The organism is Mucilaginibacter sp. A3364 (assembly GCF_059690715.1).
In genome coordinates, this window is record NZ_JCAWED010000001.1 from 922,234 (window position 1) to 1,844,979 (window position 922,746).

Consider the following 922,746-nt stretch of genomic DNA (forward strand, 5'->3'; position numbering starts at 1 on the left):
GTTTCAAATTTTTTCAGTTCGGAATAGCCGACGAATCCAATGTAGCAGGTCTCGCTCTAGTGCCTAACCCGCGTTTGTGGGTAGCGGTTGTCGGCTTTCTGGCGACGTGGTGGGTAGGCGCCGTTTTGGGCCTGTTTATGGGTTTCACAGGTTTGATACACAAGGATGCCGGGACAATGTGGCTACGCGCGCGCAACGCTGTTTTGCTAACGCTTGCAATTACGGCTATGGCAGGTTTAGCGGGGCTGATATATGGTTATGCTTGCCTGTCGTTAGGTCACGTAAATTGGCATTTGCCACCGGGTTTAGTCAATAGAAGAGCATTTATTGCCGTAGGGTCAATGCATAATTGGGGATATGCGGGTAGCGCGATAGGGGCTGCTGTTGGTCTAGTGTACCAGGTGGTAAAGGCGTTACCAGATAGCCGGTTATTGAAAATACTTCGACGGAAAGCTTAGTGCACCGCGTCTACCTTACAAAACTTCAAGCCCACCACACCGCCAATTATCATCAGTATAAAAAACACTTCGGCCCATGATATGCTTTCGCGGAAGAATATGGTATCGGTAATTTTGAGGATGATGATGCTGGCGCCAGTCCAGGCGGCAAAGGCTATAGCGGTAGGTATTTGTTTTATAGCCAGCGAAAAGAACCAGGCATTGCCCAAACCAAAAAGCAGGTAGCCGGTGATGGGAGCCATCTTCAGCAAACCCTCGGGCGTGTAAAAGTTTTGCCAGGTGATGAGCTTCAGATCGCTAAGCCTGAAAAGCTTAACGCTGTAGGTCCAGGCGGCCTCTATAATGGCGGCAATAATAATATATATCCAGGCCAAATAAACAAATTTAACTTTTGGCAAGTTAAGGCATACGTGTTATGCAGATGTTTAAAATAAGTTAAGGTTTAGTCACCACAAGCCCACTAAACCCGGCTTAAATTTGCCTGTAGCGCAATACTGTCAAAACTGTGCCACCAAAAAAGTTATCTGTCTGATAACAACGCTTGTAGCCTGCTACACCAAGTGTAGCACTGTAGCGTGCTACGCATAAGCCGCTACACTTACAACAGTTTCACATCGCTCATGTGCCTGCCAAAATGGAAGCTGAGCATGAGTTCGTGTGTGGTAAAACTCACGCCATTTAAATTGCCCGATGTGGTGTTAAAGCGGTAACTGTATCCCAAAGTAAGCGGGTTGAATTTTACGGTCATAATGGCCGCGGCCTCTTTGTTGGTGCGGTAGTTGGCACCCACACCCAGGGTGTTTTTGAGGTACATTGTTGCAGATAGATCGGCAATGCCTGTTATGCCGCGGGTATAGGCATATAAAAAAGCGGGCTTAAAGCGCACGTCGTCATCATCAGTACCGGTAAGGTATGCCCCCGAAAAGTAGTAGTGGTTCCTGAAGAAAACGTTATCCTCCGCCGAGCCATTACCCAACGACCGTATGCTGATCTCGGGCACCGAAACGCCGAAATAAAATTGTTTGGTGTAGTACATCACGCCAAAACCAATATTTGGTTGTAATTCGCGGTAATCTGTGCTGAAGGTAGGGTCAAGCGGGTCAAGTTGCGAGTAATTGGCCACATACCTGCGCAATCCCAAATTAAGCGAAACTGCCAGATATCCCTCCGGCGAAAGTTGCAAGCCTTTGGCAAAATAGCCATTAACAGCGGTTTGGTGCTCAACAGCCAGCTTATCATCCATAACGATAAGACCGGTAGCAGCGCGCATTTGTTCCAAAGGTATAGCGCTGCTGAGCAATAGGGTAGTAGGGGCGCCTTCAATGCCAGTCCACTGCTTGCGGTATATGCTGCTGATGGAGCCGTTCCTGTCCAATAACGAATAGTTATGGTTAACCGGCGTAAGATTATTCATGTATTGCGAGTAAGTGAAAAACTGTTGTGCGTTAACTTTTTGGGTAAACGCAAAACTCATTAGCACTAAAGCAAAAGTAAGTTTGATGTGGGTATTAATAGTCATAATAGGGGCGATGACAGGTTTGCGGCTATCAACCTGAGGCGAAGGTAATTATAATATGTTACACTAAACACAGTATAAACCCGCATTAAGGTGGACAACGCAAGGACAATATAATTATTAACGAATTAGGCTAACAAAGCCTGTAAGCGGCTTGTTACGGGCTCCTGCCTTTATAACGTAGTAAAAAACTCCCGTTGGCACAGGCGTGTTTTTATATCTGCCATCCCAGGCTTTGTAAATGCCCTTTGAGTAATAAATCCGTGCGCCATAGCGGTTATATATGCTCACTTCGGCTTGCGGGTAATAGTGTATATTTTCAATGTCCCAAAGGTCATTAACGCCATCATTATTTGGTGTGAATGTATTTACAACTTTAGGTAAATGCAAAACGTTTACTTTAACGTTGGCGGTGTAATTGCAGCTCCCGTTGTCGATGGTTATAGTATAATCGGTAGTTTCCGCAGGTTTTGCTGTAGGGTAAGGGGAATCTGTTCTGTCCAGTCCGGTTGAGGGTGTCCATGTGTAAGTTAAATTAGTACCGGTGTAGTGGGGCCTTAAAGCTATACTTTCGCCATAGTTTACATCAACCTCCATGTTATCAGCCAACGGGCTTTCTAAAACATTTATAGTTTGTGTAATTGTAGCCTGGCAGTTTGTTTGTTGTGAAACATAAGTGTAAGTTATCGTATTTATCCCCGGTCCGGCTTTGGCGGGGTTAAACATGCCAGAGTTATCAATGCCCTTGCCGCTATAAAAACCATTACCCAAAACACCTGATACCTCCCGCGCTTGAGTGATATTAAAAGGTGAGGTATTAATACACACGGGCGGTATAGCGTCAAATTGAAGGTGCGGTATGTCGCCTATTATCACATTAACGTCGATAATCTTGAAGTTTTGGCAACCTGTACTGTAAGTAACTGTTAAGCTAACGGGATATAAACCGCTTTTTGTAAAGGTGTGCGTTGGGTTTTGTAACGCCGATATGTTTTGATCTGCCGGGCTATCGGCATCGCCAAAATCCCAATGCCAGCTGGTAATTTTATTGCTACCCGGATCAGTACGATCCTCAAAAAAAACCTCATCAGGGCAAGCGGGGGTTTGTGTTCGAAAATCGACTGCAGGCACAGGGTTCACTAAGAAGTCATATTCAATTTGTTTTGCGCCGGCACTGCAGCTCCCGTTTTGCTGATAGGTAATATCAACGGTAATATGGTGTATACCCGGTTGTTGATAAGCAGCCGTACGTGGAAATGAGTATTCATAGGCGGCATTTCCGTTAAGTGTTACTACAGTAGGCGATGGGGTGGGTTGTAATGTGGCCTGTTCATTTTTATCCATCTGCCACGTTATGGATGATGCCAGGTAAGGTACCGTGAGTTTAAATGAAAAGTCCTCATTTACACACGCCAAATCAATCGCGGAACCATCACTTGTTTTTATACCCGATAACTTTTGCCAAACAGCCAGGTTAGTGCCGGCGGAGTACGCGTATGACTCCACATTGCCAAAACCATAGGCGGTTGCATTAAAACCTTCATCGGCGGTTAAAGTAAACGTGTTGCCGGCGTAGCTGTTTAGGTTAAGCTGCAGGTACGAATAATCAGGCCTGTTGGGTACTTGCGTGAACCCGTTAGCCGGGGCGTTTCCATTTATCCTGAAACTGGCACCGGCGCTTGCTTTAATGAAAACGTTAATATACTGCTCGGTAATATTTTCTTTGGTGGAAGAGTACACCGTTATGTTTTTTATGTTAAACTCAATAGGGTTTAGTATCAGCATATCTGGGTCGCTGTAACTTTGCGCATTAACATCGCTGGTGGCAATGGTTTTATTGCAGGGCTGGCTTAGCGCGTATTGGGCAACACAAACCGGTTTGCTTGCGGTGATTATAGCTACTTTGGTAAGCGGTTCGGGGCTTGTATAATACTCGCCTTCGTTAAGTGTAGCTACCTGCTGTCCTCCAATGGTCACAGTGGTACCTGCTTCTTTGGCCAATATCCGCACAAACTGTCCTGCTGTTCGTACCGGTTGCGAAAAAGCGGGGCTGTAAGTACTTAAGGGAATAAAGCCATAAGATGACCCCCAGCTTTCAACAGGATAATTTTGCTGAAATAAAGGATCTAATGACTGAGGCGTACACAAATTACGGCCTAAAGCCACGCCAGTACTACCTGTAAATAAAGCAAACCTGCTGCAGGCCGCTGTTTGATCAATAGTGACCGAAATGCCTGTAAGGTCCTCATCTGACAGGTACTCATATACATCCCCCGCTTTGCTAAGCAGTACACCACCCGCAACCAATTCGGTATTGCCTTTTTTAATGAATATGCGGGTATTGTCCTCGGTTGCTATAGCAGTCAGGTAGTTCTGGCCTTCATTATTATCCTGTTGGTAATTTATACTGTAGTATTGACGACCCAATGCTTCCACCGGTAAAATAAGGCTTGCCGCCGATCGCTGGCCGGCGAATATATGCGCGTATACAACAACAGGTGGTTCGCCCTGGTCAACCAATAAGTGTATAGCTTTATTTGAAAGTACAGTGCCACCCTCAGTTTTCTTAATGTAGGCCGCATCGCGGGGGATCTTAACCTCTGTTACCGTATTAGGTAAAACAGTGAATGGCTGAGAAAACGTACCTGCAGTTATTTTGCCCGATGATGCGCGGGAGCTTGTTATAAAAATGCTGAAATTGGGTAATAAAGGCTCAAATTTTGAATCGGGCGCCGACTCGTGAGTAGGGAAAGCGGCCCAAAATTCGGTGCCTTCATTTGAGCTCGTTTGTGCATTGCTTTTATTAATAAATAGCGCCGACCAACAAGCCAACACCACTAAAAATAAATAACAAGGTCTGTTCATCACACACGGTTCAGGTATACGAATATTGTAAAAAATACTTACAAAACATAGCTATTGTCCCGTCAATTTTTAAAACAAAAAAGCCTCGCTGTGTAACAGCGAGGCTTTGGTGCTCCCGACGAGATTCGAACTCATATCGATGGTACCGGAAACGGCAAAAATTCCTTTTTTCTGTTTGTTTGAAAATCTATCGTTCTTTTCTTAAAATGTGCATTTTTGATAGTAAAAACAAATGTTTTTTTTATGAAAAAACTGGTTTTGTTTGTTTAGTTCGACATCAAAAATTGACGAATTTCTTTGGAATGTTTTACAAATATTGTACAAGGTAGGATAGTGATGGCAAGATTCTTCGATTCGTTAATAATATAATTTGCTGGCGGAGGTTTAATGAAAATCAAGGGTTGACCACAATACCAACCTCGCTATTACTAAACCTGCTGGAACTTTTTTGGTTTTATGCCGAAATGCGCTTCAAATACCCTGGAAAAGTGACTTAAATTAGTAAACCCCAGTTGATATCCAACCTCTGAAACAGCTAAATGTTTTTGTTTCAACAGGTCCGCTGCCACTTGCATTTTTGAGTACTGATAATATTCAAATACCCCTTTTCCAAAAGTTTGCTTAAATAGCTTTCGCATCTTAGGTTCGCTCATACCTGCCTCAAAAGCTAAACGCGCGATGTTTGGCGGCTCATGAATCTCGGCTAATAGCTTTGATTTAATATTATAGATAGCTTTGATGTCTTTGATATGCATATTGCTTGCCGGTACAGCATCCCTTTGCAGTAGTACCGAGAAAACGAGACACAATAATTCCTCACATTTTAGTTGATAATAACGGCTTTCCAGGCTTTGCGGTACTGTTTGATGAATAAGCCCGCTGGCCGTTTGGATCATTTCGGGTGAAATAAAGGTTTCGTAAATAAAATTTTCATGAGTTTCTAATATACTGACAGTTATTGGATGGTCTAAAATGCCAATGAGTTCACGCAGGTATTTGCGTGAAACAGCTATTGTTACGCTGCCAAAAACGGTATTAAAGAGCATTTCGATAATAGAGGAAACTGCGTGCCTGCAAATCATCACGAGCGGCTGCTCATGGGTTAACTTGTCATCACTTTTAATTAGCGAAGGGAAGATCCCGCTTAACAGAAAAACGATATCATCTTGCCCTTCGGCGAGTTTGTTCGTCCGCTCGATAACTATTTCATTCTTTAAATAGTAATGCCTGATCATCATCCGCAGATCGTCGCCCCAGTTAAAGCCCGTAATAAAGCCTCCCCCTTTACTTTCCGGGATGTATATAAACCTCCCATCTATCGTAGCGCCGATAGTTCTGGCAAACTGGTGGAAGACCCCTTGCCCTTCATCTGTAATAGATATTTTCATTTTCGACTATTAATAGCTCATTTGTGGCTATTTTAGTCTTACGGACCGGAACCGCAAATTCTATCCATTGAACTACGGGAGTTAACTTTTTTTGATCTTTATATACAAGGGATCAACGTGTGATTCATATTTAAAGAAATTATATCGATGGTTGAGAATATTATTTTAGCTTAAAATACTGATAATCAATCTATTGTGAATATTTCTATTGTTTTACAAATGTTCTAAATTATATTTCTAAAGATCTGACTATCAGTTATTTAATATATCTGATTTTTAGTACCGGAAACGGCGAAAATTCCTTTTTTCTGTTTGTTTGAAAATCTCCCGTTCTTTTCTTAAAATGTGCATTTTTTGATAGTAAAAACATGTTTTTTTTGAAGAAAAAGCTGATTTTGTTTGTTTAGTTCGACATCAAAAATTGACGAATTTCCCTACTATGTTTTACAAATATTGTACAGCAAAGAGATAATCTAATAAATTTTCACCAGATATTAATGGACTAAGGTTTAGATGCCACATCCACTCCATACAAAGCCATCTCTAAACTCTTATCCAGATTGTATATATCGTCGTAGAGTATAAATTCTCCTTCGATCACGGCACATGTTAAATAAGTTATCTTAACGGGTAGTAATGCTGTTAAATTAAACGTTTGCGTTTTTTGACTTGTTAGATTTTTATTTAACGCGAATATCTTATCAGCGTTGTCATCGTTCCTTAGCATCAACATAGCAAGTTTGTCCGCACGCTCAACACGTATGCAACCATGACTTAGCGCGCGGTTTTTCTTCATAAATATGCTTTTTTCAGGCGTGTCATGTATGTAAATATTATATGTATTTGCAAAACGAAATGCTATAGCCCCTAATGCATTATATCCAGCGGATTGTATTGCGTAATAGTCTTTCGGTTTTTCCCTTATTCTTTTTAGGCTTTGAGTATTAATTTTGACAGTATTACTGTCTTTGTAATAAATAATAAATTTATTCTTATCGAAGTAAGTTGAATCAACGAAGGCCTTTTTCAGTAATTCTTCTGCAAATATTTGCTGCGGTACCCGCCACTCAGGCAAAGTTGTAAAATGACTGATATTACCTGAAAGTGTGGGCGTTGGTGATGTTGATTTTCCTACAATTACCTTAAATAAATAGGTCGTATCGGGTTGATGGAACATCAACGTGTATGACGGGATGTTTACATGGATGTATGTAGGATCATTAATATTTGCCCAACGCATGCGTTCCATATTAATAGCCAGTTTGCGTATAGTGCTTTCCGGCACTTCATAACAATCTCCATCGTATCTGCCTTTTAACAACACCATATGATTTAACATGTCCAGGTATTCTTTTGATAAAGGTTGCACGGCCGCTATGGCAGGCATAACGTCCTTTTGTTTTAGCGCTTTTTCCAAAATATCGCCCGAATCAAAACCATTAATACCAGCGTCAATCACCTTTTTAGAGTAGTAGGGATTTAATTTGCCGTAATGCAAGTTGTTCATTAAATTAATGATCGCGTCTGTCAATAGTATATCATACCGCGCCTGGATCTTAAGATCTACTTTATCCGGGGTATCCAAAATATCATGGAGAAGAGTATACGTTAACTCTTGTGGATGATAATCAGCATGAAATAAGCCGTATTGTATTACACAATCGAGCATAAGCATTGCTTGCCAGGCATGACCATAACCTGGCTGATTCATTATCCAGGCTGGTTTAAATATTTGTCGTTCGTAAAAACGTTTAACTGTTTTGGGGTAATATAATCCGGTTATTGTTTTAGCTGTAAGCTGTTTTTTTATTTCGTCCGAAATAGGACTCTCTGTTGGTCGGGCAACCAGAGTATCAAATGTAAAAGTTAAAATAAAAACTGTGATCAGTACCTTGATGCGCTTTTTCATGACAGCTATTGTTGGTCATCATAAAATTGCATTCAAACACCCGTTTAAAGAATGATGTCAGGCAATGTGATTAATGACGCATGTCACATTTTCTACATATGCTCAAATAGCCATTTGAAAGGTTTAAACCTGGCTGCTGGCTTCAGCCCGAATTTTTTGATGCTTTTTTCGGCGATCATATTTACTGCTTCGTCTATGTCGTCAGTGATCAAAAAAAGCTGTGTATCAGCTACGCTTATAGTAGCATTGTTTTTCATCACGTTTAGATATTCGATCAGATCACGGTGATACTCTTCGCCAAATATGATGATCGGGAAATCTTTTATTTTTCGTGTTTGGATCAATGTTAAAGCCTCAAAAAACTCATCCATAGTTCCATAGCCACCTGGCATTACCACAAACGCGAATGAATATTTTACCAGTAAAACTTTCCGTAAAAAAAAGTGACGCATGTAAACCCACTTGTCCAGGTAAGGATTTGGTTGTTGTTCAACGGGCAATTTTATGTTGCAGCCAACAGAACGGCCATTAACATCCTTAGCGCCTCTGTTAGCCGCTTCCATAAGGCCCGGTCCGCCGCCTGTGATTATTGTAAATCCCAGCTGCGCGAATGCGGCAGATGCTTTCCGAGTCAATTCGTAATAAGGATGATCTTCCTTAAACCGAGCCGAGCCGAAAACGGTGATGCATGGGCCTAAAAAGTGTAAACTCCTTAGCCCATGCATCAGATCGGCCATTGTTTCAAATAAAAATTTTAACTCTTTGAAACGTGACTGAGGGCCGTCTAAAAACTGTATGTCAGCGTTGTTTATCATTATGGTTTTGCAATTTCTAAAACAACCCTACCTTCAATTTCTCCTTTTTTCATTTCGTTAAATACCTCGTTTATGTTTTCTAGTTGGGTGGTATGCACAGTAGCTTTTACCTTGCCTTCCACAGCAAATTCAATAGCTTCCTGCATATCTTTCCGTGTGCCGACTATGGATCCTCTGACGGTATATCTGTTGAGTACTGTTTCAAATATGGGCAGATCAAAGCTGCCTTTTGGTAAACCATTCAAGGCGATTGTACCTTTACGCCGTAAAGTAGAGATGCCTTGTTTAAATGCTATTGGCGATGGCGCGGTAACAAGCACGCCGTGCATACCACCGGTTTGTTTCTTTAAAAATTCTCCCGGATCTTGCTCTTTTGCGTTAACCGTTAATTCTGCACCGAGTGTTTTAGCTAAGGTTAGTTTATCATCAGCTACATCAATAGCAGCCACATGCAAACCCATGGCTTTAGCGTATTGAACTGCAAGATGACCAAGACCACCAATGCCGGATACAGCAACCCATTCTCCTGGTTTAGCTTCAGTTTCCTTTAAACCCTTATATACAGTTACACCCGCACAAATAATTGGCGCGATTTGAGTAAAGTTAATATGGGATGGAAAACGCGCCACATACCTTGAATCCGCCACTAAATACTCTGCAAAACCACCGTCGACACTGTAACCACCGTTTTGCTGCGTATCACAAAGGGTTTCCCATCCGGTTATGCAAAACTCGCAACAGCCGCAAGCACTATATAACCAGGGTACTCCAACTATATCTCCTTCCTTCACATTTTTTACGCCGCGGCCCAGCGCTGCTACATAACCCACGGCTTCATGGCCCGGTATTAACGGCATTTTAGCTTGTACGGGCCAGTCGCCTTCGCAGGCATGCAGATCAGTATGGCATACGCCACAAGCAATTACTTTCACCAAAATTTGATTTTCGCCGGGTTCTTTCACCGGCATTTCTTCTATCTGCAACGGCTGTCCAAACTGATGGATAACCGCTGCTTTCATTTTTTTAGGGATCATATTTTTATTGGTTAATTTATGATGTAAAGTTTGACTCAAATCATCGCATAAAAAATGATGGCTGTCATCTAAATAAGTGATGTGTTTTTGTTGACGTGGCACTGGAAAAAATGATCTCCATCACTTTTTGGGATGAAAAAAATTATATTTCATGTTATGTATATTCTTGATATTTGTTCTGTTATCACAATCACTTATAATTAACCTATGGAAAACGCTGCCCTTTTAAAGGCCATTATTGAAAATGCTATTGATGGGATAATTACCATTGATGACCGGGGGAAAGTTGAGTCCATGAATCCGGCCGCTTGCAGATTGTTTTTGTATGCGCCTGAAGAAGTGATCGGTAACAACGTATCGATGTTAATGCCGCCGCCTGATAAAGAGCGTCATGATGAATACATAGGCCGTTATCAACGAACCGGTGAGCCTCATATAATCGGCACAGGCCGGGAAGTGACCGGTTTAAAAAAAGACGGCACACGTTTTCCGTTTAGATTGGCGGTAAGCGAGGTGCAGTTTTCGGGCCGTAAGATATACACTGGTTTTATTCATGATCTGACTTTACAGAAAGAAGCCGAAGAACAGTTAAAAGACTATGCGGTCCATTTAGAGGAACTTGTGGAGGAGCGTACCTTATCATTAAAGCGTTCGGTGGAAGACTTAATGGTTGCCAAAGAAGAAGTGAGTATGTCTTTGGAGAAAGAGAAAGAATTAGGGCAGTTAAAAAGCAGGTTCGTATCCATGGCATCTCATGAGTTTCGTACGCCGTTAAGTGCTATTCAATTGTCTTCGTCTTTAATTGATAAATACGCTGCACCGTTTGACAATCCAAATATTCGCAAACACGTTGCGCGCATTAAAAACGCTGTGGGCAATCTCACTACTATCTTAAATGATTTTCTGTCGCTTGAAAAATTAGAGGCAGGTAAAGTAGAGCCCTCTTTTCATAGTTTTGACCTGGTTAAGCTAGCCGAAGAAATTACAGAAGAGATGCAACTCATAGCCAAACAGGATCAAAACATAATTTACCAGCACACGGGGGTAAGCAGCGTAATTACGCTTGACCAGAATTTATTAAAGAATTGCATTATCAACCTGATTGCTAATGCCATAAAGTATTCGGGCGAGAACACGTTTATAGAGTTTAATACAGAACTTACAGATACCCAATGTATAGTTACAGTAAAAGATAATGGGATAGGAATACCAGAATCTGATCAGAAACATTTATTTGAAGCTTTTTTCAGGGCACATAACACCGGTAACATTCCCGGCACAGGTTTAGGATTAAACATTGTAGCCAGGTATGCCGACTTGATGAAAGGAAAAGTAGACTTTAAAAGCACAGTTAACAGAGGCACTTTATTCACAATTTCATTTGGCATAAAATGAGCAAAAAAGTATTGATCATAGAAGATAACAACGATATAAGAGATAATATTGTTGAGATACTGGAGCTTGCAGGGTACACAGTATATGCGGCTAATAATGGCAAAATCGGCGTTGATCTGGCTGCGAAAAACCTGCCTGATATTATTTTATGCGATATAATGATGCCCGAACTTGATGGGTATGGAGTTTTATACATGGTAAACAAAAAGCCGGAAACGGCCGCTATACCATTTGTGTTTTTAACAGCCAAGGCCGAACGTGTTGACCTTCGCAAAGGCATGGAGATGGGAGCAGACGACTATTTGACCAAGCCTTTTGACGATATGGAGCTTTTGAACGCAGTTGAAACCAGGCTGAAGAAAAAAGACCTTCATCAAAGCTTTTACAGCAAATCGCTGGATAATTTAAGTTCACTCATAGCTAAAAACGATGGCTTGGCTGAATTGAAAAAAATAATTAATGAACGAAAAACCCGTCAGTTTAAAAAGAATCAGGTTGTTTATTATGACGGTGATAAAGGTAACGGCGTATACCTGGTATTAAGCGGAAAGATAAAAACCATCAAGATGGCCGAAGATGGCCGCGAGTTGATGACCGGCTTATATTCGGCGGATGAGTATTTAGGTGTTCAGGCCTTACTTTCCAACGAGGTTTATTCTGATACTGCGACAGCATTAGAAGATACTACAGTTTGCGTTATACCACGCGATCAGATTGATCAGTTGATTAATCTATACCCGGACGTTGCACGTGAATTTATCAAAATACTGGCTAACAACATTCGTGAGAAGGAAGAACAGCTTTTGCAGTTAGCTTATCATTCGGTACGCAAAAGAATGGCAGAGGCGCTTGTTAAATTGCATAACCGGCAGGCAACAGATAAATGTGAACTCAAAATATCGCGCGAGGACTTAGCAGCTATGGCCGGTATGGCTACAGAAACGGTGAGCCGCACGCTGTCGGATTTTAAAGAAGAGGGCCTGATAGACAAGAAAGGTAGCAACATCAATATTTTAGATTTTAGCAGGCTTGCTAAAATGAAAAACTGATAAAGGTCATATTTCTTGCTGACCATGCTCATGGTCTGACGCTCAACTTCGCTATAATTTTGTAAGATAAATTATAGCTATATGAAAGTTGTTGCATACAATATAAGGCCTTTTGAAAAGGAATTTCTGGCGAAAGCCAATCAAAAAAAACATGATATAACACTTATAGCTAATCCTTTAGGTGATGATACGGTTGTGTATGCCGAAGGTAAGGACGCTGCTATAGTTTTTACTAATGATGATGTCTCCGCCTCGGTCATATCGAAACTCGCAAAAATTGGCATAAAATATATATTGACCCGGTCTTTAGACACCGGGCATATCGACAAAGAAGCAGCTGCGCTACACGGGATCAAAATTGCTAATATACCTTCATATCCCGCACACCAAACAATCACATTCAATACTTTGGAGGAAGTGGCCAGGCAGGTCATCAAAAACCTTGACCTATGGCAGGCTAACAAATGTGTAGGCGATGCTTGCCAATGCGCTAAAAACTGCAAAGTAGATACGCTTAAAAATTCAAAATCTGCCTGATGGATATCGAGAAAGAACATATTCTGCTTGCCGAGAAGTATAACATTCCTGCGCCACGGTACACCAGTTACCCCACCATGCCTTATTGGGACACCGAAAAATTTAGCCAGCCAGCCTGGGAAAATAGCGTAAAATGGGCTTTTGCCGAAAGTGGTACAGATGGTATCAGCTTATACATCCATTTGCCTTTTTGTGAAGATCTTTGTACCTATTGCGGTTGCAATACGCGTATTACCAAAAATCACACCGTAGAAGTGCCCTATATAAAAGCTGTACTGAAGGAATGGAACATGTACAAGGCAGTAATGGGAGGCAAACCTCTTATTCGTGAGATACATTTGGGAGGAGGTACCCCAACTTTTTTTAGCGCCGAAAATCTGAAGTTTTTGATTAACGGTTTACTAAAAGGCACCAAACTGCATAAACAGGCCGAGTTTGGCTTTGAAGCTCATCCTGGTAATACCACCGATCTGCATTTGCAAACGCTTTATGATGTTGGATTTAGAAGATTGAGCTTGGGCATTCAGGATTTTGACCCGGTGGTGCAGAACATTATCAACCGTAAACAAACCATTGAACAGGTTAGAAATGTCACTTATCACGCCCGCGAGATCGGTTATACGTCGATAAATTATGATTTGATATACGGCTTGCCGCTGCAAAATATAATGGGATTGGTAAACACCATGCACCTGGTATCCGAGTTGCACCCGGATAGAATAGCGTTTTATAGCTACGCGCATGTCCCTTGGGTTAAACCGGGCCAGCGTAAATTTACAGAAGCTGATCTGCCGGATAGCAAAACTAAAAGTAAGTTACGCGAGATAGGCCGTAGTTTGTTAAAAAGCTATGGTTATAAAGATATAGGAATGGATCACTTTGCATTGCCCGATGACTCGCTGTTTACAGCAGAACGTGCCGGCAAATTGCACCGTAATTTTATGGGATATACTGACAATCATACTCAATTATTAGTTGGTTTGGGCGTTTCATCGATAAGCGATGCTTGTTATGCTTTCGCTCAGAATGTGAAAGTAGTAGAAGAGTATATGCAACTAGTAAACAAAGGTGAGTTGCCTATCGCAAAAGGGCATATTTTAACCGGCGATGATCTCATCATCCGAAAGCATATTTTAAATATCATGTGCAAAGGCACCACAACCTGGAACCACCACACCGAACCTTGCACATCGTTGATGGATGGGATCATTCGTTTACAACCCCTGGCAGATGATGGTTTGATTGAGCTCAACTCCAGAGGCCTGAAAGTAACACCTGTTGGAAAACGTTTTTTGCGTAACATATGCATGGCCATTGATAGTAGATTGTGGGATAATAAACCCGATACTCAACTATTTAGCATGGCTGTTTAAAATGGGGATCTTTCGAAAGTTGTAAAATAAAAAGGCCGATAGCGCAGATGCGTCTATCGGCTTTCTCATTGATCAGGGTGTTATTTATAACATAAATACAGCCATCATCACTAAGTGCATTATGATGCTTACTATGAATAAGCCAAGTATAGTGCGTATACCCGCGCCGCTCATGCCCATTACTATGTTAGCAAAAAACAGTGGTAACGTAATTGCCAAAATATAAACCGGCGCGCCGTAATAGAATGTTAGCGCGGCAGGCAAGGGTAAAAAAAGCACGCCCTGTGCAATAAGTGATATCATAAACCACATGGTTTTACTATGCGCCTGGCTATCAATTAGCGCAAGTAATTTTGCATAAGTTGTTGAAGCATTTTTTGTTTTTGTTGGCGCTGTTGTTGTCCAACTTGATTGAGTGTTTATCGTAGTTGCCATGTTTGATAATTTTATACAACAAAAGTGCGTATAGGCACCAAGCTGTACCATGACAAGCAACACTATAGAAAATGATGATGATCACATATTGAATTAGTGACAAATCGTGACGCTTGTTCGGGGCTCGGCCGGACTTAGATAAGCGATATTTAAATGCATACCACGCAAAATAAACCAAAACCCAAGGCATATCATCAGGTAGGGCATAGCCCCGTTTATTTTGCGCCTGATGAGCGGACTAATAAAACCCGATCCGAGTGTGGCTAACAGCATTAAAGGAAGAGTACCCATCCCAAACCAAAACATGTAGCCCGAGGCCGCCAAAGGCGAAGAGGTGTTTACGGCACCCACCAAAGCCAGGTAAACAAAGCCACATGGTAACAAACCATTAAGCATCCCTACAGCAAAATTGCCTGCGCGGTTCTGCAGCGCAAAAACTAAAGCCCGGTTAATTGGCGATAAAAGCAGATTAGCTACTTTGTGATCTTTAAAACTTAGCTTATACAACTTTGAAAAACCGGCCATGATAATAAGCATGCCGCTTAAAAAGCTCACGCCTTGTTGCAGGCCGGCTAACCAGAGTTGTTTACCCACAAACCCAATTACCAGGCCTAATAATGTATACGAAGCTACCCTGCCAATATTATATAAAAGTTTATCGGCAATTATTAATAACCAGTTTGTTTTAAACGAAGGGACAGCCAGCGCTAATGGCCCACACATACCTATGCAATGCACGCTGCCAAATAAGCCCACAAAAAATGCTACGGTATAATTGCTCATTTTATAATTACCTCCTGCATGTAAGTGTAATTTTTATCATTGCTTTTCCAATCTATCACCAGGTGCCATAGGCCCGGCGAGATGTGGTCATCTAATAGCGTCACAGCTTTACTATCGCCGGTAGCTATCTTAAACTCTTTATCGAGTGCTTTATTTGCAGGGCGTATCAACTTAACAATACCTTGCGCCGGGGCGGCAAACGTCAAAGTGATCTTTCGGGAATTTAAAGAGACTAGTGGCTTGGCCAGATCTGTAATAACTTGTTGTTGACGGGCTTGTTCTTTATCGTACGTAAGGCCCTTCTCGTAGTATTGTTTATCAAAATCATCATCCGGAACAGAGAACATCTTAACGCCCATTCCGATGATGAATAGCATGAACAACACCATGCCACCAATAATTCCTTTTCCCCAGTTCATATTTTAATTGCTTGGTCCTACAAAAGCTGTAGTTACGGTTTGTATTATTTTATTGTTTGATACCAGTTGCAGGCGTACATCGGTTTTTGCTGTACGTAGCTTTTTTTGTGGTATGATCACAAAAAACACAGCCTTCCCTTCTTCACCCTTGGCAATTACAACAGGGCGTTGTATATATTTTATTTTTATCGATGGATCTTCTGCTTGGATGGAAATGTTCCTGGTAAAACTTGATTTATTGATCACGTCGGCGTTATATACATTGCTAATGTAACCGCCCGGCTGCTCCTGGTAAAGCATGCCTGCGCCGCGCATTACCGTCATATCCATATCGGCTCGGCTAAAAATGAAATAGCATAGTACAGCCATCATTACTGTTATTACGGCGCTGTAACCCATCATTCTGGTGCTGAATTCGGGTTTCTTATTGCTTTGAATATTATTTTCTGAATAAAAGCCGATGAGGTTATGATCCTTGTGTATCTTATCCATCACCTGGTTACATACATCAATACAGGCAGTGCAGTTTATACATTCCATTTGTGTGCCTTGCCGTATATCGATACCGGTGGGGCAAACATCTACACACAAACCACAATCTATACAGTCGCCTTTTACGGCTGGCGAAGTTGGTTTACGATTTAATTTACCTCTGGGTTCACCACGCAAGTTGTTATAAGCAACAACCAACGTGTTTTTATCAAGCATCACTTCCTGCAGGCGGCCATAGGGGCATATAACTGTGCAAACCAGTTCGCGTACCTGGCTGTAAACCAAATAAAATACAGCGGTAAATACGCAGATACTGGTAAACCCTATCCAATGAAGTTGTACGGGCTCGGTTATTATCTTTAACAGGGCTTCGCTACCAATAACATACGCCAAAAAAGTATTCGCTATTAAAAACGACACGATGATAAACAAGGAATGTTTGGCCGCTTTTTTTAAAGCCTTGTCACGTGTCCATGGTGCCGCATCTAGTTTTTTGCGTTGTCTGGCGTCGCCTTCTACCCATTCTTCGATCTTTCTGAAAACCATTTCCATAAAAATGGTTTGCGGACAGATCCAGCCACAAAATACCCTGCCAAACGCTATCGTAAACAGTACCACACAAACAATAAACACTAATGAGGCAAGTGCGAATAGAAATATATCCTGGGGCCAGAAAACCTGGCCGAGAATGACGAATTGCCTTTCAACAACGTTAAACAACAACAGTGGCTGGCCATTTATGCGCAGAAACGGGCCGGTGAAAAAGAAAAGTAAATACACATAACTTAACCAGGTACGCCATTTGTATAGCGGCCCTTTACGTATAAGTGGATATATCCACTTTCGTTTTCCCGATCCTTCTGCAGCTATCAACCCCTCCATGCCCGTTTTATTTTGACGCCAGCTGTTCGCCGGTCTCTTTTACACCCTGCGGCTCTTTAGCGTTTGCCGGGTTTGTGCCATGCAGCGATGCTACGTAATTTGCTACCTCGGCTATTTGTTTTGGTGATAACTGTTTCTCCCAAGTTGGCATACCCTTAGCGGCAACACCATATTTTATGGTTTTAAACAAATCGGCTATTTTGCCTCCATGCAGCCAAAAATCATCTGTAAGGTTAGGGCCAACAACGCCCTGGCCATTATCGCCATGGCAGGCGGCACAGTTTTGTTTAAATATGCCTTTGCCGGCAGCGAGGGTAGAAGCGTCGGTTTCCAACTTAACGGTAGATTCATCAACCCGGTTAGCGGCTTTACTTAAAAATACTTTTTTGGCGCTATCAGCCAGCGCTACCTCTGTTTTGTATTCATCATCTTGCAATGGTCCTGTTTTAAAAACATGGTAGTTTAGTAAATAGGCAACGCCAAATATCACCGTAGCATAAAACAAATACATGAACCAACCGGGGATAGGATTATCAAGCTCCTCTATATCGTCGTAGGTATGTTCCATCATAAGGTCTTTCTCCTCTGATAGTGGCCTTAGCGATAATAGTTTGTTCCAGACGTCCTGCTTTGATGCCTTAGCTTTTTTTAGAAGTTTGAGTTGCGTCGCTATTTCCTCATCTGTGTAACCTTCGGCCTTTAAAATTATGCGACTAAGTACTTTAAAGGCGCGCAGCATAACCAAGGTTGCAACTATGATAAGCAACAGCAAAAACACAATGGCGGCAAAGCCAATATAGTCCATTAATTTCCCTGTTTCAATTTCGTTTGCTGATGCCCTGGCAGATGGTATAAACAACAATAACGTTCCGGTTAATAATAGTTTATTTTTCATGGCTTGCTGAAATTGTGTTGTCATCGATATGGTCATGTATGGGCAGGTTGCTCATATGGTCGGCATGAGGTTTGGGTAGCCTGATCAACAGTATAAATGCGATAATGAAAAAAAGTAGAAACACGCATAGCGAAAGCAGTAGATAAACCTGGTTACCCTGGATGCTTTCTGTAAATTGCTTAAACATGATGGTAATTATTAATTAGCCGTTTTTGTAGTTTTAATATCTGTACCTAACCGTTGCAGGTAAGCGATTATAGCGATCACCTCCTTGTCGCTTTTAACCTTGATATGATCTTTAGCCAAATTCTCAGCAATGGCTTTAGCTTGTTTATCCAGTTCAGTGTTGGCTGTATTTTCAAAGTCTATAGCGTAAGGAACACCCAATTTGCGCATCGCATTTATTTTGGCCCTAGTAGTGGTAGTATCCAGCGTTTGGGTTAGTAACCAGCTATACTCCGGCATAATGCTTCCGGGCGACATTAATCGTGGGTCCATTAAGTGGTTGTAGTGCCAGGCATTGCCGTATTTGCCGCCTTGGCGGGCCAGGTCGGGGCCGGTACGTTTTGAGCCCCATAAAAATGGATGGTCGTACACAAATTCGCCGGCCTTGCTGTATTCACCGTACCGTTCCGTTTCAGAGCGGAACGGTCTGATAGTTTGCGAATGGCAATTCACACAGCCCTCGCGGATATAAATATCCCGACCTTGTAATTCCAGCGGGGTATAAGGTTTTACGCTGGCTATTGTGGGTATGTTTGATGACACGGTCATCGTCGGCATAATTTCAATAAACGTTCCTATCAAAATAACTATCAGTGCGGCGATCATCATTTGTATCGGTTTACGTTCTAATGCGCGGTGCCAGCCTGCTTCGTTACCATGGTGTGTAACAGGTGCCAGCGGCATGGCTTGAGCGGCTTCGTTGGCAACCAGGCTGCCTTGTTTGGCAGTACGTATCAGGTTATAGGCCATCACTATTACACCCAATAAATACATTGTGCCACCTAATGAGCGCATTACATGCATAGGTAATATGCGTAGTACAGTTTCTAAGAAGTTGGGATACTTGAGCATGCCTTCGGCGGTAAATTCCTTGAGCATCAAGCCTTGAGTAAAACCTGCCCAGTACATCGGGACTGCATAAAACAGAATGCCTAATGTGCCTATCCAAAAATGGAAGGACGCCATTTTTTTAGAATATAACTCCGTTTTATATAGGCGAGGAATTAACCAATACAGCATAGCGAAGGTTAAAAAGCCGTTCCAACCCAATGCACCTACGTGCACGTGCGCAACTATCCAATCGCTAAAGTGGGCTATGCTGTTAATTTGTTTTAGCGACAGCATGGGGCCTTCAAATGTGGCCATACCGTAAGCAGTTAATGCAACCACCATAAACTTCAGGATCACGTCGTCTCTAACTTTATCCCAGGCGCCACGCAGGGTAAGCAGGCCGTTTATCATACCGCCCCAGCTTGGCGCTATCAGCATTATGGAGAAAGCTACTCCCAACGATTGTGCCCAACCCGGTAGCGGGGTATACAACAGGTGGTGCGGACCGGCCCATATATAGATAAATATTAGCGCCCAAAAATGGAGTATACTCAGTTTGTAAGAGTAGATCGGGCGGTTAGCCATTTTAGGCAAAAAGTAATACATCATACCTAAATAGGGGGTAGTAAGGAAAAACGCTACCGCGTTATGGCCATACCACCATTGTACCAGGGCATCCTGCACACCGGCGTAAACCATGTAACTTTTAAAAGCTGATATTGGTAACTCGAACGAATTAACTATGTGCAGCACGGCGATGGTAACGAATGTTGCTATATAGAACCAAATGGCTACATACAGATGCCTTTCGCGGCGTTTAAATATGGTGCCAAACATGTTAACGCCAAATACCACCCAAATTAAGGTTATGGCAATGTCTATAGGCCATTCCAACTCGGCATATTCGTGAGACGTTGTCAGTCCAAGCGGCAGTGTGATCACCGCCGATACTATTATGAGCTGCCATCCCCAAAAGTGAATTTTGCTTAAAGCATCACTAAACATGCGGACCTTAAGCAGGCGTTGTAAGGAATAGTACACGCCCATAAATATGGCGTTGCCCACAAAAGCAAATATTACCGCGTTAGTGTGCAATGGGCGTATGCGGCCAAACGTAGTGTATTGGTTGCCCATGTTCATACCTGGCTTGTAAAGTTGTATTGCTACCAGCAAGCCAACCGTCATGCCAATAATGCCCCAAACAACCGTGGCTATACCAAAGTTGCGGACGATCTTGTTGTCATAGTAAAATTTTTCGGGTTGCATATTTATCTGTTATTGTGCTGGTAAAATTATCGGCGCGTAGCCGTTTGCCGAATGACGCAGGTTTTGTGAAAAGATGATCGCTATCACTTTTTGGGTGACTGGTCATCCTCGTCGTCTAACAAAATGCGCATGGATGGTGTATGCAGATCTGTATGTTGCCCGCTACGCTCAGACCAAAAGAAAGCGGTTAGGAAAATAAGCGCGAGGAACACGCTGCAGCCGATCAAAAAATATAAAATACTCATGCCAGTTTCCTCCTTTTAGCTGCAAAATGTGTGGCGATACTGGTAAACGATATGATGGTAGCTGTGCTAAGCGGCATTAAAATAGCTGCGGTTAATGGCGATAAATTGCCTGTAACAGCATAGGTTAAGCCAGCCAGGTTATAGGTTAAGGATATAAGGAAAGAGAAGTGAATGATATTAACCGTGTCCTTGGAAAAAAGTAGGAATGCGGGCAATTTATCAAAAGACCGGCCGTCCAATATCGCGTCGCTACCCGGCGAGAAATTGTTTACATCATCGGTTATGGCTATCCCCAAATCGCTTTGTTTTAAAGCACCAGCATCGTTTAGCCCATCTCCCATCATCATTACATTTTGCCGCTGCTGTTGTAATGATTTGATGAAGTCGAGCTTGTTTTGCGGGGATTGATCAAAGTGCATGGAGCCGGGGCATGGAAAGAATTGCGACATATCATCACGTTCGTGATCTTTATCGCCTGAAAGGAGATAAAGATCATAGGTTGTGCCTAAGGCCGAAACATCTTTCATGCCGTTGCGGTAGCTATGCGAGAATGCAAAATAACCTTCGTAATGCCCGGCGATGAGGATATGTACTTTAGTGTTTTTAGAGACTCTCTCTCTTCCGTCTAGCACAAATTTGGCACTACCCAGTTTTATCGGTACACCACCTGCAATTGCGCTTATTCCCTTGCCAGGCTCTTCTTTATAGTTATTTACAGGCAGCTTTTCAATATGCCCCAAGTATTGACATATCATGCGCGACAGTGGGTGACTTGAATTAAAGCAAACACTGTATACCATCTGTTTCTGTAAAGGTGACAAATGTGCTTCCAGTTGAATATTATTGATAGTGCCGGTTGTGATAGTACCGGTTTTATCCATAACTATGGTATCAATACCGGCTAATTGCTCAACAACATCAGTGTTTTTTAAGTAAAACAGATTGCGGTCAAAAATGCTTAGCGCTGCCGACATGGTAAACGGCGTACTTAATGCTAACGCGCAGGGGCATGCCACAATTAAAATGGCGGTAAAGGCCGCCAAACCGCGGCTAATATCGGTAGGTGCCCAAAATATTAACGCTGCAAAAGCAATGGCCAATAGTATAATAGTGAAGTATTTACCAACCCGCTCATTAAACGTTTTCATGCGTTTGTCTTGTTTGCGGGTAAATGCCTCGTTATTCCATAATTGCGTCAAATAACTTTGTGATACCGGTTTTATCACTTCCAGTTCTATGGCTTCCCCGGTTTGACGCCCGCCGGCGTAAATAATTTCACCAAGTGTTTTGCTTATCGGCACCGCCTCGCCGGTTACAAAACTAAAATCTATTAAAGCCTGGCCGTTCAATAAGATCGCGTCGGCCGGGATGATCTCATTATGGCGTATCAAAATGCGGTGACCAACTTCCAGTTTAGATAATGACAAAGGTTTTGATATTTTATTTTCAACTACATTAACCGCCACCGGGAAGAATGATCGGTAATCGCGCTCGAAGGAAATATGATAATAGGTCTTCCTTTGGACGAACTTGCCTATTAATAGAAAAAATACAAGTCCGCATAGCGTATCGGCAAATCCTGCACCGTTATGCGTAGCTACTTCTATTAATGTCCGTAAAAACAAAACTGCTATACCTAATGCTAACGGGAAATCAATATTTAAAACTTTGTTACTCAGATTTTGCCATGCCGAGGTAAAATAGCCACGCCCGCTGTAAAGCACTACGGGTAGAGAAAACAGCACATTCAGCCAGCCGAAGAAATGTTTAAAGTTTTCTTCAAATGCCGAGAGACCAAAGTATTCGGGAAAACTTAGCAACATTACATTGCCGAAACAGAAGCCGGCCACAGCAATTTTCTGCACCAGGTTATCTTTAATCGAGTTCTGTTTTTTGATGATATCCTGCAGGCTGATTACTGGTTCATAACCTATATCAAATAATAGCTCAACCAATTGCTGTAGGTTTAATTTGTCGTGATCAAAACGAATGTTGAGTTGTTTTTTCAAAAAATCGACACGACAATCATGAACGGCAGGCTCGATCTTATTCAGTTTTTCCAACAGCCATAAACACGAACTACAGTGTATGTGCGGGATATAAAAAGTAACGATGGTTATCTTTTCGTCTTTGTAGTCAATTAGTTCTGCGGCTATTGCTGGATCGCTTAAATAGTCAAACCGTTTATCGGTCTTGGCTCTGTTAGCACCCGGATGGTCATTATAACTGTAGTAGTTACATAAGTTACCGGCAGATAATATCTGGTAAACGCTTTGACAGCCATGGCAGCAAAAGTGTTTTTCTTCAACTAAGTACTCCTCATTTTTACAGTCATCACCACAATGATAGCAGGTGGTTTTTGATATGGTTTGGCTCTCGGTCATAATTAATTAAGTTTGACCAAAACTGCTTGATTATAAGTAGGTACGGAATGATGCACGGTGGGCGAAAAAGTGACCTGAATCACTTTTTATCAAATGGCTTTAATACTAAGCGTAAAAACCACATTCAAATTATCATTTGTTTTGATCATTCCGCCCAGCTTGCGGGGAGGTTCAAGAGCAAAGTCTGAAAACTTAACATCACGCGCTCCTCTTAAATAAATGGTTTGCTTATTGTCGGTCGATATTTGATAATTAATATCGTAGCATTTGGAGACGCCTGCCAATTCTATATTTACCTGGCCAGTGATAGATGACGTATTGGTTGTGAGCTCAGGTAATTCTTCCAGACTTAAAAAGTGAATGTATAGCTTCGGATACTCCTTTTCTTTTAAGGTTTTTCTAAGGTCGTGTGTCATCATTGCATTATGACAATCAAAACTTTGAACTTTTAGACCGATGATTCCTGAAAGTAATATTTTTTTGCTGCCGCGATTTTTAGTTAAAACAAGCGTATCAGTTTGATCATAAGCTGCGATATCGCACCTAAACTTATTGATATTGGTAGTGCCATTTACGGTCAAACTGCTGTTTTGACACACAACCCATTTTTGTATAGATGGCGCAGAAGCTGTGAATGCCGAAAGCACTGACAGCAAACCTAAAAAGATAACGCTCTTGTGTAGCATGCGACACTGCGTTAAGGATTAAGCCGGGACAGGATTACACCGGCGATGGTGGCTTGCGCTAAACCGTAAAACAACCAGCTTAAAACCATGGCTACAGTAATGTCAAGGGCACTGAATGAGATCCACATTACGGGTGCCAATGCAATGGCAGAATACACTAATCCAAATTCAACGCCACGTAAAATGAAATGACCCTTAAATAGCTTTTTAAATCTTTCCCAAAACCATGAAAGTGCCAGGCTGAAAATAAATGCATGGAGATAAAAAAGTAAGTCTCGGCTTCCATCAGAGTTAAACAGAGGGTTGAAGTAATCTGTAAACACCCAAGGGAAAAACCTCACTGCCAGGAAAAGCCCACCATAGCTAACTACAAATAATACGCAGCCGGTAATAAGGCCGGAAATAATGACTTTCTTCATTATTGCTAGATAGTTTTGTATTTATGTTTAATGATGCATCAAGAAAAAGATCCCTTTGAAACAAAGGGATCTTTAACTAACAATCACACACTAAAATGAAATGGCCGCCTCTATAACGAAGCCGTTAAACTTGCCGCCATTGAAAATGTTGGTGGCATCATAATTTTTGTATTTCTGGGTTACATACTCGGCTTTCATCATGATGTTTTTGGTCATAAACACACCAGCTGAGCCAGCAGATCGATCTATGGTAACGTCTGTACTATTGCCTACAATAGTCCCGGTAACAGTGTTATAACGGTAGCCAACCCAAAAGTTCTCTGTGCCGGCTGGAAACCTGTACACAACATCGCCCGCGTATTGTTTAACACCGCGTGTTGAGGTTTCTGTAATTAATCTGCCTTTAGCGCTTTCAATTGTTCCGAATATCTCCAGACCTTTATATTTCACAAATAAATTGCCCATGTAAGCATGATTTTCCTGGCTAAAACCTGGATTGAAACGACCTGAAAATGCGTTATAATCTACCGCCTGTGTAAGTACGGTACCAGCGGCAGTAGTGGGGTTTGATAATACATTGTAGTAGCGTGAGCCGGTACGATCGCCACCGTAGAGCGTGCTGCTGTTTGCACTGTTTACGCTGTATAATGAACCGCTTAGCCGAAACCTTAAATAGGGGTTAAGTTGTTTGTCAAAACCCAGTTTAGCTAAAAAAGCAGGTGTGTAGTAATTGGTTCTGCCAGTTTTTGCGTCAATTTTGGTTGAAGCTATTGTGGTTGAATTCAACTCGCCGTTGGTCATACCACCCATAACAAATAGCCCTGTTTTTTGGCATTTATAGTAGGCGTGGATACCCAGTTCGGTGGCAAAGCCGTCCATGATGTAATTTTCAACAAACGGGTTATAAATGGTGTTACCGCCGTCGGCCCGGCGATAGTGCTGATCGCCATAATCAATATCAGTTTGACCGATAATCAGGGTCACGTTTTTCATCAAGTTATCAACCAGGTCGCTTTTTATAAACGGCATCTTGTCAATTTGCAGGTAGCCGCCTTTAACCCACGTATCCTCATGGTGCCTTGATGAAAGGTATGAAGTTAGGTTCAATCTAACACCGTCAGCCAGCTGGATATCAAAGTTCAAGTTGGCCATCGGCAAATTAAAACCGTCAATAAGTGGTGTTACGGCATTTACATTTCCGGTAGCCGTTCCAACAGTTTTTGTTACAGGCGTGGCCGTATTAGAAGCTCTGAGCGTTTGATAGGCCAGCGTAAACCCGCCACCTATTTTTACTTTTAATCCGTTAAATGGTACGATGTCTTTTTTACTGGTTTCAAATATGTTTATGCCTTGTTTGTTATTAGGGCGATAATATTGTATCTGTCCTTCTTGCGCGTTTGCGGCAAGTGGGGTAAAGCTGGCTGCCAAAAGAGCCAGTGAGCCTGCCAGGTAGTAAAATTTAGTTTTCATAATATTATTATTTATGTGTTACGGATAATGATTAGTTTTTAGTTAAAAGTGAATTGTTTTTGTAAATGAGGTTGAATTGAATGGTCAGGTCGTTTTTTACTTTCATGGCACCCAGCATAAAACTTGGCGGATCTATTTTATAGTCGGTAAGTTTTAAACTTTCAGATCCTGTGCAGGAGATACTATTATCCGGGTTTACCACCGCGTTAACATTTAATACAATGTTTTGCGTTACGCCGGCGATAGTAAGGTCCCCCTTGGCTTTGATCACGTATTTCCCCTTTTGAAGTGCATTAACGGTAGCAGCGGTAAGCTTGTAGGTAACCTTCGGATATTGATCTGCCTTCATGGTTTTGTAAGTGCGATTGTCCATTGATTCGTGTTCGCTTTTTAAGCTCTTCGCTTCAACAGAGAAGTAGAATGAGGTCAACGATTGGAGTTGACCATTATCTATTTTAAAATCACCCTGACTATCAATTTTTGTAGAGGTTAAGCTCCAGTCGTGCACGTTTGAGGCACCAAGGACCTTAACATTGACATCCTTATCGGAAGATATTTTGTAGCCTCCCTGAGCGTGAACGCTTCGTGGCATTGTACTTAAAATAACCGTCCCGATTAGGGCTATCGCGGTTATTATCTGTTTGATTGAATTTTTCATTTTGTTTGGTTTTTGAGTATGATCAAAAGTATAGCTAACCGGTTGGCTACAGAATGATATGTGTTTTCGTAAATTGTGATATATATCATATTATCAATATGTTATGTAGTTTCATATGGGGGGTTAAACAAAAATGCCCGGGCGCGAAGCATCCGGGCATCAGAATTATAACTTGAAATATTAAATTGTAGCCAGCACAGTATTGTTATAATTAGGCTTGAATATTAACATCGGCTTATTTAAATGATCAGCCATTTTCTTGGTCACGCTTCGCTCAAAAATTTTTTGCAGAAAATTTCGTTTTCTATGCACCAGCACCATCAGATCAATATCAATGTGCTCTGCTAACCAATCTAGCCCGGCGCTTACCTTTTTGTTTATGATGGGTTGATATTGGATTTTCGGTAATTCGTCTGGGAATACATCTTTATCAATGAAACGCTTAAGAATGTAATCTTCAGTAACTTTTCCCAATGGTTCCGGGCCTACGTGCGCTATTAATATTTCAGCGTTAAAGCATTTGCCTAATTTACATACACTATTTACAGCCTGGGTGTTGCTGTTGTCAAGGTCTGTTGCAAAAGCTATTTTGCTGAAGTTTTTGAATTTAGCCTGGTATGGCAATACTAAAACCGGGCAATTGATGTCCTCGATGATCTGGCGTGCGTGATCTACATTTATAAAATTAAAAAAGTCGTCCTTGCTATGCGCGGCAATAACCGCCATCACAATGTTACGGCTTGCAATTACTTCGTTAACAGCTACAGTTAAAGGGCCACCTTTACTGCACACGTTAATGGCCGGTTTAAACCATGACTCATTTAAACTATTTAATTGTTTTTTTAATCGCGCAGCCAGCTCGTTCAAATCATTCTGGCTTTGTTGTTCCATAGATTCATACATTTCATTTATGAAAACCGGATTACCCGCTGCCATGGTGGCGTTTAAATTGGGGTAAACGTTACACAAACAAATGTTGGCTTTTACCTTTTGCGCCAGGTTTAAACCATAACTGGCGGCATTATCATCTTTAATGGTGAAATCTGTTAATACTAATATCGTTTTCATGACCTATAAGTTTAATGGTTATACTTTTTCGAATCTGCTGAAAAAAGCATTTTCCAACATTTCCTGATGATCTGGATGAGCTATACCGATAAGTGCCTGTGCCCGTTGTTTAAGATTTTTGCCAAACAGGTTAACAATCCCATATTCGGTAACTACCCAATGTACATGGCCCCTGGTGGTAACTACGCCGGCACCTTGTTTTAGAAACGGCACTATACGGCTAATGCCTTTATTGGTTTGCGATGGAAGGGCGATTATAGGCTTGCCTCCATCTGATAGCGAGGCGCCATGAATAAAATCCATTTGACCGCCAATGCCTGAAAACTGGTAAGTGCCTATCGAATCGGAGCAGATCTGACCCGTCAGATCGATCTCTATGGCGCTGTTAACCGCGGTAACTTTTGGGTTTTGCCTAATTATACTGGTATCGTTAACGTAACTAATATCCATCACTCTAACACCCGGGTTATCGTTCACAAAATCGTATAACTTGCGTGTACCGGCCATAAATGCTGTTACCGAACGCCCGGTATTCAGTTTTTTCTGGCTGTTGTTAATTATACCCCGTTCAATAAGCGGAATGACCCCGTCAGAAAACATTTCGGTATGCAGGCCTAGGTTTTTGTGCGTGGTTAGGTTTGATAAAACCTGGTCGGGTATGCTACCTATGCCCAGTTGCAGGGTTGCGCCATCTTCCACCAAAGACGCAACGTTATATCCTATACGTTTGATTGCCTCGCCGGCATCTTGCGAATAGTCAACCTCAGGGAGTTCTGCATTTTGCCAAACCATGGCATTAATATTTTTAATATGCACATAACCATCACCATGAGTGCGCGGCATTAATGGGTTAACCTGTGCAATAACATATTTTGCCATCTCCACAGCAGCCCGCGCAACGTCTACAGAAGTACCGAGCGAACAATATCCATGGGCATCAGGCGGTGAAACTGTTATCAACGCAACATCAAGCTGCAAAATATTTCTGCGAAACAGTAGGGGTATCTGGCTTAAAAAAATTGGTACGTAATCCCCGTCTTCGCTGTTTGCCACATTCCTGGTGGCTGCAGAAACAAATAATGAATTGAAGAAAAATGCTTTGCGATGTTCTGGCTTATCAAAGTTTACATCGCCAAGAGTGGTAACGCTTACCAGCTCAATATTATAAAGTTCGTGATGCCTGTTCTGCATTGCTTTGACAAGGCATACCGGGGTAGCAGCGCTACCGTGTATAAAAACGCGATTACCCGGCTGAATATGTTTTACAGCTTCGTTTGCCGTTACGTAGTTCAGATCTATCATAATAAGGGACTTACTGTTTTGAAATTTTTGTGCGTTGCATTTTTTAAAGAAGCGATACTATCCGCGTACTTGCCTGATCTTATCGCATCTTCTATCAGCTTAAAAATCGACCCTTTGATAAGTTTAACATAAGCTGATGCTGATTCTATTTCCGATCCCAGGGCGGCAAATCTCTCTATAATTTCTAAGCCCATCTCTTTCCGGGGATCCACAATGAAAAGTTCAATAAACTTTAAAAAAGCGTTTATTTTATTTTTGACAGCAAAAGTTGTGTCTTCCTGCTGCTCCAGTGTTTTATAAAAAGGCACAGTTTCGCATGCCTGCAAGTTGTGGGTGCGAACGCGGTATTTATTTAGCGCATTTTTCAAGAACCTGATCTCGTCTGTTATAAAGCCAATGTCAGCGTTCCAGTGGTTGCTCATGATATACAGTTCCTGTAATTCATAAGCCAGTTGATCGTCGTTTACTAAAGTTGCCATGCTGATTTTTTTTGTAAAGTTGGCAAGTATGGGCGGGGTGTTGAATGATGCAAAGCCGCTTTTAAAATGATGTACGTCAGAAAATTTTATTAGCAAAAGGTGACCGTGGTCAAATTTTCAGGCCCGTGTGCGATTTAATTTTGGCCACCGCCAATAAAGGCCTTCATCCACTTAATACTATGAGTCATACTTTTCATATCCCGGTGTTGGGATTAGGCTATTCTATAGATACACCATTAAAAGTTGCCCGTTACGGCATAGCATCAACGTTATCTATCGTAGATGATGAACTAATTGAGCGAATACGTGAGTATCACACCAAACACAGCTTTAGAATATTTCAACCAATAGCCAAAGGAGACCCTGACGCCAGAGCAAAACGTATTACCGCTTATTTAGACCTTGTAAATACCTTAGTAAATGAGCAGTTTGAACAGTTAAGATCTGAACCCTTTACAGCCGGTGGTGATATTTGTAGGTATTTTGAATTATTGCCGGACGATTCGCAGTTGAAGCAAGGGTATGATTTGATGATGGAATACCCGGATAGTGAACGTAAGACCATATTTCAAAATATATTACGTAACCACTTAACCAAAGGAGCCATTGATGTTAACCTGATGGCGAAGGTTGATAAAATGAACTTTACGGCCGACGGGCAATACCTGGGTGATGAAAATACAGATGCACTTGCGGCATTACGCGGCTTTGCACAAAGTAATCTCGAGTCATCTATCATCCTTTCTGCAGGGATGAATCCCCGCTTGTATAGTTATCTTGAGTCATTTGATCAGTTTATGCCCGACGAGAACGGCTATTTCCGTAAGAAGATCATTTTAAAAGTTAGTGATTGCCGGTCGGCGTTTATACAGGCTAAGTTCCTGGCAAAAAAAGGTATCTGGGTATCTGAGTTCAGGGTAGAGTCGGGTCTCAATTGCGGTGGTCATGCCTTTGCTACCGAAGGCTATTTGCTGGGCCCCATCCTGGAAGAATTTAAACAAAAACGGCACGATATGGTCGCCGAACTTTTTGAGTTGTATAAGCCGGCTATGCAACAAAAAGGTGTCAATATACAAAGCGCGCCTGCACAACGCTTAAGCGTACAGGGCGGTATTGGTACAAGCCAGGAAAATAATTTTTTGCTGGATAATTATAAAATTGACGCGACAGGCTGGGGGAGTCCCTTTTTACTGGTGCCCGAAGTTACCAATGTTGACGACGATACTTTGGGCCAGTTAAGCGCGGCTACTGAAGACGATTTTTATATAAGCAATTCGTCACCATTAGGCGTGCTGTTCAATAATTTTAAGCGTAGTTCTGCAGAGCATCAACGATTGGAACGATTGGCAAAAGGACGACCCGGAAGCCCTTGTACTAAAAAATACCTCTGCAGTAATACAGAGTTCACAAAGCAACCCATTTGTACCGCATCGCGGGAGTATCAAAATCTTAAGATAAAACAGCTTAGGTCTGAAGATCTTACAACCGAAGAATTTCAGGAACAATTTGATGCGATCACAGAAAAGCTGTGTCTATGCGAAGGACTATGTTCGTCTACCTATATTAAATACGAGATAAGCAAGCCCAGGGAAAACAAAGCGGTAGCAATATGCCCCGGACCTAACCTGGCATACTTTAACCGCATCTATTCGCTCGAAGAGCTAATAGCGCACATCTATGGTAAAACAGATGTCTTAAGCAAAATAGAAAGGCCCAATATGTTTATAAAAGAACTTGACCTATACATAGAATACTTACAAGCAGATATAAAAGCCCATTTCAGGGATTTGAGCGAGAAAAAAAGCAGGCAGTTATCAAGATTTAAACAACAGTTACTCGATGGTGTAAATTATTACAAAACGCTTTTCAACGCACTCCCAAACCAAATAACTGTTTTATTAGCCGATCTGGCGGAGGCTGAGATGAAGTTAAATTCGATGGCTATTTAAAATTATGGCGGATCAAAAGTTCAGTAACTCTTGATCCGCCATAATTTACTAGTAACTCATTCCTTGCGGAAATACCAGCAGCGGTATGCTGATATGATCGGCCATTTTTTTAGTGACGCTATGTTTGAATAACTCTTTAATGAAGTTTTTTGGTCTGTGTAACATTGCCAGTATATCTATTTGTCCATGTTCGCATAACCAATCAAGTCCGGTTTCTGGATCTCTGCTCTGAACGATTCGATAGTATATATTGGCGTAGTCGGCTTTGTTCGAAAGCTCTAGCAACAGACCGTCTAATGGTTTTTCAAAAGCGGGAGCGGTGTGCTTGTCATCATTGGTGTGTACAATTAATAATTCTGCATTCATCAATTTTGCAATGCTTATTAAATGAAATATGGCAGCAAGGTCATCTTTTAGTTGTACAAAATCTGTCGCATAAGCTATTTTTTTTATTGGTCGCACTTCGGCATTACCCGGCACCAACAGTAGTGGTTTATGTGTCGCATCTATCATTTCCTCAGCGTGATCACCAAATATTAAAGACGTCAATCCATTATCCGTATGTGTGCCCATAACCAGCATGTCTACTCTCATATCGCCGGCAACTTCACTCACGGTATTTGCGACTGATCCACTTTTATTAATAGCGCTTAAACCGGGTTTGAATTTGTGGTTTGTGTTTCCGTTGTCGAGATGATTTGCTAGCTTCTTTAGCTCATTTTCGCTATCGGCCATAAGGGTATCATAATCATAAACAGGCCACACTACTGTAGAGGCCAACAGGCTATCTGCAGGTATGGTGACTGCGTTACACAAGATCAGGTTTGCCCTGATTTGGCTGGCCAGGTTATAACAATATTCGGCCGCTTTGATCGAGTGGGCAGAAAAATCAGTTAGTAGGAGGAGCTTTTTCATAGTTTTGAGTTTGATTTACAAGGTAAATCTGCTTAATGCAACCGTATTAAATAATGACGGTAATCATTATTTAAGCTGATCGTAAATCATACTTTATGAGTTTCGTCGGGCTAAATTTGAGCTAATTGAGTTAGCATTATGAAATACCTGAGATTTAATTTTTGTCATCCGGTTAAAGGTCACGCATGTTTAACGCAACTTTTAACCAACAAGCCCAAAAGTTATAGTTTAACGATAGATAGCAAAGAAGGCACACTGGTAGAAATACCGGTAACAAACTACAGCGAGGGTAAATGGCGGATAACACTTGACTGGGAACACGATGGTCAACTGTTTTCGCATCAAAAAGAATTTGAGATCAAAAAGCATGATTTCTGAAAAGTTTCCGGATGACTATATGAAAATTAAACACATTTATAAATTATTAATTGAGTCGGAAGCAAAAAGCTGTGATGATGTATTGTTCCCTGTTACGCGTAGGTCGCCTGGTGAATTACCAAACGTCATAAAGATATATTTAAACAAATGCGGGTACACCGTTAAGGAAGAGCAGATAAGTTACCAAGTCAAGTGGAAGTACACGCGTTTAAAAATGCAGCCCAATAAAAAATGGAGCTCTGTTGCGTGTGAACAAACCAACTTTATCAGTGTGCCCGGCCGCGTGGCGTTAATGGAAACCAAACTGTTTGGCATTATACCCATGTGCGCCATAGATAGTTTTACCTTGGGGGCGGGACGAATGCTTGTTAAACTGCTTAATACTTTTACAGTAAGTAACGTATTAGGAGATGAAATAGATCAGGCCGAATTGGTAACTATACTGGCAGAGGCCGTTTTGATCCCACAATACTTTCTGCAACCCTATATCACATTAGTAGAAATTGACGCTTTAACCATTAAAGCAAAAATTCAATACGGAACTATAAAAGCAGAAGGGGTTTTTTACTTTAATAAGTTTAACGAGTTTTTGCGATTTGAAACTACCGACCGCTATTGCAAAACCAACAACGGCTTTGAAAAATATAAATGGACGGCACATGCCTGGAATTATGTGGAGCGCAATGGCAAAGTATTTCCATCGAATTTTATGGCAGTATGGAGCTTACCGCAGGGAGATCATACTTATTTTAAGGGCAGAGTAGCTAGTATAAATTAGTTGACTCGTCAAAACCCTTAATTAAACAGCCGGACAATATTATGCCGGCCGTTTAAATTATTGATCTGCTCCCCTAAACAATGAGAATATTATTTTCAACGGCACCCACGCCGGGTGTGGCCCAGGCGGCATTTTCTGCGGCGCGTCTTTCAGTCCATGATCTAACAGTTCCGTTTAATATCAACTTGTTACCAATGGATTCCAATTTTATATTGGCCGCCTCAATGTCGGCCCTTCTTTCAAGGGCCTTTTTTATATTTTCTTTAACCAAAATGGTATTTACGGTAGGTTTCACACTGACGAAATTGTGCACGCCCTTTATACCTTTCAAATGCCTGACTGCAGCCAACCCGGACTCTTTCTGGTAATTCCAGTCAACGTTGCCTTCTAAGGTTAACCACCCGTCAGATACTTTAATTTTGATCCGGTCATTGGGCACCAGGCTTTGATAATTCAGCGCATTTAGCACATTAGTAGCTAATTCGGTATCCGTTAGCCTATCGTCATTTGGTAAGGTAACTTCCAAATCTTCTGCCACCGCTTTTACGCCTTTAACACGCCAGGTTGCTTTTTCGGCGGCAAACTTTTTGCCATAACTGCTTACATCTCCGCTTAGCTTCACTACGCCATTTTTAACGGCTACACCAATTTCGCACGCGTTTAGTACGGGCTCCCACTTGAGTTCGTCTATCACGTCTTTTTGAATTTCGACATCTGTTTTCATGATAATATTTTTATATGTCAAAGCTCAGTATGAGGGCTTACAGAAAAAATGATGCTGGTTATTTATGCTTTTGATTTACATGCATGTAAAAAAATGAAATGTGACCACCGTCATTCTCTGAAATATTAAAAAAGATAAGTTTTGTATAGTTCATTCTTAACCTTATGTACAACGCCGATCTTTTAGAAGTCATCATAAAAAACGTTGTTGATGGTATATTAGTAATTGACAGAAACGGTTCAATACTCTTGATAAATCCCGCTGCCTGCAAATTATTAGGATATAGTGAAAGTGAGCTTTTAGGCCAGAATATAAAGAAACTAATGGTTTCGCCTGACCGGGAAAATCATCACAAGTATATCGAACGGTATGAACAAACCGGCCGCGCTCACATTATCGGGATCGGACGTGAAATATCAGTTCTTAAGAAAGACGGTTTGATGTTTCCGGCCAGGCTTGCTGTAAGTGCCGTCAGATTTAATGATAAAACTATTTATGCAGGCATATTACATGATCTGAGTGTAGAGAAACAAGCGGAGCAGCAATTAAAGGAGCATGCAAATGAATTAGAAATGATTGTAGCCGAACGAACCGATTTTCTGCAAAGTGTTATAAAAACCCTTGAGCAGGCAAAAGATGAGGTTAGTATTTCATTTCAAAAAGAAAAAGAGATCAATAAACTTAAGACTCGTTTCGTGTCTATCGCTTCGCATGAATTTAGAACACCTTTAAGCGCAATACAATTATCGGCATCACTTATAGAGCATTACTTTGACAAACTTGATAAGCAAAGAATTTTCAATCATCTAAATAAAATAAAGCATTCTGTAAAAAACCTGACTGACACTTTAAATGAGTTTTTATCGATCGAACGAATTGAAAACGGTCAGGTTAAGCCTGTTTATAGAGAGTTTGATCTGAGAATACTATGTGAAGATGTTATTGATGGAATGACATTACATCTTAAACATGGGCAAAAGATTGATTTTGAAGTGAAAGGAATTACCGGCTGCGTAGTATTAGACAGTAGTATGATTCAACATGTTTTGATAAACCTTATATCAAATGCTATTAAATATTCCGGAGAGGATAGCTTGGTTAAATTAGTTATAGAAATTACAGTAAACAGTTGTATAATCACTGTAGCGGATAACGGCATTGGAATACCCGATGATGATCAATCAAAATTATTCGATGCTTTCTTTCGTGCAGGCAATACATTAGATGTTGAGGGTACTGGTCTTGGTTTACATATCGTAAAACTATATGTAGAGAAAATGAACGGGGTAATCCATTTTTCAAGTAAGGAAAACGTAGGAACCACGTTTGTATTGAAATTTCCTTTAAGTAATTATTAAAGTATTGATGAAAAACGTTCAGGATATTACCATTGTAGAACTATAAAGCGTAAAGTAGATTTAGGTGACAGATTAGAAATAAAAATGGAGATAAGCAAAAGTTTATCTCTCTAAGTGCTCCCGAAGGGATTCGAACCCCTATCTTACGGACCGGAACCGCAAATTCTATCCATTGAACTACGGGAGCTAATTGTTTTTCGACCTTTATATACAATGATCAACGTGTGATTTGTCTTCTAAAGAAATTAAATCGATGGTTGAAAATATTATTGATTTATTTGTTTAAAATGTTGGTAATCAATCTGTTGTGAATATTCCTAATGTTTTACAAATGTTTTAAATTATATTTCTAAAAATCTGATTATCAATTATTTGATGTATTTAATTTTTAGTACCGGAAACCATAATTCTATCCATTGAACTACGGAAGCATTGCCACAAATATATAAAATTGATTTAACCCTTGTTACCTTAGCAGTTTAATATTTGCTTTACAAATTGCATGATAAAATGTACCGTTCATAAAATATTTTAATGGCTCAGTCGTCTACCTCTATACGATGAAAAGAAGAGTTCTGTACATTATTATACTTTGGCTGTTTGCCGATTTCTATTTTTTTAACGCTGTTGAAACACTAACCACCAACAAACTTTGGTACCTGGCCTATTGGTTTGCCGATATGCTGCTGCTGGCCGGCGTTGTATTTACCATTTTTGCCCGGAAGCGCGGAAGCGCACCCAAAACATTATCATGGCTTATGTCATTAATGCTGATATCGGCCGTGCCTAAAATAGTGGGCACACCTGTTTTGTTGATAGAAGACGCTACCCGTTTATTCAGGGGTATGCCGCCGCATGCTGTTTGGGTAAGTCAGCTGGCTTTATTGGTGGCGCTTGTGCCTTTATTGGGTTTGATATTCGGCCTTACGCGCGGCAGGCACTACTATCGTGTTCATAAAGAAACCCTGTATTTTGACGACCTGCCCGAAGCTTTTGACGGTTTTACGTTAACCCAACTGTCAGACATTCATGCCGGCAGTTTTAACGATGCTGATGGACTAAACAAAGGCATTGACATGGTTAATGCGCAAAAAAGTGATGTAATATTATTCACCGGCGACCTGGTAAATAACAAAGTCGAAGAAATGACCCCATGGATATCTACCTTCGCGCGATTAGCGGCACCAATGGGCAAATATTCGGTATTAGGCAATCATGATTACGGCGATTACACCACCTGGTCAAGCACCGCCGAAAAAGCTGCAAACCTGGCCGATCTGAAAGCGGTACATGGTAAAATAGGTTTCCGTTTGTTACTGGATGAAGCTATCGAAATAAAAAAAGATGGTCAATCTATCACGCTAATTGGCGTAGAGAACTGGGGCAAAGGCGGCTTCCACCAATACGGCGACCTGGAAAAAGCCATCGCCAGCGTTAATGATAGCCAAGTGAAAATATTGATGTCGCACGATCCGTCACATTGGGAAGCTGTCACTCTGAATAATTTAAAACATATCCATTTAACCCTGTCAGGCCATACCCACGGCGCACAGTTTGGTATTGAATTATTCGGCTTTAAGTGGAGCCCCATTAAATACGTTTACAAACAATGGGCCGGCTTATACAAGCAAAAGGATAGATACCTGTATGTAAATCGTGGCTTCGGTTTTTTGGGCCTTAAAGGCAGGGTAGGGATATGGCCGGAGATAACGGTGATCACTTTAAAGAAGAGCCAAGAACCAAGAACCAAGAGTTAAGACTGATTTTGCATGCATAAAAGAGCCAGGAACTAAGATAATACATCTTGATTCCTGGCTCTTGATTCTTGGTTCTAAAAAAACTATACGTTAAAACGGAAGTGCATAATATCACCGTCCTCAACAATATAGCCCTTGCCTTCAACGCCCATTTTACCGGCTTCTTTAATGGCAGCTTCTGATCCGTTGTATTTCACAAAATCTACATATTTAATCACCTCGGCACGGATAAAGCCTTTTTCAAAATCGGTATGAATAACGCCTGCCGCTTGGGGTGCAGTAAAGCCTTGTGTAATTGTCCAGGCACGTACCTCTTGTACACCAGCAGTGAAATAGGTAGCCAAGTTAAGTAGTTTATAAGCTTCTTTGATCAGCTTGTTAACGCCCGACTCGGTTAAACCCAGATCGTTCAAAAACATTTCACGCTCTTCAAATGATTCCAGCTCTGAAATTTCAGCTTCAATTTGTGCCGATATTACCAGTACGCCTGCATTTTCTTCTTTAGCTACAGCTTTTACTTTTTCTACGTAAGCGTTGCCTGTATTCACAGAGCTTTCGTCAACATTACAGATGTAAAGCACCGGCTTAGCGGTCAACAGCCATAAGTCGGCTATATATTCTTTATCTTCCTCGGGCATGTTAGCCGTACGGGCAGATTTGCCGGCCAGTAAATGCTCGCGGTATACGGTTAATACTTCAAAGGTTTTTTTAGCCTCTTTGTCGCCACCGGTTTTGGCCATTTTTTCAACTTTTTGTATCTTTTTCTCGATACTCTCCAGGTCTTTTAACTGTAGCTCGGTGTCTATGATCTCTTTATCACGGATAGGGTCAACGCTGCCGTCAACATGTATCACGTTATCATTATCAAAGCAACGCAACACGTGCAAAATAGCGTTAGTGGCACGTATGTTACCCAAAAACTGGTTGCCCAGGCCTTCGCCTTTGCTGGCACCTTTAACAAGGCCGGCAATGTCAACTATCTCGATGGTGTTTGGTACGATGGATTTTGGCTGAACTATTTCAACCAGTTTGGTAAGCCTTTCATCAGGCACGGTAATTACGCCCACGTTTGGCTCAATGGTACAAAACGGGAAGTTAGCCGCCTGCGCCTTAGCGTTTGATAAACAGTTAAAAAGAGTTGATTTACCCACGTTTGGCAAACCTACTATACCACATTGTAAAGCCATATATTTTATTTAAAAGTCAAGAGCCAAGAACCAGGAGTCAAGATGTCTTGGTTCTTGGCTCTTGATTCTTATCTCTTTAAAAAGCGCAAAGATAACATAAATTACTGCCCGATAATTTGAAAAAATAAACGACTTTTGCAGCTATCAAACACGAACGGTAAACCCATGTAACAAGCGGCACATAATATGGAAGAAATGGTTGAACAAATAGAGTTGTTGCTTGAGCAAAAAAACGAGCCGCAATTACAGGAGTATCTTAACAACCTTAATATATCAGACGTTGAAGAGCTGATAGACGAGCTTCCGGAATATGGCCCCAGGTTTATCGAAGTGCTCTCGCTTAATCGTGCGGTAAATGTGTTCCGCATATTAGATTTCCCTACGCAGGAGCGTATCATCAAAAAACTTTCGGGTAAAAAAATAGCGGAGATCATTAACGAACTTCCGCCGGATGACCGTACCGCTTTTTTTGCCGAACTGCATGGTGATGTGGTAAAGAAAATGATTCTGCTGTTATCCGCGCCCGATAGGAAAGAGGCCCTTGCCCTTTTAGGCTATGACGAATATAGCGTTGGCCGGTTAATGACGCCCGACTATATCGCCGTTAAAAAAAGCTGGGACGTTAACCGTGTGCTTTCACACATTCGCCAGTTTGGTAAAAACTCCGAAACCATTGATGTGATCTATGTATTGGGCGATAAAGGTGTTTTGCTGGATGACATCCGCATACGCGAGATATTACTGGTTGACCCGGATACTAAAGTGAGCCAACTCATGGACGGCAGGCTTATAGCACTTAAAGCAACCGACCCCCAGGAGGAAGCCATTAATGTATTCAGGATGAATAACCGCACCGCTTTGCCGGTTACCGACGACGAGAACATATTGCTGGGCATAGTAACCGTGGATGATATACTTTGGATAGCTAACGAAGAATATACCGAGGATATCCAAAAGATAGGTGGTACCGAAGCTTTGGATGAGCCTTATCTGGATATCAATATTTTTAAACTGGTTAAAAAGCGTGTTGGGTGGCTAGTGTTATTGCTTTTTGGCGAAATGCTTACCGCAACGGCCATGGGCTTTTTTCAAACCGAGATAGAGAAGGCTGTTGTATTAGCCTTATTTATCCCTTTGATCATCTCTAGCGGTGGCAACAGCGGTTCGCAGGCGTCAACGCTTATTATACAGGCTATGGCCCTGGGCGAAGTTACCCTGGCCGACTGGTGGACCGTAATGCGCCGCGAAATTGTATCAGGCCTTATGCTGGGCCTTACCTTAGGTATAATAGGTTTTTTGCGAATAGCGATATGGAGCGAGTTTAGTACTGTATACGGCCCGCATTGGCTGCAGGTAGCCTTTACGGTAGGTTTTTCATTGATAGGTGTTGTATTGTGGGGCTCGTTGGCAGGCTCTATGCTGCCGCTTTTGTTAAAGAAACTTGGTGCCGACCCTGCAACATCATCTGCACCGTTTGTAGCTACATTGGTTGACGTTACCGGGCTTATTATTTACTTCAGCATTGCGTTGATGAATATGCAAAACTTTTTGGCTTAACAGATAGTCTATAAACAAAGAAACCCTGCCAGGCGGCAGGGTTTTCTCATTTTTGGTTTATAGTTGGTTTTGGTTATACTGATTATAAGTTGTCGAACGAGAAATCCTCGTCGGCAGAAGCTTTGGCCGTTTCCGGCGCATCGCTGTATTCGTAACGTTTTTCTACAACTTCCTGGTGATCTTTAATGTATTCAATAGTTCCGTTAAGGCCTTCTATAAATTTTTCAAAGTCTTCTTTATACAGGAAAATTTTGTGTTTGATGAAAACGCCATCCTCTAATCTTTTCTTGCTTTCGGTTATTGTAATATAATAATCGTTAGATCTGGTTGCCTTTACATCAAAAAAATAAGTCCTCTTTCCCGCCCTTACCTTCTTTGAAAAAACCTCTTCGCGCTCTCTATTGTCGAAATCTCCCATGTTAAATTAGTGTTGTAGTTTAGTTTTGTTAGGCATAAATATAAATAATTTTTCAAAGTACAAGTATTAATACCAATAATATTGAAAAATTTAGGCCATTTAACTATATAAATGTTAACAACTTACAGCTGCGGGGTTTCTTCTTCCAGCAATTGCTTTTCGTAAAGCTCAAAATAAGTGCCTTTACGCTGCATTAACTGCGTATGAGTGCCTTGTTCTATGATTTCGCCGGCATCCATCACCAATATCTTATCAGCATTTTTTATGGTTGATATGCGGTGCGCGATAATAATATTGGTTTTACCTTGCATAACCTGTCCAAGGTTATTTAATATTTCTTCTTCGGTACGGGTATCAACTGCCGAAAGACAATCGTCAAATATCAATATTTGCGGGTGCTTGGCCAATGCCCTGGCTATGGATACGCGCTGCTTTTGCCCGCCGGATAGGGTGATGCCACGCTCGCCTATCAAAGTATCAAAGCCTTTTTCCAGCTCCATGATGTTTTTATAAACCGCAGCATCTTTTGCAGCTTGCTCAACTTTGGCCATATCCAGCTCGTCGGCAGCAAAGGCTATGTTGTGGGCGATGGTATCCGAAAATAAAAATACTTCCTGCGGTACAAAACCCACCTGTGCCCTAAAACCTTCCAGGTTTAGTTGTTTTACCGGTTCGTTGTCAATTAAAACCTCGCCGCCGGTAGTATCATACATCCGCAGCAGCAAATTAGCAATGGTTGATTTGCCCGAACCTGTACGCCCTATAATAGCCACCATTTGCCCGGGCTGCGCCGTAAAGGATACGTTTTTTAAGGCTTCTATGCCCGTGTCGGGATAAATAAAGGATACATTATTAAATTCGATAGCGCCATTGATAACACGCTTAGGCACATCCGGCGATTTGATCTCGGGCTCCTGGTGCAAAAACTCGTTAATGCGCTTTTGCGATGCTGCGGCGCGTTGAATAAGCGATGTTACCCAACCTAAGGCCATCACCGGGAAGGTAAGCTGACTGAGATAAACCACAAACTCGGCAATGTTACCCGCTGTGATATTGCCTTTCATCACCTCAATACCACCTATATAAATAACAATAACGTTGCTTATACCCACCAGTAACAGCATAACCGGGAAAAAAGCGGCCTGCACCTTTACCAGTTCCATAGAATGGGTTTTGTAATCCTCGCTTTCGGCAGCAAAACGTTTGCGCACAAACCCTTCGCGTACGTATGATTTCATGATGCGTATGCCCGAGAAGTTCTCCTGTACAAAGCTTGACAAACCAGATAACCGCTCCTGTATCTTTTCGCTGCGGAAATTGATGACGTTGTTTACGTAGTAGATCAGCACCGCTAAAATAGGCAGCGGAAGTACGGAATAAGCGGCTAAACGCACATTAACTGTAAGCATGGCATATATCACCAAAACAAAAAGCACCACGGTATTAATGGTATACATAATACCCGGCCCCAGGTACATGCGCACACGGCTCACGTCTTCGGTAGCGCGGTTCATCAGGTCGCCGGTATTATGACGGCGGTAAAAAGCTAATGATAATACCTGGTAATGATTATAGATCTCGTTTTTTAGATCAAACTCAATATGGCGCGACATGAGGATAATGGTTTGTCGCATAAAAAATAAAAACAGGCCACGTACAAGTGCTAAAACCAACACTAAAGCGCCAAATAACAACAGGCTTGAGCCAAATATTTCATAAATCAGTTGTTGCCTGTCGAAGCCCGAAAATAGCTGGTATACGCCAATGTTTTCGGTAACCAAATCAAACGCTATGCGGATAACCTGCGCGGGCAATACGCTGAATATATTAGAGATAACTACGAATAGTATTCCCGGTATCAATCGCCAGCGGTATTTGTAGAAGAATTTATTGAGGTACGCGAGGTCTTTCATATATGGTGGAACCCAAAAGTACGGTAATGCGTCGGCTTTTCAAATTAATGTGAAGGTGGGCTCATCCTGAAGCAGGCCAGCGTTTCCTCTCCACGGACAATATCATCAACCCGAATCAAACCCGATTTTAGGATCACGTTTTGCGATGCCACGTTATCCAAAGTAGTTACGGCAACCACCTCTTTAATTTCATCATCGGCCATGCCATGTGCTATTACAGCTTTTGCCATTTCGGTAGCCAGGCCCTTGCCCCAGTAGGCATGATCCATACTGTAACCTAATTCAAGCACCCCGGCTTCGTCATCATATGGTCGCAATAAACAACTACCTATAAAGTAGCCGTTGTTTTTATCAAACATGCCCCATATGCCGTACGTTTTGGTTTCGGCATAGTTTTTTAAAGCATTGTTATAAATGGTGATCCGTTCCTCGCGGCCGCGTTTGGGGAGGTGTAATGTTACCCTTTCATCTGCGAAATGCTGTAAATAGGTTTCCAGTTCTTCGGGTAAAAACTCTCGTATGGTTAGTCTTTCGGTTTCTAAAATCAGGCTCATTAAGCCAAATATAAGGGTTTAAGTATGCCAATGTGCAATGCAAATTGCTACGGGCGTGTTGCTTGTATCATTTCTGTGGCGAAAACCTTTGCGTCATTAAAAAAAACATCTACTTTTGTTGCGCCTGTTAACACTACTGATATATGCCAGCAAACGAAGCTACCGGATCTATTTTTAATAAGCTTGAGGCATACGGACACAAAAAAGTTGTGTTCTGCAGTGATCCTGATACGGGTTTAAAGGCAATCATCGCTATTCATGATACTACATTAGGCCCCGCGCTAGGCGGCGTACGCATGTGGTCATACAAAACCGAGGAGGATGCTTTGGAGGATGTTTTGCGTCTTTCAAAAAGCATGACCTATAAGGCGGCGATATCAGGCCTTAACCTGGGCGGTGGCAGCGCAGTTATTATCGGTGATTCGCGGCGCGACAAAACAGAAGCTTTATTACGCAAATTTGGCCGTTTTGTAAAAAACCAGAACGGCGAGTTTATAGCAGGCGAAGATGTAGGTACCAACCCGCGCGATATGGAATACATCCGCATGGAAACCGAACATGTGGCCGGTCTGCCAGAAGTAATGGGCGGCAGCGGCGACCCCGCACCAATTGCGGCCATGGGCGTGTTTATGGGTATTAAAGCATCCGTAAAAGATCTGTTTGGTAATGATAGCCTGGCGGGACGTTCGGTAATTGTGCAGGGCATCGGCCACGTGGGCGAGCACCTGGTCAAATTGCTGCGCGATGAGAATGTGAAAGTTTACATCAGCGATATTAACGAAGACAGGGCAGGGCAGGTATCCAAAAAATACGGTGCGCAAGCCGTATCAAACAATAGTATTTTTGATATTGATGCCGATATTTATTCGCCATGCGCTTTGGGTGGTACGGTAAATACGCAAACCATCAACAAGCTTAAATGCGCCATCATAGCCGGATCTGCCAATAATCAATTAGCAGACGAAACCGAACATGGACAATTATTATTGGACAAAGGCATCTTATTTGCCCCGGATTACGTTATTAATGCCGGTGGCGTAATTAACTGCTATTCGGAGTTAATGGGTTTCAATAAAAAAAGATCATTACAGCTGACTGAAAATATTTACGAAGCTACACGCAACGTTTTAAAACTATCAAAAGCCGAAAACATACCTACAATACAAGCTGCCAACAAAATTGTTGAAAAGCGTATTGCAGATATCAATAAAGTAAAATCATCATATTAATAATTAGTACAAACAGGACTCGTCCTAAATCGTTCTTACACAATGTTAAACAGAAGGCACCTTAGGGTAAAAGTATTACAATCGTTGTATGGGTATTACCAAACCGATGCAAGCAACATCAAACAACACGAAAAAAACTTATTACAAAGCATTGATAAGGTATACGAAATGTATATCTGGATGCTATCGTTAATATCAGAAATTGTTAGCTATGCCGAAAATGACGCTAACGAACGTGCCGCCAAGCACCTCCCTACTGCTGATGACCTGAACGCCAACCTTAAAATTTTAAGCAACCGTTTTTACTTATCGCTACAGGAAAACAAGGAATTTAACCAGGGCGTTAAGAAATACAAAGTTGAATGGAGCTTTGATCCTGAATTGGTAAAGGGACTATTCACCACGCTTAAAAACTCGCCTGAGTATGCCGATTACCTGGCCAAAACCGGCGACACCATCCAAACGGATAAAGACATCATCAAATTCATTTTCAAGAAAGTTATACTGAAATCATCACTTGCCGAGCAGGTGTTTGAGGATATGTTTATTTTTTGGCCGGTGGATAAGGATGTGCTACAGGCTTTGATAGCTAAAACATTCAAAAACTTCTCTAACGAGGATAACTACCAGAAAAATGTACTGGCCGAAGTAACCGGCAACTGGGATGAAGACCGTGAGTTTATTATCACGCTTTTGGAAACCACTATCCGTTACAACAAGGATTACCAGGAAATGATAAGCGAGAAAACCCAAAACTGGGAGCCCGAGCGTATTGCCATGATGGATACTTTGCTGATGAAAATGGCTATAGCCGAGTTTATCAACTTCTCATCAATACCGGTTAAGGTTACTATTAACGAGTACCTGGAGATATCGAAGGAATTTAGTACGCCTAAAAGTAATTCGTTTATAAACGGTATCTTAGACAAGATTTTGGCCGAGCTTAAAGCCGAGAAAAAGATCAAGAAAATAGGAAGAGGATTAATAGAATAAACCCGAATGAAAAAACTGTTTTTGGCCTGCATAGCCGCAGGTATGTTAGCTACAGCCTGTAACCAGGCTGATAAAAAGGAAGCGAAAACTACCGATACAACAGAAAGTGCTCCTGCTTATTATGGTGACGAACCTTTTTTAAAGTTTGAGCACGAAACGCATGACTTTGGTAAAGTTACCGATGGCGACTCGGTTGTTTACCAGTTTAAATTTAAGAACATTGGCAAATCGCCGGTAATCATCAGTAATGCCACAGCATCATGCGGTTGTACCATACCTAAATGGCCTAAAGAACCGGTATTACCGGGTAAAGAAGGCGCCATTGACGTGGTATTTAACACAGCAGGCAAAGTAGGTTTGCAAGACAAAATGATTACCATTACTACCAACATGAACCCGCCGCAAACGGTAGTACGTTTAATAGGCGAAGTATTAGCAAAAAAATAATTTTCAAAAAATGATATCAACAATTTTACTACAGGGCCAAACAATAGGCGGCATTAATCCGCAATTTATCATGATGGGATTGATCATCCTGGTCGCTTATTTCTTCATGATCCGCCCGCAAATAAAAAAGCAAAAAGAGCAAAAAAAATTAGCCGACGAACTTAAAAAAGGCGATAAAGTAATAACAACAGCAGGCATACACGGCAAAATTGTTGAAGTTGCCGAAGCTACACTTGTAATTGAAACCGAAGGTGGTGGCAAAATACGTTTTGATAAATCGGCTATCTCTTTAGATGCTACCAAAGCGCTAAACGCACCGGCTAAATAAATAAAGCACAAGCTTAACGCCGAAAGCTGAAAGAATAAAGCTAAAACCACACAAATGGTGTTTAGCTTTGTACTTTCGGCTTTTAGCTTTTAAAAGCTTTTAGTTTACCTTTAACCTCAGTATGGCAATACTCAAACTATCGGTTACAGAACGCAGGCGGATATCGGTATTTTTTACCTGTCTGTTACTCGCTTTTGGCGCCTGGATAGTAGTGTCATTGTCTAGCCCTTATACCTATACCATTAAAGAAATAGTAAGGTTTAAAAACGCGCCGTTGCGGCGGGCTTTTCATCCTTTGCAATCGGATACGATTGACGTTACGGTACGGGGCACAGGCTGGCAAATGTTGTTATCTAAAATGAATGATGAGAACAAAATCATCAGCATTGACCTGAGCGAACTGGAGCACCGGTCATACCTGGCTTTACACCGCCAGCTAAACCAGATCAATGCCGATAAGCCTTTTACATACCCTATCGTGGCTTTTGACCCGGATACGCTGTACTTTGATTTTTCAAACCGCAGTGTGCGCCGCGTGCCGGTACAGCTTAACAGCGATATACAGTACCAGCAGCAATTTGGGCAATCGGGTAAGGTAGTGATCAAGCCATCATATGTAACGGTTAGCGGGCCAAGCAGCCGCATTGATAAAATAAAGGCCTGGTATACCGATTCGGTTGTGGCCAGGGATGTAAACGAAGCGGTGGTGACCACTATCCCCCTTAAGCCATCTACCGAAGGAAATATCAGCATTTATCCCAAAAGCGTGCGCGTAAGGGTGCCTGTTGATGAGTTTACCGAAAAAGCGCTTGAGGTTCCTGTTAAACTGATCGATAACCACGAATATTTTAACGTGAAGATATTCCCGCAAAAGGTTAAAGTTACATTTACCACCTCGCTGGGTCGCTATAATGATATAAACGAAGACCTTTTTGAGGCCAGGGCAAGTTTAGATCTGTGGCGCAGATATGGGTACACCAACCTGCCTGTCAAAATAACCAATATGCCCGGCTGGTGCAAAATTGTAAAGATAGAGCCGCAGAATATTGACTTCATCATTAAAAAATAATGCTCAAAATAGGTATAACAGGTAACATAGGCAGTGGCAAAACCACCGTGTGCAGCATGTTTGAGCTACTAGGCGTGCCGGTTTTTTATGCTGATGCGGCGGCTAAGGCGGTAATGACCACCGATGCCGAACTGGTTGCCGGAGTAAAAAACGCTTTTGGCGACGAGGCGTACATCAACAACGAGCTTAACCGTAAATACATAGCCAACATAGTTTTTAATAATGATGCCGAATTGACTAAACTTAACAGCCTGGTGCATCCCGCCGTTTTCAGGGCTTTTGAGGTTTGGGCCGAAGGCAAGCAAGATCACCCCTACGTGATGAAGGAGGCGGCCATACTGTTTGAAAGTTCATCCTACAAAATGTGCGACTATTCCCTTTTGGTTACCGCCCCTTTAGAAACACGACTTGCACGTGTAATGAAACGCGATAAAATAAGTCGTGCCGATGTGGAGGCCCGTGAGGCGCGCCAGTTTACCGAAGAGAAGAAGAAAGAACTGGCCGACTACCAGGTTGCTAACGATGATAAACAATTGGTAATACCACAGGTGTTAGCCCTGCACCACACCTTTTTACAACTGGCCGGCGTTTAATATGATATTGGATGATTTTTTGGCGATCAATGCCAACGGTATCTACTGTAAATACGGAGATTTTTACCTTGATCCACAGCAACCGGTGCAAACCGCCGTTATATCCCATGCACATGCGGATCATGCCGTTAGCGGTAATCGCGATGTGTATTGTACTAAGCATACACAAACGTTTATGGTGTTGCGCTATGCACGATACGCGGCGCAAACCTTCCATATTGCCGACTATAGTAAGCCTTTTTCTTTACGTGGCATCAAATTTACCTTTGTCCCGGCAGGGCATATGTTAGGCTCTGCTATGATATTGATGGAATACCAGGGCATAAAATACCTGTACACCGGCGATTATAAACTACAGCCCGACACCACCTGCGAACCTTTGGAATGGGTTAACGCCGATGTACTGATAACCGAAAGTACCTTTGCCGATCCCAACATCATCCATCCCGACCCGGTGGCCGAAATACAAAAGCTGAATAACATTAAAAGCAATATTTTATTGGGTGCCTATGGCATGGGCAAAAGCCAGCGGCTGGTACGTATGATCAATGATCACGCTCCACAAAAAAAAATACTGATGCATCACCGCATTATGCCCATGAATGTTATTTACGAGAAAGCTGGTTTTGCTTTGGGTAGCTATCAAATGTATGGCCGTAAACTGATGAAAACGCAGGAAGAGTTTGTTTACATTGTCCCGCCGTTTACCTTTAATAGCTATATAAAAGCGGTTGGGGTAAAACGGCTATTTGCTTCGGGCTGGAAAAATTTGCAGGTAAATAAAGAAGATACTTTGTTTATATCAGACCATGCCGACTGGAATGATATTTTACAAGCCATAGAGAAAGTTAAACCACAACAGGTATGGACCCTGCATGGCGAAGGCAGACACCTGCAGGCCCATTTAAAAGATATTGTAGTAAAAATACTGAACTAGTATGTTGCAGGAAGGTGAGGACTATTACGTAAACGAGGATGGTAATTTTGTTTTCACCGAAGCTTATCACCTAAAACGCGGCTACTGCTGCCAAAACAAATGCCTGCACTGCCCCTGGAAATTTGGAAAAGACGAGGATGATAATATTTCGATAAAAAAATAACATATTTGTAACATTGCATGTACCACGTATGCGTATAGACGACGAAATACAAAGCTCCAAATTTGAAGACAACTACCATAAGGCAGTTGTTAACATAGCCTATACCGAAGGTTGGCTAAATAATACCCTGCGTTGTCATTTCGGTAAGCATAATTTAACGCGTCAGCAATTTAATATACTGCGTATACTGCGCGGCCAGTACCCAAAACCGGCTACCGTAAACCTGCTTAAAGAGCGCATGGTTGACAAAATGAGCGATGCATCGCGCATTGTTGACCGCCTGGTACAAAAAGAGCTGATAAGCCGCTGCACCAATAATAAAGACAGGCGCGCTGTCGACATCCGTATTAGCGACAAAGGTCTTGAAGTATTGGCCACCATGGATGCGGAGTTTAAAACCAAAGATTTCCTGAAAAACAACCTTACCGAAGAAGAAGCCGGTATGCTAAGCGATCTGTTGGATAAGCTGAGAGGTTAAAACAGGGTATCATGCTGAGCTCCGTCGAAACATTGGCGCAAAGTCCTCTAATCCGCCAGCCGCACCATACACTGCACATCTTTATCGCTCACGTATAATTCTACGCAATAACCTTCAGAGTCAATATCAGGCTGTTCTATTAATTGTTGAAACGCCTCGCCTATAGCCTTTACATCCTTCATATAATTATGAATATTGATGTTTAGATAATCACCTTTTTTTATAACGATAGTATCCAGTTTCAGCTTTTCGGCTTCGCCTGATTCCATTTCTTCGGCAGCGGCGCGATAAATGATCTTACCGCTTTCATCTTCGGGGCGCGATAAACCGAAATATCTGCGTTCTGTCGAAAAAGGGATCAAAGCATGTAAACTTTGGTGAGCCTGCATTACGCCATCGGGGAATGATTTGGCGGTAACGTAAAATACGGTGATGTCTTTATCTAATTGAATAGTTTCCATAGCGCGGTAGTAATTTGATACAGATCAAAATTAGCTGGATGAGCCAACATTACGCAGGGGGACTTAAGACAATATAAGGGGCGATATGCGACAACTAAGCAGCCAGTTGTCGTTGATTTTTCCAAAATAACCAACCAAAAAGAAAACCAACCAAACTGCCATACAAGGCGCCTACGGTTACATCAACCGGATAGTGAACCCCAACATACACCTGCGCAAAAGATACGCTAAAAGCCCATAATAGGGTAGCCGGCAGCACCCATGGGTATCGTTTGTAAAACACCATGCTCAAAAACACCGATATAGCGAAATGGTCGCTGGCGTGGCTGGAGGGAAAACTGTAGCCGGTTCCGCAGGGTACACGGCTTACAACGGTTTGAGTCAGCGCCGGCTCATTGCAAGGGCGCAGCCGTTTGTAAGTGGGTTTGATGATACTGGCGCTTCCAAAATCGGCTACGCCAAAGGTTAAAGCCAATAGTGCTATGATGATAATGCCTTGCTTTTTATATCGCCAAAGGCAAAAAACAAAAATGAAAATGTAAACAGGTATCCATACGAGGCGATCACGCAACATGGGCATCAGCACATCAAAAAAAGCGTTGCCCAGGTCGTGGTTTATAAAGTAAAATAATTGCCTGTCAAGCTGCAAAAGGTAGTCGGGCATGTGCTGCGTTATTTTTCGTGCTAACACAAAAGTAACCAAAAAAACAGGTTGAAGAAATGTGCGGTATTTTAAGACTTCGACGGTATTAAATATTAATACAAACTAATAATACATATGTATTAAGTTTACAATATTCATACTCAATTTTATCAAACCTTCACTTAATATCTGTATTTTTACCGGCATTAATCTTTGAAAAAGTTTTGACACTCATAAAATCAATTTCGGGCATACGCGGTACCATTGGTGGTGCCGCGGGCGATGGTTTAACCCCATTAGATATCGTTAAATTTACCTCGGCCTATGGCGCCTGGGCAGTTAAAAAAAGCGGTATTAAAAAAATAGTTGTTGGCAGAGATGCGCGTATATCGGGCAGCATGGTTAACAACATCGTAGTAGGCACCCTGCAAGGTTTAGGTATTGATGTGGTTGATATCGGCCTTTCAACCACACCTACTGTTGAAGTAGCCGTACCATTAGAGAAAGCCGCGGGAGGTGTAATCCTAACCGCCAGCCACAACCCAAAACAATGGAATGCGCTAAAATTACTTAACGCCGATGGCGAATTTATTAGCGATACAGATGGTAAAGAAGTTTTAGAAATTGCTGAGAACAGTGATTTTACTTACGCCGAAGTTAACTCATTAGGTAAAGTTACCTATGACGATAGCTACCTGCAGAAACACATTGACCAGATATTAGCTTTGCCATTGGTTGATGTTAAAGCAATTGCTGCTGCAAACTTTAAAGTAGTTATTGATTGTGTAAACTCAACAGGCGGCATTTTTGTACCGGCTTTATTAGATGCCTTGGGTGTTAAAACCGTACATAAACTGTATTGCGAGCCCGATGGCGAGTTTCCGCATAACCCGGAGCCATTGCCTGAAAACCTGGTCGCGCTATCAAAAGAAGTGACGAGCAAAAATGCCAACCTTGGTATAGCTGTTGACCCGGATGTTGACCGCCTTTGCTTTGTTTGCGAAGATGGCAGTATGTTTGGCGAAGAGTATACCTTAGTTGCCGTTGCTGATTATATATTGAAAAACAATAAGGGTAATACCGTATCAAACCTGTCATCAACCCGCGCCCTGCGCGATGTTACCGAGCAAGCCGGTGGCGAATATCATGCTGCTGCCGTAGGCGAGGTTAACGTGGTAAACAAAATGAAAGAAGTAGGCGCGGTAATAGGCGGCGAAGGTAATGGTGGTGTTATTTACCCGGAGTTACACTACGGTCGGGATGCACTGGCCGGGATAGCCCTGTTTTTAACGCATCTGGCTAATTATGGTAAATCCATTTCGCAATTGCGTGCTTCGTACCCTAACTATTTCATCTCAAAAAATAAAATAACCTTAACACCCGAGATGGATATCGATGCCTTGTTGTTAAAGGTTGAAGCTAAATACAAAGATCAGCCACACTCAACAATCGACGGCCTGAAGATAGAATTTGACAAACAATGGGTACATTTGCGCCGTTCTAACACAGAGCCTATTATCCGTATTTATTCCGAAGGTGATTCTGAAACAGTAGCTAATAATCTGGCGAATAAGATCATTGCGGATATAAAGGAAATTTTGAAATAATTATTGATTGAGTGAATTGTCGGATTATTGATTGGTTTATAATTCGGTAGTTTAAAATCATTTTTAATATTGGGTTGACCAGATTTTACTACCCTGCTCAACCGGATATTTATATATTAACTGATACTTTAGAATGATAGCTGGAAGTGAACATTCACTCCATCACTCATTCCAACCTAAAATAATTAACTGATGCGTGTTTATTTAGACAATGCTGCTACTACGCCGCTTGATCCGGAAGTAATGAAGGTGATGTGTGCGGTAATGGAGAACAATTTTGGTAACCCTTCGTCAATACACGCCCATGGGCGCGAATCGCGGACTATAATTGAGAAGGCACGCAAAACCATAGCCGGCCTGCTGCACACTTCGCCGGCCGAAATATTTTTTACCAGCAGCGGCACCGAGGCTGATAATACGGCTATACGCTGCGGTATTATTGATAATGGTATTACCCACGCCATCACTACCCATTTAGAGCATCACGCCGTAATCCACACCCTTGAGGCCATGGAAAAGGCCGGCACCATTAAGCTAAGCTTTGTTGATGTTGATGCTAAGGGGAGCTTGGATTATGGCCATCTTGAAACTTTATTGCAGGATAACGAGCGTAGCTTTGTATCGTTAATGCATGCCAACAATGAGATTGGTACGCTAACCGATATTGAGCGTGTAGGCGACCTTTGCGAGCAGTACAACGCTATCTTTCATTGCGATACGGTACAAACCATGGGGCATTACGTGCACGATCTGAGCAAGTTAAAAGTGCATTTCCTGGTTTGTGCGGCCCATAAATTCCACGGACCTAAGGGCGTAGGCTTCTTGCACATCAACCATAAAATAAAAATTAAGCCTTTAATATACGGCGGTTCGCAGGAGCGTAACATGCGTGGCGGTACCGAAAACCTGTACGGCATTGTAGGTATGGCCAAGGCGCTGGAGATAGCTTATGCCGAAATGGAGCAACACAAGGCACACATACAGGGACTGAAAACTTACATGAAAGCTCAACTGGAACAACAGGTTCCCGGAGTAGCTTTTAATGGCGAAACTGACGCGGATAAGAGCTTATACACGGTGTTAAACGTATCGTTCCCCGAAATGGAAATGGCGGATATGTTGCTGTTTAACCTTGATATTGCAGGTATTTCGGCATCTGGCGGTAGCGCCTGTAGTTCGGGTACGGATATTGGTTCGCATGTGTTGACTGCCATAGGCGCTAGCAGCACGCGCCCTTCGGTAAGGTTCTCATTCTCAAAATATACTACCAAAGATGAGATCGACTTCGTAGTAAATAAAGTACGTGAGTTATTTGCGGTGAACGCTTAGCTATACAATAATTTTGCTAAAGCCTATAAAAAGGGCAATTCTTAAAATTAAGGGTTGCCCTTTTTTATTACCATAAAACCTGTAGCGATATTGGCACGGTTATCGTTATTATTTAGTTAACATTTAAATAATAAACCTATGGAAACGAATAATCAAAATACCGAAAACGGTAACAGACCTAACGAAAATCCAAAACACAGAAGATCGGAGCAAGAAGGCGCAGGTTATGCTTCCCAAAGGGAAGAGCAGCAACAACACAATGGCGGCGACCAGGGTTCGTACAGCGAACAGCATGACGTTACGCCACCAAATAAACACGAATTTCCAAAAGTGGGCAATCCAAAAACCGACTTTTCAAGCCGTCCGCATGGAAGAACAACCGGTCGTATGATAGATCACGAGCCGGGTACAGAAGGGATATAACAAATCATCAATTAATAACGTATAAGGGGGCTACCAAAGCACTCTTTACAAAAACCTAAAAACAAGAACCATGAGAAGCTACAGCGAATTTACCCAGGATGGTCAGGATGACTTTAATGGGTTTGACTCAAGTTACGGCACAGGCGATGAGCGGTATTCGTACGAGGATGATTATCTGAACAGGGACGATGATGATCTGAACGAAGACGATCAGGACGATACTTATGAAGATGATGATAATGTTGAAGAGAGTGATGATGAAGATTATGCGGGGAAATCAACGAATGATCACTCGGTTTACATAAAAGATATGCCGTATATCGACGGCGCCAAACCCGGAACGCTATAACCAGCTGTGAAGCTCGTGAAACAACAAAGGCTATCCAAAATGGATAGCCTTTGTTGTATATATTGTTTAATGATGAACTAGTTTTTCATCATTTTTAAAAACGCAGCCAATTCGTCTTTCATTTCACGACGATCGACTATAAAGTCTAGGAAACCATGCTCCTGCACAAACTCAGCAGTTTGGAAACCTTTTGGCAGATCTTTTTTAATAGTTTCTTTAATAACCCTCGGGCCGGCAAAGCCTATCAGCGCGCCTGGTTCGGCAATGTTGATATCGCCCAGCATAGCGTATGATGCAGTTACACCGCCAGTGGTAGGGTCTGTTAATAATGATATGAATGGCACTTTAGCCTGGCCCAGTAATGCCAGCTTAGCCGACGTTTTAGCCATTTGCATTAACGAGAATGCAGCTTCCATCATACGCGCGCCGCCCGATTTTGAAATCATCAGGAAAGGTACTTTGTGTTTGATGCTGTAATCGATAGAACGTGCAATCTTTTCTCCTACTACAGATCCCATCGATCCGCCTATGAAGTTAAAATCCATACAGGCAACTACGAGGTCCTGGCCGTTAATTTTACCAACGCCTGCACGGATAGCATCTTTCAACCCTGTTTTAAACTGGGTTTCGTTAAGCCTGTCGCTGTATTTTTTGCTGTCGGTAAACTGCAGCGGGTCGCCCGATACCATGTCGGCATACAATTCGGTAAACTCATTATTATCAAACAGGATAGAAAAGTATTCTTTTGAACCTATGCGCAGGTGATACCCGCAGTAATGACAAACGTATTGATTTTCGACTTGCTCTGAGTAGTGTAAGGGCTTTTTACATTGAGGGCACTTATTCCATATGCCATCGGGTGCTTCTTTCTTCTCGTCGGTAGTCGTAATTATCCCTTTTGTTTCACGTTTAAACCACGCCATATTTATGTCTAGCTCTTTCAATGATAATGCAAAGAAACGAAAAAAGTTTCGAATGCCTTACCCTAAATATAATTAAGACCTACCCTAAACAGTCAAATAGGGTTTTAAGCGCTGTTGATGCAATTATTGCCTAAATACACCACAAATTATATCAAATAGGGGCAAAATCATTCAAAAATGCGGGTTTGCTTTCAGTTTTGGCTATTTGACTGATCTGCGCAATAAGTATTTGACATTTACTAGTCTATTTTTACAGAAAACTGTAAAATTTTTATAACTTCGGCGCATAAAATTAGGCTATGGATTTAAAAAATTATAAAGGCGTACTGCACGGCGATCAGGTGCAGGAGCTATTTGAAGCCGCCAAAAAGCACCAGTTTGCTTTACCTGCGGTTAACGTTATTGGTACAAACACCATCAACGCTGTAATGGAGACTGCAAAAGCGGTAAACTCTCCTGTAATTATTCAATTATCGCACGGCGGCGCGCAGTTTTATGCGGGTAAGTCATTAGATAACTCAAAACTTCAAGCTTGTATTTTAGGCGCGGTATCTGGTGCTAAGCACGTGCATTTATTGGCCGAGCACTATGGTGTTGCGGTTATTTTGCATACAGACCACGCTGCCAAAAAATTATTACCATGGATTGACGGCCTGTTAGATCATGGCGAGAAATTCTTTGCTGAAACCGGCAAACCATTGTTCTCTTCACACATGCTTGATCTTTCGGAAGAATCATTAGAAGAAAACATCGAAATATCTGCTGAATACTTAAAGCGCATGGCCAAAATGGGCATGACCTTAGAGATTGAGCTTGGTGTAACCGGTGGCGAGGAAGATGGCGTTGATAACAGCGACGTTGACAGCTCACGTTTATATACTCAGCCTGAAGAGGTTTCTTACTCATATGAGCATTTATTAAAAGTTAGCCCACGCTTCACGGTGGCTGCTGCTTTTGGTAACGTGCACGGCGTTTACAAACCGGGTAACGTTAAGTTGCAACCGGTTATCCTGCATAACTCACAGGAGTATGTTAAGCAGAAATTTAACTTAACCGACGACAAACCGATCAACTTCGTATTCCACGGTGGCTCGGGTTCAAGCCAGGAAGAGATCCGCGAGGCTATCAGCTACGGCGCTATCAAAATGAACATTGATACCGATATGCAATGGGCTTTCTGGGAAGGTATTAAAGATTACTACCAGGCTAAAGAAGCTTATTTGCAAGACCAGATTGGTAACCCTGAAGGTGCTGATTCGCCAAACAAAAAATATTACGATCCACGTGTTTGGTTACGTAAAGGCGAAGAGAACTTTGTTAAGCGCTTAACCGCTGCTTTTGAAGATCTGAACTGCTTAAACGCTACAGACAAATTGTAAGCTTAGCTAAACCACTTATATAAAGCGCCAATGCAAAACATTGGCGCTTTTTTTTAGTTATAAAGTCAACAAAAATGAAATTGACGTTATGGCTAAAAAGAAGAATTTATTTGAGAAGTTTGCTAACTGGGCCACCAATGCTACGGGCAGTTCGGCTGCATTTTGTATAGCTATAACCATTATTTTGGTTTGGATAGTTACCGGACCCATCTTCGACTACTCGGACACCTGGCAGCTTATTATCAATACAGGTACTACCATCATTACCTTCCTGATGGTGTTCCTCATCCAGAAATCGCAGAACAAGGATTCAAAGGCCGTACACCTAAAACTGAACGAACTATTGGCCTCGCACCAGGGTGCCAGCAACCGCATGGTTGATATTGAGGACCTTACCGAGGAAGAGCTGGACTCGCTGCACAAATTCTACGTACAACTGTCAGACCTGGCCGAGGAGGAGGATGATATTCTTTGCACACACTCTATTGACGCTGCCACCGAAAATCATAACTTTAAGCTCAATAGTCATAAATCAAGCAAGCACTACGTTGATGCAAAAGCAAAGAGAGATAGCAGTAAAAAAAGTAAGTGATCCCGAAAGTTTAGAGAAAGTATTTGCCATACGCCGCGAGGTATTTGTTGGCGAACAGAATTGCCCGCCCGAACTGGAGTGGGAGTTTGAAGACGAATCAACCCATTTCCTGGCTACGGTTGACGGCGAACCCGCCGGTGCCGCCCGCTGGCGCCAAACTGATAAAGGTTATAAATTAGAACGCTTCGCCGTATTGAAGCAATTTAGAGGCATGGGCGTTGCGCAACAAGTTGTGCAAACCGTATTGAGCGACCTACCCGCTGATGCTGAATATATATACCTCAACGCCCAGATAGAAGCCATGGGCCTGTACGCTAAATTCGGCTTTGAAAAAACCGGACCTCAGTTTGAGGAAGCGGGTATCCAGCACTTTAAAATGGTGAAGAAGTAGACCTACCGGCCTATCATGCTGAGCCCCGTCGAAGCATGCGGGCAAAGGCCTCTGCGCTCACCCTTCAACGGAGCTCAGGGTGACACCCGTCTTAGCAAATGATCATAAATAGCGTTAGGGTGCGCCACTTTTAAAGTGGCGCAAGTGGCGCACCTATTTTTTGTAAATAATTAACTTTCAGATTTTTACGCAAAAAAGCGGCGCAATGCGGCGCACCCTGTTTATTTTGTAAATAGTTGATTATGAAATATTTATAATATTTGATAGTTTACACTTTCAAAAAGTGGCGCACCCGTTGGCGCACTTTTTTGCATGACCTGTCGCCTGTTTAACACACCCCTGCGGCCGCACATGCCTTTCGCGCCCCCTCTCAAGAGGGGAACTAAATTGTTGCCCTACTGACAAACTCGTGTCACCATAAATAAGGGCAAATGGTGCTACCTTGCATCATTCCCCATATTTTATGAGTCAGTACAACAAACCCCACCATTATTTTGAGCGGCCGCTTGAAATAGAGCTGATCCGTTCGGCTGCGCGCAGCCCGCTTACCGCTAAGCAAGATCAGCAACTCAACAAATTATTACGCAGTCCGGCTGATAGTAAGGACGCGTTCATTATTAAACCTGCTGCCGATTTCCTGGAAACCACCACCGGGCAAACCGAAGCCCCAATGTTATTTGGCGACCTATGGTACGAGGGCGAACTTTGCATACTTTTTGCCGATACCAACGTGGGCAAATCTATACTGGCCGTACAAATTGGCGACGCGCTTAGTCGGGGTGAAATTATCCCATGTTTTAGTAGCGATGCAAAGGCACGTACCGTGTTATATTTTGACCTCGAGCTTAACGACCGCCAATTCGCGCAGCGCTATACAAGCCATATACACGGAAAGCACCAATTTGCTGATAGCTTTTACCGGGTTGTTTTTAATCCCGATGCCGTGGGCGAACATAAGTTTAGCAGCCATTACGAGTATATCAGCAACGCGCTGGAGAATATGTTGATCACCAGTGGAGCCAAAATACTGATCATTGATAACATTACCTGTTTGCGTACGGGCACACAGGCCGGCGCGACGGCTATTGACCTGATGCAGGATCTGCAGAAGCTAAAAAATAAATACGGCTTGTCTATCCTGGTATTGGCACACACGCCAAAACGTAATCCATCAAACCCAATTACCCGTAACGATTTGCAAGGCAGCAAAATGCTCATCAACTTTGCCGATAGCGCTTTTGCCATTGGCGAAAGCCAATCGAGGGTAAACACGCGTTATCTTAAACAAATTAAACAACGAAGCGGCAAGCAGCAATACGGTGCAGATAATGTGCAGCTTTGCCAGATAGTTAAACCCTATAATTTTTTGCAGTTTGAGTTTACAGACAATGCGCCCGAAACAGACCACCTGTTGCATATCACCCATCAGCAACGCAAAAGTGCCGAGGACCGCATTATGAAACTGCATCGTCAAGGCAAAAGCCTGCGACAGATCTCAGCCGAAACCGGCAGGCCGTTAACTACGTTGAGGAGGTTTGTGAAGAGGTTAGAAGAGGATGAGTAAAGGTAGGGCTTGCAATCGCCTAAAAAAAGCGCCGGCCTGTGCGATTCCCTCCCTTGGGAGGGGGGAGGGAGGGCTTGAAAAAACGATAAGCACGCGTGCGAAACCCCTCAACTTGCGCTCGTCTGTGACGAGTGCTTAACCTGGTTTAGCATTGCAATGCCCATGCGAGGTAGTCGCCAACCCAAATTAAGCACTCGTTGTAAACGAGCGCAAGTTTGACGAGAGTAGAGTAGTAACAAAAAAGCACGTCATAGCGAGCGTTAGCGTAGCTATCCCCGAGCGCCCGGTAACCTTTCTATAGGGGATTACTACGCTCGTTCCTCACTCGTAATGACGTGAGGAGATAGCTACAGAAATACGTTCTTCGAATACTCCAATGCTTCCGCCAGTTTATCCAAATCAAGCCCGCTGAGCGCATTTTGTTGTTGGAGGTATCCAATTAAGTTTTCGGTAGCGATGTTGCCTGTAAGGTCGTCTTTGGCCATGGGGCAGCCACCGTAGCCTTTTAGTGCACTGTCAAAACGTTTACAGCCGCTTTGGTAGGCTGCTTCAACCTTTTGGTGCCAGGTATCGGGAGTGCTGTGCAGGTGTACGCCAAATTCTGTTTGTGGGAATTTGCTGACCAGTGCGGGGTAGATACTTTTGATCTGTCCGGGTGTGGCGATGCCGATGGTATCTGAAAGGGCAATGATGCTGATGCCTGCATTTACCAATTGCTCCGTCCATTTCTCGACTACGTCAACACTCCATTCATCCCCGTAAGGATTACCAAAACCCATGGACAGGTAAACTACCGGTTCTTTGTTTTTCTTGTCGCATAGGGCCTTAATTTGCTTCACGGTGTCAAGCGCTTTGGCTATGGTAGTATTGGCATTACGTTGCTGAAATGTTTCGGATATGGAGAAGGGGTATCCCAGGCAGGTTATCTCATCATGTGCGGCCGCTTCTTCCGCCCCGCGATAATTGGCTACAATGGCTAATAGTTTTGATTTGGTTGTGCTTGGGTCCAGTTTTTTTAAAACTTCGGCCGTATCTGCCATTTGCGGGATGGCTTTGGGCGATACAAAACTGCCAAAGTCTATCGTATCAAAGCCAACCTGCAGCAACAGGTTAATGTAAGCAGCCTTCACATCGGTAGGCACAAAGTTGTGTAAGCCCTGCATCGCATCGCGAGGGCACTCGGTGAGTTTAATGTGTGGGCTGCTCATTATATATTAATCGGCTATAGCTACCTGTTCGTCTTTTTTGGCCAGTTCTTCGTGCTTTATCCGGCGGATGATCAACCGGCTGCCACCATTGTAGGTAAAATAGCTGCCCACCCAATTGATAAATACAACCACTTTATTGCGGAAACCCACCAGCGATATCAGGTGCACAAACATCCAAACCAACCAGGCAAAAAAGCCCTGGAATTTTATTTTGCCCAAATCGGCAATGGCCTTGTTGCGGCCAATGGTGGCTAGTGAGCCTTTGTCGTTATATTTAAACGGCTCGGTAGCTTTGCCCTCCATCAGGCGGATGATGTTTTTGCCCAGGTGCTGGCCCTGTTGTATGGCTACCTGCGCCACGCCGGGATGGCCTTTAGGGGTTTCGTCGGTTATCATGGCCGCCACATCACCAATGGCGAAAACGTTGCTCAGGCCCTTAACACGATTAATGGTATCAACACTGATGCGGTTGCCGCGTTCAATACTGCTTTGCTCAATGCCTTCGGGCACTACGCCTTGTACACCGGCGCTCCATATTACGTTTTTGGTGAGGATGCTTTTGCCGCCTTCAAATTTTATTTCGTCGCCGTCGTAGCTTTCAACCTTAACGCCAAGCAATACTTCCACACCCATGCCGGTCAGGAAGTCTTTAGCGGCTGCTGATCCCTGGTCAGAGAATGGTCCCAGTACCTTCGGCAGAAAATCTACCAGGTAAACCTTCATTTCGGTTTTATCCAGTTCGGGATAATCGCGGGTAAGGATGTGGTTGCGTAGCTCGGCCAGGGCGCCTGCAAGCTCCACACCGGTAGGGCCGGCACCTACCAGTACAAAGGTTAGGTATGGCTCGCGTTCTTCGCGTGTGGGCTTTAAAATAGCTTCCTCCAGGTTCTGTAAAATCAGGTACCGAAGGTTCAATGCTTCGGGGATTGATTTCATTGGCATGGCAAAGCGCTCAATTTCTTTGTTGCCGAAGAAATTAGTGGTGGAGCCGGTGGCTATAACCAGGTAATCGTAATCTATGTCGCCAATATCGGTTTGTACTGTATTGTTTTCAGTATCAATGCCCGATACTTCGGCAATGCGGAAACGGAAGTTTTTTTGATCGTCAAAATTCTTTCGCAGTGAAAACGCGATAGATTCTGACTCGAGGCTACCGGTGGCAACCTGGTATAAAAGGGGTTGAAAGGTGTGGTAATTATGCTTGTCAAGCATTAAAACGTTAACGGGTTTATCAGCCAGTTGTTTGGCAACCTGTAACCCGCCAAAACCGCCGCCGATGATAACCACCTGCGGGAAGTTTGCTGTAGTGTTAGTATCCATAGGAATTGGATTTTTGTATAAGCAAAGATACTAACAAAAAAGGCTCCAAATTTTATTTGGAGCCTTTTGATTATAATATGATGCTGAGATTATTATTTCAGATCTTTCTTTCCAAAATCGATAATTACCGGTGATGCAACGCATATTGATGAGTAGGTACCAAACAGTACGCCGATCAATAACGCGAATGAGAAACCACGGATAACATCACCACCGAAAGCAAATAATACCACCAATACAAACACTACGGTTAAGGCAGTGATAATGGTACGGCTTAATGTGCTGTTGATAGCATTATTGATAACCTCTTTTGGTTTATCAGTTGCTGAATGATGCAGGTCAAGGAACTCGCGGATACGGTCAAATACTACCACGGTATCGTTAATTGAGTAACCAATCACCGTTAAAATAGCGGCTACGAAAGCCTGGTCTATCTCTAAGAAAGGAATCAGGTTTTTAAATAACGAGAAGAATGATAGTACCATCAAAGCATCGTGCGCGGTGGCAACCATCGCACCTAAGCTAAACTGCCATTTGCGGAAACGGATCAATATATAGGCAGATAACACAATGATAGCGAATACTACGGTCCACACAGCTGATTTTTTCAAACCATCGGCAACAGTAGCTTCAACCTTTTGCGAGCTTAAAATATCTTTCTTGCTTATTTTGGTGATATCTTTTTTACCTAAGGTCTCGATCAAGGTGCTTTCTACTTTTGCATCGGCAGCAGTAGTGTTATCATCTATCATGTAGTTGGTAGTGATGCTTATCTTGTCGCTACCATAAGTTTTTACATTAGTACCGAAGCCTAATACACCTTGTACGGTTTCACGTACATCTTCTACAGTGGCATTCTTGTTCTCGAAACGGATAACGTAAGTACGGCCGCCCTGGAAATCCACACCGTAGTTAAAGCCCTGGGTGAAGATAGAGATCAAGCCGGCAACGATAAATATACCAGAGAAGGCATAGAAACGGAAACGGCTTTTTACGAAAGCGTAGTTAGCGTTTTTGAAGGTATGTGAGCTCCACGGGTTTGAGAATTTGATATCCCAACCTTTACCTAACATCCACTCAAATATTAAACGAGAGATCAATAATGAACAGAACAATGAAGTAGTGATACCGATCATCAAAGTAGTGGCGAAACCCTGGATAGGGCCGCTACCGAAGATGAACAGGATCAAACCTGTAAGGAAGCTACTGATGTTTGAGTCCAAAATTGAAGGTAACGCGTGTTTAAAACCATCATTAACCGCTAAGCGTAATGATTTGCCTAAAGCAAGCTCTTCACGCACGCGTTCGTATATCAATACGTTCGCGTCAACCGCTATACCTAATATCAGGATGATACCCGCTATACCCGGCATGGTTAACACCGCGCGTAAGCTGGTTAATACACCCATCAGGAAGAATACGTTAACAATTACCGCGACAACGGCAACAGTACCTGCACGGTTGTAGTAAGCAACCATGAACACCAGTACTACTAACAAACCTAAACCGTAAGCCACCATACCATCGTTGATGGTTTGCTGACCTAATGACGGGCCTACTACGTCCTCGCCAATGATACGTGCAGGGGCTGGTAAACGACCGGCTTTTAACACGTTGGCTAAGTCTTTAGTGTCATCAGTAGTATAGCTACCAGATATTGATGATACACCGCCTGCAATTTCGTTTTGAACGGTAGGGGCAGAGTATACGTTATCATCCAGTACAATGGCGATAGCTTTTTTAGGCGTAGCTGCAGACGCTTCGGCAGTTACGGTGCGCCATTTTTGAGCACCTTCCGAGTTCATGTGCATGGTAACCTCAGGCTGGCCTTTTTGTTGGTCAATGCTTGCATTGGCATCGTTAATCACGTCGCCAGACAATACCGGGCCGTTTTCAGCGCCTGAAAGCTTGATAGCATATAACTCAAATATTTTGGTTTTATCCATTGGCTTAACACCCCACAAAAACTTCATGTTACGTGGTATGTTGCCCTTAACATCAGGATGACGAAGGTAAGCGTTTACCTTAGCAGTATCTTTTTGCAATACCCAACCAACAATTGATCCCGGGCGCAATTGCTGCTGGCCGCTTTGATCCTGGTAAGTTGGCATTTGTAATACCGCGAATAACGGATGTTCGGTATTTGCTTTAGCACGCAGGCCGGCAGCCGAAGTATCTTTAGCAGCGTTTTTCTGTACTTTGTTTAATAAAGCCAGGCCGCCTTTTTTAGTAGTATCGGCAGTGGCTGTTGTGGTAGCAGCTGCAGTAGTATCTTTTACGGTTTTGTTTTTTGCAGCCAGGATGCCGTCAATGCTGTTTAATACAGGGTAAGCGTCCTGAACTTCGAAAGTTTGGTAAAACTCCAGTTTAGCCGAACCTTGCAACAGTTTACGCACACGCACCGGGTCTTTAACACCAGGTAGCTCGATCAGAATACGGTTGGTAGCTTTCTCTAACGAAATGTTAGGTTGAGTTACACCAAACTGGTCAATACGGGTATTCAATACCGTATATGATTGCTGAACCGCGGTAGCAGCTTCGTCTTTCAGATATTTTTCAACGTCGCTGTTTGATGCGCTGATCTTTAAGTTCTGATTGTCTTTAGTAGCGAAGATAGCGGCAAGTTTACCGTTAGGTGCAAGCTTCTCGTACTCGTTAACAAACAGCGTGATGTAGTCGGTCTGGCTGGTTTTTAACGCTACGGTAGCATTTGCCAACGCCTGGTTAAATACCGGATCAGGATTATCGTTTGATAATTTCTTTACCAACTCGGCCAATGATATCTGCATGGTAACGTTCATACCACCTTTCAAATCCAGACCCAAAGCCAGCTCTCTCTCTAAACAATATTGATAGCTGTGGCCAAATACCGGGTATGCCGGCAATGTAGCGACAGAATCAAGATAGATTTTTTCTTTAGCAGTATCGCCTTTGGCAAATAGCTTTGCATCGTTCTCAACTTTCTTAGCCACCCACGTGAATGAAAGCTGGTAAATGCACACCAGTGCCAGTATTACGGCGAAAAATTTAACAACCCCTTTACCTTGCATTGTAGATTAAAATATGTAATTAATTAGTTTATAAGCATTTTAAACAAGACGGCAAATCTAACAAAATTTTGGTAGCATGAAATTTTAATTTCAAACAAAATAATCCTTCCTGTTGTTAGGCGCGTTCTAAAGTAATAAAAGAAAACGGAAGTGCGTTTTTTTCGTCAGGTTCATGATCCTCCCTCGCGGTCTCTTTCCACACATCTTCCTTTATTTCAGGGAAATAAGTATCGCCCTCAATATCCTGATGTACTACAGTTAAATAAATTTTATCGGTAAGCGGCATGGCTAGTTTATAAATTTCGGCGCCGCCAACAATAAAAACTTCTTCTTCATTGGCACATAAACCCAAAGCGGCTTCTACAGAATTTACCACCTCGCAACCCTCAATTTCCAAGTTTTGGCGCGTTACCACAATATTGCGCCTGTTAGGCAACGGTTTACCTACCGAATCAAACGTTTTGCGCCCCATAATAACGGTATGCCCGCTGGTTATGGTTTTGAAATGCTTGAGATCTTTGGGTAGATGCCAGAGTAACTGGTTGTCTTTACCAATGGCGTTGTTTTGTGCTATGGCTACTATAGATGATACGATCATGGATTTATTGTCGATTTTTAAAAGCCGTCATTGCTTCGTGCCTCGCAATGACGCGTGGGGTTATTGGGCGAGTCTTCTAAGAAGATTATCGTCTTCAATGAAAACTTTATCAATGAATTTTTTAAGCTTTTTATTTTCTTCCGCCTTTTTCTTTTTATCGATGTCTTGGGCGTTTAATTTTTGCTTCTTCATATTACAAACATTAAACAGCTACTGCGCCCTTAATATGCGGCCAAGCCTCATAATTCTCCAGCGTAAAATCCTCAAACTTGAAATCAAAAATATCTTTCACGTCCGGATTGATCTTCATGGTTGGTAGCGGATGTGGCTCGCGGCTTAGTTGCAGTTTGGCTTGCTCCAGGTGGTTATTGTAAATGTGGGCATCGCCAAAGGTGTGTACAAAATCACCGGCCTCTAAGCCGCAAACCTGGGCCACCATCATGGTGAGCAGGGCGTATGACGCGATGTTGAAAGGCACGCCCAAAAATATATCGGCACTGCGTTGGTACAGTTGGCATGACAGTTTACCATCGGCAACATAAAACTGGAATAGCATGTGGCATGGAGGCAGGGCCATCTGGTTAACATCGGCCACGTTCCAGGCCGATACGATGATACGGCGCGAATCCGGATTTTTTTTGATCTGGTCAATCACCTGTTGTATCTGGTCAATGTGGCCGCCATCGGGTGTAGGCCATGATCGCCACTGGTAACCATACACCGGGCCAAGGTTTCCGTTCTCGTCGGCCCACTCGTCCCAAATGCGTACGCCGTTTTCTTTCAGGTAGGCAATATTGGTATCGCCCTGCAAAAACCAGATCAGCTCGTGGATGATAGATTTGAGGTGTAACTTTTTTGTCGTCACCAACGGGAAGCCGTCCTGCAAATTAAAACGCATCTGGTAACCAAATACGCTGATGGTGCCTGTGCCGGTACGGTCATGCTTTTGGGTGCCGGTTTCCATAACGTGGCGCATAAGGTCGAGATACTGTTTCATGTTAATGTGCGAATTAGTGAATGATGGAATTATTGAATGTTAAATCAATTCCATCTGCAAATAAAAATAATCTAATTTTGGTTTCCTACGGATGTGCATAAATACATGCCGTGTTAATCATTCTACATGATCGTATTTCCAAACGCAAAAATCAATATCGGCCTTAACATTACCGAACGCCGTGCCGACGGTTACCACAACCTCGAAACCATTTTTTATCCTGTCAAAATTAACGACGCCCTGGAGGTGATCGAGAGCGATGAATTGAGCTTCTCGTCGTCGGGTTTGGACATCCCCGGAACCATGGATGACAACCTTTGCGTGAAGGGTTACCACATGCTAAAAAAAGACTTCGATCTGCCACCCGTAAAAATTCATTTGCACAAAAATATTCCGATAGGCGCGGGGCTTGGCGGAGGGTCTGCTGATGCCGCTTTTTTCATCAAACTGATGAATGAAAAATTTGCCCTCGGCCTCACCATTAATAAGCAACTAAACTACGCCCGCCGCCTGGGTGCCGACTGCGCCTTTTTTATCGAAAGCAAACCGGTGTTCGCCTTTGAAATTGGCGATGAGTTTGAGGACGTAAAATTAGACCTCTCAGGCTACGCAATTGTTTTGGTGATGCCTCCGGTCCATGTCTCAACCGCCGAGGCCTACAGGGGTGTAAAACCCGAGCCTACCAAAGAGTCGTTATACGACCTCATCAGCACGCCGATCGAGGGCTGGAAAAAATCCATCAAAAATGATTTTGAAAAAAATATATTTCCAAACCACCCGGAGATAAGAGGAGTGAAGGCCGCGCTTTACGCCGCCGGTGCCATCTACGCCAGCATGAGCGGAAGCGGGGCATCGGTGTTCGGCATCTTTAACACCACGCCGGATCTGAGCCACCTGGAAGATGAGAACCAGGTTTTTTACAACATTTAAAATTTAAGACACATAGAAACAAAAAACGGAAGCTCGTTGTCGGGCTTCCGTTTTTTGTTAGTGGCTTATGTAGTCTCTGTCCTCATCACTTAGTGTATCGGGCTTGTCGTTGTCTACATCGTCTTCATGGTAGCCGCCGCCAATTGCCCGGGCACGTTTTGGCCGGCCAACCAGCACGCCTAAAATAAATGCCGCCAGGCCAAAAGTTCCCAGGGCTGCCAGTTTTGACATTCGCGATGACCAGAACAAAATATCAAAAGTTACCTTGTCGGTATTCTGCATTAATATGATGGTGAGTAGTACAGTGATCACAACAATGATCATGGTGGTGATGCGCATGGTGTTTTTGTTTTTATGTTGTACCAATATGCAATTTTTATCGCGCTAATAAAAATTGAATTATTGTGCCCGGTGTCAAAATTAAGGGGGAGGGGTCACTTTTATTTTTATAAAACGGCTCATCAATACCTGTCGGGAAATGGCCTCAAATTTCAGATGCTTTTTTTGGCACGATTGTGGGATTGGTATCCACGGTCATCATCACTTGCAGACCTCAAAAAATCCGGGCTACCTAACACCATTTTGAGTTTTTTGATGATCGTCAAATACATGCTGTAATTTCCGCTATTTTTCAATTTTGCCATTTCAGTACACTAAGTCTTCTCAATTTCGATCAGAAATTCATTAGCGAATTTTTTAGTTAAATAATTGCATTTAAATATTTGATTATTAGTTAATTATTTGATTCAAAATATCAGTATAACCTTATTTACTAAATTTGTTAGTATTTTGGAAGGGGAGTTTGATAATCTTTTGTGAATTTTTAATTTATATAAATCTTATATTATATTGATTATCAATGCAAAATATGATTTATATAAATAAGATGTGAAAAATTTTAATTTGGTTTAGCAAGCCCAATTTGCGACGGATATTGTACAATTTAATGAATTCAATAAAACGCGAGTTCAGTACACAAATTGTTTGTCAAAATTTGCCCCAGAATCAACGCAATTTTTATAAACTGTATACAAGGTCATGAAAATTGAAAGTGGCTCAGAAGGGCTTAAAATGCTTTTGATAGCATGCGATATTCATCCCCTACCCTGATGTTTGGAGCGAATATGGAAACTTAAGTATGAGAAAACTAAAGATTATTTCCGTCTCTGCAGGCGCTTCTGGGCTACCGGAAACAGGAAGATGGTAGACAGAATAACGGTAGCACCCACCCAAAATCCTGTCGTCATTTTATTCATGTCGCCAAAAAAAAGGAAGGCCATCAGGATGCCATATACCGGCTCCAGGTTGGTGATGAGGGCCACACGGAAGGCCGAAAGTTCGCGCATTACAGACACGCCGGCTACATACGCGAGCGAGGTACAGACGGTGCCGAGCAGCAGCAAATAGCCAATGTCGCTGCGTTGTAAAAGCATCTTTTCGTCAAACCCATTGGTGGCAAAAAGGTAGATGGTGCTCCATAAAAAGGCACCCGAAATTTCGTAAAAGGCGATCACGGGGGCTTCGTAATCCTGCACTAATTTGGCGTTAATAATGGAGAAAAGGCTGGCTAAAATAGCACTTACCAGGCCGGCTATGATACCCTTAGTGTATTGAGTTTCGAATTTAAAAATCACAACGATGCCGATAATGATCAAAACTCCCGCAACAATTTCCAGTTTTGAGATGCGGGTTTTGTTGATGAGCGGCTCCAAAATGGCAGTAAAAAGCGTCATGGACGAGAGGCAAACCAGGGCAACCGGCACGGTAGAAAGCTTGATAGAAGCGAAAAAAAGTATCCAATGCGCGCCTACCAAAGCGCCGCAAAGCAGCAATTTTACCAGTGTTTTTGGCCCAACTTTGTAAGCCGTGCGGTTAAATTTGAAGTACAAAAACAGCGATAATGCCGCAATTAACACGCGATACCACACCAATTGTACTGCCGAAACGGTAATTAAGTTGCCTAAAATGCCCGTAAAACCCCATATAAACACCGTAAAATGGAGTATCAAAAGATTTTTATTGATAGAAGCGATTCTCGTGGAGCCTGAATTCATGCTTATTTCGGTGCTTTATACAGCAAATATAAGCCTAATAAGCCAAATAAACCGTTAGGGATAATGGTGGCAATTAGCGGCGGAAGGTCGCTTTTGATGGCAAAAACCAGCGAAAATTTATCCACCACGATGTAGGCAAAGCACAGAAAAAGGCCGATACCAAGGGGTAAACCAATGCCCCCGCGCACCTTCCTGGAGGCGATAGAAACGCCAATTAAAGTAAGTACATATGACGCGAAAGGGTATATAAAACGACGGTATTTTTCAAACAACATGTCCTTTAAATCGCCTGCTCCGCGTATCCTTTCCATGTCAATTCGCTTGTTTAATTCGGTCATTGACATGGCCGAATAGGTGTTGCTGAAGGTCTCAAAATCGGCCGGTTTAATGGCCAAAACGGTGTCCTTATCAGGCTTGCCGGCAACGAAACTTTCCCGCAATCCGTTCACATAGCGGGTAGAATAATTGCGCAAAGTCCACTTGTTTTTTAACGAATCATAGGTCACATTATTGGCTACAGTTTTCTCGCGTAGCAGGTCTCCGTCAAACTTTTCCAGCACAAATTGATAGCCCACATTTGTGTTCTTATCGTACGATTGCATGTACACAAAAGTGTGGTTATCCAGCTGCAAATGCACCTCGTTTTTGGCGTTGTTTTCGCCGTTAAAACCGTTGGCATTTTCAAAGGTAACCTTCAAATTATTGGTGTACGGAATGAGGTAAAGCTTGGCTAAAAGTGATACAATAAAGACGATAGAAGCCGCGATAAAATAGGGGCGAAGGAACCTCATGAAGCTTGCGCGACTGCTCAAAATCGGTACAATTTCGGTCTGGTTTGCCATCTTCGCGGTGAAGAAAATTACCGCCAAAAAGGTGATCAAAGGCGATAACATATCCATAAAAAAGGGTATGAAACCGGCGTAATATTTAAAGGCTATATCATAAACTGTAGCGTTATGCGACAGGAAATTATCCATGTGTTCAGATATGTCAAAAACCACAGATATCACGATAATGATTACCAATGTAAACACAAAAGTGCCCAGGTATTTGCCTATAATATACCTGTCAATTATGCCTATGTACCTGTTCAAAAATCGCTTCATTATAAACGTTGGGCAAGGCGGTTAACCATTACTTTTTTCCAGTCGTAAAACTCGCCTGCGATGATCTTTTTACGGGCTTCTTTAACCAGCCACAGGTAAAAATGCAGGTTGTGCAAGGTGGCAATTTGCGCGCCCAGCATCTCGCCGCTATGTATCAAATGGCGTAAATAAGCCTTGGTATATTGTTTATCGGCAAATAAATCGCTGTCATCTTCAATGGCCGAAAAGTCGTTTTTCCACTTCTCGTTTTTGATGTTGATGATGCCGTTTTTAGTAAATAACATACCGTTGCGGGCATTGCGGGTAGGCATTACACAGTCAAACATATCAATACCTAAAGCTATATTCTCCAATATATTAACCGGTGTGCCTACACCCATTAAATAACGTGGTTTTTGCTCCGGTAATATATTGCACACAATTTCTGTCATGGCGTACATTTCTTCGGCCGGTTCACCTACCGAAAGGCCCCCTATAGCGTTGCCTTCACGCTCGAAAGAAGCGATAACTTCGGCCGATTTTACACGCAGATCTTTGTATACAGAACCCTGCACAATAGGGAAAAGTGTTTGGCTGTAGCCGTATTTTGGCTGGGTACTGTCAAACCTGTCGCAGCAGCGTTTAAGCCAGCGGTGGGTCATTTCGATAGAACGTGCCGCATAGCGATAATCGCATGGATAAGGGGTACATTCATCAAAAGCCATAATGATATCGGCCCCTATTGTGCGCTGAATATCCATCACATTTTCGGGCGTGAACAGGTGTTTTGACCCGTCGATATGCGAGCGGAAGGTTACGCCCTCTTCCTTAATTTTACGTACTTCGCTTAAACTGTATACCTGGTAGCCGCCACTATCGGTTAAAATAGGGCCTTCCCAGCCGTTAAATTTGTGCAATCCGCCGGCGCTTTCTATCACATCAAGCCCCGGGCGAAGGTATAAATGGTAAGTATTTCCCAGGATGATCTGGGCCTCAATATCGTTTTTTAACTCGTGTTGGTGTACCGCCTTTACAGTTCCTGCTGTACCAACAGGCATAAAAATAGGCGTCTCAATCGTTCCGTGATCGGTCACTAACTCACCCGCGCGGGCCTTTGATAACGGATCTTGTGCTTCTAATTTAAATTTCATTTTTGTGGATACAAAGGTAGTGAATACCTATTGAAGATTAGATATTAAAGTCTTGATAGCATAGCGAATAGACGGGTTAATTATTGCCTGTTTTATACCTTATATATATAGGTGTATTAAAACGATTAGTGCAATCGATAAATTAATCAAAAAACTAAGCGATAATCGGCCATTATCTAGCCCTAAATTCCCACAAATTTTTCCCAACTTTGCGGCTTATTTTATATCAGTTTGGAAACGTACATACGTATAGTTGTATTTGTTATTTTTCTGCTGACTTTTATTGTACAGCTGTACTATTTAATCAGTAATCATAATTCGCTGGCATCTTACAAGCCCGAAGAGGAGCTTCCGGATGCCCAAATTCCTGTTTCGGTAATTATAAGTGCACGTAACGAGAGCAAAAATCTGCAGGAATATTTGCCCGCTATACTGGAGCAGGATTACCCCAATTTTGAGGTAGTGGTGATCAATGATTGCTCATCTGATGATTCTGATGATGTATTAGATAACTTTAAAAAGCACTATCCGCATCTTAAAGTGGTTACCATAACCGAGCATGCGCGCTTTAAAACGGGCAAAAAATTCGCCTTAACATTAGGTATAAAAGCTGCCGCAAATGAACATTTATTGTTTACCGATGCGGATTGTATGCCGGCCGGTAAGCATTGGATAACCCGTATGGCTGCCAGGTTTACAGGCAATACACAGATAGTTTTAGGCTATTCGCCTTATTATAAAACAGGTGGTTTTTTAAACTCGTTGATCCGTTTCGAGACGCTTAAAACGGGGATTAATTATTTATCAGCTGCGCTGAACAATGATCCTTACATGGGCATTGGTCGTAACCTGGCCTATACCAAAACTTTGTTTTTTGCTAATAAAGGTTTCGCGGCGCACATGCACGTTTTATCGGGCGATGATGATCTGTTTGTTAACCAAAATGCTACAGCAGATAATACCACGATTGAGATCCACCCCGATACCTTTATATATACTGCAGCAAAAGATAGTTTCGGCGCGCTATATCGCCAAAAGAAAAGGCACATGGGTGTGGGTAAATTGTACCGCAATAGCCACCGCCGTATGTTGAGTTTTGATGCCTTAAGCGGGTTCTTTTTCTACATATTATTTATATGCTGTTTGGCTTATTACTTTGAGCCATTATTGGCATTAGGTTTGTTCGTTTTTAGGTGGATAATACAGGTAGTTATATACCGCAAAATTTTTAATAAGCTTGGGGCAGGTTCGCAGTTGTGGTATTTGCCGTTTTTAGATTTTGTTTATTACATTTATATCAACGTTTTTGGCACTATAGGCACCTTTGTAAAAACCACCCAATGGAAATAAACTCGAATTTTACCGAAAATGCGAAGAATGATTTTCACCTGGTTGTAAAAGCCCGGGAAGGGAACCAGAAGGCTTATGCCGATTTGATGCATCGATATAAAGACTCCATATATTTTATGGTGCTTAAAATGGTGAACAACAAGGAGGACGCTATGGACCTCACCGTTGAGACCTTCGCCAAAGCCTTCGAAAAACTAGAAAAATACCAGCCCGAGTACGCTTTTAGTACCTGGCTTTTCAGGGTCGCTACCAATAACTGTATCGATTTTATCCGCAAGAAAAAATTGAATACCACCTCAATACATGGTATGATAGATGACGAGGGCGAAGAAAAACAGCTGCAAATAAAAGCTGATACCTTAAACCCGGAAGAGTCGTCCATCAAAAAACAACAAACCGAAGAACTTAAAGTACTGATACAAAGTTTGCCGCCACGCTACCGTAATTTGATAACGCTGCGCTACTTTGACGAACTATCGTACGAAGAAATAGCGCAACAGCTCGACCTGCCTTTAGGTACCGTTAAAGCGCAATTATTTAGGGCCAGGTACCTGCTTGGTAACATTTTAAACCGTTTCAAGAGGGATGACATCTGATATCATTTTTACGCATTTCCCCAATCTTACCGATACCCAAAAGCAGCAGTTTGAACAATTGCCTGCCTTGTATGAATTTTGGAATAACCAGATCAACGTCATATCCCGCAAGGACATCGACCAACTGTTTGAACGCCATGTACTGCACAGCTTAGGTATAGCTAAAGTGATGACTTTTGCCCCCGGCAGCAGCGTGTTGGATGTGGGTACAGGCGGTGGTTTCCCAGGCATTCCACTAGCTATTTTGTTTCCGGATGTCCAGTTTTATTTGGTTGATTCTATCGGCAAAAAGATAAAAGTAGTGACGGAAGTGGCCAAGGCTTTAGGCCTTAAAAACGTACGTGCCGAGCATTTACGCGCCGAGCAGGTGAACGAGAAATTCGACTTCGTGGTATCGCGCGCGGTAACCCGCCTGGGTGAGTTTTATCCCTGGATAAGAAACAAATTCAGCAATAAAGATAAGAATGCGCTAAGCAACGGCGTACTATACCTTAAAGGCGGCGACCTTGCCGAAGAGATTGCAGAATCGGGCCTTAAAGTGGCTCAATACTATTTGAAAGACTATTTTACCGAAGAGTTTTTCGAAACCAAGCAGGTTATTTACGTTAAAGCCCAGTAAAAACTTTGTCATCCTGAGCGTAGCGAAGGATCTTGTATAAGCGATAAGATTCTTCGCTATGCTCAGAATGACAATTATGACTTACTTCCCGGTGGCGGTGGTAAAACCGAACCTCCTTTTTTCTTTTTAAACAGGTTAAGCGGGTTTGGTGGGCCCGGAGGCCCGCCTGCAGGAGGCGTACCCGGGGCTATTCCCGGTGCCGGAGCTTCCACTTTGGTATCCAGTTTATTATCTGTTTTAGCTTTTTTCTTCTTTTTAAAGATACCGTCAAAAAGTTCGACAGGTGATGGCGGCGGTTTAGGTGCGCCCGCGCCAGCCGGCGGACCTTGCGGCGGGGTAGGTACCTGCGCCATAACCGGTGATGCGATGGTGATAGCGCTAAAACTTAACACGCCTGCCAACAGCAATTTAGCCGTGGCTTTTTTAATGTTTTTCTTTTTGTGCGACATAGGTGATGCGTTTTTGAGACAAACAATTTGTTATATAATAAACGCAAAACGGGGCCAATTGTTGTTACTTGGCCAAAGTATATTCGCCCCAAAAATCGGTTACGCTGTTGAGGTACTGGTAGTCGTCGAAAGCGCGCGATCCGGGATTTGCCCTTATTGTCGGTGGGGGATACTTGTTTACTTCGCGCCATTCTTCGTTGGTAGGGGCGCCTTTAAGTTTGATATTATAGCTAAATGTAGCGCCCGCTGCGGTTGACAGGTTGAGGTGTTTCAGCGGTATAACCAACTCATAGGTAAACGTCATGTTTTTATCGAAGGATGATCCTATTTTAAGACCATCGGTATTATAGATAGATATAACGGTATCAGTAATGGCCGGGATGCCTAACACGCGGATCTCTTTAAATACTTCGGCAAGCTTTAAGTTAGACATTGCTACCAGCGAATCAAGCAAGGGTTTGTTAACCACGCTGTCTTTTTTAAGATTGTAATACTCGCGTGCCCGGTTAGCCATACCCGAGCCGTTGTTAGTGGCATTCAGGCTGATATATGGGTATCTCACCTCGGCATTGTTGGTTGCTTTTGCGCGTTGCTTTTTGTCGAGTATTGGGCTTACGGTAAAGGTAATACCGCCCTGGCTTATTTTGTTTATGGTTAAATAATCGGTCGTGTTAACGGTGAGGTAAAGGTTTTTGTCATCGTTATAAATGGTATAAAACAGCTTGTCCTTTTTGTTATAGGCTTGAAATTTATTACCCCATTCGGTTGCTTTACCATCAATTTTAAGGTTTGCGGGTGGGCGCAAGCTGGCTGTTTGTAGGGCGGGTAATTTTTGTGCTGTCGCGATAGTTGCGGTCCATAAGATTGATAAAATAGTGAAAGCGATAAGCGCAGGGTTTTTCATTTCGAGAAAAATTGTTTACTCAAATGTACAATTTTGACGATAAGGTTTCAATTAGTTTGGGAGCGATATAAAACAAAAATGCCGGCGCTTGGCCGGCATTTTTGTTTTATTTGCCGGGGGCGTACCCCCGTATCACAACCATACTTAAAACTAAAGCACTACTGCTCTCAAAGTTTAGTCCTTTAGGATTATAAGTTAAATCAACGGGTGCTTCTTTTTGTGCAGGATATCGATCTGCGCCGTCATCATCAAGCATAAAATGTACAGGCATGGTGTATAGTTGACCGGCTTTTAAACCAGTATTATTAGTAAGGCCTTTTATTACACGTAATACTTCCGTGCCAAGTGAATTTGACGGCGACCTTAAAATACGCGCATATGATATATTACCGTCTTCGCCAAAAGCAAGGGTGGCGAATACCTTTCCGGTAATGTTGCCTTCTTTATCGCCCTTTGGATATTTTATATTGTTGGCCACTTCTTTATAGAGTAAGCCTAATGAGTCTAATTTGTAGGTTGCAAGCACCGGGGGCGGAAATCGTACCTGGTCAACTTTAGGTTTTGGTGGGATCACTCTAACATTTTTTCCTGTAACTATCACCACGCCATTTTTAGCTTTGGCGCCCCATTTTTTTATGGCTTCGGCGTCATCGGCTTTAATGTAGGTTATCTCGCCATCGGTGGTTACGCCGCCGTTGGGTCTATTGTCCACTTTGCCGTTAATAACCAATAGTTTACCATAGCTGCTGCCTTGTTTTAAAGGTGCCGGAAATTTAACCTGGTCAACCTTAGGTTTAGGCGGTGCCGGAAATCTTACCGGTTCAACCTTAGGCCTGGGTGGAGCAGGTGGCGGTGGCGGGGCCGTAATAACCACGCTTACATCATAAGGCGTTCTATCAGTATTATTTGCAACTGCTTTACTACCATAAGGTGCGTAATAACTAACCAAAATATGGTGTAATCCGGGTTTGTCATTAATGGTGCCGCTAAAGCGGTTCAGAGTGTTAAGTGTTGTAGCTTCAAGGGCCTTATCTGCCGACCGGATAACTTTTACATCGCTTATTTTATGATTGTTTTTTACCATAAAACTTATGCCTATCGATCCGTTTTTATCCTTCACAGCCACATTGAAATCAGTTTTATACAGGAAATGATCAGCAAGTGCCTCATAACCGTTTTTTGTGATAGTTGGCGGCGGCGGGGTAGGGAGCGGTTTTTTCTGCGGGGATGGATCTTCTGTAAACGCTATCCGGGCAGGTTGTTTTATTTCAGCTGTTTTTGCAGGTGCAAGGTCAATCCACCCATAATCTTTACTAAACCCAAGGGTTGATGCGCATAACAGTGCCCCACACAGCGGCACAGGTAGCAGGTACTTCAGCCTTGCCAAATTACCCGAACGTTTTTGATTTAACATGATGATACGTTTTTTAAGTAGATTATAATTGAAGAAGGAATGCGTAAGCGAAGAGCCGCCCGCACCATAAGCATTATTTACTAAAAACGATGAATAGGTAAGGGCATCGCTTTCCTGCGCGGCGGTTTGCTCGTCGGCAATATATTCGTGGATGGTTTTCAGGCTGTTTTGCAGCAGGTAGATGCAGGGGTTAAACCAGCTGATGATCTTGAGCAATTCCAGGAACAAAATATCAGCCGAATGCCTTTGATTGATATGCACCAATTCATGCCTGATAATGGTGTTGGCGCCGCGGGCATTGGTACCTATAAACAGGTAATTGAAGAACGAGAACGCCACATCCGATTCGGGCAAATAAACTACCTGATGTCCATCCTGTGCCACACGCTGTTTATTGCTAATCAATTTATATAAGGTATATAGCTTCACCATTAACACTAATAATAGTATAGCAGCACCGGCTACATAGGCATACCATAGGTAGTCGGTCCAGGCAAGGCTTTGTTCAATAGCAACAGGCGTGCTTACCACATTGCTTGTGTACCCAGCAGGTTGTTCAGCGGGTAAAACGTAGCTAACGGTAGTTGCCGGAGCTATGTTTACAGGCTTCAATCGCCCTAACTGCAAAACCGGTAGCACAAATGCCACAATGCAACTAAGCAGCAGGTAAACGCGGCTTAGCTGGTAATAGGTTTCTTTGGTAAACAGCAGGCAGTAGGCCAGGTAAAATACACACAGGTACGCGTTGGCTTCTGCTAAGTAATACAACCAGTTCATTATTTCTTCTCAGGTTTAGTTGGTTTAATTTCCGGGTGCGGTGCTGAAAGTGTTTCCGTCGCTCTTTTTTGCAGTTTCGATACGTACCTCTTTTAGCGGTTTAGTGTCGGTCTTTGTCGGTTCTTCAATACGTATTTCATTTACAGGCTGACTGTTAGCTTTAACCGGTTCTTCAATACGTATCTCCTGTAATGCTGCCGTTTTTTTAGCGCGCGGCGCTCTTGGCGGCGGTGGTGGCGGCAGTTTAGCATCAGTTACTTTGGTGCGCTTCACTTTTGGTGGCTCGGGCGGCGGTGGCGGTAATCGTCTGGCTTTACTGCCGGCTCGCGCTGTAAGGGGTGGTTGCGGCGGCGGCGGGGGCGGAAACTTTACTTTAGAAACTATGGGTTTAGGCGCTTTCGGCGAGATAATAGTATCGCCAACCGTGTTAGCTTTTTTGGTACCTATATCAATAATACCATAGGTTTTGCTAAAACCCAGGGTAGACTGGCATAACATGGCGCCACACAACGGCAGCGCTAACAGGTATTTTAGCCTGGCTAAATTGCCCGAACGTTTTTGATTTAACATCATAATTCTGTTTTTAAGTAGGTTATAATTATAAAAGGAATGTGTTATAGACGATCCCGTTAAGCCGTAAGCATTATTAACAAGGAAGGTAGAGTAGGAGACCGCATCCGTAGCATGGCCGGCGGTTTGCTCATCAGCAATGTACTCATGTACGGTTTTCAAGCTGTTTTGCAGCAGGTAAACCAGGGGATTGAACCAGTTTACGATCTTGAACAATTCCATAAACACAATATCTGCCGAGTGTTTTTGCCTTATGTGTACCAGCTCATGATGTGTGATCAGATCGGTTTGTGGGGCTTGCGTGCCTATAAACAGGTAGTTAAAAAATGAAAAAGCAGTGTCGGTATCGTTTACATATACCAGTTTATAATCCCCGGTAACCGTAACGGTGCGGCGCGTCAGTTTTTGTAACTGGTATAGTTTAACTGCAAACTGTATGCTTAGTATAAATACGCCGGTAAAGTAGCTATAAATTAAACCATCCTGCCAGGTAAAACCGGGTTCAGCCTCGCTGATGTAAGCTATTCCGTTTACAAATACCTCTTCGGTTTTCAAAAAATCAAGCTGGATAAGTGGCAGTACTGCCGATACAATGCAGCTTAACAACAGGAATACACGGTTAAGCGTATAGTGCGTTTCGCGTTTTAACAGCAATTGATAGCACAGGTAAAAAACAGCCAGGTATAAATTGGCTTCGGCTAAGTAATACAACCAGTTCATTGCTTCTTGTTTTTAAGGTCCTCAATTAATTTGGTCAGTTCGTCAAGCTCCTTTACACTTAGCTTTTTCTCGTTGGCAATGAAGGATACCAGGCTTTGATAAGAGTTGCTGAAGTAATTGCCCATCATCTTATCAAAAGTAAACTTTCGGTATTGTGCCTCGCTGATAAGCGGGAAGTACACGTGCGAATTGCCGTAAGCTTTATGGTCAACAAAACCTTTACCCTCCAGCACACGCACAACGGTTGATACCGTGTTATAAGCCGGCTTGGGTTCGTCCATCTCGGCAATAATGTCTTTTACTATAGCTTCCTGCAATTGCCATAGTATTTGCATTACCTGTTCTTCTGCTTTAGTTAGTTCCTTAATATTCATTGTCATAGCAAACTATTTTTATAGTTTAATAAAGGTAGAACTATTTTTATAGTTTGCAAACTATTTTTGTAGTTTCTTTAAATTATTTTTAAATGCTAAAAATGATAGCAATATTTTATACATTTAGCGGTACTTAAATCCTATGTCGTTACATCATCAAATAGCACTCACTTTTCTTAATAAAATAGGCCCTATACTGGCCCGCTCGGCTGCTGATTATTTAGGCGGGGCCGAAGAGGTTTTTAAAGCTTCGCCGGCTCATTTAATGAACGTGCCCGGTATTGCCGAGAAAAAAATATCAGGCTTAAATTTTGACGAAGCCCTAAAAAGGGCAGAAGAAGAACTGAATTTTATTGAGAAGAATGATATCGACGTAATATGGTATAAAGATGCCCGCTACCCCAAGCGCTTAACCAATTGCGTTGATGCACCCATACTATTATATAGTAAAGGCAATGCTGATTTAAACGCCCGCCGCGTAATTAGTATAGTAGGCACCCGCAACGCTACCGAATACGGCAAAGAACTAACCGCCCGCCTGGTAGAAGAACTGCAACAATATGATGTTTTAATATTAAGCGGACTGGCTTATGGTATTGATGTAGCCGCACATAAGGAAAGCCTTAAACATAAAGTACCCACAGTAGGTGTATTAGGTCACGGACTGGACAGATTATACCCGGCTGCCAATCGTTCAACTGCTGAGAAGATGCTGGAGAACGGCGGATTGCTGAGCGAATATCCATCACAAACCATCCCCGACAGGGAAAACTTCCCCCAACGTAACCGCATAGTGGCTGGTATGGCAGATGCTACAGTAATAATAGAGGCCAGTGTAAAAGGTGGTGCTTTGATCACTGCCGAAATAGCCAACTCCTACAACCGCGATGTTTTCGCTTTCCCGGGTAGGGTAGATGATGTTTTTTCGGAAGGATGTAACTTTTTGATCCGCCGTAACAGGGCCGGTCTGCTTACCTGCGCTGCCGACCTGCCTTACAGCATGGGCTGGGAAAAACCCGCCGACCTGAAACCCGCCGCGCAATTTTCCATGCCCTTTGATCTGACCAGCGACGAACGTACCATATTTAATATCCTGCTTGAACAGCAAACGCCGGTACCCATTGACGACCTCACCCTAAAAACAAATATGCCCATGAGCCAGCTGGCCATGAATTTGTTAAATATGGAAATGCAGGGCTATATAAGCGCGTTGCCGGGGAAGGCGTATAAGGTGAGTTAGACCCCTCCTAAATCCTCCCCGAAGGAGAGGACTTTGATAAGCGCATTTTAAATTAAAGTATTTTAAAACGAAAAAGTCCTCATTGCAGAGGACTTGATTGTTGGTGTATACATTTTAAGTCTCCCCCTTCGGGGAAGATTTAGAGGGGCTAAGCGTTACGCTCTTCTGATAACCCCTAACAGCAATGCTATAATAGCAATTACCAATAATACGTGAATAATGTTACCGGCCGAGTAGTAAAATAAACCCAGGGCCCAGCCTATAACTAATATAACCGCGATGATGTACAATAAACCTCTCATAGTTTTAAGTTTTAAGTAAATGTTGTTTGTTGTTAAAAACAGCTTTGCCAAAACCATTCCAAAACCGCCGCTAAACAAAAAAGCCCCGCTATGCAGGGCTTTTTGTAGTATTTATGGTTTTTAATACTCGTCTTCGTTAAAAAAGAAGTCATCTTTTGTAGGGTAATCAGGCCATATCTCTTCAATGTTCTCGTATGGCTCGCCATCGTCTTCAAGTGCCTGTAAGTTTTCAATTACCTCTACCGGAGCGCCTGAGCGTATAGCGTAATCAATTAATTCGTCTTTAGTTGCAGGCCATGGTGCATCTTCCAGGTGCGATGCTAATTCAAGTGTCCAGTACATTTTTTATAGATAATTTAGTTAATGATTCAAATTCGATTTTTGCAAAAGTATAATATTTTCAATTTGATTATCAAGATATTTTTGTAAAATTTTCAAACCCGGGCAATCCACTTATTTTCAGGGATATTATGCTCGTTTCCCAGCTTCCGCGCCAGCGTAAACAAATAATCGCTTAAACGGTTAAGATAAATAATTACACGCTCATCTACAAAGCTTTCTTCAGCCAATTGTACACATAAACGTTCGGCCCTACGGCACACGCAACGGGCCACATGGCAAAATGAGATCGGTGTACTTCCGCCAGGTAATATAAAGTGTTTAAGGGGCGGTAGGGTTTCATTTATCGCATCCATTTCTTTTTCCAACAGCTCTACATCGGCATCATGCAGATCGGGGAGGTCCATTTTTGAACGTTCCGGGTCGGCAGCCAGTAGCGAGCCTATGGTAAACAACCTATCCTGTATTTGTTTTAGTAAATCTTTATCGTGGGTGGTAATATCCTGGTCGCGTATTAAACCTATGTAGGCATTCAACTCGTCAACAGTACCATACGTTTCAATACGTATATGATGTTTGGGCACACGGGTTCCGCCTATTAATGAGGTAAAACCTTTGTCGCCCGTTTTGGTATATATCTTCATGGGTATAAAAATATTAAGCTAAACATAGCTAATAATTGGTGCAATTTATGCGTTACCTTTAAAATCAGTTTATATTTAACATTTAAACAGCTACACCATATATCGTATGAAAGCGGTTCTGTCATCAAGCAAATATGTATTCCTGTTTTTAAGCACCCTATTGCTGCTGAGTTTTAAATGCGGAAGCAAACCGGCACAGGCTGATAAGCCCAAAGCAGAAACGCCGCCACCTACACCGGTTTTTAACTTAATTACCGAAAAACAGTTTAATGAGCTTTTTCCGGAAAGGGATAAGTTTTACACTTACGCTGCGTTTATGAAAGCCGTTAAGGAGTTGAGTGGCATTAAAGTAAAAGTATCGCGCAGGGCCTTATCCGTTTACCAGATCATCCGTACCGAAAAAGTCAGCGGCAAAAATAAAATAGTGCGCCAGGATGTGGATTGGAACGAAGCCTGGGCCAAGGTTAAACCCGACAGCATTTTTACGGTAGATTATGGCGCTTTTTGCACCGCAGGCGATGCGCTTACTAATAAAAAAGAACTGGCAGCCTTTTTTGCTCATATAGCCCACGAAACCCGCCACGGCCAAAACGGCAGCTATACCGATGGGCTGATGCTTACACACGAGAGCAATACCAGCCTGGACTATTATGGCGAAAGTGATGAGTATATGCCGGTGCAAGGAAAAAAATACTATGGCCGCGGCCCTATGCAGTTAAGCTACAATGGCAATTATGGTAAAGCGTCTGATTGTATTTTTGGTGATAAAAACGTGTTATTGAATGATCCGGATAAAGTGGCCACCGACCCGGTGGTAGCATTTAAAGCCGCTATATGGTTTTGGATGATGCCCGAAACGCACAAACCATCGGCACATGATGTAATGATAGGCAAGTGGCAGCCTAACGCGGTGGATAAAAGCAAGGGCCGCACACCGGGCTTTGGCATGACCATTAATATTATCAATGGCGCGGTTGAATGTAACCAGGGCGAAAATTCGCCGGGTATGCTGGATAGGATAGGCTTTTATCAGCACTTTTTGCAGCAACTAAAAGTTACCGATGCTAATTGTGCCTGCTCGTGTGGGAAGATGCAGTTTTATACCTATCAATAAAGACCATCGGATCTTGGCCTATAAAAAGCGCGACCTTACAAATCGTCTTACGGGCTTCTCAATTATATAATAGGATACCGCTGCCGCGATTATTAAAGTTATAAGGGCTACATAAAACAAGGACGCCTTGCTTAACGGACTGTTTTTGCCGAGATAATACACCACACTTAAAACAGGAAGTTGCAATATATAAATACCGTAGCTTATCTCACCCAAAAACACCAACGGTTTTAAGCAAAAAAGCCTGGTTATAAAACCTCCTTTATTTAGCGACAAAACCAGGATAAGTGCCAAAAATATGATGCGGGCTAACAGTAACCAACCCTGCACCAGTAGTATAAATAGGATAATGAACAATCCTAACAATAACCAATCATAATTACGGAAATGCTTTTTGGGGATAGTTAGAAAAAACAAACCTAAAACATTCCCCATCAAAAAATCTGATAGGTTTGATAATGGGAAATAATAAATCAGATCATGACTATCAGAAGGAAAACCTTGATAAAATGAGGAATGTCGAAGTATAAATAGTATAATCTGCGTGATGATAAACAGGAGGCCAACACCTACAGCTATTTTTGATAAGCTGATGTTTTGATAAACCCTGTTAAATAACAACGGGAATAAAAGATAAAAGAAAACCTCGACCGAAAGCGACCACCCCGGTGAATTTAGCCCCATCGGGCGGCCGGGTATCCATGCCTGTAAAAACGTAGCTTGCAGTAAAAGGCCGCTTAAATCGGCAGCTTTCAACCGTATCAAAAATACCAACAGGAGTGCAATTAAATATAGCGGGTAGATACGTGCAAGGCGTTTGACGTAATAGCTTGAATAATCGATCAAACTATTATTTGTTTTGCTGTAAGCCAGGATCATCACAAAGCCCGACAAAATAAAAAAGTAGCTTACAAAAATGTTGGCGTTAAGGAAAAAGTTATACAGCAGGGGGGTGTTAAACGGAAATAAAGCTAAACCAAAATGAAATATTACAATAGCAACAGCGGCAAAAAAGCGTGTAAAAGTTAATTGGTTTGTCTCCATGGCTATAGCCGTAAAGATAGTTTTTTATCGGCGCCGGCCCATAATTGCTAAAAAGTTTAATATTGATGCAATCAAATGCTACTCGCCGGAGCATAGCCTGGCCACAAACGATGCCATTTGAACTGCCTTGGCTGCCGACATGGGTTTGCCGTTGCCTATAATTAAGGTATGTTCAACTATCTCGATAATAAGGTCGTCATGCCTGATATCCATTACCGCGTTGCGGAAACTACGATTCATAGCGGCCGAAGCCTTGGCATAATCATCAACCACTACATAAAAAGCGTCGCTAAAAGCTTTATCATCGGCAAAGTCAAGCTCAAGCGGATGTATGAGTTCGAAAATTTTGTCGTAAAGTGTTTCCGGCCGGATCAACACGCAACCCATATCCTGCGCTAAATAAGCCAAAGCCCACGTTTGGTGCTCATGGTGGTCGGTTACAATATCTTTAGCGGTTTCGGTGCTGTGATGAGTATCCACAAAAAGCACGTAACTGTCGTTGCCCTTATCATGCTCCTTTATAACATACGAGTTGCGGAGGTTAAAGCCGGAATAAGGTGCAAACACCTTGAATTGCTCCAACTGGAAATCAATATAGCCGGTAGACTGAATAAAAAATTTGTCTTTAAGCGCCTGATGAACTTTGCCCAACTGCTGCACCTGTTCATCATTAAGGCCCGAAGCATCAAAAGGTAAGGTTTCCATCAATAGGCAATGCTTTAATTAAACTACACCGCTGCGATCAACAATCTGCACGTTGGTGTTAACGTAATCGCGTTCTATCAAACCATCGCGCATACGAACGATACGGTGGGCGTGCATTGCAATATCCTCCTCGTGCGTTACCAGTATTATGGTATTGCCTTTGGCATGGATGTCTTCCATCAAACCCATTATCTCGATAGATGTCTTGGTATCCAGGTTACCTGTAGGTTCATCCGCCAGTATGATAGACGGATCATTGATCAAAGCCCTGGCCACAGCCACACGCTGGCGCTGCCCTCCCGAAAGCTCGTTAGGGCGGTGATCTGTCCTGTTACCCAAGCCAACATTCTCTAAAGCTTTACGTGCGCGGTTTTTACGGTCGTCTTTACTTACGCCTGCGTATATTAATGGCAAGGCCACATTGTCTAAAGCGGTATTACGGGGCAATAAGTTAAATGTTTGAAAAACAAAGCCGATCTCGGAGTTACGCACTTCGGCCAGCTCATTATCACTCATATGGCTTACGTTAATACCGTTAAGCACATATTCGCCTTTGGTAGGGGTATCCAGGCAACCCAAAATATTCATCAGGGTTGACTTGCCCGAGCCTGACGGACCCATTAAAGCCACAAATTCGCCTTTATTAATAGTTAACGATACATCTTTAAGCGCGTGGATGATCTCGGTACCTATAATGTATTTGCGCCCTATATTTTTTATGGTGATTAAAGGCTTCTCGGCTAATGGCTCCATTTATATTTTATTGCTTTGACGATGGCGGTGCCTGATTGTTACAATGTTTTCAGAAAACCTCTACCCTATAACTTTAGCTACCAGGAAATAATTATCATCATGCTTAGGGGCATTTTGTAGTGCCTCTTCATGCGTAATGGTTTGCTTAACTTCATCTTCACGGAAAACGTTTACCTCGTCGCTCATATATATCAACGGTTCAACGCCCGAGGTATCTACCTCGTTCAGCTTAGCCATAAAATCTAGGATTTTATTCATGTCGCCTATCATTTCCTGTTGTTCGCTTTGGTTTAGCTCTAAACGGGCCAGGTGGGCTATCTTATCTACGGTTTGGCTGTCAATATTCATTATAATACTAATTTTTGGTTGATAATGTTGTATACCTGATCGCGCAAGGTATCGGCATCATCGGTTGTTAAGTGGGCCGTATCAATAGGCTTATGTACAAATATATTACAAATACCGGGTTTGCTACCAAATTTAAGACCGCTATCCCATAAAAGTTTCCAGGTATTAGGTTGGCTCACTGGTATAATTGGTACTTTATATTCAATAGCCAAACGAAAAGGCCCATTTTTAAACTCCTGTAAAACCGGCGGGTAATCGTTAGCTATTTTCCCTTCGGGGAAGATGATAACGGACGTGCCTTCAGCAAGCCGCTCGCCTGCAGCCTTAAATGCCCGGAAGGACGACATTTTGCTTACGCGATTTACGGGGATATCAACCGTTTTAAAAAACAATCGCGTAGCAAATTCATCCGCCAGTTCTTCTTTACCCATAAAGCAGTAGTTGTTTTTAACCAACAACGTCATCGCGGTAATATCAAGGTTTGAAGTATGATTAGGGCAGATGATGTAAGGTTTGCTCCAGTCGATAGGTTGTTCGTAAGTAAAGTTGTAAAATATGCCCGAGAATGATGAGCTTAGAAATCCCCATACGCGCCTGAGTTTGTTCATGGCCGGATAATTGGCTTTGCTGCGCGATAACAAGTATAAAAACGGGAACGCCAATACATAAAATAAAGCTACATTAACCATATATATATAGGCGTGCAGTTTCTTTAAAAGTATTTTCATCGTCTTCAAAAATAGAAAAATTCCTTACTTTCGCCGCTATGGAAACTGTTGTTAGTGGTATCAGATCTACCGGGAATTTACACCTGGGCAATTATTACGGTGCAATACAAAACTTTGTGAAAATGCAGCACGAGTATAACTGCTATTTTTTTATTGCCGATCTGCATTCGCTAACCACACACCCTACACCTGCCAGCCTGCACACCAATGTGAAAAGCGTACTGGTGGAGTACCTGGCAGCAGGTATCGACCCGGATAAGGCCACTATTTATGTGCAGAGCGACGTGCCCGAGGTTATTGAGCTATACCTGTACTTAAACATGAATGCCTACACCGGCGAACTGGAACGCAGTGCATCGTTTAAAGACAAAGTACGTGCTAACCCCGATAATGTAAATGCCGGCCTGTTAACCTACCCTGTTTTAATGGCCGCGGATATTTTGATACATAAAGCCACCAAAGTGCCTGTGGGTAAAGATCAGGAGCAACACCTTGAAATGGCCCGCACATTTGGTAACCGCTTTAACCGTTTATATAATAACGAATACTTCCCCGAGCCTTTTGCTTTTAGTTTTGGCACTAACCTGGTAAAAATACCGGGACTGGACGGTAAGGGCAAAATGGGTAAATCAGAAGGAGAAGGTAATGCTATATTCCTGGCAGATACGCCCGAGCTTATCCGCAAAAAAGTAATGCGTGCCGTTACCGATAGTGGCCCGACTGTTGAGAACCAAGCCAAACCAGAGGAGATACAAAACCTTTTCGACTTGATGAAGGTGGTTTCAACGCCGGATACTTTGGCACATTTTGATAACCTATACAACACCATGCAAATACGCTACGGCGATTTTAAAAAGCAACTGGCAGAGGACATGGTAAACGCCACAGCCCCCATCCGCGAACGCATAACTGACATTGCCGCCGACGCAGACCTGATAAGCAAAGTTGCACGCCACGGCGCCGAAAAAGCCCGCGAGAGCGCCCGCAAAACCATTAGCGAGGTAAGGGAGATCATTGGGTTCAGGAACTTTTAGCTTATTTGTCCATAGTTCTGCCTTGCAGTTTATACCATCGTCTATGGTCTATCGACTATGGACTTAATTTTGACATTTAACTTTTGAATTATATCTTTAGCCATGCACATAGCTATAGTAGGAAATATTGGAGCCGGTAAAACCACGCTTACCGAAATGTTGGCCAAAAATTACGGCTGGGACCCTTTGTACGAGGCGGTAGACAACAACCCTTACCTGGAAGATTTTTACAGCGACATGAAGCGCTGGAGTTTCAACCTGCAAATATATTTCCTGAACAGCCGCTATCGCCAGATAATGGAGATACAGAAAAGCGGCCGTAATATATTACAAGACCGTACCATATACGAAGATGCCCACATATTTGCCGAAAACCTGCACGATATGGGCCTTATGACTACCCGCGACTACGAGAACTATCAATCCATTTTCGATAATATTACAGCGTACATTAAGCCACCCGATCTGCTGGTTTACCTTAAGGCATCTGTGCCTACCCTGGTGAACAACATCCAGCGCCGTGGCCGCGAGTACGAGATTGGCATCCGCATAGATTACTTATCCAAACTGAACGAGAAATACGACAAATGGATAAAGAACTATAAACTAGGCAAACTGCTGATACTGGATAAAGACAACCTTGACTTTGCCAATAATACCGAAGACCTGGGTACCATAGTTCAGGCTATTGAGCGGGAAGTTAATGGGTTATTTTAAGTTGTAATACGTTTTACGTGCTGCTTCACTTCTAATTCTAAAATTTAACGTAAAACGTACAACGTCAAACGTATAACATTATGAAAGTTCTCGGCATTATACCCGCGCGTTACGCTTCGTCACGGTTTCCCGGTAAGCCTTTGGTTGATATCGCGGGTAAAACCATGATCCAGCGGGTTTATGAGCAGGCTAAGAAATGCGATCAACTTACCGAAGTCATAGTGGCTACCGATGACGAGCGAATTTATGCCCATGTACAAGCTTTTGGCGGTGTGGCGGTAATGACCGGCAGCTACCACCAAAGCGGCACCGACCGCTGTGCCGAAGTGGCCCTGGCGCACCCCGAGTACGACGTCATCATTAACATACAGGGCGACGAACCTTATATTGACCCTGAACAGATCAGCAAACTGGCTAACTGCTTTAATACGGCCGATGTACAACTGGCTACGCTCATTAAGCGCGTAAAAACCGAGCAGGAACTACATAACACCAATTCGCCCAAAGTGCTGTTAAATAAGCTGGACGAGGCTATCTACTTTTCGCGTTCGGCATTGCCGCATATCAGGGGGGAGAAGCCCGAGAACTGGCTTGAGTTTTATACCTATTACAAACACATTGGCATTTACGGCTACCGGGCCGATGTTTTGCAGGAAATTACCAAACTGCAGATCTCCCCGCTTGAAAAAGCCGAGAGCCTGGAACAACTGCGCTGGATAGAGAACGGCTACCGCATTAAGGTTGCCGAAACCGACCTGGAAACCCACGCTATTGACACCCCCGAAGATCTGGAGAAACTAAAGCAAGTGTAGCGGCGTTTGCGTAGCACGCTACAGTGCTACACTTGGTGTAGCGCGCTACAGCATTGATTTATAGATGTTTGGTTTTTATGGTGACACGGTTTTGTCACTAATTGTAGCTACACTATATAGTACATCCCAAAACTAAATTTTTGCCCTTGCGTAACTTTTGGGCACAGAGCAATATCTTACTGATATGAAAGCACTGCTATCCATCTTATGCTTATTTTTTTTGGCGTTAACCGCTTCGGCGCAAAATTATGACAGGCTTAGCGCGGTAGCTGATAGTAATTACAGCGCCAAAAATTATAAAACGGCTGCCGAAGGCTATATTGCCGCCGTGGCACGCGCCGAGTTTAATAATCAGCGCCGCACCTGCTACTACAACGCGGCCTGCTGTTACGCTTTAATTGGCGATAAGAGGCTAGCTTTTGCCAACCTGCAAAAGGCGATTGACAATGGCTACACCAACTTAAAACACTTAAAAAGCGATACCGACCTTAATATACTACACGCCGAATCCGCCTGGAAAAAGTATGAAGCTATGCAGCCTGCACAAATGAGTTCGGGCGACCCGGCTAAGGCCGAATTGGTAACCACTGACATTGATAACTTTTGGCGAGCCTATGACCAGGCACAGAAAGATACTGCCCACCGTGCCCTGTATTACAAACGCGAGTACATGGATAAAGGCAGCCCCGGCCTGCAGGATTACCTGGAAGCTAAGGTGGGCAGCGTAAAAAAGTTTGTAGATGTGCACGATAAGAAGCCAAAATTTTATGCCGCTATCCGCAATAACACCTTAAAGGTAAAAGCACAGAAAAAACAAATGCAGACCGGTTTTGATAAACTAAAAGCGATATATCCACAGGCTTTGTTTCCCAATGTTTACTTTGTTGTCGGCCGGTTTAACTCGGCGGGTACAGCAAGCGCCAATGGCTTGATATTGGGGATCGACCAGATAGCTCGTTCTAAAGACATCCCCACCGGCGAGCTAAGCCTGTGGGAGAAGAATAACTTTTTAGATATTAATATCCTGCCGAATATTGTGGCGCATGAGCTGATCCATTTTCAGCAGGATAACCTGGCCCAGGATACTACGCTACTGCGTGGCGTACTGGTTGAGGGTATGGCCGATTTTATTGGCGAGCTGATATCCGGAAGTTCGGCCAACCAGCGTTTGATCAATTTCGCCAAAGGCAAAGAGAAAAAGATATGGAACGATTTCCGCAAAGAGATGTACCTCAAGCGCAGTTATAACTGGATAGCCAACAGTGGCCAGGAAACGCCCGACCATCCTGCCGACCTGGGTTACTGGGTGGGCTACTGCATATGCAAAGCCTACTACAACCAGGCCGCAGATAAAAAGCAGGCGGTTTATGATATTTTGAACATTAAAGATTATCGCAAGTTTTACCAGGATAGTAAAGTGGAGGAGTGGCTGGCCAAGTTGAAGTAAAACGTGGTACATACGCAATATTCAAACCATCACGTCATAGCGAACGTAGTGTAGCTATCCCCTTAAGAATAGCAAGTTCAGTACAGATCGATCGGGGGGTTATGACGCTCCCCCGATAGCTATCGAGGCCTCGCTCGTAATGACGTGTTTGGTTATTACCTGCACAATATGGCTTTGATCTCCGCTGTTGTTTTTGCCATAAACAAGCGCGCCGGTTTTGATGTTGCACCAAAATCGCATTTGCGGCAAGCTTCCGGGGTTTGGTTTTTGAGGTATTTGATCACCTTGCCCTCTTGGATGTAGCTGCGATACTCATTCCGTTTAATACAGCCCTCGCAAGCCGGGCCACCTTCCACAAATTCGTAAAAGAAGATAATGTTACCGGTCGCGTCGTAATAATAGTCCTCAATGGCGTGTGCGTCGCCCACCCAGCCAAAGTCAATAGATATTTTGACTAGTTTGCCTTTGCGAAACCATTGCTTCACTTTGGTTAATTCGTCGCATTTAAACTCAAACTGTGCCGAGTCGTGTTTGCTGGTGTTAATAGCAGTTACCTGCTGGCGAATGGCGGCTATCGGGTCGGTAGGGTATATGGTGGCGGCAGTGGTATCCGGCGTCTCTTTGGCTTGGGTATCTACGTGGGATAGCGTATCAGTCGGTTGTTGGGCGGTTTGTTTTTTGGGTTGATTACAGGCGGCTAAGGTCAGCAGGATTATGGTGGTGTAGCGGGAGAGTTTCATGTAGGGTTAACAGGGCGGGAGGGGTTTGGTTTGGTAAGGCCCCCACATCGTATAATAACTCATCACTGGACGAAGTTTAGCGCAGCGTAACTTCGTCCAGTGGAGACCAACGTGACATAGTCTTCCGATTTGCAAACTTCGGACAGTGTAGTTATTTTACTTTGGCCGCTTCCATTTTATTACCTCTGTCATTAATACTAAAGCCATTTACCTTATTGTCTTTGTCTTTTGTGAATTTTATTTCCGATCCTGCCATTTCGAGCATGAAAAAATCGGTATCCGAAGTAAAGTGAATTTTGTATTTAGTTGTGCTGTTCAACCTTAACATCAAACCCTCATTTTCCAGCGTAATGTTAAACGTGTTTCTATACAGTTTATAATCTCCTGTGTATGATAGCAATACTTCTTTATCTACGCTAACTAGCTTTTTAACGGTAGGGTTATAAAAATCTTTCCAGTTATAAACCGCCGCCAAAGAATTTACTACTTCAGATAATATGCTCCAATTATCGGTATTTGCCATTATCACCGCACCATTGCCGGTTTCCATGTTACCATAGTATGCAGCCACAAAGCCTTCATCTGATCCATCATGACTAAAATATTTTTCATTGCCTTTTTTAACTATAAATACGCCCAACGCGGCTGAGCTGTCAATATAAGGCGTCAATCTTTGTTTGGTTGTTTGTGCAGAAAGTACTTTATTGCTTTTGCCTTGTAAGGATAGTTGTGTTTCTATAATATATTTAGCCAGGTCTGTAGGGTTTGTCCATAGGCCGGCTGCAGCTTGTTCAGGATAAATATGGTACTTTCCCTTCACTTCTTTACCATCATTTCTGTAACCTGTAGCTAATAAACTTTCTTTGTTAGCGGGTGGCGGCTGCGTATAAAAACTGTTGCTCATACCCATTGGGTCCAGTACATTTTTCTGCATGTAGGTATCATAAGCTTGCCCGGTCACATCCTGCAATATCAGTTGTGATATGGTTGTCCCCCCACCCGAATATTGATGCCTGAGCGACGGTTCATACATTGATCGTATAGCTTTACTGTTGGCAGGCTTTTCGCCATTTAAAATTTGTATCAATGTAGGTATGGTATCTCCTTTTTCATAACCGTCAAACCCGTGTACGGTTAATCCAGCTGTATGACTTAACAGATTTGCTATCGTTATTTTTTTCCCTTTTGATAATGAGTCGTACGGAAACTTCCACGACTTTAAATAGGTATTGATATCCGCATCAAGTTTCAATTTGCCATCCTGTACTAATTTTAAAATGCCGATGCCGTTTAATGATTTGCTTATCGATCCCGCCTGAAATAATGTGTTTGTAGTTACCGGCCGTTGTTGCGCGCTATCTGCCCAACCGTAGGCTTTTGTCCACTCTATCTTGTGGTTTTTTATTAACGCTATACTCACGCCTTTTATATGGTTACTTTTCATTCTGTCAGCCAGTGTATATCGCTGACCTTCTATTTGAACCCACAAACCTAAATTATTCTCAAACTGTTCAATTTTTGCCTGTACATCTTTAGAGTAGGTCTTATTGTTTTGCGCAGATAGATGACTTGTTTGAATACAAATGAACAGGGATAACAAGAGTGATGTAAGGCCTTTTGTGTGCTGGGTCATAATTATATATTAAGGTGGTGTAAAAATTGATTCAGCAAAATTACGCTCGGATAATTCAGGGCCAATCATCCGGAACGTAAATAAAAATGTAAACTTTGTAAATTAACTGACAATAGAGGGGCCTTTTGCCTGTCGAGGTTTAGGCAACATATTTTATCCTGTAATGTGTTAAGTGTTCTACGTACCGGAAAACCATCTATCCGCGTTAAGGATAGCAGCGGATACCGGCCCCGAGCCTAAGGCCTGCAGCCGTATAAGCGGATAGCCTGACCCGACGTATGAGGGTAACGCCCGTATTAAATGTTTGGATAGTTACAAGCGCCTATAAACTTAATACTTGTAAACTATATAGCGGTTTACAGGGGTTTTAATGCTAAGCTTAAGTTGATCGGGATTGGCTACGGCATTAAGCACCGAGCCTTTTTCAAGCATATCAATTAACATTTTTTGGTAGGTTATTTCGCCGCCGTGAAAGCCGTCTAAAAACTCTTCGTCGGCAGAGTTTATTGCGGCGCCGTTCGAGTAATCATATAGCTCGAAACCGTATTTTTTAAATACAGGCATGCTCATGCCGTATAATTCGTTCAGGTAATTATACTTGCCGGTTTGCATCATTTTGTTGTATATTAAACCTGCAAACGGCGGGTAAACACCAATAACCGTAATGTTTTTGGCTTTACAAAAGGCCAAAAAATGATCAAGCACCGCCAGCTGACTTTTGTCGGCATGATCATTATACTCAAACCTGTTGCCGCCCTGTTTTATCCTGGCCACTTCGGTTTTAAAATCGTCGCTTTGTTTACGGGCCAGCAGCTTTGTAATTCTCGATCCGTAGTTCATACTGCCGTCATTACGTACGCCCGCGCCGTTATAAACTGCTTTTATGCCTATGGTAGTATCGTTTGCTGCTACAGATAAAAGTTTATTATAGTCGCCTGCAAACAGGTCTTTGTAAACACTTACGTACGTCCCTGCGTCGGGGTATTTAATGTAATTGGTGAATTTGGTTTTGTTTTGAACACTTTTTTCAAGCGGCCACGCACTATTAAACATCATTTGATCTAAGGATATGATGACGTATTTGGGATATTTAGCAGCAGGGGTTTCGCTTAAAAATAATTCAAAATCCTTCAGGCTTATAATGGTAAAACCTACGTTATAAAATGAAGTGTTAAACATTTGCTCCCTAAACTGTAGCACCCTTGATGCGCCCAAGGCCCATACCTGGCGTGCCGGCCCGTCGTTAACCACTTTGCGCTTAATATATTTATAGTTGTTTTCGTTGTAGGCGTAGCCGATGCTGTATTTATGCTTGCTTAAAAGTAATTGGTCGATATCAGCAAAGCACTCTTTCGACCGGAGTAAAATATATACCGGGATAACAAATAACAACATTAGCGGAAGGGCAAATATTGCGATTGTTGATATTAGTTTTTTCATGAGGTATTAAAATTGGAAATAGATAAACTGCTGCTCTTTTGAAGCCGCGAAAAAAATAACTAATAACACCAGGCTATAATACACCGCCCACCTTAACCCGCGGCTTTTAATATTATCAATACATAAACCATGTTCTTTATTACGTTGCAGCCACTCAAACGCTATAAACAGAGCTATTAATGGTATAAATACCGGGCGACTTGCACCTGTTATATGTATTATTGACGATGAAAATATTCGCCCGATAAAATCGATGGCGTCGCCGATAGAGTCTGATCTGAAAAAAATAAACGATAAACTTACCAGCACAAACGTAAGCAGCATGTTGCCAAATTCGGAAAGCGTGGGTAATAACCTTTTGGGGTCTATTTTTTTGGTTTTGTTTACCGTGCCGTTTATTACCAGCGGGATAAAAAAGCAGCCGTGTAAAAACCCAAATAAGGCAAACGTCCAGTTGGCGCCGTGCCAAATACCGATAAGGGTTAAATTGCAAAGGATGGCCATTACCAACCCCATCTTACCATAATCTCTGAAAGCGATAGACAGGGGGGTAAAAACATATTCTGTTAACCATTTGGTTAATGATATGTGCCATTTGCGCCAAAACTCGGCTATGTTTTGCGCGAAGAACGGGAAGTTAAAGTTTTTGGTTACGTTAAAACCAAGCAATCTGGCCAGGCCTATGGCCATATCTGAGTAGCCCGAAAAATCGGTATAAATTTGTATGGAGTAATAAAAGGTACCAATTACCAGGGCGCTGGCCGGCATAGTATGGTAGTTGCTAAACACATTGTTGGTTACCGTGGCAAGGTTATCGGCAATAACAATTTTTTTAAACAGGCCGTATATGATTTGTCGTAAAGCGTCAACAGCAACCGCGTAATCAAATTTCCGTTCTTTTTCTAATTGCGGGGTTAGGGTGTTGGCTTTATCAATAGGCCCGGCTAACAGGCAGGGGAAGAAACTGATGAACGAAAAGAATACCACCCAGTCTGTAGTAGGCTGCAGTTTGCCTTTATTAATATCAAAAAGGTAGCTCAGTATCCTGAACGTATAAAAACTAATGCCCAATGGCAATATAATATGCAGGGTTTGCATATTAAGGTTGATGCTAAAATTGCCGAGGGCGCTAACCAGCGATGTGATAAAAAAGTTGGTATACTTAAAATAAACCAGCAAGCCTATACTGGAAACAGTGCCGATATGTAAAAAAATATCTTTGGTTTTTTGGCTTTTAGCATTGTGAATGGCCAGGCCCAACCAATAGGTAAGCAATGAGCTGCCGATAAGCAGGGACAGGAAACGCCAATCCCACCAGGCGTAAAAAAAATAGCTACCTGCCAGTATCAGTACATTCTGCAGTTTAAGGCTACGGTTAAAAACCAGCCAGTAAACAAAGAAAAAGACGGTAAAAAAAACAGCAAATGCAATGGAGTTGAAAGCCATAATGGTAACTATTTGATATTAGTTGCGGCGTTAATTAAAATGTCAATGCCGTTTACATGTGATGAAGCGCCTGCCAGGAACACAACTGCCTCTGCAGCCTCGGCGGTAGTTAGCAGTTTTTTAAGCGGATGGTTCTCGGTCATTTGCTCCACCATGCGTTCGTCCATGTCGCCGGTGAAGCCGGTGAGCATAAATGATGGTGATACCGTGTTTGAGGTGATGTTGAACCTGGCGTTTTCGCTGGCCCAAACTTTGGTTAATTTTTGCAGATAGGCTTTGTTTGCCACATAAACCGATGAACCGGTTGGCGGCACATCAACCAAAGCTGATGTTAAAATAGTGATAACCTTACCCTGTTTTTTTTTGCGGAAGCTATTGATAGCCGCCTGGGTGATCTCGATTGTAGGGATTATATTGTCGCAAAAGGAGTTGAGGTAATCTTCGGCGGGCGTTTTATGAAAATAAGTTTGCAAAAACTTACCGGTGTAGGCGTTATTAACCAGCACATCAATGTTAAGCCCGGCAATTTGCTGTTTCAAACTTTCCAGTTCGGCCGGGTTGCTTATATCGCATTTTATGGCCTGGGCATTGCTGCACGCGGCCTCAATGGCCTGCGCTTTTTCTGCCGACCGGTTATAGGTAAAATATACAAGGCTGTTTAAGTTACTTGCTAACGCGCGCGTTATTGATTCGCCCAGGCCCGATGAGCCTCCTATAATTAAAACAACCATAACTTATGTTAAAATGCCAATTTGTATTTTTCCTTTTGCTACTACCTTTAAGGCCTGGTTTTTAAAGGTAAATTTAAATTCGACAGCGTTTACCGATTCATAAACGCCGGTAATAACAGCCTCAAACATAAGCTCGTCATTTAAATAAACAGCGTTTTTAAATTGAATTTCCTGCGAGTGGATGATCACATTTTTATCGGGCAAACATTCGCCTATAAAAAAAGATAAAAAGCCGTTTAATATATTGCCATGCATTACACGGCCCTCAAAACCACGCTCAACAGCAAACTGCTGGTTGGTATGCAGGGGGTTGGTGTCTTTAAAAATAGCAATAAAGCCTTCGTATGTCTCGGGCGATACAGTAAAGTTTTGAGTGAATTTACTGTTCAGTTCAAACATCATGCACCTTTGCTTATAATGCAGTCAAGCATTTCGCCTACGTTTTTCCAGCTCTGTATCTCGGCCGAAGTAAACCTTACTTTAAATGTTTTCTCAATAGCAACTACCAGTTGTATGTGGTTTAACGAGTCCCAGTCTTCTACGTCGTTAGCAGTTGTTTCGTAAGCTAAAACAATGTCTTCATTGTCTAAAACGTCAATAAATACATCGTTAACTTTTTTTAATATTTCAGCTTTTTCCATTATTGCTTTTATTTTTTATTGATAAAACAGTTTTTGTTTTCGTAGGCCTTTACATCCAGTAACCATTGGTCGCCGGCCGGGCTAAAGCCTAATTTTTCGTAATGGTCTTTCACCATTTCGTTTTTGGCTGTAGGCAAGTATTCGCCCTTTAAAAATGTATAGCCTTTTTCTTTAGCGAAATTGGCTATGGTGTTTAAAATGAAGTTTTCCATGCCGCGTTTAAGTACACGGCAGCTCATTAACCAGGTTTCTATAAACAGGGTATCGTTGCCGTTTTTTTTCAGCACCAGCACACTGATAAGCCCGTTGTCGCCAAACTGATCTTCCAACGTAAACGAAAAAGTGAAAGCATCGTCAAGTGTAGCTAACTGTTCAATATCAGCTTCGGTATACCTAACGGTACGCAGGTTAAACTGGTTGGAGCGTTGCGATAGTTGCGCTACACGTGGTGTATTAAACTTATTAAAAGGCTCTACCAGCGACAGCATGTTCAGGCTCTTCAAAAAATCATCCTCGTTGGTGAATGATGTTTGTACTATGGCGCGTTTGGCTTCTACCTGGTATTGTTTGGTACGTTCGGCATCTTCGCCAGAGAATGATATGGTTTCGAACAGGTCGAGCGTGTATAAATATTCCAGGTAGTCGGCCGGGTCCTCGGGTAATTCAGGAACCGTTACATCGGGTAAATTTTCCCTTACCAGGTTTCGTTCAAACGGGTTATCGTCTAAAAACACCATCGAATCAAACCCGATATTTAATATGCTTTGTATTTTGCGGATATTGTCGGCCTTGTTTTCCCAGTTGGCAACAAACACTGCAATATCTTCCATATGCAGTACCATTTCGGGATGTTTTTCAAAAGGCTCAATGGCTATTGATTCGGTGTTTTTACTGCAAACCGCAATAATAATACCCCTGTTTTTTAATTTCTTTATCCAGTACTGAAACTCGGTAAAGGCTTTGCCGATGCCCAATGTACCTACCTGTATATTCTCTAAGCCGTCATCGCCGATAATGCCGCCCCACATGGTATTGTCCAGATCAACAATAAGGCATTTTTTAAATTTGCCATACATGGCGTTGATAAGCGCCACGGTTTTTGCAGCTACCAGGGGCAGGGCATCAATGCTCAAAACCATCTCGGTATTTATATATACCGATGTTTGAAACATAGTGGCTTTACCAATCTGGTTTTGAATAGCCGCCAGGTCGCATATAAAAAAACTGCTGTTTTTGGCGGCGTAAACCATCAGCTCATAATTAAGCTTGCGCAGCTGAAACAGGAACGACGATTCTGTTTTATTAGCGTAATTGCCAAAAACCGAATCATTTATTTCGTTAAAGTTGTAGTATATAATTTTGGCCGGCAGCTTTTTTCCAATTTCGGTGCAAAGACTGTCAATAGCATCAAGCTGGCTTTGGGCCAGGGTATGGTAATATTCGGGCTTAAGTTTATTGTATTTGCTAACCAGTTTATGGGTAGATTGAAAGATGATGATAATCTGGGGCTCAAACTCATAAAGTTCAGACGTTGGGTCAAACACCTGGCGCTCTATCTGGTTAAAATCAGCTTCCCATATCTCCAAATTGTGCCCGTTATCAAAGCCGGTGCCACGTAATGCCTGGTTCAAAAACTGCGTAGCGGTATCGCCCAACAGGGCAACTTTAACAGGTTTTAAATGCGTAAAATCTTTTTTCAGATTTCTTTTTAACTCAGAAAAAACCTTCATAAATAAGTGTTAGGGGTTTTTGCAAAATTATCAAATATTATGTTAATTTAATATAAACTATTGAAAAAAAAGGAACTACAAAAGTTATATGTAACATGCTTTAGGGTATTTTAATAAAGATTTTTAAATCTTACTTTATCTCGCCAAACCCCAAAAAAAATCTTACTTTTGTATCCCGTACACAAACAATTGGTGCAGGCCTGAAAAGGCCGGTTGCCGGTTAAAAATCATCACATGACTAAATACATATTTGTTACGGGCGGTGTTACCTCGTCGTTAGGTAAAGGTATTATCTCAGCATCTCTTGCAAAGCTTTTACAGGCGCGCGGCTACAGCGTAACCATTCAAAAATTCGATCCTTACATTAACATCGATCCGGGAACATTGAACCCCTACGAACACGGCGAATGCTATGTTACCGAAGATGGAGCCGAAACCGACCTTGACCTTGGCCACTACGAACGTTTTTTAAACGTGCCTACCAGCCAGGCTAACAACATTACCACAGGGCGTATTTACCAAAACGTAATAAATAAAGAGCGCGAGGGTGCCTTTTTGGGCAAAACCGTACAGGTTATTCCGCATATTACCGATGAGATAAAACGCAACGTACGGATACTGGGCGAGGAAGAAGGTAAGTATGATATTGTAATTACCGAATTAGGAGGTACCGTAGGCGATATTGAGTCGTTACCATACATTGAGGCCGTTCGCCAGTTTAGATGGGAAGCCGGCTCGGGCAACTCGCTGGTGATTCACCTAACGCTGGTGCCTTACCTGGCTGCCGCGGGCGAGTTGAAAACCAAACCTACCCAACACTCGGTTAAAATGTTGCTGGAATACGGTATACAGCCTGATATTTTGGTTTGCCGTACCGAGCACCACCTGGGTATGGATCTGCGCAAAAAGATCGCTCAGTTTTGTAACGTAAACATTAACGCGGTTATCGAGTCTATCGACGCGCCAAGTATATACGATGTACCGTTGCTGATGCTGAAAGAGCAGCTGGATAAAACGGTACTCACCAAACTTAAACTCCCACACAAACATGAGCCCGACCTGGAAAGCTGGAAAGACTTTTTGGGCCGCCTGAAAAACCCAACTTCCGAAGTTAAAATTGGCCTGGTAGGTAAATATGTGGAGCTGCCGGATGCTTATAAATCAATCATCGAAGCCTTTATACACGCCGGTGCTAAAAACGAGTGTAAAGTAAAAGTTAAGTATATCCCGTCAGAATCGTTAACTACTGATAATGCTATTGAAAAACTACAGGGCTTGCACGGTGTATTGGTTGCCCCCGGCTTTGGCGAACGTGGTTTTGAGGGTAAGATAGAAGCCATACGCTACGTGCGCGAAAACAATATACCTTTCTTTGGTATATGCCTGGGCATGCAGTGTGCCGTGGTTGAGTTTGCCCGTAACGTGTTAGGCTTAAAAGATGCCAGCAGCACCGAAATGAACCCTGATACGGTTAACCCGGTTATTGCCATGATGGAAGAGCAAAAAAATATAGTGAACAAAGGTGGTACCATGCGTTTGGGCGCTTACCCTTGCGATTTGAAGAAAGGTACTAAAGCCTACGCTATATACGGCCAAACCCACATCAGCGAACGTCACCGCCACCGCTACGAGTTTAATAACGAGTATTTAAAGCAGTACGAAACCGCGGGCATGATCCCTTCGGGCTTTAACCCTGAGAATAATTTGGTGGAGATAGTGGAGCTGAAAAATCACCCGTATTTTGTGGGCGCGCAGTTCCACCCCGAATTAAAATCAACAGTTGCTAATCCGCATCCACTTTTTATTAACTTTGTCGCCGCTTCGCTGGCTTACGCCCGCAAAAAATAAAAATGACCAATGATCGTCTGTTGTAACAAAGACAATGAAACAAGGTCATAGCAATATAATACAAAATGGATAGAAATACATTTACAGGGTTATTCCTGATCATGATCATTATTGCAGGATCGGTATGGTTTTTAAAGCCTACTGATGCACAACTGCAACAAGAGCGCGAGAGACAGCATCAGGATTCGCTAAAAAAAGCCGGTGTTAAAGTGCCCGACGCTAAAACCGCTAACATGGCAGCAGCAGCTCCGGCAGTTGATTCGGCTGCGCTGAAAAGCCCGTTTGGTGCATCAACAGTTGGCAGCGAGAAGCTGATCACTGTTGAAAATAAAGATCTGCGTTTAAAGCTGAGCACCCGCGGTGCACGCATTTACTCGGCCGAGCTGAAAAACTTTAAAACTTTTGATGGCAAGCCGCTGATATTGTTTGATGGTACCAATAACAAGTTTGGTTTTACCTTTAATGTTGGCGCCGCCACCGTGGTTAATACTAACGACCGCTACTTTACCCCAAGCGCCGAAAGCCTGACCGTTGCCGGAAAAGACTCATCATCAATTACCCTGCGCTTAAGCTACAGCCCAACCCAGTATATTGATTATGTATACAGCCTGGCAGGCGAAGGTTACAAAGTAGGCTTCACCATTAAATCGGTTGGTTTAGATAATGTGGTTGCCAATAGCAACAGCATTGCCCTAAACTGGGAAACCAACCTGCTGCGCCTGGAAAAAAGCATCAGGCTTGACCGCGAGCACAGCATGATACAATGGTTAAATACCGAAAACGACTTTGATTACTTTGGCGATACCAAGGACGACATTAAAGAAGTTAACGATAAAAAAATACGCTGGGTATCCTTCAAACAGCACTTCTTTTCGACCGTGTTGCTAAGCAAAACCGGCTTTGGTAAATCAAATTTTGCAGTTAGCACTGATACCGCCGACCATGCTGATATTAAAAAACTGAAAGCTACGCTGGCCCTTACCCGCGAGGCCGATGGCAGCTACCCGATGGAGTTTTACTTTAGCCCTAACAAATACCATACGTTAGAAGGCCAGGGTAATGATCTGCAAAAACAAATTAACCTGGGCTGGGGTCCGTTAAAATACATTAACCGTTACGCGGTATTACCTGTATTTAACTTCCTGAACCAGTTTGGCTGGAACTATGGTTTGATCATCCTGGCGTTAACGGTTATACTTAAAGTGGTATTATCGCCGCTTACCTATAAATCATACCTGTCAATGGCTAAAATGCGTGTGCTTAAGCCGGAGATGGACGAGATCAAAGCTAAAGTAGGCGAGGATAACCCAACCCTGTTACAACAAGAATACCTCAAGCTGTATAAAAAGGCCGGGGTTAACCCGCTGGGTGGTTGTTTGCCGCTGTTGCTGCAAATGCCTATCGTAATTGCTTTCTTCCGTTTCTTCCCAAGTTTATTTGAGCTGCGCGGACAAAGCTTTTTATGGATGGACGACCTGTCAACCTACGACGCGTTCTTTAACTTCGGTTTCACCGTACCATTCATTGGCGATCACCTGAGTTTAATGTGTTTGTTGATGACCATATCAACCCTGATATACACTTACTTTAACAACCAGATCTCGGGCGTTAGCGGGCAGATGAAATATGTGGGTTACATTACCCCTGTTATCTTCCTGGGTATGCTGAACGGTTATCCGTCAGGCTTGAACTATTACTACTTCCTGGCCAACATGTTCACCTTCCTGCAACAGTACTTAATTCGCCTGATGGTGGATGACAAGAAGATCCACGCTAAAATTGAAGAGAACAAAAAGAAACCTGAGGATAAAACCAAAAAGAAATCGGGCTTCGGTGCTAAAATGGAAGAAATGATGCGCGCGCAACAACAAGCGCAATCGGCGCAGAAAAAGAAATAATACCCGTAGAGACGCAATACTTTGCGTCTCTTTTTATACGTATGTAGAGACGCAATATTTTGCGTCTCTTTTTTGTTATAATCCAACGTGCGTAGGCTGTCATGCTGAGCCTCGTCGAAGCATGAGGGTAAAGGCCTTTACGCTCACCCTTCGACGGGGCTCAGGGTGACACCCTACAAAGAAAATTTTATAAAAATACCACTAAAAATATTAGCAAATTGCTACATTTGAACATGTATGCAATTGTAGATATTGAGACCACGGGAGGGCATGCCAGCGCAAACGGTATTACCGAAATTGCCATTTGTTTACACGATGGTAAAAAGGTAACCAAACGCTTTAGCACGCTTGTAAATCCCCGCCGGGAAATACCTATATACATACGCGCCCTTACCGGCATTACCAACGAAATGGTAGCCGAGGCCCCGCCATTTGAGGATGTAGCCGCCGATATTTACCATATGCTGCACGGCAAAGTTTTCGTGGCCCATAACGTAAACTTTGATCATTCATTCGTTAAATACCATTTGGCTGCCGCCGGGTACGATTTGCAGTGTAACAAGCTTTGTACCGTGCGCCTTGGGCGTAAAATATTGCCGGGCTTACCATCATATAGCTTGGGCAAACTGTGCCGCCATTTAGGTATTGATAACGAAAGCCGCCACCGTGCCATGGGCGATGCCGATGCCACTGCCGAACTGTTCAGCATGTTGGTGCGTAACGATAGGGACGACCATATTAAAGCCGCCCTCAAATCCAATTCGCGCGAGCAGGTGCTGCCACCCAACCTGCATAAATCGGCCATACAGGATCTGCCTTATACACCCGGTGTTTACTATTTTCATGACGAAAAAGGTAAGGTGATATATGTTGGCAAAGCCAAGAATATCAAAAAGCGGGTTTGCAGCCATTTTACCGGCAATAACCCCGGCGCGCAGCGACAAGCGTTTTTAAAGGATATTCACCGCATAACCCACCAGGTTTGCGGTACCGAGCTGATTGCCTTTGTGCTGGAAGCCATAGAAATAAAGCGCCTGTGGCCCAAATACAACCGCGCCATGAAGCGTTTTGAGCACGCCTATGGTTTGTATGCCTACGAAGATCAACGTGGCTATAAACGCCTGGCGGTGGATAAGCACCGCAAATACACCGGCGCTATATATACCTGCAACACCCTGTTTGAGGGCAGAAGCATCTTACATCAACTGATAGACACTTTCGAGCTTTGCCCCAAACTATGCTTCATCCAAACCAATAATGATACCTGCACAGGTGCTTTGCAAACCCAATGCGCCTGCCACGGCCACGAAACTGTAGATACCTACAACGAAAAAGTAGACCGCGCTGTAGCCGAGTTAAATCAGGCTTTGCCTACGTTCGCTATACGCGATGAGGGCCGTACTGATGATGAGCATAGTTGTATATTGGTAGAGAAAGGCAAATTTTATGGCATGGGCTATATATCGCACTATTTTAAAGTTGATAGCCTGCAACAGCTAAAAGACCACATTACGCCATATCCTGGCAATGATTATATCAAAAATTTGATAGCTACTTATGCGGATAAGTTTCCTGAGCGGAAATTTGTCTTGGGGTAGTATATTTGTTTATGACCTGGCTAGAGAAATTTGATCGCAATTATTATGTGGAAACCCGTATCCCCAAAATTGATATTTTATCAAAATTGCAATTGAAAATAGACGAAGCTAAAGCAGATAAAAGCTGGTTTTCTTCAGACTCTTTAGGTTATCGGAAATTTGTTTTTTGGGGAGACAGGGTTTTAATTAACTATTCGCAATTTTGGGGGCCTTATTTTGGTACTGGAAGTGGGACTGGGATTGTAAGATTGAATTTTAGTGAAGAGGAAGATAAGACAGTCATCTCTGCTAAGATAATCCCGCTTGGAAAAATGAAAGTAATTGGGTTTTGGTTTACTGTTATTGCATTGATGCTTTTTGCCATGCTTCTTTTGTTTCTATCTAGTGGGTCAAAAGTCTTGATAATGATTTTATTTGGCTGTCTTATCGCCGGGGGCGGATTCTATATAAATGTGATCTATTCCAGGTTTGTAATGTGGTCTTACCTGGAAAAGTTACTTTTGGATTTGGGTGTCAAAGAAAAACTCGTGTTAAATAAATTTGCTTAAGAATAAATGACTCCGCTCTTGGCACCATAATTGGTTCTATCATGGTCTATCTAAAAAAGGAAAACAACCATGAACAGCATTAATCAAAACCAACCCGAAGATAATCACAAAGACCTTGCAGGGCCCGAAGCTATCGAAAAATTGAAAGAACTGGCCGGCGGCGCCCAAACCTGCTTTTTTCTATCAAACATCAAAACCGGTTTGCCCGCATCTGCCCGCCCAATGACCGTGCAGGAAGTTGACGACGAAGGTAACCTGTGGTTCCTGTTTGCTAACGACAGCGAGACCTACAAAGAACTACAAGCCGAACCACTGGCTCAATTGTTCTTCCAGGGCTCCAAATATTCCGACTACCTGAATGTATACGGCATAACCAGCATCAGCGAAGACAAAGAAAAGATCAAACAATTTTGGAAACCAACGCTAAAAACCTGGTTCACCGAAGGGGAGGACGACCCGCGCATAGCCGTTATAAAATTGGAACCGAGCGAAGCCTACTATTGGGATAACAAACACGGCAACGCCATAGCCTTCATCAAACAACTGGCCGGCGCGGCAATAGGTAAAACGTTGGATGACTCGATAGAGGGAAAGATAGAAGTATAACCCCTCCCAACCCTCCCCGGGTGGGGGAGGGCTTTAATCAGCGTGAGGTGGATTTTTATATTATAAAAAAGGCTGACAATAATTGTCAGCCTTTAGCTTTAAGTATCAAGTCAAAAGCCCTCCCCCTCGGGGAGGGTTGGGAGGGGTTATATCACGCCTGCTTTCTCCAGTTCCACCGCCATTTGCTGCTGTATTTTCAGGGCTTCGGCGCGGGCTGCTTCGGCAAAGTCTTCGCCATTGCTGGCGTAAATAATGCCGCGTGATGAGTTTACGATCAGGCCGCAATCTTTGGTGATGCCGTATTTGCAAACCTCTTCCAGGCTGCCGCCTTGTGCCCCAACGCCGGGTACCAGTAAAAAGTTATCGGGGGCGTATTTGCGTATATCGGTAAATTCGGTGCTTTTGGTGGCACCCACAACATACATCAGGCGGTCGGCGCCGGCCCAGGTGTTGGCTTTTTTGATCACGGTTTCGTACAAGGTGCCATCGCCGGTTTGCAGGTATTGAAAATCTTTGCTGCCCACAGATGAAGTAAGGGCAAGTATGATGATCCATTTATCCTCGTACTTTAAATAAGGCGTAACGCTGTCATTACCCATATACGGCGTAACGGTAATAGCGTCAAAGCTCATGCCCGATGCCTGCTCGTCAAAAAATGCCTGGGCATATTTGTCGGATGTGTTGCCAATGTCGCCGCGTTTGGCGTCGATAATATTAAGGGTATCTTTCGGCAAATGCTGCCAGGTATCTATCAGGCTTTGCAAACCTTTTATACCGCGGGCTTCGTAAAAGGCAGCGTTGGGTTTGTAGCTTACGCAAAGGTCTTTGGTAGCATCAATAATGCGTTTGTTAAACTCCAGGATAGGGTCGGGGTACTCTAACAGAAATTGGGGGATCTTTTCAATATCGGTATCCAATCCTACACATAAAAATGATTTTTTTTGTTTGATCTGGTCTATGAGTTGTTGGCGTGTGATCATGCTAAGAAGAGCTTTTTTTGAAAGCCCAAAAAAACTAAAAATTAACCTAACTGTTGAGTTTATGACATAATTTTTTTAAAAGTTTGTTTTTTAAAATTAAATCATTACCATTGTGGCGTTAATAATCCTTTTGAATTTTTCTTGCACTAAAGAAATAAATTTAAATCCCACGTCGTTATTATATTCGTTACCTGGTTTTAAATATCACAGCTGCAATAAATTTCTCTCAAAATAATGCGTCCGGGCGTTAACAATTAGTGCAAACGGAAGTCTTATTAATCAAATAACATAAACTTAAAAATAGCTGAGCAAAAGTTAAAGCGCTCACTAAGTATACAACAACAATATTTCCCCTTTGAATTAAATTCATATCATGTCTGATAACACCGAATTGAACGACAAACTCGTTTCTGAGTTGCGCGAAATTGCCAAGAGTTTAGGTATTGCCGATGCCGACGAACTTAGAAAACCACAGTTAATAACTAATATAGTACAAATGCAGCAGCTTATTGAAGCTGCCCGCGCACAGCAAAGTGTTGTTGAAAGCAACTATGCCCCTAAAGGTGCTGATGAGGATGTAGCAGAGGATAAACCTCGTAAACGTACCCGCACCATAAAAGGCGCAACACCGGTTAAACCGCGTGTTGAAGTGCCTTTGGATGACGCTAACCTGTTTGATGTGCAGGACGACGAGCCTGTACAGGATACAGAAGAAGAAGAGCAGGCCCAGCCTGTGGCCGAAACGCCGACAGACGACGAAACAGCACCTGCTAATACTGAAGTGCCTGCCGAAGCCCGCCCGCAGAAATTTGAGCGCCGGGTTAACCAACAGCAACCTCAAAAAAGCCAGGAGCCTGCTGTTAATTTAGATTTTGACAACGTTATTGTTAACGAAGGTGTATTGGAGATCATGCCTGATGGTTATGGCTTCCTACGCTCGTCTGACTATAACTATTTGACATCGCCTGATGATATTTATGTATCACAATCGCAGATAAAATTATTCGGTTTAAAAACCGGCGATACTGTGCGTGGCAGCATACGCCCGCCAAAAGAAGGTGAAAAATACTTCCCATTGGTACGTGTAGAAGCCATTAACGGCCGTATACCTGCCGAGGTGCGCGACCGCGTTCCGTTTGATCACTTAACACCGCTTTTCCCTTCAGAAAAACTGCATTTGTTTACAGATATGGGTAACAATTCAACCCGTATTATGGACCTTTTTGCACCAATAGGCAAGGGCCAGCGTGGTTTAATTGTGGCGCAGCCAAAAACAGGTAAAACCATGTTGTTAAAGGATGTTGCTAACGCGATAGCCAAAAACCACCCTGAAGTTTACCTGATCATCTTACTGATCGATGAGCGCCCTGAGGAGGTTACCGATATGGCCCGCAGCGTACGCGCCGAGGTAGTATCATCAACATTTGATGAGCCTGCCGAGCGTCACGTTAAAATTGCCAATATCGTTTTAGAGAAAGCAAAACGTATGGTGGAGTGCGGTCATGACGTGGTTATCCTGCTTGACTCAATCACCCGTTTAGCACGTGCCTACAATACCGTAGCGCCTGCATCAGGTAAAATATTATCTGGTGGTGTTGATGCCAACGCGTTGCACAAACCGAAACGTTTCTTTGGTGCGGCCCGTAACATTGAGGATGGCGGTTCATTAACCATTATCGCGACAGCATTGACCGAAACCGGCTCAAAAATGGACGAGGTTATCTTCGAAGAGTTTAAAGGTACCGGTAACATGGAGTTACAGTTGGATAGAAAGCTATCGAACAAACGTGTGTTCCCGGCTATTGATATTACTGCTTCAAGTACCCGTAGAGATGATCTGTTGCTGGATAGAGAGACACTTCAACGCATCTGGATATTGCGTAATCACCTGGCGGATATGAACTCGATTGAAGCAATGGAGTTTTTACAAAGCCAGATAAGAGGTACAAAAACTAACGAAGAATTCTTGATATCCATGAATTCTTAATAATTTTGTTGTAAGGCGGGCGGTTTTTAAACCGCCCGCCCAATCAACTAAAAATGAAACGACGCGTAAAAAAACATCTTCCAAACTTTATAACCTGCGCTAACCTGTTTAGCGGTTGTGTAGGTATAGTATTTGCCTTTAACGGCGATTTGGTAACCGCTGCTTACGCGCTTTTTTTAGCCGCTATTTTTGACTTCTTCGACGGATTTGCGGCCCGTGTACTTAAATCATTTTCGGGCATAGGTAAGGATCTGGATTCGCTGGCGGATGTGGTGAGCTTTGGCGTATTGCCGTCGGTTATACTATACCAGTTGTTTTTATTGGCGCCGCAGATACCGGGTGTTAGTCCGTTTTTAAATTTTAGTGCGATACTGATCGCCGTATTCTCGGCATTAAGGCTGGCCAAATTTAATAATGATACCCGTCAGGCCGAAGTATTTATAGGTTTACCTACGCCGGCCAATGGTATATTGATCGCTTCGTTCCCGCTTATTATTGATCAATACAGCAGCCTTGCAGGGTTGATATTGAACCCATACGGATTGGCAGCCTTTGTGGTAATTATGTGCGCTCTCCTGGTAGCCGAGTTGCCGCTGATGTCGCTCAAATTCAAAAACAGCGATTTCAATAAAAATATCTTCCGTTACCTGCTGCTCTTGTTCTCGGCTATCCTGATACTCTTCTTCAAGTTTGTGGCCGTACCGGTAGTGATCTTCATCTACATCATGTTATCAATTGTACAATTTAAAATTGGCAATGATAACAATGTGTTGGCTAAGAAGCCGTAATATTAAGTCTCCTTGGGAAAGGATGAAAGGGACGTTACACCGACTCCGCCTTAATCTTCAATAACGTAACCGTATTGGTGTCAATATTAGATTTCAACTGGTTAAACTGCCCCACAACCGCCATTACATCCGGCGAACCGCCTTTGCAGGCTTGCTCAATTTCCTGTACCAGTGCCTGGCTAACCAGCATACCAAAAAAGCCAAGGGTAGCCTTTAGTTTATGTGCGGCTGCTGCGGCTGCTACCCAATCCATTTCGTCTAAAGCGTCGCTTATGTTTTGGATGGATTCGGGGGTTTGTTGTAAAAACATGTCTATTGATTCAACAATAAACTCATTGCTGCCGTCGGCAATTTCCTGCAATAAAGATAGATCAAGGTCCTCGTTTTGATATGAATCTGACATGTATGCTTTAGTATATTCTCAAATTTATAATTTTTTTACAATTAAGCTATCGCTCAGGCTATTTTTCAAATCACTAATAGTTTTAAGCAAAACCGGGTGCATAAAATCAGGCACCAATTCGGCCAATGGCTCCAACGTAAAACGCCTGTTATGTAAGTGGGGGTGAGGCACCTGTAGGTCTGATTCATTGATCACCGTGTCCCCGTAAAACAAAATATCAATATCTATCGTTCGCGATCCCCATTTCTCTTCGCGCTTGCGGCCCATCTCCAGCTCAATAGCCAACATTTTACTTAATATAGTGCTTGCCGGCAGATCTGTTTTTAGCTGTATCACCTGGTTCAAATAATCAGGCAGGTCCGTTTTTCCCCATGATTGCGTTTCATAGATCGAGGATTTTGCAACAACCGGTGCTACGTTATGCCCGATATGCTCCACCGCCTGTTGTAAAAACAAAACTCGGTTGCCCAGGTTACTTCCTAATAACAAAAAAACATCAACCATGTTGTAACAAATATTATGCATGCCGCTCTTACTAATATTGCAGCGGATTGCTAAGTTTGCATAGATAGACTATTTACAGTATTAAATGAAACAATTTCTGAAGTTTGTATTGGCCACCGTTGTGGGGATTATTATTACCTCCTTTGTTCTGGTTCTTGTTTTTATAGGTATAATAAGCGCGGCCAGTGGCGAAAAAACTGTAATTGTTGATTCAAATTCCATCCTGCACGTAGCCTTTAAATATCCTATAGACGAGCGTACAGCAAATAACCCGCTTTCGGGCATAGACTTTTTGGGCCTTGGCGGCGACAAATCGATCGGCCTGAAAGACATATTGGCTAACATTAAAAAAGCCAAAACCGACGATAACATCAAAGGTATTTTCCTGGATCAAAGCTACATGATGAGCGGTCAGGCCACTACCGAAGAGATTCGCAACGCGCTTATCGACTTTAAAAAATCAAAGAAATTTATCATAGCCTACTCCGAAGTTTATACTAAAGGCTTTTACTACCTGGCTACCGTGGCCGATAAGGTCTATTTGAACCCGAAGGGGATGATTGAATTTGACGGCTTTAGCTCGGATGTAACCTTTTTAAAAGGCGCCTTGGATAAACTGGGCATCGAGGCGCAAATTATAAAAGTAGGCACCTTTAAAAGCGCTGTAGAGCCGCTGGTGCTGACCAAAATGAGCGATGCCAACCGTTTGCAGGTTACTTCATACCTGGGTTCGTTGTATGATCATTATTTAACCGGTATCAGCAACAGTCGCCATATAGCTAAAGATACTTTGTTTGCCTACGCGAACGAGCTGCGCATCCGCCAGCCCGAAGACGCGCTGAAATATAAAATGGTTGATGGCCTGAAGTACAAGGACGAAATACTGCTTGAACTAAAAAAACTAACCGATATTAAAGCAACTGATGATCTGAGCAGTGTTGATATCACGGAATACACCAATAGCACATCCGAAGCTAAAGAAGAAGTATCAACTAACCGCATAGCCGTTATTTACGCGTCAGGCGAAATTATGAGCGGCGAGGGTGATGATAATCGTATAGGTTCTGAAACCATATCGCGCGCCATACGCAAAGTGCGTTTGGATAAAAAAGTAAAAGCGGTGGTACTGCGCGTAAACTCTCCGGGTGGCAGTTCGCTGGCATCAGATGTGATATGGCGCGAGGTATTGCTGACCAAAAAAGTTAAGCCTATGATAGTTTCTATGGGCGATGTGGCTGCATCCGGCGGATACTATATCTCGTGCGCTGCCGATTCCATCTTCGCGCAGCCAAACACCATTACGGGTTCTATTGGCATATTTGCCGTATTGCCAAACATGCAAAAACTGTTTAATGATAAACTGGGCGTAACCTTTGATGGTGTTAAAACCGGCAAATTTGCTGACTTAGGCAGCACTGATCGCCCGCTGACACCTGAAGAACGCCTGATACTGCAAAGCCAGGTAAACCAGGGCTACGCCGATTTTACCAAGGCGGTAGCCGATGGCCGTAAAAAAACAATGGCTTATATTGACAGCATTGGCCAGGGCCGCGTTTGGACAGGCTCGCAGGCTCTTAAAATTGGTTTGGTTGATAGGTTAGGCAATATTAATGATGCCGTTAAAGCGGCCGCTAAAATGGCTAAGCTGGAAAAATACCGTACGGTTGATTACCCCGAACAAAAAAGCGTATTCAATAAACTGGGCGAAAGCATAAGCGCCGAAGCTAAAACCCGTATGCTCAAATCAGAATTGGGCGAAAACTACGGCGTGTACGAAAAAATAAAAGGCGTTACACAGTTAATGCGTACTCCACAGGCCCGTATGCTGTATGATGTGGTGGTGAAGTAGTCTTGAGCCTTAAGTCGGGAGTCATTAGTCTCATTTGATAATTTAAAAGACTCAAGACTCTGAACTCAAGACTTTCGACAAAAAAGGCGGGCTAAGTTTTAACAAAACTTAGCCCGCCTTTTTTGTTTACTTATTGTACTTTTACGCACAAACCAAATTATGGAAAACAAGCCCATAGCCCGCCGTCTACGTCTGTTATCGCAGTTAATGGAACTGCATGATGTTAATCCGTTTAAAATTAAATCAATAGCTAACGCCGCTTTTAACGTGGATAAGCTGCCTTATCCGGTCGACGGCAAAACGCTGGAAGATTTGGAGAAAATTAGCGGTATTGGTAAAAGTGTGGCGTCTAAAATTATAGAACTGCTGGAAACCGGTACCATGGCCGAACTGGAGGAAATGCTGGCCGCCACACCGGCTGGCGTGGTAGAGATGATGGGTATAAAAGGCATCGGTGCCAAAAAAGTAGCCACCATATGGCGCGAAATGGGCATCGAAAACCTGGGCGAACTTTATTATGCCTGTAACGAAAACCGCCTGATAGAGGCCAAAGGTTTCGGCCTTAAAACGCAGGATGAGATACGCCGGGTTATTGAGTTTAACATGGCCAGCACCGGCAAGTTTTTATATGCCAGGGTAGAGGATGAGGCCCAAAAGCTGATCAGCCTGTTTAAAGATGTATTCGCTAATGCGCTGATAGAGTTTGGTGGTGAGTTTCGCCGTAAATGCGAGATCATTAATGAGTTGGTGATCGTGTTAGGTAACCGCGATTCGGCGCTGGCACATACAACCGTGTTACAGTCGGATTTATTGAGTAATGTTGAAATTGAGGGCGACCATATTAAAGGCGTAAGCCAAAGTGGTCTTAAAGTAGCGGTTTATTGTGTGGAGAAGCGCTGTTTTTTTAAGGAGTTGTTCCTGAAAACCGGCGATGATGCGCATGTTGCCGCCGTACTGGCGCGCGAGGTTGATGAATTGGAGCAGCCCGAAAGCGAACAATTGATCTACCAGAAAGCAGGCTTAACCTATATACAGCCTGAACTGCGCGAGGGAGATGCTTATATTCAAAAAGCGGCGGATGATAAATTGCCGGTTCTGATATCATATCACGATCTGAAAGGTTCGTTACACAACCACAGCACCTGGAGCGACGGTGTGAATTCCATTGAAGAAATGGCGCTATACTGCCGGGATCAACTGAAGCTTGAATACCTGGGTGTGTGCGATCACAGTAAAAGCGCCTTTTACGCGAAGGGCCTCAGCATTGAGCGTGTTCTGCAACAGCATGAGGAGATAGATCACTTAAATAAAAAGCTGGAAAACTTCCACGTATTTAAAGGTATCGAGTCGGATATATTAAATGATGGATCGTTGGATTACCCTGACGAGATCCTGCAGCGCTTTGATTTTATCGTAGCATCCATCCACACCAACCTAAAAATGGATGACGCCAAGGCTACCGAGCGTTTGATCAAAGCTATTGAGAATCCCTATACTACCATATTGGGCCATCCTACGGGACGGTTACTGTTAAGCCGCAAAGGTTATAATTTCGACCACAAAAAAGTAATTGACGCTTGCGCAGCCAACGGTGTGGTGATAGAGGTTAATGCCAACCCGCTGCGTTTAGACCTGGATTGGCGCTGGCACCAATACGCGTTGGACAAAGGCGTATGGCTATCTGTAAACCCCGACGCGCACCGAAACGAAGGATTTTTGGATATGCACTACGGTGTTTACGCTGCCCGCAAAGGCGGTTTGTATAAAGAACGATGTTTAAATGCTTTAAACTTAGCCGAAATTACAGAGGCGTTTCAATCAAAGAAAGCTAAACGCAGCTAACCATAGCTTCACTTAGTGTAAATGTAGTATCTTTGGGTTTTTATTTTTTAAGCATGATTAGCAACAAGTGCAATCAAATATTTAAGCAGGTTATACAGGATTATCACCAATTTAATGATATCGACTATCCGTTTACAAATCCGTTTGCGGAAGGTAGCCTTGACAACCTGCTGTATACCAAATGCTGGATAGATACTGCCCAATGGCACATGGAAGACGAAATACGTAACCCGTCCATCGTACCCGAGGTAGCTGTGCAGTGGAAACGCCGTATAGACAAATCAAACCAGGACCGTACGGATATTGTGGAAGTGATCGATGATTATTTCTTCACCAAATACAGCAACATCCAACCCAAACCAACCGCACGTTTCAATACCGAAAGCCCGTCGGGCGCTATAGATCGTTTATCTATACTTCACCTTAAAATATACCACATGCGCGAGGAAACCCTGCGAACCAATGTGGACGAAGCGCTTCTGCAAAAAAACAAAGAGAAACTTACCGTACTGTTAACCCAGCAGGACGACCTCTCGTTAGCTATTGATGAGTTGTTGGAAGACATTGAAAAAGGGGATAAATACATGAAGGTTTATCGCCAGATGAAAATGTACAACGACCCCGAACTGAACCCTGTTCTGTATAACAAAAAATAAATGGCGACAGCAGGGCATATACTGGTGCTGCGTTTCTCGTCAATGGGCGATGTAGCCATGACGGTGCCGGTTGTAAAAGCCATGCTCGCTCAAAACCCGGGGACGACGGTAAGCTTTGTGTCCCGTCCCGGTTTCAGCGCTTTTTTTGAGGGGATTGATGGGTTGACCTATGTTCCTGTCGATCTTAATAATGCCTATAAAGGTTTCGGTGGTATTTTGAAGCTTTATAATTTTTTAAACCAGCGTGGTACCTATCACGCCGTGGCCGATCTGCATAACAGTCTACGCTCTAAGATACTTGGTAACCTGTTCAGGTTGTCGGGCGTACGGTACAAATCCATTGATAAAGGCCGGGCAGAGAAAAAACTACTTACCCGTTTCCCCAATAAAATATTAAAACCATTAAAGCGTACTGTTGAACGTTATGCTGATGTATTCAGGGCCCTGGATTTTTCAGCTACGCTTGATTACCAACTTACCAGGCAATCCATAACACTCCCCGCCGAAATTAAAGCCATTACAGGCGATAAAAGCAATTCATGGATAGGTATCAGTCCTTTTGCACAATATCGCGGTAAAACGTATCCTATCGAGAATATGGATGAGGTGATAGGGCTGTTAGCTGATAGTGCGGTTAAAGTATTCCTGTTTGGCGGGGGCGCGAGCGATAAAGAAATTTGTGAAAAATGGGAGCAGAGGCATCCGCACGTAACATCAGTAGTGGGCAAGCTAAATATGGCGCAGGAGCTTTTGCTTATTAATGAACTGGATGTAATGCTGAGCATGGATTCTGCAGGTATGCACCTGGCATCGCTACGCGGTACACCGGTGGTATCTATCTGGGGCGCTACGCATCATTATGCCGGATTTTTAGGCTATGGGCAGCGCGAAGAAGATATTGTAGCTGATGACATTGAGTGTCGGCCATGTTCGGTTTACGGCAACAAACCCTGCTTTAGAAAAGATTACGCATGTTTGTATAACATTGCGCCGCAAACAGTTGTTAACAGCTTATTGAAATATACGCCATGATCAAACGATTTCTTGCTATAGGTATTCTTTTACTATCTGTGCAGGCATATGCTCAGGAAACATCATTTGTCCAAAAAATCTCCTACGGTGTTAAAATTGGCGGCGGCCTGGCCGATCAGTATGTAAAAGGTATAGACATTGTATCTACCAGCACCATCAAAACCTTTAACGCCTCCGTTTTTGGGCAAATACCTTTGCCGCAGGACCTTTGGTTTAGGGCGGGAGTGGGCTTTTCGGGCAAAGGTTCTGTAATTTCTGTCGATGCTTTAACTACCACTACCCAGTTAGGTTATATTGAAGTGCCGATAACGCTTATCCGTAAATTTAATTTTACTAACCTGGGCAGGTTTTATATAGGGGCCGGCGGTTATTTTGCAAGTGGCCTTGCCGGTACGGTAGATTATGAGACACCAGGTAGCACCACATCAGACAAATTAACTTTCGGTGCCGAAAATGATTTGAAACGCCTTGATCTGGGTGTTAATTTTTTGGCCGGTTTTGAGTTCAGGAACAAACTGATGTTTAACATCAGCCATTCGCTGGGTTTAAATAATATTGCATCAACCAACCAACAGAATAGTGGCACGAGTGTTGTAAAAAACAGGGTATTTTCTATTGGATTAGGATACCTGATCAAATAAACACACGCCCATGAAAAAACTACTGCTAATACGCCACGCCAAAGCCACCCATGAAACCGGTTATGTTGATTTTGAAAGGCCGCTAAAGCCTGTTGGTTTGCAGGATGCAGCCGTAATGGCCGGCCGCATAAAAGCCGCGGGCCTGGTGCCACAAGCATTAATATCAAGCCCGGCATTGCGTACGTTGAGTACGGCTAACGTGTTTTCGCAACACCTGTCATTGCCTGCCGCTCAAGAGGTTGCCGGTATTTACGAAGCGAGCCAATACGAGTTGGTTGACATTGTAAGCCAGTTTTCTGATGATTATGAATTTGCCGCGCTGGTGGGCCATAACCCCGGCATTGGCCAGTTGCTATATTACCTTACAGGCGAAACGCGCGATGTGCCGCCAGGTGCTGTGGCCCTTATTGAATTTGATATAGATACCTGGGCCGTTGTTAGCGGTAATACAGGTAAGTTGAGGTATTACGATTCGCCGAAGGAGCAATAGTTTGAGAATAGGGGGCTCCGCTGGAGCCTTTGTCTTTTTTATGGTAAGGCTATAAACAGGGAGCTCCTACGGAGCCTGGTTTATTAGTATACCGCTGCTTTCGGCTCCATAGGAGCCTCGTGTTTATAGAAAAAAAGTGAAAACAAAAGGCTCCATAGGAGCCTCGTATATACAATTTGCAAGTCAACTTAATGTGTAGCGCGATTATTCAATATCAACTCCGCTATCGCGATATCTTCCGGAAAGGTTATCTTAATATTCTGATGGTCGCCTTCAATTAAATTAATGGCTATCCCCATTTCCTCTACCACGCTGGCGTCATCGGTAAACTTATCAGTATAAACCTGCTCGTAGGCTTTTTTTAGCTGTGCGAATTGGAATGTTTGCGGGGTTTGCACCAGGTATATTTCATCGCGAAGCAGACTGCTTGATACGCCATTTTTTACCTGGCGGATTGAGTCACGGCTTTTTACCGCCACAATAGCGTTGCCTTTTTTCGCGGCTGTTTGGTAGGAGTTATCGATGATCTGTTTATTGGTTAAAGGGCGCACCGCGTCATGCACGGCTATCACAGCATCCTCAACATTGATTGTATCTAATCCTTTTTTTACGGAGTGAAAGCGGGTTGAGCCGCCCGTAACCAATCTGTGTGGTATATCAAAATTATGTGTATGGCGTAGTTGTTTCCAATAGTCGTGATAATCTGCCGGCAATACTAACACAATTTGCGGTCGCGATTGGCTTTGCTGAAAAGCCAGCACCGTATGCATTAACACAGGCAAGCCATTAAGAGACAAAAACTGCTTAGGTACCGCTGATTGCATCCGGCTACCCGAGCCACCAGCCACGATGATCACGTAATTTTTTGAGATATGAGACATTGTCAAACTAATTGCTGTGGTTTGCTTTTTTTGTGGTAACCCGGTATGGTATTTTAGCACCCAATATGTTGATGGTTTTATCAACAACCTTGCTGCCTGTATTTTGACCGGGTTTTATCATTTCTTTATCCTTGTCTTTTGGATCTATCCAAATCAATACTTTATCGTCAGGTGACGGAACGTCAAAAAGATCTAGAGCTTGTGTTATGCTCAATTTCCTGGTTGTAGCGTATTCATCCGATATCTCCATAATTATTCGTAAAATCGATCTTGTCTGGATGTATAAAGCCCGCGGGTGATATTTGTTGGTATTATTTTAACTACTGTTGCCAATATTTCAATACCATGCTCCCGTAAATATGTTTCTTTACCTTTAAAGAGCCTGAAACCAAAGTAAAGGAGGACAATGCTTACTATTCCCATTATTATCTCTTCAATGCTCATGCTGCAAGTTACAAAACGGTGGGTAAAAAAAATGTGAGACCGTTACCGATCTCACATCTCATTTCTAATATCTCACGTCTAAATTAGATGATCAACATCGCGTCGCCATAGCTATAGAAACGGTATTTTTCTTTAACCGCTACTTCGTAGGCATTCATAATATGGTCGTAACCACCAAACGCGCTTACCATCATCAACAAGGTCGATTCCGGAGTGTGGAAGTTGGTGATCATTGAGTTTGCAATACTAAAATCGTACGGCGGGAAAATGAATTTGCTGGTCCAGTCGTTAACCGGTTTTAGAGTTCTGCTGGCAGAAACAGCCGATTCGATAGCACGCATACTGGTGGTACCCACCGCGCAAATGCGTTTTTTACGCTCAATACCACGGTTTACAATATCGGCTTGTCTTTGCTCGATGATGATCTGCTCCGAATCCATTTTGTGTTTGGTCAGATCCTCAACCTCAACCTGGCGGAAAGTACCTAAACCAACGTGCAGGGTAACCTCGGCAAACTCAACACCTTTTAGTTCAAGGCGTTTCATCAGCTCGCGGCTAAAGTGTAAGCCGGCGGTAGGGGCAGCCACAGCACCTTCGTGTTTAGCGAAAATGGTTTGGTAGCGCTCTTTATCTTCGGCAGTAGCTTTACGTTTAATGTATTTAGGTAGCGGTGTTTCGCCTAATATCTCTACGTTACGACGGAATTCCTCATCAGTACCGTCAAACAGGAAACGGATGGTACGGCCACGTGAGGTAGTGTTATCAACAACCTCGGCTATCAGCAAATCGTCATCGCCAAAATAAAGTTTGTTACCTACGCGTATTTTACGGGCCGGGTCAACCAAAACGTCCCATAAACGCAGTTCTTTATTCAGTTCGCGCAGCAAAAATACTTCAATAGTAGCGCCGGTTTTCTCTTTGTTGCCGTACATACGGGCAGGGAATACCTTGGTGTTGTTTAATATCATTACGTCCTGGTCGTCAAAATAATCCAAAACGTCTTTAAAAACTTTATGCTCAATTTTGCCAGAATCTTTGTGTAAAACCATTAAACGGGCTTCATCACGTTCGGTAGAAGGGTTGTGTGCAATTAATGATTCGGGTAAATTGAATTTAAATTGAGATAATTTCATGTTTCTCTATATGAATTTTCAGGGCGCAAATGTACGAATAATTTTTGGCGATTTCATTGATTTTTATTATGGATACCGCCAATCATCTGGTTGATTCCATTGCTATTATCAATGTCACCCTTACCGGCACGTATTACGCTTTTTTATAAAATAAAAGGTTTATTTAAGGCTTAATAAATAATTGCTGTAACTTAACAGCAATATTAACATCTAATATATAACAACACTTTTAAAAATGAGTTTGCAACACAACGAAATCCTTTTTATCAGTGAAATCTTTACAAATCGGTGTAATCACAAAAAATCGGTGTAATCATCATATATGATATTTTTAAAACTTTTTAGGGAGAGTTTTTTATTTGCTTTTGACTCGTTAAGGCAAAACAGGCTGCGCACCTTACTTTCATTACTGGGGGTAACCATAGGTATTTTTACCATCATAGCTGTGTTTTCGGGCGTTGATACGCTACGCGATAACCTGCAAACCAGTGTTAACAAGCTGGGTAGTAATAGTGTTTATATTGAAAAATGGCCGTGGGTAGGCGATAATAACTCGCCCTGGTGGAAGTATATGCAACGCCCTGTACCCCGATTGCGTGATTTTAACGAATTACAGCGTCGCAGCCAGACAGCTAAAGCTATATCGTATGAAATATCAGTTGATAGCCGCACTATAAAATATGGCAGTAATACTGCCGACGGGGCTTCGATATACGCGGTAACCCAGGATCATAATAAAACCTGGAACATTGACATAGCCGAAGGCCGCTATTTTACCGAAACAGAATCGCGCACGGGTGCCCCGGTTTGTATCATTGGTGCCGATATTGAAGACAACCTTTTCCCTGCCGGGAATGGTTTAGGCAAGCGTTTAAAAGTAATGGGGCGTTATGTTACCATTATTGGTGTACATGCCAAAGAAGGTAAGGATATGATGGGCATATCAAGCGATAATGAGGTATTATTAACCTTAAATTTTGCACGTAACGTTATTGATGTGCAAAACGAGCGCTATCGCCCGTCGATAATTGTTGTGGGTAAGGATGGCATACCGTTAACCGAGCTGTTGGGCGAGTTGCGTGGCTTAATGCGCTCTATACGCAGTATAAGCCCTAATCATGAAGATAATTTTGCCCTGAATGAAAGTACTACGCTAACCAAGGAGTTTGATAGTTTATTTGCCATACTGCACACCATTGGCTTGATCATAGGCGGTTTCTCCATATTGGTAGGTGGCTTTGGTATAGCCAATATCATGTTTGTATCGGTGAAAGAACGCACTAACATCATCGGCATTCAAAAATCTCTGGGTGCTAAAAATTATTTTATCCTTTTACAGTTTTTAATTGAGGCCGTTATTTTATGCCTCATGGGCGGTATGCTTGGCTTATTGATGGTTTACGGCGGTACATTTTTAGTTAAGTGGCTGGCCGACGTGCAGATTGTACTTTATATGAAAAACGTGATCATAGGCATAGGTACTTCTATAGCTATTGGCATGATATCGGGTATAGTGCCGGCATGGTTCGCCTCAAAAATGGACCCGGTGGAGGCGATAAGGTCTAATTAGAGTCAAATACGTTTGCCTGGTAATTTTACTTACTCCATAATAACTTTCCATTGCTGCGGTTGGCTTCAAAATCTGCCCAAATATTTGCTGCAGCATCAGCACTAATTTGCGTATTGCCGGCGCAATTATAAACCGCCCTGCCGCATGAGCTTAGTGATGAAGCAAAGTTTTCAAAATAAAACACTTTTTTACCCTTGTAGTCGTATATCACCAACTTTGCACCTGTGTACACGGTGCACGAACCTTTGCCTGATATCAGGGCTTGCGCCCAGGAGAGTTCACTTAAAGTGCTTGCGCCGCAAGCATTAACAACCGGGTTTTCGATACCATTTACCGAAGTTTCTTTTTTGCCACAGCTTAAAACAGCTAAGGCAAGTAATGAAATAATGAGGAATTTTTTCATGGCATGCAGGTTTGGCAGTGGCAAGGTAATTAGTTATTTCAAGAATTGCAATAATGTACTCGCCAGTGAATCAAATGTGTAGCTTATAGCTTCCGGTTATTCATGGTGATATTTCGATACCTTATCGAAAAACACGGAAGGTACGAAGGGCTTGGTCAGGTAATCATTCATGCCGGATTCCAGCGCTTTATTATATGTTTCGGGCATAGCGTCGGCAGTGAGCGCTATAATAGGTAATGCGGGATACAGTGATTTGATGATACCGGTAGCCTCAAAACCATCCATTACGGGCATTTGCAGGTCCATAATTACCAGGTCGTAATCATTGCTTTTTACCATATCCACAGCAATTTGGCCGTTTAGGGCCTCATCAACATTAGCCTGCCAGTTATTTAAAAAGCGCTTGGCAATAAGCAGGTTCATTTTATTATCATCAACTACCAAAACATTCATGCCTTTTAAATTTGGCATATCGGTGTTATCAATAGGAGGCGGTGGTACAGCTGCAATATTTTTTTGAGGAATATCAAATGCTATTGTGAATATAAACTCAGATCCTTCGCCCGGCGTGCTGTTTACTGTTATGTCGCTTTTATGCAGGTTAACCAACCGTTTGGTGATAGCAAGGCCCAGGCCCGTGCCGGCGTCGTTATTATTCACAAATGGTTCCTGTATAAAAGGGTCAAATATTAAAGCGTGATGATCAGGCGCTATGCCAATGCCGGTATCGAGTATTGTAAATTTAATAGCTACCTGGCGGCTATTGGTGTTAACCAGTTGCAGGTTTATATCAACCTTGCCTGTATTGGTAAATTTGATTGCGTTGCTTATCAGGTTGTTTAATATCTGGCTAAGGCGCATTTGGTCGCCTATTACCAGTTGGGGTATAAGCGGGTCAATATTTGCCGTCAGTAGCAGGCTTTTTGCGATAGCGCGTGCCTGGAATGCCTGCTTTGTTTTTTGTGCCAGTTCACGGATATTAAACTCGTGCAGGTTAAGCTCAAGCTTGCCGGCCTCAATTTTATTATAGTCTAATATATCATTAATAATAGCCAGCAGGTTTTCGCCCGAAAAGCGGAGTATATTTAGATATTCCAATTGCTCGGGCCTTGGGTCATCAGCCAGTAACAGGTTGGTTGTGCCTATCACCGCGTTCATAGGCGTACGTATTTCATGACTCATGATAGACAGGAAATCTGATTTAAATTTCGACGCTTTTTCGGCAATTTCTTTGGCCAGTATCAATTCCTGAGTAGCTTTTTGCTGGTCGGTAATATCCTCGCCAATGCTGGTGGTTTCTTTTAACAGGCCATTCTCGTCGTAGCTAACCGTATTTTGCCAACTGATGATCCGTTGTTCGCCATTGCGGCACAGTACCGGGTTAACATATTGTGGCGGTACGTCGTTGTGTTTTAACATGTCGCCTATACGTGGCCTTATATCAACCGGTATAAAGTTATCAAACCAGTTCATTCCCATAATTTCCTTTTGCGTGTAGCCCAGCAGGTTGGCCAGGTATTGGTTGCAAAAAGTTATGGTACCATTTTTATCTAATGATAAGGCCACCAGCTTAATCGTTTCTAAAACCAGTTTGTACTTGTTTTCGGTACGCTTATAATCAATTTCAACCTGTTTTCGGTCGGTAATATCCTGCAGTGTGCCAATTATCTTGCGCGGACTGCCATCCTCATTAGTTAATATTTTGCCAACAATAACACTTACATATTTAACAACATCAGCAGGAGTAACTATACGCAGCACGCAGGTGTAATTAGGCACAATGGCCGCGCTTTTAATTAAATGCTGAACGATAAATGTATCATTAGGATGCACATATTTTAAAAGTATCTCCTTCAGGTCGGTCTGGCTTAACTGGTTGGTATGGATCTCAAAAATGTTCGCTATCTCATCAGAACAGTAGAGATGACGGGTATTAAGGCTCCAGTTCCAGTTGCCAATTTTAGCGATAGTTTGCGCTTCGATAAGCTCCGACCGGCCTTTTTTAATAGCTTTTTCGGATAACCTCATATCGGTAACATCCTGTATAATACCTGATATGCGCTTTAAGCCTCCGTCATCATTTAATGTTTTTTCGCCAATAGTTATGCGAATGTATTTTAATATACCATCGGGCGTTATCAACCTGTGTTCATATTCAGTTTCATCATTGGTTGCTACCGACGTTAAAAAGCGCACACAGGCTTCCCTGTCTTCCGGGTGCATCAGGCTGGTATAATACTCAAACCGGTTTACCTCATAGGCTAAACCGGTAGTGCCTAAAATGGCGAAGAGATTGGCTGAAAGGTAGGTTTCGCCGGTGGTGCTGTCAAACAACCAGTTGCCAATTTTGGCTACGGTTTGGGCCTGCAATAATAATTGCTCTTTCTCGAGGAGGGCATCGGCATATTTTTTTTGTTCAGAGATATCGGTTACTGATGCCGATATGCGCTGCAGGTAATTCCCCTCCCGGTCAAGCACGGGTGCTACACGGGCTATAAACCATTTGCCGGTGCCATGTTCTGACAGGTATTCAAGCGATGTAGGTTTTTTATGGGTGATGACATAATCCATCACATCATTAAATTTTTTTGCCCGCTCGGTACCAATAATATCATCCAATCTTTTCCCCACCGATGCGCGCGGATCGACGGCCCGTTCAATCAGGTCATTAAACCAAACATTTTGGCAAACCTTATCCTCATCAAACTCAAAAATAATATCGTTAAGGGAGTTTATAAGCGTGTTCAATTCCTCCGGCGAGCAGGGGAGCTTGGCCATGTAAAGCTTTGCCGCATTATCAATGCAGCGCCGGTAAAAATACCACATTACCGCGGCTACGATCGCTATGGTAAATAACGAAGCGGCAACGCTGTAATAAACAGAGATCTGTGACACAAGCTCAGCTAATTTTAATGGGGTTTTTAATATATTATAACACGTTTTTAATGTTTTTATAATATTATGCCAACATAAGGCTTTTTTAGCGTTTTAAGACAATTTTTTTACAATTGCGTAGCGCTTTCAGGTGCTATAATACGCAGATTTAATTATATTTGTTGCTTATACTAATTATCTTTCTATGTCGGCTACTGCACAACTACAAATTGGTGAAAAAACATACGAGCTTCCAATAATTGAGGGAACTGAGGGCGAAAAGGCTATTGATATTTCAAAATTGAGAGATCAAAGCGGTTACGTTACACTTGATATTGGTTATAAAAATACCGGTGCTACCAAAAGCGCCATCACATTTTTAGATGGCGAACTGGGCGTACTTAAATACAGAGGATACCCTATTGAGCAGCTTGCCGAAAAATCAACCTTTATTGAAGTTGCTTACCTGTTAATATACGGTGCGCTGCCAACTGCCGAGCAGTTAAAGAATTTTGAATACGAAATAAGCCGCCACACCCTGGTGCACGAGGATATGAAGAAGTTTTTTGACGGTTTTCCGTCAAAATCACACCCAATGGGTCAGCTATCTTCATTAGTGTGTTCGTTATCGGCTTTTTATCCCGAATCATTAAAACCAAACCAAACTAAGGAAGAGCAAAACCAAAGCATTATTAAAATGCTGGCTAAAATGACTACCATAGTTTCGTGGATCTATAAAAAATCATTGGGCCACCCGGTTATGTATCCGTTAAACAAGTACGATTACGTAACCAATTTCCTGAACATGACCTTTGGCCAGCTAACCGAAGACGTACCGGTTGATCCGGTAGTGGTTAGCGCCATGAACACCTTATTAATATTACATGCTGATCACGAGCAAAACTGCTCTACCTCAACGGTGCGTATCGTAGGTTCATCAGAATCTAACATCTATGCTTCTGTTTCTGCAGGCATATCCGCGCTTTGGGGCCCGCTGCATGGCGGTGCTAACCAGGCGGTGATTGAGATGCTGGAGAAAATTAAAGAAGACGGCGGCGATACCGACAAATGGATAGCGAAAGCAAAAGATAAAAACGATCCTTTCCGTTTGATGGGTTTTGGTCACCGTGTGTACAAAAACTTCGACCCGCGTGCCAAGATCATCAAAAAAGCCTGCGATGATATTTTAGAAAAACTGGGTATTGACGATGAGGTGTTAGAGATTGCTAAACGCCTTGAGGAAGTAGCCTTACAGGATCCTTATTTTGTTGAGCGTAAACTATATCCAAACGTAGATTTCTACTCAGGTATCATTTACCGGGCGTTAGGTTTCCCTACAGATATGTTTACCGTACTGTTTGCCCTGGGCCGTTTACCGGGATGGATAGCACAATGGAAAGAAATGAAAGAAAACAAAGAGCCTATCGGCCGTCCACGTCAAATTTACGTTGGTGCTGTTGATAAGAACTTGTAATATATTGAGCGTTTAAACTTTCTAATATTGAAGCCCCCGGTTTACCGGGGGCTTTTTTGTTAAAGGCAAATTGCCGAGAAATGATGAGTATTTGTGCAAAAGATAGCGCATATGCGTTATTTACCGCTGTTTTAGAATAGATGACATTTGGCGTGAACAAAACTCATCCTATTCATTATGAAAATTTTTAACACTAAAATCGCCTTAGCGCCACTGGTATTGATGTTGTTTTTAACAGGTGTAAGTTCCTGTAAAAAAAGTAAAACACCCGACCCGGTTGAGGAGCCGAAGGTTGCCAACCTTACAGGTAAGATAGACGGTAAGGATCTCAATATTTCTGCCGCTAACCTTTCAACCACCTATTATAACTCGCCGGGTGATGCAGTAAGTTCATTGGCTACATCGGCTACTTTGGATGCTTCCGGAAGCAAGCTTAATTTTTTTATTGACGATTTAAAAAATGGTAGTATAGCTATCAGCCCTAAATTGGGTACATCAGCAAATCCCGGCAACCCTAAGGTAGGTGTGCAAACCATAGCACTTAACGCGGCGGCGGTACAAACTTACGTATCATATTACAGCGCGGGTAATGCTTATTATGCTTATAGCGGTAGCATTACTATTGTAATAGATCCTGAAAAAGGATTAACAGTAAGCTGGAATATTAACTTTAAAGATGCTACAGGCCGTGTGTTTACCTCGGCAGGTACATTCTTTTTGCCGATATATAAAACTACCACCAAGCCAAAATCAGATATTCAGGATCCAACCCCGGTTGCTGCCAAACCAACTATCGAAAGCATTGCGCCAACCATGGGTGTAGCCGGTGATGAGGTGGCTATATCGGGCACTAATTTCAGCACCACAGCATCTGATAATGTTGTGCAGTTTAATGGTGTTGCTGCGACAATAAAAGCCGCTACAGCCACCAAGCTTACTGTAACCGCTCCAACTGCTACAACCGGTGCCATAAGCGTAAAAGTTAAAAACAGCGAAGTTGCGACGGGGCCCGTATTTACTTATATATTACCGGCTACTGTTTCTGCGATGGCGCCAACGTCCGGCTTTGTGGGGACTACCGTTACCATTACCGGTACCAATTTTAGCACAGTGTTGGCTGATAACCAGGTGCTCTTCGCCAACGGTACCATTGCCCAGGTTAAAGCAGCAACTGCCACAACACTTACTATTGAGGTGCCTGCGGGCGCTACCAGCGGCGTAGTTGGTGTTAAAGTTTTAAATAAAAGTGCAGCATTGGCACAAGGCTTTGATGGTGTGTTTACCGTATCAACCCAAAGCCAAACGGTTAACGTAGGTACGCCGGGCCAGGTTTATTTGCTTAATGGAAGCTACATCCATACCGCTAAAGCCGTTGATAATGAAGGCAACATTTATGTGGTTGACGAGAACGGTCAGCTTTACAAACGTACACCGGACGGTACCATCGTAAAAACATTTACCAAAAGCGACTTCGGGTTTAAAGCCATGAATAGCTACAAATGTGTAGCCATCACCAATAACAAAAAAGGAGCTATCCGTGCGCTGTTTTATTGCTCAACTTTCCCTAACGGACAGGTGGAGATGTATATGACAGCTATTGGCACCAGTGGCACCATTTCTAAAGAGTTTCAAACTACGATGTACGATCAGGAAGCTTTAGGCATGGTTTGGGATAATACAAATTACTACATCCTGTCATCGCACTTTAACACCGACGACGTAGTTAAAATGACCACCGATGGTAATTACTCGGCATATCTTAAAGGTGGTGCCGGTGGCGATTTTGATGGCAACGGCGCTTATAGCATGGATATTGACGATAGCGGCAACCTGTTTGTATTGAGCTACCTGAAAGGCCAGTTTGCAACAAGTATCCCAACAAAGCACGCTATTTATAAATTTGATGCCAATAAAACTAAAACCACCATCCTTGGCTCGTACACTGATGGTTATTTAGATGGCGCTATTGGTACGGCGCAGTTTAAAGATATCCGCAGCCTTGTAGTATCAAACCAGGATATTTTTGTAGGCGAGAATGGAAACTATCGTATACGTAAAATAGCGCCACGTACAAACCAGGTTACTACGCTGGCCGGTAACGGTAAACAATTTGATGTGAACAATGGCAACCAGCCAACTTATACCGGTGCATTGTTAGGTGTTAACATGCGGGGCTCAAACGGTTTGCTGTTAGATTACAATAACGGTGCGCTATACAACTTCAGCGCCGGCCAAACCGGTATACAGAAGTTTGTGCTCAATAAGTAGTATTGATATCGGATTTCGAATTTTAAAGCATATTCGTTTAAATTAAAAAGGGGTTTGAAGTAAGCTTCAAACCCTTTTCATTTATAGAGCGATAACAAATTCGAAATTGAAAATTCGAAATTCGAAGTCAAAAATCAATCACAATTCTCTACCGTATACAAATAAGTCTCCGTATTATTCACCGGCAGCACCACGCCTTCGCCGCGGGTTGATTGCCACCAAAAACGCAGGCGGATCTTATTATAGTTACCGGTTTCGTTCATCGTGTCCGAATTAAACAAGCGGCCATTGATCATTACGTATTTAATGTTATTGGTGGTGCGGATATCATCCAACGGGTTTTGGTTTAATACGATAAGGTCGGCTAGTTTGCCGCGCTCTAATGAGCCTATTTCTTTATCCATACCTAAATAAGCTGCACCATTAATAGTCGCGGTACGTATTACCTGTAAAGGCGACATCCCCCCCTGGGCCATCATCCACATTTCCCAATGTGCGCCCAGTCCTTGTAATTGTCCGTGTGCACCCAGGTTAATTTTAGTGCCACCATTGCTTATTTGTTTTACAGCTTTTGATACATCTACGTGGAAGTAATCGCCATACTCGGCCGTGGTGCGGCGGCGTGCGCGGCCGTCAATTACATGTGGCGGGGTAAAGGTAAGCAGGTGCTCATCTTTCCAAACTTCGGTACGGTCATACCAGAAATTTTCGCCAAACTGGCCACCATAGCTTACTATTAAAGTAGGGGTGTAGGCCGTTTTACTTTCGTTCCAAAAGGTTCTCACGTCCTTGTAAACCGGCGAAACAGGTATGTTATGCTCAATACCTGTATGGCCATCGGCAATCATATTCATGTTGGTAAAAAAGGTTGAACCACCTTCGGGCACCACTTCCATCTGTAACTGGCGGGCAGCTTCAATAACCTGCTGGCGTTGTTCGCGGCGTGGCTGGTTGTAGCTTTTTACCGAGAATGCACCTACGGCTTTTAAACGGCGGAGGGCTGATATTGCATCCTCCAGATTATTAATAATCACTTTAAAATCGCCATCGGCACCATATAAAATACTACCTGTTGAGTAAACACGCGGACCCACAATAGCGCCCGTTTTTAGCATTTCCGACTGGCTGAAAACCATCTCGGTATTACTCGAAGGATCATGCGCTGTGGTTACACCGTAGGACAGGTTGGCGTAGTAATTCCAGTCTTGTTGCGGTGTAACACCGTCAGGGCTAACATGTAAATGCGCGTGCACATCAATAATGCCCGGCATTATGGTTTTGCCGCTTACATCAATAACCTTGGCATTAGCAGGTATCTGGGTTTCGCCGTCTTTGCCGATAGCGAATATCTTGTTGCCTTCAACTACAATGGTCCCTTTTTCAATTACTTCGTCACCTTTCATGGTGATGATGCGCGCGTTAGTAAAGGCAATGGTACCTACGGGCACATCTGCTTTTAGTTTCAAACCAAGGTCAACGCCTGCTGTATCAACAGCCGGAGCTTTATCTGCACCCTCAATAAAACTAAACGCGTTTTTAATATCGCGGGTGTAGTATTTCGGGCCAAGGGTCCACATCAACTTCTGGCTGTCTTTGCTCCAGTGCAGGTAGGTGCCCGCATCGCGGGTTAGTTTGGTTAATGGTAATGATTTGTTACCCGATGAAAGATCAACCACACCACCTGTGTTCACCATAGGTGTCACATAACAGTTAAACAATTCGGTAAAGGCCATCCACTTACCGTCCGGACTAGGCGCAAACTGCGTAGCATAGGTTGAAGTATACAAAGTGCGCGAACGGGTGCCGTTGGCATCCATCACCTTATAGGCTTTTTTACCGCCTTCGCTGCTTTGGTAATATATTTTAGAGTCGTCTGCCGAGAAAAGCGGCTTAATACCATTATTTAATATCAATGTAGGTACACCGCCTGTTACCGGTATGGTATAAATGCCGGGGTTAGTACCATAAGCATAACCCAGCATATCATTGCCTTCGCCCTTGCGGTAAATGATCTTATCGCCTTTGTTTGAATAGCGGGGCGAGTAGTAAAAACCTTTTTCGGCAGTTACTTTGGTGACTATTTTGGTGGTCAGGTCTACGGTGTTGATCGAACCTTTAATAATATCGTTCCACGAAATATAAACCAGCGATTTACCGTCCGGGCTAAACGAAGGTTCGTATTGAAAATCCTTCGCGGTATCAATACGCATGGCATCTTTGCCCAACTCTTTAACGTAAACGTATCCCGCAGCATTAAAAGCTACAAATTTGCCGTCGGGCGATGTTGTTAACTGGCGGATCATTTTAGCCGGGAATTCTTCCTGGAAAACGCGTTGCGGGAAATGTAGCGCATCAGTAATGGTTTGGTTTGAGGTTACTTCAAACGGCACCATTAGTGCCTGCAAGGTGTTTATATCAAGGTTCCATATTTTACCTTTGGCGTAAAAAATGATATGCTGATTATCTGGCGTCCAGTTAAAATTAGGGTAGGTGCCGAAGATGGCCCAGGTTTCCTGCTGATCGTGCGACAGATCATCATATACCGGCCATTCTTCACCTGTTTCAAAGCTGTGCAGGTATAAAACTGATTTTAGTTTAATGCGCTTCACAAAAGCCATCATCTTGCCATCAGGCGATATTTGAGGTCGGCAGGCACCACCACCATCGCCTGTTACGGTTTCAATATCGCCGGTTTGGCGGTTTAATCTTTTTATAGCATAAATGCCCTGGTATGGGTCTTTATTGTATTGAAAAGATGGGCCCGGTGTAACATCCTCGCTCCAATAAACATATTTCCCATCGGGTGATATGATAGGTTCGCCGGCGTCTTGCTGGTCGTTTTTGCGTTTTGTGAGCTGTATACCGTCGCCGCCGTTTTTGTGATATAACCACATTTCGCCGGCACCTAATGATCGCGAGCCGGTAAAATGCTTGCGTGCCACCAGGTATTGACCATCGGGCGCCCATGAGGCGTTATTTAATAGCCTGAAGTTTTCTTTGGTGATAGACCGTTTACCGCCACCATCAGCATTCATTACCCAAATGTTGTCGCCACCTTCTTTATCGCTGGTATAGGATATGGTTTTACCATCCGGACTAAAACGGGGCTGCACATCCCAGGCTTTGCCGCCCGCTAATAGCGTGGCTTTGCCGCCGGTTATTGGCATACTGTAGATATCGCCTAACATGTCAAACACAATGGTTTTGCCGTCGGGGCTTACGTCAACGTCCATCCACGTGCCCTCGTTGGTAGTGATGGTCACTTTTTTTGAGGTGCCTGGCGTATTCTCAATATTCCATTTTTGGGCTTGGGCAGTGTAGGCCGCGGCTAAAAACAGTAGGGTAGTAGTAATAAGCTTCATTCAGTTAATGCTTTTATAAGCGCTAAGTTAAAACTATTGTGGTATTTTAATAGTTTTGGCATTGCCATAAAAATATGACGATACAGGAAATCCTTCAGGTTTATTGGAAACACGATACCTTCCGCCCCATGCAGGAGGATATCATTCAATCTGTATTGTTGGGGCATGATACGCTGGCGCTGCTGCCAACCGGTGGTGGTAAATCTGTCTGTTTCCAGGTACCTGCTTTGGCTAAACCGGGCTTGTGTATTGTTATATCGCCCCTGATAGCTTTAATGAAAGACCAGGTAGAGAACCTGAAAGAAAAAGGTATTGAAGCCGTAGCCATCGTATCGGGCATGAGTAAGCGCGAGGTTGATATGGCGCTGGATAATTGTGTATATGGCGAAGTGAAATTTCTATACCTCTCGCCCGAACGCCTGCTATCCGAACTGGTGCAGGAGCGCATTAAATACATGAAGGTGAATTTGCTGGCGGTTGACGAAGCGCACTGTATATCGCAATGGGGCTATGATTTTCGCCCGCCGTACCTGCATATTGCCGATATTCGACAGCTACATCCTGAAGTACCAGTATTAGCACTTACCGCAACGGCAACTGCCGATGTAAGGCAGGATATACAGGATAAACTGCAATTTAAAAACGGCATTGTTTACCAGAAAAGCTTCGAGCGTAAAAACCTGAGCTATGTGGTGCAACACGAAGAAAACAAGCCGCGCAAAATGCTGGATATTGCCCGGGGCGTAAAAGGCAGCGGGATTGTTTATGTACGCAGCCGAAAGGAATGTGCCGAAATAGCTAACTTTTATAACGATAATGGTTTTAAAGCTGATTACTATCATGCTGGTTTAACACCCGATGAACGCTCAAAAAAGCAAGAAGCCTGGAAAACTAACAAAACCCGCATTATGGTTGCTACCAATGCCTTCGGGATGGGGATAGATAAATCCGATGTGCGTTTTGTGATCCATAAAGATGCGCCTGAAAGTTTGGAGGCCTATTACCAGGAGGCTGGTCGTGCGGGGCGTGATGAGGAGAAGGCTTATGCTGTGCTATTATATAATGAGGGCGATAAGGCAAGGCAGGAAAAGTTATATCAGCTTAATTTCCCTTCGGTTGATGAGATCAAATTGGTTTACCAGCAACTATCCAATTATTATAAGGTGGCCTATGAGGCAGGTGAGGGCGTTAGCTTTGATCTTGACTTGGGCGATTTCTGTTCGCAATATAAAATGGATGTGATAAAAACCCTGGCCGCCTTGAAGTTTTTGGAGAAGGATGAATACCTCTCATTTAACGAAAGCGTATTCCTGCCATCACGTTTCCGGTTTGATATCGGGAACCAGGAGCTTTATAATTTCCAGATAGAGAACCAGGCCTGGGACCCATTTATTAAAACCCTGCTGCGATCGTACGGCGGATCATTTGATAATTACGTTCGCTTAAAGGAGTTTGATGTGGCGCGTAGGGGCAATATGAGCGTGCAACAGGTTATCAAAGGCCTGAAGCAGTTGGATGAATACAATGTACTGAGTTATTTGCCTCAAAACGATAAGCCGCAGGTTACTTTTATAAAAGCCCGCCAGCAGCCGCAAAACGTATATATTAATAAGGTATACATAGAATCGCGCAAGCAAACCTATCGCCGTAAAACAGAAGCGGTATTTAATTATTGCACCGCTAAACAATGCCGCAGCCAGTTGCTGCTGGCTTATTTCGATGAGACCCGCGCCGAGAAATGCGGCGTTTGCGATGTTTGCCTGGAAGAAAAACGCCAGCAAAATGCGGGTGAGGTGTTTGATGATATTACTAATGATATTATTCAACAACTTACCATAAACCCTACTGATCTGCCTGACCTGGTAACCGCTATTAAAAGCGGCATTAAAACTGAGCGCCTGCAGGCCATCAGGGTTTTGCTTGATGCAGGGAAGATCAAGTTTAATGGGGAGAAGTATTACCTTTAATTAATGGGTGTCATCCTGAGCCCCGTCGAAGGATGAGCGTAAAGGCCTTTGCCCACATGCTTCGAGTGCCTCAGCATGACAACCGGCGCTCATTATCTTCCCAAATTCTCTCCCTGTTACAGAATTTTCACCGACACAATTCCCCCTTTTACCGAGTAAAATATGCTGCTTATCTATTAAGCCCCAAACGCTTGTAACGTTTTTTGGGGAGGGTCGTCTTATTGGTGTATTTAAAAACAGAAATAAATTAAACAACAATATTAAAACTCATAATATCATGAAAACTACAATATTAACCCTGATCGCTGCTGCCACTTTAACCATAAACGGTGTAGCAAAAGCTGACGACAAACCAGCTACAACTAGTAACAACAACACTGCTGTTGTATTGGCCGAAGTAACCAAAATAAACAAAATAGAAGCCCGCGGTAACGTGGAGGTTTACATCACCAACGGCGCTAAAGACGAGGTGAAAGTATTTGATAACTATTACGCACAAAACGCCTTGGTGCAAGGAAACGAAGGTACACTGCGTATCTCATCATACACCAAGGACAAATTGGTGGTTTTGGTAACTGTAACTGATTTGCGCGCTGTAGCTGCTTATGACAACGCTGCCATCAAATCAAAAGGTACTTTATCAACTTTGGAGTTGGACGTTAAATTAAACAACACTTCTTCAGCCCAGTTAAAACTGGATGCTATCACTGCTAAAGTAACTGCTAACGACCGTGCAACAGCCGACCTGAGCGGTACTGTAGAAGACTACAGCTTAACTTACGCACAATCTTCAACCGTAAACCGCAGCGAGCTTACCGCTGCCAACCGTACTGAGCGTGTAATTGCAAAACCGGTTGTAGCTAAAACTGTATCATTAACTGATGATATGGCTGCTTTGTAAGCAGGTCCATTTTTTAAACAAAAGTTCAAAATAGATTATGCAAGGCTATCTGCCGCTTAACCGGCAGATAGTTTTTTTTCTGTAACTTCAATTGGCAATTTGCCGTCTAAGGCAAACAGTACATCTTTCAAAACGTTCATCACATAAAACACATACTATGAAACTATCTTACCTATACACACTTACTTTGGTTGCAGGCTCGGCTTTATTTTTTCAATCATGTAAAATTGGCTGCAAACAAGGTTCGGGCAAAGAGGCTACAGAAACCCGCAAGCTAACCGCATTCAAAAAAATTGATGTTTCCGGCGGTTTTAAGATCACCCTTAAACAAGATAGCACGCTTAGTGCGGATATTTCGGCAGATGATAACCTGTTACAGTATATAAAAACCGAGGTACGTGGCGATGAGTTACATATATCAACCGGTAATAAAAACCTATGTACCGAAACCCCGATGGAGATAGTACTTCACGTTAAAAACCTGGAGTCGATAGATGCTTCGGGAGCGGTGGAAGTAAAAACTGATGGCAAACTGGTTACCGGCGACCTGGAGTTCGACCTGTCGGGCGCTACCAAGATCAATATGGATGTTAATGCCGCCAACGTGCGTACTGATGCCAGCGGCGCTACCGAAATTAGTTTAAGCGGCCAGGCCAGCAGTCACGCTTTGGAGATAAGTGGCACAGGCAAGGTACATGCTTTTGATTTTATAGTCGGCAGCTATAGTATAAATACTACCGGCGCGAGCGAGTGCGAGATCAATGTATTGAAGGACCTGAATGTGGAATCAACCGGCGCATCAAGCATTAAATATAAAGGTAACCCCGAAAACGTGAAAAACCACGAAACCGGCGCGTCGTCTTTAACCAAAGTAGAATAAACAATCGTTATATATTAACCGGCTGCCGGGGCTCGCCTCATAAAGCCCCGGCGGCACAACAACCATCACAATTATTATGAAAAAAGTAGGTAAGTTAATAGCTTACGTAGCTATTGCTGTGGCTTTAATTTTGATCGTAGCAGTATCTTACATCACCCTCGCGCTGCCCAACGTGGGTGCTCCCGAAAACATTAATGTTGAACTAACACCCGCCCGCATCGAGCGCGGCAAGTACCTTGCCATGAATGTTGCAGTATGCGTAGACTGCCATTCGCCGCGCGACTGGACAAAATTTGGTGGACCCATTGACTCAACCCGTTTAGGTGCCGGTGGCGAAAAGTTCGACGCTAAAATTGGTTTCCCGGGCAATGTAACCGTGCCAAACATCACTCCTTATAAATTGAAGGATTGGAGCGATGGCGAACTTTTCCGCGCCATTACCACCGGGGTGAAAAAAGATGGATCGGCTATATTCCCATTGATGCCATGGCCATCTTATTCGAAAATGGATAAGGAGGATGTGTATTCAATCATCGCTTTTATCCGCACATTAAAACCGGTAGAAACTAATCACCCAAAATCAGAATTGGATTTCCCGTTGAATATATTGGTGCATACCATGCCAGAGAAAGCTACCCTTGGCACCAGGCCGGATCCGAGAGATACGCTTAAATATGGCCAATACCTGGTGCAAACCGCGGCTTGTAAAGATTGCCATTCGCAGGAGGACAAAGGTAAATTGTTGCCCGGTTTAGAATTTGCGGGTGGCAGGCCGTTTTCAAACGAATCGGCAACTGTGCGTTCGGCTAACATCACGCCTGATGAAACTACAGGCATAGGTAAATGGAAGAAAGAAGAATTTGTAGCCCGCTTTAAAGCATTTGCAGATAACAGCAATGCGCACGCTGTTGGTAAAACCGATTTTCAAACCGCAATGCCATGGTGGCAATACGGCAAAATGAGCGAAGGGGATATTGCATCTATCTACACTTATTTAAGAACATTAAAGCCGATTAAGAATCAGGTAGTGAAATTCACTGTCAATTAATAGCGAATTTTAATTCAAAATAAATTCGTATTTTTGCGCCTCGAAATTTACGAGCTTTATTAAAGGAGGACGTAAGTTTCGAGGCGTTTAAATTTAAAAAGACCGTTAAAAGATGAATATTACACAGGAAAAGATCGATAACCTGAATGCAGTTGTAAAAATTAATATCGACCCGGCTGATTACCAGGGCCGTGTTGATAAGGCGATAAAAGACCAGGCTAAAAAAGCCAAGTTACCGGGCTTCCGTCCGGGTATGGTGCCGCCTGCCCACATTAAAAAAATGTACGGTAAGAGCATTTTGGTTGATGAGATCAATAACCTATTGTCTGATACCTTGAATGGTTACATCGACGAGCAAAAACTGGAAGTATTGGGTCAGCCGCTACCAAAAGTTGACGATGCCCGCGAGTACAACTGGGATTTTAACGACGCTTTCGAGTTTAACTACGAATTGGGTTTAGCACCAGCGTTTGATGTTGACTTTTCATCAAAAGATAAATTGACACAGTATGTGATCAAAATTGACGATACAACTTTAGCTGAGCGTATTAAAAATATCCGCAGAAGCTATGGCAAAATGACAAATCCTGACGTATCGGCAGATGATGACGTTTTATATGCGCAATTAACGCAACTTTCACCGGATGGCTCTGTATTTGAAGGAGGCATTGAGAACACTACTTCGGTTAGATTAGACCAGGTTAAAGATGCGAAGATCAAAAAATCTTTCATCGGCCTGAAAAAAGACGACGAGTTAGTGGTTGACATTCAGAAAGCTTATGCTAATGATGCGGCGAAAGTTGCAGCCATTTTAGGTATTGATGAAGAAACAGCGGCTGATCTGAAATCAAACTTCCGTTTAACAGTTAAAAACATTAACCGTTTAGAAGAAGGTGATTTGAACCAGGAGTTCTTTGATAAATTATTTGGTGCAGGTACCGTAACCGACGAAGCAGGCTTTAAAGCAAAGATCACCGAAGAGCTGGAAAGCATGATGCAGCAAGATGCCGAGCGCAAATTGCAGAACGACATTTACAACTACAGCTTAGAGAAAGTAAACTTTGAATTGCCAGACGAGTTTTTGAAACGCTGGTTACGCGCTACAAACGAAAAACTGACCGAGGAAGAGTTAGAGGGCGGCTACAAAGATTTCGCTCAGAACCTGAAATGGACCTTGATCGAAAACAAGATCATCACCGGAAACAAGATCGAAATTAAATACGAAGATGTTTTCGCGGCAGCAAAACAAAGCCTGGCTCAGCAATTTGCCATGTACAGCCCGCAGCCAATTGCTGATGAGCAACTAGCGCAATACGCTGTGCAGTACCTGCAAAACAAAGAGAATGCTAATAAAGTATTTGAAGAAGTAAAAGCCCTTAAAACGTTAGATTACATTAAGAGCGTAATTACTTTAGATAACAAGGATATTTTCTACAACGACTTTAAAGAGTTGGCTAAGTAAAATAATCCCGATATCGAGATATTGAAAAAGCATCCCTGGAAACGGGGATGCTTTTTTGTTGCAAAACGATCCGTCATTACGAGCGAGGAACGAGCGTAGGAAACCCCGACTTGACTGACCGCTCTGCATATAGGGGATCGCCACACTACGTTCGCGATGACGTGGTTGTAAGCAGGGCTTTTAATTTTACTTTTTACAAACGTTATCTATAAAATAATATTCAACTAAAAACTATATTTATCCGGGCAACGCCTGATAAACCAAAATCGTAAATACATATACACATGAACAGTAATCCAGATAAAAACGAATTCCGCAAATACGCTGTAAAGCATCACCGCATTAGCAGCACTTACGTAGATAAATTTATAGGTAGCGTAAACCGTGGACCCCAGGGTATTGCAACCGTGCCTACAGGTATGACGCCGTATATTATTGAAGAACGCCAATTGAACATCTCGCAGTTAGACGTGTTCTCGCGTTTAATGATGGATCGTATCATCTTTTTGGGCGATGCCATTTATGATCAAAATGCTAACGTTATCCAGGCTCAATTGCTATTCCTGCAATCAGCCGATGCTAAACGCGATATCCAGATCTATATCAATTCGCCGGGTGGTTCGGTATATGCCGGTTTAGGTATTTATGATACCATGCAGCTTATTTCGAATGACGTAGCCACAATTTGTACCGGTATGGCGGCATCAATGGGTGCGGTATTGCTGTGTGCCGGTGCCGAAGGTAAACGCGCCGCGTTGCCACACTCAAGGGTAATGATCCACCAGCCATCGGGCGGTGCTCAAGGTCAGCAATCTGATATCGAGATCACTTACCACGAGATCACTAAGTTGAAAAACGAACTATACCAGATCATTGCTGACCATAGCGGTGCGCCGTTCCAAAAAGTTTGGGACGCGTCTGACCGTGACCATTGGATGAAAGCCGAAGAGGCCAAGGAATTTGGTATGATAGACGAAATATTAAAAGGTAATAAAACAAAAGGTAAATAATTTTATTAGTCCTAAGTCGAAAGTCTTTAGCCTTAAGTCAACAGTTAACTTTTGACTTAAGACTCTTGACTTAGGGCTAACAATTTGTTTATCGAAAGCAATTGCTTAATTTTGTTTAACAAGTAATATCACAATGAATAAAAACAGTAAGGAGATAAGGTGTTCATTTTGCGGCGCAGGCAAGCAGGATTCACTGATGCTTATAGCGGGGCTAGATGCGCATATTTGTGATAAGTGTGTTAACCAGGCTAATGAAATATTAGCCGAAGAATTGAAGGTGCGCAAGGTAAAAACATCGCCTAACGCGCCTGCGGTGCTAAAACCTTACGAGATCAAAACACACCTTGACCAGTATGTTATCGGTCAGGATGATGCTAAAAAGATATTAGCCGTAGCTACTTATAACCACTACAAAAGGCTAAATCAGCATATTGATAAGGACGAGGTTGAGATAGAAAAATCAAACATCATTATGGTGGGCGAAACCGGTACAGGTAAAACTTTACTGGCCAAAACGCTTGCTAAAATATTAAACGTTCCGTTTTGTATTTGCGACGCTACGGTATTAACCGAAGCCGGTTATGTAGGCGAGGACGTAGAAAGTATATTAACCCGTTTGCTGCAATCTGCAGATTACGATGTGGCGGCTGCCGAAAAAGGCATTGTTTACATTGACGAGGTTGATAAAATTGCCCGTAAAAGCGATAACGCATCTATCACCCGCGACGTAAGCGGCGAGGGGGTGCAGCAGGCTTTGTTAAAAATATTGGAAGGCACCATGGTTAACGTACCACCTCAAGGTGGCCGTAAACATCCCGACCAAAAAATGATCACTGTAAACACCAGCAACATATTGTTTATATGCGGCGGCGCGTTTGATGGTATCGAAAAGAAAATCGCTAATCGTTTACGTACGCAAACCGTAGGTTACAAATTAAAAGGTAATGATGGGGAGGTTGATTTGAAGAACCTTTACAAATACATCACACCGCAAGATCTGAAATCGTTTGGTTTGATACCTGAGTTGATCGGTCGTTTACCAGTGTTAACGTATTTAAACCCGTTGGATAGGGAGGCTTTGTTCAATATTCTTACCGAACCTAAAAACTCATTATTGAAACAGTACAAAAAACTGTTTGAATACGAAGGTGTAAAGCTTGAGTTTGACGACGAGGTGTTGGAATTTATAGTTGACAAGGCTATGGAGTTTAAACTGGGCGCACGCGGTTTGCGTTCAATTTGCGAGGCCATCATGATCGACGCGATGTTTGAGTTCCCATCTAAAAAGGATGTGAAGAAACTACACATCACTTTAGAATATGCCCGCGAGAAATTTGAAAAGTCGGACCTTAAAAAGTTAAAAGTGGCTTAACAATATCAACATAGCTTAACCGCTATATTTGTTATAATATAAACTGCTGCCCTGGCCCCGTGCCGGGGTTTGCTGTATAAAAACAAGTCTTTCCGCAATTCGGCGGAAGACATAAAGAGGAAAATTATGAACGAAGAATTGAACGTAAAGAAAGAAGCAGCAGACCTGCCAAAAGTGAAAGAAGTATCAAGCCCCATAAAAAAAGGTTTGAAAACCAAGGACGCCATTGTGGCCAATTGGTTACCACGCTACACAGGCAGGCCCCTGGAAGAGTTTGGCGAATACATTATTTTAACCAATTTCTCTAAATACATCCAGCTGTTTTCTGAATGGAATGACAATGCTCCAATTATGGGTATTGACAAGCCGATGCAGAGTGTTACAGCAAAAGGCATAACCATTATTAATTTTGGTATGGGAAGCTCGGTTGCAGCTACGGTTATGGATCTGCTGACGGCAATTCATCCTAAAGCGGTAGTTTTTCTTGGTAAATGTGGTGGTTTAAAGCGTAAGAATAACGTGGGCGATTTGATACTACCTATAGCCGCTATAAGAGGCGAAGGAACATCGAACGATTATCTGCCTGCCGAGGTGCCCGCACTACCCTCGTTTGCTCTGCAAAAGGCCATATCAACCACTATTCGGGATTTCTCGTTGGATTACTGGACCGGTACATGCTACACCACCAACCGCCGCGTTTGGGAACATGATAAAAAGTTTAAAAGCTATTTAAAGGAACTACGCGCCATGGCGGTAGATATGGAAACTGCTACGATATTTACCTGCGGTTTTGCCAACAAAATACCTACAGGAGCGTTGCTATTAGTGTCTGACCAACCAATGATCCCCGAGGGTGTAAAAACCAGCGAGAGCGACTCGAAAGTAAGCGCCCAGTTTGTGGAAACACACCTGAAAGTAGGTATAGAATCATTGAAACAATTGATCAATGGTGGGTTAACGGTTAAACACTTACGTTTTTAACCAACAATGAACTAATCACTAGTCAACCAATCACTAATCAACTACCACCATGTGGCATAACAATATACTCGAAACCATTGGCAACACGCCACTAGTTAAACTAAACAAGATAGCTAAGGATATACCTGCAACGGTATTAGCCAAAATAGAGACCACCAATCCAGGCAATTCCATTAAAGACCGTATGGCCCTTAAAATGATAGAAGATGCCGAGAAGAGCGGTAAATTAAAGCCGGGTGGTACCATTATCGAGGGTACATCGGGCAATACCGGTATGGGTCTGGCTATCGCGGCTGTTATTAAGGGGTATAAATGTATTTTCACCAGTACCGATAAGCAATCCAAAGAAAAGTTTGACGCCCTGCGGGCCTTTGGTGCCGAAGTTATTGTTTGCCCTACCAATGTTGATCCGGAAGACCCGCGGTCTTATTACTCGGTTTCATCGCGATTGGAGCGTGAGGTGCCTAATTCATGGAAGCCTAACCAGTATGATAACCTGTCAAACAGCCAGGCTCACTATGAATCTACGGGGCCAGAGATTTGGGAGCAAACTGAAGGAAAAGTAACCCATGTAATAGCGGGTGTAGGCACCGGAGGCACTATATCAGGCATCTCTAAATACTTAAAAGAGCAAAACCCGGCTATACAAGTTTATGGTATCGATACGTATGGTTCGGTATTTAAAAAGTACAAGGAAACCGGTGAGTTTGATAAGAACGAGATCTATCCATACATCACAGAAGGCATAGGCGAAGACTTTTTGCCAGCCAATGTTGATTTTAACCTGATAGACCACTTCGAAAAAGTAACGGACGAAGCAGCAGCGTTGATGACCCGCGAGATAGCCCGTAAGGAGGGTATCTTTGCCGGTAACTCAACAGGCTCGGCTATAGCTGGTTTACTGCAGATGAAAGATAAGTTTAAGGCAAGTGATGTGGTTGTGGTGATCTTCCCTGACCATGGCACTCGCTATCTCGGTAAAATGTATAATGATGATTGGCTACGCGATCGTGGTTTCCTGAAAGATGGCAAACTTACCGCCCGTGATATTATCACAAAAAAAGAGAATCAGGAGATCATAACCATCGATATTGAGCGCACCGTACTCGAAGCGGTGAACACTATTAAATCGCTCAATATATCTCAAATACCCGTTACCCAACAGGGCATGGTTATAGGTAAGATAACCGAAAGCGATATACTGGATGCGTTGCTGGAAAACCCATCGCTAAAATCTCAACCGGTAAAAACTATCACTACGGCGCCGTTCCCGTTTGTTGATCTGAATGCATCAATAGATAAGATCTCGGGCATGATCAATAAAGATAACATAGCTGTGCTGGTGGAAGATGATCACGGCAAGATTGAGATCATTACCCAGTATGATATTATTAACGCGATATCGATTTAATTTGAAGATGAGTTGATTTGAGGATTTGAAAATTAATAACATCTTCAAATCAATGCATTTTCAAATCTTCAAATCAATCTACCATTTCTTAAATATCACAAACACTGCCAACACGATCAGTGCAAAACCTGCTGCATGATTCCACGCAAGTTTCTCAGTTTTGAAGAACACAATTGAAAACAGCATGAAAATGGTAAGCGTAATGGCTTCCTGGATGGTTTTTAGTTCAACTAAGGTAAATGGTCCGCCATCGCCTTTAAAGCCGGCTTTATTGGCTGGTACCTGGAAAACGTATTCGAAAAATGCCAGTCCCCAACTGATGAGGATGATAGATATCAGGCCCAGGTTCTTTCCCCAGTCATAATCTTTAAACTTCAGGTGCCCATACCAGGCAAAGGTCATGAAGGTGTTGGATATGATAAGGAAGATGATTGTTTTTAGTCCGCGCATGGGTGTTATTTGATACGGGTTTCCTTTAAGTGTTTTTTATACTTTTCATTTAACACCGGTTTAGGACGAACGATAAGCATAATGGTCGAACCTTTCTCAACCGCCAGTGGGTTATTTACAGTACCTGTTTTCTCTACGCTTTCGGCAATAGGCGCAAAAACAGAATAGGCGTCCCAATAGCGGGTATCGTTTACATAAACTACGTACTGGGCGGCCATTTCATCAGGTGCCCATAAGGCAAAGCTGCTGTTAAGCGATATAGGCTCGGGTAAATTGTATTTATGGCGATATTGATGGAGTGCGCCTGCCAGGCCATAGTTATCGGCATAGATCACCGCGTTCTTTTTCTGCTCGGGCGAGAGATGATGATAGGTAACTGCCACTTTCTGCACCATCTCCTCCCAACCAAACATATCGGCATAATCCTGCGTGGTGGCATGGTTTTTCTGATCCTCCCAACGGGTAATGAATTTTAGCGAGGATACATTTTTATTGATGAATTCAAAAAAGGCCAGCGTAGGTTTAATAGGCAGCACCGGCAATACCATAGGTAAAAATATGAGGTTAGGCACTGTAAACAACACCAGCACTACTACCCGTAAAGCCCGGCTTGATTTTATCCAGCGCTCAAAACCATAACCGCCCGCCGCAAATAGCATAGGGTAGGCCCCAAACAGGTAATAGCTTTTGCCGTTCATCTGCAGCAAAAACAAAAATATAAACACGTACGCAATAGCAAGGAATTGGAATTTACGCAGCTTGAACGAGAAGAACAAAAACAGCAAGCCAACCACCCACACAAACAAAGCCATAGCATTAACCAGTAATTGCTGGCCTATAAACTGCATAGGGCTAATGTAACCCAATTGCTTTTCCTTTAACTCGGCCATGTGGCTAAGCACCGGGAAATGGTGTTGTATCTGCCATATAAAGTTTGGTAGTACTACCAAAAAGGCTACCGCAATGGTACCCAGCATATGCCGGTTCCAAAGCACCACTCGACGCTGCTTGGTAATGAGCAAGGCTATCACTACCGAACCTGCAAAGAATAGCATGGTGTACTTGGTCAATATACCCAAGCCTATAACAATGCCAATAAAATACAGGTATTTAGGTGCGTTGGTGTTAATATAGCGCAACAGCAGCCAAACAGCTAACACCCACCATAATTGATCGAACACCACGGGTTGAAACAAGTACCCACTGGCCATAAATGCCGGCGAGAATATAAGCGCCAAACAGGCCAGTGCAATAGCAAACCTTTTACCGCCAAACTCAACGGTTATTTTACCGGTTAGCCATATAATTAATGCACTGCAAAGAGTAGGAAATATCCGCGCCGCGAAAACAGAATCGCCAAAAAACGTTTTGGTAAGCTTGGCCACCACAGCAATAAGTGGTGGTACTTCTTTATAGCCCCAGTCCAGATGATCGGCAAGTACAAGGTGTAATAACTCATCGCGGTGGAAGCCATAGTGGCTGATAGCCAGTAAGTTTAAGGCTACTTTCAGAACAACAAAAATCAATATAAAGTTAGTATAACTTGATTTCCGGTTTCGGTACGGCATGTGGCTTATCAGTCGGTTTTGATAAAGATAATAATTAAAAGTATAAAGCTAAAAGCATTAAATGATAGCTAATGGATAAAGTTCGCAATCGATGGCGCAAATTTAGATGCGCAAAAAAGCCTGAGGGGTTGGTAAATTATAATTTATGCGGTAAACTTGCTCTCCGTAAATACCAATTTAACCCCAATGAAGAATTTTCTTGACGACGATTTTTTGCTTGAAACCGAGACGGCTAAAAAGCTATATCATGACTATGCTAAGGCCATGCCGATCATCGATTACCATTGCCATTTGCCGCCCGATGAGATAGCCCAAGACAAGCAATTTGCCAATATAACCCGCATTTGGCTTAATGGCGACCACTATAAATGGCGTGCCATGCGTGCCAACGGCGTTAACGAAGACTACATAACCGGTAACAAAAGCGACAGGGAGAAATTTGAAAAATGGGCGGCCACAGTACCTTATACGCTGCGTAACCCGCTATACCATTGGACGCACCTGGAGTTGCAGCGCTATTTCGGTATAAAAGACATCTTGTCGCCTGCTACCGCTGGTAAGATATACGATGAGTGTGCCGAGAAACTAGCTTCGCCGGAGTTTAGTGTGCGTAGTTTGCTAACGCGATTTAAGGTAGAAGTGGTAGGTACTACCGATGACCCGCTGGATACCTTGGAGCATCACCAAAAAATTAAGCAGGATGGCTTTGAGGTGAAGGTACTGCCTTCCTTCCGTCCGGATAAGGCGATGAATGCGGACAGCGTGGAAGCGCTTAATGCTTACATTGATAAACTGGAGCAAATAACAGGTACATCGATCAACGACCTTGACGCTTATTTAAGCGCTTTAAAGAGCCGTCATGACTACTTCGCCGCGAATGGGGGTAAACTATCAGACCACGGATTGGATCACATTTACGCCGCGGATTATACCGAAGCCGAGATCAAAACCATCTTCAAAAAAATAAGAGGAAACGAAGCGATAACAGCAGAGGAGAACGATAAATTCAAGTCGGCCTTACTGCATGAGTTTGCTTTGTGGGATCATGAAAAGGGCTGGGTACAGCAATATCACTTAGGCGCTTTGCGTAACAACAACGCGCGGGCCCTGGCCACTTTGGGGCCGGATACCGGTTGGGATTCCATAGGTGATTTTATACAGGGCAAGAATCTATCAAAATTCCTGAACAGGTTAGACACCGATAACCGCCTGGCCAAAACCATCCTGTACAACAATAACCCGGTAAATAACGATGTATTTGCGGCCATGACCGGCAATTTTAATGATGGCTCGGTAGCGGGTAAGATACAGTTTGGCTCGGGCTGGTGGTTTATGGATCAGAAGCTGGGGATGATAGATCAGCTAAACTCCTTATCAAACATTGGCTTGCTGAGCCGCTTGGTAGGTATGCTAACCGATTCGCGCAGCTTCATGTCGTTCCCGCGTCACGAGTACTTCCGCAGGATACTATGCAACCTGTTGGCCACCGATATTGAGAACGGCGAGATACCAAACAACCTGGAATGGACCGGAAAAATTGTACAGGACATCTGCTACAACAATGCCCGCGAGTATTTCGGTTTTTACGAGTAGGAAAGGAAGGCTTCGGCCTTTAATGATAACGAAAACGGTGCGCCGGGTGCGCCACTTTTAAAGTGGCGCACCCGGCGCACCGTTTTTTAGTAAAATGCTGATTGTTAATTATTTATGCGAAAAAGCGGCGCAATGCGGCGCACCCTTGGTTTTTTACAATGTGCTTATTATCACGAGTTTAAATTTAAGTCCTGAAATGCCTTTATAAAAGTGGCGCACCCTGTTTGGCTCAAATTTTAACCTTCACCACTAATTTTTTGATCAAACCTTCGCCTATCATCGGCGCGTGAACATCCTCGGGGAAGAATACCACAAATTGCCCGTCGGTTAGCGCGAAATACATATCCGGCTTATCATCGAAAAACTGCACATCGCGTTCGGCGCTATATTCTATTTGTGAATTTTTGCAGGCCGATATCGGCTTCCAACCCATCGTTTCGTGTCCGTGAATGCAAACCTGTATGTCGATATTCTGACGATGGCACTCAAATGTTTTTTCTGCAAGCTCGGCTGTCTTACCGGGGTCATTGGATACAATAACCTTAATGCCATCGGCCACTTCAATTACGCCGTTGTCCAGCGCAGCCAAATCGGTCGACCGTAAATATTCAAATGCCGTTTTAAAGTTTCTATGCAGTCCGTAATATTTTTCGGCAGCGTGTAGGGTGTCTATTATCATTGTTGTTTTTATTGTCGATGGTCGATAGACCATGGTCCATGGCAAATATAACTATGGTCCATGGACTATCGACCATAGACCCAAAAAACTATCGCTGTATCTTCCCCGAACCATCGCCGCCTACCAGGGCCTGTATCTCGGCTACTGTAGCGTGGTTCATATCGCCGGGGATGGTGTGTTTTAATGCTGCCGATGCTACGCCAAATTCGGCGGCTTCGGTGGCGGTCCGGCCGCTTACCAAGCCGTAAATAAAGCCGCTGGCGAAAGAATCGCCGCTGCCCACACGGTCAACTATGCGTATTTGGTATTGTTTGGTTTGATGAAGTTCCGTGCCGTCGTAAACCAAAGCGCTTAGGGCATTGTCAGACGCGCTTGGGCTTTCCCGCAAGGTAGCGGCAATGTATTTAAAGCCAAATCTGCTTTGCAGCTCTTTGAATGCCTCTGTGTAAGCGGCATGATCATAAGCCTTACCTACCAAATGCGTACCGAAACCTATGGTAGCATCGGGCCCTATGCACACATCAACATGTTGGCAAAGTTGGCTTATTACCTTTTGGGCCTGCTCAACGGTCCACAGTTTTTTGCGGTAGTTAAGGTCAAGGCTGGTGGTAATGCCTTTGGCTTTGGCGGCTTTTAGGGCGGCTAATGTAAGAGCGGCAGCTTTTTCGCTAAGGGCAGGGGTAATGCCGCTGGTATGGAACCAGCTTACGCCATCAAATATTTTATCGAAATCAAATTCGCTCAGTTCTACTTCGGTTATGGCGGCATCGGCACGGTCATAAATAACCTGCGAGGCACGCATCGCTACGCCCGGCTCTAAAAAATATAAGCCCAGTCGCTTGCCACCGCGAGCCACAAATTGCGTATCAACCCCAAAACGACGCAGATGATTAATTGCTGATTGCCCCAAAGCATTATCGGGCACTTTACTCATAAAAACACCATTAAGGCCATAATTACATAGCGCCGCGGCTACGTTAGCTTCGCCACCACCGTAGGTAATGTCAAAACTTTCGGTTTGTACAAATCGTTTATATTGAGGGGTTGAAAGCCTCATCATTATTTCGCCAAGCGTAACTACTTTTTTGGGCATAGGGTTAATTGGTGTTTAGCCAAAAGTACATTAAAGCATCATAATTAAGAAGCCTTTGCGGGCAAAAACAAGGAAATCGTTTGCGTAAAAATGACGGCATGCAGGCCACGTTTGTGATATATCTTTTCTACATTTATCCCTTCTATACCCAATCAAATGGACAAAAAAGCAGCTATCTTAAAACTGATACCCGAGCAGGGTATGTTACCGCTATATTTTAATCAAAGCGAAGAAGTAAGTGTAAACATATTACACGCGCTATACAACGCTGGTATAAAAACCATTGAGTACACTAACCGTGGCGAGGCCGCGCTTAAAAACTTTGTGAAGCTGCGCGAAATTTGCGACAAAGAACTTCGCGGAATGTACCTGGGTGTAGGCACTATTAAAGATGCCCAAAGCGCGCAGGAATTTATTGATGCGGGGGCCGATTATATTATAAGCCCGGGTTTGGTAGAAGAGGTTGCAGCGGTAGCCGATGATAACCATATGCTTTGGATACCGGGTGCAATGACCGCCACCGAGATCATCAAAGCCGAGAACATGGGCGCTAAATTTATCAAACTGTTTCCGGGTAATTTACTGGGGCCAACATTTATGGCGGGTATCCGTCCGTTGTTCCCAAACACCATGTTTATGCCTACCGGTGGGGTAGAGATCAATAAGGACAATATCTCTGCCTGGTTTAAGGCAGGCGTAAGCGCTGTAGGTATGGGCAGCCAACTGGTGAGCAACGCGGTGATGGAAGGCCAGTTGTATGCTGAGTTGACTGAAAATACTAAACGCGCGTTAGCGATAGTTAAAGAGAGTCGATAGTCCGTAGTCGATAGTCCATGGTCTTTTTGTATTATGCAGGAACAACCCAACAATAAACTTCACGGCATTACTTTAGAAGCCATACTGAACGATTTGGTGGCCAGGTATGGTTGGGCCGAAATGGGTTACCGTATCCGTATTAATTGTTTTTTGAGTGACCCGAGCATTAAATCGAGCCTGAAGTTTTTGCGAAAGACCGAATGGGCGAGGAAGAAGGTAGAGGAGCTTTACCTAGAAGGGAAATAATAGAGGGAAATTTATAATTGAGGCGCAATTATACTTTTTTAGGTGGCAGATCAAATGCTACCGCTTCGTGTTCAAAATGGCCCTTGTGCGATCCGTCGCAGAAAGGTTTGTTGGCCGATAGGCCGCAACGACAGATAGATACCACCGTTCTGCCCTGCAAATTGTAGGCATTGCCTTGTGGATCTACGATCTCGAAATCGCCATCGATCTTTACCGAACCATTATTATTGATAGTAAGTTTTGTTGACATAGTATTGTTATTTGGCTGCAAATATAGCTTACAACAATACCAGCTTTTTAAAATTAATGCTATTCAGAATCTATCTAAAGCTTATCCGCCAGGCGCTGTTTTGCACCGCTCAGCCATTCGTTTTTTAGTATGCTCAGGATGATAGAATCCCGGCGCCCGCCATCAGCCAACGGCAAATGATTACGCAAAATTCCTTCGGGCGTACAGCCTATGCTTTTCATAGCGGCAATACTGCGGTCGTTTCGTGCATCGGCTCTAAATTCAACGCGTTCTATCCCCAATGTCTCAAACGCGAATTGAAGGAGCAAAAACTTGCAACGCTTGTTAAGGCCGGTGCCTCTGAAAGCCTGCCCGTACCAGGTGTAGCCTAACTGCAGTGACTGATAAGCTGGCTGGATATCATAAAAGCGCGTGCAGCCGGCATATTGCTGTGTCTGTTTATCAAAAACTATAAACGGGTATTCCTTGCCTGCCTCGCGCGCGGCCAGGGCATCGTTTATATATTGACGCATGCCTTCTTCGCCCGCGGCGCTTTTTAACGAGTAAAACCAGGTATCGGGTTCATTTATAGCGAAGGGGATCAAAAACTCAGCATCTGTCGCCTGCAAGGGGCGCAATAATACTTTGTCGTCTTCAAGCGTGTATTGTTCGGTAGGATTAAATGTAGTGCTCATTTATATGTTTTATGCTGTTTCTTCCTGCACGGGTTGAACCAGGTTTTTAGGGATGTTGATGGTAAATGTGGTGCCCGTGCCAAAAGTCGATTCAACGTTTATCGAACCTTTATGCTGTTCAACAATACCAAATACGATCGAGAGGCCCAGGCCGGTACCTTCGCCTATGTTTTTGGTGGTGAAGAAAGGTTCAAATATACGTTGTTTGGTTTCGGGCGTCATGCCAATACCGGTATCAACCACTTCAATAGCTACGTGGTCTGCAAAATTACGGGTTATAACCAATACGCTTTCGTTGTGATGCGTTTGTTTGGCTTTAATGGCCTGGATGCTGTTGGTAACCAGATTGATAATAACCTGGTTTATTTTACCTACGTAACATGGTATAGGGTCAAGCTTATCCAGTATTGGCTTTACATCGATGTAGTAGGGAACGTAGCTGCGCAATATGATCAGCGCGTTTAATATGGCCGTGTTAATATTGCCTGGTTTAAGCTCAAGGTCATCCATACGGCTAAAGGTGCGCAGGCTTCTAACGATCTCGGCGCTGCGGTTTACGCCTTCTTCAATACCGCTAAGCAGGCCCAGTATTTCTTCCTTTACAAAATCGGCATTAATTTGCTGTTTGTGCATTTTGGCCAGTTGCAAAAGCTCGGGTTTATCAGGGTGATTGGCCGCGTCCTCATACCTGTCCAGCATTAAAAATAATTCTTCAAAGTCCATGCGCAAGGGTTTTACGTTGGCGCTGATAAAATTCATAGGATTATTAATTTCGTGCGCCACACCGGCTGTTAGTTGGCCAAGCGAAGCCATTTTTTCTGTTTCCACCAGTTTAATTTGTGCCGATTTTAGGTTATCAATGGTTACAGACAAATTTTTATTGGTAGCAATTAATTCCTGCGTACGCTCCTTAACTTTTCGTTCCAGTATCAGGTTTTGCTCCAGTGTAAAGCGTTCGTTTTTTTGCGCAGTGGTTAATGATGCCTGTTGCATCAGCTGTTTTTGCGAACGATAAAAGTTTATCTTATCCGCCAGTGCCACCGAAAAAAGCACCAGCTCGATAGTGGTGGTATAAATAATGTTATTTGCGGTAAAATAATTGTAAGGCAGCAAGCCATAGTTGCGCGCTATGGTTATTAATAACGACAGCAGCACAAATCCCCAACCTATTAAAAAAAACTTAGATGGCTTGTAGCCTTTAAAAATCAAGTGTATGCCAATAACTAATAAGGATATTGCCGTTACAGATGCCGAAATGGTTATAGTTATGTAACCCACATGGGTGTACCCCAGCACAATGGCCATAGCCGCAACAAAGTACAAGCCATACAGCGTGAAACAATACTTGTAGTAAGGTTTCAGGTTTTCTTTAAGCTGCAAAAACTCAAACGCGAACAATATAAGCGAGGCTCCGAAAAATATACGCGACAGCGGGATAAGGTATTTATTAACTATCTCCTTACTGCCCGGAAATATGCTATTACCATGCCCCATTAAAAACACCAGGGTAAGCCCGGCGAAGATGATGTAGATGACGTAATACAAATAACTACGATCGCGCACCATAAAAAACAGCATGAAGTTGTACAACGCCATTACAACAAATATGCCCAGCACAAAGCCGCTCAATAAAATATAGGTGCGATGTTCCTGTAAAAAACTGTTTTTGCTATGCAGCTTAATAGGCAACACGGTTGAGGCCGGGCTGCTAACTTTTACAAAAAAGGTATTGCTTGTGTTTACCGCTAAAGGTATCCCTATAAAATGGGCTTCCTTGTCGGCAAGGCCCGCGTAGGCCCGGGCGTTGTTATAATTGAGCTGCTTGAGTTGATTTGTTAGTGGGTCGGTATAAAAGATCTCAAACTTGTCGACTATACTATTGTTGATGGTAGCCATGATAAATGGCTTATCGGTGTTGTTTTTTAAAACAAACTTAAGCCAGGCAATGGGCTTATTGTATTTTAAAACCGGGAACGAGGATGTTATAGGGCGAAAACCGGGGTGGCCAATAATACGTTGCAGGGTCAGGCTGTCGGCTTTATGTAACTCCAGGAAATATTGATTGGTTAAATATTTGCTTTGGTTAGGGCCAATAACCAGCGTATCTGTTTGCGCCGCCGCAGGGCAGATGTATTGTATCAGAATAAAAAGTAATAAAACTAATTTTTTCATTATTACATACAATAGTTAACGCGGGAGTATAAAAATGCACAGAAAATTGAAATTTTCAAGGTAAATTAATTTTTTAGGCTTACCTTGCTGTTTCCTAAACTAAAAAAAACATATGCCAGTAGGGGTTTTATATATAGACGATGAGATCAATAACCTGAATAGCTTTAAAGCTTCGTTCAGGCGCGATTTTGAAATATTTACGGCCATGTCTGCCAAAGAGGGCCGTAAGATATTGGATACCGAAGAAATAGGCGTTATCATATCAGATCAACGCATGCCCGATATGACGGGGATCGAGTTCCTGGAATCTATCATCAATGTATATCCAAATACCATCCGCATATTGCTAACCGGTTTTTCTGACATTAATGCCGTTATGGACGCCATAAACCGCGGGCAGGTATATAAATACCTGGTTAAGCCATGGCAAAATGATGAGCTTAAAATGTATATAGAGAACGCCCTCGAAATTTACCATCTCCGTAAAGAAAATAAAGAACTTTCGGCCAGGTTGCAGGTTGCATTGGCAGAGCTGGAAGCGCTCGGGAAATCAGTATAAAGTTGTGTCGCTTTGATTTGTAATTACTTATAGTTAAACTTGAAGTAATTATAACCCTTTTTAGTTTGTTTGTTGTGAGAAGGCCGAAAGCGATATCGTGTATTATTGTAGCCGTTACTGTTGCCATTTTATTATTAGCCGCTTCGCGCTCGAACGCGCAGGGAACCAGTAGCCGTGGCACCGAGTTTTGGACTGCGTATACTGATCATTCTGCCGGAGCAGCAGGCTCAAGCTTTGGCGGCTCAAGCCTGATGGTGTTGTACATTACATCTGATATAGCCACTTCGGGCAAAGTTGAAATACTAGACGGTAGTTTTAATATGCCGTATAATGTCAAGCCCGGAGAGGTAACATTTGTAAGCATACCTGGTAGCGCGTTTTTGGGTAGCGGTGGGCTTTTTTATAAAGGCATTCACATTACAGCGGCAAGGCCGGTAGCTGTGTACGCACATATTAACAACGCATCCGTATCAGGTGCCACTTTGTTGCTGCCGGTAAATAATTTAGGCAAGGAGTATTTGTCACTTAACTACACCCAAATAGCTAACCAAAACAATATTGGAAGGTCAAATTTCTCAGTAATAGCAACTGAAGACAATACCACTGTTAATATAACACCGGTTGCCGACCTGATGACCGGGCAGCGTGCAAATCAAATGTTTTCTATTGATTTAAAGAAGGGCGAGGTTTATCAGTGTATCGCAGCCCGGCTTGATGATCTTACCGGAAGTGCTATAAAGTCTGTGAGCACAGCTAACGGTACCTGCAAAAAAATAGCTGTATTTTCAGGTAGCAGTAAAATAGGTATTGTTTGTAATACGAGCAATCCGGGGAATCCTTCGTCTGATAATCTTTTTCAGCAAGTTTATCCAACATCGGCCTGGGGTAAAAAATATATAACGATCCCTCTGCTTGGGAGAAATTTTGATATTTACCGCATTGTTTTAAAAGAGCCTGGTACGCAGGTAAAACTCAATGGCATTACATTGCAAGCCAATCAATTCGTTAATAGTTTATATTATGAGTTCAGATCGCAAACCAGTAATGTAATAGAAGCCGACAAACAGATACAGGTTGTACAATATACAGCAACTCAAAATCAGTCTAACGCCGCCGGTTGTGGCACACAGGGAGAACCTGCCGGAGACCCTGAGATGATTTTTTTAACACCCGTTGAGCAAGGCCTTGATAAGGTGACTTTATATTCTACAGGATACTTTAATATAGATAACAGCTATATCAACGTGGTTATACCTACCAGTGCTGTTGGTTCTTTTACGTTAGATGGCATGCCGTATGGTAATTTTTTTCCCGTCTCCGGGCAGGTCGACTATTCATATGCTCAAATACCGGTTAGTAGTGGTCCTGATCAGGAAGGCCGACGGGGTAGAACCATTACTCAAGGTACGCACATCATAGCGGCATCCGAGCCATTTAATGCTATAGCTTACGGATTTGGCGGTGCTGAATCCTACGGCTACGCTGCAGGCACCAACTTAAAAGACCTGAACAACTACGTAGCATTTCAAGACCCTGCAGATAATACTAAAACTATTACTGCCGGCTGCGGTTCAACGGCTTATCAATTACAGTTAACACTACCTTACAAACCCACCAAAATTAAATGGGTGCTTGATGATGGTACCCCGGATCTGGAAATATCAAACCCGAATCCTGATGATGACCCGGTAAAGGATGGTAAACAGCTTTATGTATATAGGTACCCGACAAAAAAGGTATTCACAGTGGGCAGTCACAGCGTTGTTGCACTAGCCGAAAACCCGGGTGCCGACGAGTGTGGTTCGACGCAGGAGGTACGGTTTGATTTTATAAATTACGAAGAGATCACTACTACTAAACTGACCGTGAGTGATAATTGCTTTGGGGCCGAAACTCAATTCACTGATGCTACCGTTTTAAGTACCGACAGGGAGATTAAAAAATGGCTCTGGGATTTTGGCGATAGTACGCCCCCATCTACGTTAGCTAATCCGAAACACACCTACACCGACCCCGGCACCTACAACGTAAGATTAACTGTTACAGATAATAATGGCTGTGTAGGCGTTTCGCCAATTACACAGGTACATATTGCCACGCCGCCTGTTGTTGCTTTTAAAATGCCTGTAAATATCTGTAAAGACAAGGAATATGACTATGAGGATAACTCAACAAGTTCAGACGGAACAATAACCAAATGGGTTTGGGATTTTGGTGACAGTACACCCTTGCAAACCGGTAAGCAAGTAAAGCATATTTACGCCGCTACCGGCCCATACACGATTACTTTGACCGTAACTACTGATAACGGTACCACGGGCTGTACCAGTTTTAAAGCTACGCCAATAACTGTAAGGCCGTTGCCTGTTGTTGACTTTACCACGCCGCAAATATGCGAGAACGATTATCATTACAACATAGCCGGCCAGTTTATTCCCGAGGTTTTAATAGAAGATAAAACGGAATCTGAATTGACTTATCTATGGGATTTTGGCGATCCTGACAGGTCTACAGTTTTAAACCCTAACACCTCAACCCAAAAAAATGGAAGCCACCAATATACCAAGGAAGGCGACTATACAGTAACACTGCATGTTTTTTCTAAGTATGGATGCGAAACAACGAGAGTTAAAACCTTCACGGTAAACTCGGCACCGGTTGCAGACTTCGCTGTTGACAACACCTGTAGCAGTAAAGAGGTGTTATTTACGGATATGACGACGGTAAAAGGAACTATTACCAGGATAGAATGGTACTTTGATTGGGATCATCAAAAAACAAAGCCCGATAAGGAATTTCTAATGCCAACTGATAAAGTGTATAGCTACAAGTATCCGTATTTTAACGGTACGCAGCCTACTCCTTATACTGTTAGGATGGTTGCATATTCGGGCCAAAGCGTGGTGTGTCAAAGCGAAAAAATTAAAACATTCTTAGTTTATCCCGAACCAATCATCACCTTAAAATATAACAATACTACCATTGCCAGCAGTATTTCTGTTTGCGAAAAGGATGCGTCTTTCCCGATAGTTGAGGATAAAGGCGTTTACAATGGTGGTGGGGTGTTTACGGGAACCGGTATTTCAAGTACAGGGTTTTTTAATCCGGCAAGTGTCGGGCCCGGCACTTATCCAATCACTTACGTTTTTACAACTAATAACACGGGTTGTGTTTTTACAAAAACCTTTGATATTGTGGTTAACCCAACACCACGCGTTACTTTAGATCAAACGGTTACTATGTTATCAGGCGATAAAGTTACGCTGAATGCTGCGGCTACTTTAAGTTCGGGCACGATGACATATAGCTGGTCGCCGGCGACAGGCCTTGACCGAACCGATGTATTGAAACCTGTAGCTATGCCATTACAAGATATAACGTATACACTTGTTGTTAGCTCGGACAAGAGTTGCGCTGCCGAAGCGGTGAAGATCAATGTAAAAGTCTTACAGCCACCGGTAATACCAAATACCTTTACGCCAAATGGCGATGGCATAAACGATACCTGGGAAATAAAAAACCTGGAAACTTACCCGGGTGCCACCGTAGAGGTATTTAACCGTTATGGCGAACGTATGTTTAGCTCGCTGGGTTATTCAACCGCATGGGATGGCAGATTTAAAGGAGCAATATTGCCCAACGGCACTTATTATTATATTGTGGCACCTAAAAACGGGCGCAAGGTTGTATCAGGTTACATCGCCATTGTACGATAATGTTGAGCATGAATATTTTAAGCCGATAATTTGTTGCTTTTCAATTTAATTGATAGCTTAGAATATTTAATAAACTGTTGAAACCAATTTATCCTGGCCATTTACCCGGCCATATTTTATTTACTGTCCTTTTGGGGATATTGCTTTTTGAGCCTTTATTACTCAAGGCACAAAGTGATATGACCGTGCTCAGCGAAACCATTGTTCCTGCTATCAAATTTCCGGATATAGGATGCGCTTGTTATTGGACTAACAGTAACACAGCCATAGGTTTAAAAGCTTATAACGCTACCAATATCATTGACGAATTTCAGGCCACTAATTCCACTTTTGCACCCATACAGGGCACGGTATCGTTTAACACGGTAGTTGATAACCGCTTGCTGGCCTTTGTAAATGATGCCAACGCGCCGATATCTGTTTACGACCTCAGGGCCAAAGCTAAAATTGCTTCGTTCCCTATAGCGAGCCGTTTTGATCGTATATATACCAGTGCCGATGGTAATACCTACTACATTAATCTTGACGGCCAAAACAAGGTAGCTTTGTTTGACATGGCCTACCGGCAGATAGGCATGGTGAACTTACCTTACCGGCCGCAGGCTTTATATTTTAGTGCCGACGGCAAAACACTATATGTAAGCAATAGTACAGGCACACCTTTTAATAATGTATTGTCAATTATTGATATAGCTACCAGTGCGGTTTTAAAGGTGATACCGCTTAATTTTGGCGCCGTTGATATATTAGCAAATGCCGATGGCAGCCGCTTATATTTATTTTTGGGTACGAGTAAATTTGTTGCGGTGAATACCATAACGGGTAGCACGATAGGCGAGATCAGCCTGCCGAGTCTTGGTGGTATGGTGTTAAGCCCCGATGGGCGCAGTCTTTATGTAAGCACCGGACCGGGACGAAAAGTGTATTTTATTGACGCAGAAACCTTTGCTTTTACCACCATATCGATAGAGCCAACTGTAGATGCCAATTCTATGAAATTGAGCAAAGACGGCAGCAAGCTCTATATGGCGGGGTTAGACGTACAAAATTTTCAAAGCTGGATATATACAATTCATCCGCAGGCCAAGCTGGTATTAAGCCGCGTGTCTGTTCCTTATTTTATCAGGAGTATTTCATTAAGCGATGATGACAAGAGCCTGTATATTTTGCGCACCAGTATTGATGCATCACCTAGTAACTTGTATACTTTTGATGTGGCACAACAACAGATAACAGATGCTGTTGAAGTGCCAAAGGCTTTTACCTCATTAAATATATTGGTAACACAACAGCGTTGTAAAACAAAGCCCATTACGTTTACCATCACCGTTAATCAGCGCCCGCCGTTTATACAAGCATCAGGACCTATAACTGCTAAAACCACCGAATATGGTGACCCATCGTCAGCATCACCAATATCTGTATCTGGCAGATATATGGAAAAAGGCATCTTGATAAGTCCGCCCGAAGGGTTTGAAATAAGTGCTGATGGCATTACCTTCAGCAAAACGTTAACAGTTGGCTCAACTTACCATATCGATCCTCAAACTATTTATATCAGGCTAAGTGCTACTGCCAAGGCAGGCCCGCACTCCGGTGATGTGGTTTTTAGCAGTACAAATGCCGCCAATGTTAATTTGCCCGCAGCACTGAGCAATGTAACTCCGGCGCCTTTAACCATAACTGCCAATGATGCTATTAAAACCTACGGCTCGGTATTAACTGATGGCGGCGGTGTTACGGCGTTTAAACAGCAAGGGCTAAAAAATAATGAAGTAATAGGATCGGTAACTGCTAAGTACGGGCTTGGCGCTCGGGCTACCGATGTTGTAGGCCCGCCTTACTCTAAATCTGTTAAATTAGAGGCTGCTACAGGTGGTACATTTTCAATAAGTAACTATACACCGCACTATGAAGGCGCCGATATTATTGTTAAACCTGCGCTATTAACCGTTAAGGCCGATGATAAAAGCAGGTATTATGCCGATGCAAATCCCCCGCTTACGGTTAGCTATGGCGGCTTTGTAAACGGAGAAGACGTTGCGCAAATAACACAACTTGCGGTTGCTACAACAACGGCCGTACCTGCTTCGCCCGTGGGGCAGTATCCTATTGTGGTAAGTGGCGCTTCTGCACAAAACTATACCATGCAATATGTGCCCGGTATATTAACGGTAAATGTTAAACCATTGCTAATGGCCAACACCATTACCCCAAATGGCGATGGGGTGAATGATACCTGGGATATTCAAAACATAGCCCAGTTCCCTAAGTGTAAAATTGATATTTTTAACCGTTATGGTAATACTGTATATACATCTGTAGGGTATACTAACCCCTGGGCGGGTAAGGTAAACGGAAATGATCTACCTGCCGGGATATATTATTATATCATTAACCTGGGTAACAATAACAAAGCCCTTACCGGATACGTAACCATTGTTAAATAAAGTATGAGTGTAAGTGTTTTATTAATCATTAATTATTTTTTGGCTTATAATTAAGATTATGAACTGTTTATTTATCTTGCATAATAATAATTATAACCAAGGCCCTGTGCGCATAAACTATGTGGCGTAAATTTTTGATGAGGAGAATTGTTTTTTTAGCTGCGTTTGTGGCCTTTATTGCGCGTATAGCAAGTGCACAGCAACTGCCCCAGTACACACAATACGTTTTTAATAATTACCTGCTTAACCCGGCCGTAAGTGGTATTGAAAACTACACCGATGCTAAGGTAGGTTACCGTAGCCAGTGGACCGGTTTAGACGGTGCGCCGGTTACCAGCTATTTTTCAATTAACGCGCCTATCGGCCGTAATTTTATTGAGGGCGATGCTACCGCGTTTTCGGCGGGTAATGGTATCAATCCGTCAAGCAGGTTATATACCCAAAACTATCAAGCTGCCGAACCGCATCATGGTATAGGTTTTATGGTAATAACTGATAAAGCCGGGCCCATAACCCAAACAAACTTAAACGCAACATACGCCTATCACTTAGGTTTAACCGATAGGATGAACCTTGCTGTAGGTGTAGCTGCGGGCTTAAATCACATAACGCTTAATACATCATTAATAACCCTGGGCACAGCGCTTGATCCGGCTATTGCCAACGGAGAAAACAGCCAATGGAAACCCGATCTGGGTATAGGTGCCTGGTTATACTCGTCAAATTATTATGTGGGTGTATCGGTAAAGCAATTGCTGCCGCAGAATTTATATTTCAGCACTACAAACAGTACTATTAACCAAAGCAAAACAGTGCCGCATTACTTTTTAACGGCAGGTGTGAAGTTGTTTATGAGTGATGACCTAACCTTATTGCCATCATTCCTGGTTAAAAAGATAGACCCGGTACCATTTACTTATGATGTGAATATGAAAATGTCTTTCAGGGACAAATTCTGGCTGGGTGGTGCCTACCGTCATAATGATTCATTTGGTGTGCTGGCGGGCTTTAATTTAAGCTCATTCCTTAACGTAGGTTACTCATATGATATCACCACATCATCGCTAAACACCGTAAGTAACGGTACGCACGAAATTGTGCTGGGTATTATGCTGAATAACAGATACAGGGTTACTTGCCCGCAGCATGGATTTTAAGATAGAATCAAGAATCAAGAGTCAAGATTTTTTTGGATACTATAAAAAAGGCCTTCAGTTCACTGAGGGCCTTTTTCTTTTATACTAATCTGTCTTGATTCTTGGCTCTTGATTCTTGACTCTTACCTACAGTTCCTTCCTCAACCTTGCCACCGGGATATTCATTTGTTCGCGGTATTTGGCTACGGTGCGGCGGGCTATGTTGTAGCCGGCGTCTTTGAGTATTTCGGTCAGCTTTTCATCGGCCAGTGGATGGCGTTTGTCTTCTTTGCCTATGTGCTCTTCCAGTATCTTTTTAACCTCTTTGTTTGATACTTCTTCGCCGCTTTCGGTTTGGATAGCCTCGCTAAAGAATGATTTTAACAGGAAGGTGCCGTGTTCGGTTTGTACGTATTTTGAGTTTGCTACACGCGATACGGTTGATATATCCATACCAATACGGTCGGCTATATCCTTCAATATCATCGGCTTCAGGTTTTTGTCATCTCCTGTCAGGAAAAACTCATACTGATACTGCATAATAGCATTCATGGTTTTCAACAAGGTTTGCTGCCTTTGCTTTATAGCATCAATAAACCATTTGGCCGAATCAAGCTTTTGCTTTACAAACTGTACCGCCTCTTTCAGCTTTTTATCTTTTTGCGATGCCTTATCATAATGCTGAAACATTTCCTGGTACGAGCGGCTAACACGCAATTCGGGCGCGTTTTTCGAGTTCAGGGTAAGTATCAGCGTGCCATCGCTGTTTTTGATATGGAAATCAGGGATTACCTGTAGCTGTTTGGTGTTTATCTCGTTGGTGTCGCCCGGTTTTGGGTTAAGCTTTAATATTTCATTAACAACGCCCCTTAACTCGATAGATGACATGTTTAACGATTTTTCCAGCTTATCGTAATGCTTGCGGGTAAACTCGTCCAAATACTCTTCAACCACCAAAATAGCCTTTTTAACTATCGGATCGGTAACATCCTTGCGGCGCAGTTGTATCAATAAGCATTCCTGTAAACTGCGGGCACCAACGCCCGGAGGGTCAAAGCTTTGAATGAGTTTTAGCATCTCTTCAACCTCTTCATCCTCGGCCATTACATTTTGCGAAAAAGCCAGGTCATCCGTAAGCGACATGATGGGCCTGCGCAGGTAACCATCGTCATCCAAACTACCGATGATCTGTTTAGCTATGCTAAAATCCTTATCGGTAAGCGGTATCATATCCAGCTGCGCCTGCAGGTTCTCAAAAAAGGAGTTCTGCACTGCAAACGGTATCTCTTTGCTATCCTCGTCATCGTCGCCATTCTGGTCATAGCGCGAACCGTATTCGTTCACGTTATCTTCCTGCAGGTAATCGTCAATGTTAAACTCGTCGGCTTCGCCGCGTTCTTCGTCATTACTACTAAAATCATCGTCAGGGTCGCGGTCGGGATATTGCTCTTCGGGCTCGTTAAGGTTGGTTAAACTTAAGTCTTCAAGAGCGGGGTTTTCTTCCAGCTCCTCTTTTATCCGGGTATCTAACGATACGGTAGGCACCTGCAGCAATTTGATAAATTGTATTTGCTGCGGCGAGAGTTTCTGTAAGAGTTTCTGTTGAAGGTTCTGTTTTAACATAATAGAGTAGGGCAAATCTACATCAATTACCCTGAAATTGGAAACTTAGTTAATTGGATTATGTAATGCTATAAATGCCAAAAAACAACAATTGTTTGATAACGATTGTAAATTATTAATAACTTTAAATAAAAAGTATTTGCTATGGCTATTGTAAAAGAGTTTAAAGAGTTTGCCATGCGCGGCAACGTGGTTGATTTGGCAGTTGCGGTTGTTATAGGTGCAGCTTTCGGAAAGATTGTGAGTTCGTTGGTTGATGATATTATCACTCCGGCTATTCTTACCCCGGCCCTTAAGGCAGCTCACCTAACCAACCTTGCCGAACTGGTAATCCCCGGCACGGCCATAAAGTATGGCAACTTCCTGTCGCAAATCATATCGTTTATTATAGTTGCTATAGCCTTATTTATTATAGTGAAGGCTATAAACGCTACCAAAAAGAAGGAAGAGGAAAAACCGGCGCCTGCACCGGTGCCAACTAAAGAAGAAATTTTATTGACCGAAATACGCGATCTGTTAGCGAAGAAATAATTAGTCCATAGTCGATGGTCCATAGTCCATAGAGCCAATTGCTATCGACTATGGTCCATGAACTATCGGCCCCTGGTTACAATAATATAATCCGCATTCTGCTGGTATTGCGCCCAGTTAGGATTATCAAAGTTTTTCTCCGCGTAAGCGTTAATATTTACCACACGAGCTTTGGGCGCGTATTTTTTCAGCTGCGCTATAATGCCTAGTTTCTCTTCGCTGTGGAAACCACCGTTTACGTTTAATATTTTGTAGTTTTTGTGTTCCTTGTAAAACCGGGCAATGCTCCAGGCCATGGTAGCATCCCACAGGTTTTGCGATTGATAGATCTTCATGTTGCCCATACCGGCCATGGCACTGTGGCCGCCCATTGTTTTCACAAACTTTTCGTAGTAAGGGCCGGTAGCGGTATCAATAGGCAGGGGCGGCAGGTAGCTTAAAGCAGTTTTGTTTAGTTTTGACAGATTGCTCAGGCCGCCGGCACTCACCATATTGGTGTAGCGTGATGGCGCATTAGCTGCCACCACAGGTGCATTGCTGCCTTTGGCAAGCTCTACTAAGCCACGGTAATCTTTATTGTAATTGGGCCATGCGCGGGCGTCAGTCAGTAATTTCTTTTCGCGGATGAGGCCCTGCAAATATTCATCAACAACGATCTGCACATCTGTTTCAAACATTTCTAACGAAAGGGCTGCTTTTCCCGGATACTTATCCACAATTTTTTTGAAAAGCTCCAGTTCAATCGTATGGCCTATGGAATCATTATGTTCTTCGCCATAAAATAAGATATCTGCACGATCGAGATCAAGCAGAATGTCATCGAGATTTACTTGCTTTTGCAGAGCAGTGCTGTATATTTTAAAGTTTTGATTGCTAGTTGTTTGGCTTAATGAAATAAGCGGAGCGAGTAAAAGCAACAGGGCCAGGCAGCGTTTCATGGGTAAAAATATTTGCCGTTAAGGTACGCCACAATAGGGTGTTATACAAATAACTGTGTAAATGTGTATAAAAGTGTATGATATTGTTTGATTAGTTAGAAAAAAGCACTACATTTGCGCTCTTGTTTTTAAAAACAAAATATAATAAACAGTCATGAAAAGAACATTTCAGCCTTCTCAAAGAAAAAGAAGAAATAAACACGGTTTCCGTGAGCGTATGTCTAGTGCCAATGGCAGAAGAGTATTAGCAGCCAGAAGAGCTAAAGGCAGAAAAAAACTGTCAGTATCTAGCGAAGGTCGTCACAAAGCATAAATCTTCGGTTACTTTCTCTGTTAGCAGGGGCTGAGCCGGCATTTTAAAAAATTTCGGTTCATAAACAGTAACAATGTATACTTTTAAAAAAGAAGAACGGTTATGTAATAAAAGGCTCATTGACGGGCTTTTTCATAACGGTTCTTCTTTTTTATGTTATCCCTTCAAAGTATCATGGCAGGTTGCTGACGCGGCCGTGCCTCAACACGTTCCGGCTCAAATTTTATTCTCGGTACCCAAAAAACGTTTTAAACGGGCGGTTGACCGCAACGTACTAAAACGCCGTATGCGCGAGGTTTATCGCCTTAGCAAGCAGCAATTGCTGTATGATACTTTACAAACCGGCGATAAAAAAATTGTGCTGGCCATTGGCTACATAGGCAAAGTAATTGAGCCTTATGATATGATGGAAAAACGCATGCAAAAGCTGTTAACCCAATTAAGTAACGATATTATAAAATGAGCGCCATAACCAAAGCTATTAAAGCGGTTATAGGCGCTTTTTTTTTATTGCTGATAAAGTTATATCAATATTTAATTTCGCCGCTTACAGGCGCCTCATGCCGTTATACGCCCACCTGCTCGCAATATGGGGTAGAGGCTATAAAAAAATATGGCCCTTTTAAAGGCGGATGGTTAACTTTGAAACGCATTGGCCGCTGCCACCCTTGGGGCGGGCACGGGCATGATCCGGTACCGTGAAGATTTTAGTCATTGGGTCATTAAGTCATTGGGTCATTTTTATAAATGTCAATGACTTAATGACCTAATGACACAATGACTAATGACCAATGACAATTTTACAAATAGAAACCGCTACCACCGTTTGTTCTGTCGCTCTGGCCCAGGATGGACAGACAATTGCCGTTAAACAACTTAACGAGCGCAACATCCACGCCGAGGTAATTACTCTGTATATTGATGGATTATTGAAGGGTGAAGGTTTACAGTATGCGGATATCGACGCTATAGCTGTAAGCGCCGGACCGGGCTCATACACAGGTTTGCGTATAGGTATATCAACCGCCAAAGGTTTATGTTATGCGCTTGATAAACCCCTTATTGCAGTTGAAACTTTGGAAGCGATGGCGCAAGGAATAATAGCCGATAAACCTGCTTTAATAAATGATGGTATGTTGCTATGCCCCATGATAGATGCGCGCCGTATGGAGGTTTACAGAGCTTTATTTGATGCTCAAGGCAATCGCGTTAAAGCAACCGCTGCCGAAATAATAGATGAGCAGACTTTTGCTACCTTATTACAAACCCATAAAGTATTGTTTTTTGGCGACGGTGCCGAAAAATGTAAAGGTGTAATAGGTGATAAGGCTAACGCGATATTTTATACCGAGTTTGCTAACTCAGCCACTCATATGAGTAAACCGGCTGCAGCTAAGTACGCCGCCGGCGATTTTGAAAACGTGGCTTATTACGAACCTTTTTACCTGAAAGATTTTTTGGTTACGACTAAGAAAGGGGCCTAGTAATTCGGGTCTTTATGAAACCATTTTTCAAACAGCTTACCCAAGAAACCTTTGTCGCCATTAGGCATTGATGGCGAATTCATCGGGTTTTCAATAACCTGGCCAAACTTGAATGTGATACCCATAAACAGGTCAGCTCCGCTGTAAGCGCCGTATTGCCTGTTTTCCTGCACCTTATTTGCACCGCCGCCGTTTACCGCATTGCCAACAAGGTTGGCAGTTTGAAACAGTCTGTCGCTACCAATAAAAAACTCAGCATTAGGGCTTTTGATCATAAATTGGGCACCAATGTTAAGCAGGCGCATATCATTGTATGATGTTGTTAACGATATGATTTTATTCTCGTGTTGTAAGGGAGCTACCAATGCTGCGGTAAAGCCTGTATAAAACAATTCTTTCTGCGCTATCAATGTAGGCGAAAATTTGAACTGTTGAGCATAGCCTAACCAGTAATCTTTATTCACGCTTATCTCGGCAACGCCGTTGGTAACGGTTGAAAAGCCATTTTTAAGGTTTGATGCGGTGGTTATCCTCTCTACAGCATTCCTGATATTGATCTCGCGTTGCGGACCGGTTATCCCTTGTATAAGCGCGGTATCATTAGCAAATGCGGCGCTGCTTCCTTTCCAGTGTATAAAGCCTACGTTTTTTGCATTAAACTGAAAGTTATAGCCCTCCTCATTACGATATTGAGTACCAATACTTATTGACGCACCGGCATTTTGAAAACCTAAGCCGGCCATATTTAATTTGGTTCCGGTAGGTTTCTGGCTTATGCGGGCTTTACCGCGTAAAGAGAGTGTGGCATTATCCTGCGTTTTGTCAAAACTAATGCTTGATTGATCAACATTCACCTGCGTATAGTTTATACCAGATAAAGCGCTAAACTTTACACCAAAGGCAAATTGCGGGCTTATGCGTTCGCGGTAAGTTACGCCAATTTGGTGGTAAGCCTGTAAATAAAATTTATCATTGAAAACATTGTCGTAAACGTTATCAGGAAAGTTTAAGTAGCCGTTAAATAAGGCCAGTGATTCATCTGTAGCTAATCCTCTTGATTCTGCCCGGGTGTTCATAAAAAAGCCCAGTTCCTGGTCGCCGCCAAGGCTGGTAAACACTTTAAACATAACCGCGTAGTTATTTAGGTTTACGTTTAAGTGGTTATAACGGCTTTTGCCAACTTCAAGCGCGCCTGTGTTATAATAATCAGAAAATGCGCGGCTGCGTGCCGTTGCCTGGGCATTGCCTGTTAAATATACATTGCCATTAAAGCTTGGTATAAAAAAGTTAAACGCCATCATCCGGCTCGAATCCGGGATGAATGAACGTTGCGCCGGATTTTCGAACGAATCGTAAAGCGTACCCGTATTATATTGAGAGAATTGCTGCCCGAAAACTTTGGCAGTCAACACAAAAAAACAACATATCAGTAAAATTCTCTTCATCAAAAATAATCAGGTTCTGTATTAAAGTTGTTAAATATAAATACTCCCAACTTATTATCAGAAAAATAAATAATTTAATAATAAACCTATAACACTGTTATTGTGGTATTTATTGCGCAATAGCGGTAACTGCACTGCTATCAGCAACATTTAAACCCATGCAAAAACTGGTGTAAAAGTTTTTTCCTGACGCGGATAATTGATAAGACGCCGAATAAAAATTTTTCCATCGGTTATTTTTGTTTTCGTACGATTTTAAAAACACATCGTTCAGATCGCGCTTCAGGATGCTTTGCGAGTTTTTGAAGTTGATATACCATGCTACGTTGCTTCGTTCGGTTACCAGGGTGTTAAAGCGGTTAAACGCGCTAAGCTTACTCTGAAACTTACGGTTCAAATACACATCGGCATAGCTTTGTAATTCGTTTTTACTGTTGGCCAGCACCAGGTAATTATCAATCACCATAAACCACGGATGATTAAACATGCTGAAGGCATCGCCCAATAAAAAATAGGGTAGTTTGTTAAAATTAAGCTGGCCCATATTATCATCGGCCATGGTACTTAAGTTGTATAAAGTCGATTTTAGTTTAGAGCCATCTGTGAGGTTAATAATGGCCAGGCGTTCCATAAAGCGGGTGGTAACCACGGCAAATTCGTTACCTAATACCTGGTTAAATTCGTTGATAAGGTTAACCCCCGTCTCTGTTCTTACCCGGTTAAATACCGAATCTTTTTCATGCTGCAAACCTGCTTTAGTTTGCCATGCTGATAGGTCGGATTTAAATTTCTTCGGATCGGACACGGCGAAGCTTACGCTGTATGCCGTAGTTGCGGGGAAAATATCTTTCAACTCGTTAATCACCGGCTGTTGGTTTAAAAACAGGTTAAAATAGCTTACCGCTTTATCGGCCTGTATTTCGGTATAGCCATTAAACATCAGGGCATCGCTTTTAAAGTTCAGATCAAGCACGCCTAACGCGGGCAACATGCGCATACCCTTAAAAATATCGTTGTTTTTGTTTTTAAACACATTGGCCCAAAGCACACCAAGCTTGCTGTAGTTAACGTATAGGTTAGCTAATGAATTTGCGCTTTGCTGATTTGAAAGCTGGATAAAGGTTTGCTTATTAACCTGCGGCACATAACGTGCGCTTTGCTCCAGTAATTCCTTCGAAAAACTGCCGGCATAAATGCCTTCGGCGCGGGTAACCATGTAAAAACGTTTTTTTAACTGTTTTGAATATACCGTGTAGCCCGGTTTACTATCAATAGCAATAGTGGTTATCAGTAATTTATTACTTGGTTTTTTTGCAAGTTCATCAAGCACCGCCGGGTTAAATTTATTGGTGGCGGTTGAAGTTAGTAGCAGCTCAACCGCTCCGCTTTTTACCGGGTGGAAGGAAATAAAAATGTTTTGCCCTGTAAAAAACGGTTCGATATCAGGGTGAGCAAGTAGTTGCGCTCGCAACGTATCCAGTTCGCTGATCTGTTCTTCGCCAATAATGTTGGTGAAGAGTTCGTTGTCCTTAAATATATCGTAAAATCCTTTCTCGTTGTTAAATTCAAAAACAAGGGCGGCATCGTCGGGTATGGTGCGCATTACTTCGGTAGTGCGCATGCCGGGCGGGTTCAAATTTTTAAAATAAAGTACAGTTATAAGCGCGGTAGCTATAAGCAGTATAATAGTTATGACAATGGCTCGCCTCATAATTGTTTGTGCTGCAAGTTAAGATTTTTAAGGCCATGCATTCAAGTAATACTTTCAATTTGGTTAACTTAGCCTTTTTGTATCTTATGACTAAACAGATCATTTTAACGGCTTCGGTTTTTGGTGCAATTGCGGTTATGGCCGGTGCTTTTGGCGCCCATGCTTTAAAAGCGGTTTTGAACCCTACGCAACTACAAACCTGGCAAACCGCTGTACAGTATAACTTTTACCACGTATTTGCTTTGTTGTTTTTAGCCACTTTAACGCAAGGCAATAACAGCGGCTTATCTTATGTAAGCTATTGGTTGTTTACTTTCGGTATCGTGCTGTTTTCAGGCTCGCTGTATCTGCTATCGTGCCGCGAAGCGTTGGGCTGGGACTGGTTGCGCATTATGGGCCCAATAACGCCCATTGGCGGCTTGTTATTTATTGCCGGTTGGGTAACACTGGCACTATCAGTACTAAAAGGTAAATAATAAATTTAGATGCTTGAATTTGCCGACGCAGCCGCTACCGGCCGTAAAACGCTTTTTGTTGAAGTTATTTTGCCTTTGGCGATAGCGAAAAACTATACCTACCGGGTTCCTTACGAGTTGAACAACCTGGTGGAGGTAGGCAAACGCGTGGTGGTGCAGTTTGGTAAAAGTAAGTTGTATACGGCAATTGTATCTTCAATAGGCGATCAGGCACCTGAGAAATACGAAGCCAAGTATATTTTAGAGATACTGGATGATAGGGCGGTGATCACCCAACGCCAGTTACAGTTTTGGAAATGGCTGGCCGACTATTACATGTGCAACGAAGGCGAAGTAATGAACGCCGCCCTGCCTACGGCCCTAAAACTGGCCAGCGAAACCAAAATTGTACTCAACAAAGGCTTTGAATATGATCGCACCGATCTGAACGACCGTGAATATTTAATTGTTGACGCGCTGGATATCCAACCGGAATTAACCGTGAATGATATTGCCAAACTGCTGGGGCAAAAAACGGTGATGCCTATTCTGAAGCAACTGTTTGAGAAGAATATCATCAATATCTCCGAAGAGGTAAGCGATAGGTACAAACCACGCAAGCGTACCTTCATCAGCCTTAATCCCGAATACCATAACCAGGACAGCCTGCGCGAGTTGTTTGCCATACTGGAAAAACGCGCACCCAAGCAAGCCGATGCCGTATTGGCTTTTATAAAACTGGCCCGGCATCAAAAAACAATATCAAAAACCGAACTGATTGAAGAAAGTGGTGCCGGCGCGGCCAGCATTGCGTCGTTAATTGAAAAAGAGGTTTTTATTGCCGAGGAGAAAAACGTTAGCCGTCTGCATTTTGAAGATGATGAGATCTATACCAGTTTTGAGTTGAGCGAACATCAATCGGCAGCGTTAGCAGAAATCAGAGCGCAGTATGAAGAGAAGGATGTGATACTATTGCATGGTGTAACCGCGTCGGGCAAAACACAAGTTTACATCAGGTTGATTGAGGATATGATAGCGCAGGGCAGGCAGGTACTTTACCTGTTGCCTGAAATTGCGTTGACAACCCATGTTATAGAGCGTTTACGGGTATACTTTGGCGCCAGCATAGGTGTATATCACTCGCGTTTTAATGATAACGAGCGGGTAGAGGTTTGGCAGAAGGTTTTAAATAACGAGTATAAAGTGGTGCTTGGCGCCCGCTCATCGGTGTTTTTGCCGTTTGCCGATCTGGGCTTGATCATTGTTGACGAGGAGCACGAAACATCGTACAAACAATATGATCCCGCCCCGCGGTATAATGCACGCGACGCGGCTATATTTTTGGCTAATTTATACGGTGGCAAGGTATTACTGGGATCGGCCACGCCATCTTTTGAAAGTTATTATAATGCCCGCACCCAAAAATATGGTTTTGCTGAGCTGACTGAACGTTACGGTGGGGTTGAACTGCCTACCATTGAAGTGGTAAGCATTGCCGAAGAAACCAAAAAGAAAACCATGCAGGCACACTTTAGTGGTGTGCTGATGGCTGATATAAACCAGGCGCTTGAAGCTAAAGAGCAGGTGATATTGTTCCAAAACCGCCGTGGTTATGCCCCGGTGCTGATATGCAAAATATGCGCCTACACACCTAAGTGCATTAACTGCGATGTAAGTTTAACCTACCACAAACACAGCGGCAAGCTGCATTGCCACTATTGCGGATACAAGGAAGACACACCATCTATTTGCCCGGCCTGCGGATCTACCCATATTGAGTACAAAGGCTTTGGTACTGAAAAAGTGGAAGATGATCTGTCGCTTATATTGCCGCAGGCACGCCTTGCCCGTATGGATATGGATACCACCCGGTCGCGCAACGCGCTGCAAAATATATTGAACGATTTAGAAGAAAAGCGGATAGACATATTGGTGGGTACCCAAATGGTTGCCAAAGGGCTTGATTTTGCCGATGTAACGGTGATAGGTATTATTAATGCGGATAGCCTGCTTAAATTTCCGGACTACCGTGCCAACGAACGTAGCTATCAAATGCTGTCGCAGGTTAGCGGCAGGGCGGGCCGTAGGGGTAAGCAGGGCAAGGTTGTAATACAAACCTATGATCCGGCGCACCGCGTGATAAAGCAGGTGATTGAGAATAACTATACCGAACTGTATTTTACTGAAATGGAAGAGCGTAGAGCTTTTCATTACCCGCCGTTCTATCGCATTATCAACCTGGATATCAAACATAAAGACCCGGAAATACTGTATAACCAGGCCGCTTATTTAGGTGCCGAGTTACGCAAAAATTTGGGTGCTGAGCGGGTTGTTGGTCCGCAGGTGCCTTTAGTAAGCCGCATACGCAACTACTATATCCAATCCATTATGTTAAAGTTTGAAAAGGATGGTGTATCTATTAACAAAGTAAAAGCTACCATCAGGGATGTGATCACCCAGTTTCAAACCACCAAACTCAGCAAAGGCAGCATTGTGCAGCCCGATGTTGATCCTTACTAAAAACAAAAAACCCGAACAGTAAGCGCTATTGTAAGCCTTACCATCCGGGCAGCAGGAGGGTTTTTGCCAAAAACAGTGAATTACTTGTTTTTAATATTCTTAATATCTACTTGCGAAAAGTACAAATGAGCAGCAAGTCCGCATTGCGTTTTTGTTTTTAGTAAATGATAACTTACCACTACTTTGGCATTGTTCACCTTAAATTTATCGGGTAAGTTGGTGGGACTGTAAGTCACAGTGTCTAATTTTAGCTGCCAGCCACAGCCATCGGTTGCTATAGGGCCCGCGTCTATCACTGTCGCGTTAGCAATTAATAAGTCCGGGTCCTGTTCTTTTTTGCAGGCTATTACCGCCGTTGTTAAGGTCAGGACTGCAAACAGCACCCACTTAGCAGATAGTTTTTTCATTATAGTAAATAGGGTTATTGTGTAGTGTAAATTGTTTCTAAGTGCAGTATTTCGGCCTGTGTTTGGCCTCCGTTAGGCAACATGCCACAATTAAACTTAGTTGATAACACCTTGTAATTGATGGATACACGCAGGTTGTTAACCTCGTATTTCTTTTCAAGGTTGGTAGGGCTGTAATACACGTATCCTGCGGCGTTAGCACTGTCTACCTTTAGCAGCCAACCGCAGCCATCAACAGCAAGCGCGCCGGTATACACAATAGTGGCATTACTTTTTTTGTTAACACCATCTTTTTTGCATGATAGTAATACCGTGGTAAAAGCTAACAGGGCAATTATGGTAAACAGTAGCAGTTTAATGTTCAATACGTATTTCATGTAGGGTTTTGTAGGGTTGTTTATTGATAATACGATGCATTATTGTCAAACGCTACAGCGGCATAATTTTTTTTGATTGACTGTTAACGAGATAAACCGAATGTGGATATTTTGCCTTTGGCGATTGCGGATATGCTTATAAACGGATGCCGATTTTATATAACTTTACAGCTACAATGGCTTACAAGTATATTGATAATTACCGCGAGCGGGGTGCACGTAAACGACTGGTTGATATTTTACATAAGAAAGGAATAGAAGACGCGCGCGTATTGGAAGCCATTGGCAAAGTACCCCGACACTATTTTTTCGACGAAACTTTCTGGAACCAGGCTTACAAGGATATCGCTTTCCCGATAGGCGAAGGGCAAACTATATCACAACCCTATACCGTAGCTTACCAAACCGAACTATTACACATTAACAAAGGCGATAAAGTGCTTGAAATTGGCACCGGCTCGGGCTACCAAACCTGTGTGCTAATAGAAGTTGGCGCCAAAGTTTACACCATTGAACGCCAGGAAAAACTATACGAACGTACTAAACTGGTTTTACCACACATAGGCTATAAAGCCAAATTTTTTGTTGGCGATGGATCGAGAGGTATAGCCGCCCATGCCCCATACGATAAAATTATAGTAACCGCCGGCGCACCCACCGTGCCCGAAGTACTGCTTGATCAATTAAAGATAGGTGGTATACTGGTTATCCCCGTAGGAGATGAAAATTCGCAAAAAATGGTAACCATCCTAAAGGTAGGTGAGCATGACTATGAAAAGCATGTGCTGGATACTTTCAGGTTTGTGCCTTTAGTAGGGGATAAAGCGTGGTAGGGAGATTTCGAAATTCGAAATCAAAACTATCTCTTCATCGCTCTATCAATCTCCACTTTAGTATCGCGCTCTTTAAGGGTTTCGCGTTTATCAAAAGTTTTCTTGCCTTGGGCCAGGCCTATTTCCAATTTGGCAAAGCCGCGTTCGCTGATGAATAGGGCGAGCGGGACAATGGTCAGGCCTTTTTCTTCGCCTCGGGTTTGGAGTTTTTTGAGTTCTTTTTTGTTAAGCAACAGCACCCGGTCGCGTTTGGCTTCGTGATTATAAAACGAGCCGAACGTGTATTCGGAAATATGCAGGTTACGCACATATAGCTGGTTGCTGATGAATGTACAAAAAGCGTCGTTAATGTTAGCCTTGTTCTGGCGGATTGATTTTATCTCAGTACCCAGCAGCTTAATACCAGCCACGTACTTATCCAGTATATGGTATTCAAAATAGGCCTTTTTATTCTTTATGTAGATCTTATCGTCGCTCATGGGGTGACAAAAATAGGAAATTCCGCCGTACAGACGCAATACTTTGCGTCTCCCGAGAGAATATGAACACGATGAGACGCAAAATGTTGCGTCTTTACACTTATTTGCCCCTGGCTTTAACGACCAGCACCGGCACATCAACCATATGGCGAACCTTGTTTACGGTTGTGCCAAATATCAGGTCCTTTAGCGCTTTATGCCCGTGCGAACCCATCACCACAAAGTCGGCTTTTTCATCGCATACAATTTTGGCTATAGCGCCGGCAGCTGTGCCGTAACCTATTTTGGCTTCGGCATTATAGCCGAGTTTTTGCATGGCGGTTACGTATTGCTCCAGGTTGTTTACGTCGCTTTGGGTTTCGTGGTCCATTACGTCGTCGCCATAATAGCGGGCACCGGCGGTTTCTACCACGTGTATTAGCGTGTACAAGGCATCGTTGCCGCCCTGCATAATGGCATGGCGTATGGCGCTGATATCATTCTTTGAAAAATCGATAGTTATGGCCACGTGGTGATATTGAATAGCGTTCAGGTCGCTTATCTCGGTAGCTATACCATGCGGAATGTACACCGGCTTGTTTTTATGTTTATACAACAACGGTCTGATGGTAACATACAGCAGTAATATACCCACGCCAATAGTTACTGGTATTACTAAAGTATATATCCATATTTCAGTTTCGGCGGATGCACCTGCAGTCCAATCTGCAATCTGTTCAAAAACCAGTTTAGCGTTCAGTCCAACAATTACAAACGCACTTGCCCAGGCCAGTACTTTTATCCAAAGCTTATTGGCAAAGTTGCCCATCTTCTTTTTGTCGGATGTAAAGTGGATTAACGGAATTACCGCGAAGCCCAGCTGCAGGCTCAATACCACCTGGCTTAGGATGATAAGCTTGCCCAAACCATCTTCCCCATAATATAAAATAGTGAAAACGGCCGGCACAATGGCCAGCAATCGCGTTAGCAAACGACGCATCCATGGCTCGATACGTAGGTTAATGTGGCCTTCCATGATGATCTGCCCCGCCAGAGTGCCTGTAATGGTCGAGCTTTGCCCGGCAGCTATCAAGGCCACGGCAAACAATACAGGTGCTGTGCGGCCAAATATGTTTTCCAGCAAGCGGTAAGCATCCTGTATTTCGGCAATTTCAAAATAGCCATTCTTAAAAAACGCGCTGGCTGCTAATATCAAAATGGCCGCGTTTACAAAAAATGCGAGATTAAGGGCAATAACGGTATCAAACAGGTTGAATTTAATAGCCGTTTTAATACCTGCATCGGTGCGTTTTATTTGCCTGGTTTGTACCAATGAGGAATGCAGGTACAAATTATGCGGCATTACCGTTGCGCCTATAATACCGATGGCAATATATAAAGCATTGCCGGATAGATTGCCCGGCACAAAACCTTTTACAACTTCGCCTGCATCCGGCGTAACAATAAACATTTCTATCAGGAAGGACAGGCCCACAATAAATATCATCGCCACAATAAACGCTTCCAGTTTGCGCATGCCTTTGTTCATCAGGAAAAGCATGAGCAACGTATCGGTAATGGTAAGCGATACGCCCCATATCAACGGCAGGTCAAACAATAACTGCAAACCTATGGCCATACCGATGATCTCGGCCAGGTCGCAGGCTATAATGGCTATCTGGGCCAGTATATACAGCCAGAAGTTTACAAAACGCGGGTAGCTTATTTTGGATACCTGTGCCAGGTCCAATCCTCTCACTATACCCAACCTCGCGCTCAGCGACTGCAGTAAAAGGGCAATCAGGTTTGATGCCAGTAGTACCCATATTAATTTATACCCGAAGGCGCTACCCCCGGCAATATCTGTAGCCCAGTTGCCCGGGTCCATATAACCAACGCTAACCAGGTAAGCCGGACCTATAAAAGCCAGTATTTTGCGCCAGCCGGTCTTGTTTTCGGTTTTTACCGAGCTGTGTACATTGCCTAATGATTCATTGTGTCCGCTCATAAGGTTATCAGTAAGTTATTAGCCACTTCGCGGCTTATGTTTATTTTCATATCGTTCAATTGTAAAACCACCGAGTGGTCGTAATCTATCTTTTCTAACACCACTATTTTTTGGCCAATAGTGAGTTGTTGCCGTTCCAGGTATTGTAAAAAAGCAGGCGAATGGTCGCGTACGCCCGATATAGTAACATGGTCGCTCACTTTCAAATCAGCAACGGGTTTAAGCTGGTGTTGTTTAAAATTGCCGTCGCGGTCGGGTATGGGGTCGCCATGCGGGTCGGTTTTAGGGTAGCCCATAAACTTATCCAGGCGGTCGATCAGTTCAACTGAGGAGATATGTTCCATCTCCTCGGCCATCTCATGCACCTCATCCCATTTAAAATGCAGCTTTTCTACCAAAAAATGTTCCCATAAGCGGTGTTTGCGAACAATATTGATGGCGATTTTTTCACCTGCAGGGGTAAGGCTAACGCCCTGATATTTGGCGTAGTTGATCAACGCTTTGTCGGCCAGTTTTTTCAGCATATCTGTAACCGAAGCTGCTTTTGTGTTAAGCGATGCAGCTATCTGGTTAGTGCTTACGTTGTCGGCATTTAAAGATAAATGGTAGATGGATTTTAAATAATTCTCCTCGGCTAATGTATTCATTTAAGCAAATCTAATAAATAATTTAGACTTGTCTAAATTATCAACATATAAAAATATTATTTTAGATATGCTAATCTTACCAAATTTAATTCTGTAATTTGTTCCTTCAATTATAATCGCAATTATGGCAGCTGAACTGGACAAGATAGACCTGCAAATTTTAAAAACACTACAGGAGAACGGAAGGATAACTAACTTACAGTTATCTAATGAGATAGGCCTGTCGCCGGCACCTACATTGGAGCGCGTGCGCAAGCTGGAAAACGCCGAATATATTAAAAGTTACCATGCCCTGGTAGACGAAGAAAAGCTTGGTTTAGGTATAAAAACCTTTATCCAGATCTCGCTTGACTTCCATCAAAAGGACACGATACAGATATTTATTAACGAGATACAAAATATCAAGGAGGTGACCGAATGCCACCACGTAACCGGTCAGTGCGATTTTTTGCTGAAGGTTTATGTGCGCGACATTAAATCATATGAACAACTCATCATGGAAAAAATAAGCCGCATCAGCGTGGTAAAAACTTTCCAGACGATGATGATCATGAGCACGAGTAAGAAGGAGCCGATAGTGCCGCTGGAGTATTAAGATTAGAGCCAAGAATCAAGAGTCAAGAATCAAGATCTTTTTTTGGCGATTTGATATATCAAAAAGGCCTTCGTTTTAAGCGAAGGCCTTTTTGATTAAAATAACCTGTCTTGACTCTTGGTTCTTGATTCTTGACTCTCTCAATGGATTTGCCAATCAATTCCCTTCTTCCCTGTCTTTTCCAAATAAGCATTAGTTTTCGAGAATGGCTTTGAGCCAAAGAAGTTGCCCTTTATAACTGCCATGGGCGAGGGGTGGCTTGAGCGTATCACCAGGTGTTTCGTCTCGTCTATCAACACCGCTTTTGATTGCGCGTAGGCGCCCCAAAGGATGAATACCACGTGGATTTTCTTATCAGATATGGTTTTGATCACCGTGTCGGTAAATTCTTCCCAACCGCGTTTTTGATGCGAACCGGCCTGGCTCGCAACAACGGTAAGGGTAGCGTTTAGTAGTAATACGCCTTGGTCTGCCCATTCGGTCAGATCTCCGCTACGCGGGATGGTGAAACCGGGGATATCTGTTGCCAGTTCTTTATAAATGTTTTGTAGCGATGGCGGGGTAGCAATTCCTTTTTGTACTGAGAACGATAAACCGTGAGCCTGGTTAGCGCCGTGATAGGGGTCCTGCCCGATGATAACTACCTTAACTTTATCAAAAGGTGTTTTATTAAAAGCGTTAAAAATGTCGCCGCCTTTGGGGTATATGGTTTTGCCGGCTTGTTTTTCCTCCTTTAAAAATTGCTTTAGTTTTAGCATATAAGGTTTCTCAAATTCGCCGCCTAAAACCTCAAGCCATGAGGCTTCTAATTCTATCGCCATAAATATTTACGTAGGTGTTGATTTAGCGTACAAATAAACGGATATTTGCAATCAATTTTTTTAGGATAACAAATTATGTCAAATATAGTTCGGCTTATTATAGCCTGTGTGATTTTGGGTGCCGCGGTAACACTTTGCGCGTTTAGTTTTTGGGGTTGGGGTATTTTAGTATTTTTTATAGGAGCTATATTGCTGGCAACATTCTTCTTTAACGAGAATATGCTGGTTACCCAATTTTACCTGCGTAAGGATGATGCCGGAAGAGCAGAGGCCTGGTTGCTAAAAATTAAAGACTACGAGAAAGAATTATACAAATCACAACACGGTTATTACAACCTGCTGATTGGTTTAATTGAAAGCCGTAAAGCGCCGCTTAAATCAGAAAAATACTTCAAGAAAGCCTTGCAATTGGGGATGACCATGTCGCACAATACGGCATTGGCTAAAATAAGCTTGGCGGGTATTGCCATGGCTAAACGCAACAAACGCGAAGCACAAATGTATATTGCCGAAGCGACCAAGGATGATAAAAACAAATTGCTGGCAGATCAGATAAAAATGATGAAGCAGCAATTAAATCAAATGGATAAGCAAGTAGTAAAAGGTGGATTTCGTCCTCAATACTAAGGAGCAAAAAGGAAAAGAAAAAAAGAATAGGCTTTAATACACCATGTATTAAAGCCTATTTTTCTTCTAACGAGCTGAAGTAATCGGGCTCTGAAGCGTGGCCTGCATTGTAGCTCAACTCCCTGTCTAATATAACAGCGGCCTCTTCTGCCGGGTTAGCTACTTCCACAATTTTCAACAAACTTCTGATGAACGATAAATTGAAATTTTGTCTGTTCAACTTGATCAGGTACTCGTTATCTGTAATTTCTAATATCGAATTAACCATAACTTTAGTATTAAGTGTTTAACTGTAAAATTAAGCAACACATTGAATGCCAAAGTTTCGCGGATTTTATTTTTATATTAAAGAATTGTTAATAACGTTTGTTAGTAAAGTAAACCTTAACGTAGAGACACAATATTTTGCATCTGAATGGAAGAGAACAATAAGGGGGAAATAAAAAGAGACGCAAAGTATTGCGTCTCTACAATGATATAAAAAAGCGACGGGATTTCGTCTCGTCGCTACATTTTTCTACAATTATTCAAACCACGCCATAACCGATTCTTTAGCAGGCATGGTAATATCGAGTTTTAATTTTTTACGCATACCGCCAAGGTCGTTAAATACTTTGTTGGCATTGCCGGCTTTTAGTTCTTCAACGGTGTTGAAGCCCATTTTGTTTATAACCGGCACCCATTCGGCAGGTACGCCTATGTTTATAAAGTCTTCGGCAGTTGCTACTTTAACTTTCTTTTCCGGGCGCATTTGCGGGAAGAACAATACCTCCTGAATGGTACTTTGATTGGTCATCAGCATTACCAAACGGTCAATGCCAATACCCAGGCCTGATGTTGGCGGCATACCGTATTCCAAAGCACGTAAGAAGTCATCATCCATCGCCATAGCCTCGTCGTCACCACGACCGGCCAATACCAGTTGCTCTTCAAAACGCTCACGTTGGTCAATAGGGTCGTTTAGCTCAGAATAAGCATTACCTATCTCTTTACCCATCACAAACAGCTCAAAACGCTCAACCAGACCTTCTTTGGTACGATGCTTTTTGGCAAGCGGGGTCATTTCAATAGGGTAGTCGGTAATGTAAGTTGGTTGTATCAGGTTAGCCTCAACTTTGGCGCTGAATATCTCGTCAACCAGTTTGCCTTTGCCCATCGTGGCATCAACTTCAATGGCTAAGTCGGCACATACTTTACGCAAACCTTCCTCGTCCATTGCAGATACATCAATGCCGGTATATTTCTGTATCGATTCGTACATCGACAGTTTCTCATACGGGCCTGCAAAGTTTATCTCATGCTCGCCAACTTTTACCACTGGGCCTCCATGTACGGCGCGGGCGACAGTTTCTAAACACTCTTCAACCATAGCCATCATCCATACATAGTCTTTGTAGGCTACGTAGATCTCCATAGCGGTAAACTCTGGGTTATGCGTGCGGTCCATGCCCTCGTTACGGAACATTTTACCAAACTCATAAACGCCGTCAAAACCGGCTACTATCAGTCGTTTTAAGTATAACTCGTTAGCTATGCGCAGGTATAAAGGCATATCCAACGTATTGTGGTGCGTATTAAACGGACGAGCCGCAGCACCGCCGTGTATTGCCTGTAGGATAGGGGTTTCTACCTCCATCCAGCCCTGTGCGTTAAAGTAATTACGCATAGTGCTGATAACCTTTGAGCGATTGATGAAGATCTGCTTAAACTCAGGGTTTACGGTCAGATCCACATAACGCTGGCGGTAACGCAGCTCATGATCGGTAAAAGCATCATAAATATTTCCTTCATCGTCCCTTCTTACTACGGGCAGAGGCTTCAGTGATTTTGAAAGAATGGTAAGCTTCTCCGTGTGTACAGAAATTTCACCTGTTTGTGTTTTAAAACCATAGCCCTCAATACCCACATAGTCGCCAATATCAAGTAATTTTTTAAAGACAGTATTGTATAAAGTTTTGTCCTCTCCGGGGCAAATGTCGTCGCGTTTGATATAAACCTGTATACGACCGGTGGTATCTTGCAACTCAAAAAAAGACGCATTACCCATGATACGGCGCATCATAATACGGCCCGCAATAGTTACCTGTTTATAATCATCAGGAGAAGCTTCAAAGTTGTCGGTGATATCCTGTGCAAAAGCAGTAACCTTATACTCTTCGGCCGGATAAGGGTTTATACCCAGGGCACGTAATTGTTGTAATGATTCGCGGCGTAATATTTCCTGTTCGGATAATGCAATACTCATGTTTTGTAACGCTTTTTTATTAAGGATGCAAAAATAGGATTTTTTGCGGGAGATAATGCACTTGTTTAATACCTTTGGGTATGAACGTTAAAGTAATAGCCTTTGATGCCGACGATACCCTATGGGTTAACGAGCCTTACTTCAGGCAATCAGAAGAAGCGTTTTGTACTTTATTAGAAGAATACCTGCCACGGCACGAGCTGGAGCGCGAGCTGCTGAAGATAGAAATTGCCAATTTAGGGCTGTATGGCTATGGCGTAAAAGGTTTCATTTTATCTATGATAGAAACTGCCATGGCCGTTACCAATAACATGATAAGCGCCAACACCATTAGCCAGATCATGGAGCTGGGTAAAGAAATGCTGAACCAACCCATTGAGCTATTGGATGGGGTAGAAGATGTATTAAAAACTCTCAAGGGCCAATATCGCCTGGTAGTAGCCACCAAAGGCGACCTGCTTGACCAGGAACGCAAACTGCGCAAATCAAACCTGACGAGCTACTTTCATCATATCGAGGTGATGTCTGAAAAAGACGATGCCAATTACCTCAAACTTATCAAACACCTGGATATCCGCCCAAGCGAATTACTGATGGTGGGCAATTCGTTGAAAAGCGATGTGCTGCCCGTGTTAAACGTTGGCGGCTATGCCATACACGTGCCTTACCATATAACCTGGGCCCACGAAGAAATCGAGCAAAGCATCGACAGCGGGATGTTCAGGAGCGTAGAGAATATCAGGGATATATTGAGCTTTTTGTAGCGGGACATTAATTTACCAAATCAGCCGATCCGGCTTCGCTTAAAGCTTTTTGCCCGTCATATTTGATCATTACACTTCCGGAAGCCATGTCATGTATGGCACGTTTTTCGGGGTTGCTATGTATTGTCAAAAACGATATCCAGCCCAAAAGTACTTTCACCACATACCTGATAATGGCGTTAACCAGGCTGATGCGTTTATCAGTATCATCAAAATTTCTGACCCTGATCTTTTTAACGTAGTTACCTATCGTACATCCGTATGCGGTACATACAGGCTCGTACGCTATAAAAACAGCCACAAACAAAATCGCGCGTACGCTATCCGGCACATTGCCAAACAGCGACAGTATTTGCGAAACGATTATGCAGTTGATCAATAATACCAGCGTATCAATAAACAACGATTGCATTCTGTCAATAAGCGATGGGTATTCAGTGTTCATATTAAAAGATAAGGTTTTTTTAAAAATAGGATTTTAATCCCCATCCACATCACCCGCATACAACTCCTCAATAGCATCGGCATATTTCTTTTCGATAACCTTGCGCTTAGCCTTCATGGTAGGGGTTATTTCGCCCTCTTCCATGCTAAATGGTTTGCGTTTGACCTTGAAGTTTTTAATGCGCTCAAACTTGGCCAGTTCGTTGGAATATTGTTTGATGTCCTGCGCTATCCAGTCGTTTATTTCTTTATCGTCTATGAATAGTTCAGGTTTTTCGAAGAATTCCTCGGTAAGCTTGAATGTCTCCTGTAAAGTTTCTTTGGCAGGGATGATGATAGCGGTAATGTATTCGCGTTTATCGCCAATTAAAAATACGCCTTCAATTTTAGGGCTCTTCAGGTAAGTGTTCTCTACCGGGGTAGGGTACACGTTTTTACCGAAAGCGTTAACCAGCATGTTTTTCAACCTGTCGGTGATTTGTAAATTGCCTTTGTAGTAACGACCTATGTCGCCCGTATGCAGCCAGCCATCAGCGTCAATTGCCGCGGCTGTTTCTTCTGGCTTGTTTAAATAACCTTTCATCACACAATGTCCGCGCACGATGATCTCGCCTTCTTCCGATTCAAAATCCTCTTTAAAAGTATCGTGTGTTTGTATGGTGTAGATCTGTTTGGTATCCACATTTTGTATAGCCACTTCAATACCGGGTATAATGCGCCCTACGGTGCCATATACCTGGCGGTGATACTCGGTTACCGCCATAACCGGCGACGTCTCTGTGAGGCCGAAACCTTCCAATATTTTGATCCCCAGGTCGCCAAAAAATTCACCGATGTTGCGTGGTAACGCACCTCCGCCAGATATCATAAATTTCAATCGTCCGCCGGTTTTTTCTTTGATCTTGCCAAAAACCAGTTTTTCGGCCAAGGCATATTCAGCACTTAAAATTAGTTCCGGTGTTTTTCCGGCTTCTTTGGTTACACGGTATGCTCTGCCGATCTTCAGCGCCCACAAAAATATTTTAGCTTTCATGCCTCCGGCAGATGTACCTGCTTTAATGGCACGGTCGTGAATACGTTCCAGCAAACGCGGTACGCAGTTCATAATAGTAGGCTTCACCTCGCCCATGTTTTTGGCCAACAAATCGAGGCTTTGCGCAAAAGCAATTTTGCAGCCGGCGTATAAGCAGATATGATAAGTAGCCGTACGCTCAAACACGTGCGATAGCGGCAGGAACGAAAGGAATACATCCGTTTTTTCAACCACTGGTATCTGTATCAAACTTACCCGCACATTCTCCACCAAATTATAATGGGTAAGCATCACACCTTTAGGCGTACCCGTTGTGCCCGAGGTATAGATCAGACAGGAAAGATCAGAAGGCAGGATAGCCTCACGCGCCGCGTTAATAGCTTGTTGATATTCCGGAAGCAGTTTGGTGCCCTCTTCTATAACGGCATTTAAGCCTGTAAGACCGGCTTTTAATTTTGATTTCTCCTTTGCCCTGTCGGCCCTGTCGCAAGCGATTATACGGATCAATTCGGGGCAATTATCGGCCACTTTAATAACCTTGCGAAACAGGAATGGGTTGCCCACCAAAATAGTGCGTGCGCCCGAATCATTCAATATGTACTCTATCTCTGCCTCGGTAAGGGTAGGATAGATGGAGGTATTTACAGCGCCGATCTGTTGCAACGCCTGATCATAAAAAATATAATCCGGACTGTTATCCATGATGAGCGCCAGCCTGTCGCCCTTTTTAATACCGATGCTCAGGAACCAGGCCGAGATAGCGTCTATCTTCGCTAAAGCCTCTCCATAGGTAATATCAACCCAGGTCTCGTCCACTTTATGCGAAAGAAAAGGATGCGTTTCCGGGTGAATATGTTTTACCAGGTAACGTATAAGGCTGGGTATGGTAGGGCGCTCGGTTGCTTGCATTATGGATATAAAGTAGGTTTAATAATGATAAACAAAACTAATTTTATTTTTCAGAAATCAGAAGCTAATCCTGTATCTTCACTTCATAATTACTATCATCACATATCTCCAATAAGGGTTTAATAACCCGGCCTGCTCACACAGGTATGCATTAGCCATCAATGCTATGGCTGGCATTTGTATTACATCAGTTTTTCAATAAAAATTTAATGTCGATCATAAGGGTCGATTATTATTTCACCTGGGCTTAGTATGCCCAAATCAATTTATATCCACATGGAAATCAATAGCAATAAAACGATAGTAAGGAACTTTTATAAAGACATAGTGCGTGATCGCGACAGTTCACTTATTAATGCCTACGTACACGAAATTTATATTCAACATAGCCCAAACGGGAAAGATGGCCGGCAGGGACTTTTGGAAATGGTAGCGTTTTTAAAAACATTACCACCGCCTCCGGCAGATCAACCATCGTCTATAAAAACATTAATTGCTCAGGATGATATGGTGGTTGCTCATCTTGAAATTCAATTTATGGAGAAGAGCATCCGGGTGATAGAATTGTTCAGAGTAGCCGAGGGTATGCTAGCCGAGCATTGGGATGTAACCGAAGAGCAAAAGGCTGACAACACATCATTAATCAGTTTACCTGAAGATGTTGTAATTACACACCCCAAGAGCTTTTTAGCTAAGCTTTATAGCGAACACAATTTCACCATACATCATCTGATAACCGAAGTTAATTACACAGTCATACATGCCGAAGCTAAAGTAGATATTGTTACTTACGCCTTGTTTGATATTTATGAGTTTGATGAAGGTCGCTTCTGCAATCATTGGGCGGTTAAACAACCTGTGCCCGAAAGCCTGCCACATGGCAACGGAATGTTTTAATTATTCTGAATATTAGTCTTACAACGCAGGGGCTTTGAAGGCCCCTGCTGAGACAAATGATGAGCACAGCCGTAAATGATACAAACTGCACGTAGTTTGAACAGTTTGGTCAACCATCGTTTTATAAATTTTAACTAGCATTACATTGTAAACCAAAACTAATGAAACGTATTATAATTGCTTTAAGCCTTATGCTGGCTTTTACCGTGGCCGCCTGCGCGCAGGATGCCAATACTTTTACCAACCCTTTGCTGCCCCGTGGTGCCGACCCATGGGTAACCTACCATAATGGTTATTACTACTACACCAGCACCGGCGGTGCCAGGCTGAGCATCTGGAAAACCAAAACCATGAATGCTTTGCCAACCGCCGAGCATAAAGTTATCTGGACGCCCCCTGCAGGCACTAATTACTCTAAAGAGCTATGGGCGCCCGAACTACATTTTCTGCAAGGTAAATGGTACATGTATTTTGCTGCCGATGATGGTAAAAACATCAATCACCGCATGTATGTGCTCGAAAATTCATCAGCCGACCCCATGCAAGGCGAATGGGAATTTAAGGGTCAAGTGGGCGACGCTACCAACAAATGGGCCATTGACGGTTCAGTTTTCGAACATAAAAAGCAGTTGTACTTTATATGGTCCGGCTGGGAAGGCGATAATAATGGCCGCCAGGATATTTACATCGCTAAAATGAAAAATCCATATACCATCGAGGGCGAACGTGCCAAAGTATCCAGCCCGGAATATGCCTGGGAAACCGTTGGCGGCGTTAAAGATGCCGACCCTAAAGGTCCGCATGTTGATGTGAACGAAGGTCCGGAAGTTTTAAAACATGGTAATAAGTTGTTCCTGGTTTTTTCAGCCAGTGGCTGCTGGACGGATCATTACACACTGGGCTCTTTAGTGGCCGATGCATCAGCTAATTTAATGGATCCAAAATCATGGAAGAAATTGCCTGAGCCACTGTTCTCAACCAGTAAAGAAAACAGCGTTTATGCGCCGGGCCACAATAGTTTCTTTAAATCGCCAAATGGTAAGGAAGATTGGATCTTGTATCACGCCAACCCATCGCCCGGCTGTGGCTGCGGTGGCCAGCGTTCGCCACGCATGCAAAAGATAGCCTGGAAAAAGGATGGTATGCCTGATTTTGGGATACCGGTGAAGACGGGTGAAGCGGTGGTGGTGCCGGCGGGATAAAACCCCTCCCGGCCTCCCCAAAGGGGAGGAGTTAGATCGCATTACCACCACGTCATTTCGACCAACGGGAGAAATCTTATACGAGCGATAAGTATACGTCAAGCTTAGCAAGCCGTAAAAGATTTTTTCGCTACGCTCAAGAGAGTAGTTCTCCTCGTTCCTCGTCGAAATGACAAAGCATATGTTAAAACAGAAAGGCTGCCTTTTATAAGGCAGCCTTTTCTATTAGTGTATAAATCGGGTTATTATATTACTTTTTATTTTGCGACAGGAAGGTAACCAACGAAGCCAGTTCCTGGTACGATAGGGCGTTTGCCAAACCTGTAGGCATCATTGATGTTTCCATTTCCTTGCGCGATACGATGTCGCTGGTTTTGATAGTATATACATCGCCGGTGATGTTACGCAGTACTACGCGCTCGGCTGTTTCTTCGGTAACAAAGCCCATGTAGTTTTTACCGCCTTTAGCGGCTATCAACACCGTAGCAAAACCTTGCGAAATAGAAGCGTTAGGTTTTAATATCGATTCGGTGATCTGGTCTTTGGTCATGATAGAACCAATCTGCCCCATAAACGGACCTTTAGGCTTTTCAGCTTTGGTCAACGTATGGCAGGCAATGCAACCCTGGCGGGTAAACAGGGCTTTACCTTCTGCCGGGTCACCTTTTAATTTGCTCACGGCTAATATTACATCTTCAATAGATGCTTTACCAACTTCGCCTTTTTGATTTTTGATTTTCTCCAGGTCAATTTTTGGCTCATTAGCGGCAACAGCTTTTTCCTCAACACCAAACTCTACAATGCCCATGCGGTTACGCTCATTCATGTAGGTGAAGAATTCTTTACCGGTAGCGTCTGCTTTAGCAAATTCAGCTTTCAGGAAGTTTTCGATAGTTGGCGAACCAGCCCAGGTAATGCCTTTGTAATACGGGCCATGCGAATCCGGACGGGTACCCCACCACCATGAAGCGTCATAAGGTGCTTCCTCTTTGTAAAGGCGCGATAAAGTAGTTAAAATATCGGTTTTAAGTTTTTGATCTGATGTTTTACCGTAAGCCGCAATTAAACCATTAACCGCTTTGGTATCGTGCATATAACGCAGCGCCCACATGGCAATGGTTGAGTTTTGTGTACCGATAGCACCAACGCAAGCATCAACCGCATTCAGGCTAACCAAAGCACGCACTGCCAGGTGAGGCATGATGATAGGTGAGTTCGGCGTAGCATGCGGGCCTTCAGCAACACCTTTGGCAGGTGCCACAAACGAAGCCGGAACTTTAGTTTGCAACAAAGCAGGTATAGCCGCCGGATTGTTTAAACGGTTAATACCGATGATAGCCTGAGCCTGTACGCGCAATGATGGATCGCTCATACCTTTCAGGAACGGCTCCAACGGTACATTTTGCAATTGTGTTTTACGATCGGCAAGGGCGCGTAGGGCAAATTCGCGCATGGCGTCTTCCTGTACAAATTTTAGCAGTTCGGTAGTGCCGTTTGCTCCTGCGGCCTGGGCATAGGTGTAAAGCGCAGCAACACGGCTGTATAAAGGTGCTTGTTTATCGTTAGCTATTTTTAGCGTAGCTGATGTTACCTTATTCGCCGGGCGGGTCAACAATTCCTGCGAAGCGGTTAAACGGGCCACAGCGCTTGGTGTACGCAGCATATCAGCCAGTTTTTTCTCGTTTAGCTTAGCAACATTCGGGAATGCTTTATATTTCCAATCATTAGGGGTAACGCGTACCACGTAGCCTTTGCTTGGGCTGCCCTGGTAACCGGCACCATCCCATGCCGAAAGGTATAAACGACCCGAACCGTCAACATCTATATCGGTTATTTGCGATAGTTTGATAAATTCTTCGTCCTGTTGGGTGAAGGTTGGTCCGTCAGGCGTAACGCGGTGTATGTACAGCATGCTACGTCCCCAATCGGCCATCATAGGCACGTTGGTATATTTTTCGGGCCAGTTTGGTTCTGCCATATATAATGAGCCGGTGCCTGAACCACCACCTACGTCAACCAGTGCCGGGATGATCTCGTCCGTAAAATGTTGGAATAACAGCGGGTAACCATATTCGCCACTTTGTATGTAGTGCGAAAAACGGATGTTCCAGCCGCCGCCATCATTAGTATTCTCGCGGGTGAACACGTTCATGTACGGGTCGATAGCTACGTCATAAACGTTACGGGTACCGTGGATAAATACTTCCATTTCAGTACCATCCGGCCTAACACGTAGCACACCGCCGCCTAACATGGTCAGCTTTTTGCCGCTGCGGTCAACCGCGTCATGGAAACCAAAGTCGCCCACCGATACATAGATCCAGCCGTCAATACCCATACGCAGGCCGTTGGTAGCATGGTCTGTACCGCGTTCCTGTATGTATTTGGTGTTGCTCAGGTTTTGTATCAATGGTTTTGATGGGCCGTCGGCTACGCCATCATTGTTTTTATCTTCAAAAACAACCAGGTCCATACCGGTTGCCAGTTTGGTAACCTGGTTAAAGGTGGTGTGCAGTACGTAAACTTTATCGCCGGTGGCGATGATACCGCGCGGGTTATCTACCACGGCAAACTCTGTATGTGAGTCAGGTTTACCATCGTTATCTTTATCTACCAGTTTAACAATGCGTCCACGGTTAGGCTGTTTACCTAATGATCCTATCATATCCACACCCACAAATACTTCGCCGGTGGCGGCTACGGCCATACAGGCGGGGCTAGGGGTAATATCCGGCCCGGTGAAAGGGGTAATGGTTAACTCGGGCGGCAATACCGCGGCGGGTGCCGATTGTGTTTCGTCAAACGTACTTTTTATACCTAGTATTACTACCAGGGCTATCAACAAACTTAAGGCGTACTTCATCATGGTTGTTGTAATGTATTATTGTTTTGCTACTCTTTTTTCTGACATTAATTGCGCTACCACTTCCTTCATTTTAGCAGGGTCCTTAGCGTATTTTTCCAGGTCAATGATCTCTACCTTTCTAAAATCGGTAGGGTGGCTTTCGCTTTGCAGGGAGATGGTGCCGCCGGTTAAAAGCGTACCTTCTTTTTCGCCTCGCGGCGGATCAGTTTGCGGGCGCTCGTAGCGCATCACTTCTTCGCCATTTACGTAGTGTACTACCTGTTCGTCGCCTAGTACTAATAGTTCAACACGTACCCATTGGTCGCCGTTATAGGTTTGCGATTTAGAGTTGGTGCAATGGTCGCGGATGATCTTGCCGTCGCTTACAAACTGGGTGCCTGGTGTACAAAGGTTAGCAGTAGTGCGCACGCCTTTACCGGTGCCGCCTAGTAGCTGCGCTTCCATCGAGTTAGGGAAATCCTGGTCCTTTTTCATAGTCGCCGGGTCCTGCCCGTGAAACATGATACCATTATTACGGAAGGCCCATCCCGGGCCGCCTTTTACCTGGTCGCCCACAAAACGGTATTCAACCGCTATTAAATAATGCGAGTATGGTTTTTTATAGAAGATATGACCGTAGGTTTCATCAAATTTCTCATACTGATCATACCTTATTTTTAACATACCATCCTCTACACGGAAGGTATTGTTAAAATTATCGTCAATATCATGGTAACGAATTTTTACGCGCCAGTCTTTTAGGTTTTTGCCATTAAAAAGCTGCTCCCATTTGGGTTGTGCCGGTGGGGTAACAGTTGTAGCTCCCGTCATCACAAAAAGCAAGCTCAACAGAAGCAGATTTTTGATCCTCGAATAATTAAACATCTGTGTAAGTAAGTATATATAATTGGTTAGGCTGGTAAACTTACAAATAATATTAATAATTCAATATTCGGGCTTAAGCGTTAATGAGCGCAATCGTTCCCGGCTTAGGGCAATCGATGCCAATTGTTCAAAAAATATGTACGAAAATACCATTAAAGCATAAAAACGTAGCACGGGCGATAGGTCATCGTACATAAATTTGGATTATCGGCTAGTGATGCTGATATTATAGTACGTCATCATCCTAAAAATTAAACAAGATGAAAGCCAGGTATACTTTATTAACCGCAATAACTTTTTTGATAAGCGCCACTGTATTCGCGCAAGCGACAAAAATAGATAGCAATTATCGCCCGCCGATTGGTTTTGGTAAGATAGGCCAGTTCAAGTCCTTCAAAAAATCGACAACCGACTTCATATTCCTCGGCAACAGCATCATGACCTATACCGACTGGAACGAACTGCTGGGCATCACTAACGCCAAAAACCGCGGCATCCCCGGCGATATGACCTTCGGGGTGTTGGACAGGCTGCAGGATGTAATTGACGGTAAGCCAGCCAAAATATTTATCCTGATAGGGATTAACGATATCAACCGCAAAATACCCGATAGCCTGATCATCCGTAACTACGGCCGTATCATCAGTCGCATTAAAAAAGGTACGCCAAAAACCAAGATATACTTCCACACCCTGCTACCCGTAAGCGAAGCCTTCGCATCACTGAAAGGCAAGCGCGACAATCTGCTGCATGTAAATGCCGAACTACGCAAACTGGCTGCTGCTGAAAAGATCACCCTGATAGACCTGCATCCGCGTTTTGTTGACAGCACAGGCGGTATGGATACCACATTGGTTTTTGATGGATTGCATTTGAACGAAAAGGGTTATTTCCGTTGGGCGGACATATTGAAAAAAGGCGGCTATCTGACAGAAAAATAAACCCACACCTCATGAAAAGCAATAGCACTATTAAGACAGAGTTTGAGCGGGATGGCTATGTGTTTATCCCGGGCTTTTTAAATGCGGAGGAAGTTCAAGCTATTAACAGCAACTTTAATCGCGTTATTGACAAGGTGGTACCCGCAATGCCTGCCGGGAAGGTTTTTTATGAAGACAAAGCAAACCTTGCAACATTAAAGCAGGTAATGGATATACATGCGCATGATGCTTTTTTTAATGATGTTTTAAACAAGGGAAAATTTATAACCCTTGCCGAATTTTTGCTGAACGACAAAGTAATTGGCAAAAACGTGGAGTACTTTAACAAGCCCCCGTTAATTGGCAAGCCTACGCCACCGCACCAGGACGGCTACTATTTTATGCTTGATCCTTCTGTAGCGGTAACCATGTGGATGGCACTTGAACCGGCCGACGAAGAGAACGGCTGCGTTAAATATATATCCGGATCGCACCTGAAAGGCATGCGGCCGCATGGGCGTACCCAAACTTTAGGCTTCTCGCAGGGGATAACCGATTTTGGTACAGCCGATGATATGCAAAATGAAATAGCTTTCCCGGCAATGCCCGGCGACCTGCTAGTGCATCATTCCTTAACTATTCATAGTGCAAATGGTAACAGCAGCGCCAACCGTACCCGCAAGGCGCTCGGGCTGATCTATTTTGGCGAATCGGCGCGTGAGGATGTGGAAGCAAAATTAGCCTACCAGAAAAAGTTGCAGGCAGAAATGTCCGCAGGTTTATAAGCCTTGCATTGATACAAATTCACAGAATATAATAACCATCCATTCGCTCTAAGTAACGTTTTTGTTATCGGTGATGAAAATAGTATCAGTTTTATAAAATAAAGTAGCATCTAACTAAAGCCCACAACCAATATATTTGAAAATAACATAACCCAAACATAACATGGCCGTAACCCAAAGCAATTCTAACGCTCCCGAAACCGAAAAACTATCCTACAAGGCATGGCTTGTGGTGGGGCTGCTTTGCGTAGTAGGCTGTTTAAATTATCTGGACCGTGTAATGATCACTACCATGCGCGGTTCAATTGTAGAATCTATCCCCATGACCGATGCCCAGTTTGGATTACTGACATCGGTTTTTTTGTGGATATACGGTATCCTTAGCCCTATAGCGGGCTTCGCTGCTGATAGGTTTAGCCGCAGTAAGGTTATTATGGTGAGTTTGTTTGTTTGGTCTGGCGTTACATTTATGACGGCGCAGGCAACCTCGTTTGAAGGTTTACTCATTAGTCGCGCGTTTATGGGGGTTAGCGAGGCCTGTTACCTGCCCGCCGCTTTAGCTTTGATAGCCGATTATCATAAAAACAGTACCCGGTCATTAGCCATTGGCTTACACATGGTGGGTATTACGGCCGGGCAAAGCCTTGGGTTTTTAGGCGGTAAAATAGCCGAAGACTCGCATTGGAGCAATGCCTTTATGGTATTTGGCGGTATAGGCGTGGCTTATTCGCTGGTATTATTTTTCTTTTTGCGCGATGCTAAGAAAACTGCGGTGATAGACGAAAAAACAGGTAAGGTGCAAAACGTAAAATTCGGCTACGCTTTAAAAGACCTGTTCAAAACCCGATCATTTGTATTCCTGCTGTTATTTTGGGGCATACTGGGTATTATAGGCTGGATGATCTTAGGCTGGCTGCCCACTTATTACAAACAACACTTTAACCTGAGCCAAACCATGGCGGGTGTTTATGCAACAGGCTATATGTACCCGTTGGGGATGGTAGGCGTAATAGTAGGTGGTGCTATCGCCGACAGGTGGAGCAAAACCAATAAGCACGCCCGTATATTGGTGCCAGTTATAGGCATGCTACTGGCCGCGCCTGCGGTATTTACAGCCAGCAGTACAAATTTAATATGGGTAGCCGTAGGCGGATTTATGGTGTATGCCTTTACCCGTGTGTTTAGCGATACCAACCTTATGCCTATACTTTGTATGGTGGCCGATAAACGCTACATAGCTACCGGCTATGGGGTGTTAAATATGTTTGCCTGTATAGTGGGCGGCATAGGGCTTTATGCCAGCGGCGCGCTGCGCGATGCGCATGTGGATATGGCGCTGCTGTTCCGTATCGCGTCGTTCAGCATGATCATTTGTGCCGGCTTACTGTATATGGTTAAAAAGAACGTTGAAAAACTACCTAATTGTTAAACTATGCTAGGCTATTTAATAAGCGGTATCCTGTTAAGTTTAAATGTATTGCAATGCAAACCCGCCGCTATAAAAACTCCTATGGAACAACATACGCCTTTTGAAGAATTAAAACACACCTTAACCCATACCCACAAGTTTGTAAAAGCCCACGCTGCCGAGTACCTGATATGGACCGGCCATGCCAACCTGGCTTTGAAAGAATACTTAAACGAAGAAAAGAAGTTTGGTACCGAGCCTAAATACCGCATTGTAATTTGGCGAGTACTGGTACAGGCAGAAACGGATCCGGCACGCAAAAAAATGTGGCTGGATAAAATGTGTGCAGCCTATTACGATATGGACGGCCCCGACCGCACCCACGCCACCGAAAGCCTGGCCAAACTGAAACAACCGGTAGCAGATATGTTCCCGGCAGTGACGGCTAAAACGCTGGTAGCTACCGATAGAAATTTACAAACCTACGCGCTTTGGGCCAGTTCATACGGCTCAAAAACACGTATGGATGATAACCGTGAGAAACTGGTGAACCTGGCTTTAACAGATAAGGATACCGTTATCCGCAAAATAAGCTCGTTTGTATTGCGTAAGGAGCAGGGGCTATCTGTTGCGCAATGGAATAAAATTGCCGCTGCTGCTTTGGCTGTTAAGCCGGGTGACGTTACCTATGTAACTTACCTAACCACGGCGCTGGTAACTGCCCCTACGGGCGCCGCTGCCGGTACTATAGGTAAGTTAAATAATGGGCTGATTGAAAACGCAAGCCATTACAGCGTTGGCGAATTGATAGAACTATCACTAGCACTTGCTGAAAAAGGTAACAAAACCCACCTTGAGCTATTAAATGGTATATTACAGGATAAATATGCCGAAGGTAAATACGACCCAAAAACAGAAGAGGCTGCCGATATGCGTGCCGCGGCATCCTATGCGATATTGAACATCAGTAACAAAAAATAATACTACATATACAATATGAAAATGAGAGAGAGCCGCGTGCTGGCAAAAGTAAAAGCAGGCCAGGCCGCCAGTTGTTTAAAGGTTAATTTGGGCGATGGCCAGGCTGCCGAAATAGCCGCCATATGCGGGTTTGATAGCCTGTGGATAGACCAGGAGCATTTGGCGCAGGATTGGTCGGTACTTAACTCGCAGATATGGGCGGCAAAATCGCGCAACGTGGATGTAATGGTACGTGTACCTAGGGGCAGCTACAGCGGCTATGTTAAGCCGCTAGAAATGGATGCAACGGGCATACTGGTTCCGCATATTATGAATTTGGAAGAAGCTAAACAGGTGGTGCAAATGACCCGCTTTCACCCGATAGGCAAACGCGCTATCGATGGCGGCAGCGCCGACGGCGGTTTTACCAATATGGATTTCCAGGATTATTTAAAAGATTCGAACACACAGAAGTTTGTGATATTACAGGTAGAAGACCACGAGGTATTGCCGGATATTGAAGCCATCGCTCAATTAGATGGGGTAGATGGCTTGTTCTTCGGTCCCGGCGATTTTAGCCAAAGCATTGGCGCCCCTGGCGATTGGGAAAACCCACGTTTGCTGGAAGCCCGTAAGCTGGTAGCCCAGGTTGCCCGCAAATACGGCAAAATAGCAGCTACTTCAGGCGGCATTGGCGGCTTAGATAGCTTTTTAGAAATGGGCTACAACTTTGTTAATGTAGGTGCCGATGTGGTTGGATTGAGCCAGTATTGTACAGACCTGGTGGGTAAATTCACCAGATCCGCGGCAGCAAAAAAAGACGCTGGTTCGGCAATTAACCCGGGTAAACCTTACTAACCATGAAGCTGCGCGAATTAGGTAAAACCGGTATAAAGGTATCTGAAGTTGCTTTCGGCGGCGTTGAAATAGGCATGCCTTACGGTATAGGCGTTAATGGCGAGGCCGATATGTTATCGCGAAGCGAAGCTATCAGCCTGCTGCACGAAGCAGTTGACAAGGGCATCACCTTTTTTGATACAGCCCGCCTGTACGGCGAAAGCGAATCTATCATGGGCGAGGCTTTTGAAGGCCGCCGTGATGGGCTGGTTATCGCCACCAAATGCAACCACTTTAAAGATCTGGACGGTAGCATTCCGGCCTATGATGTATTGAAAGAAAGAGTTCATGCCTCGCTGGCAGAAAGCTTAAGGCTTTTGCGCACCGGCTATGTAGATATCTACATGCTGCACCAGGCCGATCTCAGCATATTAACCAACCCCGATGTAAAACAGGTTTTCACCGAGTTGAAGCAAAGCGGCAAGGTAAGGGCCATAGGCGCATCAACCTATAATGCTATCGAAACTAAAACCGCCATTGATAACGGCTGGGACGTGATACAACTGGCCTTCAACCTGATGGATCAGCACCAGGCGATAAACTTTGATCATGCCGAGCAGCAAGGCGTAGGCATTGTAGTGCGTTCGGTACTGTTTAAAGGTTTGTTAAGCGATAAAGGCCGCGATCTGCATCCTGAGTTACGGGCGGTTGAAGATCATTTGAGCAAATACAAACAATTGTTGAATGAGGAGATCACACAGCTATCAACCCTGGCAACCAAGTTTGCTTTGTCTTTTAGCCAGGTTTCATCTGTATTAGTGGGGATAGACAGATCGGCTTACCTTGACGCGGCCATTGCGTCAGTAAGCGGAAGCTTATTAAATGACGATCAACTCGAGCAAGCCCGCGAATTGGTTTACCCCGACCGCGAGTTTTTAGATCTGCCCGGATGGGATAGAAAGGGCTGGTTAAAATAGTATCAGTATCGCAATTTTTTTTTTTTTAATTAATAGATAAAGTAGGAGAGTGGGCCCGGGAAACCGGGTCCATTTTTTTTGGCATTAACTTATTTCAAAGATGAAAGCTCTCATCGGTTTTTAATGCCGAAACAGGCTGTAACAGGCTAATTACAAACTATTTTGAAGATTGAAAAATAGTATCATGATTTTAATTAATAGTAGTAGTTATGGTTTTTTTTAAAAAGTAGATTTGATAAAGTAACACTAACCCACACTCCAATTATGATAAAATATTACTTAACCTACCTCTTGGCCACGGCTATTTAAGGTATTGATTACTAAATGATACCGGCCCTGATGTAATGTCAGGCGAATTGTATGATATGCATCATATTTTTACTTGTAAAAACATTACTACATACTAACCCTAATTGTTTTCCAACTATAAATTAAAGATTACATGATTAAATCTTACAACATTAAAAAAGGCCTGCTCTCATTGGTCTGTTTACTGTTAGCCTTTAGCGCCTATGCGCAAAACCAGGTTACCGGTGCGGTTAAGGATGCTGCAGGCGCCGCCATACCGGGGGTGAATGTAAAAGTAAAAGAAGCCCCGCAAATTGGTACAACAACTGATGTGAACGGTGCATTTACTATTAAACTGTTACCAGCTTACAAAACACTTGTTTTTAGCATGGTGGGCTTTAAAACCCAGGAAGTATCCATTGGTGATCGCTTCCTGATTAACGTCACCTTAGACGAAGAGGCTACCGGCCTTAACGAGGTGATTGTATTAGGTTACAACACAGCCCGTAAAGGCGATCTTACCGGATCGGTAGGTGTGGTAAGCGTAACGGATATGCAGAAAGCGCCGGTGCAATCATTTGCAGAAGCGTTGGCTGGTCGTGTAGCCGGTGTGCAGGTATCATCACCTGACGGCAGGCCAGGTGGCGCGCCAACCATATTAATACGTGGTTTGGGTTCGTTAAGCCAGGATAGTTCGCCATTATATGTAATTGACGGGGTTGCTTTTGAAAACCCTGATAACAATATGCTCGATCCCGCTACTATCGAAAGCATGAGTATATTAAAGGACGCTTCTTCAACCGCTATGTACGGCGCGCGTGGATCAAACGGCGTAGTGGTCATCACCACAAAACGCGGAACGAAAGGCCCGTCTAAAATAAACTATACCGGCTATTATAGCTTAAAGGAGCCCTATAAATTCATGAAGCTGTTAAGCCCTTACGAGTTTGTAAGATTAGCTTCAGACCAGTTTACCCCGGCCTCAAACCCTTACCTGACCAACGGTCGTACCCTGGAGGACTATCGCAACATGAAAGGTACCGATCTGCAGGACCAGTTGTTACGTACCGGTGTGATGAATAACCAAAGTATCACTGTATCCGGCGGTAACGAAAACAGCAACTATTCGGCGACAGGAAACTATGTTACAGAAGATGGTATCGTTATCGCTTCAGACTATGCCCGTTACCTGGGTAAATTAACCTTAGACCAAAAAATAGGCAAACGTGCTAAAGTAGGCGGCTATTTACAATACAGCCGTACCATGCGCCGTGGTGGCGACCCATCGCCGGGTTTGGTAAACTCCCTGTTCTTTTCTGTTTACGGCTGGAGGCCGATCCCAACACCTAACAATATTGATACCACGCCTGAAGACGAGCTATACGACCCGGATAACACGTATCCTTTGGATGCCCGTGTAAATCCTATCACCACATACTCAAACGAGTTAAGGAACAGGATAGATAAAAACATACTGGCCAACGTATTTTTTGAATATAATATCCTGAATGGCCTGAAATTTACCTCAAGGGGTGTGCTTAACGGTACCGATTCGCGTACGGAAACATTTAACAACACTAAAACCAGGAGCGGTGGTAAATACGGCACGCTGGGCGTAAATGGTTCAATACTGAATGGTACGATTGATTTTTACACCAATACCAACTTATTACAATTTAACACCAAGATCGCTGATAAACATTCAATTAACGCAACCCTTGGCCAGGAAATGGTGAGAAGCAACTACAAATCATTTGGCTACACTTCAACCCAGATACCCGAAGAAAGCCTGGGCATAAGCGGTTTAGATGCAGGCGTGGTGCAACAAACCAGCTTAAATGCAAGGTTATCATACAATACCCTGTATTCGTACTTCGGCCAGGTTAACTATAACTACGCAAGTAAGTATTATTTCACAGCCAGTTACCGTGCCGATGGTAGCTCCAAATTCAGTTTGCAAAATCGTTGGGGGTATTTCCCGTCGGCAGCTGTTAAATGGAAGTTTAGCGAAGAGAATTTCATGAAAGCGCTGCCGTTTATATCTGATGCTAACATCCGTGCAAGTTACGGTGCATCTGGTAACAACCGTGTGGATGACTTTGCTTACGCGCAGGTATTAAACTTTACCAGCCAGCTTTATTTAAATGGTGCCCTGGTTGGCCCTAACGCCGTTACCAGCACCCTGCCTAACGACAAACTGAAATGGGAAACCAACATCCAATCAAACTATGGGGTTGACCTGGGTTTCCTGCAGGATCGTTTCAATTTAACCGTTGAGTACTATCACAACAAAATCAAAGACCTGCTTTACCGTACACCATTACCGGGTAATACAGGTTATGCAAACGCATTCAGAAACATTGCGGCTATCAGCAACCGGGGTTGGGAGGTAACCTTGGGTGGCGATGTTGTTCGTGGTAAATTCAACTACAATACCAGTTTCAATATCTCTTTTAACAGAAACAGGCTGGACGCATTGTCTGACGCGACTGAAGAGGGCATTACCACCACCATTAACTGGGACGCCAACTTCGCGGCACTGCCGGCCTTTATCTCAAAAATCGGCGGTCCGTTAGGCCAGGTGTATGGTTTAGTGTTTGATGGTATTTATCAATATGAGGATTTTGATAAAACACCGGGCGGATCATACGTCCTGAAAAATAACATAACAGCTAACGCCAACGCGCGCTCTGCCGTGCAGCCGGGCCAGGAAAAATATAAGGATCTTAACGGCGATGGTATCATAAACGATAACGACAGAACCGTTATTGGTAACGGTTACCCGGTGCACGAAGGCGGTTGGAATAACAACTTCAGCTACAAAGGTTTTGATGTTAACCTTTTCTTCCAGTGGTCATATGGTCGTGATGTAATTAACGCCAACCGTATTTGGTTTAACGGTGGCCAGGCTACCTTCAGGTCAAACTACGGTCCGCAAGGTGCTTTTGCCGAATTTGCTGACAGGTGGACACCTAACAACCCATCAAACACAGCGGCAAGGGTTGGCCAAAACAGCAGGTTCTACTCAACCCTGTATACCGAAGACGCATCATACCTGCGCTTAAAAACAGTGAACATAGGCTATACGCTACCAAAAAAATGGTTGGAGCGGGCCAAGATCAGCCGCCTGAGAGTTTACTTAGCGGCTTATAACTTGTTCACCTTAACAGGTTATAAAGGTTACGATCCGGAAGTATCAACCTACGCAACTGCCCTGAGCCCAACACTAGATTATTCAAGCTACCCAAGGCCAATTACGGTAACCGCGGGTGTTAATTTATCCCTATAATTTAAACTGAACAAGCGATGAAAAAATTAATTATAGCAAGTTTTATCGGCCTGTCATTATTGGGTGGCAGTAGCTGTACTAAAGTATTAAATACAAAACCACAGGATTTTCTTTCTCCTGATATTTATTTCACCAAGCCCGAGGATGCTAAGGCTGCACTGGGTTCGGCCTGGAGACAGCTTACCTTAAGCTACATGTACCAGGGCTTTTACCAGTACCGCTGGCAAATTGGCGATGATATATGGTCGGCAATTTCTCCTTCTGCGGCACCCGCCAACATTGGCACGCCTCCAACCGATTCGCAGTTTGCAACGCGCTGGAACCAGATGTACCAAACCGTTCAATACCTGAATATTTTGCTGGCCAATATTGACCGTATACAAATGGACGCGACCGAAAAAGGCATCTACCGGGGCGAAGCCTTGTTTTTACGCGGCTTTGTTTACTACGAGTTAGTTAAGGATTTTGGCGATGTGCCGATGCGCCTTACCCCAACCAAAGACGCGGAAGACATTAACCTTGCGGCCACGCCACGGAAAGATATCTACGCACAGATATTGAAAGACCTTACCACTGCCGAGCCATTGCTGCCAACCACAGCCAGCCCTGAGTATGGTGGGGCGGGCTATGCCGCCCGAACCACGGCGCAAGCTTTATTGGCGCGTGTTTGCTTAAGTATGGCAGGTTCGCCTATTAATGATGCGGCTAAGTTTCAGGATGCCAGGGATTGGGCTAAAAAGGTGGTCGACTCAAAAGAACACTCTTTAAACCCTGATTTTACACAGGTGTTTAAAAACTATGCTACCGGTACTTTTGACAAAAAAGAATCATTATGGGAAGTTGATTTTAACGTAATATCAGGCAACAATGGTGCAGGCGGCCAGATAGGTTACCTTGACGGCGTGCTGCAAAGCAATATTACATTTGGCTATGCACAAGGCCAGGTTAACATTACGCGTAAGCTGTGGCTGTCGTACGGCCCATATTTAACTGCCGGTACCAAAGATTTGCGCCGCGATTGGACCTGTGCCAATTTTACCTGGAAAAACAACGTTTCAACAGCGGACTTAGATGCTAATAAAAACTTTTTAACACAAACAACCCTTTGGAACCGCGACTTTAATAAGTTCAGGGTTTACCAGGCACCTTTAAACCTTACCATGAGCATAACAGGCCTTAACTGGCCAATGATACGCTACTCAGATGTATTGCTGATGTTGGCCGAAGCAGAGAACGAGGTTAATGGCCCAACTGCACTTGCTTACACTTGCGTTAACCAGGTAAGGGCAAGGGCTTACGGTAAATTATTGCCGGGCGCTATCAACCTTACCGAGGCTGATGTAACTCCGGGTTTATCGCAAGGCGATTTCAGGGAGTTTGTACGTATGGAACGTTTCCGCGAATTGGCAGGCGAAAGTTTACGCAGGCAGGACCTGATACGCTGGGGCATATTTGTAACTACGATGAAAGGCTTAATAAACGACGTGTTGGATACAACAGTGCCTGCAGAAAGCAACCGTAACAATGCCAACGGCCAGCCTTACGGCGTAGCGTTAAACTACCAAAACGTACTTACAGACCGGGATTTACTTTACCCTATACCGGCTACTGAGTTACAGTACAATAAACTGATGAAACAAAACCCGGGATGGTAATTATAACCACTAAAGAAATTGTGAACAACATGAAAACAAGATCAAAATCTATATATAAATTTCTTGGTGCAGGCATGCTGGCTTTGCTTATACTGCCGGCTTGTAAAAAACAGGAAGTTATAACGCCAACATTTGATGTTAGCGTAACCAAAACCAGCTACGCGGTAAACGAACCTATTACGTTTAACTTTACCGGTACTGCCGATGTAATACAGTTCTATTCGGGTGCGCCGGGGGCTGAGTATAAGTATAAGGACAGGACCACCATTTCGGGCAAGCCCAACATCCAGTTTACTACTTTCCGCGAGGTACCGGCAAGTACCCAGGCCAATACATTAAGTGTACTGGTATCAAAAAACTTTGCCAACATATTAAATACCGAAGATATCCAGAAAGCTACCTGGGTGGATCTTTCGTCAAAAGTTACCTGGTCTACCGGTACTAATAATACCGCGTCTGGGATAGTGGATCTGAGCGAAGTATATGCGCCAAACACGCCTATAAATATCGCTTTCCGGTACAAGGCCGAAAAAGACGCCGTTGCAGCGCAGCCTAAATGGACCTTGAATAACTTAACGGTGAACAACGTGCAAAGCGACGGTACCAATATCCAGATAACTTCACAAACCGCTATGGGTTGGGGAGCTTTCAGTATAGCAGGTGCGCAGGCCTGGGCCTTTGGTACAGCTTCGTTACCGCTAACATTCACAGGTGGCGGTATCAATGCCGATGCCAATGAAGACTGGATAATAAGCTTACCGGTACAGTTGGATAGAGCACAGCGTGTTTACGGATTGAGCATAAAAGCCAGCCCTACGGCTAAGCAGGCTGACTATAAGTTTGCAGGCTATTCAATACCGGGTACCTACGTAGTAACATTTGAAGTAATGAACGCCAACAAATGGGATACTAAAACCGAAACAAAAGAAATTATCATCACTGTTAAATAGCGCTTAAATCAAGACAATGAAAAAGATCATGACCAAAATATTTACTGTCGTCCTGGTAGCAGCGTTATTCGGGCTGGCATCGTGTAAAAAACTAAGCTCATATGATAATACGCCAAGCGAAGGCACACCTTACCAAATTTTGAAGGATGACGCTACTTACGCCAGTTTTAAAATTGCTGTAGACAGGGCGGGCCTGCAAAATTTATTTAACGGTGATGCAGACTATACCTTCTTTTTTCCAACCACCAACGCGCTTATTGGTTCGGGTTATACCGCTGCTTTTTTAGCCGGTATGCCGTCGGCAGATGCAGCTGTGCTTGTAAAAAATCACATCGTTTCGGGTAAGGTTGATATTAAAACGGGGATAACGTCGTTAACGGCGCTAAGCGGTAAACCCATCGCTATTCAAAAACAGGGTAATACTTACTTTGCCGATGGCAGCGATGTTACCGGCGCCAGTATCGCGGCCAGCAAATCGTACATCAATGTTATCAATAACGCGTTAACATGGCATAACACGGTATTGGATGCAGTAACCAATTATCAGCACGGAACTGCCGCGTCAAGGGTTGATATGACGCTGGCAGCATTAAATCGCGCCAGCACAGGTACTGTTAATTTTAACGCCCTGCTAACCGGTACAGATGGTTACACACTTTTTGCACCTACTAACCAGGCCTGGATCTCCTATGGCTATGCCGCGGTTGCAAACATTAACAGCGCCCCGGTTGAAACATTGGTAGCTATTCTTAAAAACCACGTGATGCAAGGTACCAAACTAACTACAGCTTTTGACAGCACCGGCGTAGCAAGTTTGGCCGGTACCAATGTCTACTTTAACAGGTACCTTAACTTCCGTACTACCGAGTTTTATGCCAATGGCGTATTGTTTGGTAACGGAGGCTCAAACATTGTTGCCAAAAACGGGGTAATGCACGTTATACCATGGATACTGCGTGCGCCTGCAACCAAAACCACTTTGGAGCAAATACAAGGCGATACTAACTTGTCGTTGTTTTACGCGGCTATTGTAAGGGCCAGTACAGCTGATCCTTTGTTTAACTTCCAAACTATGTTTTCGGGCACCCGCTCTTATACAGTGTTTGCTATCACCAATGCGGGAATGACTGCCGCGGGTTACGGAACCCCGGCCGCTATTGATGCTGCCGCGCCGGCGGATCTGGCTAAGATCATTAAATTGCATACATTAAACCGCAGGGTGCAATGGGTTACCGGTGCTACTTATGCTTCGGGCGTAAACAGCTTGTATACCACGCTTAGCGGTACAACAGTTTTGCAAAATCCCTTAACCTTTGGTGCATGGACAATAGCCGCCAACGGCGCAGGCACTTTTGCTATAAAAGCTGCCGCCAATACCACAGCGTTTACCGTAACATCGCCAAATACAGTTACTACCAACGGTATGCTTAATGTGGTTAGCGGATTATTTATACCATAGGGCTGATTTATAATGCGATTATTGAATAATACTATAATGCTTTTAGTTGCCGGTTCCGTATTGTCGGGATGCGGATCGGCAGCTAAACAGCAAACCACATCAAACGCTCAGGTAATAACCGAGCGTTTGCCACAAACAGGCGCAAAGGTGGTACCGGCAAAAGGTACACCTGCTTATAATGCCTTAAGCGTTAACTACAAGCGCAATGACAAAACTTTATTCAACGTAAGGTTTAATGAGCCGGTACTTATCAGCGTAGCCGATAAACCCTACAATTGGGGCTATTTCCAGTTTCCCGAAATAGGCCGCAATGCCGAAGGTAACCTTGTTGTAACCTGGGCCATGAACCCCGATGCCATGGAAGCTTACGGCCTGGAAAGCCGCTACTCGGCCACATCAACCGATGTTGGCAAAACCTGGGCGGTACAAAAGCATCCGCAAACTATCCCCGGTTTACTATTGCCTAACGGCGATAGGCTAACTATAACCACACCTCGCCCGGTAGATACTAACGGAATGAAACTGCCTAAACCGATAGGCATATCCGCAGAAAACTACCGCAAGGCCGATTTTATTTACTATCACATGCGCGATTTGCCTCAAAGCGTGCAGGGCGTATTTTTTAAACGCTTGAAGAAAGGCGAAACCGAGTGGAAGAACGAGCAGGATCAGCTAAATGATCCAAGCGCTATCCGTTACTCGCTGGCCGGTAAAATACCGGTTGTTTGGTGGGGCGATATGCATCTGGCCAACGATGGGTCCATAATAGCCGGCATTTACCCGGGCAATATGGTGCGTGCTGATGGTTCATTTGACGATAAGAACAATATTTTCTTTTATCGCTCCGCAGATAATGGTAAATCATGGCATGTGCAGGGCAGAATATATTATCAGCCTGATAATTTTAATGATCCGTTAAGCGCCAAACGCATGGGATTGTTAGAGCCCGGTTTCGAGGTTTTAAAGGATGGCACCTTTGTTTGCGTAATGCGCACACATGACGGCGCCGGCATGGGCCCGATGTATGTAGCTTACAGTAAAGACGAAGGTAAAACCTGGACAAAACCCGCTGTTATGAGCGGTAACGGTGTGCTGCCGCGAATGCTGCAACTGGATAATGGCGTACTGGTACTATCATCAGGCAGGCCGGGCGTGCAACTGCGTTTCGCTGTTAAAGACGACTATAAAGCATGGTCGCAACCATTTGAAATGGTGGATTATGATGATGTGAACGCCACCGTATCGTGCGGTTATACCGGACTGGTGCCAACAGGCAAAAACAGCTTCATCATTGCTTACTCTGATTTTAATTACAAAACCGCCACCGGCGATATCCGCAAGGCTATCAAAATGCGCGAAATAACGGTTGACCCTCAATAACCGCCATTATTTGAAAGCGGAATATAGTATTATCAATTCAAACTAAAGTATTATTAATGTTGGGTGCATTAGCTTAGTTTTGAGTATACATGATACTATTATTCCCTTTTCAGATAATATGAACCGCTACAATTCTTTCTTCGCACGCTCACTCTTTCTCGGGTTAATTTGTACTGCAATTGCGACTGTTGCTACAGCGCAGGTGGTAGTGCCATCGCAAAATATGATAGCCAATGGCGATTTCATGTCGCGCGATATGCAGCAGCGCCCCTTGCGCTGGACGACCGGCATGGGCCTGCAAACCGCAACCATCGTAGGTGCCGAAAGACATGGAACGAACAAGGATGATCAATCACTCAGAGTAGCGGATAGCTCAGCGACAGCCAACCTATTGATCCGTACCGAAAAGAACATAGCCGATCCGGGAACCAATTATACCGCATCAGCCTGGGTAAAAACCAAGGAAGGTGTACCTGCTCATTTAAAACTGGATTTCTGGGATCAGAACAACGCCATCATCGGCACAAAATCGGCCATGGTTAAAGCGGCTGAAGGCTGGCAGCAGATCAGCATAGACATGGCGGCGCCGGATAAGGTTACACATGTTACCCTGGCTATCGTATCAGACCTGAAAGATGTAGGTGTTTCTTTTTGGGATGATGTAAAACTGGTTCGCCAGCAAACCTATGATCCGGCATTAAAATCCGGCGTTCGCGAACTATTTATGGACGATCAACGCATTGCCGAAATGGTTGATGTGCAGCGCGTGATCAATCCGGCTGTAAAATCGAAGATAATCATGAAAGCCACTGAGCCCTGGGAGGGCCGATCGGCTTATATATATGGCACTATGCTGCATAACGAGCCCGCTAATTCGGCTTACCGCATGTGGTACACTGCCTACTTGGATGGCAAATATTACCTGTGTTATGCCACCAGTAAAGACGGCGTAAACTGGGTGAAACCTAAGCTGGGCGTATTTGAGTTTAAAGGCAATAAAAACAATAACATTACCCGTCTGGGCGGTGGTACGGTGGTTTATGACCCGGATGATAAAGACCCTGCGCGCAGGTATAAATGTATGTCGTTTGATGACTCGGTGAAAGAGAACTTTGGCTATAACGTGTACTTCTCACCAGACGGTTTCAATTGGACGCATTACCCAAAACCTGTGCTGCCTTATGGCGATGTGTCTAACGTAACTTACGATCGCGAAAAGAAACTATTCATCGCCACAACCAAACAACGTATGCTGGTAAGCAACACCAGCGTTACGCCGGGTAAAATGGATAGGGCGGCTTTTGTATCGGTAAGTACAGATTTTATCAACTGGCACGCGCCCGATAACCCTAATTCACTATGGGCTCTGGCTGTTGAAGGCGACCCGATGGACGACCAAATGGTACGCGCCAAAGGTGGTATTGAAGCACAGGTTTACGGTATGCCGGTTTACCCTTACCAGGGTTTGTATATCGGCCTGCCATGGTTCTTCGATATTTCGAGATATGATAACGGCGAATTTGCCACCACCGGCGATGGTGTTATACAACCCCAATTGGCCGTATCGCGCGACCTGAAGAAATGGGATCGCCCCGTGCGCGACCCGATCATCCCGGTAGGCAAAGCCGGTAGCTGGGACGACGGTACCCTGTACACCGCCAGCACCATGCAGGTAACCGACAAAGAAATGATCGTATACTTCGGTGCCATGAACCTGCCGCACGGCGGTAGCGGTGGCGCCCTGTTGCAAAGCGCCCGCATTGCCCGTGCCTCGTGGCGGAAAGATGGCATGGTATCGCTATACAACGCCGGCGATGATGCAGGCAGTGTAACCACCAAAAACATCACTTTTAAAGGCAAACAGCTAAAAGTTAATGCTAAATTGACTGTAGGTGGAGGTTTGAACGTAGAGATACTGGACAAGAACGGTAAAACGATCAATGGTTATAAACTATCCAAAGCCATCACAGGCGATCAATACGCCGGCACGGTTTTATGGAATGGCGCGGCCGATGTTTCCAAACTACAAGGACAGGAGATCAGCCTACGTTTTCACTTTAAAGGCGGCAATTTATACTCATATTGGTTCGAATAAAAGCAACTGATGGCGGCAAGATTAGGATTAGGCAGCGTAACATTTGGTCGCGAGATTGACGAAGCGGAGTCCTTCAAGTTAATGGATCATGCCTATGAAATGGGCATCCGGGATATTGACACGGCAGCAGCGTACGGGGCCGGGGCATCTGAGACTATAGTAGGTAATTGGATAAACCAACGCGGCTTGCGTAACGAGATCAACATCGCCACTAAAATATTGCCGCCATATGATTTGGCTAATATCCCCAAAGCGGTTGACGATTGTCTGCAACGATTGAAAACCGATGTTATCGACCTGCTCTACCTTCACCGCTGGGACAACGCGCTGCAAACGCACGCGGCCTGGCAAGAGTTAGATAAGTTGCACAAGCAGGGTAAACTCAAAAGCATCGGGGTAAGTAATTTCAACACGCCACAGTTAACGCATGCCGTTAATTTGCTAACGCGACATGAGTTGCTTCCCTTAAGTGCTACTCAAAACAACCATAATCTGGCGGTTAGCGATTTGACGCCTTCGATGATACAATTATGCCAAAAGCATAATATTAATATCATAACATACAGCCCGCTGGGTGCGGGTTTTTTAACAGGCAAACATCGAAATGGTATCCAGCATAACTCCCGTTTTGCTATTATGCCTGCACACCAGGATGTGTATATGAACGAATCTGCTCAAAAACGCCTTGAAAAATTAATGTGGGTAGCCGATAGTATTGGCGCCAAGTCTGCTTTGCTGGCCATGGCTTGGGCCTTGCATCAGCCGCAAGTGAGCCAGGTTTTGGTAGGGGGGCGCACAGTTGAACAACTGGACTTGGCCACCCGGGCAATGAAATTTTACTTACCCGAAATTTTTGCCGAACTTGAATCTGACTAATAAACGCGCTACGCCTGTATAATAATATCAGTATTGTAGAAGAAAATAGTATCAGTTGAGGCTTTATAAACCGAGATTTGGTAATGTACTGATGACGCATCATCACCCCAAAACAACTATTATTACATGAAGAAGATCTCCTTGTTATTACTGCTTATACTTGGTTTTGCCGGTATGGCTGGCGCCCAAACCGAGCCCAAGTTTGAAGTTAAAAAAATATGGGACGAGGCCCCGCACAGCGCCTTTACCGACCTGATACAATTCAAAAACAAATTCTACGTAACCTTCCGCGAAGCGCCGGGTCACATGTCGGGGCCAAAAGGTAGCGCCCGTGTAATTGTATCAGCCGATGAAGGTAAAACCTGGAAAAGCGCCGCCTTTTTCACCATGGAGGGCCTTGACCTGCGTGATCCTAAAATATCCCTGACTCCTGATGGCCGCCTGATGGTTTTAATTGATGTGGAAACTTATAAGGATGGCAAGGTAGCCACCCGTAAACCATGGGTAAGCTTCTCTGACAAAAACGGCGAAAATTTTTCAACTCCTACAGAATCAAGCGTTGATCCTAAAATAGCATCAAGCTCTGACTGGGTATGGCGTGTTACCTGGAACCAAGGCACCGGCTATGCTATCGACTATAAAAATGGCACTGTGTTTTTGGTGAAGACCAAAGACGGCCACGCATTCGAAAATGTATCGCAGATCCCGGTTGACGGCGCGCCGAATGAATCAACCGTTCGCTTCGATACAAAAGGAAACGCCTACGTATTGATCCGCCGCGAGCAGGGCGACAAAATGGGCGTTATCGCGACAGCAAAAGCACCCTACACCAGCTGGGAACTAAACAAACTAAGCCAACGCGTAGGCGGCCCCAACTTTATATTTTTAGATAACAAAACGCTGCTGATAGGCTCAAGGCTTTACCCGACTGATGAAGCGCTGGCGCTTAAAGCAATCAACCATAAATCAGCTATCTTTATTAGCGATCTGAAGGGTAACATCAGCAGGGTAATCACTTTGCCTGAAAGTGGCGGCGATTGCAGCTACCCGGGTTTGCTGATCTACAAAAAACAGCTATGGTATGGTTACTACTCATCGCATGAAGGTAAAACGTCCATCTACTTGGCCAAAGTGGCTTTAAAAGATTTGAAATAACAGAACTACAAATACACAAATGATAAAAATTGGTATAATAGGCATGAGCCCCGGCAACGCGCATCCCACGTCGTGGTCGGCCATTATAAACGGTGAATTTAATTCCGAAGCGATAGTTGAACTGGGTTTCCCGGCGGTGGCTGCTTACCTGCAGGCCAATAAGGCTACCTTGGGTTTGCCGGGGGCGAAAGTAACCCACATTTTAAGCCAGGACCGAAAACTATCTGAACTTATTGCCCGCAGCGCCGGCATTGAAAACGTAGCCGATACAGCCGAAGAAATGATTCAAGCTGTTGACGCCGTACTGCTTTGCCGCGATGATCCCGAAAACCACGTAGAATGGGCCAAACCCTATATAGATGCTGGTTTGCCGATATTTATTGATAAACCTTTGTGCGATACATTGGAGCACCTGGACTATTTTCGCAATGAAATAGCCAACGGCAAATTCATCATGTCATGCTCATCGCAGCGTTACGCTAGTGAGATCATGGCAGCCAAGTCAGATTTAGGCTCATTGGGCCAACTGGAACTGGTAACCGCCGTAGGGGTGAAGGACTGGACAAAATATGGCGTACACATGCTGGAAGGCATTTTTTCTTTATTAGACGACCCGAAACCTGTAAGCGTAATAAACGTGGGCAAAGAAGGTGCAGCGATAGTAAAGATAGATTTTGAAACCGGTCCGCAACTTACGGTGCACTTGATGATGAACATTGCCGGTACCTTCCAGGTATCCTTATACGGCCAAAAGGCATGGCGCTTTATTGATATTAAAAACTCGTACGCCATGTTCAGGGATAACATCATCGAGTTTATCCGCTCGGTTAACGAGGGGAAACCTCGCCTTGAATTTTATAAAACAGAACAGATCATTAAAACATTAATTGCCGGCAACGAAAGCTTAAAGCAGGGCGGCAAGCTTATCAGCATAAAATAACAATGAACGTTAAACAATTATTTGACCTTACGGGAAAAGTGATCCTGGTATCGGGTGGGGCCGGAAACTACGGTAAATGTATTGCCGAGGGCCTCGGAGAAGCAGGTGCCACGGTTATTATCGCTTCGCGGAATTTAGAAAAACTGGAAGAAGTGGCCGCAAACTTCAGAAATAACGGACTGGATGTACATGCCTTACAAGTTGACCAGGGAGACCATGAATCGGTGCTGCAACTAAGCAAAACCATCATGGAAAAATTCGGTAAGCTGGATGGCTTTGTAAATAATTCGGTGGCCCGTACCATGAAAAGCTACCACGCGCCTATCGAGGATTTCGCGGCGTCAATGGCGGTTAACGCCACCGGTATGATGGATATTTTGCGCGAGCTGGGCGAATTAATAGCTCTGAATAAAGACGGCGGTGCTATTATCAATATCAGTTCGATGATGGGCATGTTTGGTCCGGATTATTCGAATTATGAAGGTACCGATATGCCGCAAAGCCTGCCGCCCGATTATTTCTTCCACAATGCCGGCCTGATCAACCTGAGCCGTTTTATGGCGCAAAATTATGCGGGTAAAAATATCCGCGTAAATACCATTAGCCCCGGCGGTTTATTCAACAATCAGCCTGAGCGCTTTTTAGAGAACTATACCAAGAAGGTGCCATTAAAACGCATGGCCAATAACGATGATATTAAGGGCCTGGTGGTGCTTTTAGCATCAAAGGCGGGCGAGTATATCAACGGCGAAAATATATTGATGGACGGCGGTTTAAATGCCTAATAAAACAGAGCAATGGAAATTACCAACCAAATATTAAGCTTAAAAGGCAAAGACGTATGGGTAATTGGCGGTGCCGGATACCTGGGCCAGGCCACTGTAGAGCTATTGCTACAAGCCGGAGCCAAAGTTTTATGTGCCGATCTGGAAGAACGCGCGCAGGATTTTGCCCATTCATTAAATAACGACAGCATTACCGGCGACCGACTCGACGTTCGCGACAGCGAAGCCATTAAACAATTTGTAGCTAAGTATGCCGCCGAGCGCGGCACGCCGCAAGGGCTTGTGGTACTAACTTTCGGTTCCACATCAAAACGTTTTGATGATCTGACCGAAGAAGATTTTGATAACGTGAACCACGTTGGCCTGACCTCCACCTTTTTACTGGCCCGCGAGGTTGGTAACCTGATGGCCGAAGCCGGCGGCGGCAGCATTGTGCTGTTCTCCAGCATGTACGGTTCTGTATCGCCCGATCCAAACGTATACCATTCGCCTATGAACCCTAACCCGGTTGAGTATGGCGTTGGCAAAGCTGGTATCGTACAGATGACACGCTATTTGGCGGTGCATTACGGTAAAAAAGGTGTGCGTTGTAATTGTATATCGCCGGGGCCTTTTCCTAGTCCGCCGGTTAAGCAAAACCACCCCGAGTTTGTTGAACGCTTAAACAATAAAGTGCCTATGGGCAGGGTAGGCGAGCAGAAAGAAATTGCCGGCGCGGTATCATTTTTTGTATCCGATGCATCTTCATTCATCACCGGCCAAAACCTGTTTGTTGATGGTGGGTGGACGGCATGGTAAGTATCGCACACCAAAACGAACATCTCATAAACAAAATAGGCGCTTAATTAAGCGCCTATTGTTTTTCTATACTCCGTTGGGGTCATGTTCTTCAGCCGTTTAAACTGGCGATTAAAGTTGGCCAGGTTTTTAAAGCCACTTTCGTAGGCTATCTCCACAATGTTATGGTCATCATCCGCCAGTAATTTACAGGCGTAGCCGATGCGTACCGTGTTTAAATACTCCACAAACGTAACGCGGAAATGATCTTTAAAAAAATTACAGAACGTAGTAACCGCCATGTTGGCTATTGATGCAACTTCGGGCAGGGTTATCTCCTTATCAAAATTACGCATAATGTATTCGGTTACTTTACCAAAACGGTCCGATGCCTTAAGCTCAACCTGCGTATAGCCCGGGCTGGCTAATGTTTCGTATTCGGTAGAGTTAGCCAGCAGGTCGAATATCTCGAACAGGGCCGACAGGCGTTTTAAGCCGCTCATGGTCACCATACCTTTCATAAGGGTATTGATGCGTTCGCGGGTTTCGCCATGAAATACCAATCCGCGCGATGAATTGCGTAAAATATTTTTAAAATTCTCCATTTCCGGGATGCTCAAAAACTTATCTCCCAAAAAGCTATCCATAAAATGGATCACAATAGCATCGGCCTGGTGATCGGCTTCGCCATTGATGTATTGATCATCGCTGATCCATACATGGGGCAGGCCCGATCCCATAAAAACCAGGTCGTTCTCATCAAAATAACCAATATGGTCGCCCACCATGCGTCGCCCTGTTGATTTGAGGATCAGAACTAACTCAAACTCAGGATGAAAGTGCCATGGGCACGGAAAATACTTCCCGGTTTCGCGAAACACCACAAACGATTTATCAAAATCCTGGGGCAACCTTTGTTCTATTGCTTTCATGCAAACTTTATTACGCTGTTATTAATACAACATTAATGTATTTATTCTAATATTTCCAGTATATCAGTTTATTTATGAAAAATAATATTAGTAATTCATACAAAAGTAATAGTAAACTTATCGGCCTGCCTTTACTTTTGATTTAGTGAGTTTGTGCTGTAGCGCAATACTATTTTACACCCACAAAACATAAACAATGAGCAAACAAAAAATTGTACACCCACACCGCCAGGCAGGGTTTGATACAGGCGCATATTCAGACGGAGTAGTAGTAAACGGCTTTTTATTTGTAAGCGGACAAGCGGCTGTTGATTTCAGAACGTCTGAGTTTGTTTTAGGAACGATAGAAGAAGAAACCACCCGCACCTTAGATAATATTAAAGCTATAGTAGAAGCCGCCGGCGCTACCATGGACGATGTAGTTAAATGCACGGCCCATTTAGCCGATATTGCTGACTTTGACCGCTACAATAAGGTATACGCCACTTACTTTACAGGTATTAAACCGGCACGTACTACCGTACAATCCGTACTGGCCGAAAACCTGAAAGTTGAGATAGATTGCATTGTAAAACTTCCTGCCTAAACACATCACCATGTTAAAAACAGATCCTGCAGAAATTGAGGTTGGCGTTGTTGGCATAGGGTTGATGGGCAGCAGTATTATTGTATCACTGCTGGCTGCGGGTCACCGCGTAATAGCCTTAGCGCCTATAGAAGACGACTACATCAAAGCCGAAAAGCGCATTGCAGAGCAATTAAATAATTGCTTACACGCAGGCCTGTTAAATTACACGCCCGAGGTTTGCTTAAATAACCTGGAGATTACCATGGACTACGACCAACTGGCCAACTGCGCCCTGGTAATGGAGTGCGTTATTGAGGACATTAACATCAAAACGCAGGTATACAAAAAAATTACCGATGTGGTAGGGGCCGATGCTATCATCGCCAGCAACACATCGGCTATTGCTATAACTATTTTGCAAAAACTGGTTAGCGGCCCCGAGCGGTTTATGGGCATACACTTTGCCGAACCGGCCTACGCCACCCGATTTTTAGAGATAACCTGCGGCGAAGCTACGGATGCCACCCATGCCGATAGTGTATTTACCCTTGCCCACAAATGGGGCAAGGAGCCAACCTTGCTGCGTAAGGATATAAAAGGCTTTATTACCAACAGGCTGATGTATGCCATGTACCGCGAACTGTTCCACCTTATCGACCAAAACAAAACCAATATGGACGATGCCGATAAGGCTATCCGTTATGGTGTAGGTTCGTGGATAACGCTGATGGGCTTGTTCAGGCGCATTGATTACGAAGGCTTGGCAGACCATACCGAAATATTCAAAAACCTCTTCCCGCAGCTATCTAATACCGATGCCGTGCCTGAAGTAATGCAGCGCATTGTAAAAGAGAACGGTCGCGGTATACAAAATCTGAACGGCCTATATAACTACACCGCACAGGAAGCCCTGGAATGGGAAGAAGCCTTCGCGGCATTTAACGAAGATATTTTTAAACTGGCGGCCCAATACCCGGCCCCGGTTGCAGATAAACCAGAATTTAAACCATCTACCACAGTTATTGCATAATGAGTACCAGGAGTTATGATAAGTCGGCACAATTACTTGAGCGTGCCAAAAAAGTATTGGCAAGCGGCGTTTCTTCCGAGTTTAGGAAATATAACCATCCGCACGCGCTGTTTTACTCGCACGGCGAAGGCAGCAGGGTTTATGATGTGGATGGTAATGAATACCTGGATTTTACGCTGAGCCAGGGTCCGCTGATCTTAGGTCACTCGCACCCCGAAGTACTACAGGCTGTAAATGAATATACCGCCGAAGGTCAGTTATTCGCCGGTCAGCACATCCGTGAAATTGAACTGGCCGAAAAGCTGAATGAAATTATCCCAACTGCTGATCTGATGCGTTTTTGTTTGGATGGATCAGAAGCTATCCATACGGCTTTCCGCGTAGCAAGAGCTAAAACGGGCAAGCAAAAGTTTTTACGTTTTGAGGGTCATTACCATGGCTGGCTTGATAATGTTTGCTGGGGTATTTCTACGCCTTCGGCAGATGCTTTGGGTAGCCGCGAAGAACCAAACGTGTACCCATGGAGCGGCGGTTTGGCCGAAGGTAGCAAAGATGAGTTTATCATCATCCCATGGAATGATGCTGAATTGCTAAAGAAAACCGTACTTAAACATAAAGACGAACTGGCCGCCATCATTACCGAACCGGTAATGTGCAACAGCGGTTGCATACCGCCGCAGGAAGGTTTCCTGCAAACCATCCGCGATTTGTGTACCGAACATAACATCACCTTTATTTTAGATGAGGTGATCACCGGTTTCCGCCTTTCGTTAGGTGGCGCGCAGCAGTACTTCGGCGTACGCCCTGATCTGGCCATCTACGCCAAAGCCATAGGCAGCGGCGCGCCGATAAGCGCCATTGTAGGCAAGCAGGAGTTTATGCAGCTGATAGTAGATGCCAAAGTGATACACGCCGGTACCATGAATGCTGCTAACGCTACCGTAGCCGCGGCTTTAGCTACCATACAGGTATTGCAACGCGAGCAACCTTACGAGCGCATGTTCCGCCTGGGTAAAAAGCTGATGGCGGGGATACAGGAAGCTGCTGAGAAGACAGGACATAAACTATTGGTACAAGGTATGGGGCCAATGCTTAACACTGCCTTTACTGATGCCGCTCAGGTGACCGATTTTAGAGGAACCCTAAGCGCCGACAAAGCCAAGCTAGGCAAATTCATCGCCGGTTTGCATGACGAAGGTATCCGCGTAATTGGCCGTGGCCTGTGGTACATCAGCGCCGTACATACCGATGCTGATATTGACCTGGCGCTTGAAAAAGTAAACCTTGTTTTACAAAACATAGAAAAATAAACCCGGAACCTTGAACCGAATGAAGAATTTGAAAAATACAGATCCGGTTTTATTGGTCGGTGATGCCGGCCTTGTTGCCACCACAGCCATTTGCCTGCTTAAAGCGGGGCATGAGCTTACCGTGGTAACCAACGATGTGGATGACTTGCGTGAGCGCCTTAAGCCCTTCGCCGAGGCGAATAACAATAGCCTGTTAGCTGTTCGTGCAGATTATGGCGATCATCAAAACGCATGCTTGGCCATTGCCATCACCCATGAAAAGGTAGACCTGAAAAAAGACGTTTTAAAGCAATTGACCGCTGTGGTTGACGATGATGTGATCATCGCCATCAATACTCAAAGCATAGGTTTGAACGTTTTGGCCTGCGATACCATCAACCCTTCGCGATTGGTAGGCTTAAACTGGACAGAGCCTGTACACACTACTTATTTCCTTGAAGTGATATCTGCCGCAGGCGATACAAACGCAGCCGATAACATTGTCGCGTTAGCAAAAGCAAACTGGAATAAGGACCCCTATATTGTAAAAAACGACAGTATACATAGCCGTCTGGTAAGCGCCATGGCCCGCGAGGCCAGCTTTTTGGTGGATAATGGTTATGCTTCGGTTGAAGATATCGACCGTGCCTGCCGCAACGATGCGGGTTACTACCTGCCGTTTTGCGGTAATTGCCGTTACATGGACCTGATGGGCACCTACGCTTATGGCATGGTGATGAAGGATTTGAACCCAGACCTTTCAAAAGACACACAATTGCCGTATTTTATGCAACAAATTGTAAAAGACGGCAGCCAGGGTATGCAAAACCAAAAAGGTTTTTACCAATATACCACTGATGAGGTAGATAACTGGCGCGCCCTGATGGATAAATTTAGCTACCAAATACAGGCTATCATTGCTAAATATCCGTTTAATTACACGCAGGATAACGTAAGCAAATAATATGCAAAAGCCATTTATAGTTGATGCCCACCTTGACCTGGCCATGAACGCCATTGAGTGGAACCGCGACCTGAGCCGCCCTATGGACGAGCTGCGCCAGCGCGAAATGCACATGCGCGACAAACCCGACCGCGGCAAAGGCACCGTTTGCCTGCCCGAACTGCGTAAAGGCCGCGTAGGCCTGGTGGTAGCCACCCAACTGGCGCGTTACACCCCGCCGGGCAGCGCTTTAGCAGGCTGGAACTCGCCGCAACAGGCCTGGGCCATGACGCAGGCACAACTTTGCTGGTACCGCGAAATGGAAAAACTGGGCGAAATGGTGCAGATAACCAACCTTGCCCAACTGGATGCGCACCTTGCTCTTTGGGATGACCTGACCATTGCTGATAATACCAAGCCTGTTGGCTATATATTAAGTTTAGAAGGTGCTGATTCCTTAGTGAATATTGACTACCTGCATATAGCTTACAATTACGGATTACGCGCTATGGGCCTTTCACACTTCGGGCCGGGCCGTTATGCGCCGGGCACCAAGATGGAAGGCCCGTTAACCGATAAAGGTGTGGAGCTGTTGAAAGAGATGAACTCCCTAAACATGATCCTGGACGTTACGCACCTCACCGACGAAGGCTTTACACAAGCACTGGATATTTATACCGGTCCGGTTTGGGCCAGCCACCATAACGTGCGCAAATTTGTGCCTAACCAGCGCCAGCTAACTGACGAACAAATAAAACGCCTGATAGGGCGCGGCGCCGTGATAGGAGCTATGTTTGATTGCTGGGCGATGGACATCCGTTTTATCGATACCGTTTCCGACCCATGGCAGCTGGATATCCGCCTGGAGCAAATAGTACAGCACTGGGATCATATTTGCCAGATTGCCGGCAACACAGATCACATTGCCATTGGCAGCGACCTGGACGGCATCTTCGGTACCGAGCAATCGCCATGGGACCTGAACACCATTGCCGATCTGCAGAAGTTTAATGAGATCCTGTCGCGCCGCGGTTACAAGGAAAGCGATATTGAGAAAATATTCAGTAAAAACTGGCTTGGGTTTATTCGTAAAGCCTGGGCATAATTAAGGTAATGAGCACAGCCAGTCAGCAATTTCAAGCCGGAGCCGCTCAAGTTGATGTTACACCGCCATTAGGCACGTTCATCAACGGTGATTTTGTGGCGCACTACGCACAGTATATTCACGATCCGCTATATGCCAAGGCGGTCGTGTTACAGCAGGGCGATGTGTGGGTAGCGAGTGTAGTAGTTGACATCTGCGTAATGCCTAAGGATTTTCTGGACGCTGTTAAAGCCGACATTCAGCAGGCAACCGGTATCCAACCTCAAAACATATTAATTTCAAGCACACATACCCATGCCGGTGGTTCGGTAGCGGCGGTTTACCTGGGCGCGGCCGATCTGCAATACCGCGGCAAGCTGCCTGCCTTAATTGTAAAAGCCGTGATGCAGGCCAAACAAAATATCCGCCCCGCTAAAATAGCCTGGGGCGCTGTTGATGTGCCCGAACATGTACTGAGTCGCCGTTACACCATGAAAGTCGACTACGTGCCGGTAAACCCCGTAAACGGCGAAGCCGATGGTGTAAAAACTAACCCTTTCGGTGCCGAGCGTATGATAGCCGAAATGAGCGGTCATATCGATCCGCAGGTAGGTTTCCTCGCCATAAAAGGCACCGACGATCAATGGATAAGCGTACTGGCCAACTATTCGCTGCATTATGTGGGCGATTGGGATAACGGCACAATATCTGCCGATTATTTTGGCGTTTTTGCAGCGCAGCTGAAAGCGAAGTTGAACGCCGGCGATGATTTCATCGGTATGATGAGCAATGGCACCAGCGGCAATATCAATATCTGGGATTTCAGGAACCCCGACCGCTATCCCCGCGAAAACTTTAAAAAGAGCGAACTGATAGGCGGCGACATCGCCCAAAAAGTGGCCGAACAAATACAAAGCGTTACCTGGGAAGAGCAACCGGTACTGGCCGCTGTTTACAGCGACCTGCCGCTAACGCTACGCAAACCAGATGCTCGCGAACTGGCTGAAGCCGAACGCATAGTGACCCAAACGCATTACGAGGGTCTGCAAACCGGCCATATTGACGAAGGCGGCCTCACCAAACTTTACGCCCGCGAACAGGTGTTGTTGAACGACCTGCCTGATGAATTACAATTCCCGGTACAGACTATTAAAGTAGGCAGCGGCGTAATAGGAGCCCTGGGTGCCGAAATGTTTGCCGAAACGGGGCTGTGGCTCAAACAAAAATCGGCCACAAAAAATTACTTTACCATATGCCTGGCCAATGGCAACGCGGGCTATGTACCGCCCGAGCATGAGTTTAGCAACGGCGGATACGAAACCTGGCGCGGTCGTACCAGTATGCTGGTAACCAATGCCGAAGACACGATTAAAAACGAACTGATAAAACTGATAAATGAAGTTATTTAGATTTGGCGAAGCCGGAAAAGAAAAACCCGGTGTCATCATTAACGATATAAAGTATGACGTATCTGCTTTCGGGCAGGATTATGATGAGGATTTTTTCGCGGGCGATGCCCAGCAGCAGCTGGCGGCGTTCGTGGCAGCGAATGCTAACTTGCCCGTGGTGGGCGAAGAGATGCGCTTAGGCGCGGCAGTAAAACGCCCGGGCAAAATTATCTGTATCGGACTGAACTACCGCGATCACGCTATCGAAACCGGCGCGGCAATCCCTGCCGAACCGATCGTGTTCTTTAAAGCAACCTCAGCCTTATGCGGACCGAACGACAATGTCATCATCCCCAAAAACAGTGTGAAAACCGACTGGGAAGTAGAGCTTGCCTTTGTTATAGGCAAGAAAGCACAATATGTTAGCGAAGAAAATGCTTTGGAGCATGTGGCCGGCTACGTTTTGCACAATGACTACAGCGAACGCGAATTTCAACTGGAGCGCGGCGGACAGTGGGTAAAAGGCAAAAGCTGCGATACCTTCGCGCCGCTTGGTCCGTACGTGTTGACGGCTGATGAAGCCGGCGATGTGAGCGACCTGAAAATGTGGTTAAAAGTTAACGGCCAATTGTTACAAAACAGCAGCACGGCCCAAATGATATTTAACGTGCCGTTTTTGGTGCATTACCTGAGTCAGTTTATGACTTTAATGCCCGGCGATATCATCAGTACCGGTACCCCGCATGGCGTTGGCCTGGGCTTTAAACCGCCTATTTATTTAAAAGCTGGCGATGTGGTTGAACTAGGTATTGAAGGTTTAGGCGAATCAAAACAAACAGCGGTAGCTTACCAGGCTTAATTTTTTATAGCGATGAAGGATTGGTATAGGGTTGAAAATTCGGCATATATTGATAGCCCGGCTTTGCTGGTTTATGCCGACAGGGTAATGCAAAACATTGCGCGTGTTATACAAATGGCGGGCGATGTTAATTTGCTGCGCCCGCATGTAAAAACCAATAAGTCGGCACATGTAAGTAAGCTGATGATAGACGCCGGTATCACCAAATTCAAGTGCGCCACCATTGCCGAAGCCGAAATGCTGGGCAGGGTAGAAGCTGCCGACGTTTTGCTGGCCTACCAACCCACCGCCGTTAAAGTGCAGCGCTTGCTGGCGTTAATGGCTACCTATCCCAACACTAAATTTTCTTGCCTGGTTGATAACGCCGCATCGGCACAAATGATGAGTGACGCGGCTTTGGCGGCAGATACCAAACTCGCGGTGTTCATTGACCTTAACGTAGGTATGAACCGCACCGGTATCCTTCCCGAAAAAGCGTCAGAATTGATAGACTTTATCGGTCAGCTACCCGGTTTGGAATTTAAAGGCCTCCATGCTTATGATGGGCACATCAACAATATAGACTTTAATGAACGTACTGAAGTTTGTGAAAAAGCCTTCGCCACTACAGAAAAACTCCGCCAGGATATAAAACAACAAGGTAAACCGCTGCCGTTGTTGGTAGCAGGTGGTTCGCCAACATTTGCTATACACGCTAAGCGCGAGAACGTTGAACTGGCCCCCGGCACCTTCGTGTTTTGGGACAAAGGTTACAGCGATAACATCCCCGAACAAAAATTTGACTGTGCCGCTTTGGTGCTTACCCGTGTGGTATCGCTGCCCGAGCCGGGTAAGATCTGTATTGACCTTGGCCATAAATCTATTAGTAGCGAAAACGATCTGCAGCACCGCGTATATTTCCTGAACGCGCCGCAGCTCAAAGCCTACAGCCACAGCGAAGAACACATGACCATCATCGCCGGCGAAAATCACGGGTACAAAATAGGCGACGAGCTTTATGCCGTCCCCATCCACATTTGCCCAACCGTGGCGCAGTACGATAACGCCTACGTGATCGAGGACGCGCAATACAAAGCCAAATGGCCCATTACGGCCCGCGGCAGGGAGCTAAATGTGTAATTAGCCGTTTTACATCCAAATAATTATTCCCACGTTTGTATGGTGAAGCCTATTTTAACAGATGAGTTTAAAGCCGTAGCTGCCCAGTTTGGTGGCGAACTGTATTTTGATAGTTCGGCACAGCACCAAACGCAATTGCTGGCTTATTCAACGGATGCGTCTGTTTACCAGGAGAAACCGTTGGCCGTGGCCCTGCCAAAAAACGTGGGCGATGTGCAGGCGCTCATTAGCTTCGCTAACCAACATAAACTAACGCTTATCCCTCGAGCTGCCGGTACTTCATTGGCCGGGCAGGTGGTGGGTAACGGTGTGGTGGTTGATATTTCTAAATATTTTAACGGCATTATTGAGGTTAATCAAGAAGAAAAATGGGTGCGCCTGCAACCGGGCGTTATCCGCGATGATTTGAACGCGCATTTAAGGCCGTTCGGACTGATGTTTGGTCCGGAGACCTCGACGGCCAACCGCGCCATGATAGGCGGTATGGTGGGCAATAACAGCTGCGGTTTGCACAGCATTGTGTGGGGCGCGGCGCGCGATCATTTATTAGAAGCCAAAGTTTTGCTAAGCGATGGCAGCGAGGCCGTTTTCAATGCTGATGGTATTGCGACAGCAAACCCTTTGCATCAACAAATACAAAACGACTTAATAAGCCTTTTATCAAATACAGATAACCAGGCTCTCATCCATAAAAACTACCCTAAAGCTACCGTAACGCGCCGCAATAATGGCTATGCGCTGGATAGCCTGCTGCAAACGCAGCCTTTCAGTGCGGACGGCGCGCCGTTTAATTTGTGCCGTTTACTGGCCGGTAGCGAAGGTACACTAGCTTTCATTACCGAAGTAAAACTGAACCTACTAAACATACCGCCTGCTGAAACGGCTTTAGTGTGCATCCATTGCAATAGTATCCAGGAGTCGTTGACGGCTAATATGCTGGCGCTGAAACACAAGCCCATGGCATCCGAACTGGTGGATAAATACATCATGGATTTCACCATTAACCACCCCGAATACCACAAGAACCGTTTTTTTATTGAAGGCGATCCGGAGGCAATTTTGATGGTGGAATTTATGGAACATACCCCCGAAAAGGTTAAAGCCCGGGCTGATGAACTAATCGCTTCCTTACAGGCGGCGGGAGTGGGCTATGCCTACCCGGTGCTGTACAATAAAGACACTGTTTACGGTTGGGACGTGCGTAAAGCCGGCCTGGGCCTGCTGCGCAACATAACCGGCGATAAGCAGCCCGTTAACCTGATAGAGGATTGCGCGGTAGCGCCCGAGGATTTGCCGGCTTATATTCAAGACTTACAAGATCTGCTGGCGCGATTAGGCGTGAGCGCTTCATATTATGCCCACGCAGGGGCCGGCGAACTGCACGTTGAACCGGTGTTAGATTTGAAAAGCGAGGAAGGTGTTAAGCTTTTCCGCCAGATTATAGAAGAAACCGTCGTTCTCATTAAAAAATACAATGGCTCACTTTCGGGCGAGCATGGCGATGGCCGTTTGCGTGGCGAATTTGTGCCGTCGCTACTAGGTAATGAGACCTACGAACTGCTGAAGCAGGTAAAAAATATATTCGACCCGAACCGTGTTTTCAACGCGGGGAAGATAACCGACGCGCCGAAACTGGAGGATAACCTGCGGTGGAAGGTTGGCGTGCATCAAAAGCCGAAGGAAACGATATTCGATTTCTCGGGCAAAGGCGGCATTTTAAAACTGGCTGAAAAATGTTCGGGTTCGGGCGATTGCCGCAAAAGCGAGATAACCGGGGGCGTGATGTGCCCAAGCTACATGGCTACGCGTCGCGAGAAGGATACTACCCGTGCCCGCGCCAATGTGCTGCGCCAGTTTTTAAGCAACGAAGCGGATGAACAGCCCTTTAATCACCACGAAATTAAAGAGGTGATGGACCTGTGCCTGAGCTGCAAAGGCTGCAAAGCCGAATGCCCAAGCAGTGTGGACGTAGCCAAAATGAAAGCCGAGTTTTTGCAGCAATATTACAAGCATAACGGCGTGCCTTTCCGCGCCAAACTCATCGGTAATTTTACCAAACAGATGAAGCTGGCATCAGTAGCACCCTGGGCCTATAACCTCATCTACAATAACAAAACGCTAACGCGATTAGCTAATAAGGCCGTAGGTTTCCATCCCGACAGAAGCATGCCGCATTTAAGCCCGGTTACCTTGCGCAACTGGTACAACAAGCGCGGCGCAGGCAAAGCGCAAAGCCGCAAGGTTTACCTGTTTTGCGATGAGTTTAGCAATTTTAACGATGTAGAGATCGGTCAGAAAGCCATCCAATTGTTAGAAGCTTTGGGTTATGAGGTGATGATCCCGAAGCATGAAGAAAGCGGTCGCACCTGGTTATCAAAAGGACTGGTTGAAAAAGCCGGGCTCATCGCCAATAAAAATATTGAACTACTATCAGGCTTAATTACAGATAATACTCCGCTGATTGGCATTGAGCCATCAGCCATATTAACCTTCCGCGACGAGTACGTTGACCTTGCCCGCCACGAGAACTTTGAGGGCGCGTTGAAATTATCTAAGAACGTATTTACCATTGAAGAATTTTTGAGCAGGGAGGCAAGTCGCGGCTTTATCAGCGCCGCTCAGTTTACCGCCGAACCAAAAGAGGTAGTTATTCACGGCCACTGTTTCCAAAAGGCATTATCCACCCAAAAAAGTATTACCGATACGCTGAGCATCCCCGCCAACTATAAAACCAAGCTTATTCCTTCGGGATGTTGTGGTATGGCCGGTTCGTTCGGTTATGAGGAGGAGCATTACGAAGTATCGCAGCAAATAGGGGAGTTGGTGTTGTTCCCAACGGTACGCGCTTTGGCTAACGATGTGATCATTGCCGCATCTGGCACCTCCTGCCGTCACCAGATAAAGGACGGTACGCAAAAGCATGCGCTGCACGCTGTCGAAGTGTTGTGGGATGCGTTGATAAAGTAACAATGCAGCTATAATAAACAAGCCATCAATGTAAAGCTATTCGCCAAGCTGCTGTTCCGTTTCACGATCAAAGTTTTTTTAGTTTATTTGGTAAACTTTAAACAATTGAAAAAGCTCATTGCCGTAGCCCTTTTGTTGCTTACCGGCACCTTGTTTTGTTATGCCCAGAAAAATTATGAGCACGGCGTGTTTTGGGGCCGCATAGCGTTTGCTGATACGCTTAACAACCGTTTTAACTGGGAACTGCAATTACAAAAACGAACCCAAAACGCGGGCACAACCGATCTTTTCGCGGCGCCACATTTTTTTAGTGTTAGTCCCTGGTTAAATTACAATATTTCTCATTCAACTCACGTATCATTTTCGCCTGTGGGCTATTTCAATTCGCGTGTGTTTTACAATACCCTGGCCGAGGTGCGATCAGAGGGGATAAAAGAATACCGGGCAACACTTAGGGTAGATAATCAGCAAAGTATGCGCCTGTTTAATTATACCAACCGCCTGGGTTTGGAATACCGCCTGCGCGATCTGCAATACAACGACGATTACATACCCAACTGGCGGGTAAGCTATATGCTGAAGCTAGACAAACCGCTGTTTCATGTTTTCTCACCTCAAATGCCGGTAACCGTGTTTGTATCAGACGAAGTATTTGTACAGTTTGGCGAGGCTGTAAAAGGCGCTGCCAGTATTTTTAATCAAAACCGCATTAACATAGGTTTTGGGTATGACCTGGTTCAAAACATAAGGTTTTCGGCAAGTTACCTGCATATACAACAGGGCCGATTCTCGGGCCATGAGTTTGATAATGCCAATGCGCTTTTCCTAACGCTAACATTCGATCATCTTTTCTCGCAGTTTAAAAAGCATCCGGCGCACGGGTAGGGTCTAAAAAAACAAAGCCCCGTTGCTCTTGCAGCTTCGGGGCTTCAACCTAAACCTTATCACAATGTAAGCTTGCACTTACAATATTATAAACAGGTTAAGCCGGTGTTTATTTTGTGTTGATTTATTGTTGACGGGGGGATGACAAATGGGGCGGTAATTATATTGCCTTACTGATTCGCTCTACCACCGAGCAGTGCGATTCACTCCCTTGGGAGGGGTAGGGGCTCCATGCGACGAAATTACGTAGGCCTTCCCTTAGCGCGGTCGCTAGGCCCTTCACGCACGTACCTTGCCCCGCTCTTCGCCGCGGAGCAAGGTACGTGCGTGAAGGGCATCTAAAAGCGACCTGACCATGCGTTACAGTAAGTGCTCATGCCAAATCCGCACCTTGATCCTGATATTTTCTAACCATAATCCAATACACAATTTCATTTATTTTAAATACCATAAAAATCAATTATATTGCATACGTATTCAAAATATAAAAACCAAAACATCACCATTTATAACCCTTACAAATGAAATCATCACTAAAAAAAATAACAGTTTGCGCTACAATGCTGTTATTGGCCTGCCTGCAAACCATGGGGCAGGGCAAAGCATCGGATGTTATCGAGGAACTAAGCAATCCTAAAGGCTGGGTAATCAAAACCAAATCATCAGCCTACCAGCTTACCGTTACTGCGGCGGGTAGCCTGCGTGTAGGCTTTTATGGCTCGCGCGAACAGGCTGAGTATAAAACCAAAAACTCGCAATGGTTTGAAAATATAGAAGAAGTACCCGTACGCGGCGCTTACCCGTTTAAAACACCAGCTTTGGAAGTTGTGTTTGACGACCATGTGCGCGACCTGGATATTCAATACGTAAAAGGCGAGGTGGTAACCATCGAAGGCCGCTATACATTGAAGCTAACCCAAAAAGACGAACATTACCCGTTGGAGATCGTTTCGTACATCCGTGTGCTGCCTGAATATGATGTGATGGAGAAATGGATAGTAGTAAAAAACACCGGCACTAAAGGCAATATTAAGGTTGAGAACCTGGAATCGGGTAGTATAGTTTTGCCTGCTGATGAGTACGAGCTAACCCACCTGGCCGGTAAGCAAATGAACGAGTTTTTAGAGCAAAAAACTTTATTAACTCAAGGACAGAAGATCATCCACAACCGTGGTTTTAAATCAAACTTTAACCCGCCATGGTTTATGGTTAGGCCGAAAAATGCCGAAAAAAACAGTGGCGCTACCTACTTTGGTTCGGTACACTACAGCGGTAACTGGAATTTAATATTCGACCGCCAGATGATTGACGGCAACCTGCAGATATTAGGCGGTATCAACTTCTGGGATAGTTCATGGCAGTTAAAACCCGGCGCCAGCTTTACAACACCTAAGTTTACGGTTGGCTATACCAATGATGGTCCCGAGGCGGCATCGCAAAACCTGGCGGCTTACGTGCGTAAAGATATCCTGCCCGAAAAACACCGCAATGATCTGCGCCCGGTGTTATACAATAGCTGGGAAGCTACCTTTTACGCGGTTAACGAAGCACAACAACTGGAGCTTGCCGAACGCGCGAAAAAAATAGGTATTGAGTTATTTGTGATAGATGACGGCTGGTTTAAAGGTCGCACCACCTCAACCAATGGCCTGGGCGATTGGGATGTGGATAAAACTAAATTCCCTAACGGCCTGGCGCCGATGATCAAGAAGATCAATGATATGGGTATGGATTTCGGTATCTGGATAGAACCTGAAAGTGCCGTGCCGGTGAGCGAGCTGTTGACCCAGCACCCTGATTGGGCCCTGGATTTTGTTAACCGCAAAGAAATGCCGGGACGCCGTTTCCTGAACTTCGCTAAAGAGGAAGTTTACCAGCACATTTTGGGCAAACTAACCCACCTGATAGGTGATCATAACATCAAATTTGTGAAATGGGATCAAAACAGCTACCTGTCGCAAACCGGCTGGACAGAGGCCGACCCGGAGATACAGCGCGAAGTGCGCATCCGTTTCATAGCCAACCTTTACCGTTTGGTGGATGAACTGAAAAGGAAATTCCCGAACGTTTGGTTTGAGTCGTGTGCCAGCGGTGGCGGGCGTGTGGATCTGGGCATGCTGTCGCGTATGGACCAGGTTTGGGTGAGCGATAATACCAACCCGCTGGACAGGATCTTTACCCAGTACGGCTTCCTTAATATGCTGCCGGCCAACGTTATGGTATCATGGGTTACAGGTAATAAAGTGCATCAGCCAACATCTTTGGATTTTAAATTTGACGTATCTGCAGCCGGTGTATTAGCCGTAGGCGATGACCTGCGCAAATGGGGCGATGCCGAAATGGCGACCGCTGCTAAAAAGGTAGCTGAGTATAAAGTGATCCGTCCGCTGGTGCAGCAGGGTAAGTTGTTCCGTTTGGTATCGCCGTTTGAGGATAACCGCTCGGCATTACAGTATACCGATGAGAAAAGCACCGCCACAGCCGTTATTTGTTATAATATGGCCGAATACCTGCTGGGTAGCCAAAACATCATTCGCGGCAGCACAACGCTTAAACTAAAAGGCCTTAAAGCCGACCAAACCTACACCGTTCAAAAAATTGAAGAGCGCGACAAAAAAGGCATCCAATACAAAGGCGACTTTTTAATGAATGTAGGTATAACCTGGCCCGTAAAAGGCGCTAACACCAGCCAGGTGCTGCTGGTAACACCAACCAAGTAAATTCATATCTGGTTTTATAATAGTAGCAATACTCATTGCGGTTTCGGCCACAATGGGTATTTGTTTTTTAGGCTGGCGCGATAAGGCTTTGCACCTTGTTTAAATTAACTATTTTTGACCGAAGGCATTTTCAACCATAACTTAAAAACACCCATGATCAACGAATACGATCCGCTTAAAGTTTACACATCTGATGATGTGGCCGAGCTGGCCGGGGTGTCGCAGTCTACCGTGTCGCGGGTGTTTGCGGGTGGGGCCAATGTGTCTGAAAAGAAGAAGAAAAAGGTACTCGAAGCTGCCGAAAAACTTAACTACCAACCCAACGCCATCGCCCGCGGCCTAAGCAACCGCAAAACACGGATGATAGGCATCGTGATCCGTAATTTTAATAACCCGTTCTACTCGGATGTGTTGTCGACGTTTTACAGCACGCTGTCGGGTATGGGGTATCATTTGATATTCATCGACTCGGAGAACGATGAGATTCAGGAGGAAGAAATAGGCAAACTCACGGACTATAACGTAGAAGGCGTGATCATTACCGACGCTTCGCTTTCCTCATCAGCAGCCACCCGTTTATCGCGCAAGCAAATACCGGTTATACTGTTTAACCGCTATATTGAAAACGCCAAAAGCAATGCTGTTTATTGCGATAACTATTTAGCCTCGCGGCAGATAGCTACTTATTTGGTGGAGCAGGGGCACAGGTCCTTTGTATTTATTTCCGGTCCGCAGGATACCTCGACCACGCTGGACCGTAAGCGGGGTTTTGAAGAAGTACTGCATGAAAGGGGAGGCCTTGAGCTGTTGACCGAAAGCGGCGAATACACCTTCGAAAGCGGTTTCCGCATAGCGCAGGAAGTACTATCGCACAACAAAAAGATCGACTGCATTTTTTGCGCCAATGATATCATCGCCCTGGGCGCTATCGAGGCTATTAAGGTAATGGGCCTGCGCATTCCGCAGGATATTTCGATAGTTGGTTTTGATGATATTGCCATGGCCGCCTGGCCGTCATACTCGCTCACCACCTGGCAGCAGCCGGTTAAAAAAATGGTGGATAGCGCGATCGCTTTGCTGATGGATGATATTAACGGTAAGCTGAAGAAGCCGCAAACCGTTATTGTGAAGGGGCAAATGGTGGTGAGGGGATCGGTGGGGAGTAGGTAAACCGTAGAGACGCAATATTTTACGTCTCTGATCAATTTGCAATAAGCCGCTTCCATCTTGCAATCTTTAAATCCTAAAAATCATGCTTAAGACAGATATCCCCGCAGACGCAAAATATTGCTTCTCTACATTTTTTCACTCCAAACCCTTGCCGTTCTCAATTCTTTTCCTCATTTTTGAATACGTATTCAAAAATATAAACCGAGAGAAGAAATCAATACATTATGGCAAAATTTATTAAACAAGGCAAAAGCGACACCGAGTTGCAGGAAGCCGACGCTAAAGTGAAAGAAATTGTTAGCGGCATTATAAAAAACATTGAAGCAAATGGCGACGTGGCCGTGCGCGAGTTATCCGAGAAATTTGATAAATGGTCGCCGGAAAGCTTTCGTTTAAGCGAGGCACAGATAGCCGAGATCGTGGCATCGGTGCCCGAGCAAACGGTTAACGATATTAAATTTGCGCAAACACAGATCAAAAACTTTGCTACCAAACAGCGCGCTTCTATACAGGATATTGAGTATGAAACTTTGCCGGGCGTGTTCCTGGGCCATAAAAACATTCCGGTAAACAGCGCGGGCTGTTACATACCGGGCGGGCGATATCCAATGGTGGCATCGGCGCACATGAGTATTTTAACGGCTAAGGTGGCCGGTGTAAAACGCGTTATTGCCTGCACGCCACCAATTAACGGCAAAGTGCCTGCCGCTACCATTTGCGCCATGCATTTGGCGGGTGCCGATGAGATTTACCTGCTGGGCGGCGTTCAAGCCGTTTGCGCCATGGCTATTGGTACCGAAACCATCAAGGCTGTTGATATTATTGTTGGCCCCGGTAATGCTTATGTAGCCGAGGCTAAAAAGCAATTGTACGGAAGGGTGGGGATTGACCTGTTTGCAGGCCCAACCGAAGTACTGGTTATTGCCGACGAAACATCAGACGGCGAGATATGTGCTACCGACCTGTTAGGCCAGGCCGAACACGGCCCAACTTCGCCTGCTTGTTTGATCACTACATCAGAAAAAATTGCACAGGATACTTTGGCGGAAATTGAAAAGCAATTAAAAGTATTGCCTACGGCAGATATTGCCGGCGTGGCCTGGCGCGATAACGGCTCGATTATTTTAGTGGCCGACGAAGCTGAAGCCGTAAAAGTGGCTGACGAGCTGGCTTACGAGCACGTGGAAGTTTTAACCAAAGATCCGAAATACTTCCTGGATAATATGACCAATTACGGCGCCTTGTTCCTGGGCCCCGAAACTAATGTTGCCTATGGCGATAAAGTGATTGGCACCAACCACACCCTGCCAACCAACAAAGCCGGCCGTTATACCGGCGGCCTGTGGGTAGGTAAGTTTTTAAAGAATTGCACTTACCAGCGTTGCACCCCGGAAGCAGGTGCCTTTATTGGCGAATACGCCATGCGTTTATGCGAGATCGAAGGCTTTATGGGCCACCGCGAGCAGGCCGCTTTACGCGTGCGCCGTTACGGTAAAAAATAGTTATTTACCCCTTATTTATACTTCAAAAAGCAGCTCTGCAAGGGGCTGCTTTTTTGTTGCAAACAGTTTGGGCGGCTGCGCGGTTATCATTCGCACCCTTATGAATAAACAAACTAAACCGCTGGCCGATGGTAATGCTATCGCGGCAGCAAAACCTACGCTGGCCGAACGCTTAAAGCTGTTTAATACCGGCTTATTGCCCGAAATGGTAAAGCTGAAGTATGAGGCCATGGCCGATAATGCTTTCCGTTTTTACCGGGGCACTTGTCACCTGTTTTATGAAGACCTGGCCAATGCCGAAGCCCTGCCGCTATCACCGCTAACCTGGATCTGTGGCGACCTACACCTGGAGAATTTTGGCAGCTATAAAGGCGACAACAAACTGGTTTATTTTGACCTGAACGATTTTGACGAAGCGCTGCTGGCCCCGGCCAGTTATGAGCTGGCACGAATGTTAACCAGCATCTTTATTGCTTTTGACAGCCTGAACATTGAGGCCGAAAAGGCGATGAAAATGGCGCAACTGTACTTGAAAACCTATTCGGCTACGCTGGCCAAAGGTAAAGCCATCAGCATTGAGCCGCGTACCGCCAAAGGCATTGTGTGCGATTTTTTGAAGGCCGCGGCCAAAAACGGTAAAAAGCAATTGTTAAAGAAACGCACCATCAGCCATAAAAAACACATCATGCTCTCGCTGGAAGATGAACGCCATTTTAAACTGGATAAAAAATTACGAGACGAACTGAAGGAGCACATTAACGAATGGATAAAAACCAGTAGCGACGGTCCCTATAATTACGAAGTGATCAGCACCGTGTTTCGCCTGGCGGGGACGGGAAGCCTGGGGGTAAAGCGCTACCTGTTTTTGCTAAAAAGCACTAACACCGCGCATAGATATTTGTTGCTGGATATGAAGCAGGCCGTGCCTTCATCGGTATTACCCTACACCACTGTGCAGCAACTACAATGGGATAATGAAGCAACGCGGGTTATCAGCATCCAACAACGCTTGCAAAATATACCGGCAGCCTTATTAAGCACGACCACCTTCCGCGGCGACTCGTACGTGATACAGGAACTGCAACCCGTTAAGGACACCATCAAATTTAAGCTGCTGAAGAAGGATTACCGCGATATGTACCAGGTGATAGACGATATGGCCGCCCTCACCGCTTCGGCACAGTTACGCAGCGGCGGCATGCAGGGTTCGGCAACTATTGATGAGCTGATGGCTTTTGGCCTTGACCAGGGCTGGCAGGAGCGGGTGATTGCTTATGCGCAACAGTATGCGATGACTATGAAGGGGTATTATTGCGAATATTTGGAATGGTATAATGCCCCTCACCGATAATTTAATGCAAAGCGTGGACACGTGAAAGCAGCGCTGCAAAGGGGTGCTTTTTTGTTGCAATATCAATATATTAGCACCATGCATAAACACCTTATCCTAGCCTTATCAATATTACTAACCGGTACAGCCTTGCGGGCCCAACATACCGAGAAATTTGACCTGGGTACGCCCACCAATAAAGTAAATGGCAGTCTGTACACTAAGATAAGTTTCCTGGATTCGCGCGCGGATACTAACCACATGGGCTTTGTACAAACAGGCGCGCTTAACCGCCTGGCACTGGTAGTGCCCGAAAGCCCACTTGCCGGGCAATTGACCAAAGCGCTTAACGCGATAGTGCAGGAACCCGCGCAGCAAGGCGAATTACTTTTCCAGCTACGCCAAAGCTCGTTTTCGGAAATTTCGGGTGGATTTAGCGAAAAAGGTTATTTTAATTTCAGGGCAAAACTGTATGCCGTTACCAATGGTAAATATCAGGAAGTGGCCTACATAGATAATAAATTTACCAATGGCGGTGTTGATGTTACCAATGGCTTACTTAAAGGCGCCAGGCAGTTAATTACCGATTTTGTTGCGGGTAATTTGTTAACCGCCGGTACAGGCCCGCTTTTGAACCACCATGAGGTGCTTAATATAGATAGCGTGGAGAAAAGCAAATTGCCAATTTACACCGCCGCCACATTTACCGATGGCGTTTACCTTAATTTTGCATCGTTCTTCAATCAGCATCCTGATAGCGAGCTGGAGATCACCGGCCGCGACCCAAATACCGGCATCGTCAAAGCGCGCGAAGCCTCGGGCAGTTTTAAAAAAATACGTCCCGGCAAAATGTATGCGCTGGTTCATAAGGGCATACTTTATGTTGTTGCCAACGGCAATTATATACCGCTGAAGCGTGAAAATGGCGAACTGACATTTACGGCTACAGGTTATGTGCCGCCAAGCACAGGCCAGGTTATTGCTGCCAGCGCCCTGGCAGGTGTGCTCGGGTCGGTAGTGGTAAGCACGGGCCGGCAGGCAACGTTTGAGATGAAAGTTGATCACCTTAACGGCGAAATGGTGCGCCTGCGCGAAATCAGAGAGTAAATAAATATAAAGCCGCATAAACTAAACCATCACCAATGAGACTGCTTTACCTGTATGCTATTGTGGCATTTTCGCTATTTATTGATGGTTGTTTCGCGCCAACTAAACCTAAGGAAAAGCCGGTTGATATTATAAGCAGAGATACTATGGTACATACACTGCCTGAGAAGACTACAAGCCCTTTTCTGTTACAGGTTGACAGTTTACACGATGTTTTAAACAAACTGCTTGGCTTAAATTATTTTAGCGGAGACAGTAATGTTGTGGAAGACATTGGAGATGCCGATTACGAAGTGGGTATGCGGCTTGCACGTATACTTAGAAGTAATGAAGTTAATAATTACAACCTGGATAGCCTGTTACACTTCGATCAATTATATTCTGACGATAGGCGTTTGCGTATTTTTAATTGGTATGAAAACACCGGCGGAAGTTTTCAAAGCTATTCAAATATAGTTTATTACAAAACCAGGGCCGGTAAACAACTGGTTTATGGCGATAATAAGGATGATGACGATGGTGACTTGCCGGGCTCGGGTGGTTCTGCTTACCATAGTATTTACAAGCTGCGCGCAAAAAAGGGCGAGCTTTATCTTTTAGTAGGTGATGGGGTAGGCTGCAATACCTGCGTTTTCGGTACCGCCGCGGTTGTTGAACTTAAGCAAGATAGCGTTAATTTTAACTACAATGCTTTTAACCTGGCGGGAGAAGAGGATGTAGCCTATGGCCAAAACGACAGGTCGATTTTAACTGTAGGGGCCAGGATGGGCGACCTGGAGGAATTTAAGTTCGACCCTAAAACACAAACGCTTAAGATCGTTTATTTAACGGATGACAATACACCTATCGCCAAAGGCGAAAATGAAAAGCAAAGGCGAATAGTGAGGAAACTGGTTTTTAACGGAACAAGGTTTACCAGGACTGCTTTTGAGTAACAATATCAACCAGGATATCACACTAAAAGGCTAATCTGAATCTATATATTTCCCAAAGTAGAACACTCCTTTGTCTTTTGAAAACGAGCACCGAACGCTCCATTGAAAAGTGTATTTATGGCTGGCATAGATCACCACATTACGTTTTATCTTAGCCGCATGAGGTACCGATAGCTTAGCATCAAATTTAAGGCGGTTAAGCGCTATTTTGGCGGTATCAAAATGAAAAACTATAGGCATGTATTCAAAAGTGTTATCGGCTTTTAACGGCGGTGTAAAGTCATCCCACTCGCTATATTTTGGGAAAGCGACGATATAATATTCGCCAAACCATTTTACAGCTTCAAATTTGGCATCAAAAGCTAAAGTATCGGCATTATTAAACGTAAATAAAGTTTTATTGGGCGCCGGGGCTGTCTGCCCTTTTGTTTTTTGAGGCTTGAAGTATATCTGTAAGCCTATTACTTTTTCGGGGCCGGTAGTAGTAACGCCTTTGGGTGGCACCTTTACGGTATATCTTAAATTCATATCCCATTTAGTGGGCAGCGAAATATAGCCATCGGTATACTTTATTGTTTCTGTTTTTTGCTTTTTTACTACAAAGCTCAACGTAAGTAAGCCGGCTAACATAAGCACAATGGCGTTTGTAAGTCTCTTCATTTTAAATGATCTGTAATAAGGGTTTTATTTATTTGCCGGCTGCCAGCCAAATGAGCTAACTTCATTTTTATTGTACTTCACTGTTAATGTTCCTTTTGGATAATTATAAGTTTTGGTAAGCCTTTTGGGCGAGTTTTGTTTTTTTATCAACTCAATGGGCCTGCCATAACTATCGGCCAAATATAGTTCCCGACCCGAAGAATCTGTTCCTTCGGTACGAAACTTTATATTTTCAAAATAAAAATCATGATAAATTTTTTTAGATGAAGTTTGGTAGTACGTTGCTACCTGCATATTTTTATTCCCTATCAAAGTTTTCACTACCGGGCGCTTATCAGGTCCATACCTTAAATATTGTGTTGCTACACCTTTTTTGTAATAGGTAACGGATTGCCCTTCAGCCCCCAGGTAACCATAGGCGCGGCCGTTTAATTTACCATTTTTATACGTTTGTATTGTAATTAATGCGTTGTTTATAAAAATTTCATAGGTTCCATTGGGTACATTATCCTTCCACTGATACCACGGAGAACGATGCCCCATATCTTCTGAATAGCCAAACTTAAAATAGGTGCTATCAGAGGCTACCCGGAGGATAAAGATTGGTTCGGGTCTGCCATTACTTAAGCGGGTACCTTTGTCCATGTAAATTTTATGGGCGGTTTTACAGCTCGCGGATGGCAAAGTTAGTATGATGAGGACAAATAGATAAACTTTAATGCGCATAGGTTCAGGGTGATATAAGGTGTGATGCCTTGTTATTGTTAGATGCCTTAGCTGTCCGTAGGTTTAACCGGCTTAGTTTTATTTAGCGCCCCGGGGGACGGGCTTGCGATAGTTTTGTAAATGAGCATAAACAGAAAAGCCGGGCATTACGCCCGGCTTTTTACATTAATCAATCAATAGTCACTAAAATCCTAAACCAAGCGTAAAGGCTTTCACGTTCCCGGTCAGCGTTGCGACGGCTGTCGCGGCACCTGTGGTTAAGTTTATGGTATATACTTTGGTTACACCGCCCACGGTTAACAGCGCGTAGGCCGTGCCACTTGTACTACCTATGTCAAAACCGTTTGATGCTGTTGCGGTAACGCCCAGCGCACCTACGTCGGCCAATATACCGCCGTTTGGCAATGGGTCCTGTTTTACAAGGCGGCTTGTTTGTGTATCAATATCAAATAATACGGTTGATGTTGGCGCTGCTGTATTGTTAGTATAAGCGGCGGCAGTTACTGATGGTGTTCCCGGCGATAATTGCGTATCTACAGCAACTAATAAACCATCGTTAGGGTTAACACGCAAATTCTGGCCGGTGTTGCTTATAATACGTAACCTATCAGCCATCGGGTTAAAATCAAAACCAAAATCGGTACCTGATATTAACGTGGTAAAAGGCGCGCTGCCCACAGCCGTTAAAGCGCCGCTACCCAGGTTTACCGCGTAAAGCCTGCTTGATGCACCCAGCGCGTACATGGAGTTTGTGGCGGGGCGGAAATCAATGCCCAGTATAGCCTCATTGGTAATAACAGCGCCGGTAAAGGCCTTGGTAACCGGTTGCGGGTTCATGGGGTTAAATATTACCAGTTCGTTGTTGGCGCTAACAGCATAAGCAACGGGCTCGGTAGGTATAGCGATGCCGATGATATCAACCCCGAAACTAATTTTAACACGAGTGGCCTTACCGGTGTTAAGGTCAATGCTATACAGGCTGGTAATGTCGCCTCTTTTTAAAGTAGCCATTGCGGCGCCGGCAGGGCTAATATCAAAGCCACCCACGGCCTTGGCATCAAAACCAATGCTGCCAACTTCAGTTAGTTTGCCATCGTTAGGTGGGTCCTGTTTGTATAATTTATCGTTCGCGGCATCTAACACATACAAAACGGTGCTGGTAGTGCCACCTTTATTGTTGGTATAGGCAGCCGCTGTAATACTGGCATTGGCAGCGTTGTTAATAGCACCATCAACCATTACCATGGCACCCGTTTCGGGATGCAGGCGCAGGTTTTGGCCGGTTGATGTTATTAAACGTATCCTGTCTGCCGCCGGGTTAAAGTCGAAGCCGACACTGGTGCTGCCTAAACCCGGTGTAAACGCGGCGCCAACGGCCCGCACGGCACCGGTGGTGGCGTTAATAGTGTAAATGGTGTTACTACTGCTAACGCCATAAAGCTGGCCCGTAGCTGGGCGGTAATCAATACCTACCATCATTTCGGCACTTTGTAAGCCGGTAATGCTTATAGATGTGCTTACAGATACATCCTTTGCGTTGGTTTTTAGCAGCCGGTTATCAGTAGTTAAGGCAAAAAGCGGCACGTCGGGCCCGTCAATCATTTCCTCAAGCGGATCGGGCAGGTTGTCATTGTTTTTTTTGCACGATGCTGAGATCAGCGTAATAGCGGCAACGCATACGATGCCCATCGTTTTTAAAAGGGTAGTTGTTTTCATTGGGAAAATGTTGGTATGTAAATAAAATTCGGCCGGTTAAGCCGCTTGATTAAGCGAGTGCAAACAAGCTACAGTCGGGTGGAGGGATGGTAACTTGCTGAAAGTAAGCCGAAGTGTAGCTTACCCGGTATGTTGCATTGTAATTATTGGCAGAGTGACATATGGTAAAACCCTCGTATGGCTCATTAACGTTCAAAAACTCAGTATCGTTTTCAAGCGTCTTCTCGGTTTCCGCTTTTTTATCCTCGTTGGTTTCATCATTAGCCAATACCGAACTCAGTTCTTTAACATCGTACTTGATAATAATTAAGGGCGAGGCAATTTTAAAGGCAAATAAAAAAAGAATCATCGCTATGGTGATGCGTAATGGAGCAAAAATAGATGGCGATGTGATCATTTTAACGCTAACAGTAGGTGTTTGTACTATTAGTTACGCAATTGTATGCCGGTAAGTTTTGATTATTAACTGATTATTCCTCAAAGGGTTAATAATGTTTAGAAAGCGAGGTTTTCTCTAATTTGGTTTTAATAAGTTGATGCTTTTTTCGGTTTGGTGGGGCGTGTTGATTAATACAGGCGTTTGCGAAAAAGGGGATAGGGTGTACCGGTGTACTAATACACTAGTAAACTTAATCTTTTGATTAATAGCTAAATAAGCTGTAGCGCGAAATGTAGCAGTGTAGCGTGCTACGCATAAACCGCTACACTGCGCCCTTTTGCCCTATAAATTTAGCGTTACCTTTTTGCCGGTTTTTACAGCCAGGTAAATAGCGTCGATGATTTTAAGGTCTTTCACTGCTTCCTCGCCATCAACCGGGACAATAGGTTGTTTGCCGGCCAGGAGTATGCCTGCCATCTCGTCCATCTGTACGGTTTGGTGAATGGTTACCGGCTGCTCTATCGGGCCTTTATTGGTTTTGCCTTTTATCGGGCCGTAACCTGTAGAGGGCTGTAGTTCGGCATAACCTTTCTCGCCGTCAAGGAAAAAGCGGTCGAGGTTGTTCATGTTATAAGTTGACAGGCACGAGGCCACCGCCCCGCTGGGAAAGCCGAGTTGGAACTGGATGGTTTCGTCAACGCCATCTTTAAATTTTACGTTATCGGTTTTGGTTTCCTGGGCGGTCACCCAAATAGGGTCCTCGCCAACCATGTACCGCGAACCGTTGATAGAATAGATGCCGATATCCATCAGCGCGCCGCCGCCGGCCAGTTCCTTGTTAAGGCGCCATTGGGTAGGGTCGCCAATCACAAAACCACTCAAACCCTGAAAGAATCTGATCTTCCCAAAATCCCCCGCCTTCCGCATGCGGATGACCTCGAGTGTATGCGGCTCAAAATGCAGGCGGTAGCCAACCAGTAGTTTCACGCCTGCTTTTTTGCAGGCGTCAACCATTTCCTGGCCCTGTTTGGCATTAAGCGCCATCGGTTTTTCGCAGATGACCTGTTTGCCGGTTTTGGCCACGCGTATCACCTGGTCGTGATGCAGGGCGTTGGGGGTGGTGATGTAAACGGCGTCAATATCAGGGTTGTTCTTGATCTCGTCGAAATTGCTGTAGTTGTAACAGTTTTTGGCCGGGATATTGAACTCGCCCTGCCATTTGGTGATCTTGGCCGGGGTGCCGCTTATAGCGCCCACCAGTTTAGCATTTTTGCAGTAGGCCATAGCGCCTGCCACCCGGGTGCCGTAGCCACCCAAACCCATAATGGCCACGCGTAGGGTAGGGCCCTCGTATGGGGTTTCGGTGGGATGGTGCGGTTGGTTGGCCCATGCCGGGGCCATTTTCAAAGCTAAAGCTGTTAAACCCAGTTTCTGCAAAAAGCCTCTGCGATTTTCCATAGTAGTAATGTTTTTGGTTGATATTGGTGTGTACTGCAAGTTACACAATTGCCTTACCCATAAACAAATATGGCCCACGAAAATTTAAAATTTTCCATGAGCCATATAGAACGCAAGCCTGAAATGGCTAGTATTTCTGCAAAATTTCCAGCATGCGGCGGTCAAGCTTGTGGCCGTGCCAATCTTCGTAAACAATGTCCTTACGACCCGAGTCAAGCACGCCAAAATCCCCGCGGAAGTTCCAGAAAGCCCAGCCGATGTTATTTTCCTTCAGCACGCTCAACATATCCTCTAACCAGGGGATGAAAACGTTGTGTGGAGTTTCGCGGTAGCAGCCGCATTCGCCGCAATGCACGCCAACGCCTTTCTTAACCAAATCCGCCCACGGCGCATAAAACTCAACGAAGCTATTGCGGTCATAGTCCTTACCCGCCGTACGGCCGGGCCAAATAGGTACAGGGGCATCATCAGGGTTCTTGTACACCCACGGCGCCCTATAATGCGAAACCGGTCCCGGAAAGTAACCGCGGCAGCTTTGGCCTATTTTCAAATCATTAAGTTCGGGCGTTACAAAGCCGCCGCTATTGTTGCCATCGGCCACCACCAGGCGTTTAGGGTTGTGTCTGTGGATCACTTCCAGGCAGCCTTGAGAGATTTTGCGATATAATTCTCCCGGCAAGGCACTTTTCTTGCTGAACTGGTCGTTCATATCTTCGCGGTAGCAAGGCTCGTTGATCAGGTCAAAACTTAGCATTTTGTGCGAAACGTCCTTAAACCTTTTTGCCCACATTTCCCAGTGCGCATAAAGGGCTTGCTGAGCGGCATCATCCTTCCATAAATTATAAGGCTCATGAAAGCCTGAGTTTACGCAGAAACCCGGCACACGATGCAGGTTTAAACTCACGTGCATTTTATGTTTTATTGCCAGGTAAACCAGTTTCTCTATTTCCTGTATAGATTGCTCGTCAAAGCTCAGAACCTCTTCGGGGGTGATGCGTTTGTTGCGATCAGTGCCCTGATCAAAATTTACATAGCAAGGGTATTGCACAGGTATGCGCACAAAATCAAAACCCCAGTCGTGCATCCACTTCAAGTCGTCTTCGGTGGTGAGCGAGTTGGTGTTGCGGCGTGGCTGTTTAAGCGGGCGCGAAGTATAAAAATCAAGCAGGTTAAAACCGCGCCAGCGGGGTAGGGCATTCTTTGGTTTTGGAGTCGATGCCAGATCAAGGCTGAAGGTCTGGCTGCCCATGCCCACCATGGCCCCCGCTATTCCGGCGGTTTTTACAAACGAGCGGCGAGTAATTTCTTTCATATACTATCCTATAATTGGTGTGGTAATTGATTTGATCAAATTTACCGTCCGGCAAGCGCCATCTATTAGTACAATATTAACATAAAAGCGTACTCAGCCTAAAATCATGTAACAAATGCATGAACAAAAAAAGACCGGCGCAAAGGCCGGTCTTAATTCTAATGTTAGTTGTAACCTAAACCGCGTCAGATAATGAGCTGAATGTAAAGTCGCGTATTTTCATTGGCGGGATCATATAGCTGCGGTAGCTTTCCACGCTGATGGCGCGCTCGGGTTTGCCCAGGGCCTCTACGTTGTTGAGCATAATTACCGGGCTCTCGTTAAACCTGAAGTTTTTAACCGGGTGTTTGATCTTGCCGTTCTCTATATAAAACGTACCGTCACGGGTAAGGCCGGTTAACAGCAAAGTTTGCTGATCAACCATACGGATGTACCACAGCCTTGAAACCAGTATACCACGCTCGGTGCTGGCAATCATCTGTTCAATGCTGCTATTGCCACCTTCCATAATAATATTGCTAGGGCCGGGTACCGGCTTTACACCTTTTTTCTCTGCCCAATAGCGCGAGTAGCTCAGGTTTTTAACCACACCCTTATCTATCCAGTAGGTTTTCTCTAGCGGTAAACCGTCACCGTTCCATGTGCTGCCGGGCAGGTCGGGGTTGAAGGGATCTGAGTAAATGGTTACTTTCTCGTCCATCAGTTGATCACCCAAACGGGTACCACCGCCTTTTTTGCTTAAAAAGCTACGGCCTTCTTCCGCGCTGCGCGCATCAAAACGGAACATGTTCTCCAGCATATAAGCGCCTGCCGTCGGCTCCAATATAACGGTGTATTTGCCCGGCTCAATAGCTTTGGCTTCTTTGGATGCATTGGCTTTCATGCAAGCTATTTTGGTAGCGCTGTAAGTGTCCAGCTTTTTGATATCGGTGAAACCACGTGCGGCGTAGCCGGATATAGTGCCCGCATCATTACGGGTGGTAACCGAAAAAGTAACCCCCGACGAACGGTTATAAGCAAACAAACCTTTTGAATTTGCCACCGCGCTAAAGCCCGACGCGTTCTCCAGGAAACCTGCCTGTACCAGGCCGGCCTCTTTGGTAGCTTTCATACTTTGGGCTATCAGTTCGGCACGGGTATCGGGTGTCATGGCGGCTGTAGCTTCGTTGTAAGTTATGGCCTCTTTAAAGGTAGATTGACCTAACAGCGGCATATATTCCGGGTTCTCGGGAGCTAGTTGGGCCAGCTCTTCCGCACGGCGTACTACTTTTTCCAGCGACGCGTCATCAAACTCGTTAATGCTGGCGGTACCTGTTTTTTTACCGAAGGTTGAACTTACCGATAAGCTCATGGTATCTGTTTCGCCTGCGGTGGATACGGCATTAAGCGCGGTGCGGATGTTTCCGCCTACGCGACCACCCAAACCTACTTCGCACTCATCAGCCTTTGAGTAGCTAAGCACTTTCTTTAATAAAGCCTGTGCCTGTTCTTTAGTTAATATTCCCATGGCTAATTACCCTATCTTTCTTTTAGTGTTAATAACATTTACTCCGTTAAAGCGCGTGGTTGACGAGCCGTGCGATACCGCGCTTACCTGTTGTGGCTGGCCCTTACCGTCACTGAACGATCCGCCTAAACGGTAATCGCGTTCGTCGCAAACACCTACGCATGAGTTCCAAAACTCGCGGGTATTGGCCTGATACGAAACATCGTTCACCTGGCCAACTATCTTGCCGTTCTTAATTTCATAAAACAGCTGACCACCAAACTGGAAGTTATAGCGCTGCTGATCTATAGAGAACGAACCATTATTTACAATGAAAATACCTTTCTCTACACCGGCTATCATCTCATCAGGTGTAAGCGGTTTTTTGCCCGGAAGGAGCGACACGTTCGGCATACGCTGAAACTGTACCGAATCCCAGTTATCAGCATAACAACAACCTTGTGAAGCCGGCAGGCCTACCATTTTGGCCTGGTCGCGGATGGCTTGCAGGTTAACCAGTATACCGTCTTTTATAATTTCCCATTCGCCGCATTTTACGCCTTCGTCATCATATCCAACGGCGCCTAGTGAACCTTTTTGCAGTTTATCGGCATGAATGTTTACATGTTCGCTACCGTACTTAAAGTTTTTTGATTGAACCTTATCCAGCGTTACAAAACTGGTGCCGGCAAAGTTTGCTTCGTAACCCAACACACGGTCAAGCTCGGTAGGGTGACCAACCGATTCGTGGATGGTTAACCACAGGTGCGATGGATCCAGCACCAAATCGTATTTACCCGGCTCGACAGATTTTGAGGTTATCTTTTCGCCTACGTTTTTGGCGGCCTGGGTAATGTCCTCCAAAATATCATAGCGCTGTTTGTAACGCGTAACAATACCTTTTACTTTTTCAGATTCCTTCGGGATCAAATACTCATAACCTAAGCCCATAGGCGCGCTCAGGGCAGATTGTGTTTGGAAGCTACCCGAAGTCGAGTCGATCTTGGTAACGTTAAATCCCGGCGATATACGGTGAATATCCTGGTCGATGTATGAACCATCTGTAGAAGCAAAATACTTCTGCTCGTTGATCATCGCTATAACCGAACTCACAAAGCTGGCACCACCTTTAGTAGCCAAAGCGTTGGCAGCCAACAACAGGTCAACTTTTTCTTTAATAGGTACCTCGAAAGCATTTTTTTCAATAGGCGCTTTCCAGCTTACCTCGCCATAGCCTTTTTGCGGGGCAAGTTCAACCGGTTTACCGCCTATTTTGGCGTTGGCTTTGGCAACCGCCACGGCGCGGGCCGCGGTTTTGGCCATACCTTCCTTAGTTACATCATTGGTAGCGGCAAACCCCCAGCAGCCGTTGGCTATAACGCGTATGCCCACACCGAAGGATTCGCTGTTAGATACGTTTTGGATCTTTTGCTCGCGCGTTGATACAAATTGTGATAGGTAACGACCGATGCGCACATCGGCGTATGATGCACCGGCGGCTTTGGCGCTGTTAAGGGCCACATCGGCCAGGGCTTTTTTTACCGCCACGTCAATTCCCTGCAGAGCCTCGGCGGGGTCTATCGACCGGCCGCGGGCAGCCAGGTTAGGCAGCAGTAAGGCGCCTGTGCCTATACCGGTTAAATAAAGAAAATCTTTACGTCTCAAGTTAATCCTCCTGTTAGTTTAGTAATAATTCAGTTAATGTAAATTGTGTTAAGTATTGAAGAATTTGGTTTCGGCCCATAAAAATGTGGCCGCCATTAAAAATAGTATAAAAAAGTAAAATTTAGGCACAGCTACCCGTGTTTCGGTAATAATTTGTTGTGCCGTTAAGTTATTGGGCTGATGAGCCTTAGCATATCGTGCCGTCGCGCTTAAATGATTGGCTGTCTGCAGGCTCTGCCAGTCGTTTTTATCCCAAACATACCACCAAAACAGATCAGCATTATTGGCCCGGGCTTCCTGCCAGCCGGTAGTATTTGGACGGTATTCAACGGAATGTTTAAACAGCGCGGCACCGTTTTGTTCAGGACTAGCGCGATCTCCATTTACCGTGATCTGATCAGCAGTTCCGCCGGTTTCAAGCTCAAGCTGTACCGGCGAACCTATTACCGGTATATCGCCCTTAATTTGCCACTTAGCTATCGCGGGTTGCTTCCGCGCCGCGTTACTAATAAGTAACGACCACAGCGCATCATAATCAGTTTTATTACCGCTTAATTGCCAGTTATAAGTATTGTTCAGCGAGGTGAACACCAATCTGCCTGCGCCGTTTAACGTGTTCAGGGCTAAAGCGTGGCGCTGCTCGTCAGTAACCAGGGTTTGGGTATTGTTATTGGCGATGAGATATGTTGGCGTGATGCTCAACTTACCGGTTTTAGTACCATCAGGCAATAGTAGGGTAGTGGCTGATGTTTGTTTGTCTGCCGGTTGATTAACTTTTATCTCACTCAACCATTTAGATTTATTGGCCGAGGTATCCATCCGCACAATAAGACCTAAACCGTTTTGTGCGACGGCCTGTTGTAAGGACGATATCTCAGTTGGATTCAGGCTTTGCAGTAATGCAACATCGCTCAGCACAACATCAAATTTGTTGAATAAGGTTTTAGATAAACTGCTGAGATCGCCTTGCTCCATGTTCACAAAATCCTGGCTGTATTTGCCTTTGGTGATAGTTGAACGGGATGCCAGGCCGTAACCATGCCCGCTAAGCCAGTTCTTTGAAAACTTTAATTCAAAATCCGGCGCAGCCGAAAGCATTAAAATGTTTAACGCTTTTACGGGATGAATAACAAAAGGCACTGTTTGCTGTTCGAGTGTGTCTTTTCCAGCTATCACCAGTAAATGGTAAACGGCCTTACCGCTTTGCTTGGGCCTTGTTTTTAGGCTGATGTCGGTTTGTTGGTTGGCCGGTGCATTTACCGAATCAAGCGTAGTATTTAAACCTTTCAATACCAGTTTATGGTTTTTTGACGAAAGGTTATTGTATTTAAGCTGCGCGATGAAAGGTTCGCCGGTTTGCAGGCGGTCGGGCCAGTTGCCGGCAATAATGCCTTGCGAGAGGGGCGAGGGGTGAAAGGTTATGGTCTGATTGTCGAGTTGCTTCAGGTCTGTATCTGAGAGGCCGTAACCGAAAATATGTAGTGATGCAGAGGCATTGAATTGCGAAATATCAGTCAGCAACACCGCTTTTGTGTATTGGCGATGAATTGCTGCATCCAATGTATAGACACTATCGTTTACACCCAACTGTAAGCTGTCTTTATCAAAACCCTCAGTCAATAATATTTTGCGATACCCCGTTTCGCCTTTACTGCTTTTATAAGTTAACGGAAGCGCCAGGCAAGCTAATGCAACTACGGCTACAAGTGTCGCTGTAATCCGCCAGACCAAATAAAGACGCGAAAAACGCGCATATTCACTGTAAAGCCCGAAAACCGCCAGCGCAATACTTACACCTATCACTATCATCTCCCAACTCATCATTGTTGATTTTTTAAGTTTTGATAGTAATATTTCGATAAACCCATATCCGGCGCAGCCAAAGTATTTTTAGGCAAAATAGTGCTCACGGGCAACATTTTTTGCAGGGCACGTTCAACCAGGTTAATATCCTGCAAGCGCGGTTTGTTATTAGCCAGTATGCGGTTCATAGCGCTTACGGCTGGCAGGTACAAGCCCGGTTCGCTTGCCGCTTTGAGGCTAATTTGTTGCCTCGTATCAGCTAGCACGCGCTTTTCGGCATCGCTATAAGTGCCTGATGCTTTGATCTGCTCCAATATAGCAGCGGCGGCTTTTAACGCGGTAGCTCTATCCGTTGGCGGGTTTATCGTTTGTTTATTGGTAGGGCCGATGATCTTATCCAGCTCACCGGTAAGGCGTTTTTCGGGTTTCAGCGGCGTGGTATTGTAGGTGGTTTTGGCCACGTAAGCGCGCGATTTTTGCTGCAGGTCCTTCAGTAAGCGAAGGGCTTTGTATTCAAATGCAAGGGCTTCTTTTGGCTTGAACAAACGCAGGCGAAGTTCGGCGTTCCACATTTCGGTAAGGGTGGCTTTGAGCTGGGCTTTGGTGCCGGGCTCAAAATAGGTAGCGTCTTCGGCATTGTCGTGCTTGTCGGTAAGCGCATCTAAAATCATGGCCGTGTTGTTAAAATTTTCGGCCTTGCTCAGTTCGGGGTTATCGGCTACGCCACCCACATCGCTTTCATCTTCTTCGCCCAAAAAACGACCATAGCGTAAACGCAGCAGTTTTTGATCGGTTGCTATGTTGTTGGCCGTTGCTTTAAAAGCTTCTTTGCTCAGGGTATCTTTTTGTTTCAGCAACAGTTCGGTATCCATAATGATCTGCCGCTGGCTTCTGAAATATTCGGGCTTAATGTTTGGGTTATTGATGAGGCCGTTCATGCTCAGCAAGGCGGCGGTATCCTGTAAAGTGATGGTATAAACATCGGTACGTGTTTTTTGCTGATGATTGTCAACGGCCTCCACATAAAAATAGAGCTCATCGCCTGGTTCCATGTTCAGTTTAGGCAGATCGAACAAATGCTTTAAACTGTAATGCGTATTGTGCGATGCAAAGGCGTTACTAAAGCCTACACTAAACTCATTAAACTTAACCGACTCGCCGCTGCCCTTGGCCACCGTGGCATGTATTGTAGCGTTGCCGATGCCATAATCATCGCTGATATTGACAACCGAATTTACCCGCGGTGTTTCGCCGGCATCAATGTAAGTATATTGCTTTGGCGATTTGATGACGATAAGCGGTGGGTGATCTTTGATCACTTCTACCTGGTACAGATCAGATAGTTTACCATCGGCACTAAGCTGGTAGAAGCCGGGTTGGGTGATGATTTTGGTAGCTGTCCATTGTTTGCCGTCACTATTTGCTTTCAGGCCGATATGTTCCCGACCATTAAAAATAAGGTCAAGTTTTTTCAAGGCGATGTTGGTACCAATCTGCCATTTTACCATTGATCCGTCCTCAACGGATAAAGCAAATTGATTTTGCTGTCGTTTGGGCTTATGGGTATAAGCAGGCGGAGTTACAGTAACTTGCGCAGCCTCTACCTGCGGTAAAACGTTTTCAGTTTTAGGAGGTGGCGGAGGCAGAGGCAAGGCACAAATAATGCGGGTTACGGAAACTAATTCTGTAAGCAGTGAAAGACCAAACGCTATGCCCAGACTTATAAGCGCTACTTTGAAGAGCCTGAAAAACTGTTTAGGCAGGCGGGGCAAGGTTTGTATAGCACTTTCGGTTTTGTTTGCTTGCAGTTGCTGCAAAAGACTATGCTGATCGGCGGGTTTTAAAAACAACTCTGCGCTTTCTTCCAGTTGCGGGTAGGTTTGGTTAATGAAGGCGGCCACCCGTGCGTTGCTTAACTGCCATGGCCGGCGAATAACCAGAATGCCTGTAAATATTAGCCCGGTTAAGCAAAATAACCACCAAGGCTGCGGCAGCAACATAAACCAAAAGCTATTCAACACAAACCACAGGTTGCAAAGCGTTAAGGCAATGGCAAAGGCTAAAATGACAGCGGCTACCACCTGGCAAACTATCCACTTCCGCCGCAGGTTTTTGATGATATGTAAGCCCTGATTATGCATTTACCGAAACGGTTTTATTGCGGGTGGCCAGCCAGCGTTCGGCAATGAAAAGGATTGCTAATATGATCCACAAATAGTGGCTGATGTCAACCGGGTTTTCTGATTTAATGACTGTGTTGTTAGCGCTTATTTGAATAGGTTTTATTTGCTCGTTACTTAAAACCCGACGCTCGTTTTTACCTGTATTTTCTACATCAGGTTGAGTAAGTTCCAACAACCATTTCGGGAATTCATCACTCCAAACCAGATCATTCCAGGCGGGGTTAAAACGGCTGTAAAAATGGTAGATGTTACTGTCTTTTGTTAAAACAGGTTCACCAAGGCCATCGCCCCAGATGATGTTGTTCGTTTTTTTGGTGCTGATGAGTTTATGTAAAGCAATTTGCGGACTACCTTGATGGATGCTGTTATTGATGCTCGAATTAACATCGATTGATTTCCCGGGCTCATAGCTTAATACGTTTTTTGCTTTGCTGATTGTCGGGCTATCAATTGGTTTATCTGACAACCAATAGAGCCAGCTTAAGCCTTTAGGGATAACGCTGACGTTATTGTAAACCTTGATCAAGGTGTTGCGCCCTGTAACTTGTTGGATGGCTTGCAAAGCAGCTTTTAAGTAGCTGGCATCGACGGCGGATTTGTCGGCATAGATCGCGATTCGTTCGACAGCAGTATCAACAGATAAACCGATGCCTTTAAAATAAAGCTTTGGTAAGCCGTTTTCAAAAGAAACACGGTAAGTGTCGCTTTGCCCGTTATGAATATCTTTGTATTGATAGGTGGTCCCGCCAGGCTTAGATATCCCTTGCAAAACCCGGATATCACCGTTACCCGTTAGCCATGCTTTGGCAGGCCATGTGCTTACCGAATCTGCCGGGGTATAAGTATGCCAGTTCAATTTTAACGCGCTTGAAGGTTTGTTGCCTTTGAAATGGGTAAGCGTGTTAGGGGTGAATATTTCGATTGGTGTACCGGCGGAAACTTCTGTTTCTAATTGTTTAACCAATGCCCAGTAATTGGTTTGAACGGTATTAGTCGTAACTGTCGTTTTTAATCCGGCGGTATCCACTTTCTGAAAACCTTGCTCAAATAAATGAAACTCATAACCAGCCTTAAAAAGCGAATCTATTTGTGGTTGAAACTTTTGATAGGTCTCTTTCAGTTCGCCTCGCGGCAGCAAAACCCAGCCTTTTGAAGCTGTAGTTTTGATATGCCTTTGCCAAAACGGTGCTGTTAGTAAAAAAGCCAAAACAACAAGCAACAAACAGCGCAAGATCAATAACAAAATATCCATCAACCTCAAACTGCGGCTACTCATCGGAGACGATGCCGTAAATAAAGCGATACTCCCCACCTTAAGCGTTTTGCCTGGCCTTATATTCCACAAATGGATGATTACCGGGATGCCAACAGCCGCCAGCGCAAATAGCCATATGGGGTTGGTAAACTGCATCTCAGCTTTTATTGCGGGTTACCAAAAAATCGCGCAGAGCTTTATCCAAAGATTCGGCGGTATTTAATACCTGGTGAACGATGTGCTTGCCCAGCAACTCCATGCGTATGCCGGCCAGGTGTTGTTTCAGTTTCTGCTGATAGCCGGCAGCTAATTGCGGGTTGATCTGGACGGTCTCGCCGGTTTCCAGGTCTTCTAAAGTGGAGAAACCTTTAAAATCAAGGTTCAGTTCGTTTTGCCCCATCAGTTGAAATACAATGATCTCATGCCTCAGCGCGGCCATAGATTCAAGCATTTTGCTTATCTCTCCGTTTTGCTGGTACATATCGGTTATAAAAACCAGTAATTCCTTGCGCCCGGTACCTGTAAACAGTTCTTTATAATGCACTGGTTGGGTAAATTTGCCGGCGGGTTCAATTTGAGTTAACTGATAATATAAGCGCTTTAAATGCTGTGGATCTAGCCGCGAAGCCAGTGAAAATAAACCTCCATCCTGAAATACGTACAAGCCTACCGCGTCGCCCTGCAAATTTGCCAGGTAAGCCAACGATGCTACCAGGAAGCGGGCGTAATCTATCTTTTTAATGCCATTATCATCATGATTCATGCTGGCACTTGCATCCACCAAAAAGCGTACGGAAATGCTGGTTTCTACCTCCGATTCGCGGATGTAATAGCGGTCTGATCGCGCGAACATCCGCCAGTCAAGCCAGCGCAGGTCGTCGCCGGGTTGGTAGCTGCGGTATTGGCTAAACTCAAGGCCCGGGCCTTTTACGGTGCTTTTGTTATACCCATTTAAAAAGCCATCAACAACCGTTTTTGCCAGCAGCGGCAAATCTTTTATGGTTGCTAATACTTTAGGGTCGAGCATGGGTTAGTTGATCAGTGATTGGTTGATTAGTGATTAGGCTAATCGCTTTTACATAGTTTTTGGTCGCTCGATGGTTTTGAGCAGTTCTTCGGTTACCTTATCTGCTGTGATATTCTCGGCTTCAGCTTTAAAATTCATCAGTATGCGATGCCTTAGCACAGGGTAGGCCATGGCGTGAATATCTTCGGGTAATACGGCGTAGCGGCCTTTAAGCAAGGCGCGTGCTTTGGCGGTTAATATCAGCGCCTGCCCTGCGCGCGGGCCGGCACCCCAGCGTACCCATTCTTTTACGAATGGCTGGGTAGTAGTATCTGGTCGCGTAGCGCGAATGATGTTGCTTACGTATTTTACCAGGTCGTCATTAATATTTACCTGGCGCACCAAGGCTTGGGCCTGTTGTATTTCTTCGGCGCTTATAACGGCCTGCACGTCGGCGGTTTTGGTGCCGGTGGTACGGTTTAGTATGTCAAACTCTTCCTGCTCGGTAGGGTAACCTATTTTTATCAGCAGTAAAAAGCGGTCGAGTTGTGCTTCGGGCAGGGGATAGGTACCGGCCTGCTCTATTGGGTTTTGCGTAGCGAGGATAAAGAATGGTTTATCCAGCGGGTAAGTTTGCCCGCCGTAAGTAACCTCAAATTCCTGCATGGCTTCCAACAGTGCCGACTGTGTTTTTGGTGGCGTTCTGTTGATCTCATCGGCTAAAATAATATTGGCAAACAAGGGGCCTTTGTTAAATTTAAAGAAACGTTTACCTGTGGCGTGATCTTCCTCCAGTATCTCGGTGCCGATGATATCGGTAGGCATCAAATCGGGCGTGAATTGAATGCGCCTAAAGGCCAGTTTAAGCGCCTGCGACATGGTTTTAACGATCAGCGTTTTGGCCAATCCGGGTACACCTTCCAATAGACAGTGGCCGCCGGCTAAAAAAGCTACCAGCAGTTCGTCCAGTATGTGGTCTTGCCCAACTATAACTTTTTGTATCTCGCTTTTTAGTTGTGGTAGTTTATCCAGCAGGGATTGTATTTCTTTTTCGGTGAGTTGGGCAGCCATCAGTCAATATTTATCACAATATAAGGCGCAATTTATTTAAATGCGTTGCAGCTTGTAAAAAATTGAATAAAGTAGCACATATATTACAACTTAGCTAAGTAAGGCGCGTTTTTTATGCTAATTTTAGCGACATGATGCCGGCGGGTTCTAAATTTACGTTTGCAAGGTTAAGCTATCACTCTGGCGACTGGGATACCGATCAGCGTATGCCTGCCAACATCCTCAATTCTTTGATAGAGTACACTACCATCCCCGTCGAGCTCAAAGAAAAAATAGTACCGCTAAGCAGCACAGATATTTTCAACTACCCCTTTGTGTACATGAGCGGCCACAAGTTGGTGCAGTTTGACAGCCGCGAGCGGGCCAACTTTAAAACCTACGTACAAAACGGCGGCTTTGTGTTTGTTGATGATTGTAATCATGATATCGACGGCCTGTTCGCAAAATCATTCGAAGCGCAAATGGTGCAGCTGTTCGGGCCATCGGCCTTGAAAAAGATTGCCAATAACCATGCACTTTATCGCTCGTTCTTTAAGTTTGAAAAAGGGCCGCCAAGTACGTCGTTCGAACTTAACGGCTGGGGAGACGACCTGGTGCATGAATATTTGAAAGCTATTGAAATTAACGGCCGCATAGGCGTGTTATACAGCAATAAAGATTACGGCTGCGAGTGGGATTACGATTTCCGTAACAAGCGTTTCCTGGCTGAGGATAATACTAAGTTTGGCGTAAATATTATTGTTTACGCCATGGGCGGATGAGTTGCCTCTGCGGTATAATTTGTATCTTGGCCTAACTATTCTATGAAACAAATTAGGCGTTTTATATTCAGTTTTTGTTTGATGACCATCCTTGTGGTGGACACTACAAACGCGCAATCCAATCAATCAGCTTTACAGCAGTGGGATGATAAGGTGATGTTAAACCTGGCCGCAAGCCGTACGCCCGAGCAAACGGGTATTATGTTATTCCTTTCGGATAGCGAGCGCTATGGTAACATTGCTATACCTGTTGGGATGTTGGCCGGTGGTATTATCGGTAAAGACCGTGATCTGCGCGAGAATGCCATGTATGTGGCTAGTAGCACGTTGATATCATTTGGTGTTACGCACCTTTTAAAAGTTTTGGTTAAGCGGCCGAGGCCATATATTCAAAACATTAAAATAGTACCGGTTTACCAGGCCAAGGGCTATTCGTTCCCGTCCGGGCATACCTCGGCATCAATAGCAACGGCTACCGCTGTCTCAATAGCTTATCCAAAATGGTATGTTATAGCGCCGTCTTTTTTATGGGCGGGGTCTATCGGTTATTCGCGCAGCTATTTAGGGGTTCATTATCCTACAGATGTGGCGGCAGGGGCTTTAATAGGTGCAGGTTCGGCGGTGGGTATGTCCTTCCTGAAAAAGTAATTAAATCTTATTCCTAATTGCAATGATAATGTACGTTTAGTTTCACGCCAAAGTCAGAAGGCGGGTACTACGGTTCAGTCTTATAAATTTTTAATAATTTTGCCAAAATCCCTTACGCACCCATGTTACCGCAGTTAGAAAATAGTCCGTTCCGTATACAGTTTTCCTTTCATAAAATAATTGAAAGGCTGGAGCAGACTGCGGCTACCGGCGAGGGCTGGCGTTGTGTTAACGCCAAAGCATTGCTTGAAAAAGTAAACCAGCACCCCGAACTGCGCGACGGTTTTACCAGCGAAAGCCAGATCACCGAAAACGCCGACCTGATAAGCGAACTGCTGGCCGATCTTTTCCCTGAAGCATTAACGCTGAACGAGATCAAAGCGGTAAGCTTACCTTACCAGGGGCTGTTGTTTAATAAAACCAAGCGTTTTGAAAATATATTGCGTGATGCAGGTTCAAATTTCGATATCAATATCCGCGATTTTGATGAGCACCAGTTTTATGTATTAAGCTGCTGCATGATACTGTATATTTTTTACGGCACGCATCTTGATTTTAAAAAGCCTTTATTTTATGATATACCTACCGCCGAAGGCATCATTAAACACTATCGCATTTTATATAACGGCGATTTTTTAGAAGTAATGCCTGCCGGTGGCGAAATGCCCGTGCTAACGCAGGAAGAAATAAACCTGCTGATGGATAGTTACGATAACCTGGAGTTATGGAAAGAGAAATTCCCGCCGGGCAACTGGATCATCAAAGGTTTTGCCCTTATGTCATTGGTTGATGTTACGGTGGAGAATTCTCTGTCTACCCTGAAAAGTAACTTGCTGGGCAATTTTTCGGCATTGCAGGTACGCGAGAGTTTACAATCTATATTCCGTTCCATGTTTGAGATACCTGATATGGAAATGGGTTTTACTTTGTTTGATCAAAATGAAGGAAAGTTTGGCAACAGCATGGCCGGCTTGCAGATAAAAAGCTTCCTGGTGCCCGATAATGAGGAGGTGGATGATTGCAAATCAATGCTGGAAGGTAAATCATACTCATGCGTAATGCAGGATCATGGTTATTTCGCCGTTTCTGATGTGGATGAGTTCATTAAAAAGAATCCCGGTAACCGGATAGGCCCGCATTTTAAAGCGCAGGGCGCCGAAAGTTTTATACTGGCACCTGTTATTAAAAACGAAGTTTTGCTGGGGATATTGGAGTTGGTATCACCGCGTAAGCGCGAACTGAACAGCGTTACCGCCAATAAGCTTGAAATTGTAATGCCGTTTTTGGTTGATACCATCGATCGCAAGCGTAACGATATGCAAAACAAAGTGCAGGCGGTTATACAAAACTACTACACCACTTTGCACCCAAGCGTGTACTGGAAATTCCGCCGCGAGGCGCTTAACTATATTCACGGCGCTAACGCAGATATTGTTTATTCGTTAAAAGAAATAACCTTTAAAGATGTTTACCCGCTTTACGGGCAGGTGGATATCAGCGCCTCATCCGCTACGCGTAACTCAAGCGTACAAACCGACCTGAGTAACCAGCTTAACCAGTTAATTGCTTTGCTGGGAGGCGTTAAAATTGATGACAAAGATATTTTAGTGACGGATCTGCGCGCCTTTGTGAGCGAGCTATCCTTCAGCATACGCGCCGATACAGAACCGCAAATACAGCATTATCTGGAAACCAGGGTGCATCCGTTATTGGAGTTACACGATGATAAGCGGGCTGTGGCAACCTATTTTAAAAATACCGATGCCGCCACAGGCGATTTCCATACTAACAGGCGCAATTACGATAAAACGCTTACGCTCATTAACCAAAAGCTAACCAACATACTGGATAGCCGCCAGGCCGAGATACAACGGTATTACCCGCACTATTTTGAGCGTTTTAAAACCGACGGGGTAGAACATAACATGTATATAGGGGCATCGATAGCGCCTAAACAGGAGTTCTCACTTCAGCATTTGCACAGGCTGCGCCTGTGGCAGCTACGCGTTATTGCCGAAATGGAAACCGAGCAATTTGACCTGAAAGGGGTGTTGCCTTATCCGCTGGGGGTTACTTCGCTGATACTGGTTTTCAGTACGCCGATAGCTATCCGTTTCCGGATGGATGAAAAGCATTTTGATGTGGATGGCGCTTACAATATCCGCTACGAGGTGATAAAAAAACGGATAGACAAGGCCCATATTAAAGGCACCATTAACCGTGTTACCCAACAAGGTAAAATAACCATTATTTACAGCAAAGCCGAAGAGGAGCAGGAGTACCTGGGCTACATTAACATATTGCAACAGGAAGGGGTGCTGGGTAGCGATGTGGAACATTTTGATGTAGAAGACCTGCAATCGGTATCTGGCTTAAAAGCGCTGCGCGTGAGCATTCTGCATAAGCAAAATTTGCTGGCGCAGCGTTCAGCTTCTTACAATGAGTTATATAAGAAGTTGAGTTAACATTAATAATACATGTCATTTAGACGAGGTACGAGGAGAAATCTTATACGCTTCGCTACTTGTCGCTCGTATAAGATTTCTCCCGTTGGTCGAAATAACATAGCGGGGTAGGTATTAAAACCTAAACCCCGCTGATATATACGGATAAGCGCCTTCTTTAGAAAACCCAACCACACCCTGTATCAAAATCAGCTGCGCCGGTAAAAAGTAAAAACCGCCACCGTAACCATCATGCCATTGCGATGAAGTTTCGCCGGGTGTCCATACACGGCCTACATCGTTAAAGCCAATGATGCCGAGGGTGCCCGGGAGTATATATGAGGCAAAATCGATGAGCTTTAAGCGCACTTCGATATTGTTATAAACCGTGCTTTTGCCGGTAAATCTGCCAATGTAATAGCCGCGCAGGTTTTGATTGCCGCCCAGTTTTAGTTGCTGATAGTAGGAGGCGTTGCCGATGGTGGTACCACCGCCTGTACGCATAGCTACCACAAATATCGAATCGCTTGGCGGGGTAAGGTAAAAGCTGAATTCGGATGTTACCTGGCCGTAGTTGTGGGCATCGTCGTTCAGCGCTTTCATGCCCATCAGGTTGGTGGTAAAGTATACACCTTTGTGGGGGAAGATACCTTTATCGCGCGTATCATACGTAAACCCGGCTACCACACCGGCATTACCCTGACCGGCAAATACTTTTTCGTTAGGATGCAGCAGATCGTAATTATGCAGGAAACGGTTGGTGTTGTCATCCTCATCGCCATTGTAATATTGTGCCGCTACGCCGCCGGTCACCGTCCAATTGTTGTAAGTGTGTTTGATGCGGATATCGGCATCAATGTAATTATATACGTTTTGATAATAAGGCAGGCGTTGCTGACCGGTGTTGGCAAACACGGTTTCGTTACCCAAACCAAAGAAGTTGCTGGTATAGTTGGGCCCTTTGTTCAGGATGTTAACCACTATATCGTTATTACCAAGCGCCTTTTTAAAATCGCCGTTATAGTTTAACATTAACGAATTGTTAGCAAAACCATAATTAACCAGCAAGCTTTGCCTTGAGGCATAAGGTTCCTTACGGAAACCCTGTTTTTGCCATATAAAATTGCCGACAAACTGCACGCCGTAATCTTTATTATAACTTCCCAATATCAGCGGCTGAAAGAAATCATACTTAAAGCTTTGGCTATTGTAGTTATTTACCATCGTATCCGTACCTGTACGCAAATGCGCGTTGGCTGGCAGTTTATTCTTTTCATCGCTACGATCGTACACATAACGGTTGCCTTTGCCTTTAATGTTGTCATCGGTAACAAAAGTATCCTCATCATCGCCGCCAACCAGGCGCAGTTTAATGGGCGAGCTGTTTTTACCATGAAAAGCAAACTCATCGGGGCTACCCATACCATAAAGCCTGATCTCTTTAGTAACCGCCGGATCAAATGTGCGCTGATAAGTGGTTTGTTCCAGGTCGCCTTCTTTTTTCTGTTTGTTTATTTTGATGGTTACTTTACCATCAGCCTCGTTGGTAATGTTAAAATGCTCGCGTTTATCACTGGTAGGTATTTCAACCGTGTTTGATAAAAAGCGATAGTATTTAAGTGCTTGTTTTTTCAGAATGTTACGGCGGGCAATCATTTTATCCGCCAGTTGTTTACCACTCTGTGCATAAATAGAGCCGGGCATTAGTTTAACAGATCTGACAATCAGTTCATCGGTCAATGTTTTTTGCACATCGGCTATTTGTGTTTCCCAATCTTGCTCACTAAGCCCATTCAAAAAGTAGCGGTCGAAATAGCGCGCATTCAAATTCCAACGATTTATGGAGCGTATATGGTCCTCATAGCTCTGAAACTTCGCCATCAGTAAATGCCGCGAAACCAACCACGGCAACACGCCCGAAGTATTGTAAAACACCTGGTCGCGGTCGCGAGGTACAGGTTCGTAAACTGTACCGTATTTACCTTTGGTACGTTCCCAGCGCCATTGGTCTTCATGGCGGTCCCAATCGCCCAACAGCATATCCAGCAAGCGGGCGCGTAATACCGTTTTTTGGTCTACGCTATTATCGTTATCCTCTTTTAGTTTTTCCTGGGCCTTGGTGGTGTTGTCGGTTTTCTTGGCGTCTAAAGGCTCCCGCTCTTCAAATAAAAATACCTGGTCGGCAAAATCCTTTTGATACTCGCCAAAGGCAGGGTCATTAGGTACATAAACAATTTCAGGGTTAGCATGCGGAATGCCCAAAGCCTTAGCCAGCGGCGGCACAATAACTGCCGAAAACGGATGCTCTGCCGCTATCTGATCCTGAATAATGGTAGCGGCCACCGTTTCGCGAAGGGTAGGTGGCAATATTTTTTCGGGATATTTTTGAATGGTGCGTATCACCCATTCCTGTCCGTTGGCATCCTCCAATCGTAATGATTTGGTTTGCATGCCACCGCCGCGCTGTAATATTTTTAGTCCGCCTTTTTCTTTGCTCAAATGAAATACCCGCATTTTAACGGGTGTTGCCCATAGCTTGCGGTAGCCCTCGCCCAAAAAGAAACGGTGCGTGCCGTTTACCTTATCATAATTCGGTTCAATGGCAACGGTAATACTGTCGGCTTTTGTTTGCGCGTGGCTGGTTGAAGCCAGGCCCGTTAAAGCCGCTACGCAAATAGTAAGGATATGTTTAGGTAAACTCATGGCTATTTTTTATAGATGAATTTATACACCGTACCCGGTGTTATTTTATCGCCCTCGCTGGATATATAGAGGTTGTTTTGATTATCGAACGCTATGCCTTCGGGCTGTACATATAGTGACGAACTAAGCGGATAGGTAGCTTTTACCTTCCAATTCGCATCGGCCACTACCAATAACCTGTTAACCGATGATAGCACATACCATTCATTAGTACGCGGGTTTTTGGTTAAGGCGGATGGATGAAACTGCAGTTTCTTTTTGCCCGCCAAAGCCTCAATATCTTTTACATTAATACTGAACTGTCCGGCAGCGCTTAACACACCGTTAGCAGCCATTTTTAAAATGTAACCACCGCCCAGTTTGCTACTTTTCTCGCCCTCGCAATGCTTGCAAAGTACATATAGTTGGTTCGTTTTTTCATCAGCATACAAGCCTTCATATTCGCCTGCCGGGATTAAACCAGCCTGCTTTTGAACGCCGGCAGCTTCGGGTTTGCCTACCTGGTTAAAAGGGAAAACGAATAACTCGCCATTACTTTTCAGTACGATAACCTGGTTGCCCATGATGGCAATATCCTCGTAGTCGCCCTTTTTGTCAAATTTGGTGTAGTTAACCTGCTTATCGCCCAAATGGAAGTAGTACACACGTCCCTCTTCGTCCTGCTCGGCGTAGATCATATCGCTTTTAGCCCCGCGGAAAGCGATGCCTGATATTTCGCTCAGGCTTTCGGGCATAAAATATTTTACGGGTTTATTCAGGTCGTAGCCTTGCGGACTACCACCACGCTGCTGCCCGGTGCATGATGCCGCTACAAGCAGGCTGACTAATAAAATAGCGTTCAGTTTTTTCATACGCTTATGGTTTCGGCATTTAATATGCGGTAAATGGCTTGCTGCGAGCGGATGGCCGGTTCGGTAACTTCTATCGCTACGTTTTCCAGGTTTTCGTTCAGCATTACAGCTTGTACGTTATCACGCAGTTGCAGGTTAATAATTTCGATTACCTGTGCTTTTGTCTGCTCGTTATAAACCGGGAAACAAACTTCAATGCGCCGGTAAATATTGCGGTTCATCCAATCGGCCGAACCCATGAAAACCTCGGGCGCGCCGTTGTTGTGGAAGATGAACGCCCGGCCATGTTCTAAATATCTGTCTACAATACGTTTTACGGCGATGTTCTCGCTCATGCCCTTAACACCCGGTCGCAAACAGCAAATACTGCGTACCAGTAATTGAACCTTTACACCAGCTTGCGAGGCATCGTAAAGCTTATCTATCAACTTGCGTTCTTCCAGGTTGTTGAGTTTAATGATGATGGATGCCGATAGACCGTGTTTCGCGTTGGCTATCTCGCGGTCAATCATATCCATAAACCTTTGCTGCAGGTTAAACCCGGCCACCAGTAAATGTTTGAAGGGAATGAGATCCTGCGATGCAGGTTTTTGCCGTTTGGCCAGGAAGATAAACAGTAGTTCTATCTCGCGCAGCATATCGCCGTTGGCGGTCATGAGGATGTGGTCGGTATAAAAAGAGGCGGTGTTCTCGTTAAAATTACCGGTAGATAGCAGGCCATAGTATTTGGTACGATGACCGGTATCACGTTTAACCAAAGCTACCTTGGCGTGTACTTTTAAAGCGGTGATGCTGTAAATTATATTAACGCCGGCAGCCTTCATTTTTTTTGCCCATTTGATGTTGTTGGCCTCGTCAAAACGGGCTTTGAGTTCCACCAAAACGGTCACTTTTTTCCCTGCCGATGCCGCATTGATCAGCGCGTTGGCGATCCGCGAATCACGCGCCACGCGGTACATGGTAATGTAGATTTCTTCCACATGCTCATCCAGCGCCGCCTCGTTAAAAAAGCGCAGGATGCTGTTGTACGATTGATAGGGCGTGTTGATGAGCACGTCCCCGTTCTCCAATTGCTCAAATATGGAAGCCTCGCCATTAATAGGATTATGCATGGCCGGCCATTTTTCATAGCTCATACCCGGCAAACTTACGGGGAAGCCAAACAGATCTTTCAGGTTATGATAATTGCCGCCTTCTACCAGGCTGCCCGCAGGGATTCCCCAGTTATCGCTCACCATTTGCAGGGTTCGCAGCGGGATGCCGGGTTGGTGCAAAAAGCGGGTGGCTATCCCCGAATCGCGTTTTTGTAGCTGGGCCTCAATTTGCTCGGAGAGGTCGCCGGGGTATTCATCTTTCAGATCCAGCTCCGCGTCGCGGGTTATTTTGAAGGTGTAGCAGCCGTTTATGTCGCCGTGTTTAAATACCTTGTCCAGGTGCTGGCGGATGACGTCTTCCAGGAACAAAACATAAGTTACGCCGTCATGTGTCGTCTTATAAAATCGCGGCAGCTGATCTGATGGTATGTTGAGCACGTAGGTTTTATCCTCGCCGCCGTTGCTAAGGGTCACCAAAAAATAAAGCTCGTTATTTTGCGGGAAGAAGTTTTTAAGCGATAGCTCAACCGGCTGCAAAAAGGCCATTACCTGGCTATAAAAATACTCGCTTACCTGTGGGGCGATGCCAGGGGGAATAGCCTCGTTAAATACCAAATGAACACCATGCTCTTTCAGCTCGGGAATGATCTGCCCGGTAAATAATTGGCCAAACAAATTTTGCTGCCGCATGATGTTTTGCTGGGCTACTTTAAGCGGATCGGCAGGTACATCGGCTTCGCTTTGCAGCTTGCCCAGCTTATCCATAGCTAAGAGTACCGGCATGCGCACGCGGTAAAACTCATCAAGGTTTGAAGAAAATATAGCCAGGAAGTTGATGCGCTCCATTAAGGGCACGCCGGCGTGGGCAGCCTCCAGCAGCACGCGTTCGTTGAACGAGAGCCAGCTCAGGTCGCGGTTATAATACGAATAGGCAGCCATGTTTAGTGGTGCTTGGTGTCGATGTTATTGATTACGGTAGCTATAATATAGGCCAATACCGATATAATGAGCCCGAACATAAAAATGTTGTAGGCTGCTCTTAGCAAACGGTATTTTCGCCCCAAGACCACGCCTTGCGAGTACACATCGCGAATGAGCGTGCCGTATAAAAAGTCGGTATCATCCATTACTTTAAGCATACCGGCGGTGTATTGCTCCAGGTTCATTTTATAAAAGTTACCGAAGAAAAGCAGGTTAACCCTTTTTTGGTCAATATCTTCCTGTGTAAATTCCCCATGCGGGATAGCCGGGCGGGTGGCCAGTATAGAAAATATCATGGATAGTAAACTAACCGTCAATAATATAAAGCTCGGCACCGCCAAAAAGCTGTTTTCCTCAATTTTACGCAATACTAAACTGATGATAGCTGAAAGGATGATGGAGTTTACGGTAATTAAAATATGGGCCTTATTGTCGGCCATATCGCTCAGACGCTGGTTATTGCCTGATGTTATCCTAAACATGGTTTCAATACCGCGTTCGGGTTTGTCTTTTTTCTTTTTATCGTTTGCCATAGGAGTGGGTGCGGGTGTTGTGGCAATGTGCTGTGTATCAGGTGTCGCTTGCGCGATGTTTGTTTGTTCGGTTTCTGCTTCTGCTTGTTTGCTGATGAGTTTTTGCAGGTTTTTATCGTACTGGTCGTTCAGCAACAGCCTAACATAATCGGTATGATATTGGTGCGATTGCAGCATTTCGATATTCTTTTGGCGCCATTGCTGCTTACTGATGTCCATATGTTTAATGGCCTCGATCTCCTTGCGCAATACCTTATTTCTTTCGGGGAATTTATCGGTACCCAAATGGTACAGGTCGGCATCGCATACAATTTGTTGTAGTAAGCCTTCGGGCTTTTGCGGCATTTGGGTAGCCATAATGCAACCTTTTACTTTTTCAATGATAGCGGCATCAACCTTAAGTTCTGCTAATACACTGGCCGCTAACTGCGCGCCCGCTGCTTCATGCTTGATTTTATCGGTAAAATAGCCCGTGTCATGAAACCAGGCGGCGGCTATCACCGTGAAAAAATCTTCGTCGTTTAGTTGGTAGTGGTTGGCAATGTGTGTGGCATTGCTCACTACGCTTTTGGTGTGGTTTAAATCGTGGTAAACCAGTTCGCTATCATGATGGGTATCAAAATACGATAAAACGTATTGCTTAATATCTTCTAGCAGTTGCTGAAACTTCATGGGTGACAATTATGTACGCAGGTACCCAAATTTAGTTCAAATAATCCATATATCTCCATTTGTCGCGCAGCTAAAATTCATCAGGCTTAACAATGACAATGGACTGTATTTTGATGAATAAATGTTGATAACTTAAAGATTAAGCGCTGATATCACAACCTCAAATTAAAGCTAACCTTAATACCGTATTGCGATACGCCCGGCCTATCCAGGTAATTAAACCTGCGGATAAGATCAAACCGAACAAATTTAAAGATGTTGCCCAGGCCCGCGCCAACCTCTAAATAAGGCACATTACCCAAAGCATATGTACCGCTTGATTTGCCTGAGCCGGTTGGGAATACATACAGTCCGCCACTTTGCGCCGGGTCGTTCTCCTTACGTACACCGCCATAAAGGGCTTTAAACGATAGATACTCGCGCAGTTTTAAATGTTTGATGAGCGGGATCTTATTGAGGAAAAAGCCGCTGAAAGAGTGCGTGTAATTTAATCCCACGTAATGATCGCTCACAAACTCTAAATAGTACATTTTGTTGTACGAGTACGGATCGTAAGCCAAAGACTGGTTTGCCGGACTAATATTCAGCAACGGAAAAGGTACTTTACCTACCAAATAACCACCCATCAACGTAACATCGGCAAAACCCAATTGCGATAGGAATAAGCGCTTCTGGATACGGCCGGTAAAATTGGTATACGTATAATTAGTAAAGCCATGCGTTACCTGCAAACTGTAAATAGGATATTTATTGCGGATAGTAGTACGCGTGCGCGATCCTTGTATAAACTGCTCGTGCGGGGCATAGCGTAAACCGAGTACGATCTGGTCGCTAGTTAAATCATGGACCAGGGCACCACCCGGGTCGTTACTGCGGAAAACCAATTCCCCGGCAGGGCGTTGGTTCCAGTTACGGTAGGATATGTTATAGGAAAAACGGCTCTCGAAATCGCGCACATATCCGGCCGAAAAAATACGATCATACAGCCAGTAATTGGTGCTGCCCGTTTGGAATGAGTTCAGCACCGCTTGCGAATTACTTACGTTAAAACTTTGACCGGGTATATCGGCATCGTAGCTGTAAGTTAGTTTGATAAAATTATTAGGAAAGCGATAGGGCGATACTTTGTTTAAAGAAAATATGGTATTCATCTCATATTTCACTTCCTTATCCTTTAAGCCATAACCTACATTACCATCCAAATACAAAACCTTATTAAACTCTTCGGTAGTACGGCCGCCTAACTGGAAACGCGCGCCTTCCTGGCTGTTGTAAGTAAATAAAGCGCCTACCGGCCCGGCCTCAAACTTGCCCAGATCGGCATAGTCGGTAGTAAAGGTCTTGGCTATCCAGGTAGCAACTTTGAAAGATCGCATTTGCTCCAACCGGCTAATGCGTTTATAGGCACCTGCTTGCTGACTGGTCAATGTATCTGTACGATGGCTTGCCCAAAAAGTACTGTCGGCATCGGCAGCGTTATCATCGATACGATTGTCCAATCCCCTGTAAAAGCTATTGGGTTGGGGCTTGTCAAACACATAATTGGTGTACATTACCGAGCGTTCACCCAGCATGGCCATGCCGCGATCCTTTAGCAAACCAAAATCGGCCTTTACATTGCTTTTGGTGAGCAGGTAGCGCTTATCGGTATGTGCTTTAAAATCAAGCCTGATCTCCAACGATCGCAGGAAATTCATGTTAATGTCCTTATTCACATTCAGCACACAAGCGGTAACCGCGTATTGCCCGTTAAGCGATACGAATAGCTTCCCCTCAAAGAGCAGATCGCCTTTTGCGCGGGGTGTGAAGCTTAGTTCCACCATTTTACCGCTTTCGGTATCAATGGTATCGGTTATAAAAAACTTATAATAGTTGGGTGAATGATTAGCAATTGGACTTAAAAACTGGCGATTGATTACGAAAATGTTATTCTCATAAATATCAATTGTATTACCATACAGCCGGTTTATAAAAATATCTAAACCCGAGGTATCAACAAATTTGATCAGGTTAATGCTCTTTTCGCCCTGCAAAACATTGATGGTTTTCTCGGGACTTTTACGGAAGAAATGCTGCGAGATCTTTTCACTGAAAAAGCCCGGAAGCACCGCCTGCCGTGTGCCGTTGATCACCGCCGTATCCAACATAAACTGAAACTTGCTGAACCACGCCGCGCCGGTTAGCTTGGGCGAAAGATTAAACATAGATAGCGCCGTGCGCTCGTACTGATCATACTGCAAATAAGCAGGGCTTTGCATGCGGTTTTGCTCTTTATGATCGATGATCTGCTGAATCAGTTCAACCGCGGGGTTGCCCTTGTTTCGGTACCGCTGGCGTTTGCCTGAGCTAATAGAGACTTCATCCAACTCCGTTAACCGACGGGTAAGCGGGACAGTGATCTGGTTCGCTTGCCCAGGCTTAATTGTTTTGGTAGCCGAATGATAGCCGACATAAGAGAATGATACCTCGCTAAAACGGGTAGAGGCGCTTAAAGAAAACCGGCCCTCGCTATCTGTGGATGTGCCAACGGTACTGCCCGTAAATACAACGCTAATGCCGGCAAGGGCCTGCCCGGTAGCTTCATCAACAACTTTGCCACTGACGGTAGTTTGTGCTTGTTGACCGGAAACAAAAAAAGGAAATAGCAGTAAAATAAAGATCAGCCAGTGACGCATAGAGTATAAACGGTATACCGCCTTGTTAAGTATTGCAGGTATTTTAGGTTGAGTTTAACAAATATTTCCATCAACAATATCATGCTTAAACTAATATTAAAAAGCAGCTAATTGTTTTATTTAGCTGCTTTTTAATCTCAGTTATTGCTGATACGAAAATATAATAAATAAGGTTTACTATTGTAGTACCGGCGGATGTAATTTCCAGGGCTCGGTTAAAAATGTTCATTTCAGGGTGCGCCACTTTTAAAAGGTGTAAACTTTGTAAAAATTTAAGTTGTTGATAATCAGTTGTTTGTGGAAATTTTAGGGTGCGCCGCATTGCGCCGCTTTTTGTTTTAAAGCATTGATAATAAATTGATTGTGAAAAATTGGTGCGCCACTTGCGCCACTTTAAAAGTGGCGCACCCCGTATACGCAAGGTGCGCTAACTGCTCACTAATTGCTGTTATCGCCCCGCTTTAGCCCAGCCACGTAAACGGCTTATAGCATCATACAAAACTCCGGCTTCGCCACGGAAAGCGCCCGAGCCTTTGGGTTGCCCGTTCAATACATCGTACCATTCAAAAAAGCCATTGTACTTTATGGGTCTGTCAAGCATAGGGCTTAGTGCCACGTATGCTTCGGCAGGCATATCATATTTTAAATAAGCCTCAACCACACGACCGCCGAACCAGGTCCAGTCTCCACCATTTTGGTAGGTATAGGGTTTCATGTTCGGGAACTGCGCGGCTGGGTAGGGTGGGTAGATGGTGATTCCTATTGTTGCATACTTCTCTTTCGCGGCAGCAACCAGCATTTGTTTGTTAATTTGTTTTACCTCGGCAACGGTGTTAAAGCCCGCGATTATAGCGCAGATAGAGCCGCCGGTATACAACACCTCATCCTCGTTAAACGATGCCGGGAAGGGGCTCCCGTTCAGATATATATGTGGGCGATACTTTTGCTGCGCAGCCATCCAAAGGTGTTTGCGTACGTTGAGTTTAAGCTGAGCGGCTACCGTGGCCCAGTCCTTGCGCCATTTGTAGCCTGTGGTTTTCATCGCCATCAAATCCTTAACAGCGATGGCAAACATGGCATTATCATAAATATCAATCGCCCATTTGGTTTTATTGTTAATGGCCACGCCCCAGCCAGCTTCGGGTTGCACGTCGCCCCAATCAATAGTGGTGGCTCCGGTAACCAGTCCGTATTTGGCAGACCATCTTTCTTTCATCAAATACAGAAGCGCGTCTTCCATACGGGTGAGCACAGTTTTGCCGGCTATTTGTTCGGTAAGGATAGTGCGGTCGCCGGTTGCGTCAATGTATTTCTTTACGGCTTGTATCAGCGATGATTCCTGGTCGGTTTCTACGGTATTCTTATGCGCCGCCCAGGTAGGTATCAGTTTAGAGTACCTATAAGCGTAGCCGCCGTGTGCTTTGGATGTATCAACTAAACCATCAACAATATTGCCGTCTTCGCCCTGTATCTTGAAAAACAAGAGCAGCATTTCCTTTACCTTTTCCTTAGGATGTACTTTGAGCGATCCTTTGATAAATGTGTTAAAATCTCGGATCCAAACTTCGTTGTATGATGTACCTGCCGAGAAGCCGGTAAGCAGTTTCAAAGCTCGTTGTTGGATGGTATCCATGCGCTTATCGGCCAGTATGTTTTTAGCCAGTGTACGATTGTTTTTCTGTTGCGCCGATGCGGATAAAGCCAGCATCGCTAAGCATAGCGTTGCTGTTAGTAAACGAAGTTTCATAAGGTAGCTTAAATTGGTAATGTACAAACATAACAACTAAAGTTAATTGCTGTTTGGTTAATTACTATTAACACCCAATTAAAACGACTCGTTAAGGTTAAGGAAGAAGCCGCGGTTGCCGTATTTACCAAAGGCATAGTCAAGCGCCAGGTTGGTACGCGTAGCCTTATTGAATAACACCCTTAAGCCCGCGCCATAGCCCGGTTGAAACACCTGGAACAGCTTGGTGCCGTGCTCGTCGTTAGCGGTTTGTAAACTGCCAAACATCACACCGCTTATAAACTTGTTCCTCAGTATCGGGAACCGGAATTCGGCCTCGGTGTCGTTAAACTGTGTGCCTTTAAAATATTGCGCAGTATAACCACGGCCACTGCGGAAGGCGCCATCGCGAGCCGTGCCGGGTAGTTCTAAATAGGGCACAGCGCCACTTACCAGGTATGATCCCCAGTTCCAGAAAGCCAGTACGGTTTCGGGATTACTTTCAGATAAGCTAACGTATTTTCTTAGGTCGGTAGTTATTTGCAGGGCGTTTTTGGTACTGCCTATCCATGTTTGATTGATGCGTATACCGGCGTCAAAGTACATGCCTTTATAGGCCCGGTTTGGATTATCGCGCGTGGTGTAGGCTATATTGAACAGGAAGCCGTTGGATGAGTAGCTATCCTGCGGAAAGCCGTATTTGTTATTATAAACACTGGATGGCGTGGCATTGTTGGTAGTATCGCCGAAGCGGATATTCCGCCTGATCTCGAATGATAAACCAGCACCTACAAACACATTTTTACCTATGTTTTTGTACACCTTCTCGCGGATGTTATAGTAATAGGAGCGTATGGCATAGCCCTTATGTGTTGGGTTGGCCAGTACACGATCTGCGGCCGTGCCGCCAATAATATCATTACCAATACCTAAGCCAAAATCGGGCGATACGGTTTTAGCCGCTACCAGGTTTCCCTGGAAATTCCAACGGTTGCCGGGTGTAAATACGTTATGATTAAGGTAGAAGTAAATGATACCCTTACTGGTAATAGATGCTGACGTTGCGGCAACGGATAACAGCGTGTTAGGGTCATTCCCCAATTTACGCCCGGCAACTGCTTTTATACCTATCTGTGCGCCAATAGTGGGGTTGGCGGCAATATTAGGCACAACGGTAATGCCCGAGTTTTTGCGCAGGCTATCGCGTTTTTGGTTAGGGTGAAAGATAGCATGCGTCAGATCGTTAAAATCATATTGGTGGCCCAGGTTTTCAACAGGTTTTGCCTGCTGTTTATTTTTGATGCGCAAAGAGTCCGCCTTTAGCGAATCAGCCGGAAGACTAACCTGTGTATAACCCCAATAGGGTAGCATTAACAATATGATAACTAAATATTTAATAGAAGTATAGGGTTGCTTATGGCTGAACTGCATCATCAAAAAAAGATTAAACTATTTAATAAGTATTGAACAGGCTTTTTGTTTGATGACTACAGGAGTTTACACTGTAACTACTGACATATACGTCAGATTTTAAGATTTGATGACCTGGTATGTATTGCACCCTGCATTTTTTTACTACTTTAGTTGCAACCAATTTACCTAATAATGAAATTTTTCCTGACTGATGCCCCTAAACGGGCTATCCCTATGGCGCAAGCTGTTTAGTTTTTACTGTATGCCCGTTTAAGCTTTCTGCTTTTACTGTGCTTGCTGTTGGCTAATAGTCTGTAAAACCTGTGGGATAAGTATATCATCTGCAAACCAATTTAATTAACCAAATACATCACCAAATTACCTAGTATGTTAAAAAACAAACCAATTTTTTTGCTGGGCCTTGTTATTGCGGCCCAACTCATGATGCAGGGATGCGCCAAGAAAGACAGCGCCCCGCTTAACATTGTGGAAATGACGCTTGATAAAAGCAGCGTTGCATTAACACCCAATGCCAGCCTAAGTGTAAATATTACCAACGGTAATGGCGAGTATACTGCCGTGTCATCAAACGAAAGCGTTGCCAAGGCCACTATTGCCGGCAATGTAGTTACTATTAGCGCTACAGCAGCGCAGGATAAAGCCAATGCTGTAATTGTAATAACCGACAAAATGTTTAAGCGCCAAACCATTGACGTTACTGTAGCCAAACTGTTTGACCTGGTATTAAGTACAAACACCGCTGCCTTAGAAGTAGGCGTGCCCGGCAAAAACGAGCTTACGGTTAATATCAGTACCGGTAATTCGGTTTACAAGGCAGAAGCTATTGAGAATACGGCCGCTATGGTAGAGATCAATACCGCGAAGCTGGAATCGCATGGCAAGTTCACGGTAAAAGCAATTGCTGCCGGAACCGCTAAAATAAAAGTGAGCGATGCTAAAGGTAAAGAGAGCATTATAACCTTAACTATTACCGCCCCGGCTGTTTTGGGATTAAGTAAAACCACCGTAAGCTTAGGCGCGGTGCAGGGCAGTGAAGAAATCACCGTGAACACGGGTAACGGCGACTATAAAGTTACGGTAGCAAATCCGTTAGTGGCCAAAGCCTATGTGCAGGGTAACGTCATCACTGTAAAAGGAAAAATAAACGGCACTACCACCGTGTTGGTCGAAGATAAAAAAGGCCAGAAAGCCACCATTAACGTAAGCGTAAACGGAGGCGCATTTGCCATGAACCTAAGCGACCAATACTTCGGCTACGCCAACTTTGGCGATATAGCTATTGTCGATGCATCAGTAAAAAGCCTTAAAACAATAACCATGGAGCTTACCTGCAAGATAGATGGCTACCGGGGCTTGCAAACCTTTATGGGTTTAGAAGGTAACCTGATCATCAGGGGTAAAAATGATGATTTCAGACCAACACACCCTATACAAATTGCCGGTCTGGGTGATAAGATCACTTTAGAAAGCACCAAGAGCTTTAACCTTAACGAATGGATGAATATTGCATTGGTGGTTGATTGTAACCAGACTGATGTAAAGGAAAAATACAAACTCTACATTAATGGGGTGCAGGATGTGCTGATCGTATCCCGCCAGGATGAGACACATGCGGTAGTTAACCTGGCGTCGAGCAGTGATGGTAACCGCTTTGAGATAGGTCGTGCCTTTGGGCAGGATTTCAGGGCGATGAAAGGCACCGTTTCCGAAGCCCGTGTTTGGACCGTGGCCCGCACCGCGCAGCAAATAAAGGATAATATGTGTAGCCTAAGCGGAACCAACCCCGGCCTGCTTGCCCGTTGGAACTTTACCGCCGGTGCCGAAGTTGGCTACATACAGGACAGCAATGGCGGTAAGTACGAAACCAACCTGATTTTAGCCAACGCCAAATTAGGCGGTAACTATACGCAGGTTAAGGCGCCTGCCAGTGTGTTTGTTCAAAAAGGTTGCCCTAACTAATTGTTGTTTTTAAAGATTTTTAAAATGAAGATAATATCCAAAATATTCGCGCTGGTAATGATCTGTTCAATAATGATCGTCGCCTGCAAAAAAGCCGAACAGGCTAAATTACCCGAAGATACCATTGGGAAAACCATAGCGCCTGTTACCAAATTGGTTGCCGTGCCAACAGCCGATGAAAATGAGATAGAAGTAAGCTGGACAAACCCCGACGACGAAGCATTGATGAAAGTTATCGTAACTTATTCGCCCGTTGCCGCAGGTGGTAAAGCAACCGCTAACCCCATTGTGCTAAATGCAACTAAAGGCGCTAATCAAAAGATATCACTTATTGTACCTACTGTAACCCGGTATACCATTAAAGTAGCGGCTGTTAATAAAGCCGGCGTTAAATCAGAAGAAGTTGCCGTGCAGGCCACGCCGTATTCAACTACCGCACCCGATTTGACTCCCATCACGCTAAAACGCGCCGATACGTTGATGACTTCGCTTGTTAGCCTGTACCTTGAAGGTAAAGCCCGCGATATATGGACAGCAAGCTACCCTTTTAAAGATGGTTTTTGGAATGGTGCAGCCGTTATTTGGGGCCACGGTGGCGCGTTTTCGGGTTATGTAGCATTGAAGGAAGCGGCAGAAGCTTACCCGGTTTATAAAGATAAGGTTGCTACGCTATATGATAACCGCCTCCTTACGGGTATAGATAAGTTTAGGAATACAGCTAACGGTAAACCCGAAGCCTATGCAGTTTACCCGGGTACCGGCGATGAGCGTTACTATGATGATAACATTTGGGTAGGCTTGGATATGGTTGATATGTATGCACTAACCAAAAACACAGGCTACCTTAACCGTGCTAAACTGGTGTGGACTTTCATCCTTTCGGGCACTGATAATGTAATGGGAGGTGGGGTATACTGGAAAGAGGGTGGAAACTCAAAAAATACTTGCTCAAGCGCGCCTGCTGCTGTTTTGGCCGCCAAGTTATACATGGCTACTAATGACCCTGCATACCTGCAAAGTGCTAAAGATTTGTATGCCTGGACAAAAAATAAACTACAAGACCCTGCCGACTATTTGTACTGGGACAACGCAACGCTGTCAAACCCGGCCGATCCTAATTCGGCGTTGGTTATTGCTAAAAGTAAGTTTCAGTATAATGCCGGTCAGCCCATGCAGGCTGCCTGTTTGTTATATAAAATAACAGGAAACCCGCAGTATTTAACCGATGCGCAAAACATTGCCCAAGCTGCCTATAAAAAATGGTTCGTACCATTTAACTCATATACGCTGGGTGAGTCCTTCCGCATATTGGAGCCGGGTCATGTCTGGTTTCAGGCCATTTTACTGCGCGGATATATTGAGCTGTATAAAATTGACGGTGTAAAAACCTATGTAAAGGCTTACCAAAAAACCATGGCCAATGCCTGGCTATCAAACGCTCGCAACCGTACCACCAACCTCATCAATAGTGATTTTAGGGGCGGAACTACGCAGGCTGAGTTCGATATCCTGTTTCAGGGCGCATGTTTGGAAATGATATCGCGCCTGGCTTTGCTGGAGCATGAAGGACTTTAATTTATAGCAACAGTAAATAATGCAAAAGGCCCGGAAACTCAGTTTTCGGGCCTTTTGTGGTTATGATGGGTAGGCGTGTTAAAAATTCATCAAGGCAATACAAAGTATTAACCATGCGGCCAATTCGGGCAATAAACGCAATGGACTAAGGGCTGTCCAGCGGTTAACCATTGCTTGTAATTTTGTCTGTGCTATGTTTTGGGGTTTGGATATTTTGATGATGGCAGGGATGAAATAGATAAAGGTGATCAACCTGCTAACAAATACAATAGTGGATGCGAACAACCAGTAGCAATGTGCAGGGCCAACATAGTTGTACGCCAGTATAATGTTTACGATAGCCAATAAACCCTGTGCAGGCGAAACCAGCGGCCAAAAGCGTTTGGCAGCCAGGTTTTGGCCGGACGATTCTAATTTTCCGGGTAGGGTAGCGGGATCAACCTGGTGTTTCCAGTTGGGATAAACAACCAATACTTCGTAAAGGCCGCCCCCAAGGCTAAGCGTTACAGTTAGTAACAGTAGTAGTAAAGCAATTATCGAAATCATGCCGCTAAACTACCGGCTACGCTGCAACCGTCGAATAGCTTTTCGGTAATCAAGGGCTATTTGTCGGTAAATGAGCCGCTTCTATAGGCCAGGAGCAGTCAGGCGATCAGTCGTCCGTGTCTATTATGCTGTCGTCATCATTGGTTTCGGCGTGTTCTTCCAAATCATCCAGATCGGTGGCGGCACCGGTTTGGGTTTCATTGCCATCTTCAGGATAATTCTCCTGTTCCGGGTTGTTGTCGAACAGCTCGTCCGGTGAGGTATAGTCGGTGGTTTTCATATGCTTTTAATTTATCGTCCTTAATATAACGGGCAAATGGTGCCAATGTTTAAAAACGCTGCATTTAGTTATGTTGATTAATATGAAAAGGAATATCAACAATATGAAAAAACGTATTAGCTATGATTGATGTATCCGCTTTAGATTTGTTAAAAGCGTGTTAAACGTGTGCTAAATTAATGCTGCGGTGATATTTTTATACTGCTTACGCATGATTTAGAACGATAAACCAAATCCTGGCTGAGGCTGCTGCTAATACCGCCTTTGTTAATTTATGAAATATTGATGTAGAGTAATTTATTTAGCTTGAAAATAAGATCGCTATATAATGATGCTGATTTGCTGCATGATGCGGCAGATGGAAACCACCATGCGTTTAAGCTGATCTATGAAAAGTATAATGCTAAATTATATTCCTTCGCTCTCCGTATCCTGCTTTCGGAAGAATTGGCCGAAGAAGTAGTGCAGGAAAGCATGCTGAAATTATGGCAAATGGGCCACAAGCTAAACAGTATTAAAAACATTGAAGCCTTTTTAAAAACCATAGCCCGCAACAAAGCTATTGACCTGTTAAGGCATCAGCAACTAGCTATAAAAGCCGATACCGAGCTTAAGCGTAGCTGGAACGAACTACACAATGAAACCGAGGAGCACATTTTTTTGAACGATACGATTAAAGTGCTTTCTAAAGGCCTGGCCCTGCTGCCTGAACAACATCGTTACGTATATACCCTTTGCCACCAGGAGGGATTGAAGTATGAAGAGGCAGCCGAGCGTTTGCAACTATCACCTTTTACCGTGCAAACCTATATGAAATTATCGCTTAGATTTTTAAGGCGATACATGAGTAGCCATACCGATGTGGCCATCTTTGTAATTATTTTAAATTTTCTTTAAAATTTATATCCCCGAATTTTATTTCCGTCCGTCTTGTTAATAAAGGCAACGTTTGCTAAGCATAGTTAACGCAGCCTTCACAATTAACATGACCATAAGCAGATTTCAGTACTTATTTAAAAAGTATAAACAACGATCCTTAACTCCCGAAGAACTTTCGGAATGGCAATCGCTATTGGCCGACCCCAACCTGCAGGCGCAATTAGAAACGGTTATGGATGTGGAATGGGAGAGTATGCCCCGTATCCATGAACAAATGGATGCCGGACGTAAAGAAGATATCCTGCAGTTTATTTTAGATCAGCCTCAGCAACAGCCGCAAAAAAAATCGTGGCTGGGGCGAATATCCTTAGCTGCATCCGTTTTGCTAATGCTGGGTGTAGGCGTATATTTTATTACATATAAACCAGAAGCCGAAACGCAAACAGCAGGAAACAGTGAATTAATTTCTCCCGTAAAAAACGGCGTAACCCTTACCCTTGATAATGGTAAACAGATAACGCTGGATCAGCAACACCGGGGTTTACTGAAAGCCGATGACGGCACCCAACTCAACCATGTTGGCGAGAATGTGGACTACAGCAACGCAGCTACAGATGCTGATGAAACCCCAATGCACACCCTTGCTAATAACAGCGGCACAAAATTCGAACTAACGCTTGCCGATGGCTCGGTTGCTTATCTGGATGTTGGTTCAAGCATAACTTACCCGGTAGTATTTAACGGCAATAGCAGGCCTGTATCCGTAACTGGGCAAGCCTATTTCAAAGTAAAGCATAACACTAAACAGCCTTTCAGGGTACAAACCAAAAGCCAGATCATTGAGGATGTCGGCACCGAGTTTAATGTGAACGCCTATGACGAAGGCGATAAAATAAAAACAACATTGGTAGAAGGCGCTGTAAATGTAATTGATGGCGAAACCGGCAAATCCTTACCCCTTAGCCCGGGCCAGCAGGCTGTTTTTTATGGTAATAAATTTACCGTGGCGCAGGCCGATCTGGAAGCCACAACCGCCTGGATGCAGGGTAAGTTGATATTTAACCACGAAGCACTAAACGGCATATTGGCCGAAGTTGCCCGCGTTTACGATGTGCAATTTGTGTGGGCCGATAACAGCCTGCGAAACAAAAAATTTGGCGGATCTGTAAGTCGCACAAAAAAACTGGCAACGATTTTAAACTTCTTCCGGAAGACCGGCGAGGTAGATTTTACTGTTGAAGGCAAGCGTGTTAAGGTATTTAAGCACCAGAAATAATTATTAACGAATAAAGATCATTGGACAAATTATAAACTAACCATTATGAAAGAAATTTTACTCACGTAGCTCAGGCAGGGTACCCAAAACAAAAAAACGCATCCCGACTTGGACCTCGGGATACGTTAAACGTGCGGGTTCCCTTTCTTAACGGCAGTGCCGCATTAGGAAAAAAAATATTTGTATAGCAACAAATTGTTTAACCCGAACCCTCAAAATTATGAATTTAAACGCAATACGCATGCACGCGTTATTTTTTCATGTGCCGCGCAAAACTTTATTAGTCATGAAGATCACAACATTCTTACTGCTGATCTCAGTTATGGCCGTAAGTGCAAGAACCCTTGCTCAAAAAATAACGCTCAACGAAAAAAAGGTGAGCCTGGAGCAGGTATTAAAAAAAATCCGCCAGCAAAGCGGTTATGATTTTATTTACAGCGACGAAATGCTTAATCAAACTGTACCGGTTACGGTAACCGTGACCGATGCCTCGCTTGATGAAGCATTAAAAGCCAGCTTAAAAAATCAGCCCATAAGCTTTGAGATTGAAGACGGAACTGTAGTTTTTAAACTTAAAACTGATAACCTGGCAAGCAACACCGTAAAAGCAGTCGCGCCAAAAGATATAAGTGGTAGAGTGGTTGATGAAAAAGGAGAACCTTTACCCGGTGTGGCCTTAAGAGTTAAAGGCACAAGCATTGGAGTAACTACCGATACCGATGGTAAGTTTAAATTAAGCGTGCCCGATGGCAGCAACACGTTAATTGTAAGTTTTGTAGGCTTTGTAAGCCAGGAAATTAATATCGGGGGCAGAGCAAACATTTCAATAACGTTGGTTGAAGATGTTTCAAAACTGAATGAGGTGGTGGTAGTTGGCTACGGTTCGCAATCGCGCGAGCGTTTGACAACCTCGGTAGCTAAGCTGGATACACGTGTGTTAACTGATGTGCCTTACACCAACATAGGTACAGCTTTAGAAGGTAATATAGCTGGGTTACAGGTACAAACCACATCGGGCCAGCCGGGTGCCGCGCCGCGTATAATACTGCGTGGTGGTACCTCCATTAATAACCCAACCGGCTCTTCTCCGCTTTATATTATGGACGGTATCATCCGCCCTAACGCCCTTGCCGATATTAATGCAAATGACATCGAATCAGTACAGGTACTTAAAGATGCTGCGGCAACTGCTATTTACGGTGCCCGTGGTTCAAATGGTGTTATTATTTTAACTACCAAGCGTGGTAAATATGATAAAACAGCTATAAGCTACACCTTTAACGGTTCGGCTGCTAAGGCTCAGCGTATAGTACAATATGCGGGGGCGCGCGATTACATAGCGCTGCAACGTCAAGGTTACGTATGGGGAAGCGTTTATAACCCCGCTTTAACAGCCAACTTAACCGCGGCTACATCAACAGGTACCGGTAATAACTTTGCAAAAACAACAGGTTATACCACGCAATACCTTACTGCCGCTAACGAGTATAAGTTAAACGAGGGCTGGTCAAGCATGCCGGATCCTATAGACCCTACAAAAACCTTATTGTACAAAGAAACAAACTTCCAGGACCTGATTTACCGCACAGGCCTTTCAAACGATCATTATCTGAGCGCTACAGGCGGTACCGACAAAGCCACGTTCTACTCAGGTTTGGGCTATAGTTCTGCCCAGGGTACAGCCACAGTAACTGCTTACAAACGCTTAAGCTTTAACCTGAATGGTAGCTATAAAATACGCGATAACGTTAATGCTTATGCACAGGTATTATACTCAAACCGTACGCAAAATACCGTGTCAAGCTTAGCTAACGTGTTTTATCGCTCGGCATCATTACCGGGTACTGCCAAGTATATGTATGAAGATGGCACTATTGCGCCTGGTGGTCAAAACAGTTCTATCGGTAACCCCGACTACTTCTACAAAGGCCAGTACGCGCCGCAAGGCGATAATGGTGTTGAAGATGTAGCTATCAACTTAGGTTTTAAATGGAATATATTGAAAGACCTGAGTTTTGAGCCTTCTGCCTCATTACTGCGCGAAGGTGCCTATTTGTATACCTTCCAACCTGCAGCTTTCCTGAATGGTCCGGGTGGTGCGTTGGTTACATCGCGTACAGCAACACAAACCGATAACGTAACCAGGCAGCAACAAATTGATGCGGTTTTTACCTACGTGCACACATTTGCCGAAAAACATAATGTTGAGGCTAAAGCGGGCTACTCGCACTACTTCCGCAACCAGCGTAACTTTAATGCAACAGGCCAAAACGCCGCTACCGATCTTATCCCAACCTTAAACGGTTCGGCTACGCCAACTGTAGTTAACGGCACCAATAACTCATTATCGCTTGACGGTAGTTTCTTCCGCCTTAATTATGATTACGACGGCAAATATTTGTTAACTGTTAATGGCAGATATGACGGTGCATCAAACCTTGGCGAAGCTTACAAATTTGGTTTCTTCCCGGGCATTGCAGCAGGCTGGAATATTGACAAAGAAAGTTTTTGGACTACAATTGATCCCAATAACCGCTCTAAATTTAAGTTGCGTGCCAGTTACGGTGTAAATGGTAACATAAGTGGTCTTACAGATTTTCAACCCGATGGAAGCTTTATTACCAGCGATCTGTATGGTGGCCAGGCGCCTATCCGCGCTAGTGTTATTCCTAACTCAAACTTGAAATGGGAGCAGTCAAAAACGTTTGACGTAGGTGCAGATATTGGTTTATTTGATAATAAAGTGAGCTTCATTTTAGATTACTATAATCGCCGAACAGACGATCTGTTAACTACGGTTACCCTGCCGCAGTCTACAGGTTTTAACAGCATTTTTACCAACCTGGGTAGTTTGCAAACCCGTGGCGTAGAGATGGAAGTTAACGTAAGCGTACTTCCAAAATTGGCAAAGTTAAAATGGACGGTATCTGCCAATGCCGGTTTCACCAAACGTACTATTTTAAAATTGCCTAATAATGGTATTGAAAACAACAGGCAAGGTGGTACCTATGCGTTTGATCAAACTGCAGGCAGGTATGTTTGGCTGGGTGGTTTGCAGGAGGGAGGCACTATTGGTGTGTTAACCGGCTACAAATACATGGGCATTTACCAAACCGATGCCGAAGCAGCCCTGGCTAAAGACGCTACCGCCGCCAATCGTAAAAAGTTTGCCGGTGATGCTATATGGGCCGATCTGGACGGAAACGGCACCATCGAGGTTACCGACCAGGTTATCGTGGGTAACCAGTTCCCATCATGGACAGGTGGTTTTAATAACTTTTTCAACTATAAACAATTCAGTCTGAACATTCGTACCGATTTTACTACCGGTGCTACACTGTTGAACTATCCGGCCTATATCGCTAACGGACAGTTACAAGGCGACGCCTTACCAACTGCCGACCTGGCTGCTAACGTGTGGAAGAAACCCGGTGATGTTAACGCAAAATATCCGCGTTACATGTATCAAAGTTTAACAGGTAACTACCGTACCAGCTCGGTTTCGTTGGAGAAAGCAGATTTCCTTTGCTTACGTGCCGTATCATTAGGCTATACCTTGCCCCTAAGTTTTGCGCAAAAACTGCGGATGCAAAGTGCGCGCATAACCTTTAGCGGTACCAACCTGTATTACTTTACAGGTTACACCGGTTCGTCTCCCGAAGGTGGTGGTATCGACCTGAATGCCGATGCAGGTGGCCGTTATCCAATACCACGTACGTACACTTTAAGCCTGAATGTTACATTTTAATCAGAGGGAAATCATCATGAAAAATTTAAAATATATCTTATTGATCTTGTGTGCCGGGTTTTCAAGCTCGTGCAAAAAGTTTATCGAAACCAAGCCGGTAAGTGTTATCACCGCGTCATCGTTCTTTAAAACGCCCGATGATGCCGCCGGCGCACTGCGTGGTATGTATGTAGATTTTCGCGTGCAAGCTGCCAACGACCTGTTTTGGCTGGGCGAAGGCAGGAGCGAAGTGTTGACCAACGCGGTAGCAGGCACCCAGGGTTATGATAAATTCTGGAATAATACGCTTAACGCGAGTGCCCCAAATGCTGATAACCAAAACAGCTTATGGAAAAACCTTTATACCCCTATAAACGGAGCTAACCTTATTTTGAAATATGTGCCTACCATTTCTTTCCCAAGTAACGATACCAGGAATAATATTTTGGCGCAGGCTTACACTATGCGTGCGTTCGCTTATTTTACCTTGGTAAGAGCCTGGGGCGGCGTACCTATACGTACCGAGCCTATCGAATCGTATGACCCGGCAAGTATAAACCTGCCACGCTCACCGGTAGCCGATGTGTTTACTTTAATTAAAAGCGATTTGACTAAAGCTCTGGCACTTTATCCAACCAATAATTACGAAACAGGTCGCAGTGCTTGGAGCAAGGCATCAACCAATGCCCTGAAAGCCGATGTTTACTTGTGGACAGCTAAAGTAATGGCAGGCGGGCAGGCCGACCTAAATGTTGCACTAACAGCAGTAAACGACGCTCAGGCATCTGACGTATCGTTATTACCTGTCTACAGCGATATATTTAGCTACACCAATAAAGGCAACAAAGAGGATTTGATGGTTGTTCGTTTTCAGTTAAACGAAGGTTTACAAAACTACTGGCAAACTATGTATATCAGTAACCTAACAAACGTACCGGCTGCAACTTTAGCTGTTGTAGGTGTGCAGGGGGTAGGCAACACAGGTGTAAATACTGCGCAGGTATCAAAGTTGGTTCGCGACCAGTTTACTACCGATGATCAGCGCCGTAACGCAACGTTTTTTGAGATATATGACAATGCCAACAAGTACGTAACCTCTATAGTAACCAAAGGCTCTGGTATGATCAACGCGGGCACGCGTAACTTCTTTACTGATGTGGTAATTTATCGCTACGCGGATATACTGCTGATGAAAGCCGAGATCAAAAACGCTTTGGGCCAGGATCCTACTACAGAAATGAACCTGGTGAGGCAACGGGCCTACGGTGCCAACTTTGCCGCGCACACTTTTGTAAGCGGAACACCGGCTGCTAATGACGACGCGATATTAAAAGAACGCCTGTTAGAGCTGGCCACCGAAGGTAAACGCTGGTGGGATCTGGTACGTTTCGGGCAGGTGTTTAACATCGTACCATCGCTGCAAGGCAAACAGGGGCAACCGGGCTTACTGTTGTTCCCGATCGGCCAGACTATACGTACAACAGAGCCATTGGTAACCGAGAACCCGGGATGGCAATAAAATACAATTAAGGGTTAATAATTGGGGGCAGGGCGGGTCTTGTAGCGGGATTCGCCCATTGCCTTTTTTAGATCCGAAAAATAGAACTAACGAATAAAAACAATCATATGCGCAAAAAAGACACAGGCATTAGCCGACGTAACTTTATCACCCTGGCTGGTATAGCCACCACGGCTGGCTTAGTCCCGCAACAGGTACAAGCCGCTGCATCGCCAAGTATTAAAACAGCTCGTAAATCATCAGTGAGCAGGTTTGACGGCAAATTACCCGATAACAAAATAGCCGAGGTAATTGAAACTAAAACTATCTGTATAGAGCCGGGCCGCTTCCCGTCTAAAAGCACCATGTACGCCTTGGATACTAATGGTCATACGGTAGCTAAAGACGCTGTACTTGAACCCAACCGATACCTTGGCTGGCCTACTATTTTGAAAACAAATACGGGCAAGTTAATGGTGGTTTTCTCCGGCGATCGTGATTCGCACGTTTGTCCTTATGGTAAAACACAGTTGATCACGTCGGATGATAATGGTAAAACCTGGTCGGCACCTTCCATTATTAACAACACCGCTTTAGACGACCGCGATGCAGGTATCATCCAAACGGCAAAAGGAACTTTGGTAATGAGTTGGTTCACTTCGCTTGAGTTTTGCAACCCGGCACGAAAAACCACCTATGCCCAATACGCGCGCATCGGCGAGAAGATACCTGCTGAAAGTAAAAAGGCATTATTGGGTAATTGGACACGCCGCAGCGAAGATGGCGGTAAAACCTGGGAACCTGCTGTACGCACTACAGGTACAGCACCACATGGCCCAATCGCATTAAAAAATGGCGACCTGCTGTATATAAGCACTATTGTGCGCGATGGTAAAGTGAATGTAATAGTTGAACGATCTACCGACGACGGCCGTAGCTGGAAAGTTACCGGCGATATTAAAGCTCCCGAAGGACGCACTACAGGTATGTCCGAGCCGCATGTTGTTGAACTGAAATCGGGTAAAATTATAGCCATGGTACGTAATGAGCCGACAGACAGGACACAATGTTTCTTACTCCAGTCTGACAGTTTGGATGGTGGTAAAACCTGGTCTAACATGAAGAGTACCGGCATATGGGGTTATCCTCCGCATTTAAAGCAGCTAAGTAATGGTTGGGTACTGATGGTTTACGGTGTACGCAAAGAACCATTTGGCGAACGTGCCTGCATTAGCAAAGACGAAGGCCGTACCTGGGAATACAAGGACGAAGTAACGCTGAGTTTAGCCGATAGCCAGGACCTGGGTTATCCATCAAGCACGCAACTTAATGACGGCTCTATACTAACCGTTTACTACCAGGCCCCCAAATTTGGCGAGCCAACCAATTTAATGAGCACGCACTGGAAATTAAAATAAGAAAGTACTATCAATAGCCATGAAAATATTAGTTATGGGGGTTTTGGTAGCCGTAAATTAGTGGGATACCAAGCCGGTTAAACTGAGCGGGGGTATCACACCAATTATTTACTGTTTCAAACACTATTATAGCTCCAATCACACCATGAGTTATCAAAACACATCGCGCAGAAAATTTCTGCAAAACTCGTCGATATTACTGGCGGGCATACCTTTAATGCGGATGAACGCGTTTGCCGCGCCGCGCAATTATCCGGCACCGCTGCTACAAACAAACGTGCCCCAAACCGTACTGGCCGATAAACGCGTTAAGCTGGAGTTTGGCAAAGAGGTTATGGTGTTGCCCGACGGTTTACAACCCTCAATGCTGTGCACCCGTAAAGGTACGCTCATCGTACAGTCGCAAAACTCCAATAAGCCGCATCCACAGGAAAGGATCTATTATCCATTTGCGATGAGCACCGTAGTATCGCGCGATGGTGGCGAGACCTGGAAAGATTTCCCTCTAAAAGAAAACGAAAATGGAGTGGATTTTGAAGGCGGTATAACGCAGTTAAAAGATGGTACCATCATGGCCTTGGAAACTTACGTTACTCCTGGTGCAAAGCCTGATACCGGTGCAGGCCTGATGTATACATCAAAGGATGAATATAAAACCTTGCAGGGCCCTTTTGATATCACCTTCGATATACCTAATGCCGAGTTTTATGGTTCGGCAGATGATGGTGGCCGTCCGCACGTGGCTATGCGCTTACATCGTCGTATTTTGGAATTGCCTAATGGCGACCTGCTGACCACCATCTATGGTTTCCAAAAAGGCGATGACGAACCTTGCGACTATCAGCCTAAAATGAAAAAAAGCCGTGTGATGCTCTTTAAATCAAAAAATAAGGGTAAACACTGGGATTTTGTTTCGACAGTTGCAGTAGAGAGAAACATAGGCACCGAGGGCTTTGGCGAACCTGTAATTACACGCGTATCTAAAGGCCCTAAATCGGGTAGACTGATCTGTCAGATGCGTACCGGCTATGACCTGTACAGCAACCACTCGGACGACGGTGGCAAAACCTGGACAAAAGCCAAACCACTCGTATACGCCAACCTGGATGTATACCGTACCAGCGATTGGGCTGCCATGTTTAAAGATGTAAAACGCAAAGGCGAGTTTGTTAAACCCGATTCCAAAGAACTGATAGGTGCGGTAGTAGACCCCGACCTGATACAAACCCGCAGCGGTATTTTGGTAGCGGCATTTGGCGTACGCATAGGCGCTAAACTTTGCTGGACGATACCAACACACCCATGGAATGGTAATTACCTTGCCTTCAGCCTTGACGGTGGCGATACCTGGAGCCATGTAACGCGCCTTACCAGCGGCATTGATACCACGCACTACATGTGTGTTGAGGAAACCCCTAAAAACAACGAGCTATTTGTGGTTTATGATTTCGGCCACTGGAATGGCAAGGAAGGCCGCTATACTTATGGTAGAAAAGTGAAAATTACTGTCTGAAATAGAGAATGATAAATATTAGTAACCTTATACGTTTCGCGCTAACGCGAAGTGGTTTAATATTAATAGCCTGCTTTGCCGGCCTGACTGTCTCGGCGCAGGATATTGTTAAAACAGATGCTCCGGATGGCTGGATGATCAAAACCAAATCATCAGCCTATCAGATCATTATCGGTGCAGATGGCCATGTAAAACCGGGCTATTACGGCGCTAAAGAACAAGCCGAATACTTGAGGAAGAACGCGGCCTGGTACGAAGGGTTGGATGAGGTGCCTGTACGCGGCGGACGCACGTCGAAAACGCCAATGCTTGAGGTGGTGTTTAATGACAATGTACGTGATGCCGATCTGCAATATGTTAAAGGCGAGATAACAACTGTTAACGGCCGAAACACCTTGGTAATAACCCAGAAGGACCGATTTTATCCTTTGGAGGTTGTATCGTATATACGTGTGCTGCCCGAGTTTGACGTATTAGAAAAATGGGCTGTGGTTAAAAACACTGCCAAAAAAGGAAGCATCAAACTGGAGAATATGGAATCAGGCAGTATCGCGCTGCCGGGTAACGATTATATGCTGACCTATCTGGCTGGGCGCGATCTGAACGAGTTTCAGCTACAGCATACCGAACTTACCCCCGGCACCAAAACTATCGAAACCAAGGGTATTAAATCAAACCATAACCCATCATGGTTCCAGGTGCGCCCTAAAAGCGCTACAGATAATAAAACCGGGCCTACATGGTTCGGCTCATTACACTATAGCGGTAACTGGAATTTAATTTTCGATAAAACGTTTGATGGCCCCGTGCAAATTGTAGGCGGTATCAACTTTTGGGATACCAGTTGGGATTTGCAACCAGGCACCAGTTTTCAAACACCTAAGCTGGCCGTCGGGTTTACCGATAAAGGCTCCGAGGAAGCATCGCGAAGCTTAGCGGCATACGTGCGTAATGATGTTTTGTTGGAAACACACCGTAAGGAGCTAAGGCCGGTTATTTACAATAGCTGGGAAGCTGCCTATTACAGCGTAAACGAAAAACAACAGATAGACCTGGCAAAAATAGCCGCCGAAATAGGCATCGAGACATTTACTATTGACGATGGCTGGTTTAAAGGCCGTACAGATGGCCGTTCGCAAAGCGGACTGGGTAACTGGGAGGTTGACAGGAATAAGTTCCCTAACGGGCTTACACCGGTTATTAAACAGGTGCATGATTTGGGGATGAAATTTGGTCTTTGGGTTGAGCCGGAAAACGTTAATCCGAACGCCGATATGTTGAAAGCGCATCCCGAATGGATATTCCAATTCCCCAACCGTACCGGCAACCAGTTTAGGCAGATATTGAATTATGCTAATGAGGATGTTTATCAGCATATGCTAAAAACGCTTACCAAATTGCTATCTGAGAATGATATCGACTTTATTAAATGGGATCAGAATAACACCCTGACCGAACCGGGCTGGTCCACCGCGCCGGCTAACTTACAGCGCGAGGTGCGGATAAGACACATTGCCAACGTGTATAAACTGGTTGATGAGTTACGCAAAAAATTTCCGAAGGTGATATTCGAAAGCTGTTCGAGCGGTGGTGGCAGGGTTGATCTGGGTATGCTGTCGCGGATGGATCAGGTTTGGGTGAGCGATAATACCGACCCGATTGACAGGCTTTATATTCAATATGGCTTTTTAAGTGCCTTACCGGCTAATACCATGGTATCGTGGGTAACCAATACTACGCGCCATCAGCCAATCGGTTTAGATTACAGGTTTGATGTTTCCATGTCGGGCGTGTTGGGTATCGGTAACGATATCCGTAAATGGACGGCTGCCGAAAAAACGCAAGCCAAAAACAAGATCGAACTTTATAAAAAAATAAGGCCACTGGTGCAGCAGGGAATTTTATATCCCCTGGTTTCGCCTTATGAGCATAACCGCAGCGCCTTGCAATATAACGCGGCAGATGGCAAATCGTCGGTACTGTTTTGTTACAACATGGCCGTATACCTGCGCGGCAGTCAGGAAACCGACCGTGGATCAAATATCATTAAACTGGAAGGTTTATTGCCCAATGTATCGTATCTTGTAAAGAAAGCCAATGATGCAACCGATAAAGGCAACGTTTACAAAGGCGATTTTTTAATGAGCGTAGGTATTAGCTGGCCCGTTAAAAACGCTTTCGAAAGCCAGATAATGACTATTGACGAGGTTAAATAAGTGAAACAGCAGGTAACCATATTTAATACAGGCGTTAACGGACATAACACGTTTGATCTGTTATTCAGATTGGATGCAGATGTATTGGCTAAACAACCGGATTTGGTGATACTGATGGTGGGCACCAATGATATGCTGAACGATCAGAAACTGCTTACATATGAGGAGTACGAGACCAATTATCAGCAACTCATCACCAAAATAAAACAGCACGCCAAACTGGTGTTAATGACCATAGCACCAATAAACGAGGCTTATATTTACGAAAGGGTAAAACCATCCGTTTATGGTGATGAAGCACCGCAGCGAAGGGTGGATGCCGCAAATGATATTGCCAAAAAACTCGCCGTTAAGAACAATTGCCAGCTGATAGACATCAACCGGATACTTAAAGCCTGCGGCGGATCGGGTGAAGAATATGATTCGCTATTCAGGAATGTGGCCAATGCTGATATTAACGACGGCGTACACCCAACAGCCAATGGCTATAAATTAATTGGTAGCGCCGTTTACCAGGCACTGAGCTTAACCGAGCCTGATATAAACAGGCTTGTATGCTTTGGCGATAGCATTACTTACGGTTACATGATGGAGGGGCAGGGCACTGTGGAAGGTGATCCATACCCGGCTGTGCTTAACCGGTTATATAACGGGAGTGAGCGCGACCACCAGGATCATTCGGCAGGCGGCATGTTTGTAAATAAAAACTAGGAGGGCAGCGCATGAGAAGCAAACGGACTTTAATTTTATCGGGCATTATAGTACTGGTTATTGCTGGGGTATTTTATGCTTTGGCGAAAACCGAAAAGACGATAGACTATAGTCTGGATGTTAAACCCATCTTCAACAAAAAGTGTATAGCCTGCCACGGCGGCGTTAAAAAGCAATCAGGTTTTAGTTTACTTTTTAGGGAAGAAGCCATGGCACGCGCCAAAAGCGGAAAATTTGCCATTATCCCCGGCGACCCGGACGGCAGTGAACTAATGCGTCTCATCACCTGCAAAGATCCCGAGGAGCGCATGCCTTACAAAAAAGAACCGCTCACCGATGATGAAATAGTCACGCTGCGCACCTGGATAAAACAGGGCGCCAAATGGGGCGACCATTGGGCTTACCTACCCGTAAAAAATGTAGAAGTGCCTGACATATCCAACGAATGGATCCGCAATGATATAGACAAGTTTATCTATGAAAAACTGGAAGATAAAGAGTTTAAGCCTTCGCCTGTAGCGGATAGGGCTACTTTGTTGCGGAGAGTAAGCCTGGACCTGACCGGCGTTAAGCCTTCAGAGCAGGTTGCAAACAGTTTTTTAAACGGTAAGGATTTTGAGAGGGATTATAACCTGTTGGTCGATTCGCTGCTGGCCTCCAAACGTTTTGGCGAGCGTTGGGCATCCACCTGGCTGGATGTGGCACGCTACGCGGACACTAAAGGCTATGAAGCTGATTTTGGCAGAAGCATTTGGCAGTATCGCGATTGGGTGATACGCGCTTTTAATGATGATAAACCCTACAATACCTTCCTTACCGAACAGATAGCAGGCGACCTGCTGCCTAACGCTACCGACGAGCAGTACATCGCGACAGCATTTCAACGTAATACACCTACCAACGATGAAGGTGGTACCAACAACGAGGAGTTTAGAACCGCCGCTGTTTTAGATCGTATTAACACCACCTGGGCCGGCTTAATGAGCACCACCTTTGCCTGCGTGCAATGCCATAGCCATCCTTATGATCCCTTTAAGCATGAGGAATTTTACCAGTTTATGGCTTATTTTAACAACACCAGGGATGAGGATGTGCCTAACGATTTTCCTTTGTTTCGTAGTTATAACGACACCTTGGCTGGTCGGATTAAAACGATGGATAAATGGCTGCTGAAAAATTATCCGCAACGCGCAAAACCTATTATGTTATTTCTGAAAACCGGTCAGCCGGCGATCAATTCGCCTTTGGCTGATAGGTTTGATAATTCATTTATCATTAACAATAACAGTTTATTGGTGATGAAAAAGAATAGTTCGGCAAGGCTGGCTAAGGTTGATATGGAGGGTGCTGACGAGTTGATATTAACCTACAATACCGGTGTGCCTGGTGGCACATTGCAAATACTGGATTCGAACAAGGATGGAGTTGTTATAGCCACTTTCAAACTGCCGGAAACTCCAAATGGCGATGGAACGCTATCCGTAAAGTTTGCCCGCCAGCATGGGGTTAAGGATATTTACCTGAAATATCAAAACGCTTCTATCAAAGATGACGTGAACGCTGCCCGTTTCAACTGGTTTTATTTTGCGCAACAGTTCCCGGGCAAGGGCACATCCGGCTACGCCGAAAACTTTAAAACCTATTGGGATGCGATAAACAGCAAGCCACAAACCACGCCCGTAATGGTGGAGAACCCCGCTGCTATGCAGCGCCCAAATTATGTATTTGAACGCGGCGCGTGGACATCTCATGGTAAAGCGGTACAAGTTGGCGTGCCACAGTCATTGGCTTATGCCATGCCTGCTAAAGCACCTAAAAATAGGTTAGGGTTAGCGATGTGGCTAACCAATAAGCAAAACCCGCTGGTGTCGCGCACTATGGTTAACCGCCTTTGGGAGCAGCTATTTGGGACAGGCATAGTTGAAACGTTGGAGGATATGGGCACCCAGGGCATATCGCCCACGCATCGTGAATTGCTGGATTATCTTTCCTACAAATTCATGAATGAATACCGTTGGAGCGTGAAAAAACTACTGAAAGCCTACGTTACCAGCGCCACTTACATGCAGGACTCGAAAGTAAGCGATGAGCTAAAAGACAAGGATCCGAATAATCTGTACCATGCCCGTGGGCCTCGCATTCGCTTGAGTGCTGAACAGGTGCGCGACCAGGCGCTGGCTGCAAGTGGTATCATCAATTATAAAATGTATGGCAAAAGCGTAATGCCGTGGCAGCCCGAAGGTATCTGGTCGTCGCCCTACAACGCTGCAAAATGGACAAGCAGCAAAGATGGTGATGCTTACCGTAGGGCAATTTACACTTATTGGAAACGCTCGGCGCCTTATCCGTCAATGATAACTTTTGATGGCGCGCAGCGGATTGTCTGCAGTCCGCGGCGGATACGCACCAACACGCCGTTACAGGCCCTGGTTACTTTAAATGATTCGGTTTATGTTGACCTGGCAAGACATTTTGCAGCACGTATGGAACGAGACGGCGGTATCGCGGCCAAAGATCAAATAAAAAAAGGGTACCAGTTGCTGGTATACAAGCCTATATCGGCCGGTAAACTGCAGGTGTTAACTAATTTATATACCGCGGCTTTGAAAGAATACACGGCACAACCTAAAGAAGCCGCCAAGTTATTAGCAGTTGACAAGGATGCTAAGCCACAAAAGGCCGCACTGGTTATTGTTGCTAACGCGATGCTAAACCTTGACGAAATTATCACCAAAAATTGATGGGATATGACGAGGGATGAATTACACGCATACAAGCTGGCCAAAGAGGCGCAGGAAGCTGAACTGAGAAACTGCACACGCCGGCATTTTTTAAAAGAAAGTGCGTTTGGTTTGGGCGCATTGGCTATGGGCACCATGCTTGGCGGTTGTGGTAACCTTTTCGGCTCAAAAAAAAGTACCGGCATAGCTTATGACCCCGCCAGGCCTTTGCTGGCTAAACCGCCACATTTCCCCGGCAAGGCAAAAAGTGTTATTTATATCCACATGGCCGGCGCGCCATCGCAACTGGAGTTGTTTGATTATAAGCCCGAGCTAATGAAGATGGACGGACAGGATTGTCCGCCATCATTACTGAAAGGCAAAAAATTCGCGTTTATAACCGGTGTACCTAAAATGCTGGGTGGGCAGGCCAGTTTCGCGCAATATGGCGAGTCACGTACCTGGGTTAGCGAGAATCTGCCACATTTTTCGAGCATTGTTGATGAGGTGACTTTATTAAAAGCAGTTACTACCGATCAGTTTAACCATGCACCGGCGCAACTGTTGGTACATACAGGCAGCCCACGATTAGGCAGACCAAGCATTGGTAGTTGGGTAACGTACGGCTTAGGCAGCGAGAATCAGAATTTGCCAGGCTTTGTGGTTTTAACCAGCGGCGGCAACTTTCCGGATGCGGGTAAAAGCGTTTGGGGGAGCGGCTTTTTACCATCAGTTTACCAGGGCGTGCAATGCCGAAGCGAGGGTGACCCGGTGCTGTTTATTAAAGACCCCGACGGGATGAGCCGCGATCTGCGTAAAAAATCAATTGAAGCTATTAACGCGGTAAACCAGGCCGAGTACGGGGAATATCGTGACCAGGAAACACTGTCGCGTATTTCGCAATACGAAATGGCCTACCGCATGCAGATATCGGCACCAGAGGTGATGAATATTAACGATGAGCCGCAGTATATTCATGATATGTATGGCACACAACCAGATAAAGCTTGCTTTGCCAATAATGCCTTGCTGGCTCGTAAATTGGTTGAAAAAGGTGTGCGGTATATCCAACTGTTTGATTGGGGTTGGGATGCTCATGGCGACAGTCCGGGAAACGCAGTAAACATCGGTCTGAAAAATAAATGCAGAAGTACTGACAAGCCCGTTACCGCTTTGCTGTTAGATTTAAAACAACGAGGTTTGCTGGAAGAAACTTTAGTAGTATGGGGCGGCGAGTTTGGCCGCACGCCGATGATGGAAAACCGTAACGGTCACGAAAACCCGTTCAAAGGCCGCGATCATCATACTGAAGCATTTACCATATGGATGGCCGGCGGCGGCATTAAAAAAGGCTTCACTTATGGCGAAACGGACGAGATCGGCTACAGCGCTATCAGTGGTAAAGTAGATGCCTTTGATGTGCAGGCGACAATTTTAAATCAATTGGGCTTTAACCACGAAGAACTCACTTATATGTCGGAAGGCCGCCCGTTCAGACTGACCGACGTAGGCGGAAAGGTGATAAATGATATTATTGCTTAAATTGTGATAACCAATTAAAAACCTATTGTGCAACAATCGCGTCGTAACTTTATAAAATCATCCGGTACGGTGGCAGCGGCTTCGGTACTGCCTGCTTTTAATTTTGATCATCTGCCAAAATTTGAAAAAACCAAAGCTGCGGCGGGCTTTGACTTGCTGTTTTTGGCTACCAGTTGGGGTTATCCCGGCACGGTTGATGCGTTTTGTAAAGCGGCAAAAGACGCCGGTTATGATGGTGCCGAACTTTGGATGCCCGCTGCTGATAAGCGGCAGGAAATGTTTGATGCGCTAAAGAAGCACAACCTGCAGGTTGGATTTTTATGCACCGGCAGGCAAGCTACCTTTAACGAGCATTTTGATGATTTTAAGAAGAACCTGGATGTTTTAATTCATAGTCCGCAGAAACCGCTTTACATTAATTGTCACTCAGGGAAAGATCATTTTTCATTTGATCAGGCCAGGCAAATCATTGAATATACTATTAGCTTATCTAAGCAAAGCGAGATCCCCATCTACCACGAAACGCATCGCTCGCGCATTTTATATTCGGCGGTTACGGCTAAGCATTTTATGGACATTATCCCCGCGTTGCGATTAACTTTAGATATTTCGCATTGGTGTGTAGTGCATGAAAGTTTGCTGGAAGAAATGCCGGATATAGTGAACCAGGCACTTGAACGTGCTGATCATATCCATTCACGGGTTGGTCACGCCGAGGGACCGCAGGTTGGTGATCCGCGTGCGCCCGAATGGAATAAGGCACTTGAGGCGCATCTGCAATGGTGGGATAAAGTGATAACGCGCAAAAAAAGCAAAGGCGAACGGATGACCATACTCACAGAATTTGGTCCGCCGGACTATATGCCAACCTTGCCCTACACACGCCAACCCCTTGCCGACCAATGGGCCATTAACGTACATATGAAAAATTTGCTAAAAGAACGCTATTCGACACGCTAAGGTTATCCTGTTATGAGTGATTTTTTAGGCCATTTCCACCCGGTACTTGTACACCTGCCCATAGGTATATTGATGCTGGCTTGCGTGTTTCATATCGTATCATATCACCAAAGGTTCGCACATTTTAAAACGGTAATGTCAACCCTGTTTTTTTGGGGGATGGTGTGCGCGGTATTATCATGCCTTACAGGATATTTCTTATCAACCGGTAGCGATTATGATGCGAAGCTGGTAGGCTGGCATATGTGGATGGGCATAGGTGTGGCAGTAGTTTCATTGGCTCTGTTTATTTTGTTTAAGAAGGTAAAATCGGAAGTTGTGTTGAGGTTGCTATCTTTTGCACTACTTATACTCATCGCCGTTACCGGGCACCTGGGCGGCTCATTAACCCATGGTTCTGACTATCTTTCTTTTAAAGCGGCCGAAGAAAAAGTAGTCATAAAACCTATTGCCAACGTACAGCAGGCCGTTGTTTATGCTGATCTGGTTCAGCCATTGCTGCAAAGTAAATGCTACAGTTGCCACAATGCCGAAAAGCAAAAAGGCAAACTAAGGCTTGATGTCGAGACGCTGATACTAAAAGGCGGCAAAAACGGCCACACTGTTGTTCCCGGCAATGCGGAGCAAAGCGAGTTAATGAAACGCCTGTTGCTTCCTTTGGGTCGTGACGAACATATGCCACCAAAAGAGAAACCTCAACTATCCGAAGCTGAAATAAAATTATTACACTGGTGGATAGACAATGGTGCCGATTTTAAAAGTAAAGTGGCAGCGCTTAAACAGCCGGCCAACATCAAACCAGTATTATTATCATTTCAATCAGGCGTAGTACAGGTTACCAAAGAGGTGAGCGAGATACCGGCAGAGGAAGTTAATCCGGCTAACGAAGAAAGCCTGAAACGCTTAGCAGCCTGGAATATATCGGTAATACCTGTTGCGGCTAATAGTAACTACCTGTCGGTAAATTTTGTAAACGCCCCATCAATAACCGATTCGGTAATGACAGAGTTGGCTAAGTTAAAGAAGCAGATAGTTTGGCTACGATTGGATAATACTGCTGTTACAGATGCTTCTTTAAAGCAGGTTGGTGACTTGGAACAACTAATTCGCCTGCGCATCAATAACACTAAAATTACGGACGCAGGCCTGGCGCAGTTTAAGAAGTTGGATAAGCTAAAAACCATTAGCCTTGTGGGTACGGCGGTTACAGTAAAAGGTTTAACGCAGCTTAAAAGCTTAAAAGCATTGAGAAATATCTACCTGTATCAAAGTCGCGTTACCAAGAACGACAGTGTACAGCTTAAAAAGATATTCCCCAATGCTCGTGTTGACCTGGGCAATTATTCAGTACCTACTTTTGCTACCGATACCCAGGAATTTAAAGCGCCCGAAATTAAGAAGCAGTAACTACTGCGGCTTCCAATAGGTGCCGCCCAGGAAATATTTGGCGAATAGGTTGAAGTAGTAAACCGTGAATATCCGCCCGTCTTCCAACTCAATTGACTCGGGGTAGCCTACGTCTACATTAATAAAATCGTTGCGTAACTGTACTTCGGTATTAATGTCCCAGGTTTTACCGTTATCGTTGCTAAAGCAAACACGTATACCGCCTGGTTTAGCGTGCACTTGTCGTATACCGTAGCTAGCCATAATTCGTCCGTCCTTTAACTGTATCAAATCAACCGGATGACCGATCATGTCTGTCTTCCATTTAGGCACCCAGGTTTTGCCGTCATCGTCAGAGTAGGTCATCCAAATGGCGTTATCCTCTGCATGGTTGCGCAGCCCAACTATAATCCGCCCTGTTTTGGTACGCACAATGCCCGGCTCCATAAATCCACCCAGTTTAGCGCCGGGATCGTCGGCAATAGTTGACAGGTATTTCCAGGTTTTACCTTTATCGGTCGAGCGTAGCATAATAGCGCCCAGGTTTTTGGAATCACCGTTTAAACTGTAACCTATTTCGGCCATTAAAATAGATCCGTCGGGCATTTCAATAGGTGCATCTGTTGGGCCCTCTAAGCCAACCACAGGCATCCCTTTAATATCAATGTAGTTTGGTTTTGACCATGTACGGCCATTGTCTGTAGAGGTAATGGTATAGGTACCCAAACGCGGTCTGTCAGTTAATGGAGCCAGCTTTCCTTGTGGTTTCCAGGCCGAGTATTGGCCATCGGGTAGGTACAGATCATTAAAGAAAATAGCAACCACAATGGTGCCGTCTTTCAATTGTATACCGGTTCCTTCACGTTCGTCAAGATCTTTTATGGCACCTATCCATTGTTTTTCGCCCCAGGTTTTACCATTATCTTTTGATCGTAATAAAAACACGTCACCGTCATTCGCTATGTGTTCGGTTCCTTCGCGGGCCATAACCAAAAGTTCGCCATTCATTAACCTGATCATATCCGCCGGGTGCAGGTGGCGATAGCCATTGCTGTACACAACCTCGTGTTCAAACTTATCGGTACCCAGCGTTTTACTGTAAAGCTGCGTAGCCAGTATATGGGTTTGCTCGTTTATAAGGGCCACATCATTGCGTAGGGTGGCAATTTCGCCCTGTAAATTTTCAATAGTTTGTTGTTTAAGGACATCCTTGTAAGGCTTTACCATAAACCAGCCATTATTCCAACGGGGGAAAGGAACCATTTCCACTTTGATTTCGGCGCGTTTGCCAGCTTCCAGTACATCGGCAGGCACCGTTAGCTGGTAGAGACCGCTGTTACCATCCAAATGAAATTCGCGCATGGAACCGAAATAGGGAAATTCAACCCGCTTTGATGAATACTTCAATTCAAAATCGCCTTCCTTCCAGGTAAAATCACGGAAGATACCAATAGAGAAAGTAAGCGCATATTTGCCGTTAACACTCAGCTTAACAAACGGGCCGCGCGAAATTTCGGCAGGGGTTGGGGCGCTTGCGCCCACAAAGTAAAAAGTAGTTGTTTGTTTTTGAGGAACTACACCTGTACGCCATGAAAGCAGGTTTTTCTGTTCACGATCTGTGGTCCACCAGGCCGGTGTCATGTAGCCAAAGGTTTTGCCCCTGTAGTCGATAGTGGTTAATGAGCGATTGCCGTTGTTATGATAAACAACGGTATCAAACCCTTCCACGCGCTGGTTTGCCTGGGCAAATAGCTGGGTGCCGGCCAGTAGCCCCGCGCATATTAATAAGATGGTTTTCATGTGTACTGCTTAAGTTTATAGCGCTTGTTTACTATAAATCTAAGTGCTTAAATAACAGGCAACTAATACTATTATTTGTATTGATAGTATTTTCCTTTAAGCGGTACGGTGTACGTGGATTTTTCCTAATGATGCTTAAAATATTGTATTTCTTTTTCGTGTTTTTGGGCGGCTTCTTTGGTATCAAAGGTGCCCAGGTTACGGCGTTTTTTGGTTTCGGGATCTACTTTCCTGGAGTAGATGCGGTATTGGCCCGATTTAAGTTTCCTGATCATAAAAATTCAACAGCCTGCCTCACGCAATGTTTTATCAACAGAAAGCAGATTTGGTTTGCTTTTTGCTTTACTCTACCTATATCAAATAAAACAACTATGAAAAATCCATTTGCAAAACAACACCATAACGGCGTATTAATAGGAACTATAGCAGCCGGTACCGCAGTAGCGGGCGGTTTAGCCTGGTTATTATTTACCGAAAAAGGTAAATCTGTACTGGCAGGCATATCAAAAGTGACCCAGGAAAAGGGCAAAGATCTGTTGGCTGCCTTCATCAGCGACAAAACCGGCGTATCAAAAAATCTAACCCGCCCAGCTACCGACGCGGTTGTAGACTAATTTAATCCGAACTAATAAGGGCCTATTTGCTTCGGCAGGTGGGCCTTTTTGTTTGCTATGGTAATTGCTATATTTAAAATATAAATGTTTGATCAACCACTATAAGCATCCTGCTCATTTGCATTATTTAGTTTAACCTTATGGGAACGATTACCATTAAGCAGTTAGCAGAACGTTTAAACGTATCTACAGCAACTATATCAAAATCCTTCGCCGGGAGCCACGAGGTTAGCGAGCCGACCAGGCAGCGCGTGCTTGAATTAGCCAGGGAATTGAACTATGTGCCCAATGCTTATGCCGGTAGTTTACGTCGCCACAAAAGCAAAACCATAGCCGTATTGATACCCGAAGTGGCTGATAGTTTTTTCGCCAAAGCACTTAACGGGATAGAAGAGGTTGCGATGGAAAACGGCTATCAAACTTTAATATGCCTCACACACGAAAAGCTGGAAAAAGAGAAGGCCATTTTAAATGAATTGGCTAACGGCCGGGTTGATGGCGCTATCATGTCTTTAAGTTCCGAAACAAATTCATTTGAACATATTGCTGCTTTTGGCAGCAGGCTGCCTGTTGTTTTTTTTGACAGGGTTTGTCACGAATTAAATACTGCCCGTATAACTACCAATGATCATGACTGCGGTTATCAGGCCACCCATCATTTAATTGATGAGGGTTGCAGGCGCATAGTGCTGCTGGCTATATCAAACAGTCTCTCTATCATATCCGAAAGGATCAATGGCTTTAAAAAATCAATAGCCGAACATGGGCTTGACGCTGATAGCTGCAAGGTTATTACCTGTAGCGAAGATGAAGCGGCCAACTACAAAATAGTAGCTGATTTAATGAGCGGCTCCAACCCGCCTGATGGCATTATAGCAACGGTAGAAAAGCTGAGTACAGAGATTTACCTGGCTTGCCAGGAACTGTCCATCAATATCCCTGATGATGTGAAGGTGATCTGTTTTTCCAATCAGCCGTCGGCAGTAATTTTCAACCCCAGTTTAACCACCATAACGCAGCCTGCTTTTGAAATGGGGAAGGCAGCGGCGAAGGCATTGCTAAAAGGATTAAAAAATACTGATATAAACCTCACAGAGGAAAGCGAGGAAATACCATCTGTGTTACATATCCGAAATTCAACAAGCACAAAAAAAGCGTAAACACTTTCGCATTTACGCCCCGTTTATAGTTTGTGTTTTGTTAGAAGCGAAGGGTAGGTGACAAGTATTTAGCCACCAGGTTTTCATAATAAGGTTTTAATTCTTCCCAGCTTTTCTGGTTCGGGTTTTTTGAGTACAGATCGTATGGGTTAAATAAGTTTACCCATTTAAACATCTCATGGTCATGATCCGTCATCAGGTAACTGTAAGCATTTTCGCGGTGTTGTGAGTAGAAGGAATGATAGCGCAGCATGTACAATCCCGGCTCTGGCAGGTAGTCCTTCATCATATGGTACACATACTCATCATGCCCCCATGACATATGCACCTTATCCAACCCGCAATTTTGTGTATAAACACCCAGTTTGGTATTGTAGCGGGGATCATCAATATCCGGATTATCTTTAAAAAACTCCGAATAGACGATCTTATCCGAGAAAGCACAGCCCACCGGGAAAGTATCGCCCACCACAGCCCATTGCGGTTCGTTAAACAGGCAAAGCACTTTACCCATATCATGTATCAGGCCCACCAAAACCATCCAATCCGGGTGCCCGTCATTGCGTATCGCTTCTGATGTTTGGAGCAGGTGCTGCATTTGGTCAAGGTCTGTATCCGGGTCAGAGTCGTCTACCAATTGGTTTAAAAAGGTAAAAGCGTCCCAAATAGGCATTTCTTTTTTATCAAATTTCAGGTATTTGGCCTTGTGCTCCAGCACAAAATCATAAGTTTGGTAACGATGGTTAAGGCGATAAAACTCGCGCACGCCATCTTTTTCCGTCTCTTCGTAATTCCTGAAATCAGCCTCCTTTTTATCCTCGTTTATTTTAGAAGGATCGGGGTATCGGGTTAATATATCTTCTTCCCATTCGTCAAGATTGGCAAGTGGGGTTAATTCGTCAATGGGGTTATTAGCGTTGCTCATACTCATAAATTGTTTTATTTTAAATGCAGAAGGCCTGCTATAATTGGCTTATTAATCTAAATTCGGCATTATAGTGATTAGATCGGGCATCAATAGCGGTAAATAGTTAAGTAAACGTTTACTTAAACTAGTATAGTAAAGTCATAATTTGACAGATGTTTCAATTGATGAATAGGACGCGTATATGTAATTTTGTTATACCCGTGAATTAAGCCACCAACCATGAATGAACATATAACACTATCGTTAGATACTTTTTCGGGCGTTATAGAAGTGCTGGGCGTTATCGCGTTCACTATATCGGGAGTATTTGCCGCTGTTGAAAAGAAACTTGATGTTTTTGGCGTGTTGGTGATAGCCTTTGTAACATCAATAGGTGGTGGTACTGTTCGCGATGTTCTGCTGGGCGATACACCGGTGGCATGGTTAAAAGACACGCACCTGCTGCAGATCATTTTAATTACCACGCCCATCGCTTTACTTTTCCGAAACAGGATCAAAAATTTTCAGCGCACCTTATTGGTATTTGACGCACTGGGCCTGGGCTTGTTTACCATAATAGGTTTAGAGAAAGGTGTTATGGCAGGATTAAGCCCCGGTATTTGCATAGCATTAGGTACCATTACCGGTTGTTTTGGCGGCGTTTCACGCGATGTTTTGCTTAATCAAATCCCCACTTTATTTCATGTTAAAGAAATATATGCCACAGCCTGCATTGCCGGCGGGTTAATATATTTTTTACTTCGGAGTATAATAGGCGATGAACCGGCACAACTCGCGGCAGCGTTGGTGATCAGTGCAATTCGGATTATATCGTATCTGCGTAAATGGCATTTACCTACACTTTGAGTATAGTGTTCCGATTTTCAGTATCAGATTAAAAATAGCTGGATATACCAAATTGCCAGCCCCCGGTTTTGGAAGGCGGGTTACCTAACAGGTCTGTCTGCCGTACTATTTTGTAATTGAGCCTGAAAACCGTTTGCGGGCCGGGGCGCCAGCTAACACTTGGCGTAAGCCCCCAGATATGGTCTCCGATAGTATCGCCCGTTTCCTGGAATTTACCGACGTTCCAATCAACATACTCCGCACGTAGGGCCAGGTTGATCACCGAACGCGGTAAGCCTGCAATAGTACCTCGATATACCGGTTGAACTATGTCAATAAAACCGCCCTGTTGCCCGCGCCCGTATTGTTGTGTATAGGTAGGGGCCACATCCACAAACACCCAGGCCCATTCGGCATTAACGTAAGTTCCGGATGCGGGTACGGTGGTGTTCATATCCAACGCGAAAACGTCAACACGGCGCTTTTGGTCAAGTACAAGCCCATCATCCTGAAACTTGTTATAGATGCCGCCCATGTACGATAAGCCTATCTCGGCAAAACGTTGTTTTTTAATAGCTGTTTTTAGCGTCACTAAAGGCATGCCGTTATAACTTTCTTCAAAGCGGTTTGGGTCAAGTTTAGCTGCCGGCAGGGAAGTCCGGCCGGTTGGATTGTTAATAATAAAGTCGTTAAAACCGTTGGTAAGATATGCCTCGTACGCAAATACCCAATCCCGCCGGTAAGCTTTACCATATATACCAAAGCCGGCATTGCTCCAGGTAGCAGGCAGCATTTCTGTTGCCGAAACGGGGCGATCAACAAACTCCCATTTGGGCCCGTCGTGGTTTTGGTTAAATGCGCCAATTGGGTTAAGTATAATACCACCGCGCAGGTTTAATAATGGGTGAAGTTCAAGATCCAGGGCCGCAAACTCCACGTTTATCTCTTTGGCTCCATCTTCAAACTCTAACTCAGATAGAAATTTGATCCGATCATAAACTGTAGAAGCCACAAATAAAGTAAACCGCCGCATCTGGAATTGGTGGCCTTCGGTTACGCCATCGGTACCTAAATGCTGGTAGTTGGCCTCGGCATAACCACCTAAAGCCACCGGCAATTTACCCACCGATAAAAAAGGACGGCTATAGGTAGCATCCATATTTAGTTTTAATCTGCTGGTATCGCCAAATGTTGGGCGCAGCAGTGTGCTGTCAATTTGGGCTTGCGCGTTCGTCAACAACAAAGTAATTACTGCAGTAAGTATTAGTTTTTTCATGCCTGGCGTTTTCGTAGGTCGATAAATAATTCGTTTCCGGTAACGGTTACCGGGAAGGCCCGCAGGTCGCGGGCGGCGGGGCCCTGGGTTACCTTACCGTTACGGTCGTATTCGCTGCCGTGAGCCGGGCATACCAGTTGGGTACCTGCTACCTGCAATTCGGCACCCTGGTGGGCGCATTGCATCCAAAGCGCGGTGTAGTTAGCCTCGTCTATCTTAAAAACGGCCACCGGGAAGCGTAACGCATCATGCCTTACCACCAGGTAACTGCCCTGACTTTTAGCGGCAAGCAATGGCTCAAGCGACACCGTTAACCCGTCCTTCACTATTTTTCCGGTAGTGTAATGGTAGGATGAGCATCCACTTAATAAAGTAGTTAAACCGGCCATGCCGGCAACGCAGGCAATGCAGCCATCGCGTAAAAAATCTCGTCTGTCCATGCTTACAGCGATTCTAAAAATTTTAATAATTGTTGTTTTTCGGCGGTTGTAAGCGACTGATAATTTTCACGACTGCGGCTGGCCTCGCCACCGTGCAGCCGTATCGCTTCGTCAATACTTCGTGCCCTGCCATCATGCAATAAATAATACTGCCCGCCCTGCGATTTGGTAGATAAACCCAGGCCCCAAAGCGGGGGAGTGCGCCATTCGGCAGTTTTGGCGCTGCCCTCTGTATAGCCATCGTTTAACGCGCTGCCCATATCATGCAGCAACAAATCAGTATAAGGCGAAAAATTGACGTAGGACAGTGGTTTTATTGGCGAATACCCGGTTTTAAGTTCCGGCCGGTGACAACTGCCACATTTTGCTTGTACAAAAAGCGCCTTACCACCATTTATTGCCGCCATTTCCGCGTTGCGCTGTATTGGAGCTTTTAATGTCTTTAAGTAGAATACAACATCAAGTACGGTCTGACTGGCAATTTCAGGGTCGCCATCATCACCGCTGTAAGTATCTTTAGGTTCAAAAGCTGAGGTGATGCCAATATCTTCATTATAAGCCACCGCAGTTTGATGTAAAAGATCATAAGCCGCTGCTTTTTTGCCAAATCGCCCAATGATAAGGCCGTTTTGTACAATGCCTCCCTGCCTTTGCTTAATATAGTTTTTAGGTGCTATCCAATTAGGAACGCCGCTTATTCCGTCGCCGTCGGCATCCAACGGGTCGGTCATTGCCATTATATCAGCATCGCTTACCGCGTCCAATAAACCCAAGCCGGTATTGGCCGGTGGCGTAAACCGAGAAAAAGTGGCACCGACAGGTATTTGTTCAGGCTCGTGACCCTGCAATGCGCGGTGTTGTAGTTGCGGACCGCCGGCATGCAAAAACATATTGCCGCTACCATCAGTTTGCCCAAAGCGGGTTAGGGTAGAGAAAGGGTGGCCTTTGCCGTCACCTGCATGACAACTGCCGCACGAGGTGGAAACAAATAGCGGGCCTAACCCGGTTTCTTTGGTAAATATTTCGTCGTTGAAGGCCCTGTCGCCCCGCAAAAATTGCGCAGACTGTTCGCCGGTTAGTTCCGCCATCGGGCCATCTAATAACTGGTCGTCATCTGGTGCCGAGGGCTGAAACTTGGTGCACGATGCAAATACAGGCAACAGAAAGAATAAGTATTTGTGTTTCATTATTTCTTATACAAGCACAAACTTATAAATAAAATTAGGCATACCAAATTTTAATTTTTAGAATGGTGTAAATATATTTACTTGTTTGCCGGCGTTTATGCGATTAGTATATAAAATAACGAAGTGCTATTTATCCGGCGCGTCAGCATGTAATTGCTATTGGACGATTGTTTTACCAGCAACACATTGACATAAAAGTTAGCAAAATTCTTGCTTGTTTAAACGATTAAGCTTATCATTGGCATCGATTGCAGACCACAATTAAAACGATAAATATTTATTGATTAAAAAGTTTAAGCATTGTTTAGTATTGCTATGCTGCTAACAATGATTTAAATTGAGCATTGAAAACCAAACACTATAAACAACATAACAAAATGAGAAAGTTTTTCACAGCGTTTTTTTTCGTATTAATTAACCTAACGGCTTTTGGCCAGGAGAAGTTTAATGGATTGGACATGAACCTAAGTAATTTGTCGCGATTATCTGACGCGCAGACCCGGTCTATCAGTCCCGAGAACTTTAGCGGTGGTAAAGGCAAGGGTGCCATGGCTGATGCCGTGAAAGATAAAGGCAAACGAAATGTAGCCAACGCGGCCAATGAGGCGCGCGACCTGGGTACGGGCTGGAAGGTAAATCCTTTCATCATAATCAACCCCGGCGAAACTTTTACTATTGCCGAAATAGAAGGTTCAGGCGCTATTCAGCACATCTGGATGACGCCGACCGGTAACTGGCAATTCAGTGTTATTCGTTTTTATTGGGATGATGAAAAACAACCATCGGTGGAATGCCCTGTAGGCGCATTTTTCGGCATGGCCTGGAATGAATATGCGCCGTTAAACTCGCTGGCGGTTACAGTTAACCCGGGCAGCGCATTTAATTCTTACTGGAAAATGCCTTTCCGCAAAAAATGCAGGATCACCATGGAAAATATTAATACAGAAGCTATGCGCTTATATTATCAGGTAGATTACACATTGACCAAAGTAGGCGAGGACGAAGGTTATTTCCATGCCCAATACCGAAGGTCAAACCCCAACACTACATCAGATCATGTGATACTTGACGGCGTGAAAGGTAAAGGCCAATACGTGGGCACTTACATGGCCATTGGTGTACGCAATAACGGCTGGTGGGGCGAAGGCGAGATCAAATTTTTTATGGATGGCGATAAAAATAACGCCACTATAGTAGGTACCGGAACGGAAGATTATTTCTGTGGCTCATACAACTTCGAAAACCAGAAAACTCATCAATACCAGGAATTTTCAACGCCGTATACCGGTATGCACCAGGTAATAAGGCCCGATGGCGTCTATAAATCGCAGCATCGTTTTGGTATGTACCGCTGGCATATCCAGGACCCTATCCGCTTTGAAAGTGACCTGAAGGTGACTATCCAGGATCTGGGATGGCGTGCAGGTGGCCGGTACTTCCCGCAAAACTCAGATATCATTACTGTTGCTTACTTTTATCAAAGAGAACCACATGCACAGTTCCCTGCACTTCCTGCAAAAGACAAGCTGGAAGTAAACTAAAATTGATGAACGCGAGACCATTTCTGACGCTAAGCGCCTTGGTTATAATAATGACTTCCTGCCAGCAGGCTACCCAAACAGACGCTGCAGGTTCATTTGGCTACGATAAAAAGTTTATTTTATCGCATGATACCGCGGCCGTAGTGTTGGGGAGTGATGACGCACAAATATTGATATCGCCGCGTTACCAGGCTAAAGTTTTCACATCTACTACGCAGGGCGACGGTGGGCAAAGTTTAGGATGGATCAATTACAAAGCGTTTAATGGCCCGTTGGATAAACATATGAACGCGTATGGGGGCGAAAACCGATTTTGGCTTGGCCCTGAAGGTGGTAAGTATTCCGTTTTTTTTAACAAGGGTGATAGTATGACCTTCGACAAATGGAAAACCCCGGCACCGATAGATAACGAAGCCTGGGAACTCGTATCATCTAATGATAGCTTGGTTAGCATGAGTAAAAGCATGAACATCAAAAATTATGCAGGTACCGATCTGGCAATCAAAGTTGATCGTAATATTCAATTACTTAGTAACAAAACTATCGGCCAATTAATAAAAATAGATTTGCCTGCAGCTATAAAAGCCGTTGCTTATCGTACAGAAAATAAAGTTACCAATGCAGGCACTTTCGCCTGGAATGAGAAAACCGGCGTACCGTGTACATGGATATTGGATATGTTCCGTCCATCAGACCAAACAACTATTATCATCCCCTATAAACCGGGAGCGGGTAATCCGGCTACCACCAACTATTTTGGTGAAATACCAGCCGATCGCTTAAAATCAGATGGCCGGGCGTTATGGTTTAAAGCTGATGGCAAAAGCCGCAGCAAAATAGGGATACACCCGGATAGGGCGCTACCGGTGGCGGGTAGTTATGACCTTGTTAATGGTGTTTTAACCATTATACTATTTGATGTAGATCCGGCAGGAAAATACTTAAACCAGGAGTGGCTTACAGATAAGCCCATATTTAGCGGCGATGCTGTAAACGCATATAACGATGGTCCGCTCGCCGACGGTAAACAAATGGGGCCTTTTTACGAACTTGAAAGTGTTTCAGCAGCTCATTTTTTAACTCCGGGCGCATCAGCAACTCATAACCATACCGTGTTTCATTTTACAGGGCCGGCAGCACAACTTTCGGCCATAGCGCAAAAAGTGCTGAGCGTAAAACTGTTAACCGTTAAGCAGTATAATTAATGCATATGAAAAAAAGGATATCTCTTAAAGATATAGCCAAAGAAGTAGGTGTTTCTACAGCACTGGTTTCCTACGTGATGAATGGTAAAGAGAAAGAGGCGCGGGTAGGGAAAGAAATGGCGATGAAGATCAAGGAAGTTGCTAAAAGGCTTAACTACCAAACCAATCAAATTGCTAAAAGCCTTAAAATGGGCAAATCGCAAATTTTAGGGTTGATAGTGGCTGATATCGCGAATCCGTTTTTTGGCAGCATTGCCCGTACTATTGAAGATGAGGCAGCCAAAAGCAATTATACCGTGATTTTCGGTAGCTCGGACGAGAATATGGATAAGTCTGCCAATTTGATACAAGTATTTTTAAACCAGCAGGTTGATGGCCTAATTATCGCTCCCACGGATGATTCTGAAGCTCAGATCCAGCAGTTAGAAGATCAAAACATCCCTTACGTGTTAATTGACAGGTATTTTCCGGGCATCAATTCTAATTACGTGGTATCTGATAACTATAATGCTGCCTATAATGCGATAAAATATTCGATGATTGAAGGCCGTAAGTATATTGGTATGATCGCGTATAAGAGTGATCTTCCACATATGAAAGACAGAAAGCGCGGTTACAGTGATGCGGTTCGTGATTTGTCAGCCGGCAAGCAAGTGCCGATTATTAAAGAAGTGGAAGGCAAAAGAGGCGGAAGCGAGGTTGATGAAGCCATGCTTGAACTTTTAACAGATAATCCAAATCTTGACGCCGTATTTTTTGCAACGAATACGCTTTCCGGATATGCTTTAAGTTATTTAAGTCGCGCAAAAATCAGGATTCCCGAAGACATAGATATGGTTTGCTTTGACCAAAGTGAAGCATTCGCTTTTTTTAATGCGCCTTTAGCTGTAGTAGAACAACCACTAAATCAAATAGGGGTTGAAGCTGTTAGAATTTTAACGGATCAAATAACAAATCGGCCCGTAACGCGACAGCAAATCACAGTAAATTGCAAACTTAAGAACAGGAAAGATTCGTCAGAATAAAAGAATTCCTCCTCCATTTAAATTTTCGAGAAGTATACCATAAACCGCTGCAACGTATTACATTATAATTTCCTTAATTTGTTATCCGAAGAATCTAACATGAGAAATTTACTAAAGAAACTAGTTATCGCGGTGTTGATATCAGCATCGGTAGCGAATTCGTACGCGCAGAAAGCAAATCTGTTTAAAACAGATCCAAAATTTATAAACACCATAAGCCAGGATTTTAAGGTAGCTGATCAGCAATATACCGTAATGATGAAATCTTTACCGGCAGACAGGTTCCCCAAAACCTATTACCCAACTAAAGGCCTGGAGACAAGTGCGTCAGGATGGTGGTGTAGTGGTTTTTACCCGGGCTCCTTGCTTTATATTTATAAGCAAACTAAAGATCAGGCTTTGTTGACCGAGGCCGATCGTATCCTTAAAGTGCTGGCTAAAGAACAGTTTAATAAAAACACGCACGATTTAGGGTTTATGATGTATTGCAGCTTCGGTACAGCTAACAGTTTATCGCCTAATGATAGCTACAAAGAAATATTGCGGAATAGTGCAAAATCACTATCAACAAGGTTCGACCCTAAGATTGGCTGTATCAAATCATGGGATTCTAAAAAGCCGGAGTACCTTGTTATCATAGATAACATGATGAACCTGGAATTGCTGTTTTGGGCGACAAAAACAACCGGCGATTCAAGCTATTACAAAATAGCCGTAACACATGCCAATACCACTATGAAAAATCATTTCAGAAGCGACTTTAGCTCTTATCATGTCATCAATTATAACCCACAAACCGGTGAGGTGCAGCAAAAGAAAACAGCGCAGGGCTTTGCAGATGAATCGGCCTGGGCGCGTGGGCAAGCGTGGGGGCTTTATGGTTATACCGTAATGTACCGGGAAACTAAAAATGTTAAATATTTAGCGCAGGCCAATCATATAGCCAATTTTATACTTAGCCATCCTAATTTGCCTAAGGATAAAATTCCTTATTGGGATTTTAATGCACCCGATATTCCTAATGCTTTAAGAGATGCTTCGGCGGCTTCTGTTACAGCATCTGCACTGCTGGAGTTATGTAAATATAATTCCGGCGCTACAGCCAATCAGTATTTTAGAACTGCAGAAACAATCTTGAAAAATCTGTCGCAGCCGCCATACCTGGCAAAAGTTGGTACCAATGGAGGTTTCATCATTGAACACTGTGTTGGCCATTTGCCGGGAAAATCGGAAGTTGATGTACCTCTGACCTATGCCGATTATTATTTTCTAGAAGGTTTGACACGCTATAAGGCGTTTAATACAAAACAATAAATTATTTTGTGCTGGTTATGGAAAACAGCATTCAACAGCTTATAAAAAAGAAGCCTCTTAATTAAGAGGCTTCTTTTTTTGTTGTAATCGGAATGTTAATCCGTTTTTTTATTGTTGTTTGCCTTTCAGGATTGTTTCTCTGCCACGTTCAACAGTGTTAGTGACTTGCATAGTTAGCCCCTGGCCATCAAAAACACAAGTGAATTTTTCGGTATGCGGGCTTTCAATGTAGCGTAGTGTCAATTGTAAGGTATGATCGTCTGTCCAGGTATAACTGCCTGCTGCCCTGGCCGGGAAAAGCATGCTCCTGTTTTCTTTAGCGCCTGCGGTAAGCGATGGGCCGGGCTTTTGAGTGATATTGCTTTGCCATTTGCCGGCACCAAAGTCAAGCTGATAGGTGGCGGTGTCATTTTTTAAGGTCACCTGGTAGCTGCCATTGGTTTTGGCATCAAATGTAGCAGAGCTAAAATTGAATTTATTGGGCTCCAGTTGATAGGTTTTGTTATAAGCTGTAGGGGCAACGGTTTTAGCTGCAGGCGGTAATGCTAATTCTTTTAAAGTTGTTTGTAATTCAGCGTAGCTAACTGTGTTTGCAGGTAATTTACCGGGGCGCATGGCAGGTAACAAGTATTTCCAAACCAGGTCAATTTCACCTTGCATATCCGAAGTTTCCGCAGTGATAGCCAACACCGCGTCCCGGTCAGGCATTACGATCATAAACTGACCGAACGCGCCATCGCCACGATAGGCATTGTTACGGCAACGCCACATTTGGTAAGCATAGCCTTGTTCCCAATCACTTGCGTCTTTTTTTGCCTGCGGCAAATCCGGGTGTTGGATGATCTTTGCAGAGCTGGCTTCTTCGGCCCAGCCTTTCGGCAAAACTTGTTTGCCGTTCCATTGGCCTTGCTGTAAAAATAACTGGGCAAACTTAGCCATGTCTTCTGTTTTTACCCGCAAACCCCAGCCGCCGGTATTTATTCCTTTGGTATCAGTTTCCCAATCTATGCCCTTGATGCCAAGCGGATCGAATAATCGCGGTGTTAAGTATTGCAACAAAGTTTGCCCGGTAACTTTTTGAACAATTGCAGAAAGCATGTACGTGCCCAACGAATTGTAAAGAAAAACCGAACCCGGCTTATGTTCAATAGGCGTTGCCAGGAAGCCTTTTACCCAATCTGTTTCGGCGGATAAGCGGCTTGGCTCGGGGTCTTGCCCGTCAGACATAATGAGCGCGTCTTTAACTGTCAGTGCAGCCAGGTTGGGGCTCACCGTTGCAGGTAATTTGTCGGGGAAAAAAGAGATCACTTTATCTGTTAATGACAGTTTTTTCTCCGCAATGGCAAAGCCAACTGCTGTCGCGGTAAAGCTTTTACTGCAGGAGTAAAGTGTGTGGCGCAACTGCGGCGCGTAAGGGTTCCACCAACCTTCAGCTACCACCTTACCATGGCGCACCAGTATAAAGCTATGAAATTCGGTTTTGCTCGTCCGCGTAGCGTTAACAAAATCAAGAATACCTTTCGAATCTACCCCTTGATCTTCGGGTTTACTGCGTGGCAGATCCTGTGCGTTTAAAATTAAAACAAAGCTAAGCTGGAATGCAAGAGCCAGGTTGATTATACGGCGATAGGTAAACATGGTGGTGATGATTGGTTTGTACTAAAGTAAGCAATTTTTTATTGCGCCGTTATTATCCTGCCAGATCTGCCTGCGTTGTTGAATAAGCCTAGCTTTAGCTTCCCTGCCGGTAACGGTTTAGTATAAACAGGGCTACTTGCACTAGGCGTTGTTCCGTTGCTTGTATAATGAATTTCAAAACCTGGTAAGCCTTTGTTAACAGTGATAATATTATTTGTTTTGCTTATACCAACTTCGGGTATGCGGTACTTGAAGCCACCTGCATAATAACTTAAACGAGGCAGTTCGCGCTTGCCTAGTATGTTTACAAATTTTGACCAGGCCGCCTGATATAAGTCCTGATTTTTTGCCGCATCGGTTGCTGTGGCCCAGTCGGGGTCGGCAGCCCAGGCACGTTCGGCAAAGCCTAGCAGTTTTGGTAACAGCATATATTCTACCTTGTCCGAACTTTGAAGGTTTTCGGCCCAAAGTGCACCTTGCAGACCTACTATATTATTTCTTCCTTCGGCGGTTAGTTTTTCTTTGCTTGACAAGCTTGCTGCATTAATGGGGTTGTTTAGCCTGTCGACTGTTACGTTTTTGAAATAATCGTAAGGAATAAATTTAAATGCTGCTGATTCGTCGGCGTAGCTTCCCCAATAATATCCCGGTTCGTAATAGCTTTTGTTGTAAGCCATATCAAAATATAGGTTAGTTACATTAGATAAAATAACCTTGTAACCGCGGTTTGCCAGCTTATAGGCCAGGTCCTCGGCTCCCCAACCTAAAACGTTGTTCCAAACCTCTAAATGGATGTTTTCATTAGCTAAAGCAGGGTTTACAACCGATACTTTTTTTCCGTTTTCTGTAACCTTATGGGTGCCCACTTCTTCCCAGGCTGTGAGGTATAAATTGTTCGACTTTAATATCTTATTTACCCTGCTATAATAATATTCCCAAAGGTCATCAGTACTTTGTATAGCAGTATCGGTTTTCATCAGGTTAAAAAATGCCGGCGATTTCTCCCAAACACCTGCAGGTACTTCATCACCACCAAAATGCATGGTTTGTAAAGGGGCACCGGCTTCGGCATACATTTGTTTAACTTCTTTTACAACCGTTTCAATAAATGTATAGGTAGATGGTAAAGAAACATCTATCACATTATCATTAAAGTACTGAACCGATCTGTACTTTGAACTATCGCCCAGATCGCGCAAAAGATACTGGCTGGCCTGTTGAGGCTGGTTTTGGCTCATGTAGTTTCTATACCGCGCATCCATTGCTTTAATGGCCGCACGTGCATGCCCCGGTGTTTCAATTTCGGGGATCACGGTGATATGCCTGTCTCTAGCATATCTTAATATCTCGACAAAATCAGCCTTACTGTAAAAAGTGGTATTACTTACAAATGGGCCCGAGCCGTAGGATGGCTGTATGTTTTTGCTATTGTCTAACGTATGACCGCGTTTACCGCCAACTGCTGTGAGTTCGGGCAAAGACGGTATTTGCAAGCGCCAACCCTCGTCATCAGTTAAATGGAACCGTAAGGTATTTAGCTTATAAAGGCTCATCAGGTCCAGCAACTTTAATACTTCTTTTTTAGAATGAAAATTACGCGCCACATCCAACATGAAAGCGCGATAACCAAACCTTGGGCCATCGGCAACTATCACCCCCGGTACTAAAACCGATGCTTGTTTTTTTCTGTACGCGCCTGGTGCAATTAAAGTTTTAAGGGATTGGATACCATAAAAAATACCTTTAGGGGAAGATGCTGCGATTGTGATTTGCTTGCCGGTTACACTTAATTCGTAAGCTTCTTCGGGTAGCTGTTTTTGTACAAGGCTTATAATGCTGGCTGTTGGTGCCGCTGGCAATAATAATTTACCAAGTTCAGTTTTTAGATACGCAGCTTCTTTGCTGAATGATTCAGTAGATATTTTAACCCCTGATGTAAGGATGAACTTCTCACCAGTAGCTTTATAATTTTGCGGGGTAGGAAATATTTTGATCAGGCTATCTGCGGGGATATCCTGTATAACTTTATTTTGTTCAAAGATTGCTTGCGGTGTGGTCTCACCAACATTGTCATTCGGCGCGCGGGCAAACTGTTTTGCCTGGGTTGAGGGTATTAGCTCGGGATCGTTAACAGGAAAATATTTATCAGGCGCGTTATCCCAAACCAGGTAAAAACCTTTGGGCGAATCTGTTTTGTTGATCAGCCAATAGGGAACTAATACCTGTGCTTTAAGCGAACTGTTTTTTGCTATACCTTTAAACCCAGCTTTGGGCGTTAGCGAATGGAAATCGCCGTTTATAGCGGTAATCTCCAATCCGCCGGTCATTGAACCTGGCGTAGTAGGCCTCAAAAAGTTGAAATACAGTTTCCAGCCTTTAGCCGGCAATGTGAAGTTTTTACCGGTAGTTAGCGTTAACGCTGCAAGCGATTGCAATTGACCTTTATGATTATTTTCAACAACCTCCCATTTCAAATGTAGATCAATAGTAGCGCCGGGCTTTTGCTGAGCAAACGCGTTAACAAATGATAAAGCAGTAAGCAAAACAGAAAAAAGATGTTTCATAAGTATAGTTTGTAGCCGATAACGGCAAACACCACCCGCCTCATTCGGGCGATGCTGCCATTATAGCTAAATGTACATATTAAAATTTATAGCGAACAAATGCCTCCATCGCTTCATACTCTGCCAGGCCAAGCTCATCGTACCTGAGCGCGGTATCACGGTTACGATCTTCGGCCCTTACCCAAAACTCGCGTGCATCCTCACCCGGGAAAACCGGTCTGTCTTTTTGTGATTGGTGTTTAAAGATCGCGTTCCGTTTACCCAATACTTCCTGCGGCGATAGAGGTACGGCCATCTCAATTTCATGCGTAGCAAATTCATGCCAGGCACCGCGGTACATCCATAGCCAGCAATCGTTTATCCAATCTTCGGTTGCTTTCAGGCGATCGAGTGCAGCAAGAATAATATTAAAGCAAACCACATGCGTACCATGCGGATCGGCAAAATCGCCGGCGGCAAATATCTGGTGCGGTTTTACCTGTCGTAAAAGATCCATGGTTAACATTATATCTTCGTCGCCAACCGGATTTTTCTGTGTTTTGCCGGCTTCGTAAAAGGGGAGCGCCATAAAATGGATATGGTCGTCTTCCAAACCGGCGTAGCGTGAACCCGATATGGCCTCGGTTTTGCGAATAAAACCTTTTACATCGCGCACCTCGGGCGTATCAACCTGGTTGGGTTGCTTCTGGTTAAAAAAACGACGCATATCATTATAAATTGTCTTTAACCGGGTATTGTCATCGCCTATGCTTCTGTTAAAGTCGATGGTAAATTCCATATACCGCAACACATCATCGTCCCAAACTGCCGTATTACCTGACGTTTGATAGGCTACATGCACATCATGCCCTTGGTCAACCAGCCTGATAAATGTACCACCCATTGATATTACGTCGTCATCAGGATGGGGTGAAAAGATCACCACGCGCTTTAAAGCAGGCTCGGCCCGCTCGGGCCTTTGCGAATCGTCGGCATTCGCTTTCCCGCCCGGCCAGCCGGTAATGGTATGCTGCAGCTTGTTAAAAATATCGATGTTGATATCGTAAACCGGTCCTTGTTGTACGGCTAATTGCGCCATGCCGTGGTTATTGTAATCCTCTTCGGTGAGTTTAAGGATGGGTTTGTTAAGCATATTAGCCAGCCATATAATAGCTTTCTTTTTAAGCGCCTTTGTCCAAACACAATCCTTAACCAGCCATGGGGTATTAAAACGGGTTAGGGCAGATGCCGCGCCTTCATCCAAAATAAACTCTACGTTATCTGATAGTTGCAGGTATGTAGCCGGCACTTCCCCAGAGATCTCGCCTTCGACCGCCTTTTTAATGATCTCAGCCTTTTTTTGGCTCCAGGCCATCAGGATAATTTCGCGGGCCTTGAATATGGTGCCGATACCCATGGTGATAGCTTTGTTGGGCACATTTTCTTTACCACCAAAATCGCGTGCCGCATCGCTGCGGGTAAGGTCATCTAAAGTAACCAGTCGGGTACCTGAGTTAGGTGCCGATCCCGGTTCGTTAAAACCAATGTGACCGGTACGTCCAATACCTAATATTTGGATATCAATACCATCAAGGGCGGTTATCTTTTGTTCATACTCCAGGCAAAACTGCGCTACCTGGTATTGATCCAGCGTACCATCGGGGATATGGATGTTGGCCTTATCAATATCAATATGATCAAATAAATTCTCGTTCATGAAGGTTACGTAGCTCTGCGCCGCGGTAGGTTTCATGGGGTAGTATTCATCCAGGTTAAAAGTAATTACATTTTTAAAGCTCAGGCCCTCTTCGCGGTGCAGGCGTACCAGCTCTGCATAAACGCCTACGGGTGTTACGCCGGTGGCGAGGCCAAGTACGGTGGGCTCACTATTTTCTTGCTTTTTTTGGATGATATCAGCAATGCGCCTGGCTACTTTTTTAGACGCAATATGTTGATCGGGGTATACGGTTACCGATAATTTTTCAAAACGGGTCTCCTCCAGCAGGTTTAATCTTGCCATGATAGTGTAGACATTAATAAAGGTTAAAAAAAGCCCCCTGCAGACCGGCAGGGGGCCGTTAATCAAATCGCTATTGAGCGTCCCACCATACGCGGGATGTTAACACATCGCCTCCGGGAACGGCATTATGTGCTGCGTTATAGTTTGCGGTATTGCTACCAGCTTCCGAAACCGGGTAAGGGAAGCGGCGCGGAATAGTTCCGCCGGTATTATTGCCGGGATAGTTAACCGGTACTAATACCGGGAAGCCCGATCTTCTCCAGTTAGCCCATGTTTCATAAAAATCAAGCATGGTATTGGTAAGCGCCCAATACTGGGTATTTATTTGCTGTAAGCCTGTAGCCGGTATATATGGATGGGCTACCAAATAAGCTTCCGCATCTGCTAAGCTAACCGCAGCGGTTGCATCATAGGTGCCTAAGTAGGTCATTGCCGCTACTACGCCGTCATGATAATGCGTAGCCGCGCTACCTCCTAATCCAAAACGCTCGGCGGCATCTGCCAATAATAATTCCGACTCGGCATAGGTTAGCACAAAGGTTGGGCCGTTACGTTTTATTAATGCCGGGGCGGGAGATGAGTAGTCTGTAAATGCAGTAAAACTAGCATCCTGACGAACATCCTGGGCCGCAACGCCGCTTAGATCCTTGCCATTAGGCATACCTTTTTGCGCTGCGAAACTTGCATTAGCACCGGCATTTTGAGCTTTGGTGTTTTCGTTAATATACAGGTTTGTTACCGCTATTTTTGATAAACGAGGGTCATTATTGGTTTTCAGGAAATCAATAAACGTTTTTGACCAGCGGGTATAAAAATTTTCCTGACCTCCATCGCCCAGCAAGATCTGGCTGTTACGGTTTATGGTAGTACGGCCACCGGCAGCATCGCCCAAAAAGAAAGCATCGTCTGCATTGCTGGCCATAGTATTGCCAATAGCTTTTTGCACGTAAGTTTTAGCTGTAGTGGCATCAACCTTGCTCAAACGCATGGCAACGCGCAGCAGTAATGTGTTGCCAAACTTTTTCCATTTAGCTATATCGCCTTTATAGTACATATCGCCAATTGGTTTATCGCCGGCAGGGTCTAAAGCGGCAGTGGCCTCTGATATCTCTTTTAACAGATCATTGTATATAGCTTGTTGCTTGTCATACACCGGGAAGTAAGAGTTGGTATAATAGCCCAAACCTGCCTGCGAATAAGGAATATCGCCATACAGATCGGTTATGCGCTCAAATATCAATGCGCGCATTATCCGCGCTATTTGGTGCAGGTTTTTGTATTTGGCTATACCTTCGGTAGATTTTACAACGTCAACAATTGGTTTTACCTGTTCGGGATATGCGCCATCGCCACCTGTTGTCGCGCCGCCTGCAAAACCCCAGTAAGCGGCTGTGTAACCTGCGTTAAGCATATATTTATCGCCCGCCCAGTAGCTTATCACGGTTGATAATCCTTGCATCATAGTTGAGCAATAGATCAAATTGGCACGCCAGGTATCATAGCTAAAATCTGCACTGCCTGAGTAGCCTAGCTGCGCATCAGTCAGTAAATAGTTAGGGTCAAAAGTACTTGGGCTATAGGTTGCGGGATTGGTGTTGATCTCTTCAAAACTTTTTCTGCAACCGGTTGAAAGCATTACGCCTGTTAAAGCTAACGCTGTATATTTTAATATCTTTTTCATTTTAATAAAATCAGTGTTAGTTAATAATTAGAATTTAACATTCAGGTTTAAGCCATAGCTACGGGTTGATGGTACACCACCTAACTCAAGGCCCTGTGCATTGAAACTGTAGTTAGATTCCGGGTCGATATTGTCCGTCCGTTTTAACAGGTAGAACAAGTTACGCGCAACCAGGCTTATAGATGCTGTTTTTATTGCACCATGAAACATGTTAGCGGGTAAAGCATAGCTTAATGTAGCCTGGCGTAGTTTAATGAATGACGCGTTCTGTACAAATAAACTTGACACGTTGTTAGCCAATGTACTGTAGTAAGTAGAGGCGTTGGTGCCCAGTGTTTCCCTGTTCTCTAATGTTGCCTGGTGTAAACCCAATACATAACCATAATAATCAGTAGCAGAGAATATCTTACCGCCAAATTTTCCGTCGATCAATACAGACAGGCTTAATTTTTTATAGGTGAATTCGTTATTCCAACCTGCTATCCATTTGCTGTACGCAGATCCATAAGCTTTCAGATCACCTTGTAAAGGTACTCCGGCGGCATCTTTTTGTATGGTGCCAGCCGCATCGCGTTTGTAATCAAAGGCCATGATCTGGTCGGTAGGTAAGCCCACAATGTTTTGGGTGAAGCCATTGCCCGATCTTGAAGTTGAAACACCGATTGATGACTGGCCGTCTGCCAATGATACTACTTTGTTGTTGTTTATTGAGCCGTTGAATGACGTTTTCCAACTAACAATGCCTGTTTTAACCGGCGAACCTGAGATCAAAACCTCGAAACCGGTGTTTTGTAATTTACCAATGTTTAACACAGCACCGCTATAACCTGATGTAATTGAAGCAGGCGCGGTTAATATTTCATTGGTTGATTTTTTGTTATACCAGGTAAGGTCTAAACTTAAGCGATCACGGAAAAAGCGCATTTCTGTACCAATTTCCAACTCGGTAGCTAAAGAAGCAATTAGGCTTTTATTTGGTACAGCAGTGTTGGCAATTACACCGATAGGGTTGCCATTGATAGCCCCGTTGAAGTTATAGGCCAACTGTGTATTGTACGGGTCGGTTGCCTGGCCTACTTGTGCAAAGCCTGCACGTAGTTTACCAAAGCTCAACCAATCGTTATGTACAAATTCTGAGAAAATAAACGAAGCATTAACGGAAGGGTAGAACTTGTTAAGCGGGTTATTTACACCTGGGGTAGCTAGTGTTGAATACCAGTCGTTACGTGCTGAGCCGGTTAAGTAAAAGAAATTTTTGTAGTCAAACTCCATGGTTCCGTAAACAGAGAATACTTCATTGTCCGACGGTGTGTACCTGGTAGGGTTTGGCTGCCCTACGTTATTGATCACGTAAAAATTAGGAACGATAAAGTTGTTACCACTAACCACAAACGATTCTGAACGTGTGCGGCGATAGCTGCCACCTATGTTAGGGGTAACGGTAAGGTCGCCTGCTTTAAAGGTTTTGCCCATCAACACATCTGTGTTAATATCATTAAAATTTGTTGTGGTTTCTGATATGGTACCTAATGGACGATAAGCTGTACCGGTTGGCACGATGGCTGTGTAGCGGTCATTGTAATAATCTCTGCCTGCACGACCCTGGATAAAGAATCCATCGTCAAAAGTATAGCGTAATGACGCGGATGCTATTAAACGTTGGCGTTTTGTGTTATTGATAAATTTATTAGCCGCAAACCAAGGGTTAGTGGCAAAGGTATTGCCGGAGTAACCATACTCGCTGCCATCATCATTTGTTGTCTTTTTTAAGGTATTAACATCTAAACTGGTTGGCAATAAAGTAACATTATAGTTTGAGTTACCTGCACCATCACTTAAAAAAGGCCTGTTGTGCGCTTGCTCCAGTATATAGTTAGCACGCAGATCGGCGGTTAGGTTTTTTGATAGGTTGTAGTTACCTGTGAAGTTAAAAGTTTGCCTGCCTAAACCTGAGTTTGGTGTGATAGCCTTATTGGTAAGGTCGCTGGCCGAAAAACGGATAGATCCACCATCAAAACTGCGGTTTAAAGCTATGGTGTTAGTAGCGGTAGTGCCTGTGCGGTAAAAGTTTTGAATGTTTTTTGTTTGCGCGCTATACGGACGTAAAACGCCATCAAACTGCACTACATTACTACCGTCTAACTTTGCACCCCAGCTTGATTGGCCGGATTGAAACGCAGTTGTTTGATTGCTTGGTTTAATACCATTTGCACCCTGACCGTAAACATATTGCCAGTTGGTTGAATTGATAACCGATTCGCCAACAAAGTTTGAGTTAAATTCAACGTTATTGCCCTTGCCGCTTTTAGTTGTAATTAAAATAACCCCTGCTTTACCACGATAACCATATAATGCCGATGCTGCGGCTCCTTTTAATACAGATATCGTTTCGATATCGTCCGGGTTAATATTGCCTATAGCATCACCCATGTCCGGCTGGTTGTCATACTGACTGCCCGGTGCACTGTTAGGCGTATTATCCATAGGGACACCGTTAATAACATATAATGGCTGATAGGTTTGTGATAAGCTTGATTTACCACGTATAATAACGTTTGATGATGAGCCGGGGCCACCCGCGGTGGGTGATACGTTTAAACCTGCAACTTTGCCCTCCAGGCTATTGATCATATTTGGCTCACGCGCTTCCGTTAGTTCCGATCCTTTAATTTCAGTGATCGAGTAACCTAACGCTTTACGTTCTTTTTTAATACCCAGGGCGGTTACTACCACCTCGCTTAATTGTCGGGCATCTTCATCTAACAATACCACAAGCGCGGCAGGAGATGAGATGGTAACTTCTTTTTTAGTGTAACCCAGGTAGCTGAAAACTAACACATCTCCAATATTGGCATCAATCTCAAACTGCCCGTTAACATTAGTGGTGGTGCCGGTGGTAGTACCTTTCAAAGCTATATTTACGCCAATAAGCGGCTGACCGCTGGCATCCCTAACCAAGCCGGTTATTTTAATAGCCGCTTTAGCATCGCCTGCGGCAGAAAGCACGGGCATGCTTCCTAAATTTTGGGCCACACCAATAAAATTACCAACCATTTTAAATTGTAGCTGGGTTTTATTGTGCAGTTCCGTTAGTACGTCGTTAAGTTGTTGTTTGTTAATGTGTAAGGTAAGGCCGGGTAATTTGTTAATTACCTGCGCATCATAAACAAAAGTTACGTTTGCCTGCTGCTCAATGCGTTTAAATACTTGCTTAATATTGGCATTGTCAACATTTAAGTTCATTTCCTGGGCACGGGTGCCTTTAGCGGCCAGCATAGCGGCACAGCATAACTGAAGTCCAATGATAATTGTAGTAATGCGCATGCATTTTCGAAGTATAGGCAATAGTTTGCCGTAAAAAATCTTCATATTTGTAAAGGTTTTAATATTCATATTAAACTGAGCCTATGCTGTTAATGGGTCTCAAGCATGTTTACAGCCGGCTAATCTTATTCCGGGGGCATTTATGTTCCCGGTTTTTTGTTTCTTAGCTTCTAAGAAACAAATTGCCTTATTTAACAACTACTGTACTGTCATTGGCCATTTTATAGTTAAAGTGTTTAGTGAAGCTTAATATCTCCATTATCGTATCCAGGCGTTGATTGCCCAGGGTTATAGATATCTTTTCTTTCAGCAGGTCTTTATCTGTTACCGCTATTTTGGTGTTGTATTTTTTCTCTATAGCCTTAAATACATTACGCAGGTCTTCCTGGTCAAATACCAATACATCTTTACACCACAGGTTTACCACAGCCTCCTTAGTTATAGCTTTAGTAACTTGTTTAGTGGTTGTATTAAGTACAATTTCTTGTTTAGCGGTCAGCATTATAGCTGGCTTGGCAGGTTGGCCAGGCATAGTTATACCCACTTTGCCGGTAACTACACTAACTTTGGTTTTTCCCTCGCGATGGTAGGATCGTACATCGAATGAAGTACCTAGAACCGTAACGTGTAAATTATTTGTTTTAACCAGGAAGGGGTGATCCTTCATGTGTTTGATATCAAAAAAAGCGCGACCTTCAACCAGTTCTACTTCGCGCACTTTGCCTTTAAAGCTTTTAGGGTATTTAAGAACCGAACCTGCATTAAGCCAAACTTTGGAACCATCGGGTAATAAAATTTGGCTCACTTTATCTAATGGCGATTTCACTACGTGTTTGTCGGTACGAATTACTTCTTGATCGGCAGACCGGAAAATTAATAAACCGGCTATTAAAATAGCGGCAACCGAAGCTACCGGTAGCAGCATGCGTCTTAACGGTCTGACTTTGGCAGGCTGTATTTCTTTCTCCTGTTGAAGTCTTATTTGCAGGTTTTTGTAGATGCGCTGTTTAACCTGTTCTTCGTCTTCGGGCGAATTTGTATTTACCACTTCAACCCAACCATCATTGGTGGTGTCGTACCATTGATGTAGCTGTTGTTTTTCCTGCTCGGATGCCGTGCCTTCAAAGTATTTTTCGGCAATGCGTTTTAATTCGTTTGTACTCATTCCGGATCTTTATTACCCTATTTTATAACATAGAGTAGCCCCGGGACAAAATACCCTTGGTGTAAAACGATTTTTTTTTAAATTAAAAGGAGGTTATAGAAAAAACGTCATCATATCGCCCAAACTGGTGCGAATTACCTTTAGGGCTTTTGTGAGGTGGCCCTCCGCCGTTTTTTGCGACATGTTGAGTTGTTCAGCAACATCAGCCAGCGAACGGTCCTGCAGTTTGTTGTATTGAAACACCAAACGGCATTTTTCGGGCAACTTGTTGGATAGTTCGGTAATTATTTCCAACAACATTTTGTCCTCAATATTAATTTCTTCAGTTTGTAGTCCCAGCCGGCTAATAATATCTTCCTGTTTCCTGGAGTTTTTTTCTTTAGATAGGGCGCGATAAACAGAATAGCGCGCCATGGAGGCCAGGTAAGCAGGCAGAGATTTAATATTTAAGCTCTCTCGTTTCTTCCATAAAATAAAAAAAACATCCTGCACTATCTCTTCCGCCGCGTCGGTATCTTTTAATAATTTATGAGCTATGTAATATAATTTATCCCAATAACGGTTGTAGATCTCTGTAAATGCTAATTCATTTCCGCTTTGCAGCAAACCGGTCAATTGTTCATCATCAAGTAAATGAATGGCGCTCACCTATAGGTTATTTTAAAACGAATATAACATAAAATTAATCAAGGTTTAATAGTCAGTCGCACTAAAATAAAACGATAACCTTTAGTTACAACAAAAATAAAACTATAAGTAAATAAGCTTATTCATAGTGTTTTAACAATCGATTGCTACGTGTAATTATAGTATGTGATTCTGCCATTTTTTACGGCAGATAGATTATATTTGAATACAATTGTAAACCCAATAAACCCGATTTATAGTACTACTAATGCGTATACCTGGTCTTAAGATCCTGCTTTGTGTTGCGTGCCTGTTTTTTTTGAATAACATTGCTTTTGCGCAGCGAGTGGTAAGCATTGATACCGCCGTCAAACAACATAAATTTGTCAAGGATGAATTAGACTATCTGAAAGATAAAAGTGACCGATTAACTTTTGATGAAGTAAAGCGCCTGGATAAAAAATTTGTAAACAATAGGGCTTACTACCCCGGCAACCATACCGATACTTACGCTTATTGGTATCGCATTAAAGTGCGGTTTGAGCAATCCATCACCCAAGAAAATTGTCTATTTGAGTTTTTCGATCAAACTACCGACGAGATCACTGCATACATTCCTGATGGCAAGGGTGGCTATAAAATGTCTTACGCCGGGGCAAACAGTATATTTACGGATCGCCTTTTTCTGCATAAAAACTTTGAGTTTTTGATCCCCGACCCTTCCAAAGGCGAGCATACTTATTATTTTAAAGTCCGGTCAAAAAATCCTGTTAAGGTGATCATTGTGTATCGCACGGTTGATTACTTTATTCAATACGCTTTATTAGAGTATTTCAGCTTCGGGCTATTTTATGGCATGGTATTGATATTTTGCTTTCATAACCTGCTAATGTTTACCGCGATACGGAAAAAGCAATACCTGTATTATGTAATATACATTATATGCGTTGCCATATATGAAATGAGCGTAGATGGCATAGCATTCCAATATATATGGCCTAACAACCCCAAGTTGAATGGCTATGTGTATGGCATAGCCATGTATTTGGTGAGTGTGTTTGCACTGATATTTACCAAAGAGCTGTTACAGGTAAAAACAAAATCAACGCGGCTTTATCATGCCATCAATGTTGTGTTGATTTTGCGAACGGTTTATTTTCTGTACTGTTTGCTGTTTAATAATGGCCTGTTTATTTATAAGTTCATTGAAGTTATCCCGCTTTCAGTAGCTTTTATTGCCGGTATTAATATATACCGAAGGGGCTTTAAGCCTGCAAGGTTTTTTGTATTGGCTTATGCGGTGTTATTTACCGGCTTTATAGTTAAGGCAATTACGGCCTTGGGCTATGCTTATTTCTTGCCCGAATTTTTATCCTATTACAGCATCGGTTTTTGTTTCGTGGTTGAAATGTTGTTCTTGTCATTTGCTATTGGCGACCAGGTGCGCATTATGCGGAAAGAAAAAGACGAGGCGCTTGACGAAACCATTCATCAAATGCATATCAACAACGAGTTGAAGGATACCATTAACCGTGAACTGGAACTACAGGTAAAAGCAAGAACCAAAGAGGTTGTAAAGAAAACGGAAGAGATCCTGACACAATCGCAAACTATTGAGCAGCAAAACCAATTGTTGGCAAGCAGCAATAGCCAGCTGGAATTGCAGGCTGCCGAGATCAACAGGATGAATATTTTGCTGGAGAAGGATAATGTTAAACTAAAGGATGATATAGAAAAGGTTACAGATGCAAGGGCCCTATCAACCGAACTTAATTTTGAAGAGTTTAGCGCAAAATATCCCGACCAGGAAAGCTGTAATAAATTTTTATCCGATCTGAAATGGCAGAATGGTTACAAATGTATCCGATGCAGTCATGATACTTACTCGGCAGGGAGGGGGCCATACAGCCGCCGTTGTACTAAGTGCAGTTATGAAGAGTCGGCAATGCACAACACAATTTTCGAAAATAACCGAATCCCGATAAACAAAGCTTTTTATATCGTATATCTGGTTTATACCAGCAAAGGCACTATATCATCCTACCAGCTATCACAAAAGATCGGTATCAGGCAAAGTACTTGTTGGGCGTACGCCATCCGCATAAAAAAGGTACTGAGCGAGCAAAAGAAATCCAGGAAAAGAGGGGCCCAACAGGGTTGGGTTGCCCTTGTAATGTAATTATTGTTTTATAACAGGCTGGCCTTTGCCTAACCTGTCCTGGCGGGTTAATGCTTCCAAGTAGTAATAATCAGCATAGCTTATAGGCACGTCAATTTCGCTGTTGGCTGGTTTGTGGCCTGTGCTGTGCAGTAAGATAAATCCCTGACTTTCGCCTGCTTTGGCTGTATAATTATCGGTAAGATTGTTTACGATGTTATCCGCGGTTGCTTTATAAAGTTTAGCGTTTGGACTGTAAGAACTCAACTCATACAAGGCCGACGCCATAATAGCAGCGGCCGATGCGTCGCGCGGCTCGTCTGTTATGTTGGGCGCGTTAAAATCCCAATAGGGTATCTTATCAGCGGGCAGGGTAGGGTTATTAAGTATGAATTGGGCAATACGCTCGGCTTGCGCCAGGTATTTTTTATCGTGGGTTTCACGATAGCACATGGTAAAACCATACAGTCCCCACGCTTGCCCTCTGGCCCAGGCAGATTCGTCAGCATATCCCTGGTGGGTTTGGCGGTGCAGCACCTGGCCTGTGGCGGTGTCGTAGTCGATTACGTGATATGAACTATTATTAGCCCTGAAATGATTTTTGAGCGTCGTGTTGGCATGCGTAACCGCGATCTTATAAAAACTCGAATCGCCGGATAAACGCGTTGCGGCAAATAGTAACTCCAGATTCATCATGTTGTCTATAATAACCGGGAAGCCCCATTCTTTGCGCCCATCCCATGATTTTATAGAACTTACGGTCGGGTTAAAACGGGTAGCCAAAGTTTTAGCGGCTGTTATAATCACATCTTTATAACGCGCATCATGTGTTAGGCGATAGGCGTTGCCCACGCTGGTGTAAATTTTAAAGCCAACATCATGGCTATCGTTGTTATGCTGTTCGGGTTCTATTTTAGCGGTAAAGTCTTTAGCGGCATCCAGCCATTTTTTATTGTGCGTGTATTCATACAGGTACCACAACTCGCCTGAAAAAAAACCGCTTACCCAGTCTTTTGATGATATTAGTACCAGGTTGCCTTGCGAGTCAACAGTGCGTGGGGTTACCAGATTGGGTTTGTTGGTTTTTGTTTTGGTATCCGCCGTTGCTTGTAGTAAAACACTTGTTTGTTCCTCGGCAAATTTGAAGCCCTTTTTTACATCCTGTTGCGCATATGCCATTGTGGTGTTAATGGCAAATAATAGTATTATTATCTTTTTCATTATGGTGATCAGCTATTATGGTATAAGTTCAAATTTACTGCGCAATGCAATGTTATCAGATGAGTTACCTACCATCACTTCAAAAGTACCTGGCTCTGCGGTCCATTTCATTTTTTGATCGTAGAAGGATAGTTTTTCTTTGTTGATTACAAAGCTTAATGTTTTACTTTCGCCTATGTTTAAGTGAACTTTTTCAAATGCTTTTAACTCTTTAACAGGGCGTGTAGCACTGCCAACCTCATCACGCAGGTAAAGTTGTACCACTTCTTCGCCGGCATATTTGCCAGTGTTTTTAAGGGTGCAGGTTACTTTGATGCTCTCGCCGGATTTAATGGTTGTTTTATCAAGTTTTAGGTTTGATAATTCAAACTGCGTATAGCTTAGCCCGTAACCAAAAGCGTAGCGTGGGCTATTCCGTAGGTCGGTATAGCCTGATTTATATCCCGTACCATAATCATTGCTTGATGGTCTGCCGGTATTTTTATAGTTATAATAAACCGGTATCTGCCCCTCAGATCGTGGGAACGAAATAGGTAATTTACCTGAAGGGTTATAGTCGCCAAATAATACATCAGCCATTGCATTACCGGCCTCACTGCCCAGCCACCAGGTGTGCAATATGGCATCAGCGTGGTCTGCAGTCCAATTAAAGATCATCGGCCTGCCAGACATGGTCAGAACAACGATCGGCTTTCCTATGGCTTTAATTGCCTTTATCAGGTCTTCCTGCACGCCCGGTAAATGGATGTTTGCTTTGCTTTTAGCCTCGCCGGTCATGTCAAACCGTTCGCCTACGGCAAGCACTATCACATCAGCCTGCATAGCGGTTGAAACAGCCTCGCTAAAACCTGCTTTTGAAGTATCCGTTACATCGCAGCCCTGTGCATATAATAGTTTGGTGTTTTTGCCGACTTTGTTTGCTATACCCTCATAAGGCGATACCAAATGATCATTATCCCACTTAACCGACCAAAAGCCCATCATATCGATATTTGATTTAGCCAGAGGGCCAATTACCGCTATGGTCTTCAACGTTTTTGAAAGCGGCAGCGTTTGATTTTCGTTTTTTAATAATACCAAGCTTCGCTTTGCAATTTCGCAGGAAGCATTCCTGTTTTCGGCTGAGTTTAACGTGCTTTTTTCACGCTCCTCATTGCTATAACGATAAGGATCATCAAACAAACCCATCTCATATTTTTTACGCAGTATGCGTTTTACCGCATCATCAATTGTGGCAATAGATACCTTCTTTTCTTTAATCAATTGCGTAAGGTTGGCAATGTAGCTATGGCTCTCCATATCCATATCGCTACCGGCGTTGATAGCCAGCATGCCAGCGTGCTTACTGTCAGTCGCAAAACCATGGTTCACCATTTCACCTATCGATCCCCAGTCGCTCACTACAAAGCCTTTAAAGCCCCATTTTCCTTTTAAAATATCGCGTTGCAGATAACTATTGCCTGTAGCCGGTACGCCGTTTAAATCATTAAAACCGTTCATAAAAGTTGCGGCGCCCGCATCTAACGCGGCTTTAAATGGCGGCAGGTACACCTCCCAAAGCATGCGGTCACTCATATCGGTTGTGTTATAATCGCGACCACCTATGGCAGCTCCGTAAGCGGCAAAATGTTTGGCGCAGGCCATTATCGCATCCAGGCTACCCAAACCTTTACCCTGGAAACCTTTTACCCGTGCACCGGCAATTAGTGAGCCTAAATAAGGGTCCTCGCCGGCCCCTTCCATCACACGGCCCCAGCGCGGGTCGCGGGCTATGTCAACCATCGGGGCAAATGTCCAGTGTACACCGGCGGCAGCTGCTTCTGCGCCTGCTATCCTGGCAGATTTTTCAATCAGGCCCAGATCCCAGCTTGCAGCCTCTGCCAGTGGAACGGGGAAGGTTACCCTGTATCCGTGTATAACATCCAGGCCAAACAGCAGCGGTATTTTAAGGCGCGATTGCATAGCCAACTCCTGCACCATGCGGGTTTCTTTCGCACCCTTTACGTTAAGCATAGAACCTACTTTGCCTGCTTTGATCTCATTAAACTTACTGCTGTTAGGCGTAAGCGGACCGGTGGCTAAACGGTCGCTGGTGTATTGGTTAAGCTGGCCAATTTTCTCTTCCAGCGTCATTTTAGAAAGGAGAGTTTTGACCTTTAGGTCAATGGCATCAGCCTTTTTTACTTGCTGCGCTGATAAGGTAAGGCTTAAATGTATGAGACTTATTAAGAGTAGCGTGTGTCTTTTCATTTTAAAGTATAGGTTTCAAGGCTACCAAACAAACGTTGCTACCGAGCCGCCACCAAGCGATGCAGTAGTTATTTTGTTGTTGAATTTTATATTGAAGTTTTGCAGAGCCGTAGAAGTGTTTAAAACGATCAAAACCTTTTTGCCATCGGCAGTTTTAAAGGCAACGTTGCTCAAGTTATCCGGTGTATTGGAGTCAATACGTACCGAACCCGGGCGTACAAATTTTGATGCGTGCGCTATAGTATAATAGGCCACATTACGTGATACGGTATTGGGGCCAATGGTTAGCGCGCCTAAGCAAGTAGTACAGCCACCTACGGTGTGCGGGCCGTACGCAGCATCGGCAGCCAGGTTCCATTCTAAAACATTGCGGCTCCAGTTGCGGGTAGCGCCGATAATAAGATTATTGACATGCCATGAAAGATCGCCGGCAAAATTGCCCGGGCCGCCAACCCATTGCTCGGTAAAATAGACGTGTTTGTCGGGATAAGCGTCATGCACGGCCGACATGGAGGTGATACTACCGGCGTATAAATGAAATGCCGAACCATCTACGTATTGCTTAGCATCGGCATCGGCTAAAATTGTTAATGGGTAGTCGGTACGATCAAGGTTATGATCATAGGTTATGATTTTGGTAGTTATGCCGGCAGCTTTAAACTGTGGGCCCAAATTGTTTTTTATAAAATTGGCCTGCTCTGTTGCCTGCATCACAAGGGCTGGGGTATTGTTAGGGTTTAACGGCTCATTTTGCGGTGTAATGGCATCAATAGTAATACCCTCGGCTTTCATGGCTTGAATGTACTTTACAAAATACCGCGCGTAAACATCATAGCAATTGGTGCTTAAGCTACCGCCCCTAAAGCTGTTGTTGGTTTTCATCCAGGTAGGGGCGGTCCATGGGCATGATAATATTTTTATAGTTGGATTGATAGCAATAATTTTTTTCAGGATAGGTATCAGGTCTGTTTTTTCCTGAGCGATACTAAAATATCGCAGGTCGTTATCTGTTGTCTGCCCTGCGGGGAGGTCATCATAAGTAAAAGTAGTGGCACTCAGGTCGGATGCGCCTAGGCTTATCCGCAGGTAACTCACACCAATTTTTGTGCTATCAGTTGCAAACAGCTCCTTTAATAAAGCATCTTTTTGATCGGCCGGTAAGTTGTTAATCAGCGTTGCGCTGCCGCCAGTAAGCGTGTAACCAAACCCATCAATAGTTTGATAGGCCTTAGTGGTATCAACCGTAATTGTTGGATTTGAGTTTGTGCCCGCGTTAAAAAGCAAGGCAGTGTTTTGTTTTTGAAATAAGGAACTTTTGTCGGGTTGGGTTAGCCACATCGCTACATCGGTTTTAACGATAGGGTTAACTACCGGGGGAGGCGTAATATCTGTGCCGCCCGTTGCAGGTTGCTTTTTCTGGCAACTGCCGGTTGCTACAACGGCCATAAACATTGCCGTAAAAAAAGGAGTTCTAGTTTTTTTCATAAATAGCTAAGTATTTTTAATGGCGATGTTGGTCGCTCTTTTTATCTGTTTTTAGTAATGATATGATTTGCCGGGTCTGGTCAGGATAGACCGCTATTTGATGGGTGTGCAGTAAGTAGGCCGACTTTTGATTTTGCGCCGACATTTTAAATGAGATCAATTTTGATGGCATTGTGGGCATATGGCAGTCAATACATTTTGTGGTGATAGCATTGCCCAACACCGGGGCCATTTTACAAAAGTTATGCGTTTCTGTTTTATGGCAGCTTAAACATTTTTGTGCGATAAGTAATGGATCATGTTTTTCCTGCTGATGCACATCATGGCAGCTTGTGCAGGTAAGGTTAGCACTATTGATATAACATTTGCTGGCAGTTAATAATGAAGTTTGATTGCCATGTACGTCCGGCGTGTTAGCACGCCCGTAGGGGTCATAAAAACCGGCCAGATCATCACCCGGTTTATAACCGAAAGTTGATCTTTCTGTCTTTATATCGTTACCGTTATGGCAAACCGCGCACATGTTTACTTTTAAATCTTTGCTTAATGATTTATAAGAGGTAATGTATTTAGCAGTTTTTACAGTTGGGTTTTCTGTTTGGAATTGAACATGTTGGGCTGCGGGGCCATGGCACCGCTGGCAGTTGATGCCGTACACGATGCTGTTTTTATTAAATTCTTCGCCAATAGAAGTTGGACCGGTTTGTACAAATTTCTTTTCGGCAAATGAAGCGTGGCATTCAAAACAACGCGATATGATCTGCCTGTCATAATAAGCCCCATTGGCCGGGAAGCCCGGGCTGTTTGCCCAATTGTTTATAATTTTAAAATAGGATAGGGGCAATTGGTTTAGGCTGTTACCTTTCCAATAACCGTAGGTCTGGGCTTTTACATTTGCGCCAAAGGCTACATCGAAGCGTTCGGTCCGCACCTGTTTATTGTTGAAGTACGCGGCCTGGTATAAACCATCAGCACGCTTATCAATAGTTATTTTCAAACTATCGTTAAAAATAAAGCTATGTGCATCAGCCATAGCTTCGGTATTTAGTTTATTGCCTGTAATAGTGCCCGAAGTATTAAAATGCGCGGTGTGTACATAGCTGTTGTTGATGTTTTTGTGGCAGTTGGCACAGGTTGTTTCGTTGGCATAGGCATCGCCACGCAGATCAGGTTTTTGTTCGCTTTGATCCGTGCATTGCGAAAGGAATGCGGCTAACGTAAACAAAATGCCCGAGCTTAAAACTATGAATAACCGGATACTTCCCTTCATAAACAATTATACTGATGCACTAATGGCAATAACATATGGTAAAATATCAGAAGACGGCCGGGAGGCCGCCTTCTGAAAACCAATAAACCAAGCTAGTTTACCAATTATAGGGAACCACCCCATTCCTTACTTTGCTTAAGCTTCGTGTTGTTAAGCTCATTTTGGGGAATCGGGAATATTTCATGACGCCCCGCCATAAAGCCCTTATAACTTAAGGTAGTTGCAGCTTTACCCCAACGTACTAAGTCAGGGAAGCGTTGACCTTCACCCATAAACTCAAGCCTTCTTTCTTTTTCAATATTATCTTGTGTTACCGCGATAGGGCCTAAACCTACACGTGCTCTAACTGCGTTAAACAAGGTATAAGCTCTTGAGCCCGCACCTACGCCGGCACCTGCATTTAATAATGCTTCAGCTTCCATCAAATAGGTGTCGGCCAAGCGTATCTCATACATATCTTGCCCGAAGTTAAGCTCGGCTTGACCGGATGCTGCTTTGTTTGATACACGACCAATAAACTTGTTCAGGAAATAGCCGGTATTGTTGTAACCAGCTGTGTAGGTTGCCGAACCTGATGCTTTTATACTATCCAGGTTAGCTACAGTTGCACCATAACGTGGATCGAAATGTATAAAATCTGAAGCTGCTTTAGTTACAACCAAAAAGCTGTATCCGGCAAAGTAATCTGGCGACTTTGTAGCGTCGATCTGTGAATAACCACGCGGGCCTGTAATAATGCACAATAAGTTACCTTCGCTGGCACCTGCATCTCCCCAGCCTCCGTTTGATTTTGTGGTATGCACAAATTCTATAACGGCTTCTGAATTGAATTTATTCGATGTTTTCCAAAGGTCGGCATAGTTTGCTACCAGTTTGTAGCCGTATACTGATGGTGACACACCAGGAGCGGTACCATTCACCGGCGCGAACTGATCAGCAGCTGCCTGCCATTTTTTCTGATATAACAAAACTTTACCTAATAAGGCCTGGGCCGAGCCTTTTGTTAACCGGCCACCTTCGGTAGCGGCAGGTACGGTAATAGGTAGGTTAGGTATTGCTTCATTCAGATCCTTTTCTACATAAGCCCAGATCTTATCCGGCGTAGTTTGCTCAATGTTATACAGATCCTTAGGCTCAACAATACCCTCAATTAACGGGATGTTTTTGAAGAACCAAACCAGGTCAAAATAAAACGCGGCACGCATTGCCTTACATTCTGCAATGTAACGGGCTTTTGTAGCGGCGTCCATCGGTATGTCATTAATTTTCGACAATAAAATGTTGGCACGATAAATACCAGAATAGCCCCTGTTCCACAAATAGCCTTGAGGGCCTGTTGTAGCGCTTAATGTAAAACGCTCGGTTACCTGCAGGTCATTGATATCTGTAGGGCCGCCACCACCAGCTAACTGGTCGTCTCCGGCAACATCCATAATGGCTGCCTTGTCATATAAACCACCAGCCTGGAAACCAAACCTGTCATAAACGGCTACCAGCGCATTAAACGCATCAGCCGGTGTTTTATAATAAGTGTCTAACGTAATACGGCTTTGTGGATTAACATCCAGTTCTTTCTTACAGGAGCCTACCAACTGCGCGCCAAAAGCGAGCATTGTTAAGTACAAAAATTTCTTTTTCATAATTTATTTAATTAGCTAATTAAAATCCAACATTTAAACCAAACAGAAACGCACGGGCTTGTGGATATACCCCACGGTCAACACCAAACTGAGCACCGCCACCACCATCAGGGCTTACACCAATTTCAGGGTCGTAGCCGCTGTATTTAGTTATGGTAAATAGGTTCTCGCTTAATACGTATACACGCAGTTTTTGCATTCCCCATTTGCTTGATATAGCTTTTGGTAACGTGTAACCAAGCTGTATGGTTCTCATTTTAAAGAAATTACCGCTTTCCAGGTACAGGCTTGTGAATTTAGAGTAGTTGCCATTCGGGTCGCCGTTAACTATACGCGGCAGGGTTGCGTTTGTATTAGTGGCAGTCCAGGCGTTAAGGTATTTGGTTTGATAGTTAGCCGCAGCAATATCCAACCTCCTTAAACCCTGGAATATCTGGTTACCGCCTGAGCCGCTACCAAAAGCAGTAAAGTCAAAGTTTTTATAACCCAGGTTAAGAGTTAAACCATAACTAACCGTTGGGTTTGGATTACCCAGGTAAGTGCGGTCATTTGCATCAATGATATTGTCATTTTGCAAATTGGCGAATTTCAGGTCACCCGGCTTAGCGTTGGGCTGTAATTTAGTGGTACCATCAGCACCCACATAGCTGTCTATCTGTGCCTGGGTTTGGAAAATACCTGCTGATTGATAACCGAAATAACGTTGGTAAGCTTCATTTAAAGCGGTACGGGTTATATCACCCATGGTTTGAAAACTCGCGCTATTATCAACAAAGAAGGTTTGACCCGGCAGCATTTTAGTAACCTTGTTTTTGTAGAATGATATGTTACCATTTACACCAAAGTTAAGTTCGCCGAATTTTTTGCGATAGCCCAGTTCAAACTCGATACCGGTGTTTTCAATATCGTCAAAGTTTTGCGCAAAACTTCCGTAACCTGCATAGCCTGGTATCGCAGGGTTTTGAAGGATGCCGGTTGTTTTCTTTTTGTAAGCATCAACAGTTAAGGTTAAATTATTCAGGATGGTAGCATCAAAACCGATGTCAAACTGTGAAGTTTCCTCCCATCTCAGATCAGGGTTTGCCGGAGCGCCCGGGCTGTAACCAATGTAAACAACCTCGGTACTTCCAAAAACATAGTTACGCTGACCACCCTGACCAACCAACGGCACATAAGAGAAATCAGGGATACCATCATTACCGGTAACACCGTAGCTACCGCGTATTTTCAGGAAGTTCAACACATCATTTTTAGGGAAGAAAGACTCGGATGTTGGCACCCAACCTAACGAAATAGATGGGAAATAACCGAATTTATTATTGCTGCCAAACCTTGATGAACCATCGCGGCGTACCAACGCTGTTAACAAATATCTTTCGTCATAATTGTACTGCAAACGTGAGAATAATGAATTGATGCGGTGATCTGTTCCGTCAGATCCGCTGCTGTTTTGCCTGTCGGCAGGCAACGCGTTGAACTGAAATGACGCGTTGTCAAAATTGGTTGCAGGTATGTTTTGATAAACAACGGTACCGCCCCTGGCATTACCATCTTTATACTCGCCCATGCCGGCTAGTATGGTAAAATCATGCTTTGCAATTTTTTTACTGTATGAAACTGTGTTCTCAATGTTCCAGTTGATCACATAGTTTTGTACACGCGTAATGTTTGATGGATTGATAGAAGTCGCTGTATTGTAGAACACCGAAGGCGTGAAACTTTCGCTGCCATAAAACGCTGTTTTAGTACCTAATGATGAGTGGATACGTAAGCCCGGTATAGGTTCAATATCAGCAAACGCGTTGCCTACAAGATTATGATCCCAGCTGTAGTTTCCCATCCTGTTTTTCATAACAGCCAGCGGGTTCTTCATCTCCTGCAATACATAGGGCGAAATACCATAAAACTGGCCTTGTGCATTGCGTGTAGCGGCTGCATACGCAGCGCTAGGGCTTTGCGTGCCTGTTGGCGCTACCGGATAGAATGCGGCCTGGCCGGTAGGGTCGGTAATAACAGCCGGCGTGATAGGGTCAAGATTTAAAGCCGAACTCAACATACCTCCAAACTCACGGTTGGTTTCGCCAATGCCTGAGCTAACCGCATGGCTATAACCTAAGTTTTCGCCAAAGCTTATCCATTTAGCGGGTTTGTAGGTGGAGTTGATACGGATGTTCGCTCTGTTCCATTTTGAAACTGCTGATGCTACCACACCACGTATGTCGTTATATCCGAAAGAAGTGAAAAAGTTAACTTTTTCGCTGCCGCCGCTTACACTAAATTCATGATTTTGCTTGGGCGCGTTGTAGTTAAAAATCTCTTTTTGCCAATCAGTACCCTCACCAAGTGCGGCAGGATTTGGGAAAAGAGCTGTACCGCCCGCTGCAATTAAGGCCTGGTTACGCAAAGTAGCGTATTGGCTGGCATTTAAAAGGTCTAGTTTTTTACCTGGTGCCTGTGTGCCATAAAAGCCGCTATAATTAACGCTGATCCGACCGGCTTTGCCCTTTTTGGTGCTTACCAAAATAACACCTGCAGCAGCTCGCGTACCGTAGATAGCTGCCGAAGCCGCATCTTTAAGCACTTCAATTGATTCGATATCGTCCTGGTTAAGGTAGCCAATGCCGCCGTTATCAATAACAACACCATCAATTACCCATAAAGGTTCGTTTTTGCCGTTACCGAAAGAGGTAAGACCCCTTAAGCGCACCGTTGACGATGCTCCCGGCTGGCCCGATGCAACTGAAATAGTTAAACCCGAAGTACGGCCCTGTAATGATTGCTCTATACGGGTCACCGGTTGGTTTTCCAGGTCGGTACCGCGCACACCTGAGATAGCGCCGGTTACCACGCTCTTTTTTTGCGCGCCATAACCTACTACAACCACCTCGTTAAGGCTGCCAATGGCGTCGGCAAGGGTAATATTTAAAATGCCGCCTGCGCCAACTCTTTCTGTTTGCGCGGTGAAGCCTACAAAAGAGAATGATAGCATGCTGTTATCAGCAGCGTTTAATGAATAATTGCCATTAGCATCAGTTGTGGTGGCATTTGTGGTGCCGTTTACTCTAACCGTAACACCCGGTAGTGGTTCCCCCTTGCTATCGCTCACTTTACCTTTTACAGTGGTATTCTGTGCCAACGCAATAGTAACACATGCGAAAAGCATTAAAATAATTAAAGGAAATTTTCTTGTCATAATTAAGTTTTTTAATTGTTAGGTTTTACTTTTTGACTATTTCGGCAGACTGAAAAATCCACGGAAAAAAGAATCATAGGCGCATCAGCCATAGGCAGTTTGTGTGTACATTTTATTCACGGTTTATTAACGGTACTAATTGGTTACAAGCCCTGGCGCATAGGATATGCCGGGTTGTTTTGTTAGGTCAAATTTATAGAAAGTAATATCACAAAAACAACAAAATATTTCATAAATGCCTGATAATTAAAATATTACAAAATATTTAATACGCTTTGTGCGCTAATGTAAAAAACACAAATACAGTATGTTTATGCATTTTTACGTGCTTATTGGCGGTCTTGTTAATACGCTTAAATCGATATGAAAAAAAATGATTTGGCTATAAATTTATGTCCCATAAATGTTACAAATGGCCATTTTGGGCTGTTTTTCTTTGGTGCTTTCTAGCTGTTTCTGCCGGATTTATTGTAGATTTACGTCAAGCTTTTAAAGGATCGTATTTTCTTTAAACGATAGCCCGCTTATAGACCAATTAGCTGATCAATTTTGACCCATTTAAATGCAAAAAGGATTTATTTTTGCCCTACTTTTATGTCTTTTCGCTGCGCCTGTATTTTCACAGAAGCCTGTGGAACTGACTAATACGCAAAGGCAGTACATTTTTTCTAACAGCGAGTTCCAGGTGCTGGAAGATCGGTCAAATAAGCTATCTATAAATGATGTTATGGCCGATAGTTTGCATCGTCGGTTTAAAACTAACGCGGTTTTTTATCCGACTAATAATGATCTAAGCGCTACTTATTGGTATAAGATCAAAATAAGGTATACCGAACCCTTGGATGCCAACAGTTCCATACTGGAATTTTACGATCAAACCACAGATCATATCACCTTGTATCAACCCGATACCAATGGCCGCTATGTTAAAACAACCGAAGGCGCCGCCACAGCGTTCGGTAACAGGCTATTCAGGCATAAAAATTTCGAGTTCCCGATATACAACAGAACTAAAGGCGAGCGTGTTTACTACATCAAAATAAAATCGCAGAACCAGGTAAACGTGATAGTAGTTTACCGCAAAATAAGCCACTTTATATATTACGCTTTAACAGAATACCTAACCTACGGTATTTTTTACGGTATGATATTGATATTTTGTTTTCATAACCTGCTCATGTTTATAGCGGTAAAAAAACGATCATACCTGTTTTATCTGCTATATATTTTAAGCGTAGGCTTGTATGAAATGTGTACAGATGGCATAGCGTTTCAATATATATGGCCCAACGCACCGCATTGGAATGAATATGCCTATGGTACTGCTTTGTACCTGGTAAGCTTGTTTGCCCTGTTATTTACCCGTGACCTTCTGCGTGTGCGCACTTTAAATTATAAACTGTACCAGCTTATCAATATCACCCTGGTACTCCGTACGTTATATTTTGTTTTTTGTCTTTTTTCGCATAAGTATTTCATCTACAAGTTTGTTGAATTTATACCATTGTCGCTGGCATTTGCTACGGGCATAATCATCAGGAACAGCGGTTTTAAACCTGCAAGGTTCTTCGTGTTGGGCTATGCTTTCCTGTTTTTGGGTTTCATTGTTAAAGCCTTTAGCGTTTTAGGTTTTTTCCAGGGATTATCGGGCGTAATCGGATTTTATAGCTTAGGGTTTAGCTTTATTCTGGAGATGACCTTCCTGTCCTTCGCTATTGGCGACCAGGTGCGCCTGTTCAGGCGCGAAAAAGTAGCAGCCATGGATGCTACCATCAAGCAAATGGCTATTAACAGTGAGTTGAAGGATACGCTGAACCAGGAACTGGAAGTTAAGGTTGAAATCCGTACACAGGAGGCTATCAATAAATCGAAACAAATATTTGAACAGGCTCAGTTTATCGAACAACAAAATAAAGAGCTGCTTTACATAAACAATAAGCTTGAAAAACAAGCGGCAGAGATATCTATGATGAATGTTTTGCTTGCGCAGGATAATACTGAACTTAAGCATAATATTGAAAAGGTTAATGATGCCCGGGCGCTGTCTACCGAGCTTTCATTTGAAGAATTCATAGCTAAATATCCCGACCAGGAAAGCTGTAATAAGTTTTTGGCCCAGTTAAAGTGGGATAAGGGCTTTGCCTGTATTAAATGCGCGAACGTTACCTATCACACAGGGCGCGCACCGCATAGCCGCAGATGTACCAAATGTAATTATGAAGAGTCTGTACTGTTTAACACTATCTTTCAGAATAACAGGATACCTATAAACAAGGCTTTTTACATAGTTTATATAATGTATACAACCAAAGGCGCTATATCATCTTATCAACTATCAGAAAGAACCGGTATAAGACAAAGCACCTGTTGGCAGTACGCTATCCGCATAAAAAAGGTGATGGACGAACATAAAAGGGAAGTGCGTAAAAGCGGTAATAAAGGGTGGAGTAAGTTGGTGCTTGATCATCACACAGCGCATAAAGATATCCATAAATTACAAGCGCCACATCATAACTGATGCAACGCTTGTAGCAAATTAATTCTTGTTAAACTGGATGGACTTAAGATTGAAGCCGCCCGCATTGGCGGTTATCCTGATCTTATTAAGCCCCTTATTTAGAGCCACATCGTTGATAGTCACTGTAAACCAGCCATTGGTAGTATTATTTGATAGTGCGATAGTTGCAGGGGCTGCGTTTCCGGCCACTAAAGATATTTTACCTTTGCCGGCTTCTGTTGATACCTGTAGTTTAACAGTGTAAGTGCCTTTTTGGGCGACGTTGACGGTGTATTGTAGCCCTTCGCTATCTTCAATGCTAAAAACGTGGTAGCCGCTGTCATCAGCCTCTATATCAACACCATCATTTCGATAAGCGCGGCCACGATTGCCAACTGTTTTTACACCTGGCGTGTATTGATAGCTGGCCGTATCTTTATCAAAATAAGCTACACGTTGCGGCCCCATATCATAATCAACCGCGTTAATGGTGGTATTAGCGCCAATAATGTTGGTTTTAAAAGGTATAGCGGTTGCTGATCGTACTTGCCTGAACATAGCGTCGACAACATCTTTATGATAAATGTTATTCTTCAGTTTGATGTTTTCCAGCAGCTCATTTAAGGTTGTTATCGCTTCGGCTTGCGATGGCTTTGTGGCCCTACCGCTCCAGTAATCAACCAGTTGCTTGTAGCCCGGCGTCAGTTTTATTTCAAGCGGATTATTGATCCCCATTTTTTTAAGCTGCCACCAGCACCAGCCAATGTCATTGCTTTCAACCAGTTTTATAGCTTCGGTAAACCAGGTGTTTGAGTTTTCGCCCGATTCGCCGAGCCATAGGGGTATATTGTTTTCTTTACCTATAGCCAGGAAGTTTTGAATAGCTTCGGTGGTGTTAAAGTTGCCATATTTATGAAAACTAACCACCAGGTTATCATCCCAGGCCGGGAAAATGCCCCGGTAATTATTCCCGAAACCATTCCCCTCAATAATGATAATATGCTTTTTATCAACCTGGCGGATGGCTTTGGTAACATCTACCATAAAAGCACGTAACGGTTCGTTTTTGGTTTCGGCTGTGCCGCGCTTGTCTTCAGGATTTTCAAAACCCCAGTTTGGCTCGTTAATAATGTCGTAGCCGCCAATAGTAGGTTCGTTAGCGTAGCGCTCTGCAAGTTTTCGCCATAGGGCAACAGTTTTTTGCTGATTGGCTTTGCTCTCCCATAATGAAGGTTTATCAGGATGACGGTCGGATATCGGCAGATCGTTGCCTTGGCCACCCGGCGTGGCATGCAAATCAAGTATCAGGTAAATATGGGCCGCTTTGCACCATTTCACCAGACTATCTGTCATCGCGAAGCCTTTGTCAACCCAGGTATTTTTACCGGTAACCGGTTCTTTATCAACGGGTAAAGTATATAAATTATAGTGCATTGGTAAGCGGATAGAATTAAAACCCCATGCTGCCATCGAATCGATATCAGCTTTAGCGGTGTGATTGGTTAGCCATTTATCATAAAATTTGAATGTATAATCCGGCCCCGCCACATCTTCAATAGCTTGCATAATTTTATACTGCTGGCCCAGGTTTGATAACCTGAACATATAACCTTCCTGTAGCATCCAGCCACCTAAACCCATGCCTCGTAAGATTACTTTGTTGCCTTTTTCATCAACAATTAATCGCCCTTTGGCTTTTAAAAATCCCTGGCCGTGCGTGTCGGTTACAATCAATACCATAGATAATAGAACTGCGAACCCTGTTAAAAACGAATATTTTTTCATTGCCGGTTAGGTTAATTGATAACTAAGGTTTCGATAGAGTGCGCCGGGCTGTTTGCCGCAATGCCTTTGCCTTTGATCCATAAGGTGTATGGTATCTCAGCATCGGTACCATTCATCACTACTACGGCTATTTTACCATCGGGATTTAAGTAGGCGGTGGTAAGTAATTTATCTCGGCTGGCGGCGCTTACAATACGTTTGGCGCCCGGTTTAATAAATTTAGAAAAGTGGCCGATGTAGTAATATTCGCTGGTGTATATCAGGCTGCCGGTACGGGTATCTGCATGCACGGGGGCAAAGCAGAAGTTACCTACGTGGTTGGGCCCGCCTTTTTCATCAAGCAGTACGTTCCAGTCGGTCCAGGCTACGGTGCCGGCGTTAAAATCGTTTATCATCGAGGTGCCGTACTTTTCGCCCAGCGACCAGTCATCCAAACGGTTAAAATCAAATTTTTCCACGCAACCTTCGGTAAAGATGAGGTGGGTAGAAGGGAATGCTTCCGCTACGCGGCGCGTGTTTTCAAACGCCATGCCGGCGCCCGTCCAGGTTTCATACCAATGGAAACCTACGCCCCATACATATTTTGCCGCTGCCGGATCTTCCAACATAGTGCTGGCACGTTGGTAAAGCAAGTCACGATTATGATCCCAAACTATCAGTTTTTTACTGCCAAGGCCTTGTTTTTGTAGTGTTGGCCCAAGGTGATTCTTCACAAAATCCCGTTCTTCTTCGGCGGTATATATGCATGACTCCCAACGTTGCCTAGCCATAGGTTCGTTTTGCACGCTGAGCCCCCATATTTTGATACCTTGCTGCTCGTAAGCTTTAATAAATTTCACGTAAAAATTGGCCCAGTTTTGCGCAAACTGAGGTTTTAGCTTGCCGCCGTTAATCACGTCGTTATTATCCTTCATCCAGGCCGGTGGGCTCCATGGGCTTACAAACATATCCAGCTTACCGCCTGCAGCCTTGTAGGCTTCTTTGATAAACGGAATACGGTATTTTTTATCATGACTGATGTTAAAGGTTTTTAACTGCGGATCATTATTCCCTACGTAGCTGTAACTCTCACTCGAAAAATCACAGCTTTGAATATTGGTGCGGGCAAAAGTGTAACCAATGCCTTTGTCCTTGCTGTAGTATGCTGTCAATAATTCCTGTTGTTTGGCTTTTGGCAGCTTATAAAAGGTTTCGGCGGCAGCATCTGTAAGCGCGCCACCAATACCTACCATGGTTTGAAACCGTTTATCGGGGTCAACAAATACGGCTAACTCAGTTTCAACGGGCTGTGATTTTTTAGTTAATGCTACGGGCCCGGATGATGCAAATTGCTTTGATGATCCTTTTGCTGTGGTGTAGATAGTTACAGTGCTTAAGGGCTTTTGCGCCGTAGCATATAACGCACTGAAAATAATAAGTGCCGAAAAGATAGTTTTTTTCATGAATTGATATCAATAATTATAGGCTGATAAATACGACCTGGCTTTACGGTAAGCCTAATTGGTTGGCGGTAAAAGTAAAACAGATAAGGATAACTACAAAGAATTATTTTTTATAAAATGCTTAATATCAATTAATTATAATAACATTAATACGCTTTGGTAGCGTGTTGTTTAAGCACACAAACGCGTATATCCGTATACCGTTAATACGCTTAATGACAGTTAAAAAAATAAAAGCAGGCTAGTGTAGATTTACCGGTATTTACCTACAAAAACCGGTAGCTGTGAATGTGATTGGTTGTAAAGACTTAAAACCTAATGGATACTTTTTTGTTTAAAACCAGTACATTAGTAAGATTATCGTTCTAATTTAAATTAATGCCTAAAAAAAATTTAACCAGTAAGAGCCAAAACCTTCTCACCTTGGCCAAAACGCCTACCGGTATTTCAGGTTTAGACGAAATAACCATGGGCGGTTTGCCTAAAGGCAGGCCCACGCTTATTTGCGGCGGCCCCGGCTGTGGTAAAACCTTATTCTCGTTAGAGTTCATTATCAGGGGGGCGCAAGAGTTTAATGAGCCCGGCGTATTTATAGCTTTTGAGGAAAAGGCTGATGAATTAGCCAGGAATGTTACCTCGCTTGGGTTCGACCTAAATCAACTGCAAAAGGATAATAAAATAAAGGTTGACCACATTCATATAGATAAAAGCGAAATAGAAGAAACCGGAGAGTACGATCTGGAAGGTTTATTTATCCGCCTTGGTTATGCTATTGATACAATAGGCGCTAAGCGTGTGGTATTGGATACAATTGAAAATTTGTTTGCCGGATTATCTAACCTGGCCATACTAAGGGCTGAGTTACGTCGCTTGTTTCAATTTTTAAAGGAGAAAGGGGTTACAGCAATTATAACCGGCGAGCGCGGCGATAGTAATCTTACGCGCCAGGGTCTGGAAGAATATGTGTCTGATTGCGTGATATTACTTGATCACCGCATTGTCGACCAGATATCAACCCGCCGTTTGCGCATTGTTAAATACCGTGGCTCTTTGCATGGTACCAATGAATATCCGTTCCTGATAGATGAAGAAGGGATAGCGGTGCTGCCGGTAACTTCCTTGATGCTTGATAAAGAAGTATCGTCTGATGCTGTTTCATCTGGCATTGTGGAATTGGATAAAATGCTTGGAAAGGGCGGTTTTTTCAAAGGTAGCAGTATTTTAATGTCGGGCACGGCTGGCACAGGTAAAACCTCTGTAGCCGTAACATTTGCCGATGCTGCCTGTAAGCGAAAAGAACGTTGCCTTTACTTTGCTTTTGAAGAATCACCTCAACAGATCGTCCGTAACATGCGTTCGGTTAGTATTGATCTGCAAAGGCATATAGATAAGGGTTACCTTAAGTTTCATGCTTCGCGGCCAACATTATTTGGTTTAGAAATGCATTTGGTGGCTATACATAAAGCTATTCGTAAGTTTAAACCAAATGTGGTGGTGCTTGATCCTATCACCAACTTAATAACTGTTGGTACCGTAAGCGAGGTTAAGGCGATGTTGGTGCGCTTGATTGATTTCCTGCAGCAAGAGCAGATCACGGTAATGTTTACTGCATTGTCCTTAAATAATATTGTAAACGAACAAACCGACGAAGGCGTATCATCTTTGGTTGATGCCTGGTTGATGATCAGAGATATTGAAATTAATGGCGAGCGCAACCGGGGTATGTACATCATGAAATCGCGTGGTATGAAGCACTCAAACCAGGTGCGGGAATTTGTAATTACCGATGACGGACTTGATCTGATAGAAGTTTATGTTGGCCCTGAAGGTATCCTGACAGGGTCGGCACGTGAGGCGCAAGTGCTGCTTGAAGAAACGGGCCAGGTGTTACATACGCATGCTGTTAGCCGTAAAGACCGTGAAATATTGCGCAAACGCAAAGTGCTTGAAGCGAAGATAGAAAGCTTGCGTAGCGAGTTCGAGTCGACAGAAGAAGAACTGAATAAAATTTATATAGAGGAAGAGATCAAAAGAGATGTGCAGCAACAAAACCGTCAGCAAATGTCGGATATCCGTACAGGTAAATCTTTCCCTGTAAATTCACCAGATAACACTCCGAAAAAAAGAAAACAATAGTGGCAAAAAAGACTTATGAATTAAGGTTATACGTGGCTGGCCAAACGGTAAAATCGGCCACCGCGCTACGTAACCTGCAAAAATATTGTGAAGAACATTTGGCAGGTCAATATTCTATTGAGGTTATTGATCTGTTGAAAAACCCGCAATTGGCAGAGGGCGACCAGATATTGGCCATACCTACGCTAGTAAAAAAAGTTCCGGAGCCGGTGCGTAAGATCATAGGCGATCTGTCAAATGAAGAAAAAGTGTTGGTAGGTCTTGATATCCGTCCGCGATCAACCACAATTTAAGCTATATACAATGAGTGATGATCAGTTCGATCTTTATACAAAGGCTGCCGATGACAGCCATTATGAACTGAGGCTGTTCGTCGCCGGTTCATCGCCCGCTTCTGTACGGGCTATGAACAACATTCGCGAGCTGCTCGAGCAAAAGTTGCCCGGCCGCTATCATATGGATATTATCGATATACACCAGCAACCGGAGTTAGCACAACAGGAGAATGTTATGGCCGTACCTATGCTGGTAAAAAAATTACCTGCCCCCAGGAGGTTGTTGGTTGGCGACATGTCAGACACTCAAAGAGTGTTACGCGGGCTTGGTTTGTTGGAGGGATTTGAAACGTGAGCACGCAACCTACATATCAACAACTACAGGATCAACTAGCTGGATTGAAAGCCCGGTTATTGGAGGCTGAATACCAATTGGAGGAATCCAATGATACCATTGAAGCCATCAGGAACGGTGAGGTTGACGCCTTGGTTATGAAGGCCGAAGATGGTCATCAGTTATATACCTTGCGCAGCTCAGACCAGGCATACCGGATATTTATTGAGCAAATGACCACGGGTGCGCTTACCCTAAACCATGACGGGGTAATACTTTTCAGCAATTCCAGGTTCGCCGAAATTGTTGGCTTGCCCCTTGATAAAGTGATAGGTAAAGTGTTTACCGACTTTATAGCTGCAGAAACACGTGAGCAATGTCGTGATCTGATTGAAAGCGCCTGGGCTTGTGGTTGTAAAAAAGAATTTGACCTGCAAACCGGCAATTTAAGGATACCTGTTCTGCTGTCACTGCAAACGCTGGAGTTGGAAGAAGGGATAGCCATGAGTGTTATAATTACCGACCTGAGTATCTTAAAAGATCAGCAACGCCTGTTAGAAGAAAAGAACAGCGCGCTTGAACAGGCTCGTTTGTTGGCAGATGACCTGAACCGCAACCTGGAGAAAACCGTTGAGGAGCGTACAGCCGAGCTATATGCTAACCAGGAACGTTTAAGTCGTATATTAGAGACAATGGCCGAAGGTGTGGGTATAATTGATCTTGACGGCCGGTTAACTTATGCCAATCCCATGGCCCAAAAGATATTGGGCTTTACAGAAAGTCAAAATAAAGATCATATCTATAATGACCCAAAATGGGCGAATTTTAAGATTGACGGAACGCCGTTACCGGCCAAAGAACATCCTATGGCCATCACTATGGCTACCGGCCAGCCCGTTTACGATCAGGAGATAGCAGTACAACCACCTAATGGCGAACGTTTTTTTATATCCATCAATGCTGCACCTATACGTGATGAACAAGGCCAACTAATAGGGGGCATTGGTACATTTATGGATGTAACGCATCGCCGTAAAGCAACCCAACAAAAAGATGAATTTATTAGTGTGGCAAGCCACGAACTTAAAACCCCTATAACCAGTTTAAAGGCAGCATTACAATTGCTGGACAGGATAAAGAAAAACCCCGACCCTGTTTTGTTAGTGAAGTTTGTTGATCAGGCTAACAGGAGCCTTGATAAGGTTAATGTATTAGTTGATGACCTGTTAAACGGAACGAAGGTTACGGAAGGACAACTACAGATCAATAAACAAATATTTACTTTAAGTTCATTGATAGATGACTGTTGTCCGCATGTGCGTGCGGAAGGAATTTATGAACTGGTTAGCACCGGCGAAACCGAGCTAAAGGTAAATGCCGATATGCACAAAATAGACCAGGTATTGGTGAATTTGGTTAACAATGCAGTAAAATACGCCGGCAACTCCAAAACTATTATTATCCACGTTGATAAAATAGATGGCTTTGCCAAAATATCAGTAACCGACCAGGGCGCCGGGATATCACCAGAACAACTTCCGCATTTGTTTGAACGTTATTACAGAGGAGGAGGAGGAGCCAGTCAGCAATTATCCGGCCTTGGCCTCGGTCTATACATCTGCGCCGAAATAATCAAAAAACATGGTGGCGAGATAGGTGTTGAAAGCACGATAGGCACAGGTAGCACCTTTTGGTTTACTGTGCCATTAGCTTAGCGTATAAGCAGTAGATCATCCAAACAGCCTTTATTCAATCCCGTTATTATTGCATGAACCGTAGGTTAAAATTGATAGACTGGGTACGAACTCAGCATAATAGCCAGCTTATTAAAGAAACTGAGGTTCCCTATTTCTACCATTTATTAGCAGTAGCTAACAAAGTGGCCAGCACGGCGCCGTTAAATTATGAGATAGGTATTTGCCATGATCTGCTGGAAAAAACTGCCGTCACCGAATCAGTATTATCAACCCAATTAGTTGAATTTTGCTATGATAACAATGAAGCGGCGCATATTACCGGTTGTGTTACCGAACTAACCCGTCACTTTCGGAAAGCTGATAATCCTCTACCTAAAAATATGCGTAAAGCTTTAGAGGACGAACGGCTATTATCAATTAGTGCCGATGCGCAAACGGTCAAGTATGCGGATCTTTCCTTCAATGCCGATTGGATGATGGCCCATGATCGGCATCACGCCACAGACTATTTAAAAAGCAAAATAGCCTTGCTTCAGGGAATGACCGAAGGCGACGCAGACTTGCGTAGCGAGGTTTTATTACAATTTTACCGGCTGTTGCAGCAATTATAGCAAGCTGATTCACATAATTTTCAACAGTATTTTAGAGACAGTTATACGTGCCGGTTCTTATGCCTTTATTTTGCGTAAACAAATGTCTGAAAGTCCCGTTATTCAAATGGATTACGAGGGATGTTTAATTTTATTTGTGTAACTTCAATAACCATCATTTACCTACATTCAAATAATCGTACTGCATGTCCCTGATCGAGGAGGAATACTTACTAAGCCAAATGCTACAGGCCCCCATGGGAATTTGTATCATGGATGCCAAATCACAAATAAGCGAGCTTGTTAACGAAGCCTTTTTAGAAGTGGCGGGCCGCACCCGCGAGCAGATCATAGGCCATTTCTATTGGGATACTTTTGCCGAAGTTAGGCATCTTTTCGAGGATCATCTTAACCGCGCTTCCGCCGGCGAAACCATCCGTGGCGACGAATTAGAGATCCCGTTGATCAGGTATGGTAAAAATGAGTTGATCACGGTCAGCTTTATATACATGCCCTTAAAGGACAAAACGGGGCAAGTTAAAAAAGTAGTGGTTTATGTGGTAGAAAATACCAAAGAAGTTAAAGAACGGCGGGCGCTAAGCGCTAGCGAGGAACGTTTCAGGGCTTTAGCTACCGCAACCTCGGATGTGATTTACAGCCTTAGCGCCGATTGGGAAATAATGCACCCTTTAGATGGTCGTGGGTTCCTGCAAAATACGCACGAACCGATAACAGGCTGGCGCAAGCAAAATGTTCATCCCGATGATATGGATATCGTCAATTTGAAGATCAATGAGGCGATAAGGAATAAAAGCATATTTCAATTAGAGCATAAAGTACTGCGTGCCGATGGCTCGCCGGGCTGGACGTTTTCACGTGCTGTGCCTATCCTTGATGAAAGCGGCGAGATCTTGGAATGGTTCGGTACGGCCAGCGACATTACGGAGCGTAAGAATGTTGCAGATGAACTTGAGCGATCATCCACTCGGCGCAAGTATGAGGAACAGCAATTGCAATTGATGATCAACATTCTGCCTGCGGCAGTTGTAGTTATTCGCGGCGATGATCTTATTGTTGAAATGATCAACCAGGCAAACCTGGATTACTGGAAAAGAACAGCGGATGAGGTGATAGGCAAACCATTTTTAGAGATATTGCCTGACCTGGCTGATCAGCCCTTTGCCGGACAATTGCGGCATGTTATGGCCACAGGGGAAGTGCTGGATGTAAAAGAAAGCCCTGTATTGTTTGAAAATCCTGACGGCACTATTCGTGAAACATACGTCGATTATACTTATCAGCCATTGACGGACATTAACGGCGTTAGAAATGGTGTATTAGTAATGTCATTTGAGATCACTGACCGGGTGCTGGCCAAGCGACAGGTTGAACAAAGTGAAGAAAACCTAAAGGCAATGATCGCCCAGGCACCGGTGGCAATGTGTATACTGATGGGGCCGGATCATGTAATTACTGTGGCTAACCCACTGATGATAGCAGTTTGGGGTAAGCCGGAAGCAGAGGTGATGAATAAGCCCGTTTTTGACGCGTTACCTGACGCGCGCGGGCAGGGTCTGGAGGAGGTAATGCGGAAGGTTTACGAGACCGGCGAAACCTTTTACGCCAGTGAACTACCGGTTTCCCTAATACGTCATGGCCAACCCGATGTTGTTTATCAAAATTTTGTTTACCAGGCTTACCGGGATGCATCGGGCCAGATTGCCGGTGTGTTTGCAATTACCATTGATGTGACAGAACAGGTTGAGAGTCGTAGCGAATTGGAGCGTATTAACCGTGAGTTGGAAACCAGCGCTTCGCGTCTGCGAATGGCTATTGAATCTACAAATTTGGGTACATGGGAGTACAACCCGCAATCCGGATACCTTTACTGGTCAAAAGAATGCCGGGAAGTTTATGGCATACCAGAAGGTGTTGAACCAAGCTATGCTGAATTTTCCGAACATATTTATTCCGAAGATCGCGAATTGGTTGAGCGCGCCATTACACAAGCGCTGGATCCGTCCGGCGATGGGGATTATGATTTGCGATACCGTATAGTACGGTTTGATAGCGCCGAGCCCCGCTGGATCAAAGCGCAGGGCAGTGTTTATTTTGAAAAAGAAATTCCCGTGCGTTTTATAGGTACCGTAGTGGATATTCACGACCTGAAAGAAGCTGAAGAGAAAAGCGCTAAACTGGCAGCGATCATCGAAACATCTCATGACGCCATTGTGAGCAAAACATTGGACGGTGTAGTGACCAGTTGGAATGAATCGGCCCAACGTGTTTTTGGTTACACGGCTGAAGAGATGATAGGTGAAAGTATTTATAAACTCATTCCGCAAGACCGCCACGATGAAGAGCCAAAGATACTTTCCACTATATCGCGTGGCGAACGTATCAATCACTTCGAGACCAAACGCTTAAGAAAGGACGGCCAGTTGATCGATGTTTCTGTGACCGTTTCACCCGTTAAAGACAAAGCGGGCCGCATCATCGGTATTTCCAAGATAGCGCGCGACATTACCGAGAAAAAACTGGACGAGATCCGCAAGAACGATTTTATCGGCATGGTAAGCCATGAGTTAAAAACACCGCTCACGTCCCTGGCTGCAATCCTGCAAATAGCCAACATTAAACTGCAAGATAGCGAAGATAAATTTTTGCCGGGTGGCATCGAGCGGGCAAATCAGCAGGTAAAACGGATGAGTGCCATGATCAATGGCTTCCTCAATATTTCCCGGTTAGAGGCCGGCAAAATTCATATCGATAAACATGAATTTGACCTGAGCGCGCTTATCCGGGAAATGGTTAACGAGGCCGAATTAACGGGAGATAGCCATCAAATTCAATTTACAGAATGCCTGCCTGTATTGTTAAATGCCGACCGTGATAAGATCGCGTCGGTGATAACCAATTACATCAGTAACGCGCTCAAATATTCGCCTAAGGGCACCCCGGTGACCGTTGCCTGCAACGTAGAAAATAACCGGGTTACCTTAAGTGTTGCCGACGAAGGGATGGGTATTGAACCCGAACACCTCGAACGCATCTTTGACCGGTATTACCGCGTGGAAACCAATCACACCCGTCATATCAGCGGGTTTGGTATCGGCCTTTACCTTAGTGCCGAAATCATCCAGCGACACGGCGGCAAAGTTTGGGCCGAAAGCCGGATAGGCGTGGGCTCAACGTTTTATTTTAGTTTGCCGCTTGTGTAAAAGAATATTGTAACGGTTGAAGTACTACGGAATACATGGCATCTTTTCCAAAAGCAGGTGACCGCTGATAGTTTACTTCCCGGTTAAACAAAAAGGCATGGCCGGTAATTCCCGCCATGCCTTGAAATAATTGATCCCGATTTTTGAAAATTACTCACCGATAGGGATCGGAATGTTAACGTTTATGGCAGCCGCGGTGCCCATGTTTGGTGATCCGTTAGTATTCCAGGTAAACTTTTGCATACGCGGTGTACGGGTACCGCTTGGAGTAGCGGCTGTGGCACGCGCATGATATATAACCCAGTTCTCGGTGTGAAACACGCCGTTCGCATCGGTGTAACTGCTGGTAAAGAAGCCGTTATGGCCGGGGCCAAACACCCCGCCGGCGTCATTCCTGGTTAATATTTGTGTTTTATTGATCCAGTTTGATGCGATGGTTGGATTACCGCCGGATGTTAGCTGGATAGAACCCAGGCAATAATTGTCGCTGCCAAACCTACTTGCCGAAAAAACGATAAATATGGGGCTACTGCCATCTTTTTGAAGCGCTATCGGCCCTTCATTTACACCCAAACCTGATCCTGAAGATTCATATTTTTCCCAGGCGTTAGTTGGCGTGGATATTTTAACCCTTGGCCCGCTGATTGTCCACGGGTTTGACATTGGCGCCAGGTAGATGTGTTGTTTAAATTTTGTGGCGATGTCCTCCCAGCCAGACCATACAAAATAATTAGTGCCACCCACGGTCAATACCGTGCCGTCAATAGCCCACTGGTCGGATGAGTCGAATATTTTACCTTTAAATGTCCATGTACCGGTCGTAGGATCGGCATTAGCGTTCTCTAATACGTACATGCGGTGATTTACATCGTCGCCATCATCAGCAGCAAAGTAAATGTACCACTTCCCCGAAATGAAGAATAATTCAGGAGCCCATAAAGCGTGCGAGTAGGCCGTACCGGCAGGAGGAGTATAGACAGTAGTTACCGGATAATTATTCATTAAGGCCATAGAAGGTGTTTTAATTATAGATATCTTGTTGCCTTGTGTAAACAGAAAATAATAAAAACCGTCTTTTTGCGCTACAAAAGGATCCGCTCTTCCGCTGGTAGATAACGGGTTTTGGAAATTAAGGTTGGTGAAGCGGAACTGATTCTCTGTGCTGGTTATAGATGTTTTTTGCCTGATCTTGGTACCCGAACCTGAGTTATTCGGATCCACCACCATTTTCATGCCGGTTGCCTTATTGGTCAGGGAATAAGTATCGCTTCCACTCGTGTAGCTTATCGCCCAACGTTGAGCATTCGTACCATTGTCTGTTTGTTGGATCAGTTGGTCGCCAACGGTTGTGCTTGGCGAGGTAAGGCATTTACCGCTGGTTACATTAACCAATTTATAGTAAGTAGCATCAACCTTGGTTAATTGCCATTTCTGGCCGTTGTTAGGGAACCATGGCCATTGCTGCAGTTTGGCCAGATCTGCCGTTGTGTTACCGGTCACCTCTACAACTGGTCCGGCCGGTAGAGATGCCAGCCCGCGTAAACGATAGGTCCCGTCCAACAATGTTCCGAAGGGTGCAGCCACCATGGTCGTTAACCTGGGGCCGACAGTTGTTCCTTCAGCACTTTCGTCAGTTGGCGTAGTACTTTCCGGTTCAGCCGGTTTCGTTTTCTGGCACCCTTGCAGAATAATGATCATTAACGGGACCATTAAAAGCGTAAAAAATTTGTTTCTCATGATTTTTGTTTTGATTAATTAATTGAAGTGGTTTATAAGTGTTTTAATTGATTTTGTGTTGACTGATTAAGCAACCTCCTTTCGTATTAAATACTATATATATTTAAATAATTAGGTTATCATGAAGCGTTCACAACAGAAATTGCTGAACTGAGTATCTAAACCAAATTGCAGGAACATAACCGCATAGATTGGTTAATTATTTGCAATTCAATTGGTTATTAGGTTGGGGTAGTAAAGGTTAAACGACATAAGGGGGCGATCGGTTTCAATTTTTTTACTATCGTCCAAAATTGCGATAGGTTGTTATGTATGATACAGGTGTTGCGGGTATAGTTTTAGCTTGGAATAGTAGTATTAACCTAAAAGATATATAAATAAAAAAGGAGATAAACAAATCTGTCTATCTCCTTTTTTTGGTGGAGCCGGAGGGATTCGAACCCTCGTCCAAACATGGTATAAGGTACGCTTTCTACATGCTTAGCTTCTGTTTAATTGTAGGGGCGGGGAAGGTCAGTCGCTTACCTGTACCGTCGTCCTTAGGTGCTTTGTTTCGCTAATGGCACACACCTTACCATCGGCTATTTTCATTTTTCGATGCCCCGGTTGCCGACCCAATGAAACGGAAAGCCGGCGGGACAAAAGCTATGCTAATTCTAAATTAGGCAGCTAAGGCGTAGTTATTTTCGCCATTTGTTGTTTTGAACGTTCTGATTAAAGCGCTAATACGTACAACGCGCTGCATGCTTACATACTTATCTCCATCCTGTCAATTCCGGTCGACCCCATTTTTTGAGTCTTAAGTCCTGAGTTTCAAGTCTTGAGTACTAAGTAGCTACAAATATACAAAATAGCGACCCTATTTGTTCAATTTTAATGTAAAGACTCCTGACTTAAGACTGTCGGCTTTGGACTAATCACACGTCCCGGATAAACCTTCAAAGCTTCTTCCAGGCAGATCATCGCTTTCTGCAGGTCCTCATTGTTCAAAACATAAGCTAAACGAACCTCATTTAAGCCTGCACCCGGCGTGCTGTAAAAGCCGGTAGCCGGAGCCATCATTACGGTTTGGTTTTGGTAGGTAAATTCCTCCAACATCCATTGGCAAAACGTGTTTGAGTTATCAATAGGCAACTGCGCCATTACATAAAACGCGCCACCCGGGTTAGGGCAGTACACACCTTCCATACGGTTAAGCGCGCTTACTATGGTATTTCTACGTGTTTCATATTCGCTTTTAACGCGTTCGAAATATTCGTCGGGTGTGTCTATGGCAGCTTCACCGGCTATTTGTTCAACCAATCCCGGGCTTAGGCGGGCTTGCGCAAACTTAATGGCGACTTCCCAAAACTTGCGGTTTTTGCTGATGATACAGCCCAGGCGTGCACCGCAGGCGCTGTAGCGCTTGCTTACCGTATCGATTATGATAGCATGCTCTTCCAAACCGGTTAAATGCATCGGCGATACAAAGGGCTGGTCGCCATAGCAAAATTCACGGTACGCTTCATCGGCAAACAGGTATAAGTCGTGCTTTAGTACTAAAGCCTTCAGCGCTTCCAGTTCCTCACGCGAATACAGATAGCCGGTAGGGTTGTTAGGGCTGCATATAAAAATTGCGCGGGTACGGTCGGTAATGTTTTTTTCAAACTCGCTGATAGGTGGCAGGGCAAAACCATTTTCAATGTACGACATGATTGGCCGCACAATAACATCATTCTGGCTGGCAAAGCCGTTGTAGTTAGCGTAATATGGCTCGGGCACGATCACTTCGTCGCCTGCATCAAGGCAAGTCATGAAGGTAATGGATATAGCTTCCGAACCACCTGCGGTAACAATAATATCTTCGGGGGTAATGTTATAGCCCGCTTTGTTGTAGTACTTGGTAAGTTGGTCGCGATAGCTTTTAGTACCTTCGGATGCGGTGTAGGCCCAAACTTTAAAGTCGATATTTTTGATGGCATCAATCATTCCTGACGGTGTTTCAATGTCAGGCTGACCGATGTTTAGGTGATAAACTTTTTTTCCGTCTAACTTAGCTTTGTCAGCAAAGGGGGTTAGTTTACGGATAGGGGAAGCAGGCATTCGCTGCCCCTTACGTGATATATTTGGCATGTGGCAAAAGTATTAAAAAAGATTAATGTCTACAGAATTAGTATAATAAAAAAAGGCCCGAAATATTCGGGCCTTTTCCATGTTTTTATGCTGACCCTTAGCTGCATAGAGCAAGGGCGATACCTTAAAACTCTATCGTGTACTTGGCGCTGCCGCCGCTGCTGCTACTACGTCACCTACAATGTTTAAGTATTTTTGTGGTGTTTTAGCGTTCGAGGTTACTATAATAGTTTTATTGAACGGAGCTGCTACGGCTGCGTTGTAAGTAATTTTGATAATACCTTTATCACCTTTTTTAACCGGAGTTTTGGTGTAATCGGCAATAGTACAGCCGCAAGTAGGTTTTACTTCGGTTAGTATCAACGGTTCTTCGCCAATGTTAGTGAATACAAAATCAGTGGTTACCGGTTTACCCTGAGGTATTTTACCGAAATCATGTTTTTCTTCGTTGAATTTAAATTCAGCTTTTTGGCTATCTTGTGCCGATGCGTTAAAGGCAAAACCTAAAACTACTGCGCACATTAAAATTAGTTTTTTCATAATATCTGTTTGAGTTATACAAATATAAAAGGTTTAATGGTATTCCAAAACTATTTTGGATTTATGCAACGGTTAAGGTGCTCGTTTTTTTAGATTAACCATACCAAAACTCAAATTTTATTAAACACAATTTTAGATGGCAGGTTAGTAATACCAACCGAAATTTTATAATTTTACCACCTAATACTAAAATTTATGCCCGAAACTGTAATTACCGGCGCCGTAAATAACGATGTTGCCGAACTTACTTTTAACGACTTCAAACAACTTGTAATTAATGATTACCGCATTGGTTACCAAAGCAGGCAGGCCAGTATAATAGGCCGTCGTGAAGTACTTACGGGTAAGGCTAAGTTTGGCATATTTGGCGATGGCAAGGAGGTGGCACAACTGGCCATGGCCAAAGCCTTCCGCAAAGGCGACTGGCGCGCAGGCTATTATCGCGACCAAACTTTTATGTTTGCCACGGGCATGAGCAACCTGCAGGAGTTTTTCGCGCAATTATACGCGCATCCTGATATTGAAAAAGAACCGGCATCAGGCGGCCGCCAGATGAATTGCCACTACGCTACCCGTTTTATCAACGAAGACGGCAGCTGGAAAAATCAAACCGAGACCATGAATTGCGGTGCTGATATGTCAACCACCGGCGGGCACATGCCGCGTTTGTTGGGTTTGGCATTGGCCTCAAAACTCTACCGTCAAAATAAAGAACTGGCCGGCGAAAACAATTTTTCGGTGAATGGCAACGAGGTGGCTTTTGGTACCATTGGTAACGGCGCTACTTCGCAAGGCTTGTTTTTTGAAACCTTTAACGCTGCCGGCGTTTTGCAGGTGCCTATGGCTATCTCTATTTGGGATGATGCTTACGCGATATCTGTACCGGCCAGTATACAAACCACTAAAGAAGATATTTCTGAAGTGCTAAAAGGCTTCCAGCGTGAAGAGGGTACCAACGGATTTGAAATATTTAAAGTTCGCGGATGGGACTACGTGGCCCTTTGCGAAACTTACGAGCGTGCCATCAAGGTATGTCGTGATGAACATGTACCTGTATTGATCCACGTAGTGGAAATGACGCAGCCGCAGGGCCACTCTACTTCAGGTTCGCACGAACGCTACAAAACCAAGGACAGGCTAACCTGGGAAGGCGAACACGATTGCCTGCTTAAAATGCGCGAGTGGATGGTTGAATCGGCCATCATAACCGAGGAAGAGCTGGATGAGCTGGAATCGGAAGCCAAAAAATACGTGCGAGAGTGCCAGAAATCAGCCTGGAACGAATTAAGCGACCTCATCAAAGCCGAGAACGAAGAGGTAGCAGGTTTACTGGAAAAACTAGCCGAGGTGTCTTCAAAACATGAAGAGATCGACAAACTAACCAGCGAACTACTAGGCTGCATTGATCCGGGCCGCAAAGACGCTGTGAGCGCCATGCGCCAGGCCTTAAGACTGACGGTGCACGAGCAATCGGAAGAAAAATCCGCCGTTATTAACTGGCTGAACAAACAGCTGGAGATTAATGGCGAACGTTACAATTCAAAACTATTCTCAAACACACCATATTCACCTTTAAAGGTAGAAGTAGTACCCGCTCAATACGCCGATGACGCCCCGAGTATTAACGGCAGCGAGGTGCTAAACGCCTGTTTCGATGCCAATTTCGCGCGCGATAAAACAGTTGTTGCCTTTGGCGAGGACGTTGGCGCTATTGGCGACGTGAACCAGGGCTTTGCCGGCTTGCAAGCAAAATACGGCGACCTGCGTATTGCCGATACGGGCATCCGCGAATCGGCCATTATCGGTAAAGGCATGGGGCTGGCCGTACGCGGTATGAAACCTATCGCCGAGATCCAATATGTAGATTATGTTCTGTACGCGATGTCGGTTTTAAGTGATGACCTGGCTAGTTTAAGCTACCGGACAATGGGTGGGCAAAAAGCACCGCTGATTGTGCGTACCCGTGGTCATAGATTAGAAGGGATTTGGCATTCAGGTTCGCCAATGGGTACTATGCTAACCACGATGCGTGGCCTGCATATCTGCGTACCGCGTAACATGACGCAGGCTGCCGGCATGTATAACACATTGCTGCGCGGCGATGAACCGGCTATTGTTGTTGAAAGCCTGAACGGTTATCGCCTGAAAGAACAATTGCCTAGCAACGTTGGCGATTTTACGGTACCATTAGGCAAAGCCGAAGTATTGCAGGAAGGTAGCGATATCACTGTTGTATCTTATGGCTCAACCTTACGCATTGTACAGGAAGCAGCCGTGGAGCTGGAGAAAATGGGTATCAGTGTTGAAGTGATCGACCCGCAGACATTATATCCGTTCGATTTGGACAATGCCTGTGGCACATCCTTAAAGAAAACCAATAAGCTTTTAGTGGTTGATGAGGATTTGCCAGGCGCAGCATCGTCATACATCCTGCAGCAAATACTGGAGGGCCAGAAAGGTTATTACTCGCTGGATTGCCCTCCGCGTACGCTTACTGCCAAGGAGCATCGCCCGCCATATGGCTCAGATGGTGATTATTTTACCAAGCCATCGCTGGATGATATCATCGAAGCTATTTATAGCATCATGAATGAGAGTAACCCAAATAAATATCCTTCAATTTTTTAATTGACGGATATTTGACTTAATGAAATATACAATGAGCGATCTTGCGGTCGCTCATTTCTTTTTTTAACACAAATTATATTATGTCACTTGCTTTCGACGCTCTATCAAATATCATAAAAAAACGCCGCACGGTTAAGCCTTTTATGATGAATGGCCAAAAAATACCTAACCAACAAATAACCCAACTGTTTGAGCTGGCCGACTGGGCCCCAACTCACGGCCTTACCGAGCCCTGGCGCTTTACCGTTTACGCTAACCCGGCCGATTTCTGCCGTCAGCATGCAGAACTTTACAAGCAAAATACCGACCCTGAAAGCTACGCCGACGCGGTTTATAATAACCTTGCTGTGCAAGGTGACAGCGCGTCGCATGTGATCGTAGCGGTGATGCAGCGGGGTAATTTGCCTAAGATTCCCGCCTTTGAAGAGTTGGCTGCAACCGCTTGCGCTATAGAAAATATACTGTTGGGTGCCACCGCTTTGGGTATCGCGAGCTACTGGGGAACCGGCGGTATGATACTAAAACCGGCCATGAAGGCGTTATTAAATCTACGCGATGAGGATGAAGTGATGGGCGTATTGTATTTAGGCTACGCCGATGAGCATCCAAAAGGAATACGGCGCGTACCACTTTCCGAGAAAGTGAAGTGGGTATAGTGTAGCGTAACCTTTGTTCTTTTAATTTCGTATTACCAGCTTTTAGTTAACCTTTTAGAAAATGTTTTACTTAATGATAAAAATTTGACAATCGGTTAAGCCTTTTTGCGTATATTTGTATAACAATTATAACTCACAACCCTAATACTCTTTATTTAATTATTGATTTTAACTCAACAAATTATGAGGAAATATTTTTGGTGGATATGCTGCGTTTTTTTGATGGTAATGATGACCGTTACCGGTTTTAAAGGCGCGGAAGCTAACAAAATTTCAGGCACTACAAAAAGCACTGTTACAGCAAAAGAGTTGTTTAGCCAGTACGTTGCAACCATTTATCAAACCGCGCAATTACAACAAGCCGGTATGGATATGGCAGTATTTCAAAAAGCGCTTACAGGCTTTTTAAACTTAAAAGCTAACCATAAACTGGCCGAAAACAGTTCGGTTATTACCGTGGTTGATTTTAACAAATCAAGCCGCGAAAAACGTATGTGGATCATCGACCTGGTGAACAAACACCTGTTGTTAAATACTTGGGTTGCACACGGACAAGGTAGTGGTAATGATATGGCAAACGCTTTTTCAAATACCAACCAGTCGCACCAAAGCAGTTTAGGTTTTTACCTGACGGATGATGTGTATTATGGCAAGCACGGCCGCTCGTTACGTTTAGATGGCTTAGACGCCGGTTTTAACAGCAATGCCCGCGAACGCGCAGTAGTGGTTCATGCTGCCGATTATGTGAGTGAGGGTGCCATTGCAGCTTTAGGCCGCTTAGGACGCAGCCACGGTTGTCCGGCTGTATCGCCTGCGGTTTGCGATATGGTGATCAACACTATTAAAGGTAAAACCATGTTATTCATCAACGGTAACGATAACCGTTATACTTCTAAATATTTGGATGAAAATGTATTTGCAGGTTTTACCTTGCCGGTGGCGGATACTGCTGCGAAGATCTAATAAGCTTACTACGATATTGAAAAGGCCCAATCTGCAAAGCGGATTGGGCCTTTTGTTTAATTACCACGTCATAGCGAGCGTTAGCGTGGCTATCCCCGAGCGATAGGTAGACGTGCGGCTTGTCGCTCGGGGATTATTAACACTATAATTTGTTTTTTAATGGCATTAATGAGCTCCCTACGGTCGGTTTCCTACCTTCGTTCCTCACTCGTAATGACGCGCTTAATTATTTACTTGCTATTAGATACTAAATAAACAACTTCTGCAAATGCCCAAACAATACCACGTCCAAACCATAAACATCCGGGCGGAATTGCAGCTGTCCGTTAGCATCCTGCCAGCAGGTAACGTAAGTAATATAAACAGGCACTTTAGGGCTAAGCGAAATACTGGTAGGGGCAGGCTTGTCCTCGCCCATAAATTTATCTATCATATCATACTTCTTACCCTCACCAAACAGCGCCAGCGCCAGTTCTTTTGGCTTTTCAAGGCGAACGCAACCATGGCTTACGGCACGCACGGCTTGCTTAAAGGGTAGCTGTGCAGGGGTGTCATGCAGGTAAACACTGCTTCTATTATTAAACAGGAATTTGATCTTACCGAGAGAATTATCATCACCGGGTTGTTGTTTAAACGAATAGGTATCGGCCGATGCGCCATCCCAGTTTATTGTTTCGGGGTCATCAACCTTTTCGCCATTTTTATATACGTTGATATTTTTATTAGCCAGGTAATAAGGGTCTTTACGGGCCTCCACAATGATCTCTTTATTGGCAATACTTTCGGGGATGTTCCATATCGGGTTTACATCAACACTATGTATCATGCTGTTCAGTTGTGGTGTCTCGCGGGTAAAAGGACGGTCTATCTTATCGCTTTCATCATATTCGGTCAGGCTCACCTCGTTCTCCATATTACGGCCCTCGCCAACACAAACTTTCATGTTTAAAGTTGATTTGCCGCCCTCCATTACATCAAGGGTGTAGTCGGGTATATTTACGATCACATACTTATCCTGCGAAGGTTTATTTCTCCAACGCAAACGTTCCAGGTTAACAATAAGCGACCGCAGTTTTACCTGGTCCATATTACCGGCTTTTATACCATCGGCCAATGCCTGTTGCAGCGCTATGTATTGCGGATTATTGGGCTGTATACTATCCAGGTACCCTTTAATATTGCTTATGTGAAATACTTTGTTCATAGATGCGCTGTCAGGGCGCTGCGTTTGGGTATAGTAGCGCGCGTAGATACGGCGTGGATTGATGATACCATATTGCAGGGCATTGGTATAAGTAATAAGCGTGTTGGCTGTAAGCAGCTCTAATTCGGCTATCGATCGGTAAGCCTCGTCTAGTGTTTTGATCCCTTTTTTGCTGTAAAATTTGGCCACCAACGTGTCCATCATTTTTGCCTTAAACATATCCGGATCAAGCCCATGCTGGCCGGCTGCTTTATAGCGGGCAACTATCTCTTTAAGGTCGCCATTGGCGATGTGGTCCATTACATAAATAGGGTCGTAGCCGTTTTGGGCGTAAAAGTTGGCGACGGTTTTACCATAGGTGAATTTGCCTTTCTCATCCGAAAGTACTTTTTCAAAAACCTCGGCAAAACCTTCAGGAGTTACGTCTTTAAAAACTTTATTTTTGGTTTCCTTGTAAAGCGACTTACCCATATCCGAGCGGCTTTTTTTACAGCTTTGAACAGTAAGGACGATAAAGGGGAGCAGGATAAACAGAAAAAGCTTGCTTAGCTTTTGCGTAGTGGTAGATATCATAGTTTAAACAATTATTTGGCTGACTAATGCAATAGCTATACCATTTTTGATTGATGATATGATAGAACAAACCAAACCCGAAGTATGGCTGCGTGGCCCGTTACCCAATGTACCCCCATTATTGCAGCCCGTTGCGCACGCCCTATTACAGGCGCGCGAAGAGGTTTATGCCTTACTGGATGAATTTCCGGAGATTTTTTTGTGGGTGAAGCCGGTTGGTCTGGCTTCGCCGGGTTTTCATTTGCAGCATTTAACAGGCGTGCTCAGCCGTTTATTTACTTATGCAGATGGCAAATTATTAAGCGATGAGCAAATGCAATACCTGCAGACAGAAGGAAAAACGCCCGAAAAAGAGTACAGTGTGGGCCATTTACTCGATGCATTTAGCACACAGGTTGACGCGGCTATAGCGCAGCTGACCAATCAAAACGACGCGCAATTAACCGAAGTTAGGGGAGTGGGCCGCGCGCAGATACCATCAACGGTTATAGGCCTTTATTTTCACGCTGCAGAGCATACCATGCGTCATGTAGGGCAGTTGATTGTTACGGTGAAGATACTGAAGGGGAATTAAGCCACGGGTTGTTTTTTGAGGAATTGATGTAGATAGTAATAACCTATTGTCCCCACCAAACTAATACCTCCCAATATCCACCACAATAATTTAAATCCACCGAAGGCGATAACATTACTGCCAAAAAAAGGCGCCACAATTTGCGCGAACGACCACGACATGCTATACAGCGCCGCGTATTCGCCACGGTTATGCGCATTGCTTCGGCTTATCCAAAAGGCGTTCATAAAGGGCATAGCAAACATCTCGCTAAAAGTTATCAGCACTACAACTACTATAGCCGTAAGCATTGCAGGTGGTAAAATATTAAGCAGCAGAAATGAAAGCGCCGATAAAAACAGGCCGAACGTGATATAAACCATTTTGCTACGCCGGCCTTCCAGCTTATGGATCATTACCATTTCAACCACCACGATCAATAGCCCGTTCAAAGCCATCAATCCACCAATAAAGCGCTCGCTAAAATGCCAGTCGACCTTAAAAAACACCGGCTGCATGATCATAAACTGGTAAAAGCAAATAGCAAACAGGCTGGCCAGTACAATAAATACCAGGTAAACCTTATCCTTATAAGCCGAGGTTTTAACCACCGTGGCATCCGGCTTTTTAATGGTTTTGGCAACGGCTGCACGAGGCATCAATAACAATAACATCACCGCGGCAAGTACGTTGGTACAACCATCAACCCAAAACAACAAATGATAATTAATAGCCGCCAAAAAGCCACCCAAGCCACCACCAACAGCCCAGCCCAGGTTAATAGCCAAACGGTTAAGCGAAAAAGAGCGGGTTTTACTTTCCTCGCTACTATAATGCGCAATAGCCGATGAGTTTGCCGGGCGGAAGGACTCGTTACACAAGCTCAATACAAAAGTGCCGATGGACAGCACGTAAAAGTTTTGCAAAAAGCCAAGCAGTATAAAAAACAGGCCGCCGCTTAAAAGCGCGCCCACCTGCATATCGTAAAAGCCGATCTTGTCCACCAGTTTACCACCTAAAAAAGCGCCCGTTAAAGCGCCCACCCCAAACAGGGCCATAATAATACCGGCCTGCACAATGCTATAGTGCAGCTGTTGGATACAGTAAATACTTAAAAACGGCACCACCATAGTGCCACTGCGGTTAATGAGCATTACAATGCTTAAATACCAGCTGTTTTTTGACAGCCCGCTGTAAGCATTTTTGTAAAGGTTAGCGGTATAGGTAAGCATGATAATTAGGTGCGCCGGTTATTTAGCGCTTATATTGTTTATACCCTGAACGCGGTGAAGGTAACCCGGTGGTGGAAAATATTTGTTGGGCGCGGTGGTCAAATAAAAAGTCCAAAGCTTTTGGCTTTGGACTTCTGGCTTTCAGCTTAAATCAGCTTTAGCTTAATATCGTATTTCGGTTTCGTAACCAATGGTCGGCTATCACTAGTGCGGCCATAGCCTCAACAATGGGCACCGCACGTGGCACCACACAAGGGTCATGACGACCTTTGCCCGAGATCTCTGCGGCGTTGCCTGCGGCGTCAACCGTTTGCTGGTTGTGCATAATGGTGGCCACCGGTTTAAAAGCTACTTTAAAATCAATAGGCATACCATTGCTGATACCACCCTGTATACCGCCCGAGAAATTGGTGATGGTTTTCACATCATTCAGGTGGTTTTTAACAAAAATGTCGTTATGCTCCGAACCGCGCATCTCGCTACCCGAAAAACCTGAACCAAATTCAAAACCATGCACGGCGTTAATGCTCAGCATTGCTTTGCCTAATTCGGCGTGTAGTTTATCAAACACCGGTTCGCCGAGGCCAACAGGGCAGTTTAAAATGTGACAGCTTACTTTACCGCCAACGGTATCTCCGTCTTTACGCACCGAATCAATAAACTCAATCATTTCCTCAGCCGTTGCCGGGTCCGCGCAGCGGACGATGTTCTTCTCGCGCTCGTCGATAAATTCCTGTGCGGTTTTGATCTCCACGTTTGGCGCGTCAATTTTGCCTACGCTGCTTACGTGGGCAACAATCTCGATGCCCTGCGTTTTTAATAGCAGCTTAGCTAATGCGCCAGCAGCTACACGCGCCGCGGTCTCGCGGGCCGATGAGCGGCCGCCGCCGCGATGGTCGCGGATACCGTATTTAGTTTGGTAAGTATAGTCGGCATGTGACGGGCGGAAAACGTCGGTATTGTGGTTATAATCCTTGCTACGCTGATCTTCGTTAGGGATCAGCATCATGATAGGTGTACCGGTAGTTTTGCCTTCAAACACCCCTGAAAGTATGCGTACGGTGTCGCTTTCTTTACGTTGGGTAGTAATTTTTGATTGGCCGGGTTTGCGCTTATCCAGTTCGGCTTGGATGTAGTCAAGGTCTACGGGCAACATAGACGGACAGCCGTCAATAATTACCCCTATAGCCTCGCCATGCGATTCGCCAAATGTTGTTATCCTGAATAATTGCCCGAATGAATTGCCAGCCATATTGTTTAGATGTGCAGATGTGCGAACATGCAGATGTGCAGATTATTTAAAGTGTATGTTTGTCATTGCTTCGCTATGTTCGCAATGACAGGTTATTATAAATTTTTAGTCTCGAAACCTAGTTTTTCCAAATCCTTCCAAAACGCCGGATACGATTTCTCCACTACCGGTGCGTCCTCAAATTCCATTTGCGGGATGATGAGGGCCAGCGGAGCGAAGGCCATCGCCATGCGGTGATCATCATAGGTGTTGATGAATACGCGCTCGGGAATGTGTTTTTCGCTGCAGTCCAGTTTGTAGAAACCGTCGGTCTCGATCAGCTTAACGCCAATCTTGGCCAGTTCGTTTTGCAGGGCTTTTACGCGGTCGGTTTCTTTGATTTTCAAAGTTTCCAGGCCGGTAAAAGTAGCTTCGTAACCCAGGGCCGCGCATACTACAATAACGGTTTGCGCCAGGTCAGGGCATTCTTTCAGGTCGAACAGATCTTTGATGAAAGGTTTGGTTTGCTTGGTTAACTGCACACCACCGTATTTAAACTCGGAAGTGATGCCGAAGTTAGCCATGATCTCGGTTATCGCGCTATCGCCTTGGAGGCTGTATTGCGTTAAACCATGTAAAAACAAGCTTGATTCATCCGCAAGTGCCGCAATAGCATACCAGTATGATGCCGCGCTCCAATCCGGTTCAACAGGTAGGGTAGTCTCCTTAAACTGCTGACTGGCGATAGAGATCACGTTATCGTTCCACTTGTGCATAATGCCGGCCTGCTGTAGCATGGCCAGGGTCATTTCAACATAAGGGCGTGATGTTAGTTCGCCTTCAATATGTACTTCCAAGCCAAGCGGTAATCGCGCGGCAATTAACAACAAGGCTGTAATATACTGACTGCTAATATCACCTTTAATGCTGATGATATTAGTAGCCTGCATAATATTACCTTTTATGCGGATGGGAGGGTAGCCCTCGTTTTCCTCATAATCAATTTGCGCGCCTAGTTTGCGCAACGCATCAACCAGGGTGCCTATGGGGCGCTGTTTCATGCGCGCGCTGCCGGTTAATACCACTTCTTCATCCTGCAGGGTAAAATAAGCGGTTAAAAAGCGCATAGCCGTACCTGCCGGACCTATGTCGACTAGTCTTAAGTCTTGAGTCTTGAGTTCTGAGTCTTGAGCCGTTTCCGACTCCAGACTTTGAACTTCAGACTTTGGACTTAAACCTCCCGACTTCAAAATCCCCGCCAGGGTAACAGTATCCGCTGCATCCGAAATATTTTGTACGCTTACTTTACCGTTGCTTAACGCCTCAATTACAAGCGCGCGGTTACACTCGCTTTTTGAACCGGTAAGGTGCACTTCGCCGTTAACAACACGGCTTGCTCTGCTTAGCAGGATGTTATGACTCATTGTAAGTATTAAGCGTGTGTAAGTTTTTCTCCTTTTTGGGCTTCTGCGCCAGCGTTCATTATCTCGGTTTGTTTACGGATAGATTCGCTGTGCATTAACTCCAATAATTTCTCGGTAAACTCGTCGCTCAATTTTAAAGCACGACCGTAGCTTTGGCGTTTGGTCAATATTTCTTCCCAACGGTTAACCTGTAAAATAGTCAGGTCGTTATCGCGTTTGTAAGTACCAATTTGCTCAGATATTTTCATACGCTCGCCCATTTTTTGCAGGATCAGATCGTCAATTTTATCAATGTTATCGCGCAGTTGGGTTAACTGGTCGTTCACTTTCGCGTCGCCGGTTTCTGGTTTACGTAAAGTTAAACGTTCGATGATGTCAACCAAAGCAGATGGCGTAACTTGTTGTTTAGCATCTGTCCAGGCAACGCTTGGATCGATATGCGATTCGATCATCAAACCTTGCATATCCAAATCCAAAGCTTTTTGCGATACATAACCGATCAATTCGCGGTTACCCGAAATGTGGCTTGGGTCGCAAATAATTGGCAGGTGTGGTGCCAAAGTTTTCAGGTGGATAGCGATATCCCACATTGGCTCGTTACGGAAAGCAGATTTTTCGTATGATGAGAAACCACGGTGAATAGCAGCCAGTTTGGTAATACCCGCGTTGTTAATACGCTCCAGGGCACCAATCCATAATGAAATATCAGGGTTAACCGGGTTTTTAACAATAACCGGGATGTCAACACCTTTTAAAGCGTCAGCAATTTCCTGTACAGTAAAAGGGTTAGCAGTTGAACGTGCACCTACCCAAAGGATATCAACACCTGCTTTTAAAGCTTCTTCGGCATGTTTTGCAGTAGCTACCTCAACAGCGGTAGGTAGGCCGGTTTCTTGTTTAGCGCGGTTTAACCACTCTAAACCAATGCTGCCAATACCTTCAAACTCGCCCGGACGGGTACGTGGTTTCCAGATACCTGCACGCAAAGCGGTTACTTTACCTGTATTTTTTAACAAATGTGCTGTTGCAACCAGTTGATCCTCGGTTTCTGCACTACACGGACCGGCAATTAAAAGCGGTTGGCTACCTGCATTTATCCAGCTCTCTAATGGTTGAATGTTTAAATTAAGTTTCATTTTATTATTTATTTCGAATGTCTGTTATATACTTTGTTAATTATTTCTTTTTTATGCTGATGTATTTTTTAGCCGGCTTCTCTTTCAGCAAGCTTTCCGAAGCTTCTTCCTCGTGCTTTTGATACTCGCCCAGTATGTTAAAATTGTGGGTGTACTTTAGTATCTGTTTTATAGCGCTGTCATATTGTTTGGCGTCGTCAAACTCCACATCAACATAAAAGTTGTACTCGTTGCGTTTGCCTAATACCGGCATTGACTGTATTTTGCTCATGTTAACTTTCTGCGTGGCAAAAATGTTAAGCACTTTGGCTAACGAACCAACCTGGTTACTAACCTGGAAACATAACGACGCTTTGTTAGCGGGTTTTTTCTCCACGTTATCATGGTCTGTTAATATTAAAAAGCGGGTGAAGTTTTTCTTGTTAGATTCTATACGGCGCTCCAGAATATCCAAACCATAAAGTTTGGCAGCCAGGGTATTGGCAATGGCAACAGTATCAGTTAATTTTTCGTCGTGAATACGTTTGGCGCAGGCCGCGGTATCACTGCTTTCCACAATTTTAAGGTGTGGATATTCGTCAAAAAAATCAATGCATTGACGAATAGCTATCGGGTGCGAAGTTACGTATTTTACCTGTTCAAATGCAACACCCGGCAGGGCCATTAAATGTAATTGTATAGGCAGGTAAACCTCGCCAACCACAGGGTAGTTGTAACTTAATAATAACGAGTAGTTTGGTAATATGCTGCCTGCAATACTATTCTCAATAGCCATTACCACATAATCAGCTTCTTTACGCTCTAAAGCTTCAAATGTTTGCTTAAAAGAGCCGCACTCCACGGTTTGTATATCCTCACCGAAATACTTAAAGGCTGCCTCCTCGTGGAAGGAAGCGCGTATGCCCTGAATTGCAACTCTTGGTTTTTCTTTTTTTATCATGGTGTTAAAGCAAAAAGTCCCGGCTTATTGGGCCGGGACTTTTCAATTTCTTGTTATATGTGTTAGTGCATATTAGTCCCGGCTCTTACTGTTAAAGTAAAAGTAGTAACCGTAAAAAAATGCATTGTGTAATTTCATCTCGTTTTATTGTGGCGTAAATGTACGTTTAAAAAATCATCTGTCAATAGAAAATTTTTATTTTTTGAAAATAAATGAGGTAAACAGAATTTTATTGCGAAAAATTTTGTTTGATGGATGAATTTATAGGTAGTAGAGTAGGTTGGTGGGAGATGAGGAGGTTGGTTGTTTGGTAATGATTACTCATCTCGATCCCGATAGGGTCTATATTCTCAATTCATCTTTTTGCAAAAAAATAACCCGGTAATTTGATTGGTAAATTTACCTTTGCGAAAATATAATTTCGAAGAATGAAAAAAATTATCCACATCGCCTTTGTCTTGTTAATGGTAATCTGTGTTGTTTCCTGCAAAAACGATGATACCGGTCTTGATGCTATGATCAATGCCAATACCAATACACCTGATCCGGGTACACCTGCGTCAACGTACTATTTAAACTTTAAAGTTGACGGCGTGCAGGTTACCGAAACTGAATTTACCGTAACACGCGGATCAACAAGCAACCCGCGTACAATTGTTATTACCGCTACTGCAAAAAACGGCGCTGTTCCTAAATTTAAAATTTATTTGAGCGAACCTGCCATCGTAGGCTTTGCGCAAGGCCTCACTATTAGCAGCAGTGTTAACTCTTACCCGGAGAGTTATGTTGAATATACAAACAGTGCCAATGTGTTGTATTCATCAAGATACACCACTTACGGCAGCGGGTTATCTGTTGGCATATTTAATTTTTCATATACAAAAGGTGGTGTTATAAATGGCGTTTTTAACGGAAACCTGAAAACTGACAAAGGCGCCAGCTTAGTTATTAGTGAGGGTAAATACAACTTGCAATTCGGTAATTAAAACTGATCACAGTTCATTATAAACAAGAAGGGTTAGCATTTGCTAACCCTTTTTTAATTTAACCGCCACGCCATAACGAACGCAGTGTAGCTATCCCCTTTAGAATAGTATGCGCACGACCTTTCTATCGGGGATTACCACGCTCGTTCCTCGCTCGTAATGACGTGCTGGAGTAAGGTAAACCCCAAACAAAAAAGCCACCCTCACAGGCGGCTTTTTCCTTTTTCAAAAAAGAAGAACTTACAAATTAGCGTAATACCTCAACGCATCTACCAATTCTTCTTCGGTACAAACATTGTCAATGGCAAACTGGCCTATGCTGCTTAGCAGTGTACAGTTAATCTTGCCGTTTTGGTTCTTTTTGTCCTTCAGCATAAACTCTAAAAGGGTAGGGTTGTATTCCTCTTTCAGTTCGTAGCGTGGGTACAGGTTCATCAGTACCTCGGTAATTTCGGTTAGTTCAGCTGCGCTTAAACCTGTTTTTTTGTGAGCCAGGTAAGCTTCGCAGATCATGCCGATGGCGATAGCTTCGCCGTGCGACAATGAATCCTCGTCGTTTATTAATGAGTAAGTTTCAACCGCGTGACCAATGGTATGACCAAAGTTCAGTGATTTGCGGATATTTTTTTCATGCGGATCTTCCAGTACCACCTTGTTTTTGATCTCAACCGAACGGTAAACCATTTCTGCCGTAGTGGTTGATAGGTCGCTTGTTTTTAGCAGGTTCCAGTAATCAGCATCGCATATCAGTCCATGTTTCAGCATTTCTGCGGTGCCGGATAGTATCTGGCGCGGAGGCAATGATTTTAAAAACTCGTAGTTGATAAACACCGCTTTTGGCTGGGTAAACGTGCCAATGATGTTTTTAATGCTGTCAATATCAATACCCGTTTTACCACCTACCGAAGCATCAACTTGTGATAGCAAGGTAGTAGGGATGTGTATAAAATCAATACCACGTTTAAAGGTTGAAGCCGCGAAGCCACCCAGATCGCTGATAACGCCGCCACCCAGGTTGATCAATAAACTCTGACGGTCGGCACCAAAGTCTATCAGCATTTTCCAAACACCTATACAAAAATCAATGTCTTTGCTTTCTTCGCCGGCATTGATCTCGATCAGGTCGAAGTTATCGGTGTTTAGTTTGGCTTGTAGCAGGGGTAAGCAATGTTTTGAGGTATTCTCATCAGTAAGGATAAAAAAGCGCGAATATTTGCCGCGCTCAATAAAGTTGGCTACCTCGGTCAAGGCATCCTCAAAGTATATATTGTAACTATTGCTTTGTATCGTATCCATTGTCTCTGCAGCAGTAGGGGTGTCGCTGTATGTTGTTTCCATTATTAAATTACTTTTATTGTGGTGCCGTTAAATTCAACCACGTCGCCTTGTTTTACTTTTAAGCGGCGACGATAGTCAACCTCACCATTGTAGGTTACTTCGCCCTGATCTACAACTATTTGTGCCTCGCCGCCGGTGGCTACCAGGTTGGTGGCTTTTAATAATTGTATCAGGTGAATGTATTCTCCTTCCAGTTTAAAATCTATCATGCGGTGGCAAAAATAAACTAATTACAGAATTTTGAGTTATGTAACTATCATTTTATAATTTTGTAGCTATTACTACACGTTTTCATAATCGGCAGGTTATATTGGTTTAACACGTCGTACAGCTATGAAACGCAACTATATATACATGACTGATAAACAACCGCTGTCGTTCGAAAATACGGAAGTTGCTTTCCGCCACGCCTCAAACGCCGATCTGAAACGTGCCTACTGGTTATTCAAAATCATAAACGTAAACTTCCTAGTAAAAATTGGCCCGCCCATAACAAACTTTGCCATAAATATTGGTTTACCTATAAAAGGACTGATAAAAGCTACCATCTTCCGCCATTTTTGCGGTGGCGAAACTATCCGCGAATGCGAAAACACCATTAAATCGCTGGCCTCGGGCGGTGTTGGGACGATATTGGATTATTCGATAGAAGGCGAGGACGAGGAGCAGGTTTTTGATGATACGCGCGACGAGATCATCCGTACCATTAAACGCGCCGTTAAGGATAAGTCAATACCTATCACTGTATTTAAAGTTACCGGCGTGGGCCGATTTGCTTTGCTGGAGAAGCTGGATGCCGGTACACCACTAACTGCCGACGAGATAGCAGAATGGGAAAAAGTGCAGGGTAGGGTGTTGGATATTTGCCAGAAAGCCTATGATGCCGGTGTACCGGTAATGATAGATGCCGAGGAAACCTGGATACAGAAAACCATCGATCTGCTGGCGCTGGAAATGATGCGCAGCTTCAACAAAAAACAACCCATCGTTTACAACACCTACCAACTATATCGCCACGATAAGCTGGATGGCCTGATGAGCGATCACGAGACCGCCGTTAAAGAGCAATTTATATTAGGCGCCAAACTGGTACGCGGCGCTTACATGGAAAAAGAGCGCAAACGCGCCGAAGAACGCGGCTACCCATCGCCTATACAACCTAACAAAGCCGCCAGCGACAAAGATTTTGACCTGGCGCTTGACTATTGCACCGATCACGTAAACAGCATTGCCTTTATAGCCGGCACACACAACGAAGACAGCTGCCGCCGCCTGGCCGAACTGCTGGACACCAAAAAAATAGACCACAAACACCCGCATGTATACTTTGCCCAGTTACTAGGCATGAGCGATAACCTGAGCTTTAACCTGGCGGATGCGCAGTACAACGTAGCTAAATACGTGCCCTACGGCCCCATAAAAGCGGTAATGCCATACTTGTTCCGTAGAGCGCAGGAGAATACCGCTATTGGTGGGCAGATGAGTAGGGAGTTGACGTTGATAGTTAAAGAATTGAAGCGGAGGAAACTGTAATTCTCCGCTACATAACAGCGTCATCGCGAACGAGGTACGAGTGTAGCGATCCCCTCCACGCTCAACACGCGGATTTACAGGTACGGGATAGCCACGCTGCGCTCGCTATGACGTTCTATGTTTATAGCAATGCAATTCTACTGACAAAACACCGCCACCAAAAATATCAACCATCTAAAAGCCAGTGCTGTAGCGCGCTACACCAAGTGTAGCAGTGTAGCGTGCTACGCATACGGCGCTACACTGCGCCTCTGTTTTGCGTTACAGTAAACCGTTGGTTTTAAAATAATTTTGCAGGTTATCCGGCGCGGTCATTAAGTAAGTTTGCAGGCCTAGCTTTTTGGCGGTTTCCAGGTGTTGGGGGCTGTCGTCAATAAAAAGGGTGTCGGCCGGGTCAAGGTTGTTCTCTTGCAGTACCTGTTCAAATATTTCGGTTCCCGGCTTGCGTTTACCCACCAGGTGCGAGTAGTATATTTTGTCGAAAAACTGGTCGTTGTTGTCCAGGTTGTATTCGCTTTTCAGGTAACGGTGTACATAATCGTAATGTATAGCGTTAATGTTGCTGAGCAGAAAGGTGCGGTATTTTGCCTTCACCTGTGCCAGTATTTCATGGTTCCCTTCGGGGATGCCGATGAAGATGGCATTCCAGGCATCGTCTATTTGTTCGTCAGTCAATTCAGGCTTATGGGTTAATTCCCTGATGCGGTCCCTAAATGCCGCCGGACTGATCTGACCTTGTTCAAGCGCATTAAAAACGTCATCCTGCTGGCGGTGACCGTAAAATTCGTGTGCGTTGGTAATGCCCAGTTTCTGCCAGGCCTCAGCCACGCGTTTAAAATCTATGTTAAAAATTACGTTCCCGTAGTCGAAGATGATATTCTTGATAGCCATAAATAAAAATGCGATGCCCGGATTGAACGGGCATCGCATAAAAATATAAAAAAGATCTTAACGGCCTATCTCGGCAAAGAAATTTGGGTAATCGGTAATGATGCCGTCCACGCCCAGGGCAATTTGCTTTTTCATGTCTTCGGTGGTATTAACGGTCCATGGTACCAGTTTTAGGTTAAGGGCGTGGGCTTTCTGGGCCATCTCGGCAGTAACTAAGGTGTATACCGGGCTGTAAATTGCAGGGTTAAAGCCCAGCTCTTTCAGGTTCTCCTCAAAAGTTAATTTGCTGTTGGTTAAAAAGCCGATGGTAACCGCAGGATATTTCTCGTGGATATATTTCAATGGCCTAAAATCAAATGACTGCAGGTAATAGCGGTTCTTAGCCAGGTTTTTGCTTTTCACCACGGCCATGGTAGCGTCAACCAATTCGGCGGGAGTGCCGTTTTGGATGTTATCATAAGCAATGGTGTTTTTTAGTTCGATATTGTAAACCACCGGTTTCAGTTTGTTTACTTTAATATAGTTCTCCACCGAATCGATCAGTTCGCTCAACAGGGGAATGCTGGCCTTAACCAATTTCTGTTTCGGGAACGCCGGATAGTATTTCGAGCCAACATCAAATTTGGCGATGTCGGCATAATTCATCTGGTGGAAAATGTATTTGGCAGCTTCCTCTTTGGTGAGTTCCTTGCCGTCGGCGGTCAGGGTATGCAATATGTTCGGTCCCGGATCATGTGATATGAAAACCTGGCCGTCTTTGCTGGTGTAAACATCAACCTCAATAAACTCGGCGCCGTTTTTTATGCCGGTTATCATGGCGTTAATGGTATTTTCGGGCGCCAGGCCACGGGTACCGCGGTGGCCCTGTTTCATAAATTTCGGGAAGCTGGTAGGCACGGCTTCACGTCGCGTTGCGCATGATATGGCTGTGGTGCATATCGCGGCAGCTAAAAACAGTTTGGTGTATTTCATTTTAATATACGGGTGATGTAAAGTATGTATGTACAAAGGAAGCAAAATTAGGCGAATAGCGTTAAAATAAAATATCCTGAATGTTAAGCTAAGGTAATGGGAGCTTATATGAAAATACCCGATATTGCGTTATATTCGCAACCACCAATTTATAATAATGAAAAGAATATTTTTCGCTGTATTAATATGCGTACTGGCAAATACCGCCAAAGCCCAAACCAAGGTTAACGACACGCAAGCCATGGCTATGCTGAAAGAATTTTACCTGGTGTACAACGACACCTGGGCCATGAAAGGAACCAAAGCTGTAGTGTCAAAAAAGCTATATGCCTTACATGATAAATATCTCACCAAAAAATTTGCCGCCCAGCTGCGCAAAATAGATATCATTGACGATCCGCTGCGTGGCGATGATTTTATTGATGCAGCGCACATGAAAAACCTGAGAGTGAGCAAAGACGCCAAACGGGCCAATACCTATTTTGTAAACTATACGGTGCCGGTTAAAACTATAGATGGCACCCCGTTTACCATGGATGTAGAAAAGCATGTGGTCATTGTCAACGAAGCGGGCAAACCTAAAATAGCTGAGGTGCTCTTCGGCATAAAGAAATAATAAAAAAGGGTTGCCTCATCAGGCAACCCTTTTTTATTTAAACTAAACCACCCATCCTTGGGTCGGTTTGACTGGCCTGGCCGGTTTCTACGTGACCGGCAAATCTTTGCTCAAAGCTGTCGTCGTCTTTTAGTTTCACGCTCAAATCATACCAGTTATGGTTTTTGGCAATGTTAACCACAATGCTTGTTTTACCTCTTGACGGTATGGTTTTATCAAAGCTTGGTGCCTTGTAACCATTATCATTGATCACAATATCCTGTGCCGAAGTGCCGGTATTGGTAATGTTCAGCACCACGTTACCGGTTAGCTTGACCGGGTTGGTTTTGCTGCGTTCGTAAGCGCAGGTAATTTTAAGGTGCGAATTTTTGGCGTTGCCCTTAAACTCGCGGAAGTAACCGTTAGGGCCATGGGTACGCAGGTGGTAGGCATTGTTCTCAAATGCTTCCAGCGGCCAGCTATAACCCAGGTTATCGCCGGCAATAGCGGCAAAATGCCAGTTGCGCGAGATCTCCGCCGTCTTGCCGTCGTTATATTTTACAGGCGCGTACACCGTAAATGGTGATCCAGCCGAATCTTTACCGAATATTTCCGTGCCCGCGTTAAACTTAATTTCGAAGGATCTTTTATCTACGCTTAAACCGCCTTCGGTATATAACTCGTAAGGTAGGGCGCAGGCGGTGCGTGTGCCTTTTTCCTGTGTAGAAGTTAATGAGGGGTTTACCTGGATAGCTTTGATCTCATCATCAGTTAGCGCTTTAAAACCGGTTGGCTCACTTTTAAACTGTGCGCTGAAAACTTCTTCTACCTTCTTATCACGATTTAAAAATGGAATAGGCTCTAATGGCTCGCCATTGTACGGACTAAACACCGAGGTTAGATCGCCGCAAATAGTTCTTCTCCATTTACTGATGTTATTGATCTTAACATCCTTCTTCAGTTTTTGCTGAATAAAAGTCTCTAAAAACTGCAGGGTAGAGGTATGGTCAAACACTTCCGAACAAACCTTGCCGCCACGGCTCCATGGCGAGGCAATAACCATTGGCACGCGGAATCCCAAACCTATCGGCGCTTCGCGGGCTTCTTTTTTGTCGATACCTTGTTTTAGTTCGTTAGCCAGGCGCACGTGTTCCATTTCGGTTTCGATGCCGGCCGATACTTTACCGGTGCCCGGGATTTTATTGTCAGGGATAGAAAATGGCGGAATGTGATCGTAATAGCCATCATTCTCATCGTATGTAGTAATAAAAATAGTTTTCTTCCAAACTTCAGGGTTCTTGGTCAATACATCCAATATCTCCGAAACCAACCAGGCTCCATACCATGGCGCGCTAGGGTGATCAGAGAAATTTTGGGATGGCGCCAGCCATGATACCATTGGCAGTTTGCCGGTATTCACGTCGGTTCTGAACTGGTGCAGGAAATCGCCTTTAGGCACTATAGCCTTACGCTCAGTTCCGTTATCGTTATAAGTAAGTTCGGTAATGCTTCTAAAGTTAGCGTCGGCCTTATTGGTAACAAAGGCACGATTATACAGGCTTTTTTGCTGAGGTGTAAGCTTGGCGTAGCTTTCCTTGTTCCATTTGCTTAGTTCGGTGCGGGCATTGTCCAGTACGGTTTGTTTGGCTTTGATGGCAGCGGCATTTTTTGCGGTTGTGGCTTCGTCGGCACCGGTAATAGCTTGTAGCTTGGCTATTTCGTCCGGCAAAGTCTCCGCTTGTTTTTGAAGCGCGGTAACGTACCTGTCAGAAAATTTGACGTTGTATGCTGTGAAAAATTCAAGCAGGTTACAACCATAATTAGCCAACCAACTACGTTCGGCACCGGTAAAACCGCCGCCTGCGCTCAGGTCGTTTTGGTAAAATTTCCAGGGGATATTGTTTTGTTCCAACAATTCCGGGAAAGTTTGCCATGGCATATCACCATAGCTAAAATCGGGGTTGCGGATGTTGGCTTTCAGGATATCATCTTTTTGGTGGGTGATCTTGCCGGTCCAGAAAAACGAGCGGTTAGGCGTGGTGCTGGTCATGGCCGATGAGAAATTCTGATCGCACACCGTGAAAGCATCGGCCATACCAAAATTAAAAGGTAAGTCCTCGCGGGTATAGTGGCCCAGTGTTAGCGGCATGCCCGAGTAGTTTTTATTGCCCGATTTTTTCGAGGTAAGCCATTTATCATATTTGCCTTTGTTGTTGGCATCTACCTGGCTCGAGCGTGAGTGGGGCAGCGAACCCATCCAGGTTACTTTAGTATTCTTTATATCTAAACGGAAAGGCGCGTAAGTATTACCCGCGGCATCTGTTTGTAGATAAACCGGGTTGTTGTTTGGCAGGCGGATAGCCATCGGGTCATTCAATCCGCGCACACCTTGCAGGGTACCATAAACGTGGTCGAACGAACGGTTTTCCTGCATCAATATCACAATATGCTCGGCATCTAAAAAGGTGCTTCCGGCTGCGGGGTTTATAGCCAATGCCCTTTGTATGGCAGGTGGCAAAACGTTCATCATAGCCGCGCTGCCCGATAGCAATGCCGCTTTCTTTAAAAAGTCTCTGCGTGAATCCATCTTAACGATCAGTTTTTCTGAGGTGTTAAAAATAAGTATGTAAGTACATTTAAACAATGCAAATTACATATCTCACATTAAGTTTATGTTACGGTATAAAATTGTTACCGGCAACCCGCCACCGCATCGCCATAGGATGCGCTTTTAGCCTTACCTGCCATTACTTTATGGAAAAAACAAGCTGTGTTACTGATGACCAAAGCGCGGGTATGTTCAACCGGCCCATGTTTGCCACCTATTGATGTGTTTAAAACTGCTGGCACGCCTGCTGCTATATTTTGCCTGTACAAGCATGCCGAACCAAACATTTCAGGTACACGGCTACAGTTGGGCACATAAAAACCGCGGTTATACGGCACGGTCATATCTGCGGTGCCGTGGAAATATATAGTAGGCACGGCTGTTTTTTTGTTAACAAGGCTTGAGTCGGGCAAAGCTCCCCACATGCCGCAGATTCCTTTTATCTGAAACTTATTCGCCAGTTTGTTGCTCGCGGTATCTACTTTACCTAGCGCTGCTACAGAAGCCGGCAAGTGGCTATCAGCATATTTTTCATCAAGGTAAACTATGTCAAGCGCGGTAATGGCTCCGGCGCTGCTTCCGCCAACAAACAGCCATTTGGTATCAATGTGGTATTTGGTCGCGTTTGCAACTAAAAAACGCATAGCTGCATGGGCATCCTGTGCAGCGCGATAATTGGCATTTATAATTCCTTGCGCGTCAACTCCTTCGCAACCTTTTGCTATGCTATTAGCATCCCAGCCCTTACGGTAATTAATAGTAACAGCTACAAAGCCCGAGTCGGCCAGTTGTTTGCAATGGCCGGTCATGGCTTCTTTACTGCCATTTAAAAAGCTGCCGCCATGTATCATTAGTACCATTGGATAGGCTTTACCTTCAACCCGGTTGGCCGGATAGTAAATATCCATGGTGAGTACTTGCTGTTTGCCTGTAAAGGTGAGGTTGCTGCCATAAACCACATTCAGTGCGCTGCTATCCCCGGGCGCTGCTTGTTGTGCAGAAACGTGACCAGATTTAAAGGCCATCATACATAAAGCCAATATCGCGCAAGCAAATAAGCTTATAGCTAACTTCTTCATTTTTTTAAGGTGCTTTTGCAGTAAATATATACGTTTTACCCGGAAGAGTTTTAAAGCTGTACTTAAAGTTGGTGTTACCTTTTGTTAAAGTATTTTTTGTGGTTGATGACAAAGTATTACTGCTTCGGATAACGCAATTGCCGCCCGAATTTGACTTAATAGCCACTCTTACAACCTGGCCGTCCTTCCATTGCATATCGGTTATTTCAAAGTTTCCGCGAGCTTTTAAACCCTTAACATTGCCGGTTTTCCAATTAGAGGGCAGGGCAGGCAGCAGTTGTATTTCGCCGGTTTGGCTTTGTACCAGCATTTCGGCAACGCCGGCAGTGTAGCCAAAGTTACCGTCTATCTGGAAGGGTGGGTGCGCACAAAACAGGTTGCCGTAAATTCCGCCGCCACCATTATAGTCGGTGCCTTTTTCACCCGCCAGGGTAATGAAGTTTTTCAAAATAGTGTAGGCATGTTCACCATCCAATAAGCGCGCCCAAAAGTTCATCTTCCAGGCCATAGACCAGCCTGTTGACGCATCGCCTCGCGCCAGCAAACTTACTTTAGCCGCCTGTGCCAACCCGGGCGTGGTTAGCGGACTAATTTGCCTGCCGGGATGTACCGCAAATAAATGCGATACATGGCGGTGCGTATCTTTCGGGTCATCACGGTCGGTTTCCCATTCCTGCAGCTGGCCCCATTTGCCAATTTTGGGTTTCAGTAAATGCTCGCGCATGTCAACCACATGGTTTTTGTAAGCAGCGTCAATACCTAAGATCACAGCAGCTTCGGTATAATTGGTGAACAGATCATAAATAATTTGCTGATCGTGCGATATCCCGTCCTCGGTAGGCCCATGCTCGGGCGACCAGCCCAAAGGCGCAACCAAAGTACCATCATCACGGCGTTTTAAATGATCGTCCCAAAACTCTACTATCTCTTTTAAAATAGGGTAGGCAAAGTTTTTCAGGTAAGCTTTATCGCCAGTAAAAGTATAATGATCCCACAGGGCTTGCGCATACCATGCGCTGCCGGGGATGTTCCATTTATAGCTATCGCCCCCGAAGGGATTGTTCTCGGTGCGAACCGTCCAGCCGCGGGTTTTGCCATATTCTTTTTGGGTATGCTCTTTGGCCACCTCGCGGATGCTATTAATGTAGTCAAGGTACGGCACGGCACATTCGGATAGATTGGTTGGTTCGGCCAGCCAGTAGTTCATTTGTATGTTGATGTTGGAGTGATAATCGCTGCCCCAGGGCGGATTGTTGGTATCGTTCCAAAGTCCCTGCAGATTGGCGGGCAAGCCTCCTTTGCGCGATGAGTTGATGAGCAGGTAGCGGCCATAATTAAACAACAATGCTTCCAATCCTTGGTCGCTTTGTTTTTTGTAGTTAATAACGCGCTGTTTGGTGGTTAATGCTTGTTGTGCGGCGTTCGAATAGCCCAGGTTTATCGCTACGCGATTAAATAGTTTTTTATAATCGGCCACATGCGCTGCAAGCAATTGATCATAGGTTTTGGCAGATGCAGTCTTTAAAACATGGGCTATTTTTGTGGCCGGCGCTTCGCCTTTCCAATTTTTATCACGCTCGTTAATAAAGTCTGTAGCTGCGGTAAATATGATGGTAATTGCATCAGCTTCGCTAACTTTTAAAGCGGAGCCGCCGTTTTTACCGGCAACTAAAGTACTTGAGCCGCCTTCTGTTTTTACCACGGCGCTTGCCTGGTAAGGCATGCCGTTGTTTAGTCTGCCTGCAAAAGTTATGGTATTGCCGTTAACCATAGATTGGGTGCCATGTTCATCTTTCAAACTGATAATGCCTGAGTAAGCGCCTTTTTTATCCGCCGTAAAACGAATAATCATTACCTTATCCGGGAAACTGCAAAAGTAGACTCGCTTATAGTTGGTGTTGTTTTGTGTGTAGCTAACGCGATTGGTGGCGTTGGCCAGATCCAGTTCGCGGCGGTAGTTATTGAAAGCTGTGCCTGCATTATCCCAATCTATTAAAATATCACCGAAGGCCTGGTAGGCGCCGCGGTCGTTTTCATTGCCGGTCCACAGGGTATTATCATTAAACTGGATACGCTCATGCTCCACGCCGCCGAATATCATGCCGCCGATACGGCCGTTACCGATAGGGTAGGCCTCAGTCATCCAGGTGGTGGCAGGTTTATCGTCCCAAATAGTGTTGTTGGCTTTGTTTTGGGCGATGCATGGAGCGGCAAACAGCAACATAATTGCCGTAACTACAAGATATTTTACAGTACTCATTACTAAGTTTATCGGGTTATAATGATGTAAATATATGTTTTTGCAATCGATTGCAAAGCATTGCCGAAAAGTTTCTGGCGGTGATTTTTGTTTAAGCGTTTTCCGCGGCAACAGGATGTCTGAAGGATATCAAGCCGAATAGCACAGCAAATACAATGTATAACAATGTTATCGCCCACATATAGTAAGCGTTTGGGGTAAGCGTTCTGCCGGCTTTTATAAGTGCCATCGCTCCGATAAAAAAATGAGTGAAATTGGCCAGCGAAATAGCTTTGTTGTATATACCACCAATTATCGCACCCTTGGCGGTCCAGTTTAACATCGCGAAAGCAAAAAATACCGCCCCGGTTAGTTGCAATATAATGGGCGAGGTGTTGCCGGTATCAAGCCATTTGCCGATCTCGGCAGGCAAAAAAGTAAAAGCTATCCCAATAGCCGCACAAAATAATGCGCTTAGGGTCATGATGAGTTTGGTATTCATACAATGTTTTAACAGGGCCTAACCCTTTGATACCAATTTAAGAAAAATTTAAAAAATAATTTGCGTAACTCAGAAGTTACTTATACATTTGAGTAACTTAAAAGTTACTTATTATTATGGCACGTAAAATCGCACACGAATATTTCTTCTCCCATAAACCCGAGGTGGTATGGGATTATTTAACAAAAGCCGACCTGATGGCGCAATGGCTTATGCCCAACAATTTTGAACCAATTGTAGGGCACGAGTTTCAATTTACAACGGGCGGCAAAGCCGAAATGGATTTCGACGGCATATTTCATTGCAAGGTTTTATTGGTGGAGCCTTATACGACCCTTGCTTATACCTGGAATTGTGGCCCGCGGCCGGGAGTGATCACTTTAGAATCGGTTGTTAACTGGCGACTGGAAGCTAAGGAGAACGGCACGCAGGTTTACCTGGAGCATAGCGGCTTTAACCAGGAACAAAACATACCGATGTTTAACGGCCTGAATCATGGCTGGACCGTGAAGTTTGTAAATATTGAAAAATTAATTGACGAAGCTTATGGCCGTACCAACGCTTGACGCCTTCCAGGTAGTAGGAGACGCCAGCAGGCGCAAAATGCTGATGTTGCTATCTGAAAACAGCATGACCATTAATAACCTGGCGGATAACTTTGATATGAGCAGGCCTGCGGTATCTAAACACATTAAGATACTGGATAATGCCGGCTTCATATCTATAACGGATGTTGGGCGCGAGCGTTATTGCACGCTTAAAAAGGAGGGTTTTGACGAGTTGAAAGGCTGGTTGGAGTACTTCGATCAGTTCTGGTTATCGAAACTTAAAAATTTGGAAAACTTATTAAATAAAAAATTAACCAACTAAATTATGGAAACGCAAAACATTACAGCTACCATAACGGTAGCCCAAAAACCCGAAGAAGTATTCAAAGCCATTAATAACCCGAGCGCCTGGTGGACGGGCGAATTTACCGGCGAGTCGGCAAAGCTGGGCGATGAGTTTACCTACCAATACCATGATATGCACTTTTCAAAGCAGCGCGTAGTGGAGTTTGTGCAGAATGAAAAAGTAGTATGGGAGGTTATTGATAGCGAACTTACTTTTGTGGACGACAAAGACGAATGGACAGGCACTAAAATTATTTTTGAAATAAGCGAAGCGGACGGCAAAACGCAACTAAACTTTACGCACGAAGGTATAACACCCGATGTGGAATGTTTCGATGCGTGCTCGGGTGCATGGAGCCAGTTGATCAAACAGGGCCTGTTTAGCCTCATTGCCACCGGCAAAGCCGAAGAAGTACCTTTATAGTAACAGTAAGCTAATAAGCTATACGTATATTAGAGTAAAATAACCCGAAAACATATATGATCACAACTCACAACACCGGCCGTAGTTTAGTAGCGGCCTGCCTTTTAGCCTGTGCGGCTTTAGGCGCAAGCAACGCTTCGGCGCAAGAATTAAAGAACAAAATACCCGCTGCCAGTGCCGGTCAGCGCATTGAACAGGATTTTGGGCTGGGCACCATTTCGGTAAAATACTATCGCCCAAATACCAAAGGCCGTAAAATTTTTGGCGGCATTGAGCCTTACGGCAACGTATGGCGCACCGGTGCCAACAACGCTACGCTGATAACTTTTACAGATACTGTGAAACTGGAAGGTAACCAGGTGTTACCGGGCACTTACGCCTTGTTCTCTATCCCGGGCGCAACAGAATGGACGATTGTGTTAAACAAGAATATCCAGCAATGGGGTGCTTACACCTATAGTGAAAAAGATGATCTGCTACGCTTTAAAGTTAAGCCTGTAAAACTGGCTAACAAGGTAGAAACAATGACCATTCAGTTTGCTGATGTGATGGAAGATACTGCCCTGATGGAAATACTATGGGAAAATACACAAGTTAACATCCATCTTAAAACGGATATTGAAGCCCGTGTTGTTGCCAACATTGCCGAAGCGATGAAAGGTGAGCAGAAGCCATTTTTCGCGGCTATATGGTTGTACAATCACAATAAAAACATCCCGCAGGCCCTGCAAATGATGAAGGATGCCGATAAGGCGCAGCCCAACACGTATTTCCTGAAATACTGGATCGCCAAAATAAGCTTAAAGCTGGGTGATAAACCGGCGGCAATAGCTTCTGCTACGGAGGGTTTACGCATAGCTAAGGCTGAAAAGAATGATGAATATATTCGTTTGAACAGCGAGGTATTGACTGCCGCGGGCGGGAAATCGTAAATACTCTCCCTACGTCATCACGAGCGAGGTACGAGCGTAGTGATCCCCTAGCGACAGGCGGCGCGCATGCATGCCGCTAGGGGATCGCTACGCTCGCGATGACGTGAAAGGGTAAAAAGGGACGCGTTAGCAGCTCCTTTTTTGTTTTTAGTTTATTAAAACGTTATCACGAATTTTCAATTCACGCCGACTTTGTCCTAAATTTAGGGCGCGCCACTTTTATAATCAATATTTAGTGATTAAAATATAAACTACTGATAATCAATTGATTGTGGTATTCTAGGGGGTGCGCCGCATTGCGCCGCTTTTTTGCATAAAATGGTTGTAATCAATTATTTATAAAATAAAGGTGCGCCAAGTGCGCCACTTTTAAAGTGGCGCACCCATAGACACTAGGCCCCATGATTTTATAGCCAGTTGAAGTAAAACGAAAAAAGGGAACTGTCACCAGTTCCCCTTTTTGTTTTATAGCAGTTATGCTTATTTGCTGTTCTCTTCCAACCAAACCCTTGCATTCACAAAAGCCTGCATCCATGGTGTCACTTCATCTTTACGGCCTTGCGGGTAATTTGCCCAATGCCATTGGAACAATGAACGCTCAATGTGCGGCATAGATACCAGGTGACGACCGGTTTTATCGCACAAGATGCCGGTGTTATAGTCAGATCCGTTTGGATTGGCCGGGTAGCTGTTGTAACCGTATTTAGCAACGATATTGTACTGATCCTCGGCCAAAGGCAACTGGAATTTACCTTCGCCATGCGAGATCCACACACCCAGGGTTGAACCTGCCAATGACGATAACATCACCGAGTTGTTAGGCTGCACGGTAAGCGATGTAAAACCGCTTTCGTGTTTGTGGCTATCGTTGTGCAGCATTTTTGGTTTTTCGGTATGATCAGGGTTGATCATACCCAGCTCTATGAACAACTGGCAACCGTTACATAAACCTACTGAAAGCGTATCCTCACGTTTAAAGAAATTCTCTAAAGCCAAACGTGCTTTCTCATTGTACATAAACGCGCCCGCCCAACCTTTAGCCGAACCTAACACATCAGAGTTGGAGAAACCACCCACCGCACCAATAAACTGGATATCTTCCAAAGTTTCACGGCCCGAGATCAGGTCGGTCATGTGTACGTCTTTCACGTCGAATCCCGCCAGGTACATCGCGTTAGCTAGCTCACGTTCAGAGTTACTGCCCTTCTCACGAATGACAGCCGCTTTAGGGCGTGGCTTGCTTGCGTTGATAATAGGTTTTTTGCCGGTGAAGTCAGCAGGGAAAGTATATTGCAAAACGTGGTTTTTATAGTTATCAAAACGCTCTTTAGCTTTAACCGGGCCGCTTTGGCGCTGGTCAAGCAGGTATGAGGTTTCTGTCCAAACATCACGCAAGTGGTCAACATCAAATGACCAGTTAGCATCTGCATTTTTAACGGTCAGCGTAGGACTTGAGGTCACCGTACCAATTTTGTGGAAAGCAACGCCATTGCTATTCAATATCGCTTCAGCAGCCGCGTCAGCCTGGAATACCAGGGCAATGTTCTCGGCAAATAAAGTAGTGATGATATCCTGTGAACCTAAAGCGCTAAGATCAATATCAGCACCTAAATTTCTATCCGCGAAGCAAAGCTCCAACAAAGTAGTAATTAAACCACCGCTACCGATATCATGGCCGGCTTGTACATAACCAGCTTTTATTAACTGCTGAATAGTATTGAAAGCGTTTTTCAAAGCACCCGCGTTAACAACGTCAGGAGTTTGGTCGCCAACTTTATTTTGTGTTTGAGCGAATGATGAACCGCCCAGTTTATAAGTATCGCCGGATAGGTTGATATAGTAAATATTTCCACCATCTTTTTGCAGCACCGGCTCAACCACAGCAGTCAGGTCATCGCAATGACCGGCGGCTGATATGATCACCGTGCCCGGGGCAATAACGTCACCATCCTTGTATTTTTGCTTCATGGATAGGGAGTCTTTACCTGTCGGGATGTTAATACCTAAGTCGATAGCAAATTCAGAACAAGCTTTAACCGCAGCGTATAAACGCGCGTCTTCACCTTCGTTTTTACAGGCCCACATCCAGTTGGCTGATAACGATACGCTGGTCAGGCCGTCCTGTAACGGTGCCCAAACTATGTTTGACAATGCTTCGGCTACCGCGTTGCGACTACCCGCCGCAGGATCTATCAATGCCGAAAGCGGCGCGTGACCAATTGAGGTAGCGATACCGTCCTTACCTTGGTAATCCAAAGCCATTACGCCCACATTATTCAAAGGCAATTGCAGCGGACCGGCACATTGTTGTTTAGCCACACGGCCACCCACACAACGGTCAACTTTGTTTACCAACCAATCTTTTGATGCAACAGCTTCCAGTTTTAAAACCTGCTCCAGGTAGGTGTTAAGTTGAGCTGCATCATAATTAACCGCCTCGTACTTTCGATCAATGGTTTTATCGGCCATGATGGTTTTTGGCGAGCTGCCAAACATGTCGCTCATTTGCAGGTCCATTGGTTTGGCACCTGTAGTGGCTGATTCAAACGTAAAGCGATGATCGCCTTTAACCTCGCCCACGGTATACATCGGGGCGCGTTCACGATCGGCAATACGTTGCAGGGTTTCGGCGTTTTCCTGGCCAATAACCAGGCCCATACGTTCCTGCGACTCGTTACCTATAATTTCTTTGGCAGAAAGGGTAGGGTCGCCCACCGGCAATTTATCCAGATCTATTTTTCCGCCAGTTTCTTCAACCAGCTCAGAAAGACAGTTTAAGTGACCGCCGGCCCCGTGATCATGTATAGAAACAATAGTATTGTTATCGCTCTCCACCATGCCACGTACGGCGTTGGCCACACGTTTCTGCATTTCGGGGTTTGAGCGTTGTATAGCGTTCAGTTCAATGCCCGAACCAAAAGCGCCGGTATCTGCAGATGAAACGGCCGCGCCGCCCATACCAATACGGTAGTTATCGCCGCCTAAAACCACGATCTGGTCGCCAACTGAAGGTTTTGCTTTTTTGGCCTGATCGGCTTTGCCATAACCAATACCGCCGGCCTGCATAATTACTTTATCATAACCCAGCTTGCGGCCATGTTCTTCGTGTTCAAAAGTCAACAATGAACCAACAATCAACGGCTGGCCAAACTTATTACCAAAATCAGAAGCACCATTTGATGCCTTGATCAAAATATCCACCGGCGATTGGTATAACCAGGGGCGTTCGGCAACACCGTTTTCCCATGGGCGGTCGTCAGCTAAACGAGACAATGCCGTCATGTAAACCGCTGTACCCGCCAATGGTAATGAACCTTGTCCGCCGGCTAATCTATCACGGATCTCACCGCCAGAACCCGTAGCCGCGCCGTTAAATGGCTCAACCGTAGTAGGGAAGTTGTGAGTTTCGGCTTTTAATGATATTACCGATTCAAAATCTTTTATCTCATAATATTCGGGTACATCGGGACGTTTTGGCGCAAACTGCTGTACCACCGGACCTTTAACAAAGGCAACATTATCTTTATAAGCCGAAACAATACTGTTTGGGTTTGTTTCCGAAGTTTTGCGGATCATTTTGAATAAGGATACAGGTTGTTCCTGACCGTCAATTACAAAAGTTCCGTTAAATATTTTATGGCGGCAGTGTTCTGAATTTACTTGTGAAAAACCGAACACTTCCGAATCTGTCAATTTACGACCAAGCTTTACTGATAAGTTAGCCAGGTAATCAACTTCTTCATCGCTTAAAGCTAAACCTTCTTGCTTGTTATAAGCGGCAATATCCTCAACGCCTAATATTGATTCCGGTTTAATGTTGATGGTATAGATATCCTGTGTAAGGCCATCATATTTTTGAAGCAGCATCGGGTCGAAGCCTGAAAAATCAGCATGAATTTTAACAAATTCTTCTATGCGTATGATGCCCTCAATGCCCATATTTTGGGTTATTTCAACAGCATTGGTGCTCCATGGGGTTATCATAGTGGCGCGGGGGCCAACAAAAAAGCCCGGCAGGGTATCGTCGGGACTTAATGCAGCGTCGGCAAACAGCCAGCTTAATTTCGAAATATCAGTGGGTTGAAGGGTGTCGTTCTTTTGTACGGCGAACACCGTATTTTTACCGTCGGAGAAAAAATAGATCATAGCCTTGTTTCAGGCCGCAAAGTTACGGTTAATTTTAAAAAACACCAAAGTTAAGGGCGTGTTAATGCCCCTGTTTGCTAGCTTATTTTGCTGGAGCGATATCTTTTTAAGTAAAGCCAGCCACCTAATAATGATGCAGGCGCAAAAACCACAATAGCTAGTACCTGCGTCCAATGACTGCCTGCTGATTTTAAGAGCGAAAATGCCGCGAATGCCGCTATAAAAACAGCAAGTATCCAGTTTACTTTCAAATTACCGGCGCGAATTATCAGTTGCGCTACAAAACCACCCAGCGCCGAAAATACAATACCATAAATTGCTGTGGCAATAGCATAACCGGTTGCAGGGTCAGCATGCGGATCGGTAGCGGCAAGTTTAAAAAACATAACCGCGCTTATCGCGAAGATAAGGTAGCCTGCTATAACCGCGGCTATATATCTGACAATTATCATTCGGATACAGGTAAACTGAATAAAAATGTGCTTCCTTCATTCTCGGCACTTTCAACCCAGATATCGCCGTTATGGCGTTTTATAATCTCGGCGCTTAAATACAAACCTATGCCAAAGCCGGATATATGTTGCTGCTGCACATCTTTTACCCGGTAATAGCGCTCAAATATTTTGTCAATATCGTCTGGCCTGATGCCCATGCCCTCATCCTTAACACTAACAACTACCTTATCCATAATTTTAAGGCAGTTGATATAGATATTGGAGCCTGCCGGCGAATATTTTACAGCATTGCTGATGAAATTCTGGATAACCTGCTCTATCTTTTCACGGTCGGCATTTACCCAAATTTCTTCGGAAGGTTCGAAGCGGAGCTTGTGACTGAAAACGTAAGAAAGCGAATCGGATTTTACCTCTTTTAATAAAGTACCAATATCAAAACGCACTCGGTCTATCTGTATTTTTCCCGATTCAAGCCGTGATATATTCAGGAAGCCATTGATCATGCGCGTCATTTTTGCCAACTGCTTTTCGGTACGCTCCAGCATGTTGGCGGTAACTACATCGTCGGTTTTTGATATTTTGTTTTTGCTTATCTGCACATAGCTTAAAGCCGAAGTAAGCGGTGTTTTTAGCTCATGGCTTACCATGCTGATGAAGTCGTTTTTGCGCTGTTCGTCCTCCTTCAACTCTGTTATATCAATTGATGAAGTTATATAGCCTGCAAACGATTCGTCGCTATATTTTCTAACAGCGCCATCAACCAATAGCCAACGGTACTTGCCATCTTTGTCTAACACACGCATATCACCGTGAAAGGGGCGGTGCTTTTTCGCTGCGTCCATGTAATTTTTCAGGTATCGTTCCCTATCATCCGGGTGCATCAGGTCTGCCCAGCCAAAATCAACCAATTGCTCGACCGCCCGACCTGTAAGTATGGTCCACGCATGGTTAAAATAAATGGCCTTTCCTGTCTCGTCGGCGGTGGCAATGTATATGTTGGTGCCTTCTGCCATGGTCCGAAAACGTACTTCACTCTCCGCCATCGTATTTTCGGCCATTTTTATATCTGTAATGTCGCGCGTAGTGCCGGCAATAGCTACAACTTCGCCATCGTCATTTAAAACAGGTCCAAAAATATAATCGTAAACACGCCTGCCCTGAGTGGCATGAGGGAAGGATACTTCGCCTCGTATAGATCGTTTAGTTGCCACAACGGTATCTATTTCCCGTTCGTGCATTTCGGCATGCCAGGGTTCATAACCGTTTTCAAGTAAGCTGTTACCAATAGCATTATCCCAGGTTTTGCCCCACATATTAAGTAAAGCATCATTTGCATACGTGAAACGATAATCAAGGCCAAACACATAGATAAGGTCGGGTGTGTTTGATGTTATAGTTTCGTAAAGTCGTTTTTGCGTTTCTGCTTCGTCTCGCGCTAACCTTAATTCATTCTCGGTTCGGTAGCGTTCGGTAACATCATTAGCCGAGCCAAACCACTCTATGATCTCTCCGTTATCATCTAAAATAGGTACAGCGCGAGACATGGTCCAACCTAAACTACCGTCGGCAAGGCGCACCTGGTGTTCCAGCTGAAACATGTTTTTAGTACGTATAGCTTCGGCAATGGCCAGGCGTACACGTTCATGGTCTTTGGGGTGAATATATTTATCGAGCCAATTTGCATCAGGCTCGCCGGTATCCCATAAAAGGCCGCCACTTTCTAACTGGCGCATAACGCTCCAATCGGGGCTCATGCGGTAAACCACGTCAGATGTGGCGGTTACCAAAGCACGAAAACGTGCTTCACTTTCAGCAAAATCTTTTGGTGTTGAAGTTTCGGCAGAATTTTGACCCATAGAAAAATAAGCAGCTAGGTGTTACGTAAATTTACATCAAAAAATAATGTAAAAACCATCTTAAAACACCAGGTTTTAAATATTGTGTGCTTATGAATTTAATTTATTTCGAAGTATGAAATAAATGGCGTCGAAAATATCAGGAAGTCTGCTGTTTAAGTCTGGCGGATTTTGTTTTCTTCTTCGTCTTTTTACGGCGCCCCCACCAAATCAAAAAGCCGGTTACAGGCAACGAAGCGCAGAAAAGTGTGATGAGGCAAACAATTATTTTAGAAGGCAGACCGTAAATACTTCCGGTATGGATGCCGTAGTTTGAGTTTTGCCATTTTACCGCGGTAGTTTTATTTTGCTGCAGTGTTTGTTTCTCCAGCATGCCGGTATTAGCGTTATACTCAAAATCGTCGCCCTCGGCCCACAGGCTATGGTCGTTAAAGCTGATGTAGGCGTATATTTTACGGTCGGCAGGTTTGGTATCGGCCGGAGAGATGCCTACGTAAACTTCCGTCCAGCTTTTACGTTTGTTTAGCGCATTATTAAAGGCTATATCAATTGGGTTAGCGGCAGGATCAACAACAGGTTTTGGTGCAACTTTTTGCTGGGTGGTGCCCATGGTTTTGTAGTCATCGCCCAGTATCTTATAAAAGCCGGCTGCCCACCATTTAAAACTCCAAAGCAAGCCGGTAACCACCAGCAGCAATATCAAGATAAAAGAGTAGAAGCCACCAACGTTGTGTATATCATAGTTTTTACGGCGCCATTTAGCATCCCATTTTACGCTGAAGCGTTGCTTTAAAGCCGCTTTGTTTTTGGGCCACCATAATATCAAACCTGTTATTACCGAAACCAGTAAAACCAGTGACGCTATACCTATAAACAAATGCCCAACCGCATAGCGCAATAGCATTTGCTGGTGAATAACACGACACAAATAGATCCAGTTATAACGCATATCAATAACACCACGAACTTTGCCGGTATATTGATCGATATAAACCTGTGTATAGTATTGATATTCGGAAAAGAAGGTTATCCCATCAGGCTTTTCTTTGCCTTTAAAGGCGGTAAATACAAAGGCCTTATTATCATCGCGGGCAATTTCAACACCTGTTACATGCTGGCCTTTGGGCATCGCCGCGTCGGCCAGGGTATAAAGTTTGGATACAGGCAGCTTTTGTGTGCCTACCTTTTCAACAAAAACCTGGTCGTGAAAAAAAACTTCAGCCAGCTCTTCATTAAAAGTGAATATAGCGGCAGGTATCAGGTTGATGGTTAAAATGAATCCGGCAATAAAACCCAGCCATAGGTGTAGCAAGCTGGCAATTTTTTTAAACGACATGTGAGAGAAGACCTGTTTTGCCGCAAAGAAAGGCCTTATTTATAATAAATCCAAATAAGAATATGGTAGATCGTATCGCTAAACTACTTTCACAGGGTGCTTATGCTCATCAATAGCTACAAAAGTAAACGTGCCGGTAATTGCTTTATCGCGTACCTCGGCGTACATTTCTTCTATATATATATCCACACTCACTTTTAAACTGGTGTTGCCCACATGGCTTATTTTGCCTACCAGTTCAATAATAGTTCCGCCCGGTATGGGTTTGTTAAAATCAATCCTGTCGGATGATACGGTCACCATACGTTTGCGGCTAAATCGTGTAGCCGTGATAAAAGCTACCTCATCCATTAAAGCCATAGCCGTACCGCCAAACAAGGTGTCGTAGTGGTTGGTAGTGTTGGGGAAAACTGTTTTAAAAATGCGGGTTTCGGCCTTTTGGATACGTTCTTCAATGGTCATAGGGGCAATATACGGCAAATAGCACAGCTGCTTTTATTAATGTTGAATTAATTCATTAACCCTAAAAATTATTAAATTATTTTTGGCGCAGGTCAATACAAAAAATAAAACACCTATGGATAGGTTAGCGGCTTATAATAAACTAAACAGGTCTTTCAAAAAGAAGTACATTTTTAACTTCGGATCGGAGGGGGGCTTCTATTCCGAGTTTAATAATATGGTGTTTGGTATGATCTATTGCCTTAAGTATCAATACCGGTTTGTTTTATATTCAGAAAACTCAAAATTTAAGATAGACAAAGGCTGGGACGATTTTTTTGAGCCTTTTTGCGATAGCGTGCAGGGCGATTTTCATAAGCGCTTTAACAAACGCATGGATCCGCCTAAAATTAAAATCAAAAACGCGTTGGAGTGGTACCTGTTTAAGCTGTTCGGAAAAAATTTTTACTTAACCTACCAGCTTTTTAACCTGTTTTTTAATAAGGATTTTGAACAGGAACAATTTGATTTTCCTGAACTGGGTTTAAAAGGTAATTTAAGGGATGTATCGCGAGAGATCGTAAAGATGATATACCGCTTTAACGAGCCTACCGAACGGGAGGTTAGAGCCATGGTAGCAAGCCTTAATTTGCCGGTAAATTATGCTTCGGTAAATATACGCCGGGGCGATAAGGATACCGAGTTTAGCTTTATGCCCACTGATGTTTACATGAACAAACTGGCAGAGGTAAGCACTTTAACCGACGTATTTGTACTTACAGATGATTACACGGTGATGGACTACCTGGAAGGAAAATATCCGCATATCCAGTTTTATACATTGGCGAAAAAGGAAGAGCGCGGTTATGTACATTCTGATTTTGCGAAGCAGGACGAATCCAAAAAGAAGACCGACCTGATCAAACTTTTCGCTTCGCTTGAAGTAATGCGATACTCGGACATTGCCGTGGGGACTTTTACCACTAACCCGGGTACATTTTTAGGTATGACCATGCCCGAGGAAAGCTTTGTAAGTGTACAAAAACGATCATGGTATCAGTTTGAAGAAGATGATGTGCAGGATTATATCGTAAAATAATCGATCTCCGTTTATCTTTCCACAATCCTTGCAGCCGCTGCGCCGGTTATTTACTTTCGCCTCCCTGAGCTATTATGAAAGTAATTATTGCGGAAAAACCATCGGTAGGGCGCGAAATAGCCCGTGTATTTGGCGCCACCAAGCGGCACGAAGGCTATATTGAGGGCGAAGGATACTCGTTTACCTGGGCTTTTGGGCACTTATTGCAGCTGGCCGCCCCGCAGGAATACGGCTATTATGGCTGGAACGTGCAAAACCTGCCCATGCTACCTGCTAAATTCAAGTTGGCTGTCCGCAAGGTGAAAACCAAGGACGGTATGGTTGATGATCCCGGCGTTAAAAAACAGCTGGATATCATCAAAAAATTATTTGACGAAGCCACCGAGATCATCGTAGCAACGGATGCCGGGCGAGAGGGCGAATTGATCTTTCGCTATATCTATTACTATTTAAAATGCAAGAAACCCTTCAGGAGACTATGGATATCCTCACAAACTGATGAGGCGATTAAAGATGGTTTTCGTAACCTGAAGCCGGGGGCTGATTATGACACACTTTTCAATTCGGCGCACTGCCGCTCGCAGTCTGATTGGTTAGTGGGGATGAATGCTACGCAGGCCTTGAGTTTGGCATCGGGCAATAAAGGCGTGCTTTCATTAGGCCGGGTACAAACGCCAACGCTGGCCATGATCTGTGCCCGCTATTTGGAGAACAAAAACTTTGTACCGCAGCCGTATTTCCAGGTAATGATCATGCCTGATAAAGGCGGCCAGGTATTCAAAGCCATATCCGACAAAAATTATAAAACCAAGGAAGAAGCACAGGTGATACTGGATGCCGTGCTGGCGACGGGTAATATTGCCTCGGTAGAAGCGAAACCCCGCAAGGAACCACCGCCATTGCTGCACGATTTGAGCAGCCTGCAACAGGAAGCCAACAAACGCAAAGGTTTTACTGCGGATCAAACCTTAGGTATCCTTCAAAATTTATACGAAGGCAAACTCGTTACCTATCCACGTACGGGCAGCCGTTATATTGGCGATGATGTGTTTGCCGAAGTGCCGGGCCTCATCGGTAAGCTGACCGATCATCCGCAGTTTGGGCAGCAGGCACAGTTTTTAGGTACGGCTAAGTTGAGCAAACGAAGCGTTAACGCCAAAAAGGTGACGGATCACCACGCGGTATTAACTACAGGCGTAGCACCATACCAATTAACGCCCGATCAGCAGGCTGTTTATGATATGGTAGCGGGGAGGATGCTGGAAGCTTTTCACCAGGATTGTATCAAGGAGATCACCAAGATCACTGTAGTATCCGGCTCAAAATTTATGGCGAGCGGTACTGTGATACAAACCGCAGGCTGGCGTGCCGTTTTTAACGATAAAGACGAGGAGCAAAAGGATGATGAGAACGCCACGCTGCCTAAGGTGATACAAGGCGAAGATCTGCCCATCGCCGAAAAGGCCGTATTGGAAAAACAAACCAAGCCCAAGCCGCTTTATAACGAGGCATCATTGTTAAAAGCCCTGGAAACCGCAGGCAAGGAAATAGAGGACGAAGAACTCCGCGAAGCGATGAAAGCAGGAGGCCTAGGTACTCCCGCCACTCGGGCTGCTATTATCGAAACCCTACTAACCCGCAACTACATCATCCGCCAGAAAAAGAACCTGGTGCCTACCGAAACCGGCCTTTCTGTTTACAACATAGTAAAAGACCAGCGCATAGCCCAGGCCGCCCTTACCGGCGAGTGGGAGAAACGATTGGAAGAAATTCGCTCGGGGGCCTCGATAGAAACCTTCCAGGCCGAGATCCGCGATTATACCCGCTCGGTAACCGAAGAGCTGCTGCGCAGTGGAACGGTGATGAAAGCGTCCTGATATTAGGAACAATCGGCAGAAAACAATACATTTAAAAACCGATTATTTGAAACCATAATACCCATGAGGAAATTCCTTTTTGTTTGCTGTATGCTGGCTGTGGGCCTGCAATTCAGCTTCGCGCAAAGCGCAGATAAAACTTTTACCAACCCTATACCTGTAAAATTTGGTGACCCCTACATTTTACACACCAACAACCAGTACTACATGTATGGCACCGGCGATGGCGCGCGTAAAGGTTTTAAAGCCTATTCATCGGCAGATATGGTGAACTGGAAGCCGCTGGGCCAGGTTTACACCGCTAACGAAAAATCATGGGGCATCAATGCCTTTTGGGCACCCGAGGTTTACGAGGTAAAAGGCAAATACTACATGTTTTACAGCGCGCAGTGGAAAAACAACCCAACCAACGAACTGGAGAACTTTAAAATAGGCGTGGCTGTGGCCGATAAGCCGGAAGGCCCCTTTGTTGATTTTTCGGACAAACCGGTTTTTGATCCGGGTTATCCTATTATTGATGCTAACCTGTTTTTTGATACCAATGGCCGCATTTACATGTATTATTCGCGCTGCTGCTATAAACATGCTGTTGAGAGCGATGTAGCCACCATGGCTAAAAAGAACGGCTGGTATAACGAAATTGAAGAAAGCTGGATATACGGCGTTGAAATTAAGCCCGATTTTAGCGGCGTCATTGGCGAACCGGTATTAATATTGCGTCCGCCCGTTAGTGACAAAGATAAACAAGCCGAGTGGGAGAGCCGTTCGGTTACCGCCCGCGAGGCCAACCGCCGCTGGACGGAAGGATCGGTTACATTTAAAAAAGGAAACTTATACTACATGATGTATTCGGCTAACTTCTTCGGCGGGCAAAATTATGCGGTGGGTTATGCTACGGCTAAATCGCCGCTTGGTCCTTATGTCAAAGCAAGTAACAATCCTATCCTGCAAAAAAATACAGCACAAGGCGGCAGCGTAACCGGCACCGGGCATAACAGTATTACTTATTCGCCTGATGGTAAGGAGATGTATTGCGTTTATCACGCACGTACTACCGCCACAGGTAATGAGCGGGTAGTGTTTATTGATAAAATGACTGTTAACAATGGCAAGGTTACTATAGCCGGGCCAACCACCACAGCACAGGCATTACCATCGGGAGTAGCGAAGTAGTTTGGTGTTAATTGAGGATAAGCAGCGTTGTGTTGATCACATCCTCAAAAAAAGCGCGCTCGTTTGTAGACTTTACAGAGACCTGCATGCCCTTAACCGTGTTCCCCAGGAAACGCGCCAGGGCTTGCGGGTCTTTTGCTTTATCCAGTTCGCCTCTTTGCTGGCCCTGGGTTAGTACTTTAAGAAACGCTTCCTCCAGTTGTCGCTCATTTTGGCATATCAGTTTGCTCACCTCTTCGTCGTGTGCGGCAAGTTCAACGCCTGCATTTACGATGAAGCAGCCCTTACGCTGCTCATCGCCCAGTAAATTGCCCACTACCATATTAAGCAAACTCCTGATCGCTTCTTTTGCTGATGGCGCTTCACTGATCAAAGTGCACATCTGGCTGCCTGAACCCGCTCCATAAGCTTTTAAAGCCTTTATGTACAATTGGTGCTTATCACCAAAAGTATCATACAAACTTGAGCGACTAATACCCAGGCCATCCACCAGCTCCTGCATGGAGGTGCCGTTATAACCCTTGTCCCAAAAAAGGCATACCGCCTTTTGTAGTACTTCCTGCTCGTCAAAATCTTTGTTTCTGGCCATAAACTATAAAAGCCCGCTTTAGGCGGGCAATTTACGCATTTTTAATGCAATTAATTAACGCAGGCCGCCGCTGGCAATCAGGGTTTCGCCGGTTAACCAGCCTGAGTCATCAGATGCCAGGAATACCGCTATAGGCGAAATATCATCAGGCACGCCAATACGGCCTAGTGGAACTTGTGCTTCCAATTGTTTCTGGAAATCGCTGCCAATAAAGCCGGCTGTGTGCGTTCCTTCGGTTTCAACCATGCCCGGGTTAATGGCATTCACGCGTATTTTTTTAGCGCCCAGTTCTTTTGATAATACTTGTGTTATACCATCAACGGCGGCTTTTGTACCGGTATAAACCGCGCTCTCGGCAGGGGTAATGCGGGTAACGGTAGAGCTGATGTTGATGATGCTTCCGCCACGTTCGCCAAAGCTTTTAACCGCGCCTTGGGTTACTAATAATAAACCCAACACATTGGTATTAAACTGGCGGTGGAAGTGTTCTTCGGTAATGGCATCAATGGCACCAAATTCATACACACCGGCATTGTTTACCAATATGTCAATATCACCATAAGCGGTTTTAGTTTCGGCAAACAGGCGTGCTACATCGTCGGCTTTGGCTACGTCGCCTTGTACAGCCACGGCTTTACCACCCGCGGCCACAATATCGGCCACTACTTTTTCTGCACCCGCTGCTGATGACGCATAATTAACCACAACCGCTGCACCTTCGGCGGCTAAACTTTTTGCAATACCTGCACCAATACCTTTTGATGCGCCTGTTACTACTGCTACTTTATTTTCTAACTTTTTCATGTTCTTGTTTTTATTTTGGAATGAATGGTCCAAATGTAAAACACTTTTTGGAATAATCGTTCCGAAATAAAATTTTATGGATTTGGGATGACAAATGGAGAGTGCAGTATGTCTCAAACGCTGGTAGTACCTAAAAAAAAATTAAATATTTTGTAAGGAGTGATTCCTGTAAGCGACCAAGTAAGAAATTAAATCAACTAAAGATGAAAAATTTAAGATCAGCGGCCCTGGTGGCCATTATGGTAGCGGGTTTAGCCGCAAGCGGACAAGCACAGGACAAGATGTCGAAAATGAAAAAAGACACTTCAAAAATGTCCAAAATGGATCACAAAAAACCAATGCAAAAAATGGACAAGAAAATGTCCAAAATGAAAAAAGACACCACTAAGAAAATGTAATTACCCGGCCGGCAGATCAAAGCTGCCGGCCCTTTTATCAACAACATGAAAAGATTTTTATATACCCTTTTAACCGGTCTGCTTTTAGTAAGTAGTTCGGCATTTGCACAATACCCTGCTAAACCAACCGATATTAGTCCCTTATTGATCGGCGAACAAATACCGGCTGTTAAACTACCTGCTGCTGATGGCAACCCGGTTGATCTTCGTACCCGCGTAGCGGAAAAACCGACCATTTTAATTTTTTACCGTGGCGGATGGTGCCCTTATTGTAACAAAGAGCTAGCCGGCTTGCAAGCCGCGCAGACAGACCTGGTGAAGCTAGGTTACCAGCTGATAGCCATTAGCACAGATAGCCCGGAAAACCTTAGTAAAAGCGTTACTAAGCATCAGTTGGGTTATACGTTATTGTCTGACGCTGATCTGGCAGTTTCAAAAGCGTTTGGCTTGGCTTACCAGGCACCTACAGCTTACGCCAAGACCCTTGCCGACGGCTCGGCCGGTAAAAACACAGATAAGCTATTGCCGGTACCTTCGGTGTTTATATTGGATCAAAAGGGTAAAATTCAGTTTGAATATATTAACCCTGATTTTACGCAGCGTATTAGTTCGGGTTTATTAAAATCTGTAGCTGCGGCCGTGAAATGAGCAGGATATTATTGATATGGTTATTCACCGGGTTGGCGTTCGTGCAGCCCGGTGTTCGTTTTACGCAAAGCGATGTTACCGCTGCGCTAAAGATGGCGAAGAAGTTACACAAACCGGTGTTTATTGACGCCTACGCTGATTGGTGTGCACCTTGTCGCGAAATGAAGGCAACTACTTTTCGCGACAAGCGAATAACTACCTATTTTAACAGCCATTACGTTAATGCGTCTATTAATATTGAAAAAGGAGATGGGCCGGCGTTTGCGGAAAGATATGGTATAACCATTTATCCCACGCTGTTATGGTTAGACGAGCAGGGCAATGTGATTCAAAAAGTAGAAGGTTTTGTTGACGCGCCTACGTTGTATAAGGCATTGAATAGCAAATAAATAAATTAGCTTTGAGTAAATACTAATGTTAGTGAACCATACACTCAACGAAAAAGATACGCTACAGCCCCAACTATGGGTAAGCCGCCATGCCGACTACCTATATAGCTATGCTGTTAGCCGCTTGAATGATGAAGAACAGGCGCGCGACCTGGTGCAGGAAACTTTTTTGGCGGCGCTTGAAAGAACAGGCGGTTTTCGTGGCGATAGCAGTGAGCGTACCTGGCTTACTGCTATCCTTAAATATAAGGTGATTGATTGTTACCGTAAACAGGCCCGCACAGCCGGTACCGTAGCCGGCGAGGAAGAGTTTTTTGAAGCCGAGTTGCATCACTGGAAAAAAGAACATTGGCCGCTACCATTCGGTGTAGAAGAGCATGACCCATTGCACAACAAAGAGTTTATGGGCATACTGCAAAAATGCATGGAACGTTTGCCGCCGCTGTGGTTGTCGGTATTTAGGATGAAGCATATGGATGACGAAGGCACGGAGCAGATCTGCGAAGCTTTACGGCTAACATCGGGCAATTTTTGGGTCATCATCCATCGCGCCAAGGTTAATTTACGATCGTGTTTACAAAAAAACTGGCTGTGAAAATGGAAAATCGTTTAAAAAAAATCGCTTATAACTGCCGCCAGGCCACGCTGCTTATTGAAAAAAAGCAAAGCGAAAAACTTAGTTTAAAAGAGAAACTGGAGTTGAAAATTCATTTAACAGGCTGTTCTATCTGCCGCACTTACGAGCGCCAAAGCATATTGATCAACCAAATGATGCGCAATCTGTTTACTAAGCGCGAGGGCAATGTTCACCTGGATCCAACCTTCAAGGCATCGCTGCAAAGTAAGATCGAAGAAAAACTGAAAGATGAAGATCGTTAAAGAAAAACATCCGCTGGTAATGCGCTGGACGCACTGGGTCAATTTTCCGTTACTGGCAATTATGATCTGGAGCGGTTTGCTTATTTATTGGGCCAATGACGTGTATACAGTCACCATCTTTGGGCACACGTTCGTTCGTTTCTTTCCACAGTGGTTTTATGATGCGCTGCATATCCCGCAGCGACTATCAGAGGGAATGGCTTTTCATTTCCTGTTTATGTGGTTTTTTACGCTGAACGGGATCTTTTATGTGCTGTACACCGCCATATCCGGCCAATGGCGACACCTGCTACCCAACAGGCATTCGTTTAAAGAAGCCTGGCTGGTTTTGCTGCACGATCTGCATATCAGAAAATCGGCCCCGCCACAAAATAAATATAATGCCGCGCAGCGGATAGCCTATACTGCTATAGTACTGATGGGAGCCGGATCTGTAATTACAGGCCTGGCTATTTACAAACCTGTACAATTTAATTGGCTGGTTTGGTTAATGGGCGGCTATCATTTGGCGCGTATATGGCACTTTGTGCTTACCATTGGTTATGTATTTTTCTTTTTGATACATGTGATACAGGTTATGCTGGCGGGCTGGAACAATTTCCGCGCGGTGATCTCGGGCTTTGAGTTTAAATTGATTGCCGGGAGGCGAAAACGAAGAAAAGCCACACTGGTTACAGCGCAGCAGATAAGGCGCCGTAATTTCATCTCGTTTGGCATATTTGGGGCGATGGGCGTTACCGCCTACGGCGGTTGGAAATGGCTATACAACGCCGCCGATGAAGTGCCCGGCGTTACAGCGGGCACGCGTGAACCATTACGGCGCGCGCTCAATCAAACAGAATTATTCTTTCGCCGGCTGGCATTTAATGAAAGCCATTTGGTAAAAACTTACCCGGTACAAATGGCAGTGAAAAAGGTACGCCATAATGAAGATATCGGATCAGAAGGGGACATAGACGCAGACGATTGGCGTTTGGAGGTGATCAAAAAAAACGGGCAAAAGCTACTGATCAGTTTAGAGCAGCTGAGGGCATTACCCAAAACCGACCTGGTATTTGATTTTAAGTGTGTAGAGGGCTGGGATCAGATACAGCACTGGGGCGGTTTAACAATGATGGATTTTATAAAGCATTTTGGCCTTGAGCACGAAGTGAAATCAGCTTACATGGGCTTAATGACGCCTGATAAGCAATATTACATAGGTTTGGATATGCCAAGCGCCATACACCCGCAAACGCTGCTGGCTTACGAAATGAACGGCAGGCCCTTGCCCGCACAGCACGGTAAACCGCTTCGCCTTATCATCCCGGTAAAGTATGGTATCAAAAACCTAAAACGCATAGGTACTATCACATTCAGTGATCATCGTCCGCCGGATTACTGGGCTGAGCAGGGGTATGATTATTATTCGGGGTTATGATGATGCCGCCTTGCATCAAGCACTAAGTGAAATTTTACAAAGTTTACATTTTTATTTACTATCAAAATTCGTCAGGCAAATAGATGTCCGGGTAGCTTTGCTATATCAATTTTAAAAGGAAATGAAAAATAGGAAAAATGTTTTTTACGCTTTGGCCGTCGCGTTAGTTGGCGTAATTTATTTTACGGTACAGGCTCAGCCCAAAAAAGACACTCATCGCCCCAGCTTTTCGGGCGAATGGCAGGCCGAAGAATCGATAAGTATGGGTGGTAATATTGTTTGTTGCTATAATGATGGCGATAGGATGCGATCAAAAACCATGCGAATAGTAGACCAGGGAAAGTTTATGACGGTACAAGCGCAGCAAGACTCGTCTATGACCCCAAATTTTGCCACAAGCCGCGAGAAAATGACCTTTGACGGTAAAGCAAGCCAAATTGATGGTGGGCACGGAAAAGGAAAGAAGTTTACCGTAAAGTTATCGGCTGATGGAAAAACGGTGACTATTAACTCAAGCCTTTACGTAACGATACAGAATAAAAAAGAATTTTTTAACGTAACCGAGGTTTGGACGTTGAGCAACGATGGCCGGTCTATTTCTGTACAGGCTAAAGCAAAATCGGCCTCATCCTTGTTTGGTGAGGAGCGTTTGTGGGAGACCATATTTAATAAAGTAAGTTAATAACTTTTGCCACTTTACCACCGCGCATCCCCGCGTTAGTGATAGGAGCGGATACCGGCCACTTCGAGGGCCTCAGTGCAGGCGCCGCGCTTAAGGCCTGCAGGCGTATAAGCGTATAGCATGGGCCGCAGGCAACGCCCATGTAAATAAACAAAAGCCGCTCACTGTATTACAGAGGGCGGCTTTTGTTTTGTGCGCAGCAAAGCGTTTTCTGTGGTGGTTTAAAAGGTTTGGGATATGATCATTCTTAAATAAAGGTGTAATAGGTGTTCGTTCGCCACCTTTCCGAACACCCCGAACACTCCGAACAAACGAACAATATTATTTTAAAGATTTCTCTTGTTTTATAAAGATTTTTCTTTATATTTGTAATGAATATAACCCTCACTCGTAGTACTTCCCTACGCATTGTATAATTCAATTTTGGGTGTTCGGCCTGTTTTAGCCGTTCGGTTCTGTTTCGAACGAACACCACAAACACTTACATAACATACCAGTTGCCGCTTACCACGCGCAAGCACAGCCTTACCTACTGTAGGTGCTGTAGGAGGGGTATTTTATTAAAAATCTGCAAATTTTTAATCCTACCATACCATGAATTTTGATGAACTAAACCAATCAACCCCACAAGCGGCCATTGCGGCGCTTAAAGCCGAATGCGAGCAATGGCAGCAAGACATGCAAAACCTTGAGCAAAGCGACGACCTTTTCCGCATACGAAGCGCCAACACCTGGCTTGCCGAAGCCGCCAGTCACGAAGTACCTAAAATGCTTTTTGATAAATTTTGGTACGAGGGCGAACTATGCATCTTGTTTGCTGATAGTAACCTGGGCAAATCCATACTTGCCGTGCAAATTGCCAACTCTATAAACCGTGGTGTGCCCATTGCACCGTTTGAGTTCGAGGGTGAAGCCCAACCGGTATTGTATTACGATTTTGAGCTTACCAGCAAACAGCTTGAAGCACGCTATAGCCACGAGTTTGCCGATCATTACCGCTTTCGCGATGACCTTTTCCGTGGCCAGCTGCATGACATGGAACTTCCTGAAGGCTTCAACAACTTTAACCAGTACCTTAACTATGCTTTAGAGCGATCTATCAAACAAACCAAGGCCAAGGTGATAGTGATTGATAACATTACCTATTTAGGTACCGAGAACGAGCAAGCCAAGGATGCGCTGCCGCTGATGAAGCACCTTAAATCGTTAAAAAACCAGTACGGCCTGAGCATATTGGTACTGGCCCACACCCCAAAGCGCGACATGACCCAACCCATTACCCGTAATGATTTGCAGGGCAGTAAAATGCTGATGAACTTTTGCGACAGCTCGTTTGCCATTGGCGAAAGCCAGGTTGACAACAGCGTGCGTTACCTTAAGCAAATAAAACAACGTAACACCGAGCAGGTTTACGGTGCCGATAAGGTATGCCTGTTTGCCATAACCAAACCCCACAACTTTTTGCAGTACGAGTTTTTAAGCTACGGTAAAGAGTGGGAACACCTAAGCAAGCGCAACGAAGCCATGAATGAAAAAATGGTGGAACAAGCCGTTGCCCTTAAAGAAGAAGGCAAAAGCCTGCGCGAAATTGCCGCCCTGCTTGGCATCCACTTTGCCAAGGTTGACCGCATGCTGAAAGCTGCGGCTCAAAAAAGCCTTTATTAACCCAAAAGGTGTTCGTTTGCTCAAGGCCCGAACACTTCGAACAAACGAACACTTCTCTCCACCTAATCAGCAATGAGTACCCATCGTTACATCCTGCAACCTTACGTAAGCCCGCGTACCCGCTTTACCTGCCCGGCATGCGGCGAGCATAAAAAGTTTACCCGCTATATTGACGCGCACACCAACACCCACCTGGCCGACCATGTGGGCAAGTGCGACCGCCTTGATCATTGTAATTACCATTACACGCCCAGGCAATACTTTGCCGCCAACCCCAATGCAAAACCAAAAGGCTTTAAGCCCGAATGGATACCTCCGCCAGCAGTAAAGCCAAGCACCATACCGCACGAAATGGTTTATAAAACCCTGAAACGCTACGGCAAAAATTACTTTGTGCAGTTTTTGTACAACCTGTTTGATGACAGAACGGTGTTTAGGCTGATAGACGATTACCACATAGGCACCTCAAAACGCTGGCCCGGCGCTACCATTTTTTGGCAGGTTGACCGCGACGACAAGGTGCGCACCGGCAAAATTATGCTGTACGACGGCCTAACCGGCAAGCGCGTTAAAGAACCTTACGCGCACATTACATGGGTGCATACGTTGTTGAGTCAAAAGTCTGAAGTCGGTAGTCAAAAGTCATCAAGCGCCGACCCCGGACTTTCGACTACAGACTTCAGACTAAAACAATGCTTCTTCGGCGAACACCTTTTAGACGATAACCACAACAACATGGTATGTATTGTGGAGAGCGAGAAAACAGCCATACTGGCATCGGCCTACTTGCCGCAGTATTGCTGGCTTGCCGCAGGCAGCCTGGAAGGCTTAACGTTTGAAAAATGCAAGGCCCTGCACGGCCGCGAAGTGCTGCTTTTCCCCGATGCCGGCGCGGCCTACACCAAGTGGGAACAACGCATGCAACAACTGCAAACGCGCCTGCCCGGTACCGAGTTCCGCATGGCCCGCTACCACGGCGACCCGCATAAATATAACGGCATTGATATAGCCGATTGGTTGCTGGGGTTTAAGGTGGTGTAGATGTTTGGGGTGTTCGAAGTGTTTGGTTGGGGGGCGAACGAACAGAAAGGAGACGATGGTTCGAGCCTCTCCGGGGGCACCACGCTCATCACGCGTCATTGCGAGGTACGAAGCAATCTCTACGAAGAACAAGCAGCTTAACCACAAGCGGGGACGCTTGCGGGAGCGAGAGAGCGGGTTTTGTACAATTTAATAATTATCTTTTGGAACTTTCAGGAGCAAAATCATTATCGCAATTAGGTTCTTCAGGAACCATGAATGTACATTATCAACAAGCAGTGAGACCTCCTGTTACGATATATAAATATAAACCCAATTAAGAAGATGAAGATAAAAATTGTAAGCATTATTTTATTGTTGCTGGCTGTCAATGCCAGTGCACAAAATATTATTGACAGCACCAACATTAATTGTATTAGTAAAACGAAAAATGTCAATGAAATATTAAGAAAGTTTAAAACAATGCATTTGACGAATCGACGATACAGTATTCGTGACAACAAACAGACACCGAAGGATGTGGTTAATTTTTTGAATAACGACTTCAATACTAATCTGTTTAATCAATTTTGTTTTATAGAATCTACAAATTTTCAAATAATAGGTGATGACTATACTCATTTGGGAATTATATCGATGTCCTTTCGTCGAGATTCTGATTTAAAAAAAGCTATAGATATTATAAAAAAATCTAAACGAAAAAATTTCCGACTCAAGGTCTTAACGAAATTTGTAATGTTGGAAAAAAGAGAAAACTTAATATTAGTGTTCTCCGAAACACCTGATAATAAATTAATAGCACAATATTTGACTGATATATCTAAATAAACTCGTCCTACTGGTCGAAGTTTACAATTTCGTCCTAAAATATTTCATGCTTACAGCTACAAGCCCAACCAAACGGTTGGGCTTTTTCATTACATCCAAACTTACTTTCCTTCACGAAAACACTACCTTAGCGTACTTCGGTACCCCCGAAGGGCGCGTTCTTTCAAATAGCGGAACCTTACAAAACCAATACATCATTACCGACCAGCAAGGCAATGCCCGGGTTACTTTTATTAACGATGGCGGCAGTGCTAAGGTTATTCAGGAGAATAGTTATTATGCTTTTGGGTTGATAATGACGGGTGGGATTGCACCCGGTACTAACCCTAACAAAAACCTGTACAACGGAGGCAGTGAATTGCAGGATGATTTTGGTGATGTGCCGGCTTTGATGCAAACTTTCTATCGTAACTACGACCAGGCATTGGGCAGATGGACTGGGGTTGACCCTGATATGGAAGCCTCGGTGTCCTTATCTGTTTACAGCTATTCTGGCAATAATCCTATAATTTTTAATGATCCGTTAGGGAACCTACTTACGCCGGGTGAAGATGGCAGGTATAGAACACGCTTTGAATCAGTTCAAAGTGATTATGAACTTGCTTCTTACGTAGCTTTTGGTGGTGGTGGCGGGTATTTCACGCCGGGCTATATGCGGCATTGGATGATCAGGCGAAGCTAACTCCAAATTATGGTGATTTTTGGGAAACTTTTATAAATGATCGTTCTCAAGACCATTTCACTGGCTACGAAGTTCAGCAAGCTTATTCTGCTTACAATAGCTTTACAAACGGTGTAGTACTTGATGAAGTTAAAATCAACATTAATAGCAGTAACCGTGAGTCATCTATATTAAAGAAAACACGTGCAAGTTATGACGCTTATTGGGAGAGTCAGGCGGGCGAAAGTATCTGGAGTAAAATCTGGAATAGTGAGGCTATGAGAGGAACAATTCCTGATATGATTAATTTAAACATAAACTATTCGCTTGTTTTTGGTGGTGGTAACGGAGCAAGTCATGAAGTGCACTTTTTGCTAAGAGGACCTGATGCCGGAATCTATTCGTCGTATAAATTATCGCAGCGAGTTGGATTATACGCCGATCTTTCAGCAGGGGTTTCAGGAAGTAGACATTTATCATTAAATGCTAATGATATAAGATATCCAGACTATTTAGGAAGCGGAATTGAACTAGGGGGAAAAATGCTTGGAGGGGCGACCGTTTCTGTATCGAACACTGGCTACCAACCTACTTGGATAACAACGGGGGTAAGTGGAGGATTATCTTTAGGCGGTTATCTCGGTATTAGTCAGACATATCCAATTATGGGTCAAAAGTTTTAATAAATATTATGGAAAAATTTAAAATGAAGTTAACAGTAATTATAATAATCATTATCGCTGGCGCGATAGTATCTGCGATGGTAAAATTTTATTATTTTGATATTTACCTAATGTCGCTAAAGGGAAAAGTAAATGCTGTTAGGACAGATATAAAACAAGCGATGTATGTCACGGTCAAGAACGAGGAACACAATTTAGCACATTTTTGGCCTCGATTACAATCGAATGTTCAAGTAGGTGATTCTTTATACAAAAGGGCAAGTCAATATGATATAATTTTAGTGAAAGCAAAATCAGGAAAGGAAATAATCTGTCACTTTAGAGAATAATACGCACTTTGACCTTTGTGTCTGTAGTGTTTCTGTTGTCCGTAGTGTGTCCGCTGTCCGAATGTCTCCGACTTCGGACGACTATGCTACCGAAGCGATAAATTAATTAATACAAAGTCCAACCCACCCGGTTGGGCTTTTTCATTTCCTACATCTTACCTTTAAAAACAGTACCTTAGCGTACTTCGGTAACCCCGAAGGGCGCGTTCTTTCAAATAGCGGAACCTTACAAAGCCAATACATCATTACCAATCAACAGGACGTGACTTATAAATATTGTCAGCTTACGTGAAGATTACTACGCTAACGCTCTCAATAACGTGCGGAGTGGACTGTTCGCCCCGTTCAAAGTGTTCGCCATGGTAACGAACGAACAGGCCGGGGGCATTACGGCACAGGCCCGCATGCAACGCCAACATAAATGAAAAAAGCCGCTTTCTGCGTGACAGAAAAGCGGCTTTTTGTTTGTGCGCCCACCTGGGCTCGAACCAGGGACCAAAAGATTATGAGTCTTCTACTCTAACCAACTGAGCTATAGGCGCAGATAAAACGTATCCGTTTTACGGCTGCAATTTTACGAATTAACCGCCAATTTACAAAACCTTATTTTATTAATTATATAGGTGGCTTTTACACAGTTGCTTAATATTTAATTTACCCTGAAAAAATATTATGCAATCGATTGCAAAGTGCGAAAATTTTTATAATATTTGCCTCAGCAGGCCATTGGGAGTGGCCTGCGAAAATTATAAATAGCTACACTTAACCAATTTAAATGAAAGTTTTTTCACGTAAAGCAGTATTGTTGATGGTGCTGACTGCAACACTTGTGGGTTCGGCAAACGCACAGGTAAATGCCGATGCCTCAAACTTAAAGGCATTGCAACAAAAGTTTATCGACCTGAGGTTTGGTATGTTCATTCACTTCAACATTCCAACTTATACCGATGCAGACTGGCCTGATCCCGAAGCATCGCCGGCGCTGTTCAATCCTAAAAAGTTAAATGCCGACCAATGGGCCAAAGCCGCCAAATCTGCCAACATGACCTACGGTTGCTTAACTACCAAGCACCACAGCGGCTTTTGTATCTGGGATACCAAAAGCACGGATTATAATGTGATGAACAGTCCTTTTAAACGCGATGTGGTGAAGGAGTATGTTGATGCTTTCCGCAAAAATGGTTTAAAGGTGATGTTGTATTATTCTATCCTGGATACGCATCACAAAATTAGGCCTAACCAGATACAGCCAGGCCATATTGAAATGGTGAAAACCCAGATAACCGAATTGCTAACCAAATATGGTAAGATAGAGGCTTTGGTTATTGATGGCTGGGATGCGCCGTGGTCGCGCATTAGCTATGATGATATCCCGTTTGAGGATATTTATCACCTGGTAAAAAAACTACAGCCCGAGTGTTTAATTATGGACCTGAACGGTGCCAAATACCCTAAGCTGGGTATGTATTATACCGATATTAAAACTTACGAAATGGGCGCCGGTCAGCGTATGGACGCGGGCAGCAACACCATGCCGGCACTGGCTTGTTTGCCTATACAAAGCTCATGGTTCTGGAAATCTGATTTCCCGACCACTGCGGTAAAAACTACCGAAAGCCTGGTTAGCCAGCTAAAAACTTTGAATGCTGATCGTTGTAATTTTATATTGAATGTGGCGCCAAACAAAGATGGTTTGTTTGATGATAACGCCATTGCGGGCTTGAAAGCGATTGGCGATGCCTGGAAGAATGAGGGGCCGCTGGCTGCACTGCCTGATCTGGACGCACCTATTATTTCATCAAACCTGGCTATTAACAAGCCCGCCAATTCAAGCTGGAGCGATGATATGAACATTAGTGATTTTGCTAACGATGACAGTTTTAACACGTCGTGGACATCGAGCCCGACCGTGAAGGAGCCATGGCTGGAAATAAGCTTTAAAAGCGAAACCGCCATCAACACCATCGCTATAGCCGAACGCCGCGCCAACATTAATAAATACAAACTGGAGTATTTTGCCGCGGGCGAGTGGAAGCCGATTTTGGATGGCGACAAAACAAGTAATATTAAAATACATCGTTTTAATCGCGTATGGGCCAATAAGGTGCGTATTAAAATAGTAGGTTATAGCCGTACGCCATCAATAGCCGAGTTGCAGGTTTACAACGAACAGCGCTAATTTTACGATTAACCCCTTGTAAATTTTGTAATTACAACATGAACTGTATTTTTATGTAAAATACGGTTCATGTTTAATAAGATCAGACTTTATCTCTTCTTCTTACTATTTTTTATTGCTGCCGATGCCCGATCGCAGTTAATAAAAAACGCCGAACTGATCCGTATCTTCCAAACTAAAGACGAAGATTTGCAGGAAAAAGACCTGGTAAAATTTGTCCGATCGCGCTTTGAGAACATGCCGCTTAAAGGTTTCAAGGCAGATAGCGGGGAACTGGAAAGCCTGATGACGAAGTATGAGGTACCCAACCACGCGATACTAAGCCTTTTTATCCGATCCATCTATCTGCATCGTAACGGAAAGATCAAAGCGTCAATAAACACCGTAGGGCAGGCCATTGATGAGGCTGCCAAAATTGATGATCATTTTTTGCTGTACACTTTTTTTAGTCGGCTGGCTTTTATACAGGCCGGGATGGGTAGCAATATTGAAGCGGTATCCAGTTTCCGGATGGCTAATAAAGAAGCTATTTTATTGGATGAACCTCACTTACAGGTTACAATTGATATCAACATATCCGACATTTATTATAAAAATAGCTTTTACAGCCAATCCTTATTTTACCTGGAAGAGGCGCAAAATATGCTAAACCACACCCAACTGGCCGAGCAACAGCGCCTGCAAAATGTGGTGTATATTAACAAAGCCGAAAACTTTTTCAGGATGAAGAATCTTGATTCGTTGAAGAAGTATAACCTGGTATTGCACGGAGTTAAGGATGGTACTTACCGGATAGCGATGTTTCGTAGTCGTACAGATTATTACCTGGCTATTTTGCAGCACGATTATAAGGGTGCCATTAATCAGATATTAACGTTAAGGAAGGACACCACCTACAAGTTTGATGTGAAGGACTGGCAAAGCCTGGCAAAATCATACTATCATGCGGGCAGGGCCGATTCGGCAAAAAAAGTGATCAATATGCTTTTGTTACGTGCCGAGGTTAAACATCACCCCGAAATAACTACGCACCTATACGAGTTACTGGGGAAAATAGCCGAGCAGGAGGGCGACAAAGCCCTGGCAGCCGACCATTTTAAAACCGCATTGCAGCACGCTACTGATCAAACAAACCGCCTTACCCAAATGGGCAACATTTCATCGCAAATAAAAATTGATGAGATGCAGGGGCAGTACGTTCAAAAAGAGCAAAATTACAAGCGCGAGCGGGTGTGGCTTATTTTTATCATCGTAATTGCCGTTTTATTTAGCGGTATGGTGTTTATGATATACCGTAACAGCAGGCAGAAACAGTATTATGAAAAATTGCTTTTTGATACCAAGCGCGAAGAACTATCTTTCATCAACTCGCATGAAGTGCGTAAACACCTATCCAACATATTAGGCCTGATCAATATTGTAAAGCACAGCGATAACAAACAGCAATCATACCAGGAGATCGAAGATTACCTGTTAGATTCGAGCGAATGCCTTGACAGATCCATCAAAAGCATTTCTAAAAAGCTGGACGATTAATCTGCCGAATTAACAAAGCTGTTTAGCGTGATCAAATTGTTCAATGCATCGCCAGCGGTATTGTTAAAGTAAACATAAACGGTTTTCCCATCTTGCTGCCACTCTTTGATATAGAGTGCGTATTCGTATAAAACATCATCCTCGTAACCGCCGCGGTATTTGCCGCCCGGGCCATGGAAGCGTACGTACACTACATCATCACTTATTGGTTGTAGTGGAGAGACAGATGCCGGCATATCATGCAGCACAAAGCTTGAATTGTATCTCTCCAGCAATTCATAAACATTATCCTGGTACCATGATGGGTGCCTGAATTCGACCACCGTCTTCCATTGGTCGTCAATATTTTTTATGGTTGATAACAGGTTTTCCAGTTGCACAGCGCCGGCCACCGTAGTACTTGGCGGAAACTGAACCAGCAAGCAACCTTTATGATCGCCGGCATGATTAATAGCTTCCATAAATTGTTTTACATGGAAGGCATCAAACGATAGTGATCTGTTATGGGTAACTTCTTTCCAAAGCTTGTAGGTGAATTTAAAACCCGGCGTAACTTCGGCGGCCCATTTGGCAACGGTGGCGGGTTTTGGTGTTTTGTAAAACGAGCTATTAATTTCAATACTGTTAAACAGCGTGGCATAATATGCTAAACGCGATTTGTCCTGATGCTCAGGCGGAAAATCGCGTTTAGGGATGGGCGTAAGCAGGCCGCTGGTGCCGGCAAACATAGTGGCCGTCATATTCAGCTCTTAACAGTTTGGTGCTTGCTTAGTATATAATCTATCAGCTCCTGTTTTTCGGCCATGCCTAGTATTTCGCAATCGCATATCCAGTCGCTGCCCTTAAGGGTTATGGTGCCTATGTAGTCGGGGTTCTGGTTGTCGGGCAGCCTGTCTTTTTGTTCGTCAATTTCTTTGGGCTCGGTAAACAAGGTGCTTTCGTCGCCAAAAGCATCTTTATAAACTTTGTACATGCCGGTATCTTTTAATTGTTCGTTACTAACCTTTTCCAGTATAGGTTCAATAATTACGCGCCTTGCGGTGCCATCGGCCTGGGTTAGGCTAATTTGTGCCGGATTTATCATAATTAAATTTTTTATCTTTAACCAACAACCCTAAGCAGTAGGATTTTGTTTGCCGGTTAAAGATTTGATAACAATAGTGAATAATATGAAAAAGGTACTTGTAATGCTTGTGTTGATAGCAGCTTCGGTAGGTGCATTTGCGCAGGATATTAAAGGAAACTATGCCATAAAAAATGTGCAAACAGGCATGTTGTTGCGGGTGAAAGATGCACGTTCGCAAAACGGAACACCGCTGGTTGCATACTATCCTGAAAACTGGAAATGCATGACCTGGAATTTTAAAAATACCGGTACCAACACCTATCAACTACAAAATTTGCTGACGCGAAAAACCTTTCAACCCATTGCCGATATTGCCGACCAGGTAGCCTTTGAAGAACAACCTTTGGTGGATAATGATGCCAGGCAACAATACGAATTTATCAAAGTAAAAAAGGATACCTACCTCATCAAACTAAAAGGTACCGAGCTATACATAACGCCCGCAGACGAGAAAGGTGCCGTAAACTCGGCCATAATCATGGCCAAAAAATCAAACTCGCAGGCCCAGTTGTGGACTATCTATGAACAGGCGCCAACTATATAAATAATATACGGGGCTGACAAAAGTTTTCGCGCAGATGTATAACTTCGCTTCGCATTTTACAATGGAGGATACACAGAGGGTATGTTTACAGGTATTATAGAAACACTGGGTAAAATAACTAATCTACAGCAGGAGCAAGGCAACCTGCATATTACGGTCGCGTCGGCTATTTCAAACGATTTAAAGATAGATCAATCCGTAGCGCATAATGGTGTTTGCCTTACCGTGGTTGCTGTTGCCGATGGTACGCACACCGTAACCGCCATTGAAGAAACCCTGAACAAAACCAGCCTCGGCCACTTAAAAACCGGTGAACCTGTTAACCTGGAACGCTGCATGCAAATGAACGCCCGCCTCGATGGCCACATAGTACAAGGCCACGTAGACCAAACAGCCACCTGCACCGCATTTAAAGCGCTTGAGGGTAGTTGGGAGTATACATTTGAATACGATGCCGCTCAAGGCAATGTGACGGTTGAGAAGGGCTCTATTTGCGTTAACGGGATCAGCCTTACCGTGGTTAACTCGCAAGCCAATAGCTTTTCGGTGGCTATCATACCTTATACTTATGAGCATACTAACCTGCATAATGTGCGGGAGGGGAGTGTGGTTAATTTGGAATTTGATATTATTGGCAAATACGTTGCGAGGTTGATGCAGCGGTAACGGCCAGAACCAGACTTACTTCCCGCTCAAAATCTCCACCCGGCTTTCGGCATAAGCTATGTAGTCCTTCTGCTTTTCGGCGTTTGGTTTTCCTGCCAGGTATTTCATGAAGTATTTCAGGGCGTTCTTTCTATCTTTTAGCTTGGTTTCGTAAAGGTTGGCCAGGTAGTAATAAGCCAGCGGACTCTCATCATATAATAACCCCTTTTCATACTTCACTTTGGCTGTTTTAAACTGGCGGAGTGTTTCATAGCTGTCAGCCATTTCATTATAGTAGGTGCCTGTATTAGCCGAAACACTAAGTTTAACGGCATGCTCAAACTCAACTATTGCATTTTTATGATCTTTAAGTTGCTTATAGCACACGGCGGCCAGGTAGGCCGTCGTTTCGTTTTGGGCTATTTCGGGTAGGGCAGTTAGTATGTTTACGCCGCATTTGTAATTTTTGGTTTGATAATAGGCCCGGCCCAGTTTGGCTACTGTTGAGGTGGAGCTATCGCCCAGTATCAGCAATTGCTCGCCGGTAGTGATAGTTTGGGGCCATTGGCTTTGGGCGTAGCTGAGTTTCAGTAAGCTTTGTTGTAATACGATGTTTTCAGCGTCGGCAGCTATGGCTTGCTTTAAGGTCCTTTCGGCTACCGCGAATTGCTTCAGGTTAATGTACAGGTTACTCAAATCGGCAGCCACATCACCATCGGTAGGGTTTAATTTGTTAGCTTTTTGCAGAAAGTATAATTGGCCGGTCAGGTCGCCTTTATCATGGCTCAACTGCGCCAGGTTATCATAAACGCTGAAGTTGGTGGTATCTATCTGGGATATTTTACGGTAATAGATCTCGGCTTTGGCATTGTTGCCGCGGCGCTTGTTAATGCCTGCTAAATTGAACAGTACTGCCTTGTTTGCTGTATCTGTTGCCAATATACGCTGATAAAAGCCTTCGGCCTCGGGCAGCTTACCACTCATGGACGCGGTGTAAGCTAGGTTAGCCAATTCTTTTTTATCAGTAACCGGTTCGGTGTAAATGCCCTTTAAATAGCTAAATGCCTCGGCAAAACGTTGATTTTGATAGTGATCAAGCAATAAAGCGTCATCGGCTTTGCGGGCTTGTTGTGCTAACGCGACAGGCATCGCGACAGCAAAAAATAAGAGGGCAGATAGGATAGATTTCATATAACTAAATTATTAGTTATTCTTGATATTTCCAAATCGGAACGGTTTTTGGTTAAGGTAGGGTACATCTATTTATTAATTTAAAAAATATCACGATGGATACTTTGAAAAAATTCGGACTAATGGAAAAGATAGTCCACGAACTGGAAGACTTGAAAAACAGCCAACAGGCCATAGTACAAAAACTGACTAAAATAGAAGTTGATAACATGGACCTGGGCGATAAAAGACTGGAAAAAGTTTTACCCGATATGCACCAACGCGTAGCGGATAACCTGGATTCGATAGCGGGATTGCTTGAAGATTTCGCTAGCCAAACAGATACCTTCAGCAACAAAAACAACGTAGCCGCCCTGAAAGAACAGGAAGCTATTAATAGTATTTAAAAAGAAAAGGCCCCGAATATCGGGGCCTTTATTGTTATTTTTTGTTGGCTTTTTCAAAGTCTTTATTGTATTGCTTTATAGCCTCGTAATACCTTTTTTGCCTGATTAGCGCTAAAACATATTCGTTGCGACCTACCATAGGTGTTAAGTTCGCTTCGTTAATTTCAACTATGGGACCATTGTCTAATTGAACAGCCCGAATTGTTTCCGGAACTAAACTTGAGTTGTTTTTGTCGCGGATGCTGAGAAATGAATATGCTTTTATTTTACCTTCAACACTCTGAAATAACCAACAACTATCTGCAGGTATTCCAACTATTTCTATTTTTTCTATCACCTCATAATTTCTATTTAATTGTATGCGCGATATCTTTAAAGTTTCATTGGCATAAATTTTTCGTTCCCGGCGGGCGTCGTTTTTCGGGTATTGTTTATCTATCAGTAATAAATAAATTTTCTTGCTTACTTCATCAAAAAAAAGCTTTGATGGAACTTCAACTTTACTACTGTCTTTAAAAAAAACGGTGAAGTCTTGTTTATAGTTTTTGTCGGATTTAATACCAAATTCCATGTCTTTCATCCTGGAATGGTCTCTTAAATCAAATCCTATAATTGGCGTAACAGAAATTTGAGCAGCGACCCGATGAGCTGGGAGAAAAAAAATTGGAAGTAATAAAGCTTTGAAAAAGCAGCGAAAATTCATGATTAGTGTTTCGTGGATCAAAAATAATTAAACATTCTTTATTCTATACTCTTCCCCTTCATCGCATGGCTTATCGCCGTATCCATTAAACGCTCGGCAAACGGACGGGTATATTCGTTCAATTCGTCAATAGCTTTATGGATCTGGTCTTTGTCGCCTGTAGTTAACAACGATCTGAGGTTTTCTATCAATCGAAGTGTTTCCACTTTTTCATCATCAAACACATGCGTGCCGTTCTTCTCCAGGAAACGTTCAACGGTGTAAATCATTTGCTCACCTTCAGTGCGGGCCTCAATCACCATGCGTTGGGCCACATCGTCTTTAGCGTGGGTAATACTGTCCATCAGCATTTGCTCAACCTGGTCGTCGGTAATGCCGTAGGTTGGGGTAACCTCAACCTCCTGCTTAACACCTGATCGCAGTTCAATAGCCTGGATCTTTAAAATACCATCAGCGTTCAGCAAAAAGTTAATATCAACCTTCGGGAAACCTGCCGGCATAGCGGGTATGCCTTTTAGTTCAAATTCAGCAAGCTTGCGGTTTTCCTTGATCAGATCGCGCTCGCCCTGGTAAACGGCAATTTTCATGTTTACCTGGCCATCTTTTGATGTGGTGTACTGGCGGCCCGCTTTAGTTGGTACTTTGCTGTTACGCGGGATGATCACATCCATTAAACCACCCATGGTCTCAATACCCAGGGATAGCGGCGTAACATCCAGCAATAAAATATCTTTACGGTTGCCGGCCAAAATATCGGCCTGTATGGCAGCGCCAAGGGCAACAACTTCATCCGGGTTTACATTATCATGTACGGGGCGCTTAAAAAACTCGGCCACCATTTTTTTAACCAGTGCGGTACGGGTCGATCCGCCTACCATAACTACCTCATCAATTTGGTCTACGCTTAATTTGGCATCTTTAAGCGCATTTTCGCAGGCTTTAATAGTTTGCTGTACTTTTGGTAGTATCAGGCCTTCAAATATCTGCTTATCTAAAGTGCACCATATTTCACCTATCTTTTCATTAAAAATGCTTTGGTGCGATAGAGCCTTTTTAGCTTCTTCGGCTTTTAAACGCAGCTGTTGCGATAGTTCATTATTGGCTGCCAGTTCGGCTTTATTTAACTGGTTTTTCTCCACCCAGTAATCAACTATAGCGCGGTCAAAATCATCGCCACCTAAAAAGGTGTCGCCATTGGTTGATAGTACCTCGAATATGCCATTCTGTATTTGCAGGATAGATACATCAAACGTACCGCCGCCCAGATCGTAAACGGCTATGGTTTTAGTTTCTTCCGGGTTTAAGCCAATGCCGTAAGCCAAGCTCGCTGCCGTTGGTTCGTTAACAATACGCAACACATCCAGCCCGGCCAGTTTACCGGCATCGCGCGTAGCCTGGCGCTGCGAATCGTTAAAATAAGCGGGCACCGTAATAACCGCGCGGTTAACCGGGGTTTTTAAAGCGTGCTCGGCACGGGCTTTCAGTTCTTTTAATATCAGGCCCGAAAGCTCAATAGGCGTGTAGTATTTATCGCCCACTTTAATTTTTACCAGGCTCTCGCTATCGTCATCGATAACTTTGTATGAAAAAAAGTCTTTATAATTTTCAATGTCTTTATATGACCGGCCCAGTAATCGTTTAACCGAAAATATAGTATTGTGTGGATCGGTAGTCAGATACTCGCGCGCCTCATTGCCTACGGTAACTTCGCCTGCGGCACCAAAATGCACGATGGACGGCACCAAAACACCTTTGCCGGTATCGTTTATTACCTGCGGGTTTTTATCCGGGTTGATAAATGCTACCAGCGAATTGGTAGTACCCAGGTCAATACCTACTATAATCTCTTCTTTTTGTATAGATCCTGTTGCCAGGTTTATAGAAACTTTAGCCATTGCTTATTTATAACAAGTGGCAAATGTAGCTAGTTTTAGGTGATGGTATGTCATGTTATTGTGAATTGGGCTTTTAGCTTGCGTATTTTTTTGCAAATTGCAATACAATTGTAACGCATGTTAAAATACCCCTTTGCTATTATTTTTAAGTCGGGCGCTGTAGCTCTGGCATTAATTGGCTGTATAAATTCGGCAAATGCGCAGCAGTTTGGCGGCAATCCGCCATCGGTTAAGTGGCAGCAGGTAAATACGCCTACTACCAAAGTTATATTTTCGCAGGGGTTGGATTCAAGCGCCTTCCGCGTAGCGGAAATTATTGAGAAGATAAACGCCATTACACTGCCAACGCTAGGCAACAAGCAAAAAAAGATAAGCGTATTGCTGCACGGGCAAACCACTATATCAAACGCTTATGTGGGTTTGGCGCCGTTCCGTAGCGAGTTTTATTTAACACCCGAGCAAAATAGCTTTGAAATAGGTAGCCTGCCCTGGGCCGACCAATTGGCCATACACGAATTCAGGCATGTACAACAGTATAACAATTTCAGGGTAGGTGCTTCCAAAGCGTTAAGCGTATTATTTGGACAAGGCGGCCAGGCCATTGCCAATAATATTGCCATACCCGACTGGTTTTTTGAGGGCGATGCCGTTTTTAACGAAACCCTGGTAAGCCAGCAAGGCCGTGGCCGTATGCCTTATTTTTACAACGGCTACCGCGCCTTATGGAACGCCGGTAAAGATTACAGCTGGATGAAACTGCGCAATGGCTCGCTACGCGATTTTATACCCAACTGGTACCCTATGGGCTATATGATGGTAGCTTACGGGCGTGAAAAATATGGTGATGATTTTTGGGGTAAGGTTACTCATGACGCGGCATCATACAAAGGTTTGTTTTACCCTATGCAGAAGGCTGTTAAGCAATATTCTGGCGCTGATTTTCCCCATTTCAGAACAGATGCTTTTAACCACTTTAAACAACAATATAAAGCAGATAAACAAACTACCAACTTTAAAAGCAACCAGCATTTTATAGCCAATATTGAATACCCGGCTTTTGTGGACGATAGCACATTGGTGTATATGAAAACCACTTATGATAAGCTGCCGCAATTTGTACTGGCCAGGGGCGATCAAGAAAGCAAGATAAGTGTACGTTCACGCTCGCTTGATAATTATTTTGATTACCGCAATGGCAAAATAGTGTATGCCGCTTATAATCCTAACGTACGCTGGGGTTTCCGCGATTACAGCGAGTTACGGGTGTTGGATATTAATACCGGGCACGAGGAGCGTTTAACACAGCATACCAAATATTTTTCGCCTGCTTTTAGTGCCGATGGAAGCCGTATTGTGGTGGTGCAGGTAAACGCAGGCAAAAGCCAGTTGCATGTTATGAATGCCGAAAGCGGCAAGGTGCAGGTGCAAATACCAAATACGCAAAACCTTTTCTTTACTTATCCAAAGTTTTATAACGACACACAGATCATTTCGCCGGTGCGTAATGCCGATGGTAAAATGACGGTAGCGCTTATAACCATCAGCACAGGCGAGGTTAAATACCTATTGCCTTTCTCATCGCAGCTAATTGGTTTCCCAACCTTGCGGGGCGATATGCTGTATTTTTCAGCAACAACGGGTATAAATGATAAACTATTTGCCCTAAGCATAAGTAGTGTGAAACTTTACGAGATAGACCGGGACGTAAATTCGCTTAACCGTTACCAGCCAACCGCTACCGAAACGCAGCTGGCCTGGGTTGAGTTTACCGCTTACGGCTACCGTTTAAATAAGGCTGACAGAAGCTCGCTACATTTTGCAAGATTACTTGATGAACTACCGGGCCAGTTGCCTGGGTTTGGTATTACAGCCTTAACAAAGGATAAATTAAGTAACCTAACCAATACAACTAAAACCCAGTCCTTACCGGTTACCAAATACAATAAAGCCTACCAGTTGCTCAATTTTCATAGCCTGGTGCCCGAGCTGAGCGACCCTAATTATTCATTGTCACTTGTAGGCGAAAACGTATTAAACACTTTTCAATCGCAAATAACCTTTAATTATAACCGTGACGAAGGTTATAAGCAATTTGGTGCAGCTGCAATTTACGGCGCGCTATACCCGTACGTAAGGGTAGGAGGTGATTATACGTTGGACCGGCGAGGATATTACAACGGCAGCCATGTTTATTATGACGAAACCGATGTACATGCCGGCTTAGTGGTGCCTTTTAATTTAAGCAATGGTAAAAGCATACGCGGTTTAAATATTGGTAGCGATGTTTATTACTCGCAAAACGTAATGCAGGCCGCCTATGCAAAGTTAAATTTGGATAGGTCCTATACTTATCTTAATAGCTACATAAGTTTTAGCAACAGCATCCAGCAGGCTAAAAAGAATATTTTCCCGCGCTTTGGTCAAAGCCTGGCTGTTAATTACAAAAACACTATTGGCGGCTCTTCAGCAAACCAGTTATTAATATCGGGTTCGCTATTTTTGCCGGGTATTTTTACTAATCATAACCTGGTTATAAGCGGGGCTCACCAGGAAAAGGATAACAATAACGCCATCAATTTTTCCAATAACTTCCCGTTTTCACGAGGCTACACAGCAGAAAACCTGCGTACTCTGGATAAAGTTGGCGTAAACTACCACTTCCCAATAGCTTATCCTGACGCAGGCGTTGCCAATACGCTTTACTTTTTACGCATCCGCGGAAACCTGTATTATGACTATACCCATGTAACCGATACCTACACCAACGGCCTGCCTTTTCGCGCCGATTTCCGCTCGGCAGGTGCCGAAGTTTATTTTGATACGAAGTGGTTTAACCAGCAACCATTAACTTTTGGTGTGCGATATAGCTATTTGTTAGATCGGGATTTCTTTAACCCGGGTAGCAGCGGCCATCATAGGGTGGAGGTAATTTTGCCGGTGAGCTTTTTTTAAGGAGTGGATGAGTGGATAATTGAATGAGTGAGTATTGATAGTGTGGTAGTTATCTCTTGTTCGATTTTGCGATGATGGCTAATCAGGTTTTTCTTGATCAGCAATATACATAGGTTTAACAATACCACTAAAGCATCCGGTGCATATCACCAACGCTGAGTTCCGTTTGGTAATATGATCTACCAGCTTCCTATCCGCCAGACTTACCTTAAATTTCTGTTTTTCAAGCATTTCAAATCCGGCCTTTCCGAACGCCTGTTCTTCGCAGCTAAAACTTTGAAGCAACTCCCTTAGCGCTTTAGTGTTTTTATTTCTAACCAAACGTTCTACGTATTTACCATTATCTGTTTTTGACATGCTCTCGCCGCACTGAAAAGCAAAATCTTCATCAAATTGCAAGTCTTTTATCAGATCTTTTATAGTTTTCTTCGAGCCGTAAAAATTGTTTCGGACCTGAATAAATTCTATCGCTAAGGTTGTGTCTACTTTTGGATGCCTGTTTTTATTACTTTGACCATAGAGCCCTATATCATCTTTAGCTACTGATACTGAGCTTACAGCAACAATGCTGTTTTTTACCAAAAGATCGACAGTATAGCGGAAACCATTTAAAATAACCTTTATTCTGCGATGTTTGTAAGCGAAATCAACATCCCTGTCAAAAAGGATCTCTACACTACTATTATGAGGTTGCCGGGTTTGCTTTAGGCTGTCAAGACTCTTAAATAATGCTGATGCTGTTTTTTGCCTGGTAGAGATATCTTGAATTTTGTCAAAATACATTTTGGCCTGTCCAAAACAGTTTACCGAGATGAACATCAATGTGATCCCCAATGTGGCGCGTAAATACATATTGAAGCCTTAATGAGTTGTTTCGTTTGCTTTTGCAATAATTTTTCGCACGCGGTCTACGCTGGTTACATCTACAGCATACTCGTTGCCATGATTGCCCATCAGGATATGATCATTAACATATTTCATCTGGCTTTTTACCCGTGCCTGTGCAGATCCATGGATCTCGGTAGCGCCGGTGAAGAGCACCAGGTCGCCGGCATTAATTTCGGTAACGCCGCTGCCAGGCATAATAATAATGCGACCGGCAGCCTGTTTTACCAGGTCGGCAATATGACGGGCACCTTCCAGCGCGGTACTTTTGCCGCCCGAGGTTAGGATACGATCATAGCCCATCGCAATTATTTCTTCCAAAGCCTGCGATTGATCTACACACATATCAAAAGCACGATGGAACGTTGCGCTGAGGCCGGCAGCTTTAGCTAATTTAAGCAACTGTGTGCTGCGCGCTATATCAACGGTGCCATCGGCTTTGAGTACGCCCGTTACAATGCCATCAGCGCCTTTATCTATGCAATATTGGATATCCGCCATCATGGTTTCAAACTCCACATCGCTGTACAAAAAATCAGCCCCGCGTGGGCGTATAAGCACAAATAGCTGGATATGCAGCAGCCTACGTGCCACCGTAATTTGTCCGGGCGATGGGGTAGTGCCGCCTTCTATTAGGTTATCGCAAAGTTCCACCCTTACCGCGCCACCTTCCTGGGCAGCAAGTGCAGATGTTATTGAGTTTGCGCAAACTTCAAATGATATTGCGTTCGTCATTAGTAATGGCTTTTACCGTCTATCAGCAGATCCTGTTTTTGCGTGTCGCACACGGCATAGCTGAAGCCTTTTTGTATGGCGTAGGCACCGTATTCGCCTTTTTTGTTGATGGCCAGGAAGCCCACCTGTAGGTTTTTCGCTGCCTCGGGTTTCTTTTTGATGATACGGTTTACGGCTTCTTTGCAGGCATTTTCAGGCGTATATCCCTGGCGCATCAATTCAACCACTAAAAAGCTGCCTACGTTGCGGATAACTTCCTCGCCAACACCCGTTGAGGTGGCGCCACCTACTTCATTATCTACATATAAGCCCGCACCTATGATAGGGCTATCGCCCACCCGGCCATGCATTTTAAAGGCCATCCCACTGGTGGTACAAGCGCCGGATATATTGCCGCTGGCATCGATAGCCAGCATGCCTATGGTATCATGATTATACTTATCGCCGGGCTTTTGGTTTTCGATGTTCATCACCGGACTATACTTTTTGGTTTTGAGCCACTCTTTCCAGGCTTTTTCAGATTCAGGGGTGAGCAGGTTGTCTTTTTTGAAACCCTGTTCAAGCGCGAATTGGTAGGCGCCTTCGCCAACCAGCATTACGTGTGGAGTTTTATCCATCACCAATCGGGCTACCGATATGGCATGCTCTATATGCTCCAACCCGGCTACCGAACCGCAGTTACCGAACTCATCCATTATACAGGCATCAAGGGTAACATGGCCGTCGCGGTCGGGATAGCCGCCTTTCCCTACGGTGGTGATCTTTAAATCAGACTCGGGAATTTTAACGCCGGCTTCTACCGCGTCCACCGCTCTGCCGCCTTTTTCCAGGATCTTCCAGGCTTCTTTATTGGCCGGGATACCAAAATCCCAGGTGGAAATAACGATAGGTTTTGTGGCCACGTTGGCCTTTATAGCGGCCTTACCAAGCGCCGTGCCCGAAAGCGCGGCCACAGAGGCGGTTACTGATGATAGTTTGATAAATTTACGACGATTATACATAGCTGCAATATAGTGAAATTTATACTCGGCCTATTCAAAATCCTGCTGGCAGCTGAGGCAGTGCCAGGCGGTGGCCCGGGCTATAGGGTTACGTTCCACATCATTTGAATGGCAATGCGGGCAGGTGGTCTCTGCATCGCTCATGGCGGTTTCGTCCAGGTCGAAATTCTGATCTAATATTTCGCGGCATTTTTCCAGATCGTGCTCAAACACTTTTATTTTTATACCACCTACTGCCTGGTTGTAAAATGGGTTGGCATCCAATATATTATTGTCGGCTATAAAGCATGATATGCCGGCGGCTTGCAGATGTGATAACGTAATCTGCGCTTGCAACGGGTCGTAAAACGACTGCAGGGTGATGATCTTGTCTTCCATATATAAATGATAAATTGTTATGCTAAGGTACTTAGTTTTTTACTAATTTGCCTACATGAACCGCATCGACCGCATATCAGCCATTTTAATTCAACTGCAATCGCGCAGGGTGGTGAAGGCCGCTGATATTGCCGAACGGTTTAACATCAGTCTGCGTACCGTTTACAGGGATGTAAAGACTTTGGAAGAGGCCGGCATCCCCATTATTGGCGAAGCGGGGGTGGGCTACTCCATTATGGATGGTTACCGACTACCGCCGGTTATGTTCACCAAAGAGGAGGCTACTGCTTTTTTGACCGCAGAGAAGTTCATAGAGAACCTTACCGATGCCTCAACATCTACCCACTACCGATCGGCGATGTACAAGGTGAGGGCCATTTTGAAGAGTACCGAAAAGGAACTGTTGGAGGGTATGGACAACCGCATCGAGGTTTTGAAAGGCATACGACCTGAACACGCAGGCTCCAACGACCACATACAAACTATACTGCATAGTATATCACAGAAACGCCTGCTGGCCATTGCCTACTTTGCACAGCATAGCCAGGAACATACCAAGCGTTATGTTGAGCCCGTGGGCATATTTTACCTGTCGGGATACTGGCATTTGATAGGCTATTGCAGGCTGCGGGATGATTACCGTGATTTCAGGATCGACCGCATTAAGAGCCTGACCGTTACCGACGATACCTTTGATGCCGACCATCCAACCCTGAAAGAATACATTGCCAAAACCGCGCAGGAAAAACAAATGTTCACCGTGGTGATCAAGGTGGCCAGGCGCGAGCATCCGCACCTTGAACACCAGAAATACTACAGCGGCTTTGTTTCGGAAGTGGAGGTGGATGGCTGCATGCAGATGACTTTTTTAACCACCTCACTCGAAGGCTTCGCGCGCTGGTTTATGATGTTTGGCGATGCTGCCGAAATACTCGAACCCGAAATTTTGAAAGACCGCGTAAGGGCCATCACCGAAGCCATCATGCTCAAGCTTGGCATGCCGGTTTTGGCCTGAAATGTCAACGCAATCATGCGGCGCAGTGTAGCGCTGTATGCGTAGCACGCTACAGTGCTACACCTGGTGTAGCAGGCTACAGCGCTATTTTTCAGGTGATTGTATTTTTTGGTGGCGCTGTTTTGTCAGTACGGGCGCTACAGCGTTTTTTGTCACTGTAGAGACGCAATATTTTGAGTCTCCTGTACTCGCACGTCAGATGATCGGCACGTGTCGGGTCGCCTTTGCTTTCGGTTCAGAGACGCAAGATATTGCGTCTTTACATTATTTTCGTTTCCCTGCTGACATACCCTTGTCACAAACCTTTAGTTTTTTTGAAACAGAACAAATCAATCATCTGTTAAACTAAACATAAAGCAAGCACCAAAATGGAAAATCTGACACTGAAAACATCATTAACCATAAACGCCCCGGCCCAAAAAGTTTGGAAAGCATTAACCGATCCGGATATTATTAAACAGTACTTTTTTGGTACCAACCAACAATCCGACTGGAAAGTAGGCAGCCCCATTACATGGACAGGTGAATGGGAAGGAAAAAAATATCAGGATAAAGGTGAAATACTGGAAATTACCCCCGGCACCTACGTTAAGTACAGCTATTGGAGCAGCATGGGCGGCACCGAAGATCAGCCGCAAAACTACCAGAACGTTAGCTATAATTTAACGGAGAACGACGGCGTTACTACCTTTGAAATTACCCAGGAAAATATTAAAGACGAAGCCGCTAAAGCACATTCAGAACAAAACTGGCAAGCTATTTTTGGAAAGATGAAGGAAATGGTGGAAGCGGGGGAGGTTTAAAACGTTTTTGTCATTTCGACGAGGAACGAGGAGAAATCTTATACGCGGGCTAAGTCGCTCGTATAAGATTTCTCCCGTTGGTCGAAATGACATACTTATATAAATTAATTCTATCGTTCAAACCTCATTCTCTGTCCACTCACATCACTCACCAATTTACCCTCGCTCCATACCAAATTACCCGATACAAAAGTGTGTTTAATGGTTGAGCGGAAAGTGTCGCCTTCAAACGGGCTCCAGCCGCATTTGTACAGGATATTGCTTTTCTCCACGTGCCATGGTTTGTTTAGATCAACCAATACCAGGTCAGCATGGTAGCCTTCGCGGATAAAGCCGCGTTTTTCTATCTGGAAACATGTGGCTACGTTATGCGCTGTTTTTTCTGCAATTTGTTCTAACGTTATTTTGCCGTGATGATGAAGCTCCAGCAGGGCAGGCAAGGCATGCTGTACCAACGGACCGCCGGAAGGGGCCTTTAAGTAAGATTGTTCTTTTTCTTCGGTGGTATGGGGCGCGTGATCGGTTGCTATAACATCTATACGGCCATCAAGCACTGCGGCTAAAATGCCGTCGCGGTCGGCTTCGGTTTTAACAGCCGGGTTCCATTTGATCAGGTTGCCTTTAGTTTCGTAATCTTCGTCGGTAAACCACAGGTGATGTACGCAGGCCTCGGCGGTAATGCGTTTATCTTTCAGCGGCGTGGTGTTATCAAACAGGTGCGTTTCGCGCTCGGTTGATATGTGCAATATGTGTAAGCGCGTATTGTGTTTTTTTGCTAAAGCGACAGCCATGGATGATGACAGGTAGCAAGCTTCGGCACTACGAATTTTAGGGTGATAGCGCACCGGGATGTTATCGCCCATTAACTGCTTGTAATGCGCCAGGTTGCTTTGTATTGTGGCCTCATCCTCGCAATGCGTAGCTATCAGCATAGGCGAATTAGCGAACAGGTTTTCCAACGTGCCCGGATTATCTACCAGCATATTGCCTGTCGACGAACCCATAAATACTTTAATACCGCAAACGTTGGCTGTGTTGGTGCGCAAAACTTCGTCAAGGTTATCGTTAGATGCGCCCATAAAGAACGAGTAGTTGGCCAGCGAGGTACGCGCTGCTATCTGGTATTTATCTTCCAGTAATTCCTGTGTAAGCGTGTTGGGCACGGTGTTGGGCATCTCCATAAACGAAGTGATACCACCGGCTACCGCCGCGCGCGATTCGGTGTAGATATCGGCTTTGTGGGTCAATCCCGGTTCGCGAAAATGCACCTGGTCGTCAATAGCGCCGGGCAGCAGGTACAGGCCCTCGGCATTGATCACCTTATCGGCAGGGACGTCAATGTTTGGGGCAATTTTAGCTATCAGGCCGTCTTTAATAAGCAGGTCGGCTGCGTATTGTTTGTTTTCGTTTACTATGGTTGCTGATTTGATGAGGGTAGTAGCCATGTAGCAAATATAGCGATCCTAATTATTTGAATCATGATTCGTAGGATTTTAGGATAGGCCTTGAATGAAAACAAATAAAAAATGTCATTTCGACGAGGAACGAGGGGAAATCTTATATGTAAGAAAGATCGCATGTATAAGATTTCTCGCTATCGCTCGAAATGACATTTATTATTTATTTAGAACGGCTTACATCCCCTTCAACTCAAACACTTCCGGGTATTTCATTGCCGCTTTCAAAATAAAATTCAAGGAATCGGTAACCCATATCTCGTTATCGAATGCCATTTGCAGCACCTGTGGGGCAGGGATGGTTAAAACCTGAATATCCTCGGTACTATCCAGTTTTTGCACAGTGTTAAACTCGGCATCAAACAAAATAAAACCATAGGTAACCTGGTTAAGCTTGGTAGGGTTATTGGCTATTTTTCCTAAGGATATCAGTTTATCGGCTTCGGCCTTAATGCCTGTTTCTTCTTCCAGTTCGTTAAGGGCCGACTGTATAACCGACTTGTTTTTTTGCTGCATACCGCCCGGTAGCTCAATCAAAATTTCGCCCAGCGCGTGTTTGTATTGCCTCACCAACACCACCTCATTGTTTTTGGTGAGGGCAAGCACCTGCACCACATCGCCCAGCGGCGAAAGATAATAATCATCAACCACGCTGCCATTGGCCAGTTTAACGCTGTGTTTTAAAACCGGGAACCACGGACTAGGCGATACATCTTCTTCCTTTATCAATGTCCATTTTTGAATCTCTTTATCCTGCTGCATGGCCGTAAAAATAGGAATTAAAGGCAGGCTATCAAACCAAACATTCGTACACTAATCATCTTTCGGACTTCCCGACTTCCGGACTTTCCGACTATAAACCCTATCTTTGCCCCCATGGCTATAACTTTTGAGGACCTGAAATTTAACCGGCAAATTTTAAATGCCATTGCCGATGCAGGCTATACCGAGCCTACTCCGGTACAGCAAAAGGCTATTCCGCCTATTATGAACGGGCAGGATGTAATGGGCATTGCGCAAACCGGCACCGGTAAAACGGCCGCTTATGTGCTGCCTATTGTTATGCGTTTAAAGTATGCGCAGGGCGAACATGCCCGTGCGCTTATTGTAGCCCCAACGCGCGAACTGGCTATGCAAATAGAGGAGAACGTGCGCGCCTATGCCAAATATACCGACCTGCGGGTAGTAACCGTTTATGGCGGTCTTGGTCCGAAAACTCAAATAGAACAAATACAAAAAGGTGTTGACATTATAGTAGCCACGCCGGGCCGCTTTATGGATATTTACCTGGCGGGACATATTCATACCAAACCTTTACAGGTACTGGTGTTGGATGAAGCCGATAAGATGATGGATATGGGCTTTATGCCGCAGATCAATCGTATACTGGAGGTGGTGCCTGTAAAAAGGCAGAACCTGTTGTTCTCGGCTACCATGAGCGATAAGGTGCATGAACTGTCGGCTAATTTTTTGGAGTTTCCTACCGTGATAGAGGTTACGCCGCAGGCCACGCCGGCGCAAACGGTTAACCAGAAACTGTACTTCGCGCCTAACCATAAAACCAAGATCAACCTGCTGAAGAATATTTTAGATGCCGAAGGCGAGGTTAGCAAGCTGATGGTTTTTTGTAAAACCCGCAACGTGGCCGAAGAGGTATACAAGTTTTTACTGCGCAAATATGGCGAAGGCGGTGTACGTGTGCTGCATGCCAACAAAGGCCAAAACACCCGCATAAATTCTATGCAGGCGTTTAAAAATGATGAAGTAAAAATTTTGGTGGCTACCGACGTGGCATCACGCGGTATTGACGTGAGTGATGTAAGCCACGTGATAAATTTTGATGTACCGGTGGTGATTGAGGATTATGTGCACCGCATAGGCCGTACGGGCAGAGCGCTGCAAAGCGGCGAAGCTATTACGTTTTGCAATCCGGCCGAACGTTACTATCTGAACAAAATAGAAAAACTGATACGCCAAACCGTGCCGGTTTACGAAATACCTGAGGGCGTGTTTGTGGAAGAAACAGGTTACGATGAGCGCCAGGATCAAAACCGGGAGATAGACTTACAAAAACGCAAAGACGACCCTGATTTTAAAGGCGCCTTCCACGAAAAGAAAACCCTGAACCAGAAGAAGAAATTCGCGGCTGAAAGGGCGAAACGAACAGGAGAGGGCGGGCCGCCACGGAAGGGGAAGGCTAAGAGTTTTAAAAAGAAGAGATAGGATACATTAATAACGTTGTCATTTCGACGAGGAACGAGAAGAAATCTTATACGATGTGCTATATATCGCTCGTACAAGATTTCTCGCTATGCTCGAAATGACAATATAACTGAGAAATGAAACCCAGAATAACACCACTAAACTTCGCTACCGCTTTTTTCATCATACTGGCGGTTTACATCTGGATGTACGGTGCTCATATCACAGGCAGGGAGTACGAGCATTTTGGCGGCACCATTGGCGCTATTTTCATGCTGTTTGCCTTTGTAGTGTCATTTATGGATATAATGTTCCGTAATTTCTTTCAAGACCTTAAAAAAATATGGCTTATTGAGTTAAGCTTTATAATTTTGGTGGTTGCTATTTTTTTAATGGTGCGATAACATATCCGCACCGCGTATTTAATACCCTTTTATAATTATTTTTAATGAAAACTGCTGAAATAAAACTAACCGTAACACTTGACGATAATAACGTACCTGAGCGCATTATGTGGGAATCAACCGATTCGGCCACTAAAGAAGCTTTGGGTGTAAATGCCTTTATGTTGTCGTTATGGGATCAAAACTATAAAAACACCCTGCGTATTGACCTGTGGACTAAAGAAATGCCGGTTGACGAAATGAAACGCTTTTTTTACGAAACCCTGCAAACCATGGGCGATACCTTTTTACGCGCTACCGGCGAAACCAACATTGTAGAAGACCTGCGCGACTACTGCGCCCACTTTGCCGATAAAATGGAAATAACCCGATAGAACCTCAATCAACCTTAAATCCCCTGACACATGAGAATAAGATCGTTAATATCATTTGTTGGCTTTGTACTACTTATTGCCGCTACATATTGCCCGTTGCTACGTGCGTTTTTTTTGAACTTTAATCTTTTTGAACTAAGCAGACCATTCGGTATGGTTTTGTTACTGGTTGCCGTAATAGGATTGGTGGGTGTAGTTTTGAACCAGATTAAGATCGTTCGGGTTAGCGCTTTAACATCCTTAGTATTGGTTTTGTTGCTGTTTGGTGCGGTATATTTTAAGGTTCATACAACTTTTGATTGGTTGCCATTTAAATCAATAGCCAAATATTTAACAGGCAAACTGGTATTTAAATGGGGCTGGTATTTGTTATTTGCGGGGCCGTTTTTGGCTTTAGCCGGCTCGCTCGGCAAGCAAACAAAATATTCGCGTTAATTACATTTTACCGATTTATAAAAAATTATAACTTTATCCTTTAACATCTGTTATAGGATTGCCTGCGTATGTACAGGCAGTTTTAAGCGTATTTATAAGTACTAAAACCGTTATAAATGTTCAAACTTTCTTTCCGTAACCAGGTAATGGCAGGTTTTGGGGTCTCCATACTGCTGGTATTTATTGTTGGTATCCTGTCATTCAGCAGTATTACCAAGCTTGAGGACGATACTACCTGGGTTGACCACACTCAACAGGTTATCAAAACCTCCAACAACTTGTTGCAGGATATTATTGATGCCGAAACAGGTGTGCGCGGTTTTGGCGCTACCCAAAACCCTATTTTTTTAGAACGCTATAACAAATCAGTACCAAGGGTGAATTCTGATATACCCGAAATGCGTCGCCTTACGGCTGATAATCCAGACCAGGTAAGGCGTGTTGATACGCTAACATCTTTGATAGGCTTACAGCTGGGTATTTTAAGCGATAACATTGAAGTCCGAAAAAGTAAAGGTCTTGATTACATGATCGTAAATGGCAACTTCCTGAAAGGGAAGGCCAATATGGATAAAATACGCATTGTAGTAGCGCAAATAATAGATACTGAAAACCGTTTGCTGGTTGAACGTAAAGAAAATTCAAAACAGGCAAGCAACACAGCTATTATATTTATTGTGTCCGGATCGCTGGTGTTTCTCGCTATAATTCTGATGCTGTTTTATTATATCCAAAGCACCTTTGCCCGTCAGAAAAAAATTGAGGAAGAGATACGCGTTGCCAACGTACAGCTTGAAAAAGTATTGGCCGAAAATGAGGCCAACAACTGGTTGCTTAGCGGTATAGCCTCGTTAAACGATAAGATGCAGGGCCAGCAAAGTGAGAAGGAACTATCAGAAAACTTATTGGCCGAGGTTTGCAATTTTACCAAAGCTGCTACGGGTACGCTTTATTTGTATAACGAGAGTGAAGGTAAGCTGGATCTGTATGCATCTTACGCCTTTGCAAATCTGGCAGCGCTTAAAAAGTCAATACAGTTAAGCGAAGGCTGGCTGGGACAGGTTGCTAAAAACAAAGAGGTTGCCATTATAAAAGGTAAGCTGAATGATAAGCTTGATCTGCAATCGTCTATCGTACATGAAGAGTTGACCGAGACGGTTATTGTGCCTTTCTTCTTTGATAAAAAACTGAAGGGTGTAATGGAGCTGGCCTTTAGCGATGCGCTTGAAGAAAACAACCGCAACTATGTTGAGGCCGTGGCTAAAAACATAGGCATAGCGGTTAACACTTCGCAGGCGCGTACCATTATGCATGACCTGTACGAGGAAACGCAACAACAGGCCGAAGAACTATCTGCACAGCAGGAAGAAATGCGCGTTACTAACGAGGAACTGATGAACAAAACAGAAATGTTGCAGGCATCAGAAGAAGAGCTTCGTGTACAGCAGGAAGAACTGCGTACCATTAATGCCGAGCTGGAAGAAAAAGCCAGCTTACTGGAAGAAAAGAATCAGGCTATTGAAGAGGCACGCCAGGCCATCAACGTAAAGGTTGAGGAACTCGAAACTACCGGTAAATATAAATCGGAGTTTTTGGCCAACATGAGCCATGAACTGCGTACGCCGCTTAACAGTATTTTGGTACTGGCGCGGATACTAAAAGATAACAAACCGGCCAACCTGAGCGATGATCAGATCAAATACGCCAGCGTAATATTTAACGCCGGTAATGATTTGCTGACGCTAATCAATGATATCCTGGACTTATCCAAAATTGAATCGGGCAAGCTGGATATGCAGAACGAGAACGTTAAGATATCAGACATATTAACTGATATGGAAATGTTGTTTGCCGAAGTTGCTACCAATAAAAAGATCAGATACACCACCAGCATTAAAGATGTTGCACCAATGGTGTACACTGATAAAATGCGGGTGGAGCAGGTTATTAAAAACCTGCTATCAAACGCGTTTAAATTTACGCCTGAGAATGGTTCGATAGCTATTAACGTTAAACCGGGCTACGCGCCGGGCACTGTAAGCTTTGCTATTAAAGATAGCGGTATTGGTATCCCAGCCGAGAAACAGAAGCTGATATTCGAGGCCTTCCAGCAAGCGGATGGCTCAACCAGTCGTAAGTATGGCGGTACGGGTTTAGGCTTGTCTATAAGTCGTGAACTGGCTTCGTTGCTGGGCGGCTATATAACGTTAACCAGCACACCGGGTGAGGGCAGCGAGTTTATGTTCACTATACCGGTTAAGGCCATTGACGTGGAAGTTAAAGAAGAAGTAGAGGATGCAGTACCAACTGCCGAAACTTTCAATATCACCCAAAAACTACCCGAGATACTAAGCCCGGTAACCCGCCCCGAAGGCCAGGAACCGCTGGTGGTTATTGTTGAAGACGATAAAAACTTTGCCGGCATACTTCAGGATTACGCCCGCGACCACGGCTACAAAGCCATACTGGTAAACGAAGGCACCCATGCTTTTGAAACCGTTAAAGAAAACCAGCCTGACGCTGTAATATTGGATATTATGTTACCGGGTAAAGATGGCTGGCAGATATTAAAAGAGCTTAAGCATGATGAGGCAACCTCGCATATCCCGGTTCACCTAATGTCGGCGGGTGATGCGGCGGCCAACCGTGTGCAGCGTGAGGGTGCTATCGGCTTCCTGAAAAAACCTATTGACACCAACGCGCTGGATAAGCTGTTTGGCGATATCATGGTTAATACCGGCACCAAATTCAAACAAATATTACTCGTTGAAGATCACAAGGCCCAAAGCGCAGCCCTGAAAGAAATGATGCAAAACAACGGCATCGCGGTTGATCAGGCTTTTGATGGGGAGTCTGCGTTCAGGATGCTGCATGAGAATGAGTATCAGTGTGTGATACTGGATCTGAACCTGCCTGATATTTCAGGACTCGACCTGTTGGATAAGATCAAAGAAGTGGAACGTTTTGCGGCACTACCGGTGATCATCAACACCGCGATGGAGCTTGACAAATCATCCGTAAGCCGACTAATGAAGTATGCTAACGCCATGGTGGTTAAAACCAATAAATCATCCGACAGGCTGATAGATGAGGTAAACCTGTTCCTTAACAAAATAAGTACAACTGCGCCGCAAGCTGCCGCGCCTGCCCCTAAACCTACCGCAACTACCATGGGTAAAGCTGGCGTAAAAGGCAAAAAAGTACTGATCGTTGACGACGATATGCGTAATATTTTTGCCCTAAGCAGCGCCCTGCAAGGCTACGATATGGAGGTTGAAATAGCCGGCGACGGCGAAGAAGCTTTAGCTAAACTGGAAGAGATAGCAGACATCGACATTGTACTGATGGATATCATGATGCCTAAGATGGACGGTTACGAAGCAACGCGCCACATCCGCAAGAAAAACAAATGGGCTAAACTGCCGGTTATTGCATTAACCGCAAAAGCGATGAAAGACGATAGAGAAAAATGCATTGAAGCAGGTGCAAATGATTATATAACCAAACCCGTTGACATGGACAGGCTTATTTCATTGATGCAGCTGTGGCTGGAGAAATAAGATATGCCATTAACTGAAGTTATAAATACGGCTCAGCTTGCCGAAACCATCGATCTGGTGAAAACCATTTATGGTTTTGATTTTGGGTATTATTCCAAGGCATCGCTTAAGCGGCGCATTACCCGCATTATGCAGTTGCAGAAGCTGGAGTTTTACGACCTGAAGCACAAATTGGTTAATGACGCCGGCTTTTTTCAGCATTTTTTAGAAGAGATCACGGTTAATGTTACCGAGATGTTTCGCGATCCATCTTTCTACCGGGCCTTGAATAACCAGGTAATTCCATACCTGTCATCCTATCAGCATAGTAAAATATGGTGCGCGGGCTGTTCGTCAGGCGAGGAGGCTTACTCATTAGCTATTTTGATGAACGAAGCCGGGCTTCGCAAAAAATCATTTATTTACGGTACCGATATCAATACCGAAGTTTTGAAGGAAGCACGTAAAGGCATTTATAGTCTTCGTAAAATAAAAGGCTATTCCGAAAATTACCAGATGGCCGGCCTCAATGGTTCCATCATCGACCACTTTACTATTTTGTATGATGCCGCCACCATACATAACGAGTTGAAACAGAATACACTGTTCTCTGTTCATAATTTAGTTTCAGACGGGGTGTTCAACGAGTTTCAGCTCATCAGCTGTCGCAATGTTTTTATCTATTTTGAGATAGCTTTGCAGGAGCGCATATTGGAGCTGTTTTATGATAGCCTGGCACCGCTGGGCTTTTTATGCCTGGGCACCAAAGAGACCATACGGTCTGACGCGTTTAAAAAGAAGTTTAAGGTCATCAACCAAAAAGAAAATATATACCAAAAAATTGGCGCTTAGTACAGAACTTATAGAACACTGGCAAAAAACAGAAATACTGCTGTTAGGCGGCTCTGCGGGTTCATTTAAGCCCATTTACAAAGCAGTTAAAACCTTTCCGGCCGATCTGGATAAGTCTGTATTGATCGTTCTGCACCGCAAAAAAAACTTTTTCAGCGAAATAGAAAATCTGTTTGCAGAAAATAGCCGTATGTTGTTACGTGAAGTTACGGATAAGGACGAGATACATAAAAATACCGTGTATATAGCCCCCGCAAACTACCACACGTTAATTGAAAGAGATAATCATTTTGGGCTTGACGTATCTGAGGCGGTTTGGTATTCAAAACCATCCATTGATGTAAGTTTTGAAAGCGCCGCCGAAATATACAAAGACCGCTGTACCGCAGTTTTATTTTCGGGAGCTAACCAGGATGGGGCAGAGGGGTTGTTAAAGTTGTGTAAGGCAGGTGCCTTAACCATAGCACAAAACCCTGACGAGGCAGAAATGCCAGAAATGCCCCGTGCTGCTATCAACTTAAAAGCAGCTAAATATATATTGAACACTAGTGATATTCTCGAGCTATTTAAGACATAATATTTAACCTTAAAACCCCACATGCCGACCCCTATTAATATACTCATTGTTGATGACAAGGAAGAGAATATTGTTGCCCTGGAAGCATTACTGCAGCGCGATGATATCAATCTAATTTCAACTACGTCACCAAACGAAGGGCTAAAACTGGCCTGGGAGAGCAATATATCTATTGCCATGGTTGATGTGCAAATGCCCGAAATGGATGGCTTTGAGTTTGTTGAAATGCTTAAATCAAACCCGCGTACCAAAGATATTTTGGTGCTGTTTGTTACCGCCATATCCAAAGAGTCCAAATACGCTGTTAAAGGCCTCGGTGCCGGTGCGGTTGATTACCTTTATAAGCCGCTTGATCCGTTCATTACCTCGGCCAAGGTTGATTCGTTTGTACAACTGGCCCGTTATCAGCTGGAGATAAAGCAAAAAAACGAAGACCTGCAAAACTACGCCACTGTAGTTCATAATTCGGCTGATATTATTTGCGTGGTTGATGCCGAGCATCTGTCCATACAATCTATCAACCCCGCTGCCGATAAAATATTGGGCATTAAACCTGCCGATCTGGTAGGTACCAGTATTATCGATCGTGTGATCGAGGCCGACAAAATATCTTTCCGCAAAAAGCTGGGTGGTATAATTAAAGATAACATCGCTTTCTCGGTATTCGAGTTTCAATTCAGCACCTTTTCAAAATCGGCTATCTGGGCCGAGTGCAGGGTGGCTTACCGCTCTAAGATGCTTTTTTTTAATATCAGCAATATATCATCGCAAAAAAGCTACCAGGAGCAACTGATCAAATCAAAAGAAGCTGCCGAGTATGGCAAGAAGGTGAAAGAAACTTTCCTGGCCAATATGAGCCATGAGTTGCGTACACCTATTAACGGTATTATAGGTTTAACCGCCCTGTTGCGTAAAACTACGGTTGATGATCAGCAAAGCAGTATGTTGGATCTGCTGGAAGTATCATCGCAATCGCTTTTGGGAGTTATCAATGACGTACTGGATATCTCGAAGATTGACGCGGGTAAATTCAGTATCATCCGCTCGGTAAACAACCTGCACGATTTGGTGAAGGCTGTTTATCGCCTGCTTAAATTTAAGGCTGATGAGGAGCATATCGAGTTCTTTTTGGAGATAGGCGAGAATGTACCCGAGTATCTGCTTTTCGACTCGTTACGCCTTAACCAGATATTGATGAACTTACTGAGCAATGCTATTAAGTTTACCAAACGCGGTCACGTTAAGTTAAAGGTCGAAAACCTGCAAAAGCAACAAAATAAAGTTCAGCTACGCTTTAGTATTGAAGATACCGGTATTGGTATCCCGGCGCACCGTTTAAATGATATATTTGAGTCGTTTGAGCAGGCCGAGGAAGATACCGCAACCAAATACGGCGGTACAGGTTTGGGCCTTGCCATTGTGAAAAAACTGGCAGAACTGAAAGGCGGCCAGCTGGAAGTTGATAGCCAAATAGGGAAGGGCAGCGTGTTTACGTTTACCAATTGGTACACCGTAGCCAGCAAGCCTAAAGAAAAAGAACTTGCCCCTGAAAGCGTTTTGAGCAATTTTGAAGGCGTAAACATTTTGGTGGCCGAAGATAATATGGTTAACCAGTTTATGCTGTCAAAAATACTGAAGGATTGGAAAGCCAATATCGAGATCGTTAACAACGGTGCCAAAGCGTTAGATAAACTTCGCGAAAATAACTACGATATTATTTTGATGGATACCCACATGCCCGAAATGAACGGCTATGATGCTGCCAAAAAAATACGCATGGATTTTAGCGAACCTAAGCGCAGCATACCAATCATATCGCTATCAGCCGCTTCGTTTGATCATGAGCAGCAGGAAGCTATAGCTATGGGCATGAATGATGTGTTGGCGAAGCCTTTTCAGCCTAACCAGTTACATGAAAAAATAGCGAAGCTGATCAAAGTAAAAAGCTAAAACTCCAGCATAGTTTGGCCCACACCTGCAATACGGGCTTCGTGTTGCAGGAGCCATTTTTTACGCCATAAGCCGCCGGCATAACCTGTTAAGCTGCCATTACTGCCAATAACCCGGTGGCAAGGCACCACCAGCCATAAATTGTTGCGTCCGTTTGCTGCCGCGATGGCCCGTATAGCCAGCGGACTTTTCATCCTATCGGCCTGCTGCGCATAGCTGATGGTAGCTCCATAAGGTATCCGCAACAATTCTGCCCAAACCTGCTGCTGAAAATCCGAGCCCGGTTGTCGTAAGGGCAGATCAAAATCTTTACGCGTGCCGGCGAAGTATTCATCCAACTGTTTAACAGCCAGATTTATGGCCGTGTTATCCGTATCCTCAAAAACATGATCCTCACCCTCATCCAAAATATGCACACGACTAATAAAGCCCTCATCATCGGCAGTAATGCTGGCAACGCCTACAGGTGTTTGGTAATAAATGGTGGGCATTTTTTTAATGAGTGATTGAGTGAATAGTGATTTGATAGTAACGTCCAGTCAGGGTCTCTCGAAGAGGACCCTGAGCGGACATAAATAAATAAATAAATTACTGAATTGATAAAGGTAAAGTTAAATAATACAGTTGTCATTTCGAGCGATAGCGAGAAATCTTCCAGTCTCAGCAGGGTCTCTCGAAGAGGACCCTGCGTTGTCCCTGGCGTGCTCAGGGTCCTCTTCAAGAGACCCTGAGCGGACATAAATTACTGAATTGATAATAGTAAAGTTAAATAATACAGTTGTCATTTTCCCGTCTCAGCAGGGTCCTCTACGAGAGACCCTGCGTTGTTCCCGGCATGCTCAGGGTCCCTTTCAGGAGACCCTGAGCGGACATGTACAAGATTTCTCCTCGCACCTCGTCGAAATGACATAGTGGGCTAATGCGCACAATTCACTACTTTTACCCCCATGAAATTACTGGATCAAACCTGGGATCTGTTTAAAAAGGAGGTACTGCTGGAGTGGCGGGCCAAATACGCATTTAACGGGGTTTTGCTATATGTAATTTCAACGGTGTTTATCTGCTACATATCGTTCAATCTTTCTCCGGGTTTTGAGGGTAGCTCAGGTTACAAAATAGTATGGAACGTATTGTTTTGGATCATCATTCTGTTTGCATCGGTAAACGCTATTGCTAAAAGTTTTATGCAGGAAAGTAAGAGCCGGTTGTTATATTACTACACTATCGCTAGTCCGCGGGCTATTATCCTGTCAAAAACATTGTATAATGTGCTGCTGATGTCGTTATTGAGCGTGTTGGCATTGGTGGTTTATATGGTGTTTTTTACCAATACCATCGGCGATCCTCTTTTTTATTTCCTGGCGGTGATTCTGGGTAGCTTTAGCTTTTCAACGGTTTTCACCATGATATCAGCCATTGCATCAAAAGCAGGTAATAACGGCACTTTGATGGCGATATTAAGTTTCCCGGTTATTATCCCGGTTATACTGGTTCTCATCCGCCTAAGCAAAAATGCCATGGATGGTATCGACAGAAGTTTTAGCTACGGGCACATGGGCGTTCTTTTCGCTATTAATGCCATTGTTATTACCACGGCTTTGCTATTGTTCCCGTTTTTGTGGCGCGATTAATTTTCTGCTCCTCAAAATAATAACCACGATAGTTTTACAGTTTAGGTGATGGATATTTCAATTGTATTTGTTTTATTCGTGCTATTAAAATAACAGTTGTATACATGCGGTTTTTGCGCTTATTTTTATTGTGTTTGCTTTTTCCATTGATTGCGCTTGCTCAAAGTGGCACCATCAGCGGGCAAATTAACATTAAAGGCACTAAAACGCCCATCGCATCCGCCAGTGTGTTTTTAAGCAATTCATCATTCGGCACCACCTCATCAAGCAAAGGCGATTTTAATTTGTACAATGTACGCCCCGGCCAATACACACTGGTTGTTACCGTATTAGGCTACGCCGATTTCACCCAAAAAATAATGGTGGGCAGCGAGCCCGTAACACTGGACATACAGATGGAGCAGAAAGCCCTGGAACTGCGCGAGGTAAGCATCAATTCCATCAGCGCGGCTGCCTGGAACCGTAATTACGAACAGTTTAAGGTTGAGTTTATCGGCTCGGACGCTAACGCGAAGAATTGTTATGTCATCAACCCCAGGATCATCAACTTTGTTTACAGCAAATCAAAACAAACGCTTAATGCTACGGCCAACGAGTTTTTAGTGGTAGAGAATCGCGCGCTGGGCTACCGGGTTAAATTTTTGCTGCGCAATTTCAGGAGTGATAAGCTGGAAGGTATTATTAGTTACGAAGGTGAGCGCCTGTTTGAAGAACTACCCGGCACCGAATCGCAGAAGAAAAAGTGGCGGGCTAGGCGCGATGAGGCCTATTATGGTTCGGCTATGCATTTTTACCGTTCGCTTTACCAGGATAAACTGAATGATGAAGGTTTTGAGATCAGAGAACTATCGCGACAAATAAACATATACCGCGCCCCCGAGGCCCTGATACAAAAAAAATATGCCCAGTTTAGTACCCAGGCCGGCTATAACCGCGACTCGTTAAAGTTTTGGGCCGATATGGGTAACCAGAGTAAATACTCGCACCAGCGCGTTAGTACAGTGCCCTACACAGCTATTGAAGTACTTCGCCGCGGCCCGCAGCAAGGTTTGTATGCGATAACCTTCCCTCAATATTTGTATGTGATGTATGTTAAAAAAAGGGAAGAAACCACGCCTAAGGATGTATATCGCCCGCTGGATATGCCTAATTATGAAACCAGTGTTATTACTTTGCTTAATAACCCGCCGTATGCCCTGTTTGATATGAATGGTATTGTGGTTGACGAAAGCCCTTTGTACGAGGGTGCCTGGTCAAAGTCTCGCCTGTCAGAATTATTGCCGGTTGATTATGTGCCGACAGGTCCGGCGCCAAAATAGCGTTTAATACATCTGTATAAAGGCAAAAGCAAATAATTAGTACATTTGCCACATTATAAAATCCATATGAAATTTATTTACCAAACCTGGTGGAAAGTGCTGGCTGTAGTAGTTATACTGTACACTTTAATTGCAGGTTTTTTATTTGGAGTGCCGGTACTGCCTATTTTGCACGAAACTATACGTAACACCTACTTCCACGTACCTATGTGGATTGCCATGTTCACGGTTTTTACCATATCGGTAGTATACAGCGTAAAATACCTGGCCACCGGCAAAGCAGAATACGATCTGTTGGCTGTTGAGGCCGCCAACACCGGTATCTTCTTCTTTGTTTTGGGGCTGATAACCGGCATGATGTGGGCCAAATATACCTGGGGCGAGTACTGGAGCAATGATCCAAAACAAAATAGCGCTGCGATAGCCTTTTTGCTGTATTGTGCTTATTCAGTACTACGTAACTCGATAGATGAAGAACAAAAGCGTGGTAAAATATCGGCCATTTACAACATCTTTGCGTTCCCGATCATGATCGTGCTGATCATGGTGCTGCCGCGATTGACCGATTCATTACACCCTGGCAACGGCGGCAACCCCGCTTTTGGTAAACTGGATATGGATAACCGCATGCGTGCTGTATTGTACCCGGCTTTTATAGCATGGGCTTTATTGGCGGTTTGGATAGCTACCATACGCTACCGCATCCGTTTAATTGAATATAAAAAGAACGAAATAAATTAATGAAAAAGCTATCAGTATTACTGTTGTTATTGTTGAGCTCGCTGGGCGTTTTTGCGCAGGAAGCAGGTGGGGTTGAAATGGCCGATGCCTTGCGCAGTTCGGGTAAAATTTACGTCGTTATTGTTACCATTGTGATCATTTTTATCGGTTTGGCCATCTATCTTTTCGCCATTGATAAAAGATTACAAAAAATTGAAAAAGAAAAATAGCCGCAAAAAATATCGCTATGTTGTTTAAACATAGTTTTTGTACTGTTGTTAATAAGAGTATAGTTTGGTGGTGTACAAAAAATTGCGATTTTGTTAAAAAATGTACCATTTTTGCGCACCCAATTACGAGAATCATATTTAACATAGAACTATGGCTACAAATATTTCACCTACCGAGGAAACTCATTTTTTTGCCGACGTTTGCAAAAACTTCGATTACGCCGCACAATTTACCAAGCACGATGCCGGTCTGCTAGACCAGATCAAATCATGTAACAGTGTTTACCGTTTCCGCTTCCCGATACGTAAGGGCAATAGCTTTGAGGTGATTGACGCGTGGCGCGTAGAGCACTCGCACCACCAGTCGCCAACCAAAGGCGGTATCCGCTACAGCGAGATGGTTAACGAGGATGAGGTAATGGCCCTGGCCGCGCTAATGACTTACAAATGCGCCATTGTAAACGTACCCTTCGGCGGTGCGAAAGGCGGCATCAAGATCAACCCTAAAAATTATACCGTAGGCGAACTGGAAAACATAACCCGCCGCTACACGGTAGAACTAATAAAGAAAAACTTTATAGGCCCCAGCATTGATGTGCCTGCACCTGACTACGGAAGCGGCGAACGCGAAATGAGCTGGATTGCCGATACCTACGCCACCATGAACCCCGGCCAACTGGATGCCATGGGCGCTGTAACCGGTAAGCCAATCGCTTTGCACGGTATTGCCGGTAGGCGGGAAGCTACAGGTCGTGGTGTAGCCATTGCCGCCCGCGAGTGTGTTAGCGTAGCCGAGGATATGGAAAAACTGGGCTTAACGCCGGGTATATCAGGCAAACGAGTTATTGTACAGGGTTTAGGTAACGTGGGTTACTATTCGGCTAAGTTTTTATCAGAGCTCGGCGGTACCATTGTAGGTATCTGCGAGTTTGAAGGCGCGATCTACAATGCTGATGGATTAGACGTGGAAGCCGTTTTCCAACACCGTAAAGCAACCGGATCAATTTTAGGATATCCAGGTGCAACAGATTATAATAACACCATGGAAGGCTTAGAACAGCCTTGCGATATATTGGTACCTGCTGCGTTAGAGAATCAGTTAACGGTTGGTAACATCCGCAACATCAAAGCAAAAATTATAGTTGAAGGCGCCAACGGCCCAACCAGCCCCGAAGCCGAAGCCATATTTTACCAGATGGGCGGTATTATAGTGCCCGATATGTATGCTAACGCAGGCGGTGTAACGGTATCATATTTCGAGTGGTTGAAAAATCTGTCGCACGTGGCCTTTGGCCGTATGAACCGCAGGTTTGAAGAAAACTCTAACCTTAACCTGGTTAACATGGTGGAAGGTATTACCGGTGTGCCGTTGACCCCAATGCAGCGTGCAACCATAGTTAAAGGCGCAACGGAGTTAGAATTGGTGAACTCGGGTTTAGAGGATACCATGATCCGCTCATACCACGAGATCCGCGAAGCGTTTAAAGCAAACCCTGATATTGACACTTTACGTACTGCAGCCCTGGTTACTGCCATTAATAAAATAGCAGTATCCTACCAAAACCTGGGTGTTTGGCCGTAAATAAAAGATAATACAAATTGGTTTAGTCGAAAACGGGGGCAGCTTAGGCGGTCCTCGTTTTTTTGTTTTATCGATATTTGTGGGTTGATTACTGATGCATAGCCTGTTTTTGTAAAAGCCAATTGCTAACTTTATAAACCGATTATGTGGCTTTTCAGACCTTTTGCCTTTTTTTGTTTGCTGGTATGTTGCAATGCCTATGCGCAATGCCCGCCTAATATTGGGTTTGAAGACAACTCGTTTACCGGTTGGACTACCTACGAAGGGCGTATCTTATCTAACGGCACACCGGATATTGCAATAAAGCCGCCCAACAAAACCTACCAGGAAATTATTAGTGCAAGTAATGCAGGTTTGGACAGATACGGGCATTTCCCAACCTTATGCCCTAATGGTAGCGGCCACTCGGTACGATTGGGTGATGACTACCCGGGAACAGCCGAGCGCCTTTCATACACTTATGATGTACCACCGGGTAACGCAACTGCACTAACGCTTAATTATGCCGTGGTATTGGCTAACCCGGCCGGGCATACCGATATACAGCAGGCAAGATTTACGCTAAAGCTGTTTGACGCTGTTACAAATCAACCTATTGCATGCCCCGGCTTTGATTTTATTGCACGCACCGTTGGTGCAGGTTTTATAAAAAGTGATGTTACAACAGGCCCGAATGTTGACGCGACTGTTTATTTCAAAAACTGGTCGACAGCGATTATCAACCTTGATGGCCTTCAGGGAAAAAAAATACGATTGGATTTTACCACAAGTGATTGCACCGAGACACTACACATTGGCTATGCTTACTTTGATATTGACGAAACATGCGGCAAAATAGGGGCGGTAAGCGGTAATGTTTTTTGCCAGGGTCAAACCAATCTTACTTTGCACGGCCCTTCGGGTTTTGATACTTATACCTGGTATCGTGGTACCGACGTCTCTCAGCCCCCGATAGCAACAGGGCAAAATTTGGTGGTACAAAACCCTGCTGACCAGGACGAGTATACCCTGGCTGCACGCTCAACCTATGGCCTGTGCCCCGAAAATATACTTATTAAGCTGGAACGAAAGCCAACACCTTTCATTTTTGACGTAGCCGACAAGCTTTATGGTTGCGCAGGCTCAAGTGTTGACCTTGCTAAGGCCATAAAAACGCCGGGACTTGCTTACAGTTACCATCGCGACAGCAACACGTTAGATTACCTGGCCTCGCCACATGCCATTACTAAGGCAGGAATATATTATATTAAAGGGGTAAGTAACCCGGAAGGATGTACAGATATAAAGTCTGTTGAGGTGATATTTTTGGATGCGCCGCCACTTACTATAACAACACCTAACCCGGTACAATACCCGACTACGGTTGATATTTCAACCACCCACAATGTGCAAAGCGGCGTGGGCTATACTTATTATCGGGACAGCAATGCTAATGAACCGGCTGATAAAATTATAACAACCAGCGGAATATATTACATAAAAGCTACTGCCGTTGCTACCGGCGGGCTTAGTTGCGCTGCTACTATTAAGCCTGTACAAATTACCATTACGCCACCGACACCTTATACTGTTGATGCACCCAACACCTTCACGCCCAATAACGACGGTATAAACGATGAATTTAACATAACTATAAGCGGCTACATCAGCTTTAGTAGTTTAAAGATATTCAACAGGTATGGCGTGCCTGTGTTCACCGCACGATCGGCCGGCGAGTATTGGAGGGGAACACAGGGAGGGAAGCAATTACCCGTAGGTACCTATTATTGGATATTTGAGGGTACTGATTCGTATTACAAAGTCCCCGTCCGTAAAGGCGGCCCGGTAACTATTTTGCGATAATGCCTTCTGTTGCTTAATATTTATCGATACTTAAATCCCGTTTATCGGTACATAAATTTCATTCTTGGTTTTTATCAAACTCAATTGTTAGATTTATACTTGCAATGAACCTTTTTTTTAAACTAGTTGTGTGTGTAATATTTTGTGGCTTTAGCTTTAGCTATGCGCAATGCCCGCCCAATATTGGTTTTGAAGACGGTAATCTGAGCAATTGGGAGTGTTATACCGGTATCGTTAACAGTAAAGGAGAAATAGAAGTTGACAAAACCAACTATACGTATAATACGCAAACACTTTTTAAAAAAGGAGATACAGGTACCGATACGTACGGACATTTCCCGGTTGTTTGCCCTAACGGAAGCGGCTACTCGTTAAGGTTAGGAAATGATGAATCGGGTCATCGTGCAGAGCGTATTTCCTATACCTACACCGTTCCGCCAGGCCAAACCATGACGCTTATATTAAATTACGCGGTTGTTTTGGCAAACCCTAATCATACCGCTATTGAGCAGCCGCGTTTTACGGCAAAAGTGTATAATGTTACAGATGATAAACCAATTGACTGCCCGGCTTTTGATTTTATAGCATCGTCCGGTCTCAATTTTAAAACCTCTGATGTGCCGGCACCCATACCAACAAATAACAGGGATGGAATGGTTTTATATAAAGAATGGACCGCAACTACCATAAACCTGGAAGGCTATGGTGGCAAAACTATCCGGCTTGAATTTACTACTAACGATTGTACGCACGAACAACATTTTGGTTATGCCTACCTGGATATTGATAACAGTTGCGGTAACGCTATCACCGGTTACAATTTTTGCTTAAATCAAACAGAAATAACTTTAGGCGGCCCCAATGGCTTTGCCAGTTATCAATGGTATAAGGGGCCGGATATATACGGCGAAAAGTTAGGTACCGGGCAAACCCAGAAAGTACGTTTCCCGGTCCGCAATACCAGCTACACCCTGGCTATTGAACCCTACCTGGGTTTGGGTTGTGTGGCTATTTTGCATACCACGCTTAACGAGTCGCCGGCGCCGTTTAATATGGTGGTTCATAACCCCGAGCCTGTGTGTGAGGGGTATGGAGCTAATTTAAAAGATCCGGCTGTTACGGCCGGGAGTGACCTGGATATTGATTATAGTTATCATACCGATCCCGTCACGCTGGATTACGTTTACGATCCCGAAAATGTAACTAAACCCGGTATATATTACATTAAAGGCACAAGCCGGGTAACAGGCTGCACTGACATTGCCAGCGTAGAGGTGAAATTTAAACCGTTGCCGCTAATGGATGCCATTCCGGGTAAGTCTGCCCAGTATCCCGGTACGGTTGACCTCACGATGCCAACAAGTTCCACCCTTGATTATTTTTATTATAAAGATGCTAACGCTAAGCAGCCGCTTACCGATCATGAAGCCATAAGTAAATCGGGCACTTATTATGTAGTTGGCGTTAGCAGAATAACGGGTTGTGGAAGCATCCCTCAACCCGTAAAAGTAAATATTACCCCGCCCGATCCCTTTGTGCTTACCATTCCAACAGCATTTACACCTAATAACGATGGTGTAAACGATATGCTTGACGTCAGCATAAAAGGTTTCCTGAGTTTTGGTAACCTTAAATTGTTTAACCGTTATGGTGCTTTGCTTTACACTACCTATCAGCAAAGCCAAAGCTGGACGGGAGTTTATAACGGCCGCCAACTACCGGTGGGTACTTATTACTGGATATTTGAAGGTACCGATATCTATTACAAAACCCTTGTGCGCAAAAGTGGTTCGGTAGCTATTTTAAGGTAACATGGGTTATGGAGCTTAGTAACAAATTAGCTTTTTTTAAAGTATTGAGGTGTAGGATACTTACCTTCAATTTTGATAATAACTGGTCATAATGTTTCATTTCGTTACAATATTTGTCGCTTTATGGCTTAGTTGCTGTAGCTCCATTATGGCACAATGCCCGCCTAATATTGGATTTGAGGCAGGCAGTTTTAATAACTGGCAATGTAAAATTGGTGAAGTGCGGCCGGACGGTTCGGTATTTGTGGTCGACTCACCTCCGTTTGAAGGCAGGCATACGCTATATAAAAAAGGTGACCAAAGGCTTGATAAGTATGGCCATTTTCCGGTGGTTTGCCCTAATGGTAGCGGCTATTCGGTAAGGTTAGGTAATGAGGATACACATCATCAGGCCGAGCGTATTTCATACGTATATAAAGTACCACCCGGGCAAAGAATGACGCTGGTTTTGAATTATGCGGTGGTATTAGCCGATCCGTCTTTGGCAGAACATTCTTATACAGATCTGCCTCGCTTTACAGCAACAATTTATAACGTTACAGATGATGCACCTATATATTGCCCGGCTTTTGATTTTATTCCGCTATCCGGAATAGGGTTTTCAAAATCAAATGTATATCCGCCGCGGGCGGATTTTGCCGTATTATACAGAGAGTGGTCGTCTGCTACCATAAACCTGGAAGGTTACGGTGGTAAAACCATAAAGCTTGAATTTACTACTAACGATTGCACATTTGACGCGCATTTTGGCTATGCATACCTTGATATTGAAGACGGTTGTAACGGTGCCGTATCAGGCACTACCTATTGCCCGGGGCAAAATGAAGCAACATTACGCGGGCCCGCGGGCTTTGCAAATTACAGATGGTTTAAAGGTACCGATACAACCGGTATAATTATAGGTAAAGAAAGAAATCTAAAAATAAATACGCCTGTAGATAACGACGTTTATACTGTAGTTTTTGATCCTTATTATGGTTTAGGATGTACGGGCTTTTTGCAGGCGACACTCAAACAATCTACAGAACCGTTTCAGTTTAATCTGCAGACCGAAAAGGTTGAATGTGCAGGCGTAGGTGTTAATTTGGAAGACCCGTTTTTAAAAGAGGGAAGCAGCCCCGGGCTTACCTACAGTTATCATACAAACCCCGTCACGTTAGATTATTTGTATTCGCCGGATAATGTCACTAAGCCCGGTATCTACTACATTAAAGCGGTAAGTGAAGCCGGTTGCACAGATATTAAGCCTATTGAAGTAAAGTTTAATCCCCTGCCTGAAATAGGCAATAACACGATCAAAACTGTTCAATACCCGGCTAGTGCGGATATAACTGTACCTAATACCGCAACTACAACATACTCGTATTTTAAAGATGCCGCCGCCAAAGTACCGCTTGATAACTACAGTGATATAAGCACCACTGGCACCTACTACATAGTAGGCCACAATTTAATAACCCAATGCAGTAGTTTAGCTATACCTGTAACTGTAAATATAAGTCCGCCCGACCCTTTTGTGTTAAACATACCAACCGCATTTACACCTAATGGCGATGGTGTAAACGATGTGCTGGATTTTGGTATAAAAGGTTTTTTGAGTTTTGGCAATATTAAAATATATAATAGGTATGGCGCGTTGCTTTATACCACCAGTCAGCAGGCGCTAAGCTGGGCCGGCACATCCAATGGCAAGCAACTGCCGGTAGGTACTTATTATTGGGTTTTTGAAGGCACAGATACCTATTACAAAACCCCTGTACGCAAAAGCGGATCGGTTGCTATTATACGGTAGTTTATCAATAACAATTCTAAATAACACATAGGGCTTGTAATAAATTGTATTCGCTGTACGTTTTGTACCTTTGTATCCTGAAATCAGAGGGATAAACCATAGATGAAAAAAAGTGCGATTTTTGGTCTTATCGTAATAGCCATAGCTATTGCGGTTATTATAAGTGTGTATTCTACTTCAAGTACTTACGGATCGTTTAAAGATGCTAAAAGTACCGAGAGCCAGCTGCAGGTTAAAGGCCAGTTGAATAAAGAGAAGCAACTGTACTATGATGCTACCAAGGATGCCAACTACTTTTCGTTTTACATGAAAGATAGTAACGGCGAGGAGTGCAAGGTAGTTTTTGCTGGCAGCAAACCGCAGGATTTTGAGCGCTCAGAACAAATTGTATTAACCGGCCAAATGGCAGGCAACGAGTTTCATGCCAGTAAGATACTGATGAAATGCCCGTCTAAATATACCCAGGATAAGGTTGAACTTACCGAGGTAAAAGCAAAACAAGCCAGCATATAACCTTTATACTTATTGAATGAATTTAGCATTTAAAGGCGAACACCTTTTGCCCGGCCAGTTAGGTCAATTTTTCGTTATTCTGGCATTTGGCTCGGCCTTGTTTTCTGCAATCAGCTATTATTTCGCTACTCAAAATAAACAGGATAATTCGTGGCAGCGCATGGCCCGTGTGGGCTTTTGGGCCAATACCATATCGGTTATTGGTATTGGTGTCTGCCTGTTCTATATCATCCTGAACCATCTTTTTGAATATTATTACGCCTGGGAGCACTCATCGCGCGCGCTGCCTATGCACTATATCATTTCCAGTTTTTGGGACGGGCAGGAGGGCAGCTTTTGGCTGTGGACCTTCTGGCAGGCCGTATTAGGTAATGTGCTTATATGGAAAGCCAAATCATGGGAACGCCCGGTAATGACGGTTGTTTCTCTATCACAGGCCCTGTTGGCTACCTTCCTGATAGGTGTGGAGATATTTGGCAGCCGTATAGGTTCGTCACCATTTATTTTGCTGCGCGATGCTATCGACCTGAAACTACAGGCCCCAATATTTGCTACCAATCCCGAGCTATACGCCAACTACCTTACCTACATTAAAGATGGTAACGGCATGAATCCATTGCTGCAAAACTACTGGATGGTGATACACCCGCCAACCCTTTTCCTGGGCTTTGGGTCAATGATCATTCCGTTTGCATACGCGGTTGCCGGTTTGTGGCAAAAACGTTATAAAGAGTGGGTAAACCCTGCCATATCATACGGCTTATTTGCCATGATGATATTGGGTACCGGTATTATAATGGGCGCGTTTTGGGCCTACGAGTCGCTTACGTTTGGTGGTTTCTGGGCCTGGGACCCGGTGGAGAATGCTTCTATCATTCCATGGCTGATATTGGTTGCGGCGGTTCACGTTATGATCGTTTTTAAAAACACCGGTCACTCGTACTTTACAGCTACCATATTGACGCTGATGAGCTTCGTGTTGGTGTTGTACGCGTCTTTCCTTACCCGTAGTGGTATTTTGGGCGATACTTCGGTACACGCTTTCGCCGGCTCGGGCATGACCTGGCACCTGGCTATTGATGTGCTTATATTCCTGGCCATTACCATAGGCCTGGTTGTATGGCGCTGGAAAGAATTACCGATCACCGAAAAAGACGAAGAAACCTATTCGCGCGAGTTCTGGATGTTTGTAGGCGCAACATTCCTGGTATTATCATGCTTCCATTTAGTGGTAGTATCATCAATCCCGGTATGGAACGCCATATTTGGTACCAAACTGGCTCCGCCTACCGATCCGATAAAACACTATAACATTATACAGGCCGGCTTTGCGGTTGTGGTAACCTTGTTAACCGCCGTAACCCAGTTCCTGAAATACAAAAAAACCGATGGTGGCAAGTTTTTGATCACTTCGGCAGTTTACATTGGTTTATCCTTATTAATAACCGGCGTATTTGCTTATGCAACCGGCGCGTATAAATTGAACACGGTGTTCCTGTTCGTAATGCTGTGCTCTATATACTCTATTTTTGCTAACGCGAAAGTATTGGGCGATGCCATGAAGGGCAAGTTTAAGCTGGCAGGTTCGGCGGTGGCGCATATTGGTTTCGGCCTGATGTTGGTTGGCGCAATTGTGGCAGCGGGTACCAACAAAGTAGTGTCGCAAAGCACAAGTGGCAAGCAATTTAATGAAGACTTTGTTAAAGGGAAAAACAACCCGAAAGAAAATATTACCGTGTACCAAAATACGCCTGTTAAATTGGATAAGTACACTGTAACTTATCTGGGTGACTCGATAGCACCGCCTAACCGTTACTTTAAAATGCTGTACCAGGTATTTGATGATAAAGGACAGGTTACCGAGCAGTTTATGCTGAAACCCAACGCGCAGGCTAACCGCAAAATGGGACTGATCTCATCGCCGGATACCCGTCACTACCTGATGACCGACCTGTACACACACATTAACATGTCAAACTCCATCAGCTACGATGATGCCAACCAGGCCGAAGGCCACGACGATGGTAGCGACGACGCTAAATACGAAACCCCGTTGGTTTACGAAGTGTCGCAAGGCGATACCATCCGTTTCCGCGAAGGTTATATTGTTATGGAGGGCATGAACAGGGTACAGGAGGTACAAAACATCCCGTTAACGGATAAGGACGTAGCTGTTGAAGCCAAAATGAAAGTAGTATCAAACGGCAAAACCTATGATGCCAGCCCGATATATATGATCAAAAACGGCAACGCTTTTGATTTTGCACACAAGGTTGACGAGGCAGGTATCAAACTACGTTTCACCAAGATCATCCCGGCTAATAACAAGGTTGAAATAACCCTGCTACAGCAACCGGCCAGCGCGCGTAAATACGTGGTGGTACGTGCTATACAGTTTCCGTATATCAATTTCCTGTGGGCAGGTACCATTATTATGGTGATAGGTACGCTGATGGCGATATTTAGAAGGAATAAGGAGTTGAAGTCGGTTTAAAACCATTTGAGCCCTTTCCGATAGAGAGGACTTTTTCTTTATTCAGGCTCTCTTACGTACTTTATCCCAATACTTACGAAGAACTTTTCCACAATATCAAACTTCTGAGTACAGTTTGTCCCGATGCGCAATTTTTCTGATTTTGATTTGTAATTGCCGCAACTAAAACAAATTTCTATATAATCATAGATGTTACCTTTTTTGTCGTAGAAAATTAGCGCATTCCTGGGGAGAAAGCAACCGCCATAACCAACGGAATTAAACCCCGGTTTGCGATAATTGGTATTGAAAATAATATTGGTCAGTTCGTTGATCTGCTGTTGTGTTAAGGTTACAGATTCTTTAATCGACTTGTAGTTCAGAACTCCGTTTTCTATATGTAAACCCAATTTCGACCTATCGATCGGTGGGGTTTTATTGACGGGCTTGTTGTTACTGTCAAGATAAATTTCTGCACTCGGGTCACCTTTGCCACCGGTTTCATATGATACAGCCAGTATTTTATCAGCTTTTGAAAAAGGATACTTTTTTAACCGCTGTTCTGTAGTGTATTGCTTAGTAAAAACACAATCATCGTCGGTTTCTTTGTGAGCTTTCATTAACTGCGCCAACGTAGTTTTCTTTTTAGCAGGCACTCTTTTAAATTGTGCTAAAGTTAAGTTAGTTATTAGCAGTAACGATAGTATAAGGATTGTTTGTTTAGATAGAGACATAACTTGTATTTGATATTCCTAATATAGGTAATTATCAATTGCGGCGTGCGGTAGTGGTAACATAGAAAGGTAGACCATATTATCATAGTCCGAGAAATTGCTTGATGTGAAAAGTTAGCCGTATAATTGCACTATGAGCGCCGATATTAATTCAACCTACGAACGCATAGAAATACCCCTAAGCAAAATAAAGCTAGCCGTAACGCTTGTTGGCGCTGTGCTTTTTGTTGCTGCGGGCATTTGGTTTGTGATGAATCCGGAGGCTGTTGCCCAGTCGGCCCATAGGCAGCGGCCTGTGGGTTTTATAATTGGTTTGGGTGTGGCTTCGATATTGCTTTTTGGCACTATAGCGGTTTTTGTGGCGATAAGGTTGTTTGACAAGAGGCCGGGAATGATCATTGACAACAAAGGAATCCTGATCAATAACATGGCTTCCGGCGCTTTTATAGCCTGGGACGAGATCAGCGGTTTAGGCGAGCGCAGGGTAAAAAGTACCCGCTTCCTGATGGTTTACCTGCATGATCCGGAAACCTTCATCCAAAAAGAAACCAAGTATTTTAAGCGAATACTGATGAATGTTAATTATAAGGCCTACAATTCGCCGGTAAGCATAACCGCTAACGGTTTGAAATGTAAGTTTGATGAGCTGTATTCATTGATTGACCGTAAGCTAAATAAATAGGCTATGCGTATTACCATCATAGGATCGGGCAATGTTGCCACCCATTTGGCTGCCGCTTTTAAAAACGCGGGGCACAGCATTGTGCAGGTATACAGCCGCGATATGCAGAACGCGGCCCTATTGGCCTACCATGTAAAAGCTGAGCCCATTGATGATCTGCAACAAATTAACCCGGAGACGGATGTATTTGTTATTGCTGTTAAGGATGATGTGATCGGCATAGTTGCCGAACAATTAGCCGTTCATCAAAAACTGATTGTGCATACTTCGGGCGCTACAGATATGTTTGCATTGACAGCGTTTACAGATCATGCCGGTGTTTTTTATCCGCTGCAAACCTTTAGTAAGGTTAAAGAGCTTAACTTTCGTACGGTGCCCTTGTGCATTGAGGGTGCCGATGAAAGCATCACCAGGCAGTTGGAAGAACTGGCCCGAAGCATCAGCAACAATGTGAACAGGGTAACATCCGCGCAGCGCAAAACTTTACATTTGGCAGCGGTGTTTGCCTGTAACTTCCCTAACTATTTATACCACATCGCGCAGCAAATTGTTAATGATGATAAACTGGACTTTGATCTGCTGCGCCCCCTGATACTGGAAACCGCCCAGAAGGTAATGGAACGCCAACCCGCCGATGTGCAAACCGGCCCGGCAGTACGTAATGATGAAACTACCATGAATAACCATTTAAGTTTACTGGCCGATAAGCCTGCTTTACAGGAGATTTACAAAATGTTAAGTCAGGGTATTATCAAAATGGATAATGAGAGGGGCGGGGATAAGTAATTTTATTACTTTTGCCCAAATGAATATTTTTAAAGTAAAGATAAACTTCGAGGAAAAAGATCACGAAACGGTTGTGCTTGACATAGCCGAAGGTGAATCGGTACTTGATGTTTGCATGGAGCATGGCATAGAGTTGCAGCACAACTGCGGCGGTGTATGCGGTTGCAGCACCTGCCATATATATGTTAATAAAGGCGAAGACAACGTTCAGGAAATATCTGACAAGGAAGAAGACTTTATTGATCGCGCCGTTAACCCGCGCATAAACTCGCGCCTGGGTTGCCAATGCGTAATGATTGATGGTGATATTGAAGTAACCCTGCCGGATCAGTCGCAGTTTTTAGGACACTAATAAACGTATAACACACAATAAATGAAAGACGATAAATTTGCGCTTCCATACTCATGGGGCGATTATGAAGATATTGCCATGTCGCTTTATGAAAAATTTGGCGATGATTTTACGGAGTCGAAAATTTACCGCATACGCTTTACCGACCTGCTGGAGTGGGTATTAAGCCTGCCAAATTTTGAAGGCACCCGCGAACAAGCCAACGAAGGACACCTGGAGCAGATACAATCTGCCTGGGTTTATGAGTGGCGCGATAACCAATAGTATTTGCTGATGGATAACTTTTTAAGCAAACTAAACGATATTACCACCTTTATATTTGATGTAGACGGTGTGTTAACTGATGGCTCGGTATTTATAAACGAGAACGGTGAGCAAAGTCGCGCTTTTAATATTAAGGATGGTTATGCCCTGCAATTGGCTGTAAAATGTGGTTATAACGTGTGTGCCATATCAGGCAGCCGTTCAAAAACCGCTATACACCGTTTAAATGGTTTAGGTATAAAAGATGTTTTTATTGGCGCCCACATTAAGGTTGACAAACTAAAACACTACCTGGAATCAAAACACATTAAAACCACCAACGTGCTATACATGGGCGACGATATACCCGACCTGGGTGCTATGAAAATGGTAGGCTTACCCGTTTGCCCTGCGGACGCGGTAGAAGAGATCAAAGCCGTTAGCGAATACGTATCGCCATGCCCGGGCGGCCGCGGCGCCGCGCGCGATGTTATTGAAAAAGTAATGAAGGTGCAGGATAAATGGATGAGCAAAGAAGCTTATAGCTGGTAGATTATAACCAGAACTGATATAGAAAAGCCCCGGATGTTTTACGTCCGGGGCTTTTCTATTTTATTTGTTTTGTGAATGTTCCCATGGCTGTTCGCCCGAAAACTTTTCTGCAAACCTGTTTGCGGCGGCTTTGGCATTTTCTATCCATTCGGGCGCCTGCTCTTTCAAATCGTCAAGCTTGGTACGACCGCTTGCATCCGGTTTAGTGAAGTATTTATACGCGCCGTATGCGGCTGCTCCAATAATTGCTGTTCTGAGTAATCCCATTGTGTTGATGTTTTATATTAGGTGATTATTATTTAATTATAAGATATCAAAATGCTTGCCATGTTACAAAATATTTGTTGCTAAGTATGGCCCGGCTTTTGAATACGTGTAATTAGCAAAACATATTACTATGAATTTCGACAACAAAGCTATACTTGAAAAGGCAAATACCGCCGTTATAGCCGGCGACAATGAGGGCTTCCTGGCATACTGCACCAATGATACCGTTTGGACATTTATTGGCGAGCAAACCTTGAAAGGCAAAGAAGCCGTTAGACAATATATGGCCAAAGCTTATATCGAGCCACCAAAATTTGATATTGAACATTTGGTTTCCGAAGGCGAGTACCTGACAGCGATAGGTAAGATCAGCATGAAAAACGAAGAAGGCAAAATGATAGGCTATGAGTACTGCGACGTTTGGCGTTTTCGCGATGGTAAGCTGCATGAACTAAAAGCGTTTGTTATCGAAAGTAAATCCGCTTAATAATCATTTTGTTCTATTGGTTTTATAAACAAATCTCTGTATTTTTAATATACATCCAAACGGCATTCCCCTTGTGTCGCTTACCTAAACAACATTATGAGCCAGCTAGCGGAAAATACACCTATAAGTCCGGCGAACGGGGCAAGCCTTACGCCCAGTTTGAACGAGCAATTGCAGAGTATAGCCAATGCCATTAGCTTGAATTTAGATACTATTAAAGGTCCCGGCCTGATGGATGGTAAGCTGGGTGCCTGCCTGTTTTACTATCAATATGGAGCGTACGCTAAAAGTCAATATTATACAGACCAGGCTTCGGCAGTGCTGGATGAGTTGTTTGAGGCTATCGGCGATGATACACCGCTAAGTTTCGACAACGGTTTAGCAGGTATTGCCTGGGCATCTGAATACCTGGTAAATCACAAATTTGTTGATGCCGACACCAACGATATTTTAAGTGATCTGGACGATACCATTTTTGCCCACTATAGCCAACTAGGTCCTGATCAGTATCAGGAGTTGTTGAATATCGTTCCTTACATTATTGCGCGCCTGCAAAACGCAATGATAGCGGCGCATCAGGTGCAATATCTTAACCTGGTTAACCTGGCACAACATACCCATGGCATCATCCATCACCTATTAAGTGCCGATAGTCCCATTAATTTGCAGCCGGTTGATGTAAATTCCATCTTATTTTTTATTCAGGAGACGCAGAAAATGAAATTGTTTGAGGCCGCTTACGTGCAGTTTTATAATATGTACATCGGAAAACTCATCAATAATTTTAATGGCAGCAGTTATCCGTATACGGTTTATAGCTTTTTGAAATTGCTGTTTACTTATGATCAAACGCCACGTTCAAATGCTTTGCCCGAACAGCTATTTAACCATTGGCGAACTTACCTTGATCGTTTTGAGCTGGATGTCGCTACACAACCTCCATTATTGATAGCTAACCTTATTCCCTTAGCTGCCACATACCTTTTCACTCCCGGTATTGCGGTAATGAACGATATAGACGGCGCATTTATTAAACTGGCGGAAGGCAAATTTAAAGACGACGCATTTTGGACCGCCCGCCTGCAGAACTTGCCAGGCATGAAAGCAGACCTGAAAGGCTTAGCCGGATTAGGTTTAGGCACTTTGATCTTAGCCGGGCATCAACTGTAATGAGCGGATTCTCGTACGATTATCTGATAGTAGGCTCGGGCCTGTTTGGCGCGGTGTTCGCGCATGAGGTGCATAAAGCAGGCAAACGCTGTTTGGTTATCGACAAGCGCAAGCAGTTGGGCGGTAATGTGTACTGCGATAATATTGCGGGCATTAATGTGCATACCTATGGCGCCCATATTTTTCATACCAATGATGAGGCTGTATGGAACTATGTAAATCAGTTTACCCGGTTTAATAACTACATCAATTCGCCCATAGCTAATTATAACGGCGAGCTATACAACCTGCCTTTTAACATGAATACCTTTTACCAGTTGTGGAAGGTTAAAACTCCGCAAGAGGCACAACAAAAAATCGCCGATCAGGTAGCCCAACTAAACATCGGCGAACCCCAAAACCTGGAAGAGCAAGCCCTGAAACTAGTAGGCCCTGACATCTACCAAAAACTCATTAAACACTACACCGAGAAGCAGTGGGGGATGAAGGCTACAGAGTTGCCCGCGTTTATCATCAAGCGCTTGCCGTTACGCTTCACGTTTAATAACAATTATTTTAATGATAAATACCAGGGTATCCCGATTGGTGGTTATAACCAAATTATTAATGGCTTGTTAGATGGGATAGAGACCAAAACAGGCATCGATTTTTTTGCTGATCGCGACGCCTTATCCGCTTTAGCGCAAAAAATAGTGTTTACAGGTAGGATAGATGAGTATTTTGATTATGAATTTGGCGAACTGGTTTACCGTAGCCTGCGCTTCGAGCACGAGGTGTTAAATACTAACAACTACCAGGGCAATGCCGTTATGAATTATTGCGACCCGAAAACACCCTTTACCCGTGTCATTGAGCACAAACATTTTGAGTTTGGCCAGCAGGAGCAAACGGTCATCAGCCGTGAATACCCGGCCAATGGCGTAAAAGGGGCCGAACCGTATTACCCGGTAAATAACACCGAAAACAATGCCCGCTACCAAAAGTATAAGGCGAAGGCAGCCAACCAACCTAACCTAATATGTGGTGGCCGCCTCGCCGAATATTGTTATTACGATATGCACCAGGTTGTAGCCTCGGCGCTTCACAAAGCAAAAAAAGAACTAGGCTGTCAGGCCGTTTGATATTCCTTTTCTGCAACTGTTTTTTTATTGGCGATGACCTTGTTGAAAAACGCGATAAGCGATGGTAAATTCTCATCAAACGTAAATGCCATGCGGTGTTTCCAGGCATTTTCACTCAGTCGTTTTAACTCTTTTTTGTTTTTAAGCTGATCGCATAGCGCTTCAAAGCTTTTGAACATGATGCCGATATCAAATTTTGCCAACAGATTTTGTGTAGCTACAATGTGCCCGGTATTATCTGCCTGTATCATAGGTACTCCGGCGGATATCAATGTGGCTATACGGGCGGGTATGTTCAGGTCATCCCAATGGGCATCCGTCAGTTCGCCTTCATTATCGCTTTTGTAATAGTGTAGCCAACCGGCATCATACTGCGAAAACTCTTTCACCCAATCTTTAGGGAAGCAGTTATCATGGATATGGATATAACCCGGGGCAGCTTTCTTAGCATCTTCTATCCATTTTTTCCAAACCTCCTGGTACATACCGTAAAAGTGAATGTGTATTTTCTCTTTGGCTAAAATGGCCACATCCGTAGGCAATATGCCCATGGGGCGGCCGGCTAATACGGTATGTATCTCGCCATCTTTGGTTGATAGCAGGGGAGAGCGGTCATCGGTAAACCAATCGCGTTTAGGCAGGTCGCCATCCAAAATAAAGCTATTTTGGTGGTTTATGGGGGTGTAATTATTAAACCAGTCGCGTGTTTCTTCATTAATAAATATTTGCCCGTCGGATAAACGGTAAAGGTCTATCAACTCATCCCAATGCCCATAGGCCGAGGCAAATGTAGTGCCCTCTTTAAAATGCCATACAAAAGGTATCCCGGTTTGGGCCATTAATATTTGATGCGCCCACTTTATACTGCCATGATTAAGCAATGCATAGATTACATCCGGTTTGATGGCTTCAACTTCGTTCTGCCAGTTGTCAGGATCGATGTTTACCACATTGCCGAAGGGCAGGGGACCAACCGTGTTCGAGAAATCAGGCCGTGGCATCCATAAACCGTAAAGTTTATGCCCTTGTTCTTCAAAAGCAATAACGCGTTCGGCATTATAAGCCAGTTCGCCCACTAGTAATATTTTAAGGCCAGTATGCTCATGCTGCTCGCGTTTCAAAAATTTGCCATAAGTAGCAAACTCATCAATAAGCGGGCCGCCACCTTTATACTGAAATTTTAGCGGTTCGGGAACATTGTAGTAAGAGCGGTACAGGTTAATGTCACCGCCATAATATTGGTTAATTAATTTATGATGCTGGTTGGGGTGGCTTATCCATTCGCAGGTTATTTTGCCTGTCGGGATAAAAATACCTTTGCCCATTAGCTTGCGCCAAAAAATACGATACAGGTCATCGGTCACCAGTTCCGGGCGTTCTGTCCATCGCTCAGCAGTTTTTTTATGCATTACTTGTACCAATTGCAAATGCAGGTTTTCTATTTGCCCCATTCGGCGCGAGTGTTTTTGTGTGGGCGGAGATTTTGGTTCACGATATTTAATGCCCGAATAAGCCAGCATGCTTTCAGTTTCGCTGTTTAAGGTTTGTAGCAGGGTTTCCAGGTGGGTGGGTTGATAGTAATCATCGGCAGGTAAATAGGCAACTAGGTTGTGGCTTGCCAGGCCTATGCCAATATTAAGGCAGGCACCGAGGCCAAGGTTGCGTTCGTTTTCGTAATAGCGTATGCGTTCATCAGCCAGCAGATCTTTTACTACAGCTAAGGTATCGTCGGTAGATCCGTCGTTGATGATAACGAGCTCCCAATGGGTATATGTTTGCCTGAGCAGACTGGTAATGGCCCACCTGATAAATGAACTGTAATTATAAGTTGGCATTATTACGGTGATGCCTTTGCTGGCGCTGATGATTTCCATACAATGCGTTATTTTAATATTTTAGTTTTGAATAAACTTACCGAGCTGAATATGCGCTCGCCAACGGACTTGTTTTGTAAAAATACCTCGGCACTGCCCTGCATATCGGGCGCATAGGTAAGTTGCTCGCCTCTGTCTGTTTTAAATTGGGGTGGTAACTGTACCATGGCTCGCACCGAATTTTGCTGCGATAATCCGTCTACGGCAATTACTTTTCCCACCAATTGCCCATGCTCATTGGCCGGATAGCTATCTAAATTTATTTTAACCTGTTGTCCTGCCTTTACCTGCGCACCCGCGGCTTTTGCCAGTATTAAGTTTGCGGTAAATACCTGATCGCCTCCAGGCTTAACCACAAAAACTACATCGCCGTTGTTAAGCTGTGTATTTTGCTGAAGAGGTTTGGTGAAGCTTAGCTTACCGTTTACCGGCGATACCAAGAGGTTGTGTTTTTCCCACTGGGCTATGTCGGTTTTTATACGGGCCAGCGCTTCATCCAGCGTGGCCAGTTTATACTCCTGGTTCCCGCTTTGGTATTTCGTCTGCAGCACCGTCTTCCTGAAATTAAGGAACTCCAACTGGAAAGTACCCAGGTTATGCAGGCTAATGTTACCCGGTATCTTTTTCAGATCCGGCGTAGCCGAAGTCAGAACATCATCTGTCGATGCTACGTAAGCTTTCAGCTGTGTTACATTGTTATACATATCATCATCTGCTAACACAGCCAATACCTGCCCGCTTTTTACTTCGGCGCCATCGGTAGCCAGAAGTTGTTGCAGGCTCCCGCTTGATCCTGCGCGTATAAATGCCGGCGGGTTTGATGAGTTGATGCTCGCCTTTGCCGTTACGGTATCAGGGTATTTTATCAGAAAGCTAAGGCTTAACGCTATGATAATGGTGCCCAATAGTGCGGCGGCCCCGTAACGTATAATGCTGGCCGGTGGCCGGGCCATCAGGTCCTGCACGTCGTCGCTATACAGCTCAATTTTATCCAGGTCGGTTTTGTTTTCCATATCAGTTTCCTAATTCAAGCTGGTTTTTGACTAAACTGTAATACTCGCCTTTTAATTTGGTGAGCTGGGCGTGTGTGCCCTGTTCAATAATGCGGCCCTTGTCCATTACCACAATATTGTCGGCATTTTTAACAGTGCTTAGGCGGTGTGCAACAATAACTACCGTTTTTCCTTTAAAAAACTGGTTAAGGTTATCCATAATTACCTTTTCATTATTGGCATCAAGGGCGTTGGTGGCTTCGTCAAAAAATATGTATTGCGGGTCTTTATAAATGGCGCGGGCTATCAGCAGGCGCTGCTTTTGCCCCTGGCTAACACCTATGCCAGAGCCGCCTATCCGAGTGTTATACCGCAGCGCCAGCGATTCGATAAAATCTTTAATATTGGCTACGTTAACCGCGTGCAGGAGTTTCTTTTTATCTATGGTTTCATCGCTTATGGCTATGTTATTAGCTATCGTGTCCGAGAATATGTAGCCGTCTTGCATAACAGTGCCGGTATTTTGCCGCCAAAGCTTAACGTCTATCTGGCTAAGCGCCACATCGCCAATACTGATGTTGCCGGCCGTGGGTTTATAAAAACCTAGCAGCATTTTTAACAGCGTAGTTTTGCCGCTGCCGCTAACGCCAACTATGGCCGTAATTTTATTTTGCGGGATGGTAAGGTCGATATTATTCAATACCAGCGGAGCGCTTGGTCCCTCGTAGGTAAAGGTCAGGTTTTTAAGGTTGATGTCTTTGTTATCGGGTAGGGTGGTTATGGTATCTTCGGTATACTGGTCCTCGGCATCTTCGGTTTTGATCTCGTCCAAACGCTCCAGGCTTATTTTAGCATCCTGCCATGATTGTATAAAGCCTATAAACTGCTCGATAGGTGAGTTTAACTGGCCGATAATATACTGGATAGAAAAAAGCATACCCAGCGTAAGATTACCGTGTATAACCGCGCTGGCGGTAAAAAAAGTAATGGTGAAGTTTTTAGCACTGTTAATAAGCAGCGCGCCGCCCTGCTGGTATTGGTTTAGCATGAGGGTTTTAACACTGGTTTTAAATATGCGCACCTGTATGCGTTCCCATTCCCACCGCTTTTGTTTTTCGCAGTTGTTAAGCTTTATTTCCTGCATGCCGTTCACTAACTCGATCATGTTGCTTTGGTTGCCCGAGTTTTGCGCGAAGCGACGATTATCCAACTCGCGGCGGTAGCGTAAAAACAACCTGATCCACAATATATAAACCGTGCTTCCCGCCAGGAAAACCAGGAAAACCGTAGCATTATAATACAGCATTACGCAACTGAAAACAATAAAATTACCCACCGCGAAGAAGATGCTGATAGAGGTAGAGGTAAGAAAATTTTGTATACGGCTGTTATCGCCAACGCGCTGCATAATATCGCCCACCAGCTTACTATCAAAAAAAGACAGCGGCATCCGCATTAACCGACTTAAAAAATCCGTTATCAGCATAATATCCAGCCGGGTGGTAAGGTGCAGCATTATCCAGCTTTGTATGTAGCTTACTGATGTTTGGCCTAGCGTTAAAGCTATTTGGGCGATGAGTACCAGTGTTAAAAAATTCAGATCTTTATAATTGATACCCTTATCAATTAATGATTGCGACAGGAAAGGCAGTAGCAATTGCAGCAAGCTTGACGCCACAAAGCACAACACCAGCTGTAAAATAAGCTTTTTAAAAGGTTTGAGGTATTGCATTAATCCAAATATGCTACGGCTTTGGGGCTTGTCTTCCTCCTGGGTATAAAATTCGGGTGTAGGTTCAAGCGCCAGGCAGTGGCCAATCTCGTCGCCTTCGCGTATGGTACTTATCCATGCTTTTTTAAAATCATCAATTGGGTATGCTGTTTTACCGCTGGATGGGTCGGCAACGTATATTTTGGTGGCTGTGGTTTTGTATACCACCACAAAGTGGGTTTGTTTCCAGTGCACAATGCAGGGCAGGGGCATTTCGTCTTTAAACTTATCAATACCCATACGCACGCCCAGTGTGCGGAAGCCGATATTTTCGGCAGCATCGCTCAGCGCCAGCATAGACGCGCCACCCCGCGAAAGGGCAGATCGCTCTTTTAAATACTTTGCGGTATACTTCTTTCCGTAATAAGCAGCTACCATCCTTATACAGGTTGGCCCGCAGTCGGCACCGTCTAATTGCTTATAAATTGGAAAGCTCTTCATTATTAAGGGTAGTCTCGTTTGATCAGTTAACAGAAAGGCAAAAACCACTACCGCTAAAGGCGATAGTGGTTTTTGTAAGCAAAATTAATCTACACACATTGCGCTGTTGGTGTTGTAGTAGCCCTGCGTCGAGCAATATGATTCTTCTTCGCCATTACAGGCACCGCCGGTACAGCCATAGCCTAACAGATTAAGTTCATAATCATAACAGGCAATTTTGTAGCCGATATACATGTAGCCGTTAATGTATATCTCGCAGCTGCCGTAGCCACCTTTAAGGGTGCGCAATTCGTCTTTTTGCAAAACGTTTTCTGCACTTTTTTTCAGTGCATTTAGCGTTAATTTTTTCATGATATAAAATTTAAGGTTTACAGGGTTTAGTTAAATTTTAAAATACGCAATCGGCCCAGGTGATGTTGTGACCGGGAAACTTGGCAGAACAAACCGCATATTGCTCGCCAAAGCATGCACCACCTGTGCAAGCGTAACCTAAAGCGGTAGTGTCTTCGTAGCAAATTACAACATAGCCGTTTGTGTTTGGTGGGTAGTCAAGCACACATTCCTGCCCGCCTTTAATGGTTTTTAATTCGTCTTTGTTTAGCACGGTTTCGGCGCTTTTTTTAAGCGCGCTTAGTGTTAGCTTTTTCATAATTTTTTTTAATTAACAGGGTTTATAAAATGTATATATGAAAATAACACCTGCCTTTTGTGGACAGCTGTTAAAGCTTTTAATTACGATATACAATAAGCATAATGGGTGGTGGAGTACCCCTGGCTTGAGCAATATGATGCTTCCTCACCAATGCAAGGGCCACCGGTACATGCGTAACCTAAAAATGTGTCGTAATAGTCATAGCAAGCTACAACGTAGCCTGGGCTGGGGCCCCAAGGGCCATAGCATTGTTGATAACCACCCTTAATGTTTTTTAATTCCTCCTTGTTTAGTACAGTTTCGGCGCTTTTTTTAAGCGCACCTAGCGTTAGCTTTTTCATAATTTTTTTGGTTAACAGGTTTATAAAATTGGTATATATGAAAATAACACCTGCCCCTTGCGGGCAGGTGTTAAGCTGTTGATCACTACAAACAATAAGCGTAAGTAACGTTACTGTAATGTAACTGGCTTGCGCAATAGCTTTCTTCTTCGCCACTGCAGGTGCCGCCGGTACAGGCAGTACCTAAATAGGTTCCGTTATCGTAGCAGGCTACCGTATAACCTGCACCGCCGCCCCAGGGGCCCTGGCAGGGTATGTAGCCACCTTTGATGCTTTTTAGTTCATCCTTGTTTAACACAGTTTCGGCACTTTGTTTAAGCGCGCTTAATGATAATTTTTTCATGTTTTTGTACTTAAGTTGATGATTAATTTATTGTAGATCAGCGCCTGCCCCTCGCGGACGGACGCTAATGTTTTTGATCACTTATACACAATAGGCATAGTTAGTAGTTGGATAGCCTTGCGATGAACAGTATGACCCTTGCTCGCCGCTGCAGGTACCGCCGGTACAGGCGTATCCTAAAAAATTAGAGTTTTCATAGCAGGCAACTTTATAACCGCCATGTTGCTGGCCTGTGCCCGCACAAGTAGGGTTAAACGGATCTGGGCAGCCCCATGGATAGCTGTCATAATAAGTGCAATACTCATAACCACCTTTAAGGGTCCTTAACTCATCCTTGTTTAAAACAGTTTCCGCATTGTTTTTTAATGCGGTTAATGATAACTTCTTCATAGTTTTTCAAATAAATTGATAAATAGTAGTTAAACCGCTTACACTATATGCAGTATGCATAAGTGGTAGATGGATAGCCTTGTGATGAACAATAAGCGCCTTGTTCGCCGCTGCAGGTGCCGCCGGTGCAGGCATAGCCTAAGAAGGTTGAACCGTTGTAGCAGGCCACAGTATAGCCAACACCCCCCCAGGGGCCCTGGCAGTATTGGTAGCCGCCTTTAATACTTTTAAGCTCTTCTTTGTTCAAAACAGTTTCTGCATTTTTTTTCAATGCATTTAGCGATAACTTTTTCATAGTGTTTAATTAAATTGATGAATAGATATTTTAATTGGTAGTACTGTTTCAGGCAAAAGGATAAGGTTTAGATAAGATCAACTGCTGCTAGGTGCAATTTGCATGGCCGGTAGACATGTAGCCATTAACAGCATCGCAGTTGGCTATTAAGGCTAACTCATTATAGCACGCGGCGTTTTCTACACAGATAGTATTAACATAAGCGTTCAGGTAATCGTAACATGCCACCTGGATGCCATCATACCAGCCACTGGGCAGATAACAATAGTTGATGCCACCTTTAATGCCCTTTAATTCGTCCTTACTTAATACCTGGTCGGCATTTTCTTTCAGTTGTGTTAATGTTTGTTTTTTCATTGCTTTTTAGAGTTAAGTTTAAACTGATAGATACGTTAATTGGTAGTACTGTATTAGATACAGGATGAGATTTGGCTATTTAAACAATGCCGGTAATTTTATATGTCATAACAATAGCCATGATTAACGTTGCCAAATCCATACACATCTCTGCAAGCATTTTCCATAAATGATTCATCAAAACATATAGGAAACGGATCTGAATAGGCTACGCCATAAGTTGCGCAAACTACGCCAAGAGGATAGTTATTATAATCCAAACATCTTACTGACACACCGTAAATGTTATAGCCTAAGCCAGGATCGCAGCCCTGGGCACCACCGCTAATGCTTCTTAGTTCATCTTTGTTAAGTACGCTGTCTGCATTTTCTTTTAGTGTTTTTAATGATGACTTTTTCATTGTAATTTGATTTAAGTTTTTTATTTAATTGATTTCATAGTGCTTATTAATTGGCAAAAGCCTGCTGTTCGTTCTCTATAATGTATGGTAACCAAAAAGGTATATCATCAATATTATACATATCCGGCAGCGCCCGGCCGTTTATAAACAGGGTGGGTGTATGTGTTATCTGGAACATTTTGCCGGCTTCGGTGTGCAGGCCTGTAAAGCGCTCGCTATCAAAGCTGGCTATATCAATGGCATATAGTTTTTTAACCTCGTTTAAACTTTTGTTTTCAAACCAGTTTTCCAGCGCCTTTTCGCCTGCATGGGCGCCAAGAAGGTCATAAATAGCGGCAATGTATTTTAGTGCCTCAAGGGGTTCTCCGCTACGCGGGATTGAGAATACGCACTGCACTTTAATATTGGTGCTTTTGTTAAGCAGTTCTTTTATGGTTTTATGTGCCCTTGCGCAGGGGCCGCAGGTTAAACTGGTAGCTATGGTTAAGGTAACCGGCGCCAGCGGGTTGCCAATAATAAATCTGCCACCCATATCGGTATTAATGTAGCGCCCGGCATTAAGCATGTTTTTAAATATATCCGGGTTTTTTTTGTACTTATTAACATCGCGTTTCAAGCTGCCTATCCGGCGTTTATCATCCATTAGTTTACCGGCAAATAAAAGGCTGAAGGCCGCAAGTCCGAAGGATAACAGTAGTTGAAGATCGGCTGCGCTGCCAATAACCGGTTTGTATGATAAAGGCGAAAAAAAGAATGAAATAAACTGCATCCAAAGCAATAGCTGTATGGCTGTGCATAGTAAGCACCATTTTTTTGCTACAAAGGCCTGGTAATAAACAGAGAATAGCGTGTAAGGCAGCGCGGCTATATTTAGCCATATTAATATGCCGGGTATATTGGCATTGGCCCACAATAAACTCAAAAAGAAACCAGTAAAATAAACCAGCCCGATCTCTGCCCAGGATATCAACCCGAAGAGCTTGCCTGCATTTGATTGTAATACACTGTTGCAGTTGAAATTGGCGCCGGCCTTGCATATATTTTTTACAAAGTCGGGTGCGGCATTTTTATCGTAGGCGTATAAAAAGCCACTTAAAATTATACCTGTTGCAGCAATTAGTAATTGTAAGGATAGCGTGGATATCAATGCCGCATCAGAAGCGGCAAAGGCATAACGTAAGGCCAGGAATAAAAACAGCGTGCCATACGAATAGGCGAACACTGTTTTAAGCGTGTTTAGCCTTTCTTTTTTAACACTACCGGTATAATCTTTTTCACCGGAGTACTCATCGGGTGCTACGGCTATTACTACACCGTTCCACAACTCAGCAAATTCGTCGATACCCAATTTAACCGAGCGTTTTTTTGCGGTTTGATAGTAAATGTAGTGCTCATCTATCATGTCAACTACAATCAAAGGCTCATCCGTGTCCTTTAGCGTGGCCATAAAAGGGGTTTCTACATCGACTAACTGCTCTTTTTTGAGCCTTAGTGTGGCATGATCAATGTTCCACTCATCAAACGCATCTGATATGCTTACCAGGTCGGGGAAGTCCGGGTGTGTTAACAAGTACTCATTAGCCTGTGTGGCAGTTACGGGCACATTATACCCACGAATGATCTTATTGACCATCCCTACAACATTATTAGTTGCACTCATAGTTATTAGTTTTAGCGGTACAATTAGATTACAGATAAAGTATTAGGCTACCGGTGTAGGGGCACACAGGCATAGATTTTTGATATAGCAAAGCTGGCACCTGTTAGGGGGTACAGGGTTGGTTTTTGTACTAGGGGATTTATGTATTAGGTTGTGTGTTAGGGGTAACGCACAATTGGTTATTTCAAAGATGACAGATTTAACTATTGGTTTGAATGTCTTTTTATATCAATATTTTGACAAATTGTATCAATGTTTTGCATCGGACTGTAATGCAAAGCGTTACAAATATATTTTTGGTCATGATCATCAGGGGCGAAATACATCTTAATTATGGCTACAAAAAATGCGGTTTCGATGAAGTCAAAATTTTTACCTTTGGTTATCATTACATCATCGCATGAAAAAAATTCCATCTATTATATTGGCGTCCAAATCGCCGCGCAGGCAAGAGTTGTTAAAACTGATGGATCTCGACTTCCGTATTGTGCTGAAAGAGGTGGACGAATCATACCCTGACAGCTTAATCCCCGAGGAAGTTGCGGTGTACATTGCGCAGCAAAAGGCTACCGCGTTTGATGAGATAGTGACCGACGAGGTAGTGCTTACTGCCGATACCATTGTAACCATTGACGGCCAGATATTGGGCAAACCCGAAAGTGAAGAACACGCCGTTGCCATGCTCCAGCTGCTATCTGGCAGGATGCATAGGGTAGTTACCGGCGTTTGCCTGTTTTACAAGCAAAAATATCACAGCTTTTACGATGTATCTGAAGTTACCTTCCGTACCATGAGCGATGAGGAAATTGAAACCTACGTAGCCAAATACAAACCCATGGACAAAGCCGGATCATACGGCATACAGGAATGGGTAGGGGTAACCGGGATTGTTAAGATCAATGGATCGTATACCAATGTGGTGGGGTTGCCTACGGAGAAGGTTTACCAGGCACTGTTAAATTTAGAATAATATTGAACATCGAATACAGAATATCAAACGCCGAAGTGTTTATTGTTGATTTACTTCATTATTCGACATTCAGCATTCGATGTTCGATATTCAAATAAAATTACACCTTCACTTCCTTCCATTTCCCCTTCTTAAAGAAATAATAAGAAGTAAGGGCCAGCAACGTTTCGGCTACTGGTATAGAGTAAAATACGCCTTTGGTGCTTAGGTCCAGTCCTTTTGATAGCAGGTAAGCCAGTGGTATCTGCACCAGCCAGAAGCATACAAAGTTGATGCGGGTTGGGGTCTTGGTATCGCCGGCACCGTTGAGGGCTTGTGTCATTACCATGCCTAAACCGTAAAATATATAGGTGGACCCCATGATCTGCAACGCCTGCGCGCCGTACCTTACAACCACCGGGTCGCTGCTAAAAATGCTGATGATGTTTTTGGAGAACAGCAGGAAAACCACCATCACTATCCCCATAAATATAACGTTGTATTTGGCGGTGAGCATTACGCTTTTCTCGGCGCGTTCAATTTCTTTGGCGCCCAGGTTTTGGCCCACCAGCGTCGCGGCAGCATTACTTAGGCCCCAGGCCGGCAGTATAAAGAAAACCACGTTACGTATAGCCACCTGGTAACCTGCAGATGCGCCGGTACCGCCGGTTTCGGCCACTAATCGCGCCAGCACTATCCAGCTGCCGCTGGCGATGATAAACTGCAAAGTAGCAGGCCAGGCTACGCTGATGAGTGATTTGATAACCGGCATATCCAGTTTAAAATGATGCGCGCCAAATTTAAGCGAGCCTTTGCCTTTAACTAAATGCCAGCATTGGTAAGCCACACCACAGGTACGCGCGGTTACAGTTGCCATTGCCGCTCCTTTTAAGCCGAAGAAATGAATCAGCACCGGACACAGTATAATGTTGATGATACTGGCTATCCAAAGGCTTTTCATGGCCATGGCCGCATTTCCCGCGCCGCGGAAAATACCGTTGATCAAAAATATCAACACAATAACCAAACTGCCGCCAAACATAATGCGGGTAAATATGGCACCTTCGGCAACTACCTGTGGGTGGGCACCCATCAGCGTCAATATATCCGGCGCGAAAACCACGCCCAACACGGTTAACACAGCACTTATAGCCAAACAAACCAATAAGGATTGGGCGCCGGCGTGTGCGGCTGCCTCGGGGTTTTTCTCGCCGGTGCGCCGTGCTACAATGGCGGTAGCGCCAACGCTTAACCCTATGGCTATAGAATATACGATGGTGATAACAGATTCGGTAAGACCCACGCTGGCGATGGCATTTTCGCCCAGTTTGCTCACAAAAAATATGTCGACAAGGGCAAATACGCTTTCCAGGCTTAGCTCCAGTATCATGGGTATGGCCAACAGGAAAACAGCTTTACGGATGCTGCCCTTGGTATAATCCTGTTCCTCGCCGTTAAGGGATAGCTTAACGGCTTTTATAATAGTTTTAAAGGTCATTGTTGTAGGGTATCGGCTAATCTAATACTTCGCAAGAATAGCCATTTTCGTTCAGTATCGCTATAATTTTTTCGGGCGCAACGGTTTCTGCCTCAACGCGTAACACCTTGTCGCAATCGTCCATATCAAAGTTTACCAGGCTGTTGGGGAACTCGCTAAGCAATTGCCCTATCAGCCATTGAGACAGTATAACTTCCTGAACGTTGGTTTTAAAAACTTCTACTATCATATGTGTTTACAATTTCGAACACTGAACATCGAATAATGAATGATGAAGTGTTCGATATTCGATGTTCAGTATTCGGTGTTCGATATTATTCAAATCATTCCGCCAGCACCTTCGCCATTTTCCTTAACTGGTGCAAGTGCCTTTGCGAATGAAATACATAAAACCACAAAAACTCCAGCCTGGTAAACGCACCTAAACCCGGTATCTCAAAATCAAGGCAGGTTTCTGTCAAATCGAGCGTTTTAGCGGCTGTTATCAATTTGTCAAAGCTGCTTTCCAGGTCAGTTAATACCACGTGCTTGTTTAGCGGTTTATCTGTAGGCAAAATAAAATCAGGCGATTGCAGCTTGGTCTCAAAATTCAGAAATATATCAGCCGTGGCCTTTACCTTCTCGTCCGGCGCGCGCTCGGTAGGTGCAGTGTTGCCATAAAAAATGCCGTCGCCTATGGCTTTTAAAATATGGTCGCACACCTGCGCGGGCGTCCAACTACCTTCAAAAGGTACGGCGTTAAAATCTTCCTGGCTTATAGATGAAACAACGGCCAGCATGTTGGCTTTGGTTTGCTCCAGTTCTGTTAACAGATCTTTCATAATGTTACGTTTAAAGCGCGCGCCGCCATAGCAACGAACGCCTGTTTTTATAGGTAATTGTGAGTGTTAGTTGATCGGATCTTCCTGGTAGTTTACCATCCATTGTACACCAAACTTGTCGGTAAAAAAGCCGAAGTAGGCACCCCAGAATTGTTTTTCCAAAGGCATCCCCATAGTACCGCCGACCGACAGACCATCAAAGTAACGTTTGGCATCGTCCAGGTTATCCGGGTTTAACGAGATAGAAATATTGTTGCCGAAGTTTAACGACTGGCCCATTGATTCCAGGCAATCAGTAGCCATTAACAGGTTTTGGCCAACGGGCAGGGCAATATGCATGATCTTTTCCTTGTCTTCGGCGCTCATCTGGTCGCCATGCGGCGTGTCTTTAAAGCGTTGTATCATCGTGAATTCGCCGCCAAAAACCGACTTGTAGAAGTTAAAAGCTTCTTCGGTATTACCCATGAAGTTTAAATACGGATTCATTAATGCCATCATGATCTTTAGTTTTTTGTTTGATTTAATTGTTGTTTTTGTTGATACTAAGGTAGATGCTTTCGCCAGAAACAGGAATGGGTGTAAAAGTCAATAATAGGGGGCATTTGAGACATTTTTTCTATCTTAGCTTTTAAACACAATATTTATAATATGCTGAACCTGGGGATATTACTAACTAATCATTACCGCCTGCTAAGCGTAGCCGCTATACTGGATGTATTTGAAAGCGCTAATAAATGCCACATACATGATGGCTTTGAGCCCATATTTAACATCAGTTTTTTTAGCGCGGCTGATTTTAACGGTAAAGCCGAATTTGATGGCCGGACTATCCAACCCATCAACAATTCAACCAGGCAGGATATCATTTTTGTACCAGCTTTTGGTACCGAAAACATCCGCGCCGCGATATTTGAAAACCAGCAATACATACCCTGGCTGCAGCAGCAATACAATGCCGGGGCGGAGATTGCCTGTGTATGCACAGGAGCGTTTTTGCTGGGCGCTACGGGCTTATTAAATGGCAAACCCGCTACTACCCATGTTGATGCCTGTAATGCTTTTAAAGACGCCTTCCCGGCGGTTAAGCTACAGCAGGATAAGGTGGTTACTGCCGAAGGCGGACTGTATACCAGTGGGGGCAGCACTTCAAGCTTTCACCTGATGTTGCACCTGTTGCAGAAATATTGCAGTAAAGATATAGCGGTGCGGATAGCCAAACTGTTTGCCATTGATATGGACAGGGAGCAGCAAACCTATTTCAGCACATTTTATCCCACCCAAAACCATAATGATGAATTGGTGGCCCAAGCCCAACGCAGTATTGAGGCCTCTTACCAAAGTAATGGTACTATCGAGGATCTGATCAAAGAAGTACCCGGCAGCCGCCGTAATATTGTGCGCCGCTTTAAACAGGTTACGGGCATTACCCCGATAGAGTACCTGCAGAAAACACGAATTGAAGCCGCTAAAAAGCTATTGGTGCAAACCAACCAGCAGATGACGGAAGTAATGTTTAATTCGGGTTATAATGATCCGAAGGCGTTCAGGAAGATCTTCCGTAAAGCGGTTGGGATGACGCCGACAGGGTATAGGGAGAAGTTTTATTTGGGGTAGCTAATTTATTTTAATTAAACTTTCAATAAATTTTGAAAGTTTAATTTTTGTTCATATGTTTGTGTCATGGAATTACAAGAAGCAAAGCTGAAATTTATTGAAGCCTGGGGTAAACTGGGATCAGAGTGGGGGATAAACCGCACCATGGCACAGGTACATGCCTTGCTTTTGGTAACTCCGGGCGAGCTGACCACCGAGGAGATCATGGAGCAATTGCAAATATCACGCGGTAACGCCAACATGACCCTGCGCGACCTGATAGGCTGGGGCCTGGTAGAAAAAAAACATCGCGCCGGCGAGCGTAAAGAATACTTTTATGCAGATAAAGACACCTGGAACATAGCCCGACAGGTAGCCAAAGAACGTCGCAAACGCGAGCTGGAACCGGTTTTGAAAGTGTTGGATGAATTAGGCAAAGTTAAAGGCGACGCAAAAGATCCTGACTATGCCACCTTCAACAAATCAATTACCGACATTAATAAAATGGCTAAGAATGTTGACGGTACGCTTGAAACCATGCTAAAAGCTGAGGAAAGCTGGTTTTGGGGTTCGATACTTAAAGTGTTTAAATAGGTACGCCTATTTTTTTAATCTAAACTTTCAAATTTTCCTGAAAATAAAGAATATACTGAAATGAAAACACTAAATAACCACCTTATCCTGTTTGACGCCGAATGCCCCCTGTGCGACTTGTATACTAAAGCTGTTGTAAAAGCCGGTATGCTTGACGCCGGGGGCAGGGCGGCATACCAGCAACTAAGCGCTGATACCTGCCCCATGGTTGACAGGCAGCGTGCTGTAAACGAAATAGCGTTGGTGAACACAGAAACCGGCGAAGTAGTATATGGCATTGATAGCCTGTTTAAAATTATGGGGGCAGCGTTCCCCATATTTAAAGGCTTGTTAACCTTTGCACCTTTTGTTTGGCTAATGACCAAAGTGTACCGCTTCTTTTCTTATAACCGCAGGGTAGTTATACCTGTTGATACCGATACTAACAATTTACAACCCACCTTCAGGCTAGGCTACAGGCTGGGCTATTTACTATTTGCATGGTTGGTGGTTAGTTACATACTAACGCAATACGCCACTTTGCTTGCGGGAGTGGTACCGGTTGGCAATGCCTGGCGCGAATATTTAATATGCGGCGGACAGGTAGTATTTCAAGGCATTGTAGTAACGCTGCTGGCACCCGCCAAACGCTGGGAATATCTGGGTAATATGATGACTATCTCTTTAGCAGGTGCTTTATTGCTGTTGCCTGTATTGCCACTGGCCGCCTGGATAGGCGCACATCCTTTACTATATACCCTATATTTTTTAGCGGTAGCGGGGCTAATGTTTTTAGAACACATCCGCCGCAGTAAGCTACTGCACCTGGGTTGGGGGCTTACCATTAGCTGGGCCGTTTATCGTGCCCTTGTGTTGTTGATCATTTTACTAAACTAATATCGCCATGAAAAAATATAAAAAAATAGTGCTGGCAGGTGGTAATGGCTACCTGGGTACGGTTTACGCTACTTATTATAAAGACCTGGCCGACGAGGTTATCATACTAAGCAGGCACGCCAAAGCCCTGCAAGGTAACATCCGTACACTGGTTTGGGACGGACGTACCGAAGGCGACTGGACAACCGATATTGAAGGTGCCGATCTATTAGTTAACTTATGCGGCAAAAACGTAAACTGTCGATACACTGAAAAAAATAAAGCCGAGATCATTAACAGCCGGGTAATACCTACACGTTTGTTGGGCGATGTTGTGGGCAAACTGGCCAACCCGCCAAAACTTTGGATAAACTTATCTTCTGCCACCATATACCGCCATGCCGAAGACCATGCGCAGGATGAACTGACCGGCGAAATAGGCTATGGCTTTTCTATTGATGTATGTAAAATATGGGAGCAAACATTTTTTGATATTGATACGCCCCGTACCCGCAAGGTAGCCCTACGCATGGGCATCGTACTTGGTCGTGCGGATAGTGTTTTTCCGCGCCTGCTTAACCTGGTGAAATTTGGTTTAGGTGGCAAGCAAGGTAACGGACAACAATATTTGAACTGGGTACACGAACGTGATGCTGTGCGCTGCACCGAATTTTTACTGGATAATGCTGATTTGGATGGTATAGTAAATTGCACAGCACCTGTAGCCATTAAAAACGCCGATATCATGAAAGCCATGCGCACAGCTTATGGCATTCCGTTCGGCTTACCGGCCCCGGCGTGGTTGCTGGAAATAGGCGCACTGATCATCGGCACAGAAACCGAATTGATTTTAAAAAGCCGCTGGGTAAACCCCACACGATTGCTTGATGCGGGTTACACATTTACTTTTAACCGCGCCGAACATGCTATTAACGATATTTTAAGTATAAAAAATTAGTAATTTACCACTCCTTATCATGAAAAAAATATTTACACCCACGCTTAACGGCTATTTGTTCTCCAACTTATTTGCCATGGCATTGATGGCTTTAACCAAGTATGTTTTGCTGGTAGAGAAAGCCGGAATTATGATATACTCTGAGTTTGTCATCATTCCTTTTGTTATGGGTATTATAAGTGCCTGGTTTTGGCGAAATATTCCGCTGTCATCACTAAAGATCGCATCCCGGAGTACGCTTAACTGTTTCATAGCTATACTATTGAGCACCGTTGTTTTACACGAAGGTGTTATTTGCCTCATCATCGTATCACCCTTACTTTTTGCATTTATCTTAGCCGGTGCGCATGCGGGTAAAATGATGTTTAAGAAAAATAACTCCACACTAAACGTAAGTGTTATCGCTATGCCGGCTGTAATTTTTGTAGCCGATTCGCTTTCCGAACATCACTATCAAAACAAAGTTTCTGACGAGGTAGTGATCAACGCCACACCCGATAAGATCTGGAAAAATGTAGTCGCCTTTGAGCGTATCGAAGAAGAAAACAAATACTGGCTGTTTAAAGTTGGCATGCCCAGCCCGGTGCAGGCTACGGTCAGCGGTTATCACCAAGGTGCAAGCCGTAAATGTATATTCAGCAATGGTTATGTGTTTGATGAAAAGATTGTAAAATACGAGGAAAACAAAGATCTCATTTTCGATATCACCCACCAACCTCGCGACCCGGAGATAATGGGCCACATTGATATTTTACGCGGTCAGTTCATCTTAAAAGACAACCATGATGGCACCACCACGCTGACAGGGAATAGCTGGTATAAATTGTACGTTTTCCCGGTTTGGTACTATGATATGTGGGCACAAAGCATTACCCGCAACGTACACCTGCGCGTTATGGAACATATTAAAGAACTAAGCGAGGCGAAGTAAAATGTTCGGTTTTGTAGTTAAATATCTCGGCTTTTTAAAGCATGTACCCGGCCTGGGTATTTTGTTTGATAACTGGCTCATGGTATGGTCGGCGTTCACAAAGTCGGTAGTGCTCGATAATATGGATGCCATTGAAACGGAAGTTTTAACCTGGCCCGGTACCTACGTAACCATACACAAATACGGCGGCACACAATTTAACTACAAAGGCAAAGAAATTGGCCACATCCACAGCAACGGCTTATTGGATATGCTGCTGAGCCGCCAAATTAAACAGCAACTAATGCCCGAGGGCCACATCCTGGATCATCACTATTTTAAAAATACGGGTTGGATAAGTTTTTACATGCACAGCGAGGCTGACAAGGAGTACGCCATCGACTTATTGAAATTAGGGTACGATCTTATTAAGCAAAAAACTATTCTCCCCAAACCGTCAACATCAAACTACGCGGGCCGCCGTAATTACGGTGCTCGCACAGATAAATGCCTTGCCAAATTCCTAATGCCAGCCGGCCGTTGCTAACCGGTATGGTTACCGAACTACCCAGCATAGCGGCTTTAAGGTGGGCAGGCATATCGTCGGGGCCTTCGTCGTCGTGCAGATAGTCGGGGTCGTTTTCGGGGACGGCCTTGCTGAAATACATTTCAAAGTCCTTGCGTACGGTTGAGTCGGCATTTTCATTAATGGTGAGCGATGCCGAAGTATGCTGAATAAACACCTGCAGCATGCCGGTTTTAATTTCGCGCAGTTGGGGCAGGGCATTTACTACATCTGCGGTAATTAAGTGAAAACCGCGTTTGCGCTGGGTTAGTTGTATTTGCTGCTGGTATATTTTCATAGGTGGCTAAAATTAAAACAAAATGGTAGATTAGTAAAAAACTATTCCTTATGAACCCTTTGCTTTTTGTAACCGGCGAGGCCGAAATTATCGTCATCATTTTCGCGCTAGCCTATGCCGCGCTGTTTTTTTATTGTTTGGTAGATATTATACGATCGACTTTTAAAGATAGTACCACTAAGCTAATATGGGTGCTGGTTATTTTGTTTGCGCCATTTTTGGGTTCGTTATTATACCTGGTATTGGGCCGTAATCAAAAGGTATAACACTATGAGCTTGCTCACCGGGCAATACCAACTTTTACTATCGTCCCGCCAGGTGATGCTTAATTTTATTGCTCAAAACCTGTCGCACAACCTGCAAACGCCGGTTGACGCTTTCGACGGTAAAACCATAAGCTTTTTGCTGGTACACATAGCCAACGTAAATAAACACTGGCTGGCCAATTATGCGCTTGGTGCAAACCTGGCCTATGCGGATGATGAGCGTGTAGATATGGACGCCATTTACGATTTGTTTAGCGAAGCTGATGCGCTACTCGGTCAATTCATCAGCCATTTTGAAGCGGATGTAGATCAAGTTATCACCGGCGCAACGGCATCAGGCAAAACCGTTAAAGCCACCCCACTGGAAGTATTCACCCATGTACTTACGCATGAGTTCCATCACAAAGGGCAGATCATGAGTATGTGCCGTTTGCTTGGTGCGGTGCCTCCCGATACAGATATTATACGTACATAAAACAAAAGCCCGGCTGCAATAACAACCGGGCTTTTGTTTTTATGGAATAAGCTGCTTACTTATTCATGCTCACCTTTGGCTCGGTAGAGCCGGGGGCGTTTTTCAGCATTTCTATCATTGCTACAACTTCGTTGTAAACACCTTCGTTAGTGCCGCCAAAGCCAACTTGTTTAAAGCGAATGGCGCCGGTTTTGTCAATAACAAATTTGGTTGGTATACCATCAACTTTGTAGCTGGTAACAACTTTCGACTGACGGCCATTAGCACCAACCTCGTCCACTAAAACGTGGAAAGTGTATTTGTTATCGGCTATGAATTTTTTAACGCCCGGCAGGTAGTTTTCGCCACGCTCCCAGGTATCAATAAATAAAAATACTACGCTTGGGTCGGCTTTGTATTTGTTAACCGCCAGCTGCATGCCCGGGAACGATGCCTTGCAAGGGCCACACCAGGTTGCCCAGTAATCAATAATAACGGTTTTGCCTTTTAAGCTGGTTAATGATACGGTTTTGCCGTTCAGATCTTTCAAAGCAAACAGAGGTGCTGCCTCGTTGATCATTTTAGTGGTCAGCTCTTTTTTCTTTTCTTCTATTTTAGCCAGGTTTTCCGGTGTGCTCAAATTATCCAGTACCGATTTTTCGATAGACGCCCAATGTGCGGCCCAGCCTTTGGTACCATTAATTTTAACATAAGCAGCCTGGAAAGCATCGCGTAGCGCGCCTGTGCTTTTACCGGCACGTATGCTTTTTTCGGCAACCTCTAAAGCTTTGGCGTGTTGGCCATCGGCAGCAAGCATTAACACATAATGTTCTGTTATCTCAGGGTCTTGTCCTTCGCTATGCTCATAAACCGGCGTTTGGTAAGTTAAAGCCTCTTTGGGGTTATTTTGCTTTAGCATAATGTACGCGTAGGTATCTGCAAAGCTATCGTACTGGCCTTCGTAACGTTTTTTCATGTTAGCCAGCGCAGGGTCGTTAATGGCTTGCGTGGTTAAGTCTAACGATTGTTTTGACAGCTTAGCAGCCTCGGTTAAATGCTCACCGGATTCGGCCCAGGCCCAGGCTACGCTGTTCAACCCCGAAGCCATAGCCGTTTTGCTTTTCATCAGGCCAAGCTGTTTTTCGTAATTGGTGTAGTCCAGGTTTTTTATGTAGGCGGTAGCTAACTGCGCGCGCAAAGCATCCTGCAAATTGGCTGGTGCCTCCGGCGATTTTTGTAGCAATACGGTTAATAACGAATCTTTTTTTGGCAGATTCTGCTCGTTTAAAAAACGGGTTTGCAGCTCTTTGGCATCCTGCGCAAAAACCTGCTGACCGGCCAATAGCAATGCCGGTAATAATAGTGCTTTTAAGCCTTTCATCGTAGTAAAAACTTGTTCAGATAATGGATTTGTATAACTCAAACCTAAACATTAATAGCTACAAATCCTACTCTTTATAGGTGATTTATTATTAAAAGGCACGATGATTGCCTTATCATGACCGAAATAAAAAACAAATAGCTACCATGAAAGACGTACTGTTAACCATATTTCACATATTTATTATTGGCGCGGTTTACCTGCTGCTAATTGGTGGTGTACTAATTTTAAGCGGGAAATTTGATAGTTGGACAAGCCGCCTTTATTTTTGGCGACGTAAGAAAAGGCCCGATGCGGGGCGTAATTTTTAACGGACGCTTCCGCTTTTTTTGTCTAAATTTATATCAGCAAAATATCAACCATGAAAAAACTGCTGACTACATTGTTATTACTGGCGCCGCTTGCCCTGGCTGCACAGGACCTGAAAGATTATAAAGCATCAAACGGCAAAACCTATAAAGTAGGCGATACCGTTAAACTTGGCCTAGGCAGCACTGCCGATGGTAACTTTAAGTATGTACTGGCCAGCCAACCCGGCTTTTTACCTCCGCGCCGCGAAAGCAATGGCATGGGTGCACGTAAGGACGCGGCCCATTTAAACGCCGTTATTAAGCGCATAAAAACAGGCAGTGTATTATCTAATACTGCCAGTAAAGTAATATTTGTGGTGAAAAGCGGCGGTTTAATTGGCTATGATGTTTGGATAGAAGAAGCCATAACCGCCTGCGAAGTTACCCCATGCGCATCATCCGCGCCCACGCAAAACGCCCCTGTAGCCGGCGTGGCCGATGAGTTGTTAAAACTTAAGAAACTGCTTGACGCCGGCGCCATAACACAAGCCGAATACGACGCGCAAAAAAAGAAGTTGCTGGCGCAATAACCTATTTATTACCTAAACACCCTCACATTATGTATAGTAACTCAACGCCGACGCCGGCAACATTTATTAAAACTATTACGCTTATCTATTCGGCGCTAGTGCTGGGGCAAGCCTTGTTTGCTATTATGGCCTTTGTTGTTGGCAAGCCCATAACCACTGCGATAAACACTGCCGATCCCTTATTGATTGTAGTGCCCTTAATGGCAATAACAAGTTTGTTTGCATCAAACCTGCTATACAAAAAGCTTTTGGCGGCGGCGGTTCAGGCTGATAATCTGACAGGTAAGTTGTCCGGTTATCAAACCGCTTTAATTGTACGTTGCGCGTTGATAGAAGGCACGTCGTTATTTGCTATTGTAGCTTTTTTACTAAGCGGAAGTATCGTTTTTATAGCGATAGCAATGGGACAGATACTTTATTTTTTAACCTTTCGCCCAACAAAAGATAAAGTGGCCGAGGAGCTACAGTTAAGCTACGAACAGAAGCTGGAGCTATAGCGTAAGCCTTACCAAATACTGGCCGTACTCATCTTCAAGCAACACTTCCATTTTAAAGCCGGTTTCGGTGGCAACCTGTTGCAGGGTTTTCTCATCAATATACAGCCAGTTAAACCAGTTGGTAGCTAGCTTTTTGTAGGTGTATTGATATTGTATCTGGCCGTGATAACGGTCTGTCGGGAGCTTGTCTTCGTACAGGTAAGCTACATCGGATGAGTCGAACAGTATTTGGCCGCCTTGGTTCAGCAGAGATTTAAAATGATAAAGCAGGGCTTTCAGTTCGTGTAAGGTCCCTGCCAGGCCAATGCCATTCATCAGCAATAATAAAGTATCATATTTGCTGTCGCGATAGTTGAAAATATCGGCTACGTGAGCATCCTTTACGCCACGATCTTTCATTACCTGTACGGATAGGGGCGAAATATCAATAGCCGTAACATCATAACCGCCTTGCTGAAATAACAACGCATGGCTCCCGGCACCGGCACCAATATCCAGTATTTTACCGCGGCATTCTTCCAGCGCCATCCATTCAATATCAGGCATATCGTCGTCGCCCCGGAAGTAAACTTCTATCGGCATTTCCTCACGCGGACCGTATTTATTGTTTATCCAAAGCTTGGCGGGCGCTTGTTGGTGGTAATGATCGTACAGGGCCTGGCCTAAAATATCTGTCATGCTGCTACAAAAGTAAAATTTCTTTAAACTTTTTTAACTAAAGGTTGTTGCTGATGTAACTGTAAGAATATTGATACGTATAAAGGTGTAAATGTTTTTAGTTTACATTTGCTTAACCAAAACCTAAAACCATGAAAACATCTACCTCCCTGTTTGTAATGGCCGTTGCATTATTGATGTTACAATCATGCCAAAAAGATACGGTTAAAAAATCAACCAAAAATACCAGTTTAATTGTTGGCCGCTGGATGACCAGCCAAAAGCATACCCGTATTTATGATGCCGACAATAATTTGGTAAAGGATACCCTAATTATTTATGGCGAAGGAGGAGGCAAGGCCACCCCGTTTTTTGAGATATACGACAACGAAGGTAATGCTTATGTTACCGGCAAGCCCTACACGATAGCCGGTGTTGATAAGGCGGATACTACGGCCTTTATGAAGTATACGATAGAAGGATCGCACCTTACGCTAAAGCCAACCAGCGGCGGCAGCCAAACCAAACCCATACTACAACTTAACGAAACGGATATGAACCTGGAAAGCACGTATAATGCCTTGCCGCCGGGTGTGCGCTGGGGCCTTGATATGGAAACCACTTACCTGTTTAGAGACGAGGTTTTGTATACCAGGAAATAACAAAATACAGCTATAACACAAAGCCCGGGCAATAAACAGCCCGGGCTTTGTTGCTTTAGCAGAGAAACGGTATTTTATTTGCCCTAATCAGGTTTTTAGTAGCCCATACTAAAAGTGTTATCGGCATAACTGTTTACAGTAACACTGTAAAATGTAGCCTCGCCAAAGGTAGGGCTGTAGGGATCATTATCCGGGTACGAGGTATCGCCCAGGTGGGTATATATGGGTTGCCAGGTTATCGGGTCGTAACCGGTTATTTCATACCACGAACGATCAACATGGCCAAACAGCGCAAAACTACCCGCTACCTGCACTACAGCAGTATAAATGCCATCGGGCACGTAGCCGCTGCTGGTGATTGTTACCGGGTCGCCACCTTGGGTAGGGTAAAAGGTGATAGACTCGATGCCGGGGTTAATGGTAACTGTTGAAGCCTTTACATTAAAGGCAAATGATAATAAAGCGATAACTACTACCGCGCTTAGGATCTTACTTTTCATGGTGTTTTAATTTAAGTTTTTTTAGTTAAAGATGTTTAGGTGAATTACTTAGGGCAAGTAGTATAAATATAGAATTAATATGTTATAATGTATGTACATGTAAAAATTAATTTTTATTAACAGATGGGGATATGTTGGATGATTTCTTGCGGAACTGATAAGTTCTAGATCAGCGGTAAAACTTACAAAGTTTAATTTCGCCCTTGTTGGTGTTATCACCAACAAGTTATCGCGATCTTCATATATACACTACCTCTGGCAATATGGTTTGTTGGTGATAACACCAACAAAGGCAAAGAGTAGTTTTTTTATTGCTAATTTTGTTAATAGATTTAAATCATAAATTTCTTTCGGCCCCTCCCTGCCAATTACAATGTTTCTCCCCGATAAGGGGGAGCGCGATCACTTTTGAACCAATTTATTAAAATGAAGAAGATCATCGGCATTATAGCTTTAGCTGCTTTGAGCATACAGGCACAGGCACAATTCCCGAAGGTGAGTGCCCCGGTACAAATTACCGCTGCGGGAAAAGAGCATTTATTTGCCAGTTATTACGGCATAAACTCATGGAGTAAAAACGAACGCTACGCCACAGTTTTGCAAACAGATGTGCGCGACCGTATACCTACCGAAAAAGATACCGCCACGCTGGGCCTGGTTGATATGCAAACTAATAAGTTTATTCCGCTTGCTAAAACCACTGCCTGGAACCTGCAGCAGGGCTGCATGGCGCATTGGCTGGCTACCGACCCAAATACTACGATTATTTACAACGACAGGCGCCAGGGCAAATTTGTATCGGTTATTTTGAACGTGGTTACCCGCAAGGAACTAAAAGTTTTGCCTTACCCCGTAGCGGCCGTAACGGCTGATGGTAAGGAAGCCCTAAGCATCAACTTTTCGCGCCTGCGTTTAACCCGCACCGATTATGGTTATGGCGGCGAAGGGCAATCGGCCCAAGCCAATGTGCAGTTCCCGGATAATGACGGCATATTTTTGATAGATCTGCAAACCGGCAAATCAAAACTAGTCGTAAGCTATAAACAATTGCAAAGACAGGTATCCGCCATTGCCGCCGGCAGTATTGAATATATAGGCCATGCCTTGTTTAGCAAGGGCGGATCAAAAATATTTTTCCTGGCGCGATCAATGCCTGCATGGAATACTACATCATTCACCATCAATAAAGACGGCTCAAATTTACAGCCTTGTTTCCCATCCAGCAGTTGGGGTGGCTCGCACTTTGATTGGTTAAATGATGATGAGCTGATGATAACCGCTTTGTACGACGCGAAGAAATATGCCCACATATTGTTTACCGCGGGCAAAAGCAACTACCGCAAATTAGGCGGCGGCAAACTGGATTACGACGGCCACGGCGCGTTTTCGCCCAACGGCAAATGGATGGTTACAGATACTTATCCCGCCAGGGACACCCGCAACCAAAGTATTTATTTATTGAACATGAAAACCGATTCGGTACTTACGCTTGGTGCCTACCGCGAGCCGCCCGAGTTTAAAGATGGCTGGCGGGCCGATATCCATTGCCGCTGGAGCCCGAGCGGAAAACTGATAGGTTTTAATTCTACGCATACCGGGAGCAGGCAGGTGTATGTGATGAGGGTGGAGGAGTGAAAAAACTTACGAAGTTTTAGAAACTTCGTAAGTTTGAGAAGTTGCTATATCCCCCGATAATACACTCACTCTCTATTAAATAGATCATCGTTTTTTAATCGGCGCGGCAACGGTAAATGGAATATATGGACTGGAAACTTTTTTTTACAGGGTTCGGCTTCTTGTTGGTCGCTCGTCTTATCTATCAAAGCCTTAAAGTAGGACCTGCTTCTGAAAGCAATGATTGGAAAGGCCCTACTATGACTACTCATGTGCACGGCTGGGGTGCCTTGGTATTATGTGTGTTGTTGGGCGTTGGTTTTATACTAAAATCATTGCCATCCCCACTTTGAATTGGCTCCGCCGTCTCCCGGGTCCAAGCATACGCACTACACCAAATTTTCCTTGACAAAATTTCGGGTATATTCCTTGATCATATTCCTCACCAGTATAAAACTTTCCAAAATCTCGCTTTCGCTTCCTGTAGCTTTTGCCGGGTCGGGAAAGTTATGATGGTATTTGATCGCTTTCGCGGGGTAGTAAGGGCAACGCTCTTTGGCGTTATCGCACACGGTTATCACATAGTCAAAGTCAACGCCGGCGTATTCGTCAATGTTATTTGATGTATGCATGCTGATATCAATTCCGTCGCGCTTCATTACATCTACGGCCCTGGGGTTTACACCGTGTGTTTCTACACCGGCACTGTAAATTAATGCTTTATCGCCCGCAAAATGCCTTAGGTAGCCCTCTGCTATCTGGCTGCGGCAACTATTGCCGGTACACAATACCAATACTTTTTTCATTTTATTATATTAAAATAGTAGCCATACCAGGTTTATAATGCAAAATTTCGCATCCCAGCCAAACAGCAATTGCAATACCAGTACAGATAGCGTTATCACTACTTGCTTTTTATATTTTATTAAATTATTCAGCAGCATGACGTCGTTCCGCTCCCGCAAGCGTTGCTACGCTGCGCAGCTTTACATTGCGTTTTGTCGGCCGTTAGGTCAATTACTAAATTTCCTGCTATGGTATCAAAGTCTTTCGGATACATCTGCCGCGTATCAAAAGCTTGGTTGCCAAACTCTATCTTTACAATAGCTTCGGGGTTTAAAGGCAGGTTTTTCTCAACAAGGTTAACAATCGATAGGGCTTTACTAACCGTCATAGCTTGTTGCTTATTGTTTGACGAAGGTTCCCACAATTGTACAATAACCTCTGTCCAATTATTCATCTGCCCGCCACAATCTACAGATGTTATCGGCGCCTGTTTAATTTCGGTGATGTGATAGGATGCGTGCACCCATTTATTCGTATCATACTGAAATTGTAATACCATTTCAGGGTTTTGCTCGAGTCTTTGCTTAAAGTTCAGCCAATTCATTAATTCTGTCATACTCACTATTGATTGTAATATTGCGATTGATTTATTTAAATTTTTTTAGCAGCAGTTATTATTGTTTTTGAAAGATGCCATCATGGTGCCAAATTGAGCTTGCAGGCGCGCCCAGGTAGCAGGGTTTATGCAATAGCACACCTTAACACCTGTTATAGTGCCCTGTATAATGCCGGCGTTTTTTAACTCTTTTAAATGTTGCGATATGGTGGCTTGTGCCAGCCCCAGTTCATCCACCAGGTCGCCGCAAATACAGGCGTTTGCCGCAATTATTTGTTGCAATATAGCTATACGGGCAGGGTGAGCGATAGCCTTAAGCAACACGGCAAGATCGTTTTGCTCTTTCGAAAATATTTCGGTTTTACTGGTTCCCATATCTATCGCAATATTACGATAATAAGTTATTAAAATACAAATTTTATTTGCGGGAATTTAAAAAGAGAGGGTGAATTATCGATCAAACGAGTTCGCCGCTCATCAAAACGTGATTGGCCAAAGCAAGCCGGTCTTGAATAAAAGGTAAATCCTTTATATAGATCATATTTCGGCCGATACCCGCTTTAACCTCTCCAAAAGGTGTTAAGGTTTTGGTTTTATGATCATAGCTGTAAGGCTTGAAATTATAGTCGGTTAACAGCTTATGCGTGGCCTCATCGCCAAAGCCATAATAAACACCCACGTTAGAGAACTCGATAACTATTGCTTTTAAACCCTCTGCCGACAACGTTTTAAGAGACCCCAGTAAAGCATTATGCTCATAACCCTCTATATCCAATTTAATTAGTGCAGGTACCCTGCCATTTAAAATGTCGTCCAGTGGTTTAGCTTCCACCTGGATAACATCTGGCCTGTATTCATACCAAACCCGGTTCATCGCATGATCGTTGGTTGTAAAAGGCAAAAAGCCTGCTTTGTCAGACACTGCAATATTAAAAGCCTCAACCAGGTCGTCAAGATTATTCAGCTTTATATTTTTGATCAGGCCTTTAAAAGTAGCAGGCGCTGCTTCAACCGCTATGGTTTTCGCCCGCTTTTCGGCCGAAGCTATCAACGTAAACGCACCACCGTTGGCGCCCAGATCTACAAACAGATCGCCGGGTTGTAATACATGCAAAACAAAGGGCATAATATCTATCTCAGTGATGCCGAAGTAATAATTGCCGCTTAATGATTGAAACCCATCCATCAACAGCATTTTGCTATTAGGCGTAAAATTAAACTGCAGATTGCGCTTGAAAACTTTACTTAGGGTTTGCCATTTAAAAAAGCGGTACAAAAACTTGAGTTTCTGCTTTAGTGAATAGTTATTATGGAGGATGTGGTTTATTGTGGGTTGCATTTAAATGCGGTCTGCTTTTGCTATGTGTTAACCAAAGTTAACAAAAAAAGCTATCTGCGTGGTTGACAGATAGCTTTTCGGTAAGTTCAAGCGTACTGGCTTGCATAAAGACTTACGAAGTTTGCCAAACTTCGTAAGTCTCTGACGGGTTAGTAACTCAAATTAACGACCACCGGCCAATGATCCGACGGTACTTTGCCGTTATAGGTATTGGTTAAAATGGCGTAGCGATTTACCTTAAAATGTTTAGTTACAAAGATGTGATCGATTCGCGCATCGCCGCTGGCTTCGGGTTTAAAGCCGTTGAAGGTAGGGCCGGTGGCCAGCTTAACGGGGGATAGTAAATAACAATCGCGCAACAGGCCCGAATCATTTAGCGTTTTGTATCCTTCGGTGTGTTGATTAGTGTTAAAATCGCCGGTTAGGATGGTTGGGATGTTACCGGTTAAGGCTTTCATTTTAGCCATGATAAGCTTTGCGCTTTCCTTGCGGGCTACCAAACCCACGTGGTCCATATGTACGTTAAAGAAGTTAAATACACGGCCGCTTTTAATTTCTTTAAACTGCCCCCAGGTACAAACACGGGTAAGCGCCGCGTCCCAGCCAACGTTCGGGTGCTCCGTATCGGTAGGCGAGAGCCAGAAGCTGCCGCTCTTCAATAACTTAAACTTATCAGCACGGTAAAATATAGCCGAATATTCATCTTTCTCGCCGCCATTGCGGCCTACGCCAAACCACTTATAGTTTTTCAGGCTGTCGCCCAGGCTTTTTAGCATGTGGTTATAGCCTTCCTGTATGCCAACCACATCCAGGTTGTTAAACTTAATGATGTTAGCTATAACGGGGTAGCGCTCGCCCCAACCATGCCCGGCGGCCGAGTCGGCAGCGTTAGCGTAACGCAGGTTATAGCTGCCAATATTTAGCTGTTGCTGTGCGCGAAGCTGACTTGCTGACGCGATAATAAAAAGAATTACAAGGCTTATACGTTTCATCTTTCGGATATAATGTTTGTACAAATAAAGTAAATATGTATTAACAAAGTATCAATAAATAATAAAATAGGTGTAGCGCTAAAATACAAAAAGTGCAGTAAGCAATTACTGCACTTTTGTTAAGTGTTTGATAGCCTGTGGTGTAGCGTGCTACACCAAGTGTAGCGCTGTAGCGTGCTACGCATACGCCGCTACACTTGCCTACAAGGCGCTTATGTTTGTACTTAGGCCAGTTTGCCTAAAGCAGCCTTGATGCGGCCCATAGCTTCGATCAGTTTTTCTTCTGAAGCAGCGTATGACATGCGGATAGATTTTTTATCGCCAAATGAATCGCCACCCACGGTGGAAACGTGCGCTTCTTCCAGTAAGTATATGCTTAACTCGTCTGCATCGTTAATAGTGCGGCCGTTATAGCTTTTACCAAAAAACGCGGTAACATCCGGGAAGAAGTAGAACGCGCCGTCAGGCAGGTTAACTTTAATGCCTTCGATTTGGGTTAGCAGGTCGTAAACAATGCCGCGGCGTTTTTTGAAGGCCTCGCGCATTTCAAGCACGCTCTCTAAACCACCCTCGTATGCTGCCAAACCGGCACGCTGGGTGATAGATGAGGTACCCGAAGTAACCTGGCCCTGCAGTTTATCAATAGCGGCAGCCAGTTCTTTATTAGATGCGGTGTAACCCAATCTCCAGCCCGTCATAGCAAAAGCTTTCGACCAACCGTTGATGATCACCACGCGATCTTTAACGCTGTCAAACTGGGCGATAGACTCGTGCTTGTCAACAAAGTTGATGTGCTCGTATATCTCATCGGCCATGATGTAAATTTCAGGATATTTTTCAAAAACCTTAACCAGGCCAGCCAACTCGTCTTTAGTATAAACGCTGCCGGTAGGGTTACAAGGTGATGAAAACATGAACAATTTAGTTTTAGGCGTAATAGCGGCCTCCAATTGTTCAGGGGTGATTTTAAAGTTGGTAGTAACGTCGGTGTCGATGAAAACGCTCACGCCATCAGCCAGTTTAACCAGCTCTGAGTAGGATACCCAGTATGGCGTAGGGATGATCACCTCTTCGCCCGGGTTAACCAGGCAAAGCAAAGTGTTAGCGATAGATTGTTTAGCACCGGTAGAAACCACGATCTGGCTGAAATCATAATCCAGTCCGTTCTCGTTCTTCAATTTAGCAGCAACAGCCTTACGTAGTTCAGGATAACCTGCTACCGGTGTGTAGTAGGTGTAGTTATCATCTAATGCCTTCTTAGCGGCATCCTTCACATTTTGAGGGGTGTGAAAGTCCGGTTCGCCAAAGCTAAGGTTGATCACATCAATACCTTTAGCGGCAAGTTCGCGGCCCATTTTGGCCATTTTAATGGTAGCTGATTCTGACAGGTTATTGATCCTGTTACTTAATGCACTCATAGTTGTGTTAAATTGTTCCTTTGCGGCAAATATATAAATTCTATAGCTAGCGGGTAGACTAAATTTGAAACTAGTTTACCTTAACATTTTGACTGCTAACCACTAGGAACAATTTGCCCTATTTATGGTTGTTATTCCTAACTTTGCCGTTTATTACTACGCTTTGCAACAACAAAAACGCATCATATTAATATCGCTTATTACCGGCATTGTATTGATGGCCGCAAAGTTTGGTGCCTACTTTTTAACCGCCTCTAATTTCATCCTTACCGACGCCGCCGAAAGTATTGTAAACGTACTGGCCAGTTCGTTCGCGTTTTTTAGTATTTACCTGTCTTCGCAACCGCGGGATGAGAACCATCCTTACGGGCATGGTAAAGTGGAGTATTTCTCGGTGTTTATTGAGGGGATATTGATCTTGCTGGCGGGTGTGGTCATTATCTGTAAATCTGTTTATGGTATATTTTATCCTAATGTTATTCATGACTTGTTAACCGGTGCTGTTATTATTGGCATAACCGGAGCTATCAATGGAGCTTTAGGATTTTATATGATCAAACAAGGAAAGACCTTGCCATCTATTACCATCGAAGCTGATGGAAGGCACTTAATTACCGATATGGTAACCAGTTGCGGGTTGGTAATAGGTTTGCTGCTTATCCATTTTACCGGCGTTGAAGTGTTGGATAGTTCATTATCCATATTGGTAGGTGGCTATATTATTTTCTCCGGCTATAAGCTGGTACGTAAATCAGTTGGCGGATTAATGGACGAAGCCGATTTTGACGTAGTAAGCAACGTAGTAAAAGTGCTGAATGAAAAACGCCCCGAGGCCTGGATTGACATCCATAACTTCCGTGCGCAGAAGTATGGTAACGAACTGCATATTGATTGTCATCTCACGCTGCCTAACTATTTCGACCTTACGAGAGTGCACGAAGAAGTATCCATGGTTGATGCGTTAGTGAACAGCGAGGTCACCAAAACCGAACTATTCATCCATACTGACCCCTGCCTGCCCGATTGTTGCCATTACTGTAGCATGCATCTATGCCCGATAAGGACAGAGCCCAAACGCGAACATATCGAATGGACTATGGACCGGGTTATCCGTAACAAAAAACACTTTGAACAATGAGCCTTTTTAACGTGCGTGTTTATGGTCTGCTGATAAATGATAAGCAGGAAATATTAATAAGCGATGAGCAGGAGTATGGCATGCAGTTCACTAAATTCCCCGGTGGTGGATTGGAGTTGGGCGAGGGCTTGATAGACGGCCTGAAGCGCGAATTTGTTGAGGAGTGTAATGTAGAGGTAGAAGTACTCAACCACTTTTATACCACTGATTTTTTTGTGAAATCGGCTTTTAACGATTCGCAGATCATCAGCGTGTACTATGTGGTGAACAATTTAACGCCGCTTAACCTAATGTTTAAAACCGCGCCGTTTGATTTTGATGGCGAGGGCGATGTGATGCAGTCATTCCGCTGGATAAAATTGAATGATTTACGGGTTGATGATTTTACATTCCCGATAGACCAACACGTGGCAAAACTTTTAATAGATAGTTTATGAATTTAGTTGAACGCGACCAGAAAGTAATATGGCATCCTTATACCCAAATGAAAACTGCCGGCCCGCCGGTGCCTATTGTTAGGGGCGAGGGCGCTTGTTTGTTTGATGAAAGCGGAAAGAAGTATATCGATGGCGTATCGTCATGGTGGGTAAATATCCATGGCCACGCGCATCCTTACATCGCCAAAAAAGTAGCCGAACAGTTGACTCAACTAGAGCATGTGATATTTGCCGGCTTTACGCACCCGGTAGCTGTTGAATTGGCGGAACGTTTGCTGGCTATTCTCCCGCAAAACCAGCAAAAAGCTTTTTATTCTGATAACGGCTCTACAGCTATTGAGGTTGCCATAAAAATGTGCCTGCAATACTGGAATAACCAAGGCAAGCCGCGCACCAAAATACTGGCCTTTAAAAATGCATACCACGGCGATACTTTCGGCGCTATGGCCGTAAGTGGAAGGAGTGCATTCACAGCGGCGTTTGATTCGCTACTATTTGAAGTAGAGTTCATCGATTTGCCAAACGATGACAATATTGAAAGTATCAAATCTCATATCTCACATCTCAAATCTCAGCTTTCCTGCTTTATATATGAGCCATTGGTGCAAGGTTCAGCGGGGATGTTGATGTATAAGGCAAGGCATTTAAACGAGTTGATGGCGCATTGCCGGAAGGAAAATATATTGTTAATAGCCGATGAGGTTTTTACTGGATTTGGCCGCACTGGTAAGCCTTTCGCCACCAACCATGTGAGCGAGGTGCCTGATATTATGTGTTTTTCTAAAGGCTTAACCGGTGGCACCATGGCCTTAGGGCTAACCACCTGCACACAGCAGATATTCGATGCTTTCTTATCTGATGATAAGTTGAAGACGCTATTTCACGGGCATTCCTTCACCGCTAATCCGGTGGCTTGTGCGGCAGCTGTGGCTAGTTTGGACCTGTTTTTGGAAGATGAAACAGCGGCTAATATACAACGCATTGAAACCATGCATGCGGCTTTTGCCGAAAAGGTAAAACATCACCCTAAAATAAAAACGGTAAGGCAAACGGGTACTATCATCGCTATGGAATGGGAGACGGGCGGCAGTACTTCGTATTTTAGCAGCTTACGCGATAGGTTGTATAATTACTTTTTGGATGCGGGGATTATTTTGCGTCCGTTAGGAAATATTACTTACATTTTACCTCCGTATTGCATAACCAACGAAGACTTAAATTACATTTACAGCAAAATTGAGAGCGCGTTGGAGGAGATCTGACGCATGGCGATAACTCACCCCGACTACGCTTCGCTGGTCGACCCTCTCTTCGCTGCGCGGAAAGAGGGTAGGAAGAGTTTATTATTACCGACATGCTAACCCTCTTTACGCCAAAGGCCAAGAGAGGGTGGTCGGGCGAAGCAATGACCGGGTGAGTCAGCCCGCGTTAGGGATAGCAGCGGATACCGGCCTTGCGCTTAAGGCCTGCAGGCGTATGAGCGGATAGCCCGGCCCGCAGGGAACGCCATAATTAATAATGAAGAACAAGTACATACCATGAGCTTAAACAACATACTACCTACCATTATTGCTAATAACGAGTTACACGCGCGTTGGTTAAACACGCTGTCGCTGATGGAGAATACCGGCGCGAGGAAGATCTCGGCCAGTGAGGACCCGGTGAGCGTTACCTATATTATATTGAAGCATGCTGCCGAGGAACATCGTCATGCATTCTACCTTAAAAAGCAGATAGAAAAAACCGGTAAGGCGGCGCAATGCCCAACTTATGCGGATAGCTACCTGGTGGCGCCAAACTACAGCAAATATTATTTAAATAAGCTGGATGTTGAGGTTAGCCGTTACCTGAAAAAGGAGATGGGTTTAGCTGGTTCTGACTTAAGATTTGCCGCTTACCTGTTGGTTACTTACGCCATTGAAGTACGTGCAGACGAGCTTTACCCGGTTTACCAGGATGCTTTGGACGCTGCCAAAAGCAAGGTGAACGTTAAATCAATCATACTGGAAGAAGAAGGTCACCTGGAAGAAATGATTAACCAATTGCAGGTGTTTTCGCCGGAATGGGAAAAACATGCGGAGGTGGCTGTGCAGATAGAGACCAGGTTGTTTAATGATTGGGTTGTGGCGTTGGGTGAGGAGGTGAATTAGTTCCGATACCCAAAAAAGGGGTGTCATGCTGAGCCGCGTCGAAGCATGCGGGCAAAGGCCTCTGCGCTCACCCTTCGACGGAGCTCAGGGTGACACCCCGTTATTCAGGTCAATACGCCAAATACTCCGTATAAATTTGCTGCATAAAGGCTTTGCCGGTGAAGAGTGTCCGTTCGGTTACTGCTTTATCGGCATTTTTGTTTTTGCGGTATATGGTGCGTTGGCCGGCGTTATCGAAGGATACCGATTGCTCGGGCGTTAAAAAGCCGAAGCCATTATCCCAGTCGAAAAAGGAAAACTCTTTGGTGTACGGATTCAACAGGTTTTTTGACCATGGGAATTGTTGGTGCGGCAGATCCAGCTGTGCCAATAGTGTAGCCGCAATATCAACCTGGTTACCCAGTTTGGTTATTTTGCTGCCGCGATATTCGGGTTTGATCACATCGCCATAAAACATTAACGGGATATGATATTTAGCCGGATCATAAGCCATTACCGAATGCGGCAAGCGGTGCCCATGATCGGCCACTAAAATAAAGAGCGTGTTTTTGTACCAGTCGTGCTTTTTAGCTTCGGTTAAGTAAGCGTTAACGCACGAATCGGTAAACCAGGCCGTGCTTCTAAACTGGTTAGCGTTGTCATTCCCTTTAAAATGCGGTGTGGTTGGTAATACAAAGGGCTCGTGGTTGGTAGAGGTTTGCACCAGCGAAAAGAAAGGTTGTTTAACGCTTTTGCCGTAAGCCTGGTGTTTACCCAGCAATATATTATCATAAGCGCCCCAGGTTGATCCTACATCCTTTTTATCAATATACCGTTTATCGAAAATCAAATCGGTATGGTGGTGCTTCATGTAGGTGTCAAAGTTCATGTAGTCGGCCTCGCCGCCATAAAAATAGGAGGTAGTGTAACCGGCTGTTTTGAACGATGTCATCAGCGAAGGTAATTTGGCTTGCTTAGGCGTATCGATGATAATGGTACGGATAGCCTGTGATGGGAAAGCGCTTAATATGGCGATAATTCCCTTATCAGTTCTATCGCCCGCGGCGTAAATATTGTTAAATAATACGCCCGTTTTGGCTAGTTTCTCAAAGTTTGGCGCAACGCCTTTTTCACCGCCTAAGGACTCGATCAGGTCTGCGGAGTAGCTTTCCAGTTGTATAATGACTACGTTAGGTCGGTTAGCGGTTAGTAGCTTTACCGTAGTATCTTTTTTAATTGCGTAGGCTTCTTTAATAATGTCTTTAGCCTCATCGGCACCCATGTACATAAACGGGTTGTAAGGGTGGCGCAGGTTTTCGAAAATGTTATTGGCCAGGTTCCACTCGGTATTTTGTGCGGCAAGATCAAGCAATTGATTGTCCGAAAAATAGCCTGCACTTTGATTAATAGGCGTAGGAGATAAAGTGCCTCTTAAAACAATAAAATTGACAATTAAGAGTGCAATGCTGTAGTATATTTTTTCACGAGTACTTACCGCGGGGCGGACAAATGTTTTATCCACCACAAAATGATACAACAAACCGCCAACGATTAACAATACCACCCCAATAGTTAAATGTAGCGCAATAGGCGATGAAGCGGTGGATGACATCGACTCGGCCGGCGAATTATACAGCGTATCAAACGCGCGGAAGTTTACTTTGGCACCCCATTCGGTAAATATGCCTAAATCGGTAATAGCTATTAAACTGATAAAGAACAGGCAGAACCAGGTATAAACGCTAAGCCAAATTGGTTTAACAGGTTTTTTGCCGGTAAACCAGTGTATAACAAATACCAGTAAAGGGATAATGCAGATATAAGCCGTTGCCGAAGCATCCATACGGATGCCGTAAATGAAGGTCTGGATAATTTCCCAAACGGATACACCATGCAATTTATCTGCAAAGTATATTTCAAAAGTGGCCCGGGTAACTGCGAAAAACAGTAACCAGAAAAGGAAGTAACGTATTAACGTAAAAAGGCTTCTCAACATGGGACGGCAAAAATAAGTTTAATTTACCATTACGTTAAGAAGCCTTTAAAAAAATGTTGTGTGGCTGACTATCGTTTACCACCCATAGACTGCAGATCTTCAAGCGATACGCGCTCATATCCTTTCGGGATGCCGAACGTACCCGGCGCAGGTTTGGTATCAGTGATAGACTTCAGCTCCAAAGTAACAGCCATGCCCTGTTGAAAATTAGTATACAACACCGGCGTACCACCAATTTTTGCAAAAGCTTTGCTCAATTCGCTTTCAGGCAACTTAATATCGTTTGTAACCCAGTTATCGTAGCTGGTACCTTTTGCATCTTTAGAAATTACTTTCTTGCAGTTGAAACCATTAATGACTTTAGTTTCATTAGTAGGTGTAAACTCGAATTTAGGCATTGATGAAAGCATTTGATCAAGTTCATCCGGAGTAAATACAGCTACTTTTTTTACAGACATTACTGGCACATCAACTAAAATAGCCAAAAAAGTGCCCTTGTTGTTGCTGATCATGTTGGTAGTGAACATACCCATGTTGCTAAATACTGCGGTAGAATCAGCAGTAAATGAAGTTTTTGCTTCCGCTGCACCACGCGGTGTGGTTACAGTATAAGTTGCTACACCCTGGGTATAAGTTTTTTGTGCGCTGGCGCTTAAGGCAAAGCCTGTTAAAGCTAAACCAAGCGTGATCTTTAAAAATTTGGTATTCATTGTTTTTTTAGTTTATGTACAATTTAGTGCTTTGTTACCTAATTGCAAAGTATGTTTTGATATTAGTTAGACTGCAAAACTAACGCATTGTTACGTTTTATTGTTTTATAATTTACGCCTGTGGCTGTGGCTTGCCTGGTTAAGTCCTCAACAGTCTTGTCGCTATTGCTCGCATCAATTATTAACAGCTTGTAGCCAAACTGTTTATTGATCTGTTTTATGCTTTGATGTGGGTTTTTGGTGACGTACAGGTAGTCTATTTCTATTTTGGTGGGAAGGTGCAAGTGCCCGGCATCCTGATCAAGTACGTAAAGCTTTTTATTTTGAAACTGGATGAGTTTTCCCGCTTTGCGGAAATATGGTTTAGCCAAGTTTCGCGTTAGCAAAACTATTGTGGTATCGGCAATCTTTGTGCTGTCTAAGTAAGGCTGTATAACGTAGCGATAGTTTTTTTCGGTGGGATTAAGGTCGGTTAGGATGATGGCTTTATCACCTTGTTTAAATACCATTCCACGGTATTTTTTGAGATTTAAAATAGTGATGGTATTACTTTGCGCAGCGTATAAACGTTTTATGCTAACGCTTACACACAATATTAACGTTAGTGCCAGGCTTGTGGCCAAAAACTGTTTCTGCCTGCGCACGATGAAATAAAACAAGCAAATAAAAATGGCGTAAAGTAGCAAGTATTCGGCTGTTGTAAGCCATATTTTGCCGATGCTGGCCAAAGGCGAATGTTCTAACAGCGCCAGTAATTTATTCATCCATAGGATTGTTTTGTCCAATACAAAAGCCAGCGCGGCGGATATAAAAGGGATCTGCGGCAGCAACAAATACAGCAGCCCGGCATACATGATCACCATCACAGGTACCGCGATCAGCAAATTACTCAGCAGAAAATAAACCGGGAATTGGTGGAAGTAGAACGCGCTCAACGGAAACGTAATAACTTGTGCCGCCAGCGATACTGAACATGCCATCCAAACGGTATCGGCCATTTTATTTTTAAAGCTGAACCAACGGTATATTACAGGCTGCAAAACTACTAATCCGCCTACGGCAAGGTAGGATAGCTGGAAGCCTACATCGGCAATAAAATAAGGGTTATACAGCAACATGAAAAAGGCTGCTATGGCCAGAATATTTAGCTGGTTAATATAGCGGTTATAAGTTTTGCCAATGATGATGAGCGTTATCATTACCGCCGCGCGACAAACCGCAGGCGAGAGGCCGGTTAATAAGGCGTAGTAGCCGATTAATGCTGTAATGATGATTGCTTTAACAAGTCTGCCATGCTTATAGCCGTTCAAGAAACTTAAAGCCCAACCTAACAGCAAATACAAAATAGCCACGTGCCCACCCGATACGGAGAGAATATGGATAGTACCGGTTTTAGAATAAGCTTGTAAAACGTCATCACTCAAATCGGCTTTATAGCCCAGTATCAGGGTTGATGCTACCGCGATGGCCGATGTATCGCGCATGTTGAGTTTAAATTTTGCAACCAGATTCCTGCGCAGTCCGAGTGAGTAGCTTATAAGCTGATTGCCTTTGCCAGTAGCGGTAACCACATATTGGCCGGGGTATAAAAACATCTGTTGGTGGATGTTTTGGTTGGCGAGATACTTTTTATAGTTGAATTCGGCAGGATTGTGCGGCGCGTCAACAGTTGTGTATGTGGCCGGAATAAGTAATTCATCTCCGTAATTTAAGCGTTGTGCCAGGCTGTCTTTTATGACTACCATCAATGTGCCTTGTGTTGCTTTGGTGGTTTTGTTGCTGATGCTTTGTTTAACGTTGGCGGTAAGCCGAACCAGGCCTGATTTTACAATGGGTTCGCTGTTTATTTGTATGGATAGGTATGCCGAAGGTGCTTTGGAGAAATGTTTTTTATTATTTAAGTCATTATGGAGCGAAACACTCAACCAACCCACTCCAAATAATATCAAACTAATAAGCGTGCCGCCCAGCCATTGATGTTTGTAGAGCTTAAGGTGCTTGTAAGTTAGGTTGAGGATTATAAACAAAAGACTAAGGCCGGTAAGCGAAAGAATAAGCCACCAGGCAACATCCCATGCAAAAAATAGTCCTGATGCTATCCCCAGTAAAAAGGGAAGTATCAGGACTATAAATGGTATTTCGCCTTTATGATTGGCTGGCAAGTTAGTGAGTAGTTAAGTTGAGGGTGGTTTACTGCAACTGGTATGCTACCACACTTTTGCCTAAAAACGTAGGCACGTATACTATCTTTTTAACAGGATCGTAACCAATATCGGCAGTTTTGTTTTGAGTGGTGTGGGTATCCAACATCACGTGCTTGGTGCCGTCGGATTTTACATAATAAAAATAACCCGACCATGCTGTAACCAGGAAATCGCCGTTACCAACCTGTTCTATACCGTCGCCGCCGTTTTCCAGCGCGGTTATCTCGGTAAGTACTTTTTCTGCATTGGCAACATACATGGTCTTTCCGGTAAGGATGAACAGTTTATTGCCTGCGGCTTTGAGGCCGTTAACGCCCTTTAAGTTCTCGAGGTACAGGGCAGGGACGTTCTTTTCAATTCTGAATACGGTTCCGTTTTTGCTGTCGGATACATATACAACGCCTTTGCTGTCGGCAGTGGCGTCGTTCAGGTTTTCGGCCCCGGTGGGTTTGATTTTGGTTTGTATTTTGCCGGCAGCTATATCAATCACAACTACTTCATCCATATCGGCCACATATAATAAATTACCCACCCGCGCCATGCCTTTTGGTGCATTAAGGCCGGTTATCCATTTATCATTAATGATCTTGCCGTCGGTACCAACCTTGCCTATGCCACCTTTGCCATCTTTACCCCACGGGGCGCCATCAATAAGTGATACAAATAAAAAACCATTATCCGGCAATACCGATTCGGGGATAGCCAAGGTAGTATCAGTAGCCCATAACTTTTTTAAGCTTTGTGCCTGCGTATTAAAAGCGGCGAAGATAAATGCGGCGGCAAGCCAGGTTTTTAGGTGTAATTTCATGAGTATAAGTGGTTTTGTGTGATATGCTAAAGTAAGCATGTTACCGCGAGTTAGCAAATAACCATTAAACAAAAAAGCCTCCCGTTTACCGGAAGGCTTGAAATATGTAGTAATGATATACTAGGTGGTATAACCTAATATCTTCAGTACTTGTTTACTGTTTTGTTCTTCGCCAAAAACCTCAAAGTTAAACGTCTCGTCGCGGTTGCGGCGGATGATAACATGTTTAGGCGACGGCAGCAGGCAATGGTGTATACCACCGTAACCGCTCAATACTTCCTGGTAAGCGCCGGTATTGAAAAAGCCCAGGTATTGTACCTTACGGGTTTTTGGCATAAACACGTTGTTCATGTGTGCTTCCTGGTTATAATAGTCCTGACCGTCGCAGGTTATGCCGCCAAGGTTAACACGCTCGTATTCTGAGTCCCAGTTGTTTATCGGTAACAGGATGTATTTTTGGTTCAGCGCCCAAACATCCGGCAGGTTGGTAATGAATGATCCGTCAAGCATTAACCATTTCTCGCGGTCGTTTTGTTGCTTACGGCCTAGTACTTTGTATAAAATTCCCGATGCTTCTGCGCAGGTATACTTACCAAACTCGGTGATGATATCCGGTTCAATGGTATCGTTCTCCGCACAGATCTCTTTGATACGTTTAACGATCTCGTTGATCATGTACTCGTAATCAAAATCAAATACCAATGAATCTTTAAATGGCATACCACCCCCAATATCCAAAGTATCCAGGTGCGGATTGATCTTTTTGAATTTGCAGTACAGGGTTACGTATTTCTCCAGCTCGTTCCAGTAGTATGGTGTATCTGATATACCCGAGTTGATGAAGAAGTGCAACAACTTAACCTGGAAGTTAGGGTTGTTCTCGATCTTGTTGTAATAAAAATCGATAATGTCCTCCATACGGATACCTAAACGCGAGGTATAGAATTGCGAGTCAGGCTGCTCCTCTGCCGCTATACGGATACCCAGGTTGCATGGGGTAGTCATTTCTACCTCATCATCGTACAGGTTAAACTCTTCCTTATTATCCAATACCGGGATGATGTTTTTAAAACCATCATGCAGCATATCAATAATATATTGTTTGTACTGGAAGGTTTTAAAGCCGTTGCAGATAACAGTCATATCTTTGGTCAACACGCCTTTTTTCTCCAGGGCATCAATCATCGGCATATCAAAGGCTGATGATGTTTCCAGGTGGATCTCGTTTTTTAGCGCCTCTTCAACAATATGCTTAAAGTGCGAGCTTTTGGTACAATAACAATACTTGTAGCTGCCGCGATAATTGTTTTTAATGATAGCCTGCTGAAACAACAATTTAGCCTGTTGTATTTTCTTGGTGATCATGGGCAGATAAGTAAAACGTAGCGGCGTGCCATACGTTTCTATCATTTCCATTAAATTAAGATCATGGAAAAATAATTCATCATCAATGATCTCGAAGCCTTCCTGCGGAAAGCCTACACTTAGGTCAAGAAATTCCTGATAACTCTGCATCTATTAAAATTTTGGCAAAAATGTAATTTTAAAACGGAATTATAAGCCAAATGTTAGCAGAAAATTATGGTCGCAGTGTAATTATTACTAAGCAAGCATGCACATTATAGGTCAACATAGGTGTAAGTAAACTTTATGTTAAGCACTGGTTCGTAAATTCTCATGGTGCTGGTCTGTGTCATAGTTAAAGGGTAGCCATCGCTATCGTAGGTATAAGTATAATTTATACCAAAAGCGATCAACCCCGAACCCTCTGTCACTATTAGTTGGGTAGGGTTATTGGTATAGGTAAATTCGGGTTTGGCTATTTGTACGCCAACAATTTTTAGTGCCGGCGACAAATTCGTGAAAATGCTTTTCTGCGTATCGAAAGTCTGATCGCGGGTACCAAGGCCTACCGATGTTTCTTTTACCAGGTTATTATTGCTATCGTAAAAGTAGGTAGTACCAACCGTGCTGGTAAGGTTGTTGCCGCTATATGTAAAGTTGGATAATACCTCGGTAGTTATGCTGCTCCCGGTCGTTTGCGGTTAATGGTTTGCAGTTTGCCGCTTGAATAAATAAACTCGCTAGCAGCTATAGCAGGGCCGTTTACGCCTATGTAATTGCTTTCTGTTTTAGCTAAACTACCATCGGTATTGTAAATATAAGTGTCTGTGTTAGTACCTGTTTTAGCGGTGATAAGTTGTTTTTGGTCGTTATAAGTGTAGATGGTTGTATAGGTGCTGCCATCATATTTTACAGCATCAATTTTGCTCAGGTATTTCTTTTTAGTAGCCGGGGCGGGTTCAACAACTTGTTGTTTGCAGGATGAAAACAGCAAGCTAAATGCCGTAACAAGCATTACAGGTGTATTAAGTTTCATTGCGGATAGATATTTGTCTATAATCGTTTTACCAAATTATATAAAATAATATAAAGATAAAACGATTTAGCAAAATATTGAATGCGTTTAATTTCTGCCTTAAATTAGCTACTTAAAGCTCAACGTAAGTGTAAGTGAAATTGGTAGTGTTTCCCGGTACGGTTTGCACGGCGCTAACAGGGTATCCACTATTATCGTAGGTGTAAGTAATGTTCCTGGTGACTGTGCTGCTGCTGGTTATGTTGCTTATTGAAATAGGGTTGTTAGGACAACTGTAGTCTGTTTGGCCTATTTGGTTACCAATTTTACGCAGTACCGCAGGGAAATTTGCATAGACACTTTTTTTATCGTCAAACGTGCGTTTGATGGTTAACAACGATGAGTTTTCCTCAATAGTGTTGCCTTTTCCGTCATAACTAAAAAGTAGATCATAGCCATCAACACGTCTTACGGTCATTTTATTGTTGCTATCATAAGCAAATTTCCACGGGTCCAGATATTCGATAGCGTTGCCATTAAAACGGTGTCTTTTAACTTCTTTAAGGTTGCCTGCATCGTAGCTAAGCTCATAAACAATTCGAAACGCGTATCCATTTATCGGGTATGTTTCATAGGAGAACAAGCTGCCATCAGTGTTATAAATATAATCGTTAATGGTAGTCGTAGTTTTTACAGAGGCAAGCTGTTTTTTGCTGTTATAAGTAAACTCTATGCTTTGTGGCGTAGTACCGTTGTTCCAGGCTATTCTGCTAATGAATTTTTTTGGCGAGTTATCGTCCGCGTCAGCGCCGCTTTTTTTGCAGGCAGAAAATATCATAGCGCAAGCTAAGGCCAGCGCTAATTGAAGACTGATTTTCATTGGTGGTGGTGGTTTGATCTATAAATTGTAATGACTAAGTTACAATTATTTGACAAATATCAAACCCTTGAAAAATAGAGTTTTGAAAGGATTTAGGCGGTTAAAACCGGCAAATGGACCTCGGCCACCATACAGCGGGCGCTGCCGCCACCGTTGGTTTCTATCGTGTTAATATCAGCATAAACTAATTCGCCGAATTTGGATAGGGTGGCGGTTTGCTCGTAAGTGAGCGATGAGAAAGCATTTTTAGACATTACGATCAGCGCGTCACCTCCTTCGGTTTTCACCTCCAGCATATTGCCTGCAAAATTGTTCAGTTGTTCGTAAGTAATATCAACTATCTCTTTGCCGGTTGCTTCAAGCGCTTCTGTAACTGCTTGTTTTTCGTTGGTATCGGGTATGCTATCCAAACATACCACCGCGAATCCGTTACCAATACACATCATCACGTTGGTATGGTAAATAGGCGTTGAATTTTCATCTACCGTATGGAAGGCTATGGCCTGGTAACCCGCGTGTTCGCAAAAGGCGGCTAATACTTCGGCGTCGGTACGGGGAGAGAGGCAGGCATAAGCAATTTTGTTTTGCCTGTCTAATACCATGCTCCCTGTGCCTTCCAAAAATTTTTCTTTGCTTTCAAACGTGCTCAGGTCAAATACCTGGCTTACTTCAAAACTATCTTTTAACTTGTCTATAATATCTTCACGACGCTCCAAACGGCGGTTTTCGGCCTGCATAGGATACAAAAACACATCACCGTCTTCGTGAAACGACACCCAGTTATTCGGGAATATGGAATCGGGTGTATGCGGCTCTGTAGTATCCTCAACAACCGTAACGTTAACACCGCGTGATCTTAGCAATTCAACAAAACCATCAAACTCGGCCCGTGCTTTGGTTTGCACCTGCTGCTGGTCGGTATCAGCAGTTTGAAAAGCATTACTTTCCGCGGTTTGCTCGTTAAAGCCGAAACTCACGGGGCGTATCATCAATATGTTGGCGGTTGATTGCATTTGGCAACGTTATGTATTGAATATAACGTACGTTTTGCCAAATTGTTAACTAATCGGCCTTATAATCTAAAATATCGCCCGGCTTGCAGTTCAGTTCGCGGCAAAGTGCCTCCAAAGTATCAAAGCGCACACCTTTTACTTTACCTGTTTTTAGTAAAGAAAGGTTGGTCATGCTGATGTCGAGTCGTTCGGCCAGTTCTTTTAACGACATTTTGTTTTTGGCCATTTCCACATCTAAATTCACTACTATAGCCATTATACAAACTCCTCGTTTTCTTTTTGCAGGTTAAAGCCGCGTTTAAATACATCGGCCATTACATAAATAACTGCGCCTAATATAAGGCCGGTAAAGCTTTCTTCCCAAACCATATTATACAAATTAAAGTCCTTAACGTAGCCATGCAGTATCATTGATTTGCTTACGCCAAGCAATATATGTAGGGGCACCAGTAGCGCAAAGCATAAGGCAATCAGCTTCAGGCGCTTCACATTACTATAATGAAAAGGCTCGTTCTGCTGAATAGTATCAAAAAACCGGCGACAGTGGTATATAATTGTGGTGGCCAAAACTTCCAAACCTATCAGGAAAAAATAAGCCATAAAAATGTTAAAAGGCGTATTCCTGAATTTCATTTTTAGCGTGGCCTGATCTACGTCCAGTACAACATCCTTAGCATTAGGGTGCAGGGAGGTTAGCTTTACAATATGATCCTTCGGTGTGTATTTAACAGGGTTGCTAAATTCAGTATAATCCGATGTGCAGAATTTCCAGGTGAGCATGCCAAATGCTACCACAATAAGTATCAGGTTCAAGTACCAGGCAATGGTGAACAATATCCGTACGGTGGTTAATAACCAGTGTGAATGAGTTTTCATGTTGTGATCGTTTTATATCACAAACATAGTATTCGTATTTTATAAAACAAAAATTATTTTATGTAAAACATAAAATAATTTTTGTTTTAAGCTATTTTGTCTCTGCGCAAAGGCATGCTCATACAGTGGAAACCACCGCGTGCGCGTGATAGCTCTGCCGAAGGCATCAATATTAAAGTGTCGGTTAAAGTTTCAGGACTAAGCTCGTTGCTCTCAAATTTTTTGAGGATGTCTTTCACTTTGATCACCATAAAACCGTGTTTTTTAAATGCGGCTATGGTTTTTTCGTTACGATCATAACCCAATACCACACCGTCTTTAAGGGCCAGCAGGTTGCAGGAGTCGGTCCACTGTTCGCGGGAATCGTATGGGAATTTGTCGTTGCCGGAGTAAACAAACCTGGTTTTTTCCTTGCTTTTCAACTCATTGGTACTGATGTCGGTTAGCAGGTCTTCCATACGTTTAAATGTTTTTGGGCTTTTGCCACGCTCAAATTGGATGATGTCTGTACGGTCCTTGTCTTTTTGTTTCTTATCTGTAAACCAGGCTATAGGTTCGGTCTCCTCAGGTGGCGGCGGAGCATTAAACAGCGACCGCAGTAGCACCCACATATTGCTCTTCACCTGGGTAAACACGGTGTCAATGTGCATGTAATCTCGCTTATGGGGGATTTTGATCACCGTTATTTTCTTTACCACTTTATTGGCGAACAACAATTTCACCGCCTCGTTAGCGCCGGTAGGCGATGTACGCTCGCTACAGCCAATAATTAAATGCTGCGGACTAACCATCATCACGTCACCACCTTCAAGCGTGGTTTTTTCTTCCACATCATCGCCGGGGCGTAAAAAGTGCTGTACGGTATCGGGTATCTCTAAAATATTGTCTTTATAAGCGGCAAACAGCGGGTGGTTAAAAAATACATATCGCGCCAGCAAAGTTTCACGAGAACGGGCCTTTTTTGCCGGCTTGTTTAATAAGATATGGTTGTTTATGGCGATGCCGATATCGCGTGAAAAGATCAAATTGGGGATAGGCGCAAATATCATCTCGTTGTTATCCAACGATCCTGATATAAATATCTTAGCCAGTTCAACCGGCGAGGTATCCATCAGTTTTTGCTGTAAGCGATAGCTGCAACCCTCTATAGCGCAAACTGAAGCCACCAGCTTTTTACAGATATCCGGCTGCGCCAAAATATCCGCCAGTAAAGTTTGTATCTCGATAACCTTGTCCGACGCGTAAAAATCCGCATGATCCGGCTTATAAAAATTGCGCTTGTTCTCTTTAGCATCAATCTCTTTTAAACGGCCTTTTATTTTGTCCGGATCTAAAAAGTACAGCAGCAGTTTTATGTAATAGTCGTACTCGTTTTTGCGCATGGTATCCAGGTGCACAATGTCCTCAAATAACCAATCCTGCGCCTTAGAAGGCACTACGCGACCAAGCCCGCTATCCGGACTATGAATTAACAAAGCACGCAGGGTGCCAATTTCCGAACTTACGTCTATCTTAAAATCTGTTTTAGCTGCTGTCATATAAACTGTCAAAGCAATTTGCAAAACTATTGAATGCCTGGCAATGTAATATTAAACAATTGTTAAGAGATTTTGATTTTGGGGATGGTCATTCGTCATTTGATTGGTACGTGGCGGCAACTCACCAACTACAGGTAAAAGTCCCTCTCCTTTGGAGAGGGATTTAGGGAGAGGTATCTCGACAATTTTATTAATTTTGCCGCATGAATTTTATTGTTGAGAGCACCCTTAAGGCAGTTAAAGAATTATATGATACAGATATAGCCGCTGATGCGGTAAGCCTGCAGGATACCCGCAAGGAGTTTGAGGGCCAGGTTACTATTGTTACCTTCCCGTTTACCAAATTCTCGCGCAAAGGGCCCGAGCAAACCGGTGCCGAAATAGGCGAATACCTGAAAGCTAACCTGGCCGAGGTAAGCGACTTTAACGTGATCAAAGGTTTTCTTAACATTTCTATAACCGACGCTTATTGGATAGATCAATTGTATAACAACATCGCTGCCGATGATTTCGCGATAGCAAAGCCAAATGGTAAAAAGGTGATGGTTGAGTATTCATCGCCCAACACCAACAAGCCCCTCCACCTGGGCCACGTGCGTAATAACCTGTTAGGTTTTTCGGTAGCCGAGATTTTGGGCGCGGCAGGTTACGAGGTAATCAAAACCAATTTGGTTAATGACAGGGGTATCCATATCTGCAAATCAATGCTGGCCTGGCAAAAGTTTGGTAATGGCGAAACGCCCGAATCAACAGGCATGAAGGGCGACCACCTGGTAGGTAAATATTACGTGGTTTTTGATAAAGAATACAAAAAACAAATAGACGAGCTTAAAGCCGCAGGCCAAACCGAAGAAGAAGCTAAAAAGAACGCGCCGCTGATAAAGGAAGCACAGGAAATGCTGCTTAAATGGGAACGAGGCGATGCCGAAGTGATCAGTCTTTGGGAGACGATGAATGGCTGGGTATACGCCGGCTTTGGCGATACCTATAAAAAGCTGGGTGTGGCGTTTGATAAATTTTACTACGAATCAAACACCTACCTGTTAGGTAAAGATATTGTTGACGAAGGCCTTGCCAGCGGTGTTTTCTTTAAAAAAGAAGACGGCTCGGTTTGGATAGACCTGACCGAGGATGGCCTTGATCAAAAACTGGTATTACGTGCCGATGGTACGTCGGTTTATATTACCCAAGATATGGGTACAGCGCAGCTGAAGTATGACGACTACGGCATGGATGAATCAATCTACGTAGTGGGCAACGAGCAGGATTATCACTTTAAAGTGCTGTTTTTGATACTGCAAAAGCTGGGTAAATCATGGGCCAAAGGTTTGTACCACCTATCGTACGGCATGGTCGATCTGCCATCCGGCAAAATGAAATCGCGCGAGGGTACGGTGGTTGATGCCGATGATTTAATGGGCGAAATGGAAAGCACTGCCAAACAGGTTACCGAAGAGTTGGGCAAGATTGCCGATTTCAGCGAAGAAGAAAAACAGCAATTATACCACACCATTGGTATGGGTGCACTTAAATACTTCCTGTTGAAGGTTGACCCTAAGAAAAGATTGTTGTTTGATCCTAATGAATCGGTAGACTTTCAAGGGCATACTGGTCCGTTTATTCAGTATACGCATGCGCGGATCCGTTCGGTGTTAACCCGTGCTACTACTACTGGCTCTGCCGAAGCACCAACCCAATTAGCGGCGGAAGAGCGTGACCTGATACTTACACTGACCAAATTCCCGGAGACCATTGTAAGTGCCGCTACCGGTCATAACCCGGGCCTTGTGGCTAATTATGTTTACGAAGTGGCTAAGGCATACAATAAATTCTATCACGAGCATTCTATTTTGCAGGCTGATGATGAAGTTGCTAAGCAATTTAGATTGCAGCTGTCTGCAGGTGCCGCTAAAGTGATCAAGCGGGGGATGGCTTTGTTGGGTATTGAAGTGCCTGAACGGATGTAAGTGCGCCACTTTTTCTGACAGTAAATTTTGATTTTAATTAAGTGGTTGATTAGTAAGTTGTTGTGTTTTTTAGAAGGTGTGCCGCTTTGCGCCGCTTTTTTGCATAAAAAACTGATAATGAAATACTTGTGAAAAATGGGTGCGCCACCTGCGCCACTTTTAAAGTGGCGCACCCTGTTTTCAATTCTGCAAAACATTCCCTTAAAGCCATTGGTTGTAAACTACATCAACCCATAAAACAATGGCTACCAAAACACCTAAAAAACAAAACAAACAACCCGGAATCGAGGCCAAAATGGATCCAAGGCCCGAGTATATCAAACCCACCTACAAAGCATCGGGCAAGCTCATGGGTAAAGTAGCGCTTATTACCGGTGGCGATAGTGGTATCGGACGAGCAGTAAGCGTGCACTTTGCCCGCGAAGGTGCCGATATTGGTATTGTTTACCTGGATGAGGACGTAGACGCTAAGGAAACACAAGCGATCGTTCAGAAATTAGGCCGCAAATGCCTGTTATTTAAAGGTGATGTGAAGAAGCCCGACTTTTGCCGTAAGACGGTTAAGAAGATGGTTGACGAGCTGGGTAAGCTCAACATACTGGTAAACAACGCCGGTATGCAATTGCCCGAAACCAATCCTAAGGAGATAGACGACAAGCAATTACAGGAAACCTTTAAAACCAACATCTTCGCTTATTTCTACTTCGCCGAAGCTGCTTTAAGTTTCATGCATGAGGGAGATAGTATTATCAATACCACATCGGTAACGGCTTATCGCTCGTCTCCTCACTTAATAGATTACTCATCAACCAAGGGAGCTATTACTTCATTCACCCGTTCGCTGGCCACTAATTTAACTAATAAGGGCATACGTGTAAATGCCGTAGCCCCCGGTCCGGTTTGGACGCCACTCATTGTATCAACCTTTGATGAGGATAAGATCAAGGAATTTGGTCAGCAGACAGCCATGAAGCGTGCAGGGCAGCCTTCAGAACTTGGGCCTGCCTATGTGTTCCTGGCTAGTGATGATGCTTCATTTATTACGGGTCAGGTTATCCATGTAAATGGTGGCGAAGTGGTTAATGGCTAGATAATGTAAATGATAGGATAGGAAGTTTGAATACATTTCTTTTTCATTATGTTTGCTATCCAATTTGTATCAAAATAATGAAAAAACAGACCTTACTTTTTACAGCTATGCTGGCCGTGGCGTTTACAGCCAATGCGCAAAACCGCCCAAAACCGGAAGATACTGAATTTTACGAACCTGTACCTAAAGTGGTAACTCCGGGCAAAGCAGCAGGCGAAGCCCCCTCAGATGCTATTGTTTTGTTTGATGGTAAAAACCTTGATCAGTGGACAATGACCAACGAGCGCGGCACACCCGCCAAATGGACAGTTGCCAATGGTGTGATGACCGTAAACAAGTCTTCAGGCAATATCGAAACTGTAAAAGCTTTCACTAACTATCAATTACATATTGAGTGGCAAGTGCCTGCAAATATTACCGGTACTGGTCAGGCGCGTGGTAACAGCGGTGTATTCCTGGCCTCAATTGGTAAAGGCGATGCCGGTTACGAATTGCAGGTTTTAGATTCGTATGATAACAAAACCTACGTAAACGGTCAGGCAGGCAGTATCTATAAGCAATTTATCCCACTGGTAAACCCGGCGCGCAAACCCGGCGAATGGCAAGTTTATGATGTAATTTGGACCGCGCCAACTTTTAATGACGATGCGTCAGTTAAAACCCCGGCACGTGTTACGGTAATTTACAACGGTGTGGTTGTTCAAAACAACGCTATCCTGGAAGGTCCTACACAGTATATCGGTAAGGCATCATACAAAAATGCCAAGTTTGGTGCAGCGCCAATTAAACTGCAATCGCATGGCGATAAGAGCGAGCCTTTGAGCTTCCGTAATATTTGGGTAAGAGAATTATAATCAATACCTACCAATACAGATAAGGGATATAAATATTTTATATCCCTTATTTTTTGCCCTTGTTTGCAATCGATTGAAATTGTAAATTCGTTTCAACCAATCACCTAAAAAATCAACCCGATGATCCGCAGATCAATACTTATACTAGCGCTGGCCGCAGTGGGCCTGAACGGCTTTTGCCAAAGCAAAGTAGTAAATACTAAGTTAGACGCCTATGATGTGAGCTGGAACGAACCCGGGCCAACATCGGCACAATCAATGCCTACAGGCAATGGCGATATAGGCCTTAATGTATGGACGGAGCCTAATGGCGATCTGCTGTTCTTCATCAGTAAAACCGATGCCTGGGGCGCGGCTCAGCCTAACGAAAAGAACGGTTGGATAAAAGACGGCGGCGTATTGATGAAATTAGGGAAAGTGCGCTTATCGGTTACACCAAACCAAATAACTACCGGTACGCCGTTTACACAGGTTTTAAAGCTTCATAACAGCGAGATCATTGTTAAGCAAGGCAACGTACAACACCGCATTTGGGTGGATGCTAATAACCCCATTATCCGCGTAGAAACGCATAGTGCCAAACCTGTAGATGTAAAAGTTACTTTGCACAACTGGCGGATAGGTAAGGGCGATTATATAGTCACCAATCAATCAAGCCGTATTACCTGGTATCATCAAAACGCGCCGGGTTCGGGTAAATATCTGGATAGCGTAAGCTTCGGCGCTGTTATAAAAGGCGCGAATATGGTGAGTAAGGATGATACCACGTTAATTTCGCGCAAGGCGGTTACAGACCAGGTTGTGTCTGTATATCCCTTAACAACCAACGGACAAACATCTGTACAATGGCTGGCGCAGATGAGTAAGCAATCACAGGTTAATGACGCTATAAATTTGGAGATATCGCGTACCAAACATCGTCAGTGGTGGGATAAGTTCTGGAACAGGAGCTGGATATTTATTAAGGGCGACGAGGCCACAACACAAGCCAATCAAGGTTATATTTTACAACGTTATGTTACCGCTTGCGCTGGAAGGGGAGCCTATCCTATTAAATTTAACGGTTCCATCTTCGTTGTAGATAACGCAAAGTATAAACCTTCAAAAAACAATCCCGAAGGAACAAAAATTGATGCCGATTTCCGCGAATGGGGTGGGCAATACTGGTTTCAAAACACCAGGCCAATGTACTGGCCTCGCTTAGCAGCCGGCGACCATGATATGATGTTGCCGCTGTTCAATATGTATAGCCGCATCCTCAAAGAAAATGCAGCACAGGTTCAAAAGTACTACAAGCACGGAGGATCCTATTTTGCAGAAACCACACCTTTTTGGGGCGGCTTAAAGTATTGGGGACCCGAGGTAAAAGAAGACTGGACAGGTCACTATTTTACACCCATACTGGAACTAAGCATGATGATGCTTGACTATTACGAATATACCGGCGACAAAAAATTTGCGAAGCAAACCATGATGCCAATGATAAACGCCGGTATTGAGTTTTTTGATAAACACTTTAGCAGGGATGCGCAAGGCAAATTATTACTCGACCCGGATAACTCCATTGAGCAATATTGGAAAGTGCGCAACCCGGCGCCTGATATTGCAGGTTTACGTGCAGTCACAGCACGCCTGGTTAACCTGCCGGATGATTTGGCTGGTGCCAAACAACGTGCGGTTTGGAAGCGCTTTATAGCCGAATTGCCGGAATTACCGGTAGGCGAGAAAAACGGTAAAAAGGTACTATTACCTTACACCGGTGAGCAAACCGCCAAAGGTAGAAACTCAGAAAATCCCGAATTGTATGCTATTTATCCTTTCCGCCTGTTTGGTTTGGGCAAGCCTGGGTTGGAAATGAACATTAACACGTTTAACGTCCGACTTTTTAAAGAGAAAGGCTGCTGGAACCAACACCCTATACAGGCGGCTATGTTAGGCCTTAGCGATATTGCTAAAGACTATACCACCTATGCGCTTACCCGTAAAGCTCCCGAACTTAAATTCCCGGCGTTTTGGGCTACGGGGCATGATTATGCCCCCGATGAGGATAATGGTGGTAACGGCGAAAATGGTTTACAACAAATGCTGATGCAGGTTGACGGCAAAAAAATTATGCTCCTTCCTGCCTGGCCCAAAGAATGGGGTGATGTGGAATTTAAATTGCACGCGCCTTTTAAAACCACCGTACAAGGAAAAGTGATCAATGGAAAATTAAGTGATGTGGTAGTGATACCAGCATCGCGCAAAGCGGATATTATCGATATGTCAAAATAATATTATTATATTATTCTTATCAGGAATAAAGCAACGGTTAGTTTTGTAAATTATTGTTTTTCAGAGATTATAATTATTATATTTAGATACTGATTTATGTACTGATACAATAATAATTTTAGAGTGAAAAAAATACCCCTTATTTTTTCCATCTTTTTTATGGCCTGTTCGTCACCCAAGGAGGTAACAACAACCGATTTGAGCCGGTATACGCAACCTTTTAAAATTGCCTATGTAGGCGTTTGGAAAAAAGGGTATTCTGTATTGACATTGGTTGACGCTAAAAAGAAATATTTTACGCTTAAAGCTGCAGACAACGTTGCCTATAAAAGAGGTGCTACTTATACACCTGTAAATTAGTTTTTAGTTTATTGACAAGCGCCGGGTTATTTATAACTTAGCAACTGTATTGCATCAATCCAGTATTTTTTGTCATGATCAAAGATCTAAAATCCTTAAGCCAGGTAGCCGAGTTTCATAGTACATTTAAACACCCTATTTTAACTGAACCAGTTATACCGTCGGCCGAACGCTGTAAATTGCGTGTTGAGTTGCTGGCCGAAGAGTTGAAAGAGTTACAACAGGCTATTGACGATAAGAACTTGGTTGAAATTGCCGATGCGCTTTGCGACCTGCAATATGTATTGTCAGGTGCCGTATTGGAATTTGGTTTAGCCGAGAAGTTCAAAGATCTGTTTGATGAGGTGCATCGCTCAAACATGAGTAAAGCCTGCAAAACCGTTGAAGAGGCCGAAGAAACCATCGTCCACTACAAGCTAAATGGCAACGTCGAGTCGTATTTTAAAGAGATTGACGGTTTATACCTGGTATATCGCACACCTGACGATAAAACGCTAAAATCTATTAACTATTCGCCTGCCGACCTGACCCCGATATTGGGTTTAGCTTAATGTTAGAGATAATTTATCGCGACGAATATCTTGTGGCTATCAACAAGCCGCACGATCTTTTAGTGCACCGTTCCTCCATCGCTGCCGATGTCGAAGTTTTCGCATTGCAACTGCTGCGCGACCAGTTAGGTTTAAAGGTAAACCCTGCCCATCGTATTGATAGAAAAACTGCCGGCGTGTTACTTTTCGCTTTTGACAAGGAAACTGAGGTAGCCATGCAAAAGCAGTTTATGGAAGACAAAGTACACAAAACCTATTTAGCCATCGTACGTGGCCACACGCCCGATACAGGCGAGATAGACTATGCCTTAAGAAAAGAGAACGGTACGTTACAGGAAGCATTTACAGCATACACAACATTAAAGCGCGCTGAACTGGAAGTTCCGTTCGGTAAGCACGAAACATCCCGTTACTCATTAGTTGAAGTTAAACCAACCACAGGCCGTATGCATCAAATAAGAAAGCATATGAGCCATATTTTTCATCCCATAATTGGCGACCGCACTCACGGCTGCAATAAGCAGAATAAGTTGTTTAAAGAAAAATGGGAGATGATCACCATGTTGCTGCATGCAGCAAGCCTTGAGTTTAAGCATCCTGTTACCAATGAAAAGGTAATTATCGAAGCAAGCGTTCATCCGCAGTTCCAATCAGTTTTACAACTTATGGGCTGGTAGTTTTACAAACAAAGATATTTGTAGCATTGTATTGATTATATGACAGATACCTTAGATTACGAGCTGATACGCGACGACGACCAGTTGCACACTATTACCATAACCCCTTTAAATCAAAGTATACCCGGAGGCGATATTTATATAACCGGCGTTTTTAGGTTAACCGAGGGCGAGGTTGGTATGGGCGATATTGAATTTGACGACCAGCTGCAGGAGTGGCAATATACCGGCACCGGCGATCTGACCCTGGAGGAGGCCGCGCTGATAGCCGAATATATACAAGACCAATCAAAGCGCATTATGTAGTATCTTTGCGGGAGTTTGAAACCACCCTGTAATGATTGAAAAAGCGCTTGGTAACCTTAAAATAGCTGCATTAAATGCCATGCAAAATGCGGCACTTGCTGCTGATGCTAAGCGCGATATGGTGATATTATCGCCAACTGGCTCGGGTAAAACGCTGGCGTTTTTGCTACCCGTTTTGCAACAGCTTGATCCGGATATCCGATTGGTGCAAACCCTGATTATGGTACCATCGCGCGAGCTGGCTTTACAGATAGAGCAGGTTTTTAAAGCTATGGGTACCGGGTTTAAAATAAATTGTTGCTATGGCGGCCATTCTACCAAAATTGAAAAGAACAACCTGCTACAACCGCCTGCTGTTTTGGTGGGCACACCGGGGCGCATATCGCATCATTTGAGGCAAGAAAATTTTAGTGCCGAAGCTATAAACACCCTGGTGCTTGATGAGTTTGATAAAGCATTAGAATTTGGTTTCCAGGATGACATGTCAGCTATCATCAGGCAGCTGGAGCATTTGGGCCGCCGTATCTTAACTTCCGCTACGCGGATGGATAGTATACCCGCTTTTACCGGTGTGAAAGATGCGGTACAACTTAATTATCTCGATAGTAAAGTTGCCACGCCCGATCTGAAGCTTAAAGCCATAATAGCCGAACCTGCAGACCGCCTGGAAGCCTTGCTGGCCCTGGTAAGCAAAATTGGCAACAAAGCTACACTGGTATTTTGTAATCATCGGGAGGCGGTTGACCGGATAAGCGATACGCTTTGGAACATGGGTTTAACACACGATGTTTTTCATGGTGGTATGGAGCAGGAGGATAGGGAACGAGCGCTGATCAAATTCAGAAACGGTAGTCATAATTTATTGATCACAACAGATCTCGCTTCCCGCGGGCTGGACATACCCGAAATTGAATACGTGATACATTACCAATTACCTACCACACAGGAAGCTTTTGTGCATCGTAATGGCCGCACGGCTCGTATGCACGCTAAGGGTACGTCATATCTTTTATTATCTCCCGGCGATGAAATTAAATACCTCACGCAGCAACCGGAAATTGAAGACATACCCCAGGATTTACCTTTGCCCAAGCCGAGCCCATGGGCTACGCTTTATATTGCGGCCGGTAAAAAAGATAAGGTAAACAAAGTGGATATTGTTGGCTTATTAATCAAAAAAGGCGGTTTAGAGAAAGAGGAACTAGGCTTGATAGAAGTGTTGGACAAAACAGCTTACGCTGCCGTAAAACGTAATCGCATTGAGCAATTAGTGAAAAAACTAAAAGGCGAAAAAATAAAGAATCAAAAAGTTAAGATCGAAATATCAGCATAAACGATTATGAGCAATAACGATATAATGAAGAAGCTACGTGTAGCGATGAAATTTACCGATGACGACATAGTTAAGGTATTAGAACTGGCTAACTTCCGTATCACTAAAACAGAGCTAGGAGCTATCTTCCGTAATGAAGATCATCCTAATTTTAAACCATGCGGCGACCAGATACTACGCAATTTTTTAAACGGATTGATCATTCATCAGCGCGGTCCGAGGCCGCCAAAACCTCAACAGCCTAAAAATCCCGATCAGACCAAATAATTATTGCTGCGGTACCAGGCGATATTTGCCACTTTTAATGAGTTTCTGTATTTCGGGTGAAAACTCTTCGCGACCGCCGAAATCCTGCACCCAGTATTTGTTGTACATGGCCACACCAATTTCGCGGAAACCGGGGTTCATCAGGTTTTTGCAGTGATATTCGCTTTTAAACCAGCCATCGCTAACTTCAGCAATGCTTTCCTGGCCCATGGCTATGTTTTCGCCTATCTCGTAACTTTTAAAGCCTTTGTTGTCGTAGCCAACGGCAAATATTCTGTCCTTTATTTTGCGACCGTCTTTACTTTCATGCGCAAAATATTCTTTTTTCGCCATGTCTTTAGCGTGGCCGTAGGCAGCTTCCTCCAATCGCTCGTTCCAAACCAGGGGTGGGGCAGGTGCCATTTTGGTGGTGCCGCATTTACAACCCATAGATCGTACACGGTTTATGCGGTCTAGAAATTCTTTTTTAAACCTGGCTGTGCCGTTATCCTGGCTGTTGGTTGCCGGTGTAAATAGTCCAATAAAAACAAATGCTAATATCAACTGCTTCATATCGTGTTTGACTGCCTGCTACTCCCGTGGTTTAAAGTGCGATGCACGGGCTTTGCGGCGTCTCCTCCGTCTTTTTAATAATACAATAATGAGTATCAGGCTTACTAACGCTAAAGCGACGGTGAGTATTATAACGAGGCTATCTTTTTGGAATAGGTAGTCTTTGTAGCTTTTTTGACTGGCGGAGTATTCAGTTTTTTTTTAGTTATCACAGAGTCCTGCGAAGCGATTTTTGCGGTTAGCGCGGCTTTTTCGGCAGTTGCTATACTATCTTCAATATCGTTGCTACGTTTTAAAGCAATGGCTTCGCGTTTATGGTCTTTTAGGTGACTGTACAACAAAGCATATTTTTCCTGTACATCAGCTTCAACTCTCGGTAAATGATTGTCGGTAGATAGTTTTAAAGCCTCATTAAGGTCCTGCATAGCCAGGCTGTAGTCTTTGATCTCCATTTTGATAGAAGCCAGTTCGATCAGCGAGGTTAATATATTGGGAATGTCTTTTTTTATGCGCGATAGGTTATTAGACTGCAAGATGAACCATTTGGCCTGCGGGTAATTTTTTTGCGAGCGATAAACCTTAGCCAGGTTATCAAAGCAAGTACGTAAGCCAACGGTATCCTCAATACGTGAATAACCATGAAGTGCCAGGTAAATATAGTTAAGCGCGTTGGTTTGATAAATGTATTTGCCGCGCTTGGTTTTCACACTATCATATTTCATGTACTGCGTAGCCAGGTTGGCAAAGATCGCAGTCCTGAAAGTATCATTATCTATTTGGTTGGTGAGTAGTTTTTTTAGAGAATCAATATTATTCGGCAGAGATGTTATAGCCGGCGATTTTACTACAATAGTAGAATCAACCGCAGCCGCGAATGATTGCGAAGTGCAAAGTATTATGCTTAAAAAGGTAATAAGTTTCTTCATATAAAACACACACGCTATTGGCGGTACATTACCTGTAAATCAAATAGCGTGCCTGTGTAATAAATAAAACACAGATGCCGCTAAAATGCTAAGGTTCACCGATTTTGATGAAAACGGAGGCATAAATGTAGAATAAAAATTTATATAACAGTATACAAAATAGTACAGTTAATATAAACTTACATTTAGCTTATTAATTGAGTGTATTTGTTTAACCAACGGTTAATTACTTTGTTGGTAGCGAGGTAGTTAAACAGAGAGATGCCGGCAATAGCGCAAATGATGCCCGCCAATACATCAAGTACGTAATGATGACTGGTGTAAATAGCAGTTAGCCATATACCAACCATAACGGTACCTAAGATGATATTAGCATAACCCAGCTTGTTTTTTAAGCCGTAATACAGCACAATGATAGGGTAAGCCGAATGCAACGAAGGCATGGCTGCAAATACGTTCGAACCTTTTTCGTAAATAGATTTGAAGAGGGTGATATGAAAATACTGATCGAAACGAGCCAGACCACCGGTATTGCCCGGTGTGCCGGGGATGAAGTTAAAACCATGCTCCTGTATATACCACGGTGGTGCGGCAGGGTAGGTGTAATAAACTACAAAACCCAATAGGTTCACCACAAAAAAAGTAATGGCGAAGCCAAGAAACTGGCGGCGGTTCCTGAAAAACAAAAACGCTGCGAAACCCAGCGGTACAGGTATCCAGCATAAATAAAAAAGGCCGCCAATAATATCTAATGCATGTGTTGAATTGATCTTCCAGTATTCATTAGGTGTTAATATGTTGCCGTTATGGTTTATCCCGAAAATGCTTTTCTCGTGGTTATACAGATCTGCCATATGGATTTGGCTGATGGTGTAGTTGGGTATAGCCTTCATGTAATCAAAGATTATCCAATACACGATGAAAACCGAGAAGCCAAGTATAAACTTACGGGTGATGGCAGACGCGTAAAAGCATATGTTGAATATAACCAGCAGTACTACCTGATCTGATTTAAAGCCAACTACCCACGAAGAAAGTAATAAATACGCTATCGAGAGAAGCGAAACGGTTAATATAGATCGTACATTAACTGCTTGCCCCGGATTAACAGCACCATCCATTCTTACTTTTTAATAAAATCTGAACGGAAAATTTTGTCCCACAATGGTGAGCTAACGCCATAACCTTTATCAGGATCCTGGTAGTGGTGCAGCATGTGGTGCTGTTTTATTTTTTTCCAGAGATTACCTTTAAAGTTAAAGTGATGTATGGCATAGTGCGATATATCATAAAACAAGTAACCTAATATAAAGCCCGGGAAGAAACCGAACACATAGTTAGGTGGTAATATAGCATTGAAAAGGAAATAAAAACCTGTAGCCAGCGGTATGCTCATTGAAGGCGGTAACACCAAACGTTTGGCATCACTCGGGTAATCATGGTGTACACCATGAAATATGAAGTGTAACCTTAAGCCAATTTTGTTTTTAGGCACGTAGTGGAAAACAAAGCGATGCATAATGTATTCTACCAGAGTCCATACAAACAGGCCTGCGAAAAATAAGCCGATATAGTTTAATATGCCTAAGCTTTTGTCATAAGCAAAGTACGAGCAAACTAAAATAACCGGTACAAAAATATAAACAGGTACCAGGTAATGAACTTTTGAAAGCACCTCTAAAAGGTCGCTCTTAAACATTCTTACTGATTCCTGCGAATTTGATATATACTTTTTCTTCATGATATTAATCAGGGCTTAAAACGATGTACTATTTCCTTGCCTGTTGCTTGGTCCACACCCTTCAGTTCCACGTACACTACATTTGGGAGCCAAAAGGAGCCGCCTACAATTTTTACAAATATACGATTAAGAATGATTTGCTTTTGGTCTACTGTGGCTAAGATACGATATTTTCCATCGGTACCCTTGTTAAGCAACAGCGGAAATTTTTTGTATGACACAAATCTTACATCGTACTGATCATTCGCCAGTTTTTTGGTGACCAGGCCGTAGGCGAATTTGCGCTGTATATAAGTCAGTTCTTCTTTCTGGCCTTTTTCGGCATAACGTATCCAGTAAACATGTATCGGGTTTTCGTCGTCGGTTAGCTTGCCGTTTTTGTCGTCGTTAAGCTCGTAAATAATGGTATTAGTGTTAGCCGTGCGTTGTACATAAAATAAACGGCTAATATTATCAGCAGGGGTAGGCTGTTTTTCATCATCATCAGCAACCGCTATAGCTGATAGCTTAACTGCCGATTGTGGTTTGTTTGCCGCAGATGAAAAAGTATAAAGTAGAGATAATAATATGGTAAAAAGTAACTTCATTTATAGAGTAGAATTATTCTTTTCCTGCTCCATTTTTTCGATGCCTTTTTTGGCTTCTTTTAAACGGTTAAAGGCAGTTATATTGGTTAGAACGGCAAGTAGGGTAATTGGTATAGTGAAGATAGACATGGTTTCAAACACATGGAACTTCAGGCCTGGTATAAATAATTTATAGTTACCGCCGATGTATAATGAGCTTACACCGCATATCATGGCGCACAAACCAATGGTTACCACGCGCTCAGGGCGTTGCATCAGGCCACCTTTACACTCTACACCCAAACCTTCGGCGCGGGCGCGTACGTAGCTTACCATCATGGAGCCTATCAGCGCAAAAAACGCGAATATCGAACTCAGGAAATAGTGGTGACCAACCAGGTAATAGCAAATACCGAAAAACATCACCAACTCGCTATACCTATCCAACACAGAATCGTATAGCGCTCCAAAGGTTGATTTCATGTTGCCTAAACGTGCCACCTGCCCGTCAAGCATATCAAACAAACCTGCAAAAAGTATTAATCCGCCTGCCCATCCAACATAGGTAAGGTCGCCACGGTTGCCTTCTTCGGCTCCTTTAATAAATACAACGGCAACACCGGCATTAAGTACAAAGCCAATAGTAGTAACGGCATTAGGTGTAAGTCCCAGCTTAATTAAAAGCTTAACAAAGGGGTCTATGACCTTGTAGATACCTAACTGTAGGCTTGTGCGTAATGATGTGTCTTGTGCCATTGTTGTGAAAATGTTGTTTTATGTTAAAAATCGAATTTAACCCTGGCGCGTATGCCGTACTCCGACACATCCGGGTGATCCAGGTAGTTAAAACGTTTCACCATATCAATACGAATAAACTTAAAAATGTTTTCGATACCCACACTTGCTTCCATATAAGGCGTGTTACCAATAGCATAAGTAATTGGCGCGCCGGTTTCTGTTACCGGGTACTGGAACAAATTTGGATGCAGACTAGGATTGTTTTTATCAGTAACCGTACCGTAAATAGCTTTAAATGAAGCAACCTCACGCAGTTTTAATTTCTTTAACAAAGGTATTTTGTTAAAGAAGAAACCCTGGAAGTGCTGATCCACGTTTACGCTTACGCTCTTATCACTCACAAACTCTAAAAAGTTCATTAAGTTATACGAGTACAAGTCATAGTTATATGACTGGTTAGCTCTAAATATATTCAGCAATGGATATGGCACCTGGCTTAACATCCAGCTACCTTCAATAAAGGTATCAGCAAAACCTAGCTGCGATAGATTAAAGCGTTTATCTACACGGGCATGCAGGTTATGATAGTTGTACTGGCCGCCAAACAGATTTTTTAAACCCAACTGGTAATCAATAGCAAAAATAGGGTACTTGCCCGGGATAGGGATACGATAGATCTTACCTTGATAAAACTTCTCGTTAGGCGCGTAGCGGAAGCTGAAAGTAGCCTCGCTGGTTGTCAGATCATCTATACGACCGGTATTGTTTTGATAGTATAACGAACCTGCAGGCGTTTGAGTTAATTTTTTAAACGTAAAACCGTACGACAGGTGATTTTCCTGTTCCAATACGTAATCAAAGCGATACAAGTCATTGTATAGATACTTATCGTTTTTACCACGCTTGAATGATAGCAGGAAGTTGTCCTGTTGTACAAACTGTAAGTTAGCACCCGGTATTTTGGTATCGCGGTTAAAGCTGGCGCGAATGTATTGCTGCGGGAATTTGTAGATTGATTTATTGTTCAGCGAGTAAGTAGCGCTGAAGAAATATTTCCATTTTTGGTCGGTGAAACCATAAGCGCCGTACGTTTCAAAATAGTAGCGTTTGCTTAAGGCCGGGGTAGTACGGCCACCCAAACGCAGTTTTAAACCCTCAACCGGGTTAAAGCTGTAGAATGTATTCGCCGGGCCAACCTCAAATTTGCCAAAATCCTTATAACCTGCCAGTAAAAGCGTAGCAATATCAACCGTACGTTTAAACGATGGCATTTTGGTTAAACTGTCAATGTTGGTGTAAACTTTTGATTCAGCAAGACTCAGCGTATCCAAACGATTCTCTGCCCAGAACGAATCCGGTCTGTTTTTAACTTCTTCCGAGATCTCTTCGGCCGGTACGTTGGTATAAGTAGTATCCGGGCGAGGCTGGTTAAGCAGGTAGTTTTTATAAGTTATAGTACGTATACCAAAGAAACCGCTCTTCCTGTTTTTGCCGGTTTTAAACTCGGCCAGGGTAGTGCTTTTGCTTAAGTGGTAACGACCATCAGGGTTTTGTTCAAAATCCTGGTTAACATTCATCGAACTTAAAAAGTTAACGTTGATGTTTTTATTAATACCCAATTTAACTTTTTGTACGGCGTAGGTGCTATCGATAGTTACGTATATTTTTCCCTCAAACATAATATCCTCGGTATTACGTGGGGTAAAGCTTAATTCAACCAGTTTACGACCAGTTTCGGTAGTAACGGTATCTGTAATAAAGAATTTGTAAAATGATGGTGCTGTACCTGCAATAGGGCTCAAAAAGTTTTTAGTGATCAGGAAGATATCCGCATCATAAATATCAACCTTAGCATACATATTCTTAATGTAATCGCCAAAGCCATCGCTATCCACCGCGCTGCCAAAGTCAACACCTTTTTGGCCTAACAACACAGTGCGTTCTTTCTCCGGGTTTTTACGGAAATAGTATTGCGACAACTTTTCGTCCAGGTAAAATGGTAATAATGATTTGCCCGGCACGGTAGTGCTATCGCGGTTATCTAATAAGAATTTATATTTACGGAAGAACTTCTTGTCGCTCAGGGTCATTGATACATTGCTTAGCGCAAACTGCAGCTTATCATATTCCTTCCACTCTACATAGTTATAGGCTTGTGGGCGGTTCTTCTCTTTATTATCAATAACTTTTTGGATCAATGCTACGGCCGGGTTATCGCGATTGCGGTAACGCACTTTTTTACCGCCTTTAATCTCCACTTCATCCAACTGATCGTTGGTTTCAGTCATTTTAATATTAACCACCTGCGCTTTGCCCGGTTCAATATTAAGTATTACTTCCTTGTAACCTAAAAAGGTTGCTTTAATTTGAGTGTAAGGTTTATTGGCACTTATAGAAAATCTGCCGTCGGCGCTGGTAGGGCCGCCTATGTTGGTGCCGTTAAACGATACCGTTACAAATGGCAAAGTTTCTTTGGTTTTTGCATCAGTAACCGTACCTGTTACCACAGTGGCTTGTGCAAACACCAACGAAGTGTTAATTAATAAGAAAGCTATTATTGATAAGCTTCTGAAAAGTTTTTTTAGATCCATTTACTTTGTTAAATACAAACTTGTTGTATCGCGTTTTTATGCTAATTTGCCTTATCTTTAAATCAATAAGGTAGTGAACAGTTTAAATGCCTCACGTTTAGCACACCAACCAGTTTGATTTCAGGGTACAAAGATAGAAAAAATCTCTACAGACTTCTGTGGTCAAAAAGTCAAATAATAGTTTTTACCGACTCTAAATAGTGCTAATTTTCTACCGCGAAAGGGCATTAAAGCAACTTAGACCATAGTAAGGCCTGAAATGTTACACTGGCATATACTCCCGCCAAAACATCATCAAACATTACACCCCAACCACCTGGCAGGGCTTCCATTTTACGAATGCCTAAAGGCTTGACAATATCAAAAAAACGGAAAAGGATCAAACCAACAATTAGGTACTTTACAGATATAGGGACAAATAGGAGGGTGATGAACTGGCCTGCAACCTCGTCAATAACCACGCGGCTGTGGTCTTTACCCCAATAAGGTTCAACTACGTTGCCGTTCCAAACGCCAAGGAAGGTGACGATAAGGGTTAAAATTATGGCCGGAATTGCCTGAAAGCCTGCCGGGAAGATAAAATACCAGCATATACAGGCAAAAATGGCTGCCACCGTACCACCACCTTTACCTACGTAACCGATGCCGAAAACAGTAGCAGCCAATTTGTGAAAAAACAGCATGTGTTATTTTCTATTGTATTTATTATTCTTCGTAATAATCTAAACCTAAGTGCGTTATCAGGTCTTCGCCCATCATGTGGCGTAAGGTGTTCTCCAATTTTATTAACTGTTTGAAGATATCGTTCTCAGCATGTAAGCCCGGCGCTGTTTGCGGCGATTTTAAGTAGAATGATAACCATTCCTGCACACCATGCATGCCGGCACGTTTAGCCAGGTCGCAAAACAGAGCTAAGTCTAACGCGATGGGGGCAGCCAGGATCGAGTCGCGGCAAAGGAAGTTGATCTTGATCTGCATTTTGTAGCCTAACCAGCCAAAAATGTCAATGTTGTCCCAGCTTTCTTTGTTATCGCCGTGTGGCGGATAGTAGTTGATGCGGATCTTGTGGTAAATATCGCCGTACAATTCTGGATTGTCTTCCGGTTTGAAGATATCTTCCAGTACACCCAGTTTTGAAACTTCTTTGGTTTTAAAGTTATCCGGATCATCCAATACCATACCATCACGGTTACCCAGGATGTTGTCAGAGAACCAGCCTCTAACACCTAATGAACGTGCAGCCAGGCCGGGAGCCAGGATGGTTTTCATTAAAGTTTGACCAGTTTTGAAATCTTTACCGGCGATAGGAGTCTGGGTTAAACGAGCTAATTCGATCAGGGCCGGGATATCAACTGTTAAGTTTGGCGCGCCGTTAGCAAACGGAATACCTTGTTTTAAAGCCGCGTAAGCGTAGATCATACTTGGCGATATCAGCTTGTCGTCGTTTTTTAAACCTTCTTCAAACTTAGCTAAAGTGCTGTGCACGTCTGATGGTTCGTAGTAGATCTCGGTAGATCCGCACCATACTAATACGATACGATCGCAACCGTTAGTTGCTTTGAAGTTTTGGATATCCTCAATTACCTGTTGAGCCAACTCATAGCGGGTACCGGTTTTTACGTGAGTAGCAACCAGGTTTTTCGCGTAGTTTTGGTCGAAAGCAGCCTTCATAGGCTGAATAGCTTCCAACTCGGGTTTAATTTGGTTTAATAACGATGTTTCTAAAACGGCAGCATTAATGGCGGCATCGTATACATTGTCCGAGTATACATCCCATCCACCAAATACTACATCGTTTAAACTAGCCAGGGGTACAAAATCTTTAATTTTAGGACGACGGTTCTCAGTACGTTTTCCTAAACGGATAGTAGCCATTTGCGACACGGAACCAATTGGTTGTGAAATTCCTTTCCGTACAGCTTCAACACCGGCAATAAGGGTAGTAGCTACAGCACCCAGGCCCGGTATCAAAATTCCCAGCTTTCCTTCAGCGGGTTTGATGTTGTTTTTCATTGATGTTTGTAAATTGTTATTGGTTATTTGTAAATTAATATGGTTCGGTTAGATGATGGTTAAAGCCATTTATTGGTTTTGTACCATTTTAAAGTTTCGGCTACGCCTGATTGTAAATTATACTGCGGTTTAAAACCAAGATCCTTCTTTGCAGCCTCAATGCTGCAATTCCAGTTAACAGCACTAAGCTCATTAAGTTTTTCGCGGTTCAAAATAGGCGCTTCGTTTCTCAAAGAACTTATTTTTTCGGCTATGGTAGCAATCAATTTTACAAAGTTTACAGCCAAATGAATTTTGAACGGTTTTACATTCAAAACGCTTTTGGTTAAACGGCCCAGTTCATAACGGTCGTAAAAGCTATCATCGGATATATTGTAAGCTTTACCATCGCCCTTATGCAGGGCTAATATGGCGGCTTTAGCCAGATCGACCACATAAATAAAGCTTAGCTTTTGCTCAATGCGACCAATGTAGGGCTCAATGCCTTTGGTTAGTTGTTGAAAGAAAACAAAGATCCCAGTATCGCGCGGGCCGTAAACCGCCGTAGGGCGTAGTATAGTGAAGTTTAAACCTTCAACAGTTTTTAGCTTTTCTTCCGCCAGTATTTTGCTTTCGCCGTAGGCTGTCACCGGGTGTGGTTTTGTCTCTTCGGTTATAATGCCTTGTAATTCGTTTAGTGGGCCAATACCCGCCAGACTGCTTATCAGCACAAACTTTTTAACTCCGGTGGCAACAGCTGCCTGTGCCAGGTTGTAAGTATAATCAGCATTAATGGTATTATATTCCTCAACAGAACGTGCGCGGGTAACGCCTGCGCCGTGGATAATATAATCGTATTTCTTTTCGGCAAGTTCAGCTTTTAAACCGTCGGCATTGGTGTAATCCGGGTATACGTACTGTACGTCGAGATCTTTCAAATGCTCCACCTTGCTGTTTTTCCGCACCGCGGCATAAACTTCAAGATTGTTTTGTAACGCCTCGTTTATTAAATGATACCCAACAAATCCGCTTGCACCGGTTATTAAAACCTTTTCTTTCATATCTGCTTTTTGTACATGCGATATGTTTTGTACGGATCGCCTTTTATAGCCTTAATGGCTTCGTTTATCATGGTGTTGTTTTCCAAAGTCCAACCGGCCTCGGCCCATTTTAAACCTTTGGCAGTGTAGTTTTTAATGATGGTGCCGTAAAGCACAGCCTCAATACCCATTTTACGATAACCGTCAACCACACCTAATGCATAAATGCGCAGGCTTTGGATATTCTTTTTACCAAACAATAATTTGAAAATACCGGTAGGCAGTAAACGTCCTTTTTTAATGGTTTTAAATATCTCGTTGTAGTTTAATAAGGCTAAACCAAATGCTACAATCTTACCATCCTGCTCGGCAACTAAAGCGAAATCAGGATCAAGGATCAGTTTCAGGTCGTTGGCCAGGTAATCAAACTCCTCATCAGTTAAAGGCACAAAGCCGGTGTTCTGATCCCAGGCCGAATTGTATACCTCACGCAGCTTTTTGGTTTCTTCCTTAAAGTTTTTCAGGTTTACCTTGCGGATGATGATGTTATTGCGTTGCAGGCGGCCTTGCAGCGCATCTAACAAACGAACAGACTTATCATCGTAGTTATTACCATCCCAATGCCAGGCTATCAGGTCAACATCCTTTTCAAAGCCAGCCTTGTCAATCAGATCGGCGTAGTAGGGGAAGTTATACGTTTGCATCAATACCGGCGAACTGTCAAAACCTTTGATCAGCAAACCGCAAGGCTCGTTGGTTGAAAAGTTAACCGGGCCCAGGAAGCGTTCGGTAACGCCTTTATCTTTCAGCCAGTCTGCCGCTACTTTGAAAAGTAGGTTGGCGGTTTCCTGGTCGTTTATACAATCAAAAAAGCCGAAGAAACCATCGTTTACTTTATTATATTCGTTGTGCGCATTGTTCAGGATAGCGGCTATACGACCGATGATCTTATCGTCCTCATAAATTAAAAAAGGCTGTACCTTATTGTGTTTATGAAAAGGGTGTTTGGTTAACAGATCGCGCTGCGCGATAAAAAGTTCGGGTACGTAGTACGGATCGTCTTTGTAAAGTTCGTGTGGAAAATCAATAAACGCTCCAAGCTCGCTTTTTGAATTAACCGGAATTATCTTTTTCATTTGGGTGCTGATGAAGTAGATGTGTTAGTTTATAATGACAGTAATAGCCGTTAAAGGTAGTATTAAGCAGGTGCTTATACAAAATGTGCGGCTATTTTTAGTAGCCGCACATGGTAAAGTTCTTGTTATATTTTCTCTTTCACGCCCAGCGGAACGCCAACGTCTTTAAAGGCGCGGGTGATCTTTTCAACAGCTTCTTCAATTTGCTCGAAGGTGTGTGTAGCCATTAATGAGAAACGTAGTAAAGATGAGTCTGACGGTACGGCAGGAGATACCACCGGGTTAACAAACACACCAGCTGATTGCAAGTGTTGGGTAACCAGGAAGGTTTTATCATTATCGCGTACGTAGATAGGCAGGATAGGGCTTTCAGTTGGGCCAAGGTCAAAACCTTCTTCCAATAAAAGCTTCATCGCGTAGTTGGTATTATCCCAAAGTTTTTGGATACGCTCTGGTTCAGATTCAATAATATCTAAAGCAGCTATAACGCTGGCAACTGCGCCCGGGGTCATACTTGCACTAAACATCAGTGAACGTGCACGGTGTTTCATGTAATCAATAGTTTCATGATCGGCAGCGATGAAACCACCTAATGAAGCGAATGATTTACTGAAGGTACCCATGATAAGATCCACATCTTTGGTTAAACCAAAATGCGAAGCGGTACCTGCACCTTTATCGCCAATAACACCTAAACTGTGGGCGTCATCAACTAAAATATTTGCGCCATATTTATCGGCTAACTCAACAATTTCAGGTAATTTAACAATATCACCTTCCATGCTGAAAATACCGTCAACAGCAATAACTTTAACAGCTTCTTCTGGCAGCATAGCTAATTTACGCTCCAGGTCGGCCATGTTGTTGTGGCCGTATTTTATAACTTTCGAAAATGATAAGCGGCTGCCATCAATGATAGAAGCGTGATCATATTCGTCTAATATCAAATAATCATTACGGCCCGATACGCATGATAATACGCCCAGGTTAACCTGGAAACCGGTGCTGAATAATACAGCGTCTTCTTTATCTACGTATGCAGCAAGTCTTTTTTCTAATTCAACGTGTATATCAAGTGTACCATTCAAAAATCTCGACCCCGCGCATCCTGTACCATATTTGTCGATAGCTAGTTTTGATGCTTCTTTGATCTTTGGGTGATTTGTTAGACCCAGGTATGAGTTTGAACCAAACATTAACACGCGCTTGCCATCTATAATAACTTCGGTGTCTTGTCCAGACTCGATAGGTCTAAAGTAAGGATATAAGCCTTTCTCCCTGATCATTGCTGCATCTTTAAACTGCGCAATCTTCTCATGTAGTTTTTTAACCATTTATTAACCCTGCTTTAATTTTTTGTAAAAATACCACGAATATGCTTATAACCTATAAGTAGTATGTAATTTTTTTTTCACAACGCGCTTTTAATAGTCAAGTGCATTGCTATTCCCACTCGGCAAATTAATTAAAAATTTTAAATATATGAGGCTACTATTTTTCATTTTTTTTAAAAAAGTACACAAAACCGACTGTGCTTTACGAGTAATGTAGTTGTAGTGTAGTATTAAAGTCAAATTTGTGTTACAGGCTGTATTATGGTTTTTAAATGCCTCATATTCGCATCTTCTTAATTATTTAAGCTCAATAAGTGCAGCCATGCTACCGTTGGCCTGCATTTTGTTTACTCACGATCGTCACGATCTTTCTCTACCGTATGAAAAAAATATATTTGTTACTTGTAGCGGGTGCTACATTAATTGTACCATCTATTTTAAAAGCTCAAACAATCGATAGCATACCTAATGTTATCACCTTAAAACAAAGCATTGCCTTTGCTTTGCGCAATCAACCAAATGTGAGGCAGGCAAACCTGGATGCCCAGATCAACGAAAAGGACATAGGTATTTCACTATCGTCATGGCTGCCGCAAATAAATTCTACCGGGCAATATCAGCATTACTTAAAAGGTACACCTAACGCTGCTGCCGCGGGTATATCGGGCGCCGGATTTACTGAGTTTTCGACGTTAGGGATACAGGCTAGTCAAACCTTATATAATAACGAAGTATCGCTGGCTGCAAAATCATCCAATTATTCGCGTTTGTACTATAAACAGAACGAAGCCAGTAGCCAGATCAGTGTTGTATCTGATGTGAGCAAAGCTTTTTTTGATGTTTTGTTATCTCAGCGCCAGCTTACTATCATTAACGAAAACATTGCCCGCCTGCAGCGCAGTTTAAAAGACGCGCAAAGTAAATACCAGGCCGGTGTGGTTGATAAAATAGACTATAAGCAAGCCACCATAGCGCTTAACAATGAACTGGCTACCCGCAAGGCCACTATCGAAAGTATAAAAAGCAAAATGGCTTTTTTGAAACAGGTGATGGGGGTGAATGCTAATACCAGCTTCACGTTATCATATGATTCTACCCGGTACGAGCAGGAGGCAGGTATTGACACACTGCAAGCCCTAAACGTATCCAACCGCGTTGAATACCAGATGCTGCAAACGCAGAAAAACCTGCGTAATATTAATGTTAACTATTATAAGTATGGTTTCCTACCGTCGTTATCGGCAATAGGTGCTTACAACCTGTTTTATTTAAACAGCGGGATAGATAAACTGTACAGCAATGCTATACCCAATGCTTATGTAGGTTTATCTTTATCGTTGCCGATATTTCAGGGTGGTCGCCGACTTAAAAATTTAAGTAAAGCTAAATTACAGGTACTACGTACTGATCTGGATATTGTAGATCAGCAAAACGCTATTAATACCGAGTACGTGCAGGCGCTTGCCAGATATAAAAGCAACTATACCAACTGGCAAACCTTAAAACAGAACGTAGCCCTGGCAACAGATGTATACAACGTAGTGAGCCTGCAATATCGTGAGGGGATAAAAACCTACCTGGACGTTATCGTATCGCAGGCCGATCTGCGTACCTCGCAGCTTAATTATTACAATGCTTTATTCCAGGTGCTATCCAGCAAAATTGATCTGCAACGCGCAATGGGTACTCTTACTATCGATCAACAATAAACAATGAAAACTTTATCAATAAAACGCATAAATTATACTTTCTCCATGAAAAATAAACATATACTTTGGTTGGCCCCGCTAGTTGCACTTACCTGGGCATCATGTAAAAACAAAGGTGCCGATCAGGCTGCTGCTTTGCCGCCTACGCCGGTAAACGTATCCGAGGCTCAAACCGCGCCTACTGTTTATTATGATCAATACACTGGTACCGTAGTTGCTATTAACAATGTGGAGTTACGCAGCGCGGTAACAGGTTTTATTACCGGTATATTTTTTAAGGAAGGTGAAATAGTACAACAAGGTAAAACTTTGTATGAGATAGACCGCCGTAAATACCAGGCGGCATATAACCAGGCGCAAGCCAACGTTTTAAGCGCGCAAGCCAACCTGGCCAAAGCGCAGAAAGATATCGACCGCTATAACATGTTATTGAAGAACGACGCCGTTGCCCGCCAGACTGTCGACCAGGCTACTGCTACTTACGAGATAAACAAAAGCCAGGTTGAAGTTGCCAAAGCAGCTTTGGCCAGCGCTAAAACAGATCTTTCTTACTCGCTGATAACCGCGCCGTTTAAGGGCCGTATAGGTATATCTCAGGTTAGATTAGGGGCGCAGGTTAGCCCGGGCACTACATTATTAAATACCATATCTACAGAAAATCCTATAGGTGTTGACGTAGTAATCAATGAGCAGGATATTAACCGTTTTTATGATCTGCAGAGAAGAAGCACTGATTCAACATTCCGCTTGCAATTGTCAGACGGTACGGAATATGCCAAACCGGGTAAAGTACTTATCGTAGATCGTGGTGTGAATAGCCAGACAGGTACTATTAAAGTGCGTATTCAATTCCCTAACAACGATGGTGTTTTAAGGGATGGTATGAGCACGGTATTGCGCGTATTGAACAATCAATCGGGTAACCGTGTACAGGTACCATTTAAAGCCGTTACCGAGCAGATGGGCGAGTTCTTTGTGTTTGTATCGCAGGATACCATCGCGAAGCAACAAAAGGTAGTATTAGGCCCGCGTGTGGGTGATAACGTAGTAATAATGGATGGCCTTACCCAGGGCCAGAAAGTGGTAACCGAAGGCTTGCAACGCTTACGCGATGGTGGCAAGATAGTTTTGGGCGATCCGTCGGCAGCGCCGGCAGGGCAAAAACCACAGGCTAAATAAACCGGGTACAGTACTAAATAAACACTACTAATGATAGCAGAAACTTTTATAAAACGACCGGTTACCGCCATAGTTATATCAATAGTTATAATTGTTGTGGGTATACTGGCAATGGCTAGTCTGCCGATCGGCCAATACCCCGAAATTACACCGCCCACCGTCCAAATTACAGGTAACTATACCGGTGCAGATGCCTTAACGGTTGAACAAACCGTGGCTACCCCGGTAGAGATACAGGTGAACGGTACCCCGGGCATGACCTACCTGCAAAGTAACAGTACCAGCAATGGCGCCATGAGCATGACCGTTAACTTTGAAGTAGGCACCGATATTAATATAGCTGCGCTTGATGTGCAGAACCGTGTTGGTATTGCCACCCCAACCTTACCGCAGGAAGTACAGCGTTTGGGCCTTACCGTACGTAAACGTAACCCGAGCATATTAATGCTGGTAGCCATGTATTCGCCTAAAGGCACGCATGATGTAACGTTTACCGACAACTATGCCAACATATTTGTACGCGACGCGCTGTTACGTACCAAAGGCGTGGGCGACGTATTTACCCGTGCGGATGATTTTAGTATGCGTATATGGCTTAAGCCGGATAAACTGGCAGCCTTGGGCATGACCGCTGCTGATGTTACACAAGCCCTGCAAGAGCAAAACGCGCAGGTTGCCGCCGGTACTGTAGGTTCAACGCCGCAGCAAAAAGGACAATCTTTCGAGTATTCGGTATTGGTGCGCGGCCGTTTGTCAAAAAAATCAGAATTCGAGAATATCATCGTGCGCACACAGCCGGGTAGCGGCTCAGTGGTGCATTTAAAAGATGTTGCCCGTATTGAGCTGGGTAAGTTTAACTATGCCGGTAACTCATACGTTGATAACAAGCGTGCATCATACCTGCTGGTTTACCAGGCACCAAACAGTAACGCACTAGAGACAGCCGAGAACGTTGTGACCACCATGGATCAGCTTAAAAAAACTTTCCCGGCTGATGTGGATTACATTGTACCGTTCGAATCGGCAACTGTGGTGAGGGTTTCTGTGCATGAGGTGGTGGAAACATTGATCATCGCATTGATATTGGTAATTGTGGTAGTGTTCCTGTTTTTACAAAGCTGGCGCACTACGCTTATCCCGGTATTGGCTATCCCGGTATCTATTATTGGTACGTTCATCTTTTTTATACCACTGCACTTTACCATTAACACCTTAACGCTATTTGGTTTCGTGTTAGCTATCGGTATTGTGGTGGATGATGCCATTGTGGTGGTAGAGGCCGTTCAACATTACATGGATGAAAAAGGCATGTCGCCGGTTGAAGCAACGCGCCATGCAATGCAGGACATTTCGGCGCCGGTTATCGCCATCGCATTGATCCTGGCAGCGGTATTTGTGCCGGTAGGTTTTGTGCCGGGTATTGTGGGCAGGCTTTACCAGCAGTTCGCGATAACTATTGCTATATCGGTCTTAATATCGGCTTTCGTGGCACTTTCATTAACGCCTGCCTTATGTATCTTGATATTAAAACCACACAAGCTTGATGAAAAATCAAAAGGCCTGGATAAATTCTTCTTCAGGTTTAACAACTGGTTTGAACGTGTTACAGGCAAATACCGTAATGGTGTACATAAGGGTATCAAAAACTCAAAATTTGTAGTTATTATCCTGGTGTGTATTATTATAGGCACCGTCATAATGTTCGTCAAAAAACCAACAGGTTTTATCCCGGTAGAGGATGAGGGGCGTTTGTACATTACTTATGATCTTCCTGAAGCATCATCAACCGAGCGTACTGTAGCCGTATTAAAAGGAGTAATGAGCACGTTGGATAGTATCCCCGAAGTGGGCCACTATGCAGGTTTGGGCGGTTTGAACGTAGTGAGTTTCGCTACCAAATCAAATAGTGCTACCGTGTTTGTGCAGCTTAAGCCATGGGATGAGCGTAAACGTACCTCGTTGGAATTGGTGCCAATCATTCAACAAAAATTAGCCAGGTTTAAAGAGGCCAGCGTGGTGGTAATTCCTCCGCCGGCTATACCGGGTTTAGGTAGTACTGCAGGTTTCTCATTCATATTGGAAGAAAAACAGGCAGGTGGCGATATCAAAAACTTTGAAGGTGCCTTACAGGGCTTCATAGCTAAACTGCGCGAGCGTCCTGAAATAGGCAAAGCCTTTTCATTTTTTACCGCGCGCACACCGGCTTACCAATTAACTATTGATAGAGAGAAAGCTAAGCGTTTGGGTGTTCAATTATCTGACGTAAACAATGCTTTACAGGTTTACATGGGTAGCTCGTACATAAACGATTTGACACTTTACGGCCGTACCTTTAGGGTAATGGCGCAGGCCGATACAAATTACCGTACCAATATCCAGAATATAGGGCAGTACTTTGTCCGTAACTCGGCGGGTACTATGGTGCCATTAAGCACGCTTACTAGTTACAAGATTATTGAGAATGCGCCATTGATCACGCACTTTAACCTGTTCCGCTCGGCCGAGGTTAGTGGTAACGCCGCGCCTGGTTATAGTAGTGGTGACGCTTTGAAAGCGTTGGAAGAGGTGGCGGCAGAATCATTGCCGCAAGGTTTTGGTTATGAGTTTTCGGGTCTGAGCCGTGAAGAGAAGTTAACCGGTTCAAAAACGGTTTATATCTTCCTGTTATCGGTAGGTTTTGTGTTCTTGTTCCTCGCTGCTTTGTACGAAAGCTGGTCGGTGCCGTTCTCGGTATTGCTGGCGGTACCGTTGGGTGCACTGGGTGCTATTTTGTTCCTCATCATACAACCTGGGCTTGATAACAACGTTTATGCGCAAATTGGTTTGATAACGTTGATAGGTCTCGCCGCTAAAAACGCCATCCTGATCGTTGAGTTTGCCAAGGAAAGGGTAGACCGCGGCATGGAATTGGAAAAAGCTACGTTGGAGGCCGTTCGCCTAAGGTTAAGGCCAATCATCATGACCTCGCTGGCATTTATATTAGGTGTATTACCATTATTGTTTGCATCAGGCGCAGGCGCCGTAGCGCGTAGAACTATCGGCTGGACAGTATTTGGTGGTATGTTGGGTGCAACTTCACTGGCCATATTTATAGTACCGGTGTTATTTTACCTCATCACTAAGTTCGCCTACGGCAAAGAAAAACTGGCTGAGCTTGAAGCGAATTTTGATGCAGATGCCGAGATAAAAGAACATTAATAGCTTGTTACTTTATTTTTAAGGCCTTTAGCTAAGCTAAAGGCCTTATTTTTTGCCTGTTGTTAAATGAAATTTTGATGAAAAGCACCGTTTACCATACAAAATCGACTACAAAAAAAGGCATTTGTTACCTCGTATACCGTTTAGGTTTTTGGTCTGCCACAAGTATATTATCGATTTATTTACAACAGGAATGTTACACTGATAATCAGTGCTTTTGCTCGTTGGGTACAGCAAACTCGACTGGTCGACTCATCTAAACTAAATGTTAAAGTTGTATAGTTTTTGGCACACTGGCAAAGTATTTGTTTAGGAGGGGATATATGAACATTTACTTAAATAATAACACAACAATGAAAAAGTTAACAAAATTAGCTGCTGCAGCTTTAACCGGTGTGGCTCTATTAATTGGAAGCAATGCAAAAGCACAATCTACAGATTCAGATAGTAAATTACGTTTTGGTATAGGCGCAGAAGTAGGTGTGCCTACAGGTAATGCGCATAGCGGCTCAAACATTGCAGCCGGTGCAACTGCCCGTTTGCAATACGGTGCCGATGAAGGCCTGGCCTGGACTTTAACTTCAGGTTACTATAACTTCTTTGGTAAAAATTATACCGTAGGCGGCACAACTGTTAATGGAGCCGATTTAGGTTTAGTACCGGTAAAACTGGGTGTTAAAGGCTTTTTTGCCGATAACCTGTACTTCGGTGCTGAAGCCGGTGCCGGTTTTGAAACCAAAGGTTTTAAAGACACTAAACTGATCTTAGCGCCAGGTATTGGTTTTGCTAATCAAAGCTGGGATGTTGCTGTACGTTACGAGAATTTCTCAGGCCAAAGCAATAACTATGGTTTGGTAGGTTTACGTATAGCTTATGGCTTTAAATTGTAAGCTTAGCTAAACAATGAAAATTTAAGAGCCCGTATCATTTTGATACGGGCCTTTTTTTTATGATTACTTTAAATCTACCGGGATTATATAACTCAATCTAGCGGGTTTTCCTTTTAGTATCGCCGGTTTCCACTTAGGTGAAAGCTTGATAAGCTTAAGGGCTAAATCATCGTAATTTTTAGAGACCCCACGTATAATTTTCCCATTATTTAGATACCCGTTTTTTTCAATAATAAAGCTTACGAATATACGCCGACGTTTGTCACTGGTTTTATTTGCGATTAAGCTGAAATATTTCCGCAGCCCTTCATCACCTCCTTTAAACTCCGGGCAACTATCAAACACAATATTGTATATAGCGCCCTGTTTATTTTGCCCAATGTTAGTATCAATGCGTTGTTTTACTGTTGAACAGCTTGTATAGATGGTCGTATCGCTTTTTTGAGCTTTGGCTACACCGATGTATAGAAACAGGCAGGTAATTAAAATTTTCATGCTTTTTTCAAAGGCATTTCGCCCATCTCTAATACCAAAGTGCCACCATTGATCAACTCTTGGTGTGAAAACCATAACTTATCTAGTTTCCGTCCATTCATTTTAGCTGATTGAATGTACTTTTTGCTGCGCGAACTGCCATTGGCTATCAGCGTGAAAACTTTACCATTCGGCAGATCAATAGTTACCTTGGTAAACAGCGGACTGGTAATGGTATACATAGGCGATCCGGGTTTAACAGGGAAGAAGCCCATCGCGCTAAAAGCTACTACCGATGACATAGAGCCGCCATCCTCATCCCCACAAACACCTAATACGTTATCCTTAAAATAAACATCCAGTATAAAACGTGTCCACTTCTGCGTTTTCCAGGGCGATTTGGTGTAGTTGAAGAAGTAAGGTATCTGGAAGGAGCACTGGTTACCCATCGCAAACTGTCCGATCAGGCCCGTCATATCCGGAAATTTGTTTAGGAAAACGTTCCGGCTGCTACCCAAACCTTCCCGGAAAAGCTGATCAAGTTCGGCCTCAAACTTATCGCTACCGCCCATCAACTCCATCAGGCCTTCAATATCATGCGTAACGCCCCATTTGTAGGTGTAGCCATTGTTTTCGTTATAATAAGATTGCCCTACCATTTTAGGGTCAATGTTTACCCAATCGCCCTTGTCGTCCTTAGGCATAAACAATGTTTTATCCTTGCTCCATAGGTTTTTGTAGTTTTTAGCTTTTGGAGCGTATCTGTTAGCGGTAGCTGTGTCGCCCAATTCACGTGCTAATTCACTAACCGCCCAGTCATTATAACTAGCCGCCAATGTAACCGCTACTGCCGAGCGCGAACTGCGTTTGGCTACGGCTATCGGGTCATTCTCCACTTCCCCTATCTTCAGGGCAGGGTAGTAGCCTTTAGCGTGATAAAAATCTTCAAGCGCGCCTTTAGGGCCGTTTGTTGATGCCAGCATGGTTGCTTGCTCGGCATTTTTTAACATACCTTCCAACGCCTTCTTATAATCAAAGTTTCGGATGCCTTTACGATAAGCATCCAAAAACATTACTGCTGAATAAAAACCAAACATGCCGGGCCTGTCGCCAAACACTTTAGGGTACTCGGGCATCCAGCCGCTTTGCTCATACATATTTACGTACGATTGCAGCATGTCGCCTTCCTGTTCGGGGTGCAGTATAGCGCGTAGCGGATGCTGGGCAATATAATTGCCCCAGGTATAGTCGTCGGTATACATCTGGCGCTTGTCCTCGTGCACATTATTATCATAACCGCTAAAGTATTTGCCGCCACTTTCGGTGATGTTGAACATGCGCACGTAGCTTCGATAAAGTGCGGTATAAAATGTACGACGCTGGCCAACTGTGCCGCCTTCAACTTGTATGCGGTTAATATTTTTGCTCCAGATGGCTTTGCCTTGTGTGGCCAACTGGTCTAACGTTACGGTTTTAAATTCTTCGTCGTAGTTCTTTTTAGCTTGTTCGGGGCTGATGAATGATACGGCGAATCTAAATTCCTGTACATCTGCATCGGCTTTGCTATAAGTTGCAGTAATTCGTTCGCCCTCCATCATTTTAGGAGTAGGCAGTGCACCTTGCACCGTATAAGTTCCCCAATCTTTGTCGCCTTTTGATTTTTTAGTTTTAGGCTTGCCCGAAAAAGTGCCATACATATAAGCTGTGCCTTTTTGCGCGTGATTGTTGTTCAATACAAACTCGGTGCCCGTAACGCTGTTATCACCAGCTATATCATATAAACCATTCTCATAACAATGCGTAAGCAAAATAAGCTTTTCAGTCCCCTTCGGGAACTTAAAACGATAAATGCCGCCGCGTTTACCTACACTATGCTCTACGCGAATACCCTGATCGATCAACGTTGTAGCATAATACCATGGGCGGGTAATTTCCATATCATGGTCATAGGTCATGCGGTCATTCCAATCCGTATCCTTAAGCGCCGGGCGAACCGAAAAGATGTATTGTGGAGTAATTACGTTAAGCGATAACAGGGCGAAGCCCGAGATCTGATCATCCAGATAATCCTGTCGGCGTGGATGTGTGCGTACCATTTGATTAGGCAGGTGTACAACTGGACGGTTAGTATTTAGTAATGGTGCTATATTACCAATAGTTGGATCGATATACTGCAGATAATCTGTTTCGGTTTTAGCAGCCTCGGTTTCAGGTTGTACGTCTGATGCTTTTAAATTGGTTGGGATAACCGCAGCAGCAGCCAGCACACCACCGGCCTGCATAAATTTACGGCGCGAAAGGCCGTTTTTATCTTCGCTCATATAATGGGTTTATATTGGATCAAACTTATCTATCAATTCAAAATTGATGGGGACGCTGTACAGTACACGCACGGGTTGTCCCTGGTGAATGCCGGGTTTCCATGGCTGAAGTTTTTTTACAACACGCATGATCTCTTTGTTCTGTACTTCAGAGATACCATGAATGATCTTCAGGTTACTCAGGCTGCCGTCTTTTTCAACCACCATAAAAACAGTGACCAATCCTTTGCGGGCATTCATACGGTCGTCAAAAGTATAAGGGATACGCTTAATACGGTTGTAAAAGCGTTTCATACCGCCCGAGTATTCGGGCATCACGTCAATATCATGCGTAAAAATTTTATCCTCACTGATATGAGAGATAGTAGCCAGGTTTTGCGCCTGCAGTTTCAGGGCAAATGCGGCAGCGAACAGGAGTAGCCACAAAGTTTTCATAAAGCCTGAATATTGGTTTACCGTTTTGATGGTTTGTAATATCCTAAGCTACAGAATTTTTTGAGGAAACGTATTTTGTTGTAAAAAATGATACGAAGTGAATGTTGCTAACGGAACACAACTGGTAATATCTGTACAACCCTAACTTTTATGCCATTTTGCATACCGGGCACCCACTTGGGCGAATTACTAATCACCCTAATAGCTTCTTTGTCGTGTTCCTTCGATAAAGACCTGATTACTTTCACATCTGTCAAACCTCCATCTTTTTCCACAACAAAATAAACATACACTTTACCGCTACTATGATCATTGACTGAATAAGTCATATTATCTTCCAGATATTTATTCAATTTGCTCACACCTCCCGGGAAAGAGGGCGGCACTTCAACTGTGCTAAAAAGAAGGTTGGCAGTATCTCTTACAGTAGTTTTTTCCTGGGCACTGGCCCGCAAACAAATGAAGCTGATGATCAGAATTAAAGTGATTTTTTTCATAGTGGGTTTAATACTCTCTCACCATCAAATTATCGGCAAAATCACGCAGGTATTGTTTGTTTTCTTCAGGCAGATTTATCTTTTCAAGCGCATCAAAAGCTTTATCCGCATATTGATGCATAGTGGCTTCGGCTTGTTGTTTAACTTGCGTGGCATCGTAAATAGCCGTTACCGCCACTATCTTTTCCTGCGCATCAAACTCCTTTGCGGTAAACCATTGGTTTAATTGCTGTTTCTGTTCAGCGTTAGCTAATTCTAGCGCCTTAATTTGCAGGTATGTTTTTTTGTTGGAGATGATATCGCCGCCAACCTGTTTGCCAAATTTTTCAGGGTCGCCGTAAACGTCCAAAATATCATCCTGTAATTGGAAGGCGAGGCCAATATTTACGCCAAATTCATCCAGCAGATCCGCGTCTTTTCTATCGGCATTGCCAATAAGGGCGCCTATTTTTAAAGCACCACCTAAAACTACAGCCGTTTTAAGACGTATCATGTTGATGTACTCGTCGATCTTCACATCATCACGCACTTCAAAATCCATATCCAGTTGCTGGCCTTCACAAACGCCCACGGCGGTAGCATTAAAAATATCCAGTATGGTGCGCAGCAAATGGTCCTCAACCTGCATCATCAGCTTATAACCTTCTATCAGCATCACATCGCCGGATAGGATAGCCACGTTCTGATTCCAACGCTCGTGCACGGTTATTTTACCACGGCGCAGCGGAGCATTGTCCATAATGTCATCATGCATCAGCGTAAAGTTGTGAAACACCTCAATAGCCAGGGCAGGGGGCAGGGCTTTCTCTACATCGCCGCCAAACAGGTCGCAAGCCATCAGCAGAAGGGCTGGGCGCATGCGTTTACCGCCAAGGTCAAGTATATATTCTATCGGGCGGTAAAGTTCGGCCGGGTGGGCCGGGTAAGCCATTTTCTGAACGGCGTTTTGTATCAGTAACTGTAGTTCGCTAAGTTCTCTCATTATGTGTTTTAATGACCAATTGTGCGCGCAATTAGTCTTGTATCAACGAAAAATCTATCTGTTTTTTGGTCAGGTCCACATTTTTTACGCGGATAGTAACCTCATCGCCAAGGCGGTACACCTTCTTTTTACGTTGACCGATGATGGCATAGTTTTTCTCGTCTAAAGTATAAAAATCGTCAGATATATCGCGCAGCCTGATCATACCCTCGCACTTGTTTTCGATAATTTCAACATACATACCCCACTCGGTAACACCCGAAATAACGCCGGCATATTCTTTACCAACCTGATTTTGAAGATATTCGGCTTGCTTGTATTTAACCGAAGCACGTTCGGCATCCGCCGCTTTTTTCTCCATTTGCGAGCAATGCTGCGATAGCTTTTCGTAATGTTCGGCATTAACCGATTGGCCGCCGTCCAAATAATGCTGTAACAAGCGATGTACCATTACATCCGGATACCGGCGAATAGGCGAGGTGAAGTGCGTGTAATGATCAAAAGCCAGGCCGTAGTGACTGCTGCTTTTGGTGGTATAAATAGCCTTGGCCATTGAGCGTATGGCCAGCTGCGTTAATACGTTTTGCTCTTTTTTACCTTCCACATCTTCCATTAAAAAGTTAAGCGAGCGGGCAGTTTCTTTGTCAGATTTGGTGTTGATCTTGTAACCAAATCGAGAAGCGAACTGCGCAAAGCTGGCCAATGAATCAGGTTTAGGCGAGTCGTGCGCGCGGTATACAAACGTGTATTTGTGCTTGCCTTTACCTTTTTTGCTTACAAACTCCGCCACCTTGCGGTTGGCTAACAGCATGAAGTCTTCAATTAGTTTGTGCGCGTCTTTACGCTCTTTAACGTACACGCCGGTGGGTTTGCCCTTATCGTCCAGGATAAATTTAACTTCGGTAGTTTCAAAGCTGATGGCGCCTGCTTTAAACTTACGTTCGCGAAGCTTATAGGCCAAAGCGTTTAGTATATGAATTTGTTCTTTAAAGTCGCCTTCGCCGGTTTCAATAACCTGCTGTACCTCTTCGTATGTAAAGCGACGATCAGAATGGATCACCGTTTTGCCGAACCATTCGGTAATAACGTTCGCGTTTTCATCCAATTCAAACACTGCAGCGAAGCACAATTTGTCTTCATGCGGACGCAATGAACATAATCCATTCGATAAGCGCTCAGGCAACATCGGTATTACTCTGTCAACCAAGTAAACCGACGTAGCACGGTCAAAAGCTTCCTTATCCAAAGCCGAGTCAGGAATGATATAGTGCGATACGTCGGCAATGTGAACGCCTACTTCGTAATTGCCATTCTCCAATTTTTTAAATGATAAGGCATCATCAAAATCCTTAGCATCAAATGGGTCGATGGTGAAAGTTATGGTATCTCTGAAATCGCGGCGTTTAGCAATTTCCTGTGGCGTGATATCTGCCGGGATCTCCTCCGCATCATGCTCAACATCTTTAGGGAATGATAGCGGGAAACCATATTCCGCCAGGATAGCGTTCATCTCGGTGTCGTTCTCGCCCTGGTTGCCCAGTACATGTTTTATACGACCTACCGGGTTTTTGGCGCCGCTTGGCCAGTCAGTAATTTCGGCTACTGCTTTAATGCCGTTCTTGGCGCCGTTAAGAGCCTCCATCGGGATGAAAATATCGTGCATCATTTTACGATCATCCGGCAGGAAGAACGCGTAACGATCAGACATTTTTACAATGCCGGTAAACTCCATTTTGGCGCGCTGCAATATCTCTATCACTTCGCCTTCCTTGCGTTTGCCGCGGGTTTTGGCGTATACGTAAACTTTTACACGGTCGCCGTTTAGCGCGTTACGTAGTTTACGCGGGGCCACGAAAATGTCGGTTTCGTCCTCGTCATCTGTTACAATAAATGCCGATCCGTCGTTAGTCAGATCAACTTTACCTTCAACAAATGTTTTTAATTCTATCAATTGGAATTTGCCCGGTGAAACCTCTTTCAAGGTTTGTTTAAAGGCTTCTTCTTTTAAAATATCGAGTATGGTATATCTGTCTTCCGGATCGCGCACATTTAGTTTAGCTGATACCTGGCGGTAATTAAGAGGTGCATTGCCATTTTGCTCAAAAATATCCAATACCAGTTGGGTAAGAACCTGGTTTATTGATGAACTTTTTTTCTTTTTGTTAGACATATGGTAAATGTATTTACGCGAAGATACAGGTTTTTTAGCTGGATATCGGGATGCCTATACAAACCTTACGCCAATATTAAAAACCCGGGATGGCCGCTATTAACTTACGGGTATAATCATTTTGCGGATGTGCATAAATATCGTCAGGATAACCCCACTCTATGATCTCGCCTTTGTTCATCACCATCATCCGATCAGCAATGTGTTTGATCACTGCCAGATCATGGGAGATGAAGATGTAGGTCAAATTAAGTTCCTGCTGTAACTCGCGGATCAGGTTCAATACCTGCGCCTGAACTGATACATCCAAAGCCGAAACCGATTCATCGCAAATAATAAACTTGGGCTGCAATGCCAATGCCCGAGCAATGACAATTCGCTGCCGCTGCCCGCCCGAAAACTCATGTGGGTAACGGTTAAATTGATCGGGAGAGAGGTTTACGCGCTCCAGCAATTCCAACACTTTTTGCCTGCGTTGCGTGTTATTGCCATAAAGGCCATGCACCTGTAGAGGCTCCATGATGGCTTCGCCGATGGTTAGGCGAGGATTGAGCGAGGAGTAAGGATCCTGGAAAATGATCTGGATATCGCGTCGCATCTGCCGCATATCGGCGGTGTTTAGCTTGCGCAGATCGGTGCCTTCAAAAGTTATGCTGCCTGATGTGGGTTCTATCAACCGTAAAATGCTTCGCCCCAAGGTGGTTTTGCCGCAGCCTGATTCACCAACCAGGCCTAAAGTCTCGCCCGGATAAACATCGAGGCTTACATTATTTACGGCTTTCACCACGTTATGCTGCTGACCAAATAACCCGGTGCTAACAGGGAACCAGGTGTTCAGATCATTTACTTTGAGAATGGGCTCCTGACTATATAACTGATTTCGGCGCTCCTCTATTTCGTTGGCGGTAATGATATGTCGTTCCCTAATATCTGCTACTGTCGGCGGATTATCTACCATAAAATCCGCAATGACCGGCAGCATTTTTAGTCGGTAATTTACTGATGGCCGGCAGGCCAATAAACCTTTTGTGTACGGATGTCGTGGTTGAGTGAATATAGTTTTAACATTACCTTCTTCAACCACATCGCCCTTGTACATTACCAGCACGCGGTCGGCTATTTGGCTTACTACGCCGAGGTCATGAGATATGAAAATAAGGCTCATGCCGCGGTCTGTTTTTAACTTTTGCAACAGGTCGATGATGGTTTTCTGTACAGTAACGTCCAACGCGGTGGTGGGCTCGTCGGCGATTAGTAACTCGGGATCGCAGCTTAGGGCCATGGCTATAAGCACACGCTGTTTTTGGCCGCCGGACAACTGGTGCGGGTAACTATCAAACATATCATCAGGTCGGGGGAGTTGCACTTCCTCAAACAATTTGATTGTTTTCTGCCTGGCTGTTTTCTCATCAACATTAAGATGCAGCCGGATAGCCTCAGCCACCTGGAAACCGCAGGTTAATACCGGGTTAAGCGAGGTCATAGGCTCCTGGAAGATCATGGCGATACGGTTGCCGCGGATGGCGCGGATTTGCTCTTCCGTTAATTTGAACAGGTCGACATCATCTAATAACACCTCGCCATTGATATCTGCCTGCTTCTTATCCAGCAAACGCATGAGTGCTAACGATGTTACCGATTTTCCCGACCCCGATTCACCTACAATGCCCAATGTTTCCCCTTTGGTAAGCCGGAAATTAGTCTGCTTAACGGCATCAAACCAGCCGTCCTGCGTTTTGAAGCGGATGCTGAGTCCGCGTACGTCCAGCATCATTGGCCTACCATGGTAATGTGGTCGTTGTCTATCAGGCTTTCGCCACGGTAACGGCGCAGCAGTTGGGCGGTGGCTATCACATCTTTCTGGCAATAGGTGCTAATGCGGGGCAGATCATTTTCATTCCAGTACACATGGCCCACCATGCTGCCGTCAATATCATCTTTTGGGGTGGGGATGTTAAATATGGCGGTAAGGAGGTTGAGCGATGTATAGCTTTTGTAATCGCCGAACTTCCATAGTTCCATCGTGTCCAGGTGGTTGATCTCCCAGGGTTTTCGACCGGCAATATCCAGCTGCGAGGGCAGTTTAAGGCCATTGATGAGCAAGCGGCGGCATAGGTATGGGAAATCAAATTCCTTACCATTATGGGCGCATAATATGAGGCTGGGGGGCTGACCGTTCAGCATGGTCGAGAAATCTTCCAGCAACTCCTTTTCGTCATGCTTGGCGAAGGATTTTATGCGCAGTCCGCTGGCATCCGTGCCGGTAAATATGCCTACCGAAATACAAATGATCTTTCCAAACTCGGCCCAGATACCGGCGCGTTCATAAAAATCTTCGGGGGCGGTTTCCTTGCGGAGGTTGAGGGTTTTCTTGTCCCACAGTTCCTTGAAATTTTCGGGCACTTCGGCATGGGTTGCATATTGGGGCACGGTCTCAATATCCAATATCAAAATATTATGCAGATCGTAATTTTCGAGCATAGCTTAAACACGGTAATGTGCAGGCAATATAAATGATTTTGGGCGGAAATTAATCTGCCAGTAAAATCATGACAAAAAAAGGGCGCAGTGTAGCGCTGTATGCGTAGCACGCTACACCGCTACACTTGGTGTAGCAACGCGCTACACCTCTATCAAAGATGTAGATGATATAAATAAATAATTGATTGTAAATTAGATATGAGTCTACAGTTGGTCTCTTACTTCCAATAAAAACTTTTTTAGGTTCTCCAAAGATGATATCACACGTTGCGCGTCTTTAGTATCATCGGCCGCATGGCCTTTCAGGTATTCTTTGGCACCGTTCAGCGTGTAGCCCTTGTCTTTAATCAGGTGGAAAATGATCTTGAGGTTCTCAATATCTTCGGGGGTGAAAAGACGGTTGCCCTTCTTGTTCTTTTTGGGTTGCAGTACCTCAAACTCTTTCTCATAAAAACGTATCTGGGACGGGTTGACATCGAACATTGCCGACACCTCGCCCATGGTGTAATACATTTTACTGATCTCGCGTTCTTTGTAAGGCATGTACAAATGTAATGTTAATTTCGGATTTCGGATTTTCGATTTCGGATTTATTGAAGTATATGTTATTTCAACCAGCGGGAGAAATCTATACACATACAAGCGTACAGTCTTAGCGCGTGTATAGATTTCTCACTACGTCCGAAATGACATGCTTAGTTAAAAAAACTAAACAGAATTACACAAAAAATTCACATTTTTGCCCCATGACCGCTAACGAAATACGTCAAGCTTTTCTTGATTTTTTTGCTTCTAAACAGCATGCTATCGTGCCTTCTGCACCTATCGTTGTAAAAAACGATCCGACCCTTATGTTCACCAATGCTGGTATGAACCAGTTTAAAGATATTTTCCTGGGCGAAGCGCCTGCCAAATCGCCCCGCGTGGCCGATACGCAGCGTTGTTTGCGTGTATCCGGCAAGCATAACGATCTGGAAGAGGTGGGTATTGATACCTATCACCACACCATGTTTGAGATGCTGGGCAACTGGAGCTTTGGCGACTATTTTAAAGAAGAGGCTATTGCGTGGAGCTGGGAACTGCTTACCGAAGTTTATAAAATTGATAAAAACCGCCTTTACGTTACCATTTTTGAGGGTGATGATAAAGAAGGTTTGCCGAAGGATCAGGAAGCGTACGATTTCTGGAAGGCTTTTGTACCCGAAGACCATATTCTGCTGGGAAACAAAAAAGATAACTTTTGGGAAATGGGCGAGACCGGCCCTTGCGGTCCGTGTTCTGAGATCCATTACGATAACCGCAGCGATGCCGAGCGTGCTAAAGTGAGTGGCGCTACATTGGTTAACGCAGATGATCCGCAGGTTATCGAAATATGGAATAACGTATTTATGCAGTTTAACCGCCTTAAAAGCGGCGAATTGCAGCCACTGCCTGCCCAACACGTTGATACCGGGATGGGTTTTGAGCGTTTGGTGCGTGTGATACAGGGTAAGCAAAGTAACTATGATAGCGACGTTTTTACGCCGATGATCAGTTTCATTGCCGAAAAATCTGGTAAAAAATATAATGCCGAGGCTGTGCCGGGCGATGCCGATTGGAACGTTGCAGTTGCTATGCGTGTATTGGCCGATCACATTCGTGCTGTAAGTTTTGCAATTGCTGATGGTCAGTTACCTTCAAACAATAAAGCCGGTTACGTAATCCGCCGTATTTTACGTCGCGCGGTGCGTTACTCGTTCCAGTACCTGGAGTTTAAAGAGCCATTTTTAAACCAGTTGGTGCCACTATTGGCCGAACAGTTTAAAGGCGTGTTTGACGAGTTATATACGCAGCGCGATTTTGTGCAGAAGGTGATCAACGAGGAGGAAGTGTCTTTCCTGAGAACATTGGCTGCCGGTATCCGTAAGTTTAAAGAACTGGCTACCGGTACTGATACCGTAATTTCCGGCGCCGCCGCTTTTGAATTATCAGATACCTACGGGTTCCCGCTGGATTTGACCGAGCTAATGGCCCGCGAAATTAATTGGAGTGTAGACACCGCAGGTTTTGAAACCGCCTTGCAAGAGCAAAAAGCCCGCTCACGCGCTGCATCAGCCGTTGATACCGGCGATTGGGTGCTTTTAAAAGACGAAGAGACCGAATTTACAGGTTATGATGAAATACAAACCGTTGCCCACATTACCAAATACCGTAAAGTAACCGCCAAGGGTAAAGAGCAATTTCAGCTGGTGCTGGATAAAACGCCTTTCTACGCCGAAAGCGGTGGCCAGGTAGGCGATACCGGCGAGTTGGTATTTGCCGATGGTAGCATTGTGTATGTTACCGATACCAAAAAAGAGAACGGTCTGATCGTTCACTACGTAGATAAGTTACCTGAAGAAATTGATGATGCCGCTACGGCTATTGTTGATAAAGAGCGTCGCGCCAGCATTATGAGCAACCACAGCGCCACGCACTTGCTGCATGCCGCTATGAAACGCGTATTGGGTACCCACGTTAACCAAAAAGGTTCGTTGGTTAACGGCGATTACCTGCGTTTCGACTTTTCACATTTCGCCAAAGTTACTGACGAGGAAATTGCCCAAATTGAAGCCATTGTGAACGAAAAGGTGCGCGAAAACATTGCTTTGAATGAGCAGCGTAACGTTCCTTATGATATAGCCATCAACAGCGGTGTAACCGCCCTGTTCGGCGAAAAATATGGCGATTTTGTACGTGTGATAACTTTTGATGATGAGTTTAGCAAGGAGCTTTGCGGCGGTACGCATGTTAAGGCTACCGGCGCTATCGGTTACTTCAAAATCACATCAGAAAGCGCTGTTGCTGCCGGTGTGCGTCGTATAGAGGCCATCACAGGTATTGGTGCCGAAAATTTTATTAACGAGCAAAGTAAATTGGTTGGCCAGGTTAAGGAATTGTTGAAGAATCCTAAAGACGTTACCAAAAGCATTGAAAGCTTAATTGAAGAAAATACCCGCCTGAAAAAAGAGATCGAAAAATCGATTCTCGAAAAATCATCCGGACTGAAAGACGAACTGGCCGCTAAAGTGGAAGCCATCAACGGCGTTAACTTTATTGCCCAGGAAGTAGCTTTACCTAATGCTGATGCCATCAAAAACCTGGCTTACCAACTAAAAGATATCGTAAGCGACCTGTATCTGGTACTAACCGCCAATATTGATGGTAAACCAAGTGTAACCGTAATGATTGCCGAAAACCTGGTGAAAGACAAAGGCCTTAACGCAGGTAACATCGTTCGCGAACTGGCTAAAGAGATACAAGGTGGCGGCGGCGGTCAGCCGTTTTATGCTACTGCCGGTGGTAAGGATGCCAGTGGGTTGGCAAATGTTTTAGTGAAAGCGAAGAGTTTTATTGCGTAATGCGATTAATCACATAAAAAGGGTCGGCAGTTTTGCCGACCCTTTTTTGTTTACTACCACACACGCCAATCCCTACGCGTCATTGCGAGGAACGAAGCAATCTCTTCACATGCTAATCAACATGTAAAATGCTGTTGATGTAACGTAATCGTATTGCTACTTTGCATTATGGTTTTTCAAAAAGGCGGTTGTGTTTACATTATGACCAATCAATACAATAAAGTATTGTACGTTGGTGTTACATCAGAACTTATTGGCAGAGTTTACGATCATAAGAACAACACTCATCCACAAAGCTTTACAGCCAGGTATAAATGCTACAAGCTGGTTTACTATTTGTATTACCCGCATATTGAAGAGGCGATAAATGCTGAAAAGACTTTAAAAGGTAGTAATCGTAAACACAAACAGAAGTTGGTAAACGACTTTAATCCGGAATGGAAGGATCTTTATGAATCGATTTTGGAATGAGATCTTACACAGCTGATAAGCTTATGTAGAGATTGCTTCGTTCCTCGCAATGACGCGTGGTGAGGATGGTTGTAATAAATCGTCATATCGACTTACTTCTCCGATGGATTTTTCTTCCCATCATTTAACTTCTCCACCAACTTAATCAAACGCTCATTGCGCGTTTTTTCTTGTTTGGCAGTCAGTATCCAAAGCACGTACTCTTTTTTGTTGGAGTAGGACAGGTGATGAAAAAATGCAAGGGCGTTGGTATGTTTTTGCAACGCGTCTATCATCACAGGTGGCAACTTTACCTGCTTATTATCCACATCAATATAAGCGCTGAACTCGTTTTGGCGAATGGCATCATTCCCACCTTCGGATATTTTTGATACCCCCAGCGGGCGGAAACGCAGCGCTGTCCAGGTTTCGTCAATAGCCGCTGAGGCTACAATGCGCAGACCGTATTTGGCTACCTCATCCCAGCTGCCCATCATCTCCAGGTCGCTTTCAATACCTGAGCTTTTTTTGGGGTAGATGATCCAGAGGATAGTTTCTATTTTTAGCAGCGCATGGATCTTTTTAAGTGTAGCAGCCAACTCAGCCAGGTTTTTAACGAAAAGCTGCATGCCGTCAAAATCGCCGCTGGGTTTGTGGGCAATGGCGGTTCCCTCGGGCAGTTCGCCTAAGGTAGCCAGGTAAGTTTCGGGGGCATTAAAAAGTAGCCACCTTTTACCGGGCTTCATCAATAACTTTTTAGCTAGTGCGCTCATATTAATAATCACAGGTTGATGCTATTAAGATAACGCATTTTCGTGCCAATAATTTTGACGAAATGTAATAAGGTCGTTACTACACTTTTAGGTTCAGCTTCGCAAAGAAATCCCATAACACAATACCTGCCGAAACAACGATATTAAAAGAATGCTTGGTGCCAAACTGCGGTATTTCGATACAGTCATCAATTATCGCCATTACTTCCTCGCTTACGCCATTCACTTCATTGCCGAAGATAAGGGCATACTTTTCGTCGGTGGTGGGGCTAAAGGTGTTGAGCATGGTGCTGTTGGCGGCTTGTTCAATAGCGATAATACGGTAGCCATCGGCGCGTAATTGTTTAACTGCTTCCACCACGTCAACATGGTAGGTCCAGTTTACAGATTGGGTAGCTCCTAGCGCTGTTTTTTCTATTTCGCGGTGCGGAGGGTGGGCTGTTATGCCGCAAAGCACTACCTGCTCTACAGCAAAGCCATCCGAGGTGCGGAATATGGAACCGATGTTGTGCATGCTGCGCACGTTGTCCAGCACAACAGCAACGGGCAACTTGTCCTGAGCTTTAAACTCAGATACAGTTGCCCGGTTAAGTTCGTCTAATTTAAGTTTACGGATTATTCCGTCGCTCATGATAGTACGTTAGTGATATGCAGGGTACCCACGCCATTACCAATTAACGATTGGTAAACCGATGGCGAGTAGCCAATTTTTGTATTGTAATAGTTGATTACCTCGCGGCTGAAAGCTTCGTAAGCATCGCCTTTTACCAAAGCAATGGCGCACCCGCCAAAGCCGGCGCCGGTCATACGTGCACCAGCAACATCGGGGTTGGTTTTGGCATATTCAACCACCGCATCAAGTTCTTTGCCGCTTACTTCGTACTGGTCGCGTAATGAATCATGCGAAGCATACATCAGTTTGCCAAATTCGGTTATATCGTGAGCAGCAAGTACGTCGGCCGCTTTTTTAACGCGATCGTTCTCTTCAACTACGTGTTTGGCGCGTTTTAAAACAGTTTCGTCAGTAATTAAATGGGCGTGCTGCGCAAATTTCTCAGCGTCGATATCGCACAGGTAGTCAATGTTTAATTCCTGCTGTAAGGCTTTTAAAGCCGTTTGGCATTCCTGTACGCGTTCGTTGTATTTTGATTCGGCCAGTTTACGTGGTTTGTTGGTGTTGATGATGGCCAATACGTATTCGCCAAGATTGCTGGCAACGATGTTATAATCTAAAGTATCGCAGTTTAGTACAATGGCGCTGTCTTTTTCGCCGAAGGCAACAGCAAACTGATCCATAATACCACAATTTACGCCTATGAAATTATTCTCTACAGATTTGGCAATTTTTACCAACTCCAGTTTAGTATAACCACCGTTAAATAATTCGTTCAAAGCATAAGCGGTAACCACCTCGATAGAAGCAGATGACGACAAACCCGAACCGATAGGAATGTTGCCATAAAACAGCATGTCAAGGCCGCCCAGCGTTTGGCCCTCTTTTACAAAATGATCAATTACGCCGATAGGGAAGTTGTACCATTCTTCGCCGGTTTTAATGTAGCTGTTTTGCAAAGGCACCTCGGCACTTTCGTCAAAGTTTAAGCTTTTAAAACGGAAAACACCATCGTTATTTGGGCTTACCAATAAATAAGTACCAAAGGTGATAGCGCAAGGCATTACCAGCCCGCCGTTATAGTCTATATGCTCGCCAATCAGGTTTACACGACCGGGAGAGAAGAATGAATGCTCGGCTTCTTTGCCGTATAACTCATTAAATTTTTGAGGTAAAAGATCTTTCATTTAGGGTATTGGTTATTACAAGAAACAAATATTGTAAATATTACACTATTAACCTTAATATTGACACGAATTATTGTACAATAATTGCATAAAAGATATAAATTGAGACAAAAGTGAGACACCATGAATCAATACTTAGTAACTGCTTACGACTATACTAACGCCGATGCACTGCAACATCGTATGGCGGTAAGGCCATTTCACCTGGAAGGCGCGGCAGCGCTAAAAGCCGGTGGCAATTTTATCATAGGCGGGGCGATGCTGGACGGCGAGGGCCGGATGATAGGATCGACCATGATACTACAATTTGAAACCGAAGCCGAACTGGAAAACTGGAAAGCAACCGAGCCTTACATCACCCAAAAAGTATGGGAAAAGGTGGAGATAAAGCCGTTTAGAGTAGCTAACGTTTAACGCTTAGTAATATATTATTTCGCGCTTGTTAAGCAGGATGTATTTGTCCTTATCAAGCCTGCTGCTTTGCAGCCAGTTGCCATACTTGTCCAGCTTATCATATTTGATGGTGTATTTGTACACGTCGTTATCTATCAATACACCCGGTAGCCCACCTACGATGCGTTTATTTGAATCTATACGCACCTGGCTATCGGGTTTGTAAGTGATAGTTTCGTGGCTCTGGCGGATGTTGTTCTTATCGAAAATGATCTCGCTCAACAGGCGATTCTCCTTGTCGATCACAAGAATCTCTTTATGATCGAACTCACCCTTCTCGTCGTATTTTAGCTGGGTAATGGTATCCCGGCCGGTATTAAATTTTTGCACCAGTTTATATAACAACGACTCATCCGGCGCAAATACCCATACCGTATCTACATTGGCTTTGGCATTCTTTACTCTTACCGAGTTTTTTTTGCCCTGAAAGCGGCTGGTGGTTAGCAAGTTTTTGTTTTTGTCTGTCTCGTATTTTATTTCCTGGTAAACCGCGCCTTTATTTTTGATGACTAGTAAACGGCCCTCTGAATCATAATCGTAAACCAGGGATTGTACGAGGCTGTCCTTTTGCCGCATGTTATAAATAAGCTGACTGGTTATTTTGCCGGCCTCATTAAACTGGGTGATGGTTTTATAAAATAGCTCGGGTTCGGCAACGTCGGTATAGTTACCGGGGGTGAGGTATTCGTACTGTATGGTTGTTTTAACCTTAGGCTTTTGCTGCGGATAATTCATCAAAATAAATGACGACGTAAGCAGGCAGACAAAGATCAGCAACAGGTATTTCATAAACGTTTATAGCATGGTTTGGCCAAATATAAAAAAAACGATGCCGCATATTTAGCAACATCGTTTCTTAAAATGGTCAAATTATATCCTGATTATAGCGGCGCGATGTTGTTTAGCGCATCCATATCCTCGCTGCTTAGTTCCATATCGCCGGTTTTCATGTTCTCTTCCAGGTGTGACACGCTCGAGGTACCGGGGATGAGCAGTATATTATCTGCATGCCTTAAAAGCCAGTTTAGCGCTACCTGGTGTACGGTGGCATCATGTTTTTCGGCAATGGCTTTCAAGGTATCCTGCGCGGCTACGTTACCTGCGTTAAGCGGGAACCAGGGGATGAAGGCTATGTTTTGTTCTTTACAGTAGTTTAAAACGTTTTCCCATTTGCGGTTATCAACGCTGTACATATTTTGTACCGATACTACTTCGAAAAATTGTTGTGCCTTCTTAATGTCAGTTACGCTAACTTCTGATAAACCTATGTGTTTGATCTTGCCGGCCTGTTGTGCGTCTTTCAAAAATTGGAAAGATTCTTCGGCCGGGACTTTAGGGTCAATGCGGTGTAGTTGGTAAAGATCTATCTGCTCCAGCTTAAGGCGTTTCAGGCTGCCTTCCAACGCTTCCTTTAAATGATCGGGGTGGGCGTTGATAGGCCATTGATCAGGGCCGGTGCGGGTGAGGCCGCCTTTGGTGGCTATCACCAGGTCATTGGCGTATGGGTGCAGGGCTTCGGCAATTAATTCTTCTGATACATAGGGGCCGTAGCTGTCGGCGGTGTCTATAAAGTTAACGCCGAGTTCAACGGCACGTTTTAGTACTTTCAGCGATTCGGCATGATTATCCGGCGGGCCCCAGATGCCTTTGCCCGTTATCCGCATGGCGCCGTAGCCCAGGCGGTTTACGGTAATATCCCCGCCAAGGGTAAATGTTTTTTGATAAGTAGTGTTCATGGTAGGTAGATGTATTTTTTGATTACAAACGTGAATTTAGGTTGATTGTTTATGCTTATGGTAGGGTTAATGTCATTTTAATTAGTCTAAAAACAAAAAAGCGCCCGGTTGCCCGAACGCCTTTTGTATGATGCAGTAACTTCTATTGTACTTTATATCTATATACCGCCCGGCCGATATTACCTTCAGCATCAATCCCCTCAACAATAGCGCGGAAACTACCTTTGCCATCTGAGGTAAAGAAATCAAATGTTGCTGCACCTGTGGTTTTGTCGGTTTGTACGCGTGGGTTCCAGTAAATGGTGCTGCGTAAGTCGCCGCCCATTGAGCCGGTCCTGGTTGCATCATAAACGGGGCTGTAAAACTGGCGAGCAAGTGTGTAGCCTTTAGGGTTGATAGGCACACCGCTGTATTTAGGGCCTAATAGTTCGTTAAGTTGTTCTTTGGTGAAAGTTTGTTTTTTGGCCACTTTACCGTTAACAGATATCACACCATTGGTGTTATACATGCGGTTGATATTACTTAAACCATCGGTGTAAAATACCTCTACGTTATCCACCTCGTCTGGTTTAATATTGATCAGGTAGCTAAAATCAACCGGCTGCCCGTTAAAATATACTGCAACGGGATCTGTCTTGCCTTGGTTAAAATCACGGCTTAAAACCAATGTATTGTTTTGTGTGTTGTAGGTTAAGCCGTAACCACCGCTTCTTAAACAATCAAAAACATTGTTGCAGGCTATCATTGAACTTCCTTGTATAGTATGGTTTGCAATAGCGCTTAGGCCGGTAAGGTTTGAATAGTCCTGGTGACTGGCCTTTTTAACGTAGGTATTGGCTTTAATAACTACCTCTTTTAACACGCGCGAGTTTTGATAGATCAATTTGCTGTTTTGCAAATAGTTTTTCATTAAGCTGTCTATGTTAGCTATTTCGTCGGGCGCATTAGGGTTAACGGTAGGGGGCAGGTACTTTTCATTGTCCGGCAGGATAAGCATATTATTAGCATTGTAGTTACCCTTGGCATTCAGGGTAGCTTCCACCGAATCCGGGAAGAACAGTTTGGAAAATTTAAACTCGCCTATCGGATTGGTAAGCGTTGATTTCTCCATCCGGTTTTTAATAACAAATGTTACGTTACCACGATTTACCGGCCTGCCATCGGCAGTGCGTAGTGTGCCTGATATGGTAATACCATCCTCGGGCAAAAAATTAACAGGTGCCAGTGGAGTTTTGCTCATAATATCTTTATAAACAAATCGGGCATAGCCTTGGGTTAGCAGCAATACATCCAGATCGGCAGCGGTTTGCTCGGTGGGTTTGTTGAAGTAGTAGTTAGGTTTTTCAACGTAGCCTTTCAAATCTGATGTTAGCAGCAAGCTGGTTAAAATGGTGGTTTCGTTGCTTTCATCAAACGGTACTTTTGTTTCATCAATAACAGTAACCGATAAGTTAGCTTCAACCGGGGTAGTAGCCTTTTTAGCGGCTACATTCATAACCACCTGTTGCCTGTTACTGTAGGTTGGTTTGGTACTGCTTAATGCCAGGTTTAACTGATCATTACGTTGCACAAATATGCTGCGCTCAGACAATGCGACGCCGTTGTTGGCAAACACAGTTAATTTTATTACACCACTTGGGAATTTACTTTTAGGTATAGTTGCCGGGAAAACCGTATTTACCATACCGGGTGTTTGGGCGGCATAACAAATTAATTGCCCGTTTTGGGCGATAATGTAAAGCGGTTTGCCTTTATGTGCCTGTAGGTATTGGTCGCTAACTGATACACGTAAACTTACCTTTTCAGGGTCGGTGTTTACTACGCTTAGCGTAACGCCGTTATCTTTTACAGCCGGCAGGTCATACGTGTTTTTTGATCCATCGGGGAAGGTTACATTTGCTTTATAGGTTTTGCCTGTTGCGGGTACCATACTAAACACACCCATGCCCAGGTGCTGACTGCTGATTTCGGCAACAGTAGCGCCACTGTTATCGGTTATTGTTCCTTTAACATCAATACCCAACCCCGATGGGTTAATAGCTTTAAACGCCACTTTTGACTTTACACCATTTATCAGGTCGCCGCCTTCGGGGAAAAACTGTACATCCATTGGTGCCACAGCATTTTTAAGACTGAATGATGAGTTAACGGTCTTTTGTTCGGTAATATCAATAGTAGTAACCAGTAAACTGGTGTTAAAGTTGATAGGTTTATTAGTACTGAAGCTAATTAGCACATTACCGCCGGCATCTGTTGTAGCTTTGCCTTTGCCGGCGGTTTCATCATCGCTGGTCTGTATTTTCCAGTTTACACGTTTTGAAGCATAGGGCTTTCCATCAGCATCGGCAAAATTTACCTTAACGTCAACTTTAGATGTATTGCCCTTGGCCGATCCGCTTATGGCAATGTTGGTATTTACCTGTTTTTCTATGGCATTGCCTACTGTTACCGTTTTATTGAAAAAATAAGCGACATCGCTGTTGCGCATCCAGGTGGTATAAGCCCTGAAATGGTAGCTTCCCTGCTTATACAAAGGCGCGGTAAGGGCCAGGTTTGCAAATGCTACCCCGTTGGTTACCGGTAACTTCATTTTGCGTACTATCGAATCCTTACTGCTCACAATATCAACATACACCACATTACTAATGGTCGACGGCGCGTGCATAGCCGCCGACATATAGGCATCGGCCGTTAAGTAGGCTTTAAACCAAACCGTATCGCCAATGGCATAATAGGGCTTATCAAAATGCAGGTATACTTTTTCAATAGGGCGAACGGTGTTAAAATTGGCTGCTTTTTCAACTATAGACGTTAAACTAACAGTATCGGTTTGGGCCGATGCTGCTATAGCGGGTATAATAAGTAATGATAGTATAAAAGTAAATTTTCTTAGATTCATCATTATAGGTTAGTATTGCTCAAAAAAAAGGATGGCTAAATATATCTATTTATGCCAATAGATGTTGCTAAACGCAATACTTTAACATTTTTTTACAGTTAAATAGTATAGCAGGCTTTGTAATTTTGGCGATACAGTTTAGTGATCAGTGATTGGAGACTAGTGATTAGGATGATTTGCAATACTTAATTTTATTTAAGAACGAATTTATGGCGATAGAGATCGAGCGCAAGTTTTTAGTTGATGAAGATAAATGGCAGGCCCTGGCTAAACCCGAAGGCACGCATTACCAGCAAGGTTATATTATAAACAGCGAAAGAGGAGCAGCACGGGTACGCGTAGCCGGTGAGCGCGCTTATATTACATTTAAGGGTGCATCAGCAACTATCAGCCGGGCCGAGTTTGAATATGTGGTGCCGGTTAACGAGGCTTCCGAGTTGTTGAAGCTTTTTGCGCAGTCATCTGTAGAAAAAATACGTTACCGTATTGATTTTGCCGGCAAGTTATGGGAGGTTGATGTCTTCCTGGGCGATAACGAAGGGCTTCTGGTAGCCGAGATAGAACTGCAAAGCGAAGATGAGCGGTTTGACCTGCCCGATTGGGTGGCTGATGAAGTTACGCACGATGACCGTTACTTTAATTCCAACCTTTCTACCCACCCGTATAAAACCTGGTAAAACAACAAAGCCTCATCCTTCGTGAAAGATGAGGCTTTGATAAATGTTGGCTACAAACATTACATCTGTGCCAACAAATAATTTTTACCAGCCACTGCCTTTTTTAGCAGCACCAGATGCGATATGACCTTCGGCAGTAGCCTTGCTCATAATTGCAGCCATTTTGTTGCCTGCGCTGTCTTTACCTGTAGCAATGTATCTGCCAGATTTTACATCTATAACAGGATCAACCATTGGTACGTTCTTAGTTTTCGTTTTTACTGAATACGCGGTAATTGCCATGATAAGTTTTTTAATTGTTTTAAAATGTTAACTCTATTAGGTATAAATTGTTTTCACAAACATAGTCTATTGTTATTAACTAGTATATAATTGTGAAACTTTTTTATAGCTAATAATGTGGAAAACTAGCCTTTTTTAAGCCATTTTGTTGATTTGTGGAAAACTTCTTGGCTTTTACACTAAGGGCAGACTGTGTTTGTAACTACAATTTAACCTTCAACTCAAACTTTGCTATCTTAGCTTTACAATAACTAAAGGTTAAAAAATGAAGAAAAGAGATACTAGCATATTATACCTGGTGCTGGGTTTGTATGCTTTAATGATAAACTGGTATTATAACCATTCTATCATTTTATTAATACTATGTTATATATTTTGGCCGCTGTATTTAATATATGCCCTGCTTAATGGCAACCTGGCCCACGGCATGTGGAAAGAGATCCCGCTATCGTATTTTAAATAACAATAGCGGGATATGGGGGATATTATTTTTCTATCTTTTCAACAACTACAGCGGTACCGTAGGCCAATACCTCGGTGATACCCTGCATTATTTCGTTAGCATCATAGCGCATACCAACAATGGCATTAGCACCCATAACACGTGCATGCTGTACCAATAGCTGGTAAGCTTCTTCGCGGGTATTCTCGCATAGCTCAACATAAATAGAAAGCCTTCCACCAAACAACGATTGAAAGCCGCCGGCAATATTTCCCAGCGCGCTACGGCTACGCACGGTAACGCCGCGTACCAGGCCAAGTTGTTTTACAATTTTGTAACCTTCTAAATCGTTAGCGGTAGTAATTAATGAAGTATCCATAGTGTAATGTTTTATTGATTTGATTTACCCAAATATAAAATGTTACACTATACGGCTGCTATTTATATTTGCACAAGTATGAAGTTTGCGCGGTAGCTTTTACCTTAAAAGAAGTACCGGCCTCAACCTCGAACGATTGGCCGTTGGTAAAGCTTTCCCATTCGGTAGCGCCGGGTAATAAGGCTACTAGCTCGCCTTCAATAACTATCATGGTTTCGTGGGTCGAAGTGCCAAATTCATATTCGCCGCTTTCAATTACACCCACTGTTGATTTACCTTCTGCACTTATATAAGCAAGTGATTTTACCGCGCCTTCAAAATATTCGTTTACGTTTATCATTGATGTTAAAATTAAATTGGCCGAAGATGCGGATTTTAGTCGATAGTTCATGGTCCATAGACTATAGTTTTTTAAAAAGTGGGCTATGGACTATCGACCATGATCCATGGACTATTTAATTCCCCCAAATGCCGCGAAGTAAGAGTTTTTATGCAGTATCTCCACCTGTTTAAACCCAACTTGCTTTAACAGCTCCGTTTGGTAATTTACCGAGCGTGGGGTGTCTTCATGTGCCACATAGTCCAATACTTTTTGGCGATAATCAGGGCCGCCAAGGGTATCCAGGTAATCGCTGTAACGTTGGTAAAATAAGGCATTTAACGGTCCGTCATGTGTTATCAGGTCTGATATCCAAATGCTGCCGCCGGGTTTTAGCATACGGTACATGTTGGAAAATACGCTTTCCCAATCGGCATCATCACGTAGGTGATGGAAAGTTGCAGCCGCTAGTATAATGTCAAAACTATCGTCAGGCAAAGTTAAATTACGCATATCATCCTGTACCGGGGTGACCGTACCTGTGGTTTGTTCGCTCACTCTCTGCTCGGCCCGTTCCAACATCGGCAAACTCAAATCATTTAGCGTGCAGTTTAAGTTGGGCACTTTGCTCAGCATTTTTAGGGTGTAGTTGCCGGCACCGCAGCCAACGTCTAATAAAGCTGTAGCGTTAGGGTTAACATATCTGGCAGCTTCGGTACAAAGTTCCATGGTAAGTGGTGCGTCAATAGTGGTTAACTGGCCGGTGTCCAGGTTCGAAAAACGTTCAACATCGTTGTCAAATCGGGTTTTGATCTCTTCGTTAGTGGCTTTGCCTGTGTAGTTTATAGTCATCATTTGTTGATTTGGTTTGGCAAAACTAAATGCTTTAATGATATTTGAAAAATATCAATTTTGTCAATAAATGATATTTAAAAGGTATCAATAAAATGGAATTACGTCATCTTCAATATTTCAAAGCGGTTGCAGATCACCTGCACTTCCGCAAAGCTGCCGAAGCTTTATTTATCTCGCAACCGCCATTAAGCAGGCAGATCAGGGAGTTAGAGGAGGAGCTAGGCGTTAAGCTGTTTTTACGTAATAACAAACGCGTGGTATTAACCGATGCCGGTAAATATTTTAAAGCAGAGGTTGATGATATTTTTGCGCGCTTAGAAGAGACTAAAATAACTCTACGCCAAATACACGAAGCAGAGAGCGGAGAACTAAAAATAGGTTACATCAGCTCGGTATACCAACCTCATTTGGCCGAGGTGCTTAAATCGCTTACACAGGTGTTCCCGCACATTAAAACAAGTTTGTACGAGCGGCCTACGGTTAAGCAGGTAGAGGCCTTGGAGCAGGGCAATTTGGATGTCGGCATATTACGGGCGCCCGTACAATCCGCAAGGTTAGCTTTACATACCTTGTTTCATGATCCGTTTATGGTGGTGTTGCCATCGGCCGGATTGCGTTTTAATGATAATGCAGAACTGTCCGCTCATATCAAAAATAAGCCTTTCATATTTTTTAATAAAGAATACGCGCCGCACTATCACGCCAGCCTAATGGAAATATGTAATCGTTTGGGTTTTGTGCCCGATATTACCCACGAGGTAAATAATGTGCATTCAATTCTACAATTAGTGGAAGCGGGGCTTGGAGTTTCCATACTTCCGTTATCATTGCAGCAACAGTATAAAAATCTGGACATTACCTGTGTTTCGCTTGAAAGCATACCTGTAAGTACCGAAGTAGTAGTGGCTTACAAAAAATCGAACCTGAATAAAGCTTTGAATTGGTTTATTGATAACTATACGCGTAGCTGATGGCAAGGTAGTTGATAGTCATTAATTTGAATAAACCCGGATGGCTTATTATCCGTATATATAGCATTAACCTAGATTTATTATTTTATGACTACCGCGCCGATTCCCGCAAACGAAATGGAAAGGGTATTAACCCTTGCAGAATTTGATGTTGACTATTCTGCCCATAAGGAAAGCTTTAAAGATTTGACCAAACTGGCTGCCAAAGTTGCCGGCACCAAAATATCCCTGGTAAATTTAATTGACACCTATACGCAATGGACGATATCTGAACATGGAATTGATATTGACCAAATGCCCCGTGAAGAATCTGTTTGCCAGCACACTATTATGGGTAATGACCATTTTGAGATTGGCGACCTAAGTGCTGATGATCGTTTTAAAGACAAGTTTTATGTAACCGATGACCCAAAGCTGCGTTACTATTATGGTGTGCCATTAAGTACACATGAAGGGGTCAACCTTGGCGCTCTTTGTGTATTGGACAGGGAAGAGAAAACTATCTCACCCGAAAAAGCAGAACTACTTAAAATTATCGCCGACGAGATCGTAAACCGCCTAAAAGCATTTAAGGTAATGGATAACCTTAAAGCGGAGTTAAATGAAGCCAACGAATCAAAACGCAAAGTAGCGCATGATATCCGTGGGCCCTTAGGCGGCATTATTGGCCTGGCCCAGGTTATTGCCGAGCAGGGGCATGAAAACCAGATTGACGAAGTATTGGAATTTATTAATATGATACATAAAAGCGGCCGGTCGATATTGGAATTGGCCGATGAGATATTAAGCATTGAAGCCCCGCAACTAAAAAACGATGAGTTTAACCTGCTGATGTTTAAAGATAAACTGGAGAAGCTATATCAGCCGCAGGCGGTAAATAAAAATATTAATTTCAGCATTAACCTGTCGCCCGATTCGGCCAGGGTGCCTTTCTCAAAAAATAAATTACTACAGATAACAGGTAACCTGATATCAAACGCCATGAAATTTACCCCCGTAAATGGTAAAATAACAGTTGACTTAAATCTGGAGGTAACCGATGCGCAGAATGTGCTGGATATTAAAGTAAGTGATACCGGCGTAGGCCTTAGCCAGGAAGGGATTGATAAGATATTAACGGGTAACGCCTCATCAACCAACGGCACCGGCGGCGAGCAGGGCTATGGCTTTGGCCTTGCACTGGTTAAGCATTTAATTGAAGGCCTTAAAGGAAGGTTTGAGATAGAATCGATACCGGGGAACGGTGCCACATTTCATGTACGCCTGCCGCAGGCATTAAAGGCCTAGCACTAATATTTTATAGTGCGCAAATACATAATTATCAAAATAAAGGCAATGGCAAAGCCAATTAAACGCATCGGTTGGTAAATATTAACTATGTGCTATAATTAAAATGAAAAACCCGGCAAGCGCCGGGTTTTTCATTTTGTTTGTTTTATGGGTTGGCAACTACCGCGTTGTAAGTAAGTGTGTTTGCACTACCGGTGGCGTATATGGTATATATTTTACCTGCTTGCAGGTTAATTGGTATATCAAGCAATACGTTGGTTGAACCGGCTGCGTATACCTTGAATTTGGTACCCGGGTCAACAGTGTAATAATCTGATGCCAGGTATTGGATAAGGCCGTTCGACAGTTTATCGCCGCCGGCTATTCCAAAATCAACCTCGCTGGTTATGGCACTGCTTAAGTTGATAAAACGTACACGGGACCTTCCCGGAGGCGTGGCAGAAGGATTATCGCTATAAGCTAACACCTTATCATTCATGTATACAATACTGTAATAAGCATTTGCAGTTGGTTCAAGGTCAAAAACTCTGAATAGGGCCAGGCCGGTAGCGGTTTTAAATTGCCCCTGCAACTGTTCAGACGATACAGTGAAAAAGCCTGAACTTTGGTTATAAGCCAGGCTGGTAGCAGTTTTTTTGGTACCGTTTACATAAAAGTCAATAGGGGTTGATAGTTCATCGTTATTAATTACCTGTATATAAGCTGTACCTACCGGTTCTTTATCTTTTTTACATGAGGTAAAAGCGGCTACAACCAGTAGCACCATGGCCACCTTACACAGGTTTTTAAAGGTTTTGAAATGGGTAATTGTTTTCATATTTAAAAATTGTATAACTGTTTTACATGCATAAACGCAAATGTTACTGTAAATGATACATGCAATAATACAAATCTGTTTGCTGTAAAAATATAATTATGGTATCAGATATAAATATAATTGGTTTTTGGTGCTAAACACCGCGGAAACATTACGTAAAATGAAATGTAAATTTTGTAAATTCAGTAGTTATGCGTTAAAAGCATTTGTAAAAAACAGGATATTTGGTAAATGAAGTTTAACTACATATTGGCGTTTATTGGCTTAGCTTTGGTGATGTTGTGTGGCGCCTTTATAAAAAGTACCGTTGCTACGCGTGATTTCGACACATCCAAGCGCGAGATCATATTGCGCCAGATAGGGCATAGGGTGTTGTTAAACTCGGGCGATAGCACGTCACTGGTATTGCCTGTGGTTAAACTGGCGGATAATGAATACCAACTTCAGTTTGACAAAACGTTCACCTTTCAAACAGATTCGTTGGTAAAGATCATTAACAATGCGCTTAGTCAAAATGATGTTTTGTCTGATTATATTGTTAATGTGGTGGAGTGTGATAAGCCTGGCGTTCTTTTCGGCTACGCCATTTTAAATACAAAAGAAAATAATAAGCAAGGTGCCGAAAGAAGTAATATTATAGCATGTTCGCGCAGGCCTCAACCGGTAAAATGCTACCGTATCAATATTAAATTTCAGGATAAGGGCTTAAGCCAGGTGCAAAAAAATTATATGATAGGTAGCCTGCCTTTGCTGGCCTTTGTAGGGTTGCTGGTTTACAGGTCTGGAAACCAGCGTAAAAAGCTTGTTCCCGCTATACATGTTAGTACTACTGCTGAAGATACCATCATCCGCCTGGGCAGTTTTGTATTTAACGTTAATAAACGCGTACTAAGTTTTGGCGATGCAGAAACAATCATCACTGCTAAAGAAGCCCGCATACTGCATATCTTCGCCACGGCACCTAACCAGATCATTGACAGGCGCCGCCTGCAAAAAGAAATATGGGAAGACGAAGGCGTGATAGTGGGTCGCAGCCTGGATATGTTTATCTCCAAACTGCGCAAAAAACTAAAAGACGATCCATCACTAACCCTGGCTAATATTCATGGTAAAGGATATAGATTGGAAGTGAAGTCCTGATTGGCTCCAGACTAAAAACTACCTACTCACGACTCAAAATTCTCCTCTACATACTCCAGGATATCTCCAGGCTGGCATTTTAAAACGCTGCATATGGTCTCCAGCGTTTCCAGGCGTATGGCTTTGGCTTTGCCGGTTTTAAGTATAGATAGGTTGGCCATGGTTATGCCAACCCGTTCGCTTAACTCGGTGAGGCTCATTTTACGTTTGGCCATCATCACATCTAAATTTACTATTATGGGCATGGCTTAAATGGTTAGGTCCTGTTCGTCTTTTAACTTCCGTGCTTTGTTGAAAGCAAAAACTAGCAGTAATAACGCAATACCTGCTATGAAAGCCCCGGCAGCGGCCCCGTTTTGGTTTTTGATGATGATATCGTTGGTGAAATAATCGCGGAGAAAGAATCTCATCAAATAGCTAATTTCACTTGTTAATAATACATAGCCTATTAAGCTTATAGCGGTAACCGTTAAAAATAGCACGTTGCGCTTAATAAAGGCATTGCCTTGCGATATATCATAAATAAAACGCAGAAACCATACGGCCAGGAATATCCAATAAACGTAAAATAAGGTCTTAATTACCCTGAAAATTGTAGTGTAGGTTTCAGCCTGTTGTCTGGTTATCGGGATCATGATGTGTTTGCCCAAATGACTGTACCTGAATTTTACCGGGTAGTCGGCAACTTTGCCGCTAGTGTAAACTTTACCGTTAAGTGTGGTGTTTTCTGTATAATGTTTACGAATGTATGCCTGACCCTTCTCCACATGAAAGGTATCCGTGCCAAATATTATCGCCGGCTTAGCTAGCGACCACCCATATAGATTGAAATAATATTGTACATGACGCTCATCGCCGTACGATATGTTTTTATACCAGGCTAATGAGCAGGTATCGCAGCTTATGCTATTGGATACGCCGAAATAACTAAAACGGGTGACATCCATTTTTTTATCATCACCATTCTTGATATTTCTTACGGTAGCTATACTGTCTTTTAAATTAATGTAATCGATGTAGGGCAGGGTGTCCGGCAGTTTAGCATCGATAGGCTTTACGTCATAAATTGGTTTTGTTTTGGCGCGTTTGTGTTCAAAACTTGCGGTTAATACACCGTTTGCAATTTTTAACACCAGTCCGGCAACAAATATGCAAACTATAATTAATACAGTCTTTTTATTGGCCTCTTTAAAAAGGATCTTAATGCCAAGTAACTGTAGTGCTACAACTAAAATGACTGCAACGATAACGAATATAAATATCATAACAATATAGGTTTGGTTTACATCAGCAAAGAAAAACACTATTATTGATAAAAGCAAAATATTTATCGAAAAACAATAAATAATTATTGAATAAGGATTTGAATTTAATCCCGATATTGCAGCATGATATTAGAAGTAGCCATACTAAACTTAATTCCCGGCAGGGAAAAACAATTTGAAGCAGACTTTGCCGAAGCAGGAAAATACATCAGCCAAACGCCGGGCTACATAAAACACAACCTGAGCAAATGCCTGGAGCATGCCGATAAATATATTTTATTGGTAGAGTGGGAGACACTGGAAGATCATACTGAAGGTTTTCGTCAATCGGCGCAGTACCTGGAATGGAAGCGTTTGTTGCATCATTATTATGACCCATTCCCGGTGGTGGAGCATTATAAAGCGGTTTAATAGTCGATGGTCCATGGACAATAGCACTTTGCGTTAGCAACTATGGTCCATGGACTATCAACTATTGACTAAAGATCTATTCCTTAGCCAATTTCATCAAATCAGTTTTTATAGTGCCGCCCCAGCCGTTGTATTGGTCGTTAACTATAACGCCGGTTTTGTTTACGATCATGTAACGCGGTATGCCGCTTATGCTGTACTTGCCGGCTATATAGTTCCACTCGTCTTTGTTTAGTTTGTAATGCTCGCCGGCAATGCCTGGTATCATCTTTTTGTAGGTTTCCTCCGGAGATGATGGATCTGTTATATAAACAAAGGCTATGTTCTCACCCTTTAGCTCTTCTTTAATCGGGGCTATTTCTTCAATGCCAGCGCGGCAGGGGCCGCACCAGGTGGCCCAAAAATCAACGTATATGGCTTTGCCTTTATACTTGCCTAGTATGGCGTTAAAAACGCTGTCCGCCGTTGTTTTAGGTATGGCGTTACGTACAAAGCCTTTTTTGTTTTTAGCAATAGCGTCAATTTTAGCCGCAACCCCTTTGTTAAAGTTTTCAAAAGCCAGGTAAATGCCCGTGTTTTGAAAGCTTTGTTTCGCTGTAGCCATTGCTTTTGCGTCATACGGTTTAAGCTCGCGGGTAACGGTTTGCGCATCTTCCTGCACTTTCATTATATCATAAGTAAAATCAAGCCTGGTTTTTACCAACTCATCAATAACCGCATGGCGCGATTTGGCAATGTCAATTTTAGGCGATTCCTGAAAGTAATCTTTACGGCGCTCCATCATTTTGTTAAACGCCGCTTTGTTTTTTACCATAATGCTGTTTAAGGTAATGCTGTCAACAGTTAACGAGGCTGTGAGGCCATTTAGCAGCTCTTTTTCATCGTCGCCTTCGGCAGGTACAGCTTTAAATGCGTTAATGTAATAGTGGGTAAAGCCCTGGTTGTAGTGTTTAAATATCTGATCAAGAAACATCAACCTGTTAACAAACGAATCGTACTCTTTTGATAACAATGAAAGTTCGCTGTTTGCCGGCACATTCTCTAAAAAGCGCATATACTCGTCGTCATAGGGTACTTTTACATAGGTGCTTTTCTTTTCGTCTTTATGTTTCTTTTGATGCTCATATTCGCGGTTCATGTTGTATGCCAGCAGGTACTCGGCCAGTCGGTACTTCATGTTCATGGTAGCTATTTGATAGCCTTTTGCACTAATGCCATGCTCATCGCGGTACGTATCTATAGCGGCTTGATTTTTAGTCAGCAGTTCGGTAAGGTAGCCTTTAAATTCGGTAAGAGATGATTTGGCAGCTTTAGCGCTTATGGTGCTATAGTTAATATCCAGCACAGCTGATAATTCAATAAGTTCGTTGTTAAGTTGAGCATATAGGCCCATGTATAATGCAGAGCGTTTGCCCTTATTCAAATCAATATATTGAAACAGCTTTTTACCCGGAGCCAGGAAAACTGACATGAAAAGGTTATCAACCTCAAAATAACATTCCTCGGGATAATGCATAGGCACTTTAGCCGCAAAACCGCCATCGGGAGCTATGGTGAAGGTATATTTATTTTGCTTGCTCGATATTACATCATCAATAATAATACTGCCGGTTTTGTAACCCAGTTTTGGCGAGTAGTTTTTGATGTAGCCCGTTAATACAGCGCTATCGCTTTTAAGTACAGGAGTAGTAAAAGGCGCGTCGTTTAGCAAAGCGGTTTTCGCTTCGTCGGGCTTATCAGTTAAAATTACTTTGGTTTTAGGGTTTTCTGAAAAGATAAGCTGGCCCTTAGCATTTTGCTGTATTGTAATTGCTTTTACGCTTCTGCCATTTGCTAGGGCCAAATGGTATTGTGAGCCTTTGGCCGATGTTACTTTATAACGCCAAACCTGGCTGTTATAAACCAGCCTGTTTCTGTCAATACCCAACACCCATTGCTTATTGTTAAACCAATTGGCATACCAATTAGCCGGCAATGGTTTTGACGCAGTATTATTGTTTAGTTCAATATCCAATATTTTGAAGCAGCGTTCGCAATCGCCTTCAAAATAATCAATTTGCTTAGTGCCGGCTTTTACCGCAGGGAAGTTGATGTTGAATAACGTAGGACCGTTTTTGTTGTAAACCTCTTTGTTAAAGGCAATACCGTTTACCGACGTAGCCATCAACTTTTGATCACTACCCGCAGTTAAATAACTTTTGTCAGATATCCTGAACCAAGTATTGCCGGGCGAGGTGGATTTAAAGAATACTTGAGTAGCCGTATCGCTTAAAACTACTTTTTCAATACTCAGGGTACTTACATTGCTGGCGCCAATGGCGGGTGCTACAATAGTTTTTTGTGCCGATGCAGCTAACGCGCTAAGGCACATGCATAATAAGAAGAGTGCTTTTTTCATATTGAGGTTAAAGGTTGATCAAATATAATGAAAGAATGACAGCATTTATTGTTGCTTTATAGGCTTTTAACTTTATTTAACGGTTGGGGAGAAAGTCCATGGTCAATGGTCAATAGTCCATAGATGGGAATTGCCATGATCCATCGGCAATGAACTATCGGCTAATATCCACATCTGTCCAACTTTTCAACAATACCGCCAAAGCCGGGGCAATGCATTAACTTAGCCGTTTATTAAAAAGGAGTAAACCGCTTGTCAAAAAACGCTACCAAAGAAACCCCCTTAATGCAGCAGTATAATACCATTAAGGCTAAGTACCCCGGTGCTTTGCTGCTGTTTCGCGTGGGCGATTTTTACGAAACTTTTGGTGAGGATGCCATCAAAGCATCCGGCATATTGGGTATTACGCTTACACGCCGGGCCAACGGTGCTGCTGCTTATATTGAGCTGGCTGGTTTTCCGCACCACTCGGTAGAAACTTACCTGTCAAAACTGGTGCGCGCAGGTCAACGTGTGGCTATCTGCGACCAGCTGGAAGATCCAAAAACCACCAAAACCATCGTTAAACGTGGCGTTACCGAACTAGTTACCCCGGGCGTAGCCACCAACGATAATATCCTTAATCAAAAAAGTAATAACTACCTCGCTTCGCTGTATTTTGAAAAGAACAGCTTGGGCGTTGCCTTTATAGATATTTCAACCGGCGAGTTTCAAACCGCGCAGGGCAGCCCGGATTATATTGATAAGCTGCTACAAGGTTTTAACCCCAGCGAGATCATTTACCCCAAAAGCCGCAAAGCGGATTTTAAAGAGTATTACGGCGACCGCTATTACACTTACACGCTTGATGAGTGGCCATACAGCGGCGATTACGCAACAGAAACACTGTTAAAACACTTTAGCGTAAAATCATTAAAAGGCTTTGGCATTGATAAGCTTAACCTGGGCATTATAGCCGCGGGTGTGGCCTTGCATTACCTAAACGAAACAGAACACCGCAATCTGCAGCATATTTCGGCTATTAGTCGTATTGAAGAGGATAGGTACCTGTGGCTCGATCGCTTTAGTGTGCGTAACCTGGAGCTGATCGGTTCGGCTAACGAGAACGCATCCACATTAGTTGATGTGCTGGACAATACCTGCTCACCAATGGGTGCCCGCTTGCTGCGTCGATGGATAGTAATGCCCTTAAAGGAACTAAAGCCTATTAACGACCGCCTTGGCGTGGTTGAATACCTGATAGGCAACGAAGAACTGCGCGAAGATCTGCAGCAACACATCCGCCAGATAGGCGACCTGGAAAGGCTAATATCAAAAATTGGTCTGCAAAAAGCTAACCCGCGCGAAGTTTGCCAGCTAAAGAAAGCTTTGCTAGCCATTGAGGCTATCAAACAACAGTGCGAACGGTCTGCCAGCCTGCCCTTAAAAGCAATTGGCGAACAACTGAATCCTTGCACTACGATTTGTGAGAAAATAGCCCGCGAATTGCACCCCGAGCCGCCGGTTATGGTGGTAAAAGGTTCGGTGATGAACGAGGGCATCAACGAAGAACTAGATCGCCTGCGTAAGATCGCTTTTGGTGGCAAAGGTTATTTGTTAGAGATACAAAAGCGAGAAGCGGAAAGCACAGGTATACCATCGCTTAAAGTATCCTTTAATAATGTGTTTGGCTATTACCTGGAAGTAACCCACAGCCATCGCGACAAGGTGCCTGCCGATTGGATCCGCAAGCAAACGCTGGTTAACGCCGAACGTTACATCACCCCCGAACTCAAAGAATACGAGGAGCAGATTTTAGGTGCTGAGGAAAAGATATTTACTTTGGAAACCCAAATGTATAATGAGTTGCTGTATGCACTATCAGAATACATTAAACCTATACAGCTTAACGCGCAGCTGATAGCCCGCTTGGATGTGCTGCTGAACTTTGCTGCCATCTCCATCAAAAACTACTACGTTAAGCCCGATATTACCGAAGGCAAAGAGCTGGATATTAAAGGCGGCCGCCACCCTGTTATTGAAAAGAACTTGCCGGTAGGCGAGGAATACATCACCAACGATGTTTTCCTGGACTCGGAAACGCAACAGATCATCATCATTACCGGCCCTAACATGGCGGGTAAATCGGCCCTGTTAAGGCAAACCGGCTTAATTGTGCTCATGGCGCAGATGGGCTGCTTTGTACCGGCCAAATCGGCTTCAATTGGTTTGGTTGATAAGATATTTACCAGGGTAGGCGCGTCGGATAACCTGTCATCGGGCGAATCAACCTTTATGGTGGAGATGAACGAGACGGCGAGCATTTTGAATAACCTGTCGGATAGAAGCCTGATCTTACTAGATGAGATAGGCCGCGGTACTTCCACTTATGATGGTATCTCCATCGCCTGGTCCATTGCCGAATACCTGCATAATCATCCATCAGCGAAAGCCAAAACACTATTCGCTACGCATTACCACGAGCTGAATGAGTTGAGCAATAGCTTTAACCGCATCAAAAACTATAACGTAACGGTAAAGGAAATTGGTCACCAGATCATCTTCCTGCGCAAATTGGTTCCCGGCGGAAGCGAGCACAGCTTCGGTATCCACGTAGCCAAACTGGCCGGTATGCCGACAAAGGTATTATCGCGCGCAAACGAGATCCTTAAAAAACTGGAAAACGAACGCACCGGCGGCGAACATATAAAAGAAAGCATCCGCAAAGTACAAAAGCAAGCCGTGCAAATGCAGATGTTCAGTATTGACGACCCTGTGCTGGTGAAGATCCGCGACACGCTGAATAACCTGGATGTAAATACCCTTACACCGGTAGAGGCTTTGATGAAGCTGGATGAGATACAACGGCTGATAAAAAGCTAATACCCCACCTAGATCCTCCCCAAAGGGGAGGACTTGGATGTGGATATGTTCAAAACCTTGACAACCATCATCGTTTGTTCCTCATTACTTTTACGGCATGAAGTTAAACCGTTTCGTTCTGCTGTTAAGCTTTGCTGTGCTTGTGCTATCTGCCTGTCATAGTAAAAAAGCCATTATGAAAGGTGAAGTAGGTGAACTGGTTGCACCACAACCAAGTATTGCCGAAAAGTACTCGGCCATAATGGGGGTAAGCAAACGCGATATTCAAAACGGCCGCCTGTATAATTTTATCGAACTTTGGGCCGGCACACCTTACAAATTTGGCGGTCAGGATAAAAACGGTATCGACTGCTCGGGCCTTACCCAGCTTTTACAACAAGAAGTTTACGGCATCAAACTACCCAGAATTACTTACCAACAAGTAGCCGTAATAAAGCGCAAATACGAGGACGAATTACGCGAAGGCGACCTGGTTTTCTTTGATTTTGACGGTAAGCAGTTTAGCCATGTAGGCGTTTATCTGCAAAATGGCTACTTTGTACACGCTAGTACCCGCAAAGGCGTTATGGTTGCCCGTTTGCATGATAATGGTATCTATCAATATTTCTCGCGCGGCGGTTCGGTTATATTAGATGCTACTGTTGCGGCGCAGGTTAATTAGCACCATCTTCTTCTTCCGCATGTTTCTGTTTTTTTCGCGAAGCAAACAAGCGGGCTAAAATGGGTCCATCGTTTTTAGCTTCGGGATAATAGCGTTTTCGTGTAACCGTTTGTAAAAGTCCCCATAGTATAAAGGCCAATGCATAGGCCAGCGCCTCAAATTCCATCAAATAAACTATGAGGCTGTAAATAACTATAATTGGTATGGCTATAAGGTTAAGGCGTTGTACTTTCCACTCCAGGTTGGTTTCAATATTATGTGCTTGTATGCAGATCGTTTTGGCATTCCGAACCAAATACCCCGCCAACAAGGTTTGTGTAAATATTACCGCCATTATGATGTTGAAATAAGCGAACATGCCATAATACACCTTCGGACGTAATGAGTCCGTCATTACCGAAACACCAAAGGGAAACAAAGAAATAGCGAACAAAAACACCAGGTTGTAAATGATCAGTGCCCGGGTATAATCCTTCAAAAAGCTGAAAATTTTGAGGTGCTTCATCCAAAACATCCCAACAAAAAAGAAAGAAATGCCGTAGCCCACCAGTTTTGGGAATATCTCATGCATAAATACCTCGCGCACTTTTTCCATACTTGCTTCGCGGATACCTTCAGGCAGTTTAATCTCGATAACCATAATGGTTATGATGATGGCGAAAACCGCGTCGCTGAACAAAATAATGCGTTCCAGCTGAAATTCTTTCTTTATTTCTTCGTTGTGATGTTGATCCATAGCTAAATATAATTCATAATTTTGTAACCACCATGCCCAAGCAAGATTATTCATTCTGGACTAAATACAAGCGCTTTGCCAATACCGAAATTTTACTGTATGTAATTATGGTTGTGGGTATTATACTCGGCATATGGATATTTAGTTAGTCACCCTTAATTCTTTTCTATAATCCCGTTTTTTTTAGGACTTTTACACCTTCATATTACTGATCCGCACCCGCACATGAAATTAAATTTGAAGCGCCCGTTGGCTTTCTTCGATATTGAAGCAACCGGTATAAATATTGGCGTCGACCGCATTGTTGAAATATCAGTTATCAAGTTAAATCCTGATGGGAGTGAAGACGTAGGCACCTGGCGCGTTAACCCGGGCATGCCAATCCCGTTAGAGACTTCGTTAATACATGGTATTTACGATGAACATATTGCTAACGAGCCCCTGTTTGAAGCACTTGCCACCAGCGTAGCCGAATTTATTGGCGATGCCGACCTGGCGGGATACAATTCCAACAAATTTGATATCCCGATGCTGATGGAAGAGTTTTTGCGTGTAGGTGTGGAGTTTGATCTTTCAAGCCGTCATTTTGTTGATGTGCAGAATATTTTCCACCAAATGGAACAGCGTACGCTTAAAGCGGCGTACAAGTTTTATTGCGATAAGGATATTATTAACGCGCATTCGGCCGAAGCGGATACCCGCGCTACCATGGAGGTTTTGCTGGCGCAGATAGAGCGTTATGAGAACACGGAGTGGGAAGATAAAAAAGGAAATAAAAGCATCCCGGTGGTTAACCACGTAGAGGGCCTGCATGCGTTTACCAACCTGCACCGCCCGGTTGATTTTGCCGGCAGAATGGCTTATAACGATGCCGGGGAAGAGGTATTTAACTTCGGCAAACATAAAGGTAAAAAGGTAGAGGACGTTTTCAACGCCGAGCCAAGCTATTACTCATGGATGATGAACGGCGATTTTCCGCTATACACCAAACGTAAGCTGGAAGAGATATACAGCCGCATGAACACAAAAAAACAAGCTGAGCGCGTTCAAAAACCTGCTGCACAGCCTTCGGCTACGCCAAATATTCAGAAAGAGTTATTTGCTAAGCCGGCTCAACAGAAAATTTATAACAAGCCTTACGATAACAACAAGCCATTTAAAAAGAAGGAAGAACCAGCCGCGCCTGTTAATGATGATATGCTGAAGTTATTGGCTGATAAGTTTAAGAAGGGGTAAGTTCTCTCTCCCCGGCGCGTCATTACGAGCGAGGAACGAGCGTAGTAATCCGCTTTAGAACAGTGATACGGTTACCTTTCTAAAGTGGATAGCCACGCTACGCTCGCAATGACGTCTTTTTTTACTCCCCCAAAAAATCAATATTCCTCTTCAACCCCGAAAACTTCGTCCGTTTCACGGCTGAGTTTTTAAACACTTTCTGAAATACATCCTCAGTTATCTCATTCAAATCAGCCTTGCTTAGCTGTAGCAGATCAGGGTGTGGGGTAAACGACGGTTCGTTGTGTATTACCGAGAACTTGTTCCATGGGCAAACGTCCTGGCACACATCGCAGCCAAACATCCAGTTATCCAGTTTGCCTTTAAATTCTTGGGGGATCTCGTTTTTAAGCTCGATGGTGAGGTAAGAAATGCAGCGACTGCCATCAACCACATAAGGCCCAACAATAGCATCGGTAGGGCAGGCATCAATGCAGCGGGTGCAGGTGCCGCAATGGTCGGCTGTGGGTTCAATATCGTATTCCAGTTCAAGGTCTACGATCAACTCCGCCAGGAAAAAGAAAGAACCTGCTTTTTGGTTAAGTAAATTACTGTTTTTACCTATCCAACCCATGCCCGTTTTTTTGGCCCAGGCCTTATCCAACATCGGTGCCGAATCTACAAATCCTCTACCGGCAACTTCACCAATTTCTTCATTAATGATCGCTAAAAGTTGGTTAAGTTTTTCCCTGATCACAGTATGATAATCCTGCCCGTAGGCGTATTTAGATATTTTGGGCGCTGTTGGATCAGCCTGTGTGTCTTCTGTATAATAATTGAAGCCGAGGGAAATTACGGACTTGGCACCATCAACGAGTAAGCGCGGATCAAGGCGTTTATCGAAGTAGTTTTCCATGTACTTCATTTCGCCGTGCATGCCTTTGTTAAGCCAGGCTTCCAGTCGGGGGGCTTCTTCTTCCAGGAATTCGGCTTTGGCAATCCCGCAAAACAAAAAGCCAAGTTTTTTGGCTTCTGCTTTAATAAACTGACTGTATACCGATTTGCTGTGCTGCATTTGCCACAAAGATATAGTTTTTGAAACAGACGCTTTGTAAACCTGTTACTCTAATAACAAACATACACACCATGGAAAACATAGAGAACACCGACCCGATAGATGATCAGATCACTAACGATGATAACGCCGTAACCAATAAAGACGGTGATAATAACCTGGAGCAAGGCGAGCAAAAAACCGCCGAGCCGGAAGTTAAAGCCACAGATATACCAACCGTAACACCCGAAACAGAAGCCGAAGAAGCAGAGCAGCCTGCAGTTATTAAAGGCGAACAGAACCCGGTGGAGAAAGGGGAAAATACATCTGAAGCATCAAACAAAGGGCAGGGACCGAAGGGAGAGAATTTGTAGCCCCATCAACAAACATATGATGACATACTTGTCAAATAAAAAAAGAGCCCCGTTATAGTCGGGGCTCTTTTTTTGTCTTGAGTGAGACTTAGAAGCTATTCCTAATAGAATTACTCAAAGTCTTGGCGCTCCAGTATCCGCTATCTAAAATACGGCGCACGCACATCAACGGATCGTTAGGATCGCGTTTATCTGCTAACGCGAAAGCAATTTTGAAGCCGCGTTTGTGTAATTCAGGAAAGCCCGATTTATTCCAGATACCGAACGGATAGGCAAAGTACTCTATTTTTTTGCCTGTTATTTCCTCCAGTTTTTTGGTTGGCTTGTCTATCTGTACGTTCCAATCGTCTTTTTTCGGATCGGTATCATGTTTGTATTTGCTGGTCATGTGGTGATCCCAGGTATGGCTGCCTATCACATTACCGGCGTCAGATAGCGCTTTGATCTGCTCCTTGTTCATGTAATTAGGTCTGCCGATAGATACCGTCATCACAAAATAAACTGCCTTAAAACCGTATTTCTTAAGCTCAGGGGCCGCGATGGTGTACTGATCCAAATCGGTATCATCAAAGGTTAACATGATGGGTTTACTTGGCAGTGGCGCGCCTTTGGTCAGGTAATCATACAACTGATCGGGCAGGATTGTATGGTAGCCACTATCGGCCAGCATTTTTATTTTTTGTTTGAAATCTGCAATTGGTACAATGTAATCCTTGGCATTTTTTGAATCCTTGGCGGTCCAGTCGCGTATTTGGTGGTAGCACAAAATAGGCACCTGTTTGCGGGCTAGTATAACGGCCGGGTCTTTAGTGGCAGGCAGGTTTGATGGTGCCGGAGCCACTTCGCTATTAGCTTCGCCTTCAACTTTGGTGGTGGCCTGGGCCGCGGTATCGGTTGCGGCGGCTTTATCTGTTTTTGAGGTGCATGCTACAGATGTAAGCATACATATGGGTAGAAGGATATTAAAGACTTTTAACATATTAAATAGATGATTAATTAATATGTAAAAGTAAACTTACGGAGCTTATTACGCTCCGTAAGTTTTCAACAATATTATTGTTTTTGCAATACTATGCGTTTGCCTTCGGCAATTGAACGCTTGGCAGCATCCAATATCTCCATGGCAATCATGTTGTATTTTAACGATGGCTGTTCGTTATCGTCAGAGATCTGACCACGTAAAACAGCTGTTAAATACAATAATGGATCGTTAGTGGGCGTTGGCAAACCTTTGGCTTTGTTAACAACACCATAACCACCTTCTTTTAACCTGAATTGTACATTATTGCCATCAAAAGCATGAATAACGCCACGCTCGCCCCAAACTTCCATATCCTTAATGTTGAGTGCCCAGTTCCACGAAGCTTCAATAGAGGCGGTAGAATTAGCATACTCTACCAAAATGGTAGCGTCATCTTCAACTTTAGGGTATACCGATGGTTTGTAGTGTTTGGCAACAGCAGTTACCGCAATAGGGCGCTCGCCATGGTTAAGCCAGGTAGCCAGGTTGGCACCATAGCAACCAAAGTCATTTAAAGCACCGGCGCCGTTTAAAACCGGGTCGGTAAGCCATGAGGTGAATTCCACGCTGCAACCGATCTCAATAGGCCCTTTATGGCCATCGCGGATAACCATGCGGCGTATTTTGCCAATACTGTCCTGCTGTACCTTATCATATACATATTTAAATGATGGGTACCAGGTGGTCTCAAAATTGGTTAATACTTTAACATTGTATTTGTTGGCCAATGCCTCTATGCGTTTTGCTTGCGCAAGCGTAGCTGCCAGTGGTTTTTCAACCATAACAGGGATGTGCAATGGCGCGCATAGTTCAACAATGTCCACATGTTTGGCAACCTCGTTATAGCCCAGCATTACTTCGGGTTTGGTGGCCTTGATCATTTTGGCCGCGTTGTCGAAGTAAATAGAGTCGGGAAGGTTATAACGTTTTTTCATTTTCTCCCATAACGCCTTGCTTGGTTCATATACACCAACTATGTTGGCGTTACCGCGTTTCATCTGGCTAAAAAAACCGCTGATGTGGTCATGGTTTAAACCATATATGCCCAGGCGCAGGCGGGTATCCTGCGCACTTGCTGTAAGCGCGCAGGATACGGTGATTGCCAATATTGCCAGTCTTTTTAAAAAGACTGATTTTTTACTTTTCATTTGATAATGAGTAAGGGAAATTAGCTTCTTGTGTACCTCTGGTTTTGTTAGGTGTTGGCGACATGCTGAAGTTGATAACACCACCCTGCGATAAAGCCGAGTGAGCGAACCAGTTGTTAGCATGTGGTTTACCGTTAAGGCTTACCGCACCTACATATTTGTTAGCCTCACTGTTGTTGGCAGCGTTGATAACCAATTTTTTGCCGTTCTCTAAAGTGATTGTCATGTTTTTAAACAATGGCGTACCAATTACGTACTGGTTGCTGGTAGGGCAAACAGGGTAGAAGCCCATTGCCGAGAACACATACCAGGCCGAAGTTTGACCGTTATCCTCATCACCGCAATAACCATCAGGCGTTGGTTGGTAAAGTTTACCCATCGCGTCGCGAACGTGCTCTTGTGATTTCCATGGCTCGCCGGCAAAGTTATATAGGTATAACATGTGCTGGATAGGTTGGTTACCGTGAGCGTACTGACCCATGTTCATGATCTGCATCTCGCGGATCTCGTGGATAACACCACCGTAGTAGCTATCGTCAAATACTGGTGGAATGATAAAGATCGAATCCAGCTTGTTGATGAATTTTTGTTTACCACCTAACAGGTTAACCATGCCCTGGATATCGTGCAAAGCTGCCCAGCTGTAGTGCCACGCGTTACCTTCGGTGAAAGCATCACCCCATTTAAGTGGGTTGTATGGCGATTGGAACTGACCATCTTTGTTTTTACCACGCATTAAACCATGCGTAGGATCAAACAAATTACGGTAGTTTAACGAACGTTGTTTAAATATGTCGATCTCTGAAGCAGGTTTGCCTAAAGCTTTACCCAGTTTCCATATCGCGAAATCATCATATGCGTACTCTAAAGTACGGGCAGCGTTCTCGTTTATTTTAACATCATAAGGTACATAACCTAAAGTGTTGTAGTATTGAACGCCTTTTCTGCCGGTAGCCGCAGGGCCTTCGTTGTTTGCGCCGTGTACTACAGCTTCCCAAAGTTTGTTAATGTCATAACCACGGATGCCTTTTAAATAAGCATCGGCCACTACAGAAGCAGAGTTGTTACCGATCATGATATCAGAATAACCCGGGCTTGACCACTCAGGCAACCAGCCGCCTTCTTTATAATCGTTGATCAGGCCTTCCTGCATTTCTTTGTCTATTGATGGATAAACAAGGTTCAGGAATGGATATAAAGCACGGAAGGTATCCCAGAAACCGGTACCGGCAAATTTGTAGCCAGGTAATACTTCGCCGTTTTGAGCGCTCCAGTGCATTTTTTGGCCTTTAGCGTCAATTTCGTACATTTTGTTAGGGAAGAACAGCATGCGGTATAAGCATGAGTAGAAGGTGCGTGTTTGGTCAACGGTACCGCCAGATACATCTATCTTACCTAAAGTTTTGTTCCAAATAGCGCGGCCTTTAGCTGCAGTAGCGTCAAAGCTATCACCCGCTAATTCTCTTTTTAAGCTGATATCAGCCTGTTCAATGCTGATGAATGATGAAGCAACACGCAGGTTAACTTTCTCGCCTCTAACTGTTTTAAAGCCGATGGCTGCAACAGCGTGAGCTGCGCTTAGTTCTTTGCTGTCGGTTAGGTTAGCAATTTCAGTTCTTACACGAGAACCTTCCACTTGTTTTTCCTCTACATTGTAAGTACGCGATAGCGTGAATGGCTTATCTACATAAATAACAAAGTAGTTTTTAAAGTTCTTCAACGGGCCACGTGCGTAGCGGGTTGAATAACCAACAATTTTGTTTTCGCCGGGGATAACTTTAATGTATGATCCTCTTTCAAACGCATCGATAACGATAAATGAGCTATCGGCTTTAGGGAAAGTGAAACGGAACTGCGCAGCACGTTCGGTAGGGGTGATCTCGGTAGTTACATCATGATCAGCCAGGTAAACACTGTAATAGTAAGGTTTTACGATCTCGGCTTTGTGAGAGAACCAGCTGGCGCGACCAGTCTGCGTTACTTTCAGGCTTTTGGTCATCGGCATGATAGAGAACTGACCGTAATCGTTCATCCATGGCGATGGCTGGTGGGTTTGTTTAAAGCCTTGTATTTTATGCGCATCATAAGTGTAGGTCCACCCGTCGCCGTTAGGGCCGGTTTGCGGAGTCCAGAAGTTCATACCCCACGGTAACGCGATGGTAGGGTAGGTATTACCATTTGATAGGTCGCCTTTTGAAGCTGTACCCATCAGCGGGTTAACCCAGTCTACAGGGTTGGTTACTTTGGTAACCATCTGCGCATACGAGCTTCCGCATAGTAATAACGATGCAAAAAGTAATGTTTTTTTCATACTTGTTGATTTATAGCACAATGACTATGAGTAAATTGGTTTGTTGGATGTATTTGGTATAATGTATTAAATGCAAAGCAATAGTAGCAATAAAACTCAAAATAAGGAAGGATTTCCGCCTAGTTTTATCTTGCCCAAATGCTTGTACGCTGCTTCGGTAGCTTCGCGGCCACGAGCTGTGCGCATTAAAAAGCCTTCCTGTATCAAAAACGGCTCATAAACTTCCTCAATAGTACCTTCATCTTCGCCTACGGCAGTGGCTACGGTTTTTAAACCTACAGGGCCGCCTTTAAATTTATCAATGATGGTGGTGAGGATCTTATTGTCCATTTCGTCCAGACCATGCTCATCTACGTTTAAAGCGTTCAAAGCAAATTGCGCTATCTCGGTATCTATCTTTCCGTTACCTTTTATCTGGGCAAAATCGCGCGTGCGGCGTAGTAGCGCGTTGGCTATACGCGGGGTGCCACGGCTGCGGCGGGCTATCTCGTAAGCACCTTCATCAGTAATAGGCGTATTTAATATAGATGATGATCTTAAAACTATGGTAGTTAATAATTTAGCATCATAATACTCCAGCCTTGAATTAATTCCGAAACGGGCACGAAGCGGAGCTGTCAACAATCCCGATCGGGTGGTGGCACCAACCAAGGTGAACGGGTTAAGCGATATTTGCACCGAGCGCGCGTTGGGGCCGCTCTCCAGCATAATATCTATCTTAAAATCCTCCATGGCCGAATACAAATACTCTTCAACCAGCGGACTTAAACGGTGGATCTCATCAATAAAAAGAATATCGCCTGTCTCCAAATTAGTTAACAAACCCGCCAGATCACCGGGCTTATCCAGAACAGGGCCCGAAGTTATTTTGATACCCACGCCCATCTCGTTAGCGATGATGTGCGACAGGGTAGTTTTACCCAATCCCGGAGGGCCGTGTAGCAAAACATGGTCAAGCGCTTCGCCACGCTGGCGGGCGGCCTGCACAAATATTTTAATGTTAGCCAGTATTTTTTGCTGACCGGTAAAATCTTCGAATGCCTGCGGGCGCAACACTTTTTCAATATCACGCTCAACAGGAGTGAGGCGTTCCGCGTCAGGATCCAGGTGTTCATTCATTACCAACGAAATTAGTATTTTTTATTTCGGATATCGAATGTTTGATGCCCGATTTTGTCAATTATTAAGTAAATCCTCGCAGATGATCATTCGTATCCAATTTCAATGGCTATTTGAAAGTCTGATCTACAGCTTTAAAAAAAACTTAATTACATTTGATAGCACAGTAAATAAAAAATATTGGCATAACCTATACCTATGAAAATAAAACGCCTGGTTAACTTTTTGATCGATCTTCTTGCTGTCTTTGCCATATTACTTGCAATAGGGTGTTATGCCGGAGGTTCGGACCTGGTATTAACCGAAAGCGCTCGACAAATACTATTTCTAGCGGTTTATTATGGATACTATTTTGTTTTTGAAGTTATGACAGGTAGAACCATCGGAAAGTACATAACGAAAACGAAAGTTGTTTTAAAAGATGGCTCAGAACCAGGTATCGATAAGATTTTGATTAGAACTGCTATTCGCTACTTAAACGGTATGGAAATAATAATATTTATTGTATCAGGTTTTTGCCTGCACGATAGATTTTCAGGAACGAAGGTTGTTGACGTCTCAGCTGAAAAGAATTTGATCAGCCCTCCGGATATTTCCTGAAAATGCTATTAATGCGCATCTGTATCACACCCCAAAAAGCTTCTTTGAAAATGCCCTTGGTCATTTTTGATGCGCCGGCAGTTCGATCGGTAAATATAATGGGTACTTCCGTCACTTTAAAGTTATGTCTGATGGCGGTATACTTCATTTCTATCTGGAAGGCGTAACCCACAAACTTGATCTTTTCCAGCTGGATGGTTTCTAAAACTTTACGTTTGTAGCACATGAAACCGGCCGTAAAATCCTGCACGTTCTCGCCGGTAATGAAGCGTACGTAAACTGAAGCGAAATAGCTCATCAGTACACGGCTCATAGGCCAATTAACCACGTTAACGCCGGTTACGTAGCGCGAACCTACGGCAACATCAGCACCTTCGTCGGCGCAGGCTTCGCGCAGGCGCAGCAGGTCGCTGGGGTTGTGCGAGAAATCGGCATCCATCTCGAAGATATAGTCGTACAATTTGGCAATGGCCCATTTAAAGCCGTGGATATAGGCAGTACCCAATCCTTGTTTACCGGCACGTTCTTCTATGAAAAGTTTATCAGAAAATTCGGCTTGCAGGTTTTTAACTATTTGATTGGTGCCATCCGGCGAACCATCGTCAATAACCAATATATGAAAATCATGAGGCAAAGCAAACACCGTACGGATCATCCGTTCAATATTTTCTTTTTCGTTATAGGTAGGTATAATTACTATGCTATCAGGCACTTAACAAAACTTAGTACGCGGTTAAAATGAGTCGCTAAATAAAGCATTTTAGCGCTTATTAAAAAATTTAAGCAGAGCCGGTAATTGCTCTGCTTAAATAACGTGTATTTTAATTATAAATTATGGGTATCGACAACCACTTTAGCGTCCGGTTCTTGCTCGGGCTCGTTAATATAGTTACGCTCTTTTAAACGTGGCGAAACAAACAGGAACAACACGAAGAAAGCGGTACAAATACCAACAAATAACCAATAAAAATCGGCACCAATAAAGCGCGAAAAGAAACCACCTGCCGCAATGTTACCGTTAACCAAGGCATCAAATAAGTTACCTGCCGCTACGGTTAATAACCAGATGGCGGTCATCGTACTTTTCATTGATTTTGGAGCCTGCGTGTAAGCATATTCCAAACCGGTGATTGATACCAATACTTCCGCTGCTGATAACACCACGTAAGCGAACACCTGCCACCAAACTGATGGATGGCCGCCCGCATCAACACGCTCCTGTACAAAAGCGATGATCACAAATGATAAAGCGGTTAAAGCCAAGCCTGCACCTAAACGACGCAATGGGGTAGTTTTAACACCTAATTTATCAATAAACGGATATAAGAAATAAGTAAACAGCGGGATGAATGACAGCAGGAATATTGGATTGAAAGTTTGTACCTGACCCGCAAGAATGGTGAATTTGGTGAAACCCAGGTTAATGGTTCTGTCAAGCTTTTCAGCTTGAAGTACCCATTCTGATAGGTTTTGATCCCACATGGCCCAAAATATTGGGGCGAAAGCAAACACAGCCATTACGCGGTAAACGGCTTTAACACCTTCTACTTTTTCGGCGTTAAATTCGCCTTTGGCAACATCTAACAATGACTGGCCCTTTTTCTTTTTACCCATGTTAAACAGGGCATAAATTGAAATAAAAACAAAGTTGTTTTTGTTGATACCACCCGGCGGCACGCGTACATACATTTTGCGGCCCGAGAAGAAGATGATAGTAGCCAATGCCATTAATATACCCGGGATACCAAAGGCCCATTTAGCGCCGTAGTTTGCATAAACCCATGGAATTAATACCGTAGCAACTACCGAACCGGCATTGATACTGAAATAAAACCAGCCATAAACTTTTGACATTAGCGACGAATTGGTTTTATCAAACTGATCGCCCACGTTGGCTGATACGCATGATTTGATACCGCCCGCGCCAATGGCCACCAGCACTAAACCAAAGATGAACCCATCTAAACTATTTTCGAACAAAGCCAAACACAAGTGGCCGAAACAGTAAACGATAGAGATCCAAAGAATGATCTTGTATTTGCCGGTAAACCAATCAGCCACTAAACCACCAACAAAGGGCAGGGTGTAGGCCAGGGTTACAAAAAAGTGTGTGCTTTCGTTAGCTTTTGCTTCGGCTACGGTTTGCAGTGCCGGGTTAAGTGTGGGGTTAAAAAATTGGGCGACAAGGAAGGTTGCCAAAATAGAGCGCATGCCATAAAAGCTAAAACGCTCGGCGGCTTCGTTGCCAATAATGTACGGGATGCTTTTCGGGTACTTCGGTTCTGCGGTCACAGCATCGGCCGTTAGGGTTTGTTTGGACATAAAGATCAGTTTAATTCGGACTAAAATACTATAATTCTCTTAATTACAAATTATAGTAAAGCTATTGTTATTTGTTTGATTTTTAAACGTTTGTGTTATTGAACCTTCTTTTTTTGCACTTTGGGCACCCCTATAACAGGTTTAATTGTTGTTTTAGGGTCGATATAATCAATATCCTTTTCGGTAGGTACGTTACGCATATCAATGTTGTCAACATACTCCCAACGGCCATTTTGCAGGCGGTAACCATTATAGGATAAATCGGGCCCAAACATTTCGGGTTTGTCTTTCATCTTATCATCAGGCGGCACCAAATTATCAAACACGATCAGGTTTTGATCAGAAACATACCTCAATAACATAGATGCCTGGCGGGCATACTCAAATACCACACGGTTTTTACGTTTGCCTTTGTTGTAAAATACCGGCATACCAAATTGTGGCGCATTGTTTTTAAAGGATAATACATCAATTACCTTTTTGGTTGACTTTACGTTGTTGCCTTTCCACCCTAATAAAACATAATAAGGTGTGGCGGCATTAACCGGTACTATGCTGTAATATTGGGCGCCGTACCATTTATGATTATCAGTAACCGAATCTTCGGGGTGAGTTTGCAGGGGCGAATAATCTTCTAACGGATATAGTTTCAGCGCGCCGCCGGTGTTCATTTGTATAGCACCGTAAAAACGGTAGCTGCCATCATCATGCGTTAGATGCCAGGTAAATATGCGGAAGCGGTTATCGGGCGAGTTTAAAATGGTGACGGCTTTTACCGAATCGAACTTAAAAAGGAAGGAGTTGCTTACTTTAAGCGCGCTAACCAACGTTTTGATCATGTCGTAATTAGCGTTCTTTCGCTCCAGGTCGTTAGGGTTATTAATAAGTGTATTGCCTAAGTTTTTAAGGCTATCCTGGTAAAAATTAAGTTGCTTTAACTGCTCGGGTGTGTGCTGGGCAAAAGCAAAGCAACTTACCAGCAGCAAAACGATAGCAAGAGATACGTTTTTGATCACTATTTAAATATAATTGGTATGTGGTATTAACGCAAATTTTCGATAACAATTGCGCTGGCACCGCCGCCGCCATTACAAATGCCCGCGGCACCTAATTTAGCGCTATTTTGTTGTAAAACACTCAATAGGGTAACCACAATGCGCGCACCTGATGCACCCAGCGGGTGGCCAAGCGAAACGGCGCCGCCGTTTACGTTAACTTTCGAGGGATCTAAGTTTAATTCGCGGTTGTTGGCTACAGATACCACCGAGAACGCTTCGTTTATTTCAAAATAGTCAATTTGATCAATATTCAGTTTGGCACGATGTAGAGCCAATGGGATAGCTTTTGCCGGGGCGGTAGTGAACCATTCGGGCGCCTGTTGCGCATCGGCAAATGACACAATACGGGCTAATGGCTTTATACCTAATTCGTCGGCTTTTTCGCGGCTCATCAAAACTACGGCCGCGGCGCCATCGTTCAGGGTGGAGGCGTTTGCAGCGGTTACAGTACCGTCTTTTTTAAATACAGGTTTTAGTGTGGCGATCTTGTCAAATTTAACGGTGGCGGGTTCCTCGTCGTCGCTAAATAGCGTAGTGTTGCCTTTTCTGTCAGTCAACTCAACCGGGGTTATCTCGCTTACAAATTTGCCGTTGTTTTGTGCCGCTTGCGCGCGATGGTAGGATTCGATGGCGTAAGCGTCCTGATCTTCGCGGCTGATGTTGCACTCTACGGCGCAAAGCTCGGCTGCTGATCCCATGTGGTAATCGTTATAAACGTCCCAAAGACCGTCTTCAACCAAACCATCTATTAGCAGGTCGTTACCTAATTTATAGCCTGTACGGGCTTTGCTGAGGTAATAGGGCACATTGCTCATGCTTTCCATACCGCCGGCAACCACAATATCGTTTTGGCCGGTGGCGATGCTTTGGGCGCCCAGCATAATAGCTTTCATGCCCGAAGCGCAAACTTTGTTGATAGTAGTGGCAGGTAGGTGAGGGAGTCCCGCAAAAATAGCCGCCTGCGTAGCCGGAGCCTGGCCCAAATTGGCCGATAGCACATTACCCATAAAAACTTCCTGGATATGCTCAGGGCTTAATCCCGATCGCTCAACTACCGAACGTATAACTACAGCACCCAACTGCGTAGCTGTAAGCGAGGCCAAACTACCACCAAAACTGCCAATAGGCGTACGGGTGGCTGCAACTATTACTACTTCTCTCATCAATTATAAATCTGGTTATGCAAAGCTATCTATTTTTATTTTAAAAATACTATGCTTGCATAGTATTTGTTTAGGTTTAGGGTGCGCCACTTTTAAAAAGTGTCAATCATGGTTTTTATTAAATATCTGATAATTAGTTGCTTATAAAATAAGAAGGGTGCGCCGCTTTGCGCCGCTTTTTTGCATAAATAATTGATTATAAATATGTTGTGAAATTTAGGTGCGCCACATGCGCCACTTTAAAAGTGGCGCACCCTGATGGTATTTAAAAGTACTAAAACAGAAAATCCTGAAACGATAGTGTTTCAGGATTCAGGATCGTTATAAGCATATCTACTCTTCTTTCTTCTTTTTGGCTGTTTTTTTACGCGTCTGCAAAGCCTGTTGCAGCAGGTATTCGATCTGGCCGTTGGTGCTCCTGAATTCGGAACCAGCCCAGGTCTCTATCTCCTTCAACATTTCGGGATTGATGCGTAATATAAATGCTTTCTTTTCGGCCATAAACTTAATTAGTGCGATGCTGCCATCGCTTTCTTCTGCTGATCGACAATTACACGGTGCACGCCTAAAAATATCATCAACGGTATTAGGCCTTGCGGTACCATGTTGGGTTGTATATTAACCGGGTAAGTGCAACCAAAAAACGGGTTATCAATATGCATTACCATGCCGCAACCATCAGCTTCCCAAACCGAATTGCGCGAGAAGAAGGAATTGCGATGAAACTTAGCAGTAAAGCCGGTTTCCATGGTAAGCAGGTTAATACGACTAAACAAGTCGCGCGTTAGCGTGCCTATTTTTAGGTTAGCTTTATTATAAATGACAACATGCCTTCGGCCAAAATCTTCAAATTCAAACCGGTAAGTCTCATTAGCAACCTTGACAACAGGCTTGCGTTTTGATATGCCTTTGTAGGTCATGGTGCCGTAGGTATGCAAGTCATCTTTAAGATGATATACCGGGTTTAACCAACCGTGCCTAACTACCTTTAGTTGGGTTGCTTTATGCGAATTAAGTACTGTAAACATGGCTGTTAGTGATATAATGTACCTGTATTTACAATAGGGTTAACACTCTTATCGCCACATAACACAACCAGCAGGTTGCTCACCATGGCTGCTTTGCGTTCTTCGTCCAGATCAACTATGTTTTTGTCTGATAAGCGTTGTAAAGCCATTTCAACCATGCCAACGGCACCCTCAACAATTAGCCTTCTTGCCGATATAATGGCTGATGCCTGTTGGCGCTGTAACATAGTATGCGCAATCTCGGGGGCATAAGCCAGGTGTGATATGCGGGCTTCCAATACTTCAATGCCGGCACGCTCTAAACGTTCGTTAAGTTCTTTCTCTAATAATAAGCTTACCTGTTCGGCACCGCCGCGAAGGGTGATGCTGGCATTCTCGTCCTCAATGTTATCATATGGGAAGGAGTTGGCCAGGTGGCGTACAGCGGCTTCGCTTTGTATGTTTACGTATTGTAAGTAGTTCTCAACCGCAAAAACGGCTTTGGCGGTATCTTGTATCTGCCAAACAATAACAGCGGCAATCTCTATAGGGTTACCTACGCCATCATTTACTTTTAGCTGCTGCCCGTTAAGGTTAAATGCTTTTAGGGATACCTTTTTTTTGGTGGTAAAAGGGTTAACCCAGAAAAAACCGTCCTGCTTAACCGTACCCACATATTTACCAAACAGGGTAAGTACTTTTGATTCGTTCGGGTTTACAATAATCAGCCCCGGCAGTACCAATACAAAGTTGATAACAAATATAATTATGGCAGCCGTAAAGGATTGTATATAAATACAAAAGCCGCTAACTGCCAGCAGTACCAGGAATAAAAAGAAGGTTAAATAACCTGATGGCGCTTTGATGATTCTTTCTGTGTTCATGACTTGATTTTGATTTTAATATGATATCACAAAGATATCATATTCTGTTTCACAAAAACAATAAAAAAATACATATCGCATAAATTGTATTATTTTTGAGTGCTTAATTTAATAAATGGCAACACTCTCTATTTCACGGCAAAAGGCTTTACTGCGCAAGTACGCCCGCAACTTAAAGTTTTTAATGATGCTGATAAGCGTAGTAGTAATTGTTTACTCGCTTCCCAAACAAGCCAAGTTTAGCTACGAAATTGAAAAGGGGAGGATATGGAACCAAAAGGATCTGGTATCACCCTATAACTTCGCTATCCTTAAAACGCAAGCTGAGATTCAGGCTGATAGGAAAGCGGCACTGGCAAGTATTACGCCTTTTTACAGTATTGACGAGGACGTAGCCCGTGTTCAAACAGAGGGCTTCCGTACCGATCTGGAGGTAAAGTGGCACAATGCGGGTATACAGGATAATCAGAAAGCTAAATACATCGCCGAAGGAAATATGTTATTAAATGAAGTTTATACCCGCGGCGTATTAAACCTTAATGCCAAGTATCAGCAAAATGGCACAAACTATACCATCAGCATACTCAACAAAAATATAGCAGTTGATAGGAATACTGCCGAATTGTTTACCAAAGAGAAAGCGCTGACTTATTGCGATCTGCTAATATCACGCAGGAGCGATCTTGACAAAGCCTTCATGCTCGATCTGCTGCAAAACCGTATTCAAAACAACGTGGTGTATGATGATAAGCTTACCCTGCGTATGGAGAAGGAAGTTTTGGACGGCCTGTCATTAACTCGTGGCATGGTCCAAAAGGGCGATGCCATTGTTACAAAGGGCTCGGTAGTAAACGATGAGGTGTATCAAAAATTGGAGTCGTACAGAAAAGCATTTGAAGATAACGCCCGCGTAAACGGCGACCCGAAGCTGGTGTTGCTCGGTCAGTTTTTATTGGTATCAATTGCTGTTACCTTGTTAATGGTATTCCTGTACCTGTTCAGGCGCGATATTTATGTTGATAACCGCTTGGTGAGTTTGATATTATTGGTGGTTACGGCAATGCTGGTAACACTATCATTAGCTATCAAGTTTGAGATGCCTTATATCTATGCCATACCATATTGCATAGTCCCCATTATTATCCGCATACTGTTTGATACCCGTTTGGCGCTGTATATCCATCTACTGGTGGTATTAATAGCTGGTTTTTTCGTACCAAATAGTTTTGAATTTGCATACTTCCAGATAACAGCAGGTATGGTAGCTATATACAGTATTAAGAACCTGGTGCGCCGAGAGCAGTTCCTGATATCGGCAGTTATTATCACCTTTAGTTATTTTGTGGCCTTTTTAGGTATAGCCTTAATACGCGAGGGAAATATCGTTGAGATAGATTGGCAAGCCTTTGTACCTTATATTGTAAGCGTGTTGTTGACCTTGCTCGCTTACCCGCTTATTTATTTGTTTGAGAAAATATTTAACATAACCTCTGAGATCACCCTTATTGAGCTAACCAATACGAATGCGCCATTGTTGCGCGAAATGGCCTTCAGCGCTCCCGGTACATTCCAGCACTCGTTGCAAGTAGCCAACCTCGCCGAGAATGCGATTTACAGTATTGGTGGCAATTCATTACTGGTCAGAGCAGGGGCGTTGTATCATGACATCGGTAAAATGGAGAATCCCTTATATTTTATCGAAAACCAAACCTCAGGCTTTAATCCTCACGATAAATTATCCTACGAGGAAAGCGCGCAGATCATTATCAGGCACGTAAGTAAGGGTATTGAAATGGCCGAGAAGGCCAACCTGCCGGATATTGTTATAGACTTTATACGCACCCATCACGGTAACACCCGGGTTGACTATTTTTATCAGTCGCACCTCAAAAATTTTCCTGAAAAAATCATTGACGAGAACACTTTTAGGTATCCGGGGCCTATTCCATCCACCAAAGAGAACGCTGTTTTGATGCTTGCGGACTCGGTTGAGGCCGCTTCGCGCTCATTAAAAGAGCCCGATGAAAAATCTATCAGCGCATTGGTTGATCGTATCGTAAAATACAAATTGGATCAAAACCAATTGAACGACAGTAACATAACTTTGAAGGATATTGAGACGATAAAAAGCATTTTCAAGAAAATGTTAATGAGCATTTACCACGTGCGAATTGATTATTAATTTTTTTTTGACGGATGACTGTAATTACTATATTTGCAGTCCCTGAAAACAGGGGTTTTATTGAAAAATAGCTGGTGAGGTGCCTGAGAGGCCGAAAGGATCAGTTTGCTAAACTGACGTACGGGAAACTGTACCGAGGGTTCGAATCCCTCCCTCACCGCCAAGAAGCATATCAAAAGCTCGCAAAAACCTGTAAATCGTTGATTTACAGGTTTTTTTGTTTTAACGCAAAACCAAAAAAAACGACAAAACGCACACTTCCAGTGAGTGATTCGGTGAGTAAAATTACAACGCTCAATCTTACTCACTGGAAGTGGTTTAACTTGCTGATTTATAAGATGTTCATAAAATGAACATCTTGATTTTTGGGATACTCATGTCGATATTTATTCATTTAAAATCGTGAGTGATCATGCTAGAGAAAAGTTTAGGTTTACTGTTTTACCTGAAAAAACCGAAAGATTACAGTGAAGGCCCGGTGTTAATTTACTTAAGAATTACTGTAGACGGCGTTCAAAAGGAAATGTCGACCAAACGCTTGTGTGAACCTGAGAAATGGAATCCGAGAGCAAACCGTGTCAATGGCAATAAGGAGGAAGTCAAAGCATTAAATTCCTACCTCGATATTCTGCAAAACAAAGCGTATGACGCCCGCACACATCTGATCGACCGAGGAAAGGTCGTAACTGCATTAGCTATTAGAGATATTGTTTCTGGTGAAGACCAGCGTCAGTGGATGCTATTGGCCTTATTTAAAAAGCACAATCAGCAATTGGCTGAAATGATTGGGAACGGTGTGGCCAAAGGAACACATACCAATTTCGAAACTGCTTACAAACACGTAGCGCATTTTCTGAAGTCTGAGTACAAAACAGATGATATCAATATCCTGTCACTGGACATGGAGTTCATCAAGAAATTTTATCACTGGTTCAGGATGGTGAAAAAGCTAAATCGGAATTCCGCGCTGAAGAATATCGCCAATATGAAAAAGATCGTACTGGACTGCGTGGACAACGGTTGGTTGCTGGCTGACCCATTTGCCAAGTTCGATATGAACCGGGATGAAGTCGATACTATATATCTGACCAAAGAAGAAGTGCAGCGTATTGTCAATAAAGAGCTTAAAACCTCGCGCCTGGGCCGGGTGAGAGATCTGTTTATTTTTTCCTGTTTCACCGGATTGTCTTTCATAGATATGAAGCAGCTTAAACGTTCAGAAGTTAGCATCGCCACCAATGGAGAATTACGTATTAATAAGAACCGCCAAAAAACAGGTACAGCCGCTGTTATCCCGTTACTGCCTATTGCCAAAGGTATTCTACAAAAGTACGCCTATGATGAGCATTGCATTATTACCGATATGCTGTTGCCGGTTTTGAGCAATCAGAAGTATAACAGCTATCTCAAAGAAATAGCCGAACGCTGCGATATTGAAATTGAACTAAGCTCCAAGATCGCACGGAATACTTTCGCAACGACCATTACACTCGCGAACAACGTGCCGATGGAAACTATCAGCAAGATGATGGGTCACAAAAGCCTGCGGCAAACCCAGCATTACGCCAAAGTACTCGCCATCAAAGTCAACGAGGACATGGTGGAACTGGACAGAAAATTACAGGACAGTGATTTCTTCGCAAATTCTCCAATTCTGAAAGAAAACACCGGACTTGTTGACTTTTAACGACGCAAAAACGCTTAAAAAACACACAAGCCGTTCATGAGGGTTGATTTCCTTTGCGTCGAGATGTACAGATTTGAAACCCCGCATAAATTCATGCGGGGTTTAATTTAAAACGCATCGAAATATGGCAGCAGAAATCATCACCAAAGAAGACCTGGTCGAATTTGAAAACCGGCTCGTCGAAAAAATCAAAGGCATAGTAGGACAAACTGGCGGTCAACCGCTGAAGTGGCTCAGGAGTGCGCAGGTTAGGAAACTGCTCAATATCTCACCCAATACGCTTACCAGTTTGCGCATCAATGGTATTATCAAATTTACGCGCGTAGGTGGCATCATGTATTATAACCAGGAAGACATCAATAGAATGCTGGCCGGTAACCAATAGCTTATGAAACAACTGAACACTTTGGCGCGCTTTATGATCAGTGCCGCCAACAATGACGACGTATTGCCCAGTCATATAAGCCTGTTTCTCGCCTTATTCTGGCATTGGAAACAACATCGTTTTTGCGAACCCTTCCCGGTCTACCGCAAAGAATTGATGTCACTGGCGCATATCCATTCTATCGCGACCTATCACAAGTGCATCAAAGATCTGATCTCGATGGGCGTTATTCACTACATCCCTTCTTATAACTATTATCAGGGGAGCCTGGTCTACCTGACCAGCGTCACTCCCCATTTAACTTAATCATGGAAACTCTTTCAACAAATGATCAGCAGATCGCTGAAAAGATCTATCTCATTCGCGGCATCAAAGTCATGCTCGACAAAGACCTTGCTGAAATGTACGGTACTATTCCCATACGTTTGCGTCAGCAGGTCAAACGAAATGCCGATCGTTTCCCCGGTCACTTTATGTTTCAATTGACGGAGCAAGAGGCCGACGCTATGGTATCACAAAATGTGATACCTTCCCGGCAGGCGCTGGGCGGGACACTACCATACGTATTTAGCGAACACGGCATCTTGATGTTGGCCAATGTTATTAAAAGTCAACAGGCTATCCTCATGAGCATTAAGATTATTGAAGTCTTTGTCAAATTCCGGGAAATGCTCAGCTCACAGAAAGACCTTCTCCTCAAATTTGAGCAATTGGAAAAACTAATTGTTCAGCACGATGACGACATCCAACTGATTTTTCAAACTCTGAAGCAACTCATCCAGCAAAAGAACGAACCGCGCGAACCCATCGGGTTTAAGCTTCAAAGCTGATTAAAGGTATCGCTACATGCGATACCTTTTTGCTAGGATTATAGCCTGATACATTGCTATCAAGCTATCATTATATCACCGCCCTTTGGTTAAAGTGTTGAAATTGCCTGCACAGACCCGCACAATTTTGCAGCATGTTAAAACGTAAAGCCAGACGTAGTTCAAGGCAAATAGCCCTTACCGTGACGCCCATTACTCAAAAAGGTTTTGGTTACGAAATGCCACCTGAATTTCCCTTAGTACACATCTATTTCGACCAGGAAGGCCGCACTGAGGAAGCAACGCCATTCTACAACTTTTACCGCAATGCAGGCTGGTGCGGACCGCAGGGCAGACCCCATCGCAATTGGAAAGTACTCGCAGCCGCCTGGCTAAAGAAACTAAGAAACATCAACAAATAATACACATCATGGCAAAGATCATCACCATCGCTCATCAAAAGGGCGGCGTCGGCAAAAGCACGCTCGCTATCAACCTGGCACTTTGTTTCCAGGATCAACTATCCGTCGCTGTCGTTGACACAGACCTGCAAGGCAGCCTGTATCATCTCAAAGAAGAATTTCCAGGTTTAGCCATCATCGGCCTGGATAAGCTCGACGATATTCAAAAGCTGAGTTATGATCTCATCATCATCGACACGCCGCCGTATTTGTCAAACCGATTGGCAGAGTTGTTTCAGCACTCAGATTTTATTCTGGTGCCGACCAAAGCCGGTTTCTTTGATGTAATGGCGATCCGCTCCACCTTGGCGTTGATCCAGGAAGCGCAGGCGCAACAACGACATGTCAAAGCGGGCATTGTTCTGAACATGATCAAGCATCGCTGGGGCATCAACAAAGACATTACCGGCTTACTGGAAGAAATGGGAACGCCCTTGCTGCAAAGCGTGATCCATGATCGCGTGAGCATCGCCCGTTCCTCAATCAGCGGCGGCATATTAAAAAGCAATGACCAGAAGGCGAAAGACGAGATCACGGCACTGGCCGAAGAAATCGTAGGCCTGATAGCAAGCTAAAATGCTAGCATTTTAGCACCCTGTAAAACTACAAAGCTATAAAGATAGCGATCTATCAACCTTTGCTAGTTTGCTAGCAAGCTATAAAGATAGCGATCTATCAACCTTTGCTAGTTTGCTAGCAAGCTAAAAAGATAGCAGCATGAATGATTACAAAGACAAACTCGGTGCATTGGCCGGCAAACTGAAAACTGCGCAGCCCACAACACCGATCCAGCAAGTACAACCTGTCAAAGCGGTAACGCCGAAAGAAAAGGAGGTACAGTTCAATAACTGGCTGCCTAAATCCCTGGTCAAACAGGTGAAACGATTCGCACTGGAACACGAACGTACCATCAAAGACGTGCTCATCGAAGCACTTCAAACTTACCTTAAAAAGTCAACATGAGAATACCAGCAAGAGGTTTCGACCGGCCGCTTCGCAGCGGTCAGCAAGATGTACGTTTGTCTGACAAACGCATCTTGCCCCGGTCACCGGGGAAAACTGCCCCAAGGTCAACCCCTCCGAAGTCGGTGTTTTCCTAACCCATCAGAACCATGGAAAAAATAGCAGATAACCGCAGCCGGAGAGTGATCACGCGCTTCAAACCGCAGGAGTATGAACTGCTCGAAAGCCGCTTTAAAAAGACCACTTTCCGCAAGCTCAGCGAGTATACGCGCAACGTGTTGCTGGAGAAAAATATCACCGTGACCTATCGTGACAAAGCGATGGATGACATCCTGGAAGAACTGGTTTTACTAAGACGGGAGCTGAACTCAGTAGGAAATAATCTCAACCAGGCCGTGCGGAATATCAATTTAGCACACGGTCAGGCAGGGGCGGATCTGTGGCGAAACCTGCTCGCGACGATCACCAGCAGGGTAGAACCAGCCATCAATCAGATCAAACTACAAATGAATCAATATGCGGAATTATGGTCGCAAAGATCAAAAGCGGAAAAAGCCTGAGAGGCGCGCTCAACTATAACGAGAACAAAGTAAAGCAAGGAAAAGCCACATTGATCCATGCGCCCGGTTATCTGAAAGAACCGACTGACATGAATTTCTACGATAAGCTGCATCGTCTGACGGACCTGGCTGCAAGGAACGAACGCACCAAAACGAACACCGTGCATATCTCGCTGAACTTCGCTAATGGCGAGAACTTACCGACCGAATTACTCCAAAAGATCAGTGAAGATTATATGCAAGGTATAGGTTTCGAGAACCAGCCCTTCCTGGTCTATCGTCACACGGATGCCGGCCATCCGCATATCCATATCGTCACTACCAATATCAAAGCCAGCGGCGAACGCATCAGCTTACATTACCTGGGCCAGGATAAGTCGGAGAAAACGCGTAAAGCCATAGAAGCAAAGTACCCGCTGGTCAGAGCCGAAGACCGTCCTCAGCAAAAGCCGGAGAAAGCGAACAAGGTGGAGTATGGCCAAGGCGAAACTAAACGCCAGTTGACCAATATCGTCAGCCAGGTGATCCGCGAATATAAATTCACCAGCTTGCCGGAGTTCAATGCGGTGCTGCAACAATACCATGTAGTGGCGGATGCCGGTGCTAAAGACTCGCGGATGCAAGCGCACGACGGCTTGCTGTATTGGCTCAGCAATGAAAAAGGCGAAAAGCTGGGCGTACCGATCAAGGCCAGCAGCATCTACGGCAAACCGACGCTAAAGAATCTCCGGGAACGCTTCCGGCTCAGTGAAGCACTGCGAAAACCGCACAAAGCATCCCTTGTGCAAAAGATCGATACCGCGCTGAAACATAACAAACCCCACCAATTCCAAAAGCACCTCGACCAGCAGCAGGTACAAGTGATCTTCCGAAGTAATGAGGAGGGGAGACTATACGGCGTGACCTATATCGACCAGCAAAGTAAATGTGTGTTCAACGGCAGCGACCTCGGCAAAGCCTACAGCGCCAATGCGCTAAGCTCACACTTCCACACTGATGTCAAAGCTACCACGCAACAAACTACAAGCGCCGACAGCGAGGCAATAACAGAAAGTACCAATACCGAACTACTTGATATCCTTTTCCAACCCGAACCCCAGGACCTCGCCGCCCTGAATAAATTCAAAAAGAAACGTAAACGACAAAACCACTAAAGCCATGCAAACCGGAGAGAACGAACAAGCCCTCAGAAAGATTATCGACTTCACGCGATTGCTCAGCATCGCCATATTGCTCATTCATTTTTACCTTGCCTGGTACCCGCTGTTTCAGCAACTCAAACTCACGCACGAAATAAGCGATCAGGTTCTGTTGCCGGTAGCGAGATTACCGATCTTCAAAACCGTCATGAATGTCAAACTCAGCGCGCTGGGCCTGCTGATCGTATCGCTTATTGGCAGCAAAGGCAAGAAGGATGAAAAGATCAGGACCGGCACGATCATTACTTATTTGAGCGTCGGCCTGACGCTATATTTTGTCAGCAATTACCTCCATGACTGGCTTTACCTCGGTGGCACGACATTAGGTTATTTGCTGTTTATGTCCGGTGGCAGCTTACTGTTTCGCAGGTTGAAGCTGCAACTGGCGGGTGATATCTTTAATAAGGAGAACGAGACCTTTCCGCAGGAGGAACGACATTTAAACAATGAGTATTCCATTAACCTGCCGGCAAAATACCAGCTCAAAGGCAAGGTCCGCGATAGCTGGATCAATATCATCAATCCTTTCCGGGGTACTTTGGTCGGCGGTAGTCCCGGCGCGGGGAAGTCCTATTTTGTGATCCGGCATATCATCACCCAGCACATCGCTAAAGGCTTCAGTATGCTGATTTACGACTTTAAATATGATGACCTAAGCAAGATCGCCTACAACGCCCTGGGCAAAAGCGGCGGGCGGTCCTTTTACGTCATCAATTTTGAGCACATCATGCACCGCAGCAATCCGCTCGAGCCGGAGACCATGACCGATATCACGGATGCGATGGAAGCGGCGCGGACGATCATGCTGGGCCTGAACCGGGAATGGATCAAAAAGCAGGGCGACTTCTTTGTCGAATCGCCGATCAATTTTGTCACGGCGCTGATCTGGTTCCTCAAAAAATACGAAGGCGGGAGGTATTGCACTTTGCCGCATGTGATCGAGTTATCGCTGATGGACTACAAGGAATTGTTCGCTGTCTTAGGCAACGAGCCGGAGATCGAGGTCCTGATCAATCCCTTTATCTCTGCCTGGCGGAATGAAGCTTTCGAGCAATTGGAAGGACAGATTGCGAGCGCTAAGATCAGCTTAGCCAGGCTGTCTTCACCACAGCTCTATTATGTGCTGAGCGGTAATGACTTTTCATTGGATATCAATAATCCGGATGACCCGAAAGTGGTTTGTTTGGCCAATAATCCGCAGAAGTCACAGGTCTATGGCGCGGTGTTGTCGCTTTATATCAACCGCATCAACAAGCTGGTCAATCGAAAGCACCAACAGAAATGCAGCCTGATCTTTGACGAGTTCCCCACCATTTATTTTAACGGTATCGACAACCTGATCGCGACGGCCCGGTCCAATAAAGTGGCGGTGACGCTGGCGGTGCAGGATTACAGCCAGCTAAAAAAAGACTATGGCCGTGAACAGGCCGAGGTCATCATGAATATCGTCGGGAATATCATTTGCGGGCAGGTGACCGGCGATACGGCCAAGCAACTGGCCGAGCGTTTCGGTAAGATCAACCAGCAAAAGGAGAGTGTCTCCATCAATAGCAGTGACACCTCCGTCAGTCGTTCGACACAACTCGATTATGCTATACCTGCGGCGAAGATCGCGGCGTTGTCCTCGGGGGAGTTCGTTGGTATGGTCGCTGATGATCCGAACAATAAGATCGACCTCAAAATGTTCCATAATCATATCCAAAACGATCATGGCGCTATCAGCGCGGAAGAGCAAGTCTACCAGAATATTCCGGTAGTGCGCAAAGTATCTGTTACCGAAGTACAACAGAATTACCAGCGGATCAAAGCAGATATCGCGCAACTTGCAGACTGATCAGTTAATATCAATGATCAACTGGGACTTGAATGGGTAATGCCAATCAGTCCTTCAAACTCAACGGCAGGTTTATTGTTTCTGCCGGCCGAAGATCATAAAGCAGGTCCGCCACTAACCAGCTTTCGAGACATATGCCGCACTATTAGAGTGAATGTCAGGTCCACACGGACGGATTTGCGTGGCGTTGATCTTAAGACCTCACAAAGCTTCGCCACCAAGGCATCGATGTGCGCTTTCTTTTCTGCGGCAGGCCAAAATACTTCTCGGTAATAATCCGGTTCAAAGGCTCGCAGATCGATATACAAACCGCGTTGCGGATTAAACTCGAACAGGTATTGCAGTTCATGCTCTGTGATCCTGCGCAGCAGGCGTGGATTGTGCCAGATCCGATCTACCAAGTCCTGTTTTGCCACAGCATCGAACTGTCTGGTTTGATAAGCGCACATTACACAGTTATCGGAGTGGAACCATGGGTGCGCTTGGTTTCCTGCGCAAATAATGTTGAGTCTTTGGGAAATTCCTTCACGTATAGTTCTGTGTTCAGCAACATTAAAAAGTAAAAATCCATTGCGGCTTTCATAGAATCGATATCTATATCTGTCAACACCTCATCAGCTGTATTGATCGCGGCGAACACAAAGTTTTTCGCTGGTACGAAACCACCCTTAACCACATAGAATGTCCCTAAACCATAAGCTGATCCGGGCTTTAACTGCCAATCCTGCTGTTCTGTCACGACCATTCGGAAGGCTGATAAAGTATCCGCGATCAGTGTCTTTTTGCCTATAATGGAAACCTGGTACCTCATAATTTTGATATTAATCATACAAATTTATGCTAAAAATATTAGCAAAAACAAAAGCGTTTTTTATTTTTGTACTGATGAAACAGTTCGCTTTATTTCCGGAAAAGGGTCAGAGCAATGGGTTGCCGCAGCATTTGCTGGAATATACACCTCGTCTTATCGCGCCAAAAGTAGCCGATCAATTACTGACGCATTTGATGGCGACTACGCCCTGGAAGCAAACGACGCAGCGTTTATGGGAAAAGGAATATTTGACGCCGCGACTGACCTGTTGGTACGGCGAGACGGAACGGATAAAGGATGCATTTCCCTGGACACCGGAATTGTTGATTATACGGGAACTGGTCGAGCCTTTGGCGGGTATTCGTTTTAACAGCGTGTTATTGAATTATTACCGGGATGGTAATGATTCGGTGGCCTGGCATAGTGATAAGGAAAGTATCATGGGGAGTCAACCGGTGATCGCTTCGGTAAGTTTCGGGCGGGTCAGAAGTTTTGATATACGGAATAAGCGGGATCATCGGGAGCATTATTCCGTGAAACTGGAACATGGCTCGTTTTTGCTGATGAAAGCGGGATTGCAGGAGAACTGGGAGCATCGCATCGCCAAGTCGACCCGGCCAATGAAGGCGCGGGTCAATCTTACTTTCAGGCAGGTCATTTGAACAACCGAGGTTGTTCCAGACCTGGTGTCACCTCCTTAAAAGCATATTTACCTTTGATGTTTTTATTGAACCAGATGCCTTTAACCATGGTCGAGCGCATCGCTTTGAAGACCTTTTCGGGCACATTCAGGTAGTGATAGACCTTGCCCGAATGATAAGTGATCTCCAGGATCTCCTGTTCGGGCAGGTAGTTATAGTTTTTGATAACGGCGGATGGCATTATTTAGGGATCTCTTCGGGGTGATGCTCAAAATGTATACGCGCTTGTTTCAGGCCGGTCGCGATGGCTTCGCCCTCATTATGGGTTTTTTTCAGTACCTCGTTAGCGATCTCGACCGCTTTATCCCGCAGGTATTTGGGTTGGTTCTTATAAGATGGCGGATAGTCGCCGTTGTGCCAGGGCATAGTTCCTCCTTTATTTGCTGTTGAATTTGGTCAGTAATACGGTCAATCCGGCGACGGCCGTGAACGCGATATTAAAGAGCAGCGCTTTTTGCTCTTTACGAAAAGCCGGTAAAAATGATTGCGCCGCGAATTGGGCGATATTGAACGGATCGATCTTGCCGTGGGTTTTGAACGGGATCAGACCTTTGACCGCCGCGGGTTGTTTGGTCAGTGCGATGTAGGGTAATAAGATGGCGGCTTCCGCGATATAGATCAGTTTGGCATTTTTATTTAAACGTAATAACGATGGCAGGGCCAATAGGCCGCCTACTAAGGCGTAGTCGATCAGGGCATGGGTCCTTGGGCTGATGGGTTTATTCATAGGTTTTATTTTTTAAAGAGGTAAATGGTTGCGGCTAATCCCGCCAGCATAGCTGCGCCAATATATTTCCGGTGCGCTTTTGGTGCGCCGGGCAGGCCAAAGCCGCCATGGGTCGACATGCCGTAATCCACGGTCGTAAATACGTTGCCATCGCTCAGCGCGATCGGTTCGGCTTTTTTCAGGTAGCGTCGCATGACGATCCCGGTGATGTTGGTGGTCAGTTCCGGGAAGATGGCATGTGAAAGTTTTAAGAGCAATGATGCGCTACCGACATACGTATTGGACCTTGGGTTTTGCGCTAATTCTACCATCGCATCCGCCAGGCGGTTGGGGTCATAGACCGGTGGTGCAGGTTTCAGCGCTTTGCCTGTATGGTTACCGGCATGTTGAATGCCGGGGGTGTCCAGAAAGGCCGGAAAGAGGTCGCAGATATGGATGTCTTTGAATGGGGCAAGTTCGCCTTTCAAGGCTTCTGACCAGCCACGCAAACCGAACTTGGCAGCGGTGTAGCCCGCGCCGTAAGGTACTGGCAGAAAACCGCCGATAGAGATATTATTGATGATGACGCCAAAACCTTGGGCTTTAAAGATGGGCAGCACGGCATGCGCCCCATTCATATAGCCCAACAAATTGGTTTTGATCACCTGTTCGTGGACGGCCATTGGGGTCTGATCGAAATCACCCGCTGCAAGTACGCCGGCATTGTTGATCCAAACATCGATCTTGCCTTGCCAGTCATTAGCGGTATTTGCCAGGTTGATGACCGCTTTACTGTCACTGGTATCTGTGCTTACGACCAGGACCTGCGCGCCAAGGCTTTCGCATTCGACTTTCACATCGTTCAGGGCGGTTTCATTGCGGGCGGCCAAAACGATGCTGGTCTGGTGTTGCGAAAATTTCAATGCAGCGGCGCGGCCGGCGCCGCTGGAGGCGCCGGTGATCACGACCGTTTTATGGCTTAGTGTTTTCATATTTTTAAGGGTTTCCGCCGCCGCCTGAAGCACCATAGACCTGTCCGGTCGCATAGCTGGCATCACTGGCCGCCAATTGTACATAGATCGAGGCGAGTTCGACCGGCTGTCCGGGTCTGCCCAGGGAAGTTTGCCCGCCAAATTCTTTCAGTTTTTCCATGGTCGCGCCGCCGCTGACCTGAAGTGGTGTCCAGATCGGTCCCGGCGCGACGCCATTAACGCGGATGCCTTTTGGCCCTAATTGTTTGGCCATGGATTTGACATAGCTCATGTTCGCCGCTTTGGTCATGGCATAGTCGTGCAGTTCCGCCGACGGATCGTAAGCCTGCTCCGAAGTGGTGCTGATGATCGCCGCCCCCGGCTTCAGATGCGGTAAGGCCGCTTTGGTGATCCAGAACGGCGCATAGATATTGGTTTTCATGGTCGCGTCAAAAGCTTCGCTGGTGATATCCAGTATCGACTTTTGCGTTTGCTGCCGGGCCGCATTGTTGACCAGGATATCCAGTCCGCCCAGTTGCCGTACCGCTTCATCGACCAGTTTCTTACAAAAGGCTTCATCGCGCAGGTCGCCGGGAATGGCGATGGCTTTGACACCTTCTTTTTTTAAAATGGCGATCACTTCCTGTGCATCAGGTTCTTCGGTCGGATAATAATTGATCGCGACATCAGCACCTTCGCGGGCATAGGCGATGGCCGCTGCGCGGCCCATACCGCTGTCACCGCCGGTGATCAGGGCTTTACGGCCTTTTAGGCGGCCGGAGCCTTTGTAGCTGGTCTCGCCGTGATCCGGTCGCGGGTCCATCTTGCTGACCAGGCCCGGCCAGGGTTGCGATTGTTCTTTGAATGGTGGCTTCGGGTATTTGGCCGTCGGGTCTTCTAATGGTATATTTTCCATGTTCGTTTTTCTGTCTGTTGCAAATGCGGGCGAAATAGCGGCCGCCGCGAGGGTCGCGCCAATACCGGCGACCGCTTGTCGCCGGCTGATGTGGTTATTTTCGTTCATCTTAATCTTTCTTTTTTGGCACCTTGGCACCGGCCTTGCGGGCTTCGGACAAACCGATAGCGATCGCTTGTTTTTTACTGGTTACTTTTTTACCACTGCCGCTTTTCAGCGTGCCTTCTTTTTCTTCGTGTAAAGCCTGATGGACCTTGTCCTGCGCTTTTTCTGAGTACTTCGCCATTATTCGTCTACCGGTTTTTGTTGTTCATACATCGTATGAGCGACCGCGCTGTCGGGCATCAGGTTGCTCATATTGACCTCAACTTTATTTTTGAAGCCGGAGATCACCCGGTCTTCGCCTTTCATCAAGGCTTCATAACCATCTTTGGCTACTTCGGCCGGATCGGCCAGGGCTTCTTTGTCCTGCACTACTTTGCTCTCCTGCATGTCGGCTTTGTTGAAAAAGTCGGTATCGGTGGCGCCGGGCATCAGGGCGGTAAAGGTGATGCCGCTGTCTTTCAGTTCTTCGCGGATAGCGGTAGTAAAGGAAAGCACAAAGGCTTTGGTCGCATGGTAAACCGCTTGCCAGGGACCGGGTAACTTACCGGCAACCGAGCCGAGGTTCAATACTTTACCTTCGCCGCGGGCGACCATTTGTTTGACGACATGTTTCGTAAGGATCACGGTGGCGCAGATATTCAGGTGAATGATGTTTAGTTCCCGTTCGATCTCGTTATCCTGGAACAGACCGTAAGCCCCCATGCCGGCATTATTGACCAGCACGTCGATCCGGCGGTCGCCGAGTTCCTGGCAAAGCGCGAAAGCTTCATCCATGTTGGACAGGTCTTTTGCGATCGTTTCTACCTTAGTGCCCAGTTCAGCTGCAATGTTGCCTGGTTCACGCGCTACAATAATCAATTCGTAACCATCGGCCGCGAATAGTTTGGCCAATTCTTTACCGATGCCGCTCGTGCCACCGGTGATCAGTGCTGTTTTTTGTTGGTTTTTCATTAGTGCTCGATCTTTACGGGTTCCGTGTTTTCAGTTTCTTTGCGTTGTTCCCAGGGTTTCAAAACTACTTTTACACAGTCTTCCTCTTTTTTGTTGAAGATCTCATAGCCATGCGTCACTTCACTTAGCGGTAAAGTATGGGTGATGATGTCGTCCAGGACGACCTTTTCGGTTTTTACCAATTCGATCAGGTGGTCGATATAGTTCAACACCGGTGCCTGGCCCATTTTTAAGGTGATGCCTTTATCAAATACACGATGTAAGGGGAAATTATCGTAAGTAGAGCCATAAACCCCCATGATAGAGACAGTGCCCATCCGGCGCACGGCTTTGAAAGCCATATCCAAGACTTTCATGCTGCCGACCTCAAAATTGAACAAAGCTTTCGCTTTATCCAGCAAGTCACGTTCAGGTTCAAAGCCTACTGCGTCAACGCAAACGTCTGCACCGCGTCCGCCGGTCATTTCGCGGATTGCTTCTACCACGTCTACTTCGTGTGGGTTAAGGGTATCCACTTTGTTAACGGCTTTGGCTTTTTCTAACCTGTAATTTAACGGGTCGATCGCGATCACGCGGCTGGCGCCGTTGATCCAGGCTGCTTTTTGGGCCATCAGTCCTACGGGGCCGGAACCAAAAATAGCCACGACCTCACCGCCTTTAAGCTGCGCCCAGTCAATAGCAGACCAGCCGGTTGGGAAAATATCGGTCAGGAATAAAACCTGTTCGTCAGTCATATTATCCGGCACGACCCGTGGACTGATATCGGCATAGGGGACGCGCACGTATTCCGCCTGACCGCCCGAATATCCGCCATAGAGATCCGTGTAACCGAACAAGGCCGCACCTTTCTGATCGGCCATATCGCCGTTCGGACCGTAATGTTTATAGTTGGAATTCTCGCAGGCCGGCGAAGCGTCATGCTGGCAAAAGAAACAATGACCACAGGAGATGGGGAACGGAACGACCACGCGATCGCCTTTCTTCAGATTCTTCACACCTTTGCCTCCTTCTTCGACGATGCCCATGAATTCATGGCCCATCACCATGGGTTTTGGCTGCGGTACGCCGCCGCTTAAAATGTGGAGGTCGGAACCACAGATAGCGGTAGAGGTGACCTTTAAAATAACGTCCGTATCCTGCTCAAGTCTCGGATCTTCAACGGTGTCGTAGCGAATGTCGCCGGGTTTGTGAAATACTGCTGCTTTCATAAGTAGATTTAATTATCGATGTTCTTAATTAACTTGAAAGAAAATTTATTGTTTAAAAATTTCTAAAATTTTGAAACACCAGTGAAGCCCTTTTTGTAGTTAGGGTATGGCAAAACAAATTCTTTCCATCGCAAGGGACGGCGCGACGGTCAGCCCCTGGCAAATCGGCTTAAATAAAACGATTATTGCGGCTGTTGTGCCGGCACCGAAGAGCTATGACACTTTAATAGTCGGCGCGGGGATCACCGGAATGACCGCGGCTTTGCTGCTCCAGAAAGCGGGCATGAAGGTGGTCGTTGCCGATGCGCATGCCTTAGGCTTCGGTACGACCGGCGGCACTAGCGCGCATATTAATACTTTTGCGGACACGACTTACAAAGAGGCCGAAAGCGCTTTTGGTGAGGAGGGTGCACAACTATTTGCCGATGCTATTGCGGAAGGCGCCGCGCTGATCAAGGCCAATATCGATACTTACCGGATTGATTGTGATCATGAGCATAAACACGGATACTTATATGCCGAGGATGAGGACGAAGCCAAACAACTGGACGATATTTACAATGGTGCCGTAAAGGTTGGCGTCAGTGTGAATTATACGGAAGAGGTGCCAACACCCGTGGAATATCTAAAGGCCCTGGTCTGGGAGAACCAGGCACAGTTTCATCCATTGAAATATTTGCTGGGGCTGCAAGATGCCTTTATGAAAGCAGGCGGTGCTATCCTGGATAATACATTAGTTAAGGATATTTCATTTGCTGACGGCGTGCATACCGCCGATACGGAAACAGGCTCGATTCGCGCCAAAACTGTAGTGTACGCAACGCATATGCCGCCAAATATTAACCTGTTCAATTTCGAGTGCGCGCCTTACCGCAGTTATGTGATGGCAGTTAAACTAAAAAGCGACAGCTATCCGGATGCGCTGATCTATGATACGCAGGAGCCTTACCACTATGTGCGTACGCACCTGGTTGACGGCGAACAGCTATTATTGGTTGGCGGCCTGGATCATAAGACCGGCCACGAAGATCCCGAAAAAGCCTTTGCCGACCTGGAAAAATATATCCGCAAATATTATCATATCTCATCAGTTAAGTACCGCTGGTCGAGCCAGTATTATGTACCAGTAGATGGCCTGCCTTATATCGGCCAGATGCCGATGGCTGCTGATGGCGTTTACTGCGCGACGGGCTATAACGGCAACGGCATGATGCTGGGCAGTATTGCCGGGAAAATATTAGCTGATCTGATTACCGGCCGGGGCAGTAAATTTCAAAAGGTGTTCAGCCCCTCCCGCGTGAAGCCGGTCGATAGTTTTACCGAATTTGTGAAAGAGAATGCGGATGTAGCCTATAAGTTCGTGGCGGACCGTTTCGGAATCCATGAAACCGACTCGCTGAAAAGGTTACAGCCGGGCACCGGCAAGGTGGTCGAAGTCAACGGCGAAAAGGTTGCAGCCTATAAAGATGAAGACGGCGGGATCCATGCGCTCAGCCCGGTGTGCACGCATGCGGCCTGTATCGTGAATTGGAACGGTGAGGAAAAAAGCTGGGACTGCCCTTGCCACGGTGCACGATATGATATCAACGGTAAGGTGTTGACCGGGCCGGCAACAAAAAACCTGGCAAAAATCAAACAGTCATGAAAAAAAACAAGAAGCTTGTCAAAAAGTGGTCCGGAAAGGTAACAGCACACAGCAACGCAATGGACCTGGATAAAGACATCTTTAAATCCAGGGATCCGGACAAAATAGCGTCGTCGCTAAAGCATTCTGCAGAAAAGAGTGATCGGCTCAAAGGCTCGCCATTTCAAAGTGCGATGTCAATGCTCAATTTTTATGAGAACCGCGCCGGTAAAAATCTGAGCAGACGGCAACGCGCGCCGCTGGAAAAGGCCAAAAATAAGTTGAGGAAACTTTTTCATAAGGCTGAGCAATAAACCAAAGCAGACATGGCTAACGCTAAGATAAGTTGGTGTGGTAAGTTGTTAGCCCGAAAGGGCCTCAAGATTGCCTTGGCAGAAAGTGCTACTGCCGGCTGGCTTTGTGCGGCGTTTGCGCTGACCGAAGAATCCGGTGCTGTGCTTAAGGGAGGGCTCGCCTGTTATGATGCCAGCCTGAAAGTGCAGTTGTTGAACGTGCCGCAGGCAATGATCGACGAATACACGCCGGAATCGATGGAGGTTACGCGCGCAATGGCTTACGGGCTGCGGGAACTGATCGTATCAGATGTGCAGGTCGCCATTACCGGTCTGACCACGCCCGGCGGAAGTGAAACGTCGGAAAAGCCTGTAGGTACTATGTTTGTGTTTATACTGATCCAGGGCCGGGAGGCGGGTTTCCGTAAAGTCTTTCAGGGGACCTGCGAGGCAATTATTCATCAAACCATTGAAGCAGCGGCAGAATTGCTGGCTGCGGAATTAGATAAAATAGCATGAAAGATTTAAAAAGGCTGAACGGACAAACCGTTGTGATCACTGGTGCTTCGAGCGGTGCAGGCCGTGCAGCGGCCCTGGAGTTCGCACTGTATGGCGTTTATTTAGTGTTAGCAGCCAGAAATGAGACAGCCCTGGAACAAGTGGCGGCCGAGTGCCGCGAATTAGCAGCTGAAGTGCTGGTGGTGCCCACGGATACGAGTGACAGCAAAGCGATGATCGGTTTGGCCAATGCAGCCCATGACTGGCAGGGGCGTGTCGATGTCTGGATCAATAATGCCGGGGTATTGGCTGCCGGTGATTTTGATAAAACGCCGGTGACTGTGCATGAGCAAGTCATTAAAACGAATTTGTTGGGTTATATGAACGGCGCGCACGCGGTGCTGCCATTTTTTAAAGCGCAGGGAACCGGGATCCTGATCAATAATATTTCTATCGGCGGCTTCCTGCCGGTACCTTATGGCTCGGGTTATACCGCCAGCAAGTTCGGTTTGCGCGGCTGGTCGGAAGCGCTGAAGGGCGAATTGGCTGAATGGCCGGATATCTACGTCTGCGACCTGTTCCCTGCATTTTTGGATACGCCGGGCATTCAGCATGCGGGCAACCATACCGGCAAGGTTTTGAAACCCGCGCCGCCGGTGTATGACCCGGTGCGTCTGGCGCAGGCGATGATCAAAGTTGCGCTAGAGCCTGACGCGAACACCTACGTGGGCAGCGCTTCTACGCTCTTAAAACTGGGTCATGCTATTTTTCCGGAACTGATGACGAAGTTAACAGGGGTGGTCATGCGCCGCTACCTGAAACAGGCAAAGTCCATTGCGCTAAGTGATGGTAATGTTTTTACCACGGTGGATTATGGCATGGCTACCCACGGTGGGTTTGGTTTGCCGGGCGAACCTAAAGCCCACCGCAAATACATTGCGGGAATGCTGTTAAGTGGCTTAGCGCTGGGCATCTATTTCGTCAGCAGACGCAAAAGATAAAAAAAGCCGCTATTTGATAGCAGCTTCCCTTAAAGTGATATGTGAACCTGTCAGATGATTATTTCAGGCTGCTTTGGATCTTTAAGATATGATCCAGGTGCATTTGCACCACCGGCGCGGTTTTGGCCGCAAAGGCTTTCAACTCCGCGTCCTTGCCACTGGTAGCTTCAGACTGCATCAGCGACAGCGTTTTTTTATGGCCTTCTACCATCACCTCTACATAGCCTTTGTCAAAGTCTTTACCACTCAGTTTGCTTAGGCTATCGCTTTTGGCCTGGTGCTCGGCGTCCAGCGTTGCCGGTAGCATGATATTCTTGGCTTTGGCGATGCTCATCAGTTCTGCATTGGCTTTGCCATGATCCATCGTCATCATGTTACCAAAATCTTTGACCTGAGCATCGATGCCTCTAGCGGCAGCCATTTTACCTAAGGCAACTTCGGCCATGCCGCCGACAGCCGCTTTTGCTGCAAATGCGGTATCAGCCAATACGTTCACTGTATCAGTTTCAATGGTAGTCACGCTATCTGTTTTTACGGTAGTGCTGTCACTAGTCGTCGCGTTCTGGTTGCCGGAACAAGCCTGCAGGGCTGCCACGATAACGGCACCTGCCATCAATAAATTTAGTTTTTTCATTTTAGGATGATTGAAGTTAAACATATGTTGTATTTGATTATTTGTAGCTGATATGTTTGAAATTGTGTTTGATTTGCCCCGGGGCATCATAATTTCTAAGGCTCGGCTGGTTGCAGAGGATCGGCTCGATATACAAAACCTGTGGGATTTAGTTATGTTTTTAATTAATTAAATAAATCTTAAAGAAAATTTAAAAACAAAATTTATCAGCGAAAAGTTATTGTTCTAGGTTTTTTATGGGCGCCGTCCGACGCGTTCCGGTGTATTGAAGTTTTGTTTAACGATCAAATTTGACGACAATGAATGCAACCTCAGCCTGGCTTTCCAATGCCCATATCCAATTAAATGACGCGGACCTCAGTCCTGTTTTTGAACAGCAGGCCCTCGGCTATTCCTTTAAAGTTTTTGTAGCCGGCGATTCATGCTGGCTAGTTGTAGAATGGCCGAAAGGCTGCCGTATGGCTTTTCGCCTGGCTTACTCGCCGAACGATCGGCTTGAACTCAAAAAGATATTGGAAAAGGACCAGCACCTTACCTTGAGGATCGGTTCGCTGATGGGTGAATATGAATCGGTCATACGTCTTCCTGCCGGAGATAGCCCGGTTTTGCGATTGACAACTACGCTGCATACCGCCGCGCCGGTGCTGTTCCCTTACTGGCCACGCGATATTATGCCTTTAGGTGCGTCGGGTAGCGACTTGCTGGCCGCGGGCGATATTAAGGTGAGCCAGGTAGGCACGCGCTCCGGACAGCTCTATTTTAACCTGACCCGGCCAAAAGCGGGATCGGTTTTTTATCTGCAAAACCTGACCGCTTTGGCGGATTATAACCAGGACACCGAAACGTCAGCGGGTGATGCCGTCGGCGGGGAGTGGCCGGAAGTAGGGTTCGCGCTACCGCCAACGATCAAAAATAAACCACTGGCTGCTGGAAAGGATTATGTCTTATCAGATGCCGTCATTGCTTTATCAGACGAAGTACCGGCCAATGAAACGGCAGTGGTACGGCAATATTTAGATCTGCTGGCCGCGGTTTACCTGGAACTTCCCAAACCGGCTACCAGTTATAAAGATTGGCCGGATATCTTACATAAAGGGCTGGTAGACCTGCAAGACAGTCCCGGCTGCTGGTCACAGGTGAATGGTAAACATTACCTCAACGCCTACGTATGCGATTATGCCACACCGCCGGAAATCATGGTACAGTTGGCAGTCCAACTGCCCTTGCAGGACTACGTTGAATGGAAGGACACGGATTGCCCGATGATGATTACCATTAAAGAAGGCCTACCACCGTTTTATGATGAAAAGCTGGGTACTATTATGCGCTGGCATCCAAAGGCTACAGATGCTTTAAAGGGCGAGGAAGAGCATAAAAAGCCACTCGTGATGGATTCCTGGTATTTGCAGCATCCGTTACTTAACTTGTCGCGGCTGGCGCTGAAAGGCGACGCTCAGGCTAAGCAGTTATTTGTCGATTCAATTAACTTCGCCATTAAAGTTGCAAGGCATTTTGATTATAACTGGCCGGTATTTTATCAAATGGATACGCTGGAGGTGCTGAAAGCGGAAACACGCCCGGGTAAAGGCGGTGAAAAAGACGTACCGGGTTTATATGCCCACGTGATGCTGCAGGCCTGGGAACTGACCGGTGAAAAACGCTATTTAGCGGAAGCCGAAAAAGCCGCGCAGAAACTGTGCGGGCTGGGATTTGATTTATTGTACCAGGCAAATAACACTGCATTTTCTGCCGGTGCGCTGCTTAGGCTTCATAGGATAACCGGAAAAGAAATTTATAAAGAATTGAGTTATTTATGCCTGGCCAATATTTTTACCAATGTGAGGCTTTGGGATTGTAATTATGGTTACGGGCTCAACTTTCCTTCATTCTTTGCACTATTCCCTTTAAGGGACGCGCCCTATACGGCCGCTTATGAAGAAGAGGAAGTGTTCTGCGCGCTGCATGATTACCTGAAGCATGCGGAGGGGCAGGATATCCTGCCATCGCTGCGGCTGCTGATCGCGGAATATATTCGTTACCTGGTCGACCGGGCCTGTTATTATTACCCGACAATGCTCCCAACAGAGATGTTATCGGAAGAGGTGAAAACCGGCGAAGTTGATGCTAGTCTCTGGATCGCGCTGGAAGACCTGCACGACGGTTGGGAAAAGTCAGGCGAGGTGGGCCAGGAAGTTTACGGCGCGGGTAATGCCTTTGGGATCCTGCCGCGGCATTATATGCAGGTGGACGGGCAGCCGTTCATGATCTTTACCGATTATCCGACCTACGGTTTCACGCCTAAAAAGCACCGTCCGGCTAAATTTAGACTGGCTGGCGACGGGCGGCTCACGGCCCGCCTGATGCTGGTCAAAACAGGTAAGGGCAAAATGCCGGCGTTTACCATTACAATCAATGGGGACCAGGAAAGCTATGTGGCCAAAAAAACGAAACAAGGCCATTTAGAACTAACCGTGCCCGGTGACAGTGAAATAAGTATTAACTGGACATCATGAAGACCTTAGCGGGACAACCCGACTTTGTGGAACTAATTTAAAAATAGGCAATGGCAACGGATTATAAAACAGTGATGATAGAAAGCCCTAAAGGGTTCAACCAAAAATTTGATTTTGAGCCGGAGACCAACCGCTTCCGACTCAATAAAATATTGCCGGCGGGACTGGTGTTCCCGTTCGATTTTGGCATGATCCCGGGAACCAAAGGTGAAGACGGCGACCCGCTGGACATCATCGTGATTTCGGAGAGCGGCACGTTCCCGGGCTGCCTGATCAATTGCCGGATCATTGGTGCCCTGCAGGCCGAGCAAACGGAACGGGACGGCCAGACGCTGCGCAACGACCGGTTCCTAGGTGTGCCGGAAGTGTCTCAGTTGTTCTCTGATATTAACACACTGGACGAACTGCCGGATGCTATCTTGAACCAGCTGGAACATTTTTTTAAGAATTACAACCAACAGGCAGGCAAGCAATTCAAAGTAACCGCGCGCCTGAATGCGGCAGAAGCTGTTAAACTAATCAACTGAAACGATGGAACTCTTAGTAAAGCTCTTTGGCGAGGGGAAAGATTTGAACGCACTGCAAATGAGTGACCGGGGCGTTGTTATGTTCGTGATCGCGCTTATCCTCATCCGCATATCGGGGCGACGCTCATTCGGCGTTCGCTCGCCGCTGGATAATATTATCTCGATCTCGCTGGGCGCAGTAATGAGCCGCGCGATCGTCGGCGCCTCGGATTTCGTGCCGGTAGTGGTTTGCTGTTTCGTAATCGTGTTACTGCACCGGGTGGTGGGTGCATGGATCGCCCGCAGTAAAGCCTTCGCCAGCCTTATCGAAGGCGAAAAGATCCTGCTGTTCGAGAATGGGCAGTTTCTGGAAGACAATATGAAGAAAGCGCTAATCTGCCGGGAGGATTTGATGCAGGGCGTGCGCAAGTCTGCCATGACGGAAGAAATGTCCGGGATCGACAAGGTTTATATGGAAAGAAATGGCGAGATCAGCTCCATCAAAAAGTGATTTTTGGAACAGCTTTTGCATCATTCCGGGCGATAGAATTGCAGTCCTTCTATTATTTTTTTAACATTAAAATTTACAATTATGCCTACAAAAAACAACAAGCGGGCGGCTGCAGCAGCTGCGAGCCGTACTCCCGAAGCCGAAAGCGCTTTGAAAGAATTATTTGTTGATGCGTTAAAGGATATCTATTGGGCTGAGAAGCATTTAGCTGCGGCTTTGCCTAAACTGATCAAGGGTGCTACTTCAGAAGAATTGAAACAAACGATTACGACTCACCTGGAAGAAACCAAAAATCAGATCGTCCGCCTGGAAAGCGTGTTCAATTCGGTCGATGAAAAAGCTGTGGCTAAGAAATGTCTGGCCATGGAAGGTTTATTAAAAGAAGCTACCGAATTACTTTCTGATACGGAAAAAGGTACCGAAGTGCGCGACGTGGCCATTATATCTGCGGCGCAAAAAGTAGAGCACTATGAGATTGCTTCTTACGGTACGCTACGCACCTTAGCCGGCACTTTGGGTTACAGCCAGGCACAAAGCCTGCTGGACGAAACCTTAGCCGAAGAAAAAAATGCCGACAGCCTGTTAACCCAGGTGGCGGAGAATTATGTGAACGAAGCCGCTGAAGTGGAAGTAGAATAATTAATAGAACACGGTTTTACGAGGGGCCGCCGCGTGCGGCCCTTTGTTTTTATATCCTATTAAATATTACCATATGTCAAATACAGCCCGCCGCCCACCAAGAAAGCTAGGCTAATAGGAACTTCGCCGGTTTTTTATCAGTCACCTCCACCGGATCTATTGCGCCAAAAGTCAGTTAGCCAAAAAATTACCGGAACTCGCCAAAAGCTCGCATTTCCTGGACCTGGACCAGGCTGTCTTGGAAACGGTGGACGCCGTAAAAAACCAGCTGGAACGGATCAAAGCCATCTATATTAAGCTGGATAGTTTTTATCAGCCGGAAAGCTGTATCGGTTTGGCGGGCATATTGGATGAGGCATTTCAGTCGATCGGTGGCACGGATGATAGCGTATCGACTGAAGAACTGTCGATCATTTTTTACATGGTCAATATTGAATCAATTGAAAAGGCTTCCTTTGATACGATGATGGCGATCGCCGGTAAAATGGACGAGCGGGAAATCGTACAGCTGCTGCTGGAATCTTACGATGAAGCGCGCGAGGATAACCTGTTATTTAAGGAGATCATGGAAAATTACCTGTAATACCGCTGAAATTTTGACACCGGCACTGAAATTTTTTCAGCGTAAAACTGTAAATTTTTCAGGGCTAGTGCCTTGGCATAGTGCTTGTAATGAGGGTATTAGTTTAATTAATCTTTTGTTCAACAATTTTTTAAAGTAAAATTTAAAGGAGAATAGGCAATGACCTTAGTTAAATTCAAACCAACCAACAACACATTAATGCCAGGCTTTAATGATGTTTTTGATTCTATCTTCAATGATACCTTTTTCAGCGACCGCATGGTGGCCCGCGTACCTGCTGTCAACATCAGCGAAAGCGAAAACAATTACCATGTGGAACTGGCTGCGCCGGGCCTTAAAAAAGAAGATTTCAAGCTGAATCTGGAGCGCAACCAATTGAGCATTTCGGTAGAGCAGTCTGCTGAGCAGCAAGACCTGCAAAAAAATTACAGCAAACGCGAATACAGCTATAGCTCGTTTGTGCGTTCGTTCACGCTACCGGAAACTGCCGATCATGCGCAGATCGAGGCCAGTTACGTGGACGGCGTCTTGAAGATCGATATCGCTAAGCGCGAAGATGCCAAAGCGGTACGCCGCCAGATCGAAATCAAATAAGTGTATTAGTTTTTTATTCCGGGGCTCCTGCTTGCAGGAGCCTTTGGTATTTAATGCTTATGGAAACACAGTTTTATATCCTGTTAAGCCTGAAAACTACGCAGGGCTATGTGGATTACGGGCAGTATTTTTTCGGGAATGACCGCGAAGCGGCCTACGGTTTATTCCGGCAGTTGAAGGGTGATCCGGACATGGTGGCCAGTTGCCCGCTGCACATCGATCTGATGGAGACGGTTAACGACCTGCCGGTGAAAATGAAAAGTATGTGCTGTACGCTGGAGGAACTCGGCTTCAACTGCAAACTGATTGCTAAAGAGATCTTCCGTTTGAAGAATCTAGAGGAGATGCTATGAAAGCGAAGATCGGATTTTACAGTTCACTGTTATTTTCACTGCTTTTTTGTGTACAGCTGGTTGATGGCATTTTATTGTTGGCCAGAAAGATCCACCAGGTGCCTGTCAGTCACCGGAACGTCCTGGTGATCGGCTTTTTGCTTTGGTTTGGTTCGCTGGTGGCCGACCGGGATGATGACTGGGCCGGGCAAATTTAAGTATCATGGGCTGGTTTCATGCGGAACAGTTTATCGGTATTGGTGTTGTATAAAAAAACATAACCATGGCTGAACTACCTGACTTAACCGTATTTTCCCGCATCCTCACCCGTAAGTTTAAAGGCCAAAAACTGGCCAAACTGGAAGTGATGGTAGCGAAGAAATTGAACGTTACGGTTGCCGAGCTGACCGCCGCGTTGGAAGGCCGCGAGCTGGAAGAAGTTGAACGGGAAGGAAAAACGTTACAGTTCCGCTTTTCCGGCGGCCAGGTGCTGGGGCTGCACTTAATGTTGCGCGGTGAACTGGTGGAACTGGAAAGTGATGAGGTGCCCCGATTCCAGATCCTGGCTTTCCATTTTAAAAACGGGACAGGTTTTGCGGTAGTGGATATGCAGAAACAGGCAACCCCAACGTTGAACCCCAAACCAGTGGAAGCGCCGGATGCCCTATCGCTGGATAAAGCTTACTTTACCGGACTATTGGCTAAAAAAGGGACGGTGATTAAGACGCTGCTCATGGATCAGCATTTCATCCGCGGGATCGGTAACTCTTATGCAGACGAGATCCTGTATCATGCGGGTATTTCGCCGTTTTCGGTGGCTAGGGCCTTGCCGGAGAAAGTTGCGTCGCAATTGTTTAAGAGCCTTGGCCTCGTGCTCCGGAAAGCTATCAAAGAAATAGAGGAAGCTAATGGGGATGAGCTGAGAGGGGAATTAAAAGATTTTATGGAGGTACATAGCCCGAAACTGAAGCAAACTGCTAAAGGGGAAAAGATTAAATCGGAGAAGATCGGTGGCCGGACAACCTATTATACAGAGACGCAGGGGCTGTTTCATTAAGTACTATAGAGGTATCGGGTCAGTGCGGCAAACAATTCCGGGTTTGAATTGCTTTGTTGATATTCGCGCACACCGCAACGCTTTTAGCATTAGGAAGTTGAGGGAACACAACCATTTAGCCGACCGGAAAATCGGCTGTATTCCTATAGAGTAAAATGAATAAAGCGTTATTAGCCTTAAAGGCCATATTAGCCAAAAGAAACCTCGTGTTTTTGCCCCTGGTCATTGTTTCAGTGATCGCACTGATCTTATTGAATTATTATACGATCAAGATCATTTCCAGCGCCCGTGCTTATGTTAACGGGGAATCCCAGTATTCCAAAAGCCAGAAGGATGCTTCCGCTCATCTGATCAATTATGTTTACCGGGCTGATGCTTCGGATTACCGGCTGTTCCTGGAGGATCTAAGTGTGCCGCTAGGCGACCGGAAGGCGAGGATAAACCTCATCAGTGCGTCCGATCAGCAAATTATCCGAGACGGCTTTTTAAAAGGCAAAAATCATCCGGATGATATCGCGGATATGATCTGGTTGCACCACCGTTTCCACGGGCTGGCAGCTTTCAAATATGCGCTGAAGACCTGGGAAGAAGGCGACGAACTGGTTGGCCGGTTGCTGGAAACTGGTAAGTCAATCCACCGAATGCAAAATTTGAAAAACCTGACGGAGGCGCAAAAGCGTTTACTGGTTAATCAGATCAACCGGCTTTCAGCACAGTTAACCGCTAAAGAGGAAGAATTCTCCGGTCAGTTCGGGTTCATTTCACGGGGAGCTGATCATTATATCTTCATTTGCAATTGTTTGCTGACCCTGGTCATCTTTGGCTGCTCGCTGGCCTATGCGGACCGGATGATCCGGATGCTGGCACGTTTAAACCATGAGGTTGCTGATAAAAATGAAGCGCTGACGGATACCAATGAACGCCTGGATAAAATGATGTTTACTGTTACCCATGACCTGCGCTCGCCGCTGGCAACAGTAAGCAGTTTGATCGGCTTGCTGGAGGAAGAAACAGATCCGGTGGCTAAAGCTAGTTATTTATCGATGATGAAGAACTGTATCACGCGCCAGGATGAATTTATCAGCGCGATGCTGAATGCGGAGGCAGAAAATCAGACAGCACGGGAATGCGACCTGGTTCAATTGTTCACCGATATTCATACGCAGCATTACCTGGATGCCGCCGGCAGGGCGGTAGATTTCCGGATCTCGCTCGGGGTGACCCAGGTAAAATCGCCACCGCTTAAACTGAAAACCATTTTTAATAATCTCGTGTCAAACGCGATCAAATACTTTGATTATACGAAGGACACGCCAGTGGAAATCACCATCGTATCCAGAAGGGAGGGCCCGCAGGTTATCCTGGAAGTACGCGATAACGGCCTGGGTATCGCCAAAAGCAACCAGCGAAAAATATTTGACAAATTCTTTATGGCCCAGCGTAACCGCGCGAGTACCGGGCTGGGACTTTACCTCGTGAAAGAAGCGGTTAAGGAATTACATGGAAGCATTGAAGTAAATTCGGAGTTGGGAAAAGGCAGTGTTTTCACCGTCAGGATCCCTGCTTAGCATCTCCTTCGAGCGTGTTAAGATCGTCGGTCAGCGCAGTGATCTCGATGATGACCTGGTCAAGGTCTTCGGCAGCTCCTTTCAGCATCGGTATGATCTCCGCATTAGGCGAATCATTCAATTCACAAAGCTGCACCAGTCCCAGTATGCTGGCCAGCGGTGCGCGGACCCGGTGGGACTGGATCCAGGCGATTTCCCGCAGGCGCTTGTTCTGGTCTTCGATCTTACGGAGGTGCTGTTGCGATTCGGTAATGTCACGCAGGAAGCAATTCACACCGATGACGGCATTATGCTGGTCGCGGATCGGGTTAAAACTAAGCTCTTCGTAAACCTGCCTGCCACCGGTTTCCCGCTGACGGACAAGGCTGAATGCTTCGCCGCTGAAAGCCCGTTCGTAGCTCTCAAAAAACACCTTTACCCTTTCCTGTACGAAATCAGCGTTGCTTACCTCACCCTCGTCTTTGCCGGTTAATTCTTTCACCCGGTCCCAGAAAGCCTGGTTGCCTGTAATGATCCGGGAATTCCGATCAACTGACCAGATCAGGTCACGGGTGTTATTGATGATCGCCCGGAGGTTCTGCCCGTCATTATAAATTTTTTCCTGGATCTTTTTTTGTTTGGTGATATCAACGAAATAGACGGCAATACCTTCCCTGGTCGGATAAACATTCATGGAACCCCAGACGCCGAGCGGCGCGTAAAGTTCCTCGAAATGCACGCTTACCCTCTCTTTCATTGCCCGCTCATATTCGGCATAGAACTGGCCATCACGGGAGCGTGGAAAGAAGTCCCAGAGATTCTTGCCGATGATCTCCGCCCGGGTGCAGGCCAGGGCTGTTTCAGCGGCTTTGTTGATAAAGGTGACTTCCCAGTTACTGTTGAGCGCATAAAATCCGTCAGTGATGCTATCCAGGATGTTCTCCAACTCGGAGGTTTTTTCGGCCAGCGCCGTTTCGGTGCGGACCTTCTGATCGATATCGATGACCAGCGTTTGTTTGGCCGGAACGCCTTCAAAGACGATGTGGTGCGAAAAAACGCGCACGTAAAAATCCTCCCCGTTCTTTTTGCGGTGCAGCCAGCGACCGGCATCGGCATAGCGGTCCGGGATACTCCCGACGGCAGCCAGGAAGGCGGGGACCTCTTCCGGCGGCCGGATATCGGTGATCTTTAATTGTAAGAATTCATCCGAATTGTAACCATATTGGACAGTAGCAGCGGTGTTGACCGCCAAAAAACGGAAATCGGAGCTGTCGAAAATAAACATGGGCACAGGGACATCTTCGAATAAGCGGCGGTAGTCGTCCCGGGTCTTCCGTATCTTGCGGGCGTGGCGGCCGATCCCAAAATATAGCGTAAAACTGACCAGCAGCAGGATGGCAAAATTAATCAGGCTCCTGAAAAGACCCGGATGGGCCGGTTGCAGTTCCATCGCCAAGAGATTGATCAGCGGGTCAGCAAGCAAAGCCCAGACCATTGCGGCGCCGATGATGATCAACGGTATTTTAAATTTAGACAAGCGCTCCATAACCCCACCTCTTTTACGTAAAACTACACCCCAGAGTTGTAAAGTTAGTGATTTAGGATTGAAGTTTTCGCCTTAAAGATACTTGCCAAGGTATGGGGCAGTACGGCTTTGTTTGACTTTAACGATGTCTGCCGGAGTACCTGCAGCCACGATCTTACCGCCATTTTCGCCGGCGCCGGGGCCGATATCAATTACCCAGTCGCTTTCCGCGATCACGTGCATATCATGTTCTACCAGGACCACCGTGTTGCCGGCAGCCACCAGGCGGTTGAGCTGGAGCATCAGCCGTTCCACATCTGAAGGATGTAAGCCGGTAGTTGGTTCGTCGAGCACATATAAGGTTTGGCCGTGCTGGGCGCGCTGCAGTTCCGTCGCCAGCTTGATGCGCTGGGCTTCACCGCCGGAAAGTTCGGTTGCAGGCTGGCCCAAACGCAGGTAACCGAGGCCTACTTCCCTGACCACTTCCAGCACGCGGCTGACGGCCGGGTCTTCGTCAAAAAAGTTCGCCGCTTCGTCTACGGTCATGCCCAGCACCTCGGCAATGCTTTTATCCTTGTATTGAATTTCCAGTGTTTTAGGATTATAGCGTGTTCCGCCGCACGTCGGGCAGGGCGTATAAACGCTGGGCAGGAATAACAGTTCGACCATGACCATGCCTTCGCCTTCACAATGTGGGCAGCGGCCTTTGACAACGTTGAACGAAAAGCGCCCGGCATCGTATTTACGGCTTTTGGCCATCGGTGTAGCGGCGAATAATTTGCGTACATGATCAAAAAGGCCGGTATAGGTGGCCAGGTTGGAGCGCGGCGTCCGGCCGATCGGTTTCTGATCAACAACCACCAGCCGTTTGATATTTTTCATGCCGGCGGCGATCTGGCCGCCGAGGGTCACGACCTCTTCATGCTCCAACGGATCGGCTTCATTGTCAACGGAAATATCCACCTTTAAGCCTAATTGTTCAGCAACGAGTTCCACTAACACCTGGCTGACCAGGGTGCTTTTGCCCGAACCGGAAACACCGGTCACGCTGGTGAGGACCCCTAAAGGAAAAGCTGCATCCAGCTTGTCGAGGTTGTTGCGGGTAATACCTTCCAGTTTTAGCCAGCCGCCGGGGATTCTGGAGTCGCTGGCTGGTTTTGGTATATCATCATAAATATAATGACGGGTAAGCGAAGCCTCGACTTTTTTCAAGCCTTCCGGTAGGCCACTGTATAAAATATGCCCGCCTTTTTCTCCTGCCGCGGGGCCGACATCGACGATCCAGTCGGCATGGCGAATGACATCGATCTCATGCTCGACCACAAAGAGCGAATTGCCCGAGGCCTTTAGTTTATCGAGCGCGCGTAACAGTGCTTCGGTATCGGCCGGGTGCAAGCCGGCTGACGGTTCATCCAGCACATATACTACGCCGAATAAATTGGAGCGGACCTGCGTGGCCAGCCTAAGCCGCTGCAGTTCACCGGGGGATAAGGTCGGTGTGCTTCTTTCGATGGTCAGGTAGCCTAAACCGAGGTCGAGCATCACCTGAACCCGTGCAAGGAAATCTTCGGCGATGCGCTGGGCTACCACCACTTTCTCGGGATGTTTAGCTTCCAGTTTTTTCAGCGCAGGTGTTTTGCCCGTCGCATAAGGCTCGAAAATAATGGCCAGCTTATTCAATGCCAGCCTGGATATTTCGGCAATATCATAACCGGCGAATTTGACAGAAAGCGATTCTTGTCGTAAGCGTTTACCCTGACAAAGCGGGCATTCGCTGCTGAGCATATACTGGCTGACGCGTTTTTTCATCAGCGCGCTTTGCGTATTGGCGAAGGTATGGCGGACATAACGGCGGGCACCGGTAAAGGTGCCCATATAATCCGGCTGGCGTTTATTTTTGATGAAGCGCTGGATTTCTTCATGGGTATAGCCCGAATAGACCGGTACCACGGGCTGTTCTTCGGTGAACAAGATCCAGTCTTTATTTTTCCTGGACATATCTTTCCACGGCGTATCGATACTGATGCCCATGGTGGTCAGGATGTCGCGCTGGTTCTGTCCCTGCCAGGCCGAGGGCCAGGCGGCAATAGCTTTCTCCCGGATCGTGAGCGTATCGTCCGGTACCATGGTTTTCTCGGTGATCTCGTAGATCTTGCCCAGCCCATGACATTCCGGGCAGGCCCCCTCCGGCGTATTCGGCGAAAACGATTCGGCGTAAATGATGCCTTGTCCATCAGGGTAATCGCCGGCACGGGAGTACAGCATCCTCAGTAGATTGGATAGTGTAGTTACACTGCCGACCGAAGAGCGGGTCGATGAACCGCCGCGCTGCTGCTGTAAAGCTACGGCCGGCGGCAAGCCTTCGATCTCGTCTACTTCCGGGATAGCCATCTGATTGAACAGGCGGCGGGCATAAGGGGAAACGGATTCCAGATATCTTCTTTGCGCCTCAGCATATAAGGTGCCAAACGCGAGCGAAGATTTACCCGAACCGGAAATACCGGTAAATACCACCAGGGCATCACGCGGTATCTCCAGGCTGATATTTTTAAGGTTATGCTCCCTGGCGCCCTTGACCTTTACAAATCCCGTAAACTCCATTAATAATCTTTATTTGCGTAAGGCCTTCATCACCGTGCCGGCTACCAGGCCGCCGAACGTATACCAGGCCACCGTTAATACTTTAGTCTTGTCTGTTCGGGTAACGGGTGCATCACTTAAGCCCATAGGCTTGGTCAGTGTCAGCGCACCGATACCGGCGGCTAGGCCGGTGGCCAGGCCGATATAAGGCAATTGCTTTTTTTTTCCGTAACCGATCAGGCTGTAATAGGCGGCATTACTGATGAGATCGGCAGCCATGGTGGCCGCAAATAAATTATCGCCGGTCGGCGGCTCGATACTTATCTTTTCTAGTCCCTTGGATAATGCTTCCTCACCCATAAGGTCGACACGCGGCGCATCATGGTCGAATTGTTTGACCGCTTGGTGTAGAACGTTCAAGGCGACCGCTCCGGCAATGCCGCCGATCAAACTGCTGAGTACTTTTGTCATATTAATGGTTTTGCTTTTTGCTAATGTCTTGCTCCATATAGGTCGCGATCTTCATCACGCTTTGCCTTTATTATCCCAATGGTCCTTAATGACCTTGCCTGTTTTATCAGTGATCAGCCGTCGGGCAAAGCGCTCGCCTTTGATATTGCCATCAGCGTCGGCTTTTCCCATAAACAACAAAACGGGCCGGCCCAATGCGTCAGTTCTGAAGGCGAGGTCATAGCGGCCAAAACGTTCGTGGATAAACTGTTCGGGCGCGTAGGGTTTATGCAGTACTTTGAGTATTTCAGGTCCGAGTTTCATACTGTCGGGAGATGTGAAAGCCCCTTGAGTGGCTTTCGTTATTTTTTTAGTGCCAGATTTTTTTCGACCGTCGCCCGCTCATTAGTTCCGGTCGACTTTTTAGCTGCTGATACGGCTTTGGCCGACGTGCCTTCTTTTTTTGCTTCGTACTTTAATTCGTGCGGTTGCTCTGATATGGAGTTGCGTTCCACTTTTAATCCTCTGGTTGCCATAGTTTGATATTTAACTGTATTTGTTCAACAAGCGATAGATCGGATGGTTTTCAATCATTCCTATTGCTTGGCAAGGTGAACCAAAAGGTGCTGCCGTAGCCGGGCTGACTGTCTACACCGATCTCGCCGCCGTGTTTTTTAATGATTTCGGCGGATATGTACAAACCCAGCCCCAGACCGGAATATTGTTCACCGCTCTGATCAGCCCGGTAAAAGCGATCGAAAAGGTGCGGGATCTTTACCGCGGCAATACCAGGCCCTTTATCGATCACAGCCACTTTGACAGAGGTTGACTGTTGCTCAACCCGGATGATGATCTGTTTTGATCGCGGCGCGTACTTAACCGCGTTGTTGACAAAGTTAACTACAACGCGTTGGATACGTTCAGCGTCGCCTTCGACTTCCAGATCCTTGTCACCTTCGGTTACCAGGTGATAGGCTCCGGCCGCCGTAACGTGCAGGCAGCATTCGTCGATGGCCTTGGATAAATTAAAGCGGGCCTTTTTTAAATGCAACTGCCCTTCGGCAACGCGGCCGGCATTGAGCAGTTCATCCACCAGCGTGGTGACTTTGTCCATACTTTTAACAGCCTGCTGCACCATGGTGGTGAACATCGCTGTCGGCGTGTCTTTCATGCGTTCGAGCACCTGCAAGGAGCCTTTTAACGAAGTAAGCGGGGTTTTGAGTTCATGGCTGGCGATGCTGATAAAGTCGTCTTTTTCTCTTTCGGCCAGCTTATCTCGGGTAATATCATATAATGTGCCTAACACTTTTTCTTTGCCGGCCGATGTCCTTTCCGCCTTGCCCTGGAAATTGATCCATTTGATGATGCCGTCCTGCGTGCGGATGCGGCCCTGAAAATCAAAGTTCTCGCCGGGTTTGATCGTAGTAAGTAAGTTTTGTAATTGCTCACAGTCGTCCGGCAGGAACAAGTCTAATAGTGTTTCCTCGTCGCAAACCTGTTGCCGGTCGGTCAGACCAAACAGGCGGTCAAAACCTTCGGAGCGTGTGATTTTGCGGTCCTGCAGGTCAAGTTCCCAGACGGCCATTTTTGAATATTGCAGGGCCGTATTGAGCTTTTGCTCACTCTCCTGCAACTGTTTCCAGGCCGTAAAATCGTCCAGTATAGTGTAAGCGTATGAAACATCGCTTTCTTTAAAGGCAATGGTGGTTACGTGCACCCAGGCTAGCGAGCCGTCCTTTTTATTGATACAGGCATCCAGGTGAAAATTGGGCTTAAATTTGTGCCACATGGCATCCTGCAGTTCGTGCCAGTGCTGCTTATCTTCTGCACAGGCATAATCAAGTATCTTGGTACCTACCAGCTCATCTGCACTATAACCCATCAGGTCAGCCAGAGCATCATTGACCCTCAAAATGGTCAGATCGCTGTCAATGATCTTACTGGCGGCTGAGGTTAAGCGAAAGATCGCTTCGAACCGCTCGTCGCATTCGGCGAATTTATCCTGGTAATCGTTGGGGTTCAAATTAGTTTCCATAGCTCTCAATCTTTAACAGCCAAATCATTTCATGGTTTGAGCCGGGCAGCGCTTAAATTACTATTTTGAAAAAAAATTAACTTTTGAGAAACAAGCTGTTGGTTCGGGGTGTTATTCCTATACCAATTAAATTTTTACATTATGGAAAACAATAACGGAGGATCATTTGATCGAAATGATCAGAATCAGCGCACTGGTTCAGGAGAACAAAATGCTCAGGGCATTGACCAGCAAAACATGAACAGGGTTAATCAGCAGGAGCAACAGGCTGACAGCAGCGGCAATAATGAAAGCTGGAGCCCGGGCCAAAGCAGCGGAATCAATAATAATCCGCAGGAACAGCAATCAGGAAACAACAGCCAGGGAAATTTAGCTGCGGCTAATAACAACAATAATGAGCGCTGGAGTCCGGGTCAGAACAGCGGCAGCCAGCAGGAACAGCAATCGGCAGGAGGCGCCGACTACCGTGATCAGGATGCGCAACGTACGGACATGGACTCCGATCAGGGCGATCTGGATGAGACGGATCGCAGCAACGATTCACAGTTATAATTCGTTGTGTCGAAAGCATGAGCCATGATGGTCGTCATGGCTCTCTGTATTTTAACGGGCCGGACCTTTCAATTCACGGGCAGTAAAGATTTTACTTTATCCAACAACTGCTCCAAGTCAAATGGCTTGGGAATAAAGTCAGTTGCGCCGGCATTCATGGCGATATCCTTACCGTCGGTGCTGGCTGATATGACCAGTACTGGCAGATCTTTGGTTTGCGCGTTCGCCCGCAGGTTATGCAATACCTGGTCACCGGATAAAACCGGCATCCACAGGTCAAGCACGATCAGGTCCGGCTTTTCCTTGCTGACCAGGTTCGCGACATTCAGGCTGTTGATCTCCGGTATCGTTTCAAACCCTTCGCTACCCAGTACCAGGTCGACCAGATCGAGTATACCTTCATCATCATCACAGATCAGGATCTTAGCTGACATTTTCCGCTCCTTTCGCATCCTCTAGTGGCAGGGTAAAACTAAAGGTGGAGCCTTTGCCAGGTTCGCTTTCTACCCAAAGCGAACCGCCGTGATTTTTGATGATCTCGGCGCAAACGTAGAGGCCGATGCCCATCCCGGGAAAATGTTGCTGGATATCCCGAACGCGGTAGAAGCGTTCGAAGATCTTTTGCTGCTCATCACGGGAGATCCCCATACCACGATCAGTGATCGCCACTTTAATAAAGTCACTGAGTACAGAAAGGTGAACCTGTACCTGTCGATGATCGGGTGAGTATTTGACGGCGTTGCTCAGCAAGTTGGTCACTACCTGGGTGATATGCGATTCATCCCCGTTAAATCGGCAGTTTGTTTCGCCATTAATAATGATCTCGTGCGTATGAGTTCCGTGACGGATCGTGTCTACCGCTTCGTGAACCATGTGGTCAAAGTCGAAAGGATCTTTATGTAATTCAATGTTTCCCGACTGGATACGGGATACATCAAGCAGCTCGCCGATCAGGTTATTCAGCCTGTTTACGTACAGTGCTATTCTTTCCACAGCATTCAACAGTTTTTCATCGGCGTTACCAGGTATCAGACGTTTGATAATTTGCACATACCCCTTGATAGTGGTTAGCGGTGTTTTTAATTCATGGCTGGCGATCGACAGGAAATCATCTTTTCGCTGCTCGATCGACCGGCGTTCGGTAATATCCTCGATCGCGATAAGGATACGGTCTTTGTACTGGCCCTCCAGTTCGATACGGTGTGCATTGACCAACATCAGTTTTTTACCGATATGTGGAAAATCATGCGTTACTTCAAAATCAATTACCGGATTATTGGTCGGCAATATCTGCTGAAGTAAGCGGCGCAACTCCTCTATGTCCCACTGGCCGTTACCCAGCGCGAACAGGCTTTTTCCTTCGGTCTCTTCCCGGGAAACTTTAAAGGTGCGCAGGAAATGGTCATTCACGGTGATCACTTCATAGCCAGGGGTCAGCACAATAAGGCTTTCACGAACAGTCTGCACGATACTGGCCAGGTATTCTTCGCTTTCGCGCAGGCTCTGGGTGCGTTCGGCAATCCGCTGTTCCATTTTGGCCTGGTTAGTGCGCAGTTCATCCTCGGCTTTTTTCCGGCGGGTGACATCATTTTGGACACCGACAAAATAGGTCACTTCGCCCTGCTCGTCTTTGATCGGCGACAGGTAAAGCTCGTTCCAAAAAAGCGTGCCGTCCTGCTTATAGTTGCGGATATCGACCACGCAGCTTTCCCCTTTTGCTATGGCCAGGCGCAGCTTTTCGCGCTCAGGCTGGTTACGGTCGTCCTTTTGCAGGAAACGGCAATTATGACCGATGATGTGTGTCCGGGAATAGCCCGTGATCTGCTCAAAAGCTTTATTGCAATAAATGATCGGGTTATCCGGCTGACGGTTATCGGTAATGATAATGCCGGATAGCGAAGCATCGAGCGCCTGTTTCAGCAACTCGAAATCATTTTTTATATTTTCGTTGGAAAAAGTAAATTCCCCTTTATTGGAAGTATCCACAGCTGACTAATCGTTAAAATAATGGCTTAATAACCAAGATTATTAACGCTTTGTTTGGCCGCAGACGCTTTTGCCTTATATATTATCGCCTGAGGTAACGTACTTAGAAGCGATCAGCAACACCAGGGTACGGTCGGCTTTGGCTTCGTCATAGTTTTCTTTCAATAATTGTTTAACCTGATTATTTTTCAGTTTTACGGCGGCCATTTGGAGGATCTGGAAGGAGGCCATTTCCATACTTTCGATATTATGCAAATAGAAAGCGATCGAGAGGTCACGCAGTTCCGGGTCGGCTTTGTGCGTATTGATGGTTTCAAACGCGTCATCCACCAGACCGGCCAGGCCGCTGTGCCGCCCGTCATTCATACGCGCGTCTAGTAACTCGTAGATAACTTCCATGCGGGCCATTTGCTTTTCCACGTCTCCGGCAGTCTCATTGATGGCCGCTTTAAGGTCAGCAAAATGAACTTCGCCGGCAATTTTTGGTAAACGCGTAACCAGGTGCGCTTTGGCAGCATAGATCTTATCCAGGTGGGTAATAAAAAATGTTTTTAGTTTTTTAGATCCTAAATTGATCTTTTGTTCCGGCTTTGATCTGTTGGGTTGCTCGCTCATAAGTAGTAATAAGCTACTAAGATAGTATTGCCTTCCTGATTATACCAATAAAGATTTGACCTGCATGACCATGTCGGTGATATCGAAAGGTTTGGAGATAAATCTATCCGCACCGCATTCGCTGGCTAATATAGCAAGGTCCGCTTCCCCCGAAACCAGGATAACAGGTAATTCTCGGTCTTTATACTTTGATTTGATCTCGGCGCAGATCTGCGCGCCGCTTTTTGCACTGCCGGCTATACGTACGTCAAGCAGGATCAGGTCCGGGTGTATAACCTGGATATGTTCGGCGGCATCGCCATTGTTAGAAATCACCACATTATAACCTTCCTCCTGAAATATAATATTCAGGATCTCCAAAATTTCTTCATCATCATCGATCACTAAAATTCGCTTGGTCATGTTGCTTTGTTTTATTCAGTGGTGCAATAGGCAGTCCAAATGCTGAAAGCAACGTTAAAAGCATAATATATTTTCCCGACAAGCGCAAACATCAACTTTTTTAAAGAAAAAGCGGATGGGAGTGATCCGGCGTTGACCTCACGCGACGAATAATTTACAACTTATGCGTTATAAATGCTACAACGGCGTTGGCTGAATCGGCAAATGCGACAAAAAACAACAACCTCATAAGATATGACGGAGCCCAGAAAATTTAACTCAAGTTGCTTATCTTTAACGCATGATCAGCGCTAATGCTTTTGGTTTATTTGATGATGACCTTCCCGGTCAACGGGATTCGGCGGAATGGTTACTGGAGACATTGCTACGCGCAGGAGCCAGGCCACCAAAGGTCCCACTTAAAGACAAAATACTGGCGCGCCTTAATTTTGCCGGCGAGGAGCTCGACTTGAATCATTTACCGCCAACCGGCAAATATGCCAACCACCTGAGCTGGCTGAAAGTCATGACGCCATTAATGCCCCCCGAGCCGGTTGAATCATTGTTCATACATGAGTTTCGCCGCGATGATCAGTACGTCCAATCGTTGGTCGTTGCTAAAGTCGACGTTCCCGAAGAGGTCCATGATACCTATGCGGAAAGTTTTTTTATCTTGGAAGGGCGCTGCGCCTGCACCATCGGTAACCAGGTATTTGAGCTCGCCGCAGGCGATTACCTGGACATCCCCCTACATGTGCGGCATGATGTCCATTTGCTGACCCCGCAGGTAACCGCCGTTTTGCAATATGCTTACACGGCCGATATCAGACTACTTTAATAAAATCGGGTAATGTAAACCAGAAAGTGGAGCCTTTGCCCTCCTCACTGGTCACACCGATCTCGCCGCGGTGCTGTTTAACGATCTCCGCGCAGATATAAAGTCCCATGCCCAGGCCGGAATAATGCTGGGAATTTTCATGCACTCGGAAGAAGCGGTCAAAAACCAGCGGTTGTTTTTCAGCCGGGATGCCAATACCCTGGTCGCTGATGGCGCACCGGAACTGGTTTTCCTCTTTGGCCAAGTTGATGCTGACCGGCTTATCTTTTGGCGAATATTTGAGCGCGTTGATCAGCAGGTTCAGAAGCACCTGTTCGATGCGGACACGGTCCGCCCATACGACCAGCTCCAGGTCTGTTTCCAGCCGGATGATCCGCTCCGGGTACTGCAACCGGATCTCCCCGATACATTCCTCCAGGGATTCATTAAAGAGATACCTGGAAGGATTCAACTCGAGCTTCCCAAACTGTATCTTATTAATATCAAGCAGATCATTAACGATCCCGGTCAGGCGGACGGCCTGCTTGTTGGCCTTGGTAATGAAAGGCAGCGTTTGGCCCAGGCCTTCGGTTTGTTCGGTCATACGCTGTAGGATCTGCAGGGAAGCTTTCATCGTGGTGATCGGCGTTTTCAGCTCATGGCTGGCGATCGTAAAAAACTCGTCCTTTTTACGGGTGAGTTCTTCCATGGCCAGTTTGGCCAGCTCCTGGTCATGAATATCGGTCATAGCGCCGATATAACCGCTGAAGTCCGGGTTAAAAACGGGTTGTGCGCTGTCTAGCATCCAGCGGTAGGCATCAGAACGAATATCTTTGAATCGGTATTTGGACTGGTATGGCTTTTTGTTTTCGTTGGCTTCTTTAAAAGCCGCGGCAGCCTGCGTCCGGTCGTCGGGGTGGATGTCGGCCAGCCAGTCGCCAAAGGTTGTTTTTTCCGCCGTGATGCCGGTGTAGGCCCGCCAGGTATCATTCACAAAGATGGTTTCGCCGCGTTCATTCGTTTGCCAGATGAGCAGGGAGTTGGTGTTGGCCAGGGTCCTGAAATGAGCCTCACTGGCTGTAAGCGCATCCTGCGCGCATTTTTGCTCATGAATGTCGGTACTCGATCCCACCCACATGATCACCTGGCCTTCACTGTTCTTGCAGACGCAGACGCGGGTTAAGTGCCAGCGGTATTCGCCGTCATGCCGGCGTAGCAGTTGCTCGATCTCCAGATCCTCCTGCCGGGCTACGGCTTCCTGCCAGATCACGGAAACCCTGGCCAGATCATCAGGGTGAATAGCGTCCCAGATTTTTGCCTTTAAGGACTCAAAACCATCGGCGCCGATATAATCATACCAGCCGCGATTATAATAAGTTGCCTGACCGTCCGGGCCGGAGGTCCATAGTTTATGCGGGATGGCATCTGTGATGAAACGGAAACGGTCGTCACTCAGTTTGAGTTCCCGGTTAGCCTTCATCAGGCCGGTGACCTCAAAAGAAAAAGTCACCACGCCGTCGATCTTGCCCTGCTCATCGTAATACGGCTCCAGTACGAAATCGTACCAAGTATCCACCTGTTCGCCGGTACCGTAGCGGTCATGCAGGATATGAAAAGCCTTGCCGGTGAAGGATTTTCCGGACTCGTAAACGTGACGGAAGACAGCGGGCTTAAAATCGGTTTTCATCATGGCTAACGATTCTTCCATGCTCTTACCGATGATTTCCGGATCGCCCATGCTGATCTGCTCCAGCGCGATCTTGTTGGCAAAGGTCAGTTTGAGTTCCGGCCCACGCCTGATCAGGATAGCAGCCGGGGCTGTCATGAAAACCCGCAGCATTTCTGCTTGCTGCTGGATGAGTTGTTCGGCTAATAGTTTCTCTCTTTTCTCCGCCTCCCGGTGCGCCGTAATGTTTAACGCGTAACCCACTACTTCACCGTCACCTTCCTCCGGTAGCATCGCTGAACCCAGTAATACATTGATGCGCTGCCCATTTTTGCAGATATATTCTTTTTCAAAGGGTTCGCAGGCACCTGTTTCCCGTAACTGTCGGATGGCCTGCTCGGTTACCTCCGCATATTCAGGAGCGCTTAATTCCCGCCAGTTGATCAGGCCTGCACTCAGGTCTTCCTGGGTGTAACCGATCATGGCTAAAAAGGCATCATTAGCCTGTTTGACACTGCCATCCATATTAGCGATCAGCAAGGGGATCATGCCGGATTCGTATATTTTGTCAAAACGAAGCTCGCTGACTCGGCTGCGGGAAACGGCGACTTTTTGCCGGTATTCCGACCGGTAAAGTTTAAAGAGCAGGAATAAAGCAAATCCCAGCGCGGCCACGGTGGTCAGGAGCAAAAGGTTTGCAGGCGTATTATAAGCGGTACGGCTGTAGAGCAGCCAGCCAAGTAGGACCGTCAGCCCCAGGAACGGAAGAAAATGCCGGTTATAAAACCGGATGGCGGCCTTACCGGAGTGGGTGCTGTCTTTTTTGAGCAGGGCTGACAACAGTTGGTTTCCCTTATTAAATGGCATCATTGTTCAATAATTTAAAACATGGTTTAATAAAGAAACCGGTTTGATATAATTAGGCACCGGTAAAAATAGTCATTTAGCATACTACGCTTTTATCATTATTGTTTTTTATTATTTAAATTTCATCGGGTTAGCCAGCGATTCCTTTTCGATTCAGTTTGATCTTCTGTTTCCGATAGCGGCAGTTCCGTAAATCCTTAAAATCAGTTGATTCCAGCTATCAGTTAAATTTCCTTTCCTTTTAATTAAACAAAGCCTATTTCCACTTGTTGTAAAAGCTCTGAGCCGATCCTTCCAGCTACGATTTACTCTGACCATTTAAGACCTCAAATAATATATTTTACCTATGAAAAAAGAATCCGGGGAACCGAAATTCAGTACCAAAACTACGCCGAAGGAGCAACCGGCTCTTTTGGAATTATTTACCGATGGCATTAAGGACATTTACTGGGCGGAGAACCACCTGGTCAAGAGTCTGCCGAAAATGATCAAGGCCGCAACATCCAAGAAACTGGCGGCAGCGATCGAAAATCACTTGGTTGAAACACAGGGCCATGTGAGCCGGCTCGAGCAAGTATTTGAACTGCTGGGCGAAAAAGTGCAGGCGCAGAAATGTGACGCGATGGAAGGCCTGGCTAAAGAAGGCGAAGCGATCATTGAAAGTACCGAAGCCGGTACCGCTACACGCGATGTCGGTATCATCCTGGCTTCGCAAAAGGTGGAGCATTACGAGATCGCGAGCTATGGCGGCTTGCACCAGTTGGCAATCACCCTGGGGTTGGAAAAGGTGGCCGAACTATTGGCCCAGACGCTTACCGAAGAGAAGGCCGCGGATGAAAAATTAACCGAAGTGGCGGAAGCCGATATCAACTATAGCGCTGCTGACGAAGCTTAAAAATTATGGATAACAAGAAACCATCACCCAAATTAGGTACCGAATCGGCTATCGATAAAAAACTGGCCCCGCAGCCTGAAAATACCAAAACCGCCAGTCTGGCGCCGCACACCGCCGACAGCGCCGGTGAAAAAATGACGACCAATACGGGACTGCCGATCAACGATGATCAGAATTCTCTAAAAGCCGGGGATCGTGGTCCGACACTGCTGGAAGATTTTATCCTGCGGGAGAAGATCACGCATTTTGATCATGAGCGCATACCTGAACGCGTGGTGCATGCCCGTGGTTCGGGCGCGCACGGGGTATTTAAAGTATACAAACCCTTGGTTGAATATACCAAAGCCGGGTTTTTAAATGATACCGAAGTGGAAACACCGGTCTTCGTACGTTTCTCAACAGTAGCCGGCTCGCGCGGTTCAAGCGACCTGGCACGGGACGTGCGGGGCTTTGCCGTGCGCTTTTACACCGAGCAGGGCAATTTCGACCTGGTGGGCAATAATATGCCGGTCTTCTTTATCCAGGATGCGATCAAATTCCCGGATCTGATCCACGCCGTGAAACCCGAACCGGATAACGAAATTCCGCAGGCGGCTTCGGCACATGATACCTTCTGGGACTTTATTTCTTTGACACCCGAATCAGCGCATATGGTCATGTGGGCCATGAGCGACCGCGCCCTGCCACGCAGTTATCGCATGATGGAAGGCTTTGGCGTACATACGTTTCGCCTGATCAATGCCGAAGGCAAAGCCAGCTTTGTGAAATTTCACTGGAAGCCGCTCTTAGGCGTGCATGCCGTGGCCTGGGACGAGGCGCAAAATATTTCGGGCAAAGACCCGGACTTTCACCGCCGTGACCTTTGGGACGCGATCGAAAGCGGCGCTTTCCCTGAATATGAGTTAGGCCTGCAGATCATTCCCGAAGAAGATGAGTTCAAGTTTGATTTTGACCTGCTTGACCCGACCAAATTGGTGCCGGAAGAATTGGTGCCGGTACAACGCGTGGGTAAACTGACCTTGAACCGTAACCCGGATAATTTCTTTGCGGAAACCGAACAGATCGCTTTCCACTTAGGGCATATTGTACCGGGCATCGATTTTACCAATGACCCCTTATTGCAGGGACGCTTATTTTCTTATACAGACACCCAGCTGACCCGTTTGGGCGGGCCGAACTTTCAGGAGATCCCGATCAACCGGCCGGTAGTACCGGTGCATAATAACCAGCGTGACGGCTTTATGCGCCAAACCATTAACCGGGGCAAAACCAGTTACGGTCCCAATTCTTTGGGGAACAACGACCCGCAGCAGGTCAAGGAGGCCGATGGCGGCTTTGTGTCTTACCAGGAACGTATCGAGGCTCGCAAAGTACGGGCGCGCAGTAAAAGTTTCTTTGACCATTTCAGTCAGGCGCGTTTATTCTTTCGCAGTCAATCAGAACCGGAGAAGAACCACATCGTGGATGCCCTGAGTTTTGAATTAGGCAAAGTTAAAACGGTAGTGGTCCGCGAGCGGATGCTGGGCGTTTTATCACAGATCGATATGGGTTTAACTACGCAAGTGGCCTATAACTTAGGTTTAAGTATCCCCGAAACGGTCCCGGGTAATCTAAATGTACCCGCAGATGGAAACCCGGCGGATTATCAATCAATACAAGTCGATGGCTCGTTAGCCAAATCGGCAGCTTTAAGCATGGCTAATACCCTGAAAGACAGTATTGCCAGCCGAAAGATCGCTATACTGGCGGCAGACGGCGTTGATGCCGGTTCATTAACTACAATCAAATCGGCATTGGAAGCTGAAGGCGCGGTGGTGGAAGTCATCGCACCCAAATTAGGTTTTATCACGGCTGAAAATGACGAGCAGATCGAGGTAGACCAAAGCTTTTTAGGCGCCGCCTCGGTATTGTTTGACGCGGTTTACGTGGCCGGGGGTACCAATTGCGTGGCAAGCTTGGAAGCGGAAGCTAACGCGGTACATTTCCTGAACGAGGCCTTTAAACACTGCAAAGCCATCGCTGCGGCGGAAGACGCAATGCAGGTGATCGACGCTACTTATTTCAGCAAAAAACTGCCTGCCGATTATTCAGAAGACAGCGTGCTGAAGGAAGGCATATTAGTTGGCGCCGTTGACAAGAAATTTGCGGCGCTGTTTGTTAAAGCGATCGCGCAACACCGTTTCTGGGAGCGTGAAAAACCAAGATTAATCCCCGCATAAATATGGAAATGACCTTACAACTGATCAGCGCCGCCCGGCAGGGCGACGCTGATCGCATAAAAGAAATGATCGCGCAGGGCGCAGAATTGAATGGGCGCGATGAAAAGGGCTATACCCCTTTAATTATTGCCTGTTACAACGATCGCCTTGAAGCGGCCCGCCTATTACTCGAAGCCGGCGCTGATGTAAATGCGAGTGATTTTGGCGGCAACACGGCCTTGATGGGCGTTTGTTTTAAAGGCTATGCTGATGTAGCAGAACTGCTGATCGATCATGGTGCTGATCTGGACCTGCAGCATGGTAATGGCGGCACCGCGTTGATGTTTGCGGCCATGTTCGGCCGGAATGGACTGGTGCGATTATTATTAGCCCATGGCGCGAATACAACTTTAGTAGATAGCCGCGGTTTATCGGTATTTGATCTGGCGGCACAGCAAGGCAATGAAGAAGCGATAGCCCTCCTGGAAGCAGCCTGAGGCATCGAGAGTGACAATATGAGCTGGACCTGCCCGAAATGTGATCGCGAACTACCCTGGAAAGATTACCGGCATTATTGTCAGCGGGTCGATCTGGATAGTTTGTTCGAAGGACGTTCGCCGGAACTGGTTTTGGCATTTGATAAGATCCTGGCGGAGGCGGCGGATTGGCCGAAGGTGCTGATAGGGGTGACGCCGAATTGTATCGTTTTCACGCGGCGGGTCGGGTTTTTAATTATCCGGCCGATGAAAAAGGAGCTGGACATTAAGTTCTATTCGGCGGTCGCGCATCCGGAGAAGCCGGTGATCAAAAGCGTAGCGGTGGGTAAGAAGTTCGAGAATCATATTCGCGTTTCGACCGTTGACGATATCAAGCCCGGCTTATTCGTTTATATCCGGGAGTCCTATGATCTGTAAATTATTTCTATTTTTCGCTGATGAAAATGGGCACTGTTCTGGTCATTGATGATGACCCTGATATGTTGGAATTGATCACGCGGATATTGGAAGATGCTGGTCATGTGGTTCGCCAGGGCCGGGATGTAACGGCGGTTTATGAGATCGAAAAAGATCCGCCCGATCTGCTGCTGATCGATAACTGGCTGGACGGCAAGACCGGCCGGGATATCTGTTACCAGTTGAAGACCGGGCCTAAAACGCAGCATATACCGGTATTGCTAATCTCGGCGACCCGGAACCTGGCGGAAACCGCCGCCAGTTGCCTGGCGGATGGCTATATTGATAAACCTTTTGAGATCCCGGAACTGTTGTCCAAAGTGGCGCTTTATCTGGGAAGCTGAATAAATTAAAGAAAATATTATGGCAGAACTTCCTGATCTAACCGTGTTCGCTAAGATACTGAACAAAAAATTCAAGGGTAAAAAACTGGAGCAGATCGAAGTCACGGTCGCTAAAAAACTGAATGTGACCGAGACCGCGTTAAAGTCCGCGTTGGAGGGGCGCGAACTGATCGAGGTGAAGCGTTCCGGAAAAACTTTGCAATTTCATTTTTCCGGTGAGCAGGTGCTCGGGCTGCACTTGATGCTCCGGGGCGAACTGGTCGACTTGACGGACGAGGGCGCGCCGCGGTTCCAGATCCTGGCTTTTCATTTCGCGGATCAGCAAGGATTCGCCGTGATCGACCTGCAAAAACAAGCGACCGCGACTTTGCAGCCAGCGGTGACCGGGGTGCCGGATGCCTTAGAGATGAGCAAAGCCGACCTGCTGGCCTTATTGGCCAGAAAGCGAACGCTTATCAAAACCTTGCTGATGGATCAAAAGCTGTTAAGGGGTATCGGTAATTCTTATGCAGACGAGATCTTATACCATGCCGGTATCTCGCCTTTTTCCATTGCAAACGCGCTGCCTGAAAAACAGGCGGGTCAATTATATGAAAGTTTGCAGACCGTTTTGAAGCAAGCCATCAAAGACATCGGATCTGCGAATGGTGATGAACTCCGGGGAGAGCTGAAAGACTTCATGACCGTGCATAGCGCCAAATTGAAAACTACCACGAAGGGCGAACCTATCAAAGCAGAGAAGATCGGTGGACGGACGACCTATTATACCGAGACACAGGAATTATTCACTTAGGGTGATCCAGACAGGCGCATGATCGCTGCTGCCTTCCCAGCCGCGGACCGCTTTGTCTACACCGGCGGTTTTCAGCCGGGGAGCGATGGCTTTATTGAGCAGGAAGTGGTCAAGGCGGAGGCCGGCGTCGCGTTCATAGGCATTGCGGAGATAGTCCCAAAAAGTGTAGATACGTTCGTTCGAGTGCAAATGCCGGATCGCGTCGGTCCAGCCTTGAGCGACCAGCTTTTGATAAGCCTTACGGCTTTGCGGCCGAAACAAAGCATTCTCCAGGTATTTTTCGGGTTTATAGGTATCCAGTTCGGTGGGCATAACATTATAGTCGCCGATCAGGATCACCGGCAGTTCGCGGTCGACCAGATTTTTGGCGTGTGCGCTCAGGCGTTTGAACCAGCGCAGCTTATAATCGAATTTCGGACCGGGCCAGGGATTGCCGTTCGGCAGGTAAATGCAGCCGATAACGATACCGTCTATAAAGGCCTCGATATAACGGCTATGCGTATATTCTCCATCTTCACCGGGCAGGTCGCGCTGCAATACACGGATCTCGCTTTTGGCCAGTATCGCTACGCCATTCCAGCTTTTCTGACCCAGCCAGATAGCATTATAGCCCGCGGCTTTGAGTTGAAGTTCCGGGAACTTGTGCTGTTCGCATTTGAGTTCCTGTAAACAGACGATAGCCGGATCGGCTTCCTTTAACCAGCGAAGCAGGTTGTCCAGCCGGCCATTAATGCCGTTGATGTTATAGGTAGCGATCTTCACCGGCTTTAAGGCGCGCCTTGTAAAGCATCGTTATGATCATTTTCGGGATCGTGTTTGGCAGCATCTTCCGCACGGGGGATACCCGCCGCGGCATCATCACCTTGTTGCTCAATGGCGGCGTTGACCGCATCACCGCTTTCTAGTTCGTTACCGATCTCATCGGTCTGTTCCTGGTTGTTCTCTGGTTCTATCATGATGATCTAGTCTAAGACGACCTGCCATTCCTGCGTTTCGTTCAGCATATAGCCCAGTCCGTCGCTCATTTCGTGTATTTCCCGCTGATGTTGGTCGCTGAAGCGGGTATGCAATTCATAGACCGCGCCGCCGTTCTCCCGTTTCAGAAAGAAAAGCAGCGAGGCCATGTTCGGCGCAACATCTTTCAGCTGATCCGATTCTCCTTCTTTGACGAACGCGCGGCTCATTTTACTTTCTTTTCGATCGCTGCGCGCTGATTGCCGGCAGACTTTTTAGCTTCTTTGATACTTTCCTGGCTGCTGCCTGTTTTACGCGCTTCGTATTTTAATTCGTGTGGCTGATCCGATACGGAATGTCTTTCCACTTTACTTCCTCGTGTGCTCATAGGTATGTTATTTTATTTTTTAATAATTAACAAATTTCATTCCAACCGTTTTGTGTGTGAGTTGCGGGAACTACCTGATCTGCGTTTTCGGGCATGCAAAGGCCGGCTTTTTGCTTGCTAACCAACGATGAACGAACCGATTTCAAAAGATTTGCACGGGCTGATCGATTACAGTTATGCGCTGATCGTGCCCGCCCTGCCGGAACTGGTGGGCTTTAAACAACCGGCTGCGAAAGCACTTTGCCGCGGCTTAGGGGCTGGGGCGCTAACTTATAATATGCTGACCAGAGGCCGCTGGGGATTGCTGCGGGTATTGCCCTTTAAAACGCATTTAATGATCGATGCTGCCGTCAGTTGCTTTGCGCTGGCTGCGCCGTTGGTATGTGGTTTCAGCCATAACGCCAAAGCGCGGAATACCTGCTGGCCGTGGGCCTGGCGGGACTGACAGTGAGTTTATTGACCGACCCGAAAGAAAGGCCCGGTGATGGATTTTATTAATGTGGTGGGGCTGCTCGGCGATTACCGCAGATCGTTACAATGATCAGCGGAAGGCACAGCGGACGAAGCTGGTGGTGAGAACGATCTGGATGATGAGCCACCTACAGCCTAGCGGTGGCAGATTTACGCCTTGTCGTAACGGCTGTTCCACCATGGATAGGGGGTATCGGAATAACCGCAACAATGCGTTACAGTTTTTCCGGCTCCTCTATACCTGAAATTACGCATTTAAAACCTCGGCGAGTAAACGATAGGATCTCAATCGCGCCTGCTGGTCATAGACATGCGAACTGGCCATGAGTTCATTGATGCCGGTGGCTTCTATAAATGTACTTAACTCCCGGTTCAGTGTTTCTTTACTGCCAAAAAAGCTGTAGCGCAGCATTTGCATGGCGGCTTCGCGTTCGGCTGGGCTCCAGATATCGTCGATGTTATCTACCGGTGGCGGCAATAATTGGCGGCGGCCGGTGATGATGCCTTTAAATAATTGCTGCAGGGAGGTGGCTAAATAGCGGGCCTGTTCGTCGGTTTCGGCGGCGACCACGTTGACGCAAGCCATGACATAAGGCGCTGAAAGATGCGCTGATGGCTGGAATTGTTTACGGTATAATTCGATCGCTTCCAGGAATAGAGCAGGTGCGAAGTGGCTGGCGAAAGCATAGGGCAGGCCTTTGGCGGCGGCCAGGCGTGCGCTGTCGAGGCTGGAACCTAAGATCCAGATCGGGACGTTCGCGCCTTCACCCGGTACAGCGCTGACGCCATTGGGGTGGTCGCCGGCGAAATAATGCTGTAAGGCCGCGACATCTTGCGGGAAATGAAAGGCGGCGCCCATATTCTCGCCACGGATGGCATGCGCGGTGACCTGGTCTGAACCGGGTGCGCGGCCCAGGCCAAGGTCGATCCGGTTAGGATACATGGCGTCCAGCGTTCCGAATTGTTCAGCGATCACTAAGGGCGAATGATTGGGCAGCATGATGCCGCCGGAACCGACACGGATACTTTTCGTATGCCCGGCGATATGCCCGATCAGTAAACTGGTGGCGGAACTGGCGACATTGATCATATTATGATGTTCGGCGAACCAGTAACGCGTATAGCCGAGTTGTTCGGCTTGCCGCGCATTGGCCACGCTGTCATTAAAGCTATGCGCGATGGTGTGTCCTTCGATGACCGTTGCCAGGTCGAGTACCGAGTAGTTGATCTTTGCCATGGTCAAATATAGGCGGAGCCGCGGGCGCGATAATGTCATGAATTACAATATGACGTTGCGCTGTCACGGAGAATTGTTTAGTATTGCGCTATGCTGAGTTTGTATGATTTTAATGCGTTGGATGATAACGGGAAGGCGGATGCGGTTTGGGCGGGGAGTTTCCTGGCGGACCGGGAAGAAGCTGGCCAGCGGGTACAGTTGTACTCGGTGAGTAATTTCTACGTCGAGGTATTTTATGATCCGGAAGCGAATAAGATCGTAGCTTTTCGTGCTTTTAACAGCAAACAACTACTTGCACCGTATCTGGCGCAGATCAATTTCCATTTACCTTAATTTGGTCTTGTCTACAGCCCCAAACCTTTTCGTCTGGATTTTTTTGGCAGATTTGCGATGAAATTTTTCAGCCAGTCCGGTTGCTGTGCAGATTGATCGGTAACGGCTCCTTTTTCAATGTTCATTAGCGGAACGATACGTACCGCTTCATCGACTTTTGCGAAATTCTGTAACAGCGTAACCGTTTCAAAGTCACCAAAGAATTTGCTGAGATTTTTCAATCCTTCCGTGTAATTCGCCTGGATATTTTCCAAACTTACATGATGACCGCCATTCGCTACTCTATGTTTTACCCGATCAATAGCTGCCTCAATAGAATCCAGTCCGAAAAAATATAAATGACAGTCATAACCTCGTTCTTGAAAAAGCCTGACGGAATCCATTACTTGTTCCGTACGGAAATTGGTTTCAAATGCACAATGTACGTTACCGGAGATCTGTGTCTGCTTCCAATCATCGAAAATAGACCCATTAACGGCGTCGTAGAGCGCACCGCTGTCGGTCGAATCAAAGATCTTTTTGAGCTTGGCAAATTCTTTATCACCATCAAAAATGGGGGTGTTCTCTTCTAATACAAGCGAGGAAAATGTACTCTTTCCGGCACCGTTGGGTCCGGCAAACACATATAGCTGGGGTTTCATTTTTGTAAGCGCCTTACGGTACGGCTACGACCCGTGGCAGCATCCACGTGTACGCGTTCAGAGCGGTCACGATAATCATGGATCATCACATTTTTAGCATCACCTGCCTGATAAACGTTATAAGAGCCCTTCTCCAGGTTCTCACGTTCTACTCGCTGCGCGATCGGCTGTAAAAATGCAGCTTGCTCTCTCAAGGAAAGTTCATGTAATGCTTTGCGTTTCATGTTACACAAAGTTATGAAATTCCGGGGATTAAACACAAACCTTCCCCCGAGAGGGAAGGTTTGATTATTTAGGCGCTCATTTTCCGGCTGCGGGATTTTTTTTTTGCCCCATCATCCTGGGTTTCGGTTTGTTTAGCTGCTGGTTTCATTTCTTGCTTGGCTTCGGGCTTTTTATAATTCTCCAGCTTTTGCGCTTCGCCTTTGTAGTTAGTGATCCGGACACGGTGCTCGGCCGGGTTGGCTTCTAAAAAAAGCTGTACGGTCTTGGCGTCTTTGTTCACTTCGACCTGGTGGCGGTTGCCTTTTTCGAGGGACTTCATGAGTTTGTCATAAGCACCGGGTTCGTTGATGCCCACAATATCCAGTTTTTCGATGGCTTTCTCGGGGCGGTAGTTCCATTTTTCGCTATAGGAGTTAAGTTTGAAATTGCCGTTCTCGGTTTTCTCGCCCATATCCAGTGTCAGCCAAGCCTTGTAACGTTCGCCGTCTTTGTTCTCCAGTTCTTTGTGGACGGCGCGGCCTTCCATCAGGTTAAAGGCCTCTTTAGCGGTGATGCCGCTGCCTTTGTTGATGTAAAAGGTTTGCTTTAGGTCTTTGTCACGCAGGGAAGCGTCGTACTTGTTAAAGAAGTACATGTCGTTCTGTTCTCCGGCTTTAAAATGCAGCGTATAATCGACCGATTGTTTGTTGTAGTCATTGGTCGCAGCCAGCGTGAATTCCGGTGTTTTGCCGGCGATCTGTTGTTCCAGCGCGGTGTTCATTTGCTCGCCGAACCCCAGGTTCAGCAATTGCTTTTTCAGGTAATCTAAATTTTCAATGTTCATGGTACGTGTATTTAATGAATGGTTATACATGGCTTGACGCAGGTCATCGATCAGGCTGGCTTCGGTAAAACCGAGCGCCGCCAGTTCGGCTTTGAGTTCGTAAAAGTTGACCGCGGTTCGCATCTTTATTTATTGATCTTTAACAGGATAGGGGTTTGGTCTTTGAGTTTGACTTTGATCTTTTTGATCTTCTTGCTGAACAGGCTCTTGGCGGCATTGATGCCGCTGGCGGCGGCCTGGGTGCCGAGGTTCTGATCCATGGTCAGGAATTGCATGCTTTGCAGGGCGTTATCCGAACCGTTAGCGGCTGCGCCGCCGAGTTCGGCTTCTGGTGCCGGGATACCGGGCATACCGTCGAGGCTGAAGACGGTCAGGTTGACCGGGATGATCTGTTTTTCTAAACGGATGTTCTGGATCGTTAACAGGAGCCTTTGATTCGTGACCTGGCAGATACCAAAGAGTTGCTGGCCTTTGGGTAACGTTTGGCCTTTGATGGTGACGGTATCGGTGAGTTTCAATTGGACCGCGCTGCCGTCGGCTACTTTTTGTTTGCCGTCAATGATGGCCGGGATAGCCTGGAAGGGGCTGGTGTCCGCGGGTTTTTCGGCTGCTTTGACCGAGTTGGGGTTTTGGATGGCTTGCAGCTGGCTCAGCATTTGGCTGAGCTGCGTGATCTCGGGGTCTTCGCGGCGCTCGGTCTTCACCGAGCTGCTCATGTCGTTCAGCCTGCGGAACTTTTGCCCGGGTTCATCTGCGGGCTGACTGAGCGTCCGATTCAATTGTTCGAGTTTGGCTTGGATGCGTTCGGCGCTTTGGTCGGCTTGGGGACGCTCAGCGACATTGGCCAGAAAGCTTTGGCTGATACCGTTTTGACTGGAGTCATGTGAAGCGGCCTGGTAAACGGCAAGCTTGTCGTTGCGCTGGTCTTTTTTGAACTGGGCCTCGGGCAGGGTCAGGTCGATACCGGCTTTGCTGACCGTATTGGTTTTGGTGCCGGATCCACCGCCGAGTGCCCAGAAGGCAAGGGTAATAAAGGGGATGACCAGTAGGGGTAATACCAGGAGGAATTTACGTTGTTTGTTCATGGCTTATCTGTTTTTAGTGAATGACGACCGATATATATCGGCGTCGTTGCCGGATTAATATCGATGGTATTATATTGAAGCGATAGTATTAATAATAGTGTATAGATAATTGCTAATAAGATGGTTATGATTTTCATCGGTTAATGGTGGTATCGCGGTTGACTATCGTTTCCCAGCGTTCGATGAGGAAGCCGTGCGGGTTATTATCACTGCGGCTGACATTGCGCAGGTAACCACGGGTGATCAGTAATTTATTGATGGTCGAGGTCGCGCGGATCAGCTTTTGCAGGGCATAGCATTGGAAAGCGTACGGATAAGTTTCCATGTCCAGCCGAATGCTGTCGACGCGGATCTCCTGGCTGATATTGCCCGAGATCAGGTTATTGTAATAGCTCTTTTCTTTGAGGCCGTTGTATTGGTTACGCGCGCTTTCATCAGCGAGGTAAAGCGCTTTACCGATATTGCCTTCGATCACTTTTTCATCGGGGTCAAGCGTAAAGAAGTAATGGTGGAACATGCGGATATGGTCGCGGGCTTCGACAGGAACATTGTCTTTGCGTTCGGCCGCGAAAGCTTCGAGGGCTTTGCCATTGGCCAGGATATAGATGCGTTTACCGGCGATGGCGGCAGCTTCATAGCTTTTATAGAGCGCGAAGCCGCTGATGAATGTACAGGCGCCGATCAGGATATAGCTGAAGCGTTTGATGTGCTGGAAAGCGCTCTCGATATTACGAAGATGGGTGAACATAAGCGTTTATTTTTTAAGGAGTTGCGTTACGCTGGTTGAAGTTAATGCGGTCACTTTATTAAGCAGACCGTTGCCGCCACCGGGATTGATGATATAGCCGGCTACAGAGGGCACGGTAAAGTAGCCGATGGTGCCGATCAAAAGAAAGATTAGGTAGGCGGTGTCGGTGGCGCTGAAGAAGGTATCACCGGCCTGGTTGACCTGCTGGATGTCTAGCTTGAGCATATTCTCCTGTACCTTGCCGATGATGGCGCCAAAGATATTGGCGACGGGTAACCACAAGAAGACATTGACATATTTGGCCAGCCAGGTATTCAGCGTGGATTGGAAGCCATCAAATACAGAGAGGCCTAAGACCAATGGGCCCAGAATGGCGAGCACAATTAAATAGAAGGTGCGAATGGTATTGATGCAAAGCGCTGCGGCCTGAAAGAGGACTTGTAGGATCTCGCTCATCCATTGCTTGACCGTATTGCGGAAATTATAACTGGCTTTGGCCATGGCGAACTTCATGTCGTTGCCGATACCGGCAAATACACCTTCTTTATCACCGCTCGGATCGTCGGGATGGGTGTATTTGTACCATTTATCGCGGTCACCGTCTCCGTCATCGCCGACATACATTTGCCAGGCGTTGGTCTTCTCAATGGCGGCCTGTTTGGCCGCCAATAATTTTTGGATGGCCGCGTCCGAGTTCTTGACCATGGAACCGGTAGCGCTGACGGTTGGGTTGAGCACGCCGTTCATGACCGCGATGAGTGTTGGAAATAAAAGAATGGCCATGCCGATTCCAAAAGGCCGTAGGAGCGGGTAGAAGTCAATTGGTTCAGCCGCCGCGATCTTTTGCCAGACGCGGGAACTGATAAAGAGGAGTGCGCCGAAACCGGCGATGCCGCGGCCGACACCGATGAGCTGGCTGCATAAGGGCAGCATATCATTGTAGACGGTGTTGAGCGTGGCTTGTAAGCCACCGATATCCGTAGCGAGTTGTAAGACTATCATTTATACAGTTTTTTTAATGTGTTGATATCATTGGCGTCTTTGGTGCGCTGCAAAGACAAAAGGATGCTCTGGCGATTGAATTTGCGCAGGAAGTACAGCTGATCCGTACTGTTGGCATACAGGCGGTCAATAGCTTGCAGCCGTTCAGCATCCGACATCCGGACCTTTCCGGAAGTGATGATCGTGGTTAGTTCATTCAGCTGATCGAGACTTTGATTAATGAGCCGGCTGTAAACGTTACTCATGTAAGCGAGTTCTTCTGCGCTGAAGCGTCCGCTTTGACGGAAGTTGTTGTAATGCTGTTTATACTCGCTGACGAGGCGGCCTTGCTGGCGGATGATCTCCGCGACACGAGCATAGTTCCGCACGGTCGGACTGACGGCCAACAGGCCATTCAGAAAGACATTATGCAGATCAAAATTGCCTTTGGCCAGACCGGAAATGGCGCCATAACCTTGCTGGTAGATCTGGTAACCCGTACGCATATCAAACAGGATACTTTTGAACTGGGTGAGTTTTTCGATGTTGAGGATCAATTGCTCGATCTCCTGCACCTGGCCATAGGATCTGATGCTGATGAACAACATCACGGTTAATAAAGCCCCACGGCGCTTAAGTGTTCTAATGATTTTCATATAACCCTTTTAAAGTTTTTATACTATTCCTCTCACGCGCCTGCTGAACCTCATAGACGTGTATTTGCGCGCTGTAGCGACGCGCGAATTGCAAATTCGACAACATGGCCGCATGAATAGCAGTTAGTTGCGTCAAGCGCTCCGCATCACTCATTTCGAACTTAGCTGATAACACGTTAGTCAAAGCCGTCAGCTGCGTCTCGCAATCGCTCATTAAAGCTGATCTGACACGAACCTGCTGCCAGTCTTTAATCTGTTTAATGATATCCATTTGCCAAACCAGGATCTCTTTGACTTTCGGGTCATTGCGCAAGGCCGGATCAACATTCTTCAAGCGGTCATAAAAGACCGTATGCTTCTTGAACTCGTCACCGACCGCGTCGGTGATCGTGCCTAATCCGCCTTTGGCGATCTGGTAACCTGCCCGCACGAAACCACCATAACTATTCAAAGCGGCGATCTGCGCGAGCAGGTATTTCTTCTGGGTCTTCTTTTGCGAGAACCATTCCGCGAAAGTTTGTGCCTGCGCCAAGCTGGCGCTTAGCACCAGTGCTATCATTATTCTAATGCATGCCATAATAATTCTTTAAGGTTTGTACTTCGTTCGCGTCAGCCGCCCTACGCAGGCTGAGCATTTGATTCTGTGCATTGAATTGTTTCAGGTCATTATAATTCTGATCCAGCGCATCACCCGCTTTGGTCAGGAGTTCCAGTCGTTCGGCGTCGCTCATTTGCGTTCGACCTGCTGTCGCGATACCGAGTAGTTCATCCAGGTTTTTCAGGCTGGCTTCGAGGATGCCGGTATAGACCTGTTGCATATGACCGAGTTCGTCAGGAGAGAAGTGACGGTCATTGCGGAACAGGTTCCAGGCTTGCTGGTATTGTTTGACCAGTGCGGCTTGTTTTTGACCGAGTGCCTTAATATGGCGGTAATCGCTGATCAGTGTTTTGACCTGCCAGAGTTCCTGGTAATAGCCGCTGTAGAGTTTTTCCTGTTTGCCGCTCCAGTCGCCGATCTCTTTCAACCTTAATTTGGACAGGGTGTTCTCGATCTGTTTCTGCGCGTTCTGTAACCAGATGGTTTCGTTCTGTAAACGCTGGATCTTGAGATCAATGGCTTTGATGACCTTTTTGACCACGGTGCCGACAATAGGGATCTGCGCTTGTGCGCCTGAGGTGCAGAGCAGTAATATGATCAGTAACTTTTTCATTTGATGCGCTGATAAATGGTTTGACCAAGGATGATTTTTTTACCGTTAAACAGGAGCGAAGGTGCGTCCGGGCTATGCAAGCCCCATTGTTTGACATGATGCTCTTTGGGTAGTAATTCGCCGTGGCGGATCTTTTGGTAACCGGCATGATTGATGACGATCGTATCGTTGATGATCAGGGTATCATGCGCGATGGTATACTGGTTTTCGATATGAGCGACATAAGTGCCGTTGTTATTGGAGCGGCAGGCGGCGAAGAGGAGCAAGACAGGCAGTAATTTTTTCATACCGCAAAAATGCCCGGTCTAAAAAAGTATAATTCAACCCTATACCGTCAGGACGGAACGATTTATGATGTCAAAGGACTCTGGAATATCGGAAAAAGCCGCGCTGTTTCAGCGGCAAAGTTGAACATCGCATAATTTTAAAGAGGTATAATAAACGCTTATAGCCGTTTATAAACGGATAAGTCTAAGCCGGTATGATTATGCTCAAGCACGTTGACGCGATCCTTAATCGCCGGAAAGGAAAGGTTCATATGCATATACAGTTTTCGTAGTTTTTGTCTCCATCTGGAAGTGCCTACAGCAAGAATCTCTGACCGTCCATTTTTTCGATTCGGTCGTGGCTAAGGCGATGTTTGAGGTCACTTGACCATGCCGGCTTCAGAAATTTGAGTAATAGCGCTGGGTTAGTTAATGGATTTTCCTGGCTCTCAAATTCAAAGATGGTCTTATGTATCTCTGAATTGTAGATATTGCTTTTACACACTAACTTCACTCATTTAGAGCCATCCACACCCACTTTAATGCTTTCAAACATCAAACGCATATTTATTTTTTTGTGCTTTATAATGATTACCTTGCTTCATCATACAGTCAACAAAGTCATATTGCTTGGACGCGTAGAAGATACGCCCGTTTTACGGACTTTGAATGGTGGTAAATCGGTCCTAACCTTCACATTGATAACAGCAGAAGTGCTACGTCGCGCTGATGTAAGGGCCGAACATCTTGAGAGGCATAACGTTATTTGCTACGATGAAAAAGCATCATGGGGTATAAAGGCCTTAACCAAAGGCATTGCGGTCTATATTAAAGGAACTATAAGAACCTCAATGCAATTGGATAAAGAACGCATTAAACGTTATCAAACGGATGTCGTTGCATTAAGCTGCTCGATCTTCTCCTAGCATGTAACTCACATTAAGATTCAAACTTCCACCATCTGGAGGGCATGCCACGAAATTCGCTGATCTCTTCTACAAGCTGTCCTACTTCGTGAGCGTGTAAGCGATATTTACCGTTTGGGGTGTAGGTAAAGACCTTATCAGGTATTTCGAATGTGATATACCCCAAGTAGGTGCTATCGTCCTGTTGCTGTAAATGTCTTTGGCTTTCTTTAGTAGAAAGGGAAAGTTTACTCCACGATAACCCATCTTTGCGGTAAATGCTATAAGTATAGGCCAATACCGGATGCCCGTCCAGGTGAGCTTCCGAGTCTGGTATTACTGCTAAGTCAGTTTTCGAATTCAGTGTCACAAACAATGGTTGCATACGATCGTTTTTCTACAACCGCCACAAATGGTATGCCTAGCTATTAATTTATCACTATATAATAGCTAACGGCCTTGAACAGCTTGGCAGCCTATAAGATAATTTAAGCATGAACCACTATGTGTCCTAACGAAAGGCCTTTAGGTGTTCCCTAGTGGTAACGTGAACCAAAATGTACTACCGATACCAGGTTCGCTGTCTAACCACATCCTTCCACCATGCCTGGTGACTATTTGGTGGCTAATATAAAGGCCAATGCCAAGACCAGATATGTGGGAAGCTAAACTTTCAACGCGATAGAAACGAGAAAAAATCCGATCGTGTTGATCTGCCGATATGCCCATGCCAAAATCTTTGACGCTTACCTTGACTTCTTGGTCGACTACTTCAACATGCACCTCTATCATGTCCTTTCCGGGCGAGTACTTGATGCCGTTACTTATTAAATTGATCACAACCTGTTCAATGCGCTGCTGATCCGCTACCACTGGTAACGGAGTGAGCGGAAGGTGCAGTGATATGTGATAAGCAGGGTTAGTTTGCTGCATCAACTCTATGACATCCTTTAGGGCGTCGCCGAGATCAAAGGATGTATAGTCGAATGGTAGCTGACCGGTTTGGATCTTAGATACATCTAGCAGATCCCTGATCAAGCCTGATAGTTTAGCCACTTGGCTGCGCGCTCTTTTAACAAAGGGATAGAGACGATCATCGGGTGAAACACCTTTTTCGATGATCTGCAGATAACCACTTATACCGGTAACCGGTGTCTTAAGTTCGTGACTGGCCATACCGATAAATTCGTCCTTTTTAGCATTGAGCATCTTGATCTCTTCATACAGTTTGGCGTTATCTAAGGCTACTGCCGCTTGTGCAGCAAGCCCCACGATCAATTGCTCGTGCTCAGCAGTGAACTTAGCTGGCTCAGGGTGTCCGAAGAATAAACCACCCACTACAATGCCTGCTTTTGATACGACGGGAACAGCCAAGTAACTGACCACAGGTAGATGGCCTTTTGGCATGCCGTGGTGAGGTGAGTTATGTCCGTAACGTGGATCTTTGGTTATATCATCGACACGGACGATCCCTTCTCCCATGAACGTTGGTGCGAATACTTTGGTGTTCCTTGGCATCCCGAACTTCTCAAACGCTTCACGTGGTGCGCCTGAAATGGTGTACAGCATATAAGACTCACCTTTATGATCTATGACATTATGGAAAAAGGCACCAAAAGCGGCCCCTGTAAGCTTAGTTGTAGCATCAGTTACCTTTTGCAGGATGTTTTGAACGTCCAGGTCCTCGGATATCGCTAAGCCTACCTCATTAAGCACTTCAAGGCTATCATTGTAGCGCTTAAGCAGTTGTTCCGACTGTCGGCGTTTGCTGATATTGCGTACGATCTTAGAGGCACCAATGACCTGGCCTTTTTTATTACGAATGGGAGAAACAGTAAGTGATACCGGTATCAGTTCACCCGATTTTGGTTTACGCATGGTCTCAAAATGCTCCAGCTTTTCACTGTTCCTTATTTTACCGATAATGATATCCTCTTCCTGGAGCCTGTCCTCGGGAATGATCATCGTGATGTGCTTGCCTATAGCTTCATCGCTTGTATAACCAAAAAGCTTTTCGGCCGACCTGTTCCAACTAGTGATCACCCCATCCAACGTCTTACTGATTATCGCATCGTCAGATGAGGTGATAATAGCCGCTAGCATCGCTTGTTCAGATTCTTTCTTCTTCAGGTCCGTAATATCTAACACCGAACCAATGAAACGGAAGGGAACGTCTTTAGCATCGAAAAGCACTTTCCCTTTCGCCCTAACCCATCTTTGAACCTTATCCTCAAAGCCAACAGTTCTATATTCGATATCGTATTCGCCATTACTGATGGACTTAACGAAGCAATTATTTATCACTTGTTTTACTCGCTCAAGATCGTCCGGATGCAGACCCTCCAAAAAATCATGTTCATAGGTAACGGGGCCATGATGGCTGATACCGAATAATTCACGACAACGAGCATCCCACTCCATAGTACCCTCCACTAGGTCAAGGTCGAACGTACCGAGTTGGGCTGCACTTTTGGATAATTGGAGCTGCTCGACCGTTTTCTGTTGCTCCTTTCGTGCGTTTACGATATCATGAACATCTACCGCTGAACTGATATAACCCGCGAACTTGCCGTCCGACCGAAATCGTGGAACACCCCGGGCTAACAACCAGCGGTATCCACCCGATATGTAAGGCATCCGAAACTCCCAGCTAAAGGCTGTTTTGTTGTTGAACGCGTTCTCGAAGGTTTTGGCGATACGGTCACGGTCTTTATGATGAACCAGGTCCAACCAACCGTTCTGCATCAGATCATCGGCACTTCTACCAGTATACTTAGTCCAAGCTTCATTGAAATAAAGCGCATTGCCGCTTTCGTCGCCAACAGCGACCAAGATATCAGTGCTTTCAGATAGTACATTTGGTTGCTCATCGCTTGCCAATGTGTTTTTAGGAATGTCGGTGCGACCAGCTGGTTCTGATAAGGTATTCCTTCCAGTGTTATCACTAAGAGGTATTTCTTGGACCTTAGAAGCGCACAGCCATTCTGTGATGTTGTTTGAACTATCAAAGAGGGGTGTACTTTGTGTATAAGCTCTGGCAATACTTCCATCAACTTTCAGGACCTGGTAGGTTAATTCAAATGATCGTTGAGTGGAAATGCCATTAGCAATGGCTTTAGTCACCTGTGCATGCTCTTCGGCAGGAACATATCGCGACATCCAGCCAGTGATCGGTTCAAGAGTGTTTGGGAGTATCCCTCTACCGACCAACTTCTTCATGACGCTCCAGTCGGCACTCATTAAAGAAACGATATCTGACGTAATATTAATTAAAGCATCAAAACGGTCATCGCGCTCGCTCATGGTAATGTATTTAAAGGGAACTGTGTCCCAAGCTTTGTCAACAGCTCGAAAGTCAACAATGTCGTGATAAGTTTAATTGGAAACAAATTAAATAGCGCTCACAACTCAGGGGACGGTTCACTTACACTCAACACCTGGTTCTGTGACGCAACTTACTTACAAGGGGATTACATTGTTAAAACCGTACCGCCAACGGCAAATCAGTCAACACCGCAATTTATAGTAGTACCCAGCTCGTCACCAAAGATTCACCCGTAACTGACCAAGGGTCGATATCATGAAGTAATTTAATATAACAACATCACATTAACGAACTGGCTCCCAATCGCGCAGGCCGATAGCGCAGCAAGCTACTGCCTATATCACACGAATTCCTTATTAGTAATTGTATTTTAAAACAGTTGTCGGCGCTTTCCATTCTCTACGGCTAGTTTCAGCTGTTTGAGCAATAGATACATAGCTCTTTACCCATGTGACTAAAAGGTAATTCTACAGTGGTCAATCCAGGTTCGATCAATGACGATGGATGGTCGTTATCCAGGTTCGATCAATGATGATGGATGATTGTTATCAAGGTTCGATCACCGGAGGTATGATTGATTTCATCCTTTTCCCAACACGATTTGCGCGATAGCTTTTTTAATATTCCCGTATTTTTCGGTATACCGCTGCACTTTGGCCTTTTCACTGGACTCCGTCGTATAGGTCCAGTATTTTTCGGGGCTGACCTCGGTACGGTAGACCTGGGATAGCTGGCCGTTCAGACTGATGAATACTTCTTTGTATTTGTAGCGTTCGTCGTTGGCGCGGTTCATGCTCATGATGAGGACGGTCTCTTTGTCGGTGATGCCGAGCAATGCTTGGATCTTGGGGAAGTCGTTCTGGTATTTGCTGGTCGAGCAGGATCTTGCAGTCGCTGTTATTATTGACTTATTTACGACGGGAGAGGAAGTTTTATGACCGGTCGATAGCGAAGGTAGTGGTAATTACGAAGCGACCTTTACGACATCACCGCGAAAAATAATTTTAAAGGATCATTAGTTGAAAATTTTCTATTGATCTTTAAAAATTAGCTCGACCCTCTTACAAGAAGTTGCGTTTTTAAAACTACGGTCGGTGCTTTCCACTTTTCTACCGGTAACTCTAATTGTTTAAATAAAAGGTCGGTGGCAATTTTACCCATATCACGAATGGGCAGTTCGACAGTGGTTAATCCCGGTTCGATCAACGACGAGGCATAATCATTATTAAAGCCAACTACAGCGATATCTTCAGGTACACGTAAGCCGTTCTCCTTAATGATCGTGATCGCTTCGATCGCAGTTGGATCATTTACACAAAAGATAGCGTCAGGGGGCTCGGCCAGCGTCAGAAAATAGTTGATGTAGATCTTTACTTTAGCCAAGGTCAGATCATAATGAATGACCAGATCATCAACTACCGGTATTTTGTTTTTCTTTAACGTGTCCACGAAGCCAGCTTTGCGTTTTTGTGATATAGCCAGCGATTCGGGCCCGGAAAGATGGGCGATCCGTTTTCGTCCCTTATCTACCAAGTGTTGCACAGCAGCCTGGGCACCTTCATAATCCTCTACTATAACTTTCGGGACGATCATTTCATCGCATACGCGATTAAAAAATACGATAGGTATGCCTTTACGTTGAAATATCTTTAAATGATCAAAGTTTTTCGTTTCCTTCGTCATCGACACTAGCAAGCCATCTACCTGGTAACCTAACATAACTTTAGCATTAGCTACTTCAGTTTCGTAATTTTCATCAGACTGGCCGATAATTAACGTATAACCTGCTTCCTTAGCCCTTTCCTGGGCTCCTATAATTACTTGCGGAAAGAACGAACGGGTAAATTCAGGTACGAGTATCCCAATAGTGTGACTCTTTTTACGCATCAAACCTACCGAATACATATTGCGTTGGTAAGCCATTTCTTCGGCCAGCTTGAGTACTTTTTCGCGAGTGCTTTGGTGTACGCTTGGGTGCCCGGTCAAGGCCCTTGATACGGTCGATTTTGATATCCCGAGCTCTTTGGCTAGGTCAAAAATGGTGGTTTGATGGTTCTTCATGCTTCACAAAACTAATTATATCCATTAATAATTTACCGGATGACCAGATAATGGGCATTTTTGGGAACCATCCCAAAAATGGGAGCGTTCCCCTTTTATAAAAATGTTTTTTCATTGCAACGCTTTCAAATGCACGGTATACATTTGGTCAACCATTATAAATAACGAACAAACCTATCGTTCAAAATAAACCCTAAAGAATGAAGACACTTTACCACATCGGTCAGGTTGTAGGAGCGGAGCACTGCTGCATTAACCAATTAATTGTTGAATTTAAATGTTTGCGCAATGAAAAGTAAGTTTTTCATATTTATCATGCTGGTCATTTTCGCTGGTTCGGTAACCGCGCAAGCACAGCAGATCATTAAAGGACGTATCAACGATGAAAAAGGCCAGCCACTTACTGGAGCCACTGTTTTTCTAACCATCGAAAAAAATGCCACGGCAACTGATATCAATGGCGATTTTTCCATTACTTCTCATAACAAAGCCAACAGCGTAAGGATATCATTTATCGGCTACAAAACACAGGAAAGAACGCCGGATAGTTTCGGAGAATTTACCACTATTACGATGGAAAGAGATGGCGCTTCATTGAATGAGGTTGTTGTAGTTGGTTACGGCACCACAGCAAAAAAAGACCTGACCGGGGCTGTAAGCACATTAAGTGGGAACTTGGTAAGCGAGCGTAAAGTAACGCAGTTAACTCAGGCTTTACAAGGGGCCATACCTGGCGTTGCGGTTACCCGTAATTCCGGAGCACCCGGCTCAAGCGGAACCATACTGATCCGGGGGGTGACCACACTAGGCTCTAACGCGCCCCTGGTGATCATAGATGGGGTCCCGGGGTTCTTAGATAATGTAAACCCGGACGATGTGGAAAATATCTCCGTGTTGAAAGATGCTGCTTCCTCAGCGATCTATGGTTCGCGCGCTGCGGCAGGTGTTATTTTAGTAACTACTAAACGTGCGAAAGACGGGCAGGCTACGATCACTTACAATGGTGATTATGGTTTGGACAAAGCAACTATGAACCCTACGTTCGTGGATGCACCTACCTATATGCGTTTGTTTAATGAAATGAAAGTAAATGATGGCGCGGCCCCCGTTTACGACCCGGCGATCATACAAAATTTTGCTGCTTTGAACTCAGCCGATCCGGACAAGTACCCGAATACCGACTGGCAAAGAAGCTTTTTCAAAAACACGGCTTTTCGTCAGCGCCATAATGTTGACATTAGCGTGGGTAATAAAAACGTAAAAACTAAAGTAGGTGCAGGTTATTTGAAAGAGCAGTCGTTAGAGCCTGGACGTTCGTTTAACAGGTATTCGCTTCGCGTTAATAACGATCTCAGGATCACCGATCGCCTCGATGCAAATATTGACCTTGCTTATTTACGAACCGAATACATAACGCCAAGCCGATCAAATGTTGGTGGCCTGAGGCTGCTGCCGGCAGTATACGACAATTATTATAGTGATGGTCGTTACGCACCCGGCAAAGACGGGGAAAATGAACTTGCTTATAACGCTTTAGGAGGCTTGAGCAACACACGCTACAATAAATTTAACGCGCGTTTACAGCTTAATTATAGCCCGGTGAAGGGATTAAAAGTAAGCGGAATAGTTGCGCCTCAGTTAACGTTTAGCAACGGCAGTACTTTTTCAAAGATGATAACCTACACGTCGCTGGCCGACCCGGCAGTGATCATTAATACTTCGGGTAATACCAATTCGCTCACTCAAACACAATCTTACGAGCAAACCATTAATATGCAGGCACTGGCTAACTACCAGTTAACCGTCGCCCGCGATCATCACCTTACCGTTTTAGCTGGTTATGAGGACAATACTTTTTATAACGAAAACACGGGCGAATACCGCGACGGCTATGTACTGCCCAATTATCAGGTTTTAGATGCGGGTGCTAAAATAAACGCTACGAACACTGGCAATGCCAGCGAGAGCGCGCTACGGTCGTTCTTCGGACGGGTCACTTACAGCTATAAAGGCAAATACTTGTTACAAGCTAACGCTCGTTATGATGGTTCCTCACGTTTTGCGCCTGGTACCAGGTGGGGCTTTTTTCCATCTGTATCTGCCGGTTGGGTAGTAACAGAAGAGGAGGCTTTCAAGGATAAGCTACCTTTTTCATTCTTTAAAATAAGAGGATCTTGGGGACGAAACGGTAATCAGCAGATCGACAACTATAGTTATCAATCATTAATTAATCTTAGCTCTGTGCTGTTTTATAACAGCGCCGGTCAAATTACGCCGGTTACCGGTGGCAACCAACTATACTATGCGCTTAGGGATATCTCGTGGGAAACTAAACAGGATCTTGATCTGGGTATAGATATGGCTTTCCTGAAAGATCGATTGTCGATAACTGCCGACTATTTCGATAAAAAAACCTTCAATATTTTGCTTGATTTGCCTATCCCGTTAAATACCGGGTTATTGGCAACGGCGCAAAACGCAGGCACAATGCTTAATAAGGGTTGGGAACTGCAAGTTGGTTGGAACGATAGGATAGGTAAAAATTGGAAATACAACGTATCCGTAAATTTATCAGATTACACCAACAAGATAGTCGATCTGAAGGGAACCTCTACTTTGGGCGCACAAGCGTTGCTGGAAGGGCAACCGTATAATGTGTGGTATGGCTACCAGTCGCTCGGATATTTTAAAGATGCGGCAGATGTGACAGCATCTCCTAAGCTAACCGGCGGCGAAAAACCGGGTGATATTAAATATCGTGATATCAATGGCGATGGCAAAATTTCTGCGGATAAGGACCAGTTACCGCTAGCTAATTCGTTACCACGTTACCTATATGGTGGAAATGCCAGCATCAGCTACAAAAACATCGACTTTGGCTTTTCTTTCCAGGGCGTTGGCAAGCAGACCGGCAAATTAACTGCCGACATGGTTCAACCTTTCCAGAACAACTACGGTAATGTTAAAACATCATATCTGGGCAACTACTGGACACCTACGAACACCAACGCTAAGTTCCCGAGGTTGAGTTATACCAATATTAATGTAAACTATTCGCCAAATTCAAACTTCTGGTTATTCAATTCAGCCTATTTTAGGCTGAAAGATATACGACTGGGCTACACCTTTAACCCATCTCTGCTTAAATATGTAGGAGCAAAAAAAGCCCGGGTGTTTATTTCTGCTACCGATGCCTTTACGGTCAGCAATTTCCCTAAAGGATGGGATCCGGAGGGTACCAGAGCGAACAACTCTATCATAGCTACTTATTACACTGGTGTAAGCTTAACCTTTTAATTAAAACAACAATGAAAAGATATTACATACCTGTCATCATCACGCTGGTGATCACCGTGGTTAGCTGTAAGAAACTAGACCGCTTCCCGCTTGATAGCCCGAGCAGCGAAACATTTTACTCCAACAAAACTGAGCTTGACGCGGCTGTTGCTGCGCTATACAACAGCGCTCTTTATACGCAAGATTCAGAAGAATGGACAGATAATTTTTGGAACCGTACCAACCAGGGCAATGAGATTATTCATGGTACGGCTACCATACAGTCGTCTAATTTCAATACCCTGTGGCTAACGTGCTATAAAGGCATCGCAAGAGCTAATGGTATTTTAGACAATATTAACAAAGCAAATGACATAACAGCCGAATATCGTAAGCAAGTAGAGGCGCAGGCACGTTTTGCCCGCGCATGGGAATACAGCTTGCTGGTCATGCACTTTGGCGACGTGCCGTTGATAACGACCACCCTGTCGTTAGAAGATTCGCGCACGGTCAAACGTACCTCAGCCGCTGAAGTGCTGAAATTTGTGTATGCTGAATTAGATCATGCAGCTTCAGTATTGCCGGCTACTTATACGACCGGTTTGCAATATTTTACAAAAGGTACTGCTTTAGGTATTAAAGCACGTTTGGCCATCTCTTTAAATGACTGGGCTACTGCAGTAAGTGCTGCTCAGCAAGTAATGAATTTAAAGGTTTATAACCTTTATCCTTCGTATCGTGATCTGTTTTTGCGGGCCGGGCAGCATAGTTCTGAAGTTATGATCTCCTTTCCGCGCTCGGTTACGTATAGTACTACTTATGACATTCAATACACGCTATCACGATTGACCGGCGGCTTTGCATCTAACATACCCACCATAGAACTTATTGATAGCTATGAATGTACAGATGGCAAAACGATCGATAAGTCACCCTTGTACGATCCAAAGAAACCATTTGATAACCGTGATCCGCGTTTAAAAGCCACCATCGTTACACCCGGCATCAACTGGTTGGGTTATGTGTACCAAAATCATCCCGACAGTACCTTGGTGTTCAGCACCAAAGACAATAAAAAGGTAGCTAATAAGGACAATAAAAGCGCCGCTAATCCATTTGCAAGCTATACCGGCTATTTGTGGCGAAAAACTATAGACGACAGTCAGTTAGCCAATTATAGCAAAGTTGACCTTGATCAGATAGTAATGCGTTATGCCGAGATCCTGCTTATTTACGCTGAAGCTAAAATAGAGCTGAACCAAATAGACCAGTCGGTACTCGACGTTATTAATCAGGTCAGAGCCAGGGGATATGGCGTTGCTGCAACAGCAATTACACAATATCCGGCAGTTACCACAACCGTACAAGCCGACTTGCGCAGGATCTTACGTAGGGAAAGGAGAGTCGAGTTCGCCTTTGAAGGTCGCAGATACATGGACCTTTTACGGTGGAAAATAGCAGAAGTGGTTTTCAACAAGCCGATGTATGGGGTGCCGTTGAATAAGGTTGATTATCCATTCCCGGGTACACCTACGTTCGATAGTAATGATATCCCTTCATACGAAGCCTTTGCCACCAAATTAAATGTTATTGACAGAAGGACATTTGATCCAAATAAGAATTATCTATGGGCGGTACCATACAACGAGACCGCGCTTAACCCCGGACTAGGCCAGAATCCAGGCTGGAAATAAGAATAATACATCTATATGTTAAAAGAAGAATTTGTCGAGAGACGTGAGTTGAGGCTGATCGAAATAAGTGCTGACCTGGTCATTGTCGGCGGCGGGCTGTCGGGTGTTTGCGCTGCTATAACGGCAGCCCGGGCGGGACTAGAGGTTACCCTAGTGCAGGACCGACCAGTGTTGGGCGGTAATGCCTCGAGCGAGGTGCGGCTGTGGGTTCTGGGGGCGACCTCGCACATGGGTAATAACAATCGGTGGGCACGCGAAGGTGGGGTAGTGGATGAATTACTGGTAGAAAATACCTACCGTAACCCTGAAGGTAACCCCCTGATCTTCGACAGTATCATGCTGGACAAAGTGGTTGCGGAAAAGAATATCAAACTATTGCTAAATACCTCAGTGTATGAAGTGGAAAAGGAAAATGGAGAGAATATCTCCGCGGTGATAGGTTTTTGCAGCCAGAACTCCACCAGGTATGTTTTGAGGGCCGGCTTATTTTGCGATGCTTCCGGCGATGGCATTGTGGCTTTTTTGGCTGGTGCCGCGTTTCGTATGGGCGCCGAAAGTAAAGACGAATTTGGTGAAAAGTTCGCACCCAGCGCTGCTTATGGCGAATTATTAGGTCATTCGCTTTACTTTTACTCGAAAGATACCGGCCGCCCCGTGAAATATGTTGCTCCCGAATTTGCTTTGACCGACATAACTACCATACCGCGCTTTCGCAGTTTCAATACGCAGGAGTATGGTTGCAAGCTCTGGTGGATAGAGTATGGTGGCCGGCTCGATACCGTGCATGATACTGAGCAGATCAAATGGGAGTTGTGGAAGGTAGTGTACGGCACCTGGAACTACATTAAAAACTCGGGCAATTTTCCCGAAGCGGAGAACTTGACCCTGGAGTGGGTAGGCACTATTCCCGGTAAGCGTGAAAGCCGTCGTTTTGAAGGCGAATATATGCTTACTCAAAACGACATTATAAAACAACGTCAACATTTTGATGCTGTAGCATATGGCGGCTGGTCTATTGACCTACATCCCGCCGACGGCGTATTTAGCGAATTGCCTGGCTGCAATCAATGGCACAGTAAAGGCTTGTATCAGATCCCCTACCGCTGCCTGTACAGTCGAAATGTATCTAATTTGTTTTTGGCCGGGCGTATAATTAGCGCCAGTCACGTAGCATTCGCTTCTTCGCGGGTAATGGCTACTGCAGCCTACGCTGCGCAGGCAGTGGCTATGGCGGCAGTACTTTGCAAAGCCGAACGGCTGTTACCTGCTGATATTATTGAGCGTGGAAAAATTAAAGTACTACAAACTGAATTGTTAAAAATAGGTCAATTTATACCCGGGCTGTCATTGCATGATGCACAGGATCTGGTTCAAAGCGCGACCATAACCGCTACCAGTGAGCTGCGTATAGGTAACATGGTTAATAGCGATGATACCTTGTGGCTGTCTCTTGATACCGCATCTGCACAGCTGATACCGGTGGCTGGTGGGGCATTCCCGAAAGTGACCTTCGCTGTTTCTGTTGAGGAAGCCGGAGACTTAACAGTGGAATTGCGAAGCAGCACGATCGCCGGTAATTTTACGCCTGATGATACGCTCGCTATCAAAGTAATACCGTTGAAAGTAGGGGAGCAGAAATTGACAGTGAATTTCGAAATTGCGGCACGTGAGCAAGGCTACTACTTTTTGGTGTTTCAGCGTGCGGCTGGTGTGAAACTATTATTTACACAGCAGCGTTTTACCGGCATGCTATCGGTGTTCAACCTGATCAACAAGGCCGTGTCAAATTATGGGAAACAAACACCAACGGCCGATATAGGCGTTGACGAGTTCGAATTTTGGTGTCCTCGCCGTAGGCCAGAAGGTCATAATATAGCTTTGCAATTCGATCCCCCATTAGCGGTATTCAAGGCCAATTCGTTGAGCAATGGCGTTGAACGCCCGGTACTGCAACCTAATGCCTGGGTCGCCGATATTTTGGACGGTAGCCCGGCAGTCACTTTAGAATGGCCGGAGGAACAACACATCAGCAAATTTGAATTAGTATTTGATACAGATCTTGACCACCCGATGGAAAGCGTACTTATGACGCACCCGGAAAGCGTAATGCCTTTTTGCGTGCGCAACTATAAAATTACCGATGCTGAAGGCACAGTGTTATATTCCAAACTGGGTAACTACCAGACAAGAAATTCTATTACTTTGCCATCGCCCATAAAAACAAAAAAAATAAGTATTCAAACAGAGCACCCGGACAGCCACATCCCAGCAGCATTATTTGCGGTAAGATGTTACGCCTAGAAAATTAGAATATGGTTACATTAGACTTTTACGTAATGGCGATCTTTGCCATACTAATATTCGCTATAGGGCTTACTTTTACAAGGGCAAGTAGCAAAAATGGGCAAGCTTTTTTTGAGGCAGGCGGTGCCACTCCGTGGTGGATAAACGGGTTGTCGCTTTTTATCAGCTATTTTTCTGCAGGTGATCTCCAGCGCTTCCTGGAAACCCAAAGGAGGGAGGATACCGCTTAACCGCCCGGCCAGCATGGTTTTACCGGTTCCCGGTGGCCCCAGCAACAAACCATTATGCCCACCTGCCGCCATGATCTCCAATGCTTTCTTGACCTGTTCCTGACCGCGGACATCCGCAAAGTCCAGGTGGTACAATTCTTTTGGTTGAGTAAACAAGTCGCTATCAGGGGGGAATACCGGCTTGATCTGATCAGGGGCAGTCAGGAATTCTATGACCTCCAGTAAGGTATCAAAACCATAAACCTTCAGGTCGCTTACCATAGCGGCCTCCATCGCGTTCTCCTTGGGTACGACAAAACATTTAATACCATTCTTCTGCGCCTCAATAGCCATCGACAAAGCGCCTTTTACAGGCCGCAACCTGCCACTCAAAGAAAGCTCTCCGGTAAATAAATAGCCATCTGGTAAAACCAGCTGACCGGAAGCCGCCAGCACACTTAAAGCGATCGGCAGATCGAAAACAGCACCTTCTTTACGGATACCCGCCGGTGCCAGGCTGATCAGGATCTTTTGTCGCGGCATATCAAAACCCGACGAAGTGATCGCGCTTTCGACCCGGAACAAACTCTCCTTGACCGCTTCGCCCGCCAGGCCCACGATAAAATAACTGAGACCCGCGCAAATGCGGGTCTCTACGTTAATAATAGCCGCGTCGATCCCGGTCAACGCGGCACTGTCCACACTGACCGTCATCTCAATTTTCCTGCGTCTTGCCGAACCACATCAACTCATTCACAACGATCTCCGTCACCGAATGCTTAACGCTATCTTTATCCGTGTAAATACGGTTCGCCAAGCGACCTTCGATAGCGATCTGGCTGCCTTTCGTCAAATGTTTTTCGGCCAGTTCCGCCTGTTTATTCCACAAAACCAATTGATGCCAATGCGTCTCCTGCACCGCCTCACCACTGCCATTTTTACGATAATGATTGGTCGCCAGGCTCAGCTTAGCCACCTTCGTGTCATTCTCCAATTCCTTCAATTCGGGTGCCGCGCCCAACCTCCCGGTCAACCGCACGCTGTTGCTTAAATTATTCATGAGCTATAAAATTTGTTGAGACAAAATTGGATACATTGAAGCTAAAAGGCATTCAAATAAACGTTTATAGCCGTTTATAAACGAGTAGGGCGGTACCTTCGGCCCGGGCTCTCCACTGTATCTCCTGCGGAGGATGCCGCTGCGATCCCTACCGCCGCCTCCCGGCATTTTCGCTACGCTGCAAAAGCCCCGGCGTGATGCCGCACCCAAGGTGTGCCGCATGATCAGAAAGACAAAAAATAACAAAAAGTTATTCCCAGAAACAAGAGTAAAAAAGGACGCGGAGGTCGTAAGCGCGGACACGTACGAACGCATAATGACCTTTGCTCCGCTGCGGTCACCCTTCGGGACTTATAGTTCTCCCGTTTCCTCACGCTTACACCACCAATTGCTTTCTTTTTTACTCTTTTTTCTTTGAAAAAAACTACCCCGGGGAGGGTCGCAAAGCAGATGGGGACGGGAAGAATGAACGAACAGATTTATTCATTTGAAAACAAAACGTCATGGAAATTACAGGAAGATTAGTAGCAAATGCTACAGTGAGAGCGGTAAGCGCAGACAAAAATGTAACAGGGTTCAGGGTAGCGGTTAGTCGTACTTACCAGTCGCAGGGTGAACGCAAAGAGGAAACCGCTTATGTGGAGTGTACCTACTGGCGCACCAATGCCATCGCACCTTATTTAACAAAAGGCATGGTCGTTCAGCTATATGGCTTTATGACCGCTGAGCCGTGGGTAAACAAAGACGGAGAAGCGCAGGCAAGTCTAAAGTTTCGCACAGAGCAGATCAATATGCTCACCAAGTCAGACAACAAATCACAAAGCAAGCCTGCAAGGAAAGGCAACAATAGAAGCGTGATCAAACCGAGCGAGCAATTTAACTAAACGTTTACAGCCGTTTGTAAACGGCTAAAAGGCAGGTTTCCTGCACAATGTAACTGAATTTTGAACAATAAAAAACGAATATCATGGCACACAATATTAATTATAACGAGCAAACAGAAAAACACAGTTTCTTTAGCGTAAAGGAAAAAGCGTGGCACGGTTTAGGTCAGATCGTGGAAGAACATCCGACCAGTGCGGAGGCGATACGCTTTGCGGGCTTGGACTACACAGTAGAAAAAAGGCCGCTGTTCACCAATAGCTTGCCTAACGAGTGGTTGGATATGGACGAAACCGTCGCATTACCAAAAACAGAGGTAGGTAATTATTTCGCTACCGTTCGTAATGATAACCACACCGTTTTAGGTGTGGTCGGTAAAGATTATGAAGTAGTACAAAATGCCGATGCTTTTCAGTTCTTTGACGCCATTGTAGGAGGAGGCAACGGGATCAAATACGAGACCGCAGGCGCACTGGGTAAAGGTGAGCGTATTTTTATCACTGCCAAACTTCCCGATTATATCAAAGTGGGTAAGCAGGACTTAATTGAGCAATACTTATTTCTAACCACATCACACGATGGTTTCGGCAGTATCACAGCCGCATTTACCCCGATCCGTATCGTTTGCAATAACACTCTGAACGCTGCCATGCGCAACCATTCCAATGGCATTAAAATACGTCATACATCGTCAGCAAATGACCGTTTGAAACAGGCGCATACACTTATGGGGATCTCGCAGGCCGCAGGACAGGAATTAGAACAATTGTTCAATCACTGGACAAGGGTCCGTATCAATGACCAGCAACTAAAGAAACTGATACAGATCGCTATGGCACCAAATAAGGAAGTGATCAGTAACCTGGAGTTAGGGTTGGTAGATAAATTATCAACGACCTATACCAATATCGTAGATAACGCTTACGAGTATGCGCTGGGTAATTCCACCCAACAAATGGAAACCACCGCAGGCACCTTGTTCGGTGCATACAATGCGATCACAGGCTACTATCAAAATGTCAGGAACTTCAAAGACGGCGACGCAAAATTCAGGTCTATCATGGACGGCACGGCCAAACAAAGGGCACAGGTCGCGTTTGACCTTTGCGGCAACTTTGAAAAAAACGGTGCTGATGCTTTGAACTTTATTAAGAGCTAGATCATGCAACCATTAAAGCTTTTGACCAACGTGCAGAAAGCAAGGCTTTTGCACAGTTTATTGAACAATGAGATACCCGAATTTTTAGGGTATCTCAATGAACTCACAGAGACGGTCTTAAATGACCGTGAGCGTATTACCGCCGAATGGAAGGATCAAATGTTCGGTGTGGACTTTTGGTTTGAACTGGCTGAAGAGGTGCAGCGTGTTATGGGCAGATATCCTAAAGATCTGTACAAAAGTGCGGCAGTATTCTCTGATCAGTTATTTGGCGGGTACACGGCAATTTTTACGGCGCATGCGCTTATACAATACGTAACCCTAAACAGACACATCGACCCCAAATTTAAACCTGCGGTTGATCTGTTATTCTTTTGAAGGGAAGGTAACAAAGCTTAGCGATAGCAATGATCTATTAATGTATTTGGACGATCGGCATATGAGCCGGTCATTAAACTAATAAATATGGCAAACTGGTGTTTTAATACGGTTACATTCCAAGGGAATGACGTACAAATTAGTAACATTCAAAAGTTATTTTCGGATATGCGCTCGAAATACAGCGAGAATTATATAGGACAGATACCACCCTTCGTAAAAAAGCAAGGGGAGTTTTTTTTCGATATGGAAATGACAGATGACGTTTTATATTACGTCACCAAATGGTCGCCAAATTTGGACACCATGAAAGAGATAGCGGATCATTTCAAAGTTGATTTCTTATTTCGGTATGAAGAAACGGCTAATGGAATTTATGGGGAAGCTGTTTATTCAGACGGTGAGATCCGGGATCTATCCCTTGATATTGAGGACTTCGGTAAGTATTCCTTTGATGAGGTAACAGAGTGTTATTTGTTCGAGGGGGACAGTTATGAAAATGATAGCGACATACTGGAACTACTTTTGAATAGGCGAAAAGAGTCCTCGTCGAACATTGAAAATCGCTGATTTGTACACGTAGCTGTGTATTCAGCTAAAACCGCCTCGTATTTCACAATACGAGGCGGTTTTTATTTAGTAAGAGATCGTATTTATACTGGACTTTAATATATTTGTAATAGAAGATTTGAGATACCCAAAATATAGAAGTGAGCTATTCGTGTAGTTCAAATATTGACGTTTAAGTAAGTTTTTCATTTACAGGAATATACGGCGATGGGTTCAAATCCCTCCCTCACCGCCAACACAAATGCCGCCCATGAAATGGGTGGCATTTTTAGTTTTAGTGCGATCTGAATTTATTCAGAAAAGCGCTAAAGCTAAAAATGACAGACGCATTAGCGGCGGCATTAAGGGTGAAGCCTCCCCTTATACGGGATCAATAACATTAATCCCTCCCTCACCGCCAACACAAATGCCGCCCATGAAATGGGTGGCATTTTTTGTTTTTAGCCAATCCCGAAATCGCTTCAGCTTAAATTGATAGATCAAAGATTATTATTATACCTTCAAAATAACACAGCCATATAGTATTTTGAATGTTATGATACTTTTTTATAAATTCATCGCCGCTAATTAATACCGCTTGATAAGCTATTGAAATTATTATATTAGCAACACCAATTCATAAACTATGTATACTAACCATGTTCAGGACGAAGTGTCTCTGATCGCCCGTTTAAACGACGGCGATGTGGCTGCGTTGTCAGAAATTTATGAGGCCTACTGGTACAAACTTTATAAAAGTGCCTGGGCGCTGGCTAAATGTAAAGAGCTTGCTGAGGATGCTGTACAGGAGATATTTATTAACCTGTGGAACGCCCGCGGCCATATCAACATTAACAACTCGCTTAATTCATATTTGCACGCTTCGGTGCGTTTCCAGGTGTTGCGTAGTATTAAAGATCAAAAGTTGTATGAAGATGTGTTTGATGAATTATACCATCATTTGCTGACCACACCTGCGTTACAGGACCTTGAGTTTCGCGAACTACAGACGCAGGTAGGCAATATTGTTGAGCAACTATCGCCACAATGTAAAACCGTTTACAAGCTAAGTCGCGAGGAGCATCTTACCCACAAGCAAATTGCCGAACATTTGAACATCTCCACCAAGGCAGTTGAAAAACACCTGACAAAAGCGCTGCGTGTACTTCGTGTTAATTTAAAACACGTAGCCGCTGTCGAACTCTTTTTACTACTACTAAAAAAATAATTTGAGGAGGAGGTAGGGATACCTCGCTTTTTTTACTCTTAGTATAAAAGCCCTCAAATTGGAAAAGCAACAATTTAAAGCCTTATTAGATAAGTACATTGCCGGCGAGGCCACGCCCCGCGAGGAAGAACTCGTTCAAAAATTATTACAAAGCCACCAGGATCATGCTGATGTGCCTCAACTTAACGATGAGGAAAAAGATGCAACAAGCCAGCGCATGTTGACCAACCTGATGAGCCACGTTGATCCCGCACCGCGCCGCACTATTTACGCGCAGTTTTATAAGTGGACTGCCGCTGCTGCTATTTTGTTAGCCATAAGTGCTGCCTGGGTGTTTTATAAATCTCCCGTTAAGCCTCAACCACCATTAGTGGCAGAAAAACCTGCGCCAAATACTTTACAGGCCGGCGGCAATAAGGCTTATCTTAAACTGGCGGATGGTTCGGTAGTGGCACTTAACGACCGCGACAATGGCTTGATAGCGCAGCAAGGCAGCACTAATATCACCAAAACAGCAGATGGTAAACTACAATATACTGCAGCTAATAACACATCCGCGGCATCAGCTTTAAATACCATATCAACACCTAATGGAGGCACCTACCAGTTGACCTTGCCCGATGGTACCCGGGTTTGGCTTAACGCGGCATCGTCGTTAACCTTCCCAACGCAGTTTGATAATAAACGTCGCTACGTAAAACTGGTAGGCGAGGCTTATTTTGAAGTAGCTAAAAAGTATATAGGCAATGGCAAAAGCCGTTTGCCTTTTATTGTTGATGCAGGGCAATCGCAGGTTGAGGTATTGGGTACGCATTTCAACGTATCAACCTACGCTGACCGCGACGAACAGCAAACCACGTTGCTTGAAGGTTCTGTAGCGGTAAAACATGGCAACAAACAGGTGCGCATAGTACCGGGCCAGCAGGCAGTGCTGAACAAAGGCGGCCAAATGGCCGTGCAGCAAGCCAACCTGGAAACCGTAATGGCCTGGAAAGAGGGCCTGTTTTTGCTTGACAATACCGACCTGACCGTAGCCATGAAAGACATTGCCCGCTGGTATAACGCCAAAGTAGTTTACAAAGGCGAAATGCCGGTAGCCGCCTTCACCGGGGTGCTGCCGCGCAACAGCGATATAGCTTCGGTGCTTGAATTATTAGAATCAACCCATGCCGTTAAGTGTAGCCTGAGCGGCGGCACAATAACTATAGAGAAAACCAATTAATTAACCCGTATTGATAACCTAAATTAAAGCGAGAACGAAAGTATGAGATAACCCTACATCAGCAAAAAACAAAAGGGTATAAAAAAGATAAGCTCACCGGGTACCAGCCGGCAAGCTTTAAAGTTCTTTGGTTATGCCCTGACGAGTTATTGGGGATGTTACATCCCTGCATCAAAACTAACCATTAAACAATCAAATGTATGAAAGTAAAAATACATTGCAAAGCTAATGTTTTGCAGTGGGGAGATGCTATGGCATCACCGTATCTTAAAAAACACGTCCAGAAAACATTTTTGATAATGAAGTTAACCAGCCTTATTCTTTTGGCCTTTGTTATGGAGGTAAGTGCTTCAACCTACGCGCAAAACGTGACCATTAACACGCGGGGCAGTAGCTTAAAAAGCCTGCTTAACGAAATGCGCAGGCAAACAGGCTATTATTTTTTGTATGATAAAAATGTGGTTGAAAAAGCGCCCTCAATAGAAGCGCACTTCACCAACCAGGACCTTAAGGTAGTACTGCCGGCTATTTGCAAACAGTATGCGCTTAATTACGAGATCAAAAATAAGGTCATTATTATTACAACGACTTCGCCGGACAAAGATGCCGGAACGCAAGGCAGCTCAAAAAGCGATGCCCCGGCAGTAGATATTAAAGGCCATATTAAAGATGAGAAAGGCCAGTCGTTACCCGGTGCCAGTATTTTGGTTAAGGGTACCAGCAAAGGCGTGATGAGCGATGGTAATGGCGATTTTAGTTTGAATGATATTGCCGATAACGCCGTGCTGGTTATCTCCTTCACCGGTTATGCCACGCAGGAAATAAGCATAAGCGGTAAAACCGAACTAAACATTGTACTGAAAGAAGTAATTACCGACCTGAACAGCGTGGTAGTTATTGGCTACGGCAGCGCCCGCAAAAGCGATCTGACCGGATCTGTAGTATCCCTAAAAAGTGCCGATTTTAACAAAGGCAGCACCAACACTTCGGTTGCGCAGTTAATACAGGGCCGCGCGGCAGGTGTGCAGGTAACGCAGTCAAGCTCGGCTCCGGGTGGTGGCGTGTCCATCCGTATTCGCGGTTCGGGCTCCATCAACGCGGGTAACGAGCCTTTGTATGTTATTGACGGCTTCCCCATAAACAATGCCGCGCCTGTGGTGGCTAACGGTATTGGCTTTAACGGCGAACCACCTCCGGCAAACCCCCTAAACGCGCTTAACCCTGCCGATATCGAATCTATCGAGATTTTGAAAGACGCCTCGGCTACGGCTATTTACGGTTCGCGTGGCGCCAACGGTGTGGTTTTGATCACTACCAAAAAAGGTAAAGACGGCAAGCTGAATGTGGAGTATAACCTTACCGGTAGTATGGCCACCGTTCAACGTAAGCTAAAACTGCTCAATACAACCGAATATATTAACGCCATGAATCAACTGGCCTCTGCACGTGGTGCGGTTCAGCCATTTTCAGCTTCGCAAATTGCCGCTATTGGTGAAGGTGTTGATTGGCAGGATGTTGTTTTCCGTCGTGCTTATACGCAGGATCATAACCTGTCGCTGTCGGGTGGTTCGGGTAAAACCATATTTTTCACCTCGTTTAACTACAATAACCAGGATGGTATTTTGCGCAATACCTCATTTAAACGCTACCAGGGCCGTGTTAATTTAGAACACCGCGCAAGTGAACAGTTTAAATTTGGCATTAATATCAATACTTCGGTGTTGGAAGATCAGCAGGTACCTACAGCCAGCAGTTCTGTAAATCAGGATGCCGACGTTATTAACGCTGCTATAGCTATACCGCCAATATTCCAGGTGTTTAACCCTAACGGAAGCTATGTGCGCCCTGAGAGCGGACAGTTTGTTTCGGTAACATTGGATAACCCGTTTGCTTTGGTTAACGGCATTATTGCCAAAGGCGTAAACAACCGCACCTTCGGTAATATTTTTGGCGAGTATACCATACTCCCTGGCTTATCGGCCAAAGTTACTTTAGGATCTGACCGTAGCACAACACGCCGCGATGTTTACCAAAGTACCATTACCAACCGTGGTAACAGCTTTAACGGCGGTGCCAGCATCCTAACCGGCGAGCTGACTACTTCGTTAATGGAGGCTTTGCTTAACTACCAGAAAGTATTTGGCAAGCACAGCATCAGCGCGGTGGGGGGGTATACCTACCAGCAGTTTGACCTGCGCAGGTTTAACGGTGCCATCCGCGGTTTCCCTTCAGACCTGACAGAAACCAACAGTTTGCAATTAGGCGATACCAACCTTGATGACCTGAATAGCTTAACCACCAAACGCAGGCTCATATCATACCTGGCCCGTGTTAATTATAACTTTGGCGAAAAATACCTGTTAACGGCCTCTATTCGTGCCGATGGTTCATCAAACTTCGGGCAGAACCACCCTTATGGTTACTTCCCATCGTTCTCGGCAGCATGGCGTTTGGTGCAGGAGGATTTCATCCGCAACACCAACATTTTTTCTGATCTGAAATTCCGTGCGGGCTATGGCCAGATAGGTAATGATGATATTGGTGTGGGTAATGCTTTTGCAACTTATGGCAGCGGCGGCCTGGTTAACTTTGGCAACACACAAGTATCAACCGTAGGCCCTACCCGTATACCTAACCCCGATTTGAAATGGGAAACCACCGAGCAGTTTAATGCCGGCCTTGATTTTGGTTTCTTTGGTGGCAGATTAAGCGGTTCGGCCGATTACTTTGTTAAAAATACCCGAGATCTGTTGATCAGCTTACCTATCCCTATATCTACCGGTTTTGGCGCTATTACAAGTAACGTTGGTAAAGTACGCAACAGTGGTTTTGAGTTGGTGTTAAATTCGGCAAACTTTACAGGTGCTTTTAAATGGAATACCTCGTTCAATATCGCTACACTTAAAAACGAAGTGATCAGTACAGGCCCTGTGCCATCTATTATTAGCAGTTTGTATGGCACATCAGCCATTACCCGTCCGGGCGATCCGTTGTTCGCTTACTTCGGTTACCAGAGCGAAGGCATATTTCAAACTGCTGATGAAGTAACTAATTCGGCACAAAAAGGTGTTGCCGTTCCGGGAGTTCCGCGCTGGCGCGATGTAAATAGCGACGGCAAAATTGATGCTAACGACCGCGTGGTGCTGGGCAAATCATTACCTGATTACACTTTCGGTATCAACAACTCGTTCTCGTACGGCGATTTTGACCTGAGCGTATTTATTGACGGCGCGCAAAATTTCTCGCTGTTTAACTTTGGCCTAGTTGACGCTTTATATCCTAACGACCCCTATCGTAACCGCCTGGCCGAGCCTGTGCTTGACCGCTGGACACCTACCAACACCTCGGCCAAATGGCCTTCAAGTGTTGATTTTACCAAATATGGCGGTGGCAACGTAAACTCGTATACGGTTAGCGATGCCTCATACGTACGCATCCGTAACGTGATGTTCTCATACCGTTTGCCGGTTAAGAATGTAAAATTCCTGCGTTCGGCAACGGTATTTGTAAGCGGCCAAAACCTGAAAACGTTTACCAAGTACATGGGTTACGATCCTGATGTGAACTCAACCGCCAACTCTATAGTAAGGGTTGATCGTAATTCGTATCCATCAGCCACTACCTACTCTTTAGGACTTAATGTGAAATTCTAAAACAAAACAGATCAAAACATCATGAAAACTCATTATAAAATTTGGATACTTTGCCTGGCCCTGGTGCTGGCAGGGGGATGCAAAAAGGGCTTAAACATCCCGCCGGCTTCCGAGTTGTCCGACTCGTTCCTGTTAACCAAAAAAGGCGCCGTTGCTTTATTGAACGGTGTTTACGGCAACGGGCAGCTTATTGGCGACGCGGGCGTTAACCGTATTTATGTAGAAGAAGCAACGGCCGATAACCTGGTAAATTACCGCGGTATTTTAAATATTGATCTGCTGCCTTTTCAATCATTTGCATGGTTGCCTACGGCCCCTTTCATTTCGCAGTTTTATACCCGTAATTACCAAACCATACGCGATGCTAACATTTTCCTCTCGATAGTACAAGACAATACCGAGCTAACCCCTGCCGAAAAAGCAAGTATGACTGCCGAGGCTCGTTTTCTGCGCGCTTTATCCTACAACTACCTGTATGGCTGGTTTGGGCCGGTGCCGTTGATCACCAAGCCTTTTACCAACTCGAGCGATAATTTTAACATAGCCAAAGCCGATGAGGCTACGATGCTAACGTTTATTGAGAACGAACTGGTAGCCGCCGCTGCCGACCTGCCGCCTACCATTGGCATTACCGGCAAAGCAACCCGCGGCGCGGCCCTGGGTGTGTTAACCAAGTTTTACCTGCAAACCAAAAACTGGGCAAAAGCCGCCGCGACAGCCAAACAGGTAATGGATCTGAACATATACAAAATACAAACCGATTATGTGGCCCTGTTTGATAAAGCCAACAAAGGCAACCCGGAAATGATATATGTTTATCCATCCATAAACAAAATAGGCTTTGGCAACGTGTGGACGGCTAATGCTTTGCCGCCGCAGTACCCAACCACGGTGTTTAATACGGCTACGCAGGTTTGTATGCCGGTGGCGTTTTATAACACCTTTGCGGCTAATGATAAAAGGCGTAACCTCATCCTGGCATCATACACCACCACAACCGGTGCGGTTATCAGCTTAACTACGGGCGTTGAATATCAAAATCCGCGCAGCTTAAAATATCCTATTGATATTACTGCCGATGAGCGCCACCATGCTAATGATTTCCCCGTTATAAGGTACGCCGATATCCTGCTTAGCCGCTCCGAAGCGTTGGTTCAGTCGGGCGGGGTGGTAACGCAGGAAGCGGTGGACCTACTTAACCAGGTGCATACCCGTGCAGGCTTAACCGCATTTACTTTGGCCGATTTCCCGGATAAAGCTACCTTTATAACCGCTATGGTTAAAGAACGTGGCTGGGAGTTTTACAGCGAGGGCAAACGCCGCGAGGACTTGTTGCGTAATGACCTGTTCCTGAAAAACGCTACCGACCGTGGTTTGCCGGCTAAGGCTTTTCATGTACGTTTCCCGTTCCCGCAATCGGAAGTTGATGCGAACAAAAATCTGGTGCAAAATACCGGTTACTAATAAAAAGGGAGGCCGTATATATTGCAGCCTCCCTTACCTAAATACAGCTATATGAGAACAAGAATTTTTATTGCATTAACGCTATCGGTATTAACGGTGCAAGGCCTAAGCGGTTTTGCCCAAACCGCAGCTAAACGTAAAACTACAGTACCAGCCAAGCCCAACGTTATTATTATTTTGGCTGATGATATGGGTTTTTCGGACATTGGCTGTTACGGCAGCGAAATACCCACACCCAATATTGATATGCTGGCCAAAGGCGGTGTAAGGCTAAGCAGTTTTTACAATAATGGCCGTTGCTGCCCAACGCGTGCATCATTGTTAACGGGTTTGTATCCGCACCAAGCGGGCATAGGCGATATGTCTGAAGACCCGAATGATAATAATGTTAACGAAGAAGGTGTACCGGGCTATCGCGGCTTTTTAACACCAAACACCGTAACCATTGCCGAGGTAATGAAAACTGCCGGCTATCATACCTACATGACTGGTAAATGGCACGTGGGTATGCACGGGCAGGAAAAATGGCCTTTGCAGCGTGGCTTTGAGCGTTACTATGGTATCCTATCAGGCGCGTCAAGTTATTTTCATCCGTTCCCGCCCCGCGGTATAACAGCCGATAATGGCGAAACACAGTATGATTTCCCGGCTGATTATTATACTACCGACGCCTTTGGCGATAATGCAGTTAAATTTATTAGCGAACAAAAAGATACCAAGCCATTTTTTATGTACCTGGCGTTTAATGCCCCGCACTGGCCATTACAAGCCCGCGAAGCGGATATTAAGCTAATGGGCGATAAGTACTTTAAAAAAGGCTGGGACTCGATAAAGTATGATCGATTGCAAAGACAAGTTGCAATGGGTTTGGCGAAGCCTGATTGGGCACCGGCGGAACGTGAAATGAGGCCATGGAAAGAGTTGACCGAGCAGCAACAAAAAGACGTTGCCTACCGCATGACTGTTTACGCAGCTATGGTTTATCGTATGGATTTGAATATCGGTAAAGTGATAACCAAACTTAAACAGCAAGGAAAGCTGAATAATACGCTGATCATGTTCCTGTCGGATAACGGTGCTTGTGCAGAGCCTTACCAGGAACTGGGCGGCGGTCCGATGGCATCTATCAACGATGGAATGAAGTATGGCGCCATATCCTATGGCCTTGGCTGGGCCAATGTATCGAACACTCCTTTCAAAAAATATAAAAATCAAACTTTTGAAGGTGGCATAGCTGCACCGATGATAGCCTACTGGCCGGCTATGATCAAAAAGCAGCAAGGTAAATTTAATGGCACGCCTTTCCATATTACCGACCTGATGGCTACCGTAGCCGATGCCGGAAAAGCCAGTTATCCTAAAACCTATAAAGGTCGTAGTATAACACCTACTGAAGGCATTAGCATGCTGCCTGTACTGGTTAACGGAAGCGGTAAAACCCACGAATACCTGTATTGGGAACACGAAGGCCATTGCGCTGTTACCTACAAAAACTGGAAACTAGTTAAAGCCGCCCTGGCCAATAAATGGGAACTGTATGACCTGGAGCACGACCGCAGCGAAAAACACAACCTTACCGCCGATCATGCCGACCTTGTAGCTGCTCTAGATAAAAAATGGCAGGACTGGGCCAACAGTCACCAGGTTTTCCCTAAAGGCCCTCGGTTTAAAGATAATGTGGCTAATCATCCAAATAAATACGCAAACGACTAATAAGAAGGGGAGTATCTATAAGCCTCTTATTTTATATCGACTACCCTGATGATACTCTTTTTGAGATAAACGTTTCTTAATATAAATAGCCCAGAAAGCCGGTCGCCTAACGACCGGCTTTTCTGTTTTATGGCTCGGATGATCTTCTGATTTCGCCATCCGTTTTTATCGAAATATTCATCTCAAAATACAGGTAAAAACAATGGAAATTTTGAGACGAAATAACCACAAAATGACCTATTGGCTTCACCCATAATGGTTTATTTTGAAGTTGACAATTCCACCCAAAACGTCATCCTGCCAAGATGATGGAATTGTTTAACAGAGACCAATTATAAATGAAATACCTGGTTTTTAATAGCAGTGGCTGTGGCTACGTGCTGTTTTCTGATCATGTTTTTGTATTGCGGCTATGTACGCGGTGGTGATCTGTATTGCTTATTAGAAACAAATCAAAATAACCGATAAACCAATGACTAAACCACATTTACTACATTCTCATGGATAAAAATTTACTAAAAGCTTTGAAGAAAATAGTTCCTGTTTTTACCTGTGCGGCCTTGTTGTTTTTTAATATGCGGGCAAGTGCGCAACAAACAGATACTACAGCTACAGACGACTCTGTAAAGAGTATAGGAAAGGCAGCCCGGAATACGCCCGAGCATGTGCCGGTACTGTACGGCGAACAATCAAGAAGCCGTTTAACACAAGCAATTGGATATCAAAACGGCAAAGCGCTGGAGAGCCATCCTGTTTCGGTAATAAGCAACGCTTTAACAGGCAGATTAGCCGGACTGTCAACCAACCAATCAACAGGCGTACCAAGGTTTGATGCCCCAAGTTTATCATTGCGTGGTCGTAGCCCGCTGATTATTGTTGATGGTATACCACGATATAACCTGGTAAATAACGGGCAAAATTTGTTCGATGTTTTGGGGATGAACCCAGAACAGGTAGAATCAGTTACGCTATTAAAAGACGCCTTATCCACCGTAATGCTGGGTAACCGTGGTATGAATGGCGCTTTAGTAATTACTACGCGCAAGAAAAGCCCTGCCGCCGGCAGCTACATTGATGTAACAGCCCAAACCGGTATACAGACGCCGATAGGTATGCGTAAAGCGCTTTCTGCTTTTGACTATGCCAGTTTGTATAACGAGGCAGCAGCTAATAGCGGCATGTCGCCTGTGTTTACTGCCGATCAGTTAAATGGTTATAAAAATAAAACCAACCCTTTCCTGTACCCTGACGTCGATCATCGTAACGAGATTATGCGGAAAAACGCGGTAGTACAGCGCGTAAACTTTAGCGCAGGCGGTAATCACGCCAACATCAAATATTTTGTATCCATAGACTATTTGAACCAGCGCGGTTTGTTAAAAGAACCTGTTGATAGCATTGAGCAAACCAATGTGGATTACAAACGCTATCTGGTACGATCAAATATCGAACTAAAGCTTGACCAGCGCCTTACGGCCAACTTTAATTTGATGGCTAATATCCAGGATTTCTTTCAACCTGGTGTTGGTTATGATGGCGTTTTTAATAGCCTGCTTAATACACCGGCAAATTCGGCGCCTATTTATAATGCTAACGGCACCTTCGGCGGTACGCGTAATTACACACAATCGCCTTACGCGCAATCAGTGGCATCGGGCCACTTACAGGACAACCTGCAGGCTGCAGCTGTTGATGTAAGTTTGCGCCGCTCGATGGACGATCTGATCAAGGGTACCTGGGTTAAAGCTACCATATCTTATAATCCGGCATATGATCAGCAGCTTACCCGCAGCCGCGGATTTAACGCCTATGATGTCAGCCAGAATTTAAGGGTAAACTCGATATCTGACAGGGCAAATGCTGATAATGTGGTACAGCGGTTTCAACAAACTTATGTTGAGGTATCTGCCGGTATCGATCGTAACTGGGGGAAGAACGCCTTCACCGGTTTGATTTTAACTAACTATGAAAACACACAAAACGGTAATAATTTAAACCAGGTTTACAAAAACCTGTCGGGACGCGTGGTTTATAGTTATGACGATCGCTTTAACCTTGAGGCAGGTGCCGCATATAGCACTAACAACCGTTTTGCGCCGGGTAACCGTGCCGATTTCTTCCCGGCGGTAGGTGCCAGCTGGAATTTGCATAACGAAAGCTTCCTGAAAAATTCAAGCTTTTTAAACCAGGCTAAAATACGCGCTACCTATGGCAGGGTAGGTAACGCAAACCCTGGCTATTATGTGTTCAGGCAACTGTACATAGGCGGCGATGCTTACTTCTTCGGAAGCAACGCAACTTCACTTGCCTCAACATACGAAGATGTATTGGCTAACCCTAACCGTGTAAACGAAAAAGCCAGCAAAACCAATATTGGTGTTGACCTTACTTATAGCAAAAACCGTGGTTGGTTATCATTTGATTATTATAACAACCGCCAGTTTGATATGCTGATCCAGCGTGGCAATAACTCCAGCATAATAGGCCAAACTTTTCCTGATCAGAACATCGGTATAAGCAAATATTACGGTTTTGAAGTAACCACCGGTTGGAGCGACAATATTGGTGCATTGGCCTACTCAATCTCAGGTAATTTAGCTACCATCGGCAGCAAAATATTGTATAACGACGAGCCTGCTATGGCTTACCCATGGATGGCCAGAACGGGTAACGCTATAAACCAGATACGTGGTTATGTTGCCGATGGCTTGTTTAACGCCGGTAACTTAACCGCAGCTACCATGTCGGGCTTTACACCCTCGCCCGGCGACGTTAAGTATCAAGATCTGAATGGTGATGGCGTGATCAACCAGTTTGATCAAACTGTCATCGGTAACAAAAATCCGTTGATCTACTATGGCGCTAATCTTAATTTACGCTACAAAGGCTTTGACCTGAGCTTGCTTGTACAGGGCGAAGCTAACCGCGATATCTCAGTTAACGGCGCTTACGAGTTCCCATTTAACGGTGCTAACGCGAAGGGCCAGGCATGGGAGTATAATTTAGATCGTTATACACCTGCAACTGCCTCAACTGCTACATTACCACGCGTAACCCTGGGCGTTGATAATAACAATTATATAGCAGCATCGTCGCTGTTTGTTCGTCGGGCAAATTATGTGCGCCTGCGTAATGCCGAGTTGGGTTACAGCTTTACTTCAAAGCTGTTAACAGCGGCAAAAATAAAACGCATCCGCGTGTTTGTTAACGGCCAAAACCTGGCTACCTATTCATCATACAAAGAATCAGACCCGGAGAACTACACCGGTCAGTACCCAATTCAGCGTGTGGTTAACGCAGGCCTATCTGTTAAACTTTAATAAAAATGACGATGAACACTACAAAAACATATACACTGATAGTTACCCTTGCAGTGGCCGGTATCTTGCAATCGGGCTGTAGGAAAAATGAGAGCTTTCCGCTGGAAGGAACTACCATAGACCAGGTTTTTGACAAGACCGACGTAAACGGCGACCTGGCTACGCAGGCACTTACCAATTTATACACTTTTTTGCCTGATGGCTTTAATCGTATTGACGAGGCTTACCTGGATGCCGCTACAGATGATGCGATAAGCTCAAAATTAAGAAGCAATATCGAGACGCTATCCAAAGCCCAGCAAAGTGCCAATGTAAGCGTGGATGGCGTGTTTCCTAATTGCTACACCGGGATCCGCAGGGCAAATATTTTCCTGTCGAAAGTTGACCGTGTGCCATTCAATAATGCTACAGTTCCGCTTAACCAATATTATAAAGCCGAAGCCCGTTTTTTACGCGCTTTCTGCTATTTTGAATTAGTAAAAAGATATGGTGGTGTACCATTGGTGGGCGATTCTGTATTTGCAGCTACAGATCAGTTTAAAATGCCGAGAAACACCTTTGCCGAATGTACCGCTTACATAGTTAGCGAGTGCAATGCCATAAGCACTTTGTTGCGTAAGGAACCGCTTGGTGCCAATGATGTTGGCCGTATTACGCAAGGTGCTGCGCTGGCTTTGAAAGCGCGTACGTTGCTTTACGCCGCCAGCCCGCTTAATAACACCGGTAACGATTTAACTAAGTGGCAGGCCGCCGCGGATGCAGCGCGCGATGTGGTCACTCTAAATTACTATGCTTTAAATAATGCTGCTAATGGCACGGCGGGAGCAAGTTTTACAAACGCGTTTTTAAACAGGGCTGATAAAGAAGTAATACTGGCCACACAACGTGCCAAAAATAAAACACTGGAGCGTGCGCAGGCACCGGTTGGCTATACAAATGAGGTTGATCCAAGCAATGGTTTAACCAGCCCTACACAAGAGTTGGTTGACGCTTTTCCTACTATTGTTGGAAAACCGATAGCTACCGATATCTACAACGCGGTTTCGAACAAAACGGGTTATGATGCTGCCGATCCTTACAAAAACCGCGACCCAAGGTTGAATGCCACTATTTTTTATAATGGACAAAACTGGTTGGGTCGCCCGGTAGAGACATTTGAGGGCGGTAAAGACAAGCCGAATAATGGCATTACACAAACCAGAACAGGTTACTACCTACGCAAGTTTTTACCTGATCTTTCAACAGGTACGGCCTATTCAAACCAGGATCACAACTTTATTATTTTCCGCTACGCGGAAATACTATTGGACTATGCTGAGGCGATAAACGAGGCTGCCGACGTGGTATCTAACCGTACTACGGCTTATACACAACTAACCGCTTTACGCAGACGTGCGGGTATAACCGCCGGTGTAGGATCATTATATGGCCTTACCGCTAACATGACCCAAAGCCAGATGCGTGACGCGATACGTTTGGAAAGACGCCTTGAACTTGCGTTTGAGGAGCAGCGTTTTTGGGATCTGAGACGCTGGAAGACTGCCGAGACCGAATTAAACAAGCAATTGCATGGTGTAAGTATCATCAAAAATACCAACGGCACATTTACCTACAATCCTATAACCGTAAGCACGGTAAGCTTCCTGGCGCCAAAGATGTATCTGTACCCGATACCTTTTGCCGAGATACAAAGCAACGGTGCTTTAACGCAAAACCCGGGTTGGTAATTTTTAGGCGATCACAATTTCATTTGATTAAAACATGAAAAAAATATACAGTATTTTATTGTTAGTTACCCTGTTGTTTTCGGGCCTTGGCTTAAAGGCGCAAAGCAGGGTAGTAACAGGAACCATAAGCGATAAAGAGGGGCCTTTACCGGGCGCTACTATTATTGAAAAAGGAGCACCCAATAACGGCGTAAGCACATCTCCCGACGGAAAGTTTGAAATTACTTTGCGCGGTAACAGCAATGTGCTTATTCTTAGAAGTATTGGCTTTGTAACCCAGGAAGTATCGGTACGTAATCGCACAAATATTACGGTTACCATGGAAACTGATGCCAAAGGCCTGGAAGAAGTTGTTGTTGTTGCATACGGCACGCAAAAAAAGATAGCTGTTACAGGTGCCATTAGTAGTGTGTCGCGTAGCGATATTCAGCAAACACCTTCAGCCAGTTTGCAAAATTCACTGTCTGGCAAGTTGCCGGGTTTTTCATCACAACAACGTGGCGGCAGGCCGGGGGCTGATGGTGCAGAGTTTTACGTTCGTGGTGTAAGTACTTTTAATGGTACAGGCGCATCTATACAACCGCTTATTTTGGTGGATGACGTACCATTTACCTATGCTGATTTCTCTAACATCGATCCCAACGAGATCGAATCAGTAAGTATATTGAAAGACGCAGCAACTACAGCACCGTACGGTGTTAAGGGAGCAAATGGCGTTGTGCTGGTAACTACCCGCCGCGGTGTGGTTGGTAAACCCCGGATAACAGCGCGCTCAGAAGCCGGCATTCAAACACCTACTTACACCCCTCATTTGTTAGATGCCGCTAATACAGCCAGGCTATATAATGAAGGTATGCGTAATGATTATATCATAACTAACGGCAATGCAACGGCCTTTGTAGCTCCCTTTACCGATCAGGATATTGAGTTATACGCTAACGGAACAGACCCATACCTGCATCCCAATGTTGATTGGTATAATACACTGTTTAAAAGCAGGGCAAGCATCAGCAAAACCAATGTAGACCTATCGGGCGGTACGACAGCTTTGAAATACTTTGTTTCGGCAGGTTATGAGAGCCAAGGCGGGTTGATGCGTAATTTTCATGCGGATGATGTAAATAACGATTTCTTTTTTGACCGTTACAACTTCCGGTCAAACCTGGATATATCGGCCAATAAAACCTTAACTTTTAAGGTCGACCTTTCGGGCAATAACACGGTTACCAATAACCCAAGGGTAAATAGCCGTAGCAATAACCCGACGGCTGCACTATATGAGGTGTACAATTACGAGTTTTTAAGGCCTAATATATACCCAATATATAATCCTGACGGAAGCTGGGGATTTGCTAATCCAAGCGCGGCGCCATCGTTTAACAACATTATTGGCCGCTTAAGTAATAACGGTTATACCCGTACGAGGCAAAACCTGCTTTCGTTAAATGCTTCGGCAGTTCAAAAACTGGATGCGCTTACTCCGGGCTTAACAGCCAAGGTGCAGGTTTCTATCACCAATAATAACTCTTCAACGCGCGGTTTAAACCGAGTGGCTTTCCCGTCGTATTATTTTGATGGTACCAATTACCTTGCCCGTAACCTTAACGAGGGACGTATTAATCCATACAATCTTGAATATGATAGCGGAACGCCTAAACGTCAATCTACCGTACAAGCTAGTTTAACTTACCAGCGTAGCTTTGGTAATCATAATGTTAACGCGTTGGCATTGTATAATCAGAATACTGAGTTGCTGCAAAATGGCGATGTGAATTACAACTATAAACCCAGAAACTTCAGGGGTATTACAGGCCGTGTGGGATATAACTACGCCAACCGTTATTTAATTGAGTTCAACGGTGCTTATAACGGTTCCGACAAGTTTGCCGGTTCAAAAAAATATGGTTTCTTCCCGGCTATATCAGGTGGTTACGTTGTGTCTGAAGAGAAGTTTCTTAAAAATGTTTCCTTTCTATCGCTTTTAAAAGTAAGAGGATCATGGGGTATTGTGGGTAGCGATAACCTGGGTGGTTTCGCTAATTTCTTTGAGGAAAATTACAACCGTGGTGGTACTTACTCTTTTGGCGAAACTAATACCCTTTACACTAGCATTGTACCTGGTACTTTGGGTAACGACGCGGTAGCATGGGAAAACGAACGGAAAGTTAATATCGGGCTTGATTTTGCCTTTTTTAAAGGTAAGTTATCAGGCAGTGTTGAGGTGTTTGATAACAAACGTTCAGACATACTTCAAAAACGTAACACCATTGCTGCATATTTTGGCGTACCTGACTCAGCATTGCCGGCAGAGAACCTGGGAATTGTAAGTAATAAGGGCTATGAGTTTGAATTAAGTTACTCCGGAAAAATAGGTCGCGATTTTGGTTTTGCGCTGCGCGCGAACTATAGCTACGCCAAAAACAAGATACTATTTATGGATGAGGTACCTCCGCTGTTTCCTTACCTGACCCAAACAGGCAGATCGGTAGGAGAGGTTGCTTTATTTGTATACGATGGTTACTATACACCGGCTGAAGCTGCCGATTCGAAAGTGCCTAAATATTCGGGTTCTTCTGTAGGCGGTGTTGCTAATACCACATTGCCCGGATTCTTGAAGTACAGGGATTTGAATGGCGACGGCGTTGTTACTAACGATGACCAGGCTTACATAGGCAGGTCAAACCTGCCAACCACCACAGTTGGTTTTAGTCCAAGCCTCACCTATAAACGGTTCTCGCTAAACGTGCTTTTACAGGCTTCGTGGGGTAATGATGTGCGCCCGGGCTACATCTATAGCGGTCCGTTTAAAGCTGCGCTACAGGATGTGCATTTAGGCAGATGGACACCCGAAACTGCTGCTACGGCAACTTTCCCAACCATTACTTACAATTTTGCAGGTACTTATATGTCAAACAACCACTCTCAATATTGGGCTACCGATGGCCGGTATTTAAGGCTGAAGTCTGTAGAAATAGGCTATCGTTTGCCGGATAAACTGGCAAATAAGCTCGGCCTGTCGGGCGCGCGGGTGTACGCTAATGGTTATAATTTACATACGTGGTCAAGCGTATACAACCGTACCGGTCTCGATCCGGAGGTTGCCAACCAGGAATTGGCGGGGGATTACGTGGGCGTGTATCCACAAATGGCCATCATTAATCTAGGTTTAAATCTTACTTTAAAATAAATAAAATGAAAAAGTACATTTTGGCTTTTTTAAGCACATTTATTATCTACGCTACCTCTTGCCAAAAAGGAGGGTTTTTAAATACCAAATCAAACGCCAGCTTGAACAAGCAGGTTACTTTTGCAGATAGTACCAATACGATGGACTATCTGGCCGGCTTGTATGTTGACTGTGGTATATACTTCACCGGAACAACGCCAAACTACGATTATTCAAAAATGTGTGATGAAGCAGAAGGGAAGAACCCTGCCTTGATCGGGCAGTTTGATAAGGCAATCACCCAGGCGTCGTTTGCCAATATCTTGTACGATACGCTCAATGATCAATGGACATTGTTTTATAAGGATATCCACAACATCAATATATTTTTAGAGGAGGTAGATAAATCTCCGCTATCACCAGCCATGAAAGCACGGGTAAAAGGTGAGGCGCGTTTTCTGCGGGCATTGTATTATTCGTACCTGATGAAATATTTCGGAGGAGTGCCGATAGTAGGTGAGAAGATTTACTCCACAGATGATATTGCTACCGAAAAGCGCAATACTTATGAGGAATGTGTTAATTACCTGATTAAAGAGCTTGATGCTGCAGCTTTGGTATTGCCGCCAAGTTTTGGTGGTCTTGATTACGGCAGAGTTACTAAAGGTGCTTGCCTTGCCTTAAAATCAAGAGTATTATTGTATGCAGCGAGCCCGCTATTTAACGGTGGCAGTACAGCTACAACGCCGGATCTGGTTGCGGTTACGGCTTACCCTTCGGCCGACCCGGCACGGTGGGAAAAAGCCAGGCTGGCTGCTAAGGCGGTAATGGATTTGAATACTTATAGTTTGATGGTAGATAACACTACGCCATGGAGCGGTTCGGCTACAGGGTTAGGCTATGGTTTTTATAAAGTGTTTATCACAAGGATGAATAATGAGTTTATATTTTTTAAACCGCTGCCAAGCGGTAAGCAGATAGAGACTCAATTGAACCCACGTTCAAGAGGTGGTCTCAATTACATTTATTTTCCGGTGCAAGAGTTAGTAGATAAGTTTCCAACAATAAAAGGCGGATCTATAGCTACCGATGTATATAATGCCGCTACAAACCCTACCGGTTACAACCCGAATAACCCATACGCCAACCGCGATCCACGCATGTCGGCCACTATAATTTATAACGGCAGCAAGTATTTTTCAAACAATACAAAAACGGTATCCGAAGTATCGACGTTCAAATCAACGACGGCGTTCCCCAATAATACTAATGATGGTATTTTAGCGATAACAGCCAGCAACGGCACCACTACCGGCTATTACGGACGCAAGCTTTGTGATGAGTACGCCGCTGTTACCGGTGGCAGTAATGTTGACCGTAGTTTACCTGTAATCCGCTATGGCGAGATATTGTTAAACTATGCCGAAGCATCTAACGAAGTAGGCAATACCCTTGATGCTATAAACACTATAAAGCTTTTAAGGCAGCGTGCCGGCATAAGCCCGGGTGGCGATGGTATGTATGGTTTACCGTCAAATCCAAGTAAGGATGATGCCCGCGAACTGATACGCAACGAACGCGATATTGAACTGGCGTTTGAAGGTCACCGTTTTTGGGATATCAGACGTTGGAGACAAGGCGCTAAACTACACAACAAAATGATGCACGGTATGGAGATAACCAAAACCGGCGCTACAACTTTTACTTATAAATTGGTAGATGTACGTAGCAGGTATTTTGCCAATATTTATTATCTATGGCCGATCCCTAAAAATGATGTACAGATAAATAAAAATCTGCTGCAAAACCCGGGATACTTTAGCGTGCCGATCAATTAGCCTCTTTAATAGTTTTTTAAAATAGTAAGTGAAAGTCCGGCCCTTTAGTAAGGTCGGGCTTTTCTATTTTTCGGAATCTTTTTGAAGCTTGGCGCGATATTCCATGGGCGACATCTCGAACTTTTTATGAAAGTTTTTGCCAAATACACTTTGCGAGGCAAAACCCACCATCTTACTTATTTCAGATAATGTATATTGATTTTGGGCGATGAGTTCGGTGGCTTTTTTTAGTCGGGTTATATTGATAAGCTCTTTGGGTGATAATGATGACAGCGACTTTATTTTGCGATAAAAAGTAGGCCGGCTCATATTCATTTGGCTGGATATATGATCGATATTCAGGTTTACATCTCTGATGTTTTCCCGAATATAATCGTCTAGCTTTTTCAGAAACTGTTCATCAGGTTTTGATTGAGCCATAACGCGCACATCCTGAAAAGGGGCGTTTGAAAAATGATCTCTTACTTTAGCGCGGTTGGTAAGCAGGTTTTTAACCTGTAGTTGCAGCATATCAATAGAGAATGGCTTTTTTATATAAGCATCGGCACCAACCTCGATGCCCGATATATGTGCTTTAAATGTATTTTTAGAAGTAAGCAGGATAAGCGGTATATGGCAGAATTCGATGTTAGATTTTACCACCTGGCACAGCTCAAATCCATCAATATCAGGCATCATGATATCGCTTATGATCAAATTTACCATTTTGGTGTTCAATATCTCTAAAGCTGCCTGGGCATTGATAGCCAACTCAACATTGTGCTGATCGCCCAATAATTGGTCAAGAAAATCAAGTACTTCTTCGTTATCGTCAACAATTAAGATCGTGTCTTTCATGCGTTCGTATTTTTCCAGTGAGATAGTTTGAATTCAACTTTTTGATGAACGGGGAGCGTTAGTTTAAAAGTTATCATATCATTTTCACTTTTAACAAGCTTTAATGTGCCATTATGCAGTTCGGTTAATGAGCGTGCAAGTGGCAAACCTATACCAGTACCCGGTTTATCACTACCAGCCAGCCTAAAAAATGGTTCAAATATGCGTTCTTCATGGTTTTCGGGTATCGGTTTGCCATCGTTAACAAATAGTATAGAAAAGGTCTCTTCCTCAACAATAACGCTTACTTCAACCTTTGATGTTGCATATTTAATGGCATTTGAGATCAGATTACTGATGATCTTTAGGAAAGCATCACGATCAATAAAAGCAGTCAAAGCAGTTTTAGGCAGTTGTGCCGTTAAGGTTATTTTTAATCTTTCGGCTTCCGGCTTAAAGTTGACCAATTGTTCTTTAAGCAAAGCGGATACGTTAGCATTAACAAAGCTTAACCCAAACTCATTCATTTCGGTTTTTCTAAAATCCAGAAGCTGTTCTGTTAGGGCCAGCAGGCGTTTTGAGTTCTTCTCAATAAACTGAAAGCTTTTTTTAATAAGGGGGTAGTCGTCTATCGTTCGTTTTAATTGATCTACCGGGCCAATAATAAGCGTTAACGGTGTTTGTATCTCGTGAGCTATATTGGTGAAGAACTCTATCTTGGCCTGGTAAATTTCCTTCTCTTTTTGCAGTTCAAATAACCGTAAGCGGTTGGCATTTTTAGCCTCCAGGTAATCATGATAATACCTTACAGACAAAAACACCGACGCAATTAGCAGCAAGCTATACAGTACATAAGCAACGCTACTTTTCCATATAGGTGGCGTTACCCTGATGAACAATTGAGTTTGTTTGCCATGCCAGCTACCCACGTTGCTTTCGGCTTGCACAACAAAGGTATAGTCGCCTGTCGCCAGGTCAGTAAAATAGGCTTTCCGGTTTGTGCTTAGGTAAGTCCATCCACCCTCGACGCCCTTCATCATGTATTTGTAGCGTATAACAGGTGCTGATGAAAAACTAAGGGCCGCAAACTCGATGCTGAAGGTTGACTGATTGTAATTTAGATCGATGGTATCTGTAAAAAGTATCGATTTTTTTAAAACAGGTTGTTTATCTGAGGGGCTGGCTTCTGTGTTGTTGATCTGGAAGCCGGTAATGTAAGTTGGGGGAGTGGTTTGCGTACGCTCCAGGGAAGCGGGATTAAAAACAACCAGCCCTTTAACCGAACCAAAGTACATATTGCCGTTAGGATCCTTATAGGCTGAATTGTAGTTAAATTGATCGGTAATTAAACCGTTGGCTTGGGTATAAACTTTTACGCGTTCTGTTTTGGTATTAAAGCATATCAAACCTTTTAACGAGCTTATCCAAAGATTATCGTCATCATCTTCCAGTATACGGTAAAGGTTATTAGTGGGCAGCCCGTTATTTGTGGTATATTTTTCTACCTTTTTTCTATCAGCACTTAGTTTAAACAAACCGTTGCCTTCGGTTGCAAACCATAGGTTGTATTTTTTATCTTCATAAATACCTTGTACAATCTCTTCACGCGAAGTTGCATCTTTAAAACCAATGTTGCCGCTGTTGCCCGTTTTGTCGTTAAAATAAAACACCCCCCGCCTTAAACTGCCAGACCACATGGTGCCTTCATGGTCTTCCAGCAAACAATAAACGGTACCGCGTTTAGGTACTTGGGTAAGTCGTTCAAAAGTCTTCTTTTTTTCATCAAACCGCATCAAACCGCCTATGGTGGTCCCTATTAGTAGCTCGCCATTTTTTCGTTTAAAAATGGTCATTACAAAATCGCCCCTGATGTTGTCGGTGCCAACCAATTTAAAGTGCTGGGTTACTTTGCCGGTTGTGGCATTCATTACATCTAAACCCTGCTGGAAAGGCCCTATGTAAGCCTTATCATTCGTAACCAATAAGCCGTGTATGTTATGATAGGAAATATTTAATGGTGAGCCACCGGCCATAAAATGGGTAAATTTTCCGGTGTTTGGGTCCAGTTTATTCAGTCCGGCATCTTCGGTACCAATCCATACCATGCCATTCTCGTCGGGGCATATCTCACGCACCGCGTTGCCGGATATGGCATTGACGCCTGCAATGGGATAATATTTTTTAAACTTCATGTTTTCGGCCGAGCAATAATTTAACCCACCGAAAAAAGTACCTGCCCATAAGCCACCATTGTTGTCTTTTGCCAAACAATAAACGGCATTGTCCGACAATGAGTAAGCATCGCCCGTTTGTTTGGTTAGCGTGGTAAATTTGCGTGTATTATGATCATACCGCATCAAACCAGACTCGGTAGCCATCCAATAAATGTTATCGCCGCCATCCAATATGTCCCTTACAAAAATATCGTTCCTGTTATCATCGTAGGATATGAGCGTGGTTACTGCCTCTGTTTCGCGGTTAAATAGTTTGATGCCTTGTTGCCGCGTACCCACCAAAATTTCTTTGCTGTTAATAACCAGTAACTTGTTAATGACACCTGAGCGGGCTCCGCCTTTATTGATCACCGTTGCTTTAGCACGCCTTTTTATGGGATCGTACATTATGAGCGTACCATCCATCTTGCCCATCAAAACCATATCCGTTTTATCAAGCGCAATGCACCTTGCGGTGAAATTGTGACGGATGAGTTTCTTTTTCTGCTGATTGTATTGAAACAATCGGCCATTTGATAAAAACCACACGTTGTTTTTGCTGTCAACCCTGATATGAGGCACCTCGTGCAAATCAGGAAACGGACTATCGAACTTATCTTTAAACGGATCGTATTTAAAAATTCCACTGCTGGTGCCTACCCATATCATGCCATTTTTATCTTCCCTTAATGTTGATATTGCGTCGTTACGGATAAGGCTCTGCTGGGTTTTGCTGCTGCTGTATGATTTAAAGGTATAGCCATCAAAACGGTTAAGTCCCCCTTTAGTGCCTACCCACATAAATCCTCGACTATCCTGCAGCAAACAAACAATAGTGTTATTAAGCAACCCATCCTCGGCCTGGTAGTGTTTAAAGTAATAAGGTTGCGCGCGCGATGCTACGGCCATAAAGGCTAACACAAATGTCAGAACAGCTAATTTAATTTTAGGCGGCATATTGGTAGATCAAATATACCTTGTTATGATTTTTGTTTTTTGTGCAGATAGAAAAAAGAGACAAACAAACCAAAAACTGATCAATATAACATACCCATAATCATCAATTTTGAATCGCCCGACTTACGGTTGTTTCAAACCACCGAAGCCACACCAGTTATAAAGTTTATAAATCAACAACATAAATTATATCAGAATATGAAAAGATCCTTTTTAACAGGATTATTTTGCTTAGCCCTTGCGGGCGTTAACGCGCAGGACTGGAAGCCCGCACCTATAAAAATAACCACACCGTGGACGGACAAGGTAAACCCTAAAAATGTATTGAATGAATACCCAAGGCCGCAGCTGGTACGTAAAGACTGGTTGAACCTTAATGGCCTATGGCAATATGCCATCACCGCCAAAGATGCTTCGACACCATCTACCTGGGGTGGGAAAATATTAGTGCCTTTCGCAGTAGAGTCAAGCCTCTCGGGTGTAGGCAAAACGGTAAAGCCCGATCAAAAAGTTTGGTATAAAACAAAATTTAACGTGCCTGCCGGTTGGGGGCAAAAGGATCTGTTACTCCACTTTGACGCTGTGGATTGGGAAACAGAAGTATGGGTAAACGGTAAAATAGTTGGTAAACACCGTGGCGGTAGCGATCCTTTTGTTTTTAATATAGCAGGTTTCCTTAATGAAAATAAAGATCAGGAAATACAGGTATCGGTATGGGATCCAACCGATGCGGGCGACCAACCGCGCGGCAAGCAATCGCTTAACCCCAAAGGTATATGGTACACTGCGGTAACCGGAATATGGCAAACCGTATGGCTGGAACCGGTTGAAAAAACGCATATCAATAGCCTGGAGCCTGTTGCTGATATTGATAAAAGCACTATCACCATAAACAAACAAATAGCCAAAGCGACCGGCAATGAACAGTTTGTTGTTAAGATAACTAAAGGCGGTAAGCAAGTCGCCACTAAAACCTTTGCGGCTAACGATGCTGCTGTATTAAATGTGCCTAATCCAGAATTATGGTCGCCGGATAAGCCTGCGTTGTATCAGTTAGATATTTCTTTATTGAGGGGTAAAACGGTTTTAGACCATGCTTCGTCTTACTTCGCTATGCGTAAAGTTGCCGTGGGTAAAGATGCCGATGGTTTTGACAGGTTAATGCTGAACAATAAAGTGATATTTCACTACGGCCCGCTTGATCAGGGCTGGTGGCCTGATGGTTTATTAACGCCGCCAACTTATGATGCCATGCGTTTTGATATGGATAAGCTAAAAAGCATGGGCTTTAATATGCTGCGTAAGCACATTAAGGTTGAGCCATCGCGTTATTACTACTACGCCGACTCATTGGGTTTAATGGTTTGGCAGGATATGGTTGCAGGTTTCGAAGTATCAAAAGCAGAAGAGCAACACCTGAAAGCTGCCGCGAAAGAAGACTGGAACAGACCTAAGGAATCTGCTGCACAGTTTGAAGGCGAATGGAAAAATATTATGGATCACCTGAGGTTCTTCCCGTCAATAGTTACCTGGGTGACTTTTAATGAAGGCTGGGGCCAATACGATACCAAAAGGGTAGTGGAGTGGACACAGAAATACGATCCTACCCGCGTTGTTGACGGTGTTACCGGCTGGGTTGATCGTAATGTGGGCGATATGTTTGACAGCCACGTATATCCCGGCCCCGGCATGGAAAGCGTAGAACTGCACCCGGGTAAAGTGAATGTATTAGGCGAGTTTGGCGGCTTGGGTTACCCTATTGAAGGCCACTTATGGAACCCGGCTATGCGTAACTGGGGTTACTTGACACTTAAGAGCGAAAACGAATTGGTGACAGGCTATACCAATCTGATCAATACACTGCGCCCGATGATAGGTCATGGCTTATCTGCAGGTGTGTACACTCAAACTACCGACGTTGAAGGGGAGGTTAATGGCCTGATGACCTACGACCGACGCATTGTTAAAGTTGATCCGGCTAAATTAAAAGCTTTGCATAATACTTTATATCAACCGCAGCCAAAATTGGTTGCGCTGTTCGCTGATGCTGAAGTTAACGGTCAAAACTTGTTATTTGCTGGTGCAGATCCGCAAGCCGACCTGAGCAAAATGACATCAACCGCAAGCCCGCTTAGCGTGCCTAAAAGCAGCAAGATATGGGCAGCGCAAAAATTCACGGTAAAAGCCCTTCCTAAAGGTCTACAAATACGCTTAAAAGGCACAGGCGATATCAAAATATGGATCAACGGCAAATTGGTTACAGAAAAAGCGATAGTAACTAAAAGACAATATTCTGATGTTAACCTGGATGGTTTTGTTAGTGCTTTGAAAGCAGGCGAGAATGTGATCATTGCCGAAATGAGCAATACTACCAAAATAGATAATAAGTTTGATATGGGGCTTTACGCTATTCCGGCTAAATAGTGGTATATAACTTCGTTAATAAATGAAAAATATGACAAGGTTCATAACAAGCATACTGACCGTTTTGACGCTTGCTGTATCGGCAATGGCGCAAACCAAGCAGCCCAATATCGTACTTATTATGGCTGATGATATGGGTTACTCGGACATAGGCGCCTATGGCGGCGAGGTACAAACACCTAATATTAACCGCCTGGCTGCCGAGGGTATTAAGTTTAAGCAATTTTACAATGCCGCCCGCTGCTGCCCAACGCGTGCTGCTTTAATGACTGGACTTTACCCGCACCAGGCTGGTATGGGCTGGATGGCCAATGCCGACTTGGGTACGTCGGCTTACCAGGATAACCTGAACAACACCAGCGTTACCATTGCCGAAGTATTAAAAGGGGCAGGCTACGATACTTATATGACCGGTAAATGGCACCTCACTAACGAGCGTAAAATAGACGGTAACGTAATAGCCAACTGGCCGAAACAACGCGGATTCGACCGTTATTTTGGTATAATTCCGGGTGGGGCTAATTATTATACCCCTGAGTTATATAGCAACAACCATCGCTACAAAGCACCTGAGAATTTTTATCTCACCAATGCTATAAGCGACACCAGCGTGAAGTTTATTGATGAGCACTTAAAAAGCCAGCCCAATAAACCCATGTTTATGTATGTTGCCTACACATCTCCCCACTGGCCTTTGCACGCGCTTAAAGCTGATATAGAAAAGTACAAAGATTACTATAAAGGTGGTTGGGATGGTATTCGTAAAAAACGCTTTGAGCGGCAGAAAGAGTTGGGTTTGTTTGGTAAAGATGCCATACTATCGCCCCGCGATACCGCTGTTAAAGACTGGGAAAGCCTGAGCCCGCAAAAACGCGATGAAATGGCTATGCGTATGGCGATTTATGCGGCGCAGATAGATATCATGGATCAGGGCATCGGTCGTATCATAGCCAAGCTAAAGGCTTCGAATCAGTTAGATAATACCCTTATTTTCTTTTTAAGCGATAACGGCGCCTGTGCCGAATTTGTAAGCAGTGGTGAAACCAAAGAAGTTAACGGCGAGCAAAACAGCTTTGAAAGTTATCGGCTTAACTGGGCTAACGTAAGTAGTACTCCTTTTAAAGAGTATAAGCATTATACAGATGAAGGCGGCATAGCAACACCACTAATTGTGCATTGGCCTCAAGGTATTAATAAATCGCTGAACAATACTTTTGTTAAGGGATATGGCCATGTTTCTGATATTATGGCAACCTGTGTTGAAGTAGCTCGTGCTACATATCCGGCAGTATACAAAGGTTATAAGATTACGCCGCTGGAAGGTCATTCAATTGCGTCAGCTTTTACCGGCAAGGCATTTAACCGGGGGCAGGTTTTTTGGGAGCATGAAGCCAATATTGCTGTGCGCGATGGAAAATGGAAACTGGTGGCAGGCACTCCGGAAGACCAGAATTTTGATGTAAAGAGACTTCGCCTGTATGATATGGAGGCTGATCCAACCGAGATGAACGACTTGGCTAAAGCCCAACCTGGTCGTGTAAAAGCCATGTATGCTGACTGGGTAAAATGGGGTAATAAAGTAGGTGTGTTCCCTTTAGATACTCGCAACTACGGCGCCCGTGGCCAGGCTTACAAACGCAATATCAATGGTAGTTTTGATGACCTGCTGGGGGGGTGGAAAATTAAAAATACGCCAACTGTAGAAGGAAAAGTATCTATCGATACTACCGCACAACTAACCGGGAAAAACTCCCTCAAAGTAGAGATGAGCAAACCTGGGGAAAGACCGTTGGGCTTAGTTGTTTCTTGGCCTTTTAAGGCAAAAAAAGGCGAGAAATTTACCATCACTTTTAATTCTAAGAGTAACCGCAATACCAGCTACTTTGTTCGTTTGGAAAAAGCTAATGGCGACGCTACAAAGTTTATTGATCAAGCGGTAAACGTTACGATGAAGCCCGGTGTAAATACATTTAGTTCTACAGAAATACCCCAAAATGATGACTATAAACTGGCTTTCTATTTTGGCAAGTTGGCCACAGATGATAAAGTTTGGATAGACGATGTAAAGATGATGGAAATGAAGTAAGGTTGATAGCCAAGCCCATAATGTACTAAAACAATTATCTACTTAAACATACGAAAATGAAAAAAGTACTTTATCTATCAGGCCTGATAGGTCTGGCCTTGTATGGCTGTAAACGTAACGATGATTTGGGTATTACGCCTCAATCGAAACAAGATTCTGTAGTCAACAAAGTGGAAAGCGCCCTGGCTACCGTTACGGTAACTATGCAGCCGGCTACAGACATTTACAGCAATGGCTTTGGCTACAACACCCGTTTCCCTGACACATTTGAACCTTGGAGTTCGAACAGCTTGTTTTGGACACATGCGCTTGATTCGTCATACGCCAACTGTATACGTTACCCTGGCGGTACGGTGGCTAACTTTTGGCAGGCCGGCCAAACCAAGTTGTTCAGCGCCAAATCAACCGCCGATCCAAATGGTTGGATAGACCCGGCTAAAACAGGTTTTGATTTTATTAACAACGTTATTGTACCCGGCAATCAACAAAAAAACTCACTGGCTGATCTGTCTCAGGCTGTTAGCACAACCGGCGCGTCTGTTTTATTTGTGGTGAATATGGTAACACCGGGGGCCGACTTTTATGCTTCGCCGCAAGGTTGGAACCGCACCGTTACGCCACATGCGCCAAGCACCACAGGTTACACCACACCGCTTACTGATGACTGGTATAAAATGCTGGATAATCGTTACACCCGTACCCGAAATATGCTCATCAAAGCTAATGAAAACAATATCCCCATCAAGTTCATTGAATTAGGTAATGAGGTGTACCTTGCTAATTCAGCTTATTATAAGGAAGCCTTCCCACAAGGACAGGATTACGGTATAGCGGCTAACTACATCATCAACAAAATAAAAACAGACCCCGATATCACTTTGGCACCCGATGTTCAGTTTTCATTTCCCGGCGCAGCCGAAAAGAAAAGCTTTAACTCGACCCGTATATTGAACTGGAATAGCCAGGTGTTGAATAAGATTGATGCAGCTCAATTTGGCAACGTTACTTTACATAGCTACCAGGAAGCTGATACTTTATTAAACAACTATAACAGCGCAACTGATCTGTATAACAATATTTCAAAATGGTATGCTGATATCAATATATCTGCAAATGATAAAAACGCTACATCATTGTTTTTTGGCGCGGCTTCCGGCTGGAATGTGTGGTGGAACGAGTTAAGCCCAGACCAGAAAGGCCCGTTGGTTGACGGTAAATGGGGCTCAATACTGAGCGAATTATTTGCGGCGTTTTGGGCCATTGAGCATAAAGGAAAACTATATATGCATCCTAACTTTGACGCCAGCGACGTGGTAAATGCTACTACAGGCCAGTTAGAGAAGCAAGGCTATGCTCTTATTCCATTAATGCGGGCCAGTAAAGGTTGTACCAAGGCGCGTAGATTAAACTTTCCCGGTATGGCTACTATGGGGAGCAGCGGCAAAACAGTTGTGCAAGGTTATTATTTTACTGATAACGCCAGCCTCAAAAAAAGCTGTATAGTAAACTTTAGCGACCAGGTGGTTACGCTCGACTTAAGCAACGTGTTTCCATCTAACACTCAACTCAGTATATCCGGCCAGCAAAACAGCGTTAATGTAAGCACCATGCCTGTACATATTGGCGATCATACCAATGCTACAACAAGCGTTATATTACAACCTTATTCGGTAAATTTTGTAAGGCCGTAGCGGTTAAATAATGAGAAAAATCGGCAAAACTATGAACAGGATGTCAACTTTTTTTTGCCTTACTTTATGAAGGGAAATTATCCCTCCAACCAATTATATCTGTAAATACATTTATGAAGAAAATATTTCTGCTTGTAGCCTTTTGTGTGCCTTTTTTAGTAATGGGGCAGCCTAAAAAGAAGCCTAACATCATCATTATATTAGCTGATGACCTTGGCTGGGGCGACGTAGGCTTTCATGGCAGCGACATTAAAACACCAAATATTGACAGGTTATCAAAAGAAGGCGTGGTGTTGAACAGGTATTATACCGCACCCATTTGTTCGCCAACACGTGCAGGCTTGTTAACGGGGCGTTACCCTAATCGGGTAGGTATACGCGAAACCACCATACCACCCTGGAGTGATTTTGGCTTAGATACTTCGGAGGTATTGATACCGCAAATGCTAGCGACTGCCGGTTATAAAAACCGTGCTTTGATAGGTAAATGGCATTTGGGGCATAACTCGCTGCAATTTCATCCTATGCGCAGGGGCTTTACTCACTTCTATGGTTTCCTGAACGGTGCGTTGGATTATTTTAGCCACAAGCGGGAAGGTGAGGTAGACTGGCAGAATGATTATGAGCCATCGCCTGATAAAGGTTACACTACTGAGCTGTTAACCACAGAGGCTGTAAAATGCATTAAAAGCTACTCAAAAGGTACAGAACCTTTCTTTATGTACCTGGCATATAACGCGCCACACGGCCCGCTGCAAGCGCCCGAGAAGTACTTAAAGATGTATGGTTACGATCCGTCAAAACCCAAATTTGCAAGCGCAGGTGGCGGAGGTGATGATGGTGTGGCGGGTGCCGAAGAAGGGAGAGGAAACACGCAAAAGCAAACCTACTCGGCTATGGTAACTTGTTTGGATGATGGCATTGGCCAGGTATTGCGAACTTTGAAGGATATGCACATTGACGATAATACAATCGTGATATTCCATAGTGACAATGGCGCTGCAGGCGCAGGAAACACCGGTTCGCATGGCGAATTGCGGGGCTACAAGTTTGATGAGTGGGAAGGGGGCGTGCGCTCTCCTGCCATTATTAAATGGCCCGCGGCAGGTTTAGTTGGCGGCCGACAAATAGAGCAGGTAATGGGCTATGTAGATCTGTTCCCAACATTGAAAGATATAGCAGAAGTTAAAACACCGGCTAAGAAGCCTTTTGACGGTGTAAGCATGTGGCCACTATTAAGTGGTAAAGTAAAACCATTCGAGAGGGAATTTTACCTGGGGCACAGCGCTATCATCAGCGGCGATTGGAAATTGATAGAAGACCGTGGTATAAAAAAAATGAAAATGCAGGGTGATGTTCTTTTCCAGCTCTCCCAAGATATGTCAGAAACCAAAAATGTAAAAGATGCTAATGCCGAAATTTATAATCGCTTAAAACAAGCCGTTGTTAAATACGATACCATTAAGCCCAAAGCTGAAATTTTGGCAAAAGGCCCTAAAAACGGTTTTGTTGCTCCTAAAAACTGGAAGATCACCAAAGAGCGATAAGATATTTAAGAAATGAATTCAATCATGTTACAAATGAATTAATAATCCCTCCCTTAAAAATACTCGTCCGAGTGTATTAAATTGGTTAAACCAGGTGAACTCTCACCTGGTTTTTTTATGCTCGATATTTTATTTAACCTCTGCCAGGTATTTGTGGACGAAGCTAATAGCCATAGAGCCTTCGCCTACGGCTGATGCAACACGATTCATAGCACCGGCACGCACATCGCCTGCGGCAAATACACCCGGGCAACTGGTTTCAAGCAGGTAAGGGTCACGTTTCTGTTTCCATACACGCGAGAAATCGTTATAGGTTTTTAACTCCCGTCCGGTTTCTATAAAACCTTTGTCGTCTTTGAGGATATCAAAGCTCAGCCAGTCGGTAAAAGGCTTGGCGCCGATGAAAATATAGAGGGCATCAGCAGGTTTCGTTTCTGTTTGTTGCGTTTCAATGTTTGTAAGTTGAAGTTGTTCCAATTTGTCGGTACCTGTAGCTTGGGTAACCTCTGTTTTAGGCAACAAGCGAATGTTTCCTGTAGCGTTTATTTGATCAATTAAATAGGCGGACATGGTGCTACTCAGATCGTCCTTACGGATAACTATGTAAACGTTTTTGGCAAATTTAGATAGATACATGGCGGCTTGCCCGGCAGAGTTCCCTCCGCCAACTATATACACTTGCTTGTCTTTGCAGGCAGTAGCTTCGGTCATGGCTGCCCCATAGTAAATACCGGCACCTGTAAAATCGCTGATGCCTTGTGTATCAAGCTTACGGTAGTCCACACCGGTTGTGATAACAACGCTACGCGTAGTAATCTCGCGCTCATCATCGAGTAGTAGCTTTTTATATCCATCCTTTTGCACAATTGCCTGCACCGATTGTGGTGAAAGAAACTCTGTGCCTAAACGGACAGCCTGTGTCATGGCCCTACGGGTAAGTTCGGCGCCGCTTAAACCTGTTGGGAAACCCAAGTAATTTTCAATGCGCGAGCTAGTACCTGCCTGGCCACCCGGTGCACGCCTTTCAATCAGCAGGGTTTTTAATCCTTCGGAAGCACCATAAACACCGGCCGCTAAACCTGCAGGCCCGGCACCAATGATCACAACATCATAAACATCGTGGTTTTTCAGTTCCGGATTAAGGCCGATTTTAGCAGCTACTTCAACTATCCCCGGGGCTTTCAGATAACTGCCATCTTCCAAAAAGATCACCGGTAAATCTGTTGTTTCCAGTTTATTCAGTGCTAAAAGATTTTCTGCTTCGGGTTCTGATTTGATATCCAGCCATTGATAAGGTACAAGGTTGCCAGCCAAGAAGTCTTTCAACTCATGTGATTTTTGCGAATACTGGTAGCCGATAACCTTAATACCTTTGAAATCGGGGCGATAATCTACCTGCCAGTTATCTAAAAGATCGTCAATTATGGGGAACAACTTTTCTTCCGGCGGATCCCAAGGCTTGATAAGGTAGTAATCCAGCTGTACGATATTGATGGCATTAATAGCCGCATCCTTATCCGAATAAGCCGTTAGCAGTGCACGCTTAGCCTGCGGGTAAAATTGCATGGCTTGCTGTAAGAAGCCAATTCCGTCCAGATCGGGCATTCTTTGGTCCGAAATGAATAAGGCTATGGTTTCGCCTTTATTTTTTAGTTCCAGTAAACTATCCAATGCTTCCTGCACCTGGTTGGTGCCTAAAACCTTATAAGTATTACGGTACCGTGTTTTCAAGTCGCGCATCAGCGCCCGTAAAACCTGGGTATCGTCATCAATGCAAAATATAATAGGTAATTCCATTCTTCTAGCTCATTAATTCTATTTACCATGTATCGGGAAGCATACTGTAAAGGTAGTCTGTCCCGGTTTTGAATTTAGGCGGATAGTACCCTGGTGTTGCTTTACAATGCGGGTTACTACATCCAAACCAAGCCCTGTACCTTTACCAACTTCTTTAGTAGTAAAAAAGGGGTCAAATATGCGGTTTTTAATTTCATCGGGTATGCCGGGCCCGTTGTCTGTAATACTAACAGCTACACAGTCTTTCTCGCGGTCTGTTTTAATTTTTAAAACGCCTTTTCTATTACTTTCCATGGCATCCAGCGCATTGTCGATCAGGTTGGTCCATACCTGGTTCAGTTCGCCGATCATAGCGTTTACTTCCGGAAGACTGGTATCAAATTGTTCGTCCAGTTGTATGTTTCCGTGGCGCATTTTATGTTGCAACATGGTAAGCGTGCTGCGTATACCATTATGGATGTCTGCATATTGTTTGCCGTGGCCCTGGTCCATATGGGTGAAGTTTTTTACGGCGCCTACCAGGTCGGATATTCGTCGCGAAGCATCTTCAATATCGCACACCATTTTTTCGGTAACCAGGTTGTTATTGATCCAGTTGAATACTGCAGATACCGCTTCATCAGGCAGATGTTTCTTGAAACCATCCAAATCGACTATGGTAAAACCAAAGTCCACCATGTTTTCTGCAATTTCCATATCATTCTCTACGCCGTAATCAGCCATCCAATCTGCCAGATCATCTTCTGCTGCCGAACGTTGCATCATCGTTAAATGCTGCGGGCGTTCACGGTTTAATACAGCGAACAATTGTTCGTTAGCTAATCCTACTGCATCTTCCGTTAGGCGAAGAGCCATAACTTTTTTAAAAGTATCAGGCGTTAGTTTTAAGTGTTTTAAGAGCGATGCCGAGCCGCGCACTACAGCTGCTGCGGGATTGTTCAGCTCATGCGCCAATCCGGCAGATAATTTACCCAGCGCCATCATTTTTTCATTCTGCTGCTCCAGGGCGGTAAAATCGCGTACACGGGTGGTCATGATGTGAACCAATGCCTGCGTTAATTCATATTGTGTACGGATCATTTCTTCCATGCGTTCAATAGGAAATAACAGGTACCTCATTGGCGATACCACCTCGCCAATACCTACAATATTTTTAGCGCGTGAAAAAGGCAGGAAGCCGGTTATGGCTTTAGATTCAAATCTCACCACTTCACGCATTTCATTTCCCTGTACTACACATAAACGGAAAGCACCGTCAATAATGACATAGGTTCCCATGATGCGGTCGCCCGGTTGAAACAAACGTGCGCCTTCGGGAAGTTCAAGTTGGGTACTATGTTGGATAAACCATTGTAACTGCGCCATAGGCACTTCTCGCAGTGCTTCGATGCCTTGTAGCCATTCGGGGGTAACCTTTTCCATGATGTAGGTATTGAATACCCAATATTAAGCGAATTTTTCGAGAAATAAGCTAACGTCCGCCGAACAATGATGAACCACAGTGTTTGCAAAATAACGCGTCGCTTTCGTGACCTTCCCGGCCACAGTTGGGGCATGACTCGGGGAGCTCTTTTTTGTTGCGGGCGGCCAGTGCTATATCGTGTGTAATAATCCCGGTGGGTACGGCAATAATAGCGTAGCCGGTAAGCATAACTAACGAAGCTACAAATTTGCCCATGGGTGTAACCGGAGAAATATCGCCATAGCCAACAGTGGTAATAGTTACTATGGCCCAATAAATACTTTCGGGAATGTTGGCAAAGCCATTTTCGCGGTTCTCAACCAGGTACATGATAGAGCCCAGTATGACTACTAAGGTAAGTACCGTTAACAGGAATATACTAATCTTACGTAGACTGCCTTTGAGTGCGGTAGTCAGGAAATTGATTTCTGTTAGAAATTCGCCCAATTTAAATATCCTGAAAACACGCAGCAACCTAAGCGCCCTGAATACCAGTAACGATTGCGCGCCTACAAAAAAGAAACCCAGGTAGGTAGGAATCAAGGCTATAAGGTCTATTATACCCAATAAGCTAAAAACGTAACGCCATGGCTTGCGTATGCTTATAAGACGTAAAACGTACTCTACAGTAAATAGGCCTGTATAAAACCATTCCAGTACTTGAAAAAGTTTGCCATAAGGCCCATGCAAGCTAGCCACGCTATCAAGCATTACAACAATAATACTGGTGAAGATAGCTATCAGTAAAGCCACATCAAAGGCCTTGCCCGCCCGGGTGTTCGACTCGTAAATGATCTCGTGTAAACGAAAGCGCCAATCTGTATCCTGGGTTTTAGCCATGCTTTTTTAACAGCTATTCCAGCAGATTGTGTGAATCTCTTTATAAGAAGGTGATAACTTAGTGATCTGGATTATTCAAAATCCCACCATTCTGCTTCAAGAGGTGGGGCACCTACAGTGTATGGTTCGCCAATTTGTGGTGTAGTAACTGCTAAATTCAGTTTTTCGGCGGCAGGTAACAGCAGTTGCATAGGTTCGTTCCAGGGGTGATTGCTTTCAGCAAATTTTGCCCAATGTATAGGCTGTAACATAGCTGCTTTTAAGTCAACAGCAGCTTGGGCGGTTTGCCAGGGCATCATGTGCGTATATGGCCAGTTTGTGCTGTACTGTCCACATTCCAGCAAAGCCAGATCAAAAGGCCCATATTGATTGCCTATTTGTTTAAAGTGATCTGCATACCCGCCATCGCCACTAAAAAACAAACGGTAGTTATCCATATCAATAACGTAAGAGGCCCATAGTGTTTTGTTTTGCTGGTTAAATGTGCGATTGCTGCGATGCTGGGCCGGCGTAGCTGTGATCTTTAAATTTCCCGGCAGGTTCGTCCCTGTATTCCAGTTTAATTCAATGATCTTTTGAGGATCAAATCCCCAGTAGCGTAAATGCGAGCCAACGCCTACAGGCACAATAAACTTTTTAACACGATTTTTTAGTCTTTTTAGGGTACGATAATCCATGTGATCGTAATGATCATGCGAAATTATTATAGCATCAATCTCGGGCATATCGCCGGCGGTGTAGTGTTTACTACCTTGAAATGCTCTGACAAACATGGGTAGCGGCCCTGCATTAGGGCTAAATATTGGGTCGATAAGTACCGTGGCAGTTTTGCTTTTTATGAATACTGATGAATGCCCAAACCAAACTACTGTGGGCGTAATTACCTGCATGTTTTTTAAATCGGTTTTTACCCAGGGCAGTCCGTACGAGGGTGTCGCTGTTTCGCGGCGACTACGCAAAATAAAGCCCAGCGGATTACGAAACCGGCGCCTAGTTGGCACAGCGCTCCGCACAGGTGGGGCAGCAGCGCGGGATTCCAGGTTTTGAAAACCGCCATTTTTATAATTTGGCAAGGTTTTTAAATACGCCAGGTCATCACCATCTGGATTGTGCCCTAATGAGCGGGTAATGTTGCATCCAGCTATCGTAAGTATTACCAATAGCCCAATCGATATGCAACAATGCCTGTTTTTCATTAGCTAAATATGCAAATAAATCTGCTTAACCTTAAATAGCTTCTTTATTTGCCTTTATAAGGATCATACCCTTTAGCGGTCATCTCTGCTTTTGAAGGGCGCGGGCGTTTGCGATTTGGTAATGGCTCGCCGGTATTTCGGTCAAATTCGTCAAGTGTGCGTTTTGCGGGTAGCTTGTCGTTTGTAAGATTTCTGATCTCATCTAACTTTTTTCGCATGGTATTGGCCACGTCTTTGTAGGCAGGTTCATCAATTAGGTTGTGTAGTTCATAAGGATCTTTTTGCGTATCAAAAAGCTGCTCTTTAGGTTTAGGCAGATAGAAGTATGACATAAGCGGCAGCAGTAAAGCATTGTCTCGCCTTTGTTTTAGCATATATTGATAGGTCGGGTCGCGTAAAATATCTGCCGATGGTGTTTCAGGCAGGTCATCATAATAGTTTCTGATATAGCTATACTGCCTGTTACGCACCGAGCGGCCAAAGTCTTCAAAATCATGCCAATGGTCTTCAGCATAAACATAGTTTCGTATTACTTTTTGCGGATCGGTAAAAACCGGACTAATATCCCTACCCATAAAATTTGCACCTGCTTTTATATTAGCGACAGCCAGTATTGTACTTGCAATATCCACCGAGCTGATGAGCGCATCCGAATGCGAACCAGCTTTGATTTTTGCCGGCCATCGTACAATGAACGGTGTCTTGATACCTTCGGTATACAAGGTGGTTTTTTCACGTGGGAAAGGCCTGCCATTATCGCTGATGAATATGATCAGGGTGTTTTTTTCAATTCCTTGTGCTTTTAGCTCATTTAATACATCGCCAACATAACTATCCAGCCGTGCTATTTCGTCATAGTAGTTTACAAAGTCCATCCTTGTTTCCTTACTATCGGGCAAATAAGGTGGCAATATCACGTCATCCGTCGAGTGGTGAATTTTAATAGCTTTACCCGGGTAGGGGCGATGCGGATCGACAGAAGCGAGCCATAAAAAGAAAGGTTTGTTTTTTGGACGAGCTTTTAATGTGCCTACCCAGTTTTGGCACCCACTTCCGTCAACCGCGGTTTCTTTAGCGGGTGTATTGCCTGCCATGATAAAACCATCTGTCGGTTCAATTTGCAGATAATTGAATCGGTTGGTCAGGGCATCGCCCAGGTGCCATTTACCGGCCTGGGCTGTCCAGTAACCGGCGGTTTTCAATTTTTCAACGAAAGTCGTTTTTTGTGAAGGTACCGGCCAGTGCAATTGCTCTGCATCAGTTTGGTGCGGATAGGTACCTGTAATAATGCTTGCGCGGCTCGGGCTGCACGAACTGGTGGTTAAAAAAGCCTGGCTAAATAACATACCCTGGCGTGCAAGTCTATCTATATTCGGGGTTTTTATTTTCGGGTGACCATATGCGCCAATGTCGTCGCTGCCTAAATCATCTGCAATAATTAACACAATATTGGGTCTTTTATCTGCTTTTTGTTGCGATTGGGCGATAGGCAATCCACAACTAAATAATATAAGTGCCAGGTATAATTTCTTCATAGGTTTAATTGTACCGTTATATACTCTTCCTTTAAATTTAATTAATTTAAAACTACTGTTCAACAAAAAAACGCCGCCCCCCGCTAAGGGAAACGACGCCTTTAATAACCCGAAGGTGGGGTTGCCTGCTAATTAACTTAATCCGTGTGTTCGGTTAATACAACAGGTTTGTAGCCACCTTTTGATTTGAAGTAAAGCATTGCCCCAAGGTAAAAGAAAAGCATACAGGCCGGCAGTATAGCTACGGTGCGCAGAGCGTTCTTTTTTGATTCGTTCTGCGCAGCCGAGATTGTAGCTTTAGTAGCCTCAGGAGCAGTTGATAATTTACTTTCATCAAGTGCCTCGTACTTGCCAAAGATGCTCTCTTTGTGTTGGGTGATATAAGTTGAATGAAGGGTGGTATTATTTTTAGCATCAAAAGTGCTTAGATTCTGATCTAATTGTTTATCCTGTATGGTACCCAAAAATACAGCACCAATTACGCCTACGCCCATTTGGCCCACGGCGCTGGTAAAGTTAAGTGTTAACGCGCCGCCTTTCGGGAATCGTTCGGCAACAACGCCAAGCATCGTGCCCCAGAAGAAGGTTTTGCCCAAAGCATAAATTGTAGCAGCGATAATGATAATAAAGCCTACAGAATACGAAAGGGAATAAAGACCCACTGCAGCAATCAACGCGCTGGTTGCTAACAAACCCAAAGGCGATAATTTATGTACCACAGGGCCTGAGCAGAACCTTAATATGGCCATGATTATTGAGGTATAAACCAATACCCAACCACCTTGAATACCTGCTTTAGCCATTTCTGGGGTCATCAGATCGGTTATCCAGCTATCGGTGCCCAGCTCTGTAGTAGCCAAAGGGATCATTAATAGTAGCAGTATGATAAACAGGGGATGACCTAATGAGCGGATAAACCATGAGAATATGCCTACAACTACGGCTACAATAATTACGCTGTAAATATATGCCCAGCCAAATAGCCCACCTAATTGGAATGCACATAAGGCCACAATAATGATGATACCTAATATACCTACTTCATTAAGCATTTGTAAATAACTTACACCTGCTTTCACACGTTCGCTAACCGGGAATGAACATTTGAAAATGATCACACCGTAAACAATAACAGGTACAGATATAATGCCTATGATAACCGGCCAGGCCAGATGTACGTGTATCATGCCAATTGCAAGCAAACCGGCTATAACCATACCAGCAGGCCAACCCGCATGTAATATGTTAAGCCATTTGGTTTTTTCGCGTGGATACATACTTGCCACCACTGGGTTAACAACAGCTTCTGCGGCGCCGTTACCCAATGCAAATAGGAGGGTACCAATGTACAGCGACCAATAGCCGCTAGCCATTATGGTAATAACTATAGACAGGATATGGCATATAAAAGCGAATATCATCGACTTTTTATAACCAACCTTGTCAATTATCAAACTAAAGAAAACGATGCTTATGCCAAAAGGCCAAAAGCTAACGCCAAATATTTCGCCCTGTTGGGTTTTACTTAAACCAAACTGGGTACCCCATTCGGCCATCAGGAAGGACCTGAATACAAACCCGAAAGCCGAAGCTACCAAAACAGTAAAACAGCCCCAAAAAAGAATTTTTCTAGAGCGTTCGTCTATCTTGATGGCATCGCCTGTATGAATTGTTTCACTCATGTTAATTAGTTTAGGTTAATAACTTTTTGTAAAAGGCCAAACCTTCTGTTGCCAGTTCGTCGGCGCTGTTAGCTAGTGGGCGCCATATAGAAGCGGCTTTCGCCAATTCTTTTGATGGCGCGCCAAAGGTCTCAATAACAATTGCACCCTCATAACCAATGTCATTCAGTGCTTGTTTAATACCGGCCCAATCTAAATTACCGGTTCCGGGTGTACCTCTGTCGCTTTCATTGCCTTGTACATGGCAAAGCAGGTCTTTACCTATTTTGCGGATGCTATCAGGAATGCTTTTCTCCTCAATGTTACCATGGAAGGTATCCAGCGATATTTTAACAAATGCGTTGTTTACTTCTTTCACTATGGATAAAGCCTGGTCGGCTGTGTTAACCATATCCGTTTCGAAGCGGTTTAAAGGCTCTACGCCAATAACAACACCATGTTTTTTTGCAATATCGCCGGCAGTAAGCAAATTCTCGATACACCAGTCGCGCTCCTGCTGTTTTTGTTCGGCACTTACGATGCGTGTTTTACCAACAGCCGAATATACGGGGCCTGTAAAAATCGGGCTCTCCATAAAATTAGCTATCTCTACACAGTCGATAATGTATTGTAAGCCGTTTTGTCTGATAGCAGGGTCGGTGCTTGAAATATCCCTGTCGGGACCGAATGCTCCGCTAATGGTAACATCCAGTCCCGCATTTTTAGCAAGGGATTTCAATTGGGTCCAATCAATAAGGCTCTTGTCCTCAACGGCTACCTCGATGATATCATAACCCATTTTACTCACTTTGTCAACAAGATGAAATGCGTTAGTATCAAAAGGTGAAACCCAGACAAATGTGCTTACGCCAAATTTTATCATTTGCCTGTTAGTCAAATTGAGGGATATCAATACGTTTACCGCCGTTCATAGCCGACTCATGCGCGCAGATACCTGCACAGGTATAGTTAGCAGCCAAAACAGCGTCAACAGCCGAATCACGGCCTTCAACGATAGCGGCAACAAACTCCTGTACCAGGTGAGGGTGTGAACCACCGTGACCGGCACCTTGTAAGAATGATACGTGGTTAGGATCATCAATTTTTTCGCGACGGGTGAAGTGTTTGATCGGCTCGATCAGCATTTCGTCAGTATCAGGTACGTTGATGCGTTTAGCATTTTCCCCACCGTCAAATATTACGTGCTCTTCGTCTTGCAATTGCTCCCATTCAAACGACATTTTGGTGCCGTATACATCATAGCTTTCGCGGTACTGACGTACAACGTCAAATAATGAACGGGTAGCTTCAGCAACAACGTCTGAGTCTTTCAACGTGAAAGTCGCTGTTTCAACTGCAAAAGGTGAACCATATCTTGAAGCCAGGTCATCACTTAAGCGGCCTGAACCATGGCAAACCACAGTTTCGGCTTTAGTGTTGTTGATGCGCAGCAGGGGAGATATAGCGTGAGTGCCGTTCAACATTGGCGGATAACCTTTCCAATACTCAGCCCAGCCTTCCATGCTCATATCCTGTATGTGTGATCCGCGTACGAATTGAATACGGCCCAGTTCTCCGCTTTCAGCTAGTTTTAAGCCGTATAAAAACTCGCGGGTATAAAGCGCGGTTTCCATCATCATATAAACTTTACCGGTACGTTTTTTAGCTTCAACAATGGCAGCACAATCTTCTTTGGTCATGGCCATTGGAATGGTACAAGCAGTGTGTTTGTTTGCGTTCAATGACGCTAAAGTCATCTTAGCATGCTCTGGCACTGGTGTTACCACGTGTATCGCGTCAACATCGTCACGGCCCGGGATATCTTCCCAGTTCTCGAAGCAAAGATTGCGGTCAAGATTAAAGCGGGTAGCCAACTCGTCTAAAGTAGCTTTATTGCGTGTACAAATACCTACAGCTTTAATATTGGGGTGACTTTGGTAAATAGGAATAAACTCTTTTCCGAAACCCATTCCTACAATTACTACGGTAATTTTTTTGTCGCTCATTTTTTGTTGTGTATGTTCTGATTAATAAATTGGCATTATTTGCCTGCGGCCCATTTTACTGAGTTACGCAGAATTGTTTGATAAAATGGGATATCATGCGAGTCGGCGTCGTGACCTAAAGCTATACCCACTATGCGTGCTTTTGGATGTTTAACAATGAATATTGAAGGATAGATCTTGTCTGATCCGGCAACACTGTTAGTTACTAAAACTTCGATTGGAGTACCTTTTGCATCGGGCTCATAGCGATATCTTTCATCTTTAAGTGTTAAGCTAGCTTCTGCACCTTTAGTTATAGGGCTATTTGCCACCTCAACTTTTTCCTGGAAAGGACCCAACCTGTCATGCGAGTTTGTACCGCCGCCGGCTAATATAGCATTGTACTCCGGCCAGTTTTTCCAGTTATACCATAAGGCAGGGTGACCTAATATCAAACCTTTACCGGCATCAGCAAATGCGAAGATTGAGCTTTGCACGGCAGGGTTTTTCATAGGTTGATTAGTGGCCAGATACAATACATCCGCTTGTTTCAGGTACTCAGGTATTGAATCCAGATTGGCAGTGTAAGTAACTGTAGCACCGTCGTTACGCAGTGTAGTAGCATCGGCGCCTTTGTACCATTTGTTAAAATCGTGCGATGAACCACCACCGACAATTAACACACGGATGCTTTTGTTGGCAGATGCTACTTCTTTTTTGGCACCGCAACCCGCTCCAAGCAAGCCTATAAATAATGCCGGTAGAATCAATTTTAATTTCATATTCAGGTTTGTTTTAAAGATTCAAAATTACTTGGTTACACGCATAACACCGCTCATAATACGCCAGTGACCAGGGAAAGTACAGATGTACGGATAGTCGCCCGGTTTGTCGGGAGCAGTGAACTCTAAAGTTGCACTTTCGCCCGAGTCAACCAGTTTAAGCGACTGGAATACGTCAGGTGTAGCTGGTATGTAGCTTTTTGCAGCACCCTTAGGGTCTTGCACTAAAGCATCAACCAATTTGCCTACTTTATCAACCGTGCCCGGTTTAACAATTACCATGTTGTGTTGCATACCGTCAGGGTTTTCAAATTCGATAGTAACTTTCTGACCGGCTTTAACAGTGAACTGTTTTTTGCTGAACTGCATCATGTCTTTAATTACTTTGATGTTTATAGTAACCGGTGGCAATGCAGCGGCAGCAACGGGTTTAGCACCTTTAGCAGCGCCTTTAGCCGGAGCAACTACCGGTTCAGGTTTTTTCAGTTCAATAGAAGTACGTAGTGCCTGCCCGCTAAAGCGCGTATCTGGGTAATCACCCACTTTAAAGGCACCCGCATCGGAGCCGGTACGTACCTGCGCCATAGCTAAAGGAGCCTTAAATAAACCTGGTGCTTTTGCTGTAACAGTTTCGCCACCTTCAATAGCTAATGTTATTACACCATTTTGGGTAAAATTGGCGTCCAGGTTAATTCTGTCGGTTAGTGGTTTGGTAGTGGTAGCAGTGTAGCTTTTACCAGCTTGTTTTACCACCATGCTTAATTTACCGTCTTGTACGTATACGGCATAACCATTAGTTTTATCGCCCTGAGCAAGTAAAACACCGGCTATGTCTGCGTTAGCGTTATTATTACCACCTTTTACTATCGACGATTTTATGTAAATCTCTTTATTAGTAACATCTGGTGATACCGGAAGAGCACCACGGCCGCCTACACTGTAAACTTCCTTACGTACGCCTTCGGTAATTCGCTCAGCTAAACTAAGTTCAGAAGCTGATACAGAAGGAGCGGTAGTTGTTTCTTTTGGAGCAGCTGCCAGAAACCCTTCACGGTGTACCATGGCGGCACCAAATATTGCTCTTTGCAACCACTCATCTGTGCTGTTATCGCCTTTTAAGCTGGCAGTATATAAAGCCCTACCCATTTCTTCAGATGGCGGTAAGCCTGCAATAGTAACAAATATTGCCAACCTAGTATTCAGGTTAGGATCATTCATCAAATTATTTTGAAGGATGATGCCTTGTAATGAAGCGTTTTTAGGTAAAGTTTCTATAGCAGCTTTTCTAACACCTGCAGCCGGATTAGTTAGTGCACCTATCGCGGCTTGTGTAGCAGCGGCATTTGTGCCATTTAATGCGCCCAAACCGTTAAGTGTCCATAAAGCATGAACTGCAGGGTTATTTAAGCCGATAGCATCTACCGTTTGGGTATTAACCAATTTGATAAGTGCAGGTACAGCGCTCATGTCTTTGGCTTCAACCAATAAACGTTGAGCTGTCATGCGCCAAAACATATTGTCGTTGCTTAAAGCAGCAACTAAACCCGGAATATCTGATTTTGATAATTTAGGGGCAACAGATGCTTTAGCACCTTTATAGGTGATGCGGTAAATACGGCCAAAGCTGTTATCACGAAGTGAACTTTGGAATGCATTACCCTGGCCCATTGGCTGCTCGGTAAATGGCAGTACCATGTTTGACGGAGCCTGGCGAGGCACGAACACGTTGTGCTGAATGATGAAGTTATACCAGTCGCACAACCAAACGGCACCATCAGGGCCTACTTCGGCTTGTACTGGCGCCATCCATTCGTCATTACTTGCCAATACATTCCATCCATCTTTTTCGGCAAAACCGGCACCTTTAGGCTCGATAATGGCATTGTGTATCAAACGCACAGTAGGCTCGCAAATAAAAGCGATACGGTTCCAGTACTCTTTCGGGAAAGAACGGGCCGTATACAAGCGATGGCCCGCGGCGGCAGTAAAACCACCAACTATATCAACTTGCCTTAAGTTGGGTTGCATAGCGTGAACATCGTAGTGACCGTCAATTTTCTGTATCGGTGAAACGCCGGTACCTAGCGCAGTACCAGGCAATGCCCGCTGTGCATACTTTGCAGGCATGCTGTAAAATCCGCTGTGCAAGTTATTAGCGGTTGATATAAATACGTTGTTATCTTCAGAGAAACCTAAGCCCCAGGTATTGTTAGTGGTTTTAGCCAAAAACTCTAAACCTGTTCCATCAGGGTTCATATCGTACATACCACCGCTGAAAGTAATAGGGTGGCCATCTTCTTTGGCTAAGCCAGTGTAGCTTGAACCTACCACACCCCAGATCTTGTTATTAAAGCCGTATTGTAATTGCGAAGGGCCAAAGTGAGTATCGCGTTTTTCCCAACCGCTGATCAGGTTTTCGCGCACATCAGCTTTGTCATCGCCATTAGTGTCTTTCAGGAATACGAAGTGAGGAGCCATAGCTACAATTACACCTCCATTGGCAAATACCATACTGGTAGGTATGTTTAGCTTATCGGCAAATATGGTGAACTTATCGGCACGACCATCACCATTGGTATCTTCACAAATTTTGATACGGTCGTTAGATGCTCCGTCAGTTTCAAGAAATGTGTTCGGATAATCTACAGACTCAACTATCCATAATCTACCACGCTCATCCCATGCCATGGCAATAGGATTGGTAATATCCGGTTCGGCAGCAAACAGGCTAATGTCAAAGCCCGGAGGCACCTGCATCATTTTTTCTGATTGCTGTGGCGATAAAGCCTCTTGCATTTTTGTTACCAGGTGACGTTTGGTATAGTTAGCAACAGTATCCGGATAAATATCCACCTTAGGGATCTGTAAACGCGCTATCTGATCTTTTACTTCGTCGCCAATAGCCCAAAGCGTACCGTTTTTAACCAAATTCAGGAAATCAAGTTTTGTCCAGGTAGTGTCGCTATGGCCATAAGCAGTGTAAAATACACGACCTTTGCCTTGATTGCGCACCCAGGTATATGGTTCGCGCTTGTCACCTTGAACACGTTCCATTAACACGGTTTTATCCGGGTTAAGTTTTTGGTGCACATACTGCTCATCTGTAGTTTGGAACTCGTTAATGCCTTTCATAACCGGGTGGTTAGCATTAATCACTTTAGCTTTAAACGAGCCGGTAGTTTCGCTCAGGTAAGCTCCACCTACTGCATTTATGTACCACTCGGAGTTGCGGAAACATCCGGCGGCACAATGTAAAGCAATTAAGCCTTTACCGCCTTCAACAAACTCTTTTAAAGCAGCTTCTTGTGTCGGCTGTATCACGTCATGGTTTGAGTAAATAACCAATCCGTCATACTTGGCTAAGTTTTCGGGGTTAAGGTCATTAAGCTCAGTAGTGTAAGTTACGTTGATACCGGCTTCAAATAGTTTAATGGCAAGCCAAGGCGCATACTTGCCCGAATCGTGGTGTTTACCCACGTTGCCTAAAAACAAAACCTCGCCCCGGCGCGGAGCTTTTTGATTAGTGGCCGCTGCTTGCGGCGTCGTGCTGTTGTTAACAATCTTATCGGCGCAGCTGTTGAAGAACAGGCAGGCGATAAAAAATAGATATACTATTTTTTTCATCAGGAAATAGTTTTATAGTTGGTTACACAATATTAGGCCTTATACTAAATTAAAACATACTGCATTTTGTCTTATTATGACTTTATTATATCTTATTTAATTGTAAAAAACCTGTTATAAAGACAAAATCAATAATGATATGCAATAATAAAGGTATTTTTGAGTGTAAACCAGCCTATTATGAAACATATTATACCTAAATCGCCAATTCCCGATTCGCGATCGTTCGTTATAAAACGGATAGATGCGCCATATTTCGACCCTACATTTCATTTGCATAAGGAGTTTCAAATGTCATATGTAATAAAAGGAGAGGGGACGCGATTTGTAGGCGACAATGTAAAAACGTTTTCGCATGGCGATATGGTGTTAACCGGCCCTTACCTGCCGCATGTATGGCGAAATGATAATGCTTATTTTGAAAAGAAAAGTGAATTAAGCACAACAGTAGTGGTAATTTACTTTAATGATAACTTTTTAGGCGAAACTGTTCATCTAAAAGAGGAGATGGAATCTCTCAGCCGGCTTTTTGTGCACGCTGCACGCGGTATTGAGGTTGCCGGCGAGACCCGCCAGATTGTTGCTGACATGATGCTTGAGTTGCTAGAATTGAGGGGGATGGAGAGTATCATTCAATTATTGAAAATATTGAACGTAATGTCCAAATCGGCAGACTGTCATTTTATAACACATAATCATCCGGTATCTGCCAATACCGAAGCGGAAACTAACCGTATGAATAAGGTATATAACTATGTCATGAAAAACTTCCGCCAGAAAATAATGCTTGATGACGTCGCTGCCATTGCCAACATGACCAATACCTCATTTAGTCGTTACTTTAAAGCAAGGGTAAATAAATCTTTCTCTGATTTTGTGAAAGAGATACGAATTGAACAGGCCTGTAAGCTTTTAAAAGAAGAAAAGTTAAATATAAACGATATTGGTTATGAGTGTGGTTTTCAAACATTATCAAATTTTAACAAACAATTTAAAGCCCTTATGGGTAAACAACCGCATCATTACCGTAATGAATATTTAAAGGTTTCGGTAGACGCTTATCGGGATTGATCCCAAGAGCACACCGTAGTTAAACTAACGGTCAGCTGTTGGTGATTCAAGATCGCGCTTTAGCAGAGCCGCAAGTTCTGCAGTTTTTGCCGGGTTGCTTTGAGCAAGATTATTCTTTTCGGCGGGATCTGTTTTTAAGTTATACAATTGCGCACCTTTCTGTAAACCTGTCGAGATGGTTTTATTGTCCAGCCATTTAGGCGTTGCTTTGCTAACGGGCGCTATGTACTTCCAATCGCCTTGGCGGTAGCACATGGTAAAGGCTTCTTCAATCATCTCTGTGCGGCCTTGTTGGCTCTTACCTAAAAATACAGGCAAAGTGTTTTTACTATCCGGCGCAGCCGAAATATCAATTTTGCCATTAGTTAACACAGCAAAGGATTTGAAAAAGTCTACCTGGTTAACCAGCGCATTACTTACCGCCGACTTAATGTGGCCCGGCCAGTTCACTATAAAGGGTACGCGGGTACCGCCTTCAAAAGCACTGTACTTGCCACCGTTATATGGGCCAGCCGGTTTATGTATACCCGCTAATTTGGAAGCATCATCGTAGTATCCGTCATCTAATACAGGGCCATTATCGCTGCTAAAAACAATAATAGTATTATTATCAATCTTTAATTTGCGCAGCTCTTTTACAATCTCTCCGGTTATCCAATCCATTTCGGCAATAACATCGCCGCGCGAACCCATTTTAGTTGTACCCACAAAACGCTCATTAGGTGTACGTGGTACATGTATGTTTGGCAATGCAAAATACAGGAAGAAAGGTTTTTCCTTATTTTTTTCAATAAATTGTTTAGCCTTTCCGGTAAATACATTAGCAAAATCCTCATCCTTCCAGTAAGCATTGTGACCGCCTTTCATAAAACCAATGCGGCTTATACCATTTACAATTGTATTGCTGTGTTGCGTATCAGCACGAAGTTTTAATTTGTCAGGGTTTTTGAGGCCTGTAGGCTCTTCGCCTACTTCGTGATCATAGCTTACGGTTATCGGGTCATTTTTGTCGAGGTTTACTACGTTGTGGTTTTCCACATAGACAGTTGGCACACGGTCTGCTGTTGCAGGTAGTATAAAGCTATAGTCAAAACCTATCTCTAATGGCCCGGGGCTAATACTTTCATTCCAGTTAGGATGCCCCGTACCTAAACCAAGGTGCCATTTGCCAACAACACCCGTGGTATAGCCGGCTGTTTTTAACATGGCAGGCAATGTTTGCTGTTTTGTGTTGATGATCAACGGCGCGTCGCCTGGTAAAATTGCAGCATCGTTACGAAAAGCGTAGCTGCCAGTCAAAATGGCAAAGCGCGAAGGAGTACAGGTAGATGCGGTGCAATGGCCATCAGTAAACCTGATGCCTGTAAATGCCAGGCTATCAACATTTGGTGTTTTTACACCCGTAGCCCCATAGCAGCCCACATCGCCGTAACCCAGGTCATCTACATATACAAATATAATATTAGGCTTGCGCGGTTCGTTTTTTTCCTGCTTTTGGGTACAGGCGGCCGAAGCCACACATATTAATATTGCCGAAATTACGCGCCTTGTATTCATAGTATTAGGTTTGATATGGTTGTTAAGGCTGCAATAATAACAATTCCATTTATTAAAAATTACTTTGTTTGATAAGTTCGCCACATTATCAATGCGTTATAGAGTCTGATTGATTTATTGCTATTTATACCTGCAATTACTAAATAATTGCAGTAATTTAGGCTAACTAAAAATCCGTATCACTATGTCAAATCCACTAATTAATTCAACGCGGGTAATTATACCTGTAAAAGAAGCTATTGCTAAAACCACGCATTGGCGCAATTTTATGGCGCGCACCTTTACCGATGTATCGCCAAAGGCCTTACCCAAGGCCGTTTATATCTCTCGTACCGACATTGAAGATCTGGCTCGTTATTGCGAAGCGGATAAAACAATACTAGGTGCGCGCGCTTATTTTACGCTTGATAGGGCCTATGCCGAAGGCGAATCCAACCAGGTAAAGTTTATTATGGTGCTGGTGAAAGATACGCCGGGCTATTTTAATGGCCAGGATCTGTTATTCATACCTCCGGGCCCAGGTATGGAAGCCTTATCGCCAGATGGAGGTAACCTTGATGACTCAAACGTTTACGATTATACCAGGCCATGCCCTGATTGCTGCGACCCTGAAAGCCCGTTGTTTGGCGGAGAGGGTAATTTATAGTTATTTCAAAAATGTCTCCAGTAAGTTTTTATTTAGGCTACGCGGTTCCTGCCAGTACTTTAATACCCATAACGGCCGGAATTATTTATTATAAAAAGCTAAGTACAGCTATGCACAGAATTATATTATATCTGTGCATAGCTATGTTTTTTAACATCGTGGGTTCTGTTTTAGCCGCTAATAGGATAAACAACATGCCTGGCCTGCATTTGTATACGCTGGCCGAGTTGGTGGCTATAATGTGGTATTACAGAAAGGCTTTTCCAAACGGTTGGGCTAATAAATGGACGGCCATTGTAATGATAGCTTTCCCGATACTGTGCGTAATAAATTTCAGCTATTTTCAAAGTATCTATACATTTAACACATATACCCGTCCGCTTGAGGCGGTATTGATTGTAATTTTTAGCAGTATTTACTTATCCCGCCAGGGTAATTTTGATCAAAAAGAAAGCCTGAATAAAGCGGGGCGATTGATAGCAAGCGGTTTTTTACTGTACTTCTGCAGCTCATTTTTCCAGTTTATTTTTTCAAACGTGATAAGCCGTATCTCCAATCGCACTATTACAGACTTGATATGGTGTTTACATGCTACCTTTGTGCTGATCATGTACATGATGTTTTTTGTTGCCATAAAGCATGAACGAGGTAAAAGATAATATTGAAGTGTTGGTGATAACGGCCATGATGTGCTCGTTCTCTATCGTTATATGCTTTATTATTGTTATCTACCGCAAACAGCTCGACGTGTTCAGGCATAAAAGTGCCAACCAGGCCAAAAGTGTATTTTTAGCAACTATGAGCCATGAAATACGCACACCTATGAACGGTGTGTTAGGTATGGCTGCGCTACTTAAAGAAACCGATCTTGACCCTGAACAGCAAGAGTACGCACATGCTATTATGCATAGTGGCGAGGCCTTGCTAAGCGTTATTAATGATATCCTCGATTTCTCGAAGATCGAGTCGGGTAAGATGGATCTTGATCTTTACGATTTTAACCTGCGTAGCTGTGTTGAAGAAGTATTGGAGCTATTTGCAGGTAAAGCCGCCCATTCAAATATCGACCTGATGTGCCAGATAGATCATGCTTTGCCAATCTATGTAGTTGGCGATGCTATGCGTTTGCGGCAGGTATTGGTTAATTTGGTGGGTAATGCGTTAAAATTTACACATAAAGGTGAAGTTTTTGTGAATATTATCCAGTTGGATAAGCAAGCCGATAATGAAGTTGTATTGGGTTTTGAGATAAAAGATACCGGTATTGGCATAGCGGCACACAAACTCGAGAATTTATTCGAAGCCTTTTACCAGGCCGACAAATCAACTACGCGTAACTATGGCGGTACCGGCCTGGGTTTGGCTATATCAGACAGGTTGGTGAGCTTAATGGGGGGGAAGATAAGGGTTGAAAGCGAAGTTGGAAAAGGTACCAACTTTAGTTTCAATATTAAACTGGATATAGCCCGCGAGCAGAAGCCCCAGGACGATTCCGTCATTATACCACAGTTAGAAGGTAGGCAAGTACTTATAGTTGACGATAACAGTACTAATCTGCGAATTTTAGAATTGCAATTGAAGCACTGGGCTATTAAACCTGTAATGGCATCATCGGGTAAAGATGCTTTGCAAATTTTGAAAAGCCAGCGCTTTGATATCATGATAACCGACTTGGGTATGCCTTTGATGGATGGCGTTCAACTTGCCATTATTGTTAAGGCAGAATACCCGCAAATGCCTATTATATTGCTAAGCAGTTTGGGGCATGATACTAAAAAGAAACATCCCGATCTGTTTACAGCTGTTTTAAACAAGCCGGTAAAGCAAATGTATTTGTATCGCGCCATAGTAAGTGTATTACAGCCACAAACCAAGTTTTTACAAAAGCCAACGTCATTACTTAATAAGGATTTCGCTATGACGCATCCACTACGTATTATGGTAGCCGAGGATAACGAAATTAACCAGCTTTTAATAATGAAAGTATTGGATAGGCTAGGTTATGGTGCAGCACTGGCAACTACCGGGACGGATGTGGTGCGTATGCTTACTGAACAATATTATGACCTGGTGCTAATGGATGTGCAATTGCCTGAAATGAACGGACTGGAAGCTACGCGCTACATAAGGCAACACCATAACAAACAACCAACCATTGTGGCTATGACAGCGGGCGCCATGGTTGAAGACCGGGAGCAATGCTATAAAGCCGGCATGGATAGTTTTCTGTCAAAACCTATCAAGATTGAGGCTTTGATGGATATGTTAAAACAGGTTTATACCACGGCAACTAATCAATTAAACTAATATAACTTTTACCCCCATTGTTTCCAGTTGGTCGGCTATATGTTGGGGGAGGCCTTTGTCGGTTATTATCTGATCTATTTCGTCTAAACCACAGATTTTGCCAAAACCGCGTTTACCAAATTTTGTCGAGTCGGCAATCACAATAGTCTTTTGCGATACAGCCATCATTTGGCGATTAAGGTGCGCTTCCATGGCGCTGGTTGTGGTTAAACCAAAATCGAGGTCAATACCGTCAACGCCAAGGAAAAACTTACTGCAGAAAAAATCAGCTAATATGCTTTCCGCGTAAGGCCCCATTACAGATGATGAGCTTTTGCGCAATATGCCACCCAGTTGTAATATCTCAATATTTTGGTGATGAGTCAATTCTATCGCTACGTTAAGTGCCGAGGTAATAACTGTTAAACTTCCCTGTGGCTGTATATTTTTTGCTAATGCCAGTACAGTGGTGCCCGAAGCAATTAATATCGAGTCATCAGGCTGTATCAAACTAGCTGCCGCTGCGCCTATTTTATGCTTTTCTGCCGATTGTAGCTTTTCTTTTTCATTAACCGGCCGGTCTGTTGTATACGGATTGTTCTGGGTAGCTCCGCCGTGGGTGCGAAAAAGAAAGTTTTTATCTTCTAAAAGTTTCAGATCTTTTCGAATTGTTACCGATGAAACCTCTAACTCGTTACATAAGTCGAGCACGTTTACGTTTCCTTTTTTTTGAATTTGATTTAAAATGTACTGGTGTCTTTCGGTTACGCTACTCATATACGCATACTTTATAAGCCTGCAACGAAGATAAAACATAATCCCAGATATGTGGATAAATATTTCGATTGTTTATTTTATATGTATAACTAAGTTTCAAAATATTTCATATTATTGTTTTATGTTTCGTTTTTGTAATATGAAACTACCATTTTGCATTTAGAATGAAAGAACCGGTAAATTTCAAAAGAGAAGAAGGATTAAGGCAGCTTAACGAAATCGACCTGTGGGATATCATAATAATTGGCGGAGGAGCAACAGGTTTGGGTACGGCTGTCGATGCGGCTTCCCGTGGTTATAAAACCTTGTTGCTTGAACAAGCCGATTTTGCTAAAGGCACGTCAAGCCGTAGCACAAAACTGGTACATGGAGGTGTGCGTTATTTAGCGCAAGGGAATATCGGCTTGGTATATGAGGCGTTACTTGAACGGGGGATACTGAAGCAAAACGCACCACATTTAGTAAAACACCAATCGTTTATCATTCCTTGTTATAGCTGGTTTGAAAAAATTAAATTTTACGTTGGTTTAAGTTTGTACGATTGGCTGGCCGGTAAGCATAGTTTTGGTAAATCAAAACTGCTTTCGGCAGCTGGCGTACATGCCTATATTCCTGAAATTAACAGCAACGGGCTAACCGGGGGGATTGAATACTGGGATGGGCAATTTGATGACGCCCGCCTTGCCATTAACCTGGCACAAACTGCTGCAGAAAATGGTGGGACATTACTCAACTATATCAAAGTAGAAGGACTGCTAAAAAGTGAAAATGGTAAAATAGAAGGTGTTGTAGCATTTGATTCGGAAGCAGGATTAAAATATCAGCTACGCTCAAAACTGGTAGTTAATGCAACCGGGGTTTTTGTTGATGAGATATTGCAAATGGATAAACCAGCCCAAAAACCACTGGTTAGACCGAGTCAAGGTGCGCATGTGGTTTTAGATCGGTCGTTTTTGATGGGCGACAAGGCTATAATGATACCTAAAACCACAGATGGCCGGGTGTTATTCGCAGTGCCGTGGCATCAGCATGTGTTGATTGGTACTACGGATACTTTGTTAGAAAGCCATAGCGTTGAGCCGGTTGCTCTGGAGCAAGAGATCAATTTTATACTACAAATCGCCGGGGAATATTTAAGTAAAACGCCAACCCGCAACGATGTGCTTTCCATATTCGCCGGCTTGCGACCACTTGCTGCTCCCGATAAAAACACCGGTTCAACCAAGGAAATATCGCGAAGCCATAAAATTATAGTTAATGATTCAGGCCTGATAACCATTATTGGTGGTAAATGGACAACGTATCGCAAGATGGCCGAAGACATAATTGACAAGGCGATACAACTAGTCGCTTTAAATAAACAAGCATGCGTTACCCGCGATTTGAAAATTCATGGTTACGTAAATACGAATACAGACGACCATCTTTCTGTTTATGGAAGCGATGCTGATTTTATACGATCAATGATAAAGGAAGATTCCAAATTTGGCGAACGGTTAGATAACCGACATCCTTATACTAAAGCTGAAGTGATCTGGGCGGTAAGGCACGAAATGGCGCGTACCGTTGAAGATGTTTTGGCCAGGCGCATACGGATACTTTTTTTGGATGCTGCAGCGGCAATAAATATGGCAGCTACGGTAGCACAATTGATGGCTACAGAGTTGGGTTACGACGTGCAATGGCAGCAAAAACAGGTAGAAGATTTTGTACAGTTAGCTAACAGGTATTTAAGCGTGCCTTTAGCTGGCGATAAAAATTATATTTCATAAATTACCAAACCAATATAAACCAACAACAACCTAATAACTTGTATGGAGAAGTACATTTTATCGTTTGACCAGGGGACAACCAGCTCCAGGGCAATCGTGTTTAACAAAGCAGGTACCATAGTATCGGTTGCACAAAAGGAGTTTACGCAAATTTACCCGCAACCCGGCTGGGTAGAGCATAATGCCCGCGAAATATGGTCAACCCAGGTTGCTGTAGCTACTGAGGCCATTGTTAAAGCAAACCTAAAGCCCGAAAACATGGCCGCCATTGGCATTACTAACCAACGCGAAACAACCGTAGTTTGGGACAGGGCAACAGGTGAACCTATTTATAATGCTATTGTTTGGCAAGACCGCCGTACTGCTTCTGTTTGCGACAGGTTGAGAGGAGAGGGTGCCGATAAAATTATACAGGAGAAAACAGGGCTGGTTTTAGACGCTTATTTCTCGGCCACTAAAATACAATGGATATTAGATAATGTAGCAGGAGCAAGAGCTAAGGCAGAAGCTGGTGAACTGGCATTCGGTACTATCGATTCATGGCTGATATGGAACATGACAGCCGGCAAGGTACATGTTACCGATGTTAGCAATGCTTCGCGCACCATGTTGTTCAACATACATACATTGCAGTGGGATGAGGGGTTATTGAAATTGTTCAATATTCCAAGAGGAATATTGCCACAGGTTAAATCAAGCAGCGAAGTTTATGGCGAAACAGCGGGAGATATATTTGCCGCCAAAATTCCTATTTCGGGTATAGCCGGCGACCAACAGGCTGCTTTATTTGGGCAGATGTGCACCAAAATCGGGATGGTAAAAAACACCTATGGAACCGGCTGTTTTATGCTGATGAATATCGGCAACAAACCTATCATATCTAAAAATAATCTGATAACCACGGTTGCCTGGAAAATCGGAGCTGATGTACAGTATGCCTTAGAAGGAAGTATTTTTATAGCCGGCGCAGTAGTGCAATGGCTGCGCGATGAATTGAAGATCATCAAAACATCGGCAGATATTGAAGAACTGGCTAAAAAGGTTACTGATAGTGGTGGTGTATATCTGGTACCCGCATTTGCCGGTTTAGGGGCACCGCACTGGAATCAATACGCCAGAGGAACAATTTTTGGCATAACCCGTGGCACTAACGATGCGCATATTGCGCGCGCTGCGTTGGATAGTATTGCCTATCAAACTCTAGAAGTATTAAAGGCAATGGAGGCCGATTCAGGAGCACCCATTCAACAGTTACGTGTTGACGGCGGCGCTACTGCCAATAATTTGCTAATGCAGTTTCAAGCTGATGTGCTGAATGCCACGGTAGTAAGGCCGGAAGTAACTGAAGTAACCGCAATAGGCGCCGCTTACCTTGCCGGCCTTGCTATAGGTTACTGGAGCAATGTTGACGAGATACAACAACAATGGCAAATAAACCGAAGCTTTGAACCCGGACAAACAGCAAATACTGATGAACTGGTTAAAGGCTGGAACCGAGCTGTGGCTGGTGTGAAAGCATGGACACAGTTGTAAACCAATTTAATTAAACTATAAATCGAAGAAATTATGTCAGAATTTACCGCCGAATTGATCGGCACCATGTTCGTGATACTTTTTGGCAACGGTGTAGTAGCCAATGTTGTACTTAACGGCACCAAAGGCCAAAATAGCGGTTGGATAGTAATTACCACCGGATGGGCCCTAGGGGTTTTTGTAGGCGTTGTTATTGCCGGGCCTTTTAGTGGCGCGCATCTTAACCCGGCCGTCAGCATCGCGCTAGCAATTGCCGGAAAGTTTGCCTGGGCAAAAGTACCTGTTTTTGTAGCTGCGCAGTTTGCCGGGGCTATGCTAGGTGCTGTGCTGGTGTATTTAATGTATAAAGACCATTTTGTCGCTACTAAAGATCAGGGTTTGAAGGCGGCAGTATTTTGTACATCGCCGGCAATTAAAAACGTGGTGTCAAACTTAATTAGTGAGGTGATTGGAACCTTCGCTTTGTTGCTAGTAATATTTTACTTTACGGGTAGCGAATTAGGGGTAGAAAAAACGCCGATAGGCTTAGGTTCATTAGGCGCCTTGCCGGTTACTTTACTGGTATGGGGTATAGGTTTATCGCTTGGTGGTACCACGGGGTATGCTATTAACCCTGCGCGCGACCTGGGGCCGCGTATTGTACATGCTTTACTACCAATCCCGGATAAAGGAAGTACAGGTTGGGGATATTCATGGGTACCTGTTGTAGGGCCTATTATAGGAGCCGGCCTTGCTGCTACACTTTTTATGGTTTTGAAACCTTAGTTAAGATCACAAGTAGGCAGAAGGGCGATATGTTCAACACATATCGCCCTTCTATATTTAAATTGTTGTAAATTTTCTATTTGTTTTTTCCGCCACCGAATACCGAGAAATGAACATAACGTTTTGGGTTAGCCTTCAGGTCGATAAATAATTCATCCAGGTCTGCTGATGCGTTTTCAAGGTTGCGATATAGTTTATCATCCTGCATTAATAAACCTAACGAGCCTTTAGGGCTATTAATGTTGGCCATGGTAGCCTGTAGATCGGCCATAGCTTTATTGGCGTTATCCAATGTTTGTTTGATGTTGCTGTTGGCTATATCGTTACTTACTTTCTGGAAATTACCCGTAATGCCATTTAAGTTAGCGCTGCTTACTTTAAGGTTAGCAGTGATGCCATCAGCGTTAGTCAATATTGAATTAATATGTACCGATTGCGAGCCCACCAGATCATCAACTTTGCGTGTGGTGCCTTCCAGCGTTTGTAATGAGTTGGCTATACTGGCAAAACTACGGTCAACATTACGTTGGAAACCCGGATTTAAAATACGGTTAATGGCTGATAAAGATGAATCCAGTTTGGTCATCAAATTTTCGGCTTTAGTTTGTATTGGCTGCAAGCTTTCTGCAAGGCTACCTTGTATATCTGCCTGCAACGTGTCTTTACTTTCGGCGTATTGTTTGCTATCGCCCAATTCAAAAACTATGGCTTTGCTGCCTAAAAGGTCTGTACTTACCAAACGTGCTAAGGTATTAATAGGCACATTGTATTTTGATTCAATTTTAAATTCAACCGTAGTACGGCCATCCTGGTCAAGCTCCATTTTTGAAACGTGTCCGATAGGGAAGCCGTTAACTAATACAGGTTTCGATACCGAAAGACCGTCGACGCTACGGTAAATAGCATAAAATTTATTTGATCCGGCAAAAACATCATTGCCTCGTAAAAAGCTATAACCTAGTATTAATACAGTTATAGCTATGGCCGTTAGTGCGCCTATTTTTGTTTCGTTAGAGAGTTTCAATATGGTAGGTGTTTTATGTTAAATTTTATTTTGATTCTACTTGATCCTTATAAACTTGTATGGCTCTCACTATCGAATTCACTATTTCCTGTTGTCCTTCTTCCGAGTTTAAATATTCTTCTTCTTCCCGGTTGTTAATATAGCCAATTTCTACAAGTACAGATGGCATAGCGCTATGACAAAGTACATATAAGCTTTGTTCGCGCACGCCTTCTAACTTGCGTTCATCGGTTTCAACAAACTCATTAGCCAGAATGTTTGCGAAACTTATGCTTCGCTGCCTGAATTTACGGGTATATTCATTTGTTAAGATGATGGTCAGCGGGTCGTTCATATCAAGCGCGCCGCCTTCCATATCCTCTTCAAGCGTGTTATGTTTTATCTCGTTTTGTTGTTCGCGTGTTCTTTTTAAACCGTAAACCAACATCAAAACACCTTTGCCAGATCTATCGGGCACCCTAACACTTTTGTAAATAGCCTTACCCTTTTTGGTGCCGACGCGTTCGCGCACTACTCTGTCCGGTAACGAATTGCAGTGGATAGAAACAAACAAGTTCCCCTTGTTCTCGTTAGCAATTTCTGCTCGGCGCTCAAACGAAACATCCTCCGGCGTTTTGCGGGTAAGTACAGCGTTTACGCCTGTTATATCTTTTTCTATCGCTTTTTGCAATTTAAGTGCTACCGCAAGCGTTACTTGTCTTTCGGTAGAGAACGAACCATCGGCTCCGCGCGAAAAGTGTCCCGGACCGGTAGTTTTTTCGCCGTGGCCGGCATCAACAATAACTGTTTTAAACTTAAAACCGCTGTTTACAACGGTGTCGGTTTTTACAGAAGAAGCTAATACAGAGGGAACTAACTTAAACGAAAACAACGGTAAGCACGTTACTAATGCTGAGAATACGTAAATCAATCTTTTCAATGCCTTATTTTTCATTATTTTTGGGCGCTGTTAACTATATGTGCAAATATATTATTCGAAATCAATTTTGAAATTTACAAGCTTAATTTTTCTATTTGCATTTATTTTAATGGTGAATATATTGGCTGTTGCTCACAGGGTAAACGTGCCAATAGGCAAACCTATTGCCGATACCATCATTTATCTTGACTCGACAGATAAATTTCCCCTGATTAAAAGAGCTAAAAAACCTGAGCCAAAAACTACTGTTGCTAAAGTTACAGCAACCGATACAATAAAAAAAACAGCTGTTTTAACCGATACCATCAAACGTAAGCCAGGTGTGTTGGATAGTACTTCACGATTGCTGGATACTAATAAAAATGCCGCTGACACAGGAAAAAACAAAGGCGACCTGGATAGTGAGGTAAAAGTAGTAGCTGCCGATTCGAGCATTGTAGTTAGCAAAACTATCGTTCGGTATTTTGGCAAAGCCCGTGTTACTTATGGCAAAGAGCTTGAACTTGATGCTGACTATGTTGAAGTAAATAAAGATACCAAGTCTATTTTCGCTAGCGGTCGTACGGATCCACGGACCCATCGTTATGTGGGCAGACCGATATCAAAGCAGGGCGAGGATCAACCTGTAACTTCCGACTCGTTATACATCAATTACGAAACCAAAAAAGGGCGAATATGGAACGTACTTACCCAACAGGATGGTAACTACATATCGCACGGGCAGGCCAAAAAGTTGAATGAGGAAGAGGTAGCGTACCACAATATTATATTTAGCGCTTGCGATAAACCCGATCCAGACTATGGTATAGTGATAACCAAAGGTATTGGCGAAAAGAAAAGAGTTATATCAGGCCCCGCTTACTTAATGATTATGGGTATACCCATGCCTGTCGGGATACCATTTGGTTTCTTCCCTAAGCCTGATACCCGTTCATCAGGTTTGTTGTTACCGACCTTTGGAGAGGACGCTAACCTGGGCTTTTTTATTCGCGATATAGGTTATTATATTGCTTTAAGTGATTATGCCGATTTGACCAACCTTGGAACGTATTATTCAAACGGATCATACGAAGTAAGCAGTACGTTGAACTACATGAAGCGTTACAAATACAACGGTTCGTTAGCTTTAAGCTATGGGTCGCATAATTACGGTTTAGCAGGTGATCCTTCAGCCAAAGATTTCCATATTAACTGGACACACAGTCAAAACCCAAGCTCAAGCCCGGGCCGTACTTTTAGTGCTTCGGTAAACGCGGGTACATCAAGTTTTTATCAAAACAACCCGGCCACGGTGGGTTATAACCTGCAATCGCTTACTCAAAATGCATTACGTTCGTCAATCTCGTATTCACGCACCTGGGACGGTACACCCTTTAACTTAACATTAGGCTTGTCGCACAGCCAGGATCTTACCCGTAAAACTGTAACTCTTGAACCGTTGACGTTTAACTTTAGTATGCAAACTATTAGTCCGTTTGATAAGAAGGATAGGGTAGGCGAACAAAAATGGTATCAAAAGCTAACCGTAGGTTATACTTTAACCGGTACCAATAAATTAAATGATATACCGGAGAATGAATTGTTTAAAGGCAATACACTGCAAAAAAAGATGCAAAGCGCCTTTAACCACACCATACCTGTTGGTTTAAACCTTAACGTACTTAAGTACTTCCAGTTTAACACCACGTTTAATTATAATGAACGCTGGTATTTGCAAACCATAAGGCAACGTTATGCGCGGGCCGACTCGTTGGTAATTGATACTGTGCCCGGCTTTCAACGCGCAGGAGACTATGGCATTAGCGCCGGTTTCTCAACGAAGTTATACGGAACACTTAATTTTAAAGGTAAAGTACGTGCTATACGTCACGTAATAACACCCAGCATAGGTTTTAGTTACCGCCCGGATTATACTGGGCTTGACCGTAGCTACAATCGTGTTGTAGTTAGCAACGCAACGGTGCCGTATCCTGTGGTATCTCAACGTTATTCGATATTTGACCGTGGCGTGTATGGTGGCCCAAGCGGCGGCACTCAAGCCGGCATCAGCATAAGTTTGGATAACAATATTGAGGCAAAGGTGCGACCGGGGCCTAAGGACACATCGCAAACGGATAGAAAAGTTACTTTGCTGCAGGGGTTTTCATTTAACACCTTCTACAATTTTGCAGCCGACTCATTTAAATTATCTCCGATCTCGTTCTCGGGTCACACCGGATTGTTTAAAGATAAGATCAACATCAGCTTTGGCGGTTCGTTTAATCCTTACTCTGCCCAAATACGCGACTCGATAGCAGAAGGACGGATTGTGCGTTTTGCAAACTATATTAATAAATATAGCTGGCACGATGGTAAATTCCCTACGCTAACTAATTTTAATTTTTCAGTTAGCGGTAGTCTGAACCCGGCGGTATTCCATCCGGCCGAGCCCTCTGTGCAGCCAACAGGCCCCAACATGCAAAATTTGAACCTGGCACAGCAGCAAAATATGGCGCTTTTAAATAATGCAGGCGCTTATATAGACTTTAATATACCCTGGAATATTAGTTTTAACTACAGTTTTACATATAGTAACAACCTTACAAGCACACAAACATCAAATACCATTATGTTTAATGGCGATGTTAGTTTAACGCCCAAGTGGAAAGTGCAATATAATACCAACTTTGACCTGAAGGTAATGCGCTTAAGTAGCGCTACATCATTTGCCATTTATCGGGATCTGCATTGTTGGGATCTTTCGATACAATGGGTGCCATTTGGGTATTATAAATCATATAACGTTACACTAAGGGTTAAATCGGCCATATTGCAGGCATTAAAACTTAGTAAACGAAGCGATTACAACGGTTACAGTCAATTTTAATGTTAGCAGAAATAATTACTATTGGGGATGAGATACTGATAGGCCAGATAGTTGATACTAATTCGGCCTGGATGGCGCAGCAGTTAAATAGCGCGGGTATTCGGGTAAAGCAGATCTCGTCGGTATCTGATGATCGTCAGCATATATTAATTGCCCTTGCAGAAGCTGCACAGCGTGCCGATATTATATTAATAACTGGCGGACTGGGCCCGACAAAGGATGATATTACCAAAAATACCTTAGCCGAGTACTTCGGTGTGGGTATGGTTGAGAACGCCGATGCTTTGGAAAATGTTACCCGTATTTTTGCCAAATACAACAGACCGTTGCTAGAGGTTAATCGTCTTCAGGCACAGGTGCCTCAAAACTGCGAGGTGATATTAAACCAAAACGGTACAGCACCGGGCATGTGGTTTAATGTAGGTGGTAAAGTATATGTCTCTATGCCCGGTGTACCTCACGAGATGATGTATATGGTGGAGGAGCAGGTTATTCCACGTATAAAACGCGAGTTTAAGCTATCCGCTATTGTTCATAAAACAATATTAACCGTAGGAGAAGGCGAATCCTTTCTGGCTGAACGCCTTGCCGATATAGAAGATAGCCTGCCAACTCATATTAAATTAGCCTATCTGCCTAAATTGGGGCAGGTGCGCCTACGCTTAAGCGGCTATGGTGATAATGAAAAAGAACTGCAAAACGATATTGAGCAATACGCCGCGCGAATAATTGAAATGGTTGGCAACGCTGTAGTTGCGACCGAAGATAAGGCACTTGAAAAAGCGCTGCTGGACTATATGGCTGAAAGAGACCTTACGCTTTCGCTGGCCGAAAGCTGTACGGGCGGATATCTGTCGCACCTGTTTACTCAACATGCCGGTTCATCGAAGGTTTTTTTAGGTGGTGCTGTTACTTATTCAAATCAACTCAAACAAAGTATGTTGGGCGTAAAGCCCGAAACACTACAACAATACGGCGCCGTAAGCGAGCAAACCGTTACCGAAATGGTGGAAGGTGCGCTTCGCAATTTTAAGTCGGACTATGCCTTAGCCATCACCGGTATTGCCGGTCCTGATGGTGGTGCCAAAGATAAGCCCGTTGGTACCGTATGGATTGGCGCCGCATCTGCCAACAAAACACTGGTAAAGAAATTCACATTCGGTTCCCGCCGCCTCCAAAACATCGAAAGGAGCGCCACAGGGGCATTATCTATGTTGAATACTTTACTGCGTGATGTTAAAAACTAACACACATTTTTATCTAATTTTGACCAAACAACTATATTTTCTATATGGCCAAATACCAGCTATTACTGCCGAAAATGGGGGAAAGTGTTGCCGAAGCAACCGTAATTAAATGGGTTAAAAAACCAGGCGATTATATCGAAGCAGATGACGCAGTAATGGAGATCGCCACAGATAAGGTCGACTCTGAGGTTCCATCACCCGTATCGGGCAGATTGGTGGAACAGCTTTACAAGGAGGACGATGTTGTACAGGTAGGTGCCGTAATTGCGATTATTGAAACCGAAGCCTCGGTAAGCGACGCAACGCCACCGCCTCCTGCACCACAACCTGTTGCCGAGCAAGCAACGCAGGCGGCTACGCCACCACCAATACCTGCTGAAGAACCGCAAGCGGAAGCTATACCGGGTACTGAACTACTGGAGCAGAAAGCCGCAGAGCCTGCTGCACCGCAAAACACCGACTTTAAAGCCGAAGGCCGTTTCTACTCGCCTTTAGTTAGACATATAGCACAACAAGAAAATATTGGCCAGGCCGAGTTGGATAGCATTCCGGGTACAGGTTCTGAAGGTCGTTTGACCAAGGACGATTTACTGGCTTATTTAAAAACACGTACAGGGCCGCCGGCTGTAGCGGCTGAAACACCTGCGCCACAGCCTGCTGCTGCACCGGTTGCAGAAACATCTGCGCAAGAAGAGCCTGTTCAAAAAACTTTTGAAACTAAGGTAACGCTTACACCGCCGTCACCTGCATCTCAGCCGGCCGCACAGCCACAAGCTGCTGTACCTGCTCAACCACAGGCAAAACCACCCCAGGAGGCACCTAAACAGGCTGCAGAGCCGGGTAAAACCACCCAGGCTTCATCGATGTCGGGTGTAGACGAGATCATTGAAATGGACAGGATGCGCCGCTTAATTGCCGAGCATATGGTGATGAGCAAGCACACCTCGCCGCACGTAACCTCGTTTGTTGAGGCTGATGTTACCGGTTTGGTGTTATGGCGCGAAAGGATCAAAAATAGCTTTGAAAAACGCGAAGGTGAAAAAATAACCTTCACCCCAATATTTATGGAAGCCGTGGTGAAAGCCATTAAGGATTTCCCAATGATCAACGTCACCGTCAATGGTACGCAGATCATCAAAAAAGGTGCCGTTAACCTAAGTATGGCTACTGCCTTGCCAAACGGCAACCTTATTGTGCCGGTAATTAAAAAAGCTGATGAGTTAAACCTATTAGGCCTAACTAAGGCAGTAAACAGCCTGGCAAACAAGGCCCGTACCGGCAAACTGCAACCCGATGATGTAAAAGATGGTACTTTCACCATTACTAATGTCGGGTCGTTTGGTAACCTGATGGGTACACCTATCATTAACCAGCCACAAGTGGCAATTTTGGCAATTGGTGCTATCAAAAAGAAACCTGCTGTTATCGAAACTAAAGAAGGTGATGTTATCGCGATCAGGCATATGATGTTCCTGTCGTTGTCATACGATCATCGTGTGGTTGATGGCTCATTGGGTGGTTCTTTTGTTAGCCGTGTAGCGCATTACCTGGAAAACTGGGACGCCAACCGCGAGATATAAATCATAAAATTTCTTTTCGGGTTGGCAAACAACCCATCCTGTTTTAGGGTTTAGTATGTAGGTTGTTTTAGTAACAGCAACCTACGTACTAACACCTATTGCTATGGAAAATTATGAAACTTTAGTGGATGCCACTAACGACCTGATGAAAAGAGGATACACCGCCAACTTAAGTATGGAAGGTGATACGATAGACGATAAATCGCAGGATATACATATGGCTGCCGATGATTTCAGCATTGATGAATTTTACCGTTTTGAGGGCCAGAGTAACCCTTCGGATATGTCAATTGTATATGCTATCAGTTCACCGAAATACAATTTAAAGGGTATTATAGTAAATGCTTATGGCACGTATGCCGATGACAGCTCTTCGGCAATTGAAGCTAAACTACACCATTATATGGTAAGCCATAACCTACACAGTAGTGACAGGCCAAAGGCGTGAGAAGAATAATATCGAACAATGAATAATGAATATCGGATAATAAACTATTTCGGTGTTCGTTATTCATTTTAAATCTTTCAATAATTTCTTTCCCTTAACCTGTATAGCCGCCGTACCATCGCGCATTAAAAATTGCAGCTGATTGCCTAGTTCTTCGCTTACCCAGGGATAGCGGTGGCGAAGGTTAAACAAGGCTTCGGCGGCAAAAGCTTTTACTGCTATTTTGGTTTTGGGTGATATCAGCCAGTCGAATAATTGCTCAACAACAGGCTCCATATCAATATTCAATATCTTTTCTTTAATAATTTGGGGTGCCGATGCCTCGGTAAGGTGCATCACAATTTTTGCGTAGTGCCTTTGCGGCCCCGGATGTTTTACCTTTTCATTAATAACCGATAACAGGTACTCCAACTCCGGCAAATAAGTTTCGGGTTTCTGCAGGAAAACATTTTCTAACAACCAGGTTGCCCGGAAGGCAACGTCTTTTTCAGGATGAAAGGTAATAGCGATAAGATCATGCAGATCAAACGGTTGTTCATTCAAAATTTTGGTGAGCTCAAGCACCTTGGGTTTACCAATGCTACCCGCTATTATTTTGGTGAGTTCGTCCTGGGTCATATCAGCGTCTTATCGTAAACTAAAATAAAAATATAAGTGTATATTACTATCGCTACAAGTTCTAAAATTATACATTTGCCCACTACTGTTTATAAAGTATACTGATACATGGTTAAATTCAACCGATTTACACTGGACAATGGCCTGCGTGTCATCGTTCACGAAGATAATACCACTCCGATGGCCGTAGTCAACATTTTGTATGATGTTGGCTCGCGAGATGAGAACCCTGAGCAAACGGGCTTCGCGCACTTATTTGAGCACCTGATGTTTGGTGGTTCTGTAAACATACCAAGCTACGATGAGCCGCTACAGCGTGTAGGTGGCGAGAATAATGCTTTTACCAGTAATGATATCACCAACTATTATATCACGCTGCCATCCGCCAATTTGGAGACCGCCTTTTGGTTGGAAAGTGACCGTATGTTAAGCCTTGCCTTCAGCGAAAAAAGCCTGGAGGTGCAGCGTAACGTGGTAATAGAGGAATTTAAGCAGCGTTATCTAAATCAGCCATACGGCGATGTTTGGCTTCGATTGCGCCCAATTGTGTTTAAAGAGCATCCTTACCGTTGGGATACTATCGGTAAAAATATCGAGCACATTGCCGATGCAAAGATTGAAGATGTTAAAGCATTCTTCGCGAAACATTATAACCCACAAAACGCTATTATGGTAGTAGGGGGTGATGTAACAACTGAACAGGTTAAACAACTAGCCGAAAAATGGTTTGCGCCAATCCCGGCAGGAAATAAATATAACCGTAACCTGCCACAGGAACCGGAGCAACATGAAGAGCGTAGAGAGACAGTAACTGCTAAAGTACCTTTGAACGATATTTATATTGCCCTGCAAATGCCGGGTAGAAAGGACGAAAGCTTTTATGCGGTTGAATTAATATCCGATATTTTATCGCGAGGTAATTCGTCGAGATTGTATCGCAGTTTGGTGAAGGAGAAACGTTTATTTAGCGAGATACACGCCTTTGTTTTTGGTAGCCTGGATAAGGGAATGTTTGTGATAGAAGGTAAGCCATTGGAAGACATAAACCTGGCGGATGCCGAAGCAGCTATTTGGGAAGAGCTGGAAAAATTGACCTTGCAGGAAGTACCTGCAGATGAACTCACCAAAGTGCAAAACAAAACCGAGTCGACCATGATATTCTCGGAAATGTCATTGTTGGATAAGGCCATGAACCTGGCTTATTTTGAACTACTGGGTAATGCTGATGACTTTAATCACGAAACTGAGAAGTACCTGGCGATAACACCTGCACAAATTCAACAGGAAGCAATAAAATTATTCCGTAAAGACAATTCATCAACCTTGATTTACCTGGCCGAAAAGGAAAATAGTTAAACTATGTTAGACAGAATAACAGCCCCCGAAGCAAAAGGGATAGACAATATAAAACTCATCAAACCTGAGCATATCGCGCTTGAGAACGGTTGCAATGTATACAGTTTCAACTCAGGAGATCAGGAATTGGTACGGATAGAATGGATATTTAATAACCTGCAGTTTAATCCGGATAAGCCCCTGTTAAACATGGCAGTTAATACCATGTTGACGGATGGTACCAGCCTTTTATCAGCCGCCGAAATAGCCGATAAGATTGATTTTTACGGCGCTTTTTTGTCTGTAGATTATGGCTTTGATCAGTCGCAGGTTACGCTGCATAGCTTGAATAAGCATCTGGCGCATGTGTTGCCGATAGTGAAAGATATTTTAACTAATTCTATCTTCCCCGATAAAGAGTTGGAAACTTATGTGCGTAATCAGCAACAAAAGCTACAGGTTAGTCTGCAAAAAAATGATGTGGTAGCACGCCGTACTTTCAATAAAGCCATTTATGGCGATACTATTTATGGTTTAGCAACTACCGTTGATACCTATGCCGGTTTACGTCGTGAGGATATGGCTGATCATTTTAAAGAAATGTATCAGCCGGCAAACTGTACTATTGTTATTGCCGGTAAAACCGGTCAGCAGACTATTGATCTGTTGGTAGGTACTTTCGGCAAAGGCTGGATAAGCCAATCGCCGGCAAATACTAACCAACCGGCTGTTAATGCAGCAGCGGAGCATTTTTATTTTGTAGAGAAGCCTGATGCATTGCAATCAGCTATCCGTATTGGTACACCATTTATCACCCGTACGCATCAGGATTTCCCGGCTATGCAGGTTTTAAATACCGTATTGGGCGGCTATTTTGGTTCAAGACTAATGGCCAATATACGCGAGGATAAGGGTTATACTTATGGCATCGGTTCGGGTATGAGCTCTATGAAAGGCGGCGGTGCTATGTTTATTGCTACCGAAGTGGGGGCTGATATTTGTAGAGATGCAGTGGCTGAAATTGAGAAGGAGGTTAACCTGCTTAAAACAGAAGCGATAAGTGAGGAGGAGCTATCGTTAGTTCGTAACTATATGTTAGGCTCGTTATTAGGCAGTTTGGAAAATGTATTCTCGCATGCTGATAAGTTTAAGAATCTCCTTTTTTCAGGTTTGGGATACGAGTATTATGATAGGTATGCAGAGGTTGTTAAAACTATTGCAGCCGATGAACTTCAAAGTCTTGCTAATAAATACTACGATTTTGATAATTTCTACAAGGTGATTGTAGGGAAATATTGATAGCTAAATGAAGTAAGATTGCAATTTTTGTGCAATATCGTTGCCATAATGTAATCTTACTTCCTAAATCCGAAATAAAACCTTAGCTTTGCCCGGCAAATAATACCTCCAAATAATTATTTGCTATGCATCCAGACCAATCAAAATTTGTTGCCGAAGGATTAACTTACGACGACGTTTTATTACTCCCGGCTTATTCAGAAGTTTTACCGCGCGATGTTAACACCGGTTCTTTTTTAACCAAAAAGATCAGGTTGAACATTCCTATCGTTTCTGCCGCTATGGACACCGTTACCGAGGCCCAGTTGGCTATAGCTATGGCGCAGGCCGGTGGTTTGGGCATGCTGCACAAAAACATGAGCATACAACGCCAGGCCGACGAAGTGCGTAAAGTAAAACGTTCGGAAAGTGGTATGATCCAGGATCCGGTTACGCTGCACGAGTCATCAACCGTAGCCGACGCGGTTAAAATAATGCGCGAATACAAAATTGGTGGTATCCCGGTTGTTGGCGGGGATAATAAGCTGGTTGGTATTATCACAAACCGAGACCTTCGTTTTCAAAAAGTTATGACTAAACCGGTTAACGAGGTAATGACCAAAACCGATCTGATCACTGCATCGCAAGGCACAACTTTAGCCCAGGCCGAAGAAATACTGCAAGAACATAAGATAGAAAAACTGCCTGTTGTTGATGCTAACGGCATCCTGATAGGTTTAATTACATTTAAAGATATCCAGAAGTTTAGAAACTACCCTAACGCCTGTAAGGATGAGCATGGCCGTTTACGCGTAGGTGCTGCCGTAGGTGTTACTGCTGATACTTTAGATCGTGTTGACGCCTTGGTTAAGGCTGGTGTAGACGTTATAGCTATTGATACGGCTCACGGTCACTCAAAAGGTGTTATTGATAAACTGAAAGAAGTAAAAGCGGCTTATCCGGACTTGCAGGTAATTGCAGGTAACGTAGCCACCGGTGATGCTGCCATCGCGTTAGCAAATGCCGGTGCCGATGGTGTTAAAGTGGGTATAGGCCCGGGTTCAATTTGTACAACCCGTATCATCGCCGGCGTAGGTGTACCACAATTATATGCCGTTTACGAGTGTGCTAAAGCTTTGCAAGGTACAGGTGTGCCGGTTATTGCTGATGGCGGTATTAAACACACAGGCGATATCGCTAAAGCCATTGCTGCAGGTGCAGGTACCATCATGGCTGGTTCGCTTTTCGCTGGTACCGAGGAATCTCCGGGCGAGACCATCATTTACGAAGGCCGTCGTTTTAAATCATACCGTGGCATGGGTTCTATCGAAGCCATGGAGCAAGGTTCAAAAGATCGTTACTTCCAGGACGTAGAGGATGATATCAAGAAACTGGTTCCAGAAGGTATTGTTGGCCGTGTGCCCTACAAAGGTACATTGGCCGAGGTGCTTTACCAGTTTGTAGGCGGCCTACGCGCCAGCATGGGCTATTGCGGTGCTAAAGATATTGAGAACTTGCAACAGGCCCGTTTTGTACGCATCACAGCCTCTGGTATCCGCGAATCGCATCCACATGATATTACTATAACCAAGGAAGCACCGAACTACACGCGTTAGTTATTAAAGATTGAAGATTAAAGATCAGTTGCCTTGCATGCTACTGATCTTTAATCTTCAATAGCTGATCTTTTGATGAAATCCATTGCCATCTTCTGCGGAGCCAACTATAACGGCGACCCTCAACTTAATGTTGCTATCGAACTATTGGCCGAAACCATGGTCAGCCAGGATATCGCCTTGGTTTTTGGTGGTGGCAGGGTAGGCGTTATGGGTATGATGGCCGACGCTATATTAAAACGTGGTGGTAAGGCTATTGGTGTTATACCGCAGTTTTTAATGGATAAAGAAGTTGGCCATACAGGTTTAACCGAACTACACATTGTTGAAAGCATGCACCGGCGCAAGCAACTCATGGCCGACCTGTGCGAAGGTTTTATGATGTTGCCCGGCGGCTTCGGTACTTTAGAAGAGTTTTTTGAAGTACTAACCTGGTTGCAACTTGGCCTGCACACCCATCCCGTAGGCCTGTTAAATGTTAACGGTTTTTATGATCTGCTACTGAAGCAAATGGATGTAATGGTAGAACAGCGTTTCCTGAAACCAACAAACAGGGAGTTGGTCATCACTTCTGTCGACCCGATAGAACTCATCAGCCTGATGAGCAAAGCCGATATCAAACCCGATGAGGTTTGGTTTAAGGATAGAAACTTATCTTAATTTTATTGGTTTAGTAAGTAATACGTTTACGTAAATAGCTATTGCTATGCTGTTTTTTACGTAAATTGTGTTTTCCTGCTACAACCTGAATTATGGATATAGAATTCAACAAAAACGAAGACATTAACAAACAGTTAGTGTACGATGTTACTACCCGTTTAAAACAGATATACAAAGGCGGCGGCGAAAAAGCGGCGGCCAAGCAAAAAGAGAAAGGCAAAATGCTTGCCCGTGAACGCGTGGCCTACCTGCTGGATAAGGACAAGCCATGGCTGGAAATAGGTGCTTTTGTGGGTGATGGCATGTATACCGAACATGGCGGCTGCCCATCCGGTGGTGTGGTTACTGGCATAGGTTATATCTCCGGCAGGCAATGTGTTGTAGTGGCCAATGATGGTACGGTTAAAGCCGGGGCCTGGTTCCCCATCACCGCTAAGAAAAACCTTCGTGCGCAGGAAATAGCCATGGAGAACCGTTTACCTATTATTTATTTGGTTGATTCCGCAGGTGTCTATCTGCCTTTGCAGGATGAAATATTTCCGGATAAGGAGCATTTTGGCCGCATATTCCGTAACAACGCGCAGATGAGCAGTATGGGAATTATCCAGATATCGGCCATTATGGGCTCATGTGTAGCCGGCGGTGCGTATTTGCCTATTATGAGCGATGAAGCGATGATTGTTGAGGGCACGGGCTCTGTTTTCCTGGCGGGATCGTTTTTGGTTAAATCAGCTATCGGCGAAGACGTTGATAACGAGACTTTGGGCGGCGCTACAACGCATTGCGAAATATCCGGTGTAACCGATTATAAACAACCTAATGATCAGGCCGCGCTGGATTCTATCCGCAAAATAATGAGCATGACTGGCGACACCCTCAAAGCCGGTTTTGATCGTATTAAACCTATCGCCCCTAAACTAAAACCCGAAGATATATACGGTATACTGCCTGATAATAGGGAGAAAGCATACGATATGAAAGAGATCATCTTGCGCATGCTGGATAATTCGGAGTTTGAAGAATACAAAGAAGGTTTTGGGCAAACCATTATATGTGGATTGGGTAGGATAGATGGCTGGGCGGTTGGTATTGTGGCCAATCAGCGTAAAGTGATCAAATCAAAAAAAGGCGAGATGCAGTTTGGCGGCGTGATCTATTCCGATTCAGCAGATAAGGCTACTCGTTTTATCATGAACTGCAATCAAAAGAAAATACCATTGGTGTTTTTACAGGATGTTACTGGTTTTATGGTGGGTACTCGTTCTGAACAGGGTGGTATTATTAAAGACGGCGCTAAAATGGTGAATGCTGTAGCGAATTCGGTTGTGCCTAAATTTACTATCGTGATAGGTAACTCGTATGGAGCGGGCAATTATGCCATGTGTGGCAAGGCTTATGATCCCCGGTTAATATATGCCTGGCCAACCGCTAAGATGGCGGTGATGGGTGGTGCACAAGCTGCCAAAACCTTAGTACAAATACAGGCAGCCGGGTTAAAGGCGAAAGGCGAAGACGTGGATCAGCAAAAAGAGGACGAATTGCTTAAACAAACTACCGAACGTTATAACTCACAAACCACGCCATATTATGCAGCTGCCAGGTTATGGGTAGATGGCATTATCGATCCGCTGGAGACCCGTAAAGTGATTTCGATGGGTATTGAAGCGGCTAATCACGCGCCTATTGAAAAGCCTTTTAATGTCGGGGTTATACAAACCTGATAAAACAATATCAGGATCGGTATCGTTTTCCTATTTTCGCACAAAAATTAACAAACCTTATTATGAAAAAAATAATTCTTACAGCGGCTATCTGCTTATCATCAGCTTACATTGCATCGGCACAAATTATCCCGAAAGTACAATTTGGTATAAAAGGTGGGGTAAACCTAACCAGCCTTTCAAAAAGCGGAACTTTTGCAAGCAGCAATCAGGCGGGATACCTTGGCGGTTTATGGGCGCGTTTTGGTGCTTTAGGTTTTAATTTCCAACCGGAGGCATACATCACCAGTAAAAATGTAACTGTAGAAGGCACGAAGGCCAAATTTACCAGTCTTGATGTGCCTTTGTTATTTGGCGGAAAAGTTGGAGCCTTAGGCGTGGGTGCCAGATTTTATACAGGCCCGGTAGTATCGTTTGCCATCAATAAAGATCAAAGTTTTAGCAGTGCGGCAAGCAGCGCAACTAGCCTTAACTATAAGAATCAAAATTACGCCTGGCAGTTAGGTGCAGGTGTTGACCTGAGCAGCCTTTCTGTTGATTTGCGCTATGAACAAGGTTTGAGCAAACAAACCTATGGTGCCAACAGCTCTACCAAAATCAACCTGTTTAACCTGAGTTTGGCTTATAAACTATTTTAAGCTCTACACCGTAAGTATTGCGGCTAATACTACTAACAACAGCATCGCAACGGAGAATACCATTGTATAGCTGAATATCAATCCAGTCATTTTCGTGAACGTGCGCCATCTTGAACGGTGGTACACGGCACGAAGTGATTTATACAAGTATACCATTACGCTAAAAAATGCGAATATCTGTAGATAGTCTCCTACTTTCCAATCCTCGGGAAAAGGCATTTTTGCCAGCATTACAATAGTCAAAAACAGGAATAAAAAGCAATGCAGGTGTATAGTGAAGATAAGGTGTTCTACATAAAACTTTTTGTTTTTATAAAACACGATCTTTAACATTAACGCGAAAATAGGCAACAACAAAAACATCATTTTTGGTGTGTTGTGCTTTACACTTTCGCTTATCATTTCTTTACTATCAGTACCGCCACGCTCGTTCCAGGCAATTGCTTTTTTGTTGTAGTATCGCTGCAAAAATCCATCGCGCTCATCTGCAGGCAGCTTTTGTTGTGCTGCCAAATATTGTGCATATGATGTGTCATTTGAAGTGGTTAAAAAAACATTATCAAAAGTGTAAGTGGTATCCATGCTACCATCTTTATTCTTCGTTATTTTAACCTGGTTTATATTTTTTAAAGCGGCTTGCTTTTGCTCGTTTGTAAGCGCTTTGCTTGATTTTATGCTTCGCGCCAGTTTTTCAACTTCCTTGTCGCGTGCACGTTGTTCTTTTTTTGTGTTGCCTCGCCCTTCGCTGATATTGATCACCTCGTGATCTTTAGAGCTGAATAAAAGCAGGAAGTAAACTAAGCTTATAAAAATGTACATTTTTACCGGATGCAAAAAGCTTGCACGCCGGCCGTTCATGTATTCGATAGTTAATTTGCCCGGTTGAAGTAATAAAGGTTTAAGCGTTGCGAAAAACTGGTGATCAAAGTGAAAGTAATCGCTTACGGCATGGGTAACCATGTGGCCAAAACTTTCTTTAATCTGCAAATTTTCTTGTCCGCAGGCATGGCAGTATTTGCCTTGTAATTCCGCACCGCAATTTAAACAGTCATTTTCGTGACGGTAATGTTTTTTCATTGATAATAAAGGTTGGTAGGTTATACCTTAGTATTAATGCTGTATTTTTTCAATAGCACGCTCTAAAGCGGCATTGTGTTTGTATCTGAAAACGAATGGAAATACCACGGCTATAGCCAAAGCATATAATGCAAAACAAAGCCATATACCTTGCCAGTCTTTGCTGCCGTTTGACATAGTGTAAAATTTATCGATGATAACGCCACTGGCAAAACTACCGAATAAAGCGCCAAAGCCATTTACCATCATCATAAATAAACCTTGTGCGCTCCCGCGTATTTCGGGCGTAGTTTGAGTTTCAACAAATAGCGAACCTGATATATTAAAGAAATCAAACGCCATACCGTATACGATGCATGATAATACGATCATCCATAAACCATCAGCCGGGTTACCAAATGCAAATAAGCCAAAACGTAATACCCAGGCCAACATACTAAACAGCATTACATACTTAATACCAAACTTGCGCAGAAAGAAAGGGATTGCCAGGATGAACAGCGTCTCTGATATCTGTGAGATAGACATGATGATAGCGGGATACTTTACCGCGATAGTGTCTTTGTAGATGTTTATCTTATTAAAATCATGAATGTAAGTGTCGCCGTAAGCATTCGTTAATTGTAAAGCGGCGCCCAGTAATAACGAGAACGCAAAGAATATAGCAAACTTAGGTGTTTTGAATAATGTAAAGGCATTTAATCCTAGTGAATCAATTAAACTTTTCGATTGTGAGTTTTTGTTTAACAGCGGCGGGCACTTTGGTAGGGTGAACGAGTAAATACCCAAAGCCAGTGAAACTGCTGATGATATATAGAATTGATTGGCCGATGTTTCGTTATGCGTTAAGCTTACTGTCCATAAAGCTACGATGAAGCCTATAGTGCCCCAGATACGGATAGGAGGATATACCTTAACTATATCTAAGCCTTGTCCTTTTAATGCAGAATACGCTACTGTGATGGAAAGCGATAGTGTTGGCATATAAAACACCATATTTAACAACATCACCCAAAAAAAGGTAGAAGGATCTGTCACCATTGGCAGGCAGAATAATACTACCGATGCCAGTATATGCATTAAGCCGTAAAGCTTTTCAGCATTGATAAATTTATCAGAAATGATACCGGTAATGGCGGGCATAAATATGGCAGATATGCCCATTGTAGAGAAGATAACGCCGAATTGTGCGCCCGACCATTGTTTGTTTTGAAACCAATATGCACCTATGGTAAGCAGCCAGGCTCCCCATATAAAAAACTGCATAAAATTCATCAGTATTAAGCGAAACTTAATATTCATAGCGGGTGCCTTTGGTATTAAACAATGTTCAGTTAATTAATGTGCTGAAAGTAGTGATAATTTTGGAATTATGCACATCAATACAAATCCGAAATCCGATATCAGGATGCTTTTCTTTTATTCAGCTCGTCCCGTATTTTGGCGGCTTTCTCGTATGATTCTTCCGTAAGGGCTTCCTGTAATTTAGCTTTTAATTCGTCGTCGCTCAACGAGCCATAACCACCGCCGGCGGAGGTAACAGGAGTGATCTCTTCTGGGGTGTCTGATATATTCTCCAAATAAACAAAATCATTGCCTTCTATCACAATGCCGGCGCTTGACAGGATGAACTCGTAGGTGAAAATGCTGCAATCAAACCTTACCGCAATGGCAATAGCGTCTGATGTGCGGGCATCTATCTCCATGGTTTTCTTACCATCAGAGCATATCAATTTAGCGTAAAAAATACCATCAACCAGATTGTATATCACCACTTCCTGTACGCTAATGTTGTAAGCCTCGGCGAAGCTTTTAAACAGGTCGTGGGTAAGCGGGCGACTAGGTGTCATCTTTTCAATTTCGATAGCTATGGCCTGGGCCTCAAAACTACCGATAATAATAGGCAGCCGACGACGGCCATTCACTTCGCCCAAAACCAACGCGTATGCGCCTGATTGTGTTTGGCTATATGATAAACCAACAATATCAAGCTTGATCTTTTTCATGTTATTGCCCATCGCACTGATCTTGTTTATGCTATGTTTTTATGTTCTTTAACGGCTGCTATTAATTTCGGTACTACTTCAAAAGCATCGCCGACTATACCATAGTCGGCCACTTTAAAAATAGGGGCCTCGGCATCTTTATTAATGGCCACAATAACCTTTGATGAACTGATGCCGGCGAGGTGTTGTATTGCGCCCGAAATTCCTATCGCAATATACAAATTTGGACTGACAGCTATACCGGTTTGTCCAACGTGTTCGCTGTGGGGTCTCCAACCGGCATCTGATACCGGTTTAGAGCAAGCGGTAGCCGCGCCAAGCAGGTCGGCCAATTCTTCGATCATGCCCCAGTTTTCAGGCCCTTTTAAACCACGGCCGCCAGATACAACGACCTCGGCATCGGGAAGTGATACTTTATCGGTAGAGCGTACGATATCTTTCAACATCGCATTAAAATCCGACTCTTTAACTTCTACACTAAAGTCTTCAACAACTGCAGGCTTAACGTTTTCAACTACTTTGTAAGAGTTAGGCGTAAGAGCGATAACTTTATTAGCTGATGTTAATTCAACAATAGCAAATGCTTTACCCGAAAAGGCTGTTTTTTTAACCGTGAATCTACCACCTGTTTGTTCTGGTAACGCTACGGCGCCATCAGCAACCCCGGCATCCAGCTTAACGCCTATGCGCGGCGCCAGGCCACGGCCGGAGAACGAGTTTGATAATACTATGATATCAGCACCCTGTTTTTTGGCTGCTTCGGCAATTACTGAGGCATAGGCCTGGTTAACAAAGTTTTTAAGCTTATCATTACTTACGTTTAGTACTTTATCGGCACCATACTGTGCCAGCGATTTTTGCTCGTCGGCATTTACGTCGCCTATAGATAAAGCTACAACGCTGGTGTTGTTTTGATCGGCAATGGCGCGTGCGTAACTAACCGCCTCGAAGGTGGATTTTTTGAATTTGCCTGCGGCATTTTCGGCATATATTAAAACTGGCATATGTTATTCTGGTAAATGTTATATAACTCTTGCTTCGGAATGCAGCAAGTTAATTAGTTGTGCGGCCTCATCTGCAGGTACCAATTTAACCTGGCCACGCGGGGCAGGCGTTTCATAACTAATGATGTTTGAATTTGTTTGTACCGGCGCTGCTTCCACAACTGTAAGCGGTTTAGTACGCGCCGACATGATGCCACGCATATTAGGTATCTTAGGTTCTGCAACGCCTTCGGCAGTGCCTGCAACAATAGGCAAGGGGATGCTCAGTACTTCTTTACCGCCTTCTACCTCACGCTCAACAGTAGCTGTATTGCCGTCTATATCCAGTTTTTTAATGATAGATACTGATGGGATATCCAGCAACTCGCCCATCATACCGGCTACTTTTGAGCCATTGTAATCAATAGACTCACGACCGGTTAGTATAATATCGAATGGATTCTCTTTTATATATTGGGCTATCTGGTATGCTACAAACCAGGCATCATGTGCCGGGGCATTTATGCGTACGGCATCTGTAGCGCCAATGGCCAGTGCCTTCCGTATGGTCGCTTCGGTATTGGCTTCGCCTACGTTGATCACGGTTACCGTGCCGCCGTTGCCTTCGGTTAGTTCAATGGCGCGGGCAAGGGCTATTTCGTCGTAAGGATTGAGTATAAACTGGACGCCATTCGTATTAAATTGCGTGTTATTATCGGTAAAAGTTATTTTTGTAGTGGTATCGGGCACATTACTTATACATACCAATGCTTTCATAGTAATAGGTTTTTACAAATTTAGATAAAAAACATAGCGTTTAAAAATGGAGATAAGCAGATTAGACAAGCTACTTGAATTTATAAAGAACGAACCCAATGACGAGTTTTTAAAGTACGCGCTGGCTACTGAATATCTTCGTTTAAATGAAATAGATAAGTCCTTAGCTTACTATGAGGACCTGGTTAAAAACCATCCCAACTACACAGGCACTTACTACCATTTAGGCAAGCTATATGAGGCACTTAACCGCAAGGATGATGCCATTAAAACTTACGAGGTTGGCATGGAGATAACCAAAGCTAAACGCGATAATCATGCTTTCAGCGAATTACAGGCGGTTTGGCGCGAAGCTAAAGGTTGGGATGATGACGACGATGACGACTACTAAGCGTTAGATATTGAAAAAACGGGAACTCCTTTTTATGCGTGATGTGCTGCTGTACACTTTAAGTGCATTTGGCGGTCCGCAGGCGCATATTGCTATTTTGCTTCGCGAGTTTGTGGAGAAGCGCGGCTATGTTGCCGAAGAGGAGTTAATGGAGTTGAACGCGCTGGCGCAGATATTGCCTGGTCCATCGTCAACCCAAACGCTGGTTGGTATAGGGTGGAAGGTGGGAGGCCTGCGTTTGGCTATCATTACGTTTTTTATATGGATACTACCATCGGCAGCTATTATGGGGGCGGCGGCTGTTGGCTATAAGATGTTTGCCGAACGTGGGAAGATAGCTTCAATCTTACAATACATACAACCCATGGCGGTGGGTATTGTAGCTTATGCAACGTACAACTTTGCCAACAGGTTTTTAAAAACGAAGGTCAGCACGATGTTGGCTATCGGCTCATTGATCACCACGTTGATATTGCAAACACCTTACGCCTTCCCTATAATGATATTGCTGGGAGGCATCATATCCTCAGCTTTGGAAACGCAAGCGCAGGAAGACGAGTTGCGCGTTAAGCTGTTCTCAAATATAAACCCCAACAAGCTGGCTTACTTTATCGGGATACTACTGGCTTTTGCCGTATTAGGCGCTATCATCAACCGTACTTCACCCTTCAGTTTGCCTATACGTTTGTTTGAAAACTTTTACCGTAACGGGATACTGATACATGGTGGCGGACAGGTAATGGTACCGCTGATGTATACCGAGTTTGTCGAACTAAAACACTATCTCAGCAGTTCTGAATTCCTATCCGGCTACGCCTTACAACAGGGGCTGCCCGGACCTACCTTTTCCTTTACTTCCTTCCTGGGCGGTATGGCCATGGGTAATCAAGGTTACAGCGTAGGCGGACAGATAATTGGCAGTATAGTGGCCGTAATAGGTATCAATATGCCGGGTGTAATCCTGATATGTTTTATTGTTCCCTTTTGGGGCGATCTGAAAAAGATAACTAGTATCAAAAAGTCATTAAGCGGGATTACAGCAGTATCAGTAGGCTTTATGGCAACGGCTTTTATATTGCTTACAAAACCTTTTGGGGGTAACTGGATGGCCTATGGCTTAATGCTGGCAACCTTCCTGCTGCTCAACTTCACCAGGATTAAAACACCTTTTGTTATATTAATAGGGGTAATATTGGGCTTAGTGTTTTAATGGAAGGTGCGCCACTTTTAAAGTGGCGCACCTGGCGCACTAATTTTTTGTAAGATATTGATAGTCAAAAAATTGTACAAAAAAGCGGCGCAATGCGGCGCACTTTGATTGTTTTTATAAAAATTTATTAATCAATGCTTTATATTGATTATATAAACTTAAGGCAATTCAGCGACGCACCAAAATGGCGCACTTTTTCGCACTTTTATCATTCGGATTTACGTGGCATACGCTTGTATCTGCGCCACACTTTGTACCAGTTTTTGTTGTTAGGGTAATGACGATGATCGGTGCCGTTATTAAATATGATGGCCACTAATAGCAGGATAAGCGCACCGGCCAATACCGGGTTCAATACATAAAAATAGCCCAACGCATGTATTTTTGGCGAACCGATATTGGCTATCAATGCCGTTGCCCCGCCGGGTGGGTGCAATGTTTTGGTTATCTGCATAGCCACAATGGAAAGTGACACCGACAACGCCGACGAAAGCCAAAGTACATCAGGAATTAGTTTGTATACGGTAACGCCTATCAGCGCGCACACCACATGCCCGCCTATTAAATTTCGCGGTTGTGCCAACGGACTATTGATCACCCCATAAATCAACACCGACGATGCCCCGAATGAGCCTATTAAAAACAAATTATCCGACGCCGTAAAATGCTTGCTGCTGATCAGTCCTACCAAACCTATACCGAAGAACGACCCCAAAAAGGTCCAGAAATGCTCTTTTTTATCAACTAAGGTTTCTTTGTAAACAATGTAGCGTGCGGTACGTACGTGCCGGTGTAGTCGTTTAATCATGGCGCGGCAAAAATAGTGATTATGCGCAATAATCTTAGTTGCTGTTTTACGTAACTCCTACGGAGTCTAAAAGAAGGGGAATCATTGCTATAAACACGGAGCTCCTAGCGGAGCCATAACGAACATGAATTATAATCGAAATTAGCCCCAGGGGGGCTACGTGTTTATAGTCCGGTGGTAGCAGAGTAAAAGGCTCCGTAGGTGCCTCGTGATATGTGTGAGTTAATTTTTCGAACCCTATATTAACAAAAATGCCCCGTGTAGAACGAGGCATTGTATTTTGTGTTAAGTACGAGTATTATTGAATACAAACGTTATTCTTCAATTCATTAAGGAATTTACCCAATGAAACGGAAAAGCTTTCACCTGAGCCACATTGAAAAAACGCTTAAAACGGCGCCTCATCATCCATATCATCCATACGTGATGGGCGAATGATAAAATTGTTCGGTTTCTCAAAATCTGTTGACGGGCTCAATCCTGCAAAGGCATTGCCACCTGCCATGAAATTGTCGTTTTGATCCAGGTCCTGGAATTTCACAAACTTACCAACGAATTTCAGCCTAACCGTGCCTGTTTCACCGTTACGGTGCTTAGCTATAATTACTTCGCCCACGCCTTTGGTCGGGTTGTTGTCTTCGTCAACCTCTAACCCGTAATATTCAGGGCGATAAAGGAACAGTACCATATCCGCATCCTGCTCAATAGATCCCGACTCACGCAAATCTGATAACATCGGCCTTTTTGAACCGCCCGGGCGACTCTCCACCGCACGACTTAACTGCGATAATGCAATAACAGGTACGTTCAACTCCTTAGCTACCGATTTAAGCGCACGCGATATACTACCGATTTCCTGCTCACGGTTACCACCGCCTTTACCATCGGCAGATTTACCGTGCATCAGCTGCAGGTAGTCAATGATGATCATCTGTATATCGTGCTGCGATTTTAAACGGCGGCATTTTGCTCTAAACTCAAATATATTCAGGGCAGGGGTGTCATCAATGATTAACGGCGCCTGCTCCAGGCGGCCAATTTTAGAGTGGATCTGTTGCCATTCCCATTCTTCCAAAGTGCCCTTACGTATTTTTTCTTGTTCAATTTCGGTTTCACCGGATATCAAACGATTAACCAACTGTACCGACGACATCTCCAGCGAGAACACCACAACAGGCTTGTCAAAACTAACCGCGGCGTTACGGGCGCAGCTTAATACGAAGGCCGTTTTACCCATTGCCGGGCGAGCCGCAATGATCACCAGGTCGGATTTTTGCCAGCCCGAGGTCATACGGTCAAGGTCGGTAAAGCCGGATGGTACACCCGTTAAGCCGTCTTTTTTATCTTTTAGCGCTTCAATTTCTTTTAAAGCCTCGTGCATCAGGTCGTCCATTTTGCGCGAGTCGCGGCGAAGGTTATTCTGAGCTATTTCGAAAAGGTTCTTTTCGGCTTTGTCTAACAGGTCCAATACGTCGGTAGTATCTTCATAGGCATCGTGCACAATTTCTGTCGAGATACGGATCAGCTCGCGCTGGATAAACTTTTGAATGATGATACGCGCGTGATACTCGATATTCGCTGCCGAGGCTACGCGATTGGTCAACTCGGTAATGTAATAAGCACCGCCTATCATTTCCAGTTCGCCGTTGGCGCGTAAGGCCGCCGTAACGGTCAAAATATCCACTGGCGACGTTTTTTCGAACAAGGAACGGATAACCGCGAATATTTTTTGGTGGCGTGTTTCGTAAAACACGTTAGGGTTTAAAATATCGATAACTGATGATAACGCATCCTTCTCTAACATTAAGGCACCAAGCACAGCTTCCTCCAAATCAAGCGCTTGCGGCGGTAGTTTCCCTGGTGTGCCATAAGGTACAGGGTTGCTAAATCTGGCGCGACGCTCGTTGGTGTTCGGCTTGTTATATTGGTTATCGTTCTCAAAAGTCATAGCATCAAAAATATACTAAAAAGCTACGGATTTACCTATCGTTAACATCTTTTTTTTGCAATCGGTTAAATGCCCAAAATGTAAAAATTAAGGCCTTGGTTATCAACAGCTTTTTGTTGGTAACTATAATTTTTAGCTGTAAAAAGCCTTTTTTATAGCGTTGTTAATAAAATGGTTTTGGTATTTTATCCGAAAAAAATTATGGCCTTAAACAGCATCATCCTTCGCTGCTGCAAAGTTAATTAATATGGCTATTTTTGCAGCCTTATTTGATAATTAAAATGGCCTATAATAACAGGGAACCCCGCGAAAGCAACCAGGTAGTTTTTGGAATACGTGCAGTGATTGAAGCAATACGCGCCGGTAAAGAAATAGAATCGTTATACATTCAACGCGGCCTTGGCGGCGGCTTATCGGCCGAGTTAAAGGACCTGTTAAATGAATACCAGATAGTTGCCCAGCAGGTGCCAATAGAAAAGCTGAACCGCATCACGATGAAAAACCACCAAGGTGTAGTGGCTTTCATTTCGCCCATTACTTATCAAAAGATAGAGGACATTATTCCGCAGATATTTGAAAAAGGGGAGACCCCGCTGATATTGGTGCTTGACTCTATTACCGATGTGCGTAACATGGGCGCCATTGCCCGTACGGCGGAGTGCAGCGGCGTACATGCTATTGTGGTACCGGCCAAAGGTTCGGCACAGGTTAACCCGGACGCTATTAAAACGTCAGCAGGAGCTTTGTACAAGATTCCGGTTTGTCGTCACGATAACTTTATGCAGACTGTGAAATTTTTACAGGAATCGGGCCTGCAACTGGTTTGCTGTACCGAAAAAACTAAAGAATACATCTACAAGCCAGACTATACGGTGCCAACCGCGATTGTAATGGGATCGGAAGAAGATGGTGTACGTAACGACATCATTCGTATTGCAGATCATCTGGCTAAAATACCGATGTACGGTGAGATAGAGTCGTTGAACGTATCGGTTGCTACAGGGATAATTTTGTATGAGGCGATAAGGCAGAGATTAGGCTAATAGTTTTTGTCATCCTGAGCATAGCGAAGGATCTTGTACGCCCGGCATGTCGCCAACTTATCGCTTGTAAAAGATCCTTCGCTATGCTCAGGATGACAAGTTAGTTATGATTGGAAACTTACCTCCACGCACCCAATATCGCTCCAATCACTACCAACTGCACCACACTATATCCGCCATTAATAAAAATGTGGCGCCAGTTTCTTTGCTCAAAAAGGCTGTGGGTAGCTATAGCGCCAAACGTCCAAACACCTGCTAAAAAGCCCGCGGTCGCGCCCCAGCTAACATCAGTTTTAGGGTCTGCCAAAAACGCGGCAAGGTTTGCTGATGCGATCAGCGAAAAGATAAAAGCGAAGCCGAATATTTTAAGCGGACTGGCGCCGTTTTTAATTTGATCTTCGGTGAGTTTACTATCCGTCATCCAGGCGGTACCAAATACTTTGGGGTTGTACCATACGCCGCCAATGGCAAAGCTTGAAAGGGCTGCAACAACTACAGCGGCCCAGTTGATCAATGAAGGATCCATGATATATAAATTGTGATTAGGGCCTCTCAACTCCCCTAAAGGGGGATATAAGAGGTTTTTGATGAATGTATTAAGTGATCTGAATTAAAGTTATAAAACATAAGTTATATAACCAACAGATAATCAAATAAAAAAAAGCGCTCCGGGTTGTCGAAGCGCTTTTCATAACATTAAAAGAGATAAGCCGATCAACTAATCACTAAATATATTTTGTTCCAAATTGTGCCTTCACATCGGCAACAACTTTTTTAACGTTTTGCTCCTGGTCGCGCGGGCATATAAGCAGGGTATTGTTTGATTCAACCACGATGTAATCATGCAGGCCTTGTATAATAACCAGTTTGTCTTCCGGAATGTTAACCATACAATTCGATGAATCGTACATGATCACTTTCTCCGATGGGATAACCGCGTTGCCTACGTAATCTTTATTAGCTAATTCGTAAATAGATGCCCAGGTACCCAGGTCAGACCATCCAAACTCAGATGGCAATACATATACATTATCCGCTTTCTCCATAATACCGTAGTCGATAGAGATATTGGTACACTGCATATAAGCCTGGTTAACGTGGTTGCGTTCGTTATCAGTATTGTAATGCGGGCGTGCTTCGGCAAATATGTCGTTCATCTCCGGCAGGTGCTGCTCAAACGCTTTCACAATAGCTTTAGCCGACCAAACAAAGATGCCTGCGTTCCATAAAAAGTCGCCGCTTTGCAGGAAGGTTTTGGCAATCTCAAGCGTAGGTTTTTCGGTAAAGGTTTTTACTTTATGAAAATCGCCATCGATTGTATTATCGGTGTACTGAATATAACCGTAGCCGGTATCAGGGCGCGATGGTTTAATACCCAGCGTTACCAGGCATTGGTGTTTGCTGGCGGTAGCCAATGATTTTTCGATGGTAGCCACAAAACCGGCTTCATCCAATATCAGGTGATCTGAAGGCGCTACTACAATAGCCGCGTCAGGATTAATACTTTCAATTTTGAAACAACCGTAAGCAACGCAAGGAGCTGTATTACGCATTACCGGCTCGGTAAGTATCTGGTTGTCCTGCATATCAGGCAGTTGTTCCTTAACTATCGAAGTGTAGTTTTCGTTAGTTACCACAAAGATGTTCTCTTTAGGGCAAACCTTTAAAAAGCGTTCGTAAGTATTTTGTATCAGGGTTTTACCCGTGCCTAATATATCGATAAACTGTTTTGGATACGAAGTGCGGCTAATTGGCCAAAAGCGGCTTCCGATACCGCCTGCCATAATGATGGCGTAATAATTTTTATTCATTATGTTAAGAAATTAAGTTCGATCGTTGGATATGTTAAAGTTGCCATTAATTCATTAGAATATTATAAGAATTATGCAGTAAACAATCAAAAAATGTAACGTTGTTTAAAAGAAATAAATAAACGAATTGTTTTTGATTGCCACAATTGTTTTTTCTCACAGAATGTAGCGCCAGCCGTTGTAAACGCGTTTTTTGAAATTAAACGTAGTGTTTTGCCGAATAATCATTTCAGTATAAAATTTAAAAGAAAATCCGTCGTTTATTCATTAAATTTTGTTACTTTAAACTTTTAAATACATCAATACCCCGCATACCATAATGATAGAAACCAAGAAGTCACTTTTTGATAATCTCCAAAACTTTTTCGGCTTCGACAATTTTAAAGGAGAGCAAGAAGCGATCATTACCAATATACTTGCCGGCAACGATACGTTTGTAATTATGCCTACAGGTGGTGGTAAATCTATGTGTTACCAGTTGCCTGCTTTAATGAGCGACGGTACGGCTATTGTTATCTCTCCGTTAATTGCCCTGATGAAAAATCAGGTTGACCAGTTAAGAGCCTTCGGCGGCTCGGATAGCATAGCACACTTTTTAAATTCATCTCTTACCAAAGCAGATATAGCACGTGTTAAAGAAGACGTGCTGGACGGTAAAACCAAATTATTATATGTTGCGCCCGAATCACTGACCAAGCAAGAGAATATTGATTTTTTACGCCAAAACCATGTATCATTCGTAGCAGTTGACGAAGCACACTGTATATCAGAATGGGGGCATGATTTTAGGCCCGAATACCGCAAGATCCGCCAGGTTATCAGTAATATTGGTGATGAGATACCCATCATAGCTTTAACCGCCACAGCCACGCCAAAAGTGCAGCAGGATATTCAGAAAAACCTGCACATGAATAACGCTACTGTATTTAAATCATCATTTAACCGCTCCAATCTTTTTTACGAAGTACGTGCAAAGCGTAATGTAATTAAGGAGATCGTTAAATACGTAAAGCAAAACCAGGGCAAATCAGGCATTGTGTACTGCCTTAGCCGTAAAAAGGTGGAGGAAGTTGCCGAAGCACTTTCGTTGAACGGGGTGCGTGCTTTACCATATCATGCCGGCCTTGATGCTAAAGTGCGTGCCGATACGCAGGATAAATTCCTGATGGAGGATGTGGATGTGATTGTGGCCACAATCGCCTTTGGTATGGGTATAGATAAACCCGATGTACGCTACGTAATACACCACGATGTGCCGAAGAGCATGGAAGGTTATTACCAGGAAACTGGTCGTGCCGGTCGTGATGGCGGCGAAGGTGTTTGTGTGGCTTTCTACTCGCAAAAGGACGTGGATAAGCTGCAGAAGTTTATGAAAGACAAGCCTGTTGCCGAGCGTGAAATTGGTACCCAGATATTGAAAGAGGTTATAGACTATGCCGAAGCTTCGGTATGCCGCCGTAAGCAATTACTGCACTACTTTGGCGAGAACTTTAACGAGGCCGGCTGTAATAACATGTGCGATAACTGCTGCGCGCCAAAAACATTCTTCGATGGCGAAGAGCAATTGCACAAAGCGCTAAGCATCATCAAGCAAATAGGCGAGAAGTTTGACGATCATCACATCATTAATATTTTGATGGGAGTTGATAGTCCGCAGGTGCATAATTATGAGCATCATTTACTGGAGCTTTTTGGTACCGGTAAGGCTGATGGCGAAATATTGTGGAACTCTTTGTTAAGGCAAGCGCTGTTGAATAACTACTTGTCGAAAGATATTGATCAATATGGTTTACTACGTTTAACCAGGCTTGGGCAATCATTTTTAGACAATCCGCATAGTATCCGGTTTATTATGAACCGTGTTATTGAAGCCGGTGATGACGACGACGATGCCGAAGGCCCGAAACAAAGCGGAGGCGCTTTAGACACTGCTTTATTGCAAATGCTGAAAGACCTGCGCAAAAAAATGGCCAAACAAAAAAATCTGCCGCCATTTGTGCTGTTCCAGGATCCGTCGTTAGAGGAGATGTGTACACATTATCCAATTACGCAGGATGAGTTGAAGCAAATATCGGGCGTAGGCGCTGGTAAAGCCTTAAAGTTTGGTGCGCCGTTTATTGATCTGATCAAGAAATACGTAGAAGATAATGATATTGACCGCCCGGTTGATATGGTTATCAAAAGCGCTGCTAATAAATCTGCGCTTAAAGTATTCATCATACAAAACATCGACAGGCATTTAAATTTAGATGATATAGCCGCCTCAAAAGGTTTAACTTACGAGGAGATACTGAAAGAGGTTGAAACCATTGTAAACTCGGGCACCAAGCTTAACCTGAACTATTTTATAGATGAAGTGATAGATGAAGATAAGCAGGATGAGGTATTTGATTACTTTCGCTCCGCCGAGATCGATTCGATAGACGATGCCCTGGCCGAACTTGGCCCGGATGACTATACCCGCGAGGAAGTACAACTGATGCGGATAAAGTTCATGTCAGAACTAGGAAACTAAAATATAAAGGGAGGATGAAAGTTCTCCCTTTTTTGTGCCTGAAATTGCTACAAGGCAATAACCTTAAACTCGGTACGCCTGTTTTTACCGCGATTCTCGTCGGATGTGTTAGGTACTATGGGTTGCGTTTCGCCATAGCCTTTAAACACCAAACGGTTAGGGTTAACTTTGGCAGCTGTTAAATACTGATATACAGCTTTAGCTCGGTTCTCTGATAATACCTGGTTGCTTTGATCATTACCTACGTCGTCTGTATGCCCCGATATTTCTATCCTGATGGTAGGATTGAGCGCCAGGAAGTCCAGCAATTTTATCAGCTCCGAATGCGATTCAGGTTTCAGATCATATTTATTGGTATCAAAAAATATGTTTTTAAGAATGGATTTACTGCCTACCTCAATTGGTTGCAACCATGCCTGTATATAAAATGGGTTGGTGGGTTCATGTCCCTCTAACGAGAAATTTTCCGAATGAAACAGATAGCCCGCTTTAGATATATTTAATCCGTAGTTTTTGCCGGTAGGTAATGTGGCCAGGAAGTTGCCATTCGGCAAAGTGCTGTAGTTTTGATAAATGGTTTTGTCGTTTTCCAGATCGCGTATTTCAACGGCTGCTTCTAGCGGTCGCCTGGTTTTAAAATCATTTACATTGCCTTTAACATACGTAACCATTTTGGGCCGTAGGTGTTTCGGCATTTCAAACCGGTAAATATCATAGCCACCGGCGCCGCTCAGTTTATTTGACGAGAAGAAGGCAAATTGCCCGGTAGCGGTAAGGCTAAGTCCACTCTCATCATTATTGGTGTTTATCGGCGAGCCCAGGTTTTCAGATTTCATCCATTTGCCGTCTTTAGCTGCACGGCTTACAAACAGATCCATCCCGCCAAAGCCAGGCCAGCCGTTTGAGCAGAAATACAAAGTACTATCGTCTGGGTGTATATAAGGCGATTGTTCACTGTAAGGTGTGTTAACATTTGGCCCCAGGTTTTCGGGTTCGCCCCAGCCTTTCGGTGTTAGCGTTGATTTCCAGATGTCATAACTGCCATAACCTCCCGGTCGGTTACTTACAAAATAAAGTGTACGCCCATCGGCGCTTATAGAGGGCTGCGACTCCCAGCCCGGCGAGTTAACAGGCGCACTTAAGCCAAATGGTTTACCCCAGTCATCACCTTTTTTTAGTGCCACGTAAATATCACATCGGCCCATACCATCCGGGCGGTTGCATCCCGTAAAAAACAGGTAATTACCATCTTGTGATATCGATTCAGACCCCTCATTAAATTGTGGCGTGTTAATATTATTGCTCAAAGGTTTGGCTGGCGCCCATTCGCCATTGTTTTTGTCGCTTTGATAAAAATCCTCATTGGCATTTATCTGCCGGGTAAAAATAAGCGTGTTCTCATCTGCAGTTGCAACGGGCGAATATTCATCTGCCGGTGTATTAATAGCATCGCCCATGCTTATGGGCTTAAACGCTACCGGGTGTGTTAAACCTTCAATGCTGAATTTTGCATCTCGTATTATTTTTCTGCCAAGAGAAATATTAGCTGCCGTTAAATTAGGGTAGGTTACATATTTTTCTGCATGGCGCAACGCATCTGCATACAAACCTTCAGAAAGTTCAAGGTCGCTTAATCTTAAATAAATAGCCCGGTTAAAATCAGGGTTTGTAGCTATAACTATCTTGTATTCTTCTATAGCTTGTTTAGTTAGCCTGCGCCGGTTCATTACATCAGCCAAGAGCGAATGAGCCTCTAAAAACTTAAAGTCTTGTGCAATAGCTTTCTGCAGCAGGTTCATGGCCTCTACATAATCGCTTTCGTCAATCTTTGTATTTGCTGCCGCGAAGAATTTTATCGCGTCTTTGTTGGTGGTACTTAAGGATTGTGCATGCACGCATAGCGAGGCCAGTAATAAGGCTATGCCGGTAATTATGCTTTTCATCCTTTGGGTTGCTATACTATAGGTTAATAACCTAAGTTACAATATTTAAGGAATATTTAAATACTTGTGTGTTTGCAACGATATTTCCCATTTTGGGTTGGCCATTACATAATCAATAATGAGTGGTGTCATTTCTTTTGATTTTGACCATTCGGGTTGCAGGTAAAGTTTACAGTTAGGGCCTAAGCTTTTAGCATGTTCTTCAGCAAAAGCAAAGTCGGATTTGTTGAAGATGATACACTTTAACTCGTTAGCGTGTTGTGCAACAGCAGGCGTAGGGGCTTTGAATTTTTTGGGCGATAAGCAGATCCAGTCCCAATGGCCCGAAAGGGGGTAAGCGCCCGATGTTTCGATAAAGGTTTTGATGTTACGGCTCTGTAATTGACTGGTTAAATAATCCAGATTATAGATCAATGGTTCGCCGCCGGTAACAACTACGGCCTTCCCCGGGTAAACAACAGCATTATTAACTATAGTATCGGCAGCCGTAAGGGGGTGTAGTTCGGCGTCCCAGCTTTCTTTCACGTCGCACCAATGGCAACCCACATCACATCCGCCAAGGCGAATAAAATACGCGGCCTTACCGGTATGATATCCTTCTCCCTGTATCGTGTAAAACTCTTCCATTAAAGGAAGCAATGTACCATCTTCCGGAACCTGGTGTGCCATAATAGGGCGCAAAGGTAATGTTTTGAGCTCAAAGGCAAAAGTTTAAAGCCAAAAGCTGATATTGATATGATGAAGAGATTTAACGGTTGACAACGAAAAGCTTTCATCTTTCATCTTTTTGCTTTCCCCTCAAAAAAGTATATTTGATTGAATGAAAAAACTTTACGCGTTTTTCCTGCTTTTTATAGTATTTAGCCTCTCTTCGTGCCTTGACATGGAGGAGCGTTACGACTTTAATGAAGACGGATCGTGCAAGGTTGTTTTTAATTTTGATATGAGCAGGGCAGTATCTGTTTTTATGAACCTCATGACAGATTCGGTTAAGGAAACGCCGCAGTTTAATATTGTAAAAGATACCTCGTTAAACTTTTATAGTGCTTTGCCCGATACTGTACAACGTAAACTGGGTGCAGAAGAAGTGATGATGACCATGAACAGCAACCTGGGCGTTAAAATGGACCTGAAGAACAATGTGATGCAGGTAAACATTAGCCACTTGTCAAAAAATGCGGATGATCTGCAGTATTATCTTGACCATCTTTCAAAAATATCATTAAACAACCAGTTGGATGAAATGACCAAAAATGCCAAAGGTTTAAAAGATGTCAATGCCAAGCAATTAATGGCCGGGCAGGATTATTACAATTACAAGGTAACATCCAATAAGTTTGTGCGGATAATTGATAAGGTAAAGTTTAACGCCTTCCTGAAAAAAACACAGTCAACCCTGGCTATGGCAAAAGCTATGTTGGTTGATATGCCCTATAAAGTGATATTAAACTTTGCCCACCCGGTAAAAAGTGTGAATAATCCTAAAGCTATACTATCTGCCGATAAAAAACAGGTTACACTGCTAACCACCATGGACGACCTGATCAAAGATCCCACTATAATGAATTTAAGCGTTGATTATTAGTTGATATGAACTGGTATAAGGTAGTTGATATTCAATACACTAGTGCTCCATTTATAAAAAAAGTAAAAGTTAACGGCAAAGGCATTTGCGTGGTTGGTTATGAAGGAGATATTTATGCCGTGTCATCAACCTGCCCGCATGCCGGAGGCGAGTTAAGCGGAGGTTGGTGTAAAAACGGAAAACTAATATGCCCCCTTCATCGTTATGCCTATGATATTAAAACAGGAAAAGGCGACGCGGGGCAGAACGATTATATAGATACGTACGCTGTTGAAATACGCGGCAATGATATTTATGTAGGTATGCTTTCGCTTCGCGAGAAATTAAAGCAGATATTTAAATGAGCATAGCAGCCATAGACACACTCACCACTCACTTTTACAGATCCATAAGTTTTAAAAATAGTATTGTCCCCGATGTTAGTACCCTACAAGCCATTTTTCATGGCGCGGGGCTGATGATCAATAACACCGAGGATATTCCCAGACTTTATACGGCAGAATCATTTGTACAATACACCGAATCGCAAATAGCCGAAGGAGAGATAGCTCAATTTGAACAGCGTGAGATTTACTCGCGTACAGACATTTTCGGTAAAACAGCCCAACGACTGAGTGTTTATGAATATAGCTTCAGTGATTACGAAGTGGATAGTCGTCCGCCACGCGGCATTAATTTTATTCAGTACGTGTTTATTGATGACAGATGGGTAATTACCTCGATGGTTTGTAATGACGAAAATGAGGATGACCAGATACCGGGAGAGTACCTTTAAGTGAGAGTTAAGAATCAAGAATCAAGAATCAAGATAAATTTGCTCTGTCTTAATTCTTGGTTCTTGATTCTTGGTTCTATAGATAAACTTGTTTCTTAGCCGAAGCTAAAGTGTTTTTCAACAAACCAATAATAGTCATCAAGCCCACACCACCCGGTACCGGGGTAATCCATGAGCTTTTTGATGCAACGTTTTCAAAATCAACGTCACCATACAGTTTATAGCCCGATTTGGTTACGGTTGAAGTTTCGCGGTTCATACCTACGTCAATAACCACAACGCCGTCTTTTACCATATCGGCCGTAATGAAATTCTTTTTACCGATAGCCACGATCAGGATATCAGCATCAAGCGTGAACTTTTTAATATCAGGCGTGCGGCTGTGGCAAATAGTTACCGTGCAATTGCCAGGGCTGGTATTACGAGCCATCAAAATGCTCATCGGAGAACCCACAATATTGCTACGACCCACAACCACGCAATGCTTGCCGGCGGTTTCAATGCCATATTCCTTCAGCATTAAAGTAATACCATAAGGCGTAGCCGGAATAAACGACGGCAAATTGCGCTGCATACGGCCCAAATTAATAGGGTGGAAGCCATCAACATCCTTACGGTGATCAATGCGCTCGGTCACCTTCTCGGGGTCGATGTGTTTGGGTAACGGTAATTGAACGATGATGCCGTCAATATCCGCATCAGCATTCAATTCTTCAACTTTCTTTAGCAATTCAGCCTCGCTAACGGTATCCTCATAACGCACCAGGGTTGATTTAAAACCAACCTTTTCGCAGTTCTTCATTTTGCTGGCCACGTAAGTTTCGCTGCCACCATCATGACCAACCAATACCGCAACCAAATGCGGCTTACGACCGGTTTGCGCTAATATGGCTGCTGCTTCGTCAGCAATTTCACCTTTGAGTTTTTCTGATACGTATTTTCCGTCGAGTAATTGCATAGTTTATAGAGTCAAGAATCAAGAATCGAGAGCCAAGATTTATGACCATTCGGTCTTGAGTCTTGGTTCTCGATTCTTGGTTCTGATAATTAATCCAGTTTCAATACTGCCATAAACGCACTCTGCGGTATCTCTACGTTACCTACCTGGCGCATGCGTTTTTTACCGGCCTTTTGTTTTTCTAATAGTTTACGCTTACGCGAGATGTCACCGCCATAACACTTAGCAGTTACGTCTTTACGCATCGCTTTTACAGTTTCGCGGGCGATGATCTTAGCACCTATGGACGCCTGTATAATGATCTCAAATTGCTGACGAGGTAATAGCTCTTTCAACTTCTCGCAGATCTTTTTACCAAAGTCGTATGAATTGCTGCGGTGTATCAATGATGATAAGGCATCTACTGGTTCGGCGTTCAAACGAATATCCAAACGCACTAAGTCTGAAGTACGGTAACCTATCTGGTGATAATCAAATGAGGCGTAACCTTTTGATATAGTCTTCAGCTTATCATAAAAATCAAATACGATCTCGCCCATAGGCATCTCAAACACCAGCTCCACACGATCGGAAGTAAGGTAAGATTGGTTTGAGATCATACCACGTTTTTGTATACACAATGACATTACCGGGCCAACAAAATCGGCTTTGGTAATGATAGTGGCTTTAATATATGGCTCTTCTACGCGGTCAATTTTACTTGGATCGGGAAGATCTGACGGGTTATTCACCACGATCTCTTCGCCTTTGGTAGAGTAGGCCAGGTACGATACGTTGGGAACGGTGGTGATCACCGTCATGTTGAACTCGCGCTCTAAACGTTCCTGTATGATCTCCATGTGCAGCATACCCAGGAAACCGCAACGAAAGCCGAAGCCTAAAGCCGCCGATGATTCCGGTTCAAAAACCAAGGAAGCATCGTTCAATTGCAGTTTAGCCATTGATTCGCGCAACTCTTCGTAGTCCTCGGTATCAACCGGGTAAATACCTGCGAATACCATCGGCTTAACCTCTTCAAAGCCTTGTATACCTTCTTCGCAAGGGCGGTCAATGGTGGTGATGGTATCACCCACCTTAACCTCACGGGCCTCTTTAATGCCTGATATAATATAACCTACGTCGCCGGTTTTAATGACGTCTTTAGGTAATTGCTTCAATTTTAATGTACCGATCTCGTCGGCAATGTACTCGCGTTCGGTAGCTACAAATTTTACACGGTCGCCTTTTTTTATCTGGCCGTTGGTTACTTTAAAATAAGCGATGATACCACGGAACGAGTTAAATACCGAGTCAAATATCAAAGCCTGCAACGGTGCTTCCGGATCGCCGACAGGAGCCGGTACACGCTCTACAATGGCACGTAAAATATCATGCACGCCCAAACCTGTTTTGCCTGATGCTGCAAGGATATCTTCGCGTTTGCAACCTATCAGGTCAACTATCTGATCTTTAACCTCCTCGGGCATCGCGCCCGGCAGGTCCATTTTGTTAAGTACCGGGATGATTTCCAGGTCATTCTCTAAAGCTAGATACAGGTTTGATATGGTTTGCGCCTGTATGCCTTGCGCCGCGTCAACAATCAACAACGCGCCCTCGCAGGCAGCAATAGAGCGTGATACTTCGTACGAGAAATCCACGTGGCCGGGAGTGTCTATCAGGTTCAGAACATATTTCTGACCGTCAAGCTCATAATCCATCTGTATGGCGTGGCTTTTTATGGTGATACCGCGCTCGCGCTCAAGGTCCATATCGTCAAGTAATTGGGCCTGGCTTTCGCGCTGGGTAATGGTGTTAGTATATTCAAGCAACCTGTCGGCAAGGGTACTTTTACCGTGGTCAATATGCGCTATTATACAAAAGTTACGTATGTGCTTCATTCGGCGCAAAAATAGGTTTTTTTGAGCGAATTTTTATAGGGTATTTTCGGAGCATTATCGGGCGTACTTGAGCCGGTTTTCTTCGCTGAAAACTGCAACGAATCCTATACTTCGTTTCATGGATTTACCATGCCAATAGTATAACTGCGGTGGCAACAGCTTCAAAACACGTATGGCTTCTAATGCGTAAAGTGGTTCGGTTTTGTTTGTAGCACTTATGTTTTGAATAACTCCCGACGAATCTGTATGAAATACCACAACAACACGACGGTTCAAACCATCGCCAAGAGAAATTCTATCCCAATTTAAATTGGAATAGAAGAACTTATCCAATAAAGGCCGTTTATCTAAAATACTATTTTTTGAGCCCGGATAATTATATTCAGCAATTGATTTAATTTGCCCTTTTGTAATATCCAGATAAACTTCCGACCCATATACCGGTGTCATAATATCTAACCAGCCTACCATCTCTCCTTTAGAAAACCATTGGTCGGTAGTAACCCAATTTGCTTTTACTCTTCCGGTTTTAGTAGAAAATAGTTTGTTTATATCAGCTTTTAGCCTGGGTTTGATGCTATAGTGGCTGTAAATATTAGTTAAATATAATTCATTGTCAACCACTGTCCACTCAACATCGTAAGTATCAGGAAGGCAGTCGAAGCACTTGGTCTCACCGGTGGGCATAAATCCATTCAGCATCGACTCTATTTTTTTGAAATCCGGGTATTGTTTCAATGCAAGGTCAGAGTGAAACTGAAGTGTATCATTGTTTAAGATTAACTTTTGACTATCGGCCCGTGCAGCCAATAGAAGAAATGTTAACATTATGACAAGGTTTTTCATGGCATCCCAAATTAGTACAAAACAAAAAGAGTCGCAAGTAAAACCTGCGACTCTTTTTGTTTATTTCATGGGGTGGTAGCTCTATTCCCCTCGCTTCAACCCATATTTCTCTATCTTGCTGTACAGGTGACTGCGCTGAATATCAATATCATCAGCCGTTTTTGATACATTCCAGTTGTTTTTTTCCAGCTTGAACTTGATGTACTCGCGCTCGGCCCAGTCTTTATAATCCTGGAAGTTTTTGAATTGATTAAAGTCGGTTTGCTGTGCAGCAGCAGCGGCCAAGCCACCACTTCCTACAGTAGCTGCCGATACAGGAGCCGATGGGTTAGCAAACGCGCGAACATCATCCTCGGTAATGGTTTTATCACTTAATATAATCAAGCGCTCTATCATGTTGCGCAACTCACGGATATTACCTGTCCATGGCAGTGCTTTCAGGGCTTCCAATGCACCGTCTGATATTTTTTTAACGGGCATGCCATAGTCGCTACATATCTCTTCCAAAAAACTTTGGGTAAGCAGGCCAATATCGTCCTTGCGTTCGGTTAGTGGTGGTACGTGTATCAGGATAACGCTCAGGCGGTGGTACAAGTCCATACGGAAATTACCGGCTTCGATCTCTTTCAGCAGGTCCTTGTTGGTTGCCGCTACCACACGTACATCCACATCAATTTCTTTCTCGCCGCCCACACGGGTTATTTTATGCTCTTGCAGGGCGCGTAGTACTTTCGCTTGCGCGGATAAACTCATATCGCCGATCTCGTCCATAAACAAGGTACCGCCCGAGGCTGATTCAAACTTCCCTATACGCTGTTTGATAGCCGATGTAAATGAGCCTTTTTCATGACCAAATAATTCACTCTCAATTAACTCTGAAGGTATAGCCGCGCAGTTCACCTCAATTAAAGGCGCGTTGGCGCGATTAGATTTTTCGTGCAGCCAGCGTGCCACCAGTTCTTTACCGCTACCGTTGGCGCCGGTTATCAGCACTCGGGCATCGGTTGGAGCAACACGCTCAATGGTTTCTTTAATTTTAGCTATAGGAGTGGAGTCACCAAGGATAGGACGAACTTTGGATACTTTACGTTTTAATACCTTGGTTTCGACCACCAAGCTACCACGATCCAAGGCGTTGCGTACGGTAATCAGCAAGCGGTTAAGATCAGGTGGTTTGGAGATGAAATCGAACGCGCCTTTTTTGCTAGCCTCAACCGCGGTTTCAACTGTGCCGTGGCCGGATATCATGATAAATGGCAGATCGGGTTTTATTTGCAGACCTTCGGTAAGTACCTCCATGCCGTCCATGCGATTCATTTTTATATCGCACAGCACCAGGTCATAGTCGTTCTTGCGGATCATTTCTAACCCGTCAATACCGTTATCTACATCCTCAACTTCATAATCTTCGTATTCTAATATCTCACGCAGTGTATTGCGGATCGCCCGCTCATCATCAATTATTAATATTTTGGCCATAGGATTTTAATTCAAAGCAGATTTCTCTAAATATAAGATTTGTATAGGAAACTAAACACTTTTTTGCCCCGGATGTTTTTCGCGATAGCAAATTAATTAAAAATAAAACTGCAGGGCTACCTCAAAACAAAAAGCCAACCTTGTGGGCTGGCTTTATATCTGCAGGTCGACTGTTAAAATTGTTTGGCTTTTAATGCTTCTGCAACTGCTTTTTGCGCCAAAGGCTCCATTATTTTATAGCCGTCAAGGTTAGGGTGAATGCCATCACCCGCTAAAGTTTTAGGTAGGCCAGCGTTCTCATCCGCCATTGGCGTAAAATAATCCAGGTACACAAACTTGTTTTTAGCGGCGTAGTCCTTTATCATTTCATTAAGCAACTTAACCTTGGGTTTTGGGTCGATGGCCGGGCGCCATGGAAATGCTGCCGCCGGAAGCACCGATGAAAGTACCACTTTGATTTTATTAGCGCGTGCTAATTCGGCCATTGATATAAGGTTGCCCATCACATCTTCGAGTTTTGATGGGCCATTATTTTCGGCAATATCATTTATTCCCGCCAGGATAACCACCACAGCAGGCTTTAGGTTTATTACATCCTCGCGAAAGCGAAGCAGCATTTGCCCGGTAGTTTGGCCGCTTATGCCACGGTCATAATAGTTATTAGCTTTAAAAAACGTTGAATCATTCTTGATCCAAAAATCGGTTATCGAATCGCCCATGTATACGACGCGTTTCTCATCGGAGGAAGCGGGCGCAGGTACATTAGCGTTCGCTTTTTCGTAGCGTTTAATGTTTGGCCAGTCCTGCGCAGCAGCAGCTGTACCTATTGCCAGTAATGAAAGTAAAAGGATGCTTGTTTTCATGAAGCCAAATTATAAAATTATTTGATGTGACCATTAGCACATCTATCCTAACATTTTACAGTTTTTTTCTTTTTACCCCATGTGCCGCGGTCTTTTACCTTGTTTATGTAGGTAACCGGGTCGGGGACTTTGCAGGAGGTTCCGCCCATGTCAACCATCACGGTTCCTATAGTTTTTGTTGCCGCCAAAACCTCATCAGTTAAAGTAGGTACATAGCATCCTAAAGCTATTAAATAACCGTTCATGGTATAACGCACCCGGTTATCGGCGGTGTGAATTGTTTTAACAATACGGTCCATTAAATTTTCTAATAGGTCCATAGGTAATTGGTTGTTAGGTTTCAAAGCCATTATATGCGATAGCGAATTCCATCCAGCAGAAGCGATGTTTTCATCCTTTGATTCTATCCACTCTAAAGCCAGCTCAAACCCATAATTACTACCGGCAGCTACCCATGGCACCGTGTACTCGCAAATGTTTTTTGATAAGGCCTGTTCAACCCACAACTGCAGGTCAGCTTTGGTCATTTGTTCGTCGTCGGCAATCAGGCCGGCAAGGTATTGGGCATCGGCATTGCCCGTGGCATAAAGGTCTTTAGCCAGTTGGTAGTCTTTTTTTATTTTCTTTTGAATGGGTTTCAAGTACTCCACCTTCACGCCAAAAAAAGGCTCCAATACACCATGCCGCATTAGTATCGTTTTTATTTTTTCGTCGCCGCGGCTTTCCAGCTCCGCCATTATTTCTTTTACGGTCATATTTATAAATCGGGGTTAAATTTTACCCAATATAGATCGTCCTGTCCGTTGCCGGGTTTGTTTAGTAGTGCTTTTAATTTATCGTAGGCGGTTTCTTTGATATCAGTAAAACCTGCGCTCATGCGGTTGCTCGTAAATACCAGGTATTTTTTATCGGGTGTAACATACGGACAGTAATCCAGCGCGGTTGAATTTATTTGCGATGGCAGATGTTTTGCCGCAAGCCATTTACCGTCTTTATCTTTTTTGCTGATGTAGATATCACCGCGCCCTATGTCGTCGGCCCTGCCAAACGAACTGAATAAAATAAACTGCTCATCCGGATCAACAAAAGCGTTAAACTCGCCGTAGGTGGTGTTAACGGTTTCGGGTAAACTCTCGGGCTTATTATAACTGTTTCCGCTGCGCGTACACACAACAATATCTTCGTCACCTTTACCATATGCCGCCACTACGGTAAAATAAAGGTTACCGTTTTTGGCTACACTTGGGTAGAATTCGTTCTTCTCGGTATTTACAGTAGTACCCAGATTTTCAGGTTCGCCAAATTGGCCGTTGGGTAAGCGGGCAACCTTCCATAGGTCAAAGTCTTTTTTTGTAATACCAGCTGTAACCGGCCTGTCCGAAGCAAAATAGATGGTTTTCCCGTCAGGCGAAAAACTGGCTTCAAGGTCGCGGTATTTGCCCGAGAAGGGAGCTATATGTGCCTTGCCCCATTTGCCGCCTTCTTTACGCATATGCACAATGCTGGTGGTAAGCAGTTTGGTGGTGAAAAACAATTCGGTGCCGTCGGGAGATAAAGTGAAATCGCGGTTACCCAGTTCATCGGATATCAAACCGTCGGCAAATAGTTGCGGTACGTCACCGGGCGGTTTTGGGGCGGGATAGCTGATCTGCGCTGAAACTTTCATCGCGCCCAGCAAAAATAAAACGGTAACTAAGGCCTTGTGGTGCATGGTTTTAATTTTGCGTGAATATACAAAGCAAAACAAATATTGGTATCAATTTAGGATAAATGAGTAGTTTTAAAACCTGATATGGAACTACGGATAGTAAATGTTACACGCTACGTTACCCCTTTACGCGAAGGAGGCTCATTGCCCGCCATTGCCGAGGCCGACGACGAGTTTTTATATGTACTTAAATTCAGGGGAGCAGGGCAGGGCCTTAAAGCGCTTATTGCCGAACTGATAGGCGGCGAACTAGCGCGTACTCTCGGTTTTAAAATACCCGAACTGGTTTTTGCCAACCTCGACGAAGCTTTTGGCCGTACCGAACCCGATGAAGAAATACAAGATCTGCTGAAAGCCAGCGTAGGCCTTAACCTGGCACTGCATTATCTTTCGGGCGCTATAACTTATGATCCGGCAGTAACTAAGCCCGATGCTTTAACCGCATCGCGTGTGGTATGGTTGGATTGCCTGATCACCAACGTGGATCGTACGCCCCGTAACACCAATATGCTGATGTGGCACAAAGAGCTTTGGCTGATAGATCATGGCGCGGCTTTATACTTTCACCATTCGTGGGATAACTGGAAGGAGCAAGCCCTGCGCCCGTTCGCACAGGTAAAAGACCATGTATTGCTGCCTTGGGCGACTGAACTGGATGCTGTGGACGCTGATTTTAAAGCTATACTAACAGAAGACAAGATAAGCGAGATAGTTGCTTTAGTACCCGATGAATGGCTGGTTACCGCCTGGGACGAAGAAACTGCCGACCAGAAGCGCGAAGTATATATTCAATTTTTGCTGACACGGATAGCCGCATCGGCCACCTTTGTAAATGAAGCTAAAAATGCCCGTGAAACACGTTTTTGAGTACGCCGTTATACGTGTTGTACCAAGGGTAGAGCGCGAAGAGTTTATGAATGTTGGTGTTATTGTTTACAGCAAAACGCAAAAGTTTTTACAATGCATTATCACCATTGATGATGCTAAGCTGGCGGCTTTTACCAACGAAGCTGATTTGGATGAGGTAAAAGCCAATCTGCACGCTTTCGAGGAAATATGCAAGGGAAATAGCACTTGCGGACCGATAGCCCAACTGGACGAAGCATCACGCTTTAGATGGTTGACGGCTACACGAAGTACCGTGGTTCAGGCTTCAAAAATACACCCGGGTTTGAGCGACGATATCCCTCGAACCCTGGTGAAACTTCACGCGCAACTGGTGCTTTAGTTGGTATAGCGTATTTTTAGTACTACCTTTTTTACTTTATCATATCCATCAGCATGTACCCCGGGGCTGTGTGCCTCCTGCGGGAACAAAATGACCATGGTATTGCTATCCGCATCAAAGTAAATAGCATTGCTGCCTAAAGCGTAGTTGGCAGCATCGCCGCGCTCATTGTATGGCCTGGTGACCGTTGCTGTTGCTACCGGCATCATGCCAATTTTCTCTTTGCCTTCAATCATTACGTGTACATCAATATACTGTTTATGCGATTCCCAACCGGCTTTATCCGCAGGTTTTGGGTTGCCGACAGATACCGCAGCAAAAACATTTTCTCCGTCAATAGGATGTTTACCTACCGAGAAGGTATCTAGCTTGGCAGTGCGCAAAAATGCGAAGGCTTTATCCCACCATGCTTTGTTGGCTTTGTATTGACGGGCAAATTCTGCGCTGTTAAGGCCTGGTTGTACTTTTAATGTTAAACCGTTCCTCCAGTCGCCTTTGGCAACCCAGGCGTCGGCCGCTTTATCAGTTTGTGCCGATGCTGTATTGAAAGTAAAACATACTAGTGCCAAAAGGCCGAAGAGATAAGTCGCTCTTTTTCTCATAACAAATAATTTAGTTTCCCGATGTGGCTCGGGGTAATTGGTTCAATACTCAATATTACCAATATTTGATGGTAATATTAATGCTGTATGCTAAATTTTACGAAAACGAAATAGTTTTTCAAAACCTACATCGATTGCGTAAAAATATCAGGAAGCCGGGCGTTTTATTGATCGATAAATTGTAAAATTGTGATTCATAACCAAAAAATCTAATAATCTTGAAATCTATTTATAGCGTCCATCCGGAGGACTTTAAATCATATCAAACCGCTACCATACGCGATCGTTTTTTGCTTGATGGTATAGTAAAAGCTGATGAGATCAACTGCGTTTACACCCATTATGATCGTATGATCGTTGGTGCCGCTAACCCGGTAAAGCAACAACTCGAACTGGAAAATTACCCTAACTTAAAAGCAGACTATTTTTTACAACGCCGCGAAATAGGCATCATCAACGTAGCCGGCGACGGTAAAATAGAGGTTGATGGCCAAAGCTACAATGTAAATAAGCTGGATTGCCTTTACATTGGTAAAGGTGCTAAAAGCGTAAAGTTTTCGAGCGTTGATAGTAGTAAATCCGCTGTATTCTATATCCTTTCAAGCCCGGCGCATACCACTTATCCAACTACGTTGGTAACTAATGAAGACGTGGTAAAAGTTGCAGCCGGCGATGTATCAACAGCTAATAAACGTACTATTAATAAATATATACACGCCGATGGTATACAAAGCTGCCAATTAGTAATGGGCCTGACTTTATTAAGCGATGGCAGCGTATGGAACACCATGCCTGCCCACGTGCACGACAGGCGAATGGAAGCTTATTTTTATTTTGATGTGCCTGAAGGCCAACGCGTGTTTCATTACATGGGCGAGGCCGACGAAACACGTCATATTATCATGGCCAACTACGAGGCAGTGGTATCTCCACCTTGGAGCATACACTCGGGTAGCGGTACAGCCAACTATAGCTTTATTTGGGGCATGGCCGGCGAAAACCTGGACTACACCGATATGGACCTGTTAAATGTTACCGATCTTAAATAGCTAAAAATATTATATAAAGTGGAAAATAACTTCTCGTTAAAAGGTAAAGTAATCGTAGTAACCGGCGGTACCGGCATTTTAGGCAAATCGTTTGTTAACGGTATTGTTGAAGCAGGTGGTACCGTAGGTATTTTAGGCAGAAACCAACAAGTAGCCGAAGAACGCGCCGCGGCCATTAACGCTAACGGCGGTCAGGCTATTGCCCTTGTTGCCGATGCAATGGATGAAGCTGCCCTGATAGCTGCAAAAGATAAAGTACTGGCAGCTTACGGCCGTATTGATGGCCTGGTAAATGCTGCCGGTGGAAATATGCCGGAGGGTGTTTTATTACCGGATCAGGATCTGTTTAAAATGAACATGGCCGGTATGAAAAAAGTAACTGAGCTTAACCTTTGGGGAACCTTAATACCTACACAAATATTTGGCGAAGCTATTGTGCAAACTTCGGGCAGAGGTAGCATTGTTAATATATCGTCCATGAATTCAAAAAGCGCGGTTACCCGCGTATTAGGGTACAACATGGGTAAAGCTGCTGTTGATTGCTATAACCAATGGTTTGCTGTTGAACTGGCTAACCGTTACGGAGATGCTATCCGCATGAACGCACTTGCACCCGGCTTTTTCCTTACCGAACAAAACCGCAACCTGTTAACCAAGCCGGATGGGGGCTATACCGACAGAGGCGAAAGAGTGATCCGCAACACGCCATTTAAACGTTTTGGCGATCCGGATGAGTTGATCGGTGCGCTGGTATGGTTACTAAGCGACGCTTCGAAATTTGTTACCGGTGCTATGATAACCGTTGATGGTGGTTTTTCCATTTTTAGCGGCGTATAGTTATATTTATAAAACACAGGCATTTAGCCTCACCTAAATACACCAATTATGACACAACCAAAAATAGGGAACTACCGATGGGTAGTGGTTTCCCTGCTATTTTTTGCAACAACTATAAACTACCTAGACAGGCAGGTTATCGGCTTGCTAAAACCAACCCTGGAAGAACAGTTTAGCTGGACGGAAACCGACTACAGCCATATTGTAATGGCCTTTACCGCTGCCTACGCTATTGGTTTGGCTGCCTTTGGTGCTTTTATTGATAAGATAGGTACCAAAATGGGTTATACCATTTCTATTATTGTTTGGAGCGTTGCAGCTATGGCGCATGCTTTGGTACGTTCAACCTTTGGCTTTGGTCTGGTTAGGGCTGCTTTGGGAGTAGGCGAGGCCGGTAACTTCCCGGCGGCTATTAAATCGGTGGCCGAGTGGTTTCCTAAAAAAGAGCGTGCATTTGCAACAGGTATATTTAACTCGGGCGCTAATATTGGCGCGGTAGTGGCACCTATTATGGTTCCGCTTATATTGGGTTGGTATGGTTGGGAAATGGCCTTTATATTAACCGGTGCTATAGGTTTTATTTGGCTGATATTTTGGTGGTTATTTTATGAAGTACCAGCACGCCATAAAAAAATAGGTAAACCCGAGTTTGATCACATCCATAGCGATGTTGAGTCGGCGTCAGAGATTGCCAATAAAGACAAAAAAGTAAAATGGGCTAAATTACTGGCTGTACGTCAAACCTGGGCTTTCGTTTTTGGCAAGTTTTTAACTGATCCTATCTGGTGGTTCTTTCTATTCTGGTTGCCGGGCTATTTTGCAAGCACCTTCGCACTCGATTTAAAAAAACCGAGTCTCCCGTTGGTAATTGTGTATACAGCTACTACTATTGGTAGTATTGGCGGCGGTTACCTGTCTTCTTACTTTATAAACAAAGGCTGGCCTATATTTAAAGCCCGTAAAACCGCTATGCTTATTTTCGCTATATGTATAGTGCCTATATTTACAGCGCAGTTTGCAACCAATATATGGCAAGCAGTGGCTTTAATAGCCTTAGCTGCAGCTGGGCACCAGGCCTGGAGCGCTACCATATTCACAACAGCTTCAGATATGTTCCCTAAGCGCGCGGTAAGTTCCGTTGTAGGTATTGGTGGTATGGCTGGCTCTATCGGTGGTATATTGTTCCCGATTTTTGTTGGCTTTATTTTAGATAAGTACAAACTGGCGGGTAACATCACGGTAGGATATAATATCATATTCTGCATATGCGGCAGCGCTTACCTGATAGCATGGTCTATCATGCACTTCTTCGCACCAAAAATGACGCAGGTAGAACTGGATTAACCATCAACTACAAAGCAAAAGCAGGTATAATAACTTAATCATTACTTTAAGTTATTATACCTTTTTATATTAAAAATACCTACTTTAGCTATTAAACCCGCTATAAACAGACAGATGCCTATGAACAGTTTTAAAGCCATAACAATGCACGATATTGCTAAGGCTTTAAACCTTTCGGCTTCAACGGTTTCAAAGGCTTTAAGCAACAGTTACGAGATAAGTGATAAAACCAAACAGCGCGTAATTGAATATGCAAAGGCCAATAACTATCGCCCCAATTTAATTGCACAGAGCTTAAAGCAAGGGCATAGCAAATCAATAGGCGTTGTTATATCAAGTTTAGATAACCATTTTTTTTCGCAGGTTATTAACGGCATCGAATCGGTAGCGCATGATGAGGGTTACAATGTGATATTTACCCAAACGCATGAGTCGTATGACCTGGAGACGAAAAATGTAACGCACCTTGCGCATCGTTCGGTAGATGGTTTATTAATTTCCCTTTCAACCGAGACTACTAACATCGAACATTTACAAACGCTGCAGCAGCAGGGCTTGCCTATCGTTTTTTTTGATAGAGTAAGCAATGATATGGCTACCCACAAAGTTACCGTAGATAACGCTAAGGGAGCGTATGATGCAACCGTACATCTTATCAAATCAGGTTTTAAAAATATAGCGCATATTACCAGCTCGGCCAATACATCGGTTACAAAAGAGCGGGTATCCGGCTACACAAAAGCCTTAGATGATTATGGCGTTCCAATTAAAGATCAGTATATTAAGTACTGCAATTTTGGTGGAAAAGACCGCGTAGAGCTAAAACAAAAAATAGACGAACTTTTAGCCCTTAACCCACGCCCTGATGCTTTTTTTACTGCATTTGACCGCGTTACTACCGAGACATTAAGCATTTTGCATGAATTTAAAATAGCTATCCCGCAAGAGATCGCCTTATTAGGTTTTACCAATACGGTATTGGCTGATGTTTTAAATCCGTCGCTATCGGCGGTTTATCAGCCCGGTTTTGAAATAGGAGAAGAGGCTACACATATGTTGATCAGTTTGATCAAGAGTAAAGAAGTGATAACTCAGTTTGAAACCAAGGTATTACCAACAAAGTTGATTATCCGAAACTCTACTCAAAAAAAGTAAGTTTTACGGCATTTTAATATATCTTTATAGCATGCCCGCCTAAAGGCATGCCCAGTACATAATAATTATAAACCAACCCGTCTGCATATGAAGAACAGGTTATTAGTTTGTGCGCTTGTAATTTTAGTAAAAACAGTGCCATCCGCTTTAGCGCAAACCGTTACGCTTGATTATTATTTTAACCACGAAACCCGGAGGACTCCTGCGGGCCCTGAGCGTTATCATTACCTGTGGACAGAGAAAAAAGATCCCGGATTTGCCATTTGGGGCAACGTTTTTACGGCCAATGGCTTTAAGTTAGATACTTTAGATAAAGCGCCAACCCTCGCTAATTTAAAAAATACCGGTGTATACATCATTGTTGATCCGGACTCAAAAAAAGAAAATCCAAACCCTAATTATATCACTGCGCAGGATGCTGAACAGATAGAGCAATGGGTAAAAGCCGGAGGTGTGCTGGTGATGATGGCTAATGATAGCGTGAATGTGGAGCTACCGCATTTTAATATACTGGCAGAAAAATTCGGTTTACATTTTAATAACGATTTGCCAAACCACGTTATCAACGATCAACATTTTGCCGATGGGGAAGTGGTGTATGCGGATAATGATATATTTACCTCAAAACCTAAGCTGTTTTTAAAGGATGTATGTAGCATTACTTTAAACAATCCGGCAGCTAAAGCGGTATTTAAATCGGCCGAAGGCAAATCAGTTATAGCGGCAACTGTTAAACATGGTAAAGGTATGGTGTTTGCCGTTGGCGATCCATGGCTTTATAATGAGTATGTAAACGGAAGGCTACCCGCGATATATCAAAATGATATAGCTGCCAAGGAGTTAACCATCTGGCTTAAAAAGCAATCCAAATAATCCAACTTAAAAAAACAATTATAAAACCATGAAATTAAAATTTATAGCAGGTGTACTACCCGCCTGCGTGCTGTTAATGGCGGCGTGTAATTCGTCAACCAACAAGTCTGATACAGATACCTTAAAAACTGATACGATCGCAATGTCAAGCGACACCGGCGAGTTAAAAGGCGCATCGTTTTACGTGCTTACCAATAAAAACAATGTTAAAGCCGTATTTACCAACTACGGTGGTCGTTTAGCCAGCCTTTGGGTGCCTAATAAGAAAGACACGCTTACCGATGTGGTAGTAGGATTTAAAACAGCCAAGCAGTTTAAAGAATCTACCGAGCCATATTTTGGCGCTACCATTGGCCGTTACGGCAACCGTATTGCCAAGGGCAAATTTATGTTAGATGGCAAAGAGGTTCAGTTAACTATTAACAATGGCCCTAATACGCTTCATGGCGGTAAATTTGGTTTCCAGGATGTGATGTTTAATGCCGAGCAGCCAAACCCGCAAACTGTAGTGTTTACCTACCTGTCTAAAGACATGGAAGGGGGTTTCCCGGGCAACCTTAATGTTAAGGTTACCTATAGCCTTAACGATGCTAACGAACTGCACATGGATTATGAAGCGACTACCGATAAAACTACGGTATGTAACTTAACCAACCACGCTTTCTTTAACCTTAATGGCGAAGGCAGCGGTACTATACTTGATCATAAAGTTTGGTTTAATGCAGCTAAATATACTCCGGTTGATTCGACTTTGATCCCGTTAGGTACATCAGACCCTGTTGCCGGCACTCCATTTGATTTTAATAAACCAACAGCTATCGGCGCACGTATCAACGTTAAAAATGAGCAGCTTAAAAACGGCGCGGGTTATGATCATAACTATGTGTTACGTAGCGAAGGTGCCGGTAAATTTACCCATGCGGCTACTGCAACCGGCGATAAAAGCGGGGTAGTAATGGATATTTACACCCAAGAGCCGGGCTTACAGTTTTACAGCGGTAACTTTATGCAAGGTAAAAACACTTTCAAAAACGGCAGCAAAGACGATTACAGAACAGCTTTCGCTATGGAAACTCAACACTTCCCTGATTCGCCAAACCAGCCTTCGTTCCCAACTACTACTTTAAAACCAGGTCAGGTTTACAAAACCTCATCATACTACAAGTTTTCGGTAGTTAAGTAATCAAACTATCGTATCTAAATAAAGAAAGAGATCTTATGGTAAAACATAAGGTCTCTTTCTTTATGGAGGAGTTTTTATTATCTACATTGCGAGTATTTCTATGTTAGATTGGCTAATAAAGTAATTTTATCGTGCCTGAGGGCATGTTTATCTAAAAGACAATGATGCCCAGCGCGAGACACATTTGAAACAGCGCACGATGGCACAGGACTATTTGATTACAGGAGTATACTCTGCGACTCAAATTGCATAACATAATATAAAACAAAAGGCCTCCCAAAACGGGAGGCCTTTTGCTATGGTGGAACTTCTGATTAGTTTAGTTATAGATAAAGCTACCATCGCCGCGGCGCTGCATGTTGCGACCGTTACGTTGTGGCCTGCCACTCCATTTTTGGAAGTTTAAACGTACGCCAACCAGGAAGTAACGGCTTAAGTTGTTTGACAGGGTATTGGTAACACCTTGTGCATCCTGTGTTTGTTGCACAAAGTTGTTTTGTTTAAGTAAGTCGAAGGCGTTGAAGGTTACAACAAGGCTTCTGTTAGCAAAAAACTCTTTCTCCAATCCCGCATTTAAAATTAATGGGTTGGTATTTAAATTACCCAAACCGCTTACGTAGCTTTTTGATACCCTGTAGTTAACCTGGAAGGTTTTCAGGAAGTACATACGGCTGGTCAATACAAACGAGTTTGTTTCAAGCGAAGTAGTGCGGGCACCTCGTGCTGTAGAGAAAGATCTGTTTAAGTTGTACTCATAAAAAGGGTTGATCTCCAACCACTCTGCAGGGTTTAACTGCGGGCCAAAACGTTGTGATAGTGACCATTGCGTTGTATGATATAATAAGCCCTCGCTCATCGCATTGCTGTAATTATACCTGATGTTTCCATTTAACGAGAAGCTGTAAGCACGGTCTGAAAAGCTTTTTTGAATGGTGTAATTAGTGTTGTATTGTTTTGAACCGTTAATGTTAACATAATTAACCTCTTGTATGGTTCTGTTTAAACCGCCGCCAATTGATACCGCCTTACGGAAGGTATTGGTAGTAACTTGGTTGTCATAAAGCGTAACACCGGTATTTAAAGACAAACTTAATTTCGCGTTAGCTAGATAATTGTTGTAGCTACCAGAAATAGTATGCGTAAATGTAGGTTTCAGATCGGGGTTACCGATAATGATATTATTAGGGTTTGATACATCAGTAAATGGTTGTAACTGGGCAAAGTTTGGCTCCTGGTTGCGGCCGGTATAAGTAATTTGTAACCTTTCTGTACGCGACCATGAGTAAGCCAAACGTGCAACCGGTATAATACGGGTGTACGAGCGGCTTGTTGACAACGCCTGGCCGTTAGATGTATTTACTTTACTGCCATTTAATACAAACGGAACTACTGCGGCACCTAACGAGAAGTTAAACTTGGTACCGTTATAACGGTAGTTTAATGATGCACGTGTTTCGGTTATATTGTAGTTGTAAATATTATCCATTAAAGTATTGCGCACCACGGTGCCATCAGCCCGAACGCTGTCAGCCAAAGCGGTGTTATCGTACTCAGACCTTCTTATCTGCCCAATAACCTGTAATTGCGATAGTTTGCTCAATGGTTCAACATAGGTTGCGGTTGTAGTGTAGGTAAGATTGTTGTTAACACGATTAGTCAGAATGTGCGCTACCGAATCGCGAAGCTGTGTATTAAATGTTTCATCAAGGTAGTTCCTGGTATCAGTACGTCTGTCGGTATTAGCGTCAGACTCTGACTTGGTCAGGTTAAATTGCAATGATATATTACGTTGTGGTTTTTTAAATATATGCAAGTAAAAAGCGTTAATACCGTAGTTTTTAGATATACCATCACTAAGGCTGGTTGCAGATTCAAGCCTATGCTCAAAGCCCGTTGTTGTATAGTTGTTAATATAATCTGTACGCGAGTTTGAACTTGAGTTTGTTGTATTGTAGCTAAAGCTTGGCGTTATTTGTAAAAAGTTTGCGCTGTCAATATTGTGCTCTATCTCGAAGTTTAAACGATGGCCTCTGCTGCCGTTTTGGCTATCGCTTTGCTCATCAAATTTACTTGGGCCAATAGCGGTATAACGCTCGCCAAAGCTTTTGTTGGTGCTGTTATTATCATTAAAAGTATAAGCGTAACTGCCTACAACCTGTGTTTTTTTACTCCACTGGTCGCGATAGTTAAACGATGCAGAGCCGGCTTTTGTAGTGCCCGGCGAAGCGCCGCCACCATTAGCACCTCCGCGGCCGCCACCTCCGCCACCGCCATTGCCGCTTCCGCCTGTACTAGCGCCGCTGCCCGAAACTCCGTTAACGGTGTTACGGAAGCTGCCAATTATACCCAACTGCTGGTTAGCATTGATGCGTTGTAAAAACAGTTCGGAATTAAAGCGATCATTATTACCGGCCTGTGCGGTTAAGCGCCCTGTTGTACCCACAGATTTATCGGCCTGGGTGGTAATATTCAATACTTTTTGCGGGTCGCCATCTCTAACACCTGTACGTGCGGCCTGGTCGCCGTAGTCGTCAACTATCTGTATCTTTTCAACAATATCAGCAGGTAAGTTTTGAATAGCTTGTGCCACGCTGCCGCCGGCGTATTCTTTGCCGTTTAGTTTAGCCCGGGTAACGCTCTGGCCCTGGTGGGTTAACGATCCATCGGTGCCTACTTCCATGCCTTCCATTTTCTTGATCAACTCGTCTACAGTTGCATTTGGGCGTGTTTTGTAGTCGCTGGCGCGATATTCAACAGTGTCGGGTTTGTAAGTGATGCTTGGGGTACCATCGATCTTGATCTCTTTCAGCATATTGTCTGATGATTTAACCTCAATCGGATCAAGCACGATGTTTTTTATGGCATCGTTATTTAAATATTTACGGGTTTCGGTTATAAAGTTAACGCCGGTGATGGTGAGCACAAAGGTTGCCTCTTTCACATTTTTAAATAAAAATATACCATCAATATTGGTTGCTGTGCGCACGGTGTCTTTACCGGCTACCAGTTTAACGGTAGCGCCAACAACACCCTCGCCGGCTTTATCTTTAATAACGCCGCTAACTTCGCGGGTTGCTACAGGTGGCGGCAGGGCAGTGGTAGTATTACTTCTGCCGCCCGGAACCTGGGCAAACAGCCTGCCTGATGCAAGGATCAGTACAAGCAAAAGAACGATTTTTTTCATTGTTGTGAGTTTTGTATAGGTACAAGCGTCCCTTACTTACCAAGTGTAAGCTACGTTTGTACCCAATAATTATGATTGTTGGTTTGAGTTGTAAATTATGGTTTAGCTATGGTAGCTACTTTCTGAGCTAAAGCATATTTGCCCCAAAAATCAGTAGGTGCTATCAGTTCGGCAAAGTTTATGCCTCCGGCCGGGCCACCGCCGCCACGGGTGTTGCCACCACCGCCGCCGCCGGTACGTCCTCCGCGACCACCACCGCCGCCGCCGAAGCCGCCTCCACCACCACCGCCAAAGCCACCGCCACCGCCTCCGCCAAAGCCACCGCCGCCCTGGCCTCCGTTTTCGTTGTCACGATTAGGGATTGAAAGGCCGTTAAGCTTAACGTTGTAAGCCATTTCTTTGGTGTTAGCCAGGGTAAGATCAAGGGCTTTAAGTGGTATTGCCAGTTCGTAGGTGAAGTCGCCTTCATCTGTAAAAGCTATAGCTGCCTTGATGTTGTGCTCGTTGTATATAGATATGATAGTATCTGTAATATCTTTAAAGCCGATAGCGCTTATGGTTTTGCTTGCGGTTACAAACTGTTTACGTGCTTCGGCTACAGCTGCTTTTGATGCCGAATCGGAAGCGGCGCCACGTTGACCGCCACCAAATCCACCAAACCCGCCGCCGCCGCGTTGGCCACCGGCACCACCAGCACCGCGTTGACCGCGTGACGCACGGGTTACAACAGGATAGGTAACGATAAATGACTCTTCAGCTTTTTTCTTACCTGCCGTATTTAGTGTGAAGGTAATACCGCCTGCCTGTATCTTAGCATTGTTAGTGGCATCTGTCGACTTTACGGTTAAGTATAAGTTTTTATCGTCGTTAGAGATGGTGTAGTACAGCTTGGTACTTTTGTTATAAGCGTGAAAGGTATCATTCCACTCGCCTAGTTTTCCGTCAACCTTAACGGTTGGGGCCCACGAGCTTCCTTCCTGAACGTTCTTTAATTTGTCTTGGGCAAAAGCAGTAACCGTAAAGAGTGCGGATAATGCCAATAGGGTGCTTTTTTTCATCATTTTAAATTAGGTTTGGTGCATTTTTTGATGATTGACTATGAAAGTAGGGCTTAGTTTAATCACTTTTTTAATGTCATATAAATGTTGCACAGCCCTTGCTTCAATGTCATACAAATGTTGCACAAACGTTGTTTTTACAGGTAATTTCACACTTTTTAAACTGGAGTTATCTGCCCTGAATGCTTTTATTAAGTTAATGAAAAAGTTCTTTAAAAAAATATTTGCAACAGTAATTTTAAACCTTACCTTTGCAATCCGTTTCGGGATGTAGCGTAGCCCGGTATCGCGCCACATTTGGGATGTGGAGGCCGCAGGTTCGAATCCTGCCATCCCGACTCTAAGTCGATACCGATCAAAACCTCTGAATTTATATTCAGAGGTTTTTTTGTTTTAAGGTATATCCTCTTCAGTTTATCATGCAAATCATCACTCACCATAAAAACGATATCCAAATAGCCGAACTATCTTCGGATGACACACTTATTACTACGGCCGAAGAGGGCGCACAATTATTGGCTGACCTGTATTACCAAGGTTTTGACCTGATAGTTTTAAGGAAACACAGCTAAACCCGGATTTCTTTGAGTTGAAAAGCGGCCTGGCAGGTGAGGTACTGCAAAAATGTTCAAACTTCCGGATACGTTTGGCTATTGTAGGTAGCTTCGACGATGTGGCATCTAAAAGCCTTCGCGATTTTATCTATGAAAGTAATAAAGGTAAAACGGTGAATTTTGTTAGTTCTTTAGCGGCCGCTCTGGAACGTGCATAGCCATTAAAAAAAAGAAGCCCTGTAAAAACTTACCGGGCTTCTTTTTTTAATATTGAACTTCGGGCCAGCCATCTTTATAAACAACCGGACTGATCAACATTACACGTGTATTGCCTTTGCTGCCTGCTTCATCTAATATGGCGTGATATGCTATATAGATATTCCCTTTGGCATCACGGAAAATAGAATTGTGGCCCGGAGCCAGCCATTTACCTTTCTTCTTTAATATTACGCTGCTATTGGTTTTACGAGCTTCGCCTAGGGTTTCAAACGGGCCGAACGCGTTTTTTGATCGGGCAACCAATACTGCATAATTGGCATTGACACCACAGCAGTTATCGCCCGAATAATATAGATAGTAGTAACCATTTGCGTAGTCTACCCAGCTTCCTTCTAATAGGTTGGTGTATTTGGCTTCCTGTTTGGGTTTAATAAGTTGCGTCGGCTTACTGCCAGATTTAAAGGTTTTCCAGTCATCGGTTAGTTCCTGCACCATTAAGGGCACAAAGCCCGAACCCCAGTACAATAGCTTTTTGCCGCTTTTGGGGTCAACCATAGCGTAGGGGTCTATATTGATAAAACTTTTGCCGGTTACCAATGGCTTGCCCATATCAACAAACGGCCCTTCAGGCGATTTGGCGAACGCTACTCCCAGACATTTACCTACGCTATCAGCGTTGTTATGTTGCGCCGAGTAAAACATGATATACTGCTTAGAAGCCTTATCATATAACACATGCGGAGCCCAGTAATCTCCCTTACCCCAAGTGGCGCCGGTGGGCAGGGCATCGGGCAGATCATCCCAGTGTTGCATATCTGTTGATACGGCCAGTTGAATATGACTATACTTACCGTTTGTTCGCGAATTAGTTGCGTAGGCATAATACTTGCCGTTGGTCTGTATAACGGTAGGGTCGGCAAAGTTGTGATTTAAGACAGGGTTGTTAAGCTGAGTTTGTGCTTTCGCTTTTATGGTAAAAGAAGCAATAACAAGTAAAGCTCCCACAAAGCGCGTAGTTATTTTGTACGACTTTAACATAGGCTAATACGGTTATAATTGATAACTAAATGTAGCCTAAAATATCAGCAGATAAAATGTTTAGTAAAGATTGAGACGATTTTACGATTCGGTGTTATTTTTTGAAGATACCTTTTATCTTATCTATAAAACCGGGTGAATTTTTAGCCTCGCGTTCGCATCCCAACAGGAAACCATAAGGTTTAAGTGGCTCAAAATGATCGCAGGCAATTTTTATCATGCCAAATAAGGGTATAGCCAGCACCATGCCCGCAATGCCCCATATCGCTTCGCCAATAACAATGCAGACGATGGTGAAGAAAGGATTAAGATCAACCTCGCGACCAACAACCAGCGGCTCCAATAAATATGATTGTACGAATTGTATGGTTCCGTAGGTTAGTAGTATGCCTATTACCAAAGTAATATCCGCGCCCTGTGCTATGTTTAGTAGTACCGTAACGGTGGTGCCTGTAAGGTTGCCTACAAATGGTATGATCTCCAACGTGCCGCATAGTATGGCAAAAAACAGCGCGTATTTTACACCAATTACCGAGAAGCCAATGCCGTATAATATCCATAAGGAAAGTATCATCAGCGCCAGCCCGCTTAAATACTTTTGCGAAACCTCGCTGGCTTCGTAAACCATGTCGGCTACGTTGCCTTTTTGTTGTGAGGGTACCGCTTTACGCAGGAATTGCATCAAATGCGTGCGGAAATACATCATCAGGAAAATATATACCAGTACTAACACCACATTTATCGCCATACTTAAAAAGCCGCTGGTAGTTTGCATGATCAAGGCCGCGGGGCTGCCGGCGCTCTCTACCTTTTGGATAACTTTTTTCTGTTCGTTGGCGGCTATGCCAATATGCTGAGTGATGTATTGTTGCACCTGGTTGCTCATTTCGGTAAGGCGCTCTTTGATCTGGTCAAAATCGCTGGCCAGGTTTGATACCTGCCACGCCAACAGCCCGAATATCAAAGTAAAGGACAGGATCAGCACCAAAATACAAATAACCGCCGCCAGACCACGACCAATACCCCGCTTCTCCAGTTTTTTACTAAAGGGGATGAGCAGCATAGCAAACACCGACCCAAAAGCCAGCGGCGCCAACAAACCCTTGCCAAAATACAGGATGGCACTAACCGCGATAGCGATAAATAGTATTAAACTGAGTTTAACCAGATAGGGTAGTTGATAAGCAGGCATAGAGGTGTAATGTTAGGTATATCAAACTATGTACTATCCGCGTAAGCGAAGATCCGGTGCTGCTATTTTTTCGATAACCAGGCTGCGGTTGCCGGTAGCGTCAACACTTACATCCACAGCGCCATGGTTGTTAAACGCGTCCACGGCTTCTTGTGCTTCGCGGGTTGATACGGCGTGTATGGTTACAATAGTGCCTGTGCGGCCCAGGGTGGCGTAATGGTCGGCATAGGCCTGGTTGTCAAAAAAATGCGCGAAGAAATCGCCAACCCGGTCGGTTTCGGCATTGCCGTCGCTTTGGGTGTGTACGTCAATGTTCTCGCTTTCAAACTCGTTTGCCAACAGGTAGTCGCTCACCTGTTCGGCCAACTGCGGGTCTGCAAATATTCCAATTACTGTGATCATACATACAGAAATGAATAAGCAGCCTAATTGTTTTACGGTTTATAAAGCAGGTTCTTTAAGCAGTTGCAAGCCATCATTTATAAGCTTGGCAAGCTCAGGGTCTTTATCCGCCTTTTGTTGCAGATAGCAAGCTATTTCCGCATCGTTTTTGATTTCCAGTATCTCCAGGGAACATAGCCAATCATCAGGGTGATTGGCTTTCAAATCCAGCCAGATATCTTTTAAATGCTCACGGTGTATATTAAACTGTCTGCAGGTGCGCACGCGTTGATATAACCTGTGCAGTGCCTGTGTTTTGTTATCATAAACAGGATGGTAGGTAGTTGTTTTTGGGCGATAGCCTATCTCTTCAAAATTATCCTTATCGGCTGCGCCGCTGAAAACCGAAATAATGCTTTCGCCCAGGGCCATGTCATAATCTCCCCATTCGGGTTTAAAAAGTGTTTTACCGTCCGGCGATGTGACAGTACAATTAATGAAAGTTATAAGTTGAGGTAAGATGTTTTTTATTTGACCCTTAACGATAACGCCACTATCGAAATTGAGTTGAACAATTTCACCTACTTGTAATTCATTATTCGCCTTAAACTTTCCGACAGGCGAGCCGTAACCACCTTTATGATAATCCTTATCATGCCCGGGCAATTGTTTACCATCAACAGCCAAAGCCGCCGGACCGGTAAATTGTATATAAGCATCAGGTGTAAAACTGCTTAAAGTGCCCGAAACCTGTAGGCCCGAACTGTAAACCACAGTACAGGTGTTGTGACTATCCAAAGCTTTTTGCAAGCCATGGTTGCCGCCTTTACGGAAAGCCATGCCGTCGGCAAACTGCTCCAGTACGTTTATCAGGTTTTGAAAATCATCCGTAACAAATAGCTGCTTTTGCGGCTGGGTTATATCATAACTGTAGTTTACCGCATCAATGGTATACCAAAGTTTCGCTACTTCAGATTTCATGCAGGTAGCACTTTCGCCTATAGATGATAGCAAGCCTGCGCCGTAAATTTTAGGATCTTCTAATGTACCGATCAATCCATATTCCACCGTCCACCAATGCAGGCGGCTTAGCAGTGCCATTTCTGATGGTTCGCCCAGGTTTTGCTGGCAGAAGTCTAGGTGCTCTTCGGCTTGCTTTAGTTCCTGCGGATCAGCATCGGGCATCTCTTTTAAAATAGATAGTGCACGGATAGCCTCATACAATTCATAATCCTGAGCCGAGTACATGGCTTTTGCACCTATTGAACCAAAATAACTCAGGTACTGGTGGTAATCGGGCTCGGCAATAATAGGAGCATGACCGGCAGATTCGTGAATAATATCGGGCGCAGGGGTGTAGGCTATGTGGTTTAACTGGCGGATATCTGCAGCTATCACCAATACTTTATAAGCCTGGTATTCCATAAAAGCGGCGGGCGGTATAAAGCCGTCAACGGTAACTGCGCCCCAGCCAATTTTGCCCAGCGCGTCGTTCATCTCCTGCAGATGGGGGATGTGTTCAATAGTAAGCCCGGCCGCTTTCAGTCCCGGTATGTAGGGGTAGTAAGCAATATCCTTAAGGTGATTGTAGTTTTGACGCATTACGTAGCGCCACACGGCCTGGTCAACCGGGGTATAGTGCTCGTAATGCTGCTCCACAATATATTGCCGCAGGTGTTTGGGTAATGCGGCTACCTGTTTATTGCCAAAATCGTTTATCATAAATTGCCTCTTAGTTCTTGTTCGCGCTCAATGGCCTCGAACAAGGCTTTAAAATTACCTGCGCCGAATGATTTGGCGCCTTTACGTTGAATGATCTCGAAAAAAAGTGTAGGCCTGTCCTCAACCGGTTTGGTAAATATCTGCAGTAAGTAGCCTTCGTCATCCCTGTCCACCAAAATCCCTAAACGCTCTAAGGGTTCCAGATCCTCATCAATATGGCCAACGCGGGAGGTTAGCTCGCGGTAATAGGTAGTGGGTACAGTTAAAAACTCAACACCGCGACTTTGTAAATTTGTTACGGTTCGTACTATATCGTCAGTTGCTAGCGCGAGATGCTGTACACCTTCGCCCTCATAAAACTCCAGGTATTCTTCAATTTGCGATTTCTTTTTTCCTTCGGCAGGTTCGTTGATCGGGAATTTAACGTAGCCATTTCCGTTACTCATTACCTTGCTCATCAGGGCCGAATATTCTGTTGATATCATCTTATCATCAAATGTCAAAATATTGCGGAAACCCATAATATCCTCGTAAAAATTAACCCATTGATTCATTTTATGCCAGCCCACATTTCCCACGCAGTGGTCAACGTACTTTAAGCCCGTGTCGGCAGGTTTATAGTTTGAATGCATGGGGCCATATCCAGGCAGGAACAGACCGTTATAGTTTTTACGCTCGATGAACAGGTGCACCGTTTCACCATAGAGTTTGATGCCGCTGGTGCGTACTTCGCCAAACTCATCCGTAATAGTTTTTGGCTCCTGGTATGGTTCGGCACCACGTGCGGTGGTTTGTTTAAAAGCATCGTAAGCGTCATCAACCCAAAGTGCCAGTACTTTTACGCCGTCGCCATGTTTTTTGATGTGTTCGGCGATTGGGTGATCGGAGTGAAGCGGCGTGGTCAGCATCAGCCGTATCTTACCTTGTTGTAAAACATATGATGCGCGATCGCGTACTCCCGTTTCCGGCCCGGCATAGGCCAGGTCCTGAAAACCGAAGGCGGTTTTATAGTAGTGTGCAGCTTGCTTGGCATTGCCTACGTAAAATTCCACGTAGTCGGTGCCATTTAGGGGCAAGAAGTCTTGTTGTTGATTGGTGATATTTATTGTTTGTGTTTCCATGGTTTTTTGTTGTAATGTTTTAAAGTTGTAAGGTTGAAATGCTCATGCAGGCTGGTCAAACTTTACAACCTTTCAACATTCCAACCTTACAACGCGTTAGCTTATCCAGCTTTTATAATAATTCTCATCCTCAATTCTCAACGCTTCTTCGGTCAACATCAATGGGCGAAAAGGATCTATCATCACGGCCAATTCATCCGTACTTTCTTTACCAATTGATTTTTCTACCGAACCCGGCGCCGGGCCATGTGGTATGCCGCCCGGGTGTAGGGTGATCTGGCCTTTCACTACATGTTTGCGGCTCATAAAATCACCATCTACATAATATAGCACCTCGTCGCTATCCACATTGCTGTGATTATAAGGTGCAGGGATTGATAGCGGGTGATAATCAAATTTGCGCGGCACGAATGAGCAGATCACAAAATTATGCCCCTCGAAAGTTTGATGTACAGGTGGCGGTTGGTGCAGCCGACCGGTTATCGGCTCAAAATCATGGATAGAAAATGCCCATGGATAATGGAAGCCATCCCAGCCCACAAAATCAAAAGGGTGGGTGCCGTACACATACGGATATATCAGCCCTTGCTTTTTAATCAGTATTTTAAAATCGCCTTTCTCATCATGCGTTTGTAGGTTTTCGGGGCGGCGGATATCGCGTTCGCAATAGGGCGCGTGCTCCATTAACTGCCCGTAATTGTTCAGATACCTTTTAGGCGGGCGTATGGGGCTGAAGCTTTCGATAATAAAAAGACGATTAGTTTCGCCGTCAAACTCCATTTGGTAAATAGTACCGCGAGGAATAATCAGGTAATCGCCATATCCAAATTTGATGTCGCCATAGCCAGTTTTTAGCGTGCCTGTCCCTTCGTGGATGAATACTACCTCGTCAGCCTGGCTATTCTTATAAAAATAATCAGTCATTAATTTGCGCGGCGCGGCCAGCGAGATATGCAGATCTCTGTTTACTAGCACGGGCTTACGGCTTTGCAGGTAGTCATCCTCAGGTTTTACGTTGAAACCAATAAGGCTGGTATGCTTTAAATGTTTTTCGCGGGCTATCTTCGGTTCAACCGAGTATGGCTCACCCAACTCCTTAACCAATGTTGGCGGGTAAGCATGGTAAACCAATGAGTAAACGCTCGAAAAACCTTCGGTTGATACCAGTTCTTCGGCATATAATGAACCATCGGGCTTACGAAACTGCGTATGCCTTTTGCGCGGGATGCTCCCTAATGTGTGGTAAATGGGCATAACTATATGGGTTTTGGTAGTTTAAATAGATCTGTTGTGCGGCAATACCAATCGCCGCCAAGTCGTGCTACTAAATCAAAGTTTTGTTGGATGGGTTTATCGTCGGCATCCAGCAGATCATCACGTAAGTGAATGGTTTGCACTTCGGCGATAACCAGGTTGCCTGCGCCTGCACCTTTGCCTAAAGGCATAATGTGCTGCACGGTACATTCCAGTTGCACAGGCGACTCGGCTACACGTGGCGGTTTTACATGGATGGATGGTAACTCGGTTAAACCAACTTCGTTAAACTCGTTAACGCCTTTGGCATACTCGGCGCTGGCCTGGTTTACCTTGTGAATTATATTATGATCAACCATATTAACCACGCACTGGCGCATCTCATAAATGTTTTCTAAAGTATGTTTGGTGGTATTATCACGCACCCGGCGCGACGGTGAAAAGATCAGTACCGGCGGATTAGCGCTAAACAGGTTAAAAAAACTAAACGGACTCAGATTTACTTTTCCCTCACGATCAACGGTACTCACCAGCGCAATAGGCCTTGGCGCAACGGCATGCAGCAGGTAATTATGTACCTGCGCGGTGCTTAGATCGGTGGCGTTGAAGGTTCTCATTTTTTTAGGTTAAGGATTGACCAATCGGTTTCTTCGGCTATGATGGTGTTTTGCAGTATACCCAGGCCTGTTATTTCCATTTCTACCACATCGCCTGCTTGCAGCCATTGTGGTTTGTATTCGGGATCGTGGAGCAATCCGGTGCCGTTTAATTCTAAGAAGCAACCTGTACCCACCGTGCCAGATCCGATTACATCGCCCGGGTATAGCGTAACTCCGTAAGATGCTCGTTCAATGATCTCGGCAAATGTCCAATCCATATCGGCCATATTACCGCGTGATACTTCAATGCCGTTTACCTTGCAGGTCATATCCAAATTATAGGCGTTGCCTGTGTGACCGGGCTTTGGTGCACATTTGTATTGTTCCAGTTCATCGGGGGTTACCAGCCAGGGGCCTAATATGGTGGCAAAGTCTTTTCCTTTGGCGGGGCCGAGGTTGAGCAGCATTTCCTCCATTTGCAGGGTGCGCGCGCTCAGGTCATTCATAATAGTATAGCCTTGTATATAATTGTCGGCATCGGCGGCTTTGATGTTACGGCCTTGTTTGCCTATTACAATAGCTACCTCCAGCTCAAAATCAAGTTTCTCAAAATGGTCGGGCATACAATAAACAGGGCCCGGGCCGTAAATAGCCTGGTGGTTGGTGAAATAAAAAATAGGGTACTGGTCAAACTCTTTGATCATGTCCAACCCGCGATTGCGGCGTGCCGAGGCTACGTGTTGCCTGAAGGCGTATCCATCGCGGCATGAAGGTGGGTGGGGAACAGGGGCAAGCAACTCATAATCATCCACCTTTTGATCGGTTTTTAAGTCGTAAAGCAGTCCGTCAATTAGTTGGCCTTGCCGTTTCTGATCATATTTTTTATAGGTTACCAGTTTCATTCATTAAAGTTCGGGACTTGCTGAATGGATAACACCATATACCGTATAAATTCGCTCCGTATCCGATAAATTGAAATTATTTCGGATAGAATACGGTTTGTAAACTTTAAATTTGATCTATCCGAATTAAAACCGAAAAGTATGTTCGATAAACTTGATGCAACCGACATCCGCATCCTGCAGATATTGCAGGATAACGCGCGTTTAACAAATAAAGAGATAGGAGAGCAGTTGTATAAAAGCGCCAGTACTATTAATGATCGCATACGCCGCATGCAGGAGAAAGGCTACATTAAAAAATATGTAGCGGTGTTGGACCATAAAAAAATTGATCGCGGGCTGACGGCATTTACCCATGTTAAGTTAAAGGATCACAGCAAAGAAAATCTGTTGTTTTTTGAAAACGAAGCCGTAAATGCGCCCGAGGTGTTGGAGTGTTACCACATGTCGGGCGATTATGATTTTATATTAAAGATAGCTGTAAAAGATCTGGACGCCTACCACTTATTCCTGATGAATAATTTATTCGAGACCGCCCAGATCGGATCAATACATAGCACCTTTGTAATGCGCGAAGCCAAATCAGAAATGGTATCGCCTATACAGCCGCTTTGAATTTTATTTAAACGAGTTTAGCTTGATTTGATACGTTAGCATAAAATAGCGTTTTAATATCTGCTGCTCGGACGTGGTTACCGAGTTATTGTAACCATAGCGGCCTACAGAAATATTTTGGTCAAACAAATCGTACACTTGTAGCTTCACTTGGCCACGGTCTTTTTTCATCATTAACAGCGTAACCGCCGCATTTAATATGTTCGATGATTTTGGAAAGCCTTGCGATACCTGCGAGTTGAACCTGTAGTTGTAATTGATGTCGAATATCATACGCGCGGGCCAGCGTAAGCTAAAGTCAGACCCTACTGTGTGCGTTAATGAATTTACGGTGTTGGCATCTATATCCTTATACCTGGTTATATTGCCGCTAACCTCGTACTTGGTATTAAAGCTAATTGCTGATTTATAATTAAAACTTACCGTTGGGCTTGCAGTAAGATAATAGTTGTTCTGTATACCATCTTTACCGTTCAGGAAAAACGGCATCCTGTTATAACTCAAGCTGAAATTGCTGTTTACGCCAATCTGCCAGTCTTTAGTTTTTTTGAATTGCTTTCCAAAAGATGCCCCGCCGTAAGCATTCATACCGCCGGCACGGTTAACATAAGTCGAAGTAGATGCGCCTATGCTGTCTATCGTCCGGATGCTGATCACGCGGTTATCGTACAGCGTTAAGCTGGCGTAAAAGTTGGTGCTTAATTGTTTGCCATGGTTATATTTATAATAGTTGGTAGATATGCGATGAACCCGGCTTGGCGCCAGGTAGGGGTTGCCTGACGAACGCGACAACTGGTTATAAATACGCGTAACCGGTTGCATTTGGTAGATGCTCGGTAACTCAATATACTGGCTGTATGATACCGAAACGCCATAACCGTTAAAGTTAAACGACGGAAAGAGGTACCATGACTTCTTGTTCATATCAGGCGCTACTGTCGTATTAAACATGTTATGCACGTCCTGAAACTCAGCATCGAGCGCAAATTTGAAGTTTAACTTTTTAAGCTGATAGGTTAACTGCGCTTTAAAGTTTTGTATAAAGTTGGTGCGTTTCAGGTTGCTGCTTTGGTTAGGCAGGTACTTGTTGTATAGTTGCGTTACGGTATCTCTGTCGTAAAGCAAATTGGTTTCGGCCATGGTTACGTAGCGCGTGTTGGTATAAAAATCGGCCGAAAGGACCTTATCTATAAACTGGTGAAAGTAGTTTACCGAAATACCCAGGTTATTGTTAAGCGTAGGCCTGTCGTTATACCGGTCTACACGTTGGTCGGTTATGGATGAGGTGAATGAATTGATCTCATTATAGCTCAGATTATAGCCATTGCGTTTATTCAGCGTAATACTGTTGTTGATCGTTAGCGACCGGCCTTTACGGTGAAACCTACGGTAGTAATTTAAGCTGTGCGAAAAGTTTATGCCTTTGGCATCGTCAAGCCCGCGGCCCAGCGATGTATTTAATAATGGCGTTTGGGTGTTAAACGAGCTGCCGCTGCCTTCGTAAGTGTTGTAGCCTTTGGTTATATTTAAGCTTGGCTGGTAAGTTAACTGATGTATGGTGTCAGGCTTCCAACGCAGGTAACCGCTCAAAGCATGTTTCTGGTCGTTATTAATTGATGTGCTTTGATTGGCGTTACTTAATACCGTATTGTCCAGCGTTTGCTCGGTAAATGACTTGCTATTGTACACCATATTATTATTGCTGTAAAAATAGGTGAGGTTCATTTTAAGCTTTTCGCCGTAATCGTTATTAATATTTAAACCACCCGATGCAACACTTTCAATGCCGCCGCCCCAGCCACGGCCAAAGGTGCCATCCCAGGCCTGGTTACCACCTGAACGGTCAAAGCCGCCCATACTATAGAGGTCCTGCGATGAAAAGCCCGTTTTGCTCAGGTTGTTCATTAAGCCAATTAAGCTTACCTGTAAGGTATCTCTAAAAGTGCTTATAATACCGCCTGCCTCATACCTGTCGCGCGAGCCTACACCTGCATAAAGCTTGCCCAGGGTGCTTTTCTTTATTTTTTTCTTCATCCGTAGGTTGATCACTTTGCCAACCTCATCGTCAGTTTGTTTATGGTCGGGGTCGTCTTCACGGTCATCATATACCTGCACTTTATCTATCAGTTCGGCATCAAGATTTTTTGAGGCTACTTTAGGGTCGTTACCAAAAAAGCGCTTGCCATCTATCATCAATTTGCTTACGGGTTTACCTTGTATGGTAATTGTGCCATCGTAGTTTACCTGTATGCCGGGTAATAACCTTAATAAATCTTCCACCACAGCGTTGGGGCGGGTTTTAAAGGCTTCGGCGTTAAATTCAATAGTGTCTTTCCGGATGGAAATAGGCGAACGCTCGCCCACGATCTTCACCTCGCTCAGGCTTTTTCCATTCAATGATATTTTACCCAGGTCGTTCTCAACGCCGGCTTTTAAGTTTAATGCTTTGCGAAAGCTATTGTACCCAACAAAAGTTATAATAAGCCTGGTGCCCTTTACAGGGATGCCGGTAAGTTTAAACAAACCTTCTTTTTGTGTTATGGTGTATGATATAAGCGAAGAGTCGGCTGAGTTTAAAACCGCTACGGTGGCATATTCAAGTGGTTCTTTGGTTAACGAGTCGACAACATTGCCTTTGATAGAAGCTTTTTGGGCGAAAGACGCAGCATATAGCAATATAAGCGCTGCGGTTAGCAGGATTTTGTTCATTTAGGTTGAGGTAGTACAGGTTAAATTGGTTGTAAATTGTGATATGCTAAAGGTATTTATTGTAAACGATATTTTTAGTTGAAAAAATGTTAAATTTTAGGTAACATTTTTAACATATAACGGCGGCCCGCACGCGCTATTATATATATTTGGGTAACCAATAGACAAACACCGCACTTAATGATGAAAACCTCTACTAAAAACATTTTTAGCGCATTAGCCCTTGCCCTTTTGGCAACAGGCACCAGTAATGCGCAGGTAAGCAAGTACGTAAACACCTTTGTGGGTACCGAAGCTGTTGATAACCCAACCGTGCTAGGTTATGTGGCCCCACGCAACTGGCGCCCATGGTCGGGATTGACCTTTCCGGGTAGCTCGTTGCCTAACGCTATGGTGCAGCTTAGCCCCATGACAAAATATCAACCTGCCGGTGCGGGTTACGAGTGGGAAGATTCGACCATCGTGTCATTCACTCATACCAATAAAGGGCACTGGAATTTAGGTAATGTACCGATCCTGCCTATGTCAAAGCCGGGCGAGAAATTTGCTTCGCGCTTTTCGCATAAAAACGAAAGCTCATCGCCGGGCTTTTACCAGGTTTATTTACAGGATTATGGCATTACCGTAAGCCTTACTTCAAGCCTGCGTGCAGGTTACCATAAATATGAGTTTAAAGACAATAACAACCGCCAGATCTTATTCGATCTGTCAAAAGCTTTAAGTCGCCCTAATACCTGGAATATTGCGCAGGATGGCGATATGGCTGTACAAGGTTTCCAGGGTGGCGAGGGTATTTACTTCTATGCTAAACTGAATACCAAAATTGAAAGACTGGAGAAAAAAGATGAAGGCCAAAACACCGGATACGCTATTGTGCATTTAGCCAACGGCAGCACAGCCCCGGTTGAACTGAAAATAGGTTTATCCTACGTAAGCATCGCTAACGCGAAGCAAAACATGGAAACCGAAATTGGCAACCGGAATTTTGATGCTGTACGTAAAGACGCCGCTGAAACATGGGAAAAGCTGCTATCATCTATACAAGTTAAAGGCGGTACCGAACGTAACCGCGAAATGCTTTATTCAAGTCTGTATCGATCATTTTTATGGCCGGCATTACGTAGTGATCTGAATGGCGAATTCCGCGACGCGAAAAGACAAACTGCCAAAGCTGAAGGTTATCAATATTATACCGAGCCTTCATTGTGGGATACTTACCGAAATAAAGATGTGCTATTGGGTTTAATTACACCTAAAGTAACGCTTGATGTTATTAAATCTATGAAAGATGTTGGCGACAAAACCGGCTACATCCCAACCTTCTTCCATGGCGACCATGGTGCTTCATCAATTGTTGGCGCCTACCTGCGTGGAATTACTGATTTTGACGTGAAAGGTACTTATCAGATATTGTTACGGAATGCAAACGTACCTGCCAGCGGAGAACGCGGAAGCAGGGGCGGTCGTCAATACCTAGCCGATTACCTGGCTAAAGGCTACATTCCTGACCCTGAAATTGCGAATCCGCGTGTTGAAAGTAAAGGCACTGCAGGTGTGTCAAAAACCCTAGAGTATTCATACGATGATTATTCAGTAGCCTTGCTGGCGCAGAAATTGGGTGATACCGAAAACTATAACACCTTAATGGCCCGCTCAAAAAACTATAAAAACGTTTTTGATAAAAGTGTAAACTTTATGCGTGGTAAACTGGCGGATGGTACATTTATCAAAAACTTCGACCCGCAATATCCCTACTACGAATATATGTTCCGCGAAGCAAATGCATGGCAGGTTTCATTCTTTGCGCCGCATGATATGCCGGGACTGATTGAACTATATGGTGGCAAAGCAAGATTTGAAGCCAAGCTGGATTCATTCTTCACCGTCCCATGGAATCCTAAATACATTGCCCGTAATATAGAAACCTTTATTGGTCAATATTGCCAAGGTAACCAGCCAGATCATGAAGCACCATTCGCCTACACATTTATAGGCAAGCCGGAGAAAACACAAAAGGTGTTGGACAATATAATGAACAACTTATACGGTATTACGCCAGGTAACCGCCAACTGGCCGGTATGGATGACGCGGGCGAAATGTCGGCCTGGTTTGTGTTTAGTTCGGTAGGTATTTATCCATTCTCGGCAACTGATCCAAAATATATTGTTACCGCGCCATTGTTTGACGAGGTAAAATGGAAAACCAGCACCGGTAAAACCATTACCATATCAAAACCTGGCAAGGGTAGGGCTATTACATCTGTTAAGGTAGATGGTAAACCTGTTGCCGATTATTTTGTATCGCACGATCTGTTTAAGAATGGTGGAAATATTACTATCGCCACCAAATAAATCGAACTAGTGTATTAATTACACTATAAATCCACTTTGTATTTAAAATTCAAAGTGGATTTTTGATTTTATAATGTTTTTGTTTGGTTTTATAGTTAATAATTCATTTTTATAGATGTTTTAACTTGTATTTATTGTTGTTTTTTCAAAATTGAACTAAATGTTATTGATTTTTGAGTGTGTTATTATTAATAATTGTTTAATTATGTAGTTTATTTTGTGGTTTATTTTAAATTAATTAAAAAATAAATAGATTTAAAATAATAAAATATTAAAAATAGACTTATTTGGTAAAATTAAATTAACGTTAAGCTTATTTATTGCTAAATTTATAACATTGATAGCGCTCAACTGAGGCGATTTTGATAAACTGGTGATTAATTTAAGCAAAATGGCAATAGGCAAAAAGCTTTCTGACGAAGAACTGGTTGTACTGGTAACGGAAAATAGCAATGAAGCGTTCCGATTATTGTACAATAGGTATTGGAACAGGATGCTGGTAAAGGCTTATTCTGTCCTCCAATCGTACGATTTGGCCGAGGAAGTTGTTCAGGATGCTTTTATTAACTTGTGGCGCCGTCGCCATACGCTGCACCTTAAGTATAGCTTTCATACGTACATCGCTTCGGTAGTAAAGTACGAGGTAATGGCCCGCCTGGCACAACGCAAAAAACAACCCGTATATATTGATGATATAGTGATGCTGCCTACTCAGGATCACTCCACCCAGCAATGGCTTGATTTTGATGAACTGAAAAGTCAGATCGAGTTAAGTATTCATACACTACCCGATAAATGCCAGCTGGTGTTCAGGCTTAGCCGCGAGCAGGGTTTATCTACCAAACAAATATCAGACACGCTTGATATCTCACACAAAACCGTTGAAGCCCATATCAGCAAAGCGCTAAAAACACTACGCGTGAGCCTGAGTAGCTTCTTTGTGTAATCTTCTTTAAAAATCCATTTTATTTACTCTTTGTTTTTATCATAATTATATGATTTGTATTATATAATTATAGACTATTTAATAAATATTGGATTTTGTTAAAAATATTTAAATATTGACTAAGGGTTTGGTGTACTTTATACACGCTATGATGTAAAGGCTTTTAAATGCAGCACCTATCTACAGAGAAACAACGTGAACTTTCGGCCAAATGGTTAAAAGGTACCATTACCCCCGAAGAGCTTGAACTGCTGGAAGCCTGGTATAATCAGCAACCGCGAAATGATTTGCATTGGGATGCCGGCGACTATGATGAAAAGCAGTTAAAAGAAAGGTTGTTTTATAATATAAGGGAGGTTCAAAAGGCCGAGACGCCTGTGCGAAGACTAAATATAACTGTACTTTATAAAGCTGCCGCTGTGCTAATATTAGTTTTTGCCTGTGGCGTGTATTACATCAAGACACCTGTGGTTAAACAGGGTGTGGCAATTGTAAAACTGAAAAAGAATACGCCACACAAAGCAGGTAATAATAATAAAGCAGTGTTAACGCTGGCCAATGGATCAACCATGGTGCTTGACAATGCTACCAATGGCGTAATCGCCAAACAAGGAAATGCCCGTGTTAATAAAACGCACGACGGCGAATTGGTTTATAATACGGAGGATGTAGCGAATGATAAGGTGGAAATGAACATGGTGAGCACACTAAGCGGCGGGCAATATCAAATAGCATTGCCGGATGGTAGCAGGGTTTGGCTAAACGCCTTAACATCTTTAAAATTCCCTACGGCCTTTAAAGGCGCTAAACGCGAAGTTGAACTGGTAGGCGAGGCTTACTTTGAAGTGGCGAAGAATAAAAATATGCCCTTTGTTGTAAAGCTGGCTGATAATACATCGATAGAAGTATTAGGTACTCATTTTGATGTGATGGCTTATGCAAACGAACATAGTATAAAAGCAACCTTGCTGGAAGGGTCAATAGACGTAAAAAAAGGTTCGCTCAACAAAATAATAACACCGGGACAGGAGGCTAAAGTAACCGACCAGATAAAGGTTAAAAATGTAAACGCCGAAGATGCCATAGCCTGGAAAAACGGCCTCTTTAATTTTGATAACGCGGGCGTGCATAATATGATGCGGCAGATAGAGCGCTGGTACAACGTAGAAGTAGTGTATATGGACAAAGTACCTGATAAGCGCCTTACGGGTTATATATCACGAAACTCAAGATTAACCGAAGTGACAAAGATGCTTGAACTAAGCGGATTGAGAATAACCCTGGATGGGAAAAAATTAAAAGTATATGATAACTAAACTAAAATAGCTATGCGTATGGACCCATGAACACCCCTAAAAAACGCTTGCAAAAAAAGAGCCGGAGACGCACCACCGTCCCCAGCTAAATGATTGAGGGCGAACAAAAAAAACTTCGTGTAAAGCAATTTATTATTAACCCCTAAACAATGCAAAACTATGCAATTAAATGCTACTTGCTACAATGCGCGTGTAAATTATTACAAACGGGCAAAACAAACCCTGAAAACTGAGGCCGGCACGTGGTTACCTATAAACCACCTGTTTGCAACGCTGGCCGGATTGAGGATCAACAAAAAAATACTGTTGAGGATGAGGATTATTATTGCGCTACTTTTTGTTGGTTTTATGCAGGTACATGCCAGTACATCTGCTCAAAAGATCACACTTACCCAGCACAACACATCGTTAGAGAAAGTTTTTGTAGAAATTAAAAAGCAAACAGGCTTTCTGTTTCTGTATAACCAGGAGTGGATCAAGCTTTCGAAAACGGTTGATATCAATGTAAAGAACGCCCCGCTGGCAGATGTGCTTGATGAGTGCTTTACAAACCAACCCCTAACCTATAGTATTGTCGACAAAACCATCGTTCTCCAATTAAAAAAGCAGCCTACGCCCATCGCGGCTCCTGTGGTTATTGACGTGCGCGGTACCGTAAAAGACGACAAAGGACAACCCTTGCCGGGCGTAACAGTTATGATAAAAGGTACCAGCCAGGGTGTGCAAACCAACGCTGATGGTGTGTTTTCGATTAAAGTTGATAACGAGAAAGATGTACTGGTATTTAGCATGGTTGGTTTTAAAACCAAAGAGTATAAAGTTGGTAGTGCCGGTGTAATCAACGTTACTTTATCAGAAGCTGCCGACCAGTTAAGCGAGGTCGTAATATCGGGCTATACAGTGCAAAACAAAGCCGAATTCACGGGTTCGGCGTCGCACGTAGGCGCTAAACAGATAGAGAACCGTCCGGTGCCAAGTTTTGACCAGGCGCTGGCCGGGCAGGCTGCAGGTGTTAAAATAACCTCGTCCAGCGGTTCGTTAAACTCTGCACCGGTTTTCCGTATCAGGGGAACTAACTCTATTACACTTAGTGCTTATCCGTTGATTATTATCGACGGTGTGACGTCGTTTACAGGTGATGTGGGTAACTCAGCCGAGAATAACCCTTTATCAACCTTAAATACCAATGATATTGAGTCGTTAGATATATTGAAAGATGGATCGGCCACTGCTATCTATGGTTCGCGTGCAGCAAATGGCGTTGTTGTTATCACTACCAAAAGAGGTAAAGCCGGTAAACCCAAGGTAACTTATGATGGTTGGTTTGGTTTCACCGCGAAACCAAAGTTACCTAAGTTATTAGGCGCTGATGATTATGTGATGATCAAAAACGAATCGTTGGCTAACAACGGCTCGGCACCGGCTTACTTTATTGGTTACAGACCAGATGGATCAAAAGTTGAAACCAATTGGTACGACCTGGTTTACCAAACCGGCCATTCGCAAAATCATAACTTAAGTGTGGCCGGCGGTTCAGAAAGTACGCATTACTTCTTATCTGCAGGATATTCTGATCAAACAGGTTTCCTGGTGAAAAATACCTTTGAACGTGGGACAACACGTTTTAATATAGACCATAAGCTAACTAAAGCTATCACCATAGGTGCCAACATATCATACGGTAATACCTTAAATAATAACTTAACCAGCGGCTTTGGTAACACCTTTGGTTTAAATAACCTGGTGCGCGAGTCGATGGTGTTATCGCCAAACTTATCGCCATTAAACGATGATGGTACTTATAACCTGAACGGCAGCGGCATAGGCTACGGCGCAAACACGGTATTAACAGGTTATTACAACCCACTTCCACAATTGGAGCACGATAAGTTTACTTCGGAAAGTAAATCGTTACTGGGTAATTTATTTGTGGAGATCGAGCTGATAAAAGGTCTGAAAGCTAAATTAAATTACAGTCAGAATGATTTAAATACGGTGAACAAATCATTTAGCAACCCTTACCAGGCAGGTGGTTTTGCAAGTAATGGTTCGGCAACCAACAGTTCAAGCAATAACAGGCGTAGCGATATGACCACCAGTTTAAACTATACCAAAACATTTGCTCAAAAGCATAGTATTAACTTACTGGCGGCTTACCAGGAAATACATACTACTACCGAATCGTGGGGTGTAACCAAAACCAACCTGAACGACCGTTATTACGAAAGCTTTTTTGGTAGTTATTCTGTCATCAGCGGATCAAGCGGCACTTTTGGCGAAAACGGATTGCGCTCGTACCTAAGTAACTTAACTTACGACTATGATAAAAAATATCTATTAAGCGCAAGTTTCAGAAGGGATGGACTGTCGGCCTTGGCACCAGGGTATAAATACGGAAATTTTGGTGGTGGTTCAATTGGTTGGAACGTAGCCGAAGAGGGCTTCTTTCAAAATTCAAACCTGTCAAAAACAATTTCATTATTAAAACTTAGAGGGGGCTACAGTACGGTTGGAAACAACGGTGGTATTGGCAACTATTCTTCATTATCATTATACGGATCTGGCGTTTATGGTGGTGTTGCTTCACTATCATCAACCCAAACCGGTAACCCAACTTTACAATGGGAGCTAAGTAAGAAAACCGACATCGGTATCAATATTGGTTTCATGAACAACAAGATCGTGTTTGATGCTGATTATTTCATGAACAATATTGACGGACTTATTCTTGCCGCTCCGCAGGCTCCATCGAAAGGTATTCCGGGTAACTCTATCACCAGCAACGTTGGCTCCATGTATAACCGCGGCTTTGAGTTTAATGTTGAAGCACACATACTTGACCAGGGCAAATTTAAATGGACATCAAACTTTAACTTCAGTACGGTTACCAACAAGGTTACCGAATTATCGCCGGGTATCAACGATATATGGACAAGCAGTACCGAAACAACCAATATTACTCGTGTAGGGTATTCCATAGGCTCGGTTTACGTGGTTGAAACCAATGGCGTTAACCCTGCTAACGGTTTACGTACCTATATTAATAAAGCCGGTAAAACCGTACAATATAACCCTGTAGGTGGCGCCTGGACTTACCTTGATGGCACATCTGCGCCCGCTTTAGATGCTTATGCAGATGGTGTTATTTTAGGCAATACCTTACCAACTTATTACGGTGGTTTCAATAACAACTTCAGCTATAAAAATATCGACCTGACGGTGAATATCGTTTACTCTGGTGGTAACAAAATATATAATGGTACCAAGGCTACCTTGTTAGATAACCGTTTCTTTAACAACCAGGTTGATATACTACGCCGCTGGACGACCCCGGGACAGATAACAGATATCCCGGCTCTTCACTACAATGACCAAAACGCCAGCGGATCTGTACTTCCAAACTCTTACAACGTAGAGGATGGTTCATACATTAAGCTGGGTACTGCCGCGTTAGGCTACAGATTACCTGCCGGGATATGCCAAAAAATAGGCGTGAACTCGGTGAGGTTCTATGGCTCGGCCGGTAACTTCATATTGTATACCAAGTACACAGGTTCTGATCCGGAGATATCTGCTAACGCAGATTCAAACACAGCTGGTGGCCGGGATAAGAACTCTGTTCCGGCCGGTAAAACATTCACCTTAGGATTAACTGTTGGATTTTAATCAGATTAAACATGAAAACGACACAAAAATATAAAGGGATAATACTTAGGGTTTCATTACTGAGTGCATTGATGATGAACGCTACATCATGCACCAAAAACCTGCTCGACCCTACGCCGATAACCAGCCTGCCCGAATCGGCAGCTTTTGATACGCCCGAGCGTATAGCAGCCCAGATTAACGGTTTGTATGCGTCTATGAAAGCAGGAGCTTTTTATGGCGGCCGATACATTATTTATAACGAATTAAGGGCTGATGAGTTCATTATGAACAAACCTAACCTGGTAACCGGCCAGTCAACCTGGAGCCAAAACGTTAGCTCAAGCACCAGCGAGGTACAAAGCTTATGGAGCGCTGGTTACGCAACTATTAACAGGGTAAATACCTTTTTAGCGGGTTTGGAGGTTAATAAAAGCAAAGTAAGCGCCGCGCTATACGCCAACTACACTGCCGAAGCAAAGTTTGTTAGGGCATTATGTTATTTCGCTTTAGTGCAAACTTATGCTCAACCTTACACTAAAGGCAGTGGCTCAAACATGGGGTTACCTTTACGCTTAAAGCCGGAGTTTGATACCAATAATAACCAACTGGCCCGAAGCACCGTAGCCCAGGTTTATGCGCAAATATTAAGCGACCTGAACGATGCGGAAACCGGCCTGCCGCTTACTTACAGCACAGCGTCGTTAAACACTACCCGTGCCAATAAAAATACAGCTATTGCGCTTAAAACACGTGTTAACTTGGTAAAAGGCGACTACCCGGGCGTAATTACCGAAGCGGCTAAGATCGTATCGGCAGCAGCACCATACCAGGCACCTACAGGCGTTGCCAACAAAATGGAGGCCAGCGTGGCTACGCCATTTGCGGGTAGCTACGTAGGGCCTGAAGCAGTTTTCTCGTTACCATTTACGCCTACCGAAACACCGGGCACTCAAAATCAACTGGCATACTATTTCAACATAGCGCCTGGTAACGGCGAGTTTTACCTTAATCCGGCGGGCACTATTGCTGATGCGGTTTACAGCGCCGCCTCAACCGATGCGCGCAAGAATTTTGTATTTACCAATACCGGCCAAAAGTGGCTGTCGAAGTACAAGGTTGCTTCAACGTTTTCTGATTACGTGCCGGTTATAAGATACCCGGAGGTATTATTAAACTATGCCGAAGCATTAACCCGTTCAGGAGTTCCGGCTGATATGACCAAGGCTATTGCGCTGGTTACAGCGGTTAGGCAACGGTCAAGCACGGGTTTTGTATTTGCACCGGCTAGTGTTGCTACACAGGATGCCTTATTAGCAACCATTTTACTGGAGAAAAAGATAGAGTTTTTGGGCGAAGGTTTTCGTGTGCCTGATTTGATGAGGCTGCAGCAAACCCTGCCTGCCAAATCAAGCGCTTCGGCAAGCGCGCCGGCTATTGCGGCTACGGATAACAGGTTTATCTGGCCGATATCATCTGCCGAAACTTCTATCAATTTATTATGTCTTCCAAACCCATGATCAATTAATTAATAAACCCTATATCATGAAATTAAACCTATTATTAGTAGCAGGAATGATTGCCGTGAGCGGCCATTCTATAGCGCAAACGCCAACAGGGGGCCGTACAGGTGGTGCCCGCCCGGCGGGTGCAGGTGCCCCAACCGCGGTGGTTAGCATTGAAACCGCAACCCAGGGCATGAAAAAGTTTGAAGGATACTTTAACTTTTATTATGATGATAAAAGCGGTAAAGTATTGTTGGAGGTGGATAAATTCGACAAAGAGTTTTTATACTTCACCTCGTTAACCGATGGCGCAGGCCGTTCTGCCGAAAGGGGACAGGCTTCGGCTAACATTGCCAAATTCTCTAAAGTTGGGCCTAAGGTGTTATTGATAGAGCCTAATTATGATTATCGCGCTGTAACCACCAATGTTGATGAAATACACGCGGTAGAGAACGCTTTTGCCAAGTCAGTTATCTGGGGCTTTACACCGGTAGCTGTTGATGGCGATAAAATGTTGATCGATATCACTCCGTTTATCGTTCGCGATAGCCAGGGTATTGGTAGTAGGTTAGGCGCAAGTGCTACTGCACGTGGTGGTCGTGGCGGTGCTGCGGCTGCAGGTGCACGTGGCGGATTTGGTGGCGCTACATCAGGCGGTGCCGGTTATCGTGTTGATGAAACGCGGTCGGCCGTTTATATGCCTAACACGCGCAACTTCCCAAAAAACACCGAGTTTGAGGCGCTGATCACTTTTGTGGGCGGCACACCCGGCGGTGGTCGTTTTGGTGGCGGCGGCGGTATTGCGCCCGACCCAACAGCGGTTACCGTAAAAATGCACCAGTCGTTTGTGGAACTGCCCGATGATAAATACAAACCGCGCAAATTCGATCCGCGCAGCTCGTTCAATATATTCAGCTACATGGATTTTTCAACGCCGATGGAAGAACCGATCGTTAAACGCTTTAGCCGTCGTCATCGCTTGTTTAAAAAAGATCCCGGTGCTGCCATGAGCGAAGCCGTTGAGCCGATAGTTTATTATGTAGATCGTGGCGCTCCCGACGAGATCAAAAAAGCCTTAATAGAAGGTGGCGCATGGTGGAACCAGGCTTTTGAAGCTGCCGGTTTTAAAAACGCCTTCCAGGTTAAGGAATTGCCTGAAGGCGCCGACCCAATGGATATCCGCTACAACGTAGTGAACTGGATAAACCGTTCCGGCTCGCCGCGCGCGTTCTCATCAGGTGCGTCATATACCGATCCACGTACCGGCGAGATCATCAAAGGCGTGGTGACTTTGGGTTCCGACCGTCACCGCCAGGATTACATGATAGCCGAAGGTTTATTGCAACCGTATGTAGATGGCAAACCCGTAGACAAGCGCTTAAAAACTATGGCATTGGCCCGTATCCGCCAGTTATCAGCACACGAAATTGGCCATACCCTGGGCTTTACCCATAACTTTGCCGCAAGCCCTAAAGAGCGCGCATCGGTAATGGATTACCCTTTCCCTAAAATTGATCTGAAAGCTGACGGTACTATCGACCTGTCTGACGCTTACGCCAAAGGCATTGGCGCCTGGGATAAGCGTGCCGTGATGTGGGGCTATTCTGAATTTGCCAAAGGTGTAAATGAGGATGCCGCCTTGGATAAGATCATGAACGAAACCATTAAACTGGGTTTCCAATACATCCCCGATATTGGCGGTTATGTTCACCCTGCATCGCACCAATGGGATGACGGCGGCGAACCTATTGCTGAGCTGGACAAGCTGATGAAAGTAAGAAGAATTGTATTGGATAAATTCTCTGAAAAAGCTATCCGTCCTGATGCGCCGATGTCAACTATAGAAGAAGTGTTGGTGCCTATTTACTTGTTACATCGTTACCAGATAGAAGCCGTGGCTAAATCAGTAGGTGGTTTATATTTTACTCACGCTGTAAAAGGCGACGCGCAGGTGCCGACCAAAATGGTTGACCCGGCTCAGCAATGGAAAGCATTTGATGCACTGATGGCTACTGTATCGCCGGAGGCATTGGCTTTGCCTGATGGTTTGATCGCTAAAATTCCGCCTCGCCCAACAGGTTATCCGGCAGGTATCGAAACATTCTCCGGTTATACCGGTCCAACGTTTGATCCTATCGCGGCAGCACAAACAGCAGCGCAGGAAACAATCTCATCGTTGTTAAATGCCGAACGAGCCGCACGTTTGATAGAGTATCACGCTCGCGACAGCAAACAACCAGGCTTTATAGCGGTAGCTGATAAAATATTGGAAAAAACGTGGAAAACACCATTGGCCGATGGTTATAAAGGCGAGTTACAGGTAATGGTAAACAACCTTACACTTAACTACCTGTTGCAATTGGCCGCTAATACTTCGGCGTCTGAAACTGCAAGGGGACAGGCCTTGCTTGAGGTTGAAAAATTGAAAGATTGGATGACGAAAGAGTCTTCTACAGCTGATGATCGCAAAAAAGCAAACATATTGTACGGCCTGGCTTCAATAGAAGCGTTTAAAGTTACTCCTGAGAAATATGCTACCGAACCTGAACTGGCAACCCCTCCGGGTGCGCCGATAGGTATGCCGCGTATGAATTTCCTGGATGATGATTTTTAACAGCTGACTGATCACCCTATTTAAAATCAAACCTGTGATGAAAAAGGTTACATTTTTAAATACCCTGATAACTGCTTTTGTACTGCAAACTTTCATGGTGAACGCGCAATCGTTCACCATGAAGGCAGTTACAAACTATCCTTTCCCGCGTGATATTACTGCCGCAGGGCGAGGGACGAGGATAGCCACCAGTGTGGAAGAACTGGGCATGCGTAATATTTACGTAGCCGAAGGCCCAACTTATGCGCTGCGCAGACTAACTAATTACACGAGGGATGACGGGCAGGAAATTACCAGCCTATCTGTATCTGCTGATGGCCAATGGGTAGTTTATGTGCGTGGTGGCGAACATAGTGGCAACCGCGATCGGAGTGTTATTGTCAACCCGGCTTATGATGCCATTCCGCCTAAAATACAGGTGTGGACGGTTAAATTCACCGGCGGCGTTCCCAAATTATTGGGCGATGGCGACTATGCCGTTCCTTCACCCAAAAGTGATAAAGTTGCCTGGATAAATGAGGATAAGATTTGGGTTGCTAAAATTGATGGTTCGGCACCGGCAGTGGCTGCCGTTGGTGTGCGTGGCGAGTTTAGTTCAATTCAATGGTCGCCTGATGGCTCAAAGTTTGCTTTTGTTTGCAACCGTACAGATCATGCGTTTATAGGTATTTACACAAATTCTAATTCGCCGATAAGCTGGATGGCGCCGGCCTTTAATCGCGACGCGTCGCCAAGGTGGTCGCCCGATGGTAAAAAAATAGTATTTATACGCACCCCGGGTTTGGTAATACCACCAACTTCAGGCATTGGCGTTGCGCCAACAATTGCAGCACCTGCGACAGCAGCAGGCAGGGGCAGGGGGGCGGCCCGCCCGCCCGAAACTGCGACACCGACACCGGCAGCAACAACTGCTCCCGCAATGGCGGCAGGCGGCGGCCGAGGTGCGCAGGAGTGGGCGCTTTGGACAGCCGACGTGGCAACCGGCACAGGTAGAATGATATGGAAAAGCGGGACGAAGCCCAATGAAGGTCTACCCGGTACCGATGGCGGCGCCAACTTATTCTGGGCTGCCAACAAAATTGTTTTTTGCAGCTATAAAGATGGCTGGCCACACATGTATGCCATGAATACCGAAGGTGGCGAACCCATGCTGCTCACACCCGGCGATTTTCAATGCGAACAAATAAAACTAAGCAGTGATGGTAAATATTTGATATTTAGTGGAAATACCGGACCTGACAAGCAACTGGATATCGACCGCAGGCACGTTGTTCGTGTATCGGTGGACAAAGCTGATATGGAAGTATTAACCCCCGGTAGTGATATTGAAACTTATCCCGTACTTACCGGTGACGGTTCGGCCGTAGCCTTTTATAGTGCTAACGGACAACGCCCGTTAACCATTGCTATAATGCCAATAAGCACGCGTAAAATTAAACTTGTAGGCGAGAAGCTGATACCCGCTACATTTCCAGCTACCAAGATGGTTACCCCAAAGCAGGTTATCTATAAATCGCCGGATGGCCAACTGGTGCATGCGCAGCTGTTTACACCTGTAGGTGGGCCAGCTAAAAAGCCCGCTATAGTTTACATTCATGGTGGCCCGCAAAGGCAAATGTTATTAGGCTGGCATCATATGGATTATTACTCGATCGATTATGCCCTGAATCAATATTTAACCGATATGGGTTTTATTGTGCTATCGGTAAACTATCGTAACGGTATAGGTTATGGTTATGATTTTAACCGTCCCTCAACACCAGGTGCTAATTATATTGATGTTAAAGCCGGTGGTGACTGGCTGGCCGCGCAGGCTAACGTGGACACAGCGCGTATTGGTGTTTATGGTGGATCAGCCGGTGGTGCTTTAACCGCTAGTGCTTTGGCACGCGATTCAAAGCTGTTTAAATCAGGCGTAATCATTCATGGTAATTCGGCCGAACCTTTAGATGCCTGGACATCGCCTACCATGGTTATCCATGGGGATGATGATAGAAATGTAGCCTTTAGTGCCGGCGTGTCGCTCATCCGCAGGTTTGAAACTGCCGGTAAGCCTTATTTTGAAACATTGGTTATACCTGATGATTCGCACCATTGGATGAAGTATAGCAATATTTTGAAAGTGAACAACGCCGCGGCGGACTTTTTAAAGAGGACGTTGCTGGAGAAGAAATGACAGGCTTACGAAGTTTCTAAAAAACTTCGTAAGCCTTGGTCGCACAATATAATACGTTTGATTGATGATTGATAGAAAGCAAGGGCCCCACAAAAGCCCCTGCTAAACGGGGCTATGGAAGCGATTTCCTTGCCCCGTTCTTTGTTTTAGTGTCTGGGGGATAAAGCTATAGGGTTAAGTTTTATCGTTTAAGTTAAACAATGGGTGTCTTTTTGTAGTTATCAAATAAACTATAACCATTACTATGAAAAAAACGATCAGTAACCTACTGCTTTTAGCCGGCTTTGTTTCCGGTGTCCTTCCTGCGATGGCACAAAGCAACGAGAAAAAAGAAATTGCCGGAACCATGCAGATACAGGGTATGTACCGCCAAAGTAAACTAGGGCCTCTTAATAATGTTTTAAATGCCAACGGCATACCGGCACTGCCTGATAATAATTATTGGCTCAACCTATCTATGAATCATGTTTACAAAAGATGGATGTTAGAGGATGGTATTGGCGCCAGTTTTATGTCTAATTCGGCCCCTAACGCAACTAATGGTATAAAAGCTAAATACAATCAATATCAAATTTATGGTCGTGCGGGTTATAATGTTTCTGCCAACCCCAAAATGCGCGCCTTTCCGTTTGTTGGCTTAAATCTCGCGGCCGCGCGTTTAAATATTCGCGATGATGCGGGTACAGAACGTAGCCCGAATTTTTCATCCCAAATATTAAATCAAACAGCGAACAAAACATTGTGGAACCCACGTTTAGGTTTAGAATTTGGTGCCGGCTTTGACTATTTGATAGGAGTAAAGGACAAAAAGGTGGATAATTACACTATACACCGTAGCTTGCCTATTGGTGTACGATTTGGTTACTATCTGCAAACATCAAATAATAACTGGAAGATCAACAGTGATTACGATTTGCAAAACGGACCTAATAATAAGCAGAGTAATGTTTTCATAAATGTAAATATTGGCCTGGGATATAAAGTAGATAGGCCATAAATTCTGATAATATAGAATTTGATAATTATTGGATAAAAACGGGACAGGATGTAAATTTCGTCCCGTTTTTTGTTTAGTGCTGTTCGTCGGGTGTATTATGACGGAACGCGTAGTACAAATAGAAAAGCGCCGGTAGTATAAATAAACTGCCAATAAGCAGCGCGGTACCTAGCACATCAATTGTTTTACTGTTGGCGTGGTCGCTTAGTAAGGACATGTTATCGCCATTTTTATCCATAATAAAATTAGGATAATGCGTGTAGCCAACCGCCAATATGATCATGGCCGCCTGGAAAGCAGCCAGGCCACGCGCTATGTAACGCATACCGCCTGCAATGCTGATCCACAATAGTACCAGCGAAAGCGAAGCCAGTATCACGGCAGTTAAACTAACGAGGTTACCAAATATCCATTTAGCCATGCGGATACCTTCGGTTTCGGCGGTAAGAAACACCAGGCCGCCGCAAAAGAAAGCGACAATGTTTAATACTTTCGCTTTGCGGATAAAACGTTTGGCGTCAAAATCGTTATCAGCTTCGCCAATTAAATAAATGGCTGCCAAAAAGCCGCACAGGGCCACTGTAAACAAACCAACGGCAATCGAGAAGCCATTTAGCCATCCGTACACGTAAGCATCCATAAAGTTAGTAGCCTTAAAATCTATTTTGCGTGATAAAGCGCTACCTGCTATTATCCCCAAAAACAAAGGCGTTAAAAAACTGGAGTAAACAAATATGTGGTTATAAAAATTCTGTGTACGTTGACCTTTAACTGCATCGTAGTGCCTGTAGGTGAAAGCCGTGCCCCGGGCAATGATGCCCATCAATAAAGCCAAAATAGGGATATGCAGGTAAGTACAAAGCGTACTGTAAATGTTGGGGAAACCCACAAACAGGATAACAACAGCGATAACCAGCCACATGTGGTTAGCTTCCCAGATAGGGCCAATGGCCTGGTAACTGGTGCTTCGGGTGCGCTGCTTGTTACCATCTGATGTAAAAAGCTCAATAATGCCCGCACCAAAATCGGCCCCGCCAAGCAGGAAGTATAATAGTATCGCGAAAGCTAGAAATAGGATAACTACGGTTAGCATAGTTTATGTTTTTTATGTTGTGAACTTTTACGTCATTACGAGCGAGGTACGAGCGTCGTAATCTCCAAGCGAAACATATCCCGAGGTTGCCTTTCTATCGGGGATTACTACGCTACGCTCGTAATGACGGGCGTTTTATTAATTAATCATTATAAAGCTTCGGTACCATTTTAATTTGCCTTTGCAATAAAGCTATCACCGCAATACTCAGCGTAAAATAAATAAAGCTGAACAGGTAAAACGAATATTGTATCCCAGGCATTGGCGTCACAGCGTCGGCAGTGCGCATCACGTCCTGTATGATCCAGGGTTGGCGGCCAACTTCGGTAACCGTCCAGCCGGCCTCGAGGGCGATAAAACCCAGCGGTGTGCCTATGATAAACAGTTCTAAGAACCAATTTTTGGTAAGCCAGTCGCGTTTTTTTGCTATCGCGATAAAATAGATAATGCCCAAGGCCATCATCGCCATACCCAGACCCACCATGATCTGGAAAGCGTAATGCGTAATGGCAACAGGTGGCTGGTCTTTTTTAGGGATCTGATCCAAGCCTTTTACCGGAGTTTTAAAATCATCATGCACCAAAAAGCTCAACATGCCGGGTAGCTCGATGGCGTAGTTCACTTTTTTAGCAGCGGTGTCAGGAATACCGCCTATTAGCAATGGTGCATTTGCTTTGGTTTCGAAGTGAGCTTCCATAGCGGCCAACTTAGCAGGCTGGCGCTTAGCCGCATGTTTGGCTGATAAGTCGCCGCTTAAAGGCTGAAGTATGGCGGCAATGGCACCAAACACAATGGCGATACGGAATGATTTGGTATGAAACTCAATGTTTTGTTTACGATAGATCATTAACGCGTGTATCCCCGCTACGGCGAAACCTGTAGCGGCAAAGGCAGCGATGGTCATGTGTAATGATTCGGAAAACCAGGCACCGTTAAACATGGCTTTGATAGGATCTATATTTAGGTATTTGCCGTTTACATAATCAAAGCCGGAAGGGCTATTCATCCAGGCATTGGCAGATACTACTAATATGCCCGACGCAATGCCACTTACGCCAACCAATACACCTGTAAACCAGTGGAACCATTTGTTGAGGCGGTTCCAGCCGTACAGGAAGAAGCCGAGCGCGATAGCTTCGATAAAAAAGGCTACACCTTCCAGCGAAAAAGGCATACCGAAGATAGGTCCGGCATGTTTCATGAATGTTGGCCACAGTAAACCCAGTTCGAAGGATAGCATAGTACCTGATACTGCGCCGGTGGCGAAAAAAATAGCTACGCCCTTGCTCCAGGCCTGGGTGATATTTTTATACACCGGTTTGCCCGTTTTTAAATATTTATAGTGTGATATGGCCATAAATACAGGCATAACCATACCAATACACGAGTAGATGATGTGAAAGCCCAGCGAAAGGGCCATTTGCGAGCGGGCTGCTAAAAAATCGTCCATAAGGATAGCGTTGTAATAACGATGTAAAGATAGCTGGATATGCAATAATACTTTTATTACAGAGCAAGTTATGGTAGGATAATATTAATATATAATGTTTTTAAATTGATAATAATTGGGGAGGGGAAATCGGACTGGCGTAACTTTGCTGATTTTGGGTTACGGAAATAAACAAATAATTACCTTTGGAATAATGAAGATATCCCAATACATCCCCATAAAAACCGTAACACAAGCAATAATTGCCGGTATTGTTGTTTTGATAGCAGGGGCTTTGCTATATTTTTACTTCCAACCACAATGCGCGCCATGTCTACTTGGCATAAAATGCGCGCCTTGCACCTCTAAAGAACAACGTACCGTGATATTTGTAACTATTTTCCTGGAACTGGTTGTGCTGGCTAAGGGTATGCTTGTTGCACCTGCTATACCTGAACAGGAATAAGAAGATAGATTAGCTATAAAAAGGGTGTAGCGTACACTACAAAAGGTGTAGCAGTGTAGCGTGCTACGCATACAGCGCTACACTTGTGTCACTTTGTAAATGAAAAAAGGCTTTCACCCGGTTGGATGAAAGCCTTTCTATATTATTATAGTATCTGCTTAGATCAGGTTGCTGTCTGCCAAAACCTGGTTCATGTTACGTACGGCGTCTGCGCTCTTGTTGAAAGTAGCTTGCTCGTCTGCAGATAGTTTAAAGTCGACGATTTTTTCCCAACCGTTTTTACCAAGCACAACCGGTACAACCAGTGAAATGTCGCTTTGGCCGTATTCGCCATCCAGGGCCACACCGCATGATATCAGTTTTTTCTGATCGCGAACGATAGCCTCAACCATAAATGCTGTACCAGCGCCTGGTGCGTACCAGGCAGAGGTGCCGATCAAACCGGTTAAAGTGGCACCGCCAACCATAGTAGCTTTAACAATTTTCTCTTGTTGTTCTGCACTCAGGAATTGCGTAACCGGGATGCTGTTCCAGGTAGCATGGTTGATCAATGGGATCATAGTAGTATCACCGTGACCACCAATAACCACCGCGTTCAAATCAGCTGGCGAGCAGCCTAATTCCTGGCTCAGGTAATATTTAAAACGTGCCGAATCCAAAGCGCCACCCATACCGATCACGCGGTTTTTAGGCAAGCCCGAAGTTTTCAGGGTTAAATAGTTCATGGTATCCATCGGGTTACTTACCACAATGATGATAGTATTTGGCGAGTGTTTTAAAACGTTTTCAGTAACGCTTTTTACAATGCCGGCATTCACGCCAATCAGTTCCTCGCGGGTCATGCCCGGTTTACGTGGCAAACCAGAAGTAATTACAACCACTTCCGAATCGGCGGTAGCGGCATAATCGTTGGTAACGCCTTTGATCTTTGTATCAAACTCAAGCAGGGCAGAGGTTTGCATCATATCGATAGCTTTACCTTCAGCAAAACCTTCGCGTATGTCTAACAAAATAAGTTCTTCAGCTAATTCTTTTCTTGCGATGTTATCCGCACATGTAGCGCCAACTGCTCCGGCACCAACAACTGTTATTTTCATAGTCGTTTATAATTTATAAAGAAGGAATACTAAACAGACGGCAATTTTAATAAAAAAATAGCAGAATTGGGCTTCAAGGTCCGTTAAATTATGGTAAAAAATCAAATAGGTGCCGCTAAAAATATTTTTGGTGATTTTTGAATTATCATTTAAATAAAAATTGGTTACAGCCTAAAGTTTTTGCGGTTTTTATCAAAATTGTAAAAATAGGTGTTTTTTAATATAGTAAAATTGACAGTAAGGTTATTTCAGGTCGAAAATTTTATGATTTTACTATAACTATGTAACGTATTTGTGTTATTTTAAATTTTGTTGCTATTTTTTTGATAATATTTGCGAAAAATAGAATTAATATTTTAAATTTGTCTGCATAACGTAACATATCGTTACAAAAAGTATAATTTGAATCAATCTTTACAAATAATTAAACAATGGCAACAAAATTAGAGTACATCTGGCTTGACGGCTACAAACCAACACAAAGCCTTCGTAGCAAAACAAAAATTGTTAAAGAATTTAGCGGCAAAGTAGAAGATCTGGATAACTGGAGCTTTGATGGTTCGTCAACAGAGCAGGCACCAGGTGGTTCGTCTGATTGTATTCTAAAACCTGTTTTCACTTGCCCTGATCCGGGAAGAAAAAATGCACACTTAGTAATGTGCGAAGTATTGGATTCACATGGTCAGCCACATGAGTCAAACGGTCGTGCGTTAATCCAGGATGATGATAATGATTTCTGGTTCGGTTTTGAGCAAGAATATTTTCTTTGGGATCCAAATACTAACAAACCATTAGGTTTCCCGGCTGCAGGTTACCCGGCACCACAAGGCCCTTACTACTGTTCAGTAGGTGCTAACAACGCTTACGGTCGTGAGATCGTTGAGGAGCACTTAGACGTATGTTTAGAGGCTGGTTTGAACGTAGAAGGTATTAATGCCGAGGTTGCTGCCGGTCAGTGGGAATTCCAGATTTTCGCTAAAGGTGCTAAAGAAGCTGGTGATCAGATCTGGGTCGCCCGTTATTTGCTGGAAAGAATTGGTGAGAAATACGGAGTATCAATCAACTGGCATTGCAAACCGTTAGGTACTTTAGACTGGAACGGTTCAGGTATGCACGCTAACTTCTCAAATACTTTATTACGTACAGCTAACAGCGAAGCGAAATTTAAAGCAGTTTGCGAGGCCTTCCGTCCTGCAGTTGCTGAGTGTATCGCAGTTTACGGTGCCGACAACGATCAACGTTTAACCGGTAAACACGAAACAGCTTCAATACACGACTTTAGCTATGGTGTATCTGACCGTGGTGCTTCTATCCGTATCCCTCTTTACGCGGTTGATCATAACTGGAGTGGTTACCTGGAAGACCGTCGCCCTAACTCAGCTGCTGATCCATACAAAGTTGCTGCTGTTATCATTAAAACAGTTAAAACTGCTAAAGTTTAATTTTAGCAATTAATTATACTTGAAAGGGGATGAGTTTACTCATCGCCTTTTTTATGCTTTGCTTTTTAAGTACTGTTGATAATTGCCTGATGTTATCACGTGTAAACCGTGTGTGGGTAGATTATATAAATAAATCCAGCAGCTTAAAACCCCGACTTGAGTTTTAATCGACAAAAGCTCACGAATAAATAAATTGGGTTGTTCCTGCTCGGGACCAAAGCCTTCGTATTCGTCTAATGTTTCTAAAGCCTTTTGGGGCTGATTTAATTTATAGATGCTTCCGGCGATAGCATAAGTGCCTTCTTCACCCGCAATTGCACCCGGATATTCCCCAACATCATACAAAATACCATTAAACGTACCCGTAGTGATCAGCTCCGCATTTCGCATTAAATAGTTGGCGAAGTAATTATCAGCACTTAATAACGAGCCATAAACAAACAATAGATGATTCATCGGTATTAAATATAGAATATTAAGCGTTTTTTAGGTAGAAAATCTTCAAAATTGGCTTTATCTTGCTTAATATTGAATCATCTTTATTAGCTGCTATGAACGAACATCAAATAAAAGCCTATCTACAGGAAAATAACATACAACGCATAAAATTTGCTTTCGCCGATATTGATGGCGTGCTACGCGGAAAAGTGATCCATCAAAAAAAATTTTTGGATAATTTACACGGTGGCTATGGCTTTTGCGATGTGGTGTTTGGTTGGGATAGTCAGGATGTAGTTTATGACGATGTGAAACTAACCGGCTGGCATACCGGCTATCCTGATAAGCCATGCCGAATTGATCTCTCAACTTTTCGTACCGTGCCCTGGCAGGATAATATGCCTTTCTTTTTAGGCGATTTTAGCGATGCTGATGGAAATGGTTTGGATGCTTGTCCGCGTACCTTATTAAAACGTATTGCTAAGCAGTGCGAAGAAATGGGTTTCCACCCTGAATTCGCGCAGGAGTTTGAATGGTTCAACTTTAAAGAAACGCCGCAAAGTTTACAGGATAAAAGCTTTACTAATCTGCAGCCGCTAACACCGGGTATGTTTGGTTATTCCATATTACGTACTTCGGAGAACAGCGCTTTCTTTAACGATCTGTTTAATTTATTGCTGCAGTTTAATATTCCGGTGGAGGGTTTACATACAGAAACAGGGCCCGGTGTTTATGAAGCCGCTATCCTGCATTCACATGTGATGGAAGCAGCGGATAGGGCAGTGTTGCTAAAAACCGCTGTTAAAGAAATTGCTTACAAACACGGCCTCACAGCCACCTTTATGGCGAAATGGAATGAAAGTTTACCGGGCTGCGGTGGCCATATCCACCAAAGTTTATGGACTAAAGATCAAACGCAAAACTTGTTTTATGACGCGGACGACGTTAACAAAATGAGCGAACTGCATAAGCAATATTTAGCTGGTCAGTTACATTGCCTGCCACACGTTTTACCGATGTACGCGCCAACCATCAATAGTTATAAGCGCTTGGTAGAAGGGGCCTGGGCGCCAACAACTTTGACTTGGGCTGTAGAAAATAGAACCACCGCGTTCCGCGTACTGAATTCATCTGAAGCCTACACCCGTTTAGAAACCCGCACGCCGGGTGCTGACACTAACCCGTATCTCGCTATTGCGGCCGCATTAGCTTCGGGCTTGTATGGTATTAAAAACAAATTATCGTTAGATGTTCCTCAAACTATGGGTAATGGCTATCTAAATAAAGCTAACGGTCAGATACAACCTAACCTGTTTAGCGCGGCTACCGATATGCAAAATTCGGCAGTGGCTAAAGAGCTATTTGGCGAAGGTTTTGTGGAGCACTTTACGCAAACCCGCCTTTGGGAGCATAAACAATATGCCAAAAGCGTGAGCGATTGGGAGCTGAAAAGGTATTTTGAGATAATTTAGATCATATTTTATAACATAATATGCACTGAATTATATCTTTGCACCTCTTTGCTATCAAATAAACCAAATGGACTATAATGTTATTATAACGAAGGCGTGGGAAGGGTATGATGCTTCAAGAACTATCAAAAGTATTGAAGACATCAGCGCTATGGTGTCAACTAACCGGGTGTTCCGGATAACTTTTGATGATGATGATATCATTGTTGCCAAGTTATCGCATTTTGGTAAGTATGAGCATTTTAAAGAGGATCATCGCATTATAAACAGCCTTTGCAATAACCTGTTGTATCCGTTTGAGAACGTATTATCCAAATCGCTCTTAAAAAATAACCGCGTTTATATTTACCGTTATAAACATTTAACGGATGATGTTTGGGTGGTGTTTTATAACCCTACCCGTATTTTTGATCGGTTACCTCGTCGTTTGGATGAGAGCCACATACGTAAATTAGGGCAGCAGATAGGTAAGTTTCACAAAGCCTGTTCGCGTGCTAAAAATGTATTGCCTAAATCGTCAAAGACCTTACGTACAGATATTTACTCGTTACTACATCAACTGGATATTAACGAGCAGAAATTTGGCAGTGCCATGCAGGTTGATTTCTTGAAATATCACTGCGAGACATTCCTGAAAAATCGCTCTAAATACAACATGAGTTCGTTCGAGATCATTCCGGTGTTTATCGACTGGAATATTGGCAATTTTTCTGTAGACCAAAACCTTAACCTTTACTCACGTTGGGATTATGATTGGTTTAGGATGAGCTATCGCTTGTTGGACTTTTATTTCTTTAGCAGGGTAGTGTCTGACGTTGGCGACCGAACGGTATTCAGTTACGGTATCAATACCTTAATGGAAGATCGTTTCATTATATTTTTAGAAGAATATCATAACGTAAATCCGTTAACGGCAAATGAGATCAGATTCCTGAAGGAAGCTTACCGTTTCTTTATCCTGAATTATGTAATAAAAGACGGGAAGTATTTCTTTGCTGAGCAATACGCCAAGAAATTACAAGCCGAAGCTTTTGAAACCTATCTTCCGTCGGTAGACAGGGATTTTGATGCCGAAAAGATAATTAAAGCGCTTAACCTCAAATAACATTACCCCGAGAAAATGCAACGCGTCGAAAACTTTAAAACCATAATTGATAAGTACAATGTGATATTTTTTGACGCGTTCGGGGTGTTAAAGAACTACCAGGGCCTGGTACCCGGGGTTGAGAAAACCTTTGAGTACCTGAAGCAACAGCGTAAAGAATACTATATCGTTACCAACGATGCATCGCGCAGCCCCAAGCAGCTGGCGGCCTCATACCATAAAATGGGTTTGCACGCCATAACGCCCGAGTGCATTATATCATCGGGTATGTTAACCAAAGAGTACCTTGATCTGAAGGTGCAGGATGGGATTGTGGCTTACCTGGGTACCGAAAACTCGGCGCATTACATCGAAAGCCTTGGCCTGCATACCATACCGGTAGGGCAGGTTGATGATAAAAATATTGACAAGGTAAACGCCATTATATTTTTGGATGACGAAGGTTTTGATTGGCGAACAGACCTGAACATAGCCGTAAACATTCTTCGTCGTAGACCAATACCGGCAATTGTAGCTAATACCGATTTTGCTTATCCGGTTACCGTTAATAATGTTGCCATTGCCGTAGGCGGTTTAGCTAACATGATAGAAAACATTGTAGGTAAAGAGTTTATCCGCTTTGGTAAACCCGATTCGCAGATGTTCATGTTTGCTTATGATCTGATACGCGACTATCGCCAGATAAGCAAAAAGGAGATTGTAATGGTAGGCGATACTTTACATACCGATATACTGGGCGGTAATAAATTTGGCCTGGATACAGTATTAGTACTGTCCGGAAATACCTTGCCACAAGATTACCAAACACGAATAAACTCCACCGGTATTGTACCAACTTATGTGTGCGATTCGGTAATTGTTGAGCAAGGGATGTTTTAACTAACATTCGTTTTAATTGAAATAAGAAATATCTGCATATGACATCTATCAACCTACCCGGCGTAGTAGCCTTCGAACAAACCATTGATGGTAAACAAACCCATCTGTTCACTTTAAAAAATAGCAACGGCATGCAAGTAGCCATTACTAACTACGGCGCTTACGTAGTAGGTATATTAGTGCCCGATGCTAAAGGCGATTTGATAAGCGTTGCATTAGGTTTTGATAGCCTTGACGGTTTGCTTAAACAGAATAACTATTACGGCGCCACCATCGGCAGGTATGGTAACCGCATTGCTAACGCGGAGTTTGTGTTAGATAAACGTAAATACAAACTAGCTGTAAATAACGGCCCTAACAGCCTGCACGGCGGGAAAAAGCCATTTAGCCACGTAGTTTGGGATGCGAAACAACTGAATGAGCAAGCCGTGGAGCTAACCTATTTTTCGCCTGATGGGGAAGAAGGTTACCCGGGCAATTTGAATGTCAAAGTTACTTATGAGCTGACTGATGATAATGCTATCCTGATCAGCTACGAAGGTACTACGGATAAAGCTACGGTGCTAAACATGACCAATCATACATACTTTAACCTTAACGGTGAGGGCAGCGGCGATATCCTTGGTCATACTTTACAGATAGCGGCCTCCAACTACACACCGGTTGATAATACCTTGATCCCGACAGGTACCGTTGATACCGTAACCGGGACTCCTTTTGATTTTACTTCACCACAAACCATAGGCGCGAGGATAGACGACGATAACGAGCAGTTGAAATTTGGCGGCGGTTATGATCATAACTTTGCTTTGGATGCTCACACTATAAACACGCCTATAACCAAAGTTATCGGCGATAAAACCGGCATCACCATGGAGGTGTTTACTGATGAACCCGCGATACAACTATACACCGGCAACTTTATGGATGGCAGCAATGATGCCCGTGGCGGTAAAGATGAAAAACGTACCGCGTTTTGCCTGGAAACCCAGCATTTTCCGGATGCGCCAAATCAGCCTCAGTTTAAATCGACCGTTTTAAGGCCGGGCGAAGTTTACAAAACCCGCACCATTTATAAGTTTTCGGTTTAAATACTGTAAAAACAATAATTAAAAGGTGCTGTAGTAAGGGGTAATTTTTACCTTTACTACAGCGCCTTTAAACGTATTTTAATTGTTAACAGATAATCACGGCCGACTAGTAAATTACCTGCGCCTGGCAGTTACCGACAGGTGTAACCTGCGTTGCTTTTACTGCATGCCCGAGGATGGCCTTAACTGGCTAAACCGGGCAGAGTTGTTAAGCTACGAGGAAATGCTGCGCGCCTGCACGTTGCTGGTTAATATGGGGATTGAAAAGATCCGCATAACCGGCGGTGAGCCTTTTGTGCGTAAGGATATTATGCAACTGCTAACAAGCCTTTCAGGGTTGGATGGCTTAAAAGAGCTCAGTATTACCACCAACGGCGTATTAACTGCGCCCTACGTAGCCGAAATGAAAAAACTGGGTATCCGCTCGGTTAATTTAAGTTTGGATACTTTGGATGCCGGCCGCTTCTTCGCCATAACCCGAAGAGACGAATTTAGCGCGGTGATGAATACCATGCAGGAATTATTGCGCCATAATATGGATGTGAAGATAAACGCCGTGGTAATGCCCGGTAAAAATACCCAGGATATTTTGCCAATGGTGGAACTTACCAAACACCTGCCGATTAGTGTTCGTTTTATTGAAGAAATGCCTTTTAATGGCGATGATCATGTGTTCGGTGGTTTAGCATGGGATCACGTCCGTATCCTGAATGAAATTCAACAGCAATATCCCGATATACAGAAGTTGACAGATCCCGCATATTCGACTGCTTATAATTATAAAATACCCGGGCAAAAGGGTACGGTTGGTATTATAGCAGCGTATTCGCGCACATTCTGTGGTACCTGTAATCGTATCCGCATTACGCCACAGGGGGTATTGAAAAATTGTCTGTATGACGATGGTGTGCTCAATATCCGTGATCTGATACGCGCTGGGCTAAGCGATATGGAAATTAAAAATACATTACTGACAAAAATAAGCAACCGACCAAAAGATGGTTGGGAAGCCGAAAGCGCGCGTATAACGCATGAAGGTATTCATGAGTCGATGGCGACTATTGGCGGATAAAACTCATTGTCATTTCGACCAACGGGAGAAATCTTATACGCGCGATTAACTCGACGTATAGGATTTCTCCTCGTACCTCGTCGAAATGACAAAGCTATTAATACAAAGAACCTATGATAACGGTACAACAAGCCGAAAAACTAATATTAGATAATGCCGGCGATTTCGGCAACGAGATCATTCCTTTCGATCAATCGCTGGGGCGTGTATTGGCAGAGGACATCAAAGCCGATCGTGATCTGCCGCCTTTCAACCGTGTTACGATGGATGGTATCGGCATTAAATATGATTCCATCGCGGCAGGCATACGCACATTTATTATTAACGCGACCCAGGCTGCTGGAGATGCACCAATTGAAATTGAAAAAGACGATGAGTGTATTGAATTAATGACCGGCGCAGCTTTACCTGCATCAGTGGATACGGTTATCCGTTATGAAGAATTGGAGATACTTGGCCAGGAAGCCAATCTGCTAACGATAGAGATCAAACAAGGACAAAACATCCATCCACAAGGTGCAGATAAAAAGCAGGGCGACCTGCTCTTATCTCCCGGCAGGAAAATAACACCTGCCGATATCAGTTTGATCGCTTCGGTTGGTGAAAGTGAATTGCGTGTTAAAAGATTACCACGCATAGTTATCCTATCATCGGGCGATGAATTGGTGGAGGTAGGGCAAACCCCATTGCCATATCAAATCCGGCGATCAAATGCTCACATGATCAAAGCAATGTTGGCTCAGCAGGGGCTGGATGCTGGTATGTTGCACGTACCCGATAATGCTGAGGTAACGCGAAGTACATTACAACAATGCCTGCAAAATTTTGATGTGATATTGTTAAGCGGCGGCGTATCAATGGGGAAGTTTGATTACATACCGCGGGCGCTTGAAGCTTTGCATGTTGAACAAATTTTTCATAAAGTACAACAGCGCCCCGGTAAGCCGTTTTGGTTTGGTAAGCATAGTAATGGGGTAGTAGTGTTTGCGTTCCCGGGCAACCCGGTAGCCAGCTTTATGTGTGTGCAGCGCTATTTTAATTTATGGCTTAACGCCACGTTTGGCATTAACGAACCATCGCCGGTTTACGCGGTGTTGGAATCCGATTTTGAATTTCAGCCACAGCTACAATACTTTTTGCAGGTTAAACTAAACTTTAATGCGCAGGGTCAACTGTTAGCAACACCGGTAGCAGGCAATGGTTCGGGCGATTTTGCTAACTTAGCAGATACAGATGCCTTTATGGAACTACCGCTTGAAAAAACCGAATTTAAAAAGGGCGAGGTTTACAAAGTATGGCTTTTTAAACAATTGTAATATGAGCGATTTAACTCATCTGGACGAAAAAGGCAGAGCCACCATGGTTGATGTTTCTGCTAAGGCGGTTACGCAACGTTCGGCAACTGCACAAAGCATTGTTTATTTACCAACGGAAGTATTGGCTTTACTGGCGGATGGTGATCTGCAGACTAAAAAAGGTTCGGTGTTTCAGATAGCCATTATTGCAGGAATAATGGCCGCTAAAAAAACGGGCGAGCTGATACCGCTTTGTCACCCATTGGGTTTAGATAATTGCTTTATAGATATCAGCTTTAACGAGCAGCAGGAAGTAGTAATTAGCTGCACAGCAAGCATTACCGCTAAAACCGGGGTTGAAATGGAGGCGTTGGTTGGCGCAAGCCTTGCTGCCCTTACTATTTACGACATGTGTAAGGCTTTAAGCCACGATATTGTGATCAAAGAAACCAAATTGATAGCAAAAACAGGGGGTAAACGTGACTTTAAAAGAGCATAGCAAGCACATCAAATTGGCTAAGCCAGCAGGCGGCAACTTTGGGCGTAACGAATGGGCCATTGTGGGCGCGCCTTGCATCAATATTAAATTATTGAGCGATGCGGTCATTAGTGCGCTCTCACCAAAATATAAATGTGCTTACGCGGATACCTCCCACAATGACGAGATCATCTCAACCCCGGGCCGACTCGCAGCGGGCGCATTATGTGAGTATACAGACCAATTGAATTATCAGCAGTTTCTTTACCAATCGCCATTAAACAACGTAGAATTTAAACAGCAATTTGCCGCCGCCGACCTTGTGCTGGTTAACGGTAACCATCAGCCCGCGCAATCGCAGGTGGTTATCATTTACCATAATAAAAGCGCGTCGTTACAAAAACGCCTACATCAGCTTACCAATGTGCAGTTAATTTTATTGGCCGATGGCACAGATGATGTTTTTGACTTTGTAAAAGAAGCCATCCCTAACTGGGAGCAGTTGCCATTGTATAACATTAATGAAACTGATAAGATCATCGCTTTCTTTGAGCAGCAATTGCAATTAAATAAACCGGTATTAAACGGCCTGGTACTAGCGGGTGGCCAAAGCCAACGCATGGGGCAGGATAAGGGCGAACTGAATTTATACGGTAAAGAGCAACGCTATTATTTGGCCGATACGCTGAAAAGTTATTGCAACGAAGTATTTATATCCTGTCGCGCGGAGCAAAAGGGGCGAATTGATAAGGCTTATAATACTTTAGAAGATACGTTTATAAATCTGGGGCCTTTTGGCGCTATACTTTCGGCATTTAGGGAGAACCCTAACAGCGCTTGGTTGGTTGTAGCTTGTGATCTGCCACTGTTGGATAGATCCGCTTTGGATTACCTGATAGCGAACAGAAATACCTCAGCCATCGCGACAGCGTATAAAAACGGCTATGATGATTTTCCGGAACCATTAATAACCATATGGGAACCCAAAAGCTACCCAATATTATTAGCTTACCTGGCCCAGGGATATTCATGCCCGCGCAAAGTTTTAATAAACTGCGATACCCATTTGCTCAACGCGCCGGATGTGAAAGCACTTACTAATGTGAATACGCCCGAAGAACTCAATGAAATTAAAAGGCAGATCCACCAACTCAACGCCTCAAGCTAATGCAAACTGATTTTGCGCGATATAGCTGCCAAATAGCTTTACCCGGCTTTCATGAATCGGCTCAACAAAAACTACAGCAGTCCAAAGTGCTTATTGTAGGGGCAGGTGGCTTGGGTTGCCCGGCCGCGCAGTATTTAGCTGCCGCTGGTGTTGGTACTATTGGTGTGGCCGATTTCGATGTGGTTTCTGTAAGTAACCTTCACAGGCAGATTTTATACACACCGGCTGATATTGGACAGAAAAAAGTGCGATTGGCTTGCGAACGGCTGCAGCAGCAAAATCCGGGTATCAAACTATTGCCATATGATTTGATGGTGACTTCGGATAATGTGATAGATATCATTAAGCCATATGATGTTGTTGTTGATGGCACCGATAATTTTGAAACCCGTTACTTACTGAATGATGCCTGTGTGCTATCAGGCAAGCCGCTTGTATACGGAGCCATTTATCAATTTGAAGGGCATGTTGCTACATGGAATATTAAAAACGCGGATGGCTCTTACTCACCCAATTATCGCGACCTTTTCCCTGAAGTGGATGCTACTCAAATACCCAATTGCACCGTAGGCGGCGTAATACCTACCCTGGCGGGAATAATTGGTTGTATGCAGGCCAATGAAGTTATTAAATATATCACGCAAACAGGCGAGCTGCTCGCCGGAAAGTTTTTAGTGTTTGATGCGGCGACCATGCAAAGCCGTACTATCAAAATAGGTGCTAAAACAAACACAAACATTACTGCGCTAAGCAATAGTATTTTTATACCTGAATTAAGCGTGGCCGAAGTGAAAAAAGGCCTTGCAAAAAATACGCTTGAACTTGTTGACATTCGTACCGACCAGGAGCGGGACGAGATAGATATTGGTGGTATTCATTTTGAAGCCGATGAGATCGACGAGCATATGGATTACCTCATTAACGATAAAACCAAAGTGCTTTACTGCTCATCAGGCAAACGCAGCGCCGAAGCGGTGAAGGCTATCAAAAAAATATCGCAACAGGCAAAAGTCTATTCTATGGCCGGCGGCTTGCAAGCGTGGTTCGACCGTTGATTATAATGATATTGAGATTGCGTTGATTTTGAAGTAACAAAAAAATCGATAATTCAATAATTCACTAATTTATATTATCCCCTCAATCAGTCTCCCGATAGCTATCGGGACAATAATTCACTCATTAAAACTACGGGTGCGCCGCAACCCAAATCTCGCCATCTTCAAATATTTCTTTTTTCCAGATGGGTACAGTTTGTTTAAGTGTATCGATGATATAGCGGCAGGCCTCAAACGCCGCGTCGCGATGCGCGGCTGCAACGGCAATGATCACAGGGATCTCACCAATTTGGAGTGTGCCTGTGCGGTGGTGGATCAGTATGTTTTCAACCGGCCATTTCTGTAGGGCTTGTTCAGCTATTTTTTGCATTTCGCTTAAAGCCATCTTTTCATAGGCTTCAAATTCAAGGCGGATAACAGCTTTACCTTTTGTAGCGTCGCGAACGGTGCCAATAAATACGTCAATGCCGCCGCAGGAAGGAGAGGAGACAATACTAATACATTGCTGAACATTAAGCGTTATGGGCGATAAGTGAATGTTGATGGCCATCAATTATCCTCCGCTAACTGGTGGAATAATGGCTATCTCGTCGCGCTCATGAATAGTATCGCCATCAAGCGCGTATTCATTATTGACAGCTACCATATATGAAGCCAGCTTTCCCAAGCGGGGAAATTGTAACTCAAGCGCATACTTTAAATTCGATATGTTAGAATCATAGCCTAATTGCACACTTACCGACGAACTGCCGAAAATTTCCTTAGCTATTCCAAACGCGAGCACATTTATCTGCATATTCCTGCTTTATGTTATACAAATATGCATGAAATGCCAGCTAGAAGTGTAATTTATTCTTAAATTAGTAATCTTTAAGCATAATTGGCTCATCTGGGATATTGTGCAAACTGGATTTTATATGAAATTACGCATCAAGGGCAATTCTATACGTTATCGACTTACTAAAACAGATGTAAACGACTTAAAAGTACATGGCTTGGTAAAGGAAATTGTTGATTTTGGCGATAATGAACTGATTTATATTCTTCAGCAAACGGATAGATCTGATTTGCATGCGCATTTCAAAAATAATATGGTGTGCATTTACATACCAAAGGCAATGGTTGATGAATTAGCTGATACCAATAGAGTAGGTTTTAATGCCCGGCACAATAAACTTTTTTTATTGATCGAGAAAGACTTCGCTTGCCTGGACAGCGTTGACGAAGACCAAAGCGATAATTATCCCAATCCGCTGGCTGATAAATAGAGCAGTCTAACTTCAGAGATTCCGAACAATCTTACCTGCATATAAACAGCTTTCTTAATCATGATAGGAAGCGAGGTGTTTCTTTGTGCCGGTCTAAAAAAAATATCTTTCTGTAATTCAAATACTTAAATACAAGTTATTTGAATTTTCAATAAATTATATAAAGTATATGGATTTAGTAGTATATTTGTTGTGTTGACAAAATATAACTCTACATCTATCTAATAAGTAATTATAATAATCGCACAATGAACACCATTCAAAACAACAGCACCGCCTATAAAACCGCAAGGTTACCGGGTATCTGCAATTGTTGTATGCGAATGCGTAACCCGGGCGAACTCTCCCGGGGTACCTGTACGTTTAAAAACTTAATTATTGATACTTTAAATTTTACATCATGTTAACTACCATAAATAAATATCCTTTTTTTGATCTGACAGAAATCATTCTTGAAAAAGAGTTCTCTTATAAATCATACAAAGCGGTACAGCCCGTAAAGGCCGGCAACTATGTGCCCGATATTAAATTTGAATCAGGCTATGCTATCTGGCAAAACTTCCAGGACGGTACACCTATCTATGGCCCGATAGCGCGCCAGGTATTGGATAAACCTTTGGTGCTAAGCTTTTATTCAAAGCACTGGGGAGATAGGGGCTTGGAGCAATTGATTAAGATAAACACGTTACAGCAGGAGATAAAAGCCAATGGCGGCCACCTGGTAGTAGTTTGTGCAGAGCAGCCGAGCCACGAGCTAGCAAAACTGGCATGGGAAAACAGCTTGTCGCTAAGTTTTTACTACGATGCGGATAACAAGATTGGCAAAAAATTCAGAGTGTACTCGGAAGAAGACCCTACCTGGAACAGGTTTGCGGGAATCGACGAGAATATCCCATTGCTATCAACTTATGTAATTGATACAGCCAAGCACATCCTTTACGCGCATATCGATAAAAATTTGAATGAAGATTTTAATGCTGACGAGATCGTAGCTACGGTGTATGGTTCTGCTCTAAGCAGCAATCGCCGATCGGCGTAGGTGAAAGATCCTCTTGGTTTAGGTCTATAGTAAAAAAGTAGCCGCTTCATTGAAAAATGAGCGGCTCTTTTTTTTTATGTATTGTTGTGAGTTATGGGCGTTTTGGTGCAGGTGGTTTCGGCAACGATTTCGGCAAGCGTGGGGGCGTGCCCGGTTTTGGTGGCTTACCTGCGGGGTGCGGTGGCAGCTTAATTTTAGGCAGCTTTATTTTAGGAAGCTTTGGTCGCGGTGGTGGCGGCGGCAATTGCGCGCTGGCTGTGTATGACCACACGGTGATAACAGCGATAAGTAGTATTTTTAAAGATCTCATAGCATCTGAATTTTAATATACTGTAAACTCCAAATACTACAAACAGTTTTAGTTGTACATAATTTAAAACCGTACTAAATAAAATGTGTTCATGCTATAGTTTAAACGGCATATGAGGTTTGTTATAATAGTACTATCAGCGCTTCTTACAACATCGGCCTTTGCGCAAAGCAAATCCCGGCAGGTTACCGAGCAATTGGTGGTTGATAAGATGAAGCGTAAGATAGTTACGTACGTCCCTGCTGGTGCGTCAAATGCCAAATTGCCACTGATCATATCGCTGCACGGTGGTTTTGCCACACCGAATAATATGTTTCATTTGGCTGATTTCAGACCAACGGCAGATAAGGAGCAGTTCCTGGTAATATGCCCGGCCTCTAAACGGTTTTGGCATGACGGAGCCGATAATAATGGTATAGACGACGTGAAATTTATCGATCACATCATCAGCTACGCTATAAAAAACTATAATGCCGACCCTGCCAAAGTGTATGTTACCGGCATATCTAATGGCGGTTTCATGACCGCAAGGCTAGCCTGTCAGCTTAGCGACCGGATAGCGGCTGTAGCCATTGTGGCCGCTACCATGAGCGTAGGCGAGGGTTACGACCTTACACGCCCCATGCCCGTTTTATACATGCACGGTACCGAAGATGGCATTGTGCCTTACCAGGGCGGCAGGCTGTTCGGCAGGCGCATTTACTCGCATGATGAGGTGATGGATAAATGGATAAAGCTTAACCAATGCAGTTTAGAACCCCTGGTTACCAATATACCCGACAAGGCGGGCGACAAGACCACCATATTTAAAGAGGTATACACCAACCCTAAAAACGGACTTAAAGTGGTAAGCTACAGCATCACCAATGGTGGCCATACCTGGCCGGGCGGCTGGCAGTATCTGCCGAAGTTGATCGTTGGTAAAACCACGCATAACCTCAATGCCTGTAACGAGATCTGGGATTTCTTTAAGCACTACAAGCTATTCGTTAAAAGCTGATTTTAATTAGCCCTCATTAATTTGTTTCTTTGCCATATGAGCACTACCACCACGGCCCAAAGTTTAACTACACAGCAGGAGCAGAAGCTTCAGGAACTGTTGTTGCACCTGAGCCGGAACTCTCCGTTTTATAAAGAACTATTCGCTACGCACCAGGTAGATATTGGCACTATTAAAACCATTGCCGATCTGTCCCGCATACCCACAACTACCAAGGAGGATCTGCAACGCCGAAACGAAGATTTTTTATGTGTAGACCGCTCAAAGATCATCGAGTATGCCTCAACATCGGGTACGCTGGGTAGCCCGGTTACTATTGCTTTAACGGACGATGACCTTAATCGCCTTACACAAAACGAATACAATTCCTTTGTATGCGCCGATGGTCATTCGGATGATATCTACCAGTTGATGCTAACGCTCGACAGGCAGTTTATGGCCGGCATAGCCTATTATTCAGGCTTGCGCAAGTTAGGGGCTGGTATCATACGTTTAGGTCCTGGTGTGCCATCTATGCAGCTGGAAACCATCCAGCGCCTAAAGCCAACCGCTATAGTAGCCGTGCCATCATTCATTTTAAAGCTGATACAGGCTGCTAAAGATCATAACATCGATCTTAACCAAACATCAGTTAAAAAAGCTATTTGCATTGGCGAGAATATTCGCAATACCGACTTCTCCCTAAACATACTAGGCAAAAAGATAACCGACAATTGGGATATCCAACTGTACTCCACCTATGCCTCAACCGAAATGCAGACCGCCTTTACAGAATGCACCGCGGGGCAAGGTGGCCACTTGCAACCCGAACTGCTTTTAGTTGAACTGTTGGACGAGGACAACAAACCTGTACAAGCCAACACACCAGGCGAATTAACCATAACCACACTGGGTGTTGAAGGTATGCCGCTGTTGCGCTATAAAACGGGCGATATGTGCATGTATTACGATGAGCCTTGTGCCTGCGGGCGCACAACCTTGCGCTTGTCGCCAATTATAGGGCGTAAAAAGCAGATGATCAAGTTTAAGGGCACCACGCTGTATCCACCTGCTATGTTTGATCTGCTGAATGAGATGGAAGAAGTGCTGGATTACGTGGTGGAAGTATATTCTAATGAGATAGGCATGGACGAGGTGCTGCTACACCTGTTGCCGCTTGATGACAGCAAGGCTTGCGATAACCGCATCCGTGCTTATCTGCAGGCGCGGCTAAGGGTTAGTCCGCATGTGAAATATATAACTGTGGAACAAATGCAAAAAATGCAGTTCCCCGAATCGGTACGCAAGCCTGTTAAGTTTATTGACAAACGGATTGCATAACACAGGGTGCGCCACTTTTAAAGTGGCGCAAGTGGCGCACTTGTTTTTGTTAATGTATTGATTTTTAGTTATTTAAATGAAAAAGCGGCGCAATGCGGCGCACCCTGCAAATTGTTTTATATTACTGTATATCAATTTGTTAGGTGTTTTAGCTAATTGATGTGGATTAAAAGTGGCGCACCCCAAAATCGCTCGTATGCCCATCATCACGTCTCATCTTGTATCGCAAAACATGCAACAAATAAGCTATAGCCAAGCAATAATTACTAATTTCAATATATTTGTTGCTCGCTAACGCAAACTATTACGCGCTTAAGCGGTTTAAAACATCGATTCTTAATATTCGCCTATGATAACTGTTGGACAGGATGTCCTTTCTTTAGCTGATTTTAACGAGATTGTATTCAATAACAAAGAGGTAGTTTTATCGCCATCAGCTTTAAATAAAATTGATACCAACTTTAAGTTCCTGCAAAATTTCTCATCAAACAAACTCATTTACGGTATCAATACCGGTTTTGGCCCCATGGCGCAATACAAGGTGAGTGAAGAGAATTTGCTGAAACTGCAATATAACCTTATCCGCAGCCATAGCTCGGGTAATGGTAATATGTTATCACCACAACTGGCAAAAGCCTTAATGGTGGCGCGTTTAAACAGCCTGATGCAGGCCTACTCGGGCGTGCATACCGATATTGTGGAGCTATTGCGCGAACTGATCAATAGAAACATCACACCGGTAGTATTTGACCACGGTGGCGTAGGTGCCAGTGGCGACCTGGTGCAATTGGCGCATTTGGGCCTGGTATTAATAGGCGAGGGCGAAGTGATTTACGAAGGCGTATTGCGCCCAACCGCTCATGTTTACGACCAGTTGAACATCAAACCACTTAGCATCCATATCCGCGAAGGTTTGGCTACTATAAATGGTACCTCGGCTATGACGGGTATTGGTATGGTAAACATTGTTCAGGCAGAAAAACTGCTGGACTGGGCCACACATTTATCAGCCATGACCAACGAGGTTGTTGAGGCTTATGATGATCATTTCTCGCACGAGCTGAACATTGTAAAACATCACAAAGGGCAAAATAAAATTGCTGCTAACCTGCGCGATATTTTAGCGGGTAGCAAAATGATCCGTAGCCGCCACGAACACTTGTATCAGCCCGATAATATCGATCAGGAAGTGTTTGAGGATAAGGTGCAGGAATACTATTCGCTGCGCTGCGTAACCCAGGTTTTGGGCCCTATTCATGACACTATCAAGCAAGCCGAAGAGGTGTTGGTTAATGAGCTAAATTCGGTAAATGATAACCCGGTTATCGACCACGTAAACCAAAATGTTTATCACGGCGGTAACTTCCATGGTGATTATGTATCGCTTGAGATGGATAAGCTTAAAATAGCTGTTACTAAGCTATCTATGTTATCCGAACGGCAGTTAAACTACCTGTTGAATGATAAGCTGAACCTGAAGTTTCCACCATTTGTTAACCTGGGTGTGCTTGGCTTTAACTTCGGTATGCAGGGCGTTCAATTTACCGCTACATCAACCGTGGCCGAGAACCAAACTTTGTCGTTCCCGATGTACGTGCACAGCATCCCTAACAACAACGATAACCAGGATATTGTGAGCATGGGCTGCAATGCCGCTATCATGACCAGCAAGGTTATCGACAATGCTTTTACGGTATTAACCATACAATTGATGAGTTTGTTGCAGGCCATTGATTTCCTGAAATGCCAGGATAAATTAGCCCCACGCACGCTGGAGGTTTATACCAAGGTGAGAGATATCTTCCCGGTGTTTGTGGAGGATAGCCATAAGTATAAGGATATTGAGCGGATAAAGGCTTATTTGGCGAGGTAGCAAAATCTTTACAGCGGCGATGACTCACCCGGTCAACGCTTCGCTGGACCACCCTCTCTTCGCTGCGCGTAAAGAGGTTTTTGTTTAGTTACAGAATTATATCTTTACTCATAAAATAACAAACTTTCCCAACTCTCTTTCCGCCGAAGGCGATGAGAGGGTCGACGCACGAAGTGCCGTCGGGGTGAGTAATACGAAGGACATGAAATACGCACTAGTAACCGGCGGATCAAGAGGAATAGGCAGGGCCATTTGCATAAAGCTGGCCGGCATGGGCTATAGTGTGCTTATTAATTATAAAAGTAACGCCGATGAGGCTGCTAATACCCTGCAACTGGTTAAAGATGCCGGTACAGATGGTGAGCTATTACAATTTGATGTTGCTGATAAAGAACAGATCAAAACTGCTTTAGGCGACTGGATAGAAGCCAATGCCGATAAGACTATAGAAGTATTGGTAAACAATGCTGGTGTACGCGATGATAGCCTGATGGTATGGTTGAAAGATGAGCAATGGGACAATGTTGTAAAAACGAGCCTGGATAGCTTCTTTTACGTTACCCGTTTGGTGTTAGAAGGCATGATGATGAACCGTTATGGCAGGATTGTAAACGTGGTTTCCCTGTCGGGGATTAAAGGTTTGCCGGGGCAAACTAATTACTCCGCAGCTAAAGCGGGAGTGATTGGCGCTACCAAAGCATTGGCTCAGGAGGTTGGTAGAAGCGGTATAACGGTTAATGCCGTGGCGCCGGGTTTTATTAAGACCGACATGACCGAGGGGTTGGACGAGAAAGAATTGAAAAGAAATATACCGGTTAACCGTTTCGGCACGGCCGAAGAGGTGGCGCACGCGGTGGGCTTTTTAGCATCGAAAGAAGCGGCCTATATTACCGCCGAGGTATTATCAATAAACGGAGGTTTACATTCATGATAGCCGAGGGCGATATTTTATCACTCATACCCCAAAAGCCGCCGTTTGTAATGGTGGACGAGCTGTTGTTTTCTGACGATAATATCACCCGCACGGGTTTTACTATTACGGCTGATAATGTTTTCGCGATAAACGGTAGGTTTAGCGAGGCAGGGTTGATGGAGAATATGGCGCAAACTGCGGCTGCAGGTTCGGGTAATATGGCCAGGATCGAAAACCGCCCGGTTGCTACAGGCTACATCGGTCAGGTTAAAAACCTGGAGATATTTGATCTGCCCAAAATAGGCGACTGGCTGACTACTGAAATTGTGATAGAAGTGCAGGTGTTTGAAGCCGCCATTGTATCCGGTAAAGTGATGTGCAATGATGTGCTGATAGCGCAGTGTGAGATGAAGATTTTTATAAACCAATAATGCAGGCAGTTTACGTAGTAGCTGATAATATAACATCGCCGATAGGGGTCACCACCGCCGAAAACTTTGAGCGGCTTAAGCAAGGTGTGTCCGGTATTCAGTCGCATAGGGATAGTACTTTAGCCGATGAGCCTGTGCATGCGGCGCTGTTCGATAACATCGTCCAAAAAAATCATAACGATCTTATTTACACCAAATTCGAGAACCTATTAATAGCTTCGGTAGAAGATGCTTTGCGTAATTGCGCTATAGATATCACCAATGCTAAAACCATACTGATCCTATCATCCACCAAAGGCAACATCAGTTTGTTGGAGACCGAGCAGGATAGCGAAGAGCTTAATGAACGCGTAGCGATGCATACCTCGGCCAAATTACTGGCACAGCATTTTGGTTTTGTTAATGAGCCTTTAATTGTATCTAACGCCTGCATCTCGGGTATTATGGCTATCATAACCGGGATGCGTTTATTGCAAACCGGCGTTTACCAAAACGCGGTGGTAGTTGGCGCCGATGTGATCAGCAAATTTGTGCTTTCGGGTTTCCAATCATTCCAGGCTATCAGTGGTGAGCCTTGTAAGCCTTTTGATGCGGATAGAACAGGGATAACTCTGGGCGAGGGCGCGGCCACCATGATCTTATCGGCGAACGCTAAATACGCCGCTAATATCAAAGTATTAGGCGGCGCAGTAAGTAACGATGCTAATCACATTTCGGCACCATCCAGAACAGGAGAGGAGCTTTGTCAGGCCATCAATAAAACATTGGGTGATGCGGGTTTAAAGGCGGAAGACATTGATATGTTATCCGCCCACGGCACTGCCACCAGTTATAATGACGAGATGGAGGCTAAGGCCATCGCGTTAGCAAACCTGGCGTATGTGCCGGCCAATAGTTTGAAGGGTTATTATGGGCACACGCTTGGTGCGGCCGGGCTAATTGAATCCATCATATCTTTGCAATCATTAAAAGAAGGAGTGATCATACCCACCCGCGGTTTCGAAAAAATGGGAGTGAGCGCGCCGATAAATATTTGTACTGCCCTTACATTAGCACCGCTTAAAACTTGTTTAAAAACTGCCTCGGGTTTTGGTGGTTGTAATGCCGCAGTTGCTTTCAGTAAGTGATTTTAGCCGCAAAAGCGTGCATGACATGGTGGCAGTAGGTGAAATATAAATAATTAATATTCAGATACTTTATAAATTGAATATCAACAATTACATAACATCAAACTGTAGCATCATAAAAAACGTGATCTACAAAAATGAGGTGCCTGTTTTTGAACAACAAGGTGCTTCGTTGCCCGATATGTTATTGGCCGCTTACCAGCAAATAGAGCTTAGTTATCCTAAGTTTTATAAGATGGATAACCTGAGCAAATTGGGTTGGCTGGCTGCCGAAGTGTTGTTGAAAGATAGCGCGATAAAAAACTACAAGCCGGAGGAAGTAGGCCTCGTGCTGTCGAACGCTAACTCGAGTTTGGATAGCGATAAGCGGTATATGGCCAGCGTGGCTGATTTTGCCAGTCCGGCGCTATTTGTTTACACGCTGCCCAATATCATGATCGGCGAAATATGTATCCGCAATAATTTTAAAGGTGAGGATGCATTTTTTATCTTCGAAAAATTTAACGCCGCATTCCTGGCCCAATATGTAAACAGTTTGCTTAACAGCGATATTTTAAAAGCCTGTATATGTGGTTGGGTTGATGTGATAGGCACCAATTATAAAGCGGTTTTGTTTTTGGTGGAGAAGGAGAAGCGCGCGAATGCGATACCTTTCAATGCCCAAAACCTGGACAGTATTTTTGATAATTTAGTAATAGACAGAATATAAATGAATTCACCGGTGTATATAGCGGGCGTAGGGGTAATTACAGCCATTGGCAACAACGTTGCCGAGAATCTGGCTGCATTTGAGCGGGAGCAAGCCGGCATGGGCGAGATCACGATGTTAAACACGGTGCATAAAGGCACCTTGCCAGTTGCGGAGGTTAAGTTAGATAATACGGAACTTGCCGAACTGGCTGGCATATCATCTCATTTGAGCCGTACAAAGCTGTTAAGCCTGGTTGCCGCACGCGAAGCGGTGAATGATGCTGCGATACCGGGTTTTGAAGGGCTTCGCAGCGGTTTTGTATCAGCCAATACTGTAGGCGGAATGGATAAAAGCGAGGATTTTTTCGTTGATTTTTTGAATGATAACGACAAAGGCAAGCTGCGTAATGTGTTCGATCACGAATGCGGCAGCATGACTGAAGTGGTAGCTAATGAGCTGGGTATTACCGATTACATGACCACTATCAGTACCGCTTGTTCATCATCGGCCAATGCTATTTTTTATGGTGCGCGACTTATCAAAAATAATATACTTGATGTGGTGATAGCCGGCGGTGTTGATGCCCTGGCGAAATTTACGTTGAACGGTTTTAATACCCTGATGATATTGGATAAGGAATACTGCAAGCCCTTTGACGATAACCGCGAGGGACTGAACCTGGGCGAAGGTGCCGGCTATGTAGTACTCGTATCTCAAAAGGTGGCTGAGGCCTTAAATAAGCCCATGTACTGCACTTTAAGTGGATACAATAATAGTAATGATGCCTACCATCAAACGGCGTCCTCGCCCGATGGTACAGGCTCATACATGGCCATGCAGGGCGCGCTTAATAAAGCCGGTTTACAACCTGCCGATATCGACTATATAAACCTCCACGGCACGGGCACTCCAAATAACGATAGCGCCGAGGGTACGGCTATAAAACGTTTGTTTAAGCCCAACTATCCGCCTATGAGTTCAACCAAATCATTCACCGGGCATACTTTAGGCGCAAGCGGCGGGGTGGAAGCCGTGTTTTCGGTATTGGCTATCAGATATGGCTTGATCTATCCTAACCTGCGTTTTAAAACGCCCATGCACGAGCTGCCTTTTAAGCCTGAGACCCATTATCTAAAAGATCAACCTATAAAAAATGTGTTGTCAAACTCGTTTGGCTTTGGGGGTAATTGTACATCGTTAATATTTTCGGCTGTATAGTATGAAGATCTATATTCGTTCAACCGCAGCTGTAACCGCCCAAAAAACCTTTGGCGACGTACCGTTTTTAACCGACCCAGTGGAAAGTATTGGTACACGTTTAAATGCCATTGAGCCTGACTACAATGAATTTGTAGATCCTAAACTGGCCCGCAGAATGAGCCGTATCATAAAGATGGGTGTAGCCGCCGGTCTGCAATGTTTAAGAGAGGCCGAAGTAGAAACGCCCGGTGCCATTATTACCGGCACTGCACTAGGATGCCAGGAAGATACCATTTCCTTTCTAACCCGCATTATCGAGCTTGACGAGGAGATGCTGCCACCCACGGCCTTTATACAATCAACCCACAACACCGTAGCCGCGCAAATAGCGCTTTCCTTAAAGTGTCACCAGTATAACAACACGTTTGTGCACAAGGGCATCTCCTTTGAGAGCGCGCTGCTTGATGCTATCATGCTGATCCGGGAGGGCGATGCCGATAATGTGCTGGTAGGTGGTACCGAAGAAATGACCAATACCGGTTTTAAAATATTGACCCGTTTAGGTTTATACAAACGCTGGCCATTATCAAATTTGCAGTTGTTCAACACCCCATCAAATGGCACCATTGGTAGCGAAGGCGCGGTGTTCTTTCTGCTTTCTGATAAGAAATCGGACGATAACCTAGCGGAAATAGTTGCGACCAAAACCTTATATAAGCCTAAAGATAAAAGCTATATTGAAGAGGCTATCAATACTTTATTGCTTGATAATTTAATAACATTAGAAGATATAGACCTGGTAATAACCGGTAAAAATGGCGACTTAAAGAATGACGCGGTTTATAACGAATTGCAGGAATCTGTTTTTGCTGGTCTATCCATGGCTTACTACAAACACTTGTCGGGAGAATATCCAACATCGGTTACATTTGCGTTGTGGATGGCGGCCAAAATACTAAACCGAGGCGAGGTGCCGGCCATAATGGCCGATGGCGAGATCAAAAATACCTCACCAAAAAATATCCTGATCTATAACCACTACCAGAATATTTACCATTCATTAATGCTTGTTTCGGCATGTTAAAGGAACCGCTGTTTAAAATACTTTCTACAGATTACCAGCAGAATGTGATCACGGCAGTTTTAGATATAGACCAAAACAGTGAGATCTTTGACGGGCATTTTCCGGGGCAACCGGTTGTGCCGGGGGCCTGCATGTTGCAGTTGATCAAGGAAGTATTGGTTCGTACTTTAAACAAACCTTTACGAATAACGAAGGCTGATAACATCAAATTTTTAACGTTGATTGAACCCAACGAAGGGCAGGTGGTTGTGTTGGAAATTACCTATACCGAATTAGAGAACGATATTAAAGCCACGGCTAACCTAACCGTAGGAGATACCGCCTGCATGAAATTTCAGGGAACTTTTAAAACAGAGATATAAGCCATGTTTAATAAACAAGTATTGTTAAGCGCTATCGGTTTGTTATTCGCTACGGTCGCGCTGGCACAAAATGATTCATTAGCCTTTGTAAAAGCAAAGTGGGAAACTAAAAAAGTTGCGAAAGGTATCTGCTGGAAACATCATTATTTTAAAGGCGATCTGTTTGCAGCCAATCAAAATATCAATATTCTGGAGGTTGACCCTGATAAAGCCGACATGGGCATCGGCTACGAAAAAAAGCTCTTGAAACTTACTACCGAATTTATTACACCTAACGCAGTAGCTGCTATTAACGCCGGCTTTTTTGATGTGAAGAACGGTGGCGGCGTAGATTATGTGAGAGTGAATGACGAAATAATAAGCGAAAACCATATTACCGGTAAACGCGGCGAACACCAGCAAGGGGCAGTTGTGTTTTACAAAGGGCAAGCCCACATTGCCCAATGGGATGGTAGCAAGGATTGGGAAAAATACCTCTACGGTGACGTGCTGACTACGGGGCCAATGATGCTTTACAACAACATTTCGATAAAACTGGATAGCACCGCGTTTATCAAAACCCGCCATCCGCGCACTGCATTGGCTGTAACGAGCGATAAAGTTTTATTGATAACAGTAGATGGCCGGCATGAAAACGCGGCTGGTATGAGCTTATTTGAGCTCGCGAAGATTATCAATTGGTTAAAGGCAACGGATGGTATCAACCTTGACGGCGGAGGCTCAACCACAATGTGGCTAAACGGTAATGGTGTGGTAAATTATCCTACCGATAATAAAAAATGGGATCACGAAGGTTTGCGCAAGGTTGCGAATGTGATCCTGGTGAATAAGAAGTAGCAAGACTTACGAAGTTCTTAAAACTTCGTAAGCCTGATATGGTACTATTTTTTGCCGTGCTCCAACACATAATCGGCCATGGTATTTACATCAACCAAGGCTTTACGGCCCTCTTTCGGGTCGTTTATAGATATGCCGTATTCTTTCTTCAACAATACGATCAGCTCCAGCGAATCTATCGAATCCAGACCTAAGCCATCGCCAAATAAAGGCTCGTCGTCTTTAATGTCGGCGGGGGTAAGGTCGGTTAAGTTTAAAAATTGTATGATCTGCGTTTTCAGCTGTTCTTTCAGCGCTTCTTTTTCCATGGGGTAATTATATCAAATTTTTTCTTTTCAGTCCTAAATAAGTTACTAACTGAATAATTAAGGTTATAAGGAATAAGGAACCTATATTGTTTAGCACATCGCCCAATTTAGCGCCTTCTAAAAACAGGCTGTAATAAGCTTCCAGGCACCAATGCATCGGCGATATGTTGGTTAAAGTTTTGGCCAGTCCCTGCATCGCAAAGCTCGGTACCATTAAGCCGCCTATACAAGCCAGTATCACAATAGATATAGCACCAAAGCCGTTGGCCTGCTCTTGCGTATTGGCAAACACACCCACGCAAATTGCATAACTTACAGCGCACCAGCCGCATACCAAGGTCACCACAATCAGGCCTAAAACATCAGCAGGAAGATTTAAAGCAGGCAAACCAATAACAGGAAATAACAATATCCCGATAGAAAATATCACCGTAGCCTGTATTAAGGTAACGTACAGATAAGTGATTTGCTTGGACAACAAACCCACCGCATAGTTGGTAGGCAATGTTTTTAAACGGATAAAACTACCGCTTACTTTTTCCCTTACCACACTGCCGCCAAGCGACATGATCACAAAGAACATGGCAAAGATAGTCCAGGCAGGTACATTATGTTGCGAAGCGTTAGGAGTGATGCGCGTGCCGTCTTTGCTAACAGGCAACATATTTATCCCGGCATTGCTGTTCAGCATTTCATTCTCTAAACTTTTAGGCAGTTCCTTTTCATTAGATGCATAGTAAAGCGTACGCAGCGTTTGTCGTGTTTGCACCAGTTGTAAAGCGCTTTGTATGGCACCTTGTATCGAAAATCGCAACGACTCCTGTAAAACAGGGTTATAGTACAAGGTCAGTGCATCTACCTTAATAGGTGCTTTTTTTGCTGCCGCGATTGTACTATCCGGCTCGCCACTGAATGCCGCCATAGCTTTATCAGAAGCGTTTTGTGCTTTTTGGTTGATCTGTGCCGAGAAGTCTGACGGTATGATCACGCCCAGCATTGCATCCTGGCTATTCATTTCATCAGCAATAGCTTTCGCTTTATCCTTCGGGATCAGGCTTACCTTAAACATCCCGATCTTATTCACCGATTCTATAAACTGTATAGCTGCCTTTCCCGTATCGGTATTACAAACCACAATAGGTAGTTTGTTTTTGTTAACCAGTTGAAAAGTACTATTCTGGATACTGGTAACCACAACAACCAAAATCACCGGCATCACAAACATCAATGATATGCCCACCTTATCGCGAAGCAATATCCTGACGTCTTTTTTTATGGAGATCCAGAGCTTAAACATTAGTTGCGGTAGGCTTTGCCGGTTAAATTAATAAATAATTCTTCCAGGCTGTTCTGGCTGTGTTCTTTCAAAACATCGTCAATATGCCCCTGGGTAATGATCTTCCCTTGGTCTATCATGGCTATCTGCTCACAAAGATCCTCGGCCTCGCTTAACTGATGCGAAGTGTATATCAGGGTAGTACCTTGTTCATTTAAAGTGCGCAGGTAACTGATAATGGCATGGCGCGTTTGTACATCAACACCTACAGTTGGCTCATCCAAAAACAACACCTGCGGGTTATGTATCACGCCTATGGCCAGGTTTACCCGGCGTTTCATGCCACCCGAGAATTTTTCAACGGCTTTATCACGCACATCCGCCAAACCCAATATCTGCAACAGTTCATCCGTACGTTGTTTAATCTGCGTTTTATTTAATCCAGCCCAGGCACCAAAAAACTCCAGGTTTTCGGCAGGGGATAGTTCATGGTAAAACGAGAAATCCTGCGGCACAAAGCCAAATTGCTTATTAAAATCTTCGTCGTGTTTACCTGCTTCGCGGCCTAATAATTTAATGCTACCAGAATCAGCACTTAAAACGCCGGTCATCAGGTTCATTAGGGTCGTTTTGCCGGCACCATTAGGGCCAAATAAACCAAATCGCTCACCCTTGGCCACCGTCAAATTAAGCCCGCTGAAAGACACATCGGCATTTCCCGCGTAGCGGAAACCCATGTTATCAATCTCGACCGCGAAGGTGTTGCTTACCGCCATTTGATATTTTTTAAATCGGTAAATGCTTGTTGCTCAATTTCCGCCACCTGTAAAAGATATTCGCCCATTTGGTTAAAATCAGCCTGACTGCCTATACGGCCTTTGTAAATACCAGCCGCGTGTACCGCTGCTTCGCGCCATAAATCGCCGCTTTCGGTAAATCTGTTAGATATAGCTAACAGTTCGTCATTACCGGTGTATTTGATAGCTTCCTGTAAAAAAGCACCATAAATATAGCGAAATCCGCCACCACCGGTACCAATCTCTTCCTGCATGCGCACCAGTTGCGCCAGGTATTGCCCGGCTTGTTTCTGTCCCAGTTTTTCGCGCCAGCCTTTTATCCTTTTGGCCGTATAACGTATACCGTTAACCCCAGCTATTGGGCCCATCCAGGGCGATATCATCTGGAATACGTTTTTATCTATGCCTTTGATAATGGCTTTTTTAATCTGTTCGTCCGCAACCTCTACGTTTTCTTCCGGGTAATATAATTGTCCGTTAGGAGCCAGGGCACCTTTGGCAAAACGTACGCGCTCCAGTTCATAAGGAGTCATTACGTTTGTACCTTCCATTACGGGGTCGCTCACCAAATAGTTGCCATCCTGCGTACCGTAGACGATCAGGTTATGCGCGTTAAAGTGGAAACGATATTCTTTTGGGAAATACGGCAGGTAATAAACGCCAACCTGGCAACCAACTGGTCTGCCTTCGGCCAAACGCTCTTTTAGAAATGTTTCCGCAGCTTCTTTCGAACTGAATTTCTTACGAACCACCGGTATGCCCAAAGCTTTACTAGTACGTTTAAATATCAAGCCTGGCATAATGCGGAACGCAATAACAGGCCCATTATTGATCTTCAAAAGCGGAATATGCACATAGAAAAGGCCTGCACCAATACCAAAAGCCAAAGGCTCGGTAATTTGCGCGAAGCCTGCATTTTTGAGCAGGCTAACGGTTACACCGTTTTCGCAGTGCGCGGCTTGTATATGATTGAATGATAGTTTATTATCGGGCATTAAATTAATCTCTCGTTTAATTAACCCGTAGGGGTTAAAGCTCGGTAGCTATTAAATTATCGTATATGTCGTGCCGTAGGTACGAAACTTTGCTGCTGTGTTGCGTACCTACGGCACGCTTTAACCTTCTTCCTTATTTCTACCGAGCTTAAGCGCCTACGGCGCTATGCATTTTGAGCATTTATGTTTTTTAAATCATTCACGCTTACACCAAATACCTCTGCATACTTCTGTAATTTCTTTTCAGATAAATGCTCAAAAACATCAGGCTTTAAGTGGCGCTTAACCTGCCATTGCCAAAAGCCGGTGTAGCCCGCCAGTATCTGTACATCCATCAGGCCTTTCTCCATAAAATACAGTAAGGGGCTTGCCGCTCTGTTCAGTACTTTTTGTTTTGCTGTCGCGATGCGTTCTTCAACGGCATCCCAAGCAGTATCTAATGCGGTACTTTTTACATCCCAGCCATTACTTAGCTGCGTGGTGTATTTACCCGAAGCGTCCGTTGCATAGCAAACCTCTTTGGTTATTTTACCCAAAGCGCCAAGGTCCTGCGGAACGTCTTCTTTTTTCATATTGTTGGATTTGTCATTGCGAGCGAAGCGTGGCAATCGCAAGGAGAAAAGTTCGCGATTGCTTCGTCGTTCCTCCTCGCAATGACAGATATTTTGTTTACACCACCGTCAACATCGCATACATATACGAGAAGCGCGAGCTTTCCGGTACCAGCAGCAATAGTTTCTCACCCTTTTTCAATTTCCCGCTGTTAAACAGCTCGTCTATCATCAAATAAACAGATGCTGCGCCTACGTTGCCTACAGTGAACAGGTTCATGAACCATTTTTCGTAGGGGATACCTCCGCCATAAATTTCAACCAGGTCGTATATTTTACTTTTAAAGAAATTACTGGAGATGTGCGGCAGGAAGTGGTCGATATCCGAAGCCACCAAACCTTTACGGTCGAATATCTCTTTGATCTTTTTACCACCCAGGGCAACAATGTTATCGCTTAATAAATTAATATCCTGCTTAACGCTGAATATCGATTTGGTCATGATCTCTTCGGGCGTGTAATCCATAAAGCCCTGAAGTGTGCCGTCGGCTTGTTTTTCGCCGCCCATGTACATGCAGGTCTCCATTTGGTTGGCGTAGGATACACCTTCTATCCAGTCAATCTGCAGGCTGATACCGTCTTTATTAGGCTCATCAGTCAGCAAAAATGCCGAAGCGCCGTCAGACAACATCCAACGTAAAAACTCTTTCTGGAAAGATATAAACGGATTTTCGGTAAGCTCCTTTAGCTTCTGTGCTTCTTCCTCAAAAACATCAGACACCAATAATCCCGAAAAACGTTCGGAACCTGTGGCAACAGCCAGCTTGGCATCGCCGGTTTTAACCGCCATGTAAGCATATTTTAACGAGTGCATACCCGCGCAGCACACACCGGCGGGTGATACCACTTCAATCGCCTCTGCCTCGGGCAGCCAGCCGTGGGTCATAACACCGTGTGATGGCATCATTTGGTCGGGAGACGAGGTGCCGCATGAAAGCAGGTCGATCTCTTTTATTCGTTCAGGTGCGTCTTTAAACAATTCCCGCACCGCTTCGGCAGTCATTTGCGCATTGGTATGGGTTGATTTACCACCTTTGCTTAGCGCATAATAACGGTTTTGAATACCGTTGTTACGCAATACAATGCTTTTTGATTTAGACGGCTTGCCGTTAATGTAACCGAGGTATTCCTCCATTTCATCATTAGCCACCGGTTGGTTAGGGAAAAATTTAGAAGTTTTAGTAATATAAACGGGCATACCTGTTTAATTTAAATTTAAGTAATGTTGCTTCTTCGCCCGTATACGTTTTGGCGAAGTAAATCTGAACAAAATACCATCCAGCGTGATGAGGATAGGCGCGCCCACAAAAAAAGCGATAAGCAGGTAATATTTATAGGCACGTACCCAGGGCAACTTATTTTTCTTTTTAGCGATGATGTTTGCCCACACCTTAAATATTTTACCGGCTGTACCTTCGATAACCATCAGGTTATAGTTAAGCACTACCGCTTTTTGTTCATCCAATTGCTTTTGTAAGCCATCCCAGTTACCTTGCTGTAAATGAGGGATAACGCTTTGGCCAAATACCCCGGTATGTTTAATGTCCGCATCAGAAACACCGGCAGGGGGCAAAATGTTTAAATATTTGTCCTTTTTTCCATGCAGCATCCAATGGAATATGGTGAGGAAGCTAATGGGGTTGGGGTGTTTATCAACCAAAGCAATATTACCCACCAGTTTAGCACCTGCTTCGCGGATGAGTTTTTTAACGCGAACAAAGGCGTTTAGCCACATGTTGCGCGCACCTGTTACCGTGATTACAGGGGTATTCTGCAAAACGCTCCTTAAGGCCGGCGTTAACATCAAAGAATTGAATGGAATACTCGGCGACAAGAACCAGGCTTGGTAACCCAAAATGATCAGGTCGTATTTGCTTTCTTTTAGCTCGAAGGGTTGCAGGGGAGCGGGTATATCCAACTGGCAATCGGGCATTACGCTAAAAAAGGTGTCGGCCGTCCAGGGGAATTTCGGTTCGTTAACCAAATGCACGCGGACTTTCTCTACGCTGAAACCTGCATCTATCATCGGCGCGGTAAAATTGTCAACAATATCGCCTAACTGACCCGTTTGCGAGTAATAAATAGCTAATACTTTTTTGCTCATACGGGAGAGGTGATTTATTGCAGATCCTGCGCGGTTAACAGTTTCGAATTTTTGGTGTAATCTTTTATGGCATCCTGAACAACAGCCGGCAGGTTTTTGTAAGCTTTGATGATGAATTGTTTATCGGCTTCCAGATCAGTTTTGTATTTGACGATTTTTGGTGAATGTTCCTGTATAGCGAAGCGCAAAAAGCGGTACTCAGCATTATCGTTATCGGCATTAATAGCGGTTTGGAATTTTATGCGTCCCGCTTTAAAAGCTTTAAGCTTTTCGGCAGGGCGACCAAGCATGCCTGCTTTTTTCATTAGTAAAGCGCCTTCATAGCCATCTTTGTTTGGGTGGTTTGATGCGTTGATAAGATCTATTTCTTTATTCACCTCATCTAAGTTCCCTGTTGACATAACCGCGTAAAACGCAGCCTTATTAAACTTTTGAAACAGATTTTCGCCTTTTACAAAAGCCACGGGCAATAGTAGAAGCATGGCAATGATAACACGTAATTTCATAGTATAGAAACGTATAAAACGTACACAAATATATACAAATATGGCAGCTAGCCTAATTAAGTAGGGTGCAAGCACCTTGAAATATCAGGATTTACTTTATTTTAGACGTTCAAATTTTAAGAAAGTAAAGTGCAGCAAATAAACAGGCAATTTGAAGGTAATTGGGCTATAATTTTAGGAGGATCAAGCGGTTTTGGGCTGGCAGCGGTTGAAAAACTGGCGCGCCACGGCATGAATGTAGCTGTGATTTACAGGGAGATAGCCAGTGCCGATAAATTGCTTAAACAAAACCTGCAAGCACTTGCTACCAAACATGGCGTTAGTTTGTTGCCTTATAACATCAACGCGCTTGATATCGCCGCACGCGGCAATTTTATTACTGAGTTTGCTAAGGACAAGGCCGGAAAAGTAAAATTGCTGTTGCATTCCATTGCCCGCGGTAATTTGAAACCTTTAGTAGGCGAGGATGGTGCCGAACTGTCTATTCAGGATATTGAGTTAACTACTTACGCCATGGCTACCAGCATGCTTGACTGGGCTAAGGCTGTTTTAGCTGCCGGACTTTTTCATGCAGATGGCAGGATAATAGGTTTAACAAGCGAAGGATCGTCCAAATATTGGGATGGTTATGCTGCTGTGGCTATAGCCAAATCATCCTTAGAAAGCTTAACAAGGTATATGGCTGTTGAGTTAACACCACATGGTTTAAAAACCAACCTGATACAGGCGGGTATAACTGCTACGCCATCATTAAAACGCATACCCGAAAGCGAAAAACTAATACAGCACGCTATATCGCGCAACCCTATGGGACGCATTACCGAACCTGCCGACGTGGCTAACGCTATCTACTTATTATGTACTGATGAAGCCGCCTGGATTAACGGTACAATAATTCATGTAGATGGCGGAGAACATTGTAGGTAGTTATTGGTTATACTGCAATTAAAAATGAACAGCATTTTAAACCATCTGCCTTATAAATCGTCTTTTAGGTTTGTTGACGATATTACTGCCATTGATGAAAACGGCGTAACCGGCAATTACACCTTGCGTAAAGATGAGTTTTTTTATGCCGATCATTTTCCCGGCAATCCGGTAACGCCGGGTGTTATTATTACCGAGATCATGGCGCAAATTGGCCTAGTTGTATTGGCAATACATATTATGCTGAATGGTGCTCCGCTAGAGGGGGCAAAAATGGATGAAGATTCATTCCCGCTGTTAACAGCTACCAATGTTGAATTTTTTAAAATGGTTTTGCCCGAGGAAAAGGTAACCGTTACATCACAAAAAGAATTTTTCAGGTTCGGTAAATTAAAGTGCCGGGTGGAGATGCATAATGAGGGCGGTGAATTAGTGGCTCGTGGCACATTTGCAGGAATTATAAAGTACGCTATAAAATAAAAATACAGGAATGGGTAACCGTGTTGTAATTACAGGCTTAGGGGTGGTTTCGCCCAACGGATCAAATATTACTGATTTTTTGCAGGCTATACAGAACGGTGTATCGGGGATAACCTTTATTCCTGAATATGAAGATCTGAAATTTAATTGCCAGGTAGCTGGTATCCCCAAATTTGAATGGGATGATCTGCGCAACTACATCACCGAAACCAGTTTATATGGCTTAAAAGGTAAAGGCATCGCCTATGGCATAAAAGCTGCTTTAGATGCCTGGACCGACGCCGGCAACGAAATCGTAAGCGAAGATACACTATGGGAAACCGGCTGCGTTTTCGGTAGCAGTGTAGCCGATACGGATGTGATCAAAAACGCCATTACCCGCGTTGATGCCCGTGAATCAAAAAAACTGGGTTCGCGTGTGGTGGAGCAGATCATGAATAGTGGCGTTACCGCTTATATATCAGGCAGGCTTGGCTTGGGTAATAAGATCATCAATAACTCAGCAGCGTGTGCTACCGGCTCGCAATCTATTTTAATGGGTTATGAGTACATTAAGCTTGGTGTGGCAAAACGCATGGTAGTAGGCAGCTGCGAGTTTGTAGATAAATATGTCTTCGGTGGCTTCGATTCCATGCGTGTACTATCGCGCAAGCATAATAATGAACCTGAGCGTGCGTCGCGCCCAATGAGCGCCACAGCCGGCGGCTTTGTACCCGGATCAGGAGCAGGAGCGATGGTATTGGAAGATTTGGATTTCGCCTTAGCACGCGGGGCAAAAATATATGGTGAAATTGTCGGCGGTTCTACCAATTCAGGCGGGCAACGAAACGGTGGTAGTATGACCGCGCCGGGGCCAATTGGCGTTGTCAGATGCATTGAAGAAGCCATCGCGCAAGCTAATATCAGTAAAAATGATATTGATTTGGTGAGCGGCCATTTAACGGCAACCATGGCCGATAAATTTGAAATACAGAACTGGGTGACCGCGCTTGGCCGCAAAGGCGACGACTTTCCGATGGTGAATTCATTGAAATCAATGGTAGGTCATTCGTTAAGTGCGGCAGGTTCAATTGAAACAGTTGCTGCAGTTTTGCAGTTAAAATATAACTTTGTGCACCCTAATTTAAATCTTGAAGATCCGAATCAGGAAATTTTAGATATGATTGGGTCAAACAATTTACCAACAATTAAGGTAGAGAGGGAGATTAATACGGTTGCAAAAGCTAATTTTGGCTTTGGCGATGTAAACTGTTGTTTGATCATCTCTAAATACAACAATAACTAATGGATAGAGTAGAAATTCTGAGTGAATTAAAAAAAGTACTGACCCCTTACACGGAAAACAAAGAAATGCTGGCGGGGATCAACGAGCAAACAGACCTGATCAAAGATTTAAAAATAAACTCGGCCAACCTGGTTGATATTATTATAGATGCTGAGGCACAGTACAATATTGAAATAGATTTTGATGCCGCCGAGAAAATGTACAACGTAGGCAATTGCATCGATGTTATTGCCGAAAAAATAAACAAGGTTGCTTGAAAAGCATAGGGAATGATATAGTGGCGCTGCGTTTTATTAACGAAGAGCGCACTCATCAACCCGCGTTTTATTCAAAATTTGTTACGGCCGGCGAGCAGCAGTTTCAGTCGGCCGTAATACCCTTCATACAATTTGTATGGCTGTTGTGGGCGGTAAAGGAATCGGCTTATAAACACCTTAAAAGGGGCGATGCCGATCTGCTATTTTCACCCGCAAAAATTATTGTACAAAGCATAGTAGCAACAGGCGGCAACTGCTCCGGCGAAGTCTGCTTTCAAGATCAAAATCTTCATTTCATCGCCCAAATACACTCTGAATATATTTCTGCGGTCGTAGCACATAAACAGGATCTTAACCTTCACACTAAAGTTCAACAAATTAATGGTACTGATAGCGAAACCCAATCCGCTGAGGTTAGGCGATTGTTACTTGTTGAGTTAAACACCATTTGGCCTGACGCTGATCTGCAAATAGCTAAAACCAATACAGGTTACCCCGTCATTATCAAAAATGGTAAAGCGTTGGATATACCCTTATCCTTCGCTCATCATGGCAATTATGTTGCTTATGCGTTTTTGCCGGATGAAAATTCTGATTTTTAAATATAATCTGCATTTTTACGGCATGCCATCTGCTACTATCCTTAAAGGACGTTTTCTTGCTATTATTACTGTATTGCTGCTTTCAGTTACTTCATGTGTTCATGAATATGATGAGCGGGAGCGCAGGGCGGATTTTGAGCCGGTTATCGGTGTTAACTATCTGGAGGTGCGCCGTGCTTTCCCTTCGGGCCTGTCATTTCATCATAGTGGCTACCAGTTATCGCCATTATGGAAGCTGAAGTTTCTGTCTAATAAATTCGCTATGGTTTATAGTCCGGATAAGAACGCTATGTTAAAGTTTCCGGTTACCCGTGATCATGATTCGTTGGTGAACGTGGCTAATACCTGGCTAAAACCTATGAAGATAACCAAGGATAGTTTAGTATTGCAGGTACTATCTGTTGAGGCGAAGAAGGTTTATTTTGATAAGTCTATTGTATACATGACTTTGTATTCTGACAAATACATCAAGGAAAAAGGGCTGAATATAGAAGTACTAAAAAGACCAACCCGCGCCGATACGTTGTTTATCCGTAAACGCGCGGTTGAGGTTAATACAGGTATAGATAGCGGTTTTGCAGCTACACAGACTGTTATATTTAAAAGCCTTCATCCTAAAGTATCGGTTGTTAAAACCGAAGTACATCCCAGTTTAATGAACAAGCTGGACGCCTCGGAAGCCTACATGTACCCGGAGTTTAACATTCGCATTAAAAACGCCTATAAAAACTTTGCCTACTCGTTTTGGGCTTTGGTTGATGTGCATGGAGATATCCACTACGTGCAATCTGTAAACTACATTTTGCCTGAGTTTAAAGAGTCGACTATCAAAACTATTAACTCCATCATGACGGGTTACATGAAGGAATACCTGCAAACCATACCAGGTAACACCATGGGTATTCCGCATAATAGCTTTGTGTTGCTGAATATCTCCGGCAAAGAAAATTAATCATAATTTAACTCTTCGTATTTCTTATCGTTATTACAATGGCTTAATTTTAATTAACCAAAATTATGATCATCATGACAACACAAGAAGTAGCCGACAAACTAGTACAGTACTGCCGCGAAGGAAAAAACAACGAAGCTATTGACGAGCTTTACGATGACAATATCGTTAGCAAAGAAATGGAAGGCATCCCCAATGGCGTGGCCACCGGCAAAGAAGCCATCATCGCTAAAACTAAGGAATGGTATGAAGGTGTGGTTGAAATACACGGCGGAACCGTATCTGAGCCCCTGGTTGCCGGCAACTTTTTTACCGTTAAGTTTGATATGGATATTACGTTCAAAGAATATGGCCGCGGCCCGATGGTTGAGCTGGGTGTATACGAGGTAAAAGACGGCAAAATAGTTTCTGAACAGTTTTTTTATAATGTGTAGCAAAGATTAAAGGTTGAAGATTAAAGATTAGTGATAAACCAGTCAACTAATCTTTAATCTTTAATAATTAACCTTCAAAATCACTTAAACGCTTCTTCACCAGTAATATCCATCCCGGTTATCAGCAGGTGAATATCGTGGGTGCCCTCATACGTAATTACCGATTCCAGGTTCATCATGTGGCGCATAATAGGGTATTCGCCGGTTATGCCCATGCCGCCCAGCATTTGCCGGGCTTCGCGTGCTATATTGACTGCTGTGGCTACGCTGTTTCGTTTAGCCATTGATATTTGAGCAGGGGTGGCGCGGTTCTCATTTTTTAAAGTCGCCAGGCGCCAAACCATTAACTGGGCTTTGGTTATTTCGGTAATCATTTCGGCCAATTTTTTTTGCTGAAGCTGAAATGCCGCTATTGGTTTACCGAATTGCTTGCGCTCTTTAGCGTATCTAAGGGCCGTGTCGTAACAATCCATAGCAGCGCCTATAGCACCCCAGGCAATGCCGTAGCGGGCCTGATTTAAGCAGCCCAGCGGGCCTTTTAGTCCTATTGCATTCGGCAATAAATTCTCTTTAGGCACTTTCACATTATCAAATACCAGTTCGCCTGTAGCTGATGCGCGTAATGACCATTTATTATGTGTTTCGGGAGTAGTAAAACCTTCCATGCCGCGTTCTACTATCAGTCCTTGTACTTTACCTTGCTCATTCTTTGCCCATACTATAGCAATATCTGCAAACGGCGCGTTTGAGATCCACATTTTTGCGCCATTTAATAGGTAATGATCGCCAGCATCTTTAAAATTGGTGGTCATGCCGCCGGGGTCTGATCCATGGTCGGGTTCGGTAAGGCCAAAGCAGCCTATTAATTCGCCTGTAGCTAATTTGGGTAAGTATTTGTGTTTTTGTTCTTCGCTGCCGTAGGCGAAAATAGGATACATCACCAGTGATCCCTGTACTGAGGCAGTCGAGCGTATTCCCGAATCGCCGCGCTCAATTTCCTGCATAATAATGCCATAGGCCATATAATCTAAACCCAGGCCGCCATATTCGGCAGGTACGGTAGGGCCAAAGGCACCGATCTCGGCAAGGCCTTTTAATACCTGCTTCGGGAATTCGGCACGCTGCGCGTAATCTTCAATAATGGGACTAACTTCTTTCTTCACCCAATCACGCACAGATTGACGGATCAGTTTGTGCTCATCACTAAGCAGTTCATCTAACAAATAATAATCGGGCGATTCAAATACATCTGTTTTAGGCATATGATCTTTGTTGGAAAACAAATATAGTTTATTGCTTGCTTAGTGTACACTCAAACGGCTATTTTTGGATTATGATAGTAGCACTACACGGCGTCGAGTTTTTTGCTTACCATGGCTTTTATCCCGAAGAGCAAAAAATTGGAAATACTTTTATTGTTGATATTGAAGTTGACTTTGAGCCAAGCGATAACATGGTTGATGAATTGGCCAACACGGTTAATTATGAACAGTTGTTTGATATCGCCTGCCGGCAGATGAAACAAACCAGCAAGCTGATAGAAACCGTAGCCCGAGGCATAATTGATGATATTAAGCACGAGTATGAATTTGTAGACGCGGTAAAAGTGAATATTAAAAAGCTTAGTCCGCTGATAGGTGCCAAGGTTAAATATTCTGAAGTAGTGCTGAGCTATAATAAAGCTTAATATGGCCTACAATAAAATAACACCCGATCTGCTTAATGCGATAATAGCTATTGTGGGTGCGGACGCGCTAATAACGCAAGCCGCCGATATGGAAGGTTACAGCCATGATGAAACAGAGGACCTTTCCTATTATCCCGAAGTTATCGTTAAACCAAACACCCCGCAACAGGTATCAGCTTTGCTTAAATTGTGTAACGAAAACCTGATACCGGTAACACCGCGTGGTGCGGGTACCGGTTTAAGTGGCGCATCGTTACCTGTTTATGGAGGATTGATGATTGCTATGGAGCGCTTCAACAAAATACTGAATATTGACGTGCAAAGCCTGCAAGCTACGGTTGAACCCGGAGTAATTACCGAAGAGTTTATGAACAGCGTAGCCGAAAAGGGGTTGCTGTATCCTATTGACCCGGCCAGCAAAGGCAGTTGTTTTATTGGCGGAAACGTATCGCACGGCTCGGGCGGGCCTAGGGTAGTTAAATACGGCACCATTCGCGAGTATATTTTGAACCTTGAAGTGGTGTTGCCTAACGGCGAAATTATATGGACCGGCGCAAATACTATCAAATATGCATCGGGCTATAATTTAACGCAGTTGATGATAGGATCTGAAGGTACTTTAGGGATCGTCACCAAAATAGTGACTAAACTTATCCCAAGGCCAACGCATGATGCTTTGATGCTTGCATCGTTTAAAAGCAACGAAGAAGCCTGCGCGGCAGTATCTGCCATATTCAGGGCAGGAGTAGTGCCATCGGCTTTGGAGTTTATGGAACGCAGGGGCGTGGTTTGGGTAATGGAAAAGGAACGCATCAACTTTAATTTGAAAGCCGATGCTGAAGCTTTTCTGTTAATAGAGGTTGACGGCAATAATCCTGATATTATATTTAACGACTGCGAAAAGGTGAATGCCGTTTTAGAAGCATATAACTGTACAGATGTATTATTTGCCGATTCATCCGCGCAGAAGGCAGATTTATGGGCCATCAGGCGCAGGATGGGTGTCTCCGTAAAATCGAACTCGGTTTACAAAGAAGAAGATACGGTAGTCCCCCGGGCAACGTTGCCGCAATTGATAAAGGGCATAAAAATCATAGGCAGCAAATATGGTTTTGAGTCGGTTTGTTATGGCCATGCCGGCGATGGAAACCTACATGTGAATATTATTAAAGCCAACATGAGTAATGATGATTGGAATAATAAACTTAAATATGGTATCCGCGAGATCTTTGAACTAACCGTGTCACTAGGCGGCACTTTGTCTGGCGAACATGGTATAGGCTTGGTTCAGAAAGAGTTTATGGATATTAAATTTTCGCCTGTGCATTTTGCTTTGTGGAAAGGCATAAAACGGGTGTTTGATGAAAATAATATCCTTAACCCCGGAAAAATATTTGATTAAAGTATGTGTCGCCTGCGGCCGCATTTATTGCATTTATACCGGCGTACAGGTAACCAAAACAAAAGTAATTTTACTAAGGGACCTCTGGATATTCTGTTATCCATGGGGGTTTTGCATTTGGGGCAATCAGGGTAACGTTTTACCGCTGTTGGTTTAACAATGTCGTTGTCAAGGGGTAATACCATTGTGAAGCAATTAGGGTGCCCTCAAATATATGGGTATTATTTATGTTTCCTTATTAAATATTAATTAAAATTTCGTTAAACCTAAAAAAGTGAAAATAATGTTATTTTAGTTAAGTTATTGTTTGTCAATAATTTCTATAAAACTATTGGTTGTAGTACTCAATTTAAGGTTAAATTTAGCTACCTGTATCAGTCAAATATTAGTTTGTATTTAATATTAACCGAGGCTCATCGTAAGCGATCATCCGATCGCGCTCCTTGTCGGGGATAGGTACTGATTGTTTTGCTTTGTAATTATAACATACACAAACAGTTTTGCCGGTGGTGCATACTTCCTCACCGTTAGGTGTAATTCTTACTAATACATGCATCATATCAAAACTGCTGTTGCCTATACGCACTACGCGTACATAGCAAATAATATTATCGTTTAAAGTAACCGGTTTTAAATAATTGATCTCTGACCGGCCTAATATCACACCCGTATTGCTAAAATCCCAGTTAATGGCTTCTTTCCAATAATTAAAACGGGCATCCTCAAAAAAAGTAAGATAAATGGCATTGTTAACATGTCCAACAGCGTCTATATCCGAGAAGCGGATTGAAATAGGAGTTTTGAATTTGTAATCTGTTAGTTTTTCAGTCATTTTATGTCATTGTGTCTTGCTAAAATAATTTTATCAGACATTTTGTCTTTTAAAATATAGGTTGGTGCTGTTGGTATAACAGTTGAAGAGTACTCTGCAAAGTTAATAAAACAAAAACTTAGGAGGATATAAAAATGACTTTAGTAAAATTTGGCAAAGATCAAAGAAATAGTATAGTAAACCCACTCTTTAACGACGTTTACTCAATATTAAATGATTCGTTTTTGAATGAAAAAGCTGCTTATCGTACACCGGCTGTTAACATTGCCGAAAGCGAAAATGAATTTGAGATAGCTTTAGCAGTACCGGGCTTGAAAAAAGAGGACCTTAAAATAAACCTGGAGAAAAACGTATTAAGCGTTTCGGCCGATAAAAAGACTGAAACCGTAGACGAGAACAAGAAATTTACCAAACGTGAGTATAGCTATCACTCGTTTTCAAGATCGTTTACTTTACCACAAAGTGCTGATAGCTCGAAAATTGAAGCTGACTATACCGATGGTATCCTGACTTTAACTATAGCAAAAAAAGAAGAAGCTAAATTTCAATCAAGAGAGATAGCTGTAAAATAATATTTATCGGAATGTCCGCAGGTCCGGAGAGTGGGTTTTGACTAGTGTTGAAGGTCCGGATCTGTCGGAATACCGATTCATCTCTCGGTATCCGAAACAATAAAAGTTTTCATAAGTAGTAATGTTGGTTTAGTTTGAAAAGGCCGCCCTTTAATTAAGGAGCGGCCTTTTCTTTTATAACAAAACCTTAGTCGCGCATATTAATATACTGTAGCGGCTGGCCAAAATCGTTACCACGACAAAGGCTGATAACCTGTTGCAGGTCGTCTATCTTTTTTCCCTGCACACGCACCTGGTCGTCCATAATTGAACCTTGCACTTTCAGACCGCTATCTTTTATTTTCTTTACAATTTTTTTGGCTGTTTCCTGGTCAAGTCCTTGTTTAACCTTGATCTCCTTACGGATCATGTTGCCCGCGGCCGCTTGTTCTTTACCCATATCTAAAGCCTTAGGATCAAGCTGTTGTTTTACCATGCGGCCGATGATAGAGTCCTGAATGGCTTTTACGCGCATGTCATTCTCGGTAACAATAGTTATGATGTTTGTTTTCTTATCCAGGTCGATGGTGCTTTTTGAGTCGTTAAAATCATAACGGTTCAAAATTTCTTTTTTGGCTATGTTGATAACATTATCAAGCGTTTGGCCGTCAATTTTACTTACAATATCAAAAGTAGGCATATGCTTTGGTTTATAAATTTTGGTGCAAGTTAATTGAATGTCGGCATTAAACCATTTTTATGATGAAATTGTGCGTTAAATATTAACAAACAAAACATTTAGGATACCCAATACTTAATATTAACTTAACAAATAAATAAGCAGCTTTGTAATTACTGCTGAAAAGCAGGCGGTTTTAAATATGGATAATAAGCGAGTACCTTTTATTAACAGGGAAATTAGTTGGTTGTATTTTAATGAACGTGTACTGCAGGAAGCTGCCGACCCAACCGTCCCCCTAATTGAAAGGGTAAAGTTTTTGGCCATATTTTCGTCAAACCTTGATGAGTTTTACCGCGTACGGGTGGCCACTTTAACCCGCCTTGCTAACTTAAACGATAAGGCAAAAGCCATATTAGGCTACAATCCTAAAAAAGTACTTAATCAAATTAAAGGTATTGTTGTAAAACAGGAAAAGAAGTTTAACAACCTGTACGAAAATATCATTGTTAAGCAGCTGGCTGAAGAAAAGATATTCATTATTAATGATAAGCAGCTTAACGTTGCGCGTGGTACTTTCGTGAAGAAATATTTTCGCGAGAAACTACTCGCCATGCTGGTGCCTATCATGCTAAATAACGATGCACCGCTGCCCGAGCTACGCGACAGAGCTATTTATTTTTTTGTGCGATTGACTAAAGGCAAAAAAGTAACCTATGCTTTAATTGAAATTCCTGATAACTTATCCCGTTTCACTGTACTGCCCGATACCAATAACCTGAAGTTTATTATCCTGGTAGATGATATTATAAGGTATAGCCTTGACGATATCTTCTTCATATTTGAGCACGATAGCATGGAGGCGTATTCCATTCAGTTAACCCGCGATGCGGAATTGGATCTGGATAAGGAAGTAAGCGGTAAGTTTATCGACACGCTATCTAAAGGCCTGAAAAACCGCCGTAAGGGCCGTCCGATGCGCTTGCTGTATGATTCGGAAATGCCGCTGGATATGCTCAAATACCTTGTTAATAAAACCGGCATACAAGGCGAGGGGCTTATCCCGGGTAACCGTTACCATAACTTTAAAAACTTCATCGGGTTTCCCAATGTAGGTAGGCCTGAGCTGGAGTATGTTAAATACCCCCAACTACCGGTTAAAGGTTTGTCGTTTGATACCAGTTTAATGGCGCTTATAGCCAAAAAAGATTACCTGGTAAGTACACCATATCAAACATACGATTACGTTATTCACTTTCTTCGTGAAGCGGCTATTGACCCTAAAGTGAAAGAGATCAGTATTGCGGTGTATCGTTTGGCCGAGAACTCGCGTATTGTTCACGCGTTAATTAACGCAGCCAAAAACGGTAAAAAAGTAACCTGCCTGGTTGAGCTTACCGCCCGTTTTGACGAACAAAATAATATAGGCTGGAGCAACAAACTGGAAGAAGAAGGTGTAAACGTGCTTTACGGCATTGAAAACTATAAGGTACACGCTAAAATTTGTTTGGTTAGCCGGGTCGATAAAGATAAGACCACCTATTTCTCTTGCCTTTCAACCGGGAATTACAATGAGAAAACGGCGTCGTTGTATGCAGATCATACCTTGCTTACGGCAAACAAAAACATCACTAAAGATCTTCAGATAATTTTTAAAGCGCTTAGTAAGAATACGCTGCCTAAAGGCTTAAAAAACCTTATTGTATCGCCAATTGATTCGCGGCCAACTATAGTTAAGCTGATAGATAATGAGATAAAAAACGCTAAAGCCAAAAAAGCGGCCTATATGATCTTAAAGATGAACAGTGTAGCTGATGAGCAACTGATCAATAAGCTTTACCAGGCCAGTAACGCGGGTGTTAAAATTAAGATGATAGTGCGCGGCATGTGCTGCCTGGTGCCCGGCGTAAAAGGCTATAGCGAGAATATTGAAGTAGTAAGCATAATTGACAAGTACCTGGAGCATGCCCGGGTTCATATCTACTGCAATGGTGGCGATGAATTGATCTACCTTACGTCGGCCGATTTTATGTCGAGGAATATTGATAGCAGGGTTGAGGTTGGTTTCCCTATTTATGATAAGGATATCAAGAAAGAGATTCGTGATATCATCGATATACAGCTAAGCGACAATACCAAGGCGCGCGAAATAAACAGTCATAACACCAACAAATACCATAAAACTAAATCAGAAGCACCTTGCAGGGCGCAGTTTGATATTTATAACTATTTAAAAAATAAAACATCGTGAGATACGCGGCTATTGACATCGGATCAAACGCGGTAAGACTACTTATTGCTGATATTATTGAAAATCATCGTTCAGTTTCCTTCAAAAAAAACACACTGATACGCGTGCCGCTACGCCTGGGTGATGACGCTTTCCTTGAGAAAAACCTGTCAGAAAAGAAAGTTGCCGACCTTGTAAAAACCATGCAGGCTTTCCGCAACCTGATGGATGTGTATAAAGTTACCGAATACAAAGCCTACGCAACATCAGCCATGCGCGAAGCTAAAAATGGCCAATATGTTGTTGATATGGTAAAAAAAGAAGCTGATGTTGAACTGGAGATCATTCACGGACAGGCAGAAGCTAAAGTTATTTATGCCAGCCACGTTGAGCAAAGCATGGATAAAGGCCGAAACTACCTTTACATTGATGTAGGCGGTGGTAGCACTGAGTTGTCATTATTTTCGGAAGGAGAGATGGTGGCATCAAAATCATTAAATATCGGTACCATACGTATATTGGATAACCAGGATACCGAGGAAGAGTGGGAGCGTATGCATAGCTTCTTGCGCGAACATACGCGCCATTTTAAAAATATTACCGGTATAGGCACAGGTGGTAACATCAACAAATTATTCCGCTTGTCTGAAGAACGTGCCGGCGCACCCCTAAGTTTCGTTAAGCTAAAATCAATGTTCAATTACCTGGAGTCGTTTTCGTTGAAGGATCGTATCAACGTGCTGGGCCTTAACCAGGACAGGGCCGACGTTATTATCCCCGCATGCGAGATATACCTGTCGGTTATGAAGTGGGCGGGCATCAAAAACATCTACGTACCAAGGGTAGGTATGGTTGACGGAATCATCCAAACTTTGATAGAAAGCAACTTTACTGCAATCGATTAAATTATTTTAAAATAATTGTTTAATAATTAAGAAACTGTTTTTATATTTGTAGTGCCCTCTCAAAGGGCATGTTTTTCATAGGTAGATGTAGGGTCGGGTACTTGTATTCGACCCTTTTTTTGTGCTCCAAGCTTTCGTTTCACGCTATCTTCAAGCTTTTTAATCTAATTTGACATATCCTAAATGATTTCGGGTTAACTTTGTGTTGCATGAAGAAAAAGATCGTTGTTGCTATTACCGGTGCCAGTGGCGCTATATATGCCCGCCTGCTTTTGCAAAAATTGCAGCACTTAAGCGCGCAAATTGAGGAAGTGGCTTTGGTAATGTCTGACAATGCCAAACAGGTATGGCAATTTGAGTTGGATAATGATGATTATATCAGGCTGCCGTTTAAATTCTACGCCAAAACCGACTTCATGGCGCCCTTTGCATCGGGTTCGGCAAGGTTTGATACCATGGTGATAATTCCTTGCTCTATGGGCACCTTAGGGCGCATAGCGGGTGGTATATCAGACGACCTGGTTACACGGGCCGCAGATGTGATCCTGAAAGAACGCCGTAAACTGATACTGGTGGCGCGCGATACACCTTTGAATCTGATCCATATCCGCAATATGCAAACTGTTACAGAGGCAGGAGGAATTATCTGCCCCGCGGTACCATCATTTTATAACAAACCACAAACCATTGAGGAAGTAGCGATGACTGTAGTAAACCGGGTGATAGATCTGATCGGTTTAGAAAACAACAGCTATCGTTGGGGCGAAGAGTCTAACTAAGCTATAAAGCGCATGGCCGACAGGTTATTCTGTATAGCCAGCGATATTTTCTCTATCAGCGCGCGCTCCAGGAATGGTTTCAAAATAACATCATTAACTCCCACGCTGAAATAATGATCACGATCCTCCTTCATTACATTGGCTGTTAATGCCATAATAATGACGTTTGATTTGATAGGATCTGCCATTCTGCGGATCTTTTGAGTTAACTCCAAACCATTCATTACCGGCATTTCAATATCCGTTAATAACATATCGTAACTGTTTTTCTGCATCAGTTCAAGCGCCTCCTGGCCATTATAAGCCACATCGCATTTAACGCCCCATTTTTTAAGTATAGTGGTAGCCAGCAATACGTTTAGCTTATTATCCTCGGCCAGTAAAATTTGCTTGTCTTTCACCAGTTCGGCCATTACCACATCATCAATATTGGGGATTATCACATGGTCGGTATTTTCCAGTTCAACAAAAGGCAACTCAAAGGTAAAAGTAGATCCTATACCCGGTTTACTACTTACGCCTATTTTTCCACCCTGTAGTTCTACAATCTTTTTACAAATAGCTAATCCCAGCCCTGTGCCTTTGTGTTTGGTGACTTTCTGCGCCTGCAATACCTGCGAGAACTCATCAAAAATATGTGGCAAATTAGCTTTATCTATCCCCAGGCCGGTATCAATCACCTTTACCTTAAGAGTAGCTTTGTTTATCCCGGTTTTCTCTACACCGGTTTCCAGTGTTACGCGGCCTTTAACGGTAAATTTAATGGCATTTCCTATCAGGTTCATCAAAACCTGTTTTAAACGCATCTTATCACCTTCAACACACATGTCTTCGGCAACAGTGCTTAGGTTTTCCAGTACTATTTGCTTTTTAAGCGCGTGAATGTTCATCGTGGTTACCACCTCTTCTATCACTTGGCGCAGCATGAATGGGTTAGCTTCGAAGCTCATTTTTCCGGTTTCATATTTAGAAAAATCCAGTATCTCGTTTACCAGGTCGAGTATCATTTCTGACGAATTTTTGATTGCCGCCACCTGTTCTTTTTGTGCCGGTGGGAGGTGCTCCTGGCTCAACTGTTCTGAAAAGCCAATTACAGAGTTTAAAGGTGTACGTATCTCATGGCTCATACCCGCCAAAAAGTTGCCTTTTAATTGCGCATACTCCTCCGCTTTTTTGCCATAGTCTATCAGTAGTTGTTCATTTCTGAATATCTTCCAGATATTATAGAGCAAAATTGCAAGCAAGGCTATCAGAAAGATGAAAGTAATGGTTGATACTTTTTTAAACTCCCAAAAAACATTGGCCAGGTTTTCCTTAAGCGCGCTTTTGCTTTTCTCTACATATATCTGTTCTACGTTTTTGTAGTTTTTTAAATTATCAATTATCTGGTCGGTCAAATCATTGTTAAGCAGCAGTAATTGCTGCTCGTTGCTGCGAAGTTTGCTATTTGCCGAACTTAGGTTTTGCGAATAATTGTTATAGTTGCGTTTGTTGGTATTGATGATTTTTTTATCAATAACCTGTGCATAAGTAACAGAGTCTTTTTGCACTAACATCTCTGTAGGTTTTTCCTCCTTTTTTTTAGAGAAAACAGAAAATACCTTACCAAAAAATTTCTTTTTAGGTGCGGCGGCGGGCGCTATTTTTATAGTGTCAACTACTGTATTGTGTTCAACCTTTACAACAGGCTTGCTTATTTGATGCTGTATACTCGCTAAAGATCTGTTTACTTTTTTTGATGCGCCTATCAAACTATCCGTCTTAAATTTTAGGTGTACATAGCTGTCCGTTTTAGCTGCTTTCTGCAGTATTAAGCTTCTTAGTTTGTCCAGATCGGCATCCGGTTTATGGCTGGCCAGCTTGAGTTTATTTACTACACCCAAAACGTTGTTAATGTCCTCGGCCGACTGGCTTAAATATTTCTTATCGCCGGTTACAGTATACAGTCGGCTATAATTATCTGCACTGTAAAGGTCAATAATACAGCTATCTATCAGCGCCGAATTTTCGCGTGCCGATATCACCTGGTCAATATTGTTGCGAAGTAGTTGCGCCCGTTGATAGTGCAGGTATAGGTACTCTGTACCTACAAACAACGCTGTTATCATTAGTATAATTACAGCGTATCTAAGTATAGGTATTTTCCGCGCTACAGCAATCATGTAATAGTTTCGGTTTTGTTCATTTTATTCATTCAACACTAACTCCTACAAATAGTTGACCCAAAAGCTATTCCTAATGGTTGTATAATAATATTATTACAATACCTTAAAAACGGTTTTACATTGCCATTACAAGCCGGTCAAGTAGGTGTAATTAACTAATTGGTAAAAAGCTTATCTTTGCCGCCGAAAGAGATGAACAAAAAAGTAGCTTTTTATACCCTTGGATGTAAACTGAATTATTCGGAAACATCAACCATTGGCCGCCTTTTTAACGATGCGGGTTTTCGTACGGTTGATTTTACTGATACGCCCGACGTGTTTGTGGTAAATACCTGTTCGGTAACCGATAATGCGGATAAGAAGTGTAAAAAGGTAGTTAAAGAAGCGCTTAAAATATCTCCAAATGCCTACGTAACTATTGTAGGTTGCTACGCGCAGCTAAAGCCAAAAGAAATTGCCGAAATACCCGGCGTGGATATGGTTTTAGGCGCAGCCGAAAAATTTCAGATCATTGATCATATTACCGATTTAACCAAACGCCCTAAAGCTTTGGTATTAAATCAACCTGTATCTCAAGCTAACGAGTTCGTTCCCTCATTCTCATTTGGCGATCGTACACGTACCTTCCTGAAAGTGCAGGACGGTTGCGATTATACTTGCTCGTTTTGTACCATACCGCTGGCGCGTGGTGCAAGCCGTAGTGATACTATCCCCAGCGTAATAAAACAAGCGCAGGAAATAGCAGCTTCGGGCGTGAAAGAAATAGTATTGACAGGCGTTAACCTGGGCGATTTTGGTATCATCAACGGCGAACGTAAAAATAAATTCTTCGACCTGGTAAAGGCGTTGGACGAAGTTGATGGTATAGATCGTATCCGTATATCATCTATCGAACCAAACTTACTAACCGACGAGATCATCGACTTTGTTGCCACTTCAAAGCGCTTTGTACCCCATTTTCATATTCCTTTACAATCAGGCTCGAATAAAATATTAGGCTTAATGCGTCGCCGTTACAGGCGTGAGCTTTATGCAGATAGGGTGAATAAAATTAAAGAAATGATGCCCGATTGCTGCATCGGCGTCGACGTTATTGTTGGCTTTCCCGGCGAAACGCGTGATGATTTTGTGGATACTTATAATTTCCTGAATGATCTGAACATATCATATTTGCACGTGTTCACCTATTCGGAACGTGAAAATACTTTAGCTGCCGAAATGGATGGGGTAGTACCCGGTTCAACCCGTGCCGACAGGAGCAAAATGCTACATATCCTGTCAGATAAAAAACGCCGTGCTTTTTACTTTACCCAATTGGGCCGTAACGAGCAGGTGTTATTTGAGGGCGATATCAAAGACGGTTACATGCACGGCTTTACCCGCAACTACGTAAAGGTAAAAACCAAGTACGACCCGGTATTGGTTAACGAAGTTAAAAGCGTTCAATTAACAAACATTTCACCTGACGGTGATGTAGAAATAACCGAAAGCGAAGAAATTTTGGTGCATTAAACCTATATTCGCTTCAAACTTTAATCTATGTTCCCAAGCATTAGCTCGCTTATACAGTATCTCACCGGTTGGGATATTTTACTCCCCATACAAACTTTTGGTTTTTTCGTAGCACTGGCTTTTATGGCAGGGTATTGGGCTTTTTCGCAGGAGTTTAAGCGTAAAGAGAAGCTGGGTTATGTACATTCATTTGAAAAGGAAGTTACTGTTGGTAGCCCTATAACTACGGGCGAGCTGGCTGGCAATGGCATATTTGGCTTTATCCTGGGCTTTAAGTTTGTGGATATGGTGTTGAATTACCGCGCCTTCATTGATGATCCTCAGTCGTTTTTATTATCAACCAAGGGGAACCTGCTGGGCGGTATTGTTTTTGCTGCCGCGATGGCTTATTGGGCCTATGCCGAAAACAAGAAACAGGTATTACCCAAGCCTGTTACTAAAAAGGTAAAAGTGCATCCGTACGAGTTAATGGGCAGCCTGTTGCTTTGGGCCGCAGTTTGGGGCTTTGCCGGCGCCAAATTGTTTAATGCCCTTGAAAACTGGAACGATTTTATGGCCGACCCGGTTGACATGCTGATAGGTTTTAGCGGCCTTACCTTTTACGGCGGTTTAATATGCGGTGGCGCAGCTGTTTTATACATAGCCAACAAGCACGGTGTAAAACCTTTGGATATGCTGGATATTGGCGGACCGGGTATGATGCTGGCTTATGCCGTTGGACGTGTAGGTTGCCATATGTCGGGCGATGGTGATTGGGGCATACCCAATACCGCACCCAAACCGGGCTGGCTAAGCTGGGCGCCTGATTGGATGTGGTCGTTTAAATATCCGCACAACGTAAGTATGGAAGATGCCGGCAATACTATTGCCGACTGCGTAGGCAAATATTGTAATGAATTACGCCTGCCTGTATATCCCACTCCGTTTTACGAAAGTGTGATATGCCTGATACTGTTTTTTTTATTATGGCAGATACGCGATCGTATTAAAATATCAGGCGTTATGTTTGGTGTGTATATGATACTGAATGGTGTAGAGCGTTTTTTAATTGAATTGATACGCGTTAATACTAAATATACTGTGGGCGGTATATCATTCACACAAGCCGAATTGATATCGCTTTGTTTAGTATTGGGCGGAATAGGCCTGATAGTGAACGGTGTGAAAAATAAAGAGAAGTTAACCCCAAAGCATGCATAAATTAACCCGAAGCGATATTTTTAAAAACCAGGTTGTACGGTTTATATTTTCTGCGGGCGTAGGTTTTTTGGTTGATATTTGCGTGTTTTTTATCTTTTATAGAGTTTTACTAAAGCAACAAAACTACAATGTGCTGCAGTATAACGTAAACAGGCACTCCCTGTCATTAGCTATATCATTTTTTTCGGGTGTTATTGTTAATTTTTTAATTACCCGTTTATTGGTATTTAAAGAATCAACTTCGTCGCCTGCAAAACAATTAAGCCGGTTTTTAATAGTGGCTATCATAGGGTTCATGGCCAATTTACTCATACTTAATTTTTTGGTAAGGATGGGTTTAGATGCCCCTATAGCAAGAATAGTTTCGGCTTTAAGCTTGTTCTTCGCTAGTTTTTTCGTTCACAAATTTTTCTCATTCAGTATAGCACATAAACAACGTCATGCAGCAACAGCTACAGCAGATAACGGAACAGGTAATTGAACTAGCTAAACAAGCCGGCGATTTTATCCGCCAGGAAAGAAAAACTTTTACCACGGATAGGATAGAGCATAAGGGCCTTAACGACCTGGTATCGTACGTTGACAAACAAGCGGAAAATATTATCGTTGCACGTTTACAGGCCATATTACCCGAATCGGGCTTTATTACCGAAGAAAAAACCATTAACAAAACCGGCGAACGCTATAACTGGATCATTGATCCGTTGGATGGCACGACCAATTTTATACATGGCTTGCCGGTATTTTCTGTAAGTATAGCGCTCAAAGAGTATGATGAATTGGTGCTGGGCGTAGTATATGAAATAAACCAGGACGAATGCTTTTACGCCTGGAAAGGTTCGCCGGCATATTTAAACGGTACAGAAATTAAGGTGAGCAACGCACCAACTGTTGGTGATAGCTTGATAGCTACCGGCTTCCCTTATTATAATTTTGCTAAGCAACCACAATATATCGCATTGCTGAATCATTTAATGCAAAGTTGCCACGGTCTACGCCGTTTAGGTTCGGCAGCAACCGACCTGGTTTATACAGCAGCGGGCCGTTTTGATGCTTTTTACGAATACAATCTTAACCCTTGGGATGTTGCTGCAGGCGTAGTCATCATGCGCCAGGCAGGCGGGCAGGTGGTTAATTTTACCGGCGGCGATGAAGTGCTTGACAGTCGGGAGCTACTGGCTACCAATGGCAAGATAACAGGGGAGATGCTTGAGGCGATACGCACGCATTTTAAAATTGAAGGATAGCTGTCCTGAATTTAGGGCGCGCCACTTTTATGGTCATGTCTTTATTGTAAAAACTCAACTGGTTTATAATCAATTAGTTGTTTGATTTTGTGGGTGCGCCGCATTGCGCCGATTTTTTCGATAAATAATTAACAATCAACAACTTGTAAAATATTGCTGCGCCAAGTGCGCCACTTTTAAAATGGCGCACCTAACGCAAAAAGGCGACTATCAATAGATAGACGCCTTTTGTATTTTATAACTAACCAGTCAAACTAATCGCTGATCAACAAATCACTAATCTCTGATTATAACGCTTCCGAAACCACTTCCTGTACTTCAGGAACCATGCGTTTCAACAAGTTCTCGATACCTGCTTTTAAGGTAATAGTTGATGAGGGGCAACCACTGCAAGAACCGCGAAGCTCTACAGTAACCACACCTTCTTCAAACGAACGAAACGCAATTGCACCGCCATCCTGCTCAACAGCCGGGCGAACGTAGTCGTTTAGTATTTGCTGTATCTTAACCTCGGTTTCGGTACCTTCAAAGTTAACCTCTTCGGTTACCTCGTTTTGTACTTTGTATTCTGATTCAACCGCGCCTTTAACAAACTCTTTCAGTATCGGCTCAATGTCGTTCCAATCTGCGTCGTCAGTTTTAGTAACCGTTACGAAGTTGCTTGCGAAGAACACGCCGTTCACAAATGAGAATTTATAAAGTTCCTTAGCAAAAGGAGAGCTTTCAGCACTTTCTTTGGTCGCGAAATCCGCACTGCCATTGATAAGCAGCTTGTTCACAATGAACTTCATTGTTGCCGGGTTAGGTGTCGACTCAGTATATACGTTGATATTCATCTTATCCTTATTTAAATTGAATAACCAAATTTAGTTAGGTTTTTGGTTATTGCACTACCCTGAGTTTGTTTTTACTAATCAATGACGGTGTTACAATGTGCAAATGTGCGGATATACAGTGTGCAGATTAAAAAGTCAAATCATTTGCACATCCTCGCATCTGCATATCTGCACATTAAATCCCTGTATAATTTAAAGGTGTTATTTTTTTGATCTCTTCTTTAACGCGGTCGTTTACTTGTAAAGTATCCACAAACTCGGCAATGGTTTGGGCGTTAACTTCGGTATTGGTACGCGTAAGTTCCTTCAATGCCTCGTAAGGGTTAGGGTAACCTTCACGACGTAGGATGGTTTGTATGGCCTCAGCAACCACAGCCCAGTTAGCATCCAGATGCGACTTGATTACAGCTTCATTTAACAACAGCTTATTCAAACCTTTAATGGTTGATTTGAATGCGATAACCGTATGCGCCAAAGGCACACCTATATTACGTAACACGGTCGAGTCGGTCAGGTCACGCTGTAAGCGCGAGATAGGTAGTTTAGCGGCCAGGTGCTCAAACAAAGCATTGGCTATACCTAAGTTACCTTCAGAATTCTCAAAGTCAATGGGGTTAACCTTGTGCGGCATAGCTGATGAACCAACCTCGCCGGCTTTGATCTTCTGTTTGAAATAGTTCATTGAGATGTATTGCCATACGTCCCTGTCCAGATCTATAATAATATTGTTAATGCGTTTCAAAGCGTCGCATTGAGCAGCAAAGTTGTCATAGTGCTCGATCTGCGTAGTAAACTGTGAGCGATTAAGGCCTAATACATTGTTCACAAAGTTATTGCCGAAATCTTTCCAACTGATATCGCCGTAGGCTACATTATGTGCGTTAAAGTTACCCGTAGCACCACCAAACTTAGCTGAATATGGCACTTGCTTTAACAAAGCTAACTGATTTTCTAAACGCTCCACGAAAACTTGAATCTCCTTACCCAGGCGCGTAGGCGATGCGGGTTGGCCATGGGTGTGCGCTAACAATGGTATAGCGGCCCAATCATCAACATACTTCTTTAATATGGTGATCAACTCGTCAATCAAAGGATAGTAAGCCTCAGTTAAAGCTAATTTAAAGGTGTAGGGGATGGCAGTATTATTGATATCCTGCGAAGTAAGGCCGAAGTGGATAAACTCTTTATAAGCCTCCAAGCCGCCTAGTAAATCGAATTGTTGTTTAATGAAATACTCAACTGCTTTAACATCGTGGTTGGTGATCTTTTCAATATCCTTAATGCTCTGCGCATCAGCTTCGCTGAAGTTTCTGTATATGTCGCGTAACTTTTCGGCTACACTGTTATCTAAACCTTGCAGTTGCGGAAGCGGGTGCTGATATAATGCAATGAAGTATTCTATCTCTACAAATACACGGTATTTAATTAGCGCGTATTCCGAAAAATAAGCGGCAAGGTCGGCAGTTGCATTGCGGTAACGGCCATCAATAGGTGATATTGCAGAAAGAGGTGTCAGTGTCATTGTTTGAAATTTTGGCAAAGGTAACATTTTAAGCCTTAAATCGGGTACAAGGCTTAACTGTTAGGTAACCTGAACAGTGTGGAAAACTATATTTTTAATGGAAACTTTGAAATCTAAAAATGTTTCCATAGTTTTGACCAATTAAGTCAATGGTTCAAATAGACAGAATAATACAAGGCGGCGAGGACCTGTTTTTAAAAGCAGGCATCAAGAGCGTTACTATGGACGATATTGCCAAACACCTCGGCATGTCGAAAAAAACTATTTACCAGTTTTTTAAGGATAAAAACGAACTGGTAATAGCCCTGGTTAAAAAGAAGCTGCAAGAGGATGAGGATCAGATGTGTAGCATCATCAGCAAGTCTGGCAATGTTATTGAGGAAATGATCAACATGATGAAATGCTCGGAAGAGATCTTTTCACGAATTAATCCCATCGTGATACATGATCTGCAAAAATACCATCCCGAAGCATGGAAGCATTTCCAGGATTTTAAGGCTGATGTTATTGTACATACGCTGGAAGAGTTGCTTGCCAAAGGTATTGAGCAAGGATATATACGCCCCGACATTGATGTGAAAATTATGGCCCGAATGCGTGTTCACCAGGTTGAGATGGGTTTTAACACCAACATATTCCCGGTAGCTGAGTTTAGCGCATGGAAGGTGCAATATCAACTTTTGGAGCACTTCAACTTTGGCATATGTACGCTTAAAGGTTATAAATTATTAAACGAATTTAAAAATATCGACAACGACTAATATCCTGCTGACATACGGTTGTCAAAGCCCGGTTGTTACTTTGGATATCACAACATAAAACAAACCAACACAACAATACATGATAAACATGAAACATATATTTTTAACCACGTCGCTGCTGTGCGGTGTAGCCCTAACGGGGTATGCACAGCAGGCACCACCGGCGCTACCGCCAGTCAGTTTTACGCTGGCCGATTGTATAAACTACGCGTACGAGCACCAGGACACCGTAAAAAATGCCACCCTGGATGTAAAAAGTGCTGAATACAAAGTGAAAGAAACCATAGGAGTGGGCTTACCGCAAATTAACGGTACTGCTAACTTCCAGGATTATTTTAAAACCCCTACGCAAGTAGCGCCGGGAGAGCCTTTCGGTCAACCGGGTAAACTGATTCCGTTAAGTTTTGCGCTTAAATACAGCAGTACTTTATCGTTAGAAGCATCGCAGCTACTTTTTGATGGTACTTTCATTGTAGGTTTAAAGTCTGTTAAAACATTCAAGGAGCTATCTGTTCGTAACCTGACGCGAAGCAAGATAGAAACCAACGTTAACGTAACAAAAGCTTATTACCAGGCACTGGTAAGCGACGAGCAGATAAGATTGCTGGATGCTAACATCGCGCAGCTAAAATCTTTATTAGATCAAACAACAGAGCAAAATAAACAAGGCTTTGTTGAGAAGATCGATGTTGATCGTCTATCGGTACAATACAATAACTTAGTTACCACTCGTGAAAACACTGCACGCAGTTTAACATTGGTTATCCAGATGCTAAAGTTCCAAATGGGTATGCCTATTGAGCAGGACTTAATGCTTAAAGACAAACTGAGCGATGTTAGTTTGGACAATTCTGTAGCCAGCACAGTAGCAGATACGGCTTTTTACACCAACCGTATCGAATATAAATTACTGGAAACAGCAAAGAAGTTAAATGAGTTTGACGTAATGGAGAAGAAAGCTAAGTTTTTGCCTTCATTAGCGGCTATTGGTAATTTATCTACCGCTTTTTACGAGAACAAATTAGGCGGTTTATATGATAAAGGTTATCCGTTTAGCTTTATTGGCTTGCGTTTAAATGTACCTATTTTTAGCGGCGGCCAACGTTCTAATCAACTTAAGCAATCGCAGATAAGTGTTTTGAAAGCACAAAACGATCTCGATAACGCTAAAAACGGCTTTAAGCTTCAGGCTAATGCTGCTCGTATCACTTATACTAACAGCTTGCAATCGCTCAATAACCAAAAACGCAGCCGCGAATTGGCTAATGAGGTATTACGTGTATCAAAGATCAAATACGCGCAAGGCGTAGGTTCAAGCATTGAAGTAAACCAGGCACAAACCGATGTGGAAACTGCCGACAATCAATACATCCAGGCCTTGTACAATGCTTTGGTAAGCAAGGTTGATCTGGATAAGGCATATGCACGCATTAACTAAAAACTAATCACAAATATATTACGACATGAAAAAAATAATATACATACCGGCACTGATGCTTTTAGCAGCATGCTCAAATAAACCAAAAGATAAAAAAGCAGAGCTGGCCGAGTTGAAAAAACAACAAAGTGAGCTGAATGATAAAATAACCAAACTGCAAGCAGAAGTGGGTACTACCGATTCGGCAAAGACATCGGACGTTTCTACCTTCAAGGTAGAGGCAGGCCATTTTAGTAACTACGTTGAAATACAAGGTAAAATTGATGCTGAAGAAAACGTGATCGCTTATCCGCAAGCTCAGGGTATTATTACTGCTATTTACGTTAAACCGGGGCAACGCGTAAGCAAAGGCCAGGTATTGGTTCAGTTGGATAACAGCGTATTAAAACAACAACTGGCGCAAGCCGAAGCACAGGTTGAATTAACCAACACGCTTTTTCAGCGCCAGAAAAACCTTTGGGATCAAAAAATTGGCACCGAAGTTCAATTCTTACAAGCAAAAACTAACCTGCAAACTACCCAGAAGCAATATGATGCGCTTAAACAACAAGCAGCGCTTTACACTATTAAATCGCCAATTAATGGTAGCATCGAGTTAATGGACCTTAAATTAGGTCAGGCTGCAGGCCCGGGCACTACAGGCATTAATATCGTTAATGATAACAGCCTGAAAGCAAAAGCAAATGTTCCGGAGTCATACGCTGCAAGTGTGCGCACCGGTAATACCGTTAAAATCGTGGTACCCGATGCTAATGATTCGGTTACTACTAAAATTGATTTCGCTGCTAAAGCTATTGATCCGGTATCACGTAGTTTCCCTGTTGAGGTGAAATTACCATCACGTTCAACGCTACGTCCTAACATGACTGCTGTACTTAAAATTGCTGACTACACTAATGCTAACGCTATCGCCATCCCGGTAAAAGCTATTCAGCAATCAGAAGCCGGCAATTATGTATATGTAAATGCTAACGGTGTTGCCAAACGTGTTGCGATTACCGAAGGTAAAATATCAGGTGGTTTAGCCGAGATCAAAACCGGTTTAAAAGCCGGTGACGAAGTTATTGTTGACGGTGCAGCTGATGTAGAAGAGGGCGACAAAGTTCACGTGCTCCAAGGAATTAAATAGATCAAAACTTAAACTGATCACTTTATGAAAGATTCACACAAAGAGTTTGGCCCCTCTAGTTGGGCCATAGATAATAAAGTAGCAATATACGCGCTCGTAGTTTTGCTTACCATATTGGGTTTGGTAAGCTATAACAACCTACCGAAAGAAAACTTTCCGGATATAGCGCAGTCTAAAGTATTTGTTACAACACAATACTTTGGCCAAACACCGCAGAATATTGAGATATTGGTTACCCGCCAAATTGAAAAAAGATTAAAATCATTAAAGGGTTTAAAAAAAGTTACTTCAAATTCGGCAGATAACGTTTCCATCATCACTGCCGAATTTAATGGTAACATCAAAATAAAGGACGCAAAGGATGATGTGAAAGAGGCTGTTGATAAAGCTAAGCCCGATCTTCCGCAAGGCGATAATAATTTAAAAGAGTCTGTAGTATCAGACATCAACGTGGCCGATCTGCCCATTCTTTACGTTAACATATCAGGTAATTATGACCTGAAAAAACTGAAAGAGTATGCCGACAACCTGAAGGATGCTATCGAGAGCATGAAGGAGATATCTAAAGTAGATATGGTAGGCGCGCTAAAGCCCGAGATCCAGATCAATGTTGATCTGAATAAAATGTCGGCAGCTCAGATCAGTTATCAGGACATTATTAATGCCGTGGGTGCTGAAAACGTTATTCTTTCTGCAGGTGGTTTACGTGTAGATGGTGTACGCCGCAGCGTTGACATTCGCCAGGACTTTAAAAATGCTCCGGAAGTGGAAGCCATGGTAATACGCAACCCTAACGGCAGAGCAGTTTACTTGCGTGATATAGCCGAAGTTAAAGATGGTTTCCACGAGCAGGAAAGTTATGCCCGTATGAAAACCAAAGAGGATAGCGGCTTTAAAAACGTAATTACCCTTAACGTAAGTAAACGTACCGGCGAGAACCTGATAGGCGCTTCTGATAAAATATTTGCTTTAATTAAAGATAAACAAAAAAGCGAGTTCCCTAAGGGACTAGACATTACCGTAACCGGCGATCAAAGTGATCAAACCCGTACTACGGTTAATGACCTGGTAAATACCATTATTATTGGTTTTATTTTGGTTACTATTATCCTGATGTTTTTTATGGGTACAACTAACGCGTTATTCGTAGCTATGTCGGTACCATTATCATGTTTTATCGCGTTTTTGGTAATGCCAGCTATAGGTTTCACGCTTAACATGATCGTACTATTCTCGTTCCTGTTAGCATTGGGTATCGTTGTGGATGACGCGATTGTGGTAATTGAGAACACGCACCGTATTTTTGATAATGGTAAGGTACCAATAAAGGAAGCTGCTAAGATGGCGGCAGGCGAGGTGTTTTTACCTGTATTATCAGGTACCATGACCACACTGGCGCCGTTTGTACCTTTGGCTTTTTGGAACAGTATCATTGGTAAATTCATGTTCTTCTTGCCTATAACGTTGATTATAACTTTGTTGGCATCGCTAGTAGTGGCTTATATTATCAACCCCGTTTTCGCTGTCGATTTTATGAAACCGCACGTTAAAGGCGAGCATGATAATCCTAAGTTTGACAAAACAGTTAAAAGGGTTTTAATTTGGTTGGCCGGGTTTGCTGTATTAGGCTACCTGATTAATTTTGGTGTAGGTAACTTTGTTGTTTTTGCAGCAGTATTATTTTTGTTGAACCACTTTGTGTTTGTTCATTGGATAGATGCTTTCCAAAACAAGGTTTGGCCAAAAATTCAACATGCTTATGCCAATATGTTAGAGAAGGCTGTGCACGTACCTTGGTGGGTACTGGGCGGAACCATTTTCCTGTTCATATTCAGCATTTTCTTTATGGTTGTACGTAGCCCGAAAGTTGAATTCTTTCCGCAGGCCGACCCTAACTTCGCTTTTGTTTATATCACCTTACCAAAAGGTACCGACCAGGCCTATACTAACGAGGTGACCCAAAAATTAGAGAAATTGGTAGCTAAAGCTGTAGAACCTGATAAGGATATAGTTTCATCTATCATATCTAACGTTACCGTGAGCGTTACCGACCCTCAGGACGAAGATCAGGGCAATTACCCTAACAGGGGTAAAATAGCCGTAGCATTTGTGAAATTTGGCGAGCGTAACGGCAAAAACACAAGAGAGGTTTTACAAAATATACGTAAAGCAGTTACCGGGATAGTGCCGGGCGCCAAAATATCGGTTGACCAGGAAAGTGGTGGCCCACCAACGCAAAAAGATATTAGTATTGAAATTGCTGGTGATAATTTAGATAGTTTGGTAAAAGCAGCCAACAGCCTGAAAAAGTTCATCGACAAACGTAATATTGGCGGGATTGAAGAATTGATTCCCGATGTGCAGCACGATAAGCCGCAGATCGTATTTAGTATCGATCGCGAACGCGCTAATCGTGAAGGTATAAACAGCCAGCAAATAAGTTTTGAATTATTGACCACTCTTTTTGGTAGAAAAGCTGCTGATTTTAGAAATACTACCGAAGATGATTACGAGATCAACGTACGTGCAAAAGAAGATCAGCGTTATGACCTGGATGCTATACGCAACCTAAAAATAACCTACCGTGATTTTGCTACCGGGGGCGCTATACGCCAGGTGCCTATATCAGCATTTAGCGATATACGTTACGCCAATACTTTCAGTAACATTAAGCACAAACAGCAAATACGTGTGATCACTTTAGGATCGAACGTTTTGAAAACCGGTGGTTATAATGCTAACGATGTTAACATTGAAATAGCGGCGGTCATGAAAGAATTTAAAACTCCTGAAGGTATTACCTTGCGTATGGGTGGTGGCCAGGAAGATCAAACCGAAGCCGCAGTGTTCCTGTTAACTGCATTAGGCGTATCGTTTATGTTGATACTGATCATTTTGATGATGCAATTTAACTCGGTAGGTAAAACCTTCATTATCATCAGCGAGATCTTATTTAGTATCATTGGTGTATTACTGGGAGTAAGTATTTTTGGTATGACGTTCTCGGTGTTAATGACCGGTATCGGTATTGTTGCCCTTGCAGGTGTGGTGGTACGTAACGGTATATTATTAGTTGAGTTTACCGATTTGCTGATGCAGCAAGGCCAAAGCCTACACGATGCCGTTGTTGAAGCCGGACGTACCCGTATGACGCCGGTATTATTGACAGCGATAGCTGCAATGCTGGGCTTAGTTCCGTTGGCTATTGGTTTCAATATCGACTTTGCCGGTTTATTCACGCACTTCCAACCTCATATTCACTTTGGTGGCGATAACGTTGCCTTCTGGGGCCCGCTATCATGGACAATGATATTTGGTTTAGGTTTTGCAACCATCATTACTTTGATATTGGTACCTTGCTTGTACATTATACGCTTTAACCTTAAAATGAGGATAAAAGGTAAAAAACCCCATGAAAATGCGGTACTAGCAGATATACAATCAGCTTAGTTAAATTAATAACACAAAGCCGCCGGAGTTGAACACCGGCGGCTTTTTTGTTTGGGCAGATTTTTAGGAATAGTTATTGTCGTACTAAGTATGCTATGAAAAAACGAGATCTATCCAAACCAATTTTGCAAACCATTGCTTTGGGGGTGCTGGCCGGTATGCGTTCGGCATCGGCACAAGCCGTTGCAAGCCATCTATTAAATCATCATCCATCGAAGAAACTTGGCAAGTCGCCCCTGGGTTTTATGCGAACAGATACGGTGGCTAAGGTGCTTAAACTTGCTGCTGTAGGCGAGTTTATTGCAGACAAATTGCCTTTTACAAAAAGGCGTACAATACCTTTTTCTGTAGCAGGTAGATTACTTTCGGGTGCATTGGTTGGCGCAAGTGTGTTTAAAGCGAGCGGTAAAAATATTCTTACCGGCGTGTTAATAGGTGGTACAGCTGCGGTCGCATCTACCTATGCAAGTTATTATTTGCGTAAAGCAATAGGTAAATATTCGGGTATTATTGATCCGATAATCGGCGCGGCCGAAGATGCTTTGGTTGTTGGAGCAGGAGTAGGGATAGCGCGGGCCTGAAGGTTTAGCTAAGCCATCGATTGCAAGAATGTAGAATTTTTGATAATTTTGTTAAAATAGTCAGTTTTTAACATATCAACTTTCATGAGTTCAGGAAATGATCCGCAGGATCTAAAAAGAGAAAAAATACTCGAAGCAGCATACCAGCGGTTTTTGCATTACGGCTATTCAAAAACAACAATGAACGAAATTGCAGGCGACCTGTCTCTTTCAAAAGCCTTGTTGTATTACTATTTTCCTGATAAAAGCCAGCTCTATATAGCTGTTATGCGTAAGTTGGCAAACGAGTATCTACTTAAGTTAAATGACAAAGCCGGAACCTTTGTAGATTTAAAGGAAGCCTTTAGCTTTCAGGTAGATACACACCACGACTTCATTGTTAAAAATTATAACTTCTTCGATTATTTTCGCCTTAACGAACAGAATTTGCCAGACACTATTTGGGAAATAATCACAGAGATACACCTTGCAGAAATGCAAATGTTAGGGGCGGCCATCAGAGTGGAAGTTGACAGAGGAACGATAAAACAGGTAGCCAACCCGGAGCACATCGTTGATCTGTTATTAGATGCTTTGCACGGTGTTCGGGTAAGTGCAGTATCACATAAAAAAGTGATGTTTCCTAAACGCGAACACCTTGAAGAAATTCATATTAAACGCCTTTTATTGATCGATATCTTCATAAAAGGACTGATGTATTAACATCCTAATGTCAGTTTTTTGTTAAATGTGCAACCGATTGTATTAGGTGTTATAACATATTAGTATCTTTGACCAAGTTATTAAATAAGTCAGATAGCAAATACGAAAGTATTTTATATAAAGAAACTTCTAAAGTTAAGAGGTGATTGTTTTAGAGTGATAAACGGGTCGGGATTTATTCCGGCCCGTTTTGTTTTATAGCCACATCTTTAAAATTGCGACAGATCAACTACATCCCAATTTTTAATTTTGCCGGCCTGGCCGCCTTTGTAACGAAGGGTGATTTTAAATTCTGTAGTAATAGGTTCGCCACCGCCTGCATCTTTTGATTGCACTTTTGATTGTATAACGTATACTGAATCTGACGTTTTACCAAACTGGTATTTACTATCCTCAAATGTATTGCTGCTTGATTTTAAGGTTGGCCTGACAAATTCTTTTGCTATTTCGTAAGCGTCATCACTGGTAGGTAACCCGGTAAAAAAATCGGGTTTAAGCGATCCGGTAAGTTGAATTTTAACAACAAGTACTATTACCAGGGCCGACAATATCAACAGTATCCAAACAGCTTTATTAGCCGATTTCTTTTTCCTTGCTTTCTCTGCCAGGTAATCTTTTTGTGCCATTAATCAGGGGAGTGAAATTTGTGCTTTAAAAGTAAATAAATTTCAATACAATACGAATGGCTTAAATAGTTTATAATACTTATTGATAAAACAAAGTAGGAATATTTAGCCAAAAAATAAATAAGAGATAGCTATTGCCGTACAAATGCCAAAGAAATCAGCTATCAACATAGCAGGTACAGCATAACGGGTTTTCTTAACCCCCACAGCCCCAAAATACAGCGCCACAATATAAAATGTTGTATCGGCAGTGCCGTATAAAACGCTGGATAGGTGGCCCACAAAGCTATCAACCCCAAATGTTTTTAAATTATCCAACATCAATGCCCGGGCTCCCGATCCGCTTAAAGGACGTAAAAATGCGATCGGCAACACATCAGTAAATTGGGTATCCATATTAAAATGACTGAATAGCCATTTAAATGCATCGCCCAAGTAAGTTAAAGCGCCGCAGGTTCTGAATAAACTTACGGCAACTAATAAGCCAACCAGGTAAGGAATTATCTTAACTGATACTTCAAAGCCTTCTTTGGCGCCATCAACAAAAGCCTCAAATACATTTATCTTTTTACGTACAGCACCAAGTATAAACAAAACGGGTATGCCCAGGTAAATAACGTTGCTGAATACTTTAGAGAATTCGCCGATTTGTTGCTTGTTTAAAAACGCGGTGAAGTACCATATGAGTAACCCAAGGCATAGGCTAATACCTCCAAGCCATGCAAGTATTACCCGGTCAAACAGATTTATTCTTTGTTTTACGCTGATGATGATCAAGCCGGCAACGGTAGCTACATAAGTAGCTATGATGCAGGGAATAAAAACGTCTGTAGGATCTGCCGAATTATAAATAGCGCGCTGCGCAATAATAGCGATAGGAAGAAGGGTAAGCCCCGAAGCATGCAGCGTGAGGAACATCAGTTGGGCATTTGATGCCGTGTCTTTATCTTTATTCAATTCCTGCAAACCATTCATCGCTTTTAAACCAAATGGGGTAGCAGCATTATCCAGGCCCAATAAATTAGCCGAAAAATTCATCATCATTTGCCCAACTGCGGGATGATTTTTAGGGACTTCAGGAAACAAACGATTAAAAAATGGCCCCACAATACGCGACAGAAAATTAATAGCGCCGGCACGTTCGCCTATTTTCATAATACCTAACCATAATGACATAATACCTACCAGCGGTAGCGCAATATCCATAACGGCAGTCTTTGATGTATCAAACGTGCCTTCGGCCATTAGTTTGAAGATCTCGGTATCGCCAAAAAATATTAATTTTATAAGGCCAATAACAAAAGCTATTACAAAAAAAGCAACCCAAATGTAGTTTAGCGCCATGTGTTAAAGTATATATGCAGAGGTGAAAATATGCAATTGATTTTTAAATATCGATAAATATAGCCAATCCATTGAAACAGAATATTGAACAATTATCAGCAGCTATCAATAACTTATTAAGCAGGGATGTATCTACTATTAATTGGGATGACAAACCGTCGCCTGATAGATGGTCGCGAAAAGAGATCATAGGTCATTTAACCGATAGCGCTCAAATCAACTTGCAGCGTTTTGTGCGTTGTACTTATGAAGAAAACTTTAAACTGATATACGAACAGGAGGAGTGGGTGCGGGCTCAGCACTACCAGGATGCCGATATAGACGATCTGTTAGATCTGTGGGCTTTGCTTAATCAACAGATCATGAGAGTATGGGAGCAATACCCGGCAGACAGGCTTCAAGTAAAATGTGATAATGATAAAAACGGAGTGCAATTGCACTCCGTTGAATTTTTAGCACAGGATTATATTGATCACCTAAATCATCACTTACGTCAGGTGTATGCTTAGTTGTAGGCTGTAATGCTTTTATCAGGTACTATTTGCATCAGGTAAGTTCTGCGTAGCGGATTATAAGGCTGACTATCATTTACGGTGATATAAATATTGCCGAACTCTTTAACACTGTATGTTTGCACATCGCCAATATCACCTGTGGTGTGGATATATTGTGATATTGAGTTTTTAAGCAGATCGTATTGTTCCAGCGAATTTGTTTCCAACTCTAAAAACATGCGTCGGCCATCGGCCCTGAAATTAAGGTTAACAAAGGTGCCGTCTTTTTGCCTTACGGTATACTCGCGGGTACGCTTTTTATCGTTTTTAGCTTTAACGGCGAATCCTTTTGACAGTAAAACAGTGTCCGCCAGGCGTATGTTATTGGCAGCTATGTACTTTAGGTCTTCTAAACCTATCAGCGTTCTTTGGGCAAAGCTTGCATTCGCAATAAATGCAAATAACATCAATAAAAGGGCTTTTTTCATAGATAAGGTTGTATTTTGAAGTGGATTAAAATTACATAAAATTGAACTATGCCCACAAATTACTCTGCTAAAAATGGCTAACTTAGCGCTATTGTTACACATACTACTATGCCTAAAATTGAATTAGCCCGTGTAAACGGCGATTATGGTTTTGAAGCAGCGGACGAGAACGGTCACGTTGTAAGAATGGATACTAACCCGCAAAATGGCGGATTAAACTTTGGCGTGCGCCCTATGCAAATGTTGCTAATGGGCCTGGGCGGCTGCTCGGCAATTGATGTAATTGGTATTTTAAAGAAACAGCGCCAGGATGTGAAAGACTATAAAATGGTAATCAACGGCGAACGTGAAGCGGGGAAGGAGCCATCATTATGGAAAGATATTACCATAGAGTTCCATTTGTATGGCAATATCGATCCTGATAAAGCAGCAAAGGCTGTTGATCTTTCAGTAAACAAATATTGCTCGGTAGCATCAACATTAGAAGTTGCCGGTGCGCAAATAAAAACCGAGGTGTTTGTACACCCCGCTTAGTATTATTTATATCATTTATTTTAATGGTTAATGAGTTTAAACGTACATTATGTATAGTTTTAAATTCATTAACCATTTTTGTTATTAATACTGATATGTAGTGTTAAAATATATATTTAGTAATGATTTCCTTACGGTATAAAGCACCTCATTTACAGCACTGTTGTTAACCTGTTAACCCAAACAGGAATGTGTTTTATGTGCCTTTATTTGTTCAGCATTATTTAAAAGGGGTGTCGTGGCACCAATGTTGAATCTCTGCGTGTAACGTTTGCCATACATGTGGTAAATCAACTTTAAGAAAAAAATATGAAACTACCTTTAAAAAAAGTCGCTTTATTAATAACAGGTACGCTGTTAGGCGGAACAGTTTTAGCCCAAACTACTGATCAAAACATGGGCTCTGCAGATTATGTAAAACCATTTTCAGGCAATGGCGCTTACCGCACCTGGTCAATAGGTATTAACGGAGGGCTATTAACACCGTACACACCATTCAGAAGTTCAGTACGCGACTATCGTGATGCTATCGATGAAATAGGATATGGCGGCTACATTAAAAAACAAATTTTGCCATCTTTTGGCTTACAAGCCAATTTTTTGAAAGGAAAAGTATCTGGTCGCACTTCGACTGTATCAACCTTCACAGGCTATAAAACTAATTTAGATTACGCAGTCGATTTGAGTTTAAACTTTACTTTGGCCAACATCAGTTGGAAAACAAATAAATCGGCTATACAGCCGTATATAACTGCTGGTGGTGGTTATTCAGCCTACACACCAACAACTATGCTAAGTAATGGTACGGAAGCTACTACTAAAGACATCAGAGCTGCCTACATACCTGTAGGTTTGGGTCTTAAATTCAACCTGTCAAAAGGCGTTAACCTTGACATGGGGTACCAGGTAAACTTTGTTGATGCCGATAACTTTGATGGCTACAACAATGGTTTTAGCAATGATAAATATTCATATGCGCACATTGGTTTAGAATTTGCCTTAGGTAGCAAATCAAAACCACAGTTAGCTACACATAACCCGGTGTCGTCAATGCGCCAGGAGTATTTAATGGAAGAGCAACGTTTGCAAATGGCTATCAACGAGCAGAAAGCTGCTAATGACGCGTTAAGAAACGATCTTAACGCCACCCGTGCTGATATTGCAAGATTTACTGCAGACACTGATGGTGACGGCGTTCCTGACTTCCTGGATAAATGTGCTGGTACACCTTCAGGTACAAAAGTAGATGGCTCAGGTTGTCCGCTTCCGGAAAGAAAAGAAGTTAAGGTTTACATAACAGAAGAGGATAAAAAAGTTGTTAAAGACGCGATCAATAACCTTGAATTTGATTTTGGTAAAGCAACATTGCGCGCTAAATCATTCCCAAGTTTGGATAGAGTAGCTGCCTTGTTAACTGAGAAAAATTTCAGCTTAAAATTAGCAGGCCATACAGATGATGTAGGTTCAGATGCTGCTAACCTGAAATTGTCAAAAGCACGTGCAGAATCAATTAAATCTTATTTGGTTGAGAAAGGTGCTAACGCATCACGTGTCGAGGCTACCGGTTACGGCGAAAGTCAGCCTATTGCTACTAACAAAACAGCAGCAGGTCGTCAGCAAAACCGTCGTGTTGAGTTTACATTGTACTAAGAAGATATCTTAATACATTAAAATAGAGAAGCCGCTCATTTGAGCGGCTTTTTTGGTTTTATTACCGGTGGATTATCTATCCGCCCTGATAAAAATCTATTAACGCGCCAAAGTAGTTATACGTCCAGCCGTCTATCATATCGTCATAATCCTCTTCAGGTATATTGGTATGTCTTAACTCTAAGGATGTTTCACCTTTATCAGCATGCAGTTTAATAGTAACGATGGATTCAGCAGGGTGGCCATCAAAATACCATTGCTGTACTATTTTCTTGCCCGGTTCAAACTCCAGGTTTTTGCCTATAATGGCGCCATCCCACATTGAAAATTCAGACCCCGGTTCTGTTGACATTTCTGCGGGTTCACCTGTCCATAATTCAATAGTTAATGGATTAGTTAGCGCCATATAAACCATATCAGGCGTAGCAGGTATTATATAATATTTCTTAAAATCTTTCACCTGCGCAAGTTAGCAAATTACTTGTTTACGGGGCCTATTGGTAATACAACTTTACCATAAACCTCATTCAATACCTGTGCTATACCGGTGTAAATGGCTGATGCACCACATATTATGCCTTCGTAGCCTGCTAAACGGGTGATAGATTCGTTGCCGGTCGCATCGCCCGCAACTAATAAAAAGAATAGTATAACCAATGATCCAAATACAAATTGCAGCGCCCTGTTTAAGCGTAATGTACCAAAAAATAACAATAAAGTAAATACACCCCAAACCGCCAGGTAAGCCGCCATTGCACCTTTTGATGCAGCCGGTGCCCAGCCCAACTTAGGCATAACAATTAACGCCACCAGCGATAGCCAAAAGAAGCCATAAGAAGTGAAGGCCGTTAAACCAAAGGTATTATCTTTTTTTGCTTCGATGATGCCGGCTATAACCTGGGCCAATCCACCATAAAAAATACCCATGCCCAGTATCATCGAATTAAGTTCGAAAAACCCGGCGTTGTGGATGTTAAGCAAAACAGTGGTCATGCCGAAAGCGCATAGGCCTAGCGGCGCGGGATTGGCAATGCCGTCCCGAACAGGAGCTGTACTCATAATTGGTTTAGTTTTAATTTAAGTTTATATCGCAATATATAGGATTTAAAATGATTTAGCAAAACTGAATATCGCCCGAGGCGTTATGCTTATAAGATGCAGAAACTAGTATTGATACGCCATGGCGAAAGCGTTTGGAACCACGAAAACCGCTTTACCGGCTGGACAGACGTAGACTTATCTGAAGAAGGTTTTATACAGGCCAAAAGAGCAGGAGAGATCCTGAGAAAACACAATTATACTTTTGATATCGGCTTCACATCTGTTTTAAAACGTTGTATAAAAACCATGCATGTGATATTAGATGAGCTGGATCACCTTTGGATACCCGTAACCAAATCGTGGCGACTGAACGAACGTTTTTACGGCGACCTGCAAGGTTTAAACAAAGATGAGACGCGGCAAAAATATGGCGAAACACAAGTGGAGAAATGGCGCCGCGATCCAAATGAAAGCCCGCCGGCTATAACAAAAGAAGACGAGCGTTATCCGGGCCATGATATCCGCTATAAAAATTTAACCGAATTTGAGTTACCCTTAACCGAGAACCTGGGCGTTACCATGGATAGGGTACTACCTGTTTGGAACGAATGTATAGTAAAAGCTATGCGCGAAGGTAAAAAGGTAATTATATGTGGGCATGGAAATAGTTTACGCGCACTCATCAAATACATCGACCACCTATCAGACGAAGATGTTGCCGACCTGGAAATACCCACAGCAACGCCATGGGTATATGAATTGGATGATGACCTGAATTACATCAGGCATTATTATTTGGAATAGTTTAGTCGTCGGCTTTATAAAGATCACCTGCTTTCTCGGCAGACAGCTTAATGCCTTTGATCATAGCCGAACTAAAGCCATTGTGCTCCATTTCATTTAAACCGGCAATAGTACAGCCTTTTGGCGAGGTTACCTTGTCAATTTCCTGTTCGGGATGCGAGGCTAACTGTAGCAACAAACTTGCCGCACCACGCGCTGTTTGAGCAGCCATTTTAAGCGCATCATGAGCATGGAAGCCAATTTCGGTACCACCTTGAGATGCTGCGCGAACTGAACGTAAAAAGAACGCTACACCGCAGGCGCATAGGGCAGTGGCTGCAGTCATTAACTCTTCATTTATCTGTAAGCTTACACCAACAGTATCAAACAATGATTTAACCAGGTTAACGTTTTTAGTTGTGCCGGTATCTGTAGCTATACAAGTCATCGAGTCGCCAATCGCTATCGCCGTGTTAGGCATAGCGCGTACCACTTGTACGTTCAGTTCCAGTTGTTGGCGGATATCTTCGCAGCTAACGCCTGATATAACTGATACCAATAATTGCTTTTCTGATTTAATGCCCGGCTTTATTTCATCTAACAATTTATTTAATTGTTGCGGCAATACGGCTAGTATTACAATGTCGGCACGTTTGGCAGCTTTTGCATTGTTATTGGTTACCACGTAGCCTTCAGTTGCATATTCTGCCAGTGCATCTAAGTTTCTACGGGTCAGGGTAATCTGTTGCGGTGTCCATAATCCTGATTTTACCAGGCCCTTGGCTAATGATAAACCTATGTTGCCGCTGCCTAAAATGGCAATATGTTGATTCGTATTCATTTCGTTCTACTTACTTAATCGTGTACCAAATGGCTTGCCTTGTTCAAGGTCGCCCAATTCATCTGATCGTCCTATTACCACAGCTTTAACGCCACAGGCGATAGCCGTAAAGGCGTTATCCAGCTTAGGTAGCATACCGCTGTGTATTATTTGTTTAATTTTTAAATCTTCGTACCGCGCAGGATCAATGTCGCGTATCACCGATTCTTCATCGTTGATGTCCATTAATACACCTTTCTTCTCAAAGCAGTATATTAGGGTTGTTTCATAAATGGATGATAACGAAACAGCCAGTGCCGAAGCAATCGTATCGGCATTGGTATTTAATAGCTGGCCTTCACCATCGTGCGTAAGGGCACAAAAAACAGGGGTAAAGCCTGCATCCAGCAAGCGGCCTATGTTTTCCGGGTTAATAGATTGCTCATCAATATCGCCCACAAAGCCGTAATCAATAGTTTTAACCGGGCGTTTTTTTGTGCGGATAAAGTTACCGTCGGCACCTGTTAAACCAATAGCATTAGTACCAAAGCGTTGCAACTGCGCTACAATGTTTTTATTGATCAATCCGCCATATACCATTGTTACTACACGCAGTGTTTCAATGTCGGTAATCCGGCGCCCATCAACCAATTTTGCTTCTATGCCCAACGTCTCCGAAAGTTGAGTAGCCACCTTACCACCACCATGAACCAGTATCTTATCACCGGCCAAAGCAGTGAAATCCTTCAAAAAATGATATAAATTTTCTGAGTTATCGATTACATTCCCGCCAATTTTGATGATATGCAAGGTTTTCATAGGGTATAACAGTCAAATATTGGCAAAAATAGGTAATAATTGGTCAAAATAGTGTGATTTTGACAAAAAATGACTAAAAAATATATAAAACTGATTAATTAGTTATATAACTTAAAATATAGTTGTATAACTGAAAAATAAGTTTTATCTTTGGTTTATGGAAGAGTTAACAAAAACAGAAGAGCGCGTAATGCAGGTTTTGTGGAAGCTGAAGCAATGTTTCGTAAAAGACATTATTGATGCTTTGCCAGATGATCCGAAGCCACCCTACAATACCATATCCTCAGTGGTACGACTACTGGAAAAGAAGGGTTATGTAGATTACAAGGCCTATGGAAAAACCTATGAGTATTTCCCCGCCATATCAAAGGCTGAGTACCGGAAGGCATTTTTTAAAAAAATGATTTCCGGCTATTTCGATAATTCGGTAGAAAGCCTGTTATCATTTATGGTAAAAGAGGAGGAGCTGAGCGAGGAAGACATTAACAAAATCAAAGACATCATCAACAAAAATAAATAGTTATATGAACGCTATGGTTTATTTGCTACAGGTAAGCGCCTGTACCGGCATTTTTTACTGCTTTTATTATGTGTTGCTTAGCAGGTTTACCTTTTTTACCATTAACAGATGGTATTTACTTGCTACGCTGGTATTGAGTTTTGTAATTCCACTACTTACCATCACTATTAGGGAGGAGTATGTGCCTATAGTGCAGCAAACTGTGTACATAAACCAGGTAGAAACTATCACACCAACAGTTGTTTCGGCCGAGCCGGCTACAGTCGCTCCTGTAGTACAAGCTTTTAACTGGATGGATGCGCTTAAAGCTGTTTACGTGTTGGCATCTGTAGCATTACTTATACGGTTGATACTCATCATAGCTAAATTTTTTGCTTTGGTAAAAGGCAAAAAAGCCATGCGTGTTGGGCATGTAAACATTTTACGAAGTAACAAAAAGCTGCATAATGGGTCTTTTTTAAACTATATATTTTTAAGTGATGACGAGTTAAGTAGTAATGAAGTACAGCAAATTATAGCGCATGAAATGTTGCATGTTAAGTTGTATCACTCGGCTGATAGGATATTGTTTAAACTGGCCCAAGTGGTTTTATGGTTCAATCCATTTATATATCTATACGCCCGTTCGGTTGAAGAGAACCATGAGTTTGAGGTAGATCGTGAGATAGCCTTATCAAACGACAAACATAAATATGCCGATTTGCTATTGCATCTCTCGGTAGCAGGCCGGGGCACGCTTTACCATAATTTTAGTATGGTGCCATTAAAAAAGCGTATCACCATGTTATTTAACCAACCTACAAAAAATATGAAAAAGATCACCTATGCGCTTATGCTACCGTTAGTAGCTGTAAGCTGCTTGGCATTCGCCAATCTGAAAACTGCTAAAGAAATAGTCGATTTAAACGAGGGAAGCAACGCTCTTGCTAAGGACACAGTAATTGTAGAGAAAAGACAAAAGATAAAAGGCAAACCTGATATAACGCTTACGGACACTATAGTAACGCGACAAAAGTTAACAGGAAAATCAGGCATAACCCGGATGGAACTTGAAACTTACCGCAAAACGGATGACTATAAACAAAAAACACAGCTTGTTAAGGCAGTTATAGGTAAAAAGGTTACAGGCAAGGTCAAAGAGATTGTTGCAAACAAAATTGACAAGACCAAAACAGATGGCTTTACTATAGCTTACAATAATCATGATTATTTTTTACCGACCAAACGCGGTCAGGAAAAACAGCTAAATACTTTGTTAAAAATCGGCGATGAAATAAGTTTTGAAACTTTGGGTGTCGGTTTTGCAAAAGATCACCCAATTATGATAACCGTTAAGGACGTTTATAAAGATGGTCAGAAAATATTCCAACTAGCCGAAGCTGATAAAATACCAACCACAGCATTCGCCTATGAAGCAAACAAAGTTAGATTTGCAGATGGGCAAATAACCATGATCACCAAATTTCCTAATGGTAAATGGAAAAGCGCTCAATTTCAAACAGTGAACGGCTACAAGTTTAACATCAACTTTAAACCTAACGCACCTTCTTTAAACAGCATTGAAGACGGCGACCATGTGCGCTTCCGTTTTGTGGGTGAAGTAAAAACAGGAGCTAAAACCTATCAAACCAATAACTGGGTATCTATCACTACTAATATTAAAAATTATGGGATAAGGAACCCAGAGCTGTTTAATAAGTTTTATGAGACGGTAAGTTTAAAGTCGACTGCGGCGGCAATTCAAAGCACTAAAAGTAACTATCCTATTACCACTATAAAAAAAGGCCTTAAGATGGATACGGTAAGCATAAGCACCGTTTGGCGAAACGCTACCGGCGAACATCCGATTAATACTGTGGCCTATTTGCCAAAATGGTTTTTTGATCGGATTACGGGAGTTAAAGAACGGGATGGTAGGGTACATGACAAGGCGGTTTTCAATTTCGGCCCAAATTCATGTTCGGGCAATTTGGACGCTGAAGATACACTTGGAGCATTTATTGACGGCGAATTTTATGACGAAGTGGCATTAAAGAAAATTACTCCTCAGCAAGCCGCGTCATTTACATATGATAAACTAACTGATGAAATGCGCAAAAAAATACCAGCTGGCATTAACGCAATACCTTTCTGTTTCAAAACCGAAAAAACGCCGGCTATTAAAGGCTAACAGAGCTCTACCTAATATAACCTAAACCAAATCACACAAAGCGTTCAAACGTTTTGTGTGATTACTTTTTTAAGAACTCGTTGATAATGGCAAACTCCTTTTCCGGTTCTTCCACTTGTGGGTTATGGCCCGAGTTTTCAAACATCACGAATTGCGCCTGCGGGCAGTATTCTTTATACTTAACAGCCATCCATGGGGTAGCCACGCGATCAAAGCGGCCGGTTACGATAAGGATTGGCATTTTAAGATCCTTCAATTGTTTGCGGAAATCAAAATTACCGATATCGCTGCCAACAATAAAGTCGCCGTCTTTGCCAACCATTTGGTAATATAGTTTGCTGTTGAAAGAATTAGGATAAGACTTTTTATTACTGCTACCGCTACTTACAAACTTATCGGGATTATAGGCGTATAAAAATCCGTAAGGTACACGCCCGTAAATCTCCTGGTGTTTGGCATCGCTTGATACAGCTCCCTGTTCTCGGATCTTCATCAACTCGCTCCAAACCTCGGGGTAATTGGTTTTTATTTCGTGGTTTGAGTTGTCATCGTTCTCCTGCCACATTACAAAACTATGGAAGGTATCCGCCAGTATTAAATGGCTCAAATTAGCACCGTATTTCACGGCATAACCTTGTGCTACTAAACCGCCATAGGAGTGGCCCAGCAGAGTAACTTTATCTAGTTTTAAAGCCTTTCGCAAACCCTCAATATCCTCAATATCGCGTGCCAGGGTATATTCGGTAACGTTTTTCGCCGTATCTGATTTTCCTCTGCCAAAGGCGTCAAAATAAATTAATTGGTGATGGTTTTGTGCCAGTGGATCAAAACTGCGGAGGCCGGGATGCGCACCGCCGGGGCCGCCGGAAATGAAGATGATCGGGTCGCCTTCGCCAACGGTAACTACCCAAAGCTTGGCGCCGTTAATGGTGATGTATTTACCGTCGGTTTGGCTATCGATAACCTTGGTTTGGGCTTTAGCGAAGCCCGCAGATAAGCATATAAGGATAAAAATATAAATCTTTTTCATGTTGATTATGTTAAGGCTAAAGTAGCAATTAAGTTTACATTATTTAACGGTGCTTAAATGAGCTTTAAACCTTAAGTTTATTGCATATTGATAGATATATGGATCAAAAAAATAATGCCCGACCGCGTGTAGTAATTGTCGGTGGCGGCTTTGCCGGTATACAATTAGCTAAAAAACTAAAGGACGCGCCGGTTGAGATACTCATGCTGGATAAGCATAACTATCATACCTTTCAGCCATTATTGTACCAGGTGGCTATGGGCGCTTTGCCGGCAGATTCGATAGCATTTCCTATTCGACGCATATTTACTTACCAGGATAATTTCAACTTCAACCTGGCTACTGTAAAGAAAATCAACGCGGAAAGCAACACTGTAAGCACCAACATCGGCGATATTCATTATGATTACCTCGTTATCGCCACAGGCTCAAACTCCAACTTCTTCGGCAATAAAGAGATTGAGCATTTTGCCATGCCGATGAAGAATGTGCCCGAAGCCCTTAATCTGCGTGGACTTGTGTTGCAAAATTTAGAGAAAGCCCTGATATGCAATGATAGAGACGAATGCGAAGCACTGATGACCTTTGTGGTGGTAGGCGGCGGGCCAACCGGTGTAGAGCTCTCAGGCGCGCTGGCCGAAATGCGTGAACTGATACTAAAGAAAGATTATCGCCACCTGGAGAAACAGCACATGCGGGTGTACTTGGTCGAGAGTAAAGACAAACTGTTGGCGGCTATGTCGCAAAAAGCATCGGATGCAGCAATGCGCTATCTGAAACATGATAAAGTTACCTTATACAACGGCGTTCGGGTGGAAAGCTACGACGGACTTACTTTAAAGATCAATAACGGAAGTGAGATAAAAACCCGCAACGTTTTTTGGGCAGCCGGCGTAATGGGCGAGGTGCCCGACGGTATGGAGAAAGCGGCGTTGACTCGCGGTTCGCGTATTGAAACGGACGACATCAATAGGGTGAAGGGGTATAATAATATTTTTGCCATAGGCGATGTGGCCGCTATATTGAATGATGAATTTCCAAACGGACATCCCGGTGTTGCACCGGTGGCTTTACAACAGGGCGCATGGCTGGCTAAAAATCTGGTGCATTTAATGCGTGGCGAAGCTACAGAGCCGTTTAAGTATTATGATAAAGGAACTATGGCTACTATCGGCAGAAACAAAGCCGTGGCCGACTTAGGTAAGCTACATTTAACAGGGTTTGTGGCCTGGGTTTTATGGGGCTTTGTGCATATCATGTCGCTGGCTGGGTTTTCTAATAAAACGGCTGTATTTTTAGAGTGGTTTATTAATTACATCAGTCGCAACAGCGATAACCGGATAATCATAAGAGGATTTAATGAACAAACCCGAACCGTTCAGGTTGAGGAATAGACATAAGACGAAATGGATCTGTTTGCTATCATAGCTTTGTTGGTACTGGTGAGTGCGGTGTACTCATACCTTAACGCGCGCTTTATTAAGCTGCCGGGCACCATTGGTATAATAACCATAGCTATTTTAGTATCCATTGCCACTGTAGTTATTGACAGGCTTAATCCCGCGGCAGCGGAATACCTCACTTTACTGGCCAAAAACATCAACTTTTCCGAAAGTGTGTTAAATATTATGTTGGGCTTCCTGCTATTTGCGGGTTCGTTCAACCTAAATACCAAGCGCCTGAAAAAAGAAATGCGACCGGTATTTATACTAAGCACAATAGGAGTGATACTATCCACCGCCGTATTTGGCCTGCTGTTTTATGGCGTAGCGCTATTGTTCGAAATAAAAATACCGTTGATCTATTGTTTCCTGTTCGGTGCTTTGATATCACCTACCGATCCGGTATCTGTAAGCGCTATCGTTAAGAAATCAAAGTTGCCGGTCAATCTGGAAACTATTATATCCGGCGAGTCATTATTTAACGATGGGGTAGGATTGGTGCTATTTATAACCATACTGGAAGTTATCCGATCGGGCACCAACCAAATAGACTTTGCCGCCGCAGTATTTTTGTTTATTAAAGAAGTTTTCGGGGGCATATTCCTTGGCTTGTTTTTAGGATACATAGGTTTCCGGTTAATGAAATCTGTTACAGATTTTCAAACTATTGTACTGGTATCCCTGGCGTTGGTAATGGGGATATCCGTGATAGCTACTTTTTTACATTTCTCTATACCGCTTGCCGTAGTATCAGCCGGATTATTTGCCGGTAACCGGTCTATCAATATGGATAGCAGCGAACATTCGCACCAGGCACTTGAAAAGTTTTGGGAACTGATCGACGAGATGCTAAACACCATTTTGTTTGTAATGATAGGTTTGCAGATGGTTAATCTGCCGTTTATCAATAATTATTGGCTTATAGGTGGGATAGGAATTGTTATTGCCCTTGCCGCACGATGGTTAAGCATAGCCTTACCGCTCACATTTTTACGACGCACGTTGAATGTTAATTTCAGTAACATTAATATATTAACCTGGGCTGGTCTACGAGGCGGCATATCTATTGCGTTAGCTTTAACGTTGCCAATAACACCCTATCGCTATATCATATTGGCAGGTGCCTATTTTATTGTGATATTTTCTGTGGTAGTACAGGGCCTATCCCTTAACCGCGTTATCAATGCTTCTATTGAAAGTCAAGAAGATAAGGATAAGCAATAGAGTTAGATTTTAGCCATATAAGCGGCTATGTCGCTTTCATTTGTATTAGGGCTAGCACCAAGGTGGTTGATGATGCGTTCGCGCTCCTGTGAGGTTTTATTCTGACTCAGTTTGTGTTTGGCTTGCAATTCATCTACCACAATTTCAAACCCTACAATGCCTTTCATCATCTTGAGTTTAAAATCTTCAGATAATGATTCCCATTGCTTCAGGTAATCAGCTTCGTAAAACTTGATAGTCTGCTCCAGTAGCTTTGCCTTACTTTCAGCTGATTCTATTAAAGTTGCTGCACCATATGCATGTATCGCAATATAATTCCAGGTAGGTACGCTTTGCTCTCTATCATAATGTTTCGGCGATATGTAAGCGTGAGGCTCCGTAAATATTACCAAGGATTTACCGGTCAATAGTTCATTTGCTTGCGGGTTTGCTTTCGCGAAGTGGGAGGTAAGGATGATCTTTTCATCCCGTTGCGATACCACCAACGGCAAGTGCGTAGCATTAGGTACACCGTTATTCACGGTTACGATGGTAGCAAAACTATAGCGCTGCATAAAGCTAACCGCCTCTTGCCGGTCGGTTAGCTCATTAATTTTCGGTATGTACATGGTGCTATAAGCTTTCGAGGATCTGTTTCAGCACAGCCTGTGCTGCCCACTCGCGGTTACCCGCCTCGTGAATAACGATAGAGTTCGGGCCATCTAAAACCTCGGCCGAAAGCTCCAGATCGCGGCGTACGGGTAAGCAATGCATTACTTTAGCGCTATTGGTAATCTTCAGTCTATCATTGGTTAGCATCCAATCATTATTCTCGCCAAAAATCTGCCCATAAGGTTCGTACGCTGACCAATTTTTCACGTAGATAAAATCAGCGCCAGCCAAAGCTTCATCCTGGTTATGCGTTGTAGTAGCGCCCTGCGTAAACCTGGTGCTCAATTCATAACCCGCAGGGTGAGTTATTACAAAATCAACATCAGCTTTACACATCCATTCGGCAAATGAGTTTGGAACTGCTTGAGGCAATGGTTTTATATGTGGTGCCCAGGTTAAAACAACTTTCGGTCGATCTTTAGTTTTTAGTTCGGTTATGGTTACCAAATCTGCAAGACTTTGTAGCGGGTGCCGCGTAGCTGATTCTAAACTAACCACCGGCACGCCACAAAACTCAATGAACTTATTAAAGATAACCTCGTTATAATCCTCATCACGATCTTTTAATCCGGGGAACGAGCGTACACCAATAATATCAACATACTCGCCCATAACAGCGGCAGCTTCGCGGATATGTTCAACGGTAGTACCATTCATCACGGCACCGTCACGTAACTCTAAAGCCCAACCTTCTTTGTCTATATTCAAAACCATGGCATTCATACCTAAGTTCATGGCCGCTTTTTGCGTGCTCATGCGGGTACGCAAACTAGGGTTCAGAAAAACCAAACCAATAGTTTTGTTTTTACCCAAATGCTGATGTGCAAACGGATCTTTTTTCAAAGCTAAAGCATCGGCTACTAATGAGTTTAAGTCGGTTACGTCGTTAACGGATGTGAATTGTTTCATTACCCTTATGATTGTTGTCATTTCGAGCATAGCGAAAAATCTATACATTGAAAAGTCTGTGACCTGCTTGTGTATAGATTTCTCGCTATGCTCGAAATGACATATTAATTAATTTAATTATTCAAAACTTTAGCAAACGCCTCCAAAAACTGATCAGCATGCGCTTTAGTTAAATTTAAAGCAGGTAATAACCTGATCACATTTGGTTTGGCTTCGCCGGTAAATATGTTATGCTTAAATAGCAGGTCTTTTTTAGCATGTGCAAATTCGGCAGGCAAGTCAATACCAATCATCAGTCCGCGACCTCTAACTTCGTTGACCTGTTTAAATTTGCTAACTTCTTCGATAAGATAAGCGCCAACTTCGGCGGCGTTTTGCATCACGTTTTCCTGCTCCATAACTTCCAACACCGCTAAAGCAGCAGCGCAAGCAAGGTGGTTGCCACCAAAAGTAGTACCCAACATACCGTAAGCCGGTTGTATTTTTGGCGAAATGCTGATAGCACCTATCGGGAAGCCATTACCTATACCTTTAGCCATAGTGTAAATGTCAGCATCAACGCCGGCAAAATCATGCGAATAGAACTTACCAGTACGGCCGTAACCGCATTGAATGCCATCGGCTATGTAAACTGCATTATGGGCATCGCAAAGTGTTCGTATTTGTTGCAGGAAGCTTTCAGGAGCAACCTGTATACCGCCAACACCTTGTATGCCTTCAATAATTACCGCAGTAATTTCATCGCCATGATCGGCAAAAGCTTGGACTAAAGCAGCTTCGTTCTTCCAGGGCAGTCTGATCACGTTATCAGTTTCGTTAATAGGAGCTACGATCTTCGGATTATCTGTAACCGCAACTGCTAACGAAGTACGGCCGTGAAAGGCGCCTGTAAAAGCGACAACCTTCTTTTTACCATTATAAAATGAAGCCAGTTTTAAAGCATTCTCGTTAGCTTCTGCACCTGAGTTCACCAGGAATAACTGGTAATCTTCTTTGCCAGACACCTTGCCTAATTTTTCTGCCAGTTGCTTTTGGATAGGTATCTCAATAGAGTTAGAATAAAAGCCCAGGTTATGTAACTGATCTTCTAAACGTTTTACATAATGGGGATGGGTATGACCGATTGAGATAACGGCATGGCCACCATAGAGGTCAAGATATTCCTGGCCTTTGTCGTCATAAACAAGGCTACCAAGGCCTTTAACGATATTGATATTGTTGATTGGATATACGTCGAATAAATTCATTTTTGTTTAGATATGAAAATTAGATACTTAAAAATTTAACAGGTTTCCGGTGTGGCTAATGGATTAAAATCCGGTCGCCTTTAATCGTAAACCTGAGTGCTCATCAAAGCCAAACAGTAAGTTCATGTTTTGAACCGCCTGACCCGAGGCGCCTTTAAGTAAATTATCTAACATGCTGACAATAAACAATTTATTACCATGTTTTTTAACCTGGATAAACACCTTATTGGTATTTACAATTTGTTTCAGATCTATATCCCTGTCGGTAACATGGGTGAAGGGATGGCCTTCGTAATAATCTTGATATAGCTTTAAGGCTTCTTCACCGCTTAACTTGCTATCCATGTAAATAGCAGCAAAAATGCCACGGGTAAAGTCACCACGATAGGGAACGAAGTTGATTGTCTGGCTAAATGAAGGCTGCAATTGTTTTAACGATTCGCCTATTTCATTTAAATGCTGGTGGTCGAATACTTTGTAAACTGAAAGATTGTCGTTTCTCCAGGTAAAATGGGTGGTGGTTGTAGGTTTCTGTCCCGCACCGGTAGAACCTGTTGTGGCTGAAATGTGAATTTCGGTGTTCAACAAGTTTTTAGCAGCCAAAGGCAAAACGCCTAATTGCAGGCAAGTAGCAAAGCAACCCGGGTTAGCGATGTTTTGTGCCGATTGGATCTTATCCCTGTTTAACTCAGGCAAACCGTAAATAAAGCTTTTGTTGCCAATGCCAGATTTTGCGTTTAACCTGAAATCCTGACTCAAGTCAATGATCTTCACCGAATCCGGTATCGCGTTTGCTTCTAAAAACTTGCGCGCATCGCCGTGGCCAACACATAAAAACAACACATCAACATTGGTAGATAGTACATCTGTAAACTTCAGATCGGTATCGCCAAACAGATCGGTGTGCACCTCATAAATATAATTGCCAGCATTGCTGTTGCTATGCACAAAAGCGATATCAACATTGGGGTGATTTACCAATATACGCAGCATTTCGCCGCCGGTATAACCCGCGCCGCCAATAATGCCTGCTCTTACTTTATTTGAGTTCAATTCTGTCATTTTTTGTAGATGGATAAGAGTATAAAACAAACTCCAGGTCGGTGTTTTGATGGTTAGCTATACAATGCTTTTGCATTGGGTTGATCTGGATTGCTTGTTGCTCGCGCAGTTCAATATCCTCACCATCAATAATAAACCTTGCCCGTCCTTTTAATATAAAAAAGAATTGTGTGGCCTGTTCATGATAATGCATTTGTTCTGCAGCATCGGGGGGCATCAATTCTTGCTTAATGCTCAGCGCTTCGGTATCCACAAAGGTCCACCCGTGGCAATCATCGCCCCAGGTGTAATGATCTAAACATTCGCCTTTTGAAAATACCGTATTCATTACTCGGCGCTGTTTACTTTATGGTAGATCATTACCTGGTTACCAAATATTTTCGAGAAACCTTTAACGTCCTCGCCGCTCCATGAATTGTTCATTTCGCCGTAGCTGCCAAATTTGTTCGACATCAGGTCATGATCCGACTCGATACCAACAATCTGGAACCTGTAAGGCAATAACTGTACAAATACTTTACCGCTAACCTGCTTCTGCGTATCAGTAAGGAAAGCCTCCATATTGCGCATAATAGGGTCGTGAAACTGTCCTTCGTGCAGCCAGTTACCGTAGAACATAGACAATTGATCTTTCCAGGTTAACTGCCATTTAGTTAACGTATGTTTCTCTAAAGTGTGATGTGCTTTAATGATAACCATCGGCGCGGCGGCTTCAAAACCTACACGACCTTTAATGCCGATAATAGTATCACCAACGTGAATGTCACGACCGATACCATAAGGTTGAGCGATAGCTTGTAGTGCCTGGATAACTTCTGTTGGATGATCATATTTCTTGCCGTCTAAAGCTACCAATTCGCCTTGTTCGAAGGTTAATTCGATATTTCTGGCTTCAGTCTCGGTAACTTGTGTAGGCCAAGCTTCCTCAGGCATACCCAAGTTTGACGTAAGTGTTTCTTTACCACCAACCGAGGTACCCCATATACCTTTGTTAATGGAATATTGAGCTTTCTCAAAGTTCATTTCAACACCATGCTTTTTCAGGTATTCAATTTCCGCTTCGCGGCTCAATTTCAAATCGCGGATAGGAGTGATTATACCAACATTAGGGATCAGGATGTTGAAGATCATATCAAACCTAACCTGGTCGTTACCGGCACCCGTACTGCCATGCGCAACAAACTCGGCACCAATTTCTTTAGCGTAATTGGCAATGGCGGTAGCCTGGCTAACACGCTCGGCACTTACCGAAAGGGGATAGGTGTTATTTTTTAATACGTTACCATATATCAAATAACGCACGCAGGTGTTGTAAAAGTTTTCGGTTTCATCAACAACATGGTGACTGGTAACGCCCATTTCGTAAGCACGTTTTTCAACCGTTTTTAGTTCTTCATCACTAAAACCACCGGTGTTTACAATAACCGAATGTACCTCGTAACCCAAATCACGAGTTAAATAAATGCAGCAAAATGAGGTATCTAAACCACCACTGTATGCAAGTACTACTTTTTTCTTTTCCATTGTTGTTTGTTATGTAGAGGCGCAATACTTTGCGTCTCTGTGGTATATGTATATGTATATGTATATGTATTCAAAGACACAAAGTGTTGTGTCTCTACGTTTGTTAAAAGAATAATTTCGTCGTTTCCTGTCCGAAGCTTTTTAGCGCTGTTTCTATACGCTGAAACAAGCTCGCTTTCTTGGTCATTTTAGCCAGCTTCTCTTCTTCCTCTTTCTTCTTTTGCGCTTCGGCTACCGCTTTCTCGGCAGGGTCCCATAACATGGCGGTGCACATACAGTTTTTGCGCTCCTTCATGGTCAGGATATCGTAGTTTACGCAGCTGCGGCAACCTTTCCAAAACTCTTCGTCCTGGGTAAGTTCTGAGTAGGTAACCGGTTCGTAACCTAGTTCAGAGTTTATTTTCATAACGGCCAAACCTGTAGTTAAACCAAAAAGTTTAGCTTCAGGATACTTAGTGCGCGAAAGTTCGAACGTTTTATATTTGATGGCTTTGGCGAGGCCCACTTTTCTAAATTGCGGGTCGACTATCAAACCTGAGTTGGCAACGAAATCACCGTGGCTCCAGGTTTCAATATAGCAGAAACCTGCCCAGGTACCATCTTTATGCAAAGCTATAACCGCTTTGCCTTCCAGCATTTTGCCGGCAACATACTCAGGCGTACGTTGTGCTATACCTGTGCCCCGCGCCTTTGCCGACTGTGCCATTTCATCGCAAATTTGCGGGGCATAGTCAACATGTGCTTCAGATGCAACCAGTATATCAAAATCTTGTATGGTCATTTTAGTAGAAAAAATTACTTAAAGTTTGGCTGTTCAGGCCTTAGTAATTAAATGTTGTTAGTTAGAAAGAAGTTTTAAAAACTTCAGGATTCGACGTTAATAGGGATGGCCGGCTATTAAACCCGTGGTATAAACAGCCTTCGTCGGATAGGGGAAAATAAAACAGGTGCAACCAAAGCAGCGGCAATAGGAGCATTTTTTGCTCTTACAACGGCCTTATTTAAGCTTTGAATGTTCATTTCTTTATAGAATGTGTGTTTTATTAAATTTGATGCAAAAGTTTGCATTAATTTTTAATAATGCAAGAGAAAATTAATTTAATAACATTGGGGTGATTATTGGGGGTACTGAGTCTTAAGTCGGCAGTCTAAAATCTTATTTTTAATAAAACATAAGAGACTCGTGACTACCAACTTGAGACTCCGGACTATCGCCGTTTACTCACAATATCATCAACGATCATATCCGCATGTACGCGCGAATTTTCGATGAACCATAAATGGGTATCTAATCCGCCACAAACTACGCCGGCAAGGTACAGGCCGGGCAGGTTGGTTTCCATGGTATCCGGGTTGTATTGGGGGATGAATTTATCATTGGAAAGGGTAAGGCCCCAACATTTTAACTGGTCAAAATTTGGTTTGTAACCGGTCATGGCCATTACAAAATCATTTGGGATAGTCACTTTACCAGCGGGCGTATCGATATCAACCTCGGTTTGGCGTATCTCGGTAAGGTTAGAACTGAAATAAGCTTTTATGCTTCCTTCTTTAATACGGTTGATAATATCCGGCCTAACCCAATATTTAACGCGGTGGCTGATCTCTTCGCCCCGAACCACTAAAGTAACGTCAGCGCCCTTACGATACGTCTCCAACGCCACATCAATTGCCGAATTGCTTGAGCCAACCACAACTACTTTCTGCATGGTAAAAAAGTGAGGGTCTTTATAATAGTGTTTTACCTTTGGCAGATCCTCGCCCGGAATATCCAGGTTAACTGCCACATCATAAAAACCAGTTGATATGATAACGTATTTAGCTTCGTAAGTTGATTTAGCTGTGGTGATTCTATAGCCATCATCCAGCTTCGCGATAGCATTAACCTCTTCAAATAAATTTATTGGCAGATGGTTAGATGTGGCCACGCGGCGATAATACTCCAAAGCTTCGGCACGGGTAGGTTTGTTGCTGATGGTAACAAAGGGTATACCGCCGATCTCCAACTTCTCTGATGTGGAGAAGAAGGTCATCGTAGCAGGGTAGTTGTATAACGAATTTACCAGGCAGCCTTTTTCAATAATTAAAAAGCTTAAACCTGCTTGCTGGGCTTTAAGCCCGCAAGCAATACCAATGGGGCCGCCGCCTATGATGAGTATGTCGAGCATGATAATTATCTGCTAAGGTAAGTAATATCGAATAATGAACATCGAATATTGAATTTCGAAGGTAAAGATACTTCGATGTTGGACATTCGAAATTCGATGTTCGATATTGTCACAAAAATTTGGGCACAAAAAATGGGTAAGCTACTTCTATCGCGCCGCTCAACTCTCTACCCTTGCTGCGTTCCCACCCTGGGGGAGTTCAAGAGGAGCTGGCCGTAAAAGACTTACCCGCCGCAAATATAGCAATTGCTTTGTTTTTGGATTAATAAATTGTTAAAGATGTGCAAATGTGCGGATGTGCAAGTGTGCAAATGCCTGTCAATTTGTTAGTTGTATTGATAATTTTTTTTCAAAAAAATACTATCCGATACTCAATTCGGAGTTATTGGGCGGCATTTGTATCAAGCCATCAATGTATCGGCCTATGGCTTGCAGGGTGGGCAAGTCTAAATGATCCTCATAGCGTTGCATCCAATCACTACCCAATTTGTAAAGCATGGCAACCTTACCATCTACGCGTACTTTCCAAACGCGCAGGCTTTTAAAATATCCTGTAGTTATTTGTATTAAATGAGTGGTGCCATCGGCTAGTTTCACTTTGTATTTCATGCTGGTATAATGTTTTGGTTAGATATAGCAATATACGACCGAATTGGTAGTTTATTGTGTGTAGCCACTGTCAAAAAATGTTAAATTTTCATCTGATTTTCATATTTGGCAAGAAATGAGCGGGTTATAGTTTTACAACCCTTGGTTTTATTCCTTGCTAAAAAATCTAATTATCCAAATTATACGAGCATTGTGTCTAAAATAAACTCGTTTGCTGATTATTGGTTGGTTTTAGTAGAGTGGGTTTAGTTGTTTCAGGCATGTATTGTGCTTTGCCGTTAAATGGTAGGGTGGTAAACTGCTGCCATTGTGAGAACGGCGTAAATGTTTCTCGTTTTAAAACCGTAAGGCAATTGATTGTAAAACTCTCATGCCATTTAAGCGTACTAAACCTGGGCCACAACGTTTCGAATTGCGATAGCGGTATATTGCGTGCTATTGTAATGTGAGGCACCATAAAGCGATTGATTTTTAATCGACGTTTAAGCTGTTTAAACCATAAGGCGCTGGCCTGGTTACTACATATTTTAGCATAAATCGTTCTGTAATCCTTACCATGGGCAAAATATTCAAAACCCTCAATCTCAAAAATAAAGGGTGTAATTGCATTTAATTGATTGCCCATCTCTCTAATGATTGGTTCCTGAAGAAATGGTTTCTTTCGGGGATAAGTTTCTATCGTAATGTGCGCAATAGAGTGCATACTTTCATAATCGCCCGCAAAAGTGGCGGCGTTAAGCTTATGTTGCTTCACCTGTCTTTTTACACTTTCTGATGGTGAAAGAACATACATGTAATCGGCGTAATCCTTCATGATCTTAAAATAAGGGAAACAATAATACTAAAATTATTAGTATTTAATCAAATTAATTTTAATTTTGTACTATGGAAGCGGAGCGCTGCATAGTACACATTGATCTGGATTCGTTTTTCGTATCGGTTGAGCGGCAATTTAACCCCGACCTGATTGGTAAGCCAGTGCTAATTGGCGGCTCGGCAGATAGGGGTGTGGTAGCTTCGTGCAGCTACGAGGCCCGTAAATACGGCATCCGTTCGGCTATGCCGATGAAGCAGGCATTGAAGCTTTGTCCGCATGCTGTGGTTATACGCGGCAATCACGGACGTTACAGCGATGCCTCACGCCGCGTTACACAGATCATCCATGATAGTGTGCCGCTATATCAAAAAACATCGGTAGATGAGTTCTACATCGATCTGACCGGTATGGATCGTTTTCATGATTGTTATCAACTAGCTACAGATCTGCGTGCACGTATTACCCGCGAAACCGGTTTACCTATCTCATTTGGTATGGCTACCTGCAAAACCGTGGCTAAAATGGCTACCAATGCCGCTAAACCAAACGGACAATTGCGTATTACGCCCGGTAAGGAAAAGGAGTTTATTGCACCTATGCCCATCCGTAAAATACCTATGCTGGGCGAGAAAACCTGCCAGAAACTCTACCAGTTTGGTATTGAGAAAATAGGCGACCTGCAAAAGGTCGATATTAAATTCCTGGAAACTGTATTTGGCAAACATGGCCGGTATATCTGGGAACGCGCCAACGGTATTGATATTAGTGAGATAGAACCGCATAGCGATCGCAAATCCATCTCTACCGAAAATACTTTTGAAACCGATGTGCGCGATCATAAAACACTGGAGACTATCCTGGTATCAATGACCGAAGAACTGGCTTACAAACTCCGTAAAGAAAATAAGGTAGCCTCATGCCTGGCTATCAAGATACGTTACTCCAATTTTGAAACGCATACTGTACAGGAAAAGATAGCGCTCACGGCAGCAGAGCATATCCTCATTCCGGGCGTTAAAAATCTACTTAAAAAGGCATGGAACCAACACCGGCCCATTAGGTTAATAGGTGTTAAGTTAAGTAACCTTTGCCCGGGTAGCTACCAGATCAACCTGTTTGAGGATAACGAGGAGCGTATAAAGCTATATCAGGCGATGGATAAGATCAACTTCAAATTTGGCGATAAAACGGTTTGCCGGGCGGCGGGAATGGCCATAGGCACCAGGAATTTTAATCCCTTTTTGCGCGACTAATACCGCTTGTCTTTTCCCTATGCAATAGCTATATTAAGGCGGCGATAATTACGCTACGCATCCCCCATGGCAAACAGCACCACACAACAACTAAAGCGGGTTTTAAAACCGGTACATTTATGGGCAATTGGTGTAGGCCTGGTTATTTCGGGCGAATATTTTGGCTGGAACCTAGGGTGGGAAGTATCGGGCACTATAGGCTTACTGATCGCTACGCTGGCGGTAACCGTAATGTACATAACTTTTATTTTTAGCTATACCGAGCTCACTTCGGCCATACCACATGCCGGCGGCGCGTTTGCTTACGCTTATAGGGCCATGGGGCCATTTGGCGGCCTGGTGGCCGGATATTCCACGCTTATTGATTTTTTGTTAGCTACACCAGCTATAGCAGTTTCATTGGGCAGTTATGTGCATTTTTTATATCCAGAGATCCCGGTCATCCAATCGGCGTTGACATTTAATGTAGTATTTATTTTATTGAATGTTTCCGGTGTGAAAGAATCGGCCACGTTCTCGGTTTTTATAACGGTTTTAGCTGTTGCCGAGTTGCTACTGTACATGGGGGTTGTCGCGCCGCATTTTAAAATGGATAACTATTTGAGCGATCCTATGCCGTTTGGTTGGGCAGGCGTATTCGCAGCGTTGCCTTTCGCGATATGGTTTTACCTTGCTATTGAAGGCGTAGCCATGGTCGCCGAAGAAGTACAGGAACCCCAAAAAAATATACCTAAGGGCTACTTATCAGCCATGGCTACGCTGGTGTTTCTTGCGCTGGCTGTTATGGTTTTAACTGGTGGTATAACTGATTGGCGAAAGCTAAGCAAATTGGATTATCCGCTTCCCGAAGCTATCGGAATTGTGCTTGGGAAAAGTAATGGCTTAACTAAAATATTTGCCAGCATAGGTTTATTTGGATTGATTGCATCATTACACGGAACTATACTCGCTTCCTCAAGGCAGGTATATGCAATGGCGCGTAGCGGATATTTACCAGGAAGTCTCTCCGCAGTTAACCAGCGTTTTAAAACCCCGCACTGGGCGCTTCTTGCCGGCGGGATGGTTAGCTTTGTGGCAATTTATACGGGTACAACCGCCCAAATCATTATCCTATCGGTATTGGGGGCGGTAGTTATGTATATGATGAGCATGATAAGCCTTTTCATACTCAGGCGCAAAGAACCCGGCTTGGAGCGCCCATTTACATCGCCGCTCTATCCCGTTTTCCCGGCCGTCGCGCTTTTTTTAACGGTAGTATGCCTCGTCGCCATTATTTACTTTAGTGTAGCTATCAGCCTTATGTTTTTTGTTGGTTTGGCTGTGGCTTTTTTAATATTTATAGCTATGGGTAAGCACAAGGTAAAAATAGATAATGATGGTATGATGTTTTAGTTAGGGGGAGAAATGCAGAGTCGGCAGAGTCAATAATTCAATAAGTAAAAAGTGTTTCGTCAAACTATTAATAGCAAGGTGTATTCGTTTGCAGATCTGAAAGACCTGTTGGCAAAGGCATCGCCGTACCGTACCGGCGATGATTTGGCGGGACTATGTGCTGTTACTTATGAAGAACGTGTAGCAGCTCAATTTGCTTTAGCCGAAGTGCCTTTAAAGCATTTTTTAAATGAAGCGGTTATCCCTTATGAACACGACGAGATTACACGACTCATTATAGATGCACATAACAATATCGCTTTTGAGCCCATATCACATCTAACTGTTGGCGGCTTGGTAGATTGGCTTTTAAACGACGATACCGATACTCAAACCCTGCAAAATATCGCCGCAGGCTTAACTCCCGAAATGGTGGCAGCAGTATCAAAATTGATGCGTAACCAGGATCTCATCGCGATAGCAAAAAAATGTGAAGTGGTTACCAGCTTCAGAAACACCATTGGTTTACAAGGACGGTTTTCAACACGTTTACAGCCAAATCACCCTACAGATGATCCACGAGGTGTTGCAGCCAGTATAATTGATGGTTTATTATATGGCAGCGGCGATGCGGTTATCGGTATAAATCCTGCAACCGATAGTCCGGCTGCGGTGGCTGATTTATTGAGACTTATAGATACCCTGCGGCAACAATTTGAAATACCAACACAATCATGCGTGTTAAGCCACGTTACGACGACTTTGCAACTAATTAATGAAGGTGCGCCGGTCGACCTTTGTTTTCAATCTATAGCCGGTACCGAGCGCACAAACAGTAGCTTTGGTGTTAGTTTATCGTTGTTGGATGAGGCTTATGATGCGGCCTTGTCCTTAAATCGGGGCACGCTAGGTAATAATGTAATGTATTTTGAAACCGGTCAAGGTAGTTCACTGTCAGCTAACGCGAATTTTGGCGTAGACCAGCAAACCTGCGAGGCACGGGCATACGCCGTGGCAAGAAAGTATAATCCACTGCTAGTCAATACTGTTGTCGGTTTTATCGGACCTGAATATTTATATGATGGTAAACAAATTACTCGTGCTGCGTTGGAAGACCATTTTTGTGGCAAATTGCTGGGCTTACCTATGGGTTGTGATGTTTGCTACACCAATCATGCCGAGGCCGATCAGGATGACATGGATAACCTGTTAACATTGCTCGGTGTTGCCGGTTGCAGTTTTATAATGGGCATACCCGGATCAGACGATGTAATGTTGAACTATCAATCAACATCATTTCACGACGCCTTGTACATCCGCAAAATGCTTGGCTTAAGGCCCGCGCCCGAGTTTGAGCAGTGGCTAAACAAACAGGGTATTATGGATAGCAGCGGTGCTTTGCAAAGCCTTGATGCTAAACATCAATTATTATCGATACTGAAGGCATGAAAAAACAAATTATACCGCCGCCGGATGCATTAACGGCTTTACAAGAGTTTACATCGGCACGTATTGCTATAGGTCGTGCGGGTACCAGTATCCCTCTTAAACAATCGTTGCAGTTTAAACTGGCACATGCCCATGCGCGCGATGCAGTTTACTCGGGCTTAATGGTTGATGTTTTGACAGATAACCTGGAACAGTTTGGCTTACCAGTATTGCATTTGCATAGTAAGGCGCAAACACGCGAACAGTATCTGCAACGGCCGGATATGGGTAGGCGTTTAAATGCAGCATCAAAAGCCAGGTTGGCAAGCTATCAACACCAAACAGATGTAGCGCTAATTATCGCCGACGGCTTATCGGCCAGTGCCATTAACGAAAACATACCAGCATTGCTTGCAGAATTAATACCGCTGTTATCATCAGCAAATTTAAAATTAGCAGACCTTATTTTGGTGGAACAGGGTAGAGTTGCCATTGCTGATGAAATAGGCTCGGCTTTGAAAGCGCGCCTGTCGGTGATGTTGATAGGAGAAAGGCCGGGGCTAAGTGCGGCCGATAGTATTGGCGCCTATTTAACTTATATGCCTCAAAAAGGTATAACTGATGAAGCCCGTAACTGTGTTTCAAACATTCGCCCTAAGGGCTTGGGGTTTAAACAGGCTGCAGCCAAAATATTTTACCTGGTGCAGGAAGCTTTGCGGTTGCAGTTAACAGGCATCGCGCTAAAAGACAATACCGGCTTACTAAATGAATAATAAGCCGGTATCACGGTTAATATAAATAAATTACTTCCCTTTGCTTATTTCTTCAACAGTACCATTGTATGATATTGGTTGTTTGCTTAACGAGCTAACCCTTAACGAAGCATAACCATCGTTTGATACAGAAAGCACCATAGACTGGATATCCTTTTCGCCAGGTGTAACCGGCTTTTTAGGTTTAATAGTTACTTCCCAACCATTCTTTTTAGCCACCACATCTTGATCAAATTCAGTTGTGACCAACCTGTAACCGCCCTCATTAGGATTGCGTGGCGCGTTATACACCCTGCCAAAATACGGCAGATAGATGTTTAAGCTATCACTTTTAACCGTTACATCGTAATTGCCTACAAGCGCGCGCGGCGTCATGCTCATAGGTACCACATAGTTCGCATTAAAAATGTATTTTTTCTCTGTAATAATGCGTTTCAGATTGGCTGTCTTAGCCGCTTTTTTGTCCACCTTTGTGTTTTGCGCATAAGCTGCATTTAGGCCGAAAGTACACAATAAAGCAACGCTTAATAATTTCAAGTTTTTCATACCAGTAGGTTTTAATAGGTTAATAACGAAAAGGTTTGGTTTGTTTATATAAAGCTACCCAAATATTTAATAATAAAATAATAAAGCCGTCCTGATATTTTCAGGACGGTTTTATTTATCAAAATTCGTCAAAAGTATCGCGCCTTATCGGGTTATGTAAGTGCACGCTCAGCTTTGCATTTTCTAGGTCGATGTCAAAATCACAACGCTCGGTAGCTTTTTCGGTAGGCGATAGGTCTGAACAACCGAAGGTGTAATTAACGACATATCTAAATAGCAACTTACCTTTGTAGGTAGCCGCATTATATAGTAACTCATTTTTATCTACCTCAAAATCATTAACTATCGGCGAACCATCATCATGAAAAGCCACCAGCGCGTCGCAAATAATTTTTGCATTAGCATGTAAAACCTCATCCAAAACTTCGCCTACGGCAAATGAAGACTTACCAAGCTTACCGATAAGGTTTTGCGGAATAATGAATATTGCAGTAGCCATACCGGTAAGCTGTTTATGACATTATATCAAGTTAACGCTGCGGTTAACAAACTCGGTCAATTCGGCACCGGTCAGTAATCCTTGCGATAGCAGGGCCAGGTCGAAAGCTTGTTTAGCCAATTGCGCCTGGGTGTCTTCATTTTCTTCCTGTAAGATGCGGCTTACCAGTTTGTGGTTACCATTAACAACAACTTTATAGTTATCTGGCATGCTGCCATAAAAGCCCATACCGCCGCCCATAGCCGCCATTTCTTTCATGCGGCGCATAAACTCATCCATAGTTACTGTTACCGGTAGCTCGTCTGGGTTTAAGCTTTCCAGCTCCACTTTGTAGGCCGGTTTGTTAATGGCTTTATCAAATATCGCTTTTACAGTGTTGGCTTGTTCTTCGGTTAAAACGTGCTCAGGCGCATCGTCTTTTTTAATAAGCTTATCTGCTACGTCTGCATCAACACGCTTCAACGACGTTTTTTCAAGCTTTTGTTCCAGGTGACTGATAAAGTGATTATCAATAGGCGAATTCATCAACAATACGTCATAGGCCTTTTTATTGGCCGATTGAATGAAAGCATCCTGCTTAGCCGGATCGTTGGTGTAAATGTAAACCAACTGTCCGTCTTTATCGGTTTGCAATGGCTCAACTTTGGCTTTGTATTCTTCCAGCGTAAAGTTCTCTTTAGCGGTGTTGGTCAGTAATACAAAGTCTTTAGCTTTTTCATAAAACTTTTCCTCGCTAACAATACCGTATTTAACAAAAAGGCCAATGTCCGTCCATTTTTCTTCAAAGGCTTTGCGGTCGGCTTTAAACAATTCTGCCAATTTATCAGCTACCTTTTTGGTGATGTAGCTATTTATCTTTTTAACATTGCTATCCGCTTGCAGGAAGCTACGCGATACGTTTAGTGGGATATCCGGTGAGTCGATAACACCATGCAACAGCATTAAAAACTCCGGAACGATATCCTTTACTTCATCCGTAATAAATACCTGGCGGGAAAACAACTTGATCTTGTTACGTTGTACCTCGAAATCGTTTTTCAATTTAGGGAAGTACAATACGCCGGTTAAGTTAAATGGATAGTCAACATTCAGATGGATCCAGAATAAAGGCTCTTCGCTGAAAGGATATAACTCTTTATAAAAATTTAAGTAATCTTCATCCTTCAGCTCGTTGGGCGATTTTGTCCAGATTGGCGTAGTGTCATTGATAACATTATCAACTTCAACGGTAGTATACTTTGGGTTGCCTTCTTCGTCAACGCCGTCCTCAACAGATTCAGTTTTTTTACCAAACACAACAGGTACCGGCAGGAAGCGGGCATATTTGTCCAAAATCTCCTGCAAACGTGTTTTGCTTAAAAACTCTTCAGATTCGGCATTGATATGCAGCGTGATCTCGGTACCGCGCTCTTCTAAAACACCTTTGCCAATTTCAAACTCGGTACTGCCATCGCATACCCAGTAAGCCGGCTCGGCACCATCCTGGTAGCTTAAGGTTTGAATTTCAACCTTATCGGCCACCATAAATGCAGAATAAAAGCCTAAACCAAAGCGACCAATAATTTCGTTGGCATCTTTAGCTTCCTTAAACTTCTCCATAAACTCGGTAGCGCCCGAGAAAGCGATCTGGTTAATGTATTTCTTGATCTCTTCGGCTGTCATTCCTAAACCGTTATCACTAATAGTGATGGTTTTAGCCTTTTCGTCAAATGCTACTTCAACGCGCAGGTCGCCCAGTTCGCCGTTGTACTGGCCTAATGATGCCAGGCGTTTTATTTTTTGTGTGGCATCTATGGCATTTGATACCAGTTCGCGTAAAAATATTTCGGTATCCGAGTACAGGAATTTTTTAATGATAGGGAAGATGTTTTCGGTGTGGATCGAAATGGTTCCTTTTTCTTGCATAATATTATAATTCGTTTGAGTGATTTCGTGATTAATGATAGTGGTTTATCAAGGAGTGTTCCAAAGGGGGGTATTTGTCAAATTGTCATAACTAACTAACAAATGTTCTTAAAAGGACCTGCAAATTTTTCACCGTCTCCTCATCGGCAATACTTCCATCAGCTGCCACCTTACTTCGCACAAACTGTATCAATAAATTAGTTTCATCGTTAAGCTTAGCCGTTAAAGCCCCTAAAGTAACCAGGAGCGAAGCATGGGCATGTTCGCCACCCAGGGATGCGGTGATGAGCGTCACGGGTTTATTAACCAGCGTACTGCTTGATACCAGCCAATCCAGCATGTTTTTTAAAGCACCGGGCACGCCAAAGGCATATTCAGGAGTACAGATAATGATACCATCGGATTTCGTTATCAGGTTTCGTATCGATGCAACCGGGTCCGGCGGTGTATCATTATCTAGTCCTGGATCAAACGCAGGTATCTGTGCAAGATTATTATAAATATGGTAATTGATCCCAATAGGTAATTGCGTTCCTAAAAACTGTAGTACAGCGTGGTTGGACGAGCCCTGGCGCAGACTGCCGGATATGGCCAATATGTTCTTCATCATAGACCTGCAATTTAGCTAATTCATGAGCGTGGCAGAAGAAAAATGCTGATTTTATAGCCTGTTGATGGTGTAGCATCCACTACTTAAGTGTAGCACATGTAGCGGCTACGCATAAACCGCTACACTGCGCCTCAGTGTCAAACAAAAAAGCCACCTCGTTTAAAAAACAAAATGGCTTTTTTGTGACCCCGGAGAGGCTCGAACTCTCGACCCAATGATTAAGAGTCATTTGCTCTACCAACTGAGCTACGGAGTCAGATGGCGTATATTACAAGGTAATTTACAAAATGTTTTAATATTCGGCCAACACATTAAAGCCCACGCCAAACATGCCGAATTTCTCCCAGTTAGCCTGGCTGGTTTCGCGGAAGATCATAGCGCTGCTTAACAAGCTTGCAGAAAACATAATGCCCCGGCCGCGCGCGTTTTGAATCCATTCCAAGCCGATGTAAAATTTATCATCAACCATAATATTGTATGGTTCAAGGTTGATGCTTATCGCATTATCACCTTTGTGTACTGTTACAAATATGTTTTGCTGTAATATGTTTTGATAAGGCATGCCACCCTTAACATTATAGATATTAAGACGCAGCTTAACAGAATCACTTAAAACGTTTTCGACGATGCTGGTGTTAAAGCGCTTTAACCAAGTCGGCGACCTTTTTATTTTAATAATAGCGCCTATCTCGTGACCCAATATATTATTACTGAAACCTGCATTGGTGCTTTGCGATTTGGTAGTATTACCCAATACCGCTGTTTTCCATTTACGGTTGCCAACCTTTACTTCCTTCAGGCTTTTTACATCAGGAACTAAAGTGACGGTAAGGTTATCGGGGTCTTTGGCTAACTCAGCCACCAAAAACGATTGTGGCTTATAGCCGATCATCGAAACCTTAAGCGTATCGGTGGTATGATTGCTTAATGAAATTTTAAAGGCACCGTTATCATTAGTAACGGTACCTACGCTTTTGCCTACTATGCCCACGTTCACAAACGGAAGCGTTTCTTTCGTCTTGGCATCTTTAACCACACCGCTTAGCACTTGAGCCAGCAGTGTGGTATTTGCAAAAGCAATGATGAGTAAAGTGACTATCAGCCGCCTCATTTTATATTATGCTTTAGCGTACAATTCGTCGCGCAATTGTTGTACTGCATCGCTGTTGATGTACTCGTCGTAGGTCATCAGCTTGTCGATGGTTCCACCAGGGGTTATTTCGATGATGCGGTTGGCAACTGTTTCCACTAATTCATGATCTCGTGAGGTAAACAGTATAGTGCCTCTAAAATCTTTCATGCCGTTGTTTAACGCGGTGATAGATTCCAGATCCAGGTGGTTAGTAGGCTCATCAAACATCAGCAAGTTTGCAGATTGTAACATCATGCGACTAAACATACAACGCATCTTTTCGCCACCTGATAATACGCTGCTTTTCTTCAATACTTCCTCGCCCGAGAACAACATACGGCCCAGGAAACCACGGATAAACTGGTCATCTTTTTCGCCCGGTGAGTACTGACGCAACCAGTCGATCAGGTTATCGTTGTTACCGTCAAAGTATTCTGAGTTATCCATCGGGATATCGGCAGCATTAATGGTAACGCCCCATTTAAATTCGCCTTTAAAGTCTTTGTCTTTACCGGTTAGTATGTTGTAAAAAGCAGTAGTGGCTAAACTGTTTTCAGACAGTATGGCAATTTTATCACCTTTGTTAACCATGAAGCGTACATCACCAAACAGTGTTTCGCCGTTCAATTTTTTGCTCAGGCCCTCAACCTGTAATATTTGGTCACCAGCTTCGCGGCCGAGGTTGTTAAATATAATTCCCGGGTATTTACGGTTTGATGGCTGGATCTCGTCCAAATTGATCTTATCCAAAGCCTTCTTACGACTGGTAGCTTGTTTTGATTTTGACGCGTTAGCGCTAAACCTACGGATGAACTCCTGCAACTCTTTCACACGCTCCTCAGTTTTCTTATTCTGATCAGCACGTTGTTTCAATGCCAGTTGGCTCGACTCGTACCAGAAAGTATAGTTACCGGTAAAGATGCTCATCTTACCAAAGTCAATATCCACCACGTGGGTACAAACCGTATCCAGGAAGTGACGGTCGTGACTTACTACAAGTACAATGGCTTCGTAGCTTGCCAGGAAGTCTTCTAACCAACTAACTGTATGTATATCCAAATCGTTGGTCGGCTCATCCAGTATCAAAATATCGGGATTACCAAAAAGGGCCTGGGCCAATAACACACGTACTTTTTGGGTGTTATCAAGGTCTTTCACCAGTTGATAATGAAACTCTTCTTTAATGCCTAGGTTGCTTAGCAGGGTAGCAGCATTGCTTTCCGCGTTCCAGCCATCCATTTCGGCAAAAAGGTTCTCCAGTTCGCCGGCACGTTCGCCGTCGGCATCAGTGAAATCCTCTTTTAAGTAAATGGCGTCTTTCTCCTTCATTACGGCATACATTTCCTTATGCCCCATCATTACGGTCTCTAATACCGTAAATTCATCAAACGCGTAGTGGTTTTGGCTTAAAACGGCCATACGCTCGCCGGGAGTAAAGCTTACCGAACCCGTTGTAGGGTCAACTTCGCCCGAAAGGATTTTTAAAAATGTTGATTTACCTGCACCGTTGGCACCAATAATGCCATAACAGTTGCCTTGCGTAAATTTTAAATTAACGTCTTCAAAAAGAGTACGTTTTCCGTAACGTAGAGTTAGATTCGATACCGTGATCATGCTGCACCTATAATTTGGTGCAAAAGTACGATTTTTTGGGTGAGATTGACTAATGAATCTCTAATCAACCAATCACTATTCAACTGCAGCCTTCAGGCTTCGCGTTTGATGATCAACCAGTTTTTGCAAAGGGCCCGATGCCATCATCTTCATCATCATGTTCAGATCGGCTGATAGAGTGAAGGTTGCTGTGGTGCTATCGCCATTGGCTTGCAATGTCCAGTTTAAACTGGCATCGAAGGGTGGCTTTTGGGTGGGTAGTATTTTGATTGCGCTTTCGGGTACGCGCTCTGTAATTTTTAAAGCCAGCTTTGCCATATTTTGTATGCCAAAGCTAGCTTCGTCTGTGGTAGATTGCCAATCTTGTATGTTATCGGGCATCAATTGCTGGTGATTGTTAAAATCAGCCAAAAAAGCGTAAACCGTGCTTATGGGTTTATTAATATTGATGGTGCTTTTAAATACAGTCATGGTGTGTGATGTTTTTTATGCTTCGGTGGTTTCGGTGCCCCAAGTTGATGGGCTGTCGCGCCAGTCGCGTAGCAAATCAACGTCTTTACGTGATATGTACTGATGCTCTTCAGCGTATTTTATCAACGCGCTGTAGTTTGATAGCGTGATGTATGGGCAATTAGCATTTTTAAAGTTCTCGGCAGCAATATCAAAGCCGTAACTAAAAATTGCGGCTAAACCTGCTACATCATAACCCGCTTCGCGTAAAGCAGCAACTGCTTGCAAACTGCTCATGCCGGTTGATATCAGGTCCTCAATAACAACAACACGCTGACCGGTTAATATATCGCCTTCGATCATGTTGCCACGACCGTGCTCTTTAGGTTTAGCGCGTACGTAAATAAAAGGTAAACCAAGCTCCTGGGCAACTAACGCGCCTTGCGGTATACCCGCTGTAGCAACACCGGCAATACAACCAACAGATCCAAATTTTTCCTGTATAACCTTAGCCAGTTGCTGGCGGATGTAGGTACGTATAGGCGGATGCGAAAGCGTTATGCGGTTATCGCAATAAATCGGCGACTTCCAGCCCGATGCCCATGTAAAAGGATTATTAGGTTGTAATTTAATTGCTTTAATTTGTAGCAGAAATTCAGCTACTTGTTGTTCAGTCTCACTAGTATTAAACATGGCTCAAAAATACAGAATTTATATTAACGAAAAAGTTATCTTATTAACACAATCGGTTCCACAACAGCTAGATAATTACCAACGCATTGAAAGTGAGAACTTTGATTTGAAAATAATTTATACTTGGGTATTGGCCCACCAAAGCAAATACTTTTATGTTTTGTGCGATAATGCCAAGGCTTTTTTGAAGCAAATAAAGAAAGATATTACCGTTATTAAAGCAGCCGGTGGGCTAGTTAAAAACGAACGTAAGGACCTGCTTTTTATATATAGAAATGACCGTTGGGACCTGCCTAAGGGCAAGGTTGATAAAGGTGAAAGTATAAACGATGCGGCCGTACGCGAGGTAGAAGAGGAGTGTGGTATTGTGGTAGACAAATTGGGCAAACTTATTTGCAAAACATATCATGTTTATATTTACAAAGGTGATGTTGTGTTAAAGAAAACCTGGTGGTATAAAATGAAGTGTAAGGATCAGAACAAACTAGTTCCGCAATTAGAAGAAGGCATAACCGATGTACGCTGGTTTAAAGCCAACGACCTGGAACTGATCACCCATAACACGTTTCCATCTATTATGGATGTGCTATACAAAATGGAACTGGTTACAGATAAGGAAGCGCTTCTTTAGGTATAAACTGGCTTACATCGCCATTGTAACGTATAATTTCGCGTACGATGGTCGAGCTTACTGATGAATAGCCTGGCTTGCTTACAATAAAAATACTTTCAATATCTGGCGCGAGTGAGTGATTCATTTGCGCTATGCCTTTTTCGTATTCAAAATCGGCCACGGTACGTATGCCACGTATCATGTACGTAGCACCAATGCTTTTACAAAAATCTACGGTTAAACCCTCGTAAGCTATAATGTGGATCTTGGGTTCGTGCTCAAAAACCGCTCTTAGCATCTGTTCGCGCTGCGCTATAGTAAGCAGGCCCTGTTTGGTGCTGTTAACGCCAATACCTATGTAAACCTTATCAAATAAGCCGACTGAGCGTTTTACAATATCAACGTGAGCTTTGGTAACCGGATCAAACGATCCCGGGAATAGGGCTATGTTCATGGCTGATGGCGTTTTGCTATAAAGTTATGAATTTTTGAAAAACGAAAACGAAGAATGCCCATACTTCCTAACCTCCACAAATGCCGGATGGTTTGACAGGTTTTGCATCGACTGATGTTCAACGATTAGCAGGCCATCGGGTTTTAACAATTCTTCCTCAAATACAATTTTGGGTATTTCGGGAATTTGGTTCAGGTCGTATGGTGGGTCGGCAAATATCAGGTCGTATTGTTCGGTTTCCAGCTGCAGGAATTTAAAAATATCGGCCTTAAAAGTTTTAATGGCTGATAAACCGTGCTGGCGCGATGTATCTTTAATGTAGTTGATACAGTGAATGCTACGGTCGACGGCTACAACCAATTCCGCCGCGCGCGAGGCAAATTCATAAGTTAAATTGCCGGTTCCGGCAAACAGATCGAGCACGGCAATATTATCAAACTCAATTTGATTTTGCAGGATATTGAACAGCGCTTCTTTGGCCAGATCGGTAGTAGGGCGTACGGGCAGGTTTTTAGGCGGGTTAAGCCTGAGCCCCTTTAAAGTACCTCCGATGATACGCATAACGACAAAGCCGCTAAAGGTAATAGCTGTGGTGCTTTCAGTTCGGCCGGAAGTTCGATCAGGTTTATGCTGTTAAACACTATGCTTTGGAAAAACTCGGCTAACCTATTGCTGTAAGCATCATCTGGTTTTACACTGCCACTCAGTATCAGTTTAATATTGCGCGGATACATGTTCAGTTCGTCAGCAACAAACGATGCGAAATAAGCCAGGTCGTCAGCCGTTTTATATTCAAACTTGTTATAAAAGCGAATTTTGTCGTCTTTAAACATCAAAAATTCGGCTACGTTGTTTTCGGTATTTAAAAACAGTTCGTTGTTAGCAGGATGATTTTGCGCGTTGGCGGTTATCCAGCCTTTGCTGGCAAACACTGTTCTTTTCAGATCAAATTTTAAAACACCGTCTATGATCCTTTCGGGTGCTTTATAAACAATAAAATTGTCAGTATCTAATTGCTGCGCCAGTACTTTTTCATCGGGCTTAACGTCTAAAAAGCGGGCATAGTCAGCAATTTTGTCGGTTTGGTAAAGGGCCGAAGGTACCAGGGTAAAATCAGTACCGGGCAAGCCCACCACAATGTGTTTGTAGTTAGCGGCTAATTGCTCGGCCAGTTCTTTGGGCTCGGTAAGCTCGTCAAGGCTGCAATTGGTGTCCCAGGCAATTAATTCTTTATTATAAATTACTCCGTAAGAGAATGAAGTTGCGTTTATGTGCATCAACAGCGTATAGTAATACGCCTGGTTAAGGTTAAACGAACTATGGCGGTAATTAAATATCGGCTCACTCATGTTTAATAACAAAAGTAATATTTTTTGCTTTAGTTAATTATCATTATCACATTTTTGTATCGTGGCCGAAACAGACCAAATACGCAAAGCTTTCCCGCATGAACCAACTGCCCAGCAACAGCAATTGTTTGGCTTGCTGCACAATTTTTTGTTGACAGACAATGGCGACGAATGTTTTATATTAAAAGGTTATGCCGGTACGGGTAAAACAACCATTGTTGGCGCGCTGGTAAAAGCACTACGTTTTTATAACTACAAATCTGTATTGCTGGCACCTACCGGGCGCGCGGCGAAGGTTATAACTAATTATTCTGGCCGTAAGGCATTTACCATCCACAAACGTATTTACCGCAAAAAAACTGCGCTTACCGTTGATGAAGGTTTTATGCGGGCCGAAAACATGGTCGCTAATACCATCTTTATCATAGACGAGGCTTCCATGCTATCCGACCAGCTAAGCGGCAATAGCCGCGACACTTTACTGGCGGACCTGGTGCATTACGTTTACAACGAGAAGAACTGCAAACTATTATTGGTTGGAGATACGGCCCAACTACCGCCCGTAGGATCGGACGATAGCCCGGCTTTGAACCCGGAGTTTATGAAAATGGAATTCCCGTTGAATGTTTCGAGCTTTGAGTTGACGGATGTATTGCGCCAGCAAAAGGATTCGGGCATCCTATTCAACGTCACCCGCATCCGCGACATTATCCGCCAGGAAAAACAGGCGACGCCTCAAATTATTACGAAAGGCTATAAGGATGTTTTCAGAATGACCGGCGAGCGTTTGCAGGAAGGTTTGGAATATGCTTATAACAAGTATGGTCATGAGAACGCCTTGGTGGTTTGCCGGTCAAACAAAAATGCCAACCAATACAACCAGCAGATCCGCTCGCGGCTGTTATGGCGCGAAGAAGAGATTACCGGCGGCGACCAGGTAATGGTGGTTAAAAACAACTACTTCTGGCTGCAGGACCCGGGTGAAGCCAGCACCAGTTTTATTGCCAATGGCGATATTGCCAAAATACGCAAAGTGCGTAAAATTGAAGATATGTATGGTTTTCGCTTCGCGGATGTGCAACTGGAGTTTATTGATTATGCCGAAGACCCGGTGTTGGATTGTAAGGTTTTGTTGGATACCCTGTATTCTGAGTCGCCGGCCTTACAGCAGGACGATCAGAAGCGCTTTTACCAGGAAGCCATGAAGGATTACGACCATATCCCCAACAAACGCGCTAAACACAACGAGCTGAAGTTAAACCCATATTACAATGCCCTGCAGATCAAGTTTGCTTACGCCATTACCTGCCACAAAGCGCAAGGTGGCCAATGGGGAGCGGTATTTGTAGATCAGGGATATTTAACGGAAGATATGGTGAATACCGACTTTTTGCGCTGGTTTTACACAGCCTGTACCCGTGCTACTAACGAATTGTTCCTGGTTAATTTTAACGATAAGTTTTTTGCCGAACCACGGCCCGAGCTTTAGTTAACCGCCGGTAGCTCGATAATAAATGTGGTGCCTTTGCCTTCTTCACTGGTAACATTTATAGTACCCTTGTGGCTTTGCACTATCTGCTTTACAATACTTAAACCTAGCCCGGTTGATTGTTCGCCTTTTAAACCTGTACGACCTGCTTTACTAAAACGTTCGAACAGGTGAGGTATCATATCATGCGGAATTCCAAGCCCTTGGTCTTTTATTTGGATAACTATGTTCTTATCCTGTTGGTCAAGTATCAGTTCGATGGTATCATTGTCTTTCGAAAACTTAAGCGCGTTACTGATGAGGTTATCAAGCACACGGTTAAACTTCTCTGTATTAAGCTTGGCATGAACAGGATTAACCGAGCTTTTAAGCACCAGGTGGCAGCGGCAATCTTTATTGATCTTCCAGGTGCTTATGGTGTTTTTCAGAAATTGATTGATCTCTGTTTTCTGTGTGTCAAATACGGTAACGTCCTCGTTTTTGGCAGCCTCTAATAAGTCGGATATAATGCTTCGGGCTTTAACGCACGATTCTTTGATCATACCCACGTTTTCCATTGTGTCTTCGCTCAGGTCGTCAAATTCCATCATCATGGCTAATGACTCTACAGCTGCTATAGGATTACGCAGGTCGTGCGCCACCATGCCCAATACCTGGCTTTTGAAGGCGTTGGCCTTTTCAATTTCCATGTTTTTAGCCCTGATCTCCAGCAACTGTTGAAAATAGCTGGCTTTGTACGAGTAAAAGTATCGCGATATCAGGTAAAAGCCCGCAAGCAATACTGCCGAGATCAACTGATCATACAACATACTGGTTGCATCGGCATGGGCCAGCAGGAGCAGGGCGGTGAATACAATCTCGGTTAATACTAGGAGCACTACAACCTCGTCGTATTCAAAAACGCACATTACACTGATAACACAAAGGGCAATAAGGTATATGGTTAAGGCATTTCGTGGGTCGGCCGTAGCGATGAAGCTTGAATACATCCCGCACAAAATAATGTAGAACGCGAAAACGAAAACAAACAGGATCATCGCCGCCGAGGCTTTCCTGGTTTTTTTGATACGGTTGATGAACAGGTGGCTTATCAGGAAGAAAACAGGCGTTAATATGATATACAGCCAGTTGGTAAAATCAAACTCCGGGAAGTTTTGTGCTTTGGTAATACTAACAGGCAGCACCCAGCATAATATCCTAAGTATAATATTGATCAATAAAAAAATAGTGCAACAGTTACGTATAGACAGTAAATTCTGCAGGGTATAATAGTTACGGAATGGCCCACGGTACTTGCCGGGTAAGGTTCTAAAAAAATGGGTATCCAAAACGTTGTTTACTAGGGTGTTCAAAAATATTAAAAAATGCTTAAGCAAGTATTATTATTTGATATTATTTAAAACGATAAAATATTGCTACAGGGCAAGGTTTTTCAAATCCAAAAAATGGATTACTTTTAACACATCAATGGAAAACAAAAACGACAAGAAAACCATACGCGCCTGGGCCGTGTTCGACTGGGCCAATTCCGCGTATAACCTGGTTATTACTTCAACCATATTCCCTGCTTATTTTGTGGCCATTACCGAGAATGCCGCTAATGGCGATAGGGTAACCTTTTTTGGGCATAGCTTTGTAAATACAGCACTATCTAACTACGCGTTGGCAGCCGCTTACTTTGTGATTGTGTTACTGCTGCCCATCTTAAGTTCTATTGCTGATTATCGTGGCAGCAAAAAACGCTTCATGCAGTTTTTTACATGGCTTGGTTCACTGGCTTGCTGCGGTTTGTTTTTCTTTGAGTCAGACACTTTGGAGTTTGGCATAATTTGTTTTGCCTTGGCGGCCATAGGGTATAGCGGCGGTTTTGTATTTTACAACTCATACCTGCCCGAGATTGCAACTATTGACCAACAGGACGCCGTTAGCGCTAAAGGTTTTAGCTACGGCTATATCGGCAGCGTGCTTATCCAGGTAGTATGCTTTGTATTTGTACTGATGCCTGGCACCTTTGGTATAACCGACCTGAGCTTCCCGGCAAGATTATCCTTTTTATTGGTTGGCTTATGGTGGATAGGCTTCGCCCAAATACCATTTAAAGTATTACCTAACGGCAAACCCAATGTACATGGCAAACAGGTGAGTGTATTTAAAGGCGGTTTTATTGAGTTAGGCAAAGTATGGCAACAGGTAAAGCAAATGCCCATATTGAAACGCTATTTACCGGCCTTCTTCTTTTACAGCATGGGCGTGCAAACCATTATGTTGGCGGCTGCAGGTTTTGGGGCTAAAGTGCTACACTTGCCGGCGGCTAATCTTATCGCCATTATACTCATTATACAAATAGTAGCCGTTGTCGGGGCTAACCTGATGTCGCGCTTATCAGAACGGTATGGCAACATACGGGTGTTAAGCTGGGTGGTTATGCTATGGGTAGTTATCTGCGTTTGCGCGTATTTTATCACTAACGCTACACAATTTTATATATTGGCTGCGTTTGTGGGTTTGGTGATGGGGGGGATACAGTCGTTGTCACGGTCTACTTACTCCAAGTTTTTGCCTGATGGCATAACCGACACCGCATCCTTCTTCAGTTTTTATGATGTAACCGAGAAGCTGGCCATTGTTGGCGGTATGTTTAGTTTCGCATTTATTGAGGAGTTAACAGGCAGTATGCGCAATTCGGTTTTGGCGTTATGCGGATTCTTTATCGTTGGCTTATTATTGCTCATTTCTTTACGTCGCGCCGACGCCAAATTGAAAGCTGTTTAAAACTAATGGCGCATTATGCAAACTTTTTCTGAAATTAGCCGCCCATGAAGACCGAGTTATTTATCCCTTGTTTTATTGATCAACTGTTTCCGGAAACCGCCTTTAATACCGTTAAGATATTGGAGAAAGCCGGTTGTGTGGTTGATTATAACCCTGAACAAACCTGCTGCGGACAGCCGGCTTTTAACGCGGGTTTTTGGGATGATGCAAAAAATGTAGGACGCAAGTTTCTGGATGGTTTTTCAGATGATAGTGTTATTGTCACTCCTTCGGCTTCATGTACCGGAATGGTAAAGAATTATTATAACGATTTGTTTACCAATACTGTAGTGCATAATAAGTGTCGCACTGTTCAGGGTAATATCTATGAGATATCTGATTTCCTGGTTAACATATTGCAGTACGACTACTTTGGTGCCGAATTGGACGGTCGGGCAGTTTACCATGATAGCTGCGCTGCATTACGCGAGTGCCATATTAAGCAAGAACCTCGTCAACTATTATCAAAAGTGATAGGCCTTGAATTGGTTGATATGCCGCAAGGCGATACCTGCTGTGGTTTCGGTGGCACATTTGCTGTTAAGTTTGACGCTATATCAAGTGCTATGGCACAACAAAAGGTGGATAACGCTATAGCCGCCGGTGCCGATTACATCATCTCAACTGACGCTTCGTGCCTTATGCACTTGCAAAGCTATATCGACAAAAATAGCTTGCCTATACAAACCATGCACTTGGTTGATGTATTAGCCAATGGCTGGGGAAATGTATAGGCTGCGCCATTTTTAAAGTGGCGCACTTGGCGCACCTTGTTTTTGTAAAATATTGTATATCAGTTTTTCATCGAAAAAAGCGGCGCAATGCGGCGCACCCCTCTTAAATTCATTAGTCGCTGATTATTAGTGAATTACGCGTGTTTAAATACTTACTGACTTTTAAGTATGGCTCACCCCGCGCGGCGTTTTTTTGAGATTATTCTTTTGTTACATCCAGTACCTGCTGCCTTTTATACATATCCAAAAGCAGTTGGCGGGGCATCATAAATACGGCAGATGTATTATAGTACTTCATCTCTTCACCACCTAAACCATGTTCGGTATCAGTTTCATAGCGGTTCGGATAAAAGTATATCGAATCCGGCACTACTTTAGTAATCTTATACAGCGTATAAGTGCTGTCATTTTTTTTGATGTGCAAAATATCGTTTACTTCGGGTTTTTGTACATGTTGTGCTACACGTTCGGCTTTTTGCTTTTCTTTTAACAGCATAATCAAACCTACTATACCCAGTATACCGAATACTGAAAATATCACAAAAAGCAATTTGTTATCTCGTTTAAAACTCATTCTAAAAACAATTAATATCGCTCAACTTTAGTCCCGGTCAATATCTAATAATTCATTCTTAACATTCATCTCAATCAGCGTACTTCTTGGCATGGCGTATAGCGTTGTGTCATAGTCTTTCAGTTTAAGATCGCTCAGCCCGGTCGATTTACTGGTTTGAAATTTGTTGGCCACGACGTAGATCGAGTCTGCTGTTACTTCTTTAATCTTCAGTAAGGTAAAATAGTTGTCTTTTTGCTTTATCTCTAATATATCATTCGCCTTAGGTGCCTTAACCATTTCTGCAACTCTTTTTGTTTTTTGTCCTTCTAAAACAAAAATTACAAGCGCTAATATAGCAACAACCCCAAAGCCCGAAAATATCCAAAGCGGTGGTTTTACGTCTTGTCTTAATCTGTCGTATCCTGCCCATAGTCTGGGCGGCATTTGGTCAGAATTTAATGCAAGCTTGCAGTGCCTGCATTGCAGAACACCGATTTTACCGATCGGAAAAAACGGTATCCAAAAAATGTGGGCGTATTTTTGAAACACACTCATTTGTATGGTATAGGTATTGTCGCAATTAGTGCATTGCTCCGGTATTGATTCAGATTTAACTAACGTTGCCCTGGTTCCGTATACGATCATTTTTGAAAGATTTAGTTGGCGTGAAAATAGATAAAATCGGTTCTGAAAGAAAAAATAAATAACAATGGCAGCCATTTTGCAGCGATTTTATTATGCAACTCTATAAGGCCATACAACACGATACCGGCGTGATAGCTTATGAATTAGCCAAAGACAGTATTACCCTGAAATTCCGTGACGGCTCAACTTACCTGTACACCAACAAAAGCGCCGGTCCGGATGCTATCGAAGAAATGAAAATACTGGCCGAAAGAGGCGAGGGGTTAACTACCTATGTTAATCAGCATGTAAGGGAACATTACGAAGTTAAGCTCAGGTAGTTAATGGCTTATATTCATCTTTTTTAGCATAACTTTAAACTTGCCGTTTTTTGATGTGCCTTCCCACTCCATATTGCGTTTACTCTTTTTGGTGATGATTGCTATTATTGAATCGCCGGGCTTACCCGTATCAAATATGCTAAGACTCAGTTTGCGCATTTTTTCATCGTATTTGAATGATGCCCGTTTGGCGCGTTTCGACTCAAATAAATAAGGGTTGGGCGAGAGCGACATCAAGCCATGTTCTTCAACATAAATATATTTCCAGGCGTTATCATCACTCATCCACGCGCTGTCTGCAACAGGTTGCCCGTTGCGTTCCAATTTTTCAACTTTCCATTTGCCTAAAAAATCAATAGGTTTCTCGTTCCTTACAAATTTGTATATAGAAAAGAATGCGCCCGCGATGACAAGCAGCCTGATAATATGCTTAAAAAATGATAACCTTAGCGGCGGCAAACTATTTGCCGTATAAAAAAACAACCGAATTAGTGGTTCCCCGTTAAGAATGAGCAGGTAAGTTAACCCGGCGGTTATCATTATCGACACTAAAAAAGCCCCTACAGCTATACTGTAAAATATATTAATGAGTACAATATTTAGCATTACCGGCATCAGTATACATACACCAAGCAAAGTAGTGCGCCTAAAAAGCAATAGTATTGCTCCGCCAATTTGAAGCCCCGCCAAAATTAGGGTGAGTTTGTACGAGTAGCCAAAATAGTTCCAGGTAAGCTCAAAGCCGCTTAGCTTGCCTACCGGTGTATCCATACGCGAATAAACTGTGCCAAACTGAGTTTTTAATATCTTGGCAAAGCCGTAAACCGAAACAATGTAGGCAAAGCTATACCGAATTACACCTGTGAGCCAGGCATGAATTTTTGCTGATGGATAATTAGGATCGTTACCCTTAACTGCCCAAACTATTATAAATATGAAACCCACCCCAATAACAAGCATGGTTAATATGGATATTAAAATAGGCGAGCTGGCTTGTGCTAAAAAGTACAGCACCAGTATAAGCCCAAGGACGCTAAAAAAGCAATCGAATATTTTAACGGCCAGGTTGATTTTATTTGGCTCGACGGGTGTATGGTCTGTCATGTAAAAAGGCTTATGGTACTTGTGTAATAATAAGTATTCATAAAAATACAAGATTTTTTAAGCTACGGCTTCAAAATAAATTCTATTTTTGCTTCACAAATAAGATCGCGTTAGTAGGCGATCGACTAAAAAAAATAATTTTAAAAACCGGCTTCAATGAAGTCTTTCTCTTTTGGAAAGGATCGATTTGAAGTCAAATCATGTTTGTAGATGATCAATATTACACTACCCGATGGGTCTGTGCGTCAGTACGACGCAGGGATCACTGCCATGCAGATAGCCTTGTCTATCTCCGAAGGTTTAGCCCGTAACGTATTAGCCGCCGAAGTTAACGGCGAAGTTTGGGACGCAAGCCGCGCTATTGAAAAAGATTCTTCCGTAAAATTGCTAACCTGGAACGATGTTCAGGGTAAATCAACTTTCTGGCATTCATCGGCCCACTTAATGGCCGAAGCCTTGGAAGCTTTGTACCCGGGCACTAAGTTCGGTATCGGCCCCGCTATCGAAACCGGTTTTTATTACGATGTTGACTTTGGCGACAAAGTGCTGTCATCAGAAGAATTCAAGAAAATTGAAGACAAAATAATTGAGCTGGCTAAAACCAAGGAAGAGTATGTACGCAAGCCTATCAGCAAAGATGAAGCTATTGCTTACTTTACCGAAAAAGGCGATGAGTATAAACTGGACTTATTGAAAGATTTGCCTGATGGCGCGATTACTTTTTACAGCCAGGGTAACTTTACCGACCTTTGCCGCGGCCCGCATATACCTAATACAGGTTTTATAAAAGCTGTTAAGCTGATGAGCCTTGCCGGTGCTTACTGGCGCGGTGATGAAACACGTAAACAGTTAACCCGTATTTATGCGGTAACTTTCCCTAAGGCAAGCGAACTTACTGAGTACCTGCACATACTGGAAGAAGCAAAAAAACGTGATCACCGTAAGTTGGGTAAAGAACTGGAGTTATTTGCTTTCTCAGAAAAAGTGGGCATGGGCTTACCATTGTGGTTGCCTAAGGGCACTGCTTTGCGCGAGCGTTTGGCCAACTTCCTGCAAAAAGCCCAGGTTAAAGCCGGTTACGAGCAGGTAATTACACCGCATATCGGCCATAAAAACCTGTATGTAACTTCGGGTCACTATGAAAAATATGGTGCCGATTCATTTCAGCCAATAAAAACCCCGCAGGAGGGAGAGGAGTTCTTCCTGAAACCGATGAACTGCCCGCACCACTGCGAGATCTATAAAACCAAACCACGTTCGTACAAAGATCTTCCGGTTCGTTTGGCCGAGTTTGGTACCGTATACCGTTACGAGCAAAGCGGCGAGTTGCACGGCTTAACCCGTGTACGTGGCTTTACTCAGGATGACGCTCACTTATTCTGTCGCCCCGACCAGGTGAAGGAAGAGTTTATGAAGGTGATTGACCTGGTATTATACGTATTTAAAGCTTTAGGTTTTGAAAACTATACTGCACAGGTATCGCTTCGCGACCCTGAAAACAAAGCCAAATACATTGGTACCGACGAAAACTGGCACCTGGCCGAATCAGCGATTATTGAGGCTGCCGAAGAGAAAGGTTTAAAAACTGTGGTAGAGTTAGGCGAAGCGGCATTTTATGGCCCTAAGTTGGACTTTATGGTAAAAGATGCCCTTGGCCGTAAATGGCAACTGGGTACCATACAGGTTGACTATAACCTACCCGAACGTTTTGAACTGGAATACACAGGCAGTGATAACATGAAGCATCGCCCGGTAATGATTCACCGTGCACCGTTTGGTTCGTTAGAGCGTTTTGTGGCAGTACTAATTGAGCATTGCGCCGGTAATTTCCCGCTGTGGTTATCGCCCGAGCAATTTATTATTCTTCCTATCTCAGAAAAATATGAAGAATATGCAAAAAAACTTTCAGATGAGTTAAAAGATTCCGATATTTGCGGGCTAATTGACTTTAGGGATGAAAAAATCGGACGAAAAATCCGTGATGCCGAAGTTAAAAAGATCCCATATATGCTGATTGTGGGCGAAAAAGAGGCCGAACAAGGTGAGGTTTCTGTTCGTAAACATGGCGAAGGCGATTTGGGAAGCATGACGATAGAAGAATTTAAAAAACAAATAATTAAAGAAATAACTGTATAACACTTGGCATTAAACAGACCCTTTAACAGAGGACCAAGACCTCCTTTCAAGAAAAAAGAGGCAGAACACAACATCAATCAATTTATCAGGGCTACAGAAGTACGTTTAGTAGGCGACAATGTAGAACAGGGTGTTTATTCCCTACGTGACGCTTTGGCCATGGCCGAAGAACAAGAGCTGGATTTGGTTGAGATATCTCCAAACGCTGTACCGCCTGTTTGTAAAATAACTGATTACAACAAGTTTATTTACGAGCAGAAGAAAAAGCTGAAAGAGATCAAGAGTAACGCTAAGCAAACGGTTATTAAAGAAATTCGTTTCGGACCGAACACTGATGATCATGACTTTGACTTTAAATTAAAGCATGCCACCAAGTTTTTAGAAGCCGGCGAAAAAGTAAGAGCCTACGTACACTTTAAAGGTAGAGCGATAGTTTACAAAGAGCAGGGCGAGATATTGCTGCTGCGTTTTGCACAATCGTTAGAAGAAGTGGGCAAAGTAGAGCAATTACCAAAGCTGGAAGGTAAACGGATGTTTTTAACCGTAGCGCCAAAAGCGGCTAAAAAATAATTTTAATGTGCAGATGCGTGGATATGCAGATGTGCAAATAAATAAAAATAAAGCGTTGAGAAACGCCTATAACTAACACAAATAAATAACGGATATGCCAAAAATGAAAACCAATTCCAGTGCTAAAAAGCGTTTTAAGCTTACTGGAACCGGTAAAATTGCAAGAAAAAACGCATACAAAAGCCACATCTTAACCAAGATGTCAACAAAACGTAAGCGTAACCTATCACACACCAGCCTAGTTTCTGATGGTGACATGGGTAACGTAAAACGTATGCTTTGTATCGGAAAGTAATTAATTAATTTTTAACCAGGTATTAGAGTATTAAAGTTTCCATGACGGAACACTCACTACCAAAAAGACAAAAAAATGCCACGTTCAGTAAATGCCGTAGCGTCGAGAAGACGTAGAAAAAGGATCATGAACCTCGCCAAAGGTTATTGGGGTTCACGCAGCAAGGTTTACACTATTGCTAAAAACACAGTTGAAAAAGGTTTACAATACGCTTACCGCGATAGAAAAACCAAGAAAAGAGAATTCAGAGCTTTATGGATCCAACGTATTAACGCTGGTGCCCGTCAACATGGTTTATCTTACTCGGTTTTAATGGGTAAATTAAATGCAAAAAGCATTGGTTTAAATCGTAAAGTATTAGCTGATCTAGCTATGAACAACCCGGATGCTTTTAAAGCAGTGGTTGACGCAGTAAAATAAGCGTATTACCAATAATATTGAAAAAAGACCCGCCTGGTGCGGGTCTTTTTTTGCGTAATATTTTTGTTTACAGCTAAAAACATCATGTTTTACAATTATATTCGGTGATTAACTGAATTACAATTAAAAAACATGAAGAAACTTTTACTATTCAGTTTCGCTGCGCTTGTTTTTACCTCCGTAAAGGCACAGGAAACTTACCCGGTAAATGGTGTTCAGGATATCCGCCCCGGATTGTACGCCTTTACCAACGCTACCATTGTAGCAAGCCCCACACAAACCATAACTAACGGCACCTTATTGGTGAAGGACAGGCTTATAGAAGCCGTCGGCTCGACCTTAAGTATACCTAAAGGTTATGTAGTTGTTGATTTAAAAGGTAAATACATTTATCCGGGATTGATTGACGCTTACACCACCTATGGTGTGCCTGATGCGCCACGCCAGGTTATTTCAGGCTTTAACCGTACGCCTGTACCGGTAAGCACCAAACCCGGCGCTTACGGCTGGAATGAAGCCATAAAACCGGAGATGAACGTGAAAAGCATTTTTCATGTTAATACTGCCCAGGCTGATGCTTACAAACGTAATGGCTTTACTGCAGTACAATCATTAATACATGATGGTATCGCGCGCGGCACCTCGCTGGTAGCTACGTTAGGCGATGATCGTGACAACCTGGTAATCTTAAATGATGACGCGGCTGCACATTATTCATTCAGCAAAGGTACAGCGCAAACAAATTATCCTTCGGCTTTGATGGGTACTATAGCTTTGCTACGCCAAACCTACCTGGATGCTGCCTGGTACAAATCGCAAAAAAAAGAATATAATATTTCATTAACGGAGTTTAACCGCACGCAGGCGCTGCCGCAGATATTCGAAGTATCTGACGCATTCGCTGTATTGCGTGCTGATAAAATTGCCAAAGAATTTGGCAAGCAATACATTTACAAAACAGACGGACAGGAATATCGCCGCATTGACGCCATGAAAGCTACCAACAGCAGCTTTATTATTCCGCTGGTATTCCCAACGGCTTTTGATGTGGAAGATCCGTTGCAAGCCCGCAAAGTAAGCTACCAGCAAATGAAAGATTGGGAGCTGGCGCCGAAAAACGCCGCGATGTTAGAGAAAGCCGGCATCCGCTTCGCGATAACCTCATACGGATTAGCCAACACACGCGATTTCTGGACAAACCTGCGTACAGCAATTGATAACGGCCTTACAGAAACACAAGCCTTAAAAGCGTTGACTGAAACACCCGCGCAAATGTTAGGCGTAGCCGACCAGGTTGGTACAATAGCCAAAGGCAAACAAGCTAACTTTATTATCACCTCAACAGGCTTGTTTAAAAAAGATAATGTGATCTATGAAAACTGGATACAGGGTAAGCAAACCATTGTTAGCCGTTTTGATGCTACGACTATCGCAGGTAACTACAATTTATCGGGCGATGGTTTAAATGGTATCACGCTACGTATTACCGGCACGCCGGGTTCATACCAACTAAATGTACAACGTACAGGTGCTGATAGCGTCCGCACCCCGGGTACCATTACCCGCAGCGGCGATATGGTTAGTTTATATTTTGACTTGAAGAATAAACCGGCGGGTACCATCCGTTTAAACGGTTACATATCAGGCTACACATCACCTATTACTTTAAGTGGGAGCGCGGTGATGCCGGATGGTACAACCAGTAACTGGACAGCCGCCTACACCGGCGCTGCGCCTGCAACACCTAATCGCGAAACACCAAAACCAACTTTAACCGCCGGACCGGTTATCTATCCATTCGGCCCGTACGGTAATGAGGTTTTACCTGTGGCAGAAAGTACCTTGTTCAAAAACGCCACCATCTGGACGAATGAGAAAGACGGTATCCTTAAAAATGCAGATATATTAATTGAAAACGGCAAGATCAAAGCAGTAGGCAAAAACCTGGCAGCAGGCAGCGCTAAAGTTATCGACGCTACCGGTAAGCACATTACTACGGGTATTGTTGATGAGCATTCGCACATTGCTATATCTGCCGGTATCAATGAAGGTACGCAGTCGGTAACTTCTGAAGTGAGAATAGGAGATATCCTTGATCCTGAAGATATAAACCTGTACAGGCAATTGGCTGGCGGCGTTACAGTTTCGCAAATTTTGCATGGTTCTGCTAACTCTATCGGCGGACAATCGGCCTTGATCAAACATCGCTGGGGGGTATTGCCTGAGCAATTGAAGATTGACGGCGCTGATGGTTTCATCAAATTTGCCTTGGGCGAAAACGTAAAACAGAGCAACCGCAATGTAACGCCGGGACCTAATACCCGTTTCCCGCAAACCCGCATGGGGGTTGAGCAGGTTTTTGTTGATGCTTTCACCCGTGCTAAAGAATACAAAGCCGCTCTTGCCGTAAAAGGCAATAACGTGCGCCGCGACCTGGAACTGGATGCTTTGGTTGAGATATTAGATAATAAGCGTTTCATCACCTGCCATTCATACGTTCAATCAGAACTAAACATGATGATGCACGTGGCCGACTCTATGGGTTTTAGGGTAAACACCTTCACCCACGTGTTGGAAGGCTATAAAGTGGCTGATAAACTAAAAGCCCGTGGTATTGCCGCTTCAACCTTCTCGGACTGGTGGGCCTATAAAATGGAAGTAGGCGAAGCTATCCCATACAATGGTAAGTTGATGAATGATGAAGGCGTACTAACCGGCTTTAATTCGGATGATGAGGAAATGGCTCGTCGCCTTAACCAGGAGGCCGGTAAAGCGGTCGCCTATGGTGGTATGAGCGAGGAAGATGCTTTGAAATTGGTTACGCTGAACCCAGCTAAAATGCTGCATTTGGATAACAAGATTGGTAGTTTAAAGGTTGGCAAAGATGCTGATATCGTATTATGGTCAGCCAATCCATTGTCAGTATATGCAGTGGCCGAAAAAACTTATGTTGATGGTATTCCATACTGGGATCTGGCGAAAGATGCAGCTAATCAAAAAGCTTTAAAAGCTGATGAAGGCCGCCTTATCCAGAAAATGATAGAAGCTAAAGGCAGGGGAGCGGTAACGCAACGTGCTACAGGTGCCCCACGCCGCCCAACTTACACTTGCGATACCATGGAAGAAGGTGCCTATGTAGTGGCTGACGATTACAACGGAATGTTAAAACACTAACGATCAACAAACAATGAAAAAGATATTATTATTCTGCGGATCGTTACTGAGTACGATCCTTACTTACGGGCAAGCTAACATAGCTCCCGCTAAGCCACAATCAAACATAATTAGCATAAGCGGTGCCACTATACACGTGGGCAACGGGCAGGTGATTAATAACGGTTATATCACATTTAATAAAGGAAAAATAACCGCAGTAGGCGAAGGTAATGCACCTGCAGGCGGTGATGTGATCAGTGCAGCCGGCAAACATGTTTATCCCGGCTTTATTTGCCCAATGACTACCTTGGGGCTTGTTGAAGTTGAAGGCGGTGCACAAGGTACAGTAGATGATACAGAGACAGGCGATATTAATCCGAATGTGCGTTCGATAGTGGCTTATAACACCGATTCAAAAGTTATACCTACTGTACGTTCAAACGGTATTTTATTGGCGCAGCCGACGCCTAATGGTGGTATTATTTCGGGCCAGTCGTCAGTAGTACAACTGGATGCCTGGAACTGGGAGGATGCGGCTTACAAAACCGATATGGGTATCCACCTTAACTGGCCGGTTAGCCGTGGCGGTGGCAGGCGGGGTGGTTTCGGTGGTGCCGTTGCATCTACAGAATCACCGGATGAGGCTAAATTAAAAGCCTTGGATGTTATAAACAACTTGTTTACCGAAGCTAAAGCTTATGCAGAAACCAAACCGTCGGTTAAGAACCTGAAGTTTGATGCGATGAAGGGCCTGTTCAACGGTACCAAAAAACTATTCATCATAGCCGATGGCGCACGCGAGATCGTTGAGGCGGTAACCTTCGCCAAAAAAATGGGCGTTGATGCGGTGATTGTAGGCGGGAACGAATCGTATCTGGTTACGTCAGTTTTAAAGCAAAATAACATCCCGGTCATTATCCGCGAAACACAGGCATTGCCATCGCGCGATGAGGATGATGTGTATTTGCCTTACAAATTGCCAAAAATACTACAGGATGCAGGAGTATTGTATGGACTTACCGGTACAGGTTTCTGGCGCCAGCGTAATTTGCCGTTCGAAGCAGGCCAGGCCGTAGGGCATGGTTTAACAAAGGAGCAGGCTTTAAGTATGATCACTATAAACAACGCCAAAATTTTAGGTATTGATAAAACCACCGGAACTTTGGAAGTTGGCAAAGACGCCAACTTGTTTATCTCAACCGGCGATGCTTTAGACGCTATCAGTATTAAAGTAGAGAAAGCCTTTATCCAAGGTCGTGATATCAACCTGGATAACCTGCATAAGCAATTGTACAAACGCTATGCGGATAAATACGGTAAAAAGGTAAACTAAGCTTTGATTATAAAACAGAGAAACCCGCTAAAATGCGGGTTTCTCTGTTTATATGCGTCGATTTAATGCGTTACCGCTGCTTTATGATGCGCTTTGCCATTTTTATGAATTGGCTTTATCGCATCATCAATATCCATGTATTGTTTAAAGTTACGCACGTCGGCATCAACCATGTTTTTAAATACAGGATTTAAAATACCGGCCACGCTGGCACCTAATCCCCCTGCCGGTGGGCGATAGGTTATTACCACGTCAATCAGGGTTCCTTTGCCATCTGCCGTATCTCTAAAGAACACTTTACCGGCATTATCAATGATAGAGTCGGGTAATGAGCTCCAGCCAATTACTTCACCGGGCTTATCTTTTACGATCTCGGCATCCCAGCTTACGTTAATGCCACTTGGCAGGCGCGCCACCCAGTGCGATCGTGTTTCGTCTATCAATTCAACATACTCCAGGTGATTCATAAACAGGGGCAGATTATCCAGCTTCCGCCAGAAATTATATACCTCTTTACGCGGTTTGCTTACCGCAAATGCTGATTGGATGACCACGTCAACCGGTTCCTGCGTGTTTTTACCAAACTTATCATACAAAGCACAATGGCCGGATATACCACGATTAACCAGGTAACTACCCGCACCCAGTTTTAATATACTGCTAAACGGGCTTTTAAACAATCCTTTTAAACCCGAAAAGGTAAGTTTAACACCTGCAGCTATTGAAATGTAACGCTCGGGCCAATTAATGTTAATCGGTTCGGTTTTGACCGGTGCAAGGGTATATGAGTTTACAGGTTTTAATGATCTTGTAGTAGCCATAATTATGTTTTTAGGTAGATATGTAATTCTAACACGTTATCTATCACAAACTTTGCCAAAATCATATTGCGCTGAACTTTAGCATGCGTAATACAAATACTTATTGTACTTTTGCCTCGCTTTAGGTTTTTTAAGCCCGATACATGTGGTTTAAAAATTAAAAGGGAATACAGTGTAATTCTGTAACTGTCCCGCAGCTGTAAGCTCCTATATCAACTTCTGTCCATTCAAATGGTCACTACTCTTATAAAAACGGGTGGGAAGGCCGGGCAAAAGGGGAGTAAGTCAGAAGACCTGCCAAGGCAAATATTAATTCACAGCTTTCGGGGATTGAAGCTTGAATGTGAAATACTCTTTTACTATCAAATAGGCGTGTTTTCATTCCAATGCTATCCTTGTATGCTGTAAGTTTTGCTTGCATCATGAAAAAAAGGTTATGGTATATTTTAAATTTATCGCGGCTAATGCCGGGATGTGTTTTTGTATGCTGGTTGTCGCCTTTACACTCATCGGCACAAACAGATACTACCAAAAAACTCAACGAGGTTACCATAGCATCGGCCCGTTCGGCATTTATAAAAACCATTACACCTTCTCAGCAAATTACCGTTTCAGATTTTAGCCGCTACAACGCCTTTAACGTGGCCGATGCTATCAGGAACTTCGCCGGCGTTAATATTAAAGATTATGGTGGCATAGGTGGTTTAAAAACCGTTTCAGTAAGAGGATTAGGCGCCAACCATGTGGCTGTGCTATTTGACGGCGTACAAATTAACGATGCCGAGAACGGCCAGGTTGACCTGGGTAAACTTAACCTAAACAACGTGCAGCAAATTGCCCTGTATAACGGCCAGGTACCTGATATTTTGCAACCGGCACGTTCGTTCGCGGCAGCAAGTGTATTATCTATACAAAGCATTAAGCCAAACTTAACGGTAGCTAAGCCTTACCAAATAACGGCAGGTATCAAAACCGGTTCATTCGGACTTATAAATCCCTCTGTACAATGGCAGCAAAGGCTAAAAGGTAATTTGTCATTTATTATTAACGGCTATACGCAAAACGCTCACGGGCGATACAATTACCTGATAAACGATGGCGCTAAAGATATTGAGCAAACCCGTAACGGTGCCGACATTAAAGCGCAACAAATAGACGCGGCGCTGTATTGGGGTAAAAACGATAGCAGCAAGTTTAACCTGCGCATAAACTACTATAATTCGGACAGGGGCATACCGGGCGCGGTAATATTATTTGCCGAACCGCCTTTTGGGCAGCGTTTATGGAATAAAGATATCTTCGCGCAGGCGGGATATAAGCGATTGTGGCGTTCGGGCCTGAGTTTGTTGGTGAATAGTAAATTTGCCAAAAGCAACCTGCATTACCTCGATCCGCAGTTTCCGAATACCAAGGGATATCTCGACCAGAATTTCTCGCAGCGCGAATTTTACCAGTCGGCAGCTTTGGCTTACTGTATTTTAGCTAATTGGGAGGTATCTTACTCGGCAGATGTGGTGGTGAATAACATGCGTTCTGATCTGCCTAATTTTAAGTATCCAACCAGAGTCACCCTGCTTAATGCAATAGCCACTAATCTTAACCTGGGTAAAACTACCCTACAGGCCAGTGTATTAAATACCAACTTAAACGAAAGCGTAGCCTCTGGCAAAACCATACCACATATCAATGTATTTACGCCTACGGTTATGGCAAGTGTTGGCCCCTGGGATAATGCCGGTGTGCAGTTGCGTGCTTTTTATAAATACATATTCAGGGTACCTACATTTAATGAGCTATATTATGGCTTTATAATAAATACAAATTTAAAACCCGAGTATACACATCAGTATGATGTCGGCATCACCTATAATAAAAACCTACAAGGTGTATTGCAATACATCACTTTAACTGCAGATGCTTACTATAATAAGGTGACCAATAAAATTGTGTACACGCCTAATTTATACAACGGCTCTATCCAAAATTTTGGCAACGTTGATATTACCGGGCTTGACGTGGGTTTGAAAACAGAAGCTAAGTTAGGCCGCGGTTACAACGCCCTCCTGGCTGCTACTTACTCGTATCAAAAAGCTGTAAATGTTACCGATCCTACAGCGTCTATTTATCTTAATCAACTGCCCTATATTCCCAAAAATACTGTTACGGCCAATATCGGTGTAAGCAAAGCAGGATGGGGGCTATATTATAACCAGTTCCTGTCGTCATTAAGATATTATACTAATAACAACCTGCCGGCAGATGCGATACCGGCTTATGCTATCAGCGATATCTCTGCCGTATATAAAGGGCTGTTTAATAAATGTCCAATAGTTTTATCAGCCGAAGCAAATAACCTTTTCAATAAAAACTATTCGGTTGTTCAAAGCTATCCAATGCCGGGTAGGTCATTTCGTATTTCATTTCAAATAACTATATAAAACAAATATCATGAAACAATTTCAACTCAGATTTTTAACTATCGCATTAGCTGCAGTAACCGTCCTGGCTTCATGTGGCAAGGATAAAGTAGACCCAACGCCTGATACACCCGGTGCTCAACGCGCAGGTGTTTACATCGTTAACCAGGGCAATATCGGCAAAAACAACAGCACACTTACTTATTACGATTACACTGCCAAAACTTTAATACCTGATGCCTTTGCAGCTTCAAACACTAACAAACTTGGCGATACCGGTAACGACGTGGGTATTTATGGTACCAAGATGTTTATTGTTGTAAACTACTCGGGCCTGGTGTATGTTACCAATGCAAAAAATGCTAAAGTTGTAAAGCAGTTTACCATTGCGCAACCAAGGTACGTGGTATTTTCAGGCGGTCGTGCTTTTGTTGATTCGTATAACGGAACAGTATCTGTTATTGACACTGCCACTTTAACTATTACCAAAACCATTAATGTTGGCCGTAGCCCCGAGCAGATGGCCGTATCAAACGGTAAACTTTACGTAGCCAATTCAGGCGGTTTAGATTATCCAAACTTTGATAAAACGGTATCGGTTATAGATCTGACCACTTTAACCGAAATAAAAAAGATCACAGTTACTGTAAATCCTATCACCATGGTAGCCGATAGATACAATAACGTGTATGTATTATCAGCCGGCAATTACGGTGGCACCAACCCTGTAACCGATCCGGCTGTTAGCGGCGGTGTAACCGTAATTAATGCAACTACCGATGTTGTAAAATCACAACAAAGCCTGAGTTTTGGTTATAACATACCAATTGCAGCGCAAGGCGATTTTTACTACTACCCAACTGCCGATAATAAAATAGCAATGGTTAATGCCAAAAGCCAAACATTGGAGCGTGCTAATTTTATTACTGACGGTACCGAGATCAAAGCACCTTATGCCATTACCCTGGATAATATTACAGGTGAAGTATTTATTGCTGACGCGAAAGACTATAACTCAAACGGTGTTATTTACGCGTTTGATAAAACAGGCAAAAAGCAGTACACTATCGAAACCGGCATTAGCCCGGGCCGCATAGCACTGTTAGACAAATAGTGTATTTTGATTAACAGGATAAATAAGTAATTTTACAGCAACTAAAAATACTATGGCATTACAAAAAACAAATGCACGCACGCTGGTGCTAATAACTTTAATTGTTGCGGCTACCGCGATGCGTTTGGCTAGTTTGCAATTTCCTTTCCTGAGCAATTTCACACCTGTTGGCGCTGTTGCCATGTTTGGTGGTGTTTATTTTACCGATAAATGGAAAGCTTACCTTACTGTGCTATTAACGTTTTTTGTGAGCGATGTGATCATTAACCATTCCTACAGCGGCCAATGGTCGTTATGGAGTAGCTACACTTTTTGGAATTGCGTATGTTTCTCTATCGTAGTATTTATAGGTTCGCTTATTAAAAAGATAAACGTGGGCACGGGCCTGGTAATATTGTTTGCGCCTGTTATAGTGCATTGGTTAGTAATGGACCTGCCTTGGATAAGCGATGCTAACGGGTTATATCCGCATACTTTAGCAGGATATGGTGCTGCTTTAATAGCTGCTATTCCGTTTGAGCAGAATATGTTGTTAGGCGATGCTGTTTTTGGCGCGATACTATTTGGCGCTTTTGAACTGGCTAAAACCAAATATGCTGTTTTACGCCCAAACCGCGAACTGGCACTTTAAGTAAAGTACTTGATAATTTACAAAGCGACCGGCATTAAAACCGGTCGCTTTTTTTATGCTAATGAAAAATATTGTAGTATTAACGGGCGCCGGCATTAGCGCCGAAAGCGGTTTGCGAACCTTTAGAGACAGCGACGGCTTATGGGAAGGTTATGACATTCATGATGTGGCCACGCCACAGGCTTGGAGCAAAGACCCCGAACTGGTACAACGCTTTTATAACATGCGCCGAAGGGATGTGTTGGAGGCAAGGCCCAACGCCGCACACATCGCGCTAGCAAAACTGGAAAGCAAATACAAAGTGACTATCATTACCCAGAATATCGACGACCTGCACGAGCGGGGAGGATCGACCGATGTTGTGCATCTGCATGGCATTATTACACGTTCGCAATCAAGCATCAATCCGGCTTTAACTTATCCTGTTGATGGATGGGAAATTAAAATGGGAGAGCTGTGCGAGTTGGGTTCGCAATTACGCGCCCATGTGGTTTGGTTTGGAGAGGATGTGCCGATGATAGAAACTGCTATCGAAATATGCCGCGAGGCGGATATTTTTATACTCGTAGGCTCATCATTGGCCGTTTACCCAGCTGCGGGACTGGTAAATTATCTGCCACGCAATATCAAAAAATACATCATCGACCCCAAAATACCGGCCGTAGATCCGCGAATGATCAAAATAGAAAAGAAAGCCAGCGAAGGCGTGCCCGAACTGGTGAATCAGTTATTGAGCGAATAACGCTTAAGATTTAACCATTTTATAAATAGTGCCATTCGGTTTATCGGCGGCGGCCTGATCAACGGTTATTAAGTATAACTCACCGGCTTTATCCTCGCCCCAACTTATTATGCGCAGGTTTTCGGGATAGTTTTGCAGGCTTACTTTGCCGCGCTGCCATTCGTTTTGTTTTTTTTCAATGTAATAAACAGGGCCTGTCCAGTCGGCAAAAAAGTATTTTCCTTTTTGGTTGGCGAGTTGTTTGCCATTATAAACATAGCCGGATATGATGCAAATGCCGTTGGTATGATCATATTCGGCAATGGGTTTAATGGTGCCGTTAAAATCGCAATCCTTTTGCGGGTTATAGCAATGTTCGCCTTCGGTCATGCGCCAGCCGTAGTTGCCGCCTTTTTCAATAATGTCTATTTCTTCCCATAAACCTTCGCCTACATCGCAGGTAAATAATTTACCTGTGGCGCGGTCAAAGGTAATACGCCAGGGATTACGCAAGCCGTAAGCCCATATTTCGGGCCTTGCGCCAGTTTTATTCACAAATGGGTTTCCTTTGGGAATAGTATAGGTTGAATCATTATTTACATCTATCCGCAACACTTTACCCAATAAAGCATCCAGGTTTTGGCCGTTGCCGATAGGGCCATGCTTATCGCCGGGGCCGCCACCGTCGCCACAGCTGATATACAGGTAACCATCGGGCCCAAATTTCAGGCAACCGCCGTTATCGCCCATACCGGGAATGTTTAAGCTTAATATTTTTCGGCCGCTATTGGCGTCGATGGTCGAATTATCAGAAGATAAAACATATTCAGCTATAACCATTTGATGATCAAAAGCTGCATCAGTAGTAGGCGCGCTATAGAAAACATACAGTTTACGATTATTGGCAAATTTGGGATGCAATTCGATGCCCAGTAAACCGCGTACGTCGTAACCCGGATTCTTTTTGATCAAACTGCTTAAATCAAGCAATGGCGTTTCTGCTAGTATACCGTTTTTTACCAATCGTACTTTACCACTTTGTTCGGCCACAATAATGTCACCTTGGGCAGTGAATGCCATATCGGTAGGATAAACCAGTCCGGTAACCGTTGTTTGAGTTGCCAGCGTTACCGGCGGTGCAGTTAAACCGTGTGTGATTGGGTTGCGATGGAAAATATAAGAGGGGAGCAGCATTAAGCTAACTCCCCCAAATATAATCGTCAGTAATTTACGATACGGCTTTTTTAACATGCTTTACTTTACGAGTTTATAAATACTACCTGTAGTACTTCCGGCCGGACCGGGGCCACCTTCAGTGTTGGTAAGATAGTAAATTTCGCCGGCCTCATCTTCGGCCCAACCGGTAATTTTAGCGTTCTTAGGGAAATTGTTTACTACCAGCTTGCCACGATTCCATTTGCTGCCGGCTTTTTGCAGGTACCAGATAGGGCCCGTCCAATCGCCAAAAATGTATTTACCTTTTAGGGATGATAGCTGTGAGCCGTTATAAACATAACCGCCCATTACAGATACGCCTTCGCTATGATGATACTCGGTTATAGGCGCGGTAAGGCCGGTAACGCTACATCCGGTGGCCGGATTATGGCAATGGTTGCCTTCAACAACACGCCAACCGTAATTTGCGCCCTTCTGCGCTATGTCTATCTCTTCCCAAAGGTCTTGACCCACTTCACCAATAAAAAGCTGTTTAGAGGCTTTATCCAGCGAAATACGGTATGGATTACGGAAACCATAGCACCATATCTCGGGTTTGGTATCTGCTTTGCCAACAAACGGGTTATCTTTTGGCACAGCATAGCCACCTTCGGTAACGTTTACATCTACACGCAAAACTTTACCCAGCCAGGTATTCATATCCTGTCCGTTGCCAATTTTACCATGATTATCATGCTGACCGCCGCCATCGCCAAAGGTGATGTATAAATAGCCATCGGCACCAAACACAATACCGCCGCCGTCATGATTACCTTCAGGCTTATCTAACGCAAGGATAACGCGTTCGCTGTTAGGGTCGGCAATGTCGCTGTTTTTTTGCATGGTGAATTCCGCCACTACGTCTACGTGATCAACACGTGGGGCAGGGGCCGGTTGGCGCACCGCCGGTTTGCTATAGAAAACGTAAAACTTTCCGTTAGTATGAAACTGTGGGTGTAATATCACGTTCAATAAACCACGCTCTTCGTAACCTGCGTTAATGCGTACGATCTTATCTTTAAGATCAAGCACAACAATATCGGTTAGTTTGCCATTGCGCAGCAAACGTATTTTACCACCTTGCTCGGTAACCCAGGCTGTATTAGGGCCGGGGAAAGCCATTGACGTTGGCGCGTATATACCCGGCGCCACCAACTGCGAATTTACAGTTAACGTAGTCGGGTCGGCATTTTTGGTAAAAGAGGGAAGGGCTACAGAAATGGCAGCTGCAGATAATGAAGCTAACAGCGCATAAGCCAATGATTTGTTACGAATAATATTCTTCATAAAACGTGAAAGGTACTATAATAATTGCTGGGTTAAAGAAGAGCAATTTTACAATTTAAAGTGCGATTTAAATTGGCTGGTGATATAAATTCTACGCAAACGTTCCCATGGTTTGCCTTGTATATAATTACCGCCTGATCTGCTAAAAATACGGCCAAATAATATTTTGTATCGTGATTTTGTAGATTATATATGATTTACAAATTATTATTGTTCAATTACTTATGTAGTTTACTTATACTAGTAGTTATATCTGTAAAATGCCTCCTTATAATCTTTACCCATCTCCACAAAACGAGCAGTAACAGTCTTTAAAAACTCTTCATCCAGTATTTCAAACACGCTGTTGATGCCATCAGTCAGATCCATTTCGGGCACTTTGTAGGTTTGCTCAAGGGTGCCGCGCTCCATTTTTACGATAAACTTTTGATTCATGCTAAATATGGTGATCTTAAACTCGGGGTGCGGTAATTCTGCTACTACTCTCATATATCAGTTTGTTTCAATTTATTATTTAAAGGGTCTTTGCCCTTTAGTGTGCCAAAGGTAGCTATTGGTTTAAACCGCGCGAAAAGTTCTTCGCTATACCAATCCTGCTGGCGGGTTTTTTTGATAACTTCAGCATGTTCGCGCGAGCCGTATGCAAAGGCCTTTACATCTTCCAGACTCTGCCAAATTGAGAACGTTGCCTGACGGTAAAGCGGCGCTTCGCCTATACCGAATGACGTGATGTAACCCTTTGCTGAGGTCATCAGGTTAGCTACACTATCTACATTACTCCAAAAACCTTTTAATTTATTTAGACGGATTGTGGCACGTGTTAAAACTGCTATCGGGCCACTGTAGTCTGTAATATTGGGTGAGCCGAATGGTTCTACGTCATCCCATTTACCGTGGCTTTGCAGCGGCTGGCATAGCATTGTCCAGGTTTCAGTATTAAAAAAATGCCACCATTTGGTTATGAATGATGTTTTTTGAAATTGATCGAAGTCGTCGCAGCTATCCCAAACTGCCAGCAGGCCCCATTGTTGCCAGTCGGGTTTTAAATCGAATGTGCCGTTATGGCCGCTGCCTAATAGTTTATAAAAACTACACTTGTGGTTTAGCCATAGCGGCAGGCGATGCACAGCCATTGCCAATAGCGCAAAAGGCACAAGCAATTTTGGGTAACGCACTATGGTGAGGCTAACGATCATACCGGGCGCTAAATAAAAGATTAAATATGATATTTAGCTTATTTACTTTCGGCAGCGCATACTTAACTTTGTTTTATGGCAGAAGATCTGAAAATTACTACATCAACCGATAAGGAAGAAAAATACCGCTCCATCATCCCGCAAATTGAAGCTTTACTATATGGCGAAACCGATATAATTGCTAACCTGGCCAATATAAGCGCTGCTTTAAAAGAGCAGTTTAACTGGTTTTGGGTAGGCTTTTATATGGTGAAAAAAAATGAACTGGTGCTTGGCCCATTCCAGGGACCGGTGGCTTGTACACGTATTGCCAAGGGAAAAGGAGTATGTGGCAGCGCATGGCAACAGCAGCAAACATTGGTAGTTCCGGATGTGGGCGCGTTTCCCGGGCATATTGCCTGTGCGTCGGCTTCGCGGTCAGAGATCGTGGTGCCGGTTTTTTACAACAATGAAGTGGTTGGCGTGTTAGATGTTGATAGTGAACACCTGGCTCATTTTGATGGGGTTGATGCACAATACCTGGAGCAGGTAGTGAAACTAATAAATTTTAATGTCTAAAATATTTCTAATAGCCGGCCTTGGCGCTGACACCCGTATTTACAACAACATAGACCTGGGCGACGAGTATGAAGTTGTACCTGTAGACTGGATTGAACCTAACGCTAAAGACACTTTAGATACTTACGCGCATAAGCTTGTACATCAATACAATATCCGACCAAAAGATGTTGTAATTGGTAATTCCTTAGGTGGCATGATAGCTACCGAAATAGCCAAGCTGGTATCCCTTAAAAAAGTGATTTTGATCTCCAGCATTAAAACTATCGACGAAGCACCCTGGTACTTTAAAGTATTCAAACGTGTGCCTGTTTATAAGTTATTACATGGCAGATTGTTGAATAACCTGAGCCTGATGGTGAAGCCTGTATTCGGTAAAATGTCTGCGCAGGATGCCTGGTTGTTTGATGATATGCTGAAGCGTTCATCGCCAAAATTCATGACCTGGGCCATGGGGGCTGTGTTGCATTGGGATAACCGTGTAGTACCGCCCAATATTCATCACATCAACGGCGATAAAGATCTGATCTTCCCTTACAAAAAGCTTAAAGATGCCACCATTGTGCAAGGCGGTACGCATATTATGATATTTGATAAAGCCAAACAGATCAATAAACTATTAAAAGCCATCCTGAAGAAAAAATGAAGCTTGCCGAGTCATACTATCAGCATAACGATGTGGTGAAAATATCACGCGATCTGTTGGGGAAATATCTTTTTACCAACATTGACGGTGCACTTACCGGTGGTTTTATTGTGGAGACTGAGGCTTACGCGGGCATTATCGACCGGGCATCACACAGTTATGGTGGACGAAAAACTCCCCGCACACAAACCATGTATATGCCTGGCGGGATCGCTTACGTGTACCTGTGTTATGGTATTCATGAAATGTTTAACGTTGTTACCTCAACCGAAGGTGAACCGCATGCTATTTTAATCAGGGCTATTCAACCTGTTGAAGGATTGGATATTATGCAGTTCAGGCGGAAGATGAATGTAATGAAACCTGCTATCACCATGGGGCCGGGTTCTGTAGCGCAGGCGCTTGGCATATCGCGACAAATCAATGCGATCAGTTTACAAAGCGATGATTTATGGATTGAGGATCGAGGCATGACAATCCCTGATGAACAAATTGCTGCGGTGCCGCGTGTTGGTGTTGCTTACGCGAAGGAAGATGCCCTGTTGCCTTATCGTTTTTTTGTAAAGGGGAATCCTTATGTTAGTAAACCTAACAAATAAGGCCAGGAACGCGATATATCCATTTGAGGCGTAAATGCTCGTCAGGTTAATAAAAGTTGCTTATAACTAATATTTCATGCTTAAAATCGCATTTGATCCAATATATGCACATCCGCTACCCGAAGGGCATCGTTTCCCGATGCTTAAATATGAGCTTATACCCGAACAGTTGCTGCATGAAGGGTTGATAACTCAAGCTAATCTGTTTTCGCCGGATCTTGTGAGCGAAGCTGATATCCTCGCTACGCACGATAAAATATATTGGCATCACCTCCGCGATGAAACGCTTTCGGCTAAAGATCAACGGCGCATTGGGTTTCCATTATCTGCCCGTTTGGTTGAGCGCGAACGTAAAATAGCACAGGGAACAATTGATGGTTGTAAGTATGCCTTTATGCACGGTATTGCATTTAACGTGGCCGGTGGAACGCACCATGCCGGCACCAATTGGGGTGAGGGTTTTTGTTTGTTAAATGATCAGGCTATAGCTGCTAATTATTTGTTAAATAATCATTTAGCTAAGTCTATCTTCATTATTGATTTAGATGTGCACCAGGGTAATGGCACTGCGCAGATCTTCGAAAATGAGGAAAGGGTATTTACATTTTCCATGCATGGCGTCAATAATTTCCCGTCCCGTAAGGAAATATCAAATTTTGATGTTCCGTTACCCGATGGTATTGGCGATGATGAGTTTTTGAATATTTTGTACAATACCATGCCCGGACTGATAGCCAAACAACAGCCTGATTTTATATTTTACCTGGCGGGAGTTGATGTTTTAGCAACCGATAAATTAGGTAAGCTTGCCCTGAGCAAAGAAGCCTGCAAACAACGCGATCATTTTGTTTTCACGCAAGCCATTAAGCATAATATCCCGGTGCAGGTTAGCATGGGCGGCGGTTACTCGCCGCAGATAAAGGATATTGTGGAGGCGCATTGTAATTCGTATCGCGTAGCTAACGAACTGTACTTTTAATCCTGTGCTATAATTACAGGTGTTTTATCGCGGTGATGTTTGCTGATGATCCTAAACCTGATGTAAAGTAAAATGGCAGATATGGCAAGCCCGAATGTTAAGCCATACCAAACGCCCTGGCCTCCCCATTTAAGATAAATGCCCAGGAAATAAGCCAGCGGAAGTCCCATTACCCAGTAGGCTATAAGAGTGATAACGGTAGGTATATTTACATCGCCCACACCCCGTAAAACACCCAGGCCAATTACCTGTGTACCATCAAACAACTGGAATAGTGCTGCTATGATAAGTAATTGTGCTGCAATACTTATAACGTTCTTATCTGAAGTATATATCCATGGCAGCATAT

At 44.0% G+C, this 922,746-nt stretch carries 846 protein-coding genes, 5 tRNA genes, 2 other RNA genes, 2 pseudogenes and 1 riboswitch (2 of these 856 cut by a window edge); of the genes and pseudogenes, 436 read left to right on the forward strand and 419 right to left on the reverse strand.

Annotation, left to right across the window (positions count from 1 at the left end; genetic code table 11):
- Positions 1-458, forward strand: the 3' portion of a protein-coding gene (locus AC59JT_RS04035) for a hypothetical protein (RefSeq protein WP_497396326.1). 115 nt of this gene lie to the left of the window's left edge; only the last 458 of its 573 coding nucleotides appear in the window; the start codon falls outside the window, past its left edge; it ends in the stop codon at positions 456-458.
- On the opposite strand, the gene AC59JT_RS04040 is transcribed toward AC59JT_RS04035, so the two are convergent.
- The 7 genes from AC59JT_RS04040 to adhP form a co-directional block, all read right to left on the reverse strand.
- Positions 455-856: a DMT family transporter gene (locus AC59JT_RS04040; protein ID WP_497396327.1), complete on the reverse strand. Its 402-nt coding sequence runs from the start codon at positions 854-856 to the stop codon at positions 455-457. The two genes, AC59JT_RS04035 and AC59JT_RS04040, sit on opposite strands and share 4 nt — an antisense overlap.
- A gap of 200 nt (positions 857-1,056) precedes the next feature.
- On the reverse strand, positions 1,057-1,977 hold the full coding sequence (locus AC59JT_RS04045) for a PorP/SprF family type IX secretion system membrane protein (RefSeq protein ID WP_497396328.1): 921 nt from the start codon (positions 1,975-1,977) through the stop codon (positions 1,057-1,059).
- A gap of 117 nt (positions 1,978-2,094) precedes the next feature.
- Positions 2,095-4,839: a T9SS type B sorting domain-containing protein gene (locus AC59JT_RS04050; RefSeq protein ID WP_497396329.1), complete on the reverse strand. Its 2,745-nt coding sequence runs from the start codon at positions 4,837-4,839 to the stop codon at positions 2,095-2,097.
- A 428-nt stretch (positions 4,840-5,267) separates the two neighbouring features.
- On the reverse strand, positions 5,268-6,227 hold the full coding sequence (locus AC59JT_RS04055; protein WP_497396330.1) for a helix-turn-helix transcriptional regulator: 960 nt from the start codon (positions 6,225-6,227) through the stop codon (positions 5,268-5,270).
- Positions 6,228-6,729: 502 nt separating this feature from the next.
- Complete coding sequence (locus tag AC59JT_RS04060; protein ID WP_497396331.1) at positions 6,730-8,136, reverse strand: L,D-transpeptidase scaffold domain-containing protein; 1,407 nt, start codon at positions 8,134-8,136, stop codon at positions 6,730-6,732.
- Between the two features lie 92 nt (positions 8,137-8,228).
- Positions 8,229-8,951 (reverse strand): LOG family protein, encoded by a 723-nt coding sequence (locus AC59JT_RS04065; protein WP_497396332.1) that lies wholly within the window; start codon positions 8,949-8,951, stop codon positions 8,229-8,231.
- Positions 8,951-9,985: an alcohol dehydrogenase AdhP gene (gene adhP / locus AC59JT_RS04070; RefSeq protein WP_497396333.1), complete on the reverse strand. Its 1,035-nt coding sequence runs from the start codon at positions 9,983-9,985 to the stop codon at positions 8,951-8,953. The genes AC59JT_RS04065 and adhP overlap by 1 nt, the downstream gene beginning before the upstream one ends.
- A 207-nt stretch (positions 9,986-10,192) precedes the next feature.
- Between adhP and AC59JT_RS04075 the strand changes: the two genes are divergently transcribed.
- From AC59JT_RS04075 to hemN, 4 genes are all read left to right on the forward strand, one after another.
- On the forward strand, positions 10,193-11,380 hold the full coding sequence (locus tag AC59JT_RS04075) for a PAS domain-containing sensor histidine kinase (RefSeq protein ID WP_497396334.1): 1,188 nt from the start codon (positions 10,193-10,195) through the stop codon (positions 11,378-11,380).
- Positions 11,377-12,429, forward strand: a complete 1,053-nt coding sequence (locus tag AC59JT_RS04080; RefSeq protein WP_497396335.1) for a response regulator — start codon at positions 11,377-11,379, stop codon at positions 12,427-12,429. Before AC59JT_RS04075 ends, AC59JT_RS04080 begins: the two co-directional genes overlap by 4 nt.
- A gap of 81 nt (positions 12,430-12,510) precedes the next feature.
- Entirely contained in the window at positions 12,511-12,966 is a 456-nt protein-coding gene (locus tag AC59JT_RS04085) for a lactate dehydrogenase (protein ID WP_497396336.1), read from the forward strand.
- Positions 12,966-14,339, forward strand: a complete 1,374-nt coding sequence (gene hemN / locus AC59JT_RS04090) for an oxygen-independent coproporphyrinogen III oxidase (RefSeq protein WP_497396337.1) — start codon at positions 12,966-12,968, stop codon at positions 14,337-14,339. Before AC59JT_RS04085 ends, hemN begins: the two co-directional genes overlap by 1 nt.
- An 84-nt stretch (positions 14,340-14,423) precedes the next feature.
- Here hemN and AC59JT_RS04095 read toward each other — a convergent pair whose 3' ends face one another.
- The 16 genes from AC59JT_RS04095 to AC59JT_RS04170 form a co-directional block, all read right to left on the reverse strand.
- Complete coding sequence (locus AC59JT_RS04095; RefSeq protein ID WP_497396338.1) at positions 14,424-14,774, reverse strand: hypothetical protein; 351 nt, start codon at positions 14,772-14,774, stop codon at positions 14,424-14,426.
- 93 nt (positions 14,775-14,867) lie between these two features.
- Positions 14,868-15,557: a sulfite exporter TauE/SafE family protein gene (locus AC59JT_RS04100; RefSeq protein ID WP_497396339.1), complete on the reverse strand. Its 690-nt coding sequence runs from the start codon at positions 15,555-15,557 to the stop codon at positions 14,868-14,870.
- Positions 15,554-15,976: a FixH family protein gene (locus AC59JT_RS04105; RefSeq protein ID WP_497396340.1), complete on the reverse strand. Its 423-nt coding sequence runs from the start codon at positions 15,974-15,976 to the stop codon at positions 15,554-15,556. Before AC59JT_RS04105 ends, AC59JT_RS04100 begins: the two co-directional genes overlap by 4 nt.
- A 3-nt stretch (positions 15,977-15,979) precedes the next feature.
- Positions 15,980-17,350 carry a cytochrome c oxidase accessory protein CcoG gene (gene ccoG / locus AC59JT_RS04110; protein WP_497396341.1) on the reverse strand — a complete coding sequence of 457 codons (1,371 nt, stop codon included), beginning with the start codon at positions 17,348-17,350 and terminating at the stop codon, positions 15,980-15,982.
- A 7-nt stretch (positions 17,351-17,357) separates the two neighbouring features.
- On the reverse strand, positions 17,358-18,245 hold the full coding sequence (locus tag AC59JT_RS04115) for a cbb3-type cytochrome c oxidase N-terminal domain-containing protein (protein ID WP_497396342.1): 888 nt from the start codon (positions 18,243-18,245) through the stop codon (positions 17,358-17,360).
- A complete protein-coding gene (locus AC59JT_RS04120; protein ID WP_497396343.1) occupies positions 18,235-18,432 on the reverse strand; it encodes a hypothetical protein in 198 nt (65 codons plus the stop codon). Before AC59JT_RS04120 ends, AC59JT_RS04115 begins: the two co-directional genes overlap by 11 nt.
- An 11-nt stretch (positions 18,433-18,443) precedes the next feature.
- Positions 18,444-20,567, reverse strand: coding sequence for a cytochrome-c oxidase, cbb3-type subunit I (ccoN, locus tag AC59JT_RS04125; RefSeq protein ID WP_497396344.1), 2,124 nt, complete (start codon positions 20,565-20,567; stop codon positions 18,444-18,446).
- A gap of 83 nt (positions 20,568-20,650) precedes the next feature.
- A complete protein-coding gene (ccoS, locus tag AC59JT_RS04130; RefSeq protein ID WP_497396345.1) occupies positions 20,651-20,812 on the reverse strand; it encodes a cbb3-type cytochrome oxidase assembly protein CcoS in 162 nt (53 codons plus the stop codon).
- A complete protein-coding gene (locus tag AC59JT_RS04135) occupies positions 20,809-23,196 on the reverse strand; it encodes a heavy metal translocating P-type ATPase (RefSeq protein ID WP_497396346.1) in 2,388 nt (795 codons plus the stop codon). The genes ccoS and AC59JT_RS04135 overlap by 4 nt, the downstream gene beginning before the upstream one ends.
- An 89-nt stretch (positions 23,197-23,285) precedes the next feature.
- Complete coding sequence (locus tag AC59JT_RS04140; RefSeq protein ID WP_497396347.1) at positions 23,286-23,882, reverse strand: YceI family protein; 597 nt, start codon at positions 23,880-23,882, stop codon at positions 23,286-23,288.
- Positions 23,883-23,893: 11 nt separating this feature from the next.
- Positions 23,894-24,301 (reverse strand): hypothetical protein, encoded by a 408-nt coding sequence (locus tag AC59JT_RS04145; protein ID WP_497396348.1) that lies wholly within the window; start codon positions 24,299-24,301, stop codon positions 23,894-23,896.
- Positions 24,302-24,391: 90 nt separating this feature from the next.
- A complete protein-coding gene (locus tag AC59JT_RS04150; RefSeq protein WP_497396349.1) occupies positions 24,392-25,771 on the reverse strand; it encodes a hypothetical protein in 1,380 nt (459 codons plus the stop codon).
- A gap of 31 nt (positions 25,772-25,802) precedes the next feature.
- Positions 25,803-26,429, reverse strand: coding sequence for a YceI family protein (locus tag AC59JT_RS04155; RefSeq protein WP_497396350.1), 627 nt, complete (start codon positions 26,427-26,429; stop codon positions 25,803-25,805).
- Positions 26,430-26,609: 180 nt separating this feature from the next.
- The gene (locus tag AC59JT_RS04160) at positions 26,610-27,497 is read right to left on the reverse strand and encodes a universal stress protein (protein WP_497396351.1); all 888 of its coding nucleotides are present in this window, start codon (positions 27,495-27,497) and stop codon (positions 26,610-26,612) included.
- A gap of 18 nt (positions 27,498-27,515) precedes the next feature.
- Entirely contained in the window at positions 27,516-28,799 is a 1,284-nt protein-coding gene (locus tag AC59JT_RS04165) for an acetyl-CoA hydrolase/transferase family protein (protein WP_497396352.1), read from the reverse strand.
- Positions 28,796-29,278, reverse strand: coding sequence for a hypothetical protein (locus AC59JT_RS04170; protein ID WP_497396353.1), 483 nt, complete (start codon positions 29,276-29,278; stop codon positions 28,796-28,798). The genes AC59JT_RS04165 and AC59JT_RS04170 overlap by 4 nt, the downstream gene beginning before the upstream one ends.
- Before the next feature lie 179 nt (positions 29,279-29,457).
- On the opposite strand from AC59JT_RS04170, the gene AC59JT_RS04175 reads away from it, so the two are divergent.
- A complete protein-coding gene (locus AC59JT_RS04175) occupies positions 29,458-31,227 on the forward strand; it encodes a hypothetical protein (RefSeq protein ID WP_497396354.1) in 1,770 nt (589 codons plus the stop codon).
- A gap of 48 nt (positions 31,228-31,275) precedes the next feature.
- On the opposite strand, the gene AC59JT_RS04180 is transcribed toward AC59JT_RS04175, so the two are convergent.
- Positions 31,276-32,142 carry a universal stress protein gene (locus AC59JT_RS04180; protein ID WP_497396355.1) on the reverse strand — a complete coding sequence of 289 codons (867 nt, stop codon included), beginning with the start codon at positions 32,140-32,142 and terminating at the stop codon, positions 31,276-31,278.
- Between the two features lie 138 nt (positions 32,143-32,280).
- On the opposite strand from AC59JT_RS04180, the gene AC59JT_RS04185 reads away from it, so the two are divergent.
- Together AC59JT_RS04185 and AC59JT_RS04190 are read left to right on the forward strand one after the other, a co-directional pair.
- Positions 32,281-32,520: a hypothetical protein gene (locus AC59JT_RS04185; protein ID WP_497396356.1), complete on the forward strand. Its 240-nt coding sequence runs from the start codon at positions 32,281-32,283 to the stop codon at positions 32,518-32,520.
- A 19-nt stretch (positions 32,521-32,539) separates the two neighbouring features.
- Positions 32,540-33,298, forward strand: a complete 759-nt coding sequence (locus AC59JT_RS04190; RefSeq protein WP_497396357.1) for a DUF6920 family protein — start codon at positions 32,540-32,542, stop codon at positions 33,296-33,298.
- Positions 33,299-33,371: 73 nt separating this feature from the next.
- Here the strand turns inward: AC59JT_RS04190 and AC59JT_RS04195 are convergent, their stop codons facing one another.
- Positions 33,372-34,022, reverse strand: coding sequence for a BON domain-containing protein (locus AC59JT_RS04195; RefSeq protein ID WP_497396358.1), 651 nt, complete (start codon positions 34,020-34,022; stop codon positions 33,372-33,374).
- Between the two features lie 164 nt (positions 34,023-34,186).
- Between AC59JT_RS04195 and AC59JT_RS04200 the strand changes: the two genes are divergently transcribed.
- The gene (locus tag AC59JT_RS04200; protein WP_497396359.1) at positions 34,187-35,380 is read left to right on the forward strand and encodes a PAS domain-containing sensor histidine kinase; all 1,194 of its coding nucleotides are present in this window, start codon (positions 34,187-34,189) and stop codon (positions 35,378-35,380) included.
- A gap of 115 nt (positions 35,381-35,495) precedes the next feature.
- On the opposite strand, the gene AC59JT_RS04205 is transcribed toward AC59JT_RS04200, so the two are convergent.
- Positions 35,496-35,567 (reverse strand) — tRNA-Arg (locus AC59JT_RS04205).
- Between the two features lie 373 nt (positions 35,568-35,940).
- Here AC59JT_RS04205 and AC59JT_RS04210 point away from each other — a divergent pair.
- Positions 35,941-37,137 (forward strand): metallophosphoesterase, encoded by a 1,197-nt coding sequence (locus AC59JT_RS04210; protein ID WP_497396360.1) that lies wholly within the window; start codon positions 35,941-35,943, stop codon positions 37,135-37,137.
- 83 nt (positions 37,138-37,220) lie between these two features.
- Here AC59JT_RS04210 and ychF read toward each other — a convergent pair whose 3' ends face one another.
- Positions 37,221-38,324: a redox-regulated ATPase YchF gene (ychF, locus tag AC59JT_RS04215; protein WP_497396361.1), complete on the reverse strand. Its 1,104-nt coding sequence runs from the start codon at positions 38,322-38,324 to the stop codon at positions 37,221-37,223.
- Positions 38,325-38,510: 186 nt separating this feature from the next.
- On the opposite strand from ychF, the gene mgtE reads away from it, so the two are divergent.
- The gene (mgtE, locus tag AC59JT_RS04220) at positions 38,511-39,881 is read left to right on the forward strand and encodes a magnesium transporter (RefSeq protein ID WP_497396362.1); all 1,371 of its coding nucleotides are present in this window, start codon (positions 38,511-38,513) and stop codon (positions 39,879-39,881) included.
- An 82-nt stretch (positions 39,882-39,963) separates the two neighbouring features.
- On the opposite strand, the gene AC59JT_RS04225 is transcribed toward mgtE, so the two are convergent.
- The 3 genes from AC59JT_RS04225 to AC59JT_RS04235 all read right to left on the reverse strand — a co-directional run bounded on the left by AC59JT_RS04225 (position 39,964) and on the right by AC59JT_RS04235 (position 42,766).
- Positions 39,964-40,299, reverse strand: coding sequence for a DUF3276 family protein (locus tag AC59JT_RS04225; RefSeq protein WP_497396363.1), 336 nt, complete (start codon positions 40,297-40,299; stop codon positions 39,964-39,966).
- 122 nt (positions 40,300-40,421) lie between these two features.
- On the reverse strand, positions 40,422-42,212 hold the full coding sequence (locus tag AC59JT_RS04230; RefSeq protein WP_497396364.1) for an ABC transporter ATP-binding protein: 1,791 nt from the start codon (positions 42,210-42,212) through the stop codon (positions 40,422-40,424).
- Positions 42,213-42,256: 44 nt separating this feature from the next.
- Positions 42,257-42,766 (reverse strand): GNAT family N-acetyltransferase, encoded by a 510-nt coding sequence (locus tag AC59JT_RS04235; RefSeq protein WP_497396365.1) that lies wholly within the window; start codon positions 42,764-42,766, stop codon positions 42,257-42,259.
- Positions 42,767-42,909: 143 nt separating this feature from the next.
- On the opposite strand from AC59JT_RS04235, the gene AC59JT_RS04240 reads away from it, so the two are divergent.
- The 9 genes from AC59JT_RS04240 to AC59JT_RS04280 all read left to right on the forward strand — a co-directional run bounded on the left by AC59JT_RS04240 (position 42,910) and on the right by AC59JT_RS04280 (position 49,003).
- Positions 42,910-43,995: a Glu/Leu/Phe/Val family dehydrogenase gene (locus AC59JT_RS04240; RefSeq protein WP_497396366.1), complete on the forward strand. Its 1,086-nt coding sequence runs from the start codon at positions 42,910-42,912 to the stop codon at positions 43,993-43,995.
- Positions 43,996-44,037: 42 nt separating this feature from the next.
- Positions 44,038-44,988, forward strand: a complete 951-nt coding sequence (nusB, locus tag AC59JT_RS04245) for a transcription antitermination factor NusB (RefSeq protein WP_497396367.1) — start codon at positions 44,038-44,040, stop codon at positions 44,986-44,988.
- A 6-nt stretch (positions 44,989-44,994) separates the two neighbouring features.
- Positions 44,995-45,435: a DUF1573 domain-containing protein gene (locus AC59JT_RS04250; protein ID WP_497396368.1), complete on the forward strand. Its 441-nt coding sequence runs from the start codon at positions 44,995-44,997 to the stop codon at positions 45,433-45,435.
- A 10-nt stretch (positions 45,436-45,445) separates the two neighbouring features.
- Entirely contained in the window at positions 45,446-45,763 is a 318-nt protein-coding gene (gene yajC, locus AC59JT_RS04255; RefSeq protein ID WP_497396369.1) for a preprotein translocase subunit YajC, read from the forward strand.
- Between the two features lie 121 nt (positions 45,764-45,884).
- Positions 45,885-46,832 carry a CdaR family protein gene (locus tag AC59JT_RS04260; RefSeq protein ID WP_497396370.1) on the forward strand — a complete coding sequence of 316 codons (948 nt, stop codon included), beginning with the start codon at positions 45,885-45,887 and terminating at the stop codon, positions 46,830-46,832.
- Entirely contained in the window at positions 46,832-47,425 is a 594-nt protein-coding gene (gene coaE / locus AC59JT_RS04265; protein ID WP_497396371.1) for a dephospho-CoA kinase, read from the forward strand. Before AC59JT_RS04260 ends, coaE begins: the two co-directional genes overlap by 1 nt.
- A 1-nt stretch (position 47,426) precedes the next feature.
- The gene (locus tag AC59JT_RS04270; protein WP_497396372.1) at positions 47,427-48,362 is read left to right on the forward strand and encodes an MBL fold metallo-hydrolase; all 936 of its coding nucleotides are present in this window, start codon (positions 47,427-47,429) and stop codon (positions 48,360-48,362) included.
- A 1-nt stretch (position 48,363) separates the two neighbouring features.
- Positions 48,364-48,525, forward strand: coding sequence for a C1orf53 family protein (locus AC59JT_RS04275; protein WP_497396373.1), 162 nt, complete (start codon positions 48,364-48,366; stop codon positions 48,523-48,525).
- A 28-nt stretch (positions 48,526-48,553) separates the two neighbouring features.
- Positions 48,554-49,003, forward strand: a complete 450-nt coding sequence (locus tag AC59JT_RS04280; RefSeq protein ID WP_497396374.1) for a MarR family winged helix-turn-helix transcriptional regulator — start codon at positions 48,554-48,556, stop codon at positions 49,001-49,003.
- A gap of 47 nt (positions 49,004-49,050) precedes the next feature.
- Here the strand turns inward: AC59JT_RS04280 and AC59JT_RS04285 are convergent, their stop codons facing one another.
- Positions 49,051-49,464, reverse strand: coding sequence for a transcriptional regulator (locus AC59JT_RS04285; protein WP_497396375.1), 414 nt, complete (start codon positions 49,462-49,464; stop codon positions 49,051-49,053).
- A 94-nt stretch (positions 49,465-49,558) separates the two neighbouring features.
- A complete protein-coding gene (locus tag AC59JT_RS04290) occupies positions 49,559-50,128 on the reverse strand; it encodes a phosphatase PAP2 family protein (RefSeq protein WP_497396376.1) in 570 nt (189 codons plus the stop codon).
- Between the two features lie 203 nt (positions 50,129-50,331).
- Here AC59JT_RS04290 and glmM point away from each other — a divergent pair, with 203 nt between their 5' ends.
- The 4 genes from glmM (at position 50,332) to AC59JT_RS04310 (ending at position 53,815) form a co-directional block, all read left to right on the forward strand.
- The gene (glmM, locus tag AC59JT_RS04295; protein WP_497396377.1) at positions 50,332-51,714 is read left to right on the forward strand and encodes a phosphoglucosamine mutase; all 1,383 of its coding nucleotides are present in this window, start codon (positions 50,332-50,334) and stop codon (positions 51,712-51,714) included.
- Between the two features lie 192 nt (positions 51,715-51,906).
- Positions 51,907-53,043, forward strand: a complete 1,137-nt coding sequence (locus AC59JT_RS04300) for a cysteine desulfurase family protein (RefSeq protein WP_497396378.1) — start codon at positions 51,907-51,909, stop codon at positions 53,041-53,043.
- Between the two features lie 138 nt (positions 53,044-53,181).
- A complete protein-coding gene (locus AC59JT_RS04305) occupies positions 53,182-53,466 on the forward strand; it encodes a hypothetical protein (protein WP_497396379.1) in 285 nt (94 codons plus the stop codon).
- 70 nt (positions 53,467-53,536) lie between these two features.
- Positions 53,537-53,815, forward strand: coding sequence for a hypothetical protein (locus AC59JT_RS04310; RefSeq protein WP_497396380.1), 279 nt, complete (start codon positions 53,537-53,539; stop codon positions 53,813-53,815).
- Positions 53,816-53,892: 77 nt separating this feature from the next.
- Here the strand turns inward: AC59JT_RS04310 and accD are convergent, their stop codons facing one another.
- Complete coding sequence (accD, locus tag AC59JT_RS04315; protein ID WP_497399331.1) at positions 53,893-54,738, reverse strand: acetyl-CoA carboxylase, carboxyltransferase subunit beta; 846 nt, start codon at positions 54,736-54,738, stop codon at positions 53,893-53,895.
- Between the two features lie 299 nt (positions 54,739-55,037).
- Here accD and fbaA point away from each other — a divergent pair, with 299 nt between their 5' ends.
- From fbaA to AC59JT_RS04335, 4 genes are all read left to right on the forward strand, one after another.
- A complete protein-coding gene (fbaA, locus tag AC59JT_RS04320) occupies positions 55,038-56,117 on the forward strand; it encodes a class II fructose-bisphosphate aldolase (protein ID WP_497396381.1) in 1,080 nt (359 codons plus the stop codon).
- Between the two features lie 88 nt (positions 56,118-56,205).
- Positions 56,206-56,709, forward strand: a complete 504-nt coding sequence (locus AC59JT_RS04325; protein WP_497396382.1) for a low affinity iron permease family protein — start codon at positions 56,206-56,208, stop codon at positions 56,707-56,709.
- A complete protein-coding gene (locus AC59JT_RS04330; protein ID WP_497396383.1) occupies positions 56,669-57,100 on the forward strand; it encodes a GNAT family N-acetyltransferase in 432 nt (143 codons plus the stop codon). Before AC59JT_RS04325 ends, AC59JT_RS04330 begins: the two co-directional genes overlap by 41 nt.
- Positions 57,101-57,563: 463 nt before the next feature.
- A complete protein-coding gene (locus tag AC59JT_RS04335; protein WP_497396384.1) occupies positions 57,564-58,664 on the forward strand; it encodes an AAA family ATPase in 1,101 nt (366 codons plus the stop codon).
- A gap of 347 nt (positions 58,665-59,011) precedes the next feature.
- On the opposite strand, the gene AC59JT_RS04340 is transcribed toward AC59JT_RS04335, so the two are convergent.
- From AC59JT_RS04340 to AC59JT_RS04365, 6 genes are all read right to left on the reverse strand, one after another.
- Positions 59,012-59,872, reverse strand: coding sequence for a hydroxymethylglutaryl-CoA lyase (locus tag AC59JT_RS04340; protein ID WP_497396385.1), 861 nt, complete (start codon positions 59,870-59,872; stop codon positions 59,012-59,014).
- Between the two features lie 6 nt (positions 59,873-59,878).
- Positions 59,879-61,192, reverse strand: coding sequence for an NAD(P)/FAD-dependent oxidoreductase (locus tag AC59JT_RS04345; RefSeq protein WP_497396386.1), 1,314 nt, complete (start codon positions 61,190-61,192; stop codon positions 59,879-59,881).
- 92 nt (positions 61,193-61,284) lie between these two features.
- Positions 61,285-64,242 carry a protein translocase subunit SecDF gene (gene secDF / locus AC59JT_RS04350; RefSeq protein WP_497396387.1) on the reverse strand — a complete coding sequence of 986 codons (2,958 nt, stop codon included), beginning with the start codon at positions 64,240-64,242 and terminating at the stop codon, positions 61,285-61,287.
- 115 nt (positions 64,243-64,357) lie between these two features.
- Positions 64,358-64,840 (reverse strand): dihydrofolate reductase, encoded by a 483-nt coding sequence (locus tag AC59JT_RS04355; RefSeq protein ID WP_497396388.1) that lies wholly within the window; start codon positions 64,838-64,840, stop codon positions 64,358-64,360.
- A 60-nt stretch (positions 64,841-64,900) separates the two neighbouring features.
- The gene (locus AC59JT_RS04360; RefSeq protein WP_497396389.1) at positions 64,901-65,032 is read right to left on the reverse strand and encodes a hypothetical protein; all 132 of its coding nucleotides are present in this window, start codon (positions 65,030-65,032) and stop codon (positions 64,901-64,903) included.
- A gap of 10 nt (positions 65,033-65,042) precedes the next feature.
- On the reverse strand, positions 65,043-65,837 hold the full coding sequence (locus tag AC59JT_RS04365; RefSeq protein WP_497396390.1) for a thymidylate synthase: 795 nt from the start codon (positions 65,835-65,837) through the stop codon (positions 65,043-65,045).
- A gap of 126 nt (positions 65,838-65,963) precedes the next feature.
- Between AC59JT_RS04365 and ispE the strand changes: the two genes are divergently transcribed.
- Positions 65,964-66,767, forward strand: coding sequence for a 4-(cytidine 5'-diphospho)-2-C-methyl-D-erythritol kinase (gene ispE, locus AC59JT_RS04370; protein ID WP_497396391.1), 804 nt, complete (start codon positions 65,964-65,966; stop codon positions 66,765-66,767).
- 57 nt (positions 66,768-66,824) lie between these two features.
- On the opposite strand, the gene AC59JT_RS04375 is transcribed toward ispE, so the two are convergent.
- From AC59JT_RS04375 to tgt, 4 genes are all read right to left on the reverse strand, one after another.
- Entirely contained in the window at positions 66,825-67,106 is a 282-nt protein-coding gene (locus AC59JT_RS04375) for a LapA family protein (RefSeq protein WP_497396392.1), read from the reverse strand.
- Between the two features lie 815 nt (positions 67,107-67,921).
- A complete protein-coding gene (locus tag AC59JT_RS04380) occupies positions 67,922-68,776 on the reverse strand; it encodes a DMT family transporter (RefSeq protein ID WP_497396393.1) in 855 nt (284 codons plus the stop codon).
- A gap of 47 nt (positions 68,777-68,823) precedes the next feature.
- Entirely contained in the window at positions 68,824-69,927 is a 1,104-nt protein-coding gene (locus AC59JT_RS04385; RefSeq protein ID WP_497396394.1) for an LptF/LptG family permease, read from the reverse strand.
- Entirely contained in the window at positions 69,927-71,057 is a 1,131-nt protein-coding gene (tgt, locus tag AC59JT_RS04390; RefSeq protein WP_497396395.1) for a tRNA guanosine(34) transglycosylase Tgt, read from the reverse strand. The genes AC59JT_RS04385 and tgt overlap by 1 nt, the downstream gene beginning before the upstream one ends.
- A 231-nt stretch (positions 71,058-71,288) precedes the next feature.
- Here tgt and AC59JT_RS04395 point away from each other — a divergent pair, with 231 nt between their 5' ends.
- The 3 genes from AC59JT_RS04395 to rsmG are packed head-to-tail and all read left to right on the forward strand — an operon-like array spanning position 71,289 to position 73,622.
- Complete coding sequence (locus AC59JT_RS04395; protein ID WP_497396396.1) at positions 71,289-72,407, forward strand: glycosyltransferase; 1,119 nt, start codon at positions 71,289-71,291, stop codon at positions 72,405-72,407.
- Positions 72,398-73,003 (forward strand): RNA polymerase sigma factor, encoded by a 606-nt coding sequence (locus AC59JT_RS04400; protein WP_497396397.1) that lies wholly within the window; start codon positions 72,398-72,400, stop codon positions 73,001-73,003. The genes AC59JT_RS04395 and AC59JT_RS04400 overlap by 10 nt, the downstream gene beginning before the upstream one ends.
- Positions 72,993-73,622, forward strand: coding sequence for a 16S rRNA (guanine(527)-N(7))-methyltransferase RsmG (rsmG, locus tag AC59JT_RS04405; RefSeq protein WP_497396398.1), 630 nt, complete (start codon positions 72,993-72,995; stop codon positions 73,620-73,622). The genes AC59JT_RS04400 and rsmG overlap by 11 nt, the downstream gene beginning before the upstream one ends.
- A gap of 74 nt (positions 73,623-73,696) precedes the next feature.
- Here the strand turns inward: rsmG and AC59JT_RS04410 are convergent, their stop codons facing one another.
- From AC59JT_RS04410 to AC59JT_RS04430, 5 genes are all read right to left on the reverse strand, one after another.
- Positions 73,697-74,071, reverse strand: a complete 375-nt coding sequence (locus AC59JT_RS04410; RefSeq protein ID WP_497396399.1) for a hypothetical protein — start codon at positions 74,069-74,071, stop codon at positions 73,697-73,699.
- A 64-nt stretch (positions 74,072-74,135) separates the two neighbouring features.
- A complete protein-coding gene (locus AC59JT_RS04415; RefSeq protein WP_497396400.1) occupies positions 74,136-74,975 on the reverse strand; it encodes a hypothetical protein in 840 nt (279 codons plus the stop codon).
- A gap of 106 nt (positions 74,976-75,081) precedes the next feature.
- Positions 75,082-77,166, reverse strand: coding sequence for a M56 family metallopeptidase (locus AC59JT_RS04420; RefSeq protein ID WP_497396401.1), 2,085 nt, complete (start codon positions 77,164-77,166; stop codon positions 75,082-75,084).
- A 24-nt stretch (positions 77,167-77,190) separates the two neighbouring features.
- A complete protein-coding gene (locus AC59JT_RS04425) occupies positions 77,191-78,456 on the reverse strand; it encodes a M56 family metallopeptidase (protein ID WP_497396402.1) in 1,266 nt (421 codons plus the stop codon).
- Positions 78,453-78,791, reverse strand: a complete 339-nt coding sequence (locus AC59JT_RS04430) for a BlaI/MecI/CopY family transcriptional regulator (protein WP_497399333.1) — start codon at positions 78,789-78,791, stop codon at positions 78,453-78,455. Before AC59JT_RS04430 ends, AC59JT_RS04425 begins: the two co-directional genes overlap by 4 nt.
- Before the next feature lie 181 nt (positions 78,792-78,972).
- Here AC59JT_RS04430 and dprA point away from each other — a divergent pair, with 181 nt between their 5' ends.
- The gene (gene dprA, locus AC59JT_RS04435) at positions 78,973-80,070 is read left to right on the forward strand and encodes a DNA-processing protein DprA (RefSeq protein ID WP_497396403.1); all 1,098 of its coding nucleotides are present in this window, start codon (positions 78,973-78,975) and stop codon (positions 80,068-80,070) included.
- A 155-nt stretch (positions 80,071-80,225) separates the two neighbouring features.
- On the opposite strand, the gene AC59JT_RS04440 is transcribed toward dprA, so the two are convergent.
- From AC59JT_RS04440 to AC59JT_RS04450, 3 genes are all read right to left on the reverse strand, one after another.
- Positions 80,226-80,372: a lmo0937 family membrane protein gene (locus AC59JT_RS04440; protein ID WP_497396404.1), complete on the reverse strand. Its 147-nt coding sequence runs from the start codon at positions 80,370-80,372 to the stop codon at positions 80,226-80,228.
- A gap of 120 nt (positions 80,373-80,492) precedes the next feature.
- Positions 80,493-80,714, reverse strand: coding sequence for a DUF2795 domain-containing protein (locus AC59JT_RS04445; protein ID WP_002996718.1), 222 nt, complete (start codon positions 80,712-80,714; stop codon positions 80,493-80,495).
- Positions 80,715-80,806: 92 nt separating this feature from the next.
- Positions 80,807-81,355 (reverse strand): cob(I)yrinic acid a,c-diamide adenosyltransferase, encoded by a 549-nt coding sequence (locus tag AC59JT_RS04450; RefSeq protein ID WP_497396405.1) that lies wholly within the window; start codon positions 81,353-81,355, stop codon positions 80,807-80,809.
- Between the two features lie 106 nt (positions 81,356-81,461).
- Here AC59JT_RS04450 and AC59JT_RS04455 point away from each other — a divergent pair, with 106 nt between their 5' ends.
- A complete protein-coding gene (locus AC59JT_RS04455; RefSeq protein ID WP_497396406.1) occupies positions 81,462-82,469 on the forward strand; it encodes a chitinase in 1,008 nt (335 codons plus the stop codon).
- Positions 82,470-82,487: 18 nt separating this feature from the next.
- Here the strand turns inward: AC59JT_RS04455 and AC59JT_RS04460 are convergent, their stop codons facing one another.
- The 5 genes from AC59JT_RS04460 to AC59JT_RS04480 form a co-directional block, all read right to left on the reverse strand.
- Positions 82,488-83,513, reverse strand: a complete 1,026-nt coding sequence (locus AC59JT_RS04460) for an acyltransferase family protein (RefSeq protein ID WP_497396407.1) — start codon at positions 83,511-83,513, stop codon at positions 82,488-82,490.
- A 78-nt stretch (positions 83,514-83,591) separates the two neighbouring features.
- Positions 83,592-84,218 (reverse strand): hypothetical protein, encoded by a 627-nt coding sequence (locus AC59JT_RS04465; protein WP_497396408.1) that lies wholly within the window; start codon positions 84,216-84,218, stop codon positions 83,592-83,594.
- An 18-nt stretch (positions 84,219-84,236) separates the two neighbouring features.
- Entirely contained in the window at positions 84,237-84,971 is a 735-nt protein-coding gene (locus tag AC59JT_RS04470; protein WP_497396409.1) for an ABC transporter ATP-binding protein, read from the reverse strand.
- A 60-nt stretch (positions 84,972-85,031) separates the two neighbouring features.
- Positions 85,032-85,319 (reverse strand): Asp-tRNA(Asn)/Glu-tRNA(Gln) amidotransferase subunit GatC, encoded by a 288-nt coding sequence (gene gatC / locus AC59JT_RS04475; protein WP_497396410.1) that lies wholly within the window; start codon positions 85,317-85,319, stop codon positions 85,032-85,034.
- Positions 85,319-86,047, reverse strand: a complete 729-nt coding sequence (locus AC59JT_RS04480; RefSeq protein WP_497396411.1) for a lysophospholipid acyltransferase family protein — start codon at positions 86,045-86,047, stop codon at positions 85,319-85,321. The genes gatC and AC59JT_RS04480 overlap by 1 nt, the downstream gene beginning before the upstream one ends.
- Positions 86,048-86,085: 38 nt before the next feature.
- Here AC59JT_RS04480 and trpS point away from each other — a divergent pair, with 38 nt between their 5' ends.
- From trpS to AC59JT_RS04500, 4 genes are all read left to right on the forward strand, one after another.
- Positions 86,086-87,081 (forward strand): tryptophan--tRNA ligase, encoded by a 996-nt coding sequence (gene trpS, locus AC59JT_RS04485; protein WP_497396412.1) that lies wholly within the window; start codon positions 86,086-86,088, stop codon positions 87,079-87,081.
- 102 nt (positions 87,082-87,183) lie between these two features.
- Positions 87,184-87,798, forward strand: a complete 615-nt coding sequence (locus AC59JT_RS04490; protein ID WP_497396413.1) for a deoxynucleoside kinase — start codon at positions 87,184-87,186, stop codon at positions 87,796-87,798.
- An 80-nt stretch (positions 87,799-87,878) separates the two neighbouring features.
- Positions 87,879-88,610, forward strand: coding sequence for a 3-deoxy-manno-octulosonate cytidylyltransferase (gene kdsB, locus AC59JT_RS04495; protein ID WP_497396414.1), 732 nt, complete (start codon positions 87,879-87,881; stop codon positions 88,608-88,610).
- Between the two features lie 184 nt (positions 88,611-88,794).
- The gene (locus AC59JT_RS04500; protein WP_497396415.1) at positions 88,795-90,057 is read left to right on the forward strand and encodes a gliding motility protein GldB-related protein; all 1,263 of its coding nucleotides are present in this window, start codon (positions 88,795-88,797) and stop codon (positions 90,055-90,057) included.
- Positions 90,058-90,212: 155 nt separating this feature from the next.
- Here the strand turns inward: AC59JT_RS04500 and AC59JT_RS04505 are convergent, their stop codons facing one another.
- The 8 genes from AC59JT_RS04505 to AC59JT_RS04540 form a co-directional block, all read right to left on the reverse strand.
- Positions 90,213-90,797 carry a hypothetical protein gene (locus AC59JT_RS04505; RefSeq protein WP_497396416.1) on the reverse strand — a complete coding sequence of 195 codons (585 nt, stop codon included), beginning with the start codon at positions 90,795-90,797 and terminating at the stop codon, positions 90,213-90,215.
- A 151-nt stretch (positions 90,798-90,948) separates the two neighbouring features.
- Positions 90,949-92,430, reverse strand: a complete 1,482-nt coding sequence (locus AC59JT_RS04510; protein WP_497396417.1) for a serine hydrolase domain-containing protein — start codon at positions 92,428-92,430, stop codon at positions 90,949-90,951.
- Between the two features lie 330 nt (positions 92,431-92,760).
- Positions 92,761-93,870 (reverse strand): class I SAM-dependent methyltransferase, encoded by a 1,110-nt coding sequence (locus AC59JT_RS04515; protein ID WP_497396418.1) that lies wholly within the window; start codon positions 93,868-93,870, stop codon positions 92,761-92,763.
- Between the two features lie 6 nt (positions 93,871-93,876).
- Positions 93,877-95,316 (reverse strand): MBOAT family O-acyltransferase, encoded by a 1,440-nt coding sequence (locus AC59JT_RS04520; protein WP_497396419.1) that lies wholly within the window; start codon positions 95,314-95,316, stop codon positions 93,877-93,879.
- An 8-nt stretch (positions 95,317-95,324) separates the two neighbouring features.
- Positions 95,325-96,047: an SDR family NAD(P)-dependent oxidoreductase gene (locus AC59JT_RS04525; RefSeq protein WP_497396420.1), complete on the reverse strand. Its 723-nt coding sequence runs from the start codon at positions 96,045-96,047 to the stop codon at positions 95,325-95,327.
- A 3-nt stretch (positions 96,048-96,050) separates the two neighbouring features.
- Positions 96,051-96,449: a MaoC/PaaZ C-terminal domain-containing protein gene (locus tag AC59JT_RS04530; protein WP_497396421.1), complete on the reverse strand. Its 399-nt coding sequence runs from the start codon at positions 96,447-96,449 to the stop codon at positions 96,051-96,053.
- Complete coding sequence (locus AC59JT_RS04535) at positions 96,446-96,688, reverse strand: acyl carrier protein (RefSeq protein WP_497396422.1); 243 nt, start codon at positions 96,686-96,688, stop codon at positions 96,446-96,448. Before AC59JT_RS04535 ends, AC59JT_RS04530 begins: the two co-directional genes overlap by 4 nt.
- A gap of 8 nt (positions 96,689-96,696) precedes the next feature.
- A complete protein-coding gene (locus tag AC59JT_RS04540) occupies positions 96,697-98,418 on the reverse strand; it encodes an HAD-IIIC family phosphatase (protein ID WP_497396423.1) in 1,722 nt (573 codons plus the stop codon).
- Positions 98,419-98,652: 234 nt separating this feature from the next.
- Between AC59JT_RS04540 and pyrG the strand changes: the two genes are divergently transcribed.
- The 5 genes from pyrG to AC59JT_RS04565 all read left to right on the forward strand — a co-directional run bounded on the left by pyrG (position 98,653) and on the right by AC59JT_RS04565 (position 104,916).
- Complete coding sequence (gene pyrG, locus AC59JT_RS04545) at positions 98,653-100,266, forward strand: CTP synthase (RefSeq protein ID WP_497396424.1); 1,614 nt, start codon at positions 98,653-98,655, stop codon at positions 100,264-100,266.
- Between the two features lie 65 nt (positions 100,267-100,331).
- Positions 100,332-102,164, forward strand: coding sequence for a membrane protein insertase YidC (gene yidC / locus AC59JT_RS04550; RefSeq protein WP_497396425.1), 1,833 nt, complete (start codon positions 100,332-100,334; stop codon positions 102,162-102,164).
- Between the two features lie 227 nt (positions 102,165-102,391).
- Positions 102,392-103,762 carry an exonuclease domain-containing protein gene (locus tag AC59JT_RS04555; protein ID WP_497399335.1) on the forward strand — a complete coding sequence of 457 codons (1,371 nt, stop codon included), beginning with the start codon at positions 102,392-102,394 and terminating at the stop codon, positions 103,760-103,762.
- An 11-nt stretch (positions 103,763-103,773) separates the two neighbouring features.
- The gene (locus AC59JT_RS04560) at positions 103,774-104,310 is read left to right on the forward strand and encodes a hypothetical protein (protein WP_497396426.1); all 537 of its coding nucleotides are present in this window, start codon (positions 103,774-103,776) and stop codon (positions 104,308-104,310) included.
- Positions 104,311-104,379: 69 nt separating this feature from the next.
- Positions 104,380-104,916 (forward strand): pyridoxamine 5'-phosphate oxidase family protein, encoded by a 537-nt coding sequence (locus tag AC59JT_RS04565; RefSeq protein ID WP_497396427.1) that lies wholly within the window; start codon positions 104,380-104,382, stop codon positions 104,914-104,916.
- A gap of 146 nt (positions 104,917-105,062) precedes the next feature.
- On the opposite strand, the gene pyrF is transcribed toward AC59JT_RS04565, so the two are convergent.
- Positions 105,063-105,893, reverse strand: a complete 831-nt coding sequence (gene pyrF / locus AC59JT_RS04570) for an orotidine-5'-phosphate decarboxylase (RefSeq protein ID WP_497399337.1) — start codon at positions 105,891-105,893, stop codon at positions 105,063-105,065.
- A 376-nt stretch (positions 105,894-106,269) separates the two neighbouring features.
- On the opposite strand from pyrF, the gene rho reads away from it, so the two are divergent.
- Both rho and pssA read left to right on the forward strand, forming a co-directional pair.
- Complete coding sequence (gene rho, locus AC59JT_RS04575) at positions 106,270-107,883, forward strand: transcription termination factor Rho (protein WP_497396428.1); 1,614 nt, start codon at positions 106,270-106,272, stop codon at positions 107,881-107,883.
- 53 nt (positions 107,884-107,936) lie between these two features.
- Positions 107,937-108,671 carry a CDP-diacylglycerol--serine O-phosphatidyltransferase gene (pssA, locus tag AC59JT_RS04580; protein ID WP_497396429.1) on the forward strand — a complete coding sequence of 245 codons (735 nt, stop codon included), beginning with the start codon at positions 107,937-107,939 and terminating at the stop codon, positions 108,669-108,671.
- A gap of 34 nt (positions 108,672-108,705) precedes the next feature.
- On the opposite strand, the gene AC59JT_RS04585 is transcribed toward pssA, so the two are convergent.
- Positions 108,706-109,074, reverse strand: coding sequence for an Hpt domain-containing protein (locus tag AC59JT_RS04585; RefSeq protein ID WP_497396430.1), 369 nt, complete (start codon positions 109,072-109,074; stop codon positions 108,706-108,708).
- Positions 109,075-109,098: 24 nt separating this feature from the next.
- Positions 109,099-109,599, reverse strand: coding sequence for a 2-amino-4-hydroxy-6-hydroxymethyldihydropteridine diphosphokinase (gene folK, locus AC59JT_RS04590; protein WP_497396431.1), 501 nt, complete (start codon positions 109,597-109,599; stop codon positions 109,099-109,101).
- Between the two features lie 64 nt (positions 109,600-109,663).
- On the opposite strand from folK, the gene sppA reads away from it, so the two are divergent.
- From sppA to AC59JT_RS04620, 6 genes are all read left to right on the forward strand, one after another.
- Positions 109,664-111,427: a signal peptide peptidase SppA gene (gene sppA / locus AC59JT_RS04595; RefSeq protein ID WP_497396432.1), complete on the forward strand. Its 1,764-nt coding sequence runs from the start codon at positions 109,664-109,666 to the stop codon at positions 111,425-111,427.
- A 159-nt stretch (positions 111,428-111,586) separates the two neighbouring features.
- On the forward strand, positions 111,587-113,269 hold the full coding sequence (locus AC59JT_RS04600) for a helix-hairpin-helix domain-containing protein (protein ID WP_497396433.1): 1,683 nt from the start codon (positions 111,587-111,589) through the stop codon (positions 113,267-113,269).
- A gap of 53 nt (positions 113,270-113,322) precedes the next feature.
- Positions 113,323-113,925, forward strand: coding sequence for a DUF4254 domain-containing protein (locus tag AC59JT_RS04605; RefSeq protein ID WP_497396434.1), 603 nt, complete (start codon positions 113,323-113,325; stop codon positions 113,923-113,925).
- Positions 113,926-114,957 (forward strand): glycosyltransferase family 9 protein, encoded by a 1,032-nt coding sequence (locus AC59JT_RS04610; protein ID WP_497396435.1) that lies wholly within the window; start codon positions 113,926-113,928, stop codon positions 114,955-114,957. It begins immediately after the preceding gene.
- Complete coding sequence (locus AC59JT_RS04615) at positions 114,954-115,598, forward strand: porin family protein (RefSeq protein ID WP_497396436.1); 645 nt, start codon at positions 114,954-114,956, stop codon at positions 115,596-115,598. The genes AC59JT_RS04610 and AC59JT_RS04615 overlap by 4 nt, the downstream gene beginning before the upstream one ends.
- A gap of 10 nt (positions 115,599-115,608) precedes the next feature.
- The gene (locus tag AC59JT_RS04620) at positions 115,609-116,088 is read left to right on the forward strand and encodes a SixA phosphatase family protein (protein ID WP_497396437.1); all 480 of its coding nucleotides are present in this window, start codon (positions 115,609-115,611) and stop codon (positions 116,086-116,088) included.
- A 188-nt stretch (positions 116,089-116,276) separates the two neighbouring features.
- Here AC59JT_RS04620 and AC59JT_RS04625 read toward each other — a convergent pair whose 3' ends face one another.
- The 4 genes from AC59JT_RS04625 to queA all read right to left on the reverse strand — a co-directional run bounded on the left by AC59JT_RS04625 (position 116,277) and on the right by queA (position 118,546).
- On the reverse strand, positions 116,277-116,969 hold the full coding sequence (locus AC59JT_RS04625) for a 2-C-methyl-D-erythritol 4-phosphate cytidylyltransferase (RefSeq protein ID WP_497396438.1): 693 nt from the start codon (positions 116,967-116,969) through the stop codon (positions 116,277-116,279).
- A 7-nt stretch (positions 116,970-116,976) separates the two neighbouring features.
- Positions 116,977-117,219, reverse strand: coding sequence for a hypothetical protein (locus AC59JT_RS04630; protein ID WP_497396439.1), 243 nt, complete (start codon positions 117,217-117,219; stop codon positions 116,977-116,979).
- Between the two features lie 2 nt (positions 117,220-117,221).
- Positions 117,222-117,413: a hypothetical protein gene (locus tag AC59JT_RS04635; RefSeq protein ID WP_497396440.1), complete on the reverse strand. Its 192-nt coding sequence runs from the start codon at positions 117,411-117,413 to the stop codon at positions 117,222-117,224.
- 83 nt (positions 117,414-117,496) lie between these two features.
- On the reverse strand, positions 117,497-118,546 hold the full coding sequence (gene queA, locus AC59JT_RS04640) for a tRNA preQ1(34) S-adenosylmethionine ribosyltransferase-isomerase QueA (RefSeq protein ID WP_497396441.1): 1,050 nt from the start codon (positions 118,544-118,546) through the stop codon (positions 117,497-117,499).
- A gap of 322 nt (positions 118,547-118,868) precedes the next feature.
- On the opposite strand from queA, the gene AC59JT_RS04645 reads away from it, so the two are divergent.
- Positions 118,869-120,116: an ABC transporter permease gene (locus tag AC59JT_RS04645; protein ID WP_497396442.1), complete on the forward strand. Its 1,248-nt coding sequence runs from the start codon at positions 118,869-118,871 to the stop codon at positions 120,114-120,116.
- Positions 120,117-120,141: 25 nt separating this feature from the next.
- On the opposite strand, the gene AC59JT_RS04650 is transcribed toward AC59JT_RS04645, so the two are convergent.
- Positions 120,142-120,519, reverse strand: a complete 378-nt coding sequence (locus tag AC59JT_RS04650; protein ID WP_497396443.1) for a hypothetical protein — start codon at positions 120,517-120,519, stop codon at positions 120,142-120,144.
- Between the two features lie 96 nt (positions 120,520-120,615).
- Positions 120,616-123,414: a PAS domain-containing hybrid sensor histidine kinase/response regulator gene (locus AC59JT_RS04655; RefSeq protein ID WP_497396444.1), complete on the reverse strand. Its 2,799-nt coding sequence runs from the start codon at positions 123,412-123,414 to the stop codon at positions 120,616-120,618.
- A gap of 184 nt (positions 123,415-123,598) precedes the next feature.
- On the opposite strand from AC59JT_RS04655, the gene AC59JT_RS04660 reads away from it, so the two are divergent.
- Positions 123,599-124,867, forward strand: coding sequence for a citrate synthase (locus AC59JT_RS04660; RefSeq protein WP_497396445.1), 1,269 nt, complete (start codon positions 123,599-123,601; stop codon positions 124,865-124,867).
- Positions 124,868-125,044: 177 nt separating this feature from the next.
- Positions 125,045-127,135 carry an IPT/TIG domain-containing protein gene (locus AC59JT_RS04665; protein ID WP_497396446.1) on the forward strand — a complete coding sequence of 697 codons (2,091 nt, stop codon included), beginning with the start codon at positions 125,045-125,047 and terminating at the stop codon, positions 127,133-127,135.
- 134 nt (positions 127,136-127,269) lie between these two features.
- Here AC59JT_RS04665 and AC59JT_RS04670 read toward each other — a convergent pair whose 3' ends face one another.
- On the reverse strand, positions 127,270-130,497 hold the full coding sequence (locus tag AC59JT_RS04670; RefSeq protein ID WP_497396447.1) for an amidohydrolase family protein: 3,228 nt from the start codon (positions 130,495-130,497) through the stop codon (positions 127,270-127,272).
- Positions 130,498-130,571: 74 nt separating this feature from the next.
- On the opposite strand from AC59JT_RS04670, the gene AC59JT_RS04675 reads away from it, so the two are divergent.
- The 9 genes from AC59JT_RS04675 (at position 130,572) to AC59JT_RS04715 (ending at position 141,529) form a co-directional block, all read left to right on the forward strand.
- A complete protein-coding gene (locus AC59JT_RS04675) occupies positions 130,572-132,464 on the forward strand; it encodes a RecQ family ATP-dependent DNA helicase (RefSeq protein ID WP_497396448.1) in 1,893 nt (630 codons plus the stop codon).
- Positions 132,465-132,741: 277 nt separating this feature from the next.
- Positions 132,742-133,365: a GIN domain-containing protein gene (locus tag AC59JT_RS04680; RefSeq protein ID WP_497396449.1), complete on the forward strand. Its 624-nt coding sequence runs from the start codon at positions 132,742-132,744 to the stop codon at positions 133,363-133,365.
- 157 nt (positions 133,366-133,522) lie between these two features.
- Positions 133,523-134,245 carry a head GIN domain-containing protein gene (locus AC59JT_RS04685; RefSeq protein ID WP_497396450.1) on the forward strand — a complete coding sequence of 241 codons (723 nt, stop codon included), beginning with the start codon at positions 133,523-133,525 and terminating at the stop codon, positions 134,243-134,245.
- A 76-nt stretch (positions 134,246-134,321) separates the two neighbouring features.
- A complete protein-coding gene (locus tag AC59JT_RS04690; RefSeq protein WP_497396451.1) occupies positions 134,322-135,293 on the forward strand; it encodes a c-type cytochrome in 972 nt (323 codons plus the stop codon).
- Between the two features lie 112 nt (positions 135,294-135,405).
- Positions 135,406-136,755 carry a trigger factor gene (gene tig / locus AC59JT_RS04695; protein WP_497396452.1) on the forward strand — a complete coding sequence of 450 codons (1,350 nt, stop codon included), beginning with the start codon at positions 135,406-135,408 and terminating at the stop codon, positions 136,753-136,755.
- Between the two features lie 284 nt (positions 136,756-137,039).
- On the forward strand, positions 137,040-137,765 hold the full coding sequence (locus tag AC59JT_RS04700) for an ATP-dependent Clp protease proteolytic subunit (protein WP_497396453.1): 726 nt from the start codon (positions 137,040-137,042) through the stop codon (positions 137,763-137,765).
- A gap of 133 nt (positions 137,766-137,898) precedes the next feature.
- Entirely contained in the window at positions 137,899-139,137 is a 1,239-nt protein-coding gene (gene clpX / locus AC59JT_RS04705; protein ID WP_497396454.1) for an ATP-dependent Clp protease ATP-binding subunit ClpX, read from the forward strand.
- Positions 139,138-139,263: 126 nt separating this feature from the next.
- Positions 139,264-140,118: an AMP nucleosidase gene (locus AC59JT_RS04710; protein ID WP_497396455.1), complete on the forward strand. Its 855-nt coding sequence runs from the start codon at positions 139,264-139,266 to the stop codon at positions 140,116-140,118.
- 49 nt (positions 140,119-140,167) lie between these two features.
- Positions 140,168-141,529 (forward strand): pyridoxal-phosphate dependent enzyme, encoded by a 1,362-nt coding sequence (locus AC59JT_RS04715; protein WP_497396456.1) that lies wholly within the window; start codon positions 140,168-140,170, stop codon positions 141,527-141,529.
- A gap of 78 nt (positions 141,530-141,607) precedes the next feature.
- Here AC59JT_RS04715 and AC59JT_RS04720 read toward each other — a convergent pair whose 3' ends face one another.
- Positions 141,608-141,979 carry a DMT family protein gene (locus tag AC59JT_RS04720; RefSeq protein WP_497396457.1) on the reverse strand — a complete coding sequence of 124 codons (372 nt, stop codon included), beginning with the start codon at positions 141,977-141,979 and terminating at the stop codon, positions 141,608-141,610.
- Between the two features lie 5 nt (positions 141,980-141,984).
- Positions 141,985-143,547 carry an ArnT family glycosyltransferase gene (locus AC59JT_RS04725; RefSeq protein WP_497396458.1) on the reverse strand — a complete coding sequence of 521 codons (1,563 nt, stop codon included), beginning with the start codon at positions 143,545-143,547 and terminating at the stop codon, positions 141,985-141,987.
- Between the two features lie 186 nt (positions 143,548-143,733).
- Here AC59JT_RS04725 and uxaC point away from each other — a divergent pair, with 186 nt between their 5' ends.
- A complete protein-coding gene (uxaC, locus tag AC59JT_RS04730; protein ID WP_497396459.1) occupies positions 143,734-145,140 on the forward strand; it encodes a glucuronate isomerase in 1,407 nt (468 codons plus the stop codon).
- Positions 145,141-145,369: 229 nt separating this feature from the next.
- On the opposite strand, the gene AC59JT_RS04735 is transcribed toward uxaC, so the two are convergent.
- Together AC59JT_RS04735 and AC59JT_RS04740 are read right to left on the reverse strand one after the other, a co-directional pair.
- Positions 145,370-145,819 carry a NanQ anomerase/TabA/YiaL family protein gene (locus tag AC59JT_RS04735; RefSeq protein WP_497396460.1) on the reverse strand — a complete coding sequence of 150 codons (450 nt, stop codon included), beginning with the start codon at positions 145,817-145,819 and terminating at the stop codon, positions 145,370-145,372.
- An 88-nt stretch (positions 145,820-145,907) separates the two neighbouring features.
- Positions 145,908-146,912 (reverse strand): PfkB family carbohydrate kinase, encoded by a 1,005-nt coding sequence (locus tag AC59JT_RS04740; RefSeq protein WP_497396461.1) that lies wholly within the window; start codon positions 146,910-146,912, stop codon positions 145,908-145,910.
- A 156-nt stretch (positions 146,913-147,068) separates the two neighbouring features.
- Here AC59JT_RS04740 and AC59JT_RS04745 point away from each other — a divergent pair, with 156 nt between their 5' ends.
- The gene (locus AC59JT_RS04745; protein ID WP_497396462.1) at positions 147,069-147,728 is read left to right on the forward strand and encodes a bifunctional 4-hydroxy-2-oxoglutarate aldolase/2-dehydro-3-deoxy-phosphogluconate aldolase; all 660 of its coding nucleotides are present in this window, start codon (positions 147,069-147,071) and stop codon (positions 147,726-147,728) included.
- Between the two features lie 33 nt (positions 147,729-147,761).
- Entirely contained in the window at positions 147,762-147,974 is a 213-nt protein-coding gene (locus AC59JT_RS04750; protein ID WP_497396463.1) for a VF530 family protein, read from the forward strand.
- Positions 147,975-148,002: 28 nt separating this feature from the next.
- Here AC59JT_RS04750 and AC59JT_RS04755 read toward each other — a convergent pair whose 3' ends face one another.
- From AC59JT_RS04755 to AC59JT_RS04765, 3 genes are all read right to left on the reverse strand, one after another.
- Entirely contained in the window at positions 148,003-148,224 is a 222-nt protein-coding gene (locus AC59JT_RS04755) for a CDGSH iron-sulfur domain-containing protein (RefSeq protein ID WP_497396464.1), read from the reverse strand.
- 74 nt (positions 148,225-148,298) lie between these two features.
- A complete protein-coding gene (locus AC59JT_RS04760) occupies positions 148,299-148,898 on the reverse strand; it encodes a GNAT family N-acetyltransferase (RefSeq protein ID WP_497396465.1) in 600 nt (199 codons plus the stop codon).
- 9 nt (positions 148,899-148,907) lie between these two features.
- Positions 148,908-151,070, reverse strand: a complete 2,163-nt coding sequence (locus AC59JT_RS04765) for a sensor histidine kinase (RefSeq protein WP_497396466.1) — start codon at positions 151,068-151,070, stop codon at positions 148,908-148,910.
- Between the two features lie 112 nt (positions 151,071-151,182).
- On the opposite strand from AC59JT_RS04765, the gene AC59JT_RS04770 reads away from it, so the two are divergent.
- The 4 genes from AC59JT_RS04770 to AC59JT_RS04785 all read left to right on the forward strand — a co-directional run bounded on the left by AC59JT_RS04770 (position 151,183) and on the right by AC59JT_RS04785 (position 158,952).
- Positions 151,183-151,629, forward strand: coding sequence for a response regulator (locus AC59JT_RS04770; RefSeq protein WP_497396467.1), 447 nt, complete (start codon positions 151,183-151,185; stop codon positions 151,627-151,629).
- Between the two features lie 74 nt (positions 151,630-151,703).
- Positions 151,704-155,345 carry a PKD domain-containing protein gene (locus tag AC59JT_RS04775; RefSeq protein WP_497396468.1) on the forward strand — a complete coding sequence of 1,214 codons (3,642 nt, stop codon included), beginning with the start codon at positions 151,704-151,706 and terminating at the stop codon, positions 155,343-155,345.
- A 179-nt stretch (positions 155,346-155,524) separates the two neighbouring features.
- Positions 155,525-157,795, forward strand: coding sequence for an MBG domain-containing protein (locus AC59JT_RS04780; protein WP_497396469.1), 2,271 nt, complete (start codon positions 155,525-155,527; stop codon positions 157,793-157,795).
- Positions 157,796-157,932: 137 nt separating this feature from the next.
- Positions 157,933-158,952 carry a PorP/SprF family type IX secretion system membrane protein gene (locus AC59JT_RS04785; protein WP_497396470.1) on the forward strand — a complete coding sequence of 340 codons (1,020 nt, stop codon included), beginning with the start codon at positions 157,933-157,935 and terminating at the stop codon, positions 158,950-158,952.
- 126 nt (positions 158,953-159,078) lie between these two features.
- Here AC59JT_RS04785 and rpoN read toward each other — a convergent pair whose 3' ends face one another.
- A complete protein-coding gene (rpoN, locus tag AC59JT_RS04790; RefSeq protein ID WP_497396471.1) occupies positions 159,079-160,554 on the reverse strand; it encodes an RNA polymerase factor sigma-54 in 1,476 nt (491 codons plus the stop codon).
- A 144-nt stretch (positions 160,555-160,698) separates the two neighbouring features.
- On the opposite strand from rpoN, the gene mscL reads away from it, so the two are divergent.
- Positions 160,699-161,085, forward strand: coding sequence for a large-conductance mechanosensitive channel protein MscL (gene mscL, locus AC59JT_RS04795; RefSeq protein ID WP_497396472.1), 387 nt, complete (start codon positions 160,699-160,701; stop codon positions 161,083-161,085).
- A gap of 62 nt (positions 161,086-161,147) precedes the next feature.
- Here mscL and AC59JT_RS04800 read toward each other — a convergent pair whose 3' ends face one another.
- Entirely contained in the window at positions 161,148-162,023 is an 876-nt protein-coding gene (locus tag AC59JT_RS04800; RefSeq protein WP_497396473.1) for a ChaN family lipoprotein, read from the reverse strand.
- 154 nt (positions 162,024-162,177) lie between these two features.
- On the opposite strand from AC59JT_RS04800, the gene rpmH reads away from it, so the two are divergent.
- The 4 genes from rpmH to tsaB all read left to right on the forward strand — a co-directional run bounded on the left by rpmH (position 162,178) and on the right by tsaB (position 163,820).
- Positions 162,178-162,336, forward strand: a complete 159-nt coding sequence (gene rpmH, locus AC59JT_RS04805; RefSeq protein ID WP_497396474.1) for a 50S ribosomal protein L34 — start codon at positions 162,178-162,180, stop codon at positions 162,334-162,336.
- A gap of 73 nt (positions 162,337-162,409) precedes the next feature.
- Positions 162,410-162,799 carry a ribonuclease P protein component gene (locus AC59JT_RS04810; protein WP_497396475.1) on the forward strand — a complete coding sequence of 130 codons (390 nt, stop codon included), beginning with the start codon at positions 162,410-162,412 and terminating at the stop codon, positions 162,797-162,799.
- Positions 162,796-163,038 carry a membrane protein insertion efficiency factor YidD gene (gene yidD, locus AC59JT_RS04815; RefSeq protein WP_497396476.1) on the forward strand — a complete coding sequence of 81 codons (243 nt, stop codon included), beginning with the start codon at positions 162,796-162,798 and terminating at the stop codon, positions 163,036-163,038. The genes AC59JT_RS04810 and yidD overlap by 4 nt, the downstream gene beginning before the upstream one ends.
- Before the next feature lie 89 nt (positions 163,039-163,127).
- Positions 163,128-163,820 carry a tRNA (adenosine(37)-N6)-threonylcarbamoyltransferase complex dimerization subunit type 1 TsaB gene (gene tsaB / locus AC59JT_RS04820; protein ID WP_497396477.1) on the forward strand — a complete coding sequence of 231 codons (693 nt, stop codon included), beginning with the start codon at positions 163,128-163,130 and terminating at the stop codon, positions 163,818-163,820.
- Here tsaB and AC59JT_RS04825 read toward each other — a convergent pair.
- Together AC59JT_RS04825 and AC59JT_RS04830 are read right to left on the reverse strand one after the other, a co-directional pair.
- On the reverse strand, positions 163,817-165,265 hold the full coding sequence (locus tag AC59JT_RS04825; protein ID WP_497396478.1) for a DUF5723 family protein: 1,449 nt from the start codon (positions 165,263-165,265) through the stop codon (positions 163,817-163,819). The two genes, tsaB and AC59JT_RS04825, sit on opposite strands and share 4 nt — an antisense overlap.
- A 109-nt stretch (positions 165,266-165,374) precedes the next feature.
- Positions 165,375-166,976: a hypothetical protein gene (locus tag AC59JT_RS04830; RefSeq protein WP_497396479.1), complete on the reverse strand. Its 1,602-nt coding sequence runs from the start codon at positions 166,974-166,976 to the stop codon at positions 165,375-165,377.
- An 86-nt stretch (positions 166,977-167,062) separates the two neighbouring features.
- Here AC59JT_RS04830 and AC59JT_RS04835 point away from each other — a divergent pair, with 86 nt between their 5' ends.
- Together AC59JT_RS04835 and priA are read left to right on the forward strand one after the other, a co-directional pair.
- Positions 167,063-167,452 carry a DUF423 domain-containing protein gene (locus AC59JT_RS04835; protein ID WP_497396480.1) on the forward strand — a complete coding sequence of 130 codons (390 nt, stop codon included), beginning with the start codon at positions 167,063-167,065 and terminating at the stop codon, positions 167,450-167,452.
- Positions 167,453-167,461: 9 nt separating this feature from the next.
- The gene (gene priA, locus AC59JT_RS04840; protein ID WP_497396481.1) at positions 167,462-169,951 is read left to right on the forward strand and encodes a replication restart helicase PriA; all 2,490 of its coding nucleotides are present in this window, start codon (positions 167,462-167,464) and stop codon (positions 169,949-169,951) included.
- 80 nt (positions 169,952-170,031) lie between these two features.
- Here the strand turns inward: priA and AC59JT_RS04845 are convergent, their stop codons facing one another.
- Together AC59JT_RS04845 and AC59JT_RS04850 are read right to left on the reverse strand one after the other, a co-directional pair.
- Entirely contained in the window at positions 170,032-170,358 is a 327-nt protein-coding gene (locus AC59JT_RS04845; RefSeq protein ID WP_497396482.1) for a hypothetical protein, read from the reverse strand.
- 14 nt (positions 170,359-170,372) lie between these two features.
- A complete protein-coding gene (locus tag AC59JT_RS04850) occupies positions 170,373-170,735 on the reverse strand; it encodes a hypothetical protein (protein ID WP_497396483.1) in 363 nt (120 codons plus the stop codon).
- A gap of 176 nt (positions 170,736-170,911) precedes the next feature.
- Between AC59JT_RS04850 and AC59JT_RS04855 the strand changes: the two genes are divergently transcribed.
- Positions 170,912-171,568: a protein-L-isoaspartate(D-aspartate) O-methyltransferase gene (locus tag AC59JT_RS04855; RefSeq protein WP_497396484.1), complete on the forward strand. Its 657-nt coding sequence runs from the start codon at positions 170,912-170,914 to the stop codon at positions 171,566-171,568.
- 26 nt (positions 171,569-171,594) lie between these two features.
- Here AC59JT_RS04855 and smpB read toward each other — a convergent pair whose 3' ends face one another.
- From smpB to AC59JT_RS04870, 3 genes are all read right to left on the reverse strand, one after another.
- Positions 171,595-172,047, reverse strand: a complete 453-nt coding sequence (gene smpB / locus AC59JT_RS04860; RefSeq protein WP_497396485.1) for an SsrA-binding protein SmpB — start codon at positions 172,045-172,047, stop codon at positions 171,595-171,597.
- A 100-nt stretch (positions 172,048-172,147) separates the two neighbouring features.
- Positions 172,148-174,034, reverse strand: coding sequence for an Nramp family divalent metal transporter (locus tag AC59JT_RS04865; protein WP_497396486.1), 1,887 nt, complete (start codon positions 174,032-174,034; stop codon positions 172,148-172,150).
- Positions 174,031-174,681 carry a metal-dependent transcriptional regulator gene (locus AC59JT_RS04870; protein ID WP_497396487.1) on the reverse strand — a complete coding sequence of 217 codons (651 nt, stop codon included), beginning with the start codon at positions 174,679-174,681 and terminating at the stop codon, positions 174,031-174,033. Before AC59JT_RS04870 ends, AC59JT_RS04865 begins: the two co-directional genes overlap by 4 nt.
- Positions 174,682-174,805: 124 nt before the next feature.
- Between AC59JT_RS04870 and AC59JT_RS04875 the strand changes: the two genes are divergently transcribed.
- Positions 174,806-175,276, forward strand: coding sequence for an Lrp/AsnC family transcriptional regulator (locus tag AC59JT_RS04875; protein ID WP_497396488.1), 471 nt, complete (start codon positions 174,806-174,808; stop codon positions 175,274-175,276).
- A gap of 140 nt (positions 175,277-175,416) precedes the next feature.
- Here AC59JT_RS04875 and ung read toward each other — a convergent pair whose 3' ends face one another.
- On the reverse strand, positions 175,417-176,097 hold the full coding sequence (gene ung / locus AC59JT_RS04880) for a uracil-DNA glycosylase (RefSeq protein WP_497396489.1): 681 nt from the start codon (positions 176,095-176,097) through the stop codon (positions 175,417-175,419).
- Between the two features lie 75 nt (positions 176,098-176,172).
- On the opposite strand from ung, the gene AC59JT_RS04885 reads away from it, so the two are divergent.
- A complete protein-coding gene (locus tag AC59JT_RS04885; protein ID WP_497396490.1) occupies positions 176,173-176,724 on the forward strand; it encodes a DUF2892 domain-containing protein in 552 nt (183 codons plus the stop codon).
- 55 nt (positions 176,725-176,779) lie between these two features.
- Here the strand turns inward: AC59JT_RS04885 and AC59JT_RS04890 are convergent, their stop codons facing one another.
- Both AC59JT_RS04890 and lysS read right to left on the reverse strand, forming a co-directional pair.
- A complete protein-coding gene (locus AC59JT_RS04890; protein ID WP_497396491.1) occupies positions 176,780-176,992 on the reverse strand; it encodes a hypothetical protein in 213 nt (70 codons plus the stop codon).
- A gap of 255 nt (positions 176,993-177,247) precedes the next feature.
- Entirely contained in the window at positions 177,248-178,969 is a 1,722-nt protein-coding gene (gene lysS / locus AC59JT_RS04895; RefSeq protein WP_497396492.1) for a lysine--tRNA ligase, read from the reverse strand.
- An 80-nt stretch (positions 178,970-179,049) separates the two neighbouring features.
- Between lysS and AC59JT_RS04900 the strand changes: the two genes are divergently transcribed.
- Complete coding sequence (locus tag AC59JT_RS04900) at positions 179,050-179,733, forward strand: HAD family hydrolase (protein WP_497396493.1); 684 nt, start codon at positions 179,050-179,052, stop codon at positions 179,731-179,733.
- A 7-nt stretch (positions 179,734-179,740) separates the two neighbouring features.
- Here the strand turns inward: AC59JT_RS04900 and AC59JT_RS04905 are convergent, their stop codons facing one another.
- Together AC59JT_RS04905 and AC59JT_RS04910 are read right to left on the reverse strand one after the other, a co-directional pair.
- Entirely contained in the window at positions 179,741-180,178 is a 438-nt protein-coding gene (locus AC59JT_RS04905) for an RDD family protein (RefSeq protein ID WP_497396494.1), read from the reverse strand.
- Between the two features lie 33 nt (positions 180,179-180,211).
- Positions 180,212-182,119, reverse strand: a complete 1,908-nt coding sequence (locus AC59JT_RS04910; RefSeq protein WP_497396495.1) for an AMP-dependent synthetase/ligase — start codon at positions 182,117-182,119, stop codon at positions 180,212-180,214.
- Between the two features lie 276 nt (positions 182,120-182,395).
- On the opposite strand from AC59JT_RS04910, the gene AC59JT_RS04915 reads away from it, so the two are divergent.
- Together AC59JT_RS04915 and AC59JT_RS04920 are read left to right on the forward strand one after the other, a co-directional pair.
- Complete coding sequence (locus AC59JT_RS04915) at positions 182,396-183,016, forward strand: nuclear transport factor 2 family protein (protein ID WP_497396496.1); 621 nt, start codon at positions 182,396-182,398, stop codon at positions 183,014-183,016.
- A gap of 161 nt (positions 183,017-183,177) precedes the next feature.
- Positions 183,178-184,218, forward strand: a complete 1,041-nt coding sequence (locus AC59JT_RS04920; protein WP_497396497.1) for a glycoside hydrolase family 43 protein — start codon at positions 183,178-183,180, stop codon at positions 184,216-184,218.
- A 250-nt stretch (positions 184,219-184,468) separates the two neighbouring features.
- Here the strand turns inward: AC59JT_RS04920 and AC59JT_RS04925 are convergent, their stop codons facing one another.
- A complete protein-coding gene (locus AC59JT_RS04925; RefSeq protein WP_497396498.1) occupies positions 184,469-187,084 on the reverse strand; it encodes a DUF7133 domain-containing protein in 2,616 nt (871 codons plus the stop codon).
- Between the two features lie 15 nt (positions 187,085-187,099).
- Complete coding sequence (locus AC59JT_RS04930; RefSeq protein ID WP_497396499.1) at positions 187,100-187,894, reverse strand: 3-keto-disaccharide hydrolase; 795 nt, start codon at positions 187,892-187,894, stop codon at positions 187,100-187,102.
- 314 nt (positions 187,895-188,208) lie between these two features.
- On the opposite strand from AC59JT_RS04930, the gene AC59JT_RS04935 reads away from it, so the two are divergent.
- From AC59JT_RS04935 to AC59JT_RS05015, 17 genes are all read left to right on the forward strand, one after another.
- Positions 188,209-188,889: a GDSL-type esterase/lipase family protein gene (locus AC59JT_RS04935; protein WP_497396500.1), complete on the forward strand. Its 681-nt coding sequence runs from the start codon at positions 188,209-188,211 to the stop codon at positions 188,887-188,889.
- Between the two features lie 11 nt (positions 188,890-188,900).
- Positions 188,901-189,653: a phytanoyl-CoA dioxygenase family protein gene (locus AC59JT_RS04940; RefSeq protein WP_497396501.1), complete on the forward strand. Its 753-nt coding sequence runs from the start codon at positions 188,901-188,903 to the stop codon at positions 189,651-189,653.
- 163 nt (positions 189,654-189,816) lie between these two features.
- Positions 189,817-191,082 (forward strand): MFS transporter, encoded by a 1,266-nt coding sequence (locus AC59JT_RS04945; RefSeq protein ID WP_497396502.1) that lies wholly within the window; start codon positions 189,817-189,819, stop codon positions 191,080-191,082.
- 3 nt (positions 191,083-191,085) lie between these two features.
- The gene (locus AC59JT_RS04950; RefSeq protein ID WP_497396503.1) at positions 191,086-192,042 is read left to right on the forward strand and encodes a hypothetical protein; all 957 of its coding nucleotides are present in this window, start codon (positions 191,086-191,088) and stop codon (positions 192,040-192,042) included.
- Between the two features lie 15 nt (positions 192,043-192,057).
- Positions 192,058-192,879 carry an HpcH/HpaI aldolase family protein gene (locus tag AC59JT_RS04955; RefSeq protein ID WP_497396504.1) on the forward strand — a complete coding sequence of 274 codons (822 nt, stop codon included), beginning with the start codon at positions 192,058-192,060 and terminating at the stop codon, positions 192,877-192,879.
- A 2-nt stretch (positions 192,880-192,881) separates the two neighbouring features.
- On the forward strand, positions 192,882-193,835 hold the full coding sequence (locus tag AC59JT_RS04960) for an aldo/keto reductase (protein ID WP_497396505.1): 954 nt from the start codon (positions 192,882-192,884) through the stop codon (positions 193,833-193,835).
- Positions 193,836-194,277: 442 nt separating this feature from the next.
- On the forward strand, positions 194,278-197,412 hold the full coding sequence (locus AC59JT_RS04965; protein WP_497396506.1) for a SusC/RagA family TonB-linked outer membrane protein: 3,135 nt from the start codon (positions 194,278-194,280) through the stop codon (positions 197,410-197,412).
- 17 nt (positions 197,413-197,429) lie between these two features.
- Complete coding sequence (locus tag AC59JT_RS04970; RefSeq protein ID WP_497396507.1) at positions 197,430-199,067, forward strand: RagB/SusD family nutrient uptake outer membrane protein; 1,638 nt, start codon at positions 197,430-197,432, stop codon at positions 199,065-199,067.
- 29 nt (positions 199,068-199,096) lie between these two features.
- A complete protein-coding gene (locus AC59JT_RS04975) occupies positions 199,097-200,017 on the forward strand; it encodes a DUF5017 domain-containing protein (protein ID WP_497396508.1) in 921 nt (306 codons plus the stop codon).
- A gap of 16 nt (positions 200,018-200,033) precedes the next feature.
- Positions 200,034-201,476, forward strand: coding sequence for a fasciclin domain-containing protein (locus AC59JT_RS04980; RefSeq protein ID WP_497396509.1), 1,443 nt, complete (start codon positions 200,034-200,036; stop codon positions 201,474-201,476).
- A 36-nt stretch (positions 201,477-201,512) separates the two neighbouring features.
- Entirely contained in the window at positions 201,513-202,856 is a 1,344-nt protein-coding gene (locus tag AC59JT_RS04985; RefSeq protein WP_497396510.1) for a sialidase family protein, read from the forward strand.
- Positions 202,857-202,974: 118 nt separating this feature from the next.
- A complete protein-coding gene (locus tag AC59JT_RS04990; RefSeq protein ID WP_497396511.1) occupies positions 202,975-204,951 on the forward strand; it encodes a hypothetical protein in 1,977 nt (658 codons plus the stop codon).
- A gap of 9 nt (positions 204,952-204,960) precedes the next feature.
- The gene (locus tag AC59JT_RS04995) at positions 204,961-205,827 is read left to right on the forward strand and encodes an aldo/keto reductase (RefSeq protein WP_497396512.1); all 867 of its coding nucleotides are present in this window, start codon (positions 204,961-204,963) and stop codon (positions 205,825-205,827) included.
- A 126-nt stretch (positions 205,828-205,953) separates the two neighbouring features.
- The gene (locus AC59JT_RS05000; RefSeq protein WP_497396513.1) at positions 205,954-206,982 is read left to right on the forward strand and encodes a sialidase family protein; all 1,029 of its coding nucleotides are present in this window, start codon (positions 205,954-205,956) and stop codon (positions 206,980-206,982) included.
- Between the two features lie 19 nt (positions 206,983-207,001).
- Positions 207,002-207,922, forward strand: a complete 921-nt coding sequence (locus AC59JT_RS05005; protein ID WP_497396514.1) for a Gfo/Idh/MocA family protein — start codon at positions 207,002-207,004, stop codon at positions 207,920-207,922.
- 2 nt (positions 207,923-207,924) lie between these two features.
- Positions 207,925-208,707: an SDR family oxidoreductase gene (locus tag AC59JT_RS05010; protein ID WP_497396515.1), complete on the forward strand. Its 783-nt coding sequence runs from the start codon at positions 207,925-207,927 to the stop codon at positions 208,705-208,707.
- Between the two features lie 12 nt (positions 208,708-208,719).
- Positions 208,720-209,505, forward strand: coding sequence for an SDR family oxidoreductase (locus AC59JT_RS05015; RefSeq protein WP_497396516.1), 786 nt, complete (start codon positions 208,720-208,722; stop codon positions 209,503-209,505).
- A 47-nt stretch (positions 209,506-209,552) separates the two neighbouring features.
- On the opposite strand, the gene AC59JT_RS05020 is transcribed toward AC59JT_RS05015, so the two are convergent.
- On the reverse strand, positions 209,553-210,416 hold the full coding sequence (locus AC59JT_RS05020) for an AraC family transcriptional regulator (protein WP_497396517.1): 864 nt from the start codon (positions 210,414-210,416) through the stop codon (positions 209,553-209,555).
- Between the two features lie 196 nt (positions 210,417-210,612).
- On the opposite strand from AC59JT_RS05020, the gene AC59JT_RS05025 reads away from it, so the two are divergent.
- The 16 genes from AC59JT_RS05025 (at position 210,613) to AC59JT_RS05100 (ending at position 231,312) form a co-directional block, all read left to right on the forward strand.
- Positions 210,613-211,002 (forward strand): RidA family protein, encoded by a 390-nt coding sequence (locus AC59JT_RS05025; protein ID WP_497396518.1) that lies wholly within the window; start codon positions 210,613-210,615, stop codon positions 211,000-211,002.
- 10 nt (positions 211,003-211,012) lie between these two features.
- Positions 211,013-212,014 (forward strand): 3-hydroxyacyl-CoA dehydrogenase family protein, encoded by a 1,002-nt coding sequence (locus AC59JT_RS05030; protein WP_497396519.1) that lies wholly within the window; start codon positions 211,013-211,015, stop codon positions 212,012-212,014.
- Positions 212,014-213,324, forward strand: a complete 1,311-nt coding sequence (locus tag AC59JT_RS05035; protein WP_497396520.1) for an aspartate aminotransferase family protein — start codon at positions 212,014-212,016, stop codon at positions 213,322-213,324. Before AC59JT_RS05030 ends, AC59JT_RS05035 begins: the two co-directional genes overlap by 1 nt.
- Positions 213,325-213,343: 19 nt before the next feature.
- Positions 213,344-214,267 (forward strand): 3-hydroxyacyl-CoA dehydrogenase NAD-binding domain-containing protein, encoded by a 924-nt coding sequence (locus AC59JT_RS05040; protein ID WP_497396521.1) that lies wholly within the window; start codon positions 213,344-213,346, stop codon positions 214,265-214,267.
- Between the two features lies 1 nt (position 214,268).
- On the forward strand, positions 214,269-215,351 hold the full coding sequence (locus tag AC59JT_RS05045) for a dipeptidase (protein WP_497396522.1): 1,083 nt from the start codon (positions 214,269-214,271) through the stop codon (positions 215,349-215,351).
- Positions 215,352-215,359: 8 nt separating this feature from the next.
- Positions 215,360-216,739 carry a neutral/alkaline non-lysosomal ceramidase N-terminal domain-containing protein gene (locus tag AC59JT_RS05050; RefSeq protein ID WP_497396523.1) on the forward strand — a complete coding sequence of 460 codons (1,380 nt, stop codon included), beginning with the start codon at positions 215,360-215,362 and terminating at the stop codon, positions 216,737-216,739.
- Positions 216,726-217,577 (forward strand): fumarylacetoacetate hydrolase family protein, encoded by an 852-nt coding sequence (locus AC59JT_RS05055; RefSeq protein WP_497396524.1) that lies wholly within the window; start codon positions 216,726-216,728, stop codon positions 217,575-217,577. The genes AC59JT_RS05050 and AC59JT_RS05055 overlap by 14 nt, the downstream gene beginning before the upstream one ends.
- Before the next feature lie 12 nt (positions 217,578-217,589).
- A complete protein-coding gene (locus tag AC59JT_RS05060) occupies positions 217,590-218,696 on the forward strand; it encodes a D-TA family PLP-dependent enzyme (protein WP_497396525.1) in 1,107 nt (368 codons plus the stop codon).
- A gap of 39 nt (positions 218,697-218,735) precedes the next feature.
- Positions 218,736-221,663 carry an FAD-binding and (Fe-S)-binding domain-containing protein gene (locus AC59JT_RS05065; protein ID WP_497396526.1) on the forward strand — a complete coding sequence of 976 codons (2,928 nt, stop codon included), beginning with the start codon at positions 218,736-218,738 and terminating at the stop codon, positions 221,661-221,663.
- Between the two features lie 105 nt (positions 221,664-221,768).
- Positions 221,769-222,548, forward strand: coding sequence for a DUF2490 domain-containing protein (locus tag AC59JT_RS05070; RefSeq protein WP_497396527.1), 780 nt, complete (start codon positions 221,769-221,771; stop codon positions 222,546-222,548).
- A gap of 521 nt (positions 222,549-223,069) precedes the next feature.
- Positions 223,070-225,268 carry an alpha-galactosidase gene (locus AC59JT_RS05075; RefSeq protein WP_497396528.1) on the forward strand — a complete coding sequence of 733 codons (2,199 nt, stop codon included), beginning with the start codon at positions 223,070-223,072 and terminating at the stop codon, positions 225,266-225,268.
- A gap of 153 nt (positions 225,269-225,421) precedes the next feature.
- Complete coding sequence (locus AC59JT_RS05080) at positions 225,422-226,438, forward strand: LacI family DNA-binding transcriptional regulator (protein WP_497396529.1); 1,017 nt, start codon at positions 225,422-225,424, stop codon at positions 226,436-226,438.
- Positions 226,439-226,662: 224 nt separating this feature from the next.
- Positions 226,663-227,940 carry a histidinol dehydrogenase gene (gene hisD / locus AC59JT_RS05085; RefSeq protein ID WP_497396530.1) on the forward strand — a complete coding sequence of 426 codons (1,278 nt, stop codon included), beginning with the start codon at positions 226,663-226,665 and terminating at the stop codon, positions 227,938-227,940.
- Between the two features lie 100 nt (positions 227,941-228,040).
- Complete coding sequence (locus AC59JT_RS05090) at positions 228,041-229,291, forward strand: DUF2252 domain-containing protein (RefSeq protein WP_497396531.1); 1,251 nt, start codon at positions 228,041-228,043, stop codon at positions 229,289-229,291.
- A gap of 78 nt (positions 229,292-229,369) precedes the next feature.
- Entirely contained in the window at positions 229,370-230,377 is a 1,008-nt protein-coding gene (locus AC59JT_RS05095) for a hypothetical protein (protein WP_497396532.1), read from the forward strand.
- A 35-nt stretch (positions 230,378-230,412) separates the two neighbouring features.
- Complete coding sequence (locus AC59JT_RS05100; protein WP_497396533.1) at positions 230,413-231,312, forward strand: hypothetical protein; 900 nt, start codon at positions 230,413-230,415, stop codon at positions 231,310-231,312.
- 30 nt (positions 231,313-231,342) lie between these two features.
- On the opposite strand, the gene AC59JT_RS05105 is transcribed toward AC59JT_RS05100, so the two are convergent.
- The 13 genes from AC59JT_RS05105 to AC59JT_RS05165 form a co-directional block, all read right to left on the reverse strand.
- The gene (locus tag AC59JT_RS05105) at positions 231,343-231,972 is read right to left on the reverse strand and encodes a hypothetical protein (protein ID WP_497396534.1); all 630 of its coding nucleotides are present in this window, start codon (positions 231,970-231,972) and stop codon (positions 231,343-231,345) included.
- A gap of 24 nt (positions 231,973-231,996) precedes the next feature.
- Complete coding sequence (locus AC59JT_RS05110; RefSeq protein ID WP_497396535.1) at positions 231,997-232,617, reverse strand: hypothetical protein; 621 nt, start codon at positions 232,615-232,617, stop codon at positions 231,997-231,999.
- A 264-nt stretch (positions 232,618-232,881) separates the two neighbouring features.
- The gene (locus AC59JT_RS05115) at positions 232,882-234,414 is read right to left on the reverse strand and encodes a DUF4394 domain-containing protein (RefSeq protein ID WP_497396536.1); all 1,533 of its coding nucleotides are present in this window, start codon (positions 234,412-234,414) and stop codon (positions 232,882-232,884) included.
- Between the two features lie 49 nt (positions 234,415-234,463).
- Entirely contained in the window at positions 234,464-234,811 is a 348-nt protein-coding gene (locus AC59JT_RS05120; protein ID WP_497396537.1) for a hypothetical protein, read from the reverse strand.
- A gap of 324 nt (positions 234,812-235,135) precedes the next feature.
- A complete protein-coding gene (locus AC59JT_RS05125) occupies positions 235,136-236,251 on the reverse strand; it encodes a Gfo/Idh/MocA family protein (protein WP_497396538.1) in 1,116 nt (371 codons plus the stop codon).
- Positions 236,252-236,378: 127 nt separating this feature from the next.
- Complete coding sequence (locus tag AC59JT_RS05130) at positions 236,379-237,563, reverse strand: cellulase family glycosylhydrolase (protein ID WP_497396539.1); 1,185 nt, start codon at positions 237,561-237,563, stop codon at positions 236,379-236,381.
- Between the two features lie 175 nt (positions 237,564-237,738).
- On the reverse strand, positions 237,739-239,070 hold the full coding sequence (locus tag AC59JT_RS05135; RefSeq protein ID WP_497396540.1) for a TldD/PmbA family protein: 1,332 nt from the start codon (positions 239,068-239,070) through the stop codon (positions 237,739-237,741).
- A 6-nt stretch (positions 239,071-239,076) separates the two neighbouring features.
- On the reverse strand, positions 239,077-240,714 hold the full coding sequence (locus AC59JT_RS05140; RefSeq protein WP_497396541.1) for a TldD/PmbA family protein: 1,638 nt from the start codon (positions 240,712-240,714) through the stop codon (positions 239,077-239,079).
- A gap of 48 nt (positions 240,715-240,762) precedes the next feature.
- Positions 240,763-242,538 carry a hypothetical protein gene (locus AC59JT_RS05145; protein WP_497396542.1) on the reverse strand — a complete coding sequence of 592 codons (1,776 nt, stop codon included), beginning with the start codon at positions 242,536-242,538 and terminating at the stop codon, positions 240,763-240,765.
- Positions 242,535-244,658: a hypothetical protein gene (locus AC59JT_RS05150; RefSeq protein WP_497396543.1), complete on the reverse strand. Its 2,124-nt coding sequence runs from the start codon at positions 244,656-244,658 to the stop codon at positions 242,535-242,537. The genes AC59JT_RS05145 and AC59JT_RS05150 overlap by 4 nt, the downstream gene beginning before the upstream one ends.
- On the reverse strand, positions 244,651-246,111 hold the full coding sequence (locus AC59JT_RS05155) for a BatA domain-containing protein (protein ID WP_497396544.1): 1,461 nt from the start codon (positions 246,109-246,111) through the stop codon (positions 244,651-244,653). The genes AC59JT_RS05150 and AC59JT_RS05155 overlap by 8 nt, the downstream gene beginning before the upstream one ends.
- A 1-nt stretch (position 246,112) precedes the next feature.
- Positions 246,113-246,982, reverse strand: coding sequence for a DUF58 domain-containing protein (locus AC59JT_RS05160; protein WP_497396545.1), 870 nt, complete (start codon positions 246,980-246,982; stop codon positions 246,113-246,115).
- Positions 246,983-247,030: 48 nt separating this feature from the next.
- Positions 247,031-248,032 (reverse strand): AAA family ATPase, encoded by a 1,002-nt coding sequence (locus AC59JT_RS05165; RefSeq protein WP_497396546.1) that lies wholly within the window; start codon positions 248,030-248,032, stop codon positions 247,031-247,033.
- Positions 248,033-248,163: 131 nt separating this feature from the next.
- Here AC59JT_RS05165 and AC59JT_RS05170 point away from each other — a divergent pair, with 131 nt between their 5' ends.
- The 3 genes from AC59JT_RS05170 (at position 248,164) to AC59JT_RS05180 (ending at position 251,906) form a co-directional block, all read left to right on the forward strand.
- Positions 248,164-248,793: a DUF4159 domain-containing protein gene (locus tag AC59JT_RS05170; RefSeq protein WP_497396547.1), complete on the forward strand. Its 630-nt coding sequence runs from the start codon at positions 248,164-248,166 to the stop codon at positions 248,791-248,793.
- Between the two features lie 81 nt (positions 248,794-248,874).
- Positions 248,875-249,441 carry a phosphatase PAP2 family protein gene (locus AC59JT_RS05175; protein WP_497396548.1) on the forward strand — a complete coding sequence of 189 codons (567 nt, stop codon included), beginning with the start codon at positions 248,875-248,877 and terminating at the stop codon, positions 249,439-249,441.
- Between the two features lie 122 nt (positions 249,442-249,563).
- A complete protein-coding gene (locus AC59JT_RS05180; RefSeq protein ID WP_497396549.1) occupies positions 249,564-251,906 on the forward strand; it encodes a GAF domain-containing protein in 2,343 nt (780 codons plus the stop codon).
- 114 nt (positions 251,907-252,020) lie between these two features.
- On the opposite strand, the gene AC59JT_RS05185 is transcribed toward AC59JT_RS05180, so the two are convergent.
- From AC59JT_RS05185 to AC59JT_RS05215, 7 genes are all read right to left on the reverse strand, one after another.
- A complete protein-coding gene (locus AC59JT_RS05185; RefSeq protein WP_497396550.1) occupies positions 252,021-254,588 on the reverse strand; it encodes a BamA/TamA family outer membrane protein in 2,568 nt (855 codons plus the stop codon).
- A 2-nt stretch (positions 254,589-254,590) separates the two neighbouring features.
- Positions 254,591-255,439, reverse strand: a complete 849-nt coding sequence (locus tag AC59JT_RS05190) for an SdiA-regulated domain-containing protein (protein ID WP_497396551.1) — start codon at positions 255,437-255,439, stop codon at positions 254,591-254,593.
- The gene (ppk1, locus tag AC59JT_RS05195) at positions 255,436-257,472 is read right to left on the reverse strand and encodes a polyphosphate kinase 1 (RefSeq protein WP_497396552.1); all 2,037 of its coding nucleotides are present in this window, start codon (positions 257,470-257,472) and stop codon (positions 255,436-255,438) included. Before ppk1 (AC59JT_RS05195) ends, AC59JT_RS05190 begins: the two co-directional genes overlap by 4 nt.
- A gap of 2 nt (positions 257,473-257,474) precedes the next feature.
- Complete coding sequence (locus AC59JT_RS05200) at positions 257,475-258,719, reverse strand: Pycsar system effector family protein (RefSeq protein WP_497396553.1); 1,245 nt, start codon at positions 258,717-258,719, stop codon at positions 257,475-257,477.
- Positions 258,720-258,871: 152 nt separating this feature from the next.
- On the reverse strand, positions 258,872-261,394 hold the full coding sequence (locus AC59JT_RS05205) for a DUF5686 and carboxypeptidase-like regulatory domain-containing protein (protein WP_497396554.1): 2,523 nt from the start codon (positions 261,392-261,394) through the stop codon (positions 258,872-258,874).
- 448 nt (positions 261,395-261,842) lie between these two features.
- The gene (locus tag AC59JT_RS05210) at positions 261,843-263,141 is read right to left on the reverse strand and encodes a glucosidase family protein (protein WP_497396555.1); all 1,299 of its coding nucleotides are present in this window, start codon (positions 263,139-263,141) and stop codon (positions 261,843-261,845) included.
- A gap of 78 nt (positions 263,142-263,219) precedes the next feature.
- Entirely contained in the window at positions 263,220-264,554 is a 1,335-nt protein-coding gene (locus AC59JT_RS05215) for a BamA/TamA family outer membrane protein (protein ID WP_497396556.1), read from the reverse strand.
- Positions 264,555-264,920: 366 nt separating this feature from the next.
- On the opposite strand from AC59JT_RS05215, the gene AC59JT_RS05220 reads away from it, so the two are divergent.
- Positions 264,921-266,513, forward strand: a complete 1,593-nt coding sequence (locus tag AC59JT_RS05220; RefSeq protein WP_497396557.1) for a LamG-like jellyroll fold domain-containing protein — start codon at positions 264,921-264,923, stop codon at positions 266,511-266,513.
- Between the two features lie 24 nt (positions 266,514-266,537).
- Positions 266,538-268,088, forward strand: coding sequence for a glycoside hydrolase family 76 protein (locus AC59JT_RS05225; RefSeq protein WP_497396558.1), 1,551 nt, complete (start codon positions 266,538-266,540; stop codon positions 268,086-268,088).
- A gap of 78 nt (positions 268,089-268,166) precedes the next feature.
- Here the strand turns inward: AC59JT_RS05225 and AC59JT_RS05230 are convergent, their stop codons facing one another.
- Entirely contained in the window at positions 268,167-268,634 is a 468-nt protein-coding gene (locus AC59JT_RS05230) for a hypothetical protein (RefSeq protein WP_497396559.1), read from the reverse strand.
- Positions 268,635-268,740: 106 nt separating this feature from the next.
- A complete protein-coding gene (locus tag AC59JT_RS05235) occupies positions 268,741-268,914 on the reverse strand; it encodes a hypothetical protein (protein ID WP_497396560.1) in 174 nt (57 codons plus the stop codon).
- A gap of 306 nt (positions 268,915-269,220) precedes the next feature.
- Between AC59JT_RS05235 and AC59JT_RS05240 the strand changes: the two genes are divergently transcribed.
- The 12 genes from AC59JT_RS05240 (at position 269,221) to AC59JT_RS05295 (ending at position 288,781) form a co-directional block, all read left to right on the forward strand.
- Positions 269,221-269,811 carry an RNA polymerase sigma-70 factor gene (locus AC59JT_RS05240; RefSeq protein ID WP_497396561.1) on the forward strand — a complete coding sequence of 197 codons (591 nt, stop codon included), beginning with the start codon at positions 269,221-269,223 and terminating at the stop codon, positions 269,809-269,811.
- An 88-nt stretch (positions 269,812-269,899) separates the two neighbouring features.
- Positions 269,900-271,069, forward strand: coding sequence for a FecR family protein (locus AC59JT_RS05245; protein ID WP_497396562.1), 1,170 nt, complete (start codon positions 269,900-269,902; stop codon positions 271,067-271,069).
- Between the two features lie 286 nt (positions 271,070-271,355).
- Positions 271,356-274,817: a SusC/RagA family TonB-linked outer membrane protein gene (locus AC59JT_RS05250; protein WP_497396563.1), complete on the forward strand. Its 3,462-nt coding sequence runs from the start codon at positions 271,356-271,358 to the stop codon at positions 274,815-274,817.
- A 16-nt stretch (positions 274,818-274,833) separates the two neighbouring features.
- Positions 274,834-276,315 (forward strand): RagB/SusD family nutrient uptake outer membrane protein, encoded by a 1,482-nt coding sequence (locus tag AC59JT_RS05255; protein WP_497396564.1) that lies wholly within the window; start codon positions 274,834-274,836, stop codon positions 276,313-276,315.
- A 107-nt stretch (positions 276,316-276,422) separates the two neighbouring features.
- Positions 276,423-277,712, forward strand: coding sequence for a sialidase family protein (locus AC59JT_RS05260; RefSeq protein WP_497396565.1), 1,290 nt, complete (start codon positions 276,423-276,425; stop codon positions 277,710-277,712).
- Positions 277,713-277,857: 145 nt separating this feature from the next.
- A complete protein-coding gene (locus tag AC59JT_RS05265) occupies positions 277,858-279,225 on the forward strand; it encodes a sialidase family protein (protein ID WP_497396566.1) in 1,368 nt (455 codons plus the stop codon).
- A gap of 8 nt (positions 279,226-279,233) precedes the next feature.
- Positions 279,234-281,441 (forward strand): alpha-galactosidase, encoded by a 2,208-nt coding sequence (locus AC59JT_RS05270; RefSeq protein ID WP_497396567.1) that lies wholly within the window; start codon positions 279,234-279,236, stop codon positions 281,439-281,441.
- Entirely contained in the window at positions 281,442-282,152 is a 711-nt protein-coding gene (locus AC59JT_RS05275) for an SGNH/GDSL hydrolase family protein (RefSeq protein ID WP_497396568.1), read from the forward strand.
- 11 nt (positions 282,153-282,163) lie between these two features.
- The gene (locus AC59JT_RS05280) at positions 282,164-284,893 is read left to right on the forward strand and encodes a DUF1553 domain-containing protein (protein ID WP_497396569.1); all 2,730 of its coding nucleotides are present in this window, start codon (positions 282,164-282,166) and stop codon (positions 284,891-284,893) included.
- Positions 284,894-284,899: 6 nt separating this feature from the next.
- On the forward strand, positions 284,900-286,414 hold the full coding sequence (locus AC59JT_RS05285; protein WP_497396570.1) for a DUF1501 domain-containing protein: 1,515 nt from the start codon (positions 284,900-284,902) through the stop codon (positions 286,412-286,414).
- Between the two features lie 27 nt (positions 286,415-286,441).
- Positions 286,442-287,374, forward strand: coding sequence for a sugar phosphate isomerase/epimerase (locus AC59JT_RS05290; protein ID WP_497396571.1), 933 nt, complete (start codon positions 286,442-286,444; stop codon positions 287,372-287,374).
- Between the two features lie 12 nt (positions 287,375-287,386).
- Positions 287,387-288,781, forward strand: a complete 1,395-nt coding sequence (locus tag AC59JT_RS05295) for a c-type cytochrome domain-containing protein (protein ID WP_497396572.1) — start codon at positions 287,387-287,389, stop codon at positions 288,779-288,781.
- On the opposite strand, the gene AC59JT_RS05300 is transcribed toward AC59JT_RS05295, so the two are convergent.
- Together AC59JT_RS05300 and AC59JT_RS05305 are read right to left on the reverse strand one after the other, a co-directional pair.
- A complete protein-coding gene (locus tag AC59JT_RS05300) occupies positions 288,782-290,560 on the reverse strand; it encodes a sialidase family protein (RefSeq protein WP_497396573.1) in 1,779 nt (592 codons plus the stop codon). It lies immediately after the preceding gene.
- Between the two features lie 125 nt (positions 290,561-290,685).
- A complete protein-coding gene (locus tag AC59JT_RS05305) occupies positions 290,686-290,835 on the reverse strand; it encodes an AP2/ERF family transcription factor (RefSeq protein ID WP_497396574.1) in 150 nt (49 codons plus the stop codon).
- Between the two features lie 96 nt (positions 290,836-290,931).
- Here AC59JT_RS05305 and AC59JT_RS05310 point away from each other — a divergent pair, with 96 nt between their 5' ends.
- Positions 290,932-291,174 carry a hypothetical protein gene (locus tag AC59JT_RS05310; RefSeq protein ID WP_497396575.1) on the forward strand — a complete coding sequence of 81 codons (243 nt, stop codon included), beginning with the start codon at positions 290,932-290,934 and terminating at the stop codon, positions 291,172-291,174.
- 140 nt (positions 291,175-291,314) lie between these two features.
- Positions 291,315-292,334: a LacI family DNA-binding transcriptional regulator gene (locus tag AC59JT_RS05315; RefSeq protein ID WP_497396576.1), complete on the forward strand. Its 1,020-nt coding sequence runs from the start codon at positions 291,315-291,317 to the stop codon at positions 292,332-292,334.
- Positions 292,335-292,374: 40 nt separating this feature from the next.
- Here AC59JT_RS05315 and AC59JT_RS05320 read toward each other — a convergent pair whose 3' ends face one another.
- A complete protein-coding gene (locus AC59JT_RS05320; protein WP_497396577.1) occupies positions 292,375-293,265 on the reverse strand; it encodes an inositol oxygenase family protein in 891 nt (296 codons plus the stop codon).
- A 216-nt stretch (positions 293,266-293,481) separates the two neighbouring features.
- On the opposite strand from AC59JT_RS05320, the gene AC59JT_RS05325 reads away from it, so the two are divergent.
- Entirely contained in the window at positions 293,482-294,108 is a 627-nt protein-coding gene (locus AC59JT_RS05325; RefSeq protein ID WP_497396578.1) for a trimeric intracellular cation channel family protein, read from the forward strand.
- Positions 294,109-294,136: 28 nt separating this feature from the next.
- Here the strand turns inward: AC59JT_RS05325 and AC59JT_RS05330 are convergent, their stop codons facing one another.
- The 3 genes from AC59JT_RS05330 to AC59JT_RS05340 are packed head-to-tail and all read right to left on the reverse strand — an operon-like array spanning position 294,137 to position 296,990.
- On the reverse strand, positions 294,137-295,363 hold the full coding sequence (locus AC59JT_RS05330; protein ID WP_497396579.1) for a hypothetical protein: 1,227 nt from the start codon (positions 295,361-295,363) through the stop codon (positions 294,137-294,139).
- Positions 295,360-295,803 carry a Rieske (2Fe-2S) protein gene (locus AC59JT_RS05335; RefSeq protein ID WP_497396580.1) on the reverse strand — a complete coding sequence of 148 codons (444 nt, stop codon included), beginning with the start codon at positions 295,801-295,803 and terminating at the stop codon, positions 295,360-295,362. Before AC59JT_RS05335 ends, AC59JT_RS05330 begins: the two co-directional genes overlap by 4 nt.
- Before the next feature lie 2 nt (positions 295,804-295,805).
- On the reverse strand, positions 295,806-296,990 hold the full coding sequence (locus tag AC59JT_RS05340) for a di-heme oxidoredictase family protein (protein ID WP_497396581.1): 1,185 nt from the start codon (positions 296,988-296,990) through the stop codon (positions 295,806-295,808).
- Between the two features lie 377 nt (positions 296,991-297,367).
- On the opposite strand from AC59JT_RS05340, the gene AC59JT_RS05345 reads away from it, so the two are divergent.
- The 4 genes from AC59JT_RS05345 (at position 297,368) to AC59JT_RS05360 (ending at position 302,075) form a co-directional block, all read left to right on the forward strand.
- A complete protein-coding gene (locus AC59JT_RS05345) occupies positions 297,368-298,531 on the forward strand; it encodes a glycoside hydrolase family 172 protein (RefSeq protein ID WP_497396582.1) in 1,164 nt (387 codons plus the stop codon).
- A 50-nt stretch (positions 298,532-298,581) separates the two neighbouring features.
- Positions 298,582-299,736, forward strand: coding sequence for a DUF6786 family protein (locus tag AC59JT_RS05350; RefSeq protein ID WP_497396583.1), 1,155 nt, complete (start codon positions 298,582-298,584; stop codon positions 299,734-299,736).
- Positions 299,737-299,741: 5 nt separating this feature from the next.
- Positions 299,742-300,761 carry a LacI family DNA-binding transcriptional regulator gene (locus AC59JT_RS05355; RefSeq protein WP_497396584.1) on the forward strand — a complete coding sequence of 340 codons (1,020 nt, stop codon included), beginning with the start codon at positions 299,742-299,744 and terminating at the stop codon, positions 300,759-300,761.
- Positions 300,762-300,860: 99 nt separating this feature from the next.
- Complete coding sequence (locus tag AC59JT_RS05360) at positions 300,861-302,075, forward strand: glycoside hydrolase family 88 protein (protein WP_497396585.1); 1,215 nt, start codon at positions 300,861-300,863, stop codon at positions 302,073-302,075.
- Between the two features lie 108 nt (positions 302,076-302,183).
- Here the strand turns inward: AC59JT_RS05360 and AC59JT_RS05365 are convergent, their stop codons facing one another.
- The 7 genes from AC59JT_RS05365 to AC59JT_RS05395 form a co-directional block, all read right to left on the reverse strand.
- On the reverse strand, positions 302,184-303,713 hold the full coding sequence (locus AC59JT_RS05365) for a serine hydrolase domain-containing protein (protein WP_497396586.1): 1,530 nt from the start codon (positions 303,711-303,713) through the stop codon (positions 302,184-302,186).
- A gap of 38 nt (positions 303,714-303,751) precedes the next feature.
- Positions 303,752-306,277 carry a family 20 glycosylhydrolase gene (locus AC59JT_RS05370; protein ID WP_497396587.1) on the reverse strand — a complete coding sequence of 842 codons (2,526 nt, stop codon included), beginning with the start codon at positions 306,275-306,277 and terminating at the stop codon, positions 303,752-303,754.
- A 79-nt stretch (positions 306,278-306,356) separates the two neighbouring features.
- Positions 306,357-308,276 (reverse strand): glucosamine-6-phosphate deaminase, encoded by a 1,920-nt coding sequence (gene nagB / locus AC59JT_RS05375; RefSeq protein ID WP_497396588.1) that lies wholly within the window; start codon positions 308,274-308,276, stop codon positions 306,357-306,359.
- Positions 308,277-308,346: 70 nt separating this feature from the next.
- Complete coding sequence (locus tag AC59JT_RS05380) at positions 308,347-309,957, reverse strand: SusD/RagB family nutrient-binding outer membrane lipoprotein (protein WP_497396589.1); 1,611 nt, start codon at positions 309,955-309,957, stop codon at positions 308,347-308,349.
- 27 nt (positions 309,958-309,984) lie between these two features.
- Entirely contained in the window at positions 309,985-313,326 is a 3,342-nt protein-coding gene (locus AC59JT_RS05385) for a SusC/RagA family TonB-linked outer membrane protein (RefSeq protein WP_497396590.1), read from the reverse strand.
- Positions 313,327-313,468: 142 nt separating this feature from the next.
- Positions 313,469-314,446: a FecR family protein gene (locus AC59JT_RS05390; protein ID WP_497396591.1), complete on the reverse strand. Its 978-nt coding sequence runs from the start codon at positions 314,444-314,446 to the stop codon at positions 313,469-313,471.
- 93 nt (positions 314,447-314,539) lie between these two features.
- Positions 314,540-315,094 (reverse strand): sigma-70 family RNA polymerase sigma factor, encoded by a 555-nt coding sequence (locus tag AC59JT_RS05395; RefSeq protein ID WP_497396592.1) that lies wholly within the window; start codon positions 315,092-315,094, stop codon positions 314,540-314,542.
- A 247-nt stretch (positions 315,095-315,341) separates the two neighbouring features.
- On the opposite strand from AC59JT_RS05395, the gene AC59JT_RS05400 reads away from it, so the two are divergent.
- Positions 315,342-317,252, forward strand: a complete 1,911-nt coding sequence (locus tag AC59JT_RS05400; protein WP_497396593.1) for a 7TM diverse intracellular signaling domain-containing protein — start codon at positions 315,342-315,344, stop codon at positions 317,250-317,252.
- Here the strand turns inward: AC59JT_RS05400 and AC59JT_RS05405 are convergent, their stop codons facing one another.
- From AC59JT_RS05405 to AC59JT_RS05430, 6 genes are all read right to left on the reverse strand, one after another.
- A complete protein-coding gene (locus AC59JT_RS05405; RefSeq protein WP_497396594.1) occupies positions 317,253-318,452 on the reverse strand; it encodes a glycoside hydrolase family 88 protein in 1,200 nt (399 codons plus the stop codon).
- 15 nt (positions 318,453-318,467) lie between these two features.
- Complete coding sequence (locus AC59JT_RS05410; protein ID WP_497396595.1) at positions 318,468-320,702, reverse strand: glycoside hydrolase family 3 N-terminal domain-containing protein; 2,235 nt, start codon at positions 320,700-320,702, stop codon at positions 318,468-318,470.
- A 21-nt stretch (positions 320,703-320,723) separates the two neighbouring features.
- Positions 320,724-322,187 (reverse strand): glycoside hydrolase family 30 protein, encoded by a 1,464-nt coding sequence (locus AC59JT_RS05415; protein WP_497396596.1) that lies wholly within the window; start codon positions 322,185-322,187, stop codon positions 320,724-320,726.
- Between the two features lie 16 nt (positions 322,188-322,203).
- The gene (locus AC59JT_RS05420; RefSeq protein WP_497396597.1) at positions 322,204-323,457 is read right to left on the reverse strand and encodes a multiheme c-type cytochrome; all 1,254 of its coding nucleotides are present in this window, start codon (positions 323,455-323,457) and stop codon (positions 322,204-322,206) included.
- Positions 323,458-323,561: 104 nt separating this feature from the next.
- Entirely contained in the window at positions 323,562-325,097 is a 1,536-nt protein-coding gene (locus AC59JT_RS05425) for a RagB/SusD family nutrient uptake outer membrane protein (RefSeq protein WP_497396598.1), read from the reverse strand.
- 19 nt (positions 325,098-325,116) lie between these two features.
- Complete coding sequence (locus AC59JT_RS05430) at positions 325,117-328,290, reverse strand: SusC/RagA family TonB-linked outer membrane protein (RefSeq protein ID WP_497396599.1); 3,174 nt, start codon at positions 328,288-328,290, stop codon at positions 325,117-325,119.
- A 631-nt stretch (positions 328,291-328,921) separates the two neighbouring features.
- On the opposite strand from AC59JT_RS05430, the gene AC59JT_RS05435 reads away from it, so the two are divergent.
- The gene (locus tag AC59JT_RS05435) at positions 328,922-330,808 is read left to right on the forward strand and encodes a 7TM diverse intracellular signaling domain-containing protein (protein WP_497396600.1); all 1,887 of its coding nucleotides are present in this window, start codon (positions 328,922-328,924) and stop codon (positions 330,806-330,808) included.
- 18 nt (positions 330,809-330,826) lie between these two features.
- Here the strand turns inward: AC59JT_RS05435 and AC59JT_RS05440 are convergent, their stop codons facing one another.
- On the reverse strand, positions 330,827-332,572 hold the full coding sequence (locus AC59JT_RS05440) for a cellulase family glycosylhydrolase (RefSeq protein WP_497396601.1): 1,746 nt from the start codon (positions 332,570-332,572) through the stop codon (positions 330,827-330,829).
- A gap of 11 nt (positions 332,573-332,583) precedes the next feature.
- Positions 332,584-334,014, reverse strand: a complete 1,431-nt coding sequence (locus tag AC59JT_RS05445; RefSeq protein ID WP_497396602.1) for a glycoside hydrolase family 30 protein — start codon at positions 334,012-334,014, stop codon at positions 332,584-332,586.
- A 378-nt stretch (positions 334,015-334,392) separates the two neighbouring features.
- Between AC59JT_RS05445 and kaiC the strand changes: the two genes are divergently transcribed.
- The 6 genes from kaiC to AC59JT_RS05475 all read left to right on the forward strand — a co-directional run bounded on the left by kaiC (position 334,393) and on the right by AC59JT_RS05475 (position 342,267).
- The gene (kaiC, locus tag AC59JT_RS05450; RefSeq protein WP_497396603.1) at positions 334,393-336,150 is read left to right on the forward strand and encodes a circadian clock protein KaiC; all 1,758 of its coding nucleotides are present in this window, start codon (positions 334,393-334,395) and stop codon (positions 336,148-336,150) included.
- Positions 336,150-336,443 carry a circadian clock protein KaiB gene (gene kaiB, locus AC59JT_RS05455; protein ID WP_497396604.1) on the forward strand — a complete coding sequence of 98 codons (294 nt, stop codon included), beginning with the start codon at positions 336,150-336,152 and terminating at the stop codon, positions 336,441-336,443. The genes kaiC and kaiB overlap by 1 nt, the downstream gene beginning before the upstream one ends.
- A 10-nt stretch (positions 336,444-336,453) precedes the next feature.
- On the forward strand, positions 336,454-336,780 hold the full coding sequence (locus tag AC59JT_RS05460) for a circadian clock KaiB family protein (protein ID WP_497396605.1): 327 nt from the start codon (positions 336,454-336,456) through the stop codon (positions 336,778-336,780).
- Positions 336,777-338,474 carry an ATP-binding protein gene (locus AC59JT_RS05465; protein WP_497396606.1) on the forward strand — a complete coding sequence of 566 codons (1,698 nt, stop codon included), beginning with the start codon at positions 336,777-336,779 and terminating at the stop codon, positions 338,472-338,474. Before AC59JT_RS05460 ends, AC59JT_RS05465 begins: the two co-directional genes overlap by 4 nt.
- 53 nt (positions 338,475-338,527) lie before the next feature.
- Positions 338,528-339,067, forward strand: a complete 540-nt coding sequence (locus AC59JT_RS05470) for a hypothetical protein (protein ID WP_497396607.1) — start codon at positions 338,528-338,530, stop codon at positions 339,065-339,067.
- Between the two features lie 185 nt (positions 339,068-339,252).
- On the forward strand, positions 339,253-342,267 hold the full coding sequence (locus AC59JT_RS05475) for a PAS domain S-box protein (RefSeq protein WP_497396608.1): 3,015 nt from the start codon (positions 339,253-339,255) through the stop codon (positions 342,265-342,267).
- Between the two features lie 150 nt (positions 342,268-342,417).
- On the opposite strand, the gene AC59JT_RS05480 is transcribed toward AC59JT_RS05475, so the two are convergent.
- The 4 genes from AC59JT_RS05480 to AC59JT_RS05495 all read right to left on the reverse strand — a co-directional run bounded on the left by AC59JT_RS05480 (position 342,418) and on the right by AC59JT_RS05495 (position 346,656).
- Entirely contained in the window at positions 342,418-344,004 is a 1,587-nt protein-coding gene (locus tag AC59JT_RS05480) for a family 43 glycosylhydrolase (protein ID WP_497396609.1), read from the reverse strand.
- Positions 344,005-344,421: 417 nt separating this feature from the next.
- Positions 344,422-344,791: a transfer-messenger RNA gene (gene ssrA, locus AC59JT_RS05485) on the reverse strand.
- 86 nt (positions 344,792-344,877) lie between these two features.
- Positions 344,878-346,116, reverse strand: a complete 1,239-nt coding sequence (locus AC59JT_RS05490; RefSeq protein ID WP_497396610.1) for a pyridoxal phosphate-dependent aminotransferase — start codon at positions 346,114-346,116, stop codon at positions 344,878-344,880.
- Positions 346,117-346,248: 132 nt separating this feature from the next.
- The gene (locus AC59JT_RS05495) at positions 346,249-346,656 is read right to left on the reverse strand and encodes a DUF1573 domain-containing protein (RefSeq protein WP_497396611.1); all 408 of its coding nucleotides are present in this window, start codon (positions 346,654-346,656) and stop codon (positions 346,249-346,251) included.
- A 195-nt stretch (positions 346,657-346,851) separates the two neighbouring features.
- On the opposite strand from AC59JT_RS05495, the gene AC59JT_RS05500 reads away from it, so the two are divergent.
- The 3 genes from AC59JT_RS05500 (at position 346,852) to AC59JT_RS05510 (ending at position 350,903) form a co-directional block, all read left to right on the forward strand.
- A complete protein-coding gene (locus tag AC59JT_RS05500) occupies positions 346,852-349,284 on the forward strand; it encodes an alpha-ketoacid dehydrogenase subunit alpha/beta (RefSeq protein WP_497396612.1) in 2,433 nt (810 codons plus the stop codon).
- A gap of 80 nt (positions 349,285-349,364) precedes the next feature.
- Positions 349,365-349,940 (forward strand): nitroreductase family protein, encoded by a 576-nt coding sequence (locus AC59JT_RS05505; protein WP_497396613.1) that lies wholly within the window; start codon positions 349,365-349,367, stop codon positions 349,938-349,940.
- 183 nt (positions 349,941-350,123) lie between these two features.
- Positions 350,124-350,903 (forward strand): murein L,D-transpeptidase catalytic domain family protein, encoded by a 780-nt coding sequence (locus AC59JT_RS05510; protein WP_497396614.1) that lies wholly within the window; start codon positions 350,124-350,126, stop codon positions 350,901-350,903.
- 247 nt (positions 350,904-351,150) lie between these two features.
- On the opposite strand, the gene AC59JT_RS05515 is transcribed toward AC59JT_RS05510, so the two are convergent.
- On the reverse strand, positions 351,151-352,680 hold the full coding sequence (locus AC59JT_RS05515; RefSeq protein ID WP_497396615.1) for a L,D-transpeptidase scaffold domain-containing protein: 1,530 nt from the start codon (positions 352,678-352,680) through the stop codon (positions 351,151-351,153).
- Positions 352,681-352,738: 58 nt separating this feature from the next.
- Between AC59JT_RS05515 and AC59JT_RS05520 the strand changes: the two genes are divergently transcribed.
- Complete coding sequence (locus AC59JT_RS05520) at positions 352,739-353,254, forward strand: DinB family protein (RefSeq protein ID WP_497396616.1); 516 nt, start codon at positions 352,739-352,741, stop codon at positions 353,252-353,254.
- Here the strand turns inward: AC59JT_RS05520 and AC59JT_RS05525 are convergent.
- The 5 genes from AC59JT_RS05525 to AC59JT_RS05545 all read right to left on the reverse strand — a co-directional run bounded on the left by AC59JT_RS05525 (position 353,251) and on the right by AC59JT_RS05545 (position 359,196).
- A complete protein-coding gene (locus AC59JT_RS05525) occupies positions 353,251-354,465 on the reverse strand; it encodes an MFS transporter (RefSeq protein ID WP_497396617.1) in 1,215 nt (404 codons plus the stop codon). The two genes, AC59JT_RS05520 and AC59JT_RS05525, sit on opposite strands and share 4 nt — an antisense overlap.
- A 157-nt stretch (positions 354,466-354,622) precedes the next feature.
- Positions 354,623-355,717, reverse strand: coding sequence for a chorismate synthase (aroC, locus tag AC59JT_RS05530; protein ID WP_497396618.1), 1,095 nt, complete (start codon positions 355,715-355,717; stop codon positions 354,623-354,625).
- A gap of 95 nt (positions 355,718-355,812) precedes the next feature.
- A complete protein-coding gene (aroA, locus tag AC59JT_RS05535) occupies positions 355,813-357,120 on the reverse strand; it encodes a 3-phosphoshikimate 1-carboxyvinyltransferase (RefSeq protein WP_497396619.1) in 1,308 nt (435 codons plus the stop codon).
- Positions 357,121-357,128: 8 nt separating this feature from the next.
- The gene (locus AC59JT_RS05540) at positions 357,129-358,256 is read right to left on the reverse strand and encodes a chorismate mutase (RefSeq protein WP_497396620.1); all 1,128 of its coding nucleotides are present in this window, start codon (positions 358,254-358,256) and stop codon (positions 357,129-357,131) included.
- 40 nt (positions 358,257-358,296) lie between these two features.
- Complete coding sequence (locus tag AC59JT_RS05545) at positions 358,297-359,196, reverse strand: prephenate dehydratase (RefSeq protein ID WP_497396621.1); 900 nt, start codon at positions 359,194-359,196, stop codon at positions 358,297-358,299.
- Positions 359,197-359,624: 428 nt separating this feature from the next.
- On the opposite strand from AC59JT_RS05545, the gene AC59JT_RS05550 reads away from it, so the two are divergent.
- The gene (locus tag AC59JT_RS05550) at positions 359,625-360,182 is read left to right on the forward strand and encodes a hypothetical protein (RefSeq protein WP_497396622.1); all 558 of its coding nucleotides are present in this window, start codon (positions 359,625-359,627) and stop codon (positions 360,180-360,182) included.
- Between the two features lie 240 nt (positions 360,183-360,422).
- Here AC59JT_RS05550 and aroB read toward each other — a convergent pair whose 3' ends face one another.
- Together aroB and AC59JT_RS05560 are read right to left on the reverse strand one after the other, a co-directional pair.
- Positions 360,423-361,478, reverse strand: a complete 1,056-nt coding sequence (gene aroB, locus AC59JT_RS05555) for a 3-dehydroquinate synthase (RefSeq protein ID WP_497399339.1) — start codon at positions 361,476-361,478, stop codon at positions 360,423-360,425.
- 44 nt (positions 361,479-361,522) lie between these two features.
- Positions 361,523-361,729 (reverse strand): RNA-binding S4 domain-containing protein, encoded by a 207-nt coding sequence (locus AC59JT_RS05560; protein WP_497396623.1) that lies wholly within the window; start codon positions 361,727-361,729, stop codon positions 361,523-361,525.
- Positions 361,730-361,853: 124 nt separating this feature from the next.
- Between AC59JT_RS05560 and AC59JT_RS05565 the strand changes: the two genes are divergently transcribed.
- A complete protein-coding gene (locus AC59JT_RS05565; protein WP_497396624.1) occupies positions 361,854-363,053 on the forward strand; it encodes a proline dehydrogenase family protein in 1,200 nt (399 codons plus the stop codon).
- A 261-nt stretch (positions 363,054-363,314) separates the two neighbouring features.
- Here AC59JT_RS05565 and AC59JT_RS05570 read toward each other — a convergent pair whose 3' ends face one another.
- Both AC59JT_RS05570 and AC59JT_RS05575 read right to left on the reverse strand, forming a co-directional pair.
- Positions 363,315-363,944, reverse strand: coding sequence for an HAD family hydrolase (locus tag AC59JT_RS05570; RefSeq protein WP_497396625.1), 630 nt, complete (start codon positions 363,942-363,944; stop codon positions 363,315-363,317).
- 57 nt (positions 363,945-364,001) lie between these two features.
- Positions 364,002-364,916 carry a glycerophosphodiester phosphodiesterase family protein gene (locus AC59JT_RS05575; RefSeq protein WP_497396626.1) on the reverse strand — a complete coding sequence of 305 codons (915 nt, stop codon included), beginning with the start codon at positions 364,914-364,916 and terminating at the stop codon, positions 364,002-364,004.
- 157 nt (positions 364,917-365,073) lie between these two features.
- Between AC59JT_RS05575 and AC59JT_RS05580 the strand changes: the two genes are divergently transcribed.
- Positions 365,074-365,532 carry a hypothetical protein gene (locus AC59JT_RS05580; RefSeq protein ID WP_497396627.1) on the forward strand — a complete coding sequence of 153 codons (459 nt, stop codon included), beginning with the start codon at positions 365,074-365,076 and terminating at the stop codon, positions 365,530-365,532.
- A gap of 37 nt (positions 365,533-365,569) precedes the next feature.
- Here the strand turns inward: AC59JT_RS05580 and AC59JT_RS05585 are convergent, their stop codons facing one another.
- The 4 genes from AC59JT_RS05585 to AC59JT_RS05600 form a co-directional block, all read right to left on the reverse strand.
- Entirely contained in the window at positions 365,570-368,098 is a 2,529-nt protein-coding gene (locus tag AC59JT_RS05585) for a phosphocholine-specific phospholipase C (protein WP_497396628.1), read from the reverse strand.
- A 104-nt stretch (positions 368,099-368,202) separates the two neighbouring features.
- Positions 368,203-369,198 (reverse strand): carboxylesterase family protein, encoded by a 996-nt coding sequence (locus AC59JT_RS05590; protein ID WP_497396629.1) that lies wholly within the window; start codon positions 369,196-369,198, stop codon positions 368,203-368,205.
- Between the two features lie 4 nt (positions 369,199-369,202).
- On the reverse strand, positions 369,203-371,458 hold the full coding sequence (locus AC59JT_RS05595) for a glycoside hydrolase family 95 protein (RefSeq protein WP_497396630.1): 2,256 nt from the start codon (positions 371,456-371,458) through the stop codon (positions 369,203-369,205).
- A 91-nt stretch (positions 371,459-371,549) separates the two neighbouring features.
- Complete coding sequence (locus AC59JT_RS05600; RefSeq protein ID WP_497396631.1) at positions 371,550-371,939, reverse strand: hypothetical protein; 390 nt, start codon at positions 371,937-371,939, stop codon at positions 371,550-371,552.
- A 116-nt stretch (positions 371,940-372,055) separates the two neighbouring features.
- Between AC59JT_RS05600 and AC59JT_RS05605 the strand changes: the two genes are divergently transcribed.
- The 4 genes from AC59JT_RS05605 to AC59JT_RS05620 are packed head-to-tail and all read left to right on the forward strand — an operon-like array spanning position 372,056 to position 374,188.
- Positions 372,056-372,505, forward strand: a complete 450-nt coding sequence (locus AC59JT_RS05605) for an SRPBCC family protein (protein ID WP_497396632.1) — start codon at positions 372,056-372,058, stop codon at positions 372,503-372,505.
- Positions 372,486-372,809 carry an ArsR/SmtB family transcription factor gene (locus tag AC59JT_RS05610; RefSeq protein ID WP_497396633.1) on the forward strand — a complete coding sequence of 108 codons (324 nt, stop codon included), beginning with the start codon at positions 372,486-372,488 and terminating at the stop codon, positions 372,807-372,809. Before AC59JT_RS05605 ends, AC59JT_RS05610 begins: the two co-directional genes overlap by 20 nt.
- Positions 372,810-372,812: 3 nt before the next feature.
- Positions 372,813-373,256 carry an SRPBCC family protein gene (locus tag AC59JT_RS05615; RefSeq protein WP_497396634.1) on the forward strand — a complete coding sequence of 148 codons (444 nt, stop codon included), beginning with the start codon at positions 372,813-372,815 and terminating at the stop codon, positions 373,254-373,256.
- A gap of 56 nt (positions 373,257-373,312) precedes the next feature.
- The gene (locus tag AC59JT_RS05620; protein ID WP_497396635.1) at positions 373,313-374,188 is read left to right on the forward strand and encodes a DUF2911 domain-containing protein; all 876 of its coding nucleotides are present in this window, start codon (positions 373,313-373,315) and stop codon (positions 374,186-374,188) included.
- A gap of 480 nt (positions 374,189-374,668) precedes the next feature.
- Here the strand turns inward: AC59JT_RS05620 and purL are convergent, their stop codons facing one another.
- From purL to AC59JT_RS05645, 5 genes are all read right to left on the reverse strand, one after another.
- The gene (purL, locus tag AC59JT_RS05625; RefSeq protein WP_497396636.1) at positions 374,669-378,334 is read right to left on the reverse strand and encodes a phosphoribosylformylglycinamidine synthase; all 3,666 of its coding nucleotides are present in this window, start codon (positions 378,332-378,334) and stop codon (positions 374,669-374,671) included.
- Positions 378,335-378,411: 77 nt separating this feature from the next.
- The gene (locus AC59JT_RS05630) at positions 378,412-378,786 is read right to left on the reverse strand and encodes a hypothetical protein (protein WP_497396637.1); all 375 of its coding nucleotides are present in this window, start codon (positions 378,784-378,786) and stop codon (positions 378,412-378,414) included.
- Positions 378,783-380,645 (reverse strand): PAS domain-containing sensor histidine kinase, encoded by a 1,863-nt coding sequence (locus tag AC59JT_RS05635; protein WP_497396638.1) that lies wholly within the window; start codon positions 380,643-380,645, stop codon positions 378,783-378,785. Before AC59JT_RS05635 ends, AC59JT_RS05630 begins: the two co-directional genes overlap by 4 nt.
- A gap of 139 nt (positions 380,646-380,784) precedes the next feature.
- Complete coding sequence (locus AC59JT_RS05640; protein ID WP_497396639.1) at positions 380,785-381,981, reverse strand: PepSY-associated TM helix domain-containing protein; 1,197 nt, start codon at positions 381,979-381,981, stop codon at positions 380,785-380,787.
- Positions 381,982-382,059: 78 nt separating this feature from the next.
- Positions 382,060-382,443: an acyl-CoA thioesterase gene (locus tag AC59JT_RS05645; protein WP_497396640.1), complete on the reverse strand. Its 384-nt coding sequence runs from the start codon at positions 382,441-382,443 to the stop codon at positions 382,060-382,062.
- A gap of 115 nt (positions 382,444-382,558) precedes the next feature.
- Here AC59JT_RS05645 and AC59JT_RS05650 point away from each other — a divergent pair, with 115 nt between their 5' ends.
- From AC59JT_RS05650 to AC59JT_RS05660, 3 genes are all read left to right on the forward strand, one after another.
- The gene (locus AC59JT_RS05650) at positions 382,559-383,521 is read left to right on the forward strand and encodes a hypothetical protein (protein WP_497396641.1); all 963 of its coding nucleotides are present in this window, start codon (positions 382,559-382,561) and stop codon (positions 383,519-383,521) included.
- A 74-nt stretch (positions 383,522-383,595) separates the two neighbouring features.
- The gene (gene topB, locus AC59JT_RS05655) at positions 383,596-385,398 is read left to right on the forward strand and encodes a DNA topoisomerase III (RefSeq protein ID WP_497396642.1); all 1,803 of its coding nucleotides are present in this window, start codon (positions 383,596-383,598) and stop codon (positions 385,396-385,398) included.
- A 63-nt stretch (positions 385,399-385,461) separates the two neighbouring features.
- Positions 385,462-386,571: a glycoside hydrolase family 43 protein gene (locus tag AC59JT_RS05660; protein WP_497396643.1), complete on the forward strand. Its 1,110-nt coding sequence runs from the start codon at positions 385,462-385,464 to the stop codon at positions 386,569-386,571.
- A gap of 7 nt (positions 386,572-386,578) precedes the next feature.
- Here AC59JT_RS05660 and AC59JT_RS05665 read toward each other — a convergent pair whose 3' ends face one another.
- On the reverse strand, positions 386,579-387,160 hold the full coding sequence (locus tag AC59JT_RS05665; RefSeq protein ID WP_497396644.1) for a TetR/AcrR family transcriptional regulator: 582 nt from the start codon (positions 387,158-387,160) through the stop codon (positions 386,579-386,581).
- A 54-nt stretch (positions 387,161-387,214) separates the two neighbouring features.
- A complete protein-coding gene (locus AC59JT_RS05670; protein WP_497396645.1) occupies positions 387,215-387,964 on the reverse strand; it encodes an SDR family NAD(P)-dependent oxidoreductase in 750 nt (249 codons plus the stop codon).
- A 203-nt stretch (positions 387,965-388,167) separates the two neighbouring features.
- Here AC59JT_RS05670 and AC59JT_RS05675 point away from each other — a divergent pair, with 203 nt between their 5' ends.
- The 13 genes from AC59JT_RS05675 (at position 388,168) to AC59JT_RS05735 (ending at position 397,587) form a co-directional block, all read left to right on the forward strand.
- Positions 388,168-388,362: a hypothetical protein gene (locus AC59JT_RS05675; RefSeq protein ID WP_497396647.1), complete on the forward strand. Its 195-nt coding sequence runs from the start codon at positions 388,168-388,170 to the stop codon at positions 388,360-388,362.
- 45 nt (positions 388,363-388,407) lie between these two features.
- A complete protein-coding gene (locus tag AC59JT_RS05680) occupies positions 388,408-389,010 on the forward strand; it encodes a peroxiredoxin-like family protein (RefSeq protein ID WP_497396649.1) in 603 nt (200 codons plus the stop codon).
- Positions 389,007-389,399, forward strand: coding sequence for a thioredoxin family protein (locus AC59JT_RS05685; protein ID WP_497396651.1), 393 nt, complete (start codon positions 389,007-389,009; stop codon positions 389,397-389,399). The genes AC59JT_RS05680 and AC59JT_RS05685 overlap by 4 nt, the downstream gene beginning before the upstream one ends.
- Before the next feature lie 31 nt (positions 389,400-389,430).
- Positions 389,431-389,994 carry a sigma-70 family RNA polymerase sigma factor gene (locus AC59JT_RS05690; RefSeq protein WP_497396652.1) on the forward strand — a complete coding sequence of 188 codons (564 nt, stop codon included), beginning with the start codon at positions 389,431-389,433 and terminating at the stop codon, positions 389,992-389,994.
- Between the two features lie 2 nt (positions 389,995-389,996).
- Positions 389,997-390,278: an anti-sigma factor family protein gene (locus tag AC59JT_RS05695; protein ID WP_497396654.1), complete on the forward strand. Its 282-nt coding sequence runs from the start codon at positions 389,997-389,999 to the stop codon at positions 390,276-390,278.
- On the forward strand, positions 390,265-391,698 hold the full coding sequence (locus tag AC59JT_RS05700; RefSeq protein WP_497396656.1) for a molybdopterin-dependent oxidoreductase: 1,434 nt from the start codon (positions 390,265-390,267) through the stop codon (positions 391,696-391,698). The genes AC59JT_RS05695 and AC59JT_RS05700 overlap by 14 nt, the downstream gene beginning before the upstream one ends.
- Positions 391,699-391,819: 121 nt before the next feature.
- On the forward strand, positions 391,820-392,380 hold the full coding sequence (locus AC59JT_RS05705; RefSeq protein WP_497396658.1) for a hypothetical protein: 561 nt from the start codon (positions 391,820-391,822) through the stop codon (positions 392,378-392,380).
- Positions 392,381-392,974: 594 nt separating this feature from the next.
- Positions 392,975-394,045: an AAA family ATPase gene (locus tag AC59JT_RS05710; RefSeq protein WP_497396660.1), complete on the forward strand. Its 1,071-nt coding sequence runs from the start codon at positions 392,975-392,977 to the stop codon at positions 394,043-394,045.
- A gap of 72 nt (positions 394,046-394,117) precedes the next feature.
- A complete protein-coding gene (locus AC59JT_RS05715) occupies positions 394,118-395,086 on the forward strand; it encodes a DUF6371 domain-containing protein (protein ID WP_497396662.1) in 969 nt (322 codons plus the stop codon).
- Between the two features lie 324 nt (positions 395,087-395,410).
- Positions 395,411-395,914, forward strand: a complete 504-nt coding sequence (locus tag AC59JT_RS05720; RefSeq protein WP_497396664.1) for a hypothetical protein — start codon at positions 395,411-395,413, stop codon at positions 395,912-395,914.
- 46 nt (positions 395,915-395,960) lie between these two features.
- Positions 395,961-396,596, forward strand: a complete 636-nt coding sequence (locus tag AC59JT_RS05725; protein WP_497396666.1) for an RHS repeat-associated core domain-containing protein — start codon at positions 395,961-395,963, stop codon at positions 396,594-396,596.
- Positions 396,575-397,258 carry a hypothetical protein gene (locus AC59JT_RS05730; protein ID WP_497396668.1) on the forward strand — a complete coding sequence of 228 codons (684 nt, stop codon included), beginning with the start codon at positions 396,575-396,577 and terminating at the stop codon, positions 397,256-397,258. The genes AC59JT_RS05725 and AC59JT_RS05730 overlap by 22 nt, the downstream gene beginning before the upstream one ends.
- Positions 397,259-397,266: 8 nt before the next feature.
- A complete protein-coding gene (locus tag AC59JT_RS05735) occupies positions 397,267-397,587 on the forward strand; it encodes a hypothetical protein (protein WP_497396670.1) in 321 nt (106 codons plus the stop codon).
- Between the two features lie 468 nt (positions 397,588-398,055).
- Here the strand turns inward: AC59JT_RS05735 and AC59JT_RS05740 are convergent.
- Positions 398,056-398,129 (reverse strand) — tRNA-Ile (locus tag AC59JT_RS05740).
- Positions 398,130-398,362: 233 nt separating this feature from the next.
- On the opposite strand from AC59JT_RS05740, the gene AC59JT_RS05745 reads away from it, so the two are divergent.
- A complete protein-coding gene (locus tag AC59JT_RS05745; RefSeq protein ID WP_497396672.1) occupies positions 398,363-399,766 on the forward strand; it encodes an alpha-L-fucosidase in 1,404 nt (467 codons plus the stop codon).
- Between the two features lie 69 nt (positions 399,767-399,835).
- A complete protein-coding gene (locus tag AC59JT_RS05750) occupies positions 399,836-401,302 on the forward strand; it encodes a tetratricopeptide repeat protein (RefSeq protein ID WP_497396674.1) in 1,467 nt (488 codons plus the stop codon).
- Here AC59JT_RS05750 and AC59JT_RS05755 read toward each other — a convergent pair.
- Entirely contained in the window at positions 401,299-402,042 is a 744-nt protein-coding gene (locus AC59JT_RS05755; RefSeq protein ID WP_497396676.1) for a DUF72 domain-containing protein, read from the reverse strand. The two genes, AC59JT_RS05750 and AC59JT_RS05755, sit on opposite strands and share 4 nt — an antisense overlap.
- A gap of 2 nt (positions 402,043-402,044) precedes the next feature.
- Positions 402,045-402,386 (reverse strand): hypothetical protein, encoded by a 342-nt coding sequence (locus tag AC59JT_RS05760; RefSeq protein ID WP_497396678.1) that lies wholly within the window; start codon positions 402,384-402,386, stop codon positions 402,045-402,047.
- 85 nt (positions 402,387-402,471) lie between these two features.
- Between AC59JT_RS05760 and AC59JT_RS05765 the strand changes: the two genes are divergently transcribed.
- Together AC59JT_RS05765 and AC59JT_RS05770 are read left to right on the forward strand one after the other, a co-directional pair.
- Positions 402,472-402,972: an RICIN domain-containing protein gene (locus AC59JT_RS05765; RefSeq protein ID WP_497396680.1), complete on the forward strand. Its 501-nt coding sequence runs from the start codon at positions 402,472-402,474 to the stop codon at positions 402,970-402,972.
- Positions 402,973-403,053: 81 nt separating this feature from the next.
- Positions 403,054-403,638 carry a riboflavin synthase gene (locus AC59JT_RS05770; RefSeq protein ID WP_497396682.1) on the forward strand — a complete coding sequence of 195 codons (585 nt, stop codon included), beginning with the start codon at positions 403,054-403,056 and terminating at the stop codon, positions 403,636-403,638.
- A 15-nt stretch (positions 403,639-403,653) separates the two neighbouring features.
- Here the strand turns inward: AC59JT_RS05770 and AC59JT_RS05775 are convergent, their stop codons facing one another.
- Positions 403,654-404,808, reverse strand: a complete 1,155-nt coding sequence (locus AC59JT_RS05775) for a tetratricopeptide repeat protein (protein ID WP_497396684.1) — start codon at positions 404,806-404,808, stop codon at positions 403,654-403,656.
- A 95-nt stretch (positions 404,809-404,903) separates the two neighbouring features.
- On the opposite strand from AC59JT_RS05775, the gene AC59JT_RS05780 reads away from it, so the two are divergent.
- On the forward strand, positions 404,904-405,194 hold the full coding sequence (locus AC59JT_RS05780; protein WP_497396686.1) for a hypothetical protein: 291 nt from the start codon (positions 404,904-404,906) through the stop codon (positions 405,192-405,194).
- A gap of 34 nt (positions 405,195-405,228) precedes the next feature.
- Here the strand turns inward: AC59JT_RS05780 and AC59JT_RS05785 are convergent, their stop codons facing one another.
- Both AC59JT_RS05785 and hscA read right to left on the reverse strand, forming a co-directional pair.
- Positions 405,229-405,897: a hypothetical protein gene (locus AC59JT_RS05785; RefSeq protein WP_497396688.1), complete on the reverse strand. Its 669-nt coding sequence runs from the start codon at positions 405,895-405,897 to the stop codon at positions 405,229-405,231.
- 38 nt (positions 405,898-405,935) lie between these two features.
- Positions 405,936-407,792, reverse strand: a complete 1,857-nt coding sequence (gene hscA / locus AC59JT_RS05790; RefSeq protein ID WP_497396690.1) for a Fe-S protein assembly chaperone HscA — start codon at positions 407,790-407,792, stop codon at positions 405,936-405,938.
- A 117-nt stretch (positions 407,793-407,909) separates the two neighbouring features.
- On the opposite strand from hscA, the gene AC59JT_RS05795 reads away from it, so the two are divergent.
- Positions 407,910-410,744, forward strand: a complete 2,835-nt coding sequence (locus AC59JT_RS05795) for a TolB family protein (protein WP_497396693.1) — start codon at positions 407,910-407,912, stop codon at positions 410,742-410,744.
- Positions 410,745-410,822: 78 nt separating this feature from the next.
- On the opposite strand, the gene AC59JT_RS05800 is transcribed toward AC59JT_RS05795, so the two are convergent.
- From AC59JT_RS05800 to AC59JT_RS05815, 4 genes are read right to left on the reverse strand one after another with little or no spacing between them, the layout of a single operon-like run.
- Complete coding sequence (locus tag AC59JT_RS05800; protein WP_497396695.1) at positions 410,823-411,596, reverse strand: hypothetical protein; 774 nt, start codon at positions 411,594-411,596, stop codon at positions 410,823-410,825.
- A 9-nt stretch (positions 411,597-411,605) separates the two neighbouring features.
- Entirely contained in the window at positions 411,606-412,364 is a 759-nt protein-coding gene (locus AC59JT_RS05805; protein WP_497396697.1) for a copper homeostasis protein CutC, read from the reverse strand.
- A complete protein-coding gene (locus AC59JT_RS05810; RefSeq protein ID WP_497396699.1) occupies positions 412,364-413,365 on the reverse strand; it encodes a glycosylasparaginase in 1,002 nt (333 codons plus the stop codon). Before AC59JT_RS05810 ends, AC59JT_RS05805 begins: the two co-directional genes overlap by 1 nt.
- A gap of 30 nt (positions 413,366-413,395) precedes the next feature.
- Complete coding sequence (locus AC59JT_RS05815) at positions 413,396-413,743, reverse strand: putative signal transducing protein (protein ID WP_497396701.1); 348 nt, start codon at positions 413,741-413,743, stop codon at positions 413,396-413,398.
- A gap of 55 nt (positions 413,744-413,798) precedes the next feature.
- Here AC59JT_RS05815 and AC59JT_RS05820 point away from each other — a divergent pair, with 55 nt between their 5' ends.
- Positions 413,799-414,758: a helix-turn-helix transcriptional regulator gene (locus AC59JT_RS05820; RefSeq protein WP_497396703.1), complete on the forward strand. Its 960-nt coding sequence runs from the start codon at positions 413,799-413,801 to the stop codon at positions 414,756-414,758.
- A gap of 368 nt (positions 414,759-415,126) precedes the next feature.
- On the forward strand, positions 415,127-415,561 hold the full coding sequence (locus tag AC59JT_RS05825) for an SRPBCC family protein (protein ID WP_497396705.1): 435 nt from the start codon (positions 415,127-415,129) through the stop codon (positions 415,559-415,561).
- A gap of 110 nt (positions 415,562-415,671) precedes the next feature.
- Here the strand turns inward: AC59JT_RS05825 and AC59JT_RS05830 are convergent, their stop codons facing one another.
- On the reverse strand, positions 415,672-417,006 hold the full coding sequence (locus AC59JT_RS05830; protein WP_497396707.1) for a dihydroorotase: 1,335 nt from the start codon (positions 417,004-417,006) through the stop codon (positions 415,672-415,674).
- Positions 417,007-417,195: 189 nt separating this feature from the next.
- On the reverse strand, positions 417,196-417,780 hold the full coding sequence (locus tag AC59JT_RS05835; RefSeq protein WP_497396709.1) for an NUDIX hydrolase: 585 nt from the start codon (positions 417,778-417,780) through the stop codon (positions 417,196-417,198).
- 114 nt (positions 417,781-417,894) lie between these two features.
- On the opposite strand from AC59JT_RS05835, the gene AC59JT_RS05840 reads away from it, so the two are divergent.
- The 8 genes from AC59JT_RS05840 (at position 417,895) to AC59JT_RS05875 (ending at position 427,351) form a co-directional block, all read left to right on the forward strand.
- Positions 417,895-419,241, forward strand: a complete 1,347-nt coding sequence (locus AC59JT_RS05840; RefSeq protein ID WP_497396711.1) for a DEAD/DEAH box helicase — start codon at positions 417,895-417,897, stop codon at positions 419,239-419,241.
- 116 nt (positions 419,242-419,357) lie between these two features.
- Positions 419,358-419,624 (forward strand): hypothetical protein, encoded by a 267-nt coding sequence (locus AC59JT_RS05845; protein ID WP_497396713.1) that lies wholly within the window; start codon positions 419,358-419,360, stop codon positions 419,622-419,624.
- Between the two features lie 44 nt (positions 419,625-419,668).
- Positions 419,669-419,998: a gliding motility protein GldC gene (gene gldC, locus AC59JT_RS05850; RefSeq protein WP_497396715.1), complete on the forward strand. Its 330-nt coding sequence runs from the start codon at positions 419,669-419,671 to the stop codon at positions 419,996-419,998.
- A gap of 30 nt (positions 419,999-420,028) precedes the next feature.
- Entirely contained in the window at positions 420,029-420,433 is a 405-nt protein-coding gene (locus tag AC59JT_RS05855) for a hypothetical protein (RefSeq protein ID WP_497396717.1), read from the forward strand.
- 116 nt (positions 420,434-420,549) lie between these two features.
- Positions 420,550-423,993 (forward strand): response regulator, encoded by a 3,444-nt coding sequence (locus AC59JT_RS05860; protein WP_497396719.1) that lies wholly within the window; start codon positions 420,550-420,552, stop codon positions 423,991-423,993.
- Between the two features lie 3 nt (positions 423,994-423,996).
- On the forward strand, positions 423,997-424,824 hold the full coding sequence (locus tag AC59JT_RS05865; RefSeq protein ID WP_497396721.1) for a CheR family methyltransferase: 828 nt from the start codon (positions 423,997-423,999) through the stop codon (positions 424,822-424,824).
- Positions 424,814-425,401 (forward strand): chemotaxis protein CheB, encoded by a 588-nt coding sequence (locus tag AC59JT_RS05870; RefSeq protein WP_497396723.1) that lies wholly within the window; start codon positions 424,814-424,816, stop codon positions 425,399-425,401. The genes AC59JT_RS05865 and AC59JT_RS05870 overlap by 11 nt, the downstream gene beginning before the upstream one ends.
- A 21-nt stretch (positions 425,402-425,422) precedes the next feature.
- Positions 425,423-427,351, forward strand: coding sequence for a response regulator (locus AC59JT_RS05875; RefSeq protein ID WP_497396725.1), 1,929 nt, complete (start codon positions 425,423-425,425; stop codon positions 427,349-427,351).
- On the opposite strand, the gene AC59JT_RS05880 is transcribed toward AC59JT_RS05875, so the two are convergent.
- The gene (locus tag AC59JT_RS05880) at positions 427,348-427,842 is read right to left on the reverse strand and encodes a methylated-DNA--[protein]-cysteine S-methyltransferase (protein WP_497396727.1); all 495 of its coding nucleotides are present in this window, start codon (positions 427,840-427,842) and stop codon (positions 427,348-427,350) included. The two genes, AC59JT_RS05875 and AC59JT_RS05880, sit on opposite strands and share 4 nt — an antisense overlap.
- 456 nt (positions 427,843-428,298) lie before the next feature.
- Between AC59JT_RS05880 and AC59JT_RS05885 the strand changes: the two genes are divergently transcribed.
- The 10 genes from AC59JT_RS05885 (at position 428,299) to ccsA (AC59JT_RS05930) (ending at position 441,285) form a co-directional block, all read left to right on the forward strand.
- A complete protein-coding gene (locus AC59JT_RS05885; protein ID WP_497396729.1) occupies positions 428,299-428,982 on the forward strand; it encodes a heme exporter protein CcmB in 684 nt (227 codons plus the stop codon).
- Positions 428,983-429,128: 146 nt separating this feature from the next.
- A complete protein-coding gene (locus tag AC59JT_RS05890) occupies positions 429,129-430,301 on the forward strand; it encodes a carboxypeptidase-like regulatory domain-containing protein (RefSeq protein ID WP_497396731.1) in 1,173 nt (390 codons plus the stop codon).
- Between the two features lie 66 nt (positions 430,302-430,367).
- Positions 430,368-431,042, forward strand: a complete 675-nt coding sequence (gene ccsA, locus AC59JT_RS05895) for a cytochrome c biogenesis protein CcsA (protein WP_497396733.1) — start codon at positions 430,368-430,370, stop codon at positions 431,040-431,042.
- Positions 431,042-431,251, forward strand: coding sequence for a CcmD family protein (locus AC59JT_RS05900; protein ID WP_497396735.1), 210 nt, complete (start codon positions 431,042-431,044; stop codon positions 431,249-431,251). The genes ccsA (AC59JT_RS05895) and AC59JT_RS05900 overlap by 1 nt, the downstream gene beginning before the upstream one ends.
- 151 nt (positions 431,252-431,402) lie before the next feature.
- Positions 431,403-432,833 carry a Glu/Leu/Phe/Val family dehydrogenase gene (locus AC59JT_RS05905; protein WP_497396737.1) on the forward strand — a complete coding sequence of 477 codons (1,431 nt, stop codon included), beginning with the start codon at positions 431,403-431,405 and terminating at the stop codon, positions 432,831-432,833.
- A 144-nt stretch (positions 432,834-432,977) separates the two neighbouring features.
- Entirely contained in the window at positions 432,978-434,675 is a 1,698-nt protein-coding gene (locus AC59JT_RS05910; protein ID WP_497396739.1) for a T9SS type B sorting domain-containing protein, read from the forward strand.
- 104 nt (positions 434,676-434,779) lie between these two features.
- Positions 434,780-436,486 (forward strand): T9SS type B sorting domain-containing protein, encoded by a 1,707-nt coding sequence (locus tag AC59JT_RS05915; protein WP_497396742.1) that lies wholly within the window; start codon positions 434,780-434,782, stop codon positions 436,484-436,486.
- Between the two features lie 148 nt (positions 436,487-436,634).
- Positions 436,635-438,278: a T9SS type B sorting domain-containing protein gene (locus tag AC59JT_RS05920; protein ID WP_497396744.1), complete on the forward strand. Its 1,644-nt coding sequence runs from the start codon at positions 436,635-436,637 to the stop codon at positions 438,276-438,278.
- A gap of 102 nt (positions 438,279-438,380) precedes the next feature.
- Positions 438,381-438,791 carry a cytochrome c maturation protein CcmE domain-containing protein gene (locus AC59JT_RS05925; RefSeq protein ID WP_497396746.1) on the forward strand — a complete coding sequence of 137 codons (411 nt, stop codon included), beginning with the start codon at positions 438,381-438,383 and terminating at the stop codon, positions 438,789-438,791.
- A 16-nt stretch (positions 438,792-438,807) separates the two neighbouring features.
- The gene (ccsA, locus tag AC59JT_RS05930; RefSeq protein ID WP_497396748.1) at positions 438,808-441,285 is read left to right on the forward strand and encodes a cytochrome c biogenesis protein CcsA; all 2,478 of its coding nucleotides are present in this window, start codon (positions 438,808-438,810) and stop codon (positions 441,283-441,285) included.
- Positions 441,286-441,323: 38 nt separating this feature from the next.
- Here the strand turns inward: ccsA (AC59JT_RS05930) and AC59JT_RS05935 are convergent, their stop codons facing one another.
- Positions 441,324-441,920 carry a hypothetical protein gene (locus AC59JT_RS05935; RefSeq protein WP_497396750.1) on the reverse strand — a complete coding sequence of 199 codons (597 nt, stop codon included), beginning with the start codon at positions 441,918-441,920 and terminating at the stop codon, positions 441,324-441,326.
- Positions 441,921-442,131: 211 nt separating this feature from the next.
- Here AC59JT_RS05935 and AC59JT_RS05940 point away from each other — a divergent pair, with 211 nt between their 5' ends.
- From AC59JT_RS05940 to AC59JT_RS05960, 5 genes are read left to right on the forward strand one after another with little or no spacing between them, the layout of a single operon-like run.
- On the forward strand, positions 442,132-442,680 hold the full coding sequence (locus tag AC59JT_RS05940) for an STM3941 family protein (RefSeq protein ID WP_497396752.1): 549 nt from the start codon (positions 442,132-442,134) through the stop codon (positions 442,678-442,680).
- A 3-nt stretch (positions 442,681-442,683) separates the two neighbouring features.
- Positions 442,684-443,466 carry a Rossmann-like and DUF2520 domain-containing protein gene (locus tag AC59JT_RS05945; RefSeq protein WP_497396754.1) on the forward strand — a complete coding sequence of 261 codons (783 nt, stop codon included), beginning with the start codon at positions 442,684-442,686 and terminating at the stop codon, positions 443,464-443,466.
- 19 nt (positions 443,467-443,485) lie between these two features.
- Positions 443,486-443,818 (forward strand): 2Fe-2S iron-sulfur cluster-binding protein, encoded by a 333-nt coding sequence (locus tag AC59JT_RS05950; RefSeq protein WP_497396756.1) that lies wholly within the window; start codon positions 443,486-443,488, stop codon positions 443,816-443,818.
- Between the two features lie 21 nt (positions 443,819-443,839).
- Entirely contained in the window at positions 443,840-444,082 is a 243-nt protein-coding gene (gene iscX, locus AC59JT_RS05955; RefSeq protein WP_497396758.1) for a Fe-S cluster assembly protein IscX, read from the forward strand.
- A gap of 9 nt (positions 444,083-444,091) precedes the next feature.
- Positions 444,092-444,613: a KdsC family phosphatase gene (locus AC59JT_RS05960; protein WP_497396760.1), complete on the forward strand. Its 522-nt coding sequence runs from the start codon at positions 444,092-444,094 to the stop codon at positions 444,611-444,613.
- A 60-nt stretch (positions 444,614-444,673) separates the two neighbouring features.
- Here AC59JT_RS05960 and AC59JT_RS05965 read toward each other — a convergent pair whose 3' ends face one another.
- Positions 444,674-444,880, reverse strand: coding sequence for a YtxH domain-containing protein (locus tag AC59JT_RS05965; protein ID WP_497396763.1), 207 nt, complete (start codon positions 444,878-444,880; stop codon positions 444,674-444,676).
- A 130-nt stretch (positions 444,881-445,010) separates the two neighbouring features.
- Here AC59JT_RS05965 and AC59JT_RS05970 point away from each other — a divergent pair, with 130 nt between their 5' ends.
- The 3 genes from AC59JT_RS05970 (at position 445,011) to glf (ending at position 447,658) form a co-directional block, all read left to right on the forward strand.
- Positions 445,011-445,367 carry a nuclear transport factor 2 family protein gene (locus AC59JT_RS05970; RefSeq protein ID WP_497396765.1) on the forward strand — a complete coding sequence of 119 codons (357 nt, stop codon included), beginning with the start codon at positions 445,011-445,013 and terminating at the stop codon, positions 445,365-445,367.
- 96 nt (positions 445,368-445,463) lie between these two features.
- On the forward strand, positions 445,464-446,537 hold the full coding sequence (locus AC59JT_RS05975) for a glycoside hydrolase family protein (RefSeq protein ID WP_497396767.1): 1,074 nt from the start codon (positions 445,464-445,466) through the stop codon (positions 446,535-446,537).
- Complete coding sequence (gene glf, locus AC59JT_RS05980) at positions 446,537-447,658, forward strand: UDP-galactopyranose mutase (RefSeq protein ID WP_497396769.1); 1,122 nt, start codon at positions 446,537-446,539, stop codon at positions 447,656-447,658. The genes AC59JT_RS05975 and glf overlap by 1 nt, the downstream gene beginning before the upstream one ends.
- Here the strand turns inward: glf and AC59JT_RS05985 are convergent.
- From AC59JT_RS05985 to AC59JT_RS06040, 12 genes are all read right to left on the reverse strand, one after another.
- Positions 447,646-449,532, reverse strand: coding sequence for a glycosyltransferase (locus AC59JT_RS05985; RefSeq protein WP_497396771.1), 1,887 nt, complete (start codon positions 449,530-449,532; stop codon positions 447,646-447,648). The genes glf and AC59JT_RS05985 overlap by 13 nt on opposite strands.
- Positions 449,533-449,540: 8 nt before the next feature.
- The gene (locus AC59JT_RS05990; protein WP_497396773.1) at positions 449,541-450,545 is read right to left on the reverse strand and encodes an efflux RND transporter periplasmic adaptor subunit; all 1,005 of its coding nucleotides are present in this window, start codon (positions 450,543-450,545) and stop codon (positions 449,541-449,543) included.
- 1 nt (position 450,546) lies between these two features.
- Complete coding sequence (locus AC59JT_RS05995) at positions 450,547-452,736, reverse strand: peptidase domain-containing ABC transporter (RefSeq protein WP_497396775.1); 2,190 nt, start codon at positions 452,734-452,736, stop codon at positions 450,547-450,549.
- An 84-nt stretch (positions 452,737-452,820) separates the two neighbouring features.
- A complete protein-coding gene (locus AC59JT_RS06000; protein WP_497396777.1) occupies positions 452,821-453,087 on the reverse strand; it encodes a hypothetical protein in 267 nt (88 codons plus the stop codon).
- A gap of 37 nt (positions 453,088-453,124) precedes the next feature.
- A complete protein-coding gene (locus tag AC59JT_RS06005; RefSeq protein WP_497396779.1) occupies positions 453,125-453,385 on the reverse strand; it encodes a hypothetical protein in 261 nt (86 codons plus the stop codon).
- Between the two features lie 83 nt (positions 453,386-453,468).
- A complete protein-coding gene (locus AC59JT_RS06010; RefSeq protein ID WP_497396781.1) occupies positions 453,469-453,729 on the reverse strand; it encodes a TIGR04149 family rSAM-modified RiPP in 261 nt (86 codons plus the stop codon).
- 85 nt (positions 453,730-453,814) lie between these two features.
- Positions 453,815-454,072, reverse strand: a complete 258-nt coding sequence (locus tag AC59JT_RS06015) for a TIGR04149 family rSAM-modified RiPP (protein ID WP_497396783.1) — start codon at positions 454,070-454,072, stop codon at positions 453,815-453,817.
- Positions 454,073-454,153: 81 nt separating this feature from the next.
- The gene (locus AC59JT_RS06020; RefSeq protein ID WP_497396785.1) at positions 454,154-454,462 is read right to left on the reverse strand and encodes a TIGR04149 family rSAM-modified RiPP; all 309 of its coding nucleotides are present in this window, start codon (positions 454,460-454,462) and stop codon (positions 454,154-454,156) included.
- 43 nt (positions 454,463-454,505) lie between these two features.
- Entirely contained in the window at positions 454,506-454,757 is a 252-nt protein-coding gene (locus tag AC59JT_RS06025; RefSeq protein WP_497396787.1) for a hypothetical protein, read from the reverse strand.
- An 87-nt stretch (positions 454,758-454,844) separates the two neighbouring features.
- Positions 454,845-455,114: a hypothetical protein gene (locus AC59JT_RS06030; protein WP_497396789.1), complete on the reverse strand. Its 270-nt coding sequence runs from the start codon at positions 455,112-455,114 to the stop codon at positions 454,845-454,847.
- 98 nt (positions 455,115-455,212) lie between these two features.
- Positions 455,213-455,515: a hypothetical protein gene (locus AC59JT_RS06035; protein WP_497396791.1), complete on the reverse strand. Its 303-nt coding sequence runs from the start codon at positions 455,513-455,515 to the stop codon at positions 455,213-455,215.
- 46 nt (positions 455,516-455,561) lie between these two features.
- Positions 455,562-457,175 (reverse strand): vitamin K epoxide reductase family protein, encoded by a 1,614-nt coding sequence (locus AC59JT_RS06040; protein ID WP_497396793.1) that lies wholly within the window; start codon positions 457,173-457,175, stop codon positions 455,562-455,564.
- Positions 457,176-457,575: 400 nt separating this feature from the next.
- Here AC59JT_RS06040 and AC59JT_RS06045 point away from each other — a divergent pair, with 400 nt between their 5' ends.
- A complete protein-coding gene (locus tag AC59JT_RS06045; RefSeq protein WP_497396795.1) occupies positions 457,576-458,145 on the forward strand; it encodes a Maf family protein in 570 nt (189 codons plus the stop codon).
- 100 nt (positions 458,146-458,245) lie between these two features.
- Here AC59JT_RS06045 and AC59JT_RS06050 read toward each other — a convergent pair whose 3' ends face one another.
- The 4 genes from AC59JT_RS06050 to AC59JT_RS06065 form a co-directional block, all read right to left on the reverse strand.
- Positions 458,246-459,622, reverse strand: a complete 1,377-nt coding sequence (locus AC59JT_RS06050; protein WP_497396797.1) for an MATE family efflux transporter — start codon at positions 459,620-459,622, stop codon at positions 458,246-458,248.
- Positions 459,623-459,638: 16 nt separating this feature from the next.
- Positions 459,639-459,851 carry a hypothetical protein gene (locus AC59JT_RS06055; RefSeq protein ID WP_497396799.1) on the reverse strand — a complete coding sequence of 71 codons (213 nt, stop codon included), beginning with the start codon at positions 459,849-459,851 and terminating at the stop codon, positions 459,639-459,641.
- A 94-nt stretch (positions 459,852-459,945) separates the two neighbouring features.
- Entirely contained in the window at positions 459,946-460,443 is a 498-nt protein-coding gene (locus AC59JT_RS06060) for a DinB family protein (protein ID WP_497396801.1), read from the reverse strand.
- A gap of 66 nt (positions 460,444-460,509) precedes the next feature.
- Positions 460,510-460,941, reverse strand: coding sequence for a VOC family protein (locus AC59JT_RS06065; RefSeq protein ID WP_497396803.1), 432 nt, complete (start codon positions 460,939-460,941; stop codon positions 460,510-460,512).
- Between the two features lie 150 nt (positions 460,942-461,091).
- On the opposite strand from AC59JT_RS06065, the gene AC59JT_RS06070 reads away from it, so the two are divergent.
- The 6 genes from AC59JT_RS06070 to AC59JT_RS06095 all read left to right on the forward strand — a co-directional run bounded on the left by AC59JT_RS06070 (position 461,092) and on the right by AC59JT_RS06095 (position 465,900).
- Positions 461,092-462,057 (forward strand): GlxA family transcriptional regulator, encoded by a 966-nt coding sequence (locus AC59JT_RS06070; RefSeq protein ID WP_497396805.1) that lies wholly within the window; start codon positions 461,092-461,094, stop codon positions 462,055-462,057.
- Positions 462,058-462,123: 66 nt separating this feature from the next.
- Positions 462,124-462,630, forward strand: coding sequence for a GbsR/MarR family transcriptional regulator (locus tag AC59JT_RS06075; protein ID WP_497396807.1), 507 nt, complete (start codon positions 462,124-462,126; stop codon positions 462,628-462,630).
- A gap of 60 nt (positions 462,631-462,690) precedes the next feature.
- Positions 462,691-463,506 (forward strand): DCC1-like thiol-disulfide oxidoreductase family protein, encoded by an 816-nt coding sequence (locus AC59JT_RS06080; protein WP_497396809.1) that lies wholly within the window; start codon positions 462,691-462,693, stop codon positions 463,504-463,506.
- A gap of 7 nt (positions 463,507-463,513) precedes the next feature.
- On the forward strand, positions 463,514-464,443 hold the full coding sequence (locus AC59JT_RS06085) for a TIGR01777 family oxidoreductase (protein WP_497396811.1): 930 nt from the start codon (positions 463,514-463,516) through the stop codon (positions 464,441-464,443).
- Between the two features lie 19 nt (positions 464,444-464,462).
- Positions 464,463-465,374: an SRPBCC family protein gene (locus AC59JT_RS06090; RefSeq protein ID WP_497396813.1), complete on the forward strand. Its 912-nt coding sequence runs from the start codon at positions 464,463-464,465 to the stop codon at positions 465,372-465,374.
- A gap of 1 nt (position 465,375) precedes the next feature.
- Positions 465,376-465,900: a luciferase domain-containing protein gene (locus AC59JT_RS06095; RefSeq protein WP_497396815.1), complete on the forward strand. Its 525-nt coding sequence runs from the start codon at positions 465,376-465,378 to the stop codon at positions 465,898-465,900.
- On the opposite strand, the gene AC59JT_RS06100 is transcribed toward AC59JT_RS06095, so the two are convergent.
- A complete protein-coding gene (locus AC59JT_RS06100) occupies positions 465,794-466,216 on the reverse strand; it encodes a secondary thiamine-phosphate synthase enzyme YjbQ (protein ID WP_497396817.1) in 423 nt (140 codons plus the stop codon). The two genes, AC59JT_RS06095 and AC59JT_RS06100, sit on opposite strands and share 107 nt — an antisense overlap.
- A gap of 50 nt (positions 466,217-466,266) precedes the next feature.
- Between AC59JT_RS06100 and AC59JT_RS06105 the strand changes: the two genes are divergently transcribed.
- On the forward strand, positions 466,267-466,482 hold the full coding sequence (locus AC59JT_RS06105) for a PLD nuclease N-terminal domain-containing protein (RefSeq protein ID WP_497396819.1): 216 nt from the start codon (positions 466,267-466,269) through the stop codon (positions 466,480-466,482).
- 4 nt (positions 466,483-466,486) lie between these two features.
- Positions 466,487-466,957 (forward strand): DinB family protein, encoded by a 471-nt coding sequence (locus AC59JT_RS06110; RefSeq protein WP_497396821.1) that lies wholly within the window; start codon positions 466,487-466,489, stop codon positions 466,955-466,957.
- A gap of 55 nt (positions 466,958-467,012) precedes the next feature.
- Here AC59JT_RS06110 and AC59JT_RS06115 read toward each other — a convergent pair whose 3' ends face one another.
- Entirely contained in the window at positions 467,013-468,317 is a 1,305-nt protein-coding gene (locus AC59JT_RS06115; protein ID WP_497396823.1) for a TlpA family protein disulfide reductase, read from the reverse strand.
- 146 nt (positions 468,318-468,463) lie between these two features.
- Between AC59JT_RS06115 and AC59JT_RS06120 the strand changes: the two genes are divergently transcribed.
- Genes AC59JT_RS06120 through AC59JT_RS06130 form a run of 3 tightly spaced genes read left to right on the forward strand, consistent with a single transcriptional unit; the run spans position 468,464 to position 469,694 of the window.
- Positions 468,464-468,628 carry a hypothetical protein gene (locus AC59JT_RS06120; protein WP_497396825.1) on the forward strand — a complete coding sequence of 55 codons (165 nt, stop codon included), beginning with the start codon at positions 468,464-468,466 and terminating at the stop codon, positions 468,626-468,628.
- Between the two features lie 50 nt (positions 468,629-468,678).
- Positions 468,679-469,197 carry an SHOCT domain-containing protein gene (locus AC59JT_RS06125; RefSeq protein WP_497396827.1) on the forward strand — a complete coding sequence of 173 codons (519 nt, stop codon included), beginning with the start codon at positions 468,679-468,681 and terminating at the stop codon, positions 469,195-469,197.
- Positions 469,198-469,226: 29 nt separating this feature from the next.
- Complete coding sequence (locus AC59JT_RS06130) at positions 469,227-469,694, forward strand: hypothetical protein (protein WP_497396829.1); 468 nt, start codon at positions 469,227-469,229, stop codon at positions 469,692-469,694.
- On the opposite strand, the gene AC59JT_RS06135 is transcribed toward AC59JT_RS06130, so the two are convergent.
- Positions 469,689-470,372 (reverse strand): class I SAM-dependent methyltransferase, encoded by a 684-nt coding sequence (locus tag AC59JT_RS06135; RefSeq protein WP_497396831.1) that lies wholly within the window; start codon positions 470,370-470,372, stop codon positions 469,689-469,691. The two genes, AC59JT_RS06130 and AC59JT_RS06135, sit on opposite strands and share 6 nt — an antisense overlap.
- A 131-nt stretch (positions 470,373-470,503) precedes the next feature.
- Here AC59JT_RS06135 and AC59JT_RS06140 point away from each other — a divergent pair, with 131 nt between their 5' ends.
- Positions 470,504-471,013: a hypothetical protein gene (locus AC59JT_RS06140; protein WP_497396832.1), complete on the forward strand. Its 510-nt coding sequence runs from the start codon at positions 470,504-470,506 to the stop codon at positions 471,011-471,013.
- A gap of 95 nt (positions 471,014-471,108) precedes the next feature.
- On the opposite strand, the gene AC59JT_RS06145 is transcribed toward AC59JT_RS06140, so the two are convergent.
- Entirely contained in the window at positions 471,109-471,513 is a 405-nt protein-coding gene (locus AC59JT_RS06145) for a hypothetical protein (protein WP_497396834.1), read from the reverse strand.
- A 426-nt stretch (positions 471,514-471,939) separates the two neighbouring features.
- Here AC59JT_RS06145 and AC59JT_RS06150 point away from each other — a divergent pair, with 426 nt between their 5' ends.
- Positions 471,940-473,148, forward strand: coding sequence for a TolB family protein (locus AC59JT_RS06150; protein WP_497396836.1), 1,209 nt, complete (start codon positions 471,940-471,942; stop codon positions 473,146-473,148).
- Positions 473,149-473,516: 368 nt separating this feature from the next.
- Here the strand turns inward: AC59JT_RS06150 and AC59JT_RS06155 are convergent, their stop codons facing one another.
- From AC59JT_RS06155 to AC59JT_RS06180, 6 genes are all read right to left on the reverse strand, one after another.
- Positions 473,517-473,933: an arsenate reductase ArsC gene (locus AC59JT_RS06155; RefSeq protein ID WP_497396839.1), complete on the reverse strand. Its 417-nt coding sequence runs from the start codon at positions 473,931-473,933 to the stop codon at positions 473,517-473,519.
- Between the two features lie 128 nt (positions 473,934-474,061).
- Positions 474,062-474,517, reverse strand: coding sequence for a DUF6428 family protein (locus AC59JT_RS06160; RefSeq protein ID WP_497396841.1), 456 nt, complete (start codon positions 474,515-474,517; stop codon positions 474,062-474,064).
- Between the two features lie 57 nt (positions 474,518-474,574).
- Complete coding sequence (locus AC59JT_RS06165; RefSeq protein ID WP_497396843.1) at positions 474,575-474,904, reverse strand: ArsR/SmtB family transcription factor; 330 nt, start codon at positions 474,902-474,904, stop codon at positions 474,575-474,577.
- Positions 474,905-474,986: 82 nt separating this feature from the next.
- Positions 474,987-475,868: an FkbM family methyltransferase gene (locus AC59JT_RS06170; RefSeq protein WP_497396845.1), complete on the reverse strand. Its 882-nt coding sequence runs from the start codon at positions 475,866-475,868 to the stop codon at positions 474,987-474,989.
- 149 nt (positions 475,869-476,017) lie between these two features.
- Complete coding sequence (locus AC59JT_RS06175; RefSeq protein WP_497396847.1) at positions 476,018-476,860, reverse strand: endonuclease/exonuclease/phosphatase family protein; 843 nt, start codon at positions 476,858-476,860, stop codon at positions 476,018-476,020.
- A 224-nt stretch (positions 476,861-477,084) separates the two neighbouring features.
- A complete protein-coding gene (locus tag AC59JT_RS06180) occupies positions 477,085-478,278 on the reverse strand; it encodes a pyridoxal phosphate-dependent aminotransferase (protein WP_497396849.1) in 1,194 nt (397 codons plus the stop codon).
- A gap of 124 nt (positions 478,279-478,402) precedes the next feature.
- Here AC59JT_RS06180 and AC59JT_RS06185 point away from each other — a divergent pair, with 124 nt between their 5' ends.
- The 4 genes from AC59JT_RS06185 to AC59JT_RS06200 all read left to right on the forward strand — a co-directional run bounded on the left by AC59JT_RS06185 (position 478,403) and on the right by AC59JT_RS06200 (position 482,003).
- A complete protein-coding gene (locus AC59JT_RS06185) occupies positions 478,403-479,416 on the forward strand; it encodes a cation diffusion facilitator family transporter (RefSeq protein WP_497396851.1) in 1,014 nt (337 codons plus the stop codon).
- Positions 479,413-479,853 carry an NUDIX domain-containing protein gene (locus AC59JT_RS06190; protein WP_497396853.1) on the forward strand — a complete coding sequence of 147 codons (441 nt, stop codon included), beginning with the start codon at positions 479,413-479,415 and terminating at the stop codon, positions 479,851-479,853. The genes AC59JT_RS06185 and AC59JT_RS06190 overlap by 4 nt, the downstream gene beginning before the upstream one ends.
- Complete coding sequence (gene bioA / locus AC59JT_RS06195; RefSeq protein WP_497396855.1) at positions 479,850-481,115, forward strand: adenosylmethionine--8-amino-7-oxononanoate transaminase; 1,266 nt, start codon at positions 479,850-479,852, stop codon at positions 481,113-481,115. The genes AC59JT_RS06190 and bioA overlap by 4 nt, the downstream gene beginning before the upstream one ends.
- A 276-nt stretch (positions 481,116-481,391) precedes the next feature.
- The gene (locus AC59JT_RS06200) at positions 481,392-482,003 is read left to right on the forward strand and encodes a hypothetical protein (protein WP_497396857.1); all 612 of its coding nucleotides are present in this window, start codon (positions 481,392-481,394) and stop codon (positions 482,001-482,003) included.
- Positions 482,004-482,112: 109 nt separating this feature from the next.
- Here AC59JT_RS06200 and AC59JT_RS06205 read toward each other — a convergent pair whose 3' ends face one another.
- The 12 genes from AC59JT_RS06205 to AC59JT_RS06260 form a co-directional block, all read right to left on the reverse strand.
- Entirely contained in the window at positions 482,113-483,978 is a 1,866-nt protein-coding gene (locus AC59JT_RS06205; protein WP_497396859.1) for an LTA synthase family protein, read from the reverse strand.
- Between the two features lie 68 nt (positions 483,979-484,046).
- Positions 484,047-484,688 carry a hypothetical protein gene (locus tag AC59JT_RS06210; RefSeq protein WP_497396861.1) on the reverse strand — a complete coding sequence of 214 codons (642 nt, stop codon included), beginning with the start codon at positions 484,686-484,688 and terminating at the stop codon, positions 484,047-484,049.
- A gap of 62 nt (positions 484,689-484,750) precedes the next feature.
- Positions 484,751-486,850, reverse strand: coding sequence for a ComEC/Rec2 family competence protein (locus tag AC59JT_RS06215; RefSeq protein ID WP_497396863.1), 2,100 nt, complete (start codon positions 486,848-486,850; stop codon positions 484,751-484,753).
- 28 nt (positions 486,851-486,878) lie between these two features.
- A complete protein-coding gene (locus AC59JT_RS06220) occupies positions 486,879-487,700 on the reverse strand; it encodes an ATP-binding protein (RefSeq protein ID WP_497396865.1) in 822 nt (273 codons plus the stop codon).
- A 120-nt stretch (positions 487,701-487,820) separates the two neighbouring features.
- Complete coding sequence (locus AC59JT_RS06225) at positions 487,821-489,215, reverse strand: arginine decarboxylase (protein WP_497396867.1); 1,395 nt, start codon at positions 489,213-489,215, stop codon at positions 487,821-487,823.
- A gap of 104 nt (positions 489,216-489,319) precedes the next feature.
- Positions 489,320-489,556, reverse strand: a complete 237-nt coding sequence (locus AC59JT_RS06230; RefSeq protein ID WP_497396869.1) for a hypothetical protein — start codon at positions 489,554-489,556, stop codon at positions 489,320-489,322.
- A 164-nt stretch (positions 489,557-489,720) separates the two neighbouring features.
- Positions 489,721-490,080 carry a hypothetical protein gene (locus AC59JT_RS06235; protein WP_497396871.1) on the reverse strand — a complete coding sequence of 120 codons (360 nt, stop codon included), beginning with the start codon at positions 490,078-490,080 and terminating at the stop codon, positions 489,721-489,723.
- A 112-nt stretch (positions 490,081-490,192) separates the two neighbouring features.
- Positions 490,193-490,939: a hypothetical protein gene (locus AC59JT_RS06240; RefSeq protein WP_497396873.1), complete on the reverse strand. Its 747-nt coding sequence runs from the start codon at positions 490,937-490,939 to the stop codon at positions 490,193-490,195.
- A gap of 92 nt (positions 490,940-491,031) precedes the next feature.
- Positions 491,032-491,952, reverse strand: coding sequence for a citrulline utilization hydrolase CtlX (gene ctlX / locus AC59JT_RS06245; protein ID WP_497396875.1), 921 nt, complete (start codon positions 491,950-491,952; stop codon positions 491,032-491,034).
- 49 nt (positions 491,953-492,001) lie between these two features.
- Complete coding sequence (locus AC59JT_RS06250) at positions 492,002-492,208, reverse strand: helix-turn-helix domain-containing protein (RefSeq protein ID WP_497396877.1); 207 nt, start codon at positions 492,206-492,208, stop codon at positions 492,002-492,004.
- The gene (locus tag AC59JT_RS06255) at positions 492,208-492,828 is read right to left on the reverse strand and encodes a DUF2975 domain-containing protein (RefSeq protein WP_497396879.1); all 621 of its coding nucleotides are present in this window, start codon (positions 492,826-492,828) and stop codon (positions 492,208-492,210) included. The genes AC59JT_RS06250 and AC59JT_RS06255 overlap by 1 nt, the downstream gene beginning before the upstream one ends.
- 86 nt (positions 492,829-492,914) lie before the next feature.
- The gene (locus AC59JT_RS06260) at positions 492,915-494,366 is read right to left on the reverse strand and encodes an arginine deiminase family protein (protein ID WP_497396881.1); all 1,452 of its coding nucleotides are present in this window, start codon (positions 494,364-494,366) and stop codon (positions 492,915-492,917) included.
- A gap of 203 nt (positions 494,367-494,569) precedes the next feature.
- Here AC59JT_RS06260 and argS point away from each other — a divergent pair, with 203 nt between their 5' ends.
- The 10 genes from argS to AC59JT_RS06310 all read left to right on the forward strand — a co-directional run bounded on the left by argS (position 494,570) and on the right by AC59JT_RS06310 (position 504,045).
- Positions 494,570-496,333: an arginine--tRNA ligase gene (gene argS / locus AC59JT_RS06265; protein ID WP_497396883.1), complete on the forward strand. Its 1,764-nt coding sequence runs from the start codon at positions 494,570-494,572 to the stop codon at positions 496,331-496,333.
- Between the two features lie 241 nt (positions 496,334-496,574).
- Positions 496,575-497,423, forward strand: a complete 849-nt coding sequence (locus AC59JT_RS06270; RefSeq protein ID WP_497396885.1) for an SDR family oxidoreductase — start codon at positions 496,575-496,577, stop codon at positions 497,421-497,423.
- A 77-nt stretch (positions 497,424-497,500) separates the two neighbouring features.
- Positions 497,501-498,277: a 3-keto-disaccharide hydrolase gene (locus AC59JT_RS06275; protein WP_497396887.1), complete on the forward strand. Its 777-nt coding sequence runs from the start codon at positions 497,501-497,503 to the stop codon at positions 498,275-498,277.
- 120 nt (positions 498,278-498,397) lie between these two features.
- The gene (locus AC59JT_RS06280; protein WP_497396889.1) at positions 498,398-500,551 is read left to right on the forward strand and encodes a DUF5703 domain-containing protein; all 2,154 of its coding nucleotides are present in this window, start codon (positions 498,398-498,400) and stop codon (positions 500,549-500,551) included.
- Between the two features lie 123 nt (positions 500,552-500,674).
- On the forward strand, positions 500,675-500,911 hold the full coding sequence (locus AC59JT_RS06285; protein WP_497396891.1) for a hypothetical protein: 237 nt from the start codon (positions 500,675-500,677) through the stop codon (positions 500,909-500,911).
- 74 nt (positions 500,912-500,985) lie between these two features.
- Positions 500,986-501,462 carry a pyrophosphohydrolase domain-containing protein gene (locus AC59JT_RS06290; RefSeq protein ID WP_497396893.1) on the forward strand — a complete coding sequence of 159 codons (477 nt, stop codon included), beginning with the start codon at positions 500,986-500,988 and terminating at the stop codon, positions 501,460-501,462.
- Entirely contained in the window at positions 501,462-502,139 is a 678-nt protein-coding gene (locus AC59JT_RS06295) for a pseudouridine synthase (protein WP_497396895.1), read from the forward strand. The genes AC59JT_RS06290 and AC59JT_RS06295 overlap by 1 nt, the downstream gene beginning before the upstream one ends.
- Before the next feature lie 39 nt (positions 502,140-502,178).
- Positions 502,179-502,445 (forward strand): hypothetical protein, encoded by a 267-nt coding sequence (locus AC59JT_RS06300; protein ID WP_497396897.1) that lies wholly within the window; start codon positions 502,179-502,181, stop codon positions 502,443-502,445.
- A gap of 31 nt (positions 502,446-502,476) precedes the next feature.
- Positions 502,477-503,778: a DEAD/DEAH box helicase gene (locus AC59JT_RS06305; RefSeq protein ID WP_497396899.1), complete on the forward strand. Its 1,302-nt coding sequence runs from the start codon at positions 502,477-502,479 to the stop codon at positions 503,776-503,778.
- 6 nt (positions 503,779-503,784) lie between these two features.
- Positions 503,785-504,045 carry a DUF1456 family protein gene (locus AC59JT_RS06310; RefSeq protein WP_497396901.1) on the forward strand — a complete coding sequence of 87 codons (261 nt, stop codon included), beginning with the start codon at positions 503,785-503,787 and terminating at the stop codon, positions 504,043-504,045.
- Here the strand turns inward: AC59JT_RS06310 and AC59JT_RS06315 are convergent, their stop codons facing one another.
- The 12 genes from AC59JT_RS06315 to spt form a co-directional block, all read right to left on the reverse strand.
- Positions 504,046-504,597 (reverse strand): CAP domain-containing protein, encoded by a 552-nt coding sequence (locus AC59JT_RS06315; protein ID WP_497396903.1) that lies wholly within the window; start codon positions 504,595-504,597, stop codon positions 504,046-504,048.
- A gap of 128 nt (positions 504,598-504,725) precedes the next feature.
- Complete coding sequence (locus tag AC59JT_RS06320; protein WP_497396905.1) at positions 504,726-505,523, reverse strand: tetratricopeptide repeat protein; 798 nt, start codon at positions 505,521-505,523, stop codon at positions 504,726-504,728.
- 185 nt (positions 505,524-505,708) lie between these two features.
- Positions 505,709-506,644 carry a phosphatase PAP2 family protein gene (locus AC59JT_RS06325; RefSeq protein WP_497396907.1) on the reverse strand — a complete coding sequence of 312 codons (936 nt, stop codon included), beginning with the start codon at positions 506,642-506,644 and terminating at the stop codon, positions 505,709-505,711.
- A 2-nt stretch (positions 506,645-506,646) separates the two neighbouring features.
- On the reverse strand, positions 506,647-507,264 hold the full coding sequence (locus tag AC59JT_RS06330; RefSeq protein ID WP_497396909.1) for a sterol desaturase family protein: 618 nt from the start codon (positions 507,262-507,264) through the stop codon (positions 506,647-506,649).
- A gap of 8 nt (positions 507,265-507,272) precedes the next feature.
- Positions 507,273-507,851: a DUF4833 domain-containing protein gene (locus AC59JT_RS06335; protein ID WP_497396911.1), complete on the reverse strand. Its 579-nt coding sequence runs from the start codon at positions 507,849-507,851 to the stop codon at positions 507,273-507,275.
- Positions 507,852-508,586, reverse strand: a complete 735-nt coding sequence (locus AC59JT_RS06340; protein WP_497396913.1) for a CDP-alcohol phosphatidyltransferase family protein — start codon at positions 508,584-508,586, stop codon at positions 507,852-507,854.
- A gap of 23 nt (positions 508,587-508,609) precedes the next feature.
- The gene (locus AC59JT_RS06345) at positions 508,610-511,159 is read right to left on the reverse strand and encodes a DUF5686 and carboxypeptidase-like regulatory domain-containing protein (protein WP_497396915.1); all 2,550 of its coding nucleotides are present in this window, start codon (positions 511,157-511,159) and stop codon (positions 508,610-508,612) included.
- A gap of 227 nt (positions 511,160-511,386) precedes the next feature.
- The gene (locus tag AC59JT_RS06350) at positions 511,387-511,842 is read right to left on the reverse strand and encodes a phosphatidylglycerophosphatase A family protein (RefSeq protein WP_497396917.1); all 456 of its coding nucleotides are present in this window, start codon (positions 511,840-511,842) and stop codon (positions 511,387-511,389) included.
- A 22-nt stretch (positions 511,843-511,864) separates the two neighbouring features.
- The gene (locus AC59JT_RS06355) at positions 511,865-513,172 is read right to left on the reverse strand and encodes an inositol-3-phosphate synthase (protein WP_497396919.1); all 1,308 of its coding nucleotides are present in this window, start codon (positions 513,170-513,172) and stop codon (positions 511,865-511,867) included.
- Between the two features lie 59 nt (positions 513,173-513,231).
- Complete coding sequence (locus tag AC59JT_RS06360) at positions 513,232-514,212, reverse strand: NAD-dependent epimerase/dehydratase family protein (RefSeq protein WP_497396921.1); 981 nt, start codon at positions 514,210-514,212, stop codon at positions 513,232-513,234.
- Positions 514,209-515,327, reverse strand: a complete 1,119-nt coding sequence (locus AC59JT_RS06365; RefSeq protein ID WP_497396923.1) for a hypothetical protein — start codon at positions 515,325-515,327, stop codon at positions 514,209-514,211. Before AC59JT_RS06365 ends, AC59JT_RS06360 begins: the two co-directional genes overlap by 4 nt.
- A 125-nt stretch (positions 515,328-515,452) precedes the next feature.
- Positions 515,453-516,661, reverse strand: a complete 1,209-nt coding sequence (spt, locus tag AC59JT_RS06370) for a serine palmitoyltransferase (protein ID WP_497396925.1) — start codon at positions 516,659-516,661, stop codon at positions 515,453-515,455.
- A 380-nt stretch (positions 516,662-517,041) separates the two neighbouring features.
- Between spt and AC59JT_RS06375 the strand changes: the two genes are divergently transcribed.
- The 4 genes from AC59JT_RS06375 (at position 517,042) to AC59JT_RS06390 (ending at position 523,637) form a co-directional block, all read left to right on the forward strand.
- Positions 517,042-518,370 (forward strand): TolC family protein, encoded by a 1,329-nt coding sequence (locus tag AC59JT_RS06375; RefSeq protein WP_497396927.1) that lies wholly within the window; start codon positions 517,042-517,044, stop codon positions 518,368-518,370.
- A 3-nt stretch (positions 518,371-518,373) separates the two neighbouring features.
- A complete protein-coding gene (locus AC59JT_RS06380) occupies positions 518,374-519,549 on the forward strand; it encodes an efflux RND transporter periplasmic adaptor subunit (RefSeq protein ID WP_497396929.1) in 1,176 nt (391 codons plus the stop codon).
- 30 nt (positions 519,550-519,579) lie between these two features.
- Positions 519,580-522,747 carry an efflux RND transporter permease subunit gene (locus AC59JT_RS06385; protein ID WP_497396931.1) on the forward strand — a complete coding sequence of 1,056 codons (3,168 nt, stop codon included), beginning with the start codon at positions 519,580-519,582 and terminating at the stop codon, positions 522,745-522,747.
- 353 nt (positions 522,748-523,100) lie between these two features.
- Entirely contained in the window at positions 523,101-523,637 is a 537-nt protein-coding gene (locus tag AC59JT_RS06390) for a hypothetical protein (RefSeq protein WP_497396933.1), read from the forward strand.
- Between the two features lie 63 nt (positions 523,638-523,700).
- Here the strand turns inward: AC59JT_RS06390 and AC59JT_RS06395 are convergent, their stop codons facing one another.
- The 9 genes from AC59JT_RS06395 to AC59JT_RS06435 all read right to left on the reverse strand — a co-directional run bounded on the left by AC59JT_RS06395 (position 523,701) and on the right by AC59JT_RS06435 (position 533,540).
- Entirely contained in the window at positions 523,701-524,132 is a 432-nt protein-coding gene (locus AC59JT_RS06395) for an energy transducer TonB (RefSeq protein WP_497396935.1), read from the reverse strand.
- On the reverse strand, positions 524,129-526,432 hold the full coding sequence (locus AC59JT_RS06400; RefSeq protein ID WP_497396937.1) for a GH92 family glycosyl hydrolase: 2,304 nt from the start codon (positions 526,430-526,432) through the stop codon (positions 524,129-524,131). Before AC59JT_RS06400 ends, AC59JT_RS06395 begins: the two co-directional genes overlap by 4 nt.
- A gap of 9 nt (positions 526,433-526,441) precedes the next feature.
- Positions 526,442-526,867 (reverse strand): energy transducer TonB, encoded by a 426-nt coding sequence (locus tag AC59JT_RS06405; protein WP_497396939.1) that lies wholly within the window; start codon positions 526,865-526,867, stop codon positions 526,442-526,444.
- Positions 526,868-526,974: 107 nt separating this feature from the next.
- Complete coding sequence (locus AC59JT_RS06410) at positions 526,975-527,364, reverse strand: energy transducer TonB (protein WP_497396941.1); 390 nt, start codon at positions 527,362-527,364, stop codon at positions 526,975-526,977.
- 7 nt (positions 527,365-527,371) lie between these two features.
- The gene (locus AC59JT_RS06415) at positions 527,372-528,346 is read right to left on the reverse strand and encodes a polyprenyl synthetase family protein (RefSeq protein ID WP_497396943.1); all 975 of its coding nucleotides are present in this window, start codon (positions 528,344-528,346) and stop codon (positions 527,372-527,374) included.
- 31 nt (positions 528,347-528,377) lie between these two features.
- On the reverse strand, positions 528,378-530,516 hold the full coding sequence (gene rnr, locus AC59JT_RS06420) for a ribonuclease R (RefSeq protein WP_497396945.1): 2,139 nt from the start codon (positions 530,514-530,516) through the stop codon (positions 528,378-528,380).
- A 76-nt stretch (positions 530,517-530,592) separates the two neighbouring features.
- Positions 530,593-532,290, reverse strand: coding sequence for an ABC transporter ATP-binding protein (locus AC59JT_RS06425; protein ID WP_497396947.1), 1,698 nt, complete (start codon positions 532,288-532,290; stop codon positions 530,593-530,595).
- Positions 532,287-532,997 (reverse strand): 3'-5' exonuclease, encoded by a 711-nt coding sequence (locus AC59JT_RS06430; RefSeq protein ID WP_497396949.1) that lies wholly within the window; start codon positions 532,995-532,997, stop codon positions 532,287-532,289. The genes AC59JT_RS06425 and AC59JT_RS06430 overlap by 4 nt, the downstream gene beginning before the upstream one ends.
- Positions 532,998-533,201: 204 nt before the next feature.
- A complete protein-coding gene (locus tag AC59JT_RS06435) occupies positions 533,202-533,540 on the reverse strand; it encodes a MerR family transcriptional regulator (protein WP_497396951.1) in 339 nt (112 codons plus the stop codon).
- Between the two features lie 203 nt (positions 533,541-533,743).
- On the opposite strand from AC59JT_RS06435, the gene alaS reads away from it, so the two are divergent.
- Both alaS and AC59JT_RS06445 read left to right on the forward strand, forming a co-directional pair.
- A complete protein-coding gene (alaS, locus tag AC59JT_RS06440; RefSeq protein ID WP_497396953.1) occupies positions 533,744-536,377 on the forward strand; it encodes an alanine--tRNA ligase in 2,634 nt (877 codons plus the stop codon).
- Positions 536,378-536,545: 168 nt separating this feature from the next.
- Positions 536,546-536,848, forward strand: a complete 303-nt coding sequence (locus AC59JT_RS06445) for a GIY-YIG nuclease family protein (RefSeq protein WP_497396955.1) — start codon at positions 536,546-536,548, stop codon at positions 536,846-536,848.
- A gap of 92 nt (positions 536,849-536,940) precedes the next feature.
- Here the strand turns inward: AC59JT_RS06445 and AC59JT_RS06450 are convergent, their stop codons facing one another.
- From AC59JT_RS06450 to AC59JT_RS06460, 3 genes are all read right to left on the reverse strand, one after another.
- The gene (locus AC59JT_RS06450) at positions 536,941-537,600 is read right to left on the reverse strand and encodes a YdeI/OmpD-associated family protein (RefSeq protein WP_497396957.1); all 660 of its coding nucleotides are present in this window, start codon (positions 537,598-537,600) and stop codon (positions 536,941-536,943) included.
- 79 nt (positions 537,601-537,679) lie between these two features.
- Positions 537,680-538,216, reverse strand: a complete 537-nt coding sequence (locus AC59JT_RS06455) for an RNA methyltransferase (protein WP_497399341.1) — start codon at positions 538,214-538,216, stop codon at positions 537,680-537,682.
- A gap of 11 nt (positions 538,217-538,227) precedes the next feature.
- Positions 538,228-539,400: a galactokinase gene (locus tag AC59JT_RS06460; RefSeq protein ID WP_497396959.1), complete on the reverse strand. Its 1,173-nt coding sequence runs from the start codon at positions 539,398-539,400 to the stop codon at positions 538,228-538,230.
- Between the two features lie 123 nt (positions 539,401-539,523).
- Here AC59JT_RS06460 and AC59JT_RS06465 point away from each other — a divergent pair, with 123 nt between their 5' ends.
- A complete protein-coding gene (locus tag AC59JT_RS06465) occupies positions 539,524-539,814 on the forward strand; it encodes a YciI family protein (protein WP_497396961.1) in 291 nt (96 codons plus the stop codon).
- A 3-nt stretch (positions 539,815-539,817) separates the two neighbouring features.
- Here the strand turns inward: AC59JT_RS06465 and AC59JT_RS06470 are convergent, their stop codons facing one another.
- The 3 genes from AC59JT_RS06470 to AC59JT_RS06480 all read right to left on the reverse strand — a co-directional run bounded on the left by AC59JT_RS06470 (position 539,818) and on the right by AC59JT_RS06480 (position 544,491).
- A complete protein-coding gene (locus tag AC59JT_RS06470) occupies positions 539,818-540,642 on the reverse strand; it encodes a hypothetical protein (RefSeq protein WP_497396963.1) in 825 nt (274 codons plus the stop codon).
- Positions 540,643-540,734: 92 nt separating this feature from the next.
- Positions 540,735-541,589: an aldo/keto reductase gene (locus tag AC59JT_RS06475; protein ID WP_497396965.1), complete on the reverse strand. Its 855-nt coding sequence runs from the start codon at positions 541,587-541,589 to the stop codon at positions 540,735-540,737.
- Positions 541,590-541,731: 142 nt separating this feature from the next.
- Positions 541,732-544,491, reverse strand: a complete 2,760-nt coding sequence (locus AC59JT_RS06480) for a carboxypeptidase regulatory-like domain-containing protein (RefSeq protein WP_497396967.1) — start codon at positions 544,489-544,491, stop codon at positions 541,732-541,734.
- Between the two features lie 206 nt (positions 544,492-544,697).
- Here AC59JT_RS06480 and AC59JT_RS06485 point away from each other — a divergent pair, with 206 nt between their 5' ends.
- Entirely contained in the window at positions 544,698-545,165 is a 468-nt protein-coding gene (locus tag AC59JT_RS06485; RefSeq protein WP_497396968.1) for a CYTH domain-containing protein, read from the forward strand.
- Positions 545,166-545,249: 84 nt separating this feature from the next.
- On the opposite strand, the gene AC59JT_RS06490 is transcribed toward AC59JT_RS06485, so the two are convergent.
- Positions 545,250-545,447: a hypothetical protein gene (locus tag AC59JT_RS06490; protein WP_497396970.1), complete on the reverse strand. Its 198-nt coding sequence runs from the start codon at positions 545,445-545,447 to the stop codon at positions 545,250-545,252.
- A 265-nt stretch (positions 545,448-545,712) separates the two neighbouring features.
- On the opposite strand from AC59JT_RS06490, the gene AC59JT_RS06495 reads away from it, so the two are divergent.
- A complete protein-coding gene (locus AC59JT_RS06495; protein ID WP_497396972.1) occupies positions 545,713-545,910 on the forward strand; it encodes a hypothetical protein in 198 nt (65 codons plus the stop codon).
- Positions 545,911-545,932: 22 nt separating this feature from the next.
- Here the strand turns inward: AC59JT_RS06495 and AC59JT_RS06500 are convergent, their stop codons facing one another.
- The 3 genes from AC59JT_RS06500 to AC59JT_RS06510 all read right to left on the reverse strand — a co-directional run bounded on the left by AC59JT_RS06500 (position 545,933) and on the right by AC59JT_RS06510 (position 547,442).
- Positions 545,933-546,268 carry a YbjQ family protein gene (locus AC59JT_RS06500; RefSeq protein ID WP_497396974.1) on the reverse strand — a complete coding sequence of 112 codons (336 nt, stop codon included), beginning with the start codon at positions 546,266-546,268 and terminating at the stop codon, positions 545,933-545,935.
- A 58-nt stretch (positions 546,269-546,326) separates the two neighbouring features.
- Positions 546,327-546,608, reverse strand: coding sequence for a pyrimidine/purine nucleoside phosphorylase (ppnP, locus tag AC59JT_RS06505; protein ID WP_497396976.1), 282 nt, complete (start codon positions 546,606-546,608; stop codon positions 546,327-546,329).
- A 111-nt stretch (positions 546,609-546,719) separates the two neighbouring features.
- Positions 546,720-547,442 (reverse strand): class I SAM-dependent methyltransferase, encoded by a 723-nt coding sequence (locus AC59JT_RS06510; protein WP_497396978.1) that lies wholly within the window; start codon positions 547,440-547,442, stop codon positions 546,720-546,722.
- Between the two features lie 92 nt (positions 547,443-547,534).
- On the opposite strand from AC59JT_RS06510, the gene AC59JT_RS06515 reads away from it, so the two are divergent.
- Positions 547,535-548,413, forward strand: coding sequence for a LysR family transcriptional regulator (locus tag AC59JT_RS06515; RefSeq protein WP_497396980.1), 879 nt, complete (start codon positions 547,535-547,537; stop codon positions 548,411-548,413).
- Positions 548,414-548,530: 117 nt separating this feature from the next.
- Positions 548,531-549,700 carry a GAF domain-containing sensor histidine kinase gene (locus tag AC59JT_RS06520; RefSeq protein WP_497396982.1) on the forward strand — a complete coding sequence of 390 codons (1,170 nt, stop codon included), beginning with the start codon at positions 548,531-548,533 and terminating at the stop codon, positions 549,698-549,700.
- A gap of 148 nt (positions 549,701-549,848) precedes the next feature.
- Here AC59JT_RS06520 and AC59JT_RS06525 read toward each other — a convergent pair whose 3' ends face one another.
- Complete coding sequence (locus AC59JT_RS06525) at positions 549,849-550,520, reverse strand: DUF4397 domain-containing protein (RefSeq protein WP_497396984.1); 672 nt, start codon at positions 550,518-550,520, stop codon at positions 549,849-549,851.
- Between the two features lie 231 nt (positions 550,521-550,751).
- Between AC59JT_RS06525 and AC59JT_RS06530 the strand changes: the two genes are divergently transcribed.
- Positions 550,752-551,660: a winged helix-turn-helix domain-containing protein gene (locus AC59JT_RS06530; protein WP_497396986.1), complete on the forward strand. Its 909-nt coding sequence runs from the start codon at positions 550,752-550,754 to the stop codon at positions 551,658-551,660.
- Positions 551,661-551,686: 26 nt separating this feature from the next.
- On the opposite strand, the gene AC59JT_RS06535 is transcribed toward AC59JT_RS06530, so the two are convergent.
- Together AC59JT_RS06535 and AC59JT_RS06540 are read right to left on the reverse strand one after the other, a co-directional pair.
- Positions 551,687-551,905: a helix-turn-helix domain-containing protein gene (locus tag AC59JT_RS06535; RefSeq protein ID WP_497396989.1), complete on the reverse strand. Its 219-nt coding sequence runs from the start codon at positions 551,903-551,905 to the stop codon at positions 551,687-551,689.
- Between the two features lie 3 nt (positions 551,906-551,908).
- Positions 551,909-552,925, reverse strand: coding sequence for a hypothetical protein (locus tag AC59JT_RS06540; RefSeq protein ID WP_497396991.1), 1,017 nt, complete (start codon positions 552,923-552,925; stop codon positions 551,909-551,911).
- 123 nt (positions 552,926-553,048) lie between these two features.
- Between AC59JT_RS06540 and AC59JT_RS06545 the strand changes: the two genes are divergently transcribed.
- Positions 553,049-553,336: an antibiotic biosynthesis monooxygenase family protein gene (locus AC59JT_RS06545; protein ID WP_497396993.1), complete on the forward strand. Its 288-nt coding sequence runs from the start codon at positions 553,049-553,051 to the stop codon at positions 553,334-553,336.
- A gap of 76 nt (positions 553,337-553,412) precedes the next feature.
- Here AC59JT_RS06545 and AC59JT_RS06550 read toward each other — a convergent pair whose 3' ends face one another.
- A complete protein-coding gene (locus AC59JT_RS06550) occupies positions 553,413-555,734 on the reverse strand; it encodes a TlpA family protein disulfide reductase (RefSeq protein WP_497396995.1) in 2,322 nt (773 codons plus the stop codon).
- Positions 555,735-556,019: 285 nt separating this feature from the next.
- Here AC59JT_RS06550 and mutS point away from each other — a divergent pair, with 285 nt between their 5' ends.
- Together mutS and AC59JT_RS06560 are read left to right on the forward strand one after the other, a co-directional pair.
- A complete protein-coding gene (gene mutS, locus AC59JT_RS06555) occupies positions 556,020-558,596 on the forward strand; it encodes a DNA mismatch repair protein MutS (RefSeq protein WP_497396997.1) in 2,577 nt (858 codons plus the stop codon).
- A gap of 97 nt (positions 558,597-558,693) precedes the next feature.
- Complete coding sequence (locus AC59JT_RS06560) at positions 558,694-559,257, forward strand: C40 family peptidase (protein WP_497396999.1); 564 nt, start codon at positions 558,694-558,696, stop codon at positions 559,255-559,257.
- Here AC59JT_RS06560 and AC59JT_RS06565 read toward each other — a convergent pair.
- Positions 559,250-559,993, reverse strand: a complete 744-nt coding sequence (locus AC59JT_RS06565) for a TMEM175 family protein (protein WP_497397001.1) — start codon at positions 559,991-559,993, stop codon at positions 559,250-559,252. The genes AC59JT_RS06560 and AC59JT_RS06565 overlap by 8 nt on opposite strands.
- 225 nt (positions 559,994-560,218) lie before the next feature.
- Here AC59JT_RS06565 and AC59JT_RS06570 point away from each other — a divergent pair, with 225 nt between their 5' ends.
- Entirely contained in the window at positions 560,219-561,229 is a 1,011-nt protein-coding gene (locus tag AC59JT_RS06570) for an exonuclease domain-containing protein (RefSeq protein ID WP_497397003.1), read from the forward strand.
- Between the two features lie 121 nt (positions 561,230-561,350).
- Here AC59JT_RS06570 and queG read toward each other — a convergent pair whose 3' ends face one another.
- Positions 561,351-562,283, reverse strand: a complete 933-nt coding sequence (queG, locus tag AC59JT_RS06575; RefSeq protein ID WP_497397005.1) for a tRNA epoxyqueuosine(34) reductase QueG — start codon at positions 562,281-562,283, stop codon at positions 561,351-561,353.
- Between the two features lie 71 nt (positions 562,284-562,354).
- On the opposite strand from queG, the gene AC59JT_RS06580 reads away from it, so the two are divergent.
- A complete protein-coding gene (locus tag AC59JT_RS06580) occupies positions 562,355-562,636 on the forward strand; it encodes a hypothetical protein (RefSeq protein WP_497397007.1) in 282 nt (93 codons plus the stop codon).
- An 88-nt stretch (positions 562,637-562,724) separates the two neighbouring features.
- Here the strand turns inward: AC59JT_RS06580 and AC59JT_RS06585 are convergent, their stop codons facing one another.
- The 4 genes from AC59JT_RS06585 to ruvB form a co-directional block, all read right to left on the reverse strand.
- Positions 562,725-563,579, reverse strand: coding sequence for a polysaccharide deacetylase family protein (locus AC59JT_RS06585; RefSeq protein WP_497397009.1), 855 nt, complete (start codon positions 563,577-563,579; stop codon positions 562,725-562,727).
- Between the two features lie 110 nt (positions 563,580-563,689).
- Complete coding sequence (locus tag AC59JT_RS06590) at positions 563,690-564,805, reverse strand: Gfo/Idh/MocA family protein (protein WP_497397011.1); 1,116 nt, start codon at positions 564,803-564,805, stop codon at positions 563,690-563,692.
- A complete protein-coding gene (locus AC59JT_RS06595) occupies positions 564,795-567,116 on the reverse strand; it encodes a GH92 family glycosyl hydrolase (protein ID WP_497397013.1) in 2,322 nt (773 codons plus the stop codon). The genes AC59JT_RS06590 and AC59JT_RS06595 overlap by 11 nt, the downstream gene beginning before the upstream one ends.
- A gap of 96 nt (positions 567,117-567,212) precedes the next feature.
- Positions 567,213-568,235: a Holliday junction branch migration DNA helicase RuvB gene (gene ruvB / locus AC59JT_RS06600; protein ID WP_497397016.1), complete on the reverse strand. Its 1,023-nt coding sequence runs from the start codon at positions 568,233-568,235 to the stop codon at positions 567,213-567,215.
- A gap of 198 nt (positions 568,236-568,433) precedes the next feature.
- Between ruvB and AC59JT_RS06605 the strand changes: the two genes are divergently transcribed.
- On the forward strand, positions 568,434-568,835 hold the full coding sequence (locus AC59JT_RS06605; protein WP_497397019.1) for an RDD family protein: 402 nt from the start codon (positions 568,434-568,436) through the stop codon (positions 568,833-568,835).
- Here AC59JT_RS06605 and AC59JT_RS06610 read toward each other — a convergent pair.
- From AC59JT_RS06610 to AC59JT_RS06640, 7 genes are all read right to left on the reverse strand, one after another.
- Entirely contained in the window at positions 568,813-569,547 is a 735-nt protein-coding gene (locus AC59JT_RS06610) for a polyprenol monophosphomannose synthase (RefSeq protein WP_497397021.1), read from the reverse strand. The two genes, AC59JT_RS06605 and AC59JT_RS06610, sit on opposite strands and share 23 nt — an antisense overlap.
- Positions 569,548-569,660: 113 nt before the next feature.
- Positions 569,661-571,157: a POT family MFS transporter gene (locus AC59JT_RS06615; protein WP_497397023.1), complete on the reverse strand. Its 1,497-nt coding sequence runs from the start codon at positions 571,155-571,157 to the stop codon at positions 569,661-569,663.
- Positions 571,158-571,252: 95 nt separating this feature from the next.
- On the reverse strand, positions 571,253-572,173 hold the full coding sequence (locus AC59JT_RS06620) for a hypothetical protein (RefSeq protein WP_497397025.1): 921 nt from the start codon (positions 572,171-572,173) through the stop codon (positions 571,253-571,255).
- Positions 572,174-572,199: 26 nt separating this feature from the next.
- A complete protein-coding gene (locus AC59JT_RS06625) occupies positions 572,200-573,378 on the reverse strand; it encodes an acetyl-CoA C-acyltransferase (RefSeq protein WP_497397027.1) in 1,179 nt (392 codons plus the stop codon).
- Positions 573,379-573,711: 333 nt separating this feature from the next.
- Positions 573,712-573,879 carry a type II toxin-antitoxin system antitoxin gene (locus tag AC59JT_RS06630; RefSeq protein ID WP_497397029.1) on the reverse strand — a complete coding sequence of 56 codons (168 nt, stop codon included), beginning with the start codon at positions 573,877-573,879 and terminating at the stop codon, positions 573,712-573,714.
- Between the two features lie 8 nt (positions 573,880-573,887).
- On the reverse strand, positions 573,888-574,406 hold the full coding sequence (locus tag AC59JT_RS06635) for a hypothetical protein (protein WP_497397031.1): 519 nt from the start codon (positions 574,404-574,406) through the stop codon (positions 573,888-573,890).
- Between the two features lie 5 nt (positions 574,407-574,411).
- The gene (locus AC59JT_RS06640; protein WP_497397033.1) at positions 574,412-575,269 is read right to left on the reverse strand and encodes an SPFH domain-containing protein; all 858 of its coding nucleotides are present in this window, start codon (positions 575,267-575,269) and stop codon (positions 574,412-574,414) included.
- Between the two features lie 115 nt (positions 575,270-575,384).
- Here AC59JT_RS06640 and AC59JT_RS06645 point away from each other — a divergent pair, with 115 nt between their 5' ends.
- From AC59JT_RS06645 to mobC, 12 genes are all read left to right on the forward strand, one after another.
- Positions 575,385-577,451: an HD family phosphohydrolase gene (locus tag AC59JT_RS06645; protein WP_497397035.1), complete on the forward strand. Its 2,067-nt coding sequence runs from the start codon at positions 575,385-575,387 to the stop codon at positions 577,449-577,451.
- Positions 577,452-577,524: 73 nt separating this feature from the next.
- Positions 577,525-577,614, forward strand: a tRNA-Ser gene (locus tag AC59JT_RS06650).
- Between the two features lie 249 nt (positions 577,615-577,863).
- The gene (locus tag AC59JT_RS06655; protein ID WP_497397037.1) at positions 577,864-579,138 is read left to right on the forward strand and encodes a site-specific integrase; all 1,275 of its coding nucleotides are present in this window, start codon (positions 577,864-577,866) and stop codon (positions 579,136-579,138) included.
- 124 nt (positions 579,139-579,262) lie between these two features.
- Entirely contained in the window at positions 579,263-579,523 is a 261-nt protein-coding gene (locus AC59JT_RS06660; protein WP_497397039.1) for a helix-turn-helix domain-containing protein, read from the forward strand.
- A gap of 3 nt (positions 579,524-579,526) precedes the next feature.
- The gene (locus AC59JT_RS06665; RefSeq protein WP_497397041.1) at positions 579,527-579,829 is read left to right on the forward strand and encodes a hypothetical protein; all 303 of its coding nucleotides are present in this window, start codon (positions 579,527-579,529) and stop codon (positions 579,827-579,829) included.
- 2 nt (positions 579,830-579,831) lie between these two features.
- The gene (locus AC59JT_RS06670; RefSeq protein WP_497397043.1) at positions 579,832-580,353 is read left to right on the forward strand and encodes an ORF6N domain-containing protein; all 522 of its coding nucleotides are present in this window, start codon (positions 579,832-579,834) and stop codon (positions 580,351-580,353) included.
- A gap of 134 nt (positions 580,354-580,487) precedes the next feature.
- Entirely contained in the window at positions 580,488-580,754 is a 267-nt protein-coding gene (locus tag AC59JT_RS06675; protein ID WP_497397045.1) for a hypothetical protein, read from the forward strand.
- Between the two features lie 8 nt (positions 580,755-580,762).
- Complete coding sequence (locus AC59JT_RS06680) at positions 580,763-581,368, forward strand: AAA family ATPase (RefSeq protein WP_497397047.1); 606 nt, start codon at positions 580,763-580,765, stop codon at positions 581,366-581,368.
- 142 nt (positions 581,369-581,510) lie between these two features.
- Positions 581,511-581,756 (forward strand): hypothetical protein, encoded by a 246-nt coding sequence (locus tag AC59JT_RS06685; RefSeq protein ID WP_497397049.1) that lies wholly within the window; start codon positions 581,511-581,513, stop codon positions 581,754-581,756.
- Positions 581,757-581,905: 149 nt separating this feature from the next.
- The gene (locus AC59JT_RS06690; RefSeq protein ID WP_497397051.1) at positions 581,906-582,316 is read left to right on the forward strand and encodes a plasmid mobilization protein; all 411 of its coding nucleotides are present in this window, start codon (positions 581,906-581,908) and stop codon (positions 582,314-582,316) included.
- Positions 582,283-583,470, forward strand: a complete 1,188-nt coding sequence (locus AC59JT_RS06695) for a relaxase/mobilization nuclease domain-containing protein (RefSeq protein WP_497397053.1) — start codon at positions 582,283-582,285, stop codon at positions 583,468-583,470. The genes AC59JT_RS06690 and AC59JT_RS06695 overlap by 34 nt, the downstream gene beginning before the upstream one ends.
- A gap of 4 nt (positions 583,471-583,474) precedes the next feature.
- On the forward strand, positions 583,475-585,349 hold the full coding sequence (gene mobC, locus AC59JT_RS06700; protein WP_497397055.1) for a conjugal transfer protein MobC: 1,875 nt from the start codon (positions 583,475-583,477) through the stop codon (positions 585,347-585,349).
- Positions 585,350-585,444: 95 nt separating this feature from the next.
- Here the strand turns inward: mobC and AC59JT_RS06705 are convergent, their stop codons facing one another.
- Both AC59JT_RS06705 and AC59JT_RS06710 read right to left on the reverse strand, forming a co-directional pair.
- Positions 585,445-585,798, reverse strand: a complete 354-nt coding sequence (locus AC59JT_RS06705) for a hypothetical protein (protein WP_497397057.1) — start codon at positions 585,796-585,798, stop codon at positions 585,445-585,447.
- Positions 585,798-586,178, reverse strand: coding sequence for a hypothetical protein (locus AC59JT_RS06710; protein ID WP_497397059.1), 381 nt, complete (start codon positions 586,176-586,178; stop codon positions 585,798-585,800). Before AC59JT_RS06710 ends, AC59JT_RS06705 begins: the two co-directional genes overlap by 1 nt.
- 8 nt (positions 586,179-586,186) lie before the next feature.
- On the opposite strand from AC59JT_RS06710, the gene AC59JT_RS06715 reads away from it, so the two are divergent.
- Positions 586,187-586,822, forward strand: a complete 636-nt coding sequence (locus AC59JT_RS06715; RefSeq protein WP_497397061.1) for an alpha-ketoglutarate-dependent dioxygenase AlkB family protein — start codon at positions 586,187-586,189, stop codon at positions 586,820-586,822.
- On the opposite strand, the gene AC59JT_RS06720 is transcribed toward AC59JT_RS06715, so the two are convergent.
- Genes AC59JT_RS06720 through AC59JT_RS06755 form a run of 8 tightly spaced genes read right to left on the reverse strand, consistent with a single transcriptional unit; the run spans position 586,815 to position 591,718 of the window.
- Entirely contained in the window at positions 586,815-587,042 is a 228-nt protein-coding gene (locus AC59JT_RS06720; RefSeq protein ID WP_497397063.1) for a KTSC domain-containing protein, read from the reverse strand. The genes AC59JT_RS06715 and AC59JT_RS06720 overlap by 8 nt on opposite strands.
- Positions 587,042-587,227 carry a DUF2188 domain-containing protein gene (locus AC59JT_RS06725; protein ID WP_497397065.1) on the reverse strand — a complete coding sequence of 62 codons (186 nt, stop codon included), beginning with the start codon at positions 587,225-587,227 and terminating at the stop codon, positions 587,042-587,044. Before AC59JT_RS06725 ends, AC59JT_RS06720 begins: the two co-directional genes overlap by 1 nt.
- Positions 587,228-587,237: 10 nt before the next feature.
- A complete protein-coding gene (locus AC59JT_RS06730; protein WP_497397067.1) occupies positions 587,238-587,588 on the reverse strand; it encodes a hypothetical protein in 351 nt (116 codons plus the stop codon).
- 5 nt (positions 587,589-587,593) lie between these two features.
- Positions 587,594-588,595, reverse strand: a complete 1,002-nt coding sequence (locus AC59JT_RS06735) for an SDR family oxidoreductase (RefSeq protein ID WP_497397069.1) — start codon at positions 588,593-588,595, stop codon at positions 587,594-587,596.
- Positions 588,564-589,562 carry an SDR family oxidoreductase gene (locus AC59JT_RS06740; RefSeq protein ID WP_497397071.1) on the reverse strand — a complete coding sequence of 333 codons (999 nt, stop codon included), beginning with the start codon at positions 589,560-589,562 and terminating at the stop codon, positions 588,564-588,566. The genes AC59JT_RS06735 and AC59JT_RS06740 overlap by 32 nt, the downstream gene beginning before the upstream one ends.
- A 1-nt stretch (position 589,563) precedes the next feature.
- The gene (locus AC59JT_RS06745; protein ID WP_497397073.1) at positions 589,564-589,740 is read right to left on the reverse strand and encodes a DUF6496 domain-containing protein; all 177 of its coding nucleotides are present in this window, start codon (positions 589,738-589,740) and stop codon (positions 589,564-589,566) included.
- On the reverse strand, positions 589,740-590,510 hold the full coding sequence (locus AC59JT_RS06750) for an SDR family NAD(P)-dependent oxidoreductase (protein ID WP_497397075.1): 771 nt from the start codon (positions 590,508-590,510) through the stop codon (positions 589,740-589,742). The genes AC59JT_RS06745 and AC59JT_RS06750 overlap by 1 nt, the downstream gene beginning before the upstream one ends.
- On the reverse strand, positions 590,510-591,718 hold the full coding sequence (locus tag AC59JT_RS06755; protein WP_497397077.1) for a zinc-dependent alcohol dehydrogenase: 1,209 nt from the start codon (positions 591,716-591,718) through the stop codon (positions 590,510-590,512). Before AC59JT_RS06755 ends, AC59JT_RS06750 begins: the two co-directional genes overlap by 1 nt.
- A gap of 106 nt (positions 591,719-591,824) precedes the next feature.
- On the opposite strand from AC59JT_RS06755, the gene AC59JT_RS06760 reads away from it, so the two are divergent.
- Genes AC59JT_RS06760 through AC59JT_RS06775 form a run of 4 tightly spaced genes read left to right on the forward strand, consistent with a single transcriptional unit; the run spans position 591,825 to position 595,134 of the window.
- Positions 591,825-593,363: an FAD-dependent oxidoreductase gene (locus AC59JT_RS06760; RefSeq protein WP_497397080.1), complete on the forward strand. Its 1,539-nt coding sequence runs from the start codon at positions 591,825-591,827 to the stop codon at positions 593,361-593,363.
- Entirely contained in the window at positions 593,360-593,656 is a 297-nt protein-coding gene (locus AC59JT_RS06765) for a DUF3175 domain-containing protein (RefSeq protein ID WP_497397082.1), read from the forward strand. Before AC59JT_RS06760 ends, AC59JT_RS06765 begins: the two co-directional genes overlap by 4 nt.
- Before the next feature lie 12 nt (positions 593,657-593,668).
- The gene (locus AC59JT_RS06770; RefSeq protein WP_497397084.1) at positions 593,669-594,154 is read left to right on the forward strand and encodes a CinA family protein; all 486 of its coding nucleotides are present in this window, start codon (positions 593,669-593,671) and stop codon (positions 594,152-594,154) included.
- Positions 594,151-595,134 (forward strand): SDR family oxidoreductase, encoded by a 984-nt coding sequence (locus AC59JT_RS06775; protein ID WP_497397086.1) that lies wholly within the window; start codon positions 594,151-594,153, stop codon positions 595,132-595,134. The genes AC59JT_RS06770 and AC59JT_RS06775 overlap by 4 nt, the downstream gene beginning before the upstream one ends.
- Before the next feature lie 58 nt (positions 595,135-595,192).
- Here the strand turns inward: AC59JT_RS06775 and AC59JT_RS06780 are convergent, their stop codons facing one another.
- Positions 595,193-595,768: a DUF4142 domain-containing protein gene (locus AC59JT_RS06780; protein WP_497397088.1), complete on the reverse strand. Its 576-nt coding sequence runs from the start codon at positions 595,766-595,768 to the stop codon at positions 595,193-595,195.
- Between the two features lie 299 nt (positions 595,769-596,067).
- On the opposite strand from AC59JT_RS06780, the gene AC59JT_RS06785 reads away from it, so the two are divergent.
- From AC59JT_RS06785 to AC59JT_RS06830, 10 genes and pseudogenes are all read left to right on the forward strand, one after another.
- Positions 596,068-598,281, forward strand: coding sequence for a hypothetical protein (locus AC59JT_RS06785; protein ID WP_497397090.1), 2,214 nt, complete (start codon positions 596,068-596,070; stop codon positions 598,279-598,281).
- 50 nt (positions 598,282-598,331) lie between these two features.
- Positions 598,332-598,808, forward strand: a complete 477-nt coding sequence (locus AC59JT_RS06790) for an inorganic diphosphatase (protein WP_497397092.1) — start codon at positions 598,332-598,334, stop codon at positions 598,806-598,808.
- A gap of 4 nt (positions 598,809-598,812) precedes the next feature.
- Positions 598,813-599,298: a DUF421 domain-containing protein gene (locus tag AC59JT_RS06795; protein ID WP_497397094.1), complete on the forward strand. Its 486-nt coding sequence runs from the start codon at positions 598,813-598,815 to the stop codon at positions 599,296-599,298.
- Between the two features lie 81 nt (positions 599,299-599,379).
- Entirely contained in the window at positions 599,380-599,937 is a 558-nt protein-coding gene (locus AC59JT_RS06800) for a YciE/YciF ferroxidase family protein (protein WP_497397096.1), read from the forward strand.
- A 133-nt stretch (positions 599,938-600,070) separates the two neighbouring features.
- Positions 600,071-600,520: pseudogene (locus tag AC59JT_RS06805) on the forward strand (DUF892 family protein); the annotation flags it as partial.
- A 159-nt stretch (positions 600,521-600,679) separates the two neighbouring features.
- A complete protein-coding gene (locus AC59JT_RS06810) occupies positions 600,680-601,114 on the forward strand; it encodes an Hsp20/alpha crystallin family protein (RefSeq protein ID WP_497397098.1) in 435 nt (144 codons plus the stop codon).
- Between the two features lie 59 nt (positions 601,115-601,173).
- Complete coding sequence (locus AC59JT_RS06815) at positions 601,174-601,467, forward strand: hypothetical protein (protein ID WP_497397100.1); 294 nt, start codon at positions 601,174-601,176, stop codon at positions 601,465-601,467.
- Entirely contained in the window at positions 601,464-601,664 is a 201-nt protein-coding gene (locus AC59JT_RS06820; RefSeq protein WP_497397102.1) for a hypothetical protein, read from the forward strand. Before AC59JT_RS06815 ends, AC59JT_RS06820 begins: the two co-directional genes overlap by 4 nt.
- 65 nt (positions 601,665-601,729) lie before the next feature.
- Positions 601,730-602,503, forward strand: coding sequence for a DNA-formamidopyrimidine glycosylase family protein (locus AC59JT_RS06825; protein WP_497397104.1), 774 nt, complete (start codon positions 601,730-601,732; stop codon positions 602,501-602,503).
- 155 nt (positions 602,504-602,658) lie between these two features.
- Positions 602,659-604,071, forward strand: coding sequence for a sensor histidine kinase (locus AC59JT_RS06830; RefSeq protein ID WP_497397106.1), 1,413 nt, complete (start codon positions 602,659-602,661; stop codon positions 604,069-604,071).
- Here AC59JT_RS06830 and AC59JT_RS06835 read toward each other — a convergent pair.
- The 6 genes from AC59JT_RS06835 to AC59JT_RS06860 form a co-directional block, all read right to left on the reverse strand.
- The gene (locus AC59JT_RS06835; RefSeq protein ID WP_497397108.1) at positions 604,055-605,596 is read right to left on the reverse strand and encodes a PAS domain S-box protein; all 1,542 of its coding nucleotides are present in this window, start codon (positions 605,594-605,596) and stop codon (positions 604,055-604,057) included. The genes AC59JT_RS06830 and AC59JT_RS06835 overlap by 17 nt on opposite strands.
- 72 nt (positions 605,597-605,668) lie before the next feature.
- Positions 605,669-608,176, reverse strand: coding sequence for an excinuclease ABC subunit UvrA (gene uvrA, locus AC59JT_RS06840; RefSeq protein ID WP_497397110.1), 2,508 nt, complete (start codon positions 608,174-608,176; stop codon positions 605,669-605,671).
- Positions 608,177-608,185: 9 nt separating this feature from the next.
- Positions 608,186-608,626 carry a hypothetical protein gene (locus AC59JT_RS06845; RefSeq protein ID WP_497397112.1) on the reverse strand — a complete coding sequence of 147 codons (441 nt, stop codon included), beginning with the start codon at positions 608,624-608,626 and terminating at the stop codon, positions 608,186-608,188.
- Between the two features lie 54 nt (positions 608,627-608,680).
- Positions 608,681-608,929, reverse strand: a complete 249-nt coding sequence (locus tag AC59JT_RS06850; RefSeq protein WP_497397114.1) for a hypothetical protein — start codon at positions 608,927-608,929, stop codon at positions 608,681-608,683.
- Between the two features lie 38 nt (positions 608,930-608,967).
- On the reverse strand, positions 608,968-609,141 hold the full coding sequence (locus AC59JT_RS06855; RefSeq protein ID WP_497397116.1) for a hypothetical protein: 174 nt from the start codon (positions 609,139-609,141) through the stop codon (positions 608,968-608,970).
- Positions 609,142-609,191: 50 nt separating this feature from the next.
- Positions 609,192-610,640, reverse strand: coding sequence for an ATP-binding protein (locus AC59JT_RS06860; protein ID WP_497397118.1), 1,449 nt, complete (start codon positions 610,638-610,640; stop codon positions 609,192-609,194).
- A gap of 237 nt (positions 610,641-610,877) precedes the next feature.
- On the opposite strand from AC59JT_RS06860, the gene AC59JT_RS06865 reads away from it, so the two are divergent.
- Positions 610,878-611,192, forward strand: coding sequence for a hypothetical protein (locus AC59JT_RS06865; RefSeq protein ID WP_497397120.1), 315 nt, complete (start codon positions 610,878-610,880; stop codon positions 611,190-611,192).
- Between the two features lie 68 nt (positions 611,193-611,260).
- Here the strand turns inward: AC59JT_RS06865 and AC59JT_RS06870 are convergent, their stop codons facing one another.
- From AC59JT_RS06870 to AC59JT_RS06885, 4 genes are all read right to left on the reverse strand, one after another.
- Entirely contained in the window at positions 611,261-611,626 is a 366-nt protein-coding gene (locus AC59JT_RS06870) for a response regulator transcription factor (RefSeq protein ID WP_497397122.1), read from the reverse strand.
- Complete coding sequence (locus AC59JT_RS06875; protein WP_497397124.1) at positions 611,616-613,178, reverse strand: sensor histidine kinase; 1,563 nt, start codon at positions 613,176-613,178, stop codon at positions 611,616-611,618. Before AC59JT_RS06875 ends, AC59JT_RS06870 begins: the two co-directional genes overlap by 11 nt.
- Positions 613,179-613,253: 75 nt before the next feature.
- Positions 613,254-613,793, reverse strand: a complete 540-nt coding sequence (locus AC59JT_RS06880; RefSeq protein WP_497397126.1) for a DUF892 family protein — start codon at positions 613,791-613,793, stop codon at positions 613,254-613,256.
- A 39-nt stretch (positions 613,794-613,832) separates the two neighbouring features.
- Complete coding sequence (locus AC59JT_RS06885; protein ID WP_497397128.1) at positions 613,833-614,195, reverse strand: response regulator; 363 nt, start codon at positions 614,193-614,195, stop codon at positions 613,833-613,835.
- Positions 614,196-614,475: 280 nt separating this feature from the next.
- On the opposite strand from AC59JT_RS06885, the gene AC59JT_RS06890 reads away from it, so the two are divergent.
- Positions 614,476-615,012 (forward strand): cupin domain-containing protein, encoded by a 537-nt coding sequence (locus AC59JT_RS06890; protein WP_497397130.1) that lies wholly within the window; start codon positions 614,476-614,478, stop codon positions 615,010-615,012.
- Here the strand turns inward: AC59JT_RS06890 and AC59JT_RS06895 are convergent.
- The gene (locus AC59JT_RS06895; RefSeq protein WP_497397132.1) at positions 614,999-617,527 is read right to left on the reverse strand and encodes a PAS domain-containing sensor histidine kinase; all 2,529 of its coding nucleotides are present in this window, start codon (positions 617,525-617,527) and stop codon (positions 614,999-615,001) included. The genes AC59JT_RS06890 and AC59JT_RS06895 overlap by 14 nt on opposite strands.
- A gap of 343 nt (positions 617,528-617,870) precedes the next feature.
- Here AC59JT_RS06895 and AC59JT_RS06900 point away from each other — a divergent pair, with 343 nt between their 5' ends.
- The 6 genes from AC59JT_RS06900 to AC59JT_RS06925 are packed head-to-tail and all read left to right on the forward strand — an operon-like array spanning position 617,871 to position 622,707.
- Complete coding sequence (locus tag AC59JT_RS06900) at positions 617,871-618,419, forward strand: YciE/YciF ferroxidase family protein (RefSeq protein WP_497397134.1); 549 nt, start codon at positions 617,871-617,873, stop codon at positions 618,417-618,419.
- A 5-nt stretch (positions 618,420-618,424) separates the two neighbouring features.
- The gene (locus tag AC59JT_RS06905; RefSeq protein WP_497397136.1) at positions 618,425-620,638 is read left to right on the forward strand and encodes a catalase; all 2,214 of its coding nucleotides are present in this window, start codon (positions 618,425-618,427) and stop codon (positions 620,636-620,638) included.
- A gap of 8 nt (positions 620,639-620,646) precedes the next feature.
- Complete coding sequence (locus AC59JT_RS06910) at positions 620,647-621,114, forward strand: ankyrin repeat domain-containing protein (RefSeq protein WP_497397138.1); 468 nt, start codon at positions 620,647-620,649, stop codon at positions 621,112-621,114.
- Between the two features lie 18 nt (positions 621,115-621,132).
- Positions 621,133-621,531: a DUF5655 domain-containing protein gene (locus AC59JT_RS06915; protein WP_497397140.1), complete on the forward strand. Its 399-nt coding sequence runs from the start codon at positions 621,133-621,135 to the stop codon at positions 621,529-621,531.
- A 20-nt stretch (positions 621,532-621,551) separates the two neighbouring features.
- The gene (locus tag AC59JT_RS06920) at positions 621,552-621,914 is read left to right on the forward strand and encodes a response regulator (RefSeq protein ID WP_497397142.1); all 363 of its coding nucleotides are present in this window, start codon (positions 621,552-621,554) and stop codon (positions 621,912-621,914) included.
- 19 nt (positions 621,915-621,933) lie between these two features.
- Entirely contained in the window at positions 621,934-622,707 is a 774-nt protein-coding gene (locus AC59JT_RS06925) for a DNA-formamidopyrimidine glycosylase family protein (RefSeq protein ID WP_497397144.1), read from the forward strand.
- Here the strand turns inward: AC59JT_RS06925 and xth are convergent.
- Genes xth through AC59JT_RS06945 form a run of 4 tightly spaced genes read right to left on the reverse strand, consistent with a single transcriptional unit; the run spans position 622,696 to position 624,049 of the window.
- Positions 622,696-623,469 (reverse strand): exodeoxyribonuclease III, encoded by a 774-nt coding sequence (xth, locus tag AC59JT_RS06930; RefSeq protein ID WP_497397146.1) that lies wholly within the window; start codon positions 623,467-623,469, stop codon positions 622,696-622,698. The two genes, AC59JT_RS06925 and xth, sit on opposite strands and share 12 nt — an antisense overlap.
- Positions 623,470-623,474: 5 nt before the next feature.
- Entirely contained in the window at positions 623,475-623,663 is a 189-nt protein-coding gene (locus AC59JT_RS06935; protein ID WP_497397148.1) for a hypothetical protein, read from the reverse strand.
- A 6-nt stretch (positions 623,664-623,669) separates the two neighbouring features.
- Entirely contained in the window at positions 623,670-623,891 is a 222-nt protein-coding gene (locus tag AC59JT_RS06940) for a hypothetical protein (protein WP_497397150.1), read from the reverse strand.
- Complete coding sequence (locus AC59JT_RS06945; protein ID WP_497397152.1) at positions 623,888-624,049, reverse strand: DUF3606 domain-containing protein; 162 nt, start codon at positions 624,047-624,049, stop codon at positions 623,888-623,890. The genes AC59JT_RS06940 and AC59JT_RS06945 overlap by 4 nt, the downstream gene beginning before the upstream one ends.
- Before the next feature lie 127 nt (positions 624,050-624,176).
- Between AC59JT_RS06945 and AC59JT_RS06950 the strand changes: the two genes are divergently transcribed.
- On the forward strand, positions 624,177-624,494 hold the full coding sequence (locus AC59JT_RS06950) for a hypothetical protein (RefSeq protein ID WP_497397154.1): 318 nt from the start codon (positions 624,177-624,179) through the stop codon (positions 624,492-624,494).
- Between the two features lie 273 nt (positions 624,495-624,767).
- Here AC59JT_RS06950 and AC59JT_RS06955 read toward each other — a convergent pair whose 3' ends face one another.
- Positions 624,768-625,757, reverse strand: coding sequence for an LLM class flavin-dependent oxidoreductase (locus AC59JT_RS06955; RefSeq protein WP_497397156.1), 990 nt, complete (start codon positions 625,755-625,757; stop codon positions 624,768-624,770).
- 90 nt (positions 625,758-625,847) lie between these two features.
- Here AC59JT_RS06955 and AC59JT_RS06960 point away from each other — a divergent pair, with 90 nt between their 5' ends.
- The gene (locus tag AC59JT_RS06960; RefSeq protein WP_497397158.1) at positions 625,848-626,090 is read left to right on the forward strand and encodes a hypothetical protein; all 243 of its coding nucleotides are present in this window, start codon (positions 625,848-625,850) and stop codon (positions 626,088-626,090) included.
- Positions 626,091-626,101: 11 nt separating this feature from the next.
- Here AC59JT_RS06960 and AC59JT_RS06965 read toward each other — a convergent pair whose 3' ends face one another.
- From AC59JT_RS06965 to AC59JT_RS07010, 10 genes are all read right to left on the reverse strand, one after another.
- Positions 626,102-626,731: an ATPase gene (locus AC59JT_RS06965; protein ID WP_497397160.1), complete on the reverse strand. Its 630-nt coding sequence runs from the start codon at positions 626,729-626,731 to the stop codon at positions 626,102-626,104.
- On the reverse strand, positions 626,728-626,955 hold the full coding sequence (locus AC59JT_RS06970; RefSeq protein ID WP_497397162.1) for a hypothetical protein: 228 nt from the start codon (positions 626,953-626,955) through the stop codon (positions 626,728-626,730). Before AC59JT_RS06970 ends, AC59JT_RS06965 begins: the two co-directional genes overlap by 4 nt.
- 68 nt (positions 626,956-627,023) lie before the next feature.
- On the reverse strand, positions 627,024-627,902 hold the full coding sequence (locus tag AC59JT_RS06975; RefSeq protein ID WP_497397164.1) for a hypothetical protein: 879 nt from the start codon (positions 627,900-627,902) through the stop codon (positions 627,024-627,026).
- A 2-nt stretch (positions 627,903-627,904) separates the two neighbouring features.
- The gene (traM, locus tag AC59JT_RS06980; RefSeq protein WP_497397166.1) at positions 627,905-628,864 is read right to left on the reverse strand and encodes a conjugative transposon protein TraM; all 960 of its coding nucleotides are present in this window, start codon (positions 628,862-628,864) and stop codon (positions 627,905-627,907) included.
- A 133-nt stretch (positions 628,865-628,997) separates the two neighbouring features.
- On the reverse strand, positions 628,998-629,612 hold the full coding sequence (gene traK / locus AC59JT_RS06985; protein WP_497397168.1) for a conjugative transposon protein TraK: 615 nt from the start codon (positions 629,610-629,612) through the stop codon (positions 628,998-629,000).
- A 6-nt stretch (positions 629,613-629,618) separates the two neighbouring features.
- The gene (gene traJ, locus AC59JT_RS06990) at positions 629,619-630,614 is read right to left on the reverse strand and encodes a conjugative transposon protein TraJ (protein WP_497397170.1); all 996 of its coding nucleotides are present in this window, start codon (positions 630,612-630,614) and stop codon (positions 629,619-629,621) included.
- Positions 630,611-631,201, reverse strand: coding sequence for a TerB family tellurite resistance protein (locus AC59JT_RS06995; RefSeq protein WP_497399343.1), 591 nt, complete (start codon positions 631,199-631,201; stop codon positions 630,611-630,613). The genes traJ and AC59JT_RS06995 overlap by 4 nt, the downstream gene beginning before the upstream one ends.
- Positions 631,202-631,235: 34 nt before the next feature.
- The gene (locus AC59JT_RS07000) at positions 631,236-631,808 is read right to left on the reverse strand and encodes a hypothetical protein (protein ID WP_497397172.1); all 573 of its coding nucleotides are present in this window, start codon (positions 631,806-631,808) and stop codon (positions 631,236-631,238) included.
- 4 nt (positions 631,809-631,812) lie between these two features.
- Positions 631,813-632,460: a conjugal transfer protein TraI gene (locus AC59JT_RS07005; RefSeq protein ID WP_497397174.1), complete on the reverse strand. Its 648-nt coding sequence runs from the start codon at positions 632,458-632,460 to the stop codon at positions 631,813-631,815.
- Positions 632,457-632,747 carry a hypothetical protein gene (locus AC59JT_RS07010; protein WP_497397176.1) on the reverse strand — a complete coding sequence of 97 codons (291 nt, stop codon included), beginning with the start codon at positions 632,745-632,747 and terminating at the stop codon, positions 632,457-632,459. The genes AC59JT_RS07005 and AC59JT_RS07010 overlap by 4 nt, the downstream gene beginning before the upstream one ends.
- Positions 632,748-633,268: 521 nt before the next feature.
- Between AC59JT_RS07010 and AC59JT_RS07015 the strand changes: the two genes are divergently transcribed.
- On the forward strand, positions 633,269-633,652 hold the full coding sequence (locus AC59JT_RS07015; RefSeq protein ID WP_497397178.1) for a single-stranded DNA-binding protein: 384 nt from the start codon (positions 633,269-633,271) through the stop codon (positions 633,650-633,652).
- Between the two features lie 13 nt (positions 633,653-633,665).
- Here the strand turns inward: AC59JT_RS07015 and AC59JT_RS07020 are convergent, their stop codons facing one another.
- The 4 genes from AC59JT_RS07020 to AC59JT_RS07035 form a co-directional block, all read right to left on the reverse strand.
- A complete protein-coding gene (locus AC59JT_RS07020) occupies positions 633,666-634,001 on the reverse strand; it encodes a hypothetical protein (RefSeq protein ID WP_497397180.1) in 336 nt (111 codons plus the stop codon).
- A 155-nt stretch (positions 634,002-634,156) separates the two neighbouring features.
- Positions 634,157-636,934, reverse strand: a complete 2,778-nt coding sequence (locus tag AC59JT_RS07025) for a sensor histidine kinase (RefSeq protein ID WP_497397182.1) — start codon at positions 636,932-636,934, stop codon at positions 634,157-634,159.
- Positions 636,935-637,536: 602 nt separating this feature from the next.
- On the reverse strand, positions 637,537-637,860 hold the full coding sequence (locus AC59JT_RS07030) for a TraG/VirB4 family ATPase (RefSeq protein WP_497399345.1): 324 nt from the start codon (positions 637,858-637,860) through the stop codon (positions 637,537-637,539).
- A gap of 143 nt (positions 637,861-638,003) precedes the next feature.
- Positions 638,004-639,017 carry a LacI family DNA-binding transcriptional regulator gene (locus AC59JT_RS07035; RefSeq protein WP_497397184.1) on the reverse strand — a complete coding sequence of 338 codons (1,014 nt, stop codon included), beginning with the start codon at positions 639,015-639,017 and terminating at the stop codon, positions 638,004-638,006.
- Between the two features lie 288 nt (positions 639,018-639,305).
- Between AC59JT_RS07035 and AC59JT_RS07040 the strand changes: the two genes are divergently transcribed.
- From AC59JT_RS07040 to AC59JT_RS07050, 3 genes are read left to right on the forward strand one after another with little or no spacing between them, the layout of a single operon-like run.
- A complete protein-coding gene (locus AC59JT_RS07040) occupies positions 639,306-642,314 on the forward strand; it encodes a SusC/RagA family TonB-linked outer membrane protein (protein ID WP_497397186.1) in 3,009 nt (1,002 codons plus the stop codon).
- A gap of 11 nt (positions 642,315-642,325) precedes the next feature.
- Positions 642,326-643,987, forward strand: coding sequence for a RagB/SusD family nutrient uptake outer membrane protein (locus AC59JT_RS07045; RefSeq protein ID WP_497397188.1), 1,662 nt, complete (start codon positions 642,326-642,328; stop codon positions 643,985-643,987).
- Positions 643,988-644,002: 15 nt separating this feature from the next.
- Entirely contained in the window at positions 644,003-646,288 is a 2,286-nt protein-coding gene (locus AC59JT_RS07050; RefSeq protein ID WP_497397190.1) for an FAD-dependent oxidoreductase, read from the forward strand.
- Between the two features lie 53 nt (positions 646,289-646,341).
- On the opposite strand, the gene AC59JT_RS07055 is transcribed toward AC59JT_RS07050, so the two are convergent.
- Together AC59JT_RS07055 and AC59JT_RS07060 are read right to left on the reverse strand one after the other, a co-directional pair.
- On the reverse strand, positions 646,342-647,214 hold the full coding sequence (locus AC59JT_RS07055) for a magnesium chelatase domain-containing protein (protein WP_497397192.1): 873 nt from the start codon (positions 647,212-647,214) through the stop codon (positions 646,342-646,344).
- 1 nt (position 647,215) lies between these two features.
- Positions 647,216-647,560 (reverse strand): single-stranded DNA-binding protein, encoded by a 345-nt coding sequence (locus tag AC59JT_RS07060; RefSeq protein WP_497397194.1) that lies wholly within the window; start codon positions 647,558-647,560, stop codon positions 647,216-647,218.
- 503 nt (positions 647,561-648,063) lie between these two features.
- On the opposite strand from AC59JT_RS07060, the gene AC59JT_RS07065 reads away from it, so the two are divergent.
- From AC59JT_RS07065 to AC59JT_RS07125, 13 genes are all read left to right on the forward strand, one after another.
- Complete coding sequence (locus tag AC59JT_RS07065; RefSeq protein ID WP_497397196.1) at positions 648,064-648,444, forward strand: single-stranded DNA-binding protein; 381 nt, start codon at positions 648,064-648,066, stop codon at positions 648,442-648,444.
- Between the two features lie 83 nt (positions 648,445-648,527).
- Positions 648,528-649,601, forward strand: a complete 1,074-nt coding sequence (locus AC59JT_RS07070) for a DUF932 domain-containing protein (protein WP_497397198.1) — start codon at positions 648,528-648,530, stop codon at positions 649,599-649,601.
- 3 nt (positions 649,602-649,604) lie between these two features.
- The gene (locus AC59JT_RS07075) at positions 649,605-649,979 is read left to right on the forward strand and encodes a hypothetical protein (RefSeq protein ID WP_497397200.1); all 375 of its coding nucleotides are present in this window, start codon (positions 649,605-649,607) and stop codon (positions 649,977-649,979) included.
- An 87-nt stretch (positions 649,980-650,066) separates the two neighbouring features.
- Complete coding sequence (locus AC59JT_RS07080; protein ID WP_497397202.1) at positions 650,067-650,549, forward strand: DUF1281 family ferredoxin-like fold protein; 483 nt, start codon at positions 650,067-650,069, stop codon at positions 650,547-650,549.
- A 625-nt stretch (positions 650,550-651,174) separates the two neighbouring features.
- Positions 651,175-651,756: an RNA polymerase sigma-70 factor gene (locus AC59JT_RS07085; RefSeq protein WP_497397204.1), complete on the forward strand. Its 582-nt coding sequence runs from the start codon at positions 651,175-651,177 to the stop codon at positions 651,754-651,756.
- Between the two features lie 58 nt (positions 651,757-651,814).
- Entirely contained in the window at positions 651,815-652,978 is a 1,164-nt protein-coding gene (locus tag AC59JT_RS07090; protein WP_497397206.1) for a FecR family protein, read from the forward strand.
- Positions 652,979-653,277: 299 nt separating this feature from the next.
- Positions 653,278-656,631: a SusC/RagA family TonB-linked outer membrane protein gene (locus AC59JT_RS07095; protein WP_497397208.1), complete on the forward strand. Its 3,354-nt coding sequence runs from the start codon at positions 653,278-653,280 to the stop codon at positions 656,629-656,631.
- A gap of 21 nt (positions 656,632-656,652) precedes the next feature.
- Entirely contained in the window at positions 656,653-658,095 is a 1,443-nt protein-coding gene (locus AC59JT_RS07100) for a RagB/SusD family nutrient uptake outer membrane protein (protein ID WP_497397210.1), read from the forward strand.
- Between the two features lie 51 nt (positions 658,096-658,146).
- Positions 658,147-659,808, forward strand: coding sequence for an arylsulfatase (locus AC59JT_RS07105; protein WP_497397212.1), 1,662 nt, complete (start codon positions 658,147-658,149; stop codon positions 659,806-659,808).
- Positions 659,809-660,383: 575 nt separating this feature from the next.
- Positions 660,384-663,128, forward strand: coding sequence for a SusC/RagA family TonB-linked outer membrane protein (locus AC59JT_RS07110; RefSeq protein WP_497399347.1), 2,745 nt, complete (start codon positions 660,384-660,386; stop codon positions 663,126-663,128).
- An 11-nt stretch (positions 663,129-663,139) separates the two neighbouring features.
- The gene (locus tag AC59JT_RS07115; protein WP_497397214.1) at positions 663,140-664,855 is read left to right on the forward strand and encodes a RagB/SusD family nutrient uptake outer membrane protein; all 1,716 of its coding nucleotides are present in this window, start codon (positions 663,140-663,142) and stop codon (positions 664,853-664,855) included.
- A 34-nt stretch (positions 664,856-664,889) separates the two neighbouring features.
- The gene (locus tag AC59JT_RS07120) at positions 664,890-668,042 is read left to right on the forward strand and encodes a SusC/RagA family TonB-linked outer membrane protein (RefSeq protein ID WP_497397216.1); all 3,153 of its coding nucleotides are present in this window, start codon (positions 664,890-664,892) and stop codon (positions 668,040-668,042) included.
- 5 nt (positions 668,043-668,047) lie between these two features.
- On the forward strand, positions 668,048-669,859 hold the full coding sequence (locus tag AC59JT_RS07125) for a RagB/SusD family nutrient uptake outer membrane protein (RefSeq protein WP_497397218.1): 1,812 nt from the start codon (positions 668,048-668,050) through the stop codon (positions 669,857-669,859).
- Between the two features lie 63 nt (positions 669,860-669,922).
- Here the strand turns inward: AC59JT_RS07125 and AC59JT_RS07130 are convergent, their stop codons facing one another.
- Both AC59JT_RS07130 and AC59JT_RS07135 read right to left on the reverse strand, forming a co-directional pair.
- Complete coding sequence (locus AC59JT_RS07130) at positions 669,923-670,696, reverse strand: response regulator (RefSeq protein WP_497397220.1); 774 nt, start codon at positions 670,694-670,696, stop codon at positions 669,923-669,925.
- A complete protein-coding gene (locus AC59JT_RS07135; RefSeq protein ID WP_497397222.1) occupies positions 670,693-673,797 on the reverse strand; it encodes a ligand-binding sensor domain-containing protein in 3,105 nt (1,034 codons plus the stop codon). The genes AC59JT_RS07130 and AC59JT_RS07135 overlap by 4 nt, the downstream gene beginning before the upstream one ends.
- Before the next feature lie 246 nt (positions 673,798-674,043).
- Here AC59JT_RS07135 and AC59JT_RS07140 point away from each other — a divergent pair, with 246 nt between their 5' ends.
- From AC59JT_RS07140 to AC59JT_RS07155, 4 genes are all read left to right on the forward strand, one after another.
- The gene (locus tag AC59JT_RS07140) at positions 674,044-676,269 is read left to right on the forward strand and encodes a glycoside hydrolase family 2 protein (protein ID WP_497397224.1); all 2,226 of its coding nucleotides are present in this window, start codon (positions 674,044-674,046) and stop codon (positions 676,267-676,269) included.
- A gap of 31 nt (positions 676,270-676,300) precedes the next feature.
- Positions 676,301-678,355 carry an arylsulfatase gene (locus tag AC59JT_RS07145; protein ID WP_497397226.1) on the forward strand — a complete coding sequence of 685 codons (2,055 nt, stop codon included), beginning with the start codon at positions 676,301-676,303 and terminating at the stop codon, positions 678,353-678,355.
- A 56-nt stretch (positions 678,356-678,411) separates the two neighbouring features.
- Positions 678,412-680,046 (forward strand): hypothetical protein, encoded by a 1,635-nt coding sequence (locus AC59JT_RS07150; RefSeq protein WP_497397228.1) that lies wholly within the window; start codon positions 678,412-678,414, stop codon positions 680,044-680,046.
- Positions 680,047-680,159: 113 nt separating this feature from the next.
- Complete coding sequence (locus AC59JT_RS07155; protein ID WP_497397230.1) at positions 680,160-681,593, forward strand: arylsulfatase B; 1,434 nt, start codon at positions 680,160-680,162, stop codon at positions 681,591-681,593.
- Positions 681,594-681,722: 129 nt separating this feature from the next.
- On the opposite strand, the gene AC59JT_RS07160 is transcribed toward AC59JT_RS07155, so the two are convergent.
- The 10 genes from AC59JT_RS07160 to AC59JT_RS07205 form a co-directional block, all read right to left on the reverse strand.
- A complete protein-coding gene (locus AC59JT_RS07160; protein ID WP_497397232.1) occupies positions 681,723-683,390 on the reverse strand; it encodes an NAD(P)/FAD-dependent oxidoreductase in 1,668 nt (555 codons plus the stop codon).
- A gap of 18 nt (positions 683,391-683,408) precedes the next feature.
- Positions 683,409-684,812: a sensor histidine kinase gene (locus tag AC59JT_RS07165; RefSeq protein WP_497397234.1), complete on the reverse strand. Its 1,404-nt coding sequence runs from the start codon at positions 684,810-684,812 to the stop codon at positions 683,409-683,411.
- A 49-nt stretch (positions 684,813-684,861) separates the two neighbouring features.
- Positions 684,862-685,692 (reverse strand): ion transporter, encoded by an 831-nt coding sequence (locus AC59JT_RS07170; RefSeq protein WP_497397236.1) that lies wholly within the window; start codon positions 685,690-685,692, stop codon positions 684,862-684,864.
- Positions 685,693-685,763: 71 nt separating this feature from the next.
- Positions 685,764-686,888: an MBL fold metallo-hydrolase gene (locus AC59JT_RS07175; protein WP_497397238.1), complete on the reverse strand. Its 1,125-nt coding sequence runs from the start codon at positions 686,886-686,888 to the stop codon at positions 685,764-685,766.
- A 44-nt stretch (positions 686,889-686,932) separates the two neighbouring features.
- On the reverse strand, positions 686,933-688,423 hold the full coding sequence (locus AC59JT_RS07180; protein WP_497397240.1) for a sulfatase family protein: 1,491 nt from the start codon (positions 688,421-688,423) through the stop codon (positions 686,933-686,935).
- A 137-nt stretch (positions 688,424-688,560) separates the two neighbouring features.
- Positions 688,561-690,105: an MFS transporter gene (locus AC59JT_RS07185; RefSeq protein WP_497397242.1), complete on the reverse strand. Its 1,545-nt coding sequence runs from the start codon at positions 690,103-690,105 to the stop codon at positions 688,561-688,563.
- Between the two features lie 10 nt (positions 690,106-690,115).
- Positions 690,116-690,967: a sugar phosphate isomerase/epimerase family protein gene (locus AC59JT_RS07190; RefSeq protein WP_497397244.1), complete on the reverse strand. Its 852-nt coding sequence runs from the start codon at positions 690,965-690,967 to the stop codon at positions 690,116-690,118.
- Between the two features lie 7 nt (positions 690,968-690,974).
- The gene (locus AC59JT_RS07195; RefSeq protein WP_497397246.1) at positions 690,975-692,090 is read right to left on the reverse strand and encodes a Gfo/Idh/MocA family protein; all 1,116 of its coding nucleotides are present in this window, start codon (positions 692,088-692,090) and stop codon (positions 690,975-690,977) included.
- A gap of 35 nt (positions 692,091-692,125) precedes the next feature.
- On the reverse strand, positions 692,126-692,851 hold the full coding sequence (locus AC59JT_RS07200) for a ThuA domain-containing protein (RefSeq protein ID WP_497397248.1): 726 nt from the start codon (positions 692,849-692,851) through the stop codon (positions 692,126-692,128).
- Between the two features lie 27 nt (positions 692,852-692,878).
- Positions 692,879-696,475, reverse strand: coding sequence for a PVC-type heme-binding CxxCH protein (locus AC59JT_RS07205; RefSeq protein WP_497397250.1), 3,597 nt, complete (start codon positions 696,473-696,475; stop codon positions 692,879-692,881).
- A gap of 180 nt (positions 696,476-696,655) precedes the next feature.
- Here AC59JT_RS07205 and AC59JT_RS07210 point away from each other — a divergent pair, with 180 nt between their 5' ends.
- Positions 696,656-697,546, forward strand: a complete 891-nt coding sequence (locus AC59JT_RS07210; RefSeq protein WP_497397252.1) for an AraC family transcriptional regulator — start codon at positions 696,656-696,658, stop codon at positions 697,544-697,546.
- Positions 697,547-697,570: 24 nt separating this feature from the next.
- On the opposite strand, the gene AC59JT_RS07215 is transcribed toward AC59JT_RS07210, so the two are convergent.
- Positions 697,571-699,103, reverse strand: a complete 1,533-nt coding sequence (locus tag AC59JT_RS07215) for a sulfatase family protein (protein WP_497397254.1) — start codon at positions 699,101-699,103, stop codon at positions 697,571-697,573.
- Between the two features lie 184 nt (positions 699,104-699,287).
- On the opposite strand from AC59JT_RS07215, the gene AC59JT_RS07220 reads away from it, so the two are divergent.
- From AC59JT_RS07220 to AC59JT_RS07230, 3 genes are all read left to right on the forward strand, one after another.
- On the forward strand, positions 699,288-699,749 hold the full coding sequence (locus tag AC59JT_RS07220; protein WP_497397256.1) for a hypothetical protein: 462 nt from the start codon (positions 699,288-699,290) through the stop codon (positions 699,747-699,749).
- A gap of 110 nt (positions 699,750-699,859) precedes the next feature.
- Positions 699,860-700,408, forward strand: coding sequence for a hypothetical protein (locus tag AC59JT_RS07225; RefSeq protein ID WP_497397258.1), 549 nt, complete (start codon positions 699,860-699,862; stop codon positions 700,406-700,408).
- Positions 700,389-702,056 carry a response regulator gene (locus AC59JT_RS07230; RefSeq protein ID WP_497397260.1) on the forward strand — a complete coding sequence of 556 codons (1,668 nt, stop codon included), beginning with the start codon at positions 700,389-700,391 and terminating at the stop codon, positions 702,054-702,056. Before AC59JT_RS07225 ends, AC59JT_RS07230 begins: the two co-directional genes overlap by 20 nt.
- Here AC59JT_RS07230 and AC59JT_RS07235 read toward each other — a convergent pair.
- Positions 702,048-702,812 (reverse strand): DeoR/GlpR family DNA-binding transcription regulator, encoded by a 765-nt coding sequence (locus AC59JT_RS07235; RefSeq protein WP_497397262.1) that lies wholly within the window; start codon positions 702,810-702,812, stop codon positions 702,048-702,050. The two genes, AC59JT_RS07230 and AC59JT_RS07235, sit on opposite strands and share 9 nt — an antisense overlap.
- A gap of 164 nt (positions 702,813-702,976) precedes the next feature.
- Here AC59JT_RS07235 and AC59JT_RS07240 point away from each other — a divergent pair, with 164 nt between their 5' ends.
- Genes AC59JT_RS07240 through AC59JT_RS07250 form a run of 3 tightly spaced genes read left to right on the forward strand, consistent with a single transcriptional unit; the run spans position 702,977 to position 706,882 of the window.
- Entirely contained in the window at positions 702,977-704,584 is a 1,608-nt protein-coding gene (locus AC59JT_RS07240; protein ID WP_497397264.1) for a glycerol-3-phosphate dehydrogenase/oxidase, read from the forward strand.
- 42 nt (positions 704,585-704,626) lie between these two features.
- Positions 704,627-706,117, forward strand: a complete 1,491-nt coding sequence (gene glpK, locus AC59JT_RS07245) for a glycerol kinase GlpK (RefSeq protein ID WP_497397266.1) — start codon at positions 704,627-704,629, stop codon at positions 706,115-706,117.
- Positions 706,118-706,150: 33 nt separating this feature from the next.
- Positions 706,151-706,882, forward strand: a complete 732-nt coding sequence (locus AC59JT_RS07250; protein WP_497397268.1) for an MIP/aquaporin family protein — start codon at positions 706,151-706,153, stop codon at positions 706,880-706,882.
- A 76-nt stretch (positions 706,883-706,958) separates the two neighbouring features.
- On the opposite strand, the gene AC59JT_RS07255 is transcribed toward AC59JT_RS07250, so the two are convergent.
- Positions 706,959-707,906, reverse strand: a complete 948-nt coding sequence (locus AC59JT_RS07255) for an MlaD family protein (RefSeq protein ID WP_497397270.1) — start codon at positions 707,904-707,906, stop codon at positions 706,959-706,961.
- 25 nt (positions 707,907-707,931) lie between these two features.
- Positions 707,932-708,840 carry an N-acetylmuramoyl-L-alanine amidase family protein gene (locus AC59JT_RS07260; RefSeq protein WP_497397272.1) on the reverse strand — a complete coding sequence of 303 codons (909 nt, stop codon included), beginning with the start codon at positions 708,838-708,840 and terminating at the stop codon, positions 707,932-707,934.
- A gap of 94 nt (positions 708,841-708,934) precedes the next feature.
- Here AC59JT_RS07260 and AC59JT_RS07265 point away from each other — a divergent pair, with 94 nt between their 5' ends.
- From AC59JT_RS07265 to AC59JT_RS07280, 4 genes are all read left to right on the forward strand, one after another.
- Positions 708,935-711,691, forward strand: coding sequence for a putative LPS assembly protein LptD (locus tag AC59JT_RS07265; RefSeq protein ID WP_497397274.1), 2,757 nt, complete (start codon positions 708,935-708,937; stop codon positions 711,689-711,691).
- Positions 711,691-712,938 (forward strand): competence/damage-inducible protein A, encoded by a 1,248-nt coding sequence (locus AC59JT_RS07270; RefSeq protein WP_497397276.1) that lies wholly within the window; start codon positions 711,691-711,693, stop codon positions 712,936-712,938. Before AC59JT_RS07265 ends, AC59JT_RS07270 begins: the two co-directional genes overlap by 1 nt.
- A gap of 44 nt (positions 712,939-712,982) precedes the next feature.
- Entirely contained in the window at positions 712,983-714,518 is a 1,536-nt protein-coding gene (locus AC59JT_RS07275; protein ID WP_497397278.1) for a dihydrolipoamide acetyltransferase family protein, read from the forward strand.
- A 103-nt stretch (positions 714,519-714,621) separates the two neighbouring features.
- Positions 714,622-714,966 (forward strand): phosphoribosylpyrophosphate synthetase, encoded by a 345-nt coding sequence (locus tag AC59JT_RS07280; RefSeq protein ID WP_497397280.1) that lies wholly within the window; start codon positions 714,622-714,624, stop codon positions 714,964-714,966.
- A gap of 63 nt (positions 714,967-715,029) precedes the next feature.
- Here the strand turns inward: AC59JT_RS07280 and AC59JT_RS07285 are convergent, their stop codons facing one another.
- Positions 715,030-715,584 (reverse strand): HEAT-like fold family protein, encoded by a 555-nt coding sequence (locus AC59JT_RS07285; RefSeq protein WP_497397282.1) that lies wholly within the window; start codon positions 715,582-715,584, stop codon positions 715,030-715,032.
- Positions 715,585-715,692: 108 nt separating this feature from the next.
- On the opposite strand from AC59JT_RS07285, the gene AC59JT_RS07290 reads away from it, so the two are divergent.
- The 6 genes from AC59JT_RS07290 (at position 715,693) to AC59JT_RS07315 (ending at position 722,832) form a co-directional block, all read left to right on the forward strand.
- On the forward strand, positions 715,693-716,940 hold the full coding sequence (locus AC59JT_RS07290) for a M16 family metallopeptidase (RefSeq protein WP_497397284.1): 1,248 nt from the start codon (positions 715,693-715,695) through the stop codon (positions 716,938-716,940).
- Between the two features lie 3 nt (positions 716,941-716,943).
- Positions 716,944-718,218, forward strand: a complete 1,275-nt coding sequence (locus tag AC59JT_RS07295; RefSeq protein ID WP_497397286.1) for a M16 family metallopeptidase — start codon at positions 716,944-716,946, stop codon at positions 718,216-718,218.
- Positions 718,219-718,343: 125 nt separating this feature from the next.
- The gene (gene guaB / locus AC59JT_RS07300) at positions 718,344-719,813 is read left to right on the forward strand and encodes an IMP dehydrogenase (RefSeq protein WP_497397288.1); all 1,470 of its coding nucleotides are present in this window, start codon (positions 718,344-718,346) and stop codon (positions 719,811-719,813) included.
- Positions 719,814-719,888: 75 nt separating this feature from the next.
- A complete protein-coding gene (locus AC59JT_RS07305) occupies positions 719,889-720,473 on the forward strand; it encodes an LOG family protein (RefSeq protein WP_497397290.1) in 585 nt (194 codons plus the stop codon).
- A gap of 92 nt (positions 720,474-720,565) precedes the next feature.
- The gene (locus AC59JT_RS07310; RefSeq protein WP_497397292.1) at positions 720,566-722,194 is read left to right on the forward strand and encodes an acyl-CoA carboxylase subunit beta; all 1,629 of its coding nucleotides are present in this window, start codon (positions 720,566-720,568) and stop codon (positions 722,192-722,194) included.
- Between the two features lie 62 nt (positions 722,195-722,256).
- Entirely contained in the window at positions 722,257-722,832 is a 576-nt protein-coding gene (locus tag AC59JT_RS07315; RefSeq protein ID WP_497397294.1) for an outer membrane beta-barrel protein, read from the forward strand.
- A 3-nt stretch (positions 722,833-722,835) separates the two neighbouring features.
- Here AC59JT_RS07315 and AC59JT_RS07320 read toward each other — a convergent pair whose 3' ends face one another.
- The 5 genes from AC59JT_RS07320 to AC59JT_RS07340 all read right to left on the reverse strand — a co-directional run bounded on the left by AC59JT_RS07320 (position 722,836) and on the right by AC59JT_RS07340 (position 727,675).
- Positions 722,836-723,909 carry a DUF3667 domain-containing protein gene (locus tag AC59JT_RS07320; protein ID WP_497397296.1) on the reverse strand — a complete coding sequence of 358 codons (1,074 nt, stop codon included), beginning with the start codon at positions 723,907-723,909 and terminating at the stop codon, positions 722,836-722,838.
- 33 nt (positions 723,910-723,942) lie between these two features.
- Positions 723,943-725,211: a nucleoside permease gene (locus AC59JT_RS07325; RefSeq protein ID WP_497397298.1), complete on the reverse strand. Its 1,269-nt coding sequence runs from the start codon at positions 725,209-725,211 to the stop codon at positions 723,943-723,945.
- Positions 725,212-725,312: 101 nt separating this feature from the next.
- Positions 725,313-725,915: a bifunctional nuclease family protein gene (locus AC59JT_RS07330; protein WP_497397300.1), complete on the reverse strand. Its 603-nt coding sequence runs from the start codon at positions 725,913-725,915 to the stop codon at positions 725,313-725,315.
- Between the two features lie 26 nt (positions 725,916-725,941).
- Positions 725,942-726,919: an electron transfer flavoprotein subunit alpha/FixB family protein gene (locus AC59JT_RS07335; protein ID WP_497397302.1), complete on the reverse strand. Its 978-nt coding sequence runs from the start codon at positions 726,917-726,919 to the stop codon at positions 725,942-725,944.
- An 18-nt stretch (positions 726,920-726,937) separates the two neighbouring features.
- Positions 726,938-727,675 carry an electron transfer flavoprotein subunit beta/FixA family protein gene (locus tag AC59JT_RS07340; protein WP_497397304.1) on the reverse strand — a complete coding sequence of 246 codons (738 nt, stop codon included), beginning with the start codon at positions 727,673-727,675 and terminating at the stop codon, positions 726,938-726,940.
- Between the two features lie 46 nt (positions 727,676-727,721).
- On the opposite strand from AC59JT_RS07340, the gene AC59JT_RS07345 reads away from it, so the two are divergent.
- Positions 727,722-728,066 carry a tetratricopeptide repeat protein gene (locus AC59JT_RS07345; protein ID WP_497397306.1) on the forward strand — a complete coding sequence of 115 codons (345 nt, stop codon included), beginning with the start codon at positions 727,722-727,724 and terminating at the stop codon, positions 728,064-728,066.
- 10 nt (positions 728,067-728,076) lie between these two features.
- Positions 728,077-729,276 (forward strand): chromate efflux transporter, encoded by a 1,200-nt coding sequence (chrA, locus tag AC59JT_RS07350; RefSeq protein WP_497397308.1) that lies wholly within the window; start codon positions 728,077-728,079, stop codon positions 729,274-729,276.
- 208 nt (positions 729,277-729,484) lie between these two features.
- On the opposite strand, the gene AC59JT_RS07355 is transcribed toward chrA, so the two are convergent.
- Entirely contained in the window at positions 729,485-730,084 is a 600-nt protein-coding gene (locus AC59JT_RS07355) for an HPP family protein (RefSeq protein ID WP_497397310.1), read from the reverse strand.
- A 388-nt stretch (positions 730,085-730,472) separates the two neighbouring features.
- Positions 730,473-732,032, reverse strand: a complete 1,560-nt coding sequence (gene dnaB, locus AC59JT_RS07360; protein WP_497397312.1) for a replicative DNA helicase — start codon at positions 732,030-732,032, stop codon at positions 730,473-730,475.
- Positions 732,033-732,313: 281 nt separating this feature from the next.
- Here dnaB and rlmB point away from each other — a divergent pair, with 281 nt between their 5' ends.
- Entirely contained in the window at positions 732,314-733,075 is a 762-nt protein-coding gene (gene rlmB / locus AC59JT_RS07365) for a 23S rRNA (guanosine(2251)-2'-O)-methyltransferase RlmB (protein ID WP_497397314.1), read from the forward strand.
- Positions 733,076-733,193: 118 nt separating this feature from the next.
- On the opposite strand, the gene AC59JT_RS07370 is transcribed toward rlmB, so the two are convergent.
- Positions 733,194-733,601, reverse strand: a complete 408-nt coding sequence (locus AC59JT_RS07370; RefSeq protein ID WP_497397316.1) for a DUF1761 domain-containing protein — start codon at positions 733,599-733,601, stop codon at positions 733,194-733,196.
- Positions 733,602-733,800: 199 nt separating this feature from the next.
- Complete coding sequence (locus AC59JT_RS07375) at positions 733,801-734,886, reverse strand: mannose-1-phosphate guanylyltransferase (protein WP_497397318.1); 1,086 nt, start codon at positions 734,884-734,886, stop codon at positions 733,801-733,803.
- 322 nt (positions 734,887-735,208) lie between these two features.
- On the opposite strand from AC59JT_RS07375, the gene recQ reads away from it, so the two are divergent.
- The gene (gene recQ / locus AC59JT_RS07380) at positions 735,209-737,401 is read left to right on the forward strand and encodes a DNA helicase RecQ (protein WP_497399349.1); all 2,193 of its coding nucleotides are present in this window, start codon (positions 735,209-735,211) and stop codon (positions 737,399-737,401) included.
- A gap of 47 nt (positions 737,402-737,448) precedes the next feature.
- Here the strand turns inward: recQ and AC59JT_RS07385 are convergent, their stop codons facing one another.
- The gene (locus AC59JT_RS07385; RefSeq protein ID WP_497397320.1) at positions 737,449-739,344 is read right to left on the reverse strand and encodes an OmpA family protein; all 1,896 of its coding nucleotides are present in this window, start codon (positions 739,342-739,344) and stop codon (positions 737,449-737,451) included.
- 45 nt (positions 739,345-739,389) lie between these two features.
- Positions 739,390-740,013, reverse strand: a complete 624-nt coding sequence (locus tag AC59JT_RS07390) for a 7-carboxy-7-deazaguanine synthase QueE (RefSeq protein ID WP_497397322.1) — start codon at positions 740,011-740,013, stop codon at positions 739,390-739,392.
- A 151-nt stretch (positions 740,014-740,164) separates the two neighbouring features.
- Here AC59JT_RS07390 and AC59JT_RS07395 point away from each other — a divergent pair, with 151 nt between their 5' ends.
- The 3 genes from AC59JT_RS07395 to AC59JT_RS07405 are packed head-to-tail and all read left to right on the forward strand — an operon-like array spanning position 740,165 to position 741,704.
- The gene (locus tag AC59JT_RS07395) at positions 740,165-740,929 is read left to right on the forward strand and encodes a hypothetical protein (RefSeq protein WP_497397324.1); all 765 of its coding nucleotides are present in this window, start codon (positions 740,165-740,167) and stop codon (positions 740,927-740,929) included.
- A 5-nt stretch (positions 740,930-740,934) separates the two neighbouring features.
- Positions 740,935-741,273, forward strand: coding sequence for a Rieske (2Fe-2S) protein (locus AC59JT_RS07400; RefSeq protein WP_497397326.1), 339 nt, complete (start codon positions 740,935-740,937; stop codon positions 741,271-741,273).
- Positions 741,270-741,704: a hypothetical protein gene (locus AC59JT_RS07405; protein ID WP_497397328.1), complete on the forward strand. Its 435-nt coding sequence runs from the start codon at positions 741,270-741,272 to the stop codon at positions 741,702-741,704. Before AC59JT_RS07400 ends, AC59JT_RS07405 begins: the two co-directional genes overlap by 4 nt.
- Before the next feature lie 76 nt (positions 741,705-741,780).
- On the opposite strand, the gene AC59JT_RS07410 is transcribed toward AC59JT_RS07405, so the two are convergent.
- From AC59JT_RS07410 to AC59JT_RS07440, 7 genes are all read right to left on the reverse strand, one after another.
- Positions 741,781-742,662, reverse strand: coding sequence for a bifunctional 5,10-methylenetetrahydrofolate dehydrogenase/5,10-methenyltetrahydrofolate cyclohydrolase (locus AC59JT_RS07410; protein WP_497397329.1), 882 nt, complete (start codon positions 742,660-742,662; stop codon positions 741,781-741,783).
- Positions 742,663-742,751: 89 nt separating this feature from the next.
- Positions 742,752-744,539 carry a translation elongation factor 4 gene (gene lepA / locus AC59JT_RS07415; RefSeq protein ID WP_497397331.1) on the reverse strand — a complete coding sequence of 596 codons (1,788 nt, stop codon included), beginning with the start codon at positions 744,537-744,539 and terminating at the stop codon, positions 742,752-742,754.
- A 54-nt stretch (positions 744,540-744,593) separates the two neighbouring features.
- Entirely contained in the window at positions 744,594-745,385 is a 792-nt protein-coding gene (locus AC59JT_RS07420) for a hypothetical protein (RefSeq protein ID WP_497397333.1), read from the reverse strand.
- A gap of 81 nt (positions 745,386-745,466) precedes the next feature.
- Complete coding sequence (locus AC59JT_RS07425) at positions 745,467-746,864, reverse strand: sigma-54-dependent transcriptional regulator (RefSeq protein WP_497397335.1); 1,398 nt, start codon at positions 746,862-746,864, stop codon at positions 745,467-745,469.
- A gap of 173 nt (positions 746,865-747,037) precedes the next feature.
- Complete coding sequence (locus AC59JT_RS07430) at positions 747,038-747,727, reverse strand: SGNH/GDSL hydrolase family protein (protein ID WP_497397337.1); 690 nt, start codon at positions 747,725-747,727, stop codon at positions 747,038-747,040.
- A 47-nt stretch (positions 747,728-747,774) separates the two neighbouring features.
- Complete coding sequence (locus AC59JT_RS07435) at positions 747,775-748,482, reverse strand: DNA alkylation repair protein (protein WP_497397339.1); 708 nt, start codon at positions 748,480-748,482, stop codon at positions 747,775-747,777.
- Positions 748,483-748,484: 2 nt separating this feature from the next.
- Positions 748,485-749,438, reverse strand: coding sequence for a hypothetical protein (locus AC59JT_RS07440; protein WP_497397341.1), 954 nt, complete (start codon positions 749,436-749,438; stop codon positions 748,485-748,487).
- 81 nt (positions 749,439-749,519) lie between these two features.
- On the opposite strand from AC59JT_RS07440, the gene AC59JT_RS07445 reads away from it, so the two are divergent.
- Positions 749,520-750,302, forward strand: a complete 783-nt coding sequence (locus AC59JT_RS07445) for a HipA family kinase (protein WP_497397343.1) — start codon at positions 749,520-749,522, stop codon at positions 750,300-750,302.
- Positions 750,280-750,663, forward strand: coding sequence for a DUF3037 domain-containing protein (locus AC59JT_RS07450; protein WP_497397345.1), 384 nt, complete (start codon positions 750,280-750,282; stop codon positions 750,661-750,663). The genes AC59JT_RS07445 and AC59JT_RS07450 overlap by 23 nt, the downstream gene beginning before the upstream one ends.
- Here the strand turns inward: AC59JT_RS07450 and AC59JT_RS07455 are convergent.
- Entirely contained in the window at positions 750,660-751,265 is a 606-nt protein-coding gene (locus tag AC59JT_RS07455; RefSeq protein ID WP_497397347.1) for a NanQ anomerase/TabA/YiaL family protein, read from the reverse strand. The two genes, AC59JT_RS07450 and AC59JT_RS07455, sit on opposite strands and share 4 nt — an antisense overlap.
- 218 nt (positions 751,266-751,483) lie before the next feature.
- Here AC59JT_RS07455 and kduI point away from each other — a divergent pair, with 218 nt between their 5' ends.
- The 6 genes from kduI to AC59JT_RS07485 all read left to right on the forward strand — a co-directional run bounded on the left by kduI (position 751,484) and on the right by AC59JT_RS07485 (position 757,706).
- Positions 751,484-752,314, forward strand: coding sequence for a 5-dehydro-4-deoxy-D-glucuronate isomerase (gene kduI / locus AC59JT_RS07460; protein ID WP_497397349.1), 831 nt, complete (start codon positions 751,484-751,486; stop codon positions 752,312-752,314).
- 18 nt (positions 752,315-752,332) lie between these two features.
- Complete coding sequence (locus AC59JT_RS07465) at positions 752,333-753,151, forward strand: SDR family oxidoreductase (RefSeq protein ID WP_497397351.1); 819 nt, start codon at positions 752,333-752,335, stop codon at positions 753,149-753,151.
- A 48-nt stretch (positions 753,152-753,199) separates the two neighbouring features.
- Positions 753,200-754,495 (forward strand): MFS transporter, encoded by a 1,296-nt coding sequence (locus AC59JT_RS07470; RefSeq protein ID WP_497397353.1) that lies wholly within the window; start codon positions 753,200-753,202, stop codon positions 754,493-754,495.
- A 120-nt stretch (positions 754,496-754,615) separates the two neighbouring features.
- Complete coding sequence (locus AC59JT_RS07475; RefSeq protein ID WP_497397355.1) at positions 754,616-755,650, forward strand: LacI family DNA-binding transcriptional regulator; 1,035 nt, start codon at positions 754,616-754,618, stop codon at positions 755,648-755,650.
- Positions 755,651-755,737: 87 nt separating this feature from the next.
- Entirely contained in the window at positions 755,738-756,523 is a 786-nt protein-coding gene (locus AC59JT_RS07480; protein ID WP_497397357.1) for a DUF4350 domain-containing protein, read from the forward strand.
- Positions 756,524-756,551: 28 nt separating this feature from the next.
- Entirely contained in the window at positions 756,552-757,706 is a 1,155-nt protein-coding gene (locus tag AC59JT_RS07485) for an aldose epimerase family protein (RefSeq protein ID WP_497397359.1), read from the forward strand.
- A 319-nt stretch (positions 757,707-758,025) separates the two neighbouring features.
- On the opposite strand, the gene AC59JT_RS07490 is transcribed toward AC59JT_RS07485, so the two are convergent.
- The 3 genes from AC59JT_RS07490 to AC59JT_RS07500 form a co-directional block, all read right to left on the reverse strand.
- The gene (locus AC59JT_RS07490) at positions 758,026-760,890 is read right to left on the reverse strand and encodes an outer membrane beta-barrel protein (RefSeq protein WP_497397361.1); all 2,865 of its coding nucleotides are present in this window, start codon (positions 760,888-760,890) and stop codon (positions 758,026-758,028) included.
- 95 nt (positions 760,891-760,985) lie between these two features.
- Entirely contained in the window at positions 760,986-761,951 is a 966-nt protein-coding gene (locus AC59JT_RS07495; protein ID WP_497397362.1) for a hypothetical protein, read from the reverse strand.
- Positions 761,952-761,957: 6 nt separating this feature from the next.
- The gene (locus tag AC59JT_RS07500; protein ID WP_497397364.1) at positions 761,958-762,245 is read right to left on the reverse strand and encodes a hypothetical protein; all 288 of its coding nucleotides are present in this window, start codon (positions 762,243-762,245) and stop codon (positions 761,958-761,960) included.
- On the opposite strand from AC59JT_RS07500, the gene AC59JT_RS07505 reads away from it, so the two are divergent.
- From AC59JT_RS07505 to AC59JT_RS07515, 3 genes are all read left to right on the forward strand, one after another.
- Positions 762,213-762,286 (forward strand) — tRNA-Pro (locus tag AC59JT_RS07505). The genes AC59JT_RS07500 and AC59JT_RS07505 overlap by 33 nt on opposite strands.
- Before the next feature lie 81 nt (positions 762,287-762,367).
- On the forward strand, positions 762,368-762,520 hold the full coding sequence (locus tag AC59JT_RS07510; RefSeq protein ID WP_497397366.1) for a DUF4180 domain-containing protein: 153 nt from the start codon (positions 762,368-762,370) through the stop codon (positions 762,518-762,520).
- A 17-nt stretch (positions 762,521-762,537) separates the two neighbouring features.
- Positions 762,538-762,720, forward strand: coding sequence for a DUF4180 domain-containing protein (locus AC59JT_RS07515; RefSeq protein WP_497397367.1), 183 nt, complete (start codon positions 762,538-762,540; stop codon positions 762,718-762,720).
- Positions 762,721-762,766: 46 nt separating this feature from the next.
- On the opposite strand, the gene AC59JT_RS07520 is transcribed toward AC59JT_RS07515, so the two are convergent.
- The 8 genes from AC59JT_RS07520 to AC59JT_RS07555 form a co-directional block, all read right to left on the reverse strand.
- Entirely contained in the window at positions 762,767-763,759 is a 993-nt protein-coding gene (locus AC59JT_RS07520; protein ID WP_497397369.1) for a glycoside hydrolase family 43 protein, read from the reverse strand.
- A 94-nt stretch (positions 763,760-763,853) separates the two neighbouring features.
- Complete coding sequence (locus AC59JT_RS07525) at positions 763,854-764,951, reverse strand: AI-2E family transporter (RefSeq protein ID WP_497397371.1); 1,098 nt, start codon at positions 764,949-764,951, stop codon at positions 763,854-763,856.
- A 33-nt stretch (positions 764,952-764,984) separates the two neighbouring features.
- Positions 764,985-765,353, reverse strand: coding sequence for a hypothetical protein (locus AC59JT_RS07530; protein WP_497397373.1), 369 nt, complete (start codon positions 765,351-765,353; stop codon positions 764,985-764,987).
- Between the two features lie 39 nt (positions 765,354-765,392).
- Positions 765,393-767,054, reverse strand: coding sequence for an aromatic amino acid hydroxylase (locus AC59JT_RS07535; protein ID WP_497397375.1), 1,662 nt, complete (start codon positions 767,052-767,054; stop codon positions 765,393-765,395).
- The gene (hppD, locus tag AC59JT_RS07540; RefSeq protein WP_497397377.1) at positions 767,051-768,175 is read right to left on the reverse strand and encodes a 4-hydroxyphenylpyruvate dioxygenase; all 1,125 of its coding nucleotides are present in this window, start codon (positions 768,173-768,175) and stop codon (positions 767,051-767,053) included. The genes AC59JT_RS07535 and hppD overlap by 4 nt, the downstream gene beginning before the upstream one ends.
- Before the next feature lie 96 nt (positions 768,176-768,271).
- On the reverse strand, positions 768,272-769,429 hold the full coding sequence (locus AC59JT_RS07545) for a homogentisate 1,2-dioxygenase (RefSeq protein WP_497397379.1): 1,158 nt from the start codon (positions 769,427-769,429) through the stop codon (positions 768,272-768,274).
- A 2-nt stretch (positions 769,430-769,431) separates the two neighbouring features.
- Positions 769,432-770,046 (reverse strand): flavin reductase family protein, encoded by a 615-nt coding sequence (locus tag AC59JT_RS07550; protein WP_497397381.1) that lies wholly within the window; start codon positions 770,044-770,046, stop codon positions 769,432-769,434.
- Complete coding sequence (locus AC59JT_RS07555; protein WP_497397383.1) at positions 770,043-770,930, reverse strand: fumarylacetoacetate hydrolase family protein; 888 nt, start codon at positions 770,928-770,930, stop codon at positions 770,043-770,045. Before AC59JT_RS07555 ends, AC59JT_RS07550 begins: the two co-directional genes overlap by 4 nt.
- A 141-nt stretch (positions 770,931-771,071) precedes the next feature.
- Between AC59JT_RS07555 and AC59JT_RS07560 the strand changes: the two genes are divergently transcribed.
- A complete protein-coding gene (locus tag AC59JT_RS07560; protein ID WP_497397385.1) occupies positions 771,072-771,545 on the forward strand; it encodes an Lrp/AsnC family transcriptional regulator in 474 nt (157 codons plus the stop codon).
- A gap of 3 nt (positions 771,546-771,548) precedes the next feature.
- Here AC59JT_RS07560 and AC59JT_RS07565 read toward each other — a convergent pair whose 3' ends face one another.
- Positions 771,549-774,254 carry an outer membrane beta-barrel protein gene (locus tag AC59JT_RS07565; protein WP_497397387.1) on the reverse strand — a complete coding sequence of 902 codons (2,706 nt, stop codon included), beginning with the start codon at positions 774,252-774,254 and terminating at the stop codon, positions 771,549-771,551.
- 180 nt (positions 774,255-774,434) lie between these two features.
- On the opposite strand from AC59JT_RS07565, the gene AC59JT_RS07570 reads away from it, so the two are divergent.
- From AC59JT_RS07570 to AC59JT_RS07605, 8 genes are all read left to right on the forward strand, one after another.
- The gene (locus AC59JT_RS07570; protein WP_497397389.1) at positions 774,435-776,606 is read left to right on the forward strand and encodes a GH92 family glycosyl hydrolase; all 2,172 of its coding nucleotides are present in this window, start codon (positions 774,435-774,437) and stop codon (positions 776,604-776,606) included.
- A 391-nt stretch (positions 776,607-776,997) separates the two neighbouring features.
- On the forward strand, positions 776,998-777,552 hold the full coding sequence (locus tag AC59JT_RS07575) for an RNA polymerase sigma-70 factor (protein ID WP_497397391.1): 555 nt from the start codon (positions 776,998-777,000) through the stop codon (positions 777,550-777,552).
- A 167-nt stretch (positions 777,553-777,719) separates the two neighbouring features.
- The gene (locus tag AC59JT_RS07580) at positions 777,720-778,868 is read left to right on the forward strand and encodes a FecR family protein (RefSeq protein WP_497397393.1); all 1,149 of its coding nucleotides are present in this window, start codon (positions 777,720-777,722) and stop codon (positions 778,866-778,868) included.
- Positions 778,869-779,180: 312 nt separating this feature from the next.
- Complete coding sequence (locus tag AC59JT_RS07585) at positions 779,181-782,534, forward strand: TonB-dependent receptor (protein ID WP_497397395.1); 3,354 nt, start codon at positions 779,181-779,183, stop codon at positions 782,532-782,534.
- An 11-nt stretch (positions 782,535-782,545) separates the two neighbouring features.
- Entirely contained in the window at positions 782,546-784,033 is a 1,488-nt protein-coding gene (locus AC59JT_RS07590; protein ID WP_497397397.1) for a RagB/SusD family nutrient uptake outer membrane protein, read from the forward strand.
- 25 nt (positions 784,034-784,058) lie between these two features.
- On the forward strand, positions 784,059-786,632 hold the full coding sequence (locus AC59JT_RS07595; RefSeq protein ID WP_497397399.1) for a zinc-dependent metalloprotease: 2,574 nt from the start codon (positions 784,059-784,061) through the stop codon (positions 786,630-786,632).
- Between the two features lie 37 nt (positions 786,633-786,669).
- Positions 786,670-788,808: a S9 family peptidase gene (locus AC59JT_RS07600; protein ID WP_497397401.1), complete on the forward strand. Its 2,139-nt coding sequence runs from the start codon at positions 786,670-786,672 to the stop codon at positions 788,806-788,808.
- Between the two features lie 244 nt (positions 788,809-789,052).
- A complete protein-coding gene (locus AC59JT_RS07605) occupies positions 789,053-789,805 on the forward strand; it encodes a hypothetical protein (RefSeq protein WP_497397403.1) in 753 nt (250 codons plus the stop codon).
- Positions 789,806-789,878: 73 nt separating this feature from the next.
- On the opposite strand, the gene AC59JT_RS07610 is transcribed toward AC59JT_RS07605, so the two are convergent.
- Both AC59JT_RS07610 and AC59JT_RS07615 read right to left on the reverse strand, forming a co-directional pair.
- Positions 789,879-790,898, reverse strand: a complete 1,020-nt coding sequence (locus tag AC59JT_RS07610) for a cytochrome d ubiquinol oxidase subunit II (RefSeq protein WP_497397405.1) — start codon at positions 790,896-790,898, stop codon at positions 789,879-789,881.
- Positions 790,899-791,040: 142 nt separating this feature from the next.
- Positions 791,041-792,348 (reverse strand): cytochrome ubiquinol oxidase subunit I, encoded by a 1,308-nt coding sequence (locus AC59JT_RS07615; RefSeq protein ID WP_497397407.1) that lies wholly within the window; start codon positions 792,346-792,348, stop codon positions 791,041-791,043.
- A 193-nt stretch (positions 792,349-792,541) separates the two neighbouring features.
- On the opposite strand from AC59JT_RS07615, the gene AC59JT_RS07620 reads away from it, so the two are divergent.
- A complete protein-coding gene (locus tag AC59JT_RS07620) occupies positions 792,542-792,793 on the forward strand; it encodes a hypothetical protein (protein ID WP_497397409.1) in 252 nt (83 codons plus the stop codon).
- Between the two features lie 158 nt (positions 792,794-792,951).
- Here AC59JT_RS07620 and mdh read toward each other — a convergent pair whose 3' ends face one another.
- Entirely contained in the window at positions 792,952-793,890 is a 939-nt protein-coding gene (gene mdh, locus AC59JT_RS07625) for a malate dehydrogenase (protein ID WP_497397411.1), read from the reverse strand.
- Positions 793,891-794,321: 431 nt separating this feature from the next.
- On the opposite strand from mdh, the gene AC59JT_RS07630 reads away from it, so the two are divergent.
- Entirely contained in the window at positions 794,322-795,332 is a 1,011-nt protein-coding gene (locus tag AC59JT_RS07630) for a glutamine synthetase beta-grasp domain-containing protein (protein ID WP_497397413.1), read from the forward strand.
- Positions 795,333-795,383: 51 nt separating this feature from the next.
- Here the strand turns inward: AC59JT_RS07630 and AC59JT_RS07635 are convergent, their stop codons facing one another.
- Positions 795,384-795,788 carry a gamma-glutamylcyclotransferase family protein gene (locus AC59JT_RS07635; protein ID WP_497397415.1) on the reverse strand — a complete coding sequence of 135 codons (405 nt, stop codon included), beginning with the start codon at positions 795,786-795,788 and terminating at the stop codon, positions 795,384-795,386.
- Positions 795,789-795,883: 95 nt separating this feature from the next.
- On the opposite strand from AC59JT_RS07635, the gene AC59JT_RS07640 reads away from it, so the two are divergent.
- The 9 genes from AC59JT_RS07640 (at position 795,884) to AC59JT_RS07680 (ending at position 805,385) form a co-directional block, all read left to right on the forward strand.
- The gene (locus AC59JT_RS07640; protein WP_497397417.1) at positions 795,884-797,242 is read left to right on the forward strand and encodes a glutamine synthetase family protein; all 1,359 of its coding nucleotides are present in this window, start codon (positions 795,884-795,886) and stop codon (positions 797,240-797,242) included.
- A 67-nt stretch (positions 797,243-797,309) separates the two neighbouring features.
- A complete protein-coding gene (locus tag AC59JT_RS07645) occupies positions 797,310-798,347 on the forward strand; it encodes a hypothetical protein (protein ID WP_497397419.1) in 1,038 nt (345 codons plus the stop codon).
- 15 nt (positions 798,348-798,362) lie between these two features.
- Entirely contained in the window at positions 798,363-799,226 is an 864-nt protein-coding gene (locus AC59JT_RS07650; RefSeq protein ID WP_497397421.1) for a TIGR01459 family HAD-type hydrolase, read from the forward strand.
- Positions 799,227-799,264: 38 nt separating this feature from the next.
- Positions 799,265-800,317, forward strand: coding sequence for an aldose epimerase family protein (locus tag AC59JT_RS07655; RefSeq protein ID WP_497397423.1), 1,053 nt, complete (start codon positions 799,265-799,267; stop codon positions 800,315-800,317).
- A gap of 82 nt (positions 800,318-800,399) precedes the next feature.
- Entirely contained in the window at positions 800,400-801,389 is a 990-nt protein-coding gene (gene moaA, locus AC59JT_RS07660; protein ID WP_497397425.1) for a GTP 3',8-cyclase MoaA, read from the forward strand.
- Between the two features lie 113 nt (positions 801,390-801,502).
- Positions 801,503-802,705 (forward strand): molybdopterin molybdotransferase MoeA, encoded by a 1,203-nt coding sequence (locus tag AC59JT_RS07665; protein ID WP_497397427.1) that lies wholly within the window; start codon positions 801,503-801,505, stop codon positions 802,703-802,705.
- Position 802,706: 1 nt separating this feature from the next.
- The gene (gene moaC, locus AC59JT_RS07670; RefSeq protein ID WP_497397429.1) at positions 802,707-803,183 is read left to right on the forward strand and encodes a cyclic pyranopterin monophosphate synthase MoaC; all 477 of its coding nucleotides are present in this window, start codon (positions 802,707-802,709) and stop codon (positions 803,181-803,183) included.
- Positions 803,164-804,330 (forward strand): NTP transferase domain-containing protein, encoded by a 1,167-nt coding sequence (locus AC59JT_RS07675; RefSeq protein ID WP_497397431.1) that lies wholly within the window; start codon positions 803,164-803,166, stop codon positions 804,328-804,330. Before moaC ends, AC59JT_RS07675 begins: the two co-directional genes overlap by 20 nt.
- The gene (locus tag AC59JT_RS07680) at positions 804,330-805,385 is read left to right on the forward strand and encodes a ThiF family adenylyltransferase (RefSeq protein WP_497397433.1); all 1,056 of its coding nucleotides are present in this window, start codon (positions 804,330-804,332) and stop codon (positions 805,383-805,385) included. Before AC59JT_RS07675 ends, AC59JT_RS07680 begins: the two co-directional genes overlap by 1 nt.
- A gap of 130 nt (positions 805,386-805,515) precedes the next feature.
- On the opposite strand, the gene AC59JT_RS07685 is transcribed toward AC59JT_RS07680, so the two are convergent.
- Together AC59JT_RS07685 and AC59JT_RS07690 are read right to left on the reverse strand one after the other, a co-directional pair.
- A complete protein-coding gene (locus AC59JT_RS07685) occupies positions 805,516-805,935 on the reverse strand; it encodes a molybdenum cofactor biosynthesis protein MoaE (RefSeq protein WP_497397435.1) in 420 nt (139 codons plus the stop codon).
- Between the two features lie 3 nt (positions 805,936-805,938).
- Positions 805,939-806,181, reverse strand: a complete 243-nt coding sequence (locus AC59JT_RS07690) for a MoaD/ThiS family protein (protein WP_497397437.1) — start codon at positions 806,179-806,181, stop codon at positions 805,939-805,941.
- Positions 806,182-806,302: 121 nt separating this feature from the next.
- Between AC59JT_RS07690 and AC59JT_RS07695 the strand changes: the two genes are divergently transcribed.
- The 14 genes from AC59JT_RS07695 (at position 806,303) to AC59JT_RS07760 (ending at position 818,840) form a co-directional block, all read left to right on the forward strand.
- Positions 806,303-806,653, forward strand: coding sequence for a DUF7009 family protein (locus AC59JT_RS07695; RefSeq protein WP_497397439.1), 351 nt, complete (start codon positions 806,303-806,305; stop codon positions 806,651-806,653).
- Between the two features lie 400 nt (positions 806,654-807,053).
- Positions 807,054-807,692, forward strand: coding sequence for a redoxin domain-containing protein (locus AC59JT_RS07700; protein WP_497397441.1), 639 nt, complete (start codon positions 807,054-807,056; stop codon positions 807,690-807,692).
- A 56-nt stretch (positions 807,693-807,748) separates the two neighbouring features.
- Positions 807,749-808,018 carry a hypothetical protein gene (locus AC59JT_RS07705; RefSeq protein ID WP_497397443.1) on the forward strand — a complete coding sequence of 90 codons (270 nt, stop codon included), beginning with the start codon at positions 807,749-807,751 and terminating at the stop codon, positions 808,016-808,018.
- Positions 808,019-808,114: 96 nt separating this feature from the next.
- Positions 808,115-809,002 carry a CE1 family esterase gene (locus AC59JT_RS07710; protein WP_497397445.1) on the forward strand — a complete coding sequence of 296 codons (888 nt, stop codon included), beginning with the start codon at positions 808,115-808,117 and terminating at the stop codon, positions 809,000-809,002.
- Between the two features lie 36 nt (positions 809,003-809,038).
- On the forward strand, positions 809,039-810,322 hold the full coding sequence (gene flxY / locus AC59JT_RS07715; RefSeq protein WP_497397447.1) for a flexirubin biosynthesis putative acyl-CoA ligase FlxY: 1,284 nt from the start codon (positions 809,039-809,041) through the stop codon (positions 810,320-810,322).
- 349 nt (positions 810,323-810,671) lie between these two features.
- Positions 810,672-812,195 carry a flexirubin biosynthesis tyrosine ammonia-lyase FlxA gene (gene flxA / locus AC59JT_RS07720; RefSeq protein WP_497397449.1) on the forward strand — a complete coding sequence of 508 codons (1,524 nt, stop codon included), beginning with the start codon at positions 810,672-810,674 and terminating at the stop codon, positions 812,193-812,195.
- A 202-nt stretch (positions 812,196-812,397) separates the two neighbouring features.
- Positions 812,398-813,126, forward strand: a complete 729-nt coding sequence (flxB, locus tag AC59JT_RS07725) for a flexirubin biosynthesis SDR family reductase FlxB (protein ID WP_497397451.1) — start codon at positions 812,398-812,400, stop codon at positions 813,124-813,126.
- On the forward strand, positions 813,123-813,539 hold the full coding sequence (locus tag AC59JT_RS07730; protein WP_497397453.1) for a hotdog family protein: 417 nt from the start codon (positions 813,123-813,125) through the stop codon (positions 813,537-813,539). The genes flxB and AC59JT_RS07730 overlap by 4 nt, the downstream gene beginning before the upstream one ends.
- Positions 813,539-814,666 (forward strand): beta-ketoacyl-[acyl-carrier-protein] synthase family protein, encoded by a 1,128-nt coding sequence (locus AC59JT_RS07735; protein WP_497397455.1) that lies wholly within the window; start codon positions 813,539-813,541, stop codon positions 814,664-814,666. Before AC59JT_RS07730 ends, AC59JT_RS07735 begins: the two co-directional genes overlap by 1 nt.
- Before the next feature lie 124 nt (positions 814,667-814,790).
- A complete protein-coding gene (locus AC59JT_RS07740) occupies positions 814,791-815,375 on the forward strand; it encodes a hypothetical protein (RefSeq protein WP_497397457.1) in 585 nt (194 codons plus the stop codon).
- Positions 815,376-816,575, forward strand: a complete 1,200-nt coding sequence (locus AC59JT_RS07745) for a beta-ketoacyl-[acyl-carrier-protein] synthase family protein (RefSeq protein ID WP_497397459.1) — start codon at positions 815,376-815,378, stop codon at positions 816,573-816,575.
- A 1-nt stretch (position 816,576) separates the two neighbouring features.
- Complete coding sequence (locus AC59JT_RS07750) at positions 816,577-817,641, forward strand: beta-ketoacyl synthase chain length factor (RefSeq protein WP_497397461.1); 1,065 nt, start codon at positions 816,577-816,579, stop codon at positions 817,639-817,641.
- A complete protein-coding gene (locus AC59JT_RS07755; RefSeq protein WP_497397463.1) occupies positions 817,635-818,003 on the forward strand; it encodes an ApeI family dehydratase in 369 nt (122 codons plus the stop codon). Before AC59JT_RS07750 ends, AC59JT_RS07755 begins: the two co-directional genes overlap by 7 nt.
- Positions 818,004-818,006: 3 nt before the next feature.
- The gene (locus AC59JT_RS07760; RefSeq protein WP_497397465.1) at positions 818,007-818,840 is read left to right on the forward strand and encodes a phosphodiester glycosidase family protein; all 834 of its coding nucleotides are present in this window, start codon (positions 818,007-818,009) and stop codon (positions 818,838-818,840) included.
- 44 nt (positions 818,841-818,884) lie between these two features.
- Here AC59JT_RS07760 and AC59JT_RS07765 read toward each other — a convergent pair whose 3' ends face one another.
- The 8 genes and pseudogenes from AC59JT_RS07765 to AC59JT_RS07800 form a co-directional block, all read right to left on the reverse strand.
- The gene (locus AC59JT_RS07765; RefSeq protein WP_497397467.1) at positions 818,885-819,148 is read right to left on the reverse strand and encodes a phosphopantetheine-binding protein; all 264 of its coding nucleotides are present in this window, start codon (positions 819,146-819,148) and stop codon (positions 818,885-818,887) included.
- A gap of 7 nt (positions 819,149-819,155) precedes the next feature.
- The gene (locus AC59JT_RS07770; protein WP_497397468.1) at positions 819,156-820,445 is read right to left on the reverse strand and encodes an ABC transporter permease; all 1,290 of its coding nucleotides are present in this window, start codon (positions 820,443-820,445) and stop codon (positions 819,156-819,158) included.
- Complete coding sequence (locus AC59JT_RS07775) at positions 820,445-821,200, reverse strand: ABC transporter ATP-binding protein (protein WP_497397469.1); 756 nt, start codon at positions 821,198-821,200, stop codon at positions 820,445-820,447. Before AC59JT_RS07775 ends, AC59JT_RS07770 begins: the two co-directional genes overlap by 1 nt.
- Positions 821,191-822,216 carry a BtrH-related acyltransferase DarH gene (gene darH / locus AC59JT_RS07780; protein WP_497397470.1) on the reverse strand — a complete coding sequence of 342 codons (1,026 nt, stop codon included), beginning with the start codon at positions 822,214-822,216 and terminating at the stop codon, positions 821,191-821,193. The genes AC59JT_RS07775 and darH overlap by 10 nt, the downstream gene beginning before the upstream one ends.
- A 164-nt stretch (positions 822,217-822,380) precedes the next feature.
- A pseudogene (gene DarG, locus AC59JT_RS07785) lies at positions 822,381-822,776 on the reverse strand (flexirubin biosynthesis protein DarG); the annotation flags it as partial.
- Positions 822,777-822,885: 109 nt separating this feature from the next.
- A complete protein-coding gene (gene darB / locus AC59JT_RS07790; protein ID WP_497397472.1) occupies positions 822,886-824,025 on the reverse strand; it encodes a dialkylresorcinol biosynthesis protein DarB in 1,140 nt (379 codons plus the stop codon).
- A 6-nt stretch (positions 824,026-824,031) separates the two neighbouring features.
- Positions 824,032-824,931, reverse strand: a complete 900-nt coding sequence (locus AC59JT_RS07795) for a hypothetical protein (protein WP_497397474.1) — start codon at positions 824,929-824,931, stop codon at positions 824,032-824,034.
- A 14-nt stretch (positions 824,932-824,945) separates the two neighbouring features.
- The gene (locus AC59JT_RS07800) at positions 824,946-825,437 is read right to left on the reverse strand and encodes a hypothetical protein (protein WP_497397476.1); all 492 of its coding nucleotides are present in this window, start codon (positions 825,435-825,437) and stop codon (positions 824,946-824,948) included.
- 129 nt (positions 825,438-825,566) lie between these two features.
- Here AC59JT_RS07800 and AC59JT_RS07805 point away from each other — a divergent pair, with 129 nt between their 5' ends.
- The 7 genes from AC59JT_RS07805 to AC59JT_RS07835 all read left to right on the forward strand — a co-directional run bounded on the left by AC59JT_RS07805 (position 825,567) and on the right by AC59JT_RS07835 (position 830,374).
- Positions 825,567-826,364, forward strand: a complete 798-nt coding sequence (locus AC59JT_RS07805) for an SDR family oxidoreductase (RefSeq protein WP_497397478.1) — start codon at positions 825,567-825,569, stop codon at positions 826,362-826,364.
- 24 nt (positions 826,365-826,388) lie between these two features.
- Positions 826,389-826,844, forward strand: coding sequence for a 3-hydroxyacyl-ACP dehydratase FabZ family protein (locus AC59JT_RS07810; RefSeq protein ID WP_497397480.1), 456 nt, complete (start codon positions 826,389-826,391; stop codon positions 826,842-826,844).
- A 10-nt stretch (positions 826,845-826,854) separates the two neighbouring features.
- Entirely contained in the window at positions 826,855-828,129 is a 1,275-nt protein-coding gene (locus AC59JT_RS07815; protein WP_497397482.1) for a beta-ketoacyl-[acyl-carrier-protein] synthase family protein, read from the forward strand.
- Entirely contained in the window at positions 828,129-828,386 is a 258-nt protein-coding gene (locus AC59JT_RS07820; protein WP_497397484.1) for an acyl carrier protein, read from the forward strand. Before AC59JT_RS07815 ends, AC59JT_RS07820 begins: the two co-directional genes overlap by 1 nt.
- Positions 828,383-828,988, forward strand: a complete 606-nt coding sequence (locus tag AC59JT_RS07825) for a 4'-phosphopantetheinyl transferase family protein (RefSeq protein WP_497397486.1) — start codon at positions 828,383-828,385, stop codon at positions 828,986-828,988. Before AC59JT_RS07820 ends, AC59JT_RS07825 begins: the two co-directional genes overlap by 4 nt.
- Positions 828,969-829,940: a hypothetical protein gene (locus AC59JT_RS07830; protein WP_497397488.1), complete on the forward strand. Its 972-nt coding sequence runs from the start codon at positions 828,969-828,971 to the stop codon at positions 829,938-829,940. Before AC59JT_RS07825 ends, AC59JT_RS07830 begins: the two co-directional genes overlap by 20 nt.
- A 74-nt stretch (positions 829,941-830,014) precedes the next feature.
- The gene (locus AC59JT_RS07835) at positions 830,015-830,374 is read left to right on the forward strand and encodes a SnoaL-like domain-containing protein (RefSeq protein WP_497397490.1); all 360 of its coding nucleotides are present in this window, start codon (positions 830,015-830,017) and stop codon (positions 830,372-830,374) included.
- A gap of 80 nt (positions 830,375-830,454) precedes the next feature.
- Here AC59JT_RS07835 and AC59JT_RS07840 read toward each other — a convergent pair whose 3' ends face one another.
- Positions 830,455-831,636 (reverse strand): acyl-CoA dehydrogenase family protein, encoded by a 1,182-nt coding sequence (locus AC59JT_RS07840; protein ID WP_497397492.1) that lies wholly within the window; start codon positions 831,634-831,636, stop codon positions 830,455-830,457.
- A gap of 71 nt (positions 831,637-831,707) precedes the next feature.
- Here AC59JT_RS07840 and folB point away from each other — a divergent pair, with 71 nt between their 5' ends.
- The gene (gene folB / locus AC59JT_RS07845) at positions 831,708-832,061 is read left to right on the forward strand and encodes a dihydroneopterin aldolase (RefSeq protein WP_497397494.1); all 354 of its coding nucleotides are present in this window, start codon (positions 831,708-831,710) and stop codon (positions 832,059-832,061) included.
- Position 832,062: 1 nt separating this feature from the next.
- Positions 832,063-833,463 carry an FAD-binding oxidoreductase gene (locus tag AC59JT_RS07850; protein WP_497397496.1) on the forward strand — a complete coding sequence of 467 codons (1,401 nt, stop codon included), beginning with the start codon at positions 832,063-832,065 and terminating at the stop codon, positions 833,461-833,463.
- Positions 833,464-833,848: 385 nt separating this feature from the next.
- Here the strand turns inward: AC59JT_RS07850 and AC59JT_RS07855 are convergent, their stop codons facing one another.
- A complete protein-coding gene (locus AC59JT_RS07855; protein WP_497397498.1) occupies positions 833,849-834,295 on the reverse strand; it encodes an acyl-CoA thioesterase in 447 nt (148 codons plus the stop codon).
- Between the two features lie 134 nt (positions 834,296-834,429).
- On the opposite strand from AC59JT_RS07855, the gene AC59JT_RS07860 reads away from it, so the two are divergent.
- The gene (locus tag AC59JT_RS07860; RefSeq protein ID WP_497397500.1) at positions 834,430-834,867 is read left to right on the forward strand and encodes an Hsp20/alpha crystallin family protein; all 438 of its coding nucleotides are present in this window, start codon (positions 834,430-834,432) and stop codon (positions 834,865-834,867) included.
- A 187-nt stretch (positions 834,868-835,054) separates the two neighbouring features.
- Here the strand turns inward: AC59JT_RS07860 and AC59JT_RS07865 are convergent, their stop codons facing one another.
- A complete protein-coding gene (locus AC59JT_RS07865; RefSeq protein WP_497397502.1) occupies positions 835,055-835,546 on the reverse strand; it encodes a YajQ family cyclic di-GMP-binding protein in 492 nt (163 codons plus the stop codon).
- A 181-nt stretch (positions 835,547-835,727) separates the two neighbouring features.
- Here AC59JT_RS07865 and ppk1 (AC59JT_RS07870) point away from each other — a divergent pair, with 181 nt between their 5' ends.
- From ppk1 (AC59JT_RS07870) to AC59JT_RS07880, 3 genes are all read left to right on the forward strand, one after another.
- Positions 835,728-837,776 (forward strand): polyphosphate kinase 1, encoded by a 2,049-nt coding sequence (ppk1, locus tag AC59JT_RS07870; protein WP_497397504.1) that lies wholly within the window; start codon positions 835,728-835,730, stop codon positions 837,774-837,776.
- Positions 837,773-838,660 (forward strand): Ppx/GppA phosphatase family protein, encoded by an 888-nt coding sequence (locus tag AC59JT_RS07875; RefSeq protein ID WP_497397506.1) that lies wholly within the window; start codon positions 837,773-837,775, stop codon positions 838,658-838,660. The genes ppk1 (AC59JT_RS07870) and AC59JT_RS07875 overlap by 4 nt, the downstream gene beginning before the upstream one ends.
- A 209-nt stretch (positions 838,661-838,869) precedes the next feature.
- Entirely contained in the window at positions 838,870-839,439 is a 570-nt protein-coding gene (locus AC59JT_RS07880; protein WP_497397508.1) for a UbiX family flavin prenyltransferase, read from the forward strand.
- Here AC59JT_RS07880 and AC59JT_RS07885 read toward each other — a convergent pair.
- The gene (locus AC59JT_RS07885) at positions 839,436-841,547 is read right to left on the reverse strand and encodes an ATP-binding protein (RefSeq protein WP_497397510.1); all 2,112 of its coding nucleotides are present in this window, start codon (positions 841,545-841,547) and stop codon (positions 839,436-839,438) included. The two genes, AC59JT_RS07880 and AC59JT_RS07885, sit on opposite strands and share 4 nt — an antisense overlap.
- A 249-nt stretch (positions 841,548-841,796) precedes the next feature.
- On the opposite strand from AC59JT_RS07885, the gene mtaB reads away from it, so the two are divergent.
- From mtaB to AC59JT_RS07905, 4 genes are read left to right on the forward strand one after another with little or no spacing between them, the layout of a single operon-like run.
- Positions 841,797-843,116 (forward strand): tRNA (N(6)-L-threonylcarbamoyladenosine(37)-C(2))-methylthiotransferase MtaB, encoded by a 1,320-nt coding sequence (mtaB, locus tag AC59JT_RS07890; RefSeq protein ID WP_497397512.1) that lies wholly within the window; start codon positions 841,797-841,799, stop codon positions 843,114-843,116.
- Positions 843,117-843,143: 27 nt separating this feature from the next.
- Positions 843,144-844,316, forward strand: coding sequence for a prolipoprotein diacylglyceryl transferase (locus AC59JT_RS07895; RefSeq protein ID WP_497397514.1), 1,173 nt, complete (start codon positions 843,144-843,146; stop codon positions 844,314-844,316).
- Positions 844,309-844,797 carry a GtrA family protein gene (locus AC59JT_RS07900; protein WP_497397516.1) on the forward strand — a complete coding sequence of 163 codons (489 nt, stop codon included), beginning with the start codon at positions 844,309-844,311 and terminating at the stop codon, positions 844,795-844,797. The genes AC59JT_RS07895 and AC59JT_RS07900 overlap by 8 nt, the downstream gene beginning before the upstream one ends.
- The gene (locus AC59JT_RS07905; protein WP_497397518.1) at positions 844,757-845,563 is read left to right on the forward strand and encodes an inositol monophosphatase family protein; all 807 of its coding nucleotides are present in this window, start codon (positions 844,757-844,759) and stop codon (positions 845,561-845,563) included. The genes AC59JT_RS07900 and AC59JT_RS07905 overlap by 41 nt, the downstream gene beginning before the upstream one ends.
- 287 nt (positions 845,564-845,850) lie before the next feature.
- On the opposite strand, the gene AC59JT_RS07910 is transcribed toward AC59JT_RS07905, so the two are convergent.
- Positions 845,851-846,399, reverse strand: a complete 549-nt coding sequence (locus AC59JT_RS07910; protein ID WP_497397520.1) for a NifU family protein — start codon at positions 846,397-846,399, stop codon at positions 845,851-845,853.
- 175 nt (positions 846,400-846,574) lie between these two features.
- The gene (purB, locus tag AC59JT_RS07915; RefSeq protein ID WP_497397522.1) at positions 846,575-847,921 is read right to left on the reverse strand and encodes an adenylosuccinate lyase; all 1,347 of its coding nucleotides are present in this window, start codon (positions 847,919-847,921) and stop codon (positions 846,575-846,577) included.
- Between the two features lie 149 nt (positions 847,922-848,070).
- Here purB and AC59JT_RS07920 point away from each other — a divergent pair, with 149 nt between their 5' ends.
- From AC59JT_RS07920 to AC59JT_RS07945, 6 genes are all read left to right on the forward strand, one after another.
- Entirely contained in the window at positions 848,071-848,682 is a 612-nt protein-coding gene (locus AC59JT_RS07920; protein ID WP_497397524.1) for a TetR/AcrR family transcriptional regulator, read from the forward strand.
- Positions 848,683-848,770: 88 nt separating this feature from the next.
- Positions 848,771-850,120 (forward strand): TolC family protein, encoded by a 1,350-nt coding sequence (locus AC59JT_RS07925; RefSeq protein WP_497397526.1) that lies wholly within the window; start codon positions 848,771-848,773, stop codon positions 850,118-850,120.
- Between the two features lie 25 nt (positions 850,121-850,145).
- On the forward strand, positions 850,146-851,249 hold the full coding sequence (locus AC59JT_RS07930; RefSeq protein ID WP_497397528.1) for an efflux RND transporter periplasmic adaptor subunit: 1,104 nt from the start codon (positions 850,146-850,148) through the stop codon (positions 851,247-851,249).
- A gap of 24 nt (positions 851,250-851,273) precedes the next feature.
- A complete protein-coding gene (locus AC59JT_RS07935) occupies positions 851,274-854,699 on the forward strand; it encodes an efflux RND transporter permease subunit (RefSeq protein ID WP_497397530.1) in 3,426 nt (1,141 codons plus the stop codon).
- A 95-nt stretch (positions 854,700-854,794) separates the two neighbouring features.
- Positions 854,795-855,280: a DUF4126 family protein gene (locus AC59JT_RS07940; RefSeq protein WP_497397532.1), complete on the forward strand. Its 486-nt coding sequence runs from the start codon at positions 854,795-854,797 to the stop codon at positions 855,278-855,280.
- A gap of 84 nt (positions 855,281-855,364) precedes the next feature.
- Positions 855,365-855,982, forward strand: a complete 618-nt coding sequence (locus AC59JT_RS07945; RefSeq protein WP_497397534.1) for a TetR/AcrR family transcriptional regulator — start codon at positions 855,365-855,367, stop codon at positions 855,980-855,982.
- Positions 855,983-856,191: 209 nt separating this feature from the next.
- Here AC59JT_RS07945 and AC59JT_RS07950 read toward each other — a convergent pair whose 3' ends face one another.
- Together AC59JT_RS07950 and AC59JT_RS07955 are read right to left on the reverse strand one after the other, a co-directional pair.
- Positions 856,192-856,608 carry a hypothetical protein gene (locus AC59JT_RS07950; RefSeq protein WP_497397536.1) on the reverse strand — a complete coding sequence of 139 codons (417 nt, stop codon included), beginning with the start codon at positions 856,606-856,608 and terminating at the stop codon, positions 856,192-856,194.
- 105 nt (positions 856,609-856,713) lie between these two features.
- Positions 856,714-857,952, reverse strand: a complete 1,239-nt coding sequence (locus AC59JT_RS07955) for a nucleoside recognition domain-containing protein (protein ID WP_497397538.1) — start codon at positions 857,950-857,952, stop codon at positions 856,714-856,716.
- A gap of 71 nt (positions 857,953-858,023) precedes the next feature.
- Between AC59JT_RS07955 and AC59JT_RS07960 the strand changes: the two genes are divergently transcribed.
- Positions 858,024-858,461 carry a DinB family protein gene (locus tag AC59JT_RS07960; protein WP_497397540.1) on the forward strand — a complete coding sequence of 146 codons (438 nt, stop codon included), beginning with the start codon at positions 858,024-858,026 and terminating at the stop codon, positions 858,459-858,461.
- On the opposite strand, the gene AC59JT_RS07965 is transcribed toward AC59JT_RS07960, so the two are convergent.
- On the reverse strand, positions 858,458-858,934 hold the full coding sequence (locus AC59JT_RS07965; protein WP_497397542.1) for a hypothetical protein: 477 nt from the start codon (positions 858,932-858,934) through the stop codon (positions 858,458-858,460). The two genes, AC59JT_RS07960 and AC59JT_RS07965, sit on opposite strands and share 4 nt — an antisense overlap.
- A gap of 108 nt (positions 858,935-859,042) precedes the next feature.
- Here AC59JT_RS07965 and AC59JT_RS07970 point away from each other — a divergent pair, with 108 nt between their 5' ends.
- Complete coding sequence (locus tag AC59JT_RS07970) at positions 859,043-859,468, forward strand: OsmC family protein (RefSeq protein WP_497397544.1); 426 nt, start codon at positions 859,043-859,045, stop codon at positions 859,466-859,468.
- A gap of 309 nt (positions 859,469-859,777) precedes the next feature.
- Positions 859,778-861,118 (forward strand): DUF6089 family protein, encoded by a 1,341-nt coding sequence (locus tag AC59JT_RS07975; RefSeq protein WP_497397546.1) that lies wholly within the window; start codon positions 859,778-859,780, stop codon positions 861,116-861,118.
- A 76-nt stretch (positions 861,119-861,194) separates the two neighbouring features.
- Here the strand turns inward: AC59JT_RS07975 and AC59JT_RS07980 are convergent, their stop codons facing one another.
- Positions 861,195-861,578 carry an SRPBCC domain-containing protein gene (locus AC59JT_RS07980; RefSeq protein WP_497397548.1) on the reverse strand — a complete coding sequence of 128 codons (384 nt, stop codon included), beginning with the start codon at positions 861,576-861,578 and terminating at the stop codon, positions 861,195-861,197.
- Between the two features lie 17 nt (positions 861,579-861,595).
- Positions 861,596-862,177 carry an acetate uptake transporter gene (locus AC59JT_RS07985; protein WP_497397550.1) on the reverse strand — a complete coding sequence of 194 codons (582 nt, stop codon included), beginning with the start codon at positions 862,175-862,177 and terminating at the stop codon, positions 861,596-861,598.
- Between the two features lie 96 nt (positions 862,178-862,273).
- On the opposite strand from AC59JT_RS07985, the gene gpmA reads away from it, so the two are divergent.
- Positions 862,274-862,963, forward strand: coding sequence for a 2,3-diphosphoglycerate-dependent phosphoglycerate mutase (gpmA, locus tag AC59JT_RS07990; RefSeq protein WP_497397552.1), 690 nt, complete (start codon positions 862,274-862,276; stop codon positions 862,961-862,963).
- Position 862,964: 1 nt separating this feature from the next.
- Here the strand turns inward: gpmA and proC are convergent, their stop codons facing one another.
- Positions 862,965-863,783 (reverse strand): pyrroline-5-carboxylate reductase, encoded by an 819-nt coding sequence (proC, locus tag AC59JT_RS07995; RefSeq protein WP_497397554.1) that lies wholly within the window; start codon positions 863,781-863,783, stop codon positions 862,965-862,967.
- 6 nt (positions 863,784-863,789) lie between these two features.
- Positions 863,790-864,581 carry an acetylglutamate kinase gene (argB, locus tag AC59JT_RS08000; RefSeq protein WP_497397556.1) on the reverse strand — a complete coding sequence of 264 codons (792 nt, stop codon included), beginning with the start codon at positions 864,579-864,581 and terminating at the stop codon, positions 863,790-863,792.
- 157 nt (positions 864,582-864,738) lie between these two features.
- Here argB and AC59JT_RS08005 point away from each other — a divergent pair, with 157 nt between their 5' ends.
- Entirely contained in the window at positions 864,739-865,101 is a 363-nt protein-coding gene (locus tag AC59JT_RS08005) for a BlaI/MecI/CopY family transcriptional regulator (RefSeq protein ID WP_497397558.1), read from the forward strand.
- A 4-nt stretch (positions 865,102-865,105) separates the two neighbouring features.
- Positions 865,106-867,271, forward strand: a complete 2,166-nt coding sequence (locus AC59JT_RS08010; RefSeq protein ID WP_497397560.1) for a M56 family metallopeptidase — start codon at positions 865,106-865,108, stop codon at positions 867,269-867,271.
- 61 nt (positions 867,272-867,332) lie between these two features.
- On the opposite strand, the gene AC59JT_RS08015 is transcribed toward AC59JT_RS08010, so the two are convergent.
- Entirely contained in the window at positions 867,333-868,301 is a 969-nt protein-coding gene (locus AC59JT_RS08015; protein ID WP_497397562.1) for an alpha/beta fold hydrolase, read from the reverse strand.
- 98 nt (positions 868,302-868,399) lie between these two features.
- Here AC59JT_RS08015 and AC59JT_RS08020 point away from each other — a divergent pair, with 98 nt between their 5' ends.
- Positions 868,400-869,695: an NAD(P)/FAD-dependent oxidoreductase gene (locus AC59JT_RS08020; RefSeq protein WP_497397564.1), complete on the forward strand. Its 1,296-nt coding sequence runs from the start codon at positions 868,400-868,402 to the stop codon at positions 869,693-869,695.
- 12 nt (positions 869,696-869,707) lie between these two features.
- Positions 869,708-870,967 (forward strand): cation:proton antiporter, encoded by a 1,260-nt coding sequence (locus tag AC59JT_RS08025; RefSeq protein ID WP_497397566.1) that lies wholly within the window; start codon positions 869,708-869,710, stop codon positions 870,965-870,967.
- Between the two features lie 2 nt (positions 870,968-870,969).
- Here AC59JT_RS08025 and AC59JT_RS08030 read toward each other — a convergent pair whose 3' ends face one another.
- From AC59JT_RS08030 to AC59JT_RS08080, 11 genes are all read right to left on the reverse strand, one after another.
- Complete coding sequence (locus AC59JT_RS08030) at positions 870,970-871,575, reverse strand: FMN-binding negative transcriptional regulator (protein ID WP_497397568.1); 606 nt, start codon at positions 871,573-871,575, stop codon at positions 870,970-870,972.
- 4 nt (positions 871,576-871,579) lie between these two features.
- Entirely contained in the window at positions 871,580-872,527 is a 948-nt protein-coding gene (locus AC59JT_RS08035) for an N-acetylornithine carbamoyltransferase (protein WP_497397570.1), read from the reverse strand.
- A gap of 113 nt (positions 872,528-872,640) precedes the next feature.
- The gene (locus AC59JT_RS08040) at positions 872,641-873,774 is read right to left on the reverse strand and encodes an aspartate aminotransferase family protein (protein ID WP_497397572.1); all 1,134 of its coding nucleotides are present in this window, start codon (positions 873,772-873,774) and stop codon (positions 872,641-872,643) included.
- A gap of 63 nt (positions 873,775-873,837) precedes the next feature.
- The gene (gene argC / locus AC59JT_RS08045; RefSeq protein WP_497397574.1) at positions 873,838-874,836 is read right to left on the reverse strand and encodes an N-acetyl-gamma-glutamyl-phosphate reductase; all 999 of its coding nucleotides are present in this window, start codon (positions 874,834-874,836) and stop codon (positions 873,838-873,840) included.
- The gene (locus tag AC59JT_RS08050; protein WP_497397576.1) at positions 874,814-875,164 is read right to left on the reverse strand and encodes a cupin domain-containing protein; all 351 of its coding nucleotides are present in this window, start codon (positions 875,162-875,164) and stop codon (positions 874,814-874,816) included. The genes argC and AC59JT_RS08050 overlap by 23 nt, the downstream gene beginning before the upstream one ends.
- Positions 875,164-876,360 carry an argininosuccinate synthase gene (argG, locus tag AC59JT_RS08055; RefSeq protein WP_497397578.1) on the reverse strand — a complete coding sequence of 399 codons (1,197 nt, stop codon included), beginning with the start codon at positions 876,358-876,360 and terminating at the stop codon, positions 875,164-875,166. The genes AC59JT_RS08050 and argG overlap by 1 nt, the downstream gene beginning before the upstream one ends.
- Positions 876,361-876,463: 103 nt before the next feature.
- Entirely contained in the window at positions 876,464-877,141 is a 678-nt protein-coding gene (locus tag AC59JT_RS08060) for a GNAT family N-acetyltransferase (protein ID WP_497397580.1), read from the reverse strand.
- 427 nt (positions 877,142-877,568) lie between these two features.
- Positions 877,569-878,528, reverse strand: coding sequence for a YpdA family putative bacillithiol disulfide reductase (locus tag AC59JT_RS08065; protein WP_497397582.1), 960 nt, complete (start codon positions 878,526-878,528; stop codon positions 877,569-877,571).
- A gap of 131 nt (positions 878,529-878,659) precedes the next feature.
- Positions 878,660-878,758: signal recognition particle sRNA small type (gene ffs / locus AC59JT_RS08070), an RNA gene on the reverse strand.
- 130 nt (positions 878,759-878,888) lie between these two features.
- Positions 878,889-879,137 carry a hypothetical protein gene (locus AC59JT_RS08075; protein ID WP_497397584.1) on the reverse strand — a complete coding sequence of 83 codons (249 nt, stop codon included), beginning with the start codon at positions 879,135-879,137 and terminating at the stop codon, positions 878,889-878,891.
- 196 nt (positions 879,138-879,333) lie between these two features.
- Positions 879,334-879,951: a 2'-5' RNA ligase family protein gene (locus tag AC59JT_RS08080; protein ID WP_497397586.1), complete on the reverse strand. Its 618-nt coding sequence runs from the start codon at positions 879,949-879,951 to the stop codon at positions 879,334-879,336.
- A 71-nt stretch (positions 879,952-880,022) separates the two neighbouring features.
- Between AC59JT_RS08080 and dinB the strand changes: the two genes are divergently transcribed.
- From dinB to eutC, 4 genes are all read left to right on the forward strand, one after another.
- Positions 880,023-881,207 (forward strand): DNA polymerase IV, encoded by a 1,185-nt coding sequence (gene dinB, locus AC59JT_RS08085; RefSeq protein WP_497397587.1) that lies wholly within the window; start codon positions 880,023-880,025, stop codon positions 881,205-881,207.
- A gap of 66 nt (positions 881,208-881,273) precedes the next feature.
- Positions 881,274-882,599: an ethanolamine permease gene (gene eat / locus AC59JT_RS08090; RefSeq protein WP_497397589.1), complete on the forward strand. Its 1,326-nt coding sequence runs from the start codon at positions 881,274-881,276 to the stop codon at positions 882,597-882,599.
- A 51-nt stretch (positions 882,600-882,650) separates the two neighbouring features.
- Positions 882,651-884,027, forward strand: coding sequence for an ethanolamine ammonia-lyase subunit EutB (locus AC59JT_RS08095; protein WP_497397591.1), 1,377 nt, complete (start codon positions 882,651-882,653; stop codon positions 884,025-884,027).
- On the forward strand, positions 884,024-884,779 hold the full coding sequence (eutC, locus tag AC59JT_RS08100) for an ethanolamine ammonia-lyase subunit EutC (protein WP_497397593.1): 756 nt from the start codon (positions 884,024-884,026) through the stop codon (positions 884,777-884,779). The genes AC59JT_RS08095 and eutC overlap by 4 nt, the downstream gene beginning before the upstream one ends.
- 30 nt (positions 884,780-884,809) lie before the next feature.
- Here the strand turns inward: eutC and AC59JT_RS08105 are convergent, their stop codons facing one another.
- The 9 genes from AC59JT_RS08105 to pyrE all read right to left on the reverse strand — a co-directional run bounded on the left by AC59JT_RS08105 (position 884,810) and on the right by pyrE (position 892,228).
- Entirely contained in the window at positions 884,810-885,325 is a 516-nt protein-coding gene (locus AC59JT_RS08105) for a DUF4251 domain-containing protein (RefSeq protein ID WP_497397595.1), read from the reverse strand.
- Positions 885,326-885,443: 118 nt separating this feature from the next.
- A complete protein-coding gene (locus AC59JT_RS08110) occupies positions 885,444-885,824 on the reverse strand; it encodes a hypothetical protein (RefSeq protein ID WP_497397597.1) in 381 nt (126 codons plus the stop codon).
- 21 nt (positions 885,825-885,845) lie between these two features.
- A complete protein-coding gene (gene htpG, locus AC59JT_RS08115) occupies positions 885,846-887,729 on the reverse strand; it encodes a molecular chaperone HtpG (RefSeq protein ID WP_497397599.1) in 1,884 nt (627 codons plus the stop codon).
- A 91-nt stretch (positions 887,730-887,820) separates the two neighbouring features.
- The gene (locus AC59JT_RS08120; protein ID WP_497397601.1) at positions 887,821-888,339 is read right to left on the reverse strand and encodes an NADPH-dependent FMN reductase; all 519 of its coding nucleotides are present in this window, start codon (positions 888,337-888,339) and stop codon (positions 887,821-887,823) included.
- A gap of 183 nt (positions 888,340-888,522) precedes the next feature.
- Positions 888,523-888,595: transfer RNA gene (locus tag AC59JT_RS08125), tRNA-Lys, on the reverse strand.
- Positions 888,596-888,631: 36 nt separating this feature from the next.
- Entirely contained in the window at positions 888,632-889,450 is an 819-nt protein-coding gene (locus AC59JT_RS08130) for a carboxypeptidase-like regulatory domain-containing protein (RefSeq protein ID WP_497397603.1), read from the reverse strand.
- A gap of 6 nt (positions 889,451-889,456) precedes the next feature.
- Complete coding sequence (locus tag AC59JT_RS08135; RefSeq protein ID WP_497397605.1) at positions 889,457-891,085, reverse strand: ABC-F family ATP-binding cassette domain-containing protein; 1,629 nt, start codon at positions 891,083-891,085, stop codon at positions 889,457-889,459.
- Positions 891,086-891,160: 75 nt separating this feature from the next.
- Positions 891,161-891,556 carry an SRPBCC family protein gene (locus tag AC59JT_RS08140; protein WP_497397607.1) on the reverse strand — a complete coding sequence of 132 codons (396 nt, stop codon included), beginning with the start codon at positions 891,554-891,556 and terminating at the stop codon, positions 891,161-891,163.
- A gap of 15 nt (positions 891,557-891,571) precedes the next feature.
- Positions 891,572-892,228, reverse strand: a complete 657-nt coding sequence (pyrE, locus tag AC59JT_RS08145) for an orotate phosphoribosyltransferase (RefSeq protein ID WP_497397609.1) — start codon at positions 892,226-892,228, stop codon at positions 891,572-891,574.
- Here pyrE and AC59JT_RS08150 point away from each other — a divergent pair.
- Positions 892,227-892,859: an NUDIX hydrolase gene (locus AC59JT_RS08150; protein WP_497397611.1), complete on the forward strand. Its 633-nt coding sequence runs from the start codon at positions 892,227-892,229 to the stop codon at positions 892,857-892,859. The two genes, pyrE and AC59JT_RS08150, sit on opposite strands and share 2 nt — an antisense overlap.
- On the opposite strand, the gene coaD is transcribed toward AC59JT_RS08150, so the two are convergent.
- The 3 genes from coaD to AC59JT_RS08165 are packed head-to-tail and all read right to left on the reverse strand — an operon-like array spanning position 892,834 to position 894,644.
- Positions 892,834-893,295 carry a pantetheine-phosphate adenylyltransferase gene (gene coaD / locus AC59JT_RS08155; protein ID WP_497397613.1) on the reverse strand — a complete coding sequence of 154 codons (462 nt, stop codon included), beginning with the start codon at positions 893,293-893,295 and terminating at the stop codon, positions 892,834-892,836. The two genes, AC59JT_RS08150 and coaD, sit on opposite strands and share 26 nt — an antisense overlap.
- Before the next feature lie 24 nt (positions 893,296-893,319).
- The gene (gene rsmD, locus AC59JT_RS08160; RefSeq protein ID WP_497397615.1) at positions 893,320-893,856 is read right to left on the reverse strand and encodes a 16S rRNA (guanine(966)-N(2))-methyltransferase RsmD; all 537 of its coding nucleotides are present in this window, start codon (positions 893,854-893,856) and stop codon (positions 893,320-893,322) included.
- Entirely contained in the window at positions 893,832-894,644 is an 813-nt protein-coding gene (locus AC59JT_RS08165) for a DUF3822 family protein (RefSeq protein WP_497397617.1), read from the reverse strand. Before AC59JT_RS08165 ends, rsmD begins: the two co-directional genes overlap by 25 nt.
- A gap of 61 nt (positions 894,645-894,705) precedes the next feature.
- Between AC59JT_RS08165 and AC59JT_RS08170 the strand changes: the two genes are divergently transcribed.
- Positions 894,706-896,133 (forward strand): ATP-dependent DNA helicase, encoded by a 1,428-nt coding sequence (locus tag AC59JT_RS08170; RefSeq protein ID WP_497397619.1) that lies wholly within the window; start codon positions 894,706-894,708, stop codon positions 896,131-896,133.
- On the opposite strand, the gene AC59JT_RS08175 is transcribed toward AC59JT_RS08170, so the two are convergent.
- Positions 896,130-897,485: a sensor histidine kinase gene (locus AC59JT_RS08175; RefSeq protein ID WP_497397621.1), complete on the reverse strand. Its 1,356-nt coding sequence runs from the start codon at positions 897,483-897,485 to the stop codon at positions 896,130-896,132. The genes AC59JT_RS08170 and AC59JT_RS08175 overlap by 4 nt on opposite strands.
- 115 nt (positions 897,486-897,600) lie before the next feature.
- Between AC59JT_RS08175 and AC59JT_RS08180 the strand changes: the two genes are divergently transcribed.
- A complete protein-coding gene (locus AC59JT_RS08180; protein ID WP_497397623.1) occupies positions 897,601-898,905 on the forward strand; it encodes an MFS transporter in 1,305 nt (434 codons plus the stop codon).
- Between the two features lie 44 nt (positions 898,906-898,949).
- Positions 898,950-899,678, forward strand: coding sequence for a (Fe-S)-binding protein (locus AC59JT_RS08185; RefSeq protein WP_497397625.1), 729 nt, complete (start codon positions 898,950-898,952; stop codon positions 899,676-899,678).
- 199 nt (positions 899,679-899,877) lie between these two features.
- On the opposite strand, the gene AC59JT_RS08190 is transcribed toward AC59JT_RS08185, so the two are convergent.
- Entirely contained in the window at positions 899,878-900,252 is a 375-nt protein-coding gene (locus AC59JT_RS08190) for a hypothetical protein (protein ID WP_497397627.1), read from the reverse strand.
- A gap of 27 nt (positions 900,253-900,279) precedes the next feature.
- Positions 900,280-900,954 carry a zinc ribbon domain-containing protein gene (locus tag AC59JT_RS08195; RefSeq protein WP_497397629.1) on the reverse strand — a complete coding sequence of 225 codons (675 nt, stop codon included), beginning with the start codon at positions 900,952-900,954 and terminating at the stop codon, positions 900,280-900,282.
- Between the two features lie 17 nt (positions 900,955-900,971).
- On the opposite strand from AC59JT_RS08195, the gene AC59JT_RS08200 reads away from it, so the two are divergent.
- Positions 900,972-901,199, forward strand: coding sequence for a hypothetical protein (locus AC59JT_RS08200; protein WP_497397631.1), 228 nt, complete (start codon positions 900,972-900,974; stop codon positions 901,197-901,199).
- Here the strand turns inward: AC59JT_RS08200 and AC59JT_RS08205 are convergent, their stop codons facing one another.
- Positions 901,200-902,303 carry a hypothetical protein gene (locus AC59JT_RS08205; protein WP_497397633.1) on the reverse strand — a complete coding sequence of 368 codons (1,104 nt, stop codon included), beginning with the start codon at positions 902,301-902,303 and terminating at the stop codon, positions 901,200-901,202. It abuts the gene before it with no gap.
- 210 nt (positions 902,304-902,513) lie between these two features.
- Here AC59JT_RS08205 and thrS point away from each other — a divergent pair, with 210 nt between their 5' ends.
- The 6 genes from thrS to AC59JT_RS08235 all read left to right on the forward strand — a co-directional run bounded on the left by thrS (position 902,514) and on the right by AC59JT_RS08235 (position 910,213).
- Complete coding sequence (thrS, locus tag AC59JT_RS08210) at positions 902,514-904,439, forward strand: threonine--tRNA ligase (RefSeq protein WP_497397635.1); 1,926 nt, start codon at positions 902,514-902,516, stop codon at positions 904,437-904,439.
- A 3-nt stretch (positions 904,440-904,442) separates the two neighbouring features.
- Entirely contained in the window at positions 904,443-905,009 is a 567-nt protein-coding gene (gene infC, locus AC59JT_RS08215) for a translation initiation factor IF-3 (RefSeq protein WP_497397637.1), read from the forward strand.
- Positions 905,010-905,103: 94 nt separating this feature from the next.
- Positions 905,104-905,304 carry a 50S ribosomal protein L35 gene (gene rpmI / locus AC59JT_RS08220; protein ID WP_497397639.1) on the forward strand — a complete coding sequence of 67 codons (201 nt, stop codon included), beginning with the start codon at positions 905,104-905,106 and terminating at the stop codon, positions 905,302-905,304.
- 75 nt (positions 905,305-905,379) lie between these two features.
- Entirely contained in the window at positions 905,380-905,724 is a 345-nt protein-coding gene (rplT, locus tag AC59JT_RS08225; RefSeq protein ID WP_497397641.1) for a 50S ribosomal protein L20, read from the forward strand.
- Between the two features lie 132 nt (positions 905,725-905,856).
- Positions 905,857-908,898, forward strand: a complete 3,042-nt coding sequence (locus AC59JT_RS08230; protein WP_497397643.1) for an amidohydrolase family protein — start codon at positions 905,857-905,859, stop codon at positions 908,896-908,898.
- Between the two features lie 13 nt (positions 908,899-908,911).
- The gene (locus AC59JT_RS08235) at positions 908,912-910,213 is read left to right on the forward strand and encodes an amidohydrolase family protein (protein WP_497397645.1); all 1,302 of its coding nucleotides are present in this window, start codon (positions 908,912-908,914) and stop codon (positions 910,211-910,213) included.
- 62 nt (positions 910,214-910,275) lie between these two features.
- Here the strand turns inward: AC59JT_RS08235 and AC59JT_RS08240 are convergent, their stop codons facing one another.
- Positions 910,276-911,034, reverse strand: a complete 759-nt coding sequence (locus AC59JT_RS08240) for an SRPBCC family protein (RefSeq protein WP_497397647.1) — start codon at positions 911,032-911,034, stop codon at positions 910,276-910,278.
- Positions 911,035-911,140: 106 nt separating this feature from the next.
- Positions 911,141-911,350: riboswitch (cobalamin riboswitch) on the forward strand.
- Positions 911,351-911,456: 106 nt separating this feature from the next.
- Here AC59JT_RS08240 and AC59JT_RS08245 point away from each other — a divergent pair.
- The 4 genes from AC59JT_RS08245 (at position 911,457) to AC59JT_RS08260 (ending at position 915,938) form a co-directional block, all read left to right on the forward strand.
- Positions 911,457-913,472 (forward strand): TonB-dependent receptor plug domain-containing protein, encoded by a 2,016-nt coding sequence (locus tag AC59JT_RS08245; RefSeq protein ID WP_497397649.1) that lies wholly within the window; start codon positions 911,457-911,459, stop codon positions 913,470-913,472.
- Positions 913,473-913,482: 10 nt separating this feature from the next.
- Positions 913,483-914,565 (forward strand): YncE family protein, encoded by a 1,083-nt coding sequence (locus tag AC59JT_RS08250; protein ID WP_497397651.1) that lies wholly within the window; start codon positions 913,483-913,485, stop codon positions 914,563-914,565.
- Between the two features lie 52 nt (positions 914,566-914,617).
- Complete coding sequence (locus tag AC59JT_RS08255; protein ID WP_497397653.1) at positions 914,618-915,196, forward strand: DUF6580 family putative transport protein; 579 nt, start codon at positions 914,618-914,620, stop codon at positions 915,194-915,196.
- A 61-nt stretch (positions 915,197-915,257) separates the two neighbouring features.
- On the forward strand, positions 915,258-915,938 hold the full coding sequence (locus AC59JT_RS08260) for an SIR2 family NAD-dependent protein deacylase (RefSeq protein WP_497397655.1): 681 nt from the start codon (positions 915,258-915,260) through the stop codon (positions 915,936-915,938).
- 3 nt (positions 915,939-915,941) lie between these two features.
- Here the strand turns inward: AC59JT_RS08260 and AC59JT_RS08265 are convergent, their stop codons facing one another.
- The 4 genes from AC59JT_RS08265 to AC59JT_RS08280 all read right to left on the reverse strand — a co-directional run bounded on the left by AC59JT_RS08265 (position 915,942) and on the right by AC59JT_RS08280 (position 919,615).
- Positions 915,942-917,111, reverse strand: a complete 1,170-nt coding sequence (locus AC59JT_RS08265; protein ID WP_497397657.1) for a PQQ-dependent sugar dehydrogenase — start codon at positions 917,109-917,111, stop codon at positions 915,942-915,944.
- Positions 917,112-917,171: 60 nt separating this feature from the next.
- The gene (locus tag AC59JT_RS08270) at positions 917,172-918,419 is read right to left on the reverse strand and encodes a PQQ-dependent sugar dehydrogenase (RefSeq protein WP_497397659.1); all 1,248 of its coding nucleotides are present in this window, start codon (positions 918,417-918,419) and stop codon (positions 917,172-917,174) included.
- A 240-nt stretch (positions 918,420-918,659) separates the two neighbouring features.
- The gene (locus AC59JT_RS08275; RefSeq protein ID WP_497397661.1) at positions 918,660-918,908 is read right to left on the reverse strand and encodes a hypothetical protein; all 249 of its coding nucleotides are present in this window, start codon (positions 918,906-918,908) and stop codon (positions 918,660-918,662) included.
- Complete coding sequence (locus tag AC59JT_RS08280; RefSeq protein ID WP_497397663.1) at positions 918,905-919,615, reverse strand: DUF3291 domain-containing protein; 711 nt, start codon at positions 919,613-919,615, stop codon at positions 918,905-918,907. Before AC59JT_RS08280 ends, AC59JT_RS08275 begins: the two co-directional genes overlap by 4 nt.
- Positions 919,616-919,690: 75 nt before the next feature.
- Between AC59JT_RS08280 and AC59JT_RS08285 the strand changes: the two genes are divergently transcribed.
- From AC59JT_RS08285 to AC59JT_RS08300, 4 genes are all read left to right on the forward strand, one after another.
- Positions 919,691-920,173, forward strand: coding sequence for a GAF domain-containing protein (locus AC59JT_RS08285; protein ID WP_497397665.1), 483 nt, complete (start codon positions 919,691-919,693; stop codon positions 920,171-920,173).
- Complete coding sequence (locus tag AC59JT_RS08290) at positions 920,166-920,819, forward strand: alpha/beta hydrolase (protein ID WP_497397667.1); 654 nt, start codon at positions 920,166-920,168, stop codon at positions 920,817-920,819. Before AC59JT_RS08285 ends, AC59JT_RS08290 begins: the two co-directional genes overlap by 8 nt.
- Complete coding sequence (locus AC59JT_RS08295) at positions 920,816-921,418, forward strand: DNA-3-methyladenine glycosylase (protein ID WP_497397669.1); 603 nt, start codon at positions 920,816-920,818, stop codon at positions 921,416-921,418. The genes AC59JT_RS08290 and AC59JT_RS08295 overlap by 4 nt, the downstream gene beginning before the upstream one ends.
- A gap of 76 nt (positions 921,419-921,494) precedes the next feature.
- On the forward strand, positions 921,495-922,397 hold the full coding sequence (locus tag AC59JT_RS08300; protein WP_497397671.1) for a histone deacetylase family protein: 903 nt from the start codon (positions 921,495-921,497) through the stop codon (positions 922,395-922,397).
- Here the strand turns inward: AC59JT_RS08300 and AC59JT_RS08305 are convergent.
- Positions 922,394-922,746 carry the 3' portion of an MATE family efflux transporter gene (locus tag AC59JT_RS08305; RefSeq protein ID WP_497397673.1) on the reverse strand. The gene runs 1,027 nt beyond the window's last position, so only the last 353 of its 1,380 coding nucleotides appear in the window; the start codon falls outside the window, past its right edge; the stop codon is at positions 922,394-922,396. The genes AC59JT_RS08300 and AC59JT_RS08305 overlap by 4 nt on opposite strands.

Bases quoted from the DNA above. Each gene is read 5' to 3' on its own strand.
- AC59JT_RS05505 (WP_497396613.1), top strand. From the start codon at position 349,365: ATGTCACTTGCTTTCGACGCTCTATCAAATATCATAAAAAAACGCCGC.
- AC59JT_RS04850 (WP_497396483.1), bottom strand. From the start codon at position 170,735: ATGAAATACGTATTGAACATTAAACTGCTACTGTTTACCATAATTGCC.
- AC59JT_RS07455 (WP_497397347.1), bottom strand. From the start codon at position 751,265: ATGAGAAAAAGAGCGACTTATCTCTTCGGCCTTTTGGCACTAGTATGT.
- AC59JT_RS07320 (WP_497397296.1), bottom strand. From the start codon at position 723,909: ATGAAAAAACATTACCGTCACGAAAATGACTGTTTAAATTGCGGTGCG.
- AC59JT_RS04355 (WP_497396388.1), bottom strand. From the start codon at position 64,840: ATGATCGTATCATCTATAGTAGCCATAGCACAAAACAACGCCATTGGT.
- AC59JT_RS04140 (WP_497396347.1), bottom strand. From the start codon at position 23,882: ATGCTACACAAGAGCGTTATCTTTTTAGGTTTGCTGTCAGTGCTTTCG.
- AC59JT_RS07355 (WP_497397310.1), bottom strand. From the start codon at position 730,084: ATGATTAAACGACTACACCGGCACGTACGTACCGCACGCTACATTGTT.
- pssA (WP_497396429.1), top strand. From the start codon at position 107,937: ATGAAACGACGCGTAAAAAAACATCTTCCAAACTTTATAACCTGCGCT.
- AC59JT_RS06305 (WP_497396899.1), top strand. From the start codon at position 502,477: ATGATTGAAAAAGCGCTTGGTAACCTTAAAATAGCTGCATTAAATGCC.
- AC59JT_RS07560 (WP_497397385.1), top strand. From the start codon at position 771,072: ATGTTCGATAAACTTGATGCAACCGACATCCGCATCCTGCAGATATTG.
- AC59JT_RS06545 (WP_497396993.1), top strand. From the start codon at position 553,049: ATGATATTAGAAGTAGCCATACTAAACTTAATTCCCGGCAGGGAAAAA.
- AC59JT_RS06735 (WP_497397069.1), bottom strand. From the start codon at position 588,595: ATGGTGCTTCAGGCGGCGGCGGAAACCCTTAAAAATATGAAAACACTA.
- AC59JT_RS06965 (WP_497397160.1), bottom strand. From the start codon at position 626,731: ATGAAACCCCAGCTATATGTGTTTGCCGGACCCAACGGTGCCGGAAAG.
- AC59JT_RS07585 (WP_497397395.1), top strand. From the start codon at position 779,181: ATGAGGATTATTATTGCGCTACTTTTTGTTGGTTTTATGCAGGTACAT.
- AC59JT_RS08285 (WP_497397665.1), top strand. From the start codon at position 919,691: ATGGCAGAAGATCTGAAAATTACTACATCAACCGATAAGGAAGAAAAA.
- AC59JT_RS07015 (WP_497397178.1), top strand. From the start codon at position 633,269: ATGCTTTCAAACATCAAACGCATATTTATTTTTTTGTGCTTTATAATG.
- AC59JT_RS05510 (WP_497396614.1), top strand. From the start codon at position 350,124: ATGAGGAAATATTTTTGGTGGATATGCTGCGTTTTTTTGATGGTAATG.
- AC59JT_RS05835 (WP_497396709.1), bottom strand. From the start codon at position 417,780: ATGCAGCAGGATAAAGAGATTCAAAAATGGACATTGATAAAGGAAGAA.
- AC59JT_RS04855 (WP_497396484.1), top strand. From the start codon at position 170,912: ATGGCTTACAAGTATATTGATAATTACCGCGAGCGGGGTGCACGTAAA.
- AC59JT_RS04900 (WP_497396493.1), top strand. From the start codon at position 179,050: ATGAACGTTAAAGTAATAGCCTTTGATGCCGACGATACCCTATGGGTT.
- AC59JT_RS07800 (WP_497397476.1), bottom strand. From the start codon at position 825,437: ATGAAATTACGTGTTATCATTGCCATGCTTCTACTATTGCCCGTGGCT.
- AC59JT_RS07705 (WP_497397443.1), top strand. From the start codon at position 807,749: ATGAGCGGCTCTTTTTTTTTATGTATTGTTGTGAGTTATGGGCGTTTT.
- AC59JT_RS06580 (WP_497397007.1), top strand. From the start codon at position 562,355: ATGGAAAACATAGAGAACACCGACCCGATAGATGATCAGATCACTAAC.
- mutS (WP_497396997.1), top strand. From the start codon at position 556,020: ATGCAGCAGTATAATACCATTAAGGCTAAGTACCCCGGTGCTTTGCTG.
- AC59JT_RS04175 (WP_497396354.1), top strand. From the start codon at position 29,458: ATGAGTCATACTTTTCATATCCCGGTGTTGGGATTAGGCTATTCTATA.
- AC59JT_RS04050 (WP_497396329.1), bottom strand. From the start codon at position 4,839: ATGAACAGACCTTGTTATTTATTTTTAGTGGTGTTGGCTTGTTGGTCG.
- AC59JT_RS05080 (WP_497396529.1), top strand. From the start codon at position 225,422: ATGATCAACGAATACGATCCGCTTAAAGTTTACACATCTGATGATGTG.
- AC59JT_RS06280 (WP_497396889.1), top strand. From the start codon at position 498,398: ATGATCCGCAGATCAATACTTATACTAGCGCTGGCCGCAGTGGGCCTG.
- AC59JT_RS06640 (WP_497397033.1), bottom strand. From the start codon at position 575,269: ATGAACACAGAAAGAATCATCAAAGCGCCATCAGGTTATTTAACCTTC.
- AC59JT_RS06295 (WP_497396895.1), top strand. From the start codon at position 501,462: ATGTTAGAGATAATTTATCGCGACGAATATCTTGTGGCTATCAACAAG.
- AC59JT_RS06325 (WP_497396907.1), bottom strand. From the start codon at position 506,644: ATGGATGGTGCTGTTAATCCGGGGCAAGCAGTTAATGTACGATCTATA.
- AC59JT_RS08280 (WP_497397663.1), bottom strand. From the start codon at position 919,615: ATGATCGTTAGCCTCACCATAGTGCGTTACCCAAAATTGCTTGTGCCT.
- AC59JT_RS05310 (WP_497396575.1), top strand. From the start codon at position 290,932: ATGAAAAATCCATTTGCAAAACAACACCATAACGGCGTATTAATAGGA.
- dnaB (WP_497397312.1), bottom strand. From the start codon at position 732,032: ATGACTTTTGAGAACGATAACCAATATAACAAGCCGAACACCAACGAG.
- AC59JT_RS04290 (WP_497396376.1), bottom strand. From the start codon at position 50,128: ATGCCCGACTACCTTTTGCAGCTTGACAGGCAATTATTTTACTTTATA.
- ccoN (WP_497396344.1), bottom strand. From the start codon at position 20,567: ATGCAACCCGAAAAATTTTACTATGACAACAAGATCGTCCGCAACTTT.
- AC59JT_RS06075 (WP_497396807.1), top strand. From the start codon at position 462,124: ATGGAATTACAAGAAGCAAAGCTGAAATTTATTGAAGCCTGGGGTAAA.
- AC59JT_RS06860 (WP_497397118.1), bottom strand. From the start codon at position 610,640: ATGGAAACTAATTTGAACCCCAACGATTACCAGGATAAATTCGCCGAA.
- AC59JT_RS06115 (WP_497396823.1), bottom strand. From the start codon at position 468,317: ATGAAAGGCTTAAAAGCACTATTATTACCGGCATTGCTATTGGCCGGT.
- clpX (WP_497396454.1), top strand. From the start codon at position 137,899: ATGAATAAAAACAGTAAGGAGATAAGGTGTTCATTTTGCGGCGCAGGC.
- AC59JT_RS05515 (WP_497396615.1), bottom strand. From the start codon at position 352,680: ATGATATCTACCACTACGCAAAAGCTAAGCAAGCTTTTTCTGTTTATC.
- AC59JT_RS07010 (WP_497397176.1), bottom strand. From the start codon at position 632,747: ATGAAAAAATTACTGCCTGTCTTGCTCCTCTTCGCCGCCTGCCGCTCC.
- AC59JT_RS07145 (WP_497397226.1), top strand. From the start codon at position 676,301: ATGACAAGGTTCATAACAAGCATACTGACCGTTTTGACGCTTGCTGTA.
- AC59JT_RS04115 (WP_497396342.1), bottom strand. From the start codon at position 18,245: ATGAAAAATAAACTATTATTAACCGGAACGTTATTGTTGTTTATACCA.
- AC59JT_RS08005 (WP_497397558.1), top strand. From the start codon at position 864,739: ATGGAAGAGTTAACAAAAACAGAAGAGCGCGTAATGCAGGTTTTGTGG.
- AC59JT_RS06745 (WP_497397073.1), bottom strand. From the start codon at position 589,740: ATGGCGAAGTACTCAGAAAAAGCGCAGGACAAGGTCCATCAGGCTTTA.
- gpmA (WP_497397552.1), top strand. From the start codon at position 862,274: ATGCAGAAACTAGTATTGATACGCCATGGCGAAAGCGTTTGGAACCAC.
- AC59JT_RS06485 (WP_497396968.1), top strand. From the start codon at position 544,698: ATGGCGATAGAGATCGAGCGCAAGTTTTTAGTTGATGAAGATAAATGG.
- tgt (WP_497396395.1), bottom strand. From the start codon at position 71,057: ATGAAATTTAAATTAGAAGCACAAGATCCGTTATCAAAGGCCCGCGCG.
- AC59JT_RS05130 (WP_497396539.1), bottom strand. From the start codon at position 237,563: ATGAAAGAAATTACTCGCCGCTCGTTTGTAAAAACCGCCGGAATAGCG.
- yidC (WP_497396425.1), top strand. From the start codon at position 100,332: ATGGATAGAAATACATTTACAGGGTTATTCCTGATCATGATCATTATT.
- AC59JT_RS05245 (WP_497396562.1), top strand. From the start codon at position 269,900: ATGACCATAAGCAGATTTCAGTACTTATTTAAAAAGTATAAACAACGA.
- AC59JT_RS06710 (WP_497397059.1), bottom strand. From the start codon at position 586,178: ATGATTAATATCAAAATTATGAGGTACCAGGTTTCCATTATAGGCAAA.
- AC59JT_RS07640 (WP_497397417.1), top strand. From the start codon at position 795,884: ATGAACGAACATCAAATAAAAGCCTATCTACAGGAAAATAACATACAA.
- AC59JT_RS05065 (WP_497396526.1), top strand. From the start codon at position 218,736: ATGGTGAAGCCTATTTTAACAGATGAGTTTAAAGCCGTAGCTGCCCAG.
- AC59JT_RS06725 (WP_497397065.1), bottom strand. From the start codon at position 587,227: ATGCCCTGGCACAACGGCGACTATCCGCCATCTTATAAGAACCAACCC.
- AC59JT_RS07935 (WP_497397530.1), top strand. From the start codon at position 851,274: ATGAAAGATTCACACAAAGAGTTTGGCCCCTCTAGTTGGGCCATAGAT.
- AC59JT_RS05385 (WP_497396590.1), bottom strand. From the start codon at position 313,326: ATGAAGATTTTTTACGGCAAACTATTGCCTATACTTCGAAAATGCATG.
- AC59JT_RS06385 (WP_497396931.1), top strand. From the start codon at position 519,580: ATGATAGCAGAAACTTTTATAAAACGACCGGTTACCGCCATAGTTATA.
- AC59JT_RS05970 (WP_497396765.1), top strand. From the start codon at position 445,011: ATGAATTTCGACAACAAAGCTATACTTGAAAAGGCAAATACCGCCGTT.
- AC59JT_RS04685 (WP_497396450.1), top strand. From the start codon at position 133,523: ATGAAACTATCTTACCTATACACACTTACTTTGGTTGCAGGCTCGGCT.
- AC59JT_RS06060 (WP_497396801.1), bottom strand. From the start codon at position 460,443: ATGAAAGATCTGTTAACAGAACTGGAGCAAACCAAAGCCAACATGCTG.
- tsaB (WP_497396477.1), top strand. From the start codon at position 163,128: ATGACAATTTTACAAATAGAAACCGCTACCACCGTTTGTTCTGTCGCT.
- AC59JT_RS05490 (WP_497396610.1), bottom strand. From the start codon at position 346,116: ATGCCAAATATATCACGTAAGGGGCAGCGAATGCCTGCTTCCCCTATC.
- AC59JT_RS05760 (WP_497396678.1), bottom strand. From the start codon at position 402,386: ATGATAAATCCGGCACAAATTAGCCTAACCCAGGCCGATGGCACCGCA.
- AC59JT_RS04260 (WP_497396370.1), top strand. From the start codon at position 45,885: ATGGCAATACTCAAACTATCGGTTACAGAACGCAGGCGGATATCGGTA.
- AC59JT_RS04700 (WP_497396453.1), top strand. From the start codon at position 137,040: ATGAACAGTAATCCAGATAAAAACGAATTCCGCAAATACGCTGTAAAG.
- AC59JT_RS07835 (WP_497397490.1), top strand. From the start codon at position 830,015: ATGACAACACAAGAAGTAGCCGACAAACTAGTACAGTACTGCCGCGAA.
- ppk1 (WP_497397504.1), top strand. From the start codon at position 835,728: ATGGATAATAAGCGAGTACCTTTTATTAACAGGGAAATTAGTTGGTTG.
- AC59JT_RS04755 (WP_497396464.1), bottom strand. From the start codon at position 148,224: ATGTCAACAAAACTTACTATCAATAATAATGGTTCGGTAAAGATCGAT.
- AC59JT_RS05360 (WP_497396585.1), top strand. From the start codon at position 300,861: ATGAGAAATTTACTAAAGAAACTAGTTATCGCGGTGTTGATATCAGCA.
- AC59JT_RS07620 (WP_497397409.1), top strand. From the start codon at position 792,542: ATGAAGATATCCCAATACATCCCCATAAAAACCGTAACACAAGCAATA.
- AC59JT_RS04440 (WP_497396404.1), bottom strand. From the start codon at position 80,372: ATGAGAGGTTTATTGTACATCATCGCGGTTATATTAGTTATAGGCTGG.
- AC59JT_RS07275 (WP_497397278.1), top strand. From the start codon at position 712,983: ATGGCCAAATACCAGCTATTACTGCCGAAAATGGGGGAAAGTGTTGCC.
- AC59JT_RS04885 (WP_497396490.1), top strand. From the start codon at position 176,173: ATGTCAAATATAGTTCGGCTTATTATAGCCTGTGTGATTTTGGGTGCC.
- AC59JT_RS04905 (WP_497396494.1), bottom strand. From the start codon at position 180,178: ATGAACACTGAATACCCATCGCTTATTGACAGAATGCAATCGTTGTTT.
- AC59JT_RS06165 (WP_497396843.1), bottom strand. From the start codon at position 474,904: ATGGGAACCAGTAAAACCGAAATATTTTCGAAAGAGCAAAACGATCTT.
- AC59JT_RS07025 (WP_497397182.1), bottom strand. From the start codon at position 636,934: ATGAGCGAGCGCGATGACCGTTTTGATGCTTTAATTAATATTACGTCA.
- AC59JT_RS06635 (WP_497397031.1), bottom strand. From the start codon at position 574,406: ATGTTTACAGTACTTAATTCGCATAAAGCAACCCAACTAAAGGTAGTT.
- AC59JT_RS06475 (WP_497396965.1), bottom strand. From the start codon at position 541,589: ATGAACACTACTTATCAAAAAACATTTACCCTTGGCGGGGATATTACC.
- nagB (WP_497396588.1), bottom strand. From the start codon at position 308,276: ATGGCAAGATTAAACCTGCTGGAGGAGACCCGTTTTGAAAAATTATCG.
- pyrG (WP_497396424.1), top strand. From the start codon at position 98,653: ATGACTAAATACATATTTGTTACGGGCGGTGTTACCTCGTCGTTAGGT.
- AC59JT_RS07390 (WP_497397322.1), bottom strand. From the start codon at position 740,013: ATGGCACACCAGGTTCCGGAAGATGGTACATTGCTTCCTTTAATGGAA.
- AC59JT_RS04190 (WP_497396357.1), top strand. From the start codon at position 32,540: ATGAAAATTAAACACATTTATAAATTATTAATTGAGTCGGAAGCAAAA.
- AC59JT_RS07545 (WP_497397379.1), bottom strand. From the start codon at position 769,429: ATGCCCATTTACCACACATTAGGGAGCATCCCGCGCAAAAGGCATACG.
- AC59JT_RS08230 (WP_497397643.1), top strand. From the start codon at position 905,857: ATGAAGAAACTTTTACTATTCAGTTTCGCTGCGCTTGTTTTTACCTCC.
- AC59JT_RS06895 (WP_497397132.1), bottom strand. From the start codon at position 617,527: ATGATGCCATTTAATAAGGGAAACCAACTGTTGTCAGCCCTGCTCAAA.
- AC59JT_RS06055 (WP_497396799.1), bottom strand. From the start codon at position 459,851: ATGATAGTAGAAGTTTTTAAAACCAACGTTCAGGAAGTTATACTGTCT.
- AC59JT_RS07215 (WP_497397254.1), bottom strand. From the start codon at position 699,103: ATGAATACAAGGCGCGTAATTTCGGCAATATTAATATGTGTGGCTTCG.
- AC59JT_RS04535 (WP_497396422.1), bottom strand. From the start codon at position 96,688: ATGGAAAAAGCTGAAATATTAAAAAAAGTTAACGATGTATTTATTGAC.
- AC59JT_RS04490 (WP_497396413.1), top strand. From the start codon at position 87,184: ATGCACATAGCTATAGTAGGAAATATTGGAGCCGGTAAAACCACGCTT.
- AC59JT_RS06050 (WP_497396797.1), bottom strand. From the start codon at position 459,622: ATGACCTTTAAAACTATTATAAAAGCCGTTAAGCTATCCCTTAACGGC.
- AC59JT_RS04960 (WP_497396505.1), top strand. From the start codon at position 192,882: ATGAAGCTGCGCGAATTAGGTAAAACCGGTATAAAGGTATCTGAAGTT.
- AC59JT_RS07860 (WP_497397500.1), top strand. From the start codon at position 834,430: ATGACTTTAGTAAAATTTGGCAAAGATCAAAGAAATAGTATAGTAAAC.
- AC59JT_RS05650 (WP_497396641.1), top strand. From the start codon at position 382,559: ATGGATAGGTTAGCGGCTTATAATAAACTAAACAGGTCTTTCAAAAAG.
- AC59JT_RS05235 (WP_497396560.1), bottom strand. From the start codon at position 268,914: ATGAAAACCACCGACTATACCTCACCGGACGAGCTGTTCGACAACAAC.
- lysS (WP_497396492.1), bottom strand. From the start codon at position 178,969: ATGAGTATTGCATTATCCGAACAGGAAATATTACGCCGCGAATCATTA.
- AC59JT_RS06185 (WP_497396851.1), top strand. From the start codon at position 478,403: ATGGTTGTTATTCCTAACTTTGCCGTTTATTACTACGCTTTGCAACAA.
- AC59JT_RS06715 (WP_497397061.1), top strand. From the start codon at position 586,187: ATGCTAAAAATATTAGCAAAAACAAAAGCGTTTTTTATTTTTGTACTG.
- rsmG (WP_497396398.1), top strand. From the start codon at position 72,993: ATGACATCTGATATCATTTTTACGCATTTCCCCAATCTTACCGATACC.
- AC59JT_RS06825 (WP_497397104.1), top strand. From the start codon at position 601,730: ATGGCTGAACTACCTGACTTAACCGTATTTTCCCGCATCCTCACCCGT.
- AC59JT_RS07130 (WP_497397220.1), bottom strand. From the start codon at position 670,696: ATGAAAGACACGATCTTAATTGTTGACGATAACGAAGAAGTACTTGAT.
- AC59JT_RS06020 (WP_497396785.1), bottom strand. From the start codon at position 454,462: ATGAAGAAGTTATCATTAACCGCATTAAAAAACAATGCGGAAACTGTT.
- AC59JT_RS04930 (WP_497396499.1), bottom strand. From the start codon at position 187,894: ATGACGGGAGCTACAACTGTTACCCCACCGGCACAACCCAAATGGGAG.
- AC59JT_RS05180 (WP_497396549.1), top strand. From the start codon at position 249,564: ATGTTACCGCAGTTAGAAAATAGTCCGTTCCGTATACAGTTTTCCTTT.
- folK (WP_497396431.1), bottom strand. From the start codon at position 109,599: ATGCATAATATTTGTTACAACATGGTTGATGTTTTTTTGTTATTAGGA.
- AC59JT_RS04625 (WP_497396438.1), bottom strand. From the start codon at position 116,969: ATGTCTCATATCTCAAAAAATTACGTGATCATCGTGGCTGGTGGCTCG.
- flxY (WP_497397447.1), top strand. From the start codon at position 809,039: ATGAGCACTACCACCACGGCCCAAAGTTTAACTACACAGCAGGAGCAG.
- AC59JT_RS04065 (WP_497396332.1), bottom strand. From the start codon at position 8,951: ATGATAAACAACGCTGACATACAGTTTTTAGACGGCCCTCAGTCACGT.
- AC59JT_RS07285 (WP_497397282.1), bottom strand. From the start codon at position 715,584: ATGACCCAGGACGAACTCACCAAAATAATAGCGGGTAGCATTGGTAAA.
- AC59JT_RS06975 (WP_497397164.1), bottom strand. From the start codon at position 627,902: ATGCGAACCGCGGTCAACTTTTACGAACTCAAAGCCGAACTGGCGGCG.
- AC59JT_RS04770 (WP_497396467.1), top strand. From the start codon at position 151,183: ATGCCAGTAGGGGTTTTATATATAGACGATGAGATCAATAACCTGAAT.
- AC59JT_RS05015 (WP_497396516.1), top strand. From the start codon at position 208,720: ATGGAAATTACCAACCAAATATTAAGCTTAAAAGGCAAAGACGTATGG.
- AC59JT_RS04915 (WP_497396496.1), top strand. From the start codon at position 182,396: ATGGAAATCAATAGCAATAAAACGATAGTAAGGAACTTTTATAAAGAC.
- darH (WP_497397470.1), bottom strand. From the start codon at position 822,216: ATGCCCGATAATAAACTATCATTCAATCATATACAAGCCGCGCACTGC.
- AC59JT_RS04240 (WP_497396366.1), top strand. From the start codon at position 42,910: ATGCCAGCAAACGAAGCTACCGGATCTATTTTTAATAAGCTTGAGGCA.
- AC59JT_RS06000 (WP_497396777.1), bottom strand. From the start codon at position 453,087: ATGAAAAAATTAACGCTAAATGCACTGAAAAAAAGTGCAGAAAACGTT.
- ppk1 (WP_497396552.1), bottom strand. From the start codon at position 257,472: ATGGCTGCCTATTCGTATTATAACCGCGACCTGAGCTGGCTCTCGTTC.
- AC59JT_RS04925 (WP_497396498.1), bottom strand. From the start codon at position 187,084: ATGATGAAGTACGCCTTAAGTTTGTTGATAGCCCTGGTAGTAATACTA.
- AC59JT_RS06460 (WP_497396959.1), bottom strand. From the start codon at position 539,400: ATGAAAGATCTTTTACCTCAAAAATTTAATGAGTTATACGGCAAAGAA.
- kdsB (WP_497396414.1), top strand. From the start codon at position 87,879: ATGAAAGTTCTCGGCATTATACCCGCGCGTTACGCTTCGTCACGGTTT.
- AC59JT_RS07695 (WP_497397439.1), top strand. From the start codon at position 806,303: ATGAAATTACGCATCAAGGGCAATTCTATACGTTATCGACTTACTAAA.
- AC59JT_RS07820 (WP_497397484.1), top strand. From the start codon at position 828,129: ATGGATAGAGTAGAAATTCTGAGTGAATTAAAAAAAGTACTGACCCCT.
- AC59JT_RS05330 (WP_497396579.1), bottom strand. From the start codon at position 295,363: ATGAAAAAACTAATACTTACTGCAGTAATTACTTTGTTGTTGACGAAC.
- folB (WP_497397494.1), top strand. From the start codon at position 831,708: ATGATAGTAGCACTACACGGCGTCGAGTTTTTTGCTTACCATGGCTTT.
- AC59JT_RS05565 (WP_497396624.1), top strand. From the start codon at position 361,854: ATGAAACGCAACTATATATACATGACTGATAAACAACCGCTGTCGTTC.
- AC59JT_RS08120 (WP_497397601.1), bottom strand. From the start codon at position 888,339: ATGATGAAGAACATATTGGCCATATCCGGCAGTCTGCGCCAGGGCTCG.
- AC59JT_RS07985 (WP_497397550.1), bottom strand. From the start codon at position 862,177: ATGAGTACAGCTCCTGTTCGGGACGGCATTGCCAATCCCGCGCCGCTA.
- tig (WP_497396452.1), top strand. From the start codon at position 135,406: ATGAATATTACACAGGAAAAGATCGATAACCTGAATGCAGTTGTAAAA.
- AC59JT_RS04250 (WP_497396368.1), top strand. From the start codon at position 44,995: ATGAAAAAACTGTTTTTGGCCTGCATAGCCGCAGGTATGTTAGCTACA.
- AC59JT_RS05250 (WP_497396563.1), top strand. From the start codon at position 271,356: ATGAAGATCACAACATTCTTACTGCTGATCTCAGTTATGGCCGTAAGT.
- AC59JT_RS06125 (WP_497396827.1), top strand. From the start codon at position 468,679: ATGAAAAAACTGCTGACTACATTGTTATTACTGGCGCCGCTTGCCCTG.
- topB (WP_497396642.1), top strand. From the start codon at position 383,596: ATGAAAGTAATTATTGCGGAAAAACCATCGGTAGGGCGCGAAATAGCC.
- AC59JT_RS05475 (WP_497396608.1), top strand. From the start codon at position 339,253: ATGTCCCTGATCGAGGAGGAATACTTACTAAGCCAAATGCTACAGGCC.
- AC59JT_RS05265 (WP_497396566.1), top strand. From the start codon at position 277,858: ATGAGTTATCAAAACACATCGCGCAGAAAATTTCTGCAAAACTCGTCG.
- AC59JT_RS06500 (WP_497396974.1), bottom strand. From the start codon at position 546,268: ATGGATACTTCATTAATTACTACCGCTAACGATTTAGAAGGTTACAAA.
- coaE (WP_497396371.1), top strand. From the start codon at position 46,832: ATGCTCAAAATAGGTATAACAGGTAACATAGGCAGTGGCAAAACCACC.
- AC59JT_RS04760 (WP_497396465.1), bottom strand. From the start codon at position 148,898: ATGAGCACTACATTTAATCCTACCGAACAATACACGCTTGAAGACGAC.
- AC59JT_RS04520 (WP_497396419.1), bottom strand. From the start codon at position 95,316: ATGGCTTTCAACTCCATTGCATTTGCTGTTTTTTTTACCGTCTTTTTC.
- AC59JT_RS08080 (WP_497397586.1), bottom strand. From the start codon at position 879,951: ATGAAGGATTACGCCGATTACATGTATGTTCTTTCACCATCAGAAAGT.
- mobC (WP_497397055.1), top strand. From the start codon at position 583,475: ATGCAAACCGGAGAGAACGAACAAGCCCTCAGAAAGATTATCGACTTC.
- AC59JT_RS05975 (WP_497396767.1), top strand. From the start codon at position 445,464: ATGAGCCAGCTAGCGGAAAATACACCTATAAGTCCGGCGAACGGGGCA.
- AC59JT_RS07965 (WP_497397542.1), bottom strand. From the start codon at position 858,934: ATGAAAAAAGCCCTTTTATTGATGTTATTTGCATTTATTGCGAATGCA.
- dinB (WP_497397587.1), top strand. From the start codon at position 880,023: ATGGAAGCGGAGCGCTGCATAGTACACATTGATCTGGATTCGTTTTTC.
- AC59JT_RS07680 (WP_497397433.1), top strand. From the start codon at position 804,330: ATGCAAACTGATTTTGCGCGATATAGCTGCCAAATAGCTTTACCCGGC.
- kaiC (WP_497396603.1), top strand. From the start codon at position 334,393: ATGCCTAAAAAAAATTTAACCAGTAAGAGCCAAAACCTTCTCACCTTG.
- AC59JT_RS06675 (WP_497397045.1), top strand. From the start codon at position 580,488: ATGTTAAAACGTAAAGCCAGACGTAGTTCAAGGCAAATAGCCCTTACC.
- AC59JT_RS04375 (WP_497396392.1), bottom strand. From the start codon at position 67,106: ATGCGCATCACCACCATGATCATTGTTGTGATCACTGTACTACTCACC.
- AC59JT_RS04275 (WP_497396373.1), top strand. From the start codon at position 48,364: ATGTTGCAGGAAGGTGAGGACTATTACGTAAACGAGGATGGTAATTTT.
- AC59JT_RS07440 (WP_497397341.1), bottom strand. From the start codon at position 749,438: ATGCACCACAAGGCCTTAGTTACCGTTTTATTTTTGCTGGGCGCGATG.
- AC59JT_RS08260 (WP_497397655.1), top strand. From the start codon at position 915,258: ATGAAAAATATTGTAGTATTAACGGGCGCCGGCATTAGCGCCGAAAGC.
- aroB (WP_497399339.1), bottom strand. From the start codon at position 361,478: ATGGATACGATACAAAGCAATAGTTACAATATATACTTTGAGGATGCC.
- accD (WP_497399331.1), bottom strand. From the start codon at position 54,738: ATGGCGTGGTTTAAACGTGAAACAAAAGGGATAATTACGACTACCGAC.
- AC59JT_RS04150 (WP_497396349.1), bottom strand. From the start codon at position 25,771: ATGAAAACTAAATTTTACTACCTGGCAGGCTCACTGGCTCTTTTGGCA.
- AC59JT_RS05785 (WP_497396688.1), bottom strand. From the start codon at position 405,897: ATGAATTTTCGCTGCTTTTTCAAAGCTTTATTACTTCCAATTTTTTTT.
- AC59JT_RS07110 (WP_497399347.1), top strand. From the start codon at position 660,384: ATGCGGGCAAGTGCGCAACAAACAGATACTACAGCTACAGACGACTCT.
- AC59JT_RS05830 (WP_497396707.1), bottom strand. From the start codon at position 417,006: ATGGCTACTACCCTCATCAAATCAGCAACCATAGTAAACGAAAACAAA.
- AC59JT_RS07235 (WP_497397262.1), bottom strand. From the start codon at position 702,812: ATGAGTAGCGTAACCGAAAGACACCAGTACATTTTAAATCAAATTCAA.
- AC59JT_RS06025 (WP_497396787.1), bottom strand. From the start codon at position 454,757: ATGAAAAAGTTATCGCTAAATGCATTGAAAAAAAATGCAGAAACTGTT.
- rnr (WP_497396945.1), bottom strand. From the start codon at position 530,516: ATGTCTAACAAAAAGAAAAAAAGTTCATCAATAAACCAGGTTCTTACC.
- AC59JT_RS05660 (WP_497396643.1), top strand. From the start codon at position 385,462: ATGAGGAAATTCCTTTTTGTTTGCTGTATGCTGGCTGTGGGCCTGCAA.
- AC59JT_RS04670 (WP_497396447.1), bottom strand. From the start codon at position 130,497: ATGAAGCTTATTACTACTACCCTACTGTTTTTAGCCGCGGCCTACACT.
- smpB (WP_497396485.1), bottom strand. From the start codon at position 172,047: ATGAGCGACGATAAGATCTACATAAAGAATAAAAAGGCCTATTTTGAA.
- AC59JT_RS05495 (WP_497396611.1), bottom strand. From the start codon at position 346,656: ATGAAAAAACTAATTTTAATGTGCGCAGTAGTTTTAGGTTTTGCCTTT.
- AC59JT_RS05700 (WP_497396656.1), top strand. From the start codon at position 390,265: ATGAAGATCGTTAAAGAAAAACATCCGCTGGTAATGCGCTGGACGCAC.
- AC59JT_RS05715 (WP_497396662.1), top strand. From the start codon at position 394,118: ATGAGTACCCATCGTTACATCCTGCAACCTTACGTAAGCCCGCGTACC.
- AC59JT_RS05845 (WP_497396713.1), top strand. From the start codon at position 419,358: ATGAAACCCAGAATAACACCACTAAACTTCGCTACCGCTTTTTTCATC.
- AC59JT_RS06750 (WP_497397075.1), bottom strand. From the start codon at position 590,510: ATGAAAAACCAACAAAAAACAGCACTGATCACCGGTGGCACGAGCGGC.
- AC59JT_RS05725 (WP_497396666.1), top strand. From the start codon at position 395,961: ATGCTTACAGCTACAAGCCCAACCAAACGGTTGGGCTTTTTCATTACA.
- AC59JT_RS05030 (WP_497396519.1), top strand. From the start codon at position 211,013: ATGTTAAAAACAGATCCTGCAGAAATTGAGGTTGGCGTTGTTGGCATA.
- AC59JT_RS04335 (WP_497396384.1), top strand. From the start codon at position 57,564: ATGAGTCAGTACAACAAACCCCACCATTATTTTGAGCGGCCGCTTGAA.
- AC59JT_RS08270 (WP_497397659.1), bottom strand. From the start codon at position 918,419: ATGAAGAATATTATTCGTAACAAATCATTGGCTTATGCGCTGTTAGCT.
- AC59JT_RS07310 (WP_497397292.1), top strand. From the start codon at position 720,566: ATGGATATAGAATTCAACAAAAACGAAGACATTAACAAACAGTTAGTG.
- AC59JT_RS04165 (WP_497396352.1), bottom strand. From the start codon at position 28,799: ATGATAGATCTGAACTACGTAACGGCAAACGAAGCTGTAAAACATATT.
- AC59JT_RS07115 (WP_497397214.1), top strand. From the start codon at position 663,140: ATGAACACTACAAAAACATATACACTGATAGTTACCCTTGCAGTGGCC.
- AC59JT_RS04910 (WP_497396495.1), bottom strand. From the start codon at position 182,119: ATGCAAGCAACCGAGCGCCCTACCATACCCAGCCTTATACGTTACCTG.
- AC59JT_RS05630 (WP_497396637.1), bottom strand. From the start codon at position 378,786: ATGATAATTGTCAGATATATAGCCGCGGTTATAGCAGGCTACCTTATC.
- AC59JT_RS07570 (WP_497397389.1), top strand. From the start codon at position 774,435: ATGATGAAAACCTCTACTAAAAACATTTTTAGCGCATTAGCCCTTGCC.
- AC59JT_RS07185 (WP_497397242.1), bottom strand. From the start codon at position 690,105: ATGAGTGAAACAATTCATACAGGCGATGCCATCAAGATAGACGAACGC.
- AC59JT_RS05925 (WP_497396746.1), top strand. From the start codon at position 438,381: ATGAAAAAAAGTGCGATTTTTGGTCTTATCGTAATAGCCATAGCTATT.
- AC59JT_RS07535 (WP_497397375.1), bottom strand. From the start codon at position 767,054: ATGATAAACGATTTTGGCAATAAACAGGTAGCCGCATTACCCAAACAC.
- AC59JT_RS06035 (WP_497396791.1), bottom strand. From the start codon at position 455,515: ATGAAAAAGTCATCATTAAAAACACTAAAAGAAAATGCAGACAGCGTA.
- AC59JT_RS05190 (WP_497396551.1), bottom strand. From the start codon at position 255,439: ATGAAAAAACTGAACGCTATTTTATTAGTCAGCCTGCTTGTAGCGGCA.
- AC59JT_RS04225 (WP_497396363.1), bottom strand. From the start codon at position 40,299: ATGGGAGATTTCGACAATAGAGAGCGCGAAGAGGTTTTTTCAAAGAAG.
- AC59JT_RS04635 (WP_497396440.1), bottom strand. From the start codon at position 117,413: ATGAGCATTGAAGAGATAATAATGGGAATAGTAAGCATTGTCCTCCTT.
- AC59JT_RS07930 (WP_497397528.1), top strand. From the start codon at position 850,146: ATGAAAAAAATAATATACATACCGGCACTGATGCTTTTAGCAGCATGC.
- AC59JT_RS04830 (WP_497396479.1), bottom strand. From the start codon at position 166,976: ATGAGGCGAGCCATTGTCATAACTATTATACTGCTTATAGCTACCGCG.
- AC59JT_RS07495 (WP_497397362.1), bottom strand. From the start codon at position 761,951: ATGATGAAAAAAAGCACCCTATTGGCATTATCCGCACTCTTTACGGTT.
- coaD (WP_497397613.1), bottom strand. From the start codon at position 893,295: ATGAACATAGCCCTATTCCCGGGATCGTTTGATCCGGTTACCAAAGCT.
- AC59JT_RS05040 (WP_497396521.1), top strand. From the start codon at position 213,344: ATGAAGAATTTGAAAAATACAGATCCGGTTTTATTGGTCGGTGATGCC.
- AC59JT_RS08190 (WP_497397627.1), bottom strand. From the start codon at position 900,252: ATGAGTTTTAAACGAGATAACAAATTGCTTTTTGTGATATTTTCAGTA.
- AC59JT_RS05600 (WP_497396631.1), bottom strand. From the start codon at position 371,939: ATGAATACCAAACTCATCATGACCCTAAGCGCATTATTTTGTGCGGCT.
- AC59JT_RS05320 (WP_497396577.1), bottom strand. From the start codon at position 293,265: ATGAGTATGAGCAACGCTAATAACCCCATTGACGAATTAACCCCACTT.
- lepA (WP_497397331.1), bottom strand. From the start codon at position 744,539: ATGAAGCACATACGTAACTTTTGTATAATAGCGCATATTGACCACGGT.
- AC59JT_RS04810 (WP_497396475.1), top strand. From the start codon at position 162,410: ATGTATACTTTTAAAAAAGAAGAACGGTTATGTAATAAAAGGCTCATT.
- AC59JT_RS07595 (WP_497397399.1), top strand. From the start codon at position 784,059: ATGAAATTAAACCTATTATTAGTAGCAGGAATGATTGCCGTGAGCGGC.
- AC59JT_RS05340 (WP_497396581.1), bottom strand. From the start codon at position 296,990: ATGAAACACAAATACTTATTCTTTCTGTTGCCTGTATTTGCATCGTGC.
- AC59JT_RS04725 (WP_497396458.1), bottom strand. From the start codon at position 143,547: ATGCCGTACCGAAACCGGAAATCAAGTTATACTAACTTTATATTGATT.
- AC59JT_RS07485 (WP_497397359.1), top strand. From the start codon at position 756,552: ATGAAATTAAAATTTATAGCAGGTGTACTACCCGCCTGCGTGCTGTTA.
- AC59JT_RS06955 (WP_497397156.1), bottom strand. From the start codon at position 625,757: ATGGCAAAGATCAACTACTCGGTACTCGACCTGGCAACGGTCATCGAA.
- AC59JT_RS07755 (WP_497397463.1), top strand. From the start codon at position 817,635: ATGTTAAAGGAACCGCTGTTTAAAATACTTTCTACAGATTACCAGCAG.
- AC59JT_RS07005 (WP_497397174.1), bottom strand. From the start codon at position 632,460: ATGAAAAAGTTACTGATCATATTACTGCTCTGCACCTCAGGCGCACAA.
- AC59JT_RS07770 (WP_497397468.1), bottom strand. From the start codon at position 820,445: ATGTTTAAGCTCTGGATCTCCATAAAAAAAGACGTCAGGATATTGCTT.
- AC59JT_RS08165 (WP_497397617.1), bottom strand. From the start codon at position 894,644: ATGAGTGAGCCGATATTTAATTACCGCCATAGTTCGTTTAACCTTAAC.
- ychF (WP_497396361.1), bottom strand. From the start codon at position 38,324: ATGGCTTTACAATGTGGTATAGTAGGTTTGCCAAACGTGGGTAAATCA.
- rsmD (WP_497397615.1), bottom strand. From the start codon at position 893,856: ATGCGTATCATCGGAGGTACTTTAAAGGGGCTCAGGCTTAACCCGCCT.
- AC59JT_RS07575 (WP_497397391.1), top strand. From the start codon at position 776,998: ATGGCAATAGGCAAAAAGCTTTCTGACGAAGAACTGGTTGTACTGGTA.
- AC59JT_RS07140 (WP_497397224.1), top strand. From the start codon at position 674,044: ATGAAAAGATCCTTTTTAACAGGATTATTTTGCTTAGCCCTTGCGGGC.
- AC59JT_RS06660 (WP_497397039.1), top strand. From the start codon at position 579,263: ATGGCAGCAGAAATCATCACCAAAGAAGACCTGGTCGAATTTGAAAAC.
- AC59JT_RS04510 (WP_497396417.1), bottom strand. From the start codon at position 92,430: ATGACCCAGCACACAAAAGGCCTTACATCACTCTTGTTATCCCTGTTC.
- AC59JT_RS06145 (WP_497396834.1), bottom strand. From the start codon at position 471,513: ATGAAAAGTAAGATCCTAAGCGCGGTAGTAGTTATCGCTTTATTATCA.
- AC59JT_RS05920 (WP_497396744.1), top strand. From the start codon at position 436,635: ATGGCACAATGCCCGCCTAATATTGGATTTGAGGCAGGCAGTTTTAAT.
- AC59JT_RS06330 (WP_497396909.1), bottom strand. From the start codon at position 507,264: ATGAAGAAAAAGTATATATCAAATTCGCAGGAATCAGTAAGAATGTTT.
- AC59JT_RS05525 (WP_497396617.1), bottom strand. From the start codon at position 354,465: ATGCTTACCTATACCGCTAACCTTTACAAAAATGCTTACAGCGGGCTG.
- AC59JT_RS06100 (WP_497396817.1), bottom strand. From the start codon at position 466,216: ATGAAAATATACCAGCAGCAAATACAACTAACCCAGCGCAAACGCGGT.
- AC59JT_RS05095 (WP_497396532.1), top strand. From the start codon at position 229,370: ATGCATAAACACCTTATCCTAGCCTTATCAATATTACTAACCGGTACA.
- AC59JT_RS06150 (WP_497396836.1), top strand. From the start codon at position 471,940: ATGAAGAAGATCATCGGCATTATAGCTTTAGCTGCTTTGAGCATACAG.
- AC59JT_RS05710 (WP_497396660.1), top strand. From the start codon at position 392,975: ATGAATTTTGATGAACTAAACCAATCAACCCCACAAGCGGCCATTGCG.
- AC59JT_RS04300 (WP_497396378.1), top strand. From the start codon at position 51,907: ATGCGTGTTTATTTAGACAATGCTGCTACTACGCCGCTTGATCCGGAA.
- yidD (WP_497396476.1), top strand. From the start codon at position 162,796: ATGAGCGCCATAACCAAAGCTATTAAAGCGGTTATAGGCGCTTTTTTT.
- AC59JT_RS07100 (WP_497397210.1), top strand. From the start codon at position 656,653: ATGAAAACTCATTATAAAATTTGGATACTTTGCCTGGCCCTGGTGCTG.
- AC59JT_RS04875 (WP_497396488.1), top strand. From the start codon at position 174,806: ATGGCAGCTGAACTGGACAAGATAGACCTGCAAATTTTAAAAACACTA.
- AC59JT_RS08255 (WP_497397653.1), top strand. From the start codon at position 914,618: ATGGCATTACAAAAAACAAATGCACGCACGCTGGTGCTAATAACTTTA.
- AC59JT_RS07630 (WP_497397413.1), top strand. From the start codon at position 794,322: ATGGCAACAAAATTAGAGTACATCTGGCTTGACGGCTACAAACCAACA.
- AC59JT_RS05200 (WP_497396553.1), bottom strand. From the start codon at position 258,719: ATGAAGTTTCAGCAACTGCTAGAAGATATTAAGCAATACGTTTTATCG.
- AC59JT_RS05165 (WP_497396546.1), bottom strand. From the start codon at position 248,032: ATGGCTGCCCAACTCACCGAAAAAGAAATACAATCCCTGCTGGATAAA.
- AC59JT_RS06080 (WP_497396809.1), top strand. From the start codon at position 462,691: ATGAAAACACTAAATAACCACCTTATCCTGTTTGACGCCGAATGCCCC.
- AC59JT_RS07665 (WP_497397427.1), top strand. From the start codon at position 801,503: ATGATAACGGTACAACAAGCCGAAAAACTAATATTAGATAATGCCGGC.
- AC59JT_RS04400 (WP_497396397.1), top strand. From the start codon at position 72,398: ATGGAAATAAACTCGAATTTTACCGAAAATGCGAAGAATGATTTTCAC.
- AC59JT_RS08195 (WP_497397629.1), bottom strand. From the start codon at position 900,954: ATGGCTGCCATTGTTATTTATTTTTTCTTTCAGAACCGATTTTATCTA.
- AC59JT_RS04785 (WP_497396470.1), top strand. From the start codon at position 157,933: ATGAGGAGAATTGTTTTTTTAGCTGCGTTTGTGGCCTTTATTGCGCGT.
- AC59JT_RS05285 (WP_497396570.1), top strand. From the start codon at position 284,900: ATGACGAGGGATGAATTACACGCATACAAGCTGGCCAAAGAGGCGCAG.
- AC59JT_RS06340 (WP_497396913.1), bottom strand. From the start codon at position 508,586: ATGGCACAAGACACATCATTACGCACAAGCCTACAGTTAGGTATCTAC.
- AC59JT_RS04660 (WP_497396445.1), top strand. From the start codon at position 123,599: ATGTCGGCTACTGCACAACTACAAATTGGTGAAAAAACATACGAGCTT.
- AC59JT_RS05910 (WP_497396739.1), top strand. From the start codon at position 432,978: ATGTGGCTTTTCAGACCTTTTGCCTTTTTTTGTTTGCTGGTATGTTGC.
- AC59JT_RS04985 (WP_497396510.1), top strand. From the start codon at position 201,513: ATGCTTTTAGTTGCCGGTTCCGTATTGTCGGGATGCGGATCGGCAGCT.
- AC59JT_RS07645 (WP_497397419.1), top strand. From the start codon at position 797,310: ATGGACTATAATGTTATTATAACGAAGGCGTGGGAAGGGTATGATGCT.
- argG (WP_497397578.1), bottom strand. From the start codon at position 876,360: ATGGAAAAGAAAAAAGTAGTACTTGCATACAGTGGTGGTTTAGATACC.
- AC59JT_RS07530 (WP_497397373.1), bottom strand. From the start codon at position 765,353: ATGATCACAGTAATTGGAATATTTGCAGACCCGCAGTTGGCCGAACAG.
- AC59JT_RS07075 (WP_497397200.1), top strand. From the start codon at position 649,605: ATGCAACCATTAAAGCTTTTGACCAACGTGCAGAAAGCAAGGCTTTTG.
- AC59JT_RS06375 (WP_497396927.1), top strand. From the start codon at position 517,042: ATGAAAAAAATATATTTGTTACTTGTAGCGGGTGCTACATTAATTGTA.
- AC59JT_RS04500 (WP_497396415.1), top strand. From the start codon at position 88,795: ATGAAAGCACTGCTATCCATCTTATGCTTATTTTTTTTGGCGTTAACC.
- AC59JT_RS05430 (WP_497396599.1), bottom strand. From the start codon at position 328,290: ATGACAAGAAAATTTCCTTTAATTATTTTAATGCTTTTCGCATGTGTT.
- AC59JT_RS05575 (WP_497396626.1), bottom strand. From the start codon at position 364,916: ATGAAATACACCAAACTGTTTTTAGCTGCCGCGATATGCACCACAGCC.
- AC59JT_RS04145 (WP_497396348.1), bottom strand. From the start codon at position 24,301: ATGAAGAAAGTCATTATTTCCGGCCTTATTACCGGCTGCGTATTATTT.
- AC59JT_RS07095 (WP_497397208.1), top strand. From the start codon at position 653,278: ATGAAGTTAACCAGCCTTATTCTTTTGGCCTTTGTTATGGAGGTAAGT.
- AC59JT_RS04340 (WP_497396385.1), bottom strand. From the start codon at position 59,872: ATGAGCAGCCCACACATTAAACTCACCGAGTGCCCTCGCGATGCGATG.
- AC59JT_RS04465 (WP_497396408.1), bottom strand. From the start codon at position 84,218: ATGGAAACCTTACCTTTTGATGCTTCGGGCCTTAATGATGAACAGGTG.
- AC59JT_RS06940 (WP_497397150.1), bottom strand. From the start codon at position 623,891: ATGAGCCGCGCGTTCGTCAAAGAAGGAGAATCGGATCAGCTGAAAGAT.
- AC59JT_RS06925 (WP_497397144.1), top strand. From the start codon at position 621,934: ATGGCAGAACTTCCTGATCTAACCGTGTTCGCTAAGATACTGAACAAA.
- AC59JT_RS06780 (WP_497397088.1), bottom strand. From the start codon at position 595,768: ATGAAAAAACTAAATTTATTGATGGCAGGTGCCGTTATCGTGGCAGCC.
- AC59JT_RS04235 (WP_497396365.1), bottom strand. From the start codon at position 42,766: ATGAGCCTGATTTTAGAAACCGAAAGACTAACCATACGAGAGTTTTTA.
- AC59JT_RS05060 (WP_497396525.1), top strand. From the start codon at position 217,590: ATGAAGGATTGGTATAGGGTTGAAAATTCGGCATATATTGATAGCCCG.
- AC59JT_RS06540 (WP_497396991.1), bottom strand. From the start codon at position 552,925: ATGATATTTATATTCGTTATCGTTGCAGTCATTTTAGTTGTAGCACTA.
- AC59JT_RS04305 (WP_497396379.1), top strand. From the start codon at position 53,182: ATGGAAACGAATAATCAAAATACCGAAAACGGTAACAGACCTAACGAA.
- AC59JT_RS07920 (WP_497397524.1), top strand. From the start codon at position 848,071: ATGGTTCAAATAGACAGAATAATACAAGGCGGCGAGGACCTGTTTTTA.
- AC59JT_RS06070 (WP_497396805.1), top strand. From the start codon at position 461,092: ATGCTGAACCTGGGGATATTACTAACTAATCATTACCGCCTGCTAAGC.
- ruvB (WP_497397016.1), bottom strand. From the start codon at position 568,235: ATGAATGAACACCTGGATCCTGACGCGGAACGCCTCACTCCTGTTGAG.
- sppA (WP_497396432.1), top strand. From the start codon at position 109,664: ATGAAACAATTTCTGAAGTTTGTATTGGCCACCGTTGTGGGGATTATT.
- AC59JT_RS06905 (WP_497397136.1), top strand. From the start codon at position 618,425: ATGGATAACAAGAAACCATCACCCAAATTAGGTACCGAATCGGCTATC.
- hscA (WP_497396690.1), bottom strand. From the start codon at position 407,792: ATGGCTAAAGTTTCTATAAACCTGGCAACAGGATCTATACAAAAAGAA.
- rpmH (WP_497396474.1), top strand. From the start codon at position 162,178: ATGAAAAGAACATTTCAGCCTTCTCAAAGAAAAAGAAGAAATAAACAC.
- AC59JT_RS06220 (WP_497396865.1), bottom strand. From the start codon at position 487,700: ATGAAATTACACCTAAAAACCTGGCTTGCCGCCGCATTTATCTTCGCC.
- AC59JT_RS05885 (WP_497396729.1), top strand. From the start codon at position 428,299: ATGAAATTACTGGATCAAACCTGGGATCTGTTTAAAAAGGAGGTACTG.
- AC59JT_RS07400 (WP_497397326.1), top strand. From the start codon at position 740,935: ATGAACTGGTATAAGGTAGTTGATATTCAATACACTAGTGCTCCATTT.
- AC59JT_RS07840 (WP_497397492.1), bottom strand. From the start codon at position 831,636: ATGCCTAAAACAGATGTATTTGAATCGCCCGATTATTATTTGTTAGAT.
- AC59JT_RS06510 (WP_497396978.1), bottom strand. From the start codon at position 547,442: ATGATGACTATAAACTACACAGGCAAAGCCACTAACGAAGAGATCAAA.
- AC59JT_RS07080 (WP_497397202.1), top strand. From the start codon at position 650,067: ATGGCAAACTGGTGTTTTAATACGGTTACATTCCAAGGGAATGACGTA.
- AC59JT_RS06685 (WP_497397049.1), top strand. From the start codon at position 581,511: ATGAATGATTACAAAGACAAACTCGGTGCATTGGCCGGCAAACTGAAA.
- moaC (WP_497397429.1), top strand. From the start codon at position 802,707: ATGAGCGATTTAACTCATCTGGACGAAAAAGGCAGAGCCACCATGGTT.
- AC59JT_RS07290 (WP_497397284.1), top strand. From the start codon at position 715,693: ATGGTTAAATTCAACCGATTTACACTGGACAATGGCCTGCGTGTCATC.
- AC59JT_RS07000 (WP_497397172.1), bottom strand. From the start codon at position 631,808: ATGATAGCACTGGTGCTAAGCGCCAGCTTGGCGCAGGCACAAACTTTC.
- AC59JT_RS04185 (WP_497396356.1), top strand. From the start codon at position 32,281: ATGAAATACCTGAGATTTAATTTTTGTCATCCGGTTAAAGGTCACGCA.
- AC59JT_RS06760 (WP_497397080.1), top strand. From the start codon at position 591,825: ATGGCAAAACAAATTCTTTCCATCGCAAGGGACGGCGCGACGGTCAGC.
- purL (WP_497396636.1), bottom strand. From the start codon at position 378,334: ATGATCTATTTTTTCTCCGACGGTAAAAATACGGTGTTCGCCGTACAA.
- AC59JT_RS06910 (WP_497397138.1), top strand. From the start codon at position 620,647: ATGACCTTACAACTGATCAGCGCCGCCCGGCAGGGCGACGCTGATCGC.
- AC59JT_RS07655 (WP_497397423.1), top strand. From the start codon at position 799,265: ATGACATCTATCAACCTACCCGGCGTAGTAGCCTTCGAACAAACCATT.
- AC59JT_RS06615 (WP_497397023.1), bottom strand. From the start codon at position 571,157: ATGTCCAAACAAACCCTAACGGCCGATGCTGTGACCGCAGAACCGAAG.
- AC59JT_RS06645 (WP_497397035.1), top strand. From the start codon at position 575,385: ATGGCAACACTCTCTATTTCACGGCAAAAGGCTTTACTGCGCAAGTAC.
- AC59JT_RS05840 (WP_497396711.1), top strand. From the start codon at position 417,895: ATGGCTATAACTTTTGAGGACCTGAAATTTAACCGGCAAATTTTAAAT.
- AC59JT_RS04710 (WP_497396455.1), top strand. From the start codon at position 139,264: ATGAACGAAGAATTGAACGTAAAGAAAGAAGCAGCAGACCTGCCAAAA.
- AC59JT_RS04330 (WP_497396383.1), top strand. From the start codon at position 56,669: ATGCAAAAGCAAAGAGAGATAGCAGTAAAAAAAGTAAGTGATCCCGAA.
- eat (WP_497397589.1), top strand. From the start codon at position 881,274: ATGGCAAACAGCACCACACAACAACTAAAGCGGGTTTTAAAACCGGTA.
- AC59JT_RS06300 (WP_497396897.1), top strand. From the start codon at position 502,179: ATGACAGATACCTTAGATTACGAGCTGATACGCGACGACGACCAGTTG.
- AC59JT_RS06480 (WP_497396967.1), bottom strand. From the start codon at position 544,491: ATGATGAATCTAAGAAAATTTACTTTTATACTATCATTACTTATTATA.
- AC59JT_RS06130 (WP_497396829.1), top strand. From the start codon at position 469,227: ATGTATAGTAACTCAACGCCGACGCCGGCAACATTTATTAAAACTATT.
- AC59JT_RS08105 (WP_497397595.1), bottom strand. From the start codon at position 885,325: ATGAAAAACTTGAAATTATTAAGCGTTGCTTTATTGTGTACTTTCGGC.
- AC59JT_RS06605 (WP_497397019.1), top strand. From the start codon at position 568,434: ATGAAAATAAAACGCCTGGTTAACTTTTTGATCGATCTTCTTGCTGTC.
- AC59JT_RS06815 (WP_497397100.1), top strand. From the start codon at position 601,174: ATGGAAACACAGTTTTATATCCTGTTAAGCCTGAAAACTACGCAGGGC.
- AC59JT_RS04560 (WP_497396426.1), top strand. From the start codon at position 103,774: ATGACCTGGCTAGAGAAATTTGATCGCAATTATTATGTGGAAACCCGT.
- AC59JT_RS05615 (WP_497396634.1), top strand. From the start codon at position 372,813: ATGGAAACGCAAAACATTACAGCTACCATAACGGTAGCCCAAAAACCC.
- AC59JT_RS04980 (WP_497396509.1), top strand. From the start codon at position 200,034: ATGAAAAAGATCATGACCAAAATATTTACTGTCGTCCTGGTAGCAGCG.
- alaS (WP_497396953.1), top strand. From the start codon at position 533,744: ATGACCGCTAACGAAATACGTCAAGCTTTTCTTGATTTTTTTGCTTCT.
- AC59JT_RS07795 (WP_497397474.1), bottom strand. From the start codon at position 824,931: ATGAGCAAAAAAGTATTAGCTATTTATTACTCGCAAACGGGTCAGTTA.
- AC59JT_RS06695 (WP_497397053.1), top strand. From the start codon at position 582,283: ATGGTCGCAAAGATCAAAAGCGGAAAAAGCCTGAGAGGCGCGCTCAAC.
- AC59JT_RS07865 (WP_497397502.1), bottom strand. From the start codon at position 835,546: ATGCCTACTTTTGATATTGTAAGTAAAATTGACGGCCAAACGCTTGAT.
- AC59JT_RS04865 (WP_497396486.1), bottom strand. From the start codon at position 174,034: ATGAGCGGACACAATGAATCATTAGGCAATGTACACAGCTCGGTAAAA.
- AC59JT_RS05000 (WP_497396513.1), top strand. From the start codon at position 205,954: ATGAAGAAGATCTCCTTGTTATTACTGCTTATACTTGGTTTTGCCGGT.
- AC59JT_RS07580 (WP_497397393.1), top strand. From the start codon at position 777,720: ATGCAGCACCTATCTACAGAGAAACAACGTGAACTTTCGGCCAAATGG.
- AC59JT_RS06850 (WP_497397114.1), bottom strand. From the start codon at position 608,929: ATGAAACTCGGACCTGAAATACTCAAAGTACTGCATAAACCCTACGCG.
- AC59JT_RS04280 (WP_497396374.1), top strand. From the start codon at position 48,554: ATGCGTATAGACGACGAAATACAAAGCTCCAAATTTGAAGACAACTAC.
- flxA (WP_497397449.1), top strand. From the start codon at position 810,672: ATGATAACTGTTGGACAGGATGTCCTTTCTTTAGCTGATTTTAACGAG.
- AC59JT_RS06275 (WP_497396887.1), top strand. From the start codon at position 497,501: ATGAAAAAACAGACCTTACTTTTTACAGCTATGCTGGCCGTGGCGTTT.
- mgtE (WP_497396362.1), top strand. From the start codon at position 38,511: ATGGAAGAAATGGTTGAACAAATAGAGTTGTTGCTTGAGCAAAAAAAC.
- AC59JT_RS04060 (WP_497396331.1), bottom strand. From the start codon at position 8,136: ATGAAAAAGCGCATCAAGGTACTGATCACAGTTTTTATTTTAACTTTT.
- AC59JT_RS07165 (WP_497397234.1), bottom strand. From the start codon at position 684,812: ATGGAAAAGGTTACCCCCGAATGGCTACAAGGCATCGAAGCACTGCGA.
- AC59JT_RS06415 (WP_497396943.1), bottom strand. From the start codon at position 528,346: ATGAGAGAACTTAGCGAACTACAGTTACTGATACAAAACGCCGTTCAG.
- AC59JT_RS07635 (WP_497397415.1), bottom strand. From the start codon at position 795,788: ATGAATCATCTATTGTTTGTTTATGGCTCGTTATTAAGTGCTGATAAT.
- darB (WP_497397472.1), bottom strand. From the start codon at position 824,025: ATGCCCGTTTATATTACTAAAACTTCTAAATTTTTCCCTAACCAACCG.
- AC59JT_RS07205 (WP_497397250.1), bottom strand. From the start codon at position 696,475: ATGAAAAAAATAGTATATCTATTTTTTATCGCCTGCCTGTTCTTCAAC.
- AC59JT_RS05225 (WP_497396558.1), top strand. From the start codon at position 266,538: ATGAAGATAATATCCAAAATATTCGCGCTGGTAATGATCTGTTCAATA.
- AC59JT_RS07225 (WP_497397258.1), top strand. From the start codon at position 699,860: ATGCACAGAATTATATTATATCTGTGCATAGCTATGTTTTTTAACATC.
- AC59JT_RS05005 (WP_497396514.1), top strand. From the start codon at position 207,002: ATGATAAAAATTGGTATAATAGGCATGAGCCCCGGCAACGCGCATCCC.
- AC59JT_RS07745 (WP_497397459.1), top strand. From the start codon at position 815,376: ATGAATTCACCGGTGTATATAGCGGGCGTAGGGGTAATTACAGCCATT.
- AC59JT_RS06800 (WP_497397096.1), top strand. From the start codon at position 599,380: ATGCCTACAAAAAACAACAAGCGGGCGGCTGCAGCAGCTGCGAGCCGT.
- AC59JT_RS05820 (WP_497396703.1), top strand. From the start codon at position 413,799: ATGAACCGCATCGACCGCATATCAGCCATTTTAATTCAACTGCAATCG.
- AC59JT_RS06450 (WP_497396957.1), bottom strand. From the start codon at position 537,600: ATGAGCGCACTAGCTAAAAAGTTATTGATGAAGCCCGGTAAAAGGTGG.
- AC59JT_RS06045 (WP_497396795.1), top strand. From the start codon at position 457,576: ATGAAAAAAATTCCATCTATTATATTGGCGTCCAAATCGCCGCGCAGG.
- AC59JT_RS06255 (WP_497396879.1), bottom strand. From the start codon at position 492,828: ATGAAAACTCATTCACACTGGTTATTAACCACCGTACGGATATTGTTC.
- AC59JT_RS06110 (WP_497396821.1), top strand. From the start codon at position 466,487: ATGAGCTTGCTCACCGGGCAATACCAACTTTTACTATCGTCCCGCCAG.
- AC59JT_RS07605 (WP_497397403.1), top strand. From the start codon at position 789,053: ATGAAAAAAACGATCAGTAACCTACTGCTTTTAGCCGGCTTTGTTTCC.
- AC59JT_RS05825 (WP_497396705.1), top strand. From the start codon at position 415,127: ATGGAAAATCTGACACTGAAAACATCATTAACCATAAACGCCCCGGCC.
- AC59JT_RS04970 (WP_497396507.1), top strand. From the start codon at position 197,430: ATGAAAAAATTAATTATAGCAAGTTTTATCGGCCTGTCATTATTGGGT.
- AC59JT_RS07070 (WP_497397198.1), top strand. From the start codon at position 648,528: ATGGCACACAATATTAATTATAACGAGCAAACAGAAAAACACAGTTTC.
- AC59JT_RS07240 (WP_497397264.1), top strand. From the start codon at position 702,977: ATGAAAGAACCGGTAAATTTCAAAAGAGAAGAAGGATTAAGGCAGCTT.
- AC59JT_RS05025 (WP_497396518.1), top strand. From the start codon at position 210,613: ATGAGCAAACAAAAAATTGTACACCCACACCGCCAGGCAGGGTTTGAT.
- AC59JT_RS05170 (WP_497396547.1), top strand. From the start codon at position 248,164: ATGATGCCGGCGGGTTCTAAATTTACGTTTGCAAGGTTAAGCTATCAC.
- AC59JT_RS06190 (WP_497396853.1), top strand. From the start codon at position 479,413: ATGAGCCTTTTTAACGTGCGTGTTTATGGTCTGCTGATAAATGATAAG.
- AC59JT_RS05965 (WP_497396763.1), bottom strand. From the start codon at position 444,880: ATGGGATTACTCAGAACAGCAATTATTGGAGCAGCCGCATACGGCGCG.
- AC59JT_RS06240 (WP_497396873.1), bottom strand. From the start codon at position 490,939: ATGAAAATCAGTCTTCAATTAGCGCTGGCCTTAGCTTGCGCTATGATA.
- AC59JT_RS08065 (WP_497397582.1), bottom strand. From the start codon at position 878,528: ATGCTCGACATACTCATCATAGGCGGCGGCCCCATTGGTATTGCTTGC.
- AC59JT_RS07120 (WP_497397216.1), top strand. From the start codon at position 664,890: ATGAAAAAAATATACAGTATTTTATTGTTAGTTACCCTGTTGTTTTCG.
- AC59JT_RS07500 (WP_497397364.1), bottom strand. From the start codon at position 762,245: ATGTGGCGCGATACCGGGCTACGCTACATCCCGAAACGGATTGCAAAG.
- AC59JT_RS07590 (WP_497397397.1), top strand. From the start codon at position 782,546: ATGAAAACGACACAAAAATATAAAGGGATAATACTTAGGGTTTCATTA.
- AC59JT_RS06205 (WP_497396859.1), bottom strand. From the start codon at position 483,978: ATGTTGAGAAGCCTTTTTACGTTAATACGTTACTTCCTTTTCTGGTTA.
- AC59JT_RS07475 (WP_497397355.1), top strand. From the start codon at position 754,616: ATGAACAGTTTTAAAGCCATAACAATGCACGATATTGCTAAGGCTTTA.
- AC59JT_RS08295 (WP_497397669.1), top strand. From the start codon at position 920,816: ATGAAGCTTGCCGAGTCATACTATCAGCATAACGATGTGGTGAAAATA.
- AC59JT_RS05280 (WP_497396569.1), top strand. From the start codon at position 282,164: ATGAGAAGCAAACGGACTTTAATTTTATCGGGCATTATAGTACTGGTT.
- AC59JT_RS06590 (WP_497397011.1), bottom strand. From the start codon at position 564,805: ATGAAAAGTAAAAAATCAGTCTTTTTAAAAAGACTGGCAATATTGGCA.
- eutC (WP_497397593.1), top strand. From the start codon at position 884,024: ATGAAAAAACAAATTATACCGCCGCCGGATGCATTAACGGCTTTACAA.
- AC59JT_RS05810 (WP_497396699.1), bottom strand. From the start codon at position 413,365: ATGTATAATCGTCGTAAATTTATCAAACTATCATCAGTAACCGCCTCT.
- AC59JT_RS06560 (WP_497396999.1), top strand. From the start codon at position 558,694: ATGAAGTTAAACCGTTTCGTTCTGCTGTTAAGCTTTGCTGTGCTTGTG.
- AC59JT_RS05010 (WP_497396515.1), top strand. From the start codon at position 207,925: ATGAACGTTAAACAATTATTTGACCTTACGGGAAAAGTGATCCTGGTA.
- AC59JT_RS07810 (WP_497397480.1), top strand. From the start codon at position 826,389: ATGAACAGCATTTTAAACCATCTGCCTTATAAATCGTCTTTTAGGTTT.
- AC59JT_RS05940 (WP_497396752.1), top strand. From the start codon at position 442,132: ATGAGCGCCGATATTAATTCAACCTACGAACGCATAGAAATACCCCTA.
- AC59JT_RS05635 (WP_497396638.1), bottom strand. From the start codon at position 380,645: ATGGGTCAAAATTCTGCCGAAACTTCAACACCAAAAGATTTTGCTGAA.
- AC59JT_RS07155 (WP_497397230.1), top strand. From the start codon at position 680,160: ATGAAGAAAATATTTCTGCTTGTAGCCTTTTGTGTGCCTTTTTTAGTA.
- AC59JT_RS07710 (WP_497397445.1), top strand. From the start codon at position 808,115: ATGAGGTTTGTTATAATAGTACTATCAGCGCTTCTTACAACATCGGCC.
- AC59JT_RS08010 (WP_497397560.1), top strand. From the start codon at position 865,106: ATGAACGCTATGGTTTATTTGCTACAGGTAAGCGCCTGTACCGGCATT.
- AC59JT_RS04845 (WP_497396482.1), bottom strand. From the start codon at position 170,358: ATGAAAAAACTATCTGCTAAGTGGGTGCTGTTTGCAGTCCTGACCTTA.
- AC59JT_RS07610 (WP_497397405.1), bottom strand. From the start codon at position 790,898: ATGCTAACCGTAGTTATCCTATTTCTAGCTTTCGCGATACTATTATAC.
- AC59JT_RS07815 (WP_497397482.1), top strand. From the start codon at position 826,855: ATGGGTAACCGTGTTGTAATTACAGGCTTAGGGGTGGTTTCGCCCAAC.
- AC59JT_RS04745 (WP_497396462.1), top strand. From the start codon at position 147,069: ATGGACAAAAAAGCAGCTATCTTAAAACTGATACCCGAGCAGGGTATG.
- hisD (WP_497396530.1), top strand. From the start codon at position 226,663: ATGGCAAAATTTATTAAACAAGGCAAAAGCGACACCGAGTTGCAGGAA.
- AC59JT_RS07490 (WP_497397361.1), bottom strand. From the start codon at position 760,890: ATGAAAAAAATCGTTCTTTTGCTTGTACTGATCCTTGCATCAGGCAGG.
- bioA (WP_497396855.1), top strand. From the start codon at position 479,850: ATGAATTTAGTTGAACGCGACCAGAAAGTAATATGGCATCCTTATACC.
- aroA (WP_497396619.1), bottom strand. From the start codon at position 357,120: ATGAGTCATAACATCCTGCTAAGCAGAGCAAGCCGTGTTGTTAACGGC.
- AC59JT_RS04425 (WP_497396402.1), bottom strand. From the start codon at position 78,456: ATGAACTGGTTGTATTACTTAGCCGAAGCCAATTTATACCTGGCTGTT.
- AC59JT_RS04950 (WP_497396503.1), top strand. From the start codon at position 191,086: ATGCTAGGCTATTTAATAAGCGGTATCCTGTTAAGTTTAAATGTATTG.
- AC59JT_RS06465 (WP_497396961.1), top strand. From the start codon at position 539,524: ATGAATCAATACTTAGTAACTGCTTACGACTATACTAACGCCGATGCA.
- AC59JT_RS08050 (WP_497397576.1), bottom strand. From the start codon at position 875,164: ATGAATACGGTATTTTCAAAAGGCGAATGTTTAGATCATTACACCTGG.
- AC59JT_RS06425 (WP_497396947.1), bottom strand. From the start codon at position 532,290: ATGATGCTGGACGTACGCGGACTCAGCATCCGCTTCAAAACGCAGGAC.
- rplT (WP_497397641.1), top strand. From the start codon at position 905,380: ATGCCACGTTCAGTAAATGCCGTAGCGTCGAGAAGACGTAGAAAAAGG.
- AC59JT_RS06445 (WP_497396955.1), top strand. From the start codon at position 536,546: ATGGTTTTTCAAAAAGGCGGTTGTGTTTACATTATGACCAATCAATAC.
- AC59JT_RS05675 (WP_497396647.1), top strand. From the start codon at position 388,168: ATGAAAAATTTAAGATCAGCGGCCCTGGTGGCCATTATGGTAGCGGGT.
- AC59JT_RS06790 (WP_497397092.1), top strand. From the start codon at position 598,332: ATGGCAACGGATTATAAAACAGTGATGATAGAAAGCCCTAAAGGGTTC.
- AC59JT_RS05915 (WP_497396742.1), top strand. From the start codon at position 434,780: ATGAACCTTTTTTTTAAACTAGTTGTGTGTGTAATATTTTGTGGCTTT.
- ispE (WP_497396391.1), top strand. From the start codon at position 65,964: ATGATCGTATTTCCAAACGCAAAAATCAATATCGGCCTTAACATTACC.
- ccsA (WP_497396733.1), top strand. From the start codon at position 430,368: ATGAAATTTATTTACCAAACCTGGTGGAAAGTGCTGGCTGTAGTAGTT.
- AC59JT_RS05350 (WP_497396583.1), top strand. From the start codon at position 298,582: ATGACTTCCTGCCAGCAGGCTACCCAAACAGACGCTGCAGGTTCATTT.
- AC59JT_RS05220 (WP_497396557.1), top strand. From the start codon at position 264,921: ATGTTAAAAAACAAACCAATTTTTTTGCTGGGCCTTGTTATTGCGGCC.
- AC59JT_RS06270 (WP_497396885.1), top strand. From the start codon at position 496,575: ATGGCTACCAAAACACCTAAAAAACAAAACAAACAACCCGGAATCGAG.
- AC59JT_RS04515 (WP_497396418.1), bottom strand. From the start codon at position 93,870: ATGAAAAAACTAATATCAACAATCGCAATATTTGCCCTTCCGCTAATG.
- AC59JT_RS08140 (WP_497397607.1), bottom strand. From the start codon at position 891,556: ATGACTGTATTTAAAAGCACCATCAATATTAATAAACCCATAAGCACG.
- AC59JT_RS05520 (WP_497396616.1), top strand. From the start codon at position 352,739: ATGATAGAACAAACCAAACCCGAAGTATGGCTGCGTGGCCCGTTACCC.
- AC59JT_RS05160 (WP_497396545.1), bottom strand. From the start codon at position 246,982: ATGCTCGACCCTAAAGTATTAGCAACCATAAAAGATTTGCCGCTGCTG.
- rlmB (WP_497397314.1), top strand. From the start codon at position 732,314: ATGGCCTATAATAACAGGGAACCCCGCGAAAGCAACCAGGTAGTTTTT.
- AC59JT_RS05335 (WP_497396580.1), bottom strand. From the start codon at position 295,803: ATGGACAGACGAGATTTTTTACGCGATGGCTGCATTGCCTGCGTTGCC.
- AC59JT_RS05545 (WP_497396621.1), bottom strand. From the start codon at position 359,196: ATGATAAAAAAAGAAAAACCAAGAGTTGCAATTCAGGGCATACGCGCT.
- AC59JT_RS05270 (WP_497396567.1), top strand. From the start codon at position 279,234: ATGATAAATATTAGTAACCTTATACGTTTCGCGCTAACGCGAAGTGGT.
- AC59JT_RS04310 (WP_497396380.1), top strand. From the start codon at position 53,537: ATGAGAAGCTACAGCGAATTTACCCAGGATGGTCAGGATGACTTTAAT.
- AC59JT_RS05765 (WP_497396680.1), top strand. From the start codon at position 402,472: ATGAAAAAGGTACTTGTAATGCTTGTGTTGATAGCAGCTTCGGTAGGT.
- AC59JT_RS07425 (WP_497397335.1), bottom strand. From the start codon at position 746,864: ATGGCCAAAATATTAATAATTGATGATGAGCGGGCGATCCGCAATACA.
- AC59JT_RS05185 (WP_497396550.1), bottom strand. From the start codon at position 254,588: ATGAGTTTACCTAAACATATCCTTACTATTTGCGTAGCGGCTTTAACG.
- AC59JT_RS05415 (WP_497396596.1), bottom strand. From the start codon at position 322,187: ATGAAAAAAACTAGAACTCCTTTTTTTACGGCAATGTTTATGGCCGTT.
- AC59JT_RS05990 (WP_497396773.1), bottom strand. From the start codon at position 450,545: ATGGAAAACAAAACCGACCTGGATAAAATTGAGCTGTATAGCGACGAC.
- AC59JT_RS06200 (WP_497396857.1), top strand. From the start codon at position 481,392: ATGAGCTTAAACAACATACTACCTACCATTATTGCTAATAACGAGTTA.
- AC59JT_RS07410 (WP_497397329.1), bottom strand. From the start codon at position 742,662: ATGCAATTACTCGACGGAAAATACGTATCAGAAAAACTCAAAGGTGAA.
- AC59JT_RS06365 (WP_497396923.1), bottom strand. From the start codon at position 515,327: ATGAAAAAGATAATTCCGGTTAATTCAAAAAGCGAGCTTGGAGCGTTT.
- AC59JT_RS04750 (WP_497396463.1), top strand. From the start codon at position 147,762: ATGCAGGAACAACCCAACAATAAACTTCACGGCATTACTTTAGAAGCC.
- AC59JT_RS04055 (WP_497396330.1), bottom strand. From the start codon at position 6,227: ATGAAAATATCTATTACAGATGAAGGGCAAGGGGTCTTCCACCAGTTT.
- AC59JT_RS07775 (WP_497397469.1), bottom strand. From the start codon at position 821,200: ATGGCGGTAAGCAACACCTTCGCGGTCGAGATTGATAACATGGGTTTC.
- gldC (WP_497396715.1), top strand. From the start codon at position 419,669: ATGAAAACTGCTGAAATAAAACTAACCGTAACACTTGACGATAATAAC.
- AC59JT_RS04210 (WP_497396360.1), top strand. From the start codon at position 35,941: ATGAAAAGAAGAGTTCTGTACATTATTATACTTTGGCTGTTTGCCGAT.
- AC59JT_RS08240 (WP_497397647.1), bottom strand. From the start codon at position 911,034: ATGGCTACTACAAGATCATTAAAACCTGTAAACTCATATACCCTTGCA.
- AC59JT_RS05410 (WP_497396595.1), bottom strand. From the start codon at position 320,702: ATGAAAAGACACACGCTACTCTTAATAAGTCTCATACATTTAAGCCTT.
- AC59JT_RS07265 (WP_497397274.1), top strand. From the start codon at position 708,935: ATGGTGAATATATTGGCTGTTGCTCACAGGGTAAACGTGCCAATAGGC.
- AC59JT_RS07315 (WP_497397294.1), top strand. From the start codon at position 722,257: ATGAAAAAAATAATTCTTACAGCGGCTATCTGCTTATCATCAGCTTAC.
- AC59JT_RS05050 (WP_497396523.1), top strand. From the start codon at position 215,360: ATGAGCACAGCCAGTCAGCAATTTCAAGCCGGAGCCGCTCAAGTTGAT.
- AC59JT_RS07035 (WP_497397184.1), bottom strand. From the start codon at position 639,017: ATGAAGAACCATCAAACCACCATTTTTGACCTAGCCAAAGAGCTCGGG.
- AC59JT_RS05075 (WP_497396528.1), top strand. From the start codon at position 223,070: ATGAAATCATCACTAAAAAAAATAACAGTTTGCGCTACAATGCTGTTA.
- AC59JT_RS06210 (WP_497396861.1), bottom strand. From the start codon at position 484,688: ATGAATACCAAATTTTTAAAGATCACGCTTGGTTTAGCTTTAACAGGC.
- AC59JT_RS06090 (WP_497396813.1), top strand. From the start codon at position 464,463: ATGAAAAAAATATTTACACCCACGCTTAACGGCTATTTGTTCTCCAAC.
- AC59JT_RS08235 (WP_497397645.1), top strand. From the start codon at position 908,912: ATGAAAAAGATATTATTATTCTGCGGATCGTTACTGAGTACGATCCTT.
- AC59JT_RS08250 (WP_497397651.1), top strand. From the start codon at position 913,483: ATGAAACAATTTCAACTCAGATTTTTAACTATCGCATTAGCTGCAGTA.
- AC59JT_RS04945 (WP_497396502.1), top strand. From the start codon at position 189,817: ATGGCCGTAACCCAAAGCAATTCTAACGCTCCCGAAACCGAAAAACTA.
- AC59JT_RS07975 (WP_497397546.1), top strand. From the start codon at position 859,778: ATGAAACTACCTTTAAAAAAAGTCGCTTTATTAATAACAGGTACGCTG.
- AC59JT_RS05315 (WP_497396576.1), top strand. From the start codon at position 291,315: ATGGGAACGATTACCATTAAGCAGTTAGCAGAACGTTTAAACGTATCT.
- AC59JT_RS05720 (WP_497396664.1), top strand. From the start codon at position 395,411: ATGAAGATAAAAATTGTAAGCATTATTTTATTGTTGCTGGCTGTCAAT.
- AC59JT_RS07950 (WP_497397536.1), bottom strand. From the start codon at position 856,608: ATGGCACAAAAAGATTACCTGGCAGAGAAAGCAAGGAAAAAGAAATCG.
- ung (WP_497396489.1), bottom strand. From the start codon at position 176,097: ATGGCGATAGAATTAGAAGCCTCATGGCTTGAGGTTTTAGGCGGCGAA.
- AC59JT_RS05750 (WP_497396674.1), top strand. From the start codon at position 399,836: ATGTTTAATAAGATCAGACTTTATCTCTTCTTCTTACTATTTTTTATT.
- AC59JT_RS08185 (WP_497397625.1), top strand. From the start codon at position 898,950: ATGAAGACCGAGTTATTTATCCCTTGTTTTATTGATCAACTGTTTCCG.
- AC59JT_RS07615 (WP_497397407.1), bottom strand. From the start codon at position 792,348: ATGGACGATTTTTTAGCAGCCCGCTCGCAAATGGCCCTTTCGCTGGGC.
- AC59JT_RS06995 (WP_497399343.1), bottom strand. From the start codon at position 631,201: ATGTTGTTCATCAGCATCAGATCCTATGGCCAGGTGCAGGAGATCGAG.
- AC59JT_RS05780 (WP_497396686.1), top strand. From the start codon at position 404,904: ATGGATACTTTGAAAAAATTCGGACTAATGGAAAAGATAGTCCACGAA.
- AC59JT_RS06755 (WP_497397077.1), bottom strand. From the start codon at position 591,718: ATGAAAGCAGCAGTATTTCACAAACCCGGCGACATTCGCTACGACACC.
- AC59JT_RS07195 (WP_497397246.1), bottom strand. From the start codon at position 692,090: ATGAGCGACAAAAAAATTACCGTAGTAATTGTAGGAATGGGTTTCGGA.
- AC59JT_RS04360 (WP_497396389.1), bottom strand. From the start codon at position 65,032: ATGAAGAAGCAAAAATTAAACGCCCAAGACATCGATAAAAAGAAAAAG.
- AC59JT_RS06010 (WP_497396781.1), bottom strand. From the start codon at position 453,729: ATGAAAAAGCTAACGCTAGGTGCGCTTAAAAAAAGCGCCGAAACTGTA.
- aroC (WP_497396618.1), bottom strand. From the start codon at position 355,717: ATGGCTGGCAATTCATTCGGGCAATTATTCAGGATAACAACATTTGGC.
- AC59JT_RS07175 (WP_497397238.1), bottom strand. From the start codon at position 686,888: ATGAAAAACAGGCATTGTTGCATATCGATTGGGCTATTGGTAATACTT.
- AC59JT_RS06140 (WP_497396832.1), top strand. From the start codon at position 470,504: ATGAAAACATCTACCTCCCTGTTTGTAATGGCCGTTGCATTATTGATG.
- AC59JT_RS06400 (WP_497396937.1), bottom strand. From the start codon at position 526,432: ATGAGCGAAGATAAAAACGGCCTTTCGCGCCGTAAATTTATGCAGGCC.
- AC59JT_RS05120 (WP_497396537.1), bottom strand. From the start codon at position 234,811: ATGATCACATCGCCATCTATTTTTGCTCCATTACGCATCACCATAGCG.
- AC59JT_RS04045 (WP_497396328.1), bottom strand. From the start codon at position 1,977: ATGACTATTAATACCCACATCAAACTTACTTTTGCTTTAGTGCTAATG.
- AC59JT_RS05950 (WP_497396756.1), top strand. From the start codon at position 443,486: ATGAATATTTTTAAAGTAAAGATAAACTTCGAGGAAAAAGATCACGAA.
- AC59JT_RS05500 (WP_497396612.1), top strand. From the start codon at position 346,852: ATGCCCGAAACTGTAATTACCGGCGCCGTAAATAACGATGTTGCCGAA.
- AC59JT_RS07050 (WP_497397190.1), top strand. From the start codon at position 644,003: ATGTTAAAAGAAGAATTTGTCGAGAGACGTGAGTTGAGGCTGATCGAA.
- AC59JT_RS07305 (WP_497397290.1), top strand. From the start codon at position 719,889: ATGAAATCCATTGCCATCTTCTGCGGAGCCAACTATAACGGCGACCCT.
- AC59JT_RS05585 (WP_497396628.1), bottom strand. From the start codon at position 368,098: ATGGATTCACGCAGAGACTTTTTAAAGAAAGCGGCATTGCTATCGGGC.
- AC59JT_RS07600 (WP_497397401.1), top strand. From the start codon at position 786,670: ATGAAAAAGGTTACATTTTTAAATACCCTGATAACTGCTTTTGTACTG.
- AC59JT_RS06120 (WP_497396825.1), top strand. From the start codon at position 468,464: ATGAAAGACGTACTGTTAACCATATTTCACATATTTATTATTGGCGCG.
- AC59JT_RS06405 (WP_497396939.1), bottom strand. From the start codon at position 526,867: ATGAAAACTTTGTGGCTACTCCTGTTCGCTGCCGCATTTGCCCTGAAA.
- AC59JT_RS04460 (WP_497396407.1), bottom strand. From the start codon at position 83,513: ATGGAGACAAACCAATTAACTTTTACACGCTTTTTTGCCGCTGTTGCT.
- AC59JT_RS06395 (WP_497396935.1), bottom strand. From the start codon at position 524,132: ATGAAAATTTTAATTACCTGCCTGTTTCTATACATCGGTGTAGCCAAA.
- AC59JT_RS05945 (WP_497396754.1), top strand. From the start codon at position 442,684: ATGCGTATTACCATCATAGGATCGGGCAATGTTGCCACCCATTTGGCT.
- AC59JT_RS06355 (WP_497396919.1), bottom strand. From the start codon at position 513,172: ATGAAAAACAACATCAAACCCGCTGAAGGAAAGCTGGGAATTTTGATA.
- AC59JT_RS05305 (WP_497396574.1), bottom strand. From the start codon at position 290,835: ATGATCAGGAAACTTAAATCGGGCCAATACCGCATCTACTCCAGGAAA.
- AC59JT_RS07435 (WP_497397339.1), bottom strand. From the start codon at position 748,482: ATGACCGTAAAAGAAATAATGGCGGAGCTGGAAAGCCGCGGCGACGAA.
- AC59JT_RS05345 (WP_497396582.1), top strand. From the start codon at position 297,368: ATGAGAAAGTTTTTCACAGCGTTTTTTTTCGTATTAATTAACCTAACG.
- AC59JT_RS04200 (WP_497396359.1), top strand. From the start codon at position 34,187: ATGTACAACGCCGATCTTTTAGAAGTCATCATAAAAAACGTTGTTGAT.
- AC59JT_RS08180 (WP_497397623.1), top strand. From the start codon at position 897,601: ATGGAAAACAAAAACGACAAGAAAACCATACGCGCCTGGGCCGTGTTC.
- AC59JT_RS05045 (WP_497396522.1), top strand. From the start codon at position 214,269: ATGCAAAAGCCATTTATAGTTGATGCCCACCTTGACCTGGCCATGAAC.
- AC59JT_RS04410 (WP_497396399.1), bottom strand. From the start codon at position 74,071: ATGTCGCACAAAAAGAAAAACATTAAAAAAGCCACGGCTAAATTGCTG.
- AC59JT_RS05295 (WP_497396572.1), top strand. From the start codon at position 287,387: ATGAGTGATTTTTTAGGCCATTTCCACCCGGTACTTGTACACCTGCCC.
- AC59JT_RS08020 (WP_497397564.1), top strand. From the start codon at position 868,400: ATGGATCAAAAAAATAATGCCCGACCGCGTGTAGTAATTGTCGGTGGC.
- AC59JT_RS07895 (WP_497397514.1), top strand. From the start codon at position 843,144: ATGTTCCCAAGCATTAGCTCGCTTATACAGTATCTCACCGGTTGGGAT.
- AC59JT_RS08130 (WP_497397603.1), bottom strand. From the start codon at position 889,450: ATGAGGCGGCTGATAGTCACTTTACTCATCATTGCTTTTGCAAATACC.
- AC59JT_RS04940 (WP_497396501.1), top strand. From the start codon at position 188,901: ATGAAAAGCAATAGCACTATTAAGACAGAGTTTGAGCGGGATGGCTAT.
- AC59JT_RS04995 (WP_497396512.1), top strand. From the start codon at position 204,961: ATGGCGGCAAGATTAGGATTAGGCAGCGTAACATTTGGTCGCGAGATT.
- AC59JT_RS06810 (WP_497397098.1), top strand. From the start codon at position 600,680: ATGACCTTAGTTAAATTCAAACCAACCAACAACACATTAATGCCAGGC.
- AC59JT_RS05145 (WP_497396542.1), bottom strand. From the start codon at position 242,538: ATGATGAGTTGGGAGATGATAGTGATAGGTGTAAGTATTGCGCTGGCG.
- AC59JT_RS07525 (WP_497397371.1), bottom strand. From the start codon at position 764,951: ATGCCTGCTTATCAACTACCCTATCTGGTTAAACTCAGTTTAATACTA.
- AC59JT_RS04585 (WP_497396430.1), bottom strand. From the start codon at position 109,074: ATGTCAGATTCATATCAAAACGAGGACCTTGATCTATCTTTATTGCAG.
- AC59JT_RS05550 (WP_497396622.1), top strand. From the start codon at position 359,625: ATGAAAAAAATTATCCACATCGCCTTTGTCTTGTTAATGGTAATCTGT.
- AC59JT_RS04800 (WP_497396473.1), bottom strand. From the start codon at position 162,023: ATGAAACGCTGCCTGGCCCTGTTGCTTTTACTCGCTCCGCTTATTTCA.
- AC59JT_RS07395 (WP_497397324.1), top strand. From the start codon at position 740,165: ATGAAAAAACTTTACGCGTTTTTCCTGCTTTTTATAGTATTTAGCCTC.
- htpG (WP_497397599.1), bottom strand. From the start codon at position 887,729: ATGCAAGAAAAAGGAACCATTTCGATCCACACCGAAAACATCTTCCCT.
- AC59JT_RS05560 (WP_497396623.1), bottom strand. From the start codon at position 361,729: ATGATAGATTTTAAACTGGAAGGAGAATACATTCACCTGATACAATTA.
- traJ (WP_497397170.1), bottom strand. From the start codon at position 630,614: ATGATAGTCTTACAACTCGCTACGGATATCGGTGGCTTACAAGCCACG.
- AC59JT_RS04605 (WP_497396434.1), top strand. From the start codon at position 113,323: ATGATTAGCAACAAGTGCAATCAAATATTTAAGCAGGTTATACAGGAT.
- AC59JT_RS05960 (WP_497396760.1), top strand. From the start codon at position 444,092: ATGGATAACTTTTTAAGCAAACTAAACGATATTACCACCTTTATATTT.
- AC59JT_RS08275 (WP_497397661.1), bottom strand. From the start codon at position 918,908: ATGAGAGTAGTAGCAGAATTACCGCACCCCGAGTTTAAGATCACCATA.
- AC59JT_RS05745 (WP_497396672.1), top strand. From the start codon at position 398,363: ATGAAAGTTTTTTCACGTAAAGCAGTATTGTTGATGGTGCTGACTGCA.
- traM (WP_497397166.1), bottom strand. From the start codon at position 628,864: ATGAACAAACAACGTAAATTCCTCCTGGTATTACCCCTACTGGTCATC.
- AC59JT_RS04085 (WP_497396336.1), top strand. From the start codon at position 12,511: ATGAAAGTTGTTGCATACAATATAAGGCCTTTTGAAAAGGAATTTCTG.
- AC59JT_RS06880 (WP_497397126.1), bottom strand. From the start codon at position 613,793: ATGAGCGAGCAACCCAACAGATCAAAGCCGGAACAAAAGATCAATTTA.
- AC59JT_RS05645 (WP_497396640.1), bottom strand. From the start codon at position 382,443: ATGACCATTGAAGAACGTATCCAAAAGGCCGAAACCCGCATTTTTAAA.
- AC59JT_RS05620 (WP_497396635.1), top strand. From the start codon at position 373,313: ATGATCACAACTCACAACACCGGCCGTAGTTTAGTAGCGGCCTGCCTT.
- AC59JT_RS05255 (WP_497396564.1), top strand. From the start codon at position 274,834: ATGAAAAATTTAAAATATATCTTATTGATCTTGTGTGCCGGGTTTTCA.
- AC59JT_RS06870 (WP_497397122.1), bottom strand. From the start codon at position 611,626: ATGTCAGCTAAGATCCTGATCTGTGATGATGATGAAGGTATACTCGAT.
- AC59JT_RS04870 (WP_497396487.1), bottom strand. From the start codon at position 174,681: ATGAATACATTAGCCGAGGAGAATTATTTAAAATCCATCTACCATTTA.
- AC59JT_RS06235 (WP_497396871.1), bottom strand. From the start codon at position 490,080: ATGAAACTTAATACACCTGTAATGCTTGTTACGGCATTTAGCTTGCTG.
- AC59JT_RS07945 (WP_497397534.1), top strand. From the start codon at position 855,365: ATGAGTTCAGGAAATGATCCGCAGGATCTAAAAAGAGAAAAAATACTC.
- AC59JT_RS06520 (WP_497396982.1), top strand. From the start codon at position 548,531: ATGGAAAGGGTATTAACCCTTGCAGAATTTGATGTTGACTATTCTGCC.
- AC59JT_RS07340 (WP_497397304.1), bottom strand. From the start codon at position 727,675: ATGAAAGCATTGGTATGTATAAGTAATGTGCCCGATACCACTACAAAA.
- AC59JT_RS07565 (WP_497397387.1), bottom strand. From the start codon at position 774,254: ATGAACAAAATCCTGCTAACCGCAGCGCTTATATTGCTATATGCTGCG.
- AC59JT_RS06005 (WP_497396779.1), bottom strand. From the start codon at position 453,385: ATGAAAAAGCTAACACTAAGCGCGCTTAAAAAAAGCGCCGAAACCGTG.
- gatC (WP_497396410.1), bottom strand. From the start codon at position 85,319: ATGAATATTGACAGCCAAACCGTAGATAAGATAGCCCACCTGGCCCGT.
- AC59JT_RS08205 (WP_497397633.1), bottom strand. From the start codon at position 902,303: ATGACAGACCATACACCCGTCGAGCCAAATAAAATCAACCTGGCCGTT.
- AC59JT_RS07430 (WP_497397337.1), bottom strand. From the start codon at position 747,727: ATGAAAACAAGCATCCTTTTACTTTCATTACTGGCAATAGGTACAGCT.
- AC59JT_RS05985 (WP_497396771.1), bottom strand. From the start codon at position 449,532: ATGGAAATCATCAGCGCCAGCAAAGGCATCACCGTAATAATGCCAACT.
- argS (WP_497396883.1), top strand. From the start codon at position 494,570: ATGAATTTTATTGTTGAGAGCACCCTTAAGGCAGTTAAAGAATTATAT.
- rho (WP_497396428.1), top strand. From the start codon at position 106,270: ATGTCTGATAACACCGAATTGAACGACAAACTCGTTTCTGAGTTGCGC.
- AC59JT_RS06855 (WP_497397116.1), bottom strand. From the start codon at position 609,141: ATGGCAACCAGAGGATTAAAAGTGGAACGCAACTCCATATCAGAGCAA.
- AC59JT_RS04890 (WP_497396491.1), bottom strand. From the start codon at position 176,992: ATGGTTAATTCGATATTAGAAATTACAGATAACGAGTACCTGATCAAG.
- AC59JT_RS06225 (WP_497396867.1), bottom strand. From the start codon at position 489,215: ATGCAGAGTTATCAGGAATTTCTTGACCTAAGTGTAGGCTTTCCGCAG.
- AC59JT_RS06585 (WP_497397009.1), bottom strand. From the start codon at position 563,579: ATGCTTACATCTGTAGCATGCACCTCAAAAACAGATAAAGCCGCCGCA.
- AC59JT_RS07250 (WP_497397268.1), top strand. From the start codon at position 706,151: ATGTCAGAATTTACCGCCGAATTGATCGGCACCATGTTCGTGATACTT.
- AC59JT_RS04600 (WP_497396433.1), top strand. From the start codon at position 111,587: ATGGAAAACAAGCCCATAGCCCGCCGTCTACGTCTGTTATCGCAGTTA.
- AC59JT_RS06830 (WP_497397106.1), top strand. From the start codon at position 602,659: ATGAATAAAGCGTTATTAGCCTTAAAGGCCATATTAGCCAAAAGAAAC.
- AC59JT_RS06015 (WP_497396783.1), bottom strand. From the start codon at position 454,072: ATGAAAAAATTATCATTAAGCGCGCTTAAACAAAGTGCCGAAACTGTG.
- AC59JT_RS06335 (WP_497396911.1), bottom strand. From the start codon at position 507,851: ATGAAGTTACTTTTTACCATATTATTATCTCTACTTTATACTTTTTCA.
- AC59JT_RS06935 (WP_497397148.1), bottom strand. From the start codon at position 623,663: ATGATAGAACCAGAGAACAACCAGGAACAGACCGATGAGATCGGTAAC.
- AC59JT_RS07055 (WP_497397192.1), bottom strand. From the start codon at position 647,214: ATGACGGTCAGTGTGGACAGTGCCGCGTTGACCGGGATCGACGCGGCT.
- AC59JT_RS08245 (WP_497397649.1), top strand. From the start codon at position 911,457: ATGAAAAAAAGGTTATGGTATATTTTAAATTTATCGCGGCTAATGCCG.
- AC59JT_RS08150 (WP_497397611.1), top strand. From the start codon at position 892,227: ATGGCTCAAAAATACAGAATTTATATTAACGAAAAAGTTATCTTATTA.
- AC59JT_RS04120 (WP_497396343.1), bottom strand. From the start codon at position 18,432: ATGTTTAAGCAATTTACAGAAAGCATCCAGGGTAACCAGGTTTATCTA.
- AC59JT_RS07830 (WP_497397488.1), top strand. From the start codon at position 828,969: ATGAAAATTCTGATTTTTAAATATAATCTGCATTTTTACGGCATGCCA.
- AC59JT_RS06170 (WP_497396845.1), bottom strand. From the start codon at position 475,868: ATGCAACCCACAATAAACCACATCCTCCATAATAACTATTCACTAAAG.
- AC59JT_RS04620 (WP_497396437.1), top strand. From the start codon at position 115,609: ATGAAAAAACTACTGCTAATACGCCACGCCAAAGCCACCCATGAAACC.
- AC59JT_RS04420 (WP_497396401.1), bottom strand. From the start codon at position 77,166: ATGAACTGGTTGTATTACTTAGCAGAAGCCAACGCGTACCTGTGTGTA.
- queA (WP_497396441.1), bottom strand. From the start codon at position 118,546: ATGAAATTATCTCAATTTAAATTCAATTTACCCGAATCATTAATTGCA.
- AC59JT_RS07280 (WP_497397280.1), top strand. From the start codon at position 714,622: ATGGAAAATTATGAAACTTTAGTGGATGCCACTAACGACCTGATGAAA.
- AC59JT_RS07375 (WP_497397318.1), bottom strand. From the start codon at position 734,886: ATGAATAAAAATTATTACGCCATCATTATGGCAGGCGGTATCGGAAGC.
- AC59JT_RS05155 (WP_497396544.1), bottom strand. From the start codon at position 246,111: ATGCAGTTTACCAACCCCATATGGCTATTTGCGCTGGCGGCTGTTGGC.
- AC59JT_RS05020 (WP_497396517.1), bottom strand. From the start codon at position 210,416: ATGAAAGCAATAGAACAAAGGTTGCCCCAGGATTTTGATAAATCGTTT.
- AC59JT_RS04075 (WP_497396334.1), top strand. From the start codon at position 10,193: ATGGAAAACGCTGCCCTTTTAAAGGCCATTATTGAAAATGCTATTGAT.
- AC59JT_RS07450 (WP_497397345.1), top strand. From the start codon at position 750,280: ATGCCCGTGAAACACGTTTTTGAGTACGCCGTTATACGTGTTGTACCA.
- AC59JT_RS05695 (WP_497396654.1), top strand. From the start codon at position 389,997: ATGGAAAATCGTTTAAAAAAAATCGCTTATAACTGCCGCCAGGCCACG.
- AC59JT_RS04955 (WP_497396504.1), top strand. From the start codon at position 192,058: ATGAAAATGAGAGAGAGCCGCGTGCTGGCAAAAGTAAAAGCAGGCCAG.
- AC59JT_RS07345 (WP_497397306.1), top strand. From the start codon at position 727,722: ATGGAGATAAGCAGATTAGACAAGCTACTTGAATTTATAAAGAACGAA.
- AC59JT_RS05365 (WP_497396586.1), bottom strand. From the start codon at position 303,713: ATGTTTACCTATCGCCGTATAATCAACCTGGCTCTTGCATTCCAGCTT.
- AC59JT_RS05995 (WP_497396775.1), bottom strand. From the start codon at position 452,736: ATGAAGAGCTTTCCAATTTATAAGCAATTAGACGGTGCCGACTGCGGG.
- yajC (WP_497396369.1), top strand. From the start codon at position 45,446: ATGATATCAACAATTTTACTACAGGGCCAAACAATAGGCGGCATTAAT.
- AC59JT_RS04765 (WP_497396466.1), bottom strand. From the start codon at position 151,070: ATGAAAAAATTAGTTTTATTACTTTTTATTCTGATACAATACATCTGC.
- AC59JT_RS07685 (WP_497397435.1), bottom strand. From the start codon at position 805,935: ATGGCCATCAACATTCACTTATCGCCCATAACGCTTAATGTTCAGCAA.
- AC59JT_RS06770 (WP_497397084.1), top strand. From the start codon at position 593,669: ATGGCTAACGCTAAGATAAGTTGGTGTGGTAAGTTGTTAGCCCGAAAG.
- AC59JT_RS07065 (WP_497397196.1), top strand. From the start codon at position 648,064: ATGGAAATTACAGGAAGATTAGTAGCAAATGCTACAGTGAGAGCGGTA.
- AC59JT_RS06310 (WP_497396901.1), top strand. From the start codon at position 503,785: ATGAGCAATAACGATATAATGAAGAAGCTACGTGTAGCGATGAAATTT.
- AC59JT_RS05055 (WP_497396524.1), top strand. From the start codon at position 216,726: ATGAAGTTATTTAGATTTGGCGAAGCCGGAAAAGAAAAACCCGGTGTC.
- proC (WP_497397554.1), bottom strand. From the start codon at position 863,783: ATGAATACGAATCAACATATTGCCATTTTAGGCAGCGGCAACATAGGT.
- AC59JT_RS04160 (WP_497396351.1), bottom strand. From the start codon at position 27,497: ATGAAAACGATATTAGTATTAACAGATTTCACCATTAAAGATGATAAT.
- AC59JT_RS06175 (WP_497396847.1), bottom strand. From the start codon at position 476,860: ATGAAACGTATAAGCCTTGTAATTCTTTTTATTATCGCGTCAGCAAGT.
- AC59JT_RS07855 (WP_497397498.1), bottom strand. From the start codon at position 834,295: ATGACTGAAAAACTAACAGATTACAAATTCAAAACTCCTATTTCAATC.
- AC59JT_RS07690 (WP_497397437.1), bottom strand. From the start codon at position 806,181: ATGCAGATAAATGTGCTCGCGTTTGGAATAGCTAAGGAAATTTTCGGC.
- AC59JT_RS06970 (WP_497397162.1), bottom strand. From the start codon at position 626,955: ATGAAACGCAAAGCATTACATGAACTTTCCTTGAGAGAGCAAGCTGCA.
- AC59JT_RS06350 (WP_497396917.1), bottom strand. From the start codon at position 511,842: ATGCTGTTTTTTCACAAATTGGCTGCTACTGTTTTCGGCATCGGTTAC.
- AC59JT_RS04480 (WP_497396411.1), bottom strand. From the start codon at position 86,047: ATGAAAATACTTTTAAAGAAACTGCACGCCTATATATATATGGTTAAT.
- AC59JT_RS04230 (WP_497396364.1), bottom strand. From the start codon at position 42,212: ATGAAAGACCTCGCGTACCTCAATAAATTCTTCTACAAATACCGCTGG.
- AC59JT_RS05445 (WP_497396602.1), bottom strand. From the start codon at position 334,014: ATGAAAAAAACTATCTTTTCGGCACTTATTATTTTCAGTGCGTTATAT.
- pyrE (WP_497397609.1), bottom strand. From the start codon at position 892,228: ATGTTTAATACTAGTGAGACTGAACAACAAGTAGCTGAATTTCTGCTA.
- AC59JT_RS05125 (WP_497396538.1), bottom strand. From the start codon at position 236,251: ATGGAAAATCGCAGAGGCTTTTTGCAGAAACTGGGTTTAACAGCTTTA.
- AC59JT_RS04270 (WP_497396372.1), top strand. From the start codon at position 47,427: ATGATATTGGATGATTTTTTGGCGATCAATGCCAACGGTATCTACTGT.
- AC59JT_RS04825 (WP_497396478.1), bottom strand. From the start codon at position 165,265: ATGAAGAGAATTTTACTGATATGTTGTTTTTTTGTGTTGACTGCCAAA.
- AC59JT_RS05815 (WP_497396701.1), bottom strand. From the start codon at position 413,743: ATGGAAGACAAGATCATCACCCTGCAGTCGTTTTACGACCCGTTGCAA.
- AC59JT_RS07555 (WP_497397383.1), bottom strand. From the start codon at position 770,930: ATGAAACTGGTAACCTATAAAAAATATGATCAGAAACGGCAAGGCCAA.
- AC59JT_RS06085 (WP_497396811.1), top strand. From the start codon at position 463,514: ATGAAAAAATATAAAAAAATAGTGCTGGCAGGTGGTAATGGCTACCTG.
- AC59JT_RS06065 (WP_497396803.1), bottom strand. From the start codon at position 460,941: ATGATGGCATTAATGAATCCGTATTTAAACTTCATGGGTAATACCGAA.
- AC59JT_RS06290 (WP_497396893.1), top strand. From the start codon at position 500,986: ATGATCAAAGATCTAAAATCCTTAAGCCAGGTAGCCGAGTTTCATAGT.
- AC59JT_RS04720 (WP_497396457.1), bottom strand. From the start codon at position 141,979: ATGCGCGGACTAAAAACAATCATCTTCCTTATCATATCCAACACCTTC.
- AC59JT_RS04965 (WP_497396506.1), top strand. From the start codon at position 194,278: ATGATTAAATCTTACAACATTAAAAAAGGCCTGCTCTCATTGGTCTGT.
- priA (WP_497396481.1), top strand. From the start codon at position 167,462: ATGCTTGAATTTGCCGACGCAGCCGCTACCGGCCGTAAAACGCTTTTT.
- AC59JT_RS04195 (WP_497396358.1), bottom strand. From the start codon at position 34,022: ATGAAAACAGATGTCGAAATTCAAAAAGACGTGATAGACGAACTCAAG.
- AC59JT_RS04445 (WP_002996718.1), bottom strand. From the start codon at position 80,714: ATGTACTGGACACTTGAATTAGCATCGCACCTGGAAGATGCACCATGG.
- AC59JT_RS06565 (WP_497397001.1), bottom strand. From the start codon at position 559,993: ATGGATCAACATCACAACGAAGAAATAAAGAAAGAATTTCAGCTGGAA.
- AC59JT_RS06920 (WP_497397142.1), top strand. From the start codon at position 621,552: ATGAAAATGGGCACTGTTCTGGTCATTGATGATGACCCTGATATGTTG.
- AC59JT_RS06345 (WP_497396915.1), bottom strand. From the start codon at position 511,159: ATGGATCTAAAAAAACTTTTCAGAAGCTTATCAATAATAGCTTTCTTA.
- AC59JT_RS04565 (WP_497396427.1), top strand. From the start codon at position 104,380: ATGAACAGCATTAATCAAAACCAACCCGAAGATAATCACAAAGACCTT.
- AC59JT_RS07885 (WP_497397510.1), bottom strand. From the start codon at position 841,547: ATGATAACAGCGTTGTTTGTAGGTACAGAGTACCTATACCTGCACTAT.
- AC59JT_RS06095 (WP_497396815.1), top strand. From the start codon at position 465,376: ATGTTCGGTTTTGTAGTTAAATATCTCGGCTTTTTAAAGCATGTACCC.
- AC59JT_RS07955 (WP_497397538.1), bottom strand. From the start codon at position 857,952: ATGGCGCTAAACTACATTTGGGTTGCTTTTTTTGTAATAGCTTTTGTT.
- argB (WP_497397556.1), bottom strand. From the start codon at position 864,581: ATGAAAACCTTGCATATCATCAAAATTGGCGGGAATGTAATCGATAAC.
- AC59JT_RS06680 (WP_497397047.1), top strand. From the start codon at position 580,763: ATGGCAAAGATCATCACCATCGCTCATCAAAAGGGCGGCGTCGGCAAA.
- AC59JT_RS05150 (WP_497396543.1), bottom strand. From the start codon at position 244,658: ATGCATAATCAGGGCTTACATATCATCAAAAACCTGCGGCGGAAGTGG.
- AC59JT_RS06160 (WP_497396841.1), bottom strand. From the start codon at position 474,517: ATGAATTGGCTGAACTTTAAGCAAAGACTCGAGCAAAACCCTGAAATG.
- AC59JT_RS05355 (WP_497396584.1), top strand. From the start codon at position 299,742: ATGAAAAAAAGGATATCTCTTAAAGATATAGCCAAAGAAGTAGGTGTT.
- AC59JT_RS05805 (WP_497396697.1), bottom strand. From the start codon at position 412,364: ATGACGAACGCAATATCATTTGAAGTTTGCGCAAACTCAATAACATCT.
- AC59JT_RS07105 (WP_497397212.1), top strand. From the start codon at position 658,147: ATGAGAACAAGAATTTTTATTGCATTAACGCTATCGGTATTAACGGTG.
- AC59JT_RS04450 (WP_497396405.1), bottom strand. From the start codon at position 81,355: ATGAAGATATATACCAAAACGGGCGACAAAGGTTTTACCTCATTAATA.
- AC59JT_RS05440 (WP_497396601.1), bottom strand. From the start codon at position 332,572: ATGAAAAAATATTCGTTTTTAACAGGGTTCGCAGTTCTATTATCTATG.
- AC59JT_RS05175 (WP_497396548.1), top strand. From the start codon at position 248,875: ATGACCATCCTTGTGGTGGACACTACAAACGCGCAATCCAATCAATCA.
- AC59JT_RS07335 (WP_497397302.1), bottom strand. From the start codon at position 726,919: ATGCCAGTTTTAATATATGCCGAAAATGCCGCAGGCAAATTCAAAAAA.
- AC59JT_RS08265 (WP_497397657.1), bottom strand. From the start codon at position 917,111: ATGCTGCTCCCCTCTTATATTTTCCATCGCAACCCAATCACACACGGT.
- AC59JT_RS06470 (WP_497396963.1), bottom strand. From the start codon at position 540,642: ATGAAATACCTGTTGCTGATCTTTGTCTGCCTGCTTACGTCGTCATTT.
- AC59JT_RS05680 (WP_497396649.1), top strand. From the start codon at position 388,408: ATGAAAAGATTTTTATATACCCTTTTAACCGGTCTGCTTTTAGTAAGT.
- trpS (WP_497396412.1), top strand. From the start codon at position 86,086: ATGGAAACTGTTGTTAGTGGTATCAGATCTACCGGGAATTTACACCTG.
- AC59JT_RS06945 (WP_497397152.1), bottom strand. From the start codon at position 624,049: ATGAGCACACGAGGAAGTAAAGTGGAAAGACATTCCGTATCGGATCAG.
- AC59JT_RS04345 (WP_497396386.1), bottom strand. From the start codon at position 61,192: ATGGATACTAACACTACAGCAAACTTCCCGCAGGTGGTTATCATCGGC.
- AC59JT_RS05905 (WP_497396737.1), top strand. From the start codon at position 431,403: ATGGCTACAAATATTTCACCTACCGAGGAAACTCATTTTTTTGCCGAC.
- AC59JT_RS08025 (WP_497397566.1), top strand. From the start codon at position 869,708: ATGGATCTGTTTGCTATCATAGCTTTGTTGGTACTGGTGAGTGCGGTG.
- AC59JT_RS05875 (WP_497396725.1), top strand. From the start codon at position 425,423: ATGCCGACCCCTATTAATATACTCATTGTTGATGACAAGGAAGAGAAT.
- AC59JT_RS06360 (WP_497396921.1), bottom strand. From the start codon at position 514,212: ATGAAAGAAAAGGTTTTAATAACCGGTGCAAGCGGATTTGTTGGGTAT.
- AC59JT_RS08035 (WP_497397570.1), bottom strand. From the start codon at position 872,527: ATGAAACAATTCACATCCGTTAACGACGTAACCGACTTAAACTCATTA.
- AC59JT_RS04780 (WP_497396469.1), top strand. From the start codon at position 155,525: ATGACCGTGCTCAGCGAAACCATTGTTCCTGCTATCAAATTTCCGGAT.
- AC59JT_RS05325 (WP_497396578.1), top strand. From the start codon at position 293,482: ATGAATGAACATATAACACTATCGTTAGATACTTTTTCGGGCGTTATA.
- AC59JT_RS04325 (WP_497396382.1), top strand. From the start codon at position 56,206: ATGGCTAAAAAGAAGAATTTATTTGAGAAGTTTGCTAACTGGGCCACC.
- AC59JT_RS04505 (WP_497396416.1), bottom strand. From the start codon at position 90,797: ATGAAACTCTCCCGCTACACCACCATAATCCTGCTGACCTTAGCCGCC.
- ccoG (WP_497396341.1), bottom strand. From the start codon at position 17,350: ATGGAGGGGTTGATAGCTGCAGAAGGATCGGGAAAACGAAAGTGGATA.
- AC59JT_RS06665 (WP_497397041.1), top strand. From the start codon at position 579,527: ATGAAACAACTGAACACTTTGGCGCGCTTTATGATCAGTGCCGCCAAC.
- AC59JT_RS06250 (WP_497396877.1), bottom strand. From the start codon at position 492,208: ATGGCTATAGTAGTGAATTTAGATGTGGAAATGGCCAAAAACAAAATG.
- AC59JT_RS04170 (WP_497396353.1), bottom strand. From the start codon at position 29,278: ATGGCAACTTTAGTAAACGACGATCAACTGGCTTATGAATTACAGGAA.
- AC59JT_RS05470 (WP_497396607.1), top strand. From the start codon at position 338,528: ATGAACCGTAGGTTAAAATTGATAGACTGGGTACGAACTCAGCATAAT.
- AC59JT_RS08015 (WP_497397562.1), bottom strand. From the start codon at position 868,301: ATGAAAAAGATTTATATTTTTATCCTTATATGCTTATCTGCGGGCTTC.
- AC59JT_RS04105 (WP_497396340.1), bottom strand. From the start codon at position 15,976: ATGAACTGGGGAAAAGGAATTATTGGTGGCATGGTGTTGTTCATGCTA.
- iscX (WP_497396758.1), top strand. From the start codon at position 443,840: ATGAAAGACGATAAATTTGCGCTTCCATACTCATGGGGCGATTATGAA.
- AC59JT_RS07180 (WP_497397240.1), bottom strand. From the start codon at position 688,423: ATGAAGAAATTATACCTGGCACTTATATTATTTAGTTGTGGATTGCCT.
- AC59JT_RS06135 (WP_497396831.1), bottom strand. From the start codon at position 470,372: ATGACAGATATTTTAGGCCAGGCCCTGTACGATCATTACCACCAACAA.
- AC59JT_RS06865 (WP_497397120.1), top strand. From the start codon at position 610,878: ATGAACAGGGTTAATCAGCAGGAGCAACAGGCTGACAGCAGCGGCAAT.
- ctlX (WP_497396875.1), bottom strand. From the start codon at position 491,952: ATGCAATCAACCGCCAACATATTGATGATACGCCCCGTGAGTTTCGGC.
- AC59JT_RS07325 (WP_497397298.1), bottom strand. From the start codon at position 725,211: ATGAATATTAAGTTTCGCTTAATACTGATGAATTTTATGCAGTTTTTT.
- AC59JT_RS06550 (WP_497396995.1), bottom strand. From the start codon at position 555,734: ATGAAAAAAGCACTCTTCTTATTATGCATGTGCCTTAGCGCGTTAGCT.
- AC59JT_RS04975 (WP_497396508.1), top strand. From the start codon at position 199,097: ATGAAAACAAGATCAAAATCTATATATAAATTTCTTGGTGCAGGCATG.
- nusB (WP_497396367.1), top strand. From the start codon at position 44,038: ATGTTAAACAGAAGGCACCTTAGGGTAAAAGTATTACAATCGTTGTAT.
- AC59JT_RS06260 (WP_497396881.1), bottom strand. From the start codon at position 494,366: ATGACAGCAGCTAAAACAGATTTTAAGATAGACGTAAGTTCGGAAATT.
- argC (WP_497397574.1), bottom strand. From the start codon at position 874,836: ATGACAGAATTGAACTCAAATAAAGTAAGAGCAGGCATTATTGGCGGC.
- AC59JT_RS06835 (WP_497397108.1), bottom strand. From the start codon at position 605,596: ATGGAGCGCTTGTCTAAATTTAAAATACCGTTGATCATCATCGGCGCC.
- AC59JT_RS04615 (WP_497396436.1), top strand. From the start codon at position 114,954: ATGATCAAACGATTTCTTGCTATAGGTATTCTTTTACTATCTGTGCAG.
- AC59JT_RS08300 (WP_497397671.1), top strand. From the start codon at position 921,495: ATGCTTAAAATCGCATTTGATCCAATATATGCACATCCGCTACCCGAA.
- AC59JT_RS05035 (WP_497396520.1), top strand. From the start codon at position 212,014: ATGAGTACCAGGAGTTATGATAAGTCGGCACAATTACTTGAGCGTGCC.
- AC59JT_RS07200 (WP_497397248.1), bottom strand. From the start codon at position 692,851: ATGAAATTAAAATTGATTCTACCGGCATTATTTATAGGCTTGCTTGGA.
- AC59JT_RS05390 (WP_497396591.1), bottom strand. From the start codon at position 314,446: ATGAGTACAAACGAATTAAAACGCATTGCCGAAAAATACTTTGAAGGC.
- AC59JT_RS07760 (WP_497397465.1), top strand. From the start codon at position 818,007: ATGTTTAATAAACAAGTATTGTTAAGCGCTATCGGTTTGTTATTCGCT.
- AC59JT_RS06410 (WP_497396941.1), bottom strand. From the start codon at position 527,364: ATGAAAAAAATCACTTTAATTCTGATCATCAGCTTCATTTGTTTGCGG.
- AC59JT_RS06720 (WP_497397063.1), bottom strand. From the start codon at position 587,042: ATGCCATCCGCCGTTATCAAAAACTATAACTACCTGCCCGAACAGGAG.
- AC59JT_RS05640 (WP_497396639.1), bottom strand. From the start codon at position 381,981: ATGTCGTTTAAAAAAATTGCCAGCTTGCTACACCTATGGCTGGGTTTT.
- AC59JT_RS04665 (WP_497396446.1), top strand. From the start codon at position 125,045: ATGAAAATTTTTAACACTAAAATCGCCTTAGCGCCACTGGTATTGATG.
- mdh (WP_497397411.1), bottom strand. From the start codon at position 793,890: ATGAAAATAACAGTTGTTGGTGCCGGAGCAGTTGGCGCTACATGTGCG.
- AC59JT_RS04100 (WP_497396339.1), bottom strand. From the start codon at position 15,557: ATGAGCAATTATACCGTAGCATTTTTTGTGGGCTTATTTGGCAGCGTG.
- AC59JT_RS05230 (WP_497396559.1), bottom strand. From the start codon at position 268,634: ATGATTTCGATAATTGCTTTACTACTACTGTTACTAACTGTAACGCTT.
- AC59JT_RS04385 (WP_497396394.1), bottom strand. From the start codon at position 69,927: ATGAAGCGATTTTTGAACAGGTACATAGGCATAATTGACAGGTATATT.
- AC59JT_RS07405 (WP_497397328.1), top strand. From the start codon at position 741,270: ATGAGCATAGCAGCCATAGACACACTCACCACTCACTTTTACAGATCC.
- AC59JT_RS05400 (WP_497396593.1), top strand. From the start codon at position 315,342: ATGCGTATACCTGGTCTTAAGATCCTGCTTTGTGTTGCGTGCCTGTTT.
- AC59JT_RS06625 (WP_497397027.1), bottom strand. From the start codon at position 573,378: ATGAGAGAAGTAGTAATAGTTGCAGCCACCCGTACGCCTATTGGCAGT.
- AC59JT_RS05770 (WP_497396682.1), top strand. From the start codon at position 403,054: ATGTTTACAGGTATTATAGAAACACTGGGTAAAATAACTAATCTACAG.
- AC59JT_RS07650 (WP_497397421.1), top strand. From the start codon at position 798,363: ATGCAACGCGTCGAAAACTTTAAAACCATAATTGATAAGTACAATGTG.
- hemN (WP_497396337.1), top strand. From the start codon at position 12,966: ATGGATATCGAGAAAGAACATATTCTGCTTGCCGAGAAGTATAACATT.
- AC59JT_RS04455 (WP_497396406.1), top strand. From the start codon at position 81,462: ATGAAAGCGGTTCTGTCATCAAGCAAATATGTATTCCTGTTTTTAAGC.
- AC59JT_RS04530 (WP_497396421.1), bottom strand. From the start codon at position 96,449: ATGATGTTTGAACTGAACAGTAAATTCACTCAAAACTTTACTGTATCG.
- AC59JT_RS05755 (WP_497396676.1), bottom strand. From the start codon at position 402,042: ATGACGGCCACTATGTTTGCCGGCACCAGCGGCCTGCTTACGCCCATC.
- AC59JT_RS06320 (WP_497396905.1), bottom strand. From the start codon at position 505,523: ATGAAGAAACTTATTACCTTTTTAAGCATAATACTTTGCACTTCGCAA.
- uxaC (WP_497396459.1), top strand. From the start codon at position 143,734: ATGAAGAATTTTCTTGACGACGATTTTTTGCTTGAAACCGAGACGGCT.
- AC59JT_RS05860 (WP_497396719.1), top strand. From the start codon at position 420,550: ATGTTCAAACTTTCTTTCCGTAACCAGGTAATGGCAGGTTTTGGGGTC.
- AC59JT_RS05405 (WP_497396594.1), bottom strand. From the start codon at position 318,452: ATGAAAAAGATAATAATACTATTATTTGCCATTAACACCACAATGGCA.
- AC59JT_RS07700 (WP_497397441.1), top strand. From the start codon at position 807,054: ATGTTAACTACCATAAATAAATATCCTTTTTTTGATCTGACAGAAATC.
- AC59JT_RS07370 (WP_497397316.1), bottom strand. From the start codon at position 733,601: ATGGATCCTTCATTGATCAACTGGGCCGCTGTAGTTGTTGCAGCCCTT.
- AC59JT_RS04835 (WP_497396480.1), top strand. From the start codon at position 167,063: ATGACTAAACAGATCATTTTAACGGCTTCGGTTTTTGGTGCAATTGCG.
- AC59JT_RS08290 (WP_497397667.1), top strand. From the start codon at position 920,166: ATGTCTAAAATATTTCTAATAGCCGGCCTTGGCGCTGACACCCGTATT.
- AC59JT_RS05900 (WP_497396735.1), top strand. From the start codon at position 431,042: ATGAAAAAGCTATCAGTATTACTGTTGTTATTGTTGAGCTCGCTGGGC.
- AC59JT_RS07510 (WP_497397366.1), top strand. From the start codon at position 762,368: ATGCAAATCATCACTCACCATAAAAACGATATCCAAATAGCCGAACTA.
- AC59JT_RS05865 (WP_497396721.1), top strand. From the start codon at position 423,997: ATGCCATTAACTGAAGTTATAAATACGGCTCAGCTTGCCGAAACCATC.
- AC59JT_RS05735 (WP_497396670.1), top strand. From the start codon at position 397,267: ATGGAAAAATTTAAAATGAAGTTAACAGTAATTATAATAATCATTATC.
- spt (WP_497396925.1), bottom strand. From the start codon at position 516,661: ATGGTTAAAAAACTACATGAGAAGATTGCGCAGTTTAAAGATGCAGCA.
- AC59JT_RS06795 (WP_497397094.1), top strand. From the start codon at position 598,813: ATGGAACTCTTAGTAAAGCTCTTTGGCGAGGGGAAAGATTTGAACGCA.
- AC59JT_RS07135 (WP_497397222.1), bottom strand. From the start codon at position 673,797: ATGGCCGTAGCATCGCGCGCGCAACCTTATTACTTTAAACACTACCAG.
- flxB (WP_497397451.1), top strand. From the start codon at position 812,398: ATGAAATACGCACTAGTAACCGGCGGATCAAGAGGAATAGGCAGGGCC.
- AC59JT_RS04285 (WP_497396375.1), bottom strand. From the start codon at position 49,464: ATGGAAACTATTCAATTAGATAAAGACATCACCGTATTTTACGTTACC.
- AC59JT_RS07330 (WP_497397300.1), bottom strand. From the start codon at position 725,915: ATGAAAAAGATCAAGCTTGATATTGTTGGTTTATCATATAGCCAAACA.
- AC59JT_RS07260 (WP_497397272.1), bottom strand. From the start codon at position 708,840: ATGAAAAATAAGGCATTGAAAAGATTGATTTACGTATTCTCAGCATTA.
- ccoS (WP_497396345.1), bottom strand. From the start codon at position 20,812: ATGAGTATTTTATATTTTTTGATCGGCTGCAGCGTGTTCCTCGCGCTT.
- AC59JT_RS08135 (WP_497397605.1), bottom strand. From the start codon at position 891,085: ATGATCACGGTATCGAATCTAACTCTACGTTACGGAAAACGTACTCTT.
- AC59JT_RS04645 (WP_497396442.1), top strand. From the start codon at position 118,869: ATGATATTTTTAAAACTTTTTAGGGAGAGTTTTTTATTTGCTTTTGAC.
- rpmI (WP_497397639.1), top strand. From the start codon at position 905,104: ATGCCAAAAATGAAAACCAATTCCAGTGCTAAAAAGCGTTTTAAGCTT.
- AC59JT_RS06570 (WP_497397003.1), top strand. From the start codon at position 560,219: ATGAAATTAAATTTGAAGCGCCCGTTGGCTTTCTTCGATATTGAAGCA.
- AC59JT_RS06105 (WP_497396819.1), top strand. From the start codon at position 466,267: ATGAACCCTTTGCTTTTTGTAACCGGCGAGGCCGAAATTATCGTCATC.
- AC59JT_RS05090 (WP_497396531.1), top strand. From the start codon at position 228,041: ATGAATAAACAAACTAAACCGCTGGCCGATGGTAATGCTATCGCGGCA.
- AC59JT_RS06890 (WP_497397130.1), top strand. From the start codon at position 614,476: ATGATCAGCGCTAATGCTTTTGGTTTATTTGATGATGACCTTCCCGGT.
- AC59JT_RS05370 (WP_497396587.1), bottom strand. From the start codon at position 306,277: ATGAAACATCTTTTTTCTGTTTTGCTTACTGCTTTATCATTTGTTAAC.
- AC59JT_RS04990 (WP_497396511.1), top strand. From the start codon at position 202,975: ATGAACCGCTACAATTCTTTCTTCGCACGCTCACTCTTTCTCGGGTTA.
- AC59JT_RS04415 (WP_497396400.1), bottom strand. From the start codon at position 74,975: ATGAAAAACCCTGCGCTTATCGCTTTCACTATTTTATCAATCTTATGG.
- AC59JT_RS07520 (WP_497397369.1), bottom strand. From the start codon at position 763,759: ATGTTAAAGTCGTACAAAATAACTACGCGCTTTGTGGGAGCTTTACTT.
- AC59JT_RS04630 (WP_497396439.1), bottom strand. From the start codon at position 117,219: ATGGAGATATCGGATGAATACGCTACAACCAGGAAATTGAGCATAACA.
- hppD (WP_497397377.1), bottom strand. From the start codon at position 768,175: ATGGAAACACAAACAATAAATATCACCAATCAACAACAAGACTTCTTG.
- AC59JT_RS06730 (WP_497397067.1), bottom strand. From the start codon at position 587,588: ATGAATAAACCCATCAGCCCAAGGACCCATGCCCTGATCGACTACGCC.
- AC59JT_RS06670 (WP_497397043.1), top strand. From the start codon at position 579,832: ATGGAAACTCTTTCAACAAATGATCAGCAGATCGCTGAAAAGATCTAT.
- dprA (WP_497396403.1), top strand. From the start codon at position 78,973: ATGTCGTTACATCATCAAATAGCACTCACTTTTCTTAATAAAATAGGC.
- AC59JT_RS07940 (WP_497397532.1), top strand. From the start codon at position 854,795: ATGAAAAAACGAGATCTATCCAAACCAATTTTGCAAACCATTGCTTTG.
- AC59JT_RS06030 (WP_497396789.1), bottom strand. From the start codon at position 455,114: ATGAAAAAACAAACATTAACACAACTGAAAGAAAATGCCGACCAGGTA.
- AC59JT_RS07085 (WP_497397204.1), top strand. From the start codon at position 651,175: ATGTATACTAACCATGTTCAGGACGAAGTGTCTCTGATCGCCCGTTTA.
- AC59JT_RS07420 (WP_497397333.1), bottom strand. From the start codon at position 745,385: ATGAAAAACCTTGTCATAATGTTAACATTTCTTCTATTGGCTGCACGG.
- AC59JT_RS07765 (WP_497397467.1), bottom strand. From the start codon at position 819,148: ATGGAAAAAGAAGCGCTGAAAGAACAGCTGAAAACGCAGATCATACAA.
- ppnP (WP_497396976.1), bottom strand. From the start codon at position 546,608: ATGATAAACGTAAACGAATATTTTGAAGGCGCGGTAAAATCACTTGCT.
- AC59JT_RS05590 (WP_497396629.1), bottom strand. From the start codon at position 369,198: ATGAAGAAGTTAGCTATAAGCTTATTTGCTTGCGCGATATTGGCTTTA.
- AC59JT_RS07220 (WP_497397256.1), top strand. From the start codon at position 699,288: ATGTCAAATCCACTAATTAATTCAACGCGGGTAATTATACCTGTAAAA.
- AC59JT_RS05800 (WP_497396695.1), bottom strand. From the start codon at position 411,596: ATGTATTTACGCGCCACATTGGGGATCACATTGATGTTCATCTCGGTA.
- AC59JT_RS05665 (WP_497396644.1), bottom strand. From the start codon at position 387,160: ATGGCCAGAAACAAAGATTTTGACGAGCAGGAAGTACTACAAAAGGCG.
- AC59JT_RS06525 (WP_497396984.1), bottom strand. From the start codon at position 550,520: ATGAAAACAATTACCCATTTCAAAACCTTTAAAAACCTGTGTAAGGTG.
- AC59JT_RS06845 (WP_497397112.1), bottom strand. From the start codon at position 608,626: ATGACAAAAGTACTCAGCAGTTTGATCGGCGGCATTGCCGGAGCGGTC.
- AC59JT_RS06785 (WP_497397090.1), top strand. From the start codon at position 596,068: ATGAATGCAACCTCAGCCTGGCTTTCCAATGCCCATATCCAATTAAAT.
- AC59JT_RS08040 (WP_497397572.1), bottom strand. From the start codon at position 873,774: ATGAATTTATTCGACGTATATCCAATCAACAATATCAATATCGTTAAA.
- AC59JT_RS07230 (WP_497397260.1), top strand. From the start codon at position 700,389: ATGAACGAGGTAAAAGATAATATTGAAGTGTTGGTGATAACGGCCATG.
- AC59JT_RS05605 (WP_497396632.1), top strand. From the start codon at position 372,056: ATGGCACGTAAAATCGCACACGAATATTTCTTCTCCCATAAACCCGAG.
- AC59JT_RS04650 (WP_497396443.1), bottom strand. From the start codon at position 120,519: ATGAAAAAATTCCTCATTATTTCATTACTTGCCTTAGCTGTTTTAAGC.
- AC59JT_RS08060 (WP_497397580.1), bottom strand. From the start codon at position 877,141: ATGACCATACAAGATTTTGATATACTGGTTGCATCTGAAGCACATGTT.
- thrS (WP_497397635.1), top strand. From the start codon at position 902,514: ATGATCAATATTACACTACCCGATGGGTCTGTGCGTCAGTACGACGCA.
- AC59JT_RS07060 (WP_497397194.1), bottom strand. From the start codon at position 647,560: ATGAATAATTTAAGCAACAGCGTGCGGTTGACCGGGAGGTTGGGCGCG.
- rpoN (WP_497396471.1), bottom strand. From the start codon at position 160,554: ATGTTAAAACAGAACCTTCAACAGAAACTCTTACAGAAACTCTCGCCG.
- AC59JT_RS05610 (WP_497396633.1), top strand. From the start codon at position 372,486: ATGGCCGTACCAACGCTTGACGCCTTCCAGGTAGTAGGAGACGCCAGC.
- AC59JT_RS04095 (WP_497396338.1), bottom strand. From the start codon at position 14,774: ATGGCAACTACGATAAACACTCAATCAAGTTGGACAACAACAGCGCCA.
- AC59JT_RS06490 (WP_497396970.1), bottom strand. From the start codon at position 545,447: ATGGCAATTACCGCGTATTCAGTAAAAACGAAAACTAAGAACGTACCA.
- AC59JT_RS06040 (WP_497396793.1), bottom strand. From the start codon at position 457,175: ATGAGTGCAACTAATAATGTTGTAGGGATGGTCAATAAGATCATTCGT.
- AC59JT_RS07040 (WP_497397186.1), top strand. From the start codon at position 639,306: ATGAAAAGTAAGTTTTTCATATTTATCATGCTGGTCATTTTCGCTGGT.
- AC59JT_RS05260 (WP_497396565.1), top strand. From the start codon at position 276,423: ATGCGCAAAAAAGACACAGGCATTAGCCGACGTAACTTTATCACCCTG.
- AC59JT_RS06535 (WP_497396989.1), bottom strand. From the start codon at position 551,905: ATGCCCATAATAGTAAATTTAGATGTGATGATGGCCAAACGTAAAATG.
- AC59JT_RS07730 (WP_497397453.1), top strand. From the start codon at position 813,123: ATGATAGCCGAGGGCGATATTTTATCACTCATACCCCAAAAGCCGCCG.
- AC59JT_RS06180 (WP_497396849.1), bottom strand. From the start codon at position 478,278: ATGAGTGCATTAAGTAACAGGATCAATAACCTGTCAGAATCAGCTACC.
- AC59JT_RS06380 (WP_497396929.1), top strand. From the start codon at position 518,374: ATGAAAACTTTATCAATAAAACGCATAAATTATACTTTCTCCATGAAA.
- AC59JT_RS07880 (WP_497397508.1), top strand. From the start codon at position 838,870: ATGAAGAAAAAGATCGTTGTTGCTATTACCGGTGCCAGTGGCGCTATA.
- AC59JT_RS05595 (WP_497396630.1), bottom strand. From the start codon at position 371,458: ATGAGTACTGTAAAATATCTTGTAGTTACGGCAATTATGTTGCTGTTT.
- AC59JT_RS05480 (WP_497396609.1), bottom strand. From the start codon at position 344,004: ATGAGAAACAAATTTTTTACGCTTTTAATGGTCCCGTTAATGATCATT.
- AC59JT_RS05880 (WP_497396727.1), bottom strand. From the start codon at position 427,842: ATGCCCACCATTTATTACCAAACACCTGTAGGCGTTGCCAGCATTACT.
- AC59JT_RS06690 (WP_497397051.1), top strand. From the start codon at position 581,906: ATGGAAAAAATAGCAGATAACCGCAGCCGGAGAGTGATCACGCGCTTC.
- AC59JT_RS05205 (WP_497396554.1), bottom strand. From the start codon at position 261,394: ATGCGTCACTGGCTGATCTTTATTTTACTGCTATTTCCTTTTTTTGTT.
- guaB (WP_497397288.1), top strand. From the start codon at position 718,344: ATGCATCCAGACCAATCAAAATTTGTTGCCGAAGGATTAACTTACGAC.
- AC59JT_RS04155 (WP_497396350.1), bottom strand. From the start codon at position 26,429: ATGAAAAATTCAATCAAACAGATAATAACCGCGATAGCCCTAATCGGG.
- traK (WP_497397168.1), bottom strand. From the start codon at position 629,612: ATGTTCACCCATCTTCGTAATATCGAGAGCGCTTTCCAGCACATCAAA.
- AC59JT_RS06885 (WP_497397128.1), bottom strand. From the start codon at position 614,195: ATGACCAAGCGAATTTTAGTGATCGATGATGATGAAGAAATTTTGGAG.
- AC59JT_RS07125 (WP_497397218.1), top strand. From the start codon at position 668,048: ATGAAAAAGTACATTTTGGCTTTTTTAAGCACATTTATTATCTACGCT.
- AC59JT_RS05855 (WP_497396717.1), top strand. From the start codon at position 420,029: ATGAGAATAAGATCGTTAATATCATTTGTTGGCTTTGTACTACTTATT.
- AC59JT_RS05215 (WP_497396556.1), bottom strand. From the start codon at position 264,554: ATGATGCAGTTCAGCCATAAGCAACCCTATACTTCTATTAAATATTTA.
- uvrA (WP_497397110.1), bottom strand. From the start codon at position 608,176: ATGGAGTTTACGGGATTTGTAAAGGTCAAGGGCGCCAGGGAGCATAAC.
- AC59JT_RS06435 (WP_497396951.1), bottom strand. From the start codon at position 533,540: ATGCCTTACAAAGAACGCGAGATCAGTAAAATGTATTACACCATGGGC.
- AC59JT_RS07900 (WP_497397516.1), top strand. From the start codon at position 844,309: ATGCATAAATTAACCCGAAGCGATATTTTTAAAAACCAGGTTGTACGG.
- AC59JT_RS04740 (WP_497396461.1), bottom strand. From the start codon at position 146,912: ATGCCCAAAAAAGTAGTTACGCTTGGCGAAATAATGATGAGGCTTTCA.
- AC59JT_RS05110 (WP_497396535.1), bottom strand. From the start codon at position 232,617: ATGGACAAAGGTACCCGCTTAAGTAATGGCAGACCCGAACCAATCTTT.
- AC59JT_RS06630 (WP_497397029.1), bottom strand. From the start codon at position 573,879: ATGGCCGAAAAGAAAGCATTTATATTACGCATCAATCCCGAAATGTTG.
- AC59JT_RS04690 (WP_497396451.1), top strand. From the start codon at position 134,322: ATGAAAAAAGTAGGTAAGTTAATAGCTTACGTAGCTATTGCTGTGGCT.
- AC59JT_RS07750 (WP_497397461.1), top strand. From the start codon at position 816,577: ATGAAGATCTATATTCGTTCAACCGCAGCTGTAACCGCCCAAAAAACC.
- AC59JT_RS06915 (WP_497397140.1), top strand. From the start codon at position 621,133: ATGAGCTGGACCTGCCCGAAATGTGATCGCGAACTACCCTGGAAAGAT.
- glf (WP_497396769.1), top strand. From the start codon at position 446,537: ATGAGCGGATTCTCGTACGATTATCTGATAGTAGGCTCGGGCCTGTTT.
- AC59JT_RS05115 (WP_497396536.1), bottom strand. From the start codon at position 234,414: ATGAAAACAACTACCCTTTTAAAAACGATGGGCATCGTATGCGTTGCC.
- AC59JT_RS07170 (WP_497397236.1), bottom strand. From the start codon at position 685,692: ATGGCTAAAACCCAGGATACAGATTGGCGCTTTCGTTTACACGAGATC.
- AC59JT_RS07045 (WP_497397188.1), top strand. From the start codon at position 642,326: ATGAAAAGATATTACATACCTGTCATCATCACGCTGGTGATCACCGTG.
- AC59JT_RS05775 (WP_497396684.1), bottom strand. From the start codon at position 404,808: ATGAAATCTATCCTATCTGCCCTCTTATTTTTTGCTGTCGCGATGCCT.
- AC59JT_RS05670 (WP_497396645.1), bottom strand. From the start codon at position 387,964: ATGAAAAAGTTAGAAAATAAAGTAGCAGTAGTAACAGGCGCATCAAAA.
- AC59JT_RS05420 (WP_497396597.1), bottom strand. From the start codon at position 323,457: ATGAAGGGAAGTATCCGGTTATTCATAGTTTTAAGCTCGGGCATTTTG.
- AC59JT_RS07160 (WP_497397232.1), bottom strand. From the start codon at position 683,390: ATGGAATTACCTATTATATTTTGCATTGATGACGATACCCAGGTTTTA.
- AC59JT_RS05580 (WP_497396627.1), top strand. From the start codon at position 365,074: ATGAAAAGAATATTTTTCGCTGTATTAATATGCGTACTGGCAAATACC.
- AC59JT_RS06960 (WP_497397158.1), top strand. From the start codon at position 625,848: ATGCTGAGTTTGTATGATTTTAATGCGTTGGATGATAACGGGAAGGCG.
- AC59JT_RS06765 (WP_497397082.1), top strand. From the start codon at position 593,360: ATGAAAAAAAACAAGAAGCTTGTCAAAAAGTGGTCCGGAAAGGTAACA.
- AC59JT_RS04735 (WP_497396460.1), bottom strand. From the start codon at position 145,819: ATGATAATAGACACCCTACACGCTGCCGAAAAATATTACGGACTGCAT.
- AC59JT_RS08075 (WP_497397584.1), bottom strand. From the start codon at position 879,137: ATGAAATACAAAGTGAAACTAGCCGATGGCACCACTCATTTAATACAA.
- AC59JT_RS05100 (WP_497396533.1), top strand. From the start codon at position 230,413: ATGAGACTGCTTTACCTGTATGCTATTGTGGCATTTTCGCTATTTATT.
- AC59JT_RS05105 (WP_497396534.1), bottom strand. From the start codon at position 231,972: ATGAAGAGACTTACAAACGCCATTGTGCTTATGTTAGCCGGCTTACTT.
- AC59JT_RS07550 (WP_497397381.1), bottom strand. From the start codon at position 770,046: ATGAGAACCTTCAACGCCACCGATCTAAGCACCGCGCAGGTACATAAT.
- AC59JT_RS05460 (WP_497396605.1), top strand. From the start codon at position 336,454: ATGAGTGATGATCAGTTCGATCTTTATACAAAGGCTGCCGATGACAGC.
- AC59JT_RS05685 (WP_497396651.1), top strand. From the start codon at position 389,007: ATGAGCAGGATATTATTGATATGGTTATTCACCGGGTTGGCGTTCGTG.
- AC59JT_RS05570 (WP_497396625.1), bottom strand. From the start codon at position 363,944: ATGGCTATCAAGAATATCATCTTCGACTACGGGAACGTAATTTTTAAC.
- adhP (WP_497396333.1), bottom strand. From the start codon at position 9,985: ATGATCCCTAAAAAAATGAAAGCAGCGGTTATCCATCAGTTTGGACAG.
- AC59JT_RS06655 (WP_497397037.1), top strand. From the start codon at position 577,864: ATGCTAGAGAAAAGTTTAGGTTTACTGTTTTACCTGAAAAAACCGAAA.
- AC59JT_RS05135 (WP_497396540.1), bottom strand. From the start codon at position 239,070: ATGGGAATATTAACTAAAGAACAGGCACAGGCTTTATTAAAGAAAGTG.
- glpK (WP_497397266.1), top strand. From the start codon at position 704,627: ATGGAGAAGTACATTTTATCGTTTGACCAGGGGACAACCAGCTCCAGG.
- mscL (WP_497396472.1), top strand. From the start codon at position 160,699: ATGGCTATTGTAAAAGAGTTTAAAGAGTTTGCCATGCGCGGCAACGTG.
- AC59JT_RS07910 (WP_497397520.1), bottom strand. From the start codon at position 846,399: ATGAATATCAACGTATATACTGAGTCGACACCTAACCCGGCAACAATG.
- purB (WP_497397522.1), bottom strand. From the start codon at position 847,921: ATGACACTGACACCTCTTTCTGCAATATCACCTATTGATGGCCGTTAC.
- AC59JT_RS04430 (WP_497399333.1), bottom strand. From the start codon at position 78,791: ATGCAAATACTATGGCAATTGCAGGAAGCTATAGTAAAAGACATTATT.
- AC59JT_RS07735 (WP_497397455.1), top strand. From the start codon at position 813,539: ATGCAGGCAGTTTACGTAGTAGCTGATAATATAACATCGCCGATAGGG.
- AC59JT_RS05300 (WP_497396573.1), bottom strand. From the start codon at position 290,560: ATGAAAACCATCTTATTAATATGCGCGGGGCTACTGGCCGGCACCCAG.
- AC59JT_RS06595 (WP_497397013.1), bottom strand. From the start codon at position 567,116: ATGAAAAAAACATTACTTTTTGCATCGTTATTACTATGCGGAAGCTCG.
- AC59JT_RS04675 (WP_497396448.1), top strand. From the start codon at position 130,572: ATGACGATACAGGAAATCCTTCAGGTTTATTGGAAACACGATACCTTC.
- AC59JT_RS08110 (WP_497397597.1), bottom strand. From the start codon at position 885,824: ATGGCTACTGCAATATTCATTATTCCGCAAAACCTTATCGGTAAGCTT.
- fbaA (WP_497396381.1), top strand. From the start codon at position 55,038: ATGGATTTAAAAAATTATAAAGGCGTACTGCACGGCGATCAGGTGCAG.
- AC59JT_RS06430 (WP_497396949.1), bottom strand. From the start codon at position 532,997: ATGCTCGAAAATTACGATCTGCATAATATTTTGATATTGGATATTGAG.
- AC59JT_RS06390 (WP_497396933.1), top strand. From the start codon at position 523,101: ATGAAAAAGTTAACAAAATTAGCTGCTGCAGCTTTAACCGGTGTGGCT.
- AC59JT_RS05380 (WP_497396589.1), bottom strand. From the start codon at position 309,957: ATGAAAAAGATATTAAAATATACAGCGTTAGCTTTAACAGGCGTAATG.
- mtaB (WP_497397512.1), top strand. From the start codon at position 841,797: ATGAACAAAAAAGTAGCTTTTTATACCCTTGGATGTAAACTGAATTAT.
- AC59JT_RS06775 (WP_497397086.1), top strand. From the start codon at position 594,151: ATGAAAGATTTAAAAAGGCTGAACGGACAAACCGTTGTGATCACTGGT.
- AC59JT_RS06515 (WP_497396980.1), top strand. From the start codon at position 547,535: ATGGAATTACGTCATCTTCAATATTTCAAAGCGGTTGCAGATCACCTG.
- AC59JT_RS07385 (WP_497397320.1), bottom strand. From the start codon at position 739,344: ATGAAAAGCATAATTACCGGCATAGCCTTATTACTGGCCTCGCTATGC.
- AC59JT_RS04525 (WP_497396420.1), bottom strand. From the start codon at position 96,047: ATGGTTGTTTTAATTATAGGAGGCTCATCGGGCCTGGGCGAATCAATA.
- queG (WP_497397005.1), bottom strand. From the start codon at position 562,283: ATGCAGCACAGCAAATCGGTATACAGTCAGTTTATTAAAGCAGAAGCC.
- AC59JT_RS04715 (WP_497396456.1), top strand. From the start codon at position 140,168: ATGTGGCATAACAATATACTCGAAACCATTGGCAACACGCCACTAGTT.
- AC59JT_RS08030 (WP_497397568.1), bottom strand. From the start codon at position 871,575: ATGTACATACCGAAAATTAATGAGCTAACCGACCGGCAAGAGGCGGTT.
- AC59JT_RS05705 (WP_497396658.1), top strand. From the start codon at position 391,820: ATGAAAAATAGGAAAAATGTTTTTTACGCTTTGGCCGTCGCGTTAGTT.
- AC59JT_RS06155 (WP_497396839.1), bottom strand. From the start codon at position 473,933: ATGAAAAAAGTATTGGTATTGTGTACCGGCAATAGTTGCCGCAGCCAG.
- AC59JT_RS07905 (WP_497397518.1), top strand. From the start codon at position 844,757: ATGCAGCAACAGCTACAGCAGATAACGGAACAGGTAATTGAACTAGCT.
- AC59JT_RS07850 (WP_497397496.1), top strand. From the start codon at position 832,063: ATGGCCTACAATAAAATAACACCCGATCTGCTTAATGCGATAATAGCT.
- AC59JT_RS04610 (WP_497396435.1), top strand. From the start codon at position 113,926: ATGGCGACAGCAGGGCATATACTGGTGCTGCGTTTCTCGTCAATGGGC.
- AC59JT_RS06315 (WP_497396903.1), bottom strand. From the start codon at position 504,597: ATGAAGCAGTTGATATTAGCATTTGTTTTTATTGGACTATTTACACCG.
- ccsA (WP_497396748.1), top strand. From the start codon at position 438,808: ATGAATTTAGCATTTAAAGGCGAACACCTTTTGCCCGGCCAGTTAGGT.
- AC59JT_RS06495 (WP_497396972.1), top strand. From the start codon at position 545,713: ATGAAGAAAAGAGATACTAGCATATTATACCTGGTGCTGGGTTTGTAT.
- AC59JT_RS05540 (WP_497396620.1), bottom strand. From the start codon at position 358,256: ATGAAACTTAATTTAAACATTCAACCATTAGAGAGCTGGATAAATGCA.
- AC59JT_RS07295 (WP_497397286.1), top strand. From the start codon at position 716,944: ATGTTAGACAGAATAACAGCCCCCGAAGCAAAAGGGATAGACAATATA.
- AC59JT_RS07470 (WP_497397353.1), top strand. From the start codon at position 753,200: ATGACACAACCAAAAATAGGGAACTACCGATGGGTAGTGGTTTCCCTG.
- AC59JT_RS07925 (WP_497397526.1), top strand. From the start codon at position 848,771: ATGAAACATATATTTTTAACCACGTCGCTGCTGTGCGGTGTAGCCCTA.
- AC59JT_RS06740 (WP_497397071.1), bottom strand. From the start codon at position 589,562: ATGAACGAAAATAACCACATCAGCCGGCGACAAGCGGTCGCCGGTATT.
- AC59JT_RS06950 (WP_497397154.1), top strand. From the start codon at position 624,177: ATGAACGAACCGATTTCAAAAGATTTGCACGGGCTGATCGATTACAGT.
- secDF (WP_497396387.1), bottom strand. From the start codon at position 64,242: ATGCAAGGTAAAGGGGTTGTTAAATTTTTCGCCGTAATACTGGCACTG.
- AC59JT_RS04540 (WP_497396423.1), bottom strand. From the start codon at position 98,418: ATGAAGGTTTTTTCTGAGTTAAAAAGAAATCTGAAAAAAGATTTTACG.
- AC59JT_RS04470 (WP_497396409.1), bottom strand. From the start codon at position 84,971: ATGGAGCCATTAGCCGAGAAGCCTTTAATCACCATAAAAAATATAGGG.
- AC59JT_RS04920 (WP_497396497.1), top strand. From the start codon at position 183,178: ATGAAACGTATTATAATTGCTTTAAGCCTTATGCTGGCTTTTACCGTG.
- AC59JT_RS05795 (WP_497396693.1), top strand. From the start codon at position 407,910: ATGTTAAAATACCCCTTTGCTATTATTTTTAAGTCGGGCGCTGTAGCT.
- AC59JT_RS07480 (WP_497397357.1), top strand. From the start codon at position 755,738: ATGAAGAACAGGTTATTAGTTTGTGCGCTTGTAATTTTAGTAAAAACA.
- AC59JT_RS06530 (WP_497396986.1), top strand. From the start codon at position 550,752: ATGAAGTTTAACTACATATTGGCGTTTATTGGCTTAGCTTTGGTGATG.
- AC59JT_RS04680 (WP_497396449.1), top strand. From the start codon at position 132,742: ATGAAAACTACAATATTAACCCTGATCGCTGCTGCCACTTTAACCATA.
- AC59JT_RS06705 (WP_497397057.1), bottom strand. From the start codon at position 585,798: ATGTGCGCTTATCAAACCAGACAGTTCGATGCTGTGGCAAAACAGGAC.
- AC59JT_RS07270 (WP_497397276.1), top strand. From the start codon at position 711,691: ATGTTAGCAGAAATAATTACTATTGGGGATGAGATACTGATAGGCCAG.
- AC59JT_RS04080 (WP_497396335.1), top strand. From the start codon at position 11,377: ATGAGCAAAAAAGTATTGATCATAGAAGATAACAACGATATAAGAGAT.
- AC59JT_RS07150 (WP_497397228.1), top strand. From the start codon at position 678,412: ATGAAAAAAGTACTTTATCTATCAGGCCTGATAGGTCTGGCCTTGTAT.
- AC59JT_RS04180 (WP_497396355.1), bottom strand. From the start codon at position 32,142: ATGAAAAAGCTCCTCCTACTAACTGATTTTTCTGCCCACTCGATCAAA.
- AC59JT_RS06900 (WP_497397134.1), top strand. From the start codon at position 617,871: ATGAAAAAAGAATCCGGGGAACCGAAATTCAGTACCAAAACTACGCCG.
- AC59JT_RS05425 (WP_497396598.1), bottom strand. From the start codon at position 325,097: ATGAAAAAGAAATTTTTGTACTTAACAATGCTCGCTTTTGGCGCGCAG.
- AC59JT_RS07970 (WP_497397544.1), top strand. From the start codon at position 859,043: ATGCCTAAAATTGAATTAGCCCGTGTAAACGGCGATTATGGTTTTGAA.
- AC59JT_RS07190 (WP_497397244.1), bottom strand. From the start codon at position 690,967: ATGATAAAATTTGGCGTAAGCACATTTGTCTGGGTTTCACCTTTTGAT.
- AC59JT_RS04365 (WP_497396390.1), bottom strand. From the start codon at position 65,837: ATGAAACAGTATCTCGACCTTATGCGCCACGTTATGGAAACCGGCACC.
- AC59JT_RS07445 (WP_497397343.1), top strand. From the start codon at position 749,520: ATGGAACTACGGATAGTAAATGTTACACGCTACGTTACCCCTTTACGC.
- AC59JT_RS06820 (WP_497397102.1), top strand. From the start codon at position 601,464: ATGAAAGCGAAGATCGGATTTTACAGTTCACTGTTATTTTCACTGCTT.
- AC59JT_RS08200 (WP_497397631.1), top strand. From the start codon at position 900,972: ATGCAACTCTATAAGGCCATACAACACGATACCGGCGTGATAGCTTAT.
- AC59JT_RS07210 (WP_497397252.1), top strand. From the start codon at position 696,656: ATGAAACATATTATACCTAAATCGCCAATTCCCGATTCGCGATCGTTC.
- AC59JT_RS05210 (WP_497396555.1), bottom strand. From the start codon at position 263,141: ATGAAACTTCGTTTACTAACAGCAACGCTATGCTTAGCGATGCTGGCT.
- AC59JT_RS04135 (WP_497396346.1), bottom strand. From the start codon at position 23,196: ATGACCGAGAGCCAAACCATATCAAAAACCACCTGCTATCATTGTGGT.
- AC59JT_RS04935 (WP_497396500.1), top strand. From the start codon at position 188,209: ATGAAAGCCAGGTATACTTTATTAACCGCAATAACTTTTTTGATAAGC.